Here is a 922,746-nt window from a genome sequence, read left to right on the forward strand (position 1 = left end):
GCCCGGCGGTGCCGGGACTTCGTCGACCGCGCCTTCCTGGCGCAGCTGGGGCTGCACTGCGCACCGGCCGGCGGAGATCGGGCGAGGTCGCTCGGGGTGGCGCTGCGCCAGTGGCCGGGGCTCGACGTGACCGAGACCGCCCGGCACGTCGCCCGGGTGGCCGAGGCGTACGGCGTCGAGACGGTGCGGTTCTTCGTGCTGGAGGCGGGGGCCGGTGGACCCGATGTGACCTTCACCGAGCAGGTGTGCCGGCAACTGGGCACGGGCGATGCGACGGTTCTTCCGTACCTCGGTACGGATCTGCTTGACTTCGCCGCCGCGATGGCCGAGTGTTCGGTCGCGGTCTCGATGAAGCTCCATTCGAGCGCGCTCTGGGCGGCCCTGGATGTGCCGATCTTTCCCATCTGCTACGCGCCGAAGACGGCGGCGTTCTTCGGCCAGCCGTTCGCCGGGCTGAGAATCCACGACCGGGTGCTGCCGCCCGCCGTCGACGACGAGCGGGTGCCGCGGGCGGCCGACGTGGTGGGACCGTGGCTGCGGCAGGCCCTCGCCGGGCAGGTGCCCGTCACCCGCGCGCTGTTGAGCAACGGGGACAAGTTGCGATTCCAGACGTCGGGCACTGCCGTCAACATCTACCGCCGCCTCGGACGCACGGTCCGCAGCACGATCGGCGTCGGCCCGCGCTGACCCGCGCTCACCGGTGCCGGTCGATGGTGGCCAGGGCGGCGCGGACGCGCTCGGCCACCGTCTTGACCTCCGGCTCGGTCAGTTCGGCGTAGGTGGGCAGGTTGATGCCCCGCCGGCTCAGGTCGGTCGTCACCGGACAGTCCGCGGTCGGGTCGTGATGCGGCGGCAGCTCGGGGATCGGAACGAAGAAGGGGCGGGTCTCCACGCCGAGCCGGTCGAGCGTGCCGGCCAGCGCGTCGCGGGACGTCGCGTCCCCCTCGGGCCCGACCAGGAAGGCGGCCATCCACGGCGCGCGGCGCACGCCGGGCAGCACGGGCTGGGGCGACAGCTGCGCCTCGCCGGCCAGGTGTTCCTCGTAGCCGGCGATCACCCGGTCGCGCTCGGCGATGATCTCGTCCGCCCGGTCCAGTTGGGCGCAGAGCAACGCGGCACAGAGGTTGGTCATCCGGTAGTTGTAGCCCAGCACGGGAAAGTAGTAGCGCCGTTGCGGATCCATGCCCTGGTTGCGCAGCAGGCGCATCCGGTCGGCCAGCTCGGCGTCGGAGGTGGTCACGCAGCCGCCTTCGCCGGAGGTGATCACCTTGTTGCCGAAGAAGGAGAAGGTCGTGGCGTCGGCCAGGGAGCCGGCGGGGCTGCCGTCGAGCGCGGCACCGAACGACTCCGCCGCATCGGCGACCAGCAGCAGCCCGTGCCGTTGGCAGAGATCGCGCAGCGCGGGATAGTCGGCCGGGTGGCCGTACAGGTCGACGGCGATCACCGCTCGGGTGCGCGGGCCGATCGCGGCGCGTACCGCGGCGGGGTCGATGCACCAGCTCTGGGGCAGCACGTCCACACAGATGGCGCGCGCGCCGCAGTACGCGACGGCGTTCGCCGTGGCCACGTAGGTCAACGCGGGAATGATGACCTCGTCCCCCGGCCCGATGCCGGCCGCCGCGAGCACCAGGTGCAGGCCGACCGTGCCGTTGCTGGTGGCCACCGCGGTGCCGGCGGCGCATCGGAGGGCGAAGCGCTCCTCGAAGTCACGCAGGTACGGGCCCTGCGACGAGACCCACCCGCTCCGGACCGCGTCGAGGACGTAGCGCTCCTCCAGCGCCGAGATGCTGGGCCGGGCCACCGGGTAGCGGTCGGGCATGCGGTCGCTCACGGCACCGCCTCCTGGCTGAGTGCGGTGGCGAACGCGGATCGTGGCACCGGGCCGGGCCGGCCCTGCGCCGCCCAGCGCAGCACGTCGAGATAGTCGCGGCCGGTGGCCTCCCAGGTGCGGGCGGCGAGCCGGCCGTTGGCGCGGCGGGACGCGGCGGCGTAGTGTGCCCGGTCGTCCAGCAGCCGCCGGACCGCCTCGGCCAGGGAGGCCGGGTCCTTGGCCCGGAACACCGTCGCCTCGGCCCCGGTGAACTCCAGCTGGGCCCGTAGCGGCTCGGCGTCGGCGCAGGCGACGGGGAGTCCCCAGCTGAACGCCTCCAGCATCGTCCCGCTGGCCGCCTCCCAGAGCGAGGGCACCACCACCGCGTCGGCTCGGGCGTAGATGTCGTTCAGCTCGGCCAGGGTGACGAATCCGGGGAAGGACACCCGGCCGCGCAGGTCGGGCAGGGTGGCGCGGGCGAGCAGGCGACTCGCCTCCGGCTCGACCAGCGGCCCCGGGCAGATCAGGCGGCACTCCGGGAGCAGCGCCATCGCCTCCAGCAGGGTGGAGTGGTTCTTGTGTGTCGCGGTCGAGGAGGGATAGACGAGCAGCCCCGGTTCGCGCCGGGCGGGCGCCTGCCTCGGCGCGGGCTGGAAGGTCGGCGTCGGAATGAGCACGATTCGCTGCGCCGCTTCGGGAAACAGCTGCCGCGCCTGCTGGTACGGGTGCGGCCAGGTGATCACCACGGCGGCTGCACGGGCGACGTTCTCCCGGATCACGGCCGCGAATCCGGGGGCGTGGAAGTCGGCTTGCAGGTGCCGCAGGTCGTGCAGGACGACGACCGACGTGCCGGGTCGGGCCGGAACGCAATGGAACGGGTACAGCGTGACGTCCGCCTGGTCCGGTGTCGGTCCGGAACGCTGGCGGAGGGCGTTGACCGTCCTGCGGACGGCCAGCGAGTTGCGCACCCGGGCCGGGGTCAATCGACGCAACAACTGCCCGGTGGAGTTGTCGGAGCGCAGTGGCTGGGCCACCTCGGCCCAGCCGATCCGATCGGTGGGCAGGTGCCCGCGCCACTGGTCCAGGGTGCCGCGAAGGATGTTGACCCGCAGGTGGCAGGAGGGGTCGGCGGCCATCCCGGCCAGCAGCCCGTAGGTGAATGCCTCCACACCGGCGGCGTGGCCGGGGCGGATCGGGGTGGCCTCGACGGTGATCCTCATCGGTCCACCCGCACCAGGCGTCCCATTCGCTCGTCCTCCAGGAGCTGGCGGTCGGCGTCGACCATGACCCGCACCAGGTCGCTGAAGAGGGTCTTGGGCGCCCAGCCGAGGCGACGACGGGCCTTCCCGTAGTCGCCGATCAGGGCGTCGACCTCGGCCGGCCGGAAGTAGGTCGGGTCGATCTCCACGTACTGCTGCCAGTCGAGTCCCACCTGGTCGAAGGCGGCCTCGACGAACTCGCGCACGGTGTGCCCCTCGCCGGTGGCGACCACGTAGTCGTCCGGCTCGTCCTGCTGTAGGGCCAGCCACATCGCCTCCACGTACTCCGGGGCGTAGCCCCAGTCCCGCACCGCGTCGAGGTTGCCCAGGTAGAGCTTGTCCTGAAGGCCCACCTCGATCCGGGCGACCGCCCGCGTGATCTTGCGGGTCACGAAGTTCTCGCCCCGTCGAGGGCTCTCGTGATTGAAGAGGATGCCGTTGACGCAGAACATGCCCCATGACTCGCGGTAGTTCACCGCCGACCAGAAGGCGTGGACCTTGGCACACGCGTACGGACTGCGCGGGTGGAACGGCGTCTCCTCGCGTTGCGGCGGCGGGGTCGAGCCGAACATCTCGGAGGAGGACGCCTGGTAGTAGCGGCAGCCGAGGCCGGCGGCGCGGGCGGCATCGAGAAGGCGAAGGGCGCCGAGCGCGGTGACGTCGGCGGTGTAGGCGGGGATGTCGAAGGAGACCCGCACATGGCTCTGCGCGCCGAGGTTGTAAATCTCGTCCGGCCGGATGTCCCGGATCAGGGCGGTCAGCGTGGCCGGGTCGGACAGGTCGCCGTAGTGCAGGAACAGGCGGGCCCCGGTGTTTCGCGGGTGTACGTCGATGCGGTCGAGCCGTTCGGTGTTGAACGAGGACGACCTCCGCTTGATCCCGTGCACCGTGTATCCCTTGTCCAGCAGGAGTTCGGCCAGGTAACTGCCGTCCTGCCCGGTGATACCGGAGATGAGTGCCACTCGTGACATTGAATCCCTCTCGCGCCCAACGAAGTTTGTTCCCGCGGAATCCTTATATCGGGTTTCCGGGTCGTTAATTCTGGTTTTCCGCGTAGTCGTGCGCGGGCGTCACCTACTGTGATTTCCAGTCACCGGATCGGCGCTCGATCGTTGGGCCAGACAGGTCTGTGCCGCGAGCGAGGAGCGAAGATGGCCAACGACACCACCCCCGCGGCCGATCTCCGAGAACGGTTCGCGACCGTTGGTGAGAGGCCTTTTCGGGTCCTGGTGACGGCGGAGTACTTTGCTCCCGGCTGGCGAGCCGGGGGGCCTGTGCGCTCCATTTCCGACGTGCTCGACATGGCCAGTGACGAAATCGACACGACCATGTTGACCCGGGACCACGACCTCGGTTCCAGCGAACCCTATCCCGACCTTTCCGGCCGCTGGGTCCGCTTCGGTCGGACGAACATCTTCTATCTGGGAGTGCGCCGGCCAACGCACTGGCGGCTGCTCTGGCGGTCATTGCGCCCGTCCCGGTTCGACCTGCTCTACGTGAACAGCGTCTGGTCGACCTTTTCGATCCTGCCCATCGTCGCCGCGCGGCTCGGCCTGCTGCGAGTGGATCGCATCCTGGTGGCGCCCCGGGGCGAGTTCGGGCGGGCCGCGCTGCGGCTGCACGGCGCCCGCAAGCGGATCTTCCTGGCCGGTTGGCGGTGGATGCTGATGCAGCCCCGAGTGCTGTGGCATGCCACCACGCCGGTCGAGGCCGCGGACATCCGGCGGGTGCTGCCCCGGGCGCGCATCGCGGTGGTCGCCATCGGCCGGGGGCCGGAGCCGGAGCCGGAGCCGGCCGAGCCGCCGGCGACCGAGCACGCGCGGCTGGTCTTCATCGGGCGGATCTCTCCGATGAAGAACCTCGACCTGCTCCTCGCCGCGCTGGCTCACGTTCCGGTGCCGGTGCGGCTGGACATCTACGGTCCGGTGGAGGACGTGGCGTACTGGCGGCGGTGTCAGGGGCTGCTGGCCTCGCTGCCCGAACGGGCCGCCATCACCTACCGGGGGGAGCTGCGCCCCGAGCAGGTGCGCGAGACCTTCTCGCGATACGACGCGTTCGTCCTGCCGACCCGGGGCGAGAACTTCGGCAATGCCATCGCCGAGAGCCTGTCGGCGTACTGCCCGGTGGTCTGCTCCGACCGCACGCCCTGGACGGCCGTGCTGCGCGACGGTGGCGGTCTGGTCCTCAAGGAGTTGACTCCGTCGGCGTTGGGCGCCCTGGTCACCCAGGTCGCCACGGCCGGGCCCGAGCAGCGGCACGCGGCCCGGGTGGCGGCCGGGGCGGCGTACCGCCGCTGGCGCACGAGCCGGGCCCGGGTCAGCGTGCTCGACCAGGCACGACAGGTGATCCGCGACCCGGCCTACCGGCTGCCCCCGCAGGGGCGGTCCCGGTGAGCCGGCGGGCAGCCGGCCTGCCGAGTCACTCAGCGAAACAACCGTGATCTGGCTGTGAGGAGATGCCCTGTGACCCGGGTGATGACCGTTGTCGGGACCAGGCCGGAGATCATCCGGCTGGCCCGGGTGATCGACACGCTCGACCGGACCGTCGAACACACGTTGGTGCACACGGGACAGAACTGGGATCCCGCGCTCTCCGACATCTTCTTCGCCGAGTTGGACGTCCGGCCGCCGGACCGCTACCTGCGGGCAGACACCCGCTCACTCGGCAGCCTGCTCGGCGCCGTCCTGGTCGGCACCGAGACCGCGATCGCCGAGCTGCGCCCCGATGCCCTGCTGGTGCTCGGCGACACCAACAGCGCGATCTCGGCCCTGATGGCACGGCGGATGAAGGTGCCGGTCTACCACATGGAGGCCGGCAACCGCTGCTTCGACCTGAACGTGCCGGAGGAGACCAACCGCCGCCTGGTCGACCACGTCGCGGACTTCAACCTGGTCTACTCCGAGCACGCCCGGCGCAACCTCCTCGCCGAGGGCCTGCACCCGCGCCGCATCCTGCACACCGGCTCGCCCATGCGCGAGGTGCTCGACCACTACCGGCCGCAGATCGACCAGTCCACCGTGCTGGCGCGGCTGGAGCTGGAATCCGGCGGCTACTTCGTGGTCAGCGCGCACCGGGAGGAGAACGTCGACAACCCGGACCGGCTCCGCCGGCTGCTGGACTGCCTCTGCGCGGTGCGCGACGAGTGGGGGCTGCCACTGCTGGTCTCCACCCACCCACGTACCCGCAAGCGGCTGGAGTCCCTCGCCGTGGACGGTACGCAGCTGGAGGCCATCGCCTTCCACGAGCCGTTCGGCTTCTTCGACTACGTCACCCTGCAACGGCACGCCCGGTGCACCCTCTCCGACAGCGGCACGGTGAGCGAGGAGGCGGCGATTCTCGGCTTCCCGGCGGTGACCCTGCGGGAGTCCATCGAGCGACCGGAGGCGCTGGACTCCGGGTCGATCGTGATGACCGGCCTGGACCCGGCCGGCGTGGTGGAGGCCGTACGGGTCGTGGTGGCCCAGGTGGCCGCCGGCTCCGTCGCGTGCCCGCTCGACTACCAGGTCCCGGACACCTCACGCCGGGTGGTCGACTTCATCCTCTCGACCGTGCGTCGCCACCATGACTGGGCGGGCATCCGCCGCTGAACGAACCACCGGCCGGGCCGGCACACCCATGACCACGGCCCCGCCCGGGACGTCCCGGGTCACGCACGCGCCGGCACCGACGGTCGCGTCCCGGCCCACCGTCAGCCGTGGCAGCACGGCGGCGGTGGTGCCAACCATGACGCCCTCCCTCAGCCGGCAGTAGCCGGAGACGGCGGCGAGCGGGTTGACGGAGACGTAGTCGTCCAGGACGGCGTCGTGTCCCACCGTGCAGTTCTGGTTGAGGTGCACGTGGCGACCGAGGGCCACGTTCGTCGTCACCCTCGCGCCTCCGGCCGCGAAGAGACCCTCCTGGAAGACGCAGTCCGGTCCGATCTCCGCGTTCGGGTGGACCACCGTGGCGGCCGGCAGGCCGTACCGGGCGATGGCCTGGTCGGTCTCGCGGCGCAACCGCGGATGCCCGACGCCGAGCGCGACGTGGGTGCTGGCCGGCTGGCTGGCCAGCCATCGGGTCGAACCGAGGAAGGGCACACCGAGGCGGTGCACCAGCCCGACATTGGTCTCGGTGGGATGGTCGTCGACGAAACCGAGAACCCGCCAGCAGGGCTTGTCCCTTGATCGCCCGTTAAGTAGGCAAATAACGGCATATACCTCTCGGCCCATCCCGCCTGCGCCTACGATCAGTACGTCGGTCGTCACCGTGGCTCCCTCGGCTGCGGAGAACGCCGGCCGCTCCCCGCCATCTGAACCGCCGCACGGCGTCGATGGTGACGGTCGAGCGTCTGTCGGCCGCGAAAGCCGCCACTCCGTCACTACCGGGTGTCACGTCCGGGGTCGCTCCCGACACCACTCCCGGGGTCGTTGATTTCGGTGCGTCCCGGGGGCGGTGTGGGCGCCGACCCTCCGGGCGGCAGGTTGAAGGTGAGCCACAGTGAACGAGCTGACGAGGACGCGCCTCCCCGACGACGCCGGGGGAGTGCGGGTCGCGCTTGCGTCCACGAAGGCGGTGGGGGGCTACCGGGTCGTCGCGACCGCGGGGGTCTTCGAGCCGGGCTTCCGCGGCGGCGGGCCGATCCGCTCGCTGCGGTTCATCCTGGACACCCTGCCGGACGACCTCGACGTCACCCTGATCACCCGGGACCGTGACCTCTGCTCGCCGGTGCCGTACCCGGGGCTGTCCGGGCGACTGATGCGCCGCGACGGCCGTTCCGCCGTCTTCTACCTCGACCCGTCCGCGCCACGGCACTGGATCCGGCTGCTGCGGCACGTCCGGTCCCGACCGGTCGACCTGCTGTACGTCAACAGCCTCTGGTCGTCGTTCTCGGTGTTGTCGATCCTCGCGGTGGCGCTCGGCCTGATGCGCGTCGGTGCCATCCTGCTCGCCCCGCGCGGCGAGCTGTCGCCCGCTGCCCTCGCCATCCGGACACGCAAGAAGCGACTCTTCCTGGCGGTGTGGGCCCCGGTCCTGCGCCGGCTCGGCGTGCGCTGGCAGGCGTGCAGTTGGCTGGAGGAGAACCAGATCCGGGCGGTCGTCCCGTGGGCGCAGGTGATGGTGAACGGCAACGAGTGCCCGATCCCGGAGCATCCGGCTCCGCCGGTCGTACCGCACGACGGGCCGCTGCGGCTGGTCTTCGTCGGTCGGATCTCGCCGATCAAGAACCTGGTCACGGCGCTTGAAGCGGTGGCCCGGGCGACCCGGCCGATGGAGTTCGACATCTTCGGCCCGCCGGAGGACGGGCAGTACTGGGCGCGCTGTCGGCGGATCATCGAGACGATGCCCGGCCACGTCCGGGTCCGCTATCGCGGGGAACTCGCGGCGGCGGAGGTGATGCCGACCTTCAGCCGCTACGACGCCTTTCTCTTCCCGACGTTGGGCGAGAACTACGGTCACGTGATCATCGAGAGCCTCGCCTCCGGCTGCCCGGTCGTCTGCTCCGACGAGACACCCTTCAGCGAACTGATCGCCGAGGCCGGGGGAGTGGTGGTCCGGCCGGCGACGGCGAGCGCCTTCCGCGAGGTGCTCGACCGGCTCGCCGACCGGTCGGGCCGGGAACGGGCCGAGGCGAAGGAGACCGCGGGCCGGCGCTACCGGCTCTGGCGGCAACAGGGCCGGGAACTCAACGTGCTGGAGCACGCCCGCCGGTTCTGCCGCTGACCGCCGGGCCGAGCCTCCGTCACCTCCGCCGGATCCGGATCGTTGCGAGAGATGTCCGGGTCCGTACGGATTCCGGCCGTTCGTTGGCCGTCGACCTACCGCCCGCTGGCCGTAGGACTCGTTTGTGAGGACAGCAGGTGCCAAGTCGCGTTCGTACGATGGTCCGGCGGGTGCGGGACCATCTGGCCGCCACCCGTGATCCCGAGGCGTTCGTCCGCTCCCTCGGGGTGAACCTGACCGGGCGGGTGAGGTTCTACGGGGTCAACCGGGCGATGTTCGGCTCGGAGCCCTGGCTGATCACCATCGGCGACAACGTCTACATCACCTCCGAGGTGCAGTTCGTCACCCACGACGGTGGCACGCTGATCCTGCGCAGGGACCACCCCGATCTCGACTGGACCGCACCGATCACCATCGGCGACGACGTCTACATCGGGATGCGGTCGATGATCCTGGCCGGCGTCAACATCGGCAACCGGTGTGTCATCGGAGCGGGGTCGATCGTCACCCGGGACATCCCGGACAACACGGTGGCGGCCGGGGTGCCGGCGCGACCGTTGCGTAGCACCGACGAGTACCTTGAGCGGTTGCAGGCCAAGTCGCTGGGCATCGGCCACCTGCCGGTGCCGGCCAAGCACGAGGCGATGAAGCGGATCTACGGGGTGACCACGGCCTGACCGCGCCGTCAGGCCCGCCGGTAGGCGACGCGCGGTGGGGGAAACTGGTGGACCTCGGCGATGGCGATCGGACCCAGCTGACCGGTCACCCCGGTCACCTGGTAGCCGAACCGGTCGCCGGACATCGTCGCCGGGCTGGCACCGAGATTCAACGCGGTCGGCTCGCCGGCCGCGTCGGCCAGCAGCGTCGGCGCGGTGGTGGCGGTGCCCTGCCAGACGAGCGCGTACCAGTGCCAGCCCGCGGGCAGCACCACCGGCGCGCTCAGCACCGATTCCTTGACCCCGGCGGTGACCACGCTGAGCGTGCCGAAGTCGGCGATCGGGCCCAGGAGCGCGGGTCGCCCGGTTGCCGGGTCGTGGGCGTACACGCCGTGCCGCACCACACCGGTGCCGGCCGTCGTCACCTCGACGCACGCCCGGTCGACCGGAGTGGTCTCGGCCAGGAACACCGGGTGCAGCAGGAGCCGCTGGAAGGCTCCCGTGTAGGCGCTGGCCCGGGTCGGGCCGGCCAGCGGCAGGAAGTAGCTGCCGGGCCCGTACGTCGCGCCCGGCAACTGCGGCTCGGCGGGTGGGTCGGATTCCGCGCGCCACATGCCGTAACCCGGGGAGACCGGCACACCGTACGGGATCCCGTCGACGCCGACCCGGTCCGGGACCGTGAGGTTCGTCGGCCCCTCCGGGATCAGCCTTCGGTGGAACAGCAGTGGCGCGGGCATCCGGGTCTGCGCTACGGGGTCGACCCGTTCGATCATCACGAAGTCGTCGACACCGGTGGAGACGACGATCTCGGTGGCGGTCGAGGGCGGGGCGAGGTAGCGGCGGTACGCGGTGCCGGTCACCGACTCCCCGACGTCGAGGACCCGCCCCCACACCAGCTGGGGGTAGTTCTTCTTCAGGGTGGAGCTGATGAACCAGCACTTCGTCGTGGTGTACCGGGCCCGCGTCGACGACTGCCCGTCGGCGAGCGGCAGCAGTCCGACCGCGATGCCCCACTGCTGCTCCCCGCCGCTGCTGATCACCCACTGGGTCATGCTGGCCGCCGGCGTTCGCGGGTCCCGCAGCGTGGCCGGGGTGATGTCGGTGAGGACGGCCAGAGTGTCGATCTTCGCCCAGACCGACCAGTTCAGGTTGCCGGCGCCGCCCACGTTCGGCATGAACTGCCGACGGCTGCCACCCGCCGGCACGGTCAACGCGGAACACTGCGTGACGCCCGCGTTGAGGGCGAACCGGTCCAGGGCGGTGACCGTCTGCGAGACCAGCAGACCGCCCGGCGTCCAGCGGTAGACGTTGTCGATCCGGCACAGCGGCGGGAGCTGCGGCATGATCGTGGCGATCGGCGTGCCGACGTTCGCCTGGGCAGCGTCGATCATTCCCCGGTAGGACGGGATCAGGTACGACTCCCGGATCTGGAGTTCCTGGCCGGTACGGCGACCGTCGGGCACCGGCCGGCCGTCGAGTTCCACGGTCACGACGTGTGAATGGGTGGCCGGGCGGATCTGCACGTCGGGGGTGAGCCCCGTGATCGGCACCGTGGTCCGGTTGGTGGCGCCCGCCACGTGGGTGAGCGGCGCCGCCGGCCGGACCCGCGCTCCCTGGGCGATGCCGTCGACGATCGTGTACGGGTTGCCGAAGAGCAGGCTGTTGGCGTTGGTGACGGCCAGCAGCGTGAACACCCGTGTGCCGTCGGTCCAGCGCGAGCCCACGTCGGCGGTGGTCTTGCCGTGGTTGGCGACGGCGATCTGGTTGCCCACGTTGTAGCCGTGGTTGCCGCCGACGTACGACCAGCCGGTGTTGATCGGGCAGTTGTCGTCGGAGGTGTCATGGATCGGTGTGCCGGCGCTGGACACGACCGGCCACACCTGGGCGTCGGTCGCGGTCGCCGGCACGAGGGTGACCTGCGGGAGACCGGAGTGCCACATGCCGACCATGCTCTCGGGAAACGCGAGGTTGGCGGGCATCACCAGGTCCCGGGTGGCGTCGAATCGCGCCCGGATCGACATCAGGGCGTTGGCGCGGTAGACGATCAGTTCGGGCATGCTCGGCTCCTCAAACCCCGACGCGCACCGTTCCTGTCACTGTGAGCCGTGCACCGGCCGTCCGGCCGTCCTCGGTCGGCTCCCGGACAGCATCACCGGCTGTTCCGGCGGGGCCGGGAGCCGGCCGGTCCGGGGCCGGGTCCCTGGTGGACGGGCCCCGGGCGTCGGAGTGCGGCGGACAAGGCGAATTCTTTCCGCCGTGCCGTTACGGCAGCCCAACTCACTCGATGTACAGGTGATCGGCATAAATCGGGGGGTTTATGCAAATCGGGGGATCAGTACAAATCGGGGGGTTTGTCCATGCGCGTTTTGATCACCGGCGGAGCCGGTTTCATCGGATCCAATCTGGCCCGCGCCGCGCTGGTCGAGCCCACCGTCAAGGAGGTCACCGTGCTCGACGACCTCTCGGTCGGCCTGCGGGGCAACCTGGACGGGCTGGACGTCGACCTGGTCGAGGGCTCGATCCTGGATCAGGCCGCCCTCGACGCGGCGATGGCCGGCCGGGACGCGGTGGTCCACCTGGCCGCGCTGCCGAGCGTCCCGCGCTCGCTGCGCGACCCGATGGCCTCCCACCACGCGAATGCGACCGGCACCCTCATGGTGCTGGAGGCGGCCCGTCGACACCACGTCGCGCACGTGCTCGTCGCCTCCTCCTCGTCGGTGTACGGCATGAACCCGGCGCTACCCAAGGCGGAGCTGACCTGGACCCGCCCGATGAGCCCGTACGCGGCCAGCAAGCTCGCCTCCGAGGCGTACGCCCTGGCGCACCAGGCCTCGTTCGGGCTGCCCACGCTGGCCTTCCGGTTCTTCAACGTGTTCGGCCCGGGGCAGCGACACGACCACGCCTACGCGGCCGTGATCCCGCGGTTCGTGCACGCCGCCCTGCGCGGAGAAGCCGTGCAGGTGCACGGCGACGGCACCCAGTCCCGTGACTTCACCTACGTCGGCACGGTCTGCGAGGTCATCCTCGACGCGCTCCGCCGCCGGGTGCACCACCCTCATCCGGTCAACCTCGCCTTCGGCGCCCGCGCCAGCCTCCTCCAGGTCCTCGACGAGCTGGAGGGCTTGTTCGGACGGCCGATCGCCCGGGAGCACGCGGGGCCGCGCGTCGGTGATGTTCCGCATTCGCTGGCCGACAACACCACCCTCCGGCGGCTGTTCCCGGAGGTGGCGCCGGTCGCCCGCGCCGATGGTCTGCGGGCCACCGTCGAGTGGATGGCCCGGCGGCTCGGCATTGAAGCTGCCGTGAACCGGTGACCCGCCCAGCGAGTCGGTCGGCACCAGAGCGGCCGGCCGCCGAGACACCGACCCCGGCCGGTGTCGCCGTCTCGCCCCCGGGGCCGACGCCGCGCGACCGGGACCGTACCGTCACCGTCGGCATCGCTGCCGCGATGGTGGCGAAGGGGATCGGCATGGCCGCCCCGCTGGTCATCACACCCGCCTGCTTTCGGTACCTCGGTGACCAGCGGTACGGCCTGTGGATGGCGGTCACCGCGCTGACCGGGATGGCCTGGTTCGCCGATCTGGGGCTGGGCAACGGCCTGCTCACCCGGCTCAGCCATCACGTCGACGATGCCCGGGCACAGGCCCGGGAAATCTCCAGCGCCTTCGCCACCCTCGGTCTGGTCGCCCTGGTGCTGGTCGCCGCCCTGGTCGCGGTCAACCCCACGGTGCCCTGGGCCGAGCTGTTCGGGGTGACCGATCCGCGCGTCGCCGCGGAGGCGTCCGCGCTGGTCCTGCTCTGCTTCGGGGCCTTCGTGGTCAACATTCCGCTCTCGCTGATCCAGCGGATCCAGTACGCCCGGGGTCAGGTGGTGCAGAGCAACGTCTGGCAGTCGGCGGGCGCCCTGGTGGCCATGGCGGCGGTGCTCGGCGCCATCGCCGCCGGATGGGGTCCGCTGGCGGTCATCGGCTGCGCGGTGCTGGCCGTACCGCTGACCAACCTGCTGAACACGGTGGTCTACTTCTGGTTCCAGGAGCCCGCCCTGCGGCCCGGCCCGGCCCATGTCGACCCGGGCACCGCCGTCGGCCTGCTCCGCCTCGGCGTGCAGTTCTTCGCGCTCACCACGATGTCGTCGATCGCGCTCAACGTGGACAGCCCGCTCGTCGCGCACCTGCTCGGGCCCACGGTGGCGGCCCAGTACGCCGTCGTCGGCAAGCTGTTCGGCGTGCTGTCGATCTTCATCGGGCTGGTGGGCATGACGGTCTGGCCGGTCAACGGCGCCGCCCTGGCCCGGGGCGAGGTGGCCTGGGTACGCCGCAACACCCGGCGGATGGTGCTCCTCTACGGCGCGGTCGTGGGCGTGATCGGCGGGACGCTGGTCGGCTTCGGCCAGCGGCTGGTCGAGCTCTGGGTCGGCGGCATCGACCGGTCGGCGGTGCCCCTTGCGCTCCTGGTCGGGTTGGCGAGCTGGTCCTTCCTGATCGCGGTCACCTCCCCGTTGATCATGGTGCAGAACAGCATCGGCCTGCTCCGGCCGCAGTTCGTCGGTTGGGCGTCGTTCCTGGTGGTGGCGACCGCGCTCAAGGTCTGGGCGCTGCGGCAGTTCGGGCTGGCCGGCCTGCCGGCGGCGGCCTGCGCGGCGTACGTGCTCACCATGTGGCCGGCGGTGTTCGTGGGGTACCGGCGCGCGGTGCGCCGGTGCCGGCCGGCGTGACCGGCCCGCCCGGCCACGGCGGCCGGCACGACGAGACAAAGGGAAGACGGATGCCCGGATCCTCGGATGACACGTCGGCGGTGGGTGGCCACCCGGACGGCGGAGCGCCCGATCGAAGCTGTCGAGTGCTGCGGGTGGTCGGTGAGCTGAACTACGGCGGCACCGAGATGCGCACCGCCGAGCTGCTGCCCCGGCTGGCCGCCGCCGGAGTCGACCTGCACCTGGTGACGCTCAGCGAGCGGATCGGCCCGGGGCCGTTGGCCGGCATGGTCACCCGCCACGGCGGCACGGTCACCCCGATCCCGCTGGACCCTCGCTTCGCCGCCCGTTTCCTGCGGCTGCTGCGGCGGCTGCGCCCGGACGTGGTGCACGTCGACTGCGCCAACTTCTCCGGCGTACCGCTCTCGCTCGCCCGGCTCTGCGGCGTGCCCGGCCGCGTCGCACACTTCCGTGGCGACGACAACCTGCGCCGGAGCCTGCGCAGACGGGCCTACCGCTGGATCTGCGGACAGCTGCTGCGGCGCAGCGCGACCCACATCCTCGGCGTCTCGCCCAGCTCCCTCACCTTCGGCTTCCACCGGGACTGGCGCGACGACCCGCGCTGCCAGGTGGTCCTCAACGGGCTCGACCTCGACCGGCTGAGCCGGCCCAGCGACGACGACCTGCGCGGGCTGATCGGCGCCGGAGCGGCGGACCTCGTCTGCGTGAGCGTGGGGCGGGCCTCGCCGGAGAAGCGGCGCTGGCTGCTGCCGCCGATCCTGGCCGAGTTGCACGCCCTCGGCGTGACGGCGCACGCGGTCTTCGTCGGGCCGGGCGACGAGGTGGACGACGATCGGGTCCGGAGGGCGGCGACCGCCGCCGGCCTCGCCGATCGGGTGCATCTGCTGGGTCCCCGCGACGACGTGGGCGGGCTGCTGCGGCAGGCCGACGTGGTCATCCACCCCTCGTGCCTGGAGGGGCTGCCCGGGGGAGTGCTGGAACCCGTCGCGCTGGGCGTCGGCACGGTCGCCGCCGACCTGCCCGGGGTGCGGTTCATCGCCGAGCGACTGCCCGGCGTGACCATCGTCGACACCGAGGCCGAGCCCCGGGTCTGGGCGGCGGCGGTGGGCACTGCCGCCGCGCACACCGCGACAACCGCGCCCGACCTGGCCGCCGAGCGCTTCGCGGCCAGCATCTTCGCCATCGATGCCGCGACCGCCGCCCACCTGGCGATCTACCGACAGCGGGCCTCGGGCCGGGCACCGCAGGAACGTCCGACCACGCAGCGGAGCCGGCTGTCGGCCGGCTCGGAACGGTGACAGAGATGAACGACCAGACGCTCGTGCGGGGCCGGGGGCCCCGCTCCGGTGACCGATCGGGGCGGACGGGCCATCCGCGCCCGCTGCTCGTCGGCGCGTACGCCTTTCCGCACGGCGACGCCACCTCCAACCGCCTGCTGCAACTCGCCCGGTGCGCGGCCAATGCGGGCGCGCAGACCCTGGTGGTCAACGACTGGCCCTGCGAGGTCGCCTTCCCCGGCCGGTTCGGCGACGTCGCCGGCATCGACCTGGTCACGATGCGGGTCCGGGGCCGTACCCGGCATACCCGGCTGTTGGCTCGCCTGGCCCGTCCGGTACGCGTGCTGCGCGCGATCCGTCGGGCGGGTGTGGGCCGCGACGACATCTCCGTGGTGCTGCTGCCGATGGCCCTGATGACCCTCGGCAACTGGGCGGTCCTGCGTCTCGCGCTGCGCTGCCCGGTGGTGGTGGACGCCAGCGAGCGGCACGACCGGCACCAGTTCCGGCGCGGCTGGCTCACCCCGTACTTCGTGCGGCACCGCTGGTCGACCTTCCTGGCGACCCGCCTCGTCCACCGGGCCACCGCGGTCTCCACCACCCTGGCCGGGTACCTGACCGACCGGGGGCTCGACGTGCTGGTGGTGCCGCCGCAGGTGGACTGCGACGAGTTCCCGGTGGCCCGGCCACCATCGCTCGCCGACGGCCTGCGCCTGCTCTACGCGGGTACGCCCGGCCGCAAGGACATGCTCGACGTGATCGTACGCGGGATCAGCCGGCTCGCCCCGCACGACCAGCGGCGGGTGAGCCTGACCATCGCCGGTGTCACCCGCGAGGAGGCCGCCGCCCGGTCGGACCTGGACGTCTCGGTGCTGGAGCAGGTGTCGGCCGAGGTGACGTTCCTCGGTCGGGTGCCCCGCGACACCGTGCTGGCCCTGCTCGGCGAGTCGCACTTCTCCATGCTGGTCCGGCCGACCGGCGGCTACGCGGCCCATGGATTCCCGTCCAAGGTGCCGGAGAGCCTCGCCGCCGGCTGCCCGGTACTGCTGAACTACACCAGTGACCTCGACGCCTACCTGCGCGACGGGGCCGAATGCCTGGTGCTCGACGGCAACGGCCCGGACGACGTCCGGCTGGCGGTCGAGCGGGCGCTGCGCCTACGCGACGAGGAGTGGACGGCGATGAGCCGGGCGGCCCGATCGCGGGCCCGCGAGTCGTTCGATCACCGGGCCTGGCGGGCGCGGGTGAGCACGTTCGTGACCGGCGACCGGTCGTGACCGCGACCCACCGGACCTGACATCGGGCCCGACGGCACGCCGTTCGCCGGTGCGTTGGCCTGGCGGCTGGCGTCGGCGTCGGCCTCCCCGCCCCGCTCCGGGCCGTCGGCGGCCGGCAGGTGCAGCAGGGCGGCCACCGCGAACCAGAACACGTACGGGTAGGTCTGCCCCGTGCCGAACATGGCCGACTCGGTCAGTTGGATCAGCAGGCCGCTGACGACGAGCCAGACCAGGCCCGAGTTTGCGCCGTGCACCGGGACGCGCAGCGCGACCCGCCCCGCGGCCAGCAGGAGCAGCACCAGCGGTATCGCGGCGGTGAGGCCCAGTTCCAGCAGCAGTTGCAGGTAGCTGTTGTGCACGACGCTGACCCCCGCACCGAAGAACTCGTCGTAGCCGGCGAGTTCGAGCAGGTGGTTACGGGACGCGTACCCGAAGCCCAGGGTGGGGCGGTTCTGCCACCACAGGTCGACGGTCGCCTGCCACATCTGGGTGCGGCCGTTGGACAGGTCGGCGCCTTCCGGGTCGGTGAAACGCAGGACCATCCGCTGCATCCACGGCGCCCTGAAGATGACGGGCAGCAGGTCGAGCAGGTACGCCAGCAGCAGCGCCGCGGTCGCCGCCGACGCCATCCGGAGCAGCGGCGCGACCCCGTGCCGCAACATGATCCAGGCGGCGCCGACCAGCACGGCCACGAGCCCGGTACGAGACTGCGACAGCAGCAGGCCGGCGGCGGCCGGCGCCGTTCCGAGTAGCATCGGCCAGCGGCGGTACTGCCGGTAGACGGCCCAGCCCAGGGGAATGGTCAGGGCGCAGACGATGCCGAGCATGTTGGGGTTGTTGTAGAGCCCCTGGAAACGGTGGCTGCTGGAGAGCGCGGCAGCCACCGTGCCGTTGCCGAGCCCGAGGACGAGGCTGGACACGGTGGACAGGCTCAGGACCAGGTAGACCATGCGCAGGTCGGCCAGCATGGTTTTCCGGTCGGACCAGCGACGCCGCACCACCACGTGGACCAGCGCGGCCAGCAGCAGCAGTGCGACGCCACGCTGGAACGTCTCCGAGGGGACCACCGACCAGGTGGTGCTCAGCGTGGCGAGCGCGGCGACCGTCCAGAGCGCGCCGATGAACACGCGGCTCCACGGGGCGGTCCGGGCCGGCGTCGGGGCCGGCAGGCAGAGTCCCCAGACGATCAGGCCGGCGACCGCCGCGTAGCGCGGATAGAAGCTGATCTCGACCAGCGCCGGGATGTCGGAGGAGGCGCAGACCAGCAGCGCCATGGTCAGCGCCAGCAGCCATCGCCAGCCGTCCACCCGGCGGCAGAGGGCGAGCAGCAGCAGTAGCAGGACCACGCCGGCAGCGACCAACGGCATGTTGACCGAGACGACGGTCGTGACCACCACGAGACAGGCCGCGCCGGCTACGAGGCCCACCTGGCCCAAACGGTTCATCACGTGTTGTCCTTTGGCTCGCGGTCGGCTGCGGTCGGTTTGACGGTGGCTCCGGCCGCCGTCAGACCCGTACGCCGGGCCGATCCGTCCGGGGCGTCGCGCTGGTCCACCGGGTCCGGGCCGCGTGCATCGCCCTGATCATGTCCGGCCAGCCGGGCGGCCGGTAACCGGTGGCTCGGGCGAGGGCCTCCGCGCGCATCGAGCGGTCGCAGGCGAACTCGTCGTCCGGAACGAGCTCACCCGACCACCGGTACACCTCGGCGACCAGCCGGAGAAGGTCGTACTTCGAGATCGGCTCGGCGGCGACGTGGTAGAGCCCGGTCAGTTCCTCGCGGGGCAGGACCACCGTGCGCAACAGCCGGGCGAACTCGACGGTCGTCACGCCGCTGTAGATCGCCCGGGTGAAGCCGCGTACCCGGCCCCGCTGGCTGAGGAACCAGTCCACCAGCGACCGGCTCGTGGTCAGCTCGTGCCCGATGATCGAGGTACGCAGGGTGAGCGCCGCCGCTCCGGTGGCCTCGCCCAGCAGCTTGGAGCGCCCGTAGAGGTCGGGCGGGTCGGGCAGGTCGTCCTCGACGTAGCCGCCCCGCTGGCCGGAGAAGACGCAGTCGGTGCTGACGTGGATCAACCGGCTGCCGGACTCGGCGCAGGCGTCGGCGAGCAGGTGGGGGAAGAGGGCGTTGAGCGTGACGGTGTGCACGGCGTCCTGGACGTCGGGCCGCTGTTTGATGACGCCCACGCAGTTGACCACGACGTCCGGCCGCAACTCGTCGACGAGCTGCCGTACCTGCGCGAACCGGGTCGCGTCGACTGCCGGGGTGATCCGGGCGAGCAGGCGCTCCGGGAACCACCCGGCCCGGTCGTCGATGCGTCGGGCGAGGCCGTGGACGTCGAGTTCGGGGGCGTCGCTCAACTCGCGGAGGACGGCGTGGCCGAGCATGCCGGTGACGCCGACGACGAGGACGCGGCGGGTCGCGGCGTCCGGCTTCTGGTCGGCGTCACCGCGCCGCCGGGGCACCCGTTCCGGTGCCCCGTTTCCAACCTCCACGCTCATGCCGGCACTCCGCTTCGCTTCGTGCCGCCACGAGGCACCACCGCGCCGCACCGATGATTCACTCGCTGACGCTCGCTCATGCCGGCACTCCGCTTTGCTCCGTGCCGCCATGAGGCACCACCGCGCTGCACCGATGATTCGCTCGCTGACGCTCGCTCATGCCGGCACGACGGCGGTTGCCGTGGCGTCGAGCTGTGCCCGTACCTCGGGCAGGGTCAGCAGCAGCGACTCGATCTCCGGTACGGAGAGCCGGCGGGCGTTGTGCGAGTGGAAGTCGGCCGCCGCGCCCCGCTCGACATTGCCCTCCTCGAAGTAGAGGGCGTAGTTCAGGTCGCGGCTGTCCACCGGTACCCGGAGGAATTCGCCGAGATCCTCGGCGTGGGTGAGCTCCTCGCGGCTCGCCAGGGTCTCGTACAGCTTCTCGCCGTGCCTGATGCCGAGCACGTTGAACTTCGCCGGCACCCCGAACAGGTTGCACAGGGCGGTGGCCAGGTCGCCGATGGTGCAGGCGTCGGCCTTGCGGATGAAGACATCGCCCGGCTGGCCGTACCGGAACGCGTGCTCCACCAGCTCGACCGACTGGCCGAGCGACATGAGGAAACGGGTCATCGACGGCTCGGTGACGGTCGGTAGCCCGCCCCGGCGGATCTGGTCGATGAACAGCGGGATGACCGAGCCGCGCGAGTACATGACGTTGCCGTAGCGCACGCAGCAGACCCGGGTGCGGGCCGCCGGGTTGTTGCGGGAGTGCGCCTGTGCCACCTTCTCCATCAGGGCCTTGGTCATCCCCATCGCGTTCACCGGGTAGACGGCCTTGTCGGTGCTCAGCAGCACCAGCGTCTCGACGCCGACCCGCTCGCAGGCGTCGACCACGTTCGCGCTGCCGAGCACGTTGGTGCGGACCGCCTCCAGCGGAAAGAACTCGCAGGACGGAACCTGCTTGAGGGCGGCGGCGTGGAAGACGAACTCCGTGCCCCGGGCGGCCTTGAGCACACTGTCGTAGTCCCGGACGTCGCCGACGTAGTAGCGGACCCGGTCGTCGCCGATGCGGTGCCGCATGGCGTCCTGTTTGGACTCGTCGCGGCTGAGGACCCGTACTTCCGCGGCACCGGAGTCCAGTAGCCGGGAGACCATTGTCTGGCCGAACGAACCGGTGCCGCCGGTGATCAGGAAACGTCTGTCAGAAAGCGAGGAAACCACATCTCCCCCTGCCTGTCCTCCCGTCGGGCAATCCTCGGGGAATCGGGATCTCGTCCATCGCGACCATACAGATTCACAAACGGCGCCGCCGCGTTTCCGTCAATTAGAGATCGAATCATGTTTGGTTCGTGAGGGCGGCTGTGCCTGCGAATACACCTCATGTAATGGCGTCGACCGGTCGCCGATCCGGCGCGGCGGACGCCACTAACGTGAAAGCGGGAATTGGGGCGGGGAAAAGTGATATGCGTACTGCATGCCAAGAGTTGCTCTCGACGGGACGCAATTGGACGCCGGGATCGCCGGCTCGACGCCGGGCCGGAACGGGACGCATCCGGACCCCACGACCCGCCGACCGTACGATCGGTGGAAGCGTCTCCTCGACGTGCTGGGCGCCCTCCTCGTCCTGATCCTGGGCGCTCCGCTGCTGGCCCTGGTCGCCCTCGTGGTGCTGGTGACGCACGGCCGTCCGGTGCTGTTCCGGCACAGCCGCCCGGGGCTGCACGGCGAGGTGTTCGAGCTGGTCAAGTTCCGCACCATGCGCCACCCCGACCCGGCGCGTGGGCTGGTGACCGACGAGCAGCGGCTGACCCGGGTCGGCCAGTGGCTGCGGGCCAGCAGCCTCGACGAACTTCCGGAGTTCTGGAACGTGCTGCGCGGCGAGATGAGCGTGGTGGGCCCCCGCCCGCACCTGGTCCGGTACCTCGCCCTCTACAGCCCCGAACAGGCCCGCCGGCACGACGTACGGCCCGGGATCACCGGGCTCGCCCAGGTGCGCGGCCGTAACGCGCTGGACTGGGACGCGAAGTTCGCCTACGACATCGAGTACGTCGACCGGCGCTCCTTCCTGCTGGACCTGAGGATCCTGCTGGCCACCGTCTGGGTGGTGCTCAGTCGCAAGGGCATCTCCGCGCCGGGCACCGCCACCTGGCACGAGTTCACCGGCAACTCGCCCGTACGGTCGCCGGCCGGCGAACCGGACCCCGCGTACCGCGGATGAACCGGGTACTGCTGCTCGGTGCCAGCGGGTTCCTCGGGCGGCACATCCGGGCCACGCTGGCCGCCCATGCGACCGTCCGGTCGCCCGGCCGCACGGAGTGCGATCTGATCCACATCGACCTGCCGGCGCTGACCGCGCTGATCGCCCGGGAGCGGCCGGACGTGGTGGTGGCCGCCGCCGGGCAGATCGTCGGCTCCGGCTACGACTTCGTGCGGGCGCACGTGGTGACCACCGCCAAGCTCCTTGAGGCGGTGGCCGACGCCGCACCGGCGGCCCGGCTGATCCGGATCGGTTCGGCGGCCGAGTACGGCGCGGTGCCACACGGACTCGCCGTACCCGAGGATCATCCCGGTACGCCGGTGGGCGAGTACGGGCTCAGCCACCTGGCGGCGACCCGGTTGGCGGAACTGGCGGGCGTGGCCGGCCGGGTCGACACGATCGTGCTGCGGGTCTTCAACCCGGTGGGGCCGGGCATGCCGCCGGGCAACGTGCTCTGCCGGGTGACCGCGCTGATCAGGTCGGCGATGGCGGCCGGGCACGGCGACGTCGCGGTGGGCCTGCACGACACGTACCGCGACTTCGTCGACGTGCGGGACGTGGCGGCGGCGGTCCTCGCGGCGGCGCGCGGCGGAGACACGACCGAGCGGGTCGTCAACGTCGGCAGCGGGCAGGCGGTGGCCACCCGGGACGTCGTCCGGCTGCTGGCCGAGGTGGCCGGCTTCACCGGTGGGATCCGGGACGGCAGCTTCACCGTCGACGCCGGCCGCTCCGCCGCCGTGCCCTGGATGTGCGCCGACATCGGGCGCGCCGGCCGGACGCTTGGCTGGAAACCGGCATACGACCTGCGTGAGTCGCTGGGCGCGCTGTGGCGGGCCGACGGCGACCGGTCGGTACGGCCGTTGACCGGCGCGGAGAGGGGATGACGCGGATGCGGATCGGTTTGCTCACCCAGTGGTTCGACCCGGAGCCCGGACCTGCCGCGCTGCCCGGGATGCTCGCCACGGCTCTGGCCGGCCGGGGGCACGAGGTCCAGGTGCTCACCGGGTTCCCCAACTACCCGACCGGGCGGCTGGCCCCCGGCTACCGGCTGGCCCGCCGCCGGGACGAGACCGTCGGGGCGACGCGGATCCGGCGGGTGGCCCTCTATCCCAGCCACGATCGCTCCGCACTGCGGCGGGTCGCCAACTACGGATCGTTCGCCCTCTCCGCGTTGGCCTCCGGCACGCCGGTGCTACGCGGACTCGACGCGATCTGGGTCGGCAACTCCCCGATCAGCGTCGCCCTGCCGATGTGGTTCGCCCGGTACGCGTACCGGGTGCCGGTGCTGCTGCACGTTTTGGATCTCTGGCCGGACAGCGTGGTGGCGAGCGGTTTCCTCGGCGCGGGCCGGGCATCCCGGCTCGTCGAGCGGGGCATGGCCGGCTGGTGCGCCGCGATGTACCGCAGCGCCGCCCGGGTCGCCTGCGTCTCGCCCGGCGCGGCCGACCTGCTCGCCGGCCGGGGCGTGCCCCGGGAGAAGCTGGTGCACATCCCGATGTGGGCGGACGAGACGCTGCGGCCCGGCGTCGCGGACCTGCGCGCGGAGCTCGGCCTCCGCGCCGACCAGGTGGTCCTGGTGTACGCGGGCGCGCTCGGCGAGGCGCAGGGGCTGGACTCACTGGTCGACGCCTGCGCCCGGACCGCCGACCCCCGGCTGGTCTGCCTGATCGCCGGCTCCGGCACCACCGAGGAACGGCTGCGCCGGCGCGCCGAATCGGTCGGCGCGACCAACCTGCGCTTCCTCGGGCAGCTGCCCCGGGAACGGATGCCCGCGCTGATGGCCACCGGGGACGCGCACTACGTGAGCCTGCGGCCGGGCGGCATGTCGGCGTACACCATGCCGAGCAAGGTGCAGGCCACCCTCGCCGCCGGACGCGCCCTGCTGGTCGCCGCCGAGGGAGACGCCGCCGCCGTCGCGCGTGACAGCGGCGCGGGGATCACCGCCCGGCCGGGCGATCCCGACTCGATCGCCGCCGCCCTGCGGGAACTCTGCGAGTTGGGCCGGGAGAAGCTGGAACTGCTCGGGCAGGCCGGTCGGATCCACTACGACCGGGTCTTCTCCGTTGCCGCCGGTGCCGAGCGCGTCGAGCGGGCACTGGCCGAGGCGGTACGCAGCCACCGCCGGCGCTGACCCGCCACCCGCCGCGGGTCAGGGCCAGTCGTCGCCGGCTTCGAGACGCTGGTCGAGCAGCGTCGCCAGCGGCAGGGACTCACCGTCGCGCCCGCCCCGGCCGACCACCAGCGGTGGCGGGGAGGGCTCGCAGTCGGCACCGAGCAGCGACGAACGCAGGCTGGCCGGCACGGTCAGCAGGTAGAAGCGACCCCGGGTGTCGACGCCTCGGGCGCGGGCCCGGTCGACGTACCAGCCGGTGAGGCCGGTGCGGTAGCGGTGCCGGCCGTCGTAGCTGGTCACGCTGAGCCGTACCGTGCGCAGCCCGCGTGCGGTCGCGTCCGCGGCGAAGCGTGCCACCAACTCCGCCGCGGCGGCCTGCTCGGCGGCGCGGGAGCGGGCCTCCGCGTCGGCGTGCGCCCGCACCGCCCGCTCCCGCCGCTCCCGCCACTCAAGCCCACTACCCCCCACCACAACCCCGACCGTACCCCCACCCCACCCACCCGCCGCCCGCCCGCCCGCCCGCGTCGATCATGCACTTGTGGTGCCTGGTACGAGACTTTTGTCGAGGTTTGGAACCACCATAAGTGCATGATCGGCGGGCTGGGCGGGGGCGGCGGGGTGGGTGGGGGAGTTGGCGTGGGTGGGGAGGACGGGGTGTGGTTTAGAGGAGGCCGGCGCGGCGTAGTGCGTCGGCCATCGCGCCGTCGGCGGGTGCGGCCGGGCCGCCCCGGCCCTGGCGGGCCTGGCCGCCACGCCCCTGGCCGTCTTGGCCGCCCCGACCCTGGCCGCCCCGGCCTTGTCCGTCGCGGCCCTGCCCGCCGCCTCGTCCCTGACCACCCTGGCCCTGTCCCTCGCGGCCCTGTCCGGCCGGCCCGCCACGACCCTGCTGGTCCGCGCCGCGGCCGCCGCCCCGGCCGCCCCGGCCGGCGCCCGGCTCCGGCTCGTCCTCCAGTCGCAGGGTCAGCGAGATGCGCTTGCGCGGCACGTCCACGTCCAGCACCTTCACCTTGACCACGTCGCCGGACTTCACCACCTCGCGGGGGTCCTTCACGAAGGTGCGGGACATCGCGGACACGTGCACCAGGCCGTCCTGGTGCACCCCGACGTCGACGAAGGCCCCGAAGGCGGCCACGTTGGTGACCACGCCCTCCAGGATCATCCCGGGCGTCAGGTCGCTGATCTTCTCGACCCCCTCGACGAAGGTGGCCGTCCGGAACTCCGGCCGCGGGTCACGGCCCGGCTTCTCCAGTTCGGCGAGGATGTCGGTGACCGTGGGGAGGCCGAACCTGTCGTCCACGAAGTCGGTCGCGCGCAGGCCGCGCAGGATCGCGCTGCGGCCGATCACCGCGCGCAGGTCCTGGCCGGTGCTGGCCAGGATCCGGCGCACCACCGGGTACGCCTCGGGGTGCACGCTGGAGGAGTCCAGCGGGTCGTCGCCGTCGGGGATACGCAGGAAGCCCGCGCACTGCTCGAACGCCTTCGGCCCCAGCCGGGCCACCTTCTTCAGCTCGGCCCGGCTGCGGAACGGCCCGTTGGCGTCCCGGTGCAGCACGATGTTCTCGGCCAGCCCGGCGCCGATCCCGGAGACCCGGGTCAGCAGCGGCGCGGAGGCGGTGTTGACGTCCACCCCGACGCCGTTGACGCAGTCCTCCACCACCGCGTCCAGCGACCGGGAGAGCTTCACCTCGGACAGGTCGTGCTGGTACTGCCCGACACCGATGGAGCGCGGGTCGATCTTGACCAGCTCGGCGAGCGGATCCTGCAACCGGCGGGCGATGGAGACCGCGCCGCGCAGCGACACGTCCAGGCCGGGCAGCTCCTGCGCCGCGTACGCGGAGGCGGAGTAGACCGACGCGCCGGCCTCGGAGACCACCACCTTGGTCAGCTTCAGCTGCGGGAACCGCTTGATCAGATCCCCGGCGAGCTTGTCGGTCTCCCGGCTGGCCGTGCCGTTGCCGATCGCCACCAGCTCGACCTGATGGGCGGCGGCGAGCCGGGCCAGCGTCTCGATCGAGGCGTCCCACTGCCGGCGCGGCTCGTGCGGGTAGATGGTGTCGGTGGCGACCACCTTGCCGGTGGCGTCCACCACGGCCACCTTCACCCCGGTACGCAGGCCCGGGTCCAGCCCCATGGTCGGCCGGGCGCCGGCCGGCGCGGCGAGCAGCAGGTCACGCAGGTTGGTGGCGAAGACCCGGACGGCCTCCTCCTCGGCCGCCTGCCACAGCCGCGTCCGCAGGTCGGCCCCGAGGTGGATCAGGATGCGGGTCCGCCACGCCCAACGCACCGTGTCGCCGAGCCACTTGTCGGCGGCCCGGCCCCGGTCGCTGACGCCGAACCGGCCGGCGATCGCGGCCTCGTACCGGGTCGGGCCGGTGACGGTCGCGTCGGCGTCGCCGTCGGCCTCCGGGTCCATGGTCAGGTCGAGCATGCCCTCCTTCTCGCCCCGGAACATGGCCAGGATGCGGTGCGAGGGCAGCCTCGGGTACGGCTCGGCGAAGTCGAAGTAGTCGGCGAACTTCGCGCCGGCGCTCTCCTGCCCCTCGCGTACCCGGGACACCAGCCGGCCCCGCGACCACATCTGCTCGCGCAGCGTGCCGATCAGGTCGGCGTCCTCGGCGAACCGCTCGATCAGGATGGCCCGTGCCCCGTCCAGCGCGGCGGCGGCGTCGGCCACGCCCTTGTCGGCGTCGACATAGCCGGCGGCCGTCTCGCGCGGGTCCCGGGACGGGTCGCCGAGCAGCGTGTCGGCGAGCGGCTCCAGCCCGGCCTCGCGGGCGATCTGCGCCCGGGTCCGCCGCTTGGGCTTGTACGGCAGGTAGATGTCCTCCAGGCGGGACTTCGAGTCGGCCGCCATGATCTGCGCTTCCAGGGCCTCGTCGAGCTTGCCCTGGCTCCGGATCGACTCCAGCACCGCCGCCCGGCGCTCGTCCAGCTCGCGCAGGTAGCGCAGCCGCTCCTCCAACGTACGCAGCTGGGTGTCGTCGAGCAGCCCGGTGGCCTCCTTGCGGTAGCGCGCGATGAACGGCACGGTGGCGCCGCCGTCGAGCAGCTCCACGGCCGCGTGTACCTGGCGCTCGGCGACGCCGAGCTCCTCGGCGATGCGCTGATGAACAGAGAGGGTCACGATCTCGCTCCGCCTTCTGGTGTGGGTTCCGTGGTGCATTCTGCCGGGCTAGCGTGGCGATCATGGAAGCACCTGTGGAGCCGCGCGCCCGACGGCTCTTCGGCGGCAGCGCCCGGGCCCTCGGGGACCTCGCGACCAGCCCGTTCCGGGCCGACCGGGACCGCATCGTCGGCTCGCCGTTCTTCACCCGGCTGGGCGGCGTCACCCAGGTGGTCAGCCCGGGCGGGTCCGGGCTGCTGGTGCACAACCGGCTCACCCACAGTCTCAAGGTGGCCCAGGTGGCCCGGGCGATCGCCGAACGGCTCACCGCCGACGGGTGGCAGCGCGACCTGGTGGAGAAGCTGGGCGGCTGCGACCCGGATGTGGTGGAGGCGGCGGCGCTCGCCCACGACCTCGGCCACCCGCCCTTCGGGCACCTGGGGGAGCGGGTGCTGGACCGGCTGGCCCGGCACCGGCTCGGCCTGACCGACGGCTTCGAGGGCAACGCCCAGTCGTACCGGATCGTCACCTCGACCGAGATCCGTGGCGCGGCGACCACCGGTCTCGACCTGACCGCGGCGGTGCGGGCGGCGATGCTGAAGTACCCGTGGACCCGGCTCGACCATCCCGACCCGCACCCGCGCCTGCTCGACCCGCCGCCCCGCGGGGCGGCCCCGCCGCCGGACGACCCGGACAGCGGCTCGGTGAAGTTCGGGGCGTACCGCACCGAGCTGGAGGACCTGCGGCAGGCCCGGGCCCCGTTCGCCGGGCGGATCGCCGACTGGCAGCAGACCGTCGAGGCGTCGGTGATGGACACCGCCGACGACATCGCGTACGCCATCCACGACGTGGAGGACTTCTACCGGGTCGGGGTGCTCCAGCAGGGCGCGGTGGCCGCCGAGCTGATGGCCTGGCAGCGCGAGGGGGCGAGCCTGCGGGCCATCACCGACGCGGCGCTGACCACCTCGGCCCGCCGGCCCGGCTCGGCCATCGAGCGGCTGCGCCGCCAGTTGCACCGCAAGGACGGCTGGATCGCCGACGACGCCGCGTTCGCCGCCGCGGTCGAGCACGTCCGGGAGGAACTGGTCGAGGGCCTACTGGCCGTACCGTTCGACGGCTCGATCGAGGCGGAGCAGTACGTGGCGCGCTTCTCCGCGCGGTGGACCACCCGGTTCGTCGACGCGATCACCGTGGTCGAGCAGCCCGCGATGCGCTCCGGGCACGTGCTGCTGGCCCCCGCCCAGTGGCACGAGGTGCAGGTGCTCAAGTTCGTCCACCACCGGTTCGTGCTGGCCCGCCCCGACCTGGCGTTGCACCAGCGGGGCCAGGCCCGGCTGCTCGGCACCCTGGTGGAGGCGCTGCTGGAGTGGCTGCTCGACCCGGAGGAGGAGTCCCGCCTGCCCCGGCGGCTGCACGACCTGGTGGAGCTGGCCGAGGCGGAGCTGCATCCGCGTACCCCGGACCGGCTCGGCAAGGCCCGTGGCCGGGCCATCGTGGACTTCGTCGCCCAGCTCACCGACGGGCAGGCGGTGGCGATGCTGGACTCGCTCTCCGGCCGCTCCGGCGCCCTCTGGACCGACGCCTTCGTCCTCTGACCGGCAACCTCGTACCAGCCGGCTCGTTATGACTGTCGGGTGGGTGTGTCCCGGCGGAGGATGGAATCGGTTGGTGGACTCCGAGCTGTGGCTCGACGGTCGTACGGCCGTCAACATGATCGGCTACTCGCCCTGGCCGGCAGAGCGGTTGCTGTCGGAGCTGGTGGCGGGTCGGCGGGTCAGGGACCTGCCCGGAGATTTCGTCCTGGTGGCCAGCCGGCCGGGCGGCGGCCCACGCCTGATCGCCACCTCCGTCCTCGGCATCCGCCCCTACTTCTACCTCGACCGGCCGGGTCCCGCGCAGCACGGCGCGGACGTCTTCCGCCTGGCCCGGCAGGCACAGCTTCCGTGGCAGTGGAACCTGGACGCGTTGCGCGCGGTCGCCTGGTTCGGCCACACCGTCGGGACCCAGACGCTGCATCCTCGGATTCGGCGGGTGCCGCCCGCCTCGGTCCTGCTCCATGACGGGGAGCACTGGCGGGTGACGACGGACCGGTTCTGGGACGACGCGTTCTCGGCCGGGCGGATCCGGCTCGACGACGCGGTCGACGCCTTCCACACCGTGCTGGACGAGCAGTTGGCCCACCGCCCGCTGATCTCGCTGAGCGCCGGTTTCGACTCACGGGCCCTGCTGGCGCGCGCGTTGGCCACCGGGCAGACCCCCGACGTGTTGACGATGGGGCACGAGCGCAGCACCGACGTGGTCGTCGCCGCGAGAATCGCCGCGGCTGCCGGCCTGCGGCACAGCGTCGTGCAGATCCGGCCCGACGACTACTACCGGCACGCGACGCTGATCGCCAGACTGACCGGGGGCACCAAGACCATCGGCAACTGGCACACGTTCCTCTACTGCCAGGGCCGGCCGCCGCACGAGCCCCACCTGGTGGGCTCGAACGGCGAGTTCGCGCGGACGTTCTTCTGGGACAAGGGCGTGGTCGCGCGCGGCACCGGGCTCGGCGGCCGGCTGGCGGCCCGCGCCTACTGGGCGGCCAGGATCGGCCGGCGGGCCCGCCGCATGGCGCCGTTCCTCCCGTTCCTGACACCGAACGGCGTACGGGACGCCGTCGCCTTCAGCCAACGTTCGCTGCGTCCCGTGGCGACCAGCCGTGCCAACGGCCTGGACGTCCTCGACCGGTTCTACGCGACGGAACGCGTGCGGCACTTCATCGGCAACGGCCTGAACCTCTGCGGCCACTTCACGCTGCCGATGTCACCGTTCCTCGACGCCCGGGTCATCCAGGCGATCGCCGCGCTGCCCCGGACGGAGAAGCTGGGCAGCAACTTCCACCGCAGGGTGATCCAACGAAACGCCCCGGCCCTGATGGCCTACCCGGCCGGTGGTGTGGCCGTCCGGCCCCGGGCAGAGATCGGTTACTGGCGACGTGGCCAGCGGAACTGGGTTCCGTACTCGCCGATGAAGGGCGTCTACCGTGACCCCCGGGCGACCGAGATCCTGCGGGATTCGCCGCACATCGCGGAGTTCCTGTCCCCGGCGGGCCGGTCGCAGGTGGCGCTGGCCGGCAGCACCGAGGCAAAGGAGTTCCTGCTGACCCTGCACTTCGCGGGCGAGGCCGCCAGGTAGGGCGGCCCGGTCAGGCGACCGCCTGCCACCAGCCGTCGACCGGCGGCGGGTCGTCCACCACCACCCGTTCGCCGGGGCGTGGCACGGTCAGCCGGACGTCCCGCGCCTTGGCCTCGGCCCAGAGCCGGTCCACCGGCTCGGACCAGTCGTGCAGGGCGAGGTTGAAGGTCGCCCAGTGCACCGGCAGGAAAAGCCCGCCGCGCAGGTCCAGGTGGGCGGCGACGGCCTCCTCCGGGAACATGTGGATGCTGGGCCAGGCCCGGTCGTACGCGCCGATCTGCATCAGCGTCACGTCGAAGGGACCGTGTTCGGCGCCGATCTCGGCGTAGCCGCCGAAGTATCCGGAGTCTCCCGTGTAGTAGACGCGGCGCTGGCGGCCGGCCACCACCCAGGAACTCCACAGGGTGCCGTTACGGCGCAGCCCCCGCCCCGAGAAGTGCTGGGCGGCGGTGCAAATGATCTCCAGGTCGGCCACCCGATGGCTCTGCGACCAGTCCAGCTCGACGATCCGGTCCGCCGGCACCCCCCAGCGGTCGAGATGGGCGCCGACCCCGAGCGGCACCAGGAACGGGGCCGACTGCCGGGCCGTCAACTCCCGCACGGTCGCCATGTCGAGATGGTCGTAGTGGTCGTGGGAGATCAGGATCGCGTCGAGCTTGGGCAACTCGTCGAGGCGTACCGGTGGTTCGTGCAGCCGGCGCGGGCCGACCGCGGCCGACGGCGAGCACCGGTCGCTCCACACCGGGTCCAGCAGCACCCGCCGCCCCTCGATCTCGATCAAGGTGGTGGCGTGGCCATACCAGACGACGTTCAGCTCGCGGGCCGGATCGACGTCGATCGCGGCGGTGGAGCGCACCACCGGCACCGGGGCGGTCGGCCGCCGCTTCTGCTTACCGAAGACCAGATCGCGGAGCAGGTTGCGATCGGGCGTGGGAACCATGGTCTGGGTGCCCGCCCGGTTGTGGAACACGCCGTCGCGAAACTGCGGCGACCGGGCCGCCCGGGCGGCCCGCGCGCCGGTCAGCCGGCCGCCGAGGGCGGCCGGGATGCCCCTGGCCGCCCAGGCCAGGCCGGCCACCCCGGCCAACGCGGCCAGGCTGGCCCCCGCTGCGCTGATCCGCCGGCCGGTTGCCGGCCCTGTCGGCTCCTTCGGCGCCCGCATGGTCCCCCCTCCACTGCTTTCCGGATCCACCGTAACCGCCGCCGGCAGGTTCAGCCGCCGTTGCTGGGACGGTACGGGTGGCCGCGGTGGGCGGTCCCGTTGCCGCCGAGTCCGTCGGTGAGGTCCAGGACGCGCCGACCCAGCCGGGCCCGGGCCTGCACCGCCGGATGGGTGGCGCCGTAGTCGTCCGCGCCGGCCTGACCGTCGGCGAAGAGCGCGTACGTCACCACGGGAGCACCCGCGGTGTCGAAGATCACTCCCGCCTCGTGCCGGGCGTCGGCGAACCAGCCGGCCTTGGTGGCGATCCGGCCCCGCTCGGCCGAGGACATCTCACGCCGGATGCCGTCGGTGAACGCCACCGGGGAGCGCAACAGCCCCACCACGAACGCGGTCGAGGCCGGCGTGAGCAGCGTGCCGGCGACCAGCGCGCGGAGCAGGTCGTGCGTCTCCCGGGGCGTGCTGGTGCCCAGGAAGAACCGGTTCGGGTTGGCCACCGGCTGCACCTGAGTGTTGGGGAACCCCTTGGCCGCCAGGATCTGGTTGAGCTCGGCGGCCGGGCAGACCAGCCCGCAGAGCCGTACCGCGGTGTCGTCGGAGACGGTCAGCAGGTTGGCCAGCGCATGTCCCAGGGTGACCAGGCTGGGATAGGCGCCGTCCAGGCCGAAGATCCCGTCACCGCCGGGCACCACGATCGCCGCGGTCACCTCCACCTGCTGGTCGAGGGCGAGCAGGCCCCGGTCGACCTTGTCCAGCACCGCGACCGCCACCGCGATCTTGTTGACGCTGTACGCCTCGATCCGCCGGTCCGCCGACTCGCTCACCGCGACCAACGGCTCCGTGCCGCTCCGGTCGGCACCGGCGAGGCTGACGTACGCCTGCCAGTTCCCGCCGGCCCGGCCGCTCTCCCGGCGGTACCCGGCCCCGATCCGCGCCGCGACCCGCGTCCGGTCACCACCACCGTCGGCGGTCGCGTCGCGACCCGGGTCAGCTGCGGCTGGCATGGCTCCACCCAACACCGTGCCGGCCGTGGCCACCGTGCCCAGGCCGATCGCGGCCCTGCGGTTCATCCGGATGGTCAATCGTCTCTCCCGTCGGTCCGTGCGCCCTCTCCCGGACACCCTAGGCCGATCGATCGATGTCCGTGACCCCCCGCTCGTGTGGCCCGGCCGAAAAATGAACGAATCTCGAACAGCCCTTTCACACACTGCGACTATTCGCCAGTGCGGCCAGTATTGGAATGGTCTCGATTTTCTTCCGGCTCAGGCTGTCCCAGTACAGGCCAGCAGGACGGCGTGACGGCCCGCATCGGATAACCTGATCCGGCGTCACGATCAGATCGACGCTGAAATCGTGCCTGGTCTCCGGCAACTCGTCGTCAACCACCTGCAACGGGTGCACCGTGGTCACGATCGTCGTGTTCGGCCCAATCAGCCCGGCCTCTTGCAACAGTGCCACCTCAATATCCGAGTAGCCCGCGCCCTTTCCGAGCCGCACCCCGTGCCGATTGACGGCCACGCTGCCACACACGATGAGGTCTACGGTGCGCATCTCGTCCACGCCGATCTTCCGCGCGACCGTTGCGGCGACCTTGCTCGACGCGGCTTCACTGGGCGGCACGGTCAACGCCGCTGGATCGAGCAGGTAAAACGGCAGCGCTTCGGCCAGCTTGGGCACGGCCATGTAAACCAACTTGCCCTCAGTGAGCGCCCGCGCTCGCACGGGGAGCTGTGCCTTGTCCGGTACCGCCTTGACGACTCGGGCCGACTGCCAGAAGGGTAGCTCGGCCAGGCGGTCGGCGGCGGCTTCGGCCCCGAAGAACGCCGGGATGCGGCCGTGGACACCCGGCGCTACTGCTCGCTCCCGCTCCAAGAGCGCCCACACCCGTTCCCTGATCGCCTGCTTGGCCCGGTCAGTGTCCACGCTGGTCAACTCCGCCACCCCAAGCCATCTCTACCATGCCGATAGCACGTGTAGCGACGTCGTACTGGGAGCGGGGGCCGGTCGTGCCTGGTCGTTGGCGGTCAGGTGCCGGGGGTGTCGCCGTGCTTGGTGGTGGCCGTCAGGTAGTCGCGGTTGAGCCGGCCGATGGTGGTCAGCGGGATGCCCTTCGGGCAGACCACGGTGCACTCGCCGGCGTTGGTGCAGCCGCCGAAGCCGGCCTCGTCGTGCGCGTCGACCATGCCGATCACCCGGGTGTACCGCTCCGGCTGGCCCTGCGGCATCAGCGACAGCTGGGTGACCTTGGCGGCGGTGAAGAGCATGCCGGAGCCGTTCGGGCAGGCCGCCACGCAGGCGCCGCAGCCGATGCAGGCGGCGGACTCGAAGGCGGCGTCCGCGTCAGCCTTGGCCACCGGGACCGAGTGCGCCTCGGGGGCGCTGCCGGTGGGGACCGTGATGTACCCGCCGGCCGCGATGATCCGGTCGAAGGCGTTCCGGTTGACCACCAGGTCCTTGATGACCGGGAAGGCCCGGGCCCGCCACGGCTCGATGTCGATCGTGTCGCCGTCGGAGAACTGTCGCATGTGCAGCTGGCAGGCGGTGGTGCCGCGCTGCGGGCCGTGCGCGTCGCCGTTGATCATCAGGCCGCACATGCCGCAGATGCCCTCACGGCAGTCGTGGTCGAAGGCGACCGGCTCCTCGCCGGCGAGGATGAGCCGCTCGTTGAGCACGTCGAGCATCTCCAGGAACGACATGTCGGGGGAGACGTCGTCGACCTGGTACGTCACCATCCGACCCTTGTCCTCGGGGCCGGACTGGCGCCAGATGCGCAGGGTCAGGTTCACTTGTAGCTCCGCTGCGTGGGGTGGACGTATTCGAAGTTCAGGTCTTCCTTGTGCAGCACCGAGGGCTGGCCGGTGGCGGTGAACTCCCAGGCCGCGACGTACGCGAAGTGCTCGTCGTCGCGCTGCGCCTCGCCCTCCGGGGTCTGGTGCTCGGCCCGGAAGTGCCCGCCGCAGGACTCCTCGCGGTGCAGGGCGTCGATGCACATCAGCTCGGCCAGCTCGAAGAAGTCGGCCACCCGGCCGGCCTTCTCCAGCGACTGGTTCAGCCCCTCACCGTCGCCCGGCACCCGCACCCGCTGCCAGAACTGGTCCCGCAGGGCACGGATCTCGTCGATCGCCTTGCGCAGCCCGGCCTCGGAGCGCTCCATGCCGCAGTGCTCCCACATGATCTGACCCAGTTCGCGGTGGAACGAGTCCACCGTCCGGTCGCCGTCGATGGCGAGCAGCCGCTGGATCCGGTCCTCCACGTCGCGGCGGGCCTCGACGGCCGCCGGGTGGCTGCCGTCGACCTTCTCGAAGGGGCCGGCGGCCAGGTAGTTGGCGACCGTGTTGGGCAGCACGAAGTACCCGTCGGCCAGGCCCTGCATGAGCGCCGAGGCGCCGAGCCGGTTCGCGCCGTGGTCGGAGAAGTTCGCCTCGCCGATCACGAACAGGCCGGGGATGGTGGACTGGAGGTCGTAGTCGACCCAGAGGCCGCCCATCGTGTAGTGCACGGCGGGGTAGATCCGCATCGGGACCTCGTACGGGTCCTCGCCGGTGATCCGCTCGTACATCTCGAAGAGGTTGCCGTACTTGGCCTCGATGGCCTTGCGGCCGAGCCGGCCGATGGCGTCGGCGAAGTCGAGGTAGACGCCGAGCCGGGTCGGGCCCACGCCGCGGCCCTCGTCGCAGACGTTCTTGGCGGCCCGGGAGGCGATGTCCCGGGGCACCAGGTTGCCGAAGGAGGGGTAGATCCGCTCCAGGTAGTAGTCCCGCTCGTCCTCGGGGATGTCCCGTGGGTCGCGGTCGTCGCCCTTGGCCTTCGGCACCCACACCCGGCCGTCGTTGCGCAGCGACTCGCTCATCAGGGTCAGCTTCGACTGGTGGTCGCCGGAGACCGGGATGCAGGTCGGGTGGATCTGGGTGTAGCAGGGGTTGGCGAAGTACGCGCCCTTGCGGTGTGCCCGCCAGGTGGCGGTGACGTTGCAGCCCTTGGCGTTGGTGGAGAGGTAGAAGACGTTGCCGTAGCCGCCGGAGGCGAGCACCACGGCGTCGGCGAACTCCGTGGTGATCTCGCCGGTGACCATGTCCCGGACCACGATGCCCCGGGCCTTGCCGTCGATGATGATCAGCTCCAGCATCTCGTGCCGGGCGTTCATCTCCACGTTGCCCAGGCCGATCTGCCGTTCGAGCGCCTGGTACGCGCCGAGCAGCAGTTGCTGGCCGGTCTGCCCCCGGGCGTAGAAGGTGCGCTGCACCTGGGCGCCACCGAACGAGCGGGTGTCGAGCAGGCCGCCGTACTCGCGGGCGAACGGCACGCCCTGGGCGACGCACTGGTCGATGATGTTCACCGACACCTCGGCCAGCCGGTGCACGTTTGACTCCCGGGAGCGGAAGTCGCCGCCCTTGACGGTGTCGTAGAAGAGCCGGTGCACCGAGTCGCCGTCGTTGCGGTAGTTCTTGGCGGCGTTGATGCCGCCCTGCGCGGCGATCGAGTGGGCCCGGCGGGGGCTGTCCTGGTAGCAGTACGACTTGACGCGGTAGCCCTGCTCGCCCAGGGTGGCTGCGGCCGCCCCACCGGCCAGGCCGGTGCCGACCACGATCACCGTCATCTTGCGCCGGTTGGCCGGGTTGACCAGCTTGGCCTCGAAACGGCGGCGTTCCCAGCGGGTCTCGACCGGACCGTCGGGAGCCCTGGTGTCGGCGATCGGGTCGCCCTCGGTGAAGAGATCATCCATGGTCAGGACACCAATCCGGTGAGTACGGCGAACGGGACCAGGAGGTAGCCGACGCAGAGCGCGACGGCGAAGACCAGCGCCACCGCCCGGGCCCGCTGCTCGCCGCGCGGGGTCTGCTGACCGAGGCTGCGCAGCGCGCTGAACATGCCGTGCCGCAGGTGGAAGCCGAGGGCGACGACCGCCAGGGTGTAGAAGAGCGTGACGTACCAGCGCGCCGGGGCGAAGTCGGCGACCACGTTGGCGTACGGCCGGGACGGGTCGCCGACCGGGTTCAGCGTGCCGGTGGTCAGGTCCAGGATGTGGTAGATCACGAAGAGCAGGATGATCACGCCGCCCCAGCGCATGGTGCGGGCCGCGTAGCTGCCGCGTACCTTCTTGCGGTGGGCGTAGCGGACCGGGCGGGCGGCGCGGGCGCGCAGGGCGAGCACGGTGGCCGCCCCGATGTGCAGGAGCACCGCCGCCAGCAGTCCGACCCGCTGGATCCAGAGGAAGCCGGCGCTGGGCAGCAGCGGGGCGCCGAGTTCGCGCAGCCATTCGGCGTAGTGGTTGAACGACATGGCGCCCGCGAAGATCTTCAGGTTGCCCAGCATGTGTGCGACGAGGAACAGCACCAGCAGGATGCCCGTCACCGCCATGACGGCCTTGAGGCCGACGTTGGAACGGATGGGCGACCGCGTTCTTGTCGTGACTACCACGTCGCCGACGCTAAAAGCACTTCGATCAGTCGTCCAATGCATCGACACCGCAGTCTTGATAGCCATAAGCTATGTAGATGCAGCTCCATCAGCTGAAGTACTTCGTCGCCGTGGCTGAAGTACGACATTTCACCCAGGCAGCTGACCTCGTCGGCATAACCCAACCCTCGTTGAGTAAGCAAATTCACGTGCTGGAGGACACCCTCGGTGCCCCACTCTTCGAGCGGGTAAGAGGCAACATCACCCTCACCGCGGCTGGCGAGGCGCTGCTGCCCCTGGCCAAGCGGATCCTCGCCGACGTCGAGACCGCGACCCGGGAGGTGCAGGAGTTGGTCGGCCTGCGGCGCGGCCGGGTCCGCCTCGGCGCGACCCCCAGCCTGGCCACCTCGCTCGCGCCGCCGGTGCTGCGCCGGTTCCGTGACGCCCACCCCACCGTCGACCTCCGGGTGGAGGAGGGCGGCTCCCAGGACCTGGTCCGCGACCTGCTCCGCGGCGACCTGGACCTGGCGCTGATCATCATGCCGGCGCAGGGCACCGATCCCGGGCTGCGCGCCGACCCGATCCTGACCGAGAGCCTGGTCGTCGCCTCGGTCGACCCGCTGCCGATCGCCTCCGGCGACGACCTGCGCATCACCGACCTGCGCGACCAACCGCTGGTGATGTTCCGTGCGGGCTACGACCTGCGCGACGCCACGCTCCAGGCGTGCCGGGACGCCGGCTTCGAGCCGACCCTCTCCGTCGACGGCGGCGAGATGGACGCCGTGCTCAGCTTCGTCGAGGCCGGGCTGGGCGCCGCCCTGGTCCCCGGCAGCGTGGTGGCCAACCGGCCCGGCATCCGGGTCACCCGGCTGGCCCCGCCCGGGGTGCGGCGCACCATCGCGGTGGCCCGTCGTCGCGACGTGGTGCCCACCCACGCGGGCCGCGAACTACGCCGCATCCTCCTCGACTACGTGCACACCGCCACCGCCACCGACGCGCTCCCGCCCGGCGTGGAGCCCCTCACCCAGGACCCGCCCTAACCGGCCTCGGCGTCGTCCATGGCACGGTAGATGCGTTGCTCGGAGACCGGGTACGGGGTGCCCAGGGCCTGGGCGAAGACGCTCACCCGCAACTCCTCGATCATCCAGCGGAGCTGCCGCACCCGGGCGGAACCCCGCCGGGCGGGCGGCAGCGCCGCCACCATCTCGTCGTACTCCCGCTGGACCACCGCGACGCGGTCCTGCTGCTGCTTGTCGCGGGGCGGGTTGCCGGGCAGCCGATCCAGCCGTCGCTCGATCGCGGTCAGGTACCGCAGCAGGTCGGGCAGGCGGGCGTACCCGGCCTCGGTGATGAACCCGGCGTGCACGAGGCCGGTGAGCTGGGCGCGGATGTCGGCCAGGGCGGCCACCACGGCCAGGTTCCTGGTCGCGCCGAGGCGCTGCTGCACCGCGTACGCGGCGGCGAGCACCGCCCGGACCCGGTCCATCACCTCAAGCACGGTGTCCACCAGCCCGGCCCGGACCGTGTCCCGCAGCGCGGCGAACCCCTCGGCGTCCCAGACCGGGCCGCCGGCCCCGGCGACCAGCTTGTCGATCGCCGCCCCGGCCGCGTCCTCGATCAGCGCCTGCACCCCGCCGTGCGGGTTGCGGGACAGCGCCAGCTTCGCCTCGTTGGTCAACCGCCCCTGAAGGAACTTCGCCGGCGACGGCACGGTCAGCCGCAGCAGCCGCCGGGTGCCCGCCCAGTGCGCGGCCTCCTGCTCGCCGGCGGAGTCGAAGACCTTCACGCCGACGGTGCTGCCCTCGTCCACCAGCGCCGGGTACGCGGTCACCGCGTACCCGGCCCGCACCTGCTCGATGGTGCGCGGCAGGGTGCCGATCTCCCACCCGGTCAGCCCGGTGCGGGCCAGCTCCGGCGCGGCGGCGGCCACCACCTCGCGTACCTCGGCCTTGAGCTGGCGTTGCAGGGCCGGTAGGTCCTTGCCCTCGGCGACCGGCCGGTCGTCCTCGCCGAGCACCCGGAAGGTGACCCGCAGGTGCGCCGGCAGCCGGGCGACGTCCCAGGCGTCCCGGGGCACGGTCACCCCGGTCATCCGGCGCAGCTGCCGGGTCAGCGCGTCCAGCAGCGGCTCCTCGCCCGGATTGATCGCGGCCAGCGCGGCGCGGGCGTAGTCGGGCACCGGCACGAAGTTGCGCCGCACCGGTTTGGGCAGCGAACGGATCAGCGCGATGACGACCTCCTCGCGGAGTCCCGGCACCTGCCAGTCGAAGCTCTCCGCCGGCACCTGGTTGAGCAGCGGCAACGGGATGTCCACCGTCACCCCGTCGGTCGAGGTGCCCGGATCGAAGGTGTACGTCAGCGGCAGGTCGACGCCGTCGGCGTTCCACCGGTCGGGGTAGTCGGCCTCGTCCACCCTGCCCCGACCGGCGTTGACCAGCAGCTCCCGGGTGAAGGTGAGCAGCTCGGGCCGGTCCCGCCGGGTCTTCTTCCACCAGGTGTCGAAGTGCCGCCCGGAGACCACCTCGGCGGGGATCCGCTCGTCGTAGAACTGGAAGATCGTCTCGTCGTCGACCAGGATGTCCCGCCGCCGGGCCCGGTTCTCCAACTCCTCGACCTCGGTCAAGAGCCGCTGGTTGTCCCGCCAGAACTGGTGGTGGGTGGACCAGTCCCCCTCGACCAGCGCGTGCCGGATGAACAGCTCCCGACTCAACACCGGGTCGACCCGGCCGAAGTTCACCTTGCGCGAGGTGACCAGCGGTACGCCGTAGAGGGTGACCTTCTCGTACGCCATCACCGCCGCCTGCTTCTTCTCCCAGTGCGGCTCGCTGTAGCTGCGCTTGACCAGGTGCTGGGCGAGCGGTTCGACCCACTCCGGTTCGATCCGGCCGTTCACCCGGCCCCAGAGGCGGGAGGTCTCCACCAGCTCGGCCGCCATCACCCAGCGCGGTGGCTTGCGGAACAGCGCCGAGCCGGGGAACAGCCCGAACTTCGCCCCACGGGCACCCAGGTACTCGTGTTTCTGGGCATCCTTGAGCCCGACGTGGGAGAGCAGGCCGGGCAGCAGCGACTGGTGCACCCGGGGGGTGTCGATCTCCTCCGGCAGGTCCGCGCCGCCGCGCCGGCCACCATCGGCGGTACGCAGCACCTGGCGTACCTGGCTGACGATGTCCTGCCACTCGCGGACCCGCAGGTAGTTGAGATACTCGGCCCGGCACATCCGGCGGAACGCGCTGGAGGAGAGTTCCCGTTGCTGCTCGCGCAGGTGACGCCAGAGATTGAGGTACGCGACGAAGTCCGACTCCTTGTCGGCGAACCGGGCGTGTGCCTGGTCGGCCTGGGCCTGCTTGTCGGCCGGCCGCTCGCGCGGATCCTGGATCGACAGCGCGGCGGCGATCACCACCACCTCGGTGGCGCAGCCGTTGCGCTCGCCCTCCAGCACCATCCGGGCCAGCCGGGGGTCGACCGGTAGCTGGGCCAGCCGCCGGCCCAGCGGCGTGAGCCGGCGCGCCGGGTCGCTCTCGGCCGGATCGAGTGCGCCCAACTCGTGCAGCAGGTTGACGCCGTCGGTGATGTTGCGGCGGTCCGGCGGGTCGATGAACGGGAAGGCGGCGATGTCGCCGAGGCCGATGGCGGTCATCTGGAGGATGACCGAGGCCAGGTTGGTACGCAGGATCTCCGGGTCGGTGAACTCGGGACGGGAGAGGAAATCCTGCTCGTCGTAGAGCCGGATGCAGATGCCGTCCGAGGTACGCCCGCAGCGGCCCTTGCGCTGGTTGGCGCTCGCCTGGGAGACCGGCTCGATGGGCAGCCGCTGCACCTTCAGCCGCTGCGAGTAGCGGGAGATCCGGGCGGTGCCGGGATCCACCACGTACTTGATGCCGGGCACGGTCAGCGAGGTCTCCGCGACGTTGGTGGCCAGCACCACCCGCCGCCCGCCGTGCGGGGCGAAGACCCGGTGCTGCTCGGCGACGCTCAGCCGGGCGTACAGCGGCAGGACCTCGGTGTTGCGCAGCGCGGGACGGCTGGTGACGAGCTTGCCCAGCGCGTCCGCGGTGTCCCGGATCTCCCGCTCGCCGCTGAGGAAGACCAGGATGTCGCCGGGCCCCTCGGCGGCCAGCTCCTCGACCGCGTCGCCGATCGCCTCGATCTGGTCGCGGACATTCTCCTCGTCCGCCGCCTCCTCGTCCGCCGCCTCCTCGTCCGCCGCCTCCTCGTCGGTCGCCGCGACCTCGACCAGCGGGCGGTAACGCAGCTCGACCGGGTACGTCCGGCCGGAGACCTCGACCACCGGCGCCGGCTTACCGTCGGGATGCTCGGCGGTCGGCGGGCCGGCGAAGTGCCGGGCGAACCGGTCGGTCTCGATGGTCGCCGAGGTGATGATCACCTTGAGGTCGGGGCGACGGGGAAGAAGCTGCTTGAGGTAGCCGAGAATAAAGTCGATGTTGAGGCTGCGCTCGTGCGCCTCGTCGATGATCAACGTGTCGTACTGGCGCAGCATCCGGTCGGTCTGCAACTCGGCCAGCAGGATGCCGTCGGTCATCAGCTTGACCAGGCTGTGCTCACTGACCTGGTCGGTGAAGCGCACCTTGTAGCCGACCACGTCGCCCAACTCGGTGCCCAACTCCTCGGCGATCCGGTCGGCAACCGTACGGGCCGCCAGCCGGCGCGGTTGGGTGTGGCCGATCAGCCCGTGCACCCCACGCCCCAGCTCCAGGCAGATCTTCGGCAGCTGGGTGGTCTTGCCCGAGCCGGTCTCGCCGGCCACGATCACCACCTGGTGGTCGCGGATCGCCGCGGCGATGTCCTCCCTGCGCTCGCTCACCGGCAACACGGCCGGATAGGTGATCGAGGGCACGCCCGCCCGGCGCCGCTCCAGCCGGGCCTCCGCCGCGGCCACCTCGGCGGCGATCTCGGTCAGCGCCGCCTGCTGCCGCTGCGGGTCGCGCAGCTTCCGCAGCCCGTCGAGCCGCCGCCGCAGCTGGCGCTGGTCGCGGAAGATCAGCGGGGCGAGGCGGCGTTGCAACTCGCGGAGGGAATCGGTCGCGGCGGGGGTGGCTGGAGTCTGCATGTCGTGGCCAAGAATAGGCAGCCCGCCGCCGCCCCGCCTCCGGGTTACCCACCCCGCGCCCAGCCCGGCCCCGCCCGCGTGGGCGGTGTCCGGGTGGGCGGTGCCTGGGTGGGCGGTGCCCGTGCGTGCCCCCGTCCGGGTGGGCCGTGCCCGTGCGTGCCTCCGCCCGGGTTGGCCGTGTCCGGCTCGGCCCCGCCCGTGTGCCTCCGCCCGGGTTGGCCCCGCCAGGACTGGCCCCGCCTGGGTCGGCCGTGCCTGGGTCGGCCGTGCCTGGGTCGGCCGTGCCTGGGTCGGCCGTGCCTGAGGCGGGTCCTGGTCGAGGGTGGCAAGGCGGAGGAGGAGGCCATGCCGGTGTCGCACGGCCGACGACGACAACGCCGCCAGCCGAAGCGCCAGGACGCGCCGCAGCTCCGCCAGCCCCGTCGCCGGTCGCTTCAAGTAGTGCGCGGGCAAGCGATGCGTGGGTTGAGGCAGAGCAAAGGTGGCGTGGTGGGTCGTGCACACCGAGGGCGGGGCCGGTCTATCGTTGATCGTCGGGCCAGGAGCGAACACGGGAACGCCGATGACGATGCGTGACACCGACCGGGCGCTGGTGCAGGCCGCCAGCGCGGTCGCCAAGCTGCGTTGTCGCAGCGCCGCACACACCCTCGCCTCGGCGGCCCGTACCGCCGACGGCCGGGTCGTGTCCGGGGTCAACGTCGTGCATCCCGGCGGGGGCGCCTGCGCCGAGGTGGTGGTGGTCGGCGCCGCGGCCACGCAGAACGTGGGTGAGCTGGAGACGATCGTCACGGTGGGCGACCGGGGCCGTGTCCTGGTTGCCCCCTGCGAGCCGTGCCGTCGGCTGCTGGCCGACCACTTCCCGGCGCTGCGGGTGATCATCGGTCCGGTCGACGATCCGCAGGCGGTACCGGTGGCCGAACTGCTGCCCACCGCCACCGCCGACATCGCCGACTGACGTCGGATCGGGCGGCCGTCGCCCGGGTCGACAAGCGCCGACGAGCGGGTTGCGCTGGCTGGGCCGGCTCCGGGGGCGGCCAGCCTCAGTCTCCGGCGGGGCCGACCAGCCTCAGCCTCCGGGGCCGACCAACCTCAGTCTCCGGCGGGGCGGGGGTGGCCGGCTTCAGTCGCCGGTGGCGACCTCCAGCATGGAACGGGGGACCGGCACGTTCTCGAAGCGGACGTTGCCCTCGGGCACCATCCAGGAGAGCACGTGCGCGATCAGCTGACCCGAGCGGACGGCGGGGTCGTTCCGGTACAGCTCGCGGGCCATCTGCGGGTCGACCGAGAGGACGGCGATCCCACGGATCTGCGCGTCGTCGCGGTCGACGAACGGGCCGGCCGCGAGCACCGCGCCCTGCTCCACCAACCCGGCCTGATGGGCCAGGTGCGTTTTCTCCAGCAGATCGGCCGCCTCCTGCGGCAGCTCAGGAGCATCGACGGGCCGTACCAGAAGCACCACCGTGTGCCGATCGAATCGCATGTCCCACCCTAGGCAGGGCCTGCTCATGATCCCCGCAAGTTCCCTGATAGTGCTGCCTCGTCAGGGTGGGGAGACCGCAGCATCCCCGAAATTGTGCGGATCTTTCACCATCCGGGCCTCAGTGAGGGCGGCGGTGGGTCAGGGTGTGGCGGAGTTCGGCGAGGAAGCCGTCGAAGTCGTGGCGGAGGCGCTTCGCGGTGACGTGTAGGACGATCCAGTCGTTGCCGAGGAGCCGGTTGAGTCGGCGCCGGTCGCGGTGGAACTGTTCAGGGTCGTGATGCCAGAGCCCGTCGTACTCGACGGCCACCCGCAACTCCGGCCAGGCGAGATCGACCCGGGCGACGAACCGGCCCTGGCGCTCCACGACGAACTGCGTCACCGGCCGCGGCAGCCCGGCCAGCACGACGCGTACCCGCAAGCGCGACTCGGGTACCGACTCGGCTCCGGCGTCAGCCAGTTCGCTCACCCGGAGCAGCCGCTTCCAGCCCCGATCGCCGGCCCGTGAGCGGGCCAGTTCCGATAGGTCGTCGAGTCGCACCGCTCCGCTGGCGGCGAGCCGATCCACCGTCGCCACCGCGTCTTCCACCGAGCACCACTGCGCGAGGTCCCAACAGGTGCGTCGAGGGCGGGTGACCCGGAGTTCCCCGTGCAGCGTGATCTCGTCCTCACCCACCTCGGCGGTGTGCGCCGCCAGGCCCGCCACCGGCCCGAACCGTCGGCCCGTGGGCAGGAGCACATCGATTGGCTCGTCGGCGCCGACATTTCCGGCGCCGAACAGCGCTGCGGCGCTGCGACCCGCGATCGCCGCGTCCGCCGGGAGTAACAGCCGTGTCGCCGCCCGGCACCGGGTCCGATGCGAGATCGCGAGGTGGGCATCGGCGTAGACGTCCCGGAAGAGCGGTCGCCAGGCTCTGCTGCGCAGTTCGGTACGCGTGAGCAGCCCACGGGCCACCACGTCGGAGCCTCGGAAGATGCGACCCCGCAACTGCGGTGGCCGCCGGGGGGAGATCGGCATGGGCCCCACCCTGGACGAGCGGGACCCACCGTCGCCGCCCCTGTGGACAACCCCGACGTGGCGGTCCCGCCGCCCTGTGGACAACATGCGCCAGGTGCTGGTCCGCCGTGCGGAGGCCCGTCCGCGGGGTGCTGGCCGGATTGAGTGGTGGGAATCCGGGCCGTGCTTGGTCAGGTCGACTGGTGGAGGTCCGCCGTCGCGGTCAGGCGGCGGCGGACCAGATGGCGCGGAAGGCGGCGGCCTCGCCGGCCAGCCAGCGCTCGATCTCGTCGGGCTTCACCCCGTCGGGCATGCGGTGGGCGGTGCCGCGGCGCACGTCGACCAGGACCGGCTCGGCGTGGGGCAGGACGGCGTCCATGTGGCGGGCGGTCAGGTGCAGGGCGGCCAGCATTGCCTCCTCGCTGGGCGGCGCCTCGTCGAAGTGCAGCCGGACCGCCTCGGCGCGGCCGTCGGCGTACCGGATGCCGAAGTGTGGGTTGATCTTGACGGGGAGGTCGCCGAGCATGGCCAGGGCGTCGCGGGTCTGGGCGAGGTCGACGCCGGCCGGCTCGCCGAGCGAGCGCAGCCAGGCCGTCGCGCCCGGTACGAGGGTCTGGTAGAGCGGTCGCCAGCGGGGCTTGACCACGTCGGCCACCTGCGCCAGGTGGGTGCCGCCGGTGTGGAAGGCGATGTCCGCCTTGAGCGCCTTGACGAACTGGCCGTGCGGGTTGAAGCCGGACCGGCTGGCCCGCTGCCGGCGCAGGCCGCCGACGAAGCTGGCCTTGGTCGGCCCGGTGCGGCCGACGTACCGGGTGAAGCCGAGGAGGGTGGCGTACGGCGTGAGGGGGGTGGAGACGGGTGCGGTCACGAGCATCCTCCCAGGTCAGGAACTCGATTAGTACATACATTCTAATCGACGGGCCTGACATCGCCCAGGGCAGATAAGGGGCCACCCGGACACTCCGGATGGCCCCTGAAGAAGGAACTTTTCTACAGCTGACCGACGTCGGTGATCCGCACGACCGCGGCACCCGCCTCGTCCGAGGCGGCCAGGTCGATCTCGGCGCTGATCCCCCAGTCGTGGTCGCCCTCCGGGTCGTCGAGGATCTGCCGCACGGTCCAGCGCTCCCGGCCCTGCTCGATCATGAGCAGCGCCGGGCCGCGGGCGTTCGGCCCGGTGCCGATCTCCCCATACGACTCGAAGTACGGCTCCAGCGCGTCGGCCCAGGCGTCGGCGTGCCAACCGGCGTCGTCGTCCAACTCGCCGAGCGCGTCCCAGTGCCGCAGCGCGGCCAGCTCCACCCGGCGGAACAGGGCGTTGCGCACCAGCACCCGGAACGCCCGCGCGTTGCGGGTCACCGCCGCCGGGCGATCGTCCAGGGCGGCGGTCACCTCCGGCAGGTCGGTGGGGTTGCGCAGCCGCTCCCACTCGTCGATGAGGCTGGAGTCGACCTGCCGGACCAGCTCGCCGAGCCACTCGATCAGGTCGACCAGTTCCTCGGTCTTGGCCTCCTCGGGCACGGTCTGCCGCAGCGTCTTGTACGCGTCCGCGAGGTAGCGCAGCACCAGGCCCTCCGAGCGGGACAGCCCGTAGAACTGCACGTACTCGGTGAAGGTCATCGCCCGCTCGTACATGTCCCGCACCACGGACTTGGGGGAGAGCTGGTGGTCGGCGACCCACGGATGCCCCTGCCGGTACATCTCGTACGCGTTCTCCAGCAGCTCGGCCAGCGGCTTGGGCCAGGTCACCTGGTCGAGCAGTTCGAGGCGGGCCTCGTACTCGATGCCCTCGGCCTTCATCGCGGCGACCGCCTCGCCGCGGGCCTTGAACTGCTGCGCGGAGAGCACCTGGCGCGGGTCGTCGAGGATCGACTCGATCACGCTCAGTACGTCGAGGGCGTACGACGGTGACTCGGCGTCCAGCAGCTCGATGGTGGCCAGCGCGAGGGGCGACAGCGGCTGGTTGAGCGCGAAGTCGAGCTGGAGGTCGACGGTGAGCCGGACCCGCCGGCCGGTCTCGTCGGGCTCGGGCAGCTCCTCGACCACACCGCCGGCCCGCAGCGCCCGGTAGATGGCGATGGCCCGCCGGATGTGCCGGCGCTGGGCCGCCCGCTCCTCGTGGTTGTCGGTGAGCAGGTGCCGCATGGCGGCGAACGCGTCGCCGGGGCGGCCGATGACGTTGAGCAGCATCGAGTGGCTGACCTGGAAGCTGGAGGTCAACGGCTCCGGCTCGGCCTCGACCAGCCGGTCGAAGGTGGGCTGGCCCCAGCCGATGGAGCCCTCCGGCGGCTTGCGCCGGACCACCTTGCGCCGCTTCTTCGGGTCGTCACCGGCCTTGGCGAGGGCCTTCTCGTTCTCGATCACGTGCTCGGGGGCCTGCACCACGACCCGGCCCAGGGTGTCGAAGCCGGCCCGACCGGCGCGGCCGGCGATCTGGTGGAACTCCCGGGCTTTGAGCAGCCGGGTCCGCACCCCGTCGTACTTGGACAGGCCGGTGAAGAGCACCGTGCGGATCGGCACGTTGATGCCGACGCCGAGAGTGTCCGTACCGCAGATGACCTTGAGCAAACCGGCCTGCGCCAGGGTCTCCACCAGCCGGCGGTACTTCGGCAGCATGCCGGCGTGGTGCACGCCGATGCCGTGCCGGACCAGCCGGGACAGCGTCTTGCCGAAACCCGAGGTGAACCGGAAACCGCCGATCGCCTGCGCGATCATGTCCTTCTCGGCCCGGGTGCAGACGTTGACGCTCATCAGCGCCTGGGCCCGCTCCAGGGCGGCGGCCTGGGTGAAGTGCACGACGTAGACCGGGGCCTGCTTGGTCTCCAGCAGCTCTTCGAGGGTCTCGTGCAACGGCGTCATCGCGTACGAGAAGAGCAGCGGGACCGGCCGCTCGGCCGAGCGGACGACGGCGGTCGGCCGGCCGGTACGCCGGGTCAGGTCGTCGACGAAGCGGGTGGTGTCGCCCAGCGTGGCCGACATCAGCACGAACTGCGCCTGCGGCAGCTCGATCAGCGGCACCTGCCAGGCCCAGCCCCGGTCCGGTTCGGCGTAGAAGTGGAACTCGTCCATGACCACCTGGCCGACGTCGGCCCGGGTGCCCTCGCGCAGCGCCAGGTTGGCCAGGATCTCCGCGGTGCAGCAGATGATCGGCGCGTCGGCGTTGACGCTCGCGTCGCCGGTGAGCATGCCGACGTTCTCGGCGCCGAAGACCTCGCAGAGCGCGAAGAACTTCTCCGACACCAGGGCCTTGATCGGCGCGGTGTAGAAGGTTGTCCGGTCGTCGGCCAGGGCGGCGAAGTGCGCGGCGATCGCGACCAGGCTCTTGCCCGAACCGGTCGGCGTGTTCATGATCACGTTCGCCCCAGAGACGATCTCGATGACCGCCTCCTCCTGATGGGGGTAGAGGTCGAGGCCGCGCTCGGACGCCCAACTGGCGAACGCGTCGTAGAGGGTGTCGGGGTCGGCGGTCTTCGGCAGCGCGGCGGTGAGTGTCATGGCCGCTCCATCGTGCCCGGATCATGCCCCCCTACGCCAACCGGCGTCGCCCCCGGATGTTAGGAGGGGGCCCCTTTAGTACACCAGGCGTTAATAAGGTGCCCTTCCTTCATCTGTCAGCGGCGGCGGTAGAGCAAATCGGCGATCGGGCGGCCGGCCCGCAGCGCCCGCCGCTCGAACCGGGTCACCGGCCGATGGGCGGGCCGGGGCGCGAAACCGTCGTACAGGTTGACCAGGCCCGGGTCGGCATCCAGCGTCACCCGCATCGACTCGGCATACTCCGCCCAGTCGGTGGCGCAGTGCAGCGTGCCACCGACGGCCAGCCGGGAACGCAGCCGGGCGACATGCGCGGGCTGGATCAGCCGACGCTTGTGGTGCCGGGACTTCGGCCACGGGTCCGGGAAGAAGATGTGCACCGCGTCCAGCGAACCGGGCGTCATAAGATCGACCAGCTCCAACGCGTCGCCCTCGACGATCCGGATGTTGCCCAGTTCACGGTGGTGGACCAGGTCCAGCAGGTTCGCGATTCCGGGCGTGTGCACCTCGACCGCCAGATAATCTCGACCCGGGTCGGCGGCGGCCATCTCGACGGTCGTGTCGCCCATGCCGGACCCGATCTCGACCACCAGTGGGGCCCTACGCCCGAACAGGTCGGCGGGATCGAACGGGGCGGCGTCGGCGACGCGCAGGCCGTACATCGGCCAGAGCTGCTCCAACGCGGCCACCTGGCGGCCGCTCATCCGGCCGCCACGCGGGTGATAGGTGCGGATCGGCCGCGCCGCCGGTGCGGCGGCGACGGCGGGCATCGGGTCGGTGGAGGTCACAGCCAACCGAGCCTACGCGAGCATCGCGCCGGAACGGATGTGAGGTACGACCGGGGATGAGACCATCATCCCGTACGGCAGACCGGGTGTCCGGCGGCGCTCGGCGACTGTTCCGTTGCGCCGGGAGGGGGCATCGTGCCAGTGACCCGAACCCGTCCGGTGCCCCCGGCCGCCGCGCTCCCGGCCGCCGCGTCCCCGGCCGCCGCGTCCCCGGCCGCCGCGTCCCCGGCCGCCGCGTCCCCGGCGGCCTCGTTCGTGGCCCCGCTGCTCGCCTTGGCGACCGTCACGCCGCTGCTCGCCGTCGCGCTGGCCGTGCCGATCTGGCTGGCCACGCCGGCCCGCGCGGCAGGACCGGGACCGGCCGCCGTCCAGGAGGCCGCCGGGCACCCGGTCGCCGCGCCGCAGCCGCCCGGCCCGAACGTCTTCATCGAGGTCAGCCCCGGCACGGTGGAACCGGGGCACCTGGTCGGCCTCAAGGCCAGCTGCCAGGACAACTCGGTCGGCGCCATCGCCGTCTCGGACGCCTTCGGCCGGGTCGCGGTGCAACCCCAGCGCGGGCTGCTGACCGGGACGGCCCAGGTGAAGGAGCGGGTGTTGCCCGGCAGCTACCGGGTCAAGCTGGAGTGCCGGGGCGGCGAGACCGCGTCGACCATGCTCCAGGTGGTACGCACCGTCAAGCCCAGCCGGGGGCCGGCGACCGGCTTCGGTGGCGGTGCCGGCGGGGTCGCCTCCGGTCTGCTGCTGCCCGGCGGGCTCGCGCTCACCATCGCCGGCATGGTGGTGTGGATCGTGGCGACGCGTCGTCGCGGCGTGCGTGGGTGAGCGTGCCATGCCCGCCGCCCGTGGTGCCCCCCGACCGACCAGCTTCGGCCGAGCGACGCGAGGCGCTGCTGCTGGCCGTGCGGGACGTGGCTCCGGTACCGGCCGGGCGGGACGCCCCACCGGCAGCCCGCCGCGTCACGACCTCTTCGTACCGGATGGTGCCGGCCGCGCGTCGCGACCGACCGACCCCGACCACACACCGCGACCGACCGACCCCGACCGCGCGCCAAGACCGACCGGCCCCGGCCCAGACCCCGACCGCGCGCCCAGCGTCGCCCGCCGTACGCCTGGCTCTGCCCGTGGTGCCGTGCCCGGTGTCGCCCGTGGGGCCGTCCCCGGCTTCGCTGGCAGCAGCCGGCGCGAGCTGCGGTCCGGCCGCAGCCCTGGTCGCTGCCGCTCGCCGTGGTGCTGGTGCTGGTCGGCGTCTTCGCTACCGGAGCCGGGCTGGGCCGCGCCGTCGGCAGCCCGCTGGGGTGGGCCGCGACCGGCGGTGAGCAGGCGTCGGCCGGCGGGCCTGCCGCGCGTACGGCGGCCCGGCCGGTGCGCCTCTCCGTCCCGTCGATCGACATCTCCGCTGCGGTGAAGCCGGTCGGTGACGCACCCGACGGCACCATCGCGGTGCCGCCGTTGAGCCGGCACCAGGAGACCGGCTGGTATGACCGGGGCCCGGTCCCCGGCGACCCCGGCCCGGCCGTGATCGTCGGGCACGTGGACACCAAGAGCGGCCCGTCGGTCTTCTACGACCTGGGCAAGCTCCGGGTGGGCGACACGGTCGAGGTGACCCGGGAGGACCGCTCGGTGGCGGTCTTCACCGTGAACTCCGTCGAGCACTTCCCCAAGGACCAGTTGCCCGCCGAGCGCGTCTACGGCCACGACGGCCCACCGACCCTGCGCCTGATCACCTGTGGCGGCCAGTGGATCGGCGGCCAGACCGGCTACGCCGACAACGTGATCGCCTTCGCCACCCTCACCACCACCCACAACCCCTGACCCGCCGTGCGGAAGGATAGTGGGTGGTGGCCAACTCTCAGGCTGGCCGGGTAGCTCCTCGGCAACCCCGAGGCCGCGACCCTGAACCGTTCCAGGCTGGTCGGTGCCGGGAACGCCGTGGGCGTACCGAATGCCCGCAGCTTGATCGGTGTCACGGCCGAGATCGCGGCCGTGACGTTCAGAAGCGGTGAGATGCCGGCCCGTCAGGGGACCTGCTGCACGACCTCGAATTCGAGGAGGCTGGCGCCGGTGGCGACCGGTGGGCGCTGCTCGCCGGGCGGGGCGGCGTGCGCGGCGCGGGCGGGCCCGGCGGCCCAGTCCTGGTACGCCTGCTCGCTCTCCCAGCGGGTGTAGACGAAGTAGCGGCTCTCGCCGGCCACCGGGCGCAGCAGCTCGAAGCCGAGGAAACCGGGGGAGTTCTCCACCGCCCGGGCCCGTGCCGCGAACCGCTTCTCCAACTCCTCACCGGCTCCCGCCGGAACGTCGATCGCGTTGATCTTCACAACAGCCATGTCCCCACCCTAGACCTGAAGATGCGAACAGATCTTGGTACGTCGACGCCCGGCCGGGGGGCAGTTTCCTACCAGGGTCGGCGGGAGGGAGTCAGAACGACTCGACGGTGGGGAGGAGGTCGGCGTCGACCACGATGGGGGCGTGGTCGGAGGGGGCCTTGCCCTTGCGGGCCTCCCGATCCACGTACGCCGAGCGGACCGCGCGGGTCACCGGCGCCGAGGCGTACACCAGGTCGATCCGCATGCCCTTGTTCTGGTGGAACATCCCGGCCCGGTAGTCCCAGTAGGTGTACGGGTGTGGCCCCTTCATCGGGGTGGGCACCACGTCGGTGAGGCCGATATCGCGTAGCGCCGCGAGGGCTGCCCGCTCGGCGGGGGTGACATGGGTGGAGGTGGCGAACAGCGCCGGATCCCAGACGTCCTCGTCGGTCGGGGCCACGTTGAAGTCGCCGCAGACCGCCAGCGCCGGCGCGCCGGTCAGCTCGGTGTCCAGGGCGTCCCGCAGCGCCGCCAGCCAGGCCAGCTTGTACGCGTAGTGCGGGTCGTCGGGCGTGCGGCCGTTCGGCACGTACACCGACCAGACCCGCAGCCCGTCGCAGGTGGCCGCGATGGCGCGGGCCTCCGGCTCGGGGAACTCGGGCTCGCCGGGGAACCCGACCGTGACGTCGGCCAGGCCGACCCGGGACAGGATGGCGACGCCGTTCCACCGTCCGTCGCTGTGGCTGGCCACCGTGTAGCCCAGCTCGCCCACCTCGGCCACCGGGAAGGCGCCGTCGGGGCACTTGGTCTCCTGTAGGCAGACCACGTCCGGCCCGGTGCCGGCCAGCCAGTCGAGCAGTCGGGGCAGGCGGGCCTTCACCGAGTTCACGTTCCAGGTCGCCAGGCGCATGCTGCCAGCCTGCCGCATCCCGGCCCGCTCCGCGCGCCGCCGCACCAGCCCGCCCCCCGCACCAACTCGCCCCCGCACCAGCTCGCCCACTGCGGCGGCACGCCCCCGCACCAGCTCGCCCCCTGCGGCGGCTCGCCGGCCCGCGGGTGTTAGTAGGGGGCCCCTCCTATACACCAGGCGTTAACAGGGGGCCCCTCCTTACATCCCCTTACATCTCGGGGGGGCGGGTTTGTTCGGCTAGGAAGCGTTCGAGTTCGGCGCCGAGTTCCTCGGCGGTGGGCAGCGGGCCGCTCTCCGGGGCGAGCAGGTTCTGGCCGCTGCGACCACGGGCGAACGCGTCGTACTGCTCTTCGAGGGCCTGGACCAGGGCGGCGGCCTCGTCGCTCTGCGCGACCTGGCGGTCGATCTCCACCCGGACCACCTCGGCGGAGGAGCGCAGCCCGTCGCTGGGCAGCAGCAGCCCGGTGCTGCGGGACACGGAGGCGAGCAGCACCTCGGCGGCGGCCGGGTACTCGGCCTGCGCGACGTAGTGCGGCACGTGCGCGGCGAAACCCAGCGCGTCGCGGCCGGCCTCGCCCAGGCGGAACTCCAGCAGGTGGCCGACGCTGCCGGGGACCTGGACCCGTTGCAGCCACGGCTCGTAACCGGAGATCAGGTCGCGTCGGGTGGCGTGCGCGGTCACCCCGGTCGGTCGGGTGTGCGGCACCGCCATCGGGATCGCGTTGAGCCCGACGGTGAGTCGTACGTCCAGCCGGGCGGCGAGCCCGGCGACGGCGGCGGCGAACCGTTCCCACTGAAGGTCCGGTTCCGGCCCGGCGAGCAGGAGGAAGGGGGTCTCGTCGTCGTCGTGCAGCAGGTGCAGTTCCAGCGCCGGCTCGTCGTAGCTCTCCCAGTGGTCCTCCACGAAGGTCATCACCGGGCGGCGGGAGCGGTAGTCGAACATCTGGTCCAGGTCGAACCGGGCGATCGGGCGGGACTCCAGCGACGTGAGCAGCTGTTCGCGGGCCAGCCGGCCCGCGTTGCCGGCGTCGACGAAACCGGTGAGGGCCTGGATCAGGACCGGTTGGCCGAGGTCGGGCAGATCGTCGGTGAGTTCGTAGAGCTCGTGTGGGTCGAGCACCGGTGCGGCCTCCCTGGATGCGCATAACGGGTCGCCGGGTTGGCGGCGGCCCCGATCGCCAGAACGTACCCGCCATCCTGATGCATTCCTGCCGCGCCGGGCCGTCCGGCCCGGCACCGGTGCGCAACGGCCGTTCGGGTAGGGCGTTGCCGCGCCGGGGTACACATGGATGAGCGCCACCGAAGGGAGAGGCGATGAGCGACCCGGCCGCCGCCGACGAGCAGCCCACGACCCCTGCCTCGCCCCGGCCCGCGTCCGCCGGCGAGGCCATCGACGCCCCGCCGGCCACGCTCTGGGACCGGATGCGCCGGGATCCGCAGTACGCTCCGGAGCACCTCGCGGTCGAGGCGGTGCGTCGGCTCGGGCCGGAGGCGGCGCGGTGGGCCCGGCAGGCCCGCGCCGAGCAGCCCGGCGTGACCGCCGAGACCCTGGCCGAGCAGGCGGTACGCCGGTTCGTCAGCCGGGCCCGGCTCTCCGGCGCCGTTTCCGGGGCCGCCGGGCTGCCCGGCGCGGTGATCGACGTGGGGGTGTTGGCCTGGACGCAGGCCCGGATGGTGCTGCACATCGCCGCCGCGTACGGGGCGGATCCGGAGCACCCGGACCGGGCTGCCGATCTGCTGGTCCTCCAGCGGGTGCACAAGGTGGCCGCGAGCGCCCGGCTGGCGTTGGGGGTCGCGGCCGGCCGGGAGCGGGCCGGGGCGCTGTTCGGCGGCGGTGGGCAGGCGCCGCTGGGCCGGGTGATGCTGCGGCTCGGGGTCCGGCTCGCCCAGATGGCCGGGGTACGCGCGGCGAAACGGGTCTTCGCCAAGGTGATCCCCGGCGCGGCGATCGTGCTCGGCACCTGGGCGAACTCCTCGGCCACCACGAACCTCGCCGAGCGGTCCCGGGCCCTCTACCGGCGGCACGGCAACCCGCACATCCCGTCGCCCCGTCGTCCGCCGGAGGCCGACGATCAGTCGGCGTAGCCGGAGGAGCGCCAGGTCACCTCGGCGAGGCGGGACTGGCCGGCGGTGTTGGGGTGGAAGTAGTCCAGCGGGTTGACCAGGTCCAGGTCGAAGCGGACCCGGTGCACGGCGCCGCCGTCGTAGCGGCACCGGGAGCCGTACGCCCGGCAGGCCGCCGACAGGTGCCGGTTGTAGGCGTCGATCCGTTCCCGGAACGCCGTGCGGCGGGCCTGGTCGGCCGGGGCGGTCGAGGCCGCCTCGGCCAGCAACGCCGGGCAGACGCCGTGCCGCCAGGCCCGCACCACCCGCGACTCGCCGTGGCCGACCTCCCAGAGCCGGTACAGATCGGGGATGCTGACCACCAGCACCCGCGCCTTCGGGCGGCCCTCGCGCAGCACCCGCAACCCCCGGTCGATCTCGGCCCGGAAGTCGGCCACCGGGGTCATCGCCTCGATGGTGCCCCGGCAGGCGTCGTTGGCGCCGATCAGCACCGTCACGTAGTCGGCGCGGTCGCGTACCGCCGCCTCGGCCTGGCCGGCCAACGCCGCGGCCCGCGCCCCCGGGCGGGCGTGGTTGTGCGCCTTGTCGCGCAGCCCCGGGTTGCGGTCGAGCAGCCGGCGGTAGTGGCTCTCCACCCGCAGCCCGTCCCCGGTCGACCAGGAGTTGCGTTCGCACGAGGTCAGCACCAGGCAGGAGCCGAAGCCGGTGGTGATCGAGTCGCCGAGCGCCGCGACCACCTTGGGGGTGCCGGGCGGTGGCGTGCCGCGGGTCGGCCGGGGGGCCGCTTCTCCGCCCCCTTCGCAGGCCAGCGCGACCAGTGCGAGTAGGCAGACGACGGCGGTGGTCCAGCGTCCAGGCATGACTTCCCCAGCCTCACAGCGCAGAGCGACGGCATGGTGACTCTACGCGCGGGCTGGTCGGCGGTCACGCGCTGTTGTCGGGGATGCGGCAGACGCCTGTCGTCGCGGCGGTCAGCGTGGTACGCGCCAGGGGGCGCGCTGCCCGTGCAGCCACCACTGGAGAGCCCGGGTGATCCGGGGCAGCACCAGGTACGTCATCAGCGGGGTCAGGGTGAGGGTCATGACCAGCACCCGGGCCGCGGTGGGCAGGCCCGGCAGGAGCTGCCCGGTCAGCAGGGTGGCGGTCAGGCTGAGCGGGAAGAACGCCAGCCAGATGGTGACCGCCTGCTTCCAGCGCGGCGGTGACGGCGGCACGGTCGGCGCCGCGTCGAGCCGCTCGACGGCCTCCTCGCGGGCCGGGTCGAACCCACGGGGCGGTTCGAACTCGCGGGGCGGGTCGAACCAGCCCTCGATGCCGGTGCGCCGTTCGACCCGGGTGTGTTCGACGATGCCCTGCGCCGAGGTCAGCCACCAGTGGCGCTGCGGCGAATCCTCCCAACGGCGCAGGGTGTCCTGGTCGGCGAAGCGGTAGAGCATGTGCCACTCGCCCGAGCCGGGGGCGCTGCGAACCCACCCGGCGCCCAGGAAGCCCGGGAACGCCTCGGCCAGCGCGGTGCCGGCCCGCATCCACGCCACCATCTCGTCGGTGCGGGCGGGATCGGCGCGTCGGGCGACGGCGACGGTCACCGGCGCGGCGGGGCTCACGGTCATGCCCTCCATGTTCCCCGCCGGTACCCCGATAGGCCCGCTCCCGAGGGCCCGGTGTAACGCAACCCACCACCCGACGAAGCCGCCGCGGCGTCGATGGTTATCCCCGGCTCCGGAGGGTAGGTGGGGGTGATGACGAGATCACAGCCCCGGCGTGCCCGCGGCACGGTCGGTCACGGGTACAGCGCGCTGAACCTGCGGCTGGCGCTGGCCAGCTTCGGGCTCGTCACCATGATCGTGTTCGCGGTGCTGGCGTTCCGCGCCGCGCTGGTCTGGCTGGGGGTGGCCTGCGCCGTCTTCGCGGTGGTCGCCGTCGTCGACCTGGCCGTCATCCAACGTCGCCGGGCCGCCCGCCGCCGGGAGGAGCCCGGCGTGCGGCACTCGCTCTTCGAGTGACGGGAGAAAGCCCTGATGACCATCGCCACCACCAACCCCGTGAACGGGCAGGTGCTCAAGACGTACGGGGCGATGTCCGACGAGCAGATCGACGGCGCGATCGAACGGGCCGACCTGGCGCATCAACAGTTGCGCGGGACCAGCATCGCGCAGCGGGGTGGGTGGCTGAACGCGGCGGCCGACCTGCTGGAGGCGGAGCGCGACGAGATCGCCCGGCTGATGACCACCGAGATGGGCAAGACGTACGCGGCGGCGAAGGCCGAGGTCACCAAGTGCGCCACCGCCTGCCGCTTCTACGCCCTCCACGCGGCGGAGTTCCTCGCCGACCAGCCGGCCGACGCCCGGGCGGTCTCCGCCACCCGGGCGTTCGTCCGCTACCAGCCGATCGGGCCGGTGCTCGCGGTGATGCCCTGGAACTTCCCGCTCTGGCAGGTCATCCGCTTCGCCGCGCCGGCGCTGATGGCCGGCAACACCGGGTTGCTCAAGCACGCCTCCAACGTGCCGCAGACCGCGCTCCTGCTGGAGGACGTGTTCCGCCGCGCCGGGTTCCCCGAGGGCGCGTTCACCACCCTGCTGGTCGGCTCCGACGCGGTGGACCGGATCCTGCGCGACCCACGGGTACGCGCCGCCACCCTGACCGGCAGCGAGGTCGCCGGGCGCTCGATCGGCCAGATCGCCGGCCGGGAGCTGAAGAAGACCGTGCTGGAACTGGGGGGCAGCGACCCGTTCGTGGTGATGCCCTCGGCCGACGTGGAACTCGCCGCCGAGGTGGCCACCACCGCCCGCTGCCAGAACAACGGCCAGTCCTGCATCGCGGCCAAGCGCTTCATCGTGCACGCCGACCTCTACGACGCCTTCGCCGAGGCCTTCGCGCACCGGATGTCGGCGCTGCGGGTGGGTGATCCGATGGACGACGACACCGATGTCGGGCCGCTGGCCACCGAGCGGGGCCGCAACGAGGTCGACGCCCAGGTGCGCGACGCGGTCGACCGGGGAGCCACCGTGCTGTGCGGTGGGGAACTGCCGGCCGGCGAGGGCTGGTTCTACCCGCCGACGGTGGTCACCGACCTGGACCCGGGGATGCGGATGTGGTCCGAGGAGGTGTTCGGGCCGGTCGCCGGGCTGTACCGGGTCTCGTCGTACGAGGAGGCGATCGAGCTGGCCAACGGCACCGCCTACGGCCTCGGCTCGAACGCCTGGACCCGCGACCCGCAGGAGCAGGAGCGGTTCGCCACCGACCTGGCCGCGGGGGCCGTCTTCATCAACGGCATGACCACCTCCTACCCCGAGCTGCCGTTCGGCGGGGTCAGGAACTCCGGCTACGGCCGGGAGCTGTCGGCCCACGGCATGCACGAGTTCTGCAACGTCAAGACGGTCTGGATCGGCGACGGCACACCTCCCGCCAGCACCGGCACCCACGCCGAATAACCCGCCCCGCCGCTCCCCGCCCCCACCCGCCGCTCATCATGCAGTTGTGGTGCCCCCCAAAAAAGGGCATATCGGCACTTCCGGCCACCACAACTGCATGATCGACAGCGGCGGGGTGGGGCGGGGGTGGGGTGGGGTGGGGTGGGGGGTTAGTGGGGGTGGTGGGTTAGGACCTGGCCGGGCCAGGGGGGGTGGCCGGGGCGTTGCACGGTGAAGGGGTCGGTGGCGGTGAAGCCCTGCCGCTCGTACCAGCGCACCAGCGCGCCGTCGTCGCCGGCGTAGCAGTCCACCCGCAGCAGCCCCACGCCGCGCTCCCGGGCCAGCTCGGCGGCGTGCGCCAGCAGCCGGCCGCCGATGCCCTTCCCGGCGTGGGCCCGGTCGGTGACCAGCAGGTTCACGTACAGCTCCGGCTCGGTGGCCGGCGGCACGTACTCGGTCGCGGTGCCGACCACCAGCGCGCCGACCGGTTGCCCGGCCGCCTGCGCCAGCCACAGGCCACCGCCTCTGGCCCACGCGTCCGCCTGGCCGATGCGCCGCGGATCCGTCGAGGCGGGCTCGGCGCCCCACTGCCCGGTGCGCCCGAGCGCCGCCAGCCACGCGGTGGCGTCGTCGAGCAGCCGCAGCACCACTCCGGCATCCGCCGGCCCGCCCCGCCGCACCCCGACCTCCGCCATGCCCCTCATCCTCCACCACCCATCGAAAAGAAGTCTGGTCTGGATCCGACCGGATCCAGACCAGAACCTTGAGCAACTCGCCAGCGGAGGGCCCGGGTGGGTGCCGGTCGCCGACGGCGCCCACCCGGGGATCAGGGGATCACGAGACGGCGCAGGGGGCGCCGTTCAGCGTGATCAGGGACGGGGACGGGTTGGCGCCGCCGGTGGTGGTGGCGTTGAAGCCGAACATCGCGGTGCCGCCGGGGGCGATCCGGGCGTTGTACGACTCGTTCTTCGCGGTCACCGTGGCCCCGGACTGCGTCACCTGCGCCATCCACGCCTCGCGCACCGTGGCGTCACCGGTGAAGGCGAACCGGGCGGTCCAGCCGTTCAGCGTGGTGGCGCCGGTGTTGCGGATGGTCACCTGGGCGGTGAAGCCGGTGCCGCCGTGCCAGACGCCGTAGTTGGTGTAGGTGACCGTGCAGGCGGGCGGCGGGACCGCCCGGGCGTCGCCCTGGTCGGCCAGGAACGAGGCGATCCAGGCCAGCGCCGAGTTCCAGTTGATCGCGACCTCGTTGGTCGAGTAGGAGGCGATGTCGTCGACGAAGCAGAACATCGGCGCGCAGCCGGCGAGCAGCTGCTGCACGAGCGGGTCCTGGAGGTCGGCGTTCGGGCCGCCGGCCAGCGAGCCGGCGGGCGGCTTCGGCAGGCTCGGGTCGAGCTGGTGGCCGAAGATCCGGCTGTGCTGGTTCTCCGCCGCGTGCTCGCCCCACCCGGTCACGTACGAGATGTTCAGCGCGTTGCGGCCGAGGATGTAGTCCATCGCCTGCACGGCCCCGTCCCGGTACCTGCCGTCGCCGGTCAGGTCGAAGGCGGTGGCCAGCACGATCGCGTTGTTGATGACGTTGCTGTTGCCGCCCCAGAAGTAGCTGTCGGCGTCGCCGGGCATCGGCAGCCCGTACGCCTGGCGGCGCAGCTCGGCGAGGTAACCGTCGGCGGCGGCGGTGACCGAGGCCCGGATGCGGGCCAGCTCGGCGGCCGGCAGCCCGCTGGGCACGGTCGCCAGGTCCAGCCGGCCCAGCGCGGCGACGCTCTGCCAGCCGAAGCCACGGGCCTCGAAGACGTCGCCGGTGTGGTGCCGCGAGGCGGTCAGGTCGGTCAGGTAGGCGCGCTCGCCGGTGGTCAGGTACAGCTCGACGGCCGCCCAGTAGAACTCGTCGGTGACGTTGCTGTCGTCGTACGGGCCGCCGCCGTTGCTGTCGGCGCCGCTGGCGTACCGGTTGGGGTTGGCCTTGGCCGCCGCGTAGGCGGTCTTCGCCGCGGTGCCGCAGCGCTGCGCGAACGCCGTGTCGTACGGGGCGAACAGCCGGGCGCACTGGGCGGCCACGGCGGCCAGGTTCAGGGTGGCGGCGGTGGAGGGCGGGTGCAGTTCCCGCGGCTCCGGGTCGTCCTCGGGTTGCAGCGGCAGCCCGGTCCAGTTCCGGTCATGGATCTTGTGATGGGCCATCCCGGCCAGCGGCTTGCCCGCCGGCACCTGCATGCGCAGCAGGAACTCCAGCTCCCAGCGGGCCTCGTCGAGGATGTCCGGCACCCCGTTGCCGCGTTCGGGCACCCGCAGCGTGCTGTCGGCCAGGGCGGCGCCGTGTCCGGCGGTGGCGGCGTTCTTGGTCCGCTCGAAGGTGCTCAGCAGCTGGTAGGTGGCGATGCCGCCGTTGACCACGTACTTGCCGTGGTCGCCCGCGTCGTACCAGCCGCCGCGCACGTCGAGGCGGTAGTCGCAGACGCCGGGCTGGCAGGGCACGTCGGTGTCGCCCTGGTTGGGGGCGACGCCCAGGTGTCCGGCCGGCCGGGCGTACTCCGCGCCGACCAGGGCGCCGTCGATGGCGATGCCGCTGCGCTGGATGTAGAAGAACTGTAGGGCGTCCGAACGGAGCTGGTCGTAGAGCGTGCCGGAGATGTCGAACGGGTGGCTGACCTCGCCGTCCACGGCCAGCGTCAGGCCCCGCCCGGCGGTGCGGTACGACGAGAAGTCGACCGAGTGCACGTTCTGCGCCGACGCCGGGTCGACGCCGCGCGGGGTGGTGCTGCCGCGGGCCAGCACGGCGCCGGAGGCGGCGCGCAGCTGCCAGGGCAGCGCCGTGGTGGCCTCGGTGACCACGGTCGCGTTCTTCGGCCCGGCGGGCAGGTAGCCGACCTGGTTGACGCGGACCCGGGGGCCGGTGTCCGGCACGTACGGCTCGGGCGGCTCGCCGCCGCGCAACGAGACGTTGTCCAGGCAGACGGTCTGCTCGGCGGCGCTGCCGCCGACCTGGAAGATCAGCTGGGCTCGGGAGTCGTCCTCGGGCGCGACGAAGGTCCGTTCGATCCGCTGCTGGGTCGGGGTGGCCGCGGCGTTGACGGAGAAGTAGCCGGTGTAGGGGGCGTTGCCGAGTTGCAGCACGGCGTTGACCGCGCTGCCGGGGGTCGCGGTGACGTCGAAGCCGAGGGTGTACTCGGCGCCGCCGATCAGCGCGACGCCGTCCTGGCCGATGCCGGCGTCCCATTGGTTGGCCAACCCGCCGGGGACGGTGGTGCAGAGTTGGCCGTCGGTCACCCCGAGCGGGCCGGTGCCGTAGGAGAACCAGGGCGAAACGCCGGCGCTGAAGTCGCCGTTGGTGATCTGTTCGGGGGCGTCGGCCGGGGGATCGGCGTGGGCCGGGCCGGCGGACGCGCCGGTCAGCGCCACGGTGGTCGCCGCGGCGAGCACCGCGAGGCGACGTCGGGATGGCGTCACGGGGGATTCCTTCCGACGAGCGGGACGGAACGTGCGGGGTGGTGGGTAGCGTGGTGCGGAGGCTGGGAGCGCTCCCAGGTATCGGGCATGTTTCCAGGGCCGGCGGAGCCTGTCAATCGATCCTGTCCGATGAGAATCGGCTCCGCCGGCAGTGAGATTCGCCGCGCCACGCCCGGGCGTCCTGATCTCCTAGAGACAACCGCGCCCTTCGCCTGGCAGGCTGCGTGCCATGACCCTGAAGCTGCGTTCCGCCGGGACGAGCGACCGTGGGCTGATCCGCAGCGGTAACCAGGACGCCCTGCACGCCGGCACCTGGCTGGTCGCCGTCGCCGACGGCATGGGTGGCATGGCCGCGGGCGACCTGGCCAGCGCCATCGCCATCGAGGCGGTGGCGCCACTGGACCTGGCGACCCCCGAGGACGCTCTGGTCGCCGCGTTGCAGAGCGGCATCAAGCTGGCCACCACCGGGATCCGTCAGGCGGTCAGCGAGGACCCGCAGCGGCAGGGGATGGGCACCACGCTGACCGCGTTGCTGTTCGCGCGTACCGGCAGCTGCCTGGCCCTGGCCCACGTGGGCGACTCCCGCGCGTACCTGTTCCGCGACGGCGTGCTCAAGCAGATCACCCGCGACGACACCTTCGTGCAGATGCTCGTCGACCAGGGCCTGATCACTCCCGACCAGGCCGGCAGCCACCCCCGCCGGGCCGTGGTCACCCAGGCGTTGCAGGGCGACGAGGTCTCCCCGACGTACGCGACGATGCTGCCCCGGGCCGGTGACCGCTGGCTGCTGTGCAGCGACGGGCTCTCCAACGTCGTACCCGCCGACACGCTGGCCGAGGTGCTCGCCACCGAGCAGGAGCGGGAGGGGTGCACGCGGCGGCTGATCGAGCTGGCGCTGCGGGCCGGCGGCCCGGACAACGTCACCGTGGTCGTCGCCGACGTGGTCGACGAGGAGTGACGGTCAGCGCCGCCGCCCGGCCCGCCCGGTCGGCGTGGCCGTGGTCGGGTCCTCCGGCCAGGGGTGGCGCGGGTAGCGCCCGCGTAGCTCGGCCCGGACCTGCCGGTAGCCCGAGCGCCAGAACGAGGCCAGGTCGGCGGTGACCGCCACCGGCCGGCCCGCCGGGGAGAGCAGGTGCAGCAGCACCGGCACCCGGCCGCCGGCCACGTGGGGCGCGTCCGTCCAGCCGAAGGTCTCCTGGAGCCGCACCGCGAGCACCGGCGCGGCCGGGTCGGCGTAGTCCACCCGGATCCGGGAGCCGCTCGGCACGGTGATCCGTTCCGGGGCCAGCTCGTCCAGCCGGCCGGCCAGCGGCCACGGCGCCAGCCGGCGCAGCGCCCCGGCCACGTCGATGCGGGCCAGGTCGGCCCGGCGGCGGGCGGTGGCCAGCTCCGGGCCGAGCCAGTCCGCGGCGGCGGCCAGCAGCGCCGGATCGGAGACGTCCGGCCAGTCGTCGCCGAGCGCGTGCCGGCAGAACGCCAGCCGCTCGCGCAGCGCCCGCGCCGCCGGGGTCCAGGTCAGCAGGTCGAGGCCGGCGCCGCGCAGGCCGGTCAGCAGGGCCGCGACGACCTGCTCCGGGTCTGGTCGCGGCAGCGGGCGCTCGACCAGCTCGATCGCGCCGAGCCGGACCACCTCCCGGGCCACCACGTCCGTACCGGCCCAGCCGACCTCCCGCGCGGCGCGCAGCAGCGGCCCGCCGGCCTCCCGGGCGGTCGCCTCGTCCAGCGCGGCGGCGAGCCGCACCCGGGCGGTCGGCGCGCCGGGGAGCGGTCGGCCACCGCCACGGCCAGCCAGTCGGTGCCGGCCAGCGCCGACCCCGGCGCCAGCTCCGCCGCGGTCCCGCCGCTCATCAGGTACGCCGAGCCGCCGGGTCGCCGCACCCGGGCCAGCCGCTCGGGGTACGCCAGCCCGACCAGCAGCCCGGCGGCGAGATCGTCGGTCAGCGGCACCCGCATCCGCTCGTCCTGCCCGCGCCGACCCGCTGGCGCGTCTCCGGCGGCTGGCAGCAGGCGGCGCAGCCGGCGTACCTCGGTGCGCCACCGCGCGGTGGCGGCCGGGTCGGCGCCGGAGCGCAGCCGGCGCAGGGCGGCGGCGAGGTCGTCGCCCGGCCCGGCGGCGGTCTCCTCGGCGAGCAGCGCCACCACCTCGGCGGCCCGGTCGGCACCCACCCGGTCGGCCCCGTCGAGCAGTGCACGGGCCAGCCGGGGATGCGCGCCGGCGGCGGCGATCGCCCGGCCGCGTGCGGTGATCCGGCCGTCCGGTCCGAGCGCGCCCAGGGTGGAGAGCGTCTCGCGGGCCACCGCCATCGCCGCTGCGGGCGGCGGGTCGGGCAGCGCCAGCCCGGTGCCGTCGGGGTCGCCCCAGGCGGCCAGCTCCAACGCGAACCCGGTGAGGTCGGCGGTGGCGATCTCCGGCTCGGGATGGGCCGGCAGCCGCTCGTGCGCGGCCGGGGACCAGCAGCGGTAGACGTGGCCGGGGCCTCCCGGCCGGCCCGGCCGGCGCGCTGGGTGGCCGCGGCCCGGGACACCGGCACGGTGACCAGCGCGCCCAGCCCCCGGGCCAGGTCCAGCCGGGCCACCCGGGACAGGCCGGCGTCCACCACGGTCCGCACGCCCGGCACGGTCACGCTGCTCTCCGCCACCGCGGTGGCCAGCACCACCCGCCGCCGTGGCCCGGCCCGCAGCGCGGCATCCTGCTCGGCGCCGCCCTGCCGGCCGTGCAACCGCAGCACGTCGATGCCGTCGCGCAGGTCGGCCAGCCGGCCGGCGACGGCGCCGATCTCGCCCACCCCGGGCAGGAAGACCAGCACGTCCCCGTCGCGTTCCCGGACGGCCCGCCGGACGGTGGTCGCCACGTGGTCCAGCAGGGCCCGGTCCACCGGTCCGGCGCCGGGTGGCGGCACCGGGCGGGGTGGCGGCGCCCAGACCCGGGCCACCGGGTGCAACGCCGACGACGCCCGGACGACCGGCGCGGGCACGGCACCGCCGAGCAGGGCGGCGAAGCGGTCCGCCCGGGGGGTCGCGGACATCGCCAGCAGCCACAGATCCGGTCGCAGCGCGGCCCGGGACTCGACCGTGAAGGCGAGCGCGAGGTCGGCGTCGAGTTGCCGCTCGTGGCACTCGTCCAGCAGCACCGCGCCGACGCCGGCCAGCTCGGGGTCGTGGTGCAGCCGGCGGACCAGCAGCCCGGTGGTGACCACCTCAACCCGGGTCTGTGGGCCGGCCCGGCGCTCACCGCGCACCGCGTAGCCGACCCGGTCGCCGACCGGCTCGCCGAGCAGGGCCGCCATCCGGCGCGCCGCCGCACGGGCGGCCAGCCGGCGGGGCTCGGCGACGATCACCCGGCCGGCGACCGCGTCGGCCACGGCGAGCGGGGCGAGGGTGGTCTTGCCGGTGCCCGGCGGGGCGACCAGGACGGCCGCGCCCGCCGCGCGCAGCGCCGCGACCAGCCCCGGCAGCGCCGGTCGGACCGGCAGGTCGATGGGTACGTCGGAGAGCACGGCCCAGTCTCGCACCGCGTCCGTTCGACCAGGACGATCGGCCGCCCGGCGCCCGCCCCTGATCAGCCGGCGCGTGCCGCAGCGGCCGGTGGATCAGCGGGAGCGCAAGCCACCGACGAAGGCGTGCCAGGTCGACGGCGGGAAGGCCAGGACCGGCCCGTGGCGGTCCTTGCTGTCGCGTACCGCGATCCGACCGTCGACGGCGGCGACCTCGACGCAGTTGCCGTTGCCCACACTGCGCGTACTGGTGCGCCACTTCGCCGGGGACAGGTCGAGCGCGGTCATCGCGATCCCTTCGTCGATACCGACAGTGACCGCGTTGCAGCGGTCACGTAAAGTAACGAGAAGCCTCTTTCAGGCGCACCAAGGATGCCGCCGGATCGAGCGCCAGACGGCTCAGCCTCTCGTGCACAAGGCTATACGAGCGCACCTGTCCGGCCTCCTCCAGTGCCAGGCCTGTCGTGAGATTTTCCAGGTAAACCACTGCCGCGTCGGCCGCGTCGGCGAACGTGAGGATCACGTACGGTGAATTCATCGCCGGATGGCCACCGGCCTCGAACGGAAGTACCTGGATCGTGACGTTTGGTAACTGGGCAACGGTCTCCAGGTGGGCCAGTTGCCCCGCCATGACGGCCCGGTCGCTGACAGGGCGTAGCAATACTGCCTCGTTCAGCACCACCGAAAGCTCGACCGGGTCGTCGCTGCGCAGCACGTCCTGCCGGCGCAGCCGGGCGGCGACCTTGCGGTCGAGGTCCTCCTCGCCCGCGGTGAGCCGGTAGACCTGCCGGGCGTACGCCTCGGTCTGTAGCAGGCCGGGCACCGCCTCGGCCTCGTACGTGCGCAGGGTGGCCGCCTCGGCCTCCAGCCCGACGTAGAACTCGAACCACTCCGGCAGTACGTCGCTGTAGTGCTGCCACCAGCCGCGCTGCTGCGCGCCGCGGGCGATCTCGATGAGCGCCTCGGCGTCGGCGCCGGTGACCTGGTACAGCGCCAGCGCGGCGCGCACGTCGCGCGGCTTGATACCGATCTGGGCGTTCTCGATGCGGGACAGGTTGCTTTTGGACATGTCCAGTTGCCGGGCGGCGACATCCAGGGTCATCCCGGCGCGTTCGCGCAACTGGCGCAGTTCCCGGGCGATGCGGCGGCGGCGGACGGTGGGGCTCGCGGTCACCCTCCGAGTCTGTCATGACCAGATACGCAGGTCGCGTCAGCACGGAGTGCAACCGGGAAAAACGGGAGTTGCATTGCAGTTGCGCTCGGTGCATCCTTTCCCGGGTTAGCGATCACAATGGACGGGCGGCCTGGGAGGACGTTTGCTCATCGCCGACGAGTTCTTCCTGATCGCTCACGACGACACCCGAGGCAGGGCCAAGCTGCACCCGGCCGCGAACGGCCTCGGGCTGGCCGCCGGGCTCCTCGGTGAGCTGATCCTCTATGGACACATCACCGTCATCTCCGGCCAGGTCAACGTGCTCGACCGCCGCCCGCCGGCCGACGCGCTGGCGCACACCGTGCTCGACCAACTGATCGGCGAGGCCCAGCACCAGGCCGTGCGGACCTGGTTGAGCTTCCTGGCGCAGACCGCGGTGACCTCGGTCGGGGAGCGGCTGGCCCGGGCCGGCGTGCTGCGCCGGCAGGAGACCCGGCGGCTGTTGCGGACCACCATGGCCTACCTGCCGACAGACCTCAACGTGGCCGCCTGGCCGGCCACCCGCCTGCGCGCGGTGCTGGAGCGCCCGGAGCCACCGAGCGTGCCCGACGCGCTGCTGCTCGGTCTGGTGGCCGCCGCCGGGTTGACCCGCGAGGTGCTGTGGAGCGCCGGCCCCCGCGCCCACCACCGGCTCAACCTGATCATCCCGGCGCTGCCGGCCCCGCTGAAGGAACTCGTGGCGCACACGGAGTCCGCCGTGGGCGCGGCCGTGCTGCGCGGCATCCCCTGAACCGGTACACCCCTTCCCCTCCCCTGGAAACCGGAGCAGTCCATGTCCTCGACAGCGACAAGATCCGAACGACCGAGCAACGTCTCCGAGGCGCTGGCCCGTGGCCGGCTCGGCGTGCCCTCGGTCATCTTCTTCGTCCTCTCCGCGGCAGCGCCGCTGACCGTGGTCGCCGGTGTGGTCACCACCGGCTACGGGGTCATCGGGGTGCTCGGCATCCCGCTGGCGTTCCTGGCGGTCGCCGCGGTGCTGGCCCTCTTCTCCGCCGGCTATGTGGCGATGGCCCGCCGGATGGCCAATGCCGGAGCCTTCTACGCGTACGTCAGCCGAGGGCTGGGCCGCCCGGCCGGGGTGGGCACCGCCTGGGTTGCGCTGATCGCCTACAACGCTCTCCAGGTCGGGCTCTACGGCGCCATCGGCGCGGCGGCCACGCCGGTGCTGGACCGGCTCTTCGGCATCGCGCCACAGTGGTGGATCGTGGCGCTGGTGGCCTGGGCCCTGGTCGGGGTGCTCGGCCTGCTCCGGGTGGACATCAACGGCATGGTGCTGGCCGCCCTGCTCTGCGCCGAGATCGCCGTCATCGTGCTCTTCGACCTGGGCCAGCTGGGCAACCCGGCCGGTGGCAGCGTCAGCTTTGCCGCGTTCTCGCCGGACAACTTCTTCGTGCCCGGCGTCGGTGCGGTGCTGGTGCTGGCGATCCTCGGCTTCGTCGGCTTCGAGGCCTCGGTGGTGTTCAGCGAGGAGAGCAAGGACCCGAAACGCACCGTGCCGATGGCGACCTACCTCTCCGTGGCGATCATCGCGGTGGTCTACGCGCTCTCCTCGTGGAGCATGACGGTGGCCGTGGGACCGGACCGGATCGTCGAGGAGGCCGGCGCCCAGAGCGTCGATCTGATCTTCAATCTGGCCGGGGCGCACCTGGGCGACACGGTCCTCACCATCGGCCAGGCGCTCTTCCTGACCTCGGTGCTGGCCGCCATGATCTCGTTCCACAACACCACCGCGCGGTACGCCTTCGCGCTGGGCCGGGAGCGGGTACTGCCGGCGGCGTTCGGCCGGACCTCGCCGACCACCGGCGCGCCCCGGGCCGCGTCGCTGGCGCAGAGCGCGCTCGGGCTGGTGGTGATCGTGCTGTACGCGGTCAACGGCTGGGACCCGGTCCTGCAACTGTTCTTCTGGCTCGGGACCAGCGGCGGCTTCGGGGTGCTCCTGCTGATCGCCGTCACCGCGGTCGCGATCATCGCGTACTTCGCCCGCAGCGCTGAGCCGGAGACGCTGTGGCGGCGGCTGGTCGCGCCGGGGATCGCCGCGGTGGCGCTGACCGCGATCATCGTGCTGGCGGTGCAGAACTTCGCCAACCTGCTCGGCGTCGAACCCGACTCGCCGCTGCGCTGGCTCTTCCCGGCGGTCTACCCGGTGGCGGCGCTGCTCGGCGGGGTGTGGGGCCTGGTGCTGCGGCGCAACCGTCCCGACACGTACGCCCGGATCGGCCTCGGCGCGGAGAGCGCCGTGGCGGTCGCGGTGTCCCCGTCGGCCACCGGTCCGGTCGCCACGGAGGCCCGGCGGTGACGCCGACCATCGGGCGGCTCGAACCGGCGGATGCCCGGTGGGTGGCCGCCCGGATCGCCGAGTCCTTCCTGGTGCTGGACGCGACCCGATGGCTGGTGCCGGACGAGGCCAAGCGGGAGGCGGTGCTGGCCGGCAACTTCGAGATCATCGTCGAGCACGCCCTGCGGCACGGTCTGGTGTTCGGCACCGACGACCGGGCCGGGGTGGCGGTCTGGCTGCCGTCGGTCGGTGAGCCGCTGCCCCCGCCGCAGGAGTACGACGCCCGGCTGGCCGCCGCCTGCGGGGAGTGGACGCCGCGCTTCGTCCACCTCGACGAGCTGTTCGCCGCGAGTCATCCGCACCGGGACCACCATCACCTGGCGTTGCTGGCCGTCCAGCCGGAGCGCCAGGGCCAGGGCATCGGCAGCGCGCTGCTGCGCCACCACCACGCCTGGCTGGACGCCAACGGCGTGCCGGCGTACCTGGAGGCGAGCAGCGAGATCGGACGGAACCTGTACGCGCGGCACGGTTACCAGGTGTCCGAGCCGTTCCGGCTGCCCGACGGGACGCCGTTCTGGCCGATGTGGCGGGAGCCGGCCGCCGGCTGAGGCGACGCGGACACGATGGTGGCCGGGTCGTCGGACCCGGCCACCACCGCCACCCCCTGGCTAGTTCTGGTAGGTCCCGTCGAGCTGCCCGCGCAGCTTGGTCAGTGACCTGGCCAGCAGCCGGGACACGTGCATCTGCGACACGCCGATCTGCTCGGCGATCTGCGACTGGGTCAGGTTGCCGTAGAACCGCAGGGTCAGGATCCGCTGCTCGCGCTCGTCAAGGGTGGCCAGCGCCGGGCCCAGGGCGACCCGCAGCTCGGCCAGCTCGAACTCGCCGTCCTCGCCGCCGAGCATGTCGCCGAGTTCGGTGGCCCGCTCGCCATCGCCGGTCGGGGTGGACAGCGACACGGCGTTGTAGGCGCGGGCGCCCTCCAGACCCTCCAGCACCTCCTCCTCGGTGACCTTGAGGTGGGCGGCGATGTCGGCCACCGTCGGCGAGCGACCGAGGGTCTGTAGCAGCGAGCTGTTGGCGTCGGAGATGGCGAGCCGCAGCTCCTGCAAGCGCCGGGGCACCCGGATGTCCCAGGTCCGGTCCCGGAAGTGCCGCTTCAGCTCGCCGATGATCGTGGGGATCGCGTAGCCGGCAAAGTCGACCCCGCGGGTGGGGTCGAACTTGTCGATGGCCTTGATGAGGCCGACGGCCGCGGTCTGGGCGAGGTCGTCGGTGGGCTCGCCGCGGCCGCTGTAGCGGTGGGCGAGATGGTTGGCCAGCGGTAGCCAGGCCTCGATCGCGCGGTCCCGCAGCGCGGCCCGGGACGGGTGCCCGGCGGGGAGCGCGGTCATCGCGTTGAGCAGGTCGGTGGCGCTGTCGGAGAGCGCCCTCGGATCGAGCTTCGGGGCGGGAGTCGCCCGGGTTGTCGCCGGTTCGCTGATCGTTGGCGCGGTCATGGTGGTCCTCCCTGCACCTGGTCCGCGGATAAAGACGTGGCGCTTTGGTGTAGTGCTGTTCGTCCGTTCGGGAGTCACCTTAGCCCGATCGTCTCCCAGAAATCTAGCCGAACGGACGATGTACTTAAGTTATTTCTAGTCATGAAAGGCGGCAAAGTGGTCATCCCGCTGAGTTGATCAGGGGCAATCCGGGGGCGGTGCGCAAGGGTCATCCGGCCCGTTCGGGCAGGGCGGGGATGGCCGGCCACCCCACCCTTGTCCAGCCGGACGGACGGGGGGCCCGGCCGGATGGCCGAGCTAGCGTATGGTCGCCGATCGACTGTCGCCTTTCCGTCGTTGTCCCGTTGACGGGACCGGGCTTAGCGTCGCGGGTACACCCTTGATCGGAGGTGCCGTGCTCGACCCTGCCGTCCCCCAACTCGTCGTGAACTGCCGGACGCTGTACTTCAGTTGGCTCCCGACGGATCCCGAGGCGGTGGCGGCGCTGGTCCCGGCCGGGTTGCGACCGCACCCCGACCGGCAGGTCTTCATGAACCAGTACGTCGTGGACGACGAGAGCCAGACCTCCGGCTTCGGCCCGTACTCGCTGACCTACCTCGGGGTGACCCTGGCCGGCGTGGACGCCCCCGACGGGATCACCCCGGGCGGCTGGTGGACCCACTACATCACCTCCAGCGACGGGGTCCGCAACTACGCCCTGGCCCGGGGCGCCCCCACCCTGGCCGGCCACACCACCATCGCCGCCCACGGCGACACCGTGGTCACCTCGACCGGCATCGACGAGGCCCCGATGATCCGGGCCCGGGTGCGGATCGGCGACACCGGGCACGCCATCCACAACGGCCACCACCGGTACCTCACCGCGTTGCACGGCCAGCTGGTCAGCAGCATCTATCCGGTCGTCGCCGAACCGGTCAACTCGTTCGAGATCGAATCGGTGGAGTTCCTGGATCCGGAGCACCCGATCTACGCGTTGCGGCCGGAGAACCCGCTCACCATCGCCTGGGGCTACTACTCGCCGCGCTCCTCCTTCGCGTACCCGGGCGGGCTGACCGTGCTGGGCGAGCTGGCGCCGTCACCGGCCGCGGGCCTGCTGCGGTCGGACCTCCGGGTGGTGGGCCAGCCGGTGGGCGGCTGACGCCGGCTCCGCCACGGCCCTGGCCCGGCGGCCGTCCCGGCTCCGGGAACTCCGCGGCCCGGCGAGGTTTCCGCCGGCCCAGACGGGTACTCAGACGTCGGGTTGGCGCGTTGCGGCGCGGTGGGAAGAGTCCCGCGGCAGCGATGTTCCCGACCTCTGCGATCCCCTACCCGATCTGCGAGGAGGCCCCACCATGCCCGGCGAGACGACGAACTCCGTGACCGAGCGCCGTGCACAGGCGGTGGAGAGTGAACGGGGTGCGCTCTTGGCCGTACTGGTGATGGTCATCCTCGGCGTGGCCGGCATATTCGCCGTCTCCTGACCGGCCGTGGGGGCGCCCCGGTCGCACCGGAGCGCCCCCACCCGTGACGCTTCGCGCCCGTCAGGGGCGGGAGCCCGCGTCGTCGGTGTGCGGCACCCGCTTCGCCGGGATCACGCCGAGCCGGCCGGCCTGGTAGTCCTCGAAGGCCTGGATCAGCTCGTCCCGGGTGTTCATCACGAACGGGCCGTAGTGTGCCACCGGCTCCCGGATCGGCTGACCGCCCATGATGTACAGATCCAGCGCCGGGGTGTGGCTGTCCTGGCGGGTGTCGGCCGTGAAGCGCAGGGCGTCACCCGGCCCGTGCACGGCGAGCTGGCCGGTGTGCACCGGGCGCTGCTCCGTGCCGACCGTGCCGCGACCGCCCAGCACGTAGACCAGGGCGTTGAACTCCGGCCGCCAGGGCAGGTCGACCTGCGCCCCGGGCTCGACCGTCACGTGGGTGACGGTGATCGGGGTGTGCGTGGCGCCCGGCCCGCGGTGCCCGGCGATCTCCCCGGCGATCACCCGCACCAGCGCGCCGCCATCTGGCGTGGTGACCAGCGCCGCCTGGCTGCCACGGATGTCCTGATACTTCGGCGGGTTCATCTTGGCCGCCTTGGGCAGGTTGACCCAGAGCTGCGTGCCGTGGAACAGGCCACCGCTGACCACCAGGTGCTCCGGCGGCGCCTCGATGTGCAGCAGGCCGCTGCCGGCCGTCATCCACTGGGTGTCGCCGTTGGTGATGGTGCCTCCGCCGCCGTGGCTGTCCTGGTGGTCGAAGATCCCGTCGATGATGTAGGTGACGGTCTCGAAGCCCCGGTGCGGGTGCCACGTGGTGCCCTTCGGCTCGCCGGGGGCGTAGTCCACCTCGCCCATCTGGTCGAGGTGGATGAACGGGTCCAGCTCGCTCGTCGGCACCCCGGCGAAGGCCCGGCGCACCGGAAAGCCCTCGCCCTCGTAACCGCTGGGCGCGGTGGCCAGCCGGCGGACCGGCCGGAACGTGGTGGTCTCGTCGAGCCGGGGCAGCCGGGGCAGGACGAGGACGTTGTCGACGGTGATGGCGGGCATCGCGGGCTCCTTTAACTGTCACTGTGGGCGGTGCTGGGGGCGGCGCCGGTGCCGTCGACCCCCTGTAGCCGCCGGCCGAGCCGGGTGAAGATCGTGGTCAGGCAGGCGACCTCGGCGTCGTCGAGGTCGTCCATCAGGTGGGTGCGTACCGAGCGCAGGTGGTGCGGCGCGGCCTCGCGCAGGGTCAGCAGCCCGGCGGCGGTGAGCACCGCCTCGTTGCCCCGCCCGTCCTCCGGGCAGGGCTGCCGGGCGACCAGGCCGCGCCGCTGCATGGACGAGACCTGGTAGGTCAGCCGGCTGGGCGAGAAGACCAGCCGGCCGGCCAACTCGCCCATCCGCAACCGTTGCCCGGGAGCCTCGGAGAGCAGCACCAGCACGTGGTAGTCGGCGAAGCTCAGCCCGCTGGCGACGCGCAGGTCGTCCTCCAGGCGGGTGAACAACCGCTGGCTGGCCTCGATGTACGCCCGCCAGGCGGTCAGGCGGGCGCTGTCCAGGCTCTCGGTCATGGGGCGATGCTAGCACTGAACTTAAAATTTGAACAACATGGTCGTGGGCCTGGTTCGGGTAGGCTCTGGAGCGGCTCTGGGATGATGGTGAAGGTTTGAAGGACGTGTGCGGGCCGGCCACCGGCTGGACGCCGGGGCGAGGGCGGTCCCGCTCCGGGCGGGACCGCCCGGCCGGCCGGGCGGTGGGTCAGCCGGCGGTCTGTGGCGTACGGCCGCCGAGGTGCAGCCGGCCGAGCAGCTGACGGGCCTGGTCGGCCACGTCCGCCTCCACGATGACCGCGTACTGGCTGGCGCGCAGCGAACTGGCGGAGGTGAAGTCCCGTCGCCCGCCCGTCATCGCGTGCGCGACGGCGCCGAACACCGCGCCCCAGACGGCGCCGATGACCAGCCCGGCCAGGACCACCGCCAACCAGTTCGCGACGGTGAAGATGCCGAACAGCAGGCCGATGAAGAGACCGAACCAGGCGCCCGTACCGGCCCCGATCAGCGCCGCGCGGCCGGTGGTCATCCGGCCCAGCACGGTTTCCACCAGGGTCAGGTTGGTGCCGACGATGGCGGTCCGTTCCACCGGGAACCGGTTGTCCGCCAGGTAGTCCACCACGCGTTGGGCGGACGGATAGTCCGGATAGGCGCCGATCGTCACGGTCGGCGGGCCGGTCTGTGGCCCGTGCCCGTCGCCGCTGGGCGCCGCGGTCGCGCCGCCCGGGCCCGACGGGAGGGTGCCGCCGCCCGTCACGCCCGGCTGCCAGGCCGAGGGACTCGACTGTGTGGTCATGGGTCTCCCCCTTCGTCGGTGATCGCGTTCCCGCCGCACGGCGGCGATAACGCCCGCGCCGCATCCAGCCTGTCGGGCCGGGCGGCACGGCCGAGGTCGGGCGGTCCGCTCGGGGGCGGGTGAACGGGACGCCCCGCCGGCCACGGACGTGCGGCGGCCCCCGCGCCGCGCCGGAGGCGACGGCGAGGGGGCCGCTGCGGTTGTCTCAGGTGCAGGTGGTGCCGTTGAGGGCAAAGTTGCCGGGTGCCGGCAGGCTGGCCCCCGTCCAGGTGCCCTGGAAGCCGATGCTGACCGTGCCGCCGCTGGGCAGGCTGCCGTTCCAGGCGAGGTTGCGGACCTCGATCCGGTCGCCGGACTGGCTCCACTCGCCGTTCCAGCCGCTGGTCAGGCGTACCCCGGAGCCGACGGTGAAGGTCAGCCGCCAACCGGTGACGGCGGCGCCGCGGTTGGTCGCCCGGATCTCGGCGGTGAAGCCGCCGGCCCAGACGTTCGGGGTGTACGTCACCGAGCAGCCCCCGGTGGGCGGGTTGGTCGTCGGTGGCGTCGTGGTGGGCGGAGTGGTCGTGGGTGGGGTGGTGGTCGGCGGGGTGGTGGTCGGGGGAGTGGTTGTCGGCGGCGCGGTGGTGGGCGCCGGGCCGGCCGCGACGGCCAGGTCGTACGCCCGCTGCGGCACGAACTGGCCGGCACCGGCGATGCAGCCGTCCGCCTCGCCGGGCAGCTTCACCCAGAGGAACGCGTCGATGGCCGGATCGCCCGTGGCGGTGGTGCTCGGCGTGCCGATCGCCCGCCCCGGCGGGTCGCACCACTCGGAGCCGGCGGGACCGTTGCCGTTGCGGCTGGTGTCGATGACCGCGCGGAGCCGGGAGATGCCGGTCGCCGCGATGATCGACTTGGCGTACCCGATCTCGTCGGCGCTGCGCCGGTAGTTCGACACGTTCAGCGAGATGCCGTCGGCGCTGTTGGCGATGTCCGCCGCGGTCAGCCGGGCGGCGGCCTCGCCCGGCGAGAGCCAGGCCGAGTGCCCGATGTCGAAGTAGACCCGGGCCGCGGCCGAGCCGGCCTTGAGCGCCTTTCCGGCGTACGCCATCGAGGCCCGCGTCTCGGCCTGCTGGCTGGCGTTCTGGCAGTTGGTCATGATCGGGAGCACGTCGGGCTCCAGGACGATGGTGGCCGGACGGCCCGCCAGGCCGGCCGCGACCTGGTCGACCCACTGGCGGTAGGCCGTGTGGTTGGGCGCACCGCCGCTGCTGGCGCCGCTACAGTCCCGGTTCGGGATGTTGTAGACGACGATGATCGGCACCTTGCCCGCCGTGGCAGCCGCGGTGACCAGGGTGTTCACCTCGGCGCGTACGGCCGAGGTGTTGGTGGTGGTGAACCAGCGGCCCTGCGGGACGTTGGCGATCCGGTCCCGGATCACGGCGGCCCGCGGGTCGCCCGGGTTGGCTGCCACCCAGCGGGCGGCGCTGGTCTGCGGATCGACGTAGAAGGCGGAGTCGGCGGCGACGGCGGGCGTCGGCCGTAGCGCGCCCACGCCGACGGTGGCGGCCACGGTCAGCGCCGTCGCCGCCGCGCCGACCACCGCCAAAGTGCCTCGGATTCTCATGGTCTGCTCCTGATATCCATCGAAAAACATCCTTGGAAGCGCTCCCACGTTTCCGCCAAGGTACGGCCCGGTTGCCGCCTTGTGAAGACCTTCCGGAAACGTTCGGCTGCGTTGATCAAGAAGTTCGTGTCGGGACCGGCGCGCATCCTGACCGGAACTGCTTGATCAACAGCGTCGTCTCGGCGACGCCTACCATCAGCGGATGGCTTCGGACCGGGCGGGTGTTGTGGTGGTCGGCGCCGGGATCGCCGGGGTGGCGTGCGCCGGAGAACTGCGGCGCGCCGGCGTGCCGGTGGAGATCCGGGAACGCGGGCGGGTGGCCGGCGGCCGGATGGCCAGCAAGCGATTCGACGGCCGCCCCGCCGACCTGGGCGCCGCCTACCTGACGGTGAGCGATCCGGACTTCGCCGAGGTGGTACACGGCTGGCAGGCCGCCGGGTTGGCCCGGGAATGGACGGACACCTTCGTCGCGTACGACAACGGCGGCCGGCGCGAGGCGCCCGGCCCGATGCGTTGGGCGGCGCCAGGCGGGCTGCGCTCACTGGTCGAGCACCTGGCCTGGGACCTGACCGTGGTCGTGGACCGGCTGGTGCTCGGGGTCGAGCCGGGGCCGACGGTGGACGGCCGGAGGTGCGCCGCCGTGGTACTGGCGATGCCCGGGCCGCAGGCCGCACTGCTGCTCGCCCCGGCGCTGGCCGCCGCCACGAAGGTGGTGGAGCGGCAACGGTGGGCGCCGACGCTGTCGGCGGTGCTCCGGTTCCCGGCCCGGCGCTGGGCCGACTTCCGGGGCGCCTTCGTCAACGACCACCCGCTGCTCAGCCTGGTCTGCGACGACGGGGACCGGCGCGGCGACGGCGCGCCGGTGCTGGTCGCGCACACCACACCGGGGTTCGCCGCCGGGCATCTCGCCCAGCCCACCGGCGCCGCGCCGGCCGTCGAGGCGGCGGTACGGGACCTGCTCGCGTTGCCCGAGCGCGCGGTCCACGTGCACGTGCACCGCTGGACGTACGCCAGCCCCAGCGCCGGCGCCGACAGCGGCTTCCACCTCGACGACGACGGGATCGGGCTGGCCGGGGACGCGTTCGGCGAGCCCCGGGTGCAGACCGCGTGGCGCTCCGGCCGGGACCTCGGCCGGGCCCTGGCCCGCCGACTGGCCTGACGGCCCGGCCCGGAGAACCCGCCCTGTCGCCGGTCGGTCCTACTCCGGCGGGAGCAGGATCTCGAACCAGACCGTCGAGCCCCGCACGGTGGGGTCGGTGCCCCAGGCGTCGGTCAACTCCTCGATCAGACCCAGCCCACGGCCCCGGCTGCTCAGGGTGTCCGTGCGGGCCCGGGTGACGGTGCCCCGGGAACCCGAGTCGGCGACCGAGACGAGCAGGCGCTCGGGGCTCAGATCGATCTCCACCTGGGCCGCCGTGCCGGCGTGCAGCAGGGCGTTGGTGGTGAGTTCGCTGGTGCAGAGCACCGCCGCGCCGATCACCGACTCGGCCACCCGCCACTCGTCGAGCTGGGCGGTCATCCAGTGCCGGACCCGGCTCGGCGCGGTCGGCTCGGCGGGCACCTCCATCCGGGCCGACCGGCTCGGCCGCAGCGCGTACTCGACGGCGAGGACGGCCACGTCGTCCTCGGTCGCGCCGCTCACCGCGGCCGTGGCCACGGCGCACAACGCCCGGGGGTCGCCGCTGGGCGCGGCGGCCACCGACTCGGCCAGGCGGGCCAGCCCGTGCGACAGCGCCTGCTGACGACGCTCCACCACGCCGTCGCTGAAGAGCAGCAACGTGTCGCCGGGCGGAAACGCGACGGTACGCGTGGCGGGGCGGTAGCCGACGCCCAGCGGCGCACCGAGCGGTACCTCGACGTACTCGGCCCTCGGCTCGGCCCCGGGCGCGCAGCGCCGGAGCAGCGGCGTCGGATGGCCGGCGCTGGCCAGGGTGAGCTGCTCCCGGTCCATGTCGATGACGCCGAACGCCACGGTGACGAAGAGCTCGTGCGTGCCGGCCTCGGCGCCCAGGCTGCTCACCAGGCGGTCGAGCCCGGCGAGCACCTGGTCGGGCCGCGGGTCGTTGAGCGCCAGCGCGCGCAGGGCGGCACGGACCTGACCCATCCGGGCGGCGGCCTGCACGTCGTGCCCGGCGACGTCCCCGAGCACCACCCCCAGCCCGCCGGTGGGCAGCACGAACGCGTCGTAGAAGTCCCCACCCGCGGCGTTGCCGTCGACCCCGGGGTCGTAACGCGCCGCGATCCGCAGCCGGGGCAGGACCGGCAGGCTCTCCGGCAGCATGCTGCGCTGCAACAGCTGGGCGGTGCCGTGCTGGGTCTCGAACCGGCGGGCCCGCTCGGTGGCCTGCCCGACCAGCTCGGCCGAGGCGGCCAGCAGCGCCCGCTCCGGTGCCGACCAGGGGTGCGCGGAGCGGTAGCCGACGGTCAGCGTGCCCCGGACGACGGACGCCCGCAGCGGCACCGCGGCCAGCGCGCGGATTCGCTGGTCGTGCCGGTCGACGGCGATCTCGTGCAGGGGCTGGCCGTCGTCGGTGAAGCTGGCCCGTCCGTTGCGTGCGCTGACCACCGCCGGCGGGCGCCAGTCCGCCGAACCGCGCCGCCACAGCGGGGGCAACCGCTCGTCCGCCTCGTCCAGCAGCTCGCCGCGGACCCGCCGGGCCATCCGCCAGCCACCGCCCTCGTCGACGGCGAAGGAGACCCGGTCGGCGTCGAACGAGGTGATCGTGTAGCGCAGCGCGACCCGGGCCACGTCGTCCAGGGTGAGCGTGCCGGCCAGCGCCGCGGCGAACTCGCTGAGCCCCTGCAACTGGCGGGTCGCCGGGCTGGTCTCGGCGACCACGGAGAGCACGCCGACGATCCGGCCGCGGCTGTCCCGGACGGGGGAGCAGGCCCGGGTGTAGACGGCCGACCCCAACCCGCCCGCGCCGTGGCCCGGCGGGATCGGGACCTCCTTGCTCAGGAACGGCTCCCCGCTGCGGTAGGCGTGCTCGACGATCTCACCGACGCCCGGCGTCCGCCAGACCTCGGCGAAGACCTCGGCGGCCGGCCGCCCGAGGGCCTGCGGATGCTGCTCGCCGATCAGGTCGGCGTACCCGTCGTTGTAGAGCAGCAGCAGTTCGTCGCCGAGGTACAACGCCATCGGCGCGGGCGAGGCGAGCACGATCTCGACGGCCGCCCGCAGGGCCGGATCCCAGGACTCGTGCGGGCCGAGCGTCGTGCCGTCCCACGGGTGGTCGCCGACCAGGGTCGCGGTGTCCGGTACCTGCGCGCCCGGGACCGGGCCTGCTGGCGTGGGGACTCGCCCGACCGTTCCTGGCATGACCGCAGCCTAATGCGATGTCCGACGAACGCTTACCAGGTGCCCGCCGGGCGTGGTGGATCCCGTGCACGGTACTCGGGGTGATCATGCGTCGGCCTGGCGCGTAAGGCCATGTCAGAGCCCTTCTGGCGCGATCTGTCGGGAAAAAGGGGGCGACCGGCGCGGCGTGCCGCCCCGGCGTTGGGGTAAGCGCGCGGGGCAATCCATGCGACAGGAGGGACATCATGCCGGAAACCCTCGCGGCCACGCAGGTCGACATCGGTACCGCTGTGGCCGACATGTGGAGGTCGGTGCTGCTGTTCATACCGCGGGCCATCGCGTTCATCGCGATCCTCGTGGTCGGATGGCTCATCGCCAGAGCCGTGCTCAAAATCGTGGACGCGGCCCTGGAACGGGTGGGGTTCGACCGGGCGGTCGAACGGGGCGGGATCAAACGCGCGTTGGAACGGACCCGGTACGACGCCAGCGACATCCTGGCAAAACTGGCGTACTACGCCGTGCTGCTGTTCACGTTGCAGTTCGCCTTTGGCGTATGGGGCCCCAACGCGATCAGCAACCTGATCGCGGGTGTGGTGGCCTGGCTGCCGCGCGCCTTCGTGGCGATCGTCATCGTGGTGATCGCCTTCGCGATCGCCAACGCGGTCCGGGACATCGTCAGCGGGGCGCTCGGTGGGCTGTCGTACGGCAAGGTGCTGGCCGACCTGGCAGCGGTCTTCGTCATCGCGTTGGGGGTGATCGCCGCGCTGAACCAGGTGGGTATCGCCACCACCGTCACCACTCCGGTGCTGATCGCGGTGCTCGCCACGGTGGCCGGCATCCTGGTCGTCGGCGTCGGTGGCGGTCTGGTCCGGCCCATGCAGAACCGCTGGGAGGGCTGGCTCAACCGGATGGCCGAGGAGTCGCGGGCGGTCCGCGACCAGCGGCAGGGCAACGCGGCCGGCCGCGGCGACATGCAGCGGCAGATGGCCGACCGGGCGGGCGCCGAGCGTACCCAGGCGATGGCCGGGGAACGGGGCACCTACCAGTCCGGGAACACCGGCGACGAGACCCAGCAGTTCCGTTCGTGACGGTGGGTCGCGTCCGCGCGAGGAAGAGGACGGGTGTCCGCCGGCGGCGGACACCCGTCCGCCTCAGCGCCCCGGGGTTCCTACAGCGGCGGTGGCTGCGCGGCCGGCGCGCCCAGCACGGCGGTCAGCGCGCAGACGGCGAGCAGCCGCACCAGCACCCAGTCCGCCTCCGACCAGTCCAGCGGGCCGGTCGGCGGCGACCAGCCGTGGTCGCGGGCGGCGGAGCGCAGCCCCTCGGCGTACCCGGCGAGGGCCGCGGCGGTCAGCGGACGCTGGTCGCCGTGCAGGCTCTCGCGCACCGCGGCGGCGTGCTGGTCGACCGCGGCGAGCAGGCCCGGCTCGGCACTGGCGGCGGCGAGCCCGTCGAGACCCACGGCGGTGGCCAGCGTGACGAGGGTGGTCCGGGCCGAGTCGACGGCAGTGGGGGCGGGGACCCGGTTCGACGGCACGCGCATGAGGAACGAATCTAGCCAACCGGGACCGGCCGTGACTTCGGCCGCTCGGCTGGTCGGGGGGTCAGCCGCCGGTCGCCGGGGTGCTGACCGGGCGGATCGAGTCGGCACGGACCGGGCGATGGGCTCGCCGCGGCGGGAAACCACCCATCCGGGGAGCGCCCCGGCGGTCAGTCCGACGAGGGGGCGCTCGCGGGGCGACGGCGCGCCGCGTCGTCGGCAATGATCACGGTCGCCACCATCAGCGCCACGACGAGGCAGAACAGCCAGGAGCTGTCCGCGCTCAGCTTGGCGGAGACCGGCGCCTGCGCGGCGACGAGAAGGAAACCGAGCCACGCCAGGCGACGCTGGCGCGGGGTGAGGAAGCCGGGGCCCTGATGCATTCGGAAAGTCTTCCTCGGCACCGTGGCATTGCCGTCAGCCGAACGGCCCATTCTGCCCAACCCGTCCGAATTCCCACCCCCGGCTTCCCGCCGGCGACGCGCTACATGGTGTCGGGCCCGGTGCGGCCGGTGGTGGAGGGGCGGTACGCCCGGTCCGGATCGGTCGGCTCGCGGCCGGCGCCGGGGATCTCCCCGCCCCGGTCGGCCGCCTCGGGGCCGTGCCCGAAGGCGGCCTCCTCGCCGGCGTCGTTGCCGGTGGCGTCGTCGGCCTGCCCGTCGATCGTCGACCGGGCGACGGCCCGCTCCAGTTCCTCCAGCGGGATCCGTTCCTCGTCGCGCCACACCCTGTTGTCGGTCATGCCATCGCGGTACCCCGGCCCGATCGCCGCAAACGGCCCCCGCCGACGGCCCGTCATCCGCCCACGGCCCGCCCACGCGTTCGACCGGGGCTGGTGCAGCGGGACAGCGCGACGGCCGCCGGAATCCGGCGGCCGTCAGGGGGCCCGGGGCCCCGATCAGGGCTGCGGGCGGTCGACCTTGCCCCGCCAGCCGCCGGTCTCCTGCCCCCGCCGCTCGATGAACTGCTTGAACCGGTGCAGGTCGCCCTTTGCCCGGCGGTCGACCACGCCGAGCTTGTCGCCGGCCTGCTCGATGACGCCGTGCGGGTCGAACTCCAACTGGAGGCTGACCCGGGCGCTCTGCTCGTCCAGCCGATGAAAGGTCACCACCCCGGCATGCTGGGTGCCGCCAATGGACCGCCAGGACACCCGTTCGTCGGGTAGCTGTTCGGTGATCTCGGCGTCGAACTCGCGCTTCACCCCGGCGATCTCGACGGTCCAGTGGGTCATCGTGTCGGAGAGTTGGCGGACCTGTTCCACACCTTCCATGAAGTGGGGGAACTCCTCGAACTGGGTCCACTGGTCGTACGCCGTCCGCACCGGGACGGACACGTCGACATGCTCGGTAACGCCACTCATCAGCATCCTTTCCTGCGCCGGCAGGGGCGGTGGAGCGGACGCGGCCCGCCTCACCAGCGCGTCGTCTCGTTTCGGTGGCCGAGTGCCGCCCACACCTCGGACACCGTCTGGTAGCTGGTGTCCGCCGGCAGGCGCTCCAATGCGGCCAGCACATCGGCGGGCGCCTCGTTGTCCCGCGCATTGGCCAGCAGCGTGGTTCGGTCGCCGGGCAGTGCGGTCATCGTGATGAACCGCCCGAGCCGGCTGCGTGCCTCGACGTCCTCGGAGGTCATGCCCTGTGGAGTACCGCTGCGCAGGTCGCCGGCCGGAGCGGTGGTGGCCTCCGGCTGGTCCTCGCCCGCGGGTTCGGGCACCCGGGACTCGTCGACCCGCGAGCCGCCGGTCCCCGGCCCCTGCACGAGGCCGCTGACCTCCTGGCTCATCTGCTCGTCGACCCTGGGTGCGTGCTTGCTGCTGCCGCGATCCATGTCTTGTGCGCTACCCGGCGGGGCGGGTGGTAAACCCGGCAAGCCGTCACGAACCGGCCGGTGAGCGCGGTGGCAGAACCGGGTCCTCGGGATCGCTCGTCCCGGCCTGGAGCAGCCGGCCGCGCTGGAGTTCGGCGTTGATCTGGACACCGAGGATGAGCGCGGAGTTGGAGAGGTAGAGCCAGACCAGGAAGGCGATCACCGCGCCGAGGCTGCCGTAGGTGGCGTCGTACGCGCCGAAGTTCGCCACGTAGAGGCCGAAGCCGAAGGAGGCCAGCGCCCAGACGGCCAACGCCACCGCCCCGCCGGGGGTGAGCCAGCGGAACCGGGGCTGGCGGACGTTCGGCGCGGCCCAGAACAACAGCGACAGCAGCAGCATCGCGATCAGCGCGAGCGCCGGCCACTTGGTCACCGTCCACGCCGTACGGGCCGCGCCGCCGGCGCCCAGCCAGTCGCCGACCGCGTCCGCGACCGGGCCGCTGACGATCAGGCCGGCGGCGACGGCGGCGAGCAGGACCAGCACCAGCGCCGCCAGCCCGAGCTGCAACGGGCGCAGCTTCCATACCGGGCGTCCCTCGGCCACCCCGTAGATCGCGTTCGAGGCGCGGGTGAACGACGCGATGAAGTTCGAGGCCGACCAGAGTGCGCCGAGCAGGCCGAAGCTCAGCAGGATCCCGGCCGAGCTGCGCTGGTCCACCACCCCGCGGACCACGTCGACGAAGCCGTCGTTGGCCACCACCGAGCCGGCGCCGATGTCCCGGGCCAGCTCCAGCACCGTGTCGACGGTACGTTCCCCGTCGGAGACGAGACCGACCAGGGCGACCACCACGACGATGGACGGGAAGAGGGCCAGCACCCCGTAGTAGGTGAGCGCGGCGGCCCAGTCGGTGCAGTTGTCCCGCAGGAAGTTGCGACCGCTCCGGACCAGCACGCCGCGCCAGGTCGGCCACCGTAGCTGGCGGATCCGGCGAGGCAGCGGCGGTTGTGCCGGTCCGGCGTCCAGGTTCGTCATCATCACCGCTCCCCACTGCCGGGCCGTTCCGCACTCGCCGGACCGGCATCCCGGCGGCACCGAATGGCCCCACCGCTACCCCATCCCCACCCCCGCGAAACCCGTCCCCGGAAAAGTTGATCAAGAAGTTCGCGCCAGGCCGGCACGAACTTCTTGATCAACGCCGGTCAGCGGGCGAGGTGGGGTTTGCTGGGGGCGGGTGGGGGAACGCGACGGGGAACGCTCTTATGCGGAGGAGGATCGAGATGCCCGGGCGCGAGGTACTGCCCAGCACGCTGCGGCGCTCCCCGGAGAAGGCCCAGCGCACCTGGGAGAAGACACACGATTCCGCGGTGGAGACATACGGCGAGGGGGAGCGGGCGCACCGCACCGCCTTCGCCGCCGTCAAGCACCAGTTCGAGAAGGTGGGCGACCACTGGGAGCCCAAGGGCCGCAAGGGGCCGAGCGACGAGCAGGCCGCTGGCGGCGGACCGGCCCGGCGGGCACCCACCGCCGACGGCGTGGACGCGAACGCCTCCAAGGAGCACCTGATGGAGGTGGCCCGCAAGCTGGACGTACCGGTGCGGTCGAAGATGACCAAGCCGGAACTGGTCAAGGCCATCCAGAAGGCCAACGACCGGCAGACCGCGAAGGCGCGCGGCGACTGAGCCGACGCCGCTGCCCGGGCCCCTGTCCGCCACACCGGCGGGCAGGGGCCCGGCCCGCTCCACCCGCCGGTCTGTCCGCCGGGCGGGCAGGGGCCCGGCCCGGTCACCAGTGGCCGCCGCCGGGCGCCTGGATGTGCACCGCCTTCGTGGCGGTGAACTCGTCGAGCAGTTCCGGACCGTAGCCGAAGCCCTGGCCGCTGCCCCGGCGCGGATGGGCGGCCCCGGCCGGGGCGCCGCCGAAGACCGCGTTCACCTTGACCGTGCCCACCGGCAGCTCCCGCCAGGCCCGCTGGGCGTGACTCATCGACCCGGTCAGTACGGTCGCCGCCAGCCCGTACGGCGAGTCGGCCGCGCAGCGCAGCGCCTCGCTGAACGAGTCGACCACCACCACCGGCGCGACCGGACCGAAGGTCTCCTCGCGGACCAGCGCCATGTCGTGCCGGCAGCCGTCCACCACTGTGGCGGGATAGAAGGCCCCCGGCCCGTCCGGCAGGGTCCCGCCGATGCGGATCCGCGCGCCCTCGGCCGCCGCGGCGGTCACCTGCCCGTGCACCTGGTCCCGATGGCGTCGGTCGACCAGCGGGCCGAGGTCGGTCCCCGGGTCCCGCCCCGGTCCGAGTCGCCGTGCTCCGGCCCGCTCGACCAACGCGTCCACGAAGTCCTCGGCGATGTCCCGGTGGACGTAGATCCGCTCCACCGCGACGCAGATCTGCCCCGCGTTGGCGAACGCGCCCTGGGCCGCCTGGCCGGCGGCCCAGATCGGGTCGATGCCGGCGTCGACGACCAGCGGGTCGCTGCCGCCATTCTCCAGCAGCACCTTCGCCCCGGTGCCGGCGGCGGCCCCGGCGATCGCCCGGCCGGCGCGGGTGGACCCTACGTGCGCCACCACGTCCACCTCGGCGGCGGCCAGCGCCGCGCCGGTCTCCGGGCCGCCGGTCAGCAGCGACAGCACCCCCGCCGGCAGCGCGGCGTCGAGCGCCCGGGCCAGCAGCCATCCGGTCGCCGGGGCGCGTTCGCTGGGCTTGTGCAACACCACGTTTCCGGTCACCAAAGCCGCGCCGAGCAGCCCGCAGGAGACGGCGACCGGGTCGTTCCACGGGGTGATGACGGCGACCACGCCGCGTGGCTGCGGCGTCATGAAGTCGATCGCGGCGGGTTCGCCGTGCAGGGTGCGGCCACCCCGGGCCGGGGCGAGTTCGGCGTACTGCCGCAGGGTGGCGATGCCGGCCTCGACGCCGCCGCGGGCGTCGGCCAGCGGCTTGCCCATCTCGGCGGTGGTGGCGTGGGCGAGCTCGTCGGCGGCCTCGGCCACCGCGTCGGCGGCGCGGTGCAGCGCGGCGGCCCGCTCCGCCGGAGCGGTCGCCGCCCACTCGGCCACCATCCCGCGCGCCGCCGCCACGGCCTTGCCGACCTCGTCGGCCGTCGCGGACGGCGCGCTGGTCACCCGGCTGCCGTCGGCCGGATCGCGCACCACCAACTCGCCGGCGGCCCCGCCGGCACCCCACACCCCACCGATCAGCTGCGCAACCGTGTACATGGAGCGCTGGATGCCCCGGCCGGGGCCGGGCAAACGGACGCGTGCGGGCAAACGGGCGCGTGGCGGTGCGGGGCGACGCCGGGAGGCCCGGCCCGCGCGTTCAGCGTTCGATGTTGCGGTGGCGGGTACGGAGCTTGAACGGCATCAACGCACTCTCGATCTTGGTGGCGGTGGTCATCTTGGAGTCACCGTCGCGCCGCTCCTCGAACCGGATCGGCACCTCGAGGATGGTGTGCCCCAACCGGGTGGCGAGGTAGTGCATCTCGACCTGGAAGCTGTAGCCGTTGGACTGGACCCGCTCCAGCCCGATGTCCCGCAGCGCGTCGGCCCGCCAGATCTTGAAGCCGGCGGTCAGGTCGCGGATCCGCACCCGCAGCAGCGTGTGCACGTAGAGGTTGGCCCAGCCACTGAGCGCCCGCCGGTACAGCGGCCAGTTCTCGTCCAGCTCGCCGCCGGGCACATAGCGTGACCCGATCACCACACCGGCCTGGGTGGAGAGCAGCGCGCCGAGCATGCCCGGCAACGCCTCCGGCGGGTGGGACAGGTCGGCGTCCATCTGGGCCACGTACTCGGCCCCGCCGTCGAGCGCCCGGCCGATCCCGTCCACGTACGCCCGACCGAGGCCCTCCTTGCCCGGCCGGTGCACCACCTCGACCCGCTCCGGGTGCTCGATCGCGAGCTTGTCCGCGACCTCGCCGGTGCCGTCCGGGGAGTTGTCGTCGGCGACCAGTACCGTCAGTCCCGGCAGCGGCAGGGCGAGGAGCCGCTCGACCAGGATCGGCAGGTTACCCGCCTCGTTGTAGGTCGGCACCACGACGGTCACGCGGGCGTCCCGCCACGGCGAAGGCAACTGGACGGGTTCGATCATGGGGGACATCCTCGGTCGGCGGAAAGGTCACCCTGAAGGGTAGCCAGTTGTCCCTTCCGGGGTGAAATGGCTCCGCCTCCCACCCAGCACGACCGGCTGGCCGGGCCGCCGGGTTAGCTTCTCCGGGGCCGTGGGTAAGGCCACCGCGCGGCGGCGTGGCGCCGCTGGCGCGCGCGGTCGTCCACCGCGTCGCAGCCGACGTTTACTCCCCGGGGCGCAGGGAACCCGCCGCCCGTGCGAAAGGACCATGGGGAGCCGGATCAGCGCAGGTCAGCCGGGGTGCTGGCCGGCGCCGGCCGGGTCGGGGCGGGGGCCCGCCTGTTCGACGCGGTCCTGCTGGACCGGGACGGCACCCTGGTCGAGGACGTGCCGTACAACGGCGATCCGGAGAAGGTACGCCCGATGCCGGGCGCCCGCGCCGCGCTGGACCGGCTGCGGGCGGCCGGGCTGAAGCTCGCCGTGGTGACCAACCAGTCCGGGCTGGCCCGGGGGCTGTTCACCGAGGCGCAACTGCACCGGGTGCACCGCCGGATCGAGGCCCTGCTGGGCCCCTTCGACTCGTGGCAGTTCTGCCCGCACGACGACGGGGACGGCTGCGCCTGCCGCAAACCGGCGCCGGGGCTGGTGCACGCCGCCGCCCACGCGCTGGGCACGGCGCCCGCCCGCTGCGTCCTGATCGGTGACATCGGCCGGGATGTCACGGCGGCGCTGGCCGCCGGCGCCGCGGGCCTCCTGGTGCCGACGCCGGTGACCCGGGCCGAGGAGATCGCCGCGGCCCCCTGGGTGGCCGCCGACCTGCCATCGGCGGTCGGGGAGATCCTGCGCCGCCAGGAGTCGCTGCGACCGGCGGACCGCGACACCGGCCGGGGCGGCACCGTGCTGGTGGCGCGGTCGGACTCGGCGGGGACGTGCTGGTGACCGGGCCGGGCATCCGGGCGGTCGCGGCCGGGGCGGAGCGGGTGGTGCTGCTCTGCGGCCCGCGCGGCCGGGACGCCGCCGACCTGCTGCCCGGCGTCGACGAGCTGGTGGAGCACCAACTGCCCTGGATCGACCCGGCACCCGCACCGGTCGACCCGGCCGGGATGGCCGCCCTGGTCGCCCGGCTCGCGGCGGTCGCCGCCGACGAGGCGGTCATCTTCACCTCGTTCCACCAGTCGCCGCTGCCGCTGGCCCTGCTGCTGCGGATGGCCGGCGTCGGGCGGATCGCCGCGATCAGCGACGACTACCCCGGGACCCTGCTCGACGTGCGGCACCGGGTGCCGGCCGGCGTCCCGGAGGCCGAACGCGCCCTGTCGCTGGCCGCCGCCGCCGGCTACCCGCTGCCCGCGAACGACGAGCCGCGGCTGCGGCTGCGCCCGGTGCCGCCGGCCCCGCCCGAGGCCGGCGAGCCGGGGTACGTGGTGCTGCACCCCGGTTCGGCCGCGCCGGCCCGGGGCTGCCCGCCCGAGCTGGCCGAGCGGATCGCCCGGGAGCTGGCCGCCGCCGGTCACCGGGTGGTGGTCACCGGCGGTCCACAGGAGCGTGACCTCACCGCCCGGGTCGCCGGCCGGCACCCCCCGGACCACGGCGGCCGGACCGGACTGGCCGAACTGGCCGGTGTCGTCGCGGGGGCCGGCGCCGTGGTGGTCGGCAACACCGGCCCGGCGCACCTGGCCGCCGCGTACGGGGTGCCGGTGGTCAGCCTCTTCGCCCCCACCGTCCCGTTCGGGCAGTGGGGACCCTGGCGGGTGCCGACGGTACGCCTCGGCGACGCCACCGCCGCCTGCCGCGACACCCGCGCCGCGCGCTGCCCGGTACCCGGCCACCCCTGTCTCAGCGGCGTCGAGCCGGGGGCCGTCGTGGCGGCGCTGCGGCTGCTCGGCGTACCGGCGGACCGGCTGCCGGCGCATCGCCCGGCGGCCCGGGTCGACACGTCCCGGCGGGCGGCGCCGGCGGTGGCCACCAGCGGCGGGGGTGGCCGATGAACGTCCTGCTCTGGCACGTGCACGGCTCCTGGACCACCTCGTTCGTGCACGGCAAGCACCGCTACCTGGTGCCGGCCACCCCCGACCGGGGGCCGTACGGCCTCGGCCGGGCCCGCACGTACACCTGGCCGGAGAGCGCGGCCGAGGTGAGCCCGGAACAGCTGCGCGACGCCGAGGTCGACGTGGTGATCCTGCAACGCCCCGAGGAGATCGACCTGGCCGCCGAGTGGCTCGGCCGACGGCCGGGCCGGGACCTGCCGGCGATCTACGTGGAGCACAACACCCCGAAGGACGGCAACGTCCCGCACAGCCGCCACCCGTTGGCCGACCGGGACGACCTGCTCATCGCCCACGTGACCGCGTTCAACGAACTCTTCTGGGACACCGGCTCGACCCGGACCGCCGTCGTCGACCACGGCATCGTGCCGCCGGCCGTGGAGTACACCGGCGAGCTGGACCGCCTCGCCGTCGTGATCAACGAGCCGGTACGCCGGTGGCGGGTCACCGGCACCGACCTGCTGCCCCGGTTCGCCGAGATCGCCCCGCTCGACGTCTTCGGCCTGCGGGTGGCCGGACTCGCCGACCACCTGGGCCTGCCCGCCGACCGGCTGACCAGCCACGACGACGTGCCGCAGCACCGGATGCACGCCGAACTGGCGCGCCGCCGGGCGTACCTGCACCTGTGCCGGTGGACCTCGCTCGGGCTGAGCCTGATCGAGGCGATGAGCATCGGCATGCCGGTGGTGGCGCTGGCCAGCACCGAGGCGGTGACGGCGGTGCCGCCGGGCGCGGGCGCCCTGGCCACCCGGGTCGACACCCTGCTGGCGGCCGCCGCCGGGTTCGTCGCCGAACCGGAGCGGGCGCGCCGGGTGGGCGTCGCGGCCCGCGCCGCCGCCCGCGAACGCTACGGCCTCGACCGTTTCCTCGCCGACTGGGACCGGCTCCTGGAGGAGGAAGTATGCGGATAGCGATGATCTCGGAGCACGCCAGCCCGCTCGCCATCCTCGGTGGTGAGGACGCCGGCGGCCAGAACACGCACGTCGCCGAACTTGCCGCCGCGCTCGCCGCCGCCGGGCACGACGTACGCGTCTACACCCGCCGCGACGCGGTCGACCTGCCGGTGACCGTACGCGGCCCGGACGGCTACGACGTGGTGCACGTGCCGGCCGGGCCGGCCGAGCCGGTGGCCAAGGACGCGCTGCTGCCGCACATGCGGCCGTTCAGCGCCTGGCTGGTCGAGCGCTGGCGGGGCGGGGACTGGGCACCCGAGGTGATCCACGCGCACTTCTGGATGAGCGGGCTGGCCGCGCTGGAGGCGAGCCGGCAGACCGGGGTGCCGGTGGTGCAGACGTACCACGCGCTCGGCACGGTCAAGCGGCGCTACCAGGGCGTGCAGGACACCAGCCCGGCCCGGCGGGTCGGCTACGAACTCCAGCTGGGCCGCTCGGTCGACCGGGTGATCGCCCAGTGCCGCGACGAGGTCGGCGAGCTGGTCCGGATGGGGGTGCCCCGCTCCCGGATCACGGTCATCCCGTCCGGGGTGAACCTGGGCACCTTCGCCCCGCTGGGCCCGGCCACCGAGCGGGAACCTGGCCGGGCCCGGATCCTCACCGTCGGCCGGCTGGTCGAGCGCAAGGGCTTCCAGACCGTGGTGCGGGCCATGGCGTACGTGCCGGACGCCGAGTGCGTGGTGGTGGGCGGCCCGCCCGCCGGTTTGCTGGAGGCGGACCCGTACGCCCGCCGGCTGCGCGCCCTGGCCGGCAGCTGCGGGGTGGCCGACCGGGTCCGGCTGGTCGGTGCGGTGCCCCGGGAGGAGATGGGCCGCTGGTACCGCTCGGCGGACATCCTGGTCGCCGCCCCCTGGTACGAGCCGTTCGGCCTGACCCCGCTGGAGGCGATGGCCTGCGGGGTGCCGGTGGTGGCGACCGCCGTCGGCGGCCTGCGGGACACGGTGGTCGACGGGGTGACCGGCGACCTGGTGCCGGCCCGCGATCCGCGGCTCCTCGGTGACGCGCTGCGCCGGCTGCTCGACGACCGGATCCGCCGGTTCGCGTACGCGGGCGCGGCCCGTGCCCGCGCCCGGCGGCACTACTCCTGGACGGTCACCGCCGAGCGCCTCGCCGAGGTCTACGACGAGGTGGCCGCGGTGCACCGGCCCACCCGGGTGGTGGCCTGATGCCGGCGGCCACCCCGCTCGACGCGCACCTGGCGCACCTGGCCGCGGCGCTGCCGCCGTACCGGCGGTGCGAGCCGTTGCTCGCCCGGTGGGGCGCGACGCTGGCGCAGCGGCTGACCGCCGGTGGCCGGCTGCTGGTCGCCGGCAACGGCGGCAGCGCCGCCGAGGCGCAGCACCTCACCGCCGAGCTGGTCGGCAAGCTGCGCGACGACCGCCAGCCGCTCTCCGCGATCGCCCTGCACGCCGAGACCTCCGCGCTGACCGCGATCGGCAACGACTACGGCTACCAGGAGGTCTTCGCCCGTCAGGTGCGCGCCCACGGCCGCCCCGACGACGTGCTGCTGTTGCTCTCCACCAGCGGCGGCAGCGAGAACCTGCTGGCCGCCGCGCGGGCCGGGCGGGAGGCCGGGCTGCGGTGCTGGGCCCTCACCGGCCCGGCCCCGAACCCGCTCGCCGACGCCTGCCACGAGGCGCTCGCGGTGGACTCCCCGGACAGCCAGGTCGTCCAGGAGCTGCACCTGGTCTCCAGCCACCTGCTCTGCGAGTACGTCGAACAGGCGATGCCGTCCCACGTCGGGCCGGCGACGCCGGAGCACGTCGAACCGGCGCTGCCCGCCGCGCCGGCCGCCGGCCCGGTGCGGGCCGGCGTCGAGGTGGTGCTGGACGGCGGCGCCGGTCGGCCGGTCGAGGCGTGAGGAGGCAACCGTGACGGGACCCGTGGTGGTGGTCGGCGACACCCTGCTCGACCGGGATGTCGAGGGCGTGGTGAACCGGCTCTGTCCGGATTCACCCGTGCCGGTGCTCGACGAGGCCGCGCACGTCGACCGGCCCGGCGGCGCCGGGCTCGCCGCCGTCTTCGCGGCGGCCCAGGGCGCCGAGGTGGTGCTGGTCACCGCGTTGGCCGACGACGCTGGTGGGGCCCGGCTGGGCGTGTTGCTGGCCGCCGCCGGGGTGCAGGTGTACCCGCTGCGGCTGACCGGGTCCACGCCGGAGAAGATCCGGCTGCGGGCCGGGGGCCGGGTGCTGCTGCGGCACGACCGGGGCGGCGGCGCCGGCGAGCCGGGGAGCCCTCCGAGGCGGTGCTGCACGCGATCGACCGCGCGTCGGTGGTGCTGGTCAGCGACTACGGCCGGGGGTGGCCCGGGCGCCGGCGCTGCGGGCGGCCCTGGCGGCGACCCGGGCCCCGGTGGTCTGGGATCCGCATCCGCGGGGTCCGGCCGCGGTGCCCGGGGCGCACCTGGTCACCCCGAACGAGGCGGAGGTGCGTGACCTGGTCGAGGCGCCCACCGCCGCCACCCGGCTGGTCACCGCCTCGCGGGGCGCGCAGGGCCTGCGGCAGCGGTGGCGGGCGGGCGCGGTGGCGGTGACGCTGGGCGCCGACGGTGCGCTGCTCAGCCATGCCGGCTCGACCCCGCTGATGGTGCCCGCACCGGTCGCCGCCGAGGGGGACACCTGTGGTGCGGGGGACCGCTTCGCCGCCACCGCCAGCCTCGCCCTGGCCCGAGGCGCCCTGGTCTCCGAGGCGGTGCAGGAGGCGGTGGCCGAGGCGTCCGCGTACGTGGCGGAGGGGGCGTGGCGACGGCGCTGCCGCCGCCGGTGCGCCGGGCCCCGCCGCCGGTGCACGCCACGGTGGCCGGAGACCGGGTCGGGGTGGCCGCGGCCGCGGCTGCGGTGGCCCGGGTACGCGCCGACGGGGGCACCGTGGTCGCCACCGGCGGCTGCTTCGACCTGCTGCACGCCGGGCACGTGGCGACCCTGCAGGCCGCCCGGCAGCTCGGCGACTGCCTGGTGGTGTGCCTCAACTCCGACACCAGTGTCAGCGGGCTGAAGGGACCCGACCGGCCGGTCATCCGGCAGGACGACCGCAGCCGGCTGCTGGCCGCGCTGAGCTGCGTCGACGCGGTCATGATCTTCGACGAGTCGACGCCGGCGGCGGTGCTGTCCTGGCTGCGCCCGGACATCTGGGTCAAGGGCGGGGACTACGCCACCGGCGGTGGCGACGGCGACCCGCTGCCCGAGGCGGAGATGCTGCGCCGCTGGGGCGGGCACACCGTCGTGGTGCCGTACCTGGACGGGCGCTCCACCACCGAGATGATCGCCGCCGCCCGCGCGACCGCCGCCCGCGCGGGCGACATCGGTCGCGCCCAGCGCAGCGGAGCGCGGGCATGAGCGCGCCGGCTGCCGGGCGGACCGTGCTGGTCACCGGCGGGTCGAGCGGGCTGGGGGCCGCGGTGGTGGCCTCGGTGGCCCGGGCCGGCGGCCGGCCGCTGGTGCTGGACCGGCAGGCGCCGGGCGACGGCGTGCCGTGGGTCGAGTGCGACCTGGCCGACACCCGGGCCGCGGAGGAGGCAACCCGCCGGCTCGCCGAGCGCGCGGGTGGGCTGGACGGCGTGGTCACCGCGGCCGGCATCGACGTGCCGGGCCGGCTCGCCGACGTGCCCGGCGAGACGTGGGACCGGATCGTCATGGTCGACCTGCTGGCCACGGCCGCGGTGATCCGGGCCGCGCTGCCGTTCCTGGCGGCGTCCCGGGGCACCGTCGTGACCGTGGCCTCCACCCTGGGGGTGAAGGCGGTCAGCGACGCGACGGCGTACTGCGCGGCGAAGTTCGGCGTGGTCGGCTTCACCCGGGCGCTCGCCGCCGAACTGGCCGGGACGGTGGGCGTCACCCTGCTCATCCCGGGTGGAATGCGGACCGCCTTCTTCGACGACCGGGATCAGCAGTACCGCCCCGGTCCGGACGCGATCCTGAACGATCCGGCGGACACCGCGGCCGCCGTCATGTTCGCGCTCTCCCAGCCCGCCGGCTGCGCGGTACGCGAGCTGGTGGTCTGCGCCGAGCAGGAGACCTCGTACCCGTGATCCTGGCCCTGCGTGCCCTCGGCGTCGGTGACCTGGCCACCGCGGTCCCGGCGCTGCGGGCGCTGCGGTCGGCGTACCCCGATCGGGAACTGGCGCTCGCCGTGCCGGCCTGGCTCGGGCCGCTGGTCGAGCTGGTCGGCGGGGTGGACCGGCTGCTGCCCACCGACGGGCTGGACCGGCTGGACCCGCCGGCCGGTCCGGTCGAGGTGGCGGTCAACCTGCATGGTCGGGGCCCGGATTCGCACCGGCTGCTCGCCGCCGCCCGGCCGGCCCGGCTGCTCGCCTTCGCCAACGCCGACGCCGGGCACGCCGACGGCCCGGCCTGGGACGACGACGAGCACGAGGTGGCGCGCTGGTGCCGGCTGCTGCGCGGGTACGGCATCGCGGCCGACCCGACCGACCTGGACCTGCGCCGCCCGGCGCCGGGGGCCATGCCCAGCGGCGTCACCGTGCTGCATCCCGGCTCGAAGATCCCCGCCAAACGCTGGCCGGCCGGGCGGTACGCCGCGCTGGCCCGGGAGTTGACCGCGCGGGGGCACCGGGTCGTGCTGACCGGCAGCGCGCCGGAACGGGCCGGCGTGGCGCGGATCGCCGCCGCCGCGGGGCTGCCGGCCGGCGCGGTGCTGGCCGGCCGGACCGACCTCGCCCAACTGGCCGCCCTGGTCGCGGCGGCCCGCCTGGTGGTCAGCGGGGACACCGGGGTGGCCCACCTGGCCACCGGCTACCGCACCGCCTCGGTGGTGCTCTTCGGGCCGGTCCCGCCCAGCCGGTGGGGGCCGCCGCCGGAGCGCCGGCGGCACCGGGTGCTCTGGGCCGGTCCGGGTGCCGGTCCGGTCCGGGACCGGACCGGCAGCCATCCGACGCTGGCCGCCCTCGGGCTGGACGAGGTGCTGGCCGCCGTCGACGAGGTGGAACGGACGGTGCGTGCGGACCGTGCGGTTGCGGCGTAGCGACCCGGGTCGGCCGGGGTACGAGCGGCGTCGGCGGGGCCAGGGCTGGTCGTTCCTGGACCCGCGCGGCGAACCGGTCCGCGACCCCGACGAGCTGGCCCGGCTGCGGGCGCTGGTGATCCCGCCCGCCTGGCGCGAGGTCTGGATCTCGCCGTATCCCAACGGGCACATCCAGGCCACCGGCGTCGACGCCGCCGGCCGTAAGCAGTACCTCTACCACCCGATCTGGCGGCAACGGCGGGACGAGGCGAAGTTCGACCACGTGCTGGAGGTGGCCCGCCGGCTGCCGGTGCTGCGTGACCGGGTCGGCCGGGACCTGGCCGGGCGGGGCCTGCGCCGGGAGCGGGTGCTGGCCACGGTGACCCGGCTGCTCGACATGGGCACCTTCCGGGTCGGCAGCGACCAGTACGCCGCCGGTGACGACCCGACGTTCGGGGTGGCCACCCTGCGCCCCGAGCACGCCCGGTCCCGGCAGGGCTGCGTGGTCTTCGAGTTCCCGGCCAAGGGCGGCGTCGAGCAGGTACGGCGCGTCTCCGACCCGGAGCTGTGCCAGGTGCTGACCAACCTGCGTCGCCGGCGGCGGGCGGCGGAGCGGCTGTTCGGCTACTGGGACGGGCGTGACTGGCGGGACGTGCGCGCCGACGAGGTCAACGACTACCTGCGGGAGGCCAGCGGCGGGGAGATGACCGCGAAGGACTTCCGCACCTGGCATGCGACGGTACGCGCGGCGACCGAGCTGGCTTCGCTCGAATCGCCTCGCTCGGTCACGGCTCGCCGGCGGGCGGTGGTGGCGGTGATGCGACAGGTGGCCGACCTGCTCGGGAACACGCCGACGGTGGCCCGCGCCTCCTATGTGGACCCTCGGGTGGTCGACCTGTTCCATGACGGGGTGGTGGCGCCGGTCAGCGGGGACACCTCCCGGGAGCAGGCCGAGCGGGCGGTGCTGACCCTGCTGGAGCGGGCCTGACCGGGGCCGTTCCCGCGACCGCGACGGGCCGCCCACACAAGGCTAGGTCTGGCCTGCGCCGCGGGCCTCGATCATCGCCTCGATGCCGTCCAGCACCCGGCCGAGCCCGAAGTGCCAATCAGCCTCGATGTCCTCGTCGTCCCCGCCCTCCTCGGCCAGCAACTCGTGGATCGCCGGGTACGGGCCCGAGGCGGTGAGCCTGGTCAGGTGGTGCCAGTAGCGCAGCCCCACCTCCTCTGGGGTCTGCCCGGTGCGGGCCGCGGCCTCGGCGAGGTCGGCGGTGGTGTTGGCCCAGCTGCGGGCGTATCCGCTGACCAGCATGATGGTGGAGAGCCGTTCGGTGCCGCGTAGCCCGGTGCCGCTCAGCGCGGCGAGCCCGTACTCCATCCAGCGCACCTGGTTGGGGCTGATCGGTGGGCCGCCGATCGGCACGTGCCGGATCCAGGGCTGCCGGCGCAGCGCGGCGAGGTTCCCCTCGGCCCAGCGGGCCAGCGCCGGCCGCCAGCCCTCGTCGGCGGCCCGCGGCCGGGGCGGCGGGCCGTACGCGGTGTCGGCCATGAGGTCGAGCAGGTCCTGCTTGGCCGGCACGTACCGGTACAGCGACATCGTCGCCACGCCCAGCTCACCGGCGACCCGGCTCATCGATACGGCGGCCAGTCCGTCGGCCTGGGCAACCCGGATTCCCGCGGCCACCACCTGCTCCAGGCTGAGACTGCGCTTCGGGCCCCGGCCGGGGCGGTCCCGCAGCCCCCAGGCGAGCGCGATGCTCTCGGGCAGCTCGACGTCGGCGTCGCCCACTCCACCTCCCGGACCGGTCTTGACCGTCATCCTAACTTCTGCGTATGGTCTACGCATTAAAGCGTACGTCATACGCAGTTAACGGAGGGTGATCATGGTGAACGGACCACCAGCGGTCGAACTGGCAGACCTGCGCAAGTCCTTCGGTGATCTGGTCGTCCTCGACGGCCTGACCATGCGGGTGGCCACCGGCGGTGTGCACGCCCTGCTGGGCCCGAACGGGGCGGGCAAGACCACCACGGTGCGGATCCTGGCCACCCTGACCCGTCCCGACTCGGGCAGTGCCCGGGTCGGCGGGCACGACGTGGTGCGCGAGCGGCGGCGGGTACGGCGGGCGATCAGCCTCGCCGGCCAGCACGCGGCCCTCGACGACGGGCAGACCGGCGCGGAGAACCTGACCATGCTGGCCCGGCTCGCCGGGCTGTCCGGACCGGCGGCCCGGGCCCGCGCCGCCGCGCTGCTGGAGCGCTTCGACCTGACCGACGCCGCCGGCCGGCGGGTGGTGACCTACTCCGGTGGCATGCGCCGCCGCCTCGACCTGGCGGCCAGCCTGGTCGGCACGCCGTCGGTGATCTTCCTGGACGAGCCCACCACCGGTCTGGACCCGCGCAGCCGGCAGGGGCTGTGGGAGGTGATCGGTGAGCTGGCCGGGGCCGGGGTGACCGTGCTGCTCACCACGCAGTACCTGGAGGAGGCCGACCGGCTCGCCGACCGGATCACGGTGCTGCACCACGGCGGGCTCGTCGCCGAGGGGACGGTCGCCGAGCTGAAGAGCCGGTTCGGGGCGCAGCGGCTGGAGCTGACCTGGCGTGACGCGGCCGGCTTCGCCGGGGCCTCGCACCGGCTGGGAGACCGGGTGACCCACCGCGATCCGGCCCGGCTGGCGTTCTCGGTGACCACCGACGGCAGCGCGCCACAGGTACGCGGCCTGCTCGACGAGGTCGATCCGGACCGGCACGGGGTGGTCCGGTTCACCGTCCGGGAGGCGACCCTCGACGACGTCTTCCTCACCCTCACCGGCGGACCGGCGACCGCGCGACGGGAGGCGGCCAATGTCTGAGCTGACCGTCCGGCGGACGCACGCGGCGGTGATGATCGGCCGCTGCGTCCGGCTGTCCCAGCGCAACGTCGACGCGCTGCTCGTCTCGCTGCTGCTGCCGGTGATCCTGATGCTGCTCTTCGTCTACCTCTTCGGCGGGGCGATCGACACCGGCTCCGCGTACGTCACCTACGTGGTGCCCGGCGTACTGCTGCTCTGCGCCGGGTTCGGTGCGGCCGGCACCGCGGTCAGCGTCACCACCGACCTGACCAACGGCATGATCGAACGGCTGCGCACGATGGACGTCGGCGCCACGTCGATCATCGCCGGGCACGTGGTGGCGAGCGTGGTGCGCAACCTGGTGTCCACGGCGCTGGTGCTGGCCGTCGCCGTCGCCATCGGGTTCCGGCCGGCCGTGGCGCCGCTGCGCTGGCTGGCCGCCGCCGGGGTGCTGCTGCTGTTCCTGCTGGCCGTCTCCTGGCTGTCGGCGGCCTTCGGCCTGCTGGCCCGTACCCCCGAGGCGGCCAGCGGCTACACCTTCCTGGTGATGTTCCTGCCGTACCCGAGCAGCGCCTTCGTGCCGGTGGAGACCATGCCCGGTTGGCTGCGCGGCTTCGCGGAGAACCAGCCCGTCACGCCGGTCATCGAGTCGCTGCGGGGGTTGCTGCTGGACGCCCCGGTTGGCTCGGCGCCGGCCCGCGCGGTGATCTGGTGCCTCGGCCTGCTCGCCGTCGGGGTGCTGCTCTCCGCGGTGCTGTTCCGGCGCCGGATCGCCTGAGCCGAGGGTGGTACGGCGGCCCCGGGGCCGCCGTACCACCCTTCAGTCGTTGAGGACCTGCGCCAGCCGGTCGCGGAACCGCCGCTCCGAGGCGGTCACCACGCTGCTGCCCAGGCCGAGGACCCCGCCGCTGGCGGCCGCGCCGACCACCTGCTCGGCGATCTCCACCAGCCAGTGCCGGTACGCGCCCGCCTCGCCCTCGTCCACCTTGGCCGCCAGCAGCGCCGACGCCGACTTCGCCCGGCCCAGCACGTCCTCGGCGTAGGTGCGCGGGTCGTCGGGCGCGATGGCCGGCAGCTCCTCGCCGGCCTCCGGGTCGCCCACCCGGTTCACCAACTCGCCGGCCACCGCCGCCACCAGCGGGCTGGCCGACTCCCGGCCGGCCGAGATGGTCTCCAGGCCGGCCGCGTTCTCGGCCATCGTCGCCCGGGTGCCGTCGGACTCGGCGGCGCTGGCCGCGGTGAGCACCGACTGTGGCAGGCCGACCAGCAGCCCCCACTCCTCGTCGGAGAAACCGAAACCGGTGTACGCCGGTTCTTCGATCACGCTCTGCCCCTCCCGCTCGTCGTTCACGTCGCTGCCGGCCGCGCCCTGCGCGGCCGGCGGCCGGCGGCCGGCCCAGGTTAGTCCAGGACCAACAGCCCCTGTTCGGACACCACGCTCACCGACAGCGTCTTGTACCCGACCTCGTCGAAGAGGACCGTCATCCGGCTCTCCTCGTAGCCGAGTACCAGCCCCGCGCCCCACTCCGGATGCCGGACCTGGCTGTGCACGGGGAACGGTCCCACCGCGCCGTCGTCGGCGGCGCTGGTGCCGGCATGACAGTTGTCGCAGTGCCCGCAGATCGCGGTCATCTGCTCGCCGAAGTAGGCCAGCAGCGTCTGCCCCCGGCAGGCGCTGGTCTCGGCGAAGGCCCGCATCATGTCGGTCCGCGAGCGGGTCAGGTTCTGCTGCCGCTCGGCCTCGGCCACCGCCGCCGTGGCGGCGTCCACCGCCGTGGGGGAGTAGCGCGGCGCGCCCACGCGCTGCCCCGCCCGCGGCTCCGCGGCGCCGACCTGTTCCAGCAGGGCCAGGTACTGCCCGAGCTTGCGCGGGCCCAACCCGGTGACCTCGCGCAGCTCCTTCCTGGTGGTCGGTCCGTGGCGCAGCAGCGCGGCCAGGTCGCGCAGCTCGGTGGCGTCGGGCAGGCCGCCGCTGAAGTAGCGTTGCAGCCCGACGTCCTCGGCCCGCCAGAGCAGCAGTACGCGCGCCGGCTGGCCGTCGCGCCCGGCGCGGCCGATCTCCTGGAAGTAGCTGTCCGGCGAGTCGGGCAGCGCCATGTGCACCACCCAGGCGATGTTCGGCTTGTCGATACCCATGCCGAACGCCGAGGTGGCCACCATGATGGGCACCCGGTCGGCGAGGAACGCCTCGTGCCGCCGGGTGCGGGCGGCGCCCGCCATCCCGCCGTGGTAGTGGTGCGCGGGAAAGCCGGCGTCGGTGAGCCGGCCGGCCAACTCCTCGGCCGCCCGGCGGGTGGGCACGTAGATGATGCCCGGCCGGTTGTCCTCGCGCAGCAGCGCGATCAGTCGCCGCCACCGGTAGTCCTCGGTCGGGCAGTGGGCCACCTCCAGGAAGAGGTTGGGCCGGTCCAGTCCGGACACCACGATCTCGGGCCGGCGCAGCCGCAGTCGGGCGACGATGTCCTCGCGTACCGGCGGCGAGGCGGTGGCGGTCAGCGCCACCACCGGTGGCCGGCCGATGCCGTCGACGAGCTGACCGAGCGCCAGGTAGTCGGGGCGGAAGTCGTGCCCCCAGGCGGAGATGCAGTGCGCCTCGTCGATCGCCACCAGGGCCGGCCCGAGTGCCCGCACCTCCGCCAGCCGGTCCGGGTTGGCCAGCTGTTCCGGGGTGATGAACAGGAACTCGGCCCGCCCGTCGCGGATCTCGGCGATCGCCTCGGCCTGCTGGGCCGGCGCCTCGTCCGAGCTGATCCGCACCGCCCGAAGTTCGGGGCGTCGCCGCTCGTTGAGCGCGGCGATCTGGTCCTGTTGCAGTGCGAGCAACGGCGAGATCACCACGGTCGGGCCGGGGATCAGGCTCGCCGGGATCTGGTAGATCGCCGACTTGCCGGCACCGGTGGGCAGCACCACCAGGGCGTCGCGCCGCTTCATCACGGCCCGCATCGCGGCCAGTTGGTTGGGGCGCAGGGTGGACCAGCCGAACAGGCTGCGCGCCGCGCGGCGCAACGACATCGAGTGCGTGGTCAGCTTCATCGAGGGCCGCAGGTACCCGGGTGCGCCGACGCCGAAACCCGGCGGGAGTCAGCGGCGGAACATCGCCCGGATCGCGACGAAGAGCAGCAGGCCGCCGACCACCAGGCCGAGCAGGCGTACGCCGGGGATGTCGGCCGGACTGGTCGCGTCGGCCAGCAGCAGGGGGTCCATCTCCGCACTCTGTCCGGATAACGCCACCCTAGGCAACTGTAAGGTTTATTGACTAATTGGGTGGCGCGGTGTGACCATGTCTGCACCGCCGGCTGGCGGTTGTCCCGCGGCGGAGAAGACGGGGGTACCACGACCGCATGAGCGAGCGTCAGCGAGCGAATCATCGGCTCAGCGCACCGAACGGCAACCTGGCGGCGCTGGCGGCCGCGGTCCTGCAACCCGGGTTCGTCGGCACCGCTCCGCCCGCCTGGGTGCGCCGCTGGCTGGCCGACGGGCTCGGCGGGGTGGTGTTGTTCAGCCGCAACGTCGTGGACCTGGAGCAGGTCGCCACGCTCACCGCGGCCCTGCGCGCGGAGCGCCCCGACGTGATCGTCGCCATCGACGAGGAAGCCGGGGACGTCACCCGCATCGAGTCCGGCCGGGGCAGCTCCCGCCCGGGGAACCTCGCCCTCGGCGCGGTCGACGACCCGGCGCTCACCGAGGAGGTGGCCCGTGACCTCGGCGTCGAACTCGCCGCCGCCGGGATCACCCTGAACTACGCGCCGGACGCCGACGTCAACTCGAACCCGGACAACCCGGTGATCGGCGTCCGCTCGTTCGGCGCCGAGCCGTCGCTGGTCGCCCGGCACACCACCGCCTGGGTACGCGGCCTGCAGTCCGCCGGGGTGGGCGCCTGTGCCAAGCACTTCCCGGGTCACGGCGACACCCGGGTCGACTCGCACCACGACCTGCCCCGGATCACCGCCGACCGGGCCCGGCTGCACGCCGTCGAGCTGGCCCCGTTCCGGGCCGCCGTCGCGGCGGGCGTACAGGCGGTGATGACCGGGCACCTGCTGGTGCCGGCGCTCGATCCGGAGCTGCCGGCCACCCTGAGCGGGCGGATCCTGGGCGGCCTGCTCCGGGAGGAGATGGGCTTCAACGGTGTCGTGGTGACCGACGCGGTGGAGATGCGCGCGGTGACCGACCGGTACGGCTTCGCCGGTGCGGCGGTCCGGGCCCTCGCCGCCGGCGCGGACGCGATCTGCGTGGGCGGTGAGCACGCCGACGAGGAGACGGCCCGCTATCTGCGCGACGCCATCGTCGACGCGGTCGTCGCCGGGGAACTGCCCGAGGAGCGGCTGACCGAGGCGGCGAAACGGGTCGGCCAACTCGCGGCCTGGACGGTGGCCGCCCGCGCGGAGCGGCCCGCTGCCAACGGCACGACCACCCGTGGCCCGGGTTCGCGGGTGGGGCTGGCCGCGGCGCGGCGTGCGCTGCGGGTCAGCACCGCCGGCCGGGGCGCCGTCGCGCTGCCGCTGGCCGGCCCCGCGCACGTGGTGGAGTTCGAGCCGCCGCACAACATCGCGATCGGGGCGGAGACCCCGTGGGGAGTGGCCGCCCCGCTGGCCGCGCTCGTGCCGGGCACCACCGGCGCCCGTTACGCCGAGGCCGCGGTGCCCGCCGACCCGACCACCGGCGCCGCCGGCCGGCCGATCGTCCTGGTCGTGCGCGACCTGCACCGGCACGGCTGGATGCGCGCCGCGGTCGACCGGGCGCTGGCCGTCCGGCCCGACGCGGTGGTGGTGGAGCTCGGCGTGCCCGCGCTGGTCACCGGCCCGGTGCACGTCGCGACCCACGGCGCCACCCGGGCCGCCGGCTGGGCGGCGGCGGAGCTGATCAGCGGTGCCGGGGTCAGCCCAGGCTGGTGACCAGGCCGGCGTAGTCGGGATGGCGCTCGATGAAGGCGGCCATGAACGGGCACTGCGGCACCACCCGGCCGCCCTGCGCCCGGACCTGGTCCAGCGTGCCGCGCATCAGCGCCGAGCCGACGCCCATGTTCTGGAACGCCGAATCCACCTCGGTGTGGGTGAAGACCAGCACCTCACCGCGCGGCAGGTAGGCGGTGAACCCGGCCAGCGCGTTGTCGACCAGGATCTCGAAGCGGTGTTTGGCGGGGTTCTCCTCGACCAGCATGCTCACCCGCTCATTGTCCACCGGCCACCGGCGGCCCCGATGTGGTTCGCCGGCGTCTCGTACCCTGGGCCGCGTGACGAAGCCATCCCCCGCCGCTATGGCCCCGGGTATCCGCACCCGCAAGACCCTCGGCCTGCTGGCCGGCCTCGCGCTCGGCGCGGCGCTGCTGGCCGGGTGCAGCAGCTCCGAGGGCGCCAGCACCAACTGCGGGCTGGACGCCTGCACGGTGACCTTCGACCGGGGGGTGGAGGCCCAGGCCAACATCTTCGGCGTCGAGGCCCGACTGGTCGGTGCCCAGGACGACCAGGTCACCATCGAGGTCGGCGGTGAGCAACTCTCGCTGACCGTCGGCGAGCAGGCCACCGACGTCGGTGGCCTCGCGGTCACCCTGGACAGCGTCACCGACTCCGAGGTCAAGGTCCGGATCTCCCGCTAGCCCGGCCGCTGCCCGGCCGGCGGGCGCCGGTCACGTTTGGGAATCCTCGGGTGCGGAGACTGAGGCGTCATGTCTCTCACCCGCAACGCCGAAGCCGCCGCCCGCACGGCCGGCAGCCGCTGGCTGGTACTCCTCGCCCGGGCCGGTTTCGTCGGCTACGGGATCGTGCACCTGTTGTTCGGCTGGCTGGTGTTGCAGATCGCGTTCGGCGCCTCGGCCGATGACGGCGACCAGTCCGGCGCGCTGCGTACCCTCGCGGCGCAGCCGATGGGTCGGTTCCTCGTCGTCGCCATCGCGGTCGGCCTGCTCGCCATGGCGATCTGGCAGGCCCTCGAAGCGGCCGTCGGGCACCGCGCCGAACGGGGCAACGACCGGCTCAGGGAGCGCATCGCCTCGGCCGCCCGGACCGTCATCTACCTCTGGCTGGCCTGGACGGCCGTCAAGGTCTTCGCCCGCGCCAACACCGACAGCGCGGCACAGCAGGAGGAACTCACCGCCCGCCTGATGGACACGGCCGGTGGCCGTTGGCTGGTCGGCGTCGCCGGCCTGGTGCTCGCCGGTGTCGGCGTCGGCATGGTGGTCTACGGCCTGCGGAAGAAGTTCCTGAAGCGCCTCAGGCAGGGCGAGATGGGCGTCCGGACCGGCCGGCTCGCCCGCCGGCTCGGTATGGCCGGTTACGCCGCCCGAGGCGGCGCGTTCGCCGTCACCGGCCTACTGGTCGTGCTGGCTGCGGTCGACTACGACCCGGAGAAGGCCCGTGGCCTGGACGCCGCGCTGCGGATGCTGCGCGACCAGTCGTACGGCACGATCCTGCTCACCCTGATCGGGCTCGGCATCGCGGCCTTCGGCGGGTACTGCTTCCTCCAGGCCCGATACCGCAAGCTGTGAAACGTCGTGGTTGACGGAATGGGCGCGGGTGGACCGGTGGTGGGGCGGCGTGGACGTTTGGGATGGCGTTTGGTGGGGACGCTGCGGCACGCTTCTGCTCCTTCTCGCCCCGACCGTCGTTGGTTGGTGTGGAGGACGTGCGGCGGTCCGAATCCGGGCCGGAAACCCGCACGCGGGATTGACCGGCGGCGAATTCGGGCATAAAGCGCGGTGAAGACGAGAGGGGGACAGCATGGCTGACGTGGCGAACGCCCGTACCTCCCGCAACGGGAGCGAGCCGTCCACCGTTGAGCTGGTCCAGCGGGCCACCGAGCAGGTATCCCGCCTGGTCCGGGACGAACTCGCGCTGGCCCGCGCCGAGTTGACGCAGAAGGGCAAGAACGCCGGCATCGGCCTGGGCCTGCTCGCCGCCGGTGGCGCGCTCGCGTTCTTCGGTCTCGGCGCGCTGGTCACCGCCGCGATCCTGCTGCTGGCGCTGGTGCTGCCGGCGTGGGCGGCGGCCCTGATCGTGGCGGCGGCCGTGTTCCTGCTCGCCGGCGTGCTCGCCCTGGTCGGCAAGCAGCAGGTCAGCCGGGCGGTCCCGCCGGTTCCGCAGGCGACCGTGCGTAGCCTGCGGGCCGACGTCGACGTGCTCAGCGCCGCGGTCAAGGACAGGGGACGGGCATGACACGCAACGGCACCGGCGACACCGAGGCGCTGCGGGAGGAGATCCGGCGTACCCGGGTCGAGTTGGGCGAGACGATGGAGGCGCTGGCCGCGAAGGCCGACGTCAAGAAGCGACTGAAGTCCTCGGCGGAGCAGGCGCGGGAGCGGATGCGGGAGCAGGCCGTGCTCACCGTGGCCCGGGTCCGCGGGCAGGCCAGCGTCGCCCACGAGCCGGCCGGCGGGCGGCTGGGGCCCGCGCCGTTCGTCGCCCTCGCGGCCGGCGCGGTCGTTGCCGCGCTGGTGCTGGTGATAATCCGAGGGAGGCGTGGGTGAGCAGGGGGGTCGGCAGGGCCGCGTACAAGCCGGTCGGTGTGGTCATGGGCATCGCCGCCGGTGCGGTCGCGGGCACCATCTTCCGCCAGGTGTGGAAGATGGCCGCCGGGGATGGCGAGGCGCCGAGCGCGACCGACGAGAACCGCCGCTGGGGCGAGATCCTCGCGGCGGCGGCGTTGCACGGCGCCATCTTCGCGGTGGTCCGGGCCGCCGTGGACCGCGGCGGCGCCCTCGGGGTACGCCGACTCACCGGTCGCTGGCCGGATTAGCGGGTCGGCCCGTCGCCTCCGCCCAGCGGATCTGACGCATCCGTCAGGTCACATGTCGGAGAATTTCGTCGGGTAGACTGTGCAGAGTTTTTGCGTACGTGGTTTGCTGTTCCACGCTGTTGAGAGATGGCGTGGGTTGAGAGAAGTCTCCTTCACCGGGGGCCGCCTCAGGCGCCGCTGCTCGAAAACGGCCAATCGGCCGCACGGCGTGCTCGGCCGCCAGTTTTAGAAGGAGATTCACATGGCGCAGGGAACCGTGAAGTGGTTCAACGCTGACAAGGGCTTCGGCTTCATCACCGTCGACGGCGGGGGTGCTGACGTGTTCGTCCACTTCTCGGCCATCCAGACCAGCGGCTACCGCTCGCTGGAGGAGAACCAGCGGGTGGAGTTCGAGATCGCCCAGGGCCAGAAGGGTCCGCAGGCCGAGCAGGTCCGCCCCCTCTGAGATCACCGGTCGGCGGCTGCCGGCCAGCGGCGAGGCAGTCCCCCCGGATTCGGTGTGAAGCCCCGCGTTCCGACAGGACGCGGGGCTTTCCGCGTCCCGTCGGTGCGCGGTCCCGTGCCGGGCGGCCCGGCTCAGCGTTGGTTGCGGGCCCGGACGCCGAGCCAGAGCAGGGCCAGGCCGACCAGCACCAGCACCAGGCCGAGCAGGGCCCAGAGCCGCTGGTCGGTCATCACGCTGCCCTCGACGTAGCCGAGGCCCTGCACCGTCCACACCGCGCCGACGACCACGGCCAGCAGGCCGAGGGTGAGCCGGAACCAGCCGCTCATCGCGGTCTCCCTCCCCGCTGGCCCACTGGCGGGCGCGCCGTTCACCACCGGCCGTGCACCTGTGCGCGGATCAGTTCGTCGTAGACCGCCGTCACCTCGGCAAGCTCCTGCGTGGTGAGTGCCGGCTGGCCGGCGACGGCGGCGTTGCCCCGCGCCTGCGCCGCGTCGCGCGCCCCGGGGATGACCACCGTGACCCCCGGCTGGTCGAGCACCCAGCGCAGCGCGAACTGGGCCATCGTCCGGTCGTCGCCGACCAGCGGCGCGAGCCGACGGACGGCGGCCAGCCCGAGGTCGTAGTCGACGCCGGAGAACGTCTCGCCGATGTCGAACGCCGCACCGTGCCGGTTGTACGACCGGTGGTCGTCGGCGGCGAAGGTGGTCTGCTCGTCGTACCGGCCGGAGAGCAGGCCGCTGGCCAGCGGGACGCGGGCGATGATGCCGACGCCGGCGGCGGAGGCGGCCGGCAGCACCCGGTCGAGGGGCTTGTGGCGCAGCGCGTTGAGGATGATCTGGACGCTGGCCACCCCGGGACGGGCGATCGCGGTGAGCGCCTCGTCGCAGGTCTCCACGCTGACGCCGTAGGCGGCGATGCGCTTCTCGGCGACCAGCGTGTCGAGGGCGTCGAAGACCGCGTCGTCGGCGAAGACCACCGTCGGCGGGCAGTGCAGCTGCACGAGGTCCAGAGTGTCCACCCCGAGGTTCGCCCGCGACCGGTCCGTCCACTGGCGGAAGTTGTCCAGGGTGTACGCCTCCGGCGTCTGTGGGACGCGGCGGCCCATCTTGGTCGCCACCGTCAGTCCGGCGTCCGGGTGGGCCGCCAGGAAGCGCCCGATCAGCCGCTCGCTGCGTCCATCGCCGTACACGTCGGCGGTGTCCAGGAACGTGATGCCGGCCTCGACGGCGGCGCTCAACACCGCCAGGGCGTCGTCCTCGGTGACCGTGCCCCAGTCGGCGCCGAGCTGCCAGGCGCCGAGCCCGACCACGCCGGTCTGCCGGTCCATGCGGGGGAAGGTGCGTTGCTCCATGCCGGTGAGCCTAGTGACCTTCGTTGCCCGCGCCGGTGGCGGGCCGTAGAATAAGAAGACGTACGTACGGTTTGCAACTGCGGTTCGCCAGCGCGGTGGGGAATGGAGGCGTCATGTGGGATCCGGCGACGTACCTGCGTTACGGCGACGAGCGCGCCCGACCGTTCCACGACCTGCTCGCCCGGGTCGCCGCCGACCGGCCGCGTACGGTGGTCGACCTCGGCTGCGGCCCCGGCACCCTGACCGCCACCCTCGCCGCCCGCTGGCCCGGCAGCCGGGTCGTCGGGCTGGACTCCTCGCCCGAGATGATCGCGCGTGCCGCCGCGCTGGACGCCCCGGTCACCTTCGGCGTGGCCGACGTACGCGACTGGCGCCCCGACCCGCACACCGACGTGGTGGTCAGCAACGCGGTGCTGCAATGGGTGCCCGGCCACCGGGAGCTGCTCACCCGCTGGGCCGGTGCCCTGCCCGCCGGCGCCTGGCTGGCGATGCAGGTGCCCGGCAACTTCGACGCCCCCTCGCACCGCGCGCTGCGCGAGGTCGCCGCGCGCCCGCCGTGGCGCGCGACGCTGGCCCCACTGATACGCGAAGCGCCGGTCGGCGACCCGGTCGACTACGCCGGCTCCCTGGCCGCCGCCGGTTGCGCCGTCGACGCCTGGGAGACTACCTACGTGCACCTGCTACCGGCCCGTCCCGACGCGGAGCACCCCGTGTCGGCCTGGCTGGAGGGCACCGCGTTGCGCCCGGTCCGGGCCGCGCTGGACGCCGCCGGCTGGTCCGCCTTCCGGGCCGCCCTGCGGGTACGCCTCGACGAGGCGTACCCGGTGCGGCAGGGGCAGGTGTACTTCCCGTTCCGACGGATCTTCGTCGTCGCCCGTACCGGCGCCCGCGCCCAGGAGAGCTCGTGACCGATCTGCCCACCTTCATCGCCGGACTGCCCAAGGTGGAGCTGCACGTGCACCACGTCGGCTCCGCCTCGCCCCGGATCGTGGCCGAGCTGGCCGCCCGTCACGAGGGGCGCAGCCCCGTCCCGGCCGACCCCCAGTTGCTGGCCGACTACTTCGCCTTCCGGGATTTCGCCCACTTCATCGAGGTCTACCTGAGCGTCGTCGACCTCGTCCGGGACCAGGAGGATGTCTGGATCCTCACCCACGAGGTGGCCCGGGAGCTGGCCCGCCAGCAGGTCCGTTACGCCGAGCTGACGGTGACCCCGTACTCGCACGTCAAGCGCGGCATCCCGGCGCCGGCGTTCTGCGAGGCGATCGAGGACGCCCGCAAGCGGGCCGCCGCCGATTTCGGCATCGAGCTGCGCTGGTGCTTCGACATCCCCGGCGAGGCGGGCCTGCCGGCGGCCGAGGAGACGCTGCGGATCAGCCTCGACGAGCGCCCGGACGGGCTGGTCAGCTTCGGCCTGGGCGGCCCCGAGATCGGCGTGCCCCGACCCCAGTTCAAGCCCTACTTCGACCAGGCCCGGGCGGCGGGGCTGCGCTCGGTGCCGCACGCCGGGGAGACCACCGGCCCGCAGACCGTCTGGGACGCGCTGCGTGAGCTGGGCGCCGAGCGGATCGGCCACGGCATCTCCGCCGCCGAGGATCCGCGGCTGCTGGAACACCTCGCGCAACGGCAGATCGGCGTGGAGGTGTGCCCCACCTCCAACGTGCGGACCCGGGCGGTGGCCCGCATCGAGGAGCACCCGCTGCCCCGACTGGTCGAGGCCGGGCTGCTGGTCACCATCAACTCCGACGACCCGCCGATGTTCGGCACCACCCTCGACGAGGAGTACGCGGTGGCCGCCCGGCTGCTGAACGCCGGCCCGGCGCAGGTGGCCGACCTGGCCCGCAACGCGGTTACCGCCTCGTTCCTCGACCCCGCCGGAAAGCAACGGATCAACGCGGAGATCGACGCCCATCTGGCGGCCACGACCGGCTGACCGGGCGGGTGGGCCGGAACCCGGTCCCGGCTCGCGCTCGCCGTGGGCGGCCGGCGGCCGCGGCGGTACGGAGTCGCGCGCGGCGGGAGGAGGTGTGGGGGGACCGTGTCTCCCGCCGCGCGCACTGCCCCACCGGCCACGGTGCGCTGGGAGCGGAGGACCGGTGGAACTGCTGGGTTCGGAGCTGATCCTGGCAGCTGAACCGGGCCGGTGGGCCGGCGTTAATGTGGATCTAAGGAAGACTTGTGCCGCCGCACAGCCCGCCCTGGCCGCCGCATTGCCCGCTGCCACGGCCGGCAACGGTCGCCGCTCAGCTCTCCGTGGGGCGTTGCCGGGGCCAACGACGCCCGCTGCTCTTCTGCTCCCGGGCCATCCGGCCGACCAGACCGAACCGGCTGACCTGGCGCGGCGTCGCCTCCGGGTCGGCGAGCAGCATCACCACGCTGGCCCCGCCCAGCTGGGCCCGGTCGATGCTGACCGAACCGTTGGCCTGCAACGCCACCCGCTTGGCGATGTCCAGCCCGAGGCCGGTGGAGCCCTGGTCGCTGGCGCCACGACGCAGGGCGCGGTCCGGGTCGGCGATGCCCGGGCCGGCGTCGTCGATCCGGATCGCCACGTACCCGTCGCGCCGGGAGACCGCCACCTCGAACGCGGCGCCCTGCGGGGTGTAGCGGAAGACGTTGCCGATCACCGCGTCCAGTGCGGCGGCCAACTCGGCCCGGGGCACCGGCGCGGGGATGCGAAGCTGGGCGCCGGAGACCCGGTGCGGGCGGTTCTGGTCGCCCGCGAGGGCCGCCCAGAACACCATCCGGTCGCGGACGACCTCGCTCACGTCACACATCGCCGGGCCGGCCTCGGTGGCCACCGCCTTGCGGGTGGTCTTGATCAGCACGTCGATCTCACCCTCCAGGGTCACGATCGCCTGCCGGATCCGCCGGATGCCGCGCCGGTAGTCCAGCTCCGCCTGGCTGAACGAGCCCACGCTGGTGTCGTCCGACTCCAGCGCCTCGGCGTCCAGCCGGAGCACGGTCAGCGGGGTCCGCAGCCGGTGCGACAGGTCCGCCACCAGCTCCCGCTCCTCGGTGCGGGCCGCGTCGAACCGGTCCGCCATCCGGTTGAAGGCATGGCCGGCCTCGGCCAGCTCGCGCGGGCCGCTCGGCTCGACGCGTACGCCCAGGTCGCCGTCGCCCACCGCGAGCGCCGCCTTGACCAGGCCCCGGGTGGCGTCCACCGCGCGGGCCGCGACCCGGTCCACCACCAGCACCGCCGCGCCCACCAGGGCGACGGCCACCCCGGTCAGCAGCAGCCAGCGGCTGCCGGCGCCCGCATCGAGCGCCGAATCGGGGACGAAGACCTCCACCACGGCCGTCCGGTCGCCGAGCACCACCGGGTCCAGCCGCAGCACCCCGCCGTCGACGTCGACGACCAGGGAACGCCCCTCGGAGCGGGCCCGGTCCAGCTGTGCCGCGTCGGCCCGCCCGGCGGCGGCGTCCACGTCCAGCCCGTGCACGACCGGACGGGTCGCCGGGTCGTCGCCGCTGGCGTCGATCGCGCGGGCCACCACCTCCGGCTCGGTGCTCACCGCGAGCGCCCCGGTCACCAGCGCACTGCGGCGGGCCGCGTCGGCGATCGCCTCCTCGCCGGCCTGCCCGCCCAGGACCAGCCCGAGCGGGATCAGGAAGACCAGCGCCAGCAGGGCGCCGGTGCCGGCCGTCAGCAGGGCCAGCGACCGTCTCAGTCCGGCGCCACCAGCCGAAAGCCCACCCCCCGCACGGTGCGCAGGTAGCGCGGCTTCGCCGCGGACTCGCCCATTTTGCGGCGAAGCCAGTACAGGTGAACGTCGATGGTCTGATCCTCGCCGACCGATGGCTGCCGCCATACCTCCTCCAAGAGCTCCCGCCGGGACACTACCCGGCCAGGACGGGCGGCGAGATACGCCAGCAGGTCGAATTCCTTACGGGTCAGCGCCAACGCCTCCCCGTCGAGGTGGGCGCTGCGCTCGCCGACGTCGATCCGCAGCCCGCCCACGCTGTGCACCGCCGGCTGCACGGCGCGGCTGGCCCGCCCCACCCGGCGCAGCACGGTGGTGATCCGGGCATCCAGGTGCGCGCCGGTGAAGGGCTTGACCATGTAGTCGTCGGCCCCGGCGCGCAGCAGCCTCACCACGGACTGCTCGTCGTCGCGGGCGGTGGCGATGATGATCGGCACGTCGGTGATGCCGCGCAGCATCCGCAGGGCGTCCGATCCGTCCAGGTCCGGCAGGCCGAGGTCGAGCACGACCAGGTCGGGACTTTCCGCGGCGACCCGGCGCAGCGCGTCCAGCGCCGTGCCCACCGCGTGCACGGCGTGGCCGCGGTCGGTGAGGGAGCGGAGCATCGCGCCGCGTACGACGTGATCGTCTTCGACCAGCAGGACGGTGGCCACCCCAGCACGGTACTCGCCGCGGCAGGCGCAGCGTTATTGCGGCCCGCCCGGCAACCCGCCAAGCTGGTACGACGATGACGTTCACCCTCTATCCGGACACCCGCCTGGCCCTGGCCCGGGACAGCCTCGCCGGCCTGTCGGTCGGTGACGCCCTCGGATCACAGTTCTTCGTGCCCGGCCGGAAGCCGGCCGACCTGGCCGCCGGCCGGCTTCCCCCGCCCCCGTGGCAGTGGACCGACGACACCGAGATGGCCTGCTCGGTGCTGGCGGCGCTGGCCGACACGGGCCGGATCGACCGGGACGCCCTGGCGCTCGCCTTCGCCGAGCGCTGCGAGCCGTATCGGGGCTACGGGCCCGGCGCGGTGCGCATCCTGCGACTGATCCGCAGCGGCACGCCGTGGCCGGTGGCCGCCGCCTCCGCCTTCGACGGGCAGGGCTCCTGCGGCAACGGCGCGGCGATGCGGGTCGGGCCGCTGGGCGCGTACTTCGCCGACTCGACCAGCCGGGCCACCGCGCAGGCCCGGGCGTCGGCCGAGGTGACCCACGCCCACCCGGAAGGGGTCGCCGGGGCGGTCGCGGTGGCGGTCGCCGCGTCCCTGGCCGCCCGGGCCCGCCTGGACGGGAGCCGCCCCGACCCGGCCCGCCTGCTGGCCGGCGTGGCCGCCGCGCTGGACCCGGCGACCGAGGTGCACCGGGGCGTGCGCGGGGCGGTCCGGCTACTCGGCCGGCCGCTGCCCGAGGTGGTCGCCGCCCTCGGCAACGGCGCCCGGGTCACCGCCCAGGACACCGTCGCCTTCACCTGCTGGGTGGCCGCCACGCACCTGGCGGACTACCCGGCGGCCGTGCGGGCCTGCGTCGAGGCGGGTGGGGACGTGGACACCACCGCCGCCATCGCCGGTGCGGTGGTCGCGGCCCACACCGGAGTCGGCACCGTCGGCGGGGTGCCCGCCGACTGGCTGTCGGCCCGGGAACCGCTGCCCGCCTGGGCCGGCTGACCACGGACCCGCCGCACCGGTTGCCCGCCGCAACCCGTTCCGCCCTCCGGCTGCCCGCCGCACAGGGCTGCCCGCCGCGACCTGTTGCCCGGCGGCTGCGCCGGTCAGCGCGGCGCGCTCGCCTCGACGACCTCGCCGCTGCTCCGGGCCGGGGCCGCCGTGTCGTCGGTGGCTGCCGCCCGTCCCGGCTGGTCGGCGGCGGGCGCCGGCTGCTCGGCGGTGGGCTCCTCGTCGAGCACGGAGCGGTCGACCTCCTCGGCGCTGCGGCGGCGTCGGCTGATCAACCAGCCCACCACCGCCCCGCCGCCCAGGCCGGCCACCAGGCCGGCGGCGAGCAGGCTGGTGGCGTTCGCGCCGTTGTCGCCCGCGGCCGGGGCCGGCGGGGCGTCGGCCGGCGCACCGCCGCCGGGCCCCGCGCCGTGGCCACCGTGGGCGCCCGGGTACGCCGGGTCGCCCGGCGTCAGCGTCAGCACGGGCAGCGGGCGCTGGCCGGGGCCGGGACCCCAGTGCACCTGGAGGCCGTCGGCGTACGTCTGGGTCAACTCGAAGGTCAGCCGGTCGGTCTGCGGCAGCGGAGCCATCGAGAACACCAGCCGGGCCGGGCCCTCGTCCGCCGGGCCCGAAGCCCGGGACCAGGTCAGCGCGGCGGTCACGACATCGGTGGCGGGGCCGTGCATGCCGGCCACCGGCGCGTCCAGCTTGCGGGTGGTGATCGCCGGCGCCCATCCCGGCACCGACAGCGGATACACCTCGGCGATCGGCGGGTCCGCCGGGATCCGGATCTCGATCCGTTCGGTCCGGACGCCGGGGCGCTCGTCGGGCACCACGAACTCGATCTTCACCGAGTTGCCCTGTTGGGCCTCGGTCGGGGTGAAGGTCACGCCGTCGGCCCACGCCGCAGCAGGCCAGACCAGCATCATGGCCGTGGCCAGGGCGGCCACCGTCCCGGCCCGGCGTCGACGGCTCCCGCCGCGCGTCATCGCCATCTTGGGTCCCCATCCGTGTCGTCGCGACCGGAACCGGCTCCGGCCACACCCGGTAGTTCGGATCCCAGGCCGAAAAGGTTCAACGGCGCGCCGGCCGCCGGGCCGCCGGTGTCGACGGCTCGTGTCTCCGGGCCGCCGGTGTCGGCGGTGGTGGCCGGCGGGGCGACCGATAGCATCGCAGTGAGCCGACATCGGCACCGTCAATCACATCTGCTGCGAGGAGTCACCCGTGTCCGCACCCCGTACCCCCGCCGTGGCCGACCCCGTCGTCGTCGCCGCCGGGACGACGGCGGCCGACGCGGTGGCCGCGGCCGGGCTGCCCACCAGCGGCCCGAAGGCGATCGTGGTGGTCCGCGACCCGCAGGGCGCGCTGCGCGACCTGGACTGGCGGCCGGCCGAGGAGACCGCCGTCGAGCCGGTCGCCCTCGACTCGCCGGACGGGCTGGACGTGCTGCGCCACTCGACGGCGCACGTGCTGGCCCAGGCCGTGCAGGACGTCTTCCCGGAGGCCAAGCTGGGCATCGGCCCGCCGATCGAGAACGGCTTCTACTACGACTTCGCGGTCGACAAGCCGTTCCAGCCCGACGACCTGGCCCGGCTCGAGAAGCGGATGCAGGAGATCATCAAGTCCGGGCAGCGGTTCCGCCGCCGCCGCTACGACAGCCTGGACGAGGCCAGGGCCGAGCTGGCCGCCGAGCCGTTCAAGCTGGAGCTGATCGACGTCAAGGGCGAGGGGCTGGACTCCTCCGAGGTGATGGAGGTCGGCGGGGGCGAGCTGACCATCTACGACAACCTCGCCGCCGACGAGGAGAAGGTCTGCTGGTCGGACCTGTGCCGCGGTCCGCACCTGCCGAACACCCGGCTGATCGGCGCGTTCAAGCTGATGCGCTCGGCCGCCGCGTACTGGCGGGGGAGTGAGAAGAACCCGCAGCTACAGCGGGTGTACGGCACCGCGTGGCCGACCCGGGACGCGCTCAAGGCGTACCTGAAGCTGCTGGAGGAGGCGGCCCGGCGCGACCACCGCAAGCTCGGCGCGGACCTCGACCTGTTCAGCTTTCCCGACGAACTCGGCTCCGGCCTGGCGGTCTTCCACCCCAAGGGCGGCATCATCCGCCGCGAGATGGAGAACTACTCGCGGATCAAGCACGAGCAGGCCGGGTACGAGTTCGTCAACACCCCGCACATCACCAAGGGCCACCTGTACGAGGTCTCCGGGCACCTCGACTGGTACGCCGACGGGATGTTCCCGCCCATGGAGGTGGAGGGCGCGAACTACTACCTCAAGCCGATGAACTGCCCTATGCACGACCTGATCTTCCGCTCCCGCGGTCGTTCCTACCGGGAGCTGCCGCTGCGGATGTTCGAGTTCGGCACGGTCTACCGGTACGAGAAGTCCGGTGTGGTGCACGGCCTGACCCGGGTCCGGGGCATGACCCAGGACGACGCGCACATCTTCTGCACCGAGGAGCAGATGGCGGCGGAACTGAAGTCGCTGCTCGCCTTCGTGCTCGACCTGCTGCGCGACTACGGTCTGGACGACTTCTATCTGGAGCTGTCCACCCGCAACCCGGAGAAGTCGGTCGGCACCGACGAGAACTGGGAGCGGGCCACCGAGGCGCTGCGCTCGGCCGCCGAGGAGTCCGGCCTGCAACTCGTGCCCGATCCGGGCGGGGCGGCCTTCTACGGCCCGAAGATCTCCGTGCAGGCCAAGGACGCCATCGGCCGGACCTGGCAGATGTCCACCATCCAGGTCGACTTCAACCTGCCGGAGCGCTTCGGCCTGGAGTTCCAGGCCGCGGATGGCACCCGGCAACGGCCGGTGATGATCCACCGGGCGCTGTTCGGTTCGATCGAGCGGTTCTTCGGGGTGCTGATCGAGCACTATGCCGGGGCGTTCCCGGCCTGGCTGGCCCCGGTGCAGGTGGTCGGCATCCCGATCCGCGAGGAGCACGCCGACTACCTGCACGGCTTCGTCGCCGCGCTGCGCGCCGAGGGCATCCGTGCCCAGGTCGACGCCGGTGACGAGCGGATGCAGAAGAAGATCCGTAACGCGCAGCAGCAGAAGATCCCGTTCATGGTGATCGCCGGGGACGACGACGTGGCCGCCGGCACGGTCTCGTTCCGCTACCGGGACGGCTCCCAGCGCAACGGGGTGCCGCTCGCCGAGGCGGTCGCGCACGTCCTCGACGTGGTCTCCGCCCGCACCAACACCGGCCCCTCGGCCGCCTGACCGGCCAGGGTGGTGGCGCCCGCCAGCTGCGGGCGCCACCACCGGTGGGTGTGCCCGGTCGTCAGATCCCGCAGCTCGGCGCCGACCAGGAGCGGCTGGGCGAGGCGCCCAGGTGGGTGTGGTCGTTGTGGCCCGGGTAGCCGGGGCCGAGGATGTTGCTGAAGCCGTGGTTGCGGGCCTGCTGGGCGAGTCGGCAGAACGAGGGCGACCCGGTCAGGTCGACGCCGTCGCCGTAGAGGTGCCGGCTGCTGGCCGCCCCGCCGACCGCGTTGTTGCAGGCGTAGCTGCGGAAACCGCTGCTGATGTAGAGCGGCACGTTGCCCAGCGCCCGCCGCATGGCCTGGAGCTTCCACATCGAGACCAGTGCGTTGAACCGGGCGGTGCTCGCCGCGACCGCCCCGCCGGACCAGTCGCCGTTGCAGCGGTTCCACTCGGCGTAGCTGAAGTTGACCGGCGTGCAGTCGTCGTCCTGGAGCGCGTAGATCTGGTTGAACGTCTGCGGGCCGGCCACCCCGTCGGCGGCCAGGCCGTACGCCTGCTGGAAACGAATCACCGCGTCCCGGGTCGCCGGACCGTAGCTGCCGTCGAGGCCGAGTACCGCGCCGTAGCCGGGGTAGCCGGAGACGCGGATCTGTAACTGGCGTACGTCCTCGCCGGTCATGCCGGAGGAGAGGATGCGGCCCCAGGTGTAGCAGCCGTCGGCCTGGGCGGCGGTGCCGGTGGCGAGCACCGTTGCCAGGCTCGCTGCCGCGGCCATCGCGCAGGCCGCGAGGGCCCGCCCCAGACGGTGCCAGCGGGTACGTCGTTGCATGGCGACTCCAATCGACGATCATCGAAGCAAGGTGGGACGAAAGTTTTGCCGATGTCGATGCAAGAGTCAAGAAAGGCGTGATGGCTTCTGCAAGCGGGCGTCATCGTTCTGTGTCGGGCCGGCGCAGCCCGTGGTGCGGGTGGCGAGCCCTCGCCGCGGGGTACGTAGGATCGCCGATGTGACTGGGGCGGAGCAGCACACCGACAGGGACATGGCCGACGGGCTGGACCGGCTCTGGACGCCGCACCGGATGCCGTACATCTCCGGAGAGGACCGGCCCGAGGGCGGCTACGAGAAGATCTCCGGTTGCCCGTTCTGCCTGGCTCCGGGCCGACCGTCGGAGGAGAGCCTGGTGGTGGCGCGGGGTGAGCACGTCTTCGTGGTGCTCAACCTGTACCCGTACAACCCGGGCCACCTGCTGGTCTGCCCGTACCGGCACGTGGCCGACTACACCGACCTGGACGGGCCGGAGACGGTCGAGCTGGCGTCGTTCACCCAGACCGCGATGCGGGTGATCCGTAAGGTCAGCAACGCGCACGGCTTCAACCTGGGCATGAACCAGGGTGGGGTGGCCGGCGCCGGCATCGCCGCCCACCTGCACCAGCACGTGGTGCCCCGGTGGGGCGGCGACGCCAACTTCATGCCGGTGATCGGGCGCACCAAGGTCCTGCCGCAGCTGCTCGGCGACACCCGCGACCTGCTCCTCCGCGCCTGGCCCTCCTGACCTACCCGCCGCCCGCCTCTCCTCTCCTCCCCTCCGCCCGCGTGCGGCCGGGGCGCGAGCCATCCATCCACCGCCGCGGGATCCTTTGCGCTGCTTACCCCCACGCATATCGGTTACGGAACGGAGTCGATACGTATCGGTAAGCAGCGCAGAGGAGGCGATGCGGAAGGGGATCCCGGGACGACCCGCAGGTCGTTCGCGTCGGGTCCGGGCACGGGCGGATCCGGGGCGATCCGGGCTGATCCGGGAAGCCCGGTCACCCGTACGGATGACCGTGGTGGACGTATGTCAAACGGTGTCCGGAAGATGGCACGATGCGCCGATGGTGGAGTCGACGCGGACACTGGGCCGCAGCGGCATCGAGGTCAGCGCCCTGGGCATGGGCTGCTGGGCGATCGCCGGTCCGTGGGCCGAGGGACGAACACCGCTGGGCTGGGGCCCGGTCGACGACGAGGAGTCGACGCGGGCGATCCGTCGGGCCCTCGACCTCGGTGTGACGCTCTTCGACACCGCCGACACCTACGGGGCCGGGCACGGCGAGCGGCTCCTCGGCCGGGCCCTGGCGGGGCGGCGGGACGAGGCGGTCGTCGCCACCAAGTGGGGGCACACCTTTGACGAGCGGAGCCGACAGGCCACCGGGACCGACGCCTCACCGGCCTACCTGCGGCGGGCCGTGCAGGACTCGCTGCGCCGCCTCGACACCGATTGGATCGACCTCTACCAGCTGCACCTGGCCGACCTGCCGGTGGCCCGGGCACAGGCCCTGATCGGCGCCCTCGAGGAGCTGGTGGCCGACGGCCTGATCCGGGCGTACGGCTGGAGCACCGACCGGGCCGACCGGGCCACCGCCTTCGGGCAGGACGCCCCGCACGCCGCCACCGTGCAGCACAGCCTCTCGGTGCTGCGTGACGCCCCCGACCTGCTCGACATCTGCGCCAAGTACGACCTGGCCAGCATCAGCTGTGGACCGCTGGGCATGGGGCTGCTCACCGGGAAGTACCACCCGGAGTCGAGGCTGCCGCACGACGACGTGCGGGGCATGACCTCGGGCTGGCTGGAGTGGTTCCGGGGCGGGCGACCCGCACCGGAGTGGCTGCGTCGGGTGCACGCGGTGCGGGCGGCGCTGACCGCCGACGGGCGCACCCTGGCCCAGGGCGCCCTGGGCTGGATCTGGGCCCGCAGCGACCGCACGATTCCGATCCCGGGCTGCCGCAGCGTCGCCCAGGTCGAGGAGAACGCCGCCGCGCTGGCCTGGGGGCCCCTCACCCCCGACCACTTCGCCGAGGTCGAACGGCAGCTGGCCGCGCTGCGCGCCGCCGCGCTCCAGGAGGCCGACCGCCCCTACTGGCCCAGCCCCATGCTTCCCACCGCCCGCCCCTGACCTCAGCTGTGGTGTTCCTTGCGGAGCTGGTCGGCGAGGTGGGCGGGCATCGGGTCGTAGCGGACGAAGTGCCGGCGGAAGGTGCCGGCGCCCGCGGTCATCGCGCGCAACTCGACGGCGTAGCGCAGCAGCTCCGTGGCGGGCACCTCGGCGCGGACCAGGGTGCGTCCCTCCGCGTCCGGGTCCGGTTCGGTGCCGAGCACCCGGCCGCGCCGGCCGGAGAGGTCGCCCATCACGGTGCCCACGTTGCCGTCGGGCACCCGGATGGCCACCTCGTCGATCGGCTCCAGCAGCGCCGGCTGCCCGAAGTCGGCGGCGGCGCGCAGGGCCAGCGCGCCGGCGGTCTGGAACGCGGCGTCGGAGGAGTCCACGCTGTGCGCCTTGCCGTCGACCAGGGTCACCCGCAGGTCCACCACCGGGTGGCCGGCGACCAGGCCGCGCTCCATCTGGGCGCGTACCCCCTTCTCCACCGACGGGATGTAGTTGTGCGGGACCGCGCCGCCGACCACCCGGTCGACGAACTCGAAGCCGGCGCCGCGCGGCAGCGGTTCCACCTCGATGTCGCAGACGGCGTACTGGCCGTGCCCGCCGGACTGCTTGACGTGCCGGCCGTGCCCGCGCGCCGGCGCGGTCAGCGTCTCCCGCAGCGCCACCTGCACCGGCTCGGTGTCCAGCTCGACCCCGCCGGCGCGCAGCCGGTCGAGGACCACGTCGGCGTGCGCCTCGCCCATGCACCAGAGCACCAGCTGGTGGGTCTCCGGGTTGCGTTCCAGCCGCATCGTCGGATCGCCGGTCACCAGCCGGGCCAGGTTGCGGGCCAGGGCGTCCTCGTCCGAGCGGGACCTGGCCACGACGGCCACCGGCAGCAGCGGCTCGGGCATCTCCCACGGGGCGATCAGCAGCGGGTCGTCCTTGGCGGAGATGGTGTCGCCGGTCTCCGCGCTGCCGGACTTGGTGATCGCGCAGATGTCGCCGGCCACGACCATCCCGACCTCCCGCAGGGTCGCCCCCAGCGGGCTGTAGAGATGGGCGATCCGCTCGTCGGCGTCGTGGTCGGGGTGGCCGCGTTCGACCAGGCCGTGCCCGGAGACGTGCACCGTCTGCTCGGGGTGCAGCGTGCCGGAGAAGACCCGGACCACGCAGACCCGCCCGACGTGCCGGTCGATGGTGGTCTTGACCACCTCGGCGACCAGGGGGCCGGCCGGGTCGCAGGTCAGCGGCGGGCGGGGCGAGCCGTCCACCCCGGTGACCGCGGGCAGCGCGTGCTCCGGCGGCGCCGGGAAGCCCGCGGTGAGCACCTCCAGCAGCGCGTCCAGCCCGACGCCGGTCGCCGCGCAGACCGGCACCACCGGGTAGAAGTGGCCCCGGGCGACGGCCTTTTCGAGGTCCTCGACCAGGATGCCGGCGTCGATCTCCTCGCCACCGAGGTACCGGTCCATCAGGGTCTCGTCCTCGCTCTCGGCGATGATCCCCTCGATCAGCTCGTTGCGGGACTCGACGATGGCCGGCAGGTGCTCCGGGTCCGGCTCGCGAACCTGCGGCGGCAGGCCGTCGGTGTAGTCGAAGACCCGCCGGGTGATCAGCCCCAGCAGGCCGACGGTGGAGACCCCGTCGTCGCCGAGCATCGGCAGGTGCAGCGGGAGCACGTTGTCGCCGAAGACCCGCTGGCAGAGCGCCACCGCCTCGTCGAAGTCGGCGCGCGGATGGTCCAGCCGGGAGACCGCGACCGCCCGGGGCATGTCGACCGCGGCGCACTCCTCCCACAGCGCCGCGGTGGCGGCGTCCATCCCGTCGACGGCGGAGACCACGAAGAGCGCGGCGTCGGCGGCGCGCAGGCCGGCGCGCAGCTCGCCGACGAAATCGGCGTAGCCGGGGCTGTCCAGCAGGTTGACCTTGACGCCGTCGTGCAGCAGCGGCGCGCAGGCCAGCGCCACCGAACGCTGTTGGCGTACGGCCGCCGGATCGTGGTCGCAGACGGTGTTCCCGTCGGCGACCGAACCGGCCCGGGAGATCGTTCCGCTCGCCGCGAGCAGCGCCTCGACCAGGGTCGTCTTGCCCGCCCCGGAATGCCCGACGAGCACCACGTTGCGGATCCGCGCGGGATCGGTGACCGCCGGCACTCCGGCGGCGGCCCCCTTGTCCTGACTCCTCTGCGCCATCGGGCGCACCTCCCTAAGCCGGTGGTGGTGGGTGGCGACCGCCGCGCGCGACGGGGATGCGGCCCGGACGGGTACTGCGGCGATATCCTCCGGTGGATCGCTCCGGACCGGGCAGTCAACGGGCGGTCGGGTGATCCGGCTCACCCTCCCGGCTCGATCTCACACCCGATGCCGGGACCGGCACAACCCTCCCAGGTCAGACCGGCAGTGTCGGCGGGGCGGAGCCGACCGTTATCGTGGGACAGCCATGGCGAAGATCTTCCAAGTGTCGGCCCGCGCGGGGATGACCCGCGTCGTGGAGCCGATCGCCCGCCGCCTGCTGCGCGCGGGCGTGTCCCCCAACGCGGTCACCGTCGCGGGCACCCTCGGGGTGCTCGTCGGCGCGCTCGGCTTCGGCGCCCGCGGCCACCTGGTGGCCGGGGCGCTGATCGTGACGGTCTTCGCGCTCACCGATCTGCTCGACGGGACGATGGCCCGGATGAGCGGCGGCTCCACCCGATTCGGCGCGTTCCTCGACTCCAGCATGGACCGGGTCGCCGACAGCGCGGTGTTCGGCGCGGTCGCCTTCTACCTGGCCGGCGAGGGCGACCGCGCGGGCGTGGCCGCCGCGCTGATCTGCCTCGCCGCCGGTGGGCTCGTGTCGTACGTCAAGGCCCGCGCCGAAGGGCTCGGGATGGACGGCAACGTCGGCATCGCCGAGCGCACCGAGCGGCTGCTGATCGTCGGGGTCGGCGGCCTGCTCACCGGGCTCGGCGTCACCAGTGCGCTGCCGGTCGCGCTGTGGCTGCTCGCGGCGGTGTCGCTGTTCACCGTGGGGCAGCGGATGCGGCACGTGTACCGGCAGGCCCAGCAGGTCGGTGCCCCCGGCGGCAACGGGTGAGCGGCACACTGGCGGGAGGCGTGCGACGGTGAACGTCACCGAACTCGGCCTCGCCGCCGGCTGGCGGTTGATCCGCGCGCTGCCCCGCCCGGTCGCCGCCGCGGCGTTCAACGTTGGGGCCGACCGCGCGTACCGTCGCCGCGGCCCCGGCGCCACCCGGCTGGCGTCCAACCTGCGCCGGGTGGTCGGCCCGCAGCTGCCCGAGGCCGAGCTGGACGAGCTGGTCCGGCAGGGCCTGCGCTCGTACGCCCGCTACTGGCTGGAGGCGTTCCGGCTGCCCTCGCTGAGCCGCCAGCAGCTCCTCGCCGGGTTCCGGCTGGGGCGCGCCGAGCTGCTCGCCGCCGACGTGGCGGCCGGGCGCGGCGCGGTGGTGGCGCTGCCGCACGGCGGGAACTGGGACGCGGCCGGAGCGTGGGTCGCGGCCAACGGCTGGCCGTTGTCCACCGTCGCCGAGCGGCTCAAGCCGGAGGGCATCTACGAACGGTTCCTCGCCTTCCGGCAGGGCCTGGGCATGGAGATCCTGCCCACCAGCGGCGGCGAGCGCCCGGCGATCGACGTGCTGACCGACCGGCTCGCCGCCGGGGCGGTGGTGCCGCTCCTCGCCGACCGGGACCTGTCCACCCGCGGGGTGGAGGTGGAGTTCTTCGGCGGACGGACCCGGATGCCGGCCGGCCCGGCCCTGCTCGCCCTGCGCACCGGCGCGCCGCTCTACGTGGCGTCGATGTGGTACGAACCGGATGCGCCATGTGCCGCGCTCGACGGCCCGCTGCCGGTGCCCGGACCCGGGGAGGGCACGATGGAGACCCGGGTCCGGTCGCTGACCCAGCTGATCGCCGACCGACTCGCGGCGGGCATCGCCCGGCATCCGCAAGACTGGCACATGTTGCAGCGGATGTGGCTGGACTGAGGGGACGGGCGCAATGCGGATCGGCATCGTCTGCCCGTACTCCTTCGACGTGCCCGGCGGAGTGCAGAACCACGTCATGGACCTCGCGGAGGCGCTGATCGGGCTCGGCCACGAGGTGAGCGTCCTCGCCCCGGCGGACGAGGACTCGTCGCTGCCGCCGTACGTGGTGCCGGCCGGCCGGTCGGTGCCGCTGCCGTACAACGGCTCGGTGGCCCGGATCGCGTTCGGGCCGGTCTCCACCGCCCGGGTACGCCGGTGGATCACCCGGGGCGACTTCGACGTGCTGCACGTGCACGAGCCGCTGGCGCTGAGCCTCTCCATGCTCGCCGTGCTCTCCGCCCGGGGCCCGGTGGTGGCCACCTTCCACACCGCGATGACCCGATCCCGGGTGCTCTCCGCCGCCCAGGGCGTGCTCCAGATCGTGCTGGAGCGGATCACCGCGCGGATCGCGGTCAGCGCCCTGGCCCGCAAGGTGCAGGTCGAGCACCTGGACGGCGGCGCGGTGGAGATCCCCAACGGGGTGGCGGTGGCCAAGTTCGCCGGCGTCGAGCCGCTGCTCGGCTGGCCCGGGGAGTGCGCGCCGGGCAGCGGCGGCGCGCTCGGCTTCCTGGGCCGCTTCACCGAACCCCGGAAGGGTTTCCCGATCCTGCGGGACGCCTTCGTGGAGCTGGCCCGGCAGCGCCCCGGGCTGCGCCTGCTGGTCGCCGGTCCCGGCGACGCGGACGACCTGTTCGACCAGTTTCCACCCGACCTTCGGGATCGGGTGACCTTCCTCGGCCTGGTGCCCGAGGAGGAGAAGGCGCGCATGCTGAGCAGCGTGCACCTCTACGTCGCGCCGAACACGGGTGGGGAGTCCTTCGGCATGATCCTCACCGAGGCGTTGGCCGCGGGCACCACCGTCGTCGCCAGCGACCTCGACGCGTTCCGTCGGGTGCTCGACGGCGGCCGGGCCGGGCGACTCTTCCCCACCGGTGACCCGGTGGCGCTGCGTACGACCCTGGCGACGCTGCTGGACGACCCGGCCCAGCGGGCGGAGTTGACCGCCTGCGGCGACCAGGTGGTGGCAAATTTCGACTGGCCCGTGGTTGCCCGCCGGGTTCTGGAGGTATACGCAGCGGCGATCGAGGCGACCGACGGGCGGGTGATCGACCAGGAGTGGGTGGGGCTGGCCTGACCGGGAGGAATGGGAGCAGCACTACGATGCCGGGCATGTGGTGGGTGGTGGGCGCGACGGTGGCCGTCGTTCTGGTCACGGCGTACCTGATCTGGACCGCCGGCCGGGTCGAGCGGCTCCACGGCCGTGCGCAGCTCGCCGCCCGCGCCCTGGACGCCCATCTGCTGCGCCGGGCCGCGGCGGCGGCGGTGCTGGCCGAGCGCCGCTACGGCGTCGAGCTGTACGCGGCGGCCCGGATCGCCCTCGACGCCCGGCCGGACGAGCGGGAGGCGGCCGAGAACGACCTGACCCGGCAGCTGCGCGCGGTCCGGCTGGATCCCACCGACCCGGACTGCGAGGCGGTCATCGCGGCCAGCCGGCGGCTCGCCCTGGCCCGGCAGGTGCACACCGACCTGGTCCGGGACGCCCGTTCGGCGCGCGGCCGGCCGCTGGTGCGCCTGTTGCGGATGGGACGCGGGCACACCTGGCCGCGTTACTTCGACATCGACGACCCGACCCTCGCCGTCCCCGCCGCCGACGTCCCCACCCGGTGATCCGGGCGTCGGTCGGCCGGGCCGGGCGGGGTGCCGGGCGGGGCTCCGTCCCGGGTGACGGCGGCCACAGAGCAGGCCACCACGGGTCTGATTGGCTGTCGGTACGGCGTTGCGCCGGGCGTAGCATCTCCGCTGCCACCTCCCCGAGCACGCCTGAGGAGCGATGATCTCGTGCCCGAGACGACTTCCCCGAACGCCAGCGCCAGCCCGGTAGTCGGCACCGCCCGCGTGAAGCGCGGCATGGCCGAGATGCTCAAGGGCGGTGTGATCATGGATGTGGTCACCGCCGAGCAGGCCAGGATCGCCGAGGACGCCGGCGCCGTCGCGGTGATGGCGCTGGAGCGGGTGCCCGCCGACATCCGGGCGCAGGGTGGGGTGTCGCGGATGAGCGACCCCGACATGATCGACGGCATCATCAACGCGGTCTCCATCCCGGTGATGGCCAAGGCCCGCATCGGTCACTTCGTCGAGGCGCAGATCCTGCAGTCCCTCGGCGTCGACTACGTCGACGAGTCCGAGGTGCTCACCCCGGCCGACTACGCCAACCACATCGACAAGTGGGCCTTCACCGTCCCGTTCGTCTGCGGCGCGACCAACCTGGGCGAGGCGCTGCGCCGGATCACCGAGGGCGCGGCCATGATCCGCTCCAAGGGCGAGGCCGGCACCGGTGACGTCTCCAACGCCACCACCCACATGCGGAAGATCCGCCAGGAGATCCGCCGGCTCCAGTCGCTGCCGACCGACGAGCTCTTCGTCGCGGCGAAGGAGTTGCAGGCGCCGTACGAGCTGGTCAGGGAGATCGCCGAGACCGGCAAGCTGCCGGTGGTGCTCTTCACCGCCGGTGGCATCGCCACCCCGGCCGACGCGGCCATGATGATGCAGCTCGGCGCGGAGGGCGTCTTCGTCGGCTCGGGCATCTTCAAGTCCGGCAACCCGGCCCAGCGGGCCGCCGCGATCGTCAAGGCGACCACCTTCCACGACGACCCGGACGTGCTGGCCAAGGTCTCCCGTGGCCTGGGCGAACCGATGGTCGGCATCAACGTCGAAGAAATCCCCCAACCCCACCGCCTCGCCACCCGCGGCTGGTGAAAGGAGGGGCCCCCTGTTAACGCCTCGTGTAGAGCAGGGGCCCCTTCTTAACACTCGGAAGGAACCCACGTGACGGCACCGGTGATCGGTGTGCTCGCCCTTCAGGGTGACGTCCGCGAGCACGTTGCCGCGCTGAGCGGGGTGGGCGCGCAGGTCCGCGCGGTACGCCGGCCCGGGGAGTTGGACGCGGTCGACGGCCTGGTCATCCCGGGCGGGGAGTCCACCACGATCAGCAAGCTGGTCGACATATTCGAGCTGCGGGAACCGATCGACAAGCGGATCGCCGCCGGGATGCCGGTCTACGGCTCCTGCGCCGGCATGATCATGCTGGCCACCGAGCTTCTCGACGGCCGGCCGGACCAGCGCGGCTTCGACGGCATCGCGATGACCGTACGGCGCAACGCGTTCGGCCGGCAGGTCGACTCGTTCGAGGCGCCGGTGGGGATCACCGGCATCGAGGACGGCCCGCTGCACGCGGTCTTCATCCGCGCCCCCTGGGTCGAGCGGGTCGGCGACGCCGTCGAGGTCCTCGGCACCGTGACCGACGGCCCGGCCGCCAACCGGATCGTGGCGGTCCGCCAGGGCAACCTGCTCGCCACCTCCTTCCACCCCGAGCTGACCGGCGACCTCCGTCTGCACGCCTACTTCGCCGACCTGGTCCGCGCCGCCACCTGACACCGCCCGCTGCCCACCCGGCGCGGCCGGCGCGTGTCGCGGCGACAACGTCATGATCAATGGGGTTGATGAGGGTGGGGCGGGTGCCGGGGGTGGGGAGCGAGGTGGGGGCGTCGGTAGGATTGTCGAGATTCGGCAGGGCCATCTGGCCGCCACGGCTTCCACCAGAGCTGACCGGCACCACCGTGTGTGTTGGTGCGGAGCGGGGCGCGTGCGGTGCGGTCGATGCAGACGGCGGGTAGCAACGGAGGTAACAGATGTCCGGCCACTCAAAGTGGGCGACGACCAAGCACAAGAAGGCGGTCATCGACGCCAAGCGCGGCAAGATGTTCGCCAAGCTGATCAAGAACGTCGAGGTCGCGGCGCGTACCGGCGGTGGTGACCCGGCCGGCAACCCGACGCTCTACGACGCGATCCAGAAGGCCAAGAAGAACTCGGTCCCCAACGACAACATCGACCGGGCGGTCAAGCGCGGCTCCGGCCTGGAGGCCGGCGGCGCCGACTACCAGACGATCATGTACGAGGGGTACGGCCCGAACGGCGTCGCGCTGCTGATCGAGTGCCTGACCGACAACCGCAACCGCGCCGCCACCGAGGTACGCACCGCGCTGACCCGCAACGGCGGCTCGTTCGCCGACGCCGGCTCGGTGTCGTACATGTTCTCCCGCAAGGGCGTGGTGATCGTGCCGAAGGCGGGTACCACCGAGGACGACGTGATGCTGGCCGTCCTCGACGCGGGCGCCGAGGAGGTCAACGACCTGGGCGAGGCGTTCGAGGTGGTCTCGGAGCCGGGCGACCTGCTCGCCGTACGGACCGCGTTGCAGGACGCCGGCATCGAGTACGAGTCGGCCGAGTCCTCGCTGATCCCCAGCGTCAACGTGCCGCTGGACGAGGAGGGCGCGCGCAAGATCTTCAAGCTGATCGACGTCCTGGAGGACTGCGACGACGTGCAGAACGTCTTCGCGAACTTCGATGTCAGCGACGAGATGCTATCTCAAATCTGAGGGACGCGCTGGGTCGTGACCTACACCGAGCTGCTGTACGGACGACGGGTCAGCCTGTATATCCGGCTGAGTAAGGCGGCCGACGGCCGGAACCTCAGCAAGCAGGGCATGATCGATGATCTCCGGTCCTCTGTGCCGACCGGGGGTTTCGTGAGGTGGCCCTTCATGTGGATGACGGGCGGTCCGGTGGCATCCGTGACCGCCCGGAGTTCCGGGCGTGGCTGGCCGACGCTATCGAGGGTAAGCCGCCCCGTGGTGCCGTGTCAGCGGGCTTACGGTCCCGGAACGCGGCCACGGGCCGATGGGCGCAGCCGCTGGGGGTGGTACATGGTTTGCAGCGCGCGAGCGTGCGCGCCGGTCCAGGATCGTGGAAATCTCCGAACGGGTCGCCCGGACGGGTACGCGGGCAACGGGAGCAGGCCGACGACAGAGGCCATAGGGAAAAGCCTGCGGCCCGAACCATCCCATGGCCCGTGAACGACTACCGCCGCGCCATCCGCAACTGCCCCGATGCCCCCGTATCTGGCGGGTGCTGGTAAACCCCAATTTCGGCCGCGATATTGGCTTGACTCGGAAAGCAATTCATCCCCGTGCCGTAGTCGGCACGCTCGGCCATCAGTAGCGCAACCGTGAGGTTGGAGCCGACCGGGCCCTACGGTGCCCGTGCTGCGGACGGGAGCGCTTTCAATGCCCGGCGGAGGAGGCACGGCTAACCGTTGCGGTGGCGGCTTGGAGGCGGGTCGCTAAAGGATGTCTCGTAACTTGATGAAGGCGTTTGCTGTCAACGGTGTTGGTGTCACCCGATGAGGATGATGTTGTGCAGGTTGGCGATGCCGGAAGCGGTGTCGGCCAATGTGTGGGCGGCGCGGCGGTAGTCGCGCAGGATCTTGAAGCACTTCATGCGGGCCAGGGCGTGTTCGACCTGGGCTCGGAGGGTGCGGTGCTGCTTGTTCAGGTCGGCTTTCCAGCCGGGTAGGTCGCTGCCGTCGGCGGGTTTGCGGTACGGGATGATCACGTCTGGGTTGCCGCGGTAGGCGCCGTCGGCCATGACAGGCCGTCCGGCCAGCTTCTGGTCGATGCCACTGGTCCGGTAGACGATGGTGTCGTTGCGGTTGCCGGGTTGTGGGTCGCCGAGTGCGACGACCAAGCGGGTGTGGGCGTCGATGGCGACCTGCAGGTTCGTGGAGTAGCGGTAGTTCTTGCTCGGCGCGGCCAGGCGGTGGTCGCGGGTCGGGATCAGGGTGCCGTCGACGATGGTGATCTGGTCGACCCGGCGTCGGCGGACCGGGGCCAGGGCCAGCAGCGGGCCGAGGGTGTCGATGACCCGGTGCGCGGCGGAGTGCGACACCCCGAACAACGGGCCGATCTGACGCATCGTCAGGTTCGTGCGCCAATAGGCGGCGACCAGCAACACCCGATCCGCGAGGTCAAGCGACCACTGCCGGCCCGGCCGACCGTCAGCGATCGCGTCACCGCCACGCTCGGCGACCAGCCGGACCAGCTTGCGGAACTGAACGGGCTGCAGCCCAGTGAACGGAAAGATCCACTCCGGGCGGGCCGCCGAGATCACCTGCACCCCGACATCATCGACCACCGTCCCAACCGGACGGTCGCCGGGTTACGAGACATCGTGCGCCACGAACGCGGGAGGGAGCTGGTTGTAGGCAGAGCTCCTGAGCGTGGTGCTGTGTGAGAGATGAAGGTTGGCCCTTCGGAGCCGCTCTGCGGGGGGAGGCTTCAAACCGCCACATGCTGCGGGACCGGTGACGTGACCGTGGTGAGCGATGTGGAAAAGGCGCCCAGTGAGGTGTCAGGTGGGGATCAGGAAGACGAGCGTGAGCGAACCACTGATGACGTGTCGAAATGTATTAGATGACGCCGAAACCGGGTGTTTGATGTCGGCCTGGGATGAGTCTGGCGGGAGCCCGTTTACTGGCCAGGTGGTGTCCGGCATGGAGGTGGCGTGAGCCTGATCTGCCGCTCTCGCACGGAACGTGGGAAGACACGCCCCGACACAGCTGGCCGAGTTGGTGCCAGCGATAGGGAGCACTCCAAGCGGCTGAACCGCAAGGAGCTGAGTACCGTCGCGGGACGTGTCGGCGGACCGGTCTGTAGTAGCGACGAAGCCCTTGTAATGGGGGTGGAGTGAAGAGATCGGGTCATTCGTGGCTGGTGTTCGTATGGTCAACCGGGCCATGGTCTGGGAGGAGCCGAGTGAGCCAGTTGAAGTCACCAGGAAAGCCGTTCGATATTTCGAAGCGGGAGGTGTGGGAGGCGTATCTGAAGGTTAAGGCTAACAAGGGCGCCGCCGGTGTGGATGGCTGCTCGATCGAGGACTTCGAGAAAGACCTGAAGAACAACCTCTACCGGGTCTGGAACCGGATGTCCTCGGGCAGCTACTTCCCGCCGGCGGTGAAAGCGGTGCAGATCCCGAAACCGGACGGCGGCGGGGTCCGAGTGCTCGGGGTGCCCACGGTCGCGGACAGGGTCGCCCAGACGGTGGTGGCCGCGAGGCTGGAGGCGAAGGTCGAACCGATCTTCCATCCGGACTCCTACGGCTACCGGCCGAACAGGTCGGCGCTGGACGCGGTCGCGGCATGCCGGCAGCGGTGTTGGAAGACCGACTGGGTGATCGATCTGGACATCCAGAAGTTCTTCGACTCCGTGCCCTGGGACCTGGTAGTCAAAGCGGTTCAGGCGCACACCGACGACCGTTGGGTGGTGCTGTATGTCCAGCGGTGGCTGCAAGCACCGATGCAGTTGCCTGACGGAACCTTGCGACCGCGGGACCGGGGAACCCCACAGGGATCCGGGGTTTCGCCCGTGCTGGCGAACCTGTTCATGCACTACGCGTTCGACACCTGGCTGACCCGGACGTACCCGGGTATCCGGTTCGAGCGCTACGCCGACGACGCGGTCGTGCACTGCGTCAGCGAGCACCAGGCCCGCGAAGTGCTGGCCGCGCTCGGGGACAGGATGGAGGAAGTCGGGCTGCGGCTGCATCCCGACAAGACCCGGATCGTGTACTGCAAGGACGGCAAGCGACGCGGCTCGGCCGAGCACACGTCGTTCACCTTCCTCGGGTTCACCTTCCGCGCCCGCAAGGCGCGCAGCAGGAACGGAACCTTCTTCACCAGTTTCCTGCCCGCGATCAGCAAGGACGCCCTGAAGAAGATCAGCGGAGAAGTCCGCTCCTGGCGGCTTCACATGCGGATACACCTGACCTTCACCGAGCTCGCACACCGGATTAACCCGGTCGTGCGCGGCTGGTTGCAGTACTACGGAGCGTTCTACCGCTCCGCGCTGTTTCCCCTCCTACGACGCATCAACGCCTACCTGATGCGCTGGATCCGCAAGAAGTTCAAACGGCTCCGGACGTTCAAGAAGGCCCACGCGTGCTGGCACCGCATCACCCGCCAGCACCCCAGGCTCTTCGCCCACTGGGCATGGACACCGACGTTCTGGTGACCAGGATGACAAGAGCCGTGTAACGGGAGACCGTTACGCACGGTTCTGTGGGAGCCGGAGGGTGAAACTCCCTCCGGCCACCCGACCTTTAGCCCGCTGAGAGCGCCGTCGGGGGCGATAAAGAGGCCCGCCCCGGTTTTTTACTCCCCTCACGGGGGAGGTGAGCGACCGGGGCGGGGCTAGGGAGGATCACATGGTGGGCTGACCGGATCCGGGGCAAGTGCCCCGGCTACCCATTGCCTGATGAGGTGGGCAATTCTTTCCAGCGGCGACGCCTACGCGCGCACCACAGACGGAGCACTGACTTTGAGGGGCCATGTACGCACTCCCGGGGGGAATTGGTAGTCAGAGTGGGGGTCTTCCTCCGGTTCGCGTCCACTACCAGATGCGACCGTTAGATGGAGGTAGACCGTTGTGTCGTCCGCGCACTTGATCCTCAGCGCGGCGGGTGACAACCACACTCCGGGGAGGTCGCACGTATCCCACTCCGCAAACACGGGGGGCCGTGCGAAGTCGAGCAGTCGAGTAGTGAACACGAGCATCCTGGACGCTCGCCTCATGGGGGGTGGCATCTCCGCCGGAAGCGGCACGGAAGGCGGGGCGGGCCGTGGGGCCGCGACCGCCGACAGGAGCGCGCCCGATCCGGAGGACCGGTAGAGGATCTTCACTCCGGGCCGTGAATCGGGCCCGAATCGCTCCACCGCCGCGTGATCCGGATGGTCGCTGGCCGCGAACAGCGCCGCCAGCGTGTCAAGCACTTCGGTTGTCTGCACTCCGGGTTCTCCGTTCCTCCGCTACCAGGCGGACCTAAGTCTAGGTGCCACCCCGGGGGTGCTCTGGCCTGCCGCGCGACCGTCATCAGCGGCCTTGGGTCAGGGTGCGCAGCACCCGAAGGGGGCCGTCGATCGCCCACCCGACGACCCGACTGATGGACTGCTCCACATCGGGCTTAACCCCGATGCTCTCGCTGTCGGCCAGCAGGTCATAAAGACACGCCATCAGGTAGAGCATGAGCGCGAGCGAATGCCCTTCGTACTCCCGCTGAAGGGCGAGCTTCGCGGGCTGGCACGGCCAATTAGCGCCGCAGTCCCGGCAGCGCCACGACGGGCGAGCTGGGATGTGCTCAGCCATCCTGACCACCACCCCGGATGAGTTGGCCCAGGGTGCGCAGCTCGCCCGCGCGATCCCAGATGATCACCGTCGAAGTGTCTCCCGGCCGATCAGCCGATTCCGGCTCAGCGGGCCACGACAGGAGCGGGTGGGGGGTGGGCTTGCAGAAGTCACAGATGCACCGCCGTCCACCGATCCCCTTATGCCGGACCACCGCCCACCTCCCAAGTTGGATGAGGGGCTCCGGGTGTGACACGCATCCCCCTTGGGCTAGCGAACCGGGGCCCCTCGACTAGTACGGCAGCCGCCATTTGTGATCATGGTTGAGTCTCAAGGTTGAGGCGGCGGGCGTGGTGAGCTCGTCTGGCTCGTGCTTGGTGTCGGCGTCGCCAGTTTGACCAGTGCAAACGGTGGGCGATGCTGTGGGTCGGCCGGATCAGCAGGACGTTGATCAGGCGGCGGATCTCGTTGGTGGTCAACTCGATCATGTTGGGTGGGGCGGGACGGTCCGTTGTTCGGGCGTCGGCGGCGCAGATCGCGAGGACAGCGAGGGCGGCCATCGCCAGGGTGGTGAACCGGTGCCAGGACGTCCAGCGGCGGACCTGGTGCTGGTCGAGACCGGCCTGACCTTTTCCGGCCTGAAAGCCTTCTTCCACGATCCACCGGATTCCGGCTACCCGCACGAGCTGGGCGAGGGTAGCGGAGCCGGGTGTCCAGCAGCGGTAGAAGGCCATCTCGCCGGTGGTGTTGTTGCGGCGGACCAGCAGACTGTGCCGGCCGTCGTCGTCGGGGTCACCGTCGGCGCCGACGTCGGTCAGCCAGGCCCAGTCGTAGAACCGCGGCCCTTTCGATCCGTCGCCGGCGCTGCGCCGGGTCCATGCGGTGGCGGGCAGGTCCGCGGCCAGTCGGTCGGCGCGGCAGCGGGTCTTCCCGCCGTCGATCGGCACGAGGTGATCGCAGGAGACCGCCAGGACGTATCCCAGGCGGAGTTTGCGCAGTGCACTCCGCAGTCGGCTGTTGTTGCCGTAGGCCTCGTCCGCGGCGACCCACCGGGCCGGGACCAGGGCCTTCACCGCGGCGCTGATCATGTCGTCGGCCAGTTCGGATCGGGTGGCGAACACGACATCGTCGGGGACGCCCGCCCGTTCACACCGCTGGCGGTCGTCGGTCCAGGACTTCGGCAGGTAGACCCGCCGGTCGATCAGGGTGTGACCGTGCCTGCTCGCATAGGCCAGAAACACCCCGACCTGGGCATTCTCGATCCGCCCAGCGGTTCCGGTGTACTGGCGCTGGTGCGCCGCGAGGCGCTCTGTTGTATCCCCAGCTCAGCTGGGAGGAACTGGAGGGAGGTTCCTGGGTCTGATGGCTTACCCGTAGCTGAAAGGTGATCGGGGACAAGAGCATGCCAGGAAACCGGCGGTCATGGTCAGGCGTTGACGTGACGCGTCGTGGGACCCGCGCGATATGGCGAAGGCTGGATTGCTTGAAACCCAATCTCCAGACGATGAAAAGTACCATCCGCCGGAATTGACGCCTGGGACCGGTGCCGCGTCCTGCCTCGGCTTTGCAGCGTGGTCGGGGCATCCTCCGGACGCAGGGCGATGCCCAGCGAGGGCATTAAAGGAGATGAGTGGGTCGCCTACGTCGTGCTGACGTGCAACAGAGACGAACGCGGGATCGCCTACGGGGTGCGAGCCCTACGGCGACGGAGCGCTCGTAGTAGTCGCCGGGGTCACGTCCGGCCGAGGAGGACGGGAAAGCCGTCCGCAGGGCGAAGGAGCGCAGGTGATCGGACACCACAGGAATCGGGAGGTATGCGAAATGCAGAGCGCCGAAACGGTGCTGGGTGTCCTGCGTGAGCGCGGCAGGCGTGGCCTGCCGCTGGATGAGTTGTATCGACAGTTGTTCAACCCGCAGCTGTATCTGCTGGCCTACGGGCGCATCTACGCCAACCGCGGCGCGATGACACCGGGTGCCAGCGCGGAAACCGTGGACGGCATGTCGCTGGGGAAGATCGGTCGCATCATCGATGCGTTGCGCCATGAGCGCTACCGGTTCAGCCCGGTCAAGCGGACCTGGATCCCCAAGAAGAACGGGAAGCGACGGCCGCTGGGCTTGCCTACCTGGTCGGACAAGCTCGTCGGCGAGGTGATGCGTCTGCTGTTGGAGGCGTACTACGAGCCGAAGTTCTCCGCCCGGTCCCACGGGTTCCGTCCCGCTCGGGGCTGCCACACCGCGTTACGCGAGGTGGCGACGACCTGGACGGCGACGGCCTGGTTCATCGAGGGTGACATCTCCGACTGCTTCGGCACGCTGGACCACCAGGTCATGCTGTCGACGCTGGCGGAGCACATCCACGACAACCGGTTTCTGCGGTTACTGCGTAACATGCTCACAGCCGGATACCTGGAGGACTGGATCTGGAACGCCACGCTCAGCGGCGCGCCACAGGGCGGGGTGATCTCACCGATCCTGTCGAACATCTATCTGCATCGGTTGGACACGTTTGTTGAGAACATACTCATCCCCGAGTACACCCGAGGCGAACGCCGGGCCAAGAACCGCGCGTACTGCCGGGTGCAAGACGCGGCCGCACGGGCACGTGTTCGTGGTGACCGCACCACGGCAAGGAAGCTGCGCCAGCAGCTGCACCGCCTACCCAGCCGAGACCCGAACGATCCCGGCTACCGGCGGTTGCGCTACGTGCGTTACGCCGATGACACCCTGCTCGGGTTCGTCGGACCACGAGCCGAGGCCGAGGAGATCAAACAGCGCATCGCTCAGTTCCTTCGTGACGATCTCAAGCTGGAACTGTCCGAGAACAAGACGCTGATCACGCACGCCCGCACCAGCGCGGCGAGGTTCCTCGGCTACGAGATCACCGTCCAGCACGGCGACCACATGCACCATCGTGGGAACCGGACGGTCAACGGCACGATCGCGTTACGCGTGCCCAAAACGGTTATCACGGCCAAATGTGCCCGGTACCTACAACGCGGCAAACCCGCGCATCGGACCCGACTGGTCAACCACGATGACCACACCATCATCGCGACCTACGGGGCCGAGTACCGAGGCATCGTCCAGTACTACCTGCCCGCCGGCGACGTCTGGCGACTGAGCCGGCTTCGCTGGATCATGGAAACCTCCATGCTCAAGACCCTGGCACTCAAACACCGCTCGGCGGTGTCGACAATGGCCCGCAAGCACCGGACCACCATCGACACCCCGCACGGCAAACGGCGGTGTTTCGAAGCCCGGGTCGAGCGCGAGGGCAGGCCAGCACTGGTCGCCCGGTTCGGCGGCATACCACTCAAGCGGCAGAAGACAGCGGTCGTCCTCGACCGCCGCCCCGTCCCAATCGCCGCCCGCAAAGAGCTGATCAACCGGCTCCTCGCCGGGCGGTGCGAGGTCTGCGACGGCACGGTGGACATCCAAGTTCATCACGTCCGCAAACTCGCCGACCTCGATCGGGACAAGCAGTCACGCAAGAGCACCTGGACGAAGATCATGGTCAAACGGCGACGCAAAACGCTCATCGTCTGCGCCGACTGCCACACCCAGATCCACTCCGGCAACGCCGCAATCACGCAGTAGTCACTGGAGAGCCGGATGCCCGGAAACGGGCCTGTCCGGTTCGGGAGGAGGGCGCCGGAAAAGGACCTGCCCAGGCAGGCACCTCGCCAGCGCCCCACCTCACGACGCCGACGGTGTGCACGCCCTTCTTCAGATCCCCGGTCTCGTCGACCACCAAGACCCCATCAGGGTCACCGAGCCGGTCGATGACGACCTTCCGCACGTCGTCACGCACCGCGTCCGCGTCCCACTTCGCCCGGTAGAGCAACCTTTGCATCGCGTCCGGCCGGCCGTGTCCGGCCTGCTCCGCCAACTGCCAGCACGTCTTGATCCGCAGGTCGGCGAGCAGCCCGGTGACGAACCCGGCTGCAGCCCGGCGGGGCTCGACCCGGCAGAACCGGCCGGTGAAAGAGTCGATCACCAGGTCGATGGCTCGTCGCCACCGGGCAGGCTCTACGCTGTGGCTCTCGGCCACCGCACGGTCTGATGTTGTGTCCACAACGCACAGACGATCACGCGGTGGCCGTCCTCATTCCCGCGGGATCCGAGGTCACCTCACGAACGGCGGCTGCCGTACTAGACGCGACTGCCGGGCTATGGGTCGTCGCCTCCGCCAGTCGCGCCGTCTGCGAAGAGACTGCCCGACCGTTGCGGAACGAACACACCGCGTAGCACTATCTCCTGTAGACGGCACAGGACGTACCGGAGGTGCATCGGATGAACTACGCCGTGATAGAGGCGATGGCCGCAGCCGGCGAGACGGCAGACAGCCTCGCAGCCCAGATAGGCGTGGATCCGAAGACGGCCGCCAAGTGGGCCAACCCGGGACGGATTCCACAGACGCGCCACCGGGCGCAGGTTGCGACGGCGCTAGGCCGCGAAGTGGAGCACCTTTGGCCGGACGTCCTGAAGCGGCGGGAACCCGCCTGGTTCCGCCGATGGGTGGATGTCGAACGGGAAGCGGTTGCGCTGCGGTGGTTTGAGTTGGCGTGGGTGCCCGGCCTGCTACAGACGGAGGCGTACGCGCGGGCAACGCTGGCCATGGAGTCGCTGACCGCTGATGAGGTGGGCGAACTCGCCGCAGCGCGGGTGCAGAGACAAGCAATTCTGCACCGCGACCGGCCCCCGCTGCTGGTGGCCGTGATGGACGAGGCGGCACTGCGGCGCAGGGTGGGGCGTGACGGCACGGTGATGCGTGAGCAGTGCGAGCACATCGTGACCTGCGTGGAACAGCTGCCATCGGTTCAGGTGCACGTGGTACCCCTCGATACGCCGATGTATCTCGGTCTTGGCGGGCCGTTCATCATGGCCGACATGCCGGACGGTTCGAGGGTCGCCCATGAGGACGGGCAAGTCAGCGCTCAGATCACGGAGGCTGCGGCCGAAATTGCTACCCTTGACCGCAGGTGGGCGCGCATAGTAGGCGATGCCCTACCCCGGGCGCAGTCAATCGACCTCATTAGGGAAGTAGCGGGCTCATGGACATGACCGGCGCGCAGTGGCGCAAGAGCAGCAAGAGCGGTAGCAACGGTGGTGCCTGCGTAGAGGTAGCCGACAACCTGCCCGGTGTGGTCGGCGTACGCGACAGCAAGGATCCGACCGGCCCGGTGCTCACCTTCAGCCCAACTGGGTTCGCCTCGTTCCTCGGCGCGGTGAAGGCGGACCGCCTGGCCAGCTGAGACGGCCGCAGAGCGGAAAAGGGCCCCCACTGGGGGCCCTTTGTTGTTCCGGTGGTGGGTCAGTCAACCGAGATGACCTCGTGCCGCTCCCATGTCGGACAGCCGGTCGTCTCCGTCCCGCTCGGAGTCGGTCAGGAACACGTCCGCCGGAAGCTGCGCGGCGAGCGCCGCCAGGTCCGCCGGAACGATGGGAGCTTGCAGAACGGAGACGAAGATGCCGGGCTTCTGTTCGGTGATGTTCATCAGGGTTGATCCTTTTCTCAAGCTACGTTCAGGACGGTACGCAGACGACGGGAGTAATCGACAGCCGGGCAGCAACGTCCGCCCCGGTTGAACGGCCCGCCACCCGTCGAGCGGAGGGCGGGCCGTTCGGCGTCAGGCCACCGGCCGGAGCTGGATCAGCGTCGGCAGCGACTCTTGGGCGGTCCAGCGGCTCGTGTTCCGGGTGGCGTTCTTGCTGATCAGGGCACGGTCGATGGTGTTCATCGGTCGGCCCTGGTAGTAGAGCTCCGTGCCGCTCGCGGAGTTTCCGTTGTACGCCACGCAGGTGTGCGTGATCTCCACGGTCACCAGCCGACCGAGCGAGTCGTACTCCCGGATGGTGTCGTCCCGGCAGGCGGGGGCGAGCTTGGTGACGAGGTTCTCGTAGCCGCGGATGAGGCCGTTGAGCAGGTCGTTGGTGGAGAGGTTGTACTTGGCGAAGGCAACCATGGCGATGGAGTGGATGACCCCCATCAGTTTGCCGATGTTGTCGGCGGCGCGGGGGTCCTGGACAGCGTTCAGGTAGGCGTTGGAGAGCGCGGCGCAGTCGACGGCGCCGTTGACGAAGGGGCCGAGCAAGCTCCCCGGCATGCTGTCGATCTGCGCGATCTTGGTGACGGCGGCTTCGGTGCAGGCCTCGACGTCGGCGGCGGCGATGGCGTCGATGTGGTTGAGGATTTCCTGCTTCGAGGTCTCCACCGCCGCGATGATCTCCTGCTTGGCCCGTTCCAGGTCGCTACCGCCTCCGCTGCCGCCGTAGAGGTACGAGACCACGGCGACGGCGATCTGTGGCCACGGGATCGCGGCCCGGGCGGGTTGGGCGGTGCCGGACACGGTGAGCACCATCGCGGTGGTCGCGGAAATGATGCCGTTGACGAGTCTGCGTTTCATGTGCGGGTCCTCATCTCTCCGGGGTGATGTCTGCGGGGTCGGTCACGGTCAGGGGAGGCCGACGCCCTTGTCGATCAGCACCTGCAGGGCCCTCTTCGCGAGCCGCCGTGCGGTGTCGTACATGAGGACGTCCGCCACGAGCTGCCTGTTGAAGGGCCCGATGATCGGTGGACCGTCGTCGATCGTGAAGGTGTCGGTGCCCGCCCAGTACGTCCCGCGGACCGTTTTTCCGCCGTACGAGCAGGTGTACGTGTACAGACCGGCGTTCGGTACGCCGCCGTCGACGCAGTCCGGCGTCATCTCCTGGATGAGGTACTCCAGGCCCTGCCGGAAGTAGGGGCGTTGGGTCGCCGCGAGATTGGTGCCCTCGTCGGCGTCGACCATGAGGTAGGCGGCTTCCAACTGGGTGAACAGGACGATCATCGCCCTACCCACGGCATCGAGCGCGATCTCGTTCTCGCGGACCGTGCGCAGGTGCGCCTTTGCCGCGTAGGCCGCGTCGTGGGTGCTGTTCAGGGCGGGGCCGGCGGCCCACGGCACCCGCAGCAGTTCGACCTTTGTCACGGCCGCCTCGGTCTTGGCCTGGATCTCGTGGGTGAGCTGCGTGTCGAGGCGGGTGAGCAGGTCGACCTTCGTGCCGTTGATCGCGCCGATCACCTGCTGGATCAGCTGGCTGATCTCCTGCGGGGTGTAGACGCCGTCCCGCCCCATCTCGGCCGCGGCGAGCAGTATGTCGATGATCTTTCCGTAGTCGACGCCGTCGGCGACCTGCGCCCCGGCCGCCGGCCCCGGGGTCGGCCCCGGGGCCGACCCCGATGCCGACGTCGACACCGAGGCCGATGCCGCCGGGGGCGCCGGCAGGGCCAGGCCCAAGCCCAGCACCATGGCGGTGATCCCGCCGAGAAGTGGTTTCGCTGTCCGCACTCCGATCCTCCTCACCTTGCCCCCATCGATGTCGGTCGCGCCCGTCCGACAGCGGTCAGCGTTCCAGCTTCGAGAAGGTGTGCGGTATCCGTGAAAATACGCAAACCCCGGATTGCCTGAGGTTGCCGCGGACGCCCTGGACACCGCGCAGCGCGTCGATGCCGCTGCCGTAGAGCGCGGTCTATGATCGGTTTCAGGCAGCGAGTCTGGGGAGGCGCGGTGGCCGTACGTCCGTCGGGCGTCGGCGCGCAGGCGCCCCTCGTCGGCCGTACCAGCCAGTTGGCGGCGCTCGACGCGGCCGTGTCGGCGGTGGCCGGCGGCGACTTCGCGGCGGTCAACCTCTGCGGTGAGGCGGGCATCGGGAAGACCAGCATGCTGCGGGCGCTTCAGGACCGGGCGGGCGCGGCGGGGCTGCTCGTCTGCGCGGGCCGGGCCGCCGAGTTCGAGCGGGACGTGCCCTTCGCGATGTACGCCGACGCGCTTGAGCACCTCGTCTCGGCCAGCGGCGCGGCCGAGGACGGCGAGCTGGTGTCGCGCGCTCTCAACGGCCGGCCGATCCGCCACGGCTCGGCCTCGTCGGTGGGCCGGGCCCGGATCTACGCGGCGGTACGGCGGCTCATCGACGCGGCCCGGGCGCCGGGTGTCGCGTTGCTCCTCGACGACCTGCACTGGGCGGACGAACCGTCGCTGGAGCTGACCGAGTACCTCATCCGCAAGCCACCGCGTCGCCCGACACTGGTCGCGGTCGCCTTCCGCAGCGAGCGGCCCCCGTCCGGAGTCGCCGACGCGATCGTGCACCTCGGCCCGGCCGCGACCCGCATCAGCCTGCCCCATCTCGGGCCCGCCGACATCGACGCGCTCCTTCCCGAGGTGCCGCGCCGCCGTCGGACGCTCATCTCGCGCGCCAGTGGCGGCAACCCGCTCTACATCCGGGAACTGTCCCGATGCCGCGACGACACGCTCGCGGCCCTGGTGGACAACGACGACGTGGACGTCTCGGAACGCCACGTCCTCACCGGGCTCGCCAGCGACATCGCCGACCTGGCCGAGCCGGTCCGCCGGGTCGCCTACGCGGCGGCCGTCGCCGGTGACCACGCCTCGATCGGCCTGGTGGTGCGGGTGGCGGAGATGCCGACCAGCGTCGTCGTCGAGGCCGCCGACGAACTGCACCGGCGCGGGCTGATGGACGTCGAGGCCGCGCGGCTGCGGTTCCGGCATCCGCTGGTGCGCGCCGCCGCGCACGAGCTGGCCGGCCCGGCGTGGCGGGTCACCGCGCACGCCCGCGCCGCCCACCACCTGCGCGCCAACCACGGGCCGCCGCAGGTGGTGGCACACCACACCGAGCGGTCCGCCCAGCCGGGTGACGAGGCGGCGGCCGAGACCCTGATCGACGCGGGGTTGGCCTTCACCTACCACGCGCCGGCCCAGGCGGCCCGTTGGCTCGGCTCGGCGCTTCGCCTGCTGCCGGAGGACCACCGGCTTGGCGGCCGGCGGCCGACCGTGCTGCTCCAGTACGCCAGGGCCCTGGGGCTCAGCGGCGACCTGGAACGCAGCCGGGAGGTGTTACGCGAGCTGGCGCACGTCGACGATCGGGTACGTACCGAGGCGGTGGCGTTCCGTGCGGTCGTGGCCCGCCTGCGCGGTGACATCGACGAGGCGGCCACCCTGGTCACGGAGCAGCTGGCCAGCGAGCGGCTGCCCCGGACCTCCGCCGGGAAACTGCACGTGGAACTCGCCGCGATAGCGGCGCTCGGCGAGGACAGCGACACCACGGTACGGCACGCGGGGCGCGCCCTCGCCCTGCTGGAAGCGGATCGTCCGGCGCTCTCCGCGGCGGCGCGTGCGCTGCGCGCCTTCGGCGGCCTCTACCGTGGAGATCTCGACGCGGCCCGGCACGACGGGGCGGTGGCGGCCGAACTGGTCGACACGGCGACGAACGCGGCACTGCGCCCGCACGTCGAGCTGTTCGGCCCGCTGGCGTGGGTCCGCATGCACCTGGGCGAGGTCACCGCCGCGGCCCATCACCTGGACCGGGCGGCCGACGTGGTGGAGAGCGTCCGGGACAGCAGCGCGGTGCCGTACCTGCTGGTCGTGCGTGCCGCGCTACAGACGCGGCTCGGGCGCCTGGAGGCGGCCATCCAACTCGCGGACGAGGCGGTGGCCGTGGCCCGCCGCATCGGCAGCGCCGAGATGCGGGCCATGGCGGAGGCGGTCGCACTGCGCCCGCTGCTGTTGACCGCCGGGCCCTCCGCCGCCTTCGGCGCCACCGGTCGGCTCGCCGGCAGCGAGTGGCCGCGGTCGCGGATGTGGCGGCGGGTCGGCCAGGTCAACCTGGCCATCGCCCATCTGGCGGCCGGGCGGCCGGAGTCGTGCCTGGGGATCGTCGCCGACCCGGGGCCGTGGCCGCCCGGCCCACCGACCGCCGTACCTCGGGACACGCTGCGGGCGATCGGGCTGGTCAGGTCGGGCGACACCGGCAGCGCCGGCCGGTACGCCAGCCGGGCCGCCTCGCTGGCCGACGCCGCCGGACTCGCCTACGAACAGGGTTGGGCCGGCTACGCCCAGGCGTACGTGGCCGCCGGTGCGCACCGGTACGACGAGGCGGCGGCGCTGGCCGCCTCCGCCGCCGCCCGGCTCGTCTCCGCCGGGGCGCCCGTCGAGGAGGCGCTCGCGCGGCACCTGGCCGGCAACGCGTACGCCCGGGGTGGCCGCCCCGGGGCCGCCCGGGACGCCTTCCGGCAGGCCCAGCAGGGGTACGAGAGCTGCGGGGCGACCTGGCTGCTGTCGGTGCTCGCCCGGCACCGGGCGGCGACCCCGTCCCGCCCGAAGCGGGACCCGCGTCCAGCGGCGACCGGCACCACCACGCTCTCCGCCCGGGAGCGGGAGATCGCCGAGCTGGTCCGGGCCGGCCTCACCAACCAGGAGATCGCCTCGCGCCTCTTCCTCAGCCGCCGGACCGTCGAGTCGCACCTGGTGCGCATCTTCGCCAAGCTGGGCGTGCGCTCGCGTACCGAGCTGGCCGGCCGGTTCACCGCCGAGCCCCCGACCAGGTAGCCGTCCGGTGCCTTGGGCAGGCGGGCCGGCAGTTGCTAAAGATATCTTTCTAAAGCATTCTCTACTACATGACCGAAGAGGTACCCCGGCGTTTGATCAAGGTCACCGACCCACGGGCCCTGCGGGCGTACGCGCACCCGCTGCGGATGCGCCTGATCGGGCTGCTGCGCGGCGAAGGACCGATGACCGCGACGCAGGCGGCGGCCCGGCTCGACGACAACGTGCCGAACTGCTCGTTCCACCTGCGGCAGCTCGCCAAGTACGGGTTCGCCGAACGCGTTCCCGGCGCGGACGGTCGGGAACGGCCGTGGCGGGCCACCACGCAGTACACGTCCTGGGACGACGACTCCGACGATCCGGTCATGCGGGCCGCCACTGACCAGATCAACAGCGTGATGCTCGGCCTCTACCTGCAACGCGCCCAGGACTACCTCGCCATCCGCGCCGACGAGCCCGTCGAGTGGCGGGTCGCCGCCGGCTTCGGCGACACGTTGCTGCACGTGACCGCCGCCGAGCTGCGCGAGGTCATGGAGAAGATCGACGCTCTGCTGGCCCGGTACGACGAACGGATCGCCGACCCGGCGAAGCGCCCACCCGGGTCCCGCCCGGTGACGCTCGTCCAGATGGCGCTGCCGCGGGGGATCGCGGCCCCGCCGGCACCGGCGAGCGGAGACGGGCCGTGACCGAACCCCTCGTCCTGACCGGCCCGGCGCCGTCGCGCCGGCCCGGCACTCCCCGCCGCCCCCGCATTCCGCGGCTGCTCCGGCAGACCGCATTCCGCCGCTACTGGTCCGCCCAGACCGTCTCGCTCTTCGGCGACCAGATCACCATGCTCGCGGTACCGCTGCTGGCCCTGCTCGCGGTCGGCGTCGGACCCGCCGAGATGGGCTACCTGACCGCCGCCTCGCTGCTGCCGAACCTGTTCTTCTCCCTGCCGGCGGGCGCCTGGGTGGACCGGTACCCGCACCGACGCCGGATAATGATCATTACCGACCTCGGCCGGGCCGGCCTTCTGCTGGCCGTGCCGTTGCTGTGGTGGGCCGACGCACTGAGCCTGCCGCTGCTCTGTGCCGTGGCCTTCCTGATCGGGGTCCTCTCGGTCTTCTTCGAGGTGGCACACGTCAGCCTGTTCGCCGCCCTGGTCCAGCGGCCGGACTATGTCGACGCCAACAGCCTGGTCAACGGCAGCAGGGCCATCTCGCACGTGGCCGGCCCGAGCATCGGTGGCGTGCTCATACAGGTGCTCACCGCCCCGGTCGCGCTCTTCTCGGGCGTGCTCACCTATCTGACGTCGGCGGTCTTCTTGGCCCGGACCGGGGTCGACGAGCGTCCCGTACCGACCGGCCCCGGCCTGGGCATGGCTGCCGGCGTGCGGTACGTGGCCCGCTCCGCGATCCTCCGGGCGACGGTGCTCGGCACCACCACGCTCAACCTGTTCAACTACATGTTCGCCGCGCTCTTTGTGCTCTACGTGACCACCGCGCTGGGCGTCTCCCCCGGCATGCTGGGCCTGATCATCGGGGCCGGCGCGTTCGGCGGGCTGCTCGGCGCGGCCGTCACCGGCCCGATCAGCCGCCGGATCGGCATCGGCCCCACGGTGCTCCTCGGTTTCGTCGCCTTTCCGGCCCCGCTGGTCCTCGTGCCGCTGGCCGTGGGACCGCAGCCGCTGGTGCTCGCGCTGCTCTTCGCCGCCGAGTTCGTCTCCGCGCTGGGCGTCATGGTCCTCGACATCGCGGTCGGATCGGTGCAGATCGCCGCCACACCGGTGGCGATGCTCGCCGTGGTCTCCGGCTTCCGGCGCACCGTCAACTACGGCATCCGGCCGATCGGCGCCCTGGCCGGCGGGGCGCTCGGCGCCACGATCGGAGTGCGTCCCGCCCTCTGGATCGCCAGCCTCGGGGCCCTGCTCGGGCTGTTCTGGGTCGCCTTCTCCCCGCTGCGCACCATGCGTAACCTGCCCGAGGAGTGACGCCCCGCCGCAGCCTGTCGGGGATCTGATGCACGAGAAGGCGTGGCGGAAGTCGGACGTGGAAACCTGGATCAGGAAGTATTCGGTCGGAGTTCACGGAACGCTGATCGGGGCCTGGGGGAGTGGTGACGGCGGAACGGTTCGCGCCCGGCGACGTGGTGGTGCGGCGCGAGATGCTGCGCGGCGAGGTCTGGTTCGGCTGCCCGACGATCTGCGTCGAGGACTCTGCCGATCTGCTCGCGCTCTACCTGCCATCGGGCGCCGAGTTCGGCTTTCCCGAGGAGGGGGCCTTCCCCTGCGGGCGGCATCCGTGGCAGCTTGCCGGGCATACCGCCTGGACCGGGCACGGCAAGCTGATGCTCCAGCGTCCCGGCGAGGCGCACTCGGTCGACGTCTTCTGGTCCGGCCCGGAGCGGGCCTTCGCCGGCTGGTACTTCAACCTCCAGGACCCGTTCCGGCGTACCCCCATCGGGGTGGACACCCTCGACCACGAGCTGGACCTGTGGTGGGCGGCGGACGCCGACCGGTACGTCTTCAAGGACGTCGAGATCTTCGCCGAGCGGCTGGTGGAGGGGCGCTATCCGGGGATGGGCGAGGCGATCCGGGCCGAGGGTGACCGGATCGCCGCCCTGCTCGACGCCGGCCACCGCTGGTGGGACGAGTCCTGGGCCTCCTGGAAACCCGATCCGGCCTGGCAAACCCCGCGCCTACCCCCCAACTGGTCCGCCGACCTGGGCGTCACCGGCTCAACAGGACGAAGCTCAGCTGACCGTCTCGCGTTCGCGCCAGGCGGTGCGAATCGAGGTGCGGCCGTTGGTCCGCAGCAGCGACCCCTCGTAGACCCGGGCGCCGGCGAGCAGGAACCCGACCGCCGTCACCAGTAGCAGCGCCAGCGAGGCGAAGAGTTCCCAGAGCGCGGCGTCCCCGCTGAACAGCCGCAGCGGCATCGCCGTCGGCGAGGAGAACGGCAGGTAGGACAGCACCCGCATGGCGGTGGTCTTGTCGTTCAGGAAGATCACCGCGAAGAACGGCAGCATCACCGCGAGCTGTACCGGCATCGACACGCCGCCGATGTCCTCCAGCCGGTTGACCAGGGCGCCGGCCGCCGCCCACATGGACGCGATCAGCACGAAGCCGAGCAGGAAGAACGGGATGAACCAGCCGATCGCCGGCCCGAGCAGGGAGAGCAGCCCGGTGTTGTCGCCGAGCGCCATGCCGGCCACCGCGACCAGGGCGACCAGCCCGATCTGCCCGAGCGCGAGGATGGTGCCGGCGATCATCTTGCCGGCCAGCAACGCCCGGACGGGCACCGCGGCGACCAGGATCTCCACGATCCGGGTCTGCTTCTCCTCGATGATGCTCTGCGCGATCTGCACGCCGAAGGTCTGCGAGGTGACGAAGAAGATGAAGGCGAAGGCGAACGGCACCAGGAAGGCGATCACCGGATCCACCGCATCGGGATTCAACAACCGGACCGGGGGCTCGGTGCTCAGCGCGGAGACCACGTCGTCGGGGGCGTCGTTCATGGCCAGCACGGCCGGGCCGGCGACGACCGCGGCGTCCACGTCGCCGTCGCGGACCGCCTGCTCGGCGGCGGCGTCGTCGGGCACCGTCCGCACCTCCAGCCCCGCCGCGCGCAGCGGGCCGGCCGCCGCCTCGGTCGCCGCCACCGTGGACGGTCCGCCGGAGAGCATCGGCGGCAGGATGGTCGCCGCCGCGGCGATCAGCAGGAAGAACACGGTGCTGATCAGGAAGGTGCGGTCGCGCAGCTTGACCCGGATCTCCCGGGCGGCGACCAGGCGGGTGGCCTGCATGGAGTTCACTGGGCGACCTCTCGGAAGATTTCGGCGAGGGAGGGACTGACCGGGCGGAACGCGCGCACCGGGCCGCGGGCCAGCGCCGCGTGCAGCACCGGCTGCTCGTCCGCGCCGGGCGCGAGGTCGAACACGGCGCGGTCGCCGTCGAGGTCGACCAGGGTCACCCCGGGCTGGTCCCGCAGCCAGCCGGCATCGGTCTGCACCACCAGCTCGAACCGGGGCGTGGTGTACGCCTCGCGCAACTCCTCCCGAGCGCCAGCGGCCCGGATCGCGCCGTCCGCGATGATCACCAGGTCGTCGCAGAGCCGCTCGACCACGTCGAGCTGATGACTGGAGAAGAGCACCGGAACACCGGCGGCGGCCCGCTCGCGCAGCACGGCGACGACCGTGTCCACGGCCAGCGGGTCCAGGCCGGAGAACGGCTCGTCGAGCACCAGCATCTCGGGTTCGTGCACCAGCGCCGCGGCGATCTGGGCGCGCTGCTGGTTGCCCAGCGAGAGCGTCTCCAGCAGGTCGTCGCCACGTTCGGCGAGCCCGATGCGGTCCAGCAACTCGTCGGTGCCGCGCCGGGCCGCGCCGGCGGTCAGGCCGTGCAACTGGCCCAGGTAGGTCACCTGCTCGCGGACGCTCATCTTCGGATAGAGGCCGCGTTCCTCGGGCATGTAGCCGAAGCGCCGCCGCACCTCACGGCTCAGCGGCGCGCCCCGCCACCGCACCTGGCCGGCGTCCGGGGCGAGCACGCCGAGGATGATGCGCATGGTGGTGGTCTTGCCGGCGCCGTTGCCGCCGACGAAGCCGGTCATCCGGCCGGCGACGACATCGAAGGACACGTTCTTGAGCACCTGACGGTCGCCGAAGCTGCGATCGACGCCGTCGAGGCGGAGGACGGTGGTCACGGCCTCGACGCTAGGTCGCTGATCTTGGGTTGCCCACCGCCCGGCGACGGAGATCCGGCTCCGCCTTGCGATGGAGGCGCTCACCCGCCGGGCCGGACCACCCCGTGCTCGTACGCGAAGACCACCGCCTGCACCCGGTCACGCAGGCCCAGCTTGCCCAGTGCCCGGCTGACGTGCGACTTCACGGTCGCCTCGCCCAGATGCAGCGCTACGGCGATCTCGGCGTTGCTGGCGCCCCCGGCGACCAGGACCAGCACCTCCCGTTCGCGCGGGGTGAGGTCGCGCAACGCCGCCTCCGCTGTCCGCCCATCGGCGGTCGTCCCGGCGGCGCCGCCCGGCCGGGCGAAAGTGGCGATCACCCGCCGGGTGAGTTCCGGCGCCAGCAGGCCGTCACCCCGGGCCACCACCCGGATCGCCTCGACCAGTGCCTCCGGCGTGCCGTTCTTGAGCAGGAAACCGCTGGCCCCGGCGGCCAGCGCGGCGAACAGGTAGTCGTCCCGGTCGAAGGTGGTGAGGATCAGCACGGCCGGGCCGCCCGGCTCGGCCGCGTCCGAGGTGATCCGCCGGGTGGCCGCCAACCCGTCGACGCCGGGCATCTCCACGTCCATCAGCACCACGTCCGGGCGGAGGGCCCGGGTCATGCCGACCGCCCGCTCGCCGTCCGCGGCCTCACCGACCACCTCGATGTCGTCCTCCACTTCGAGGATGACCCGGAAGCCGGTCCGGACCAGATGGTGGTCGTCGGCGAGCAGCACCCGAACCTTCTCGCTCATGACGGCACTCCGCTTCGCTGCGCGCCGCCATGAGGCTCCACCGCGCTGTGCTGATGATTCGCTCGCTGACGCTCGCTCATGACGGCACTCCGCTTCGCTGCGTGCCGCCATGAGGCACCGCCGCGCTGTGCTGATGATTCGCTCGCTGACGCTCGCTCATGACGGCACTCCGGTTGGTAGGGGGAGCGGGAAGCGGGTCCGGACCCGCCAGCCGCCGCCGGTACGCGGACCGACCTCCAGCGTGCCGCCGTGGGTCGCGACCCGTTCGCGCATCCCGATCAGGCCCATCCCGTCGGCGTTCGCCGGCCGGGTGGCCCGGCCGTCGTCGGTCACCTCGACCTCCACCTCGTGCGCCAGGTAACGGATCCGTACGTCGAGCACGGTCGCCCCGGTGGCATGCTTCAGCACGTTCGTCACCGCCTCCTGCACCACCCGGTACGCGGCCTGGGAGACCGACTCGGGCAGCGGCGTCGGCTCCCCGTACACCCCGAGGGTGGCTCGTGGCCCGGCCTCCCGCGCCCGGTCCACCACGGCGGTGAGCTGGTCGATCCCGGCGGGCTGCCCGGCGCGGTCCGGGTTGCCGTCGGGGGTCCGCAGCACGCCGAGCATCCGGCGCAGCTCGTCCACCGCCGTCCGGGCCGACTCCTCGATGAAGGCCAACGCGGCCCGAGCCTTGGCCGGGTCCCGGTCGAAGACCCGGCGGCAGGCTGCCGCCTGCACCCCCATCACCGACACGTGGTGGGCGACCACGTCGTGCAGCTCACGGGCGATCCGGACCCGCTCGCCGACCACGGCGTGCTCCCGGGCCTCCGCCTGCGACCGCCGTAGCTGCTCCGCCTGTTCGGCCAGCTCGTGCTGCCGGTGGGCGGCGACCCACGCGGTTTCGCCGAAGAAGTACGCGAACCCGAAGAACAGCGCGTTGACCAGAATGCCGCTGATCATCGCGGCGAGCAGCGGCGGCACCGGACCGATCGCGTTGGCGAAGGTTTCCTCGGTGATGGCGTCGTAGGTGGTCGCGTAGGAGATGCCGAGCCAGGCGAACATGGCGGCGATCACGCCGATGCGCAGGCGGCGGGCCAACCGGCGGTTCCCACCCCAGGCGCCGAGGGTGAAGATGGCGGCGAACAGCGCCCACTGCGAGAGCTGCCACTCCGGTACGGCCCGGACCTGGGACCCGATGAACGCCGCCGAGACCGCCAGCGCGCTGGCGGCGGGATAGCGCCGCCGCCAGATCAGCGGCAGCGGCACCGCGACGGTCCAGAGGATCTGTTCGAGGTCGGACGGCGGCGGTCCGAGCAGGAACGCGCCGGTGCTGCGGGCCAGCGTGAGGCTGAGCAGGGCCAGGGCGGTCGCGGCCAGCCCGGCGTAGAGGTCGAGGCGCTGCTGTTCGGGCGTCGGGCCCGGCCGCCGCCACTCGTCGCTGGTCTCGGTGGTCACCCTGATCAGGATGTCATCCCACCGCCCTCCGGGCACCCGCCGCCCCTGGACCGGGGCCGGTCCGGCATCGCCGCCGCCCGCTCCCGCCGGCGCGCCGGGCTCGGTATCCTGCCCCGGTGCCGACCCCCGACCTGCCGCTTGCGACCGAGCGGCTGGAGCTGCGACCGTTCCAGCCGTCGGACCTGTCCGACCTGCACGCCTACTTCGCCGATCCCGCCGCCCATCGCTACCTCTACAGCGAGGCCCCGGCCGATCTCGACGGCACCCGGAAGGTGCTGGCGCGACGGCAGCAGCGGACCGCGCTGCGCGAGAAGGGCGACGCGATCCACCTCGCGGCGGTGCTGCGCAACACCGACCACGTGATCGGTGACGTGCTCCTGATGTGGACCAGCCCGGAGCACCGGCAGGGCGAGATCGGCTACCTGCTGCACTCCGACCACCGGGGGCAGGGCTACGCCACCGAGGCGGCGCAGGCGGTGCTGGAGCTGGCCTTCGAGCGGTTCGACCTGCACCGCGTCGTCGGCCGGCTGGACGCCCGCAACACCGCCTCGGCGCGGGTGCTGGAACGGCTCGGCATGCGGCGTGAGGCGCACCTGAGGGAGAACGAGTTCGTCAAGGGCGAGTGGACCGACGAGGTGGTCTACGCGACGCTGGCCCGGGAGTGGCGGGCCCGCCGCCCGGCCGCCGTGCCGGTCAGGCCCGGTCCGACGGGCACGACCGACCGGTAGCTCGGGCCGCGGTCAGCCGAGGCCGTGGCCGGCCATCGGCGGCAGCGGGCAGTGCAGCAGACCGCAGATCGTCCGCAGCAGCTCGATCTCGGGCACGGTCATCGTCCCGTCGTGGCTGATCACCGCCACCACGGCCGCCACCAGCCGCTCCTTGTCGGCCGGACGCAGCCCGTCCAGCACCGGCCAGGCGGTCTCCAGGGCCAGCACGCCGTTCTCCGGTGGCGCGTACGGGAGGGTGGCGCCGGGCAGCAGCGTGGCGACGCCGGCCTGGAAGGCCCGGTCGGCGGCGGCCTGATCGGCGTGCCCCACTTGGGCGAGCGTGGCCAGCAGGAAGGAGGCCGCCGAGCGGGCGTCGGTCAGGGTGCGCCGGTCGGTACGCCAGCGGGAGTCGGGCCGCAGCGACTCCTGGAGTTCGGCCAGCAGCAGCCGGGAGAGGCAGTATTCGGTCACGTCGATCGCGCCGTCGGCGTGGATCAGCGTGAACACGGCCGCCATCAGCGACTCCAGCTCCGCCGCCGGGCGGGCGCGCAGCGCCGGGAAGGTCAGCTCGGCCAGCGGCAGCCGGAGCGTGGGGTGCAGCTCGGCCAGGGCGTCCGACTCGCGCAGCGCGGCGTCGGCCAGGGCCGGGCCGTGCCGGTCGGCCAGGGCGGCGTACTGGTGCTGCCGGACCGCCGGCTCGACGCTGAGCAGCAGGCCGAGCAGCAGTGGCACGGCGCTGTCCCGGTTGCGGGCCCGGTCGAGCAGGTGACCCGGGATCCGGTCGAGGATCGCCGCGGCGTGGGTGTAGGCGGTCTCGGTCGGGGCGGCCACCCGGCCCAGCACCTCGGCCGGGGCGACGCGTACCCGGGCGTCGTGGGCCGGAAGTCCCGGCCCGGCCGGACGGCCGGCCACCGGCGGCGCTGCCTGGCCCGGGGCGGGCTGCCCCGGCGCGGCGGTCGGGGCCAGACCGAGCGCGATGTCCTCCTGCCGGCCGGAGGGCGGTGCCGCCGCCCACCGCTGGGACAACTGCCGCAGCTCGGCCGGATCGAACGACGGCTCCAGCGCCCGGATCCGGTCGGCCAGCGGGGGATGGGTGGCGAACCAGGATGTCCGGGCCGCCTCGCCGAAGAGCATGTGGCCCACCTCGTCGCGCTTCGGCGACTTCAGCTCGGAGCCGTCGGAGAGCCCACCGATCTTCTTCAGCGCCCCGGCGATGCCACGGGTCTGGCGGGTGTACTGCACGGCCGAGGCGTCCGCGAGGTACTCGCGCTGGCGGGACACGGAGGCCTGGATGAGCCGCCCGGCGAGGACCCCGACGTACCCGGCCACCAGCAGCGCCAGCCCCACCAGCATCAGCGGGTTGATGCCGCCGCCGCTGTTGTTGCTGCGTTGCCGCCCGCCGCCGAGCAGGCCGAAGCGGGACATGCCCCGGCCGATCACGGTGAGGAAGAGGATGCCGAAGAGCAGGCCCATCAGCCGGATGTTGAGCCGCATGTCGCCGTTGACGACGTGGGCGAACTCGTGGGCGATAACGCCCTGGAGCTCGTCGCGGTTGAGTCGCTGCAACGCGCCCCGGGTGACCGCGACGGCGGCGTCGGAGGGGCCCCAGCCGGCGGCGAAGGCGTTGATCGCCGTCTCCTCCGGAAGGAGGTAGACCTCGGGCACGGGTACGCCGGAGGCCAGCGCCATCTCCTCGACCACGTTGCGCAGCCGGCGCAGCTCCGGGTCGGTGGTGTCCGTCGGCACCGGCACCCCGCCCAGCTCGCGGGCCACCTTCCCGCCTCCACCGCGCAGCGTGAGCGTCCGCACCAGCGCGGCCAGCCCGATCGCCGCGACCGTGGCCACGGTGACCGCGACGACGAACGCGGCGAGCTGTCCGGGGTCGGCGGAGGCGGCGTTGAAGGCGAACACCGCCGCGACGTTCACCACCACCACGATGCCGACCACGGCCAGCACGAACAGCAGTACCAGCCGGGTCGACAGCCGGCGTACCTGGCGCTGCCGTTCGAAGAAGTTCATCTGCGGTCGAAACTCAGAACGAGACCTGCGGGGCCTGGCGCTGCTGCGGGTCGTCCGGCGTGAAGAGCGCCGCCGGGCCGAACGAGAACATCCCGGCCAGCAGGCTGGACGGGAACACCTCGCGCTTGTTGTTGTAGGCCATCACCGCGTCGTTGTACGCCTGCCGGGCGAAGGCGACCCGGTTCTCCGTCGAGGTCAGCTCCTCCGACAGCTGCATCATGTTCTGGTTGGCCTTGAGATCCGGGTACGCCTCGGAGAGCGCGAACAGCCGGCCCAGCGTGGCGGTGAGCATGTTCTCCGCGCCGCTGAGCTGCTGCATGGCGGCCGGGTCGCCGGGGGCCGCCGCGGCGGTGGCCTGCGCGTTGACGGCGGCGTTCCGGGCCGTGATCACCGCCTCCAGGGTCTCCCGCTCGTGCTTGAGGTAGCCCTTGGCGGTCTCGACCAGGTTGGGGATGAGATCGTGCCGGCGGACCAGCTGCACGTCGATCTGGGCGAAGGCGTTGCGATACGCGTTGCGGGCCCGGACCAGCCCGTTGTAGATCGAGACGCCGAAGCCGACCAGCGCCACGACGATCAGCGCCAGACAGACCAATCCGATGATGATTTCCACGGCCGCTCCCTCGGTACGTACGTCGGTCCTGCCGCTGATGATCGTACGTTCGCCGGGCCACCTCCCGCCCCCGGCCGGTTCGGCGAGCTGTCGCCGCCGCTCGGACGAGGCCCGGAGGGGCTCAGGTCACCGGGTGGACCGGCGGGCCCTCACCACGCTCCGGCCGTCGATCATGTCGCCGATCGAGGCGCGCAACTCGTTGGCGATCTCCTGGCGTCGCGGCGTCGGCACGGAGCGCAGCGTCGCGCCCGCCGATCATGCAGTTGTGCTGGTCGATATATGTGATATGCCCCTTGTGTGGGGCACCACAACTCCATGATCGACCGGGGGTGGGGTGTGGCGCGCTGGAGTGGGCTCGGGCGGCGGCGATAGGGTGGGGCGACCGACTCGATCATCCGACCCGGGGGGCTTCGTGGGCGATTCGTTCGCGCATCTGCATGTGCACACGGAGTATTCGATGCTCGACGGAGCGGCCCGGCTCAAAGACCTGTTCGCCGAGGTCAAGCGGCAGGGAATGCCGGCCGTGGCGATGACCGACCACGGCAACATGCACGGCGCGAACGACTTCTACAAGCAGGCGATGGCCGCCGGGGTCACCCCGATCCTCGGCATCGAGGCGTACGTGGCGCCGGAGTCGCGGTACCACAAGCAGCGGGTGCGCTGGGGCCGGCCGGAGCAGAAGAGCGACGACGTCTCCGGTAGCGGTGGCTACACGCACAAGACGATCTGGGCGCGGAACAAGACCGGCCTGCACAACCTCTTCACGCTCACCTCCAAGGCGTACACGGACGGCTACTTCGTCAAGTGGCCCCGGATGGACGCCGAACTGCTCGCCGAGTACGCCGACGGCCTGATGGCCACCACCGGCTGCCCCTCCGGCGAGGTGCAGACCCGGCTGCGGCTCGGCCAGGACGCGCAGGCCCTCGAAGCCGCGGCGAAGTACCAGGACATCTTCGGCAAGGAGAACTACTTCCTGGAGCTGATGGACCACGGCCTGGACATCGAGAAGCGGGTCCGGGACGGGTTGCTGGAGATCAGTCGCAAGCTGGACATCCCGCCGGTGGTCACCAACGACTCGCACTACACCCACGAGGCCCAGTCCGAGGCGCACGACGTGCTGCTCTGCGTGCAGACCGGCAGCAACGTGGCCGACCCCAACCGGTTCAAGTTCGGCGGCAGCGGCTACTACATCAAGTCCGCCGACGAGATGCGCGCCGTGGACGGCTCCGACGCCTGGCTCCAGGGTTGCCGCAACACCCTGCTGGTGGCCGAGCGGGTCGACCCGACCGGGATGTTCGAGTTCCACAACCTGATGCCGCGCTTCCCGGTGCCCGAGGGGGAGACCGAGGAGACCTGGTTCCGCAAGGAGACCTTCGCCGGCCTGGCCCGCCGCTACCCGCAGGGCATCCCCGAGGGGCACGTGGTGCAGGCCGAGTACGAGCTGGGCGTCATCATCCAGATGGGCTTCCCGTCGTACTTCCTCGTGGTCGCCGACTTCATCCAGTGGGCCAAGAACCAGGGCATCGCGGTCGGGCCGGGCCGGGGCTCGGCGGCCGGTTCGCTGGTCGCGTACGCCCTGGGCATCACCGACCTGGACCCGATCCCGCACGGGCTGATCTTCGAGCGGTTCCTCAACCCCGAGCGCGTCTCCATGCCGGATGTCGACATCGACTTCGACGAGCGCCGGCGCGGTGAGGTGATCAAGTACGTCACCGACAAGTGGGGCGAGGACAAGGTCGCGCAGATCGCCACCTTCGGCACCATCAAGGCGAAGGCCGCGATCAAGGACTCGGCGCGGGTGCTCGGCTACCCGTACGCGGTCGGCGACCGGATCACCAAGGCCATGCCGCCGGACGTGATGGGCAAGGGCATCCCCCTCGAAGGCATCTTCGACCCGAAGCACCCCCGCTACGCCGAGGCCGGCGAGATCCGGGGCATGTACGAGTCGGAAGCCGACGTCAAGAAGGTCATCGACACCGCCCGGGGCATCGAGGGGCTGATCCGGCAGACCGGCGTGCACGCCGCCGGTGTGATCATGTCCGCCGAGCCGATCATCGAGCACATCCCGCTGATGCGCCGGGACTCCGACGGGGTGATCATCACCCAGTTCGACTACCCGACGTGCGAGTCGCTCGGGCTGTTGAAGATGGACTTCCTCGGCCTGCGCAACCTGACCATCATCGACGACGCGGTGAAGAACATCCAGCTCAACCACGGTAAGGAGCTGGACCTGCTGGCCCTGCCGCTGGACGACAGGGCCGCGTACGAGCTGCTGGCCCGGGGTGACACCCTGGGCGTGTTCCAGCTCGACGGCGGGCCGATGCGCTCGCTGCTGCGGATGATGAAGCCGGACAACTTCGAGGACATCTCCGCCGTCCTCGCGCTCTACCGTCCCGGACCGATGGGCGTGGATTCGCACACCAACTACGCGCTGCGCAAGAACGGCCTCCAGGAGATCATCCCGATCCACCCGGAGCTGGAGGAGCCGCTGCGGGAGATCCTCGCCCCCACCTACGGCCTGATCGTCTACCAGGAGCAGGTGCAGCGCGCCGCGCAGATCCTCGCCGGGTACACGCTCGGCCAGGCCGACCTGCTGCGCCGGGCGATGGGCAAGAAGAAGAAGGAGATCCTCGACAAGGAGTTCATCCCGTTCCGGGACGGCTGCCGTGAACACGGCTACTCCGACGAGGCCATCCAGAAGGTCTGGGACGTGCTGGTCCCGTTCGCCGGGTACGCCTTCAACAAGGCGCACTCGGCCGCGTACGGGCTCGTCTCGTACTGGACGGCGTACCTGAAGGCGCACTACCCGGCCGAGTACATGGCGGCGCTGCTCACCTCCGTCGGCGACGACAAGGACAAGATGGCCATGTACCTGTCGGAGTGCCGGCGGATGGGCATCCAGGTGCTGCCGCCGGACGTGAACACCTCCGCCGGGCCGTTCACCCCGGTCGGCAAGGAGATCCGCTTCGGTCTCGGCGCGATCCGCAACGTCGGCGCGAACGTGGTCGCCGCGATCATGCGCTGCCGCGACGAGAAGGGCGGGTACGCCGACTTCTACGACTTCCTGTCCAAGGTGGATGCGGTGGTCTGCAACAAGAAGACCATCGAATCACTGATCAAGGCCGGGGCGTTCGACTCGCTCCAGCATCCGCGCAAGGCGCTGCTCACCGTGCACGCCGACGCCATCGACGCGTACGCCGACGTCAAGCGCAAGGAGGCCGTCGGGCAGTACGACCTCTTCGGCGCGGGCTTCGGTGACACCGAGACGGCGACCAACACCACGGTCATGCCGACCATCGCCGAGGGGGAGTGGGACAAGCGCGACAAGCTCGCCTTCGAGCGCGAGATGCTCGGCCTGTACGTCTCCGACCACCCGCTGTTCGGCCTGGAGCACATCCTCGGCGCGGCGGCCGACTGCACCATCGCCGCCCTCTCCGAGGAGGGCACCGTGCCCGACGGTGCGGTGGTCACCCTCGCCGGCATCCTCTCCGGCGTGCAGCGGCGGGTCACCAAGCAGGGCCGGGCCTGGGCCTCGGCCACCCTGGAGGACCTCGCCGGCGGGGTGGAGACGCTCTTCTTCCCGAACACCTACGAGGTGATCGGGCAGTACATCGCCGAGGACGCCATCGTGGTGGTCAAGGGCCGGGTCGACCGGCGCGACGACACCCCGCGCATCATGGCGATGGACATGTCCCTGCCGGACGTCAGCACCAGCGCGGCCAACAAGCCGGTCACCCTCACCATCCCGGTCACCCGCTGCACCCCACCGCTGGTGGAACGGCTCAAGGAAACCCTGGTGCTGCACCCGGGCGACGCCGAGGTGCACGTCAAGCTCCTCAACGGCGGCCGGAGCAGCACCTGGCGGCTCGGCCCGGTGCGGGTGGCGGCGACCACCGCGCTGATGGCCGACCTGAAGAGCGTCCTCGGCCCGGCCAACGTCGGCTGACCCGCCCGCCGATCCCACCCGAGCTGACCCGGCCCGGGCCGAGCCCGCCGGCCGGGCCCGGTCAGACCGCTCGGTACTCCATCTCCGGGCGGCCGGGGGTGCCGTAGCGCGGCGTACGCCGGGCCCGCTCGACGGTCACCAGGTATTCCAGGTACCGCCGGGCGGTCACCCGGGACACGCCGGTGGAGTTGGCCACCTCGCTCGCCGAGTGGCCCGTGACGAGGGAGAGCGCGCCGAGCACCGCGTGCAGCGTCTGCGCGTCCAACCCCTTGGGCAGGGTCTGCCCGCTGGCGCCGCGCAGCGTGGCGAACATCTGGTCCACCTCGTGCTGCGCGGCGACCTCGCCGGCCGCGAGCGCCTGCCGCCGGTAGTCGGCGTACCGCTCCAGCTTGTCGCGGAAGGCGGCGAAGGTGAACGGCTTGAGCAGGTAGTGCGTCACCCCCAGGGAGACCGCCGTGCGGACCGCGGCCAGGTCGCGTGCGGAGGTCACGGCGAGCACGTCGATGCTGCTGCCGGCCGCCCGCAACGCCCGGCAGACCTCCAGGCCCGGCAGGTCGGGCAGCCGGAAGTCGAGCAGCACCAGGTCGACATCCGCGCCGTTGTTGCGCCGCAGCACCGCCATTGCCGCCCGCGCGGTGTGCGCGACGCCCACCACCACGAACCCCGGCACCCGCTCGGCGTACGCCCGGTGCGCCTCGGCCAGCAGCGGTTCGTCCTCGACCACCAGGACCCGGATGGCGTCGCCGCTCCCGTTCACTGGTCGACCTCGCCGGCGATGGGGAGCCGGACGGTGAACCGGGTACCGCCGCCCTCGGCGCGGCCCACCTCGGTGCTCCCGCCGTGCCGGTCGACCACCTGCCCGACCAGGGCCAGGCCGAGGCCGCGACCGTTGCTCTTGGTCGACCAGCCGCGGCGGAACGCGTCGGCCACCCGGTCGGGGTCCAGGCCCGGACCGCTGTCGGAGACCCGCACCACCAACTCGCCGTCGACCACCTCGACGAGCACCTGGACCCGGCGCGGCGGCGCGGTGCCGGCGACCGCCTCCAGGGCGTTGTCGACCAGGTTGCCGACCACGGTGAGCAGGTCGGTGGTGGGCAGCGGGCTGGCGTCGAGCCGGCATTCCGGCTCGATCACCAGGTCGACGCCGCGCTCGGCGGCCTGGGCGGACTTGCCGAGCAGCAGGGCCGCCAGGGCGGGGTCGGCGACCGCGCCGACCACCCGGTCGGTGAGCTGCTGGGCCAGCGCCAGGTCGCGGGTGGCCAGCTCGACGGCCTCGGCGGTACGCCCCAACTCCACCAGCGTCAGCACCGTGTGCAGGCGGTTCGCCGACTCGTGCGTCTGGGCCTGAAGCGCGTCGGTCAGCGCCCGCACCGAATCGAGTTCGCTGGTCAGGGCCCGCAGGTCGGTCTGGTCCCGCAGGGTCAACACGGTGCCCACCGGGTGACCCTCGAAGCGGGCCTGGCGCTGGTTGGCCACCAGCACCCGGTCACCGGCGAGCACCGGTTCGTCGTGCGCGTCCCGGCCGGAGGTCAGCAGGTCGGTCACCGCGGGCGGGAGGTCCAGCCCGGCCACCGGTCGGTCGACCCCGTCCGGCTCCCCGCCCAGCCCCAGCAGCCGGCGGCCCTCGTCGTTCACCAGCGCCACCCGGCGGTCGGTGGTGAGCACCACCAGCCCCTCCCGCACCGAGTGCAGGACCGCGTCGTAGTACTCGTACATCCGGGTCATCTCGGTCGGGCCGAGCCCGCGGGTCTGCCTTCGCAGGCGGCGGTTGAGCAGCCAGGATCCGAAGCCGGCGACCGCGAGGGAGGGGCCGGCGGCGCCGAGCAGCAGCGGCGCCTGCGCCAACAGCCGCCGGTTGATCACCCGGGTGGTGATGCCGACCGAGACCAGGCCGACGACCCGCCCGTCACTGTCGCGGACCGGCGCGACCGCCCGGACCGACTCGCCGAGCGTGCCGACGTTGGTGGTGGTGAAGGCCCGGCCGGCCAGCGCGGGTTCGATCTCGCCGAGGAACCTCTGGCCGATCTGTTCCGGGCTGGGGTGGGAGTAGCGGGTGCGGTCCGGCGCCATCACCACCACGAAGTCCGTTCCGGTCTCCACCCGGGTCGCCTCCGCGTAGGGCTGGAGGACGGCCGACGGGTCGGCCGAGCGCAGCGCCGCGCGTACGTCGGGGGAGCCGGCCACGGTCTTCGCGACCGCGAGCACCTCCTCCCGAGCCGCCTGCTCGGTGTCCGTGCTGGCCAGCCAGAACGCCCCGCCGGCAGCGACCGCCACCAGCAGCACGATCACCGCGGCCTGGAGGGCGAAGAGCTGTCCCGCGATGCTCCACTGCCGTCGCGCCACCACCGCTCCCGTCCTCGTCCGCCCCGGTGGCCCAGTGTCGCGCGCGGGTCGGCGTGGTATCGCCCGTGGGTCGCGGCGATGACCAGTATGACCACAAGGCTGTCGCCGGGTGAGGCGCAGGTCACATTGTCGGCATGGACACCACCACCCCTACCACCGCGCCGATGTCGGCCCAGCCCACGCGTCGGGATCCGACCCGCTACCTCTACCTGGCGGTGATCGCCGCCGCGATCGCCGGCGTCGTCGTCGGCCTCACCGCCCCCGAGTTCGGTACGACGCTGAAGCCCCTCGGCACCGGATTCATCGCCCTGATCAAGATGATGATCAGCCCGGTCATCTTCTGCACCATCGTGCTGGGCGTCGGCTCGGTCCGGCAGGCGGCCAAGGTCGGCAAGGTCGGCGGCCTGGCGCTCGGCTACTTCCTGCTGATGTCCACCGTCGCGTTGGCCATCGGCCTGGTGGTCGGCAACATCATCCAGCCCGGCGCCGGGCTGAACCTGGACGCCGGCACGGCCGGTGCCGGCCAGGCGGCGGCCAGTGGAGAGAGCGCCGGAACGGTCGACTTCCTGCTCGGCATCATCCCGACCTCGCTGCTCTCCGCCCTCACCGGAAGCGAGGTGTTGCAGACGCTGCTGGTCGCGCTGCTGGTCGGCTTCGCGGTGCAGGGCCTCGGCAGCCGGGGCGAACCGGCGCTGCGCGCGATCGGGGTCATCCAGCGGCTCGTCTTCAAGGTCCTCGCCATGATCATGTGGGCGGCGCCGATCGGCGCCTTCGGGGCCATGGCGGCGGTGGTCGGCGCGACCGGCATCGACGCGCTGACCAGCCTCGCCCAGATCATGCTCGGCTTCTACGCCACCTGCCTGATCTTCGTCGTCATGGTGCTCGGCGCGCTGCTCTGGCTGGTCGCCCGGGTGAACATCTTCACGCTCATCCGCTACCTCGGGCGGGAGTTCCTGCTCATCGTCTCCACCTCGTCGTCGGAGTCGGCGCTGCCCCGGCTGATCGCCAAGATGGAGCACCTCGGGATCAGCAGGCCGGTCGTCGGGATCACCGTGCCGACCGGCTACTCGTTCAACCTCGACGGGACCGCGATCTACCTGACCATGGCCTCGCTCTTCGTGGCCGACGCGATGGGCAAGCCGATGTCCATCGGGGAGCAGATCGGCCTGCTGCTGTTCATGATCATCGCTTCCAAGGGGGCGGCCGGGGTCACCGGCGCCGGCCTGGCCACGCTCGCCGGCGGCCTCCAGTCACACCGGCCGGATCTGCTCGACGGGGTCGGCCTGATCGTCGGCATCGACCGGTTCATGTCCGAGGCGCGGGCGCTGACCAACTTCGCCGGCAACGCGGTCGCCACCGTCCTGGTCGGCACCTGGACCGGCGAGTTCGACCGGACGCAGGCCCGCGCCGTCCTCGCCGGCCAGCACCCCTTCGACGAGACCACCATGCTCGACGAAGAACCCACCCCCACCCCCACCCACCCGCCCCGTGAACTAGCCCCCACCCCCGCCTGACCCCACCCCCACCCCACCCCACCCCCACCCCACCCCACCCACCTCTTTCCCACCCGCCCCCACCCGCCCCCGCCCCACCCACCCTTGCCGATCATGCAGTTGTGGTGGGCGTTCCGCCCCTTCTGCCCTATCCGTAGGGCACCACAACTGCATGATCGGCGCCCTGGGGGCGGGCGGGGGGGAGCGGGGTGGGGGAGGGGTGGGGGCCAGGGGGGTGGGATTGGCGCTCTGGTTCGGGTGTGAGGGGGGCTAGCGTCGGTGGGCGTGGAACTGGAACAGGCGCAGAAGTTGTGGCAACCGGAGCCGGGCTGGCTGAACACCGCCAGCTACGGGTTGCCGCCCGACCCGGCCTGGGAGGCGTTGCAGGAGGCGCTCGCCGGCTGGCGGGTGGGACGGGTGTCCTGGGAGAGCTGGGGCGAGTCGACCGGGCGGTCCCGGGCCGCGTTCGCCCGGCTGGTCGGGGTGCCGGTGGCCGACGTGGCGGTCGGTGCCACCGTCTCGCAGCTGCTGGCTCCGGTCGCCGCCGCGCTGCCGGCCGGTGCGCGGGTGGTCGTCCCCGAGGTCGAGTTCACCTCGAATCTCTTCCCCTGGCTGGTGCAGGCGGACCGGGGCGTCGAGGTGCGCACCGTGCCGCTGGACGAACTGGCCGCTGCGATCGACGCCGACACCGACCTGGTGGCGTTCAGCCTGGTGCAGTCCGCCGACGGCGCGGTGGCCGCGTACGACGAGATCGTCGCGGCGGCCCGGGCCCACGATGCGCTCGTCGCGGTCGACGCCACCCAGGCGTGTGGTTGGCTGCCGTTCGAGGCGGCCCGTGCCGACGTGGTGGTGGCGGGTGGGTACAAGTGGCTGATGGGCCCGCGGGGCACCGCCTTCGGTTATCTCGATCCGGCGTTGCGGGACCGGCTGCGGCCGGACGCCGCCGGCTGGTTCGCCGGCCGTGACCCGCACGACTCGTACTACGGGCCGCCGCTGCGGCTCGCCGACGACGCCCGCCGGTTCGACATCTCGCCGGCCTGGTTCTGTTGGGTCGGCGCGGCTCCGGCGCTGGAACTGCTGCTGGAGATCGGGGTGCCGGCGGTGCACGCGTACGACGTGGCGCTGGCCAACCGGTTCCTCGCTGGCCTGGGCCAACCATCCGGGCGCAGCGCGATCGTCACCGTGCAGGTGCCCGGCGCGCAGGAGAAGCTCGAACGGGCCGGTGTGCGCGCGGCGGTGCGGGCCGGTCGGGTCCGGGCCGCCTTCCACCTCTACAGCACGGAGCGGGACGTCGACCTCGCCCTGGACGCGCTGACCGGCTGACCGGCGCGCGGGCCGCCCTCGCCGGCGGCGCGGCCCCGGCGGTCAGGGACCGGGGTCGCTCGGCCGGCCGGCGAGGGCGGCGGTGCTCACTTGGCGGTGCTCACTTGGCGGTGCCGGTGACGATGCCCGGGTTGATGCACAGGCCCGGCGTGCTGCCGTTCTTCTCGGCGATCTCCAGGCATCGGGTCACCTTGTCGACCTTGGCGTTGGTCTCGGTGATCTGCTTCTGGATCTCGGCGTTGCGGCGGTCCTGTTCGAGGTTGCGGGTCTGGGCGAGCTTGTCCTGGAAGGCCTTGATGTTGCCCTCGGTCTTGTCGTCGTGGTTGACCCGGGTGATGGTGACCGACAGGATGTCGACGTCGTCGGCCAGCCGGCCCTCCGCGTTGGTCTTGATGCTCTCGGAGAAGGGCTTGAGGTCGACGTTCAGGTTGCCGGTCTGCGCGTCGATCCGCTCCAGCGGGTTGTAGACGGCGAAGGCGTCGTTCACCGCGCTGTCCAGCTGCACGCCGACCCGCTGGCCCCGGAAGCTGTCGAAGTCGCCCTTGTAGTCCATGAACTGCTGCGGGGCGTTCTCCGGCCGGACCTGCCACTCGACCAGCACCTCGACGCAGGCGTCGGCGAGGGTGCCGGTACGCACCCGTACGCAGTTGTTGTCGCCGATGTGGTCGTACTTCTGCCGCCCGGCGTCCCACTCGCCGACCCGCTGCCACGGCGCGACCCACTTCAGGCCGGAGCCGGTGACCTTGCCGGTCGGCTTGCCGAAGCTGGTGACGATACCCACCGAGCGGATCGGTACCGAGTGGGCGCTCGACGCCACGGTGAGCGCGACTGTCGCGGCGAATATCGCGGCGGCGGCCAGGGCGCCGCTCCGCCGCACGTTCCGGGAACCAAGGAGGGCGACGGCGGTGGCGACGATCGCGGCGAACGCGGCGACGATCGCGAGGGTGAAGCCGAACGGCATCTGTCCGGACCTTTCGGGGGCGGCCTGCTGTCTTGATCAGCAACGTAGCGGTCGTGGGCAAGGGCCGGCCCGCCGGAGGGTGGCGTTGACACATGTCTTCCGGGCGGACCGGCAGGGCCTGCTGGCGTCGGTGCCTCCCGCGGCGGGAAGCTGCGGTCGGGTGGTGGGGCATAGACACCCATGACGGGCCGGAAATATATCGACCATCGACATAGATCGACGTGTCGGCGGGGTCGTAGGTTTCCTGCACGCGACGGCCCTGTGACCCCGATCACCGAACTGGTCGTCGCCGGTAACCGAAGGATGGGCGATGACCGGGCAAGCAATCCTGTCGGCACGAGGGCTCACCCGTGACTTCCGGGGTTTCCGGGCGGTCGACGGCGTCGACCTCGATGTCGCGCCGGAGAGCGTGCACGCGTTGGTGGGGCCGAACGGCGCGGGCAAGACCACGCTGTTCAACCTGCTCACCGGCTTCCTGCGGCCCACCGCGGGGCGGATCGAGCTGGCCGGCCGGGACGTCACCGGCCTGCCCCCGGAGCGGGTCGCCCGGCTGGGGGTGGCCCGCTCGTTCCAGATCACCAGCCTCTTTCCGCAACTGAGCGCCCGCGAGCATGTCGAGCTGGCGTTGCAGAGCCCGAGTGGGCTGGGCTGGCAGTTCTGGCGCTCGGCGAAGCTGATGCGCCGCTACGCCGACCGGGCCGGCGAGCTGCTCGACATGGTGGGCCTCGCCGAGCTGGCCGACGCGCCGGCCGAGGCGCTGGCCTACGGGCGCAAGCGGGCCCTGGAACTGGCCATCGCCCTGGCGCTGGACCCGAAGGTGCTGCTGCTGGACGAGCCGACGGCGGGCATGGGCCTGGAGGACGTGGACCGCACCGTCGAACTCGTCGGTCGCCTCCGCGCGGGCCGGACCGTGGTGATGGTCGAGCACAACATGAGCGTGGTCGGACGGCTCGCCGACACCGTCACCGTCCTGCAGGCCGGCACGGTCCTCGTCGAGGGCCGGTACGAACAGGTCCGCACCGACGAGCGCGTGATCACCGCCTACCTGGGAGCCGCTGATGCTGCGCATTGAGAACCTCTCCGCCTGGTACGGCGAGGCGCAGGTGCTGCGGGACGTCAGCCTTGAGGTCGCCGCCGGTGAGGTGGTCACCCTGGTCGGGCGCAACGGCGCCGGCAAGTCCACCCTGCTGCGCTGTGCGATGGGGCTGCACCCCGGCCAGCGCGGCACGGTGGAGCTCGACGGGCGGGACATCACGAAACTGCCGGCCTACCGGCGGGCCCGGCTGGGCCTCGGCTGGGTGCCCGACGACCGGGGCAGCTACGCCACGCTCAGCGTCACCGAGAACCTCACGTTGCCGCCGGCGGTCGGCCCGCACCCGTGGTCGCTGGAGCGGGTGTACGAGGCCTTCCCCGCTCTCTACGAGCGGCGCGACTCGGCGGCCACCATGCTCTCCGGGGGCGAGCAGCAGATGCTGGCGCTGGCCCGGGTGCTGCGGATGGGCGCCCGACTGATGTTCTGCGACGAGCCGACCGAGGGCCTGTCCCCGCTGCTGGTGCAGCAGGTCGGCGAGATCCTGCGGCAGGCCAAGCAGCACGGCGTGACGGTGCTGCTGGTGGAGCAGAACCTGCACTTCGCCACCGGCGTCGCCGACCGGCACTACCTGCTGGCCGAGGGGCGCATCGCGGAGGCGATGGAGAACTCCGAGGTGCGGTCGCGCGAGCGCGAACTGCTGTCGTACCTCGGGATCTGACGATTTTCCCAACCGGAGAGCGAGCCGCGCCGGGCGCGGATATGGAGGATCGGGCATGCGTAGAACCACAGGGGTGGCGGCGGTCTGCGCCGCCGTGATGCTGGTCGCCGGCTGCGGCGGTGGGGGACCGCAGAGCCCGGGGGACTCGAAGCTCACCGACGACAGGATCGTGCTGGGCGTACTCAACGACCAGTCCGGGGTCTACTCCGAGCTGTCCGGCCGCAACTCGGTGCAGGCCGTGGAGATGGCCATCGCCGACTTCAAGGCCAAGTACGGCGACGACGCGGTCACCGACAGGATCAGCGTCGAGTCCGCCGACCACCAGAACAAGCCGGACATCGCCAACAACCGGGCCGCCGAGTTGTACGACCGAAGGTCCGCCGATGTCATCTTCGACGTGCCGACCTCCTCGGCCGCGCTCAAGGTGGCCGACGTGTCGAAGGCCAAGAAGAAGCTCTACTTCAACATCACCGGCGCCACCACGGAACTGACCGGCAAGGCCTGCAACAGGTACACGTTCCACTACGCGTACGACACGTACATGCTGGCCAACGGCACCGGCCGGACGGTCACCGAGCAGGGTGCCCGGAACTGGTACATCGTCTACCCGGACTACGCGTTCGGGCAGGACATGGAGCGGAGCTTCTCCGCCGCGGTGCAGCAGGCGGGCGGCAGCATCGTCGGCAGGGACGCGACGCCGTTCCCCAACGACAACTTCTCCACCTTCCTGCTGAAGGCCCCGACGCTCGACCCGAAGCCGGACGTGCTGGGCACCATGCAGGCCGGCGCGGACCTGGTCAACCTGGTGAAGCAGTACAACGAGTTCAAGCTGCGGGAGAAGGGCGTCGGCCTCTCCGTCGGCCTGATGTTCCTGACCGACATCCACTCGCTGACGCCCGACGCGCTGGCCGGCACCACCTACACCGACGCCTGGTACTGGAACTTCGACCAGCGCAACCGGGAGTTCGCCGACCGGTTCCAGCAGCAGACCGGGGCTCGCCCGACCTTCGCGCACGCGGCGAACTACTCGGCGGCGTTCCAGTACCTGGAGGCCGTCCAGGCGGTCGGCACCGACGACGCCGACAAGGTGGTCGAGCACCTGGAGGGAAAGGCGATCGAGGACGTCTTCCTGCGCAACGGCAAGATCCGCGCCGAGGACCACCGGGTCATCCACGACGCCTACCTGGCCGAGGTCAAGCCGGCCGCCGAGGTCACCGAGCCGTGGGACTACGTGAAGATCCTCAAGACCATCCCCGCCGAGCAGGCATTCGCGAGCCCGTCGGCCGACTGCAAGATGTGACGAGGCGATGAGCGGTTTCCTGCAACACACGTTCAACGGGTTGGTGAGCGGGGCGTTCTACGCCCTGCTCGCCCTCGGGCTCGCGGTCATCTTCGGGATGCTGAGAGTGGTCAACTTCGCCCACGGCGCGTTCTACATGCTCGGCGCGTTCGGGGCGTACGTGCTGCTCTCCGAGGCCGGGGTGCCGTTCTGGGGCGCGCTGGTGATCGTGCCGGCGGCGCTGGGTCTGCTCGGCATGGCGCTCGAACGGGCGTTCATCCACCGGCTGACCCGGCTGGATCCGCTCTACAACTTCCTGCTGACCTTCGGGTTGACGCTGATCCTGCAGGACCTGGTCAAGAGCCGGTACGGGGTGCAGTCCAGCCCGTACGCCACCCCGGCCGGGCTACGGGGGTCCATCGACTTCGGCCTGTTCACCTTCCCGGCGTACCGGGTCTTCGTGTTGGGCTTCGCGATCGTGGCCTGCCTCGGGGTCTGGTGGCTGCTGAGCCACACCCGGATCGGCATGGTGGTCCGGGCCGCGACGGAGCGGCCCGAGCTGACCCGGGCCTTCGGGATCAACGTCGGGCGGTGGGTGACTCCGGTGTTCGGCTTCGGCATCGCCCTGGCCGGGGCCGCCGGGGTGCTCGCCGCACCGATGCGGGCGGTCAACCCGCTGATGGGCGCCGACCTGATCATCGTGGTCTTCGCGGTCGTGGTGATCGGTGGGCTCGGCTCCATCTTCGGCTCGGTGGCCGCCGGCTTCGGCATCGGCCTGGTCCAGTCGTGGGGCGAGGCGTACCTGTCGGAGTCGGCGCCGATCCTGGCGCAGACCCTGGTGTTCATCGTGATGGCGGTCGTGCTGCTGTGGCGGCCGGCCGGTCTGTTCGGGCGAGAGGAGTCGCCGGCATGACCTCCACACCCACCGTGCCGCCGGAGGCGCCCGACGCCGCCGCGCCGCGGTCCGCCCTGGGCACGGTGGCCGCCGCCCCCGGCTGGTTGCGCCACGCCCTGCTGGCGGCCGGGCTGGCGGTGGCGTTGTGGCTGCCCAACGGGCTCTACCCGGCCGTCGCCGTCGACATCCTGTGCTGGGCGCTCTTCGCCGTCGCCATCGACCTGCTGCTCGGCTTCACCGGGCTGATGTCGTTCGGGCACGCCGCCTTCTGGGGCACGTCGGCGTACGCGACGGGGTTGGTCGCGATCCATGCGGGCGTACCCTTCCCGGTCGCCGTGCTGGCCGGGGCGCTGGTGGCGGCCCTGCTCGCGGTGCCGGTCGGGTATCTCGCGGTCAAGCGGACCGGGATCTACTTCGCGATGGTGACCCTCGCCTTCGCGCAGATGATCTACTACATCGCGAACAAGTGGGGCAGCGTCACCGGCGGCGAGAACGGCCTACAGAGCGTGCCGCGGGAGCTGTTCGGCCTGGACCTCAGCGACGAGTACCACTTCTACTATGCGGCGCTGCCGATCGTGCTCCTCGGGCTGGCCGCCGCGTGGCGGATCGTGAACTCGCCGTTCGGCCGGGTCCTGGTCGGCATCCGCGACAACCCGGCGCGGGCCCGCGCGCTCGGTTACCCGGTGCACCGCTACAAGCTCACCGCGTTCGTCCTCTCGGCGTTCCTGGCCGGGCTCGGCGGGGGGCTGTTCGTGATGGGCCACCGGTTCGTCTCGCTGGACGCCCTGCACTGGACGACCTCGGGCAAGGCGGTCATCGTCGTCGTGCTCGGTGGCATCGGCACCCTCTGGGGCGGCGTGCTCGGCGCGGCCATCCTGGTCCGGCTGGAGGACTGGCTGTCGTACTCCGGGTTCGAGACGATCGGCCTGGTGACCGGCGGCATCTTCGTCCTGGTGGTGTTGCTGTTCCGGCGCGGGATCTGGGGCAGCGTGGCCGCCCTGGCGCAGCGCTGGCGGGTTTCCCGCCGCCGGTAGCCCGCCCGCGGCCGGTAGCCCGTCGGTGGCCCACGTCCCGGGCCCGGACATGCCGCTGGCCGGCATCCTGGTGGATGCCGGCCAGCGGTTCCTGCTTCCCCTGTGGAGGAATGCCGGTCGGGTCAGCTGTTCCAGTGCTGGGTGACGAGGTCGGCGGCCTGCTGTTCCCACTGGGCGTAGTGGTCCGGGTAGGCCGAGACCTGCACCTTCTGCGCGGCCACGGTCAGGGGCAGGTCCTTCCACCCGTCGATTTGCTTCAGGCCGTTGAGGAACGCGGTGGTGGCGTATTCGGGGTCGGTGATCTGTTCGACTGTGCCCCAGCCGGAGGAGGGGCGCTGTTGGAACAGGCCCTGTGAGTCGTGGTCGTTGCGGTCGCCGAGGTGGCCCAGGTTTTCCAGCTTGGATTCCTGCAACGCGGTGGCGATGGAGACGACTGCGGCCCGTTCGTCCATGCCGGTCTTCTTGGTGGCGGCGATGATGGCCTTGGCGTTGCTGGTCTGCTCGGCGTTGAGGTCGATGCGTGACTGCGCGCCCTGTACGCCGTGTGGGGTGAGGGCGCCGGTGTCGGGCTTGTCGGCCTGGACGGCGGCGGGGGTGGTGGTGCCGGTGGTGGTGGTGTCGTGGTTCAGCGGGCCCGCGGCGAGGCCACCGGCGACGGCGAGACCAGCGATACCGAGAACACTCTTACGCAGCATCGAGTTCATGATCAAAACTCCATCCGGGGGTCGGGGGTCCGCGCCACCTCGGTCGGGGGCGGCGGCGCGGAAGGGTGTGCGCCGGGTGGGCGCGGGAGGATCAGGGGTCCCCGCGGGGCCTGAGGGGTGGGCGCTCGTCGCGGGGCCGGTCCAGGTGTAACGACTGACCGGGGCGGCTCATTCCGGGGGACCCGCTCGCGGGTCGTCGTCTCCGGTGGGGTGGCCGGCGGGGGATCATGGCCGGGGGCCGGGCCCTGCTTGGTCAGCCACGGGTTACAACGCCATCCACCCGCCCGAGATTCCGTCGACGGCCCGCCGGCATCGCCGCATGACCGGGACATCGCCCCCAGATCGGACACCAACCCCGACCGTATGCCGCGCCAAAACGGACACAGAGCCCAGAGCGGGCGCAGACCCCAAACGGGCACAGACCCCAGGGTGGACGCCGGTTCCGGACCGGACGCCGGCTCCGCGCGGCCGGCACGGCGGCCGGCCGCTGTGGGTGCTTTTCTTGCGGGCGGGGCGACACGGGAGGCGGCGGTGACCGCTGTCACATTCGATACGATCCGGTTCCGTATCGTTAATGGGGAGCCTACGCTCGGGACCGATTACGGACGGGACCGTATCGAAACCGGGGGGTACCGGAGATGCAGCCGAACCAGAACACCGGACATCCGAGGAGGTGGGCGATCCTCGGGGTGCTGGTGATCAGCCTGCTCGTGGTCGTCCTGGACAACACCATCCTCAACGTCGCCCTGCGAACGCTCGCCGACCCGGTGCACGGTCTCGGGGCCAGCCAGGGCGAGCTGGAGTGGTCGATCAACTCCTACACGCTGGTCTTCGCCGGGCTGCTGTTCACCTTCGGGGTGCTCGGCGACCGGTCCGGCCGCCGCCGCATGCTCCTCATCGGCCTGCTCCTCTTCGGCCTGGCGTCACTGCTCTCGGCGTACGCGCAGAGCCCCGCGCAGCTGATCGCGGCCCGCGCGCTGATGGGGGTCGGCGGCGCGGCCATCATGCCGGCCACCCTGTCGATCATCTCCAACGTCTTCGACCCGCGCGAACGGGGGCGGGCCATCGGGGTGTGGGCCGGCGCGGTCGGCCTGGCGGTGGCGATCGGGCCGGTCCTCGGCGGCCTGCTGCTGGAGCACTACTGGTGGGGCTCGGTCTTCCTGATCAACGTGCCGGTCGTCGCGCTCGGCGTGGTGCTGGTGGCGCTGCTGGTGCCCGAGTCGCGGGATCCGAAGCCGGGCCGCATCGACGCGTTCGGCGTACTGCTCTCGGTGGTCGGTCTGGTCGCCCTGACCTACGGCATCATCGACGGCGGCGAGCACGGCTTCGGTCGGCCGGTGGTCTGGGCCTCGATCCTCGCCGGCCTCGGCGTGCTGGCCTGGTTCGTCGCCTACGAGCGGCGCAGCACCCACCCCTCGCTGGACGTGCGCCTGTTCCGGGTGCCGCGCTTCGCCGCGCCGGTGGCGATGATCGGGCTGATCTTCTTCGCCGCCATGGGCGTGATGTTCTTCAGCTCGTTCTACCTGCAACTGGTGCGCGGCTACAGCCCGCTGGAGACCGGCCTGCTCTTCCTGCCCTTCGCGATCGCCCAGCTGATCTTCGCCCCGCGTAGCGCCACGATGGTCCGCCGGTACGGCGGCCGGGCGGTCGCGGTGGTCGGCCTGCTGCTGACCGTGGTGGCGCTGGCCGCGTTCGCCTTCGTCGACGCGACCACGCCCATCTGGGTGGTGCTGGTCGTCTTCTTCCTCCAGGGGGTCGGGATGGCGAACATCATGCCGCCGGCCACCGAGTCGATCATGTCGGCGCTGCCCCGGGAGAAGGCCGGGGTCGGCTCCGCGGTCAGCAACACCATCCGCCAGGTCTCCGCCGCGCTCGGCGTGGCGGTGATCGGCTCGGTACTGGCCGCGGGCTACCGCTCCGGCATCGATCCGGCGCTGGCGGACCTGCCGCCGGTGGCCCGGGAGGCGGCCGGCGAGTCGATCTCCGGCGCGTACGCGGCGGCCGGGCAGCTCGGGCCCGCGGCCCCGCAGCTCGTCACGGCGGCCAACGACGCCTTCGTCTCGGCCATGCACTGGTCCGCGGCGCTGGCCGCGCTGGTCGCCGCGGCCGGCATCCTGGTGGCCCTGCGGTGGATGCCCGGCCGGCCGGAGACCGGCGTACCGGCACCGGCCGGCGAGCCCGAGTTGGCCGGCGCCGCCTGACGTCGGGGAGACTGGAGACATGACCACCACCGCAGATGCTCCGCGGCCGCCCGGTCGGCCGCGGAGCGTCCGCGCGGACGAGGCGATCATCGAGGCCACGCTCGACCTGCTCGCCGAGGGCAGCACGATCGAGGCGATCTCGGTGGAGGCGATCGCCGCGCGGGCCGGAGTCGGCAAGGCCACGATCTACCGTCGCTGGCCCGGCAAGGACGCGCTGCTGCGCGACGCGCTGCGCACCCTCAAGGGCGAGCCGCCGCAACCGGCCGGCCACTCCGTCCGGGAAGATCTGATCACGCTGGTCAGCGCGATCGGCCACAACGTCGACCCGCGGGCAGCGAAGATCATGCCCTGCCTGGTGCCCGAGGTGAAACGCAGCCCCGAGCGGTACGCGTTCTACCAGAGCATCGTCGAGCCCCGCCGGGCGGTGATGCGGGAGGTGCTGCGTCGTGGCATCCGGGACGGCGACCTCCGCGCCGACCTCGATGTCGAGGTCACCATGGCGATGCTCACCGGCCCGATGCTGATCCAGCGGGTGTTGAACTGGAACCCCGACCTCGACGAGAAGACCCTCCCCGAGAAGGTCGTCGACGGCGTCCTGGCCGGCATCCGCGCCCGCTGACCCGCCCGCCGCGCAGTGGCTCAGTCGGCCGGCGCGCGCAGCCGGTGCAGGCGCAGCGCCAGCTGCACCTCCAGCGCCCGCTCGGGTCGCTGCCAGTCCGCGCCGAGCAGCTGGCCGACCCGCTCCAACCGCTGGGTCACCGTGTTGACGTGCACGTGCAGCTGCTCGGCCGCTCGCGCCAGGCTGCCGCCCACCCCGAAGTACGCCTCCAGGGTGCGGATCAGGGCGGTGCCCCGACGGGCGTCGTAGTCGATCACGGGGCCGACGGTGGCGGCGAGGAACCGGCTCACGTCGGCGTCGCCGCCGTCGGAGACGGTGCCCAGCAGCAGCCCGACGAAGCCCAGCTCGGCGGTGCTCGCCCCCTGCCCGGCCCGGCCCAGCGCGCCCAGCGCGGTCAGGCAGCGGTCGGCCTCCCGGAACGCGTTGGCAAGCGACGCCGGCCCGGTGGACGGGCCGCTCGCCCCGGCCGTCACCGGCCGTCCGGTGATCCGGGACAGGTCCCGGGCCACCGCGCGGGCGCTGCCACCGGCGTCCTGCCCGGGCAGCATCAGGGCCACCCGACCGTCGCGCGCCGCGGCCAGCCCGCCCCGGGTCGAGGCGTACGTGGTGGCCCAGGAGAGCACTCGCTGCCGGGCCGACCCGGTCGCCGCGATGGCGTCCTCGCCGACGGCCACCAGCACGTGCGGAGCGTCCAGGTCCACGCCGAGGCGGCGGGCGCGGCTGCGCAGCGCGTCGGTGTCGCGCAGCGGCCGGGCGATCAGGTCGTCGAGCAGCTCGCCCCGGACCCGACCCTCCGCCTCGGCGACGGTACGCCGGAACAGCAGCAGCAGCGCGGTCACCAGCGCGGCACGCTCCAGGATCCGCTGGTCGGCGTCGGCCAGCTCGCCCTCGGGGTGCAGCACCAGCGCGCCGAGGTTCTCCGCGCCGGCCACCACCGCGGCGTACCAGAGCGCGCCCCGGCGTACGCTGCGCCCCTCGGTCCGGGACGCGGCCACCGCCTCCACGAGGTCCGCGCGGTCCGGCTCGTCGATCTCGCCCACCCGGGCCAGCAGCCGCCCCTCGGCGTCCAGGGCCAGCAGCGCCCCGCCGAGCACCTCGGTGACCGCGGCCGTGACATCCTCCACCCCGCCGCCGCGCAGCACCAGGGCGGTCATCCGGTCGTGGGCCGCCGCGGCCCGCTCCACCGAGCTGCTGTGCGCCCGGATGGTGGTGTTGGCCGCCGACAGCTCCGCCAACGCCGCCCGGGTCTCGGCCAGCAGCCGCGCGGTGTCGATCGCCACCGCGGCGTGCGCGGCCAGCGAGAGCAGCAACGCCACCTCCTCGCGGGCGAACGGCCGGGCCGAGCGGTTCGCCGCGTAGAGCACGCCGATGCTGGTGGAGCCGAGCCGCAGTGGCACCCCGAGGATGGCCACCAGCCCCTCCTCGCCCACCCCCGCGTCGATCTCCCGGGTGTGGTGGAAGCGATCGTCCTCCGGGTAGTTCGCGGTGACGTAGGGAGCGCCCGACTGGGCCACCAGCCCGCCGAGGCCGGCCCCCATCGGCAGCCGCAGCCGCTGGAACCGGGCCGAGACCGAGCCGTCGGTGACCCGCATGTAGGTGTCGCCGCGCTCGGAGTCGTTGAGCGTCATGTAGGCGATGTCGGCGCCGAGCAGGTGCCGGGCCCGGTGCACGATCGCCCGCAGCACGTCGTCCAGGTCGCGCAGCCCCGCCAGGTCGCTGACCGTGTCGTACAGGCCGGAGAGTTCGCTCTCCCGGCGGCGGCGGCGCTCCAGCAGCGCGCGGACCCGCAGCGCCACGGTCTTGGCCTGCTCCAGCTCGGCGATCCGGTCGGCGGGCAGCCCGGCCGACCGGGCAGCGACCAGCGGCCCCTCGAACTCGACCGCGGCCGCCTCCCGGGCGAGCAGTTCCAGGAACTCCACCGGCGACGACATGACGGACATTGTGCGGGCAACCATCAGTTCGCCGTCCAGCCCCCGTCGAGCGCGATCGAGGCGCCGGTGAGGAACGCCGCGGGCGGGGAGCAGAGGTAGGCCACCAGCTCGGCCACCTCCTCGGGCTCGATCAGGCGTTTGATCGCGGCCCGGGCCAGCATGATCTTCTCGATCACCTCGGTCTCCGGGATGCCGTGGGTGGCCGCCTGGTCGGCGATCTGGCTCTCCACCAGCGCGGTGCGTACGTACGCCGGGTTGATGCAGTTGGCGGTGACCCCGTGCGCCGCACCCTCCAGCGCCACCACCTTGGAGAGCCCCTCCAGGGCGTGCTTGGCCGCGACGTACGCCACCTTGTAGGGCGAGGCGCGCAGCCCGTGCACCGAGGAGATGTTGACGATCCGGCCCCAGCCCCGCGCGTACATGTGCGGCAGGGCTCGCCGGATGACCAGGAACGGCGCCTCCACCATCACCCGGTGCAGGTACTCGAAGCGTTCGACGGCGAACTCCTGCACCGGCGCGACGTGCTGTAGCCCCGCGTTGTTGACCACGATGTCCACCTCGGCGTCGAGCCGGTCCACCGCCTCCGGGTCGGCCAGGTCGATGCCCTCGGCCCGGCCGCCGGCCTCGGCGGCCACCAGCTTGGCGGCCTCGACGTTGCGGTCGACCACCAGCACGCTGGCGCCGGCCGCGGCCAGCCGCCGGGCACAGGCGCGGCCGATACCACCGCCGCCGCCCGTCACGAGGGCGGTACGGCCGGCGAGGTCGACGTTCACGACGTGGGGGACCGCCACGGGTTCTGCCGTCATGGCGCATGAAGTTACGAGCTGTGTGGCCGAGCGCACATGGGGTTGCGACACATACTCGCACCGCACTCTGTGGCCGGTCGCGACATCCGAGCCGCGCCGACGTGACGATGCCGGTACGCAGCCACCCGGCGGGCGTGTCCCGGGGCGCGGCGTGTCGGCCCCGTCGGTAGGGTGGTCGAACACACGTACTGCTCGGTGGGCGGGGATTCAGCGGGCTGCGGGGTCGGTGGCTCGACGCCGGTGGGCGGAGAGTCGGTGGCGGGAGGAGGCGGCGTGCGGGTGCTCGGCGTCGACCCGGGGCTGACCCGGTGCGGGGTCGGCGTGGTCGAGGGGGTGCCGGGGCGGCCCTGCGCGTTGGTCGCCTACTACGTCGTCTACACCGACCCGGCCGACGAGCTGCCGGCCCGCCTGCTGCACCTGGACCGCTCCCTGACCGAGCTGGTCGCCGAGCACCAGCCGGACAGTGTGGCCGTGGAGCGGGTGTTCAGCCAGCACAACGTGCGTACGGTGATGGGCACCGCCCAGGCCAGCGGTATCGCCGTGCTGGCCGGGGCGCGCGCCGGGCTGCCGGTGCAGACGTACACCCCGAGCGAGGTGAAGGCGGCGGTGACCGGCTCCGGTCAGGCGGACAAGGCACAGATGACCGCGATGGTCACCCGGCTGCTGCGGCTGCCCGAGCCACCCCGGCCGGCGGACGCCGCGGACGCCCTCGCGCTGGCCATCTGCCACGTGTGGCGCGGCGGCACGCGGTCGAAGCTGGCCGCCGCCGCGGACCGGGCGAGACGAGGAGCAACGAGATGATCGCCAGTGTCCGCGGCGTGGTGACCGCCACCGGTGGTGACCACGCGGTGATCGAGGTCGGCGGGGTCGGCCTGGCCGTGCAGTGCGCCCCCGGCACCATCGCCGACCTGCGGGTCGGCCAGCCGGCCCGGCTGGCCACCAGCCTGGTCGTCCGGGAGGATTCGCTCACCCTCTACGGCTTCGCCGACGACGACGCGAAGGCGCTGTTCGAGCTCTTGCAGACGGCCAGCGGGGTCGGCCCACGGCTGGCCCAGGCGGTGCTCGCCGTGCACACCCCGGATGCCGTGCGCAAGGCGATCGCCAACGCCGACATCGCGGCGCTGACCCGGGTCCCCGGGATCGGCAAGAAGGGCGCCGAGCGCCTGGTGCTGGAGTTGCGCGACCGGATCGGCCCGGTGCCGGTGGGTGCCGACGGCGCGGCCGGGGTGACCGGCGGGGCGTGGCCGGAGCAGGTCCGCCAGGCGCTGATCGGGCTCGGCTGGACGGCCGGCCAGGCCGACCAGGCCGTGGCCGCCGTCGCCGAGACCGTCGACGGCGCCACCCCGCCGGTGCCGGTGCTGCTCAAGCAGGCCATCCGGCTGCTGGGCCGGACCCGATGACCGGCGACAACCTGGTCTCGGCGTACGTGGCCGACGCGGAGCGGGACGCGGAGGCCAGCGTCCGGCCGAAGCGGCTGGACGAGTTCATCGCCCAGCACCGGGTCCGCGACCAGCTCGACCTGCTGTTGCAGGGCGCGATGCGGCGCGGCTCGCCACCCGACCACATCCTCCTGTCGGGGCCGCCTGGCCTCGGTAAGACCACCCTGGCCAACATCGTGGCCGCGGAGCTGGGCACCGGCATCCGGGTGACCAGCGGCCCGGCGATCGAGCGCTCCGGCGACCTGGCCGCGATCCTGACCAGCCTGGCCGAGGGCGACGTGCTCTTCATCGACGAGATCCACCGGATCGCCAAGCCGGCGGAGGAGCTGCTCTACAGCGCGATGGAGGACTTCCGGGTCGACGTGGTGGTGGGCAAGGGCCCGGGGGCCACCGCGATCCCGCTGGACGTCGAACCGTTCACCCTGGTCGGCGCGACCACCCGTGCCGGTCTGCTCACCGGCCCGATGCGGGACCGGTTCGGCTTCGTCGCCCACCTGGACTTCTACTCCCCGGCCGACCTGGAGGTGCTGCTGCACCGGTCGGCGCGGATCCTCGGCGTGCCGATCACCGACGACGGGGCGGCGGAGATCGCCGGCCGGTCCCGGGGCACGCCCCGGATCGCCAACCGCCTGCTGCGCCGGGTGCGGGACTTCGCCGAGGTACGCGCCGACGGCGTGGTCACGGTCGCCACGGCCCGCGCGGCCCTGACCGTGTACGACGTGGACGCGCTCGGGCTGGACCGGCTCGACCGGGCGGTGTTGACCGCGCTGGTCGACTCGTTCCGGGGCGGCCCGGTGGGCCTGTCGACGCTGGCCGTGGCGGTGGGGGAGCAGCCGGACACGGTGGAGGAGGTCTGCGAGCCGTTCCTGGTCCGGGCCGGGCTGCTGGCCCGGACGCCGCGGGGCCGGGTGGCGACCGAGGCCGCCTGGCAGCACCTGGGGCGTACGCCCCCGAATGGTACATTTGGCACCGAAGCTCCTCCCGTGGCCGATCTCTTCTCCGTGGACACCGGCGAGCCGTGATCCGAACGTGATCTGTGCCGCATTCGGCGTTCCCAGATACAGCGACTAGACTCGCCGCGGTCTGTACAGGATGTGAAAATCCGCCTCCGCTCCGGCGTTCACCCGCCGGGACCGGGGGCCAATGGGAAGGTCGACAACCGTGCTTTACGCAGCAGAAGGCGGCGGAGCGGGAGGCTTCACGCCGATCCTCATGATCGCTCTGCTCTTCGGCGTCATGTACTTCATGATGATCCGCCCGCAGCAGAAGCGCCGCCGCGAGGCAGAGTCCATGCAGTCCGGCCTTTCCGCCGGCGACGAGGTGGTCACCATCGGCGGGCTCTACGGCACGGTCACCGGTGTCGAGGACGACAGCGTCCTGCTTGAGATCGCCCCCGGAGTGCAGACCCGCTACGCCCGCCCGGCGATCGCCCGGGTGGTCACCAAGGCGGAGCGCCCCGTCGAGACGGCGGCCGAGGAAACCGACACCGTCAAGGACTGAGCACCGCGCCCACCCGGGCCGGCTCATCGGCCACCCGGGAGGGAACCGCCCGCACGCGTCCCCGGCGGGTGGCCGCCGTCGACGCGTGTGGCGAGACAACTGGATAGATGGCCGACGCCGGGCGTCGGCGCGCCGGCTCGGCCGGTCCACGCGCGCCGGCGTCGACCATCCGAGGCGGCGGCGTCAGCTCGGGTGCCGTCGGATGGCAGATCGTCGGCCGGAAACCCGGCCGACCTCGCCGCCGCGCCAGCGGCGGCGCGACCGTACAGGGAGACAGGACAGCCGTGGCACCACCTCAGGGACAGATGCGCCCGGGACGGCAGTTGGCCGTGCTCGGGGGCATCCTTGTCGTCCTCTATCTTTTGGTGTTCTTCTCGGGCGGCGCCAGTGGCGGCTGGAAGGACCGGCTCGAACCCCGTCTCGGTCTGGACCTCGTCGGTGGCACCCGGCTCACGCTGGAGGCGACCAACACGCTCGACGGCCGGGCCCCGACCGCGGACAACCTGGAGCAGGCCCGCCAGATCATCGAGAGCCGGGTCAACGCGTACGGCGTGGCCGAGGCCGAGGTGGTCACCGAGGGCGACCGCAACATCGTCATCTCCCTGCCTGGCGAGAACCGCGACCTGAGCGAGGTCGGCAGCGCCGCCGAGCTGCGGTTCCGCAAGGTCCTGAAGATCGCCGACGGTAGCGGGACGCTGCCGTCGCCGGCGCCGAGCGAGTCGGCCGAGCCGACGCCGACGGGCAGCCCGAGCCCGTCCGGCAGCACGAGCCCCACCCCGGACGCGGAGGCCACCTCGTCGCCGTCGGCCGGTGGCCAGGGCGGCGGGGCGCCGGCCACGCCGACCCCGTCCGCGACCGCGAGCGCCGCACCGTCGCCGACGGCGAGCGAGGAGCCGGTGCCGCAGAGCGTCGAGGAACAGCGCAAGGCCGTCGAGGAGAAGGTCGGCGCGGAGGCCTGGGCCGCCGCGAACGCGCTCCAGGCGCCGGCGGACCTCAGCGCCGACCCGTCGCTGGCCGACAAGCTCAAGCCGTTCGCCGAGCTGACCGGCCGTGAGGTCGCGGTGCTCCCGACGCAGATGCAGTTCAACGTGCCGACCATCAGCTGCCTCCAGCTCGACGACCGGCCCCCGGCGTCCATCTCCAACCCGGAGCAGCCGGCCGTCGCCTGCGAGGGCGGCTACGCCAAGAACCTGCTCGACGTGGCGAAGGTGCTCGGCACCGACGTGGACAGCGCCGCCGCGGTGCGCGACCAGACCAGCCAGTGGGTGGTCAGCCTCAACTTCACCCGCTCCGGTCAGGAGAAGTGGACCAACCTGACCCGCGAGGCGTTCAACAACGAGGGCCAGGCGTGTGACGCCACCGCGCTCGGCGACGAGGGCAAGTGCCGGGTCGCCGTGGTGCTGGACAACGCGATCATCTCGTCGCCGCAGATCCAGGGCGTGCTCACCGGCAACTCGCAGATCACCGGCAACTTCAACAACGCCGAGGCCAGCGAGCTGGCCGGTTACCTCAACTACGGCGCCCTGCCGGTCACCTTCCAGGCGCAGGAGCAGCAGAACGTCACCGCCACCCTGGGCGCCAGCCACCTGCGGGCCGGTCTGCTCGCGGCCGGCATCGGCATGCTGCTGGTCATCATCTACTCGTTCTTCTACTACCGCCTGCTCGGCTCGGTGATCTTCGCGAGCCTGGTGCTCTCGGCGATGCTGCTCTTCGGCGCCCTGGTGGTGCTGGGCCGGCAGATCGGCTTCACGCTCACCCTCGCCGGCATCGCCGGCATCATCGTCTCGCTCGGTGTGGCGGCGGACTCGTTCGTCATCTACTTCGAACGGCTGAAGGACGAGATCCGCGAGGGCCGCAGCCCGCGCAGCGCGGTCTCCCGCGCCTGGGTCCGGGCCCGCCGGACGATCATCTCGGCGAACGCCATCACGATCCTGTCGGCGGTGGTGCTCTACATCGTCTCGGTCGGCACGGTCAAGGGCTTCGCCTTCGCCCTCGGCCTGGCCACGGTGCTGGACCTGGTCGTGGTCTTCCTCTTCCGGCACCCGATGATGACGATGCTCGCCCGTAGCCGGGCGTTCCTGTCCCCGCGGGTCAGTGGTCTCGGCCGGGTGTTGCCGGCCAGGTCGGAGCAGGCCCAGTCCCGCAACCCGCGTGTCAAGGAGGCCTGAGATGGCTGCAGAGAACTCTCTGGCGAGCCGCCTCTACCGGGGCGAGGCCGGCCTCAACATCGTCGGCCGGCGCAAGATGTGGTTCACCGTCGCCGCCGTGCTGGTGCTGATCGCTCTCGGCAGCATCCTGATCCGGGGGTTCAACCCGGGCATCGAGTTCGCCGGCGGCAACTCGTTCCAGGTCCCCACCAGCGTCGGCACCATGCAGGACGCCGAGGCCACCGCGAACCAGTCGCTGGCCACTGCGGGCGAGGGCGCCCACGTGGTCACCGCGCAGAAGGTCGGCGGGGCCGGCGGCGAGTTCTACGAGCTGCGGACCACCCAGCTCGACCCGGAGCAGGCCGAGGCCGTCCGGCTCGACATGGCCGAGCGGTTCGACATCGACGCGGCGCAGATCAGCGCCAACCGGGTCAGTGAGGCGTGGGGCAGCCAGGTGACCAACCGGGCCGTGCTCGGTCTGGTCATCTTCATCGCGCTGGTGACGGTCTACCTGATCCTGCGCTTCGAGTTGAAGATGGCCATCGCGGCGATCTTCTCCCTGGTGACGAACCTGGCCCTCACCGCCGGCATCTACTCGATCGTCGGGTTCGAGGTCACCCCGTCGACGATCATCGGGTTCCTCACCATCCTGGGCTTCGCGCTCTACGACGTGGTGGTGGTCTTCGACAAGGTGCAGGAGAACACCCGGGGCATCACCGCGAACAACAACCAGACCTATGGCGATGCGGCCAACCTGGCGGTCAACCAGAGCCTGATGCGATCGGTCAACACCTCGGTGGTGGCGCTGCTGCCGGTCGGCGGCATCCTCTTCATCGGTGCCGGCCTGCTCGGCGCGGGCACCCTGAAGGACCTCGGCCTGGTGCTCTTCGTCGGTATGGGCATGGCGTTCCTCACCTCGATCACGCTGGCCACCCCGCTGTTGGTGGTGCTCAAGAACCGCGACCCGCGGATCGAGGCGCACAACCGGCGGGTGGAGGCCCGGCGGGCCGCGGTGGCCCGCGGCGAGATCCCGGCCGCCAAGACCAGCTCCCGCCGGTCGGAGGAGGTCGTGGAGAAGCCGGTGCCGGCGGAGGCCGGTGCCGCCGCCCTGGCCGGTGCCGCCGCGCCGAAGGTGGGTGCCCGGCCGGCCGGCAAGCGCTCCGGCGGCGCCCGGGGTGGACGCCCCGGCGGCGGCAACCGCCCGAGCAGCGGAAAACGGCGCTGACACCGCCGGGACCGACCCGGTAGGACGGACCAGGACGGCGTCCTGCAATGCTGTGCGAGCAGCGTGCAGGACGCCGTCGTCGTGTGGAAGGGGAGCGGAGCTACCGTGACGGAGACCCACAGCACCGGGGTACGCGGAGACAGCGGGCCGGAGGCGGCCCGGCTGGTGGCCAGCCGGGTGCTCGACGTGCCCGACTTCCCCAAGCCCGGCGTCATGTTCAAGGACCTGATGCCGTTGTTCGCCGACGGTGACGCCTTCCGCGACGTGATCGACGGGATCATCGCGTATCACGGGCGGGAGTCCTTCGACGCCGTGGTCGGCATCGAGGCGCGGGGCTTCGTGATCGCCGCCGCCATCGCGTACGCGACCGGCATCGGCGTGGTGCCGGTGCGCAAGGCCGGCAAGCTGCCCCGACCCGCCTACGCCGCCTCCTACGCCCTGGAGTACGGCGAGGCCACCCTGGAGGTGCACCAGGACGCCTTCACCGCCGGGCACCGGGTGCTGGTGGTCGACGACGTGCTCGCCACCGGCGGCACCGCTGCGGCAACGCTGGACCTGGTGGAACGGGCCGGTGGCACGGTGGCGGGCTTCACGGTGCTGCTGGAGCTCGCGTTCCTCGGCGGCCGGGACCGGCTGGCGCCGCGTCCCGTCCATGCCCTGCTGACCGTTTGAGAATCGGGTCGCCTCCGGATGACCCGGCACGGTCCGTCCGGCGGAGCGGCACGGCACCCCCGGTGCGGGTAGCATTGCCCATTGCTGACCGGGCGGTGACCCGTTCGAGCGGCGCGAGACCAGGCCGGCCGGCGCACGGTCGGTTTATTTCCGGCGAGCGGTGAGGAGGCCGGTGTCCCACGATGTCGCCCCTCCGGTGGAGGGCACGGTGCACCCGACAGGCGATGCGGACGGCTCGGTGACCGACCGCAACGGCGCCACCCCGGCGTCGGGCGGCGGACCCGACGCGGCACGGCCCACGGGCGACGCGCTCCTTCCGGTGGTGGCCCCCGAGGCCACCCCCGTCGAGGCCGTCGACTCGTCGGCGAGCAGCGGCTTCGGGTTGTCCCACGCGCCCACCGGCCGGCGGGTCCGGGCGCGGTTGGCGCGGTTCAACGCTCCGTGGCAGTCGTCCCAGGTCAGCGAGGTGCTGGAGCCGCTGATCTCGTCGCACCGGGAGAACCATCCCAAGGCCGACGCGCGGCTGTTGCAGCGGGCCTTCGACACTGCGGCACGCTGGCACTCGGGTCAGTACCGGAAATCCGGTGACCCGTACATCACCCACCCGCTCGCGGTGGCGACCATCCTGGCCAATCTGGGCATGGACACCACCACGCTGGTCGCCGCGTTGCTGCACGACACGATCGAGGACACCGAGTACACCCTCGACCAGATGCGCGCGGACTTCGGCGGCGAGGTCGCCCTGCTGGTCGACGGGGTCACCAAGCTCGACAAGGTCAAGCTCGGTGACGCGGCCAAGGCCGAGACGATCCGCAAGATGGTCGTCGCCATGGCCAAGGACCCGCGGGTCCTGGTGATCAAACTGGCCGACCGGCTGCACAACATGCGTACGCTCTCCTTCCTCCCCGCGCCGAAGCGGGAGCAGAAGGCCAAGGAGACGCTGGAGATCCTCGCCCCGCTCGCCCACCGCCTGGGTATGAACACCATCAAGTGGGAGCTGGAGGATCTGGCCTTCGGCACGCTGTTCCCGAAGCGGTTCGAGGAGATCAACCGGCTGATCGGGGAGCACCAGCCGCAGCGGGAGGCGTTGCTGCGGCAGGTGACGCAGAAGGTGCAGGTCGACCTGAAGGCCGCCAAGATCAAGGCGGAGACCACCGGTCGGCCGAAGCACCTGTACTCGATCTACCAGAAGATGATCGTGCGGGGCCGGGACTTCAACGACATCTACGACCTGGTGGGGGTGCGGATCCTGGTCGACACGGTGCGGGACTGCTACGCGGCGTTGGGGGTGATCCACGCGAACTGGCAGCCGGTGCCGGGCCGGTTCAAGGACTACATCGCCATGCCGAAGTTCAACATGTACCAGTCGCTGCACACGACGGTGATCGGGCCGACCGGCAAGCCGGTGGAGATGCAGATCCGCACGTACGCGATGCACCGGACGGCGGAGTTCGGCATCGCGGCGCACTGGAAGTACAAGGAGCACAAGGGCACCCAGATCGTCGGGCCGCCGGCGCACATCGACGAGATGACCTGGCTGCGGCAGTTGCTGGACTGGCAGCGGGAGGCGGCGGACCCGAGCGAGTTCCTGGACGCGTTGCGGTTCGACCTGTCCAGCCAGGAGGTGTACGTCTTCACGCCGAAGGGCGACGTGATCCCGTTGCCGACGGGGTCGACGCCGGTGGACTTCGCGTACGCGGTGCACACCGAGGTGGGGCACAAGTGCATCGGGGCGCGGGTCAACGGCAAGTTGGTGCCGTTGGAGTCGACGCTCTCCAACGGTGACGTGATCGAGATCTTCACGTCGAAGTCCGACACGGCCGGCCCGACGCAGGACTGGTTGGGTTTCGTCAAGAGCCCCCGGGCGCGGACGAAGATCCGGCAGTACTTCAACAAGGAGCGGCGCGAGGAGGCGATCGAGGAGGGCAAGGACGCGATCGTCAAGGCGATGCGCAAGCAGGGCATGCCGTTGCAGCGGATGCTCACCTCCGACAACCTGATGGCCATCGCCCGGGATCTGCACCTGCCTGACGTGGCGTCGTTGTACGCGGCGGTGGGGGACAGTCAGGTCTCCGCGCAGTCGGTGGTGCAGAAGCTGATGGCCTCCTACGGGGGCGAGGAGGGCGCGGCCGAGGACATCGCCGAGACCGCCGTCGCCACCCGGCCGCCGCGCAGCCGGGCCTCCAGCCACGACCCGGGTGTGGTGGTACGCGGGGTCAGCGACGTGTGGATCAAGCTGGCCCGCTGCTGCACCCCGGTCCCGCCGGACACGGTCTTCGGCTTCGTGACCCGCTCCGGCGGGGTGAGCGTGCACCGGGACGACTGCGCCAACGCCGAGGACCTGCGGGCCCAGGGGGAGCGGGTGGTCGAGGTGAACTGGAAGCTCACCTCCGCCTCGACGTTCCTGGTCGCCATCCAGGTGGAGGCCCTCGACCGGCACAAGCTGCTCGCCGACGTCACCCGGGTGCTCTCCGAGGAGCGGGTCAACATCCTCTCCGCCACCGTCACCACGACCCGCGACCGGGTGGCGGTGAGCCGGTTCAGCTTCGAGATGGCCGACCCCAAGCACCTCGGTCACCTGCTCGCCGCCGTCCGCAAGGTGGACGGCGTCTTCGACGCCTACCGCGTGACCTCTGGCGCCTAGACCGGCAGACAGCGAAGCGCCCGCCGGCACCGCCGGCGGGCGCTTCGGGCGTGGTAGGTCTGGTCAGGCGGGGGCCATGGTGAGGTCGGTGATGACGACCTCCTTCTTGGGGTGGCCGCCGCCGGCCTGCTGGGCGAACGCGCCGTCGTCACCGGCGGCGGCGATCTCCTTGACGAGGTCCATCCCGCCGGTGATGGTGCCGAGCACGGTGTAGTTCGGGTCCAGCGGGGAGTCGCCGTAGACGATGAAGAACTGGCTGCCGGTGCTGGCCGGCTGGCCGGAGTTGGCCATGGCGATGACGCCCTCCGGGTACGGCGGTCGCATGTCGGTCGGCAGGTTCTCCTCCGACATCCGGTAGCTCGGGCCGCCGGTGCCGTCGGTCTCCCGCCAGCCGTTGCCGGTGGCGCTCGGGTCGCCGCACTGAAGCACCTTGATGCCCTCGGTGACCAGCCGGTGGCACTTGGTGTTGTCGAAGAAGTTCTTCTCGGCCAGGTGGATGAAGCTCCCCGCGGTGCACGGCACCGCCGACTGGTCGACCTTGGCGGTGATCGGGCCGAGGTTGGTGGTGATCGTCATGGTCTGGGTGCCGGTCCGGCTCTGCTCGGCGCCCGGCAGCCCGACGTCCTTGGTCGTCGGGGTCCGCTCGCCGGCCGGGATCTCGATCCAGTCGCACTGCGCCGAGCCGCCGTCCCGGGCGACGTTCTCGGTGCCGCTGTCGTCGCCGATCAGGTTGCTGGCCAGCCAGGCCGTGCCGGCGACCACCAGCAGCAGGACCACGCCGGCCCCCACCACCGCCTGCGTCTGGCGGCGCTTTCGGGCCCGGGCCGCCCGCTCGGCCATCTCCTTCTCGAGCCGGGCGCGGGCCGCCGCGCGCTGCCGCTCTCTGGTGGACGTCACGCCTCGATCCTCCTGGACTGTGCTGTGGATGCCGCTGCGGTGGTGGAACCGTGGGTCAGTTCGGGTTCGTGCTGGCCTCGGGTGCGCCCGAGGCCGCCGAACTCGGCGTACCCGCGGGGGTCGGATCGGTCGGCGATGCCGGATCCAGCACCGGCTCGCCGACGGTCAGGCTCTGGAGGACGACGTCGTCCTTTGGCGCGACCTTTTCCCCGGCTTCATTGTCCACGGTCGGCAGGGCACCGATCTTCTCCACGACGTCGAGGCCCCCGGTGACCCGGCCGATGATCGGGAACTTCGGCTCGGCGGTGGTGTAGTCCTTGAAGAAGATCACGAACTGGCTGCCGTTGGCGCCCGGCGGGTTCGCGATCATGGCGACCGTGCCCTTCGGGTACGTCGGCGGCTGATCCGGGGCCGGGCTGGCCGAGGGGGAGGCTTCCGGCACGTCGGGCATGTTCTCGTCGTAGAACGAGTACGACGGGCCGCCCAGGCCGGTGCCGCTGGGGTCGCCGCAGCGCACCGCGCCCTCGGCCATGATCTCGTGGCACTTGGTGTTGTCGTAGAACGACTGGCTGGCCAGGTGGGCGATGCTCGCGGCGGCGCACGGAGCGCTCGCCAGGTCCAGCTCGACCGAGATCGGCGCGCCCTGGTTGGTGACGATGGTCATCGGCCGGTTGCCGGTGATCGGCAGTCCGGTGGTGGCCGGCTCGCCGACATCCTTGAGGTTGGTGTTGCCCGCCGTGTTCTGCGGGGTCCAGAGGCAGACCTCGTCGGCGGCGGTGTTCTCGGCCGGCTCGCGGTCGAAGGCGCCCAGCGCCCACGCCGAGCCGGCGATGACCAGCACGAGGATCAGGGCGGTGCCGACGCCGGCCCGGATCTGCCGACGACGTTTGGCGACGGCGGCCCGGCGGGCCAGTTGCCGGTCGAGCTTGGCCCGCGCCAGTTTGCGCTGCCGGTCCCTGCTGGAAGCCACCCGTGCTCCCCTTCCTCTACCCTGGTCGTCAGCCGGTGGTCGCGTACCCGTCGGGCGGCAGGTGCGCCACGCCACACGCCCGCCAGAGTGTACGGGTACCGGCTGTGAAAGTCGTCTACTAGGTCGGCTGGCACGTGGCATCGGGGTGCGTCAGTGCCCAGTGGTGCGGTTGGGACGGATGCGCCGGAGCCGGCCGGGCCGCCGGTTAGGCTGCGCAAGAGGACAGCTCGACGGAAGGGGAGCGGACGTGCTCGTGGCCGGCTTTCCCGCGGACGCCTTCGGCACCAACTGCTACGTGGTCGCCGCCGGGCCGGGGGAACAGTGCGTGGTGGTCGACCCCGGCATCGGGGTGATCGACCGGCTCGACGCGCTGCTCGCCGAGCATCGCCTGCACCCGGCCGCGGTCCTGCTCACCCATGGGCACCTCGACCACACCTTCTCCGTGGCGCCGGTCTGCGGGGCGCGCGGGATCACCGCGTACGTCCACCCGGCCGATCGGGAACTGCTGGCCGATCCGGCGAAGGCGCTGTCGATGGACCTCACCCAGCTCTTCGGCGGCCGGCTGCCGTACGCCGAGCCGGAAGAGGTCGCCGAACTGGCCGACGGTATGACGCTCGCCCTCGCCGGGTTGGAGATCACCGTCGACCATGCGCCCGGCCATACCGGCGGGTCGGTGCTGTTCCGGCTGCCCGGCGCCGGCTCGCCCTGGGAGGCGGAGCAGCTCTGCCTCTCCGGTGACGTGCTCTTCGCCGGTTCGATCGGCCGCACCGACCTGCCCGGCGGCAGCCTGCCGACGATGCTCACCAGCCTGCGGGACAAGATCCTCCCGCTGGCCGACGACACCGTCGTGCTGCCGGGCCACGGCCCCGCGACCACCATCGGCCGCGAGCGCGCCACCAACCCGTACCTCACCGAGGTGGCCGGGATGGGCGGCGCGCGACCGGCGGCCCCCAGCCGCGGCCTGTAACGGCCGCACCGACTCTTTCCCCGCGCGGATCGCGCGGGTCTGCGAACGGAGCATCATGAGCAAGCCCACGCCCATCTCCGGGTTCCCGGAGTGGACGCCCGCCCAGCGAATGATCGAGCAGTACGTCCTGGACCGGATCCGGTCGACCTTCGAGCTGTACGGCTTCGCGCCGCTGGAGACCCGGGCCGTCGAGCCGTTGGACCAGTTGCTGCGCAAGGGGGAGACCTCGAAGGAGGTCTACGTGATCCGGCGGCTGCACGGCGACCCGGAGGGCCTGGCCGGCGACGACGCCCTCGGCCTGCACTTCGACCTGACCGTGCCGTTCGCCCGCTACGTGCTGGAGAACGCCGGCAAGCTCCAGTTCCCGTTCCGTCGCTACCAGATCCAGAAGGTGTGGCGCGGCGAGCGGCCGCAGGAGGGGCGGTACCGCGAGTTCCTCCAAGCCGACATCGACATCGTCGACCGGGACACCCTCGCGCCGCACCACGAGGCGGAGATGCCCCTGGTCATCGGCGATGCGCTGCGCTCGCTGCCGCTTCCGCCGGTCCGTATCCAGGTGAACAACCGCAAGATCTGCGAGGGCTTCTACCGGGGCATCGGGCTGGCCGATCCGGAGGCGGTGCTGCGCGCGGTCGACAAGCTCGACAAGCTCGGCCCGGCCGGCGTGGCCGAGCTGCTGGCCGCCACGGCCGGGGCGAGCGAGGCGCAGGCCAAGGCGTGCCTGGCGCTGGCCGAGATCTCCGCGCCGGACGCGTCGTTCGCCGACGCGGTGCGCGCGCTCGGGGTCAGCGACCCGCTGCTGGACGAGGGCATCGCCGAGCTGACCGCCGTGGTGGAGACCGCCGCCGCGCACGCGCCGGGGCTCTGCGTGGCCGACCTGCGCATCGCCCGGGGCCTGGACTACTACACCGGCACCGTCTACGAGACCCAGATGATCGGGTACGAGCGGTTCGGCTCGGTCTGCTCCGGTGGCCGGTACGACAACCTGGCCAGCGCCGGGGCGGCCCGGTTCCCCGGGGTGGGTATCTCGATCGGGGTGACCCGGTTGCTCGGGCTGCTCTTCGGCGCCGGCGCGCTCTCCGTGTCCCGCGACGTGCCGACCTGCGTGCTGGTGGCGGTGACCAGCGAGGAGTCGCGGGCGACCAGCAACCGGGTCGCCGAGGGCCTGCGGTCGCGGGGCATCCCGACCGAGGTGTCGCCGAGCGCGGCGAAGTTCGGCAAGCAGATCCGGTACGCCGAGCGGCGCGGTATCCCGTACGTCTGGTTCCCCGGCCCGGACGGGGCCGCCGACGAGGTGAAGGACATCCGCTCCGGCGAGCAGGTCGTCGCCGCGGCGGGGGAGTGGACGCCGCCCCGGGCGGACCTCAAGCCGCTGGTGAGCTGAGCCGCTGGTGCCCCGACCCGGTCCGACCCTGGCCGCGGGGGCAGTGTGCCGGCCGGGTGGCACCTTTCCTCCGAAGTCTGATTTCACAGCGAAATAAGTATTTCGCTGTGAAATCAGGCCCAGTGGAGGGTGTTGCTCGGCCTGGCCTGGAACGTCGGCCCGGTCTGGCCCGGCCCGGTCCCGGTCTGGCCTGGTCTGGCCCTGGCGTGAGCGTGGCCTGGCCTGGGCATGGCGCGGCGGGCCGCTGAGCCCCGGGCACGGTCGCTGGCTCTCTCGACGACCTTTCGTGCCCGGGGCGGCTCAGCAACCCGCCGCCGGCCATCGCATCCATGCCATCCCGCGACGCGTCCTCGGCACCCCGCGACGCGTCCATGCCATCCCGCGACTGGGGCGGCGGGTTCGGCATGCGGCGCGGCCGGTCAGGCGGCAGGGAGGTCCAGCGGTAGCAGGAGGCAGCTGGAGGTGGCGTGGGCGACGAGGCGGGACCGGCCGTCGGTCAGCCGGGCCTCGGCCAGGGCGGTACGCCGACCGCTCTGTAGCACGGTCCCCTCGCAGCGCAGCGTGCCGGAGTCGACGGTGACCGGCCGGAGGAACTTCACGTTCAGGTCCAGCGAGGTGTAGCCGACGCCGACCGGCAGGGTGGTGTGCACGGCACACCCGGCGGCGGTGTCCAGCAGGGTGGAGATCACCCCGCCGTGCACCGTGCCGAGCGGGTTGTAGTGGAACTCCTGCGGCACCAGCTCGACCACGACCCGGCCCTCGTCGGCCTCCATCCGGGCCATGTCGATCAGGTGCATCACCGGCGGCGCGGCCAGCTCGCCGGCGATCATCGCGCGGAGCAGCTCCAGCCCGCCGCGGCGGCCGACCTGCGCGGCGTTGATGCCCGGATCCGACCAGGAGAAGGTCCGGCTACGTGCCGCATCCTGCGTCTGCGTCATGGACTCAGCCTGTCAGCGCTTGCTGAGTCTGTCAATCGAACTCAGTGCGGTGTCCGGATCCGTTTGCCGCGCCGCGCCGGGCCCAGACTCCGCCCTGCCGGAGCACCGCCGGGACCTCGCCGCGACACTGGCAACGCTCCTGGACGCCGCACTAGCCTTTCGGGCATGAGACCCGCGGCCCTGGACTGGTCGGTCGACAACTGCACGGTCGCCCGCGCGATGGAGGTGCTCGGCGAGAAGTGGACCCTGGTGGTGCTGCGTGAGGTGTTCAGCGGGGTCCGTCGCTTCGACGACATGCGGGTGCGTACCGGCATTCCCCGGCAGGTGCTGACGAACCGGCTGGCGACCCTGGTCGACCAGGGCGTGCTGCGCCGCGAGCCGTACCGGGAGCCGGGCAGCCGGCTGCGCCACGAGTACCGGCTCACCACCAAGGGGCTCGATCTCTGGCCGGTGCTGGTCGCCGTGCTGGCCTGGGGTGACCGGTACCTCGCCGACCCGGAGGGCCCGCCGCTGAGCGTCGGGCACCGCGACTGCGGTGCCGAGGTCCGCGTCGAGTTGCGTTGCGCCGCCGGTCACCACGTCGCCGAACCCCGCGACGTGATCCCCCGCCCCGGCCCCGGCGCCCACCCCCGCTGACCCGCCCCACGGTTCACCACGGGACGGGTCAGGGTGGTCGGGTGGGTTACCAGGCGAAGCCGGCGGGGTAGGAGACGGTGGCGAGGACCTGCTGGCCGGTGGCGTTCGGGTGGAAGTAGTCCCAGCCGGAGAGCTGGGCGAGGGTGAACGGGTAGCCGAAGACGGCGTTGCCGTCGTACCTGCAGTTCGACCCGTACGCGGTGCAGGCCGCCGCGAGCTGGCCGTTGAAGTCGATCACCCGCTGCCGGACCCGGTTGCGCCGGTCGACGTCGGCCTGGGCGGTGGAGGTCGGGTTGGCCAGGATGGACTGGCAGATGCCAAAGAGCGACCAGGCGGTGCGGGCGCTGGAGCTGTCCTTGCCGACCGACCAGAGCCGGTGCACGTCCGGGATGCTGATCACGTAGACGCGGGCGTTCGGCAGGCCGGTCTTGAGCCTGTTCAGGGCGGAGTCGATGTTCGCCCGGAAGGTGGCCACCGAGGTCATCGTCGACTCCGAGCCGGTGCAGGCGTCGTTGGCGCCGATCAGGATGGTGACGTAGCCGGCCCCCTGGCTGACCGCGGTGCCGGCCTGGCCGTACAGGTCGGCGGACTTCGCCCCGGTGCGGGCGGCGTTGTTGTTGCGGCCGTTGATGCCCGGGCTGACCGCGCGGATGCGCAGGTAGTGGCTGTTCACGGTGGAGTGGTCGCCGGTGCTGAACGAGCGGCTGGTGCAGTCGACGTACCACCCGCAGGCGTTGAAGCCGCGGGTGATGGAGTCACCGAGGCTCGTCATCGAGGTCGGCGGCGGGCCGGGGTCGGCGATGGCCGGGCTGGTGACGAGCAGGACGAGGGCGGTGACGCCGGCGAGGGTGGCCAGCGCGCGTCGGACGAGGGTCATGGTGGCCTCCGGTTCACGACTTGCCGGATTGCGGCGGTGACCAGAGCGTATAGATGACCTTCTGTGTCCACAATGTTGCGGAGGGGTTACGCCCGCCGGGAGAGGAAATTCGGGCAAAGGGTGGCCTTGCTTACGATCTTAAATATGTGAATACTTGCCCTCGCTTGGTCATTTCCCCAGGTGGCTGAGTTGCCCCCTGCCCTGTCGCCGTGACAGGGCCCCCGACCCCCATCCGGGAGGCTGTTACATGCGACCCACAAGGTCAATGCTGCGCCGCGTCGTCACCGTCGCCGCGGCCGGAACTCTCGTCGCCGGCGTGCTGGCCGGAGCGCCGGCCCAGGCGGCACCCGCGTCCGCCTCGCCCGACGCCGCGGCCGCCCTGGCCGAGCGGCTCGGCGACCGCGCCGCCGGCGCCTACGCCGACGCCGCCGGCAAGATGGTCGTCGCGGTGACCGACGCCGTCGCGGCCCGCCAGGTGGCCGCCGCCGGCGCCACCCCGAAGATCGTCAAGCGCGGCGCCGCCGAGCTGAGCCGGGCCACCGCCGAGCTGGACCGTTCCGCCGCGATCGCGGGCACCGCCTGGTGGACCGACCCGGCCACCAACCAGGTCGTCGTCTCCGTGGACAGCACGGTGACCGGCGCGAAGCTGGAGCGGGTCAAGGCCGCCGCCGCGCGGACCAACGGCGCGGTACGCATCGAGGCCGAGGCCGGCGTGCTGAGCACCCGCATCTCCGGCGGTGAGGCGATCTACGCGCAGGGCGGCGGGCGCTGCTCGCTCGGCTTCAACGTGCGCAGCGGCAGCACCTACTACTTCATCACCGCCGGGCACTGCACCAACATCGCGTCGAACTGGTACAGCAACTCGGGGCAGACCGCGCTGCTGGGCGCCCGTGCCGGCAGCAGCTTCCCGGGCAACGACTACGGCATCGTCCGGTACAGCAACCAGAGCGTCGTGCAGCCGGGCAACGTCTACCTCTACAACGGCACCTACCGCGACATCACCGCCTCCGGCAGCGCGTACGTCGGCCAGTCGGTGCAGCGCTCGGGTAGCACCACCGGCGTGCGCAGCGGCTCGGTCACCGCGCTCAACGCCACGGTCAACTACGCCGAGGGTCAGGTCCGCGGCCTGATCCGGACCACCGTCTGCGCCCAGCCGGGTGACAGCGGCGGCTCGCTGTTCAGCGGCACCATCGCGCTCGGCCTGACCTCCGGCGGCAGCGGCAACTGCACCAGCGGCGGCACCACGTACTTCCAGCCGGTCGGTCCGGTGCTCAGCGCCTACGGCGTCAGCGTCTACTGACCTTCCTTCCGCCCAACCGACCTGTCTCCTCCGCCAGCGGGCCGCCGGATTCCTCCTCCGGCGGCCCGCCCGCGCGCCCGCCCGCCCGCGCCCGTCGGCGTTAACAGGGGGCCCTTTTACTACGCGAGGCGTTAAGAGGGGGCCCTTCCTTGCACCCCGGGAACGGGGGTGTGGGGGTGCTGAGAGAATGTCGGGAGCAGATGTAGAGCAGACGAGGGAGACGCACGTCGTGATCCGTACCCATGACGCCGGCAGCCTGCGCGCGGCGGACGCCGGCACCACGGTGACGCTCGCCGGGTGGGTGGCCCGCCGGCGCGACCACGGCGGGGTCATCTTCGTCGACCTGCGCGACGGCTCCGGCGTGGTCCAGGTGGTGCTCCGCGAGGAGGACGCGCACGCGCTGCGCAACGAATACTGCGTCCGGGTCGTCGGCGAGGTGACCCGCCGCCCGGAGGGCAACGAGAACCCGGAGCTGCCCACCGGTGACGTCGAGGTGACCGCGACCGAGCTGGAGGTGCTCTCCGAGGCGGCCCCGCTGCCGCTGCCGGTGGACGACCAGGTGGTCGCCGGCGACGACATCCGGCTCAAGTACCGCTACCTCGACCTGCGCCGCAGCGGCCCGGCCCAGGCCCTGCGGCTGCGCTCGCGCGCCAGCCAGCTGGCCCGGACGGTGCTGCACGACCGGGACTTCCTGGAGATCGAGACCCCGACGCTGACCCGCTCCACCCCGGAGGGCGCCCGCGACTTCCTGGTGCCGGTACGCCTGCAGCCCGGCAGCTGGTACGCGTTGCCGCAGTCACCGCAGCTGTTCAAGCAGCTGCTGATGGTCGGCGGCATGGAACGCTACTACCAGATCGCCCGCTGCTACCGGGACGAGGACTTCCGGGCCGACCGGCAGCCGGAGTTCACCCAGCTCGACATCGAGATGTCCTTCGTCACCGAGGACGACGTGATCGACCTCGGCGAGGCGATCGTCGCCGCCCTCTGGTCGGACCTGGCCGGGTACGAGATTCCCCGCCCGATCCCGCGGATCACCTGGCACGACGCGATGGCCCGGTACGGCTCGGACAAGCCCGACCTGCGCTACGGCGTCGAGCTGACCGAGTTGACCGACTACCTGCGCGGCACCCAGTTCCGGGTCTTCGCCGGCGCGATCGACGCGGGCGGCTACGTCGGCGCGGTGGTGATGCCGGGCGGCGCGGCGCAGACCCGCAAGGAGTTGGACGGCTGGCAGGACTGGGCCAAGGCGCGCGGCGCCAGGGGCCTGGCGTACGTGGTGCTGGACGCGGAGACCGGCGAGGCGCGCGGGCCGGTGGCGAAGAACCTGTCGGCCGAGCACCTGACCGGGCTGGCCGACGCGGTCGGCGCCAAGCCGGGCGACGCGATCTTCTTCGCCGCCAGCGCGCAGGCCCGGGAGGCGCAGGAACTGCTCGGCGCGGCCCGGATCGAGATCGCCCGGCGGTCCGGCCTGGTCGACGAGAGCGCCTGGGCGTTTTGCTGGGTGGTCGACGCGCCGATGTTCGAACGGACGTCGGAGGAGAACGGCGGGGCAGCCGGCTGGACGGCGGTGCACCACCCGTTCACCTCGCCGAACGCCGAGTGGGTGGACCGGTTCGAGGAGGCGCCGGATCGGGCCCTGGCCTACGCGTACGACATCGTGTGCAACGGCAACGAGATCGGCGGCGGCTCGATCCGTATCCACCGTCGCGACGTCCAGCAGCGGGTCTTCGCGCTGCTCGGCATCACGCCCGAGGAGGCGCAGGACAAGTTCGGCTTCCTGCTGGAGGCGTTCAGCTACGGCCCGCCCCCGCACGGCGGCATCGCGTTCGGCTGGGACCGGGTCTGCATGCTGCTCGCCGGCGCCGACTCGATCCGCGAGGTGATCGCCTTCCCGAAGACCCGGGGCGGCTTCGACCCCCTCACCGGCGCGCCCACCCCGATCACCGGGCAGCAGCGCACCGAGGCCGGCATCGACGCCAAGCCCAAGCCCCAGCCGCCGGCCCACCCCGGCACCGCCGGCCCCGCCGCCCCGGTCGCCGACCCCACCTGACAACCACCCCGCCTCACCCGCCCCGGGACCGCTCGGGATCGTTGTCGACCATGAAGTCGTCGTCCTCTGGCCGGCGTGCCGGGACGGTAAGTTCATGATCGACGATGTGGGCGCGGGGTGGAGGTGCGTCGATGCGGTTGTTGGTGGTGGGCGGTAGCGGGCTTCTCGGGCGGGAGGTGTGCCGGCAGGCGGTCGGTGCCGGGTGGTCGGTGGCGGGGACGTATCACTCGGGGTCCGTCGGGGTGTCGGGCGTGACGGCACGGCGGCTCGACGTGACCGACCGGGCCGCGGTGCGGGCGCTGGTTTCCGCAGTACGCCCCGACGCCGTGGTCGGCACTCCCTACCGGTACGCCGACTGGGCGGTCACCGCCGACGGGGCGGCCAACGTCGCGTCCGCCGCCGCCGAGGCGGGGGCGCGGTTGGTGCACATCTCCAGCGACGCGCTGCACGCCGGGCGTCCCGAGGCGTACGCCGACGACGACCCGCCCACCCCGATCTTCCCGTACGGCGCGGCGAAGGCGGCCGCGGAGACGGCGGTGCGGGCCATCGACCCGGCCGCCGCGCTGGTGCGTACCTCGTTGATCCTGGGGGAGGGGAGCCCGCAGATCCAGCTCTGCCGGGACGCCCTGGCCGGCCGGGCGGCCCTCTTCACCGACGAGCTCCGCTGCCCGGTCGACGTCGCCGATCTCGCCGCCGCCGTGCTGGAACTGGTGGCGTCCGACTACGCCGGTCCGCTCAACGTGGCCGGCCCGGACGGGGTGAGCCGGGCGGAGCTGGGGCTGCTGGTGGCCCGCCGGGCGGGCGTCGACCCGGCCCACCTGAAGACCACCACGGCTGCCGCCGCCGGCCTGGTCCGCCCCGCCGAGGTACGCCTCGACTCCACCCGCGCCACCGGCCTGCTCCGCACCCGGCTGCGCGGCGTCACCGAACTCTTCGCCGCCTGAACCACCCGAACCCGCTGCCCCGGATCCTGCATAGTTTCTGTGCACAAGTATTGTGCACAGAAACTATGCACAAGTATTGTGCAAGCATGGGAAGTGACGAGAAGAAGGCACCGCGCCGGGTGCGGCTCGATCACCGGCAGGTCCGGGTGCTGGCGCATCCACTGCGTACCCGGCTGCTCGGCGCGCTGCGGGTGAAGGGGCCGGCCACCGCCACCACCCTCGCCGAGCTGCTCGACACCAACACCGGCGCGACCAGCTACCACCTCCGCCAGCTCGCCGAGGTGGGGCTGGTCGCCGAGGAGCCGGACCGGGGCACCGGGCGGCAGCGCTGGTGGCGGGCCGCGCACGACGTCACGAGTTGGGAGAACACCGACTTCGACGACGACCCGGACGCCCGCGCCGCGGTGGAGTGGATCCAGTCCGAGCAGGTACGCCTCTTCGTCGAACACGCCGAGCGGTGGTTCGCGGCACGCGACCAGTGGCCGCCGGCCTGGCGCGACGCGTTCGGTATGGGCGACGCCTTCATGACCATCCCGTCGAGCCGGCTGGCGGCGCTCAGCGCGGAGGTGTGGCAGATCCTGGAGCGTTACCGCGCGGAGGCCGACCCTGGCGAGCCCGGCGCCGAGCAGGTGCAGATCTTCCTTGCCGCGTTCCCGCTGATGCTGGGGAGCCGGCGATGAGCGCCCTGTCCGTGCGCCAGGTCCGGCGCCGTTACCTGGTCCTGCACGGGCTGCGCTGGCTGCCGGTCGGCCTGACCATCCCGATCTTCATCCTGCTCATGCAGGAGCGGGGGCTGACCCTGACCCAGATCGGCCTGGCCGTCGCCGCCCAGGGGGCGGTGGTGCTCGCCCTGGAGCTGCCGACCGGCGGGTTCGCCGACGCGCTGGGCCGCAAGCCGGTGCTGGTGGTGGCCAGCCTGGTCGGGCTCGTCTCGACGGCCCTGCTGGTGGTGGCCGACTCGCTCGCCCTGCTGGTCGCCGTCTGGGCGTTGCAGGGCGTGTTCCGCGCCCTGGACAGCGGCCCCCTGGAGTCCTGGTACGTCGACAGCACCCTGGCCGCCGACCCGGACGCCGCGTACGAGAAGGGGCTCGGTCAGGGTGGCACGGTGCTCGGCCTGAGCGTGGCGGCCGGCGCGCTGCTCAGCGGCGGCCTGGTGGCCCTCGGCCCGCTCGGCCCGGTCAGCGCCCTCACCGTGCCGGTCGTGGTCGCGGCCGTGTTCCAGATGGTCTACCTGGCGGCGCTGCTGACCCTGCTGGTGGAGGGGCGGCCGGCGGCCGGGCCGGGTGCCCTGCGGGCCTCGATCCGCAGCGCGCCGCGGATGGTCGGCGAGGCGTTCGGCCTGCTGCGCCGATCCCGGGTGCTGCTCGCCCTGGTGGCGGTCGAGCTGTTCTGGGGCTTCGGCATGGTCACCTTCGAGGGTCTGCTGCCGGTCCGGCTGGCCGAGGTGCTGGGCGACGCCGACCGGGCCGCCGCCCTGCTCGGACCGGGCAGCACCGTGGCGTGGCTCGCGTCGGCCGGCGGCGCGGCGCTCACCCCGCTGCTCATCCGCTGGCTCGGTGCCGCACCCGGTGCCGCCCTGCTGCGGATCGTGCAGGGGGCCACCGTGGTCGGGATGGCGCTGCTCGCCGGCCCGGTCGGGGTGCTGGTCGCCTTCTTCGCCTGCTACGCCGTGCACGGCGCGTCGAACCCGCTGCACATGGGGCTCCTGCACCGGCAGGTCGACGGGCCGTACCGGACCAGCGTGATCTCGGTGAACTCGATGGTGTCCATGCCGGCCGGCGCTCTCGGCGGTGTGCTGCTCGGGTTCGTCGGCGACCGCGCCGGGGTGAGCACGGCCATGCTGGTGGGCGCGGTGGTGCTGGCTGTCGCCGCGCCGCTCTACCTGCCGGCCGCAGCCCTCCGAGGTGCCGGAGAGGGCACCGGTCTGACGTGGGGCCGCCGGACGGCCCGCGCCGGGACCAGCCGCCGCCCGGCGGGCTGCCGGGGCCGCGGTGGTCCAGCGTGGAGATTGGCGAGCCGACCGATCGGGTACATCCCGCGCCGACCTACTGGAACCCCCACCGGAGGAACGCCATGCTCGCCATCGCCGCCGCCGCGGTTTTCGGCTTCGCCCTGCTGCTCGACCTGCTGGACACCAGGCTCGGCGCGCCGGACCTGTTCAACTGGAACACCCTCGTGCTGATCGGCCTGCTGCTGCTCGCGCTCCACCTGGCCGGCTTCGGCCGGCGCGCGGGCGGCGGTGGCCGCTGGTACCGGGGCCGCCGCCCAGGTCGCGGCTGAGCGGCTCGTCGGAAACCGCCCTTCGGGCTTTCCCGACCAGCCGTCGCTGACCGAGAACGATCATCGCGGGTACGGCCGGCGGCGCGATTCCGGCGTTGTCGGCCGAGCCCGGTACTGTTCTCGTGATGGAGTCCGACGCCCTCTTCACCCTCGGTGAACCCGCCGCAGCGCCCAGTGCGGTGGCGGGTTCCGGCGGCGTCGGCAGCTTCACCGCGGTCGCGCCGGATGCGCCGCTGCCCGTCCGGATGCGCCCGGCCGACCTGGACGAGCTGGTCGGTCAGGAGCACCTGCTCACCCCCGGCGCGCCCCTGCGGCAACTCGTCGCCGGGAGCGCGCCGATGTCGGTCATCCTGTGGGGACCGCCGGGCAGCGGCAAGACCACCATCGCCCACCTGGTGGCCGGGGCCACCGACCGGCGCTTCGTCGCCATGTCGGCGCTCACGGCGGGGGTGAAGGACGTCCGGGCCGTGATCGACACCGCCCGGCGGCAGCGGCGCTCGGGTGGCCCGCCGACGGTGCTCTTCATCGACGAGGTGCACCGGTTCAGCAAGACCCAGCAGGATTCGCTGCTCGCCGCGGTCGAGGACCGCACCGTCACGCTGCTCGCGGCCACCACGGAGAACCCGTACTTCTCGGTCATCTCCCCGCTGCTGTCCCGGTGCGTCCTGCTCACCCTGCACCCCCTCGACGACGCGGCGGTCCGCGCCCTGCTGCGGCGGGCGATGACCGACGAGCGTGGTCTGGCCGGTGCGCTCACCCTCACCTCGGAGGCCGAGGACCACCTCGTCCGGCTGGCCGGCGGGGACGTCCGCAAGGCGCTCACCGCGCTGGAGGCGGCGGCCGGCTCGGCCACCGCGCTCGGCAGCGGGCGGATCGACCTGCCCACGGCCGAGCGGGCGGTCGACACCGCGGCGGTGCGCTACGACCGCGCGGGCGACGCCCACTACGACGTGACCAGCGCCTTCATCAAGAGCATGCGGGGCTCGGACGTGGACGCCGCGCTGCACTGGCTGGCCCGGATGCTGGTCGCCGGCGAGGACGCCAGGTTCATCGCCCGGCGGCTGGTGATCTTCGCCAGCGAGGACGTCGGCATGGCCGACCCGGCCGCCCTCGGCGTGGCCACCGCCGCTGCCCACGCGGTGGAGTACGTCGGCCTGCCCGAGGCGCAGCTCAACCTCGCCCAGGCGGTGATCCACCTGGCCACCGCGCCCAAGTCGAACTCGGCCACCAGCGCGATCGGCGCCGCGATCGCCGACGTGCGGGCCGGCCGCGGTGGCCCGGTGCCCCGGGGCCTGCGCGACGCGCACTACGCCGGCGCGCGGGGGCTCGGCCACGGCACCGGATACCGCTACCCGCACGACGACCAGCGGGGCGTGGTCAACCAGCAGTACGTGCCGGACGACCTGATCGGCACCGACTACTACCGGCCGAGCCAGCACGGCGCGGAGCGGGCGGTGGCCACCCGGCTGCCGTTGCTGCGCCGGATCGTCCGCGGGCTACCGAGCCCCGCCCGTACGGAAGCGTCGCCAGCGGGCGACCGGGCCGAGGCCCCGACGCCGTCCGAAGTCGACGGTGACCGGCCTGCGGCAACGGGCGTCGGCGTCGTGGAACAGGTCGGCGGTAGCGCCGACGGGAAGGGTCAACAGTGAGATCGTCGGAGCGACCGGAGGACGGCCCGGAGGAGCCGCGCGGCAAGGCCCGTCGCTGGGGCCGGGGCAAGACCGAGGCCGCCCCGGAGGAGCCGGCCGCCGGCGAGGACTTCGGCTGGATCGACGACCTGCGCTCGGCCAAGCAGCAGCGCGGCGAGCTGGGTCCCGACGGCGTGACGCCGATGCCCGAGGCGCCCGCTGCCCCCGCCCGGGCCCGGCAGCGCCATCCGGCCCGGCTCACCCCGGCCCGGACCGCCCTGGCCTCGCGCCACCCGGCCGCTCCGGCCCGGTCCCCGCCGGCCGTCCTGGCCCCGCCGGCCGCTCGGCGCCGGTGCCGCCGGCCGGGCCGATCCCGCCACCGACCCCCGGCGGTCGCGGACAGGCGCCGCCGGCCCGCCCCACCCCGTCGGATCCGGCGGCCGGCCCGGCCGCCGCGCCCCCGCTGCGCCGGGGAACGGCCGAACCGCCACGATCCCGACCGGCCGACGGCCCCTGGCCCGGCTCCCCGGCGGCCCGGCCGCCCGCGGGCCCGCCGCCGCCCGCCGGTCCGGTGCCCGCTGCCGGTCCCCGGCCGCCCGCCGGCCAGCTCCCCGCGCGGCCGCCCGCCGAATCCCGCGAGCGGCCACCGGCAACCCCGCCGTATCCCGGTCCGCCCGTCGCCGGCCGGCACGATCCCGGCCCGCCGAAGAGCCCGACCGGCGGCTGGCCGCAGCCCGACGCCGGGCCACCGGGCCGGCGGTCGCGGCCGGGGCCGCCCCCCGAGCCACCGCTCTCCGGCCCCCCGACCGGCCCGTTCCCCGGCTCTCCGACCGGCCCGACCTCCGGCGCTCCGGTCGGACCGGCGGCCGGAGCGCCAACCGGTCCGGTGCCCGGCCCACCGGCACCCCGCCGGATGCCCGCCGGCCGGCCGAGCGGCATGCCGGCCGGCTCGCGTCGGGCCGCGCCCCTCGACGCCGAGCCGACCCACGGACCCGGCCTGCCGGAGGTGGCCGCCGGGCCGGGCTCGGCCGGTCTTCCGGAACCGCCGGCACCCCGGCGGGGGCGGCGTGCCATGGACGACCCCACGCCCCCCACCGACCCGACCGGCGGTCCTGGCCGGACGGCGTCGGGCCTGCTGCCCGCCAGCGGTGGACCGGCCGGTGCCCCGGCCGGCGGCCGGCGGGGCGGCCGTCGCCGTGCCGCAGACACCGCGGCCGACCAGCCGGTGGTGCCGCTGTCCGGCAACGCACCGCCGCTTCCCGGTGTGCCCGCCAGCCCCGCCGCCGGGCCCGAACGCGGGGAGGATCCGCCACGGGGCCGCCGGGCCGCGCCAGATGAGCCGACGCCGCCGGCGCGGGGCCGCCGGGTGGCGCCGGAGGCGGAGCTGCCGGGGACGGGCCGCCGGTCAGCCGACACGATGGACGCACCGGTGGGCGGTCACCGCGCGGCCGAGACGGAGGACACCCCGGTCCGGGGCCGGCGGGCGGCCGACGACGATTCGGTCTCCGGGCGCGGTGCGGCCAGCGGTGACACCGGGGAACGGCCGCCGGTCGCGCGACCCGGCGAGGGCCGGGCCGGCCGCCCGGAGCGGCCGGCCGACTGGCTGCGACAGGCCGGTCGCCCCCACCACACCGACCCGGCGCTGCCGACGATCAAACGGCGGGCCGCGCCGCCCGGGACAGCGGCCGGAGCGCCGCCGGCGGGACGGGCCGGCGGCACCCCGTCGGGCGGCACCCCGGTGATCGGTGACCGTCGAGGCGTGGAGGCCCCCGGCGGGGCCCCGGCCAACCGTCCGAACCCGGGCGCCGCGCCGGGCCGCCCGCCCGCTGATGGGCGTCGGGGCGTCGACTCCGGACCGGAGAACCCGGCCGCCGCCGCGCGCCGCGCCGACGGACCGCCGGGTCGCGGGCGTTCGGCACCGATGGCCGGGCCACCCGCCGCCGGCCCGGGTGGGAACGAGCCGCCGGCCGGCCGCCCCGGAGCGGAGCCGCCGACCGGCCGTACCCGGGCACCTGGCCGCCCGGACATCCCGCCCCGCGGCGCCGCCCGCCCGGACGGGATGCCGCCGGGGCCGGCGAGGGGAGGCCGCACCGACGGTGCGCCGGCTGGTCCGCCGCGCGGCGCTGCCCGGCCCGACGGGGTGGCCGGCGGTCCCGGTCGTCCCGGCGGCATGCCACCCGGCCCGGCCCGGGGCGCGGCCCGCCCCGAGGCCCCGGTCGGCCCCGACCCGGACGCCGCCCGGGGCGACGCCGGTCCGGCCCGCCCCGACATCGGTCCGCTCCGCCCCGACATCGGTCCGCTCCGCCCCGGCGTCGGCGCGCCGGTCGGTCCCGCACCCGGTGGCCCGATCCGCGCCCCCGGGGAGCGCCCCGGAGCACCCAACGCGCCGGCGGTGGCTCGGGCCACCGCCGCCTCCCCCGGCCCGACGACCGGTTGGCCGGCCGGGCCGCCCCGCCGCACCGGAACCCGGCCCGACCCGAGCCGTCCGGTGTCCCCCCCGTGCCGCCGCGCGCCGCCGAGGGCCCGGCGGTGGCCCGGGCCGCCGCCGTCGTCGCGCCCGTCGACCCGGCCGGTCCCCGGCCCGGCGAGCCGGACGTGCGCCGGCCCGTCGAGCCGGCGACGCCGGACGCCGACCGGCCCGAGGACGACCGGTCCGGCGCCGGTACGGAGCCACGCCGGCAGAGCCACGGCAACCAGCGGCTGCGCGCCGTCATCCTGGTGGCGGTCAGCATGATCCTGTTCGGCGGCGTTCCGGCGTACTTCGGTATGCAGATGATGGACCGGGACCCGGTCTTCGTCTCGCTGGACGACCTGGACGTGCCGACCTGGGCCGCGGCCGGCCCGGTCGACGACGTCAGCGGCAGCCCCTGGTGCCTGCTCGACTGCCGGCTGCGGGAACGCACCGTCAACTCCGAGCGGTCGCCGGAGGAGACGGCCCAGGCGTACGAGGCCGCGCTGCGCGAGGACGGCTGGCAGCCGTGGACGCCGCAGTACTGCCCCGAACAGCAGGAGAAGGGCAGTTACACCTGCTGGCGGCAGGATGAGTTGACCCTCGACCTCTGGGTCCGGTCGCCCACCTGCGTACCGCCGCCGGTGGACGGCGAGCCGGCGGTCGTACCGTCTCTTGATCCGGAGACCGCGGCCGAGGAGTGCACCGGATCGTTGGTGTCGGTGAAGGTCCGCAACGCGATCGACGACGAGCGGACCAGACCACAGCCGAGCACCGACCCGTCACTGACCGGTGTGGACCCGTACCCGACGCTGGACGAGGACCCGTTGGGCGAGTTGACGCCGTCCCCACCGTCCTGAGCCGATCGTCATCACGGACGGTAGGGTCTGGTTCTGGTGGCGCGCGTGCTTCCGCCGATCCTCGGCGGGCCACCGGGCGGTTGGCGTGGGCGAGACGGTCGTGCGTCTCGGGGGATCGTGCGGCCCCGGGACACTGGTTGAGGAGGACAGGCGTGGGCATTTTGGAGATCGCGGCGTTGATCGCGGCGATCGCGTTCGCGATGCTGGTGTTGATCCTGACGCTGCCCATCCTGCGGCTGCGGCACACCGTGGACGCCACCACCCGGATGATCAGCGACCTCAACGACCGGACCGGCCCGCTGCTCGGCGACGTGAACACGACGGTGCGCAACGTCAACGTCACGCTGGAGCAGGTGCAGACGTCGCTCGACGGACTGAACCTCCAGCTCGCCAAGGTCGACAACATGACCAGTAACGCGCAGAACATCAGCGCCAACGTCGCCAACCTGGTCGCCGTCGTCTCCGCCGCCGCGGCCAACCCGCTGGTCAAGGTGGCCGCGTTCGGCTACGGGGTGCGCAAGGCCGCCGCGGCCCGCCGGCACGCCGAGACCGAACGCGAGGTCCGCGACACCATCAAGGCCCAGCGGCGCGCCTCCCGGCGCGGAAACCGCTGACCGGCGCAGGACCGGGAGGTACGAGCATGAAGCGCCTGTTCTGGCTGGGAGTGGGGCTGGCCGTCGGTGTGGTGGTGGTCCGCAAGGCGACCCGCGCCGCCCGCGCGTACACCCCGGCCGGCATCGCCGACAACCTCTCGGAATCCGCTGGCGGTCTGGTCGAGGAGCTGCGTAGCTTCGTGGCGGACGTGCGGGCCGGAATGGCCGAGCGGGAGCAGGAGATCCACGAGGCGTTCGCCCACGGTGAGGCGTTCGACGACCAGTTCGCCGAGCTGCGCGGTGAGCCGCGCCTCGGTGACAGCGACATCTTTCCGGAGGAACACCAGCGATGAAGACGGCGGAGATCAAGCGGCGATACCTCGCCCACTTCGAGGCGAACGGCCATGCCGTGGTGCCGTCCGCTCCGCTGCCCGCCATCAGCGACCCGAACCTGCTGTTCGTCAACGCCGGCATGGTGCAGTTCGTCCCCTACTTCCTGGGCCAGCAGACCCCGCCGTACCGGCGGGCGGTCAGCGTGCAGAAGTGCATCCGTACGCCGGACATCGACGAGGTCGGCAAGACCAGCCGGCACGGCACGTTCTTCCAGATGAACGGCAACTTCTCCTTTGGCGACTACTTCAAGGACGGGGCGATCCCGCTCGCCTGGGAGCTGGCCACCAAGTCGGTCGAGGCGGGCGGCTTCGGGCTGGACCCGGAGCGGATCTGGGCGACGGTCTACCTCGACGACGACGAGGCGTACGACATCTGGCGGCGCACCGGCGTGCCGGCCGAGCGGATCGTGCGTCGCGGCAAGAAGGACAACTTCTGGTCGATGGGCATCCCGGGCCCGTGCGGCCCGTGTTCCGAGCTGTACTACGACCGGGGCCCGGCGTACGGCCTCGAAGGCGGCCCGGAGGTCGACGAGGACCGTTTCCTGGAGTTCTGGAACCTCGTCTTCATGCAGTTCGAGCGGGGCCCGGGCACCGACAAGGAGAACTTCCCGATCCTCGGCGAGCTGCCGGCGAAGAACATCGACACCGGCATGGGCCTGGAGCGGATGGCCTCGATCCTCCAGGGCGTCGACAACCTGTACGAGATCGACGAGGTCCGGCCGATCCTGGAGCGGGCGGCCGAGCTGACCGGCAAGCGCTACGGCGCGCACTCGGGGCACGCGGCCAACCAGTCGCACCCGGACGACGTGCGGCTGCGGGTGGTCGCCGACCACGTGCGCACCGCGCTGATGCTGATCGGCGACGGGGTGACCCCGGGCAACGAGGGCCGCGGGTACGTGCTGCGGCGGATCATGCGTCGGGCGATCCGGGCGGTGCGGCTGCTCGGCTGGCAGGACAAGGCGATGCCGGAGCTGCTGCCGGTGGCCCGGGACTGCATGGCCCCGTCCTACCCGGAGCTGGCCGCCGACTTCGACCGGATCTCCGCGTACGCGTACGCGGAGGAGGATGCCTTCCTGGCCACGTTGCGGGCCGGCACCACGATCCTGGACACCGCGATCGCCGAGACCCGGACCGCCGGTGGCCCGGCGCTCTCCGGTGAGAAGGCGTTCCAGCTGCACGACACGTACGGCTTCCCGATCGACCTGACCCTGGAGATCGCGGCCGAGCAGGGGCTCGACGTCGACCAGGAGGGCTTCCGCCGGCTGATGGCCGACCAGCGGGCCCGGGCCAAGGCCGACGCGCAGGCCCGCAAGACCGGCCACACCGACCTGTCGGCGTACCGGTCGGTGCTCGACGCCGGCGGGCCGGTGACCTTCACCGGCTACACCGAGGTGGCCCGCGAGTCGACGGTGCGGGCGGTGCTCGGCACCGACGGCCCGCGCGCGGCGGCGGTCGAGGGCGACACGGTCGAGCTGGTCCTCGACACCACCCCGTTCTACGCCGAGGGCGGCGGGCAGCAGCCCGACCTGGGCATGATCACGGTCGGCGGCGGCCAGGTCGAGGTCCTCGACGTGCAGCAGCCGGTGCCGGGGTTGATCGTGCACCGGGCCCGGGTGATCCGGGGCGAGGTACGCCCGGGGGAGACCGGCTACGCCGAGATCGACACCAGCCGGCGGCGGGCCATCTCCCGCTCGCACACCGCGACCCACCTGGTGCACCAGACCATGCGCAACTTCCTCGGCGAGTCCGCCACCCAGGCCGGCTCGCTGAACGCCCCGGGTCGGCTGCGGTTCGACTTCAACACCGCCACCGGGGTGGCGCCGAGCGTGCTGCGCGACGTGGAGCAGCAGGTCAACGAGGTGCTCCTGGCCGACCTGGAGGTGCACGCCTTCGTCACCTCGCTGGAGGAGGCGCGCCGCATCGGCGCCATGGCGCTCTTCGGCGAGAAGTACGGCGAGCAGGTCCGGGTGGTCGAGGTCGGCGACTACGCCCGCGAACTCTGCGGCGGCACCCACGTGGCCCGCTCCGGCCAGCTCGGGGTCGTCAAGATCCTCTCCGAGTCGTCCATCGGTTCCGGCGTACGCCGGGTCGAGGCGCTGGTCGGCATGGACGCGTTCAACTTCCTGGCCCGCGAGCACCTGCTGGTCGCCCGCCTCGCCGAGCTGTACCGGGTCCCCTCGGAGCAGGTCGCCGACCGGGTCGAGCAGACCGTCACCCAGCTGCGCGACGCCGAGAAGGAGCTGGAGAAGCTCCGCGCCCAGCTGGTGCTCGGCGGCGCGGCGGCCTTCGCCGCGCAGGCCAAGGACGTGCGCGGGGTCGCCTACGTCGGCATCGAGGCGCCCGAGGGGGCGGCCGGCAACGACGTCCGCACCCTGGCCCAGGAGATCCGGGGCCGGATCGACCCGGCCCGGCCGGGCGTGGTCGCCGTGGCGGCCCGGTCCAACGGCAAGGCGTCCCTGGTGGTGGCGGTCAACGCGGCGGCCCGGGGCCGGGGGCTGGCCGCGAGCGATCTGGTCAAGGCCGCGTTCTCCGGGCGCGGTGGCGGCAGCCCGGATCTCGCCCAGGGCGGCGGGCTGCCCGAGTCGGAGGTACCGAACCTCCTGCTCACGGTCGAGAAGGCGATCGCCGAGGCGTGAGTTACCGGCAAGGCGGGGTCAGGGCGGACCGATCGGTCCGCCCTGACGCGTTTCTCGACAGGGGTGACGTTCGGTGACTGAGTTGTCCCGGGGGGTGCGGCTGGGCGTGGACGTCGGCCAGGTCCGGATCGGGGTCTCCCGGTCGGATCCGCACGGGGTGCTCGCCACCCCGCTGGTCACCCTCGCCAGGGAGCAGAACCCCAGGCCAGAGGCGGTGCCGTCGGACATCGCCGAGCTTGCCGCGCTGGTCGCCGAGCACGAGGCGGTGGAGGTGGTGGTCGGCCTTCCGGTCAACCTGGCCGGCCGGCATGGCCCCGCGGCGGAGCACGCGAAGGCGTACGCTCGGCTCCTGGCCGATGTGATAGCGCCTGTTGCGGTGACGCTGGCCGACGAGAGGATGTCCACGGTCGTGGCGAGCCGTAGGCTTGCCGAACGAGGTGTCCGGGGGAAGAAGCAACGCGCGGTGGTCGACCAGGCCGCCGCGGTGGAGATTCTGCAGAGCTGGCTGGACGCGCAGCGGAGGCGGACGTAATGATCGACGACCTGGACCTCGGGTACGACGAGCAGGACCGGGGGGAGAAGGGCCGGCACCGCCGAGGCCGCCGGCGTGGTGGCCGTTCCGGCGGCGGTCGGGGCAAGACAATCCTGGCTCTGCTGCTGGCGTTGGTGCTGCTCGGCGGCATCGGCGGCGGCGCCTTCTACGGCTTCGACCGGATCCAGAACTACTTCGTCACCCCGGACTTCGACGGCACGGGCACCGAGGACGTCACGGTCCAGATCCCGCAGGGCGCGTTCCTGGCCGACATGGCCGTCGCGCTCTACGACGCCGGCGTCATCAAGAGCACCAAGGCGTTCATCAAGGCGGCCGAGGACAATTCCCGTAGCCGCAACATCCAGCCCGGCACGTACAAGCTGCGCAAGGAGATGAGCGGCGCGAACGCCCTCGCGGCGATGCTCGACCCGCAGAATCGGATCATCAACGGGGTGACCATCCCCGAGGGGCGCACCGCCAAGAACATCTTCAAGCTGCTCAGCGAGAAGACCGACATCCCGGTCAAGGAGTTCGAGGCCGCCGCGAAGGACCCGGAGAAGCTCGGCGTACCGGACTGGTGGTTCAAGCGGGAGGACGGCAAGAAGTCCAAGAAGTCCATCGAGGGCTTCCTCTACCCGGACACCTACGAGATCCCGCCGGACGCCACCGCGGAGGCCATCCTCGGGCAGATGGTCGACCATTTCCTCACGGTCACCGGGCAGATGGAGTTCGCCGACCGGGTGCAGAAGGAACGCGGCGGGATCAGCCCGTACGAGGCGCTGATCGTGGCGTCGCTGGCTCAGGCCGAGGCCGGCACCAAGAAGGATCTCGGCAAGGTCGCCCGGGTCGCCTACAACCGGGTGTACAAGGGTGGCTTCGACTGCAGCTGCCTGGAGATGGACGTCACGGTCAACTACTACTTCGAGTCGATCGGGCAGGCGGGCAAGACCTCCAGCCAGATGACCCAGAGCGATCTCGACAACCCGAAGAACCCGTACAACCGCAAGCTGCGGGGCATGATCCCCACCCCGATCAACAACCCGGGCAAGGACGCGCTGGAGGGCGCGATGGATCCGCCGGCCGGGGACTGGCTCTTCTTCGTGGCGATCGACAAGGAGGGCAACTCCGCCTTCGCCGAGACCTACGCGGGCCACCAGAAGAACGAGGCCAGGGCGCGGGCGGCCGGGATCATCTCGTGACGGTCGCGCGGCGGGCGGCGGTGCTCGGCAAGCCGATCGCGCACTCGCTCTCCCCGGTGATCCACAACGCCGGTTACGCCGCCGCCGGCCTCGACGGATGGTCGTACACCCGGATCGAGTGCGCGGCGGCGGAGCTGCCCGATCTCGTCGCCGGCCTGGGCCCGGAGTGGGCCGGGCTGTCGGTGACCATGCCGGGCAAGGAGGCGGCGCTCGCGGTGGCCGCCGAGGTCTCGCCGGTGGCCGCCGCCGTGGGCGCGGCCAACACGCTGGTACGCCGCCCCGACGGCTCCTGGTACGCGGACAACACCGACGTCAGCGGCATGGTCGAGGTGCTGGCCGGGGCGGGCGTACGCGAGGGCGCGACAGTCACCGTGCTGGGCGCGGGGGGCACCGCCCGGGCCGCGCTGGCCGCCGCGGCCCGGCTGCCCGCGGCCGGCGTGACCGTGGTGGCCCGCCGCCCGGCGGCGGTGGCCGAGCTGACGCCGGTCGCCACCGCGCTCGGGCTGGCCATGAGCGCCGCGCCGTGGTCCGACGCGCCCGCCCTGGCCAGCGCCGACCTGGTGATCTCCACAGTGCCCAAGGGGGCCGCCGACGAGCTGGCCGGCGCCGTGCGCTGGCGGCCGGGCACGGTGCTCTTCGACGCGATCTACGACCCCTGGCCGACCCCGCTGGCCGCCTCCGCCGCGGCGGCCGGCTGCCCCGTCGTCTCCGGCCTCGACCTGCTGCTGGCCCAGGCGATCGGCCAGTTCGAGCAGTTCACCGGCGTCCCTGCTCCCCGCCCCGCGATGGCCGCCGCGCTGGCTGCCGCCTGCGCCAGCTGACCGTCGCTCGCCTGTGCGGTGGCGCTTCTCTGCGTGAGCGATGGCGGGGCGGCGTGACATCCCGGAGCGGGGCCGCCGAGCCGCCGACGATCGGGCAACAAAGTGCCCTGAGCTGGGATGTCTTAGGGGGCGGTTAAGACACGCTTTGGTTGTGCTGTCGTCCGCGAGCTGCTTCTGGCGCGTCGTTACGCTGCTCAGCGTTATCGTCGCGACACAAGGAGTATTCGTGGCTAGACGTGGACTGCACCGCCTCATCCGGCCTCGTGGGCCCCGGCGCAAGGGCGTGGTCCTCGGCGTCCTCGGCACGACGGTGGTGCTGGGCTTGGCGGCGACCATGGTGCCCCTCTGGGCCGCCGACGACCTCTCGATCCCGGTGGTGGCCGACACCACCGCCACGATGGTGCCGCAGGACGGCGACAACAGCGTCAAGTCGACGCTGGCGACCTGCCCGGCCCGGTGTGACGGCAACCCGCGCGGTGCCCGGGAGGCGGTCCTCGAATTCTCGGTGACGTCGCTGCCCGCGAACGCGGTGGACGTCCGCGCGGTGCTGCGGGTGCACGCCTGGCAGGCGTTCGACGCGACGGTGACCGCGTACGCCTCCCGGCTCGACGCCCGCGCGGCGCGACCGCTGCCCGCGCCGGTCGGCACGGCCCTGGACGCGGTCACCGGGGTCGGGCGGGGCTTCAACGAGTGGGACGTGTCGGGGCTGGTCACCGGCAACGGCACCTGGACGGTGTCGCTGGCGCAGAGCGGACTGGCCACCCGCGTCTACTGGGCCTCGGCGGAGAACCGCAACCCGGAGCTGCGCCCCCGCCTGCTGATCAGCTATGGCGGGCAGGCCCGTCCGACGGCGGCCTCGCCCACCGCGTCATCCGCGCCCACGGTCGCACCCAGCCGGGTGCCCGCCCCGCCGAGCGTCTCGCCCAGCGTGAGCCCCACCCCGGCGAGCCCCAGCGCCAGCCCGACGCCGCCGACGCCCCCGGCGGCGGGTGCGAGCCGGTGCGGGACGGTTTCGGAGAAGCTGGTCCCGTCGTGCGGGGCGTGGTGGGGGATGTACTCGCCGACCAACCCGGCGACCTGGGACCACGGCCGGGCGATCACCGACATCGAGGCGCAGGTGGGGCGGACCTTCGACATCGTCCACCGCTACCACGACTTCTCCAACACCGGCAGCAACGGCGCCTTCCCGGACGCCTACCAACAGCAGCAGATGCGTGACGGCCGGATGATGTTCTTCGCCTGGGAGAGTCGGATCTTCTCCTCCGGGGCGGTGCTGACCTGGAAGGACATCTACAGCGGACGGTACGACGCGACCATCGACGCGGTCGCCGGCCGGATCAGGGCGACCGGCGTGCCGGTGTTCATGGGTTTCGACCACGAGCCGGAGGACGAGCCGGCCAAGGGCAGCGACGCGGACTTCGTCCGGGCCTTCCGGTACGTGCACGACCGGTTCGCCGCGGCCGGCGCCAGCAACGCGGTCTGGGTGTGGACGATGATGGGCTGGTCCGGCCACCACCACCGGTACGCGGGGCTCTATCCCGGTGACCGCTACGTCGACTGGGTGGCCTGGGACCCGTACAACTTCCACGTCTGTAACGGCAACCCGGTCTGGCGGAGCCCGAGCGCGACGATCGGCTCCTTCTACCGCTGGCTGGACGAGCAGGGCATCGGCGCGGGCAAGCCGCGGATGCTGGCCGAGTTCGGCACCAACTTCGACGCCGGCGACCCGACCGCCAAGCAGCGCTGGTTCGAGGAGTTCCCGGCGGCCCTGAAGGCACATCCCCAGCTCAAGGCGGCGATCTACTTCAACTCGCCGGGCATGACCCGGTCGACGGGCACCTGCAACATGACCATGAACCACGACGCGGCGGCGTTGACCGGGTTCGCCGCCGCCGGGCGGGACAGCTACCTGCGGCAACCTACCGGAGGGGGCCGCTGAGCTGAGGCGGTCCACGCTGCGGCGGTGGCTGTCGGGCATCCGACCGGCCGATAGATTTGCCCGGTTTTAGAGCCACTGGTCACCCAATCGGTGGATGTCGCGCTCCGGAGTGGACGAGGGACGCTACGTGCATCCTTGTCCACTCCGGAGGTCCAGTGTGCGCAGATTGTCCTTGCCGTGGTGTCCCGCCCGTCGGCCCCGAATCCGGGCCGGGATCATCGCGTTGACAACCGTCGCGGCCGTGCTGGCCGTGCCCACCGCGACATCCGCGGCCGTGCTGCCGGTCCCCGAGCCGGGCACCCTGGTCTCGACGAACCCCGCCGACCACACCCCGCACGCCGGAACCGGTGAGGCCCGCGCCTTCGCCGAGGTCGGCAACACGGTGTACGTGGGCGGCAGCTTCACCCGGATCCGTCAGACGGCCGGCTCGCCGTGGATCGTCCAGCGCTACCTGTTCGCGTACGACCGGAGGACCGGGGCGATCTCCACCTCGTTCCGACCGGTCCTCGACGGCGCGGCCAACGCGTTGATCGCCGGCCCGGGTGGCACGCTGATCGTTGGCGGGGCGTTCAAGACGGTCAACGGGGTGGCCCGGCGGAACCTGGTGGCGCTGGATCCGGCCACCGGCGCGACCCTCGCCAACTGGGTCGGCCGCGCCGACGGCGGGACGGTCCGCGACATGGTGCTGCACCAGAACCGGCTCTACCTGGCCGGCGCCTTCAACTGGATCAACGGCACCCCGCACTCCGGGCTCGCCCGGCTGAACGCCACCACCGGGGCGATCGACCCCACGTTCACCATCGACGCCACCGTCGGCCGGCACGGCACCGGCTCGTACGCCTGGACCATCGACGTCTCCCCGGACGGCCGCACCCTCGTCGTCGGCGGCAACTTCCGCTTTGTCGACGGCCTGCCGCGCGAGCAGATGGCGCTGATCGACCTGACCGGCACCCCGAGCGTGATCGACTGGAGCACGGAGAAGTTCGCGCCGCCCTGCGGAGCGCCGACGGTCTACGTGCACTACGTGCAGGACGTGCGGTTCGGCGCGGACGGCAGCTGGTTCGTCGTCGGCACCAACGGCGCACACGGCTGGCCGGCCGCGTACTGCGACGCGCTGGTCCGCTTCGAGACCGCCGCGCGTGGCCCCGGCCAGCTCGGCACCTGGGTCAACTTCACCGGCAACGACACGATCACCTCGGTCGAGGTGGCCGACAACGTCATCTACCTGGGCGGGCACTTCCGTTGGTTGAACAACCCGCACGCCGGTGACCGCCCCGGCGCCGGCGCGGTCGACCGGCTCGGTGTCGCCGCGGTCACGCCGGCCACCGGCATGCCGGTCAACTGGAACCCCGGGCGTCGGGGCGGCACCGCGCTGCCCGACGACGCGGCGTCCTGGGGTTCGCAGGTGCCGGTGCTCTGGCGGGGCAGCGACGGCCTCTACTTCGGGCACAACTCCGACGGCATGGGAAACGGGTACCACGGCCGGCTGGGCATGTTTCCGCTGGCCGGCGGGCGCACGATCGCCCCGCGGAACCCGCCCGCCGCGACCACCGGCCACCTCTACCTGAGCGTCGGTGCCGGCAAGCTCGCGAAGGTGCCGTTCGACGGTGCCGGGATCGGCTCGCCGACCACCGTCAGCCAGCCGAACTACACCGGGGCGGGAGCCACCTGGCGGGTCAGCGACCGGATCTACTGGTCGCACCTTGTCGCCGGTACGCCGACCGGCAGCCGGATCGACATCTCGATGTTCAACGGCGCCGCCGTCGGGGTCCCCTGGGAGTCCTCCGGCTACAACGCCTGGTTCAACCCCGCCCTGCTGACCGGGGCCTTCTACCTGGACGGGCGGCTCTACTACACCCGCACCGGCGTGAACCAGCTCTACTACCGGTACTTCGAGCCGGACGGCAACTACCTCGGTGCCACCGAGTTCAGCCTGCCCACCACCGGCGTCACCTGGTCGACCGTGCGCGGCATGGCCTGGGTCGGCGGGCGGATCGTGTACGGCGCCACCGACGGCGCGCTGCGCGGCGTGCCGTTCGACCCGACCGCCGCCCCGGCCACGGTGGTCAACGGCGCGGCGAGCGTCGTGCTGGCCCCGGCGGCTCCGGGACTGAGTTGGTCCACCCCGTCGATGTTCTTCTCCGTGCAGTGACCGGGGGAGCGGCGGAGCGCACGGTGACGTTGAGCGACCTGCTCCGCGTGCCGCTGCACCGGATCGGGGCGGTGGCGGTGGTCGCGGTGCTGGGCCTGGTCGCCGCGCTCGGCTACGTCACCCTCGTGCCCGGGCTGTACCGCGCGAGCGCGGTGGTGGCGGTCCGGCCGGTCGTCACCGACGCCTTCAGCCCCAGCGGGGCCGCCGCCGACCGGGCGGTGAACATGAACGTGGAGAGCGGCATCGCCACCGGCACGGAGGTGGTGCGGCGGCTGGCCGAGGTGAACGGGCAGGACCAGCGGGACGTGCGGGACGCCCTGGAGGTCGAGGTGCCCGCCGGTGGCCAGATCCTGCGCTTCTCCTACGGGGCACGCTCCGTCGCGCAGGCCGTGCGCAGCGTCAACCTGGCCGCCGAGTCCTACCTCGACGTACGCCGGTCGATGTACGAGCGGCAGCGCGACGAGATGCTCCGCTCGTACGACGAGAGCATCGCCAAGGTGGTCGCGCAGCAGGCGGCGATCCAGCAGCGGGTCGCCAACGCGCGTCAGGGCGGAACCGACACCGCCACGGCCGAACTGGCCGGCATCAACAGCCAGCTGACCCAGCTGAACTCGGCCCGTACCGAGATCGCGGCGGTGGACGTCAATCCGGGCTGGGTCACCCGGACCGCCGAGCCGGCGCTGGTCGCCACCGGCGGCCGGGCGTCGATGTTCGTGCTGGCCGGTCTGCTCGCCGGGGTGCTCCTCGGGGTCCTGGTGGCGTACGCCTGGGAATCGGTGGACCCGCGGGTCCGCTCGGCCGACGACGCCCGACGGACCAGCGGGCTGGCCCTGCTCGGGACGGTCCGCGGTCGTCGGGGGTTCGCCGGTCGCCGGTCGCCGGTCGCGGCCGACGTCCGGTACGTCGCGATGGCCATCGCGGAGCGGGTCCACCAGCCGGCCCGGGTGACGGTGCTCAGCGCCCGGGAGGATCCGACACCGATCACGGCCAGGCTGGCGGTCGCGCTCGCGGTGGCCGGTCGGGAGGTCTTCGTCGCCGACGACAGTGGGCGGCTGGACCGGCTGCGCGACGCGGTGCTCGTCGACCGTGACCGGTTACCGGCGTCGGTCGACCCGACCCGGCCGGCCGTCCCGAAACCGCGCACCGCGCCGAGCAGCGCCGACGAGATCACCGAGCGGATCACGGCCCCTCCTCGCCCGTCGCCCCGGCCGTTCGCCCGGCCGTCCGCCGACCCGGACGCCACGCTCGCCCTGCCGCAACTGGCGAACGGTCCGGCGGGTCCCAACGGCGCGCAGGCGCGCGGCGGCGAGGTCCGGGTGGGCGCGGGCTGCGTCCTGCTCGGGACGTTCCGGGAGGGTGCCCACCAACCACTGTTGCTCTTCAACGCGCCACCGGCCGAGACCGACGAGCGGGGTGTCGCGGTGGCCCGCCAGGGCAGCGCGGTGGTGGTGGTCGAACGGGACCGCACCCGGCAGGCCGAACTGCGTCGCCTGGTGGAGCGGCTGCGCGCGGCCGGGGTCACCACGCTGGGCTTCGTGCTGACCCGTGACGGGCGGGGCTGAGCCCGGTGCCGCGTACCCGCGCGCCGGCGATGACCGACGAGACCGGCGGCGGGCCGCCGGATCCCGATCCGCCGTGGCCCGCCGGGCCGCCCCGGCTGCCCGGCTGGCCGCTGGCGGTGATGTTCGGTCTGATGCCGATCTGGTGGCTGGCCGGTGCCTTCTATCTCGGCTGGGCGGTGTTCGGCGCGGTGCTGTTCGTGCTGCTGGTGCTCCGTGGACGGGTGCCGTTGCCGCCGGCCACCGGGATCTGGCTGCTGTTCCTGGCGCTCGTGGTGATCAGCGCCACCCGACTGTCGTCGGTGGGCTCGTTGGCCGCCTTCGGCCTGCGGCTGGGTTTCTACGTCACCGCCCTGGTGGTCGGTGTCTACGTGTACACCCTGGCCCGGGAGCAGGCCGACCAGGCGAGGGTCCTGGTGCCGCTCTGCGCGTTCTGGTTCGGCCTGGTCGCGCTGGGTTGGCTGGGCGTGCTGGCGCCACGGTTCGCGCTCACCACGCCGGTCGAGGTGTTGCTGCCGGGCGGCCTGGCCGGCAACGCCTACCTCCAGGATCTGGTGCACGTCACGGCGAGCGAGTACAGCGCCAGATCCCTCGAACCGGTCTACCGGCCGGCGGCGCCCTTCCCTTACACGAACAACTACGGGGCCGCGTACGCGATGACGTTGCCCTGCGTGGTGGCCTTCACCATGCTGTGCCGTCGGGGCGTGCTGCGTTGGGCGCTGCTGGCGTCGCTGCCGCTGTCGCTGGCGCCGGCCTTCCTCACCCTGAACCGGGTGATGTTCGCCAGCCTCGGCGTGGGGCTGGCGGTGCTCGGCCTGCGGGCCGCCCGGCGCGGCAACGTCCGGGTCGGACTCTCCGTCGCGGGAGTGCTGCTGGCCGGCCTGCTCACCACCCTGTTCATCCCGGTTGCCCGGTTGATCGGCGACCGGGTCGGGTCCAGCGACACCAACACCGACCGGTTCTCGCTCTACGCCGAGGTGGTACGCCGCATCGGTGACTCGCCGTGGCTCGGCTACGGGGGGCCGGTCAGCTCCGACACGGTCACCGCCGAGGCGCCGGTCGGCACCCAGGGGCAACTCTGGATGGTGCTGTTCGGCCACGGGATACCGGCGCTGGTCTGCTTCCTCGCGTGGTTCCTGCTCGCCGCCGTGCGCTGCGCCCGCGCCTCGTCGGCCGCCGGCCAGTGGCTGGCGGTGGTGCCGGTGGTCTGCCTGGTACAGATTCCCTTCTACGGGATGGCGAGCCCGAACATGTCCGTCGCCTTCTTCGCCGTAGCCCTGTCGATGGCGCTGGTCGAGGGGGAGGCGGCGGCCCGCCGGGGGCATGCGCCGGCTGCGCCGTCCGGCTCCCCGGTGGTGCCGGCGTGACCGCCGCCGCGCACCCACCCGCCGACGCCGCCACGTCCTCGCAGGGCGACCCGGCGACCGGGGCCGGGTTGGAGGCTACCGGGGCAGCGGCGACCGGGGTCGGGGTGGAGCCGCGGGGGCCCGGGAGCGACGCCGCGGCCGAGGCACGGCGCAGCGCGCGTGCCGGTGTGGCCGGTCTGCTCGGCGCGGCGGTCAACGGACTCCTCGGATTCGCCCTGGCCGTGGTCATCACCCGCGGCTACGGCACCACCGGGTCGGGCGTCTTCTTCGCCGCGATCGGAGTGGTCACGGTGGCCGCCGCGGCGTGCACGCTGGGCGCGGAGACCGGACTGATCTGGACGTTGCCGAGGCGGCGGGCCGGCGCCGCCGGTGACGCGGCCCGGGTCCTGCCGGTGGCGCTGGTCCCGCCGCTGTCGGTCGCCGTCCTGGTGGCTGCCGTCGGGGTGATCGTGGCCGACCCGGTGGCGTCCCGGCTGCTCGACGCGCCCGACGTCGACGGCGGCGTGGTGATCGCGATGAGCTTCGGCGCGGTCCCGGTGGTGGTCGGCATGACCCTGCTGCTCGCCGTCGTCCGCTGCGTACGGCCGATCCGCGCCTATCTCGCGGTGCAGTCGGTGCTGCTGCCGCTGGCCCGTCCGGCGCTGGTCGGTGTCGCGGCGCTGGTCGGCTGGGGGCTGGTGGCCGGGCTGGCGGGCTGGCTGGTGCCGGCGGCGCTCGCCCTGCTGGCCGCGCTGGCCCTGGTCGCCGGTCCCCTGGCGGTCGGGCGCGGAGCCGCGTTGCGGCCCCGACGGCAGGACTGGCGGACGTTCTGGCGCTTCGCGCTGCCCCGGGCCGGCTCGGTGGTCATCGACGCCGGTGCGGTCTGGGTGGGGGTGCTGCTCACCTCGGTGCTGGCCGGGCAGGCGGAGGCCGGCGTCCTCGGTGCGGTCGGTCGCTACGTCCTCGCCGGTCAGCTCGCCATGCAGGGGCTGCGGGTCGCGGTGTCGCCCCAACTGTCCCGGCTGCTCGGGCAGGGGCAGCCGGCGACGGCGGCGACCGTGCACCGGCAGATGACCCGGTGGGCGGTGGCGCTCTCCTGGCCGGTCTACCTGCTGCTGGCGATCCACGGCCCGGCCTTCCTACAGATCTTCGGGGCGGATTTCACCGCCGGGGCCACCGCCCTGACCGTGCTCGCGGTGGCCATGCTGGTGAACACCGGTGTCGGGAACGTGCAGAGCCTGCTGCTGATGAGCGGGCACAGCGGCCTGCACCTGGCCGCGGCCTCGGCGGGACTGCTGGTCACCGTCTCGCTCGGTGTCCTGCTGATCCCCGGCCATGGCGCGACCGGAGCGGCGGTGGCCTGGGCGGCGGGGATCGTCACGGAGAACGTGCTCGCGTTCGGCGCCGCGCGGGTGGTGGTCGGCCAGCCGCTTGCCGACGTGACGGTGCTCCGCGCGGCCCTGGCGGTCGTCGTCTCGGTGGGCGGCACCGCCATGGTCGGCGCGCTGGTGGGCGGGCGGGCGTTGCCCGGCCTGGCGGTGACGGTCGGCGGGTTGGCGGCCGGCGGCATCGTCCTGTTGACCGTGCCCCGGGTGCGGCGTGGCATCCGGGCGACCATTTCGCAGATCCGGGGTGGGCCGCCGGAAGGCGTCCCGCCCCGGCAACCGAAGGGCAGGTGAGGTCGTGCCGATCATCCGGGACCGGGTGAAGCAACTGGTGCCGACCCAGGTGACGAAGCGGGTGCGGGCCGGTCTGGTCGACTACGGGGTCCGCACCAGCGACCGCCGGCCGCTGCCGGAGTTCCTCATCATCGGCACCAAGCGGGGCGGCACCACCTCGCTGTGGAACTACCTCGTCCAGCATCCGCTGGTGCCCCGCCTCTTTCCGGCCTGGAACACGAAGTCCTCGCACTACTTCGAGGAGAACTGGCGGCGCGGCGAGGCGTGGTACCGCTCGCACTTCCCGACCGTGCGGCAGCGGCAGGCGCTGGAGAGCCGCCACGGCGGCCCGGTGCGGGTCGGCGAGGCGGCCCCGCTCTACATGTTCCACCCGCTGGCCGCGCAGCGGGTCGCCACGCTGATGCCGGCGGTGCGGCTGATCGTGCTGCTGCGCGATCCGGTGGAGCGGGCGTACTCGCACTGGAAGGAGCGGCGGAGCAACGGCGTGGAGCCGCTGGACTTCGCCGCGGCGCTGGCCGCCGAGCCGGCGCGCACCGCGGGGGAGCGGGAGCGGCTGATCGCCGAACCGGAGCACGTCAGCGAGCGCTACGACTGGTACAGCTACCGGGCCCGCGGCCGGTACCTGGAACATCTGGAACCGTGGCTGGCCCGCTTCGACCGGGCGCAGCTGCTGTTCCTGCCGAGCGAGGACCTCTACCGTGACGCGCGGGCCACCTACCGGCGCACCCTGGACTTCCTCGGCCTGCCCCCGTTCGGCCTGCCCGACTTCAAGGTCTACAACGAGCGGCGCTCGGCGCCGCTGGCACCGGCGCTGCGCGCCGAACTGACCGACTACTACCGCCCGTACAACGAGGCGCTGCGGCAGCGGCTGGGCCTGCGGCTCGACTGGCCGGACCGGGCCGCGTGACCGGATCGGTCGACCCGCGCGCCCGGGGCGACGGGTTGGGGTGGGTCACCCGGGCCCTCTTCGGCGACCCGCGCGTCGCGTTGGCCGTGCGCGGCCACCCACCGGCCGGGCACACCGTGATGGCCCGGTACGCGGTGCTCCCGTCGGTCGCCCGGGCCCGGTTCCTGCTGCCCCTGGGCTCGCCCCGGGCCACGGCGGCGGCGCTGCTGGCGTACAACGCGCTGCGGCCGGCGAAGGTGCGGGCGGTGCGCGCCGCGCTCGGCGCGGCGGCCCGGACCGGCGTCGTCGACCGGGTGCCGTTTCCGGTGCTGACCGTCGCGGTGCCCACCGGGCTCGACGCCGCCGAGTTGCTGCTCGCCGACCGGCTCACCGCGCTGCTCGGCGACCCGCCGTTGGGGACCGCGCGGCCCGCCGGGCCGGCCCGCTGCCCTCGCTCAGCGATCTACGCGGCGTGTGGGGTGCGTCCGCCCGACCCGAACCACAAACCGACGCTGCAACTGTTCGACGGCACCGGCCGACCGCGCGGATACGCGAAGATCGGCTGGAACGGCGCGACGCGGCTTCTGGTCACCGCCGAGGCGGCGGCGCTGCGGGAGCTCTCCGGCGTGGCCGGCGTGGCCGGGCATCCCGGCGCGCCCCGGCTGCTCACCGAGCTGACCTGGGCCGGGCAGGCGGTCGCGGTGACCGAGCCGCTGCCGGCGCGGGTACGCGCAGTGCCGGCCGGCGCGCCGCCCGACCTCGCGGCGCTGCTCGCGGTGGCCCGCCGGGGCCGGCCACCGGCCGCGCCCCGACCGCTGGCCGGTTCGCCGTTCCTGGCCCGGCTGGCCGTGCAGGCGCAGGGCGCGGCCGGCGGGAGCCGTGCCGTGCCGGCCGTCGCCGCACTGGCCCGCCGGCACGGCGACGTCGCCGTCGAGTTCGGGCACTGGCACGGCGACTGGGTGCCGTGGAACCTCGGCCGGCACGGCGGCGGCCTGGTCGCCTGGGACTGGGAGCACAGTGGAGCGGACGTGCCGGTCGGGTTCGACCTGGCCCACGACGCCTTCCAGCGCGCGGTGGTGCTGCGTGCCGCGCCGGTCGCCGCGGCGGTGGTCGAGGTCGAGGCGGCGCTGGCCCGACACGGTGACGGGCTGGGCCTGGACGCCCGGCGGCGCGGGCTGGTGACCGACGCGTACCTGGTGGAGATGTGGCTGCGGACGGCCCGTCTCGCCGGTGCCGGGGCCGGCTGGAACCGGAAGCTGCATCCCGCGCTGCTGGACGTCGTCGAGGAGCGACTTCGCGGTTGACGGCGCGGGCCGCGTGGCCTGCACGCCGATCACGGACAGAGAGATTACTCTCGACCGACCGTAGTATTCACTGGTCAGGAGGCGTGTGGTTCGCCGCTCCGGGGCGCCGACTGACACTCCAGGCGAACGTGTAGGGAGTCGCGTGGGCGCGAAGATCAGGGAAACCGGGGATCAGCCGGTGCTGTTGCTGGTCGGATCGAGTGGTGGGCACCTGGCTCAACTGCTGGCCCTGCGCCCCTGGTACGAGACCTGGCGGCGGTGCTGGGTCACCTTCGACACCCCCGAGGCGGTGTCACTGCTCGCCGGGGAGGATGTCGTCCCGGCGTACCATCCGACCACCCGCAACCTGCCCAACCTGCTGCGCAACGCGGCGCTGGCCGTCCGGGTGCTGCGTCGGCGGCGGGTCGCCGCGGTGGTCACCACGGGAGCGGGCGTGGCGGTGCCGTTCGTCGTTCTCGCCCGGCTGCGCGGCGTCCCGACCGTCTACATCGAGGTCTACGACCGGATCGACACGCCCACGCTGACCGCCCGGCTGTGCCGCCCGTTCCTGTCGGCGATGCTCGTCCAGTGGGAGGAGCAGCGCCGCCAGTACCCGGAGGCCACCGTCGTCGGGACGCTGCTGTGAGCGAGCGGCACCCGGCCGCCCGGCCGGAGCTGGGGGCGCGGCCGGAGTCGGGGGCGCGGGTGCCGGCGCAGCGGGAACCGGACCCGGACGGCCGGCTCCACCTGCTGGTGGCGGTCGGCACCGACCGGCACCCCTTCGACCGGCTGGTCGCCTGGTTGCGGTGTTGGCACGCCGAGTTTGCCGGCGAGGTCGTCCTGACCGTCCAGCATGGCCACACCCCGGCCGCCGGCCTGCCCGACGCGGTGCCGTTCCTCGGCCACGCCGAGTTGCAGGCGGCGATGGCCCACGCCGACCTGGTGGTCTGCCACGGCGGCCCGGCGACCATCCTGGAGGCCCGCCGGCACGGGCACCTGCCGATCGTGGTGCCCCGCGACCCGACCCACGGCGAGCACGTCGACGACCACCAGCAGCTCTTCGCCCGCCGGCTCGGCGCGGCCGGCCTGGTCCGGCTCTGCGAGTCCCGGCAGGACCTGCTGGGCGCGCTCGCCGCCGGCCTGGCGGACCGGTCGCGGTACACGGTGACCGTGGACGCCGGGGCGGTCGACGGGCAGCGGGACGCGGTACGCCGGGTCGGGGCGATCGTCGAGGAGCTGGTGGCCGCCGCCGCGCGGCGCGGCCGTCGGTCCTGGTGGCGGCCGTGGCGCGGGCTCGGCCCGCAGCACAGGCGGCATCGATGACCGGCTACCCGGCGGTGAGCGCCGTCGTGCCCACCCGGGACCGTCCGGAGCTGCTGCGGGCCGCGGTACGCGCCATCGTCGCGCAGGACTACCCCGGCCCGGTCGAGGTGGTCGTGGTGTACGACCAGTCCGAGCCGGACCCGATGCTGACCGAGTTGTCCGGTTCGGATCGGCCGGTGCGGGTGGTCACCAACACCCGCACCCCGGGCCTGGCCGGCGCCCGCAACTCGGGCACCCTGGCCGCCACCGGCGACCTGGTCGCCTTCTGCGACGACGACGACGAGTGGCTGCCCGGCAAGCTGCGCGCCCAGGTCGACGCGCTGGCCGGGGTGCCCGGCGGCGAGTTCGTCAGCTGCGGCATCCGGGTCGACTACGACGGGCACACCGTCGAGCGGGTGCTCGGCCGCGACTCGATCAGCCTGGGCGACCTGCTGCGGGACCGGATGACCGAGCTGCACCCGTCGACCTTCCTGATCCGCGCGACGGCGCTGCGCGACGGCTTCGGGCTGGTCGACGAGGAGATCCCCGGCAGCTACGCCGAGGACTACGAGTTCCTGCTCCGGGCCGCCCGCAGCGCCCCGCTGGTCAACCTGCCCACCCCGTACGTGCTGGTGCGCTGGCACAAGCGGTCGTACTTCGCCCAGCGGTGGGACACCATCGCCGAGGCGTTGCAGTGGCTGCTGGCGCGCTACCCCGAGTTCGGCGCCCAGCCGGCGGGGGAGGCGCGGGTCGCCGGGCAGATCGCCTTCGCCCGCGCCGCCTCCGGCGACCGGCGCGAGGCGGTGCGCTGGGCCGGCCGGACCCTCCGCCGCAACCTCCGCGAACCCCGGGCGTACCTGGCCCTGGCGGTGGCCGGGCGGATGCTCCGGGCCGACACGGTGCTCCGCACCCTGCACCGGCGCGGCCGGGGCATCTGATCGACTGGGCCGGTGCCGTCCGTAGGGCGGGACGCGGCGGGCGGTGCGGGGTGGCGGATACCGGGCGTGACAGACTGACCGCTGTGTTGCGCTGGTTGACCGCAGGGGAATCGCACGGGCCCGCCCTCGTCGCGTTGCTGGAGGGGGTGCCCGCCGGCGTCGAGGTGACCACCACCGAGATCGCCGGGGAGTTGGCCCGCCGCCGGCTCGGCTACGGCCGCGGCGCCCGGATGTCCTTCGAGCAGGACGAGATCGAGATCATCGGCGGCCTGCGGCACGGGGTGACGCTGGGTAGCCCGGTCGCCATCCGGGTCGGCAACTCCGAGTGGCCCAAGTGGCGCACCGTGATGGCCGCCGACCCGGTCGACCCCGACGAGCTGGCCAGCCAGGCCCGCAACGCCCCGCTCACCCGGCCCCGGCCGGGCCACGCCGACCTGGCCGGCATGCAGAAGTACGGCCACACCGACGCCCGGCCGATCCTGGAACGGGCCAGCGCGCGGGAGACCGCCGCCCGGGTCGCCGTCGGCACCGTGGCCAAGGCGCTGCTCCGCCAGGCGCTCGGCGTCGAGATCGTCTCGCACGTGGTCGAGCTGGGTCCGGTCGCCGTCAAGCCGGGGCTGCGCCCCGGGCCGGAGGACGCCGACCGCATCGACGCCGACCCGCTGCGCTGCCTCGACCCGGAGGCCAGCGCCCGGATGGTCGCCGAGGTCGACGCCGCGAAGAAGGCCGCCGACACCCTCGGTGGCGTGGTCGAGGTGCTGGCGTACGGGGTGCCGCCCGGCCTGGGCAGCCACGTGCAGTGGGATCGCAAGCTCGACGCCCGACTCGCCACCGCGCTGATGTCGATCCAGGCCATCAAGGGCGTGGAGATCGGCGACGGCTGGCAGCAGGCCCGGTCCCGGGGCTCCGAGGCGCACGACGAGATCATTCCCACCGCCACCGGGGTGCGCCGGGTCACCGACCGGGCCGGTGGCCTGGAGGGCGGCATCACCACCGGCGAGCCGCTGCGGGTGAAGGCCGCCATGAAGCCGATCTCCTCGCTGAACCGTGCCCTGGCCACCGTGGACGTCACCACCGGTGAGCCGGCCACCGCCATCAACCAGCGCTCCGATGTCTGCGCGGTGCCCGCCGCCGCGGTGGTCGCCGAGGCGATGGTGGCGCTGGTGCTGGCCGAGGCGGCGGTGGAGAAGTTCGGCGCTGACTCGGTCGCCGAGATCCGGCGCAACCTCGCCGGCTACCTCGACGCGCTGGTGATCCGGTGACCGGTCCCACCCGCCCGCTCTGCGTCCTGGTCGGCGCGCCCGGCTCGGGCAAGACCACGGTCGGGCTGGCCCTGGCGGAGGTGTTCGGCGTCGAGTTCCGCGACACCGACGCCGACATCGAGCGCCGCGCCGGCAAGCCGATCCCGGAGATCTTCCTCGACGAGGGGGAGGCCCACTTCCGTACCCTCGAATGGGCGGCGGTGAGCGCGGCGCTGGCCTCCTGCTCGGGCGTGCTCGCCCTCGGCGGCGGCGCGGTGCTGGCCGAGGAGAACCGCGCCGCCCTGGCCGGGCACCGGGTGGTGCACCTCTCGGTGGAACTGCCCGACGCCGTGAAGCGGGTCGGTCTCGGGGCCGGCCGGCCGTTGCTGGCGATCAACCCCCGGGCCACCCTCAAGCACCTGATGGACCAGCGCCGCCCGCTCTACGCCGAGGTGGCCACCGCCACGGTGGTCACCGACGGACGGACGCCGGAGGAGATCGCCGCCGAGATCGCGCAGCTGCTGCGCAAGGATGGTTAGGCTGCCGCCAATGGACGAGGTGACCCGGATTGCGGTCGGCGGCGAGCGGCCGTACGACGTGCTGGTCGGCCGTGGCCTGCTCGGCGCGCTACCCGGCCTGCTGCCCGACGCCAGCCGGGTGGCGGTGCTGCACACCGCGCCGCTGAAGGAGCTGGCCGACGCGATCGGCGACCGGCTGCGCGCGGCCGGCATGACGCCGCTGCCGATCGAGGTGCCCGACGCCGAGGCCGGCAAGCACGTCGACGTGGCGGCACACTGCTGGGACCGGCTCGGCGAGGCCGGGTTCACCCGCACCGACGCGGTCGTCGGACTGGGCGGCGGCGCGGTGACCGACCTGGCCGGCTTCGTGGCCGCCTGCTGGCTGCGCGGGGTGCGCTGGGCGCCGGTGGCCACCTCGCTGCTGGGCATGGTCGACGCGGCGGTGGGCGGCAAGACCGGGATCAACACCGCGGCCGGCAAGAACCTCGTCGGCGCCTTCCACCCGCCGGTCGGGGTGCTCGCCGACCTCGGCGCGCTGGACAGCCTGCCCCCGGTCGACCTGGCCGCCGGGCTGGCCGAGGTGGTCAAGTGCGGCTTCATCGCCGATCCGGCCATCCTCGACCTGGTCGAGCGGGACCCGGTGGCGGCGACCGACCCGACCGGGCCGGTGGCCCGGGAGCTGATCGAGCGGGCGATCCGGGTCAAGGCCGACGTGGTCGCCGGAGACCTGCGCGAGTCGGGCGTCCGGGAGGTGCTGAACTACGGGCACACCCTCGCCCACGCGATCGAGAAGGTCGAGGGGTACCGCTGGCGACACGGCCACGCGGTCTCGGTCGGCCTGGTGTACGCCGCCGAGCTGGCCCGCCTGGCCGGCCGGCTGGACGCGGCCACCGCGCGTCGGCACCGTGACGTGGTGTCCGCGCTCGGCCTGCCCACCAGCTACCCGGCCGACGCCTGGCCCCGGCTGCTGGCCGCCATGCGGGTCGACAAGAAGGCCCGGGGCAGCCGGCTGCGCTTCGTGGTGCTGGACGGGCTGGCCCGGCCGGCGATCCTGGACGGCCCCGACGACGACCTGCTGCACTCGGCGTACCGGGCGGTTGCCTCATGAGGGTGTATGTGCTCAACGGGCCGAATCTGGGGCGGCTGGGCACCCGCCAGGTCGACGTCTACGGCGTGACCAGCTACGCCGACCTGGTGGAACTCTGCGAGTCGACCGGTAAGGAACTCGGCCTGGACGTCACCGTCCGGCAGACCGACGCCGAGCACGAGATGATCGGCTGGCTGCACGCCGCGGCGGACGAGGCGGTGCCGGTGGTGCTGAACCCGGCCGCCTGGTCGCACTACTCGATCGCGGTCCGGGACGCCTGCGCCCTGCTGCGCGCCCCGCTGGTGGAGGTGCACATCTCCAACATCCACGCCCGGGAGCAGTTCCGCCACCACTCGGTGGTATCAGCGGTGGCCACCGGCGTGATCTGCGGCCTCGGCGTGGACGGCTACCGCCTCGCCCTGCACCACCTCGCCGGAGAACGTCCCTGATGTCGCTGTCTCGGACCGGCTTGGAGGCAGCAAGATCAGGGACGTTGCGATGATCATGGCTTTGGGCGCGGGCGGCGGGCTGGGCGGTGGCTAGTAGACTTGCCGGGTCTGTCCGCCAAATTGATGATCAAGGCAGGAAATGGCCACCACCAACGACCTGAAGAACGGCCTGGTACTCAACCTTGACGGGGAGCTCTGGTCCGTCGTGGAGTTCCAGCACGTCAAGCCCGGTAAGGGTGGTGCGTTCGTGCGTACCACGCTGAAGAACGTGCTCTCCGGCAAGGTCGTCGACAAGACCTTCAACGCGGGCACCAAGGTCGAGACCGCGACCGTGGACAAGCGCACGATGCAGTACCTCTACGCCGACGGCGAGGACTACGTCTTCATGGACCTGGAGACGTTCGACCAGATCCAGGTGCCCGGCGGTACGGTCGGCGAGGCGGCCAACTACCTGCTGCCCGAGGCCGAGGCGATCGTGGCCACGCACGAGGGCGTGCCGCTCTACATCGAGCTGCCGACCTCCGTCGTGCTCGAGGTCACCTACACCGAGCCGGGCCTACAGGGCGACCGCTCCACCGGCGGCAACAAGCCGGCGACCGTGGAGACCGGCGCGACCGTGCAGGTGCCGCTCTTCATCACCACCGGCGAGAAGATCAAGGTCGACACCCGCGACGGCCGTTACCTCGGCCGCGCCTGATGGCCGAGGGTCCGAAGCAGCAGATGCCGGCGCGCCGCAAGGCGCGCAAGCGGGCGTTGGACGTGCTCTTCGAGGCCGACCTGCGTGATCGTCCGCCGGCCGAGGTGCTCGCCGGCTACCTCGAACGGATCGAGAAGCCGCGCCCCGACCATCTCGGCTACGCGGTCGGGCTGGTCGAGGGGGTGGCCGCTCACCTGGACCGGATCGACGAGCTGATCTCCAGCTACGCCGAGGGCTGGACGCTGGACCGGATGCCAGTGGTCGACCGCAACCTCGCCCGGATCGCGGTCTACGAGCTGCTCTACGTCGACGAGATCGACGACGCGGTGGCGATCAGCGAGGCGGTCGAGCTGGCCCGGCAGATGTCGACCGACGACTCGCCCCGTTTCCTCAACGGCCTGCTCGGCCGCATCGCCGAGTACGCCACCCGCTGAGGGCACCGGCGTTCCCGGCGACCGAAACGGCGAAAGGGGCCCGTGCCGTACGGCACGGGCCCCTTTCGGCAGCGGTCAGGAGGCGAAGAACGCCCGCGGGTCGGCGACCAGCACGCCGTGCTCGGTCAGCCGCTCGATCAGGCCGGACGGCGAGGCGTCGTAGACGATCGCCAGGGCGCGCAGGTCGTCGGCGCGGATCGACAGCACCCGGCCGTTGTAGTCGCCCCGCTGCTGCTGGATGGCGCGGGCGTACCGGGCGACGTAGGCGAGCTCCTCGCTGGCCTCGTCGTAGAGCCGCTCCAGGTCCAGCACGATCTTGCTGGTGGGCTCGTGCCGCACTCCGCTGCCGTCGGGCAGCAGCTCCGAAACCGGAACGCGGTAGAACTCGGCCAGCTCGGCCAGACGGGACACCGTGACGGCACGGTCGCCGCGCTCGTACGAGCCGACCACCACCGCCTTCCAGCGCCCGTTCGACTTCTCCTCCACGCCCTGCAGGGACAGGCCCTGCTGCTGGCGGATGGAGCGCAGGCGGGCGCCCAGAGACTTGGCGTATTCAGAGGGCATTCGGACACTCCCAGTGCTGCTCGGGGTTCTCCCAGCGATCGCTACGGAGCGTGACGGTACGGGGATTCGTAAACCTGGTCAAGTGGTCGTGACCTTCCCGTTGGGCACGTGGGGTGACTTGTCCGGTTTCGCCAGGCTGAGTGCCGGCTCAGCGGAGGGTGCCCGATCGTGGCGTAGCCCACCGTGCCCGACCGCGATCGGGGCGTCGACCACTGGTAACGTGACCGCAGCCCCGCCACCGGCCGCCCGCGGCCAGCGGCGGAGGTCCCGACATCCTTTAACGACCCGTCCCGTGAGGCGGGGAAGGAGGTCTGCCGTGGCCTACCCATCGGCTGCCCGCTCGTCGCCACCGCGACAACCCTCGGTGAAGGTGATCCTGACCAGCGCCGACGTGCAACGCGTCGTCGACCGGATCGCCCACCAGATCCTTGAGAAGACCCAGGGCGCGGCCGACACCGTGCTGCTCGGCATCCCGACCCGTGGCACCCCCCTCGCCCGGCGTCTCGCCGCCCGGATCAGCGCCTTCGAGGGCATCTCCGTCCCGGTCGGCGTGCTCGACATCACCCTCTACCGCGACGACCTGCGCCGGCAGGCCACCCGGGCGGTCGGCCCCACCCAGCTGCCCGCCGGCGGCATCGACGGCATGCGGGTGATCCTCGTCGACGACGTGCTCTTCTCCGGCCGCACCGTGCGCGCCGCCCTCGACGCGCTGGGCGACCTCGGGCGGCCGGCGTCCGTGCAGCTCGCCGTGCTGGTCGACCGGGGGCACCGGCAACTGCCGATCCGCGCCGACTACGTCGGTAAGAACATCCCGACCGCGCTCGCCGAGAGCGTGAAGGTGACGCTGGCCGAGACCGACGGGGACGACGAGGTCCGGCTCTACGGGGAGGTCCCCACCGCATGATCCGGCACCTGCTCTCCGGCGCCGACCTGGACGCCGGCACCGCCACCCAGATCCTGGACACCGCCGCCGAGATGTCGGCCGTGGCCGGCCGCGAGGTCAAGAAGCTGCCCGCGCTGCGCGGCCGGACCGTGGTGAACCTCTTCTACGAGGACTCCACCCGGACCCGGATCTCCTTCGAGGCGGCGGCCAAGCGGCTCAGCGCCGACGTGATCAACTTTTCGGCGAAGGGTTCCAGCGTCGCCAAGGGCGAGAGCCTGAAGGACACCGCGCTGACCCTCCAGGCGATGGGGGCCGACGCGGTGGTGATCCGCCACCCGGCCTCCGGCGCCCCGCACCGGCTCGCCGACTGGGTCGACGGCTCGGTGGTCAACGCCGGCGACGGCACCCACGAGCACCCCACCCAGGCGCTGCTCGACGCGTACACGATGCGGTCCCGGCTGGGCCGGCTGGCCGGCCTGTCGGTCGCGGTGGTCGGCGACGTGCTGCACTCCCGGGTGGCCCGCTCCAACGTGCTGCTGCTCTCCACCCTCGGCGCCAAGGTCACCCTGGTCGGACCGCCCACCCTCATCCCGCTCGACATCGCCGCCGCGCTCGCCCCCGGCACCGACGTCTGCTACGACCTCGACGCGCTGCTGCCCTCGGCCGACGTGGTGATGATGCTGCGGGTGCAGCGGGAGCGGATGAACGACTCCTACTTCCCGTCCGCCCGCGAGTACGCCCGTCGCTACGGCCTGGACGGCCCTCGGATGCGCCGGCTGCCGGAGCACGCGATCGTCATGCACCCCGGCCCGATGAACCGGGGCATGGAGATCACGCCCGAGGTCGCCGACTCGCCCCGCTCCACCATCGTTGAACAGGTCGCCAACGGGGTCTCCGTCCGGATGGCCGTCCTCTACCTGCTGCTCGGGGGGAACAACCGGTGAACTCGTACCTGATCAGGAACGTCGGCGTCCTCGGCGCCGCACCGACCGACCTGCTGATCCGCGACGGCGTGGTCGCCGAGGCCGGCCCGGGGCTGACCGCGCCGGACGCCACCGTGGTCGGGGCCGACGGGCTGGTCGCCCTGCCCGGCCTGGTCGACCTGCACACTCACCTGCGCGAGCCGGGCCGGGAGGACGCCGAGACCGTCGAGACCGGCTCCCGGGCGGCGGCGCTGGGCGGCTACACCGCGGTCTGCGCGATGGCGAACACCTCGCCGGTCGCCGACACCGCCGGGGTGGTCGAGCAGGTCTGGCGGCTCGGCCGGGAGGCCGGGCTGGTCGACGTGCAGCCGATCGGCGCGGTCACCGTCGGCCTGGCCGGCGAGCGCCTCGCCGAGCTGGGCGCGATGGCCGACTCCGCGGCCCGGGTACGGATCTTCTCCGACGACGGCCACTGCGTCGCCGATCCGAGGCTGATGCGCCGCGCCCTGGAGTACGTCAAGGCGTTCGACGGGATCATCGCCCAGCACGCCGAGGAGCCCCGGCTCACCGAGGGCGCGCAGATGCACGAGGGTGAGGTCTCCACCCGGCTGGGCCTGACCGGCTGGCCGGCGGTGGCCGAGGAGGCGATCATCGCCCGGGACGTGCTGCTGGCCGAGCACGTCGGCAGCCGGCTGCACGTCTGCCACGTCTCCACCGCCGGCAGCGTCGAGGTGCTGCGCCAGGCCAAGGCCCGGGGGGTGCGCGTCACCGCCGAGGTGACCCCGCACCACCTGCTGCTCACCGATGCACGCGCCGAGAGCTACGACCCGGTGTTCAAGGTCAACCCGCCGTTGCGTACCGCCACCGACATCGCCGCCCTGCGCGCCGCGCTGGTCGACGGGGTGATCGACATCGTCGCCACCGACCACGCCCCGCACGCGGTGGAGGACAAGGAGTGCGAGTGGGCGTACGCCCGGCCGGGCATGCTCGGGCTGGAGACGGCGCTGTCGATCGCGCTCGACGTGCTCGGCCCGGAGTGGGATCTGATCGCCGAGCGGATGTCGCGCGCTCCGGCCCGGATCGCCGGGCTGACCGGGCACGGTCACGATCCCGCCCCCGGCGTGCCGGCCAACCTGACCCTGGTCGACCCGGCGGCCCGTCGGGTGATCGACCCGGCGGAGTCGGCCAGCCGCAGCCGCAACACCCCGTACGCCCGGATGACGCTGCCGGGTCGCATCGTGGCGACCTTCCTGCGCGGCGAGGCGACGGTCCTGGACGGAAAGGTCGTCAAATAATGTCAAGGCGCGCAGGAGCGATCCTGGTCCTGGAGGACGGGCGCACGTTCCACGGCGAGGCGTACGGCAGCGTCGGGGAAACCTTCGGCGAGGCGGTCTTCAACACCGGGATGACCGGCTACCAGGAGACGCTGACCGACCCGTCGTACCACCGTCAGGTGGTGGTGCAGACCGCCCCGCACATCGGCAACACCGGCGTCAACGGCGAGGACGACGAGTCGCGGCGGATCTGGGTGGCCGGGTACGTGGTGCGCGACCCGGCCCGGGCCAGCTCGAACTGGCGGGCCACCGGCGGCCTGGAGGACCGGCTCGCCACCGAGGGGATCGTCGGCATCAGCGGGGTGGACACCCGGGCGCTGACCCGGCACCTGCGCGAGCGCGGCGCGATGCGGGTCGGCATCTCCAGCGTCGACGACGACCCGCGGGCGCTGCTGGCCCGGGTCCGCCGGTCGCCGCAGATGCTCGGCGCGGATCTCTCCGCCGAGGTGACCACCGCGACGCCGTACGTGGTGGCGGCCGAGGGCGCGCACCGGTTCACGGTGGCCGCGCTGGACCTGGGGATCAAGCGCAACGTGCCGCGCCGGCTCGCCGCCCGTGGGGTGACCACCCACGTGCTGCCGGCGGACTCGACCATCGAGGAGCTGCTGGCCACCGGCGCGGACGCGGTCTTCTTCTCGCCCGGCCCGGGTGACCCGGCGACCGCCGACGGCCCGGTCAAGCTGGCCCGCGAGGTGCTGCGCCGGCAGGTGCCGCTCTTCGGCATCTGCTTCGGCAGCCAGATCCTCGGCCGGGCGCTCGGCTTCGGCACCTACAAGCTCGGCTACGGCCACCGCGGCATCAACCAGCCGGTGCTCGACCGGGTCACCGGCAAGGTGGAGGTGACCAGCCACAACCACGGCTTCGCCGTCGAGGTGCCCGGCGTGCGGCCGGGGGCGGTCGTGCCCGACCAGGTGATCGAGACCGAGTTCGGTGGCGTGCAGGTGAGCCATCTCTGCCTCAACGACAACGTGGTCGAGGGGCTGCGGGCCAGGGACGTGCCCGCCTTCACCGTCCAGTACCACCCGGAGGCGGCGGCCGGTCCACACGACGCGGACTACCTCTTCGACCGGTTCGCCGAGTTGATCGAGGGCCGGATTCAGAGCGAGGGGCGCGCGAATGCCTAAGCGGACCGATCTCAAGCACATCCTGGTGATCGGCTCCGGGCCGATCGTCATCGGGCAGGCCTGCGAGTTCGACTACTCCGGCACCCAGGCGTGCCGGGTGCTGCGCAGCGAGGGGATCCGGGTCAGCCTGGTCAACTCCAACCCGGCGACGATCATGACGGACCCGGAGTTCGCCGACGCCACCTACGTCGAGCCGATCACCCCCGAGTTCGTCGAGCTGGTGATCGCCAAGGAGCGGCCCGACGCGGTGCTGCCCACCCTCGGCGGGCAGACCGCGCTGAACACCGCCGTCGCCCTGCACGAGGCCGGGGTGCTGGAGAAGTACGGCGTCGAGCTGATCGGCGCGGACATCGACGCGATCCGGCGCGGTGAGGACCGGCAACTGTTCAAGGACATCGTCGCCAAGGCGGGCGTACGGATCGGCATCGAGGACCCGTCGGGCCTGGTGCCGCGCTCGCGGGTCTGCCACTCGATGGAAGCGGTCCGTGAGACGGCCGCCGAGCTGGGCCTGCCGGTGGTGATCCGGCCGTCGTTCACCATGGGCGGCCTCGGCTCGGGAATGGCGCACACCGACGCCGACCTGGAGCGCATCGCCGGCGCCGGCCTGGCCGCGAGCCCGGTGCACGAGGTGCTGATCGAGGAGAGCGTGCTCGGCTGGAAGGAGTACGAGCTCGAACTCATGCGCGACCGCCACGACAACGTGGTGGTGGTCTGCTCGATCGAGAACGTCGACCCGATGGGCGTGCACACCGGCGACAGCGTGACCGTGGCGCCGGCCATGACGTTGACCGACCGGGAGTACCAGCGCCTGCGTGACCTGGGCATCGCGGTGTTGCGCGAGGTCGGGGTGGACACCGGCGGCTGCAACATCCAGTTCGCGGTCAACCCGGCCGACGGCCGGATCGTGGTGATCGAGATGAACCCGCGGGTGTCCCGCTCCTCGGCGCTGGCCTCCAAGGCCACCGGCTTCCCGATCGCGAAGATCGCCGCGAAGCTGGCCATCGGCTACACCCTGGACGAGATCCCCAACGACATCACCCGCAAGACGCCGGCCGCGTTCGAGCCGACGCTGGACTACGTGGTGGTGAAGATCCCCCGGTTCGCGTTCGAGAAGTTCCCCGGCGCGGACCCGGAGCTGACCACCACGATGAAGTCCGTCGGCGAGGCGATGAGCCTCGGGCGTAACTTCACCGAGGCGCTGAACAAGGCGATGCGCTCGATGGAGACGAAAGAAGGCGGATTCTGGACCGTTCCTGATCCGGTCGTCGCTGCCGCGACGGGCGCGGGCCCGGCGGGGGCGACGAAGGAGAACACCCTCGCGGCCCTGGCCACCCCGCACGACGGGCGGCTCTACACCGTGGAGCGGGCGCTGCGGCTGGGCGCCTCGATCGCCGAGGTCGCCACGGCCTCCGGCGGGATCGACCCGTGGTTCCTGGACCAGATCGCCGGGCTGGTCGAGCTGCGCGCCGAGATCGTGGCCGCGCCGGTGCTCGACGCCGGCCTGCTGCGCCGGGCGAAGCGGGCCGGCCTCTCCGACCGGCAGTTGGCCGCGCTGCGCCCGGAACTGGCCGCCGAGGACGGCGTGCGTACGCTGCGGCACCGGCTCGGCATCCGGCCGGTCTACAAGACGGTGGACACCTGCGCCGCCGAGTTCGAGGCCAGCACGCCGTACCACTACTCGTCGTACGACGCGGAGACCGAGGTGGTCGGCTCGGCCCGGCCGAAGGTGCTGATCCTCGGCTCCGGGCCGAACCGGATCGGGCAGGGCATCGAGTTCGACTACTCCTGCGTGCACGCGGTGCAGGCGCTGCGTGACGCGCCGGCCGGCCCGGCCGGTGGCGGCGGGTTCGAGACCGTCATGGTCAACTGCAACCCGGAGACCGTCTCCACCGACTACGACACCGCCGATCGGCTCTACTTCGAGCCGCTCACCTTCGAGGACGTGCTGGAGGTCTGGCACGCCGAGGACTCCTCCGGCCGGGCGGCCGGCGGGCCGGGTGTGGTCGGGGTGATCGTGCAGCTCGGCGGGCAGACCCCGCTCGGGCTGGCGCAGCGGCTCAAGGACGCCGGTGTGCCGGTGGTCGGCACCTCACCGGAGTCGATCCACCTGGCCGAGGAGCGGGGCGCCTTCGGGGCGCTGCTGGCCCGGGCCGGTTTGCGCGCGCCGGCGCACGGCACCGCCACCTCGTACGAGGAGGCGAAGGAGATCGCCGACGAGATCGGCTATCCGGTGCTGGTCCGTCCCTCGTACGTGCTGGGCGGACGCGGCATGGAAATCGTCTACGACGACGTCACGCTGCGCGACTACATCGGCCGGGCCACCGACATCTCCCCGGACCATCCGGTGCTGGTGGACCGGTTCCTCGACGACGCCATCGAGATCGACGTGGACGCGCTCTGCGACGCCGACGGCGAGGTCTACCTCGGCGGGATCATGGAGCACATCGAGGAGGCGGGGATCCACTCCGGCGACTCCTCCTGCGCGCTGCCGCCGATCACCCTGGCCAGCTCGCACGTGGCCCAGGTCCGCCGGTACACCGAGGCGATCGCCCGGGGGGTCGGCGTACGCGGCCTGCTCAACGTGCAGTACGCGCTGAAGGACGACGTGTTGTACGTGCTGGAGGCGAATCCGCGTGCCTCGCGTACCGTGCCGTTCGTCTCCAAGGCCACGGCGGTGCCGCTGGCCAAGGCGGCGGCCCGGATCGCGCTCGGCGCGACCGTCGCCGAGTTGCGCGCCGAGGGCCTGCTCCCGCCGACCGGGGACGGCGGCACGCTGCCGCCGGACGCCCCGATCGCGGTCAAGGAGGCGGTGCTGCCGTTCAAGCGGTTCCGCACGCCGGCCGGCAAGGGGGTGGACTCGCTGCTCGGCCCGGAGATGAAGTCGACCGGCGAGGTGATGGGCATCGACACCTCCTTCGGGCACGCCTTCGCCAAGTCGCAGTCGGCGGCGTACGGCTCGCTGCCGACCGAGGGGAAGATCTTCGTGTCGGTGGCGAACCGGGACAAGCGCGGGATGATCTTTCCGGTGAAACGCCTGGCCGACCTGGGCTTCGAGATCGTCGCGACCAGCGGCACCGCGGAGGTGCTGCGCCGCCACGGCATCGCCTGCGAGCAGGCGCCCAAGCACTACGAGGCCGGCGCCGACGACGATGCGGTGTCGCTGATCCTCAGCGGCCGGGTCGCCCTGGTGATCAACACCCCGCAGGGTTCCGGCGCCAGCGCCCGCTCCGACGGCTACGAGATCCGCAGCGCCGCCGTCACCGCCGACATCCCCTGCATCACCACGGTCCCCGGCGCCGCCGCCGCGGTGATGGGCATCGAAGCCCGCATCCGCGGCGACATGCAGGTACGCCCCCTCCAGGCCCTCCACGCCACCCTCCGCCCACCCCACGCCCAAGCGCGTTGACCATGGGGTTGGCGGCAGTCGACGAGATCGACATCGCCGCCAACGCATGGTCAACGGCGGGGTGGGTGCGGGGTTGGTGCGGGAGGAGAGGGGTAGGGGAGTGGGGTCGGTGTTCGAGGAGACGGTTCGGCGGGGGTTGTTCCGGGTGGGGGGTGGGGACGCGGAGGCGGCCCACGAGTTCACGTTGCGGCGGTTGGCCGGGTTGTCGCGGATGCCGGTGGTGCTGGCGGCGCTGCGGGCCCGGTACGCGGTGGCGGCGCCCCGCACGGTGTTCGGGGTGCGGTTCCCGAACCCGGTGGGGCTGGCCGCCGGGATGGACAAGGACGGCGCGGCCCTGCCGGCCTGGCCGGCGCTGGGCTTCGGCTTCGTCGAGGTCGGCACGGTGACGGCCCACCCGCAGCCGGGCAACCCCCGGCCACGGCTGTTCCGGCTGCCCGCCAGCGAGGCAGTGATCAATCGGATGGGCTTCAACAACGCCGGAGCGGAGGCCCTGGCGGCCCGGCTCGCGGCGCTGCCCCGCCCGATCGGCGTGCCGCTGGGGATCTCGCTCGGTAAGTCCAAGGTGACGGCGTTGGACGACGCCGTCGCCGACTACCGGGCGTCCTACCGTGCGTTGCGCGGGCACGGCGACTACTTCGCGGTCAACGTCTCCTCGCCGAACACCCCCGGGCTGCGGGCGTTGCAGGACCGGGCCCACCTGGACGCCCTGCTGGCCGCGCTGGTCGGGGAGAAACCGGTGCTGGTGAAGATCGCCCCCGACCTCACCGAGCCGGCCATCGCCGAGCTGCTGGAGGTCTGCCTGGCCCGGGGCGCCGCCGGGGTGATCGCCACGAACACCACCCTGGCTCGCGACGGGCTGGCCCCGGCCGACCAGGGGCGGGCCGGCGAGACCGGTGGGCTCTCCGGCCGCCCGCTGGCCGAGAGGGCGCGGCAGGTGGTCGCCTTCGTCCACGCCGAGACCGGCGGCCGGCTGCCGATCATCGGTGTCGGTGGCCTCGTCGACCCCGACCACGCCGCCCGGATGTTCGACGCCGGGGCCAGCCTGGTGCAGCTCTACACCGGCTTCGTCTACCGTGGCCCGGCCCTGCCCCGCGCGGTCGCCCGCGCCGCGGCGGCCACCCCGGCACCGGCCGCGGCGGGGTCGTGAGCCGGATGAGGCGGCGGCGCAGCCCCCGCTCCCGCCGCAGCGAACGGCCACGAACAGCGGGCGGCGTCCACAGCTCGTTCCTCGGGCGGCGAGTCGCGGGAATCCGGGGACTCCGCGCCCGTGGCGACGGGAGGCAGAACGGATGACGCCGGAACAGATTCTCGCCGCCGACGCCGCGCACGTCTGGCACCCGTACGCGACGCTGCCACCGGCGGTGCCGCCGTATGTGGTGGACAGCGCCGAGGGGGTGCGGCTGCGGCTGGCCGACGGGCGTGAGCTGGTCGACGGGATGTCGTCCTGGTGGGCGGCGATCCACGGCTACCGGCATCCGGCGCTGGACGCGGCGGTGACCGACCAGCTGGGCCGGATGAGCCACGTGATGTTCGGCGGGCTGACCCACGCGCCCGCCGTGGAGCTGGCCCGCGCCCTGGTCGAGCTGGCCCCGCAGGGACTGGAGCACGTGTTCCTGGCCGACTCCGGCTCGGTCAGCGTCGAGGTCGCGGTGAAGATGTGCCTGCAATACCAGCGGGCCACCGGCCAGCCGCAGCGCCGCCGGCTGGGCACCTGGCGGGGCGGCTACCACGGTGACACGTTCCACCCGATGAGCGTCTGCGATCCCGAGGGCGGCATGCACCACCTCTGGGGCGACGTGCTGCCCCGGCAGGTCTTCGCCCCGGCGCCGCCGGGCGGCTTCGACGGCCCACCCGATCCGGCGTACGAGGCGGCGCTGGCCGACGCGGTCGAGCGGCACGCCCACGAGCTGGCCGCGGTGATCGTGGAGCCGGTGGTGCAGGGCGCCGGTGGGATGCGGTTCCACCATCCGCACTACCTAAGGGTGTTGCGCGAGGTGACCCGGGCGCACGGCGTGCTGCTGATCTTCGACGAGATCGCCACCGGCTTCGGCCGCACCGGGACGATGTTCGCCGCCGAGCACGCCGGCGTCGCGCCGGACGTGATGTGTGTCGGCAAGGCGCTCACCGGCGGCTACCTCACCCTGGCCGGCGCGCTCTGCACGGCGCAGGTGGCGCGGGGCATCGGTGCCGGCGGGGTGCTGGCGCACGGACCGACCTTCATGGGCAACCCGCTCGCCTGTGCGGTCGCCAACGCCTCGCTGGGCCTGCTGCGGGACGGGGACTGGGCCGGGCAGGTGGCCCGGCTCCAGCGTGGCCTGCGCGCCGGCCTGGAGCCGCTGCGCGGCGCACCCGGGGTGACGGATGTCCGGGTGCTCGGTGGCATCGGCGTGGTGCAGCTGGATCACGAGGTGGACCTGGCCGCCGCCACGGCCGCCGCGGTGGCCCAGGGGGTGTGGCTGCGCCCGTTCCGGGACCTGATCTACACGATGCCGCCGTACGTCACCGGCGACGCCGACCTGGCGCTGATCGCGGCAGGTATCGCTGCGGCCGTCAAGGCCGCCTGAGTAGTCAGCTGTCCGGGCCCGCCAAGGTTGAGTAGCCGGACGGAGCAAGTTGAGCACCAGAGGAAAGGCACTCGGTATGGAGAGCTTCGGGGCCCGGTTGCACCGGGCGATCGGCGAGCGGGGACCGCTCTGCGTCGGCATCGATCCGCACCCGGAACTGCTGGTCAGCTGGGGTCTCACCGACGATGTCGAGGGGTTGAGGCGGTTCGCCCGGACCGTCGTGGACGCCCTCGGTGACCGGGTTGCGGTGGTCAAGCCCCAGTCGGCGTTCTTCGAGCGATTCGGGTCCCAAGGGGTGGCGGTTCTTGAGTCAACTATCCGACAGTTACGAGATTATGGCTCGCTCGTTCTGCTTGACGTCAAGCGCGGCGACATCGGCTCGACGGTCCGCGCGTACGCGTCGGCGTACCTCGATCCATCCAGTCCCATGTATGCGGACGCGGTGACCGCGAGCCCCTTCCTGGGCGTCGGCTCGCTCGCGCCGATGTTCGAGCTGGCCGCCGAACACGGCGGCGGAGTGTTCGTCCTGGCGCTCACCTCCAACCCCGAGGGCGCCTCGGTCCAGCGCGCCCGCGGTGCCGACGGGAGGACCGTCGCGCAGACCGTGATCGACGAGATTTCCCAGCTCAACGCGGGTGCGGAGCCGCTCGGAAGCATCGGGCTGGTGGTCGGTGCGACGGTCGGCGAGACCGGCTGTGACCTCTCCGCGGTGAACGGTCCACTGCTCGCGCCGGGCCTCGGCGCGCAGGGTGCCACGGCGGCGGATCTGCGCACGGTCTTCGGCCCCGCCCTGCCCGCGGTGCTGCCCTCGTACTCCCGGGAGGTGCTGGGAGCGGGACCAGACCCGGAGGCGTTGCGGGCTGCGGCGCAGCGCGCGGTGGCGGACTGCCGGGCTGCCCTGCGTCGTCATGACTGACTGACAGCTCGGTCACTTTGTGGTGATCATCGCGCGCCCACGTTGCCGAAAGCTCCGTTGACCGCTAGTTTTCCCCGCGCTGGGAACCCCTGGGTTCACAGCGACACCACGTTTCACAGATGCGGCGGCGCGTCCCGCCCGTCGCGATAGGGACCTGAGGAGAACTGGTGCCGCTCCCGTCACTGACCCCTGAGCAGCGCGCAGCCGCGCTGGAGAAGGCCGCGGAGATCCGCAAAGCCCGTGCCGAGCTGAAGGAGCAGCTCAAGCAGGGCAAGACCACCCTCGGAGCCGTTCTTGAGCGGGCCGAGTCCGATGATGTCGTCGGCAAGCTCAAGGTGTCGGCCGTGCTGCAAGCTATGCCGGGCATCGGCAAGATCCGGGCCACCCAGATCATGGAGAAGCTCAAGATCGCCGACAGCCGTCGCCTGCGTGGCCTCGGCGAGCAGCAGCGCAAGGCCCTGCTTGGGGAGTTCGCCGCCAACTGAGCACGGCTGCGTGTAGAAACAAGCAGTGAGCTTGGATGACGAGGCGCGTCCGGCGGCTCGGCTCACTGTCCTGGCTGGCCCATCCGGAGCCGGCAGGGAGAGTGTCGTCGAGCTGATCCGGGCGCGTTCTCCGTCAATCTGGACGCCGATCGCGGTCACCACCCGGCCCCGCCGGGAGGGCGAGCTGGACGGCGTCCACCGACACTTCCTCGCGCCGGCGGACTTCGACCGCCGGACCGCCGCCGGCGAGCTGCTGGAGTGGAGCCGGCTCGGGGCGTACCGGCGCGGCACGGAGATCGGCCCGTTGCGCAACCGGCTCGCCGCCGGTCAGCCGGTCCTGCTCCCGCTCGACCTCGACGGGGCGCTGCTGGTCCGGGCCGTGTGGTCCGAGGCGCGACTCGTCCTACTCCATCCGCCCGGCCGGATCCCGGGCCCGGCGACCGTGGCGGCCTTCGACCACAGCGTGTCGCACGACCGAACCGAGCGGGTCGTGGCAGAGCTGGTAGGGTTTATCGGTTCTTCATTCCTGGCTCCGGCCCGGCCGCGTCCGCGCGGTTGAGCGCCGGCACCGCGTTCGCGCGGTCCGTGCGAAAGACTCAGAGGTTCATCCGTGGGATCCATCGCCAACCCCGAAGGCATCACCAACCCGCCGATCGACGAGCTCCTGGAGAAGACGACGTCGAAGTACGCGCTGGTCATCTTCGCGGCCAAGCGCGCGCGCCAGGTCAACGCCTACTACAGCCAGCTCGGCGAGGGCCTGCTGGAGTACGTCGGCCCGCTGGTCGAGACCACCCCCCAGGAGAAGCCGCTCTCCATCGCGATGCGCGAGATCAACGCGGGCCTGCTCACCGCCGAGCCGACCGACCAGCCGTAATCCCCGCGCGTCGATGAGCGCCCGGATCATCCTCGGGGTGGGCGGCGGGATCGCCGCCTACAAGGCGTGTGAGCTGCTGCGCCTGCTCACCGAGTCGGGGCACCGGGTCCGGGTCGTGCCGACCGCTGCGGCGCTGCGTTTCGTCGGCGCGCCGACCTGGGCCGCGCTCTCCGGCCAGCCGGTCGCCGAGGACGTCTGGTCCGACGTGCACGAGGTGCCGCACGTCCGTCTCGGCCAGCAGGCCGACCTGGTGGTGGTCGCGCCCACCACCGCCGACCTGCTGGCCAAGGCGGCCCACGGCCTCGCCGACGACCTGCTCACCAACACCCTGCTCACCGCCCGCTGTCCGGTGCTGCTGGCACCGGCCATGCACACCGAGATGTGGGAAAACCCGGCCACCGTCGCCAACGTCGCGACGCTGCGGTCCCGGGGCGTACGGGTCATCGAGCCGGCCGTGGGCCGGCTCACCGGCGCCGACACCGGCAAGGGCCGGCTGCCCGACCCGGCGGAGATCTTCGCGGTCGCCCGGCGGGCCCTGGCCCGGGGCGTCGACGCCCCCGCGGACCTGACCGGCCGGCACGTGGTGGTCACCGCGGGTGGCACCCGGGAGCCGCTGGACCCGGTGCGGTTTCTCGGCAACCGCTCCTCCGGCAAGCAGGGCTACGCGTTCGCCCGGTCCGCGGTCGCCCGCGGCGCCCGGGTCACGCTGATCTCGGCCAACGTCGCGCTGCCCGACCCGGCCGGCGCGGACCTGGTCCGGGTGAGCACCACCGGGGAGCTGCGCGAGGCGACGCTGAAGGCCGCCGTCGACGCCGATGCGGTGGTGATGGCGGCGGCTCCGGCCGATTTCCGCCCGGCGCGGTACGCGCCTGGCAAAATCAAGAAGTCGGACGACGGCGTGGCGCCCACCATCGAACTCGTCACCAACCCGGACATCGCCGCAGAGCTGGGTCAGCGCCGTCGACCGGAGCAGGTGCTGGTGGTGTTCGCCGCCGAGACCGACGACGCCGAGGCCAACGGGCGGGCCAAGCTCGCCCGCAAGCGGGCCGACCTCATCGTCATCAACGAGGTCGGGCCGGAGAAGGTCTTCGGCGCCGAAACCAACGCGGCCACCGTCATCGGCGCGGACGGTTCGGTCATCCGGATGCCCGAACGGTCCAAGGAGGAACTCGCCGACGGCGTCTGGGACCTCGTGGTCGCCCGGCTCACCGGCGACTCCTCCTGACGGATGGACCGCTAGACGACCGTCGGTCGAGCCCCGCCGGTCGGTGACTAAACTGCCGCGGAACGACGTCCAAAAACTTAGGAGTGCCGTGACACGCCGCCTCTTCACGTCCGAATCGGTCACGGAAGGCCACCCGGACAAGATCGCCGACCAGATCAGCGACGGCATCCTCGACGCCCTGCTCAGCCAGGACCCGCACAGCCGCGTCGCCGTGGAAACCCTCATCACCACCGGCCAGGTCCACGTCGCCGGCGAGGTGACCACCAAGGCGTACGCCGACATCCCGACGATCGTGCGCGAGACCATCCTCGGCATCGGCTACGACTCGTCCAAGAAGGGCTTCGACGGCGCCTCGTGCGGCGTCAGCGTCTCCATCGGCTCCCAGTCGCCGGACATCGCCCAGGGCGTCGACAACGCCTTCGAGCTGCGTACCGGCGCGTCGGAGAGCGCGCTGGACGCGCAGGGCGCCGGCGACCAGGGCATGATGTTCGGCTTCGCCTGCTCCGAGACGCCGGAGCTGATGCCGCTGCCCATCGCGCTCGCGCACCGGCTGGCCCGCCGGCTCTCCGCGGTCCGCAAGGACGGCACCGTGCCCTACCTGCGCCCAGACGGCAAGACCCAGGTCACCATCGAGTACGAGGGGCTGCGCCCGGTCCGGCTGAACACGGTGGTCGTCTCCAGCCAGCACGCCGCCGACATCTCGCTGGACTCGCTGCTCACCCCGGACGTGCGCGACCACGTCATCGCGCCCGAGCTGGAGAGCCTCGGTCTGGACACCGACGGGTACCGGCTGCTGGTCAACCCGACCGGCCGGTTCGAGATCGGTGGCCCGATGGGCGACGCCGGCCTCACCGGGCGGAAGATCATCGTCGACACCTACGGCGGCTACGCCCGGCACGGCGGTGGGGCCTTCTCCGGCAAGGACCCGTCGAAGGTGGACCGGTCGGCCGCGTACGCCATGCGGTGGGTGGCGAAGAACGTCGTCGCGGCCGGCCTGGCCGAGCGCTGCGAGGCGCAGGTCGCGTACGCGATCGGCAAGGCGCACCCGGTGAGCCTCTTCATCGAGACGTTCGGCACCGAGACCGTGCCGGTCACCTCGATCGAGAAGGCCGTCTCCGAGATCTTCGACCTGCGCCCGGCCGCCATCATCCGGGACCTGCACCTGCTCCGCCCGATCTACGCCCAGACCGCCGCGTACGGCCACTTCGGCCGCGAGCTGCCGGACCTGACCTGGGAGAGCACCGACCGGGCCGCCGACCTCAAGTCGGCCGCAGGGGCCTGACCGGCGCCAGGCACGACGACCGGCGGCCCGCTGACGGGTCGCCGGTCGCCCGTGTCTGTGTCGACGTGCCCCTGGCCCACCTGGACCGCCCCTTCGACTACCTGGTGCCGCAGGCGCTGACCGCCGACGCGGTGCCCGGGGTGCGGGTGAAGGTGCGCTTCGCCGGCCAGCTCGTCGACGGGTGGCTGCTGGAACGCGCCGAGCGCTCCGACCACCCGCGGCTGGCGTACCTGGAGAAGGTGGTCTCGCCGGTGCCGGTGCTCGCCCCCGAGGTGGCCCGGCTGGCCCGGGTGGTCGCCGACCGGTACGCCGGCAGCCTGGCCGACGTGCTGCGCCTGGCCGTCCCACCACGGCACGCCCGGGTGGAGAAGGACGTCCTCGCCCAGGCCGCCGCGCCCGAGCAGGGCACGACCGCCACACCCGAAGGGCCCGAGGCCACCGCGCCGCAGGAGCCGACGGCCGGTCCACCGGCGACCGGCGGGTCGCCGGAGCCGGGCGGGTGGCGGGACTATCCGGCCGGGCCGGCGCTGTTGCGGGCGCTGGCCGAGGGGCGGGCACCCCGGGCGGTGTGGTCGGCGCTGCCGGGGAGGACTGGGCGGCCCGCTACGCCACCGCGGTCGCCGCCACGGTGTCCGCCGGCCGGGGCGCCCTGGCGGTGGTCGCCGACGGGCGGGACCTGGACCGGCTCGACGCCGCGCTGACCGGGACGCTCGGACCCGGCCGGCACGTCTGCCTCTCCGCCTCGCTCGGTCCGGCGCGGCGCTACCGGGCCTTCCTCGCCGCCCGCCGGGCCGACGCGCCGGTGGTGATCGGCACCCGGGCGGCCATGTTCGCCCCGGTCGACCGGCTGGGTCTGGTGGCCATCTGGGACGACGGCGACGACCTGCACGCCGAGCCCCGGTCCCCGTACCCGCACGCCCGTGAGGTGCTGCTCACCCGCGCCCAGCTCGCCGACGCCGCGGCGCTGGTCGGCGGCTTCGCCCGGACCGCCGAGGCGCAGCTGCTGGTGGAGACCGGCTGGGCCCGCGAGGTGGTGGCCGACCGGGCGGTGCTGCGGGCGCGAGCCCCCGCGGTCGCCCCGACCGGCGACGATCCGCAGTTGGCCCGCGATCCGGCCGCGGCCACCGCGCGGCTGCCGAGCCTGGCCTGGACGGCCGCCCGGGAGGCGCTGCGGGCCGAGCTGCCGGTGCTGGTCCAGGTGCCCCGTCGGGGCTATCTGCCCTCGGTGGCGTGCGCCGGGTGCCGCAGCCCGGTTCGCTGCCCGCACTGCGCCGGGCCGCTGGCGCTGCCGTCGGCCGGTGGCACGCCGGCCTGCCGCTGGTGCGGCCGGGTCGCCGCCGCGTACGCCTGCCCGCACTGCGGCGGGCGGCGGCTGCGGGCCTCGGTCACCGGCGCCCGGCGTACCGCCGAGGAGCTGGGCCGGGCCTTCCCCGACGTGCCGGTGCGCACCTCCGGCCGGGAGGAGGTGCTGGCGGAGGTCCCCGGCGGCGCCGGCCTGGTGATCTCCACGCCGGGCGCCGAGCCGGTCGCCGTCGGCGGCTACGGAGCGGTGCTGCTGCTGGACACCTGGGCGTTGCTGACCCGGGCCGACCTGCGCGCCGGTGAGGAGGCGCTGCGCCGCTGGTCGGCGGCGGCCGCGTTGGCCCGGCCGGCTGCCGCGGGTGGCCGGGTGGTGGTGGTCGCCGACGGCGCGCTCGCGCCGGTGCAGGCGCTGCTGCGCTGGGACGCCGGCTGGTTCGCGGCCCGTGAGCTGGCCGAGCGCCGGGAGCTGGGCTTCCCCCGGCGGTGCGGATGGCCAGCGTGACCGGCCTGCCGGCCGCTGTCGCGGATCTGCTGGCCCAGGCGCGGCTGCCCGACGGCGCGGAGCTGCTCGGCCCGGTGCCGGCCGACGGTGAGCGGGAACGGATGCTGGTGCGGGTGCCCCGGGCGCGGGCCGCGGCGCTGGCCGAGGCGTTGCACGCGGCGGCCGGGGCACGCAGCGCCCGGAAGGCGGCCGACCCGGTGCGCCTACAGGTCGATCCGCTCGCGCTGTTCTGATGTCGTTCGGTGACGGTGGGTGTCGATCCACGCGCCAGAGGTCGCCATATGCGATGCTGTCGTGACGCTGGGTGTGGGCGGGTGCGCCCGGGGACGCGTCTTCGGGGATGCCGCGGCAGAGGTGATAGCATCGCCCGTCATGCCGGGGCATACGACGGCTCCAGATCGCGGCGCGGCGCCGGGCTGCGGTGACGCAGGGCGGCGGAACCGCGTCGGTCGGGCGCGATATCGATGATCTCAATCAGCTGGTGATCAGGGGTGGACCAGTCGTGACCGTTCGTCAGTCGATCGTCTTCAACGGTGACCTCGGCAGTGGCAAGAGCACCGTCTCCGTGGTGATCGCCGAGCGGCTCGGGCTGCGCCGGGTCAGCGTCGGCGACCTCTACCGGCAGATGGCCCAGGAGCGCCAGATGACCGCGCTCCAGCTCAACCTGCACGCCGAGCTGGACCAGGCCGTCGACGGCTACGTCGACCAGCTCCAGCGCGACATCGCCGCCTCCGGTGAGAGCCTCGTCATGGACTCCCGGCTGGCCTGGCACTTCTTCACCGACGCGCTCAAGGTGCACATGATCACCGAACCGGGTGAGGCGGCCCGCCGGGTGCTGCTGCGCCCCTCCGGTCCGGCGGAGAGCTACACCTCCCAGGAGGAGGCCAAGGCCCGTCTGCGGGAACGCAGCGAGAGCGAGCGCGGCCGGTTCCTGATCCGGTACGGCGTGGACAAGGCCCGGCTGCGCAACTACGACCTGATCTGCGACACCACCCGGGCCCCGGCCGACGAGGTGATCGAGCGCATCATCGATGCGTACGAGGGGCGGCTCGCCCCCGAGGTGCTGCGCGGTGCGCCGCCGCTGCTGCTGCTCGACCCGGCACGGGTCTACCCGACCGAGGAGGGCGCGGGCCTGCGCGGGCTCTGGGATTCGGCCTTCGTCGCCGAGGTCGCCGCCGCCGGTGAGGCGGCCCTGGAGCCGCTGGAGATCGGCTACACCGGCGAGTACTACTTCGTGGTCAACGGGCACCGCCGGCTCAGCGCCGCGTTGCAGTGCGGGTTCCGGCTGGTGCCCGGCCGGCTGGTCGCCGAGGTCGACGAGCCCGTGGTGGGTGGGATGAGCGCGATCGACTACTTCGCCGCGCAGGCCCGCCCCAGCCTGATCCACGACTGGGAGGCGGCCCACGACATCCGGCTGCCGCTGCCGGAGCACGCCCTGCTCCGCGGGGACGCGGTGCTGGCGGGGGAGTCCGGCGCCGCCGGCTGACCGATCGTGGTGCGCCGGCCGGGGCGGATCCGGGCACTCCGTAGACTGGTACGGCACGGCCCGTCCCACCGCTAAGGAGTCCACCCGGTGACCGTCCAGCCCATCCGTCTTTTCGGGGATCCGGTGCTGCGCACGCCGGCCGATCCGGTGGTCGACTTCGATGCGGAGCTGCGCAAGCTCATCGCCGACCTGACCGACACCATGCGTGAGCAGAGTGGCGCCGGTCTCGCCGCGCCGCAGCTCGGCGTCGGCCTACGGGTGTTCGCCTTCGACGTCGACGACGTGGTGGGCCACCTGGTGAACCCGGTGCTGGAGTTCCCGGACGCCGAGGAGCAGGACGGCCCGGAGGGCTGTCTCTCCATTCCCGGGCTCTACTTCGACACCAAGCGCCGGCAGAACGTGATCGCCAAGGGCTTCAACGGCTACGGCGACCCGATGCAGATCGTCGGCACCGGCCTGATGGCGCGCTGCGTGCAGCACGAGACCGACCACCTCGACGGGGTGCTGTTCATCGACCGGCTGGACCCGTCCGGCCGCAAGGAGGCGATGAAGGCGATCCGGCAGGCCGAGTGGTACGACGTCGCCGCCCCGCCCACGGTCAAGCTGAGCCCGCACGCCGCCGGCAGCCCCTTCGGCCTGGGGCGGTGAACCGATGCGTGTGATCTTCGCCGGTACGCCGGCCGTCGCCGTTCCCGCGCTCGCCGCCGTGGCCGCGTCCCGGCACGAGCTGGTCGCCGTGGTCACTCGCCCGGACGCGCCCGCCGGGCGGGGCCGGGGCCTGGTCCGGTCCCCGGTCGGGGCCTGGGCCGACGAGCGTGGCATCGAGGTGCTCACCCCGGCCCGGCCGCGCGAGCCGGAGTTCCTGGACCGGCTGCGGACGCTCGCCCCGGACTGCGTGCCGGTGGTGGCCTACGGCGCGCTGGTGCCGCCGGTCGCGCTGGAGATCCCCCGGCACGGCTGGGTGAACCTGCACTTCTCGCTGCTGCCCGCGTGGCGCGGTGCCGCGCCCGTGCAGCACGCCGTGCTGCACGGCGACGAGCTGACCGGCGCCAGCGTCTTCCAGCTGGAGGAGGGGTTGGACACCGGGCCGGTGTACGGCACGCTCACCGACGAGATCCGGCCCGCCGACACCTCCGGCGACCTGCTGGAGCGGCTCGCCCAGACGGGTGCCGGGCTGCTGGTGGCGGTCCTGGACGCGCTGGAGGAGGGCACCGCCCGGGCGCAACCGCAGCCGGCCGACGGGGTTTCCCTGGCACCGAAGCTGACCGTCGAGGACGCCCGGGTCCGGTGGGCCGATCCCGCCTTCGCGGTGGACCGCCGGATCCGTGCCTGCACCCCGGCGCCCGGCCCGTGGACCACCTTCCGCGGCGAGCGGGTCAAGCTCGGTGTGGTCACTCCGGCTCCCGACGCCCCCACCCTCAAACCCGGCGAGCTGTTGGTCTCCAAGGCCCGGGTGCTGGCCGGCACGGCCACCGTCCCGGTCCGGCTCGGCGAGGTGCGGGCGGCGGGCAAACGGGCCATGCCGGCCACCGACTGGGCGCGCGGCGTCCGGGTCAGCGCCGGTGAGGAGTTCGCGTGAGGGACACCGCAGCCCGACGGGGCAACGATCGCCGGAGCCCGCGGGTGGGGCGGCCGGCGCCGGACCGGCCGAGGCACGCCGCGTACGAGGCGGTCGCGGCGGTGCACCGGGACGACGCGTACGCCAACCTGGTGCTGCCGGGGATCCTCCGCGAGGAGGGACTGTTCGGCCGGGACGCCGCCTTCGCCACCGAGCTGACCTACGGCACGCTGCGTCACCTCGGCACTCTCGACGCCATCCTGACCAGGGCGGCCGGCCGGGACGTGCAGCGGATCGATCCACCGGTACGCGACGCGTTGCGGATCGGCGCGTACCAGCTGCTGCACACCCGGGTGCCCGCGCACGCGGCGGTCTCCTCGACCGTCGACCTGGTCCGGGCGGTCGGCCAGGGCGCCACCGGCTTCGCCAACGCGGTGCTGCGCGAGGTCGCTGGCGCGGACTCCGACGAGTGGGTGTCCCGCCTCGCGCCGCCGATCCAGACCGACCCGATCGGTCACCTCGCTCTTGCCTACAGCCATCCACAGTGGATTGTCAGGGCGTTCGCCGAGGCGCTCGGCGGCGATCTCGGCGAGACCACCCGCCTGCTGATCGAGGACAACGAGCGGCCACCGGTGCACCTGTGCGCCCGGCCCGGCCTGGCCGACCCGGTCGAGCTGGCCGACGAGGTGGGTGGCGCGCCGGGTGCCTTCTCGCCGTACGCGGTCTACCTCGGCGGCGGTGCCCCCGGCGACCTGGCGGCGGTGGCCGACGGGCGGGCCCACGTCCAGGACGAGGGTTCCCAGCTGGTGGCGAACGCCCTCGCCGTGGCCCAGGTGGACGGCCCGGACGGCCGCTGGCTCGACCTGTGCGCCGGGCCGGGCGGCAAGTCGGGGCTGCTCGGGGCGCTCGCGGCGCAACGTGATGTGCGGCTGACCGCCGTGGAGGTGGCCGAGCACCGGGCCCGGCTGGTCGAGAGCGCGACCAGGGGCCTGCCGGTGAATGTGCTGCACACCGACGGCCGGCTGGTCGGCGCCGAGCCGAAGCTGCCGGAGAGGCATTTCGACCGGGTGCTGGTCGACGCGCCGTGCACCGGTCTGGGCTCGCTGCGCCGCCGGCCGGAGTCGCGCTGGCGACGCCAACCGTCGGACCTGCCGGCGCTGACCCGGTTGCAGCGCGAGCTGCTCGCCGCCGGGCTGCGGGCGGTCCGCCCCGGCGGTGTGGTGGCCTACGTGACCTGCTCACCGCACACCGTGGAGACCCACGTGACGGTGACCGAGGCGGCCCGCCGCTCCGGCACCCCGGTGGACTTCGTCGACGCCCGACCGCTGCTGCCGGCCGGCATGCCGGGTCTCGGCGACGGGCCGACGGTGCAGCTCTGGCCGCACCGGCACGGCACCGACGCCATGTTCCTCGCCGTGCTGCGCCGCACCTGACCAGGTCGTGGCCGTGCGGGTGGAAGGCGTTCGTCGCCCGGGCCGCCGAGGGGGGCCTGACCCCGGGGGGTCAGTTGATCGGCAGAGCCCGGGTGCCGGCGCCCTTCAGCGAACGGGTGAGCGTGCGCTCACTCCACAGGAAGCACTGCACGCCCCGGTTGCCGCTGCGCCACTCGTCCTGCGTGGGGTGGTAGAAGATGGTGCCGACGCGGTATTTGACGTTGCCGTCGTCCGGGATCTTCGCGAACTTGGCGATCATGCTGCGGCAGGCCTGGTGGGCCCGGTCGGCGTCCTTCCGGAACGCCGCGTAGCCGGTCGCCGGGGCCTGCCAGACGCCGACGAATTCGGCCCGGTGCTGCGCGGTGCACTTGACGGCGACCATCTCGGTCACCTCGTCGCCCTTGGTCTTGGCATTGAAACAGCCGTGCCGCAGCGGCGACGAGCCGGCCAGCGCACCGGTGAGGCTGGCCGTGCGCCGCTCCGGGATCGGGACGTCGAGGCCGCGCAGCTCGTGGGCGTCGCAGCGGAACCAGCGTGCGCCACCGGTCCAGGCCGGCGGCGACGGGAAGACGACGGTCAGCCCGATCCGGCCGGTACGCCAGTCGCCGCCCACCGTGGTCCGCAGCTCCCGGTCGCACTCGCGGAACGCGGTGCGCATCCCCGCGCTGCCGGCGGCCGGCGGGTTCGCCCCGCCCACGTCGGTGAGCGTGCCGACGTGCACGGTCTCGACCCGGTGCGGCTGCTTGCAGTCCACCGGGTCGTAGGCGCGAAGGTAGCCGACCTCCTGGGTCTGGGCGTGGCACGTCTTCGCCTCGGGCGTGAAGACCGTGGGCGCGGCCATCGGCGCCCAGTCGTCGACCAGGTCACCGTCCGTTCCCACTGGTTCGGTGCAGCCGGCCAGCGCCAGCGTCGCCACCGCGCCTAACGCGAACCCGGTCAGCCATCGTCGCATCCCCGTCGACCTCCCCCTGGGGCGTGGCCACGGACCGCGGCACGCCACGGACCGGCAGCATACGGCACCGTGGTCAGGTCACCGGTAGTCCCCGCGGGCCGACTCCCCGCATCGAACCGGTGAGCTTGCGGTCGTCGCTCCACAAGATACAGCGCACCCCGCGGTCGCCCTCCTCCCATTCCCGTTGCGACGGCGGATAGAAGATCGAGCCGGCGCGGTAGGGCAGGTCGGCGTTGTTGGGTACCTCGGCGAAGACGGCGATCAGCTCCATGCAGCGCTTGTGCGCCTGGCCGTCCGAGGCGACGAACTGCTCCCAGGTCATGTCCCGTTCGATGTACACGCCGACGAACTCCGCGCCGTGCGGCTCGGAGCAGAGCACCGGAGCCATGTAGTTGAGGCTGTCGCCGATGAGTTTCGGGTCGAAACAGCGGTGCACCAGCGGTGAGTCGCCGATCAGCGCGCCGCGTAGGCTCCCGGTGCGGTTGACCGGCCGGGTGTTGTCGATGCTGTCGGTCTCGCTCAGGTCGCAGCGGAACCACCGGGCACCGCCGTTCCAGGCCGACACCGACGGCAGGGCGATGTTCAGGGTGAGCCGGGCGGTGTGCCAGTCGCCACCGAGCACCAGCCGGGTCCGCTGGTCGCACTCGGCACGGGCAGTCCGCAGCGCCGCCGACCCCGGTTCCGGTCGCCGGCCGTCGGCCGCCGAGCCGGTGAACTCGCCGACGTGGACCGTCTCGGCCAGGTGGTTGCGCGCGCAGTCCACGGTCTCGTAGGTGCTCGCCTGCACGACCGCGGTGACCCGGGGCAGACAGGCGTCGGTGGCCGGCACGAACATCGTCGGTACGCGCATGACGGGCCAGTCGTCGGTGAGATCCCCGTCCGTCCCGCCCGGCTGCACACAGCCGCTCAGCAGTATCGCAGTTACACCGGCCAACGCCAGCGCCGCGAGCCACCGTCGCATCGTCCGCCCTTCCCGGGATCCGCCACGCGGCTGTCGGCTCTCGCGCCCACCGGCCTGCACGATACCGTCACCATCCCTGATGGAGTGTTGCCGCGATTCGGTCGTCTGGCCAGTCACGGCCCCGCTTCGTCCCGTTCCACTGGCCCGAAGAGGGCCATTCTGCACCATTGGTCACCTCTGGGTCACCGGGTGTTCCCGGTTGCCGGCGTGCCGCCAGCGGCGGATGGCGGCCTTCGTACACTGGCCCTGTGACCGTACCGCCGCCCATTGTCGCGCCCAGTATCCTCGCTGCCGATTTCGCCCGTCTCGCCGAAGAGGTCCGCGCCGTCGAGAACGCCGCGGACTGGTTGCACGTGGACGTGATGGACAACCACTTCGTGCCGAACCTGACCATCGGGCTGCCCGTGGTGCAGAGCCTGCGGGCCGTCACCGAGCTGCCCTTCGACGTGCACCTGATGATCGAGGATCCGCGTCGCTGGGCACCCGGCTACGCCGACGCGGGCGCCTACAACGTAACCTTCCACGCCGAGGCGTGCGACGACCCGGTGGCACTGGCCAAGGACCTGCGGGCCGCCGGGGCCAGGGCGGGGCTGGCGATCGACCGGGACACCCCCATCGAGCCGTACCTCGATCTGCTGCCGAGCTTCGACACGCTGCTGGTCATGACCATCAAGGCCGGGTTCGGCGGGCAGCGGTTCATCCCGCAGCTGCTGGACAAGGTCCGCGCCGCCCGGCGGCACGTCGATGCCGGCCACCTCGACCTGCGCATCGAGGTCGACGGCGGGATCGCCGCCGACACCATCGAGCAGGCCGCCGCGGCCGGCGCCGACGCCTTCGTGGCCGGCACCGCGGTCTACGGCGCCGACGACCCCGCCGAGGCGGTACGCCGGCTGCGCGGGCTGGCGGAACGCGCGGCGATCGGGGCCTGACGTGGAACCGGCCGACGACCCCAAGGACGTGATCCTCGTCGTCGACGACGACGAGGACATCGCCCGCTTCGTCGAGTTCAACCTGCGGGTGCACGGCTTCGACGTGATGCTCGCCAGCGACGGCCAGGAGGCGCTCGACCTGATCGAGCGGCAGCGGCCCGACCTGGCCGTGGTCGATCTGATGATGCCGCGGGTGGACGGCCTGGAGCTGACCCGACGGCTGCGCGCCGACCCGATGACCGCGGCCCTACCGGTGATCATGCTGACCGCGAAGGGGATGACCGTGGACAAGGTCGTCGGGCTCAGCGCCGGCGCCGACGACTACCTGGTCAAGCCCTTCGACACCCTGGAACTGGTGGCCCGGGTCACCTCGACGCTGCGGCGCAACAAGGAGTTCCGCGAGGTCTCCCCGCTGACCGGCCTGCCGGGCAACAGCCGGATCCGGCGGGAGATCGCCGACCGGGTCCGGGTCGGCGCGGACTACGCGGTCGGCTACATCGACGTCGACCGGTTCAAGAGCGTCAACGACCGGTACGGGTTCTCCCGGGGCGACGACTTCATCTCCGCGCTGGCCCGCAGCCTGCACCGGGCGGTGGTCTCGGTCGCGCTGCCGCCGGCCTTCCTCGGGCACGTCGGCGGCGACGACTTCGTCTTCGTCTGCACCCCGGAGCAGGTGATGCCGCTCACCTCCCGGGTCTCGGCGGACTTCGAGTTGGCCGCGGACGCCCTCTACGATCCCACCGACCGGGAGCGCGGCTACGTGGAGCTGAAGGACCGGCGGGGCAACATCCGCCGCGCCGCGCTGGTCACCCTCTCCATCGGGGTCTGCCTCTCCGACGCCAACAAGCGCATCACCAACCCGCTGGAGGCGATGACCACCGCCTCCGAGATGAAGACCGTGGCCAAGAGCCAACCCGGCTCGTACGTGGCGATGGATCGCCGCCGCGGGATCGCCGATCCGAATCACCGTCATGTGAAGTAGCTCGCCCGGGTGGCCCCGCACCCCGTTCGGCGTGTAAGACTTCCCTCAGTACCCACCACGCGCTGGCGGGACTCGGTGTAATTCCGAACCGGCGGTGATCCACGGTCCGACCGTGGTAAGCCCGCGACCCGGGAGCGGTTCGTCCGCCCGGTGGACCTGGTGAGAATCCGGGGCCGACGGTTGGGTGCGGCCCGTCCGCGCCCAGACAGTCCGGATGGGAGACAGCGCGCGGGACGGAAGGGCCGTACGGCTCGCCGGGTTTCGGCGTGCCCACGACCTCTCCGGGGGCGGCTGTGCCGTACCCGGATTCCGCCGCCGACCTGTCTGGTCTCCCAGCCCCGCCCGCGCGAGCAGAGCGAGAGGGCATGGGCAACGGCGATGGCGAGCGTCTCGGTCGATGAGGCGATGCGGCGCGCGATCGAGCTCGCGGCGCGCGGGCTCGGCACGACCAGTCCCAACCCGGTGGTCGGCTGCGTGCTGCTCGACGCCGACGGCGAGGTGGTCGGCGAGGGCTTCCACGCGTACGCCGGCGGGCCGCACGCCGAGATCGTCGCGCTGGCCCAGGCCGGCCAGCGGGCGAAGGGCGGCACCGCGGTCGTCACCCTGGAACCGTGCGACCACACCGGCCGCACCGGCCCATGCAGCACCGCGCTGGTGCAGGCCGGCGTGGCCCGGGTCGTCATCGCCGTGCCGGATCCCAACCCGGTCGCCACCGGCGGCGCGGCCACGCTGCGGGCCGCCGGCGTCCGCGTCGACCTGGGGGTACGCGGCACCGAGGCGGAGCAGGGCAACGTGGCCTGGCTGACCGCGATGCGCCGCGGCTGGCCCTACGTGATCTGGAAGTACGCGGCGACGCTCGACGGCCGCTCCGCGGCGGCCGACGGCACCAGCATGTGGATCACCTCCGAGGCGGCCCGGATGGACGTGCACGCGTTGCGCGCGACCGTCGACGCGGTGGTGGTCGGCGTGGGCACCGTGCTCGCCGACGACCCCCGGCTCACCGTGCGTAACCTGCGCGACGGCAGCCTCGCCATCCGGCAGCCGCTGCGCGTGGTGGTCGACTCGGCCGGGCGTACCCCCCTCGACGCCCAGGTCCGCGACGGCGCCGCCCGCACCTGGGTCGCCACCGCCGCCGAGCTGGGGGCCGACCCGGGCGGCGGGGTCGACCTGTTCGCGCTGCTGGCGGCGCTGCACGCGCGGGGCGTACGCGCCGTGCTGCTGGAGGGTGGCCCCCGGCTCGCCGGGGCGTTCCTCGCGGCCGGCCTGGTCGACCGGGTCGTCGGCTACCTCGCCCCCCGGCTGCTCGGCGCGGGGCCCGCCGCCCTGGTCGACGCGGGCGTGACCACCATCACCGACGCCATCGACCTGGAGATCACCGACGTCACGCAGGTCGGCCCCGACCTGCGGATCACCGCGCTGCCCCGGAAAAGGGAGGGCTAGGCATGTTCACCGGCATCGTCGAGGAACTGGGCGAGGTCGTCGGGGTGACCCCGACGGCGCAGGACTCGGCCCTGGTAGCGGTCCGTGGCCCGCTGGTCACCTCGGACGCCCGGCACGGCGACTCGATCGCGGTCAACGGCGTCTGCCTGACCGTGGTCGACGTCGACCGCGGGGTGTTCACCGCCGACGTGATGGGCGAGACGCTGCGCCGCTCGGCGCTGAGCACGCTGCGCGCCGGCGACCGGGTCAACCTGGAGCGCGCCGCCGCGCTGGGTAGCCGCCTCGGCGGGCACCTGGTGCAGGGGCACGTCGACGGCGTGGGCGAGGTGCTCGCCCGCGAGCCCGCGCAGCGCTGGGAGACGGTCCGGTTCCGGCTGCCCGCCGCGCTGTCCCGGTACGTGGTGGAGAAGGGCTCGATCACCGTCGACGGGGTCTCGCTGACCGTGACCGGGGTCGGGCCGGACTGGTTCGCCGTCGGCCTGATCCCCACCACCCTGTCGCTGACCACGCTCGGCGCCCGGACCGTGGGCGACCCGGTCAACCTGGAGATGGACGTGCTGGCCAAGTACGTCGAGCGCCTGCTCGACACCCGCCCGGCCGACGGGGCCGAGGTGACGGCATGAGCGAGCGTCAGCGAGCGAACCGGCAGCGCAGCCAGATGGGGCATGCCGGCGTCGAGCGAAGCGAGGTGACGGCATGACCTTTTCCGATATCGAACAGGCGCTGGCGGACATCGCCGCCGGCCGGCCGGTCGTGGTGGTGGACGACGCCGACCGGGAGAACGAGGGTGACCTGATCTTCGCCGCCGAGCTGGCCACCCCGGAGCTGCTCGCCTTCACGGTGCGGCACACCTCGGGCTTCATCTGCGTCCCGCTCACCGAGAGCGAGTGCGACCGGCTCGACCTGCCGCCCATGCACCACACCAACCAGGATCGCCGGCAGACCGCGTACACCGTGACCGTCGACGCCCGGGAGGGGGTGAGCACCGGCATCTCCGCGGCGGACCGGGCGCACACCATCCGGCTGCTCGCCGACCCGACGACGGGGCCGACCGACCTGACCCGGCCCGGGCACGTGGTGCCGTTGCGGGCCCGTCCGGGCGGGGTGCTGCGCCGTCCCGGGCACACCGAGGCGGCCGTCGACCTGGCCCGGATGGCCGGCCTGCGTCCGGCCGGTGTGCTCTGCGAGCTGGTCAACGACGACGGCACGATGTCGCGGCTGCCGGATCTGGAGAAGTTCTGCGCCGAGCACTCGCTGACCCTGGTCACGATCGCCGACCTGATCGCCTACCGGCGGCGTACCGAGAAGCAGGTCGAGCTGGTCGCCGACGCCCGGATGCCCACCGCCCACGGGATGTTCCGGGCGTTGGGCTACCGCAGCGAGTTCGACACGGCCGAGCACGTGGCGCTGGTGATGGGCGAGATCGGCGACGGCCGGGACGTGCTGGTGCGGGTGCACTCGGAGTGCCTGACCGGGGACGTCTTCGCCTCGGTGCGCTGCGACTGCGGTCCGCAGTTGAACGCCGCGCTGGACCGGGTGGCGCGGGAGGGCCGGGGCGTGGTCCTCTACGTCCGCGGCCACGAGGGGCGCGGCATCGGGCTGCTGCACAAGTTGCAGGCGTACCAACTCCAGGACCAGGGCCGCGACACGGTCGACGCGAACCTCGACCTCGGCCTGCCGGCCGACGCCCGCGACTACGGCACCGGCGCGCAGATCCTCTACGACCTCGGCGTGCGCTCGATGCGGCTGCTGACCAACAATCCGGCCAAGCGGGCCGGGTTGGAGGGCTACGGGCTCACCGTCTCCGGCCGGGAGGGCATGCCGGTGCGCCCGCACCCGGAGAACGTGCGCTACCTGCGTACCAAGCGGGACCGGATGGGACACCTGCTTGACCTGGACGAACTGGCCGAGGCCCCGATGGGGCGTCCGGTGGCCGGCAAAGAGATCGGAGCGTAGCGGCGATGGCGGGTTTCGGTGAGCCGGGGACGACCCCGGTCGACGCGTCCGGGATGACCGTGGGCGTGGTCGCCGCGCGGTGGCACGGCGAGTTGACCGACCACATGCTGGACCGGGCGGTGGCCGCCGCGCAGGCGTGCGGCGCGCGGGCGGTGGTGGCCCGGGTGGCCGGCTCGGTGGAGCTGCCGGTGGTGGCCCAGGCCCTGGCCCGCCGCTGCGACGTGGTGGTCGCCCTCGGCGTGGTGGTACGCGGCGCGACGGCGCACTTCGACTACGTCTGCCGCTCGGTCACCGACGGCCTGACCCGGGTCGCCCTGGACGAAGGGAAGCCGGTCGCGCACGGCGTGCTCACCGTCGACACCATCGAGCAGGCTCGCGACCGCGCCGGCCTGCCCGACTCCGCCGAGGACAAGGGCTGGTCGTCGACGGTTGCCGCCCTGGACGCCGCCCTCGCCATCCGCGGAGTCGCCACCGCCGTCAGCCAGCGCGTCGGCTTCGGCGCCTGACAGGGCCTGAAGGGAAACCGATCGGGCGGCGGGTTCGCGCCCTGGCCGAGGTGTCGAACGGCCCGGCCAGGGCGCGGAGGTGTCTTCGTGAAGGCGAGCGCCGGTCGGGCGCCTAGCGTGGCGCGAGGCGTTGGGTGAGTGCCTCGCCTTCGACGTCCAGGGTCGGTACGACCTTGTTCATCCAGCGCGGCAGCCACCAGATCCGTCGGCCGAGGATGAGCATGGTGGCGGGAACGATGAGCATGCGGACCAGGAACGCGTCGACGAGGACGCCGATCGCGAGGGCGAAGCCGATGGTCTTGAGGATGATGTCGTCGGTGAGGGTGAAGCCTGCGAACACGCCGACCATGATGAGGGCGGCGGCGGCCACGACCCGGGCGCTGTGGGCGAATCCGTCGATGACCGCCTGGCGTGCTGGCGAGCCGTGTACGTATGCCTCCCGCATGCGGGTGACGAGGAAGACCTCGTAGTCCATCGCCAGGCCGAACAGGATGCCGGTGAGCAGGATCGGCAGCAGGAACAGCACGGGGCTGCCGGTGTCGAGACCGACGAGTTCGTTGAGCCAGCCCCACTGGAAGACCGCGACTGTTGCGCCCAGGGAGACGCCGACGGAGAGCAGGAAGCCGAGCGCGGCCTTGACGGGCACCCAGATCGAGCGGAACACCGCGGTGAGCAGGATGAGAGCGAGCCCCACGACGACGGCGAGGTAGAGCGGGAACACCTCGGTCAGCTCGTTGGAGATGTCGACGCCGACCGCGGTGACGCCGGTGACCAGTGCTCGGGCTCCGCTCTGGTCCGGTAGGTCGGACAGCGTGTCCCGGATGTCCGCGACGAGGCCCTTGGTGGACTGGTCCGACGGTCCGGAGCGCGGGATGACCGTGAGCGTGGTGTACTGCGCCGTGTCGAGTTGTTGCAGGTAGGACTGCTGCGCCTGCGGGCTGTCGCTGGTGATGGCCGGGATGACGGCGGCGATGTTGGCGTCGTCCCGGGCCGCCAGGGTCTGTAGCCGCGCGGTGGCGGCCGCGATCGCGGCGGTCGGGTCCGGGGCCTCCTTGGTGTCGACGACGACGAGCAGCGGCCCGTTGGCTCCGGCGCCGAAGTGCTCGTCGATGAGGTCGTAGGCGACGCGTACGTCGCTGCCCGCGGGTTTGGTGCTGTCGTCGGGCAGCGCGAGTTGCAGGGAGGCTGCGGGGATGGCGGCCACGGCGGCGGCCGCGATCCCGGCCACGAGCGCGGGCCAGCGAACCCGGGCAAGGCTCTCGGCCCAGCGGCGTCCGAGAGTGGGCGGCTCGCCGGGATTGCGGTCGGCGCCGGTGTCCGTGACGTTGGCGGCGGGGTGGTTCTTCACGGAGCGGGGACCTGGCTTCGTGATGCGGGTGCCGGCGAAACCGAGTAGTGCGGGCAGCAGGGTGAGCGCGATGAGGACGGCGAGGGCGACGGTGAACGCCGCGCCCAGGCCCATCTCGGTGAGGAATCCGATGCCGCACACGGCGAGACCGACGAGGGCGATGACGACGGCGAGGCCGGCGAAGACCACCGCCGAGCCCGCGGTGCCCACGGCGCGGCCCGCCGCCTCCTCCAGCGGGTGGCCACTGCGTACCTCGGCCTGATAGCGGGACAGGATGAACAGCGCGTAGTCGATGCCGACCGCCAGGCCGAGCATCGTGCCGAGCGCGGGGGTGGTGGTGCTCAGCTCGACGAAGCCGGTCAGGGTGGCGATGGCGGTGACACCGATGCCGACGCCGACCAGCGCGGTCAGCAGCGGCATCCCGGCCGCGACGAGCGAACCGAGGGTGACGGCCAGTACCACGAAGGCGATGGCGATGCCGATCAGTTCGGCGATGGCCCCGCCGATCTCCACGCCGAGCACGTCGCCGCCGATGGCGGCCGTCAGCCCGGCCTGCTCGGCGATGTCACGGGCAGCTTCGAGCGCATCGCGGTCCGTCTGGGACAGATGGACCGCGCTGCGGGCGTAGCTGACCGAGGCGAAGCCGGTGCGCCCGTCTTCGGAGATCGTTCCCGCGGCGTACGGGTCGACGATCGACAGGACGTGGCTCGTCCTCAGTGCCGTGAGCGCGTCGGACACGACCTGTTTGTTGGCCGGGTCTGCCAGTGACTCGCCGTTCGGGGCCTGGAACACCACCCGCGCGGTCGCGCCGTCCGGCGCGGCTCCGGGGTCGCGCTCCCTGATCAGGTCGAACGCCTGCGTCGACTCGATGCCCGACAACTCGAAGCTGTCGTTGGTCTTGCCCGACAGGGTCGTCGCACCGAGAGCGACGGTGAGGAGCAGCAGAGCCCAGATTCCCGTCACGGTCCACCGGCGTCGGAACGACCAGCGTCCGAGCCTGAACAACTGCCATGCCATGCCGTCTCCTCCTGCGTGTCTGTGACCGGGTCCCGGTGTGGGGTGCCTCGCCCGCGCCGGCGGAAGCACCCCACGCGGTCGCCCGATCGCTTGCCGCAGACGGTATCGTGAAAATATCCGGATGGATATTTTTGTGGCCGTAGTCATAGGATCGAGCGGGCCGCGCCACACCGGCCCGCTGATCGCCTTGGAGGTATGCCATGCCCGACCGGGACCCGCGGGGGATCCGACCCGCCCGGCAGGAGGGTTCACCGAAGCGGGGACCGTACGCCAAGGGGCTTGCGCGGCGGCAGCAGATCATCGACGAGGTGCTGGCGGTCTACGACCGGCTGGGCTTCGAGGGCACCTCGCTGCGAGCCATCGGAGAAGCGATCGGCGTGACGCATCCGGTGCTCAAACACCACTTCGGCACCCGCGAAGAGCTCTTCATCGAGGTGCTCCGGGAGCACGACCGCCGCTTCCTCGACGCCCCGGACGACGCAGACGGCACCTTCGTCGACCTGATCCAGGGATCGGCCGAGCACAGCATGCGGGTGCCAGGGCTGATGGCGCTGCTGAACAGCATGGTGGCGCACGCGCTGGAGGCCGGCAACGACCGCTCGCGGGCGCACTTCTCCGAGCGGTACGCCGACCTGCGGCGAAGAATCGTGACCCTCCTCGAGCAGGGCCGGGCGGCGGGCAGCGTCCGGTCCGACATCCCTCTGGACGAAGCGGCTTCGCTCGTCCTCGCAGCGGCCGACGGCCTCAGCACCCAGTGGCTGCTCGACCAGGGCGCTGACCTCAAGAGCGGCTTGTTGCTGCTGCAACGCCTCCTCGAACCACCTGGCCGACAAGCGGGTCAAACCGATGCTTAGACGCTGTTTGCCGCGGCGTAGAGCGCGTGCCACAGGGCCGCGCTCAGGGCGCCGCTTGAGATGGCTGCGGTGAACAGCATCGGCCATGAGCGCCAGAGGCGATGCGCCGTGGCCAGCCAGGCCAGGACGACGATCGGAAGCACGATCTTGACGAGTTGCCCGACCACCACGCCTCGGAAGAACTCCGCGTGGTGCGGGTCGGTCACGGTCAACAGCTGCCAGGGTGGTGCCAGCACCAGGGCCTGCCAGCCCTCGCCCGCCAGAAGGCCGCATAGCGCGCCCGCGGCCAGCGCCGAGGTCGACGCTCTGCCGACACGCACGATATGGCCGAGCAGGCCGAGAACCGGGCCCGCGACGAGGGATCCGGTCAGCCACAGCGCCGTCATGATGGCAACCGAGCGGAGCCCCAGCAGGTCAGCCGACGTGCCGTCGTCCAGGGTGCCCCCACTCCAGCGGCGGCCGACCATCAGCACGAGCAGGTAATAGAGCAGCGTGGCCAGCACCAACAGCGCGGTGGCACCGCCGACCGCTCGTTTCGCCGTGGCACCGGTGTGGCTGTCAGAGGCGGCCGGCCTCGATGATCCGGGCCAGGAACTGGCGGGTACGCGGCTGGGTCGGCGCGCCGAACACCCGCTCGGGCGGGCCGGCCTCGACCACCCGACCGCCGTCGAGGAAGCACACCTGGTCGGCGACGTCACGGGCGAAGCTCATCTCGTGGGTGGCCAGCACCATGGTCATGCCGTCGGACTTGAGGCCCCGGATCATGGTCAGCACCTCGCCGACCAACTCCGGGTCCAGCGCCGAGGTGACCTCGTCGAGCAGCAGCAGCCGGGGCGAGTTGGCGAGCGCCCGGACGATCGCCACCCGCTGCTGCTGGCCGCCGGAGAGCCGGTCCGGGAAGGCGTCGGCCTTCGCGCCCAACCCCACCCGGTCGAGCAGCTCCCGGGCGCGCGCCTCGGCCTCGGCCCGGGAACGCCGGTGCACCCGGCGCGGGGCGAGGGTGACGTTGTCCAGCACGCTCAGGTGCGGGAAGAGGTTGTACGACTGGAAGACCATGCCGATGCGGCGGCGTACCTTGTCCGGGTCGACGCCGGGGGCGGAGATCTCCTCGCCGTCCAGCTCGATGGTCCCGTCGTGCAGCTCTTCGAGAAGGTTGACGCAGCGCAGCAGGGTCGACTTGCCCGAGCCGGACGCCCCGATCAGCGCGACCACCTGGTGCTCGGCCACGGTCAGGTCGAGCCCGTCGAGGACGGCCTGCCCGCCGAACTCCTTGCGCAGCCCCCGGCAGCGTAGGACGTCCATCTCAGCCTCCGGACTGGCGTCGGGCCGCGCGCAGCGTCACCTGGTCGGTGACCGCGATCAGCGGGATGGCGAGCAGCACGAAGAGCACCCCGGCCACGATGTACGGCGTGTAGTTGAAGGTCTGGGCGGTGGCGATCTGCGCGGCCCGTACCGCGTCGATCGGCCCGGCCAGGGAGACCAGGCCGACGTCCTTCTGCAACGCCACCACGTCGTTGAGCAGGGGCGGTGCCACCCGCCGGACGGCCTGCGGCAGCACCACGTGCCGCATGGTCTGCCGGTAGGTCAGCCCCAGCGAGCGGGCCGCCGCGAGCTGGCTGGGATGCACCGACTCGATGCCGGCGCGGAACACCTCCGCCAGGTAGCCGCCGTAGGTGAGCACCAGCGCCAACCCGCCCAGCACCAGCACCGGCGGCATGCCCTGCAACCGCAGGCCGGGCACGCCGAGGGTGAGCAGGTAGAGCACGATGATCAACGGCAGGCCGCGGAAGGTGTAGGTGTAGCCGGCGGCGAGCGCCCGGATCGGGAAGAAGACCGGCCCGCGCAGCGTCCGCAGGACCGCGATCAGCAGGCCGAGCAGCAGCGCCCCGATCGCGCAGCAGACCAGCAGCCGGACGTTGAGCCAGAGCCCGGTCAGCACCCGGGGCAACGCGTCCCGGGCGATCTCCGGGTCCAGGAACGACTCGCGTACCCGGTCCCAGCCCGGTGCTCCGGTGACCGCGAACGCCAGCAGCGTGCCGATCGCCGCCGTGGAGGCGGCGGCGATCAGCACGCTCAGCACGGTCTGCCGGCGGCGGTACGCGGTCCTCGCCCGCTGCGCGGGCGAGGGATCGTGGTGCAGTGCGGTGCTCACGTGAGTTCGGGTGCTCCCGCGACCTGGGCGAGCCACTGCTGCTCCAACTGCTTGAGCACACCGTCGGCGGAGAGCTGGCCGACCGCTTCGCTGACGCAGCCGGTCAGCGGCGAGTCCTTGTCCAGCAGCAGCCCGAACGCCTCCGGGGTGCCCACCTGCGGCAGTTGCCCGACGATCACCGCGTCCTCGATCTCGGCGGCGGTGATGTAGAACGCGGTGGGCAGGTCCACCACCAGGCCGTCGAGCTGGCCGTTCTGTAGGGCCTTCTTCGCGTCGTCGTTGCTGTTGTAGACCTGCGGCTCGACCGTGGGCTTGATCACGTCGGTGATCGCCTGGTAGCTGGTCGTGCCGACCTGGGCGCCGAGCTTGGCCCCGCGCAGGTCGGCCAGGGCCGTCTTTCCGGCGATCTTGGAGGACTTCAGCGCGATGACGGTCTGCCGCACCAGGTAGTACGGCGCGGAGAAGTCGACCGCCTGCTTGCGCTCCTCGGTGACCGAGAACTGGTTGATGTCGAAGTCGAAGTTCTTGGGGCCGGGCGCGATCGCGGAGTCGAACTTCACCCGTGTCCAGACGACGTCGTCCCGGGCGTAGCCGAGCTTCTCGGCGACCGCGTAGGCCACCGCGGACTCGAAGCCCTCGCCGTTGTCGGGTTTGTCGTCGACGAACCACGGCTGGTACGCCGGCTCGTCGGTGGCGATGGTGAGCTTGCCGGGCGTACGGGTGCCCAGGTTCTCCTTCGCGCAGGCAGCGGCGCCGCTGGCGGAGGGCCGGGGGGCGGGCTCGTCCTGCGGGGCGCAGGCGGCGACCGCGAGCAGAACTGCGCCGGCGGTGGCGAACGTGAGCGTGCGTGGGGTCCTGACCATGGCGGACAGCGTACGACCACCATCGGCCGGCACCGAAGCGGTGTCCCACCATGTTGGTAGGGAATGCTGGTCCCGCCCACCGGTCAGCACCGGACCCGGTGCGCGCCGCGACCGAGGGCGACTGCGAGAATCTGTCTCCGTGAAGACGTTCGAGGAGTTGTTCGCGGAGCTGCAGGCCAAGGCCGCCGCCGGCGCCCCGGGCTCGGGCACGGTCGCCGCGCTGGAGAAGGGCGTGCACTTCATCGGCAAGAAGGTCGTCGAGGAGGCGGCCGAGTCGTGGATGGCCGCCGAGCACGAGGGGCCCGAGCGTACCGCCGAGGAGATCTCCCAGCTGCTCTACCAGGTCCAGGTGCTGATGCTGGCCAGTGGTCTCGGCCTGAAGGACGTCTACCGACATCTGTGAGTGCCCCGCCGTCGACCTCAAACCGATCGAAGGAGCACTCCGTCATGCTGCGTGTCGCCGTACCGAACAAGGGCGCGCTGGCCGAGTCGGCCGCCCAGATGCTGCGCGAGGCGGGCTACCGCCAGCGCACCGACCCCAAGGACCTGGTCTGCCGGGACCAGCCCAACGACCTCGAATTCTTCTACCTGCGGCCGAAGGACATCGCCACCTACGTCGGCTCCGGTGACCTGGACGTCGGCATCACCGGCCGGGACCTGCTGATCGACTCCGGTGCGCCGGCCGAGGAGGTCGTCGACCTGAACTTCGGCCGGGCCACCTTCCGCTTCGCCGCCCGGCCCGACGACGTCGACGACGTACGGGAGCTGGGTGGACACCGGATCGCCACCGCGTACCCGGGGCTGGTCGAGCGGCACCTCACCGAACTGGGTGTCAAGGCCGACGTGATCCGCCTCGACGGCGCGGTGGAGAACGCCATCCGGCTCGGCGTCGCCGACGTGGTCGCCGACGTGGTCGAGACCGGGGCCACCCTGCGCCAGGCCGGCCTGGTGGTCTTCGGCGATCCGCTGCTGCAATCCTCGGCGGTGCTGGTACGCCGGGCCGGCGCCGAGCCCCACCCGCAGGCCGAGCAGCTGCTGCGGCGGCTGCACGGGGTGCTGGTGGCCCGCCGCTACGTGATGCTCGCCTACGACGTGCCGGCCGGCCTGCTGGACCAGGCCAGCTCGTTGACCCCGGGCATCGAGTCGCCCACCGTCTCCCCGCTGCACCGCGAGGGCTGGGTGGCGGTGCAGGCCATGGTGCTCCGCGACGACGTCCACCGGATCATGGACGAGCTGTACGAGCTGGGCGCCCGGGCGATCCTGGTCACCAACATCCACGCCTGCCGGCTGTGAGAGACCGCCCGTCGCTGAGGCCGCCGCCGGTCGCGATCGCCCTGGCCCTGGTCGCGCTCGGCGGGACGGCCTCGGCGGCGCAGGGCGCGGTCAACGCCGAACTCGGGCAGCGGGTCGGCAACGCCACCCTGGGCGCGGTCGTCAACAACCTCGGCGGGACCCTGCTGATCCTGCTCGGGCTGCTGGCGCTGCCCTCGATGCGGACCGGGCTGGCCGCCCTGCGGCGGGCCCGCCTGCCCTGGTGGTCGTACCTGGGCGGGTTGGGCGGGGCGGCCATCGTGGTGCTCGGCGCGTACGCCGTACCGGTGCTCGGGGTCGCGGTGTTCACCATCGCCCAGGTCGCCGGCGGCAGCCTCGGCGGGCTGGCCTCGGACCGGGCCGGCCTCGCCCCGGTGGGCCGGTTGCCGCTGACCACGCCCAGGATCGCCGGGGCGCTGCTCGGGGTGGTCGCGGTGGCCCTGGCCCAGGTCGGCCACGCCGTCGGTGACCTGGCCGTCGGCGTGCTCCTGCTCGCGGTGGCCGGCGGGATCGGGGTCGCGTTGCAGGCCGCGCTCAACGGCCGGATCTCCGCCGCCGGCTCGGCCAGCGCCGCGGTCGCGGTGAACTTCGTCGTCAGTACGCCGGTGGTGCTGCTCGTCGCGGCGCTGGCCGGCGCGTTCAACGCTCCGCCGGCACGCTGGCCCGAGGGCTGGCACCTCTACACCGGCGGGCTGCTCGGCGTCGGCATCGTGGCCAGCCTGGTGATCGGGGTACGCGCGGCGGGCGTGCTGCGTACCGGCCTGGCCCTGGTCGGCGGGCAGCTCGGCGGCGCCCTGCTGCTGGACGTGCTGCTGCCGGCGGGGCCCGGCGCCCGGCTCCCGGTGCTGGCCGGCGCGCTGCTCATCCTGCTCGCCGTCCTGGTCGCCGGCCGCAGCCCCGGCCCGCCCACCGCCACCGCGCCTGCGGCGGTCCCGCCCACCGCCACCCCGCCCACCGGCATCTCCCGGCCTGCTCGCGCCGCCGCGTCCCCGCCGGCCGGCACCACCGCGCCTGCTGGCACCGCTGCGCCCACCGTGAATCCGCCCGCTGGCACCGCTGCGGCGGCCGGCGCGAGCCCGCTCGGCGGTACCGACGTCCGTGTGGCGCCGGACGGCCCGGCGGGGCCGGATGGCAAACTGGTGCCATGAGTGAGCGGAGGGAAACCGCGCAGCCGAGTGCCGGTGTGAGCGAACGTGAGCGAGTGACCGGCACCGGGCTGATTCGTCTGCGACCCCAGCGCATCCGGTTGGTCTGCTGGGTCTCGGCGGCCGTGCTGCTGGTGCTGTTCGCCGTGATCGCCACCACGCTGACCGGTCCCACCGGTAACGGCTACGGCACCTTCCAACGCGGTGACCAGCTTGCCATGATCGGGCTCGGCGTCCTCTTCGCCCTTGGTGCCCTGCTCTTCACCCGCCCCCGGGTCGAGGCGGACGAACGGGGCGTGCGGGTCCGCAACATCATCGGTTCGTACGAGCTGCCCTGGGAGGTGGTCCGGGGCATCCGGTTCGACCGGGGCGCCCCCTGGGCCGCCCTGGAGCTGCACGACGACGACCTGTTGCCGGTGGTCGCGCTTCAGGCCGCCGACAAGCAGCTCGCCGTCGACGGGGTCCGCGCCCTGCGCCGCCTACACCAGGCGCACCTGAGCGCACTGACCGACCGCCCCGCCGGCCACTGACCCCCGCCGGTCAGTGACCCTCGCCGGCCTACTAACCCTCGCCCGCTACCCCGCCGGTCGCCGGTCGAGCGTCAGTTGCCGCATCTCGCGCGCCCGTTCGGTCGGCCCAGCAGATCTTGGACGCTTCCCGTTCTTGAAGAACGGGAAGCGTCCAAGATCTTGCTGGAGGTAGCCGCAGGGGCGGAAAAGGGGCCGGGCACCCCCCGCGGCGGCCCGGCGCCTGTTCCTCGGGTGAGGCGGGACTTCCGCAAGGCGTCGGGGCCGTCGGCGGGAACGAACGGCCTTGCCGGGCTCGATGCGGCGGGTCCGGTTTGGGGGCGGAGTTACCGAGGGTGTAGTGTTGTCGAGTCGACCAGGCTGTCCGCAACGCGGGTGGCCGTGAAAGTGGGGCGCCCTGCTCCCACCCGAGTCGCCGACTGCGGCGGCCGGGTCCGGTCCCCGGTTCCGGGCGTGTCCCGGTTCCGGATGCGCGATCCTGTGATCGTGTCGACCGGTCGAGCGGGCCCTGGCATGCGCCGGGGCCTTCTGCTTTCCGGGTTGGTTCCCAACCGGGAGCCGCCGGGTCGGCCACGCATGAAGAACCGACTCGAGGAGGCCCCATCAGCGTCGAACCACGCGTGAACGAGCAGATCCGGGCACGTGAGGTCCGACTGGTCGGCCCCGAGGGTGAGCAGGTGGGCATCGTCCCGCTGGAGCGCGCCCTTCAGCTGGCCGCGGACGTCGATCTGGACCTGGTCGAGGTTGCGCCGATGGCGCGCCCGCCGGTGTGCAAGCTCATGGACTTCGGCAAGTTCAAGTATGAGAGCGCACTGAAGGCGCGCGAAGCGCGGCGTAACCAGCAGCAGACCGTCATCAAGGAGATGAAGCTCCGGCCGAAGATCGATCCGCACGACTACGAGACCAAGAAGGGTCACGTGGTGCGGTTCCTCAAGGCCGGCGACAAGGTCAAGGTGACGATCATGTTCCGCGGTCGCGAGCAGAGCCGCCCGGAGCTGGGTTACCGGCTCCTGCGCCGGCTGGAGAGCGAGATCTCGGAGCTGGGGTACGTCGAGGCCGCTCCGAAGCAGGACGGTCGAAACATGATCATGGTGCTCGCGCCGCACCGCGCCACCAAGGCCGCCGCGGTCGCCGCGGTCGCCTCCCGGGGCGGGGCGCCCCGGGACCGGGCTGCGGAGGATTCCGTCGGCCCGGAGGCCGGCGAGACCGCAGCAGCCGGTGACACCGGCACCGTCGCCGACAACAGCGGCGAGTAACAGGGGAGAAGACGTTCCACATGCCGAAGATGAAGAGCCACACGGGGACGGGCAAGCGGGTCCGCGTGACCGGCAAGGGCAAGATCATGAAGCAGCAGGCCGGTCTGCGCCACAACCTGGAGAAGAAGCCCTCCACCCGTACCCGCCGGCTGACGGGCCTGGTCGAAGCGGCCAAGTCCGACGTCAAGCGCCTCAAGAAGCTGCTCGGCCGCTGACGCGCGCCACCTGAGTCCAAGAAGGAGTTGAGATGGCACGCGTCAAGCGGGCTGTGAACGCCCAGAAGAAGCGCCGTACCCTGCTGGAGACCGCGAGCGGCTACCGCGGTCAGCGCTCCCGGCTGTACCGCAAGGCCAAGGAGCAGGTGCTGCACTCGATGCAGTACGCCTACCGGGACCGTCGCGACCGCAAGGGCGACTTCCGGCAGCTGTGGATCCAGCGGATCAACGCGGGTGCCCGGGCCAACGGGATGACCTACAACCGCCTGATCCAGGGCCTGCGGCTGGCCGGCATCGAGGTCGACCGCAAGATCCTGGCCGACCTGGCCGTGCACGACGCTCCCGCCTTCGCGGCGATCGTGGAGCTGGCCCGGGCTGCGGTGCAGGCCGAGGGGACCGGCGGCGCGGCGGCCCAGGCCGCCTGATCTCCGCATCGCGCAGCGAGGCGTCCCTCGACGACGGGGGACGCCTCGCGCGTGTCGCGGTGAGGACATCATGCCCTTCACGCCGCGTACGCCCAGGGTGGTCGCCGCCCGCCGGCTCCAGCGCCGTCGCGACCGTGAGGCCACCGGCCGGTTCCTGGCCGAGGGGCCGCAGGCGGTCCGCGAGGCGCTGAGCCGCCCCCGCACCGTGCTGGAGCTCTTCGGCACCCCCGCCGCCCTCGACCGGTACGCCGACCTCGCGGCGACCGCCGCCAGCGACGACGTACCCGTCTCCGAGGTGACCGACGAGGCCCTCGCCGCGCTCGCCGAGACCGTCGCCCCGCAGGGCCTGGTCGCCGTCTGCCAGCACGTCGACGTGCCGTTGGAGATGGCGCTGGCCCGCGCTCCCCGGCTGGTCGCCGTGCTGGCCGGGATCCGGGACCCGGGCAACGCCGGCACCGTGCTGCGCACCGCCGACGCGGCCGGCGCCGCCCTGGTGGTCTTCGCCGGTGACGCGGTCGACCCGTACAACGGGAAATGCGTGCGGTCCTCCGCGGGCAGCCTGTTCCACGTCGACGTGGTCCGCGACCGTGACCCGGCCGGCGTGGTCGCCACCGTGCGGGCCGCCGGGCTGGCCGTGCTCGCCGCGACCGGGCACGGCGAGGAGGACCTCGACGAGCTGGCCGACGCCGGCCGGCTCGCCGCGCCCACCGCCTGGCTCTTCGGTTCCGAGGCGCACGGCCTCCCCGACGAGCTGGCCGAGGCCGCCGACGCCCGGGTCCGGGTGCCGTTGCACGGGCGGGCCGAGAGCCTCAACCTAGCTGCGGCTGCGGCGGTCTGCCTGTACGCTTCAGCGAGAGCGCAGCGCTGACCGCGCACACCCTTCGGGAGCGCGACGGGAACAACAGCGAGCGAACGAGCAGCAGCGCCGGAACAACAGCGCGGAGACAACAGCGCGAAACAGGACAGCGTCCCAGCGGGACGGCCCCGGCCGGGCGGGCAGGACGGCCCGGCAGGACAGCACGAGGAGAGCGTCCCCGATGGTGAACGCGCCATGGCGTTCGTTTAGCCAGCCCGCCGGTGTCGGCGGGCAGCGGGTCTGACCTGCTCTCCACGCGACCTCCACCGGCGGGCTGCGGCGCAGCCGCGCGTCCGTAGACTCGCCTAGCCGCCCGTGAGGGCTGGCGCCGCCGTGAGGGAGTGCCCGTACGCCATGAGCTATCGCAACGATCCGTACGACCCGAAGCAGGTCGCCCTGCTCGACCCGGCCGCCCTGGCCGAGGCCGTGACCGAGGCCGAGAAGGCGTTCGCCGCCGCCGGTGACCCCGACGCGCTGGCCGTGGTGCGCCCGGCGCACCTCGGTGACCGGGCCCCGGTCTCACTGGCCCGCCGGGAGATCGGCGCGCTGCCGCCGGCCGCGAAGGCCGACGCCGGCAAGCGGGTCAACGAGACCCGCCGCGCCATCGAGCAGGCGTACGCCGCCCGCGCCGAGGTGCTGGAGCGGGAGCAGGCCGAGCGGGTGCTGGTCGCCGAGCGCGTCGACGTGACGCTGCCCTACGACCGCCGGCCGCGGGGCTCCCGGCACCCGATCACGGTGCTGATGGAGCAGATCAGCGACCTGTTCATCGGCATGGGCTACGAGGTGGCCGAGGGGCCCGAGGTCGAGCTGGAGTGGACCAACTTCGACGCGCTCAACATCCCGCCGGACCACCCGGCCCGCGGCCTGATGGACACCTTCCACATCGCACCGGCCGACGCCTCCGGCGACCCGGCGGGGTCGGGGCTGGTCCTTCGCACCCACACCTCGCCGGTGCAGGCGCGCACCATGCTGGCCCGCAAGCCCCCCATCTACGTGGTGGTGCCGGGGCGGGTCTACCGCACCGACGAGTTGGATGCCACCCACTCCCCGGTCTTCTACCAGGTGGAGGGCCTGGTGGTGGACAAGGGCATCACGATGGCCCACCTGCGCGGCACGCTCGACCACTTCGCCCGGGCGATGTTCGGCGAGGGCGCGAAGACCCGCTTCCGGCCGCACTACTTCCCGTTCACCGAGCCGTCGGCGGAGTTCGACGTGTGGTTCCCGGAGCACCGCAAGGGCCCGCAGTGGGTCGAGTGGGGCGGCTGCGGCATGGTCAACCCGCGGGTGCTGCGGGCCTGTGGCATCGACCCGGAGGTCTACTCCGGGTTCGCCTTCGGCATGGGCATCGACCGCACCGTGATGTTCCGGCACGGGGTGGGCGACATGCGGGATCTGGTCGAGGGCGACGTCCGGTTCACCCGGGCGTTCGGGCACGGGGCGTAGTGCGGGCGCGAGTTACGGAGACGGTGGTCTGAGTCATGCGAGTTTCTGTCAGTTGGCTGCGGGAGTACGTCGATCTCCCGGCCGACCTGCCCGCCGGTGAGCTGGAGCGGGCCCTGGTCGACCTCGGCATCGAGGTCGAGTCCATCGTGGACCTCGCCGGCACGGTGACCGGGCAGCTGGTGGTCGGCGAGGTCCTTGAGATCGAGGAGCTGACCGGCTTCAAGAAGCCGATCCGGTTCTGCCGGGTGGACGTGGGCGCCGCCAACGGCACCGGCGAGCCGCAGGAGATCGTCTGCGGGGCGCGCAACTTCGCCCCGGGCGACCGGGTCGTGGTCATCCTGCCCGGCGGGGTGCTGCCGGGCGGCTTCGCCATCGGTGCCCGCAAGACGTACGGGCACAACTCCAACGGCATGATCTGCTCCGCCAAGGAGCTGGGCCTGGGTGACGACCACTCCGGCATCATCGTGCTGCCGCCGGACACCCCGGCGAAGCCCGGCGACGACGCCCGGCCCGTCGTCGGTCTCGACGACATCGTGGTCGAGGCGGAGATCACCCCGGACCGGGGGTACGCGATGAGCGTCCGCGGCCTGGCCCGGGAGCTGTCGCACGTCCTGGCGGTGCCGTTCCGCGATCCGGGGCTGGTCCCCGCGCCGGCCGGCACGGCCGTCCCGGCGTACCCGGTCGAGGTGCGCGACCCGGTCGGCTGCGACCGCTTCGCGGCCCGGCTGGTGCGCGGTGTCGACCCGGCGACGCCGACGCCGAGCTGGATGCGGCAGCGGTTGACCGTCGCCGGGATCCGCAGCATCTCGCTGCCCGTCGACATCACCAACTATGTGATGCTCGAACTGGGCCAGCCGATGCACGCCTTCGACGCCGACCGCATCGCCGGCCCGCTGGTGGTCCGCCGGGCGGCGCCGGGCGAGAAGCTGACCACCCTCGACGGGGTGACCCGCGCGCTCGCGCCGGAGGACATGGTCATCGCCGACGCCGGGCTGCCGAACCCGCTCGCCGGTTCCGGCGACGGCGTGCCGATCTCGCTCGCCGCCGTGATGGGCGGCGAGACCAGCGAGGTCGTGCCGGGCACCGTCAACGTGCTCTTCGAGGCCGCGCACTGGGATCCGGCGATGGTCGGGCGGACCGCCCGCCGGCACAAGCTGTTCAGCGAGGCGGCGAAGCGCTGGGAGCGGGGCGTCGACCCGGCCCTGCCGCTGGTCGCGTTGGAACGGGCGGTGCGGCTGCTGGTCGAGCACGCGGGCGGCGCCGCCGGCGACGAGGTGCTGGACATCGACCACGTCCGGCGGCGTACGCCGGTCGTGCTCCCGGTCGAGCTGCCCAGCCGGCGGGTCGGGGTGGACTACCCGCCGGCCCGGGTGGTCGCCCTGCTGGAGCAGGTCGGCTGCACCGTGGCCCGGAGCGCCGACCGGCTGGCCGAGGAGCCGGGCGAGGTGGGCATCGCCGCCGCCGACGGCGAGGCGCTCAGCGTCACCCCGCCGAGCTGGCGGCCCGACCTGACCGACCCGGCCGACCTGGTCGAGGAGGTGGTCCGCCTCGACGGGTACGAGAAGGTGCCGTCACTGCTGCCGACCGCGCCCCCCGGCCGGGGGCTGACCTGGCCGCAGCGACGCAACCGGGCGGTCTCCCGCTCGCTGGCCGAGCGGGGCTACGTCGAGGTGCTGGCGCACCCGTTCGTCTCCGCCGACCTGGCCGACCAGCTCGGCCTGCCCGCCGACGACCCGCGCCGCCCGGCGGTGCGGCTGGCCAATCCGCTGTCGGAGGAGGAGCCGCTGCTGCGCACCATGCTGCTCGGCCCGCTGCTCGGCATCGTGAAGCGCAACCTCGGTCGGGGTTTGCGCGACCTGGCCCTCTACGAGATCGGCATGGTCTTCCACCCGCGCCCGGGTGCCGGCCGCCCACCGGCGATGGGCGTCGACCGGCGACCCAGCGACGCGGAGTTCGCCGCCGCCGACGCGGTGGTCCCGCACCAGCCCCGGCACGTCGCCGTCGTGTTGACCGGCGACATCGAGCCGGCCGGCTGGTGGGGCGCCGGGCGGCCGGCCGGCTGGGCCGATGCCGTCGAGGCCGGCCGCGCGGTCCTCGCCGCCGCCGGGCTCGCCGAGCGGCAGATCGAGGTGCGGGCCGCCGCGTACGCTCCCTGGCACCCCGGCCGCTGCGCCGAGTTGCTGGTCGACGGGGCGGTGGTCGGCCACGCCGGCGAACTGCACCCGGCGGTCGTCGCGGCGCTGGAACTGCCCCGGCGTACCAGCGCCATGGAGCTGGACCTGGACGCGTTGCCGGTGGCCCCGGTGGCGCCCGCGCCCATGGTCTCCGGCTACCCGCCGGCGCTGATCGACGTGGCGCTCGTGGTGGCGGACTCGGTCCCCGCCCAGGCGGTGCAACAGGCGCTCACCGAGGGCGCCGGCGAGCTGCTGGAATCGGTGCGCCTGTTCGACGTGTACGCCTCGGAGCAACTGGGCGCCGGCCGCAAGTCGCTGGCGTACAAGCTCACCTTCCGCGCGCCGGACCGCACCCTCACCGTCGAGGAGGCCGTCGCCGCCCGCGACGCCGCCGTGGCCCGCGCCGCCGCCCGCCACAACGCCACCCTCCGCGGCACCTGAGGTGTAAGGAAGGGCCCCCTCTTAACGCCTCGTGCATAGGAGGGGGCCCTTCTTAACGCGCGTCAGCGCTCACGGCGCGTCGGCGCTCACGGCGCGTTGGCTTAACGGTCGTCGGCGTCGATGTGGCCGAGGCGCTGGAGGCCGGGGAGGTCGCGAACGGTCATCCGGCGGTAGTCGGTGTCGACCAGCCCGTCGGTGCGCAGTTCCCGGAGACTCTTCTGGATCGAGGTCTCGGAGGCGCCACAGATGGACGCCAGTTCGGGCTGGGTGAGCCGCACGTCGATGACGACCCCGTCGGTTTCCTGCCGGCCATGCGTACGGGACAGCTCCGCGACGACCCGGGCGACCCTGATCTTCACCGGGTACGAGGAGAAGTCGATCCGCCGCCGGTTCGACCAGCGCAGCCGGTCGGCGACCATCGCGGCGAGTTCGAGCGCGGCGTCCGGATTGCCCTTGAGGAACCCGCGGAACCGCTCGGACGTGATCGCGCTGTAGCGAACCTTGCTGCACGCCGTGACGGTCGCCGAGCGGGGCCGGTCGTTGAGCGCCGACATCTCGCCCACCAGGTCGCCGCCGACCCGCAGGGAGAGCAGGGCGGCGCGGCCGTCGGGCAGCGCGGCGGTGACCTTCGTCAGGCCCTCCTCGATCAGCACCAGGTGCGACCGCCGCTGTCCCTCGTGGATCAGGATCTGACCGGCCGGCACCTGACGACGGACACCGAGGTCCAGCATGGCGGCCCGTACGGTCGGGCCGAGCCGCTGGAGGAAGGTGCCGTAGGGCCACTGCGAGTCCTGGGGTGGTTCTCGCCGCATCAACGCTCCCGCTCTGCTCAGCCGTCGACAGCGTCCGCAGCGTAGCCGGCCGACTGCGCTACGCCACGCCCGGTGTAGTGGCGCCGCTACGAAGAGGTACGCGACCAGCAGGCCGATGGTCGGGTACGGGTCCAACTCCAGGGCCAGCAGCACGTCGACCGGCACATTCCACATGCGACAAGTGCACCGCCGGCGGCCGTGCGGGATGCCCGCGCAGGACGGGATGACCGTTGCTGGACAGTCGCCTCGAAAGCCGTACTTCTGGGGGGTCTCGGCGGGGTGTCGCGGGTTGGATGTTCGCTGGTGCCCGGCCGTCGAGGACCGGGGTGAGGAGGGTGACGAGATGCAGCATCCGGAGCGGCGGCTGCTGGTTTGTGTGGACATGGAACGCTACAGCCGGCGTGACAACGTCCAGCAGTACGAGGCACAGCAGGACTTCCACCGGCTGCTCCGCGAGGCGGCCGGTGAGGTGGGCCTGGACCGGGTCGGCTGGACGACGCAGCAGGCCGGCGACGGGGAACTGGCCATCCTGCCCCGGGAGCTTCCCGAGGCGAGGGTCATCGGCCGCTTCCTGCCGGAGCTGAACCGGCGGTTGCGGCGCTACAACGCCAGCCGTCTCCCGGTGGCCCGTATTCGGCTGCGGGTGGCGGTGCACCAGGGCATGGTGCACCTCGACGGGGCCAACGGCTTTCCCGGGCAGGCGGTGGTCATGGTCAGCCGGCTCTGCGACGCGGCACCCGTACGCCGGGCCCTGGCGGCCTTTCCCGATGCCGGGGTCGCCCTGGTGGTCTCCGCGGACATCTACCGCGACGTGGTGACCGAGTATCCCGAGGAGATCCGGCCGGACCGGTTCCGGCGGATCGAGGTGGTCCACGCGGAGAAGGGTTTCCGGGAGCCGGCCTGGCTCACCGTCCTGGACGAGGACATCACCTCCTGGCGGGACGACGCCTCGCCTCCGCCGGCCGCTCCGACGCCCGAGCCGCCCGAGCCGCCGGACCCGCCGGATGCGCCGGATGCGCCGGTGGCATCGGACCCGCCGGTGACGCCGGATCTGCCGGTGGGCCCGGGGCGACGGGGCGGTGCGCCTCCCGTCGCGGGCGGCATCCGCACCGGGGACATCCGGGTGGAGGGCCAGAACGCCATCGGATCCGGCGCGATGGCGATCGGTTCCATCGGCCGTGACGCGGTGCTCCGACCGGAGACGGGCCGATGAGCGGCAACGACCCGACGTCGACCGCCGACGGCGAGGCCGCGGTCCAGGCCGCACCGGAACCCGCCGGCCCCGCACGCCAGGACGGTGCCGGCAACCCGGCGGGGGACGACCACGGGGCAGCGCCGCCGGAGGAGACCGCCGCTGCGGACCCCGCCGACGCCAACGCCGGAGACGACGCCGACGACGAGGACCTCGAAGAATCGCTGGACTCCGGTGACGTGCTACGCCAGCTCGCCGGTCTGTTCGGCGCCCGGATCGATGCCGGCGACATGTTCGTACGGGGGCAGAACGCGACCGGGCACGGTGCCCTGGCGATCGGCACGGTCAACGTCAGCGCCGGGTCGGATTCGGCGGAGGGCCGCCGCGTCTGGTCGGAGACGCTCGGCGAGGCGGCCGTGCTGGAGATGGTCAGCGGCTACGCCCCGGCCGGCAGCGACCAGCAGGTCGACCACCACCTCAAGCAGCGCCAGCTGGTGTGCCTCTCCGGCCCGCCCGGCAGCGGACGGTTCACCTCGGCGTTGGTCGCCTCGGCGCGCCGGCACGGCGTCAACGGGGTGAACGTTCTCGGCGTCGAGCAGCTGACCGACCTGCTCGGGGGAGACCTGGGCCAGGGCCGGGGGTGTGGCTACGTGCTGCGACTCGGCGACGAGGCCGTGCGTACGCTGGACGGCTTCACCCTGGTCGGACTGGCGGCGCGGGCCGCGACCAGCGGCGTGACCCTGGTGCTGGTCGGCGACTTCTCCCGGCGCGTCCAGGATTTCGCCGGGCACGTCGTCGAGCATCGACCGGCCCCGGCGGGCGAGGTGTTCCGGGTTCGCCTGCGGCGGGAGCTGGCGGGTCGGTGCGTGGGCCTCTGCGCCGGTGGCTGTGGCACCGAGTGCGCGGAACGGTACGTCGACGAGGAGTGTCTCGGTCATCCACTGCTCTCGGCGTACCTGACCGGGGAACCCCGGCCCCGCGAGGTGGTCGCCGTGGTGGAGGCCATCGCCCGGACGGCACCACGGGCCGGGTTGCTCACCGACCGGCTGACGCAGCTGCTGCCCCGGCAGCTTCGTGAGCGGGCCGCGCAGATCCTCGACCCGCAGGCGGACGGCGGCGCCGCGGTGGGCTGGCCCGCCGAGCTGGTACGGGCCTTCCGGCTGTCCTGTGTGGTCCTCGCCGGGCTGTCGACGGCGGAGATCCGGCTGGCCGCCAACCGGCTCGTCTCGCCGGACGGGGCCGCGCAGCCGCCCCCGGTACGGTTGCGCGGCGCGACCCTCGACGACCTGCTCGGGCCGACGCTGCGCGCCGCCGTGGTGGTGCCGGACGGGGAGTGGGCCATGGGTGGTACCCGGGTGCACTTCGCGCCGGGTGGCGAACAACTACGTTCCGCCGTGCTCGACGTGGCGTGGACCGAATGGTGGCCGCCCCGGATGCTGCTCGGCTGGCTCGCGGATCTGGTCCGGGCGGACCTGCCGGACGTACGGCAGGCCGCTGCCGCCGCTGTCGGATGGTCGGCGGGCCAGGACGTGCAGGCGGCCCTGGACACGGTGCGTGACCTGGCTCGGGAGCGACGGGCCGGGGTACGGCAGGCGGCCGCGATCGTCCTCGTCGCGATGGCGATGCAGCCCCGGCTGCGGTCGCGGGTCAGCGCCGAGTTGGAGCGCTGGGCCGCCGGTCCGGCGGCACATCTGCGGGACACCGTCGCCCGCGCCCACGAACTCGGGTTGGCCCGGCTGTGGCCGGACGCGGCCCTGGTGCAGCTGCGCCTGGTGGCCACGGGTCGGATGCAACGGTGGCACAACTCGGTGGTCCGCGGCCTGGTCGAGGTCTATCAGGGCGGACACGGGGCCGCCCTGATGCCCGCTCTGGCGCAGTGGACCAGGGATCCCGATCGCGAGGTCCGGCTGCACGCCGCGCGGGCGCTGCGGATCCTGGCCGAACGGTGGGCCCGGCCACCCCGGGAACACTGGCCCGAACTGCTGGATCTGGCGCGCCGGGACGTCATCTCCCCCGATGACCTGGCGACCCTCTGGGCGACGGCGCTGAGCCTGCCCGAGACGGCGTACCGGGCCTGGCGGACGCTCGGCTTCTGGCTCAGCCGGGCGGACGGCCAGCCCGAGGTCGCCGGGTACGTCCTGGCGTTGTTGCGGCTCGTGCTGGCCGGCCGCACCCCGCTGCGCCGCCGGCTCGACCACCAGTTGCGGCACGTCTGGCGTCCGGTCATGCCCCGGTGCGCCCTGCTCGACGACGTCGAAAACCTGATCGATGAGGATGCCTGATGACCACACAATCCCCGGGGACCCCACACGTCCGGCACGGCGTGCCGCAGCAGGCGCAACGCCGGTGGTGGCACACGATCTTCCCGCCCGCTCCCGTCCCGGTGGCGCCGGCCGCGCCTCCTCAGGTGACCTTCCGGCAGGACGTGCCGCACCCTCTTCTCGTACCGGCGAAGGGCGACGCCTTCGATTTCCGGCTGCACGTCGTCTATTTCTGGACCGCGAGCTACATGAGCTTCGAGGAGCTGCAACTACGCGCCGAGACGCTGCTGCCCTGGGCGGGTGGGATCGTCCGGGAGCGGGCGGTCGACCTCGCCCGCGAGCACGAGCCACACCGCGCCCATGACCTCGAACGGGCCTTGAACAACCTGCTGATGCACCAGCGTTGGCCGCAGGACCCGAAGCTGCCGCAGTTCTCGGTGCGCCTGCGGGTCAGCCCGGACGAGCAGGTGCGCAAACGGCTCCGGCCGTACTGGGAGGAGCGGATCAAGCTCGAATGCGACCACGAGCTTGAGAAGATCCGGGCCCGGCAGGCCGACGACCTGACGCGGCGGTGGGGCGCGGTGTTGCAGAGCCTCCAGGACGATCCGGTCACCGCGCACGCCGCGCGACTGACCGGTGAACAGTTCGCCGAGGTGTTCCGGCGCTATGTGGAGGAACGCCGCGACATCGTTCCGGATCTGGTGAGCCTGCTCCGGGAGGCGGTCAAGGGGCACGGCGACCTCGGTCTCGGTCCGTCCGAGTACACCCAGGCGTGGGATGTCGCGCTGCGAGCGTACGAGCGGCACTACGGGCTCGCCCGACAGGCGACGTGACTGCTGCACCGGCTCTTCCTCCCTGGCGGGGGAAGAGCCGGTGGGGCGGTGCAGCATCCACCGAACGGGTATAACCGACGGAATTTTTGGTTACCCACGAGTCACGTTGGAGCGGATAGCCTGCTGTGATCCCGATGACCGGGATCACACCCGCCACCCCCACGGGAGTCCGCTCATGTCCGACGCTCAACCCGCCCCGGTCGACGTCTGCATCGTCGGTGGTTGTGGCCGGGTGGGCCTGCCACTCGGCATCGCCTTCGCCGCCCGCGGGCTCTCCGTCGTGCTGTACGACATCAACGCCGACGCGGTCGCCACCGTCAACGCCGCCACGCTGCCCTTCGCCGAGCCCGGCGCGGCCGGGCCGCTGGCCGAGGCGGTCGCCTCGGGCCGGCTGCGGGCCACCACCGACCCGGCCGCGGTCGGCCTCTCGGAACACCTGGTGGTCGTGGTGGGCACCCCGGTCGACGAGCATCTCAACCCGGATCTCGGTGCGGTGCCGAGGGCCCTGGAGCGCTGTGCCGAGCACCTGCGCGACGGGCAGCTGGTCGTGCTACGCAGCACCGTCTACCCGGGAGTGACCGCGTTGACCGAGAAGTTGCTGGCCGGCCGGGGAGTGCACGCGGATGTCGCCTTCTGCCCGGAGCGTATCGCCGAGGGCCACGCGATGACCGAGCTGTTCACGCTGCCGCAGATCGTCGCCGCGCGTACGCCGGAGGCGCTGGCCCGGGCCGAGAAGCTGTTCCGGCACCTGACCGACGAAATCGTGCCGCTCGCGCCGGAGGAGGCGGAGCTGGCGAAGCTGTTCACCAACACCTGGCGGTACATCAAGTTCGCCACCGCCAACCAGTTCTGGATGATGGCCAACGACTTCGGGTTGGACTTCGCCCGGATCCGGCACGCGGTGGCCCACGACTATCCGCGCGCCGCGGACCTGCCGATGCCCGGGTTCGCCGCCGGGCCGTGCCTGTTCAAGGACACCATGCAGCTGGCCGCGTTCAACCGGAACAACTTCGTTCTCGGCCACTCGGCGATGCTGATCAACGAGGGCCTGCCGCTGTATCTGGTGTCCCGTCTGGAGGGTCGGTTCGACCTGGCCGCCTCGACGGTGGGCATCCTCGGCATGGCCTTCAAGGGGGGCAGCGACGATCCCCGGGAGAGCCTGGCGTACAAGCTGCGCAAGATCCTGGCGCTGAAGACCCGGGAGACGCTCTGCACCGACCCGTACGTGAGCGACGAGCGCCTCGTCGCCCTCGACGAGGTGCTGAGCCGGGCCGACCTGCTGGTCATCGCCGCTCCGCACGAGCAGTACGCCGACCTGGACACCGACAAACCGGTGATCGACATGTGGGGCCTGACCGGGCAGGGGGTGCGGGTGTGAACCCCCGGGTCTCGGTCATCGTGCCGGTCTACAACGAGGGTGAGGCGATCGTCCGCTGCCTGGAGCGGATGCTGCGGGAGCTGCTGCTCCCGGCCGAGGTGCTCATCGTGCACGACATGCCCGAGGACAGCACCGTCCCGTACGTCGCGCAGATCGCGCGTACCGACCCGCGGGTGCGGTCGGTGCTCAACACCTACGGTCGGGGACCGGCCAACGCGATCCGGTTCGGCATCGACGCGGCGCTGGCGCCGGTCGCGGTGGTGACGATGGCCGACGGCTGCGACGACCCCCGGCAGATCGACGAGCTGGCCCGGCTGGTGGACCGGGGTGTGGTGGTGGCCGCCGCCTCCCGGTACATGCCCGGCGGCCAGCAGGTCGGTGGGCCGAGGCTGAAGCGGATGATGTCGCGCTGGGCGGGCCGCAGCCTCTACACCCTGGCCCGGGTGGGCACCCGGGACGCCACCAACAGCTTCAAGGCGTACGACACCGCGTTCGTCCGCGAGGTGGGCATCGAGTCGCGGACCGGTTTCGAGATCGGGTTGGAGTTGACCGCCAAGGCGACCCGGTTGCGCTTACCGGTGGCCGAGATACCGACCATCTGGCTGGACCGGCCGCTCGGCGAGTCCCACTTCGACCTGGGGCGCTTCCTCCCCGGCTACCTGCGGTGGTACCTGTTCGCCTACGGTCGACGGCTGAGCCCGGAGAAGCTGGCCGCGCGGCTTCGGCCGGCGCCGGCCCCGGCCCGCAGCACCGAGTACGAGAAAACGGCATAGGAGCGCAGGTGGCGAAGATCCTGGTAACCGGTTCGGCCGGCTTCATCGGCGGCTACCTCGTCGCGGAGCTGCTGGATCGCGGCCACGAGGTGGTCGGCGTCGACAACTTCTCCAAGTACGGTCCGGTCAGCCACAGCTACGACGCGCATCCCCGGTTCCGTTTCGTCGAGGGCGACGCCCGTGACGTCGACCTGCTGACCGACCTGCTCGACGGCTGCGACCACCTGGTGGCCGGGGCGGCGATGATCGGCGGGATCTCCTACTTCCACGCGTACGCCTATGACCTGCTCGCCACCAACGAGCGGATCATGGCGTCGACCTGCGACGCGGCGGTCCGGGCGCACCGGGACGGCCGGCTGGCCAAGGTCACCTACCTCTCCTCCTCGATGGTGTACGAGTCGACCGGGCACTGGCCGAGCCGGGAGGGCGACGAGCGGCGCATCCCGCCGCCGCTGTCGTCGTACGGCTTCCAGAAACTGGCCGTGGAGTACTACGCCCGGGCCGCCTGGGAGCAGTACCAGCTGCCGTACACCATCGTGCGTCCGTTCAACTGCGTCGGCGTGGGGGAGGGGCGCGCGCTCGGGCAGGCCGAGGTGCTCTCCGGCAACGTGAAGCTGGCCATGTCGCACGTGGTGCCCGACCTGGTGCAGAAGATCGTCAAGGGGCAGGACCCGCTGCACATCCTCGGCGCGGGCGATCAGGTGCGGCACTACACCTACGGCGGCGACCTGGCCCGGGGGATCGCGCTCGCGGTCGAGCATCCGGCGGCGCGCAACGATGACTTCAACCTCTCCACCGCCCAGTCGACCACGGTGCTGGAGCTGGCCGAACTGATCTGGCGCAAGATCAAGGGACCGGATGTGCCGTTCCGGCACGTCAGCGACGAACCGTTCCAGTACGACGTGCAGAAGCGGGTGCCGGACACCAGGAAGGCCGGCGATCTGCTCGGCTTCACCGCCACCACCTCGCTGGACGAGATGCTCGACGAGGTCATCCCCTGGGTAACCCAAGCCGTAGCCGAATCCCGCCTCTGACTGTAAGGAAGGGCCCCCTGTTAACGCCTCCGGTAGAGCAGGGGCCCCCTATTAACAAGCACAGCTGATCGGCATCGATGTAATTCTCATGCGGCAGGTTGCATGAACTTGCAGCAGGATGTCGCCGCTGCTAGCCTCGATTGCATAGTCATGCGGAGGTGGGTATGGGGATTCGGGTCGCGGTTGCCGGTGCTAGTGGCTATGCCGGGGGTGAGCTGCTGCGCCTGCTTGCCGGGCATCCCGAATTCGACGTGCTGGCCGCCACCGCGCACCGCCAGGCCGGGCAGCCGCTGGACGCGGTCCATCCGCAGCTTACCGGGCTCGACCTGATCCTCGCCGACACGACACCGCAGGTGCTGGCCGAGGCCGACCTGGTCTTCCTCGCCCTGCCGCACGGCGAGTCCGCGGCCATCGCGGCCCAGTTGCCGGCCGGGGTGCGGGTCGTCGACCTCGGCGCGGACCACCGGCTCGTCGACGGCGACGCCTGGGCCAGCTACTACGGTGGCCCGCACGCCGGCGCCTGGACCTACGGCCTGCCCGAGCTGCCCGGCCAGCGGGAGCGGATCGCCGCCTCGTCACGGGTGGCCAACACCGGTTGCTACGCCGCGACGATCATCCTCGCGCTCGCCCCGCTGATCGCCGCCGGTGCCGCCCAGCCGTCGGACGTGGTGGTCGTCGCCGCCTCCGGCACCTCGGGCGCCGGTCGGGCCGCCAAGCCGCACCTGCTCGCCAGCGAGGTGATGGGCGACCTGTCGCCGTACCGGGTCGGCGCCCACCAGCACGTGCCGGAAATCAAGCAGGCCACCGGCGCGACCGGCCTCTCCTTCACCCCGGTGCTGGCGCCGATGCCGCGCGGCATCCTGGCCACGGTGACGGCGCTGCCGGCCGGCGAGGCGGACCCGCGCGCGGTGCTGGCCGAGGCGTACGCGGGCGCGCCGTTCGTGCACCTGCTGCCCGAGGGCCGGTGGCCGCACACCGCGGCCACCCTCGGTGCCAACTCCTGCCACCTACAGGCCACTGTGGACCTCGACTCCGGCCGGCTGATCGTGGCCGCCGCCCTGGACAACCTCGGCAAGGGCGCGGCCGGTCAGGCGGTGCAGAACGCCAACCTGATGTTCGGGCTGCCGGAGACCACCGGCCTGTCCCGCTGGGGGGTCGCCCCGTGAGCACGGTCGGCGCGGGTGCCGTTCGACTCCCGGCACGCGCCACCCACGGCCACCCCCGGGGCGCGAGCGGCGCGGCACGGCGGGGCACCGCGAGCGGCGACGAAAGGTTGGCCCGGTGACACTCTCCTCGGATCTCACCCGGGCGCAGGCCAAGGCGGCCACGCTGATCGAGGTGCTGCCCTGGCTGGCCCGCTTCTCCGGGGCCACCGTCGTGGTCAAGTACGGCGGCAACGCGATGGTCGACGCGGAGCTGCAACGGGCCTTCGCCGCCGACATGGTGTTCCTGCGCTACGTCGGCCTCAGGCCGGTGGTGGTGCACGGCGGCGGCCCGCAGATCTCGGCCATGCTCGGCCGGCTCGGCATCGACAGCGAGTTCCGGGGCGGCCTGCGGGTGACCACCCCGGAGGCGATGGACGTGGTCCGGATGGTGCTGGTCGGGCAGGTCGGCCGGGAACTGGTCGGGCTGATCAACGCGCACGGCCCGTTCGCGGTCGGCCTCTCCGGCGAGGATGCCGGGCTGTTCACCGCCGTGCGGCGGCCCGCGTACGTCGACGGGAAGCCGGTCGACATCGGGCAGGTCGGCGACGTCGAGTCGGTGGACACCTCGGCGGTGGCCGACCTGATCGCGGCCGGCCGGATCCCGGTGATCTCCACTGTGGCGCCGGACGCCGACGGGGTGCTGCACAACCTCAACGCGGACACCGCCGCCGCCGCGCTCGCCGTCGCGCTGCGGGCGCGCAAGCTGGTCGTCCTCACCGACGTGCCCGGCCTGTACGCCGACTGGCCGGACACCTCCAGCCTGGTCAGCGAGATCACCACGGACGACCTGGCGAAGCTGCTGCCCTCGTTGGAGTCGGGCATGGTGCCCAAGATGGAGGCATGCCTGCGGGCCGTCAGCGGGGGAGTGCCCGCCGCGCACGTCGTCGACGGCCGGGTCGCCCACTCCACGCTGCTGGAAGTGTTCACGTCGGAGGGCTTCGGAACGATGGTGATCGCGGCATGAGCGAGCGTCAGCGAGTGAGTCATCAATGCGGTGCGGTGGTGCCTCATGGCGGCCCGGAGCGAAGCGGAGTGCCGGCATGAGCGAGCGTCAGCGAGTGAATCATCAATGCAGTGCGGTGGTGCCTCATGGCGGCCCGGAGCGAAGCGGAGTGCCGGCATGAGCGCGCTCGTGGGCCGCTGGCGGCAGTCGATGATGGACAATTACGGCACGCCGCCGCTGGCGCTGGTCTCCGGCTCCGGCGCCGTCGTGGTCGACGACGCCGGCCGGGAGTACGTCGACCTGCTCGGCGGGATCGCCGTCAACTCCCTCGGGCACGCCCATCCGGCCGTGGTGGCCGCCGTGTCGAAGCAGGTCGCCACCCTCGGGCACGTCTCCAACCTGTATGTCGCCGAGCCGCCGGTGGCCCTGGCCGAGCTGCTGCTGGCCCTGGCGGGACGGCCGGGGCGGGTCTTCTTCGCCAACTCGGGCGCGGAGGCCAACGAGGCGGCGTTCAAGCTGTCCCGGCGCACCGGGCGCGCCCACGTGGTCGCCACCGTCGGCGGCTTCCACGGCCGCACCATGGGGGCGCTGGCGTTGACCGGCCAGCCGGCCAAGGCCGACCCGTTCCGGCCGTTGCCGGGCGAGGTCACCCACGTCCCGTACGGCGATGTCGCGGCCCTGGAGGCGGCGGTCACCGACGCCACGGCCATGGTGATCCTGGAGCCGATCCAGGGCGAGAACGGGGTGATCGTCCCGCCGGCCGGCTACCTCGCGGCGGCCCGGCGGATCACCGCCCGGCACGGCACGCTGCTGGTGCTCGACGAGGTGCAGACCGGCGTCGGCCGTACCGGGCACTGGTTCGCCCATCAGGCCGACGGCGTCGAGCCGGACGTGGTGACCCTGGCCAAGGGGCTCGGCGGCGGGCTGCCGATCGGGGCCACCCTCGCCTTCGGCCCGGCCGCCGACCTGCTCGGCCCCGGCTCGCACGGCAGCACCTTCGGCGGCAACCCGGTCAGCTGTGCCGCCGCCCTGGCGGTGATCTCCACCATCGCCCACGAGGGGCTGCTCGACCACGTCAAGCGGGTCGGCGAGCGGCTGCGCCGGGGCATCGAGGCGCTCGGCCACCCGCTGGTCGGCGGCGTGCGGGGCGCCGGGCTGCTGCTCGGTATCACCCTGACCGCACCGGTGGCGCCCGCCGCCGCGGAGGCGCTGCGCGAGGCGGGTTTCCTGGTCAACCCGATCCAGCCCGACGTCCTCCGCCTGGCCCCACCCCTGATCCTCACCCCCACCCAGGCCGACGCCTTCCTCGCCGCCCTCCCCACCGCCCTTCCAGTGGACCTTGGTACGAAGATGCCCGCGGAGGGGCCGGCGCTCACCACGATCTCGACCGACTCGACGGAGGCTTCCGCGTGACCCGGCATTTTCTGCGTGATGACGACCTGTCGCCCGACGAGCAGGGGGCGGTGCTGGATCTGGCGGCTCGGATGAAGGCCGACCGGTTCGGGTACACACCGCTGGCCGGACCACGCTCGGTGGCCGTGCTCTTCGACAAGCAGAGCCTGCGTACCCGGATCTCCTTCGACGCCGGCATCGCCGAACTCGGCGGCCACCCGCTCGTGGTGGACACCCAGGTCACCCACTTCGGTCGGGGCGAGACGCTCGGCGACGCCGGCCGGGTGCTGTCCCGTTACGTGGCGGCGATCGTGCTGCGTACCCACGGTGACGACCGGATCGCGGAGGTGGCGGCCGGGGCCACCGTGCCGGTGCTCAACGCGCTGACCGACGGGTTCCACCCCTGCCAACTGCTGGCCGACCTGCTCACCGTCCGGGAGCGGTGCGGCGGCACCGCCGGGCGGACCCTGGCGTACGTCGGTGACGCGGCGAACAACATGTCCCACTCGTGCCTGCTGGCCGGCGCGACCGCCGGGATGCACGTGCGGGTCGCCGGCCCGGCCGGCTTCCGGCCCGCCGCGGACGTGGTGGCCCGCGCCGAGGCGATCGCCGCCGGCACCGGCGGCTCGGTACGGGTGCTCACCGATCCGGTCGCCGCGGTCCGGGGCGCGGACGTGGTGGCCACCGACACCTGGACGTCGATGGGGCAGGAGGGTGACGGGCTGGACCGGCTCACCCCGTTCCTGCCGTACCAGGTCAACAAGGCGCTGCTCGGGCACGCCGCGCCGGAGGCGATCGTGCTGCACTGCCTGCCCGCGCACCGCGGCGAGGAGATCACCGACGAGGTGCTCGACGGCCCGCAGAGCGCCGTCTTCGACCAGGCGGAGAATCGGCTGCATGCCCAGAAGGCGCTGCTGACCTTTCTGCTCGGGGAGAAGACATGACCGCACCGGTGACCCGTGCCGCCCGGCACGCCCGCATCGTCGAGCTGATCCGTGACCAGGCGATCCGGTCGCAGAGCGAGCTGGCCGACCGGCTCGGCGACGAGGGCGTCCAGGTCACCCAGGCCACCCTCTCCCGGGACCTGAAGGAACTCGGCGCGGTCACCGCCCGGGGCGGGGACGGCCGGGCCGTCTACGTCATCCCGGAGGACGGCCACCGTCCGCTACGCGACGCCGAGGCGGCCCCGGCCCGCCTCGTGCGGCTGCTGCGCGAACTGCTCAACGAGGTCGACTCCAGCGGCAACATCGCGGTGCTGCGTACCCCGCCCGGCGCGGCCCACTACCTGGCCAGCGCGCTGGACCGGGCGGGCCTGTCGGAGGTGGTGGGCACCATCGCCGGCGACGACACCATCCTCGTCGTGGCCCGCGAGGCCGACGGCGGCGCCGCGCTCGGTGAACGGCTCGCCGGTTGGGCCCGCCGCGACGAGCACGTCGAAGGGATCGGTGCACCATGACCGAGCGGGTGGTCCTGGCGTACTCGGGCGGGCCGTACACCTCCGTCGCCATCCCGTACCTGGCCGAACAGACCGGCGCCGAGGTGATCGCGGTGGCGGTCGACGTCGGGCAGGGCGGCGAGGACCTCGACGTCGTCCGGCAGCGCGCGCTGGACTGCGGCGCGGTGGCGGCCGAGGCGGTCGACGCGCGCGACGAGTTCGCCGCCGGGTACTGCCTGCCGGCGATCCGGGCCAACGCCCTCCACATGGACCGCTACCCGCTGGTCTCCGCGCTGAGCCGGCCGCTGATCGTCAAGCACCTGGTCGCGGCGGCCCGCGCGCACGGTGGCACCATCGTCGCGCACGGCTGCACCGGCAAGGGCGACGACCAGGTGCGCTTCGAGGTGGGCCTGGCCGCCCTCGCCCCCGACCTGAAGATCGTCGCGCCGGCCCGGGACTTCGCCTGGACGCGCGACGCGGCGATCGCTCTCGCCGAGGAGAAGGGGCTGCCGATCGACGTGTCGGCCCGTTCGCCGTACTCCGTCGACCAGAACCTGTGGGGCCGGGCGGTGGAGACCGGCTTCCCGGAGGACAGCTGGAACGGCCCGGTCGGGGAGCTGTACTCCTACACCGGCGACCCGGCCGAGCCGCGCGACGCCGACGAGGTCGTGATCACCTTCGACGCCGGTGTCCCGGTCGCGATCGACGGCGAGACGGTCACCCCGTACCAGGCGATCCTGGAGCTCAACCGGCGCGCGGGCGAGCAGGGCGTGGGCCGGCTGGCCGGCATCAGGAGCCGCGAGGTGTACGAGGCGCCCGGCGCGCTCACCCTGATCACCGCCCACCAGGAGCTGGAGGCGGTCACCGTCGAACGGGACCTGGCCCGGTTCAAGCGCGGCGTGGACCAGCGCTGGGGCGAGCTGGTCTACGACGGGTTGTGGTTCTCTCCGCTCAAGGAGGCCCTGGACGCGTTCATCGACGACGCCCAGCGGCAGGTCAGCGGTGAGGTGCGGCTGAGCCTGCACGGCGGCCGGGCCACCGTCACCGGCCGGCGCTCCGAGGCCAGCCGCTACGACGCCCGGTTGGGTGGCAGCTGACCATGGGCACCAGAATGGGCGGAGTGGACGACAAGAACTTGACCGAGAACAGCGCAGCGGCCAACCGGATGAGCCTGTGGGGAGGTCGGTTCGCCGGCGGCCCCTCCGAGGCGCTCGCCCGGCTGTCGGTGAGCGTCCAGTTCGACTGGCGGCTGGCGCCGTACGACATCGCCGGCTCCCGGGCGCACGCCCGGGTGCTGGCCGGCGCCGGCCTGCTCGACCCGGAGGAGCTGGGCCGCATCCTCGCCGCCCTGGACGACCTGGAGGCGGCCTGCGCCTCCGGGGCGTTCCGCCCGACCGTCGACGACGAGGACGTGCACACCGCCCTGGAACGCGGGCTGCTGGAGCGGCTCGGCAGCCTCGGCGGCAAGCTGCGCGCCGGCCGGTCCCGCAACGACCAGGTCGCCACGGACCTGCGGCTCTACCTGCGCGACCACGCCCGGGGAGTGGCCGCCCGGCTGGTCGAGCTGGCCGAGGCGCTGGTGGAGCAGGCCGAGCGGCACGTGGAGACCGCCGCGCCGGGCATGACCCACCTCCAGCACGCCCAGCCGGTCACCTTCGGCCACTGGCTGCTGGCCCACGTGCAGCCGCTGCTGCGTGACCTGGAGCGGCTGCGGGACTGGGACCACCGCACCGCGGTCAGCCCGCTCGGCGCCGGTGCGCTGGCCGGTTCGGGGCTGCCGCTGGACCCGGTGGCGGTCTCGAAGGAGCTGGGTTTCCGCACCTCCTTCGCCAACTCGATGGACGCGGTCGCCGACCGGGACTTCGTGGCCGAGTTCCTTTTCATCACCGCGCTGGTCGGGGTGCACCTGTCCCGCCTCGGCGAGGAGGTGGTGCTCTGGACGTCGCACGAGTTCGGCTGGGTCGAGCTGGACGACGCCTTCGCCACCGGGTCGTCGATCATGCCGCAGAAGAAGAACGCGGACATCGCCGAGCTGGCCCGGGGCAAGTCCGGCCGGCTGGTCGGCGGCCTGGTCGCCGTGCTCACCATGCTCAAGGGCCTGCCCATGACGTACGACCGGGACATGCAGGAGGACAAGGAGCCGGCCTTCGACGCGGTCGACACCCTGGAACTGCTGCTGCCGGCGCTGGCCGGGATGATCTCCACCATGACGGTACGCGTCGACCGCCTGGTCGCCGCCGCGCCGGTGGGCTTCTCGCTGGCCACCGAGGTTGCCGACTGGCTGGTCCGCAAGGGTGTGCCGTTCCGCGACGCGCACGAGATCACCGGCAAGCTGGTGGCGCTCTGCGCGGCCCGGGACTGCGCCCTCGACGAGGTCTCCGACGACGACCTGGCCGCGGTCAGCGAGCACCTCGACCCGGGCGTACGCGACGTGCTCTCGGTCCGTTCGGCCCTCGCCACCCGGACCACTCCCGGCTCGACCGGCCCCGGCCCGGTCGCCGACCAGCTCGCCGACGCCGCCGACCGCCTGGTCGGTTGGCGCGAGTGGGCCGCCGAGCAGGTCGTCCCCCGCTGACCGGGCCGCCTCCCAGCGGCTTCCGCCGCAAGATCCGCGCAACTTCCGGGATGCTGCTGCCTCCGAGCTGGGTGGGGCAGCAGCATCCCTGAAGTTGCTGCCGGGTGCGTGCGGTTCGGGGCCCGGTGGGGTGGGGCGTGTTGGTGACGCCAACTCGATAGGGTGGACACCATGGAGGAGGTCCCGCAGCGCCTGGCGGTGAAGCCGAGTTGGCTGATCAGCCAGCTTGCCGTGCACGTCCGCCGGCTGGTGACCGACGGTTCCGCCGCAGCGGGGGCGCGCGGATACCACTACCGCATCCTGGCCGCACTGCACGAGTTCGGGCCGGCGAGCCAGGCCCAGCTCGGCCGCCGGTGCCGCATCGACCGCAGCGACGTCGTGGCGGCGGTCAACGAACTGGTCGAGCAGGGCTTCGTCGACCGGACGCCGGACCCGGAGCACGGGCGGCGTAACAGGGTGACCCTCACCAGGAGCGGCCTCCAGCAGTTGCGGCGCATGGACGGGGTGCTCGATCAGGTGCAGGACGAGCTACTCGCGCCGCTGTCGGCCGAGGACCGACAGACGCTGACCCGTCTGCTCGGCCGAGTGCTGGCCCACCACCAACCGGAGTGACCGACGGGGCGCCGACCGCCGCGGCGAGCGCCGCCGTCGCCTGCGGAACCCGAGGCGGCGGCCCGGGCGCGGGAGGGCGGGTTGCCGGTCGGGCTCCGGGCCGGTTACCTGGACGCGTGGACCATCCCTGGCTGCGCGCTCCCGCCGCACACGTCGCCGAGACCGCCCGGACGCTGCTCGGCTGGGAGGTCTCGGCCGGCGGCGTCCGGATCCGGCTGACCGAGGTCGAGGCGTACGCCGGCACCGGCGAGGATCCCGCCTCGCATGCCCATCGCGGCCCCACACCCCGTACGAAGGTGATGTTCGGGCCTGCGGGGCACGCCTACACGTACTTCGTCTTCGGTATGCACTGGTGTCTGAATATCGTCTGCGGCGGCGCGGGTGAGGCGGCGGCGGTGCTGCTGCGCGCGGGGGAGGTGGTGGACGGAGGGGATCTCGCCCGCCAGCGGCGCGGCGACGTGCCCGACCGGGACCTGGCTCGCGGACCCGCCCGGCTGGTGGTGGCCCTGGGGGTCACCGCGGCGGCGAACGGCACCAACGTGATCGACGGCAGCGGGCCGTTGCTGGTGACGCCGCCGACCCGGCCGGTCACCCCGTCGGCGGTCTCCGCCGGCCCGCGGGTCGGCGTGGCCGCCGCGCACGACGTGCCCTGGCGCTTCTGGCTCACCGGCGATCCCACCGTGACTTCGTACCGCCGGCACGCCCCGCGCAAGGGTGGGGGCGGGGAACGGAATAGTTGACTCGTCAAATATGTTGTGTCGGCAGTGCCGGGCGCCATCCGGCCCGGTGGGACGACACGAGGAGCTGGTCATGCAGTTCGGGGTCTTTACTGTTGGCGACGTTACGGTCGATCCGACCAACGGCCGTGAGCCGACCGAGGGCGAGCGGATCAAGGCGATGGTGGCCATCGCGCTCAAGGCCGAGGAGGTCGGTCTCGACGTCTTCGCCACCGGCGAGCACCACAACCCGCCCTTCGTCCCCTCGTCGCCCACCACGATGCTGGGCTACATCGCCGCCCGCACCGAGCGGCTGCTGCTCTCCACCGCGACCACGCTGATCACCACCAACGACCCGGTGAAGATCGCCGAGGACTACGCGATGTTGCAGCACCTGGCCGACGGCCGGGTCGACCTGATGATGGGGCGCGGCAACACCGGGCCGGTCTACCCCTGGTTCGGCCAGGACATCCGTAACGGCATCCCGCTCGCCATCGAGAACTACGACCTGCTGCGCCGGCTCTGGCGCGAGGACGTGGTCGACTGGAAGGGCAAGTTCCGTACCCCGTTGCAGTCGTTCACCTCGACGCCGCGTCCGCTCGACGGCGTGCCGCCGTTCGTCTGGCACGGGTCGATCCGCAGCCCGGAGATCGCCGAGCAGGCCGCGTACTACGGCGATGGCTTCTTCGCCAACCACATCTTCTGGCCGGCCGAGCACACCCGCCGGATGGTGGGCCTCTACCGGCAGCGCTTCGCGCACTACGGCCACGGCACCGCCGACCAGGCCATCGTCGGCCTCGGCGGGCAGGTGTTCATGCGGCGCAACTCCCAGGACGCGGTACGCGAGTTCCGGCCGTACTTCGACAACGCCCCGGTCTACGGGCACGGGCCGTCGCTGGAGGAGTTCACCGCGCAGACCCCGCTGACCGTGGGCAGCCCGCAGCAGGTCATCGACCGGACCCTCGGCTTCCGCGACTACGTGGGCGACTACCAGCGCCAGCTGTTCCTGGTGGACCACGCCGGGCTGCCGCTGAAGACCGTGCTGGAGCAGCTCGACATCCTCGGCGAGCAGGTCGTGCCGGTGCTGCGCAAGGAGTTCGACGCCCTGCGTCCGGCGCACGTGCCGGTCGCGCCGACCCACGCCGCGCTGCTGGCCGCCGGTGGTGGCACGGACAGCACCGTGCACGCCGTCGACGACGTCACCGGCCGGGCGCCGGAGGCCAGCCGATGACCGCGCGTACCGTCGCCGTGGTCTCGGCCGGTCTCAGCCGGCCCTCGTCCACCCGGCTGCTCGCCGACCAGCTCGCCGGGGCCAGTCGCGACGAGCTGGTCGGGCGCGGCGAGACGGTCGAGCTGCGGCCGGTCGAGCTGCGCGAGCACGCCCACGACATCGTCAACCACCTGCTCACCGGTTTCCCGTCGGAGGCCCTGCGGCAGGTGCTCGACCAGGTCACCGGCGCCGACGGGCTGATCGCCGTCACGCCGATCTTCAACGCCTCGTACAGCGGGCTGTTCAAGTCGTTCTTCGACCTGGTCGACGCCGACGCGCTGGGCGGCCGGCCGGTGCTGATCGGGGCCACCGGGGGCACCGCCCGGCATTCGCTGGCCCTGGAACACGCCCTCCGGCCGATGTTCACCCACCTGCGGGCGGTGGCGCTGCCGACGGCGGTCTTCGCCGCGCCCGAGGACTGGTCCGCCGGCACGGCGGACGGCGCGCTGCGCGCCCGGATCCGCCGTGCCGGCCGGGAACTGGCCGAGCAGGTGCACCGGCGTCCGCCGTCGAGCGGCCCGGCCGACCCGTTCGCCCTCACCACCAGCTTCGACCAGCTGCTGCCCGGCGGCGACGGCTGACCGCAAGGCCGCCCTGACCGCCAAGGCCGTCCCGGGGACAGGCCGTCCCGTGGCGGCGGGGCGGGCTCAGAGTTCGGGGTCGTGCGGGTGGGCGATGAGGACCGGGCAGCGGGCGTGGTGCACCAGCGCCTGGCTGACCGAGCCGAGCAGCAGGCCGGTGAAGCCGCCCCGGCCACGGGATCCGGCCACCACCAGCGCGGCGTCGCCGGTCGCCTCGATCAACGCCTGGTCGGGTTTCGGCGCGACGATCATCCGTTCCTCGACGGTCAGGCCGGGGTGGCTGCCCCGGGCCGCCGCACCCGCCGTGGCCAGCAGCTCCGCCGCCGGCCCGCGGTCGCCTGACTCCCGCTCGTCGGCGACGTGCGCCAGCACCAGGACGGCGCCGCGCCGGGCGGCCTCCTCGGCGCCGTACCCGAGGGCGAGTTCCGCCGACTCCGAGCCGTCCACCCCGACCAGCACCGGCCCCTCGCTTGGAATCGGACGGTCGGGCGGCCGGACCACCAGCACCGGGCAGTGACCGTGCGCGGCGACCTGGGTGCCGACCGAGCCGAGCAGCAGCCCCGCGAAGCCACCCAGGCCCCGGCTGCCCACCACGACCAGCTCCGCCCGCCGGGACTCCTCGACCAGCGTCGCGCCCGGCCCGCCGGCCACCTGGCGCACCTGCACCGTCAGCCCCGGCCACCGGTCGACCAGCTCGGCGGCGGTCTGTTCGAGCATCTTGCGGCCGTCCTCCGTCGGCGACGGCACCCCCACCTCGTACGGGTTGATCGGCACTCCGTAGCCGAGGGGGTGCAGGTAGCCGTGCACCAGGTGCAGCGGGCGGGACCGCCAGACCGCCGCCTGCGCCGCATGCTCCGCGGCGACCAGGCTCGGTGGTGATCCGTCCACTCCCACCACGACAGGTCGGTTCATTGGTCCTCCAGAGGTCGGTCAGGTCATTGTCGTCCGTGGCCCGCCGGTCGGCCGGCCCCCGACACGCCACCCGGGGCCGGCCTACCGGCGGCGCGGCGGGCCGAACCGGTCCGCCGCCCGTGGGGCCGCGCCGGGGGAGCGGCGCGACCCCGTCAGTCAAGATCCTTCGACCGTACGCGGCTTCCGCACGATCGCCACCGGGGAGTGGGCGTGGTGCAGCAGCGCGTGGCTGACCGAGCCGAGCAGCAGTCCGCTCAGCGCGCCGCGCCCCCGCGCGCCGACCACCACCAGTTGGGCGGCCCGGGACTCCTCCACCAGCGCGCGGGCCGGCGAGCCCCGGACCAGGCTCTGCCGCACCGGCACCTCCGGGTAGCGCTCCGACCAGCCGGCGACCGACTCGGCGAGCGTGCGTTCCTCCTCCTCGCGGAAGGCGTCCAGGTCGTAGACGAGCGGCAGGATGTCGCCGGGGCCGGCCGGGGTGGGGTAGAGCCAGGCGTGCACCGCGATCAGCGCCGTGCCGCGGCGGGCCGCCTCCTCGAACGCGAACCCGACCGCCTCCGCGGAGAGCTCCGAGCCGTCGACGCCGACCACCACCGGCCCGTCCGCCCGCGGTTCACCCCGCACCACCAGCACCGGGCTGTCCGCACCGGCGCTGACCTGCACGGCCACCGAGCCGAGCAGCAATCCGGCGAAGCCGCCCAGACCCCGGTTGCCGAGCACGACCAGCGCCGCGGCCCGCGCCTCGGCGAGCAGCACGGCCGTTGGCGCCCCGTCGACCACCGCGCCGGTGACCGCCACGTCCGGGGCGGCCTTGCCGGCCTCGGCCACCGCCTCGGCGACGCACTGCTCGGCCTGGTTGCGCAGGCCCGCGCCGGCGGGCGCGCCGGGCGCGGGGCCCAGCGGCACCCCCATCAGGGGCCAGATGAACGCGTGCACCACCCGCAGTGGGCGACGCCGGTACGCCGCCTCCCGCGCGGCGGCCCGAACGGCGTGCAGGGCAACCTCGGAACCGTCCACACCCACCACGACGGGGGCGCCGGTGTTGCTGGTCATGTCTTCCTCCTTCGGTCCGCCACCAGCCTGACCCATCCGGCGGCGACACGGTCCGCGACCCGCGGTTCCCGTCCACGGGTCAGCCACAGCACCAGGCCGGGCAGGGTGCTCACCGCGGCGCAGGCGAGCAACTCCACGGCACCGAGGGGCTCGGTGCCGAGCAACTCCCGCAGCGGCGCCAGCAGCACCCCGGCCACCTGGAGCAGCGCGGAGACGGCCACCGCGAGCGGCAGCGCCAGGTTGCCCCGCCGCCCGGACGGCGGTCGCGGCGCCCGGACCGCCAGCGCCACCCCGAGCTGGGCCAGGCCGAGCACCACGAAGACCACCGACTGCCACGGCCGGTCCCAGCCGGCGGCGAGCACGCCCGCGCCGAGCGTCACCGCCGCGATCAACGCCCCGGTGACCAGGATCTGCCGGCCCAGACCCGCGCCCAGCACCGACTCCCGTGGCGAGCGCGGCACCCGACGCAGCGCACCGGGCTCGGCCGGCTCGGCGCCGAGGGCGACCCCCGGCAGGCCGTGGGTGAGCAGGTTGATCCAGAGGATCTGGGCCGGCAGCAACGGCACGGCCAGCCCGAACAGCGGCCCGAGCAGCATCACCGCGATCTCGGCCACGCCACCGGAGAGCGCGTAGCGCAGGAACCGGCGGATGTTGTCGTAGATCCGGCGGCCCTCGCCGATCGCGGTGGCCACGGTGGACAGATTGTCGTCGACCAGCACCAGGTCGGCCGCCTGCCGGGCCACCTCCGTGCCGCCGCCCATGGCCACGCCGATGTCGGCCCGCCGCAGCGCCGGCGCGTCGTTGACCCCGTCGCCGGTCATCGCCACCACATGCCCCCGGGACTGCAACCCGGCGACGATGTCGAGCTTCTGCTCCGGCTGGGTACGCGCGAACACCCGCGCCGCCGGGTCCGCGTCCGCGGGATCGCCGGTGTCGCCGCGTACCACCGGATCGCCCTCGGCCCAGAGCCCGAGCTGCCCGGCGATGCTCGCCGCGGTGGCCGGGTGGTCGCCGGTGATCAGCATCAGCCGGACCCCGGCGTCGGCGAAGCTGCCGGCGATCTGCGCCGCCCCGGCCCGCAGCGGATCGCCGACCGCGACCAGCCCCACCGGCCGCAGCCCCTGCGGGTGGGCGGGATCGGCCGGCGGGCTGTCCACCAGGGCGGCGGCCAGCGCGAGCACCCGCAGCCCGTCGCCGGCCATCCGGTGCGCGGCGGCGGTCAGCTCGGCCAGCTCCTCGGCGTCGGCGTCGAGCAGCGGCGCGGCGAGCACGCTCTCCGGCGCGCCCTTGCACACCACCAGGTACCGGCGGTCGCAGGAGCGGTGCACCGTGGTCATCCGGCGCAACCGCTGGTCGAAGGGGTGCTCGGCGACGCGCGGCCAGGCGCTGCGGGTGCGCTGCGCGTCCAGGCCGCACCGGGCGGCGAAGGCCACCAGCGCCGCCTCCAGCGGATCGCCGACGGCCCCCCACTCCGGTCGCTCGTCGTCCGGCCGGGCCAGGGTGGCGTCGTTGCAGAGCAGCCCGGCCCGGGCCAGCCGGCGCAACTCGTCCGGCACGGCCACCGGCGCGCCGTCGCGGTGGACCCGGCCGTACGGGGCGTACCCGGTGCCGGTGACGGCGAACCGCGCGCCGTCGGGGGTGACCGCCTGCTGCACGGCCATCCGACCCTCGGTGAGGGTGCCGGTCTTGTCCGAGGCGATCACGGTGACCGAACCGAGCGTCTCCACCGCGTGCAGCCGCCGGGGGATCGCCCGGGCCGCGGCCATCCGGCGCGCGCCGAGCGCGAGGGCCAGGGTGACCACCGCGGGCAGCGACTCCGGTACGGCGGCCACCACCAGGCTGACCGCGGTGACCGCCATCTCCACCACCGGTCGGCCGCCGAGCACGCCGACGGCGAAGACCAACCCGGAGAGGAGCACGGCGGCGAGGCCGAGGATCCGGCCGAGCGCGGAGAGGCGGCGTTGCAGCGGAGTGGCGGCGGGCCGGGTGGTGGCCGTGAGGGTGGCGATCCGGCCCAACGCGCTCGCCGCCCCGGTGCGTACCACCGTGCCGGCGGCCCGTCCGGTGGTCACCACCGTGCCGGCGCTGACCTCCTCGCCGGCCTCCCGGGCCACCGGCACCGACTCGCCGGTCAACGCCGACTCGTCCAGGTGCAGCCGGCTCGCGTCGTCGAGCAGCAGGTCGGCGGGGACCACGTCGCCGGCCTCGACCCGGACCAGGTCGTCGCGGACCAGGTCGGCGGCGGGCAGCAGCACGTCCCGGCCGTCGCGCACCACCCGGGCGTTCGGTGCGGCCAGCTGGTCGAGCGCGGCGATGGCCCGGTCGGCGCGTACCTCCTGGACCACCCCGATCGCGGTGTTGACCAGGACGACGAGCAGGATGACCGCGGTGTCGGGGTAGTCCCGCAGCGCGGTGGTGACCACGGCGGCGGCCAGCAACAGGGCCACCAGCGGGTCGGTGAGCTGCCGCAGGATCCGGGTGGCCAGGTGCCGGCGGGGCGGCGCGGCGGCGGCGTTCGGCCCGTCGATCCGCAGCCGGCCGAGGGCCTGCGCCGAACTCAGGCCCGCCGCCGGCGTCGGTGTCGCCGGTTGCGTCCGTACCGGTGCGTCCCCGCCCACGACCTGGACCTGTCCGACCACCGTCGGGTCCGCCCTTCCCCACGGCCTGCCCCCGCCGGCACGCCTCCCAGTACCAGCCTGGTCCGGTCCACCGGAGCCCGGCAGGGGCGATCCGCCCGGCCGGCCCGGGACCAAAGACCCTGCCGACCCGGCCGCCCGATCACCCCGGGACGGTGCCGACGGCGACCCGGCGGGCCACCGTCGGCACCGTCCACCCGCGATGCGCCGTGCCCCGGACGCGCGCGGCCGGTCAGCGCTCGACCACCAGCCGGCGGGCCCGCAGCAGCCGGGCCCACCAGGGGCGCGGGGCCTCGGGCGCCGGTGCGCGCAGGCCCCGGAAGCTGACCCAGCCGCCCGGTCCCATGGTCAGCGCGCCGACGGTCGGCGGCCGTCGCCGGCCCCGCACCGCGATCCCGGCGGCGACCAGGCCGACGGCCAGCACCCCGGCCGCCGCGGCGAGCAGCCGGTCCGGGTCGGGCACCGGCCGGTACCGGACGTGCCCGTCGACCGCGACGAAGACCCCGAACGGACGCCCGTCGCGGGTCACCGGCACCAGCGCGGCCGGTGTCGTGCCGGGCAGTTCCAGCACCGGCCCGACCGGGACCGCCGGCACGGGCGGCTCCGGGGTGGGGGCCGGCCGGGCCGGCGGCACGAGCGGCACCGGCCCGGTGGCGTTGAGGATCGCGGTCATCTCGGGTACCTCCTAACGGGAGTCGGAAACGCCGGCCTGGGCCACGGCGGCGCGGCCGGCGGCCAGCCGGGCGATCGGCACCCGGTACGGCGAGCAGGAGACGTAGTCCAGGCCGGCGTCGGCGAAGAACTCCACCGAGTCCGGGTCGCCGCCGTGTTCGCCGCAGACACCGACGGCCAGCTCGGGCCGGGCGGCCCGCCCTTCCGACACGGCCAGCCGGATCAGCCGGCCCACCCCGTCCGGGTCGAGGGTCTCGAAGGGGGACGTGTCGACGATGCCCCGGTCAAGGTAGTCGCCGAGGAACGAACCCTCCCCGTCGTCGCGGGAGAACGCCCACGTGGTCTGGGTCAGGTCGTTGGTGCCGAGGGAGAAGAACTCGGCCTGTCGCGCGATCGGACCGGCGGTCAGCGCGGCCCGTGGGGTCTCCACCATCGTGCCGACCGGGATCGGCGGCGCACCCGGCACCTCGGCCAGTACGGCGTCCACCTCGGCCCGCACGGCGGCCAACTCCCGCACGTCGACCACCAGCGGCACCATGATCTCCGGGCGCGGGTCGCCGCCCTCGGCCACCCGCTGCGCGGCGGCCTCGGCGATCGCCCGGACCTGCATCGCGAAGAGCCCCGGCACGGTCAGCCCCAGCCGCACCCCGCGCAGGCCCAGCATCGGGTTGCTCTCCTGGAGCCGGCGCACCGCGGCCAACAGCACGCCGTCGTGGCCCGGGGCCTGCCCGAGCGCCTCGGCCCGGGCCACCCGCGCGGCGAGGTCGGGCAGCGCGGGCAGGAACTCGTGCAGCGGCGGGTCGAGCAGCCGGACGGTGACCGGCAGGCCGTCCATCGCCCGGAGGATCGCCACGAAGTCCGCCCGCTGCAACGGCAGCAGGTCCGCCAGCGCGGCGGCCACCTCGGCCGGCCCGTCGGCCAGGATCAGCCGCTCCACCAGGGCCCGCCGTTCGCCGAGGAACATGTGCTCGGTGCGGCACAGCCCGACGCCGCCGGCGCCGAGCGCGCGGGCCCGGGTCGCGTCGTGCGGGGTGTCCGCGTTGGCGCGTACGCCGAGGTGCCGCACCGTGTCGGCGTGGCGCAGCAGCCGGTCCACGGCGGTGACCAGCCGGTCGGACTCCGGTGCCAGCTCGCCGGCCAGGTAGCGGGTCACCGGGGAGGGCCGCACCGGCACCTCGCCGAGGTAGACCCGCCCGGTGGTGCCGTCGATGGAGATCACGTCGCCGGCCCGGACCACCCGGTCGCCGACGGTGAACTCGCCGCGTTCCGGGTCGATCTCCAGCGCCTCCGCCCCGCACACGCAGGTCCGTCCCATCCCCCGGGCGACCACCGCGGCGTGCGAGGTCTTGCCGCCCCGGGCGGTGAGGATCCCGGCGGCGGCGATCATGCCGGGCAGGTCGTCGGGGTTGGTCTCGCGCCGGACCAGGATCACCGGCGGGTCGGCCGCCGTCGCGGCGGCGTTGTCGAAGACCACCCGCCCGACGGCCGCTCCCGGCGAGGCGCCGACCCCGGTGGCCAGCGGCTCGGGGGTGGCGTCGGTGTCGAAGGTGGGGAACATCAACTGGGCCAGCTGCGCCCCGCTGACCCGGGTCAACGCCTCGTCCCAGCTGATCAGCCCCTCCTCGGCCAGCTGGGCGGCGATCACGAAGGCCGCCGCCGGGGTGCGCTTGCCGACCCGGGTCTGCAACATCCACAACCGGCCCCGTTCGACGGTGAACTCCACGTCGCACAGGTCCCGGTAGTGCCGTTCCAGCGTGCCCATGATCTCGGTCAGCCGGCGGTAGCTGGTCGGGTCGGTCCGGGCCAGCTCGGCCAGCCCCATCGTGTTGCGGCCGCCGGCCACCACGTCCTCGCCCTGGGCGTCGGGCAGGTAGTCGCCGTACACGCCGGGCGTCCCGGTGGCCGGGTCGCGGGTGAAGGCCACGCCGGTGCCGGAGTCCGGCCCCAGGTTGCCGAAGACCATCGCCATCACGTTGACCGCGGTGCCCAGGTCGTCGGGGATGTGCTCGCGGCGGCGGTAGAGCACCGCCCGGTGGGCGTTCCACGACTCGAAGACCGCCCGGATGGCCAGGTACAGCTGCTCGTGCGGGGCCTGCGGGAAGTCGTGCCCGACCCGGTCGGCGAAGACCTTTTTGTACGTCTCGACCAGCCCGCGCAGCTGCTCCGCGGTCGGCCCGTCCGGCCCGGCCGTGGCGTGCAGCGCGTCCAGCTCCCGGTCGAACTCCTCGGCCGGCACGCCGTGCACGGTCCGGCCGAACATCTGGATCAGCCGCCGGTAGGAGTCCCAGGCGAACCGCTCGTCGCCGCTGAGCCGGGCCAGCCCGGTGACCGTCGCGTCGTTGAGGCCGATGTCCAGGATCGTCTCCATCATCCCGGGCATCGAGTACCGCCCGCCGGAACGGACCGCCAGCAGCAGCGGCTCGGCCCGGTCGCCGAGCCGCCGGTCCAGCCGTACCTCGATCTCCCGCAGGTGGGCGTTGACCTCGTCGAAGAGTCCGGGCGGCACCGCCCCGTCGGCCAGGTACGCCCGGCACGCGTCGGTGCTGACGGTGAACCCGGGCGGCACCGGAAGCGCCAGCCGGGTCATCTCGGCGAGGTTGGCGCCCTTGCCACCGAGCAGATCGGCCATGCCCCGGTGGCCGTCGATGAAGTCGTACACGTATCTGGTCATGGTCGGGCCTCCACGTCGTCGTCGATGCCGCTGACCTGTTGGTATCAGTCCCGCCGCCGCCCCCGGCAGGGCCGAACGCCAACGCCCGGCGGGGCGTAGGTCCCGATCCGGAGGCGTGTCGCCGGGCCGCAGCTCCCGGCCCGGGTGCGTATCGTCGGGGCGGTGACCGACGACCTGCGGCTGCGCCCGGTCGGCGAGGACGACCTGCCGGAGTTCTACGCCCACCAGCTCGACCCCGAGGCCAACCGGATGGCGGCCTTCGGCCCGGCGGACCCGACCGACCGGCGGGCGTTCGCCGCACACTGGGTGCGCATCCTCACCGACCCGCAGCTCGTGGCCCGCACGGTGACCGTCGACGGCACGGTGGTCGGGCACGTGCTGGCCTTCCCGATCGAGGGCCGCACCGAGGTCAGCTACTGGATCGACCGGGCGCGGTGGGGCCGCGGGTACGCCACCCGCGCGCTCGCCGCCCTGCTGCGCGAGGTCACCCGCCGGCCGCTGCACGCCCGCGCGGCCACCGACAACCTCGCCTCGCTGGCCGTGCTGCGCCGCTGCGGGTTCGTCGTGCGCGGCACCGACCGGGCGTACGCCCCGGGCCGCGGTCACGAGGTCGACGAGTACGTCCTGGAACTTCCCGGGTGACCCGGCCCACCGGCGGGTGCCCTGCGGCGGCCCTGACCAGGGCGGCGACTACCCTCGCGGGGTGAACTGGCTGGAACTCGTCGGCTGGGCCGGCTCGGCGCTGCTGGTCTGGTCGCTGCTACAGACCCGGATCCTGCGGCTGCGCGCCCTGAACCTGGTCGGCTGCCTCATCCTGATCGGCTACAACACCGCCATCGAGGTCTGGCCCATGGTGGGGCTGAACGTCGTGCTGGCCGTGATCAACGTCTGGTACCTGCGCCGGCTGCTCGCCACCCGCCACGACGAGCAGACCTACCAGGTGGTCGAGGTGGGCGCCGACGACGCCTTCCTGGCCCACACGCTGCGGGTGCACGCCGCCGACATCGCCGCCTTCAACCCCGGTTTCCGGGCCGGGCGGGTGGCCGGCCGCTCGGCCTTCGTCGTGCTCCGCGCCGACGAGGTCGTCGGTGTGGTGCTGGCCCGGGACGCCGGTGACGGGGTGGCCCAGGTCGATCTCGACTACGTCACCCCGCCGTTCCGGGACTTCACCCCGGGCGAGTTCGTCTACCGGCGCAGCAGCCTCTTCACCGACCGCGGGTTCCGGCAGGTGGTCAGCCCGCCGGGCATGGTCGCCCCCTACTACCACCGGCTCGGGTTCCGCCGCGCGGGCGACTCGTACGTGCTGGACCTGGCGACGCCCGGCTGAGCGGCTGTCGGGGTTTCCCGACAGTTCCTGGACGGCCGCCCGATCGGGGCGATGATTCACCGCCGGGACGAGTGGGCATAGGCACCGCTACGCCGACGGGGCCTCCGCCGGCAGCGCCACCGGGCGTGGTCCAGCGAGGGGAAGCCGGGCGTGCAGAGTTATTGGAGCCAGCTGGCCCTGGTCGGAGTCCTGATCGTGATCAACGCGATCTTCGCCGGCAGTGAACTGGCCCTGGTGTCGCTGCGCGACAGCCAGGTCCAGCGGCTCGCGCGCACCGGTCGGGCCGGGCGGGTGCTGGCCCGGCTGGCCCGCGACCCCAACCGCTTCCTGGCCACCATCCAGATCGGCATCACCCTGGCCGGATTCCTCGCCTCGGCGGCCGCCGCGGTGTCCCTGGCCCGGCCGCTGGTGCCGCTGCTGGACGTGTTCGGCCGGGCCGCCGAACCGGTGGCGATCGTGCTGGTCACCCTGGCGCTCACCTTCGTCACCCTGGTCTTCGGCGAGCTGGCCCCCAAGCGGATCGCGATGCAGGTCCCGGAGCGGTGGGCACTGCTCGTCGCCCGCCCGCTGGAGGTGCTCGCCGCGCTCACCCGGCCGGCGGTCTGGGCGCTGGGCGCGACCAGCGACCTGGTGGTGCGGCTCGTCGGCCTGGACCCGAAACCGGAGCGCAACGAGATCAGCCCGGACGAGCTGCGCGACATCGTCGCCGGCCACCACGGCCTCACCACCGAGCAGCAGACCATCATCGCCGGCGCGGTGGAGATCGCCGACCGGAAGCTGCGGGCGGTGCTGGTGCCCCGGCTGCGGGTCTTCTGCCTGGACAGCGGGACCTCCGCCGAGGCCGCCCGGATCGTGCTGGCCGCCTCCGGGCACTCCCGCGCGCCGGTGGTCCGGCACGGCGGCCTGGACGAGACGGTCGGCGTCATCCACCTGCGGGACCTGGTCGGCGTGCGCGACGACCGGCCGGTCGACGACTACGCCCGCCGGCCGATGCTGCTGCCAGACTCGGTGCCGGTGGTCGACGCGCTGCGCCAGTTCAAGGCCGAACGCCAGCACATGGCGCTGGTCGTGGACGAACGCGGCGCCGTCGACGGCATCGTCACCCTGGAGGACATCCTGGAGGAGATCGTCGGAGAGATCTACGACGAGACCGACCGGGACGTACGCGAGGTCCGGACCGAGCCGGACGGCGCGCTGCTGCTGCCCGGCACGTTCCCGGTGCACGACCTGCCGGACATCGAGGCGGACCTGCCCGGCCGCCCGGACGGCGACTACACCACCATCGCCGGCCTGGTCCTGGCCGGCCTCGGCCGGATCCCCACCCCCGGCGAGCAGATCACCGTCGACGGCTGGACGCTTGAGGTCACCAACGTCGACAGCCGGGCCATCACCGGCGTACGGCTGCGCCGCCCCGGCACCGCACCGACCGAGGAAACGGCGCACGAGGTACCGCACGAGGACCCGCAGCCGGCGGCGACGATCGACGTGGGGACCATCCTGGACCGCACCCGAGGCTGACCCATGCCGGCTGCCGCAAGAGCCGACCGGCTGGAACGTCTTCGGAGGCAAGCCGCCGAGGGCTGGTCCCGGGGGCGGGCCGACCGCCCGCACAGCGGTGGCGGGTAGTGGCGGCCAGGAACATCGGGACGACGACCCACCAACCGGCCGCTGCGACCGGCCCGGTGCACGGGATGTTCGTGCCGCCGGACCGCTCGCCTCAACGAAGGACAGCTCCGCTGGGAGCTGCGGCACCCACACCTGCCCGTCCTGGGCCACCTCGCGCAGGTAGCCTCAATGAAGGGCAGCTCTGGTGGGAGCTGCGGCGTGGCCGTGGTGGGCTGGGTCGCGAGCCGCCGGTACCCCCCTCAATGAAGAGCAGCTCTGGTGGGAGCTGCGGCGCCGCAGGTCAGGATCGGGCAGGTCGCGCGAGGCCGCCCTCAATGAAGAGCAGCTCTGGTGGGAGCTGCGGCGCCGCAGGTCAGGATCGGGCAGGTCGCGCGAGGCCGCCCTCAATGAAGAGCAGCTCTGGTGGGAGCTGCGGCGCCGGTCTTCCCGGCGTAGTCGTCGACGTCGAGCCCCCCTCAATGAAGAGCAGCTCTGGTGGGAGCTGCGGCCTGCTCAGCCAGCGCGGCGCCCCACGGCGGAACGCTCCCTCAATGAAGAGCAGCTCTGGTGGGAGCTGCGGCTTCGGCCGGCTGCGCGGCTACGAGGCCCCGGCGCTCCCTCAATGAAGAGCAGCTCTGGTGGGAGCTGCGGCTCTCACCTCCGCTTTCCAGGGATATCCGCCGCTATCCCTCAATGAAGAGCAGCTCTGGTGGGAGCTGCGGCGAAGGTGGGTCCAGGTCGACGGGGGCACGAGATCGGTTCCCCCTCAATGAAGAGCAGCTCTGGTGGGAGCTGCGGCTGCCAAGCTCGCGGGGCGAACGGAAGGCATCCACCCCGTCCCTCAATGAAGAGCAGCTCTGGTGGGAGCTGCGGCCCTAGATCCGGATGAAGACGACGATCTAGCGGCAAACCCTCAATGAAGAGCAGCTCTGGTGGGAGCTGCGGCCCGCATCCGCGCCAGCCGATCCGGACCGCGTCGGGCCACCCTCAATGAAGAGCAGCTCTGGTGGGAGCTGCGGCGATCGGCGTGCCGGCGGGTGACCGGCGCGAACTCCCCTCAATGAAGAGCAGCTCTGGTGGGAGCTGCGGCCGCGTCGTCCATCACCCGCCGGGCGATGTCGGTGGGCCCTCAATGAAGAGCAGCTCTGGTGGGAGCTGCGGCACGTGATCGAGACGCTGAACTTCGTGGACACCGCCCTCAATGAAGAGCAGCTCTGGTGGGAGCTGCGGCTTCTGCTAGGCGTCAGGCGAAGCCGACAGCCACGGGACCCCTCAATGAAGAGCAGCTCTGGTGGGAGCTGCGGCTGAGTCAGGATTCTAGCGGTCCTGAGCTGCGGCTGGACGGGTCTGCCGCGGAGGGTGCGGTTTCTGCAAGATCGAGTCGCGCCTCTGGGTCGCGATCCTGCGCATCTGCATGGGGTGTGAGCTGTGCTGACACCGTGGCGAGGGGTCCACGCTCAGCGGCGGGATGACGCAGCCTTCGCCAGTGGGTTCAGAGGATCGCTGGGCCGTGGTCGGTGATGGTGCGGCTGCATCCGATGACGTCGAGTGGTCGACGGTTGTTCTCGCGGAGGGTGCCCAGGTTGCAGAACAAGACGGAATCCGTGCCCTCGTTGATCATATCGGTGAGTTGGGCACGAAGGCGCAGGAGCTTGGCCGGCCGGGCGTCCACGATGAACACGCTGTACTGTACGCGGTCGCCGTATGATTCGAGCTTCTTGGCCACCTTCGTGCGACGGACGTCGTCCGTGATGTCGTACGCGATGAGGTAGCGCCGTACGTCGTCAATGCTCATCGGGTCTTGATGCCCTGGTATCGGGGCTGCGTCCCGTCGATCACTCCCAGGACGAGGCGTGCCTGAATCTCCATTGCGCGTCGCCATGTCACGTCGTACCCGAAGATCGGGTGCCGGAACGTGCTGGTGACGCGGCGCTCGTAGCCGGCGATGAGAGCCTTGCGGCCGCGCTCGCCGATCCGGGTCGTGCCGAGCGCGGTCGAGAAGTCCCGCGCGCGGATCTCGCCGTTGTTGAATGCGTTCAGGACGACCGAGTCGGCTACCGGGGCCCGGAACTCCTCGACCAGGTCGAGGGCCAGCGCCGGCTTGTTGCGTCCGCTGCTGTGCAGGAATCCGGCGTGCGGGTCGAGTCCGCAGGCGACGACGGCCCGCAGGGAGTCCGCGGTCAGCAGGCCGTAGCTGAAGTTTAACGCGGCGTTGATCGGGTCGCGGGCGGGGCGTCGGGTCCGTGTCGAGAAGGTCAGCCCTTCGGCTGCCACGATGCTGGGCCGGAACATGGTGAGGAAGTGCTCGAAGTAGCGCGCAGCCGCATCGCCCTCGATGCCGAAGAGGTCGGTCAGTGATGGCGAGTCGAGGGCGTCCCGCTGTAGTTCCCGGAGCCGGGTCACGGCTGCCGGGGCATTGCCGTGGCGGCGCAGCAGGGTCGCCTGGTTGGCGACCTTCGCGGCCACGAACTGTCGGGCCAGGTCGATGCGCCCGTGGTGGGATGCGACGTGTTGGAGTAGTCGCGGACCCCCGTTGGGGCCCTGGGCCGCCCTGGCCCATCCGGTGACCCGGCCCGAGCTGGTGCACCAGACCACGGAGAGGCTGCGCCACAACACCTCGCGGATGAGGCCGCTGGAGAGGTCGACGTTGCCGTGCACCACGACGCCCTGCACGCGTTCGATGGGGAACGTGCCGAGCTTCTCGCCGCTCTTGCTGACCTCGATCCGCCCCCGCGCGACGTACGCCCGGGAGCCCGGCGTGGTCAGGTGCAGCACCTGCGTGTCCGGGTCGGCCACCACGATTCGGCGGGTCACCGGCGCGAGGGGGCGTTCGTCGGGAAGGCAGACCGTGATGTGCGAGCAGCGGGAGCAGCGCCGGTCGTCTTCGAGTGGGGGAGGGGCCTGCTCGGCGGCGAGGGTGCGTGCGGTGGCCGCCACCATGTCCCGGGCGAGCGCCCGGTCCGCTGACGAGATGGGCACGTCCACCCGGGTGTGGTGGTTGGTGAAGTAGATCGCCTGCCCGGCAACCGGGTAGCCCATGTCGGCCAGTGCTCCGGCCAGGAGGGCGACCTGGATCCGCATCGGTTCGGTGACCTCGGGGCGGCGGCGGACCGGGGTGGCCTTGTGCTCCACGACCGTCATCGCGGCGTTCTCGTCCAGCTCGACGGTGTCGCAGCGGCCGAGCACGCCGAGGTCGTGGCTGATCACGTCGACCGCCCGGTAGCGGCGAGCGCGCGACCCGGTCGGGTCGTCGGCCGGCGTGTGGGCCTGCGTGCCGATCTCCACCTGGTGGGTGTCGGTTTTCTCCCCCATGGCTTCGAGCCAGGCCCGGCGCGGGCAGAACGCCTGGTGCGCCACCAGGCTGATGGGGATCAGCTCGGGCATCAGCGGCGCCGGGATTTGAGTCGCTCGCCGAGCATGGCGCGGCGTTCGGGTGCGCTGTCGCTGCCGAACCGGTGTACCGGGAAGCGGACGACCGTGGTGACGCCGCGATGCGCCAGCCATTCACGGGCCGACTCGTCGCGGGGCGCGGCGTCGTCGGAAGTGCGCCCGAGGTCGTTCGGCGACAATCCGGTCGCGGCGAACCGGGACAGTTGTCCGCTGGCGAGGATGGTCCGGTGACGGGCGGTTCGCCAGCGGCCGGCCCAGACGGGTACGTAGAAGTAGCCGGCGGTGCCCCGGCCAAGGTGGCCGCTCGTGGTGGCGAATCCGGTGCCGCGTTGGGCGATGGGGAACTGCGAGATGCCCCAGAGCGCACACCAGGCCAGCGCGTTGTCGGTCGGCCCGGGGGCGGCGAATCCGGTCGGCGTACGGCTGTCTGGTCGGTCTTTGCCGATCTCGTCGCGGACGGTGCGGCCAAGCAGCCCGTCGCTGACCGCGGTGGCGGTCCGGGCGGCGACCGCGGCGGCGAGTGGGCGGATCCGGTTGCCGACGAACTCGGATCCCTGGTTGCGGGGCTGCATCTCCAGTCGGCTGGCACCGTCGTCCTGGAGCCGCTGGCCCTGCCGGTTCTTTCGCCAGTAGCTGGGTTCCCCGAGCGCGGCGATCAGCCGGAGGTCGAGCAGCGCCCGCGCGTCCGTGAGCCGGTCGAGCACGTCGTGCCGCCGCTGCTGGAGGGAACGCCAGCCGTCGCTGGTGGAGATGACGCTGATGCGAGGGCTCATCAGCGCTCGCTGCTCGGCTGCGCTGATCTGCCGGCTCGGCCAGCTTTCCGGGGTGTCGTGCCGGGCCGCGTGTCGGCGTACGATCTCGCCGATCGTCTCCGGGCTGGCCTGCGGAGCGCTCAGCACCGGCCGGGGTGTCATGCCCGGGGTCCACGACAACCGGACGTCGTCCAGACCGCCGTCCTCGACGATCGCGGCGAGCCCGTACAACGCCAGGTGCGACAGCATGATGTCCGGATCGGCGGTGGTCAGTATGAAGTCGCTCATGATCCCTCCGCGGAGACCTGCCCGTCGGCCGCGCGGAGCAGCGCCTCCAGGTAGGCGCAGCCCCACACCCCCCAACGGATGTGGGTACGTTCGATCAGCTCGTCCCAGAGACCCTCGTCGTACAGGGTGGCGGTGATCTCGTCGGCGTCGGCCAGCAGATGCTCGCTGGTGTGTGGGAAGCCGTGCCGGCCGTGCCCGTGGCTGGTGCCGATCAGCCGGGCCACCAGCTCCCGCCATCGGCCGCCCAGCGTGGACAGCGCGGGCCAGGCCCGGACCACGGAGAGCTGTTCGTGTCGCCAGCCGGTGGGCAGACCCGAGGACGCCCGGAGTTGCCGGCTCCTGCGGGCGTCCCGCACCCCGCTCTTGGCCAGCGGTTCCGGGGGTGCGGTGCCGGACCGCAGCGAGCGCTGGAAGCGGGGGTCGGCCTTCCCGTCGTCGTGGTGCAGGCCCGCGAGACGTAGTGCCACCACCAACTCGGCGGCGAGGTCGAGTCGGGCGGCGACCGTTCCGGCCCGCTCTGCCACGGCCTCGGCGTGCTGCTGGAGAGCGACGGCCCTGCGGCGCGGGGTCCACGTCTGCCGCAGCTCCGCGTCGTCGGTCGCCCTGCGGAGGTCGACGACGATCAGCCGGGACAGCTCCGGTTTTCCGTCGTCCGAATCCTGCCAGTGCAGGGTCAGCTCGGCCTCGGCCCGCTCGTCCGAGGTCCGGTCGAGCAGGCCGGCCGCCGCGACCACCATCGGGTATGGCGACAGCTCCGCACGATGTACGCGGAGCAGCCGGGCGACCTCCAGCGGATCGGGCTCGGCCGGATCCGGCTCGGTCAGCTCGGCGGTGGCGGCGACGGCGTCGAGGAACCGACGGTGCGCGGCCGTGTCCCGTTCGATCCGGAGCACGACCTCGCCCGGCTTCGGTTCGTCGAGCTTGTCGAGTACGTCGTCGACCCGCTGGTTGCCGTCTAGGTCGACGACTCCGAAAGTGAACAGCTCGTTGCTGTCGTCGATGACGATCTGGTCGCCGGGTCGGAGCCGGTCATCGGCGGCCAGCGGGCGTGGGGCGTCGTCGCCGGGCCGGACCAGCACCGAGCCCGGCTTCAGACGCTCCCGCAGCTTCGTCGCCCGCCGGATCGAGACCGGAAAGACCTCGTGCGGCCGGGGCGGAAGTTTTTCGATCAGCCGTACGGCGTCGGCCTCGTCGGCCGGCAGCGCGCGCCGCACGACGAGGCCGATCTCGTGATCAGGCTCGTCCAGGCTGTCGGAGAGCCACAGGTCCAGGTCGTCCTGGCCGGCGGCGAGGTCGTCGCTGGTGCGGGCGAGGTGCCACGCCTGGGCCAGTTCCAGCCGCTGGAGCAGGTCCCGCCGCAGCGCGGGGGCCGGCGGCCGGGGCTCGCGCAGGGCCCACGGCGCCAGGCCGGCCGGATCGGCGGACTGCCGCTCCAGCCAGGTGAGGGCCGCCGCCAGGTCGTCGCGCTGGTACGGCCCGGACTGGGCTCCGGCGGGCAGGTCGGCCGCGGGCACCACCACGGTGACTTCGGTCGGGCGCGACCCGAGCCGGTTGACCCGGCCGGCCCGCTGGGCGACGGCCCCGCCGGGCGCCAGCTCCGTCACCGCGGCGGACAGGTCGAGGTCGACCCCGACCTCCAGGCTCTGCGTGCTCACCAGGACGTCGACCGCCGCATCACCGCCGATGCTGAGCAGCTTCGACGCCGGCGGCCGCAAGCGGGCCACGTCGTACGGCCGCAGTCGACCGCAGATCAGCTCCGTCTCCATGCCTCGCGCCCGCAGCTCCTCGGCGACGGCGGCGGCGACCGCGACCGTGTTGACGAAGCAGCCGACCGTCGAGCCGTACGCTTCACGGAGCCGTACCGCCTCGTCGGCCAGCGTCGTGACGCCCGCCTTGCGCGCCGGGCCGCTGTGCGGGATCGGCCAGGCCGCCAGGGGGAGCAGGGTAACGGGTTTCGATGTGGTCAGCCGTTGCCGCAGCGTCTCGTCCACGTCGAGGTCGTCGGGTTCGACGCCGACCGCCACTCCGGCGTCGGCGCGGGGCGTGGCGGTGGTCTCGACGACCTGGAGGACCGGCACACCGAGCGGCTCCTCGGCGATCGTGGCCAGCTCGGTGACCCGGCGGGCCGTGACCACCAGTTGCTGGGACAGGTGCGCCTCGTCGACGATGGCCACCGTGTCGTACGCGAGCAGACCGGCCTCGCGGGGCCACGCCTGCGCCCGTGACCCGTAGCCGGACAGCAGCAGCCGCGAGCCCCACATGTCGGGCGTGGCGCAGAGCACGGCACAGCCGAGCGGGTCGTCCAGCCACCGACGGGACGGCGGCGCGCCGCCCCGCAGCAGCGCGATCGACAGCGGGCCGCTGGCCGGTTCCCGGCGGCCGGCGCGCAGCGAGTCGAGCGCGGCGGCCGTCCGGGCGAGGACGCTCCGACCGTCCCGGGCCTGCGCCAGCTGGGTCGCGATCGTTGTGGCGTGCTCGTGCTGGTCGTCGACGAGGGCCCGACGGTCGACGACGAGCGCCAGCCGGCGCGGCACCCGGACCGGATGCCCGGAGGCCATCAGCGCCACCGCGAACACGTGCACGTCGATGACGCTCGTCTTGCCCGCCCCGGTCGGGGCGACGAGTTGGTCCGGCCACCGGCCGGTACGCAGGATGTGGTCGAGCAGCCGCTCCTGCCACCGGAACGGCCGCTGCCCGCCTCGGACCGCGGCGAAGAAGGCGCCGAAGTCGGCCCGGTCGACGCTCACCGGGCCAACCTCCGCACGATGTCGGACGGCAGGTCCCTCGGCACGAGCAGGCCACCGCCCAGGTGCCGGCTCTGCCCGATGGCGGCGATCGTCCGAGGGCCGGTCAGGTCACCGAGGGTCAGCACCGCCCGGTACGGCTGGATCACCGTCTCCGGGTTCACCTTGTGCACGTAGCGGCCGACATCGCCGTCCATCACCCGTACCGCAGATTCGACCCGGACCCCGCGCCCGGCGGCGGCTGCCGCCAGCGCCCGATAGCGGACGTCGCCTCGGCCCGACGCGGTGATCTCGTCTCGCCAGACCAACGCGACCGACAGCGCGGCGGCGTCGGCCAGGGACCAGCGGCCCCCACGCGGCGGACGGCTGTCCGGCACCGCCACCGGCTCGGTCTGCCACCACCGCTCGGCGCCGGCGGCCGGCACCGGCCAAAACGCGTCGGCCGGGATCTCCATCCGGGCCTCGACCCTGAACGGCCCAGCAGCGACCTTGACGTGCCGCAGTCGTTGCACCGCCATCCGGATCAGGGTCAGGTCGACGTCGCTCGCATCTCGCGGCAGCAGCAACGCCAGCGCGGTACCGCCGACGTGCGGCGCGTCGGGGCCGATGAACTGGATCGCGACCCGGTTGCTGGGCCGGGGGACCCCCGGCTGGTAGGCGCCGGTCAGGATCGCGGGGGCGCCGTCGCCGACGAGCCCGACGAGCGCACGGTGCACGGCGACCGCGTACCGCACTCGCCGTTCCGGCGGGATCGGCCGGTCGACCTGGAAGAGCAGCACCGACGTCCACGGCGTCGGCGGTGGCGGCGGCTCCGGCCGGGCATACCGGCCGAGTGCCAGCCCCGTCGTCACCACCGGGTGCGCCGTGGTCTTCTCACTTGACCGGTGCACGTCGGCCCGCAACGGCGGTACGACCGACGTATCGCGGTGTGCCGCCTCCAGCGCGTCCACCCGGCCGGCGGTGGCGACCGCGAGGTCCAGGCCATCCCCGGTGAAAAGGTCGGCCTCCCGGTCGAGGTGGTGCGTCGGGTCGGCGGCGGCCACCGCGAGCCGCACGGGGGACTCGCTGGTCCCCAGGTAGGGCACCTCGGGGCAGAGCGCCCCCAGCGCGGCCGCCACCGGCTCGGGTGGGGCCTGCTCCCACGTCCAGGCGAACCGTCCGGAAACCGCGACACCGCTCACCGCAGGCTTGCCGACCAGCTTCTCCGACAGCGGGTTGCGGCCTTCCTTGACGACCAGACCCTCTTTCCGGTACGCCGTGGCGGCGCCGCCGTTGTGCAGCGTCTCCGGCACGGCGATGCCGTCCGGCGGGTTGGCCTCCAGCCAGCGCAACGCGTCACGATCGGCGTCGCAGGGCCGCAGCCCGTCGCCGTCGGCGACCGCCCGGACGCCCTGCGCCGCCGCGCAGACCAGGGCGGTGTGCAGCCGGGCCGGCGACGGCAGCGGATCGAGCTGACCGCTGCCCACATGTCCCTTGTAGACGCCGAGGAGCGGCTCGGCGACGATCGCGAAGCTCACGAGTTGTCGTCCGTCTCGACCGCACCGGAAACGATGTCCGGGTTGCCGGTGACCCGCATCGCGAGGCCCGACCACTTGACGTCGGCGGCCTTCTCGGCGTGCGCGAGCGCCTCGCTGAGCAACAGGTCGGCGGCGTCGATGCTGAGCGGCTCGACGTCCAGGAAGGTGCCGCCCCGCTGGTCGAGTCGGACCTTCGGCGACTCCGCCTCGACCAGGTCACAGTTGGCCCGCAGGTACAGCTCGGCGTCGGAGCGGGCGAGCGCGTTGAGCGCCAACGCGGCCAGCAGCGCCCGGCACGCGGCATCCCCCTCGACACCGGCACCGAACCGCATCTGCCGCAGCGTGGCAAAGGACAACACATGGGTACGGATGATGGTGTCGCAGGCGACGCCGGCCAACTGGTCGAGCGTCGGCGGGATGCCGCCGAGGCCGAGCGCGGAGGCCGACTTTGCCTCACCCGGCTTGATCCCGTTGGCCGCCTTGACGATGTCGCCGTAGGTGGCCGGGCTCAACTCCGCCTGTTGCCGGGTGGCCGTCTCGGTCATCGCCTTCTTGGCGAGGTTGATCTGCATGCCGACCGGGTCGACCCGCGCCCCGCCGCGCAGGGCCGGCGTGGGCTCCGCCAGCGCGCCAGCTTCGTCGCGGCTCGCCGCGACGAAGCCCACGATCTCCCCGACCAGCGCGCTGCGCCAGCGCCCCTGCCGGCTGCGCCGGCTCGAATCCCAGCCGCCGAAGACCAGCGTCACCGGACTCGTCTCCAGCAGGGCACGGGCGTTGGCCGGGGTCGCGTCCCGGACCGTCCGGTACGCCTCCGTCTGCGTGGTCGGCTGCCCATCGATCGCGCCGGCCCTGACATGACCGTCGTAGATCCTGTGGGGGAGCGTGAGGTCGTAGTAGTGCTCGACGGCCCCGTCCCGCTCGTAGCTGACCCGCACGTGCGGCACCCGGGACAGCAGCGGATGCCGGTCCTCGATGGCTTGGGCCAGCGCCAACTCGGCCCGGTTGAGCTGAGATTGCTTCGAGTCGATCACCACCGCGTACCGACTCTCGTCACCGAGGTAGCGCTGCTCGTACGCGTACACGCCGCCCTTCCTGCCCCGCGCGGCGAACTTGGCTGGTGCGACCGACGCATGCCGACCACCGGCCGGCTCCAAAGTGGTGGTCGAGGTGAGACAACTCGGCCCGCCGGCCGACCCGGCGGCAAGCAACGAAGCAAGATCCAACGAACGCACTCGTACTTCCTTCCATCGGCAACTGACGGCGGTGTCATAGTCAAGCCGCCCGTCTGTTACGTAGTCGTTTGGGTTGTCATCGATCCGGAGGAGAGTCATCCACCATGTGTTGTCAGATCGCCTCCGGTAGCAATGCCATCGTCGTGATTCGGACACGTAGCGGCGGCGTCGACATCTGCCGCACCCGGTTTGCCGGCGCTGGCGGGGTGGCCCAAACTGGCAGCTGGGGTGGGGTGCCCTTCATTGAGGCGTAGTCGTTTGCGTTGCCTCACGCACTGGAAAGCCGCTGCGCCCCTCCCTGTTTCCTCGCCAGTGCCGTCACCTGGACGAGAGCGCATCATCCGGAAGCGAGGATGTCGGCTGGGCGCGGGTGAGGACGTCTTCGGCGGGTAGTGGGCTGGCGGGGTGGTGGGTGAGGCAGAGCGGCGTGCGGGCCTTGCGGAACGGCTGCCCCTCGACGGCCACGTAGAACTGCCCGCTGCTCAGCCGCGAGATGTCCGGCACGTCGCCACCCTTGAAGCGCGCCATCTCGCGGGCCGCGTCGATGTGCACCGGCGCGTTGAGCAGCCCGTAGAACTGGGTCGCCGCGTTGCCCGGGATCTGGCTGTGCAGGCCTTTGGGCGCCTGGGTGGCGAAGACCAGGCCGAGGCCGTACTTGCGGGCCTGGGAGGCGAGCATCAGGGTGCTCCGGGTGCAGGCGGTGACCGGGCCGGACGGTGCCAGCGTCTGCGCTTCGTCCATCACCAGCAGTCCGCCCAGCGGCCGGTCGCCGGCCGGATTCCGCTTGATCCAGGAGAAGAGGGCCATCTGGAGTTGGTTGACGAAACCCTGCCGCTTCTCGTCGCCCGACAGCCCGACGAAGCTGATGACGGAAATGCGGGCGCGCTTGCCCGGTGCCGGCGTGAGCAGCATGCCTGGATCGGCTGCCGCTCCCACGCCACCGAACAGCGGGTCGTTGATCCGGGCGGCCTCCAGATTCTCGGCCAGGTCGGCGGCGATCGTCGCCGCGCCGGCCAGCTCGCTGACTCCGTCGGGGAGGTCCCGCAGTACGCCGATCAGGCCGGCCAGGCTCGCCGGCCCGCCGGTCCGGCCGTAGTGCCGCAACGCCTGCCGCAGCACCGCTTGGCCCCGCATCGCCTTCGCGGTGTTGGCGGCCACCTGTGCGCGTGGGGCCAGCGCGTCGACCGCGCTGTCGACCGCCTGGGTGAACTCGTCGGGGTCGTCGCGTACGCCACCGAAGTCGGGCAGGGGCTGGAAGGTCAGCGGTCGTCCACTCGCTCGTCCCGGCGTCCACACCACGACATCCGTCGAGTCGAGGTAGTCGGCTGCGGCCTGCGCGTCGGCGTCGCCCCACGCCGGTGGGTCGCTCGGCCAGGCGTCGCCGAGCCGGGCGAGGTCGTTGTTGGGATCCAGGACGATCGCGGAGACACCGAGCAGCGCGCACTCCTCGACCAGTCGCCGGATCAGCACGGTCTTGCCGGATCCGGACCCGGCGAAGATCGCTACGTGCTTGCGCAGCGCGGCCAACTCCACGTCGACGGGATCGCCGCGATCGAAGTCGACACCCAACCGGAGATACACCCCGGCTGGTGCGGCCACCGCGCCCGGTTCTGCTACCGCGTTTGGCTCCGCCGGCACGTCCGGCTCGGCGGAGCTTACGATCGGCTCGTCGGCCGGTTCCGTGTCCGCTGGGCCGATCGATGTGTTGTCGCCGGTGACTACCGCGTCGTTCCCGTCGGCCAGGGGCTGCGGCGCCCGGGAGTCCGAGCTGCATGGTGCCGGTTCGGTTGTCGACGCGTACCCGATGGGAGACTCGCGTCCGGCATCGGCGAGCGCGGTCGCCAGCAAGTTCGTACGCGAGGCCGGGCGTCGGTCCGCCAGCCAGGCCTGGAGGCCGTCCGGCTCCTCGGCGAGCAGTGCCCGTAGCGCGACCAGGCTGCGCAGGTCGTCCTCGCCGAGCGACAGCGTCCGCCCACCGGCCGCGACGAACTCCTCGACCGCCCTGCGCCGCTTGGGGCTGTCCGACCATTCTTCGTTGCGCAGGACGAACAGCCGACGCTGGGCGACCCCGTGGGCCAGGCCGGCGGCTACACAGGCGTTGCGCAGCCGGGCCAACTCGGCGTTGTAATGCTGCTCCGCGATGGCCCGGAACGCCCAGTGGGCCTCGTTCCCGGTTCCCTCGTCGAGGGTCCGCCGCAGCCGCGCGTGCAGCGCCGGACGGCGTACCGGGATCGTGTCCTGGTCGAAGTCGGCGCTCACGCCCTCCCTGATCCATGCGTCGAGAGCAGCGGCCAGCAGCGGCGGCACCTCCGTGTCCTCGTTGGCGGAGTCGAGCAGACCGGCTACCTGCGCCTGAGCCCGCAACTCTGCGTACCGCTCGTCCAGTAGGTGCAGTGACGAGCCGTCGGCCGGCGCTGGCACCGAGGCCGGTGCCTCGGCGGCGGCCGCAAGCGCGGTCATCTCGATGGCCTCGCGGTTGAGCACGCACGAGCGGATGTGCCGCTCGATGTTGATGAGCAACTGTCGCGGCGTGAAATCGACCGCGTCGGCGAACGCCTCGGCACGCACCGGCCAGGTCGGGTACGGCGGCACGAAGCCGACTTCCGCGTAGTGTCCCGCGAGCCGGCGCTCGACCAGAGCCCGGCCTACGTCGGCGTCGGGAATCGATTCGAGCGTGGCCGTCTCGCGGAACCGGTCCTGCACGGTGTCGACCGCGTTGCTCTTGATCAACGCCCAGGACACGGGCAGCAACGCGAGGACGGTCAGCGTCCGCCGGGTCATCTCGCGCAACTCCATCAGGCCGCTGGCGACCTGGTCGAGCAGGACGGCCGCCTGCCAACCGTCCGCATCGGTCTCGGCGGGCGCCACGGAGACGTGACTTCGGTTTGCCACCTGCGCGATGAGGCCGTCGACCTGGTCCACCGCGATGACCGAGGGGCCGGTGAGCGCGAGCAGAGATGACACGTCCGAGACGATCTCCTGCGGCAGCCGCCGCGCCGGCCGGATGCTCCACGCAGCCCGTTCACCGGCTTCTGCCTCGTCACCAGCGAGCAGGTACGACATGGCGATGTCCTGCACCCGGTGGTCGGTGCCGGCGAGCAGCGCCAGTGCACGGGCGGTGTCTCGACAGCCGATCCCGATCTGTCGGTTCAGGCCACCCAGAGCGGCGACGAACTCGGTCAACCTGTCCACTGTCATCGGGGCACGACCCGTCACCGCCATCCGGGTCACCACGGGAAGGTCGACCGTGTCGGCGAGACGTTGCAGGAAGGCGTGCAGCTGCGTCGTACCTTCCTCGTCGACCGACTGATGCAGACCCTCGACCACCGACACCGCGACGCTCCGCCAGAACGTGTTGGCGTCGAGCAAGTTGACCAGGAAGAAATAGCCGCCCCTGAGCTGGGTCAGCTCGCGGACCCGGCTGAGCAGGTGGGTCTTTCCGGCACCGCGTTGTCCCCGCACCGCGATGCCAATCGGGCTCGCGTCCGGGCTGCGCTCCGCCGCGGACAAGCCGTCCAGGACGGTCGAGAGAACATCCGGGTGGAGGCCGTCGACGTGGAAACGTGGGCGGTGCCAGACGTCGTTCCTGGTCGGCGTGTAGTTGAACTGCAAGTGCGCGAGAGCCTTCAGCGCTGCCTCGGTCACGACGCCCCCATAGCGATCGAGTGTTTGGGCTGGTCGCCGATCAACACTGCGGCGGCCCGAGCACGTGCATCGAGCGTCTTCTGGTTCGCTTCCGGCACGAGGATGACGCCGCGCCGACGGTGCAGCCGGCGTAACGCCGCGTCGACGTCGGCGGAGGTGAGATCACCGACCAGGTCGCGCAGGTCGGCCAGGCTCACCAGATCGCCAGCGTGAGGAGCGAGCTTCTGGTACGCGGCACAGACCCGCTCCTCCACGTCGGACCCGACCGGTGGCCGTCTTTCGTCCGGCATATCGGTGACAGTGGGGGCGTTCGACGCGTTGACGAACTCGCCGAGGCTGAGCCGCTGTGCCGCGAGGAAACGACCCCAACGCCGGAGTACGGCGTAGAGCGCGCCGCCGATGGCACCGGAGCGGGGCGGCGCCGAGTCGGCGGAAAGCTGAGTGCGACAGTGTGCCCAGCCCTTCTCGCCCAGCGTCAGCACGAGCCGGCCCGATATGCGTTCGACCTCGATCAGCTTCAACCGTTCCAGCTTCTCCCGCGACCCCTTCGCCAGTTCGCAGCGATGCTCCCGAGTCAACCTGGCGTTGGTCACGGGGGCCGCCTCGGACAGGAGAATGAAGAGAGCCGCTGTCTCGACAGACGTCAGCCGCTCGTCCGGCATGTCAGTTTCCTTTCCGGGCTCGCCTGCGATTGGCGAGAAACTGCTGGAGAAGCGCAAGGACGTTCTCGATGTCGTGGATCACTTGCGTGTTGGTGAAGCGGAGAACGGCGAACCCGTTGAGTTGGAGCATCACGTCACGATTCCGATCATCGGCGTACTTCCCCGCCGCCCTGTGATCATCCCCGTCGATCTCGACGACACACCGCTCCTGTTTCCACAACAGATCGACACGAACAGGGTTGACCAACGGACCCGGCCTGACCGTGTGATTCCACACCCGGCCGGCCGCCCACGACCGCGTAGCGAGAGCGGTCTCCAGCAACACCTCTGTGGGGCTCGTCGGGTGTGGCTTGCCGGGACGACCGACACGACGCGATCTGCCAGTCGGCGGCCCCCGCCGGGAGCGCTCCTCGACCGGCGTGCCGGATCGAACGCTGCTGCGGGTAGCCGGTCCGGAGCGTGCGACCGGGGCTTCCCGAATGGGGCGAGCCACCACGACCTCCGGCAGCCAGTCACCCGGCGCCAGCGATCCGCCGCCGATCCACACGGCGAGCCGGCCGTGGTCGACCAGCCATTGCGCTGCCCGTAGCAGAGCCAGCGTCCCGCCCTCGTCGAGGTTGTCGGGCGGCCGCAGGAGCAACGCGCAGACCGGCCGCCCGAAGCCGGCCGCGAGGACCCGTGCCAGCCCGAGCGCCCGCACCTCGGGTTGATGCCGCCGCGTGTGTGGCCCCGGCCCGGCCAGGGCGCCGACGGCCAGGTCGACGAGGAAGGGACCATACTGCGCGGTGCCGGCGGCATGCGCGATCGCGAGTGACCTGACGGCGGCCAATGCGCCACCGGCCGATGTCGTGATTCCTTCGGCTCCCGGAAGCCAGGCAGGAAAAAGTTGACCGGCTACTGCCTCCATCTCGTCCAAACTGGAGGTAACTGTCGCGCTCTGACTCAAAGATCCCGTTGTCCGCTGGAAAATGACCGCCGGAGCATCGGGCGGCGCAACCGCCACCGCTCGATCCACGTCGTTCGGCTCAAGGTGCTTGATCCACACCACTCGATCAGTGGGAATCTCCGAGAGAGAAAAAGCCAACAGTCTGCCTAACCTGAGGAGTCGGCACCCATCCTGGCGAGCGCGCGATTAGAGGTGCAATCATCCGGACGTGGATGCGTCACCACTGACCGGCACCAGTCGCCAGCCGATCAAGGGCACCGGCTCAGCCCGTGACCAGGATGTCGTTGGCCAATCTCTCGACTCCACCCCACGAGCGTTCGGCGTGCCAGCACCAACCGGACGATGGCGGTAACCGACGATCTTCTGATGCAATTCGATCAAGGGATCCCGCAACCACAGCATCACCGGCCACGGCCCAGCGATCCTCTGAACCCACCGGCGAAGGCTGCGTCATCCCGCCGCTGAGCGTGGACCCCTCGCCACGGTGTCAGCCCAGCTCACACGCCATCCAGATAGGCGGCATCGCAACCTTGAGCCGCTACTCGATCTCGCCGGAAGCGCACCCTTCGCGGCGGACCGGCTCAGACACAGCTCAGGGCGGCTAGAATCCTGACCCAGCCGCAGCTCCCACCGGAGCTGCCCTTCATTGAGGCGTGCCGAAGTTCATCGGCCGGGGCTGAAATGGCCCGGGCCGCAGCTCCCACCGGAGCTGCCCTTCATTGAGGCCCATCGGCGGCCACGGTCCCGCTGGGCATGGGCGAGCCGCAGCTCCCACCGGAGCTGCCCTTCATTGAGGCCCATCGGCGGCCACGGTCCCGCTGGGCATGGGCGAGCCGCAGCTCCCACCGGAGCTGCCCTTCATTGAGGCTCCTCCAGCCGCTCCGCCTGGCCCACGATCTGTGCCGTGCCGCAGCTCCCACCGGAGCTGCCCTTCATTGAGGCTCGTCGGCATCATCGCTGGCGTATTCCTCTCGAAGGCCGCAGCTCCCACCGGAGCTGCCCTTCATTGAGGCGCGTACGGGTCGCGTGTCGGGATCCACCGGCGCGGGGCCGGCCGCAGCTCCCACCGGAGCTGCCCTTCATTGAGGCACATCGGCGGCCAGGGGTGGGTGGACATCTCCGCCGAGCCGCAGCTCCCACCGGAGCTGCCCTTCATTGAGGCGTGATCCCCCGTCCGCGCTCCGTCAGCCCCGCGAAGCGCCGCAGCTCCCACCGGAGCTGCCCTTCATTGAGGCCTGGCCGTGCGGACGTGGGATGAGCACCAGCGCATCAACGCCGCAGCTCCCACCGGAGCTGCCCTTCATTGAGGCGTCGGTGGTGGGGTCGAGGGAGAGCCACGGATCGGTGCCGCAGCTCCCACCGGAGCTGCCCTTCATTGAGGCGTGGCAGTACCGATCTGGAGATCCGAGCTGCCATCGAGCCGCAGCTCCCACCGGAGCTGCCCTTCATTGAGGCCTGTCATGAATGGACGCCACGCGCCACCATCCTTAGGCAAAGCCGCAGCTCCCACCGGAGCTGCCCTTCATTGAGGCTTGTTGGTGAGGTTTTCGGCAGTAGTTACGTGATACTCGGCCGCAGCTCCCACCGGAGCTGCCCTTCATTGAGGCTTTGAGCGGTTCATTTCACCTGACCGCGAGGACACTCCCGCCGCAGCTCCCACCGGAGCTGCCCTTCATTGAGGCAACACCTATGCTCAGGTCCCCGCATGGTGCAACAAAGCGAGCCGCAGCTCCCACCGGAGCTGCCCTTCATTGAGGCTGCCGGTTCGTGCCGGTGTGCGGCAGCGTCACCGCGCCGCAGCTCCCACCGGAGCTGCCCTTCATTGAGGCATGGCCTGGGAGGGCATCGCGGACCCGGAGCAGGCCCGGAGCCGCAGCTCCCACCGGAGCTGCCCTTCATTGAGGCCAGATAGCGGCGGCCCGGATCGCGTCCGTGCCGAAGCCGCAGCTCCCACCGGAGCTGCCCTTCATTGAGGCTCCCCGGCGTACGTCATGGCGTTCCTGGCCGACTGCCAGCCGCAGCTCCCACCGGAGCTGCCCTTCATTGAGGCGCCGTTGTTCTGGCGGTCAGCATCACCGGGGCCAGGCCGCAGCTCCCACCGGAGCTGCCCTTCATTGAGGCAGGCCGAAGTTGTTGCTGCCGTCAGCGAAGATCACCAGGCCGCAGCTCCCACCGGAGCTGCCCTTCATTGAGGCCGGGCTGTGCTCCCGCTGTTGATTCTGACCGTAGGCCGCAGCTCCCACCGGAGCTGCCCTTCATTGAGGCAAGAGGGTCACTCAGCCCCGCGTCAGCCCGGGATCGCGCCGCAGCTCCCACCGGAGCTGCCCTTCATTGAGGCACCCTCAGCCGTGGGGCATCGACAACCTCCGACGCAGGCCGCAGCTCCCACCGGAGCTGCCCTTCATTGAGGCGTGACCTCGGAGTCCGGCGGCAGAATGCCCACCGACAGCCGCAGCTCCCACCGGAGCTGCCCTTCATTGAGGCCATCACACCCAGGCATCTTTGATCTGAAGGTGAGTGCGCCGGCCGCAGCTCCCACCGGAGCTGCCCTTCATTGAGGCTCGTCGCGGTGCACGCCGTCGTCGACCAGGCGCCGGCGGCCGCAGCTCCCACCGGAGCTGCCCTTCATTGAGGCACTCGCCTGGTGAGGCCGACACGCGGCCGAGCAGGGCCGCAGCTCCCACCGGAGCTGCCCTTCATTGAGGCGGGGACGGTCAGCCGGTGTCGGAGGATCTGTCGTGCCGCAGCTCCCACCGGAGCTGCCCTTCATTGAGGCCCATAGCCAGATCTCCTGAGGTCATGCGACTTCCCAGCCGCAGCTCCCACCGGAGCTGCCCTTCATTGAGGCGTGAGATATCCCGACCGGTAGCGGTCGCCAGTTTCCCGGGCCGCAGCTCCCACCGGAGCTGCCCTTCATTGAGGCGCGGTGTGCTCGGGAGTGCCCTCGGGGTGCGCCGCCGCAGCTCCCACCGGAGCTGCCCTTCATTGAGGCGCGGTGTGCTCGGGAGTGCCCTCGGGGTGCGCCGCCGCAGCTCCCACCGGAGCTGCCCTTCATTGAGGCGCGGTGTGCTCGGGAGTGCCCTCGGGGTGCGCCGCCGCAGCTCCCACCGGAGCTGCCCTTCATTGAGGCTACCGGGGCGCGCCGCCCAAGGCGGGAGGGCAGGGCCGCAGCTCCCACCGGAGCTGCCCTTCATTGAGGCGCCGAGCTGCCGCCGCGCGCTGCTGCACCCACCAGAGCGCCGCAGCTCCCACCGGAGCTGCCCTTCATTGAGGCCGAGGCGTCTCATCCTGCCCGCTCCTGTGCCATCGCCGCAGCTCCCACCGGAGCTGCCCTTCATTGAGGCCTGGCGGACAAGGCCGGTTACAGCCGAGTCGGGCACCAGCCGCAGCTCCCACCGGAGCTGCCCTTCATTGAGGCGCGCGGGACCTGGCCGAGCGCCCGGAGCTGGTCGACGCGGCCGCAGCTCCCACCGGAGCTGCCCTTCATTGAGGCATGGTCGGCGGCCCGCTCGCCCACCTGATCCCGCAGCCGCAGCTCCCACCGGAGCTGCCCTTCATTGAGGCGCCGTCCGCGGGGCGATCGCCGCCTGGAACGCCATGCCGCAGCTCCCACCGGAGCTGCCCTTCATTGAGGCGTGGTGGTGGGCGGCCTGCTGAAGGGCGCGTTCACGGCCGCAGCTCCCACCGGAGCTGCCCTTCATTGAGGCCCGCTGAAGCTGGCGGACAACCCGCAGGCCATGGGGTCGGCCGCAGCTCCCACCGGAGCTGCCCTTCATTGAGGCCTGACCCACGAGTGGCGGCACGACCCGGCGATCGCACGCCGCCGCAGCTCCCACCGGAGCTGCCCTTCATTGAGGCCGGGCGGCGTAGGGGGTGCGCAGCAGGAGTTCGCCGCCGCAGCTCCCACCGGAGCTGCCCTTCATTGAGGCGCCGAGTGGGCCGACCGCGCCGCCGCCCCGAAGCGGGCCGCAGCTCCCACCGGAGCTGCCCTTCATTGAGGCTCAGCGTGTCCACATAGGTGGGTAGCTGTGCACCATGCCGCAGCTCCCACCGGAGCTGCCCTTCATTGAGGCCTGTCCCCTCTTGGTCAGGATGGTGTGAGACACCCCGTGTGAGTGGGGTGCTGGCCTGAGGACGGGGATCGGAGATCCTTGTGTACGTGTCCACCTCATCTGGCAAGCAGCCGACGTCCGGCAGCGGGGCCGACCCGGCGCCGAAGCCGTCGCGGCGGGTCTTCAGCCCGGAGTACAAGCCCGCGATGGTCGCCGAGTACGAGAACGCCCCGAACGGCGAGAAAGGCGCGATCCTGCGCCGGGAAGGCCTGTACTCGTCGCACATCATCGAGTGGACACGGGCCCGCGACACCGGACATCTCGGCCCCGCCGGCCCTGACGCCACGGGTGCCGCCACGACCGGGGCCGGGTCACCACGGGTGAAGAAGTCCGCCGAACAGATCGAGTTGGAGAAGCTGCGTCGGCAGAACGAGAAACTGCAGGCGGATCTGAAGAAGACCCGTATGGCGTTGGACATCATGGGAAAAGCACACGCGCTCTTGGAAGAACTCTCCGGGAGCGCGGACAACGACAACCCGTCGAGGAGATCCTGACCGCCGTGTTCGGCGAGCTGCGCGACGCGGACGTCCCGGTCCAGCGGGCGTGCGCGTTGACCGGGACCTCGCGGGCGACCTACTACCGGCGGGCGCGACCGGTCGGTCCGCGCCACGGGCCGTGGCTGCCCCGGACCCCGCCACCATGGACGCTGAGCACGGCCGAACGTGCCCGGGTCCTGGCCGTGTTGAACTCGCCGGCCTACGCCGACCTGGCGATCCCTCAGGTGTGGGCGCGGGAACTCGACGTGGGTCGCTACCACTGCTCCATGTCCACGATGTACCGCATCGCCCGTGCGGCCGGGCAGAGCCGGGAACGACGCCGGCTGGCGACCCATCCACCCCCGGGTGCGCCCGGAGCTGGTCGCGACCGGGCCCGGTCAGGTGTGGTCCTGGGACATCACCGCGTTGAAGGGGCCCGTCAAGGGCGTCTGGTACCGGTGTTACGTCGTCATCGACATCTACTCCCGCTACGTCGTCGGGTGGCTCGTCGCGGCCGGAGAGGACGGAATTGTGGCCCGTGACTTCCTCGCCGAGGCGATCGGCCGTAACGGGATCGAGCCGCACACGATCCACGCCGACCGTGGTGGTGCCATGGTGTCGAAGCCGGTGTCGGAGATGCTCGTCGACCTCGGTGTCCTGCGTTCGCATTCCCGACCCCGGACCTCGAATGACAACCCGTACTCGGAGGCGCAGTTCAAGACGATGAAGTATGTGCCGGACTTCCCGGAACGGTTCGGGTCCCTCGCCGACGCGAGAGCTTTCTGCGACGGATTCTTCACCGCCTACAATCACGAGCATCGGCATTCCGGGATCGGCTGGCACACCCCGGCGTCGGTGCACTACGGCACCGCCGAGCAGGTCCGTGAGCACCGCCAACGCGCCCTCGACGCCGCCCACACCGCTCACCCGGACCGGTTCAACCGCCGGCCACTCGCACCGAAACTGCCCGACCATGCCTGGATCAACCAGCCAACCCAGCAGGAACAAACCGTCTCAATTTGACTTGACAACTACCGGTTCGCCGCCGAGGTTCTGGTTGGAGCCCTGTCTGTCAGGGTGAGTTGAGGCCAGCGGCTCATTGCAAGTCCGCCGGACAGGGCGAGTTCAGGATCGAGATACGTTGAATGCTGCTGTTGACGTTGTGACGGCCCAGGATGGGGTCATGAGTCGCAAGAAGGGTCCGCGTTCGGACGGGCCGAGGGCCCGCCGGTCGTTTACTCCAGGGCAGAAGCTGGAACTGCTGGCCGGGTATGAGCAGGCCGTCGTGGCGGGTGAGGGCGGGGCGTTCCTGCGACGCGAGGGCCTGTACTCGTCGTTGATGTCGGAGTGGCGCCGGGCCCGCGACGCCGGGCTGTTGCAGGGAAAACCGGCTGGCGAGACGGTCGGGCGGCCGTCGGCGGAGCAGGCGGAGATCGCCCGGTTGCGGCGCGAACTGGAGCGGACGCAGTCACGGTTGGCGCGGACGGAGACCGCGTTGGAGATCATGGGAAAAGCGCGCGAGCTCTTGGAGGACATCTCCAGGAGCGAGCCGGACGGTCCGGACGTGTTCGGGCTCGGCAGACGCTGATGGACGCCTACCAGCAGCTGACCAGTGCGGGTGCCACGACCCGGGACGCGGCCGCGATGACCGGGATCGCCCGGTCCAGCGCGGACCGGGACCGGCGTCGGCCGAGCCCGACACGGGTGTCGCGGCCGGTGCCGACGAACGCGCTCAGCCCAGCCGAGCGGCAGCGGGTGTTGACGCTGCTGGACAGCCCGCAGTTCGTCGATGCCGCTCCGGCGCAGATCTACGCGGCGTTGTTGGACCAGGGCGTGTACGTGGGTTCGATCGCCACGATGTACCGGGTCCTGCGCGAACACCGGCAGGTCAAGGAACGCCGCCGGCTGGCACGGCACCCGGCCCGCCGGCGTCCGGAACTGGTCGCCGACGCACCTCGGCAGGTGTTCAGCTGGGACATCACGAAGCTGGCAGGGCCGGTGAAGGGCTCCTACTTCGACGCCTACGTGATGATCGACATCTACTCCCGGTACATCGTCGGGGTCCGGGTCCACTCCCGCGAATCGGGGCCTCTGGCCGAGAGCATGATGCGCAAGGTGTTCGACATCCACGGCGTCCCGCACGTCGTGCACGCCGACCGGGGCACGTCGATGACCTCGAAATCGGTTGCTGACCTGCTCGAAGACCTGACCGTGACCCGGTCACACTCGCGGCCGAAGGTTTCCAACGACAATCCGTACAGCGAAGCCTGGTTCAAGACATTGAAGTACGCGCCGGTCTTCCCCGACCGGTTCGCGTCCCTCGCCGCCGCGCGGGCGTTCATGACCGACTTCGTGACCTGGTACAACAATGCTCACCGGCACTCCGGGATCGGCCTGCACACCCCGGCAGAGGTCCACCACGGCCGGCACCACAGCGTCCGCGGCGGCCGCGAGGACACCCTGGCCGCAGCACGAGCCGCGCACCCGGAACGGTTCGGCACCGACCGGCTCCTACCCAAGATTCTCGACCTGCCCGACCAGGTCTGGATCAACAGACCCGAGCCGAAGCCACAGGTCGCTTAACTCCCGTTGGCCTCATTCCCTTGACACGTTCCGGAGTGGCGTAGTGGGATCATCATTTTTGCCTCGTACAGCGCGTCGGCCGGGTCGTCCTCCGGGTGCCACAGCGCCTCTGGGTCTCGGTCCGGCTTCCATAGGTTGTCCACGTCGACATAGGCGGTCAGCGTGATCGTGGCGATCGGTTCTTCACCGTCCCACACCATCCAGGTCTGCCCGGCCGAGACGGTCGACGCCACGGCGGACCGGGGCAACGGGATGGACCACTGCTCCTCGCCTTGAGCGGCAAGCCAGGCGACCCGCTCACGTCGCCAGCTCATGATGATGTCAACGTCGCGTGGCCGGGCGGGAACGATGATCATTTCGGTGCTTCCTCGGGCCGGAACTTGGCGATGATGGACGGGTCGCCGTGGGTGCTGACGATCCGGTTGCGGTCGCCAGCAAAGACGGTGACGGAGACCCGTACCGGCCGCTTCTGCGTGTAGCCGGTGCGGATGAACAGCAGCACCGAAGTACCTGGCGGCAGGTGAGAAACCTGTTCGTCGTGACGCACCCGGAGGCGACGCATCACGTCGATGGACTCGTCGGCGAGCATTGTCGCCGGACCTGGCAACACACGGCGACCGAGTTACCCGACGGCGTTAGACCCGAGTCAAGATCGAGCGCGCTCTCATGCCGCTGTTCGGGTGTTTACGGTGCGTGATAGGAGGGGGTGCGGTCGTTGCCGATGAGCGGGCGTCGGACGACATCTCGACGGGCGGTGGCGGCTTCCGGCGGGTCGGGCGAGATCTTCGGCGTTACGGCGGCATTTTTGGTCTAGATCTTGGACAGTTCCTGTTCGGTGCGAACGGTAAGTGAGCCTTTCCGAGTAACGGTGTGAGGACTTGGAGTAGCTGCTCGACCAACGGCCCAGACGCGCCCGGATCCGTTGCGGTGCAACGGAAAGACGCAGAGCCCCGGTATGAAGGTGGTCCTTCCCGGGATCACCGTCATCGAGGTTCTGCGTCGCTATGAGTGTCACATACACCGCCGTCCTGCCCGTACGCGAGGCGACCGTGTCGTTCCTGTCCGGCCTCCTGCACGCGCAACGGCAACGGCTCGGCACCCGCGCCGGGACCCGGTCGTTGGGCTGCTTCAAGCAGGCCGTCTTGGTGATCCGCTGGTTGATCGACGGCACCCGCATCTCGCAACTGGCCGCCGACAACAAGATCAGCCGGTCGACCGCGTACACGTACCTGCATGAGGGCATCACCGTGCTCGCCGCCCAAGCCCCCGGCCTGCACTCGGTGTTGCTGGCCGCGAAGATGGCCGGCTACGGCCACGTCAATATTGACGGCACGCTGATCGAGACCGACCGGTGCCGCACCCCCGGGCCGACACCCGGGGTGGATCTGTGGTGGTCGGGAAAGCATGACAACCACGGCGGGAACGTGCAGGTCATCACCGCTCCGGACGGATGGCCGCTGTGGACCTCACCGGTACGCCCGGGGCGTGAACACGACACCACCGCCCTACGCGAGCACGGCATCGGGCCGCTGCTGCGCACCTGGACCGACGGCGACCTACGGCTCCTCGGTGATCTCGGCTACGAAGGCGAAGCCGACACGATCACAGTGGCGTTCAAGAAGCCACGCAACGGTGCCTGCACCGACATGCAGCAGCAATTCAACAAGGCCCACAACGCAGTCCGCGCCATCGGCGAACGCGGGAACTCCCTGCTCAAGACCACCTTCAAAGCATTACGCAACGTCAGCCTGTGCCCCTGGAGCATCGGCCGGATCACCGCTGCAGCCCTGGTCCTGCTCCACATCGACCACGCCCGCACAACATGATCACCCAACGCCACCAACCGTTACTCGGAAAGGCTCAGTGTCCAAGATCTTGACTGGCGCCTGGGACTGTACAAATAACGGCTGATTGACCGATCAAGGGAGAGACGCCAGATGACGACCGAGGCCACCGTGGGACAGCCGGCCGTGGGGCCGGTGGGTGCGGTCACGGATGAGCAGTTGATCGCGATGCTGGTCGATCGGGCTCGTGGGGACGGGCTGAAGCTGACCGGCGAGGGCGGGCTGCTGCAGCAGTTGACGAAGCGGGTCCTCGAATCGGCGTTGGACGGGGAGATCACCGACCACGTCGGCTACGACAGGCATGACTCGGCGGGTCGGGGTAGCGGGAACACCCGTAACGGCAGCCGGACCAAGACGGTGCTCACCGACGTCGGGCCGGTCGAGGTGCGGGTCCCACGCGACGCGGCGGGGACGTTCGAGCCGCAGATCGTGCGTAAGCGGCAGCGGCGCCTGACCGGTGTCGACGACATGGTGCTGTCGCTGTCTGCTAAGGGCCTGACCCACGGGGAGATCGCCGCGCACCTGGCCGAGGTCTACGGCGCTGAGGTGTCCAAGCAGACCATCTCCACGATCACGGACAAGGTCATGGACGGCATGGCGGAGTGGCAGAACCGGCCCCTGGACCGGGTGTATCCGGTCGTGTTCATCGATGCCATCAACGTCAAGATCAGGGACGGGCAGGTCGCGAACCGGCCGATCTACCTGGCCATGGCGGTCACCGTCGACGGCCACCGTGACATCCTCGGTATCTGGGCCGGTGACGGCGGCGAGGGCGCCAAGCACTGGCTGCACGTGCTCACCGAGTTGAAGAACCGCGGCGTGGCCGACGTGCTCATGCTGGTCTGTGACGGGCTCAAGGGACTGCCGGAGGCGGTGGAGACGGTCTGGCCGCGCACAATCGTGCAGACGTGTGTGGTGCATCTGCTGCGCAACTCGTTCCGCTACGCCGCCCGGCAGGACTGGGACAAGATCGCCAAAGCGCTGCGGCCGGTCTACACCGCACCGACCGAGGACGCCGCCACCGAGCGGTTCCTCGAGTTCGCCGAGGCGTGGGGCCGTAAGTATCCGGCGATCGTGAAGCTGTGGGAGAACGCCTGGGCGGAGTTCGTACCGTTCCTCGCCTTCGACGTCGAGATCCGCAAGGTCATCTGCTCCACGAACGCGATCGAGTCGGTCAACGCCCGTATCCGCAAGGCCGTGCGAGCTCGTGGCCACTTCCCGAACGAGCAAGCCGCACTCAAGTGCGTCTACATGGCCTTGATGAGCCTCGACCCGACCGGCGCGGGCCGCCGGCGCTGGACCATGCGCTGGAAGGCACCTCTGAACGCCTTCCAGATCGCCTTCGAAGGCCGGCTCACCCCGGCCAACCACTGACCACCTCAACAACCAAGATCAGCCGTTAACTTGACACTCCCTGGCGCCTGGGCGGGGTGTGGCCGCATGGCGTGGTGCTGTGGATTTTTGTTCCGTTTTGCCATGTTGGAGTGTGTCTCGGTTTTGGTGTTCTGGTGTGGGGTGGGCATCGATGGGAGCACTGATGGGGGCCGCTGGGGTAGCGGCCCCCATCGGTTCAGGGGTGGGTTGCGTTGGCTTATCGGGTGGGGGTGGGTGGGGTGGTGGTGAAGGCGGCCCAGGAGCTGGGGGAAAAGGTCAGTACGGGGCCGTTGGGGTCCTTGCTGTCGCGGACGCCGACGCCGCCACCGGGCAGCGCGTCGGCGACCTCGACGCAGTTGCCCTGGTTGCCGCTGCGGCTGCTCTTGCGCCACTTGACAGTCGTCGTGTCAGCCACGAGTGAATGCCTCCATCGTTGCGGTGATAAGGGTCCTCGACGACTTCTCGTCGAGTGCTCGTGAGGTCACGTCGTTCCAGGCCAGGTTGTAGGCGGCGACCTCGGTCCCTTTGTCGAGGTAGAGCGCACCGGTGAGGCTGTCGACGTAGACCAGCGGAGGTTCAAGCGGCTCCGTGGTGCCGGGCATGGCCGGGAATTCCAGGACGGTGAACGCGGAGGTCATTGCACCGTGCACGCCGGCCTCGAACGGAAGGATCCTGATCGTCACACTCGGCGACCGGCTGACATCGAGCAGATGCTGGAGTTGGGCCGCCATGACCTGCGGCCCGCCGACGGCTCGACGGATCACCGCCTCGCTGAGCACGACCGACAGGTGCGGTGGGCGAGGGCTGGCGAGCAGGCGTTGACGCTCCATCCGAAAGTCGACCTGCCGCTCCACCTCCTGCGCGTCGATGAGGCCATGAGGTACGCCCGTCACTTCCTTGGCGTATTCGCGGGTCTGAAGAAGTCCGGGTACGGCCTCTGGTACGTACTCGCGAATGCGTTCGGCACTGCTTTGCAGCCTTACGAACAGGCCGAACCAGCTGGGTAGGCGGGTGTTGGTGTAGTCGTGCCACCAGGCGCTCGCACCCTTGGTACGGGTTTCGCCGCCCAGGGCGAGCAGTTCGGCGCGGTCTTCGGCGCTGGCCTCGTACAGCTCGCACATCGCCTTGATCTCGATGTCGCGGAACTTCACGCGAGGGTCGCCGGCTTCGATGCGGTGGATGGTCGCGGGGCTGCGCTGGAGGAGCACGGCGGCTCGCTCCTGGCTCATGCCGGTCTCTTTGCGGAGGGCTGCCATCTTGCGGCCGATCCTCCGCCTCAACAGGGCCGATCCGTCCGTGTCAGACACGGAGCCTCCTATCACCACTTTGCCAAAGAGCAGCATACAAACGATGGGCCACTTGATCACGTTCTGCGCATTGCCGCCCTGACCAGGGCTAACATCTCGTGAAGTGCGCTAATGTGCAACCCCTTTCATGATTTCTTCCGCTGTGCCTTATTGCATTGTGCCCCAGCGCAGCCAGACGATGACGCTCAGCACGTTGCCGCACAACCCTCGCGGCAACAGCACACCCTCATGTGGACGGATAACGACCGTCTGCTGAGGACGAATCTGGCCAGCGGTGAAGTCCACAGGATTCACGAGCCGGGTGCGGGGACTGTGCCGCTTCCCCCGATCGGAGCGGTTCCCGCACTCCATGGTCGGGTGCGCGGTCGGTGTCGGGAAGGACCTGGCCGCGCATCCCTAACAGGAAGGTGATGGCAGTGCGCGTCAAGTGGTTCGTGCCGGTCGACGCCGATCACCCGTACCGTCCGTTCGGCCTCGCCCCGACGCCCGCGCCCATCGCCGGACCCGCCGTTGATCATGAGGTTGGCCGGTTGGCAAGCGCTCACCCGAACCGCCAACCTCATGATCGACGCGCTGGGGGTCTGGGGTGGGGTCGTGTATAGGTCGCCGCTGCCGTTGCCGGAGGTCGCGGCGGGGACCCTGCTGCGGCTGGAGGCGGGTGACTGGTCGTACGGGCGGGATCTGATTCCGGGCACTCCGGTCGCCGTCGTGGTGGCGGGTGTGCGGGATCTGCCGAATCGGGACGACGAGTGGGTGTGGGTGCTGGGGCATCGGCCGGAGTGCGCGTACCCGCATGTCGATCGGCATCCGCCGTGCATGGAGGTGCGGGTCGCGGTCGCCGCGCTGCGTGGGGGAAGGCGGGAGTCGTGACGGGTGGGTTTGTTTTCGATGATTCGACCGAGAAAGGCCAGTCGACGGTGAACGACACACCTTCCGGCGTACCCGGTGGGTATGCGCCGCATCTGCACGAGCATCCGGTGCCGAGCCGGCCGGTGCGGGCGGTGGGTAGCGCCGCCGCGCGGAACACGATGCGTGTTGCTGACGAGTTCTTCTATCTGGCGCATGACGATCAGACCGGTCGTCCGCGTTTGTTCGAGTCCGCGACGGCGCATGGGTTGGCTGCCGCGTTGCTGGTCGAGTTGTACCAGGAGGGGCGGGTCACGTTCGAAGGCCGGCATGTGCGGGTGATCGACGTGGTGCCGCCGCAGGACTGGCTGCGGCATCTGGTCCTGGATCGTCTGGTGGCCGAGCCTCGTCATACCGCGACCCGGACGTGGTTGGCGTTCCTGGGCACCAGCGCCTATGAGCAGGTGGCGACCCGGATGTGGCAGCTCGGGCTGCTGCGTCCGGAGCAGGTGGGCCGGTGGTGGCGGCATCGGACCGTCTACGTGCCCACCGACATGAACACCGCCGCCTGGTCGTGGGCCCGGCTTTCCTTCCAGGTACGCAACTACCAGCGGCTGAACGCTTTCGACGTGGCTCTCGCCGGGTTGGCGGTGCACACCCAGCTCGATTCGGTCCTGCTCGATGGTGCGCCGCTGGCGGCCCGCGCGTTCCTCGGTCAGCAGGTCGAGCAGGCGCACCCGCCGCTGCGGGACCTGCTCGCCGATCTCGGTGCCGTTGTCGGTGGTGCGGTGCTGAGCCACCGCACCTCCTGAGCCCATTTCACCTTTTCGTGGAAAGAGAAGTGATGTCCCACACGAGACCTGACACCGTTTCCGCCGTTCTTGCCCGTGGGCGGCTTGGTATTCCGTCGGTGGTGTTCTTCGTCATCGCCGCCGCCGCGCCGTTGACCGTCGTGGCGGGTGGTGCGACTACCGGGTACGCGGTCACCGGGGTCACCGGCATTCCCGTGTCATATCTGGTGGTCGCCGTCGTGCTGGCGCTGTTCGCGGTGGGCTACGTGGCCATGTCGCGCAGGATCGTGAACGCGGGCGCGTTCTACACCTACGTCACCCGGGGTTTGGGTCGTCCGGCGGGTGTCGGTGCGGCGATGGTCGCGCTGCTGGCCTACAACGCGATGCAGATCGGCCTCTACGGTGGGGCCGGCGCGGTCACCGCCCAGTTTCTGAGCGACCGCTACGGTTGGCAGCTGACCTGGTGGGTCTGTGCCCTCGCCGTGTGGGCGGTGGTGGCGGTGCTCGGGGTCGCCCGGATCGACCTCAACGGCCGCGTCCTCGCCGTGGTCCTGGTCGCCGAGTGCGTGGTCGCGTTGACCTTCGACGCGGTCATGGTCACCCACCCGGCCGACGGCACGGTCAGCTTCGTCACCCTCGCCCCGACGCACGTCTTCGCCGCCGGCATCGGGGCGGCGCTGGTCACCGCGATCACCGGTTTCGTCGGCTTCGAGGGCACCGTCGTGTTCTCCGAGGAGACGAAGGATCCTCGGCGCACGATCGCCCGTGCCACCTACATCGCGGTGGCGGTGACCGGTCTGCTCTACGGGTTGTCGGCGTGGGCGATGTCGGTGGCCACCGGCCCGGACCGGATCGTGGAGGCGGCTCGCGCCGACGGCACCGACCTGATCTTCAACCTGGTGTCCCCGTACCTGGCCGACAGCGTCATCACCCTCGCCCGGGTCCTGTTCATCACGTCGCTGTTCGCCGCCCTGCTGTCGTTCCACCACACGGTGGCCCGGTACCTGTTCGCCCTCGGCCGCGAACGGGTCCTACCGGCGGTGTTCGGCCGCACCAGCCGGCGTACCGGGGCACCGAAGGTCGGCTCCCTCGTCCAGAGTGGGCTCGCTTTCGCGGTGCTGGTCGGCTACGCGGTGGCCGGGGCGGACCCGATCGTGCACCTGTTCTTCTGGATCACCGTCACCGGCGGCCTCGGCGTCCTGATCCTGATGACGGTCACCTCTACCGCCGTGATCGGCTTCTTCGCCCGGGTCACCCACACCGAAGGGCCGTGGCGGTCACTGGTCGCGCCGGGCACCGCGACGGTCGCGCTCGCCGGGATCCTCACCGTGACCCTGCGCGAGTTCGACACCCTCCTCGGCGTCGCACCCGACTCGCCGCTGCGGTGGGCGTTCCCCGCCGCCTACGCCACCACCGCACTGCTCGGCATCGGATGGGCACTGCTCCTCCGCACCGTCAACCCCACCGTCTACACGGCGATCGGCCTCGGCGCGGACAGCGACACCAGCCCGCTACGCGCCCCCAACACCCTCCACCAACCCGCCTAACCACAGGGAGAAACCGTGACCAACACCGTCACCGTCCGACCCGCCACCCGCACCGACGCCGGACCCCTGATCGCCGTACTCGCCGAAGCCTTCCACCCCGGCCCCCTCGCCGACTGGCTCATCCCCGACCCCGACGACCGACGCACCATCTACTACCGCTACTTCAAAGACGCCTACCACCACGGCCTCGAACACGGCCTCGTCCACACCACCACCGACCAGACCGCCGTAGCGATCTGGCACCCCCACCACGAACACACCCCCACCCCAGGACGACTCACCACACTCGAACGCATCGCCGGAACCTACGCACCGAAACTCGTCCTCCTGGAACAACTCCTCGACACCCACCACCCCGACCAGCCCCACCACCACCTCGCCTACCTCGCCGTCGACCCCACCCGCCACCACCAAGGCATCGGCACCGCCCTACTCACCGACCACCACCGCCACCTCGACCACCTCGGCATACCCGCCTACCTCGAAGCCACCAACATGCACAACCGACGCCTCTACCTCCGCCACGGCTACACCGCCGGCACCACGATCACACTCCCCACCGACGGGCCCACCATCTGGCGCATGTGGCGCGGCACCCTGGACACCAACGGCAGCCGGACCCCATTCCCGCACACCAGACCACGGCGGCGGTCACTGTGACCACCACCCCCGCGACCACACCACCCATCCACCCCACACCACCGAGCCGCCCCGCACCACCGAGCCGGCCCGGACGGCCTGGGGACGTGGCCGCCATCACTGGCTCGCTCTCCCGCACGTCGTGCCGGACGCCCGCCGCCAGGGTGCCGGCAGCGCACTCCTCACACACCACCACCAGCACGCCGACCAACGCCGGCCACCCGACCGACACCATCGTCACCACCACCACAGCCCGCAACCACCTCACCCGACAGGGCTACCACCCAGGAACATCCCTGCGTCTGCACGGCGGCCCACACCTGTGGCCCCTCCGGCGCGCCGGCCGACCGAACTTCACCAGCACCGCCGACTGAGCCACCACCGACCGGGCGGCACCGTCGCTCAACCCGACGGCGGCGGTGCCGGTCCGGCTGGTAGCGGTGGGTCCAACCGGACCCGGTGCAGGGGCACCTGCACCGTGCTGCGACCGAGCAACCGGGCCACCGCGCGGATCGCCCACGGGCCGGACGGATGGCGTTCGGGGCCGATCAACCGGCCGCTCAGCCGGCCGTACCAGTGCCGGGTCACCACCAGGTCGGTCAGCCGCAGCGGGCCGCCGGGCCGGCCGCGTACCACCAGGTCCACCACCCGGCCCAGCCGGCGGCCCTGCTCGTCGTACGCGGTCCGGCCCAGCAGCTCACCCGCCCGCACGGCCGGCTCCCGGGATCCGGTCGATCAGGTTGCGGCGCAGCCACTCCTCCACCGGCGAGATGCCCAGCTCCTCGGCCCGCACCCGCAGCCACACCGCGCTGTCGACCCGGGTGACGAGCGCGTACGGAATGCGCAGCGGCGCCATCGGTCGGTCGGTGACGAACCGTTCGGCGGTGAGCACCAGCATCCGGCCGAGCCGGCCACCGACCCGCGACCCGAGCGCGCCCGGCCCGCTGAGCAACGTCCGCAGGCACGGCACCCCGTCCGCGTCGAGCGCGAACTCCACGTCGTCGACCTTGCCGACCAGCCGCCCGTCGGCGTCGACCAGTTGGCGGTCGAGCAGCTCGCGGCCCACCTGGATTCTCACTGCCCCATTCTCGTGCCGACGGCGAGCGGGACGGCGGCGATCGCCGCCGCGAGGATGACCAGCAGGATCACCGCGCCGAGCAGGTTGAGCCAGCGGCCGTTGACCCGGTCGCCGAGATAGGTGCGGTCGTTGGCCACCACCAGGATCGGCAGGTACGTCAGCGGCAACGCCACCGCGCTGATGATCAGCATGTACTCGGTGAGCGTCACCGGGTCGACCGTGGTGAGCAGCAGGAGCACCCCGAGCAGCACGCTGACCAGCAGCACGGTGTGGAACCGGGCCGCCTCGCGGGGGCTGACCCGTTTGCCCCACTGCCAGCCGAAGTACTGTGCGGCGGCGTACGCGGCGGAGAGCCCGGTCTCCAGCGCGGCCCCGAAGGTGACCGCGAAGAAGGCCAATGCCGCGATGGCCAGGCCGGCCGCGCCGAAGGCCAGCACGACCGGGTGCGCGACCTGGTCGAGGCTGGTGACCGGCACGCCGGCCGGGCGCAGCACCACGGTCGCGGTGGCGATCAGCGACAGCGCGAGGAACCCGCCGATCGGGAACCCGACCAGCACGCTGAACCGGGCGTCGGCGAGGTCGGCCGGGCTCCAGCGTTCCTCCACCCCGCCGGAGGAGAAGAAGAAGACCTCGTAGGGGCTGACCGTGGAGGCGAAGAGGGCCACTGCGAAGAACCAGTACGTCCCCCAGCCCTGCCCGCCCTCCGTCGGCAGCACCACGCCGCGCCCGAGCGCCGCCCAGTCGGTCGGCAGCCACCACAGCGCGACGGCGAAGACCAGCAGCGCAAGCCCGGCCAGCCCGAAGACCCGCTCCATCACCTGGAACCGCATCCGCCAGAGGACCAGCCAGACCGCCAGCCCGGCGACCGGTATCCAGAGCAGGTACGGCACGCCGCTGGCCAGCCGCAGCGCCAGCGCCACCCCGCCCAGTTCGGCGGCCAGGGTGATCACGGTGACCAGGTACGACGCGATCAGGTTGAGCAGCGCCACCCGGGCCCCGAGCCGCTCCCGGATCAGGTCAAAAACCGCCCGCCCGGTCACCGCCGCGATCCGGCCGGCCATCTCGGCGTACGCGCAGATGGCGACCACACCGAGCAGCAGCACCCAGGTGTGTGCCATGCCGAACCGGGCGCCGGCCTGGCCGGCGGCGACCAGGTCACCGATGTCGACGAAGCCGCCGACCGCGGAGAGGATGCCGAGGGTGGCGGCGAGGAGCTTCCTCACGTCGGCGGTGTCGTGGGCACGGTCATCGCCGCGACGATATCCCTGCTAAAGCCACTATCTATGGCAAAACCGGCATCTGTTGTCCGGTGGGCCAGCGCGCTCCGGACGGCGGGTCAGCCTGCTCCCGCGCGGCCTGCCGGCCCTGCTGGCCCGCCCGGCGCGACCGGCCCCGCGTCCGGCTCAGCCGGTCGGTGCGGAGGCCGCTTTCAGTGGTTGCCACCAGGTGCGGTTGTTGTGGTACCAGCGGATGGTGTCGGTGAGGCCGTGGTCGAGGGTGATGGTGGGTGTGTATCCGAGTTCGTGGTGGGTTTTGGTGGTGTCGAGGGAGTAGCGGCGGTCGTGGCCTTTGCGGTCGGGGACGGGTGTGACTTGGTCCCAGGTGGCGTTGCAGGCGTTGAGGAGTCGGGTGGTGAGTTGTTTGTTGGTGAGTTCGGTGCCGCCGCCGATGTGGTAGATGTGGCCGGCGCGGCCTTTGTGTTGGGCGAGGGCGATGCCGCGGCAGTGGTCGTGGACGTGGAGCCAGTCGCGGATGTTGCCGCCGTCGCCGTAGAGGGGGATGGTGTGGCCGTCGAGGAGGTTGGTGATGAAGAGGGGGATGATTTTTTCGGGGTATTGGTATGGGCCGTAGTTGTTGGAGCAGCGGGTGAGGACGACGTTGAGGTTGTGGGTGCGGTGGTAGGCGAGGGCGAGGAGGTCGGAGCTGGCTTTGGTGGCGGCGTAGGGGGAGTTGGGGTTGAGTGGCCAGTCTTCGGTCCAGGAGCCGGTGGTGATGGAGCCGTAGACCTCGTCGGTGGAGACGTGGACGAAGCGGTTGATGTGGTGGTGGAGGGCGGCGTCGAGGAGGGTTTGGGTGCCGAGGATGTTGGTGGTGACGAAGGGGGTGGCTTTGGTGATGGAGCGGTCGACGTGTGATTCGGCGGCGAAGTGCACGATTACGTCGTGGCCGGCGACCACTTCGTTGACTAGGGCGGTGTCGCAGATGTTGCCGTGGATGAACTGTAGTCGGGGGTCGTGGCGTACGGGGGCGAGGTTGGCGAGGTTGCCGGAGTAGGTCAGGGCGTCGAGTACGGTCACTTTGGTGGGTTCCAGGGCGGGCACTCCTTCGGCGCTGCCGCCTGGTGCGCCGAGGAGCATGCGGACGTATTCCGAACCGATGAAACCGGCCCCACCGGTGACGAGAATCCTCACGGGTCCGGAAGTCTACGCGAGCGCGGCTCGCGAGCCGGTCGCGTCGGCGACAGCGGCATGGACGGTGGCACCGAACTGCCGACGTGGCGGCAGCCGGCGCGCTTCGTTGCCCAACACGTACCGTGACGTTCTCCCGGTCCATCCGAAAGTCGTGCCGGTCAGGTCTGGACGGGTGGATCACGGCAACCGCGCGGAAGCCGCCGCACGCCCTGTCGGTTGCATGTGAGCGGCTGACGGCGTACTGATCTTCTGGGCCCGAGAAAACCAAACTATTCTCACGTCGGGAGCCGGGGGGCCATCCTCATCCTCGACCTGTCTCGCGCGTCCGCCGGGGGAAACACCCCCGCCGGGCGCGATTGTTCGGCCTGGCGGAACAGCAGGAGCCAGGCGATCAGCCGCACCGCGAATCGCCGGTGGACGAGCGATGGAGGCTACTTGAATTCGGTGGAACTGGCGCCGGTCACCGAACGTGTGGACGCCGGCACCGGGTCGGTGGCGTCGCCGTCGGAGACCGCCGCGCCGAGGCGAAGTGGCTGGCAGCCCCGGTACGTCGCCAGCCTGTGCCTGACCGATCTGCTGGTGGGCCTGGTGTCGGCGGTCGCCGCCCTCGGCCTTCGATTCGGCGCACACACGACCGAGCCGTACAACCGCGGGCACCTCTGGCTCACCATTGCGCTGCCGTTCGCCTGGCTGATTGCGCTAACGCTCAACCGGGCGTACGAAACGCGTTATCTCTTTGTCGGCAATGACGAGTACGCCCGGGTCGTTCGATCCGGTCTTGCGCTTACCACCACGTTGGCGATTGTCGCGCTCGTGTTCGAGTTCCGGCTCGCCCGGGGCTACGTCATCATCGCGATGCCGCTGATGGTCGTCGCCAGTGTCGTGCTGCGGTACCTCCTCCGCCAGCGGCTGCACCGTTCCTGGGCCCGCGGCCACCGGTTACACCGCGTGATCCTGGTCGGGCACGAACATGCCGTCGGCGAGATGGCCAAGCGGCTGCGCCGCGAGCGTTACCACGGGCTCGGGGTGGTCGGCGCCTGCCTGCCGTACGAGCAGGCCGACTCGGCGGCCCGGCGGGCCCCCGGCATACTGCCGCCGGTCCTCGGCACCTTCGAGGAGGTGGCGGCGGCGGTCAGCCGGACCGGTGCGGACACCGTCGTGGTGCTCTCCTGCCCGGAGATCGCCGGGGCCGCGCTGCGCCGGCTGGCCTGGCAACTGGAGCGCGACGACGTCGACCTGATCGTGGCCAGCAACCTGGTCGACGTGGCGGGCGACCGCACCACCATCCGTCCGGTCGACGGACTGCCGATGCTGCACGTCGAGCATCCCCGGCTCAAGGGCGGCCGGCGGTTGCTCAAGGGGTTCTTCGACCGGGTGTCGGCACTGCTGCTGCTCACCCTCGCCTCCCCGCTGTTGCTGGTGATCGCCCTGCTGGTCCGGCTGACGCCGGGCGCCGGCGGCCCGGTGATCTTCCGGCAGGAGCGGGTGGGCCGCAACGGCCGCCTCTTCGTCATCTACAAGTTCCGCACCATGTACGTCGACGCCGAGGACCGCCTCGCCGAGCTGCTGGACCGCAACGAGCACGACGGTGGACTGTTCAAGATCCGCGACGACCCGCGGGTGACCCGGGTCGGGCACTGGCTGCGCCGGTTCTCGCTGGACGAGCTGCCGCAGCTGGTCAACGTGATCAAGGGCGACATGTCGCTGGTCGGGCCCCGGCCGCCGCTGGCCCGAGAGGTCGCCAACTACCCGCCGGACATGCGCCGGCGGCTGGTCGTCAAGCCCGGCCTCACCGGGTTGTGGCAGGTCTCCGGTCGCTCCGACCTGTCCTGGGAAGAATCCATCAGACTGGATCTTTCGTACGTGGAAAACTGGTCGTTGACAATGGACCTGACGATCCTGCTCCGGACGCTGGGCGCGGTCGTCCGCAGCTCCGGCGCGTACTGACCCCGACCTCCGCACAGGAGAAGCATGAGCGACCACCGCGTGATCAACATTCTGTTCCACGGGATCGGCACACCGCGCCGGGAGCTGGAACCGGGTGAGGATCGCTACTGGGTGACCGTCGACCGGTTCCACGAACTCCTCGACGAGGTGATCTCCTGGCCGCAGGCGCGGCTCAGCTTCGACGACGGCAACGCCTCGGACCTTGAGGTGGGGCTGCCCGCTCTGATCGAACGGCAGGTGAGCGCCACCTTTTTCATCATCGCCGGCCGGCTGGGCGAACCCGGCAGCATCGACGCCGACGGAGTCCGGGAGCTACGGCGGCACGGCATGCCGGTGGGCAGCCACGGCATGTGGCACCGCCCATGGCGCGGCCTCACCCCCGCCCAGGCCACCGAGGAGTTCCACACGGCCCGGGACCAGCTCGCCGAACTCACCGGCGAACCGATCGACCAGGCCGCCTGCCCGCTCGGCCGGTACGACCGGGCCGTCCTGTCGCGGTTGAAGGCGGCCGGATACCGCCGGGTCTTCACCAGTGACCGGCGTCCGGCCCGACCGAACGCGTGGCTGCAACCGCGCTACAGCGTCCGGGCCGAGGACAGCGCCGCGGGCCTGCGCGACATCGTCTTCGGCCCGGGGCCGCTCGGCCGGGCCCGGTCGAGCGCCGTCGGTCTGGTCAAGCGCTGGCGCTAGCCATCAAGGGCGATGCGGCTGGGCCACGGCACACCCGACGCCGGAAGTACGGGTCATCCGTGCGCCGACCAGTTCGGTCATCCGGCGGCGGCCGACGAGCCGTCCCACCACGGGGGCGATCTTGTTGGACCGGCCGGCGACGACGTTGGGCGGCGGGTTGCGGCGGTCCAGCCCAGCCAGGGCCGCAGCCACTACCGTCCCGGCGGACATCCGCTGCGACCCGCCGTCGGCGCTGGCCCCGGCGACGTCGAAGAACTCGGTCTGGGTCGCCCCCGGCGACAGCGCGAGCACCCGCAGCCCGGTGCCCCGCGCCTCGTACCAGAGGGCTTCGGTGAAGCTGAGCACGAACGCCTTGCTGGCGCCGTAGACCGCCATGGTCGGGTTGGCCTGGTACGCGGCCATGCTGGCGACGTTGATGAGGAAGCCGTCCCCGCGCTGGCGGAGCCGGGGCAGGAAGGTGTGGCAGATCTCCACCACGCTGCTGGCGTTGAGCGCGATCTCCGACGTCAGGCGGGGCAGATCCAGTTCGTGGAACGGGCCGTGGTTGGCGAAGCCGGCGTTGTTCACGATACTGGTCACCTCGATCTGCCGGGTGTCGAGCTCGTGTCGCACCAGTTCGCCGACGTCGCGCTGGGTCAGGTCCAGCGGCAGCGTCGACACGGTGATGTCGTGCCCGGCGCGCAACTCCCTGGCGAGGGCGTCGAGTCGGTCTGCGCGGCGGGCGACCAGCACGAGGTCACTGCCGCGCTGGGCGAGTTGGCGGGCGAACTCCGCCCCGATACCGGCGCTCGCGCCCGTGACCATAACCGTCTGCCGGGAGTAGTCCACCGGCGGTAGAGAAGCAGCCATGGCGTCATGATATGCCCATCTGGCATTGAGTGCCAATCGGGCTTCGAGTGTCGGAAGCGATAGGCTGGGCACATGACGACGGCGGACGAGGCGCGGCCCGGGCTGTGGGCGAGGTCCCGGCAGCGGGCGTACGCCGAGATCACCGCCGTGGCGATGGATCTCTTCCTGACCAAGGGCTTCGAGCAGACCACAATCGACGAGATCGCCGCCGCCGCCGGAATCTCCCGTCGCTCCTTCTTCCGCTACTTCGGTACGAAGGAGGACGTCGTACTCGGCCACTTCGTGGCGGAGGGGGCGGTGCTCCGGGCCGCGCTGGAGCGTCGGCCCGAGGACGAGGAGATCTGGGCGGCACTGCGCGGCGCCATCTTCTCCTCGGCGGGGGAGTCGCCCGACACGCAGCGCCTGTTGGCGATCGCCCGGATGATGTACCGGACGCCGTCGCTGCGGGCACGCACCATCGAGAAACACCTTCAGTGGTACGAGCATCTGGCGCCCGAGGTGGAACGGCGACTGGGTACGGGAGATCCGCTGCGTGCCAGGGTCATCGTCGGCTGCGTCGTCACCTGTCTCGACCTCGCCGGTGAGGCGTGGACCGAGGACGGCGGCGTCACACCGCTCAGGGATTACTTCGACGCGGCGCTCGACGCGCTCCGCCGATAGCAGTGCCGCGGTCGATGAAGCTCGCTGGAAGGGACTCGCGCCGATAGCGCCGCGGGAAGCGGCAGATCCGGGTGTGGCCGCCGCCGCTCTCGTTTGCTGACGCCGGGGCGGCCGAATTACGGCTGATGCGCCGACAACGCTGAGTTACGGTGCTTCGATGCAGGCGAATGCGGCCCAGCGGGCGACACAGGCGGCCATGTCGTTGGTGGACCGGACATTGTGGACGGTCGATCGCACTGGATCCAGGGTCGAGTGGTCATCTTGGGGCTTCGATGCCACTCGATCATGGATCGAGCGTGATCTTGCACGCGCTGAAGCACGCGCGTTCATCGGTAAATCCGCGAACCGTCGGGCCGCCCGCCGTCGTCACGTTGCGTAGTTGGTGAGCTTCAGGAACGGCTTGCCGACACCCTTGCCGATCGACCATGCGCACTTGCCGACGCCGGTGGTTGCGGTATGTGTGCTGGCGGTAGCCGGGCGGGTGGGTGTGAGGCGTACCCCCGGTGGCGCTTTCCGGCCGGCAGGTCGCTGGCTCGCGGTCCCGGCCGGGGCGGTGGCGGGTGGATTGTTCGCCGCGGTTGAGCGAGGGGCGGGTGCCGGGCGGGCGTCACTCATGGTGCGGTGTGGCGGAGACCGGCGAGGAGGAGGGTGATGACCTGGTCGGCGTTGGTGCGGTAGCTCGGGTGGTCGTGGGTCGCGCAGATGCCTTGTAGGGCGACCATGACGGCGCCGGCGCTCACGTCGTCGCGGATCGTTCCGGTCTCCGCGGCGGAGGCCAGGAGGTCGGCGATCACCTGGTGCAGGGCCTGGGCGCCCTCGGCCAGGGTGTCCGAGCGGGTGGCCATGAGTGTCGCGAGGGTGCGGGCGAGGCCCTCATGGGCGTGCAGGTGGGCCACGAAGCCGCGCAGGAAGGACTCCAGCGCCTTGTCGGCGGGGAGGGTGGCGTGCAGGTCGCGGGCGCGGTCGCACAGTGCGGCGAGTTCTTCGCGGTAGACCGCTTCGGCCAGGGCTTCCCGGGTGGGGAAGTGGCGGTAGAGCGTGCCGGTGCCGACGCCGGCCAGCTTGGCGAAGTCGTCGAAGCGCAGGTTGAAGCAGTTGTTGGCGAAGAGTTCGCGGGCCTTGGCGATCAGGGCGTCGCGGTTGCGGCGGGCGTCGGCGCGTAGCGGCTTGGCGTCGGTCACGTGAGGTCCCATGTTGACAAGTGGAGACTGTCTCCATATTTTGAAAGTGGAGATAATCTCCGATTATAGGGTACGAGGTGGCTCGTGAAGATCTTGATATTCGGCCGGGGCGTGATCGGCGCAGCCTATGGGTGGGCCCTGGAACGGGCCGGGCACCACGTCGAGTTCTATGTCCGGCCGGGGCGGGCGGCGGCGTACGGGGATGCCATCGACGTCGATCTGCTCGACGCGCGACGGCGGCCCTGGGGAAAGCGGGTCGCCGAAAGGTGGCCGGTGCGCTACCGCGAGTCGCTGGAGCCGGACCATGACTTCGACCTGATCGTGCTGAGCGTGCAGCACTACAGCTTCGCGGAGGCTTTGGCCTTCCTGGGGCCGCGCGTGGGCGGGGCCACGGTGCTCGTCTTCAACAACCTGTGGGTCGAGCCGTTGACCGCGATCGAACATCTCCCCGCGGAGCAGGTGGCCTGGGGCTTCCCCGGGGCTGGCGGCGGTTTCGGCGACGACGGTGTGCTGCGTGGGGCGCTGCTGCCCATGGTCTTCCTCGGCACGCTCGACCGGCCGCCGACCGAGCGGGAGCGGGCCGTGCGCCAGGTGTTTCGCGGAGCAGGGTTCAGGGTCCAGGAGAACCCCGACTTCCGGGGTTGGCTGGCAATCCATTTCGTGCAGAACGCGGGTCTGCACACGCAGAGCCTGAGGCGGGGTTCCCTGTCCACGCTGACGCGCGGCGACGTACGCGAGGCGATCCTTGCCATCCGCGAGCTGCTACCGCTGGTCGAGGCCCGTGGCGTCGATCTGCGGCGGCATCGGGCCGCCCTGCTGCCGTTCACCGCGCCCGTCTGGCTGGCCGCACCGGCACTCGCCTGGCTGCTCGCCCGTTTCCCGCCGATGCGCCGGGTGACGACGGCTCACGCCAACCCCGAGGAACTGCGTGCGGTCTGCCGCGACACGCTGGCGGAAGCGCGCAGGCTGGGGGTGGAGGTGCCTCGGCTGGAGGCAGCCGAACCCTACTTCACCGACGCGAGCGCGGCTGGGGTGTCGGGGGCGGGCTTGTCGCAAGGAAGGGTCCCCGGCTGACGCCTGGCGCACTACAGGGACCCTTCCTTGCCCGAGACGTGCGCGGGGCGGTCGGGGCCGGGGGCGCTGTCTTATTCGACCGGCTGCGGGACGGGCTGAAACGCGACGTCGGTCACGTCGGCGACCAGCTCGGTGAAGTCGGTGCCGTACGCGGCCGGCTCGATGATGCGCAGCACCAGCGCGAACGGTCGGTTGGCGCCGTAGGTGCGGGCGAGTTCGGGGTGGTGCCTGGCCAGGTAGCGGGCAGCGGCGAGGTTGCTGCCCGCTGTCAGGCCGCCGATGAAGAAGATCGGGCGTCCACCGACCGGGCCCCAGAACCGGGCGAGCAGGACGTAGCTGGTCTCCGGGCTGAAGACGTACTCGGTGCCGCCGACCATGAACGATCTCCGACGTTTCTCCTCGTCGAAGACCTCGTACGTCACGCCACGGAGGATCGCCCGTACGTGCGTGACGCTGCGCGGACTCGCACCGCCGGGACCGCCGACGCAGAACTCGGTCAGCCGGCCGATCTCCCCGGTCGGCTGGTCCTCGCCGACCCGGTCCGCGTGCGCGCCGCATTCCCGGGCGATGGTCGCCAGCTCCACCAGCGCGGCGACGTCGCGGCGGTGGACGCTGAATTCGCGCGGCGACGACGCGTGCCGGGACACCACCAGGAGGCAGCTCGCTCCGGCGGTCAGGCCGAAGAAGGCGCGTGCCCGGTTCAGCTTGCGGCGGCGTAACAGGAACCCCGCGAGCCAGACGGCCGTACCGGCGATGACACTTGCCAGCAGATTGATCAGAAGGTCACCCACGCCTTGATGATGTCCGATCCCGTCAGGCCGCGGTCAGCGGCGGGGTAGCACGCCCAGGAGGGCGCGGTCAGGGCCAGCTTCAGGGGTTCCTTCAGCTCCATGCGGAAGTGGGCCAGGTCGATGCTCGCGGCGACTGGGTCGCGGGGAGAATGGCGGCAAAGATTCTGGAGGAGTGGTGATGCGGCGATTCGAGGGCAAGGTCGCGCTCGTCACGGCGGCGGCACAGGGCATCGGGCAGGCCGTCGTACGGCGGGTCGCCGCCGAGGGCGCTGCGGTGGTCGTCACGGATTTACGGGAGGACTCGGCCGCAGCGCTTGCCGAGGAGATCGGCGCGGAGCAGGCGCTCGGGGTCAAGGTCGATGTCACCTCACGCGCCGACGTCGATGCCGCGGTCGCCGCAGCGGTCGGGCGGTTTGGCCGACTCGACCTGGTGGTGAACAACGCGGGCGGCTGCATCGTCGCCTCGATGCCCGAGGAAACCACCGCCGAGGACTGGCACCGTCAGCTCGACTTCACCCTCGTCAGCGCCGCCCGTTGCATTCAGGCGGCCATCCCGCACCTGGTGAGGACTCGCGGCAACGTCGTCACGATCAGCTCGGTGAACGGCATCGCGGCCTTCGGCAACGTGGAGTACGCCGCGGCGAAAGCCGGCCAGATCGCGATGTCGCAGAACTACGCCGCCCGGTACGGTCCGCTCGGCGTGCGCTTCAACGTAGTCGCCCCCGGCACCGTCCGGACACCGAATTGGGACTCCCAACCGGACGCGCTGGAGAAGCTCAAGCCGATGTACCCGCTCGGCCGCGTCGGCGAGCCAGAGGACATCGCCGCAGCGGTCGCCTTCCTTGGCTCCGACGACGCTGCATGGATCACCGGACACACCCTACCCGTGGAGGGTGGCGTGCTGACCGGCCCCGACCCGATCGACCTGAGCCCGCCTGACACGCTCTACACAACCGCGCGTCAATCCGCCGACGCCTCAACGCCGGCATGAACGCACGCGGTACGACGGCAGATCCGGTTGGCTGATCGCTCTCGCCGTGGAGATGCGTTGACTGTTCTAAATCGTGGCGTGCTCCGGCGAAAAGGGTGGGCTCCAGGCGTTCACCCAGCTGGACGCCACACTGATGAATGTCCAGGCTGGTGCAGCCAATCATCGAGAGATAGGAGCATGGCAAAGTGTTGCCCGTCGCCCAACCGTCGACCGTGACAGGCGTGCTTTCCGCGCGGACCTCAACCCCGTTCGAGGGCGATCGCGGCGGCCTCGTACCGATGGCGGACGTCGAGGATGTTTGCCAGTCCCGTGAGGTCGGTGCGACCGTGTCGGGCGGCTGCCTGGTCGATCGCGGCGCGTAGCTCGGCTGCGGCCTCGCGTTTGCGCAAGGAGTCGAGAACGTCGGCTGCGACCGTCCAGGTCTGCTCCAGTTCCCTCGACCAGTAGCGGCTCGTCGAACCGAGTTCGTCGATCCACAACAGGAGGGCCCGGCGGATCTCTTCGACGGCGAAGGTCCGCTCGCCGATATCGCGGGAGATGCGTGCCAGCCACACGATGGCCTGCGTCTCGCAGTCGACCATCGTCGGCTCACGCGTCCACGCCGCCTTGCGCAGCGCGGTCGCGGCGAGTCGTAGCTGCGCCGCCCACGCCTTGGAGTCGAGCTGCATCATGATCTCCATCGACCGTGGGATCATGGCCGCGGCCGGGACCAGCAGATCCCGATCGGCGGGGCCGACCCGTGACACGCCCTTGCCGGCGATCTGCGTGGCGATCGTCGCGGTGACACCGGCGATGTCCTCCAGACCATGATGGAGCGCGTACCCGGCCGGCTCGATCTCGACGGCGACGTGAAGCGAGCGTTGGGCGAAGTAGAACTGGGCGATCTGGCGTCGCAGGTGATGGCTGATCGCCGAGAGGTTGCGCAGGGTGATTCCTAGTGGGTTGAGGAACTGCGCGTCCCGGTTGGCAAGCTCCTCCGAGACGGGTAGCAGGTCGTCGACCCCGATCTGCAGAGCTTCGGCCATGTCGTTGCGGTTGACCGCGGCCAGGTACCGCGCCTTGATCCGGTCGGCTCTGTTGGCGAGTTTCTCGGTCCCCGAAGCCATGTACAGCACTCTATGCCGATGCGGTGGTGACCGCCGGTCAGCCGCTTCACGCACGTAGTCAGCGGATCACGCGGAGCCCGTTGGCCGACGGCCGAGTCGGCTTCCCGCAGCTGCGCCCGGCCGGACGGCCGACGGTCACAGTCCGTCCAGGAGCTGGCGGACCCGGTGGAACTGCTCGTCCCGGGCCGGGTAGTCGCGGGAGTAGATTCTGAGGGAGTTCTCGGCAAGCCGGCGGGCCTCCTGCCGGCCGCCAAGCCCCGTACACCCGTCGTGTTGGTACCAGAACCGAGGACGGTGCCAATGTCGACGAAGGATCGGCAGCCGGCGATTACCGTCTTGAGTCCAGTTGTACCGGCTGAGAAAGTCCTGCTCCGCGCCCGCCAGTGGATCGAGTCGATCGTCCGGACCCGGTAAGGGCAGCCATTTCTGGAACGGCACGGAGCCCGCCGGTACGACGGCCTGTTCGCCCGCGTCGGTCAACGCCTGCCAGCTTCGCCTGGTCATGGCAGGGCATCGCCCGGGTGCTGTGCCGGCGGCGTGCGGGGGTCGTCCTTGAGAGCTACTCCGGACGTCCTCTCACGGGTGACGCGCCGGACCGGACGTCCGTCTAAAGTCTGTCGGTGGGTCGGCGGACTGGGCGGGGCCGTTGTTTGACGGGAGGCATCGGTTGAGCGCGCTGTTGAGGCCGGAGTCGGAGGGCCGGGCCGGGCGGGCCGAACGCGCGCTGCGGCTGCCGTTCGTCTGGATGCTGCTGGGGGCTGCCGGTGTCGGGGCGGCCTCGATGTTGTCGCTTGGCGGGCCGATCCTCGGTCTGGTAGGTGCGGCCGTCGCGGTCGCCGTCTATCGGGTGGTGATGCGCCGCGTCGCACGGCGGGACACGCCTGAGCTCGCCGGCCGGCATGCCGTACCCCAGCTGCTGCTCGGCGCAGCGTTCGGTGTCTTCTTCATCGGTGTGTCGGTCCTGGCGTTGTTGACCGAGTTCTTGTTCAGCCGGGCGGAGGGCAACCCGGTGTCGATCGTGGCGAGCATGGCGGCGGTCTCTTTGGGCGCGGCGGTCACCGAGGAACTGCTGTTCCGGGGTCTGCTCCTGCAGGCGATAGAGCGGATGGCGGGCAGTTGGGTGGCGCTGGGGAGCACCGCGCTGCTGTTCGGGCTGTTGCATCTGGCCAATCCGGCCGCGACGCTGTGGAGTTCGCTCGCCATCGCCGTCGAAGCCGGTGTTCTGCTAGGGGCGGCGTTCTTGTGGCGACGTAACATCTGGTTCGTGGTCGGGCTGCACTTCGCCTGGAACACCGCGGTGGGGCTGCTCGGCATCCCGGTGTCGGGCCATGCGGCCGACGGTCTGCTGGTCACCCGGCCGACCGGGCCCACGCTGCTGACCGGCGGTGATTTCGGGCTGGAGGCGTCGGTCGTACCGGTCGTCGTGGGCCTGCTGATCGCGATCCCGATGCTCGTCGCGGCCGGCCGACGCGGCCGCCTGGCTCCGCTGGGCCGTACCCGCAGCTGAAGTCTGAACTCCCTCGGGTTGCGGTGCCGGATTGCTGGTGTTCCGGGCCATCGGGTGGCTCGGTGGCGCGCTACCGCCGCGTTTCTCCGGGCTTCCACAGCCGCGCCGCGAGCCGGCCGGGTCGGCCCGAATCTGGCGCTCTACCCGGTGACGCCGGCCGTGGCCGGGCGGTCGGTGGGCGGGCCGGGCACCTCGCGCAGCGTGGCCGGGCGGAGCAGGGCGGTGGCCGCCGCCCGGCTGGTCGGGCTGCCGAGGGCGGCCCGGCTGAGTTCGCGCAGCAGGATCGCCGCCCAGTACCCGGTGGTGGCCAGCCGTCCGTGCCGGCGTCGGTAGAGGCGCACCTTGTTGAGGGTCAGCAGCCGCCACAGCCAGGGCGCCGCCCGCGAGTCACCACCGATGTGGGTGGCCCGGGCGGCCGGGGCCACCCGGGTGGAAAAACCGGCGTCGCGGGCCCGCAGGGCGAAGTCGGTCTCCTCGGAGTAGAGGAAGAACGACTCGTCCCACGGCGCGCACGCCGCCCAGCACCGTTCGCCGATGAGCATAGCGGAGCCGACGGCCCAGTCCGACGACGATTCCCGCTGGTAGCTGGCCGGGTCGGTGACCACCTCGCCGAGCAGCGGGAACCGGCCGGCCCGTTCGGCGCCGAGGAACGCGTCACCGAGCGCGCGCAGCACGGTGGGCTCCCGCCGCAGGGTGTGCTCGGGGCTGCCGTCGGCCATGGTCACCACCGGCACCACGATGCCGTCGCCGGCCCGGTGCAGCAGGTCGAGCAGGTGCCGGCCGCAGCCCGGCGCGAGCCGGATGTCCGGGTTGAGGACGAGGACCGCGGTGAACGGGGCCGCGGCGGCGATGGCCGCGTTGATGCCGGCCGAGTAGCCGGCGTTGCGGCCGGTCTCCACCACGCGCGCCTCGGGCATCAGCCGCCGGACGGTCTCCGCGGTGCCGTCCGTCGAGGCGTTGTCGGCCACCGTGAGGTGCCAGCGCAGGCCGGCGAGCCCGGGGCCGAGCGAGTCCAGCAGGCCCGGCAGGACGGCGGCGCTGTGGTAGGTGACGACGATGACGGCGACGACGTCGCCGGATCCGGCTACCGGGTCGGTGGTCACGGAGGGTGCGCTCCTCGGGCGGGTTCGGCGGGTCAGGCGGGCACCGCAGGGCTGCGGTAGGTCCGGAAGATGTCGGCGAGATCGGCGCGCAGGCCGTCGGGGTGGTACTGCGAGCGGATCCGTTCGGCGGCCGCCTGCCCCGCCGACACCAGGGCCGCCGGATCCTCCTCGTAGCGGCGCAGCGCCTGCTCGACGGCGACGGCGTAGCCCAGCAGGTCGCCCTCGGCCACCGGCGTGCAGTACCGGGGGTCGAAGAAGTCGCGCCCGCCGAGGCCGGTGAAGCCGACGACGTAGGCGCCGCTGGCCATCGCCTCGGCCGGTGGCAGGCCGAAGCCCTCGCGCTCGCTGAAGCTGAGGAAGACCGCGCAACCGCGCAGCGCCTCGGCGGTCTGCGCCTCGGTCAGCCCGTCGATCGGCACGAGTTCCCAGCCGGCGAGCGCGCCGCGGGCCCGCAGGATGTGCAGCAGTTGCTCCTGCTCGTCGGCGCGGCGGCGGGGCATGTGGCCGATCCGGCGGCCGGCCGGGCGGGCCGGCGGGTGGAAGAGCTGCTCGTCGACCACCACCCGGGCCAGGCGTACGTCGAGGCCCGGGAAGGTGTGGCGGAGCAGCGCGACATTGTCCTCGGAGACCGTGACCAGCGCCTCGATGCCGGGGCAGTCCCGGTACGGTGCGCCGGCCGCGGTGTCGCCGTACGGCAGCTCGGTGAAGGTGTGGTAGGCGTTCTGGTTGAAGACCAGCTTCCGGGCCGGCGCGGGCAGCCGGCGCAGCGCCGGACCGTAGTACTCGGGCACCACCAGCAGGTCGGCCGGGCCGAGCGTGACGTCGGCGGCGGCGGTTACCCGGGTGTCGTTGCCGAACCAGTCGACCCGGAAACCCGGCCGGGAGTGCAGCACCGTGGCGGGAATCCCCGACTCGTTGAGCAGGTCCACGTGGCGGTAGAGGTTGCGGATGCCGCCGCTGGGCTTGTTGTCGTCCGGGCTGAGGTAGTGGACGACCCCCGATCCGCGGCGGTTCGGGTCGTAGCGCAGCGGTGGGGGAGTGCGTCGGCGTAGTTCCCGGGCGTGACCGAGACGCCCGAGCCAGTCCCGCCCGGCCCGGGTCGCGGTACCGATCATGACGGGTGCTCGGAGGAGGCGGCCGGCTCGGTCCGGTCGATGGGCGGCGCGGGCACGGCGTCGCCGGGCAGCGGGGCCACCCGCCGCCAGACACCGAGGTACGCGGCGGCCTGGTGCTCCCAGGCCAGCATGGAGGTGAACCGTTCCCGGGCGATCGCCCGCATGGTCGCCAGCTGCCGCTCGTCGTCGAGCAGCCCGTCCAGTGCCTTGGCGAACTCGTCCGCGCTGCCGGTGGCGACGTACCGCCCGGCCTCACCGGCGGTGCGCTGGGTCTCCAGCAGGTCGACCGCGACCACCGGCAGGCCGCGCGCCATGTATTCCACCGTTTTGGCCATTGTGGACAGATTGGTCATGTCGCTGAAGATGTCCGGCTGGATGCCGAGGGTGGCGCTGCGCAGCAACTCGTCGACCTCGGGCGCCTGGAGCCAGCCGGTGAACCGGACGACGTCGCCGAGCCCGCGCTCGTCGACCATGGCCCGCAGCGTGGGCAGACACTCACCGTCACCGGCGATGACCATCTCCCAACCGTCGCGTCCGCGCAGGGCGGCGAGCCGGTCGGCGGCCAGGACGGCGCGGTCGACGTGGTCCTGCTCGTTGATCACCCCGACGTACACGATCCGCCTGTCGGCGTCGGGGGCGGCGTCGGTCGGGGCGGCGATCTCGCTGGCGGCGGGCCCGTTGCGGACCACGGTCACCCGCTCGGGGGCGCAGCCGCCGCGGGTCAGCGCGATCTGCCGGTACGACTCGTTGGTGGAGAGCACCTCGGTGGCGCACCGCATGGAGAGCCGCTCGAACCAGGTGAGCAGTCGGGTGACGGCGGGTCGCGGAGCAGGGGTCTTGCAGGCGTACAGCTCCGGGCTGAGGTCGTGGTGGTCGAAGATCCAGCCCCGGCCGGTGGCCCGCATGGCCAGGGCCAGCGGCCAGAAGACGTCCGGCGGGTTGCAGACCTGCGCCGCCACCACCCGGTGCCGGACCACCAGCACGGCGAGGTGCCAGGCGACCCAGAGGAACGCCCAGGCGAACTCCGCGGCGAAGGAGACGATGCCGCGGCCGGCGAAGGGCTGGCGGAACGAACGGATCGCGGTGTCCCGGCTGCCCGGCAGGAGACGGAGTCGCTTCTCGCCGCGCGGGCAGATCACGGTGACGCGGTAGCCGGCGCCCTCCAGGGCGAGGCACTCCCGGATCACCCGCCGGTCCCGTTCGACCGGCAGGTTGACCACGGCGATGGCGACGTGCGGCCGTCGCGCCGTCCGGTTGGCGGTGTTTTCCGCGTGCTTGTCCGCCCGCGGCCGTGCTGCTGCCATGGATGCCCCCTCCGGCGGCCGGTCGGCCGCCGCCCCGGCGAGACCGGTCAGGCCGTCACCGTGGGTAGGCGGCGGGACCGGTGCTCGCCCCGTCACCATCGTGGAATCGAGTCCTCAGAACATCCCCCGTTGGTACTGTGCCGTCTGTCAACCCGGCGACTGATTGATCAGTAAGTTGGAAAATGTGATCTTCGCCCCAGATACAAGTTTCGTCCGGGTGTTCGCTCTTTCTTGCCAAGGCATTGCTGGCGCGGTGACACTTGTGCGGGCCCCGTAGCATCGAGTCATCGGCTGGTCCCGGCGTACCGTGTGCGGTGCGTCTCATTTCTCACCTGAACCTCAGCAAGGGGATGTAGTGGACCTCTGGGACATGACCAAGCTGCTCTTCCGGCGCTGGTATATCTCCCTGCCGCTCCTGCTGGCGGTTCTCGTGCTTGTCGGGGTCGCGAGTCAGGTCGTCAAGCCGGACTACAGCGCCAAAGCCCACATCCAGCTGATCCCGCCGCAGGTGGTCACCGGAGCGGACGGCCGGCAGAAGCCGATCAAGAACCAGTGGTTCGACCTCGGCTACGTGGCGCTGGGCAACGCCGCCATGATCGACGTGACGCGTCAGTCAGTGCTCAAGCAGATGGTGGACGAGGGGCTGACCGACAACGTCACCGTCACGATGGACCGGGTACCACTCTTCGAGATCGAGGCGGTGGGTGACTCTCCGGAGCAGGCCACCGCCAGCGCCGAGCGGATGCTCACCCTGATCACGGAGGCGGTCGCCGAGCGGCAGACCTCGCTGCGGGTGGCGGAGAGTGACATGATCACTACGCTCGCGCTCGACGACGGCAGCGAGGTCGAGGTCCAGCACTCCAAGGTGATGCGGGTGATGGTCGTCGCGCTCGGCGCCGGACTGCTGCTCACCGCGGGAGTGACCGTCGCCGTGGACGCGCTGCTGCGCCGCCGGGCGCGCCGCCGGGCCGGGACCGGTGCCACGGCGGCGAGCCCGGAGGCGTCCGCCGGCCAGCCCGCCGTCGCGCGCCCGCCGGCCAAGCCCTTCGACGGTGAGGCCACCCAGGTGGTCAGCGCGCCGGGCCGGGCGCCCAGCCCGACGGCCGCCGGCGCGGCCGTACCGCGGGTGGTTCGACAGCCGACCGGCAGCGGGTCCGGGCCGCAGCCGGGCCCCCGCATCGACGCCGAGTCGCGCCGCCCCTCGCCGACGCCGCCGGACGCCGACGCGACCGTCGTGCTGCCCGTCTCGCACTCCGCCAACTGGCCGCGCGGGAGCAGGGCCGACCGGCAGTGAGCGCGCCCGCGCCCGCGCCCGCGTACCACCCGGTCGATCTGGAACCGTCGCTCCTGACGCAGGGCACGTACAACATCCGTCGCACCCGCTCCCGGCTGGACGTCTCGGTGCTGCTCGGCATCACCATCGTGCTGCTCTACGTCCTGCCGGGCACCCTGATCGTGCCCAATCTGACCTACGCCGGCCGCCCGGCGCTGCTCGTGGCGTTGCTGCTCTTCGCGTGGTGGTGCCTGGCCCGCCTCAACCCGACGCTGCTGCTGGTCGGGCCACAGCCGATCCGCTGGGTGCTCTGCTTCTACCTCGTCGCCCACCTCCTGTCGTACCTGGCCGGGCTGATGCGCGGGCTGCCCACCCAGGAGGCGAACGCGCAGGACTTCGCGACGTTGCAACTGCTCCAGTTCCTGGGCGTCGCGCTCATCGCCGCCGACGGGATCCGCAACTGGGACCGGCTCAACCGGGTGCTCCAGGTGGCCGTCTGGTGCACCGGCTTCATGGCGATCGTCGGCATCGTTCAGGCGGTCTTCAAGTACGACGTCTCGGCGCACCTGGTGATCCCCGGCCTGGAGGTCAAGGGCGGCCTGGCCGGCTTCGGGCAGCGCGGGGACGAGGGCCAGTTCCGGGTGGCCGGGACGACCGTGCACTACATCGAGTACAGCGCGGTCATGGCGATGATGGTGCCGTTCGGCATCCACGTGGCCCGGTTCGCGCCGCGCAAGGGCCAGCGGCGACTGGCCGCGGTGTGCGCGATGCTCGCGGCGGTGGCGAACCCGATGTCGATCTCCCGGACCGGCATCGTGGCGCTCGCGCTCGCCCTGGTCATCATGGTGCCGATCTGGTCGTGGCGGCTGCGGTACACGTTCCTGTTCCTGGGCGCCGGGGCCGTGATGGCGATCATGCTGCTCAAGCCGGGTGTGCTGGGCACGATCAAGTCGATGTTCATGAACGTGGGGGTCGACCCGAGCATCGAGGGACGGACGAACGACTACGAGCTGGTGGGGCACTTCTTCGACCAGCGGCCCTGGCTGGGACGCGGGCCCCGGACGCTGCTCGACCACCCGGTGCACGACACCATCCTCGACAACCAGTGGCTCTACACCCTGGTGACCGGCGGCATCGTCGGCGTGTTCGCACTGCTCGCGGTGCACGTGGTCAGCATCGTGCTGGCCGTGATCGCGTTCCGCCGGGCCACCCGGGAGGCGGACCGGCACCTCTGCATGGCCCTCGTCTCCGCCCAGGTGGTCGCCGTGGTGGTCGGCGGCACCTTCGACTCGCTGTACTACACGACCTTCGCGATCAGCCTGGCCCTCTTCGTGGGCCTCTGCGGCGCGGTGTGGCGGTTGACCCATCCCGCCCGCATCATCCGTACCTCCAGCGTCCGGGGGCTAGATTGACCAGCATCGTCATCGCCGCGCACAACGAGGCCGCCGTCCTCGACCGTTGCCTCGACAGCGTGCTGCGCAACGCCGCCGTCAAAGACCCGACGCAGGTGGTCGTCGTGCCGAACGGCTGCACGGACGACACCGCCGCGGTGGCCCGGCGTCGGGGCGTCACCGTGGTCGAGCTGGCCGAGCCCGGCAAGTCCGCGGCCCTCAACGCCGGGGACGCCGCCGCGACCGGCTTTCCCCGCATCTACCTCGACGCCGACGTGCTCCTCGACGAGGGCGGCATCGACGCGCTGGTCCGGGAGCTGGCGCGGGTGGGCGCGCTGGCCGCGGTGCCGGTGCGACGGATGGAGCTGACCGGCCGCTCGCTGGCGGTACGCGCCTACTACGCCATCCACTCCCGGTTGCCCGCCGTGGTCGGTGGCCTCTACGGCCGGGGCGTGATCGCCCTCTCCGGGCCGGGGCGGGCGAGGTTCGGCCGGTTTCCCGACGAGACCGCCGACGATCTCTTCCTCGACTCGCTCTTCACCGAGCGGGAACGGCTGCTCGTCACGTCGACGGCGGTGCGGGTGGCGGCGCCGATGCGCGCCGGTGACCTCATCCGTCGCCTGGTCCGGGTCCGCGCCGGCAACACCGCCCTGCGCGACACGCTGCCCGGGGTCCGCCGTTCGCACAAAAGCTCCTGGCTGACCGATGTCGTGCTGCGCGCCCCCTGGTTGTCCCCGGCCGCCGTCTGCTACGTCGCGATCACCCTCCTGGCGGCGCGGCGTGCCCGTCGCGCGCGGCGAACGGGTCAGATCGCCTGGGCCCATGACGGTTCGAGCCGGGCCGCTGGTGGAAAAGCCTGACCGGTCGTACCGGAGAAGTGCCCGATGTCGCAGGACACCTGGTGGCGGCAGGGCGTTAGGCTGCGCCGCAACTGATGCGTAACAACAGTGCCGGCCATGACCCGGCCGCTCAGGGCGGTCGATCGAGCGGTACTGACCGTAGCAGCCTGGCGGCGTTGGGTACAGGCTGGCGTGGGGATACTTCCGAGGGAGCAACGTCGTGAACGGAGAGCAGGGGCGGTATGCCGGCCGCGGCGTCGCGTCGCTATGGTCCACAATGCCTGGTCGCTGGGTGAGGCGCCGGTTGGCGGGTGGGATCACGCTCGTCGTGGCGGTCGCGGTGGGCGCCTTCGTGCTCCCCGGTTCCGCCCAGGCGGATCCCTGCGACCCGGTGGTCAACCCGGTCGTCTGTGAGAACAGCAAGTCGGGCACCCCCGCCTCGGTCTGGGACATCGACGGCAGCGGCGACCCGTCGATCCAGGGCTTCGCGACCGACATCAGCGTCAACGCCGGCCAGCGCATCGACTTCAAGATCAAAACCGATGCTGCGGCGTACACCATCGACATCTACCGGCTCGGCTGGTACGGCGGCAACGGCGCCCGCAAGGTCGCCGACGTCACCCCCTCGGCGTCGTTGCCGCAGACGCAGCCCGAGTGCATCACCGAGGCCGCCACCGCGCTCTTCGACTGCGGCAACTGGGCGGTCTCCGCCTCCTGGAACGTGCCGTCGACCGCCGTCTCCGGGGTGTACATCGCCCGGTTGCAGCGCACCGACACCGGCGGGGACAGCCACATCACCTTCGTCGTCCGTCAGGACAGCAGCACCTCGGACCTCTTCTTCCAGACCTCCGACACCACCTGGCACGCCTACAACAAGTACGGCGGCTCGGACTTCTACTCCGGCGGCGGCTCGGTCGGCCGGGCTTACAAGATCAGCTATAACCGGCCCTTCGCCACCCGCAACAGCGTGGAGCGGCGGGACTTCCTCTTCGGCGCCGAGTACCCGATGATCCGCTTCCTGGAGCGAAACGGGTACGACGTCAGTTACACCACCAATGTGGACAGCGACCGGCGTGGGCAACTGATCAAGAACCACAAGGTCTTCCTCTCCGTCGGGCACGACGAGTACTGGTCGGGCGCCCAGCGGAGCAACGTCGAGGCCGCCCGCGACGCCGGCACCCACCTCGCCTTCTTCAGCGGCAACTCGGTCTACTGGAAGACCCGCTGGGAGCCGAGCAAGGACGGCACCGACACCGACCACCGCACCCTGGTCTCGTACAAGGAGACCTGGGCCAACGCGAAGATCGACCCGTCGAGCGAGTGGACCGGCACCTGGCGCGACCCCCGGTTCAGCCTGCCGGCCGACGGTGGTGGCCGCCCGGAGAACGAGCTGATGGGCACCATGTTCATGGTCAACGACGGTGACCTGGCGCTGACCGTGCGCGCGGAGGAGGGCAAGTACCGCCTCTGGCGCAACACCAACCTCACCTCGCTGGCCGCCGGCACCACCGCCACCCTCGCCCCGCACACGGTGGGCTACGAATCCGACGAGGACTTGGACAACGGCTTCCGGCCGCCGGGCCTGATCCGGCTCTCCACCACCGTCGGCGAGGTGCCGCAGGTGCTACAGGACTTCGGCAACAAGGTCGAACCGGGCACCACCACCCACCACCTCACCCTGTACCGGGCCGCCAGCGGTGCCCTGGTCTTCGGGGCCGGCACCATCCAGTACACCTGGGGCCTGGACGAGGTGCACGACGGGCAGAGCGCCCCCACCGACAGCCGCATGCAGCAGGCCGTGATCAACCTCTTCGCCGACATGGGCGTCCAGCCGGCGACCCTGATGAGCGGCCTGGTGGCCGCCACCGCGTCGGCCGACGGCACGGCACCGACCGTGACCATCTCCACGCCCGCCTCGGGCACCACGGTGGCCCGGGGCAGCCAGGTGACGCTCACCGGCACCGCCAGCGACTCCGGCGGCCGGGTCGCCGGGGTGGAGGTCTCCACCAACGACGGCGCCAGCTGGCACCCGGCGACCGGCACCACCTCCTGGTCGTACAGCTTCCACGCCGCGGGCCTGAGCACCCAGGTGGTCCGGGTCCGGGCCATCGACGACAGCGTCAACATCGGCACCGCGGCGACCCGGGAGTTCCAGCTCACCGGCCCGAACACACTCTTCGGGCAGCGGGTGCCGAAGACCCCCGCGGTGGACGAGAACAGCGCCGTCGAACTCGGCGTCCGGTTCACCCCGCAGACCGACGGCTTCGTCACCGGAGTCCGTTTCTACAAGGGCGCCGGCAACACCGGCACCCACCTCGGCCGGCTCTGGACCAACTCCGGCGACCTGCTGGCCGGCGGGACCTTCACCGGCGAGACGGCCACCGGCTGGCAGACCCTCACCTTCGACACCCCCGTGCCGGTCACCGAGGGGCAGAGCTACGTGGCGTCGTACTTCGCGCCGAGCGGCAACTACGCCGCCGACAACTGGATCTTCACCCGGGACTGGGACAGCGGCCCGCTCACCGCGCCACGCTCGGCCACCGGCGCCGGCAACGGCAACGGCCTGTTCCGGTACGGCGGCGCGGGCGGCTTCCCGAACGAGTCGTACGGGGCCGCCAACTACTACGTGGACGTCACCTTCGCAGTCAGCGAGGACCTGCCGCCGGCGGTCACCTCCACCACCCCGACGGACGGCTCCGGAGACGCCCCGGTCGAGGCGACGCCCTCGGCCATCTTCTCCAAGACCCTCGACCCCGACACGGTCTCCTTCACCCTGACCAAGGGTGGCACCCCGGTCGCCGGCGCCACCGCCTACAACGGGGCCCTGAAGAAGGTGACCTTCACCCCGTCGGAGCCGCTGGACTCGGCGACGAGCTACACCGCCGTGGTCACCGCCGAGGACTCCGAGGGCCGGTCCGGGACGGCCACCTGGTCGTTCTTCACCACGCTCGACAGCGACCTGCACACCCTCTTCGCCACCGACGCCGTCCCGGCCACGCCGGCACACAACGACGCCAACGCGGTGGAGCTGGGCGTGACGTTCCGGCCCCGGGTCGACGGCCGGGTGGTGGGCATCCGCTTCTACCAGGGGCCCGGCAACACCGGCAGCCATCCGGTGACGCTCTGGTCCGCCGGCGGCGCGGTGCTGGGCACCGCCACGCTGGCGAGCTCGACCACGGTGGGCTGGCGCACCGCGTACTTCGCCAGTCCGGTCGACGTGGTGGCCGGGACGAACTACGTGGCCTCCTACTTCGCGCCCAACGGCTTCTACCCGGGCGACAACGGGTACTTCTCCGGCACCCGGACGGTCGGGCCGCTGGTGGCGCCGGGCGGCAACAACGGCGTGTTCCGCTACGGGTCGAGCGGCTTCCCCAACCAGTCCTACGCCTCGACGAACTACTGGGTGGATCCGCTCTTCCTGACCGACGAGGAGGTCCCGCAGCCGGGACAGCCGGGCTCGCCGCCGCCGGGGGCGTACGGGATCTTCGCCCCGAGCGACACCCCGCAGGTGGCGAGTTGGGACGACAACGACGCGGTCGAGGTGGGCATGCGGTTCGTCCCGGGCGTGGACGGTGAGGTCTACGGTGTCCGGTTCTACAAGGGACCGGGAAACACCGGCACCCACACCGGGTCGCTCTGGTCTCCCACGGGCGGCCGGCTGAGCACGGTGACCTTCACCGACGAGACCGCGTCGGGCTGGCAGACCGCGTACTTCCCCGAGGTCGTGCCGGTCAGCGCCGGCCAGGAGTACGTCATCTCGTACCACACCACCGCCGGGCAGTACTCGGTCACCGGCGGCGGGCTGGCCAGCGCGCGTACTGTCGGGCAGTTGACCGTGCCGGCCACCGGGGCGACCTACCGTTACGGTCCCGGAGACGGATTCCCGTCCTCGTCGTCGAGCGCGAACTACTGGGTGGATCTGGTGTTCGCCCCGAACTGACCGTCGGCGGTGCGGGCGGTGCGGGCCGGGTGGCCCGTACCGCCCCGCCGGCCCGTCGACCCGACACACCGGCGGCACGCCCGCCGGCACGCGCGAAGTGGGGAGTAGCGGTGCGACTGCTCGTCGGCCTGCACCACCTGGAACTCGGGGGCAGCCAGCTCAACGCGCTGGATCTCGCGGTCAGCGTCCGGGACCAGGGCCACCAGGTCACGATCTTCGGCAACTACCGGGACGAACCCGGGCCGGTGGCGGACCTCGCCCGGCAGGCGGGACTGCCGGTGATCGCCGTACGGCACCGGGCCGAGCGCCTCGGGCGGACCAGCCCGGTCCGGCCGGCGCTGTCCCGGGCGTTGACCCGGGCCGTCCGCGAGGTCCGGGCCGACCTGGTGCACGCCTACGAGTACTCGGTGGCCCTCGATGCCTTCTACGGCCCGCACCTGCGCCTCGGCACACCGGTGGTGACCACCGTCTACGGCATGCGGGTCCCGCGGTGGATGCCCCGCTACGGTGGCCTCGTCGTCGGCACCGCACAGCTGGTGGCGGAGACGGAAGCGTTCCGGCCGCGACCGGCGCTGATCGAGCCCCCGGTCAACACCGACGTCGACGACCCGGCGGTGGTCGACGGCCAGCCGTTCCGGCAACGCCACGGCATCGGCCCGGACGAGATCGTGATCGGCGTGGTCTCCCGACTCGAACCGGACATGAAGGCCGAGGGGGTGCTGCGGGCGATCCGCGCCCTGCGGCTGCTCGACGACGACCGACTCCGGCTGGTGGTCACCGGCGGCGGCCCCTCCCAGCCCGACGTGGCGGCCGAGGCGGAGCGGGCGAACGCGGCGCTCGGCCGGCCGGCGGTGTTGCTGACCGGCCCGATGGACGACCCCCGCACGGCGTACGCGGCCGCGGACATCGCCCTGGGCATGGGCGGTTCCGCGTTGCGGGCGATGGCCTTCGGACGCCCCCTGGTGGTGCTCGGCATCAAGGGCTTCTCCCGCAGCTGCGCCCCGGAGACCCTCGACTACTTCCTGCGCTGGGGCTTCTACGGGATCGGCGACGGCGACCTGGACCCGGCCCCGCTGGCGGCCCAGATCGGCGAACTGGTCGGCGACCGGCGGCTGCGCGCCGAGCGCGGCGACTGGGGACGGCGACTCGTCCTGGGCCGGTTCAGCCTGAAGGCGGCCACCCAGACCCTGCACGAGGTCTACACCGACGCGCTGCGGCACCGGCCCGCGCCCGGGACCCGACTGCGGGAGGGGCTGCGGGTGGCCGGGCACAAGGCCACCGCCGACCTGCTGCCCACCACCGCCCGCCAACGGATCCGCCGGATGCTCGGGTGAGCGTCGAGGAGCGTCCCGCCCCGGCCGACGACCAGCCCCCGCTGTTCACCCGGGCGTCCCGGGCCCTGGGCTGGAGCATGGCGAGCACCATCATCAGCCGGCTCAGCACCCTGGCCATCGGCATCGCGCTGGCCCGGATCCTCGGTCCGGAGGCCTTCGGCACCTTCGCGGTGGCCCTGGTGGTGCTGCTGGCCGTGCTCAGCTTCAACGAGCTCGGGGTGAGCCTGGCGATCGTCCGCTGGCCCGGCGACCCCCGGGAGATCGCCCCGACGGTCGCCACGCTCTCGATGCTCACCAGCACCTTCGTCTACGGCGTGCTCTACGTCAGCGCGCCCGTCCTGGCCGGCGCGCTCGGCGACCCCGGCTCGACCACGGTCATCCGGGTCCTGGGACTGAGCGTCATCGTCAGCGGCCTGGTGGCGACGCCCGTGGCGCTGCTGCAACGCGCCTTCCGCCAGGACCGCAAGACCATCGCCGACCTGGTGACCAACTGGACCAGCGCGCTGGCGTCGATCGGTCTGGCGCTGGCCGGCAACGGGGCGATGAGCCTCGCCATCGGGCAGCTCACCGGCTCGCTCGCCGGGGCGGTGCTGTTCATCCTCTTCGCCCCGCAGGGGCTGCGGTTCGGGTTCGACCCGGCGAAGGCCCGCGCCCTGCTGCGCTTCGGCCTGCCGCTGGCCGGCTCCAGCATCGTCGTCTTCGCCACCACCAACCTCGACCGGGTCGTGGTCGGCGCCACCCTCGGTCCGACCGCGCTCGGCTACTACGTGCTGGCGCTGCAACTCGCCAGCTGGCCGATCACCGTCTTCTCCCAGCCGGTCCGGGCGGTGCTGCCGGCGGCGCTGGCGCGGCTGCACCACGATCCGCCGGCGATGCGCCGGTCGTTCCTCTCCGCGGTCGGCCTGCTCGGCTCCGTCACCCTGCCGGCGTGCCTGCTGCTCGCCGCGGCCTCGGACGCCCTGATCCGCTTCCTCTACGGCGAGGTCTGGCAGCCGGCGTCGGTGGTGCTGCTGTGGCTGGGGCCGCTGGCGGCGCTGCGCATCCTCTTCGAGCTCTTCTACGACTACTTCGTGGTGATCGCCGACACCCGGGTGGTCTTCACCGTCCAGCTGGTCTGGTTCGTGGTGCTGCTGCCCGCCCTCTACGCGGCCTGCGTCCTCGGCGGGCTGGGGAGCGCCTCCGCGGTGCAGTTCGCGGTCGCCCTGCTGGTGATCCTCCCGCTCTACCTCGCCTCGATGCGCCGGGTGGGGATCGCGCCGCGGTCGGTCGCGGCGCGGCTGGGACCGCCGCTGCTCGGCGCCGCCGTGGTCGTGGTGGTGGCCCTGCTGGTGGCCCGGGTCACCGCGATCGACCTGGTGGTGCTCGGGGTGGCCGGCGTCGCCGCGCTCGCCGTCATCGGCGCCCTCGGCTACCGGCTGCGGCACGTGGTCCGGGAACTGAAGACGGTCGGTTAGGCCCGGCAGGCGGGGGCCGCAGGCAGGGGGCGGCGGGCGGTCACCGCCCGCCGCCGGGGAGTCATCCGCAACGGGTCAGTGCGGTGACCTGGCTGAGGACGCGGCCGGTGGCCCAGTCGTACCGGACCGTGGCGTTTCCGCTCCAGGCGCCGACCTTGCGGCAGTCGATGTCGAGCGGGCCGTAGCCGTACGAGTCGTGCACGATCTTGTTGCCGGTGATCGCGGGGAACCAGCCGCCGGTGGCCCGCAGCGCGTAGCCCCCACCGGCCAGCAGGTTGTCGCGGATCGTCCCGCCGTCGTTGTACTGGTCCGGAATGAAGATCGGCGCGGTGGGACAGTCGTCGAGGCGCTGGTCGATGGTGTTGTGGCGGAGGACGACGTGCGGGCCGTGGTAGCCCTGCACGCCGTCGCCGTGCGGGTCCACCGTCCGGCACATCCCGGGCGGCACGGCGAGCCGGGCGTACGAGTCCTCGATCGTCACCGGCCCGGCGCCCGGGAACTCCTTCGCCCCGACCCGCCAGCCCTCCATCCGGTTGACCACCTTGCAACGGCGGCAGGTGTAGTTCGCCACCCCGAACGCGTAGTGCTGGTCGGTGGAGAAGGTCTGGCCGGGCGGGTTCACCACCTCGGAGTCCTCGATCAGCAGCCGGCCCCAGATCCGGTCGGCGTGGAAGTTGTCGATCGTGCCGTACAACCGGGTGCGGCGGATCACCACGTTCTCCGCCTTGACCAGGATGCTCCCGGTGACCAGGTGATCCTCCAGCACCGTGCCGGCCCGGGTGATGACCAGGTCGCCCCGGTGCTGCACCTTCGGCGTCCAGCCCGCCGGCACGCCGGTGCAGGCGGCGGTCGGGTAGGCCGGCAACGCGCAGCCGCGGCTCGGGCCCGCCGGCGGCGGCGTGGGGCTGGGCGACGAGGTGGGCCGCGGGCTCGGTGTGGGGCTCGGCGTGGCAGGGCCCGGCGTGGTGGCGGTCGGTCGCGGCGAACCGCTGCCCGGCGGGCGGCTGCTGGTCGGCGTGGGACGGGGGGACCGGCGACGCCGGTCGTGCCAGCCCTGGTAGCCCTCCGACGCCCAGGCCCGGACCGCCTCGCCGGAGTAGGACTGCGCCGGCTTCGGGCGGCTCGCCGCGTACGAGTTCATGGCGAACACGCCGGAGGTCACGAGCAGCGCCACCACGGCGCCGCCGACGGCGAGCCGTCGAGCCAGGTACCCGCGTCTGGGCTTCATCGTCCACTCCTCCTGCTCCTGGAACCGCGCGGCGCACACCGGGGCCCGGATCGACGTGTCGTCCCGGCGGGGCCGGGTGGGGTAGCGGGAAGGAACGGGACGGCCGGAGTCGGAACCCGGTTGGGACGGAACGATCCCGCGACCGTCGGGTGGTGGCCGACCGGGCGGGTAGGTTCCGGCCGACGACTGACGGATATCCGGCGCAGCGGCGGACCCGCCGCGGTAACGCGAGGTATCGTCGCGACAGCCCCCCGCCGCACCGGCCGCCCGGCCGGATCGAACCATGCCCGGTCGGGGCCACGCACGTCGGACGTTCGAGGGAGCCTGCGGTGGTAGACCGGAGCCGGTTCGGCGATCCGCCGTGGTCCGTGCGCCCTGCCTCGGGCCGGACGACCTGAATGAGGGTCCGGGTCGAGCCCGTCACCGGGGCGCAGGTGAGGGCGGCAGGACAGTTCCTCCATACCCACCTTAACGGTCAAGTCCCCGTTGAGGCGTGGGTACGCGCGGTCGAGGTGCCCTGGAAGGTCGACGCCCCGAACCACGGCATGATGCTGGTCGCCGACGGCGGGCAGGTGGTCGGCGTGCTGCTCGCCTTCTACGCCGAGCGCACGGTGGCCGGCCGCGCGGAGCGGTTCTGCAACCTCGGCGCCTGGTGCGTGCTTCCCGAGTTCCGTTTCCACAGCCTCAAACTGCTCAAGGCGCTGCTGGCCCAGCCCGGCTACCACTTCACCGACCTCTCGCCGAGCGGCAACGTGGTGCCGATCAACACGCGGCTGGGCTTCCGCTTCCTGGACACCACCACCGCGCTGATGCCGAACCTGCCCTGGCCGTCCCGGCCCGGCCGGCGTCGGGTCAGCGCCGACCCGGAGCTGATCCGACGCCGGCTCACCGGGCCCGACCTGGAGCGCTACCTCGACCACGCGGAGGCGCCGGCGGCCCGGCACGTCCTGCTGGTCGACGGCGACGAGTCGTGCCACGTGGTGTTCCGCCGCGACCGCCGCAAGCGGCTGCCGCTGTTCGGGTCGATCCTGTACGTCAGCAACCCCGCCCTGTTCCGCCGGATGCACCGGCTGCTCCGCCGCCACCTGCTGCTGCGACACGGGGTGCTGGCCACCCTCGCGGAGCTACGCGTGGTCGGCGCGCGCCCGCCGCTGTCGGTGCTGCTGCCCGACACCCGACGAAAGATGTTCCGCAGCGACAGCCTCGACCCCGACGACGTGGACTACCTCTACAGCGAGTTGGTCTGCCTCAGCTGGTGACCCGGGCGCCCGGAGGAGAGGGACGAACCCCGACATGCGTACGCAACTTCACGAACTTGTCGCCGACGCCGCCGCCCGGCAGGGCGGCGCGCCGGCACTGACGTACAAGGACGACACGGTCAGCTACGGGCAGCTCTGGCGGGGCGTGGCCGCGGTGGGCGCGGGCCTGCGCCGGCTCGGCGTCGAGCGTGGCGACCGGGTCGCCGTCTGGACCGAGAAGCGGATCGAGGCGGTCGAGGCGATCTTCGGCGCCTCCGCCGCCGGCGGCGTCTTCGTGCCGGTCAACCCGCTGCTGCGGCCCCGGCAGGTCGGCCACATTCTGGCCGACTGTGCGGTGCGGGTGCTGGTCACCACGCCCGAACGGCACGCGCTGCTGCGTGAGGAGCTGGAGCAGGTCAAGTCGGTCGAACATGTGGTCCTCCTCGGGGAGGCGGGCACCGCGACCGGCCGTCCGGCGGTGACCGCGTGGGCGGTGCTGCGCGACGGCGAACCGCTCCCGCCGGACGGGACCGGCATCGACGTCGACGTGGCCGCGATCCTCTACACCTCGGGCAGCACCGGCCGGCCCAAGGGAGTGGTGCTCTCGCACCGCAACCTGCTCGCCGGGGCGGCGAGCGTCAGCCACTACCTGGCCAACTCCGCCGACGACGTGATCCTGGCCGCGCTGCCGCTCAGCTTCGACGCCGGCTTCAGCCAGCTCACCACCGCCTTCACCGCCGGCGCGCACGTGGTGCTGATGAACTACCTGCTGCCGAAGGACGTGGTGCGGCTCTGCGCCCGGCACCGGGTCACCGGGCTGACCTGCGTACCGCCGCTGTGGTTGCAGCTGGTCGGGCAGCACTGGCCGGCGGAGGCCAGCAGCCACCTGCGGTACTTCGCCAACACCGGCGGGCGGATGCCGAAGGTCACCCTGGACAAGCTGCGCACGATCTTTCCCACCGCCCGGCCATACCTGATGTACGGGCTGACCGAGGCGTTCCGCTCCACCTACCTCGACCCGTCCGAGGTGGACCGCCGGCCCGACTCGATCGGCAAGGCCATCCCCAACGCGGAGATCCTGGTGGTCCGCCCGGACGGCACGCCCTGCGAGCCGGGGGAGGAGGGCGAGCTGGTGCACCGCGGCGCGCTGGTCGCCCGCGGCTACTGGAACGACCCGGCGCGCACGGCGCAACGGTTCCGCCCCGCGCCCGGCCGCGACGGGGAGCTGCTGCCGGAGCCGGCGGTCTGGTCCGGCGACACCGTGGTCCGCGACGAGGAGGGCTTCCTCTACTTCGTGGGCCGGGCCGACGACATGATCAAGACTTCCGGGTACCGGGTCAGCCCCACCGAGGTCGAGGAGGTCGTCTACGCCACCGGGCTGGCCGGTGACGCGGTGGCGCTCGGCCTGCCCGATCCGTCGCTCGGCGAGCGGGTGGTGCTGGTGGTGAGCCCGCCCGGCGGCGCCGACATCGACCGGGCGGCGCTGCTCGCCGCCGTCAAACGGGAGCTGCCGCCCTACATGCTGCCCCGGGAGATCGTGGTACGGCCCGCACTGCCCCGATCACCCAACGGTAAGTTCGACCGGAACCTCCTACGCCAGGAGTTGACCTCGTGACCAACCACCCCGCCGCGGCCTTCGGCCGCGACGCCGGCCGGCTCGCCGTGGGCGGCGTACCGGTCGACCGCCTCGCCGAGCGCGTCGGCGGCACGCCCTTCTTCGCCTACGACCGGGGGCTGCTCACCGGGCGGGTGGCCCGGCTGCGCGCCGTGCTGCCGGCCGAGGTGCAGCTCAGCTACGCGGTGAAGGCGAACCCGATGCCCGCCGTGGCGCAGCACCTCGCCGGGCTGGTGGACTCTTTCGACGTGGCCTCCGCGCTGGAGATGCGTACCGCCCTCGACACGCCGATGCCCGCCGACCGGGTCAGCTTCGCCGGCCCCGGCAAGACCGACGCGGAGCTGCGCCAGGCCATCGCGGCGGGCGTGACCATCGAGATGGAGTCCGAGAACGAGGCCGGCCGGGTCGCCGCGTTGGGTCGCCTGCTCGGGCTCCGGCCGCGCGTCGCGGTGCGGGTCAACCCGGACTTCGCGGTCAAGGGCTCCGGCATGCGTCTCGGCGGCGGTCCACAACAGTTCGGAGTGGACTCCGAGCAGGTGCCCGCGCTGCTCAAGGAACTGGCCCACGCCGACGTGGAGTTCCTCGGCTTCCACGTCTTCGCCGGCTCGCAGAACCTGCGCGCCGACAGCCTCTGCGAGGCCCAGCGCCGCACCGTCGACCTGGCGATCCAGCTGGCCGCGGAGTCTCCGCTGCCGGTGCGCTACCTCAACCTGGGCGGCGGCTTCGGCATCCCCTACACCGACCGGGACGAGCCGCTGGACCTCGATGCGATCGGGGCCAACCTCGCCGACCTGGCCCGGGGGCCGATCCGGCAGGGGCTGCCCGAGGCCCGGGTGGTGATCGAACTCGGTCGCTACATCGTCGGCGAGTGCGGCGTGTACGTCACCCGGGTGGTCGACCGGAAGGTCTCCCGGGGCCGCACCTACCTGGTGGTGGACGGTGGACTGCACCACCAGCTCGCCGCCTCCGGCAACTTCGGCCAGGTGATCCGCCGCAACTACCCGATCGCGGTGGCGGAGCGGATCGACGCCGAGCCGGCCGAGACGGTCACCGTCGTCGGCTGCCTCTGCACCCCGCTGGACCTGCTCGGGGACGCCGTGACGCTGCCCCGGGCCGACGTCGGCGACCTCATCGTCCTGTTCCAGGCCGGCGCGTACGGACTCACCGCCAGCCCGACCGCCTTCCTCAGCCACCCGGCCCCGGCCGAAGTGCTGGTCTGACCGCCCGACAAGGAGAAACAGTGGACGTCACTCACGCGGAGACCGTCGACGAGGTCCGCGAGGTCGTGGTCTCGGTGCTCGGCATCGAGGACCGGGCGGCCGCGCTGGACGCGTCGACGCCGCTGCTGGACAACCTGCCAGAGCTGGACTCGATGGCCGTGCTCGAACTGGTCGCGGCGATCGAGGAGCGGTTCGGCTTCACCGTCGACGACGGCGACGTGAGCGCCGAGCTCTTCGAGACGCTCGGCAGCCTGGCCGCCTTCGTCGCCGACCGCCGGTCGTAACCGGCGCCCGCGACGTGCGGCAGTCTACCGAGCCGGCGCCCGGCGCCGCCCCGCCCGCCCCCCGGGGTCGGCGGCGTGGGCCGCTGGCGATCCCGGCAACCCTGAGCGTGCTGACCGTGCTCGCCGTCGGCGGCGCGGTCGCGGTGGCCCGGCTGGCCCACACCGACGTGGACCAGGCCGCCGCCACCGAGGCGACCCCGAGCGCGCCGGTGGCGAGCGGATCGCTGCCGCCGCCCGGCTCGGCCTCGCCGTCGGCGGCCACGCCCGGCGCCAGTCAGGGGCTGGGCGCCCGCCCCACGACATCGGGCTCCGCCTCGCCGTCGGCCGCCAAGCCGTCCGCCGCCACCGCCCTGACCGGCTTCCCCGGCGCCGGCAACACCGGGGTGCCGAACGGCGTCCGGCTCTCCACCCATTCGGGGTCCTGCACGATCACCAAGGCCAACACGGTGATCGACAAGCGGCACGTCCGCTGCTCGCTGCTGATCAAGGCGAAGAACGTGGTGATCAGATCCAGTCGGGTCGACGGCACGATCCGGCTGGAGGGCGCGGGTCATTCGCTACGCATCGAGGACTCCGAGATCGACGGCGGCCGGGCATACGAACACACCGTGGGCTTCGAGAACCTCACCGTGCTGCGTTCGGAGATCCGCGGCGGTCAGACCAGCGTGAACTGCTACCGCAACTGCCTGATCCAGGACTCCTGGCTGCACGGCCAGTACGTGCCCGACGGGGAGGACTGGCACCTCAACGCCTTCCTGTCCAACGGCGGCAGCGACATCCGGCTGGTGCACAACACCCTGGCCTGCACCCCGCCCACCAACGCCGCCGGTGGCGGCTGCACGGCCAACGCGTCCATCTTCGGCGACTTCGGCCCCAACTCGAACTACACCATCCGGGACAACCTCTTCGTCGCCTCCAGCCAGATGTCCTACTGCTTCTACGGCGGCTACGACGAGAAGAAGCAGTACGGGACGCAGATCAGCGGGATCGTGGTCACCGGCAACGTCTTCCAGCGTGGCGGCAACGGCAAGTGCGGCTTCCACGGGCCGGCGACCTCCTGGGCCCGCTCCGCGCCCGGCAACGTGTGGCAGGACAACGTGTGGAGCGACGGCAAGGCCCTGCCCCCGGACTGATCCCGGGAGCAGGGGGCCGATCGGGATCGGTCACACCGCGGAAAGCACCGCGACGGCGATGGCGAGCCAGGCGACGGAGGCGGCGACGCCGACGCCGACCATGCTCAGCGCCTTGACGACGGATGAGGCCGGGGTGCGGGCGACGGCCAGGTTCGCCATGAAGCCCAGCGCTCCGATCAGCCCACCGACGGCGCCACCGACCACGACCAGCAGGATCGGCAGCGGGGCCAGCACGCGCAGGACCGCCGGCACCGGGGGGCCGGTCCGATGCTGGACGCCGTTGACCTCGACGGTCGGGTAGGGGTCGGCGAGCGCGCTGCGTACGGTTGCGTCGACCGTGCCGCCGGCCACGGCCGGCAACGCGTACCGGCGGCTGCCCGTCCGCGGAGCCGGCACACCGGCGACGGTGACAACCGGGCGGCCCCAGAAGGCGTTGGTGGTAACGACAACCGGGCCGGCCACGCCGTCGATGCTGATCGCTTCCGTGTTCACCGGCGGATCATAGGAAGCCCGCTCAGCCGCGTCTACCCCGTCCGGTCGAAGACCTCCGCCGGCAGCGGCTTGCTGTGCAGGATGACCAGCTCCGCGACGGCCCGGGTCAGGGCGACGTAGAGCCGGTTCATGCCGCGCGGCTCGGCGGCGACGATGTCGGCGGGCTCCACCAGCACCACCCGGTCGTACTCCAGGCCCTTCACCTGACTGACCGGGATCGCGTTCACGGCGGCAGCCAGGTGGTCGGCTGCGATGACGGTGCCGGTCTCCTGCGCCACCGCCTCGGCCAGGTCGTCCACCTGACGGATGGTCAGGGTGCCGCCCGGTCGGAAGGAACGGGTGGGTTCGATGCCCGGCGGCAGGGCGCGGGCGGCGACATCGGCGATGGCCTGCGGCACCCGGTACCCGGTCGGCAGGTCGAGCGTCCTGGCCTCCCGCCTGCCCAGCCGTTTCACCAGCTCCGGCCAGGAACCGGCGGCCAGCGGATGGGTGGCCTGGCCGAGGTCGCCCAGGATGGTCATCGAGGCGTGGGCGGCGCGACGTGCGATCATCCGACACTCCATCGGGGACAGATCCTGCGCCTCGTCGAGGATGACGTGCAGGTAGACGTCGTCGACGGGTTCCTCGACCTCCGCCACCGGCAGCGGCTCGGCCAGCACCGGCACGAATCCCTCCTCGCCGTACGGGTCGAAGCCGTCGCCCCAGCTCACCACCGTGTGCCCCTCGCGGAGGACGATCGCGGCGGCCCACCGCTGCGCGGCCCAGAAGTTGTTGTTCTCGATGGCCTGCCCGGCGAGCGCGATGGGCGTGGCCAGCCCGGGCGCGAAGAGCTGCCAGCCGTCGTTGAGGCTCCAGCTCACCACGAAACTCTCCGGCAGCCGAGCGCCGCTGCGCAGCTCACGCAGCTGCCACTCCGGCCTGGCCGCCGTCGGCCGCTCCGGCATCCCCAGGATCTCGGCGAGCTCGTCGAGCAGCGGAACGTCGTCCACCGTCCACTCGCCGTGCTGGGCGGGGAGGACGTCCTGCGGGGTCAGCGGTGGCCACCAGGCGTTCAGGAAGGCGTCCGGGACCTCCCTGCCGCCCAGCAGGTCCGACAACACCCTGGCCGCCTCGGCACGGGCGCCGTTGGGCCTGACGCCCTGCGCCTCGCATCTCCTGCGTATCTCCAGGCGGGCCTTTGCCAGGTCGTCGGCCCCGAGGGCACGCAGCTGCTCCGGCGCGTTCGGTGGGGTGTCCCAGGCCAGCTCGGTCAGCACCCGCACCATCTTCAGGTCCCCCTTGGACCGGGCCACCTCGGCGGAGTCACGCCGGGTCGCGACGACCCCCTCGAACAGCTCGCCGATCGCCCGCAGGTGGACGTTCTCCTCGCCCAGTCCGGGCAGCACCCGCCCGATGTACTCGGTGAACACCGTCGACGGACCGACCACCAGCACCCGGCCGTCGGCGAACCTGCCCCGGTCGGTGTAGAGCAGGTAGGCCGCGCGATGCAGGGCCACCTGGGTCTTGCCGGTCCCCGGGCCGCCGGTGATCAGGGTGACGCCGGCGGCCGGGGCACGGATCGCCTCGTCCTGCTCGCGCTGGATGGTGGTGACGATGTCGCGCATGTGTTCGCCGCGCGCCCGGTGGAGCGAGGCGAGCAGGGCGCCCTCGCCGACCACGCCGTCGACATCCTGCTGGGACAGCACGTCGTCGTCGAGGCCGACCACCCGGGGGCCCACGCAGGTGATGACCCGGCGGCGTGCCACGCCGAGCGGCTCACCGGGGGTGGCCCGGTAGAACGGCGCGGCGGCCGGCGCACGCCAGTCCACCACCAGCGGCTCACGGTTCTCGTCGCGTACGCCGAGCCGGCCGATGCGATAGGTGTCGCCGTCGTCGAAGTCCAGCCTCCCGAAGACGATGCCCTCCTCCTGCCCGCTCAGGTCGGCGAGCGTGGCGGCGGCACGCAGGACCATGGCGTCGCGCTCGACCAGGCCGGCGACCGGACCCGAGGCGGCGCGGCTGTGCCCCTCTGCCGTCAGCTCTTTCGCCTGCCCGCGCATGACCTCCAGGCGGGCGTAGACCTGGTCGACCACCTGCTGTTCGATGGCGATCTGATGGGCGGTCTGGTGGGTTTCGGACACGGGCTTCCCGTCGTCGTTCCTGCGTGACCGGTGCGGCTGGCAGGGCCGACCAGCACCTGTGACTGGTCGAGAGTATGTGCGCGGCAGCAGCACAAAATCGGCATCTGGCCCGATTCGGCGCGCTTGGCCGGCCGATATGATGGCCGTGGCGGAGGGAATTCAGCTGCGCGAAAGCGAGTTCGGCCCGGCCCGGCCGGTCAGCGCACCACTGCCGGGGACCAGGCGTCGGGGATCAGCAGGCGCGGCTCGCCGCTACCGTCGGCCGGGGTGGCCCAGACGTCGCTGGAGGCCGAGGCCGCGTCCGCGCGTGGCAGACCGTAGAGCACCGTCTCGTTGTCGAGCCACTCGATCTGGTCGTCGACGCTGCGGGTCTCGCTCAGCAGCGTCTCCGTGCCGGTCCTCAGGTCGTAGACCGCCGCCCGCCAGCGGCCCGGCGGCTGATCGCCGCGCTTCTTGAACGCCACCCGGGTGCCGTCCGGCGAGAGCGACGGGCACTCCACGTCCGTGCGTAGCGCGGTGACCGTGCGAGCGGTGAGGCTCCCCTCGACCAGCCAGGTCTTACCGCCCGAGGCGGCGGTGGCGTAGAAGCGGTCGCCGTCGGCGAAGGTGACCCCCCACAGGTTCTTGTCGATCGCGGTGACCACCCGGCCGCCGACCACCAGCTTGAACTCCTCGATGTCGCCCACCACCTCGCCACCGGCGCGGGTGACGACCGTGCGGGTGGAGAACTGGCCCGGATTGGCGTACGAGTCACCGGAGACGAAGCTGGTGGTGGCGGCCAGCGAGCCGTCGGCGGAGAGCCGGGTGCGACTGGGAATGCCGGTCAGCGGCAGATCCTGCGTCGGCTGCCAGCCGGCATCGAGCAGCCGCGCCGAGTACGTGGTGACGATGCCCCGGTCGGCGGAGAGGCAGACCGCACGGTCGGCGGTGGCGTAGACCCGCTCGCAGGAGACCGGGGCGAAGGTGCGGGGCCCGCCGGGGGCGGTGAGCGGCACCACGGCGACCCGCCCGTACTGCTGACCGAGGGCGGTGCTGCGGAACACCACGTGCGGCTGCGTACGCAGCGGCCCGAGCGCCCCGCCGGTGGCGACCGGCGTCGCCGCCGCTTCGAGGCTGACCTGCACGTGCCGCACCCGCCACACGTAGCCACCGGCCCCGACGACGGCGACCAGCAGAATGACGCCCAGCAGCGCCAACCGGACCCGGAAACTCATGCCGCCGCCTCCGTGCGGTCGATTCCGCGCAGCAGCCAGCCGGCCGCCGGGACCACGACGGCGAGCAGCGCCGCGAAGAGCAGCAGCGACCAGCCCGGTCCCTGGAGGCTCCAGAGCAGACCGAACAGCAGCGACGAGCCGAACCGGGCGAGCACCACCACGGTCTGCGCGGCGGCGATGCCGCTGCCCCGGGCCCCCGGCGCGACCAGGCGGCTGACCAGCGCGGGCAGCACCCCGTCGGTGGCGGCGTAGTAGACGCCGAGGCAGAGCAGCACGGCGAGGGTGAGGGTGAGGCCGCCGGAGGGCAGGGCCGCCAGCAGGTAGCAGGCGAGCAGCGCGCCATGGCCGGCGACCAGCACGCGGGCCCGGCCGACGCGGTCGGCGAGCCGCCCCAGAGGTACGGCGAGACCGAGGTAGGCGAGGCTGGTGCCGACGTACAGCAGCGGGAACCAGGTGGCGGCGAAGTCGTCGCGGTCCTGTAGGGCCAGGTAGAGGAAGCCGTCGCCGACGGTGACCAGGCCGAGCAGCCCGGCGGCGAGCAGTGGCCGCCGCAACCGCCGGCCGGCGACCTCGGCGGCGACCCGCCGTAGCCCCAGCCGGGCCCCCTGGGTCGCGGTCCTGATGTTGGGCACGAAGAGGACCAGGACGGCCAGGCCCAGCACGGCGACGGCGAACGAGACCACGAAGATCGAGTCGTAGCTGCCCGGCACGGCGGCCAACAGGGCGAAGGCGACCAGCGGCCCGAGGGCCGCGCCGAAGGTGTCGAGCGTCCGGTGCACCCCGAAGGAGCGCCCCAGCATGTCCGGGGCCGAGGAGTGGGCGATCAGCGCGTCCCGGGGCGCGGTGCGCAGCCCCTTGCCCAGCCGGTCCGCGGTGACCACCGCGGTGATCGCGGCGAACCCGGTGGCGGGCAGCATCGCGATCCGGCTCAGCGCCGAGGTGCCGTAGCCGAGCACGGCCACCCACTTCGGCTGGCCGCCCCGGTCGCCGGCGTAGCCGCCGGCGAGCCGGACGAAGGCGCTGACCCCCTGGTAGATCCCGTCCAGGAAGCCGTACGCGATCGGGCTGAGCCCGACCACCGCGGTGAGATAGAGCGGCAGGATCGACGCCACCATCTCCGAGGAGACGTCGGTCAGCAGGCTGACCACGCCGAGCAGGACCACCGTGGTGGAGACCCGGCGCACCCCGTCCTTGTTCTTCGTCCCGTCGGCGTGGGGTCGGTCCCGCAGCGACACGTACACGATCTGGGCCGGCCTTGTCGCTCTAGTCGGTCAATGCGGCGGCCAGCGCCTCGGCGACGCGGGCCTGCTGGGCGGGGGTGATCTGCGGGTAGATCGGCAGGGAGAGCAGCTCGTCGGCGGCCCGCTCGGCGTGCGGGAACGCGCCGGCCGGGTACCCGAGGTCGGCGAAGGCGCCGGTGCGGTGCACCGGAACCGGGTAGTGGATGCCGGCGCCCACCCCCGCCGCGTTGAGCCGGGCCAGCACCGCGTCCCGGCGCGCCGGAGTGCCGTCACCGGCGATCCGCACGCAGTAGATGTGCCAGACGTGCTCGTTGCCGTCGACGGTGACCGGACGGACCACGTCCAGCGACGCCAGCAACTCGTCGTAGCGGGCCGCGGCGGCGCGGCGGGCCGCGTTCCAGTCCGCGAGCCGGCCGAGCTTGGCCCGGAGCACGACCGCCTGGAGACCGTCGAGGCGGCTGTTCACCCCGACGATGTCGTGCGCGTACTTGGTCAGGCCGCCGTGGCTGCCCAGCGTGCGTACGGTGGTGGCGAGGCCGGCGTCGGCGGCCACCACCGCGCCCGCGTCGCCGTACGCGCCGAGGTTCTTGCCCGGGTAGAAGCTGGTGGCGGCGATGCCGTCGGCCCCGGCCTGCCGGCCGTGCCGGGTGGCGCCCTGACACTGGGCGGCGTCCTCAACGACCGCCACGTCCCGCCCGGCCAGCCCGGCGCGCAGCCGCGCCACGTCGGCGAGCTGCCCGTAGAGGTGCACCGGGAGCACGGCCCGGGTCGCCGGGGTGACGGCGGCCAACGCCGCGTCGACGTCGATCAGGTAGGACGCCGGGTCGCAGTCGACCAGGACCGGCCGGCCGCCGGCCCGGGCGACCGCCTCGGCGGTGGCGATGAAGGTGTTCGCCGGCAGGATCACCTCGGCGCCCGGCCCGACCCCGATGGCACGCAACGCCAACTCGATCGCGTCGGTCCCGTTGGCCACGCCGACACAGTGCGGCACGCCGGTGAAGGCCGCGTACTCGCGCTCGAAGGCGGCCACCTCCGCGCCGCCGACGAACGCGGTGTCGGCGATGACCCGCTTGAATCCGGCCTCGACCTCCTCCGCCACCTCCACGTGCGCGGCGGCGAGATCGACGAGCGGAATGTTCGGCATGCTAGTTCCCCACAACCCTCAGAACGGTCATTTCCCGTACGCCGCAGCCGGCTCGGCCACCGGCGCGAGCCGGCCCGGTCGGGCGGCGCGCAGCCGGCGGGCCGGGCTGCCGACCCAGACCTCACCCGACGGTACGTCGCACACCACCACCGAACCCATCCCCACCAGCGACCATTCGCCGACGGTCACGGCCTCCCGGATCAGCGCCCCCGCGCCGAGGTACGCCCCGGTGTGCAGCACCACGCCACCGCCGACCCGGACCCCGGAGGCGAGGGTGACATGGTCGGCGACCCGGTCGTCGTGGGTGAGCACCACCTGCGGCATCACCGCCACGTGCGCCCCCACCGTCACGTCCGCGGTCAGCACCACCCCGGCCAGCAGCACCGTGCCGGGGCCGAGCGAACTGCCCGCGCCGACGTCAGCGGCCGGATGGACGATCGTGGCGTACCGCTCGGCCGGCAACCCCAACCGCTGCACGATCCGCTGCCGGGCGGCGTAGTCGCCCGGATTGCCGACGCAGACCACGGCGGCCGTGCCGGGCAGCTCGACCAGCCCGTCGATCGCGCCGAGGATCGGCAGGCCGGCCCGCTCGGTGCCGTGCAGCGCCGGGTCGTCGTCGAGGAAACCGCGCAGCCGCCAGGTCGGCCGCACCTCGTTGACCGCCCGGACCGCCGCCGCGGTCTCCCGCGCGAACCCGCCCGCGCCGACGATGACCAGGTCGCGCATCAGCCGGCCCGCTTGCGCAGCACGCCGACGATGTGGTCCTGGTCGTCCTCGGTCAGCGCGTGATGCAGCGGCAGGATCAGCGAGTCGCGGGTCAGCCGCTCGGTCACCGGCAGCGGCGCGGGCGTCACGTCGGCGTAGGCCGGCTCCAGATGGGCGGCCATGATGCCACGCCGGGCCGACACACCGGCCGAAGCCAGCTCCGCGAGCACCTCGTCGCGGCCCACCCGGTACTCCCGGTCGATCAGCACCCAGAACGACTGGAAGTTGGTCTCGCCGTACGCCGGGTCGCGGACCGGCACCAGGCCGCCGACGGCGGCGAGCAGCTCGTGGTAGCGCGCCGCCATCGCCCGCCGGTGGGCCACCAGCTCCGCGAGCCGGCCGAGCTGCACCAGCCCGATCGCCGCCTGGATGTCGGTCATCCGGTAGTTGAAGGCGGTCTCCAGGTACGACTCCAGCACCGGCTGGGCACTGGCGTGCCGGTCGGCCGCGGAGACGTTCATCCCGTGTTCCCGCAACCGGCGCAGCCGGGTGGCCCAGGCCGGATCGTCCGTGGTGACCATCCCGCCCTCGCCGGTGGTGAGCAGCTTGCGGGGGTGGAACGACCAGGCGGAGATGGTGGCTCCCGCGCCGACCGGCCGGCCGTACGCGGTCGAGCCGGCGGCGCACGCCGCGTCCTCGACCAGCGCCACCCCCCACCGGCTGCCGGCCTCCCGCAGCGCGGTGACGTCGAACGGCACACCGCCCTGGTGGACGGCGATGACCGCCCGGGTCCGGGGGGTACGCACCGCGTCGACCGTCGCCACCGTCAGGTTGCCGGTGGCCAGGTCGACATCGGCGAAGACCGGCGTCGCTCCGACGTAACGCACCGCGTTGGCGGTGGCGATGAAGGAGAACGACGGCACGATCACCTCGTCACCCGGGCCGACCTCCAGCACCACCAGCGCCAGGTGCAGCGCGGTCGTGCAGGAGCTGACCGCCACCCCATGGCCGGCGCCGACCGCCGCGGCGAACTCCTGCTCGAAGCGGGCCACCCGCGGCCCCTGCGCCACCCAACCCGACCGGACCGCGTCGGCGGCGGCCTGCGCCTCCTCCTCGCCGAGCCGCGGGATCATCACCGGAATCCGGCGCTCGGTCACTGGGCCGTCTTCCGTTCGCGACTGCGGGGCTCGCAGGCCCGGCTCACTCCTCGCGCTCACCGAGCCGTCTTCCGTTCGCGACTGCGGGGCTCGCAGGCCCGGCTCACTCCTCGCGCTCACTTTTCGCCCCGCCACCAGTCGACCAGGCCCTGGAGCCCCTCGTGCAGGCCGATCTCGGTGCGGAAGCCGAGCCGCTGGGCGGCGGCGGTGGTGTCGGCCAGGCGGCGGGTGACCCCGTTGACCGCGCGGGCCGGCCCGAACTCCGGCGCCAGGTCGCACTTCATCACGTCGCTGAGCGCCTGGGCCAACTCCCGCAGGCTGGTCTCGGTGCCGCTGGCGACGTTGAACACCTCGTCGGTGACGTCGGCGCGGGCGGCCAGGATGTTGGCCCGGGCGATGTCGGCGACGTGGACGAAATCCATCGTCTGTAGCCCGTCGCCGAGGATCAGCGGCGGCCGGCCCGCCTCGATCCGCTCCATCCAGCGGATCAGGACCTCGGTGTAGAGGCCGTGGATGTCCATCCGGGGGCCGTACACGTTGAAGTAGCGCAGCGCCACGTAGTCCAGCCCGTACATGCTGTGGAAGCTGCGCAGCATGCCCTCGTTGAACGCCTTCGCCGCGCCGTAGAACGTGTCGTTGTGGTACGGGTGCTGCCGCTCGCTGGTCGGGAACTCGTCGGCGAGGCCGTACACCGAGGCCGACGACGACAGGACCACCTTGCGCACCCTGGCCGCGGCTGCCGCCTCCAGCACGTTGAACGTCCCGTCGACCAGCACCTCGTTGGCCAGCCGCGGCTCCTCCGCGCACTGGGTGATGCGGATCGCGGCGAGGTGGAAGACCAGATCCTTGCCCTGGGTGAGTTCCTGTACGAGCGAGATGTCCCGGATGTCGCCCTCGACCACCCGGACGCTGCCGTGCGGCAGGGCCCGGGTCAGGTTCTCCCGCCGGCCCCGGACGAAGTTGTCGAGGACGACCACCTCCGCCGCGCCACCGGCGATCAGCTCGTCCACGACATGGGAGCCGATCGTGCCCGCCCCACCTGTGACCAGGGCACGCGCCCCGGAGATCTCCACCGCGCTCATGACCGCAGTCCGCTCCAATCCGTGCCGCCCAGCGGCTCCGTCACACCGAGTCCCATGCCCAGCCCGGTCACAGTCCCATGCCCAGCCCGGTCACACCGCTGCCCCATCGCTGACGTCGACCAGTCTTCCCCCGTCGGCGAGACTGCGGGAGGCGGCCTCCAGGATGGCGATCACCCGCAGGCCAGACCGTCCGTCGGTGAGCGCCGGAGTGCCGCTGCGGATGGAACGCGCGTACTCCTCGACCATGGTCCGCAGGGCCTCCCGCTCGGTCAGCGCCGGCGCGACCATGTCCCCGGAGCGGTACGACACCAGCATGTCCCGGCGCTGCTCGTCGCCGAGCTCCTCGGTCGAGGCCACGTCCACCCCGCGATCGAAGATGGAAACCCGCTGGCTGGGGTTGAGGTCGTCCCAGACCAGAGTCCGCTTGGACCCGCCGATGATGGTGGTCCGGATCTTCACCGGCGAGAGCCAGTTGACGTGGATGTGCGCGATCGCCCCGGTGTTCAACCGCAACGTCAGATATGCGACGCAGGCCCGGCCCGCACCGATGCGATCCGCGCCGTGCGCGGCCACCGCGACCGGAACCACCCCGGGCGGCAGAATGAAATCAAGAATCGACAGGTCGTGCGGCGCCAGATCCCACATCACGTCGATGTCGCGCTGGACCAACCCCAGATTGATCCGTACGGAGTCGAGGTACTGCAGTTCACCCAGTTCCCCACTGTGAAGCAGGTCACGAATGTGCAGCACGGCCGGCGTATAGCAGTAGGTGTGGTCGCACATCAGCGACAGCCCCCGGCGTTCCGCCTCGGCGACCAGCGCGCGCCCCTGCGCGGAACTGGCCGCCAACGGCTTCTCCACCAGCACGTGTTTGCCGGCGCGCAGCGCCGACATGGCGACCTCCAGATGGGTGCCGGCCGGGGTGGCGACGGCGATCGCCTGCACCGTGTCGTCGGCCAGCACCGTGGCCAGGTCGTCGGTGGTCTGGACCGTCGAGTAACCGCCGAGAACCCGTTCGGCGCGGCCCACGTCGAGGTCGCACAGCCAGCGCAACCGGAAGTCGGTGGACGCCTGGAAGTTGCGGACAAGATTCGGGCCCCAGTAACCGGCGCCGACGACGGCCACGCCGATCGGTTCGTGCGATGCGTTCACGGACATCCGTTCGCTAGGCAGGACAGGACGCGCTCGCTGACGAGCGGGTCAGGAAGGTCCGTCCGGCAAGCTATCGAGAGCGCCATCGGATACGCCAGTGCAGTGACGGAATTCCAGCAATGACGCCGGGGCGAGAGGGCCATTCGGTTCGCCGCCTGCCCCGGGTGGTCCATTCCGCGCGCTGCGTCGGCTTGCTTACATCGGCCTTGTCGACCAGCGGCTACCGTTCTCCAGCCCGACGACACCGCCGCACGGATGAAGGAGCCACGGATGACCAACGACCCGGCGACGCCGCGCGGCGACGTGCAGATCGCCGCGACGGCCGACGTCGACGAGCGCGCCAGCATCCGTCCCGGCACGCGCGTCTGGCACCTGGCGCAGATCCGCGAGGGGGCCTCGGTCGGCCAGAACTGCATCATCGGCCGTGGCGCGTACGTGGGGCCCGGCGTCCGCCTCGGCGACAACGTCAAGCTGCAGAACCACGCCCTGGTCTACGAGCCGGCGCAGCTGGCCGACGGCGTCTTCGTCGGGCCGGCCGCGGTGCTCACCAACGACGAGTACCCCCGGGCGGTGACCCCCGACGGGCGGCTCAAGAGCGGTGCGGACTGGACGGCGGTCGGCGTGGTCGTCGGCGAGGGCGCGGCGATCGGCGCGCGGGCCGTCTGCGTGGCACCGGTCACCATCGGCCGATGGGCGATGATCGCGGCGGGCGCCGTGGTCACCAGGGACGTACCGGACTTCGCGCTCATGGTCGGCGTTCCCGCCCGGCGGGTGCGCTGGGTGGGACGAGCGGGCGAGCCGCTGGTCGCCAAGGGCGACGGCCAGTACGTGTGCCCGCGTACCGGCGCCGAGTACCGCGAGGAGGCGGGGCGGCTGACCGAGCTGACCGCAGCCGGATAGCGGCCGGGCTGGGGCCGACCGGCGGGCGCCGGCTCCCGGCCGATCAGGCAGCGGCCGGGGAGAGGTTCTGGAGGCGGACCTGGCCACGGGCGACCAGCCGGGCCTCGGCATCGGTGATCTCCACCTGCCACAGCTGCTGGCTGCGTCCCCGGTGCACCGGAGTGCCGACCGCGGTCAGCTCGCCGTCGCGGACCGCCCGCAGGAAATCGGTCTGGTTCGACACGCCGACCACCTGCCCACGGTCGCCGAACCAGAGGGCCCCGCCCACGCTGGCCGCCGTCTCCACCACCGCGCAGTAGACCCCGCCGTGTTGGATGCCGTACGGCTGGTACAGCTCCGGGCGTACCCGCCAGCGGATCGTCACCCGATCGCCGCTGACCTCGTCGAACTCCAGCCCGAGCAGGGCGACGAAACCGCCCGACATCGCCGGCATCTCCACGGCAGCCTCCTCGATCTTGGCGCCGCCAGCCTAGCCCGCGGCCCGTGACGGAACCCGGTAGGGCCGGACCCGCTCGATGGGGGAGAATCGGTGATCGTGACCGACAGCAATTTCCCGCCGTCCGGGCGGGGCTCCCTGACCGACGACCTGCGGTGGCGCGGCCTGCTCCAGGACTCCACCGATCCTGGCGAGCTGCGTTCGCTGCTCGACGGCCCCGAGGCCGCCTTCTATGTGGGCTTCGACCCGACCGCGCCGAGCCTGCACGTCGGCCACCTGATGCAGGTCACCACGGCTCGTCGGCTCCAGCTCGCCGGGCACCGCCCGCTGCTGCTGGTCGGCGGTGCGACGGGTCAGATCGGTGACCCGAAGGAGAGCGCGGAGCGCAGCCTCAACCCGCCGGAGGTCGTCGCCAGCTGGGTTCAGCGGATCCGCGACCAGCTCGCGCCCTTCGTGTCGTACACCGGCGACAACGCCGCCCAACTGGTCAACAACCTGGACTGGACCGGCGAGATGTCGGTGGTCGAGTTCCTCCGCGACGTGGGCAAGCACTTCCCGGTCAACAAGATGCTGGCCCGGGAGGTGGTCCGGGCCCGGCTGGAGAGCGGGATCAGCTTCACCGAGTTCAGCTACCAGCTCTTGCAGGCCAACGACTTCTTCGAGCTGCACCGGCGGTACGGCTGCCGGCTCCAGTTCGGCGGCTCCGACCAGTGGGGCAACATCACCGCGGGTGTCGACTACGTCCGCCGCCGCGGCCTCGGGCCGGTGCAGGCGTTCACCACGCCGTTGGTGACGAAGTCGGACGGCTCGAAGTTCGGCAAGACCGAGGGCGGCGCGGTCTGGCTCGACCCCGAGATGACCAGCCCGTACGCCTTCTACCAGTTCTGGATCAACGTCGACGACCGGGACGTGGGCCGCTACCTGCGCTACTTCAGTTTCCGTTCGCGGGAGGAGCTGGAGGCGCTGGAGAAGGAGACCGCCGAGCGTCCCGCCGCCCGGACGGCCCAGCGTGCCCTCGCCGAGGAACTGACCACCCTGGTGCACGGCGAGCGGGAGATGGCGCAGGTTGTCGCCGCCAGTCAGGCGCTGTTCGGCCGGGGCTCGCTGGAGGAGTTGTCGCCGGCCACCCTGCGCGCGGCGCTGACCGAGGCGGGCCTGGTCCACCTCGGCGAGTTGCCGGACGTGGCCACCCTGCTCAAGGAGTCCGGCCTGGTGCCGAGCATGAAGGAGGCCCGCCGGGTGATCGCCGAGGGCGGTGCGTACGTGAACAACAACCGGGTGACCGAGGCCGACGCCGTGGTCGCGCCGGAGGAGTTGCTGCACGGCCGGTACCTCGTGCTGCGCCGGGGCAAGCGCTCGTTCGCCGGCGTGGAGCTGGACAGCCAGTCGTAGTCGGCGGTGTGACGTGGAACGCGCCCGGCGGATTTGACGATCAATCCGCCGGGCGCGTAACTTTCTCTCTGCCAGCGCGGAACGGACGAAACAGGTCGAAAGACCTCAGGCCGGAAGCGCGGGTGGACCTCTCGGTTCTGGTGGGTACGCCCGCCGGAGCTGGGACCGGGTGGTGCCCCGGATTCGCCGCGAGGCGGATTTGGCGAGGCGGAACCGACCGGGTAAGGTTGACGACCGGCAGGGAACCAGGCGCGCTAGCGGGACACCGCAGCGGCTGGCCTGCCAAAACCACGACAGGGACGGCGAAAGCCGCACCGAATCGTGGTGCCCGGAGAAATGGGTTGAAGCGCGACAAAGCGGCAGCAGCCGGTTTGACACGGTAGAAACCAGCGGGTAACGTAGTAAAAGTGCCCGGCGCGAGTGCGGCGGGTGGGTTTGCCCCAGACGCGGTTCCACTATTGGAGTCAGCGTGTGGTGTGTGGTTGTTCTTTGAGAACTCAACAGGGTGCTTGATAAGCCAGTGCCAATTTGATTATTGCCTCGTGCTGGTCGGGCTTTGTTGTCTGGCTGGTTGGGGTTTCTTTGGCGACATTTTTTGTTGCTGGGGTTTGTTTTCCAAGTTTTTGTTGGAGAGTTTGATCCTGGCTCAGGACGAACGCTGGCGGCGTGCTTAACACATGCAAGTCGAGCGGAAAGGCCCTTTGGGGTACTCGAGCGGCGAACGGGTGAGTAACACGTGAGCAACCTGCCCTAGGCTTTGGGATAACCCTCGGAAACGGGGGCTAATACCGGATATTCACTGTCTGCCGCATGGTGGGTGGTGGAAAGATTTTTTGGCTTGGGATGGGCTCGCGGCCTATCAGCTTGTTGGTGGGGTGATGGCCTACCAAGGCGACGACGGGTAGCCGGCCTGAGAGGGCGACCGGCCACACTGGGACTGAGACACGGCCCAGACTCCTACGGGAGGCAGCAGTGGGGAATATTGCACAATGGGCGGAAGCCTGATGCAGCGACGCCGCGTGAGGGATGACGGCCTTCGGGTTGTAAACCTCTTTCAGCAGGGACGAAGCGTGAGTGACGGTACCTGCAGAAGAAGCGCCGGCCAACTACGTGCCAGCAGCCGCGGTAAGACGTAGGGCGCGAGCGTTGTCCGGATTTATTGGGCGTAAAGAGCTCGTAGGCGGCTTGTCGCGTCGACTGTGAAAACCCACAGCTCAACTGTGGGCTTGCAGTCGATACGGGCAGGCTAGAGTTCGGTAGGGGAGACTGGAATTCCTGGTGTAGCGGTGAAATGCGCAGATATCAGGAGGAACACCGGTGGCGAAGGCGGGTCTCTGGGCCGATACTGACGCTGAGGAGCGAAAGCGTGGGGAGCGAACAGGATTAGATACCCTGGTAGTCCACGCTGTAAACGTTGGGCGCTAGGTGTGGGGGGCCTCTCCGGTTCTCTGTGCCGCAGCTAACGCATTAAGCGCCCCGCCTGGGGAGTACGGCCGCAAGGCTAAAACTCAAAGGAATTGACGGGGGCCCGCACAAGCGGCGGAGCATGCGGATTAATTCGATGCAACGCGAAGAACCTTACCTGGGTTTGACATCGCCGGAAATCCTGCAGAGATGTGGGGTCCTTCGGGGCCGGTGACAGGTGGTGCATGGCTGTCGTCAGCTCGTGTCGTGAGATGTTGGGTTAAGTCCCGCAACGAGCGCAACCCTCGTCCCATGTTGCCAGCAATTCGGTTGGGGACTCATGGGAGACTGCCGGGGTCAACTCGGAGGAAGGTGGGGATGACGTCAAGTCATCATGCCCCTTATGTCCAGGGCTTCACGCATGCTACAATGGCCGGTACAATGGGCTGCGATACCGTGAGGTGGAGCGAATCCCAAAAAGCCGGTCTCAGTTCGGATCGGGGTCTGCAACTCGACCCCGTGAAGTCGGAGTCGCTAGTAATCGCAGATCAGCAACGCTGCGGTGAATACGTTCCCGGGCCTTGTACACACCGCCCGTCACGTCACGAAAGTCGGCAACACCCGAAGCCGGTGGCCCAACCCTTGTGGAGGGAGCCGTCGAAGGTGGGGCTGGCGATTGGGACGAAGTCGTAACAAGGTAGCCGTACCGGAAGGTGCGGCTGGATCACCTCCTTTCTAAGGAGCACCATCCAGTGAAAGCTGGTATGGAGCCCGCGGCCTGCGGATGTCGGGTCGGGGTGCTCGTTGGCGGAGACACTGGCGAGTTTTCTTCTGGCAACGGCCGGGATGTCTAGTACGACCATTCTTTGGGGTGGTAGGGAACGGTTGACCGGTGCGGCTGGGTGGGGAATGTAGAGCACCCTGTTGGGTCCTGAAGGAACAGCCCTGTGTGGTGGTTTCTTTTGGTGCCATTGTCCTGCCTGTGTGGTGGGGTGTGGTTTGCCAGGCATGGCCTGGTGTGGCATACCGCCGGCGGTGGTCGGGTTTGGTGTCGCACGTGGTGGGTTGTGGGTTGGTTGTTTGTTGAGAATTGCACAGTGGACGCGAGCATCTTTGTGGTCAAGTTGTCAAGGGCGGACGGTGGATGCCTTGGCACCAGGAGCCGATGAAGGACGTGGGAGGCCGCGATAGGCCTGGGGGAGCTGTCAACCGAGCTGTGATCCCAGGGTGTCCGAATGGGGTAACCCGGCTGGAGTCATGTCCAGTCACCTGCACCTGAATTCATAGGGTGTGTGGAGGGAACGCGGGGAAGTGAAACATCTCAGTACCCGTAGGAAGAGAAAACAAATAGTGATTCCGTGAGTAGTGGCGAGCGAAAGCGGATTGAGGCTAAACCGGTTGCGTGTGATACCTGTCAGGGGTTGCGTGGTCGGGGTTGTGGGACCCTGCTCGACAGGCTGACACCTGTTGGAGGAGTGATAAAGCCAGTTGTTAGCTGAATGGTCTGGAAAGGCTGACCGTAGACGGTGATAGTCCGGTAGGTGAAAGCAGCTGGTCTTCTGTGGGTGTTCCCGAGTAGCGGCGGACTCCTGTAATCTGCCGTGAATCTGCCAGGACCACCTGGTAAGCCTAAATACTTCCTGGTGACCGATAGCGGACGAGTACCGTGAGGGAATGGTGAAAAGTACCCCGGGAGGGGAGTGAAATAGTACCTGAAACCGTTCGCCTACAATCCGTCGGAGCCTTGCGGGGTGACGGCGTGCCTTTTGAAGAATGAGCCTGCGAGTTAGTGGCATGTGGCGAGGTTAACCCGTGTGGGGGAGCCGTAGCGAAAGCGAGTCTGAAGAGGGCGTTTGAGTCGCATGTTCTAGACCCGAAGCGGAGTGATCTAGCCATGGGCAGGCTGAAGCGTGGGTAAGACCGCGTGGAGGGCCGAACCCACCAACGTTGAAAAGTTGGGGGATGACCTGTGGTTAGGGGTGAAAGGCCAATCAAACTCCGTGATAGCTGGTTCTCCCCGAAATGCATTTAGGTGCAGCGTCGTGTGTTTCTTGCCGGAGGTAGAGCACTGGATGGTCTAGGGGGCCTACAAGCTTACCGAAATCAGCCAAACTCCGAATGCCGGTAAGTGAGAGCGCGGCAGTGAGACTGCGGGGGATAAGCTTCGTAGTCGAGAGGGAAACAGCCCAGATCACCAGCTAAGGCCCCTAAGCGTGTGCTAAGTGGAAAAGGATGTGGGGTCGCATAGACAACCAGGAGGTTGGCTTAGAAGCAGCCATCCTTTAAAGAGTGCGTAATAGCTCACTGGTCAAGTGGTTCCGCGCCGACAATGTAGCGGGGCTCAAGTACACCGCCGAAGCTGTGGCACTCACACGTGTACTTCGCCGGGTTTCTTTGGGAATCTGGTGCAGGTGTGTGGGTGGGTAGGGGAGCGTCGTGCCGGGGGTGAAGCAGCCGAGTGATCGAGTTGTGGACGCGGCACGAGTGAGAATGCAGGCATGAGTAGCGAAAGAAGGGTGAGAAACCCTTCCGCCGGATGACCAAGGGTTCCAGGGCCAGGTTAATCCGCCCTGGGTGAGTCGGGACCTAAGGCGAGGCCGAGAGGCGTAGTCGATGGACAACGGGTTGATATTCCCGTACCCGCGAAGGAGCGTCCCTGATGAACTTCGTTGTGCTAACCATCCGAGCCTGGTGTGGTCTTCGGACCATGCTGGGGGAGCGTGGGAACCTGGCGGGTAGTAGTCAAGCGATGGGGTGACGCAGGAAGGTAGCTGAGCCCGGCCGGTGGTTGTGCCGGGGTAAGCGTGTAGGCCGTGCCATAGGCAAATCCGTGGCGCATGTAGGCTGAGACGTGATGCCGAGCCGATTCAGGTGAAGTCAGTGATCCTATGCTGCCGAGAAAAGCCTCTAGCGAGTTTCGAGCGGCCCGTACCCCAAACCGACACAGGTGGTCAGGTAGAGAATACCGAGGCGATCGGGCGAACTGTGGTTAAGGAACTCGGCAAATTGCCCCCGTAACTTAGGGAGAAGGGGGGCCGGAGACGTGAAGCCCCGTGCGGGTGGAGCGTTGTATGGCCGCAGAGAGCAGGGGGAAGCGACTGTTTACTAAAAACACAGGTCCATGCGAAGAAGTAATTCGATGTATATGGACTGACGCCTGCCCGGTGCTGGAACGTTAAGGGGACCTGTTAGCTCTTCGGGGCGAAGCGGAGAACTTAAGCGCCAGTAAACGGCGGTGGTAACTATAACCATCCTAAGGTAGCGAAATTCCTTGTCGGGTAAGTTCCGACCTGCACGAATGGCGTAACGACTTCCCCACTGTCTCAACCACAGGCCCGGCGAAATTGCAGTACGAGTAAAGATGCTCGTTACGCGCGGCAGGACGGAAAGACCCCGGGACCTTTACTATAGCTTGACATTGGTATCTGAGTTAGCTTGTGTAGGATAGGTGGGAGCCGGTGAAGCGCATACGCCAGTATGTGTGGAGGCAATCTTGAAATACCACTCTGGTTGATTCGGGTATCTAACTTCGGGCCGTTATCCGGTTCAGGGACAGTGTCTGGTGGGTAGTTTAACTGGGGCGGTTGCCTCCTAAAGGGTAACGGAGGCGCCCAAAGGTTCCCTCAGCCTGGTTGGCAATCAGGTGTTGAGTGCAAGTGCACAAGGGGGCTTGACTGTGAGACTGACGGGTCGAGCAGGGACGAAAGTCGGGACTAGTGATCCGGCACTTGCGTGTGGAAGCGGTGTCGCTCAACGGATAAAAGGTACCCCGGGGATAACAGGCTGATCTTCCCCAAGAGTCCATATCGACGGGATGGTTTGGCACCTCGATGTCGGCTCGTCGCATCCTGGGGCTGTAGCAGGTCCCAAGGGTTGGGCTGTTCGCCCATTAAAGCGGTACGCGAGCTGGGTTTAGAACGTCGTGAGACAGTTCGGTCCCTATCCGCCGTGCGCGTAGGATACTTGAGAAGGGCTGTCCCTAGTACGAGAGGACCGGGACGGACGAACCTCTGGTGTGCCAGTTGTCCCGCCAGGGGCACGGCTGGTTAGCTACGTTCGGAAGGGATAACCGCTGAAAGCATCTAAGCGGGAAGCTTGCTTCAAGATGAGGTATCCCACCCCACATTGTGGGGGTAAGGCCCCCAGCTAGACGACTGGGTTGATAGGCCGGAGATGTAAGCCCGGTAACGGGTTCAGTTGACCGGTACTAATAGGCCGAGGACTTGCTCACGAAGGTTCTGCTCGCGTCCACTGTGTAACTCACGACAAACAAACATACACCCCGACAAGTGTGTTGGTGTTGGTGTTGTTTGATATGTTGATAAGGTTACGGCGGTCATGGCGGAGGGGAAACGCCCGGTCACATTCCGAACCCGGAAGCTAAGCCCTCCAGCGCCGATGGTACTGCACTCGGGAGGGTGTGGGAGAGTAGGACACCGCCGGACACACGTTACAGTCGAGGGCCGCCCGGAATCGGGCTGGCCCTCGACTGCGTTGCGCCGTGGGACGGCGTACTCAGGAAGGATGTACCTGTGAGTTCAGGACCTCAGGGCGGAGACCGTCCCCGGGGCTACGAGGGTCGGCCCGGCGACCGTGACGGCGGGTTCCGCCGTGGCGACCGCCCGTCGGACCGCGACGACCGCGGGCGGGAGCGCGGCTTCCGCGACGGCGGACGCGGCGAGGGCACCGACCGTTCCCGGTCCGGTGGCTTCCGGCGGGACGGCGACCGCCGTGAGGGCGGCTTCCGCGACGGTGACCGCGGCGCGACCGGGGGCTTCCGTGGCGAGCGCCGCGATCGGGGCTCCGGCGCCGGCCGCGAGGGCGACCGCGGCACGGGTGGCTTCCGTGGCGAGCGCCGCCACGACGACGACCGGCAGGGCGGGTTCCGTCGGGACAGCCGGGACGGTGGCGAGCGCCGTGACAGCGGATTCCGGGGCGGGGAACGTCGCGAGGGCGGCTTCCGTGGCTCCGACCGCCGGGAGGGTGACCGTCGCGAGGGCGGCTTCCGTGGCAACGACCGCCGCGACGGTGATCGCCGGGAGGGCGGCTTCCGCGGCGACCGCCGGGATGGCGGCTTCCGCGATGGGGAGCGCCGCGACGGTGGTTTCCGTGGCAACGACCGCCGGGAGGGTGACCGTCGCGACGGTGGTTTCCGTGGCGAGCGGCGTGACAGCGGGCCCCGGGACGGGGAGCGCCGTGACAGCGGATTCCGGGGCGGGGAGCGCCGGGATGGCGGCTTCCGCGGCGGTGACCGCTCCGAGGGCGGGTTCCGTGGCGAGCGCCGGGACGGCGGCGGCTTCCGTCGGGGCTCCGAGGAGCGCGACGGGTCTCGTGGTGGCCAGGGGCGCTACGACGGCGACCGCCAGGGCCAGCGTCGTGAGGGTGGCTTCCGCGACGGCGAGCGCCGGCCGGGCGGTTTCGGCGACCGGGACCGTGCCCCGCGTGGTGCGGGTGGCTTCGGCTCCGGCGAGCGCCGGGAGGGCGGCTTCCGGCGCGACGGTGAGCGCCGTGACGGCGGCTTCCGCGGCTCCGACCGCCGCGAGGGTGACCGCCGCGACGGCGGGTTCCGTGGCGACGGTGGTTTCCGTGGCGACCGGCGCGACAGCGGCGCCCGCGACGGTGGCGGCTTCGGCGGCGACCGCCGGGAGGGCGGCTTCCGGCCGGACCACCGGGACGGCGGGTACCGGACCGATCGCCGCGACGGCGAGCGTCGTGAGGGCGGGTTCCGCGGCGGCGAGGGTCGTGACGGTGGCTTCCGCGAGCGCCGCGACGGCGGGTTCCGTGGCGGTGAGCGTCGTGAGGGCGGCTTCCGTGGCGGCGAGAGCCGGGATGGTGGCTTCCGCGGTGGCGAGCGCCGCGAGGGTGGCTTCCGGGATCGGGACCGTTCCCCGCGCGGCGAGGGTGGCTCCGGTGGTGACCGCCGGGGAGGCGGCTACGGCTCCGGCGAGCGTCGTGAGGGCGGCTTCCGCCGAGGGAACGAGGAGCGGGGCGGTGAGCGCCGCGACCGGGGTTTCCGGGAGGACCGGGGGTTCCGTGACGACCGGGATCGGGACCGGCGTGCTGGCCGGGACGAGGCGGAGCAGGGCGAGGGCGGGCGTACGGCGGCGCCGGTGCTGCCCGACGAGATCGTCGCGACCGACCTGGACAAGGACGTCCGCGCCGAACTGCTCTCCCTGGCGAAGCCGGTCGCCGAGACCGTGGCCCGCCACCTGGTGGCGACCGGTCAGCTGATCGACGAGGACCCGGCCGAGGCGCTCGCCCATGCGCTGGCGGCGCGTCGACTCGCGTCGCGGATCGCGGCGGTCCGGGAGGCGGTCGGCCTGGCCGCGTACCACAACGGGGAGTGGCAGACGGCGATCGCCGAGCTGCGGACGTACCACCGGATGACCGGGGTGCAGAGCCACCTCGCGGTCATCGCGGACTGCGAGCGGGCGCTGGGCCGGCCGGAGCGGGCGATCGACCTGTTCCGCGGTGCGGACCAGGAGAAGCTGGATCCGGCCGTCGCGATCGAACTGCTGATCGTGGCCGCCGGCGCGCGGGGCGACCTCGGCCAGCGGGATGCGGCCGTGGCCATGCTGCAGGTCCGCGAGCTGACCGCCGACGAGGCCGAGCCGTGGACGGCCCGGCTGCGGTACGCGTACGCCGATGCGCTGCTGGCCGTCGGGCGGCGCGCGGAGGCGCGGGAGTGGTTCTCCCGCGCGGCGGAGGTCGACGCCGAGGCGGAGACCGACGCGGCGGAGCGGTTGCTCGAACTCGACGGGGTGGTCATCGAGGGTGACGACCAGGACGACCAGGATGAGGTGGCCGAGGAGCTGGCCGCCGACCCCGGCGCTCCCGGCGCCCTGCCCGCCCAGCCGGACGCCGACCTGTCCGGGGAGGCGGTCGACGAGCTGATCGAGGACGACCCCGCCGGGGAGGAGCCGACCGCAGCGGATGCGGCCGAGGAGGACTCGGCCGGCGAGCCGGCTCCGGTTCCCGGGGCCGAGCCGGCCGCGGAGCCGTCCGACGACGGGGAGCGCGCCGAGGGCGAGCGCCCTCAGGAACCGCAGGCGCAGCCGCGATGACCGGCGCCGGGCGTCGGCTGGTCGACGGGTACGCCCTGGTCGTTTTCGACCTGGACGGGGTGATCTACCTGATCGACCGGCCGATTCCCGGCGCGGTCGAGGCGGTCGCCCGGCTGCACGGTGAGGGCCGGGCCGTGGCGTACGCGACGAACAACGCCTCGCGCCGGGCCGGTGACGTCGCCGACCTGCTCACCGGGATGGGCGTGCAGGCGCGGCCGGAGGAGGTGCTGACCGCCGCGGCCGCCGCCGCCCAGCTCTTGGGCGAGCGGCTGCCGGCCGGCGCGCCGGTGCTCGTGGTGGGCGCCGAGGCGCTGCGGTCGGAGATCCGCGCGGTGGGCCTGACCCCGGTGTCCGGCGCCGACGAGTCGCCCGCCGCGGTGATCCAGGGCTACGGCCCGCAGGTGGGCTGGGCGGACCTGGCCGAGGCGGCGGTGGCCGTGCGGGCTGGCGCGACCTGGATCGCCACCAACACCGACCGGACGCTGCCCAGCGGGCGTGGACCGCTGCCGGGCAACGGCGCGCTGGTCGCCGCGCTGGCGACCGCGCTCGACCGGGACCCGGACGAGGTCGTGGGCAAGCCCGCGCCGGAACTCTTCACCACCGCCGCCCGGCGGGCCGGCGAGGGCCGGACGCTGGTCGTCGGCGACCGGTTGGACACCGACATCGAGGGCGCCAACCGGGCCGGCCTGGACAGCCTGCTGGTGCTCACCGGTGTCAGCGACGTTCCCGAGCTGCTCGCCGCCCCGTCCCACCGGCGGCCGACGTACGTCTCCTGGGACCTGGCCGGGCTCTTCGACCCGGCCGAGGTGGCGCCGGTGCCGGCGGCCGGGCCGGAGAACGGCGGCTGGCGGGTGGCGGCCGGGGCGGAGGGTTGGGAGCTGTCCGGGGCCGGACGTCCGCTGGACGCGCTCGCGGCGCTCTGCGCGGTGGCCTGGCAGCAACGGCCGACCGGCCGGCCCCGATCGGCGTCGCCGGAGGCGGCGAAGGCGCTGGAGTCTCTCGGCCTGGCACCCTGACCGTGGCGGCAGGCCGCCGAGCGTCATCGCTGGACGCGCGGGGGCCGCTGTGTGGTCGTCGGGTAGCGGTGACGCGGGGCCCCTGCCGCGTCGATTTTCCCGAGGCGCGACTCAGAGCAGTTTACGGAGCTTGAGCAGGTCGAACGGGTTCGCCTTGATCGACACTTGGCGGTTGGCCACCGCGCGGGTGACGTCGAGTTCGCCGCGCACCAGGGCGACGAGGTCGTCGCTGCTGGTGGTCATCGCGATCTTCGCCTGCGGGTTGTCGCCGTCGGCCAGCTCGACCAGCCGCCCGCCGGTGAGCCGGCCGTGGAAGGCGGTTTCCAGGTCGGTGATCCGGCAGGCCAAGGTGCGGTCCAGATCGACACGATCGCGAACGGTTTCCGCGTTGCGTTCGAGCCGGGTGGCCAGATCCTGCAACGCCTGCCGACACTCGTCCACCGTGGCCAACATCGTCTCCTCGCCCCACACCACGTAGTCTCCCGGGCACGGTACCGCACGGGGTGCTCCCGGCGGCCCGGTAGCGTGACACCGGCAGACCCGCCGGGTGAAAGGACTCAGGCATGCAGGACGCGTGGCGCGCCTACCTCGGACTGGCCATGGGCCTGACGGAGGAGCCCCGCAAGAAGGCGCAGGACGCGGTACGCCGGCTGATGGGCTCGACCGGCGCGACCGCCGCCCAGCTCCAGACGCTCGCCGAGGAGCTGCGCTCGACCGGGGCGGCCAACCGGGAGGCGCTGACCAAGCTGGTGCGCTTCGAGGTCGAGCGCGCGCTCGGCGCGGTGGGGCTGGCCACCGCCGACGAGGTGGCCGAGCTGGACCGCCGGGTACGCGAGCTGGAGCGCCAGCTTCGGGCGGCGGCCGGCGTCGTCGGCGGGATCCCCGGGCAGACCGGCGAGGCGCAGACCGGCGGCGGACCTGCGGCCGTGGCGCCGCCACCCGCCCCGAGCCGGGCCGTGGCGAAGAAGGCCGTGGCGAAGAAGGCGGTAGCTAAGAAGGCGGTGCCGACCAAGGCGGTTGCCAAGAAGGCCGTTGCCAAGAAGGCGGTGGCGAAGAAGGCGGCCGGCACGGTGGCCCGTACCGATGAGGGGGTGGCCGCTCCCGCGAAGGCCGCGCCGGTGCGCCGGCCCGGACCGGAGGGGGCCGCATGAGCGGGCCACCGCGGCCCGGACCGCCGCCGCCGGGCCCCCGGCCGGGCCCGACGCCGCAGCGGTGGTCCGGCGACGAGGCCGAGGAGGCCGGTCACCCGGCGGTGGACGCCGCGGTGCAGTCGATGGTCAACGCCGCGACGCTGGCGCCCGCCGACCAGATCGCCCAGTACGAGGCCGCGTACCAGACACTGCGGGAAACGCTCGCCACCATCGACCAGGCCTGAGGAGGCCCGCCCCGCCATGGCACGTCGTAACCGGTTGGACGCCGAACTCGTCCGCCGTGGCCTGGCCCGCTCCCGCGAACAGGCGGCGGCGCTGGTGGCGGCCGGTCGGGTCCAGCTGCGGGGGGTGCCGGCCCGCAAGGTCGCGGCGATGGTCGACCCCGCCGATCCGCTCCTGGTCACCGGCGACGATCCCACCTCGGAGTACGTCTCCCGGGGCGGGCACAAGCTGGCCGGCGCGCTCGCCGCGTTCGCTCCCGGCGGGTTGGCGGTGGCCGGCCGGCGTTGTCTCGACGCCGGCGCCTCCACCGGCGGCTTCACCGACGTGCTGTTGCGCGCGGAGGCGGCCGAGGTGGTCGCGGCCGATGTCGGCTACGGTCAGCTCGCCTGGTCGCTGCGGAACGACCCCCGGGTGCGGGTCTTCGAGCGCACCAACGTCCGGACACTGACCGCCGAGGCGATCGGCGGCCCGGTCGACCTGACCGTCGCCGATCTGTCGTTCATCTCGCTGCGACTGGTGCTGCCGGCCCTGGCCGCCTGCACCCGGCCCGACGGCGACCTGGCGCTCATGGTGAAGCCGCAGTTCGAGGTGGGTCGGGACCGGGTCGGCGCGGGTGGGGTGGTGCGCGACCCGGCGCTGCGGACCGAGGCGGTGCTCGATGTCGCGGCGGCGGCCGAGACGTTGCGCCTGGGGCTGGTGGATCTGGCCGCCAGCCCGCTGCCCGGGCCGAGCGGCAACGTCGAGTTCTTCGTATGGTTACGCCGGGACGCGCCACCGGCCGACCCGGAACGGGTCCGGAGCGTGGTGGCGGCCGGGCCGCAGGGGCCGGCGGCGGGTGGCGACGCGCCGGACGAGGTGACGGAGGAGGTGGCCGGGTGAACGAGCGCCGCGAGCGGATCGTCAACGTCGGTGCGCTGCTGGTGTCGGTGGGCCGGGCGGAGGCGTCGCGGTGACCCGCACCGCCCTGCTGGTGACGCACACCGGGCGTCGGCGCAGCACCGAGCACGCGCGTACGGTCGCCGCCGATCTCATCGCCGCCGGTTTCGAGGTGCGGGTGGTGGCGGAGGAGGCCGAGGACCTCGACCTGCCGGGTGTGGTGCCGGTGACCGGTCTGGAGGCGGCCGAGGGCGCCGAGATCGTCTTCGCGCTCGGTGGGGACGGCACGTTCCTGCGCGCGGCCGAGCTGGCCCGGCCGGCGAAGGTGCCGTTGCTCGGCATCAACCTCGGCAAGGTCGGCTTCCTCGCCGAGGCGGAGATCGGTGACCTCGACACCGCGGTACGCGACGTGGTGGGCCGTAACTACAGCGTCGACGAGCGGCTCACCCTCGACGTCACCGCGGAGTTCGACGGCGGGCCGACGATCGAGTCGTGGGCGCTCAACGAGATCAGCGTGGAGAAGGGGGAGCGGGCCCAGATGCTGGAGCTGCTCGTCGACGTCGACGGGCGCCCGCTGTCCCGCTACGGCTGCGACGGGGTGGTCTGCGCCACCCCGACCGGCTCCACGGCGTACGCGTTCTCCGGCGGCGGGCCGGTGGTCTGGCCCGAGGTGGAGGCGTTGCTGCTGGTGCCGATCAGCGCGCACGCGCTGTTCAGCCGGCCGCTGGTGACCGCGCCTACCTCGACCTTCTCGATCACCGTCGATCCGTTCACGACCCTCGCGGTGCTCTGCTGCGACGGGCGGCGGGTGTACGACCTGCCGCCGGGCGCCCGGGTCACCGTGCGGCGGGGCGCCCTGCCGGTGCGGATCGTGCGGCTGCGGGACCGGTCGTTCACCGACCGGCTGGTGGCCAAGTTCGACCTGCCGGTGCACGGCTGGCGGGGCAACCGCCGCTGACCCGGGTCGCCGTGCCGGCTGGTCAAGTGTCGGGCCTCGCGTCTACTGTCGGTTGCTGTGCTGGAGGAGTTGCGCATCACCGGACTGGGCGTCATCGAGGACACGACGTTGCCGCTTGCCGGCGGCATGAACGTCATCACCGGCGAGACCGGTGCCGGCAAGACGATGGTGGTGACCGGTCTCGGCCTGCTCTTCGGTGGCCGGGCCGACGCCGGGCGGGTGCGGGCCGAGCCCGGCCGTGCCGTGGTGGAGGGCCGGCTCCGGCTCGACGGTCGGGTCGCCGAGGCCGTGCACACCCGGATCGCCGACGCCGGTGGTGAGCCCGACGACGACGGCGCGCTGCTGCTGAGTCGTACGGTCACCGTGGAGGGTCGCTCCCGGGCGCACCTGGGCGGGCGCAGTATGCCGGTGGCGATGCTCGGCGAGGTGGGGGAGCAGGTGGTGGCCGTGCACGGTCAGTCCGACCAGCTGCGCCTGCTGCGCCCGGCCGAGCAGCGGGCCGCGCTGGACCGCTTCGCCGGGCCGGAGCACGAGAAGCTGCTCGACGCGACGCGGGAGGCGTACGCGCAGTGGCGGCGGCTCGTCGACGACCTGGCGGACCGGCGACGCAACGCGCGGGAACGGCACCAGGAGTCCGATCTGCTGCGGCTGGGCCTCGACGAGATCACCCGGGTCGATCCGCAGTCGGGTGAGGACGACGAGCTCAAGACGGAGGCGCAGCGGCTGGAGCACGCGGAGGGTCTGCGTACCGCGGCGCAGCTCGCCCACCAGTGCGTGGCCGGTGGGCTGGAGGCCACCGACGACACGCCGGACGCCTCGGCGCTGCTGGGCACCGCCCGGCGGACCCTGGAGGCGCAGGCCGGCACGGATCCGGCCCTCGGTGAGCTGGCGGCCCGGCTGGAGGAGGCGGCCACGCTGGTCGCGGACGTCTCGGTGGAGCTGTCGACGTACCTCGCCGGGCTGGACGCCGACCCGGCCCGCCTCCAGGTCGTCTACGAGCGCCGGGCCGCGTTGCGCGCGTTGACCCGCAAGTACGCCGACGACGTCGACGGGGTGATCGCCTGGGCGGAACGGGCCAGGACCCGGCTGTCCGACCTGGACACCTCCGACGAACTTCTCGACGAGCTGGATCGGGAGGCGTCCCGGCTGGCCGGCGAGGTGGCCGAGTTGGCCGCCCGGCTGTCGGCGTCCCGGCAGGAGGCGGCCGGGCGCTTCGCCGAGCAGGTCACCGTCGAGCTGGCCGGGCTGGCCATGCCGCACGCCCGGGTCGAGGTGGCGGTGCTGCCCCGACCGGCCGGCCGGGCCGAGCCCACGTTGCCGGTCAACGGGGTGGAGGTCGGTGTCGGGCCGGACGGCGGCGACGAGGTCGAGCTGCGGCTGCTGGCCCACCCGGGCGCGCCGGCACTGCCGTTGCAGCGGGGCGCCTCCGGCGGTGAGCTGTCCCGGGTGATGCTCGCCATCGAGGTCGTCTTCGCCGGTTCGGGCGGCCCGCCCACGCTGGTCTTCGACGAGGTCGACGCCGGGGTCGGCGGCCAGGCCGCGGTGGAGATCGGCCGGCGGCTGGCCCGGCTGGCCCGTAGCCACCAGGTGCTGGTGGTGACCCACCTGCCGCAGGTGGCGGCCTTCGCCGACCGGCACCTGGTGGTGGCCAAGGACACCGGCGGGGCGGTGACCACCAGCGGCGTGCGGGTGGTCGAGGACACCGAGCGGGCCCGTGAGCTCGCCCGGATGCTGGCGGGTTTGCCGGATTCCGATCTGGGTATCGCCCACGCGGAGGAGTTGTTGGCCGTGGCGGCCCGGGAACGGCGGCCCTGAGGCCGGCGATTGTGAGCGGAGGCACACCAGCCTTCGCCCCGATGTGCTTCCCTGGGTAGGCGGCCCTGCTCAGGCATGTCGCGACGGATTCACCCGCTTCACATGCCAGGATGGTCACGATGCGTCTACCCACGTTGCGCCGGACCCGGAACGCGGAACCGGGACGAATCCTCGGCACCGCACGCCTTGATCGTCGGACCAAACGCCTGGTCGGCCGGCTCCGGCCGGGCGACATCGCGGTGATCGACCACGTCGACCTGGACCGGGTCGCGGCCGACTCGTTGGTGGCGGTCGGTGTCGGCGCGGTGCTCAACGCCAAGCCGTCGGTCTCCGGCCGCTACCCCAACCTCGGGCCCGAGGTGTTGATCTCGGCGGGCATCCCGCTGCTGGACGACCTCGGTGAGGGGATCTTCGAGCGGATCCGCGAGGGCGACACGGTGCGGATCGAGGGCAACACCGTCTATCTGGGCGACGACCCGGTGGCGCACGGCAGCCTGCAGGACGCGGAGAGCGTGGCCAAGGCGATGACCGACGCCCGGGAGGGCCTGTCGGTGCAGTTGGAGGCGTTCGCCGCCAACACCATGGACTATCTCAAGCAGGAGCGCGACCTGCTGCTCGACGGGGTCGGCGTGCCGGAGATCGCCACCGAGATCCAGGGGCGGCACTGCCTGATCGTGGTCCGCGGCTACGACTACAAGGCCGACCTGGACGTGCTGCGCCCGTACATCCGGGAGTTCAAGCCGGTGCTGATCGGCGTCGACGGGGGAGCGGACGCTCTGGTCGAGGCGGGCTACACCCCGGATATGATCATCGGCGACATGGACTCGGTCACCGACGACGTGCTGCGCTGCGGCGCGGAGGTGATCGTGCACGCGTATCCGGACGGGCGGGCCCCCGGGCTGGCCCGGGTCAACGGGCTGGGGGTGCCGGCGGTGACCTTTCCCGCCGCCGCCACCAGTGAGGATCTCGCGATGCTGCTGGCGGACGAGAAGGGCACCTCGCTGATCGTCGCGGTGGGCACCCACGCCACCCTCGTCGAGTTCCTCGACAAGGGGCGCGGCGGCATGGCGTCGACGTTCCTGACCCGGCTCAAGGTCGGCGGCAAGCTGGTCGACGCCAAGGGTGTCAGCCGGCTCTACCGGCAGGGCATCTCGGGTTCGTCCCTGTTGCTGCTGGTGCTCTCGGCGGTCGCGGCCATGGCCTCGGCGGTGGCCGTCTCCACCGTCGGTAAGGCGTACCTGGGTGTGGTCTCCGAGTGGTGGGACAATTTCGTGTTCCAGCTCGGCCAGCTCTTCTAGCTCCCGACCGATCAAGAGGCTGCAAGCGTGATCAACTTCCGGTACCACGTGGTGTCCCTGACCGCGGTCTTCCTCGCGTTGGCGATCGGCCTGGTCGTCGGCACAGCCGCCCTCAACGGCCCGGTCGCGGATTCGCTGAAGGAGACCGTCAACTCCCTGCGCAAGGACAACCAGCAGATGCGCCAGGAGGTCCAGAGCATGCAGCGGGAGCTGGAGCTGGAGGAGGAGTTCGCGGCCGAGATGGCCCAGGTCATCCTGCCGGGCAAGCTGACCGGCAAGCGGGTGGTGGTGCTCAGCCTGCCCACCGGCCGGGACCACACCGAGGGTGTGATCAAGATGCTCGGTCTGGCCGGCGCCGACCTCGTCGGGCGGATCGACCTGCAGGACAAGTTCATCAACCCGGAGAACAACAACAACCTGCTGGAGCTGGCGGTGACGGCGGCGCGGCCCACCGGCGCGCCCACCGCCGGCCTGCCCGGCAACGGTCACGGTGTGGAGACCTCAAGCGCCCTGCTGGCCACCGTGCTGCTGGACCGGCCGGCCGGCTCGGAGCCGGTCACCGAGGCCGACCGGCGGGCGGTGCTGGCCGCGTACGGCAACGCCAACTACCTGACCGTGGCCGACCGGATCACCGTCGCGGCGGAGGCGGTGGTGGTAGTCAGCGGGCAGCCGTACGTGGACAAGGACTCCGCGAAGAAGGACGAGTCGGTGGTCAAGATCGCCGAGCAGTTCGACCGGACCGGGGGGATCGTGGTGGCCGGCAACGGCTCCGCCGGCGGCAACCTGGTGGCCTTCGTCCGCGGCGACGCGGTGCTCGCGCAGACCATCTCGACCATCGACAACGCGAACACGGTGCAGGGCCAGCTGGTGACCACGCTGGCGCTGGTGCAGCAGCTGGCCGAGCGCAAGGCCGGTCAGTACGGCGTCGGCGACAGCGCCGCCTCGTTGGTGCCTAAACTGCTCCAGTGAGCCGACTGCGCACCCCCGTGCCCGACCTGACGACGTCCGCCGGCGGACGGGATCTGACGATGCTTGCCGGCACCCGATGCGGGAGGGCGTGAGCGTGCTCGGTCGACTGCTGGTGGCGGGCATCGGGGCGGCTGCCGCCCGGTACGCGCTGCGCCAGATCCGCACCTCCCCGGCCGGGCCGCAGCTGAACCGGACGAACTTCCGGGGCCGCACGGTCACCCTGGCCGCCGGCCCGGCCCTCGCGGCGGGCGCCTCCACCGCCGCGGCCTGCGGCGCGACGAGCGTGCCGGCCGGGGCGGCGACGCTGGTGGCCGGGCTCGGCGCCGGCGCCGTCGGGCTCTACGACGACGTGGTCGGCGCCCGGCCGGAGCAGAAGGCGGACAAGGGCTTCGCCGGGCACCTGACCGCGTTGCGGCAGGGGCGGATCACCGCCGGCCTGATCAAGATCGTCGGGGTGGGTGCGGCCGGCCTGACCGCCGCGACGCTGCTCGCCGCCGACCCGCGGGTGGCCGGGCACCGCCACCGGCGACGGCAGGGCGCGCTGGGGCGCGGCGTCGACGTGCTGCTCGGCGCGGGCGTGGTGGCCGGCACGGCCAACCTGGTCAACCTGCTCGACCTGCGTCCGGGGCGGGCGCTGAAGTCGGGCCTGCTGCTCGGCGTGCCGCTGGCCGCCGGCCCGCAGGGCGGGATCGCCGCCGGTGCGGTCGGTGCCGCCGCCGGGCTGCTCCCCGCCGACCTGAACGAGGATGTGATGCTCGGCGACAGCGGCGCGAACGCGCTGGGCGCCGTGCTCGGTGTGGCGCTGGCCGCCCGCACCGGCCCGCTCGGCCGGGCCGGGCTGCTCGCGGCGCTCGCCGGGTTGACCGCGGCCAGCGAGAAGGTCAGCTTCACGGCTGTCATCGCGCGTACCCCGGGCCTGCGTGAACTCGACGCGCTGGGCCGTCGCGCCGACTGACGTGACGAGACCGGCACCCCTCGCCGGCGCCGGCCGGGTGGCCGGAGCCGCCGCGCTCATCGCCGTACTCACCGTGCTCAGCCGGCTGGCCGGGTTCGGGCGTACCGCCGTGTTCACCTGGGTGGTCCAGGACAGCGACCTGGGCGCGATGTACGTCATCGCGAACACCGTTCCCAACATCATCTTCGAGATCGTCGCCGGTGGGGCGCTGGCCAGCCTGGTCGTGCCGCTGCTCGCCGGTGCGGTCGCGGCGGGTGACCGGCGGGCGGTGGCGGCGACCACGGGCGCGCTGCTCACCTGGGCGGTGACCCTGCTGGTGCCGCTGGCGGTGCTGGTGGCCGTGGGCGCCGGCCCGATCGTGTCGCTGTTCCACGGCCGCTCCCCGGAGGAACTGGCCGCCGGTGCCCGGATGCTGCGGGTCTTCGCGCCGCAGTTGCCGCTGTACGGCATCGGCATCGTGCTCACCGGCGTGCTCCAGGCGCACCGCCGGTTCGCCTGGCCGGTGATCGCGCCGCTGCTCTCCAGCCTGACGGTGATCGTGGTGTACCTCGTCTTCGCCGCGGTGGCGGGTACGGGAGCGAGCGTGGCGCAGGCGGGGCGCGGCGCGGAGCTGATCCTGTCGGGCGGCACCACGCTCGGCGTGGTGGTGCTGTCGCTGTCGTTGCTGATTCCGTTACGGCGGCTGCGGCTGACGCTGCGCCCCGGGTACGCCTTCCCCGCCGACGCCCGGGCCCGGGTGGGTGGCCTGGTCACCGCCGGGGTGGTGACGGTCACCGCCCAGCAGGTGGCGACGCTGGTGATCCTCGTCCAGATAGCCGGCGGGCGGACCGAGGCGCCACAGGTGTTCAACCTGGCGCAGACCTTCTACCTGCTGCCCTGGGGGGTGCTGGCGGTGCCGCTGGCCACGGCCGCGTACCCGGCACTGGCCGCGGCGGCGGCCGGCGGCGACGAGCGCAGCTACCGCGACACCCTGTCGGCGACCCTGCGTGGGGTGCTGCTGTCCAGCTTCCTCGGCGCGGCGGTGCTGGTCGGCGCGGCCGGGCCGATCGGCCGGTTTTTCCCCCTCGACGCCGAAGCCACCGCCGCCGCCGTCGCCGGGTTCGCTCCCGGGCTGCTCGGGTACGGACTCTTCGCGGTGCTCTCCCGGGCCCTGTACGCCCGGGGGGCGACCCGGGTGGCCACCGCCGCCATCAGCGCCGGCTGGCTGACCGTCCTGCTGGCCACGGTGCCGTTGGCGGTCCTGCTCCCGGTGGCCGACCGGGTGCTCGCCGTGGCGCTGGCCAACTCGGCGGGGATGCTGCTGCTCGGTGGGCTGCTGCTGGTCGCGGTGCGGCGGGTGGCCGGGCGGGAGGCGCTCGACGGCGCCGGCCGGGCCGCCGTCGCCGGGCTGCTGGCCGGCACGACGGCCACCCTCGCCGCGCTGGCGCTGCTCGGGTTGACCGACGCCGGGGACGGCACCCCGGCGCGGTGGGTGGCCCTGGTGCAGGGCATGCTGTCCGGAGTCCTGGTCGGCGTCGTGTTCCTCGGCGTGGTCTGGCTGGTCGACCGGCGGGACCTGCAACCGCTGCTGGCCGGCCTGCGTCGGGCCCGGACCCGCCGCGGAGCGGAGGGCGGGCACACCCCGGAGCGGGGCGACGGGAAGGAAACGGTGGACCGGTGAGCGCGAGGAACGCAGCGCAGCGGAGTACCGCAGTCGGGAACGGAAGGTTGGCCCGGTGAGCGCGGGGAACGCAGCGCAGCGGAGTACCGCAGTCGCGAGCGGAGGGCCAGCTCGGTGAGCGCGAGGAGTGAACCGTCGTTCACCGGCCGGCGGGGCACGGTGGTGCTGTTGCTCGCCTCCAGCACCGGTGGGGTCGGGCAGCATGTGCGCGCGCTGGCCCGCGGGCTGACCGCCGCGGGGGAGTCGGTGCTGGTCTGCGGGCCGGCGGCGACCCAGGAGCAGTTCGACTTCGTGGCCGCCGGCGCCCGGTTCCGGCCGGTGGAGATCCCGGCCACGCCCACCCCGGCCGACGCCCGGGCGGTGGCCGCGCTGCGGCGGGCGCTGGCCGGCGAGCGGGTCGGCGTGCTGCACGCCCATGGGCTGCGCGCCGGGCTGGTCGCGGTGCTGGCCCGGCCCGCCGCCCCGCTCGTGGTCACCTGGCACAACGCGGTGCTCGCCGGTGGTCTGCGTGGCGGCCTGTCCCGGCTGGTCGAGCGGATCGTGGCCCGGGGCGCCCGGGTCACTCTCGGCGCCTCCGGGGACCTGGTGGAACGGGCCGCCGCGCTGGGCGCGACGGATGCCCGGCTGGCGCCGGTGGCCGCTCCCGCGCTGCCCGCGCCGAGCCGGCGTCGCGCCGCCGTACGGGCCGAGTTCGCCGTCGCCGCGGAGCAGCCGTTGATCCTGTCGGTGGGCCGGTTGCACCCGCAGAAGCGGTACGACGTGCTGGTGGACGCCGCCGCCCGGTGGCGGGATCGCACGCCGCCCCCGGCGGTGGTGATCGCCGGCAGCGGTCCGGCCTACCTGCCGCTGGCCGCCCGGATCAGCGCGGCCCGCGCCCCGGTGACCCTGCTCGGGCACCGCACCGACGTGGCCGACCTGCTGGCCGGCGCGGATCTGGCCGTGGTGACCAGCGACTGGGAGGCCCGCCAGCTGTTCGCGCAGGAGGCGATGCGGGCCGGCGTACCGCTGGTGGCGACCGCGGTGGGTGGGCTGCCGGAGCTGGTGGGTGACGCCGTGGTGCTGGTGCCGCCGGGCGATGTCGACGCGGTCGACGCGGCGGTGCGGGGCCTGCTCGACGACGGGCCGGGCCGGGCCGAGCTGGGCCGGCGCGGTGCGGCGCGGGCGGAGACCTGGCCCACCGAGGCGGAGACCGTCGCCCAACTGGTCGCGCTCTACGCCGAGCTGGCCCCCGGGCCGGCCACGCCGGACGCCGACGCGCCGTCGACGGGACGCCGGTGATGCTGCGCCGAATAGCTCCGATCCTGCTCACCCTGGTCGTGGTGGCGCTCGGCATCACCGCGCTGGCGGCCGGTCCGCAGACGCCGCCGCCGCGGCGTACCGCGGACTACGTGGTGCTGGTCGGGGTGGCCGGGCTGCGCTGGGAGGACGTGGATCCGCAGGGCACTCCGACGCTCTGGCAGCTGGCCCGGGACGGCTCCATCGGGTCGTTGTCGGTGCGTTCGGCGCGCTGGCCCACCTGCCCGGTGGACGGTTGGTCGACCCTCGGGGCGGGCAGCTTCGCCGCGTGGACGGGGAGCCGGTCGGACGGGCAGTGCCCGCCCCTGGAGGTGCGGGTGGAGCGGCCCGACCTGATCGGCGCCAACCTGCCGGAACAGGAGGGCATCGTCCGGTACAACCAGGACCGGCTCTCCTGGGGCACGGTGCCCGGCGCGCTGTCGGAGTCGGTGCGTTGCTCGGTGGCGGTCGGTCCCGGGGCGGCGGTGGCCGCGGCCCGGCCGTTCGGCCGGGTCGACCGGTACGAGCCGACCCTGCCGGAGGATCCGGCCGAGCTGCTCGGCTCCTGTGTGCTCAGCATCGTCGATCTCGGCACGGTCGCCGGCGCGGACCCGGCGGCGCGCGCGGCGGCCGCCCGCGCCGCCGATGCGCAACTCGCCCGGGTGCTCGCCGGCCGACCGCCGCAGTCCCTGGTGATCGTGGCGGGGATCTCCGACACCGAGCGGCCGTCCCGGCTGCACGTGGCCATCGCCGACGGTCCCGGCTGGGAGAACGGCTGGCTGACCTCGCCCAGCACCAGCCGTCGCGGCTACCTGCAACTGGTCGACCTGGCGCCGACCGCACTGGCCGCGCTGGGTCGCCCGATGCCGGACCGACCGTTCCTCGGCCGCTCCGCGGAGTCGGTCGGTGGCCGGCCGGACGACCTCTCCGCCGCGATCGCCGAGCCCGCCGACGCGGACCGGGAGGCCGCAGCCCAACGGGAGGTGGCCGGCAGGTTCTTCACGCTGCTGGCCGCCGTCCAGGTGGCGCTCGCGGTGGCGGTGCTGCCGTTGCTGCGGCGGGCCCGCCGGCACGCCGGGCCGTACGGTCCGAAGCCGGTGCCCCGGCGGGTGGTGGAAACCGTGGAGGTGCTGCTGGTGGCCGCCGCGTTGGCGGTGCCGGCGGCCCTGCTCACCGAGGCCGTGCCGTGGTGGCGCAATCAGCATCCGGCGGCCACCTTCGCCGGGCTGACCGCCGCGCTGCTGGCCGCCGCGACGCTGCTGGTGCGGCTCTCCCCGGGCTACCGCACCACCCTCGGTCCGCTCGGCGCGGTGGCCGGGTTGACCACGCTGGCCATCGGCCTGGACGTGATCACTGGCGCGCGACTGCAACTCAACGGTGTGATCGGCTACTCCGCCTTGGAGGGGGGCCGGTACGCGGGACTCGGCACCGTCGGGCTCGGGGTGTTCATCGCCGGGGCCCTGTTGAGCGCGGGCTGGCTCGCCCAGCAGGTACGCCGTGGGTGGCGGCCGATGGTCATGGTGGCTGCGGGCGGTGTCGCCGTGGTGGTGGTCGGCAGCCCGTACCTGGGTGCCGACTCGATTGGCGCGATCGCGCTGACCGCCGGGGTGAGCGTGGCCGCGGCGATCAGTGCCGGTGGTTGGCTGACCCTGACCCGGCTCGCCTGGGCGGCCATGGCCGGGCTGGCGGTGACGGTCGGCTTCGCGGTGCTGGACCTGGGCCGTTCGCCCGCCGAGCGGGGCAGCCTGGGCCGGTTCCTCGCCGCGCTGGGTGACGGCACCGGTGGGCTGACCGTGCAGCGTTCCAGCGCCTCCAATTTCGACACTCTGGTCAACAGCCCGCTGACCGTGCTGGCCCTGGCCGGTGCGCTGCTGGTCTGGTTCGCGTTGCTACAGCCGTGGGGTGGGCTGATGCGGCTCTTCGGCATCTATCCGGCGATCCGGGCGGCGATGGCGGGCACCGGCGTGGCCGCCGGGGTGGGCGGTGTGCTGGGCGCCTCGGCGTTGGACGTGGCCGGTGCGGCCGCGGCCCTGGTGGTGCCGGTGGCGGCGCTGTCCGCGTTGCGGGTGCTCGACCACTCCGCGGACCGGACCCGGCCCGTCCCGGCCCGGCCGGCCGGCGGCGCCGCGGCCGACGGCGACGCGGATCACGCGACGGCCGGCGGCACGGACGAAGTGGCCCCGGGCAGCGGCGGTACGCAGCGGCCCGGGTCGGTGGCCACGAAGCCGGGCGGCGCCGGACGCGGGCGCGGGCGGGCCGTGCGTTCATCGGCCGAGGTCGCGACCGGGTGACCCGGTGACGGGTACCTCGGGTGCGGCACCAGCACGCCGCCGGGGAGGTGTTACCGTGGAGTCCCGTGGATCGCGTGATCACTTCGTTGATCGGCTCGGCGGTCTGCACGACCGCGACGGACGACACGGGAGCAGGCCTTGGCCCCTTCAGCACGGACGACCAGGCACATATTCGTCACCGGGGGCGTCGCCTCCTCGCTGGGTAAGGGGCTGACCGCCTCCAGCCTCGGCAATCTGCTCACCGCGCGAGGGCTTCGCGTGGTGATGCAGAAACTCGACCCGTACCTCAACGTCGACCCGGGAACGATGAACCCCTTCCAGCACGGCGAGGTCTTCGTGACCGAGGACGGCGCGGAGACGGACCTCGACGTCGGCCACTACGAGCGTTTCCTGGACCGGGCGCTCTCCGGCAAGGCGAACGTCACCACCGGCCAGATCTACTCCGACGTGATCGCCAAGGAGCGCCGCGGTGAGTACCTGGGCGACACCGTCCAGGTGATCCCGCACATCACCAACGAGATCAAGTCGCGGATCCTGGCGATGGCCGACCCGGACGACGACGGACGCACCCCGGACGTGGTGATCACCGAGGTCGGCGGCACGGTCGGCGACATCGAGTCGCTGCCGTTCCTGGAGGCGATCCGGCAGGTCCGCCACGACCTGGGCCGGGACAACTGCTTCTACCTGCACGTCTCGCTGGTGCCGTACCTGGCCCCCTCCGGTGAGCTGAAGACCAAGCCGACCCAGCACTCGGTGGCCCAGCTGCGCAACATCGGCATCCAGCCCGACGCCATCGTCTGCCGCTCCGACCGGGACATCCCGGACAAGCTCAAGCACAAGCTGTCCCTCTACTGCGACGTCGACGCCGAGGCGGTCATCGCCGCGCCGGACGCGCCCAGCATCTACGACATCCCGAGGGTGCTGCACCGGGAGGGGCTCGACGCGTACGTGGTGCGCCGGCTCGGGCTCTCCTTCCGCGACGTGGACTGGGGCGGCTGGGACGACCTGCTGGAGCGGGTGCACCAGCCACGGCGCACGGTCACCGTCGCCCTGGTCGGCAAGTACGTCGACCTGCCCGACGCGTACCTGTCGGTCAGCGAGGCGATCCGGGCCGCCGGCTTCGGCCACCGGGCCCGGGTGCAGCTGCGCTGGGTGCCCAGCGACGAGTGCGTGACCCCGGCCGGCGCGGCGGCGGCCCTGGCCGGCGTCGACGGCATCGTCATCCCCGGCGGGTTCGGCGTACGCGGCATCGAAGGCAAGATCGGCACCGCCCGGTACGCCCGGGAGAACGGCATCCCGCTGCTCGGCCTCTGCCTCGGCCTGCAGTGCATGACCATCGAGGTGGCCCGGCACCTGGCCGGCCTGGACGGCGCCAACTCGCTGGAGTTCGACGAGGAGGCCGTGCACCCGGTCATCGCCACCATGGCCGACCAGGAGGAGATCGTCGCCGGCAAGGGCGACCTGGGCGGCACCATGCGGCTCGGCGCGTACCCGGCGGCGCTCGCCGAGGGCTCGATCGTCGCCGAGGCGTACGGCAGCACCGAGGTCAGCGAGCGGCACCGACACCGGTACGAGGTGAACAACGCCTACCGTGACCAGCTGACCAAGGCCGGGCTGCACATCTCGGGCACCTCGCCGGACGGCCGGCTGGTCGAGTTCGTCGAGCTGGACCGCGACCTGCACCCGTTCTTCGTGGCCACCCAGGCGCACCCGGAGCTCAAGAGCCGCCCGACCCGGCCGCACCCGCTCTTCGCCGCCTTCGTCCAGGCCGCGGTGGCGTACTCCCAGGCCGACCAGCTGCCGGTCGACCTCGACGGGGCCACGGTGGAGCGGGTCACCCGCAACGACACCGCCGCGGCGGCGGCCGCCGCGTCGTGAACGGACCGGCTGGGCGAGCGGTGCCGCGCGGCACCGGGACGTGCGCCGCGGCGGTGGTCCGGTGAGCGCGGTCGAGCACCGCTACGAGGTGCGGTCGCGTGAGGTGCGCTACCGCGGCCGGATCTTCGACGTGGTCACCGAGGAGGTGAGCATGCCGGGCGGCGGCACCGCGGTACGCGACCACGTCCGGCATGTCGGGGCGGTGGCGGTGGTGGCGCTGGACGACGCCGGCCAGGTGGTGCTGATCCGCCAGTACCGCCAGCCGGTCGGCCGGCGGCTGTGGGAGCTGCCGGCCGGGTTGACCGATGTGGCCGGCGAGGATCCGGCGGTGACCGCGGCGCGGGAGCTGGCCGAGGAGGTCGACCTCACCGCCGGCCGGTTCGACGTGCTGGTCGACCTGCACAGCTCACCCGGGTTCACCAACGAGCTGGTCCGGGTCTTCCTGGCCCGGGACCTCGGCGAGGTGCCGGCGGCGCAGCGGCACGACCGGCACGACGAGGAGGCCGACCTGCAGATCGTCCGGATCGACCTGGACGAGGCGGTCGGCATGGCGCTGGCCGGCGAGATCACCAACGCGTCCTGCGTGGCCGGGCTGCTCGCCGCCGCCCGGGCCCGCGACGCCGGCTGGTCGGTGCTGCGCCGGCCGGAGACCCCGCTGCCGCGCTGACCGGCGTACGCGAAGCGCAGGGGCCGGGCGGAGAATCCGCCCGGCCCCTGCGCGTGGTTGCACAGATCAGTCGCGCAGCGGGCGGCCCTGCGCGTCGACGCCACCGTTGACCAGGATCAGGATCCCGTCGATGAGGCCCCAGAGAGCGCCGGCGCCGAACGTGCAGACACTCACGACGAGCTGAAGCACGCCGAGCTTGATGTGGCCCGTGTAGAACCGGCCGGCGCCGATGCCGCCCAGCAGGATGCCCAGGACCCCCGCGACGACCTTGCTCTTGTCGGAGACGCCCTGAGGGTGCTCCGGCTGAATAGGAGGAGTAGTCATGAGGCGACACAATAGTGATGCGCCCGATCGGTATCGCACCGGGACGCCCCAAGTGGGACGATGACGAACGAAGAGCGTCCTGCCGGTCGAGGCGGGCGTCACACCGGCGGTCCGGTTCCACACCTGACACATCGTCAGCGCCAGCGGCCACCAGGTGTCACAGTGCAGGCTCCGGCGACGTGCGGTCGCGCCTAGACTGCCGCCGGCGGGACCGGTTGACCGGGGCGGCAAAGGGGCCGCCGCGGCACCGCACACCCGGGGAGAACGGTCCCCGAAGAGAGGTGTCTGCATCGTGAAGGTCGGCATCCCACGCGAGGTCAAGAACCACGAGTACCGCGTGGCGATCACGCCCGCGGGCGTCAACGAGTTCACCCGCGGCGGTCACCAGGTCTTCGTCGAGGCCGGCGCGGGGATCGGGTCGAGCATCACCGACGAGGAGTTCGCCGCGGCCGGCGCCAAGATCCTGGACAGCGCCGACGAGGTGTGGGACGCCGCCGAACTGGTGCTCAAGGTCAAGGAGCCGGTGGCCGAGGAGTACCACCGGATGCGCGACGGGCAGGTGCTCTTCACCTACCTGCACCTGGCCGCCTCCCGGGACTGCACCCAGGCGCTGCTCGACCGCAGGGTCACCGGCATCGCCTACGAGACCGTCGAGCTGCCCGACCGGTCGCTGCCGCTGCTCGCCCCGATGTCCGAGGTGGCCGGCCGGCTCGCCCCGCAGGTCGGCGCCTTCTACCTGATGCGCACCGGCGGTGGCCGGGGCGTGCTGCCCGGCGGCGTCTCCGGCGTCTACGCGGCCAAGACCGTGGTCATCGGCGCCGGCGTCTCCGGCATGAACGCCGCCGCGATCGCCCTCGGCCTCCAGTCCGAGGTGCTGCTGCTGGACAAGAACGTCGGCCGGCTACGGCAGGCCGACGCCATCTACCGCGGTCACCTACAGACCGTCGCCTCCAACGCGTACGAGATCGAGCGGGCGGTGCTGGACGCGGACCTGGTCATCGGCGCGGTGCTGGTGCCCGGCGCGAAGGCCCCGAAGCTGATCTCCAACGAGCTGGTCTCCCGGATGAAGCCCGGCAGCGTGCTGGTCGACATCGCCATCGACCAGGGCGGCTGCTTCGAGGACTCCCGGCCCACCACGCACGCCGACCCGGTCTACCGGGTGCACGACTCGATCTTCTACTGCGTGGCGAACATGCCCGGCGCGGTGCCGAACACCAGCACCTACGCGCTGACCAACGTCACCCTCCCGTACGCCCTGGAACTGGCCAACCACGGCTGGCGCGAGGCGTCGCGCCGCGACCCGGCGCTGGCGCTGGGCCTGAACACCCACGACGGACGCGTCGTCTACGGACCGGTCGCGGAGGCGCACGACCTGCCCACCCTGCCCCTGGCCGAGGTGCTGGCCTGACCGACCAGCCACCGACCGCCGCAGCGGACAGGGCCGACGCGGGCCACCAGCCCGCGCCGGCCCTGCGCCGTGCCGTGCGCGGCTACCTGGACCACCTCACCGTCGAACGTGGACTGGCCGCGAACACGCTCGCGTCGTACCGCCGGGACCTCGAGCGGTACCTCGGCTCGCTGGCCGCCGCCGGGGTGACCGACCTGGCCTCGGTCTCGGCCGGCGAGATCGAACGCCACCTGGCCCGGCTGCGCGCCGGTGGCGGCGGGTATCCGCCGCTCGCCGTCTCCTCGGCCGCCCGCGCCGCCAGCGCCGTCCGCGGCCTGCACCGGTTCGCGCTGCGCGAGGGGCTGGCCGGCGCCGACCCGAGCCGCGACGTGCGACCGCCCACCCCACCCCGCCGGCTGCCCCGCGCGCTGCCGCTCGACGACGTGGTCCGGCTGCTGGAGAGCGCCGGCCCGGTGGAGGCGACCGGGGACGGCGCGCCACTGGCGCTGCGCGACCGGGCCCTGCTGGAGTTCCTGTACGGCACCGGAGCGCGCATCTCCGAGGCCGTCGGCGTCGTCGTGGACGACGTGGACGTCGAGGACGGGGTGGCGCTGCTGCGCGGCAAGGGCGGGCGCAACCGGCTGGTGCCGATCGGCGGGTACGCGCTGCGGGCGCTGGTCGCGTACCTGGTACGGGCCCGACCGGGACTGGCCGCCGCCGGCCGGGGCACCCCGGCGGTCTTCCTCAACTCACGGGGCGGTCCGCTGACCCGGCAGGGCGCCTGGACCATCCTGCGCCGCGCCGCGGCCCGGGCCGGCCTGACCGTGCAGGGGCCGCAGGCCGTCTCACCGCACACGTTGCGTCACTCGTACGCCACGCACCTGCTCGACGGTGGCGCCGACGTGCGGGTGGTGCAGGAACTGCTCGGCCACGCCTCGGTCACCACCACCCAGGTCTACACTCTGGTCACCGTCGAACGGCTGCGTGAGGTCTACGCCACCGCCCACCCGCGGGCGCGGGGCTGACCCGCCGCCGGCCGGCTCCGGTGGCGGGGGTCCGATTCCGCTGGTGCGGGGCGGGCGCCGCTGGTCGGTGCCGTCGGCCGACACGCCGAGCGGGTGCCGAACGCCCTGCTCGCCGGTGGCGTACAGTCGGCATCGGCGCGGCCCTCGCGGCAGGATGACGGGGCGCGCAGCGGCGCCGCTAAGGACGTTGGGCGGCTCCGACGCCGGATGGTCGTCGGGAGGGGGCAACGAGGACATGGCTGGCAACGGTGACCGTGCCGAGACCTGGACGTCGGAGCTCCGCGAACAGCAGAACGCCCTCGGCACGGACCTGGGCCCCGCCGACCCGGCCGCCTACACGATGCGCAAGCCGATCCCCGAGCCGATGCCGACCGACCGGCACGGCCCGGCCCGGATCATCGCGATGGCCAACCAGAAGGGCGGGGTCGGCAAGACCACCACGACCATCAACCTCGGCGCCGCGCTCGCCGAGTACGGCCGCAAGGTGCTGCTGGTCGACTTCGACCCGCAGGGCGCGCTCTCGGTCGGGCTGGGCGTCAACCCGCACAACCTGGACCTGTCGGTCTACAACCTGCTGATGCAGGACGACGTCACCGCCGACGACGTCCTGATCAAGACCGACGTGGCCGGGCTGCACCTGCTGCCGGCCAACATCGACCTCTCCGCCGCCGAGATCCAGCTGGTCAACGAGGTCGCCCGCGAGATGGCCCTGGCCCGGGTGCTCAAGAGCGTCCGCAAGGAGTACGACTACATCCTGATCGACTGCCAGCCGTCGCTCGGCCTGCTGGCGATCAACGCGTTGACCGTCGCGCACGGCGTGCTCATCCCGCTGGAGTGCGAGTTCTTCAGCCTCCGCGGCGTGGCCCTGCTGCTGGACACCATCGACAAGGTACGCGAGCGGCTCAACTTCGACCTGGAGCTTGAGGGCATCCTCGCCACCATGTACGACAGCCGCACCACCCACTGCCGGCAGGTGCTCCAACGGGTGGTGGAGGCGTTCGGCGACAAGGTCTACCAGACGGTGATCACCAAGACCGTCAAGTTCCCCGAGTCCACCGTCGCCGGCGCCCCGATCACCACGCTGGACCCGGCGTCCTCCGGCGCCCGCAACTACCGTCAGCTGGCGCGCGAGGTGATCGCCGCGCAGGCGGAGCGGTAGACCGGTAACCCCAGGTGTCCAGGCCGTGGACTACGGTCGTCGGCGTGAACGCGCCGCCCCTCGACCCGGCCGCCGCGGCGGAGCCCCCGCCCCCGGCGGCTGACTCCACCGCGGCCGACGGGCCGGCGTCACCGGCCGTCGCGGAGGCTGACAGCGGTGACGGCCAGCCGGCCGACGGCGGCGGATTCACCGTACGGCTGGCGAACTTCACCGGGCCGTTCGACCTGCTGCTGCAACTGATCGGCAAACACAAGCTCGACGTCACCGAGGTCGCCCTGCACCAGGTCACCGACGAGTTCATCGCCTACATCCGGGCGATGGGCGACGACTGGGACCTGGACGAGGCGAGCGAGTTCCTGCTCGTCGCCGCCACCCTGCTCGACCTGAAGGCGGCCCGGCTGCTGCCCGCCGCCGAGGTGGAGAACGAGGAGGACCTCGCCCTGCTGGAGGCGCGGGACCTGCTCTTCGCCCGGCTGCTGCAGTACAAGGCGTACAAGGAGGCGGCGGCGCACATCGCCGGGCTGGAGGAGGTCGGCGGGCGACGCTATCCCCGCGCGGTCACCCTGGAAGCCCGCTTCGCCGAGGCGCTGCCGGATCTCGTGCTCGGCATCGGCCCGCAGCGACTGCTCAAGCTGGCCGTCAAGGCGATGACCCCGAAGCCGGTGCCCGAGGTCTCCATCGCCCACGTGCACATGGTGCGGGTCAGCGTCCGGGAACACGCGGAAATCATCGCCGAGCGGCTGCGCCGGGCCGGCGTCGCCACCTTCTCGCTGCTCTGCGCCGACTGCGACGCCACCCTGGAGGTGGTCGCCCGCTTCCTCGCCCTGCTGGAGCTGTACCGGCAGGGCGTGGTGGCCTTCGTCCAGGAGCAGGCCCTGGAGGAGCTGACCGTACGCTGGACCGGTCCCGCCGACGCCAGCCCGACCCTGGCCATCGACGAGTACGCCGGCACCCCACCCGAGCCGACGGATGGGCCCCACCCCGACCCGGTCGTGGGCGAGGCGCTCGCGGGTGACGCGGTCGTGGACGGGCTGGAAACGACGGCGCCAGTCTCGGCGGGACCGGACACAGCGGCGCCGGAGGCGGCGGGCCTGCACGCGACGGCGCTGGACGCGGCGGTCCGCGCGGACGGGACGGGAACGACGGAGGAGCGATCCGGATGAGCAACGAGGAGCGCCGGGATTCGCTGGCCGACCAGGCCGCCGCCTGGATCCCACCCTGGCAACGCAGCCCCGAGCCGTCCGCGGATCTCGGTGCGAAGGTGCCCTCCCAGGGGCAGCCCCATACCAGGGTTTCGACGGACGAGAGCGCGAGCGACGAGCAGGCCGAGGGGCGTGCGGCGGCGGAAGGTGTCGCAGAGCCGGCCGTGGAGCCGGCGGCGGAGACGATCGCTGGTGCCGCGCCGGAGGGGAGTGCCGGGGCGGAGGAGAGTGCCGCGCCGGGGGAGAGTGTCGGGGCGGGGGAAGGGGCTGCGGCGGGGCGCAAGCGGACGGGAGGGCGGGCGCGGGCGCTGCCCGAGCCGCCGCCGGTGCTCGACGACGCGGAGTTGCGCGGCGCGCTGGAGGCGATCCTGCTGGTGGTGGACGAGCCGGTCAGCGAACTGACCCTGGCCCAGGTGCTCGAACAGCCCGCCGAGCGGATCGGCCCGATGCTGGACGAGATCGCCGCCGGCTACACCGCTGCCGGCCACGGCTTCGAGCTGCGCCGGGCGGCTGGCGGCTGGCGGCTCTACACCCGGCCGGAATACGCCACCTACGTCGAACGGTTCGTGCTCGACGGGCAGTCGGTCCGGCTGACCCAGGCCGCGCTGGAGACACTGGCCGTGGTCGCGTACAAGCAGCCGGTGACCCGGTCACGGATCTCCGCCATCCGCGGTGTCAACTGCGACGGGGTCATCCGTACCCTGGTGACCCGAGGGCTGATCGAGGAATGCGGCACCGAGTCGGACAGCGGGGCCTATCTGTACCGGACGAGCACGATGTTCCTGGAGAAGCTCGGTCTGAACAGCCTCGACGACCTGCCGCCCCTGGCCCCGTTCCTCCCCGACGACGTAGAAGAGCTTGCCGATGCCACGCGATAACCGCACCCCCTCCCCGGACGCGCCCGTCTACACCGCCGCCGAACGCCTGCAGAAGGTGCTCGCCGCCGCCGGTGTCGGCTCCCGACGCGCCTGCGAAGACCTGATCTTCCGTCGGCGGGTGACGGTCAACGGGCGGGTGGCGCAGCTCGGCGACAAGGTCGACCCGACCACCGCGGTCATCCACGTCGACGGCGAGCGGCTGGTGGCCGACACCCGGCTGGTGTACCTGGCGATGAACAAGCCACGCGGTGTGGTCTCCACAATGGCCGACGAGAAGGGGCGCACCGCGCTGGCCGACTTCATCGGCAACCGGGTCGAGCAGCGGGTCTACCACGTCGGGCGGCTCGATGCGGACAGCGAGGGCCTGCTGCTGCTCACCAACGACGGCACCCTGGCGCACCGGCTGATGCACCCCTCCTACGGGGTGCCGAAGACGTACCTCTGCGAGGTGTCCGGGCCGATCCCCCGCAACCTCGGCAAGCGGCTCGCGGCCGGCGTCGAGCTGGAGGACGGCCCGGTGACCGTCGACGCGTTCCGGGTGGTGGACAGTCTGGGGCGTACCGCCCAGGTCGAACTGACCCTGCACGAAGGGCGCAAACACATCGTACGACGGCTGCTCGCCGAGGTCGGCCACCCGGTGAGCCGGCTGGTGCGTACCTCCATCGGGCCGATCCGGCTGGGCGACCTGCGCGCCGGGCGCACCCGGCGGCTGACCAACGCGGAGGTCGCCGCCCTGTTCAAGGCCGTGGGTGACTGACCCCGCGGTCGCGGGTACGGCGCAGGGGTAGGCTGCCTGGCGGCCCGGCGGGGGTCGGCAGGCCGTGCGCCGCCGTGCCGGGCATGATTGACGACGTGTGGTCGACCGCTCGCGTCCGCCGACGGGGCGAAACGCGGGGTACGGGCTGAGGAGGACAACGGTGGAGGAAAACGTACCGGCCGGGTGCTGCGTGGTCGCTGTGGACGGGCCGTCCGGTTCGGGTAAGTCCACCGTCTCCCGACGGCTCGCCGCCGGCATCGGCGCCCGCTACCTCGACACCGGCGCGATGTACCGGGCGATCACCTGGGCGGTGCTGCGCTCCGGGGTCGACCTCACCGACGCGGAGGCGGTGGCCAAGGTCGCCGGCGAGGTCGACCTGCGCATCGGCACCGACCCCGCCGGGTACGGGGTGACCGCCGACGGGGTCGGCATCGACGCCGAGATCCGTGGATCCGAGGTGACCGGGGCGGTCTCCGCCGTGGCCGCCGTGCCGGCGGTGCGGGCGCTGCTGGTGGCCCGGCAACGGGACATGATCGCCAAGGCGGGCCGGATGGTGGTCGAGGGCCGCGACATCGGTTCCGTGGTGGCCCCCGACGCCGACCTGAAGGTCTACCTCACCGCCTCGGCGGCGGCGCGCGCCGCCCGGCGCAGCGCCGAGAACGCCGCCGACGTGGCCGCCACCGCCGCCGACCTGGCCCGCCGCGACCAACTGGACTCGACCCGCAAGGCCGACCCGCTGGCCCAGGCGGCCGACGCCGTCGTGCTGGACACCACCGAGCTGGGCATCGACGAGGTCGTGGCGCGGCTGCGGGCGCTGCTCACCGAGCGGGGCGTGGCGTGACCGAGCGAACCATCCGGCGCGGCGGCGTGCTCTGCGTCGCCGGCCAGCGAAACGAGGCGTGGGCGTGAGCGACAACGACGGTTGGGTGGAACTGCGGGAACCGGACCTGGACACCGAGGAAACGACCGGCCCGCAGCCGGTGGTGGCCGTGGTCGGCCGCCCCAACGTCGGCAAGTCCACGCTGGTCAACCGGATCATCGGTCGCCGTCAGGCGGTGGTCGAGGACGTTCCCGGGGTGACCCGGGACCGGATCCCGTACGACGCGCAGTGGTCCGGTCGGGCGTTCACCGTGGTGGACACCGGCGGCTGGGAGCCGGACGCGAAGGACCGCGCGGCGGCGATCGCCGCGCAGGCCGAGGCGGCCGTCGTCACCGCCGACGTGGTGCTGTTCGTGGTCGACGCGATGGTGGGCTCCACCGACGTCGACGAGGCGGCGGTGAAGATGCTGCGCCGCAGCGCCAAACCGGTGATCCTGGTGGCCAACAAGGCCGACAACACCAACATCGAGCTGGAGGCCACCTCGCTGTGGTCGCTCGGCCTCGGCGAGCCGCACCCGGTGTCGGCGCTGCACGGGCGGGGCTCCGGCGACCTGCTCGACGCCATCCTGGCGGCGCTGCCCGAGGCGCCGAAGGTGGTGGAATACCGCCCGCGCGGCCCGCGCCGGGTGGCCCTGGTGGGCCGGCCGAACGTCGGCAAGTCCAGCCTGCTGAACCGCTTTTCCGGCGAGGAACGCGCGGTGGTCGACGCGGTCGCCGGCACCACCGTCGACCCGGTGGACAGCCTGGTCTCCATCGGCGGCGAAACCTGGCACCTGGTGGACACGGCCGGGCTGCGCAAGCGGGTCGGCAAGGCCAGCGGCACCGAGTACTACGCCAGCCTGCGTACCGCCTCGGCGATCGAGGCCGCCGAGGTGGCGGTGGTGCTGCTCGACTCCAGCGAGCCGATCAGCGAGCAGGACCAGCGGATCCTGTCGATGGTCACCGAGGCCGGTCGGGCGCTGGTGATCGCCTTCAACAAGTGGGACCTGGTCGACACGGACCGCCGGTACTACCTGGACAAGGAGATCGACCGGGAACTGCGGCGGATCCCGTGGGCGCTGCGGCTGAACCTGTCGGCGAAGACCGGCCGGGCGGTGGACAAGCTCGCCGCCGCGCTGCACCGGGCGCTGGCCAGCTGGGAGACGCGGATCCCCACCGCGCAGCTCAACGCGTGGCTCACCGCCCTGGTCCAGGCCACCCCGCACCCGGTACGCGGGGGACGGGCACCGCGGATCCTCTTCGCCACCCAGGCCGGTGTGGCCCCGCCGCGGTTCGTGCTCTTCACCACCGGTCCGCTGGACGCCGGCTATCAGCGTTTCGTCGAGCGCAAACTCCGCGAGGAGTTCGGCTTCGAGGGCAGCCCGATCGAGATCTCGGTACGCCCGCGTAAGAAGCTCGGCCCCGGCGGCCGAGGCAAAGCACACGGCTGACCGCCCCGCCCTGCCCGTGCCCTGCCCCGCTCCACGACCGACGCGCCACCCGCAGAACCCCAGCCTCCTAGGACGCCCTGGCGGGGGGGTGTGGGTGGTCATGCTCGATCGCGAGGGAGGGGCCTCTGCGGCGGGCGGGAGATCCTGCGCTAAGCTGTACCGGCTGTCGCGGGCAAGGCCGTGCGATGGCATCGGGACGTGGCGCAGTTTGGTAGCGCACTTGACTGGGGGTCAAGGGGTCGTCGGTTCGAATCCGGCCGTCCCGACTTTGAGGAAAGGCCAGCTCGGCTGGCCTTTTTTGTTCATGCCTATGGATGTTTTGATCGGCTTTTGACACGTGATTTTGCCCGTACGAGCGTACGGTCTGAGGTCGATCGCCGTCCTGCCTGCGCCCAGGCGAAGAGTGCGTGTGGCTTGGCGGCACCCGGTGTGACGGAGCTCGATAGAGATCCGCGATAGCGGTGAAGGCCGCTTGAGCAGGCGTAACGGCCTTGGTTCTCTGCGATGCGGGCTGGAGCCTTCCTGCGTCTCTGGCACCGCGGCCCGGAAGGGCATGGCCTCAGGTCTCGACATTCGTCCGTTGTGGATGATCCTGACACACCTTCGACACGGATGTCCGTACGGTGACGTCGGTGTTTCACGCCGCCGGTCACGATCGACCCCGCATCGGATGGGCGGTCGCTTGTGTTCTGCGGCGGGCAGCTGGTCCGTCGTGTCGGCGGGTTACGGGGTTCCCATGGCTGGGGTAGGCCTCCAGTGCTGGAGGTGACTGCCAGGCGGTGGGGAGGTCGTCGTGGTCGATGGTGGTGTGATCGTTCGGGATCCGGTCGCCGGGTTGTACGGGTTCCGGTTGGAGATGGGACGCGACCGTAACGGCGCGCGGATGCAGGCCCGTCGGACGGGGTTCGTGACGGAGAAGGCAGCGCTGGCCGAGTATCGCCGGCTCAGCCGGCAACGTGATGCGCGGACGGTCCGGCCGAGGCTTACCGACACCGTCGAAACCCTCTGCCAGGACTGGCTTCGTGCCCGTGAGCAGGAGCTGCAGCCGAACACTCTCTACAACTACACGTGGCTGCTCAGCCTGATCTACCCCTACCTGGGCACGGTGCGAGGCTCGCGGCTCAGCGCCAGGATGACCGAGCGCGCCTACCGCCAACTGGAAGCGGCCGGCTACTCCCGCACCACCCTGCGCACCCTCGACCTCGTACTGACCAAGGCATACGGCGAGCAGACCGGCTTGACCCTCGGCGCGCACCGGCCACGCGAAAGCGACACCCTGCGGCCTGTCTGGACCCTCACCGAAGCCCGCCGCTTCCTCGACCACGTCCACCATGACCGGCTCTACCCGCTGTGGCGGCTGCTGCTGGTCACCGGCCTACGACGCGGTGAACTGTGCGGCCTGCAGTGGCGCGACCTGGAACCGGACCTGGCCACCCTCACCGTCCGCCGGCAACGCGTCGTCGAAGACCCGGCCAGCCGAGTGCGCGACAAGCCACCCAAGTCCCACAACAGCACCCGAACCCTCATCCTTGATCCGGTGACCCTCAAGACCCTCACCTCTACGATGCCGGCTGCCGGTTCGCGGTATATGTTCACCGGCCGCACTGGCCTACCCCTGCGGCCCGACAACGTCACCAGCCGCTTCAACCACCTCGCCACCCGCGCCGGAGTCCGCCCCATCGGACCCCACCAGATCCGGCACCTGCTCGCCTCCACCTACCTCGACGCCGGATACGGCATCCACGAAGTCGCCGAACGACTCGGCCACGACCCAGGCACCCTCATGCGCTACTACACCCGCGTCAACGCCACCCGCCGCCAACAAGCCACCGAACACATCGCCCAACTTCTCACCGAACCGTCGGAGTAGATACAAGACCGCGTTGACGAGGTCTAATCAATGCGTTGGGAAGCCGTGGACGACGCGGGCATCGCACTGCGATCGCTACTCGAGCGGGCCAGCCCGACTCCCCCTGAGTGGGGCGACGTTCGACCTGACCTGCCCGCCGTCGTGGCCGAGTGGGCCTGCCTTGCTGACTGATCGGGCGGGGTGGATGCCAAGGCGTTCGAATTGTCTTGAATCCACCGCAGCTCGCTTGCATAGTCGCCGTACGGCGTCGACCCCAGTTCAGATGAGGGAGATCGTGTCACACGCATCCGAGGTACTTCGTCTCCGGGAAGCTGAGTGGGCGCCAGCCCTGCGTGCGGTGTCGCTCGTCGCCGAGATTGACGCGCCGGAGGACCATGCCAAAGAGGTCATCCGTGCCCTGGGACGGGTCTTTTGGTACACCGCGCCCCTCGACCGGCAGCGGCTGCTCACCCGTCACTATCCCGCGTGCCTGGTCGTCGGCCTGGCCGGGATCGGTGCCGTCGGCTACGAGCAGGGCGACTACTGGAGCGCCGTCCACAACGAGGCGCCGAGTCAGGTTGACCAGACGCTGTGGGGAAGGGCCTTCCGCGCCAACCTCGACCACTTCCGCCTGGCCCGGTTTCATGGTCTGCCGCAGGTCAACGTCGGTGAGATCCTCATGCACGCCGGAATCCCCGCATACTGCCTCGGCGATCTGCTGAATCTCCTTCTGCAACGCCAGTCCCGCGAGCCCGGACTCACCGGTGAGGGCTTCCTCGCCTGGGCGCTCGCGCCCGGACGCGAGTCGCGCCTGAGCGGGACCGATAAACCGGCGCAGCGGTTCCTCCAGCGCGGCGATGACTACGCTGCGGACCTCATCGACCGCTGCCTCGACCTTCTAGAGCGGTTGCGGCAGCCGGGGTTTACCGCCGACGGACTCGGACTCTCCCCACATCTGGTTGCCAAGGCCCACGCGCTCGCAGAGGCGGATCAGCTCGACTGGACCGGCAGCTCAGAGCGCGCGGGATCAGCTGACGCGGCGGCGGCGCAGCAGCGTCCTCACCTGGAATTGGAGCCGTTCGGTCGGGGCCTGCTGGTGTGGCTGCCGCCGATTCACGACGCACTGGACGGTCGTGTCATGTGGCGGTTGCGTTCTGACGGCCAGGTTGAGTCGGTCGTCAGCCAGTCGCGTTGGCCGGGCACGCGCGAGACGGCCCCCGCAACAGCGGTGGCCATCACGCGCCCCGCCCGCCAGGTGGCGGTCGAGCCGGCTGGCTACGACCAGGAGTACGAACTGGACGTGGTCGACCCGCGCGACCCCCTGTTGGTCTTTACTGAGGACGGTCGACGGGTGCCGGCAACCTCCGGTCTCCCGCCTGAGCCGGTCTGGTTGCTGTATCCGCAGGAAGGCGATGGCGGTGGGCCGCTCGAACTGCGGTTCGAGGGCGACCTGCTCGACACGTACGAAGTTCCGGCGCCGTACGGCTGGCTCGGCTGGGCGCTGCGCCGTGCTGATCTTCGCCAGGTGTCCCAGCTGCGGCTGGGGGATGGGACGCCCCGCCGGGTCAAGGGTGCCCGCCGCGCCCAACTGCAGCTCGCCCAGCCGTTGCCCGGGATGAGCAGCCTAGTCGGCGCGCCGGTCGTTGCTACGGCACCGCGATTGACCCTGCCGACCGATCCCGGCGTGACCACCGAATGGTCGATCCGGATCCGCCGGCCCGGCTCCGGCCAGCTTCTGCACACCGAGAGCCTGTCGGTGGGCCACGACACGGCGGTCGACCCGTGGCGGCATCTGGTCCGTCCCCTGGTCGGCGCGTACGAGATCACCGTCCGGGGTCCGCTCGGCCGAGGCCTGGTCCGCACGCTGGAGTTCGCCGAAGGGCTGTCCGCCAGGTCCAACCCCTCCTGGCGGAAAATCACGGCGGACGGGCTGGAACCGGCCACCGTGCGGGCCGACGCCACCCTGCCCGGCCTATCGGTCACGCCCGCGATGACTGATTTGGGCCCCGCCGATACCGCTGCCGAGCTGCAGCTCGACAGCCCGGCCGGCGCGGCCACCGTACGGATCACGCCCGCCCACATGGCGATTCAGCGGCTGGGCGGCGATAGCCGCGGCGAATGGTGCCTGCAGCCACTGCGTCTGGACACCGAGACGATCGGCGAGGGTGAACTGCTGGTGCGGCTGCCGCGGGCGGCGGACGCACGGCTGATCGTCCGGTCCGGGGGCCGTGAGCTGCAAACCGTTCCGTCGGGAGCGACCTATGGGCAGCCGATGGCCCGGTTTCGGCTCGCGGCCATCGCCGACACGGTCGGCGCACACGGGCTCGCCCAGCTCGACGTCCGCTTTGACGGGCAGGACTTCCCGGTAGCGCGCTGCGTACCTCGACGCCTCGCCAGCGCGGTGCACATCGAGGGCGGCCGGCTGGTGCTGGTCGACGGCGTGCGGGCCGAGGGGCTGACGGCCGCGCTGTACCAGGTGTACGCGCCGTGGCAACCGCCGTACCTCGCACGCATCAGCGCGGACCTGGTCAGTGACCAGCTCCCCTCGCGGGTCACGGCGGCGGGGCCCCTCGTGGCACTGCTGCGCATCGAGGATCCGTGGTTGCCGTCGGACTGGCCAGAGTGGCCCGGCCGCGACAACGCCTTCGACCTCGCCGAGCTGACGTGGCAGCCGACCGGCCAGGACCCGGCGGGTGAGGCGGTCTCGGCGTACCTGGCCGGAGCAAGTGCCCTGCCCGACCGACCGGACATCGCGCCGCTGCTGTTCGACCTCTACCCGCGCGCGGACGACCTTCATGCCCGAGGTGTCACGGCCAACATTCGGGGCGCCGCAGCGCTCCTTCGCCCGCATCCCGCCGCCGCGCTGGCCGCGCTCACCAAGCACCGCGCCTCGGCTGACCAAGTGGTCGCACCCCTGGTGCACTCCGGTCTGATCGCCCTGCCTCCCGACAGGTACGTCAGTGCAGCCGACGAGGCGCGGCTATGGACGGCGAGCCCGCTGGCGGCAATGCTCGCCTCGGCTTACCGGCTGCCCGGCATCGCCTTTCAAGCCGATCTGCGGGAACAGATCGCCTCGGTCTGCGGGGAGGTGGCCGCGCACCTGCTCGCCGGCGGCCCCGATCCGTACGAGACGGTCGGCAGGTTCGACCAGTCGGCCGAGGTGTTCGCGTTGCTGCCGGCCGAGGAACGCGACCGGGTGTGGCGGGCGATGCGCGTCGTTCCCGGCGGCCTGCTCGACGCCGACGAACGGATGGTTGCGGCCCGCCACCTGTTCGAGGTACGGGTGAGGCCTGGCCTGGGACGGCTCTCCAGCAGCGCGGAGGGGCTGCTGCGCGCCCTGCAGAAGCCCTTGGCCGAGTGTGGCGGGCCGCGGGTGGTAGCGGCGGTGCAGGCCCGCAACCCCACTCGAGGATGGCTCGCTCTCCCCGCACTGTCGCTGGCGTTCGCCTTCGTGGCGCGGCTGGCCGCCCGAGGGCACACGGCCCCGGCCGGACTGCTACCACGAACCCTGCCCCCGCACGCGACGCTCGCCCGCAGCGCGCCGCGCCTTGTGGCCATCGACCTACTCCTCGCGGAATTCCTCCTGACCGGAGCCGGAGCAGCCGAATGATCCTCGACCCCCTCGCCACCAGCGACGCGATCGTCTCCACCTACCGGCGCTATCTTCGTTCCCTCGTGGAGCCAAAGGATCCCCGGCTCGCGGCCGCGCTCGACACTGCGATCGGCGAGGCGATCAACCAGGAGATCACCAAGGGGCCGCTGCTCGAGGCGACCCCGCCCTACGTCCCCAGCACCACGCCCCGGCAGCTCATCGACGCGGGCGTACTCCATCCCGGCATCGCCAGTTTGAGTGCCGGGCTGGCCATGGACCGTCCGCTCTACCAACACCAGGAGCGGGCGATCCGGAAGGCAACCGCAGGGCGCAACATCGTCGTCGCCACCGGCACCGGATCCGGCAAGACCGAGAGCTTTCTCATCCCCATCCTGAGCCAGCTGATGGCCGAACGTGCGGCGGGCACCCTCGGGCCCGGCGTGCGGGCGCTGCTGCTGTACCCGATGAACGCGCTGGCCAACGATCAGATGAAGCGGCTGCGGGGCCTGCTGGCCGAGGCACCGGAGATCACCTTTGGCCGCTACACGGGTGAGACCCACCGCAGCCGCCGGGAGGCCGCTGAGGTCTTCGAGCAGCAGAACCCTGGCGAGCAGCCGCTGCCCAACGAACTGCTCGGCCGGGAGGAGATGCAGCAGCGACCGCCGCACTTCCTGCTGACCAACTACGCCATGCTCGAATACCTGCTGCTGCGGCCCTTGGACATGGACCTGTTCGAGGGTGAGCACGCCGGGCACTGGCAGTTCATCGTCGTCGACGAGGCGCACGTCTACGACGGGGCTCGCGGGGCCGAGCTGGCGATGCTGCTGCGCCGACTTGTCGATCGGGTGGATTCGGGCCGGCCGGTGCAGTGCATCGCGACGAGCGCGACCGTCGGGCACGACATGGGAGCCGTGGTCGACTTCGCTGCCTCCCTCTTCCCTGTCCCGTTCGAGTACGACCCCGCGGATGAGGCGAGGCAGGACGTCGTCACCGCCGACCGGGTCCAGCTGCCGCCGGGACCCGAGTGGGGACCCCTGGCCGCCACGGCGTACGAGAAGCTGCTCAACGCGCCGGACCCCGCCGGCGCCGTCGTGGCCCTCGCCCGTCAGCACGGGTACGCCGGGGACGACCCCGCCGAGGCGCTGGCGTACGAGCAGCGCGTTCGCCGGCTCAAGGCGCTGCTCGCGCACGGGCCGATACCGCTGCACGAGGTAGCCCAGGCACTGTTCCCTGGTAGCGGAGCACCCGAGACCGCCTCGATGGTCGCCTTGGCCAACAGCGTGCACGACGAGGCCGGCACTCCGGTGCTCTCCGCCCGCTACCACCTCTTCGCCCGCGCGACGGAAGGCGCTTTCGCCTGCCTCGGAGCCAACGGGCCGCACGTCAGTCTGACCCGGCACGAGCGCTGCGGACGGTGCGGCGACGCCGCCTTCGAGTTCGGCACCTGCCGCCGCTGCGGCACCGTCTACCTGATGGGCACCCTAGAGCGGGTCGGCACCTTCACCGTGTTCCGGTCCCGCCGCTCCCGCGACGAGCAGCAGGTATGGATGGCGCTGGTCGACGAAGTGGCGACCGACGAGGACGAGGAGATGTTCAGCGGTGCTGCCCAGGCCACCGGGGAGCTGGGCGTGCTGTGCACCCGCTGCGGGGTGTTCCAGATCGGAAAGGCGGCCAACTGCCCGCGCTGCCCGGACGGCGCCATGCGGGCCGTACGTTTCCTACGGCAGCGCAGCGACGAACTCACGGCATGCCTCGCGTGCGGGGGACGCGGAGCTGGTCTGATCCGGCTCTTCGCCAGCGGCAACGAAGCCTCCGCCTCGGTCCTGGCGACCGCCCTCTATCAGAAGCTGCCCGTGGCCTCCGATCCCATCCAGCAGGGCCTGCGAGGCGGCGGGCGCAAGCTGCTGCTGTTCAGCGACAGCCGGCAGTCAGCGGCGTACTTCGCGCCCTACCTTGAAGACTCCTACGAGCGGATGCAGCGCCGACGGCTGCTTCACGAGGGCGCCGTCGCCGCCGCAGCAGGCGGTGACGAAGTACGCCTCGAAGACGTCGTCTACCACACATCCCGGGCCGCTGACCGTTACGGCATCTTCGAACGCCGGCAGAGCCGACAGGCGCGGGAACGGCAGGTCGCCCTCTGGGCGCAGGTGGAAGCCGTCGGCGTCGACGAACGCAACTCACTGGAAGGCAGGGGACTTGTCGCCTGGGACATGTCCCGCGACCCCGCCTGGCGACCACCCCAGCCACTGCTTGCCCTCGGCCTTACCGACGAGGAAGCCTGGGCGCTGCTCGCCGAACTGATCCGCTCGATCCGACTCCAGGGCGCCGTCGCTGCCCTCGACGGCGTGGACCCCCACGACGAGGCGTTCCAGCCACGGCTCGGCCCGATCTACGTACGTGGCACCGGCTCCGATCCGCGCCGCAAGGTGCTCAGCTGGTTGCCGACCCGGGGGACCAACCGACGGGCCGACTTCGTGACCCGCGTGCTCGCCCGGCTCAATCGGCAGACGGACCCGACCCAGCTGCTGGAAGGCGTGTGGCGCCTGCTGACCAAGGGACCACAGGCCGAGTGGCTGATCGCTGGCACCGAAGCCGGCATCGGACAGGTTCACCAGCTCGACTCCGCCCTGATCACCTGCACGCCCACGGCCAGCGGTCTGGCCATGTGGCAGTGCGGCAGGTGCCGCAAGCTCACCCCGTTCAACGTCCGCGCCACCTGCCCCACCATGGCCTGCACCGGCGACCTCGAATCCTGGACGCCTCCTGCTGTGGACACCGACCCGGACCACTACCGCAACGTCTACCGGGACATGAACCCGGTGCCGCTGCGCGTACTCGAACACACCGCCCAGTGGACCAGCGAACGAGCCGCCGAAATCCAGCAGCAGTTCGTCCGCGGCGAAGTCAACGCCCTCTCCTGCTCCACCACGTTCGAACTCGGCGTCGACGTCGGTGAGCTACAAGCCGTCATGCTGCGCAACATGCCACCGACCACCGCCAACTACGTCCAGCGAGCCGGTCGGGCCGGCCGCCGAACCGATTCAGCCGCGCTCGTGCTCACCTATGCCCAGCGCCGCTCGCATGACCTCTCCCGCTTTGCCGAGCCCGACCGGATGATCGCCGGAGAGGTACGGGCGCCGTACGTGCCCCTGACCAACGTGCGGATCGATCGGCGGCATGGCCACTCCGTCGCGCTCGCTGCATTCTTCCGGCACCAGTTCCGGACCCACGGCACCATCTGGCGTACGGCAGGGGAGTTCTTCCTGCCAGGTGACGACGGGATCGCCCCGGTCACATTGGTCCGCGACTTCCTCAACCCGGTCCCTCCACAGGTCACCGACTCGCTGCGGCAGGTGCTGCCGGCCGAGGTGCGCGACATCATCGGCGTCGACTCCGAAGGGTGGGTCGAGCACCTGACTGAACTGCTGGAATCGGTCCGGGCCGAGTTGCAGCAGGATGTCGACACGTACGAGCAGAAGCGGCAGGAGGCCTTCGCCGCTCGCCAGGACGACAAGGCCGCGCGGTACGGCCGCGTGATGAACACGATCATTCGCCGCGAACTGCTCGGGCTGCTCGCCAACCGAAACGTTCTGCCAAAGTACGGATTTCCCGTCGACACCGTCGAGCTGCGGCTGGCCTTCGCGGACGCCTCCATCGCCAAGCAACTAGAGCTTGCCAGAGACCTCTCGTCGGCCATCTACGAGTACGCACCCGGTGCGGAGGTCGTCGCCGGGGGACTGGTCTGGCAGTCGGCTGGCCTGTACCGGCTGCCCGGGCGTGACCTTGAGCAACGCTACTACGCGGTGTGCGACGGATGCGGCCACTACCGTGACTCGATCGACCGCCTCGACCAGGAGTGCCCGGCCTGCGGCACCGCCCTCGTCGGCGTACCCCGTCAGTACGCCATTCCCGTCTTCGGGTTCGTCGCGGCACGCGGTACCGGCCGGCGACCTACCAGTGCGCCGCGTCGGGCATGGCACGGCGCAACCCATGTCGTGTCGCCCGGCGCCGAACTCTACGCGGACAAGTTGGACCTCGCCGGAGGCGCGATCACCGTCCGGGCCGGTGCCCGGGGTGAGCTGGTGGCAATCAGCGACGGTGCGATGGGACGCGGCTTCCTCGTCTGCGCGACTTGCGGCTTCGCCGGCCGGGCCATCGACGGTCGAGTTGATCACCAGAGCCCGCTTAGCGGCCGTGAGTGCCGTGGCCGCATGGAAAACCTGTCGCTGGCCCACAAATATCAGACGGACGTCCTCGACCTGAGCTTCGACGGTGCGGTCGTAATTGGAGTCGAGGACAACGCCTGGCGATCGGTCGCCTACGCACTGGTGGAGGGGGCGGTGCGCGCGCTCGAGATCTCTCGCGACGACATCGACGCGACGGTCTACCGAACCGACGCTGGCCGCAGCGTGATCATGCTGTATGACACCGTGCCTGGAGGAGCCGGCCACGTCCGGCGCATCGCGGAGCGGCTGCGCGACGTACTCGACCATGCCCTGCAGCGGGTCCGCGACTGTGAATGCGGCCCGGAAACCAGCTGCTACCGCTGCTTGCGGGTGTTCCCCAACGAGCGCTACCACGAGCAGCTACGCCGTGGTGTGGCGGCGGACGTGCTCAGCCGCCTCCTCGGCAAGCGCGACCAGGCGTCCCTCGGGGCGCTACGGGTCTCGCTCGCCGACGTCAGGCCCGCACTCACCGCGACTCGCCGATTCCTGGTGACGGAGGCACCCGGCGAGGTCTTCGAGCCAGTCACCTCCGGGCAACTCGACCTATACGAAGGTCGTGTTGTCCTCGCCCGCCGTGACGGCGACGCTGCGGTAGGGCGGCTCTGGCTCCGCCGCGATGACCACAGCGTGGTCGGGGCGGGACTGCAGTCGATAGCCGGAGCGCGGTTGGATGACGGTGCAGACGACCTCATGTTGATCGGCGTTGCCGTGTGGTGATGTGAGGCTGACGGTTCCGCATACCCCTTCGTGGTCTTGAAGTGGGCATGGACTGGCCGAGGCCGGCCAGGGTTTGCTCGTCGCCTGGCGCTGGGCGGGGCGCGGGGCAGGGCTATTGCGTTGTCGGGTAACTGCTGGTCACGGCGATGATCAGGTCGTGTGATCGGCGGTTGGCTTGGCGGGTGGCCCGGGCGATGTTGGTCGCTCCGGTGGTGCGGTGCCAGCCGATCGCGGTGTTACGCAGCGTTGCGATGACGGCGGGTCCGTTGCCTGTCCGGGCCTGGTGGAGGTCTTCACGGAACGTCACGTCGCGCACGTGGTGGATCTTGTTTTCGATGTGCCAGTGTCGGCGGATCCAGCTCTGCAGGTCGACCGGCTGGCTTGGCCGGCGGGTAGTGACACGGTCAGGTAGGCGGTCTCGCGGCTGGTCCTACCAGCGACGATGCGGGTTCGGGTGATGCGCACGGCCTGCTGGGCGTGTGGGAACGCGATGCCGCCGGGGGTGGCGACGGTGACGGTTGACGGTGCGGGTCTCACGGCGGCCGTGACCACGGTCGCGAGTTCGGTCACCGACCGGGATCTGCGCCCAGGGAAGCCGTTTGAGCTGTTTGAACAGGGTCGGCTGGTTGGCCTTCACCTGCACGAGCAGGTGTGCTCGGCGGGCGGTGACCTCGTCGGCGTGACCGGTCTGGGTGTGCAGGGCGTCGGTGATGAACAGCACCCCGGCCAGGGAGCCGAGCACCTGTTCGACGGCGTCGAGCAGCGGCGCGAACGACGTGATCTCATTGCTCTTCGCGTCCACGGTGACCTGGGCGAGCACGATCCCGGTGGTGGTGTCCAGGGCGGACAGCAGATGCGTCTGCCGGCCGTCGGGCAGGCGTGCGCCGTCGGGTAGCCCCGGCGCATTGCTGCGCCGGGGCCCCCTCAGAACCGGACGTGCGACTTTCACCGCATCCGGCTCAAGCAAGTCCCGTGGGCGGTCGCAGGGTGTAAGGCGCGGGGCCTGGTGCTGCGGGTGTGTCCGGTGGCAGTCGGCGTCGTCGTCGCTGTCGCCAGTAGTAGGTCAGGGCCGGGTCGTCCGGAGACGCGTCGGCGTTGACCATCTGGTGTCGGCGGATGGGCGTCCAGGACAAGCGGGTCAGGCAGGCGCCGGTGTCCCGGTCGCCGAAGAGCCATCGGTCTTGCCTGGTCGGGTGGAACCGCCCGAAGTAGCGGTTCACGATCCATCGGTAGGACTTCGTCTCGTGCCGGTGTCGGGCCCACTTGAGCATCGTCCAGACGAGCGTGGAGTCGATGTCGTTGAAGACCTTCTTGGACACGACCGTGCGGTAGTACGCGGCCCAGCCCCGCAGGACCGGGTTGAGTCTGCTGATCACGGCGATCGCGTTCGCGCCGTAGAGGTTGCGGACCTCGGTCCGCAGCCGGGCGCGGAACCGCTTGACGGCCGCTTTCGACGGTGTGATCAGCAGTTTCCCGGGATTGCGGTAGTGGCGGACGGTGAAGCCGAGGAAGTCGAACCCGTCGGACAAGTGCACGATGCGTGTCTTGTCCTCGTTGAACGCCAATCCTCGCGGCGCCAGCCACTGGACGAGGCGTTGCTTGACCTGTTCGGCCTGCTCCCGGGTGGAGCAGAGCGCGACCAGGTCGTCGGCGTATCTGACCACGACCGGGGTTCCGGGCACCGACCAGCCCCGATGCGACGGGGTGGTCTGCTGCCGGGCCCCGGCTGCTGTCTCGATCCCGTGCAGGGCAATGTTCATCAGCAGTGGGCTGATCACTCCGCCCTGCGGGGTGCCCTCCTCGGTCGGGGCGTACTGCCGGTTCTCGACCACACCCGCTTTGAGCCACCGGGCGACGGGTTCCCTGGCGGGGAATCCGTGCAGGTGGCCCAGGAGCCGGTCATGGTCGATCCGGTCGAACGCCGCTGTCAGGTCCGCGTCGAGGACCCATGCCCGCTTCGGGTTCTTGCCCTTGCAGACGGCGAAAATCGCCTCGATCGCGTCATGACACCCCCGGCCGGGCCGGAAGCCGTAGCTCCTCGACTCGAACCGTGCCTCCCATTCAGGCTCCAGCGCGTTCAGCACCACGGCTTGCGCCGCCCGGTCGGCGATCACGGGGATACCGAGCGGACGCCGTTTGCCGTTGGCCTTCGGGATGTAGATCCGGCGGACGGGCCGGGCCATCGGTCGACACCCGCGCTGCTGGACCCAGCGGGCGAGATCCACCCGCTCGGGACCGGTCAGCGCGGTCCGGCCGTCGACCCCTGCTGTCGCTCGCCCCTGGTTGACCTGCGCGACCCGGCGCGCACTGAGTAACGCGTTTGCCCGGGATCGCAGCATCAACCGTTGCAGACTACGTACCTTGCGGTGCGCTCTTGCCTGCGACGCCGTGAAGATCCGCTGGCGCAGCCGTCGTACTTCCTCCTCCGCCTGGGTCCAGTTCACCTGGTCCCAGTCGTCGGGAAAGCCCTGCGCTCCGTTCACCGCCGAAACAGCGGCGTCCAACGTCCCCGCAGGCGCTGACGTCATGCCCATCACCATCTCCACAGACTCACCTGACCCGCGTGGGCTCCCTCTCGGGCCGGGCACCACCGCACCAACGACACGGCGCTGCCCGTATCCGGTCGGTTCGGCACCACACGGCCAGGAGGCGGCCGCACCCTGTGATGCCCTTCCCGTCGCCTTTCGGCATCCCGGCCTTCGCTTCTCGGGCCATCCTGTTCCCGGCCAGGACTTCCGCCTTCCTCACGGTCGGCCTACCAGCCGTTGAAGCTGGACCTGGACGGGGTTTCCACGTTCCGCATGCATGAGACACGCACGGATAGGGCGCCCTCTGTACCCCGGGGACGATGGTGCTCACCCAGCAGCGCTACGTTCCACCGCCGGCATCCGCCGCTTCTCAACGGCCAGTCCCTGATCTCGGCCCGGTCCCACTTCCCTCCACCCGGACCTTCAAGATGACGAGGCATCAACCAAGGGTTCACTCACGTTCGCCCGCCCGTCCTTCTCCTCACCCGTAGCCCCCGGAAGGAACGAGGACCCTTCGGCTTGAACCCTGGGCTCCGCACCCCGCAGTCACCCGCGACGCACGCCAGGGAGGAGACCGGCCACCAAGCACGGACCGGGGATCACGTCACCACAACGGCACCTCCTCCACCGTGATCCACTCAACACATGCGACCTCGTGTCGCACACGCAGGGTCTTGCCGTCGATGGCGATCACCGTGCGGTACCGCCTCGGCGCGGTCACCTCGGCGGGAGTGCGGGTACGCAGCCAGCTGGCCAGGACAGTGCCGAGCAGCGTGTCGTCCAGGCGCGTCAGCAGACGCCAGATCGTGCTGCCGACCGGCACTCCTGCGGTGAACACGAGCTGTTCCTGGGCACCTTCGTCCAGGTCGTGCAGCCAATCCGTGATCGCGGCGAACGACGACGCCCCGGCCATGACGGCACAGACCGCCACCGCCAGTGGCGGGGTCAGCGGGTACCGCACGCCTCGTGGGTCGCGTGGATCAGGAACAGCGGCGAGCGCGTGCAGCAGCCCGCCGTGTTCACCGTCGGTGACTGGCACTGCCTCGGCGATGCAGGCGGGTGCTGCTACGGCCAGTGCAGGGATGAGAGATGATGCCATCGGCGGGTGGGGTCTTCCTCGGAGTCATGAAGCGTCGCAACTCCATGATCACCGATGCGGCCTCACCCGCTTCCTACGCCTCCATAGAGGCCGAACTCGTCTCGAAACTCCTGGTCAACGGCCCGTTGGCCGACTATGCAATCGCCCTGGGGCGCAGGGGCATTGCCATGCTCGAAGTGGGGGAGAGCTTCGGCTGTTTCGGCGGTTTGGCGCTCCGCGCGGGTTGCGGTCATTGAGCCTCCGCCGCAGACGCGCTCCGGCTCAGGATGGCCGTAGGCCGTTCGCGGCCGCGGGCGCCGAGGGCGGTGGCGGTAGGCTGTCCTGTTTGCCATCGCCCCAGGCAAGCCGAGCAGTCCGCCGCCCGGCCACCGCGTCGGGCGAGGATCGCATCGCGTTGAAGTTGAACAAGGTTGCCCGCAGCTCCTCCTGCTGCTGGCGGGAGAGCCACCGCGCCGGGCGAGGCTCGCAACCTCACGTAGCTGTCGATGCCGACCAGCCACAGCGAAAACGCTGCGCCCGGCAACGCGTTGGGTGAGGATTGCGAGATGGTCATTTCGTCTGGGGTGCAGCTGTCGGTGGCCCGGCTGCTCCTGGCCGCTGAGCCCAGTGAGGATGGTAGCTGGGTGAGGGCTCGACCGGTGCGATCGTGCTGGTTGACTTGCGGAGCCTGGATACCTCGCCGGCATTGTCTTGAAGCGGCGGCTGCCGTACTACCGCACGAGGCAATACGTGTGAACTGGGGCTATTTCGATAACCGCTGTCGGTCATGTGACACCTTCTGCACTCTGGACAGAGAGGGTTTCGGCCGCATGATCGGTTCGTGTATACCCGGACCAGCGCTCTCGCTCTTGTCGCGCTCGGCGTCGCCGGATGCGGCGGCAGCCAGCCCAATACACCCGCGCGCCGGCCGCAGTGGGCGCCAGCACGGCTCCCGTAGCTTCCGCCTCAGCCCCGGCCGCGCGGCTTGATGCGAAGACCGTCCTCGACAAGCTGGCCAACGCGGATGTTGGCCTGACCAAGGGCGCCGTGCAGGACGAAGACACGGATCCCAACGACCTTCTTGGCCGCCTCAACGGCTACACGTCCCGGGCCGCCGGCGACCTGCCTGGTGGGGACTAGGAAGGCGAGAAGTACACCGTTGACCGCGGCATGGTGATCGAGGTCGTTCCGACGAAGGACGACGTCGACCGCCGGTCGACGTACATCCAGGACGCCTTGAAATCGCTGCCGATCCTTGGCACCGAGTACCACTATCGGGCCGACGATGGTCGAGTGCTGGTGCGCGTGTCAGGGAAGGTGAAGCCGTCAGCGGCGAAGAGGATCGAGCAGGTTGTCACTGACCTGTGACCGCCGAGGGGCGTAAAGCCCTGCCGGGGCTGCTTCGGCGGAGTGTGGAAAGCGGTGTCTCGGTGCCCGTCTTAGCCTCGATCCACCGACGCGGTTCGTGCTGAGCCTGTTGAATAGTTCCGGTATTGGGCGGTTCTGGAGCAGGGTGGGGTTGCCGATTACGTGATCGGCTTGCTCCGTGCGTGGTTGCTGAGGGGTGGGACGGGGTTCGTGGCTTGTGGTCGGGCCGCTTGGTTCCGGTCGGTGTGCCGTGGTCAGCTGGGTGCGGGGTGGACGGCGGTGAACAGGTTGTCGAACGCGGCCTGCCAGGGCCAGTAGTCGGGTAGGTGCAGGTGAACGGTCCGGGCCCGGTGGGCGAGGCGGGCGGCGACGGTGATGATCCGGGCTCGGATCGTCGCGGTGCGGGCGGTCGGCCAGGTGCCGGCGGCGAGGTGTCCGGCTGTGCGGGTGAGGTTGTGGGCGATGCCGGCGCAGGTCAGCCAGGCGTTGTTGGCGTTGAACCGGCCCGATGGCAGGTGCGCGAGTGGCCCGCCGATCAGGTCCGCGTTGACCTGCTCGATGACAGCGTGGTGACGGTGCTGGGCTTCGGCCTGGATCAGGGTGAACGGGCTGTCGGTGAACACCGCGTGATAGCGGTAGGCGGGCAGGAGTTCTTCCTGGCCCGGGGCTTGGGTCGGGTCGTCGCGGCGGACCCGGCGCACGATCAGCCGGGCGGTCACCGCGTGTCGGCTGCCGGCGAACGCGGTGTAGGTGGTCTCGGCGATCTGCGCGTCGGAGATCCACCGCTGGGCGTCGTCGTCCCAGACCGCCTGCGGATATTTGATGTCGATCCACTGGTCTGCGCTGATGTTCTCGCATGCGGTGCGGATCTTCGCGTCGATGCGGGTGGTGACGGAGAACCGCACGTCACGGCGCCGGCAGGTGCTGATGACGGTCTTGGCGTAGAACGCCGAGTCGGCCCGAACCACGATCTCGCCGGTAGCGCCGCACGCACGGGCGGTGGTGATCGTCTCGGCGATCATGCTGGCGGCGCCGCGAGCGGAACCGGCGTTACCGGCGCGCAGCCGGGTCGCGGCGATCACCGGCGCCGACAGCGGCGTGGACAGCGTCGCGACCAGCGGGTTGTAGCCGCGTAGCCGCACGTTGTAGCCGCCGACCTTGGCGTGACCGAACCCGATGCCCTGTTTCTGCTTGCCGTAGACCCGGCGCAGCATCGAGTCGATGTCCACAAAGCACAGCACGCCAGCACCGGCCAGGATCGGCGCCCGCTTCGACAGCCCGATCAGGGTGTCGCGGGCCGCGGCCTGCAACTGGCGCACGTGCCCGTGGGTGAAGGTCCGCAGGAACGACCCCAGCGTCGACGGCGCGTACACGCTGGTGAACAACGACCGCATACCCCCGTGCCGGGCGACGTCGAGGTCATCGATGCTGTCCGCCCCGGCGAGCATCCCGGACACGATCGTGGCGACCTTGCCCGCCGGGTTCGCGCCCTTGTCCGTCGGCACGCTCACCCGCTCGGCGACCGCGTCATACAGGCCCGCCTGCTCGGCAAGGCGCATCACCGAAACCAGGCCGGCACACGACACCAGATTTGGATCATCGAACGTCACGGCCGTCACCGGCGCGCCATAGCGTAATCTCACTTACGAGGTGCCCTCTCGAACCGAGTGATAGAAGCTTCGCAACTCCTATCCTTCCAGTTCAGAGGGCACCTTCTATATCCGGGGTCCTGCAGAGCCGACCTTCATCGGTGGATCGAGGCTTAGCTTCGTCGCGTGGCGAGAATCAGTTGCCGCGTCGGCGTTTGCTGAGCCAGTTGACAGCCTCTATGTCCGTCGCGGCTACGAATGGGCCGATGTGGCGGTTGTGCAATGGTGTTTGAGCGAATCGCTGGAGAACGTCGATGGGCTGCCAATCGAGAGGGTTGACGACGATTCCTCCGAGCAGGGCCAGCGGCAGTAGGTACGCCGCGTCGTGGAGCTTGACCGGTCGTGTCTCGACGATGGCCCCGAGCTGGCCGAGTAGGAGCGCGGCGCCGAGTGGGTTTCCCGCGGTCGTGGCCAGCATCGTTCGCGACTGCTTGTCGTCGCTGTCGTCTTGCCGGAGGTCGAACAGCTGGTTGAGGTCGTGGAACCGGGTGTTGGTGGTGGCGACGGATGCGATCCGGGACGCGACGCCGCTGTGGGAGCGGACTTCGCCGGGCTGCAGCGCGTGATCGGGTGCGGCGTTCGGGATGATCTCGAGGGTGCGGGTTGCGGGCGGGCTGCCCTCGTCGGCTGTGTGCGGGGAGCGCAGCCCCGGCCATGCCATGTCGCTCGGCCAGTTGACGAAGACCTCGCCGTGGCCGCGGTAATGCTGCCAGCTAAGGATGGAACCGTCCGCGGCTGCGATGGCGCCGGCGAGGTGGTCGTAATGGCCGTTGGCGAACCGGTCGAAGTACAGCACGGCCGCGTATCCGGAGAAGAAGGTGAAGGTGTTGGTGGTGCCGTCGAGAGGGTCGGCCCATGCGATGATGTCGCCGTCCTGCGGGTAGGTGTTGCGGGGGGACTCCTCGCTCCAGTAGGTGGCGCCGGGGGCGTATTCGGCGACGCGGGCAGCGATGAAGCTGTCCATCACGGTGTCGATCTTCGTGGGCGCGAAGCCTGCCTGGTCCTGGACGCCCGGCAAGGCGACCGGGTTGACGGTGCCAGAGCGGATCTGCGTCCACAGCTCGTTGCGCGCGAGGTTGAATGCTTCGCTGACGATCTCAGCTGCGAGCAGCCGGTAGAGGGGTGCCATCTGCATTCGTCCGCTGGACATCATGGCCTCCATTTGCATGCCTCATTGTGTGGCGCGAGTCTCGTCGGTTGGCAAGGATCACGGTGTGATCAGGTGGTGCTGAGCGTCGAGTCGGTGTCGTCGGGCCCGGTTGCGGGGATGTCGTCTCGTCATACGGATAACTGCTCGTGTCTTATCGCTGTATGCCGTCTATCGATGTGCGTTGTAAGACTGGTCGCATGAATGCATGGTGTAGTCCCAGCATCACACCAGGTGTCGTGCGCTGTGAGCCTGCGGTGAGACGGGGGTGAGGCCCCCGAGGCGGTCTGCCGGCTGCCGTGCAGACCGTGCCCGAAGGCCTCACCGACGCGGCCGGTCAGCCGTGGCCGGTCAGGTGGTCACCGACGCGTTCCTCGGTGCCCCTGCAGTGCGAGCCGTCCCGTCCTCGGCACCGCCGGCATCGCTGTCACGGACAGGCGACCGCAGCCGAGGTCAGCGGACCGCTGACGAAGCCGACGAAGTTCGTCCGCCACAGCGACGCGAAGTTGGTGTAGGTGCGGTTCCAGCACGCGTACTGCGTCTGGGCGCGCAGTTCCATGTGCACGTGCGGACCGGTCCAGCAGTTGCTGCCGCCGGTGGCTGCGCCGCTGAGGTGGGCCACGGTGCCCAGTGTCGTGCCCCATCGGCTCACGGTCTTGCCGACGTAGAGCGACGGGTCCCGCTTCAGGTGGGTGTAGCTGGTGTGCCCGTAAAGCGTGTTGTTGTAGTAGACGCCGACAGTCACCAGGTCGCCGCCGCCGCCGTAGCGGCAGGCGTCGTTGTCGATGATCTGGGTGACCTTCGTGGTGACCTGGTTGTTGTACGCGGAGTTGGATGGAGCCACGTACAGGACCACCGCCTGGCCGGAGCCGGTCGGCAGGTCCACGCTCCAGTCGTTGCGAGGCGAAGCCTTGAACACCGTGTGGTGGCCGCCGCTGGGCGTGGTGTCGGCGTATGGGTAGGTGCCCCAAGTCCCGTCCACCGGGCTGCCGACCCAGATGGCGGGAGACGAGTAGGCCTGAGCGGGGGATGTGACGGCTGCCGTCGCGGCGATGACCGCGACGGCGAACGCGAGCGCGACGAACGCCCGCACTCGGGATATGGACACGTTGCCTCCTTCTGACGGGGCACGGCGCGTTGCCGAGCCGATTCAAAGGTGACTGGTCCTGAGATTGACCTCGGGGGTCGGCGGCCAAATCTGGTTGTCCGCCGTGGACAGCGGACAACTCTGCGAGGGGCGAGGCTCATGAGGTCCTGATTGATGTTTCGAGGAGACGTTGATGTCGGAATCAAGAGCCCGAACGCGCGATGAGCGCGCAACGGGCCGGCCGCAAGCACGGCATAAGACGTGGTCAGGGGGATTGTTGCGCTGCGCCGGAGCCGTGCTGCTGTTGTGGCTGGCGACGGCCGCCGGATGCGCCCATACGAAGCAAAGGCCGCAGGCCGACGGCCCTCACACGAACGTGACGCTGCCGCCGACCCCGGACGTCGCGCCCGGCGTGACGTCGGTCGTGACGGCAGCGGACTCACCTGTGCAGGTGCTGCACCGGCGCGGCGAGTCGCTTGCCGGCGGTTACACCGTCGAGTTGTGCCGGGCGACGATCGCGGAACTCGACGCCGCGTTCGAGCAACGGGTCATCCGCGCCGCCGACACTATCGGCGATCCGCTGCTCAGCGAACTGGTCGTCAACGAGATCAGCGCGCTGGCGCGGCTGCGTGGCTGCAGTCCGGACGCCTCCACCGAGCAGCTGCGTCGCATCGACGACCTGCTCGAACGTCGGCTGGCGCAGTTGGGAGCCGGACGATGAGCATGGGTCGCTGGACGACCACGCTCGGCGTACTGGTGTGCATGATGGTGGTCGCGACGTCGCCGTCCCCGCCTGCGTCAGCGAGTGCGGCACGCAGCATCCGGTGGTTGGCGGCTGGCGACTCGTTCTCCTCGGGCGACGGCCTGCCACAACTCGCGGGCGACTGTCGTCGGGCCACGGGAGACTCGCGGACCTACAGCCAGGTCGCTGCCGGCCAGCTCAGCAAGTTGTCGGTGTCCGGCGGTGAGGCGAACCTGGCCGCCTGCTCCGGAGCGACCATCGAACAGTTCTTCAACGCGGTGGGCAGTCGCCGACCTCAATGGAAGCCCGGGGACGGCCGCTACGACCTGGTGACGCTGAGTTTCGGCGGCAACGACGTCCGTTTTTCAGACGTGCTAACGCAATGCGCCGGGCGACGTTACACCGGGCTCGCCGCCGAGCTGGTGGCATGGGAGCCCTCGGATCCGGGTCACCTGTGTCCGCGCGACGCCGACCTGCGCAAGCGCATCGACGACAAGATCGGTAGCCGGTACCAGGGGTTCCTCACCCGCATAGCCAACGATGTCGTCAACCGGGGCGGCAACATCGTGGTGCTGGGCTACCCGGCGCTGGTGGAGGAACCCGACCGATGGACAGGCCTCGCCCAGACGGTCGATCAGTGTTTCGGCATCGGCAGGGCCGACGCCCTGCAGATCCGTGGCCTTGCGGGTCATCTCAACGCCACCATTGGCCATGCGGTCAGCCAGGTCAACTCCCGAGCCCCCAACGGGGTGCGGCTGGCGTTTCTCGACGTGAACTCCGGTGGTAGCTGGGGCATCGGTCGTGACGACAGCCGACTGTTCGAACCGTCGCGGGGTCAGCGTCACAATCAGTGCGCCATCGACTCCTGGATCAACGGCCTGACCCGCAACGGCTCCTTCCACCCCCGGCAGCAGGGTTACAACGCCGAAGGGGAGATGCTCGCGCAGATTCTGGACAACCAGCTCGACTGGGGGCTCGCCCCGACCGCAGCGCCGGTCGTCAGGCCGACGATCAGCAACTTCGAGGCGGTGGTCAGTGGGCCTGGGCATGTGGGGGTGTCGTTTCGGGTCGGCTGGCAGGCCGGCCAGGATCCGGTAACCTGCCGCTTCTTCATCGACGGCCGAGAGGCGTTCACGGCGCAATGCGGGACGTCGGTGTCGAAGCAGTTCACGGGTCTGAGCCCGGGGCCACACCGGTTCTCGGCCGTGGTCGTGGACCGCTTCGGGGTGTCCAGTGATCCGTCGCCGACAGTGGCGCGCACCGTGCCCGGTGCAGCGCCACCGCCGGTGCAACCGGCCACGATCTCACTGACGCGGGGAGGCGCCGCGACGTCGGGCTACTGGTACTCGGTAACCCTGCAGGGATTCAGCCCAGGTTCCAGCGTCACAGTGACATGCCGAGATTCGGTCGACCCCGGTGGGTTCTGGAATCAGACGTTCGTCATCGGCGGTGACGGCCGCGCGTCGGATACCACGCTGTGCTACTCCGCAGACGGTCCTGACCATTGGGTGACCGGGGGCGGAGTGGAGTCCAACCACGTCTCCTGGTGACGCATGTTCCGCAGAGGCGTCGCTCAGCAGGCCCGGCCTCAACCGTTTCGCGCACCCTCGTCACGGTACGGCATCGGCCCCTCACGTCAGCTGCTCGAACACGGTAGACGGAATCACCGCATCTCATAGCAACGCAGTCGTACATCAGTCGACATGGCTAGCTAAGGACAGGTAGTTGACATGGCTAACGTTTGGCTCGACCGGCACAACCGCTGGGCCGGAATCCGGCGGACATACACTGTCGTGGCCTTCGTCCTGCTCGTCTCCCTGGACAATGTCGCGATCGGCCTGGCACCACCGCTGTATACCCCGATCAGCGCGGCCCTGCAGACAACCGAAAGCGCGATCGGCCTCGTGACGGCCGCGAACATCCTCATTTCTGCCGCGGCCGCAGTGGCCTGGGCATACGTCGGCGACCGCGCCAACCGCAAACTGCTGCTCATCACGGGCACGCTGCTGTGGACGGCCGCGTCGGCCAGCACCGCGCTGGCCGACGACCTAGGCACGTTCATCGCCGCTCAACTACTGGGCGCCATAGGCCTGGGCGCGGTCGGATCCGTGGGATTCTCCGTCGTCAGCGACCTGGTCTCCCCGCGCCGACGCGGTCTGGCGATGAGCCTGTTCGGCCTGTCGCAGGGCATCGGAACTCTTGCCGGAACCCTGGTCGGGGGCATACTCGGCGCCACGGACTGGCACCGGCCGTTCCGGGTACTGGCCGTCGTCGGCCTCCTGGCTGTCCTCCTTTTCCTGCCGACCTACAACGTACGCCGTGGCCAGAGCGAACCCGATCTCGCCAACATGTTCGCAGCCGGCCACGACTACCACCACCGAATCAGCCGGCAGGACCTCGCCGTGCTGATCGCCCGCCGCAGCAACGTCTGGCTCGTCCTCCAGGGGGTCACCGCACAACTTACCTTCGGATCGCTGGTGTGGCTGCCCCGCCTGTTCCAGGCCAAAGCCGAAGCCCAGGGCTACCCTCAGCAGACGGCAATCGTGGTCGGCGCAGTCTTCGCCACGCTGTTCCAACTCGGAGGCCTGTTCTCGATTATCGGCGGCCTGGTTGGTGACCGCGTCCAGCTCCGGACACCCCGCGGCAGAGCCCTCGTCGCGGCAGCCGGGATCACCGCAGGCATACCGTTCTACGTGCTGCTGTTCTTCACGCCGGTCCGCCTGTCCATCCCGCCCGGGGCCGAAGCCGGCGCCATCGCGGCCAGCGTGCTCGGCTCCGTGCTCAGCGAGCCGACCGTCGCCATCAGTTTCGTATGTGCCCTGCTGGCGCTTGCGCTGACCTCAGCCAACGCGCCGAACTGGTTCGCGATGATCGCCGACGTCAACCTTCCCGAGCATCGCGGCACCGTCTACAGCGCCGGCAACCTCGCCAACGGCATCGGCCGCGCCGCTGGCAACGGCATTGTGGGCGTCGTGTTCGCCGCCCTGACCCGAGCCATGCCCGCACCGCTGAACTACGCCGTCGGACTGGCGCTGTTCCAGGTGTTCTTCATCCCCACCGCCTGGATGTATTACCGCGCATCACGGACCACGCCAGCCGACATCGACAACGTCCGCGACACGCTACGCGCGCGCTCGAACGCTCCCGCCGCCCGGTGGCCCGCCGACGAGACCGCAGCCGTGTCCGACACGCCCGACCTCACCGCTGACGCCAAATCACAGTGAACCTAGGAGATTCGGTGCAACATACCGCAAACGCTGCCCAGCCGATGATGGACGGCAGCCGCATCCTTCCCGCCCACATCTCGGTCTACGTCATCGCGATCGTGCCGCTGATCGCCCTGGCCGCCGCCGTGCCGATCGCATGGGGCTGGGGCATGACGTGGCTCGACGTCGGCCTGACCGTCGTGTCCTACACGATCGCGATGCTCGGCGTGACCGTGGGCTTCCACCGGTACTTCACCCACCGGTCATTCAAGGCCCACCGCGCCATGCGCATCACCCTGGCCATACTCGGCAGCCTCGCCGTTCAGGGCCCGATCCTTCACTGGGTCGCCACGCATCGCCGCCACCACGCCTACGCCGACACTGAGGGAGATCCGCACTCGCCGTGGCAGTTCGGAACCTCCCCATTTGCCCTGATCCGCGGATTCTGGCACGCACACATGGGATGGCTGTTCCGTCGCGAGCTGACCAACCAGCGACGATTCGTACCCGACCTACTGGCCGACCGGGACATACGTGCCATCCACCGGCTGTTCACACCGATCGCGGCAGCGGGCTTCCTTGCCCCCGCCGTCGTCGGCGGCCTGGCGACCGGCACCTGGCGAGGCGCGCTGTCAGCGCTCTTCTGGGCCGGAGTGGTCCGGGTGGGACTCGTCCACCACGTGAGCTGGTCGGTCAACTCCATCTGCCACCTGGTGGGGCAGCGCCCGTTTCGCGCCCGCGACCGCGCGGCCAACTTCGCGCCGCTGGCCATCGTCAGCATGGGGGACTCGTGGCACAACCTGCACCACGCCGATCCCAGCTGTGCTCGCCACGGGGTGCGACGCGGCCAGATCGACATCGCCGGACGGGTCATCTGGGTGCTGGAACGCCTACGGCTGGTGTACGAGGTGCGGTGGCCCACACCCGAACGGCTCGCGCGCATCCAGTCCTAGATCCGGGCGTCTGGCTGGGCCGTCAACCTGGTCTCAGCCAAGCTCACCTCGGCCGCGCGGGTGTCCGGGTGATCAGGGCCGAGCAGCCAGCGCCGGGCAGCGACCGTCTCCTCCAGCAGCATCACCGCCTGGGCGTGCCGACCAGCCGCTTGGCACACCCGGGCCAGGATGAACCGGGTGTGGCAAGTGTCCGGGTGGGTCGATCCGAGCAGCTGCAAACGGCTCGCCAAGGTGTACTCGAGCCCGGCCACGGCCTCATCGAGCCGTCCCAGCGCCTCGTGGCCACCAGCCAGGTTGTGCCGCGACTGCAACGTGTCCGGATGCATCTCCCCAAGCGCCCGTCGACGAGCCAGTAAAGTCTCGGCGTGCAGCGCGATTGACTCCTCGTGCCGGCCAGCCGCTCGATAGCAGCCGGCGAGGTTGTTGCGGGCACGCAGAGTGTCGGGGTGATCAGGGCCGAGCACCTTCTCCGACGCCGCCAAGGTTGACCGAGTCAGCTCGGTGGCCTCGTAGAGAAGGCCGATCTCCCGAAGCCCGACCGCGACGTTGCTCGCGTTCTGCAGCGTGTCGGGATGGTCATCGCCGAGCGTCGCCCGCCGTGCGGCAAGGGTGGCGGTCGCCAGCTCCAATGCCTGCTCGAACCGCCCCGTTGACCAGTACCCTCCAGCGAGCCCGTACCGGGACGCGAGCGTGTCCGCGTGATCGGCACCCAGTGCCTCCCCGCGGACGTGCATCGACCGCTCGTACAGCGCGACGGAGGCGGCGTACCGGCCTTGGCCGCGGTGGTAGAACGCGGTCCGCAGAAGGACCTCGCCCGCCGTGTTGATGCATTCGACGGTCAGCGGCGAGGGCCGCTCGTCGCCGAGCCGCTCGGCGATGGCAGCCACATGCGGGGCGAGTTCGGCCCAGCGCGGCCAGTCGGCGACGGCGGTCTCGGGATCGTCGACGGGTAGCGCGTGATACAGCAGATCGATCGCGGTCGCCAGTGCCGAGGCGTCGGCATGCGCGCTGCGGATCACCGTCTGGACCAGTCGATGCACGGACGTGTGGCGCTCGGATCGTGACACCAGGCTGTAGGAGGTGAGCAGAGCCGTGGCGTCTTCGACGGCCAAGGGGCGGGCCAAGGGTGAGAACAGGCCGACGGGGATGCGGTCCGGGCCGAGGTAGGCCATCACGTTGAGGATCTTCGTGGCCAGCGGGTCGACGGCGTCAACGGCGTCAACGGACACCTGCCAGGTGCGCGCCACCAGGGCGTCGCTGGGGTGGGCGAGTGCGCGCGTACCGAGGACGTGCGACGGCTGCTCGCTCAGCCAGGCACGGTACTGAGCCAGCGACACGTACGGCCGCTCGACCAGATACGCCGCGGCGTGGTTGAGCGCCAGAGGCAGGCCGCTGAACTCCTCCGCCAAGGCGTGCAACTCCGTCGACTCCTCGTGGCGACCGGATCGCCGAGCCAGCAGGTCGACGCTGGTGTCGACGCTCAGCTGGGGTATGAGCATGGGAGCCAGACCCAGAGCCTGCCAATCCAGGTAGCGCCGGCTGGTGGCGATGACCAGTCCTGACGCGGGCATCGCCAAGATCGGCTCGATGACCTTCGGGTCGACGACGTTGTCGAGGATGAGCAGCCAGCCCGTGTGGGCTGCCAACCAGCGCTGTGCCCATGCTGCAGTGTCGACCACGCTGGCCGAGACTGGCCAGCGTGGCTCGATGTTCCGGGTCAACGCCGCGAGGCCTGCGCTGACGTTCTCCTGCGTATCGGCGCTGATCCACCAGATTGGGTTGAACCGCCGTCGGTGGCGATGGGCGTACTGGATCGCCAGCTCGGTCTTGCCGATCCCACCGAGGCCGTGTAGAACCGGCCCGATGACAATGCCGTGCCCCGCCGATCCGAGCAACTCGTCCACCCTGACCAAAGCGTCGTCGCGACCGAGAAAGACGCGTGCGGGATGGCGGGGCAGGTTCGACAACATCGGCGGTGCCTCAGGCTTGGACACCGGATCTGGTTGTGAGGTGTCGTCCTGACGCGAGCGCCGATGATCGCGGACCCTTTCCCAGGCCATGAGATACGAATCGGGGTCTTCGTTGCAGAAGGAGACATAGGCGATGACCGTGTCCCACGTCGGAAGCTTGTCGCCACCGGCAGCCTCGGACAATGCGGTACTGGAGCGTCCGGTGCCCCGCGCCATGGCACTGTACTTCGGATTGCCCGCGCGCTTGCGTAACTCCCGGAGCGAAAGAGCGAACGCGTGCAGTGGGTTCAGTTCGGGAAACAGTAGACGCTCAGGACGGCCCATCGGCAACTCCATACTCGAGACGAGGCTAGGTTCCCGGAGTGTCATCGTATCGTCGTGGGCGGCAGAACTGCGTCAGCGAATCGTCGGACCGACTCCAACCATTGGTCGGGCCGAGAGCGGTGCAGGCAGTGTCCGCCGTCCAGAACTACGAAATGCTCACCCGGAACGAGCCCACGAAGCGCGCGGCGTTCTTTGACCAGCGCACCGTTAGGCGGAGCCAGCACGCACACCGGCAGCCCGACCGATGCGACCATGCTCGGCAGGTGCCATGTCGGCCGGGTGGCAAGGGCTTCGATGAACCCGTCGGCGTCGGCCTCGACGATGCCGTCGATGGCGTGCTGGACATCCTGTTCCGCCCAGTCGGGATTGGTCGTCCTCGTGCGCCTGAGCAACGCGCGGCGATCACGGGCGGCCAAGTCGGCATCCGCCCGGATACCGGCAGCCATAGCGGGAAACCCGTCAGGCTCGCTGCCGGGTGGATCCTCCAGCACGACCGCGCGGGCGAAACCCGGTCGCGCGGCCAGCGTCAACGCCACGATGGCACCGAGACTATGCCCGATCAGCAGGTCAGTACGTGGTGGCATACGTTCGGCCGTCTGCTGGGCGAAGCTTTCGAGGCTGAAGGCGCCCGACAACGGCGGCGCCTCTCCATGGCCGGGCAGGTCGACTGCTTCAGTGTGCCAGCCAGCCACGCTGAGGGCCGGTCCGATCCGCCACCATGTCGCCGCTCTGGCCATCGCACCGTGCAGAAGGACCACGACGCCACGGCCGCTTCTCGCAGCGTGCCAGACCAGATTCATGCTGCGCATCCCTGACCGCAGTCGTCGCGTCCGGGCACGGCACCGCCGGACAGCTGCGGCTGCGAAGTGGATCGGCGCAGACGTCCCGACGGATCGGGCCGCTTGCTTTCAAGCGGTAGTCGGCCGATGGACCCTGCCGTGTGCTGCAGCTCCATGATTCCTCCGGTGACGATACTTGTGGAGCTTGCATGGTGCGTCGAAGCCTGCGGGCCTGGCGGGTTGTCCGCATGCAGCGGCGGTCTATTCGTGCCGGTCATTTGAGCCGGAGATGAGACGTCGAAACAGCGGTCAGTCCGAGGTCTACCCGGTCGAGGCACCCCCCCGTTTGGCCGATGAGGAGGGGGAGGGGGCGCCCGCACCTTGCTTGAGAGTCTCGCCGATGGGCTCGAGCCTTCGCAGGCAGCCGCCGTCCGGGCATTTCTCGACACGCCCACCGCAGCTGTGACCCGACTTGGCTCACGGTTGGCTGATTCTGGGGTCTGCGGGGCTGTGACCTGGGGTGTTGTGTTGAGAGGCACGCACTCCGCGTGGGACCCGTTCGCCGTCCATGTGACCGGGGTGCTGCGTGCGGTGATGGCTGCCGCCGAGGACGACCTGGGCACCCTGCCGGTCCGCGAGCCAACCAGCACCGACAGCGACGTGCCGGCGATCGCAGTGCACCTAGACGACCCGAACGGTGCCCGGGTGTTGTGGCTGCCGCCGAACGAGCTCGTGACCCGTCGCCGCGGCCCAACCCTGTCCCGGGTCGCAGCGAAGGCGCTGCAGAGCGGCGACGTGCTGCTGCTCGTCGACAGAGCCGCCCGCACATACCTGCGGGTGGCATTGACGGAGAAGCTGTCCGAGCGAACCGAGTACGCGGCACTGCGCATGCTGGTCGACTTCTGGCACGCCCGCGCTGCGGCGGCCCGCGACAGCGGCCTGACGCAGCAGCAGATTCTGGATCGGATGACCGGCACGACGCTCACGACCGCCGGCGCGGTCGGGCACTGGATGCGCGGCACCGTCGACGGCCCCGCCGACAGTGCAGACATAGCCCGCTTCGCCCGCGCCGTCAACGACGACGCGCTGCTTGCGGAGGCCGAACGGGTCGCATGGGCGCTGCGGACCCTGCACATCGTGCACCGCAAGCTCGGCGCGTGGCTGGCCGGTCAGGTGGAGACGGCCGTCAGCCGGGCGAAGGACAGCATGGTCGATGCCGACCTTGGCGTGCACGTCGCCGACCTGCTCGATGTGATTACCGAGCACCCAGTGGCGGACGTTGACCGGGCCGAACAACTGATCCCGGCGAGCCTCGTCGGCGTGCTGGCTTCTGCTTGATCAACCGGCGGATTTGCAGGTGACGCCCGCCGATGCGAATCGACAAGGCGCTGGTGGGCGAACACCTTGCGCCATCAATCCCAGTAAGCGACGCTCGTCATACACGAGGTCGAAGCAAGCGGTAACCCACCGTCGACGCCGTGCGCCACGCGCTGCGCAGGGTCGTCTCCCGCTGCATCTACAGCGCCGACCTCACCCCGATGGCCGTCGAACTGGCCAAGGTGTCGCTCTGGATTGAGTCCCTTGAGACGGGCGGGCCACTCACCTTCCTCGACGCGCACGTCAGACTCGGCAACGCGCTCATCGGCACGACGCCGACGCTGCTGCGGCGCGGCCCTTCAGCCTCACTCCAGAGGAGACCCCACGGGGCGCGGGAGGAGCTCGTACAAGCTGTTGAGAGGTCTGTGCCTCGAGCGTTCGGTGGAGGAGAGGCGCTGGTGCCGTTCTCCAGCGCCTCTCCGCAGCCGGGCCGCCCGAGATCTCACAACCGTCTCACGGACGGCCCGGGAAGGCCCGGTAGAGCCCGACCTGCCTCGGACCGCCGCCTGGCCGATGACCTGCATATTCGGCAGGAGGCGGTATCGTCCGGCAGCCGCCGGTAGACCTGCTAGTTTATGGGGGTCAAGGGGTCGTCGGTTCGAATCCGGCCGTCCCGACAGCGAGAGGGTTTCCGCAGGTCAGCGACTTGTGGAAGCCCTCGGCTCGTTTCTCTGCATCGATGGGCTGGCGTGTGGGGCGGTGCTGGAACCCTTAACTCGGGTGGTTTAGCGAGCCGGTCTTGGTTGCCTTCGCTGAAAATCGCCTGGTGGGCGGACCGCATCGGCGGCGTCGTGATCGTCATTGGACCTCTTAACGACGGACTAATTCCGGGCAAAACGGATGCGAGTCCGTTCCGGTTGCGATGGGGTGCTTGGCGCGGCAACCAGCATCATCGAGGTCCATCACGAAGGTTCCGGCTGTCCTGCGCCACTCGCGGGGTGGCCGCGTAGTGGTAGCACTCCGGATCCGAGAGCTGGGTTGCTCGATCCCCATCAGCACGTATACCCGTATCCCGGTCAGCGTGACCGTCGCGATGAAGTCATACGCCAGCCGCCCTCCGTCTGCGAGGTGGTCCACGCCGGTCGCGGCGAGGTTGGCCAGGCCGCGTTCTGAGGATTGGCCAGACGCCTTCGGTCGGGTTGAGAGAGAGATCGGTATGAGACAGAGCCGGGCCGCCCGGGGGAGGGTCTGTCAAGTTTTCGGTGTAACTGAGGTGAAATAGCTACTTACGCCCGGTACGGAGTCGGCCGTCGAAGGCGATCTCGAAGGCGTTCAGGGCCGCCTTCCAGCGGATGGCCCAGCGTTTGCGTCCGGTGCCGGTGGGGTCCAGGGACATCACCGCCAGGTACACGCACTTGAGCGCTGCCTGTTCGTTCGGGAAGTGGCCACGGGCGCGGACCGCCTTGCGGATGCGGGCATTGACGCTCTCGATCGCGTTGGTGGAACACACGATCGTGCGGATCTCGGCGTCGAAGGCCAGGAACGGCGCGAACTCCGCCCACGAGTTGGTCCACAGCCTGACGATCGCCGGGTACCGGTCGCCCCACACCTCGGCGAACTCCAGGAACCGCTGCTGCGCGGCCTGCTCGGTCGCCGCGGTGTAGACCGGCCGCAACGCCTTCGCGATCGCGTCCCAGTGCTGACGGGCCGCGTATCGGAACGACGCCCGCAGCAGGTGCACGACACACGTCTGGGTCACCGCCAGGGGCCAGGTCTGCCCGATCGCCTCGGGCAGGCCCTTCAACCCGTCACACACCACCATGCACACGTCCTCGACACCACGGTTACGCAGCTCGGTGAGTACCTGGAGCCAGAACTTGGCGCCCTCACCGCCGTCACCGGCCCACAGTCCGAGGACGTCGCGGTGGCCGTCGACGGTCACCGCGAGCGCGACGTAGATCGGCCGGTTCGCGACCTTGCCGTCCCTGATCTTGGCTCTGTCGCTGATCTTGTGATGTGGAATGATCCGTCGCCAACTCAGTGCTTTCGTTGATCATGTCCGGTGTGTTCGTTTGTGGAGCGGTTACTGCCGCATCTCTCGCTTCTGTTCATCGAGACGGTTGAGCAGCGTGACGGCGTCGTGGTGCTGTCCGCGCGGGTCCGGGCGGAGACCGCGCGGTGTGGTCGGTGTCAGCAGCGGTCAGCCAGGGTTCATGGCCGGTATCAGCGCCGGTTGCGGGACGTCGCGGTCGCCGGGACGGGGTTGCTGCTGGAGGTGTGGGTCCGGCGGTTTCGGTGTGACAACACCATCTGCCCGGCGCGGACGTTCGTCGAGCAGATCGAGGGGTTGACCAGTCCGCATGCGCGATTGACGCCGGGGCTGCGGGGCGTGTTGACGCAGCTAGGTCTGGCGTTGGCCGGGCGGGCCGGTTCCCGGTTGTCGTCGGTGATCGGGGTCGCTGCCGGTCGCGACACGTTGTTGCGGCTGGTGAAGGCGCTTCCGGACCCGCCGAAGACGCCGATCACCGTCCTCGGCGTCGACGACTTCGCGTTCCGCCGAGGTCGTCATTACGGCACTGTGCTGATCGACATGGACAGCCACCGCCCGGTCGACATGTTCGACGGCCGCGACGGTGACGGCCTCGCCGAGTGGCTGCGGCAGCACCCCGAGATCGAAGTACTCTGCCGGGACCGGGCCGGCGGATATGGCGAAGGCGCCCGCTCCGGAGCCCCACAGGCGGTTCAGGTCGCGGACCGGTTCCATCTCTGGCAGAACCTGGGTCAAGCGGTCGAGAAGACCGTCAACGCCTATCGGTCCCGACTCGTCGCTCCGGCACCCCCGCCAGCGGACGACACCATGCCCGCCGAGGTGCAGCCGCTACCCGAAAAGAAGATCGTGACCCGCCTGCGCGAACACCACACCGCCGTTCACCAACTGGCTGCCCAAGGACTGAACAAGTCCGCGATCGGCCGCAAGCTCGGCCTGCACCAGGCCACAGTCCGCAAATACCTGAACGCCGCCAGCTTCACCGAGTTGACCGCCGTCACCGAGCAACGCGCGCACTTGGTCGACGACTACGTCGCCCACCTGCACCAGCGCTGGAACGAAGGAGAACGCAACGCCACGCAGCTGTTCCGAGAGATCAAACAGCAGGGCTATCCCGGCGGAGAACTGGCCGTCCAGCGTTACCTACGCCGCTTCCGCAAAGGACTCGGCCACGCCCCGCACCCCGGCCCGAAACCGCCATCGGTGCGTCAAGTCACCTCGTGGATCATGACTCACCCTGACCATCTCGACGCCCGTGACGCGACCAAGCTTCACGAGCTGCGCAGCCGAGATCGGGACATCAACCGGCTGGTCAAGCACGTGCGAGACTTCGCGGTCATGATGACCGGCCGCCACGGCGACCGCCTGGAGGTGTGGATCACCGCGGTTGAAGTCGACACTCTCACACCGCTGGCCGGGTTCGCCCGCAACCTGCGCCGCGACTTCGACGCCGTCCGCAACGGCCTGACCCTGCCGCACAGCTCCGGCGCGGTCGAAGGCAACATCAACCGCCTCAAGATGATCAAACGGCAGATGTTCGGCCGCGCTGGCCTCGATCTGCTGCGCAAACGCGTCCTCCTCGCACACTGATCCCTTCACACAACCAGCGACAGAGCCCTGATCTTGACGTGGATCGCGTCCAGGAAGATCACCGGATAGACGGGGTCGAGCGGCCGGTTCTGCCACTCGGCCATCCCGTCGAGGACCTTGTCGGTGATCGTGGAGATCGTCTGGCGGGACACGTCCGCCCCGTACACCTCGGCGAGGTGAGCGCTGATCTCACCGGTGGTCAGACCCTTCGCCGACAGCGACAGCACCAGGTCCTCCACACCGGACAGGCGGCGTTGGCGCTTACGCACGATCGTCGGCTCGAACGAACCCGCCCGGTCCCGGGGCACGTTGACCTGCACGGGTCCGACATCGGTCAGCACGGTCTTCGTCCGGGTGCCGTTGCGGGAGTTGCCGTCGCCGGCCGGGTCGTGCCGGTCGTAGCCGAGGTGGTCGGTGATCTCGCCTTCCAGGGCGGACTCCAGCACGATCTTCGTCAGCTGCTGCAGCAGTCCGCCCTCACCGGACAGTTGCAGGCCCTGCTCGCGGGCCTGGGTGACCAGTTGGTTGACCAGGGCCGGGTCCACACCCGCCGCCGAGGCCGGCTTCCGGGACCGCTTCGTCGTCTCGTTCTCAGGCACTGCGGAAGTATCCGCTGTGTCCGTGATGACCGTCATCAGAGGTGTCTCCTCGCTTGTCAGGAGTTACACCGTTGTTCTTACAGACCCCTTCTGGCGCCATCACCCCCTGTCTGTCAGGGTGAGTTGAGGCCAGCGGTTCATAGCAAGTCCGCCGGACAGGGCGAGTTCAGGATCGAGAGTCGTTGAATACTGCTGTTGACGTCGTGACGGCCCAGGATGGGGTCATGAGTCGTAAGAAGGGTCCGCGTGCGGACGGGCCGCGTGCCCGCCGGTCGTTCACCCCGGGGCAGAAGCTGGAACTGCTGGCCGGGTATGAGCAGGCCGTCGCGGCCGGTGAGGGCGGGGCGTTCCTGCGGCGGGAGGGCTTGTACTCGTCGTTGATGTCGGAGTGGCGTCGGGCCCGTGACGCGGGTCTGTTGCAGGGCAAACCGGCTGGTGAGACGGTCGGACGGCCGTCGGCGGAGCAGGCGGAGATCGTTCGGCTGCGGCGGGAGTTGGAGCGTACGCAGGCGAAGTTGGCGCGGACCGAGACGGCGTTGACGATCATGGGAAAGGCGCGAGAGCTCTTGGAGGACATCTCCAGGAGCGAGCCGGACGATCCGGACGTGTTCGGGCTCGGGAAGCGCTGATGGCCGCTTACCGGGAGCTGACCAGCACCGGCACCACGACCCGGGCCGCGGCGGCGATGACCGGGATCGCCCGGTCCACCGCCGACCGGGACCGGCGCCGGCCGACACCGTCGCGGCCGGTCCGGCAGACGCCGGCGAACGCGCTGTCCCCACTCGAACGGGGGCAGGTGCTGCGGTTGTTGAACAGCCCGGAGTTCGTCGACGCCGCTCCGGCGCAGGTCTACGCGGCGCTGCTGGACCAGGGCGTCTACGTGGGCTCGATCGCCACCATGTACCGGCTCCTGCGCGAACACGAGCAGGTCCGTGAGCGTCGCCGGCAGGCCCGGCACCCCGCCAGGCGGCGTCCCGAACTGGTCGCCGACCGGCCGGGGCAGGTCTACACCTGGGACATCACGAAACTCGCCGGGCCGGTCAAGGGCTCGTACTTCGACGCCTACGTGAAGATCGACATCTACTCCCGGTACATCGTCGGGGCGCGGGTGCACGCCCGTGAGTCCGGGCCCCTGGCCGAGGCGATGATCCGGGACGTGTTCGACACCCATGGCGTCCCGCACGTGGTCCATGCCGACCGGGGCACCTCGATGACCTCGAAGTCGGTCGCTGACCTGCTCGAAGACCTGCAGGTGGCCCGCTCGCACTCCCGGCCGAAGGTGTCCAATGACAATCCGTACAGCGAGGCCTGGTTCAAGACGTTGAAGTACGCGCCGGTCTTCCCGGACCGGTTCGCGTCCCTCACCCAGGCGCGGGCGTTCATGACCGACTTCGTGACCTGGTACAACCATGCCCACCGACACGCCGGGATCGGCTTGCATACCCCGGCCGAGGTCCACCAGGGCCGCCATCACCGCGTTCGCGCTGGCCGCGAGAACACCCTCGCCACCGCGCGGGCCGCGCATCCGGAACGGTTCGGCACGACCCGGCTCCTACCCAAGATCCTCGACCTGCCCGAACAGGTCTGGATCAACAAACCCGAGCCACAACGACAAGCCGCTTAACTCCCGTTGGCCTCAATCCCTTGACACGTTCCGCACCCGGCAGTTAGCACTGTGAGGTATGCCACACGGCGGCCGTGGCCGTTGTCGATAGTATCGGCCTGCCGGTATGTCAACGAAGTTGATCAATGCGATACGGGGCGCGTCGGACGGCGTACCGTCGATGGCCCACGTGCGCGGTGGGAGGTGGCCTAAACTGCCCGGTTTGTCCGCTCGCGGGATCGTGCTCCGGCCAATTGACCTGCGTAGTTCCTGGTCGCCGATCACGCGAATGCGCACACCGCGGCCAGTCCATTGTTAACGCATTCGTAACGCCAATTGTCTGGCCTGGTGATAATCACCCTTCGCCGAAATCCAGGTGTGTGTGGTTCGGTTCGGGGTTTCACCTGGCCGGACCGTTTCGTTGGCAGTTGCCGACGTTCATTTCCCAGAGATGTGGTGCAGCTCTGCGCTGCCGCGGGGGATCCGAAGGGAGAGCTGGATGGTGGACAGCGACAGGCGGGACGAACTGGGGGCCTTGGTGTCGGCCTTCACCTCCTGCGAAGGCGGGCAAGGCCGGGTCACGGTCGTCAAGGGCACCGTCGCCACCGGCAAGACGACACTGCTTCACGCGTTCGCCGACCGGCTGACGGGGGCGCACGTGCTCACCGCCACCGCCTCCCGGCAGGAGCGGCAGATCCCGCTCGGCGTGATCTCTCAGCTACTACGCCGGGCCCAGTTGGCGGCCCCGGTCCGGGAACGGGCGGACGCGCTGATCGCGGAGGCTCGCCGGCCGGACGCCGGCCGCGCAGCCGGGGAACCGGTGGAGCATCGGCTCGGCGCCCTGCTGCTGGAGCTGGCCGACGAGCGCCCCACCATGGCCGGAGTCGACGACGCCGAGTACGCGGACACGGCCTCGCTGCGTTGCCTCCAGTTCACGGCGCGCCGCCTGGACGCCAGCCGGCTGCACATGGTGCTGAGCACCGACCACAAGACGCCGGCCGACTTCCAGTGGTTCGAGACGGAGATCGTCCGTCTGCCGCGCTTCAACCGGATGCGGCTGACGCTGCTCGGCCCGGAGGAGATCGAGGGCATCCTCGCGCCGCACCTCGGCCGGGAGGCCGCACGGCAGCTCGCGCCCTTCTGCCACCGGGTCAGCGGCGGCAACCTCGGCCTACTCAACGCGATCATCGAGGAGTCGCACACCTGGGCGGACGACGGGACCGACGAGATCACCCTCGGTCCCGGCGGCGCCTACGGTCAGGCGGTCGTGGACTGCCTGCGTCGCTGTCCCACCGAGGTCACTGCGGTCGCCCGGGCGGTCGCGGTGCTCAGCGGCGCGGCGGCGGTCCCGCTGATCACCGGCGTGGTCGCCCTCGACGCCGCCACCGTCGCCGCGGCGCTGGAGACGCTCAGCCTCTCCGGGCTCGCCGACGGCCTGCGGCACCCCGCGGCCCGCGCCGCCGTGCTGGACGACCTCGGCCCCGCCGAGCGCCAATCGATCCACAAGCGGGCCGCGCACGCGCTCAACGCGGCGGGCGCACCGGCGGCGGCCGTGGCCGACCACCTCACCGCGGCCGGTGACCAGATCGAGCCGTGGGGAGTGCAGGTGCTGGTCCGGGCCGCCCAGCACGAGATCGACCACGGCAGGTCGACGGCTGCGGTGCGGCACCTGGAACTGGCCCGGGAGCTGAGCACCGAACCGGCCGAGCGGGCGCGGATCATCGCGATGCTCACCTCGGCCGAGTGGCGGATCAGCCCCGCCACCGCCGCCCGGCACCTTCCTCAGCTCGTGGACCTGCTCCGGGCCGGCCGGCTCTCCGGCCCGGAGACGACCACGACAATCCGATACCTGCTCTGGTACGGGCGGCTGGACGACGCCGGTGACGCGCTGGAGCGACTGGTCGGCTCCGCCGGCTCTGCCGACGCACACTCGGCCGCAGAGCTGAACCTGTTCCGGCTCTGGCTCACCTACTCCTACCCGACACTGCTGGAACGGGTACCCGCGGCCCGCGACGCGCTGGCCTCGGAGATCTCGGCCGTCACCGTGGCGACCTCGCCGCAGCTATACGCGGCGAACCTGCTGCGCCTGCTCTCCGCCAACGGCTCCTACGACGACATCTTCGACGGTGCCGAGTACATCCTGCACACCTGCCGCCTCAGCGACGACAACCTGGACCCGCTGATCACCTCGCTCTCTGCACTGGTCTACGTGGACCGGCTCGACGTGGCCGCGCAGCGCTGCGACGCGCTCCTGGCCGAGGCGGTCGCGCGCGGGGTGAACACGTGGCAGGGTGAGCTGTCGCTGATCCGGTCGGTCATCGCGCTGCGCGCCGGTGACCTCGCCGCCGCCATCGAGGCCGCCGAGCGGGCGCTGCGGGTCACCGACGTGGAGTCCTGGGGCGTGCGGATCGGCGGGCCGCTGGCGACGCTCATCCAGGCGTACACCGCGATGGGCGACCACCGGGCCGCCGCGGCGGTGCTGCGTCATCGAGTCCCGGCGGAGATCTTCCAGACCGGCATCGGGCTCTTCTACTGGCAGGCACGCGGCTACCACTACGTGGCGACCGGCCGGCTGGAGGCGGCGGCGAGCGACTTCACCGCGTGCGGCGAGCTGATGACGAAATGGGGACTGGACCTGCCCGGGCTGGTGCCGTGGCGGACCGACCTCGCACAGCTCTACCTGCGGATGGGCCGTACCGAGCAGGCGCGGGTGCTGATCGAGGAGCAGTTGGCGCGGGTGTCCCGCGGCCGCTCCCGGTCCCGCGGCGTGGCGCTGCGACTGCTGGCGGCGGTGTCCGAGCCGCGCCGGCAGCTCGCCCTGCTGCGCCAGTCGATCGAGATCCTGGAGGCGTGCGGCGCGCAGCTCGAGTTGGCCCACGCGCTCGACGATCTGGGCCGCTTCCACCACGCCGCCGGTGAGCTGGACCGGGCGCGCGTGGTCAAGCGACGGTCCTGGTATCTGCTGAAGTGGTGCAGCGTGGTGACGACGTCCACCGAGTCGCAGCACGGCCGCCGGCCGGTCGTGGCCGACGCCGAGCAGCCGGGTGCGGGGGAGGACCAGGAGACCGAACGGCTCAGCGAGGCGGAGCGGCGGGTGGTGGCCTGGGCGGCGCGCGGGCTGACCAACCGGGAGATCGCCCGGAAGCTCTACATCACGGTGAGCACCGTGGAGCAGCACCTCACCCGCGCGTATCGCAAGCTCAAGGTCAGGCGGCGTACCGACCTGCCGACGGAGGCGCAGCTACCACTGGCCGAAACGGCATGACCCTGGCCGGCCGGGCCGGTGACGCCGCGACCGCGACATCACCGGCCCGGCACCGCCGGTCACTCGTTCAGCAGGCTCTTGGTCTCGCGGCGCAACCGCTCCGCGTCCTCCCGATCGGCCGGCGAGACGGGCAGATCCACCCGCTTGGCCTGCTTGTAGGAGGTCAGCGGCTCCGCCGGCGGGTTGTCGATCAGGTTCGCGATCGGCAGCACGCCCTTCTCCGCCGGCGTGGCCAGGGCGCCCGCCAGCTTGATCAGGAACCGGACCGGCTTCGGGAACTGGCCGGAGAAGTTGCTCTTGACGAACACCGGGTTGAAGAAGACGTACCTGATCCGGCCACCGCTGGTGTGCGCGGCGAAGTCGATGCCGAGCAGCTCGTTGGCACGCCGGGTCTGTGCCCAGGCCCGCATGCCGTTGTGCTTGCGGGCGAACATCAGGTCGTCCCAGTTCATCGCCTTCGCTCCGGCGCCGACGACGGCCAGGTTCACGATCACCGGTGCCGGGGCGCCGGCCATCAGTGGCGCGATCTCGTGGCTCAGCACATAGCGGCTGAGGTACGCCAGGGCGAAGCTGTATTCGATGCCCTCGTTGGTCTCCGCCCGGTTCATCCGCAGGTAGGTCGCGCACAGCACCAGTGCGTCCACGGTGCTGAACCGGGCGGCGACCTCCCGCGCGACCCGTCGGTTCTCCGCGACGAGCGCCAGGTCGGCGAGGATGAGATGGTATCGATCCGCCGCGCCGAGCCGGGCCGCCTCGTCCGCCAGCTCGCGCCCCTTCTCCGGGCTGCGGCCGACGACCACGACCTGGTTGCCGGCCTTCAACTCGTGGATCGCGAGCGCACGACCGATGCCGTCCGTACCCCCGGAAATGACGATGGTCTTCATGATCCTCCCCAGCCGGCCGGGCGACGCCGACCCCGAACATTATCCGGAACTCCTGATCCGTTTACGCTCGCGATGCTAGCAGGTTTGCACCGTGCGGTTGGGCTACGCGTACGCTCCGTTCATGCCTCGTGAGTCGGCGAACGTGTCCCCCCGCCCGCTGCGCCGGGACGCCGTCGACAACCGCCGGCGGCTGCTCGGCGCCGCCGCCGAGGCCTTCGCCGAGCACGGTCTGGCGCTCGACGTGCGGGACATCGCCCGGCGGGCCGGTGTCGGGATCGGCACGGTCTACCGGCACTTCGCCACCAAGGAACTGCTGGCCGACGCCGTGGTGGCCGACGTGCTCGACCGCTGGGCCGCCACCGTCCGGGAGGCGTCCGGCGCGGCCGACGCCTGGCAGGGGCTCGCCCAGTTCATGGAGCGGTCGCTGGAACTCGTCGCCCAGCATCGCGCGCTGCTCGACGGGCTCGCCGATCCGATGGTCGCGACACCGCGCTTCCAGCAGTGCCAGGACGAACTCCAGCCGGTCCTGGCCGGCATGATCGACCGGGCCCGGGACGCCGGTGTGCTGCGCCCGGAGACCACCCTTGAGGACGTGTCGCTGCTCCTGATCGGACTCGGCCGGATCATCCAGCTCACCGAGGCCCGCTCACCCGGCCACTGGCGCCGCCAGTTGCGCGTCGTTCTCGCCGGCCTCCGACGCCCGGAATAGGTCGGTGTGTGGCTGATAGGGGTCACTAAGGGGTAGGCGGCCCTTCCGCGCTCCGGTTAGCGTCCAATGGCGACGCACCGAATTTCTTTCTCCTTGCCCGCTGATCGCGGGAGGACGGCGCGGAGGAGCTTGTGCGATGAGACATTCCGGTGACGATGGCCTCGTCGATGTGGTGTTGGAGGGCGGTCCGGCGGACCTTCCACCCGAAAGCCGCCTGGTCAAGGCCGTCAAGAGCGACGAGAAGATCAAGATCGAGCATCACGGCGGGTACGAGCACTTCGAGCGCGTCGACGGCGTGCTGGCCGGGAATGGTGATTCGATCACCTATCGATGGACCACCCGCACCAGGATCGCCGAATAGTTCACCGCATTCACGAGCGGACATGGCAGACGATTACGAAAGGGCGGCACGGCGATGAGTGACAGCAGCACCAATTCCGGCACGGCGGACCTTGAGGTGGCCTGCGCCATTCCCGGTGAGACGCCCCAGGACAGCGTCAACTACGTCACGGTCGTCGCGCCGGACAAGGTTGCCGCCGGCGGCGAGATCCACCTTGAGGTCACGCTGCGCAGCCGCGCGGCCACCCCGAGGCTACTGGCCCGTAACGAGGTGACCGCCGAGCTGGAGGTGATCGTGGGCGGTGCGGGCGAGGGCACGCTGACCGTCACCGGGCTCACCAACCCGGCGGAGATTCCGAAGGGCGGCACGGTGTTCCTCAGCGGCGGCACGGTCACGCTGCGCGCGGAGCGGCCGGGCAACTACACGTTCACCCCCGGCGACCACACCGTGGTGACCTCCGACCACCCCGTGGTCTGCACGGTCACGGGCGGGTCCGCGATCGTGGCCAGGACCGAGGTCGCCTGATGACCGGCGTGCCCGTCGAGGCGCCCGCCGCCGGCCGGCTGACCTCGGTGGCCGCCACCGTGCTGCCCGGTGATCCCCGCTACGACGACCTCGTCCGCGGCTGGAACGCCCGCTTCGCCGGTACCCCGGACTACGTACGGCTGGTCGCGTCCACCGAGGACGTCGTCTCGGCCGTGCAGGAGGCGGTGGACAGCGGCCGGCGCATCGCAGTCCGCAGCGGCGGTCACTGTTTCGAGGACTTCGTCACCAACCCCGAGATCCGGGTCGTCGTCGACCTGACGGCGCTGACCTCGATCGGCTACGACCCCGGCATGCGCGCCTTCGAGGCGGGCGCCGGCGCGCTCATCGGCGAGGTGAACCGCACGCTCTTCCGCCAGTGGGGCGTCGCCCTGCCGGCCGGGACCTGCCCATCGGTCGGTCTCGGCGGCCACATCGCGGGCGGCGGCTGGGGTCCGCTGTCGCGGCTGTTCGGCTCCGTCGTCGACCACCTCTACGCCGTCGAGGTCGTCGTGGTCGACGAGGACGGCCGGGCCAGGGCCGTCGTCGCCACCCGGGAACCCGACGACCCGTACCACGACCTGTGGTGGGCGCACACCGGCGGCGGAGGCGGCAACTTCGGCGTCGTGACCCGCTACTGGTTCCGCTCGCCCGGCGCCACCGGCCACGATCCCGGCACACTCCTGCCCTCCCCACCGGCCAGGATGATCGTCGCCCAGGTGCTCTGGCCCTGGGCCGCGATGAGCGAGGAGTCGTTCAGCACCCTGCTGCGCAACCACGGCGCCTGGCACGAACGCAACAGCGACCCCGGCTCGCCCTACGCCGGCCTCTACAGCGTGATCGGCGCGACGCCGCGGGAGGGCGCCGGCGTCATCATCATGAGCATCCAGTTCGACGCCACGGTGCCGGACGCCGAACAACTGCTCACCGACTATCTCGCCGCGCTCGGCGACGGTGTCGGCGTCGATCCCGTCGTCCTGGAACGGCACGTCCTGCCCTGGCTGCACACCACCACCTGGCCCGGAGTGACGGACCGCGCCGACCACACCCGGCGGGCCAAGTTCAAGACCGCCTATCTGCGCCGGAGCCTCTCCGACGCCCAGATCACCGCGGTCTACAACAGCCTGACCACGCCCGGCTACCGCAACATGACCGCCGGCATCATGCTGGCCAGCTATGGCGGCGCAGTGAACGCCGTCGCCTCGGACGCCACCGCCATGCCGCAGCGCGACTCGGTGCTGCGCCTGATCTTCGCCACCGAGTGGACCGACCCGGCCGAAGACGAGCGGCACCTCACCTGGATCCGTACCTTCTACCGCGACGTCTGGGCCGACACCGGAGGCGTGCCCGCGCCCGGCGACACGGCCGCCGGATGCCACATCAACTACGCGGACGCCGACGTGGCCGATCCGGCGTGGAACACCTCCGGCGTCGGCTGGCACACCCTGTACTACCTCGGCAACTACCCACGGCTCCAGCAGATCAAGGCGCGCTGGGACCCCCGCGACGAGTTCCGGCACGCGCTCGGCGTCCGGCCTCCGCAGCCCGGACGCTGATCCGTCCGTGCACGGCCATCGGCGGCGGCGTATCCCCCGAACGCCGCCGCCGGGTCGTGGACGGACCGCGCCCCGCCCGCCCGAGTGACGAAGAGGCGATATGCACGAGCAAGAGAAGGTCGTCGACTACCTCAAGCGGGTCACGGCGGACCTACAGCGAACCCGGAACCGCCTCCGTGAGCTGGAGGAGAAGCGCGACGAACCGCTGGCGATCATCGGGATGAGCTGCCGGCTCCCGGGCGGCGCGACGTCACCGGAGGCGCTGTGGCAGCTACTCCTGGACGGCCGCGACGCCATCGTCCCCTTCCCGTCCGACCGCGGCTGGAACCTCGGGGCGCTCCACGACCCGGACCCGGACCACCCCGGCACCACCTACGTGCGCGGCGGCGGCTTCCTCGACGACATCGCCGGCTTCGACGCCGCCTTCTTCGGCATCAACCCGCGCGAGGCACTCGCGATGGACCCGCAACAGCGACTGCTGCTGGAAGCCGGCTGGACCGCCGTCGAATCCGCCGGCCTGCGGCCGCCCGCGCTGCGCGGCAGCCGTACCGGCGTCTTCGTCGGCATCGGCGGGCCCGAGTACGCCACCCTGGTCGCAGGCGACGGCGGCGGCCTGGAGGGCTACGCCGTCACCGGGAACGCGGCCAGCGTCGCGTCCGGCCGCCTCGCGTACACGATGGGGTTCGAAGGACCCGCGGTCACCGTCGACACCGCCTGCTCGTCCTCGCTGGTGGCCCTGCATCTTGCCGGCGACGCGCTGCGCAAGGGGGAGTGCACGCTTGCCCTCGTCGGCGGCGCCATGGTGCACGCCGCCACGGACGGCATCATCGCCTTCTCCCGGCAGCGCGGCCTCGCCGCCGACGGCCGATGCAAGGCGTTCTCCGACAGCGCCGACGGATTCGGCATGTCCGAGGGTGTCGCCATGCTCCTGGTCGAGCGGCTCTCCGACGCGCGCCGCAACAACCACAAGATCCTTGCTCTGGTACGCGGCAGTGCGGTGAACCAGGACGGTGCGTCCAGTGGTCTGACAGCGCCGAACGGGCCTTCGCAGCAGCGGGTGATCCGGGCGGCGTTGGCGAATGCGGGTCTGTCGGTGCGGGATGTGGATGCGGTGGAGGCGCACGGTACGGGTACGGCGTTGGGTGATCCGATCGAGGCGCAGGCGTTGCTGGCCACGTACGGTCAGGAGCGTGGCGAGGCGGGTCCGGTGTGGCTGGGGTCGCTGAAGTCGAACATCGGTCATACGCAGGCTGCTGCTGGTGTGGCTGGTGTGATCAAGATGGTGTTGGCGATGCGGCATGGAGTGTTGCCCCGCACGCTGCATGTGGATGAGCCGTCGTCCAAGGTGGACTGGGCGGCCGGCGCGGTGGCGCTGCTGACCGAGGCCCGCGACTGGCCCGAGGCGGCGGACCGGCCGCGTCGGGCGGCGGTGTCCTCGTTCGGCGTGAGTGGCACGAACGCGCACGTCATCCTCGAAGCGGCACCCGCCGCCGAACCGGTCGAATCGGCGCCGGCACCGCCGATGGTGCCGTTCGTCATCTCCGGCCGTTCGGCGACGGCGCTGCGCGGCCAGGCCGTCCGTCTCAACGACACCCCGCTCACGGATCCGCTGCGGGATGTCGCCCACTCCCTGTTCCACCACCGCGTGGCCTTCGAGCATCGTGCGGTAGTCGCTGCCGGTGAGCCGGATCGGCTGCGTGCCGCGTTGGATGCGCTGGCGGTCGGTGGTCCGTCGCCGGTGTTGGTGGAGGGTGTGGCGCATCGTGCGGTGCGTCGTCCTGCTTTTGTGTTTCCGGGTCAGGGTTCGCAGTGGGTGGGTATGGCGTCGGAGTTGCGGGCGCAGTCTGCGGTGTTCCGTGACCGTTTCGCCGAGTGTGAGCGTGCGTTGGCGCCGTTTGTGGACTGGCGGTTGTCTGAGGTGGTCGACGACGAGGTGGCGTTGGGGCGGGTTGATGTGGTGCAGCCGGTGTTGTGGGCGGTGATGGTGTCGCTGGCGGAGGTGTGGTCGTCGTTTGGTGTGAAGCCGTCGGTGGTGGTGGGTCATTCGCAGGGTGAGGTCGCCGCCGCGTGTGTGGCGGGTCTGCTGTCTTTGGATGACGGTGCCCGGATAGTCGCGTCTCGTTCGGCGTTGGTGGCGTCGAAGCTGGCCGGCAGGGGTGGGATGGTGTCGGTCTCGGCTTCCCGCGAGGAGGTGGAGTCGTGGTTGGTCGGGTTGTCGGTGGCGGCGGTGAATGGCCCGTCGAGCCTGGTCGTGGCTGGTGATGACCGGTTGTTGGATGCTCTGCTGGCCCGGTGTGAGCAGGCGGGGGTTCGTGCCCGGCGGATCGCGGTGGATTACGCCTCCCATTCGGTCGACGTGGAGACGATCGAGACGGACCTGCGCGCCGCCCTGGCCGGGATCGTCCCAACGGTAGGTGGTGTTCCGTTCTTCTCCACCGTCACCGGCCGGTTCGAGTCGGTGGTTGACGCGGACTACTGGTATCGGAATCTGCGTCAACCAGTCGGTTTCGCGGCTGCCGTGCAGGTGTTGGTGGCTGATGGGGTGGACGGGTTTGTGGAGGTGTCGGCGCATCCGGTGTTGACGACTGCGATCGAGGACACGGTCGAGGGTGCGGCGGTTGTTGTGGGGACGTTGCGTCGGGATGAGGGTGGTCTGCAACGGCTGTATCTGAGTCTTGGTGAGGCGTGGACACGTGGCCTGCCGGTCGACTTCACCCCGGCATTCGGGAACAACCCGCAACTGGTGGACCTGCCGACCTACGCCTTCCAACGAGAGCGTTTCTGGCTCGATCCCACACCGACGCACGGTGGTGATCCGGCGACGCTGGGCCTGACCGCCGCCGGCCACCCTTTGTTGGGCGCCGCCGTCCCCCTGGCCGACGGTGACGGTGTCGTCTTGACCGGTCGGATCGGTCTGCACACCCACCCCTGGCTGGCTGATCATGCGGTCAACGGGACGGTTCTGCTGCCCGGGACCGCCTTTGTCGAGTTGGCGTTGCGGGCTGGTGACGAGGCCGGCTGCGGCCGGCTCACCGAGTTGACCCTGCACGCGCCGTTGACTGTCACCCCGCGTACGGGTGTCGAGGTGCAGGTCCGGGTCACGGTTCCTGACGACACCGGTGCCCGTACTGTCACCATCCACTCCCGCGACGACGATGACGACGACGTGTGGACCATGCACGCCTCCGGCTCGTTGACCGCCACACCGTCCCTACCCGCCGCCGCGCCGATGGCCTGGCCGCCGGCCGGCGCCACCGCGCTGGACCTGGACGGCTTCTACGACCGCCTCGCCGCAGACGGGTACGACTACGGCCCCGTGTTCCGAGGGCTGCGTGCCGTATGGCGCCGTGGCGACGAGATCTTCGCCGAGGCCGGGCTGCCCGAGCCGGCGCACGCCGACGGGTTCGGCCTGCATCCGGCGCTGCTGGACGCGGCACTGCACGCAACGCTCGCGATCGGGGACGGCGAAGTGCGGCTGCCGTTCGCCTGGACCGGTGTGACCCTGCATGCGACGGGGGCGACCGTGCTGCGGGTCCGGCTGAGCCCGGCCGGGTCCGGCACCGCGATCCACGCCACCGACGCCGCAGGCCACCCGGTCTTCACCGCAGACGCGCTCGTCTCCCGCCCGGTCACCCCGGCGACCTCCGCGACCGGACCTGACTCGCTGTTCCAGGTGAACTGGGTACGGTCGCCGGCCCTGGACGCCCCCGCACCGCGCATCGCCGTCCTGGGCGACGACACGCTGGGCCTGCACGCCTCGGGTGTCGTTCCCACCGCCTACGCCGGCCTCGGCACCGTCACCGACGTCCCTGACATCCTCGCGGTCTGCCGCGCCGGCACGGGCACGCTGGACCCGGCTGCCGTACGCGCGTCCACCGCCGGGCTGCTGGACGTGCTCCAGGAGTGGCTCTCCGACGAGCGCTTCGCGGCCACCCGGCTCGCGATCGTGACCAGGGGTGCGATGTCGTGCGGGGACGACGCGCCCGGAACGGATCCGTCGCTCGCGCCGCTGTGGGGCCTGGTCCGCTCGGCCCAGTCCGAGCACCCCGGCCGGATCGTGCTCGCCGACCTGGATCCCGGGCGTACCGCCGACGACACGCCGCTTCCCGCCGCCCTCGCCAGCGCGGAGCCGCAGATCGCACTCCGCGACGGCGCCCTGCTCGTGCCGCGGCTCGTGCGTGCCGGACAGGCGCGCGGGCTCGTACCCCCGGTGGATGCCGACTGGAGGCTCGAGGTCACCGCGCCGGGCACCCTGGAGAACCTCGTCCTCGCGCCGCAGCCGGCACGCGCGGTGCGTACCGGCGAGATCCGGGTGGCCGTGCACGCCGCCGGCCTCAACTTCCGCGACGTGATGATCAGCCTCGGCATGTACCCGGATGCGGCGGCCGCCACCATGGGCGGTGAGGGCGCCGGCGTGGTCGTCGAGGTCGGACCCGGTGTGACCGGACTGTCTGTCGGCGACCGGGTGCTGGGCCTGATGCCCGGCGGTCTCGGCCCCTCGGTCGTCGTCGACCACCGGCTCGTCGTCCCGATCCCCCCGGGAATGTCCTTCACCGTCGCCGCATCGATCCCCGTCGTCTTCCTGACTGCGTATTACGCGTTGGTGGATGTGGCGGGTGTGCGTGTGGGTGAGCGGGTGTTGGTGCATGCGGCTGCGGGTGGTGTGGGGATGGCGGCGGTGCGGTTGGCGGGTGTGTTGGGGGCGGAGGTGGTGGCGACGGCGCGTCGGGACAAGTGGGGTGTGGTGGGTGTGGCGGGGGTGTGTTCGTCGCGGTCGTTGGAGTTTGCGTCGGTGTTTTCGGGTGTGGATGTGGTGGTGAATTCGCTGGCGGGTGAGTTCGTCGACGCGTCGTTGGGGTTGCTCGGCAACGGCGGTCGGTTTGTGGAGCTGGGTAAGACGGACGTGCGGGATCCATCCGTGGTCGCGGCCGCTCATCCGGGCGTGACCTACCGCGCCTTCGACCTGGTGGAGGCGGCACCGGAACGCATCGGCGAGATGCTGCGCGACATCGTACGGATGATCACCGACGGAGTACTGCGCCCGCTGCCGGTCACCGCCTGGGACATCCGGCGGGCACCGGACGCGTTCCGGCATCTGGCGCGGGCGAGGCACGTGGGCAAGCTGGTGCTGAGCATCCCCCGGCCGCTGGATCCGGACGGAACCGTGCTGATCACCGGCGGGACCGGAGGTCTGGGACGACTGCTCGCCCGGCACCTCGTCCGACGGCACGGCGTCCGGCATCTACTGCTGGCCGCCCGGCGCGGCGCGGCGACGCCCGGGGTGACGGAGTTGACGGCCGAACTCGCCGCGGACGGCGCGGACGTACGCGTCGTCGCCTGCGACGTGACAGACCGTGCCGAGGTCGTGCGCCTGCTGTCGGCCGTCGCGCCGGAACATCCGCTGACCGCCGTCGTGCACACCGCCGGCGTCCTGGACGACGGCCTGGTCACCTCGCTCGACCACGCCCGCCTCGACACCGTCATGCGGCCCAAGGCGGATGCCGCCTGGCACCTGCACGAGCTGACCGCGCCACTGGGACTCGCGCGGTTCGTGCTCTTCTCTGCGGCCTCCGGCACGCTCGGCGGCCCGGGCCAGGGCAACTACGCGGCGGCGAACGTCTTCCTCGACTCGCTCGCCGAGTTCCGCCGCTCCCAAGGGCTACCGGCGGTGTCGCTGGCCTGGGGACTGTGGGCGGAACGCAGCGGGATGACCGGGCACCTCGACGACGCCGACCTGGCGCGGATGGCCCGGGGTGGCATCGCGGCGCTCACCGCCGAGGAAGGGCTGGCGCTCTTCGACGCGGCGTTCGAGGCGGACACGGCGCAGCTCGTACCGCTCCGACTGGATCTTCGGGCGTTGCGCGCCCGGCCCTACGAGGATCTGCCTGCGGTCCTGCGCGGCCTGGTCCGGACCCCGGCCCGGCGCGTCGCCGCAGTCGACGGCCCGGCCGACCGTGACAGCCTGACCGCCCGGCTGGCCGCGCTGAGCGCTCCGGAACGCCGCAACCACCTGCGTGACCTCGTCCGCGCGCACGCCGCCACGGTGCTCGGACACACGGCCGACACCGCGATCGACCCGGGGCGCGCCTTCAAGGACCTCGGGTTCGACTCGTTGACCGGTGTCGAACTGCGCAACCGGCTCGGTGCCGCCACCGGCGTACGGCTGACCGCGACGCTCGTCTTCGACTATCCGACACCGGAGGCGCTCGCCGAGCACCTCGACGCGACGCTGTTCGGCACCGCCGCCGCTGCTGCCGGGCCGGCCGTCGTGCGCGCCACCGCGGACGCCGGCGAACCGATCGCCATCGTCGGCATGAGCTGCCGGCTGCCCGGCGGCGTCGACTCCCCGGACGCGCTCTGGCGTCTGCTGTACGACGGCGCCGACGCCACCTCGGAATTCCCCACCGACCGTGGCTGGGACCACGCGTCTCTCTTCGATCCCGACCCCGGCCACGCCGGCACCTCCTACTCCTCGCGTGGCGGCTTCGTCCAGGCGGCCGACCGCTTCGACGCCGGCTTCTTCGGCATCTCGCCACGGGAAGCGCTGGCCATGGACCCGCAGCAGCGACTGTTGCTGGAGACGTCCTGGGAGGCGTTCGAGGCCGCCGGTCTCGATCCCGCGACGCTGCGCGGCAGCCGTACGGCGGTCATGGTCGGGGCCAGCCGTCAGGACTACGCGACGCTCCAGCCCGGCACGCCGGAGGAGATCGAAGGCTATCTGGTCACCGGCAATGCGGCCAGCGTCGTGTCCGGCCGTCTGTCGTACACGTTCGGGCTGGAGGGCCCGGCGGTCACCGTGGACACCGCCTGCTCGTCGTCGCTGGTGGCGTTGCACCTGGCCGCGCAGGCGCTGCGGCAGGGCGAATGCGATCTGGCGCTGGCCGGCGGCGTGACCATCATGTCGACGCCCGGCATCTTCGTGGAGTTTTCGCGTCAGCGAGGTCTGGCCGCCGACGGCCGGTGCAAGGCGTTCTCCGCCTCGGCGGACGGGTTCGGTATGTCCGAGGGCGTCGGCATGCTGCTGCTGGAGCGGCTCTCCGACGCACGCCGTAACAACCACAGGATCCTTGCCTTGGTACGCGGCAGCGCGGTGAACCAGGACGGCGCGTCCAACGGTCTGACGGCGCCGAACGGTCCGTCCCAGGAGCGGGTGATCCGAGCGGCGCTGGCGAGCGCTGGTCTGTCCACTGCGGACGTGGATGCGGTGGAGGCGCATGGTACGGGTACGACGTTGGGTGATCCGATCGAGGCGCAGGCGTTGTTGGCCACGTATGGCCGGGAGCGTGGCGAGGCGGGTCCGGTGTGGCTCGGTTCGGTGAAGTCGAACATCGGTCATACGCAGGCTGCCGCCGGCATGGCCGGTGTGATCAAGATGGTGTTGGCGATGCGGTACGAGCGGCTGCCCCGGACGCTGCATGCTGACGAGCCGTCGCCGCACGTCGACTGGTCGGCCGGCGACCTGCGCCTGCTCACCGAGCCCCGGGATTGGTCCGGCAACGGACACCCGCGCCGGGCCGGCGTCTCCTCGTTCGGCGTGAGCGGCACCAACGCGCACGTCATCCTCGAAGAGGCGCCCGATTCCGGGACCGCACCCGAGCGGACCGGCGATCCGTACCCCATGCTCCCGTTCGTGCTGTCCGGCCGCGACGGTACCGCGGTCCGCGCCCAGGCTCACCGCCTCTCCGCGCACCTCGGCCTCTCTGTGCCCCCAAGCGTCGATGTGCTACCGGATGTCGCCCACTCCCTGTTCCACCACCGCGTGGCCTTCGAGCATCGTGCGGTAGTCGCTGCCGGTGAGCCGGATCGGCTGCGTGCCGCGTTGGATGCGCTGGCGGTCGGTGGTCCGTCGCCGGTGTTGGTGGAGGGTGTGGCGCATCGTGCGGTGCGTCGTCCTGCTTTTGTGTTTCCGGGTCAGGGTTCGCAGTGGGTGGGTATGGCGTCGGAGTTGCGGGCGCAGTCTGCGGTGTTCCGTGACCGTTTCGCCGAGTGTGAGCGTGCGTTGGCGCCGTTTGTGGACTGGCGGTTGTCTGAGGTGGTCGACGACGAGGTGGCGTTGGGGCGGGTTGATGTGGTGCAGCCGGTGTTGTGGGCGGTGATGGTGTCGCTGGCGGAGGTGTGGTCGTCGTTTGGTGTGAAGCCGTCGGTGGTGGTGGGTCATTCGCAGGGTGAGGTCGCCGCCGCGTGTGTGGCGGGTCTGCTGTCTTTGGATGACGGTGCCCGGATAGTCGCGTCTCGTTCGGCGTTGGTGGCGTCGAAGCTGGCCGGCAGGGGTGGGATGGTGTCGGTCTCGGCTTCCCGCGAGGAGGTGGAGTCGTGGTTGGTCGGGTTGTCGGTGGCGGCGGTGAATGGCCCGTCGAGCCTGGTCGTGGCTGGTGATGACCGGTTGTTGGATGCTCTGCTGGCCCGGTGTGAGCAGGCGGGGGTTCGTGCCCGGCGGATCGCGGTGGATTACGCCTCCCATTCGGTCGACGTGGAGACGATCGAGACGGACCTGCGCGCCGCCCTGGCCGGGATCGTCCCAACGGTAGGTGGTGTTCCGTTCTTCTCCACCGTCACCGGCCGGTTCGAGTCGGTGGTTGACGCGGACTACTGGTATCGGAATCTGCGTCAACCAGTCGGTTTCGCGGCTGCCGTGCAGGTGTTGGTGGCTGATGGGGTGGACGGGTTTGTGGAGGTGTCGGCGCATCCGGTGTTGACGACTGCGATCGAGGACACGGTCGAGGGTGCGGCGGTTGTTGTGGGGACGTTGCGTCGGGATGAGGGTGGTCTGCAACGGCTGTATCTGAGTCTTGGTGAGGCGTGGACACGTGGCCTGCCGGTCGACTTCACCCCGGCATTCGGGAACAACCCGCAACTGGTGGACCTGCCGACCTACGCCTTCCAACGAGAGCGTTTCTGGCTCGATCCCACACCGACGCACGGTGGTGATCCGGCGACGCTGGGCCTGACCGCCGCCGGCCACCCTTTGTTGGGCGCCGCCGTCCCCCTGGCCGACGGTGACGGTGTGGTGCTGACCGGCAGGATCGGCCTGCACACCCACCCCTGGCTCGCCGACCACACCGTGCTCGGTTCCGTCCTGCTGCCCGGGACCGGCTTCGTCGAGCTGGCTCTGCGGGCCGGTGACGAAGCCGGCTGCGGCGTCCTAGACGAACTGACCCTGCAAGCCCCGCTGGTGATCCCCGCACACGGTGCCGTCCACGTGCAGGTTCGTGTCGCCGCAGCGGACCAGGACGGCACGCGGGCCGTCACCATCCACTCCCGCGACGGCGATGCCCCCTGGGCTACGCACGCCACCGGCCTGCTGACCGCCGCGCCCTCCCGGCCCGGCACGGCCGCCCCGATGGCGTGGCCGCCGGCCGGCGCCACCGCACTGGACCTGGACGGCTTCTACGACCGCCTCGCCGCCGACGGGTACGACTACGGCCCGGTGTTCCGAGGGCTGCGTGCCGCCTGGCGCCATGGCGAGGAACTCTTCGCCGAGGTCGGGCTGCCGGACCCGGCGGACACCACCGGCTTCGGCGTGCATCCGGCGCTACTGGACGCGGCACTGCACGCGATGCTCGCGGTCGGGGACGGCGAGGTACGGCTGCCGTTCGCCTGGACTGGCGTGACCCTGCACGCCACCGGGGCGACCGTGCTGCGAGTGCGGCTGAGCCCGGCCAGGTCCGGTACCGCGATCCACGCCACCGACGCCGCAGGTCACCCGGTCTTCACCGCCGACGCGCTCGTCTCCCGTCCGGTCGACCCGGCCGCGCTCGCCTCGGCCACCACCCGCCAGGCACAGGCGTCCCTGTTCCGCGTCGGCTGGGAGGCGGCCGCAACCACCGAGGCGCGGCCGGCCCGGACAGCCCTGCTCGGCGCGGACGTCTTCGGGCTGCTGCCCGCCGGCGTCGCCTCGACCGGTTACCAGGATCTCGCCGAGATGACCGATTTCCCGGAAGTGGTGGCGGTCTGCTCCGGCACCGACCCCGCCACACCCGAGGCCGTCCACGCCGCCACCACCAGTCTGCTGCTCCTGTTGCAGCGCTGGCTGGCCGACGACCGGCTCGCCGACACCCGGCTCGCCGTCGTCACCCGTGGCGCGGTCGCGGCCACGGAGCACGACGACGTACCCGATCTGGCGCACGCCGCCCTGTGGGGCCTTGTCCGGTCGGCGCAGACCGAACACCCCGGGCGGTTCCTCCTGATCGACCTCGACCCGGATGCCGGTCTCGCCGCCGACCTGCTGACCGCCGCCCTGTCCGGCGCCGCACCACAGACGGCCCTGCGCGGCGACGCGCTCCTCACCCCCCGGCTCGTCCCGCAGCCGATGGCACGCGCCGAACTTCCGGCAATCGCGGACGGCACCGTACTGATCACCGGTGGCACCGGCGGCCTGGGCGCGCAACTGGCCCGCCACCTCGTCATCCGGTACGGCGCCGGCCGGCTGCTGTTGGCGAGTCGGGCCGGAGCCGACGCGCCGGGCGCCGACGCACTACGCGCGGAGCTGGCGACGCTCGGCGCCGAGGCCGAGATCGTCGCCTGCGACATCGCCGACCCGGACGACGTGGCACGGCTGCTGGAACGCATCCCGGCGGAGCACCCGCTGACCGGGGTGGTGCACGCCGCCGGTGCGCTGGACGACGGCATGCTGACCTCGCTCTCCACCGACCGGGTCGAGGCGGTGCTCCGCCCGAAGGTGGACGGCGCGCTGCACCTGCACCGGCTGACCGCTGCGGCGAAACCGGCGCTGTTCGCGCTCTTCTCCTCGGCCGCCGGCGTGCTCGGCTCGGCCGGGCAGGCCAACTACGCGGCGGCCAACGCCTTCCTCGACGCGCTCGCGGCGCATCGGCGCGCCACGGGGCTGCCGGCGACATCGCTGGCCTGGGGACTGTGGGAGCAGTCGAGCGGGATGACGGACCGGCTGGACGCACAGGACCGGCGGCGGATGTCCCGGTCGGGTCTGACACCGCTCTCCACCGAGGACGGGCTGGCGCTGTTCGACCTCGCGATCGCCGGGCCGGCACCGGCGGTCGTACCGATCCGGCTGGATCCGGCCGAAGACGCAGACGCCGACGCGCCGATGCTGCGCGGCCTGGTGCGCGCACCGCGCCGCCGGGCCGCCCGGAACACGGTAACCGCAGACGGCTTCCGGGACCGGCTGGCCGCGATGCCGGAGGGACAGCGCGCCGCGGCGGTGCTGACGCTGGTCCGTACGCACGCGGCGGCCGTGCTGGGGCACAACGGGCCCGGCGCGGTGGATCCCAGACGCGGCTTCCAGCAGTCCGGCTTCGACTCGCTGACCGCCGTGGACCTGCGCAACCGGCTCGGTGCCGCGGTCGGCATCCGGCTACCGGCCACGCTGATCTTCGACTATCCGTCGCCGGCCGTGCTCGCCGAACACCTGACCGCGCGCCTGACCGCCACGATGACGGCCACCCCGGCACCCGCCGCCGCACCGGAACCGATACGGCCGGGAGCCCTCCTGGCCGAACTCGACCGGCTGGAGTCGGCGCTCGCCGGAGCACGGCCCGACGACGAGGACAGTGCGCGGATCGGTGCCCGGCTGCACCGGCTGGCCGCCGCGTGGAGCGGTCGCCCGGAACCCGCCCCGGCTGGCGCCGCCGTCACCGACCGGCTCAAGGCCGCGTCGGCCGACGAGATCTTCGCCTTCATCCAGAACGAACTCGGCAAGTCCTGACCACGCCGCTCCAACCGCCCGAGGTGGGGGAATCCTGTGTCGAACGAGGAAAAGCTGCTGGAAAACCTCCGGTGGGTGACCGGCGAACTGCACGAGGCGCAGCAGCGGCTCCGCCAGGCCGAGTCCGGCTCGCGTGAGCCGATCGCGATCGTCGGCATGAGCTGCCGCTATCCCGGCGGCGCCAGCTCTCCCGAACAACTGTGGCGCCTGGTCGCCGACGGCACCGACGCGGTCGCCGGCTTCCCCGCCGACCGGGGCTGGCCCACCGAGGGGCTCTACGACGACGACCCGGGCCGCCACGGCACCTCCTACGTCACCGAGGGCGGCTTCCTCTACGACGCCGACCGTTTCGACCCGGCCCTGTTCGGCATCTCGCCGCGTGAGGCGCTGGCCATGGACCCGCAGCAGCGGCTGCTGCTGGAGGCGGCCTGGGAGACGTTCGAGCGGGCCGGCCTGCCCCCGGACTCGCTGCACGGCTCCCGCACCGGCGTGTTCGCGGGCGTCATGTACCACGACTACGCCGCCCGGCTGACCGAGATCCCGGAAGGGCTGGAGGGTTACATCGGCAACGGCAGCGCGGGCAGCGTCGCCACCGGCCGGGTGTCCTACACCTTCGGCCTGGAAGGTCCCGCGGTCACCGTGGACACCGCCTGCTCGTCGTCGCTGGTCGCGCTGCACCTGGCCGCCCAGTCCCTCCGGCAGGGCGAATGCGATCTGGCGCTCGCCGGTGGCGTCACCGTCATGTTCACCCCCGCCGTCTTCGTCGAGTTCTCCCGGCAGCGCGGTCTGGCGCCCGACGGGCGGTGCAAGTCGTTCGCGGACGCGGCGGACGGCACCGGCTGGGGTGAGGGCGTCGGCATGCTACTGCTGGAGCGCCTCTCCGACGCACGCCGTAACAACCACAAGATCCTTGCCTTGGTACGCGGCAGCGCGGTGAACCAGGACGGCGCGTCCAGTGGTCTGACGGCACCGAACGGGCCTTCGCAGCAGCGGGTGATCCGAGCCGCCCTGGCAAATGCCGGCTTGTCCACTGCGGACGTGGACGCGGTGGAGGCGCACGGTACCGGTACGACGTTGGGTGATCCGATCGAGGCGCAGGCGCTGCTGGCCACGTATGGCCAGGACCGGGATGTCGCCGACCCGGTGTGGCTGGGTTCGGTGAAGTCGAACATCGGTCACACCCAGGCTGCCGCCGGTGTGGCCGGTGTGATCAAGATGGTGCAGGCGATGCGGCACGGTGTCCTGCCCCGCACGCTGCACGTCGACCAGCCGTCCTCCAAAGTCGACTGGACCGAGGGACAGGTACGCCTGCTGACCGAGCCGCGCGACTGGCCGCGCGCAGACCACCCTCGGCGGGCCGGAGTCTCCTCGTTCGGCGTGAGCGGCACGAACGCGCACGTCATCCTCGAAGAGGCACCCGACGTCCCTGCCGTCGTACGGCCCGCCGTCTCATCGGTGCTGCCGTTCGTCCTCTCCGCGCGCACCGCCGACGCGCTGCGCGCGCAGGCATCCCGCCTCGCCGACCAGCTTCCCGATGACCTGCCGGGAACGGCGTTCTCCTTGTTCAGCGCTCGGGCGGCGTTGCAGCGGCGGGCGGTCGCGGTGACTGCCGATCGGGCTGTGCTGGGGACGACCCTGGACGCGCTCGGGGCGGGAGAGCCGGCCGTAGCTCTTGTTGAGGGTGTTGCTGTGGCGGAGGCGTCTCGGGTCGCTTTGGTGTTTCCGGGTCAGGGTTCGCAGTGGGTGGGTATGGCGTCGGAGTTGCGGGCGCAGTCTGCGGTGTTCCGTGACCGTTTCGCCGAGTGTGAGCGTGCGTTGGCGCCGTTTGTGGACTGGCGGTTGTCTGAGGTGGTCGACGACGAGGTGGCGTTGGGGCGGGTTGATGTGGTGCAGCCGGTGTTGTGGGCGGTGATGGTGTCGCTGGCGGAGGTGTGGTCGTCGTTTGGTGTGAAGCCGTCGGTGGTGGTGGGTCATTCGCAGGGTGAGGTCGCCGCCGCGTGTGTGGCGGGTCTGCTGTCTTTGGATGACGGTGCCCGGATAGTCGCGTCTCGTTCGGCGTTGGTGGCGTCGAAGCTGGCCGGCAGGGGTGGGATGGTGTCGGTCTCGGCTTCCCGCGAGGAGGTGGAGTCGTGGCTGGTCGGACTGTCGGTGGCAGCGGTGAACGGCCCGTCGAGCCTGGTCGTGGCCGGCGACGACCGGCTGCTGGACGCTCTCCTCAGCCGTTGCGAGGAGGCGGGGGTTCGTGCCCGGCGGATCGCGGTGGACTACGCCTCCCATTCGGTCGACGTGGAGACGATCGAAACAGACCTGCGCGCCGCCCTGGCCGGGATCGTCCCAACGGTAGGTGGTGTTCCGTTCTTCTCCACCGTCACCGGCCAGTTCGAAACCGTCGTCGACGCGGACTACTGGTACCGGAATCTGCGTCAACCAGTAGGTTTCGCGGCTGCCGTGCAGGCGTTGGTGGCCGATGGCGTGGACGCATTCGTGGAAGTGTCCGCGCATCCGGTGTTGACCACCGCGATCGAGGACACCGTCGAAGACGCCGCCCTTGTTGTTGGGACGTTGCGTCGGGATGAGGGTGGTCTGCAACGGCTGTATCTGAGTCTTGGTGAGGCGTGGACCCGCGGCCTGCCGGTCGACTTCACCCCGGCATTCGGGAACAACCCGCAACTGGTGGACCTGCCGACCTACGCCTTCCAACGAGAGCGTTTCTGGCTCGATCCCACACCGACGCACGGCGGTGATCCGACGACGCTGGGCCTGACCGCCGCCGGCCACCCTTTGTTGGGCGCCGCCGTCCCCCTGGCCGACGGTGACGGTGTCGTCTTGACCGGTCGGATCGGTCTGCACACCCACCCCTGGCTGGCTGATCATGCGGTCAACGGGACGGTTCTGCTGCCCGGGACCGCCTTTGTCGAGTTGGCGTTGCGGGCTGGTGACGAGGCCGGCTGCGGCCGGCTCACCGAGCTGACCCTGGAAACGCCGCTGACGCTCCCCGCGTCCGGCTCGATCCGCCTACAGGTGGTCGTCGGCGGAGAGCAGGAGTCCGGCAGCCGCCCAGTCAGCATCCACTCCCGTCCCGACGGCGAGGACCTCGCCACCCCCTGGCGCCGGCACGCCATCGGCCTGCTCGATAGCACCGGGCCGGCCGGGAACACCGACCTGACGATCTGGCCGCCGGCCGGTGCCGAGCCTGTGGACCTACACGGGCTCTACGACCGTCTCGCCGAGGGCGGCTACGGCTACGGCCCGGCCTTTCGCGGTCTCCAGGCCGCCTGGCGGCGCGGCGCGGAGACGTTCGCGGAGGTGGCCCTGCCGGACACGGCCGCCCCGGACGCCGCGGACTTCGGCGTTCACCCAGCGCTGCTCGACGCGGCGCTGCACGCGATGGCGGTCTCCGGTGACGGGGACGAGGGCCGGGTGCGGCTGCCGTTCGCCTGGACCGGCGTCACGGTGCACGCCACCGGCGCCACCCGGCTGCGCGTCCGGCTGCGTCCGACCGCAGACGGTGTCGCCGTCGACGCCGCCGACCCCACCGGCGCGCCCGTCGTCTCCATCGCCGAACTGACCACCCGGGTACTCACCGCAGACCGGCTCACCGCCGCCGCCGACGACGCGCTGTTCCGCCTCGACTGGACCCGGCAGCCCGTGGAAACGCCCGATGCCCCGGTCGAGGTGGCGCTGCTCGGCCCGGACGATCCCGGCCTCGCGCTCGGCGTACCGATGCGGCACTACGCCGACCTACAGGCGCTGTGCGCGGCCGGTGACCCGCCCGCGCTGGTACTGGCCGCCGTCGACGTGGACGGTGATCCGGCGATCGCGGCCCGCCGCGCGGTGCACCGCACGCTCGCGCTGATCCAGGCGTGGCTGACCGACGACCGGTTCGCCCGCTCCCGACTCGTCGTGCTCACCCGGCACGCCGTCTCCGTCACCTCGGCGGACGGGCCGCCCGAACCCGCACACGCCGCGGTCTGGGGGCTCGTCCGGAGCGTGCAGTCCGAGCACCCCGGCCGGGTGCTGGTCGCCGACCTCGACGGCAGCCCGGGCTCTGCGGCCGTCCTCACGGCGGCGCTCACCGCCGGCGAGCCGCAGATCGCGGTACGGGACGGCGACGCGTACCGTCCCCGGCTGGTCCGGGCCACGCAGTCCGGCCGGATCGTCCCGCCGCCCGGCGTACCGGCGTGGACTCTGGATCTGAACAGTGGCGACACCTTCGACGAGTTGGCGGCGGTGCCGTGCCCGGACGTCCTCGCCCCGCTCGGCGAGGGGCAGTTGCGCATCTCGGTACGCGCCACCGGCCTCAACTTCCGCGACGTGCTGCTCGCCCTCGACGTCGTACCGGCCCAGGACACCCCGTTCGGCGGCGAGGGCGCCGGGGTGGTCACCGAGGTCGGTCCGGGCGTGACCGGCTTCGCCCCCGGCGATCGGGTCATGGGGTTCATGCAGGGCTCCTACGGCGGTCCGGTGGCGGTCACCGATCACCGCCTGGTGGTCGCCGTGCCCGACGACTGGTCGTTCGCGGACGCCGCCGGCGTACCCGTGGTGTTCCTGACCGCGTATTACGCCCTGGTGGACGTGGCGGCGGTGACCCCGGGAGACCGGGTGCTGGTGCACGCGGCGGCTGGCGGCGTCGGCATGGCTGCGGTACAGCTCGCCCGCGTCTTCGGCGCCGAGATCTTCGCCACCGCCAGTCCGGGCAAGCACGACACCGTCGCCGGTCTCGGCATCGACAGGCACCGGATCGGTTCGTCCCGCACCATCGGGTTCGGCACGGACTTCCCCGCCGTGGACGTCGTGGTGAACTCGCTCGCCGGGGAGTTCGTCGACGCGTCGCTGGGGCTGCTCGGCGACGGCGGCCGGTTCGTGGAACTCGGCAAGACGGATGTGCGGGACCCGGCCGACGTCGCGCGGGCACACCCGGGCGTCGCCTACCGCGCCTTCGACCTGGTCGCGGATGCCGGCCTGGACCGGATCAAGGAGATGTTCGGCGAGCTGCTCGCGCTCTTCGAGAAGGGCGTCATCCGCCCGTTGCCGACCACCGTCTGGGACGTGCGGCAGGCCCGGGACGCGTTCCGGCATCTGGCCCAGGCGAAACACGTGGGCAAGCTGGTCCTCAGCGTGCCGCGCCCGCCCGACCCGGACCCGGACGGCACCGTACTGATCACCGGCGGCAGTGGCACCCTCGCCGCTGCGGTCGCCCGTCATCTGGTACGGGAACGGGGCGTCCGGCGCCTGTTGCTGGCCAGCCGGCGTGGCGGTGGTGCGCCCGGTGCGGTGGAACTGGCCGCCGAGCTCGCCGCCGACGGGGCGTACGTCGAGTTCGCCGCCTGCGACGTGGCGGAGCGGTCGTCGGTCGCGGCGCTGCTGTCCAGGATCCCGCCGGAGCACCCGCTGACCGGGGTGGTGCACACGGCCGGCGTACTGGACGACGGTGTCGTCGAGACCCTCGACCCCGGCCGGGTCGACACGGTACTGCGCCCCAAGGCGGACGCCGCCTGGCACCTGCACGAGCTGACCGCCGCGCTGGACCCGGCCTGGTTCGTGCTCTTCTCGTCCGCGGCCGGTGTGCTCGGCGGGCCGGGGCAGGCCAACTACGCGGCCGCGAACGCGTTCCTCGACGCGCTCGCCGGGCTGCGCCGCGCCGCCGGGCTTCCGGCGGTGTCGCTGGCCTGGGGACTGTGGGCCGAACGAAGCGGAATGACCGGGCACCTCGGCGACACCGACCTCACCCGGATGACCCGGGGCGGGATCCGGGCGATGCCGACCGCGACCGCCCTGTCGCTGTTCGACACCGCACTGGAGCAGGCCGATCCGGTACTGCTGCCGCTCGACCTCGACCTGGCATCGCTGCGCGCGGCGGACACCGTACCGCCGCTGTTGAGAGGGCTGGTGCGCCCGCCGGCCCGGCGGGCGGCGCGGGCCCGGGACACCGCTGACGACGGCCAGTCCCTGCGGCAGCGGCTGGCGGGGCTGGCCGTGCCGGACCGGATGCGGATCCTGACGGACCTGGTGCTCGGCCACGTCGCGGCCGTGCTCGGCCACGGCGCCGCGACCGCGATCGAGCCGGGCCGGGCCCTCAAGGAGCTGGGCTTCGACTCGCTCACCGCGGTCGAACTGCGCAACCGACTCAACGGCGCCGCCGGGCTCCGGCTCCCGGCGACGCTCGTCTTCAACCATCCGACGCCGGCCGCGCTCGCCGACCGGCTGCACCACGACCTGTTCCCGGACGCGGACCCGGCGCCGGCCGCCGCCGCACCCGACGACGCCGAGGTGCGCCGGATCCTCGCCACCGTACCGGTCGACCGGATCCGGGCGGCCGGCCTGCTCGACGGGCTGCTCCGCCTGGCGGAGAACACACCGGTCGGCCTGACGGAGAACGCGCCGACACCACAGCCGGCCGCCGAATCCATCGACGATCTCGATGTCGCGGCGCTGGTGCGGCGCGCGCTCGGACACACCGAATCCTGACTCGCAGCGGAGGGTCGCGGACAGATGAACACCTCTCAGGACCAGGTCGTCGAGGCACTGCGCGCGTCGTTGAAGGAGAACGAGCGGTTGCGCGACCAGAACCGCCGGCTCGAGGCGGCGGCCGTGGAACCGGTGGCGATCGTCGGCATGGCCTGCCGGCTGCCCGGCGGCGTCGAGTCCGCCGACGACCTGTGGCAACTCGTCGCCGACGGCGTCGACGCGATGTCCGGCTTCCCGGTGGACCGCGGCTGGGACGTCGACGCGCTCTACGATCCGGACCCGGACACGCCCGGCACCAGCTACGTGCGCGAGGGCGGTTTCGTGCACGGTGTCGGCGGCTTCGACGCGGCGTTCTTCGGCATCTCGCCGCGCGAGGCCACCGCGATGGACCCGCAGCAGCGTCTCCTGCTCGAGGCGTCCTGGCAGGCGCTGGAGCACGCCGGCATAGCACCGGACTCGCTGCGCGGCAGCCGCACCGGCGTCTTCGCCGGCGCCGGCGGCTCCGACTACGCCAACCTGCTGTCCCGGGCCGTGGACGGCGTCGAAGGGTACGTGGTCACCAGCAGTTCCGGCAGCGTCGTGTCCGGCCGGATCTCGTACACGCTCGGGCTGGAGGGCCCGGCGGTCACCGTGGACACCGCCTGCTCGTCGTCGCTGGTGGCGCTGCATCTGGCCGCCCAGGCGCTGCGGCGGGACGAGTGCGCACTCGCGCTCGTCGGCGGCGTGGCCGTGATGGCCACCCCCGGCGGCTTCGTCGAGTTCTCCCGGCAGCGGGGGATGGCCCGGGACGGCCGCTGCAAGGCGTTCGCCGACGCGGCCGACGGCACCGGCTGGGGTGAGGGCGCGGGCGTGCTGGTCGTGGAACGGCTCTCCGACGCACGTCGCAACAACCACAAGATCCTTGCCCTGGTACGCGGCAGCGCGGTCAACCAGGACGGCGCCTCCAACGGTCTCACCGCGCCGAACGGGCCCTCCCAGGAGCGGGTCATCCGGAGTGCGCTCGCCGCCGCCCGGCTCAGCACGGCCGACGTCGACGCGGTCGAGGCGCACGGTACCGGCACCACGCTCGGCGACCCTATCGAAGCCGAGGCGCTGCTCGCCGCGTACGGCCGGGACCGCGAGCCCGGACGGCCGCTCTGGCTCGGCTCACTCAAGTCCAACATCGGCCACACCCAGGCGGCGGCGGGCGTCGCCGGCGTGATCAAGATGGTGATGGCGCTCCGCCACGGGCTTCTGCCCCGCACCCTGCACGTGGACCGGCCGACCAGCCAGGTCGACTGGTCGGCGGGTGCCGTGTCGCTGCTGACCGAGTCGCGCGACTGGCCGCGCAACGGCCGACCCCGCCGTGCGGGGATCTCCTCGTTCGGCATCAGCGGCACCAACGCACACGTGATCCTCGAAGAGGCGCCGGTGGAGACCCCGGCACCGCCGCCGGAACCGGCCGGTCACCCCGTACCGTGGGCGCTCTCCGCACGCTCCGCGCACAGCCTGCGTACGGCCGCCGGCCGGCTGCGCGACCACGCGCTGGCCCACCGGCCGTCCCCGTCCGGCGTCGGCGCCACGCTGGTCGCGGCACGCTCGGCGCTCACCCATCGCGCGGTGGCGCTGGGACTGCCGGCGTTGGATGCGCTGGCGGTCGGTGGTCCGTCGCCGGTGTTGGTGGAGGGTGTGGCGCATCGTGCGGTGCGTCGTCCTGCTTTTGTGTTTCCGGGTCAGGGTTCGCAGTGGGTGGGTATGGCGTCGGAGTTGCGGGCGCAGTCTGCGGTGTTCCGTGACCGTTTCGCCGAGTGTGAGCGTGCGTTGGCGCCGTTTGTGGACTGGCGGTTGTCTGAGGTGGTCGACGACGAGGTGGCGTTGGGGCGGGTTGATGTGGTGCAGCCGGTGTTGTGGGCGGTGATGGTGTCGCTGGCGGAGGTGTGGTCGTCGTTTGGTGTGAAGCCGTCGGTGGTGGTGGGTCATTCGCAGGGTGAGGTCGCCGCCGCGTGTGTGGCGGGTCTGCTGTCTTTGGATGACGGTGCCCGGATAGTCGCGTCTCGTTCGGCGTTGGTGGCGTCGAAGCTGGCCGGCAGGGGTGGGATGGTGTCGGTCTCGGCTTCCCGCGAGGAGGTGGAGTCGTGGTTGGTCGGGTTGTCGGTGGCGGCGGTGAATGGCCCGTCGAGCCTGGTCGTGGCTGGTGATGACCGGTTGTTGGATGCTCTGCTGGCCCGGTGTGAGCAGGCGGGGGTTCGTGCCCGGCGGATCGCGGTGGATTACGCCTCCCATTCGGTCGACGTGGAGACGATCGAGACGGACCTGCGCGCCGCCCTGGCCGGGATCGTCCCAACGGTAGGTGGTGTTCCGTTCTTCTCCACCGTCACCGGCCGGTTCGAGTCGGTGGTTGACGCGGACTACTGGTATCGGAATCTGCGTCAACCAGTCGGTTTCGCGGCTGCCGTGCAGGTGTTGGTGGCTGATGGGGTGGACGGGTTTGTGGAGGTGTCGGCGCATCCGGTGTTGACGACTGCGATCGAGGACACGGTCGAGGGTGCGGCGGTTGTTGTGGGGACGTTGCGTCGGGATGAGGGTGGTCTGCAACGGCTGTATCTGAGTCTTGGTGAGGCGTGGACACGTGGCCTGCCGGTCGACTTCACCCCGGCATTCGGGAACAACCCGCAACTGGTGGACCTGCCGACCTACGCCTTCCAACGAGAGCGTTTCTGGCTCGATCCCACACCGACGCACGGTGGTGATCCGGCGACGCTGGGCCTGACCGCCGCCGGCCACCCTTTGTTGGGCGCCGCCGTCCCCCTGGCCGACGGTGACGGTGTCGTCTTGACCGGTCGGATCGGTCTGCACACCCACCCCTGGCTGGCTGATCATGCGGTCAACGGGACGGTTCTGCTGCCCGGGACCGCCTTTGTCGAGTTGGCGTTGCGGGCTGGTGACGAGGCCGGCTGCGGCCGGCTCACCGAGTTGACCCTGCACGCGCCGTTGACTGTCACCCCGCGTACGGGTGTCGAGGTGCAGGTCCGGGTCACGGTTCCTGACGACACCGGTGCCCGTACTGTCACCATCCACTCCCGGCCCACCGGCGACGCTCCGTGGACGGTACACGCCACCGGCCTGCTCACCACCGAACCCGCGCCCGGCGGCACGGACCTGACGGTCTGGCCACCGGCCGGTGCCGAGGCCGTGGACGTGGACGGCCTCTACGATCGTCTCGCCGACGGCGGGTACGGCTACGGCCCGATGTTCCAGGGACTGCGGGCGGCGTGGCGGCGCGGTGCCGACGTCTTCGCCGAGGTCGCTCTCCCCGAATCCGCGCACCTGGACGCCGCCGCGTTCGGGATACACCCCGCGCTGCTGGACGCCGCCCTGCACGCGACAGCCGTCGCGGACGCCGACCCGGACGGCCCGGTCCGGCTGCCGTTCGCCTGGACCGGCGTCACGCTGCACGCCACCGGCGCCACCGCGCTACGGGTCCAGCTCACCCGCACGGGTCCGGAGGCGATCACCGTCCGTGTCGCCGACCCCGCCGGCCGGCCGGTGCTGACCGCAGACTCCCTCGTCTCCCGTCCGCTCAGCACGGACCTGCCCACCACCGGCCCGGAGAGCCCGCACGACTCGCTGTTCCAGGTCGAATGGCGGGACGGGGTCCCGGCTGCGGCCGCGCCCGCCCGGGTGGTGCTGGCCGGTGCCGACCCATGGTCGGTCGGCGAGGCGCTGACCGGTGCCGGGGTCCGCGTGATCCGCGCCGCCACGCTCGGCGATGCCGCCGCGGAACCGGACACGGACGCGGTGCTGACGCTGCTCGACGACGACGGCGTCCACGACACCACGCACCGCGCGCTGCGCCTGGTGCAGGAGTGGTTTGCTGCCGCGACCACGGCCGGGCTCGTGGTGCTCACCCGGAGCGCGGTCGCCGCCGGGCCCGGGGAGACGGTGACCAGCCTCGGCGCGGCGGCGGCGCGCGGCCTGCTCCGGTCCGCCCAGTCGGAGCGGCCCGGCACGCTCACCATCGTGGACCTCGGCACCGCCTGGTCCGCCGCAGCACTCGCGGGCGCGCTGCGAACGGCCGAACCGGAACTCGCGGTCCGCGCAGACAACATCCTGGCACGCCGTCTGGTCCGCGCCACGACGGCCGAGGCGCTCACCGTACCGGCCGGAGCGCCGGCCTGGCGGCTGGACAGCACCGAGCCGGGCACGCTGGAGCATCTGGCCCTGGTACCCGCGCCGGAGAACTCGGCACCGCTCGGCCCCGGCGAGGTTCGGGTCGCGGTACGCGCCGCTGGCCTCAACTTCCGGGACGTACTCATCGCCCTGGGCATGTACCCCGGTAGCGCCCGGCTCGGCAGCGAGGGCGCCGGGGTGGTCGTCGAGGTCGGTTCGGAGGTGACCGGACTGTCCGTCGGTGACCGGGTGATGGGCCTGTTCTCCGGTGGCTTCGGCCCGATCGCGGTCGCCGACCACCGCACCGTGGTACCGATGCCGGACGGCTGGTCCTTCACCGACGCCGCCGCCACCCCGATCGCGTTCCTGACTGCGTATTACGCGTTGGTGGATGTGGCGGGTGTGCGTGTGGGTGAGCGGGTGTTGGTGCATGCGGCTGCGGGTGGTGTGGGGATGGCGGCGGTGCGGTTGGCGGGTGTGTTGGGGGCGGAGGTGGTGGCGACGGCGCGTCGGGACAAGTGGGGTGTGGTGGGTGTGGCGGGGGTGTGTTCGTCGCGGTCGTTGGAGTTTGCGTCGGTGTTTTCGGGTGTGGATGTGGTGGTGAATTCGTTGGCGGGTGAGTTCGTCGACGCGTCGTTGGGGTTGCTCGGCAACGGCGGTCGGTTTGTGGAGCTGGGTAAGACGGACGTGCGGGATCCATCCGTGGTCGCGGCCGCTCATCCGGGCGTGACCTACCGCGCCTTCGACCTGATGGAGGCCGGTCCGGACCGGCTCCGGGAGATGCTCACCGAGATCACCCGCATGATGGCCGACGGCACGCTCCGCCCCCTGCCGGTCAAGGCCTGGGACGTCCGCCGCGCACCGGACGCGTTCCGACACCTTGCTCAGGCGAAGCACGTGGGCAAGCTGGTGCTGAGCATCCCCCGGCCGCTGGACCCGGACGGAACCGTGCTGATCACCGGCGGCAGCGGCACGCTCGCCGCAGCGGTCGCCCGTCACCTGGTCCGGGACCGAGGCGTCCGGCATCTCCTGCTGGCCAGCCGCCGTGGCGAGGACGCGCCCGGCACCGCCGAGCTGCTGGCCGACCTGACCGGTGCCGAGGTGACCGTCGCCGCCTGCGACGTGAGCGACCGGGCGGCAGTCGCGCGCCTGCTCGCGGGCATCGCCGACGACCACCCGCTGACCGCGGTCGTGCACACCGCCGGCACCCTCGACGACGGCGTGGTCGAGGCGCTCGACCCGGACCGTGTCGACGCGGTGCTGGAGCCGAAGGCCGACGCCGCCCGGCACCTGCACGAGCTGACCGCGCCATTGGACCTGGCCCAGTTCGTCCTCTTCTCGTCCGCCGCGGGCACGCTCGGCGGCCCGGGCCAGGGCAACTACGCGGCGGCGAACGCGTACCTCGACGCGCTCGCCGAGTCCCGCCGGGCCGCCGGGCTCCCGGCCGTGTCGCTCGGCTGGGGACTGTGGGCGGAGCGCACCGGGCTGACCGGTGCGCTCACCGACACCGACGTGCACCGGATGTCCCGCAGCGGCGTCCGCGCGATCTCCACAGAGGACGGCCTGGCGCTCTTCGACGCCGGCATGGAGGCCGACCGGGCGACGCTCGTCCCGGCCCGGTTCGACGTACGCGTCCTGCGCGAGCAGGCCCGGGAGGCCACCCTGCCGCCGCTCTTCGCGGAACTCGTCGGACCGGTACGCCGGACCGTCCGGCAGGACTCTGCCCCGGACACCTCGGGCCTGGCCGCCCGGCTGGCCGGACGACCCTCGGCGGAACGGGACCGCGTCCTGCTCGACCTGGTACGCGGGCACGTCGCCGCGGTGCTCGGCCACGCCTCCGCCGACGCGGTGGAGCCGCTGCGGGCGTTCCGGGACGCCGGTTTCGACTCGCTGACCGCCGTCGAACTGCGTAACCGGCTCACCGCCGTGACCGGACTGCGGCTGCCGCCGACGCTCGTCTTCGACCATCCGACGCCGGCGGCCCTCGCCGCATACCTGGGGGCCGAGGTTGGCGGGGTGGAGGCCGTCTCGGAGGACCGGTCCGCTCCGGCGGCGGTCACCGGCGACCCGATCGTGATAGTGGGCGTGAGCTGCCGCTATCCGGGCGGTGTGGCGTCGCCCGACGACCTGTGGCGGCTGCTCGACTCCGACGGCGATGCGATCGCCGAATTCCCAGCCGACCGTGGCTGGGACGGGGACCTCTACGACCCGGATCCGGGCCAGCGCGGGCGGTCGTACACCCGGCACGGCGGTTTCCTCTCCGACGTGGCCGGTTTCGACGCCGCGTTCTTCGGCATCTCGCCGCGCGAGGCGCTGGCCATGGACCCGCAGCAGCGACTGCTGCTGGAGACGTCCTGGGAGGCGTTCGAGGCGGCCGGGATCGACCCGTCGGCGGCCCGGGGCAGCCGGACCGGCGTCTTCGTCGGCGCCAGCGGCCAGGACTACGCGGCGCTCGCGGCCGCGGCGCCCGAGGAGGTCGAGGGTTACGTCGGCACCGGCAACACCGCCAGTGTCGCCTCCGGCCGGATCTCCTACACGTTCGGCCTGGAGGGTCCGGCGATCACGGTGGACACGGCGTGCTCGTCGTCGCTGGTGGCGTTGCATCTGGCCGCGCAGGCGCTGCGGCAGGGCGAATGCGACCTGGCGCTGGCCGGCGGCGTCACGGTCATGTCCACCCCGGCGCTGTTCGTCGAGTTCTCCCGGCAGCGAGGTCTCGCCCCCGACGGCCGCTCCAAGGCGTTCTCCGCCTCGGCCGACGGCGCCGGTTTCGCCGAGGGCGTCGGCATGCTGCTGCTGGAACGGCTCTCCGACGCACGCCGTAACAACCACAAGATCCTTGCTCTGGTACGCGGTAGCGCGGTGAACCAGGACGGCGCGTCCAACGGCCTGACGGCGCCGAACGGCCCGTCCCAGGAGCGGGTGATCCGAGCAGCGCTGGCAAGCGCTGGCCTGTCCACCGCCGACGTCGACGTCGTCGAGGCGCACGGCACCGGCACGACGTTGGGTGATCCGATCGAGGCGCAGGCGTTGTTGGCCACGTATGGCCGGGAGCGTGGCGAGGCCGGTCCGGTGTGGCTCGGCTCGGTGAAGTCGAACATCGGTCACACCCAGGCTGCTGCCGGTGTGGCTGGGGTGATCAAGATGGTGCTGGCGATGCGGCACGAGCGGCTGCCCCGGACGCTGCATGCCGACGAGCCGTCGCCGCACGTCGACTGGGCTGCCGGGCAGGTCGCGTTGCTGACCGAGCCGCGCGACTGGCCGCGCGACGGCCGGCCCCGACGTGCGGGCGTCTCCTCGTTCGGGATCAGCGGCACCAATGCCCACGTCATCCTGGAGGAGGCACCCGAGCAGATTCCGGCCGAGGCGGAAGAGGCGTTCACGCGTACCCCTGTGCCCTGGGTTTTGTCGGCCCGGACCCCGGCGGCGCTGGCGGAGCAGGCCGGGCGGCTCGGCGCCGCGCTCTCCGCGCGGCCGGACCTCCGGATCGGCGACGTCGCCCACGCGCTGGCGACCACCCGCGCCCGCTTCGGGGACGCCGTGGTGCTCGCCGGCACCGACCGGGACGAGCTGGTCGCGGCCCTGACCGCGCTCGCCGAAGGCCGGGCGGCGGAGGCGGTGACCCCGGTCGCGGCGGCACCGGCCGGCGGCGCGACCGCGTTCCTCTTCAGCGGCCAGGGCAGCCAGCGGGCCGGGATGGGCGCCGAGCTGTACGAGACGCTGCCGGACTTCGCGGCCGCGCTCGACGACGTCTGCGCCCGCCTCGACCGCCAGCTCGGCCGATCGCTGCGGTCCCTGATGACCGCACCGGCGGAGGAGGCCGGGCCGTTGGACGAGACCCGCTACGCGCAGCCGGCGCTGTTCGCGCTGGAGGTGGCCCTCTACCGCCAACTGGCGGCGTGGGGTGTCCGCCCCGACTTCCTGATCGGCCATTCGATCGGCGAGATCACCGCCGCGCACGTCGCCGGCGTCTTCTCGCTCGACGACGCGTGCGCGCTGATCGCCGCGCGGGGGCGGCTGATGCAGGCGCTGCCCGACGGCGGCGCGATGGTCTCGGTGCGCGCCGCCGAGGAGGAGGTGCGGCCACTGGTCGACGCGGAGTCCGGCCGGGTTGCGATCGCGGCGGTCAACGCCCCGGACGCCACCGTCGTCTCCGGAGACGCCGAGGCGGTGGACCGGATCGTCGGGATACTCGCCGAGCGCGGGCACCGGACGAACCGGCTGCGGGTCAGCCACGCCTTCCACTCCGCGCAGATGGACGGGATGCTCGACGAGTTCCGGGAGGTCCTGGCCGGGCTCACGTTCGGCACGCCGACGATCGAGATCGTCTCCAACCTGACCGGCGCACCGGTGCCGGCCGAGGAGCTGTGCACGCCCGACTACTGGGTGCGGCACGCGCGGGAGGCGGTCCGGTTCCTCGACGGCGTGCGGTGGCTGCGGAACGCGGGCGTACGGCGCTTCGTCGAGGTCGGCCCGGACGCGGTGCTGACCGCGCTGGCTCGTACGACGCTGACCGGGGAGGCGGGTGGGCGCCGCGCGTTCGTACCGCTGATGCGTCGCGGCCGGCCCGAGGCGCGTACGCTGCTGGCCGCCGCCGGTGAGCTGCACCTGCACGGCCAGGCCGTCGACTGGACGGCGCTGCTGGCACCGCACCGGCCGCGCCCGGTGACGCTGCCGACGTACCCGTTCCAACACGAGCGGTTCTGGCTGGAGCCGCTGCCGGGTGGCGGCACCGTGGCCACCCGGCCCTCCGGCGTCCCGGAGCGCCTGGTCGGTGCGGCCGACCGGCTCGCCGAGCGGTTGCGTGGCGCCGACGGGGCGGACCGGCCCGGGATCGCGCTGGACCTGGTGCGGACGCTGGCGGCGGAGGTACTCGGCTACGCCGGTGCGCTCGACCCCGAGCAGGAGTTGCTGGCCGCCGGTTTCGACTCGCTCACCGCGGTGGAGCTGGTGGGTCGGCTGGGCGCCGCGACCGGCGTGCAACCACCCGCCACGCTCGTCTTCGACCACCCGACGCCGACGGAGATCGCGGCGTGGCTCGTCCAGGCGGGCACGCCCGGCGATCCGGCGGCGGCGTCGACCGGCGGGATCGCGGACCTCTACTGGGGTGCGCACGCGGCCGGCCGTCCTGCGGAGGCGGCGGCGCTGCTGAGTGCCGTCGCGGCGCTGCGACCGGTGTTCGGCGCGACGGAGGCGGCGGCGCACGCGCCCCGGCCGGTCCCGCTCGCGTCGAGTGATCGGGAGCCCGCGCTGCTCTGCCTGCCCTCCTTCAGCCCGGCGTCCGGGCCACACGAGTACGCCCGGTTCGCCGCCGCGCTACGCGGTGAGCGCGCGGTCTGGGCGCTGCCCGAGCCCGGATTCCGGGCCGGCGAGCCGCTGCCGGAGAGCGTGGCCGCCCTGGTGCGGGCCCACGCGGCGGCGATCCGGGAACTGCGCGGTGACGCCCCGTTCGTGCTGGTGGGGCGCTCGGCGGCGGGCTGGGTCGCGAACGCGCTGGCCGCGCACCTGGAGGAGATCGGCGTCCCCGCCCGGGCCGTGGTGCTGATCGACACCTACGAGCCCGGCGACCTGGTCCGGCGGCCGTGGATCCGGGACGCGATGACCCGCGCGACGTCGGGCCGGGAGAGCGGGCTGGTGCTGCGCAACGAGGACCGGCTCGCGGCGACCGGCGGCTACGACCGGATCTTCACCGGCTGGTCACCCGCGCCGGTCGCCGCCCCGGTGCTGCTGCTGCGGGCGACCGAGCCGTTCTCGGCCGAGTTGCCGGATCTGGCCGGTCCGGAGCGTGACTGGACCGCCCGCTGGACCGCGCCGCACGAGGTGGTCGACGTGCCGGGCGACCACTTCAGCGTGCTGGAGGAGCGGTCGGACGCGGTGGCGAAGGCGTTGCACGACTGGCTCGTCACGGGCCGGTTCTGAGGGTGTCGTCGGAGGAAGGGATGGACGGATGAGGATTGTCGTCGTCGGCGCCGGGATCGGCGGGCTCGCGGCCGCGCTGGGGCTCGGCGCGGCCGGTCACCAGGTGGAGGTGTACGAGCGCGGCGACCGGCTGCGGACCGAGGGCAACGGGGTGATCCTCTGGCCCGGGGCCACCGGCATCCTGGACGCTCTCGGCATCCGTGTCGCCGAACTCGGTCCCGCCATGCACCGGGGCGAGTTGCTCACCTCGGACGGTTCGCTGCTGGTCTGGACGGACATGCGGGAGGTCTCCGCCCGCTACGGCCAGGACACGCTGCTGGTGTCGCGCGGCCGGGTGGTCGAGGTGCTCGGCGCCGCGCTGCCGGCCGGCACCGTCCGGTTCGGACGGCGCTGCACGGAGGTGCGGCACCGGGCCGACGGCGCGACCGTGGTCTTCTCGGACGGCACCGAGGTGGACGCGGACGTGGTGATCGGCGCCGACGGGTACCGGTCCGCGGTCCGGTCCCGGACGCTCGGCGACGCGCCGCGATTCACCGGCGTGGCCACCTGGCACGGCACCGGGCTGCTGCGGTCGGACCTGGCCGGCGGGCACACGGTGCGTACGTACTTCGGCCGGATCGGCATCTGCGCCGTCCACCCGGTCGGTGACGGCCTGCTGCACTGGGCGTTCGAGGGCCCCTGGTCGCCCGGTGACGAGGCGGAGGGGCGGGCGGCCGGCCCGCAGTTGCCGCGGCTGCGGGGCTGGTTCGGCGGCTGGGCGCCGGAGGTGACCGGCCTGCTCGACCAGGTGACGGAGGAGGACGTGCACGTCTTCCCGCACGCGCTGCACCGGGTGCCGCGCCGCTGGGGCCAGGGCGCGGTCACGCTGATGGGCGACGCGGCGCACGCGATCCCACCCCGGGCGGGCATGGGCGCGAACCAGGCGCTGGAGGACGCCTGGGTGCTCGCCGGGGCGCTGCGTGACGTACGTGAGCCCCGGCTGGCCGACGCGGCGCTGCGCGCGTACGAGTCGGCCCGGGTACGGCGGGTGCGGCGGGTACGCAACGGTGCCGCCTGGATGAGCCGCAGCAACAACATGCTCCTGATGCTGCGTGCGCTTCGGGTCGCGGTGCCGATGAACCGGCTGGCGCACGCCAGCGTGGCGGGCGGCAGCAACTACCTCAACAGCCACCGACCGAAGCCGGTGACGACCTCGTCCTGAGCGGCCGGCTCACCTCGGTTGACAAAAGAGTGCCCCGGCGCCGCGCCGGGGCACTCTGACGCGGCTCTCAGAACGGATACCGGGCGGGTACGTCCCGGACGGTTATCCACTGCCACTGGGTGAACTCGTCCCAGCTATGCGCGGCGCCGTACCGGGAGCCGTTCCCGGAGGATCCCCGCCCGCCGAACGGCACGTACGCGTTGTCGTTGATGGTCTGGTCGTTGACGTGCACGATCGCGGTGCGGATCCGGGCCGCCAGGGCCAGCCCGCGCTCTGCCGAGCCGGTCTGGATGGCGGCGGTCAGCCCCATGTCGGTGTCCCCGGCGACCCGGACCGCCTCGTCGGCGTCGGCGACCACGGTCACCGGCGCCACCGGGCCGAAGATCTCCTCCCGGAACGCGGGGCACTGCGGTGGGACGGCCGCCAGCACGGTCGGCCGGTAGTAGGGGCCGTCGTGGGTGCCGCCGGTGCGCAGCACGGCACCGGCCGCGACGCTGTCGGAGACGATCCGGTCGACCCGGTGCAACTGCGCCGCGTTGATCATCGGCCCGAGGTCGGCCGCCTCCCGCCACGGGTCACCGACCCGCAGCCCTTCGGCGCGTTTGACGAGCCGGTCCAGGTATTCGTCCGCGACCGACTCGACGACGATGTGCCGGCCGGCCGACATGCACACCTGACCCTGGTGGAAGAAGGAGGCCCAGGCGCCCGCCGAGGCGGCCAGGTCGAGGTCGGCGTCGTCGAGCACGACGAGCGCGTTGTTGCCGCCGAGTTCGAGCGAGACCCGCTTGAGGGTGCCGCCGGCGGCCGCACCGACCCGGCGGCCGACCTCGCTGGACCCGGTGAACGCGACCATGTCGACGTCCGGGTGCCGGGTCAGCGCCTCGCCCGGTACCGCGTCGCCGGGCAGCACCTGTAGGACGCCGGCGGGCAGCCCGGCCTCGGCGAACAGCCGGGCGATGAGGTAGCCGCCGGAGACCGGCGTGTTCACGTCCGGCTTCAGGATGACGGTGTTGCCCAGCGCGATCGCGGGTGCGACCGCCCGCATCGCCAGCAGCATCGGTACGTTCCAGGGGCTGATCACGGCCACCACGCCGACCGGGACCCGCCGGGCGATGCTCTGCTGGCCGGCGTCGGCGGGCAGCAGACTGCCGTGCGGCTGGGTGGGCAGCGCGGCGGCCACCCACAGCTCGTCGAGGACCGAGCCGGTCTCGTGCTCGGCCTTGCCCCGGACACCGCCGCCCTCGCGGATCAGCCACTCGACGACCTCCTCACGGTGCGCGGTGAGCAGCGCCGCGACGCGTCGCAGCAGTGCCGCCCGCTCCACCGGCGGGGTGTCCTGCCAGCCCGACCCGGCCTCGATCGCACGCCGCACCGCCGCGTCCACGTCGGCGGGCCCGGCGAGACCGGCGACCAGCAGGCGCTGCCCGGTGGCGGGTTCGAGTACGTCGACCGTGCCGCCGGCCGGGACCTCCCAGGCTCCGGTGAAGACCCGCCCGGCACACTCGGCCGGGTCGAGAAGTGTGCCCATCGCGTCGTGTCTCCTTCGCCTCAGCCGGCGCCGGAGGCCGTGCCGTGCCCCCGGACCGGGACGTCCACCAGCAGCGGTCCGTCCGCTCCGGCGCCCTTGGCCACCAGCTCGGTCAGGTGCGCCTCGTCGCGCGCGGTCACCGCCGGTACGCCGAAGAACTCCGCCGCCCGGGTGAAGTCCAGCCGTGGCGGCGCCAGATCGAGCCCCGGGTACCGGCCCGCGGCCGTCGCCCGGCTGCCCCACGAGTCGAGGGTCTCCTTGAGCGTCCGGTATTCGCCGTTGTTCATCACCACGAACGTCACCGGTACGCCGTAGCGCGCCGCCGACCAGAGTCCTTGCAGGCCGAACATCGTGCAGCCGTCGCCGAGCACCGCCACGACGGGCCGCTCCGGGTCGCCCATCCGGCTGCCGATCGCCGCGCCGATCCCGGACCCGAGACCGCCGCCGACCGTGTGCACGTAGGAGCGCGGCCGGTCCAGGCGCAGCACCGAGCGGAGCAGCAGCCCGGAGGTGATCGCCTCCTCCACGACCACCGCGTCGTCCGGCAGCCCGGTGGCGACGGCGTGCACCGCGGCCAGCGGTTCCATCGGGGTGCGCCCGTAGGACTGCCGGGCGGCCCGTTCGACGCGTACCCGCTCGGCGCGGGACCGGTCGGTCGCCGCCGCAATCCGGGACGCCGCCTGCGGGACGCGGCCGGTCAGCTCGGCGGCGAGCGCGGCCAGGGTCGGGCGCAGGCCGCCGGTCAGTCCGGCCGCGACGGTGAAGTTCCGGCCGACCTCGGCCGGGTCCGAGTCCAACTGGACCACCGTGGTGCCGGGCGGGATGGGGGAGCCGGGCGTGTAGTGGTGGGCCATGAAGGCGTGGCAGCCGACGACGAAGACCACGTCGTGCGGGGTGAGGCGGTCGCGGATGGCCGCGTACGTCGGCGCGAGCATGCCGGCGTGCAGCGGGTGCGAGCCGGGAAAGTCGACGCCGTCGTGCATCGGCTGGTGGTAGACGGTGGCGCCGAGCGCCTCGGCGACCGCCACCAGCTCGGTGACCGCGCCGTCCCGGCCGACCCCGTCGCCGGCGACCACGGCCGGTGCGGCGGCGCCGGCGAGGATCCGCACCGCGTCGTCCAGCCGGTCCGGGGCGCCGGCCGGGGCCAGCGCCGACCGGCCGAGCAGCTCGACGGGTTCCTCCTCGGCGAGGAGGTCCATCGGGATGGAGAGGAAGACCGGCCCGGCCGGTGGCTGCACCGCCAGCGCGAACGCGCGGCGGAGCAGGATCGGCAGGTCGTGGGCGTGGTGGACCTCGAAGACGTGTTTGACGGCGGCCCGGGCCAGGCCGCCCAGGTCGCCGGAGAGCATCGGGTCGTGCACGAGGTGGCGCCGGTCCTGCTGGCCGGCGGTCACCACCATCGGGGTGCGGGACCGGGAGGCGTTGAGCAGGCCGACGAGCCCGTTCGCCAGGCCGGCCGCGACGTGCAGGCTGACGAAGGCGCACCGGCCGGTGGCCCGGGCGTAGCCGTCGGCCATCGCGACCACGGAGCCCTCGTGCACGCCGAGCACGAAATCGAGGTCCGGCGCGTCGACGAGCGCGTCGAGGAACGGCAGCTCGGTGGTGCCGGGGTTGCCGAACACGGTGCGTACGCCCTCGTCGCGCAGGATCGCCAGCATCGCGTCCGCCGGCCGCATCCGGCTAGGCACCGCGGCCCACCCAGGAGCCGATCTTGGCGATGACGTCCTGGCTGTAGAGCCGCATCGCCTGCTGGACGGCGAATTCCGCCATGTAGCCGCGGAACGCGTCCGGCGGTTCCTCGGCCAGGTTCAGCATGTGGCGGTTGGCGACCACGGCGGGTGCGTCCAGCCGGTGCAGTGCGTCGTCCACGGCGGCGTCCACCTCGTCCGGCGGCACCACGTCGTCGATCAGGAGCCGCGCCTCGGGCTCGGTCGCGTGGATCCGGCGCCCGCACAGAATGACCTGGCGGGCGGTCCTGGCGCCGGCGACCCGGCCGAGGCGGAAGTTGGCGGCGCCGGGCACGATCCCCTCCTGGGCGGCCGGGAGCGAGAGGTACGCGTCGGCGGCCGCGATCACCTGGTCGAACACGAGCAGCAACTGGGCGCCGCCGCCGATCGCGAACGTGTCGACAGCGGCCACCCACGGCTTCGTGACCGTGTCCGCCGGTCCGTCGCCGGTACGCAGGCCGCGTACCAGCTTCTGGATGTAGCCGATCTCCCGGCGCAGCAGGAAGCCGACCAACGGGATCTCGCCGGCGTGCAGCCGTTTGAGGTTGATGCCGGCGCTGAACACGCGGCGGCCCCGGTAGCGGGGGTGGGTCATCGTCCCGCCGCGCAGCAGGCCGACCCGGACCTCGGGGTCGAGCAGCGCCAGGTCGACCGCTGTCTCCAGGTCCTCGACCTGCTCCGCGTCCTCGGCGTTGAGGTTGTCTCCCCGGCACATGGTCAGCTCGGCGGCGCTGCCCCGGCGGGCGATCCGCACGGCGCCCAGCTCCAGCGTGCCGGTGCGGCGGAACTCCGGCAGCAACTCCTCGGCGCGGCGGGTCGGGTGCAGCATGCTCTCCAGCAGGTGCGCACCGGCCTCCCGATCGCCCAGCACTGCGCCGGCGAACAGCCCCTGGCCGATCTCGTGACCGTCCTTCTCGGACTGCGTGCGGGAGCGGTCCGCGGCCAGTTCGGCGGCGGACGGCACCAGGCCGGGAAAGATCTCGGCTGCGGCGGGGAGCAGGTCGTCGAGACGGTGTCGCCGGGACCGGCCGTCGGTCAGCTCGGCGTAGACGGCGCCGATGTGGGCGCGCAGGAAGCGGGTACGCAGCGCGTTGCCGGCCGCGTGGGTCGCCCGGACCAGCTCACGCTCTCCGGGTGAGCGGTCCACCGGCTCCGGCAGCGGAGCCAGCGACGCGCGACCGGCGTCGACGAATCGGGCCAGCGCCGCAGCGTCCCGGCGCAGATCATGGCCGGTCAGCTCCGGCGGCGAGAGTACCGGGGCCGTGGCGACCGCCTCGGGCGCGGTCATCCGGCGGCCGCGTCGGCGCTCTTGCGGAGGGCGCGGTCGCAGGCGGCCAGGTGCGTGCCGAGCGCCTCCTCGAAGGAGTTGGCGGTCGCCTCCAGCAGCAGGCGGCGCCGGATGGCCAACTCGGAGCCGGCCGCGCCGCCGACCACGCCTCGGGCGACCGTGACGGCTTCGGCCGGGTCGTCGACGATGCCGTCGACCAGGCTGAGCCGCATGACCTCCTCGGCGGTCAGGTCCGCGCCGAAGAGCGCCATCTGGCGTACCCGGGCGACGCCGATCTGGTTGGCCAGCCGGTGCAGGATCATGCCCGGCCAGACGGCGCCGTGCCGGGCCGGGATGCGCAGCCGCAGGTCCGGGGTGGCGAGCCGGTAGTCGGTCGAGAGCAGCGCCTCGGCGGCGGGCCCGCCGCAGTTGCCCTGGGCGATCGCGATGGTCGCCACGGTGAGCCGCTCCAGGCGGCGCAGCGCGCGTTCCCACTTGTTCACCAGGTGCACGCCGGTCGCGCCCGGCCACTGTGGATCCGTGTCGGCGCCGGTCAGGTGCAGCACGACGATGGATCCGGGCGGTGCCTGCTCGGCACGCTCGCTGAGCGCCTCCACCCGGGCCACCAGCTCCGGGGAGAGCGGTTCGGCACCGTCGACGCGCAGGTACGGATCGGTGCCGGCGCCGACGGGGGACGCCATGTCACTGCCAGACAATGTGCTCTGCCTCTCTTCCGGGGTGCAGCCGCCGCGTCAGAAGCGGACGAGGGCCGTCTCGATGGTCGACCCGGGGCCCATGGTCATCATCACGCCGTGGTCGCCGGGGCGGACCACGTTCTCCTCGAGCAGCCGTTCGTAGGAGAAGAGGAAGGATCCGCTGGACAGGTTGCCGTAGTCGCGGAGCACGCCGGTGGTGTGGCGCACGTCGTGGCGGGTGAGGCCGAGATTGACCATCACCGAGTCGATGACCTTCTTCCCGCCGGAGTGGACCAGCCAGTGCGCGATGTCGCCGCGCCGCAGGCCGGTGTCGGACAGGAGACGGCCGATGATCGTTTCCGCGTGCGCGCCGACGACGTAGGGAACGTCACGGTCCAGGAAGAAACTGAATTTTCCCTCGTTGGAATCCCAGTCGTAACGCATTGCGTCGACTGCCTCGGGAATGATGCAGCTAGAGAATTTGAGGATCTGCGGCCCGCGTTCCTCGCCGCTCTCTCCGGCGAGCAGTGCCACGCCGGCGGAACCGTCACCGAAAAGGCTGTTCACCACGGCCGTACGCATCGTGCCGTCGAAGACGTACGCGGACGAGCAGGCCTCCACGCACAGCATCACGGCCAACTGGTCCGGGTGGGCGGCCGCCCAGCCGGCGACCGCGGTGAGGCTGTTCAGACCCGCGTTGCAGCCCATGCCGACGACGTCCAGCCGGCCGCAGTGCCGCCCGAGCCCGAGTTCGCGGATCAGCAGCGCGCTGAAGCCCGGCGTCATGAACCCGGTCGAGGTGACGCAGCAGAGGTATCGCACATCGGACAGGTCGGCGTCGGCCCGCTTCAGGGTCGCCTGTAGGGCGCGTACGCCCATGTCCAGGCCGGTCGCCCGGTGTTTGGCCAGCAGGTCGGCCTGACTCTCCGGCGCGCGCCGGCCGTCCTCCTGCTCCGGCGGCAGCACCAGGAACCGCCGGTCGATGGCGCTGTTGAGGAACAGGTTGCGGATGCGCGGATCGTCGACCCGCAGGATGTCCAGCAGTTCCCGCTGCGAGTAGCCGGCGCCGGGAACCGCGGTGCCCACGCCGACGATCCGGGCTGCGGAGCCGGCCATCCGGGTGGCGGCCGCAGAGCGCTCGTCCAGCAGACCGGTGCGCTGCATGAGTGTCGTCATCGTTGCTCCGTCACAGGTCGCCAAGGAACGTCACCATTTCATTGCCCGACGATCGGACAGTACGCAGCCGGTCCCGAGAACGGCTATCCTCTCGCCCGTGAATAACTGTCCTGAGCGCTCGTTAGGGGTGACTGGTTAGGGGCGGATAGGGGTGTCTCGCGGCGGCGGCGGTCAATAGCGTTCGGCGCAGAACGGGGTGTTCCGCGCGCAATTCCGCCGAGCGTGGACGGGTCTGTGACATCCCGGCGACATCGGTGAAACGCACCGGCGACGTACGGGCCGGGCGCCCGTCACACCCGCCATGGTCGAGGAGACGGTGACATGCAGCGTTCCGAGCTGATCCGGCCCCTTCCCGAGCTGCTCGCGGCCCAGGCCGAGCGGTACGGCGCCAAGATCGCCTTCCACGACGCCCGGCGCGCGGTGACCTATGCCGGCCTGTACCGGCGGACCGGCCGGCTGGCGGGACATCTCGCCGGGGTGCTCGGGTCCGGGGACCGGGTGGTGCTGCTGCTCAACAACGGCGTCGAGGTGGTCGAGGCGTACCTCGCGGTCACCCGGGCGGCGGGCGTGGGCGTACCGGTCGATCCGAGGTCCGCCGACGCCGAGCTGACGCACGTGCTGCGCGACAGCGGGGCACGCGTCGTGGTGACCGACCGGCCGCATGCCGCGCAGGCCCGCCGGGTCTGCCCGCCCGGCGTCCTGCTCGTGGTGACCGGGGACGGCGACGGCGGCGACTTCTCGTTCGAGGAGTGGGCGGAGACCGTCCCGCCGGTTCCCGCGCCGGACAGCCTCGGCCTGGACGACGTCTCCTGGATGCTCTACACCTCCGGCACCACCGGCCTGCCCAAGGGCGTGCTCTCCACACAGCGGTCGTGCCTGTGGTCGGTCGCCTCCTGCTATGCCCCGATCCTCGGCCTGTCCGCCGACGACGAGCTGCTCTGGCCGCTGCCGATGTTCCACAGCCTGGCGCACATCCTCTGCGTGCTCGGCGTGACCGCCACCGGCGCCACCGCCCGGATCATGGACGGCTTCGAGGCCGGCGAAGTACTCGCCGAGCTGCGCGCCCGCCCCTACACGATGCTCGTCGGTGTGCCGACCATGTACCACCACCTGCTGCGCAAGGTCGGCGAGCAGAGCGAGCAGGTCAGGCAGAGCGAGCAGGTCAGGCAGAGCGAGCAGGTCAGGCAGAGCGAGCAGGTCGAGCAGAGCGAGCAGGTTGAACGGGGCGGGCAGAGCGGGCAGGTTGAACGGGGCGGGCAGAGCGAGCGGGGCGGGCCGGAGCTGCGGCTGCGCGCCGCGCTCTGCACCGGCGCGGTGGCCTCGGCGGCGCTGCGTGACGAGGTCGGCCGGGTGCTCGGCGTGTCGCTGGTCGACAGCTACGGCAGCACGGAGACCTGCGGCGCGATCACCATGAACCGGCCCGGCGGCCGGTACGTCCCCGGCTCCTGCGGCCCGGCCGTACCCGGGCTCTCGCTGCGCCTGGTCGACGCGGAGACCGGGCACGACGTCCCCGACGGCGCCGAGGGCGAGGTCTGGGTCAGCGGCCCGAGCCTGATGATCGGCTACCACGAGCGGCCCGCCGAAACCGCCGCGGCGCTGCCGGACGGCTGGTACCGGACCGGCGACCTGGCCCGCCGCGACGACGACGGGTACCTCACGATCACCGGCCGGCTCAAGGAGCTGATCATCCGGGCCGGCGAGAACATCCACCCGGCGGAGATCGAGGAGGCGCTGCGCGGCGTCGACGGCGTCGTAGACGTCGCCGTCGCCGGCGAGCCGGACCCGGTGCTCGGTGAGGTGCCGGTGGCGTACGTGGTCGCCGCGCCGGACGCGGACCCGAGCCCGGCCGCACTGCTCGCCGCCGCCCGGGACGCGCTGGCGCCGGCGAAGGTGCCGGAGCGGATCTACCGGACGGCGGCCGTACCCCGCACCGGATCCGGGAAGATCCGGCGTCACCTGCTGCGCGAGCGGCCCGCACGGCTGCTCGCCGTCCGGACCGCCGGCCACCCGGCGCTGTTGCGGTCCGACTGGTCACCGGTGCCCGAGCCGCGACCGGCCGCGCCGATCCGGGTGGCCGTGCTCGGCACCTGGTCCGTCGACGGCGTACCCGCGTCGATCGACGGCGCCGTCTCATATCCGGACCTGGCGGCGCTGCGCGCGGCGGTCGACGGCGGGACGCCGGCCCCGGACCTCGTGCTCGCGCCGCTGCTGACCGACACCGTCGGCCGCGGCGACTTCGCCGGTGCGGTGCCCGCTGCGGCTGCCTGGGCCACCGGCTTCGCCGCGTCGTGGCCGGTGGACGGCCCGCTCTCCGCCGCCCGCCCGGCCGTGGTCACCCGGCGCGCGGTCTTCGCCGCCCCCGGCGACGACGTCGCGGGACTGATGCCGGCGCTCACCTGGTCCGCCGTCCCGGACGGCGGGCCGGTCCTGATCGACCTCGACGACACACCGCCGACCGCCGCGCTCTTCGCCGCCTGCGCCGCCACCGGGGAGCCGCGGCTCGCCGTCCGCGACGGGCAACTGCTGGCACCACGCCTGCACCGTGCCCCCGGCGCACCGGAGTCGTCTGGGCCCCCCGGTGCGCGGCAGTCATCCGAGGCCCCCGGTGCGTCGCAGTCGTCTGAGGTCCCCGGAGCGCCGCAGCCGTCTGAGGCCCCCGCTGCGCCGCAGTCGTCCGAGTTCCGCGATCGAGAACCGCGTGCCGAGCGGGACCGTCTGCGACATGTCCACGACGTGGTCGAGTCCGGCCCGGACGGCACCGCCCTGATCGTCGGACCGGCCGCCGGTGAGGCCGGCGTACTGGCCCGGCACCTCGCGGGCGCCTACGGCATCCGGCACGTAACCGTCGTCGACCTCGACGCCGAACCGGCGGTGACGGAGGCGCTCGGCACCGCACTCGCCACGCTCGACGCCACCAGCACGGTCACCCGGGACGACCCGACCGGCCCGGACGCGCTAACCAGCGTCCTCGCGGCGCTGCCGGCCGGACGTCCACTGAGCATCGTCGTCTCCGCCGTGCCGCCTGGAGACGACGCGCACACCGCCGCGCTGGCGCTGCACCAGCTCACCCGTACCCTGCCGCTGGCCGCGTTCGTGCTCGTCTCCGGCTTCGACGCGGCCCTGGGCGAGCCCGACGCCCACCTCGCCGCCTCCGCCGGGCTGCTCGGCGTACTCGCGCGGCATCGCCGGGCACAGGGCCACCCCGGGCTCGCGGTGATGCGTCGGCCGGGCGATTCCGGCCGCGCCTTCCTCGACCGGTTCGACGCCGCCCTCGCGGACGGCACGCCGGTGCTGGTCGCCGAGGAAGCCGACGCGCTGATCGACCGGGACCCCACCGCAGCACTGCTGCGTGAGCTGCGGCCGCAGCCACGGGCGGCGACCGACGACGCCGCCCTGCGGGCACGCCTGCGCCGGTCGTCGCCGGACGACCGGCGGCGGATCCTGACCGCTCTGGTGCGCGCGGAGGCCGCCGCGGTGGCCGGGCTGCCGGGCGCCTCCTCGGTCGGCACCGACGTGCCCTTCAAAGCGCTCGGCCTGGACTCGCGGACCGCGGTACTCCTGTGCGTCCGGTTGAGCGCCGCGACCGGCGTCGCGCTCCCGGCGACCGCCGCCTTCGACCATCCGACGTCCGCGGTGCTGGCCGAGGAGATCCGGCTCCGGTTCGACGGCGACGAGCGGCCCGCAGCCGTACGGCCCGCAGCCGAGGACGAGCGGCCGGACCGCACTGACGAGCCGATCGCGATCGTGGGCATGAGCTGCCGGCTGCCGGGCGGCGTCACGTCGCCGGACGCGCTCTGGCGGCTTCTCGCCGACGGCCGGGACGCGACCGGTGACTTCCCGTCCGATCGCGGCTGGGACCTCGGCGGGCTCTTCCACCCCGATCCGGACCATCCCGGCACCTCCTACGCCTCGCGCGGCGGTTTCCTGGACGACGTCGCCGGCTTCGACGCGGCCTTCTTCGGCATCTCGCCACGTGAGGCGCTGGCCATGGACCCACAGCAACGGCTGCTGCTGGAAGCGTCGTGGGAGGCCGTCGAGCACGCCGGCCTGGACGTCACCACCCTGCGCGGCAGCCGTACCGGCGTCTTCGCAGGCGTCATGTTCCACGACTACGGCACCGGTGCCGGGGAGCTTCCGGAGGGGATCGAGGGTTACCGGGGCACCGGAGCCGCGGGAAGTGTCGCGTCCGGCCGGGTCGCCTACACCCTCGGCTTCGAAGGCCCCGCCGTCACCATCGACACCGCCTGTTCCTCCTCACTGGTCGCGCTGCACCTGGCCGCCCAGTCCCTCCGGCAGGGCGAGTGCACGCTCGCGCTGGCCGGCGGCGTGGCCGTGATGGCAACCCCCGCCGTCTTCGTCGAGTTCTCCCGGCAGCGTGGGCTGGCTCCGGACGGGCGGTGCAAGTCGTTCGCGGACGCGGCGGACGGCACCGGCTGGGGCGAAGGCGTGGCACTACTACTGCTGGAGCGCCTCTCCGACGCACGCCGCAACAACCACAAGATCCTTGCCTTGGTACGCGGCAGCGCGGTCAACCAGGACGGCGCCTCCAACGGCCTGACAGCGCCGAACGGCCCCTCACAGCAGCGGGTGATCCGAGCCGCCCTGGCAAATGCCGGCTTGTCCACTGCGGACGTGGACGCGGTCGAGGCGCACGGTACCGGCACGACGTTGGGCGATCCGATCGAGGCGCAGGCGTTGCTGGCCACGTACGGTCAGCAGCGTGGCGAGGCGGGCCCGCTCTGGCTGGGGTCGCTGAAGTCGAACATCGGTCATACGCAGGCTGCGGCCGGTGTGGCCGGTGTGATCAAGATGGTGCAGGCGATGCGGCACGGGGTGCTGCCCCGCACGCTGCATGTGGACCAGCCGTCGTCCAAGGTGGACTGGGCGGCCGGCGCGGTGGCACTGCTGACCGAGGCCCGCGACTGGCCCGAGGCGGCGGACCGGCCGCGTCGGGCGGCGGTGTCCTCGTTCGGCGTGAGTGGCACGAACGCGCACGTCATCCTCGAAGCGGTGCCCGCCGCCGACCCGGCGCCCGCGCAGTTGCCGCCGACGGTGCTGCCGTTCGTGCTTTCCGGCCGATCGCCGGAGGCGCTGCGCGCGCAGGCGGCCCGGCTGAGTGACGCGCTCCCCGATGACCTGTCCGGCACCGCCCACTCCCTGTTCAACGCCCGGGCGGCGTTGGAGCGGCGGGCGGTCGCGGTGACTGCCGATCCGACCGTGTTGCGTGCCGCGCTGGGCGCGCTTGCGGTGGGGGAGCCGGGTGCGGGTGTGGTTGAGGGTGTTGCTGTGGGGGAGGCGTCTCGGGTCGCTTTTGTGTTTCCGGGTCAGGGTTCGCAGTGGGTGGGTATGGCGTCGGAGTTGCGGGCACAGTCTCCGGTGTTCCGTGACCGTTTCGCCGAGTGTGAACGTGCCCTGACGCCGTTCGTCGACTGGCGGCTGTCCGAGGTGATCGACGACGAGACCGCGTTGGCGCGGGTTGATGTGGTGCAACCAGTGTTGTGGGCGGTGATGGTCTCGCTGGCGGAGGTGTGGTCGTCGTTTGGTGTGAAGCCGTCGGTGGTGGTGGGTCATTCGCAGGGTGAGGTCGCCGCCGCGTGTGTGGCGGGTCTGCTGTCTTTGGATGACGGTGCCCGGATAGTCGCGTCTCGTTCGGCGTTGGTGGCGTCGAAGCTGGCCGGCAGGGGTGGGATGGTGTCGGTCTCGGCTTCCCGCGAGGAGGTGGAGTCGTGGCTGGTCGGACTGTCGGTGGCAGCGGTGAACGGCCCGTCGAGCCTGGTCGTGGCCGGCGACGACCGGCTGCTGGACGCTCTCCTCAGCCGTTGCGAGGAGGCGGGGGTTCGTGCCCGGCGGATCGCGGTGGACTACGCCTCCCATTCGGTCGACGTGGAGACGATCGAAACAGACCTGCGCGCCGCCCTGGCCGGGATCGTCCCAACGGTAGGTGGTGTTCCGTTCTTCTCCACCGTCACCGGCCAGTTCGAAACCGTCGTCGACGCGGACTACTGGTACCGGAATCTGCGTCAACCAGTAGGTTTCGCGGCTGCCGTGCAGGCGTTGGTGGCCGATGGCGTGGACGCATTCGTGGAAGTGTCCGCGCATCCGGTGTTGACCACCGCGATCGAGGACACCGTCGAAGACGCCGCCCTTGTTGTTGGGACGTTGCGTCGGGATGAGGGTGGTCTGCAACGGCTGTATCTGAGTCTTGGTGAGGCGTGGACCCGCGGCCTGCCGGTCGACTTCACCCCGGCATTCGGGAACAACCCGCAACTGGTGGACCTGCCGACCTACGCCTTCCAACGAGAGCGTTTCTGGCTCGATCCCACACCGACGCACGGCGGCGATCCGGCGACGCTGGGCCTGACCGCCGCCGGGCACCCGCTGCTCGGCGCCGCCGTCCCGCTGGCCGATGGTGACGGTGTGGTGCTGACCGGCAGGATCGGCCTGCACACCCACCCCTGGCTCGCCGACCACACCGTACTCGGCTCCGTCCTGCTGCCCGGGACCGGCTTCGTCGAGCTGGCTATCCGGGCCGGTGACCACGTCGGCTGCGACCTGCTCGACGAGCTGACGTTCGAGACACCGCTGATCCTGCCCGCCGACGAACTGGTCGACGTGCAGGTCACCGTCGGTCCGCCCGGCAACCGGGGTGACCGGCCGGTGACCGTCCACTCACGGCTCGCCACCGATCCCGCCTGGACTCGGCACGCCGCCGGCACGCTCACCACCGGTCCCGTGGCGACACCCACGGACGACGCCGGGCCCTGGCCGCCGGCCGGCGCCGTACCCGTGGACCTGACCGGGTTCTACGACCGGATCGCCGCCGACGGGTTCGGGTACGGCCCTGCCTTCCACGGGCTGCACCGCGCCTGGCGCCTCGGCGACGACGTACATGCCGAGGTGACCCTCCCCGGCCCGGAGCGCGCCGACGCGCCCGGCTACGGCCTGCACCCCGCCCTGCTCGACGCCGCCCTGCACCCGATGGCGCTGCTGCCCGGTGCGACCGGCGGCGGCCGGCTCGCCTTCGCCTGGACCGGCGCCCGCCTGCACGCCGCCGGCGCCACCGCGCTGCGAGTCCGGCTGTCACCGGCCGGCCCCGGCAGCGTCGCGCTCTCGGCCACCGACGCCACAGGCCGGCCCGTCCTCACCGCCGAGACGATCGCCGTTCGCCCGGCCTCGGCGGACGACCTCCGCGCCGCCCGCCGAGGCCCTGCCGGCGCGCTCTACCGGGTCGACTGGCTGCCGATGCCGGCACAGCCCGGACCGTTGCGCTGGACGTTGGCCGGCACCGACCCGGCCGGTCTCACCGCCGCCCTGCCCGTACCGACGTCCGGGGGAGCGGACACGGTCACCGTCGCACCCCTGTCCTTTCCCCGCACCGGCGACGACGGCGCAGACCTGCGTACCGCGCTCACCGGGACGCTGGAGTTGCTGCGCTCCTGGCTGTCCGGCGCGGAGAGCGACGACGCGCGGTTGCTGGTGCTCACCCGGGGCGCGGTCCGTGTCCAGCCGGACGAGCCCGCCCCCGACCCGGTGCACGCCGCGCTGTGGGGACTGGTCCGTTCCGCCCAGTCCGAGCATCCGGGCCGGATCGTGCTGGCCGACCTGGGCCCGGACCCGGACTCCGCACGCGTGCTCGGCTCGGTCCTGACCGCCGGCGAACCGCAGGTGGCGATCCGATCCGGCCGGTCGTTCGCGGCGCGGTTGCGCCGGGCGCCCGCCGGCACCGGATCGGCTCCTCTCGACCCGGACGGCACCGTACTGGTCACCGGGGCGACCGGCGGCCTCGGCCGGCTGGTGGCCCGGCACCTCGTCACCGCGCACGGCGTGCGGCACCTGCTGCTGGTCAGCCGGTCCGGCGCGGACGCCGGGCTGCTGGCGGACCTGGCGGCGCTCGGCGCGTCGGTGACCGGTGCGACCTGCGACCTGGGCGACCGGACGGCCGTCGCCCGGCTGCTCGCCGAGGTGCCTGCGGCGCACCCGCTGACCGCCGTGATCCACACGGCCGGGGTCGTCGCGGACGGCCTGATCGGTTCGCTCAGCCCGGAGTCGGTCGACGCGGTGCTGCGGCCCAAGGCGGACGGCGCGAGGTACCTGGACGAGCTGACCCGCGACCAGGACCTGGCGGCGTTCGTGCTCTTCTCGTCGGCCGCGACCACGTTCGGGGCGCCGGGGCAGGGCAACTACGCCGCCGCCAACGCCTACCTGGACGCCCTCGCCGAGCGGCTGCGCGACGCCGGCCGGCCCGCGACGTCCCTGGCCTGGGGGCTGTGGGCGGAGAGCGGTGGCATGGGCGGCCGGCTCGGCGAGTCCGACCTGCGGCGGATGGCTCGGAGCGGTACGGCGGCCCTGTCGAGCGAGGACGGTCTCGCGCTCCTCGACGCGGCGCTGACGGCCGGCGTACCGGCGCTGGTCCCGGCCCGGCTGGAGCTGGCGGGGCTGGGCCGCGCGGACGCACCCGTACCGGCGATCCTGCGGGACCTCGTGCACACGCCGGCCCGACGCCGGATCGCGGCCGATCCCGACGCCCGGCCGGCTCCGGACCGGTTCTCCGGCCTGGCCGCGGCCGACCGCGAGCGGGCTCTGCGCGACCTCGTCCTGAGCAGCACCGCCGCTGTCCTCGGCCACGCGACGGCGGAGACCCTCGACCCCGACCGGACCTTCAAGGAACTGGGGTTCGACTCGCTGACCGCAGTCGAGCTGCGCAATCGTCTGGCGACCCCGACCGGTCTGCGGCTGCCCCCCACCCTGGTCTTCAACTACCCGACCGTGAACGGCCTGACCGCGTTCCTCGCGGCGGAGCTGTCCGGCGGCGCGACCGGCGCCGGGGCGGTGGACCCGGAGCCTGCCGTACCCGCCGACGAGCCGATCGCCATCGTCGCCATGAGCTGCCGCTTTCCCGGAGACGTGGACTCGCCGGAGGCGCTGTGGCGGCTGCTCGACGACGGCGGTGAAACGATCTCGGCGCTGCCCGGCGACCGTGGCTGGGACGTCGCAGCGCTCTACGACCCGGACCCGGACCATCCCGGGACCTTCTACGTCCGTGGTGGTGGCTTCCTCTCCGGCGTCGCGGACTTCGACGCGGCGCTGTTCGGCATCTCGCCCCGCGAGGCCACCGCGATGGACCCGCAGCAGCGGCTGCTGCTGGAGACCACCTGGCAGACGTTCGAGCGGGCCGGGCTCGACCCCGCCGGGCTGCGTGGACGCCGGATCGGGGTCTTCGTCGGTACCCACGGCCAGGACTACGCGGCGCTGTTCTCCCCGCCCCCGGACGGGCTGGAGGGCTATGCCGTGACCGGTAACGCCGCCAGCGTCGTGTCCGGCCGGATCTCCTACACGTTCGGTCTGGAGGGTCCGGCGATCACGGTGGACACGGCGTGCTCGTCGTCGCTGGTGGCGTTGCATCTGGCCGCGCAGGCGCTGCGGCAGGGCGAGTGCACGATGGCCCTCGCGGGCGCCGCCTCGATCATGACCACACCGGACGGGCTCATCGCGTTCTCCCGGCAGCGTGGCCTCTCCGAGGACGGCCGCTGCAAGGCGTTCTCCGCCTCGGCGGACGGGTTCGGCATGTCCGAGGGCGTCGGCATGCTGCTGCTCGAACGGCTCTCCGACGCACGCCGTAACAACCACAAGATCCTTGCCCTGGTACGCGGCAGCGCGGTGAACCAGGACGGCGCGTCCAACGGCCTGACGGCGCCGAACGGGCCCTCCCAGGAGCGGGTGATCCGAGCGGCGCTGGCAAGTGCCGGCCTGTCCACCACCGACATCGACGCCGTCGAGGCGCACGGCACCGGCACGACGTTGGGTGATCCGATCGAGGCGCAGGCGCTGCTGGCCACGTACGGCCAGGACCGGGACGCGGCCGGTCCGGTGTGGCTCGGCTCGGTGAAGTCGAACATCGGTCACACCCAGGCTGCCGCCGGCATGGCCGGTGTGATCAAGATGGTGCAGGCGATGCGGCACGAGCGGCTGCCCCGCACACTGCACGCTGACGAGCCGTCGCCACACGTCGACTGGACTGCCGGGCAGGTCGCACTGCTGACCGAGCCGCGCGACTGGCCGCGCGACGGCCGGCCCCGGCGGGCCGGCGTCTCCGCGTTCGGCGTCAGTGGCACCAATGCCCACGTCATCCTCGAACAGGCGCCCGTGCAGCCGGAGACGCAGCCGGTCCCGGCGCCCCCGCTCCTGCCGTTCGTTCTCTCCGCGCGCACCGCCGACGCGCTGCGCGGTCAAGCCGCCCGCCTCCACGACGGCCTCCCCGCCGACCTGGCGGGTACCGCCCACACGCTCGCCACCGCCCGCGCCGCCCTCGACCACCGCGCCGTCGTGGTCGCCGCAGACGCCACCGGACTCCGCGCCGGACTCACCGGACTGGCCGGCGGCGACGTGCCGGTCGGTGCCGCCGACGGCGTCGCGACCCGCGCGGTGCGTCGGGTCGCTCTGGTGTTTCCGGGTCAGGGTTCGCAGTGGGTGGGTATGGCGTCGGAGTTGCGGGCGCAGTCTGCGGTGTTCCGTGACCGTTTCGCCGAGTGTGAGCGTGCGTTGGCGCCGTTTGTGGACTGGCGGTTGTCTGAGGTGGTCGACGACGAGGTGGCGTTGGGGCGGGTTGATGTGGTGCAGCCGGTGTTGTGGGCGGTGATGGTGTCGCTGGCGGAGGTGTGGTCGTCGTTTGGTGTGAAGCCGTCGGTGGTGGTGGGTCATTCGCAGGGTGAGGTCGCCGCCGCGTGTGTGGCGGGTCTGCTGTCTTTGGATGACGGTGCCCGGATAGTCGCGTCTCGTTCGGCGTTGGTGGCGTCGAAGCTGGCCGGCAGGGGTGGGATGGTGTCGGTCTCGGCTTCCCGCGAGGAGGTGGAGTCGTGGTTGGTCGGGTTGTCGGTGGCGGCGGTGAATGGCCCGTCGAGCCTGGTCGTGGCTGGTGATGACCGGTTGTTGGATGCTCTGCTGGCCCGGTGTGAGCAGGCGGGGGTTCGTGCCCGGCGGATCGCGGTGGATTACGCCTCCCATTCGGTCGACGTGGAGACGATCGAGACGGACCTGCGCGCCGCCCTGGCCGGGATCGTCCCAACGGTAGGTGGTGTTCCGTTCTTCTCCACCGTCACCGGCCGGTTCGAGTCGGTGGTTGACGCGGACTACTGGTATCGGAATCTGCGTCAACCAGTCGGTTTCGCGGCTGCCGTGCAGGTGTTGGTGGCTGATGGGGTGGACGGGTTTGTGGAGGTGTCGGCGCATCCGGTGTTGACGACTGCGATCGAGGACACGGTCGAGGGTGCGGCGGTTGTTGTGGGGACGTTGCGTCGGGATGAGGGTGGTCTGCAACGGCTGTATCTGAGTCTTGGTGAGGCGTGGACACGTGGCCTGCCGGTCGACTTCACCCCGGCATTCGGGAACAACCCGCAACTGGTGGACCTGCCGACCTACGCCTTCCAGCGCGCCCGCTACTGGGTGAACCCGCGCCCGAGTTCCGGCGACCCCACCGGGCTCGGCCTGACGGACGCCGGTCATCCACTGCTCGGCGCCGTCGTCGAACTCGCCGGCACCGACGGACTCGTCCTGACCGGCCGCGTCTCCGCGTACACCCACCCCTGGCTCGCTACGCCTGCGGTGCTTGCCGCTGCCCTGCCGGAACTCGCGGCCGAGGCGGGCGCCCGCGCCGGAGCCGTCCGGCTCGACACGTTGACCGTCGAGAGCATGCCGGTACTGCCCGGAACCGGTGCGCTCGACCTGCAAGTGACGGTGGGCGCACCCGACGAGCGCGGTCACCGGCCGCTCGGCGTCCACTCCCGGCTGCCCGGCGATCCCAACTGGACCCGGCACGCCACCGGCACCCTCACCGGCGCCGCACCGGAACCGGCCGGCACTGACAGCGGCCCCTGGCCGCCCGCCGGCGCATCCCCGCTGGCGCTGGACGACGACGGTGCCGACCCGTCGCTCACCGCCGATCCGTCGCTCGCCGCCGCCTGGATCCGGGACGGTGAGGTCTTCGCCGAGGTCACGCTCCCCGAGGAGGCACGCGGCGAGATCGCGCGCCTCGGTCTGCATCCGCTGTTGACCGCCGCCGCCCTGAGCGCGGTCGCGCCTGGCGCGCCGGCCGTACGGTGGCGCGGCCTCCAGGTCCACGCGACCGGTGCCGCCACGCTGCGCGCCCGGTTCACCCCGGTCGACGACGGCTTCCGGGTCACCTTCACCGATCCGGCCGGCCGGCAGGTCGCCTCCGCCGAGACGGTCACGCCGGGGAGCGGCCGGCCGGCGGTACCTCGGTGACCGGCGCGCTGTTCCACGTCGCCTGGCCCGCCGTCGCCACCGGGCCGGGGCTGCGCGGACGATTGGCGCTGCTCGGCGCGGACGGCGACCTTGCCGCAGCGCTGCGGGCGGCGGGCGTACCGGTGACCGTGGTGCCGGACGTCGCAGCGCTCGCCGCGTACCGCGAGATGCCGGAGGTGGCGGTCCTGCCGTGCCTGCCGGTCGCCGGAGACGTCCTCGAATCGGCGCACAGGGCGGTCCGGGACACCGCACGGCTGCTGCGGGAATGGCTGGCCGACCCGCGCCTGACCGGGACCCGGCTCGCGGTCGTCACCCGCGGCGCGGTCGCCGCCGGACCAGACGACGTGACCGACCTGGTCAACGCGCCGCTCTGGGGCCTGCTCCGGTCCGCGCAGTCCGAGCATCCCGGCCGGTTCGTCCTGGTCGACCTCGACGACGAACCGTCCGCAGCCGCCGCCCTGCCGGCCGCGATCACCTCCGGCGAGGCGCAGACGGCCGTACGCGCGGGCGTGCTGCGGGCACCCCGGCTGGCGCCGGCCACGGTGGCCGCCGATGCCGTCCCGCCCCGGTTCGCGCCGGACGGCACGGTGCTGGTGACCGGCGGTACCGGCACCCTCGGCGCGCTCGCGGCCCGGCACCTGGTGACCACGCACGGGGTACGCCATCTGCTGTTGATCAGTCGGGGCGGGCCCGAGGCGCCCGGCGCGGACCGGCTGGTCGCGGACCTGACGGCCCTCGGCGCGGAGGTCACGGTCGCCGCCTGCGACGCCGCCGACCGCGCCGCGCTGGCCGGGGTGCTCGACGGCATCCCGGCGCGGCATCCGCTCACCGGCGTGATCCACACCGCCGGGACGCTCGACGACGGCGTGCTCACCGCGCTCACCGACGACCGGATCGACGCTGTCCTGCGGCCGAAGCTCGACGCGGCGCTGCACCTACACGAGCTGACCCGCGACCGGGACCTCGCCGCGTTCGTCGTCTACTCCTCGGCCGCCGGCCTGGTCGGCGGTCCCGGCCAGGGCAACTACGCGGCCGCGAACGCCTTCCTCGACGCGCTCGCACACCACCGCAGGCAGCGCGGCCTGCCCGGCACCTCACTGGCCTGGGGTCTGTGGGAGCAGCGCAGTGCGCTCACCGCGACGCTGGGTGACGACGGCGTCAGCCGGCTGGCCCGGCGCGGCACCTCCGCGCTCACCGCCGACGAGGGCCTGGACCTGCTGGACGCCGCGCTTGCCGACGGGCGGCCGCTGCTGGCGCCGGTCCGCTTCGACCGGGCCGCGCTGCGCGCACAGGCGGATGCCGGAGCGCTGCCCGCGATCCTGCGTGGCCTGGTCCGGTCCGGTGCCCGCCCGGCGCTCGCCGGACCGGCCGCCGCCGACGACGCGAGCCCGCTCGCCGGCCGCCTGGCCGGGCTGGACGCCGCCGGCCGGCTGCGTGAACTCGTCACGCTGGTCGCCGGCCACGCGGCCGCAGTGCTCGGCCACGCCGGCGCCACGGAGATCGACACCGGGCGTGCGCTGCGGGACCTCGGGTTCGACTCGCTGACCGCCGTGGAGCTGCGCAACCGGCTACAGCGAGCGGTCGGTAGCCCACTGCCGGCCACGCTGGTCTTCGACCACCCGACCGTCGAGGCGCTCGCCGCGCACCTGCGCTGGGTCGTGTTCGGCGAGCCGGAGGAGACCACCGAGGCCGTACCGGTGACCGCCGCCCGCCCCACCGACGAGCCGATCGCGATCGTGGCGATGAGCTGCCGTTACCCGGGCGGGGTGGACAGTCCCGAGGCGTTGTGGCGGCTGCTGGAGGAGGGCGGCGACGCGATCGGCGACTTTCCCGCCGATCGGGGCTGGGACCTCGGCGGGCTCTACGATCCCGACCCCGGGCACACCGGCACCAGCTACACCCGGCACGGCGGCTTCGTCCGCGACGTGGCCGGGTTCGACCCGGCGTTCTTCGGCATCGCGCCCCGCGAGGCCGCGGTCATGGACCCGCAGCAGCGGCTGCTGCTCGAGGTCTCCTGGGAGGCGTTCGAGCGCGCCGGCATCGACCCCGGGACGCTGCGCGGTAGCCGGACCGGCGTGTTCACCGGCATCAGCGGACAGGACTACGCGGCACTCACCGCGCAGGTGCCGGAGGGGGACGAGGGCTATCTCGCGACCAGCACCGGGGCGAGCGTGATCTCCGGGCGCGTCTCCTACACGTTCGGCCTGGAAGGCCCGGCCGTCACCGTCGACACCGCCTGTTCGTCGTCGCTGGTCGCGCTGCATCTGGCCGGACAGGCACTGCGGCGCGGCGAGTGTGACCTCGCGCTGGCCGGCGGCGTGACCGTGATGGCCACCCCGGCGGTGTTCGTGGCGTTCAGCCGGCAGCGCGGTCTGGCCCGCGACGGCCGGTGCAAGGCGTTCTCCGCCCGGGCGGACGGCTTCGGCATGGCGGAGGGCGCGGGCGTGTTCGTCCTCGAACGGCTCTCCGACGCGCGGCGCAACGGGCACACCGTACTCGCGGTCGTGCGGGGCAGCGCGGTGAACCAGGACGGCGCGTCCAACGGGCTGACCGCGCCCAGCGGGCCGGCGCAGCAGAAGGTGATCCGGCAGGCGCTCGCCGACGCCGGGCTCTCCACGGTGGACCTGGACGCCGTGGAGGCGCACGGCACCGGCACCACGCTCGGCGACCCGATCGAGGCGCACGCGCTGCTCGCGACGTATGGACAGGACCGGCCGGCGGACCAGCCGCTCTGGATCGGGTCGGTGAAGTCGAACATCGGTCACACCCTCGCCGCGGCGGGCGCGGCCGGGGTGATGAAGATGGTGCTCGCCATGCGGCACGGGCTGATCCCGCGCACGCTGCACGTCGACGACGAGCCGTCGCCGCACATCGACTGGACGGCCGGGGCGGTCGCTCCGGCGGTCGACGCGGTGCCGTGGCCCGAGGCCGGCCGGCCGCGCCGATCCGGGGTGTCGTCGTTCGGCATCAGCGGCACGAACGCGCACGTGGTGCTGGAGGGCGTCCCAGCACCGGACGAGTCGGGGCCGGCCGCCGACGCGGACCGGCCGGTGCCGTGGCTGCTCTCCGCCCGGACCGAGGCGGCGCTGGCCGCGCAGGCAGGGCGGCTGCGCGCGGCCGTCGAGGCGGGGTCCGGGTCGGTCACCGACATCGGGCTGTCGCTGGCGACGACTCGGGCCGCGCATCCGTACCGGGCCGCGCTCGCCGGTGCCCGCCGCGCCGACCTGCTCGCCGGGCTGGATGCGCTCACCGCCGGCCGGGCCGCGCCGGGCCTGGCCCGTGGACGTGCGCACGGCGGCCGGCTGGCGTTCCTCTTCACCGGCCAGGGCAGCCAGCGTCCGGGGATGGGTACGGAACTGGCCTCGGCGTACCCGCGTTTCGCGGAGGCGCTCGACGAGGTCTGCACGCACCTGGACGGGTACGCCGACCGGCCGGTGCGGGAGCTGATGGCCGCCGCGCCGGGTACCGAGCAGGCCGCGCTGCTGAACGAGACCGCGTACACGCAGCCGGCGCTCTTCGCCTTCGAGATCGCGCTCTTCCGGCTGCTGGAGAGCTGGGACGTGCGGCCGGACCTGCTGCTCGGCCACTCGATCGGGGAGATCGCCGCCGTGCACGCGGCCGGAGTGCTCACCCTGGCCGACGCGAGCGCGCTGGTCTGCGGGCGGTCCCGGCTGATGCAGGCCATGCCGGCCGGCGGTGCGATGGAGTCGATCAGGGCGGCGGAGGCGGACGTACGGGCCGTGCTGGACGAGGTGGGCGGGGACGTGGCGATCGCCGCGGTCAACGGCCCGGCGTCGACGGTGATCTCCGGCGACCGTGCGGCGGTGGCGGCCGTCGCCGGCATGTTCGCCGCGCGCGGGCACAAGACCCGGGGGCTCACGGTCAGCCACGCGTTCCACTCGCCGCACCTGGACGGCATGCTGGCCGAGTTCGAGTCGATCGCGGCGACTCTGTCCTACGCGGAGCCGTCGATCCCGGTGGTGTCCGACATCACCGGGCGGATCGCGGGCGAAGAGATCCGGTCGGCCGCCTACTGGGCACGCCAGGTGCGTCAGCCGGTGCGTTTCCACGACGGCGTGCGAACCCTGCACGAGCACGGCATCCGTACGTTTCTCGAGGTCGGCCCGGACGCGGCCCTCACCGCGATGGCGCCGGACTGCCTGCCCGCCGGTGAGCCGGTCACCGTCGTCGCCGCCGTGCGCCGGGACCGGCCGGAGACCGCGTCGCTCGCCGAGGCGCTCGGCCGGCTGCACGTCGCCGGGGTCCCGGCCGGGTGGGACCGGGTCTTCGCCGGTGGGCGCCGCGTCGACCTGCCCACCTACCCGTTCGAGCGGCAGCGGTACTGGCTCGATCCGCCGCCGGCCACGGCCACGCCCGCCGGCGATCCGGTCGACGGCCGGTTCTGGGCGGCCGTCGATTCCGGTGACCTGGACGCGCTCTCCGCACTCGGTGCCGACCCGGCGACGCCGCTGCGGGACGCGCTCCCCGCCCTCTCCGCGCTTCGCCGGGAGAGCCGGGCACTCAGCGCGGCGGACGGCTGGCGGTACCGCGTCGACTGGACGCCGGTCTCCGTGCCGGCCCCGGCCGGGCCGCTCGGCGGGTGGATCGTGGTGACCAGCCCGGATGACCCGTCGGACGGCATCGTGCGAGCCATCCGGGCCGCCGGCGCCACGGTCGAGGTGCTCCGGCTCGACGCCCACCGGCTCGACCGGGCCGGTGTCGCGGGTGCGCTGGCCGCGGCCGCGAGCCGGCTCGGCGCCGTACCGGCCGGGGTGCTGTCCCTGCTGGCGGCCGCCGGCGGGCCGGGCGGCGTCGCGGCCACGCTGAGCTTGATCCAGGGGCTGACGGAGAGCGGGATCGCCGGGCGGCTGTGGGTGGCGACCCGGGGCGCGGTCGACGTGCACCCGGCGGATTCGCCGGCCGACCCGGACCAGGCCGCGGTCTGGGGTCTCGGCATCGTCGCCGGCCTGGAACTGCCGGCCCGATGGGGAGGGCTGATCGACCTGCCGGCCGAAACCGGGTCGGAGGCGTATGCCGCCCTCCCGCCGCTGCTGGCCGACGGCGGTGAGGACCAGGTGGCCATCCGGTCCGGGGTCCTCGCCCGGCGCCTGGTCCGTGCCCCGCTCCCGCAGCGGTCGCCCGCCCGGCCGTGGCGGCCGCGTGGGACGGTGCTGGTCACCGGCGGCACCGGCGCGCTCGGCGGCCACCTCGCCCGCCGCCTCGCCGCCGAGGGCGCCGCGCACCTGGTGCTGGTCAGCCGCCGGGGCCCGGCCGCCGCCGGTGCCGCCGACCTGGCCGCCGACCTGCGTGCCGCCGGCGCCCGGGTGACGCTGGCCGCCTGCGACGTCACCGACCGGGCCGCGCTCGCCGATCTGGTGCGTGACTGCGCGGATAAGGGTGAACGGGTCCGGGCGGTCGTGCACGCGGCCGGGGACGGCCGGCGCGGTGCGCTGGACGAGCTGACCGTGGCCGGTCTCGCCGACGTCGCCCGGGCCAAGGTGGAGGGCGCCCGTAACCTGCACGAACTGTTCCCGTCCGACGATCTCGACGCGTTCGTGCTCTTCTCGTCCGCTGCGGCGGTGTGGGGCGGCGGGAACCAGGCCGCCTACGCGTCGGCCAACGCCTACCTCGACGGGCTGGCCGCGCACCGGCGCCGGCTCGGGCTCGCCGCCACCTCCGTCGCCTGGGGACTCTGGGACGGCGGCGGCATGGGGGAGACCGGCGACCTGCGGCAACTGCATCGGCGCGGCATGCGTGCGCTGGAACCGGAGGCCGCCGTCACCGCGCTGCGGGCCGCCGTCGACCACGGCGAGGCCACCGTCGTGGTCGCGGACGTGGACTGGGACCGGTTCGCGCCGGGCTTCACCGCCGCCCGGCCCAGCCCGCTGATCGCGGACCTGCCAGAGGTCCGCGCCTGGCGGGACCGCACCGAAGCGGCCGCCGCGGTGCGGGTGGAGGCGCCGGTCCGGGACCGGCTGTCCGCCGTGCCGGCCGGGGACCGCGAGGAGGCGCTGATCGCGGAGGTACGCGCGATCGCCGCCGCCGTGCTCGGCCACCCGGACCCCACCGTGGTCGAGGTCGACAACGGCTTCGTGCAGATCGGCTTCGACTCGCTGACCGGCGTCGAGTTCCGTGACCGGCTCGGCACGGCGACCGGTCTGGCGCTGCCCAGCACGCTGATCTTCGACTACCCGACCGTCGCCGAGGTGGCCCGGCACCTGACCGGTCTGCTCGGCGGGGCCGGCCCGGCCGGTGCGCTGCTGGCGGACCTGGACCGGATCGAGGCCGGTCTCGGCGCCGCCGCCGCGTCCGCGAACGGGGAGGCGGCCGAGATCGAGGCACGGCTGCGGCGGCTGCTGGACCGCTGGCGGGCCGGGCGCGCCGATCCGGGCGAGCGGCCGGCCGAGGTCGACCTCGGCGACGCGAGCCTCGACGAGGTGCTGGACCTGATCGACGAGCTGGGGGTCTCGTGAGGCCGCCCGTGACCGCATCCGAGGGGATCCGATGACCACGATCGAAGCCGGTACGGTGAGCGACGCCTGGCTCCGCCGGTTCCATCCGGTGCCGGGCGCCGCCGTACGGCTGCTCTGCCTGCCGCACGCCGGCGGCGCGTCGAGCTTCTACTTCCCGATCTCCGCCGCGCTGTCGGCGCTGCCCGGCGCGCCGGTGGAACCGCTGGCGGTGCAGTACCCGGGTCGGCAGGACCGGCGGCACGAGCCCGCGATGACCAGCATCCAGCAGTTGGCGGCGCACATCACCGACGCGGTCGGGCCGTACCTCGACCGCCCGCTGGCCGTGTTCGGGCACAGCATGGGGGCGCTGGTCGGCTTCGAGGTCGCCCGGCGGCTGGAGGCGCGCGGGCACGTTCCGGCAGTGCTGGTCGTCTCCGGGCGGCGGCCGCCGGGGACCACCGGACCGGCCGAGGACCTCCACCGCCGTCCGGATGCCGAGGTGCTGGCCGAGGTCATGGCGCTGCACGGCACCAGCCCCGGGCTGCTCGACGACGAGGAGATCGTCCAGATGATCCTGCCCGCGTTGCGCGCCGACTACACGGCGGTGGAGACCTACGACCACCGGGCCGGGCCGTTGACCTGCCCGATCATTGCGTTCGCCGGGGACGCGGACCCGCGGGTGACACCGGCGGAGACGGACGGCTGGGCCGCCTGCACCCGGGCCGCGTTCAGCCGGCGGGTCTTCTCCGGCGGGCACTTCTACCTCGGTGACCGGCCGGCCGAGGTCGCGGCCGCGATCGCGGGGGCGCTGCCGTCGCCCGGCCCGGGGAGGTCGTGATGAGCATCGTGGCGAACTCGCCGGCCGGTTCGGCGGCGGACCCACCGGCTGGTTCGGCGGTGGACTCACCGGCTGGTTCGGCGGCGGACCTACCGGCCGGCTCGGCGGCGGACCCGCCGGCCGATTCGCCGGTCGACGTGTGGCGCCGGCTGGCGCTCGGCGTGCTGCGTAAGAGCGGCCGGGCGGACGCGGACGCGACGACCGACGACGTCGACGCGCTGCTCGCCTTCACCACCTACGACGGGATCACGTTGCCCGCCCTGCACACCGGCACGGCGGACCGCCGGCGGACGGGGCGGCCCGGCGCGGTGCCGGTGACCCGGGCCGGCCGGGCCGACGGCGGGAGCTGGCGGGTCCGGCAGCGGTATCCGGAGACCGATCCGGTGGCGCTGCGGGACGCCGTCACGGCCGGCATCGCGGGCGGCGCCGACTCGGTCTGGCTACCGGCGATCGCGGCCGCGCTGCCGGAGGCGCTGGCCGGGGTGCCGTTGGACCGTACCGAGGTGGTGCTCGACGCGGGGGAGGGGACCGAGGAGGCGGCCGACGCCCTGCTGCGGCTGGCCCGTGACCGGGGCGTACCGGCGGAGGCGCTGACCGGCAACCTCGGCGTCGACCCGCTCGGCATGCTCGCCCGTACCGGGCAGTCCGCTGGCGAGGCGGTGCTGACCGCGCTCGCGGCGCGGGTCGCCGGGGCGTACCCGCGGCTGCGGGCCGGGACCGTCGACGCCACCGTCTACCACGACGCCGGTGCGTCGGACGCCGAGGAACTCGCCGCCTCCCTCGCCACCGGCGTCGCCTACCTACGAATGCTCACCGGCACCGGCACCGGCACCGGCACCGCTACCGCCACCGGCACCACCATCGCCGGTGGCGCCGGCACCGGGCTCGGGATCGCGGCTGCGCTGGGCCAGTTGGAGTTCCGCTACGCGGCCACCGCCGACGTGTTCGGCACCATCGCGAAGCTCCGCGCGGCCCGTCGGCTGTGGGCCCGGGTGGCACAGGCGTGCGGCGGCCCGGTCACCGTGCAGCGGCAGGCGGCGGTGACGTCCGGGGTGATGATGACCGTCCGGGATTCGTGGACCAACGCGCTGCGGACCACCGTCGCCGGTTTCGCCGCGGTCGTCGGCGGCGCCGACGCGCTGACGATCCAGCCGTACGACGCGAGGCTCGGCGGCGTGGACCCGGTGGCCCAGCGGCTCGCCCGCAACACCCACGCCCTGCTGCGCGACGAGGCGCACCTGGCTCGGGTCGCCGATCCGGCCGGCGGTTCCTGGCATGTCGAGGCGCACACGGACGCACTGGCACACCGGGCGTGGGAGGTGTTCACCGAGATCGAGCGCGCCGGCGGGATGGCTGCGGCGCTGGCCGGCGGCATGATCGGCGACCGGATCGCCGAGACCTGGCGGCGGCGGGCGGCGAACATCGCGCACCGCCGTGATCCGATCAGCGGCGTCAGCGAGTTCGCGAATCTGGCCGAACAGTCCACCGCCCGCCCCGTGCCGCACGGTCCCGCCGGTGGTCTGCCGGTCCGTCCGTACGCGCTGGCCTTCGAGGAACTGCGCGACCGGGCGGACGCGCACGCGCGGCGGACCGGCGCCCCGCCCCGGGTGGCGCTGGTGCCGCTGGGACCGGCGTCCGCCCGCGCCGGTCGGCTCGCCTTCGCCGCGAACCTCTTCGCCGCCGGCGGCATCGCCACGGCCGAGATCGCACCCGGTGATCCCGGTGATCCCAGTGATCCCGGCCCGCCGGTCGTCTGCCTGTGCGGCGGTGACGCCGACTACGCCCGGCAGGCCGAGCCGGTCGCCGCCGCGCTCCGGGCCGCCGGCGCGGTACGGGTGTGGCTGGCCGGCCCGCCGGCAGGCTACACGGGTGTCGACCGCTACCTGCACACCGGCTGCGACGCCGTCGAGGTGCTCACGGAAACCCTCGACGACCTGGGAGTACTCCGATGATCCCGGACTTTTCCCGCATGCCGCTCGGCGACGACGTGCCTGCCGTGCCCGGTCCCGCCCCGGCCGTCTGGACGACCCCGGAGGAGATCGACGTCCACACCCTGCACACGGCGGACGACCTCGACGGCCTGGACCTGGGCACCATGCCCGGCCTGCCGCCCTACCTGCGTGGTCCCTATCCGACGATGTACGCCACACAGCCGTGGACGATCCGGCAGTATGCGGGGTTCTCCACCGCCGAGGAGTCGAACAGTTTCTACCGCCGCAACCTTGCCGCCGGCCAGAAGGGCCTTTCGGTCGCCTTCGACCTGCCCACCCACCGGGGCTACGACTCCGACCATCCCCGGGTCGCCGGAGACGTCGGCATGGCCGGCGTGGCCATCGACTCCATCCTGGACATGCGGCTGCTCTTCGACGGCATCCCGCTGGACCGGACCAGCGTCTCGATGACGATGAACGGCGCCGTCCTGCCGATCCTGGCGCTCTACATCGTCGCGGGCGAGGAGCAGGGCGTCGCGCCGCACCAGCTCGCCGGGACCATCCAGAACGACATCCTCAAGGAGTTCATGGTCCGCAACACCTACATCTATCCGCCGGGCCCGTCGATGCGGATCGTCGCGGACGTCTTCGCCTACACCGCGGCCCGGATGCCCCGGTTCAACTCGATCTCGATCTCCGGCTACCACATGCAGGAGGCGGGGGCGACGGCGGACCTGGAACTGGCGTACACGCTCGCCGACGGCGTGGAGTACCTGCGCGCCGGCGTGGGCGCCGGGCTCGACGTCGACGCGTTCGCGCCCCGGCTGTCGTTCTTCTGGGGGGTGGGCATGCACTTCTTCATGGAGGTCGCCAAGCTCCGCGCCGCCCGGTCGCTCTGGGCGCGGCTGGTCGAGGGCTTCGGCGCCCGTGACCCCCGCTCACTCAGCCTGCGCGCGCACTGCCAGACCTCCGGCTGGTCGCTGACCGCGCAGGACGTGCCCAACAACGTGGTACGCACCTGCGTGGAGGCGATGGCGGCCACCCAGGGGCACACCCAGTCGCTGCACACCAACGCGTTGGACGAGGCGCTGGCGCTGCCGACGGAGTTCTCCGCCCGGATCGCCCGCAACACGCAGTTGATGCTCCAGCACGAGTCCGGTACCACCCGGGTGATCGACCCGTGGGGCGGCAGCGCCTATGTCGAACGGCTCACCCACGAACTGACCCGGCGGGCCAGCCGCCATCTCGACGAGGTCGCCGCGGCCGGTGGCATGGCCCGGGCGATCGATGCCGGGATACCCAAGCTGCGGATCGAGGAGGCCGCCGCGCGGACCCAGGCGCGCATCGACTCCGGGCGGCAGCCGATCGTGGGTGTCAACCGGCTCCGGCCGGAGACCGAGACCCGCCTGGAGGTACGCCGGGTGGACAACTCCGCGGTGCGCGCCCGGCAGGTCGAGCGACTCCGGGAGCTGCGTGCTGCCCGGGACGACGCCGCCTGCCGCGCCGCGCTCGCCGTGCTCACCGGTGCCGCCCGCGAGACGGCCACCGGGGCCCGCAGGCCGGGCCTGGACGGGAACCTGCTGGCGTGCGCGGTCGACGCGGCCCGGGCCGGCGCGACCGTGGGCGAGATGTCGGCGGCGCTGGAGGAGGTCTACGGCCGGCATGCCGCGCCGATCCGGGCCGTCACCGGCGTCTACCGGACGGAGACGGGCGAGGACGGCGCGACGGCGCGGGCCCGGCAGGCGACCGACGAGTTCGCCCGGGCCGAGGGGCGCAGGCCGCGGATCCTGGTGGCGAAGATCGGGCAGGACGGCCACGACCGGGGCCAGAAGGTGGTTGCCACCGCCTTCGCCGACCTCGGGTTCGACGTGGACGTCGGCCCGCTGTTCCAGACGCCCGCCGAGGTGGCCCGGCAGGCCGTCGACGCGGACGTGCACGTGGTCGGCGTCAGCTCACTCGCCGCCGGGCACCTGACGCTGGTTCCCGAGCTGCGCCGCGAGCTGACCGCGCTCGGCGCCGGCGACACGACGATCGTGGTCGGCGGCGTGGTGCCGCCCGACGACCACGACGCGTTACGCGCGGCCGGGGCAGCGGAGATCTTCGGCCCGGGTACGGTGCTCGCGGACGCCGCGATCCGCCTCGTCGCCCGGCTGCGGGAGCGCATCGGCGCCACCACGGGGGAGGGTTGACCGTGGGGCGGGTCCCGGCAGACGTGGCCGAGTGGGCGGCGGCGATTCGCGCCGGCCACCGCACGGCCGTGTCCCGGGCGGTGACGCTGGTGGAGTCGAGCCGCCCGGCGGACCGGGAGACGGCACGGCGACTGGTGGTGCTGCTGGACCCCTATGCCGGGTCGGCGCATCGGATCGGGATGACCGGCCCGCCGGGCGTCGGCAAGTCGACGCTGATCGACGCGCTGGGCCTGCGGCTGACCTCCGGGAGCCACCGGGTCGCGGTGCTGGCGGTGGACCCGTCCTCCACCGTGAGCGGCGGCAGCATCCTCGGCGACCGTACCCGGATGGCGCGGCTCTCCGCCGACCCGCGCGCCTACGTGCGCCCGTCGCCGAGCGGGGGAGCGCTCGGCGGCGTCACGGAGGTCACCGCGGAGGTGATGACCGTGGTCGCGGCGGCCGGCTACGACGTGGTGATCGTGGAAACCGTCGGCGTCGGTCAGTCCGAGACCGCGCTGGCCGACCTCGTCGACACCTTCGTGGTGCTGGCCATGGCCGGGGCCGGCGACGACCTACAGGCGATCAAGATGGGCGTACTGGAACGCGCCGACATCGTCGCGGTCACCAAGGCCGACGGTGCGGGCGCGGACGCGGCCCGGGCTACCGCCCGGGAGATTTCGGCGGCCCGCCGCCTGGCCGGTTCGGTACACGGGCGGCGACCGCCGCCGGTCGTGCCGTGCAGCGCCCGTCTCGGCACCGGCCTGGCCGAGCTGTGGAAGCGCATCGAGGAGCACCATGCCGGCGCGGATCTGCCCGCGCGGCGCGGCGCGCAGCGGGCGGCCCAGTTGCGTGCCGTAGCGCGCGACTCCCTCTGGGCGGAGACGACCGCCGACCCCGGGCTCGCCGGCATCGTGGCGGCCGCGGAACGGGACGTGCGGGCGGGTGGGCTCAGCGTCGCGGCGGGAGCCGAACGGATCGCCGCCGCGTTCCGCTCGCGGCTCCGGCCCGACGGACAGCGGAGCAGATCGACCGGACCGACAGGGAGACCTCAGTGACCTCGACGATCATCCCCGCGCAGCCGGCGCCGGCCGGCCCCGCGACCACCGATCCGCGCGATCCGGCGCTGCGCGTCGCCGCCCTGCTCGACCCGGGCACGGGGGAGCCACTGCACGCCCCGGACGACAGTGGTGTGCTCGCTGTGCGGGGACGCATCGACGGGTCGACCGTCGTCGCCTACTGCACCGACGCCCGTTCGATGGGCGGTGCGCTCGGCGCCGCCGGCAGCGAGCACATCATCCAGGCGATCGACACGGCGGTACGGCTGCGGTGCCCGGCCGTCGGGCTGTGGCACTCCGGCGGCGCGCGGCTGGCCGACGGCGTCGAGTCGATGGACGGTGTCGGTCGGATGTTCGCGGCGATGACCCGCGCGTCCGGCCGCATCCCGCAGCTCTCCGTGGTCCTCGGGCCGGCCGCGGGCGCCGCCGCCTACGGACCGGCACTGACCGACATCGTGGTGATGGCCGAGGCCGGCCGCGTCTTCGTCACCGGACCGGAGGTGGTGCGGTCGGTCACCGGAGAGGTGATCGACATGGCCAGGCTCGGCGGTCCGGAGGCGCACGGCCGCCGGTCCGGCGTCGTGCACGTGCCGGCCTCGTCCGAGGCGGACGCGCTGCGCCGCGCCCGGCGGCTGGTGAACTACCTCGTGCACCCGGGCGCCTTCGACATCGCGCAGACCCGCGCGCCCCGCGACTTCCGGGCGCTGCTGCCGGAGTCGCCTCGGCGCGCCTACGACGTGCGCCCCCTGATCCGCCACCTGCTCGACCACGACGAGGAGGAGCCGTTCACCGAGCTTCAGCCGCGCTGGGCACCGAACATCGTCGTCGGGTTCGGGCGGCTCGCCGGTCGCGCCGTGGGGGTCATCGCCAACAACCCGCTGCGCAAGGGCGGCTGCCTGGACTCGCTCAGCGCGGAGAAGGCGGCTCGGTTCGTACGCATGTGTGACGCTTCCGGTGTGCCGTTGGTCGTGGTGGTCGACGTACCCGGCTACCTGCCCGGAGTCGGCCAGGAATGGGACGGCGTGGTGCGGCGCGGCGCGAAGCTGCTGCACGCCTTCGCTGAAGCCGTGGTGCCCCGGGTGACGCTGGTGACCCGCAAGGCGTACGGCGGCGCGTACATCGCGATGAACTCCAAGTCGCTCGGCGCGACCAGGGTGATCGCGTGGCGGGAGGCGGAGATCGCGGTCATGGGGGCGGAGGCCGCCGTCGGCGTACTGCACCGCCGGCAGTTGGCCGCCGCTCCGGACGCCGAGCGCGAGGAACTGCGGGCACGGCTGATCGCCGAGCAGGTGCGCGTGGCGGGCGGAGTCGACCGGGCGCGGGCGCTCGGCGTGGTCGACGAGGTGATCGATCCCGCCGAGACCCGGCAGCGGGTGGCGGTCGCGCTGGCCTCCGCGCCGGGTGGCCGGGGACACCACACGAACATCCCGCTCTGACCGCCTGGGACCGTCTCCGTGCAGGTGTACACGGATGGGGGGAACGGGAAACCCGCTCCCCCCATCACAACCACTCTGCTAAAGGCCGTACGCCAGGAGCACGAAGCCCTTGTCGCTCGGATAGAACGGCCGGTATCCCGAATGGACGTAGAGCATGCCCCGGCTCACCACGGCCCCGCCGCCGGCCGACACCGCACTACCGCGCCCCGCCAGCCCGTTCACGCCCGCGTAGTCCTGGATCGTGTCGTGCTGCCACAGCACCCGGCCGGTCGCCGCGGAGTAGGCGCGCATCTTTCCGTCCGAGCTACCCTCCCAGACCAGGCCCGGCGTGGAGGTGACCGCCGGACCATGCGCCAGGTCACAGGTCTCCGGGTACGCTGCCGCGCCTCCCCACGAGCATCCGTCCGCCGGGTTGGGCGTCGACCACAGGATCGCACCGTCCGCCGGGTTCAGCGCGAAGAGCGTGCCCGGATCCGCCTGGTAGGTAGCGACATAGAGACGGCGGCCGTCGTAGCTGGCGCCCCACATGATTCCGGAGAGCCCGCTGTTCGGCATCGGCTCCGACAACTGCCGCTGCCACACGATCTCGCCGGTCCGTGCGTCGAAGGTGTGGTAGACCCCGCTCTTCTGCCCGATCCCCACCAGCCGCCGGCCATTGACCGTCATCAGGTTGGGCAGCGCGCCGAAGTCGAAGTCGAGCGCCGTGCCGTCTTGCAGACCGGGGCAGTAACCCGGCGGCACGTTCGGGTTCGCGCAGAGTACCCGCCACGAGTCCGGATGGGTCATCTGCCGCTTCCACCGCACGGCACCGGTACGCGCGTCGAGGGCCAGCACGGTGTCGCTGTCGCCGGTCGTACCCGTGTAGTTCTGCCCGGTCCCGACGAAGACGGTGCCGGTCTCCCGGTCGATCACCGGCGAACTCCAGACCCCGGCGCCGGAAGGCTCGTAGCGGGTCGCTCCGCTGGGCCAGGTGCCGACCGCCTGCGGTTCCGGCACCGTGTAGTACCGCCAGCGTAGCTGGCCGGTCTCCGCGTCGATCGAGTCGAGGTGGCCACGGAAGGTGCAGCAGGCGTGGTCGACCCCGCCGACGTTGTCCCCACTGGACACCCCGACGTAGAGCCGTCCGCCGTGGTACTGCGGCGAACTGGTGACCATGGCGGCCGGGTGACTGTCCAGACGGGTACTCCAGACCAGCTCGCCGGTCCCCAGCGCGAGCGCGTAGAGGTAGCCCCGGTAGTCGCCGAAGTAGACCTTGCCCGCGGCGACCAACGGTCCGTTGCGGACCACCGCCTGCCCGACGCCCGGCTCGACGGTGTTCAGCGCGAAGGTCCACCTGGTCGCACCGGTCCGGGCGTCCACGGCGTAGAAGTAACCGTCGGGCCCGCCGAAGTACATCGTCCCGCCGACCACGGCGGGCTGGCTGCCGGAGGTGAGCACCGGCACCTTCGGGAAGGCGAAGGCCCATTTGAGGCGCAGGCGGCCCACGGTCGCCGGCGTGAGCGTGTGCTCGGCACCGTTGAACCGCGAGCCCTCCAGGTCCCGCTGCCAGGACGGCCAGTCCGCCGTCCCGGGCCGGAGCGCCACTCCGGCGGGCCCGGCCGGTACGGCACCCGGCGGGGCGGCCCGCACGGCGCCGGCCGGGCCGGTGAGCGCCGCGGTGGCCGCGCACAACACGGCGACCAGCAGCGCGGTACGGCGCCGTACGCGTGTCAGTGCAGTCATGCTTCTCCTCGATGTCCCTCGGTTGCGCCTCCGGTGAAACCGGCCGAGAGCACGGCCGGGAAACAACGTCCGGCGCCGCCGTTCCGGACCCGGCTCAGCGGGATCCGGAACGACGACGCCGGCGCTCGGTCGAAACGGCTCAGTAGACGAGCGTCACGTCGGCGACCGGCGGGTTGCTCTGCACGAGACAGGTGACCGTGTGGTCCCCGGTCGTGATGGCCACGTCGCCGGGACGGAAGAGGTAGGCCCCGTAGGCGGTCGCACCCACCTGGGCCACGCCCCCGGTGAAGGTCACGGTCTCGCCGATGTGCACCGGGTCCGGGTTGGTCAGCGGCGTCGAGGCGACCGAGCCGCTCGCCGCGCCGCTGTACGACAGGCTCACGGCCACACTGGTGCCGTTCGCGGGCTGCTCCGACGGGCTCGGCGACCGGGTGTCCAGCCGGACGCCGATCTGGATGGTGCTGCCCTTGCGCGCGAGCGTCGGCGCCGACAACGTCACGCCGATGACCTGGTCGGTGCTCGGCACTCCCGGAGCGCCGCACGAGTAGGTCACGTCGACCGTGCCGGCGACCTGGGCCGGCGCGGCCGTCGCCGCGGCCGGTGCGGACAGCAGGACAGCCGCCGTCACCACCGCCGCGGCAGCCCCCGTTCGAATTGCTCTCATGGTTTCCTTTCATTGGCCGAAAAAGAGTGCCGACAAATGTCCGGCACGCCGACGACGGTACCAGCGGGCTACCTGGCGCACAGCCCTTACGAGCCCCTATCGAGAGCAGCCACAAGGGGTCAGAACTGGTAATCGCCGAAGCGCCCCCAGGCGACAAAGGAAGCCATCAGGCAAAGCGCCGGAGGCAACACGTAATAGGGCCACCGGGCGGCCCGGACCGCAATATTGGCGAAGAGGCCGAGGAACATCATGACGGCGAGGCCGACGCCGGCGACCGGGGTCAGTACGGTGGCCACACCGGTCAACGGTGGCAGGATCATGGCAAGGGCGCCCGCCACCTCCGGCACTCCGAGCGCGCGAATGCCCCAGTCCGGAAAGAGGCGGGTGTATTCGTCCTCGGCACGCAGCTTCGGGATCGGGACGACGAACTTTGCCACGCCCGCCATGATGAACACAATCGCCAGAACCAACTGACAGGTCCACAGCAGTACATTCATCGCGTTACCGCACCCCGCTCCGAACCCGATTCGAACATCGCATCCGGAGGCTATCGGCGACGCGTCTGTAGCGGGACCCCTAGCACCCCTTATCCATGCACCACCCCGTAGATCAAGGGTCAGCGGCCCTCCCAGCGCGGCTCACGCCGCTCCGCGAACGCGCGGGGCCCCTCCACCGCGTCCCGGCTGACCATCCGCCGCTGCTCGCTCTCGAATCGGGTGGAGAACGCCTCCGGCAGCGGCATGTCGACGGACCGCAGCACCGCCTCCTTGATCGCCCGAACCGCCAGCGGGGCGCTGCGTAGCAGATCGTCCACCCAGCCCGCCACGCACTCGTCCAGTTGCGCGGCCGGCACCACGTCGTTGACCAGCCCCAGTTCCAGGGCGACCGACGCGGGCATGCGGCGGCCGGTCAGCAGGTAGCCCATCGCCACCTTCAGCGGCGCCTGACGAGCCAGCCGGAACGCTCCACCCGCGCCGGGCACCAGCCCCAGCCGGGCCTCGGGCAGCGCGAAGACCGACCGGTCGGACGCGACGACCAGATCGCAGGCGAGCGCCAGCTCGAAGCCGCCGCCCAGCGCATAGCCGTCCACCCGCGCGACAACCGGCTTGAGCAGCGAGAACCGCTCGGTGAGCCGTGGCCAGCCCGGGTGCCCGCGACTGCCGAACGTGGTCGGCGGCGCCCCCTGCTCGTTCAGCCGGGCCCGCTCACGCAGATCCTGCCCGACCGAGAACGCACGGTCGCCGGCACCGGTCAGCACGATCACCCGGACACCGTCGTCGGCCTCCGCGTCGTCCCAGATCCCGGCCAGCTCGGCGTGCATGTGCGTGTCCATGGCGTTCAGTACCTCGGGACGATCGAGCGTCACCCATGCGACGTGATCGCGTTTCTCGTACCGCACCCGCGGCCTGTCGTCCTCTGCCATCCACCCTCCTCGGTCTGCCTGCGCGGAACGGTCGCACATCGGCGCCGGGCCGTCCACACCTGACAGTCCGCTCGGAAGAGCCGGCACGCGGCGGGGCCGCCGAGGGGCCGACCGGCGGTCCACACCCACCGACACCCTGCTCGGTCCCGAAGTCGACCGCCGGCTTCAGGGCTAACCCGGATGGCTGATCCGACTTCAGGTCGGATCCTGGGGCCATGAGCGGGATCGAAGAGAAGCACCAGGAACTGCCGGGTCAGGGCCGGGGCCGGCCGTGTCGCTGCCAGGTCGCGGTGCCCGGCGGCCGGAGCCTCGTCCACCTTCTGCACTGACGGGAGAGAGACCATGGACACCTTCCTCGGCCAGCCGATCACCGGCGGCGTCAACGCGACCATGGCCCAGGTCCTCACCGAGGTGGAGGACGACCTGTGGCGCACGTGGAAGGCATCGCCGGACGAAGCGGACTTCCACCCCTGGGCCGGCCTGGTCGAGCCGATCATCGGCACCCGACCCGGCGACGGCCGGCACGCCACCGGAGCCGCCGTCGACCTCAACGTGACCACGTGCCCGTACATCGTCACGCGCACCGGTGAGACGTACGGCGGCGAGGCGGCCGCGCACGACCAGCAGGAGATGCGCCGGCGGGTGGTCGAGGTCTACGACCGGGCGGTCGCGTTCTTCACGGTCAGCGGCCGGCGGTCCGACACCAGCATCCGGGTCAACGACACGATCGAGTTCACCTACGACCGGTTCCGGGAGCTCTCCGACGCGCTGGTGTTCTACCTGTCCTGGGCGGTCTCGGCCGTTCACGTGCGGGTGAACCGGCCGCCCATCGCGGAGGCACACGCCCTGCCCGACAGCCATCCGGCGCTGCGCGCGATCCCCGCATCCGAGCTGGCCCGACCGGCCGAGGCCGCCATCCCGGCGATCGAGTTCCTCTACGCCGACGAGTTCTGGGCCCAGAACCACCAGGGCTGGCCGTACGGGCCGGAGCAGCAGTACTGGCAGATGCTGCGCGACTACGAGACCGTCCGCACTCCGATGTTGCACGGCAACCCGGCCCGGCCGATCAGGGTCTGTAAGAACAACGGTGTAACTCCTGACAAGCGAGGAGACACCTCTGATGACGGTCATCACGGACACAGCGGATACTTCCGCAGTGCCTGAGAACGAGACGACGAAGCGGTCCCGGAAGCCGGCCTCGGCGGCGGGTGTGGACCCGGCCCTGGTCAACCAACTGGTCACCCAGGCCCGCGAGCAGGGCCTGCAACTGTCCGGTGAGGGCGGACTGCTGCAGCAGCTGACGAAGATCGTGCTGGAGTCCGCCCTGGAAGGCGAGATCACCGACCACCTCGGCTACGACCGGCACGACCCGGCCGGCGACGGCAACTCCCGCAACGGCACCCGGACGAAGACCGTGCTGACCGATGTCGGACCCGTGCAGGTCAACGTGCCCCGGGACCGGGCGGGTTCGTTCGAGCCGACGATCGTGCGTAAGCGCCAACGCCGCCTGTCCGGTGTGGAGGACCTGGTGCTGTCGCTGTCGGCGAAGGGTCTGACCACCGGTGAGATCAGCGCTCACCTCGCCGAGGTGTACGGGGCGGACGTGTCCCGCCAGACGATCTCCACGATCACCGACAAGGTCCTCGACGGGATGGCCGAGTGGCAGAACCGGCCCCTGGACCTGGTCTACCCGGTGATCTTCCTCGACGCGGTGCACGTGAGGATCCGGGCTCTGTCGCTGATCTTGTGATGTGGAATGATCCGTCGCCAACTCAGTGCTTTCGTTGATCATGTCCGGTGTGTTCGTTTGTGGAGCGGTTACTGCCGCATCTCTCGCTTCTGTTCATCGAGACGGTTGAGCAGCGTGACGGCGTCGTGGTGCTGTCCGCGCGGGTCCGGGCGGAGACCGCGCGGTGTGGTCGGTGTCAGCAGCGGTCAGCCAGGGTTCATGGCCGGTATCAGCGCCGGTTGCGGGACGTCGCGGTCGCCGGGACGGGGTTGCTGCTGGAGGTGTGGGTCCGGCGGTTTCGGTGTGACAACACCATCTGCCCGGCGCGGACGTTCGTCGAGCAGATCGAGGGGTTGACCAGTCCGCATGCGCGATTGACGCCGGGGCTGCGGGGCGTGTTGACGCAGCTAGGTCTGGCGTTGGCCGGGCGGGCCGGTTCCCGGTTGTCGTCGGTGATCGGGGTCGCTGCCGGTCGCGACACGTTGTTGCGGCTGGTGAAGGCGCTTCCGGACCCGCCGAAGACGCCGATCACCGTCCTCGGCGTCGACGACTTCGCGTTCCGCCGAGGTCGTCATTACGGCACTGTGCTGATCGACATGGACAGCCACCGCCCGGTCGACATGTTCGACGGCCGCGACGGTGACGGCCTCGCCGAGTGGCTGCGGCAGCACCCCGAGATCGAAGTACTCTGCCGGGACCGGGCCGGCGGATATGGCGAAGGCGCCCGCTCCGGAGCCCCACAGGCGGTTCAGGTCGCGGACCGGTTCCATCTCTGGCAGAACCTGGGTCAAGCGGTCGAGAAGACCGTCAACGCCTATCGGTCCCGACTCGTCGCTCCGGCACCCCCGCCAGCGGACGACACCATGCCCGCCGAGGTGCAGCCGCTACCCGAAAAGAAGATCGTGACCCGCCTGCGCGAACACCACACCGCCGTTCACCAACTGGCTGCCCAAGGACTGAACAAGTCCGCGATCGGCCGCAAGCTCGGCCTGCACCAGGCCACAGTCCGCAAATACCTGAACGCCGCCAGCTTCACCGAGTTGACCGCCGTCACCGAGCAACGCGCGCACTTGGTCGACGACTACGTCGCCCACCTGCACCAGCGCTGGAACGAAGGAGAACGCAACGCCACGCAGCTGTTCCGAGAGATCAAACAGCAGGGCTATCCCGGCGGAGAACTGGCCGTCCAGCGTTACCTACGCCGCTTCCGCAAAGGACTCGGCCACGCCCCGCACCCCGGCCCGAAACCGCCATCGGTGCGTCAAGTCACCTCGTGGATCATGACTCACCCTGACCATCTCGACGCCCGTGACGCGACCAAGCTTCACGAGCTGCGCAGCCGAGATCGGGACATCAACCGGCTGGTCAAGCACGTGCGAGACTTCGCGGTCATGATGACCGGCCGCCACGGCGACCGCCTGGAGGTGTGGATCACCGCGGTTGAAGTCGACACTCTCACACCGCTGGCCGGGTTCGCCCGCAACCTGCGCCGCGACTTCGACGCCGTCCGCAACGGCCTGACCCTGCCGCACAGCTCCGGCGCGGTCGAAGGCAACATCAACCGCCTCAAGATGATCAAACGGCAGATGTTCGGCCGCGCTGGCCTCGATCTGCTGCGCAAACGCGTCCTCCTCGCACACTGATCCCTTCACACAACCAGCGACAGAGCCAAGATCAGGGACGGCAAGGTCGCGAACCGGCCGATCTACGTCGCGCTCGCGGTGACCGTCGACGGCCACCGCGACGTCCTCGGACTGTGGGCCGGTGACGGCGGTGAGGGCGCCAAGTTCTGGCTCCAGGTACTCACCGAGCTGCGTAACCGTGGTGTCGAGGACGTGTGCATGGTGGTGTGTGACGGGTTGAAGGGCCTGCCCGAGGCGATCGGGCAGACCTGGCCCCTGGCGGTGACCCAGACGTGTGTCGTGCACCTGCTGCGGGCGTCGTTCCGATACGCGGCCCGTCAGCACTGGGACGCGATCGCGAAGGCGTTGCGGCCGGTCTACACCGCGGCGACCGAGCAGGCCGCGCAGCAGCGGTTCCTGGAGTTCGCCGAGGTGTGGGGCGACCGGTACCCGGCGATCGTCAGGCTGTGGACCAACTCGTGGGCGGAGTTCGCGCCGTTCCTGGCCTTCGACGCCGAGATCCGCACGATCGTGTGTTCCACCAACGCGATCGAGAGCGTCAATGCCCGCATCCGCAAGGCGGTCCGCGCCCGTGGCCACTTCCCGAACGAACAGGCAGCGCTCAAGTGCGTGTACCTGGCGGTGATGTCCCTGGACCCCACCGGCACCGGACGCAAACGCTGGGCCATCCGCTGGAAGGCGGCCCTGAACGCCTTCGAGATCGCCTTCGACGGCCGACTCCGTACCGGGCGTAAGTAGCTATTTCACCTCAGTTACACCGAAAACTTGACAGACCCCGGCCCGGCGCTCGGCTGGTCGCCGGCCACGTGACCGGGCCGCGCCTGGCCTGCCGGCGTCTGGACCTGTGGTCGCGACGCTCAGCCGCGCAACAACGGGAGCAGTTGGTCGCCCTGCCGCCGGATCTCCGGCAGATACGGGGTGTCGGAGAGGATGAAATGGGTGATACCCAGAGACTGGTAGCGGCGCAGGGACTTCGCCACGTCCTCGGCTGAGCCCACCAGCCAGGTGGTGCCGGCACCGCTGCCACCGTAACGGCCGGGCGCGGTGTAGAGATTGTCGTCGAGCACCTCGCCGCGAGTGGCCAGGTCGAGCAGGCGTCGCTGACCGACGGCGGCGTGCCAGTTCGGATCTCGGGAAATGGCGCCGTTGGCCATCTCCGCGACCCTTGCCTCGGCTGCTGCCCACGCCTGCTCAGTGGTGTCGCGCACCACCGTGGTGACCCGTAGGCCGAACTCCAGCGGCGGGTGCTCACGCCCCAGGCGCTCGCTGAGTTCCTTGAGCCGGTCGATCCGCTCGTGCACGTCGTCGAGGGGCTCGCCCCAGAAGAGCTGGACGTCCGCCTCGGCTGCCGCAACCAGCTCGGCGGCGGGGGATGCACCGCCGAAGTAAAGCCGCGGGTGGGTACGCGCGGGTGGGTACGTCCGGGCCGCACGACCGGTCGTGTCGCAACGGTGGAACCGGTCACCGAGAAGTGGTCACCCGAATAGGTGACGTTCTCCTCAGTCCACAGTCTTCTCACGATCCGGATGAACTCCCGGGTCCGGGCGTAGCGTTGGGTTTGGTCGCCCTCGTGGTCACCGTAGGCGGCGAGGTTGTCCCGCCCGGAGACGATGTTGATCAACACGCGGCCACCGGTCAGGTGATCCAGGGTGGCGGTGGCAGCGGCGAAGTTGGCGGGTCGCCAGTAGCCGGGCCGGGCGGCGATCAGCGGTCGGAACGTCGTCGTCTGGGCAGCGAGCGCGGTGGCGACGGTGAAGGTGTCCGGCCGTCCCCAGCCGGTGCCGAGTAGTGCTCCACCCCAACCGTGCTGCTCCAGTGCGAGGGCATGGCCGGTGAGTGTTCGCAGGCTGTTGTGGCTGTCGACGACATCGTCACCACGGTGGCCGGGGTGGATCTCATTGGGGATGTACCAGAGGATCTCGAGATTGGTCAACGGAGGCCCTTATCTGAGTCGTGACCGACGATCGGTCGACGGGCAACGCCGATGCGGCCGGTCTTCTGCGCGGTCCCGTACCGGGATCGACTGGTGTTGCCTGAGGGTGAACGTCGCCGATTGCTCACCCATGCTGCGGGCACTGTCGAGGAGCCCGCAGCCGCTGGGGTCATCGGGTGTCCGAGATGGGCCCGCCGTCGGCCCAGCGGTGACTGCCGTCGGCCCATCCGGTCAACCCCGGTGATCGAGATAGCCTATCTATCCCATAGGTATTGTAGAAACGTCGCATGGCGGCATGCCAGCGACGGACCTGCGCGTGGTCGTGACGGCGGCCAGTGATTGGCCGAATTTCGCGGTGGCGTAACCCGCCGATAGGTGGGCTCGGCCCGCCGCAGCGGCAGTGTCGACGTGGGGGTCCCGGCAGGCCAGCAGCAGGGCCTGGCGGGGGAGGACTCAGCCGCGGCTTGCTGGTGGAAGAACGCCGCCGTCGACTACTGGAGGGGTGCTCTCCGTGGATCACGACGGCCGGCTGCTGCGGCAGAGGGAGGCGTCGGCTGGGCAGCACCGAGTATACACGAGCCAGTGCCTGGACCTCTGCGACCAGGCCAACGTGATCGTGGTGCATCCCACTGCGGCGGCCAGGTGGAAAGGCGCCCGTCCGGCCTGGTCCGACTTGGCCGCCTCCGATCGATGATGCCCTGACGCCATCCCCGCGCGCTGAGGTCATCGACCAGTTTCCTCATGGGCTCCGGGGTCGTCTTGAGCGATACGGCCTCCGTCGTCGTGCGGGGGAGGCCGAGTCTCGCCGACTACCGCATCGTTGACCACGAATGTCGGTAGCCGCGCAGCTGTTCTGGACCTTCTGCGCGGGAGGTCTGATGTGGTACTCACCGGAGTTGGACGGTCCTGATCCGCGCGGCAGGTGGTTGCGGCAGTCGGACCGGCGGGGCGCCTGCGGACATGGCGTCCTACACCACCATCGGATTCTGCGGGGACTCGGTTCGCCTTCCACGGGCGGATGTCGACCCGTGTCGACGACGCGCTGAGACTGGCTCTGGCGCACATTTTGGATGCTGTTGGTGATCTTGGAGTTTGATCATCAACTGGCGCGGAAGAGTTCTTGCAGGCGGCTTCGTGGGCGCTGACGCTGGTCGGGTCGGTGTTGAGCGAGTCGGATGATGTTGGTGCCGTCGGCGGTGAGGACGTGTTGGACGTGGGTCTTTGCGAGCCCCCGGTACCGGCAGTGGCGTAGGCCGTGCGCGCGGACAGTCTCGGAGACGGTGGCCTCGCATCCGGCGCGCAGGTCGTAGCGCCGTTTCCACTCGGGGGTTTGCTGTTGCGCACGGGCCTGCGTCTGGATGCGCTGCAAGGGCTCGGGTAGGAGGAGCAGGTGCCGGCCCTTGCCATCGACGTTGCCGGTGCACTGCTGCCGGACGGTGCAGGCCCGGCAATCCGCCCGGCGAAACAGCACCGACAGGCGAGGTTTGCCGTCTGCCACGGTCGGCTTCCATCGCGGACTGACCGTGCCTTTCGGACAGGTCATGGTCTCGGCCCGCCAGTCGATGTCGAAGTCTTCCTTGGCGAACCCGGGCCGGTCGGCGGCACGCGGATCCTGGCGGACTGGCCCGACGATCGTTATCCCGTAAGCCGTCGACGCCTGGTGCACCGTCTCGGGAGTGACGTAGCCACTGTCCAGAAAGTGCTCCGCCGGCGCCATGCGCTGCCCGACCAACGCGGAGTGGATCGCATCGACGACACCGATGTCCTGCTGCGGAGCCGGAGTCGTCACGACGTGCACGATGATGTTCGGTCGTTCCTCGTCGCAGGTCTCCGTCTGGTGATCCTTGTACCCGACCCACTCGACCTTGCCCGGCTTGTGGCTGAACCGGGCCTGCGGATCGTGTGGCGACACGATCTCCACGCTCGAGAACGGCCCGCGGGCCGGCTCCGCCTCGTCATCGGTCCCCGTGACGACGCGACGCCGCCGCGTCGTGCCCTCCCGGCTCTTACGAGCCCGCGACGCCTTCGCCTCCCGCCACCGCAACTGCCCTGACTCGTCGTACCAGTACTGCTGAATGCAAACCTGACGCAGCACCTCGACAGCAGCCACCGCCGAGCCGGCCGCCGGGGCGTTCGGACCGTAGACGGCACGCAGCAGGGCGATGCCGTCACCGCCGACCTGTTCCACATACTCGCGCAGGGCGACCGCCCCTGTCGGCTGCCGTTCGTGACGCACCGACCGGCCATACCGCTGCGCCCACTCCGGCGGCATGACACCAGCAAGCCACACCTCGTCCACCTTCGCCAAGGCCTCCAACGCCGCCCGCACCGTCTCGGCGACCAACTCCACCCGACTCAACCGGCGCACCGCCGCGAGGACATGGGTGGAATCCGTACGCTGCCGGCCCCGCGCCCGCACCAACCCCGCCTCTGCCAACCGATCCACCATCACCGCGAGCAACCGATCAGCCCGATCACCCTCGGCCAGCCGGTCCCGGAACTCGCTGAGCACCGAATGATCGAACCCCGGCTCGGTCAACTCCATCCCCAACGCGTACTTCCAGTCGATACGACACGCCACCGCCCGCGCCGCCTGCCGATCAGTCAGGTTCTCCGCATACTGCAACACCGACACCAACGCCAACCGAGCAGGCGACAACCCCCGACGACCATCGACCGGGAACCAGCCAACGAAGTCGTCATCAACGAACAGGTCCTCCAACCGATCCCGCATCACCATCGCCGGAGTGCCCTTCGGATTGGCAGCCCAGGCCACCCGAGCCGTCTCCGCCGGCACCAACGAAACCGAACCACGCCCCATCGACATCCCGCTACCCCAACACCAAGAGTCCCTCAACTCTGGCAGCGACGCGCCCCACCCGGTCACAGGGTCAAGATCACCAACAGCATCCAAAATGTGCGCCAGAGCCAGTTCCAGTCCGCCGTTGACAACCCGGGAGTTCCAGGATTGGCTGTCGTCGGCGCGGTGGCAGCGCGACGTCGCCGAGCAGGCGATCGCGGGCTGGGATGTGATCGGGGCCGACTTCTTCGACTCCGGATTCCCGCCAGATGCCGTGGCCGCGGCGCCCGCAAGCCGCAAGCCGCGAGCCTGCTGGCAGCCTGCCCGACCCCGGCAACGAGCATCACCTGTCACTACTGGCCCTGCGCGGCGTGGACTCCAAACGGGAGGTCCAGCGCTCCCGGTTTCGGGCGAAGGCGGCCATGTGAGCCCAGGTGATCGAGCAAGGCCGCCTTCTGGAACCAGGCCACGACCCCCGGCGCGCAGCCCGGCTCAACCCGAGGCCGTGGGCCATGCGGCGCGGCCCGCCCAGCTGCCGACAACACCCCGCGCTGCTCATCTGGCTGGCGGGGAGTCGATGGTGGCGGGGGAGTGGTGCGACGACTCCTTTACTCGGCCGGTTTATGCTTCAGGTGACCTGGACAAACGTGCGTGAGCATGCCGCTGGGCCACCGGACTACTGGGGGTCAAGGGGTCGTCGGTTCGAATCCGGCCGTCCCGACAGCGAGAGGGTTTCCGCAGGCAGAGACTTGCGGGAGCCCTCTTTTCATTGATCGGCATGGATGCCTGGTCTGGCACGCCGCTGTTGGACTCCTTGACTCGGGCAGGTGCCGAATGCCACTCCTCGATCTTCAGAGCTCACCGTCGGACTGTCCCGGACCTGGTCCGGGTTCCTCCGCGACTGGGACCGGTCGGGAACTATCCGGAGACCACCCGCTACAACTACCTGTTAGGACGCCCACCGCAAGGCCAAAGGGTCCAAAGGCGGACGTCCGCCCGCCTTCGACCCCGTGCTCTACCGCCGGCGTCACGCCGTGGAGTGCGGCATCAACCAGCTCAAACAACACCGCGCCATGGCCACCAGGTACGACAAACTCGCCGTGCGCTACGAAGCCACCCCTCACCATCGCCGCCATCAACCAATGGCTACGCGCCCCACGAAACACGGCCTAGTACGGCAGCCGCCGTTCGTGAGGTGACCTCGGATCCCGCGGGAATGAGGACGGCCACCGCGTGATCGTCTGTGCGTTGTGGACACAACATCAGACCGTGCGGTGGCCGAGAGCCACAGCGTAGAGCCTGCCCGGTGGCGACGAGCCATCGACCTGGTGATCGACTCTTTCACCGGCCGGTTCTGCCGGGTCGAGCCCCGCCGGGCTGCAGCCGGGTTCGTCACCGGGCTGCTCGCCGACCTGCGGATCAAGACGTGCTGGCAGTTGGCGGAGCAGGCCGGACACGGCCGGCCGGACGCGATGCAAAGGTTGCTCTACCGGGCGAAGTGGGACGCGGACGCGGTGCGTGACGACGTGCGGAAGGTCGTCATCGACCGGCTCGGTGACCCTGATGGGGTCTTGGTGGTCGACGAGACCGGGGATCTGAAGAAGGGCGTGCACACCGTCGGCGTCGTGAGGTGGGGCGCTGGCGAGGTGCCTGCCTGGGCAGGTCCTTTTCCGGCGCCCTCCTCCCGAACCGGACAGGCCCGTTTCCGGGCATCCGGCTCTCCAGTGACTACTGCGTGATTGCGGCGTTGCCGGAGTGGATCTGGGTGTGGCAGTCGGCGCAGACGATGAGCGTTTTGCGTCGCCGTTTGACCATGATCTTCGTCCAGGTGCTCTTGCGTGACTGCTTGTCCCGATCGAGGTCGGCGAGTTTGCGGACGTGATGAACTTGGATGTCCACCGTGCCGTCGCAGACCTCGCACCGCCCGGCGAGGAGCCGGTTGATCAGCTCTTTGCGGGCGGCGATTGGGACGGGGCGGCGGTCGAGGACGACCGCTGTCTTCTGCCGCTTGAGTGGTATGCCGCCGAACCGGGCGACCAGTGCTGGCCTGCCCTCGCGCTCGACCCGGGCTTCGAAACACCGCCGTTTGCCGTGCGGGGTGTCGATGGTGGTCCGGTGCTTGCGGGCCATTGTCGACACCGCCGAGCGGTGTTTGAGTGCCAGGGTCTTGAGCATGGAGGTTTCCATGATCCAGCGAAGCCGGCTCAGTCGCCAGACGTCGCCGGCGGGCAGGTAGTACTGGACGATGCCTCGGTACTCGGCCCCGTAGGTCGCGATGATGGTGTGGTCATCGTGGTTGACCAGTCGGGTCCGATGCGCGGGTTTGCCGCGTTGTAGGTACCGGGCACATTTGGCCGTGATAACCGTTTTGGGCACGCGTAACGCGATCGTGCCGTTGACCGTCCGGTTCCCACGATGGTGCATGTGGTCGCCGTGCTGGACGGTGATCTCGTAGCCGAGGAACCTCGCCGCGCTGGTGCGGGCGTGCGTGATCAGCGTCTTGTTCTCGGACAGTTCCAGCTTGAGATCGTCACGAAGGAACTGAGCGATGCGCTGTTTGATCTCCTCGGCCTCGGCTCGTGGTCCGACGAACCCGAGCAGGGTGTCATCGGCGTAACGCACGTAGCGCAACCGCCGGTAGCCGGGATCGTTCGGGTCTCGGCTGGGTAGGCGGTGCAGCTGCTGGCGCAGCTTCCTTGCCGTGGTGCGGTCACCACGAACACGTGCCCGTGCGGCCGCGTCTTGCACCCGGCAGTACGCGCGGTTCTTGGCCCGGCGTTCGCCTCGGGTGTACTCGGGGATGAGTATGTTCTCAACAAACGTGTCCAACCGATGCAGATAGATGTTCGACAGGATCGGTGAGATCACCCCGCCCTGTGGCGCGCCGCTGAGCGTGGCGTTCCAGATCCAGTCCTCCAGGTATCCGGCTGTGAGCATGTTACGCAGTAACCGCAGAAACCGGTTGTCGTGGATGTGCTCCGCCAGCGTCGACAGCATGACCTGGTGGTCCAGCGTGCCGAAGCAGTCGGAGATGTCACCCTCGATGAACCAGGCCGTCGCCGTCCAGGTCGTCGCCACCTCGCGTAACGCGGTGTGGCAGCCCCGAGCGGGACGGAACCCGTGGGACCGGGCGGAGAACTTCGGCTCGTAGTACGCCTCCAACAGCAGACGCATCACCTCGCCGACGAGCTTGTCCGACCAGGTAGGCAAGCCCAGCGGCCGTCGCTTCCCGTTCTTCTTGGGGATCCAGGTCCGCTTGACCGGGCTGAACCGGTAGCGCTCATGGCGCAACGCATCGATGATGCGACCGATCTTCCCCAGCGACATGCCGTCCACGGTTTCCGCGCTGGCACCCGGTGTCATCGCGCCGCGGTTGGCGTAGATGCGCCCGTAGGCCAGCAGATACAGCTGCGGGTTGAACAACTGTCGATACAACTCATCCAGCGGCAGGCCACGCCTGCCGCGCTCACGCAGGACACCCAGCACCGTTTCGGCGCTCTGCATTTCGCATACCTCCCGATTCCTGTGGTGTCCGATCACCTGCGCTCCTTCGCCCTGCGGACGGCTTTCCCGTCCTCCTCGGCCGGACGTGACCCCGGCGACTACTACGAGCGCTCCGTCGCCGTAGGGCTCGCACCCCGTAGGCGATCCCGCGTTCGTCTCTGTTGCACGTCAGCACGACGTAGGCGACCCACTCATCTCCTTTAATGCCCTCGCTGGGCATCGCCCTGCGTCCGGAGGATGCCCCGACCACGCTGCAAAGCCGAGGCAGGACGCGGCACCGGTCCCAGGCGTCAATTCCGGCGGATGGTACTTTTCATCGTCTGGAGATTGGGTTTCAAGCAATCCAGCCTTCGCCATATCGCGCGGGTCCCACGACGCGTCACGTCAACGCCTGACCATGACCGCCGGTTTCCTGGCATGCTCTTGTCCCCGATCACCTTTCAGCTACGGGTAAGCCATCAGACCCAGGAACCTCCCTCCAGTTCCTCCCAGCTGAGCTGGGGATACAACAGAGCGCCTCGCGGCGCACCAGCGCCAGTACACCGGAACCGCTGGGCGGATCGAGAATGCCCAGGTCGGGGTGTTTCTGGCCTATGCGAGCAGGCACGGTCACACCCTGATCGACCGGCGGGTCTACCTGCCGAAGTCCTGGACCGACGACCGCCAGCGGTGTGAACGGGCGGGCGTCCCCGACGATGTCGTGTTCGCCACCCGATCCGAACTGGCCGACGACATGATCAGCGCCGCGGTGAAGGCCCTGGTCCCGGCCCGGTGGGTCGCCGCGGACGAGGCCTACGGCAACAACAGCCGACTGCGGAGTGCACTGCGCAAACTCCGCCTGGGATACGTCCTGGCGGTCTCCTGCGATCACCTCGTGCCGATCGACGGCGGGAAGACCCGCTGCCGCGCCGACCGACTGGCCGCGGACCTGCCCGCCACCGCATGGACCCGGCGCAGCGCCGGCGACGGATCGAAAGGGCCGCGGTTCTACGACTGGGCCTGGCTGACCGACGTCGGCGCCGACGGTGACCCCGACGACGACGGCCGGCACAGTCTGCTGGTCCGCCGCAACAACACCACCGGCGAGATGGCCTTCTACCGCTGCTGGACACCCGGCTCCGCTACCCTCGCCCAGCTCGTGCGGGTAGCCGGAATCCGGTGGATCGTGGAAGAAGGCTTTCAGGCCGGAAAAGGTCAGGCCGGTCTCGACCAGCACCAGGTCCGCCGCTGGACGTCCTGGCACCGGTTCACCACCCTGGCGATGGCCGCCCTCGCTGTCCTCGCGATCTGCGCCGCCGACGCCCGAACAACGGACCGTCCCGCCCCACCCAACATGATCGAGTTGACCACCAACGAGATCCGCCGCCTGATCAACGTCCTGCTGATCCGGCCGACCCACAGCATCGCCCACCGTTTGCACTGGTCAAACTGGCGACGCCGACACCAAGCACGAGCCAGACGAGCTCACCACGCCCGCCGCCTCAACCTTGAGACTCAACCATGATCACAAATGGCGGCTGCCGTACTAGGCTCTGAAGTCCGGTCGACGTACCACTCATCCGGAGCTGTTCCTGTTCACCTCCTGGGCCGACGTGCAGGAGTACGCCGAGAACGACACCGCCGGCCAGGCCCTCAAGGCGATCGTGACGCTGGTCGACGCCTACGGGCCGGACGTGATCATGGACGCGGTCGACCGTCTGACCGACGAGCGCACCGCGAAGGTCACCGTGTCCACTGCGCACAAGGCCAAGGGCCGGGAGTGGTCGCGGCTACGGATCGGCGACGGCTTCGCGGCACCGTCGGTCGACGACGACGGGAATCCGCGCCCGCTACGGGCCAGTGAGGCCCGCCTGATCTACGTGGCGGTCACCCGAGCCCGCCACCACCTCGACCCGGTGGGGATCACCTGGATCGACGACTACGAGAACGCCACCGAGGCGGCCGGCGACGGCACGGTGGCCGGGCGACCGATGATCGAGCTGAGCCTGACCCGCCAGCTGAGGTACCCGAACTCCCCGATGTCGCAGTTCTTGGCCCAGCACCTGCCACACAGCGCGGCCGTCGTGCAGGACTACCTCCGGCGGATCTGCGACCTGCCCCGCCCGGTGCAGCCACTCGACGTGAAATACCCCGACTGGTCGGCGCTCGGCCACGCCATCGACTTCCGGCTCAGGCTCTGCCTGGGTAGTCCATTCGGCGCGCCGGTCAACATCGGCGTCGACGCCGTCGGCAGCGGCCTGCCCCTCCGAGGCGCACCCGCGCCACCCGTACGGGACGCCCTGCACCGGGCCGGACGCGACCTGATCTCCATGGTCGACGTGTACCTGCACGGCGACGACGACCTCGACGGGGAGATCTTGGGCCGCCTCTGTTTCGTGGCCGCCTACTACGAGGACATCTACCGAACCGGTGAGATCCGGCGGTACAGCATGCTGACCGGCGCCACCCCGGCCACCACTCTCGACAATCTCCTCACGGCGGTCCCCGACTACGCCATCGAGGACATCAACCGGCAGTTGGCGATCGCCGAGGAGCCGTTCGGACCGTTCCTCGAACTGCCCGCCACCGCCCGGATCTGCGGTCCGACGTTCCTCGGCAGCCAGGACATCGGCGGAGCGGACGCCGACTTCATCCTCGACGGCCTACTGCTGGACTGCAAGGCGACCATCCAACCCCGCAGGCTGGGCCGCGACGAGATCTACCAACTTGCGAGCTACCTGCTGCTGGACTACGACGACCGGTACGGCATCGACCGGGTCGGCCTGTACCTGTCCCGGCAGGGTGCCCTCGTCACCTGGAGCGTGCCGGACTTCCTGCGCCGCCTCGGCACCACCGGACCGGTCGGTGACCTGCGTCGGCGGCTGCGGGAATACCTTCACCGCCGGCGCGGCGCCCGCCTGGCCACCAGCCCGCAGCCCGACGGTGGCGCCAGTTCGCTCAGGTCTGGAACAAGACCTGGCGCTCGCTTCTCGGCGTGTCGAATGCCCTGGGTGCTCCGGTAAACCGTCCTGGGTTCGGAGACGTGGCATAACGGCGCCCGCACTTCTTGCTACGGAGCGATGGCCATCGTTGCCTCGCGGCCTTGGTTGAGGCGCTATCCGACGTCCTGTGTCGTCGGCTGGACACCTCGGACTAGCGTCGACAGGAATCGGATGGAGTCCTCGACGCGGTGCTTGATCGTCCGGAGGGTGGGGATGTCGAAGCGGCCTGCGGTGCCGTGCGTGCCCTTATTGAACTGGGAAAATAGGTTCATCACGTCGTTGACGTTCGTTTCCATGAAGTCGCCCAGAGCCTCGTAGCCGGCGCCGTTCAGGTCGAGCAGATAACCGATCTTCTCGCGCCTTGCGACCACCTTACCGTCGGGTCCTCGCTCACAGTTCGGCTTGGCCCGCAGCACTGCGGCGTCGGGAGCCTTCATGTTGATCAGCTCCACGATGACCTCGCGGGCACTGGTGCAGAAGTGCCGCGCCGCATCTGGGTTGCGCGGGTTGATCGCGAATAGTGCGCCTTCCCATCGGTTGTGCAGGTCCCCCGACAGCACGGACAGCTCGTCGGTGATCGACGTCTCCTCGATCTCCTCCGCCTCGGCGACCGTCTCGGTCAGGAGCGCGTTGGCGACCTGTGCGCTGTTGGCCGTCTCGGCTTCCGCTAGGTCAGCCAGCTCCTGCCCGCGCTCGTTCCACAGTTCGGATTGCTCATCAACCCGGGAGTACGCGGTGTGCAGCGCGATGGCGGAGGTCTGCACCGTGACGTAGCGGGTCGTTGAGCGCTGGCGGTTGAGCCGTGCAATCTCGGCGTTGAGCCGCTGCCGGTTGGAACGCACGCGTGCGTTGTGCGCACGCACCTCGCGGTTGTGCTTGTCGACGGCGCGCTTCACCTCGCGGTTGTACGCCGCAGCCTCACGGTTGTAGTTGGTGACGGCCTGCTTCAGCTTGCGGTTGTAATCGTCGACCATGCGCTTGTACTGGGCAGGGGTAATTTTTCGTGGCACCTCGACCTCCAAAACGTCCGCGCGCGAGGTTACGCCGACCGTATGACAGATTGCACGCTGCCACTGAAGGGATGTGGGCGTCACCTGCATGTACCTCAAGATCAAGCGCGCCAGCACGCCGCGGAGCGACGCGGTTGATCTTCAGGAATCCGTCCGGCGACAGCTTGGAGCGTTCTGCGTTGCTGGGTGCGCGGTCCGAGACTGCTCACGGAGCCGCAGGTTCATCGTCATCCGACCGGCGGCCTGTCGAGCAAATCCCTAGACCAGCAGAAACGAACGCGCGAGCAGCCCACGGTTGTGCTTGGGGCTCTGCATCCACCCTTCTACGGCCAGCGAGAGCAGGGGCAGCCACAACGTCGTCGGGTCCCAGCCCCCCGGGTCAACGGATTTGGCGATGTAGGCGATCCCCCCGCTGAGTAGTGAGTGCATGTGTCATGGCAGCTCCATCTGCGGCGTGCCCATTGGTGCTCGACGGGTGCTCGGGCGCCGTGGACGGGTCCGTGGTCGGGTGGACTGACTGGGACGCCGACCCGGCTGATTCGGGCCATAGCCGCGAATAGATGGACTCACGCGGCCTGGTTGGATCGGGTGACTCGACCAAGATCATGCTCCTAAACCGCGGGTCCGGAAGTATGGGCAAATCGGGCTGCTGTCTCGAACGCCGTCGTCCAGGGGAAGGCGCGCTGTCGATCCTTCCCACTGCCGGGCAGGTGTGGTTCCCATTGGTTTTCGGGGCCGAGCAGGATGTATACGCCTTCGTCGCGGAGGCTGGCCACGGCATGGCGGAAGGGCGAACGGGCGGCGAGTGCGGCGTTGACGAACGGGACGATGACGGTCGGTACCCTCCGTCCGATCAGTTCGGCGACCGAGGTCATGGCGTAGTTGTCGGCTAGGCCGAGGGCGATCTTGTTGATCGAGTTGTACGTTGCGGGTGCGATGATCAGGGCGTCGGCGGCGGGTAGCGAGCGGCGGTCGTTGGAGGATGCCCGATAGCTGGATCGCACCGCAGCGCCGGTCAACTGCTCGATCGCAGGGACATCGATGAAGTCGATGCTGTTGGGTGTGGCGGTGACGGCGGTCGTCCAGGAGTGCGTCTGCGCGGCGCGGATTAGTTGGGTCACGTCGGCGGCGGCCTCGGCGGCGCAGACGACGATCTGGAGGTGGCCGCCGGTCATAGCCGGATCCCGGCCTCTCGCGTGAAGTTGATGACGGCGGTGCGGGTGGAGCCCTTGGCAAGGAGCGCGAGGTCGGTGGCGATGCGTTGGACGGTTGGGCGGCAGTAGATCTCCTCGGGTGCTACCTCGTACGCGGTGCGTAGCGCGGTCAGGCCGTGCTCGTAGCGTCCCCACTGGGTGTAGGCGCGGGCGACATCGACGTACAGCGAGGCTCTGCGTTCGGCGAGCGTCACCTTGTCCAGCGGTACCGTGCGCGCGATGCCGATGGCCGTGCCGGCATCGCCGAGGGTCAGGGCGACATTGACCCGGTGGAGCAGGACGTTGGTGGCACCGAAGCCGGTCCACCGGTCGTTGCCGTCGTAACCGAGTCGGGTGGCGGCGCGGCCTGCCTCATCGAGCATCGCTTGCGCGGTATCGCCGTCGTCGCTGCGGGCGGCGGCGACGGCACCTCGGAGGACGAGAGCGCCGTAGACGGCTACCGCGTCAGCCGACGTGAGTCGCGTGTCCTGGTCGAGTACGCCGGCTGCGTTACCGGCGAGGGCCACTGCCTGCTTGTCGCGGCCGTTGCTCATCAGGGCGTGGGCCATGATCCGAGCACTCGTGGCGAGCGCCACCGGGTCCTCACTCGCCACTGCGGCTCGGGTGCTGCGCTCGGCCGCGATCAGGGCCATCCCTTGGTCGCCGACCTTGAGCAGGACGCTGCCGACGACGTGGTAGAGGTCCGCTGTCAGGACTTCGACCTGTCTTCTCTGTTCGCCCTGAGCGTGGGCCCTGGTGGGTTCGAGTGCGGGCAGCAGCGTGACGAGCTGGTCGAGTACGCGTTCGTACCGGCAGGCTTGGTAGTCGATCTTCGCTGCGGCCACGGCTCGGGAGAACTGTGGACTGGACAGCGTCACCGCATTCGCGTGGCTTGGCGAGACGAGCACGTCGAGTAGTGGCGCGACGCTGGGCGCAGCGGCGACGCCGATCGTGGCCCCGCGAAGTAAATCTCTTCGTCGCACGTCACCATCCGAGCCCGAGTCACCTTGTCCGTCACCGCCAGTATCCGAATCCACGCCGGCATTCGGCAGCATTGTGCCCACGGTTGCACCTCTGGTGCCCGTCGCCAGCAGGGCCTCGAATCGTTCCCGTGCATCGGGTGTGGCTCGGGCCAGCACGGTATCCAGCGCAGCCTGCATGTCGGCGCGCGGGAGGACCTTGTCGCCCTGGCTGCTCCACTTAGCCACGGTCCGTCGGGCCGCGCCCAAATGTTCGGCGAAGGCGGTCACGCTCATCCGCAGCGCGTTGCGCAGCGCGTTTGCCTCCCGGCCGGTCCAGGTCGTCACCGGAGCCATCGCAGGTCCTTCCGAAACGGACAGTCCTCGGCCTGGTGATCGTACCGGCACTTGGGGTGACGGCAGGTGCACCGCCAGTGCACCGGCCGGACATTCCGTCTACCCACCTCCCCGGACCAGGGTGGATGTGCCGGTATGCCGCTTCCCCGAGCGGTCTGGCAGGTCAGCGGCAATCTCACGCCAAGGAGATCCAGATGGATGTGCCGATCGGCGGCAGGTCGGAATGCGACCCGACGCACCGGCAAGGGCTCGCGCCGGGCACTCCGTCGACCGCACGGGTGACTCCCCGTTCGTGTACCGCCAGCAGGGCTGCGTGGACGGGTGACCGGCGGTCAGCTGCCCGCCGCCGACCGAGGGCGGTGGGCTTGCCGGCACGCCGGCAAGCCCACCGCGCGCAGGTGACAGCTCCGGCCGGAGGTCGATCATGACCGTGTATGTCTCGCGCAACGCCGCGACCGGTGAACCGCCACGAGGCCGTGCAGCGGATGTTCCGCCGGTGGTGCGGCCGGCCCAGGCCGATCTGCCGCTGCTGACGCATGTCTGGCGGGTCGTGTTCGATCGGCAGGCACGAGAGCACGACCGCCGGTGACCGGCGACCGGGACCAGGGCCGGGCCCGAGCACACGGTGCAGCGCTGTTCCGGCAGGAACATCTGCCGATGCAGCCGCTGTGGCTTTGCCGGCGGTGTGGTCAGCCGTGGCCGTGCGGCGCGGCGAAGCTTGCCCTCGCGGCCGAGTACCGGGACAGCCCGGTGAGCCTGTTCCTCTACCTGGCCAGCTGCCTGCACGACGCGATCGATGACCTGCACCGGCTCAATCCCAATGAGGCGGGTGGTGCCGCCTCATTATTTGACCGGTTCCTCGGGTGGCCGGCCCGCACCCGCGCCTACCGAGTCAACACCGCCACGGCGATCGGGAACGAGGAGACATCGTGAACGGCATCGGCCCCATCAACGTCAGTCGTCAGCCGGTGATCGCCAGCAGGTTCCACACACTGGTCCTGCAGCCCACCAGCTTCTGCAACCTCGACTGCACCTACTGCTATCTGCCCGACCGCAGATCCCTCCGCCTGATGAGCGATGCCGTCGCGCAAGCCTGCGCCGAGTCGACCGCGCAGCAGAACAGCAGTCATCCGGTGAGTGTCGTGTGGCACGGCGGTGAGCCGACTGCGACACCCGCCGACATCTTTCAGCGGCTGCTGACTCCGTTTGAGGATCTGCGGCGCGACGGGTGGGTGCGCCACGAGATCCAGACCAATGGCACCCTCATCAACCAGCGGTGGTGCGACCTGCTCGCCACCCACGACTTCGAGATCGGGGTCAGCATTGACGGTCCCGAGGCGCTGAACGGCAACCGACCCGATCGGACCGGGAGGGCAACGACCGCCCGGACGATGCGTGGCATACAGACGCTCGCCGACAACGGCCTGACGTACTCGGTGATCTGCGTCGTCACGCCAGAAACCATCGACCACGCCGACGACCTCGTCGAGTTCTTCGTCGGTCTGCCCGGATGCGAGTCGGTGGGCTTCAACATCGAGGAACAGGAAGGCGCTGATCGCCTGCCAGTCTCCGAGGAAGCCGCCTACCGGTTCTGGCATCAGATCGTGCGGTACCGGCTGGCCGGCAGTCCACTGCGGATCCGTGACGTGGACCGCCTGGCCGATCACCTCGCCGCCATCCCGCCGGCATCGTCGACTACGGCCCATACGAGCCGATCCCCACCGTCTCCCACGACGGCCAGGTGGTCCTGCTGTCACCGGAACTGCTTGGCATGAAGGACCCGCGGTACGCGGACTTTGACCGAAGCCGAGAAACACCTGGTGGCGATCTTCGGTAGTCCGGCCAGCGACCTGCTGGGAGATCCGCGGAAGCGATGCTTCGACCACCGTCAAGGCGCTGGTCAGGGCTCGCGGTTCCCCGGTCGGCCCGTGACATGATGGCGGCCATGGCGAAACGGCAGGACGTCGGCGGGCCCAACAGTCGCAGTGGGTCAGGTGTCGCCGCGGACGGTGTGACGGGTGGCAACGTCGATAGGCGGCTCGCCTTCGCGCAGGACCCCACGACGTCGCAGATGACCCTCATCGACCTGGCGTCCGACTCGTCGGCCGTGGTCCGTAAGGCGGTCGCGACCCGCACCGACGCGCCCGCGCAGGCACTGCGACCACTGACCCGGGACCATGATCGTCACGTCCGGGAGGCCGTGGCGAGAAACCCCTCGACCTCGGTCGCCAATCTTTTGCGACTTGTCAAGGACGCCGACAGGTGGGTCCGCTGGGGGGTCGCCGGCAACCCGGCCTGCGACGAGTCGATTCGCCGGGTGATGGCGGAGGCCCCCGACAAGGAGCTTCGTGGTCTCCTCGCGGAGAGGCGCGAACTGGAGCCCGAACTGGCCGCGCGGCTGGTCGACGACATCTCACCAGAGGTACGGGAACGACTCGCCACGCACACCCACGACCCCGACGTGATCACCGCACTGATGGCCGATCGCACCGCACGGGTACGCAAGGGGCTCGCCCGCAACCCGCGGACCACCGCCGCCCAGCGCAGCGCCCTCGCCCAGGATCCCGTGGTGGACGTCCGCGCCGCGCTGGTGGTCGCGGTCGATCTGACCGAGGCGGATCTGCGGCGCCTGGTCGACGACCGCTCGGTGCAGGTGCGGATGGCGATGGCGACGTCGGAGGTGATCCCGACGCACATCCGGCAGGCGCTCGGTAGCGATCCCGACGAGATGGTTGCCGGTGCGGCGCGGGACTTTCGCCCCGGGGCGGGCCGCTCCTCGGTGGTACGGGCTCCGCGCGTCGGTCAGCGGGCCTCCGGGGCTGGCCGAGGCCGACCGGGCGGCGCCCCGCGCTGAGGGCAGCGGAGCCCCCGTCACCCGCCCGTACGCGATTCCGCAGCCGGCTCAATCTGCGCTCAGCCCGCGTCGTGGGTCTGTAGCCAGAGTTCGAGCAGGCCGAGCTGCCACAGCTTGTTGCTGCCGGCCGCCGCCTCGGCCCGCTCGGGGGCGGCCAGCAGCTCCGCGACGTACCCGGGCTGGAACAGCTGGCGCTCGCGGGCCGCCGGGGCGTGCAGCGCCTCGACGACGAGGTCGCGCAGCGGACCGTCGAGGTTGCGCAGCGCCGGCACCGGGAAGTAGCCCTTGGGCCGGTCGACCACCTCGGGCGGCAGCACGTCCCGGGCGACGCGCTTGAGTATCCCCTTGCCGCCCCCGGTGACCTTGTGCGTCGGCGGGCAGGTGGCGGCCAGCGCCACCAGGTCCTGGTCGAGGAAGGGGGTACGGACCTCCAGTCCCCAGGCCATGCTCATGTTGTCCACCCGCTTGACCGGGTCGTCGGGCAGCATCAGGTGGGTGTCCAGCCGCAGCACCGCGTCCAGCGCGGTGTCCGCCCCGGGCGCGGCCAGGTGCGCGGTGAGCAGCTCGCGGCTGGCGTCGCGGTCGACGGCGTACGCCGGGTCGACCACCCGGGTCAGCTCGGCGTGGTCGCGGTCGAAGAACGCCTCGGCGAAGGTCGCCGCCGCCCCGTCGCGGGCGATCCGCCGCAGTGGCTGGTGGTAGCCGTAGCCGGCGAAGACCTCGTCGGCGCCCTGGCCGGACTGGGCGACCTTCACGTGCCGGGCCACCTGCTCGCAGAGCAGGTGGAAGGCGACCACGTCGTGGCTGCCCATCGGCTCGGCCATGGCGGCCACCGCGTGGCGTACCGCCGGACCCAGGTCGTCGTCGGCCAGTCGGATCCGCTGGTGGTCGGTGCCGTACGCGCGGGCCACCAGATCGGAGTAGTGGAACTCGTCGCCGGCCTCCCCGTCGCGGGCGTCGAAGCCGATGCTGAACGTGCGCAGCCGCTCCTGCCCCGCCTCGGCGAGCAGGGCGACGATCAGGCTGGAGTCGAGACCGCCGGAGAGCAGCACGCCGACGGGCACGTCGGCGACGAGTCGACGGCGTACCGCCGTGCGGAGCGCCGCGCCGAGCGCCTCCTGCCAGTCGCCGGCGTCCCGGCCGGCGTGTGCCGGGTCGCGCAGGTAGTCGGGTCGCCAGTAGACCCGCTCGCGGCTGCGCCCGTCGGCGTCGACCACCCGGACGGTCGCGGGCGGGAGCTTACGTACGCCCCGCAGCACGGTACGCGGCGCGGGGACGATGGAGTGCCAGGACAGGTAGTGGTGCAGCGCCACCGGGTCCACGCCGGTGTCCACGTCGCCGCCGTGCAGCAGCGCCGGCAGGGTGGAGGCGAAACGCAGCCGGCCCGGCGACTCGGCGAGGTAGAGCGGCTTGATCCCGAGGCGGTCGCGGGCCAGCAGCAGGCGGCGGCGTCGTCGGTCCACGACGGCCACCGCGAACATGCCGACCAGGTGTTCGACGAAGCGCTCACCCCATTCGGCGTACGCCACGAGGACCACCTCGGTGTCGCTGGTGGAGTGGAAGGTGTGGCCGGCGGCCCGCAGACGTTCGCGCAGTTCGGGGTAGTTGTACACGCAGCCGTTGAAGACCAGGGCCAGCCCGAGGTCGTCGCGCGCCATCGGCTGGGCCCCGGCCGCGGAGAGGTCGATGACGGTCAGCCGCCGGTGCCCCAGGGCCACCCAGTCCTCGTGCCAGAGCCCACCGCCGTCGGGACCGCGCGAGCGCATCGCCTCGGTCATCCGGGCCACGGCCGCGCTGTCCGGCCGGGCGCCGTCGAACCGCGCCTCACCTCCGATGCCGCACCCGGCACGGCTACCCGCGACCCCGGCCGGCAAACCCCGGCGGTCGCCGGGCCGTCTCGAAACCGTCTCTAAACAGTCTCGTTATTGGGGCTCTGGTCGAGGTGGCGATAGACGGTCGCCCGGGACACTCCGAAGGAGGCGGCGATCTCGTCGGCCGAGTGGGTGCCGGCCAGATGCATCCGGCGCGCGGTACGCACCTGCTCCGGACTCAGCGCCGGTGGGCGTCCGGGCCGCCGCCGGCCGGTGGCGCGCGGCGGGTCGTCCAGCAGCAGGCGGCGGACGCCTTCGAGCATGTCGTCGCGGAGCACCGGCGCGGGCACCTCCATGAGGAACACCACCGGGTCACTGCACATGGCGATGGCCTGCACCGCCCGGACCCGTTCGCGGCGTCCGGCGCCCGGACCGGCGACGATCTCGTTGGCCCGCATGGCGACCCGCATCAGCCGGTGGTAGGTGCTGCCCCGGTCGACCAACGCCAGGTCGTGGAAGAGCATGCCCAGCGGCTCCCGGTGGGCCAGCATGGTGTCCACCCAGTCCTCCAGCAGCGCCCATCTCGCCTGCTCCGCCGGCAGCGCGTCGGCCTTGGCCAGCAGGGCCTCCAGGTCCCGCAGGAAGGGTTCGCTCAAGGCGGTGAGCAGGTGCGCCTTGCTCGGGAAGTGGTAGAGGATCGCGGCCTTGGTCAGCCGGAGCCGTTCGGCGATCTGGCGCAGCGAGGTGTGCTGGTAGCCGTGCTCCGTGAACAGGTCGAGCGCGGCGCGCAGGATCCGGCTGCGGGTGCCGTCGGTCTCCTCCCCGGTCATGGCCCTCAGCGTAGCCGCACCTGACCGCCGGACAGGCTGGCTGCGCCGAGCCCTTACCATCGGTCAATAGAGTGGAGGAGTCGGCACAACGGCGGGAGGCCCCATGTCCGTGATCTCCATCGACAACCTCGTCAAGACCTTCGGCAGCGTACGCGCCCTTGACGGGCTCGACCTGCGGGTGGAACCCGGGGAGGTGCACGGCTTCCTGGGACCCAACGGCTCCGGCAAGTCCACCACCATCCGGATCCTGCTCGGCCTGCTGCGCCGCGACTCCGGACAGGTGCGGGTCCTCGACGGTGACCCATGGCGGGACGCGGTCGCGCTGCACCGGCGGTTGGCGTACGTGCCGGGTGACGTCAACCTCTGGCCCAACCTCTCCGGCGGCGAGGCGATCGACCTGCTCGGCGCGCTGCGCGGCGGCCTCGACGAGCGCCGCCGCGACGAGCTGTTGCGACGCTTCGACCTGGACCCGACGAAGAAGTGCCGCACCTACTCGAAGGGCAACCGGCAGAAGGTCGCCATCGTCGCCGCCTTCGCCTCCGACGTCGAGCTGTACGTCCTGGACGAACCCACCTCCGGCCTGGATCCGTTGATGGAGGCGGTGTTCCAGGAGGAGGTCCGCCAGCTCACCCGGGCCGGTGCGAGCGTGCTGCTCTCCAGCCACGTGTTGGCCGAGGTCGAGGCGCTCTGCCAACGGGTCAGCATCATCCGCGAGGGTCGCGTGGTGGAGTCCGGCACCCTCGCCGAGCTGCGTCACCTGGCCCGTACCACGGTGACCGTCGAGACCGCGCGCCCGCCGACCGGCCTGGAGGCGTTGCCGGGGGTGCACGAGGTCCGGCCGGTCGACGGCCGCGTCCGGCTGGAGGTCGAACCCGCCCACCTCGACACCCTGCTCGGCCACCTGATCCGCTTCGAGGTCCGGGCCCTGACCAGCGCGCCGCCGACCCTGGAGGAGCTGTTCCTGCGGCACTACGGCGACAGCGTCAACGGCAGCCGGCCGGCGACCGTCGGAGGCGCCGGATGAGCAGCTTCACCGGCACCGTCCGGCTGGCCCGGCTCGCCGTGCGCCAGGACCGGATCCGCCTGGCCGTCTGGGTGCTCGGCACGCCCCTGATCGGCTACGCCCTCGCCGAGAGCGTCGCCGGTCTCTATCCCGACGCGCAGACCCGCCTCGGGTACGCCGAGACCGTCCTGTCCAGCGTGGTCGCGCGCGCGTTCAACGGCCCGATCGCCGGCGCCGAACTCGGCGCCGTGGTGGTCACCGAGACGTACCTCACCCTCGCCCTGCTCGCCGCGCTGCTCAGCACCTTCGCCGTGGTCCGGCACACCCGGCGCAACGAGGAGACCGGGCGGGCCGAACTGCTCGGCGCCTCGGCCGTCGGCCGGTACGCGCTGCTCACCGCCGCCCTGGTGGTCGTGGCCGGCGCCAACCTCCTCGCCGCCGCGCTGCTCGCCCTCGCCTTCGTCGGCACCGGGCTACCGGTCGCCGGTTCGCTGGCCGCCGCCGCGGCGATCGGCGGGGTGGGCATCGCCTTCACCGGCGTCGCCGCCGTCACCGCCCAGCTCTCGGTCACCTCCCGAGGCGCGAACGCGCTCGCCGCCGCCACGGTGGGTGTCGCGTTCCTGCTCCGCGCCACCGGCGACGTGCTCGGCGAACGCAGCGCCGACGGAACGCGGCTGGACAGCGCCGGGCCGACCTGGCTCTCGCCGCTGGGCTGGGGCACCCAGGTGCGTGCCTTCGGCGGGGAACGCTGGTGGGTCCTGGCGTTGCCGGTCGCGCTGCTGGTCGCCGGGGTCGTGGTGGCCCTCCTGCTGGCCGAACGCCGCGACGTCGGCGCCGGCCTGCTCGCCGCCCGCCGGGGGCCGGCGCGGGCCGCGTCCGGGCTGCTCAGCCCGATCGGCCTGACCTGGCGGCTGCACCGCGGCACGCTGGCCGGCTGGGCGGTCGCCGTGGCGGTGCTCGGCCTCTCCTTCGGCGTGGCCGGCAACGAGATCGACGCGATGATCGCCGAGAACCCCGCGGCGGCCGAGGCGATCGCCCAGCTCGGCGGCGGGTCGGAGCTGGTCAAGGCGTACCTGGCGGCGATGCTCGGGCTGTTCGCGCTGACCATCGGGGCGTACGTCGTGCAGGCCGTGCTGCGTACCCGGGGCGACGAGGCCGACGGCGTGCTGGAGGCGCTGCTCGCCACGGCGGTCAGCCGCACCCGGTGGCTCGGCACCCAGGTGCTCGGCGCCGTCCTCGGCGCGCTGGCACTGCTGCTGCTGGCCGGTGTCACCACCGGCCTCGGGTACGGCCTGGCCGCCGGCGACCCGATCGGCTGGACCGCCGAACTGGCCGGCGCGGCGCTGCTGCGGCTGCCGGCGCTGCTGGTGGTCGCCGGGCTGGTGGCCGCCCTGTTCGGGGCGCTGCCGCGCTGGTCGGTCGCGCTGAGCTGGACGGTGCTGATCGGCTTCCTGCTGCTCGGCCAGCTGGGCGCGGTGCTCGACCTGCCCCAGGCCGTGCTGAACCTGTCGCCCTACACCCACGTACCCTCGGCCCCCGCCACCGACGTCACCGTGCCGCCGCTGGTAGTACTCACCTTGCTCGCCGCCCTGCTGCTGACCGCCGCCCTTAAGACCTTCCGCCACCGCGACACCCCCACCTGACCCCGTTGATCGTTTGCGGTCGAGTGACTCGACACGCCGCCAAACGAGTCACTCAACCGCAAACGATCAAGCTCTATGCACATCCGGCACCACCCGCGCGGGTCTCAGAGCACCTGGGAGAGGAAGCGGCGTAGGCGGGGGTGCTGGGCCGCCTCGAAGAGCGCGGCCGGCTCGCCGGCCTCCAGCACCACGCCGGCGTCCATGAAGGCGACCGTGTCGGCGACCTCCCGGGCGAAGCCCATCTCGTGGGTCACCACCACCATGGTCATGCCCTGCGCGGAGAGGTCCGCCATCAGGGCCAGCACGCCCTTGACCAGCTCCGGGTCCAGCGCCGAGGTGGCCTCGTCGAAAAGCATCACCTGTGGCTGCATGGCCAGCGCGCGGGCGATGGCCACCCGCTGCTGCTGCCCGCCGGAGAGGTGCGCCGGCCGGGCGTCGGCCTTCGCGGCCAGCCCCACCCGGTCCAGGTGCGTACGGGCCACCGCCACCGCCTCGTCCTCACCGAGCCTGCGGATCCGGCGCAGCGCGAGGGTGATGTTGCGCAGCACGCTCATGTGCGGAAAGAGGTTGAACTGCTGGAACACCATGCCGACCCGCTGCCGCAGGGCGTCCGGATCGTCACGCAGCACGCTGCGCCCGTCCAGCAGCACGTCACCGCGATCCGGTTCGAGCAGCCGGTTGACCGTTCGCAGCAGTGTTGACTTACCCGACCCGGAGGGGCCGATCACGCAGGCGGTCGCGCCCCGGGCCACGTCCAGGTCCACCCCGCGCAGCACCTGGTTGCGCCCGAAGGCCAGGTGCACGTCGCGCAGGCGCAGACTGACCGAACTGCTCATCGCTGGTTTCCTCCCGCCGCGCCGGGCAGCGCCAGGTCGAGGTCGTCGGGATCGTGGTCGGCCGCTCCGGTGGCCGGCCGGCCGTGCCGCAGCCGCCGGTCGATCCAGTTGACGACGTGCGTCAGCGGCACGGTCAGCGCCAGGTAGCAGAGCCCGGCCAGCAGCAGCGCCGACTGGTTGCCGGTGTTGGCCGCGTAGTCCTGCCCGATCCGGAACAGCTCCCGCTGGCTGGCCAGCAGGCCGAGGAAGTAGACCAGGCTGGAATCCTTGATCAGGGCGATCAGCTGGTTCACCCAGGCCGGCAGGATCCGCCGGATGCCCTGCGGGATGATCACCACCCGCATCGCCTCGCCCCAGGAGAAGCCCAGCGCGCGGGCCGCCTCCAGTTGGGTGGCCTCCACCGACTGGATGCCGGAGCGGAAGATCTCACCGATGTACGCCGCCGCGATCAACGACAGCGCCAGGATCCCCAGCGGGTACGGGTTGGGTCCCCACACCTGCATGCCGAGCGGCGCCAGGCCGACGCCGATCAGCAGGATCGTCGCCGCCGCCGGCAGGCCGCGGAACACGTCGGTGTAGACCCGGGCCGGCCACCGCAACCAGCGGGTACGCGAGATGCCCGCCACGGCCAGCAGGATGCCCAGCGCCGAGCCGAGCAGGGCGGCGGTGACCGCCAGGATCAGCGTGTTCGGCAACCCGACGGTGAGCATCTCGGGTAGCGCCTCGCGCATCGACTCCCAGTCGAAGAACGTCTCCCACAGGGTGCGCAACGGATCCACGGGTCGACCTCCGCCCTGCTCGCTCGTCGTCCTACCTCAGGAAGCGGCCGATGCCGAAGGCGCCGCCGACGTCGAGGGCGCCACCACGTTGCCGCTGCCCGGGGCGAAGTCGGCCGGGATCGGGCGGCCCGGGTAGTACTGCTCCTGCAACCGGGTCCAGGTGCCGTCGGCGATGACCTCGTCCAGGGCCCTGTCCAGCGCCTCGCGCAGCGCGTCGTTGCTCTTGGCGAAGGCGTACGCGGTCGGGGCCGGGCTGAGCAGCTTCGCGGCAACGGTGATCTTGCCGCCGCTGTCCGCGGCGGTCTTCTCGCCGATCTCGGCGGGGGCGATCCAGGCGTCCGCGGTGCCGGCCTTGAGCTGGTTGATCGCGCCGTTGTAGTCGGGCACCCGCACCGGGTCGAGACCCTTGCCGGTGGCGTAGTCGTCCTGGACGGTGCCCTGCACGACCACCACCCGCTTGCCGGGCAACTCGTCGAAGCTGGTCAGCGTCGAGCCGGCGGGCACGTCGAGGCCGAAGTAGCCGAAGTCGTACCCGTTGCCGAAGTCGACGGTCTTCTTCCGCGCCTCGGTGATGGTGATCGAGGAGCTGCCGATGTCGAACTTGCGGTTGCCGACCTGGGCGAGCAGGGCGGAGAAGTCGGTGCCGACGAACTCCACCTTCAGCCCGATCCGGTCGGCGGCGGCGACCAGCAGGTCGTTGTCGAAGCCGGTGAACTTGCCGTCCTTGAGGTACACGTTCGGCGGCGCGTCGCTGAGCGTGCCGGCCCGCAGCACCCCCGGCTGGAGCAGGTCGTACGGGTTGTCGGTACGGCCGGCGGAGTCCGCGCCGCAGGCCGTGAGGGTGGCGGCGGCGAGGACGGCGGCGGTGCCGACGGCGGTGGCCCGGGTCAGGGCAGGAAGGAATCGCACAGGTGTCTCCTGGTTGAGCGGCGGCGGGCACGGGCGTGCCACACCGACGGTCCGCCGCAGGGCGGACCGCTGGGATGGGTCGGTCAGAAAAGGGACGGGTCGTGAGGGGTAACGGCGCGGTCAGCTACACGCGGCGCTACAGACCCGCATCATGTCGACGTGCCGGCGCCGGGTCAGGCGCAGGCAGGCCCCAGGTCGATCGCGGTACGGCATGGTTCTCCTCCAGATCGGGATGACCTGGGAACCAGGCCACGCTTGCACCGGAGGCTGCTCCGATGCCTGGTCTTCACCCGGGGCACCCCTGCGCGGACGAGGGTTGCCGGCCAGCGAGCCGGGGCTTGACGCTGGCGCTCATGACCTGCCGCCGAGGCTAGCAGCCGGTGACGGGGCAACGTCCACCCGTTATGACGCCCCTCACGCTCACCGTCGGGGCTGCGTCGACCGGGCCAGCGAGCGGACCAGACGCTGGCCCTCGGGCCATGGTCCGTACCCGGTCCCGGAGTCGAGGTGTCCGACCGCACCCGCGTCGTGCAGCTCCGAGCGCCAGTCTCGCGCGTACCCCTCGAACTGGGCGAACGTGGCGAATGGGTCGGTGCGGCTGGCTACCAGGATCGAGCGGAACGGCAACGGCTCGCGGGGCACGTCGCCGATGAAGAAATCGACCTCTTCCTCCGGGGCGGGTCTCCAGTCCGGATCCAGGTGCGGCGGCGTGACCAGCAGGGCGGCCCGGACGGGGCCGACGTGCTGACTGGCCCAGACGGCGACGGTCAGGCACCCCGCGCTGTGCGCGACGAGGATCACCGGCTCGTCGCTGGCGCTGATCGCGGCGTTTAGCGCGGCGACCCGCTCGGCGCCGAGGTAGGGCGGCCCGGGCGGCTCGGGTGCCCAGCGATATCCCCGGTGCTCCCTGACCCAATCGTGCGACCAGTGGTCCGGTTTCGGCACTCCCCGCCCGGGCACCATGAGGTACCGCGTCATTCCCGCAAGGATAGCGATCCGGACGCGGTGCCGTGATGCGTGTCGATGCCGTACCCGGTGGGTGTTGCCGACGACCCGCGTGATCCCTTACGGTCGGCTCAGCGGTGGGCGGTGCGGTCCGCATCCGACAAGACACCGCCGGTGGTCCACCACGTGGGCCGGGAGGGTGGAACTCCCGGGCCGCGGACGCGTGGTGGTGTGTCGGCGGGCGAACCCCGAACCGTGCGGTGGCGCGCAGAGGCGTCGGGCCGACGGTGTGCCGGGGAGCGCGGACCTCCACCGGGAGCCACCCTTGTATCTCACCCCCCACGAGCAGGACCGTCTGCTCGTCCACGTGGCGGCCGACGTCGCCCGGCGTCGCCGCGACCGCGGCCTGCGCCTCAACTATCCGGAAGCCGTCGCGGTGATCACCGCCTTCCTGCTCGAAGGCGCCCGCGACGGGAAGTCCGTGGTGGACCTGATGGCCGCCGGCCGCACCGTGCTGACCCGGGAGGACGTCCAGGACGGCATCCCCGAGCTGTTGAGGGAGGTGCAGGTGGAGGCGACGTTCCCGGACGGCACCAAGTTGGTGACGGTGCACCACCCGATCCCGTGATCCCGGGGGAGATCCTGCCGGCCGCCAGGCCGGTGGAGATCAATGTCGGTCGTCCGGTGACCACGCTGCTGGTGGTCAACACCGGCGACCGGCCGGTGCAGGTCGGCTCGCACTACCACTTCGCCGAGGCCAACCCGGCGCTGGACGTCGACCGGGACGCCGCCTGGGGGCAACGGCTCGCCGTACCGGCCGGCACGTCGGTGCGTTTCGAGCCGGGTGTCAGCCGCACGGTGGACCTGGTGCCGCTCGGCGGCGCCCGGATCGTCCCCGGGCTGCGCGGTGAGTGCGGCGGCCCGCTGGACGGAGGGCGGGCATGAGTGAGCGTCAGCGAGCGAATCGTCGGTGCGGTGTGGTGGTGCCTCATGACGGCGCGGAGCGAAGCGGAGGGCCGGCATGAGCATCGTGGAACGGGATCGCTACGTCGCCCTGTACGGGCCGACCACCGGCGACCGGATCAGGCTGGCCGACACGAACCTGCTCATCGAGGTCGAGCACGACCACTGCGCCGGTGGCGACGAGGCGGTCTTCGGGGGCGGGAAGGTGATCCGCGAGTCGATGGGCCAGTCCCGGGCCACCCGGGCCGAGGGCGCCCTGGACACCGTCATCACCGGCGCGGTGGTCCTCGACCACTGGGGAGTGGTCAAGGCCGACGTGGGGCTGCGCGACGGCCGGATCGTCGCGCTCGGCCGGGCCGGCAACCCGGACACCATGGACGGTGTCCACCCGGATCTGGTGATCGGAGCGGCGACCGAGGTGATCGCCGGCAACGGCCGGATCCTCACCGCCGGCGCGGTCGACACCCATGTGCACTTGATCTGCCCGCAGATCGTCACCGAGGCCCTGGCCGGTGGGGTCACCACCCTGGTCGGCGGCGGGACCGGGCCGGCCGAGGGCACCCGCGCCACCACCGTCACCCCGAACGCCTGGCACCTGGCCCGGATGCACGAGGCGCTCGACGCGTTCCCGGTCAACGTGCTGCTGCTCGGCAAGGGCAACACGGTCTCCACCGAGGCGCTCTGGGAGCAGTTGCGGGCCGGGGCCGGCGGGTTCAAGCTGCACGAGGACTGGGGCACCACGCCGGCGGCGATCGACGCCTGCCTGCGCGTCGCGGACGCCTCCGGCGTACAGGTCTCCATCCACACCGACACGCTCAACGAGGCCGGTTTCGTCGCCGACACGCTGCGCGCGATCGGCGGCCGGGCGATCCACTCGTACCACACCGAGGGGGCCGGGGGCGGGCACGCGCCGGACATCATCACCGTCGCCGGGGAGCCGAACGTGCTGCCCTCGTCGACCAACCCGACCCGCCCGTACACCCGCAACACGCTGGCCGAGCACCTGGACATGCTGATGGTCTGCCACCACCTCAACCCGGCGGTGCCGGAGGACCTGGCCTTCGCGGAGAGCCGGATCCGGCCCTCCACCATGGCGGCCGAGGACCTGCTGCACGACCTCGGGGCGATCTCCATCATCGGCTCGGACTCGCAGGCGATGGGCCGGGTCGGGGAGGTCGTGCTGCGTACCTGGCAGAGCGCGCACGTGATGAAGGCCCGGGTGGGGGCGCTGCCGGGTGACGGCGCCGCCGACAACCACCGGGCGAGGCGGTACGTGGCGAAGTACACCATCTGCGCCGCCATGGCCAACGGTCTCGACCAGGAGATCGGGTCGGTGGAGCCGGGCAAGCTCGCCGACCTGGTGCTCTGGGAGCCGGCCTTCTTCGGCGTACGACCACACCTGGTGATCAAGGGCGGCATGATCGCGTACGCCCAGATGGGGGACGCGAACGCCTCCATCCCGACGCCGCAGCCGATGCTGCCCCGGCCGATGTTCGGCGCGTACGGCGGCGCGGCAGCCGCCACCAGCCTGGCGTTCGTGGCCCCCGCGGCGCTGGAGGCCGGGCTGCGGCTGGACGTGCGCCGCCGGGTGGCGCCGGTGGCCGACGTACGGTCGCGCGGCAAGACCGACCTGCCGGAGAACGGGGCGCTGCCGCGCATCGAGGTCGACCCGGACACCTTCACCGTCCGGATCGACGGCGAGGTGGTGGAACCGGATCCGGTGACCGAACTGCCCATGGCCCAGCGGTACTTCCTGTTCTGATGGCCACCTCGACCATGCTGCTGCTCCTCGCCGACGGACGGTTCCCCGCCGGGGCGCACGCCCACTCGGCCGGTCTGGAGGCGGCCGTCGCCGCCGGACGGGTGACCGATCTGACCACGCTGGGGGAGTACCTGCGTGGCCGGCTGGCTACCGCCGGGCTGGTCGCGGCAGCCTTCGCCGAGGCGGCCTGCCGGGCTGCCGCGCCAGGGCCAGCCGGTGCCGCGGCGGCCTGCCGGGCCGCCGGGGCGGGTTCGGCCGGTCAGGTCCGGTCGCCGAGCGTCCCGGACCGGGGCGGCCCACCGTCGTCACCGGAACCGGACGAGGCCGTCCTGCGGCGGGCGGTCCTGGCCCGGCTCGACGCCGAACTGGACGCCCGGACCGCCTCGCCGGCCCAGCGGGCGGTCTCCCGCCGGCAGGGCCGCGCGTTGCTGCGGGCCGGTCGCCAGATCTGGCCGGAGGCCACCTTCGACGACCTGCCCGCCGCACCCGGCGGACCGCACCAGCCGCTGGTGCTCGGGCTGGTCGGCGCCGCCGCCGGGCTGGACCCGGGGCAGGTCGCCACGGTCGCCGCGCACGCGACGGTGACCGGGCCGGCCAGCGCCGCCGTACGCCTGCTCGGCCTCGACCCGTACCAGGTCCAGGCCCTGCTGGTGCGGCTCGCCGACGCCTGCGACGTCACCGCGGCGCGGGCGGCCCGCGCCGCCGGGGAACCACCGGAGCGGCTGCCCGCAGCAACCGCGCCGCTCGCCGACATCCACGCCGAAGCTCATGCCACCTGGGAGGTGCGTCTCTTTGCGTCCTGAAATCGCGCACGACGAGTCCGTTCCGCACACCCACCCCGAACCGGGCGTCGACCCGCACGCCCCGCTGCCCACCACGGCCCGGGCGCTGCGGGTCGGCGTCGGCGGCCCGGTCGGCTCCGGCAAGACCGCCCTGGTCGCGGCGCTGTGCCGGGCCTTCGCCGACGAGCTGCGCCTCGGTGTGGTGACGAACGACATCTACACCACCGAGGACGCGGACTTCCTCAAACGGGCCGGGGTGCTCGACCCGTCCCGGATCCGCGCCGTGGAGACCGGCTGCTGCCCGCACACCGCGATCCGCGACGACATCGGCGCCAACCTCGACGCGATCGACGAACTGGCCGAGGCGCTGGGCCCGCTGGACCTGGTGCTGGTGGAGAGCGGCGGGGACAACCTGACCGCCACCTTCAGCCGGGGCCTGGTCGACCGGCAGATCTTCGTGGTCGACGTGGCCGGCGGGGACAAGGTGCCGCGCAAGGGCGGACCCGGGGTGACCGCCGCCGACCTGCTCGTCATCAACAAGACCGACCTGGCGCCGCTGGTCGGCGCGGACCTGTCCGTGATGGACCGCGACGCCCGTGCCCGCCGGGGCGCCCTGCCCACGGTCTTCCAGTCCATCACCGAGGACCCCCTCGCCGCCCGCGTCGCCGACTGGATCCGCCACGAACTGTCCCACCACCGCGCTGGAACACGGACATTGCTGGCCGCGCCGGCCCCGGTGGCGGTGCCGACCGAACCGGCGGCGGCCGACGCGAACCAGCCCGCGCCGGTCGGCGTGGCGCCCGCGCAGGCCTGATGCGGGCCACCGCCCGGCTGGTGGCGCGCGCCGACCGGCACGGTCGCACCATCCTGGCCGAGCTGCGCGGCGAGAGCCCGCTGCTGCTGCGCCAGGTCCCGGCCGCCGTCGGCGGCGTCACGGTGTACGTCGTCGGCGGCGCGGCTGGCCCGCTCGCCGGCGACGACCTGCGGCTGGAGATCGAGGTCGGCCCCGGTGCGGTGGTACGCATGCACACCGTGGCCGCCTCGATCGCCCTGCCCGGCCGTCCCGGCGCGGTCTCCCGGATGCTGGTCCGGGCGACCGTCGCCGAGGGCGCCGCCCTGCACTGGCTGCCCGAGCAACTCGTCGCGGCAGCCGGCTGCGCGCACACGGCCGAGTCCCGGGTGGACGTCGCCGAGGGCGCCATCCTGCACTGGCGCGACGAGCTGATCTGTGGCCGGCACGGCGAGCAGCCCGGCCACGCCGAGATGGTCACCCGGGTCGACCTCGCTGGCCGTCCCCTGCTGCGGCAGTCCCTCACGGTCGGGCCGGACGCCCCCGGCTGGGCCGGCCCGGCGGTGCTCGGCGGCGCGGCGGCCACCGGCTCACTGCTGGTCGTGAACCCGGTCGGCCCCGCCGAGCCGCCGGCGGTGTGCGGGACGCTGGCCCGGCTACCGCTGGCCGGCGGCGCGGCCACCCTGTGGACCGCCACCGCCCCGGACGCGCACACCGTGCGTTCGTACCTCGCCCCGGCGGCGATCGCGATCCCGTCAGACCGCGAAGACGACCAGGCCGCCCGAGCCGAGTGAGCGTCTCGGTGATGGTTCGCCATGGCTATCTGGTCGCCGCCGAGGTCGAAGCTGCCCTGGCCGAGTTGCGCCGCACGGTGCCGTCGCAGCAGGCGGGCCGGATCGTCGATCTCGGCGCCTGGGGGCTGACGGTCGACGACTTCCTGCTTGGTGAGGATGTGAGTACCCGGCCTGGGTCCACTCTGGATCGCCGGCCCGCGCCCGATGGGTGGGTATGGCAGGGTGTGTCCGGTGCCGGCATCCGCCGGTCGCAAGCGAGAGCCAGAGGAGTGGCAATGGCCAAGCACGTGAGTCGTCGGGCTGCGATTGGCGTGGGGGCGGCAGCGGCGGCGTTGGTGGCGGCGCCGGGTAGCGCCGCTGCGTCCGGCGGAGCGGCCGTCGCCGAGACCGTGGCCGGTCCGGTCGGGCCGCAGGAGTTGATCCGGCGTGCGTACCGGCAGCAGAAGGCGCGGGCGGGCGGGGTGTGGCACTCGCACATCGCGATGGTCGACTCCGCAGGTGCGTTGCAGTCCGTGGTGGAGGACGACGCCGACCGGGTGACGCACGGGTACAGCGTGCAGAAGCTCGCGGTCGCGGTGGCGGTGATGGACAAGATCGACCGGGGTGAGTTGGCGCTCGGGCAGCGTCTGGACCTCACCGGGGACATCATCCTCGGTGGCAGCGGCATCTACTTCCTACAGACCGTCTGGGGCGACGAGGTGACGGTGGCGAACTTCCTCACCGCGATGCTGCTCGTCTCCGACAACACGGCGGTCCGGATGTGCGGCCGGGTGGTGCCGGCGCTGGAGATCAACCAGATTCTCGCGGCCAAGGGTTTCACGCACACCCGGGTCGAGCCGGTCGCCAACCCGAACCGGTTCTTCCTCGGCGTGACCACCCCGCGGGAGACCCACGACCTGCTGTGGCGGCTGGCCAACAAGACCCTGCTGTCGACCCGGTCGAGCGACTTCCTGCTCGGCATCCTGCGTTGGATCAACGGCTACCACGACGGGGTCCGGCGAAACATGTCCTCGGCGGAGCGTAGCCGGGTCGCCACCAAGTACGGAGCCGACTTCGACGCCTCCGGCGCGGCCCGACACGAGGCCGGCATCATGTTCGACGCGACCGGCGCGCCGACGCTGACCTACGCCCTCTTCGCCGACTCCCTCGGCGACCTGGACAACTACGGGGCGACCCACCCGGCCGTGCAGGCGCACGCGGTCCTGGGGCGGGCCATGTTCGACGCGGTCGGTCCCGTTACCAACCGGGTGGCCCGGTCCCGACACTCCGTCCGGCAGTTCCGTCCGGTCAACGGCGGCTGAGGCCGGCGGGGCGAACCCCGCAAATGCGGTTGGCAGGCCGGACGCGGGCAACTAGCGTGCCTCGACCATGGACCTGCCTCGTAGCTTCGTGATCCGCGAGGGTGACCTCCGCATCCTCAACCCGATCGATGCCGGCAAGCTGGCCACCCTGGGCCGGGTGCTGAAGTTGCGGCCCGGCACCTCGATCCTCGACCTGTGCAGCGGCAAGGGCGAGTTGCTCTGCACCTGGGCCCGGGACCACGGGGTGGTCGGCACCGGCGTCGACATCAGCGTCGCGTTCACCGCGGCGGCCCGGGACCGGGCGGCGGAGCTGGGGGTGGCCGGGCAGGTCGGCTTCGTGCACGGGGACGCCGCGGCGTACGTGCCCGACGAGCCGGTCGACGTGGCGGGCTGTGTCGGTGCCACCTGGATCGGCGGGGGTGTCGCCGGCACCCTGGAGATCCTCGCGCGGGCGCTGCGCCCGGGCGGGATCGCGTTGGTCGGTGAGCCGTACTGGCGGATCGACCCGCCCGACCCGGCGACCGTCGCGGGCTGCCAGGCCGGGAGCCGGGAGGAGTACCAGGACCTGCCCGGCCTGGTCGGCCTCTTCGGCGAGCAGGGGTGGGACCTGGTGGAGATGGTGCTCGCGGACCAGGACAGCTGGGATCGCTACGCGGCGGCGCACTGGCTCAACCTGCGCCGCTGGCTGGACGCCAACCCGGACGATCCGCTGGCCGGCGAGCTGCGGCGGGAGTTGACCGAGGACCCGCTGCGCTACGTCCGGTACCAGCGTGAGCACATGGGCTGGGGCGTCTTCGCGCTGATCCGCCGCTGACCGCCCTACTCGCGGGGTGAGGCCGGGGGATCGACCCGGACCGGTCGAGCGGGGAGCCGCGCGGGGACCGGGGCGGGCTGCGGAAACGCGTCGGCGAGCTGGTCGGACCGGGGCTGGATCGGTACGGGTCAGGCCGGGGTGCGGCGGCGCTCCGCGGCCAGCCGGCCGATCAGGTCGCCGAGCTGGCCGGCCAGGTCAACGTCGCCCGGGACGCCCAGCCCGGCCAGGTCGGCGTGGATCCGCGCGGAGAGGCGTTCGTGTTCGCGCCGGCCGCGATCGGTCAGGTAGGCCCGGATGCGCCGGCGGTCGGCCGGGTCGATCCGGCGGAAGACCAGGTTGCGGTCGACGAGTTGGTCGACCAGCTTGGTCAGCGTGCCCGGAGGCAGGGACGCGGCGGTGGCGACCTCGCTCATCGGATGCCCGAGGCCGTCGGCGAGCAGGCAGAGCACCCGCCACGCCTCGATGGTGAGTGACTCGGCGGCGAGCACCCCGCCGACCCGGCGGGAGAGCAGCCGTTCGGCGCGGGTGAGCAGGGGCAGCAGGTCGGCTGCGGAACCGGGAAGGTCTGACATGGCACTCCCGCCTGGCGGTTGCCGTGCCATCGTACCGAGGCGTCCCGCTGGCTGGGGAACTCTGGTCATCACCATGGAGTGCGGCCACCATGTGTTCATGTCCGCGCCGGCACCGGGGTCCGGGCGCCCGCAGGCGGGGGAGAGCATCACCGCCGGGGCGTCCTGGCTCACCGTCGACCGGGGCGTGGTCAGTATCGCGCTGGTCTACCCGATGCGCGGGCCGGCCGGCATGTTCGGCCCGAGCTGCGAGTTGTGCGCCCAACTGGCGGTGGAGGAGGTCAACCAGCGCGGCGGGGTGCTCGGCCGGGAGCTGCGGCTGGTGCCGGTCGACGGCGGAGCGCCGCCGGCCGAGGTCGCCGCCGAGGTGGAGGCGCTGGTGTCGGTGGGCGCGGTGCAGGGCGTCACCGGCTGGCACATCTCCTCGGTACGCCAGGCGGTCGCCCCGAGGATCGCGCACCGGGTGCCATACGTCTACACCGCGCTGTACGAGGGTGGTGAGCGTACCGAGGGCGTCTTCATGACCAGTGAGACGCCGGACGCCCAGCTCTGGCCGGCGATGCGGGTGCTCGCCGCCGACCTGGGGGTGCGACGTTGGTTCGTGGTGGGCAACGACTACGTCTGGCCACGTCGGACCACCCGCGCCGCCTACCGGTACGCGCTGCGCGGCGGGGGCCGGGTGGTCGGGCATCACTTCCTGCCCCTGGAGGCCCACGACTTCGCCGAGGTGCTGGGCCGGGTCGAGCGCAGCGACGCCGACGCGGTGCTGATGCTGCTGGTCGGTGCGGACGCGGTGCGGTTCAACCGGGCCTTCGCCCGGGCCGGCCTGGATCAGCGCTGCCTGCGGTTGAGCACCCTGATGGACGAGAACATGCTGCTGGCCAGCGGGGCGGCGAACACCCGGCGGCTGTTCAGCACCGCCGGCTTCTTCGCCGGCCTGGTCACGCAGGAGAACCTGGACTTCCACGGCGCGTTCGCCCGCCGTTTCGGGCTGGAGGCGCCACCGCTGGGCAGCCTGGGGGAGTCCTGCTACGAGGGTGTGATGCTGCTGGCCGCGTTGATCGCCCAGGCCGGCACGCTGGACGTACGGGCGGTGGAGGCGTCCGCCGAGGTGGTGACGTACGGCGGGCCCCGGGGCGAGCTGCGGCTGCGCCGCCGGCACGTCCGCCAGCGCATCTATCTCGCCGAGGCCGACGGGCTGGATTTCACCGTCCTCGCCGAACTGTGACCCGGGTGCCTTGACATGCCCGGCCGCGGGCCGCCTAAGATGCTTCCTGTGTGAAGTATCCGGCCCTCGTGCCGGATACCGCCGCCCGTCCGGAAGTGGATGAGAATGATGGTCCACTGCGGTCGATAACCGTATGCCGGTGCCGTTCCGCCGATTCTCCCGGCGGTGGCGCCGGCATTTTCTTTGCCCACTCGTCGCGGCGAATCCGGTCAGTGGAAACAGTCTATTGAGGACCGGGAAACATCCGCGCAACGAAACGGATCGAGGCTTTCCCTGCCCGTATCCGAATCGGTGCCCGACCGGCGTCCACCCGCCGCGCCGGGCAGCGCCCAATGTGACCGACGGACCGCACCGCAGTACGCAGATCCGAACTCCTCGACCCGGGACCGGCGTTCGTTTCCGGGCAACTGACTGACGTCTCACCCGCGACGCAGGGAGAATTGATGACACTGTTCCGGGGCCGCCGCATCCTGGCGGGTGCCATGACCCTGGTCGCCGCGGCCGCGCTGGCCGCGTGCGGCAGCAAGACCACCGATGGGAACACCTCCGCCGGCGTCACCGCCGACGTCTCCGGCGACACCGTCAAGGTGGGCCTGCTCAACTCCCTCTCCGGCACCATGGCCATCAGCGAGGTGACCGTCCGCGACTCGATCATGCTCGCCATCGAGGAGATCAACGCGGCCGGTGGCGTGCTCGGCAAGAAGATCCAGCCGGTCGGTGAGGACGGCGCCTCGGACTGGCCGACCTTCGCCGAGAAGGCCGAGAAACTGATCCGCGAGGACCGTGTCGCGGCCGTCTTCGGCTGCTGGACGTCGGCCAGCCGCAAGGCGGTCAAGCCGGTGTTCGAGAAGAACAAGGCGCTGCTTTTCTACCCCGTGCAGTACGAGGGACTGGAGCAGTCACCGTACATCTTCTACACCGGGGCCACGACGAACCAGCAGATCGTTCCCGGCCTCGACTATCTCAAGGCGCAGGGCGCCAGGTCGCTCTACCTGGTCGGCTCCGACTACGTCTTCCCGCGCACCGCCAACAAAATCATCAAGGCGTACGCGCAGGCCAACGGAATGACCGTGCTGGGTGAGGACTACGCGCCGCTCGGTTCCACCGAGTTCGGCACGATCACCAACAAGGTGAAGTCCTCCGGTGCGGACGCGGTCTTCAACACCCTCAACGGCGACAGCAACGTGGCGTTCTTCAAGGAGTACAAGTCCGCGGGGCTGACCGCCGCCAGCATGCCGGTGGTGTCGGTGTCGATCGCCGAGGAGGAGGTCAAGAGCATCGGCACGCAGTACCTGGAGGGCCAGCTGACCGCCTGGAACTACTACCAGACCACCCCGGGCGCGGCGAACGAGAAGTTCGTGGCCGCATACAAGGCCCGCTACGGCGCGGACAAGCCGACCAGCGACCCGATGGAGGCCGCCTACGTCGCGGTGCACCTGTGGAAGGCGATGGTGGAGAAGGCCGGTGCCTTCGACGTGGAGAAGGTCCGGGAAGCCGCCAGCGGCATCACCTTCGAGGCGCCGGAGGGCCTGGTCACCGTGGACGGCCCGACCCAGCACATCGCCAAGACCGCCCGCATCGGCAAGGTCGGCGCGGACGGCCTGATCACCGAGGTCTGGAACTCCGGCCAACCGATCACCCCCGACCCGTACCTCAAGAGCTACCCGTGGGCCGGCGGCCTGAGCTGACCAGGTTGCGGCCGGGCGGCAGCCGCCCCGGCGGGTCCCGGTCAACCCGGCCCGGGCGGGACGTCACGTCCCGCCCGGGCCGACCCCACCAGCAGTTCGGAGTACGCACCGTGACAGTTCTCATCGGTCAACTCTTCACCGGCGTCAGCATCGGGGCGGTGCTGCTGCTGATCGCGCTCGGCCTGGCCCTGACCTTCGGCCAGATGAACGTGATCAACATGGCGCACGGCGAGTTCATCATGGCCGGGGCCTACACCACCTACGTGCTCCAGCAGGTCATCACGGCGGCCGGCTGGTCGCTGCTGGTCGCCCTACCGGTCGCCTTCGTGGTGGCCGGCGCGATGGGTGTGCTGCTGGAGATCCTGCTGATCCGCCGTCTCTACGCCCGCCCGCTGGACACGCTGCTGGTCACCTGGGGGGTGTCGCTGATCCTGCAACAGCTGGCCCGGGACGTCTTCGGCAGCCCCAACGTGCAGACCCGCGCCCCGGAGCTGCTCACCGGCAACATCGCGCTGCCCGGCGGGATCACCGTGGCCAACAACCGGCTGTTCATCCTCGCCCTGGCCGGCAGCGCCGTCGTCGCGCTGACCGTGGCGTTGCGGGTCACCCCGCTGGGCCGCCGGATCCGGGCCGTGGTGCAGAACCGCGACCTGGCGGCCGTCTCCGGCATCGCCACCGCCCGGGTCGACCGGACGACCTTCTTCATCGGCTCCGGCCTGGCCGGCATCGCCGGGGTCGCGCTCACCCTGCTCGGGCCGATCGGCCCCACCATGGGCACCAACCTGATCATCGACGCCTTCCTGGTCGTCGTGGTCGGCGGCATCGGCCAGCTCAAGGGCACCGTGATCGTCGCCTTCGCGCTGGGCGTGCTCCAGGCCACCGGCGAGTACCTGACCACCCTCAGCGTCGCCAAGGTGATGGTCTTCGTCGCCATCGTCGCGTTCCTCCAGTGGCGACCCCAGGGCCTGTTCACCCTGCGAACCCGGAGCCTCGCATGACCACCGTCGCCAGAGAGTCCGTCGCTGCCGTCGATCCCGCGCCACCGCCGGCCGGGCCGGCGGCGGGCCCGTCGCGCCACCGGTTCCGGGCCGCGGCCGGGTTCGCCCTCGGTGCGGCGCTGCTCTTCGCCGTCGCCCCGCTGGTGCTGTCGGACTTCCGGCTCTCCCTGCTGGCCAAGTACCTCTGCGTGGCCATGGTCGCGGTCGGTGTCGGCCTGGTCTGGGGGCGGGGCGGCATGCTCGCTCTCGGCCAGGGCGTCTTCTTCGGCCTCGGCGGCTACGCGATGGCCATGCACCTCAAGCTCGCCGACGCGGGTCCGGGCAACATGCCCGACTTCATGATGCTGTACGGGCAGCTCGACGAGCTGCCGCTGTGGTGGCGGCCGTTCGCCAGCCCCTGGTTTGCGTTGCCCGCCACCGTGCTGCTGCCGATGGCGGTCGCCTTCGTCCTCGGCTCGCTGGTCTTCCGCCGGCGGGTCCGGGGCGCCTACTTCGCCATCCTCAGCCAGGCCCTCGCCGCCGCCATGGTGATCCTGCTGATCGGCCAGCAGGGCACCACCGGCGGCACCAACGGGCTCACCGACATCCAGGGCTTCTTCGGCTACGACCTGGACGACCCGGTCAACCAGCGGATGGTCTACTTCGTCATCGCCGGTGCCCTGCTGGCGCTGCTGGCCCTGGCCCGGCACCTGATGCAGAGCCGCTACGGCGAGCTGCTGGTGGCCGTCCGCGACGGGGAGGAGCGGGTCCGCTTCCTCGGCTACGACCCGGCCGCCGTCAAGCTCGTCGCGTACGTGGTCGCCGCCGGCATGGCCGGGCTGGCCGGGGCGCTCTTCGTTCCCGCGGTCGGCATCATCTCGCCGGCGCTGATCGGGATCGTCCCCTCCATCGAGTTCGTCATCGGCGTCGCGGTCGGTGGCCGGGCCACCCTGCTCGGGCCGGTGCTCGGCGCGGTCGCGGTGGCCTGGGCGCGGACCGCACTGTCGGAACGGTTCCCGGGCACCTGGACGTACCTTCAGGGTCTGCTCTTCGTGGTGGTGGTGGCGTTCCTGCCCGGCGGCCTGGCGTCGCTGGTCGGCCTGGCCCGCCGTCGCGGCGGCGAGCCGGGGGCGGTCGGGCTGCGCGGCCGGTTACGGCGGCGCAGGGCGGAGGCGGCGTCATGACCGAGCAACTGCACGGGCTCTACGTGCGGGACCTGCGGGTGAGCTTCGACGGCTTCACCGCCGTCGACGGGGTCTCCCTCGACGTCGCGCCCGGCGACATCCGGTTCCTCATCGGACCCAACGGCGCGGGCAAGACCACCCTGGTCGACGCGGTCACCGGGCTGGTCCGGGCCACCGGATCGGTCCGCTTCGGCGACCGCGAGCTGCTCGGCCGGCCGGTGCACCGGATCAGCCGGCTCGGCGTCGGGCGCACCTTCCAGACCTCGACGGTCTTCGAGGAGCTGACGGTGCTCCAGAACCTCGACATCGCGGCCGGTGCGCGGCGCGGCTGGTCGACGCTGCTGCGCCGCCGGCACGGCGTGCCCGACGAGGTGGCCGAGGCGCTGCACGTGATCGGCCTGGCCGGTCGGGCCGACCAGCTCGCCGGCGCCCTGGCGCACGGGCAGAAGCAGTGGCTGGAGATCGGCATGCTGCTCGTCCAGGATGCCCGGCTGCTGCTGCTCGACGAGCCGGTGGCCGGCATGAGCCACGAGGAACGCGACGCCACCGGCCGGCTGCTGGAGCAGGTCAGCCAGGACCGCACGGTGGTGGTGATCGAGCACGACATGGACTTCCTGCGGCGTTTCGCGCGGACCGTCACCGTGCTGCACGGCGGCAGGGTGCTCAGCGAGGGCACCGTCGCCCAGGTGCAGGCCGACCCGCGCGTGCAGGAGGTCTACCTCGGCCACCCGGTCGACGCCGGGACCGCCCCGACGGCTTCGGAGGCATGATGCTCAGTCTGCGCGGCGTGCACGCCGGCTACGGGCGCAGCCGGGTGCTGCACGGTGTCGACGTCGAGGTGCCCGGCGACGGGGTCGCCGCGGTGCTCGGCCACAACGGCGCCGGCAAGTCCACCCTGCTGCGGGTCGCCGCCGGCCTGCTGCGCCCCAGCGCCGGCCGGGTCGAGCTGGACGGCGAGGAGATCACCCGGCTGGCCCCGCACGAACGGGTCGCCCGGGGCATCGCCTACGTGCCGCAGGGCCAGCAGTGCTTTCCGCACCTGACCGCGGCGGAGAACCTGCGCCTGGTCGCCGACGGCCGGCGCGACGGGGCGACGGCCATCGCCGAGGTGCTGGATCTGTTCCCGGCGCTGCGCCCGCTGCTGCGTCGCCGGGCCGGGCTGCTCTCCGGCGGCCAGCGCCAGCAGTTGGCCATCGCCCGGGCGCTGATCACCCGGCCCCGGCTGCTGATGCTCGACGAGCCGACCGAGGGCATCCAGCCCTCGGTGGTGACCGAGATCCAGGAACGGATCGTGGCGCTGATCGCGCAGACCGGCTTCAGCGTGCTCCTGGTCGAGCAGCACCTCGGCTTCGCGTTGCGGGTGGCGGACCGCTACCACGTGCTGGAGTCGGGTCGGGTCACCTCCGCCGGCGACGGCGGTAGCACCGCCGAACAGCGTGTCCGGGCGGCCCTCGCGGTCTGAACGCGTCTTCCGCTGATGGTCGGGAACGCATAAGGTGTCGATGGAAGCGCTCCCACGGCCTCTCGGGCAGGGCCGGTCACTCGGCGTTCCTCGTCACCCACCACCAGAGGAAGTCGCATGTCCGCACGTACGAAACTCAAGGCCGCCGCGACGGCGGCCGTCACCCTGCTCGGCCTGGCCGCCGCGCCCGCCGCGACGGCGGCTCCCACGGTCGGTGCCGCGGCCGTCGTCGCCGCCGCGCCCACCAGCGACTGGCTGCGCACCGACGGCAACCGGATCGTCGACGAGGCCGGCAACCAGGTCTGGCTCACCGGCGCCAACTGGTTCGGCTTCAACGCCAGCGAACGGGTCTTCCACGGCCTCTGGTCGGCCAACATCGAGACGATCACCCGCCAGATGGCCGAGCGCGGCATCAACATCGTCCGGGTGCCCATCTCCACCCAGCTGCTGCTGGAGTGGAAGGCCGGCCAGACGGTCCGGCCGAACGTCAACACGTACGCCAACCCGGAACTGGACGGCCTGAACAACCTCCAGGTCTTCGACTACTGGCTCGGGTTGTGCGAGAAGTACGGCCTCAAGGTCATGCTCGACCTGCACAGCGCCGAGGCCGACAACTCCGGGCACGTCTATCCGGTGTGGTGGAAGGGCAGCATCACCCCGGAGCTGTTCTACCAGGGCTGGGAGTGGATCACGACCCGCTACCGGACCAACGACACCATCGTCGCGATGGACATCAAGAACGAGCCGCACGGCACCCCGAACGACCCGCAGCGGGCCAAGTGGGACTCCAGCACCGACCAGGACAACTTCAAGTACGCCTGCGAGACGGCGGGCCGGCGGATCCTGGCCATCAACCCGAACGTGCTCATCCTCTGTGAGGGCATCGAGGTCTATCCGCGCCCCGGCGCCACCTGGAGCTCGCCCAACACCAATCCCGACCGCAGCCCCAACTACTTCTACAACTGGTGGGGCGGCAACCTGCGCGGCGTGGCCCAGCACCCGGTCAACCTCGGCACACACCAGCGGCAACTGGTCTACTCGCCGCACGACTACGGGCCGCTGGTCTACGAGCAGCCCTGGTTCGCCGGCAACTTCGACAAGAACTCGCTGACCAACGACGTCTGGCGGCCGAACTGGTTCTACATCCACGAGCAGAACATCGCGCCGCTGCTGATCGGCGAGTGGGGCGGCCGGCTCGGCCAGGACGCCCGGCAGGACCGGTGGATGGCGGCCCTGCGCGACCTGATGGTGGAGAACGGCATCCACCACACCTTCTGGTGCCTCAACCCCAACTCCGGGGACACCGGCGGCCTGCTGCTCGACGACTGGACCACCTGGGACGAGACGAAGTACAACCAGATCCTCAAGCCGGCGCTCTGGCAGCACAACGGCAAGTTCGTCGGCCTTGACCACCAGGTGCGTCTCGGCGGCGCCAACTCGACCACCGGCATCAGCCTCGCCGAGCGCTACGCCGGCGGCCCCGGCCCCGGCGACACCACCGTGCCGACCGCGCCGGGCCGGCCCGCCGCCACCGACGTCACCGCCACCGCCGCGACGCTGAACTGGGCCGCGTCGACCGACAACGTCGGGGTCACCGGGTACGAGGTGCTGCGGGCCAGCGGCGGCGGCGCGGCGAGCGTGATCGGCACCGTCTCCGGCACCACCTACCGCGCCACCAACCTCACCGCCTCGACCGGCTACACGTTCACCGTGCGGGCGCGGGACGCGGCCGGCAACGTCTCGGCCGCCTCGCCACCGCTGACCCTGACCACACCGGCCGGCAACGGCGGCGGTGGCGACCAGGGCTGCGCCGCGACGTACCGGGTGGTCAGCTCCTGGCAGGGCGGCTATCAGGCGGAGGTGACCGTGCGCAACACCGGCACGGCGGCCATCACCGGCTGGACGGTCAGCTGGACCGCCCCCGCCGGCACCACGATCGCGTCACTGTGGAACGGCCGCCTGACCACATCCGGCTCGACGGTGACGGTGCGCAACGAGACCTACAACGGCCAACTCGCCGCCGGGGCCAGCACCACCTTCGGGATGACCGGCAGCGGATCGGGTACGCCGGCCGACCTCAGCTGCACCGCGTCCTGACCGCCGGAGTCCGGGACCCCTGCCCCGCCCGCCCCCGGGCAGGGCAGGGGCCGTCCGGCGTCGCGACGCCACCCCGGACGGCCCCGCGCGGCCCGGGCCTGGGATGGGCCGCGTCATTCGCGTACGCATCGCGCTACGCCAGTCGGATCGCGTCCCCGTCGACGGTGACGTTCGCCGCGGGCAGTGGAGCGCCCGCCGGTCCACTGCGCACCGAGCCGTCCGCGATGTCGAACACGCTGTTGTGACAGGCACACGTGATCGCGCCGTCGGCGACCGAGGTGACCGTGCAGCCCTGGTGCGTGCACTTCGCGGAGTACGCCTTGATGGTGCCCTCCGTCGGCTGGGTCACCACCACCCCCTGGTCGCCGAAGATCACGCCACCGCCGACCGGGATGTCGGCCAGTGTGGCCAGCGCCGGCGGGCCGCCCCCGCCCTCCTCAGGTGCGCCCGAAGCAGAGGGATCGGCGCCGGTGCTCGGCGCGGCCGGCGGCGGGGGCGCCGCCGCCGGCTGGCCGTACGTCGCGCAGCCGGTCAGCGCGGCCACCCCCACCGCACCGGTGCCGGCCAGCAGGGCTCGTCGCGACCGGCAACAGCCGGCCTGCTCGTGGTTCATCTGAGGTGCCTTGCCTTTCGATGGTCAGAACTGGATGCCGAACGTGGTGAAGTACCAGACCGACGAGGTCAGGAAGAGACCGATCAAGGCGACGAAGACGACCCCGCCGACCGTCGGCAGCACCCAGCCGGCCAAGCCACGCTTGGGCAGGATGAGCATCTTGGTGGCGAACGCCCCGAAGAAGAAGCAGCCCAGCAGGGAGTGCAGCAGCGTACGCAGGTCGTAGTCGGCGAAGCCGAGCGCGTACAGGCAGTGCACGGCGACCGGGACGGTGAGCAGGAAGGCGATCCGGCCGGACCAGCGGTGCGCCCCACCCGCCCAGGGCGGGGAGAACCCGCCGAGTCGACCCCACATGGCCAGCGCGGAGAGCAACTGGATGACGGCGAAGAACGCCGCCCCCGTGCCCAGCCACACCTTCACCGTCAGCGGCGAGGAGAAACCCGCCACGTTGACCGCGATGCCGGTCGGGGTGTGGGTGCGGCCGTAGACGCCAAGTGCCACCGCGACACCCGCCCCGACCAGCAGCGGAACCAACAACGACGGTCGCCGCATCGACGCGCTCGGCGGCGGCCCGTCGAAGTCGCGCATCACCTCCATCGTCGGCTCACGCTGCCGGCGGGGCACCGTCCGCACGTTGCCCTGGCGGTGCTGGGACATCACGGTGCCCCCGGGATGACCGGCTCGGCGGTGATGGTGACCCCGTTGACGATGGTGCTGTAGAAGGCCGGGTCCAGCGGCGGCGCCGGGATCGGCTTGCCGTTCCAGGTGACGATGCCGATCTGGGTGCCGTCGGGCAACATGATCCAGCCGCCGTCGATGCCGGCCTTGCGTACCTCGTCGGTCGCCCGGTAGATCGCCGGAGCGGTGCCCGAGCCGGACTTCACCGCCGACTTGTCGGTCGGCGAGGCGGTGAACTTCCATCGGCGTACGCCGACGATCATCTCGCCGCTCGCGCTGTCACTCCGGATGACACCGGTCAGCTTGGCGTCCTTTCCGGTCAGTTCGATCTTTCCGTCCCGCACCGTGCCGGAGAGCCACAGCTCCATGCTCCGGCCGTCACAGACGTAGGCCTCGGCCTTGCCGCCCTTGACGGTGATGGCGATGGTGGCGCCGTTCTCCAGCTCGCCGATCCAGTTCTCCTCGACGTTGGCGACCTCCGTGCCGGCCGATGACGCGTCCGGTGCGGTCGGCGGAGACGTCTGGCCGGGACGCGTGTTCGCGGGGTCCGGTTGCTCCTCGTCCACAGGGGCCTCGGCGTCGGCGTCGGCCTCGACATCGGCCTCCGCGTCGGCGTCGGCGTCGGTTGGCGGCGCGGCGGCGGCTGGTGGGCCGGAGTCCGCCGCCGGCTGTGTGGCCGGCGGCGATGCCTGTGCACTCATCGTGAACAACACAGCAGCCGTCACGGCCCCCGACAGGAGGGTGAGCAACGGGGTCAGGCGCTTCATGGGCCACTCCCTTCGCCATCAGGTACGTGCGGCGGCAGTGGATCGGTTCAATCAGCGCCGGGCGAACGTTGCCGGCCCGATGTTCGGCAGCGCCCGGTGCTCAGCCCAGCCGGTCGTCGAGTTCGCCGAGGTTGGCCACGAACCACACCTGGCGGCCCCGGTTCGACTCGGTCACCAGGTCCCGCAGCGCGGTGCTGGCCGAGACCTGGGCGGAGATGTCGCCGACCACCACCAGCCGGACGCGGTAGTTGACGAACTTCTGCATGATCTCCCCGGCCAGCCCGGTGCGCAGCACGAAGAAGCGTTCGTCGAATCGTCCGGCGGGCACCGCCACCACGTCCGCCCGGCCGTAGGTGGCCCCGATCAGGTCGAGCGCGTCCGGCACGCCGGCGATCGGTGGCCCGTCCTCGTCGCAGACCAGCACCGGTACGCCCCGGCGTTCGGTCACCAGGTCAGCCATGAGGTGCCTCCGGGTCAGCCATGACCTACCTCCGGGTCGGTCGGATCAGTGCGGAACAGGTCGTTCCCCTCGGTGAGAACGTCCTCGATGAACCGCAGGACGTCGACGGTGTCCGCCAGGTTGCCCAGGACGATCACCTTGAGCTGGCGGCGCGCGTCGTCGTAGACCGTCCGCACGCGGAGTTGCGCGGTCGCGTCGCGACGTTGCGCACCGGCGACGAGCAGGGTGCTCAGCCGGTCGGCGGCCCTCGGGCCGAGGGCGTCGACCTCGACGACCGTGGAGACCTCGACCCGTGGTGGGGGCGGGCCGGCCGCCCGCCCGGTGAACGCGTCGAGGTCGGCTCGGGAGACGCGGTACTGCTTGCCGATCCGGACGGCCTTCAGCCGGCCGCCGCGGATGTAGCCGCGCACGGTGCGCACGTGCAGGCCGAGCCCTTCGGCGACCTGCTCGGCCGACAGCCAGTCATCCTGCATGGTTCCCTAAACTACCCCAACCGACGCAGGATGAGGACAAGCGGGTAACGATGAGTGGTAGGTCGCGGTCGGCGTGACGATGCTGGTTCATCGCCACCGGGCGGTCACACGGTGACGCTGCTGGCCGGCCGACGCCGCTTCGGCAGGGAGGCCGGGGCCCCGGCGTCGGTCGTCGCGGCGTCGGGCCGGACGGCCGTCCGCAGCTCGGCGAGGGCGGCATCGAGGCTGTCGTAGACCGGGAAGACCCCGTCGAGCTTCATCGTGTGCAGCACGGTGCGGATGAACCTCGACGGCGCGGCCAGGCAGAGCCGCCCACCACGGTCACGAACCTCGCGGTGGGCGCGGACCAGCAGGCCGAGCCCGACCGGGTCGATGACCTGGACCCGGGTCAGGTCCACCACGACCGTCCCGCCCATCTCCACCGCTCCGCGCAGCGCGGTGCGCAGGGCGTCGCCGGTCTCCGCGTCGATGTCGCCGCTGGTGGCGACCACCATCACGTCGCCGATGCGGTCGCCGCCGACAGCGTTGCCCGGTCCGCCGGAACGGTCGCCACCCCGCGGGGTCTTGCCCGGGGGCAGCGCGCTGCACCGGGGGCAGCGGTGCGGGCCGGTGGCGAACGGGGAACCGCTCCACCCATGGTCGGAAACCAGTGTCCAGACGACCTCGGCGTCCGGCAGCACGCACGCGGTGCCGGTGGTGGTCTCGCCGCAGACGTCGCAGATCAGGGTCATCAGGTTGTCGTCCGGTACGACGGTCATCCTGCTTCCTCTCCGGTGCCGGGGCCGGTGCGGCCGGGACACGGACTCGGGGCGTCGGGTGGGGCACCGTCGCCGTACGGACTTGTCAGCGGGAGTCGGAGCGTTCCTTGCTGGCGGTGGCGACCACGATCATCACGCCGACCGCGGCGAGACCGGCCTGGACGACCAGGCCCGGCAGGCTGAACCCCCGGACGCCGGCGAGCCAGGCGCTGATGGCGCCGAGCAGCGCGGTGACGGCGCCGATGGTCATGGTGAGCCACAGCGGCACGCTCGGCCGACCGGGAACGACGAGCCGGCCGAGCGCACCGACGGAGACGCCGACGGCGAGGGCCGCGGCGATCCCGGCGATGGTCATGCTGCTCCTCGTGCTCGCGGATTCGTGCGTCAGCTGCGGTTCGTCAGGTGCGTACGGTGACAGCCGCGCGGCCGTACCCGGCCGTACGCGAAGCCGCACCCGGGAGTGTGGTGGCACCGGCGGTCGGTGTGCCGGCGTCGGGGACCACGGCCGGCGGCGCCCCGGCGTCGGTGTGCACCGGCAGGATCTGGTCCAGCCGGGCGGCCTGCAGGATGCGGGCGATGCGCGGGTTGGGATTGCGCACCGAGAGCACGCCACCGGCGCGGACCATCCGGCGGTGCACGTCGAGCAGCAGGCCGATGGCGGCGGCGTCGACGTGCCGGCATCCGGAGAGGTCGATCACGACCTGCTGCGGATGCAGGGTCAGCAGCTGGTCGAAGACCACGCCGGTCTCCGGCAGGCAGGCCAGGTCGAACTCGGTGATGGCCACCTCCACCAGCGGCACGGTGCACTCGGGGCGTCGTGGCGTGGACACGTCGATGGCCCCCTCTCCTGAGGTCCCGAGGTCGGCTCTCACCCTGCCCAGCGGGGTTGGCGGGTACCGCGCGGACGTATGACAGTTGCGTGACAAAACACCCTTAAGCCGGGCGCGGTTGGCCGGCCCGCAGGGGCTTGTGGATGATTCCGATATGACAGCGGTACTGGTGATCGAGGACGACGACCGGATCCGGTTGGCGTTGCTGCTCGCCTTGGAGGACGAGGGCTACGACGCCCGGGGCGCGGCCACCGCCGAGGAGGGGCTGCGCGCACAGCGCCGGGACCCGGCCGACTACGTCCTGGTCGACCTGATGCTGCCCGGAATCGACGGGTTCGAGGGCATCCGCCAGCTGCGCCGCGACGACGACGTGCCGATCGTGGTGGTCAGCGCCCGCGACGACACCCACGACATCGTCGCCGCACTGGAGGCCGGCGCCGACGACTACGTGATCAAGCCGGTGGCGATCAAGGAACTGACCGCCCGGCTGCGGGCCCTGCGGCGACGGGCCCGCACGGTGAGCGTGGTGGAGGCGCCGGTGCCGGTGTTCGCCTTCGGCGAGCTGGAGGTCAGCCCCGAGGCGGGGGAGGTACGCCGGGCCGGGGAGCCGGTCGCCGTCACCCGCACCGAGTTCCGGCTGCTGTGCGAGCTGGTCGAGCACGCCGGCCGGGTGCTCTCCCGCCAGCAGTTGCTCAGCCGGGTCTGGGGCTACGACAGCGGCGATGAGCGGCTGGTCGACGTGCATGTGGGCCGGCTGCGCCAGAAGATCGAAACCGACCCGGCCAACCCCCGGCATCTGGTGACACTGCGCGGGCTGGGCTACAAACTACAGCGATGAGACGCCTCGGACTGCGGGCCCGGGTCACCGCCGCGTTCGCGGTGGGCGCGTTGCTGCTCTCCGCCTCGATGGCCCTGGTGTCCTACGAGCTGACCCGCCGTACGCTGCTCGACGAGCGGGAACGCACCGTGCTGCGGGCGGCGTACTACGACGCGGCGGTGGTCCGGGCCGGGCTGAACACCGAGAACCCCGACGCCGCGGAGGCGCTGCGGGCGCTGGACACCGGCACCAGCCGGCGGGCGTTGCTGTACCTCAACGACGAGTGGTACGCCCGCAACGCCGACACCGATCGGCTCACCGCCGCCGTGCCGGTCCGGCTGCACGAGTTGGTCCGGGCCGGGGAGCCGGCGGTGCAGCGGGTCCGGGTCGACGACCAGCCGGTCATGCTGGTCGGCGTGCCGCTGTCGGAGTCGGCATCGTTCTACGAGATCGCCTCGCTGCGCGAGCTGGAGCAGACCTTCCAGATCCTGGCGTTGGCGCTGACCGCGGTGGCCATCATGGTGGCCGGCTCGGGGGCGGCGCTCGGCTGGTACGCCACCCGGCACGGGCTGCGCCCGCTGACCGCCGTCGCCGACGCCGCCGAGCGGATCGCCGCCGGTGACTTCACCACCCGCCTCGCCCCGGACACCGACCCGGACCTGAACCGGCTCTCCACCTCCTTCAACCGGATGGTCGACGAGCTGGCCCGGCGCATCGACCGGGATCGGCGCTTCGCCGCCGACGTCAGCCACGAGCTGCGCTCCCCGCTCCAGACGCTGGCCGCGGCGGCCAGTGTGCTGTCCCGTCGGCGGGAGAACCAGGACGAGCGGACCGCCACCGCGTCCCGGCTGGTGGCCGACGAGATCGACCGCTTCCAACAGCTCGTCAACGGCCTGCTGGATTTGGCGCGCAGTGACCAACCGGTGCACCGGGAGCCGGTCGACATGGCCGCGCTGGCCCGGCAGGCGTGCCGCGACCGGGACCTGCCGGAGTCGATGGTGCACCTCGACGCGGACGCCCCGGCCACCTGGCAGGTGGACCAGCGCCGGGTCACGCAGGTGCTGGCGAACCTGCTCGACAACGCCGAGCGCTACGGCGCCGGTCCGGTCTCGGTGCGGCTCGCCCGCGACGGCGACACCGGCGTGGTCGAGGTGGACGACGAGGGCCCGGGGGTGCCGATGGGGGATCGGAAAGCGATCTTCGACCGCTTCGTGCGCGGTCGGGCGGCCAACTACCGTGGGGGCGGCGACGGTACCGGGCTCGGGCTCGCCCTGGTGGCCCAGCACGCCGCCGCGCACGGCGGCGACGCCTCGGTCAGCGACCGCCCCGAGGGCGGCGCCCGGTTCCGGATCACCCTGCCCGGGAGCGTCTCATGAGCATCGCCCGCACCACCCTGACCACCGCCCGCCTCGCCGTGGCCGTCGCCCTGGTGAGCCTGGTCGCCGCCTGCGGGGTGCCCGCCGAGGACCGCCCCCGGTCGGTGACCCCGCCACCCGGCCCGTTCCCGTACACCGCGACGGCCGTGCCGACCGCGGCCGAGACCGGCACGGTGACCGAGATGCTCTACTTCTCCCGCGACGACCGGCTGATCCCGGTGATCCGCCGGATCGACGAGGTGCCCGCGGTCGACGCGCAGCTGCGCGACCTGCTGGCCGGGCCCACGCCGGCCGAGCGCGACGACGGCCTGACCAGTGCCCTGCCGGGCGCGTTCAGCACCGCCGTGGTCGAGCTCGTCGACGGGCAGGCCCGGGTCACGGTCGCGCCGGCCGCCGCGGACACCGGCCGCAGCGACAACACGCTCGCGTACGGGCAGATCGTCTGCACGCTCGCGGGCCGCACCGACGTCGACGCGGTGCTCTTCGTGCGCGACGGCGTGCCTCTGCGGGTGCCCCGGGCGGACCTCTCCCTCTCGTCGGAACCGCTCACCGCGGCCGACTACGCGGTCCTGATCAGCCCTCGTTGATCGCTCGGGACCGTGACGGTCGCGTGACAATCCCCTCGGCGAGAGGTGTTCGAGTTTGACAGGGACGTCGACCGGGGCAGAAGGTCGGCGCCAACGTCGACGCTTGGAGGGACGGCTCTCGTGGAAATCACCGGCTTCTTCACCGCCATCTTCATCGGCCTGATCATCGGTGCGCTCGGCCGGCTCGTCGTGCCGGGCCGGCAGCGCATCCCGATCCTGCTGACCATGCTGATCGGCATCGTGGCCGCGATCCTCGGCACGCTGGTCGCCGGGGCCCTCGGCGTGGCCGAGACCCGTGGCGTCGACTGGATCGAGCTGGCCATCCAGGTGGGCTTCGCCGCGGTCGGCGTCACGCTCGCCGCCGGGGCGTACGGTCGCCGACGCTGACCGTGCCCGCCGCCGGCCCGCCCCCTGCGGCCCCGGGGCGGGCCGGCGCGCTGCCGGGCACCGGCGGCGCGGTCGCGGCGGAGGTGGACCACCCTGCGCACCCGGACCGCGACGACTCGTATCCTTTCCGCGAACCGTCATGGCTGGCGAGGAGCGAAGGGGCATGGTGTGAACGACCGGACCGAGACGTTGGAGTTCCAGGCCGAGGCACGTCAGCTGCTTCAGCTGATGGTCCACTCGATCTACTCCAACAAGGACGTCTTTCTCCGCGAGCTGATCTCGAACGCCTCGGACGCGCTGGACAAGCTGCGCCTGGCGGCACTGGTCGACAAGGACCTCGCCGTCGACACCGACGACCTGCACATCGCCCTCGACGTCGACCGGGACGCCCGCACCCTGACCGTGCGGGACAACGGCGTGGGCATGACCCGCGACGAGGTCGTCTCGGTGATCGGCACGATCGCCAAGTCCGGCACCGCCGAGCTGCTGCGCCAGCTGCGCGAGGCCAAGGAGACCGGCGCGTCGCAGGACCTGATCGGCCAGTTCGGCGTCGGCTTCTACGCCGCGTTCATGGTCGCCGACCGGGTCGAGCTGGTCACCCGCCGGGCCGGTGAGAGCGGCGGCACCCGCTGGGAGTCCACCGGCGCGGGCACCTACACCGTCGCCCCGCTCGACGACGCACCCCAGGGCACGGCGGTGACCCTGCACCTCAAGCCGGTCGACGCCGAGGACAACCTGCACGACTACACCGCCGAGTGGACGATCCGCGAGATCGTCAAGCGGTACTCCGACTTCATCGCCCACCCGATCCGGATGACCGTGGAGCGGCCCGGTGCGGACGACGCCCCCGCCACCGTCGAGACGGTGACGCTCAACTCGATGAAGGCGCTCTGGGCCCGCCCCCGCGGCGAGGTCGAGCCGGCCGAGTACCACGAGTTCTACAAGCATGTCAGCCACGACTGGGCGGACCCCCTCGAAACCATCCACATGCGGGGCGAGGGCACCTTCGAGTACGAGGCGCTGCTGTTCATCCCGTCGCACGCGCCGCTGGACCTCTTCTCCCCGCAGGGCCGCCGGGGCGTACAGCTCTACGTCAAGCGCGTGTTCATCATGGACGACTGCGACGCGCTCATGCCCAACTACCTGCGCTTCGTCAAGGGCGTGGTGGACGCCCACGACCTGTCGTTGAACATCTCCCGGGAGATCCTCCAGCAGGACCGGCAGATCCAGGCCGTACGCCGCCGCCTGGTCAAGAAGGTGCTCGCCACGATCAAGGACCTCAAGACCGGCCAGCCGGAGCAGTACCGCACCCTCTGGACCGAGTTCGGCCCCGCGATCAAGGAGGGCCTGCTCGAAGACGGCGACAACCAGGAGATCCTGCTGGAGGTCCTGTCGACCGCCTCCACCCACGACCCGGCCGAGCCCACCGACCTGGCCGGCTACGTCGGCCGGATGAAGGACGGCCAGTCCGACATCTACTACGCGACCGGCGAGCACCGCGCCACCATCGAAAACTCCCCGCACATGGAGGCGTTCCGGGCCAAGGGCTACGAGGTGCTGCTGCTCACCGACCCGGTCGACGAGGTCTGGGTGGAGCGGGTCGGCAGCTACGACGGCCGGACCCTGCGTTCGATCGCCAAGGGCCAGGTCGACCTGGACACCGAGGCGGAGCGGACCGAGGCCGGGGCCGAGCGGGAGCGCCAGCGCACCGAGTACGCCGACCTGCTCGCCTGGCTGGGCGACGTGCTGGCCGACTCGGTCAAGGAGGTACGCCTCTCGTCGCGGCTGACCACCTCCCCGGCCTGCGTGGTCGGCGACGCGCACGACCTCACCCCGACCCTGGAGAAGATGTACCGGGCGATGGGGCAGGAGGTGCCGAAGGTCAAGCGGATCCTGGAGCTGAACCCGGGCCACCCGCTGGTCACCGGGCTGCGCAAGGCCCACGAGCAGGGCGGCGCCGAGAGCGCGCTGGCGGAGACCGCCGAGCTGCTCTACGGCACGGCACTGCTCGCCGAGGGCGGCGACCTGGCCGACCCGTCCCGCTTCGCCCGCATCCTCGCCGACCGCCTGGCCCGCACCCTGTAGAACACGACCCCGCAGGCCACGCTGTCGCGCCGCCGATCTCCTTGATCACGCTCGATCCGGGATCGAGTGGCCTCACCGCCGCCCTGAGGCCACTCGATCCCGCATCCCGTGAGACCTTGCCGGCTGGGCCCGTCGGGCCAGGGTGGCGGTGGTGAGGCAGATGGCGGCGGCGAGGATGAGCGGCGGCCGGCTGCCCAGCAGGACGGCGGCGGCGCCGAGCGGGGTGGCCAGCGCGATCGGCCCGAACATGACGGTGTTGGCGGTCGCGGAGGCGCGGCCGAGCAACTCGTCGGGGCTGTTCGTCTGCACGGCGGTGACGGCCGCGACGAGCGCCCACGGCAGGCCGATCCCGGCCACCACCGAGGCGGCGACCACCGCCGGCCACCAGGGCAGGCACCGGCCCAGGCAACTCGCCGCGAAGAGTGCCGCGCCGGCCACGGCCACGGTGGTCGGGCCGAAGCGGGCGATCAGCCGCCCGGCGGCCAGTCCGCCGGCGATCGAGCCGGCGCCCTGGGAGCTGAGCAGTACGCCGAGGAACGTCGCCGGAAGGCCGAGGTCTTCGGTGACGATCGCGTATCCGGCGGCCGTGGTGAAGCCGGACATGCCGATCGCCACCCCGGCGAGGCTCACCGGCAGCCGGGTCGACGGCGATCCGAACAGGACGGCGAGGCCGGCGCGGACGCCGGTGACCCGGGCGCCCGGGGCGCGGGGGACGGCGGCCGGCGGGGTACGGGTCAGGCGTAACGCCACGTACAGCGCGGCGGCCACGGCCGGCAGGGCGGCGGCGAGCAGCGCGACGAGGTGGCCGCCCTGCCAGGCGTACAGGCCGGCGCCGGCCAGCGGGGCGACGAGTTTGACGCCCTCCTGGGCGCTGGACCGCCAGCCGTTGACGTGGCCGAGTTCGCTGGGCGACAGCGCGGCGGGCAGCAGCGCGCTCTCGCCGGCGTCGATGAGGACGTACCCGATGCCGTAGACCGTGGCCACGAAGAACAGGAGCCATACCTGGTCGGGGCCGCGGACCGCGAGCAGGCTCGGCAGCGAGGCGGCGAGCGTCAGGTTGGCGGCGATGACGAGCGGTCGCCGCGGCATCCGGTCGACCAGCGCGCCGAGCCAGGGGCCGGCGAGCGTGGGCGCGTAGACGCAGAGCCCGGCGAGCGCGGCGCGGCCGGGGGAGCCGGTGAGGTCGAGGATCCAGATGCCGGCGACCAGGGACATCGCGCTGCTGCCGAAGCCGGAGAGCACGGAGATCGCCACGAAGAGGATCGCGTTGCGCCGCACGGACACTCCAGGATTGAGTCGGGGTGACTCACAGCGTCAAGGCTGAGTCCACTGGAGGCAAGAGCGACGGAGAGCTGTCAATGGCGCGTTGACAGCGCGGCGGCGAGGTCGGCGGCGACGGCGCGTACCGGAAGGGGCAGCCCGGGTGTCGCGGCGAGGTCGGCGGCGATATGCCCGGCCAGGTCGAACAGGCCGCCGGGCTCCGCCTCCAGGGCGAGGGCGGTGGTGCGGCGGATCAGCGCGGCCCGGGAGAACCGGGTGTCCCAGCGGCGGTCGGCGTCGATCCACCGCTGTAGCTCGGCGAGCCGGGCGCGCAGCGCGGCGATCTCGGCCGGCCAGTGTCGGTCGGACTCCGTCCGCCGGGCCCGGCGCGCACCGGCCAGGCGTTGCCGGCGCTGTTCGGCGGCCTGCCGGCTGCCGAGCCCGAGCGCGTCGGCGATCTGCGACCAGGTCGCGCCGGCCTGCCGGGCCCGGTCGATGAGATCCAGCTCGTTCTCGTCCAGCTCGTCGCGGGCGGCCGGGATCCCGGCCAGCCGGCCCAGCGTGTCGCGCACGGGTCAACGCTACGTTGACAGCGGGTTGACCCCGATCCGCCGGTCAGCCGATTGACCGCGCCGTCCGAGGGGCCGGTGGGTGGACACTGCCCGTCGCCGGCAGGTCTGCCGTGCGTGGACGGACCTGCCGGTCCGGCGGCGGCCAGGGCGAGCCGCCACAACAGCGGGTCGGTGACCTCGGCGGGACGGTCGGTGTGGGTCAGCCGTTCGGCGTTTTCAGGCACGCGTGTTCCCCTCTTGTACCCGAGCATCGGAACCCTGATCTCCAGTGTTGATGCAGGTCAAGCGCCGTATGCGAACGATCGGGGCAAGGTGGGCGCGATCACTATCCCGTTCCTTGGGACGATTGACAGATGACCTTTCGCGGGCCAAAGATGTGCGCAACCTGATCACCCCCTACTTCGGAGATGTGACGCTGCGTAATTGGCGGTGCGGGCAGCGTCCACTCCGGGCGCATCGTTTTTGGCTGGTTACGGGGCTGAGACCAGCCGAGGCGACGCGTCGAACTCCTCGCCCACCCGCACGCCGAGAAGGGGCCACAAGCCTCATGTCCGAATTCCGTACCCGTACCCGGTGGCGACGCCGACTACCCGCATCCACGGCCCTGGCCGCCGGTGCAGCCGTGCTGCTGATGATCAGCCCGGCGGCGGCCGTCGTGCCGCAGGCCGCCGCGCCCGCCGCGCCTCCCGCCGACCTCGGCCGGCTCGCCGACGAAACGGCCAACGTGGTCGAGGTGCTGCTCGCCGACAACGACGAACTGGACGCGTTGGTGGCCACCGGCGTCGACCTCGACCACCACGTCGACCGCACCGAGGACGGCGGCATCGTCGTGCACGCGGTGGTGACCGGCAACGAGGTGGCCACCCTGACCGCCGCCGGCTACACCTTCGGCAGGGTCCTGCACACCGCGGCCGACTCGCAGGATCGGATCGCCGAGCGCGAGGCGACCATCGCCGCGCACCTGGCCGACAACCAGGACTTCGGCGCGGGTGCGGGGATCGCGGCCCGCGGGGTCGCCGCCTCCGACGTGAAGATCATCCGTGCCGACTACTACACCAACGGCTCGACCCAGGTGCTGTCGGTGGAGGCGAAGTGGGCGCAGGGGCAGACCGCCACCACCGCGCTCACCGTCCAGCGGGACAGCGGACCGGGCACCGAGATGGGCTCCGGCGGCACGCAGAGCATCACCCGCTTCGTCGACGCGAGCGTCTACATGTACCACCGCGGCGCGGCGAACGTGACCAGCCGGCCGGAGTACGTGCAGATCACCAGCCCCACCGGGGACGTCGCGGTGGCCAAGGTGAATGAATGGCTGCCAATCTCCGGCGACTCTCCGGAGGGTCCGGGCTACCAGAAGGACTTCGTCACCAGCTACCTGACCCCCACCGAGCTCTACGACCGGATCAAGAACCTGGCCGAGCAGTACCCGAGCCTCTCCGAGATCGTCGAGCTGCCCTACAAGACCAACGGCTACCGGCGCAAGGCGCAGGCCGTGCTCGGCACCGCCAACGCCAGCCGCGTCGGCGTCGACTCGCTGGCCTGGGGCCACGAGGGCGGCAACAACGTCTCGGTCGAGCTGGCCAACCCCGGCGCCGCCGACTCGCCCCTGGCGGTGACCGTCACCGGCACCGACGTGCGGGTCAGCCTGGCCACCAACGCCTCCGGCGCGGTGACCAGCACCGCCGCCGAGGTCGTCGCGGCGCTCAACGCGCACGCCGAGGCGGCGACGCTGCTGCACGCGTACACCTACCGCGGCAACGCGGGCACGGGTGTGGTGGCGACGGCCGCGAAGACCACGCTGACGGACGGCCTCCTCGCACCGGCGTCGGTCTCCCGCGACCCGCACCCGGTCTACGCCATCCGGATCGGCAAGCACCGCGACGGCTCCAAGCTCGGCGTGCTGGCGTATGCCCAGGAGCACGCTCGCGAGTGGGTGCCGCCGCTGGTGACCATCGAGACCGCAGAGCGGCTGCTGCGCAACTACGCCAGCGACGCGAACACCCGTGAGCTGGTGGACAACCTCGACATCTGGATCGCCCCGTCGGTCAACCCGGATGGCGGGCACTACTCGTTCTACGACTTCAACTCGCAGCGCCGGAACATGACCAACCACTGCCCGCTGACCGGGAACGCGGACTACCTCGCCCGCAACAGCTGGGGTGTGGACAACAACCGCAACTACACCGAGTACAGCCTCTTCGACGGCTACTCGGGCGCCTCGGCCAGCTGCACCAGCGACACCTACGCCGGGCCCAGCGAGCTCTCCGAGCCGGAGAACAAGAACGTCGACTGGCTGGCCTCCCGCGGGAACATCAAGTTCTCGATGAACCTGCACTCCTCGGGTAACTACTTCATGTGGTCGCCCGGCTCGTACGCGACCCCGGGCCGGATCTCGGCGCCGCGGCCGACCCTGGCCGAGGAGTCGCTGTTCTGGGGCGCCTCGTCGCGGATCCTGACCGCCATCAAGCGGCACCGCAACCTGGCCGTCACCCCGGCGCGTACCGGCCCGATCGCCGACGTGCTCTACTCGGCGGCCGGCAACTCCGGTGACATGCTCTGGTACAAGTACGGCATCTACGCCTGGAACTTCGAGGTCGGCACGTCCTTCCAGCCGGCCTGGGCCTCCGCCCGCGAGGAGACGCTGGAGTTCTCCAACGGTCTGGTGGAGATGCTGCGGGTGGCCCGCGACTACGACACCGACACGACGCGGCCGACCAGCTCGGTGCAGGTCGAGGCGAGCGACACGGCGGGCATGGTCGACGTCACCTTCGACACCAACGAGCCGGCCGCGGTCTTCTACACCCTCGACGGCACCAAGCCCACGTTCGAGTCGTCCCTCTACGGGTCGGCCGGCATCCGGGAGGGCGGCGAGATCCTGACCGTTCCGTCCGGCACGACCGTGCACTGGTTCTCGGTCGACGCCCGCGGCAACGTGGAGAACGGCTACCAGCCCGATGGGAACGGCACCAACTTCAACAAGAAGAAGGTGTGGGACCCGGGGGCGTTGCCGCTGACCGTCACCGCCCAGGTGCGGTGCGTGGCGGGTAAGGCGTACGTGGCGGTGCAGGCGAACAACGAGCACGACGCGACCGTGAGCATCGCGCTGGAGAGCGCGTACGGCAACAAGGCCGCCGCCAACGTCGCGCCGGGTGGGAACTCCTTCCAGCAGTTCAACACCCGGGTGGCCGCGGTCTCGGCCGGTTCGGCGACCGCCCGCGCCACCGGGACGCTCAACGGCGAGACCGTCACGAGCGTCGTCACCAAGGAATACGCGGCCGTCAACTGCGCCGACCCGCGTTCAGCCCAGTAACTGCAAGCGGCAACGGAGAATCTAATGAACACACGGAGTCGTAAGCGGCTACTCGCGGCGGGTGCCGCCGGTGCCCTGCTGGCCGGGTCGGTGGCGATGGCGTCGCCGGCTCTGGCGGAGCCGGGTGACGAGTCGGACGTGCAGGTGACGGTCGACATCGAGGAGATCCGGGAGCCGGGTGTGCTGGCCATGTCGGTGGCGGCGGATTCGGTCGCTCTGACCGAGGACGGGTCGACGCTGCTGGTGCGCCAGTTCGTCGGGACCCTGCCGACGGTGACGGTGACCGATACCCGGACCGCGGATGAGGTGCCGGAGGGTGCCGCGTGGGCGGTGCTGGGCAGCGCGACCGATTTTGTCGGTAGTGCGGGTCAGGCCCCGATCGGTGCCGGTCACCTGGGCTGGAAGCCGCGTCTGATCGACGGCGGCGATACCGGCCTGGTGTCTGAGGGGGAAGAGGTGGTGACGGTTCTGGACGAGGCGACGCAGCCGGGTAACAACGTGGGTCTGGTTGACCAGGAACTCCTGGTGTCGACCTTTGATTCGGGTGCGGTGGCGGGTGACGCGTACTCGGTGAACGCGGATCTGTTCCTGCGGACCCCGGGTGATGTCGCGGCGGGTGCCTACACCTCGACGCTGACCCTGTCGCTGTTCGAGTGATGCCCTGAGGAAAAAGGGGGGCCGCAGCGATGCGGCCCCCCTTTTCCTGCTCGGCTAACCAGCGGTGGCGAGGTCACCGGGCCGGGGACGCACGTCGTGCACGACGCTGGGCACGCTGCCGAGCAACGCCCAGTCCCGGCTGATGTCGGCGGCGGCGCAGAGCAGACGCGGCAGGTGCTCCTCGGTGAGGGTGCGTACCGACGTCTCGGCCGCGTGCACGGTGACGTTGAGGGCGGCGACGACCCGGCCCTGGCCGTCGCGTACGCCGGTGGCCACCGACCGGATGCCCGGCGCGAGATCCTCGTCCGCCAGTGCCCAGCCACGGGCCCGTACCTCGCGCAACGCGGCGTCGAGCGCGGCCCGGTCCGGTCGCCAGCGCGGTGCGATGCCGGAGCGGCCCGGCAGGGCCAGCACCCGGTCGAGTTCGGCCTCGCTCAGCGCGGCGAGCAGCACCTTGCCCATCGACGTGGCCGGGGCGGGGAACCGGGTGCCGATGGTCACCGCCAACGTGATGATCTTCGGTACCGCGACCCGGGTGACGTAGACGATGTCGCTGCCGTCGAGCTGGGCCATCGACGTCGACTCGTTGGTCAGCGTGACCAGGTGCTGCATGTGTGGCCGGGCGATCTCCCACATGTCCAGCGAGTTGATGTACGCCATGCCCAGTTCGAGAACCCGGGGCGTGAGGGCGAAGCCGCGTTCGGCGGAGCGTACGTAGCCGAGGTCGTCGAGGGTGAGCAGGATCCGGCGGACGGTCGGCCGGGCCAGCCCGGTCGCGCCGGCGATCTCGCTGAGCGTCATCACCGGTCGACCGGGCTGGAAGCAGCGCAGAACGTCGAGGCCGCGGGCCAGCGCTTCGATGAAGTCGGGTCGGGCGTCGCGCGCCATTGCTGCCTGCCTTCCGCTCAGGTCACGTGCCGGTCAATGCTTCCACTGCGCCGAGCCGGCGTCCCACTCGGTGTAGGTGTAGGGATTGTCCTGGATCTTCGTTTCGGGAATGTCGGGGTTCATGCCCCTGGCCCAGGCGTCGGCGCCCATCGCGCCGACCAGGTGCTCGACGGTCTGCTCGACGGCGCGCCGGGCCTTGGCCAGGTCGACCCCGAGCAGCTGGTGGTCGTGCTTGACCAGCCGGCCGTTGACCACGACGGTGTGCACGTCGCCGCGCTGGGCCTGGAACGCCACGTGGCCATAGGGGTTGAGGATCGGGAACATCACCGGCGACCGGTCGTTCTTGATCAGTACGAGGTCGGCCTTCTTGCCGGTCTCCACGCTGCCCACCACCGTGTCGAGGCCGAGCGCCCGGCTGCCGCCCCGGGTGGCCCAGTCGACCACCTGTTCGGCGCGCAGCCGGCAGTGCGTGACGGTGTCGGCGCGGGCGTGCGCCTCCAGGTGCTCGCGGGAGCGGTCGGCGCCGAGCGTGGTCCGCATCGCGGAGAAGAGGTCGCCGCTCCACCAGACGCTGGTGTCCATCGACAGCGACACCGGGATGTCGTGGTGGCACAGCGCCCAGGTGGGCGGGTAGCCCTGGCCGGCGCTCTGCTCGCTCTCCGTGGAGACCGAGACCGAGCCGCCGGTGGCGGCGATGCGGTGGTACGAGTCGTTGGTGAGCGTGGCGGCGTGCACGTACACGGTGGACGGGGTCATGAAGCCGTTCTCGTGCATCAGCCGGATGCCGTCGTCGTTGGTGGCGCCCCACACCCCGGCGTGGGTGGTGACCGGGAGGTCGAGTTCCCGGGCCACCTCGAACGCGGCCCGCTCGGGGAAGGCCGGGTCGCCGGTGACGTCGAAGGCCATCTGGAGGCCGAGCATGTCGTCGCGGCTGGCGAACCGACGCTCGACGAAGTCGCGGAACTGCGGGCTGGTGGACCACTCCCACGGCCCCTGCTGGATGTTGCCGTAGGCGAGGACGAACCGGCCGGGCACCTCGCGCAGGGCGTCCACGGCGGCGTCGGCGTGGTCGGTGCTCTGTAGGCCGTGCGACCAGTCGACCGTGGTGGTGACCCCGGCGTCGATCGCCTCGATGGCGGCGAGCAGGTTGCCGGCGTAGACGTCCTCGGGGCGGAACAGCTTGCCGGACTCCAGGTAGTACCAGACGAAGTACTGGGTCAGGGTCCAGTCGGCGCCGTAGCCGCGCATCGCGGTCTGCCACATGTGCCGGTGGGTGTCGATCATGCCGGGCATGAGGATGCCGTCGGACGCGTCGATCTCGATCGCGCCGTCGGGGGCGGTCAGCCCGACGCCGATCTCGGCGACGCGCTCGCCGACGACGAGGACGTCCGCGCCGGGCAGGACGCGGTGGGCGTCGTCCATGGTCAGGACGAGGCCGTTGCGGAACAGCAGGGGACGGTCGGGATCCGGGCCTGATACGGGTGCGCTCATGGCGGTCAACTCCCAGCGGTGGTCGGTGCGGCCCGCTAACGGACAGCTGTCCGTACTGCGGGCAGACCTGCGATGGGCGCAAGTGTGGGCGTCGCCGGTGGAGGTGTCAACGGTTGACAGCCCGCTTTTGCGATCCAATACTCGCTGACACGGACATGTGTCCGTCTGGCGGGCGGGAGTGGGATGTCGATGGCACCGGAGCACGGACTCGAACAGGAACCGAAGCCGGCCGGCGGCCCGTTACGGGGTCTGCTGGTCGCCGACTTCTCCCGGATCCTGGCCGGACCGTACGCCACCATGCTGCTCGCCGACATGGGCGCCGAGGTGGTCAAGGTGGAGAGCCCCGGCGGCGACGACACCCGCACCTGGATGCCCCCGGTCCGGGACGGGATCTCCACCTACTACCTGGGCATCAACCGCAACAAGCGCTCGATCGCCCTGGACCTGCGCGACCCCGACGACCTGGCGGTCGCCCGCGCCCTCGCCGGCCGCGCCGACGTGCTGATCGAGAACTTCAAGCCCGGCGGGCTGCGCCGCTTCGGGCTCGACTACGACACGGTGGCCGGGGCCAACCCCGGCGTCGTCTACGCCTCGATCAGCGGCTTCGGCACCGGCCCCGGCGCGGCGCTGCCCGGCTACGACCTGATGGTGCAGGCTGTCTCCGGCCTGATGAGCCTCACCGGTGACCCCGACGGCCCGCCGTACCGGGCCGGCATCTCGGTCTTCGACGTGATGACCGGCCTGCACGCCACCATCGGCATCCTCGCCGCCCTGCACCACCGGAGCGCGCACGGACGCGGCCAGCACGTCGAGGTCAACCTGCTCACCTCGGCGCTGTCCGGCCTGGTCAACCACAGCAGCGCCTACGTCGCGGGCGACGTGGTGCCGTACCGGATGGGCAACGCCCACCCGAGCCTGTTCCCGTACGAGCCGCTGCCCACCGCCGACGGCGAACTGGTCGTCATCGCCGGCAACGACAAGCAGTTCGCCAAGCTGTGCGAGGTGCTCGGGGCGCCGGAACTCGTGGACGACCCCCGCTTCGGGCGCAACCAGGACCGCACCGCCAACCGGGAGCAGCTGCGACCGCTGCTGGTCGAGCGGCTGCGTACCCGGACCCGGGACGAGTGGTTCCGCGAGCTGATCGCCGCGGGCGTGCCCTGCGCCCCGATCAACACCATCGACGGCGGCGTGGCGCTCGCCGACGAACTCGGCCTCGACCCGGTGGTCGAGGTCGGCGACGGCGACCAGGCGGTGCCCGGCGTCCGGCACCCGATCACCTTCTCGGACACCCCGGCCCGCTACGACCTGCCGCCGCCCGGCCTGGACGAGCACGGCGTCGAGATCCGCAAGTGGCTCACCGATCGGCAGGAGAACCCGTGACCAGCTTCCCGACCTCGATCGGCACCTCCGACGCCAGCAGCATCCGGCTGCTCGGCCAGGATCTCGCCGCCGACCTGATGGGCCGGGTCGGCTTCGGGGAACTGGCCTTCTGGCTGGTCGCGCAGCGCCGGCCCACTCCGTCCGAGGTACGCGTCTTCGAGGCGGTGCTGGTCGCGCTCGCCGACCACGGCTTCACCCCGACGGCCATCGCCGCCCGGCTGACCTATCTCAGCGCCCCGGAATCCCTCCAGGGAGCCCTCGCCGCCGGGCTGCTCGGCGGCGGCTCCCGCTTCCTCGGGGTCACCGAGGACTGCGGCCGGTTCCTCGCCGACACCCTCGCCGCCGTCGACGGGCCGCCGCCCACCGACGACGCCGGCTTCGACGCGCTCGCCCGCCGGGCGGTCACCGCTGCCCGCGCCGGCCGCCGGCTGGTGCCCGGCCTGGGGCACCCCGTGCACAAGGTCGAAGACCCCCGAACCCCCGTGCTCATCCGCATCGCCGAGGAGGAGCAGCTGTGCGGGCCGCACCTGCGGCTGTTCGAGGCGATCGGCCGGGTCCACCCCGAGGTGCTCGGCCGCACCCTGCCGCTCAACGGCGCCGGCGTCTGCGGCGCCGCCCTGGCCGACCTGGGTCTCCCGGTCGACCTGCTGCGCGGCTTCGCGCTGCTGGCCCGCGCCGCCGGCCTGCTCGGCCACCTCGCCGAGGAACGCCGCAACCCGATCGGCATGGACGTCTACCTGACCGTCGACCGCAACGCCACCTACACCGCCCCCGACCCGTCCTGAGAGGAGCCGTCCATGGCCACACTGGCCGCGGTCATCGCCTCCACCCACCACCCCTTCTACTACCGGGCCAGCACCGCGCAGGGCGAGGACCGGCCCCCCTTCGCCGACGAATGGGTACGCAAGATCACCGCGTTCCGGGAGACGCTGACCCGCGCCCGGCCGGACGTGCTGGTGATGGTCGGCTCCGACCACTTCCACCAGCTGTGGTTGGACAACATGCCCCAGTTCCTCATCGGCAAGGCCCCGTTCTACGACGCCAACTGGTACAACGAGGAACGCGAGTTCGGCCTGCCCCGGCTGCTGCTGCGCGGCCAGGAGGAGCTGTCCGGGTACCTGCTGCGCGAGGGTCTCGACGCCGGGTTCGACCTGGCGTTCAGCAACGAGCTGCGCATCGACCACAGCATCACCTGCCCGATCATCACCCTGCGCCCCGAGGCCGACCTGCCGATCGTGCCGGTCTACACCAACATCTTCGCCCCGCCGCTGCCCCAGCCGAAACGCTTCGTGCAGCTCGGCAGGACCATCCGCGAGCTGGTCGAATCCTGGCCCGGCGACCAGCGGGTCGCGGTCATCGGCACCGGCCACCTGTCGCTGGAGCTCGGCGGGCCGAGGCAGTTCGGCGCGCACGGGCCGGACCCCGAGTTCGACCGCAGGGCGGTCGAATGGATCGCCAACGGCGACCTGGAGGGCTGCCTCTCCGAGGTGACCCTGGACAGCCTGCACGCCCCCGGCAACGCCACCCACGGCTTCATGGACTTCATGCTCATGATGGGGGTGGCGGGGGAGGGCGCGAAGGCCGACTACGTCGACACCCTCGATCTCTTCCACACCATGGAGGCGTACTTCACCTGGTACCCGAACGGCGCGCCGGAGATCGGAGGGACGGCATGAGCAAGTACCTGCTGAACAAGTTTCTCTACACCGTCGACCGCGATCCCGACCTGGTCGAGCGCTACCGCGCCGATCCGCGGGCCACGGTGACCTGGTGGGAGGCCGAACGCGCCAACCAGATCCTCAACTGTCACGTCCCCGAGGCGAGCACCTGGCTGCGGTTCGAGGAGGCCGAGCGGGAGGCCCTGGCCACCCACGACTACGTGCGGCTGTTCGAGCTGGGCGCCCACCCGTTCCTCACCCTGACCCTCTTCATCGCCATGTTCGAGCGCGACCACGAGCCGCTGGGCTTCCAGAAGGAGTACGCCCGCCGGCTGGCCCACTTCTCCCTGCCCTACCCGGACATCGCCACCTGATGGACGCCGCCGTCATCACCACCGGCGGCCAGTTGCCCGTCGTCGCCCGCCGGGAGCCGCCGCGGCCCGGCGACGGGCAGCTCCGGGTCCGGGTCGCCGCCGCCCCGATCACCCCGCTGGATGTGCTCTGCGCCACCGGCACCTCGTACTTCGGGCCGCCGGCCACGCCCTACATACCGGGGGTGCAGGGCGTCGGCCACCTGGAGGACGGCACGCCGGTCTGGTTCGCCACCGCCGCCGGGATGCGCCCCGGCGACGGCAGCATGGCCGAACACTGCGTCGTCCCGTACGCCGACGTGGTCGCCCTGCCCGACGGCGTCGACACCCTGCTGGCCGCCCTCGGCCTCTCCGCGGTGGCCGCGCTGATGGCGCTGACCTGGCGCGGCGAGCTGCGGGCCGGGGAGCAGGTGATGGTGCTCGGTGCCGGCGGCGTCGTCGGGCAGGCCGCCGTGCAACTGGCCCGGCTGCACGGCGCCCGGCGGGTCGTCGTCGCCGCCCGCTCCGCCGCCGCCCGGGACCGGGCCCGCACGCTGGGCGCCGACGCCGTGGTCGCGCTCGGCGGCGCCGACGACGTGGGCGCCCTCGCCGCCCGGCTCCGGGACGCCTGCGACGGGCCGGTGGACCTCGTGCTCGACCCGCTCTTCGGCCTGCCGGCCGCCGCCGCGCTGCGGACCCTCGGCCCGCACGGCCGGCTGGTCAACCTGGGCAGCTCGGCGGGGGAACAGGCGTCGCTCGACTCCGCGACCCTGCGCAGCCGCTCGCTGCGGGTGCTCGGCTACACCAACAACGAGCTGGACGTGGCGCAGAGGGCGGCGGCGATCCGGGCGATCGCCGGCCACATCGCCGTCGGCCGGCTCACCGCGACCCACGAGACCGTCCCGCTGGCCGGCGTCGCCGACGCCTGGGCCCGGCAGGCCGAGGGAAGGGCCACCGGCCGGATCGTGCTGACCATGCCACCGCCCTGAGCGCCGTCGCGCCGAGCGGGCCGCCGGGCGGATACCCGGACCCTGGGCGGATCGCGCGGCGTCGACCGCCATGATGAGACGGTGAAGATCCTCTCCATCCAGTCCTCGGTCGCCTACGGCCACGTCGGCAACTCGGCCGCCGTCTTCCCCCTGCAACGGCTCGGGCACGAGGTCTGGCCGGTGCTGACCGTGCACTTCTCCAACCACACCGGGTACGGCGCGTGGCGCGGCCCGCTGCTGGCACCGGCCGACGTGGCCGAGGTGATCGCCGGCATCGCCGACCGGGGCGTCCTCGGCGACGCCGACGCGGTGCTCTCCGGCTACCAGGGCGACCCGGCGATGGGCGCGGTGATCCTCGACGCGGTGACCCTGGTGAAGACCGCCAACCCGGACGCCGTCTACTGCTGCGACCCGGTGATGGGCGACGTCGGCCGGGGCATGTTCGTCCGGCCCGGCATCCCGGAGTACCTGCGCGACGTGGTGGTGCCCCGCGCGGACATCATCACGCCGAACCAGTTCGAGCTGGAGTTCCTCGCCGACCGCCCGACCGACTCGCTCGACGCGCTGCTGGCGGCGGTCGACGCGGTACGCGACACCGGGCCGCGGCACGTGCTGGTCACCAGCGTGCTGCACGGCGACCTGCCGCCGGGGTCGCTGGAGATGGTGGCCGTGTCGGACGAGGGCGCCTGGGCGGTGACCACCCCGCTGCTGCCGATCAGCCCGAACGGCGGCGGCGATGTCACCGCCGCGCTGTACCTCGCACACCTGAGCACGACCGGCTCGCCGGCGACGGCGCTGGAACGCACCACCGCCTCGATCTTCGCGGTGCTGGAGGCGACGCTGGCGGCCGGCACCCGGGAGCTTCAACTGGTCGCCGTCCAGGAGGCGATCGCCGCGCCGCCGCCCCGGTTCCCCGCCCGTCGCCTGCGATAGACCCGGTCGTCTCGCGGCCGGCGGCGGACCCGGGCGGCGGCCAACCCGGCCGGCCTCACTCCTCGGGCGGGTGATGCCCGCTCAGCCGGGCCAGCTTCAGCGCCAGGTGCAGGCAGAGCCGCTCGGCGCCGTCCTTGAGGTCGGTCCCGGCGAGCTCCTCGACGCGTTGCAGCCGGTAGTAGAGCGTGGTGCGGTGCAGCCGCAGCTCGGCCGCGGTGGCATGGGCGTTGCCGGCCAGGTCCAGGTAGCGCTCCAGGGTCGTCAGCAGCGCCTGGTTCCCCGGTACGGGCAGCAGCCGCGCCAGTCCCGGGTGCACGTCGGCCACGGTGAGCTGCTGCTCGCCGAGCCGGGCCAGCACCCGGTAGATACCCAGGCCCGACCAGAGCACCACCCGGCCCAGCGTCGGCAGTTGCGCGCCGATCCGCGCGGCGTGCAGGGCCTCGGCGTACGACTCGACGACGTCGGCCAGGCGCGGCCGGACCCGGCCGACCCCGACCACGGTCCGCTCCACCGAACCGAGGCTGCGCGTGACGTGTTGCAGGTCGTCGTCGAGATGCCGGGCGGCGGTCTCCGGAGTGGGCCGGCCGGCGCTCGGTTCGGCGGGCAGCAGCAGCACCCCGTGGTCGTGCCGGACCAGGTGCAGCGCCTCCCGGGTGCCGGCCCGCCGCCGGGCCGCCACCAGCGACTGCTCCAACGCGATCCGGGCCCGCTCGTCCGGCTGCCGGTGCCGCGGCGGGACGAGGCGGGCGACGAGCGCGATCCGTGGCCCGTCGGCGGCGATCATGCCCGCCTCCAGCAGCGCCCGGACCGCCTGGTCGCGGGTGTCCGGACTGTCGGCGAGCAGCGTCCACGCCGCCTCGGTCTCGCTCTGCGCGGCCAGCTCGCCGAGCAGGTTCTCCCGGTACAGGGCCAGGGAGAGCTCCTTGAGCAGCCCGGTCGCGGCCAGGTCGATGTCGGGCATGCTGCCGTCCGGGTCGATGAACCAGACGAAACCGAGCAGCAGGTCATGGTGGCGCACCGGCACGCAGAGCCGGGGCAGCAGGTCGAGCTGCGGGCAGGCCGGCGTACGCACCGCTGCCCGCGCGTCGGCGATGCCGAAGTCACGGAGCCAGGCGATGACCTCGGGGACGGTCTGCCGGCGCAGGATGGAGGCGCGGCGAACCTCGTCGACCGGCCCGGTCTGTTCGCTGTAGACGACGACGCGCTGCCGTCGGTCCTCGATCAGCGCGGGTCGGCCGGCGTGGGCGGCGACGGCATCGACGATGCGTTGCAGTTCGACCCGCACCAGGTCCCCTTCCCTGCCGCAGACCACGGTGCGCGGGGACCGGCCCGGCCCAGCCATCATGATCAGAGTTCTGTCCACACTGGTAGAGAGCGCCCGACGCGGCAAACGTCTCCATGACCAGCATCCTCGCCAAGAACATCGATGCGGCCAAGGTTTTCCACGGCGGCGTGCTCGGATTCACCGAATACGCCGAGGTCAGCAACCCCATGACGAATAAGTAAAGGGCTTCCGGCGCCGCACCCGGCGCCGGAAGCCCACTGCTACACCGTGGCGAGCGCCTCGGTGGGCGCCAGGCGGGAGGCGCGGATCGCCGGGTAGAGGCCGGCGAGGCCGCCGATCACCAGGGTGGCGGCGACACCGCCGAGCGTCGCCCAGGCCGGCACCACGGTCGGCCAGCCCTGGGAGAGCGCGTACCCGGAGGTGACCAGGATGCCGAGCAGCACCCCGCCGGTCCCGCCGAGCGCCGACAGCAGCAGCGACTCGGCGAGGAACTGGGTGCGGATCTGCCCCCGGGTGGCACCGAGCGAGCGACGCAGGCCGATCTCGGCGCGCCGTTCCAGCACCGAGATGACCATGGTGTTGGCCACCCCGACGCCGCCGACCAGCAGGGCCACCGCCCCGAGGCCGAGCAGTAGCGCGGTGAACGTCTCGTCGGTGGCCCGGGCGGCGGCCAGGGCATCCGAGGGGCGGGAGACGTCGACCTCGTTGGGTGCCTCCGGGTTGGCGGTCGCCCCGAGCACCGCCCGGACCGCCTCGACCTGGTCGGCGTCGGCGCGGGTGTAGACGGTGGTGGGATGACCGTCGAAATCCAGGTGACCGGCCGCGACGGACCAGCCGACCAGGGCCGAGCTGTCCAGCTCCGGCGCGAGCGGCGCCGGGGCGAGCACGCCCACCACGGTGAACCAGCGGCCACCCAGCCATACCTGCACGTCCGGACCGGCGGCCCGGATCCCGAGCCGTTCGGCGGCGGTCGCGCCGAGCACCACGGCCGGGTACCGGGCGGTGGCCTCGTTGAGCCAGGTGCCGCTCGTCACCTCGGCCCCGACGGTCTCCAGCAGCCCGAGCTGAGCCGCCCGGATGGCGATACCGCCGGTCTCCGCCGCCGGGATGCGGTCGGTGCGGTAGACGTTGCCGGCGACCTGACCGGTGGCCGTCGCCTGGCTCACCGGCCCGATCCGGCTGATCATCGCCACCGCCTCGGGCGGAAGCTGCGCGTCGCCGCCGAAGAGGGTCCGCCCCGGTGACACGGTCAGCAGGTTGGTGCCGAGCGCGGCGAGGGTACGGTCCAGTTCGGCGCGGGACGACGACGAGATCCCGACCACGGCGATCATGGCGGCGATGCCGATGGCGATGCCCAGCGCCGAGAGGAAGGCCCGCAGCGGTCGGGTACGCAACCCGACCCCACCGACGCGAACGACGTCGGCGGGAGGCATCCGGGCCGGGGCGAGCCGGGCCGACCGGTCCGGGGAGATCACCGCCATCTCAGCTCACCCCGCTCGGCACCGGCCGCGAGTCGGCCCGCAGCCGTCCGTCGCGCATCTGCACCTGACGGGGCAGGCTGGCGGCGATCTCCCGGTCGTGGGTGATCACGACGACCGTGGTCCCGGCCCGGTGCAGATCGTGCAGGAGGTCGAGCACGGCCGTCCCGGAGCTGGTGTCGAGGTTGCCGGTCGGTTCGTCGGCCAGCAGCACGGCCGGCTCGCCGACGACCGCGCGGGCCACCGCGACCCGCTGCCGCTCGCCGCCGGAGAGCTCGTGCGGCCGGTGGTCGAGCCGGTGGCCGAGGCCGACGCGGTGCAGCGTGGCCTCGGCGCGCCGCCGCCGCTCCCGCCGGGGTACGCCGGCGTAGAGCAGCCCGTCCGCCACGTTGTCCAGCACCGGTACGCCGGGCGCCAGATGGAACTGCTGGAACACGAAGCCGATCCGGGTGGCCCGCAGCGCGGAGAGTTGCCGGTCGGAGAGTCGAGCCACGTCGTACCCGTCGATCAACACCGTGCCCGAGGTCGGCCGGTCCAGCGTGCCGATCACGTTGAGCATGGTCGACTTGCCGGAGCCGGACGGCCCGACGATCGCCACCAGCTCGCCGTGGCCGATCCGCAGTGACACGTCGGCGAGGGCGACCACCCCGCCCGCGTACTCCCGGCCGACCTGGTCGAGCACGATCACGTCTTCGCTCATGACCGCACTCCGCTCCGCTGCGTGCCGTCATGAGGCACCGTCGCACTGTGCTGATGATTCGCTCGCTGACGGTCGCTCATGACGGCATCCCGACGGTGGCGCCCTCGGTGACGCCGTCGCCGGTGATCTCGACCCGGCCGTTGGCGAAGAGCCCGGTGGTGACGGCGACGATCCGGCTGGACCCCTCGCCGAGGATCTCCAGCCCGTAGCCGCCCTCGGCCAGCGCCAGCAGCGAGGCCACCGGGACGGTCAGCACGTCGGGGCGCTCGCTGACGGTGAAGCTCAGCTTGGCGGAGGCCCGGTCGAAGTCGGCCAGCGCCTTCTGGTCGTTGACGGTGACGACCACCTCGATCTTCGTCTCGGCGCCGGAGTCGCCGGCCGCGCCGCTCTTGACGACCGTCTCGACCGTGCTGATCTTCCCCGCCACCTGCCGGCCGTCGGGCAGGGTGACCTCGACCGGCCCGCCCCGCTTGGCGAGACGCTGGTCGTCGACGTCGAGTTCCGTGGTGACCAGCCGGTCGGTGCCGGTGTAGGTGAGCACCGCCTGTCCGGGCTGGACGGCCGCGCCGACGTCGAGCTGGTGGCTCTCCACCCGGACCGGGCCGTCGGCGTACGCGATCCGGCCCAGCTCGACCCGGCCGGTCACGGCCACGCCGAGGTCGTCCTGCCAGGCGCGGACCGCGTCGGCGGTGGCCCAGGTGTACTCGCCGTCGACGGTGAAACCGGTGTAGCCGAGCGCCTTCAGGTTCCGTTCCAGCTGCTCGACGTCCGGGCCCTCGACGCCGGGCTGGAGCGTCCGGTACGCGGGCACCTTCCCGTACAGCAGCACCACCGGATCGCCGTCGACGGCGTAGAGCGCCTTGCCGCGCCGCACGGTGACGCCGGTGTCCGGCAGCGCGGTGACGGTGCCGGGCAGCCGGCTGGCGGCGGTCCGGCTGGGCCCGTACCCGAGCTCACCGTCGACGGTCTCCGCGTCGGCGAGGGTCTGCCGGGTGACGGTGGCGCTGGCGGGCGGCGCGGTGTCGGCCTCGGCGGCGGCACCCCGGACGCCGCCCCCGAATCCGAGCGAGGCGGTCACGCCGGCCGCCGCGACCAGCAGCAGCGCCACGCCACCGGCGGTGGCCGCCATCCGGGTACGGCGGGCGGGCGGGGTCATCGGCGACCGCCGAACTGCGGCGCGTGCTGCCGGCACTTCTCCATCGCGGTACGGAACGTCGGGTCGTCCGGGTTGATCCGGAGGGCGTCCCGCTGGATCTGGATCCGGCCGTCCGGTGCCGGGTCCGGGAAGTCCGGTACGCCGTTCTCCCGCATGCACCGGGCCATGGCCCGCATCTGTTCGAGCTGCTCGGCGTCGAGTTGTGGCGACTGGCCGCCGTTGGGCAGCAGCTCGCGGCACTTCTCCATGGCCGCCTCGACCTTGCTCCGGTCGACGCTGCCGTCGAACCGGAACGTCGGCCCGTTGCCGGCCCCCGGGTCCGGCATGTCCACGCCGTTCTCCCGCATGCACCGGGCGAAGGCCAACCGCCGCTCGTCGTCGCTTGCCTCGGTGCCGCTCGCCGAGGCGGAGGGGGCCGCGGCGGCGCCGCCGGCCGTGGCCACTGTGGTCCCGCCGTCGTCCTGGCCGGCGCACCCCGCCAGCGCGAGCGCCAGCAGCACGGGGAGCATGAGAATTCTCCGTCGCATCGTCGGTGTCCTTTCCGGCGTCCGGCGACCCTCGCCGGACGGCGCGTCCGGCGGCAGCCGCCGGACGACCGGGTCAGTCCAGCCGACGCCGCGTATCGCGGGCGTAACCGAACCCGTTTACGTCGGCGTTATCCCCGCCCGGGGCACCATTGGCGGGTGCGAGTGCTGGTGGTGGAGGACGAGGACGTGCTGGCGGACGCCATCGCGGAGTGGCTGCGCCGGGAGGCGTTCGCGGTCGACGTGGCGTACGACGGGGACGCCGCGCTGGAGCGGCTGGGCGTGAACGCGTACACGGTGGTGGTGCTCGACCGGGACCTGCCGGTCGTGCACGGCGACGACGTGTGCCGGGCGATCGTCGACTCCGGCGGCGAGACCCGGGTGCTGATGCTCACCGCCGCGGCGGCGGTGCGCGAGCGGGTGGCCGGCCTCGCCCTCGGCGCCGACGACTACCTGGTGAAGCCGTTCGCGCTGGTGGAACTGGCGGCCCGGGTGCACGCGCTGACCCGACGGGCCCGCCCGGCCGCGCCGCCGACGCTGCACCGGGCGGGGATCGTGCTCGATCCGGCCCGCCGCGAGGCGCACCGCGACGGCCGTCACCTGTCGCTGACCCGCAAGGAGTTCGCGGTGCTGGCCGAGCTGCTGCGCGCGGACGGGGCGGTGGTCTCCGCCGAGGAACTGCTGGAACAGGTCTGGGACGAGCACATCGACCCGTTCACCAACGTGGTGCGGGTCACCGTGATGAAGCTGCGGCGCAAGCTCGGCGACCCGCCGGTGGTGGAGACCGTGCCGGGAGCGGGGTACCGGATCCGGTGAAGCGACTCACCCTCCGGGCCCGCCTCACCCTGGTCTACGGCGGTCTCTTCCTGCTCGCCGGCGTCGTCCTGCTCGGCGTCACGTACGTGCTGGTGGACCAGCGGATGCCGCAGCAGTTCCGGGCCGAGTTCCCGGACCGGGCCGCGGTGGTCACCCGCGCCCCGTCGAGCGGGTTGGATTTCGACAAGATCCGCATGTTGATCCAGGACGTGCAGAGCGAGGCGAAGCGCAACGCGTTGGAGTCGCTGCTCACCCAGGGCGGCATCGCGCTGGTGGTGGTCTCGGCGGCGGCGGTCGCGTTCGGCTGGCTGATCGCCGGCCGGGCGCTGCAACCCCTGCACCAGATCACCGCGACGGCCCGCCGGATCGCCGGCGCGGACTCCGCCGGGCGCGGGCTGCACGAGCGGATCGCGCTGACCGGCCCCCGCGACGAGGTACGCGAACTCGCCGACACGTTCGACCAGATGCTGGAACGGCTGGACCGCTCCTTCGACGGTCAGCGGCGGTTCGTGGCGAACGCCTCCCACGAGCTGCGGACCCCGCTGACGTTGAACCGGGTGCTGGTGGAGTTGGCGGTCAGCCGGCCGGACGCCCCGGCCGAGGTGCGCCGCCTCGGCGAGGCGCTGCTGTCGGTGAACGAGCGGCACGAGCGGCTGATCGACGGCCTGCTCACGCTGGCCGACTCGGAGAGCGAGCTGATCGAACGCGCCCAGGTGGACCTGGCCGAGATCGCCGCGTACATGATCGATCAGGCGGTGGCGTCGTCACCGGGCATCCCCGTGCGCCGGTCGCTGGGCCCGGCCCGGACGGTCGGCGACCCGGTGCTGCTGGAACGGCTGACGGTCAACCTGGTCGAGAACGCGTTGCGGCACAACGTGCCGGCCGACGGCTGGGTGGAGGTGCGGACCGGCGTGGTGGCCGGGCGCCCGACGCTGGTGGTGGCCAACACCGGTCCGGTGGTGCCCGGCTACGACGTGGAGACGCTGTTTCAGCCGTTCCGGCGGCTGAACCGGGAACGGGTGGCCGGCACCCGGGGCTTCGGGCTGGGACTGTCGATCGTACGGGCGGTGGCCCGGGCACACGGCGGCACCGCCGAGGCCGAACCACGCCCCACCGGTGGCCTCACCGTCACCGTGACCCTGCCGCCAGCCTGACGGCGCACCGGGGGCGGCAGGTGTAGCGGTCGGCGTCGGGGGAACACCGCCGACCGCGCGGTGCCGCCCACGACCAGGGAGTTGCGATGTTCGACGGGTTCGAGGAGTTCGACATCGAGACGTCCGGTACGACGATCCACGGCCGGCACGGCGGCAGCGGGCCACCGGTGCTGCTCCTGCACGGGATTCCGGAGACGCATCTCATGTGGCACCGGGTCGCGCCCCAGCTGGCCGAGCACTACACGGTGGTCGCTACCGATCTGCGGGGCTACGGCGACAGCGGCAAGCCGCCCAGCACCCCCGATCACGAGCCGTACAGCCTGCGCGCCATCGGCCGCGACCAGATCGAGGTGATGGGCAGCCTCGGTTTCGACACCTTCAGGGTTGCCGCACACGACCGCGGGGCGCGCTGCGCGTACCGGCTGGCCCTGGACGAGCCCGACGCGGTCGTCCGGCTCGCCGTGATGGACGTGGTGCCCGTCGGCAGCGCCTACGACCGCGCCGACAAGGAGTTCAGCCTCGCCACCTGGGTGTGGTCGTTCCTCGCCGCGCCGCACCCGCTGCCGGAACGGTTCATCGCCGCGTCCCCGGCCACGCTGCCCGACCTCATGCTCGACACCTGGCCGATGGTGAAGGACGCCTTCCCCGACGAGGTACGCGCGGAGTATCTGGCCAAGTTCCGCGACCCCGAAACGGTCCACGCGATCTGCGAGGAGTACCGCGCCTCCGCGACACTTGACTACGAACAGGACGAGCGGGACCACGGCAACCGGAAGATCGCCTGCCCGGTGCTGTTCCTCTGGGGCGAGCAGGGCTCGGTGGCGCCCCTCTACGAAAACCCGCTCGACATCTGGCGGGAGTGGGCGGACGACGTCCGCGGCGAGCCGCTTCCGGCCGGGCACTTCATCGCCGAGGAGGCCCCTGAGCAGACAACCCGGCAGCTACTGGACTTCTTTGCGTGATCGGGCGGGCGTGCGGCGCTGTGGCGGTGTCACTCGCAGAACACCTGCACCTTGGCGTCGGGCTGGTCGACGTCGACGGTGACGTCGTCGAGCTGCTCGATGAGTTCCTCGATGTGCTGCGGTTTGAGCTGGGTGAGGTCGATCGGCACCCCTGACCTGTTCAGCTCCGCGTTGACCTTGGTGAGCGCGTGCGGAGGGATGAGGCTGGCGAGCCGGACCCCGGCGCGCAGCAGCTGTAGCGGGACCCGGACGTTGACCCGGCCTGGCCCGTCGCCGCCGAAGTTGTCCGCCGAACTCACCACCACCCGCAGGTATCTGGGTCGGGACTTCGGGCGGGGTGCCGCTCCCGGCGGCGACGCGGGCTGCTCTCGTTCGAGGGCGTCGATCAGCCGCTCGGCCTCCTCCGCGGTGATCCTGCCTTCGGCCAGCATCTGCAGGATCTGGCGGCGCTGCTCGTTCATGGTTGTCCCTTCCCCCACTGACTCATCTGACGCTCACCAGCACGGCCGTCCGGCCCTGCTCGATCTCGATCTGCGTGCCGGGCAGCGCCCACAGCAGCTGCCCGACGCCGCGCAGCGCGCCCACCAGGCTCACCCGGGTGGCGAGGCAGGCGACCAGTCCGACCAGCATCGCGAGCAGCAACAGCGGCGCCAGCACCAGCAGCGCTGGCAGGACCGGGACGTAGAGCCGCAGCCCGCGGCCGTTGGGGCGGCGACGGCGTACCGTCACCAGTTGCGGGATCATCGCGACCCCTCCAGCTCGGCCAGCGCCTCCTGGACGCTGATCTCCCCCCGCCGCAGGCGGTCGACGACGTCGGCGCCGCTGGGCGCCGGGTCGGTGTCGACGAAGTCGAGGTGCTCGGCGATCCGGTTCAGCCGGGACTTGACGGTCGGGTAGCTCACCCCGAAGATCCGCTCCATCTCCTTGATCGAGCCGTGTGACCGCACGAACGCGGCAACGAAGACCTGGTCGTCGACGCTGAGTTGAGCCAACTGGGGCGGCTCGAACTGACCCTCGACCACCACGCCGCTGCCGGCGAGCCGGACCCGCTCGACCACGAACGGCTCTCCGCGGCTCAGGTCGGTCAGTTCCTGCCAGTCCACCTTCGACCCCCTCCTCTACGCGACCCGTACCATCCATTCGTATCTTGAATTTCTTAAGGTGTCAACGTGCAAACCTTAATTTCCTCAAGCCCGACATCAAGGGCTGTCCCCGACTCACCCTCTCTCAGCCCTGTTCGCGGGTCGAGGCCCGGCCACGCCCTAGCGGCGCGTCGCGAGGATCACGCCGGTGAGGCAGAGCGCGCCGCCGAGCAGGGCGAGGGGGGCCGGTACCTCGCCCAGCACCGTCCAGGAGAGCAGGACGGTCACCGGCGGCACCAGGTAGGTCGCGGCGGTGGTGCGACCCGCCGTCCAGCGGGACAGCACGTAACCCCAGGTGAGGAAGCCGATCGCGGTCGGGAACACGCCCAGGTAGAGCATGCCCAGGGTGGCCGATGGCGGCGCTGCGGCGATCTCCCCGAGCAGCGCGGGGGCGAACGGCAGCAGGGCAGCGGTGCCGGCCAGCGCGCCGAGCCAGGTCATCGTCACGGCGTCCACGCGGGCCAGCAGGCGTTTCTGGAGGAGTACGCCGAAGGCGTACAACGCGGCGGAGAGCACCGCCAGCGCGACGCCGAGCTTGTCGGCGTGCCCGGTGAAGCCGCCGGCCGCGATCAGGGCCACGCCCGCGAAAGCTACCGCCATCCCGAGCCCGAGCCGGCCGGTGAGCCGCTCGCCCAGGACGAGGATGGCGGCCACCGCGACCAGGATTGGTGCGACCGACACCAGTAGCGCCGCGGTCCCGGCGTCGACCAGCCGCTCGGCGGCGTTGAGCGCGACGTTGTACCCGCCGAACCAGGCCACGCCCCAGAGCGCGATGAGCCCCAGGGTGCCGGACCGGCGGGGCGCCGGGGCGCCCAACCCCGGCGTGCCGTGTCGCGGTCGCCCGCTGCGGCGTCCGGCGCCGGTGGTGAGTGCTGCGACGAAGACGCTCAGCGCGATGGACGCGGTGGCCATCCGGCCCAGCGCCATGGCGCCGGGGGAGTAGTCGTGCCCGGCGAACCGGATGCCGACGAACGCCGACGCCCACAGGAGCACCGTCGTCCCGGCGGCGGCGACGATCGGCCAGGGCCGGGGCCGTCCGGTGGGCGGGGCGGGCTCCCGGGTGAGGGTGTGGGCGGCCTCGGCGGCGGGCCGGGTGGAAGCGGCGGCCGTGGTCGGGGCGGTGGTCTCCGCGCAGGTCATGCGGTGATTCTCATCCGGCCGACTCTTCAGTACCAGCGACTATTCCTTCATGACAGTTCAGTCGGGCTTTATAGTTGCGGTGTGCTCGACGTCCACCGCCTCCGGGTTTTCCGTTCCGTCGTGGCCTCCGGGTCGGTCCAGTCGGCCGCCGCCAACCTGGGCTACACCCCCTCCGCGGTCAGCCAGCACCTCACCGCGCTACAGCGCGAAACGGGCCTCACGCTGCTCGCCCGGGCGGGGCGGGGACTGCGACCCACGGCCGCCGGGCATGCCCTCGCCGCCGAGGCGGACCGGGTGCTCGCCCGCCTCGGCGAGGCCGAGTCGCTGATCGCGGACCTGCGATCAGGCCGCACCGGCGCACTCTCCATCGCGTACTTCGCGTCGGTCGGCGCGCCGTGGATGCCGCTCGTGGTGCGGCGGGTCACCACCGACCTCCCCGGCGTTCGACTCGACCTGGAACTGCGCGAACACATCCCGAACAGTCGAGAGGAACGCGCCGACGTGCAGGTGGTGGTGGGGCCCACCGGCTTCGACCCCGGTTCGGGCTTCACCGCCCACCATCTCCTCGACGATCCCTATGTCGCCGTGCTGCCGGCCGGGCACCGATTCGCCGAGCAGGACGAGGTGGACCTGGTTGACCTCGCCGACGAGCGCTGGGTCGACAACGACTTCGCCCGCGGCTGGTGCCGCGCCAACCTCATCGAAGCCTGCACCGCCGCCGGCTTCAGCCCGGCCTTCGGGGTGGAGGCGCACGACTACCCGACGGCGCTCGCCTTCGTCGAAGCCGGCATCGGGCTCACGGTGCTCCCCGCGCTCGGCGCGGCGAAGCTGCCCGACGGTGTGACCCGGGTCCGGCTGGTCCGTCCCACACCGGTCCGGTCGATCTATCTGGTGGTGCACGACGCGGTCGAGCACACACCGGCGGTGCAGACCGCGGTCGCCGCACTCCGCGAGGCTGCCGGCGGCGCACACACGTAGGAGGAGGCCGGCGCGCCACCGGCATCGCGAACAGGGCAACCGGGGCCGGCGCGGAACGGCCGACCCCGGTGCCCGTCAGCAGAGCTGACCAGGTACGTCAGAACCGCAGCTTGTGCAGGTAGCGGTAGCCGACCTCGGCGGTCCGCTGGGGAGTCACGTCGGGGGTGTCGTTCTCGACGATGTATTCGAGCACCGAGTGCTTCCGGAAGATCCGACCGAAATCGATCATCCCGGTGCCCAGGTCGGCCATGTCGCCGTCGGCCGCGTGCCGGTCCTTGACGTGGTATTGCAGGACCTTCTGTGGCGCGCAGCGGATGACGTCCAGGGTGAAGCCCTCGGGGTCGGCCACGCCGTCGCCGGAGTTGATGCCGCCGGTGACGGCCCAGTAGAGGTCGATCTCCAGGTGCACGAGCCGGGGATCGAGTTCCCTGGTCAGCACGTCCCACGGACGCCGGCCACGCCCGAGGTCGATGGTGAACTCGTGGGCGTGGTTGTGGTAGCCGTAGCTCAGCCCGGCCTTGCGCGCCGCCGCGGCCTCGACGTTCATCTGTTCCGCCCAACGCTTCCAGTCGTCGGCGTTCTCGGAGTACAGGTACGGCACCACCATGAACTTCTGGCCCAGGGTGACCGCGTTCTGGATCTTCTGGCGCAGCGCGGCCGGGTCGGCGCTGATCCCGTCGTGGCTGGAGCTGGCCTTGATGCCGATGCCATCCAGGAACCGGCGCAACTGGGCGGCGCTACGCCCGAAGTAGCCGAGCGCCAGCTCCACCCGTGGATAGCCGATCCGGGCGAGGTGCCGGAGGGTGGCGTCGTACCCCGGCTCACCCGACAGCGCGTCGCGGACCGTCCACAGCTGGATGCTGACCAGGCCCGGGGGCACCCGCCGACGGCCGGTGACCTTGGTGCCGGCCGCTGCGGCCGTCGCGCCGATCCCCGACGAGGCGAGCCCGACGCCGGCGACCGCCGCCAACGAACCGCGCAGCACACCCCGCCGGTCGATGACGGAGCGCCGCAGCGCGGCCATTCCGTCGTACCCGTAACACATGGTGACTCCTTTCGTGGGCTACCTGGTGGGAACCAGGACGACCTCGTCGGTCCCGGTCAGGGCGGGCAGACCGTCGGTGCCGCCGTCGGTGTAGGAGGCCACGAACACCGCGGAGAGGTTGTCGGTCGCCGGGTCGTGGCCCGAGGGCACCGTGGTCACGATCGAGCCGGTGCAGCCGTTGGCGGTGGTCATCGGGTGGCCGTGGTCGTCGTGGCCCAGGATGTACGTCACGCTGACCCGGGCACAGTCCACCGGCTGGTCGTCGGTGACGCGTACCTCGAACCGTACGGTGTCGCCGAAGGTGAAGGGCTGGCCGACGACCGGCGTGACCAGCTCCACCACCGGCTCGGCGTTGCCGACCACGACCCGGACCGACGCGGAGGCCGACCGTCCCTTCGGGTCGGTCACCTTGAGCGTCGCCTGGTAGATGCCGTTCTTCCGGTACGTGAAGGTCGGGTTCGTCGCGCGGGAGTCGACCTTGTCGTCGTCATCCAGGTACCACTCGTACCTGAGCCGGTCGCCGTCGGCATCCGTGGTGCCCTCGCTGGAGAACGTGACGGTCAGCGGCGGGTGCCCGTTGGTCTGCGACGCCGAGACCTGGGGCACCGGGCTGTGGTTGCCGTCCCAGCCGATGTAGTCGACGCGGGCCAGCTGCGCTTCCGGGTTCTCGCTGAAGAAGCCGTCGCCGTACTCAAGCACGTAGAGCGCGCCGTTCGGGCCGAATTCGAGGTCCATCGGGTTGTCGAAGACGATCGAGGGGAGCACCGACTCGATCCCGCTCAGCTTGCCGCCGCGGTTGAGCTGGAACGCCTTCACGTAGTCCCGGGTCCACTCGTAGAACAGCGGCTTGCCGTCGTAGTACGCCGGCCAGGCCACCGGCGCGCGGCCCCGCGTGGTCGGGTGGGAGTACCGGTACGCCGGCCCGGCCATCGGCCCGATGCCGCCGGTGCCCAGCTCCGGGAACTGCGCCGAGAGGCCGTAGCCGTACCACACGTCCGGCTGCTGCACCGGTGGCAGCTTGCGCAGGCCGGTGTTGTGCGGCGACTCGTTGACCGGCGCCGAGCAGTCGAACGTCTTTCCGGAGGTGTCGGTGGCAAAGTCGTAGTCCACGTACGGCAGCTGGGCGGTGGCGCAGTAGGGCCAGCCGTGGTTGCCGGCCTTGCGGGCGACGAACCACTTGCCGTGCCCGGCCGGCCCGCGCTGCGGGTCGGGCTGGCCCGCGTCCGGCGAGTAGTCGCCGACGTACAGCTCGTTGGTCTTGCGGTTCAGCTCGATCCGGAACGGGTTGCGCAGGCCCATCAGGTAGATCTCCGGGCGGGTGCCGGTCGTGCCCTTCTTGAAGAGGTTCCCGTCCGGAATCGTGTACCGGCCGTTGGCGCCCACCTTGATCCGCAGGATCTTGCCGCGCAGGTCGTTGGTGTTGGCCGAGCTGCGCTGCGCGTCGTACGCCGGGTTGCGCCCGGCACGCTCGTCGATGGGGGCGTAGCCGCCGGACTCGAACGGGTTGGTGTCGTCGCCGGTGGACAGGTACAGGTTGCCCTTGGCGTCGAAGACGATGTCCCCGCCGACGTGGCAGCAGATGCCCCGGTCGACCGGCACGTCCAGGATCCGCTGTTCGGTGGAGAGCACCAGCTTCTCCTTGACCAGGCGGAACCGGGAGAGCCGGATCACCCCGCGGAACGGCGCGAAGTCCGCCTCGGTGCCCCAGGCCGGCGCGTCGCCCTCGTTGACGTCCGGAGTGGACGGATCGTCGACCGGGGTGTTCAGCGGCGGCGAGTAGTACAGGTAGACCCAGTTGTTTCCGCCCTTGCCGAAGTCGGGGTCGATCGCGACGTTCTGTAGGCCCTCCTCGTCGTGCTGGTAGACATCGAGGGTGGCGGCGATGGTGTTGCGGCCGGTGTCGGGATTGTGCAACCACACCTCGCCCTTGCGGGTCACGTGCAGCACCCGGTTGTCGGGCAGCACGGCCAGGTCCATCGGCTCGCCGGGGCGGTCGTTGAGGGTGACCTTCTGGAAGGCCGACTCCGGGGGTGGGCTTGTGGTGCCTGGCGTGGTTGTCTGATTGGTCGGCGCGGCGATCGCGGTGTTCGGCGGGGCGATGAGGGCGATGGTCGTCAGGCCCGCCACGGCGAGCGCGAGTCGTCTCTTCAACTGCCTCTCCTTCTACTGGGGACGGATCGGGGCAGCACGGCGTCGCCCGTCGCGGCTGCGGATCAGCGACGCGGGCGTTGATCTGGGCGGTTGGGGTGGATGTTGGCCGATGCCGTCGGCCCGAAGCTAACAAAACGAATGCAGATATGTCCATGCCTTACGGCAGACTTCGGCACAACTTTTTGCTAAGACGACGAAAGAGGGGTCGATGCTGGTGAAACTGCCGGCTCCGTCGCGGGGCGGGTCAGCCGTCGAGTCGGACCATGGCCGAGGTGGAGAGGACGGCCCGATCCTGGTCCAGCGCCCGCACCTGGAAATACGGTCCCGGGTTCGCCGTGCCGACCGTGGTCTCGAAGCCGGTCCGCATGGCGTGCTCGACGACCACCGTCAGCGACTCGGGGTCGGGGCCGGCGAGCAACTGCCACGCCCGGGTCTGCGTCGACCCGTTCCACGACGCGTGGACCACGCTCTGCGCGCCGTCCCGGCGGACCGCCACGCTCGGCGGGTAGTACGGCGTGCCGACCCACTCGCTGCGGAACGCCCGGGAGGAGACGTTCTCCCCGGGCATCCGGGCGTCGTAGAGCAGGTTCCGCTGGCCGTCGCCCCGGGCGTTGCCGTCGCCCGCGTACTCGGAGTAGTACGGGCTCTGCCCCCACCCGACGAACTCGTTGCCGTTCGGCAGCGCCTGTAGGTTCCCCTGCGACCGCGAGGAGAGCGCCGGCTTGTGATGGTACGTCCGGTCCACCGTGGCCCTGCGGTTGTCGAAGTCGAGGTCGAGGGTCAGCCCGTACGACGGCTGCTCCGGCGGCCCGCCGGGCTGGTCGCAGCAGCCGTCGCCGACCAGGCTGATCCGGTTGCCCGACCGGAACCGGGCATCCCGCTGCCAGGCGAAGCTGGCCGGAGCGTCGAGGGTGAAGTCGCTGCGCCGGCCACCAAGCCGCCACTGGACGGCCCCACCGTCCCGGTCCACGGCGTAGACCGCCCAGGTGTTCCGAGCAGAGATCAACAGCTGCCCGTCGGGACCCTCGTCAACCGAGTTCACCTGGTAGGCGTCCCACACCCCGCCGGAGTGCACCGCATCCGACGCCGGCACCTGCGACTCGGCCGGGTCGACGTGCTCGCGGACGTTCCAGGAGAAGAGCAACTCGCCGCTGGAGAGGTCGACCTCCTGCACCTCACTGTTCAGGATGGCGCCGTCGGTCGGCCCGCCATACGGCCGCAGGTCCATCGGCTCGACCCGGGAGGCGATGAACAGCGCCGTACCCCGCTGGGTGAGCAGGAACTCGTCGGCGTCGGCCCGGAAGCCGTGGCGCGCGGTGACCGTCTGCCGCAGCCGGTACTGCGAGTCGTAGACGTAGAAACAGCTCTCCGCCCCGCCCGGCGTCTCCGCGACCGGGCCCTGCCACCAGGCCAGCACCGGCTGGGACGTTCCGGTCGTCGGGTCGTACCAGGTCTGGACCCTGAAGTCGGCGTTGCGCAGGCCCGGCGACGGCAGCGGCCGGAACCACACCGGCTCACCGCCGTCGCCGAGGATCAGCGTCCCGGTCTGGCCGACCATGGTCGACCGGCTGTACGGGGCGACGAAGATCTGCCCGGGGGCGGTGCCGGAGCGGTGCGTCGTGACGGCCACCCGCATCGGCCGCAGCTGCGGCGCGGAGACGAAGCTCCACACCTCCCTGCCGGAGATGACCGACTCGCCACCGCCGGCGGCCGGGGTGGGCTCGGTCGTGCCGCCAGCGCCGAGGGGCTGAGTGGGCTCGGTGGCGCACAGGGTCGGTAGCGGGGCATCCGCCGGCCGGTCCGGATCCGGCGGGCCGCCGGCCCACGCAGGGGTCTCCGCCCACCCGGCCCCGTCAGCCTGCCCGATGCCGTCGGCCTGCCCGAGCCCGTCGCCCTGCGGGGGGCCGTCGGCGTGCGGGGGCCCGTCGGCCTGGGCCGGACCGCCGGCATCGGCGACCCGACCGGAATCCGTCACCGAACCGGCCCCCGGAACCCGGCCCGCCGGTGGCGGCCTGCCGGTGCAGGCCACGGCACCCGACAGTACGACGGCGGCCAGCGCGAGCATCGCCGGCAGGCGCCGCCGACTGTGGCTGTTCGTCAGGCACTGCCGACCGTGACTGCCCCCGGGACGGCGCGTCCGCGCGGATCCGATCGGCTGCGACACCACTACCCCCGCACCCCGGCGGAAATGCGAATTCGGCTCCTACCCGGCCAAGCTATCAGTTTCCGGGCAACACGGGTGGACTATCGGGCGGCGTGGGCCGGCGTGGGCCTGTTTGTGCTCCCCGGCAGTAGGGTTCGGCCCTGTGGAACACGAACCAGGCGACGCAGGGGTGGCCGACCTGACGGACCGACTGCGCCGCTTCGCCGAGGAGCGGGACTGGCAGCGGTTCCACACCCCGAAGAATCTGGCCATGGCACTCGCTGGTGAGGTGGGGGAGTTGCTTGCCGAGTTGCAGTGGCTCACCCCCGAGGAGTCCGTAGCGGTGATGGCCGATCCGGAGCACGGCGCCCGGGTGCGCGCGGAGATCGGCGACGTCATGATCTACCTGACCCGCCTGGCCGACCTGCTGGGGATCGACCTCGTGGTGGCCGCCACCGACAAGCTGGCCGACGCCGCTCGCCGCTACCCGGTGGAGCGGTCGTACGGCTCGGCAACCAAGGCGCCGGCCGACGGCGCCGAGTAGCGGGTTGCGCCATTCGACTCGATAGGGTGCTGGGTACAGAGCGGTCCGACGGGCTTCCGGTGCACGGATATGCCCCCCATCCGCACGATCACTTCGTGCTGCCCGGGCCCCAACGGTTATGAAAGAGCAGTTGAAATCCCAACATTGTCCAGTTCGGACGGTAACGGGTCGGTATTGACTGGGGCGACCATTCGGTGCATTACCTGCTGTTCTGTGGTCGGTTGTTGGGCAAGAGGAAGTGTGTCCTTGGCGGACTGCAAATATACGTGTGCGGGAGGTGTCGATCGCGACGACATTCGCGTACGCTGATCGCACGTCACGAGGTCGCTAATGTGAGGAGGTGATCACGATGAATGGTGTTGTGCGTGGTGAGGTTCGCGGAGTTGCGGACGCGCTCTGACGTTGAGTGGCCTGGTGCCAGCGGCTGAAATTACCTTTCCCGCTGGCTCGGCGAGCGCGCCTAGCCGGCGGCCTTTAGCCATCCTTGAGCTGCTGCTCTAGCATTCGGTGCCGGCTAGGCGTCCCGCCAAGTTCGAGGCAGCGCGACATTTCATCTGTCACCGCATCACCCGCAGGAATTGTGCGGGCGAAATATTCCGGCGGCTACGGCGTTCATGTGGACAGAAAAGCCAACACGCTGAATGTGTGTTATCGCCGGACGTCGCCTGGTTGGAGGTGGCCCGGGTCGGCGTGTGGAATACCCGGGCTGTTGCGTCGTCCTGGATGCCGGATGATCGGCCGCTGGATACCGATCATGCTGTGGGCCGATCCGGGTGAGACCACCGTGTCCACCGAGGATGCGCAGGGCGTACACCATTGGGTCTTCTGCCACCTGCGGCCGGTGCGACCGAGCCGTCACCGGGCCGCCCGCCCGTGCGCGCAACAGCCCTCGGCGCATCCGTCGATGCCTGGTGAGGTAGGGCCGCTGACGGCGGCCGTGACGGGTCCGGTGGCGGCCGGTGCGCAGCAGGCGTCGCCTCGCCAGGCGTCGCGGCCCTCCTTGACCGCGACGGCGGCGATGACGAGGGCGGCGGCGGGGTCGGCCCACCCCCAGCCGAACAGTGAGTTGACTGCCAGACCGACCAGCAGCACCGCGGACAGGTAGGTGCAGAGCAGGGTCTGTTTGGAGTCGGCGACGGCGGACGCGGAGCCGAGTTCCCGACCGGCCCGGCGCTGGGCGGTGGAGAGCACCGGCATGATCGCCAGCGACAGGGCGGCGAGGGCGATCCCGAGCGTGGAGTGCTCCGCGCGGTCGCCGCCGAGGAGCGCGCGTACCGATTCGACGCCGACGTAGGCGGCGAGGGCGAAAAACGACAGGGCGATGACCCGCAGCGCGGCGCGTTCCCGGCGTTCGTGGTCGGAGCCAGTGAACTGCCAGGCGACGGCGGCGGCGGAGGAGACCTCGACCACCGAGTCGAGACCGAACCCGATCAACGCCGTGGACGAGGCGATCCGCCCGGCGGTGATCGCGATGATCGCCTCGATCACGTTGTAGGTGATGGTCGCCGCGACGAACCAGCGGATCCGGCGGGTCAGCACCGCCCGCCGAGCGGCGGAGGGTGCGGCCGGAAGACTCGGGACGAACGGCAGTGGCACGGCCATCAGCAGCACTTGTCGCTGTCGGCGGCCGGGCAGGCCGCCGGGTCGACGGCCAGGACCAGGCCGAGCAGGTCCCCCAGGGCGTGGGCGAGCCGCGGGTCGGCCAGCTCGTAGCGGGAGCGTCGGCCCTCCGGCACGGCCACCACCAGGCCGCAGCCGCGCAGGCAGGCCAGGTGGTTGGAGAGGTTCTGCCGGCTGGTGCCGAGCAACTCCGCCAGTTCGGCGGGATAACCGGGTCCGTCGCGTAGCGCGAGCAACAGCCGGGCCCGGACGGAATCGGACAGGGCGTGCCCGAAGCGAGCCAGGACTTCTCCGTACGTCAGTGCCTCCACACCCCAGACAGTACATCAGATTGTGAATTAACGAAACGCTGAACTATCTGCCATCGTCGAGCGTGGGCGCGGAGACACTGACCAGGCCCGAGACGCGGAGCACACCGTGCCCGGCGGTCAGATCGGCTTCCTGTTGGAGCACGTCTTGGTACTCAGCGGTCTGTGCGGCGTCCTCGATCTGCCCCATCCGCGCACGTTGAGCGGCATCCGAGAGGTGTTCGACCTTCTTCTTGCGGATGTCGCGAGCGGCCTGGTCAGAGCGCATTGGGGTGTAGATCAGCGACACCGATCGTTGGATGCCGGTGGACAGCAGCACGGGGGCGAGGAAGCCCGGATAGACCATTGACCGCGGCCACTCCGACACCCATAGGACGGCGTGCCAGGCGGAGTCGGTGCGCAGGTTGCCCCAGGTCCCGGTGACGGCGACCGGGCCGGCGGCGGCGAGTTCCTGACCGAGCCGTCCGTGCCGTTCCAGCGTCGCGGCCACCGCAGGGTCGTAGGCCGAGCGCAGGATCACCGCGACCTGGCCGGGACCGAGCCATCCGGTCGGGGTCAGGTCCGCCGAGCGCAGCGCTGCGGTGAGCGTCGCCATCTCCTGCCGGAGCACCGCCGCGAGCACCCACACCGGCGCGGTGTAGGCCAGCAGCATCCCGGTCCCGCCGTAGAACGCCGCCAGCAGCGTGAGCCCGCCAATGCCGAGCGTGATGAGCTGCGCGACCGAGAGCCCCAGCAGCACGCCCCGGCGGGTGAGCCGGCTGAACTTCATCGGCGTCAGCTCGCTACCGGGCGCCTTCTGTTCCGTCGTTGCGGGCATGGCCGGTCACTTCTTCTTCCACGGCGAACCCGTGGGATTGGACGAGGGCGAGGGAGTCCGCGGCTGCGGAGTCGAGGGCAGCGGCGGAAACTGATTGGGCTGCGGCAGCCGCGAGACCTGTGGGAGGCCCGCCTCTCTCATTCCTCGCCGTCTGGCCGTCGCGCGTCGTACGCCTCTGCGAGCGCAGAAGCGGGGAGCTATCGGGCTCAACCTTGGCGTTTGTCTCCCGACCCACCGGGTCATACGGTCCACTGGATGTCGAGGGTCTCCTGTGTCTTCTGCCAAAGGTCACGAGCGAGCTGCTGATCGGTGAGCGCTCCGCGCAGAGGATCGCGGCGCGGCGGGCACCGGCCGGTCGCGGAGCCGGGGGCCCAAAGCTCGCCGCCCGCGGCGGTCGGGTCGAGAAGGGCTCGTACCGCCGGCCACGCGGCGCGGTCCTTGCCCTGCACGAAAGGTCGCATGAGCACCGCGTTGCGGCGATCGCGACGCGTCTGCTCGAAGGCCGGCGGGCGATCAGGGGTCAGGCCGTCCAGGGCGCCGCCTGGGTGGGCGAGAAGGCTCATCATGTTCTGCCCGGCAGCGACGAGTCGGCGGTTGAGTTCGAGCCCGAAGTGCATCTGCGCCTGCTTCGATGTGCCATACGTGCGCATGCTTCGGTACGTCGTGTTCCTCTGTTCGAGGTCATTGAGATCGAGGCGGCCGATGCGCTGCGCGACGGACCCCATGGTGACGAGGCGTGCGCCCTCTGTGTGGAGCAGGGTCGGGAGTGCAGCGGCGGCGAACTGAACGTTGCCGTAGTAGTTGGTGCCGAACACCAGCTCATGCCCGTCGGCGGTCTCGCGTCGTTGCTTCTGGCTGAGCACCGCTGCGTTGAGCACGATCCCGTCGATCCTGCCGAACTCGGCGAGCGCTGCCCCGCTCTGGCGGGCCGCTGACAGGTCTGAGATATCCAGCGAGTGATAGCGGAGGTCCGCCTTGGGTATCCGCGCGGCAATGGCCTTCATCGCGAGGTCCGCCTTGGATTGACTGCGGGAGGCAAGCACGACGGTGGCGCCCGCGGAGGCAAGTTGTTCGCTGATGAAGTAGCCGATGCCCGCGTTGCCGCCGGTGACCACGAACACTCGGTTGCTCGCGTCAGGTAGATCTTTGGGATTCCAGGGGGAGGGATGGTTTGGCATGTGTGTCTGTCTTTCTGTCGTGTCGGGGCGTCAGACGGCGATCGAGCCGCCGTCGATGGGGATGATGGCGCCGTGGATGTGCGCCGCGTCCGGTCCTGCGAGGAACACGGCTAGCCGGGCCACTTCGTCGGCAGTTCCGGGGCGCCGGTCAGGGGAGGCTTGCGCGATCGCGATCAAGGCTTCCTCGTAGCCGATGTTGTCCTCGGTGACGGTCGGACCAGGCGCGATCGCATTGACGCGAATTCCGGCCGACGCCAACTCGTCCGCCCAAGACCGAGTGAGTGCGTGCAGCGCTCCCTTGGTCGCCCCGTAGAGCCCAGCGGGAGCCATTCCCTTGATGCCGGTGTTGGAGCCGATGTTGATGATGACGCCATTGCCGCGTTCCTTCATGCCCGGCACGAGCGCGCCTGCAAGCACAATCGGCGCAGCGACATTCACGCCAAGCGCTGCACTGATCTGCTGATCGGTGACCTCCGTCATCGACTGCGCGGGGATCAGAGTCGCGGCGTTGTTCACAAGGATGTCGACAGCGCCGAGGCCTTCGGCGAAGTCGCGAACGGTAGCGGGATCGGCCCCCAGGTCTACGGTCACTGCCCGGGCCTTGCCCTCCGTCGCGGTTGTCCGCTCAACGACAGCGCTCGCGCGGGCGGTATCGCGGCCGTGCACCAGCACGTCCGCTCCGGCGGCGGCGAAAGCGAGCGCGATGGCCTTGCCGATGCCGCTGGTCGCTCCGGTCACCAGCGCGGTCTTCCCTGTCAATGGCATGCTGCGTGCCTCCCGTTCAAGTCTGGACTGATGCGTCCAATCCTGGCGGCTCACGACTGGACTGTCAAGTCCAGTCGGGTATGATGGGCGTATGCCCACAGCGAAAGGACTCGCGACCAGGGAGCGCATCCTCGGCGCTGCCGTGGATGTGCTCATCCGTAGCGGGCGCGAGGCGATGAACCTCGACGACATCCTCGCGGTGACCAAGACGAGCAAGAGCCAGTTGTTTCACTACTTCCCCGGGGGGAAGCGGGAGCTCATCCACGAAGCGACGCACCGGCAGGTTCAGCGGATTGCCACAGGTCTGACTGGCCCGCTGGACAGCCTCGACGCCTGGCGCGCGTGGGTCGAGCAGACGATCCACCTGCACCGGACGCAAACCCAAGAAGACGCGTGCGAGGTCGCTGCTCTCGCTGCCCGCGTCCTTGACCCGGAACCGGGTGATCGGGCAATGCTCAGCGACACGATGCAGACCTGGAAGCGCCACTTCGCCGACGGAATCCGGGCGCTGCAAGCCAACGGCGAGATTCGGGATGACGCGGACGCTGACGCGATCGCCACGCTGTTCTCCGCCGTGCTACAGGGTGGCGCCGTGCTCGACAAGGCGACGGGCGAACTCAGCTTCCTCGAGCCAGCGCTTCGCGTCGCTCTTGCACACCTGGAGAGCTTCGCACGGGCCGTTGACGACGCCGAATGAGCCGTCCGGCCGCAACGCGCTGCGGCCTGCGTCTTCCGAGAACTACGACAGGAACGCCGGGGCCATCGCACCACACCCGCGCAGCTCATCCAGCGTGTGCGCGACTTCGAGTCGCGCCCCAGGAATCAGTTCCGCGAGTTGCACAGCGCTGCTGACAGGGTGACCAGGGTCCGTATCCCACGCCAGGATCAAGGTCGGCATCCGCAGCCCTCGGAGGGCCGAGTGGTCCGGAAGGTCCTAATACTACAGCCGCACTTGCCTGATCTAACGTTCTAGCAGCTCACGGGCATGATCGATGTCGGAGTTGCGGCTGCTGTGTAGCTGCGAATGTCGATGCTATGCGGCGGGCGGGTACGCGGTCGCACCGTCTGTCTGTTGTGGCTTGTCGTAGGGCGGGCAGGCTGCCGTGCTTGTGTTGATCGATGAGATTGTGGGCTGGCGGGCGGGTCTGGATGATCTGCTGGCCCGGTTCGCGCACCGGTTCGGGCGTGCGGAGCCGCGCCGGCAGGCGCTGGCCTACCTGGTCGGGTTGCTGTCGCCGTTGGCGAGCAAGAACGGCTGGACCCTCGCCGAGGCCGCTGGCGACACCACGCCGAATCGGATGCAGCGGCTACTCAACAGGTCTGCGTGGGACCCGGACGCTGTTCGCGACGACTTGTTCGCCTACGTGTCCGAGCACCTCGGCCACGACGGCGGGGTGTTGATCGTCGACGAGACTGGGTTCCTGAAGAAGGGTGTCAAGTCGGCCGGGGTGGTGAGGTGGGGCGCTGGCGAGGTGCCTGCCTGGGCAGGTCCTTTTCCGGCGCCCTCCTCCCGAACCGGACAGGCCCGTTTCCGGGCATCCGGCTCTCCAGTGACTACTGCGTGATTGCGGCGTTGCCGGAGTGGATCTGGGTGTGGCAGTCGGCGCAGACGATGAGCGTTTTGCGTCGCCGTTTGACCATGATCTTCGTCCAGGTGCTCTTGCGTGACTGCTTGTCCCGATCGAGGTCGGCGAGTTTGCGGACGTGATGAACTTGGATGTCCACCGTGCCGTCGCAGACCTCGCACCGCCCGGCGAGGAGCCGGTTGATCAGCTCTTTGCGGGCGGCGATTGGGACGGGGCGGCGGTCGAGGACGACCGCTGTCTTCTGCCGCTTGAGTGGTATGCCGCCGAACCGGGCGACCAGTGCTGGCCTGCCCTCGCGCTCGACCCGGGCTTCGAAACACCGCCGTTTGCCGTGCGGGGTGTCGATGGTGGTCCGGTGCTTGCGGGCCATTGTCGACACCGCCGAGCGGTGTTTGAGTGCCAGGGTCTTGAGCATGGAGGTTTCCATGATCCAGCGAAGCCGGCTCAGTCGCCAGACGTCGCCGGCGGGCAGGTAGTACTGGACGATGCCTCGGTACTCGGCCCCGTAGGTCGCGATGATGGTGTGGTCATCGTGGTTGACCAGTCGGGTCCGATGCGCGGGTTTGCCGCGTTGTAGGTACCGGGCACATTTGGCCGTGATAACCGTTTTGGGCACGCGTAACGCGATCGTGCCGTTGACCGTCCGGTTCCCACGATGGTGCATGTGGTCGCCGTGCTGGACGGTGATCTCGTAGCCGAGGAACCTCGCCGCGCTGGTGCGGGCGTGCGTGATCAGCGTCTTGTTCTCGGACAGTTCCAGCTTGAGATCGTCACGAAGGAACTGAGCGATGCGCTGTTTGATCTCCTCGGCCTCGGCTCGTGGTCCGACGAACCCGAGCAGGGTGTCATCGGCGTAACGCACGTAGCGCAACCGCCGGTAGCCGGGATCGTTCGGGTCTCGGCTGGGTAGGCGGTGCAGCTGCTGGCGCAGCTTCCTTGCCGTGGTGCGGTCACCACGAACACGTGCCCGTGCGGCCGCGTCTTGCACCCGGCAGTACGCGCGGTTCTTGGCCCGGCGTTCGCCTCGGGTGTACTCGGGGATGAGTATGTTCTCAACAAACGTGTCCAACCGATGCAGATAGATGTTCGACAGGATCGGTGAGATCACCCCGCCCTGTGGCGCGCCGCTGAGCGTGGCGTTCCAGATCCAGTCCTCCAGGTATCCGGCTGTGAGCATGTTACGCAGTAACCGCAGAAACCGGTTGTCGTGGATGTGCTCCGCCAGCGTCGACAGCATGACCTGGTGGTCCAGCGTGCCGAAGCAGTCGGAGATGTCACCCTCGATGAACCAGGCCGTCGCCGTCCAGGTCGTCGCCACCTCGCGTAACGCGGTGTGGCAGCCCCGAGCGGGACGGAACCCGTGGGACCGGGCGGAGAACTTCGGCTCGTAGTACGCCTCCAACAGCAGACGCATCACCTCGCCGACGAGCTTGTCCGACCAGGTAGGCAAGCCCAGCGGCCGTCGCTTCCCGTTCTTCTTGGGGATCCAGGTCCGCTTGACCGGGCTGAACCGGTAGCGCTCATGGCGCAACGCATCGATGATGCGACCGATCTTCCCCAGCGACATGCCGTCCACGGTTTCCGCGCTGGCACCCGGTGTCATCGCGCCGCGGTTGGCGTAGATGCGCCCGTAGGCCAGCAGATACAGCTGCGGGTTGAACAACTGTCGATACAACTCATCCAGCGGCAGGCCACGCCTGCCGCGCTCACGCAGGACACCCAGCACCGTTTCGGCGCTCTGCATTTCGCATACCTCCCGATTCCTGTGGTGTCCGATCACCTGCGCTCCTTCGCCCTGCGGACGGCTTTCCCGTCCTCCTCGGCCGGACGTGACCCCGGCGACTACTACGAGCGCTCCGTCGCCGTAGGGCTCGCACCCCGTAGGCGATCCCGCGTTCGTCTCTGTTGCACGTCAGCACGACGTAGGCGACCCACTCATCTCCTTTAATGCCCTCGCTGGGCATCGCCCTGCGTCCGGAGGATGCCCCGACCACGCTGCAAAGCCGAGGCAGGACGCGGCACCGGTCCCAGGCGTCAATTCCGGCGGATGGTACTTTTCATCGTCTGGAGATTGGGTTTCAAGCAATCCAGCCTTCGCCATATCGCGCGGGTCCCACGACGCGTCACGTCAACGCCTGACCATGACCGCCGGTTTCCTGGCATGCTCTTGTCCCCGATCACCTTTCAGCTACGGGTAAGCCATCAGACCCAGGAACCTCCCTCCAGTTCCTCCCAGCTGAGCTGGGGATACAACAGAGCGCCTCGCGGCGCACCAGCGCCAGTACTCCGGCACGGCCGGGCGGACGGAGAACTGCCAGCTCGGGGTGTTCCTCGCCTACGCCAGTCCGGCGGGGCGCACGCTGATCGACCGGGAGCTTTATCTGCCCCGCCGCTGGTGCGACGATCCCGCCCGCCGCGAGGAGGCTGGCATCGAGGCGGGCGTCGGGTTCGCCACGAAGCCTGCGCTGGGGCTGCGGATGGTCGAGCGCGCTGTCGCGGCGGGGCTGCCGGCGCGCTGGGTGACCGCGGATGAGGCCTACGGGCAGGACTCGAAGTTCCGGACGTGGTTGCAGCAGCAGCGTATCGGCTATGTCCTGGCCGTGCCCCGCAACCAGCGGGTCCCGACCACGGCCGGCAACTCGCGTCCGGACGTTCTCGCCGCCGCCGCGCCGGCTCTGGCGTGGAAGCGTCGCAGCTGCGGCGACGGCGCCAAAGGGCCACGGCTCTACGACTGGGCCGTGGCCTCTCTGCCCGGCACCGTCGACGGATACGGGCATTGGCTGTTGATCCGACGCAGCATCACCGATCCCACGGACCTGGCTTACTACCTGTGCTTTGGCCCCGCAGGCACCCAGGACGAGGACCTGATCCGCATCGCTGGGACCCGGTGGGCGGTCGAGGAGTGCTTCCAGACCGCCAAGACCGAGGTCGGTCTGGACCACTACCAGGTCCGTCGGTACGACGCCTGGTACCGACACATAACACCACCACCCGACCCTTCGACCACATGCATCGATGGTCACGATGGCGACGCCGACACCAATACCGCGCCAGAACAGGCCACTACCAGCGAAGACTCCAGCTCCACCAGGTGCGGCTGAAGTATCAGCGCCCCGTCGCAGCCATGGAATCGATAATTCGGTCGACCAATTCCGGTACCCATTCGACGTACTCGACCTCGGCCCCGGGACTGTAAAAACAACGGTGTAACTCCTGATCAAGGAGACGCACCTGATGACCATGACAACGGACGCCGTGGATACTGCCGCGGTGGCGAAGAAGAAGCAGGGCCTGGCGCTGCCGGTCGGGGTGAACGCCGACCTGATCGGCCAGCTCGTCGAGCAGGCCCGGACCTCGGGCCTGCAGCTGACCGGCGAGGGCGGGCTGTTGCAGCAGCTGACCAAGCGGGTCCTGGAGGCCGCGCTCGACGGTGAGCTCACCGATCACCTCGGCTATGACAAGCACGACCCGGCCGGTAAGAACGGCGGGAACTCGCGTAACGGCGCCCGCGCCAAGACCGTGCTCACCGACATCGGCCCGGTCGAGGTGACCGTGCCGCGTGACCGCGACGGCAGCTTCGAGCCGCAGATCGTCCGTAAACGCCAGCGCCGGCTGACCGGGGTGGAGGACATGGTCCTGTCGCTGTCGGCGAGGGGCCTGACCACTGGTGAGATCAGTGCTCACCTGGCCGAGGTGTACGGCGCTGAGGTGTCGAAGCAGACGATCTCCACGATCACCGACAAGGTGATGGACGGGATGGTCGAGTGGCAGAACCGGCCCTTGGACCGTGTCTACCCGGTGGTGTTTCTCGATGCCATCAACGTCAAGGTCAGGGACGGTAAGGTCGCGAACCGGCCGATCTACGTGGCTCTGGCGGTGACCGTCGACGGCACCCGCGACATCCTCGGGCTGTGGGCCGGAGACGGCGGTGAGGGGGCCAAGTTCTGGTTCTCCGTGTGCACCGAGTTGAAGAACCGCGGCGTCGAGGACGTACTGATGGCCGTCTGCGACGGCCTCACCGGCTTGCCTGACGCGATCAACACCGGTGTGGCCGCAGGCCGTGGTCCAGACCTGCATCGTTCACCTGCTGCGCAACTCGTTTCGTTACGCGGCCCGCCAGGACTGGGAGAAGATCGCCAAAGCGCTGCGGCCGGTCTACACCGCACCGACCGAGGCCGCCGCGACCGAACGGTTCCTGGAGTTCGCCGAGATCTGGGGCAAGAAGTACCCGGCGATCGTCCGGCTGTGGGAGAACGCCTGGGCCGAGTTCGTCCCGTTCTTGACCTTCGACACCGAGATACGCAAGGTCATCTGCTCGACGAACGCGATCGAGTCGGTCAACGCTCGCATCCGCCGGGCCGTCCGGGCCCGTGGGCACTTCCCGAACGAGCAGGCCGCGTTGAAGTGCGTCTACCTTGCCGTGATGGCCCTGGACCCGACCGGCACCGGCCAGCGACGCTGGATCACCCGCTGGAAAGCCGCCCTGAACGCCTTCGAGATCACCTTCGAAGGCCGCCTGTCCGCAGGCCGCAAGTAACCCACTCAAGATCCAGTTACACCGTTAACTTGACAGTCCCTCGGCCCCACCTGCATGTCGGGCGTAGAGGTAGCGGCCGGTGGGGCTGGTCGCTTCGGGTGTGGTGATCTCGCCGCCTGCGGCGGTCAGCCCGGCGACGACCGCGTCCAGATTATCGACGATCACGGTAGCGGAGGCGTGCGCGTAGCGGGCCCGTTCCTCGGGTGGGCCAGCGATCACCAGGAAGTGTCCGATCGCGGCCAACTCGATCCTGTCGAAGGCGAACCGCAGATCCGGCTCCGCGCCGATCAGGGTCCGCAGCGACGGCAGCGAGGCGTCGAGTTCATCAACCCAGAGCCGGGCGTACGTCTTCAAGACGGCCATATCCACTCCTGTACGTTGAGATTGCCGACCAGACCGTAAGGCAATAGCTACGGATGGGGTAAGTACGCACTTTTTGGTAAGAGGCGCATGCGAGGGAGGGCCGGCGAGTGGACGAGCCGTTTCCCGGCACACCGATGGCGACACACGTAGCCCAGGTGCACCTGGTGGCCCGCGAGGTGTTCGGCGTGGTCGGCAGCAAATGGGCGGTGCCGGTCATCGAAGCCATTGGCACCGACACGCGCCGCTTCGGTGAACTGCACCGGCAGGTCACCGGCATCAGCCACCGGCTGCTCACCGCCACCCTGCGACAGTTGGAGCGCAACGGAGTAGTCGACCGGAGACTTCATCCCACCGTGCCGCCACGCACCGAGTACCGGCTCACCCCCGCCGGTCGGGAACTGCACAACACGATCAACGGTTTCTGCCGGTGGAGCCGCCACCACCTGGACGAGGTCCTGGCCGCACGCCGCCGGTTCGAGCAGGCATGACATCCACATTCCCCGGCAACACTCCCGAGGAGCCCTTTCCAACCTGATCTTGCAGTTCGGCGCGGGTAGGCGCCGCCCAATGATCGATAAGGGTGAGGATCCAGGTAAGACAATAAATCGACCGAACCAGATGCCCCAACACGGGAGCCTCGCCCGTGCCGTACGAGCAGGTCGACCGCCGGGCTCGTCACGTCGCTGGGGAGGGGGGCAGTTGGGCGGCGCCGCCGTACGCCAGGAACGCGCTTTCATGAGCGCCGACCGTTCGATGCGACCCGCACCGGACGGTCGCACGCATCTGGACTCGCCCCGGCGGCGACCGGTTATAGGTCGACGCCCCGGGCACCGCGCACCGCCGCGCTTCGACGGCGACGCTGGCGGCTGCCGGCGGCCGGTCGCCATCAGCCGGGCAGTCAGCGTGCGGGCTCAGCCTGACGAGGTGCGCCACCCGGTCCGGGTCCGGTAGAGCCCCAGTAGGTCGTGTTCGACCAGATACTTCTCGTCGTGCAGCGGATCGGCGGGTTGCTGGGACGGGGAGAGTCGGCCGCGATCTGCCCGGGGTGCGTGTCCTCCCAGTCGGTGATATCGCGCAGCAGCCGACGCCAAGGAGACTGGCGGCGGTGACGTGCAGTCCGTTGCGGAAGCCCGATTGAGGGGACCGCCGGTGCGTGACGGGATCATGCCAGCGTTCGTTGGTCTGGGATGTGCAGGATCCGCTTGGGACGGACGAGGCTGGATGATCGCCGGGCGATGTACCTCCAACCGGGATTTTGTCCCGACCGCGGAATGCGGGCGTGGCCTGTCTGTTGCCGATGTAGCTTTCCCCGAGCTGCTCTTCGTTGCGTCAGGTCGCTTGCTGTGACGCTGCTTGAAGCGAACCATTCGGTATTCTTCCACTCGTCGATGCGGGAGGTGCTGTGTTGCTCGAGGACGGGATTGCCGGGGTCGGGCGTGGCGTAAGCAACGAGTTGAGTGGCACCGTGATCGGTCCGGCGGTCATGGCGGGGCAGATCAACGACCTGCACGTTCACCTCGCCTCGCGGGTGTGGGTTCCGCCGCACCAGTTGCCTCCTTTGGGCGTCACAGTCGTCAACCGGAGCGATGAGCTGGCCGAGATTGAGCGGGCGGTGTCAGCGGCGAACGGGCCGAACGCCCCGGTGGTGGTGCTGTGTGGGCCCGGCGGGGTCGGGAAGACGGCGTTGGCGCTGCGGTGGCTGCACGCGAATCGGGCGCGATTCCCGGACGGCGAACTGCGGCTGGATCTCGGCGGGGGTGCAGGCGCTTTCCTGCCGCCGGGTGAGGCGCTGGGCACGCTGTTACGGGCATTGGGTGTAGCGGCGGAGGTGATACCGCCGTCGGCAGACGAGCGGGCCGGCTTGTATCAGTCACTGATCTTCAAGCGCCGCGTTGTCGTGTTCTTGGAGAACGCGGCTACCGCCGCGCAGGTTCGTCTCTTGCTGCCGGCTGGGCCGGAGGCGGCAGTGATCGTGACGAGTCGTTCGCGGCTCAGTGGGTTGGGCGTGGTGGCTTCGCCGGTGCTCATCGAGGTTGCGCCGTTGAGAGAGGACGCGGCAATCGACCTGCTACGCAGCAGGATCGGTGCGGTGCGCTTGGATCAGGAGATCGTGGCGGCGCGGCAATTGGCGGTTCTGTGTGGACGCTATCCGCTGGCGTTGTCCATCACGGGCGCGCGGCTGGCGGGCCGAACCAAGACGACGATCGCCACCGCAGTGCGAGATCTCGTTCAGGGACGCCACCGGCTGGTGTCGATGGCAGCAGTGGGCGACGATCGGTCTATGGCCAGTGCGCTCGATCCGTCGTATGCGTCGCTGCCTCCGCAGGTGGCCGTGTTCTGTCGGGCTGTGGGCTTGCATCCGACGCCGGAGTTCTCGTTGGCGGCGGCGGCAGCGGCAGGTGGTGTGACGGAGGATGAGGCGGAGGCGTCGCTGGTGGTGTTGACCGAGGACGGCCTGCTGACCGAGGTGGAGTACCGGCGGTATCGCTTTCACGATGTCCTGTGGCTCGATGCGGCGGCACGCGCGGCGAAGGATCCGTACCCAGTTCGCGCCGCGGTCCTGCGCCGACTCGTCCAGTGGTACCTGCGGCAGGCTGCCATGGCTGACCTGATCGTGAAGCCCGACCGTTGGCGGGTTGGAGAGATCTTCGAGGAACTGCGCGGGTCACCCACGTCGTACGCCGACCGCAAGGAGGCCCTGGCATGGTTGGAACTCGAGCGGGCGAACCTCGTGGCGGCCGTGCTCATCGTCGACGAGCCGTTTGGGGACTCGGACCGACGCGCAGTCGACGAGTTGGTCTGTCAGCTGTGCGTGGCGTTGTGGGGGTTGTTCTTCGCGATTCGAGACTACGAGGGCTGGATCGCTACCCACACGGCCGGGATCGCTGCCGCCCGGCGGCTTGGTGATGGGCTTGCGCTGGCGAAACTCTACTGCCAACGCGGTTTCGCGTACCTGGGGCGGGGCGATACGGAGGCGGCGAGAGCCGACTTCACCGAGGGGCTGCACGAAGCCGAATCGGTGGGCGATCCGCAGGCGAAGTCGACAGCGGTGGAGTCGTTGGGTCTCGCGGCGTTGCAGGAGAAGAGGTTTACCGACGCGCTCGCCTGTTTCGATCGGGCTCTCGAGATTGCCAGGTCGGCAAGGCTGGCCCGCCTGGCAGTGGCTTTACTGGTCCATCACCGCGGGCGGGCGCTCAGCGGTCTCGACCGGCATGGTGAGGCGCTCGCAGTGTTTGACACGGCGCTGGCGGAGATGCGGGCCGTCGGAGACCGCTACAACGAGGGTCGGGTTCTGACGAGTCGCGGGTTGACGCATAGTCGGGTGCACCGTCTCGACGAAGCAGCCGAGTCCCTGGATGCGGCGATCACCATCATGCGGGAGGAGTCGCTGTTCCAGACCGCGGAGGTCGCGGTGGCGCTGGCCGATGTCGCCGAGCAGCGGGGTGCTGTCGAGCGAGAGCGGGAGTTCCTGGATGAGGCGCTCACCGCGTACGTGCGCCTCGGCGCGCCGAAAGCAGCTGCGGTCGCGGAACGCCTCACGAGGCTGTCGTCCGCGGTTGAGCCGGCGGAGTGATCGTTACGTCATGTCGCGCATCGTTGACGATCACCGCAACCGTGGCGGCACGTTGGTCGTCGTGGCCGGCGGTCATCCAACCGTATGCCACGGACGCGAGGAGGGCTACATCGACGGATGGATCGACCGCGGCCAGTTCGACCAGCGGACCGCCACGGAGCGCGACGACGCACCGGCCGCAGGCTAGCTCAGCAGCAGCCATCAGGGCGCCGGGGTAGCGGGTCAGCGCCTGACGGGCTGCGGCGGCGGGCAGGCCGGCGGTGTCGTCCGCTCGGAGGATGATCAGATCAGCCAGGTGGAGCAAGGCGGGGTCGTGGTGACCCGTCTCCACCATCAGATGGCTGTCACCCGTCATCGGCCGAGTCAACGTCAGTTCCGCCGGGAGTCGCTCGATTCGAAGACTTGAACCGAGCTTGTCGGTGCCGGTGCGGACCACCTGTGCGGTCACTGCCGCCGGTCGCAACTCTCCGCGTCGGGGTACCGGCACGATGGCTGTGACGGCGGGGTGCCGTGGTTCGTCAATGCCGAGCCAGCGGTACAGCAGACCGCGTAACAGCGACGCGGATCGGCCGGGCTCTGATGTGGCTTCCGCCAGGATGTCCGCATAGGCGTCGGCCGCGGGCTTGGCGATGACCCCGTCCAACTGCTCGGTCAGTGAGCGCCCCGGACGCAGCCGCGGCGCTCGCCCGACGAACCTGGCGATCGGTGAATCAGGGTCCATCCCGGCCGAGTGGTCCGCCGCGATCAGCACCGGTACTCCGAGCGCTGCGGCATACATCGTCACGGAGCCGTGATCGCCGACGACGACATCGGCGGCGAGCAGCGCGGCACGCCATGACTCCCATGGCGGCACGAGGACCATTCCGGCCTGGCGGCAGCGAGCCAGCCACGCGCGGGTCTGCCACGGCGAGTGCCCATGCCAGATGTTCGGGTGCAGGACGGCAGCTACGGTGTAGTTGTCCAGCGGTAACTCGGCGAGCAGCCCTTGCAACAGACCGGGATCACGGCCGAGCAATGACCTGGATCCCCAGGTGGAGCTGACGACCACGAGCCGGCGACCGCTCGGGAGGCCGAACGCTGCTCGGTACGCGTTGCGCAGGTGCCGGCTGGCGACCAGCCGGTCCAGGCACGGGTCGCCGGCGACCACCGCCACGTCGAGCGCCTCCCGGCAGTAGCGACCCAGCCGGCGGAGCTGCTCCTCGTGCGAGAGGACCAGCGCTGACGGGACCACCGCACCCTCGTGCATCAGCCATTCGGCGGCCAACCCGAAGGCTCGGCGCTCGGCGCTCGGCGCTCGGCGCTCGGCGCTCGGCGCTCGGCGCTCGGCGCTCGGCGCTCGGCGCTCGGCGCTCGGCGCTCGGCGCTCGGCGCTCGGCGCTCGGCGCTCGGCGCTCGGCGCTCGGCGCTCGGCGCTCGGCGCTCGGCGCTCGGCGCTCGTAGACACTTATTATATCCCAAACCGTGTGGAACTATGACAAGCGGCGCGTTGAGCTGGTGGAGATCTCCGCCGTGGCTGGCGGAGACGGCGAGGTCGAAGCGCAGGCGTACCGCCCGCTTCCAGGGGATGGCGATGCAGCCGAGTTCCCGGAGCCTGTCCGTGATGCCGTGTTCGAATGGGCTCGACCGGGTGACCGTGAAGACGACCTGCACGCGGGGATCCGACTCCAGCACCGCCAACACGTCGACCAGCCGGGTCAACGCGGTGACGTTGTGGACCACCGCCAGCACCGTCCGGCAGTTCTTCAGAGTCAGCCAAGCGGCGGCGCTGGCACTGACAGGGAGTTGGTGCCGCTTGCCTCTTGCCACGTATCCCTCCCAGCGCCGTCACCTCGACCGGAGGTCGCACTGTACCGGGCAGCGGCGCGGGCCAGTTGGTACCGCCCATCCGTCGGCTTGCTGGAACCCCTCGGACACGGAGAATCGGATCCATGAACGTCTCCCGGACGCGGTTCTGGCGACCGCACCGGGCGCCGCCGTATCGAAGTTGGTGGCGGCCGGCGTCGACCACCGCTTGGCCGGGTTATGCCTGACCTACCGTCACTGGCTCTTGCGCAGCTCCAAGGTCACGCCAGCGTGATCGCGGGTGTCGAAGTAGCAGAAGCCTGAGCCATCGTCGCGACGTCCCCGCGCGATGACGGCCAGGCCGAGGGCACGTGCCCGGCTCTCCGCGACACCCAGGTCGGGCGACTCGAACCCGAGGTGGTAGACGCCCTCGCCGAACTCGTTCAGGAACCGGCGTTGGGGTGAGTCCATGCGGGGCGGCTAGCACAGTTGGAGTTGGAAGTTCTCCAGGTTGGCACACCGGTAGCGCATCGTCGCCGACGCCTCGTCATTGGGCACCTCGTACTCGACGTACGGGCTGCCCTTCGGGTAGTCGAATCACGGCCCGATGCCGACGCTCTCGTAGTAGGCTACGGCGCTGTCGAGGTTGTGGAAGAGCACGTCGAGATGGTCGCGGCGGTGTTGGCCCCGGCGTTGCCCGGCCGTGGCGTGACGGCCAGCAACTTCCCGCTCGTCGGCGATGTCGTGCCAGGACGAGGTGCGCAGGAAATCGGCGGTGTCGACCCCGTTTGGAACCGCGATCACGGTGTAGTAGGAGCGGATCGGTGTCTCCGGGGAGATGCAGACCTTGGCGGTGCGTGTCACGCCACCGATGTCGAACGACTTCGTCCAGTAGCCGGTCATCTCCTTCGGCAGTTTGTTGACGCGGGTGTAGTCGTAGGCCGGGAACGGGCGGCCGTCGAGCGGCCGGGGCGCTCCGGGTACCGCCCCTTCGTGCGGGCCCGGGGGTGCACCGAGTCGGCGACATGCTGCGCACCGAAACCGTTGCCGGCGCCCTGCTCCTGGCCGCCGCCGTAGTGGCGTTGGTTTGGGCCAACTCGCCGTGGTCGGACAGCCACCTGTCGTTGAGCGAGGTGCGCGTCGGGCCAGCAACGTGGCACCTGGACCTCTCCCTGGCGCCGTGGGCGGCCGACGGGCTGCTGGCGGTCTTCTTCTTCGTGGTCGGACTGGAACTCAAGCGCGAGTTCGTCGTCGGCGAACTCCGCGATCCTCGACGCGCGGCATTGCCGGTGGCCGCTGCGATCGGTGGAATGACGGTGCCCGCCACGATCTACGCGGTATTCAACGCCGGCAGCCAGGATGGTGCGCTGGCGGGTTGGGCGATCCCCACCGCGACGGACATCGCGTTCGCTCTCGCGGTGTTCGGCCTCATCAACACGCATCTGCCGGTGGCGATGCGGACCTTCCTGCTCACCCTGGCCGTCGTCGACGACCTGCTGGCGATCGGGATCATCGCCATCTTCTACACCAGCGCCCTGCGGCTCGATGCGCTGGCGCTGGCACTGGTACCACTGGCAATCTTCGCCCTGTTGGTGCGGAACCGGGTGCGGACCGGGTGGATCCTGTTGCCGTTCGCGGCAGCGACGTGGGCTCTCGTGCACACTTCCGGTATCCACGCCACCGTCGCCGGCGTGTTCCTGGCGTTCACCGTCCCGGTGTCTCGACAAGGGGACGATGCCGGACGCGGTCCGGCGGAGCGGTTCGAGCGACGGCTTCGACCGTTCACCGCGGGGGTGGCGTTGCCCATCTTCGCGTTCTTCGCCGCCGGGGTGTCGTTCTCCGCTGCTGGCGGCCTCGCTACGTCGGTGACCGACCCGGTGTTCCTCGGCGTGGCGACCGGCCTCGTCGTGGGCAAGACAGCGGGAGTGTTCGGTGCGACCTGGCTGATGCGGCGGCTCGCCGGTGCCCAACTCGGCGACGGAGTCGGTTGGTGGGACGTGTTCGGCCTGGCGGTGTTGGCCGGAATGGGCTTCACGGTCTCACTGCTGATCGGTGAACTCGCCTTCGGCGCCGGCAGCGCCCGCAACGACTACAGTAAGATCGGCGTCCTGGTCGGATCGTTGTTGGCGGCGATCCTGTCCACGCTCGTCCTGTGCGCCCGCAACGCCCACCACCGGCGAGTGGGAACGCTGGCGGCTCGGACCGACGCCGGCGGCGTGCCACGCCTATCCCGAAGCTGAAGCCATTGAAGGCCGACGAGCACCCGGTCCTAGTTCTCAGGACACGTTTCGATTTGGTCACCGGTGCCAGCTCCGGCATGGGCCTACCCGGTTCTCATGCGTCACGTCGAGCGAAGATCACACTCGCCGCGCTGCCGGTCGCGGTGATCCAGGCGAGCAGGATCAGCGCGCCGGTTTCGGCGGTGAGCACCGTGTCTGCGGTGGGGAGGTAGAGCAGGCTTCCGGCACGGTCGGGGAGCCAGCGCGCGTGCTCGGTATAACCAGCGGTCAGGGGAGAGACGATGAGCACGAGGGCGAGCATCGTTACCAGCGGCGGGATGAGCGAGCGGAGCAGGACGGTCAGGGCGAAGCCGAGCAGTCCGATCAGCACGAGATACCCGGCAGCCCCGACGAGGGCCCACCCCTCCACGCCCCCGGTCGGCGCGGGGTCGCGGGTGGCGAGCATGGTCGCTGCCGCCGCCCGGCCCGCACCGACCGCAGCGACGCTGGTGATAGCGGCTGCGGCGAGGTAGGCGAGGGTCTTGCCGGCGAGCAGCAGCGGCCGGTTTGGTGTCGCCGTCAGGGTGGTGCGGACCTGGCTGCCCTGGTACTCCGAAGCGGCGGTGAGAACGCCCAGGAGGATCGTGCCGACTTGGAGGAACGGGATCGTCAGGAGCGTCACCCGCACGGCGTCCGTCTCGTCGGTCGAGGATGCGGCGACGGCCGCGGTCAGGGTGACCGCTGCGGCCACGGTGCCGAGCGCCGTGGCGAGCACGGCGGGCAGGCCGCGGAGCTTGACCAGCTCGGCCGCGATGGTGTTCCCGAGTGCGCGGGTCATGCGTCGCGGCGGGTGAACACGACGCCCGAGACTGCGAGGAGCGCGATTGCCCACGCGGTCATGACGAGGCCGCCGGTCAGTGGGTCAAGCGCGTCCTCGAACATGCCCCAGGGGTCGCGGGCGAACAGGCGCATCCCGGCGAGGTCGGGTAGCCAGTAGGCCAGTGGGGTGAGGTTGGTCAGCAGCAGCGAGACGGACACGAGGGAGCTGTTGGCGATGAGCACGATGAGCGGGATGATCCCGCTGCGGGTCAGGGCCGTGATCGCCAGGGCGATCAGCCCGGTCAGTGTCCAGTAGAGGGCCGCGCCGAACCCGCGCCCGAGTGTGTCGGCATCGTCGGGTGTGGCGCCCGCGTCGCCGACGATGAGGTGCGCCAGCGCGAGGCAGGCGGTGATCGTGACGGCGGCGGTGGCCGCGATCAGCAGGACGACGGCGGAGGCCTTCGCGGCGAGGACCGTGACCCGCCGAGGGGTTGCGGCCAGGGTCGCGGTGATCTGCCTCCCGCCCCCGGCGTCGGGGCTGTTGGCGGTGTATTCGCTGCTGATCGCCACGACGCCGAGGATGACCGCGCCAACCGTGCCGAGCGGGATCGCGGAGAAGACCGCCTCGACCGGGGAGGTGTAGGCGACCGATTCGAGCTGCCCCGACTGGATCGCGCTGCGGACGTTGAGCGTGTTGAGAAGGGTGATCCCGAGCGAGCCGAGCGCCGCGATAGCGATCGCGACCAGCGCGGCCGGCAGGGTGACGGTCTTGCGTAGCTCGGCGGCGGCCGCCCGCGCCAGGATCACCGTGCATCCCCGGTGAGGCCGAAGAAGGCGTCCTCCAGGGTCGCGTACCCGGCGGTGACCTCGGCCAGCGGACCGGCCTTGACGATGCGGCCTGCGGCGATGACCACGAGGTCGTCGGCGATCTCCGCGACCTCGCTCATCAGGTGGCTGGACAGCAGGACTGTGCCGCCCGCGTCCGCGTGGCCGCGCAACAGCCCGCGTATCCATCGGATGCCCTCGGGGTCCAGGCCGTTCACCGGCTCGTCCAGCACGAGCGCGGCGGGCTCGCCCAGCAGCGCGGTGGCCAGGCCGAGGCGCTGGCCCATGCCGAGGGAGAAGCTGCCGACGCGGGTGCGGCCCGCGTCGGCAAGGCCGACCTGTTCGAGCACGGCGTTCACACGGCGCTTCGGGATGCCGTTGCTGCGAGCGACCCATCCCAGGTGGTTCCGGGCGGTGCGGGAGCGGTGCGCGCCGGAGCCGTCCAGCATCGCCCCGACCGTGCGCAGCGGATCGCGCAGGCCCCGGTACGGTCGCCCGTCGACCAGCGCGGAGCCCGCCGCAGGGCGGTCCAGGCCGAGCAGGATGCGCAGCGTCGAGGACTTGCCCGCCCCGTTCGGCCCGAGAAACCCGGTCACTCGGCCGGGCAGGGCTTGGAAGGTCACGTCGGCAAGCACGGTGCGGGAGCCGTGGCGTTTGGTGAGGCCGTCGATCGTCAGCATGGCTCTCATGCCAACAGGCGGAGGCCATGTCGTCATCGGGCCTGGGAACGGTCGTGCTCGGTCTAAGGTCTCTCAGACCCAGGACCGATACCCGAGTGCGGGCCGAATCTAGACTCGATTGATGGACACCGGCAGACCGACGTGGCGCTCACGCGCCTGGCTGGTCGCCGCCGGGGTGCTGTTCGTCCTCGCTCTCGTGCTCACGATGGTCGGCGTCGACAGGCCGGCCGTGGCCTGGACTGTGGCGCTCACCGCGGCCGTGCTCGCTGTCCTGGTGCTGGCCTGGGCACTACAGCGCACCAGGGCGCAACGCCGACGCTACGAGGAGGAGTTGGCGGCATGGGCAGGCGAGCGGGCGGCGCAGGCCGAGCGGCTGAGGATCGCCGCCGACCTGCACGATCTGGTCTCTCACGGCCTCGGGCTCATCACCGTCCGCGCCGCCGTCGCCCGCACCCTCACCGGCCCGGACGGGGAGAATGAACGCGCGGCGGCCCTGACCGATATCGAACGGGTCAGCCGCGAGACCACGACCGAGTTGCGCCGCATGCTCGCCGTGCTCCACGATCCGGGCGCTGCGCCGCTGCGCCCGGCCAACACCCTCGACGACCTCGCCGCGATCGTGCAGGAGGCATCCGCCCTCGGCGTCACCACCACTCTCGGCGTCGATGGCCCGGGCGAGGTGTCGCCGGGCGTGCAGCTCACGGTCTGCGCCGTCGTCCGCGAGGCCCTGCACAACACGATCCGGCACGCAGGCCCCACCCACGCCCACGTCGGCGTGCACCGCGACGGGGAGACCATCGTCGTGGACGTGCAAGATGCCGGCCCGCAGCGATCATGGCAGCCACAGCCCGGGGCAGGACACGGCCTCGACGGACTGCGCGAGCGCGTCACCGCCCTCGGCGGCACCCTCGACGCCGAGCCCGACGAGCACGGCTTCCACGTCACCGCCCGCATCCCCGACCAGGAGCGGTCATGACCGCAGCACGACCCCTCGGAACCATCCGGGTGCTGATCGCCGACGATCAACCCCTGCTGCGGCACAGCCTCGCCATTCTCATTGACGGCACCATCGACCTCGCCGTCGTCGGGGAAGCCGGCGCGGGCGAGGAGGCCGCGAACCTCGCCCGCGAACTCGTCCCCGACGTGATCCTGATGGACATCCGCATGCCCGGCGGGGACGGCATCGAAGCCACTCGCAAAGTCACTTCTGACCCCGCGCTGTCCGGCTGCCGGGTGCTTGTCCTCAGCATGTTCGACCTGGACGAGTACGTCTACGGGGCGCTACGCGCCGGAGCCAGCGGCTTCCTCCTCAAAGACGCCTACCCCGACCAGTTCCTCGACGCGATCCGCCGCACTCACAGCGGCGAGTCCCTGTTCGCGCCCGCGATCCTGAACAGGCTCATCGAGCACTACACCAGCCGCCCTGCCACACCGCCGCGACGACTGGACGGGCTCACCGAACGGGAAACCGAAGTGCTCGCCCTCGTCGCCCGCGGCCTGTCCAACGATGAAATCGCCGCCACGCTCACCATCTCCATCAAGACCGTCAAGACCCACATCGGCAACCTTCTCGCCAAGCTCCACGCCCGCGACCGGGCTCAGCTCGTCATCACCGCCTACGAGAACGGCCTCATCACTCCCGCCTGATTACAACCTCATTCCCGCTCCCCAACCGGGGACGGCTTGCCGGGCGAAACAGGCTCGGGGCGCCAGGTCAAGTGAACCGGGGGAAGGGAAAGCGCGTAGGTAGCAATGTACGACGTGGCTCTGGTGTTCCCCTCCTGAGTTCAGCCCTGGCCCGACCGTCAGAGCCGGAGGCTCATTGTTCGGCCGGTGCTTGCTCTGCAAAATCGGTCGTACGTGGCTCTGTCCACCAACCAGTACGCCGACAGCTGTCGCGCCGACTCCGTGGATCAGCAACTCACCGAGCAGCAAGATTTATACGATATGTGCTGTATGAACTTCTACAGACTCTTCCCATCGCAGGCGCCGGTGGACGGTCGGCGGGTGCCGCGATGACCGCGGCCAACCCGAACGGCCTGCTACGCGCTGCCGACACCCCCCGTCGGGCCACACTTCTCGAACTCTTCTTCGATGTCGTCTTCGTCGTCGCCCTCGCGCTCCTGTCCGAGAGCCTCGTGACCAACCTGACCTGGAAGGGCATCACCGAAACGACCATCGCGTTCCTTGCCATCTGGTGGGTGTGGGTCCTGACCGCGCTGGTCACCGACCTCTACAACCCGGACAGCCAGGTCATCCAGGTGGTGACGGTCGGCGTCATGTTCGGCGCGCTGATGATGGCCGCCGCGTTGCCGGCCGCGTTCACCGACCGGGCACTCATCTTCGCCGGCGCCTACGTGGCCAGCCACCTCGGCCGAGGACTCCTCTTCTTCCTCACACTGCACGAACCGAGAGCGCGCCGCCGCGCGCTACGGATCTGGATCTGGTTCTGGATCTCCGCCGTGGCGTGGATCGCCGGCGCACTCACCGACGCCGACCAGCGCATCCTCCTGTGGGGAATCGCGGTGGCCATCGACTACCTGGCATTCGCGTTCGGCTACCCGATCCCGCGCCGGTCACGAATCGCCGCCACCCAATTCAACCCCGTCGCCGAACACATGGCCGAGCGATACCACCAGTTCTTCATCATCGCCCTGGGCGACATCATCCTGGTCGCCGGCCTCACCTACAGCGGACACGCGATCACCACCGAGCGGACCATGGCAATGGTGGTGGCGTTCGCCAGCGCCACCATCATGTTCCGAATCTACGTGCACCGCGCCGCCGCGCAGCTGACCCAGGCCATCGAGAAGGCCCGCGAACCCGGCCGGTTCGCCCGGTCCGCGCCCTACACCCATCTCCTGATGGTCGGTGGGGTCGTCGCTGCCGCCGCCAGCACGAAACTCATCATCACCCAGCCGACCGGCGCCCTCGCCCCGACATGGCTCCTCGTCATCCTCGGCGGGCCGGCGATCTTCCTCCTCGGCCGGACCCGCTTCGAGTACGAGGTCTTCGGCCGAACCGCCTGGCCACTGCTCGCCGGCATCGCACTACTCGCCGCGCTCACCCCGATCGCGCTCACCCTCACCCCGCTACTCGCCATGCTCTACGCCAACCTGATACTCCTGGCGATCATCGTGTTCGACATCACCCTCCGCGGGCGACGCAACCCCGTCCCAGCCGCACCGCCACTATGAACGCCCCGAAGCGTCCCTCGCAGCGTTCCCGGCGGCGAGCGCACGCCGGCACCGAGTTCGGCATACGTCCGGCGGTTCGCCGCCTAGCAGCGATCCGAGTGTGACATTGCGTGACGGATGTTGCTGAGCCCAGCCGCTCCCTGAGCGCGCGGATCTCCCCAGCCCCGGGAAGAACACAAAGCCGCGCGCTCATAGCCGATGAGCGCGCATGCCTCAGCGCGCAAGATCACGCCCGATCCATGATCGCAACGTTGTTGCGTTTAGCGTTTTGTGCGGGGGTCAAGTCCTTTTTCGAAGATTGTGATGGTGGCGTGGAAGGTGTAGGTCTGTGTGGTTGCGGGGTGTTGGCCGGCGTTGGGGCCGTATTTGCTGGTGGGGTTTTTGCGGGTGCGGGCTTTGACGCGTCGGGGACGTCCGGTGGGTAGGAGATGGGTCAGTGCGGCGTGGCCGATCGGGCCGATCAGGGTGGTGGGGGTGGTGGGTAGGACTGCGGTGGCGGTGGTGATGGTGTCGGCGGCGGTGGTGAGCAGGGTGGTGAAGCTGATCCGGTCGGTGTCGAGTCCGGGTTGGGTGTAGACGGTGTCCGCGGCGGTGCGGATGAGCGTCTGGTAGACGGTGAGTAGGGCGTAGACCTCTTGTTCGATGCCGGGGATGCTGCGGGAGCGCAGGACACGGCCGTGGAGCATGGTGGCTTTGATGGAGTAGTAGGTGGTTTCGCTCTGCCAGCGTTCGTGGTAGAGGTCGATGAGTTCGTGGGCGGGGTAGCGGGTGTGGTCGGTCAGGCTGGTGATCAGCCGCCAGGGTTCGTGGCGGACGGTGCCGTCGGCGAGGGTGACGGTGACCTGCGCTTCGATGATCCGCACGAGCATGAGGGCGGGTAGTTTGCCGTAGCCGATGCGGGTCAGGTAGGAGCCGTCGGGTAGGCGTTGGCCGATGACGGGGCGGCGGCAGGCCGTCGAGCGGACCAGGAAGTGTGCGCCGTGTTCACCGACGGCGTGCAGGAATGCCGCGTCGTCGAAGTTGGCGTCGGCCAGCAGCAGCATCGGGGAGTCCAGAGCGTCCAGCAGCTGGCGTCCGTAGACCGGTTCGCCGTCGCTGTCGGGGCCGAACGCGCAGGCGAGCAACGCGCGGGTGCCGCACTCGATCAGCACGAGCAGCCGCAGCAGCGGATAGCCGGCCTCGCGCCGGCCTACCCGTTTGCGATAGCAGCGGGTGATCTGTTCCCGCTCGGGTATGTGCAGATACGTGCCGTCAACGGCCACGGTGCGTAGGCCCCGGTAGAACACGCCAGGCTGACCAGGCAGCCCCACGACACCGGCCAACGTCTCGAACAACCGACGCAACGGCGCCGGCCCGACCCGACGGCGGGCCCGCGCAAGCGCCGACACGCTCGGCCGGACAAGCCCCAACCCGGCCAGAGCAGCGGTCAACTTCCCCCACGTCGCCCGATACGAACAATCCTCGAACACCGCGAGCGCGAGCACGAAATACACCACCACCCGAGACGGCAACAGCCGCACCCGCTTCTCCCGCACCCCCGTCTCCTGCACCACCGCGTCCACCAGGTCGAAATCGATGACCTGCGTCAACTCACCCAGATGCCCCGGCGCGTACACACCCCCGGCCACCTCCACCAACCTGGTGATGACAGACTTCTCCATGACGGGACTCCCGATGATCGCCTTGCTCGACACAAGTTGATCTACCAGGAGTCCCGTTCCCGCTACCCGGCAGGGGTTGACCCACCGACCACACCGCTAACGCAACAACGTTGTCCATGATCGAGTGGCATCGAAGCCCCAAGATGACCACTCGAACCTGGATCCAGTGCGATCGACCGTCCACGGTGTCCCGTCCGCCAACCACCTCCACCGAGGTGGCTTCTGCTCACGGCCACGATTTCACTGAGAAGTAATTATGTCGGTGTGAAATCACGGCCGTCCGGACAGCTGACACCACATCTCCACCGCCTCCCACTGCGGCAGCCTCCACGAGGCCAGGCCAGGCAACTACGCAGCGCCGCACGCCCTTACCCGGAAAGCTCTACTGCTCGCTCATGGCCGCGATGTGCGCTACGCAGGGTCGGCGATGAGCCCTCGACCCTGCCGAGGATCAGCTGACCATCTGGCCGGTCTGGCAGCCGGCTTTGCCGTGGGCGTGGGCGGCGGCCCCGCTACTGCGGGGCGGCGTTTTCGGCCTCCTTGAGTACGGCCAGACTCAGCCATGAGGTGAACTGCTGGTTGATGATGTGGCGTACGCGCAACGCGTCCAGCACTGCCTGCGGCTGGGTGATCTGCCACACCCTGACGTCGAAGCAAGGCAGCCCGTCGTCGTTGAAGTTCTGTTGCGGCAGGAATGGCAGCGCCCGCCAGGCGATGCCGGCGTTGCGCAGTTGGTCGACCTTCATGAAGGTGCCCAGGTTGGCCAGCAGGGTGGGTAACGGCACTGTCCGGCCACCGCCGTAGGTCGTGCGTAGGTTCTGCATGGTGTTCAGCTCGTTGCCGCTGATGCCAATGTCGGCCCGGTCGAGTTCGGCCCACCACAGCGCGTCGTACGCGCCGATATATCCCTGGAACAGCGCAGCTGTACCGTCGGTGGCCCGTTCCAGGACGAACTCGTGGATGGCGTCGTTCACCACGTTGATCAGTACCGGGCCCGGGTAGGTGGCCTGGACCAGCTGGGTCAGCGTTGCGGCGCCGTTGGCGCCGTGCAGCCTGCTCTCCTCGGCCACCAGCTCCACGTGGCCGCCCAGGTCCTGGATGCGGCCGATGAGGTATTTGGCGGTGGGGCCACAGGCACCGAAGAAGTTGCGGAACTGAGACCGGCCGAACGTCATCTTCGCCGGGTCATACCAGGCCAGCACGCTCTCCGGACGCCGGACCACACGGTGGGCCATCAACTGCTGCGGGTACGGGGTGTCCGGCACCCAACCCTGCAACGCAGTGTCCACCTCGCTCCAGTTGGCGAACCGCCAGCGTTCGGCCACAGTGTCTGCGGCCAGCGCGGCGAACCCGGGGCTGCCCAACCACGCCGCACCCTGGACCAGTGACTGATACACCTCGGCCTGCTGCAGGTCATGCAGGGTGGAGTATTCGACGACCGCCTGACCCCGACCGATGCGCACCGTGCCGGCCTTCTCCGCGCCGGACGGCGCAGCGTAGTTCAGCGCGACTGTGCTGGGTGGCGCATCCGATCCGCCGGCCCACTTCCTTTGCTGCAGCACCGCCAGCGCCTTGACCACAGCGTCAGCGTCAACGAACTTCCACAGCTTCGTCGAGCTGCCGAACAGCAGGGCCGGAATCCCGGCTGACACAGCCCCCACCGCAGCGGCATGCTGGGGCAGGTTCCTTGCCCGGTAGACGAGCGAGCCGACCTGTACCGTCACGTTCTACCTCCTCCGTCAGCCCACACAGGAGCCGCCGGGAACACGATGGGCCGCAGCGCCGGGCTAACGCAGTCACCGGGGCGACACTCCACGCAACCAGCAGCTTCCCGTCAGCTACCGCTCGTCAAGGACCAACCCGGCGGCCACCGGCAACCGCTGATCAACGCCCGAGATCATCGTTGAAAGACGGCCGCATCCCCGATCCATCACGCCGCGACGGAACCCACAGCAACCGCTCATGCCGCAGGTCGTGTGACTCGCGTCGCCCTCGGCGCGGCGGTCTGCGTACTGGCGATCTGGCATTTGGGCTCAGGTTCCGATCCGGATGCTCAGCTGAGCGCCGAACTGGCGGAAGCCCAGTGCCCGCGCTACTCGGCGCGATGGTTCCGGTCGAGCCCGCCACTGTGGCAGCAGATGGTTCGCCAAGGCGTCCGCGGCTGCTGCGGAGGCAACGGCACGTGCCAGCCCTCGCCCACGTTGATCCGGTGTGGTGAGTACGCACATGTGGGCCACCAACCCCGGCCAGCGTCGGTAGCCGGCGGCAGCGACAACGCGATCCCCGCGGCGCACCACGAACGGCGCAGAGGTGATGTCGGCCAACCCGCATTCGTCGGCGTCGTCCACCATGACAGAGGCCAGGAGCCTGGCGAGGTCGGCATGTTCTCCGGGAACCACCTCCGCGGCATCGAGCCCGGCCGGCTGGAAGTCGTCCGCATCGAGGTACGCCAGGCTCGCCGGACCCAGCACCTCGACGACCGGCAGGACAGCGCGCAGCCGGTCAGCGTCCGTCAGTGCGTCGACCGGCAGACCGAGCAGCACCTTGCGTACGGTCTCGGCCCAGTTGCGTGCCGGTACGGTGACGAGGGTGGCGTCGCCCAACGCGACGATCCCGACCCAGCCCGGCGGACAGAACCGCGATCCGGCCGAGACGGCTACGTCAACACCGCCGTCAGCGGGAAAGGCCATCGGAACGCCAGCCATCTCAAGCCAGATCCCACGAGCCTGAACGAGCAACGGATCATGGGCCATGGACGCATCCTCATGCCTGGCCCGACGCTCACGCCACCGAGTTCGCAGCCGTCGCGGCCGGGCACCCTCTTGCGCCGCATCTCGTCCGGCCAGTCGGCCTTGTCCGCCCGCTGAGGCCCGAGAAGCGCATTGCGGGGCTCGTGTAGGCGTGCAACCATCGCCCACGTGATGACGATCAGAAAGGGCCATGGCGCGTAGGTCTCCACCGACAGTGCGTGCCGCTCTTCCACGGCGTCTCCGGCCAGGCGTGACCTTGTCGGTGGTCGGCAGGCTGACGGCGAGAGCGGTTAGCCAGCTCCAGGTCCTCGAGCGCTCCCGGCTTGGTCCAAGTCCGTTTCCCGGCGCTCTGGCGGAATGGAAACGGACGGTCCACCGGCGCGATGTCTCGGCTTTGCTGGAGGAAGTCGGTGGGCACGGGTGCCCGTGCTGCGATCCAACCGAGGCTCGTGAGGTGCCGCAACAGGCTATGGCACTGCTGGCACCGCGCGCCCGGCGCGAGTTCTGGTTGGTCGGGCATCTATCACGGGAGGAAACATGACGCGCGTGTCGCTGCCCACCCCCACGCTGCACACCCCTCGCCTTCGGCTGCGTCCCTTTGACGACGCGGATGCGAACCATCTCTTCGCGCTGCACAGCAGCGCCTACGTGCTGCGCTACTGGGACGCTCCGCCGTGGAGCGAACGCGTGCGCGCCGATCGGTTCATCACGGCTTGCCGGCAGATGGCAGAGGAGGGCACCGGGGCGCGGTTGGCCGTGGATCGTGGCTCGGACGGAGCATTCATCGGCTGGTGCAGCCTGAACCGGTGGAATCCGGACTACCGCAGCGCATCGCTGGGCTACTGCTTCGACGATGCGGCGTGGGGCCACGGCTACGCGACGGAGGCCGCGCGCGTCTTGCTGCGGTGGGCATTCGACACGCTGGACCTGAACCGCGTCCAGGCTGAGACCGATACCCGCAACACGGCATCTGCCCACGTACTGGAGAAGCTCGGGTTCGTGCGTGAAGGGACGTTGCGGGAAGACTGCATCGTGAACGGCGAGGTCTCCGACTCGTGGGTCTACGGGCTGATCAGGCGAGAGTGGCTGCCGTCGTCCGAGCCGGTCCCTGCCCGCTGAGTCCTTGCTCCCTCGCGCGACGGCGCCGGATCTCCGGGCGCTTCGTTCCGCTGAGTGATGGGGCCGGCACAGTGCACTCTCATGCCGCTGATGGCGCGTCGGGCTGGGGAGAGACTTGGTAGGTGCGAAGGCGCAGTTGGTGCTGAGCTGGGAGCCTCGATCTCTTGGGGGCGGTGCTCGGGCTCCTTCATGTTGGCCATCACGGGCATGATCGGGTTCGTGCAGGGCTGGACCGATGGTGATCTCGAGGCGGAGTTCGAGCTTTCCGTGCGAGCGAAGCGTCGCATCCCGCTTGGACCTAGCAATCGTGCCCCGCGTCCCGATCCCATTGACGTCCGGGCCTACCACCGATGCGGTGCCGCCTTCACCCATCTGTCCTGTCGCCCGGCTCAGGTGGTCGGGCTCCATACCCATGGGGTGGTGGTAGTGACCGGGTGTAGGCCCAGGCGTTGGAGGATGGGTCGGCTGTCCGTGGAGGCGTCGACCAGGAGGTAGGTTATGCCCCGGTCGGTGGCGATCTGCGCGCGGCGGGCGACCAGGGTGCGGTAGATGCCCTTGCCTCGCCACTGTCTGAGGGTCGAGCCGCCCCACAGGGCGGCGAACTGCGTACCGGGGAGAATGACCAGCCAGGCCGCCGATACGACCTCGCCCGCGGCCTCCGCGACGAGCACGACGATGTTTTCCGCAGCCGAGCAGATGCGGTCGTGTAGGTCATCGGCCAGCCAGGACCAGTCGGCGCCCCAGACCTCGGACTCCATGGCCGCGATCCGGCGTAGGTCGGTCAGGTCCGTCGTTGCGCGGACCGTGATGCCGTCGGGGGCTTCGCCGGAAGCGATCAGGTCGGCTGCCAGACCGATGACGACGGTTTCCTCATCCTCCGGCGCGAATCCGGCCAGCTGTAGCCGAGCGGGGAGGTCCCGCCGGTCGTGGCCGTACGTCTTCCACTCGACGGCCTGGCCACGCGCCGCGCTGCGGTTGCGCACCCGACCGATGAGCGCGTCCAGTTCCTCGACGGTGAGGCCATCAAGATCCTGGGCGAAGGCGAACCCTCGCGCAGGCGTGGCGACCTGCAGGACCGGTCCGTCCCACGACGGCCTCCAACTGCCCGGCAGCCGCGAAGCGATGGTGCCCCGCACCTGCTGGTCATGCAGGGCAAGAAGTTCAGTGCGAGTCAGCATCACGGCAGACGATCCCATCGGCGTTCCTTGCCGGCAAGCCGATTCCGCCATCCTCTTGGTGCCCGTGGAACGTGCTGCGGCGAACGTGCTGAGGCTCTTGCGGTGCGCGCGGCTGCGGCGCGTCGCGCCGGGCAACTCCGTGCCCGCATCGTCGCCAGCGTTGGTGCCACAAGGGTGGGCCGCCTGCGCCGGTGGCGGGCTGAAGTCCGACCGGCGACGTCGATGGCCCTCCGTGTCCGGGCATTGACGGGTGGTCATCGTCGTGATGTGCTCTGCCGTAACGATAGCGACAACCGTAATCGTTAAGTGAGGAGAGCTATGTCACTCACCGTGCCACCGGACCTGTTGCGGGCCGCCGAGTCGGGGTCAGTCGACGACGAGGAGTTCGTGACCTGCGTACGCGAGTCGCTGCCGTACGCGTGGCAGACCGTCAGCCGGGTGGCGGCGGACCTGGCCGCCTCCGACGGCGAGTTTGCCGACAATGTGATCCCGCCGCCCAGCGAGGCGGAACGGGGCCAACTGCTGCGCGCCCTGGCCAGCGACGCCATCCGGGCCAGCCTGGAGCGCCACTTCGGCGTCAAGCTGGCGTTCCAGAACTGCCACCGGGTGGCGGCGTTCCGGCCGTCGGCGGTGGACTCCGACACCTACCGCCGTTTCGTGTCCGTCCGCGGTCAACTGCTCAACCAGTCCCCTGAGCTGCGTGACTGCTGATCCTGCCGGAGCCCGGCGGGCGGGGCGGGGTGTGCGTGCGCACCTGTTCCTGCTCGCCGGGCGGCGTCCCGGTAGCGCCCACGCCGAGGCGCTCGCGGACGCCCACCGGTACGGGCGCGCGGCGGAGGCGGCCGGGTTCGACGGCGTGTGGATCGCCGAGCACCACTTCATCTCCTACGGCGTCTGTCCCTCGGCGACCGTCTTTGCCGCGCATCTGCTCGGCGCCACCCGGAGCATCGCGGTCGGCACCGCGGCGTGTGTCCTGTCCAACCGGCATCCGGTGGCGCTCGGCGAGGAGGCGGCGCTGCTGCACGAACTCTCCGGCGGCCGGTTCCGGCTGGGGGTCGGCCGGGGCGGCCCGTGGGTGGACCTCGAGGTCTTCGGCACCGGTCTGGACCGCTACCACCACGGCTTCGGCGACTCGCTGGACCTGCTGGTCCGGTGGCTGTCCGGGGAGCCGGCGGTGGAAGGCAACCAGCGCTTCCCGTTCCGGCCGGTCCCGGTGGTGCCGCGACCGCGCAGCCGGGTTCCGCTCTGGGTCGCCGCGACCTCGGTGTCCACGGTCGACCTCGCCGCGCGGTACGGTCTGCCGCTGCTGCTCGGCCTGCACGCCGATCTGGCCGAGAAGGCGGAACTGCTGGACCGCCACGCCCGAGTGGCCGCCGCGCACGGCCATGATCCCGCCGGCATCGAGCACGCCAGCGCGCACCTTGCCCAGGTGGCGGAGACCGATCGGGCGGCGGCACAGGCGGTGCGGGCCGGACTTCCCCCGCTGCTGGCCGGCACCGCGGATTACGTGCGCCTGGACGGCGCGCCGGCCGGGCGGCGCGACCCGGCGCGCTACGTGGACCACCTGATCGACATCCACCCCGTCGGCTCGCCCCGCCGTTGCCGGGAGGCCGTCGACCGGGCCGCGGACCTGCCGGGCGTACGGCATCTGCTGTTCATGGTGGAGGGGGCTGGCGGGCGGGCGCGGACCCTGGACACGATCCGCCGGCTGGCGACGGACGTGCTCGACCTTCCCGCTCCGGCGGCCCGGGCGATCCACTACCATGCGTCAAATGGAAACGGATACCAATGGCGTTAGTGTGGGGTGGTGGCGGTGAAGGTCGCGTTCGTCGGCAAGGGCGGCAGTGGGAAGACCACCCTCACCGCGTTGTTCGCCCGTCATCTCGCCGCCGAGGGGCGGCCCGTGCTGGCCATCGACGCCGACATCAACCAGCACCTCGCGGCGGCCCTCGGCGGGCCCGCGCGCGCCGCCACCACGATGACGCCGCTGGGCGCGTATCTACCGGCGATCAAGGAGTACCTGCGCGGCGACAACCCGCGCATCGGCTCGGCCGCCGAGATGGTGAAGACCACCCCGCCGGGGCGCGGCTCGCGGTTGCTGCGGGTGGCCGAGGAGAACCCGGTGTACGCGGCCTGCGTCGAGGCGGTCGGCGGGGTGCGGCTGGCGGCGACCGGTGAGTTCAGCGCCGAGGACCTGGGTGTGTCCTGCTACCACTCCAAGGTCGGCGCGGTGGAGTTGCTGCTCAACCACATGCTCGACGGGCCCGACGAGTACGTGGTGGTGGACATGACCGCTGGCGCCGACTCGTTCGCCTCGGGGCTGTTCACCCGCTTCGACCGGACCTTCCTGGTCTGCGAGCCGACCGTGCGCGGGGTCAGCGTCTACCACCAGTACGCCGGCTACGCCCGTGACTACGGGGTGGCCCTCTCCGTGGTCGGCAACAAGGTGGAGGACGCCACCGACGTGGAGTTCCTCCGCGAGCACGTCGGCACCGACCTGCTGACCTGGCTGGGCCGCTCGGCGTACGTGCGCCGGGCCGAACGCGGCACCGTCGGGCCACTCGACGGACTGGAGGCGGCGAACCGGGCCGTGCTGGGCCGACTGGCCGACGTCGTCGACGGCACCCCCCAGGACTGGGCGGCCTTCACCCGGTGGGCCCACGAATTCCACCGACGCAACGCCGACGCCTGGGCCAACGACCGCACCGGCGTCGACCTCGCCACACAGATCGACCCGGACTTCCGGATGGGCCCCGCGCCGGTTGCCGCGACGCCGGTTCCCTGAGCTAGCGGATCGATCATCAAACATCGGGCGGGGGACACCTATCGCGATCAGATGAAAACGAATACCATTACGGTTAGGTGGTTCACTGGGGGCCATCGGGAAGGAGTCTGTCTTGTGTTGACCGCAACCCGCCGTCGCCTCAGGGGCGCGATGCTGATCAGCGCCACGATGGCCGCGGCGCTGGTCGTCTCGGCCGCTCCGGCGCAGGCCCACGGCGCGTCGGTGCCGGTGGTCCTCTCCGCCGGGCACGTCGACGTGATCGAGGTGGAGTACGAGGACGGCGCGCTCGAACTCGGGGTGCACGACGACACCGTCGACCCGGGTGTGCACCGGCACCACTCGGATGTCGTCTTCGTCGTGAAGTCATCGGCGAAGACCACGGTTCCCGCCGATCCGGCCTACGCCTTCCTGGGCAGTGCCGGCGCGCCGGTGTGGATCCTGCCGCAGGTGCAGAACGAGAACCTGCTCTGGGCCGGTATCGCCACCGAGGAACTGGAGGACGGGGTCTTCGAGGGCGACTCGGTGGACCTGACCGTGCAGCAACTGATCAGCGCGCCCAGCTCCGGGAAGGTGGCGATCTACACGGAGAACCTGTTCGGGCTGCCGACGGTGCTCGCCAACAGCGGTGACGGCCTGCCCGACGCCGTGGAACTGCCGGTGGGCGACCACCTGCACGCCAACTGGGCGTTCAGCAAGGCCGGCGTGTACCTGCTCAAGGTGAAGGCCAGTGCGGTCCTGGCGGGCACCACGACCGTCGTGGAATCCGACTCGGTCCAGCTGCGCTTCGTCGTCCTGCCCTGACCGCGACCGAAAGATGGGGAGAACCGAGATGGATAGTTACCGTTCCCGCCGCTGGATCGCGGGTGCCGTCTCGACGGTGCTGGCCGGAGTGCTCTCGCTGGCGGTCGCCACGCCGGCCAGGGCCGCCGTCATCGAGCTGACCAGCGGGCACGTCGACATCATCGACGTCAACCACGCCGCCGGTGGCCCGATCGTGGTCAGCGTGCACGACGACACCGGCGCGACCTCGGTGGAGCGTGACCCGTCCACCGTCGTGTTCAGGGTGCCCGCCGCCGCGTACACCGCCGTGCCGTCGGGCTCGGCGTGGTCGTTCCTCGGCAGCGGCGGCCACGCGTACGTCCTGCCACAGACCAACACGGCGGGGCTGCTCTGGGCCGGCTGGAACACCACCGAGGTGGCCAGCGGAGCGTTGCAGAACAACCGGGTGGTGTTCCGGTTGACCAATGTGCAGGGGCCTGGCGGGTTCAGCGTCTTCACCGCCTCGGGTGGCACCCCGACGGTGTTGTTCGACAGTGGTGACGGGCTGCCGGACAACCTGAACGTCAACCGCAACGTGCACGCCCACCTGAACTGGGGCTTCGACGTCGCGGGCACCTACGTGGCGACCTTCGAGGTCAGCGGGGTGCGGGCGGCCAACGGGCAGACCGTGAGCACGACCAAGGACTTCACCTTCCAGGTTGGCTGAGCCACCCGAGGTCCCGCTGAGCCGCGCCCAGCCCGCATCGCCTGCGGGCTGGGCGCGGCCGGTCGGGGTGCGACCAGCCTCAAGGACGATGATAACCATTACCATCAGCGTGGTAGCCTGCTGCGCTCCGGCGCTGGAAGGAGGGGAGATCCGTGCGGAACATCCGTTGGCTGGCCCTGCCGCTCGTCTTGGTCGTCGCCCTGGCCGGGTGCGTCCGCGTCGATGTGCTCAGCGACCGCGACGGACGAGTCCAGGTGGTGACGACGACCGGCATCCTGCGGGATCTGGTGCGCAACGTGGGCGGCGACCGGGTCGTGGTCAGCTCGCTGGTGCCCGACGGCGCTGATCCGCACGCGTACGAGCCGTCCCTGCGCGACGTGCGCAACGTCGTCTACGCCGATGTCGCCTTCAGCAACTACATGCTTCTGGAGGAGCACGCCGTCATCAAGGCGCTCGACGCCAACCTGAGGCGGGGCGTGCCGAACGTCTCGCTGGCCGAGGGCGCGGTCAAGTACGCGGCCGAGATCATCCCACTGGTCGAGGACGCCGCGCTGGACACCATCTGGCTCGGCATGCGGGTGCGCGGCGCGGGTACCGGCTACGGAGCCAACCGCTCCTCGGACGTCCTGTTCAGCGCCACCGCGGTAACCGGGCCTGGTGCGATGGCCGCCTACCTGACCGAGTCGTTCGGCAAGCCGACCTTCTACCTCAACTCGGCCGACGGCTTCGACGCGGCCGACGGGTACCGGGACGACACCGCGACCCTGCCGCCGGACGCGCACACGCACATGAGTTGGGCGTTCGCTGAGCCTGGCGTGTACCGGCTCACCATGACGGCGCGGCTGGCGGTGACCCCGGACACCCGGCCGGTCCCGCTCGGCGAGCAGACCTTCACCTTCGCCGTCGGGATCGACCCGCACCGCGTCCCCGGTCTGGCCGACGCGGTGGTGCTGCGCTCGGGCCACGCCGACCTGACCGTCGACCTCGACGCCGTCGCGCGCGGCGAACCCGCGATCTACCTGCTTGACGAGCCGCACGGCAGCGACGACGCCCACCAGCACCGCCACGACCCGGCGCGAACCGTCATCGAGGTGCCGAACAGGGCGCTCGCCCAGGTGCCGGCCGACCGGGCGTTCCGCTTCCTCGGCCGGCCCGGAACCCAGATCCACCAGCTCCCGCAGGCGGTGCTCGGCAAGCACGTGCACGGCGAGATCGACCCGCACCTGTGGCAGAACGTCCGCAACGCCATCTCCTACGTGGAACTGATCCGGGACACCCTGATCGGCGTCGATCCGGCCGGGGCGGCGGCGTACCGGGACAACGCCACCGCCTACGTTGCGGAGCTGGAGGCACTCGACGCCTACGTACGGGACACCATCGCGCAGGTTCCGCCCGGTCAGCGGCACCTGATCACCACGCACGACGCGTTCGGCTACCTCGGCGCCGCGTACGACGTGCAGATCTCCGGATTCGTCACACCGCACCCGGCCGCCGAGCCGAGCCTGGCCGATCGTCGCCGGCTCACCGAGACGATCCGCAACCTCCACGTGCCGGCGGTGTTCCTGGAGCCCAACCTCCGGGCCCGGTCGTCGACCCTTACCGAGGTGGCCAGGTCACTCGACGTGCGTGTCTGCGAGATCTACGGCGACACCTTCGACGGCCGGGTCACCAGCTACATCCAGATGATGCGCTTCAACGCCGAGTCGCTGCGGGACTGCCTGGCGACATGAAGGAGGTACCTGTGAGAGCCCTCCGTCTGATGACGGTGGTCCTGCTGGCCCTGCTCGGGCCAGCCAGCGCCGCGTCGGCGGCCCAGCCCGCGCCGCCGGATCCGGCGCTTGACCAGTCGATCGCCCCCGACCAGCCGGTCGCCGCCGGGCCGGCGGTGCTCTCCGCCGGCCACGTCGACCTCGGGCCACGCTACGTCGACGGCGAATGGACCCTCCTCGTCCACGACGACGCGGCCGAACCGGTGTGGCGGGACCCCGACCAGACCGTGCTGCGGGTCACCGACGCGGCGATCCAGACGGTCCCGGACGATCCCGCGTACGAGTTCCTCGGTGTCGCCCCCGGAACCCGGGTGCACGTGGTGCCGCAGGTGCAGCACGACGATGTCGTCTGGGTGGGGTGGAACACGCAGGACCCCCGGGTGATGCGGACCATCGACCGGGGGGTGACCCTCGAACTCGCCGGCGTCGACGGTCCGGGCACGGTCACCATGTACGTCCAGGCCGGCACGTTCAACGCGCCGCAGGTGTTGTGGCGTTCCGCCGAGCCGCCGGGACAGCCGATGTGGGTGGAGGTCAACACCCACACGCACGCCAACTGGGTGTTCACCGAGCCTGGTGTCTACCTGGTCGCGGTCCGGGTCGGCGCCGACCTGATCAGCGGCGAGCGGATGTCGGCCGTCCGGCATCTGCGGTTCGCCGTCGGCGACGCGACGAGCACGGAGGCGGCGCTGGCCGCGCAGCCGGGCAGCGTCGAACCCGCGGCATCGCCGGCCGCGGCGGACGCGGGCGGTGACGGGCCCGCGGAAGGATCCCGGCAGTGGCTTCCGCTCGGCCTGGCCGCGACCGCGGCCGGGCTGGCGGTGGCGCTGGCCGTGGTGGTGCTGCGCGGGCGGGCGGCACGCCGCCGGGCCGAGCGGGAGCGGGCGGCGGGGGCGGCGGAATGAGCGCGCTGGAGGTCGAAGACCTCGACGTCGATCTCGGTGGCCGGCCGGTGCTGCGCGGTGTGCGGCTGCGGGTCGCTCCCGGTGACCTGGTGGGGCTGGTCGGGCCGAACGGCGCCGGCAAGACCACCCTGCTGCGCGCGGTCCTCGCCCTGGTCCGCCGCCGGTCCGGCCGGGTGCTGGTCGCGGGCGTGCCGAGCCGGCCCGGTCGGGCCGCGGTCGGGTACGTGCCGCAACGGCACGAGTTTGCCTGGGAGTTTCCGATCTCGGTGGAGCAGGCCGTCCTCAGCGGCCGGACCGGACGGCTCGGCCTGCTGCGCCGCCCTGGACTGCCCGACTGGCGGGCGGTGGCCGAGGCGATCGATCGCGTGCGCCTCGGCGACCTGCGCCGCCGACCGGTCGGCGAACTCTCCGGTGGACAACGGCAACGGGTGCTGGTGGCGCGGGCGCTCGCGCTGGAGCCGCAACTGCTCCTGCTCGACGAACCATTCACCGGGTTGGACCTGCCCACCCAGGAACTGCTCGGTGACCTGTTCACCGGGCTCGCGGCGGAAGGGAAGGCGCTGCTGATGACCACCCACGACCTGATCGGGGCGATGTCGTCCTGCACCCGACTGATCCTGCTGAACCAGCGGGTGATCGCGCAGGGCGCACCGGCCGACCTGCGCGACCCGCAGGTGTGGATGCGGACGTTCGGGGTCAGCGACCGCTCGCCGTTGCTGCGGATCGTCCAGGCCAGCTGATGCCGATCACCGATTTCCTCACCGATCTCTTCAACCCTGACCTGGCGTTCCTGCCCAAGGCGCTGGCGATAGCCGTGATGTCCAGTGTGGTCTGCGGCGTCATCGGCTGCTACGTGGTGCTGCGCGGGATGGCGTTCATCGGCGACGCGGTCGCCCACGCGGTCTTTCCCGGCCTGGCGGTCGCCTTCGTGTTGCAGGGCAGCCTGGTCCTCGGAGGCGCGGTCGCCGGCGTCGTGACGGCGCTGCTGATCGCCGTGTTCGCCCAGCACCGCCGGGTCAGGGAGGACTCCCTGATCGGCGTCTTCTTCGTGGCCGCGTTCGCCCTCGGCATCGTGATCATTTCGCGGGCGCCCGGCTACGCCGGATCGCTGCAACAGTTCCTCTTCGGCTCGATCACCGGCATCCCGGACCGGGACCTCTACACCGTCGGGTTCACCGGCCTGGCGATCCTCGCGGTGGTGTTCCTGCTGCACAAGGAACTGGTCGCGGTCAGCCTGGATCGGGAGATGGCCCGCTCGGTCGGGCTGCCGGTGTTCTGGCTGGACATCGTGCTCTACGTGCTGGTCACCCTGGCTGTGGTGATCTCGTTGCAGACCATCGGGAACATCCTGGTGCTCGCCCTGCTGATCACCCCCGCCGCCGCGGCCCGACTGCTGACCGACCGGCTGGCGCTGATGATGCTGCTGGCTCCGCTGGTCGGTGGCGGGTCGGCGCTGGTGGGCCTCTACCTGTCGTGGAGCTACGACCTTCCGGTGGGCGGAACGATCGTGCTGGTCGCCACCGCCGTGTTCCTGCTGGCCTGGCTCTTCGCGCCTCGGCACGGCCTGGTGCTGCGGCGCTGGCGCGACCGGCGGCCGGGCGACAGCACCGCGACATCGCAGGTCACCCCCGAGCCGTCAGCGATGCCCGAACGGGCGATGCGATAATGAAAATGAGTGCCGTTATCATGTGGCGGAACCATTGCTACGGCTAGCAACCCCGCGCCCCTCGCTCAGCAGGGGCGCGGACAGGGAGGAACCATGAGAACACCAGGTGCCCGCGGCCTCGCGGCCCTGATCGGCGGGGTGGTGATCGCGGCCGGATTGGCGCTGACCCCCTCTGCCGCCGCCGCTGCCGAGAAAGTGGTGTTGAGTAAGGGACACACCGACGCGGTCGACATCCACTACGCCGAAGGGCAACTGTCCCTGAAGGTGCACGACGACACGGTCAGCCCGTCGGTGACCCGGGACCCGGCGGACGTGATCTTCCAGGTGCTGCCCGGGGCGGCCATGCCGGTCCCGGACGATTCGCGCTTCGCCTTTCTCGGGCCCGCCGGGTCCCAGGTCTGGCTGCTGCCGCTCACCCAGAACCAGAACCTGCTCTGGCCGGGCTGGAACACCACCAGCCTCGGCGCTGGCCTGTTCACCGGCGACCGGGTCAGGCTCAGCCTCGTCGACGTGACCGGGCCGGGCGCCGTCTCGGTGTTCACCCAGGACACCTTCGGCAGCCCGTTGATCAAGTTCCGCAGCGACGACGGGCTGCCGGACGCCATCGACGTGCCCATCCGTACCCACGCCCACGCCAACTGGGCCTTCAGCGCCGAGGGCGCGTACACGCTGACCTTCCAGGCCGACGCGACGCGCACCGACGGCAGCACGGTCAGCACCGGACCGGTGCCGTACTCCTTCGTCGTCGGCGAACTCGACGGCAGCGGCCCGGAGACCACCCTCTCCATCAGCGGCATGGCCGACGAGTACCAGCCGGGCGACACCGTCACCCTGCGCGCGGTGCAGACGCCGCAGACCGAACTGGACCACTACCACTGGTTCAGCCGGTGCCCCGGATCCGACACCTTCGCGGTCATCCCGGGCGAGGCCGGATCCACCTACACCTTCACCGCGACCCGCGAACTGAACGCCTGCGAGTACCAGGTCCGGCTCTACGGCGACCACCACGAGGTCGTCGCCACCAGCGAGGAGGTGGCGCTCTGGGTCGCCTTCCCGCCGGCTGATCCGGGTACGTCGCAGACGATCACCGCCTCCATCGACCCGAACCAGGGGGCGCTGGTGATCAGCGTCGACCCGGACGACCGGGCCGTCGTGCTGCCGCCGGCACAGCTGTCCGGGTCGGGGGAGCGCTGGGAGAGCGCCGGCTCCCTGCGTCCGGTCACGGTCACCGACACCCGGGCCGCGACTCCCGGCTGGAGCGCCTCCGGCCAGTTGCCGAAGGACTTCGTCAGCGCCGACGGCGCCACCTTCAGCGCGGGTTACCTGGGCTGGACGCCGGAGGTCGTGCGCCAGTCCGGTGGTCAGGGTGTGGTCGCCGGTCCGACGGTCGCGCCGTACACCGTCGGGGTCGGTGGTGGCCTCGGCAATAGCGCGACCCTCGGGTCCGCTCCGGCCGGAGCCGGCCGGGGCACCGCCACCCTCTCGGCCGGCCTGCGGCTGCACCTGCCCACCGAGACCGCTCCCGGCACCTACACCGCGACGCTCACCCTCACCGCCATCTGACCCTGCTCACACCCGGTGACGGGCCGGGCGATGGCCGCTGCCGCCATCGCCCGGCCCCGTCCCGCCACCCTTCGCGAACGGACCACCCGAATGCGTACGCCCGCCACGCTCGCCGTCGTGCTAGCCCTCGCCGCCGGAGCAGTCCTTCCCACGACGCCCCGCTCGGAAGCCCCCGAGCGGGTCGCCACGGAATCCACCGCGGCGTCGTCGCTCACCTGGGGAGTGGCCCCGTCCAGCCCGGACGGTCCCGACGGGCGGCCGGCCTTCGAGTACAAGCTCAACCCGGGAGCCAGGCTCACCGACTACGTGGCCATCACCAACCACTCGGACCAGCCGATCACCCTCGACGTGTACGCCAGCGACGCGTTCACCACCCAGCAGGGCGGCTTCGACCTGTTGGCCGCCACCGAGAAACCGGTCGACGTCGGCGCCTGGGTCACCTTCAGGACCCGGACCCTCACCGTGCCGGCCACGTCCCGGCTGGACGTGCCGTTCACCCTCGCCGTGCCGAAGAACGCCACCCCCGGCGACCATCCCGGCGGCATCGTCGCCTCGCTGGCCGCAACCGGCACCGACGAGCAGGGCAATCAGGTCGCCGTCGACCACCGGGTCGGCGCCCGCGTGTACCTGCGGGTCACCGGCGAGCTGCGACCGGCCCTCGACATCGAGGACCTGGCCGTGACCCACGACGGCAGTTGGCACCCGCTGCGGGGCGGCGCCGTCACCGCCGAGTTCACCCTCCGTAACCCCGGCAACGTCCGGCTGACCGGGCGACCGGAGCTGACCGTCACCGGACCGTTCGGGTTGGCCCGACGCGTCGAGGTGGGCGGGTCGCTGCCGGAGATCCTGCCCGGCGACAGCTATCGGACCAGCGTGCGCCTGGCCGGTGTGCCACCGCTGTTCCGCCTTCAGGCCACCGTCGTCGTCGCGCCGGTGGCCGTGACGCCGGAGGTGCTCGATCCGGCGCCCGGGACCGTGACCCGCCGGGCCGCTCTGTGGGCGCTGCCCTGGCCGCAGCTGGTGATCCTGCTACTCGCCGGGGCCGCCATCTGGCTGGTCGTGCTGCGCCGACGCCGCCGTAGGCGGCAACTCGACCGCGCCGTGGCCTCTGCCCTGGCCCAGGGCCGGGCCGAGGGGGCGGGCAGTCGTCCCGGTGGCGCCCTGCCGGCTGAGGCTGGCACCGATCGCCGTGACACCCCGAACGACACCGAAGGAGACGCCAGATGATCGCCGTACCTCGGCCGGCGGGGCGCGCTGTCGCCGCCGGACGCCGGGTCGCCGCCGTCGCCGCGGCACTGGCGCTGGCCGGATTCGCGGCCGTGCCGGTGCCCGCCGCGGCGGCCCCGCCCGCCGGGCAAGAGACCAGCGAGATCAGCGTGGCTGGCACGGACCTGCTCTCCGTCGCGATGGAGAACGGCGACCTTGACCTGCGGATCCGCGAGACGCTGCCGCAGCGGAAGGAGGCCGTGCGGGATCCGTCCACCGTGTTGCTCGGACCGGACGGCGGCACGCCGGTGCGGGTGCCCGACCACCCCGCGCTCCGGTTCCTCGGTCAGCCGGGACGGGAAATGTGGGCGCTGACCGCCGGAGACCTGCACTTCCCCTACCTGGACACGACCGGCGTGCGCCACGGCGCGGTTCGCGGTGACACCATCGGGCTGTCGCTGGACGGGGTCGAGGGGCCCGGTGAATTCGCCGCCTACACCATCAATGGGCTCGGAAAGCCCACGCCGATCTTCGGCAACGTGGCCGGCATGCCGCGCGACACCCGGCTGCCCGTGGCGACCCGTACCGGCGCGATGGTGTGGCTCTTTGCCGCCGCCGGCGACTATCGGGTCACCGTGACCGCCGCCGCGACCACCACCAGCGGCGATGACGTGAGCGCGGCGGCGGTGTACCGGATCCGGGTCCCGCAGTTCGAGGCGCGGGAGACGCCCCCGTCTCCCGTCCCCGCCCCCGCGCCGGCGCCCGCGCCGCAGGTGGATCGGGCCGCACCCGCCCCGTCAGCGGAATCCGACACGCGGGCGTCGGCTTCCTCGCGGGAAGCCCCACTGGTTGCTCCCGCCGCTGCCGCGACCACGCCGGCGCCGCCGGTCTCCGCAGCCAGCTCCGGGCGCGTGGTCATCGACGACGGGCACGTCGACATGGGCCCGCAACTCGACGGCGCCGACTGGACGATCCGGCTCAAGGACGACACGGTCACCCCGGCCCGGTGGCGCGATCTCGCCGACGTGGTGCTACACGTCAAGGACAACGCGAAGACCACGGTGCCGGCGGGCGCCGACTTCCTCGGCTCACCCGGGGACACGGTGTGGCTGTTGCCGCAGGCCCAGCAGTCCGGCATCGTCTGGCCGGGGTGGAACACCCAGCACCCGTCGGTCATCTCCGGCACCCGCGGCCCGGTCACCTGGACCTTCAAGGGCGCCACCGGCCCCGGTCGGTTCACCCTCTTCCTCACCGGATCCTTCGGCGCCGCCGAGGTCCTGTTCAACTCCGCGACCCGCCTGCCGCAGCGGCTCGCCATTCCGGCCAACACCCATGCGCACGGCAACTGGGCGTTCAGCAAACCGGGCATCTACCGCCTCGCGTTCGAGATGAGCGCAACGACCACGGCGGGAAAGCAGGTCACCGACACCAAGACACTGACCTTCGCGGTCGGTGATGCGACCGATCCGAAGGCCGGCTCCGGCGCGGGCAACGGCTCCGGCAGCGGAGCTGACGGTACGGGCAGCGGAAGCCTGGCGCGGACCGGATCGTCCTGGCGACTGCCCGCCTTCGGCGTCGGGCTCGTCATCGCGGGCGGAATCGTACTGGCGCTGCTGCGTAACCCGCGACGGAAGCACCCGCTCAGGGCAGAATCGCCCGGCGGAGAACGGCCCACGCCCGCTCTGCCGTCAAGGCGCGGTCGGCCGGTGGCATCTTGCCCACCAGGGCGGCGACCATCCCGACTGCCAGCATGACGTCGTCCACCGTCACCGACTCCCTGACGGCTCCCGTCCGATGCGCCTCGCGAAGCGTCCCGGTGAGCGTCGCCTTGACGCGCTCGACGACGACCTCCAGCCGCGGATCGGCGGCGGCCGTGGTGACGATGTCGATGAAGACGACCGAGTTGACCGCCTGGTCGGTGATGGCCTTCAGCAGGTCGTCGAGGACGCAGGTCGGGTCGGCGGCGATGACCTCGAGTTCCGTGACGTTGTCCTCGAAGGCCGCCAGGGCGAGGCTGATCCGGTCCGGAAAGTGCCGATAGAGGCTGCCCTGACCGACGCCGGCCCGCTTCGCGACCGCGCTGAGCGGCGCGTCGATACCGCCCTCGGCGAAGACTTCGAGCGCGGCGGCGACCAGGGCTCGCCGGTTGGCTTGGGCCGCGTTGGGGCCGCGGTTGGCTTTACGGGGGCCGGTCACCGACATAGGGTAACCGGACAGGGTTGTCCGGTTGGTCTGGGAGGGATTCCGTGAGCGAGTGGGACATGGATGTCGACGCCCTCGTCGCGGGGTCGGGCGCGGCTGGGCTCTCCGCGGCGATCGCGGCGGCGGATGCGGGGCTACGGACGCTGGTGCTGGAGAGCACCGACAGGTGGGGCGGCACGACGAACATCAGCGGCGGTGGCCTGTGGATGCCGGCCAACCCACTCATGGCCAAACTCGGCATACCGGACTCGGTCGACGAGGCCCTGACCTACCTGCAGGCCGCGATCGGGGACGTCGGTCCGGCCAGTTCCCCGGAGCGTCGGCAGGCCTTCGTCGAGACGGTGCCGGAGGTGTTCCGGTTTCTGGAGCGACACGGCGTCCGGTGGGTGGCCGCGAAGGACTACCCCGACTACTACCCGGACCTCCCGGGCGGAAAGATCGGCCGCGGGATCGAGGTGGAGCCCTTCGACACCAAGATTCTCGGTGACTGGTTCACGAAGTCGCGCAGCGACGAGAGCTTGCCGCTCGTCCCGTTGCGGACCGACGACGTTTGGCTCGTTTCCCGCGCCTGGTCGACCCCGTCGGGGTTCGGGCGGGGAGCGCGGCTGGTCTTCCGGACCCTCGGCGGCTTCCTGCGGGGAAGACGTCTGTACGGCCTGGGCTCCGCGGTCACGTCGAGCCTGATGGCGATCGTACGGCGCCAGGGCACCGAAGTCCTGTTGAGCACGCCCCTGACCGGCCTCGTCGTCGAGGACGATGCGGTCGTGGGCGCGGTCGCGGCCCGGCCGGACGGGTCACCCGTACGCATTCGCGTCCGCTCCGGCGTGGTGTTGGCCGCCGGCGGCTTCGCGAACAACCGCGAGTGGCGCCAGAAGTACCACGGCATTCACGGATATAGTTCGGCGTCCGAGGGAGACCTCGGCTCCGCGATCCAGATTGCCGAGTCGATCGGCGCTCAGCTGGCGCTCATGGATGACGCGTGGTGGGGCGCTTCAGTTCCGAGTCCCGACCCCGACGGCAAGGCGATGTTCGTACTGGGCGAGCGGTCTTTCCCGTTCGGCCTCGTGGTGGACTCCGAGGGCAACCGGTACACCAACGAGTCGGCAAGCTACATCGACTTCGGGCACGCGATGCTCGAACGGCACAAGACCGTCCCGGCCATCCCGTCATGGCTCATCGTCGAGACGCGCCATCGACGTCGGTACCTGTTCAACCCCCTGCTGCAAGGGGGAAAGAAGCTGCGTGAGGCCGGCATCGTGCGCAAGGCCGACACGATCGAAAACCTCGCGGGCGATCTCGGCATGGACCCGGCCCGGCTGCGCGCGACCATCGACAGGTTCAACTCTTTCGCGCGAACCGGCGTGGACTTCGACTTCGGCCGCGGGCGTACCGCGTACGACCGCTACTACAGCGATCCCCGGGTCAAGCCCAACCCAAACCTCGGCCCGCTGGAGAAGGGGCCGTTCACGGCGATCCAACTCGTTCCGGGCGACCTCGGCACCAAGGGCGGTCTGCTCACGGACGCCGACGCGCGCGTGCTCGACACCACCGGCCGGCCGATCGCCGGACTGTATGCCGCCGGCAACACGACAGCCTCCGTGATGGGCCGCACCTATCCCGGGCCAGGATCGACCATCGCTCCGGCCGTCGTCTTCGGGTATCGCGCGGCACGACATGCGGCGTCCCACCGCCCACCAGGCACGCGAACCGGCAAGGACCGCGAAGAGCCCGCCGCCACGGAACAGGGGTAGCCCACAATGCAGGTAGCAGGGAAGGTCTTCGTGGTCACCGGCGGCGGCAACGGGATAGGACAAGAGGTCGCCCTGAGCCTGATCACCCGTGGCGCGCGGGTCGCCGCGGTCGACCTCAGCGGGACCGGTCTGGCGGGGACCGCGCAGCGTGCCGCCGTGGACGGCCGGAAGCTGACCACACACCCGGTGGACATCACCGATCGTGCGGCGGTCGGGAAGCTACCCGGCGAGGTCACGGCCCTGCACGGCCAGGTCGACGGGGTCATCAACATCGCCGGCATCGTGCACCGCTTCGCGCGGGTGCACGACCTGACGTTCGAGGAGATCGAACGGGTGATGGACGTCAACTTCTGGGGCGTGGTGAACATGACCAAGGCGTTCCTGCCCGTACTGCTGGAACGCCCCGAAGCCAGCCTGGTGAACGTCTCGAGCATGGGTGCGTTGGCCCCGGTACCAGGGCAGAGCGCGTACGGCGCGAGCAAGGCCGCAGTCAAGCTGCTGACCGAAGGGCTCTACGCGGAACTTCGTGGCACATCGGTCGCGGTGACGGTCGTGTTCCCCGGCGGGGTGGGCACCAACATCCTCGCCAACTCGGGGGTGAGTATGGGCGGCCGCAGCGCGGAGTCCAGCGGCACCGGCGCGAAGCTGACCAGCGTCGCGGAGGCAGGCAGGCAGATCATCGAGGCCGTCGAGAAGGGCAGCTATCGGGTCCGCATCGGTCGTGACGCCCGCGTGCTCGATCGACTCGCCCGTCTGATGCCGCAGCGGGCGACCGCGATGCTCGCCGACCGGATGAAGTCACTGCTCGACTCCTGACCGCATGCGGCCCGGTCGCACTCGTTGACGACCCCGCTCAGTCGTCGTCGGTGTCGGACATGCTGCGATCCCAGCGCTCCAGGAGGCAGCCGGCTCGTCGGCGCGTGCGGCGGCGGTCAGGCAAGGGTGTGACGGGTGTGCTCGACGATGCGTCCGTAGGCCGTGAGGACGACGTCGCGTCGCGCGTTGAGGATGTTGAATCCGTGTCCGACACCGGGGAGGTCGACGTGTTCGAGGAGCGCGTCGATGTCCTGGAGACGCCGCGCGTAGCGGACGGCTTCCTCGCGGAGGATGTCCTTCTGCGCCGTGATGACGAGGGCGGGGGCAATTCCCATGAGATCGGCGGTGTCCGCGCCTCCGGCCGGTGAGATGAGCCGGTCGCTTCGCTGCGCCACGTCCGGGCAGTAGACGGTGTCGAAGAGCGGCCCCATCCGCATCAGGAACGTCTCCTTGCCCTCGGCCATCTTGCGCTTCGCGGGCACCGACAGGTCCAGTGGCGGGTACATCAGCACCTGCAGGCCGATCTGCGGAGCGGCGTGCTCGAGCGCGAGGCGCGCCGCCCCGGCGGCCAGGGCCCCGCCGGCGGACTGGCCGCCGATCGCGAGCCTGCCGCCGTCCCAGCACCGCTTCGGCGACGCCGCCCAAAGCGCCACGTCGTAGGCCTGCTCCACCGGGCCGGGGAACCGGGACTGCGGGGCGGGAATGTAGTCGACGTTGACGACCGTGACGTTCGCATGGGCGGCGAGGAAACGACACAGCGGGTCGTCCTGCTCGGGATGACGGAGCACGAAGCCGCCGCCGTGCAGGTTGACCGTACACGCCGTTGCCGGCCGATCCGCCTTTCGGGGCGTACAGGGTCGCAGTGAGCTCGCCATGTCGGGTCGGGATGCGGGTCTCCTCGGTGCGCGCAGGGATCTCCCGGAACGAGATGTCCGGCGCGGTGCGCGCGGCACCGGGCGCCTTCTGCATGAGCGTGGCGATGCCGTCCGCGAGCCACAGGGGTAATGCCACGGCGTGTCTCCTCTCGACAGTGACCGCCCGACTGACGGCGCGGTGTCCAGCCCTTTCACGCGGACCCGGTTCGCGGCGGCCGCATTACGCTGGCGGGGTGCCACGGGTGACGGGTTCGACGAGAGACGCGATCGAGAGGGCCGCGACGCGCCTGTTCGCCGAGTTCGGCTACGCCAGAACCTCGGTGCGGGCGATCGCGGCCGAAGTCGGCGTCGACGCCGCGCTGGTGATCCGCCATTTCCGGTCCAAGGAACAGCTGTTCGTGGCCGCTGTACGCCTCGACCTCGCCTTCCAGGAGGTCCTTGACGGGCCCGTGGAAGCACTCGGGCCCCGATTGGTGGAGTACCTGCTGGAGGCGGACGAGCGGGCACGGGGAGTCTTCCTCGCCCTGGTGCGCGCCAGCGACGCCGGCCAGGTCGAGTCCGTGCTGCGCAGAACCCACGAGGCCGAGTTCGTGACCCCTTTGCGGCGGCGGCTCACCGGCCCCGACGCGCAGTTGCGGGCGCGGCTGGCTGCCGCCGTGGTGGCGGGGCTTCTCTACTCGCTCTGGGTGGTCCGCGACGAGGCTGTTGCTGCCGCGCCCCGCGACCTCGTCGTCGCGCGGTACGGTGCCGCGTTGCAAGAGATCCTCACCCCCGCCGGGAGCCTCTACTAAAGTCAACAACGTTGACATGGTGTCACGCCAGCCGCATGGTGGGGGCATGGACATCGAGGTCGTCGACCCCGCGTTGCGCCGCCCGGTGCAGAAGCTACCCGTTCCGAAGGTCACGAGCCGGTTCATGCGCTCCGTCATCCGGTGGGCGGGGCACCACCTGCTGCGCGCCTACCGCGTCGACGGGGTGACGGTGCGGGACGTGCGGGACGGGGCGGCGCGCATCCGCGTCTACGAGCCGGAGGTGCGACGGAGCACCGCGGCGGTGCTCTGGGTGCACGGCGGCGGCCTGGTCATCGGATCGGCCAAGCAGGACGACCGGCTCTGCGGCGAGACCGCGGCGCGGCTCGGCGTCGTGGTCGTGTCCGCGGAGTACCGCCTCGCCCCGGAGGCGCCGTTCCCCGCCGCGCTCGACGACGCGGAGGCCGCCTGGTCGTGGCTGCAAGGGAATGCCGCGTCGCTCGGCGTCGATCCAGCGTGGGTCGCGATCGGGGGCGAGAGCGCCGGCGGTGGGATCGCCGCGTGCCTGACCCAGCGGCTGCATGACATCTCCGCCGTGCAACCGGTTGCGCAGTGGCTGTTCTGCCCCATGCTCGACGACCGCACCGCCGCCCGCCGCGAACTCGACGCCCTCGACCACTGGGTGTGGAACAACGAGGCCAACCGCTTCGGATGGGCCTCCTACCTCGGAGCCGAGCCCGGCGCCGCCCAGCTGCCCCCGTACGCCGTCGCCGCCCGTCGCGACGACCTGCACGGCCTGCCTCCCGCGTGGATCTGCGTCGGCGACATCGAACTGTTCGCCGACGAAAACCGCGCCTACGCGGAACGCCTACGCGCCGCCGGCGTCGACGCCACCCTCGACGTGATCCCCGGCGCCCCGCACGGCTTCGAGAACTGGGCTGCCGACACCTTGCCGGCACGCACCCTGGTGGGCAGAGCGCAGGCGTGGCTCGCCGACCGCCTGAGCGTCGCACACCACGACACCCCCGCAGCCGCGCGGGAATGACGCATCCGCCCTGACGGACGGCCCGGTGTCAGCGGCTTCACCGATCAGAATTCTTCCGCCACGTCGTCGGTTTCTGGTAGCCCCCTCGCACCGGTGGAAGGATTGGTGACCATGACCGACGCTAGACCGCTGGGTGCCGACGAGGCCGCGTTCATCGCGGTGGTTCGCTCAGGCGATGCGGCGCGGTTTGCGCAGATCACCGAGCGCCACCGGCGTGAGCTGCAGGTGCACTGCTACCGGATGCTCGGGAACTACGAGGACGCCCAGGACATGACGCAGGAGACGTTCCTGCGAGCGTGGAACAAGCGGGAGTCGTTCAAGGGCCACGCTGCGCTGCGGACCTGGCTGTACCGCATCGCGACGAACGCCTGCCTTGACTTCCTGGAGAAGCGCAACGACCGCACACCCGTACCGTCCGGGCTGTCGAACTGCGGCTCCGAGGTGCTGTACCTGCAGCCGTACCCCGACCGGATGCTCCCCGAGGACCCGCAGGACTCGGTGGTGGCGCGGGAGACGATCGAGCTGGCGTTCATCGTCGCCGTCCAGCACCTGCCGCCGCGGCAGCGGGCGGTGTTCATCCTGCGCGACGTCGTCGGCTGGCCGGCGTCGAAGGCCGCCGACGCCCTCGATCTGACCATCGCATCGGTGACCAGCGCGTTGCAGCGGGCGCGCGTGACGATGCGCGAGCAGCTGCCCGACCGCCGCCTCGACTGGCGGAGCCCCGCCGCCCACGAGCTGTCGAGTGACGAGCGCGGCGTGGTCAAGTCGTACATCGACGCCCATGAGCGCAACGACCTCGACGGGCTGATGTCCCTGCTCCGCGACGACCTGCGCTTCGTGATGCTGCCCGAGGCGGGCACCTCGGTCATCACGGCCAAGGACGCGGTGGACGGCTGGGTCTCCGGTGGGCTCTTCCAGCCCGGCTACGACGACTGGCGCTGTATTGCCACGACGGTCAACCGCATGCCCGCCGCCGCGCTGTACCTCCGCACCCCTGACGACCCGGAGTACCGGCTGTTCAACATCGCGGTCCTGCACATCGTCGACGGGAAGATCGCCGAGCTCACCGGATTCGACGCCACCGACAAACCATGGCTGGACCTGCCCCCGACACTGTGACCAGACAAGTCCCCGTCGTCGACGACTCCAGCGCCACGGGCCGGCGTCACCGAAGTCACCGCGGAATGGCCGTGCTCATCGCCTCGTCTCGTATCGGGTCAGCACGACGCCGCCGGGAAATATCCGCGTCTCCACGAGGTTCAGGTTCACCCAGCTGTCCAGCGCGGTGAAGAACGGCGTGCCGCCGCCCACCAGGACCGGCACGGTGACCAGCATGTACTCGTCGATCAGCCCGGCCCGCATGGCCGCCCCGGCGAGCGTCGCGCCGCCGATGTCCATCGGGCCGGCGTCCTCTGTCTTGAGCCGGGTGATCTCGGTGACCGCGTCGCCGGTGACCAGGCGGGTGTTCCAGTCGACCGTGCTGGTCGTCGAGGAGAACACCACCTTCGGCATGTCCCGCCAGCGGCGGGCGTACTCGATCTCCGCCGGTGTGGCGGCGGGCTGCTGGTCGGCGGTCGGCCAGTGGGAACTCATCGCCTCCCACAGCTTGCGCCCATACAGCGCCAGGCCCGTCGCCCCCACCCGGTCGGACCACCACTGGAACAGCTCGTCGCTCGGCGACGAGTCCGGTCCCTCACCGCCACTCCAGCCGAGGTCGTCGCCGGGCGCGGCGATGTAGCCGTCCAGGGTCACATTCATGCCGAAGGTCAGTTTCCGCATCACGCCAGCCTCTCGTAAGTCGATCTCATACATACAGACGGGCGCGGCACGAAAACCTCATCGGTGCGCGCTGCCGGCAGACACCGGGCCACCGCGCGGACATGGCCAGCCAACCGCATCGGCGAAGACGGTCATGAGACGTACGCCGATCCGACAGGCGGACACTCCGACAACACTCCCGCAGGATCTGATGCGTCCTGGCCGACACGGAGGGCATGGTGCGAGCGCCGGCAACGGGCCAGCCGTCAGCGCACGAAGCACCGTTCGGCACCGCCAACCTGCAACCGCCCTGGCAGCTCGAACACGAGGTCAGCTCGCGCATCGGCGCAGCCCGGGCCAGCGAATGGCGGCAAAACTGGCTTGCGTCCGCCGGACGCACTGACTGCCGCTCCGCCAGCAGGCCGTAGTATCAGCGCACGCGCACTCAAGATGCGCACCGATGCCAAAAATTTGTGTCCGAGGGGGGACTTGAACCCCCACGCCCTATACGGGCACTAGCACCTCAAGCTAGCGCGTCTGCCATTCCGCCACCCGGACCTGCTCCGTCCAGCCTACCGCGCCGGCCTCGGTGGTCCACCACCCGTAGGCCGCCCGGCGGGCCGCACGGGGAGTTACTGTACACGCCGCAGGTGGATCATGCACATCGGCGTTCGGGGTCCGTCCGGGGCGGCTCGACTGGGTTCGGGACGGCCTCTTTACGCCGATGGGTCGGGTAGCGTCGGAGCGCCCATACCCGGCAGCATGGGCCTCGTGCCCCACGCCTCTCCCTTGGCCGTCGCCCAGCAGCGGGCTCTCGCGCTGCGCGGGGCGGGTAACCTCGCCGCCGCCCGTGACCTGCTGACCGAGGCGGTCGAGTCTGCCCGGCCGCCGTTCGGCAAGGACCATCCGGACGTGCTCAGCACGGCGCACCTGCTGGCCCGGCTGCACCGGGAGGCGGATGACCCGAGCGCTGCCCGCCGGGTCCTGGAGGAGGCGTTCGCGGCGGGGGAGCGTCGGTGGCCACACGCGGACCCACTGATGTTGGCGTTGTCCTTCGAGCTCGGCTCGGTCGCCGACGAGTTGGGTAACCGCCACGAGGCCCGCCGCAACTACACCCGGGTCGCCGCCGCCGGCCCCGCCGTGCTCGGCCTCGACCACCCGGCGGTACGCACAGCACGGGAGTATCTCGGCGACGCCGCTCCCGCCCCGCAACCGCCGGTCCCCCCGGCTCCGCAGCCGGAGCCGGCGAGCCAGTCGCATCTTGGCGCGCTTGCCGAGCCGACCGTCTCGTTGGCCGTGCTGTCGACCGCCTGGAAGCCGCACGATGCCGCGACGGCAGCCGATACCGCTCACCTCGCGGTGCCCTCGGCGCCTCCTGTGCCCAGCGCTCCTCCGCTTTCCAGCGTGCCGCCTCCGCCTGTCGCGCCGCCTCCGCCTGTCGCGCCACCTCCGCCTGTCGTGTCGCCTCCGCCCGTCCCGCTCGTCCCGGCGGTGCCGGCCATCCCGCCCCCTCCGGCCGTCCCGCCCGTTGCGCGACCTCCGGCCGTGCCGCAGGTCCCGCCGCCTCCGGTGGTGCCGCCTGCCCCGCACGCCCCGCCGGTCGGGCCGGCCCGGGCGGTGTCCGCGCCCCCGGCGGTCCGGACCGCCGCTGATGGCCCGGCCGCGTCGCCGCCCGCTCCGCCCTCCGGGGGGCCGTCGGCAGCGGGGCAGCGGGGCTTTGACGAGGAGACCGGGGTGATCGCGGTACCACCTGCCGCCGACGGGACGGCCCCGGAGGCCGGCGGACCCGCGTCGTTCGCGCATCCCGAGTGGGCCCGGCCGACGATCCGGGTCCAGCAGATCGGTCCGCTGCTGGAGGAAGAGGTGGCGCGTGCCGGCCGGATGCCGCGGCCCGCCACGCCGGGCGCTGAGGCGGCGTCCCCGGTCAGTGGGCCGCCGGCCTTTTCTCCGGTCAGCGCGCCGCCGTCATCCGGGCAACCGGTCAGCGCACCTCCCGTGAGCGCACCGCCCGGCACCGGCCTTCCCGGCGACGCCCACGCCAGGTCGGGCTACCCGCGGCAGATCAGCGCCCCACCGGGACCGACCAGCGAAGCAGCCGGTTACGCGCCGACCAGCAGGATTCCGGGCTACGCGCCGGTCAGCGGACCGCCGGGTTATACGCCGACCAGCGGGATGCCGGGCTACGTGCCGACCAGCGGGCCGGTGGGGGACGCACCAGCCAGCGGAGCACCCAGCCACGCGCAGACGGGCGGGCCATCCGGCTTGTCGCCGGCCAGCGGGCCGCCCGGGTATGGACCGATCGGCGTGGCGCCTGCGGTTGGGACGACCGGCGCGGCACCCGGACACGGGGCGGCCGGCGGGCCGGACCCGCACGGCGCGGGCAGCGGATTGCCCCACCACGGTCCGGTCAGTGGCCCGCCGATGCCCGGCCCGGTCAGCGGGCCTGCCCCGTACAGCCCGATCGTGGGCCCGCACCAGTACGGCCCGCACCAGTACGGCCCGCAGCAGAACGCGCCGCACGGGTACAGCTCGCAGCAGAACGCGTCACACGAGTACAGCTCGCAACAGGATGCGCCGCACGGGTACAGCCAGCAACAGCAGGGCCCGCAGCAGCAGATTCCGCAGCAGCGCGGTCCGCACGAGCACGGCGCGCGCCAGGACAGCTTGCCGCAGCAGGGCTCGGGCGGCGGCGGGTACCCGTACGGGGCGGGGCAGCAGGTCGCGCCGCCGGCGTACCCCCCGCAGGGTGCTGTCCCGCCGGCCTGGGGTGAGCCGACGGCGGGGCTTGCGGCGGTGGTGCCTCCGCCGCCCACGGTGGCCCCGCCGTTCCAGGGGCGCTGGCGCTCCCGGCGGTGGAGCCGGAGCGGGGCCGCAGCCGGGCGGCGATCGTGGTGGCGGTGGTCGCGGTGGTGGTGGCCCTGGCCGCGGTGGTCGGGGTGGGGGTGCTGCTTCTCGACCGGCGGGCGGCGCCGCCGGTGACGACGCCGGGGTCGACGGCGCCGGTGGAGTCCGATCCGCCGCCGGGGGATCTGAAGCTGCGCGACGACGCGGCCACGATCACGTTGACCTGGACCGATCCGTCGGACGGGCTGGTGCCGTTCATGGTGGCCGGTGGGCGGGCCGGGCAGCCGTTGGGGGTGCTGGCCACGGTGGACCCGGGGCAGACCCGCTACACGGTGAACGGGTTGAGCTCCCGGGTGGACTACTGCTTTGCCGTGCTGGCGGTCTATGGTACGGATCGGTTCGCCACGTCGACCCAGGTGTGCACGTCGCGGGAGGCCGGCGCCACCTCGAACTGACCGATGCCACCCCGGGGCCGCCGGTGGCGGCCGGCCCGCCGTCCCCGACCGACAGTGGTGACGGGACACGCCGACGACACGCCACGCTGGGTGTCCACAGGCGGACAGTGCGGGTTCCCGGGGTCCGTTGCGTGACCATATGATGGCTCCCGGCTCAGGGGAGGGGTCGCCGTGTCGGCGCGCCACCTGCCAGGACGACACGGGAGGCAGCCGGCTGTGGCGAGCATCGACGAGGCCGTTCCGACCCGCACCGCCCGCTCCCGGTCCCGGGTACGCGGTGGTCTGGTCACCGTGGGCACGGTGCTGGCGCTGCTGGCGGCGATGGGGCTGACCGTGCTCGGTCTGGGGGCCGCGGACAACGCGGTGGCCAGCTACGACGCGAGTTCGTGGCTGTGGAGCGCGGCGCGTAGCGAGCTGGCCCGGGTCAACGGGATCACCGCGCGGGTGGACACCCGGATGGAGGTGCCCGCGGCCCGGCGGCATCCGATGCAGGTGGTGCAGACGGACCGGCTGCTGGTGCTGCGGGACCTGAACACGGGTCAGATCAGCGCGCTGGACCTGGCCACGTTGCAGATCACCGCGACCACCCCGACGACCCCCGGCCTGGGCGTGAGCGTGGCGCTGCACAAGGACGCGGCGTTCGTGGTGGACGCGGTGCAGGGCGTGGTGCGGCAGTTGGACCCGCGGTCGCTGGCGCCGGTGGGCGAGCCGGTGCGTTATCCACCGGGGATCACCGGCGGAGCGTTCGACGGCGAGGGCCGGCTGTGGGTGGCGGTGCCGGCGGAGGGCACCGTTTCGGCGATCACCCCGGCGGCGTTGCCGTCGGTGCCCGCGGAGGGCTCGCAGGTGAGTCCGAAACAGGTGGAGACGCACGACGTGGCCGAGCCCAGCCACGAGCTGGTGGTCTCCACGCTGGACGACGGGGTGGCGGTGCTGGACCGCACCGCCGGGGCGCTGGTCACGGTGGTCCGGGGCGTCACCCGCCGTACGGTGTTGGCGGAGACGTTGACCGGGCCGGGCACGATGCCGGTACGCACCAGCGGGCCGGTGGTGCCGGTGACGGTGGCCGGGCAGCGGCAGGTGCACGTGATCGCCGACGGTGGCCAGGTGCGCTCCTTCACGGTGCCGGGTGACGGTGACCGGCTCAACCCGGCGGTGGCCTGGGCCGGGCGGTTCTACTGCGCGGACGAGGCGGCGGGCGTGGTGTACGCGTTCGACGCGACCGGAGAGCTGGTGGACACGATCAAGGGCCGGTGGGGCGGTCCGCTGGAGCTGGAGGTGCGGGAGAACTACCTCTTCATCAACGCCCCGGACGCGGCGACCGCGCGGGTGGTCGACGACTCGCACCAGGTGCGGGAGGTCGACAAGTACGCCAACGACGTGCTCGGCGGCGACCCGCCGCCGGACCCCCCGCCGCCGCCTCCGCCACCGAAGAAGCCGGAGGCGAGCAGGCCGGGCGCCCCGCGCAGCGTGACCGCCGCGGCGGGCAACGCGCAGGCGCGGGTGAGCTGGCGGCCGGCCGCGGCCAACGGCGCGGACATCGTCCGGTACGTGGTGGAGGGCGCCGGGCAGCGGCACGAGGTCGGTGCGAACCAGCGGTCGGTGGAGATCACGGAGCTGACCAACGGGGAGACGTACCGGTTCTCGGTGCACGCGGTCAACGCCAAGGGCGCCGGACCGGCCCGGAACAGCAACCCGGTGACGCCGACGGCGGAGGTGCCGGACCCGCCGGCCAGCGTGACCGCGCAGGCCCGCCAGGACGGCACGGTGGCGGTGAGCTGGCCGGCGGCGAACGGGCAGGGCAACAAGATCGCCCGGTACGCGGTGACCGCCGCCTCGGCCGGCACGAACGCCCCGGCCGGCGAGTCGACCGGCACCGAGCTGGTCATCAAGGCCGGCGAGCTGGAGTACGGCACGCAGTACGCCTTCACGGTGGTGTCGGTCAACGACAAGGGCGCGGGATCGGAGCCCTCCCCGGTGAGCAACACCGTGGTGCCCTTCGCCGTGCCCGGCGAGCCGACGGAGCTGCGGGCGGGCACGGTGGCCGACCAGCCGGGGACGGTGGCGGTGCAGTGGTCGCCGGCCGCCGCCAACGGCCGGCCGGTGACCGGGTACGTGGTGGAGGTGGGGGGCCGGCGCAGCGAGGTGACCGACACCCGGACGACGATCAGCGGCCTCGGTGACGGGCAGAACGTCACGGTGCAGGTCCGGGCGGTGAACGAGGCCGGTGAGGGGCCGCAGGCGACGACGACGGCCCGGACGGTGGCGGCGCCGCGGGTGACGGTGACCGGGTCGTCGGCGACCGCGACGGCGGCGACGGTGACGTTCACCGTGGACGCCGGGGGCGGGCAGGCCACCTGCACGTTGAGCCGGCCGGGTCAGCCGGCGCGCAGCGGCCCCTGCTCCAGCATCACGATGAGCGGGTTGACGCCGGGCACCAACTACACCTTCACCGTGACGGCGACCAACGCGGCGGGTCCGGGCACGGCGACGCGGGCGCAGGCCACCGACGCGCTCTACGGCGTCGCCACCTGCGTCAACGGCAGCGCGCCGGACCAGCGCACCTACTGCGACCGGGATGTCTCCGGCCGCAACGGCAACGAGATCTTCTCGGTGGCCCGGCAGGACGACGACCGGCAGGTCGGCTGGGCCCGGCCCGGCACCCGGCTCCGGGCGTTCTGCAAGCTGCGGGGCGAGGAGGTCTACGCCTACGTCTACAACAACGACAAGCGCAGCACCTGGTGGGTGCAGGTCGAGTACAGCGGGCGCAACTACATCCCCTGGGCCTGGCTCAACCTGGAGGGCGGGGACGACATCAACGTCCTGCCCACCTGCTGATCCAACCCGGCCGAGGAGCACCACCGTGAACAGCCAGGAACCGCTCACCCAGCAGGAGGTGCAGGGCTTCGCCGCCCTCGCCGCCCGGCTGGCCGAGAACGTCAACGCGGTGGTGCTCGGCAAGCCCGAGGTGGTCCGGCTGGCGCTGACCGCGTTGTTCGCCCAGGGGCACGTCCTGCTGGAGGACGTGCCCGGGGTGGGCAAGACGACCCTGGCGCGGGCGATCGCGGCGACCGTGCAGGGGCAGTGGCGGCGCATCCAGTTCACCCCGGACCTGCTGCCGTCGGACGTCTCCGGCGTGACCATCTTCAACCAGGCCACCCGGGGTTTCGAGTTCCATCCCGGTCCGGTGTTCGCCAACATCGTCATCGCCGACGAGATCAACCGGGCGTCGCCGAAGACGCAGTCGGCGCTGCTGGAGGTGATGGAGGAGCGGACGGTCACCGTGGACGGGGTACGGCATCCGGTGCCGCAGCCGTTCCTGGTGGTGGCCACCCAGAACCCGGTGGAGATGGACGGCACCTACCGGCTGCCGGAGGCCCAGCTGGACCGGTTCCTGGTCAAGCTCTCGGTGGGCTACCCGGACGAGTCGGTGGAGGTGGAGGTGCTGCGCGGGGCGACGGTGCGCTCCCCCGAGGCGCTCGCCGCGGTCACCGACACCGTGACCGTCGGCGAGATGGTGCGGATGGCCCGCCGGGTGCACATCGCCGAGCCGCTGTACGCGTACGCGGTGCGGCTGGCCGCGGCCACCCGCACCCATCCGCAGGTCCGGGTCGGGGTCAGCCCCCGCGGGGTGATCGCGTTGACCCGGGCGGCGTGCGCGTACGCGCTGATCGACGGCCGGGGCTGGATCATGCCGGAGGACCTCAAGGTGCTCACCGAGCCGGTGTTCGCCCACCGGCTGCTGCTCACCCCGGACGCGCAGGTGCGCGGGGTGACCGCCACCGACGTGCTGCGCCAGTCCGTCGCCTCGGTGCCGGTGCCGCTGCCGTCGGGTCAACCGGCCCCGGCGTCCTCCTGACCGGTGCGGGCCGACGTGGGGATCACCGCCCGGGGCATCGGGCTGCTCGTCGCCGCCGTGCTGCTGCTCGGCGCCGGCTTCCGTTTCGCGTACCCGGAGTTGACGCTGCTCGGCGCGGCGGCCGGTGCCGCCCTCGCGGTGGCCGTGGTCACCGCGGCCCGGCGGCCCCGGCTCCAGGTGCGCCGGCAGGCCGACCCGGACCGGGTGGCCCGGGGCGAGCCGGCCACCATGACGCTGACCGTACGCAACGCGGGGCGGCTGCGGGCGGCGAGCCTGCTGGCCACCGACCGCTGCGGCGACCGGGTGGTGCCGGTGCCGGTGCTGCGGTTGCGTCCGGGTACGGACACCACGGTCGGCTACGACGTGCCGACCACCCGACGCGGGGTGGTGCCGGTCGGGCCGCTGCGGGTGACCCGCCGTGATCCGTTCGGCCTGGTCGTGCTGGCCCGCTCCTACGGCGGCAGCGTGCCGGTCTGGGTGCACCCGCGCATCCACCCGTTGAGCGCGGTGCCCACCGGCGCCGGCCGCAGTCTCGACGGGCGGGTCGACGCGGTGCCGCACGGCTCGATCACCTTCGACTCGCTGCGGGAGTACGTCGTCGGCGACGAGCTGCGTCGGGTGCACTGGCGTACCAGCGCCCGGGTGGGTGAGCTGATGGTGCGGGAGAACGTGGACACCAGCCTGCCCCGGATCGTGGTGCTGCTGGACAACCGGGCCGCCGCCCACCCGGACCGCCTCGACGGGGTGGCCGAGTCGTTCGAGTCGGCCTGTGAGGCCGCCGCGTCGGTGGTGACCGCAGCGATGCGGGAGGCGTTGCCGGTGGTGCTGCTCTGCGTCGCCGCCGAAGCGGCGTCCACCGGGCCGGATGGCGGCGGGCCCAGCGGGCCGCTGGACCGGTTGGCGGCGGTGTCGTTGACCGGCGACGGGACGCTGGAGGAGGCGGCGGCGCGGCTGCGTCGGGATCGGCTCGGCGACACCCTGGTCGTGCTCACCGGGCCCGGTGGCCGCGACGACCTGGGGCACGTCGGCGCGCTGCGTGGGGCGTACCCGTCGGTGGTGGTCGGGGTCTTCGGGGCGGCGGAGCCGACGCCGCCGGGCGCGGCCGGCCTGGTCGTCGTCGACGCGGCCGACGGTGCGGCGTTCGCCGCCGAGTGGGACGGGGTGCGCCGGTGGTGAGGCGGCTGCGGGCGGTGCCGGCCGCGCTGGCCACCCTGGTCGTGCCGACCGCGATGATCATCATGGTGGCGCTGGCCGGGTCGGTGCTCGGCCGGGTGTACGCCGGATCGCTGCTCACCGTCCTGGTCGCCGGTGCGGCGGTCGGGTCGGTGCTGGTCAGCGTCGTGGCGCGGCGGCTGCCGTCCTGGCTGGTGGCACCGGTGTCGGTGCTGGTGATGGCCGGGTGGACGGCGTGGTGCCTGCGGCTGGCCGCCGCCCGGGCCGACCTGCCCGGCGGGTTCGCCGAGGTGGTCGGCGACGCCGCGGGCAACGCCATCCCCCGGCTGCTGACCGCGATGATCCCGGTGGAGCCGACGCCGGACACGATCCTGGTGCCGCTGGTGGCCGCCTGGCTGGCCGGGCTGGCCGGCGCGGAGGTGGCGCTGCGCGCCGGGCGGGTGCTGCTGGGCTATCTGCCGCCGGTGCTGCTCTATACCGGCGCGCTGTACGTGGTCGGGCCGAACGCCGAGCCGGCGATCGGCCCGACCGTGGCGCTGGCGGTGGCGGCGGCGCTCGGGCTGGCGGTGTCGGCGCGGGCGCCCGGCGGCGACCCGGTCGAGGAGCTGGCCCCGGCGGTGCGGGCCGGGGTGCGGGCCCGGCTGGCCGCGGCGTCGGCGGCCGGCACGGCGGTCGTGGTGGGGCTGGCGGCGGTGCTCGGCCCGGCGGTGGCCGCCCTGGTGCAGGAGCGACCGGTGGATCCGCGCCGCTACGTGGAGCCGCCGCAGGTGGAGACGCTGGACGAGAACCCGTTGATCAGGATCTCCGGCTGGGCGTTGAACCCGGAACAGCAGCTGTTCCAGGTGGCCACCGGCGGCGCCGACACCGACCCGGCGGCACCGCAGGACTCCGGGGCGCGGGACCCGGATGTGGCGGATCCTGGAGCGCCGGATCCGGCCGGGGCCCCGGACCCGGCGCGGAGCGGCGGCATTCGGGTCCGGCTGGCCGTGCTCAGTGACTACGACGGGGTCACCTGGCGGGTCGGCGCGACCTACCGCAACGCCGGGCGGATCCTGCCGGCCACCGACCCGGCCCCGTACGCCACCGTGGAGACGGTCGAGCAGGAGATCACGGTGGGCGAGCTCAGCGGGCGGCTGTTGCCCGCCGTCGCCACCCCGCGTGAGGTCAGCGGGGCGCGGGTGGCCTACGACCCGGGCACCGGCACGCTGATCCGTCCCGACGGGCTCAGCCCGGGGCTGCGCTACACGGTGACCTCGGCCCGGGAACGGCCGGATTTCAACCTGCTGGCCACGGCGAACACCCCGGCCGGCGACGAGGTGGCCCGGGTGCTGCACGTCGCCGACGGCGCGCCCGAGCAACTGCGTCGGCTCGCCGGCCAGCTGGCCGAGGAGAACGGCGCTCCCTATGCCCGGGCGGCGGCGATCGAGCAGTGGCTCGCCGAGCACTACCGGCTGGTCGCCGACGCGCCCAGCGGCCACGCCTACCCCAACCTGGCGTTCTTCCTCTTCGGACCGGGTAACGGCGGCGGGCAGCGGGGCACCTCGGAACAGTTCGCCGGCTCGTTCGCGGTGCTGGGCCGGCTGGCCGGGCTGCCGACCCGGGTGGTGGTCGGGTTCGCCGCGCCCCTGTCCGGGCCGGTGCGGGCCGCCGACGCGTACGCCTGGCCGGAGGTGCTCTTCGACGGGCTGGGCTGGGTGCCGTTCGACCCGCTGCCCCGACCGGACGACGAACCGCGGCCGGTGGAGGAGGATTTCCGTCCGCAGCCGGAGGAGCCGCCGCCGTCGGAGCAGCCGGAGCCGCCCCTGGAGCCGACCAGCTCGCCGCCCCCGCAGGCCGCCCCCGCCGGTCCCGCCGGCGACGATGGTGTGCCGGCACCGGTGCTGGCCGCCGGCAGCACCGGTGCCGTCCTGCTCGTGGTCGCGGGGCTGCTGGCGATCCTGCTGGGGATGCGTCGGGCGCAGACCCGCGGTCGACTGCACCGGGGCGACCCCGGCCACCGGATAGCCGGCGCCTGGCGGGAGGTGACCGACGCGCTGCGGCTGGCCGGGCGGCCGGTGGCCGCCGACCTGTCCGCCACCGAGGTCGCCGGTTGGGCCCGACGGGCCCTCACCGACGCCGTCGGCCCGGCTGCGAACAGCCTCGCCGACGCCGCTGCCGGGACCGATGGCTCGGATGACGACGCCGGGACCGGGGTTCCGGGCGCGGCCGTGCGGGTCGATGCCCGGGCCCGTGCCGGTGGCGTTACGCCGTCGGCGGTGGCCTGCGGCGCCGTCGACGACCTGGCCCGCCTGGTCAACCAGGTCGCCTTCGCGCCCGGCACGGTCACCGCCGCGCAGGCCGCCGCGGCCACCGCCGCCGCCACCACCTACACCGGGGCGCTGCGCGCCGCCCGCCCCCGCTGGCGGAGACTGCTCTGGTCGGCACACCCCGGCCCGCTGCGCTGGCCCCGCTGACCGCGACCGGCAACAGGGGGAGTCGGGTGGCCCGGCTGCCGGCGGTGGCGGCGGTGACGGTCCCCACTGGACGGTCACCGGCCCCCACCGCCGGCAGCCTGCCCGGTCAGGGCGTCGTGCGGAGCCCGGTGGTCAGGCAGTCGACACCGGCCGGTTCGAAGATGTCGTACTGCACCCGGACGAAGATGGCCGAGATGCCCTCGTGCCACCAGTGCACGTCCGTCTCCAGCGCACGCGGATCGAGTGACGGCCGGCTGATCCGGAAGCCGTGCAGGCCCTGGTGGCTGAGCCAGAGCGCCGGGGCCCCTTCCGGCACGCCGCCGTGATAGTGCAGGCCCCGTACCGACTCGATCTGGCATCCGGCCGGCAGCATCAGCCCGGAGTTGACCCGCTCGTCACCCCTGCCGCCGTCGAAGAACACCGCCCAGTGCGACACCCGCGCGGTGCTGAACAGCGTCCGGCGGTGCATCTGCCCGGCCGGCTGGCGGCACTGGTCGTCGGTCATCCCGGCCGGCTTGGCGTACACCTCGTCCACGTCGACCACACCGGCGTGGAACCAGTTCGTCCAGATCCGGTACTGCACCATCCGGCTCCTCGGGTCGCTCGCCGCGCCCCGCGCGAGCACGTACGCGCCCCACTCGCCGACGAAGTCGACGGCCAGGCCGTCGGCCACGTCCGAGGTCCGGACCCGGCCGCTCGGGTCCTCGGCCCGCAGGATCTGGTTGGCGATCGTGCACCCGTTGTACAGCAACAGCCCGGAGCGGGTCTCGACGTCGGTGCTGCTGCCGAAGAGGCCCGCGGAGAACCGGGTCCAGCCGATCTCGGTGGTGGCGTTGACACCGACGGTGTCGAAGGCCCGCGCCACGTGGTCACAGTCGGCCAGGGTCGGCGTCCGGCCGCCGATCGGCTGGCCGAGTTGGACCAGCTGCCGGCAGCTGGCGATGGTGTTCACCCGCTCGTGCAGGAACAGGTCGGAGCTGCCCATCCCGCCGGTGGCGAGGGTGGTGAAGTAGAGCTGCCCCAGGGTGTCCCGGCCCACGCCCGGGTGCCGGCTGCCCGGCACCCCGCCGTCGGCGATCAGCACCGCGGCGCGGTTGGGCACCCCCGCCCAACTGTGGACGCACGCCTCGGGGTCGGCGCAGTTGCGGGTGAGCAGCGCGTAGTGCCCGGGATGCCCGAGCCTGCCCGGGTTGGCCATGTCCCGGACGGCACCCATCGGGCTCTCCTCCCCGACGTTCCACTCGCCCGCCCGCGCGTCCGGGAAGATGACGTTGGCCATCACGTCCGAGTAGTGCTCGTTGAGCGCGCCCGGTTCGCCGCCCCGGACGAAGTCGGCGGTGAACTCCACCACGCCGTGGGTGAACTCGTGGCCCACCACGTCGTCCGCGGTCAGGTTGGTGCCGAAGAGCATCCGGGTGCCGCACTGGTCGAGGAAGCCCGTCGGGCACCAGAAGGCGTTGTCCAGGTCGGCGCGGACCACCACGTCGGCCGAGCCGCCCCGGCCGTCGAACCCGTTGCGGCCCAGCCCCAGGTAGTACGCGTCGATGGCGGCCAGGGCGGCGGAGACCGCGGTCGAGTCGGCGTGCGGCGTGATCCCCGCCGCCGGCACCCCGTTCACGATCTCCACCCGGTTGCCGGCCTCCGCGTTGCGGATGGTGTGCGGGATGGCGTGGTCGACCGTCGGGTAGCCCCAGAGCGCGCCGCCCCGGTCGGCGTCCCAGAACATGATCCGGCGGGGGAACGCCATCCGGTACGCGATGCGCTCCTCACCGTCGGGCACCCGCGTGCCGCGGAAGATCTCGGCGGAGAGGATCACCGGCTCGGCGGTCACGGTGGCCCGGGTGTACTCGTCTGCGGCCACCTTGCGGCAGGTGGCGTCGGCACCACACTCGATCCGCAGGTACTCCTGGTACGCCCCGGAGAGCGCCTCCTTGCCGGCGATGTCCGGCACCGTGTTGGTCTGCGGGAAGTAGACGAACCGGCCGGTGACCGACTCGGCGTTGCCGCCCGGCAGCAGGGTCACCGTCAGGCCGGCCCCCTCCACCGGCAGGCCGCCGTAGTACTCCTGGAACCTGACCCGGGTCCGGCCACCCACCCCGGCGATCTCCTGCGGATCGCGCAGGTGCTGCCGGACGGCGCGGTCGCCGTACAGGTCGAGCATGAAGGGCTTGCCGAGCACGTCGTACGCCCGCTCGGTGGCGGTGCTGCCGCTGGTCCTGACGTTGAGGTGCCCGAGGCCGACGTACGCCGGAGTATTGGTCATCGGGTCCACGACCACCTCGCCGAGCCACCGCACCGGGTTCCCGTCCGGGCAGCCGGCCACCTGGTTGCTGGGCAGGCTGATGCTCGGGCCGCTGACCGTCACGGCACCCGCCGACTGGTCGACCACATGCACCACCGGCGCGCCGGTGGTCACCGCCGACGCGGCCACCTCCTGGGCACGCTTCAGCTCGCCGTTGCCCTCGGCTTCGCCGTCGAAGACCCAGCCGCGGGTGGCCTGGTGCGCGCCGTCGGTCAGGTAGAACGGATCCAGGATCATCTCGGTCGGCGCCGGCAGCGGCCCCTCGGCGGCCTCGTGACCGCCGCGGTTCCTCAGCTGCGTACGCAGCACCTTGGCCGCGGCCTCGGCGTCGATCCGCGCACCCTTGGGATCGCCGGCCGGGTCGCCGCTGACATGGCCGGCAACCGCCCGGATGAGCCCCTCCGGGCTGACCACCACGTTGATCACGGCGTTGAAGACGCGTAGCTTCTCCGGGCCGACGAGCCCGAGGGTGACCGTGGAACAGTCACCGGCCTCCTTGACGGCGGTCACCTTGAGCTGCTTGGCGGAGTCCAGCCGCCAGAGCAGCGCGTTGCGCTCCACGAACGCCACGGCGTGCTCGGCGAGGGACGCCTCCGCCGGCAACTCGCTCGGCACCGCCAGCTCCAGCCGGCCGGTGGAACGCCCGTGTGGCCAACTCTCCGCCCGCAGCGGCTCGGTGGAACGCTTCGCGAGCGCCTGGAGCAACTCCTTCTGTTCCGCGGAGAAGTACGGATCCTCCCGGAAGTCGGTGTCGATCGTGGACTGCGACGCCCCGGGTTGCGGCTCGGCCAGTGCCGGGGCGGCGCCGGGCACGAAGCTCCCCGAGAGCAGGAGTGCCAGCACCCCGACGGCGGCTGTTCGGGTCCTACTGAACACGGTCTCACTTCCTTAACTTGCGTGGACAGCGGCGGGCGCTGAAGCTGGTCAGCCCCGGTGCCAGCCTGCGCGCGGCGGGCGTCGCTGTCGTCCGCCCCGGGGCCGGGTGCCGCCGTCCACCCCGGGTCGTACGCCGAGGCCGGTCATCTGCCCGTGGGCGGACAGACCGGCCGCCGCCCGGGCCTACCCCCAGACGGCCGAGCCGGTCGTGGCCCGGTCGGGCGTGACGCGGCGGTGCCGGGTCGGTAGCCCGAGGGTCGGGTTGGCGACGCCCCAGGCGGCGCCCTTGCAGATCAGTTCCTTGTAGCCGGCGGCGAATCGTCCGGTCAGCACCGCCGGCACGGCGCGGTCGTCGGCGGTGACGTACTGGATCAAGCCCTCCCTGCGGCCCAGCGAGATGCACTGGTTGAGGTAGCGCAGCGACGCGTTCGGGAGCTTTCCGCCGGTCAGGCGCGCCGCGATCGCGTCGGCGGCCTGCCACGCCATCGGGACGCCCGAGGCGCACGACATCCGCAGCGGCTTGTCGCCCCGGCCCATCGCGAAGGCGGCGTCGCCGATGGCGTACACCTCCGGGTGGGAGACCGAGCGCATGGTCGCGTCGACGACGATCTGGCCGGTGCCGGTGACCGTCAGGGCGGTCTTCTCGGCGATCGGATGGACCGCGAAACCGGTGGTCCAGACGGTGGCCGCGGCCGGGATGGTGCCGCCGTCGGCGGTGGCGGCGCGGTCGGCTTCGACGCCGGTGACGGCGGTCCGCTCGTGCACGGTGATGCCGAGCCGGCCGAAGACCTTCCGCAGGTGCCGGCGGCCCCGGGGCGAGAGCCAGTCGCCGAGGTCGCCGCGGGCGGCGAGGGCGACGTCGAGGTCCGGGCGGGCCTCGGCGATCTCGGTCGCGGCCTCCAGGCCGGTGAGGCCGCCGCCGACGACGAGGACGCTCTGCCCGGCGTCGAGGCGGGCCAGGCGGTCACGAAGCCGGAGCGCCCCGGGCCGGCTGGCGATCTCGTACGCGTGCTCGGCGCTGCCGGCGACGCCCTGGGTGTTCCAGCCGCTGCCGAGGGCGTAGACGAGGGTGTCGTAGGCGAGTTCGTCGGCGCCGCTCGCGTCGACGACGGCGACGGTCCTGCGGTCGACGTCGACGCCGGTGACCTTGGCGAGCCTCAGTTCGACGCCGGTGCCGGCGAACATCTCGCCCAGCGGCCGGGGCGTGAGCTGCTGGCCGACCGCAAGCTGGTGCAGGCGGACGCGTTCCACGAAGTCCGGCTCGGCGTTCACGAGGGTGATGGCGGCGTCCTCGCGGTGCAGCCGCCTGGCGAGGCGTCCGGCGGCGATGGCGCCGCTGTATCCGGCTCCGAGGACGATGATGCGGTGCGGCATGTCGGTGCTCCCGTCTGGTGTGGGTTCGCCACTTGAACCGGGCCGGGCCACGGTTGCTGACAGGAACCCGATGTGAAGCACCTCACATGCGGGTCAGAAGGCGGTGAGCAGGGGATCCCCGTGGTCGGTGGTCGCCCAGAGCGCGGTCGCACGCCCGAGCTTGTCGGGGTTGACCTGGCTGAGGAACGCCGCGATGCCTTCGCCGGTGACCTCCAGGCAGATGACGCCGACGACCCGGCCGTCCACGACCACCACGACGGCGGGATCGCCGTTGGCGGTCCAGGCGTACACCTCGGGTGCGCCGCCGAGCAGGGCGCGCTTGGCCTCGGTGGGTTTGAACAGCCCCCAGAGGAACTTCGCGACCGCGACGGCGCCCTCGAACGCCTTGGCGCGGGCCGGGACCTTCCCGCCGCCGTCCCCGACCGCGACGGCGTCGGCGGTGAGCAGGCGCACCAGCGGCGCGGTCTGGCCGCTGGTGGCGGCCGTCAGGAACTCCTCGACGATCCGTCGGGCGGCGGCCCCGTCGACCTCGATGCGGGTCTTGCCCTCCGCGATGTGTTTCTTGGCGCGGTGGAAGATCTGCTGGCTGGTGGCCTCGGTGAGGTCGAGGATCTCGGCGATCTCCCGATGGGGATAGTCGAAGGCCGCCCGCAGCACGTACACCGCCCGCTCCCGGGGGGCGAGGCGCTCCATCAGGGTGAGGACCGCGTACGACACCGATTCGCGCTGCTCGACGGTGTCGGCCGGGCCGAGCATCGGGTCCCCGCCGAGCAGCGGCTCGGGGAGCCATCGGCCCACATAGGTCTCGCGGCGCGCCCGCGCGGAGCCGAGCTGGTTGAGACACAGGTTGGTGAGGACCTTCGTCAGCCAGGCCTCGGGGACCTCGATCCGGTCGACCTCGGCGGCATGCCAGCGCAGGAACGTCTCCTGGACGGCGTCCTCCGCCTCCCCGGCGGAACCGAGGAGGCGGTAGGCGATGGCCTCCAGGCGCGGCCGGGCGGCCTCGAACCGCTCGACGTCCCCTGCGGTCAACGCCATGGCCCCGACCCTAGCGCGGCGGCCGGGCTGCCGGTGCCGGGCCCGGCCCGGAGCGGATGTCGTCGAGGGAGAGCAGCGCGGTCGCGGCGGTGCTGGGATGCCGCCCGCTCGCCGTCGCCGCGGCCAGGTGCCAGCGGGGCGAGTCGGTGATCGGAACGAAGCGCGTGGTGGTCCGCTTGGTGCGGAAGACCTGCGGTACGACGGCGATGCCCAGCCCGTGCCCGACCAGATCGAGCAGCCAGTGCACGTCGTTGACCTCGAACGCGACCCGCCGCTCGACGCCGACGGCCGCCATCGCCTGGTCGACGGAGTCCCGGGTGATCCAGCCGGGGGAGAAGTCGACGAAGGTCTCACCCGACAGGTCACGCAGGTCGACCTCGGGGCGATCCCGCAACGGATGCTCGGGTCCGCAGGCCAGCACCAGCGGCTCGGAGCGGATCGGGGCCAGCGCGACGCCGGGCACGGCCCGCGCGGGCGCGGAGACGAACGCCAAATCGAGGTCGCCGGTGCGGACCCGTTCGATCAGGTCGGGTGAGCCGCCCTGCCGCAGCCGGATCTCGACGCCGGGGTGGGCGGTGTGGAACCGGGCCAGCGTCGCCGGCAGGTCGATGGCGCCGAGGCACTGCATGGTGCCGACCGCCAGGGTGCCGCGCAGCAGCCCCCGTACCGCCGCCACCGCGTCCTTGGCGGCGGCGACGTTGGCGAGGGCGTGCCGGGCCTGGCTGAGCAGGGCCCGGCCCTCGCTGGTCAGCTCGACGCTGCGGGTGTTGCGCACGAAGAGGCTGGCGCCCAGCTCACGCTCCAGCGAACGGATCGACGTCGACAGGCCGGACTGCGCCACGTGCATGCGTTCGGCGGCCCGGGTGAAGTGCCGCTCCTCGGCGACCGCCACGAAGTATTCGAGCTGGCGCAGCTCCACGATTCATCACCAACACCGATTGCCGGGATCAGATTCTTCTGTTGGACAGCTTAGCTGTCGGGGCGGAGGCTGGAATCCGTGCCCGGCGGCCGACCCGCCGCGCGCGTCGCATCCGGACCGCCCCGAGGAGGAGCCTGCATGCAAACCCGTCGCATCGGTGACATCGCCGTCGGCGCGATCGGTCTCGGCGGCATGCCGATGTCGATCGAGGGCCGTCCCGACGAGCAGCGGTCGATCGCCACGATCCACGCTGCGCTGGACGCCGGCGTCACGCTGATCGACACCGCCGACGCCTACCACCTGTACGCCAACGACGTCGGCCACAACGAGTCGCTGATCGCCCGCGCCGTGGCGACCTACGGCGGCGACACCTCCGGCGTGCTGATCGCCACGAAGGGCGGTCATCTGCGCCCCGGCGACGGCTCCTGGACGCGCAACGGGTCGCCCGAATACCTCAGGAGCGCCTGCGAGGCGTCGCTCAAGCGACTCGGCGTGGAGGCGATCGACCTCTACCAGTTCCACCGCCCCGACCCCCAGGTCCCGTACGCGGACTCCGTCGGCGCCATCCGGGACCTGCTCGACGCCGGGAAGATCCGGATGGCCGGCATCTCCAACGCCGACCCCGAGCAGATCGTGCTCGCCAACGAGATCCTCGGTGGCCGGCTGGTCAGCGTGCAGAACCAGTACTCGCCGGCCTTCCGGTCCAGCGAACCGGAACTGACGCTCTGCGCGGAACTCGGCATCGCGTTCCTGCCCTGGAGCCCGCTCGGCGGCATCGCCAACGCCGGTGACCTGGGTTCGCGGTTCGCGGTGTTCGCCGAGGTCGCCCGCGAGCACGGGGTCAGCCCGCAACAGGTCTGCCTGGCCTGGATGCTGGCGAAGTCGCCGGTGGTGATCCCGATCCCGGGTTCGTCGCGCCCCGAGACGATCCGTGACTCCGTCGCCGCCGCCGAACTCCACCTGTCGCCCGACGACCTGGCCCGCCTCGACCAGCCCTGACGCACGGCGATCGGTGGCGGTGCAGCTGTTCGGCTCGCCGGGCCGGTGACCGCCGCGCCGCCACCGATCGGACCGGCGGCGGCTGGCCCGGGGGCGGCTGGTTGGTCAGGCGGTGCGGTGGCCGGTGCGCCAGGTGCCGGTGACCCTGATCGCGGTGATCTGCTCGGGGTCGGTGCGTACCGGGTCGCGGTCGAGTTCGACCAGGTCGGCGGCGGCACCGGGCCGTAGCACGCCCGCCTGCCCGGCCATCCCCAGCGCGGCGGCGGCTGCGCTGGTGTAGGCGGCGAGCGCCTCCTCGACGGCCAGCCCCTCCTCGTGGTGCACGACCGTGCCGTCGGCGACGCGGCGGGTGACCGCGGCCTGGATGCCGACCAGCGGCGACAGGGTGCCGGCCGGATAGTCGCTGCTGGCGGCGACCGATGTGCCCGCGTCGAGCAGCGTGCGCAGCGGGATGAGCGTGAGGGGCGCGGGCAGCGGGAGCATGGTCAGCTCCGCGCCGAGGTCGTACAGGAAGGAGGGTTGTGCGACCACCTGGACGCCCGCGTCGGCGAGCCGGCGTGCGGTGGCGGGATCGCAGACCATGGCGTGCTCGATCCGGGCCGGGCGGCCGAGCCCGTCGACGGCGGCGAGCGCGTCGGTGACCGCGCCGTTGCCGACGGCGTGCAGGGCCGGCGTGAGGCCGCGGGTGGCGGCTGCGCGGACGGCGCCGGCCAGCCGGTCGCGCTCCAGGACGCGCAGGCCGTTGTGCCAGCGGCCGTCCGGCCGGCGGGTCGGTGTGCCGCCGCGGCGGGACAGGGCGAGGGCCCGGCGGCCGTGACGCAGCACTGCCCGGGGCAGGCCGGCGGCGGAGCGGAGCACCTGCCCGCCGGTGAGGCACAGGTCGCACCGTTCGCCGCCGTCGACGAGAAGTTTGAAGCCGCCGAGCGGGATGCGGGGATGACCGGGATCCTGGTCGGGGTCGAGGTCGGGCACGGTGGGATCGCCGATCTCGGCGGGGCCGACGTGCCAGCGGTGCACGGTGACGGCGAGATCGGCGGCTGCGGCGGCGTACCGGGCGACGCCCTCCGGTGGCACCGCGAGATCCCCGATGCGGGTGATGCCATGCCGGGCGAGGAGCCGGCTGTGTGCGGTGGCGCGCGCCACCCAACCGGCGTCGTCGGCGCTGGCCCGTCGGGTGAGCGACTCGGCGACGAAGCTCGCCTGCTCGATGAGCACGCCGGTGGGGCGGCCACGGCGGTCACGTTCGAGGTGGCCGCCGGCCGGGTCGGGGGTGGCGGTGCCGTACCCGAGCAGCGCCAGGCCGGCGGAGTTGACCGTGGACTCGTGGTAGCTGACCGAGAGCAGGTGCAGCGGCCGGTCGGGGCAGGCGGCATCCAGCTCGGCCGCGGTCGGCAGGCGGCCCTCGGCCAGCTGTAGCGGGCGTACCCCGTGCAGGCGCAGCCAGCCGGAGCCGTCGTCGTCGCGGGCGATGGCGGCGATCCGGTCGAGCAGGGCCCGCAGCGTCGCCGGGTGCTGGTCGAAGGCGCGGGTGTGCCGGTCGCTGGCCACCAGGTACAGGTGGTGGTGCGGGTCGACGAAGCCCGGCAGCAGGGTATGCCCGGCCAGGTCGTGCTGGACGGCTCCGGGGCCGGCGGCGGCGTGTACGGCCGTCGTGTCACCGGCGGCGGTGATCGTGCCGCCGTCGATCGCCACGGCCTCGACGATCGGGCGCGCGGGATCCATGGTGCGGATCGTGCCCCCGCTGAAGACGGTGCTCATGCCCCGGCTCCGAGCTGGGCGAGCAGCCCCTCGGTCCAGGCCGCGAGGAACCGGTCCTGCGCGATCTGGCCCGGGGGGCGGCCGTAGGTGAACTCGCTGATCGCGAAGTAGAACAGCGACGACAGGGCCACGGCGGCGACGGCCGCCGCGTCGAATCCGTGGCGGTCCCCGGCGAGCTGCGCCAGCCACCCGGCCACCTCGTCGAAGCCGGGCTGGAACAGCCGCTCGTACAGTTCGCCGAGGTCGACGGGGAGGTCGGCGCCGCCGCGCAGGACGAGCCGGTAGAGGTCCCGGTCGGCCGCGACGTACGCGAGGACGGCCCGGCCGGCGACGCTGATCGCGGTGCGCGGGTCGGTCGGCTCGGCGATCCCCGGGCTGCCCTGGGCGGCCCGCCGGTTGCCGAGGACCCGGTCGAAGGCGGCGACGAGCAGCTCGCGTTTCGACCCGACGTGCCGGTAGAGCCCGCCCGCGCCGGGGGAGAGGCCGGCGGCGGCCTCGATCTGGGTGATCGTGGTGGCCTGGTAGCCCTGTTCGGCGAAGAGGCGCAGGGCCACGTCGATGATCTCGTCCCGTCGACTCACCCCGTAAGTAAACACTTACTTACCTCGCCTCGCAACGTCCGCGTTGACGGTCCCGCGACCGCGGGTGTTAACTGTTAACAGTTTTCGGGAGGTGGCGGTGTTCGACGGCAGGCCGATCCGGGTCGAGTCACTCGGCGAGCGACTCGCCACCGAGCTGCGGCGGCGCATCATCGCCGGGGACGTGCCGACCGGCACCCGGCTGGTGGAGGAGGAGCTGGCCGACTCCTTCCAGGTCAGCCGGGGACCGGTCCGGGACGCGATCCGGATCCTGCGGGCCGAGGGGCTGGTCACCGGCGCCGGCCGGTACGCGGTGACCCGCTCGCTGAGCGCCGCGGACATCGACGAGCTGATGGCCCTGCGGGAGTCGTTCGAACTGCTCGCCGCGGAGCGGGCCGTCACCGGCCACCGGGAGGAGCTCGCCGCCGCGCTGCGGGCCGCCCTGACCGAGATGGACGCCGCCGTGGCCGGACCCGATCCGGCCGCCTTCACCAGCGCCGACCTCCGGTTCCACAGCGCCTTCTTCGAGGTCGCCGGGCTGACCCGGCTGGGCGTGCTGTGGCACCAGTTCCGCCCGACCATCGAGGGGCTGCTGCACGCCTCCGGCAAACGCCTGGACGACCTCGCCCCGTCCGCGCGGGAACACCACCACCTCGCCGACCTGGTCGCCGCGGGCGACGTGACCGCGGTCAAGACCGAACTGCACCGCCACCTGCGGACCACCTGCGCGCGGCTACAGGCCGCGGCCCCGGCACCCACCACCTCGGCGAAGGAGTCGACACCGTGACCGCGTACCCCCGGGCAGCCCTGATCAGCGCGCTGCCCACGCTCTTCGACCAGCGCGGCGCGGTCGATCTCGACGCCACCCGGGCCGCCTACGAGGGGCTGGCCGGCGCGCCCCTGGACGGCGTCTTCGTCGCCGGCACGACCGGCGAGTTCACCACCCTCGACGACCTGGAGCGGCTGGCCGTCTGCGCGGTGGCCGGCGCGGTCTTCGGCCCGGAACGGACCTACTGGCACGTCGGGGCCGCCTCCACCCACCAGGCCGGGCAGCTCACCGCCGCCGCGGTCGACCAGGGCGCCCGGCGGCTGGCGGCGCTCACCCCCTACTACTTCCCGGCCACCGAGTCCGCGCTGCTGACGTACTACGAGACGGTGGTGGTCCGGGCCGCCGGCGTGCCGGTGTACGGGTACGTCTTCGCCGACCGGACCACCACCACGGTCCCGCCGGAGCTGCTCGGCCGGCTGGCCGGCACCGGCCTGGCCGGCGTGAAGATCAGCGGGGAGGGCAGCGCGGCCGTCGCCGCGTACCTCGCCGCCCTGCCCGACCCGCGGATCGAGGTCTACTCCGGCGCGGACCTCGAATTCGCCGAGGTCGTGGGGGTCGGCGCGACCGGCGTGGTCTCCGGTGTCAGCTCCGTGCTCCCCACCCCCTTCCTGGAGGTACGCGACGCCCTGCGCACCGGCGACGCGGTGGCCCTTCGGGCGGCCCGGGACCGGGCCCGCCGGGCCGTCGTCGCCACCCGGCACGGCAACCTCGCCCATCTGAAGGCGGTCCTGGAGCTGCGCGGCGTGACCGCTCCCGGCCTGCGGGCCCCGCTCGACGGGATCTCGCCGGCCGACCGCCGCGCCCTGGCGGCCGACGTCGCCGACCTGTTCTGACGACCCCACCCCTGCCCGTCCCGCAAGGAGGCCCCTCGTGAGCAGCTACCTTTTTCCCCCGCCGGCCGAGGAGGTCCGTGCCGAGCCCGGCGTCGTCCACACGGTGGCCAGCGGTGACCTGCGCCGCTCCGCGAACGTCACCTGCTGGCCGACCCAGCGGCAGTTCGAGGGCCACCTGGCGGCAGCGGTCGAGGCGCTCGGCTGGCAGGTCCGGCGCGCGCACCCGGAGGAGACCATCGAGGGGCACGGCTTCATCGCCAGCCAACGCCAGGGCATCGAGGTCTTCCGCAACATCCCGCCGGACGCCCCGCTGATCGTCGCCGAGGCGGTCTGGCAGTACAGCCACCACGTGCTCGCCGGGCTGCGTACCCACCGGGGGCCGATCCTGGTGGTGGCCAACTGGAGCGGCCAGTTCCCCGGCCTGGTCGGCCTGCTCAACCTGACGGCGAGCCTCACCAAGGCCGGCGTGGCGCACTCCATCCTGTGGAGCGAGGACTTCACCGACGACTGGGCGCTGCGCGGCCTGCGCACCTGGCTGGAGACCGGGACCCTGACCCACGACCAGAGCCACGTACGCGACCTGCCGCAGCTGCCGGCGGCCCCCGAGGTGGAGCTGGGCCGGGCGCTGGCCGCGCAGTTACGCCGCGACAAGGCGATCATCGGCGTCTTCGACGAGGGTTGCATGGGCATGTACAACGCGATCATCGACGACGAGCTGCTCAACCCGCTCGGCATCTACAAGGAGCGGCTGTCGCAGAGCGCCCTGGTCGCTGAGATGGCCCGGGTCGGCGACGACGAGTCGCAGGCGGTGCGTGACTGGCTGGACGCCGCCGGGATGACCTTCCACACCGGCGCCGACGAGGCGACCGAACTCACCGACGCCCAGCTGCTCAGCCAGTTCCGCATGTATGTCGCCGCGCTGCGGATCTCCGACGACTTCGGCCTGGACGCCGTGGGCATCCAGTACCAGCAGGGGCTCAAGGACACCGTGCCCGCCAGTGACCTCGCCGAGGGGTTGCTCAACAACGTCGAGCGACCCCCGGTGCGCAGCCGCGACGGTGCCCGCGAGCTCTACCCGGGCCGGCCGCTGCCGCACTTCAACGAGGTCGACGAGGGGGTGGCCGTGGACTCCCTGGTGACCAACCGGATCTGGACCGCGATGGGGCTCGACCCGGCGACCACGCTGCACGACATCCGGTGGGGCGACGAGTACGACGGCCGGTTCGTCTGGGTCATGGAGATCTCCGGCTCGGTGCCGGCCTCGCACAACGGCGGCTACCCGCACAGCTACAGCATGCGGCAGCCACCGATGTACTTCCCGCTCGGCGGCGGGACCCTCAGCGGGGTGTCGAGGCCCGGCGAGATCGTCTGGTCCCGGGTCTTCATCGCCGACGGGGCGCTGCACGTCGACCTTGGTCGGGGCACCGTCGTCGAGCTGCCGGCGGAGGAGACCCGCCGACGTCTGGACGCCACCACCCCGCAGTGGCCGATCATGCACGCGGTGCTGCACGGGGTCGGCCGCGACCAGCTGATGGCCCGGCACAAGGCGAACCACCTCAACGTGGCGTACGGGCTCGACGCGGCCAGCGCCGACCGGGCCCTGCTGGCCAAGGCGGCCATGTTCGAGGCGCTCGGGGTGGCCGTGCACCTCTGCGGGGACGTGCGGCTCTGATGGGCCCGCTCCTGATCGGCATCGACCTGGGCACCGCGAGCAGCAAGGGCGTCCTGACCGATGCCGAGGGGCGGGTGCTGGCCACCGCCGTGCGGCCCCGACCGCAGTCGATGTCGATGCCCCGGCCCGGCTGGGCCGAGGTCGACGCCGAGGCGGTCTGGTGGGGCGACGTCATCTCGATCGCGGCCGAGCTGACCGCCCGTACCGGTGGCGCGCCGATCGCCGCGGTCTGCGTCAGCGGGGTCGGCCCCTGCCTCGTGCTCTGCGACGCCGACGACCGGCCGGTGCGGCCGGCGATCCTCTACGGCATCGACATGCGGGCCACCGCCGAGATCGACGAGCTGACCGACCGGTACGGCGCCGAGGCCGTCCTGTCGCGGTGCGGCGCGCCGATCACCACCCAGGCGGTCGGCCCGAAGGCGCTCTGGGTCCGCCGGCACGAGCCGCAGACCTGGGCGCGGGCGCGTCGCTGGCACAACTCCAGCTCGTACGTGGTCAGCCGGCTGACCGGCGAGTACGTCATCGACCACCACACCGCCAGCCAGTGCGTGCCCTGGTACGACATCGAGGCCCGGCGGTGGCACGAACCGTGGTACGAGGAGATCGCGGCCGGCCTGCCGGCGCCCCGGCTGGCCTGGTCGGCCGAGGTGGTCGGCACGGTGACCGCCCCGGCGGCCGAGGCCACCGGCCTGCCGGTCGGCACGCCGGTCTGCGCCGGCACGGTGGACGCCTGGGCGGAGGCGGTCAGCGTCGGTGTCCGCACGCCCGGCGACCTGATGCTCATGTACGGCTCGACCATGTTCTTCGTGCAGGTGCTGCGGGAGCCGGCCCGGCATCCGCAGCTCTGGAACACCGCCGGAGTGGCCCCCGGCGACCACTGCCTGGCGGCGGGGATGGCCACCTCCGGCAGCCTGACCGGCTGGCTGCGTGACCTGGCGGGTGGGGTGCCGTTCGAGACGCTGGTCCACGAGGCGGCCGGCACCCCGCCGGGCGCCGACGGGCTGCTGGTGCTGCCGTACTTCGCCGGTGAACGGACGCCGATCTTCGACCCGGACGCCCGGGGCGTCATCGCCGGGCTCACCCTCCGGCACGGCCGTGGCCACCTGTTCCGGGCCGTCTACGAGGGCATCGCGTTCGGCATCCGGCAGATCCTGGACCTGCTGGACACCGGGGCCAACCCGGTGCGCCGCCTGGTCGCGGTCGGCGGCGGCACCCAGGGCGGGCTGTGGACCCAGATCGTCAGCGACGTGACCGGGCGCAGCCAGCAGGTGCCCCGGGTGACGATCGGGGCCAGCTACGGCGACGCGTTGCTGGCGGCCGTCGGGGCGGGCCTGGCACCGCCCGACACCGACTGGACGACCGCCGGGCAGCTTGTGGAACCGAACCCGGCGACCCGGGCCACCTACGACACCCTTTTCCAGCACTACACGTCGCTGTATCCGGACACCCGACAGGAGGTGCACGCGCTGGCCCGGCTACAGCGGGCGGCCACGGCCGACGCTGGGCCGACCGGCCCGGCGTAGTTAAGAAATCGATTTCATAACGCTTGAGGACCCGCCGCGGCGTGGGGCGGCTCGGGGAGCCGGCCGCGGCGCGGAGGCGTGCCACGACACGGAGCGTGGCACGACGCTGGCGGCGCGGGCCTCACGTCATCACACCGGGCCGGCGCGGTCGGGCCAGGCCGTGCCCGGTCGCGCCGGCCCGGTCTGTCGGGGCGATCGTGGGCAGCGGCGGCGACGTTTCCGCGGTCGTCGGCTCCGCCTCGGCGCTGCGGCGGGAGCTGCCCCGGACCTGTAGCCGGGTCGGCAGGACGAGCCGCTGCGGCTCGTTGTCGGGCGTGTGCCGCCGCTTGAGCAGCAGCTCGGCGGCGGCCTGGCCGATCTCGTACGCCGGCTGCTGCACGGTGGTCAGCGCCGGCCGGACCAGTTGCGACCAGAACGTGTCGCCGAAGGCGGCCACCCCGACCTCCGGTGGCCGCAGGCCACGGTCGTGGAGCGCCGCCAGGGCGCCCGCCGCCATCAGGTTGTTGGTGGCCAGCACCGCGTCCGGCGGCTCGGCGAGGTCGAGCAGCTCGCTCATCGCCTGGTAGCCGCCCCGGACCCGGAAGTCGGCGTACGCCACCCGGGGTCGCCGTCGCGGCGGCTCGCCCTCGCGGTGGGCGCGCAGGAAACCGCGCAACCGCACCATCGCCGCCGACGAGGCGCGCGGGCCGGTGATGCAGGCGACCCGGCGGTATCCCTCGTCCAGCAGGTGCCGGGTGGCGGCGTACGCGCCGTTCTCGTCGTCGGCGGTGACCGTGTCGACCGTCGCCGACTCGGGGGAGCGGTCCACCGCGACGACCGGGACACCGTGCTCCAGCAGGGCGGTGACATCGGTTTCAGCAAGCGAGGCCGGGAAGATGACGACGCCCGCCATGCGTTCGGCGAGGGCGACGTCGAGGTACTCCGCCTCCTTCTCCGGGTCGTCGTCGGCGTTGCACAGCACGACCGACAGGTTGCTGGCCCGGGCCACGTCCTCCACCCCTCGGGCGAGCGCGGTGAAGAACGGGTTCTCGATGTCGGAGATGATCAGCGCGAGCACGTCGCTGCGCTGTCTGCGCAGGCCACGGGCGACCCGGTTGGGTCGGAACCCGAGCTGTTCGGCGGCGGCCCGGACCCGGGCGGCGCGCTCGGAGCTGACGCTGCCGCCGTTGAGCACCCGGGAGACGGTGGCGGGGGAGACGCCGGCCGCCTTCGCCACGTCATAGATGTTGGCCATCGGGTACCTCTCCGGTTCGTCGAGCCGCCGAGGGCTCCGGTCGTACGCGATCAGGATCGCCTCTTGACACGGCCCGGCCGGGGGCGTTAACTCTTGCGAAACCATCCTGAAATCGATTCCAAGATAGTACCCCACCGCGGGTTCAGGAGGTACTCCTCAATGGTCACCATTCTCCCGCAGTCACCTCCCACCGGCAGGCTGCCGATCGCCACCGCGGTCGGCACGCCGGCCGCCGGTGCTCCGGTCGTGGCACACCGGCCGGGTGTCCGCCGGTGAGCCCAACGTCCACAATGGTGCAGGCCGGCTTGGACCACCGTCCGCCGGCCGCCGCACCAGGCGACGGCCGTGGCCCGGCCCGGCGACGCCGGCTCGGTCCGGTGGCGCTCTACCTGCCGGCGCTGGTGCTCGTCGCGCTCGTCTCGGTCTTCCCGATCGGCTACGCGCTGCGACTCAGCGTCTACCGGACCCGGGCCCTGCGGACCGTCGAGTTCATCGGCTGGGACAACTTCGCCACCGTGCTCGGGCTGGCCGGCTGGGCCGACATCGCCCGGACCTTCGTGTACGTCGGCGTCTCCCTGCTGCTGGCCGTGCCGCTCGGACTCGGGCTGGCGGTCCTGCTCAACAAGCAGGTTCGGTTCGTCCGGCTGTTCCGGGTGGTCATCCTGCTGCCGTGGGTGGTCTCCCAGACCGTCGCGGCGCTGCTCTGGAAGTGGCTGCTCAACGGCCAGTACGGTCCGCTGCACGGCCTCTTCGGCGGCGACGGCCCGCTCTCCTCGACGTGGGGCTCGATGGCCTCACTGATCGTGGTGAACGTCTGGCTCAGCTACCCGCTCGCCACGATCCTCTGCCTCGCCGCGTTGCAGACCGTCCCCACCGAGCAGATCGAGGCGTCCCGGGTCGACGGTTGCAGCCCGCGCCAGTCGTTCTTCCTGGTCGTCGTGCCGGCGATCCGGTCGACGCTGCTGATCCTCGTGATCATGCTGACCCTGCTCTACTTCAACATGGTCACGCTGGTCTACACGCTCACCGGCGGTGGACCCTTCTCCGGCACGCAGGTGCTGAGCCTCAACGCGTTCCTCCAGTCCTTCCAGTTCTTCAAGATCGGCATCGGCGCGGCGTACAGCGTCGTGCTCTTCGTCCTCAACATCGTCTTCGGTGTGGCGTACATCCGGGTTCTCAAGGGGAAGAACGATGCCTGACACCCTGACCGGCCCCACGACCTCGACCGGCGCCCGGGCCTCCGGGCCGCCCGCCGCCGCACCGCGCGACCCCGCCCGCCGTACCCCGGCCACCGGGCGTCTGAGCCGGGCCCGGCGGGCCGGCATCTACCTCGGCCTGCTGGCGGCCTCCGGGTTCGCCGTCCTGCCGCTGCTGTGGGGACTGAGCACCTCGCTCAAGCCGGAGTCGACCGTGCTCGCCACGCCGGTGCGGTGGATCCCGGAGCACCTCACCCTGGAGAACTACGAGGCGGTGCTGTTCCACTCCCAGATCCCGCTGAACCTGCTCAACAGCGTGATCGTCAGCGTCGTCACGGTCGCCGTCACCCTGGTCATCGCGGTGCCGGCGGCGTACTCGGCGGCCCGCTACCGGTTTCGCGGCAAGGCCGGGCTGCTCTTCTTCATCCTGATGACCTCGATGGTCCCCGGCATCGCGGTCCTGGTTCCGCTCTACTACCTGGCCGTGAAACTCGGCGTCTACGACACCTACCTCGTCATGATCGTCATCTACTCGGCCTGGCAGGTGCCGACCATCGTGTGGATCCTGCGCGGCTTCTTCGAGTCGATTCCGGTGGAGATCGAGGAGGCCGGGCGGGTCGACGGCATGTCCGCGGCCGGTGCCTTCCTGCGACTGGTGCTGCCGCTGGCCAAGCCCGGCCTCGGCGCCGCCGCCATCATCACCTTCGTCTACGTCTGGAACGACTACCTGATCGCCAGCACCTTCGTCAGCGATCCGGACCTGCGGCTGATCTCCGTCGGCCTCTACACCTATCTCACCCAGTACGGCACGGTCTGGGGCCAGTTGACCGCCGCGGTCATGGTCACCCTGCTGCCGATGATCATCGCTTTCGTCCTGTTCGAACGTCGCCTGGTGGCCGGCCTCTCGGCCGGCGCCAGCAAGGGCTGACCCTCAGCCCGGAGTCCTTGGAGACCACAATGAGCATTCGTCTGGACCGGCGGCGGCTGTTGATGCTGGGCGCCGCCACCATCGCCGCCGCGGGCACCGGCAGCCTCGCCGGCTGCGGCTCCGACGACGACACCGGTGACGGAGTCGCCGACCTGCAACTCTGGACCTTCCTCGACCCGACCGGCACCGACCCGCGCGGCAAGGCGCTCCAGGAGATCGTCGACGGGTTCAACGCCAGCCAGAGCGCCGCCAGGGTCACCGTGACCAGCATCAACTTCGCCAAGATCGATGGCGAGGTGATCCGGGCGGCCAACACCGGCGGCGGCCCCGACATCGTCAACATCTACCTCCCGCAACTCGCCCAGCACGTCGAGGGCGGCAGCGTCCAGCCGATCGACGAGTTCGCCAAGGACTGGCTGGCCCAGACCGGATCCGACTACCTCTTTCCGGTCGACAGCGCCAAGATCGACGGTGAGCTGATGGCGCTGCCCTGGGAGTCGCGGGTCTGGTTGTTCTGGTACCGCAAGGACATCCTCGACAAGTACGGCGTCACCCCGCCGACCACCCTCGACGAGGCGGTGGCGGCCGGCGCCGCGGTCCGCAAGGCCTCCGGCAACAAGGTCACCGGCTTCGCGATCGGCCTCTCCGAGCAGTCCCTCGGCGCCGACTTCATGGAGAAGTTCGACCCGCTGACCGCCGGCTACGGGGGCGCGGTCATCGGCGCCGACGGCAAGGCGAGCTTCGCCAGCGACGCCGGGGCCCAGGCCATGGCAGTGATCAAGAAGTTCGCCGACGCCGGGGCCTTCGGTCGGGAGGTGCTCACCATGGGCGCCGACGAGGTCGTCAACGGGGTCAAGGCCGGCACCGTGGCGATGGCGGTCGCCGGCAGCTTCCGGGTCGCCGCCACCCGCTCCGCCGACGGCGTCGGCGACAACCTCGTCACGACCCCCGTCCCCGGCGTGACCGCCGGTCGCCGGCTGCCCACCGCGGTCGCCGGACAGACCCTCGCGATGGGCGCCAACACCGAGCACCCCGAGCAGGTGTGGGCGTTCATGCAGTACTACCTGAGCGCCGAGTCGCAGGCCAAGTTCGCCGCCGCCGGGGTGCTGCCGGTGCTGCGCAGCGTCTACGAGCAGCCGGCGGTCGCCCAGGCGAGCAACGCCAAGGAACTCCTGGAGTGGCGCGACTACCTGGCCGCCGACGGCAAGGTCTCCGTCTACCCCGCCGACTACAGCGAACTCAGCACCAACCTCGTCAAGGCGGCCCAGAAGATGGTCTTCGACGGCGCTGCCATCCCTGCCGGGCTGGCCGAGGTCCAGAACCAGTACAACCAGAACAGGAAGTGAACCGGTGGATATCCGGCTGCCTCAACCCGACCCGCAGCGCTCGTACGACGTGATCGTCGTCGGGGGCGGACCCTCCGGCTTCATCGCGGCCATCGCCGCGGCCCGCCAGGGTGCCCGTACGCTCGTGGTGGAGAAGTACGGCTTCCTCGGCGGCATGCCGACCAGCGCGGCGCTCGGCCCGATCTCCCCGTTCCACTTCGGTGACGAGCAGGTCGTGCGGGGCATCCCGCAGGAGTTCGTCGAGCGGATGGTGTCCATCGGCGGCAGCACCGGCCACCTGCGCACCACCAACCCGCACGGCAGCGGCGCGTACCTCTGCTTCTACGACCGTGAGGCGTACAAGTGGGCGGCCCTCACGCTCGCCCTGGAGGCCGGCGTCGTGCCGCTGTTCCACTCCTTCGTCAGCGGTGTGCGCAAGGACGGCGACAGGGTCGTCGGTGTCACGGTGACCAACAAGTCGGGCAACCTGGACTACCAGGCGAAGGTGGTCGTCGACGCCACCGGCGACGGCGACGTGGCGGCGCTGGCCGGCGCCGAGTTCGTGCTGGGCCGCAGCGCCGACGACAGCACCGCCCAGCCCGGCACGATGATGTTCGACATGGCCGGCGTCGACACCCGGGCCGTCAAGGACTACATGGACGCCCACCCGGAGGAGTTCGAGTGGGCCTCCGAACTCGTCGCCGTCAAGCCGTACGCGGCCAGCCTGCCCCAGGACCACTTCGTCGGCCAGGGCTTCAAGACCCTGATCCGGCGGGGCCTGGACTCCGGTGAGCTCTACCTCGGCCGGGACACCATCCTGTTCCTCACCACCACCCACCCCGGGGTGCTGCACTTCAACAGCACCCGGATCAGCGGCGTCGACGGCACCGACGCGGAGAGCCTGACCCGCGGCGAGATCGACGGCCGCCGCCAGGTGATGTCGCTCAGCGAGTACCTGATCAGGAACGTGCCCGGCTTCGCCGACGCCCGACTCATCGCCACCGGGGTGCAGATCGGTATCCGGGAGAGCCGGCACATCCTCGGTGAGCACGTGCTCACCGGCGAGGAGGTGATGAGCGGCGCCAAGGTGGCCGACGTGGTGTCCCGCGGCTACTTCCCGATCGACATCCACAACCTCAAGGGCAAGGAGGGGTACGGCGCGGACAAGGACCAGGGCACCTGGGGCGACCTCGACGACTCGTACGACATCCCGTACCGCTGCCTGGTGCCGCGCCGGCTGGACGGCCTGGTCATCGCCGGCCGCGCCATCTCGGCCACGCACGAGGCGCACGGCTCGTTCCGGACCCAGGGCGGGGTGATGGGGATCGGCCAGGCCGCCGGCACCGCCGCCGCGCTCGCGGCGCTCGACGGCGTGGAGCCCCGAAAGGTCGACGTGTCCCGGTTGCAGGCGGCGCTGACCGGCCAGAACGCCTCGCTGCGCCGCGACCCGGAGCAGGTCCGGCAGCAGCGACAGGCGGCCGTCGCGGCGGTCCGGCAGGCCCTGGACGAGGGGCGGATCTCCACCCAGTACCTCGCCGACGCCGGCACCTTCACCGGCGCCGCGCCCCGGCTGTAGCGACACCGCACCGGCCCGGCCCGCGCACACCTGCGGGTCGGGCCGGTGCTCTCCGCCGGCCCCGGCGGCGATCGGTCTCCGGTCAGCTCCTACCTGGTCAGTCCCTACCGGTAGGCGCTGGCCGGTCAGCACCTACCGGATCAGGTGCGGGCCGGCAGGTCAGCGGGCAGGTCCGGTTCGAGCAAATGATGCAGCAGGTGCAGCGGCGCGGCGGTGATCCCGGCGTCGTCCACCGCCCGCGCGTACGCCGCCGCGGTCGAATCCTCCACCAGCCCGTGCACCAGCGGCAGCTCCGGGACGGCCGCCCACAGCAGCGACTCCAGCCGGCAGGAGGCGATCGTCCCGGGCAGCCCGAGGGCGGCCCCGGAGAGGGCCGCCGGTGCCGGTGGCAGCTCCGCCGGGACGTGACGCCGGGTCGGGCCGACGTGCAGCAGCCCACCGCCGGTCACCAGGACGTCGCGGTCCCGGCGCATCCGGGCCAGGGCCCGCCCGGTGTCCAACGCGGGCGGGAACGAGTCGTCCACCACGATCGTTCCCGGTGCCAGCCGGTCGACCTCGACCGGCTCGGTGGCCGCGCTCGTGGCCGCGATGATCACCTCCGCCGCGTAGCCGGCCGGGGCGAGCCCCGGTGCCGACGGGCACACCTCGATGTCACCGACGAAGCCGTCCGCCCGCAGCCGGGTGGCGTGCTCGACCAGTCGGGGCGCGGCGGCCGGGACGTCGCAGAGCACCAGCCGGGCGGGCGGGCGCTCCGCCCGGGCCAGCAGCAACCGCAGCGACGAGAACCCGATCGAACCGAGACCGACCACGGCCAGGCTGCGGCCGGCGAGGCAGCGACCGGTGGCGGCCAGCGCGGCCTCCACCGTGCGGACGACCGAGACGACGGTGACCGCGTGGCCGGTGGTCACCGCGACCCCGCTGCGGGTACGCCGCAGCACGCCGAGCCCGTAGCCGGTGCGGGCGGGAATCATGCCGGCCAGCGACACGCATCGTGCGCCGAGGCTGGCGGCCAGGTCGACCGCCTCGCCGGCCTCGCTGGCCAGGGCGTCCCCGGCGGCGGTCAGCTCGTCGGCGAACCGGGGCAGGCAGACGAAACCGGAGACGCCGAGCGGGCTGGTCAACTCCTCCAGCAGCCGTGGGCGGCCGTCGGGAAAGAGCAGGTCGCGTACCTGCTCCCGGGGCAGGCTCCCGGCGGGCAACCCGGCGATCGCGGCGAGTTGCGCCGGGGGCGGCAGGTAACCGACGATCGCCGCCGCCAACCCGGTCTCCCGGGTCGGCCCGGCCGTCGTCGCCCGCACGGTCCCCTCCAGCGGGGTCGACCGCGCCGAGACCGTGCCGCTGTCGGCCACGGCGGCGACCGAGACCGTGCCGGTGGCCGTGGAGGCGTCGTCGGTGGCGGTGGCCGAGCTGGCGGTGGCCGGGTGGGCGGCGGCTGCGGCGGTGAGGTCGGTGCGCAGCCACTCCGCGAGCCGGCCCAGTTCGGCCGGGGTGACCGTGTCGGGGGAGCCGCGCAGGGTGATCCGGAGCCCGTCCGGTCCGGGGCGCGCGGTCAGGAACAGGTCGGTGCCGAGTGGGGGCGGCGTCAGTTCGCTCTCCTCGTCCCAGTCGAGGCCGAGCCGGCCCGCCTCGGCGCCGACCGCGTCGACGGTCGCGGGCGTCGGGACGCCGAGTGTGGCGAAGTCCAGGAAGCTGAAGAAGAACTGGGCGCCGACGGGGGCGCCGCCCGGCCCGGTGGGCACGGCCGCCGCGATCGACGGCGGGTCGTCGTACCGCCGGGCGGCGGTGACCTCGGCCGCGACCCGGGCGAGCTGTTCGGCGAAGCCGGCCGACCCGTCCCCGTTCAGGCGCAACGGCAGCATCGCCGCGCAGGGGCCGAAGATCCGGTGCAGGTCCGGCAGCGGATGGTCCCGACCCGTCAGGGCCAGGCCGACCACCAGGTCGTCCTGGCCGGTGTGGCGGGCCACCGCCCGGTGGTACGCGGTCAGCACCGGGGCGTACAGCGTGGTCGCGGCGTCGGCGGCCAGCCGGCGCAGTCCGCTGACCGCGGCCGGGTCCAGGGTGAAGCCGCACACCGCCGCGACCTCCGCCGCCGGTGCACCGCTGGCCGCCGGCGGACCACTGGTCTTCGGCGCACCGCTCGGGCCCGGCCGGTCGGGGCGGGCGCGCAGCGCCGGCGGCCGGTACGGCGAGTCGAACCGGCCGCTCCACCAGGTGTGGGCGCTCGGGTCGGGCGGGCCGCCGGCGCGGCGGGCCAGCAGCGCGACGTACTCCCGGAAGTGGGTGCGCAGCGGGGGCAGGTCGGCGGGGAGGTCCGCTGCCAGCCGGTGGTAGACCGCCAACAGCTCCTGGCCGAGCAGGGCGGCGCTGTATCCGTCGCCGATCAGATGGTGGGCGTGTACCAGCAGGACATGGTCGTCGGGGGCGATCGCCAGCAGCCGCAGCCGCAGCAGCGGCCACGCCCACGGCTCGAAGGGCCGGCGGCGTTCCTCGGCGACCCGGCCGGCCAGCTCGGCTGGGCCGGCCAGCGCCTCGTGGTCGACCGGCAGCCGCAGCGACGGCGGCAGCTCCTGCTGGACCGGGGGACGGGCCCCGGCCGGGAAGACGGTGCGCAGCATCGGGTGCCGGGCCACCAGCAGGTCGACGGCGCGTTGGAAGACCTCGCGGCGCAGCCGGCCGCGCAGGCGTAGCCGGGCCAGCCAGGCCGTGCCGGCACCCGGGGCGACGGCGTCGGCGAGCAGGAAGCCGCGCTGGGTGGCCGTCACCGGGAACGGCCCACCCGGTCCATCCGGCGTCGCCGGGCCGGCGACGCCGGCCGTGGCTCGGGCATCGGGCTCGGCGCTGCCTTGCGCGTCGGCGGCGGCGTCGATCGCGGCGGCGAGTTCGCGCAGCGTACGGTGCTGGTAGATGACCGTCGGACGCGGTGTCGCCGGGAACCGCTCCTGTGCCCGGGCGAAGACCTCCAGCACCAGGATGGAGTCGCCGCCGAGGGCGAAGAAGTCGTCGTCGGGGGCGATCGCCGGCAGTTCGAGCAACTCGCGCCAGATCCGGGCCAGTTCCCTCTCGGTGCCGGTGCCGGTGCCGGTGCCGGAACCCGAACCGGTGGCGGTGCCGGAACCGGTGCGGTGAGCGTCGGAGTCGGTGGCGGCTGGGACAGCCGGACCGGTCACGGCCGGGAGGCGTTGCGGGCCGGGGGCGGCGGCGAAACCGCCGTGCGAACGCAGCCGATCCCGGTCGACCTTGCCGGTGGGGGTCAGCGGCAGGCTCTCCAGCAGGTGGATCCGGGCCGGGACGAGCTGCTCCGGCAGGCGCTCGGCGAGGTACCCCCGCAACTGCGCCACGGTCGGCCCGCCCTGCGGTGCGGGCACGACGAAGGCGTGCAGTCGTGGGTGCGGCTCGCCCTGGTACAGCACCACCGCGCCGGCCACCTCCGGATGGCTGCGCAGCACCGCCTCGATCTCGCCGGGCTCCAGCCGGTACCCGTGGATCTTCACCTGGTCGTCGAGGCGGCCGAGGAACTCCAGGGTGCCGTCCGGGGTGACCCGGCCCCGGTCACCGCTGCGGTAGTACCGCTCGCCACCGTGATGCCCGAAGGCGGCGGCGGTCAGCTCGGGCTCACCCAGGTAGCCGGGGGTGATGCCGACGCCTCCGAGGTGCAGCTCACCGGCCACTCCGGGCGGGCAGGGGCGGCCATCGGGGTCGACCACCCGTACCCGTGCCCCGCCGACCGGCCGGCCGATCGGCAGCCGGCGCAGCGTATCGTCGGGTCGACTGTCGATCAGGTGCCAGGTGGCGTTGATCGTCGCCTCGGTGGGGCCGTACAGGTTGGTGATCCGGCAGCCGTCGCCGAAGAGGTCGAACCAGCGTCGGACCGGCACCGGCGACAGCTCCTCCCCGCCGACGTGCACCCAGCGCAGGGCGCTGAGGTCCGGTGATACGCCGTGGCGCGCCGCCCGTTCCTCGGCGGCCCGCAGGATCCGCTCCCACAGGGTGGGCACCGAACTCCACACCGTGAGCCGGTCCCGTTCCAGCCGGGCCAGCAGCTCCTGCGGGTCGCGCAGCACCGACCGGGGGAAGGTGACCACGGTGGCCCCGACCAGCAGCGGTGCCAGGATCTGCCGGACCGAGGCGTCGAAGCAGATCGACGAGGTCTGGGCCAGCCGGTCACCGGGCCGGTAGCCGAAGGTGTCGATCGCCCAGTCGAGGTAGTTCACCATCGACCGGTGGGTGATCGGCACCCCCTTCGGCCGCCCTGTCGACCCCGACGTGAAGATCACGTACGCGGTGTCCTCCGGCGCGGGAGCGATGGCCGGTACCCCGGTCGGCGCCTCGGGTGCCTCCGCCCCGAGCCGGACCGGCCGGACCGTGCCGGTGAGCCGGGCCATGGCGCCCGCCGAGTCCTCGTCGTGCAGCACCACCTCGACCCCGGCGCGGAGCAGCTGCCCGTCGAGGCGGACCGGGGGGTGGGCGGCGTCCAGCGGCACCCAGGCGGCTCCGGCGCGCAGGATCCCGACCAGCGCGACGACCGACTCCGGGCCGGGCGCGGTGAGCAACCCGACGCGCTGGCCGGGGCGCACCCCGCCGGCGGTGAGCTGCGCCGCCACCCGGTCGGCGGCCCGGTCCAGGTCCCGGTAGGTCAGGGTCCGGTTGCCGTCGGTCACGGCCGCCGCGTCCGGGGTACGCCGGCAGGCCGCCCGGATCCGCCCGGTGACGTCGTCGACGTCGGCCGCCGGCCGGACGGAGCCGGCGACGTCCTCCCCTGCCGTAGGCCGGCGGGCGCCGCCGGCCCGCTGCGGGCGGCACCCGCGACCCCCCGGTCGCCGGGGCCGGTACGCCGCCCGGCGGCGAGGTCGACCAGTTCCCGGTGGTGCTCGGCGGCGAGCCGGGCCACCGTCGCGCGCCGGAACAGCCGCAGCGGGAAGTTCCAGGACAGCCGTAGCGTCGTCCCCGACTCCCAGCAGAGCAGGCTGAGCTGGGTGGCGGCGGAACCGGAACCGGCGGCCGTCGGAGCGACCGTCACCGGGCAGTCGGGGTCGGCGGTGACCGGGAACCGGGCGAAGCTGAACCCGGCCGGGCTGGCGGTGCGCGGACCGTCTCCGGTCGGGCGCAGCAGCCGGGCCAGGTCGATACTGGACACCGAGCCGTGTCGCTGCGCGGCCGTCCAGGACTCCCGCAGCCGGTCGGCGAGCCGGCCGGCCGGCTCGGCCGGATCCACCTCGACCAGCAGCGGCAGCGTGTCGGCGAAGGGGCCGACGATCCGCTCGATCCCGGGCAGCCGGGCGTCGCGGCCGGCCCGCGCCACGCTCACCGGCACCCGCCGTTGCCCGCTCCACCGGGCCAGGCACCGCAGGTACCCGGCGAGAAGCAGGTGGAACAGGGAGACGCCGGCCTCGGCGGCCCGTGCTCGCAACCCGGCGACCAGCGCATCGTCGAGTTCGTCCAGGTGCGTCACGCAGGGCGGGGTGGGCATCCCGGCCGGGTCACCGTCGTACGGCAGCCGCAGCGTCCACCCCGGATCGTCCAGCGTCCGACGCCAGTAGGCCAGATCGGCGTCGGTGGGCGGGGCGACATCGAGGGCGTACCGGCCGAACCCCGGAGCGGCGGGCGGGAGGGCGGGGACGCGGCCCCGCGCCAGCGCGGTGTAGCCGGCCCAGAGCTGCTCGCTGAGCAGGTTGAGGCTGAACCCGTCCCCGGCCGCGTGGTGCAGCACCAGCAGCAGGTGGGACCGGTCGGCGTGCTCCCGGACGAGGATCGCCCGCAGCGCCGGTTGCCGGGTCAGGTCGACCGGGGTGTTGCAGAGTCGTTCCTCCAGCTCGCCGAGCGGCCCGGTGAGCGGCTGAACCTGGTAGGAGATCGCGGCGGCATCCGCAGCCGAGGTCGAGGGGAGGACCACCTGGCGCGGCGCGCCGGCCGTCGGGACGAACCGGACCCGCAGCATCGGATGGTGGGCGGCGAGGTCGCCCAGCACCCGGCCGAGCAGGTCCGCGTCGAGCGGCCCGGTGACGGTCTGCCGCACGAAGGCGTAGCTGGCCACGGTCGGGTGCAGCCGCTCGTTGACGTGCCATGCCCGCTGCACGGCGGTCAGCGGGAACGGCTCCCCGTCGGCGACAGCCTCCGAGAGCCCCGCCGACGGCCCCGCCATCACCGGCGCTGCCGGCGCGGACCCGTCGTCCGGTGCCAGCGTCGGTACCGGCCCGTCCTGCGGAGGCGGCGTCGGTGCGGGCGCGTCGCCCGGTGGTGTCGCGGGCGGCGCGGCACCGGACTCCGCCAGGTGACCGGCCAGCGCGGCGACGGTGGTGTACTCGAAGAACAGGGTCACCGGCAGCTGTCGGCCGAGTTCGTCCTCCAACCGTTTGACCAGGTCCACCGCGGCCAGCGAGTCCAGCCCGAGGGTGAGGAACGAGACGTCGTCGGCGATCTCCTCGCCCGGCCGGTGCAGCGGCTCGGCGAGCAGCCGGCGCAGCAAGCGGGACAGCTCCTCCACCCCGGGCCGCCCCGGCCCCGGCTGCCCGCCGGTCGGCGCGGTGACCAGGCCGGCAGCCGGGCGGGTGGCCAGGCCGGCGGGCGGTGCGGTGGTCGTGGCGGTGGCCAGGCTGGCGGGGGGCGCGGTGGCCAGGCCGGCGAGCCGTGCGGTGGTCGCGGCGGTGGTCGCCGGAGCTGACTGTAGGTCCGCGACGACCAGGTGGGCGGCGTCGACATCCCGGGCCGCCTGTAGGGCCCGTAGCGCGGCCCGCACCGTCAACGCGCCGGCCGCGCCACGACCGGCGGCGGCCCCGAGGCCGCTTCGGGCGGCCATGCCGGCGTCGGTGATCGGGGCGAAGCCGACCGCCTGGGCGGGCCGGCCGGCAGCCCGCTGGGCGGCGGCGAAGGCGTCGAGGAAGGCGTTGGCCGCCGCGTAGTCGCCGACCGCCCCGGCCAGGCCGGGCAGCACCGCGCTGACCGACGAGAAGCCGACCAACGCCGCCCGGTCGTGGCCGTGCCGGCGCAACGCCTCGGCCAGCAGGTGGCTGCCGCGCACCTTGGGGGCCAGCACCGCGAGGATCTCCGGGACGGATTTCGCCGCCAGGGCGCCGATCCGTACCGTCCCGGCGGCGTGCCAGACGGTCTCCACCCGGGACACCCCGGCGAGCAGCGCGTCGACGTCGGCCGGCACGGTCACGTCGCAACGCTGGTACGTCGCGCGGGCACCCGCCGCGGTCAACTCGGCCAGCAGGCCGTCCGGGGCCTGGTCCGACCGCCCGGCCAGCAACAGGGTGGCGCGGCCCCGACCGGCGAGGGTACGAGCCAACTCGGCACCGACCCCACCACCGCCTCCGACGATCACGTGCACCCCGTCGACCCGCCCGGCCGACACCTCGCCGGCCCGGTCGACGGGGCCGCCCGGCCGGTCGGGGTGGCCGCCCGGCCCGCCGTCACGAGCGTCGGGCCGGCCGTCGGGGGCGGTGGGGCCCGCTGTCGGGACCAGGTGCCGCCCGAGCCGACGCCCGGCCCGCCAGGCCACCCCGGTCAACGCGGACCCGTCGGCGCGTGGGCCGCCCTCCGGCGCGGCGTTGTCGGCGCGGAAGGCGGACAACTCCCGGCACACGGACTCCACCCGGAGCGCGACATCGTCCATACTGGACATATCGATCACCCGGACGGGCAGGTCGGGGCGTTCGTCGGCCAGCGCCCAGCACAGCCCGGTCAACACCGCCTGGCCCGGCCGGGGCCGCTCCGGCGCCCCGGTGCCCTGGACGTCCTTGGTGCCCTGGACGTCCTCGGTGAGCACCAGCAGCCGGCCGAGCTGCCGGACCGGCTCGTCGAGCAGGGCACGCACCGCCTGGACCTGCCCGGCCACGGCGGCGTCGAGGGCGGCCACGTCCGGCGGGTCGACCGCCGGCCCGGCCAGCCACACGGTCACCTCCGGTGGCGCGAGGTCGACCGGCACGGTCGACACCGTGACGTCCCGGCCGTCGCGCGTGACGCCCGGGCCGTCGAGGGTGACGTCCCGGCCGGTGAGCGTGGCGGCGAGCCGTACGGCAAGGTCGCTGCCGAGGCCGGGACCGCGCAGCCGTACCCGGGCCGGCAGTGCACCGGTGCCCACCGGCGCGTCCCGCCAGGCGACCCGGTGCAGCGGCAGGGCTGCCCGCCACGGCGGCGACGGCGGGTACGACCGCCGCTCGAACGGGTACGTCGGCACGGGCACCCGCCGACGGCCGGCGTAGAGGGCGGCCCGGTCCAGCGGTCCACCCAGGGTCCAGAGCCGTCCCACCGCCGCCAGCAGCGCCCCGGCGGTGCCCAGCGCCGTCAGCACCCGTACCGGATCGGGGCAGGTCCCGTCGGTGGCCCGCACCGCGGCGCGGAGCTGGCGGCCCACCCCCAGGTCGATGACGGTGTCGTACCCGTCCTGGCGCAACCGCCGCAGCGCCGCGGGCAACTCCGGCCCGGCCGGTCGCACGGTCGCACCGGCCCGCCGGACGGCCTCGGCCGGGTCCAGCTCGCCGCGGACGGCGGTCACCGCGAGGTCACCGACGCCGTACCCGAGCAGGGTGTCCGGCACCACTCCCCAGGCGGCGAGCTGACCGGCGAGGGCGAATCCGACCGCGACCGCCACCTGCCCCGCGACCTGCGGATCCGGTGTCGAGCCGGTCAGGCACCAGGAGAGCAGCGGACGCCCCGCCACCGGCGCACCGGCGGCGGCGACCAGCAGGTCCCGGAAGACCGGCAGCCGGTCGTACAGGTCGCGCACGGCCACCGGCGGCAGCGCCGCGCCGTCCTCCGGGAAGACGAACACGCTCCGGGGCCGCCGGCCGATCGGCTCGTCGCCGAGGGTGTCGGCGGCGGCGTCGAGCCGATCGGCCAGGTCCCCGTCGGCGACCACGGCCAGCCGGTACGGGGCATCGTCACGGGCCGTGCCGGCGCTCGCGCAGACGTCGGCCTCGGGGAGTCCCGGCTGGGCGCGCAGGTGTGCGGCGAGTTTCCGGGCCGCGGCGCGCAGCGCTGACGCCGAGTGCGCGCTGAGCGTGGCCAGCGGGTATCCGGGCGGGTCCGGGACACCCGCGGGCGGCTGGGCCGGGGCCTCCCGCAGGATCGCGTGCGCGTTCGTCCCGCCGAAACCGAAACCGTTCACCCCGGCGATCAGCGGCCCGGACGCGGTCCACGGCCGCCCCTCGGTGACCACCGCGAAGCCGGCTCTGCCGAGGTCGAAGCGGGTGGCCGGCCGGGCGTGGTGCAGGGACGGCGGCAGGTGCCGGTGCCGCAGCGACAGCACCACCTTGACCAGCGCGGGCAGCCCGGCCGAGTTGAGCAGGTGGCCGAGGTTGGTCTTCACCGAGCCCAGCCCGCGCGGCACCCCGTCGGGAGGGGACGGGTATGCCGCGGCCAGCGACCGGACCTCCACCGGGTCGCCGAGCGCGGTGCCGGTGCCGTGGGCCTCCACGTACGACACCTCCGCCGGGTCGACTCCCGCCTCCCGGTACGCCCGCGCGATCACCTCCCACTGCCGGTGCGGGTTCGGGGCGAGCAGGCTCAGCGAGCGCCCGTCGTTGCCGACGGCCGTCCCGGCGACCACGGCCAGCACCGGTTCCCCGTCGGCGTACGCGTCGGCGGCCCGGCGGAGCACCAGCGCCGCGCCGCCCTCGCCGGGGACGAAACCGTCGGCGTCGGCGTCGAAGGCCCGGCAACGCCCGGTGGGGGAGAGCGCCTCGGCGGCGTCGAGCATCCGATACCCGGTTTCGGTGAGGTTGAGATTCACCCCGCCGACCACCGCGACGTCACACTCCCCGGCGGCCAGGCTGCGGGCGGCCAGGTGCAGCGCGACCAGCGCCGACGAGCACGCGGTGTCCACCGCCACCGCCGGCCCGGTCAAATCCAGCGCCTGCGCCAACCGGGCCGGTACGAGGTTTCGCAGGTTCCCGACCAGCATCGCCGCCCCGCCGCTCGCCCCGCCGGCCGCCAGCAGTTCGGGGTACGCGCTCTCGCCGACGGCGGCGAAGACACCGACCCGGTGGCCATGCCGGCGCGGTCCGGCGTACCCGGCGCGTTCCAGGGCCTCGTACCCGATCTCCAGGAAAAGCCGGGCGTGCGGGTCGGTGAGCCGGGCCTCCTGCTCGGTGAGCCCGAAGAACCCGGCGTCGAAGAGCATCGGGTCGTCGAGGAAGGAGCCCCACCGCGCGGCGTCCCCCGACGGGGTCCACCGGCGCGCGGGTACGGCCTCGACGGCGTCCACACCGTCGACCAGCCGTCGCCAGAACTCCTCCGGGGTGTCGGCACCGGGGAACCGGCAGGCCACCCCGATCACCGCGACGGTCGCCGACCCGCCGCCGTCGCCGTCACCGACCGGGTCACCAGCCGGCCGGTTGACGGGCGTGGCCGACAACCGCCCGGCCGGTGCCGCGACGATGGCGGGCTGGTCGCCGGGTGCCGCGACGATGGCCCACCGGTCGGCGAGCGCGACGGTGGCCAGCCGGTCGGCGAGCGCCGCGACGGTGGCGCAGTCCCGTAGGTCCGCCGGGTTCAGGGTGACGCCCAGGGCATCCTCCAGCTCGGCGAGCACCTCCATCGCCTTCAGCGACGACCCGCCGATGGCCAGGAACCGGTCGTGCGGGCCGATCGTGGCGGGCGGCCGGTCCAGCACGCGGGCCCAGACCCGCCGGATCAGCCCTTCGAGGTCCCGCCGGGACCGCCCGTGGCCGGCGGGCGGCAGCCGACGGAGAGCGGCCGCCGCACCCTGGACCGGGCCGCTCCCGGCCGGGAGGTGGTCTGCCGGTTCACTCTCGTCCGGCGCACTGCCGGCCGGGGTGCTCTCGGCCGGGGCGCGCCAGCGCCGTTCCCGGTCGGCGAAGTCGCCGGCCAGGTACCGGTCGCGCATCCGGCGTCGGCGCAGCTTTCCGCTGGTGGTCCGGGCGAACGCGCCGGGCGGCAGCGGCAGCACCCGGACCTCGTCGTGGCCGCAGGCCTCGGCCACCCGGGACCGGACGGCGGCGAGGACCCCGGCCGCGTCGGCCGGCGGGCGGGCCCACGGCACGAACACCACGATCTTTTCGCCACCGGTGTCCGGGTCGCTGACGCCGACCACCGCGGCCAGGTCGTGCGGCAGGCCGGGGGTGGCAACCGCCACCGACTCCAGGTCCGAGGCGTGGAAGGTCCGGCCGTTGACGAAGACCACGTCCTTGGCCCGCCCGGTGACACAGAGCCGCCCGTCGCGCAGGAAACCCAGGTCGCCGGTACGCAGCCAACCGGCCACGAAGGTGTCCTGGCTGGCCTGCGGCGCCCGGTGGTAGCCGCGGGCCACGTTCGGGCCGCTCACCTCGATCTGGCCGATGCGCTGCTCGGCCAGCGGCCGGCCGTCCTCGTCGACGACGCGTACCGCGCAGCCGGCCACCGGGTGGCCCAGGTCCATCATCTCGACCGCGTGCGGGCCGGGGCGCGTCGGCACCGCCCGGCCCCGGCTCAACTCGGCCCGGTCCAGCACCAGGGGGGCGGCCACCTCGCCGGGCGGGGGGAAGGTCACCGCGAGGGTCGCCTCGGCGAGCCCGTAGACCGGCCGCAGGGCGGCCGGGTCGAGCTTTGCCGGGCGGGTGTGTGCCAGGAAGGACCGCCACACCGCCGCCGAGATCGGCTCGGCCCCCACCACCACACACCGCACCTGGCCCAGATCGAGCCCGGCGAGAGTCTCGGCCGGCACCCGGCGGACCGCCAGGGCCAGCGCGAAGTTCGCCGCCGACAGCAGGGTGGCCCGGTGCCGGTGGGCGGTGGTGAACCAGATCGCCGGCCGTTTGGCGAACGTCAGCGGACTGATGCGTACCTGCTTGAGTCCGATCGCGAGCGGGGTCAGGTGGGTGCCGATCAACCCCATGTCGTGGAAGTACGGCATCCAGGTGACCAGGACGTCGTCCGGGCCCGCGCCGCTGGCCAACCTGCCCTGTTCCAGGTTGGCCAGCACGTTGTCGTGGGTCAGTTCGACCCCGCGGGGCGCGCCGGTGCTGCCGGAGGAGAACTGTAGGAAGGCGAGGTCATCCCCGGCCGGCGTCGGCAGGTCCTCCGGCGGGGTCCCGGCGCGCAACTCGGCCAGCCGCAGCACCGGCGCGGGCAGCCCCTCCGCCGCCGCAGCGGTGGCGTCGTCGGTGACCACCACGGCGTCGGCGAGCAGCTCCCGGACCGCCCGTACCCGGTTCGGCTCCGGCGGCAGCGGCACCGGCACCAGTCCGGCGGCGAGCGCGCCCCAGAACATCGGCTGGAAGTCGTCTCCGGCGTCGGCGAGCAGGAGCACGGGCGTGCCCGTCGCCACCCCGGCGGCACGGTAGCCGCCGGCCACCCGCAGCGACTCGTCCCGCAACTGCCGGAAACTGACCGTACGCTCGCTGCCGTCCTCCCGGACGTGCACGATGACCTGGTCAGGCGTTCGGGCGGCAGCGTCGAGGAGGACGTCGAGCAGACCCCGGCGGGCGCCAGGCCCGGTCGCAATCGACACAGCAGGATGGTAGTGGTTCATGATCTCCGTTCGGAATTCGGCTCGATGACGCTCAGGCCGCAACGGTGACCGCCAGCCGCCGCCGGGCCGCCAGCCGATCCACCACCAGCGCGTACGCGGTCACCACGACCAGGTCCACGGCGAGCAGCTGCCAGGGCGCGTCCGCAGCGGTGGCCTCGCTGGCCAGCTCCCCGGTGGCCGCCGCAATGCCCAACGCGACCAGGTTGTTGACCACGTGCAGCCCGATCGCCGCCTCCAGCCCGCCGGTGCGTACCGTCAGCCAGCCGGTCACCAGCCCGAACAGCACCAGGTCGGCGAAGCCCCATCGGGTGCCCCAGCCGTGCGCCGCGGCGAAGATCAGCGCCTGCGGCACGATCGCGATCCACGGGTTGCGCAGGTACGCCCCGGCCGCCTGAAGCAGCCAGCCCCGGCACACGTACTCCTCGGCCGCGGCCTGGAAGGGCACCAACGCCAGCAGTACCGCCATGCTGATCGCGAAGGTCCGGACGCCGACCCATCCGGACTCCTCGGTACCCGGGGTGGACCACTCGCCGGTGGCGGCGAGCAGGCCGATGAAGCCGCCCATCATCAGCGCGACCGTCGGCACCGCCAACAGGAGGCAGCGGACGAGCCAGCGCCAGCGCAGCCGACCGGTCACCGAGGAGACGGTGCCGGCCGGACGGGCCTGCGCCCACCGCGCGGCGAGCAGCACCACCGGGATCATCGCCGCCAACGAGACCAGCAGGAACCCGGTGTCGGCGATCGGGCCGAAGCTCGGCAGGCCGTCCGGTCCCTCCGGCTGCCCGGTCAGCTCCGCCGCGGTCAGCCACGGCGCCGCGAGCAGCACCATCAGGAAAGCGCCCCCCACCAGCACCAGCAGGGTGCCGACCAGCGGACGCCACCAGCGGTACGCGGGATTGCGGGCGAGCCGGTGGTACGCGGTCCCGGCCGGCGCCGGCTGGATCCGGCCCGGCCGGGTCGCCCCGGCCGGCGGGTACGGATACGGCGGCGCGGTGGGCGGCGGGTCGGCCGGACGGGGGCCGCTGGGCGGGATCGTCATGCTCCCAGGCTGCCGGTGGCCGGCGTCCACCGCGTCGCCCGCCGGCACGATCCGGCCCTATACCTCAGGTTGTGCATCCGGCCCGGCGTCCACGACGAACCGCCTACGGCGGTGAGCCGGAGTCTCCGAGTGAGGTCCGGGAACGTCGGTTGCCGGCTGCTGTTGCGTGGGTTGAGGCAGAGCGAGGGAGGCGTGGGGCCGGCATGTGGTCGTCTGGTGGCGATGACGCAGGGTCACCGCCCCGCCGAGTTCCCGGACGCTCACCGCGAGCAGCCGGTCGACTGGGCGGCCTATTGTCGTACCCCGATGAGACCGACCCGGGACTGGCTGTTGCCCGGCCTGCTGGCCGCGATCCAGTTGGCCGTCTGGCCGGGCATCCCGGTGCTGCGCGGGGATCCGCCGGCCGCCGGCCCGGTGGCGGTCGCGTTCGCCACCACCGTCGTGGTGGCCGCGGCCCTGGCCGTCCGGCGGGTCGCGCCCGTCGCCGCGCTGACCGGCGTTCTCCTGGGTCTCATGTTCGGGCAACTGGCCACCCCGGTCGACGCGTTGCTCGTGCTGGGCGTCGCGGACCTCATCGCGCTCTTCTCGGTGGCCGTGCACCGGACACCGTGGGTCACGCTGAGCGCCGTCCTCGCCTGTACCGGCTGGCAATCCCTGCTGGCCGGGCAGCTGCTCGGCGTGGACCAGGAGCACCTCGTGCTGGCCGCGCTGGCCGCCGTGTGCTACCTCGTCACGGCCGCGCTGGGCCGAGGCCGACGCCGGTGGCGGCTGGCCCGGAACCGGGCCGCCGAGCGGCTCGCCCAGACCGAGGCCGACCGGCAACAGGCCGCCGTGGTGGAACGGCACCGGCTGGCCCGGGAGCTGCACGACGTGAGCGCCCACCACCTGACCGCGATCATCGTCACGGTGTCCGCCGCCCGGCGGCTCGCCGCCCGCCGGCCCGAGTTGACCGGGCAGGCGCTCGACTTCGCGGCCGACACCGGACGCGAGACGCTGGCCGCGTTACACCAGCTGGTCACCGTGCTCGGCGAGGTGGAGCGGGAGAGCGGAACACCGCTCGCGGAGCGGCTGGCCGACCTCGCCGCCGGCTTTCGGCGGCTGGGCCAGCCGGTGGCAATGGAGTTGGATCTGCCGCCGACGGGTCCACCGGGGGTGGTCGAGGCCGCCTACGCGATCGTGCGGGAAGCGTTGACGAACGCTCTCCGGTACGCCCCCGGCGGTGCGGTCCGGATCAGGCTCCGGCAGGGCCCGGCCGGACTCGACGTCGAGGTGGACAACACCGAGCCACCGCCGGCCGCCGCCACCGGCGGGAACCGGCCGCCGGATGCGGAAACCAGTGCGTCGCTGCCGCCGGCACGGCACCCGCGGCCGGTCGGCGCTGACCCGTTGGGTTCCGGTCGAGGACTCGCCGGAGCCGCGGGACGGGCGGCCGAACTCGGCGGATGGCTGACCGCCGGCCCGTCCCCGGCGGGCGGTTGGCGGGTACGCGCGGTCCTGCCGATTACTGGGCCGCAGGTGCCGCAGGACACCGCGCACCGAACGGCCGGGTGGGTCGAGACCGGATCGTTCGCCAGGGCCGATGCCACGGTGGTGCCCGGGGCGGGCTCGGCCGGCGACGACACGCCGCCCTCTCCGGTGCCGGCGGCTGATCGCGGCGGCTGGTGGGCCACCTCGGTGTCCCGGCCCGCCAGCGGGCTGCGACGCTGGCTGACCGCGGCCCACGCCCGGCTGGGTGGCGCGCGCCTGACCGACGTCACCGTCTTCGCCGGGTGCGTGGTGATCCCGGTCGGGTTCGCGCTGATCGACGAGGAGGCGCCGGTCTCGAAGGCCGTCCTGGATCCGGCCGGGTTCGCCCTGCTGGCGCTACTGCTGATCGGGCACGCCGCTCCGCTGCTGCTGCGTCGCCGCGCGCCGTGGCACGCCCTCGGCGCGGTCCTGGCCACGGCGCTGCCGTGGCCGCTGGTGGTCGGTCTCCAACTCCTGCCGGAGCCGGCCCTGTTCGGGCTGGCGTTCGGCGGCTGCGCCGAACTGGCGGCCGTCTACGCGGTCGGCCGGTACGCCGCCCGGCGGCGGACGCCGACCTGGTTGGCGGTACCGGTCGGGGCCGGCGGACTCGGACTGGTGGCCGCCGCGACCGTGCCCGTCTCCGGCGACGCCCCGCCGGCCGATCCGGTGACATCCGTCCTGATCACCATCTTCGTCGCCGGATTCCTCGGGCTCGTGGCGGCGTTGCTGCTCACCGTCCCGATGCTCGCGGCGTGGGGATCGGGACGGGCGGTACGGGCCCGGCACGACCGGGTCAGCGGCGCCGAAGACTCCGCGCTCGCCACTGCGGCGGCCCGCGTCGTGGCGGAGGTGCACGCCGAGCGGGCCAGGATCGGCCACGGACTGCGCGACGCCGTCCTGCGGGAGACCGCCCGGCTGGTGACCGCCGCCGCAACCGAACAACCCCCGCCGGATCGGAACCGGGCACCGGCCGGGGAGGAGGCGCGGGCGGCGCAGCTTGACGCGGTGACGGCCGCGGCGCGGGCCGCGCTCGCGGGCATGCGGGAACTGCTCGGCGGCCTGCACGACGTGCCGCAGCCGACTCTCACCGCGCTTCCCGACCTCTGCGACCGGCACCGGGCCACCGGCCGGCAGGTCGACCTGGACCGTCCCGCCGATCCACCCCGGCTCCCGGCCACCGTCGAACTGTCGGCCTACCGGCTGGTCGAGGGGGCACTCGGTGCCGGTGACCCGACTCCGGCCCAGGTCCGGCTCGGCTACCACTGCGACGGACTCGCTATCACCGTGACCGGGGTACCCTCGGCCACCGTCGGCCCGGCCGCGGCCGGCCTCGCCGCTCGGACCGCCGGCCTCGGCGGTTCGATCACCACCGGCCCCGGCACCGTGAACATCTGGCTGCCCACCGGCGACCCGCACTACCAGCTGGGAGTTGAACCCGATGTCCGTACGAGTGCTGGTTGTCGATGACCAGCGGGTGGTTCGCGCGGGTTTCGTCGCCATGCTGGACGCCGAACCCGACCTGACCGTGGTCGGTGAGACCGGCGACGGCGCAGCCGCAGTGGAACTGGCCGGCCGGCTGGCCCCGGACGTGGTGCTGATGGACATCCGGATGCCGGGGATGGACGGGCTGACCGCCACCGGCCTGCTCACTGCCGCCGGCGCCGGCCCCCGGGTGCTGGTGCTCACCACGTTCGACCTCGACGAGTACGTGTTCCGCGCGCTGCGGGTCGGCGCATCCGGGTTCCTGCTGAAGGACGCCGAGCCGGAGGAACTGCTCGCCGCCGTGCGGGTGGTGGCGGCCGGCGACGGCATGCTGGCCCCGACGGTGACCCGACGGTTGATCGACGCCTTCGCCACCGGCGGGGTGGTTGCGGCGGCTGCGGACAGCCCATCGCCGGTGGCGGGGTTGACCCCTCGGGAGCGGGAGGTGCTGCTGCTGGTCGCGAGCGGACTCTCCAACGGCGAGATCGCCACCCGGCTCGGTGTCGCCACCGGCACGGTGAAGACCCATGTCAACGGGCTGCTCGCCAAGCTGGGCGTACGGGATCGGGTCCAGGCCACGATCCTCGCGTACGATCTCGGCCTGGTGCGCCCGCGGGTGCCCTGACCGCCAGCGTGCCGGCTGTTTTCGCGGGATCGGGAAGTTAGGTTAACCTACCCTAACTTTGTCCGCCTTGGTGGTGGGAGGCGCGCGTGAAACGGAACCGGGGATCGTTGGTCCACAAGGCCGTGGGTGGCTGCCGGCAGCTGACCGGCGTCGGCTACTGGACCGGCGGATGAACGCCTTCCCGGCCCGCGCCGGAGCCCCATCTTGGGTTTGCGCCTCGGCCCGCGTTTGCGCCTCGGCCCGCTCCGCACCCTCGGCCTTGCCGGAAGCCGCGATCCGCGCTGGAGCGGTGGCGCACGCTGATCGCGGAACCCGGGCCCGCCTTGGCGTCCACGGTGACCCGAACGCCGTGGTTGGTCCGAACGCCCGGGGTGGCGAGGCAGCAGGGGCCAGCCGGGCCGCCCAGGGACGCCGTGCCGGTGTCGCCCGGTGAGCGGGTCCGGCACGGCGCTGGCCGAGCGGTCGGGTCCGCCGGTCGCGTCCCGGCTGGGCACCCGTTGGCTCATCCTCGCCGTGCTCTGCCTGGCCCAGCTCGTGGTGGTGCTGGACAACACCGTGCTCACCGTGGCGGTCCCGGCGCTCGGTCGTGACCTGGCGGCCAGCACCGCGGACACGCAGTGGATCATCAACGCGTACGCGTTGGTGCTCTCCGGTCTGTTGCTCACCGCCGGCAGCGCGGTGGATCGCTATGGCCGGCGGCGGATGCTGCTGGTCGGGCTGGTGCTCTTCGGGGTCGCCTCACTCGCCGCCGCGGCGGCCCGCTCGCCCGGTCAACTGGTGGCGGCCCGGGCGGCGCTCGGCGTCGGGGGCGCGCTGCTGGTGACCGCCACCCTGGCCGTGGCCATCCAGATTTTCGACCGTGCCGAGCGGCCCCGCGCGATCGGGATCTGGGCGGCCGTGCACGCGCTCGGCTTCGCGGCCGGGCCGCCGGTGGGTGGGCTGGTCCTCGCGTACGCCGACTGGCCGGCCATCTTCCTGCTCAACGTGCCGGTCGTGGTGGTCTGCCTGGTCGCCGCCGGGCTGCTGGTGCCCGAATCGCGCCGGCCCGGCCCGGCGCGGCTCGACCTCGCGGGCGCGCTGCTCTCCGGCGCGGGGCTCACCGCCGTGGTGTACGCGGTGATCTCCGCGCCCGACCACGGCTGGACGGCACCGGCCGTGGTCGGCGCGGCGAGCGCGGGAGCACTCCTGCTCGGCCTCTTCGTCGCTTGGGAGCGGCGCGTCGCGTACCCCATGCTCGACCTGCACTTCTTTCGTGACCGACGGTTCGTCGGCGCGGTGGCCGGGGTGGTCCTGATCACCTTCGGCAGCGCCGGCTCGCTCTTCCTGCTGGCCCAGCAGTTGCAGTTCGTCCGCGGCAACTCGGCCTGGGAGGCCGGCCTGCGGATGGCGCCGTTCGCGCTGACCGTGGTGCTGCTCAACTTCGCCGGCATCTCCGCCTGGCTGATCCGGCTGCTGGGCACCCCCGTCGCCATCGCGTCCGGCATGACCCTGCTCGCCGTGGGCCTGGTCGTCGCCGCGTACGCCCCGACCGACGGCTACGCCGTCCTGCTGCTCGCCCTGGTGCTGATGGGTACCGGTTGCGCGCTGGCCAATCCGGCCATCGTGGACGCGGTGATGAGCGCGATCCCACCCGAGAAGGCCGGCGCCGGCGCCGGAGTGGACGGGACCATGGCGGAGGTCGGTGCCAGCCTCGGGGTGGCCGCGCTCGGCGCGGTGATGAGCGCCCGTTTCGTGGCCGCGCTACCGGCCGATCTGGCCGGCGCGGGCTCCTTCCCGGCCGCGCATGCCGCCGCGGCCGAGTGGCAACGGGCCGGGGTTGCGGACGCGTTCGGCGCGGCGGTGGCGACCAGCCAGACGGTCGGCGCGGTCGCCGTCCTGGCCGGCGGCTGCCTGGCCGGGCTGCTGCTGCACCGGGCCGGACGCCGGACGGCCTGACCGCGGGCCGAGGCTCGCCGGTGGCGGTCCCGACAGAAACCGGACCGGTGCTTCGCGGAGGCGGGTAGGCGCCGGGCGGCCCCGGCGGAGAACCGCCGGGGCCGCCGTGGGTGCGGGCGGATCAGCTGGTCGGGAAGTTGTCCGGGGTGCGGATACGCTCGCGCATGAAGGCCCCGGAGGTGGTGAGTACGGAGGTGCCGGTGTAGTTGCTGCCGTTGCAGGTGCCGGGCCGCAACGCCGCGCTGCCCTCGGCCTTGTCGGAGAACGTCCAGTTCGCGTAGCCGATCTTCAGCCGATCCAGCAGGTCCAGCCACTGCCCGCTGCTGGTCAGGTCGGCCGCCCCGTCACCGGTGTAGTCGACCGTGCCGAACTCGGTGACGAAGAGCGGCAGCCGGGTGGCGGCCCGCTCCACCTCGGCCCGGTAGTTGTCCCGGTGTGATGCGGCGTAGAAGTGGAAGGCGTACATGATGTTGCTGGCGTTCACCGGGTTGTTGGCGATCTCGGTGTGGTTCGAGCCCTCCGAGACGCCCAGCGAGGACCAGGCGCGGGTGCCCACGATGATGACCGCGTCCGGGTCGTTGGCCCGGATGACCGGGATGACCTGCTCGGCGTAGTTCTTGATGGTCGACCAGCCGACCCCGTTGGGCTCGTTGGTGATCTCGTAGATCACGTTGTTCTTCGCGGCGTGCCGTGCGGAGACGGCGGCGAAGAAGGTCTTGGCCCGCTCCAGGTTGTACATCGGGTCGCCGGGCGTCAGCGTGTGGAAGTCGATCATCGCGTACATGCCGCGTCGGGTCGCCTCGTCGACCAGGTTGTTGACCCGGTTGGTGAAACCGGCCGGGTCGGTCTCGTAGCCCTGCTCCTGCACGTACATGGCAATGCGGAACAGGTCGGCGCGCCAGTCGGTGGCCAGCGCGTCCAGCGAGGCGGGGTTGTAGCAGTTGCCGAACCACTGGATACCGTGGCTGCTCATGCCACGCAGCTGGATCGGCCGCCCGTACTGGTTGCAGAGGTTGACCCCGCAGACCCGCAACTGTCCGTTGATGCCCACCGGGGTCTGACCGCCCGGCGGCGGGGTGGTGGTCGGCGGCGTGGTCGGCGGGGTGGTGGGTGGGGGAGTGCTCGGCGGTGGGGTGGTGGGAGTTGTCGAGCCGGTGCAGACCGTGCCGTTGAGGGTGAACGAGGTCGGCGACGGGTTGCTGCCGGTGAAACTGCCGTTGAAGCCGACGTTGGTGCTGGCGCCGGTGGCCAGCGCGCCGTTCCAGCTCATGCTCTGCGCCGTGACGGATCGGCCGCTCTGGCCCCACGTCGCCGACCAGCCCTGGGTGACGCGCTGGCCGCCGTCCGGGAAGGCGAACCCGAGGGTCCAGTTGTTGACCGCGTCGCCCAGGTTGGTGATCGTGACGCTCGCGGTGAACCCGCCGGACCAGCTGTTCGTCGTGTAGGCGACGGCACAGCCGGTGGCGGCCATCGCGTTGGTGGCGGGCAGGGCGGCCAGCGCGCCGAGGGTCAGCGCGCCGACGGCGCCGGCTGCGACCAACAGACGCCGGGAGCGGCGCGGAGGATGCTTCATGGTGGACCGTCGCAATCTGGTCGTGGTGGTGGGTCCGGCATCTCCGATGACATCGGACGGAGACCGGGAGCGCTCCCACGGCAGCCTACGACGTTATGAAACAGTCACGCAATATTTGCGTTCATCGAACTCTTCCGGTAGTCCGGACGGATGTGAGCCGGGGCCGGCGTGGGGCTCAGGGGAGTTGGTTGATGCGTACTACGGTGCCCGCGGGATCGCGGAACGCGCAGTCGCGGATCCCGTACGGCTGGTCGGTCGGCTCCTGGACCACCTCGGCGCCGCTCGCCTGCACCTGCTCGAAGGTGCCGGTCAGGTCCGAGGTGCCGAGGACGACCATGGTGTAACTGCCCTTGGCCATCAACTCGGCGATCGTGCGCCGCTCGTCATCGGTGAGGCCCGGATCGACGGCCGGAGGGTGGAGGACGATCGACGTCTGCGGCTGGCCCGCCGGCCCGACGGTGATCCAGCGCATGTTTCCGTAACCCACGTCGTTCCGCACCTCGAAGCCGAGCGCGTCACGGTAGAAGGCGAGCGACGCCTCGGGGTCGTCAGCGGGCAGAAACGTGTGGTGAATGGTGAGGTCCATGCCCATCACGCTAGGTCAGCGCGGGTGGGACCGCTTCTCGATTCCTGATCGGTCGCATGACCTGCTTGGCCACGCAACTCGGCAGGCCCGCCGCCTGGCCGGCGGCCAGGCGGCGATAGGCGCTCGGCGACACGCCGACCAGTTCGGAGAAGCGCGTGCTGAAGGTGCCCAGCGACGAACAACCGACCGCAAAGCAGACCTCGGTGACCGAGAGGTCGCCACGTCGCAGCAGGGTCATCGCCCGCTCGATGCGCCGGGTCATCAGGTAGCTGTAGGGCGATTCGCCGAAGGCGGCACGAAACTCCCGACTCAGATGGCCGGCCGAGAGGTGCACCCCCCGGGCCAGCGCCGGCACGTCCAGCGGCTGCGCGTAGTCACGGTCGATCCGGTCGCGTACGCGGCGCAGCAGGGCGAGTTCACGCAGGCGCGGGTCGGGTTTGTCGGCCACGGATGACAGCCTGCCTCGTGAACTGCCCGATTGCCCAACCTGATCTTACGATTTGCGCAGCTCACTACCCTGGCTCTGATCATGTGCCAGCGAACCTCTCGACTCGACAAGGGCTACGAATGAGTGACAGTCACTCTCCGTACGGAGGGCAGCCGGATCCGAACGCCGCCGCGTGGGGCGCCCCACCCGGCTCCCCGGTCGGGCCGCCGACCCCGTCCGGCTACCCGCCGCAGTTCGGTGCGCCGGCCCCGCCGCCGTACGGCGCGCCGCCCCAGCGGTCCTCGAACACCGCGCTCTGGCTCGGGCTGGGCATCGGCGCCGCAGTGATGGCGGTCCTCATCGCCTGCGGCGGAACCATCGGCTTCTTCCTGCTCAGCGATGACAAGCCGACGCCCAGCGCGTCCGGCAGCTCGGGCGCATCGTCCCCCGAGAGCGGCGCACCGTCGGTCGCGCCGCCGGTCGGGGAGCAGCCCGACAACAACAACGCGGTCACTGCCCGCAACTTCAGCGATATGCAGGCGGTCTGCGAGGGCAGCCAAATCCTCAACGCCGCGCCGTACCGCGAGGCCAAGAGCGCCAAGATCTACACCTTCGCCAACTCCCCGGAGCGTCCGCAGTCCTGGGTGAGCAAGTCGGCCGGCGTCAACAAGCGGTACTACGCCAAGACCGCCGACTGGGCGACGGTCTCCGTCGTCGGCTGCCTCACCTTCGAGGAGGGCAGCGAGGGCGAGCCCCGCAAGTGCGAGTACAAGGACCGCGACGGCAAGCAGGTCACCGTCGACTACCTCTCCTCGCGCTACACGCTGACCTTCCACGCGGCCAGGACCGGCGAGAAAATCGGTGACGGCGTCCGGATCAACGCGCCGGCCGTCCGCTGCCCGGGCTTCATCTCCTACAACAAGGCCACCATGAAGGCGTACGCCCAGCCGGACACCGGCGCCCTGGAACTAGCCCTGGACACCTTCACCTCCTGAACCCATCCACTTACCCCGATCGTTGGCGGCTGAGCTGTTCGACACGCCGGCCAAAAGTGCAGCTTAGCCGCCAACGATCCCGCTTTTCGGCCGGGCCGCCCCGGCGAAGTCAACAGTTTTCGCGTGACGATTTCAGAACCGGTCGGCCCCGGTGAGAAGCTGCTCAAGTCGGTCGGCGGTCGAGGTCACGAGCGCCAATGGCCGCTCGAACTCGTTGATGTTGAGATTGAGCAGGGGCACGGAGTGTCGGAAGGTCACCAGGTCGCCCAGGACGGACATCCCGCCGCAGACGGTGTCCCCGACCTCGCGCAGTGCCTGCACCAGGTTCACCGAGTTCAGCTCCCCGAAAGACGACTCGATCTGCACCCACTCCTCGGCCCCGTCCGCCAAGGTGACGTGCCAGAGCAGCACTACCTGCGACCGGAGGTTGCCGGTCTCGAAGACGAGCTTGATCATGTCGTGTCGCTCGTCGGAGATCTTGTAGTTCGAGCGGACATAGGTCGCAAGATTGGCCCAGGTCGCCATTTCAACTCCTTTGCCGTCGAGGTTGTCCTCGGGGGTAACGGGCAGATACGAGTGCACGCCCCTGGTGGCGGAATTGCAACCCTCGATCCACTCGCTGTGCAAGATCTGACACGTTTGACGACGACTTCCGGATGAAATTGCACTGGCGATTCAGCTAGCCTCAATCGGCTTTCCGGTTGTCCCGCTTGCGGAAACGGTGGCTGTTCTTCCCTTTGTGTTCCGTCCGGTCGGGGTCACCCGGGTCGATTCGAGGTCGACCGATCATGGAAACAGTTCGAGATGCCCGGGGGATCCTGAAGCGCGGGTCAGGCTCCCCGGGGCGGAGAATCCGCGGTACCGCGGTACCGGATCCGGGGTCGACCGTCGGCCGCCGTCTCCACCTCCGCCCGCACCTGGTAGACCTGCTCGATCCGGGCCGGGGTGAGAACCTCGACCGGGGTGCCGGCGGCCACCACCCGGCCGGCGTACAACAGGACCAACCGGTCACAGAACTGCGCGGCCAGGTTGAGATCGTGCAACGTGATCAGGACGGTGGTGGGCGACTCGGCGAGAAACCGCAGCAACTCCAGTTGGTGACGGATGTCCAGATGATTCGTCGGCTCGTCGAGCAGCAGCAGGTCCGGTTCCTGCACCAGGGCGCGGGCCAGGTCCACCCGCTGCCGCTCGCCGCCGGACAGGCTTGGCCAGCGCCGCTGCTCGAAGCCGGCCAGCCCGGCCTCGGCCAACGCGCGCCGGGCCAGGCGCAGATCGGCGGCGCTGACTGCGGCCAGGCGCGGCCGGTACGGCGTGCGGCCGAGCAGCACGACGTCCAACGCGGACATCTCAACGTCGGTGGCGACCTGTTGGGTGACCACCGCGATCCGTCGGGCCAGCGCGCGCCGGGGTATCGCGTTCACCGGGTCGGCGTCGAGCAGCACCCGACCGGACGCGGGCCGGGCCAGCCCGGCCAGCAGCCGCAGCAGGCTCGACTTGCCGGAGCCGTTCGGCCCGAGCAGCCCGACCGTGACACCCGGTTCGGCGGTCAACGCCACCTCGGCCAGGATCCGTACGCCGCCCACAGCCCAACCAACCCGCTCGGCGTCCAGCCGCGCCGGTCGCGGGCCCGGCGGGAACCCGCCGGTGCCGGTCGCCCGCCGACGGTCAGCCGAGGCCCGGTCGGTCGCCTCCGGGCCGGTCACGGCGTCCCCGCCCGGCGGCGCATGACCAGCGCGAAGACCGGCACCCCGAGCAGCGCGGTGAGCACACCGACCGGCAGTTCCTGTGGCGAGAACACCGTCCGCGCCGCGGTGTCCGCCCAGACCAGGAAGATCGCGCCGGCCGCTGCGGAGGCCGGCAGCAGCGTACGGTGTCGGGAGCCGATCACGAACCGCACCGTGTGTGGCACGGTCAGCCCGACGAAGCCGATCGCTCCGCTCGCCGCGACCAGCGTCGCCGCCATCAGGGCGGTGACGGCGAAGAGCAGCAGCCGGGTGCGTTCGGGCGAGAAGCCGAGCGACCGTGCCGTGTCGGCGCCGAACGCGAACGCGTCCAGCGCGGTCGCGCCGGCCCAGCAGATCAGCAACCCGGAGCCGCTGACCACGGCACTCAGCGCCACCGCCGGCCAGGACGCCGCGGTCAGCGACCCGAGCAGCCAGAACGTCACGCTGCGGGTGTCCTGCGTGTGCGCGTCGGAGATGACGATCAGGCTGGTGACCGCACCGAACAGCTGCGACACAGCCACCCCGGCGAGCACGATCCGGGTGGGTTCGCCGGCCCGCCGGCCGGCCAGCAGCAGCACCGCGGCGAACGCGGCGATGCTGCCGGCGAAGGCGCCGGTGGTCAGGCCGACGGGGCCGGCGCCGGCACTGATCCCGAGCACCAGCACCAGCACCGCACCCGTGGACGCGCCGGCCGAGACGCCGAGCAGGAACGGGTCGGCCAGCGGATTGCGGGTCAACGCCTGTAGCACCGCGCCGCACACGGCCAGGCCGGCCCCGACGAGAGCCGCCAGCAGTACGCGGGGCAGCCGCAGGTCCCACACGATGCTGTCCATCAGCGGTGACAGCGGGCGGACCGGTAGGCCAAGATGGCCGCCCACGGCGCGCAGCACGCTGCCGACCGGCAGATCCGCCGAGCCGACCGTGACCGCCGCCGCGATGCTGAGCGGCAGCAGGAGCACGGCCAGTGGCAGGACGTACCGGGCTGGCGGGCTCATCGACGGGCGAACACGACGTGGTCGTCCAGGTACTGCCAGACGGTGCCGACCTCGGCGAAGCCGGCCGCGCGCAGGGCCGCGAGGTGGAAGTCCAGTGGAGCCAGGGCCTGCGGCGGCCGGTCGGCGAAGCGCCGCTCGCGCTCCACGGCGAGTCCGGCCAGTTCCGGATGGCGGGCCGCCTGCGCGTACCAGTCCGAATAGCTGAGCGCACCGGCGGCGAACGCCTCCTGCTGCACCCACGCGTCGTGCCGTCGAGCGATCTCGCGCAGGCTCGGCGTTGATTCGTCGTAGCGCAGGTGGTCGGCGTTGAGCAGCACGCCACCGGCCGGCAGCAGCCGCGCCGCGGCGCGGTAGACGCGCAGCAACTGCTCCGGGGAGAGCCAGTGCAGCGCGGTCGAGCTGAGTACCGCGTCGACGGTACGCCCGGCCAGCGCCTCCTCCCAGCCATCGGCCACCAGGTCCACATCGTGCACCTCGGCGCGGCTGCCATACCCGGCGAGCGCGCCCCGGGCGACCCGCAGCAGGATCGGGTCGTAGTCGACTGCGACGGCGCTGGCATGCGGAAACCCGGCCAGCACCCGGTCGGTGATCGCGCCCGGACCGCAGGCCAGGTCCAGGATCGTCAGGTCGTGCGGGGAGTGCAGCCGCAGCACGTCGAGCATGGCCTCGAACCGGTGGTCCCGGTGCGCCACGTAGGCGGCCTGCTGGCCGTTCCAGAGGTTGAGCAGCCGCCGGGCGGCCGGCTGGTCCAGTACACCGAGGTCGGTGGCGTCCGGCGGGGTCATCGGGTGCTCCCGCGCAGGCCCGCGCCGACCAGCTCGGCCGCCTCGACGCTGCGGATCGACGGATCCATCGACGAGCCGGGAACGGTGATGAACCGACCGGCGACCACCGCGTCCAGCTTCGACGTCACCGGGTTGCGACGCAGAAAATCGATCTTCGACTGGGCGCTGTCGCCGTCGCCGCCCCGGGTCAGGTCGGCCACCACGATCACATCGGGGTTGCGCTCGGCGATCTCCTCCCAATTGCCGGCGGGCCACTTCTGGCCGGCATCGGTGTACGCGTTGCGCACCCCGAGCAGCGCGCCGACCGCGTCCGGCACGCCACCCTGTCCGGCCACGTACGGCGTGCTGGTGCCGGAGTAGTACCACAGCAGGGAAGGACCGGCGTCCGGCTGCCCGGTGCCGCCCGGCGTGGCGCTCGGGACGGCGTCCCGGGCCGCGTCCAACCGGCTCCGCTGTTCGCTGATCAGCTGCTCGGCCCGCTCCGGTACGCCGAAAATCCTGGCGATGTCGCGGATCTCGGTGAAGAGCCCGTCGAAGCTGACCGTCTGGATCGCCTCCGCCGGGTCCTCGCACGCGAACCCGGAGAGATAGGCCGGTACCCCGAGCTTCGCGAGGTCGGTGCGGGGGCCGGCGGCGTCCGTGGCGTACGCGGACGAGTATGTCGAGTAGACGAAGTCCGGGTTCGCCGAGCGGATCGCTTCCCCCGAGGGGTACAGCTTGGCCAATACCGGCACCTTCTCGTACGACGGTCGCAACTCGGGCAGCACCGGGTCGGTCTGGTAGCTGGTGCCGGCCATCCGATCGGCGAGGCCGAGGCTGAGCATGATCTCGGTGGCGTTCTGTTCCAGGGCGATCGCACGTCGGGGCGGTGCGTCGACGTCGACGGAAAGGCCGCAGTTGGTCAGGTGGACCGCGCCGGCCGAGGCGCTCGGCTCGTTCGGCCCGGCGGTGCCACCCGCGGCGCATCCGGCCGCGGCGAGCATCACGCAGAGCGCCGCCGTAATGGAAATGGTTTTCATGGGCGATGAAGCTATCAGCAGCTCCCGGCGGGCAGCACAACCGGGGTCCCGACCCCGCCCCGCAAGCTGGCGACTCGGCGGATCTCAAGACCGTGCGTTCGCGAGTGCGGCACGGACAGCGCTGCCGGCGGGCGGCCGGGAGTCGCAGTGAACCGGCGGTCGGTGCGAGCCGTTGTCGTAGGTCCAAGCGGCAGGTTGAGGGAGATCGAACTGTGGCGACTGCGCCCGGCGGTGGTGTCGGCCGATCAGGCCGCGAGCGGACCAGGTTCTCCGGAGCGGCACGCGAGGCATGGCGGCTTTCTGCCGGCCGGCTGGACCGGCGTGATCCGGCGCTGCGGCGTCGGCTCTCCGTCGGGATACTGGCCGTGCTGCTCGTCGGGACCGGCGTCGTGGCCAGCGCCGGGTTGGGCAGCGCCACGGCGGAACAGACCGCACTCACGGGCCAGCCGGTGCCGGACGTCCCGGTCGGGCCGAGCGGTGTGGACGGGCCGACCGGTGTGGTGCCCAGCTCGGGCACCATGGCGAGGCCGGTGCCGGACGGCTACCTTCCCGCGGTGCTCGCGGCGGGCCGGTCGTGTCCGGGGCTCACTCCGGCCCGGGTCGCCGCGCAGTTGATGGCCTCCTCCGGCTTTGATCCCAACCTGTTCGTCGCCCCTGCCAGGCAGGGCATAGCCCAGTTCAGCCCGCAGGTCTGGGCCCGGTACGTGCGGTCGGCCAACACCACCTCGCCCTGGGATCCGGGCGTGGCCATCCCTGCGGTCGGCCGGACCATGTGCGTCCTCATGGGGGAGCTGGGTGGGCTGGGCATGGACCCGTACCGGTTGGCGCTGGCCGCGTTCCGGGCCGGCCCGGAAACGGTTGTCCGCTCCGGTGGACTCCCCGACGACCTGGACGTCCGTGGCTACGTCGACCTGACCATGGGCTATCTCGACCACTACCAGCAGGACCCGCGACTTGGCGGCGAGGTGCCTCCCAGCGCCTCCCCGGCTGGCGGGAAGCCGACCGGGGCGAGGCCGTCGGCTGGTGCAGGCACGCCCGGTGCAGGCAGGCCCGAGGCCGGCAAGCCCGGCGCGGGAAGCCCGAGCACCGCCAAGCCGAGTGGCGCCGCGACACCTGCCCGGTCGCCACAGGCCCGTTCCAGTGCCGGCGCAGCGAAGCGGAACTGGCAGACCCGGGTGGTGCGGGCCACCTCGACGCTGCAACTCGGTCAGTCCTGGAGCACCGACCGGCTCAAGCTCGTGCTGGCGAACGACGGCAACGTGATTCTCCACGACCAGGGAAAGGCGGTATGGCAGACGGGCACGAAGGGCAGGGGCGGCCATCACCTGGTGTTCCAGGCCGACGGCAACCTGGTGCTCTACACCGGGTCCAATGCGACCGTCTGGACCTCCAACACCCCCGGCAACGACGGGGCGATCCTGGTGCTACAGGCCGACGGCAACGTGACCATCTCGAACGGTGGACGGGGGCTCTGGCACACCGGAACGATGAAGGGCTGAGCGACGTCGGTCCGCCGGCACGCGCGTCAGCGACCGCCGCACCACCCTGCCCCATCCCGACCACGGCGGCATGCCGGGACCTTCTTGCTGGTCGTTTGGTGCTGGTTCGGGCCGATGCGTAATACTCCACAGGCGACGGTCGGTCCGCCGTCCGGCACATCCCTCGACAGGAGACATGTTTCGATGCCCACGTGGTATGAGCTGCGCGAACACGCTCGCACCCAGTACAAGCTGGACGACATCGAGGACGACTGGTTCTCGCTGCTCTGGAGCTACCGATCCGAGCGCACCCAGAAGATCGTGGTGAGCCGCTACGAGGCCTTCGACCAGGAGTGGATCGAGTTCCGCAGCTTCGTCTGCAAGGAAGAGGAGCTGAGCCCCCGGGTCGCGTTGCGCAAGAACTTCGACTCCACCCTCGGCCTGCTCGCCCTCGACGAGGAGGGCGACTACGCCCTCATCCACCACGCGCTACTCGCCACCCTCGACCCGAACGAGTTCGCGCTCCCGCTGCGGATGCTCGCCTCGTTGGCGGACGAACTGGAGGACCAGCTCACCGCCCGGGACGACTTCTGATGCCGGAGCAGACCAGCGAGGTGTTCCTGCCGGCCGACTGGGCGGACGCCGGCCCCGGCCCCAAGCACTGGAGCACCGACGCCCGCAGCGACGATCCGGCCGCCCGGGTGGTGCACCCCCCGACGGAACCCGGCCTCGGCACCGGCAAGTCGTTCCTGTTCCTGTTCGGCTTCAAGACCGCCAGCGGGCAGGACCGTTCGATGCTGGCTCAGGAACTCGCCCAGATCGACGACGACATCGAGGTCCTGCGGGCCGCCGGATACACCGTCGTCGTCGACCAGCAGGCCACCCGGAAGGACCTGCTGGAGGCGGTGACCGGCGACGGCAGCGGGGTGGAAGGGCTCGTCCCGGCCGGCATCTACTGGAGTTCGCACGGCGGCGAGGACGGCAGCCTGGAATGCTGCGACGGCGCGTCGGTCTGCCCCGACGACGTCGACCCGGCCACCGTCTCGCCCGGGCTTCGGCTGGTGATCCTCGGCGCCTGCTATGTCGGTGCGTACGCGCCCGCCTGGCGTACCGCGCTGGGCGGGCATCCCCTGGTGGCCGGCTGGGGTCGCCCGGTGACGCTCGAACGCGCCGTCGACTTCCTCGAAACGGGCCGGGAGTCCGACGTCGGCCTGGACGACCTGATCGAGCGCTGGCTGCTCACCGACACACCGATCCCGGCCGCCACGAGCGCCACCGGCCTTATACCGGCCACCGCGACCGGCGGCCGGCCCGGCCCGTTGAAGAAGCGGATCGGTGCGATCGCGGGCCACCTCGGCGCGGAATGGGCCAAGCACGACAACCGGTACGACGTCACCGTGCCGCTGCCGGGCGACCGCACCCACGTGGTGCAGCTCTTCGCCGTCGACGGCACCGAGCCGTTCACCGAGGGCCTGCGGCTCTGCGGGATGGAGGCGGTGGTCGGACCGATGTCGATGCTGATCACACCGGAGCAGCTGCTCGCCGGCCCGACCGGACCGGGATACGGCCGGATCTCGCTGGTCAGCGGTGACACAGGTGTGCCGCAGATCGTCGCGCAGTCGTTCACCCCGCTGGCCGGCACGTCCAACCAGCAACTGGCCGCACACTGCTATCAGGTCGCGCTGCGCGCGGACACCCTGGAGCACCGCATCTTCGGCGTCGACTGAACCGGCGGTCACCGTTCGTCGATGTCGTATCCGCCGGCCACGTCGCCACACTCGACGGCGGTGACGTGGCCGGCGTGCCGGCGTAGGTATGCCCGGGCCCCCTGGTCGCCACGCGTGGTCTCGATGATCTCAGCCCAGTGGTCGCGACCCAGCACCACCGGATGGCCCGGCTCGCCGTCGTAGCAGGCGCGAGTCAGGCAGCTGGCGTGCGCCTGGGCCAGCAGTCGCGCCACCGCCAGCGCGGAGACCCCGGGCATGTCCACCAGGTGTACGCACACGGCCGAGACCTCCGGCAGGCGGGCGGCCGTGCTGAGCCCGAGCCGCAACGACGAGGCCATCCCTTCGGCCCAGCCCGGATTGTCGACGACCTGCACACCGGCCAGGTCGACGACGGCCCGGGTCCGGCGGGCTCCGGCGCCGAGGACCGCGATGATCGGGTCGCAGCCGCCGTCGCGGAGCACACGGAGCGCCGGCCCGAGAAACACCGGCGCCTTGGGGCCGCCGTAGCGGCGCCCGGCCCCGGCCGCCAGGACCAGACCGGCGACACGGCCTGCGGCGCCGCCGAGAGGAATCATCCCCACCCGCCGAGTGGTCCACGCCCATGGCGATCAGGTGACGTGGATGCGGCACCGGCCCGCAACGTGATCCCCACTTCGCTGTCGTACTGGTCTGACCGCCAGGAATGGCCGTGGGCAAGTCTACGGTGGCCGCCGGCCGACCTCGACCGGGCGCGCGGGCGTCCTGGCGGGACGTGTTCATCCCGCTCACGGACGGTCCACACCGCCATTCCGGCAGCGTAAGCTCCGGATGCTGTCGGTCATCGGCGGGCAGACGCCCCGCTGAGATCCGCGACTGCCGTCGGTAGACTGCGGCGGTGCGATATGACGAACTCGACGCGGCGATTCTCCAGCTGGTCGCCGGGGCCAGCGACGACCGCCTCCGGGTCTTCGGCGCCGAGACGGTCGACCGTCTCGTCCGGGGCGAACCGCTGCCGGACGTCGCCGCCGAGGACGAGTTCGACGAGGACGCCTTGGCGGCGTTCACCGTCGCCTGCGAGAACGTCCTGACCGCCAGCCCGACCGAGTTGCGCGCGCTGCTGACGCGCGTCGACGACGGCATCCTCAGCGACGGCGACATGGACCCCGAACTCCTGACCATCGTCTCCGCACTCGAACACTGGACGACCTACCTGGAGACGGGCCGGCGTGACGAGCTCTACGAACTCGCCATCCGCTCCGTCGAGCAGGTCGACTTCCAGGTCTCGGCCGATCTCGACGACTTTCTGGCCACACCCGAGATGGCTGCCGAGTACGAGCGGATCGAGCGCCTGCTCACCACCTAACGACTTGCCGGTCACAGGGCGACCTGCTGGCGGGCGGCCATTCTGCTGACCGTGACGTTGATGGCGAAGACTCCGATCACGGCTCCGAGGAGCAGGTATCGCGGCCCCAGGTGCCAACCGTGGTACGTCCAGTTGGCTGGTTCGTAGGCCAGCATGGGCAGGGTCAGCGCTAGCAGGACCGCGCTGGACGCGATCGATATCCGCACGTCGAGCGCGCCCACGAGGGCCGCCACCAGCCCGGCCGCCACGATGACCGGCATGGTGAGCCGCCCGGCCCAGTCATTGAGCGGGCCGGGCGTGAGGACAGCCATGGTCAGTGCGGCGCCGACCAGCCAGATCCATGGTCGCGCCACCCGTGATCGAGGTGCTCGACGCAGCGGCATCATCGCCAGGACGGCGAGCAGGCACGTCCACGTGGTGGGCAGCATGGCCAGGTAGAGGCCGGTCTGGATCGCCGGCGCCGCGCCGAGCCCGGGCCACGGCTCTACCGCGATCCACAGGTTGTTCGTCGTGGCGTACCAGATCTCCGCGCCGAAGGCGGCAATGGTCGTGGCGAGTGCGAGGCGGTAGCGGGCCCAGGCTGCGGCGGCCAGCGCGAAAAGCAACATGGCGGGCGTGAGCAGGCTCCCGCCGTACAGGAAGCCGGCGGAGTTTCCGGGCAACAGCAGCCATGCGTGCCACACGAGGGGCAGGGCGGTGAGGGTCACGCCGCACACGAGCAGGGACAGCGCGGTCAATCGCAGCGCGGAGTGGCGCAGGGTGTCCCGGGAGCCGAGCCGGTCCACACCGGAGCGGACCCGCAGACCTCCCACCACGAGGGCCAGGGACTCCCGAAGGCTGAGCTGCCTCCGGTCTGTCTCGACCGCGACAAGCGTTTCCAGCATCTCGTCGGCGCGGTACTGCCGGTAGGCCCGAGGGTATGCGCGCAGCAGCCACCGGTAGCGCTGCTCCCGGCCGGTCATGCCGGCACCGTCCGAACCGTCACGGCCGTCGACCGTGGGGAGCGGTCCCGAACGACCTGAGCCGCGGCAGCCATCCGCGCCGCCTCCGCGTGCAGTGCGGACAACCCGCGCTCGGTCAGCTCGTAGCTGCGGCGGGCGCGGCCGTTGACCACCGCCTCCTCGGCCACCTGCACCATCTCCTCGCTGGTGAGCCGGTCCAGCGCGGCGTACAGCGTGCCGGTCGTCAACCGCACCCGCCCGTCGGACAGCTCCAGCGCGCGCTTGACGATGGCGTAGCCGTGCAACGGCTCGTCCTGCAACGAGGCGAGGATGAAGTATGTGGGTTCGCGCATCGACGCGAGGGGTTTAGTCACGTCATCTACATAAGCAGATAGACGACCTATTGGTCAAGCGCGAGTCCCGTGGTCCGCGGATGACGCGCGGCCAGCCGAGCGACGCGACGCGAGCGGGTTACCGGGCTGGCGGTCCCGGACGCGAGGAGACCCCCACCCGTGCTCGGGTAGGGGCCCCATCGGCGTCACGCCGTGTTGGCAGAGGTGGCCGGCTTCTCGGCTACTCCACCGTGAGCGAGAATCAGCCCATCCCGTCCGCCTTGACGGACTCGATGAAGGTCCGCCAGGCGACCGGGCCGAAGGACAGCGCCGGGCCGGTGACGTCCTTGCTGTCCCGCACCCCGACGACGCTCGGGATGGTGTCCGCGACCTCGACGCAGGCGCCCTCGTTGCTGTAGCTGCTCTTACGCCAGAGGGCGTTGGGCATATCACTCATCGTAGCTCTCCTTGATCACGTTTCTCACCAGATCCTCTGACGCGCGGTCGTCCAGAGCAAGACCCCAGAGCGCCGCCCAGGCGTTCTCGTACGCCTCCATCTCGCCCGGCTTGTCGAGGTAGAGGCTGCCTGTCAGGGATTCGCTGTAAACCGTGGACGGCTCCGCCGGACGGGTGCCGACCCTCGGGAAGTCCAGCAGGATGAACGCACCGGCGACGGACGCGCTGTGCGGTCCAACGGCCAGAGGCAGGATCCTGACGTTGACGTTGCCTGTCCGGTTGACGTTCGCTAGGTGAGCAAGCTGTGTACGCCAGGCGTCGGGGTCGCCGATCGGCCTGCGGATGACTGCCTCATCGATGATCGTCTCGAAGTCGGGAGCGGCCGGCCTGCGCCGAGCCAGGAGCTTCTGCCGCTCCAACCGCAGGGCAACCTTCTGCGCCACCTCCTGTGAGGTCCGCTCGGGCTTGCTGTTGAAGATCGCCGCGGCGTAATCCGCTGTCTGAAGCAGGCCCGGGACGACGTTCGGCTCGTAGTGCCGGATCCGTTTCGCCGCGGCCTCCAGCCCGACGTACAACTCGAACCACGCCGGGATCGCTTCGCCGTAGCTGTGCCACCAGCCGCTTGCCTTGCTCTCCCGGGCGAGCGACACCATCACCTCGGTCAGCTCGGCCGACGTGCCGTAGTGCTGGCACATCAGGGTGACGTCGTGGGTCCGCAGTGACGTCTGCCCGCTCTCCAGGCGGTACATCTTCGCCCGGGACCACTCCAGCGCTTCGGCAGCAGCTTCGAGATTGATGCCGGCCTCTTCCCGGGCCTGCCTCAGCAACCGGCCGAGTTGCCGCCGGGGCACCGAAGATCCAGTATCGGCCATCGCCACCTCGTCTCAGTCCGGCGTACGCCCGTGTCTCATTTGGAACAGCATTTTGGGCTAGACGACACGGTGTCGATCTCTTCGTCCGAAATTCGGGCTGAGACGTTGCATTCCGTGTGACACCGGGACCATTGTGGCTGGTACCAGCCCTGCAAGCCATGATCGCGGGAGGTGCCGAAGTGTCCCGACGGTGGTTTCAACGCCCCGCCGAACCGATCGACGTCATCCAGCCGGCAACCCGGTACGCCGGCCAGGACGCCCTCCACAGGCGTAACCGGAAGCCGCACGGTGGCGCTCCCTGAGATCAGGCCGGAGGTGCCGTTCCGTGTCCAACTCGCGTGGACGGTAGTCGACCTTCACCGCCGTAAGGTCTGCTCACGCTGCCACCCGGTGGGCGGCTGCCCGAGCCTCACCGCCGCGGCAGCCGCCATCAACGCCTGGCGCTTCCAGGTCGGGAGATCTCCCCTTCCTGACCCGGAGGGCCAGCCCGCAGCCCTGTCGGCCGACAAGGTTCCGGCTGACCAAGCCTATTGAGACACCTCAGCGCGCGGCGTGTTCGGCGCGGGCGGGTGCGCCCACCTCGTGCAGGTGCCGGAGGGCCTGACGGTAGGAGGTGACGAGGCCGGTCTCTTCGTAGGGGACGCCGATCTCGGCGCAGTAGGCCCGCACGATCGGTTGGGCCCGGCGCAGGTTGGGCGTCGGCATCCCGGGGAACAGATGATGCTCGATCTGGTAGTTCAGACCACCGAGCGCCGCGTCGAGCAGCCGGTTGCCGCGGACGTTGCGGGAGGTCAGCACCTGCTTGCGCAGATAGTCCTCGTCGCCGGTCGGGTGCGGCATGCCCTTGTGGTTGGGGGCGAAGGTCATGCCGAGGTAGACGCCGAACAGCGCCTGGTGCACCAGCAGGAAGGCGAGGGCCTGTGGCGGCGAGAGGACGAGCAGCACCGCGGCGAGGTAGCCGGCGGCGTGCACGATCAGCAGAGCGCTCTCCACCCCGCGCTGTTTCACCGTGCCGTTGCGCAACGCCGTGACGCTGGACACCTTCAGACTGGCCGCGAGCAGGGTGAGCAGCGGGAAGAACAGTGCGGCCTGGTGCCGGGTGATGAAGCCCTTCAGCCCGCGCCGGCCGACGGCCGACCCGGTGGCCCAGACGAGCACCTCGGGAGCCACGTCCGGGTCGAGGTCGTCGTGGTTGGGGTTGTTGTGGTGACGGGTGTGCTTCTCCATCCACCAGCCGTAGCTCATCCCGATGCCGAGGTTGCCGGCCAGCAGCCCGGCGATGGCGCTCGGGCGCTTGGTGCGGAACACCTGGCGGTGCGCCAGATCGTGCGCCACGAGTGCGACCTGGGCGAAGGTGACGGCGAGGAACACGGCGGTGAGCAGCTGCCACCAGGAGGAGCCGATGACGAGGAAGGCCGTCCACCCGCCGAGGAACATCAGCGTGACGACGCTCAGCCGGAGGACGTAGTAGGCGGGCCGGCGCCGCATCAGCCCCGCGTCGATGATCCGGCGGGACAGGGCGGCGAAGTCGCTGCCGGTCGGCGTCTGGGACGGCGTCGTGGTAGTCGTCATGCCTCCAGCAGACCGCCTGGCGGCGTCGTCGTCAGGAGCGCTGTCCCCTCCACCGAAGGGGTGCTGGCACCCCTGCCGAAGGGTGATCTCGCGGGCACAATATGACGGGTGGAGGCGGCCGGGGCGGGTGATTCGACGTACGGGTGGGCCTGGCGGGGCGCTCGCGCGGTGCTCGCCGGTCTGGCCGCGATCGGCCTGGCGCTGACCAACATCGTGCTGCTCGGCGTGTCGGTCGTGGTGTTCGTGTTGGTCCCGGTGCCGTTTCTCGGCATGGCGCTGGTGCCCTGGACGATGACACTGGTCCGGAAGCGGGCGGATCTTGAGCGGAGGCTCGCCGCCCGGTCCGGCGTCCCGGTGCCCCGTCCCTACCATCCGCCCCCGCAGCGGGGCCTGCCCGGCGGCTGGCGGCGCTTCCGGTGGATCGTCACGGACCCGGCCACCTGGCGTGACCTCGCCTGGCTCCTGCCCGGCGCGCTCGTCGGGGCCGCCCTCGGCCTGATCGGCCTGGCCGTGCCGCTGTACGGGATCTTCGGCCTGACGCTGGGCCCGCTCTGGATCTGGCTCGGCACCGACTGGTACGGCTACGGCGCCGTCTGGTCCATCGACACGTTCGGCGAGGGCCTGATCTGCCTGCCGCAGGGCGCGGCCATCCTCGCCGGTGGCCTCTGGGCGGCACCGTGGCTGCGGCGTGTCGACGGGTACTTCGCCCGACTCCTGCTCGCCCCGACCAGGGCCGCCGAGCTCCGGCTGCGCGTCACCCAGCTGACCGCGACGCGCGCCGACACGGTGGATGCCCAGGCGGCCGAGCTGCGTCGCATCGAGCGGGACCTGCACGACGGCATCCAGGCGCGGCTCGTCTCGCTGGGCATGATGATCGGTCTCGCCGACGAACTGGTCGACCGGGACCCGACCGCGGCCCACGAGGTGCTCGCCGAGGCGCGCGAGGCGAGCGGCACGGCCCTGGTCGAGTTGCGGCATCTCGTGCGCGGCATCCATCCACCCGTGTTGGCCGAACGGGGACTGGGTGGCGCGGTGCGTGCGCTGGCGCTCAGCCTGCCCGTGCCGATCATGGTCGAGGTCGACCTGCCCGGCCGACTCGACACCCCCGTCGAGTCGGCCGCGTACTTCGCGGTGGCCGAGACGCTGACCAACCTGGTCCGGCACAGCCGCGCCCGGTCCGGATCGGTGTCCCTGCGGTACGCCGACGGCCGGCTGACCATGCTGGTGACCGACGACGGCGCGGGCGGCGCCGACCCCGCCGCCGGCACCGGTCTGCGGGGCATCGAACGCCGCCTCGCCGCCTTCGATGGCACGATGGCCGTGTCGAGCCCGCCCGGCGGGCCCACCGTCATCACCATGGAGTTGCCGTGCGCGTTGTCATCGCCGAGGACCACGCACTCCTCCGGGACGGGTTGACCCGGATCCTGCGGGCCTTCGACTTCGACGTCGTCGCGGCTGTCGACAACGGCCCGGCCCTGCTGCCCGCCCTGACCACCCACCAGCCGCAGGTGGCGGTCATCGACGTCCGTCTCCCGCCGACGTTCACCGACGAAGGACTGCAGGCCGCGATCGCCGCGCGCACCCAGCGACCCGGCCTGCCGATCCTCGTGCTCTCCCAGCACGTCGAGCCCATGTACGCCCGCGAACTGCTCAGCACACCGCACGGCGGCGTGGGCTACCTCCTCAAGGACCGGGTGTCCCACGTCGGCGAGTTCGTCGACGCCGTCCGCCGGGTCGCTGCCGGCGGCACCGCCATGGACCCCGAGGTGATCTCACAGCTCCTCGCCCGCCGGGAGCCCCTGGCGGTGCTCACCGCCAGGGAACGGCAGGTGCTCGGTGAGATGGCCGAGGGCCGCTCCAACGCGGCGATCGGGGCCAAGCTCCGGATCACCGAGAAGGCGGTGAGCAAGCACATCAACAACATCTTCACCAAGCTCGACATGTCCCCCTCCGACGATGACAACCGGCGGGTCCTCGCGGTTCTCGCGTACCTCAATGCCTGATCGCGACCCAGCCGGGGACCGGCGGCGGCAGCGCGGCTACCCCCTGGGGGTATGTTAGGGTGCGATGAGGCATACCCCCGGGCGGTATTGCCGGGCGGCGGTCCGCGCCGACGTCGGAGTTGCGGGCGGCCGTGGAGGGCTGGGTGAGGTTGTGGAGAGGGGCGTGCTGATGACTACCGCTGTTTATCAGGTGAGGGGCATGACCTGCGGGCACTGCGTGAGTTCGGTGAGCGCCGAACTCGGCGGGATCGCCGGTGTTCGCGATGTCCGGGTCGATCTCGCTTCCGGGCAGGTCACGGTCGACAGCGAGGCGCCGTTGGACTCCGCGACCGTCCGGGCCGCGGTCGACGAGGCCGGTTACGAGCTGGTCGACGCCTGACCGTTCCTTCCGGCCTGTCGAGAAACCGAGGTGTCCAGTCATGAAGACGGCGACGAAGCTGAGCGGTTTCGCGCTCGGTCTCGCGGCGGTGTTCGGCGCGGCGTACGGGGTCGGTCAGCTGGCCGACCCGGTCGCCCCGGTCGCCGACGCCCGCCACGGCGCGACCGCCGACCATGGCGCGGCCGATGAGGCAACTGGAGGCGAGGCCGTCTCGCGGGTTCCGGGCGGGCTGCTGGTGTCCGACCGCGGCTTCACGCTGGCCCCGGTTCCGGCCCCGCCGGGGGAGTTCGCTTTCCGGATCACCGGTCCGGACGGGCAGACCGTCACCGCCTTCGACGAGGCGCACGACAGGCGGATGCACCTGATCGTCGCCCGCCGGGACCTCTCCGGCTTCCGGCACGTGCACCCGCAGATGGCCGCCGACGGCACCTGGCGGGTGGCCGCGCCGTTCGGGGATCCGGGCACCTGGCGCGCGTTCGCCGACTTCGTCCCCACCGGCGGCCAGCCGCTCACCCTCGGCGTGGATGTCGACCTGCCCGGCGCGTTCACGCCGCGACCACCGCCGGCGGCGACGCGGACCGCCAGCGTCGACGGATACACGGTCGCCCTCGACGGTGACCTGCGACCGGGAGCGACGGCGAAGCTGACCCTGACCGTCAGCCGGGGCGGGACACCGGTCACCGACCTGCAACCCTACCTCGGCGCCTACGGCCATCTGGTGGCGCTGCGCGCGGGCGACCTGGCCTACCTGCACGTGCATCCCGACGGGTCGCCGGGCGACGGGCACACCCGGCCGGGTCCGCAGGTCACCTTCCACACCGAGGTTCCGTCGGCCGGCACCTACCGCCTCTATCTGGACTTCCAGCACGCCGGCACGGTGCGGACCGCCGAGTTCACCCTGACCGCTGCCGGTGTCGCCGGTCCGGCGGCGGGCAGCCCGGCGACGTCGGGCGAGCCCACCAGCCCGGCCCCGACCGCCACCGACGGGCACGGCGATCCCGGCCACGGCCACGGCTGATCGGAGGTTGTGATGACATCCAGCGCGAAGCCCCGGCCGCTCGCCGCGAATCGGATCGAGCTGGCCATCGGCGGGATGACCTGTTCCTCCTGCGCGGCGCGGATCGAGAAGAAGCTGAACCGGATGGACGGCGTGTCGGCCACGGTCAACTACGCCACGGAGAAGGCCACCGTCCAGTACACCGGCGACGTCACCGCGGACGACCTGATCGCCGTCGTGGAGAAGACCGGCTACCACGCCGCCCTGCCGCCCCCGCCCGGCCCCGGCGGTGCCGCCGAGCCGGCCGAGCCGGTCGACGAGCTGCGTGGCGTACGCACCCGGCTCTGGGTCTCCGTGGTGTTGAGCGTCCCGGTGATCGCCCTGGCCATGGTGCCGGCCTGGCAGTTCACCTACTGGCAGTGGCTCTCGCTGAGCCTGGCCGCGCCGGTGGTCGTGTGGGGTGGTCTACCGTTCCACCGCGCGGCGCTGGTCAACCTGCGCCACGGCGCGGCCACCATGGACACGCTGGTCTCGATGGGTACGCTCGCCGCGTTCGGCTGGTCGGTCTGGGCGCTGTTCCTGGGCGACGCGGGGATGCCCGGGCTGACGCACCCGTTCAGCTTCGACGTCAGCCGGGACGGCGGGGCCGGGCACATCTACCTGGAAGCCGCCGCCGGCGTCACGACGTTCATCCTCGCGGGCCGCTACTTCGAGGCCCGCTCGAAACGCGCCGCCGGCGCGGCGCTGCGCGCCCTGCTGGAACTCGGCGCGAAAGACGTCGCCGTGCTCCGCGACGGCGTCGAGGTCCGGATCCCGGTCGACCAGCTCGCGGTGGGGGACCGGTTCGTGGCGCGTCCGGGCGAGAAGATCGCCACCGACGGTACGGTGCACGAGGGCACCTCGGCGGTCGATGTCAGCATGCTGACCGGCGAGTCCGTCCCGATCGAGGTCGGTCCCGGCGACACGGTGGTCGGGGCCACCGTCAACGCCGGCGGCCGGCTCGTCGTCACCGCCACCCGGGTCGGCGCGGACACCCAGCTCGCCCAGATGGCGAAGCTCGTCGAGCAGGCGCAGACCGGCAAGGCGGCCGTGCAGCGACTGGCCGACCGGATCTCCGGGGTCTTCGTCCCCATCGTGATCGCCCTTGCCGCGGGCACTCTCGGATTCTGGATCGGTAACGGCGGTGGGCCGGCGGCCGCGTTCACCGCCACCGTGGCCGTACTGATCATCGCCTGCCCGTGCGCGCTCGGGCTGGCCACCCCGACCGCGCTCCTGGTCGGCACCGGTCGTGGCGCCCAGCTCGGCATCCTGATCAAGGGGCCGGAGATGCTGGAGTCGACCCGGCGGATCGACACGGTGGTGCTCGACAAGACCGGCACCGTGACCACCGGAAAGATGGATCTGGTCGACGTGCACCCGATCGACGGCCAGGACGCCGCCGAGCTGCTCCGGCTCGCCGGGGCGATCGAGGCGGCCAGCGAACACCCGATCGCCCAGGCCATCGCCGCCGGTGCCGCCGGCGCGGGGCCGCTGCCGCCAGTGACCGGATTCGCCAACGTCGAAGGGCTCGGCGTGACCGGCGTCATCGAGGGCCGCGAGCTGGTGGTGGGCCGGGCCCGGCTGCTGCGCGCGCGTGGCCTGGAGATCTCCGCCGAGGCGGAACAGGCCGCCGGTCAGGCGGAATCCGCCGGGCGCACCGCCGTGCTGGCCGGCTGGAACGGACACGTCCGCGGTGTCCTCGCCGTCGCCGACCTGGTCAAGCCGACCAGCCGGGCGGCGGTCGACCAGCTGCGCGCGCTCGGCCTGAAACCGATCCTGCTCACCGGCGACAACACCACCGTCGCGAACGCGGTGGCCGCCGAGGTCGGCATCGACGAGGTGATCGCCGAGGTGCTGCCCGCCGACAAGGTCGACGTGGTCAAGCGCCTCCAGGCCGGCGGGAAGGTGGTCGCGATGGTCGGCGACGGCGTCAACGACGCCGCCGCGCTCGCCCAGGCCGACCTCGGCCTGGCCATGGGCACCGGCACCGACGTGGCGATCGAGGCATCCGACCTGACCCTGGTCCGGGGCGACCTGACCGCCGCCGTGGACGCCATCCGGCTGGCCCGGCGCACCCTGCGGATCATCAAGAGCAACCTGTTCTGGGCCTTCGCCTACAACGTCGCCGCCCTGCCCCTGGCCGCCGCGGGGATGCTCAACCCGATGATCGCAGGTGCCGCGATGGCCTTCTCCTCGGTCTTCGTGGTCGCCAACAGCCTGCGCCTGCGCCGCTTCCACCCCATCGGATAACCCTGCACGCCGGGACGCCTCAGGCCGGCACCGACCGCACGTGGGTGGTCAGCACGCCGTTCGTGTAGGTGTGGAACATCAGCGACACGTGGCCGTCCTGGTAGCTCCAGGCCCCGGCGTTCTCCCAGGGCAGCACGGCGGTCGACACCACCCCGGGAGCCACCAGCAGCGGCAGCCCGGCGAACGTCGTGGCGACCGCCGCGTGGGCGTGGCCGACCAGGACCGCCACCACCTGCCGGTGGCGGGCGAGGACGGCGGCGAGCCCGGACGGGTCGCGCAGGCCGATCGCGTCGATGAACGGGATGCCCAGGGCCGCGGGCGGGTGGTGGAACCCCACGAAGGCGGGCGTCTCCGGCGCGGACGTCAGGCGGGCGTCCAGCCACTCCAGCGTGGCCGGTGACAGCCGGCCGTGTGCCGCGCCGGGGATCGAGGAGTCCGCCAGCAGGATGTGGGCGTCGCCGTGGACGGCCGCCGTCCGCGGCGGTGCCAGAACCTCGGCGAAGACCGACGACACGTCGTGGTTTCCGGGGCACACCAGCACCGGGAAACACTCGTGCAGCGGCTCCAGTACCTCGCTGACCTGGGCGTACTCGGTGGCGGTGCCGTTCTCGGTCAGGTCTCCGGTGATCAGGACCGCGTCCAGGTCGCCGGGGAGCGCGCAGAGATACCGCGCGGCCCGAGCGGCCCGCGCCGCCCGGGCCGCGCCGCCGTCCAGATGCAGGTCGCTCAGGTGCGCCAGCACCGTCACGTACGGCTCGCCACGCTCGGCGTCGTGCCCTCTGTCTCGGCCGGCACCTTCTCCGGCGGGTTGTTGCGGCCGTCCCGCCAGCGGGCCCACGCCCCCAGGCACATCGCCGCGGAGAGCACCAGCACGCCGACGAACGTGGTGGTGGACTGCTCCAGGCGCGGGTCGAGGAACTGGGCCACATAGGTGATCAGCAGGTTCGTGCCGAACAGCATCGAGACGGTGATCGGCTCGGTACGCACGATGCCCGCCTGGAGCAGGTACAGCGAGATGATCACGCCGACGATGCTGATCAGCAGGATCGCGCCGACGTTGCGTGGCGTGTACGGATCGAAGCTGTCCCGGGCGATCAGCAGGCCCAGCGTGACCAGGATCAGCACGCCGAAGCGGGACGCCATCATCTGCGGCACGGTCATGCCCCGGTCGCCGAGCCGCTTGGTGTAGTACGTGACGGCGGACAACGCGAAGCTGGTCAGCACGCAGTACACCAGGCCCGCCGCCAGGTCGCCCCGTGGCAGGTCGCCGATCGCGGAGGAGCCGCTCCACGCCGCCGCGACCAGAAAGCCCATCGCGGCCAGCATGCCCAGCGCGGCGACCACCTCCAGCCGCAGCGCCCGCACGCCGGGGCGCAGCTTGAAGCCGAGCGCGATGGTGATGCTCGGGACCAGGCCGAGGATCACCGAGTTCGCCATGGCCGGCTCGAAGACGGTGAACGCGTAGAGCACCGCGACCCAGCAGACCATGGTGGCCACGTTCAGCGCGATCACGTCGGGCAGGCAGCGCCGGACCGTGGCGAGCAGCGCCTTCTTGTCCCGGCAGATCAGGAAGTAGAAGCCCTGCGCGATGACGAACGAGTTGAACGCGATGAACTCGGGGGAGAGGTGCTGGACCAGCGAGCCCTCGAAGACCGACTTGGTGGAGTTGATGACGCAGTAGCCCAGGACCAGCAGGGTGCCCAGGAACGGCGCGATCCGGCTACGCGACATCGTAGAAGCCCTCGCCGTCGAGGTAGCGGGCCGTCATGTAGTCGCGCATCATGACACCTTCCACCTCGTGCATCAGGTGGACCAGCACCGGATATGTCATGTCGTTGACCGTCTGCGCCAGCTCCTGGCCGGGGTCGACCCGGGTCAGCCGCCCGTGGTAGCTCTCCAGCGCCTCGATCTCGTCCATCCGCGGGTAGCCGATCAGCTTCCCGCCGGTCGGGGCGATCATGTTGACGCAGACCGCGTGCCGGGGCGTCTCGTAGTGGTGCTGCCAGTTCGCGTCGAAGGTCTCCGGGTCGGTGTACGCGGTGACCGTCCACTCCAGCTGGCTGCTGCCCAGCGCCGCCCGGGTGAGCAGCGGCAGTTCGGCGCCGCAGACCCGGGCCCCGGTCTCGATCAGCCGTGGACCGTCCGGGGTCAGCTTGACCTCGGTGTGTGCCGGGCCGTTCGCCACCCCGAGCGCGTCCAGCACCCGGCCCACGTACCCGACCAGCTGCTCCTGCTCGTGCCCGTCGCGGATCATCAGCTGCGAGCCGCCGAGCAGGTCCCGCACCCCGTTGACACGCAGGTGGTGGGTGCGCCACAGGTCGCAGACGTAGTGCCTGCCGTCCATGCTGACCGTGTTCACGTAGTACTCCGCGCCGACCAGGTACTCCTGCGCCACCACGCCGTCGTTGCCCTGCCCGAGCGCGCTGCGCCGGCCGGTCAGCGTGTCGAACGCGGAGCGCACCTCGGCCGCGGTGCCGCAGAAGTGCACGCCGTCGTTGAGCGCGCCGCGCAGCGGCTTGAGCACCACCAGCCGGTCGGTGTCGCCGTACCAGCCGAGCAGCGTGTCCAGGTCGCTGGCGAGGATCTGGTCGGCGGCGGGCAGACCGGCCGCCTTCACCGTCTCGATCATGCGGAACTTGTCCCGCCGGGCGCTGCTCAGCCGGGTCCCGTTGGTCCGCAGGCCGAGCGCCTCGCTGAGCGTGTCGGCCATCTCGACGCCGCTCTCGGCACCGGCGAGCAGCGCGACCGGCGAGTGCGGGCGGATCGCGGCCACCGTGGCGGTCACGTCTCCGGCATGGACGATCGTGTCGCGGAAGTCGCCCGCCTGGAACGACGCCGCGAAGAGCGCGGGCGGGTCGGCGAGGCTCTGCACGTGCAGGCAGTCGTAGCCCGCCGCGTGGAACAGCGGGGCGAGATGCCGGGCGGTCGAAAAGGCGTCGACGATCGCGACGACCGGTCGCGGTGTGGTGCTCATGGTGAATCTCTCTCTCGACGGATCGGCGCACGGACTTCCGGACGCACGCTCATCGTGCAGCCTCGTGCACTGTGGACTTGGGTCGCCGCACCGCGGCCGGCGGTCAGGTCACGACCGCGTCCTGGGGCTTGCGTTCGGCGGTCACGGGTGTCGCGTCGTCGTCGGCCTTCAGCGCGCCGCGCCGCACCGCGATCTCCAGCGCCCAGCCGGCCAGCTGCGACGTGACGATGGCGGTGAGGATCAGCGTGGTGAACATCGACTCGTTGACGATCCCGGCGTCGTACGCCACGGTCGCCAGCACGATGCCGGGTCCGCCGCGGGCGTTCAGCGCCACGGCCAGGTTCGCCGAGTCCGGCCTGGACCGGCGGGTCAGCCGGGCCCCCAGGTAGACGCTGGCCGCCTTGGCCAGGCAGGCGACCAGGATGAAGCCGACGGTGAACCAGAGATCCAGCGCGTGCACCAGGTCGAGCCGGAAACCCACCACGGCGAAGTAGATCGGGATGAAGAAGCCGGCGGAGAAGCGCCGGATGGAGACCAGCGCCTCGTTCTCGTCCGGTCTGCCACGCCGCCCGGACATCAGGCCGACCACGAACGCGCCGAAGATCGGGGCCACGCCGAGGAAGACGCAGAGCGCGACCACGGAGAGGAGCACGACCAGGCGGAGGGCCACCTCGCCGGGGCGCGGCATCGGCGGCCGGTCGCCGGTGCGGCGCCGGATCCAGACCGCGACCAGCGCGGCCACCGCGAAGAACGCGATCGAGACGACCACGTGGTAGACCGCGTTCGGCACGGTCGCGTTGATGCCCAGCAGCGCGGCGACGCCGAAGCCCTCCTCGCCGCGGGCGGCCACCATGCCCAGCGCGATCGAGATGATCACGTTGAGCACGACGTCCTCCAGGACGGCCACGGAGAGCACGATCCGGGCGAACCGGGTCCGGATGATGCCCAGGTCCAGCATGATCCGGGAGATCACCGGGATGCTGGTGACCGCGATCGCGCAGGCGATCATCAGGGTCAGCGCGGTGACGTCGTTCGCCGGGCCGACCAGCGCCGACGTGTCGATCGCCCGGACCATGAGCAGGCCGATGGCGAACGGCACCACCATGCCGACCAGGGAGACCACGGTGACGGTGTTGCGGTCCCGGCGGGAGAAGACCGTCCGCATCTCGACGCCGGCCATGAACATCAGCAGCAGCATGCCGAGCTGGTAGAAGAGCGAGACGCCGACCGCCGCCGCGCCCTCGGAGGGAAAGAGCCACCGCTGCGCGTCCGGCGCGAGCTGCCCGAGCACGGTCGGGCCGAGCAGCAGCCCGCCGAGGATCTCGCCGATCACCGGTGGCTGCCGGAACCGGGCGAAGAGCCGCCCGACCAGGTGCGCCGCGAGCAGCAGCAGCATCAGGCCGGCGATCAGCTTGAACAGCTCAGCAGAGGCCACGGCCATCCTCCAGGCTGAGCCGGGAGACCACCGCGGACTCGGATCCGGTGTACTTGCCGTCGTAGGTGATCGACTCGCCCTGCATCGACCAGAACGCGAGCTTGCCGATCATCATCCCGGGATAGACCCGGACCGGCTGGGCGACCTTCATCTCCAGCGTCCAGGGGAACACCGCGCCGCTGTGCCCGAGCGGGGCGGAGAACTGGATCCAGATGCCGAGGGTCGAGGTGGACCGGCGGGCGTACAGGGTGGCCGCGTAGTGCGGGCTGCCCATCGCCTCCATGGTGCCGCCCAGGTAGAAGCGGCCGGGCTCCAGGAGCATGCCCTCGGGACCCATCTTGACGTGCTGGGCGTCCGGCGGGCGGAAGCAGTCGATGACGTCGTCGGTGTACCAGAGGATGTCCTCGGCGAGCCGGAAACCGTAGCTGTTCGGCTCGATCCGCTCGACGTCGAAGTCGTCGATGTGGATCCGTCCCGCCTGCACCTCGGAGAGGATCTCCGGACCGCTCAGGATCACATCCAGCTCCTCAGCACGGCGTGGACCTTGGCCCGGTACTCGTCCAGGCTGCCCGCGTTCTCGATCATCGCGTCCGGGCGGATCCGGTCGATGTGCCGGGTGGAGCGGTTGGCCAGCGAGGGGTCGCCGCGCTCGGCCAGCCGCTTCTGGCGTACGTCCTCGTCGCAGGTGATCCGCAGGATCCGGAAACCGCGGCCGGTCAGTCCGGGCGCGTCGTGGTCCGGGTCGCGCAGGTCGTCGTTGACGATCACGTCGGCGGTGGTCCCGTCCAGCCGGGCCAGGAAGTCGTCCACGATCGAGGTGGGCCGGATCCGGCGCATCGCGTCGGCCAGCGCCTCCATCAGCACCTGGTCCTGCGCGCCCGCGGCGAGCGTCGCGCCGGAGCGCAGGTAGACCTGTTCCTGGAGGTCGTAGAGCGGCTTGGCGAGCTTCACCACCGAGTGGGAGAGGCCCTGCCCCCGGGCGAACTCGGCGATCAGCGCCGCGCAGGTGGACTTGCCGGCGCCGGCCAGGCCGACGACGGAGACACGCAGCGTGCTCACTTCTCGCCCTCCGACAGCAGGACGTCCAGGTCGACGTCGAGGGTGCCGCGCAGGCGGATCATCTCGACGGTGTCCAGGGCGGTACGCAGTTCGGCCAGCGAGGCGTAGAAGCGCGCGTAGTCCGGGACCAGGTGCGACTGCCAGGTGAAGAAGGTGGTGTCCACCTGCCGGTCCACGATCTTGTTGAGATGGGCCCAGCGCTCGTTGCCGTCGGTCAGCCGCCACGCGGTCAGCGGCTCGCCCGGCTGCACCTCGGGCAGCAGCAGCGCGGCCAGCCGCCGCGGCGCGGCGGAGAACTCGGCGCCGACCCAGGACTCGAAGACGTCCGGGTCCATCAGGATCTTGTGGCCCGGCTCGTACGAGTCGATCCGGGAGTCCACGTTCTCCCGGACCAGCTTCTCCAGCCGAGGGTCGGCGCGGATCGTGCCGACCCCCACGTACGGGTAGTCCCGCCACGGGTGGACGGTGATCTGGCCGTCCTCCAGCGTGCAGAAGAGCTTGTCGCCGGTGAAGTACCGCCAGCCCGGGCGGCGCAGCACGGAGAGCAGCGTGGTGGTCTTGCCGGCGCCCTTGGCCCCCGCGATGATCACCGCGGTGCCGTCCTTGGCCACGCCGGACGCGTGCAGGACCACGGTGCCCGCGTTCTCCTCGTGCCGGATCACCAGATCCCGGACGAAGTCGAGGATCTGCACGGTGGACTTCTCGGTGATCCGGACGGTGAAGGTGTTGTCGGTGGCCACGTCGAGCGGCGCGTCCACCAGCGTGGCCCGGTTCACGTAGCGCTTGCGCCCGCCCGACGTGACCACGTGCGCGTCGAAGTTGAACTCGGCCGCGTTGCTGCGCCGCACGATCGAGGAGGGCACGTCCCAGACCTCGGCCGGCACGTCGGTCTCCGGGTGGTAGCCGAGCACGGTGATCCGGAACGTCGGCTCGTGGGCCGGCTGGTCCGACATCAGGTGCCGGAAGAAACGGTGCACCGGCTCGAACGCGGGCGCGGCGTCGTACGCCACCTCGAAGGCGACGGTGGTGTGCAGGAAGTTCAGGTAGCGGGTCACGGGCTCCGGCGATCCGGCCGGTACGACGCGCAGCAGCGCCTCGGCATGCGCCCGCAGCGACTGGGCCCACATGGGTTCGAGCAGCGGCGCGAGCCCGTCCACGCCCAGCTCGAAGTCGATGGTCAGGCGGACCCGGGTGCCGTCGGTGGTCTCGTCCACCACCCAGGCGCCGGACATCTCGGCCAGGTCCCCGGTGACCTGCGCGAAGCGCAGCACGGTGTCCGGGCCGACGGTGTCCCGCTGCGCCCAGCTCACCTCGCTGCCGTTGAGCAGCACCGTCCAGGTGGTGTTCTCCCCGTCGGCCCGGACGTCCACCACGTGCGGGGCGGTGCGGGCCAGCGTGGCGGCCTGCCGGACGGCGGCCCACACCTGGTCGGCGGGGCGGGCGACGCGGGTCTCCGCGGCGATCGTCGGCATCTCGTCCCCTCTCTTCCTCAGGCGGCTTTCATCGACGACGCGAGGAAGCCGACGTCCAGCCCGGCCTCCCGGGACAGCCGGGCCCACACCTGCACCGTGCGCAGCATGTCCCGCTGCCCCTCGGCGACCAGGCGGTCCGGCAGCTCGCCCGGAAAGCCGTCGAGCAGCCGTTCCCACAGCACGTAGATGTCGTCCACCCGGCAGGTGTCGCCACCGAACTCCTCGTCCAGGCCGAACACCGCGGCCAACTGCGGGCCGGTCGCGTCCATCACCTCGTGCATGCCGTACTCCAGGGCCAGCGCGAGGCAGTGCGCGTCGTCCACCGGCTGCCGGCCGGCCAGCCGGTGGTCGATGTCGAGGAGCTGCTCCAGCAGGCGCAGCTTGGCCGCCTGCTGCATCTGCGGCTGGTCGGCGCCGCCCTCCAGGTCCTCGATGTAGGCCCGCCCCTCGGCCAGCATCAGCCAGGCGGCCTGCACCCACGCCTCCACGGCGGCCTGGCTCGGCATGGCGTGGCCGGCGCGTACCGAGGGGAACGCGGTGATCCCGGCGGCCGGTGACGATGCGGTGGTGTCGGTCATGCGGCCGGCTCCTCGTGGCGGTAGGTGATGGCAAGGCGGGCGGCTCCGGCGCGCAGCGCGCGCAGCAGGGTTCCGGCCGCGCGGGCGTCCAGCCCGGCCAGGTCGGCCAGCCCGACCGGGCCGTCGGTGAGCGGCAGCGTGGCCGCGCCGGGCAGCACCACGCCGGCGCCGTTGCCGATCAGCAGCGACGCGTCCGGCAGGAACGGCATCAGGTTGCCGCCCGCCTCGGCGCGCACCTCGATCGCGGTCGCGGTGCCGGTGGCGCGGGCGACGTCGAGCGCGAGCGACACGTACTCGCCGGCCAGCGGACGGCCCACGGCGGAGGGTTCGAGCCCGGCGGCGACCGACTTGCGCAGGCTCTCCAGGGTGGTGGCGACCGCCTGCACCCGGGCGTCGCGCCAGCGGCCGTCGGCGACCAGCCGAATCCAGCGCAGCACGTACCACTTGCGGGTGGTGTAGACGTCGCCGTGGTGTGACAGCAGCGCGTCCATCAGGTGCACCAGCACGTTGTAGGCGTATCCGACCCGCCCCCGGGTCTCCCCGGCCGCCTCGGCCAGCGCGGCGTAGGCGGCCTGCTCCAGCGCGTTGTGCAGCGACTGCCGGCTCCACACGGTGCTCAGCGCGGGCAGCCAGCCGAGGTACGGCGCGGTGGCGTCCATCGTGATGCCGTTGACGATCCGTTCGGTCTGCTTGCGGCGCGGCTCGCGCGTCCTGTCCCAGCCGCGCAGGCCCGCCACGGTCTCGCCGGGCGGCAGCGCGGCCAGCCGGTCCAGCTCGACCAGATTGGACGCCAGCTCGGCCTCGGAGAAGCTCACCACCTCCAGGTGGTGACCGTCCTCGAAGATCTTCGTGGAGATCCGCGGGCCGTCGATCGCGGCCTGCTGGATGCGGATGAAGTCCAGGTCACTGGTGGGATTGGCCAGCCCGTGCACCGGTGAGCTGGTGAGCAGCAGCAGGCCGGGGCCGACCCGCTCGCGCATCAGCCCGGCCAGCCACTCCGGATCCAGGTCGCGGCCGGCGAGGAAGGTGCGGACGTGCTCGTGGCGGCGTGCCGTCAGCTCCTCCGGCGACAACGCATGCGGAAAACCGGGCGAATAACCCATGAAGGACAACTTTCGTCGGTCGGTACGGGGGTGCGCGGTCACCTGGCGGCAAACGAGCCGCGCGGGTGCCGTGTTGTCGATGACGCCGGGCGCGGACCCGGCGGCGATGCCGGGCCCGACCGCCGCGTGGACCGCGTGCAGCCGGTCCGAACCGGTCCAGACCACGTGCGCGCCGACCTTGCGTAGCGGCCGGACGTACGGCGGCGCACCGGCCAGCGCGGCCGTCGGCTGGTAGTCGTCGTGCAGGGCCACGAAGGCCACCCGTGGGTCGCCGGTCTCGTCGCCGCGCAACGGGCGGCCGTCCGGCTCCAGGAAACGCATCGGTACGGGAAGCTGGCGCAGCGCGGCCTTGGCGTGGGGCATCAGGCCGTCCTCGGTCACGTACAGCGCGCCGTTGTTGGCCGGGTGGTAGAACGCCCGGGAGCGCTCCGGGTCCAGCTCGCCGTCCGCGTCCACGGCCGCCAGCCCGGCCGCCACCAGCTGGTCGTTCAGGTGCACCAGGTGCGCGCTGCCGACCATGCCGTGGTCCGCGCCGAGCACCACCGTGTCGTCGGGGCCGGCGGCGTCCAGCACCCGGCCCAGGATCTCGTCCGACCAGCGGTAGCAGCGGCCGACCAGCGACCAGACCGCCTCGGCGATGTCCGGCCGGTACGCGGCGCTGCGCTCGTCGCAGAAGCCGAGCATCTCGTGCCCGACGTCGTCGGTCATCGGCAGGTAGATCACCACGAGGTCGGCGTCGTGCCCGGCCAGCACCGCGTCCGTGACCGCGCCGAAGGAGCGGACCGCACACTCCACGGAGGAGAGGAAGAACTCCTCGGCCGAGCCGTCCCCGCCCTCGGCGAGCCGGGCGCCGAAGGTCGCGGCGCGGTACAGCGGGCCGACCCCCTCGCCGGCGAACGGCGGGCCGGCACGCATCCGGTCGCGCAGCGCCGGGTCCGCGCCGCCGTACCGGGGACGCCACACGCCGGTGTGCGCCAGCAGCAGCCGGTCACCGACCCGGACGCAGGCCAGCCAGGTGCCGATCCGCTCGCCGGTCAGCCACACCGGCCGCCAGCCGCCGCCCGGGGTGAGCCGCACCTCGTCGTGGCCGCGCACCCGTACCCCGTCGGCGGTCGACTCGACGGTGACCGGGTGCGGGCCGATCAGCCACTCGCGGACCGACCCCGGCGCCACCTCGGTCACCGCGTGCCGGGCGGTGCGCCGGCTGTACGCCTCCACCGCCGCGTCCACCCGCGACCCGACCGCGTCATCGCCGTCGAAGACCCACGGCACGTGCACGAACACGCCGCGTACGCCCAGCGTCTCCCAGACCGGTCGCACCGCCGGGAACTGCGGGCCGAAGCCGCTGACATGGCTGCCGAGCCCGCCCGGCCCGGCGGCCGGCACGGTGTAGCCGGTGACGCCGTGCTCGGCGGGCCAGGCGCCGGTGAAGAGGGTGGCCAGCGACGGTGGGGTCTGGCAGTTCGGATGGGCGGGGCGCGCCGGGGCCAGCACCCCGCGTGCGCGCATCCGGCGCACCGCGGGCAGCGCACCCTGCCGCTCCAGGCGATCGACCACCCAGTGCGCCGCGGCGTCCCAGACCACCCAGTACACGGTCATCCGGCGGTCAGCTCCCGCAGCAGCGCCGGCAGATCTGCCACCGATGCCACCTCGTGGTCGGCGTTGCCGGTCAGCCCCTCGGCGCTCTGGTCCGGGTACTTGCCGGTGCGCACCTGGACGGTCCGCAGACCGGCGGACCGGCCACCGGCCACGTCCGTGGTGGCGTCGTCGCCGACCACCACGCACTGCCCGGCCTCGACACCGAGCGACGCGGCGGCCAGCCGGAAGTAGTCAGCGGCGGGCTTGCCGAGCACCCGGGCGGTGACGCCGGAGGCGTACTCGATCGCCGCGACCACCGCGCCGGTGTCGATGTGGTCGCCGTCGGCGCGCTTGAAGTACCGGCCGCGCTGCAACGCGAGCAGCTCCGCGCCGCCGCGGACCGCCCGGAACGCCTCGTCCAGCGCCGGGTAGTCCAGCGTCTCCCGGCAGTCGCCGACCAGCACGTGGGAATACGGCCCGACGGCGGCCACCGTCGGCATCTGCCCGGTCAACTCCCGGGAGAGCAGCGCGTACGTCCGGGCGTCCGCCGCGGTGAGCAGCCGTTTGGCGGCCACCACCGGGGTGAACAGCTCGTCCGCGGCGACCGTCAGCCCGTACCCGGCGAGTTCGGCGCGGATCCGCTCGGCGGTCTTCGAGTCGGTGTTGGTCAGGAACCGGACGCCCAGACCCAGCCGCCGCAGCCCGGCCACGGCCTCGGTGGCGCCGTCGATCACCTTCTCGTTGGCGTACAGGGTGCCTTCCAGATCGAGCAGGACCGCGCGTACCGCCGCCATCAGCGCACCACCCGGGCCAGCTCGGGGCGGGCCGCCACGGCGTCGGTGAGGAAGGTCCGCTTCGAGTAGTAGCCGCGCTCCGCGGGCAGGCCGTGCTCACGCAGGAACGCCTCCAGCCACTCGGCGATCGCCGCGATCTCGGTGAGCACCTCGGCCTCGTCCGGCTCCACCGCGGTACGGCTGCGCAGGTACTCCAGCTCGCACTGGTTCAGCGTGACCTCGCGGGCCTGGACCAGGCTGCAATGGTCGAAGAAGATGCCGTACACGTGGCCGGTGCGTGCCGACTCGAAGTTGATGTCGTAGCGGACCCGGCGGAACGACGGCAGCCGGACGGCCCGGACCCCCAGCTCCTCGCGGATGTGCCGCTCGAAGCCGCCGTCGTCGGCCAGGTCCAGCCCGTACGTGTGGGACTCCCGGCGCTCGAAGGCGTCCTCGGTGTACCACTTGCGCTTGAGCAGGTGCTTGCCGTCGGTGGTCGGGATGAACGAGGCGTAGCCGCGCTCCTGGTCGCCCGGACCGGTCACCTCGAACAGGTGGTTGAGGTAGTCCCACGCCTGGAACTCGTCGCGGTACTCCATCAGGTAGCCGGGCAGCGAGCCGGCGCGCATCCGCCCGTACAGCTCGACGGTCAGCGTCCAGATGTCCACCGGCGCTGCCAGGGTGTACTTGTATTCCAGCTCCTGGCCGCTGAAGCACTTGCGGTAGTAGCGCTGGTGGTTGTTGAGGAACAGGAACTGCTCGGCGTGCCGGCGTACCGCGTCGGCCAGCCAGCCCAGCGCGGTCACCTCACCGGTGATGGCCTCCGGGGTGATCCGGATGAAGCAGGCGTCCTCGGCCAGGAAGCGGATCTGGCTGTGCACGTGTGCCCGGTCGCCGTGCGCGGTCACGTAGAAGAGCGGGACCAACGGGCCACCGGCGTCGGAGACCGCGGCCACCGCCTCGCGCACGGCGGCGCCCGGCAGCAGGCCCGGGAACAGCTCGGCGCCATCCGCCTTCGCCGCGCCGGTGCGGCTGCCGTCCACCGTGCGGGACAGCAGCTCGACCGGGCCGAGCGCGGCCCAGGAGAGCACGACCGTGTTGCTGGGGAAGTCGGACTCCACCGGCGCGGGCAGCGGCACCAGCACGACCGGGTCGCTGCCGGCGAGCGGGGCGGTGCCGTTGAGCAGGTGGAGCCCGCCGAGGACGAGCCAGGCCGTACGGCCGGATGCGGCGTCGGAATGCACGTTCATTCTCCCTTGCGGCCGGTCGTGGTGACCGTGCCATCGCTGATCACTGCATCGTCGCCGTCCACCCCGGCGGCGGCCACGGCCGGCACGCCCGCCTCGCGTAGCAGGATCGCCAGATGACCCAGGGCCGAGCCCTGGTCGAACACGAAACCGGCGACGTGGTCGATGAGGACGCTGAGCACCGCGTACGGCCGGGCGGCCAGCACGATCGGCTTCTCCTCGTACGCCCTGACCCGTGCCAGGATCCGGGCCAGGCCCTCGTGCTCGCTGACGTCCTGGGACTTGTCGATGCTCACCGCCGGACCGATGGAGAGCCGGCGCAGCAACTCGTCGTCGTCGAGTCGCAGCAGCGGGCCGCGGGCGGTGCCGGCGGAGATGCACACCTCGCCGTGTGCCACCGAGACCGTGTCGTGGTCGCCGAGCACCGAGTAGTCGACGAAGTGGAGCCGGTCGCCCTCGAAGACCCACTCCAGGGTCACCGGGCCGTGCTTGGCGTGCATCGCCGCGGTGAACCGGGCGATCTGCCCCAGGTACGGCCGCAGCGTCGTGCCGCTCGCCGGCATCCGGACGTTGCCGTCCGCGTCGAAGCCCTGCGCCACGTCGGTGACCACGATGGTCTCGCCGCCCGCGGTGCCCCGGTTCAGCGCCATCAGCCCCTCGGGCGTGTACTCCACGACCAGGCCGCCGTCCCCGGCCAGCCGGGAGATCACGCCGAGCCGGCCGCGGATGAAGTCGCGCACCACCACGGCCTGCAACGCGGTGCCGTCCGCCGTCGCGCCGGTGGTGGCGGCCAGGTTGTCCAGCACGTCGTCCTTGGCCACCACGATCTGCCGCAGGGTGTCACCGAAGTCGAGCACGCACTCGTCGGACCCGCCGCGCAGCGTCTCCCGCAGGGCCGCCGCGGTGGCCGGGTCGGCGAGGCCGCGGCCGTTGAACTGGAGCACCCAGCCGGCGCCGGTGGCGACGCCGTGCTCGTGTGCCATCCGGTGCGCCGGGCCGCGCTTGGCCACGTAGCTGCCGTACACCGCGGCCACCTCGCCGAGGTGGAACGTCGGCGGCAGCGCGTCGAAATAGAGGCGGTACGCCTGGACCAGCGGCTCGGCGCTGCTGCGGGTCAGGTTCCGGGTGGCGGTCAGCGGGCGCACCTGGATCAGGTGTACGCCCGCCGCGTCCGCCGCCCACTCGACGTCCACGTCCTGTTCGCGGGTGCGGCGCAGCTCCTCGACCAGCTCGACGACCTGGCGCAGCACCGCGACGTCCGGGGTCTGGTCGGTGATCGTGGTCGAGCTGACCCGGGTCGGCACCGCCACCCCGGCCACCAGCTCGTCGGAGAGGCCCTCGACGTACTCGACGGTCACCGCGTCGTCGCCGTCCAGGCCGGTGAACGCCACTCCGGCCAGGGTGGGCTGGACCAACCGCTGCACGATCACCGCGAGCCGCGGCGTCGGGTCGAAATTGCCGGCCCGGATGCGGGCGGCCACCGCGGGCGCCTCGTAGTAGGAGCGCCAGCACCGCTCGACCGCGGCGATCACCGCCGCCGCGCCGGTCACGCCCAGGATCGACTGGTGCACCCCGGCCAGGCTGGATGCCTCGGTGTCCTCGTCGAGGCCGGACGAGCGGACCGCCAGCGGCACCTCGGCATCCTTGCCGTACATCTCGGCGAGCCGGGCGCGTAGCAGCTTGCGGGCCTCCTCGGGCAGCCGGATGCCGTCGCCGATCTTCTGGATCTTCGCTACCGAATCGGCGAAGAAGGCGCCCACGGTGGCGCGCAGGTCGACGAACGCGTCGGCGAGCGCGGCCTGCTGCTCCTCGGTCAGGGCGCTGGTGAACTCGCCGGCCGGCACCACGAACGCGCTCGGCACCCGGAACCGGTGGCTGGACGCGGCCAGCTCGGCGAACTTCGGACCCACCTCGGCCACGTCGATGGACGCGCCCAGCCCGGGGAAGCGCTGCCGGGCGAACTGCTTGTCGAAGTCCACGTGGATGTCGCTGGAGCGCGGGCCGACCGAGCCCTGGTACTTGCCGTCGTAGAGCAGGATCTCGCCGCGCGGCTGCCACCACATCATCTGGCCGATGTTGATGCCCGGGTACACCCGTACCCGGTTCATGCTGTAGAGCTGGAGCGTCCACTGGCCGGTGTAGCCGATGTCGCCGAGGCTGGCGGAGAGGTTGATGAACAGGCCCAGCCGGGCCACCGAGGAGCGGGCCGCGAACGTCGGGGCGTAGTGCTCGCTGCCCAGCACCTCGACGGTGTGCGCGAGGTAGAGCCGGCCGGGCTCCAGCACGTACCCGTCGTCCTGGATCTCGATCTCTTCGAACTCGTTGGTCCGGCGGGCGTCGAGCGGCATCTGCTGGTAGACGCGGAGCGTCCTGCCGAGCCGGAAGTTGTAGCTGTTCGGGTTGACCTGCTCCGGCGTGAAGGGCTCGATCGTGATGCGGCCGTTGGCCCGTTCTCGCGCGATCTCGGACCCGGTGAGAATCATGTGCCACCAATCTTCATGGGCTGCGAAGCGACCCACGCCGGATCGCAGGAATGCGATCTCTCTCCGGCGTCAAGCGGTTACGGTGTGCAGCTTGACACCCTCCACTTTGGCCCGTCCGCCCCGTCCCAGAGGTATAAGGTGCATGGCAGCTTGTTGCCTCACGCGCAAACCACAGGGAAAGCGGACACAAAGGAGCCATGAACGAGCGCCGCCCCCCGGACGAGCATCTACGCCTGGTTTACGGCTACGTGCTACGTCATGAAGTGATCCAAAACGCGCCGCGCGGGCTGGGGCTGTCGCCAGTGGAGGTGCACGGCGCGGTGGCCCATCTGATCAGTCTCGGTCTGCTGCGCCATCATTCGGGCGAGCGCTTCGTCGCGGTGCCCCCGCACGAGGCCGCCGAGCACGTGCTGCGCCCGCTGGAACACGAAATACGCGCCCGGCGCGCCGAGATCGACGAGATGCGGGACCGGCTGCGCGACTTCGTGCCGATCTTCGAGGCCGAACGCCCGAGCCTGGCCGCGCCCGCGCCGGTGCAGCGGGTCGAGTCGCTGGCCGCCGTCCGGGCGATGATCGTCGAGTTGAGCGAAGAGTGCACCGGGGAGATCCTGAATGCCCAGCCCGGCAACGGCCGCTCGGGCGGGCTGCTGGAGGAGGCCGCGCTCCGGGACACCCTGCCGATCCGCGGCGGGGTCCGCACCCGCCTGCTCCATCAGCACGCGGCCCGCTTCGACCCGGGAGTCCGGGCGTACCTGGACCGGATGTGTGCCGCGGGGGCCGAGGTGCGCACGGCCGGCGACGAGTTCGGCCGGCTGCTCGTCTTCGACCGCACGGCCGCGCTGATCGAGGCGCCCGACAGTCCGAGCGTCGCGATCATGATCCGCAACGCCGACGTGATCGGCTGGATGGCCCACCAGTACGAGCGGCTGTGGCAGGCCGCCGAGCCGTACCGCACCGGCCCGGACGAGTCGGCCGGCATCGCGCAGGGCCTGACGGGCCTGATCGCCCGGCTGCTCTCCGAGGGGTTGACCGACGCCGCGGTGGCCCGGCGGCTGGGCCTGTCGGTGCGGACCTGCCGCCGGTACGTGGCCGACATGATGGCCAGCCTCGGGTCGGAGAGCCGCTTCCAGGCCGGCTACCTGTTGGCCAGTCGGGAACTGCGCGGCCTGGCCGTGCCGCCGGCGCTGGCGCCACCGCTCGGGGGGAAGGGCTCGCAGAGCGGTTCCTGACGCGATCTCCAGCTAATTATTGATGTCCATGAATAAATTGGCTCGAACTCTGGCTCGCTGGATCGCCACCGATTACCAATGGGTTGCCCACGTGTGAACCGTCAACGTCCGGACGGCGCGGCACGGGCCCGAGAAGGGGGCAACACAGTGCGAACGAGCAGACGGCTTCTGGCGCTCGCGACGGCGCTCGTCGTGGCGAGCGGGTTGGTGGTGGCGGCGGTCACCGGAGACGGCAGGCCCGCCCAGGCGGCGCCGGTCACCATCACCAACGGCACCCAGTTCACCGACGCGAGCGGCAACCCGGTGCACGCCCACGGCGGCGGGGTGCTCCAGGTCGGCGGCTACTACTACTGGTTCGGCGAGAACCGCCACCCGAACAACACGTTCCGGGCGGTCTCCGTCTACCGCTCCACCGACCTGCGCAACTGGGAGTACCGCAACGACGTGCTCACCCAGTCCTACGCCGCCGAACTACAGGTCGCCAACATCGAACGGCCGAAGGTCATCTACAACGCCGGCACCGGGCGCTTCGTCATGTGGATGCACAAGGAGAACGGCACGAACTACAGCGAGGCCCGCGCCGCCGTGGCCTCGTCGGCGACCGTGGACGGCAACTACACCTACCACGGCAGCTTCCGCCCGCTCGGGCACATGTCCCGCGACATCACCCTCTACAACGACAACGGCACCGGCTACATGATCTCGGCCGCCGACGAGAACTACGACCTGCACATCTACCGGCTCACCGCGGACCACCTCAACGTCGCCAGCCTGGTCGGCAACTTCTGGAACGACGCCCACCGCGAAGCTCCCGCCCTGTTCAAACGGGGGAGCACCTACTTCATGCTGACCTCGGGCGCGACCGGCTGGAGCCCGAACCAGGCCAGGTACGCGACCGCGTCGAGCATCTCCGGCCCGTGGACCGGCTGGACCGACGTGGGGGACTCCACCACCTTCCGCTCCCAGCCGACATTCGTGCTGCCGATCCAGGGCACCGCCACGACGAGCTACCTCTACCTGGGCGACCGCTGGGCCGGCGCCTGGGGCGGCCCGGTCAACGACTCGCAGTACGTCTGGCTGCCGATCACCTTTCCGTCCAGCACCAGCATGAGCCTGGCCTGGGCCCCGTCGATCACCATCGACGCGGCCACCGGCACGATCACCGCGAACGCGCCGACGTACTACCGGATCACGAACCGCAACAGCGGCCGGGTCATGGACGTGGTGAGCAACTCGACGGCCAACAACGCCGAGGTGAAACAGTACGGCTGGAACGGCGGCGGCAACCAGCGCTGGGAGTTCCAGGACGCCGGCGGCGGCTACGTCCGCGTCGTCAACCAGAACAGCGGCAAGTGCCTCGACGTCGCCGCCGGTTCGACCGCCGACGGCGCCAACATCATCCAGTACACCTGCGGCGCCGGCACCAACCAGCAATGGCAGTGGGTGGCGACCGGCAGCTACTACCAACTCCGCGCCCGCCACAGCGGCAAGTGCCTCGACGTCGTCGACGCCGGCACCGGCGACGGCGCCGACATCCAGCAGTACGGCTGCCACGGCGGCGCCAACCAGCAGTGGTCCCGCACCCCGGTGTGACCCTCGCCCCGGCGATGGCGGCGCTCCGCTTCGTCCAGTCGGGATCGTGGCCAGTCGCTGTGGAACTGTCCACGATCTCGTTTCCGCAGCTGGCGGGTGGTTCTAGGACGCCTGGCGGGCGGGCAGGTCGGCCAGCCAGACGTCGGCCAGGTCGCTGAGGGGGACGGCGAGGGCCTGGCTGAGGCAGACCACGGTGCCGAACGCCGGTGCGGGAAGGCGGCCCGCCTCGATCTTGCGCAGTGTTTCGGGGGAGATGCCGGCGGCCAGGGCCACCTCGACGAGGCTGCGGCCGGCCCGCGCGGCCCGGAGCGCGGCTCCGAGGCGCTGACCTGCGGCGATCTGCTCGGCGGTGAGTGGTTGGCGAACCATGCCAAGCAGGATATCCCGGCGGAGCGGCCCCGGCCTGGCGTGGTATAAAAATACCGCACACGGAGGGGAGGCTGTCGTGATCGAGCTCAAGTCCGCCGAGGAGATCGGCCGGATGGCGGTGACCGGCCAGTTCGTCGGCGAGCTGCTCGCCGAGCTGAGCGGTGTCGCCGCGGTCGGCGTCAACCTGATGGATCTCGAACACCACGCCCGCCGCCGGATCTCCGAACGCGGCGCCGAATCCTGCTACTGGGACTATGCCCCGTCGTTCGGTCGGGGCCCGTTCCGCAACGTGCTGTGCCTGTCGGTGAACGACGCGGTGCTGCACGGCCTGCCGCACGACTATGTGCTGCGCGACGGTGACCTGCTCAGCATCGACATGGCGGTCGGCATCGACGGCTGGGTCGCCGACTCCGCGCTCTCCGTCGTCGTCGGCGCCCCCGATCCGGCCGACCTGACCCTGATCGAGGCCACCGAGGTCGCGTTGGAAGCCGCCATCACCGCCGCCCAGCCCGGCGGTCGCCTCGGCGACGTCTCGGCCGCGATCGGCGAGGTCGCCCACTCCTACGGCTACGGCGTCAACGCCGAGTTCGGCGGTCACGGCATCGGCCGTACCATGCACGAGGCCCCGCACGTCGCCAACAGCGGCCGGGCCCGCCGCGGGATGAGACTCGTACCCGGCCTCACCATCGCCATCGAGCCCTGGTTCTGCCGCTCCACCAATAAGATCAAGTTCGACAACGACGGCTGGACGATCCGCTCCGCCGACGGCTCCCGCACCGCCCACTCGGAACACACCGTGGCCATCACGGCCGCCGGCCCCCAGGTCCTCACCCGCCGTCCCGCTCGCGGCGGCGCCTCGGCCGACCCCACCAGAAGGCCCGCCGCCGCCTCCTGACCGCTACCCGCCCCGGAGGGCGTGGCCTGCCGTCCGGTGGCGGCCACCGGGGTGGCCGCCACCGGAGCTGCGTCACCGGCTCGGCCGCTCGGGGCCTCGTCGGCTGGCGTCGTCGCCGGGGATCACAGGTTGGCGCAGTAGCCGATGCTGAAGGTGCTGGCCCCCGGCGCCAGGGTCCGGTTCCAGTCCACGCCCCGGATCCGGTAATCACCGTCGGCCAGGCGTTCCCGCTTGAAGTTCCACGCGTCGTAGATGTTGCCCTTGAGATCGACGACGGCGGTCCATTCGACGGGTCTGTCGCCGGCGTTGGTGGCGGTGATGGTCGCGCAGTAGCCACCGCCGCTGTCGGAGTTCCAGCGGGCGATCGTGGTCAGGGTGACATCCACGTTGGAACCGGCCACCAGCCGGCCCACGCCCCACCGGGCGGTGCTCTGGTAGCCCACCCCCTCCTGCTCGGCCCAGTTGCGGATCGCGGTACGAGTGCCGTTCGACGCGTCGTTGACCTGGAAGTCCAGGCCGTGGAAGGTGTCCAGGCCACCGTATTCGAGCAGGCTGATCGCCGCCTCGACGGTGTAGCCCGTCCCGGTACGCACGGCCGCGCTCTCCAGCCGGCCCGCCTGGAACGCCTCGTCGCCGGTGCCGAACGACACGACGTTGTCGGCGTTGATCCGGATCTGGGTGTCGTCGTAGCGGTAGCTGCCGTTCTTGGCGTTGCCCGCGTCGACGTAGAACTCGACCGAGTCCTGGATCCACGGGTCGGAACCGGAGACGTCCACCACCGGGTCGGCGACCTCGGCCAGCACGTAGAGCGTCTGGCCCCGCCAGAGGGTACGCACCGTCGCGGTCGCGCCGCCGGTGCCGGAGACCTCCTTGGCCGTGGTCACCGCGCCAGCCCGGGCCCAGACGGCGTCCACCGTGCCGTCGATGACCGGCGCGCTGGCGGCCTCGCGCACCTCCAGGTACGACAGCTCCTCCACCAGGGTGAGGGTGCCCATCGCACCCGGGGTGTTCCAGCCGGACGTGGCGCCGTTGTCGCGGACCCGCACGTCCAGGGTGAGCGTGTCGCCCCGAGCGGCGCCGGCGAGCGGCAGGTGGGCGACCAGGTGGTAGCCGCCGTCCCGGTTGGCCACCACGGCCGGCACGTCACCGCTGCCGTCGCGGGAGACGTGGTACGTCTGGCCGCCCAGGACGAAGCTGACCCGGTCGTCGCCGGAGACCGTGGCGTCGTCGACCGTGACGTACGCGGTCAGGTGATCCGGTGCCCAGCGCAACTGGAACCGCGCCTTCTCCTCCACCCGGTGCAGCGGGAGCTTGCGCCAGGTCAGATCGGCCGGCGCGCCGGCGGTCAGCGCCACGTCGCCGGCGAAGACGTTGGCGGCACGCAGCCGGGCGGGCAGCTCGCCGTCCACCGCCCCGTGGTAGGCGGGCTTGGCCCGCAGGTTGTCGTCGAAGAACAGCGGCGCGCCGCTGCCGGAGCGCCACGATCGGCCGTCGGTGAGGCCCCAGACGGTGACGGCCGCCAGGTCCTCGGCGTGTGCCCGGAAGATCCGGAAGGCGTCCCGGTAGTAGTAGCCCTGCTCGATCAGGTTCGCCTGGGTGACCGGGGTACCCGTGGTGACGTCGAGTTCGGTGACGGCCTGGGTCACCGGCAGGTCCGTGAACGCCTCCAGCGCGGCCTCCAGGCTGCCGATCGGCGTGGCCAGCGAGACGTGGAACTGGTGGCCCACCCCGTGAACCGGCACGCCGCGGGCGAGCAGTCGTTGTACGAGGGCCCGGTAGCGGGCCTGCTTGCCGCTCTGCTCGGTGTTGTAGTCGTTGATGAACAGGGCGACCGGGTCGGCGTCCTCGACGGCGTAGACGTCGTTGAACGCCTCGTGCGCGTACTCGAACGTCAGGTCGATGTAGCTTTCGCCGAGGATCCGGTACCACTCGCTGCGGCGCAGGCCGTCGGCGTACTCGCCGCTGTCGCTGACCACCTCGTTGACCGCGTCGAACGCGTGCAGCGGGTTGGTGGCGGAGCCGAACCGGCCGTACCGCTGGCTCAGCGACTCGGCGACGGCGAAGATGTGGGTCCGCAGCCGCTCGCGCAGCAGCTGCTGGTGGGCCGTTGAGGTGCTCAGTGGTTGCCCGGCGGCGTCCTGGAAGAACCAGGCCGGGGTCTGGCTGTGCCAGACCAGCACGTGGCCGTAGACGCGCAGGTCGTTGTCCCGGGCGAAGTCCATCAGCGCCAGCGCCTGGTCGTGCGGGCGGAAGGTGCCCTCGTTGTCGTACCACGCCTCGGGCTTCATGTGGTTTTCCGGCGTGACCTGGTTGAAGTGCCGGGTCAGCAACTCGGCGGCCGCGCCGATCGTCTCCCGGCTGTCGATCGCCACGCCGACCGGGAAGTCGGTGGTCTCGTGGATGCCGGTGAGGTCCTCGATGACCGGGGGCTCGGGCACCCGTACGACGATGTCGTCGACGAGGAAGTCACTGGTGTTGCCGGCCACGTCCGCACCCTGCCAGCGGGTCTCGAAGTAGAGCAACGCGCTGTCGGCGGCCGGCATCGTGAAGCGGGCGGTCACCTGCGTCCAGCCGGCGTTGGTGACGGTCTCGAACTGGGCGAGGGTGCTGAACGACTGGCTGCCGCCGGTCGTGCTGGCCAGGCTGAGCCAGATCTGGTCGGTCGGCTGGCCTTCGGCGAACCGTAGCCAGGCGCTGAACTCGTAGCTCACGCCCGTCTCGAACCGGCTGGTCACGTCGCGGCCGAGGCCGGCGCCCTGGTTGACCCGGTCGGTGACCAGCGCCGCCGATGCGCCGCCGTGCGCGACGTCGGTGAGCGTGACCGTGGGGGCGCCGGGGCCACCGTCGCGCGGACCCCAGCCGTCCAGCCCGTCCTCGAAGTCGGTGTCGATGACGGTGGCGCCCGGCTCCGGCCCGCCGCCGCCGTCCGGCCCGGTGATCAGGATGTCGTCGAGGAGGAACGGGGTGTTGCCCTCCGCCTCGACGTAGAGGGTGGCGGCGCTGAGCCCCGCGGGCAGCGTGTAGTCGCCGCCGATGCGTACCCAGCCCTCCGCGGTGGCGGGGACGTTGCCGCCGATCCAGGTGTAGGTGTCGCCGCCGCCGGCCGGGGTCGCCTCGACGGTGAAGTGCACGCCGGCGGTGCCCTCGGTGCCGGCCGGAAGTTTCGCCCACGCGCTGACCGTGTACCGGGTGCCGGGTCTGAACAGTGCGGTCGCGTTCGTCGCCGGGCCCTGCCAGTTGGCTGTCCGGCCGGTGACGGAGAGGCTGTGGTCGCTCTCGTGGCCCTCGTCCGCGATGGCGAGGGTCACCGCACCGCGTGGGCCCCACGGGGCGTACGAGCCGGACTCGAAGTCGTTGGCGAGGATGGCCTGCGCGGCGGCGGCCGGGGCGGGCGCGGTGGCGATGGCCGCGAGGAGCGCGGTCGAGCAGAGTACGGCGAGGGTTCGCGATCGGCGTCGTGATCGATGGGACAGGTTCCAGAGGCGCATCGACGGTCCCTTACGGCAGGTTGGGGTGGCGGTGGGGTGTGCCGGGCATCGGCTTCCCGGGGCGGATCCAAGCGCGTGCATGTTATGACGGCACCACTGCCGTGACCAGAACTTCCGGAAGGTTTCGGAAATCTGCCCGGTCGGCGCGGGCCCGTGGAGACGTCGACCGGCCGGTAGGGTCGTCCGCGTGGATCTGAACGACATCGCCGCCCGGCTCGGGGTACCCGTCGAGGAGGTCGACCGGGTGCACCAGCTCGCCGGCGACCAGCCGTCGGCTCCGCTGCCCGCCAAGGCCGACGTGCCCGCGATCCTCGACCGGCTCGCGGTGCGGCCGGACGACGCCGCCGAGATCATGGCGGGCTGGCCGGACCCCGATTCACCACTGTGGACTCCGGAGCTGCGCTGGCTGCTGGATCGCTCGATCGCCCTGGTCCGGGCCGACCTCGGGGGGCACGGCTGGCTGTCGCCCGGTCCGGCGCTGCCGCGCGAACGCGGCCCCGCCTGGCAACACCTCTACGTGTACGCGTACCTGGCCCTGGTCGACACCGTCACGCGGTACCACCGCGACCACGGCATCGCCGAGACGGTGTCCTGGGTGGCCCTCGCGGATCTGGGCCGCAATCTCGCGATCGACCGGCGGATGCACCGCGAGGGCTGGCCGGTCATGCAGAGCTGGCTCACGCTGCACGCCCGCGGCGCGGTCTACGAGCTGGGCCGGCTGCAACACCATCGCGGCGGCAGCACCCTCGAACTGCACATCCCCGACTCGGGTCCGATGACCCCGGAGGCGGTCGCGGCGTCGCTCGACGAGGCCCGCGCGTTCTTCCCGCGCCACTTTCCCGAGGAGCGCTACACGGAGTTCTCCTGCGGCTCGTGGCTGCTCGACCCGCAGCTTCAGGAATACCTGCCCGAGGAATCCAACATCGTCCGGTTCCAGCGCAGGTTCGCGCTGGAACCCTACGAGGAGCAGGACGGGCCGGACGCCGACATCGAGGTGCTGCGGTTCGTGTTCCGCACCCTGACCACGCCCCTCGACCAGCTGCCCCGCCGCACCGTGCTCCAGCGCGCGATCGTCGACCACCTGAAGGCCGGCCGCCACTGGCACTGGCGCCGCGGCCGCTTCCCGATGTAGCGGTGGCGGCGGGAGGGCCGGCGACATGATCATCGACGCGCACCATCACCTCTGGCGGCCGGAACGTGGCTACGACTGGCTCGACGCGCCGGAGGTGGCGGCCATCCGCCGCCCGTTCACCCCGGCGGACCTGGTCGCCGAGCTGACCGCGGCCGGCGTACACGGCACCGTGCTGGTGGAGGGCGGTCGCTGCCACCCCGACGAGGCGGCCGAGTTCCTCGGCTACGCCGCCGACACGGCGCCGATCCTCGGGGTGGTGGCCTGGCTCGACGTCGCGGCCGGCGACGTGTCCGCCACCATCGAGGGCTACCGCCGGCTGCGTGGCGGAGAGCTGCTGGTCGGGGTGCGCGCACAGGTGCAGGCCGAGGCGGACCCCGACCACCTCGACCGGCCCGACGTGCGACGGGGGCTGGCCGAGATCGCCGCCGCCGGGCTGGTGTTCGACCTGGTGGTCCGCGCCGACCAGCTACCGGCGGCGGCGCGGGCGGCACGGGCGGTGCCGCAGCTCCGGTTCGTCCTCGACCATCTGGGCAAACCCCGGATCGACGAGGGCGAGGCGGGGCTGCGGAGTTGGCGCGGCCCGCTCGCCGCCCTGGCCGCCAACTCCAACGTCACGGCGAAACTGTCCGGTCTGGTCACCGAGGCGGGGCCCGACTGGTCAGCAGCCGACCTCGGTCCGTTCGTCCAGGTCGCGATCGAGGAGTTCGGCCCGGATCGGTTGATGTTCGGCTCGGACTGGCCGGTATGCCTGCTCCGATCGGACTATCCGGGCGTACGCCGGGCACTGGAGGCCGCGCTGCCGCCGCTGCCGGCCCGGCAGCGGCACGAGATTTTCGCCGGCAGCGCGGTGCGCGCCTACGACCTGGCGCGGCGGGTGGAGCAGCTGACCACGGGCGGCTGACCGGACCCGCCACCCCGCGCGACCAGGCCGTGATGTGACCTGGGTCACCGCTTGTGTCGCCCGGGAGCCTGCTCGCGCTGACCGGAGCTGGGGCTTTCGCAGGTCCCGTCCGCCATCCGCCGCCGGGCTGGCTCCGGTGCTCGCGCAGATGGGCCTGATCGTGTCGGTCACTACTGTTAGCGTGCGCTGCGTCGTTGATCGAGGACGATTCATCCAGAAATCTGGCTGTTCGCCACTGCGGAGGGTGTTCCTGATGGGCTGGCTACCGGTGGGAGACTCGTACGAGATCTCCCTCGTGGACGGAAAGGTGGCGGCCCGTTCCACCGGCCCGCGGGCCACCGGCCGTCCACTGAAGACACTGCCGAAGGCGCTGCGGGACACCTCCGAGGTGGACCGGTTGCGCCAGCTCGCCCAGTGGCTCGACCGGCACACCGCGGAATGCTTGGCCCGGGTCGACGCCTGGGTGGTGTCCTCGCTGCCGGTGCCGACCGGGCTGCTGGCCCGGGTCTGGCCGGACCCGGCCTGGCGGGACGCGCTGCGCGACCTCGTGGTGCTCGGGGAGGACCCGGCCGAGTCGGGCTTCCTGCGGGACGTCACCGACGGCGGCGACCTGCGCGTGGTCAACCTCGACGGGGAGACCGTCCGGCTCTCGCCGGCCAGCGCCACGCTGCCGCACCCGGTGTGCCTGCCCGGCCTGACCGACCTGCGGGAGTTCGCCGACGAACTGGACGTCACCCAGCGGGTCGAGCAACTGCACCGGGGCACCTGGGGCAAGCCCGCCAGCCTGCGGAAGCGGGACACCACGGTCACCGACTTCCGCGGTGCCAGAGTCCCCAACCGGCTGGCCGCCCGGGCCGCCACGCTCGGCTTCCGGGTCTCCGGAGCGCAGGTCAAGTGCCGGGTCTGGGAGGCCGGCCACACGGTCGAGGCGGCCCTGTGGTTCGACGAGGACTACTGGGACTCCGAGGCGACCCTGGGCAACCTCTCCTGGTCGGTCGCGGCGGGACCGCCGCTGCGGTTGACCGAGGTCGGGCCGGTGGCCTGGTCGGAAGGAATGCGGATGGCGACGGCACTCTCCGGCGCCCTGACCGGATCGGGGAAGGCGGCGTGACCGGGATGACGACCAGGTCGGGCAAGGATTCGGCCGAGAGCCTGCTGGCCGCCGGCGCGGTGCTGCCGACCGACACCGCCGGGGCCGGCGGCCGGGCGGTGCCGCTCACCGTCCGCAGCTATCGGCACCCGGCCCTCGACGACCGGCCGGTGGTCCGCCTGGTCGACGCCGCCCTGGGCGAGGGCGAGGACATCGCCGTCGGCTTCCTCGGCCTGACACCGGGGGCCGAGCCGGCCGTCGTCGGGCTGGGCCCACGCCGCCCGCTGGCCTTTCCGGAGTGGGTGCTGGTGCACCACCCGGCGGACGGGCGGCACGCCCTGGCGGTGGCGCCGGAGCTACAGAAGCTCGCCAAGCAGGCACGGTCACGGCCGAAGGCGGCCCTGGACGGGCACCAGAGCCTCGCCGACCGGTTCGCCCGTACGCTGCCGCACTTCCTGCCGACCTTCTTCGAGCAGGCGGCCCGGGTCTTCCTGGCCGCCGGGCAGGACGCCTACGCGACGCAGCTGTTCAACAAGGCACGCAGGGCCGAGGCGCAGCACGGTCTGCCGGTCGACCTGAACCGGCTGGACGAGGTCTACCTGGAGTTCGCGGCGGCCAAGGTGGTCTCCGCGACCGCGCTGGCCGGCCACGCGAAGGCGCTGTCCGCCCAGTTGCCGGCCGACGAGGCGCTGGAACGGTTCTGCCGGCTGGCGCTCCGGGCCGCAGCCGCCGGCGTGACGCCGTCCACGCAGTCGGCCAACGCCGTGAACCGGCTGGTCCGCAACGCCACCAAGGCCGCCGGTAAGGCCGGCGCCGGCACCGTCGCCGACCGTGCGGGGGCGTACCTGACCGAGCTGCTCCGGCTGCCGGTGGCCGCCGAGGCGCCGGCCGGCTGGTGGACCGCGCACCTGCCGGCGGTGACGACGCTGGCCGGCCGCGACCCGGCGATCCGCGGCAGCCTGCTCGACCTGATGCCCGCCGACCAGGACGACCTGGTCCGGTGGCTGGCCCTGTTGACCGACACCGGTGCGTTGACCGGGCTGTTCGACCCGGATGTGCCCGATCCGGCCCGCCCGCAGGACGGCGCCGTCGGCTGGCTGGGCCGCTTCGTGAGCCGGGCCCACTCCGGCAACCGGAGTCGTCGGGTGGCGCAGCTGTATCCACTCGTCGAGCGGATGGCCGACCGGCTGCGCGCCGAGCTGGCCGGCAGCGACGAGACCCTCGACGCCGACGGCGACCTGGACCTGCTCGACCTGCTGCTCGCCCTCGACCTGCCGGTCGCCCCGCCGACCGGGCGCGACACCCTGGATCTGGCGCACTGGGCCACCGGCGGGGGAGAGCGGGATCTGGTCGCCGTGGCCGGCGACGACCGGTTCACCGGGATCCTGCGCCGGGGCCTCGACCAGCTCGACGGCAAGCAGTCCGCCCTGCGCCGGGTGGCGGCAGCGCCGGGCATCCAGCCGTTGCTGACCGACTGGCTGCGGGCCCGGATCCGGGACCGCTTCACCACCGGGCTGCCGTACCTGCCGGAATCGGTCAACTGGCTGGGCAACCTCCCGGTCGAGGCGCTGCGCCTGGTCGCGGAGGAGCGCACCGATGACCCCGGCCCGGCCGGCGGCCTCGGGCCGGCCCTCGATGTCGACCTCACCGAGCACGTCGCCCGCAGCCTGCGCGGCGGGCTCGTCGACGAGCTCGGCTGGCCGGACTGGGAGCTGGCCTGGCACGAGGTGACCGGCGGAGACCACCGGGTCGAGCTGACCCGGCAGGAAGCCTGGCCGTACGTGATCCTGGGCGGGCCGACCACCGTCCGCGTGATCGGCGCCGAGGGCATCGTGCTCCGTCACGACCTGCGCATCCCGGCCGACGACATCTGGGGCCAACCCGGCTACCACTACGTCGACGGCCAGTTGCTGGTCTACTGGAGTTCCCAGGCGCTCGGCTACGACCTGCGCGGCTACTGGCACTCGTCGCCCGGCGAGCCGCAGCCCCTCGCCGGCCACTACCACGGCAGACAGCCACGCGGAAGCGAGATCACCCTGCCCCTGCCCGGCGGCGGGCGGACCACCGGCGACGGCGTGCTGCACGTCGGTGACACCGCGGTCCCGTGCGCGCTGCCGGTCATCACCGACGGCACCTCCCACTGGGTCTACCGCCGCGGCGAGGACGACGACCACGGCTGGCGCGAGTACGACCCGGCCAGCAACAGCCACGGCCGGCGCAGCCTGCCCGGCTTCCTGGCCGACCCGGCGGCCGGCGCGGGCCGCCTCCAGGAGTCGGCCAGCTGGCTGCGGCCGGCCCTGTCCGGCCGGGACACCCCGTCGGCGACGCCGGTGGACGGGCTGCTCGGCTGGCGGGTGACCACGCTGCCGGACGGCACGGTCCGCGGCGAGGACCTGGCCGGTCGTACCGTCACCGTGGCCCCCGGGCAGGAGCCGGTCGCGGCGTTGGTGCTGCCCGGCGACGACCGGCCCCGGGCCGTCCTCAAGGGCGTCGTCCTGGTCGACCCGGACGGCGTGGTGTCGGCCACGGTCGAATCGCAGACCAGCCCGGACCGCACCCCCGGCGCGGTCCCGTTGCCGGGGGAGAACTTCCTCGGCTACCTGCTGCCCCGGGACCCGGCCGGCTCGGCCGTCCTGCGCCGGATGGACCGGGACACCGTCGACGCGCTGTTCAAGGCGGCCCTCGACGAACACCGCGCCGCCCTGGCCGAAGCGGCGGCCCAGGCGGCCTCCCGGTCCCGGACGACCGCAGCCACCCCGGCCCGCACCGGCCTTACCGCCGCCGTCCCGCAGTCCCCGGCCGTCGCGCGGTCCGGCACCGGACCATCCGCCAGCACCGCTGTCGAGGACCCGCTGGTCGAGCTGGTCCGGTCGACGTTGCCGGCGATCAGCCACGACGCGGTGCTGGCCGGCGTGGCCGGGATGCTGCGGCTGGCCGCCCGGGTACGCACCGACCTGGACGTGGTGACCGAGCGGCTCACCAGGTCGTTGTCCGAACCGGCGGCGGTGCCGGTGGCCACCGCGACCGGCCCCACCGACGAGCGGCTCAACCTGGCCCTGGACGGGTTGCGTGGCACGGCGTACGGGGCGAACCGGTCGGCCCACGCCTTCACCCAGTTCCAGGCGTTCGCCGCCCAGCGGTCCAACCCCACCGGCCAACCCGTACGACTGCACCTCGACGGAGCGTCGCTGCCGAACGCCCTGGGCTGGTGGTCGCTGCTCGGCGGCGTCGCGGCCGTCGCCTACCGGGCCGTCGCGGCGGTCACCCCGGACGAACATCGGGACACGCTGCGCGCCCTGCTCGCCGAACTGGACCGGCTCGACCTCAGCACGGCGGCCGAGCCGGCCCGGTGGCGCCGGTTCGAGCTGCACCTGCTCGACGGCGACCTGGACGGCCCCGACGGCAAGCGCCGGTACCCCGGGCCGGGCATCCTGCCACTGCCCGACGGGGCGTTCGTCGCCGTCCTGGACGTCAGCGGCACGTCCACCGGCTACTCCTTCGACGCGCTGTACCACGACCCGGCCGGCGTGTTCGCCGTGCCCGAGCCGTACACGGTGCGCTCCTCGGCGCCCGTCGGTGACCGGCGGCCGGCCGGCTGGCTGGCCGGGTTCCACACCGAGTGGGCCGCCCGTGGCCCGCTGCCCTGGCGGCCGGAAGCGGCCGAGCGGTTCGCCGAGCTGACCGGCGTCACCCCCACCACCGCGAAGCTGGTGCTGGCCGGCCTGCCCTTCGTGGACTCGGCGCAGACGGTGCCGACCGAGCTGCGCAGGGCGCTCGGGGTCAAGCAGGTCGGCGAGGTCAAGCTGGCCTTCGCCATGCTGAACGAGGCCAGCCCGGAACTCCGGCGGGCCGTGGTCTCGGCGCTGCTGCCGCACGACCCGGCCCAGCTCTGGATCACCGGACCGGACGTGGCCGCCGCCGCGGCGCTCTGGAACGACGCGCTGGGGCGTCGGGTGGTGGTGCCCGAGCAGCTGCTCGCCGAGGCGACGCGCGCGGTCCGCGCCGGTTGGGGACCCGCGAAGGCGCTGCCCGCCCTGCTCGCCCCGGCCCGGTCGGTCGCGCTCAGCACCGACCTGGCCTTCGAGATCAGTGGCGACCGGGCCCGGCAGGTCGACGACCGGGCGGTCGGTTTCACCGGTGAGGTGCTGCGCTCCGCGGTCGCCGTGGCCGCCTGGGTCGCCCACCACACGCCCGCCGGCGACCCGTGCCGGGCCGCGCTGCCGGCCGCGCTGTCCGTGATCCGGGACCGGCTGGCCAACCCCGACCTGCTGCTCGACCTCGACCAGTACGTCTCCCTGCCCGCGTTCCGCCAGGTGGCGGGCAGCCCGTCGGAGACCGGACCCGGCTGGGAACGGTACGGGGCCATCGTCCTGGCCACCCACGACAGCCAACCGTCGCCCGCGCTGCGGCCGGACCTGCTCGACGCCGAGGGGACGGATCCGTACCTGCCGGCGCTGCGCGCCGACGCGGCCAAGCCGTACCCGATGGAGGTGGCGCTGCGCCTGGTCCGCGACCCGCGGTTCGCGGCGCTGCTCGGCGATCCGGGGGAGCCGGCCGGCGGCGCGCGGGCGGCGGACGGGACCTGGTGGCCGCAGGATCCGACCCGCTCGGTCCCGGATCAGGTGGCCGAGGTGGCCGCGGCACACGGCCTGACCGGCGACGCGGCGGCGGTGTACCTGATGTTGCTGGCCATGCCGGACCCGACGGACCGCAACACGGCGAAGTGGACCGGTTGGAAGCCGGCCCGGCTGAAGGCGGCCCGCGCCGAACTGGCCGGCACCGACCTGGTCATCGAGGCCAGCCGGTCCCGGGCCGGACGGTCGCTCTTCCTGCCCGGCCGATGGCTGGAGCGCGGCAGCGGGCAGGCGCCGATCGAAGGTTGGAAGGTCGGCCTGTTCGACCTCGCACCCGACGGCACGGCCGGGCTCGGCGTGACCGTGCCGTTCGCGCCGGTCGCCGACCTCTACCGGCGGGCCTGGCAACGCCTCCGCGACGGCGACCGGCCCCGGTTCGACAACCTGCCCATCCGTGGCTGACCCCTTTCCCCCTACGCCCCATCAGCCGAACCAGAGAGATCGAGGAACACCGTGACCGTGACGGAACACGTCCGCCCCACCGCGGCGCCGGAGACCGCCGCCCAGGTCCTCTCCGCCGAACAGCGGTACGCCGACGAGCTGGCCTTCCTGGCCGCGTACGACGACGGGGCCCGGCCACCGGGCTGGGCGTTGACCCCGCGCGCCGTGGTCACCTTCATCCAGGGCAGCGACGGTGAGACGTTGCAGCTGCCCGCCGAGCGGCGTACCGCCCCGGACGGCACCGCGCTGCCGGCCGGCATGACCATCCCGCCGAAGTTCGTGGGTGAGCGGAGCCTGGTCGAGCGGTGCGTGGTCACCCTGGCCGGCGAGCGGGGCCTGCTGCTGGTCGGCGAGCCCGGCACCGCCAAGTCCATGCTCTCCGAGCTGCTGGCCGCCGCGGTCTGCGGCACCAGCGCGCTGACCGTGCAGGGCACCGCCGGCACCACCGAGGACGCCTTCCGGTACGGCTGGAACTACGCCCTGCTGCTCGCCCAGGGCCCGACCCCGCAGGCACTGGTCGACTCGCCGGTGCTGACCGCGATGCGCTCCGGCCGGGTGGTCCGGATCGAGGAGGTCACCCGCTGCCTGCCCGAGGTGCAGGACGCGCTGGTCTCCATCCTCTCCGACCGGCGGATGAACGTGCCGGAACTCGCCGGCTCCGGGGACGGCCTGATCCGCGCGGTGCCCGGGTTCACCGTGATCGCCACCGCCAACCTGCGCGACCGGGGCGTGTCGGAGATGTCCTCGGCCCTCAAGCGCCGGTTCAATTTCGAGACCATCCACCCGATCTCGGACGCCGACACCGAGACCGACCTGGTTCGCCGGCAGGCCAGCGCCGCCGTGCAGCGCGCGGGCGCGGCGTACACGGTGGACGACGCGGTGCTGGAGGCGCTGGTCACCGTCTTCCGCGACCTGCGTTCGGGCCGGTCGGGCGAGGGCTGGGACGTGGAACGGCCCGGCACGGTGATGTCCACCGCCGAGGCGGTGCAGGTGGCGGCGTCGCTCGGCCTGGCCGCCGCGTACCTGCCCGGTGGGGACGCGCTCGACCTGGTACCCGGGCACCTGCTCGGCGTGGTCCGCAAGGACGACCAGAACGACCACGCCCGGCTGCTCGGCTACTGGGACGGCCCGGTCCGCCGCCGCGCCGAGGAAGGCTCGGCGATGTGGCGTCGGCTCTGGGACCGGCGGGAGAGCCTGCGTTGACGATCCTCACCAGCACGCCGATCGACCCGGCCCCGCCGGCCGTCGGCCCGTCAACGATCGCCCCGACGACTCCCGACCCGCGCGTGGTGGTCGACGCGCTCGCCGACTCTCTCCGGCCGTACCTGATCGGGGTACGACACCACAGCCCGGCGCTGGCGGCGGTGGTACCGGCGCTGCTGGACGCCGCCGGGGCCGAGGTGGTCTGTGTCGAGCTGCCGGCCGACTTCCAGCGCTGGCTGCCGTACCTGTCCGATCCGGACGCCCGGGCCCCGCTGGCCCTGGTCGGCAGCCACGGCACGGACGGGCCGATGGGCTTCTACCCGTTCGCCGACTTCTCCCCGGAGCTGGCCGCGATCCGCTGGGCCCGGCAGCGTGACGTCGAGGTGCTCTGCTGCGACCTGCCGCTGACCGACCCCGGCTGGACCTGCCACCCCGACCCGGCCACCGAGTCCGAGCCGGCCGCCGGTGGCGGTCCGGACCTGGCCGCCGGTGTGCCGGTGCCCGGCCCGCGCCGGTCCTACGCCGCCGCGCTCAGTGCCAGCGGCACCGGCCGCGACGGCGACGACCTGTGGGACCGGGTGGTCGAGGTGCGCGCCCCGGGCTGCCCGCCCGACGCGCTCCGCCGCGCCGCCCTCGGCGTCGGCTGGGCGATGCGCACCGACAGCGCCGAAGGCGACGGCGTACCGGCCCGGGACCTGGCCCGCGAGCGGCACATGCGCCGGGTGCTGGCCGAGGCCGGGGCGGACGGCCGGCGGGTCGCCGCGGTCGTCGGTGCCTTCCACGCCCCGGCCCTGCTCGCCGCGGCAACCTCCGACACCGGCGACGGAGCGGACGCGGTCGCCGTGGCCGCCACCCGCGACGGTGTGGCGCCGGCCGGTCCGGTCCGGTCCGTGACGACCCGACCCGCGCCGGCCACCGCCGACGGTTCCGATCCGGCGGTCACCTCGCTGGTGCCGTACGGGTTCGACCTGCTCGACTCCCGGTCCGGCTATCCGGCCGGGATCCGCGACCCGCGCTGGCAGCAGTCCGTCTTCGCCGCTGCCGGCGACCCGGAACGGATCCGGGCCGCCGCCGCCCGGGCGGTCACCGACCTGTGCCGGGAACTGCGCGCGGCCGGGCACACCGCCGGCACCGGCGAGGCCGCCGAGACGGTACGGCTGGCCGGCGACCTGGCCCGGCTGCGGGGCCTGCCCGCCCCCGGCCGGGGCGAGCTGCTGGAGGCGGTGACCACCGTGCTCGGCCAGGGCGAACTGCTCGGCCGCGGCCGGGCGCTGGCCAAGGCGCTGGAGACCGTGCTGGTCGGCGCCGACCGGGGCCGGATCGCCCCCGGCACGCCGCGTTCCGGGCTCGGCCCCGCGGTCGAGGCGGAACTCGCCGCGCTGCGGCTGCCCAACCCGGACAGCCCGAAGTCCCGCGAGGTCCGGCTGGACCCGCTGCGTACCGAGCTGGACGGGCGGCGGGAGGTCCTGCTGCAACGCCTCCAGGTCTGCGGCATCGGCTACGGCGAGCCGACCACGGTCTCCGGCACCGGCGACGGTGCCGCCCTGACCACCCGCTGGCAGCTGGCCTGGACGCCGTCCGTGGCAGCGCGGCTGGACCTGGTCGGCGTACGCGGGGTCACCGCCGCGCTGGCCGCCGCCGGCACCCTGCGGGAGCGGTTCCGCCGGGAGGCCGCCGACGGCGGCCCCACCGCTGCGCAACTGCTCACCGGGCTACCCGACGCCGCCCGCTGTGACCTGCCCGAACTGGTCACCGACCGGCTCGAACTGGTCGCCGCCGTGCTGCCGGGCAGCGGCACGCTGCCCGAGCTGCTGGCCGCGCTCGACCTGCTGGAGGGGCTGCGCCGGGAACACCTGCCCGGCACCACCGTCGAGAGCCGGGGCAAGGCGGCCGAGCTGGCCGTCGTACTGCTGGACGCGGCGGTCCGCGGCCTGCCCGGCCTGGCCGGCAGCGACGCCCCGGCGGACGCCGCCGCGCTGGTCGACCTCGCGGTCCGGGCCGGAGAGGACCGGATCGGGCTGCGTCTGGACGAGGCGCTCGGCCAGCTGACCCGGGCCGGTTCGTCGCTGATCCAGGGCGCCGCCCTGGCCGCCCGGGTGCTGCTCGACCTGACCGACCTGGAGACCCTGGGCACCCGGGTGGCCGGCTGGATCGACGCGGCGACCGGACCGGAGACCCGGCGGAGCCTGCACCGGCTGCTCGGCGGCCTGCTGACCGCGGCGCACCCGCTGTTACAGTCCGCCCCGGCCGCGCTGGACCCGCTGCTGGACCGGATCGAGCGGCTCGCCGACGCCGACTTCCTGGACCGGCTGCCGGCGCTGCGCGGCGGGTTCGACGTGCTCACCCCGGCGGCCCGGGGCCGGCTGCTGGACACCGTCTCCGAACGGCTGGGCGACCGGCTCGATCTGGCCCTCGCCGCCCCGCCCGAGCTGCTGGCCCGCTGGGCCGCCGCCGACGCGGCCGGCCGGGCCGCCCTGCTCGCCCGGGACATCCCGATCCCCGACCCGCCGGCCGGTCCCGCCGACACCCCGGCCGGCGCCGCACCCGGGCCGGTCACGTCGGCCGCCCAGCTCACCCCCGCGGACCGGTGGCGGCTGCTGCTCGGCCGCCAACCCGACCGGCTGCCGGCCGACGCCCGCCGCTACGCCCGCGCCCTCGACGAGTTGTACGGGGCGGGCCAGGGCGAGGGCGCCACGGATCTCGGCCAGGCGGCCGGCGGCGGCCAGGAAGCCTCCTTCCCGACCGCCCGCGACTGGGCCGACGAACTCGAAGCGCTCTTCGGCACCGCGGTACGCGAGGAGGTCATCGCCCGAGCGGTGGAGAGCGGCCGGACCGATGTGCTCGCCGAGCTGGACCCGGCCAGGGTGCGTCCCTCGATGGAGCTGCTGACCTCGGTGCTGTCGCTGGCCGGTGGCCTGCCCGAGGGGCGGCTGGCCAAGCTGCGGCCCCTGGTCCGGCGGCTGGTGGAGGAGCTGACCCGGCAGCTGGCGACCCAGCTGCGGCCGGCGCTGACCGGGCTGACCAACCCGCGTCCGTCCCGCCGTCCCGGTGGCCGGATCAACCTCGCCCGTACGCTGCGGGAGAACCTGGCGCACACCCAGCGGCTCGGCGACGGCCGGACGGTGGTGGTGCCGGAACGCCCGGTCTTCCACACCCGGGGCCGTAGGGAAGCCGACTGGCGGCTGGTGCTGGTGGTCGACGTGTCCGGCTCGATGGAGGCGTCGGTGGTGTGGTCGGCGTTGACCGCCGCCGTACTGGCCGGGGTCCCCACCCTCTCCACCCACTTCCTCGCCTTCTCCACCGAGGTGGTCGACCTGACCGACCGGGTCGACGACCCGCTGTCGCTGCTGCTGGAGGTGCGTGTCGGCGGCGGCACGCACATCGCCGCCGGGCTGGCCCACGCCCGCTCGCTGGTGACCGTGCCGAGCCGCACCATCGTCGCGGTGGTCAGCGACTTCGAGGAGGGCTATCCGCTGGCCGGACTGCTCGGCGAGGTCCGCGCGCTGGCCGGCTCCGGCGCGCATCTGCTCGGCTGCGCCGCGCTGAACGACCAGGGGATGCCCTGCTACTCGGTGCCGGTCGCCGAGCAACTCGTCGCGGCCGGGATGCCGGTCGCCGCTCTCAGCCCGCTCGAACTCGCCCGCTGGGTGGGCGACCGCATCCGCGGAGGATCACGTTGACGGACCGCACCGCCACCGCCGTGGCCACCGACCGGTTGCCGCCGGTGCTGCCGAGGGTCGCCGCCGCGGCGGTGGCGGCCCTGCCGCCCCGGCTGCACAGGCGGCTGGACGCCACCGTCGAACGGCTGGCCGCAGTCCCGGTCGGCCGGGTCGACGACGGCCTGTCGGTCGACTGCGGCCCCGAGGCACTGGTCACCCTGACCCCCGGACCGACCGGCGCGGTCACCGACCCGGACCAGGCGCGGTGCAGCTGCCTGCTGGCACCCCGCTGCCTGCACCGGACCGCCGTCCTGCTCGCCGCCCCGGTCGCCGACCCGGCCAGCCACGCCGATGCCGCGTCCGCCGCCACAGCGCCGGAGAGCCCGGCCACCGCGCCGCCCCGCCGTGCCGGGAAACCGGCTGGCGCGGCCGCCGGCCGGAGCCCGGCGCCGACGAAGGCGCAACGGGCGGCCGCCGCCGGGCTGTGGCGGGCCGCCGCCGCCGTGCTCGCGGCCGGCGTGCCGGCCGCCGGCGCGGTCCCGCAGGCCGAACTGCTGCGGGCCGCCCACAGCGCCCGGCTGGCCGGGCTGCCGCGCGCCGAGAGCGCCGCCCTGCGGACGGTACGCGGCCTGCGCGCGCAGCGGGGACGACAGACCGGCCACCGGCTCGCCGAACTGGTCGAGGTGCTGCACGACCTGCTGTACGTGTCCGGCCGGCTGGCCGCCGGCGACCCCGACCCGGCGCTGGTCGGTGTCCTGCGCCGGGCCTACCAACCCGACGGCCCGCTTGAGGTGCACGGCGTCTGCCGGGAACCGGTGATCAGCGCGACCGGGTACGCCGGGGTGGTCACCCATCTGGTCGCCGCCGACGGGCGTCGGCTCTCCTTCGGCGACGTGAAACCGGGCGGCCCGGACCGGGCGCGGGACTGCGCCCGTGCGGTCACCGAGATGGGCGCGGTGGCGGTCAACCACGCGGTGCTGGCCCGCGGCGGCCTGCGGATCACCGGCGGCACCGTCTCCCCGGACGGCCGGCTCGGTGCCGGCAAGGGGGTCCGGGCCAGCCCGCTCGCCGAGACCGACTGGTCCACCGGAGCGCTGGCGGAACTGTTCAGCCGCCCGCTCGCCGAGGTGGTGGCCGCGCAGTTGGCCGCCGACGACCCGGCGGACCCGGCTCGGGCCGGGACCGCGCTGGTCGGCGGTGACCTGATGGTGGTCGGTGCCGTCGGCGACCAGGTGCTGGCCCGGGAGCTGGCCCCCGCCACCGACGTCGGAGCGGAGCGCGCGCCGGTGCCGGACGGCCCGGTGATCCGGCTGGCGCCGGCCGACTCCCACCCGATGCTGGCCCACCTGGCCAACCTCCGGCGGCTCGCCTCCCGGCCGGGCCTGCGGATCCGGGTGGTCGGTCGGCTGGACCCGGACCGGGCCAGCACGCTGCGCCCGCTCGCGGTCGGCCCGGTGCCCGGCGCGGCCAGCACGCTCCGCCTGCCGGCAGGCTGGCACGGCCGGGCCGACCTCGGCTACGACGAGATCCAGGGCGGCCACCTACCGCCGCGCGATCCGGCCGCGATGACCGAACCGGTGCTCGCCGTCGGCCCCGACGCGGTTGCGGAGTCCCCGCTGTGGCGGGTCCGCCGGCTGGTGGAACTGGCCGTCTCCGGTGGTCGCCGCGCCGTCGCCGAGGCGGCTCGCGGCGAGGGCGCCGGGCTGGCCGGCCCGCTGCGTCGCGCCGGCTTCACCACCGCCGCCGCGGTGGCCACCGCGCTCACCGACGAGTCCGACCGGCGCGGCCGGGACGGGTTCGGCCGGCTCACCGATCCCGACCCGGACCGGTACGCCTGGGCCTGGCTCGCCGTGACCGCCCACCTCGCCGCCACCGGGCGGGAGCTGATCCGCTCCTCCTGGACCGCGCCACCCCTCGGCTGATCCGCGCCACCCCCGGGGTGGGCGAGCCCCGGGGGTGGCGCGGGCCGCACGGGCACCTCCAGGACGGTCGCGACGGCGTGTTCAGCGTCGACGAGGTGCTCCTCCAGGGTGGGGCCGGCGACGGTCAGGCCACGGCGGTGCAGCCAGTCGAACAGGTCGAGGCCGGCGCGGACCACTCCGGTTGCCGGGGGGACGACGGCCCGCACCACCGAACGGGCGGGCAGGTCGAGCCGTTCGCCTCCGCGATCGACGGTGACGGCCGCGACGAAGTTTCCGGCGGGTTGCCCGCTGAGCCAGGTGAGCAGGGTCGTCGGCGGTGGTGGGCAGAGTGCGGCCAGCGCGGACGGGTGGTCGATGTGCAGATGGCGTACGCGCAGTCGGCGCGCGCCGACCGTGGCCCGTTGGGGCAGGACCGACGTCGGTGCGGCGAGCCGGTCCTCGGCGGCGGCCACGGCGGCGGCCTTGGCCGCGATGTCGCCGCGAAGGGCGGCTACGGTTTCGGCGAGGGCCTGCCGAAGCTGCGCGTCGGGGGCGTCCAGAACCTCGGTGATCTGGCGTAGCGACAGGCCGAGGTGCTGTAGTCCGCGGACACGTTCCAGTCGGGCCAGTTCGGTCACCCCGTACCACCGGTAGCCGTTGGCGCGGTCCACCATGGCGGGGACCAGCAGCCCGATCTTGTCGTAGTGGCGCAGGGTGCGTTCGGATACCCCGACCATCCGCGCCAGCTCCCCGATCCGCCACACGGCGCCTTCCTCCTGTCTTGACCTTCTCCCTGCGTCAGGGTTCTAGCGTGCCGCCATGAGTTCCACTGACCATCGCTCGGCGGCCCGACTGACGGGCGCGCTGCTGCTGAGTTCATTGTTCGCCATGCTCGCCGGTGTGGCCCTCGTCCTGCCGTCGGGGCTGACCCTGAATCCGGCCGACCCCGCCGCCGTGTTGACAGTCGTGAACGCCCGGGTCGCGTCGCACCTGATCGGGCTCGGCCTCGATGTCGTCGGCTGGCTCGCCCTGCTCGCGGCCGGGCTCGTGATGACGACCCGCCCTACCGGGCACCGGCCGCAGTTGGTGTCGCTCGCCGGCGGGCTGCTGGCCTGCGCCGGTCTGGCGGGTCTGCTTCACGACGCCGGCAACCTGGCGCTGACCCAGTTGGCCGCCGATCCCACCGACCCGGCGGCCGCCATGGTGGCCTGGGCGGTGCTCCTCACCGCCAAGTGGACGGTCAACCTGGCCGGGCTGCTCTGGGCCGCCGCGACCGTGACGACCGCGCTCGGCGCACCGCTGCCCCCCGCGCTTCGTCGCGCCGGCGTGATCGCCGCGGCCTCCGGTCTCGCCGCGGTTCTGCTGCCATGGACAACCGGAATCGACGGCCCGTCAGCGGGGCTGGAACAGCTCGGCTACGGCCTCCACCTACCGGTGATGATCTGGTACGGCGCCCTGGGTTGGCGGCTGATCCACGACAACCCTGCACTCGCCTGAGGGCGACAGGCGGCCGCCTGGTCGTGGCGACGCAGGGTCTCGCGCCCGGTCTGCGTGAGCCGGCCGAGCCGTCACAGGGACCGTGGGTAATCCAGATTCGCTCCAGAAAGCGTTGACCATTTGATTGCTACCGTTTTCCCGCCGACGTCCGAAGGGGGAGATCGGTGACGACGACCCTTTCTTCGGCGGCGGGCTCTCGGCCGGATCGCCGGTTCAAAGCCGCGTTTTCCGCCACCGCCCTGCTGACGTTTCCGCTGCTGGTGGCCGCCGCGTTGGTGGTCGTGTACCGGGAGACCGGCCGGTTCTGGGGTGACCTCGCGGTCTACCGGATGGGCGCGGTGGCCGCCGCCGGCGGCGACGGGAAGCTCTACGAGGTCGCCTATTGGGGTGCCGACGGCATCGCGCTGGGCTTCACGTACCCGCCGTTCGCCGCGTTGCTCCTGCAACCGCTGGCCTATGTCGATGCCGCGACCGGGATCGGGATCTGGTCGGCGGCCTCGGTCGCCGCGTTGTCGGCCGTGGTGTGGGTGGCGCTGCGCGCCGCTGACGCCGGTGCCGGCGCTGGTCCGGTGCTGGTGGGCACGGTCGCGGCGCTGCCGATGTTTCCGGTTGCCGGTCACCTTCAGGTCGGCCAGGTGGGCCTGTTCCTGATGCTGGTCGTGCTGCTGGACCTGGCCGCCGGCCCCGACCGCCGTTGGCACGGTCTCGGGGTCGGCATCGCCGCCGGCATCAAGCTCACCCCGCTGATTTTCGTGGTCTACCTGCTCTGCCTGCGCCGGTGGCGGGCGGCGGGGGTGGCGCTGGCCGGCTTCGGCGCCACCGTCGGGCTCGGCTTCGCCTGGCGGCCGGTGGATTCGGCCCGGTTCTGGGGCGGCGGTCTGCTCGACACCGCCCGGGTCACCGGCGATCCCCGGACGGTGCTGAACCAGTCGCTGCACGGCGCGCTGGCCCGGCTCGGTGACACCGCCGACGTACGCGCCGTCTGGCTGCCGGTGGCGGTGCTGACGGCGGTGGCCGGGATCGTGGTCGCGGTCCGCTGCGCCCGCGCCGGTGAAGAACTCCTCGGCGGGCTCGCCATCGCGACGACCGGCCTGCTCGTCTCGCCGGTCTCCTGGCACCACCACTGGGTGTGGTGCGTACCGGCGCTGGTGCTGCTGGTGGTGCGGGGCCGGCGGGCCGGCAGCCGGCGTGCGCTCGTGGCCGGCGCGCTGCTCTGGGTCGGGTACGTGGCCAGCGCCGCCTGGATCCTGGTCGGGCTGCGCGGCGAGGACCTGCACTTCCGGGGCGGGGAACTGCTGTCCACCAACATGTACGTGCTGGTCGGGGTCGTGGCGTTGGGCTGGCTGGCGCTGCGTCCGGGCGGCGGCGGGGCCGGGGCCGACGGCATCGAGGAGGTGGCCCGGTGAGGGTTTCGGTGGTCGTACCCAACTACAACAAGGAACGGACGCTGCACGACTGCCTCTCTGCGGTCTACGCGCAGACCACACCGCCGGCCGAGGTGATCGTCGTCGACGACGCGAGCACCGACCGGTCCCGGCGGATCGCGGCCGGATTTCCCTGTACGGTGCTGGCCTTCCCGGTCAACCGGGGAGTGTCGGCGGCCCGTAACGCCGGTGCCGCCCGCGCCACCGGTGACGTGTTGTTCTTCGTCGACTCGGACATCGCCCTGGCGCCCGGCGCGCTGGCCGCCGCGGTACGCACCCTTGAGGCGTATCCCGACTGTGGTGTCGTGCAGGGCATCTACGACCTGCGCCCGCTCTACGACGACGGGCCGGTCGAGGCGTACAAGACGCTGTTCGAGCACTTCTGGCGGCGTCGGGCCACCGGAGTGACGGCAACCACGATGTTCGCCCTCACCGCCGTGCCGAAGACGGTCTTCGACCTGGTCGGCGGCTTCGACGAGCGGCTGCGCGACGCCGAGGACGTGGAGTTCGGCACCCGGCTGCCCGCCCGGTACGAGATCCGGATGAGCGACGAGATGGTCGGCCGCCACGACGACGTGGACCAGCTGTGGCCGTACCTGTCGGAGCTGTTCCGCCGGGCGGTGACGTACGCCGGTGCGGTCGCCGCCGCCCGTTGGGAACGGCCGGCCGCCGGGCCGCAGGCTCCGGACCGGACACCGCACCGGGTCGACCTCGGGTCGGTGGTCGGCATGGTCGGCAGCGGGCTGGCCGTGGGCACCGCGCCGCTGGTCCTCGTGTCGCCCTGGCTGGCGGCGCTGCCGGCGGGTCTGCTCGCCGCCGTCGTGGTGGCCGACCGGGAGCTGCTGGCGTTCGCCCTGCGGCACCGCGGCCCGCGGTTCCTGCTCTACGCCGCCGGGCTGCGGTGGCTCACCCACCTGACCGAGTTCGTCGGGATGGGGCTGGGGGTGTGCGGCGCGTTGCTGCGCCGGGTCCGGGCCGTCCGGTCCCGGCCCGTCGCCGTGGGGTCGCGCCGGTGAACGGCCGGTGGTGGCGACTGGCCAACCGCATGTTCACCGTCGTCTTCGTGGTGGCCCTGATCGTCGGTCTGGTGCTCTTCGTGCGCTCCCAGGACTGGACGCCGGTGTCGACGCTGGCCGGCCAGCTGGATCCGCTGCGGGTGAGCGTGGCCCTGGTCGGCGCGCTGCTGATCAATGCCACCGGGTTGCTGCTGGGGCTGGCGTCCTGGCGGGCGCTCTTCGTCGACCTCGGCGCGCCGGTCGACCGATGGACCGCGTATCGCCTGTTCTTCGTGGGGTTCCTGGCCAAGTTCGTCCCGGGCCGCCTCGTCGCCCTGCCGGTGCTGTTGCGGATGGGCAAGGAGATCGAGGTGGGGCCGGTCCGGCTGGCCGGGGTGTTCCTGCTCAGCTGGGCCGTGGTGGCGATGACCGGGATGACGGTCGCGCTGGCGGCCGGGCCGGCGCTGCTCTCCGGTGCCACCGGGTGGCTGCTGGTGGCCACGGTCCCGCTGGTCGTGCTGGTCGCCCGGCCGGAGCTGCTCAACCGGGGGCTCGCCCTGGCGGCGCGGCTGTTGCGGCGTCAGCCGCCGCAGGTCGTCGCGTCCCCCGCCGGTGTCCGGCGCGCCGTCGCCGCGCAGTCACTGTCCTGGTTCGTCTCCGGGCACCACCTGTGGCTGCTCGCGGTGGCCGCTGGTGCGCCGCCCGTCCGGTCGTACCTGATCTGTGTGGCGGGGTTCGCCGCCGCCACCGTCGCCGGCCTGGCGGTGATGGTCGCCCCGGACGGCCTGGGGGTACGCGAGGCGGTGCTCATGCTCGGTTTGGCCACGGTGCTGCCGGTGGCCGTGGCCACGCCGGTGGTGCTGATCAGCCGGCTGGTCTGCGCGCTCAGCGAGGTGGCCGTCGGTGGGGGAGGGCTGCTGCTGGCCCAGTATCTGCACCGGCGTCGGCTCGGCCTGGTCGAGCGGCCGGCTGCGGTCGGCTGAGCCGGGCCCGCCGCGGTGCGAGCCGCCGGAGTCGTTCCGGCGGAGAAAGGTGATGACACCATGTCGAACGCGCCACTACGGATGCTGGCACGGCTGGTCGGGGCACCGCTGCGGTGGCTGGTGCGCCGCAGCCCCCGGCTGAACGCCGCGCTCTGGGACACCCAGTACGCGCTGGGTTTCTGGGGCTACCTGGACGGGGCGGGCGACGGCGCGATGCCGTTGTCGCTGATCGAGACGTGGGCCCCCAACCCGACGATCCTCGACCTGGGCTGCGGCACCAGCGCCAACCTTCCGCTGACCCCGGGCCGGTACCGGCACTACCACGGGGTGGACATCAGCCGCCGGGCGATCGAGGCGGCCCGGTCGCTCGGCCGGCCGGACGCCTCCTACCAGGTGGCCGACATCCGGGCGTACCAGCCTCCGCAACGGTACGACGCGATCCTGCTGCGCGAGGTCATCTACTACCTGTCCGTGGCGGAGGCGGCCGACCTGCTGCGCCGGCTGCCGGGGCGGCTCACCGAGCGGGGCCGGATCCTGGTGCAGATCTACGACGTGCCGCGGTCCCAGCAGTTCGTGACGGTGATCCGGGACTGCGGGCTCGACGTGAGCACGCGGCTGCCGGCGGGCGCCGGGGAGGGCGGCTTTTTCGTTCTCACCCCGGCCGCCGTCGCGGAGTCCTGAGGGTCAGACCGGGACGCGGCGCTCCCACCACGGCCACACCGTCACCGGTTCGCTGCGCAGCAGCCGGCGATGCAGGTCCTGGAGCCGGTGCCCCGGCTCCACCCCGAGCCGGTCGGCCAGCGCGGTCCGGGCGTCCTGGAAGGCGGTGAGCGCCTCCGCCCGCCGGGAGGTCTGCCCGAGCGCGATGAGCAGCAGCTCCCAGAGCCGCTCCCGCATCGGGTGCTCGGCCAGCATCCAGCGCAGCTCGGCGACGACGTTCTCCACGTCGCCGAGCAGGAGCCGGACGCCGGTCACCTCCTCCAGCACGTCCTGGCGCAGCTCGGTCAGGCGGATCCGTTCGGCCTCGGCCAGCGGGCCGGTGGCCTCGTGCAGGGCCCGGCCGGACCAGCGGTCGAGGCCCCGCTGGAAAAGGAAGAGCGACTGGGAAAGGTCTGTCTGGGAGCGGGCGGCGCGGGCCGCTCGGACGTCCTGCTCGAAGCGGGCGATGTCCACCGCGCCGGCCGGGATGTCGAGGGTGTAGCCCGGCCGGGTGGAGCGCAGCACCTGGGCCAGCGCCGGTCGGCGGCCGGGCGGTTCCAGCACCCGGCGTAGCCGGCCGATGTAGGTGTGCACCATGTTCTCCACCGAGTCGGGGCGACGGCCGACCCAGATCGCGTCGACGATCTGGGCGACGGACATCACCATGCCGCTGCGCATCGCCAGCACCGCCAGGACCTCCCGCTGGCGGGGGGTGCCCAGGTAGAGGAGGGTGTCCGCGCGGCGGGCCCGCACCGGTCCCAGGAGCAGTATGGACAGTTCATCGTGCGACATCTGGTGTCTCCCCCGGGACGGTGACGAAGCGAAGCCCGCGGTCGGTCAGTCTCGGGAGCACCTCGGCGAGGGCCGCTATGGTCTGCGACCGGTCGCCGCCGCCGTCGTGGCAGAGCATGATCTGCCCGGGGCGGGTGCGGGACAGCGTCCGGGCGATCCGGGCGGTGCCGGGGCGGCGCCAGTCACTGGGGTTGACCGTCCAGTCGACCGGGGTGAGACCGAGTTCGGCGGTGGTCCGCAGGACCGTGGGCGACCAGTTGCCGCCGGGCGCGCGGAACAGCCGTGGGGTGATCGCGGTGGCGTCCTCGATCTCCCGCTGGGTGTGCGCGATCTCCGCTCGGATCTGCTCCGGGGAGAGCGCGGCGAAGGGCTGCGGGTGTGACCGGGAGTGGTTGCCGATCACGTGACCGGCGGCCCGCACCTGCCGGGCCAGGTCCGGGCGTTCCCGGACCCGGTCACCGATGAGGAAGAAGGTGGCCCGGATTCCGTGCCGGTCGAGCAGGTCGAGCAGGGCCGGGGTCCACTGCGGGTGCGGGCCGTCGTCGACGGTGAGCGCGACCTCGTCGCCGGCCAGGCCGAACGCCGGCCAGCGTGGACCGCCAAGGGTGGGGCGGCGGCGCAGCGCCTGCCGGCCGCGGTAGGCGAAGAGCAGATAGTGCAGTGCCTGGGCGTGCAGGTGCGAGCAGAGCCGGGCGGCGGATCCTCGGGGGTCGCTCATCGGGGCGTCTTCGCGGCGGTCACCCGCGTGGGGCCGAAGTCGCGGTCGGCGAGGTGACGCAACCCGCCCACCACGGCTCCCGTCACGACAGCCAGTTGCACCACCATGTGCACGGCGAAGAAGAAGACCGCGAACGCCGGCCCGCGGTGGCGCAGGACGAAGCGGAGCAGCCCCGGTTCGGCGACCATGAACAGCACGAAGAACAGCAGGGACAGCAGCGGCCAGCCACCGGTGAGCAGTGCCGTGGGCAGGGCGGCCGGCACCATGGCGGCGGCGACGATGCCCGCCGGAGTGTTGGCGCGGATGCCGGCCGGCCCGCGTTCGGCCAGGGCCACCGGGATCAGCAGCTGCGAGCGGCGGAACTGTTTGCGCAGCAGCGCGCCGAGCCGGCTGTCGTCGTCGTGCCGGCAGACCATCGTGTCGGTGAGCACGACGCCGTACCGGTCGCCCATCCGGTCGCCGAGTTCCACGTCCTCGGAGGCGCGCAGCCTCTCGTCGAAGAGGCCGACCGTGGTGAAGACCTCGCGGCGGATGACGCAGATCGCGAAGAGGGTGGTGCGTACCCGCCCGACGTTGCGCAGCCGCCAGTAGTGCCCGTGCAGCAGCCGGTACGCCTCGACGGGGCCGTCGTCGATCAGCGGTTCGAGCGCGTAGATGCCGTGTACGCAGGCCACGTCCGGCTGGTCGCGCAGGATCGCCAGGGCGTTGTCCAGCGCGTCCGGTTCCGGCGCGCAGTCGGAGTCGAGGAAGAAGATCAGCTCGCCGGTGCTGGCCTGGATGCCGCGGTTGCGGGCGGCGGCCGGTCCGGCGTTGCGGTCGGTGACCAGCAGCCGGCACGGGAACCGCTGCGCCACCGCCCGGGTGTCGTCGGTGCTGGCGTCGTCGACGACGATGACCTCGGTCACCGGGTGTCGTTGGCGGCGGACCGCCTCAAGACACGCACCCAGGGTCTTCGAGCTGTTGTGGGTGGGGATGATGACCGACACCGTCGGCGGCATGATGAGCACCTCAACGGGGTTTTGGCTAATGCGCGAGGGAATTGACCGGCGGCAATTGTGTTGCGCCCTGACCAAGTTATCGACCGGCAACCCAATCCGCAAGAGTTGCCTAGCGTAGTCAAGGTTGCATCCAGTAACGGTTCAGGAGAGATCATGGGGCAATAGATAGCGTCGTGACATGCCCAATCTGGTCAGTGTCGAGGAATGCGAGCGGTTCACCGTTCGTGAGGTGCACGACCTCTATCGGCGGTACGTGAACGCGAGCCAGGTCAATCTGATGACCTCGTTCGGTTTCGGCCGGGAATTGGTGGACCGGGCCGAGGGCGCCTACCTGGAGTTACGCGACGGCCGGCGGGTCCTCGACCTCACCGGCGGGGTGGGGGTACTCAACCACGGCCACAACCATCCACGCATCGTGGCGGCCCGGCAACGGTTCGCCGAGCGCCAGCGGATGGAAGTGCACAAGACGTACTTTTCGCCCTATCTTGCGGCCCTCGGCCACAACCTGGCGCAGCTGCTCCCCGGCGACCTCTCCATGTCGTTCCTGCCCAACTCCGGCGCCGAGGCAGTGGAGGGGGCGGTGAAGCTCGCCTACAAGTACCACGGCGGCCGGCGGGGGACCATCCTGCGTGCGGACTGCGGTTTCCACGGAAAGCTGCTCGGTTCCGGTGGGTTGACCGGGCAGCCCCACTTCAACTTTCCGACAATTCCGGGCATCGTCCCATTCGCGTATGGCGATCTGGATTCCGTCCGGTCGGCTATCGAGCGGCACCCGGGCGATGTCTATGCCCTCATCGTCGAACCGTTCAGCGCCTCCACAATTCGGTGGTGCGATGAAACTTTTCTGCGCGGCGTGCGCGAACTGTGCGACCGGCACGACATCGTGCTCATCTTCGACGAGATCTACACCGGTTGGGGCAAGACGGGCAGCCTCTTCTATTTCATGCGCTACCCGGATCTGATACCGGACGTGCTCACCACGAGCAAATCCTTCGGCGGCGGCAAGTCGTCCATCTCGGCCTTCGTCGCCCGGAAGCCGGTGTTCCGCCGCGCGTACGACAACCTCACCGACGCGCTGTTGCAGAGCACCAGCACGACCTACTACGGCATGGGGGAGGAGTGCGTCACCGCCATCGAGGCGATCAACATCGTGGTGCAGGACGACTACCCGGCGCGCGCCCGCGAGCTGGAACGGGTCCTCGAACCGGCCCTGCACCGGCTGGCCAAGGAGCACCCGGAGGCGGTCGGGCGGGTGGCCGGGGCCGGGGCGCTCTGGGGCGTGCACATCGACGGCGGCCCGAAGCTCCTCGACCTGGTGTCCCGGCTCGCCCCGGCCGGCATGGCCCGCGACCCGAGGTTCAAGGCCAAGCTCGTCACCTGCGCCGTCATCAACGCGCTCTACCGGGACCACGACATCTTCACCTACTACACGCTCAACGGCCTCAACCCGCTGATCATCGGCCCGTCGCTGGTCACCGACCCGGCCGACGCGCAGCGCGCCGTCGAGGCCCTCGACGAGGTGCTCGACCAGGGGCTGACCCGGCTGGTGACCCGGTTCGTCGCGCAGAAGGTGGGATCCCTGTGGTGATCGCGATCACCGGCGCCGCCGGCATGCTCGGCTCCCGGGTCGCCGAGCGCCTGACCGCCGACGGGCACCAGGTGCACGGCGTCGACCTGCGAGCCGAGAGCACGGTCAGCCACGTCGGGGACATCCGGGACGCGCGACTGCTGGAGCGCGCCTTCGCCGAGGCCACCGTCGTGATCCACTGCGCGGCGGCGCTGCCCAGCTACCCGGCCGACCAGATCCGGTCGGTCATCGTCGACGGGACGCGGGGCGTCTTCGACGCCGCTCGACGGGCCGGCGTGGCGCGGGTCCTGCACGTCTCGTCGACCGCCGTCTACGGGCTGCCGAAGCAGGTGCCCACCCCGGAGGAGCACCCCCGCGCGCCGGTCGACACCTACAGCGCGGCCAAGGCCGCCGCCGAGGAGATCGCCGAACGGCACCGGGCCGACGGACTGCCGGTGGCGGTGCTGCGACCCAAGACCTTCGTCGGCCCCGGCCGGATGGGGCTCTTCGCCATGCTCTTCGAGTGGGCCGAGGAGGGGCGCAACTTCCCGGTCCTCGGCCGCGGCGACGTGCGGATCCAGATGTTCGCCGTGGACGACCTGGTGGAGGCGGTGGTGACCGTCCTGCACGCCGAGGACGACCTGGCCAACGACACGTACAACCTCGCCGCCGAGCGCTTCGGCACGCTGCGCGAGGACTTCCAGGCGGTGCTGGACGCCGCCGGGCACGGCCGGCGGGTGGTCTCGCTCCCGGCCCGACCCGCGCTCGCCGCGCTCAGCCTGCTGGAACGCAGCCGCCTCTCGCCCGTCTACGGGCGGCTGCTGCACAAGCTGATGGCCGACTCGTACGTCAGCATCGACAAGGCCCGCGACCGGCTCGGCTTCCACCCGAAGCTGTCCAACCAGGACGCCATCCTGCGCACCTACGAGTGGTGGCGGGCGCAACGGCACCGCGACCGTCCGGCGCGCGAGGGCCGGACCAGCCGTGATCCCTGGCGGCAGGGCGCGCTGTCGGCCGCGAAGATCTTCTTCTGACGGGGGACCGATGACCGCCGCCGAGACCGTGGTGGAGCCGCCGGTCGCCCCGGTAGCCACCAAACGCGTCGCCCGCCTGCCCGGGCTGCTGCGACACCTGCTCGCCCTGGCCCGACCGGGCCACGTCGTCAAGAACCTGCTCGCCGTTCCGCTCGCCCTGGTGGACACCCCGGTCTGGACGGCGTCGGCCCTGTGGCGGTGCGTCTGGGCGGTCGCCGCGTTCACGCTCGCCTCCTCGGTGATCTACGTGGTCAACGACATCGCCGACCGCCACCGGGACCGGGCCCACCCGGAGAAGCGGCGCCGGCCGGTCGCCGCCGGGCACGTCCCGGTCCCGGTGGCCTGGGGGTACGCCGTCGTCCTCGGTACGCTGCTGGTCGCCGTGACCGTCGCCGGCCCGGCGATGCCCTGGTGGCCGCTGGTCGCCTACCTGGCCCTGAGCACCGCCTACAGCAGGTGGCTCAAGCACCTGCCGCTGCTGGACGTCTGCGTGGTCTCCGCCGGCTTCGTCCTGCGGGTCATGCAGGGGTACACCGCGACCGGGGCGGTGCCCTCCAGCCTGCTGTTGACCGCGGTGTTCAGCGGCTGCCTGGTGCTCATCCTCGGCAAGCGCCGGTACGAACTGGCCGCCCTGGGCACCCCGCACCGGCCCGCCCTGCACGGGTACAACCTGCTGCTCGCCGACCACCTGCTCGGCCTCACCACCTCCCTGGCCGGCATCACCTTCCTGCTGTACCTGCACCTCGACGCGCCGATCGACGCCTACCCGCCGGTCGCGTTGGCGATCGTCGTGCCGCTGGGACTGCTGGCCGCGTTCCGGTACCTCCAGGCGGTCCTGGTGTTGCGCACCGGCGGCGACCCGATCCGGATCCTGCTGCGCGACCGGACGATCGTCGGGTGCGCCGTCGCGGTCGGCCTCATCCTGGCCGTGGCGCAGATCACCGCCCGTTATCCACACCTGCTGACCTGGACGGACAGTTGATGAACCATCCCCTGGTGTCGGTCATCGTGCCGAACTACAACTACGCCCGCGCGCTGCATCTCTGCCTCGACTCGCTACGGGCGCAGACCTACCCGCAGCTGGAGATCATCGTGGTGGACGATTGCAGCACCGACGACTCGGTCGCCGTCGCCGAGGCCCACGGGGCACGGGTGGTGCGTACGCCGCGCAACGGCGGCCCGGCCGCGGCCCGCAACCTCGGCGCGGAGGCCGCGGCCGGTGAGATCCTGTTCTTCGTGGACTCCGACGTCGCGGCCCGGCCCGACGCGGTGGCCAACGCGGTCGACCTGCTCACCAACGACCCGACGATCGGGGCGGTCTGCGGCAACTACGACCCGGTGCCGCTGATCCGGGACAGCCTGCTGGAGGAGTACCGCTGCCTGCAACAGTCCTACTGGCTGATCGCCGACGAGGGCCGGATCAGCACGCTCTACACCGCGCTGCTGGCCATCCCGACCCGGGTGTTCCACGAGATCGGGCCGTTCAACCCCCGGCTGCGGGAGACCGAGAACGCCGACTACGGCCTGCGGCTCGCGCAGCGCTACGAGATTCTGCTCTCCCCCCGGGTACGCGGTGTGCACGACCACGACCACGAACTCGGTGTGCTGCTGCGCAAGGTCTTCACCCGCACGGCCCTGCACATCCCGATGTACGCCCGCAAGCCGGAGTTCCCCGGCGGGCTGCGCAGCGGCCCCCGGGCCTGGGTCAGCATCGCCGCCCCGCTGACCCTGCTCACCCTGGTCCTGCCGGTGCTGCTCGGTCCGGCCCTCCTGCTGGCGCCGCTGGCCGCGTTCGCTGCCTTCGTCGCCGGCGACCTGCCGATGTACCGGTTCGTCCGGGCCGAACGCGGCTGGCTGTTTCTGGTCTACTTCATCGCGATGCACTTCTTCCTGAACCTGGTCATCGCGGTCGCCGCCGCCTCCGGCGTGGCCGCCTGGCTGGCCTCGGCGCGCTTCCGCCGGCTCTACGACCGTCCGGAGGTCGCCACCCGATGAACACGCTTCCGCTGGTCTCGGTGATCGTGCCCAACTACAACTACGCCGAGTCCCTGGACCTGTCCCTGCGGTCCATCCTCGACCAGACCTACCCGAACATCGAGCTGCTGATGGTCGACGACTGCAGCACGGACCAGTCCGTCGCGGTGGCCGGCGCGCTCGGCGTCGCCGTGGTCAGCACCGGGGTGAACAGCGGCTGCGGCACCGCCCGCAACGTGGGCGCCGCGCACACCCGGGGCGAGCTGATCTGCTACGTCGACTCCGACCTGGCGCTGGCGCCCGACGCGATCGCCAACGCGGTGCGGATCCTGCGCGCGAACCCCACCGTCGGTGCGGTCTGCGGGATCCAGGACGCCGAGCCCCTGATCCACGACACCCTGGTCTCCCGGTACCGCGGCCTCCAGTACCACTACTGGTCGATCAGCTCGGAAGGGGACGTGTCGTTCCTCTTCCCCGCCATGTGTCTCATCCGGCGGGCGGTGCACGACGAGATCGGGCCGTTCAACCCGGCGCTGCGGCAGACCGAGGAGGTCGACTACGGCTACCGGCTCACCCGGCGGCACCGGATGCTGCTCACCTCCGAGGTACGCGGCCGGCACGACCACGACCACGAGCTCTCCGGGCTGCTGCGCAAACTGTTCCACCGGGGCCGGCTGCGCATCCCCCTGTACGCGCGGGCCCGGCGCTTCGGCAAGGGCTTCGAGACCGCCTCCCGGGCCTGGGGCAGCCTCGCCGCGTTCGCCAGCCTGCCGGCGTTGGCCGTACCGCTGCTGCTCGGGCCCGGGGGCGCGGTCGTGCCGGCCGCGTTGCTCGTCGCCTCACTGGTCTGCGACGCCGGCATGTACCGCTTCGTCCTGCGCCGGCACGGGCCGGTCTTCCTGCTCGGCTTCGCCGCCCTGCACTTCGTGGTCAACGTGACGATCGCGGCCGGGGTGGCGACCGGCGCGGTGCAGTGGTTGCTCTCCCGGACCTTCCGGCAGCTCTACGACGCCTCCTTCCCGATCGACGGCGCCCCCCGGTGGGAGTCGGCGTGACCACAGCCGTGCCGGTGACCGACACCGCCGCCGCGCCGACGTCACCGGCCCGCCCGGCGTCGCGGCGCTGGCCGGCGCGGGTGCTGGTCGTCGCCGCGGCGCTCTGGCTGGCGTTCACCGCCGCGCATCTGGCGCTGAGCGGGCGCTGGTGGCTCTGGCTCGCGGTGGACGCCGTGCCGCCGCTGGCCTTCCTGCTCGTGCCGGTGGCGTTGGCGGTCGGCGCGGCGCTGAGCGCTCTGCTGTCCCGGGCCCGCGTGGGCGGTGCGGCGGGCGCTCCGGTCTCCCGGGACCACACCGGCGGCGGCGCGCTGCGGCGGGCCCGCCGCGCGGTGGCGCTGCTGGTCGCCGCCGCGCTGCTGCTCGGCGCGGGACAGAGCGGGATCAACGTCCGCCGGTGGCAGGGCGGGGACGGCGCGGCCCCGGCCGACGCGCTGCGGGTGTTCGCCTGGAACACCGGCTACTGGGACGAGGGCGGCGAGACCGAGGCGCTGTACCGGGTCCTGCGGGACGCCGACGCCGACCTCTACCTGTTGCAGGAGTACTGGTACGAGAAGACGGCCGGGCCGACGGCGGCGACGCTCGACCGGCTGCGGGCCGAGTTCCCCGGTTTCCAGGTGGTGGTCGCCGGTGAGCTGGTCACCGTGTCCCGCCTGCCGGTGCTGCGGCAGGTGCCGCTGGAGGCGGTCGGCCTGCCTCCGGAGATCGCCGCGGCCGGCGACGAGTGGCGCTACAAGACCCTGCGTACCGACCTGGACGTCGGCGGTGGACGGGTGTTGTCGGTGTACAACCTGCACCTGCCCGTGCAGCTCTCGCCCGAGCACGGCCTGCTCGACGCCGACTTCTACCGGATCCTGCGGCGGCAGCACGCCCAGCGGGAACCGCAGTGGCGGGCGTTGGCCCGCGACGTGCGCAGCAACCCGCATCCGGTGCTGGTCGCCGGTGACCTGAACACCAGCCCGGCGATGGGCGACCTGGGCAAGCTGCCCGACGGCCTGCGCGACGCGAGCTACGCCATGCCCGCGCTCTACCCGGCGAGCTGGGCGGAGAGTCCCGGCTGGCCGAGGTGGTGGCGGCTGGACTGGGCGCTCGTCTCGCCGCAGGTGCGGGTGCACTCCTACCGCTTCGGCGCGGCGGGTGGGGTCTCCGACCACCGGCCCCAGGAACTGCTGGTGTCGTTGGCCGAGCGCTGACCCGGCCGTGCACGGTCCCGGCCCGTCGACGGTTCCCGGCCGTGCACGGTCCCGGGCCGGGCGCGGGGAGGGCCGGTCAACACCGGACCCGGCGGGCGGGGCCACGCCGGGTCCGGCCGGTCGGTCGGGTTACGGGGTCCAGACCACGTGCGGGTTCACCCGCCCGGTCCAGTCGAAGACGGCCATGTTGTCCCAGCCGTTGCCGGTCCCGTTGATGTTCGCCGGGTCCCAGCCGTTGCCGCGGATCGCATACCAGGTCGGCTCCCAGTAGAAGACGCCCACCGCGCCGGCGTTGCGCGCGGTGTTCTGCACCCAGCTGAACTGCTGCGCCTGACCGGCCCAGCTGGCCGGGATGTTGTCACAGAGCACGGTGCCGGGGATCGAGTTCGGCTCGTTGTCGGCGTCGGCCGTGGTGAACTGGTACGCCGTCTCGGCGAGCACCACCGGCTTGCCGTAGCGGGACCGCACGTCGACGATCACGTTGTACAGGTTCGCCAGCGAGCCGTGCCACATGCAGTAGTAGGAGAGCGCGGTGACGTCCCAGGTGACGCCCTGCGCCCTGATCCCGTCGTAGAACCAGCGGGCGTTCGCGTTGCTGTCCGCGTTGGCCGTGTGGATCCACACCTGGGTGCCGCTGTTGCACGCCTTGGTGGCGTTGTAGCCCTGCTTGAGCAGGCTGGCCAGCGGGGCGAAGTTGTTGTTGACGACCCGCCCGGTGGGCCAGAGCATGCCCACGTTGATCTCGTTGCCGATCTGCACCGCGTCCGGCGTGGTGCCCTGCGCCTTGAGCGCCGTGCAGACGTCGTGGGTGTAGTTGTAGACGTCGGTCTGCAACTGGCTCAGCGAGTGGTTGGCCCAGGCCGCGGGGGTGTACTGCTTGCCCGGGTCGGCCCAGGTGTCCGAGTAGTGGAAGTCGATCAGCAGCTTGAAGCCCTTGGCCTTGATCGCCCTGGCCTGCTGGAGCACCTTGGCCTTGTTGTTGTAGCCGCTGACCGGGTTGTTCCAGATGCGCAGCCGCAGGTAGTTGACACCCTTCGAGGCGAGGATGTCGTACGGGTCGGCCTGCGCGCCGGACGCGTTGTAGTACCGCGCACCGAGGTCGAGGCTGCGTTGCAGGGAGGAGACGTCCGCGCCGCGCATGGTGAGGGTGTTGGCCGCCTGCGCGGGGGCGATCAGGGCCAGCGGGGCCGCGAGGACGGCCACCGCCACGAGGGCGTGTCTGCGACAGACACGGCCCAGGGCCTGCAGGGACGGTTTCATGGCGCTCCTTCACATGGAGGGATGCGATACCCGCAGGGGGAGCGGGCACGTCCGGCGGGCTGCCGGACGGATCTGGTACCAGGTGAGGTGGTGGTGGGTGCGCCGGCCGGCCGCTGGGCCGGACCGGGTGTCTCAGGCCGGTGCGGGCGAGGAGGCCCGGACGACCAGGCTCGTCGGCACGGTGATGGAGAGCGGGGTGCGTCCGGCGATCACGTCGGTGAGCAGCCGGACCATCTCCTCGCTGATCCGGCCCAGCGGCTGGCGGACCGTGGTCAGCGGCGGGTCCAGCGTGGCGGCCAGCCCGGAGTCGTCGAAGCCGACCACCCGCACGTCGCCGGGCACGTCGCGGCCGGCCTCGCGGAGCACCGGCAGGGTGGCGGCGGCCATCACGTCGGAGGCGGCGAAGACCGCGTCCAGGTCGGGGGCCTGCCGCAGCAGCGTACGCATCGCCGTCGCGCCGCTCTCCCGGCTCCAGTCGCCGTGCCCGATCCGGGCCGGCTCGACCGGGATGCCGTGCGCGGTCAGGGCGTCGGTGTAGCCCTGCAACCGGTCCACCCCGCCGGAGGTGTCCTGCGGCCCGGTGATCGTGGCGATCCGCCGGCAGCCGGCGGCGACCAGGTGCTCCACCGCCGACCGGGCGCCGGAGCGGTCGTCGGCGGCCACCGAGCTGATCACCTGCTCGTAGCCGAGCACCCGGCCGCACGCGACGACCGGCACCTCGGCCCGCACGAGGTTGCTCAGCAGCGGATCGCCGGAGTGCGGCGAGACCAGCAGCACGCCGTCGACGTGACCGCCGGAGAGGTACGCCACCGTCCGGTTCCGCTCCTCCGGAGTCGAGGCGATCATCAGCAGCAGCGTCAACTCCCGGTCGGAGAGCGCCTGCGCGACCCCGCGCAGCAGCACCGAGAAGTTGGGGTCGGCGAAGAGCAGGTGCTGCGGCTCGGTGAGCAGGAAGGCGATCGAGCCGGACCGGCCGGTGGCCAGCGAACGGGCGTGCGGGTTCGCCGTGTAGCCGGTGCGGGCGATGGCCTCCCGGACGGCCCGGACCGCTTCCGGGCTGACCCACTCCCGGCCGTTGAGGACGCGGGAGACGGTCGCGTAAGAGACCCCGGCCTCGCGCGCCACGTCGCGGATGGTGGGCCGCTTGCGCCCCGTCGGGGGCGAGGTCGGCACGGATGGGATCATAGTCTCTGTCATCTCGTCGTCACCCCTTGACCGCGCCGGCGCCCAGGTCGACCCGCCAGTAGCGTTGCAGGCCGAGGAAGAGGGCGACGAGCGGGACGATGGACAGCAGCGCCCCGGTGACCACCGAGGTGTACATGGCGGGCTGGGACGCGCCCTGGTTGAGCAGCCCGTTCAGGCCCACCGTGACCGGGTAGAGCTGGTCGTCGCCGAGCATGATGAAGGGCAGCATGAAGTTGTTCCAGATCGCGACGAACTGGAACAGGAAGACGGTCACCAGGCCGGCGCGCATCATCGGCAGCGCCACCCGGCCGAAGGCGCCCCAGTCGCTGGCGCCGTCGATGCGGGCGGCCTCGATCACCTCGGTGGGTACGGCCGCGGCGGCGAAGACCCGGCACAGGTAGATCCCGTACGGGCTGATGATGCTGGGCAGCAGCACCGCCCAGTAGGTGTTGGTCAGCCCGACCTTGGCCAGCAGCAGGTACTGCGGGATGGCCAGGATGACCCCGGGCACGAGCACCCCGGCCAGGATCACGTTGAACACGAACGACTTGCCGGGGAAGGCGTACTTGGCGAGGGCGAAGCCGGCCATCGCCGAGACCAGGGTGGACGCCGCCCCGCCGACGCCGGCATAGAAGGCGGTGTTGGCCATCCAGCGCCAGTAGAGGCCGTCCCGGTACGCGCTGAGCGAGGCGATGTTGTCGAAGAGGTGGGTGCTGGGCGCGAGGGTGAAGGTGGCGAAGAGTTCCTCGGCGCTCTTGGTCGAGGCGATCAGCACCCAGGCGACGGGGAACAGGCAGTACAGCGCGCCGAGCAGCAGCAGGCCGGTGGCGGCGGGGCTGATCCGGCGGTGCGATGCGCGCGGGGCCGGTGGCGGTGCGCCGGTCACCGGAGCAACCGGGATCGCGGTGGTGGCGGTCATGCCAGCCCTCCGCTGGGTTGACGATTCGCTCGCGGGTGCTCGCTCATGCCGGCCCTCCGCTGCGCTGCGTGCCGGCATCTACGCTGCGTTGACGATTCGCTCGCGGGGGCTCGCTCATGCCCGATCCTCCTGTTGGAAGGCGCGCGAGCCGACGAGCTTGAGGAAGCCGAAGGAGACGACGAAGGCCGCCAGCGCGATGATTACCGAGGTGGCCGCCGCCGAGTGGACGTCGTTGCGGGTGAAGGCGTCGCGGTACACCTTCATCAGCGGCGTCCAGGTGGTGGAGATGGTGTTGCTCAGCGGGCGCAGCGTCATCGGCTCGGCGAAGACCTGCAAGGTGGCGATGAGCGAGAAGATGAACGTCATGATCAGCGCGGGCAGCACCATCGGGATCTTGACCCGCCAGGCGATCTGCACGTCCGAGGCGCCGTCCAGCCGGGCCGCCTCGAACAGGTCGCGGGGGATGGCCCGCAGCGCCGTGTAGATCACGATCATGTTGAAGCCGGTGCCGCCCCAGACGGCGATGTTGGCCACCGCCCAGAGCACCCCGGAGCCGGCGAGCACGTCGGGCGGGGTGATGCCGATGCCCTGGAGGACGTCGGCGAACGGGCTGACCCGGGGCAGGTAGAGAAAGCCCCAGAGCAGCGAGGCGACCACCGCCGGCACCGCGTACGGCAGGAAGATCGCGGTACGCGCGAAGGCGCCCACCCGGGTCCGGCCGGCGTCCAGCAGCAGGGCCATGAGCAGGGCCAGCCCGAGCATGGTCGGCACCACGATCAGCCCGTACGCCCCGACCCGGTAGACGCTGGGCAGGAATTCGGGGTCGGTGAGCGAGCGGGCGTAGTTGTGCAGGCCGGCCCAGATCTCGGTGCGCGAGCCGGCGCCCAGCCCCAGTCCGCTGACCTTGGTCCGGCGCAGGCTCAGGTACGCGGTGTAGCCGATCGGTGCCGCGAGGAACGCGGCGAACAGGAGCAGGGCCGGCGCGAGGAACGAGTACGGCACCGCGGCGCGCCGGCCGCTGCGGGTGGCCGTCCGGGGCGTACGAGTGGTGGTGGGAACCGTCACGACCGTGACCTTCCGTCGGTGCTCTGGTCGGCCCCGGCCGCGGCGCGCAGGGTTGCCGCGTCGCGGCCGGGCGGCGGGGTCAGCCGGCGAGCGTGAAGCCGGCGTTGCGCATGTCGTCGATGGTGGCCTGCTGCATGGTCGCCAGCGCCTCGGTGAAGGCCGCGGCCTGCCTGGACTGGGCGGCCTTGGCGAAGGCGTCGTTGTAGGCGCTGTAGGCGACGTTGACGTTCGGGCCGTAGGTGAACGGGTTGGTGATCCGGCTGGCCTCGGCGGCGACGGTGTAGAAGTCGGCCTGGTCGGCGAAGAAGGCCGGCGGCGTGGTCAGCGCCGTCGCGGTGGCGTCGACCGAGGCCGGGTAGACGTTGGCGGTGGTGGCCAACGCCCTGATCGCGGTCGGGTCGGTGTTCAGCCAGGCGACGAACTGGGCGGCCTGCTTCTTGTGCCGGCTCTGGCTGGTGACGCTGGTGGCCGAGCCGCCCCAGTTGCCGTTGGCCGGTGCGGCGGCGTCCCACTGTGGGAGCAGCGTGGCCTTCCATTTGCCCTTGGTCGAGGCCGCGCTGCCCTCCAGCACGCCGGGGCTCCAGACCGCGCCGATCCAGCCGACCTGGGTGCCGTCGTTGAGCGCGGCGTTCCATTCCGGGGTGTACATCGGCTTGTTGTCGATGACCCCCTCCTGCACCAGTCCGCCCCAGTACCGGGCGACCTTCTGGGTGCTGGCGTCGTCGATCGCGACGGTCCAGGCGTTGTCGCGTACCCCCCACCAGGCGGCGCCGGCCTGCTGGGAGAGCCCGGCGAACCAGCCCGAGTCGTTGGCGGAGAAGGTGCCGAGGTACTGCTTCGGGTCCGCGGCATGGATCTTGCGGGCGGCGGTCGCGTAGTCGTCCCAGGTGGCCGGGGCCGCCAGGCCGAGGGAGTCGAAGACGTCGGCGCGGTAGTAGAACATCATCGGGCCGGAGTCCTGCGGGACGCCGTAGACCGCCTCGGTGCCGAGGGTGACGGCGTTCCAGGCCGACTCGGGGAACTTCGCCTTGAGGTCGCCGACCTCGGCGGCGATGTCGGCGACCGCGTCCGCCGCGACCAGGGTCGGGATCTTCTGGTACTCGGCCTGCATGACGTCGGGGGCCCCGCTGCCGGCCTTGATGGCGGTGAGCAGCTTGGTGACGGCGGGATCGCCGCCGTCCTGCTTGTTCACGGTGACGTGGATGTCGGGGTGGGTGGCGTTCCAGGCCTCGACGACCTGGTCCATGTTCGGCGCCCAGCTCCAGTAGGTGAGTTCGACCTTCTCACCGGGGTTGCTGCCGGAGTCGTCGGATCCGCTGCATGCGGTGGTCAGAAACAGCGCCGCGGCCAGCACTCCGGCGAGCGGCAGAACTGCCTTTCTCATCGATCCTCCTCGATCTTGCGGGCCGCGGTGGTGCGGGCCGGGGCGCAGCCGGGAATGATGTGCGTCACCACATGGGCCTGTGACCGGTCACAGTGATGCGCCTCAGCTTGCTTGTCAAGCCCTTGCTTCAGGCAGGTTAAGTCGATGTATCGTGCGGACCGATGGGCTGTGACCGGTTACAGTCCTTCGGCACCACAGCGCGGCCAGGTCACCGATCGTGACCACGCCGACCCGTACGTCGCAGAGGAGTCACCGTGCTCACCGAGCCGCTCGTCGTCCGGCACCAGCCCTGGTCCGAGCCGCTACGCCGGCCGCGGATGAGCAACGAGGAGGACGTCCGGCCCGGCATCTCGCTCACCAGCCGCTACCTGATCCGCCACGGCCAGCCGGTCGTGCCGGTCTCCGGCGAGCTCCACTACAGCCGGCTGCCCCGGGGCCGGTGGCGGCGTCGACTGCGGCAGCTGCGGTCCGGCGGCGTCACCGTGGCCAGCAGCTACGTCTTCTGGCTGCACCACGTCGAGCACCGCGGCAGGCCGCGCTTCGACGGCAACCTCGACGTCGCCGCCTTCGTCGACCTGGCGACCGCCGAAGGGCTCGACGTCGTGCTGCGCATCGGTCCGTGGTGCCACGGCGAGACCCGCAACGGCGGCTTCCCGGACTGGGTGCAGCAGGCCCCGGTCCGGCACCGCACCGACGACCCGGCCTACCTCGACCTGGTCCGCGAGTGGTTCGGCCAGCTCGCCGCCGCCCTCGACGGCCGGTGCGGCCCCGGCGGGCCGGTGCTCGGCATCCAGCTGGAGAACGAGCTCTACGCCCAGCCCGAGCACCTGGTCACCCTCAAGCGGCTGGCCCGCGAGGCCGGCCTGTCCGCGCCGCTCTGGACCGGCACCGCGTGGGGCAGCGCCGCCCTCCCACCGGAGGAGGTGCTGCCGCTCTACGGCGGCTACGGCGACGGCTTCTGGGTCGACGCCGACGCGGCCTGGGACCCCACCTTCCGCGACCACTACTTCTTCTCCCACGTCTGGGACGACCCCGGCATCGGCGCCGACGTCCGCCGGCGGCAACTGCACGCCGGCAGCAGCGCCGACGCCGCACAATCCCGTACCCCGTCGGCGCTCTTCCCGCCGGCCACCTGCGAGCTGGGCGGCGGCATGGCCACCGCCTACCACCGCCGGCCGCGCCCCACCGCCCTGGACGTCGCGGCCATCGCCCATTGCAAGATCGGCAACGGGTCGGCCTGGCAGGGCTACTACATGTACGCCGGTGGCACCAACCCGCCCGGCGACGACGGCATGCAGGAGTCGCACGCCACCGGCTACCCCAACGACCTGCCCCGGTTGGGCTACGACTTCCACGCCCCGATCGGCGAGGCCGGCCTGCTCGCCGCCAGCCACGCGCAGCTGCGCCGCCAGCACGCCTTCCTGGCCGCCTTCGGCGCCGCGCTCGCCGAGATGCCGTCCAGCCTGCCCGAGGTCCGCCCGGTCGGGGTCGACGACGACCGCACCCTGCGCTGGGCGCTGCGCAGCGACGGCGCCAGCGGGTTCCTCTTCGTCGCCTGGCACCAGCCGCACCTGCCGCTCCCGGTCCACCGCGACACCCGGCTGCGGGTCGTACTCGACCGCGAGGAGATCGTGCTGCCCGCCCGGCCGATCGACGTACCGGCCGGCACCCTGGCCCGCTGGCCGTTGGCGCTGACCGTCGGCGGCGTACGCCTGGACTGGGCCACCGCGTCCGTGCTCACCCTGCTGCCGGGCGACGTGCCCACCCTGGTGCTGGTCGCCGAGGCCGGCATCGAGGCCACCTACTCGGCCGGCGGTGTCGCCGCCACCGTCGAGCCGGGCCTGTCGCCGGTCCGGCTCGACGCGGCCGGCGGCGCGCTGGACCTGCTGGTGCTGCCCGCCGCCGTCGCCGACGAGATCTGGGTCTGCGAGGACGGCCCGGTGCGGCGGCTGCTGCTCTGCGCGGACGAGCTGGCCTGGGGTCCGGACGGGCGGATCGAAGCGTACGGGCCGGCGGTGCGGGCCTACGACCGCGTCCGGCGGGCGTTCGTCGACGTTCCGATGGAGGACGTCGTCGACCCCGCTGCCGTGCCGGACGGCCGCCCCGGGGCCGCCGTGCCGAACGGCTCCCAGCCGGCCGGTGCCGGGTCGGCCGGTCCGGTCGAGTCGGTGGCGGTCGAGCTGGTCCGGGCCGCCGCCGGCACGGTGCCGGTGGACTACGGCAGGTACGACGGGCGGCAGTCCGCGCCCACCCCGGCGACCTTCGACGAGTTGGCCGCCGTCTACCGGGTGCCGCTGCCCCGGTGGGTCGCCGACCCGCGGCTCGACACCCACCTGCGGATCCGCTGGGCCGGCGACGTCGGCCAGCTACGGGTGGACGGCCGCCCGGTCACCGACCGGTTCTGGGACGGCTCGGTCTGGATCGTCAACCTGCCCGACGCCGGAGTCCACGGCGACTCGGTGGTGACCCTGCACCTGCTGCCGCTGGCGGCCGGCTCACCCGTGGCGCTGCCCCGGGACGCGCGCGACCGGCTGGCCGCGGTCGACGGGCAGCTGCTGGCCGTCGACGCCCTGCTGGTGCAGGGGCGCGCCACCTGGCGCGAACTTCCGGACCAGATCGGCGTGCCCGGTCCTCGACGCGAGCTGACCCCGCACCACGCCCGACCGGCGGCCTGAGCGGGGCCGTCCCCGCTCGGGACGCCGGCGCGCAACGTGGCGTTCACGGTGCCTTCGAAGGGCGAAGGGATCTATTGATCGCAATGTCTGCGACAATCCGTGTGGTCGCTGCCATGTGTCAGGCGGGCTCCCCCACCCGCCGTGGCAGCCGACAGTCAGGAGTCGCCGAGTGGCTCGCGTACGCAAGACCGCACTCGCCACGGTGGTCGCCGTGGTCATGTCCGTCGTGGTGGTGCCGGCACCGGCCCACGCCACGCCGCCCAACATCCCCTCGTACAGCACGGCGTTGAGCCGACTCAACTCGCTCACCGTCGCGGCCGAGTCCAACCAGTCCAGCTACAACCGTGACCTGTTCCCGCACTGGATCACGATCACCGGCACCTGCAACACCCGTGAGCAGGTGCTCAAGCGCGACGGCAGCAACGTCGTCGTCGACGCCAGCTGTTATCCGACCTCCGGGTCGTGGTACAGCCCGTACGACGGCGTGACCCGCACCAACCCCTCCGAGATCAGCATCGACCACGTGGTTCCGCTCGCCGAGGCGTGGCGCTCCGGGGCCTGGGCGTGGACCACCGCGCGGCGGCAGACCTACGCCAACGACCTCGGCGGTCCCGAGTTGTGGGCGGTCACCGGCAGCATCAACTCCTCCAAGGGTGACAAGGACCCGGCCCGCTGGAAGCCGCCGGTGACCTCGTTCCACTGCACCTACGCGCGGGCCTGGATCCAGGTCAAGTGGTTCTACGGCCTCTCGGTCGACAGCGCCGAGAAGTCGGCGCTGAACACCATGCTCAACACCTGCTGATTCCCTCGGGCGCAGGGCAGGGCAGGGCGATACATGCGACAGGGGCGTACCGCCACGGCGGTACGCCCCTGTCCGTTCGGCACGGTTGTCAGCCGCGTCGCCACTTCTGGTTCGCGCCGCCCAGGCACTCCCAGGTGATCAGGCGCGCGCCGTCGGCGTCGACCCAGCCGCCGATGTCGACGCACTTGTTCGCCTGCGGGTTGACCAGGTCACCCGCGGCGGACAGGACGAACTGCTGGGCCGGGTTGCCGCTGCACGTCGCGATCTGGATCGTCGCGCCGTTGTCCCGGGAGCCCCAGGCCACGTCCATGCACATGTTGTTCTGGGTGCGCAGCGTCCCGTTGGTGAAGGTCCAGGACTGCGCCGAGGTGCCGTTGCAGTTCCAGGTCTGCAGCGGTACGCCGTCGGAGAAGTTGGAGTTCGGCACGTCGATGCACTTGTTGTTCCAGTTGCTGATGATCCGGTTTCCGCCGCCCCCGCCGGTGGTGACCAGGGTGAGGCCGTAGACGCCGAGGATCTCGTTGACCGGCTGGAACCAGGTCTCGCCGCCGGTGGAGCAGTTGCCCCAGCCGCCGGAGGTGACGCCCTGCGCCTGGTTGCCGCTGAGCCAGGCGCCACCGGAGTCGCCGCCCTGGGCGCAGGCGTTGGTGCGGCTCAGCCCGTGCACGGCGCCCTGCGCGTAGTTGACCGTCTGGTTGCGGCCCAGCAGCGTCCCGCACCGCCAGCCGGTGGTCCGGCCGGAGCGGCAGACGGAACTGCCGATCGCGGCGTCCTGGGAGCCGGCGACCGCGACGTTGCCGCCCGAGTAGTTGTTCACCCACGGCTGCGGGGTCCAGTTGCTGTTGGTGCGGACCCAGCCGTAGTCGCGGCCGGGGAAGGTGGAGCCGGCAAAGGTGCCCTGGGCGACGTTGTTGTAGCCGAGCGTCGGGCTGCCGACCCCGCCGCAGTGTCCGGCGGTGACGAAGCCGCCGTGCACCGCGAAGCCGACCGAGCAGAGCGTGTTGCCGTTGATCACGTACTGGTCGCCGCCGCGGATGTCGTACCGGATCTGGGGCGCCTCGGCGGACTCGGCGATCCGGACCAGGCCCGGGTCGACCCCGCTGGCCGCGACGAACTCCGCCGCCTTGGCGGCGGCCCGGGTGCCGGCGGTCACGACGACCTGGTTCGCCGGCGCGTCGACGTACCAGCCGTGGACGGCCGCCGGTGCCGCCTTGCCGGCGTTGCGGTCGAGGGTCTCCTTGACCCGATCCAGGGTGGCTTCGCTGCGGGCGACCGTGGTGACCTCGGCACCTTCGGATCGGACGACCGCGGCGAGCGTCGGGTCGGTGACCGCCACGGTCAGGCGTTGCCCGCCGGACGGGATCCAGGCGCCGGCGAAGGCCGCGCCGAGCCGGGCCCGCAGGCGCCGTTCGACGTGCGCGGCGCTCGCCTCGACCCGGAGCCGGGTGAAGACCTGCGCCTCGGTCAGCCCGAGGTCACGACGCATGGCCCGGACCATCTCCGGGGCGAGATCGGTGCCCGCCGGCCCGGCGGCGGCACCGTGGGACCCGGCGCGGGATTCGCCGGCCTCGCTGGCCAGGGCGGCCGAGGATGACGGGGTGGCGACGGGGGAGAGGCCGGCGAGCAAGAGGGCGGCGGCTGCTACGAGGGTGCGTGGCGCTCGCGCCATGGAACTCCTCCTAGAGGTGGGGGCGAGGGGTGGGGGATCGATAGCAAGAGAGCGCTCTCACAGGGAAGTTTGTCGATGTTGCGGATAACTGTCAAGACTGTTGCCAGTTGTCGTGGGTGGGGCCGGCTCAGGTGGTGGTGTTGACCGCGATGATCCGGTCGAGCAGACCGCCGCCGGGGAAGTCGAGCATGAGCATGCCGGTGCGGCGGACCGGCGGGTGCACCTCGGGCCCCTCGTTGAGGTAGGTCAACAGGAACGGGTTCACGCCCTGCACGCCGAGCGCGCCGCCGGCCACCGCCGCCGGGGTGGCGAAGACGCTGGCCCCGCTGGCGAAGTTGACGTACATCCTGGTCGGGTCGCCGGCGCTGGTCGCGTCCAGGTGCCGGCGGACCCGGTCGCGCTTGGTGGCGATGGCGCCGACGTTCGGCACGTCGTACTCGTCCTGGATGTACGTCGACGAGCCGTGCCCCCAGTCGGCGAACTGGGCCAGGCCGTACTGGCCGTACCGGCCGCCCCGCGGGCCGTGCAGCACGGCCAGGACGACCCTGCCGCGCACCGCGCCGAGGGTGGGTATGCCGGCGCCGGCGCCCCGCTCGACCGACGGGCCCCAGAACAGGCCCGGGCGGGCGGAGCGGTAGCGGTCGAAGATGTCGGCGAAGCCGAGCTGCCCGGTGGCGTCGGCGCAGGACCCGATCTCCCCGGTGCACTCGTGCTTGAGCCGCATGATCACGGTCTCGGTGGGCCGCGCGGCGAGGAAGGCGCCGAGCACGGCCAGCACGTCGTCGAAGTTGGCCTGCTGGTAGGTGGCGCCGTGGTGGATGGTGAAGGTGTTGCCGCTGTTGATCCGGGCCCGGATGTCGATGGCCCGCACGCCGGCGTCGAGCTGGGCGGCGAGGGTGCCGGCGCTGTTGCCGTAATTCTCCTGGGTCTGGGTCCAGGCTCCGCCGTGGATGGACAGGGTGTCGTGGGTGCCGGGCAGGGAGAGGGCGGCGAGGCTGGCGCCGTCGGGCAGGCGGCGCATCCAGTCCGGGTTGCTGGCGGTGCTCAGTGACCGGTAGGCGGGATCGGCGGCCAGCGCGGGGGTGGGCGGCGCGGCGAGGGTGCCGGTCGCGGCGAGCAGGGTGGCGACGAGTCCGGCGGCGGCGCGCCGGCGGATCGTGACGGGGGGCATCATGCACGGAAATATATCGATCTAACGTGGCGCGACACGCCGTACCCGTGCCGCTGGGCCGCCGCGCCGGCCGGGACGAGTAACGCGCGCCGCCACGGGTACGAGCCGGGCGTGGCGGCGATCAGCGACTACGCGCTCCTCGGGGACTGCCACGGGGCCGCGCTGGTGTCGTCGGCCGGGTCCGTGGACTGGTGGTGCCCGGCGCGGTTCGACGCGCCGAGCGTCTTCGCGCGACTGCTCGACCCCGCGGGCGGGCACTGGTCGATCCGCCCCTGCGGGCAGTTCACCACGACCCGCCACTACGTCGACGGGACGATGGCCGTCCGGACGGAGTTCCGCACCGGAGGCGGGGTGCTGCGGGTGACCGACGCCCTCAGCCTCGGCGCGGGGGAGCGCGGGCACCGCATCGGCTTCACCTCCCCGCACGTGTTGATCCGGCACGTCGAGGTGCTCGCCGGTGTGGTGGAGGTGGCGGTCGAGGTCGCGGCCCGGCCGGAGTACGGCCTGGTCGAGCCCGTCGTGGCCGGTGCCGCGGGCGGGATCGAGTTGACCGGTGGCGCCGATCGGCTGCTGCTGACCGGCGATCATGACCTGACCGCCGACGGCTCCCGGGTGACCGGGCGGTTCACGCTCACCGAGGGCCGGGACGCGGTCTTCACGCTGCACCACCGCAGCGCCGCGGACCCGCCGACGACGCCGCTGGACGGGCGGGCGGCGCTGCGGGACACGATCGCCGGCTGGCGGTCGTGGGCCGGTCTCCACCAGGGCTACCAGGGACCCTACCGGGAGCAGGTCCGGCGCAGCGCCCTCGTGCTCCAGGCGCTGACCTACCAGCCCACCGGCGCGGTGATCGCCGCGCCCACCACCTCGCTGCCCGAGGAGATCGGCGGCGCCGCGAACTGGGACTACCGGTTCGGCTGGCTACGCGACGGCAGCTTCACCCTGAAGGCCCTCTGGGTCGCCGCCTGCCCCGACGAGGCGCACCGGTTCTTCGACTGGAAGGCCGCGTCGCTGGGGTCGGTGACCGCCGGTGACCACGTGCCGATCATGCTCGGTGCCGGCGGTGAGCGAGATCTGACCGAGCACAGCCTGGCGCACCTCGACGGCTATCAGGGCAGCCGGCCGGTACGGGTCGGCAACGACGCCTGGCGACAGCGGCAACTCGACGTGCTCGGCGAGGTCATGGAGTGCGCGTGGATCCTCCGGGACCGGCTCGACGACCTGTCGCCCGCGGCCTCGGCCCTGCTGCGTGCCCTGGCCGACCGGGCCGCCGACACCTGGCCGGAGGTCGACGCCGGCATCTGGGAGGGGCGGGAGGGCGAGCGGCACTATCTGACCTCGAAGCTGATGTGCTGGGTGGCCCTCGACCGGGCGATCCGGCTGGCGCCGATGCTGGACGCCGAGGCGGAGGTCCCCCGGTGGTCGCAGGCGATGGCGCAGCTCCGCGCGGCGATCCTCGACGCCGGCTGGAGCCCGTCGGTCCGGGCGTTCACCGGCGCCTTCGGCTCCGACCATCTCGACGCCGGTGTCCTCATCATGCCGATCGTCGGGTTCCTGCCCGGTGACGACGCACGGGTCCGGGCGACCGTGGACGCCATCGACCGCGACCTGGTCCGGGACGGCCTGGTGCAACGCTGGACGGGGGCGGGGGCGGAGGGCGCTTTCGTCATCTGCTCGTACTGGTTGGTGGAGGCGCTGGTGCTGGCCGGCCGGACCGACCGGGCCCGGCAGATCTTCGAGCTGGTCACCGGCCGGGCGAACGACGTCGGTCTGCTGTCGGAGGAGATCGACCGGCGCGACGGCCGTCTCATCGGGAACTTTCCCCAGGCGCTGTCCCACATCGGCCTGATCAACGCGGCCTGGGCCATCGCCCAGAGCGAGGCGGCCGGCGACGGGCCGCGCAAGCGCCATGACTGGCCACCCCCGCCCGGTTAGCGCCCGGCCGAGCGGGTATGCGCGGGCCGGACAGGATCTGCGAAGGGAGCACCCCGATGACCGGACGGCTGGACGGGAGGACCGCGCTGATCACCGGCTCGGACTCCGGCATCGGGCAGGCGACCGCCATCGAGTTCGGCCGGGAGGGCGCCAACGTGGTGGTGCACTACCTGCACGACCACGCGGGGGCCAACCACACGAAGGCCGAGATCGAGAAGGCCGGCCGGCGCGCCGTGGTGGTGCAGGGCGACATCAGCGTCGAACACCAGGTCGAGGCGATGTTCGACGAGGCGTTCGCGGAGTTCGGCACGCTGGACATCCTGATGAACAACGCCGGGGTGGACGCCTCCGGCATCTTCGTGGCCGACCTGGACACCGACACCTGGGACCGGGCCATCCGGACCAACGTCTACGGCGCGTTCTTCTGCTCCCGGCGGTTCGTGCGGCACCGCCGCGACCAGGGCGGACGCGGCAAGATCATCAACATCACCTCGATCCACCAGGAGGTGGCCCGGGCCGGCGGCGCGGACTACGACACCTGCAAGGGCGCCCTGCTCGAATTCGCCAAGAGCCTCGCCCTGGAGGTGGCCCCGATGCGCATGAACGTCAACAACATCGGCCCGGGAATGGTGCTCACCCCGTTCAACCAGCGGGCCATCGACGATCCCCAGTACCTTGAGGAGCAGGTGCAGAGCATCCCGTGGAAGCGGGCCGCCCAGCCGCAGGAGATCGCCAGGGTGGCGGTCTTCCTGGCCAGCGACGACGCCGAATACGTCACCGGATCGACCTACTTCATCGACGGCGGCCTCATGCAGAACCAGGGGCAGGGGGCCTGAGTCCCCGACGGTATCCCTGAGCGCATCGATCATCTACTATCGACCACGGCCGGAGCCGAGCGGTTGAAGAGGTGGCCATGCGCACGTCGATGCTGTCCCTTGTCGCCGTACCGTGCCTGCTGGTGGCACCCGTGCTGGCCGTACCCCCGCCGGCCCAGGGCGGCACCGGGGCCTCGCCCCCACGCCTGGCCAGCTCATCCCTGGCCGCCTCCTGGGCCGGGCCGCTGAGCACCCGGGGCCGGTACGTCGTCGATGCCGACGGCAACCGGTTCAAGCTGAAGTCCGGCAACTGGCACGGCGCGAGCGGCACCTGGAACGGCAGCGGCGACCAGGGCAACCCGGCCAACCACCATGCCGGCGAGAAGTCCGACCAGATGCCGCTCGGGCTGGACCGCGCGCCGATGGCCGAGATCGTCGCCAGCTTCCGCGAGCTGGGTCTCAACAGCATCCGGCTGCCCTTCTCCAACGAGATGATCCGGGACACCCGCCCGGTGCCGGACGCCTCGGTCCGGGCCAACCCGCAACTGCGCGGGAAGACCCCCTTGCAGGTCTACGACGAGGCGATCCGCGTCCTGACCGACGAGGGCTTCGCGGTGATCCTCAACAACCACACCAACACGTCGAGGTGGTGCTGCGGGCTCGACGGGAACGAACGGTGGAACGCGAGCCAGAGCGTCCAGCAGTGGGAGCAGGACTGGCTGCTCATGGCGCGCAGATACGCCGGCAACCGGCGGGTGGTCGGCGCGGACCTCTACAACGAGGTACGCCGCAACATCCTCGACGACCCGAACTGGGGGCTCGGCGACCGCCACGACTGGCACGCCGCCGCCCAGCGGGCCGGCGACCGCATCCTGACCGAGGCCAACCCGGACCTGCTGATCATCGTGGAGGGCATCAACTGGTTCGGGCTGCCGGTGGACGGCCTGCCGCACGGGCGGCCGACGCTCGAACCGGTCGGCCGGCTGTCACACACCCTGGTCAGGTCGAACAAGCTGGTCTACTCGGCGCACTTCTACGGCTACACCGGGCCGAACCACAGCGGCGCCACCGGCATCGGCGAGACCAGCGACCCGCGTTACCAGGACCTGAGCCGGGAACAGCTGCTCGACACCGTACGGCGACAGGCGTTGTACGTGGCGCTCGACGGCGACCGGCACTTCACCGCCCCGGTGTGGATCAGCGAGTTCGGGGTCGGTGGCCGCGACAACACCGACCAGAGGTCCCGGGACTGGTTCCGCAACTTCGTCGACTACCTCATCGCCACCGACGCCGACTTCGCCTACTGGCCGCTGGTGGGCTGGCACGACAACCGTCGCGGCAACGGCTGGGGGCTGATGCACTGGGACGCCGCGGGCCAACGGATGGGCCTCTACGACGGCGACGACTGGCGGGCCGACACCTGGCGGCGCCTGGTCTCCGGCGGCCTGACCGGCCCGGTCGCCCCGGTACGGACCTGGTCGATGCTCACCCTCGACCACGCCGACCTCAACCAGTCGCTGCGGATGCGCGCACAGCCCGACTGGGACTCCGGCGCGCGCAAGGCGGTCTGCCCGGACGGCCAGCGGCTCGTCGGCCTGAGCCGCACCGGCAATCGCGGCCTCTGCCTCGACGGCCCGGATGCCGGCGGGCATCTCGTGGTCCGGGACGAATCCCATGTGGACGTCGACTGGGCGGTCGGCTTCACGAAGTTGCAGTGCCCGCCGGGAAAGACCATCACCGGGTACGCGGTCCGCGGCGCCAACCTGTCGACCGTGCTGTGCCGCGACGCGGGATCGGCGCTCGGCGGCAGCACCCGGGTCGTGTGGTTCGACCGGGGTGACGACCGCCCGGCCGGCGGCCCGGGCGGCGACTTCGCCGTCGGGCACTACAAGGGCCAGTGCGCCCAGCACGAACACCTCGTCGGGGTCGCCTACCGCGCCTGGATCTGGTCCCCGGGCAAGGAACCCGACGCGCTGCTCTGCCGGGGCTGAGCAGCCGGACGCGGCGACGCCGCCCGCCCGATCGTGATCGAACGGGCGGCGTCGTTTCCCCCCAGCTCAGTGGGTGTCTTTCCGGGTTCAGCAGAGTCCGTTGCAGCCGTCCGGATTCGGCGGCGGTCCGGCCAGCCAGGGAACCGGCACGCCGGGCAGGGTTTCCGGCTGCGCGGTGCTGATCCGGGGCTCGGAGAAGACGGTGTTGAAGACGCCGGCGGTGTCGTCGACGTAGATGATCCCGCTCAGCTTGTTCTCCGGGATCGTGCCGTCGGCGTACGGCGGCGTCCAGTTGCGCACCATGGTGATGTTGGCGCCGAGGATCCGGCTCAGCCCGCCGATCCCCTTGACCGCGGCGACCCGGTCGTCGGAGTAGTCGGGGTTGACGTACCCGTGCTGGTTCTCGGGGTCGCCGTGTTCGGCGTCGTCGTCGCCTCCGGTGTCGCCGCTGTGGTCGCCGCCGCCCGGCTTGTCGTCGTCGGAGTCGTAGTGGGCGCTGATGCCGTCGTCGCAGTTCCCGCTCGCATCGCAGGTGGTGATGGTCTGGGCGGCGGAGGTGTGCGTCGCGCTGTCGAGGATCACGGCCTCATGCCTGACCGTTTCGAGCAGGGTCCCGTCCTCGCTGTAGACGTAGAACGTCGTCTCGGACCACACGTCGGACCGGCCGTTCCGCACGCGGGTCTTCTGCGTGGTCTCGCTGATCAGCTTGCCCGTGTTGTCGTAGACCAGCACGAGGTCGTCGATGTAGGTGCCGTCCGGCCCGCTCCGCTCCTCGCGCTGGTGGAAGATCGTGTGGCCCTCCGACTTGTCGGCGTTGAAGTGGTGCCGGACGGAGCCCCCCGGCACCAGCTCGACGTTGTCGAACGACCCGTCGGCGTAGTGCAGGCGGTAGTCGGTGTCGCCGAACCAGAACGTCTCGGTCCGCACGATGCCGCCGTACGCGGCCGGGCTGTGCGTCGTCTCGCCGGGCGTGTACTCGACGAAGCGCGACTCGAACGGAGTGATGAAGGAGCTGGCCGGATCGCCGGTGGTCTGTGACCTCTTGCCGAGACCGATCGCGACGCCGTCGCGCTCCACCGACAGCCTCAGGTCGTCGAACTGCTTCAGGTCGACACCCAGGCGGGCGTAGGCGTCCTTGCGGACCGGCAACGCGAAGACCCCCAGGGCCGGGGTGCCGGTCGTCGTCTCCCGCAGTGCGAGGAGTTCGTCCGGGAACGCGATGAAGCTGCCGCGCCCGTACGCGAACGACGGCAGCTTGTCGACCGACGCCAGCTCGACGGCGACCTGGAGGGTCGGGTGGCTCTCCGGGTCCCACGGGTCGGTCCCCGCGGCCAGCTCGTCGGCGTCGCTGAAGCCGTCCCGGTCGCTGTCCACGACCCGCCAGGAGAGGTAGCAGCCGGTCGGGTCACAGAATCGGGCGTACGAGAGCCGGGGCCGCTCGGACGGCTTGTCGGCCGATGCGGTGGTGGTCGTGACGGTCAACGCAACAGGTATGGCGAGCAGGGCGGCGGCCACAAACGCCACCCTCTTTCGGGTACGGAGGATCATGGGCCGTACCGTCGCACCAGCATCGCCCCGGAGCCCGCCCTCTGTCGGCAACCGGGCACGGATTCGGGCACCCTGGGGAATCCCCTGGCTAGGGCAGGGATGGGCACGACGAAGGTGGTTGAGATGGAGATCGACCGGGGCGCGGATCGGGGGCCGGAGGACGCCGACCGGCTGCTGGCCGCCGCCGACCGGGCCGGCGCTCCGGTGACCGCCGCCCGCCTGGTGGCCGAGGCCTTCCTCGCGGTGTCCCGCACCGCCGACCCGGCCGCCCTGCCGCCGTTCGTGCGCCGGCTGGCGATCCTGCGCGCCCGGCCGGCCCAGCCCGAGGTCGAGTTCCTCTACCACGCCATCGCCTGCGCGGTCAGCGCCCGCACCGGCCGGCGGCTCGGGCACCGTGACCCGGACGCCGCGCTGCGCCTCTTCGCCGCCGAGGGACTGCACGACGACCCGCTCCACGTGGAGTGTGCGATGGTGGCGACGCTGAGCGCGCTGCGGCCCGACCGGGTCCGTCCGACCTTCGCCGCCCTGGTCGAGCGGTGGATGTCGGGCGACCAGGTCGACGCGGCACGCCGGGCCCGGTTCACCACCATGCTCGGCATGGGCGACGCCTGGTCCGGCGACCTGCTGCGGGGCCGGGCGACGCTGCGCCGCGCCCACGGGTACGCCGTCGAGGCCGGCCGGCTCGACCTCCAGGCCGAGATCGTGTCCTGGCTGGCCAAGTGCGAGGCGCTCGGCGGCGATCTGGTGGAGTCGCGGCGCTGCCTGGCCGCGGCGCGGGTGCTCGCGGCCCGCTCCGGTTCCGCCTGGGTCGGCTTCCACATCGCCGAGTGCGCCGCCGCGCTGCACCTGGCCAGCGGCGACGTCGAGGCGTGGGTGGGCGTGCTGGAACGCCTGGTCGGCTCGGCCGTCGGGGTCAACTCGGGCCTGGTCTTCGAACACCGCTGGGAACTCGCCACCCACCACGCGCTGCGCGGCGACACCGCCGCCGCGCAGGCCGTCATCGAAGCCATCCAGGACCCGTCGCTGGACTGGCCGGGCGCGCCGGCGCTGCCCGCCTGGCGGGCCTGGATCGCCGCGCCGGCCGACCCGGCCGCGATGAGCTGGCTCGAACAGGCGCTCGCCGGGCTCAACCGGCCCGTGGAACGGCTGTCCCGGGCCCGGCTGGCCTGGCTGCTCGGCGTCCAGCACGCCCGCCTCGGCCGGCGGGCCGACGCGATCCGGTTGCTGGAGCTGGCGAGCAGCGAGTACGCGGCGACCGGCGCCGCCGGCCTGCTCGCCCGCGTCGCCGTCGACCTCCACACGGTCACCGAGGTGGCGGATCTGGCCACCGCGCCGCCGGTCCGTCCGGGCGGAGCGGCAGATCCGTCGCCGGCGGCCTCGGCGGGGTCCGCCGGCCCGTCGCAGGTCGATGCCGAGGCGGGTGGCAGCCGGCTGACCGCGACGGAGCGCCGGGTCGCGGCCGCCGTCGTCGACGGGCTCAGCAACCAGGAGGCGGCCCGGCGCCTGTCGGTGTCGGCCAAGACGATCGAGTTCCACCTCGGCAACATCTACCGCAAGCTCGGCGTACGTAACCGGACCGAACTCGCCCGGCACCTGCTGCGCTGACGCGCCTCGTCAGCGGACCTCGAACTCCAGCAGCGAGTAGCCGTACTGGTTGGAGCGTTTCGTGCCGTACACGCGGACGTAGCGTGCGTCCGTTCCGGAGATCCTGACCTGCACGGTGCCGCCGGTGCCGGTGGTGGTCGAATAGCGGGTGGACCACTGCCGGCCGTCGCGCGAGGTCTCCACCCGGTACGCGGTCGCGTGGGCGTGCTCCCAGACCAGGGTGACCCGGCTGATCTGCCAGAGCTGACCCAGGTCCACCCGGATCCACTGCGGGTCGCTGAACGCGCTGCTCCACCGGGTGCCGCGATCACCGTCCACGGCATTCCCGGGCGACCAGCGGTCGCCCTCGACGCTGGAGGCGGTGGCCGGGCGGCGCAGGGCGAGATTGCGCCCGTCAGGGTTGGGGCGGCCGGAGCCGGCCTGACCCGACCCGGTGGGACCGGTGGCCGGGGTGGGACCGGTCGTCGGGGTCGGTCCGGTCGTCGAGGTGGGCTCGGTCGTCGGGGTGGGGGAGGGGCCCCCGGTGCCGGACGGCGATGGCGCTGCCGAGCCGGTGCTGCCGCCGGTCGCGGCGGTCGCCTCCGGCGACGGGTTCGCTGCGGTGCCGACCGAGCCGGCGGGTGGGATGCCGGCCGGGTCCGGTCGGGGCACGAGCGACGATCCGGCGTCCACCGACGCGCGGCCCGCCGGGGCGGCCGGCCATGCCCAGTACAGCAGCGCGACGGCGACCATACCCACCACCACACCGCTGGCGGTCAGCAGGGTGAACCGCCGTCTGCGCCGCGCAACGGCGAGCGGCGAGCCGGCCGGTGCCGCACCGTCACGTCGGGCACCTGCCGCCCGTCCGCCGTCCATGCCGGCGGTGTCGGGCGTCGGCCGGGCCGTGCCGGTGGCGCCGGTTGCCGGCCGGGTCGTGCCGGCGGTGTCGGGGGTGGGCCGCGCCGTGCCGGCGGTGCCCGGTCCCGGACCGGTCGTGGCGGCACGAGCCGGAAACAGAACCCGCAGTGAGTGCGCCCGGTCCGCCGCGAAGCGGTCGCCACCGGAGGTGACGCCCTCCTCCGCCAGCCTGGTCTCGTCGGACATCGTCCCCCCGGGATCGAATCTGCGCGCCACCCTCGCGCTGCCGGACCTGTCACCAGGCGGTGATCCGGCACCCCTGAACCGTCGGCGTGGCCGGTCGGCCCGCTGCCCCCTTGCCGCCGAGATCGTCGGCGTCGGCGGCGACGATAGCAACCGCCCTCCACCGAAGGTTCCACCACCACTCGACTTGGAGACGGCCGGCGGCAGGGCTGGCGGGCACTCAGGAGAAGCGCGCGGGGTCGCCGGCGCCGACCCGGACGATCTCCGGCTCGCCGTCGGAGAAGTCGACCACCGTGGTCGGTTCGGTGCCGCAGTCACCGGCGTCGACCACCGCGTCGACGGCGTGGTCGAGGCGTTCCTTGATCTCCCAACCCTGGGTCATCGGCTCGTCGTCGCCGGGCAGCAGGAGGGTGCTCGACAGCAACGGCTCGCCCAACTCGTCGAGCAGCGCGCGGGTGACCGGATGGGCGGGGATGCGTACGCCGACGGTCTTCTTGCGCGGGTGGAGCAGCCGGCGCGGCACCTCCCGGGTGGCCGGCAGGATGAAGGTGTAACTGCCCGGGGTGGCCGCCTTCACCGCCCGGAACACCGCGTTGTCGAGCTGCACGAACTGGCCGAGTTGGGCGAAGTCGCGGCACACCAGGGTGAAATGGTGGCCGCTGTCGAGGTGGCGGATCTCCCGGATCCGGTCCATGCCGTCCTTGTTGCCGAGCCGGCTGCCGAGGGCGAAGCACGAGTCCGTCGGGTAGGCGATCAGCCCGTCCCGGCGGACGATGTCGATCACCTGGCCGACGGTGCGTGGCTGGGGGTTGTCCGGGTGCACGTCGAAGTACTTCGCCATGGGCGGTAGCTTAGGCCGGCATCTCGTACTGTCGCTTTGCTGACAGTGACCACGTGCGTTAAAAGTCGACGGTCATCGTTGTCTCATGGTCGTACGCGCTCCCGGCGGCGGCTACGGGGACATGCTCCGCCACCCCGCCATGCCCACCCCGGTACGGGTCACCGTGCTCGTCTTCGCGCTGCTGTCGCTGCTCTTCACCCTGGCGACGGTGCATCGGGTGCTGGTCGAGGACGGCTCGATCGGCGCCGCCGTGTTCTTCGCCGTGATGGCCGCGGCGGGCACGCTGGTGGCGGTCGGCTTGGCCGTTGGCCGCCCGTGGTCGCCCTACCCGGCGTACGCGCTGGCGGGCCTGTTGGCCACCGCCTCGCTCGGCCTCTTCGGCGCGATCACCTTCGTCGGCCTGGGCCTGCTGGCCTGGGTGCTCTGGGCCCTCAACAGCCGGGCCTCCCGGGACTGGTTCCGCGGACGCCGCCGGCTGCGCTGACGCCCCGGGCCGCGCGGACGCCGATTCCCGCCCGGGGAGGCCGCCGCGACCGCCCCAGGCGGGCCGGCGTGCCTACGCGGCAGGGGCGACCGCGGCCTGCGGCTCGTGCTCCGCCTTGGCGTCGTCCGTCTCCGCCTTCGTGGTCTGCTCCGCCTCGACGGGGGGCTCGGAGACTGTCGGGGTGGGCTTCGGGTTGACCCAGGAGAACTCGATCTCGATCGAGAACTCGTCCTTCCCCTCCTGCTCGATCTCCAACTCGCAGTACACCTGGTCGGCGACGGCGATCGTCCCCGCGGCGCCGTAGAAGATTTGTCCGGTCTCCAGCTGGCTCGCCACCTGACGCAGCCACGCGGCCAGATCGGCCCGCGAGACGGTCCGGGCGTCCTCGTAGATATCCATCCCGCCATGCTGACATTCCGGTCCCACATTCAGCCCGTGGGACTCCCCGTGGCCGTCACCTCTCGCCGGCGGACCGCCGCGACCATCGCCGTACCGGCCGCCATCACCACGCCGGCCAGGAGCAGCGCCAGTGCGCCGTCGACCCGCAGGGTCAGGATCGCGGAGGCCAGGGCGCCGAGTCCCATCGCCACGATGGCCGCCAGCCGCCGCAGCCATGCCGCCCCGGTGCCGCCCGCGGCCCGGCTGTCGGTGGAGAGGTTCACCATCGTCATCGTCACCACCACTGTGGAGAGGTCCCGGATGCCGATGTGTTTGACCGCCGCGGCCTGGGCGCCGAGCACCAGGGCCAGCAGCCCGGTGGTGACCAGCATCGCGACCTCGCCGGGGGCTCCGGTGCCGAGCCAGAGCCCGGCCAGGGTGAGCGTCAGCGCGCTGCCGGCGGCGAGGATGGCCAGACCGGAGCGGGGCAGCTTCGCCGGCCCCGACGCGTTCCTGGTCAGCCGGGCGGCCAGCACCGCGCCGAGCATGAAGGCGAGCAGCGCCACCAGGTTGTTGAGCACCGGCAGGCCGGCGACGCCGGCCAGGCCGAAACCGATGAACAGGACGTTGCCGGTCATGTTGCCGGTGAAGACCCGGTCCAGGGCGAGATAGCTGACGCCGTCGATCGCCCCGGTCGCCACGGTCAGCACCAGCAGCGGCACGTCGTACGTCTTGGTCATGGCCCTTCCGAGGCTCGCCGGCGAGCGGGCGACCACGGCGCGACGAGGGGGCGTGAGCAGGGCGATCGTCCCGGCAGGAGTCTACGCGGCGCGGGTGGCGGACCCGCCCGCCGCCCCGCCGGCGGCGGCCGGGACGACCGCGCCGTTGCGACGTTTGCACGGCCACCGCCCCACCCAAGTTCCGTCACCTGTCGGGTGCCTCGGATGTGAGCCGACCGTTACGGTCGGGTGGCCGTTCAATGCCACCGGAAGAGATTCCGGTGGATGGAGGATAGGTGGACAGCCGGTGCGGATCAGGGTGGCGATGCTGGCGGCGGCTCTGGTGGCCGGTCTGCTGGGGGCGAGCGGGGCTCCGGCGAGCGGCGCCGGGCCGGACGGCCCGATGCCGCTGCCCGACCCGAGGGTGCACCCGATCCAGGTCACCGGCCCGGCGGCCGAGCGACTGAACCTGATCATCCTCGGCGACGGCTACCAGCGGGACCAGCAGGAGATCTTCCTGGCGGACGTGGACCGCAACCTGGCGGTCATGTGGGCCACGGAGCCGTTCCGCAGCTACCGCAACTACCTGAACGTGTACGCGGTGGAGATCGCCTCGATCGACTACGGCGTCCGGTGCGACCCGGACGGCCGGGTACGCCATCCGGACGGCACGATCCGGGACACCGGTCAGCGCGAGGGCCCGATCAACGCCAAGAACACCGCGTTGCGGATGATCTACCAGGACGGCTGCAACGACCCGCTGTCGCGCGGCACCGTGTACGGCGGCGCGCCGCTGAACTGCGCGAGCTTCGCCGCCTACTACCCGGCCGGGGTGAACCCCTGCGAGACCGGCTCGCAGGCGCACAACCGGATCATCGACACCTACGTGGCGCCGGTGCTGGGCATTCCCCGTACCGCCCAGAACGTGCAGACTCTGGCGATCTTCAACACGTTCACCTACGGCGGTATCGGCGGCACGAACGCGACGACCTCCGGCGGCTCCCCGCAGGGCCCGCTGATCTCGCTGCACGAGATCGGTCACTCGCTCGGCACGTTGGCCGACGAGTATCCGTACTCCTCCCGGGACGTGGTGCGGGCCTGCTACACCGGCGGCGAGCCGGGCAGCTTCCACCACACCATCCGTAGCGCGGAGCAACTGGTCGCGGAGGAGCACAAGTGGTGGCGTTGGGTCGGCGAGGAGAGCCTCTCCGGCGGCGTCATCGGGGCGCACGAGGGCGGCGGCACGTACCCCTGCGGCCAGCGCCGGCCGAGCGAGCACTCGATGATGCGCTGGATCGGGTTCGACTTCGACCAGGTCGGCCTCGAACACATGGTCGCCCGGGTCACCGGCATGCGGAACTCCGGGCAGATGAACATCCGGCACACCCCCGTGGGCACGGTGGCCGCCGACAGCGTGCTGTGGGTGGAGAGCGGCCAGCCGCGCTACCACGAACTGGAGGTCACCTGGCGGGTCGGTGGCGCGAACGGCACCGTGCTCGACACGTACCACGGCCGCGACCTCGACCTCGGCGAGCTGGACCTGCCCGCCGGGGCCGTGGTGCACGTCGAGGTGCGTGACCCGGTCGGCCCGGACGGCATCGACTGGGTCCGCAACCCGTCGGCCGACAACACCGCCACGAACTCCGGCTTCAACGGGCCCCGGTTCGTGCAGACCCGGCAGTGGACGGTGGGCGGGACGAGGGCGACGCCGTCGGGGCCCGAGGCCACCATCACCGCCGCCACGATGAACAGCCAGCCGGTCGCCGGTGACGAGGTGGTCTTCGTACGGACCAACCATCCGACCGACCGGATCGTCCAGGTGACCTGGTCGCTGGAGGGCCGCCCGCTGCCGAACCCGCACAACAGCCGCAGTCTCGACCTCGGCGCGCTGAACCTGGCCCCGGGCACCTACCGGCTGGTGGCGACGGTGACCGACCCGGCGGATCCGGGTGGCGTCTCCGACCGGATCGAGTGGACGGTCGACAACGCCCGGCCGACCGCGCCGCGGACCCTCTCCGCGCCGCTAACCCGGCTCGCCGGCAGCACCGAGCACCCGGTGTACTTCAACGGCTGGGACATGTGGCTCGACCCGCAGGACGACCGCACCGGGTACGACGAGGACCGGTACGTCGTGGGCCAGCTCCGGCTCGACAGGCAGGGCTGGTTCCACTACTTCGGCTTCCCCGAACAGCCGATGCCCGAATCGCCGTTCCAGTTCCGCCACTCGGGCACGAACGTGAAGGCGCTGACGTACGGCAACCTCGGTACCGGCGGCCTGTCGAAGGCGACCTTCGAGCAGACCCTGCCGGACGACCACCCGAGCGGCGGGTTCGTGCCGGGCTTCGGCACCCACCTGGTGGAGCACCGGGCGATCGACGCCGCCGGCAACATCGGCCTGCCGAGTTCCTACCGCGCCACCGTGCTGCCGGGCTCGTCGCCGGACTGCACCACGACGCTGACCGGCGCGCAGCAGCGGCTGGTGGTCGGCTCGGGGGTGACCTGCCTCAAGGGGGCCCAGGTCAACGGTGGTGTCACGGTGCGGGCCGGTGCGTCGCTGGTGGTCAGCGACAGCTCGATCAACGGCGCGCTGGCGGCGACCGGCGCCGAGGCGGTGCAGCTCTTCGGCAGCCGGGTGAACGGCTCCGTCCTGATCACCGGTACCAGCCGGGATGTGACGATCGCCGGTAGCACCGTCAACGGTGCGTTCAGCCTGTCGGGCAACGTCCAGGTGACCGCCAACGAGCGGTACAGCCGGCTGGCCGGCGACTACGGGCCGATCCTGGTCGGCAACCGGGTCAACGGGGCGCTGCACTGCACGGGCAACAGCGCGGCGGTCAAGGACTTCGGCGCGCGGAACACGGTGAACGGCAGCAAGGGCGGTGACTGCGCGGCGCTCTAGTCCGCCACCCCCGGGCGGGCAGTGCGTAATTCTGCTGCCGACGGTATATTCTTACCGCCGGTTGGCCTATCAGGGGAGTTGTCAGGTGGAGACCATCACCCCTCGGGGTTTTCGTGCGCTGGTCGGCAACGCGGGGCTCAAGGAGGAGGGCGACGACTTCGCCGCCCTGGTCTCGGAGACGCCGGCGGTCAGCGCGGCGGTCTTCACCCGGTCCCGGTTCGCCGGCCCGAGCGTGCTGCTCAGCCGCTCGGCGCGCGGCGCGGCGGCCCGTGGGGTGGTGGTGCTGGCCCGCAACGCCAACGTGGCCACCGGCGAGGAGGGCATGGCGAACGCCCGTGAGATCCAGGCGACGGTGGCGAAGGCGATCGGGTTGGACCCGGACGAGCTGCTGATCGCCTCGACCGGGGTGATCGGACGGCAGTACCCGATGCCCCGGCTGCGCGCGTACCTCGCCGGGCTGAGCTGGCCGTTCCCGCCGGCGGACTTCGACCGGGTGGCCGCCGCCATCATGACGACCGACACCCGTCCGAAGGTGGCCCGCTCCCGGTGCGGCACGGCCACCGTCGTCGGCGTGGCCAAGGGCGTCGGCATGATCGAACCGAACATGGCCACCTTGTTGACCTTCTTCTGCACGGACGCCGAGATCGACCCCGCCGACCTGGACCGGGTCTTCCGGGCGGTGATCGACCGGACCTTCAACGCGGTGAGCATCGACACCGACACCTCGACCAGCGACACCGCGGCCATCTTCGCCAACGGTCTCGCCGGGCCGGTCGACCTCGGCGAGTTCGAGCAGTCGCTGTACGACTGCGCCCTGCAACTGGTGCGGATGGTGGCGCGCGACGGCGAGGGCGCCAGCAAGCTGATCGAGGTCCGGGTGACCGGCGCCCGCGACGACGACCAGGCCAAGCGGGTTGGCAAGGCGGTGGTGAACTCGCCACTGGTGAAGACCGCGGTGCACGGCGCGGACCCGAACTGGGGCCGGGTGGCGATGGCGGTGGGCAAGTGCGAGCAGGACGACGACATCCTGCCGGAGCGGGTGACCATCGGCTTCGGCGGCATGGAGGTCTACCCCGCCGCGGCGACCGACGAGAAGCTGCGGTTGTTGCAGGAGCACCTGCGCCGCGACGACGTGGTGATCGAGGTGGACCTGGGCATCGCCGAGGGCGCCTTCACCGTCTACGGCTGCGACCTGACCGAGGGCTACATCCGGATCAACGCCGACTACACCACCTAGAGGCCAGTGGGGTGGGGCCGGGGGCGCTCCTGCGGTCCGGAACGCCCCCTCTACCGTGGATCGTTGTTCCGGATCAGGTGAACTTGAAGTAGCTGCGGTACTGGAATCCGTTGTCGAGGGTCAGGACGAACTCGCGGCAGGTGCCGGCCCAACTCCGGTCGGTCCTCCACCCGTAGTGGTACTGACCGCGGGCGTTGGCGGAGAGCTTCGAGTTGCCGGGGCTGATCGCGGGGACCGGGATGGGGCGCGGAGTGATCGGCCCGTCCGGGTTGACGGTCGCCAGGCTGCCGCAGTCGACCAAACGGGAGTAGGGCGAGTTGCTGGCCAGGATGTCCAGCCCGCGGTAACGGTCGAGCTTGAACCTCATCGGTGCGGCGCTACCGGCCTTGACGGTGTTGAGGCCCGGCGGTGCGGTGCGGCCGGTGAAGTCGCTGCGGCAGGACGGGTGGGTGTCGAAGGCCTCGCTGTTGTCGTTGCGGTTGGTGGTGCCCTGGACGGCGCTGTAGCCGAGGCCGCGGCGGGCGAAGGAGGCCCACAGGGTGCAGGCGTTGTCGCCGCCGGTCAGCGCCGCGTCGGCGGCGATGATGGCGTTGCGGCCGGTGACGAAGCCGGGGCCGCAGCCCTGCATCTTCAACCCGTCCATGACCAGCTGCATGGCGAGGTTGTTGCCGCCGCTGTTCCACGGGCCGTACACGTTCGGGTTGAAGCCGTGCCGCTCGACCAGATCCCAGGCCATGTCCCAGAGCACCGCCGCCCAGCCGTGGCCGATGCCGTGCGGGGCGGCCAGCGAGGTGCCGTCGAGCCAGCCGCCGGTCTTGATGCTGTCGTAGGTGAACGGCTGGAGTGCCATGTTCCGGGAGTACGGGCGTGGCCGGAAACCGTCACCCACCCGGCTGTCCTGGAACAGCGCGTACTGCCCGTAACCGCGTGGGGTTTCCGGGCCGTCGATCGCGGGGTTGAGCAGCGCGGCGATCGCGAGGAAATCGCTCCACCCCTCACCCATCTGCTCGTCACCGGTGAGGCAGTTGATTCCCGGGCCGCCGGTCAGCCGGAGGGAGACCCCGTGTCCGTACTCGTGGAAGATCGTCTCCGCGCGGAACGAGGCGTCCCGCATCGCCGGCCGGTCCAGGTTGCGGTGCACCCGCCCGGACGCCGGCAGCCCGGCCCTGATGCTGGTGCCGTCGGCCTGGCTGACCATCACGGCCGGGATCCCGACGGGTGGGCTCATGGATCCGCTCATCACCACCGGCGCGCTCGTGACGTTGTTGACCACCACGACGGCGGCGGCGCCGGCCTGCTCGGCGTTGGTCACCTGGAGGTGGAAGTTGCAGGCGCTGGTGCGGTCCACCATGGCGATCGCGCCGGTGGGCAGGCGGTACGCGGTGCAGCCGTCACCGGTCGCCCCGACGCCGTCGTCGACCTGCACGACGTCGCCGGCGAAACCGGCCCTGGTGGGGGCGGGCGTGAACCGCGCGTACTCCGCCTGGTACGTGGTGGCGGCGGAGCCCGAGCCGACGGTCACCGCGTTGGGCAGGCCGAACTGGTTGCCCGGCCAGAGGAACATCTGCATCCGCGGCCGGCCACCGTCGGCGGCCGGGGTGGAGAAGTTGGCGTTGTTCTGGCCGGAGCCGTCATGCGCCTCGCACAGCACGTCGTCACCACCGACGCCGCCCCGACCGTAGTTGTCGACCTGGAAGTTGCCGGCCGGCTCGTCGAAGCCGTACCGGTAGCTGATGTCGTGGACGATGTTGCACCAGTAGAACTGGTTCACCACGGCGGCCTGGGCGTAGGTCTGCGGATGCTCGTCGAGGTCGGCCGGGAAATTGAAGGTGAGGCTGGCTCCGCCCTCGGCGGCACTGTCCGGATCGACCTGGTTGTTGGCGTCCCGGTCGGTGTACGCGTACGCGTTGTTGCCCCGGGTGACGGTGTGCTCGGCACCGGGCACGCCGTCCGTGTCGTGCCACCCGTACGGCGAGGCGAGCCCGTCGGCCGGGTTGGTCACCACGGTCTGCGGCCCCTCGTTCGGGTCGTTCTTCGGGAACTCGAAGACCAGGTAGCTCGACCCGTCGTCGACGGAGTCCGGTGAACCCACCCTCGGGGTGGCGATGGTCCGGGTGCTGGCGACCGAGGTCTGCTGTTCCGGTCGGCCCAGCGTGCTGGCCAGGTCCGCCGGGCTGTCGTGGCTGGTCCAGTCGTCGGCGTCGAGCATCTCGCCGGTTTCGGCGTCGATGGTGACGTTCCACAGGTGGGCGTCGGTGGCGTCGTCGATGACGAGTTGCCAGGCCAGGCGGAGGCCGTCGGCGGTCGGCTGCCAGCCCAGCCTGGCCGGGATCGGTTCGTCGGAGATGCCGCTGCCGGAGACCAGAGTCTCCCGGGTGGCGCCGCCCGCCCGGGTGATGACTCGGGGGCTCGTGGGCGTGGGCAGGTCGAGGGCGTCGGCTGCGGCTTGCACGGCGTCGACGGCGTCGAGGTCGGGGGCGCCGGAGGTGCTGCCGGCGAGGCCGGAGACGAGGGTGTCGCCGACGAAGATGACGCTGCCGTCCTCGGCGATGTTGACCGTGGCGGTGGCGCCGAAGATCTCCAGGCCCTTGTGGCGTTGGGCGAGGTTGACGTGGGTGACGCCGTTGTGGCGGCTGGTGTAGCTGGACAGCACGGCGAGGTCGTCGAGATCGGCTCTGGCCACCCCGTGTCCGGTGGGGTTGGCTCGCAGGTAGCGGGTGGCGACCTCCTCGGGGGAGCCCTCGTTCGGGCCGGTCAGGAAGATCGGGTTCGACGCGCCACCCTCCTCCGGAGCGGCCGAGGCGGGGTTGCCGGGCAGTGACGACAGGGACACGACCAGGGTCGTGGCGAGCAGTGCGGCGGCGTAACGGCGACCGCGGGATCTCCGCGTGGATGACGGCACAGGTGTTCCCTTCGCTGGAAAGGACGGAGGGAGCGCTCCGTCGTGCGGAACGCTCCCTCCGTGGTCTCTACCGTGGGTCGGGGCTCGGGGTCAGCCGGTGAACGTGAAGTAGGAGCGGTACTGGAATCCGTTGTCGAGGGTCAGGACGAACTCCCGGCAGGTGCCGGCCCAGCCCTTGTCGGTCTTCCATCCGAAGGTGTACTCGCCCTTGGCGTTGGCGGAGAGCTTGGACTTGCCGGGACTGACCGCCGGGACGGGAGTGGGGCGGGGGGTGATGGTGCCGTCGGGGTTGACGGTCTGGAGGGTGTCGCAGTCGACCAGGCGGGAGTAGGGGGAGTTGCTGGCGAGGATGTCCAGGCCGCGATTACGGTTCAGCTTGAACTTCATGGTGGCGTTGCTGCCGGCCTTGGCCGTGTTGAGGGCCGGCTGCTTCGCCCGGCCGACGAAGTCGCCGCGGCAGGACGGGTGGGTGTCGAAGGCCTCGCTGTTGTCGTCCCGGTTGGTGGTGCCCTGGACGGCGCTGTAGCCGAGACCACGGCGGGCGAACGAGCTCCACAGGGTGCAGGCGTTGTCGCCGCCGGTCAGCGCCGCGTCGGCGGCGATGATCGCGTCACGACCGACGACGAAGCCGGGGCCGCAGCCCTGCATCTTCAGACCGTCCATGACCAACTGGAGGGAGAGGTTGTTGCCGCCGGTGCTCCACGGGTCGTACACGTTCGGGTTGAACCCGTGCCGGTCGATGAGATCCCAGGTCACGTCCCACAGGATGGAGGCCCAGCCGTGGCCGATGCCGTGCGGCGCGGCCAGCGAGGTGCCGTTGAGCCAGCCGCCGGTCTTGATGCTGTCGTAGGTGAACGGCTGGATCTCCATGTTCCGGGAGTAGGGCCGCGGCCGGATGCCGGCGCCACTGCGGTCGTCCTGGAAGAGGGCGTACGGGCCCATGCCGCGCACCCCGTCGGCCGAGTCGAACTTCCGGTCGAGCAGCATGGTGATCGCGAAGTAGTCGCTCCAGCCCTCACCCATCTGCTCGTTGCCGCTCAGGCAGTTGATCCCGGGGCCGCCGGTGAGGCGGTTGGAGATGCCGTGACCGTACTCGTGGATGACGATCCCGGCGTCGAAGTCGCCGTCCCGGATGCCCGGGTGGCTCGGGTGCTTGCGCACCGAGCCGGTGACGTCGCCGGCGGCGATGGCGTCCTTGATGGCGACGCCGTCGGCCTGGGTGACGGCGACCGCCGGAATGGTGACCGGCGCGGTGGTCATGGCGCCGGTGAGCACCGGCGCGGCGCCGGCGGCGTTGTGCGCGACCACCACGGCCTCGGCGCCGAGCGACTCGGCGACCTGGGCGCGCTGTAGGTAGGTGCAGGCGACCGTGCCGCCGTCGACCACGCTGATCCAGTTGCCGCCCGGCAGCGTGCCCGGGTAGGTGGACTCGGTGCAGCCGGTGCCGCCGTAGACGAACCCGTGCCCGGGCAGGCCGGCGACCGAGGGGGCGGGGCTGAACCGCGACCAGGTGGCGTCGAAGGAGCCCACGCCGTCGAGGACGACCTGGTTCTGGGCGCCGAACTGGTTGCCCGGCCACAGGTACATCTGCATCCGCGGGGTGCCACCGTCGGCGGCCGGGGTGGAGAAGTTGGCGTTGTTGGTGCCGCCGCCGTCCGCGGCCTCGGCCCGGACGTAGTCGCCACCGACGCCGCCACGGTCGTAGTTGTTCAGCTGGAAGTTCCCGGACGCCTCGTCGAACCCGTACAGGTAGGTGACGTCGTGGATGATGTTGTTCCAGTAGAACAGGTTCGCGGTCGCCGCGTCCCGGTAGCTCTGCGCGTGCTCCGTCAGGTCCATCGGGAAGTCGAAGGTCAGGCCGGGCCCGCCGTCCGGGCTGCTGCCGAAGTCCGGGGCGTTGTTGTTGTCCTGGTCCTGGTACGCGTGGACGTTGTTGCCCTGGGTCGTGGTGAACTCGGCGCCGGCGGCGCCATCGGCGTCGTGCCAGCCGTACGGCGAGGCGGTCCCGTCCGCCGGGTTGGTCACCAGGGTTCGGGGCCCGTCGTTCGGGCTCTCGGCCGGGCCGGCGTACACCCGGTAACTCGAACCGTCCGGCACCGGGTTGCGCGAGCGGAAGGCGTTGGGCTTGGGCTTGGGCTTCGGGTTCTTGGCCCGCCCGGGCGCCACCCGGTCCAGGTGGTTGGCGAGTTCGTCGGCATCGTGGTGGACGGTCCAGTCGTCGACGTCGAGCAGTTCGCCGGTCGCCGCGTCCACGGTGGCGTTCCACAGGTGGGCGTCGGAGGAGTCGTCGATCACCAGCTGCCAGGCCAGGCGTAGCCCGTCATCGGTGGGCTGCCAGCCCAGCTTCGCCGGAATCGGCTCGTCGGAGATCCCGCTGTCGGAGACCACGGTCCGCTGCGCCGCTCCACCGGCGCGGCTCATCACCCGCGAGTTCTTCGGGGCGGCCAGGTCCAGCGCGTCGGCTGCCGCCTCCACCGCCTCGACCGCGTCCAGCGTCGCCTCGCCGGAGACGTTCTTCGACAGCTCGGAGACCAGCGTGTCGCCGACGAAGACGACACTGCCGTCCTTGGCGACGTTCACCGTGGCGGTGGCCCCGAACACCTCCAGGTTCTGGTGTCGCTGCGCCAGGTTGACGTGGGTGACGCCGTTGTGCCGGCTGGTGTACTTGGACAGGATGGCGAGGTCGCCGAGGTCGGCGGCGGTCACGCCATACTGGACCGGGTTGGCCCGCAGGTAGTTGATGGCGATGTTGTCCGGGGCGCCCTCGTTCGGGCCGGTGAGGAAGATCGAGTGCGGGTTGCCCGATCCCTCTTCCGGAGCGGCCGAGGCCGGCGTGGGCAGTGATGTCAGAGAAACGACGAGAGTCGTGGACAACAGCAACGCGGCGTTGCGTCGGCCTCGGGACGAACGGGGATGCAGGTGCACCGCTGCTCCTTCGGGGGTTGGAAGGCATGAGCGCCAACTCACCACCGCCGAAGCGGTCCGCCACGGGTTGCCCTTGACGTCCCGCCCCGGATCACGGTCCATGTTGAAGACCGTTCGAGGTGAATTGCATCGACGCTACGGTGCAGTTCACAGGCGGGTCATCCGACTAGTGCCCAAATATACTGGTCGATGTCTCCTACGTTTGTCGGGTGGTCCGGGCTACTTGCCGCTGGCCAGCACGTCGCGCATCCGGTTGATCTCGACGTTCTGCTCCACGATGACGCTGCTGGAGAACTCGTTGATGATGGGGTCGACGCCGAGGGCCTGCGCCTCGCCCGCCATGTCGATCGCGCCCTGGTGGTGCTCGGTCATCATCTTCACGAACATCCGGTCGAACTCGGCGCCGCGGGCGTCGGTGAGACGGTTCAGCGCCTCGGCCGACTGCATGCCGCCCATGGTGTGCTCGTGGTTGCCGCCGGAGTTCCGGTTCAGGCCGCGCTCGGTCAGCCAGGCGTCCAGCACCTTGATCTCCGGCTCCTGGGCCGCCAGGATCCGGTCGGCGATGAGCTTGAGCTGCGGACTCTTCCCGCGCTCCGCCACCAGCTCGGCCATCACGAGCGCCTGCTCGTGGTGCGGGATCATCATCGTGACGAAGCGGATGTCGGCGTTGTTGTGCGGCGGGCGCGCCATGGGGGACACCTCGTTCGCCGGGACCGACTTCGCCGGCTCGCCCGGGCGGCCGGGCATCAGCACCGGCGCGGTGGAGTCCGGCAGGCCGGGCAGGTCGATCGGATCGGGCGTGGCCGTCGCCGCCGGCTTGGCGTCGTCGTCGGGCCACCAGACGACCACCGCCGTCCCCACCGCCAGCACCGCGAGTACGGCCAACTCAACCAGCACAATCGTCCGCGACTGCCGGAAAAACGCCCGGATCCACTCACCTAGCACAACTCGACTCCTGCCGTACGCCCGAGGTTGGCCGGGATGTTAGCGCGGTTAGGTGCCCTGTCCAGTGGATCATGCGCTGCGAAAAGGTGGCATTGGGCCCTGCCTGCGGCTATTCGTGCCGCAGGTGTTGCTGAACCGTGATCACAAGCGGTTCCCGTGTGTGACTCATGTCACAATATTTGAGTGGTGGATCAGGCTATCGTCCGGCTACCCCTGCTCACGCACAACGAAGGGTGTACCTACATGTCACAACCAACCCCACGAGGGAGCCGCAGGCTGTTTGTCGGCCTGGCCGCCACAGGCGCCCTTCTCCTCGGGGCCGTTGCGGCGGCGCCGCCCGTCAGCGCCGCCGAGAACACGATTCCGGCCGTTGACGAGATCGTCAGCAGCCCCAACCTCACCCAGATCGCCAACATCCCGAAGTTCGGCGGGTTCGCGGCGGAGTCGGCGTACAACTCCGACCTGGCCTTCCAGGGCAACTACGTCTTCGCCGGCAACTACAACGGGTTCAACGTCTTCGACGTGAGCAACCCCGCGTCGCCGCAGGTGGTCAGCCAGGTGGTCTGCGTCGGCGCCCAGGGTGACCCGGCGGTCTTCGGCAACCTGCTGTTCCTCGCCGTCGACTCGCCGCGCACCAACGACTCGTGCGACAGCGCGGCCGGCTCCGTGAACAACGCCGCCCACTGGGAGGGCGTCCGGATCTTCGACATCAGCGACAAGGCGAACCCGCAGTACATCAGCTCGGTCCGCACCGACTGCGGCTCGCACACGCTGACGCTGGTGCCGAGCAAGAACGGCGAGAGCGTCTACGTCTACGTCTCGTCGTACAGCCCGTCGACCAACGCGGCGTACTGCAAGCCGCCGCACGACAAGATCTCGATCATCGACGTGCCGCTGGCCAACCCGACCAGCGCCGCCGTGGTGGCCACCCCGGTCCTCTTCCCGGACGGCGGCAACACCAACACCAGCGGTTGCCACGACATCACCGTCTACCCGGAGCTCGACCTGGCCGCCGGCGCCTGCATGGGTGACGGCGTGCTGATGGACATCTCCAACCCGCTGAACCCGGTGGTGCTGAGCCAGGTGCGGGACACGAACTTCGCGTTCTGGCACTCGGCCACGTTCAACAACGCCGGCACGAAGGTGCTCTTCACCGACGAGCTCGGCGGCGGCGGCTCCGCGATCTGCCGGCCCACCTACCGGGACAACCAGGGCGCGGACGCGATCTACGACATCGTCGGCTCCGGTGCCGAACGGCAGCTGGTCTTCAAGAGCTACTTCAAGATCCCGCGGGAGAACAGCGCCTTCGAGAACTGCGTGGCGCACAACGGCTCGCTGATCCCGGCGATGGGCCGCGACATCATGGTCCAGGCCTGGTACCAGGGCGGCATCTCGGTGATCGACTTCACCGACTCGGCCAACCCGGTCGAGATCGCCTTCTGGGAGCGGGGCCCGCTCTCGGACACCCGCCTCGTGCTGGGTGGATCGTGGTCGACGTACTACCACAACGGGTACATCTACTCGAACGACATCCAGAAGGGTCTGGACGTCCTCAAGCTGGACGACCCGCTGACCAACAACGCGCGGGCGGTCGCCTTCGCCGAGCTGAACGTGCAGACGCAGCCCAGCTACCCGGCCTGCACCACCGTCCTGCGTGGGGAGAACACCGGCGTTCTCACCGTCGACTCCGGCATCACCTGCGTGGACGGCCTGGCGCAGAACGGTTCGATCCAGGTCAACCCGGGTGCCGGCCTGATCGTCTTCGGCTCGGAGGTGAACGGTTCGATCAACGCGGACCGCGCCTCGCTCGTGTCGATCGTGGAGACCACGGTCAACGGCTCGGTGCACGCCACCGGCGCCACCATCCGGGACAGCGAGATCACCGGCACGGTGCGCACCGAACTCGACCTGCCGGTCACGCTGACCGCGCAGGTGCGGTGCGTGGCGGGTAAGGCGTACGTCGCGGTGCAGGCGAACAACGAGCACAACGCGACCGCGAGCATCGCGCTGGAGAGCGCGTACGGCAACAAGGCCGCCGCCAACGTCGCGCCGGGCGGCAACTCCTTCCAGCAGTTCAACACCCGGGTGGCATCGGTGCCGGCCGGTTCGGCGACGGTCCGGGCCACCGGCTCCATCGACGGCGAGGCCGTGACGACTGTCGTCACCAAGGAATACGCGGCCGTCAACTGCGCCAGCTGATTCCCCGAATGACAACCACGAGTGATAGCGGAGAACGGATGAACACAGGGAATCGTAGGCGGTTGCTGGCGGCGGGTGCCGCCGGTGCCCTGCTGGCCGGGTCGGTGGCGATGGCGTCGCCGGCTCTGGCGGAGCCGGGTGACGAGTCGGACGTGCAGGTGACGGTCGACATCGAGCCGATCCGGGAGCCGGGTGTGCTGGCCATGTCGGTGGCGGCGGACTCGGTCGCTCTGACCGAGGACGGGTCGACGTTGCTGGTGCGTCAGTTCGTCGGGACCCTGCCGACGGTGACGGTGACCGACACCCGGACGGCGGATGAGGTGCCCGAGGGTGCCGCGTGGGCGGTGCTGGGCAGCGCCACCGATTTTGTCGGTTCGGCGGGTCAGGCCCCGATCGGTGCCGGTCACCTGGGCTGGAAGCCGCGTCTGATCGACGGCGGCGACACCGGCCTGGTGTCTGAGGGTGAAGAGGTGGTGACGGTTCTGGACGAGGCGACGCAGCCGGGCAACAACGTGGGTCTGGTCGACCAGGAACTCCTGGTCTCGACCTTCGACTCGGGTGCGGTGGCCGGTGACGCGTACTCGGTGAACGCGGATCTGTTCCTGCGCACCCCGGGTGATGTCGCGGCGGGCGCCTACACCTCGACCCTGACCCTGTCGCTGTTCGAGTAGTGGACTGGTGGGCGGCCAGCTCGCCGTGGCCCCCCACCAGGTCCCCACACAACGCTCCGGCCCGGCGGATTCCGCCGGGCCGGAGCCCTTTCCGCCATCTGGCACGCCGGCCGACCGATCACCCGATTGCGGCCGGGCATCCGGGTGCCCATGCTCGTGCCAGTCGGGGAGCGCACCCCCGCGTCATCATGCGGAACGAAGGTCCAGCGCGGGAGTCAAGATGGGCAGGGGCGTCATTCTGAGCGCCGTCGGCGGGCTCTTCTGCCTGCTGGTGGTGGTCGTGATCGGCTGGGCGCTGGTCGCCTACAACCGCCTGGTCCGCCAGCGTAACCAGGTCCGGGCCTCCTGGGCGCAGATCGACGTGCAGCTCAAGCGCCGGTACGACCTGATCCCCAACCTGGTGGAGACGGTCAAGGGCTACGCGGCGCACGAGCGCGGTACCCTGGAGGCCGTGGTCGCCGCCCGCACCGGCGCGATCGCCGCCGCCGCAGCACCCGGCCTGGCCGACCGGGCGGACGCCGAGAACAACCTCACCCAGGCGCTCGGCCGCCTCCTCGCGGTGGCCGAGGCGTACCCGGACCTCAAGGCCAACCAGAACTTCGCCGGCCTGCAACGCGAACTGGCGGCCACCGAGGACAAGATCGCCTACGCGCGGCAGTTCTTCAACAGCGCCGTCCAGACGTTCAACACCAGCGTGCAGTCCATCCCGACCAACCTCATCGCGGGTGTGGGCGGGTTCCGGGCGACGGACTTCTTCGAGGCCCTGGACGGCGAACGCGCCTCCGTCCAGGTCCGCTTCTGACGGCGCGGGCCCGGTGATGGACGGGCGCCTGCTCCTCGACCTGGGAGTGAGCGTGGCCGCGCTCGCCGGCTGGTTCGGCGTGTACGGCGTGGTCCGGCTGCTCACCCGGCCAGCCAGTCCGGCGCCCGCGCCGGCCACCATGGAACTCGGTGCCGAACCGCCCGCCCTGGTCAGCCTGCTGGTCAACCGCTGGTCACTCACCGAGGACGCGGCCGAGTCGACGCTGCTCGACCTCGCCGCCCGGGGCTTCATCGAGCTGCGGCAGCCGGGCAACGACCCGATGCAGACCACCCTGCACCTGCCGCCGGCACCGCCCGACGACGCCGGCCTGCGCCCGTACGAGCGTCGGGTGCTCGACCGGGTGCGCGGGCTCGCGGTCAACGGCGTGGTACCGCTGACCGCGCTGACCTTTCGCGACCGGGCCCAGGCCAAGGCGTGGAACAAGCGCCTGCACGCACAGGTCGTCGCGGACGCCCGGGCGGCCGGGCTGTCCCGGCGGCGCTTCGGTCCCGCGGTCACCACCCTGCTCGGCGTCGCCGCGTTGGTGGCCGCGGTCGGCGTCGGCCTGGCCGCCTTCCACTACGGCACCTGGCGCCAGGAGGACGACAACCCCGGGTTCGCCGCGGGTTTCGTCACGTTCGCGGTGCTGAGCACCATCGCCGGAGTGTCACCCGGCGAACGCGACACCGCCCTCGGCCGTCAGGTGGCGGCACGCTGGCTCGGGGTCCGCGCCTGGCTGCGCGGGCACGAGCAGTTCGACGAGTTGCCGCCGGCGTCGGTGGCGATCTGGGACCGGTACCTGGGCTACGGCGCGGCCGTCGGCGCGACCCGCCTGGCCAGCGCCATCCTCGACCTCGGCATGGGCGACCGGACGCTGGTCTGGTCGTCGTACGGCGGCACCTGGCACCGGGTGCGGGTACGCTACCCGCGGTTCTCCCCGCGCTACGGTCAGACGCTACCGAAACTGCTGTTCCGCGCGGTGATCAGCATCGTGATCGGCGGCTTCCTGCTGAAGCTCTTCGGCAGTTCCTTCGACCTCCTGCCGTCCAGCACCGATCGGGCGGAGCGGATCTTCACCTTCGTGGCCGACGGCGTCGTCGTCCTGGCGTTGCTGTCGCTGCTCTCCGGGGCCCACACGGCGGTGCGCGGCGTCGCGGACCTCGTCACCGAGCGCACCCTCACCGGCGAGGTGCTCTGGCTGGAGGTGTGGCGCTCCACCGCACAGGGGGAGAACCAGCCGGCCCGGCCCTGGCTGCACTACCTGGCGGTGGACGACGGCACCGGCGAGCGCAGCACCGCCTGGGGGCTGCCCAGCCAGTGGGCGGGCGACTGCCACGACGGGGACACCGTGACGATCAGGGTGCGCCCCTGGAGCCGGCGGGTGGTCAGCATGTCGGTCGTCGGCCACGGTCGCTCGCGCCGGTTGGTCGAGTCGCCGGTGGCGGGCGGGACCGACGACGCGGTGGCGGCGAAGCGCGGCGCGGTCGGGCCGGCGACGCTGTTCACCGTGGCGGAGGTCGGGCAGGCACTGGGCCTGCCGGTGCGGGCCGCCGAACGACTCGACCTGCCGGGCCCGCTGGCCGGTGCCCAGTTCCGGGCGGCGGGCGACGGCCAGCCGGTGTTGACCGTCCAGGCGGTGGGTGGGGCGGCGGGCCAGTGGATCTGGCGGCTCAACTCCCAGGGGCAGCCGCTGCCCGGCATCGGCGACGGGGCGTACGCGGCCGGTGAGCGCGCCGTGCTCCGGGTCGGTGACCGCACCGTGCTGGTGACGATCCTCGGCGCCGCCCGGGGTCGGGCCGGCTATCTGCCGTGGCTGCTGGCCCAGGGCGCCGCCCGGGTATCGGCCGGGCACGAGGGGGCGAGCGCCTGACCGCAGCGGTGCCCGCCCCTTTCGAGTTGACCCGCACGGAAGCGGGAACGCTTTGGCCCCCGGGCACGTCCGATCGCCATGAGTATTCGTCGAAGCGGGCGGCTGGCGGTCGTTCCATTGCTGTTGCTGGCATCCGCTGCCTGTGGGCAGCAGAGTGGTGCCATTGGTGCGGGAGATTCGGGTTCACCGGAGGTGTCGTACTCCGCGGACACCGTGGTGTTCCGGATGGACTACACCGGAGGGTTCGTGACGCCGGCGATGCTGGCCACCCGCCTTCCCAGCATCACTGTCTATGGCGACGGGCGGGTGTTCACCCAGGGACCCGTCACTTTGATCTATCCCGGTCCGGCGCTGCCCAACCTCCAGGTCGGCACGGTCAGCGCCGCCGACGTGGAAAACCTGCTCAAGCTGGCCCGGGACGCCGGGGTCGGCAGCACGCTCGACTTCGGCACCCCGCCGGTGGCCGACGTGCCCTCGACCCGGTTCACCGTGCGTGGCCTCAAGGGTGTCGAGGAGCTGGAGGTCAACGCCCTTGATGCCGAGGTGGCCGGCACCGATTCGGGCCTGACCGCCGAGCAGCAGGCGGCCCGGGTCAAGCTGCGCGAGTTCGCGGAGTCGCTGTCCGACCCGGCGGGGCCGCTCGCCGCGGCGGCGCAGACGCAGCCGTACGTGCCGACCGCCGTCGCGGCCGTCGCCGAGCGATGGGTCGCCAACGGCGAGGCCGGCGAGCAGCCCGAGGTGGCCTGGCCCGGTCCGGCGCTGCCCGGCGGCGAACTCAGCAAGGATCTGGGGCTGGGCTGCGTGACGGTCACCGGCGACGCGGTGCCGAAGCTGCTCGACGCCGCGGCGAAGGCCAGTGCGGCGACCCCGTGGACCTCGGGTGGCCAGCGCTGGACGGTCACCCTGCGGCCACTGCTGCCCGACGAGACGGACTGCGCAGACCTCGCCAACAACCGCTGATCCGATCTACGCGGCCGGGTCGCCGACCCGGCCGCACCGGTCGTGGCGGACCTCCCGGCGGCTGCGGCGGCCCGGGGTTGGCTCTGTGCGTGTTGGCTCTGTGCGTGCGGAGCGTTTCGTTGCTCCAGCGTGGACTTGAGTCGGCACGGGCACAACTTTTGCTATCTGCACAAAAATATAACGGTCTCTTGATCGAGGACGCGTCGCCGCAAAGATGTTCAGATGCGTCGTCTCACCCTGGCTGCGGGACGCACGATCTCGGGCCTGCTCGCGATCGTCCTCGCCGCAGCGGTCGGCCTCCTCGCCGCCGCCCCGCCCGCCGCCGCTCACGGCACCCTGGCGATGTCCACTCCGGCGGAAGGCGCCACGGTGGACCAGCCGCTGGCGACGGTGCAGCTCTACTTCACCGAACAGGTCGCCGCAAACGCGCACTTCACCGTCACCGCCCCCGGCGGCGGTCGGGTCGACAACGGCTGGACGTACGGGCCGCCCAAGCCGCTGGCCCAGCCGGTACGGGAGTACTTCCTGGTCGACGGGAAGTTCGAGCCGCGCGAATACTCGACCGGATTCCCGGCGGTGGTGACGATCGCCCACCTGCCGTCGGCGGGACAGTACTCGGTGAGCTACCTCTCCGTGGCCTCCGACGGCGAGGCGGTGCGGGGCACGATGAGCTTCCGCTACGCCGGGCCGGTGACCGCCGCGCCGCAGGGCTGGCAACCCCCGACCGACCAGCCGGACCCGTCACTGTTGGCCGCCGCCGAGCAGCACGGGCAGGGCGCGGCGACGGCCGTACCGTCGGTGTCGTCGGCCCCGACGCCGGCGGCGATGGCACCCTCGGCCGACTCGGCCGACTCAGCCGGCGGGGGCGGCCCCGGCCGCGTGGCCTGGATCAGCCTGGCCGTGGCGATCGCGGCAGCACTGGCCGCCGTCGTGCTGTGGCGCCGTCGCGACCACCCGTCCCCTGCGGTCCGGGCCACCGGCCGTGCCCGTGGCTCGGGACCGGCCCCCCGCCGATCGGCCACCGGCTCCCGCTCGACTGGCTCCCGCTCGACTGGCTCCCGCTCGACTGGCTCCCGCTCGACTGGCTCCCGCTCGACTGGCTCCCGCTCCACTGGCCTCCGCGGCACCGGCTCGGGTTCGACCGGCTTGCGTCCGACCGGCGAGGCGCAGCCGGCCGCGCGCACCCGGGGCAGGGCCGGCGTGGCCGAGGGCACGCGCGCCGTGCCCGCCACCGGAGCGTCACCGTCCGCTGCGGACGAGGTGGCCGTGGCCGGCGAGCCCCGGCTGAGCAACACGGGTCTGGCACTGCTCGTCGGCGGCCTGGTGGTCGCCCTGCTGGCCGGCTTCGGGCTCGGCCGGCTCGGCCCGGCCGACCAGCGCACCGCCACCGACGTCCAGCAGGCCGGCCCGGCCGGCGGCGGGCCGCTCGCCGCAGGGCAGGCGGTGCCGGCCGGCGGCGCCCACCAACACCCGGCGGGTACGGGGGCGCACACTCATCCGGGCGACGGCGGCGCGGACCAGACCCAGGCGACCGGGACATCGGTCAGCGCCGCCGGGTACACGCTGCAACCGGTGCAGCGTTCCCAGCCGGCCGACGTACGCATGGACTACCAGTTCCGGATCGTCGGGACCGACCGGCGGCCGGCGACGCGCTTCGCGGTCGTGCACGACAAGCCGTTGCACATGATCGTGGTCGGCCGCGACCTCGACGGGTACCAGCATCTACACCCCACCATGGCGCCCGACGGCACCTGGAGCGTCCCGGTGCAGCTGGCCCGGGCCGGCGGCTATCGCATCTACGCCGACTTCACCGTCATCACGGCCGACGGGACCCAGCTCCCGCTGGTCCTCGGCGTCGACCACCACGTGCCGGGCACGTTCAGCCCGGCCACACTGCCGCCACCGGCGTCGGCTGCGACGGCCGGGCCGTTCACGGTGGCGATGGAGGGCACGCCCACCGTGGGGATGAGCACGCCGCTGCTCTTCCGGGTGAGCCGCACCGGCGCCCCGGTCCAGCTGGAACGCTACCTGGGCGCGTACGGTCACCTGGTCGTGGTCCGCGAAGGCGACCTGGGCTACGTGCACGTCCACCCGGAACCCGAGCTGGTCGACGGTGCGGTCAAGTTCTGGCTGACCGCCCCGAGCACCGGCCGCTACCGGGCCTTCCTCGACTTCCAGGTCGACGGCAAGGTGCAGACGGCGGAGTACACGGTCAACCTCCCGTGAGACGTCCAGCCGCCCTGGCCGGTGCCCCAGCGGCCAGGGCGGCGCCGAGCGGGGTGTGCCAGTAGAGCACCTCCCGCCCCGACCGGCGCTTGGTCACCGTGCCCGAGTCGAGCAGCACGCGCAGGTGGTCACCGACCGCGCCCACGGAGAGCCCGGTGACCGCCGCCAGCTGCGACGTGCTGAGCGGACTCGCCAGCCGGACGAGGATGTCTGCCCGGTTCGGGCCGATCAGCCGGTCCAGCCCGTCCGGCACCGGTGGGGTGTCGTCGGCGAGAATGCCGCTGGCCGGATAGACCATGCCGAACCGGGTCGGTTGCTCCCACACCACCCAGCCGCGCACGCAGTGGGCGGGGACGAACACCAGCTGTTCGGCCTGGTCGAGCGGCAGCGGGGGTGCCGGGTAGTCGTTGACCTGTAGATGACCGTCGCCGAGCCACCGGACAGTGGGCTTGAAATCGGCGAGCACGCCCGCCCAGCCCTGACTGCTCAGCCGGGCGGTGCGGGCCACCACGTCGGCGCGTAGCCGGCGTTCCCGCGTCGGCCACTCCGGCCGTACCGTGTGCGTCCAGACCCAGTCGAGCAGGTGCACCGCCTGCTCCGTCACGCCGTCGCGGCGCAGCACGTCGGCGAGCGGTCCCGGGCGGGTAACTCGTAGGTCGGCGCGGATCTGCTCGTCGGTGCGCCCGGCTACGGCCGCCAACTCCTCGGCGAAAGTCGGGGCGGCGGTCGCGGGAGCCAGGGTGAGGAAGTCGGCCGTCCACCGCGGTTGGAACGACGCCGCCAGCAGCGCCCGCAGCATCGGGCGCCGGGCCAGCATCTGCTGGTACGCGGCGAGGTGCGGTCGCCGCCAGGAGTGCTGCCATGGACGACGCGGGCTGTGCAGCGCCCGCAGCGCGGCGACCGTATCGGTCATCGGCGAGATGGTGAACCGGCTGCGCGCGAGCAGGTCCACCGGCACCCGCCAGACCGACATGTTTCGCCTCCCGCCGTAACTCTAGGGCGTGCAGCGGCGGCTCCCAAGGATCATCGGGGTGAGGACCTACTCGGAGCTGTTCACCGTCCACGAGTTCCGCAATCTCTTCGTGGCCAACTGCGCCGGCATCGCCGCGCACGCCACATCGGCGCTGGCCCTCGGCTCGTTGACCTACGCCACGACCGGGTCGGCCCTGCTCACCGCGCTGAGCATGTTCGGTGCACCGCTGGCCAGCGTGCTCGGCAGCCTGACGCTGCTCTCTGCGGCGGACAGCCTGCCGCCGCGTCGAGCGTTGACCCTCGCCGCACTGGTCGCGCTCGCCGGGGCTGCTCTCCAGGCGGTACCTGGACTGCCGTTGTGGGCCCGGTTCGCCGTCATCCTGCTCGTCGCGTACGTCGGGTCGGTCGCTGGCGGGGCCCGCTGGGCGCTGATAAACGACATGCTGCCGGCCGGCGCGTACGTGCTGGGCCGGTCCACCATGAACGTCAGCGTCGGCGTCATGCAGATCGCCGGGTTCGGGGCGGGTGGCGTGCTGCTGGTCTGGCTGAGCCCGTACCAGGTGTTCCTGGTCGCCACCGCGCTGCGGGCCGTGGCGGTGGCGGTGACGCGGCTGGGGCTGCGGGAACGACCGGCCCGGGCAGACGAGCGGGCCTCGGCGGCGCGCACCATGCGGATCAACCGGGAGCTGTGGGCGGATCCGGGCCGTAGGTCGCTCTACCTCAACCTGTGGCTACCCAACGGCATGGTCGTCGGCTGCGAGGCGCTGTTCCTGCCGTATGCCGGGGACCGCGCCGGTTTCCTCTTCGCCGGCGGCGCTCTCGGCATGCTCGCCGGTGACATCCTCGTAGGTCGATTCCTTGCGCCCGCCGCACGGCAGCGGTGCGTCGTGCCGCTGCGGCTGCTGCTGCCCCTGCCGTATCTCGCCTTCCTGTTCCGTCCGGAGCTGCCGCTGGCGGTGCTCATCGCCCTGGTCGCCTCGGTCGGTTTCGCGGTATCGCTGCCGTTGCAGGAGCGGCTGATCGTCCACTCCCCGCCGCAGGCCCGTGGCCAGGTGCTCGGCCTGCAACAGAATGGGATGCTGACCGGGCAGGCGCTCTGCGCGGCCCTGGCCGGCGCGGTGGCCGACCTGATGCCGACCCACCGGGCGGTGGCCGTGCTGGCCGGGCTGTCACTGGTCAGCACAGTGCTGCTCACCCGAGGTCTGCGCGCAACCCGGCCGGTACCGGTTCCGCCGACGTCCGCCGCCCAACCGGCCGGGAGTTGATCGGCCGCCCCGGCGACGGACCCTGAGTACCCGGGCTCAGGCCACCATCGGTCGTCCGTCGGTACCGTGCCCCCATGCCTGTCCACGCGTCGTCGGACTCACCTGCGGCGGGCGTCCGGACGGCCGGCGTCGGGGCCGCTGTCCTGGCCGGGTGGTACGCCACCATCCTGGTCGCCGCCGCGTTGTGGGTCAGCGCGCTGCCCGCGGAGAAGACCGACGGGTCGTGCGACGGGATCGGCTTCGGCTGTACCCCGAGTGCCCGCGACGGAGCGTTGCTCCTCGCGATCTTCTACGGCCTGCCGGCACTCGCGGTCAGCTTCCTGGTCTCGTTGGTGATGCTCGCGGTCATGGTCGCGGCGCGGGTCCGATCCGGCCTGGTGGCCGGCAATGTCGCCGCGTTCACCGGTCTGGTCGGGCTCGCCGCCGTGGCGGTGGCGCTGGTGCTGCGGTGACCGGCGAGGCGGCCGGACCCGACCAACCTCGGCGGTGGCCGGAGGCAGCGCTCGGCGTCGTGTTCTTCGGCTGGATGTACGGCGGCCCGCTGCTGATCCTGCTCGGCCTGGCCAACCGGACCACGACCTTCCCGGATGCCGACCTGGCCGCGGTGCACGCCCGGACGACCCGCTACTTCGTCGCCGGCCTGGCCGTGACCTTTGGCGCTCCCGTGCTCGGCCTGGCGGTTGCCCTCGCGGCCGGCCGGCGCCGGTGGGCCGTCCGGTTCGGGTACGCGATCGGATTCGCCCTGCTTGTCGGGCTCGCGCTCGCCGGCATCCAGTCCATGGCCCGCGCCCCGCTGTCCGGTCAGACCGTGGAGCCGTCACCACGGCCACCCAGTTGCGTCGCCTACAGCGGTGGGACGAACACCTGTCCGGGTGGATGACCGGCCGAGGAGCCGTCGCCCGGCCGTACCGGCACTGCGCCGGTGTGGCCGGGCGTCGAGCGTGGTGACAATCTTGGCGAGCAGGCCCGGGTGGTGGTGCATCACCTGAGATCGGGTGGCCGGGAAGGCCGCCTCTTCTTGACTCATTCCAGAAAAGGGGCCAGACTGCGGGGCGTGGTCACGGCCCCGGACTTCCCCCAGATGCTGCGTGGAGCGGCTCTGCGCGTCACCCGCCCCCGGGTGGCGGTGCTGAGCGCGGTCCACGCGCATCCGCACGCCGACACGGATCTGATCATCCGTGCCGTGCGAGGAGGTCTGCCCGAGGTGTCCCGCCAGGCCGTCTACGACGTACTGCGGGCGCTGACCGGCGCGGGTCTGGTGCGGCGCATCGAGCCACCCGGCTCGGTGGCGCGCTACGAGTCGCGGGTCGGTGACAACCACCACCATGTGGTGTGCCGGTCGTGCGGCCTGATCGCCGATGTCGACTGCGCCGTCGGCGAGGCGCCCTGCCTGACCGCGTCCGACGGCCACGGCTTCTCCATCGACGAGGCCGAGGTCACCTACTGGGGCCTGTGCCCCGGCTGCTCCACCGCAGGCAATGCCTGATACCTGGTCCGCCAGTCACGGAAGGAACCTGATGTCCGAGAACCACGACGCCGTCGTTCATGACGCGAACGCGGGAAGCGAGTCGCGCTGCCCGGTCGCACACGGACGCGCCCCGCACCCGACCCAGGGGGGCGGGAACCGCGGCTGGTGGCCGAATCAGCTCAACCTGAAGATCCTTGCCAAGAACCCGGTCGTGGCCAACCCGCTCGGTGGTGAGTTCGACTACGCCGAGGCGTTCAAGGCCCTCGACCTGGCCGCCGTGAAGCAGGACATCGCGGAGGTCATGACCACCTCGCAGGACTGGTGGCCGGCCGACTTCGGGCACTACGGCCCGTTCATGATCCGGATGGCGTGGCACAGCGCGGGCACCTACCGGATCAGCGACGGCCGGGGTGGCGCCGGTGGCGGTCAGCAGCGCTTCGCGCCGCTGAACAGCTGGCCGGACAACGGCAACCTGGACAAGGCCCGCCGCCTGCTCTGGCCGGTCAAGAAGAAGTACGGCCAGAGCATCTCCTGGGCCGACCTCATGATCCTGGCCGGCAACGTCGCCCTGGAGTCGATGGGCTTCAAGACCTTCGGGTTCGCCGGCGGCCGTCCGGACGTCTGGGAGCCCGACGAGGACGTCTACTGGGGCCCGGAGACCACGTGGCTCGGTGACGAGCGTTACACCGGTGACCGTGATCTGGAGAACCCGCTCGCCGCCGTGCAGATGGGCCTCATCTACGTCAACCCGGAGGGCCCGAACGGCAACCCGGACCCGCTCGCCTCGGCCCGCGACATCCGCGAGACGTTCGGTCGGATGGCGATGAACGACGAGGAGACCGTCGCGCTCATCGCCGGTGGCCACACCTTCGGCAAGACCCACGGTGCGGGCCCGGCGGACAACGTCGGTCCCGAGCCCGAGGCCGCCCCGATCGAGGAGCAGGGCCTCGGCTGGAAGAACAGCTTCGGCACCGGCAAGGGCGCCGACACCATCACCAGCGGGCTTGAGGTCACCTGGACCTACCACCCGACCCGGTGGGACAACGAGTTCTTCCACATCCTCTTCGCGTACGACTGGGAGCTGATGCAGTCGCCGGCGGGCGCGCACCAGTGGCGGCCCAAGAGCGGCGCGGGCGCCGACATGGTGCCCGAGGCGCACGACCCGTCGAAGCGCCGCGAGCCGCGGATGCTCACCTCCGACCTGGCGCTGCGGTTCGACCCGGTCTACGAGCAGATCTCGCGGCGCTTCCTGGCGAACCCGGACGAGTTCGCGGACGCCTTCGCCCGCGCGTGGTTCAAGCTGACCCACCGTGACATGGGCCCGGTCGCGCGTTACCTCGGCCCGGAGGTGCCGGCCGAGACGCTGATCTGGCAGGACCCGATCCCCGCGGTGACGCACGAGCTGATCGGTGCCGAGGAGATCGCCGCCCTCAAGGAGCAGATCCTCGCCACCGGGCTGTCGGTGTCCCAACTGGTCTCCACCGCCTGGGCGTCGGCGTCGACGTTCCGGGGCAGCGATAAGCGCGGTGGCGCCAACGGGGCCCGGATCCGTCTCGACCCGCAGCGCGGCTGGGAGGTCAACAACCCGGACGAGCTGGCGACCGTGCTGGGCACCCTGGAGAGCATCCAGGAGTCGTTCAACTCCGCCCAGACCGGCGGGAAGCAGGTCTCGCTCGCCGACCTGATCGTGCTCGGCGGGGCTGCGGCGGTCGAGCTGGCCGCCCGCAACGCCGGCCACGCCGTCGAGGTGCCCTTCACGCCGGGTCGTGCGGACGCGACGCAGGAGCAGACCGACGTCGAGTCCTTCGCCCCGCTGGAGCCGACCGCCGACGGCTTCCGCAACTACCTGGGCAAGGGCCACCGGCTGCCGGCCGAGTTCCTCCTGGTCGACCGGGCGAACCTGCTCACCCTGAGCGCGCCCGAGCTGACCGTCCTCGTCGGCGGCCTGCGGGTGCTGGGCGCGAATTACGACCAGTCGTCGCTGGGGGTCCTCACCACCACCCCCGGGTCGCTGACCAACGACTTCTTCGTCAACCTGCTCGACCTGGGTACGGAGTGGAAGGCGACGTCCGAGGACGCGAACACCTTCGAGGGCCGTGACCTCGCCACCGGCGAGGTCAAGTGGACCGGCAGCCGCGCCGACCTGGTCTTCGGCTCGAACTCCGAGCTGCGCGCGCTCGCCGAGGTGTACGCGAGCGACGACGCCCGGGCGAAGTTCGTGCACGACTTCGTCGCGGCGTGGGTCAAGGTGATGGACCTGGACCGGTTCGACCTCGCCTGATCCACGACGACGTCCGGGTCGGCCCGCACGGGCCGACCCGGACGTTCGTGTAGATGTCTCGAACGGCTACTGGCGGCGCAGCTACCGGCCGCGGACCGGCGGTCACCGTGCTGCGCCACCACCTGGATCTGGTGTTCGGTCCGGAGTAGCCAGGCCACCGCCGGCATGTCGCGGATTTCGCCGAAGCAGACGGAGCAGACGGAGCAGACGGAGCAGACGGAGCAGACGGAGCAGGCGTCCGCCGTAGGACGGATCGTCGCCGATGGTGGGGGCATCGGGCAGTGCGCTGAATGCGGGGGATCCCTCGTGCCGCCGTCCGTCGTCGGGGGTCATCGCCGTCAGCGCGATGCCCAGGCCCAGGAGATTGTCCATCGGGCCACCTCGTTTCCATCTAAAGGCGTTACGGTGGAAACATGCTATGGGCGTCCCGGCGGCGGGTCAACTGGTAAAGTTGGTTTCGATGGAAACAGTCGCGAGCGTGACGCGGATGCGCCTGGTGGGCGGCAGCCTCGCGCTGGACTTCGTCAACACCCGCTCCGGTCCGCCGGTCGGTCCGCCGGACGACGACGTGCTCACCGGCTACCCCGAGCTCGTCGCCTGGGGGGTGTACGCGGGGGCCCTCGCCGAGCCGGAGGCGGCGGCGCTGCGGCGGATGTCCCGCGATGATCCGGGCGCCGCGCACTCCGTCCTCGCCCGATCGTTGCGCATCCGGGACTGCCTCGACGAGGTGTTCCGGCCGTTGACGGCCGGCCGGAGCCCGAGCACGTCCGCACTGGCCCGGCTGCGCGACGACGAAGCGGAAGCGCTCGGCCACGCACGGCTGACGCCCGGAAGCCCCTTCACGTGGACCTGGCGGAACGACACCGGCCTTGCCCGGCCGCTGTGGCCGGTGGTGCACGCTGCGGTCCTGCTTCTCACCACGGGCACACTGGACCGGATCAAGGGCTGCGGCGGCTGTCGCTTCGTCTTCAACGACGAGAGCAAGAACCGCAGTCGCCGCTGGTGCAGCATGGACGACTGCGGCACCGACCAGAAGATGCGGCGCTACGTCGTCGCGCGGCGTCGGCGTACGACCGGCTGACCTGCCGGCGCCGCCCCGTGGCCGGCGGAAACTTCCACCGGACCCGGGGCGGCGCGTCGACCTACAGGTTGCGCTTGTTGAGGAGCAGGTTGGGGGTGCCGGAGAGGGTGCCGCCGACGACGCCGCTGACGCCGTTCGACACGATCCAGTTGTGTACCGTGGCCTGGCTCGCGTCGCCGTACGTCGCCTTGTAGAGGGCTGCGGTGCCGGCGGCGTGCGGCGTCGCCATCGAGGTGCCGCTCAGGCTGGTGGTGGTCGAGGTGGGGTAGGTCGAGACGATGGCCGACCCGGGGGCGTAGATGTCGACGCACGATCCGATGGACGAGTAGCTGGCCCGGGCGTCGGTGTTGGTGGTGGCGGCGACCACCAGCGCGGCGGAGAGGTTGCGCGGCAGCCGGTCGCAGGAGTTGCCGCCGGTGTTGCCGGCGGAGGCGGCGAGGAAGACACCGCTGTTCATCATGTTCGTCAGCGCGGTCGCCAGGGTGGCGCTGTAGGTGTAGTTCCAGGAGGCGTTCGCCACGGCCGGCTTGTTCGCGTTCCGGGTCACCCAGTCGACTGCGCCGACGGCGGCGGAGAGCGTGCCGCCACCGGAGCAGTTCAGCCACTTCACGCCGTACAGCCGGACGTTCTTGGCCACCCCGTGGCTGGTGCCGCCGATGGTGCCGGCGACGTGCGTGCCGTGTCCGTTGCAGTCGGTGTTGTTGGTGTCGATCGCGTTGTACGCGAACTGGGCGCGCCCGCCGAAGTCGGGGTGGTTGGCTTGGACGCCGCTGTCGATGACGTAGGCGTGCACCCCGGTGCCGGTCGAGTTGTAGGTGTAGCTGCTCGACAGCGGCAGGTTGGTCTGGTCGATCCGGTCGAGGCCCCAGGCCGGCGGGTTGGTCTGGGTCGCGTCGACCACGTCGTACTGGATCACGTCACGCTCGATGCTCAGCACGTTGGCGTTGTGCGCCAGCTCGGCGACCTGTGCCGCGGTGAGCCGGGCCGCGAAGCCGTTCACCGCACGCTGGAAGTAGGCGGTGGGGGCGGCCCGCAGCGCCCGTGCCGGCGCCGTCGCGTCGGTCCCGGACTTCATGGTGACGACGTACGCCCCGGGGATGACCGCGACGTCGGTCGCCGCCTGCGGGGTGGTGATCGGTACGGCGGTGGCCCGGAACGGGCCGCCGGCCGCCATCGCCGGTTGCGGCAAGGTGAGCAGGGTGGCGACGACGGCGGCCGTGGTGACGCCGGCGGCGACCACGACGCGCCGCAGGCGGGGTAGGCGTGCTTGTGACACGGAGCCTCCTCAACAGAGACCATCCGATGTGGATGATCATTGACGTTGATGGAGGCTATACGGGCGGTTCTCAATATATAAGCCTGCTGATGTTACGGCTTGATGCCGGATAATCCATCATCCGCGCCCGCCGCCCCGGACCCGGTGCGTCTCGTACGCCCAGATGGCGACCTCGACCCGGTTCCGGGCGGCGAGCTTGGTCATCAGGCTGGCGACGTGGGTCTTCACGGTGCTCAGGCTGATGTGGAACTCGTGCGCGATCTCGTTGTTGGTCCGTCCCCGGGCCACCGCCGCGAGCACCTGCTCCTCCCGGTCGGTGAGCGGCTCGACGGGCTGCCGTGGCGGCGCGCTGGGCCCGGTGTCGGCGAAGGCCCGCAACAGCCGGGTGGTGACGCTCGGGGCGATCAGCGCGTCACCGTCGGCCGCGGCGTGCACCGCCTGGGCCAGAAGTACGGAGCCGGCGTCCTTGAGCAGGAAACCCCGGGCACCGGCGCGCAGCGCGGCGTAGACGTACTCGTCGAGGTCGAAGGTGGTGATGACGACGACGGCGAGCGGGTCGGCGACGGTCGGCCCGGCGAGCCGTCGGGTGGCCTCGATGCCGTCGACACCCGGCATCCTGATGTCGAAGAGGCACACGTCGGGGCGCAGCCGCCGGGCCAGTTCGACCGCACGCTGCCCGTCGGCGGCCTGGCCGACCACCTCGATGCCGGGTTGGGCGTCGAGGATCATCGCCAGCCCGGTCCGCACGATCTCCTGGTCGTCGGCGACGACCACCCGGACCGGCCGCCGACCGGTGGGGTCGCCAGGGCGGTCGCCGGTCCGGTCGCTGGCTGGGCCGCCGCGTCCCGGCACGGTCACGCTGCCGCCCCGGTCCGGGGTAGCACGGCGGTGACTATCCAGCCCTGCTGCGGGCCGGGACCGGCCTCGCAGGTGCCGCCGAGCAGGCCGGCGCGCTCGGTCATGCCGACCAGCCCGTACCCGGGGGAGTGGCCCGGCCGACCGGTGGCGGTCTCGCCGTCGTCGGTCACCCGTAGCCGTACCGTGCTCTCGTCCACCACCACGCGGACCTGGATGCGGGTCGCGTGCCGGGCGTGCCGGCGGGCGTTGGTGACCGACTCCTGAGCCAGCCGGTAGATCGCGCTACCCAGCGACGGGGCGAGCGCGGCGGCGTCGCCGACGACCTCCACGTCCACCGCCGGCTCGCCCCGGGACTCGTCGGCGAGCCGGTCCAGGTCCGCCACCTGTGGTGTGGGCGCCAGCGCCGGTGGATCGTCCTCGCGCAGCTTCTCCTCGCGCAGCACCCGGACGATGCTGCGCATCTCGGCGAGGGCGCGGGACGCCTCCGCCTCGATCACCCGGAGCGCGTCGGTCGCCGCCTCCGGCCGCGTCGCCGCCAGGGCGAGCCCGGCCTGGGCGCGGACCGCCATCGCCGAGACGTGGTGGGCGACCGTGTCGTGCAGCTCGCGGGCCAGGCGTTCCCGTTCGAGCAGCGTGACCCGGTCGAGTTCGCGCTGCCGGGCCCCGGCCCGGTAACGCAGCGCGGCGCCCAGGGCCATCACCGCGACGAGGACGGTGGACCCGGCGAAGACGTCGGCGGGGCCGAGCTGACCGATCGCGGCGGCCAGCCCCAACTTGCCGACGATGAGCGCCGCCCCGAGGGCCGCCTCGCGCCCCGAACCCCAGCGGAACAGGGCGTACGCCAGCAGCGGCACGTACGCCAGGACGTTCAGGTCCAGGGCGTCCGGGTGGGTCAACAGTGGCAGCAGGCCACAGACGCCGAAGGTGATCGCGACCATCAGCAACGGCCGGGTCCGCCGCCACAGCAGGGTGGGCACCAGCCCGACCGCCACGATCACCGCCCCGGCCCGCCAGGGAAGGTCGGGCCGCAGCAGCCCTTCCAGCAGGGCCGCCGGCACCAGCACGGCGACGAGCAGCCAGTCCCGCCACACCCGCCGAGGGGCACCGGGCGGGCGGGGCTCGTCCCACACCGAACGCAGCAGACCGGGCACGGATCCATCGTAGGAAGGTCTCCCCGACCCGGGATCGGCCCAAAGTACGAGGAGAGGCCGCGGCGTTCGCGCCGGAAGCTCAGCCGGACCCGATGTTTCCTGGAGGCTCTGATTTCTCTGTGCAATAAAGATTTCGCTGTGAAATCACGGTCGGCGGGACATGTGACGCCCGCCGACCGTGCACCCGGGCCGGCTTACGGGTAGTTGGTCAGGTAGGCCACCTGGTTGGGGGCGTTGACCGTGTTGCCGGTGCTGTTGATGATCCGGTTGATGGTGCCGACGCCGCCGAGGGAGACCGTCACCATGTTGGTGAAGCGCACGTTCGGGTTGTTCGGCACCTCGTACGCCCGCTCGGCGACCACGGACGGGTTGACGTTGAAGTAGCAGTAGCTGCCCAGCCCCCACGCCTGGTGACTGGTCACCGAGTTGGCCACCTTGTACGCGGCGTACCCCCGGGTCGTGCCGTTCATCCAGGCGGCCTGGTTCGGCGGGTCGTACGGCATCTCGTTCTGGTAGAAGTACGTCCGGCCACCGTTGCCGTTCCAGATGGTCTGGTACTTCTGGTAGTGCTCGACGAAGAGGCCGTACATGGTCACGTCGTCGCCGTTGACGATCAGCCCGGTGTCGGCGGTGTTGAGCGCCCACCCGACGCCGTCGCCGTGGTCGGCGCGCCACAGCCACATGTGGTCGCCGATGACGTTGCGGCTGTTGACGACCAGGCTGGTGGTGGCCCGTCCGACGCCGGCCCCGCCGATGCGGAAGAAGACGTCGTGCAGCGAGGTCGGGTTGGCGGCGTGGCTGGCGGTGGAGCCGGCCGGACCGACCTCCATCAGCACCGGGGAGTTGACGGTGCCGGCCTCGAACATGAGGCCGGCGACCTTGACGCCGTCCACATCGGCGACCCGCATCCCGACCGTGCCGTTGTCGGTCTGGATGGTGGCCAGGCCGAGGCCGAGGATCACCGTGTTGGCCCGGTTGACCTGGATCGGCTCGGTGATGCGGTGCACGCCGGGGGTGAACAGCAGGTGCCGGCCCTGGGCGAGGGCGTTGTTGATGGTGGCCGCCGAGGCGCCCGGCCGGACGACGAAGAAGTCGGCCAGCGAGATGGACGAGCCGGCCGGGGTCTTGTTGTACCAGCTGGTGCCGGAGGAGTTGGTGCGCAGCGCCGGCACGAAGACGCGGTACTCGCCGGTGCCGTCGACGTAGAGGAACGGCTTCTCCCGGACCACGGGGGTGGTCGGGATGACGGTGTGCGACGGGTTGGGGAAGCTCGGGGCCGGGGCGCCGGCCACCCCCTGGAACACCATGTTCCACACCGAGCCGGTCCAGCCGTTGCCGAACTCGCTGTTGCGCGAGTACCACTGCTGCTGCGACCCGGAGACGACCAGGCCGTCGATGCGGGTGTCGGCCATCAGGCCGCCGCTGGACCAGCCGTCGCCGCCGTTCCAGAGCTGGATCTGGTTCTGCGCGCCGCGCAGGTGCATCCGCCGGTACGGCGCGGCCTGCGACACCGCCCAGCGCTCCACCTGCACTCCGGCGGGCAGGGTCACCGAGAGGTTCTCGGCGGCCCGCCAGAAGTTCTGGGTGGCGTTGCCGCCGAACCAGAACGCCTCGACCCGGACGTGCCCGTTGAGGTTGACGTCGTCGGGTGACATGCCGAGGCCGGCGACCTGGGTGAAGAAGCCGAGGTTGACGTCGGCGGTGTAGTTGCCGGGCTTGAAGAGCACGGCGTAGCGCTGCGGGCCGAACTGGTTGGTCTCCTGCTGGCTGAAGATGGTGTTCAGCCGGCTCTGGATGGTGGCGGTCGGGGTGGAGGGGTCGAAGACGTACGTGTTCGGGCCGAAGTTCGGGTTGCGCGGGTCGGTCGGCTCGACCGGGTCGCCGGTGCCGCCGCCGGTCTCGCCGTAGACCTGGAACTCCCACAGCGAGTAGCCGTAGCCGGTGCCGCGCTGGGTGCCGTACATCCGCACATGGCGACCGGCGCCGCTGACCGCGAGGGTCTGGGTGCCGCCGGTGGCGGTGGTGGTGCTGTAGATCGTGTTCCACGCGTTGCCGTCGTCGGAGACCTGGAGCTGGAAGGCGCGCCCGTAGGCGGCCTCCCAGACCAGGGTGACCTGGCTGATGGTGGCCCGGGTGCCGAGGTCGACACGGAGCCACTGCGGGTCGCTGAACGCGCTGGACCAGCGGGTGCCGCTGTTCCCGTCGACGGCCGCCGAGGCGGGGAAGGCGTCGCCCTCGGTGGAGGAGGCGGTGGCCGGGCGGCCCTGGGAGAGCAGGACCGGCGCGGCCTGCGCGGGGGCCGCGCCGACGGCCGGGAGCAGGGCGGCCACCAGGGCCACCGCGAGCCCGGCGAGCAGCCGCCGGGTGGTGGGCCCCCGGCGTGGCGTGGGTGGTGGTACGAGGGATGCGGGAGGTGTCATGACGTCGCCTGTCTCGGTCGAGGGCTGCTGACGTCGGACACGACGGGGTTCGGGACGGGGCCTCGGGGTCCTGCGGTGCCGCCGGGATGGCATCGCGGTTGCCGGAGCGCTTGCCCGAGAGTGTTGCCGTGACGTTGCGGCCCCGTCAAGACATCGATCTATAACTTCGTTATTTATCCTGAAAGTCTGCTTCGTCGGGTATCCCGGTCAGCGGCGGGTGCCGCCGGTGGCGAGCAGGCGGGCGATCGGCAGGGTGGCCGCGCCGAGCGCCACCGCGTCCACCCCGAGGCGGCACAGCTCGATCGACACCTGCGCGTACGGCAGGCGCAGGGACTGGCGGCCGGCGGCCTCGCGTACCGCGGGGAGCAGGTCGCCCAGCGCCATCGCGGCCCAGCCGCCCAGCACCACCCGCTCGGGATTGAACAGGTTGATCAGGTTGCCCACCCCGGCGCCCAGGTAGTCGGCCGTCTCGTCGAGCACCCGGCGCGCGGTCTCCGAGCGGCCGGCCGCCGAGACCAGCGCGGCGAGTTGGGACTCCTCGTCCTCGCCGGGCACCCGCCGGCCGCGCCGGGCCTCGCGGTACCGGTCGATGATCGCCTCGGCCCCGACGTACGCCTCCAGGCAGCCCCGGGCCCCGCAGCGGCAGGGCCGCCCGCCGTACACCAAAGTGGTGTGGCCCCACTCGCCGGCGCTGCTGGACGCGCCGCGGTAGGTGACCCCGTTGGTCACCACGGCCGCGCCGACCCCCGAGCCGACCAGGGCGAAGACCGCGTGCCGGGCGCCCCGGCCGGCGCCGAACCACATCTCCGCCTGGCCGAGCGTCTTGGCCCCGTTGTCGATGTGCAGCGGCAGGTCGGTGCCCTCGGCGATCAGCCGTTCCAGCGGCACCCGGTCCCAGCCGAGAGTCTGCGCGTCCACCACCGCCCGGGTGCCCTGCTCGACCACCCCGGAGACGCCGATGCCCACCCCCAGCACCTCGGCCCGGCTCGCCCCGGCGTCGGCCAGCACGGTGTCGAGGCCGGTCAGCACGTGCCCGGCCACCGTCGCCGGCTCGGTGCCGCCGTCTTCGAGCGGGTACTCGACGCTGGCCAGCAAGGTCATCGCCAGGTCGAACAGCTCGACCCGGACCCGGGTCTCGCCCACGTCCACCCCGACCACCACGGCGTGCCGGGGCGCGACCCGCAGCATCATGCTCGGCCGGCCACCGTCGGACTCGGCCGCCCCGGCCTCCATCACCAGGCCCTCGTCGATCAGGTCGCCGACCACGTTGCTCACCGCCGGCTGGCTCAACCCGGTGGCGCGGACCAGGTCCTGCCGGGTGAGCGGGCCGTCGAGGAAGATTCTGGACAGCAGGGCCGACCGGTTGCGCAACCGGACGCTGCGGTTCGTCGCCCGCACCAGCTCCACGTGTCACCCCCATCCCGTCGGCCGCCCGGGGCGACTGTACGACCCCGTGCTTGACGGCCCTCCGCCGAACCATTTTAATGACGACATTAATTAAGCCGTGATTTAACTCCGTCCACCACCACCCCCGGATCGAAAGGGCAGACCGTGTCGAGACGACACCTCGCGATACTCACCGCGACCGTCCTGGCCGCCGCCTCGCTGACCGCCTGCGGCTCCGGCGAGGAGTCCGGCGATTCCGGCAAGACCCTCACCTACTGGGCCAGCAACCAGGGCGCCAGCCTGGAGGCCGACAAGCAGATCCTCCAACCCGAGCTGGACAAGTTCGAGCAGCAGACCGGCATCAAGGTCAACGTCGAGGTCGTGCCCTGGTCCGACCTGCTCAACCGGCTGCTCGCCGCCGCCACCACCGGGCAGGGCCCGGACGTGGTGAACATCGGCAACACCTGGTCGGCCTCGCTACAGGCCACCGGCGCGCTGGTCGAGTTCGACGACGCCACCCTCGACAAGGTCGGTGGCAAGGGCCGCTTCGTCCCCGCCGCGCTCGCCGCGGCCGGCGCACCGGACAAGCCACCGGCGGCCGTGCCGCTCTACAGCCTCGCCTACGCCCTCTACTACAACAAGAAGTCCTTCGCCGACGCCGGCATCACCGCCCCGCCCGCCACCTGGGAGGAACTGGCCGAGGTCGGCAAGAAGCTCACCGGCGACGGCAAGTGGGGCCTCGCCGTCGAGGGGGCCAACCCGTCGGAGAACGCCCACCACGCCTTCACCTTCGGCCAGCAGTACGGCGGCGACTGGTTCGACACCGCCGGCAAGCCCAGCTTCGACACCCCGCAGAACGTCGCCGCCGTCAAGCGCTACATCGACCTGATGGCCGTCGACAAGATCGTCAACCCGAGCAACGCCGAGTACGCGCAGAACCAGTCCGTCTCCGACTTCGCCAACGGCAAGGCCGCGATGCTGCTCTGGCAGGCCGCCGGCGCCAACCTCCAGTCGCAGAACATGGCCACCGACGCGTACGGGATCGCCCCGGTGCCGTTCCTGGCCACCCCGCCGGCCGGCGGCAAGCAGGTCAACAGCATGGTCGCCGGCATCAACATCGCCGTCTTCAAGCACACCAGGAACCTCGACGGGGCACTGGAGTTCGTCAAGTTCATGACCAGCGACGCCGAGCAGGTGACGCTGAACAAGACGTACGGCTCGCTGCCGGCGGTCGGCACCGTCGCCGCCGACCCCGCCTTCGCCGCCGACGAGCAGAAGGTCCTCGCCCAGACCCTGGCCACCAGCGCGGCACCGCTGCCGCAGGTGCCCGAGGAGAGCACCTTCGAGACCCTGGTCGGCACCGCCATCAAGGAACTCTTCGCCGACGCGGCCAGTGGCAGGCCGGTCACCGAGGACAGCGTCCGGGAGAAGTTGACCCGGGCCCAGCAGCAGATGCGCTGACCACGGACCGCTGGCCGTGGGAGGTTACGCCGACCCTCCCACGGCCAGCCTGCGGAAGGACCTCGATGGCAACCACCACCACGCCGGCCGCCACCCCGGCCCGCGCCACCGGCGCCGGGAAACCGGCCCGCCCGTCCGGCCGCCGGCCCCGCCGGTCGCTGCTGCCGTACCTGCTGCTCGCCCCGGCGGTCGTGCTGGAACTGGCCATCCACGTGATCCCGATGCTCGTCGGGGCCTGGATGAGCCTGCTGGAACTGACCCAGTTCCACATCCGCGACTGGTCCGGCGCGCCCTTCGTCGGGTTCGACAACTACCGGGTGGTGCTGGACGTCAACTCCGCCGCCGGCGCCGAGCTGCTGCGCTCGTTCCGGGTCACGGTCATCTACACGGTGCTCTCGGTCGGGCTGTCCTGGCTGCTCGGCACCGCCGCCGCGGTGCTGCTGCAACGACCCTTCCGGGGCCGGGCCGTGCTGCGCGCGCTCTTCCTCACCCCGTACGCGCTGCCGGTCTACACCGCCGTCATCACCTGGACCTTCCTCTTCCAGCGCGACACCGGCCTGGTCAACCACGTCCTGGTCGACCAGCTCGACCTCTTCGACGACCGGCCGTTCTGGCTGATCGGCGACAACAGCTTCGTCGCCCTGCTGATCGTCTCGATCTGGCGGACCTGGCCCTTCGCCTTCCTCTGCATCATGGCCGGCCTCCAGAACATCCCCGACGAGCTGTACGAGGCCGCCGCCATGGACGGCGCCGGGTTCTGGCGGCGGCTGCGCTCGGTCACCCTGCCGATGCTGCGCCCGGTCAACCTGGTCCTGCTGCTGGTCCTCTTCCTCTGGACGTTCAACGACTTCAACACCCCGTACGTCCTCTTCGGTGGCTCCGCGCCCGCCGAGGCCGACCTGATCTCGCTGCACATCTACCGCAGCTCCTTCCAGACCTGGGACTTCGGCACCGGCTCGGCGATGTCGGTGGCGCTGCTGCTGTTCCTGCTCCTGGTCACCGCCGGATACCTGCTGCTGACCAACCGACGGAGGAACGATGCGTGAGACCGCCGCCGAACGCTGGTCACGCCGGGTCGTGCTGACCCTGCTCGCCGGCTTCGTCCTCGTCCCGCTCTACGTGATGGTCAGCTCGGCGATCAAACCGTTGCAGGACGTGCAGGCCGCCTTCACCTGGTGGCCCCGGCGTCCCACGTTGCAGGCGTTCGTGGACATGTGGTCGACCGTCCCGCTCGGCCGCTACCTGGTCAACAGCCTGCTGGTGGCCAGCGTGGCGGCGATCTTCTCGGTCAGCGTGGCGATCTTCGCCGCGTACGCGGTCAGCCGCTACCGGTTCCGCGGCCGGCAGGTCTTCTCGGTGACCGTGCTCTCCACCCAGATGTTCCCCGGCATCCTCTTCCTGCTGCCGCTCTTCCTGATCTACGTCAACCTCGGCAACGCCACCGGCATCGCGCTCTACGCCAGCCGCACCGGCCTGATCATCACGTACCTCACCTTCTCGCTGCCGTTCTCGATCTGGATGCTGGTCGGCTACTTCGACTCCATCCCGCGCGGCCTGGACGAGGCCGCCCAGGTCGACGGCGCCGGGCCGCTGCGCACCCTGTTCCAGGTGGTGCTGCCGGCGGCGGTGCCCGGCGTGGTCGCGGTGACCGTGTACGCCTTCATGACCGCCTGGGGTGAGGTGCTCTTCGCCTCGGTGCTGACCAACGAGAGCAGCCGCACCCTCGCGGTCGGCCTCCAGGGCTACTCCACCCAGTTCAACGTCTACTGGAACCAGGTGATGGCGGCCTCTCTGGTGGTCAGCGTGCCGGTGGTCGCCGGCTTCCTGGCGTTGCAGCGCTACTTCGTCGCCGGCCTCACCGCCGGTGCGGTCAAGTGAGCCCGTCCACCGTGAGAACCGAGGAGAAACCGCTCGTGCCGGACCTGTCCACGCTGCCGCCCGACTTCCTCTGGGGTGTCGCCACCTCGGCGTACCAGATCGAGGGCGCCGTGCGCGCCGACGGCCGCAAGCCGTCCATCTGGGACACCTTCTGCACCCGGCCGGGCGCCATCGACAACGGCGACACCGGCGAGGTCGCCTGCGACCACTACCACCGGTGGCCGCAGGACGTGGCGCTGCTGCGCGACCTCGGCGTCGGGGCGTACCGCTTCTCGGTGGCCTGGCCCCGGGTCCGGCCCGACGGGGTCGGCCGGGTCAACCCGGCCGGGCTGGACTTCTACGACCGGCTGGTGGACGCCATGCTCACCGCCGGCATCCGGCCGTTCGTCACGCTCTACCACTGGGACCTGCCGCAGGCGTTGCAGGACCGGGGCGGCTGGCCGCGCCGGGAGACCGCCGAGGCGTTCGCCGACTACGCCGCCCTGGTGGCGGCCCGGCTCGGCGACCGGGTGACCGACTGGTGCACCGTCAACGAGCCGCTCTGCGTCGCCTGGATCGGCCACCTCGAAGGGCGGATGGCCCCCGGCGAGCGGGACCTGGGCCGGGCGGTGCGGGCCGGTCACCACGTGCTGCTCGGGCACGGCCTGGCCACCGCCGCGATCCGCGCGCACGCCGCCCGGCCGGCGTCGATCGGCCCGGTGCTCAACCTCAGCCCGATCGACCCGGCCAGCGACCGCCCCGCCGACCTGGCCGCCGCCCGCCGGATGGACGGGCACGTCAACCGCTGGTGGCTGGACCCGCTGCACGGCCGCGGCTACCCGGCCGACATGGTCGACACCTACGGCATCGAGCCACCGGTACGCGACGACGACCTCGCGGTGATCGCCACCCCGACCGACTTCCTCGGCGTCAACTACTACTTCCGGCAGGTGGTGACCGACGACCCGGCCGGCCCGGCACCGTACGCCCGGCAACTCCCGGTGCCCGACGCGCCGCACACCGCGATGGACTGGGAGGTGCACCCCGACGGCCTGGAGCGGCTGCTGGTCGAGGTCTCCGAGGCGTACCAACCGGCCAAGCTGCTGGTCACCGAGAGCGGCTCGGCCTGGCCGGACGTGGTCGCCGCCGACGGCGTCATCGCCGACGCCGAACGCACCGACCACCTGGAGCGGCACCTGGCCGCCTGCGCCGCGGCGGTCCGCCGGGGCGCTCCGCTGGCCGGCTACTTCGCCTGGTCGTTGCTGGACAACTTCGAATGGGCGTACGGCTACGACAAGCGCTTCGGCCTGGTGCACGTCGACTACCAGACCCAGCGGCGGACGATGAAGGCGAGCGGCGCCCGCTACGCCGACCTCATCCGCACCCACCAACAGCCCACCGCGACGGCCACCCCCGTCGCGGTGCGCGGATAACGGGCCGACGGGGCCCGGGACGCCCCGGGTGCCGCGCCGGGCGGCACCCGGGGCACCACCCCGATGAAAGGAAGGGCACCTTATTAACGCCTCGTGTAGAGGAAGGGCCCCCTATTAACACGTGCCGATGGAGGTTCAGGCTCGGTGGCGGCGGCCAGGTCGGTGACGAAGGCGTCGATCTGGCCCCGGGTGACACCGGGCATGCAGACGAGATGGCTGACCGGGCCGTCGGTGGCCAGCAGCCACTTTTCACGGACCTGCCCGGGTGGGGTGGCGAACACGACCGTGAAGGCGTGCGGGTGCCGCCAGGCGGGCCAGCCGATCGCGGTGAGCCGTTCGACGGTGTACGCGGCGAGGCGTCGGGCCTCGCTCACCCGCCACCGGTGGCCTTCCCGACCGTGTGTGGCGATGGCGTGCCAGAGCATGGCGGCGGCCAGCCCGCACCGAGATCCGCTGATGGTGGTGTCGCGCGTCGCGGTGTAGGCGATGTGGCGGCCGTGGGTGCGGCGACCATCGCCGATCTCGCGGGCATGCTCGCGGATGAGGACGACGCCGCATGGGGACGGCACGCCGAAGAACTTGTGGCCGGAGATGGCGATGCTGTCGATGCCGCTGCCTGCGTCGAGGTGGAGGCGGCCGTCGAGGGCGAGGGGGATGCCGGAGAGGGCAGCGTCGACGTGCAGGTGACCGCCGGGGGAGTGGGCGGTGAGGATGTCGCGGATGCGGGCGGTGTCGTCCACGGCTTCGGTCATGGTGGTGCCGGCGGTGGCGACCACGATCGCCGGTCGGGTGGGGCGTCGCCGGATCTGGGCGGCAAGGTGGGTGTAGTCCATCTCGCCGTCGGGGCGGGCGTGGACGACGATTCCCCGTGCGCCGATGATGCCGAGGATCTTGCGGATGGAGTAGTGGGCGGCCGAGGAAAAGTAGACGCGGGCGTTCGGCCACCGGCGGTGGGCGGCGTGCAGGGCGGCGAGGTTGCCCTCGGTGCCGCCGCTGGTCACGTAGCCCCACCGGTCGTCGGCGGGCATGGCGAGGGTCTCGGCGACCCAGGCGACGACGGCCCGTTCCAGCGCCTTGGTGTGGGCCGCCCCGCCGGGGTCGGTCGCCGGGTCGCCGATGTTGTTCCACAGTCGCCGGCCGAGGTGGGCCAGCACGGCGCTGTGGTCGAGGTCCACCGCACCGGGAAACCCGATGCTGGTGTGCGCCCCGGCATCGGCCCGCTCCGCCAGCCGTCGCAGCACCGCCGGGACATCGACCGGGTCACGACCCAGATCGGCAGCCCCGGCGAGCGGAACAGCCCCGGTGAGGATGTCGGTCACGGCTGCCGCCCCGGGCGCAGATGGGCGGCGAGGATGCCGTGCAGGGTCCGGAGCCGCCGCCACACCTCGCGGGTGACGTCGTCGCCCTGCTCGGTGAGGTGTTCGTGCGGGTTGTAGTAGCTGATCCGGTCGGCGTCGAGCGTCCTGGTGCAGCGGACCCCGTCGACGCCCAGCGGCGCGTGCGGGTCGCGGCGCACGTGCAGGGCGGTGCCGTCGGTGAGCAGCGCGTAGCACTGGCCGGGCAGGTCGAAGACCGACCGGCGTACGCCGTTGACCGGCAGCTCGCGCAGGGAGCGGGCGACCTGGTGCCACCGGCCCCAGTCGCTGTCGAGGGTGGTGACACCGAGACCGACGTAGATCGCATTGCCGGGCAGGCTCATGTCGCCACCGTTGACCATGGACCCTTCGGGGCCGAGCGGATGCCACACGCGCCCGCTGCCGGCCGACCGGATGATGTTGTCGGCCGCCACCTCGGCCAGCTCGGTCAGCAGCCGGACCAGGTCGTCGGAGTCCGGCGACGCGAGCCACAGCCGGTAGGCGGTGCGCAGGGTGTAGCCGTGCGGCTCGGCCGGCGCGTCACCGACGAAGAAGAGCATGAGCCCGTGCGGGCCGAGCGCGTCCCGCTGCCCGAACCGCTGGTCGGCCTCGATCATGTGGCCCATGTTCAGCCGGCGGGCCCGGAACACCACCTGCATCCGCAGGTCAGCCCAGCGGCGGGCGGCAGGCGACACACCTGTGAGCATCATCGGTGGCCTCTCAGATCGACACGTCGACGGCGTCGGGAACGGCATGCGTCTTCGGTGTGCCACGGCCGATGCCGTGGTAGACCTCCGGACGGGTGCCGCGCAGGTGCCCGGCCCAGACGCCGCCGGTCACGGCGGCGGCGACGATGATCGCGGGCAGCAGCAGCGGGTACGGCGACCCGGGCGCGGCACCGAGCAGCGGTCCGACGTTGCCGACCATCGCGGCCAGCACCACCGACCCGCCGAAGGCGCCCAGGGCGGGCGCGAACCGCCACTCCCATCCGCCGGGCCGGGCACCCCGGATCCGGGCCGGGGCCGTCATCGCGGCGACCGACGCGGCCAGCAGCAGGCAGAGCAGGCCCATCGCGCCCAGCGTGGAGAGCCAGGTGAACATGGTCGCGACGGGATCGGCACCGCCGGCCGCGAATGCGCCCACCACGACCACCGCGATGCCGCTCTGCGCCAGCGACCCGCCGCGCGGCGCGCTGATCCGGGTCGCGCTGTCGGCCCGCGCGAGCCCGGCCGGCAGGACCTCCTCCCGGGCCATCGCGAACAGGTACCGCGCGATGACCGAGTGGAACGCCAACATGGCGGTGACGATCGCGAGGACCAGCATCACCTCCGCGACCGGTACCCATCCGCCGCCGACGCGGGCCAGCACCGACAGCGGCAGACCGCCGTCGGCCCCGGTGACGGCGTCGGGGCCGACGGCCACCCCCATCGCCCAGGCGGCGACGGCGTAGACCAGCCCGAGTACGACCGCCCCGGTGACGGTGGCCCGGCCGACGGAGCGCCGGTCGACGGCCTCCTCGACCAGTGACCCGGGGGCGTCGACGCCCATGAAGGCGGCCACGCAGAGGGCGATCGCGCCGCCGATGCCGCCGACCGCCAACCCCGAGGCGTCGAACCCCACCCAGGACAGCCCGCCGCCGGCCGGCTGCCGCACGGCAGCGGCGACGAAGACGGCGACGATCAGGAAGGAGACGGCCAGCACGGCGACCAGGACCCGGGTGGAGAGCACGATCGCCCGTACGCCGAGCACCCCGACGACCGTCAGCGCGACTCCCGCCCACACCCACCACGCGCCGCCCAGCTGGCCGGCGAGGGTGGCGCCGAACAACCCGTACAGGCTGGTCTGGATGGCGTTGTAGGCGACCAGGGCGACGATCCCGGCGGCGACGCCCCAGCCACGGCCCAGGCCGTGCGCGAGGATCCCGTAGTAGGCCGCCGGATGCCCGACCTGACGGGCCATCGCGGTGTATCCGACGGCCAGCACCGCGACGGTGCCCGCCACCAGCAGGAAGGTGAGCGGCAGGGCGGTCACCTGGGTGCTCGCGTAGGTCGCGGGAATGCCTCCGGTGAGGACCACCATCGGTGCCGAGGCCGCCGCCCCGAAAACCCACAACCCGAAGGGAGTGAGCGTACGGCGGGCCAGCGCCACCTGCACATGCGTCGAACTCACCGCCGCCCACCCCGCTCCGGGGAGTTGGGGCACGACGAGTCGCGGCAGCCGTCCAGCGGGTGCCGGTCCACGGCGACGGCGTTGGTGGCCACCAGGTACACGGCCGCCGGCCGCAGCGGCCCGCCGCGCCAGTAGTCGCGGTCGCGGTGCAGCCGCCGCCGCGCGGTCTCCGCGTCGGGGGTGAACCCGAACAGGTCGTGGTGGCCGTCGGGCCATTCGCGGCGGATGGCGTACCCCCAGGTGTAGGCGGCTTCGGTCGCGGCTGGCGCGGCCGGGCTGGCGTGCGCGGCGCGTAGCAGGGCCTGCCACCATCGCCGAGGCGCGGCCAGGGCGGGTCGGCGGGGGCGGCGGGCGCGGTCAGCGTCGGCATGTGACTCCTTTGCGGAACGGGGTGTGTCGGGGTGGCCCACCGGCCCGGGTCGCGGCCGGCGGATGCGGGACGGGGAGCGCGCCGTACGGTTCAGGGTGGACGTGCCGCCGCCGGCAGCACCGGCCGGCGCACCGGGATGCGGTGGGCCCGGACCCGGCGCGGCATCCCGCCGTCGGGCAGCTCGTCGGGGGACCGGCCGCCGGGCGGCGTGCGTACCATCCGCCACAGCACCGGGCCGCCGGGTGCCAGCCGGACCGGCGTCCGCGGCGCGTAGCCGAGCCGGGCGAGCAGGCCGGCCCGGGGCCGGTCGGTGACCAGCTCCGCGTACGACGGCAGCCGGTGCGGGTCGAGGGCCCGGTGCTGGGCGGCGAGCAGCACCCCGACGGCGTCCTGGTCTCCGGCGGTGTGCGCGAGATAGTGGTGCGGCGTGTGCGGGTGCAGCGCATCGGTCCAGTGGTGCAGCAGCGCGAACCGGGTCGCGTGCGGGCCGAGCGACCGGTAGAGCCCGAAGACGAGGGTCGCGCACGGCGGCGGTGGGCGGAGCCGGGGATACCAGACCGCCACGGCGGTACCGTCCTCGCTGGTGTCGATCCGGCCGTGGGCCATCGCGTGCGCCAGTACGAGCCGAGCGTAGGTGTGCAGCAGGCGGCGGCGGTGGGTGGTGTCGGGTACCAGCCACGCCCCGATCCGCCCCGCCTGCCAGGTACCGGTGAGCAGCGCGGTCAGGGCCGGCAGGTCCTGGCCGGTCGCCCGCCGGGCCGCCGGGTCGATCGGGCCCATGTCACCCTCGCCCGGCTTGGTGTGGCGGCCGTTGCCGGGCGGCCCAGCGCGCCGAGTCGAGCGACCGTTGGAAGGTGGCGGCCAGGTGCAGATCGGCGGGGGCGACTCCGGTGGCGGGCAGCCGCACCCGCGCCGTCTCGATCAACGCGGGCGGCCCGCAGACGTAGAACGCCTGCCCCGGCCGGTGGTGGTAGCGGGCCACCGTGAGCAGGTCACCCTGGGCCGCCGGCTCCACGTCACGATCCTCGGAGAAGACCGGCACCACCGTGAGCCAGCCCCGGTGGACATCCTGGAGCTTGTCCAGCGCCACCGCGTCGTAGCAGTCGAACAGCGTCCGGGCCCCCACGACCAGCGTCACCCGTCGACTCTCGGATGACGCGGCGACCTCCTCCACCATGGCCCGCAACGGCGCGAGACCCGTACCGCCGGCCGCCAGCAGCAGATCCGCGCCGCCCGCCGCCGCCACCGACAGGCCGACGTCGGCGGGCGGCCCGAGCCACAGCAACTCGCCCGGCGTCACCGCCCCGACCAGCAGCGGCGACACCGCCCCCGACGGCACGGCCCGGACGTGGAACTCCAGCGTCCCCTCCGGCCGGGGAGCATTCGCCGGAGACAACCACCGCCACACCCCCGGCCGGCGCGGCGTGCAGACCGGCACCGCCTGCCCCGGCCGGAACCGCAGCCGCTGCATCGGCCGTACGGTCAGCACCGCGACCCCGTGTGCCGCCGCCACCGACGTCTCCACCTCGCCGACGGTGACCTGCGGGCCATCCCCGATCGCCCCGGCGGCCCGCTCGACCACCCGCCACGCCCGGCGACAGCCCCGCTCCCACTGCCCCGCCAACTGCGGCTCCCAGGCGGTACCCGCGAACCGGCGCACCGTGTCCACCAACGCCGCGCTGACGGCCGTGTCGTGATACGGCTGAAGCCCGAACCGCCGGTACATCCGCCCCAACGCGGCCAGCGCCGCCCGCCGCCCCGCCGGGTCGTCCCGGCCCGCGATCAGCTGCCCGAGCGAGCAGAAGAACACCGCCGCAAACCGATGCGGCAGGAACCGCACCGACCGATCCTCCATGAACGCCCAAAAATGATCGCTGGCAGGGTCCCCTACACCGATGGTGGCGGACCAGGATAGATCGGGGCTGGCCGTCCTCCTGGCAACAGACACGGGCCGACCTCCTCTTGATTGGCGCACTTCCCGGGAAATGCGAATAGAAATCGGTGGCGTCGCTCACGCCGACGAAGCGACTCAAGACGAACTCAATCGCTGTCGGCTAGCGGAGCCCGCCGTTCTCGACATTTCGGCGACAAACACGAGTCTGGTAATCGCGTGACGGGAACCGTGTAGGAAAATGTCGGCCAGCTGTTGTGAGCGAATGGCGGCAGCTATCGAGCGGACGCGCGCTTGCCAGAAGCCCCGACGGAAGCGTTGTTGGCCGTGACGGGAACGACACGCGGTCGTTCCAAGATCATATCTCTGTCCGGGGGCCGCGAGGGGCTGAGTCATGCCTGCGGGCGTCACCGAAGCCCGGACATGCGGCCGGCGCATGGGGCCGGTTCGGCACCTGACCCCTGAATCCCGCTATTCACACAGCCCCACGGCAGCCCCGAGAAGGGGCGCGGGAAACTTTGCTCTGCTTCAACCCGCGCACTGGTCTCCGACAACGACAGTGCCCCTGCGGCGCCCCGCCGCTCGGTTGCTCCTTCGCAAGCTCGTCGATCATGCAGTTGTGGTGGGTGAATCGCCCGGCACGGGGCGTTTGTGAGGCACCACAATTGCATGATCGACGGGGTGTCGGACAAGGAGGCGGCCCGATCGTGGATCGAGCGCGGTTTCGGGGCGGTCCGTGTGGGGCGGGATGGGGTTGGGCGGGGACGAGGTGGGATGTTTCCATGCCCGGGACGTACAATGATCTTGAGAAGGCTCTGGGAATGACGTCACCCGGCCAGAGGCACCGTCGCCACTGTGGTCCAGCGGTAGGCGTGGCCCTCGCGGCGTAGTGCGATCAGCGGCACGCGGCTGATCGTGACGTTCACCGAAGGGAGATGGCGCAGGTGGGCGAGTCTATTCCGTATCGGAGCGGTCGGCGCTGACGAGCTGCTGTAGGCGATGGTGACGTGCGGCCGGAATCCGTCGGCGGGCTCGGGAACGCTGTGTGACACCGTGCCGATAGCCTCCCGTATTGCGGCGCGGAGCTGTTCGACCTGTTCCCAGGGTTGGACGAGGAGGCCGATGCCCTCGGGGTCGGGGTCGACCGGACCGAGGGAGAACTCCAGCGGTGGCAGCGTGGCACAACGTTGACGGGCCTCAGCGACGATGGCATCGACATCGTCGTCGCTGACCTCGTCGGTGAAGCCGAGGCCCTGCATGGTTAGGTGCAGGCCGTCGATCGGTACCAAATCAAGTCCGGGCAGCGCGAGATGACCTTGTTGGCGTTTGACTAGTTCGTGTAGTTCGGACTGATGCTCGAAGGTGAGATGCCAGGTGTAGAACCGGCGGTCGGCTCTCCAGCCGGGCCGCCAGTACCAGTGTTCGGTGAGATTGGACAGCTCCTCGTAGGCGGTCCAGCGTTGGTGCAGGCTGGCCAGTTCCCGACCGGTCATAACGGCGATGGTAAGCCCGGCGGTGTCGGGGCACGGGTCTGAGTGCGCGCGGACAGCAGTTCTGCTACGTGCCGGAGTTGCGGTTGCTGGGCGAACGGCCGGGCCATCGCGAGGAACTGGCGCGCACGCTGGTGCACCGACTCGTAGCGCTGGTCCGCAGTGAGGTCGAGGGCTTCCAGCACCAGCGAGCACGCCTGCTCGGGCTCGGGGTTGTCGCGATGCAGGTGAGCGGTAGCCAGGTCAAGGCGACTGAGCGCTTGCGGGCCAGGCAGCCCTGCGGCGTCAAATGCGTTGATGGCAGTGTTCAGATGCCCGGTGACGTCGACGCCGTTGCCGAGTGCGAGGTAGGCGGTGGCCGTGTTGGCGGCTGCCCTGGCATGGCAGTACGGGCCGAGGGTGAGGCTCGCAGTGACCTGGGAGCTGGAGGGATAGTCGGACAGGATCGTCAATGCTCGGTCGACGGCCTTGTCCACGCCGTACCGGTCTCCGAGTCGGGCATAGGCCCGCGCTTCCCCATTCACGCTCAGCCGAACGCGATGCGGACTCGGGCCGGCGAGGCGTAGGCCGTCTTGCGCGTAGGCCAGTGCGTCGTAGTAGTCGCCACTGTAGAAGGCGATGAGGCTCTGGGTGGCCCGAGCCCAGCCCTGGGCATCGGGCTGCTGTGCCGCCTCGGCGAGGTCGAACGCTTCGGCAGCGTACGCGTGCGCGAGCCCAAACGCGCCGAGGTCCAAGGCCAGGGCACCGAGGAGCCCGGACAGTTGGGCGGCAGCGACGTAGAGGCGGGCGCGCAGCGGTGGGTGTTGCCGGCCCGACATGAGCTGGTCAACATAGCCGCGTAGCGGCCGCATGCGGGCCATGAGCATCGCCGGGGTGAGGCGCTCATTGTCGGCGATCGCCTGACGGACCTCGTTTTCAAGATATGCCAGGCGAGCATCGTCGTCGTTCGACGTCTTCAGTGCCAGCCGGCGGGCATCGATGCTGTCCTTGTCCTCCCACAGAATCGACCCGTCAGCGCTGTTACCGGCCTTGGACTCGTTGCCCTCGATCGCTTGGAGCGCGGACAGGCGTCGTTGCCGGCGGTGTCGGTCGTTGATGCGATCGTATTCGACGGTAAGCACACCGCCGGTCTGTAGAACCGTGTCGCACCGTGTCCAGAAGGCGCGATCGGGATGCTGGTGACCGGTCTCCGTGCTTGCCACCGAACTGCGGCCGTACTGCACAAGACGCGCGAAGCTGTGCTGAGTGTGACCCGCGGCCTTGCGCAGTTGCGCAAGCCGACGGCCGAGGTTGCGCCGCGCCGTCCTGATCTCGTCGTCGGCCATCGCCAACCCCCGATCGTCTGCGAGTCTGCGGTAACGAAGCCCCACGGGATACGGCTGCCGGCCGCGACGATGCCGCGCCTGCCGTCGCAACGCAGGCGGCCGGAGTCCGTGCAGTGCTACTACATCCCATTGTCGGGGTAGCCGGTGGCTCCGGATCGGTTCACCATGGCAAGGTTTTGTCGGAGTTGCTGTCGGCCCTGCCGACAGTCCTTCATCTAGATGGTTGGAGTCGCGAGAAAGCTGGCAGTCTTCCCGTCCACAGCCGTCCTCTCGTATCCCAACTGTTGGCTTGGAGGTGCATCTCGCTCTCCCGCGGGGAGTGTCAAGTTAACGGCTGATCTTGGTTGTTGAGGTGGTCAGTGGTTGGCCGGGGTGAGCCGGCCTTCGAAGGCGATCTGGAAGGCGTTCAGAGGTGCCTTCCAGCGCATGGTCCAGCGCCGGCGGCCCGCGCCGGTCGGGTCGAGGCTCATCAAGGCCATGTAGACGCACTTGAGTGCGGCTTGCTCGTTCGGGAAGTGGCCACGAGCTCGCACGGCCTTGCGGATACGGGCGTTGACCGACTCGATCGCGTTCGTGGAGCAGATGACCTTGCGGATCTCGACGTCGAAGGCGAGGAACGGTACGAACTCCGCCCAGGCGTTCTCCCACAGCTTCACGATCGCCGGATACTTACGGCCCCACGCCTCGGCGAACTCGAGGAACCGCTCGGTGGCGGCGTCCTCGGTCGGTGCGGTGTAGACCGGCCGCAGCGCTTTGGCGATCTTGTCCCAGTCCTGCCGGGCGGCGTAGCGGAACGAGTTGCGCAGCAGATGCACCACACACGTCTGCACGATTGTGCGCGGCCAGACCGTCTCCACCGCCTCCGGCAGTCCCTTGAGCCCGTCACAGACCAGCATGAGCACGTCGGCCACGCCGCGGTTCTTCAACTCGGTGAGCACGTGCAGCCAGTGCTTGGCGCCCTCGCCGCCGTCACCGGCCCAGATACCGAGGATGTCACGGTGGCCGTCGACGGTGACCGCCATGGCCAGGTAGATCGGCCGGTTCGCGACCTGCCCGTCCCTGATCTTGACGTTGATGGCATCGATGAACACGACCGGATACACCCGGTCCAGGGGCCGGTTCTGCCACTCCGCCATGCCGTCCATGACCTTGTCCGTGATCGTGGAGATGGTCTGCTTGGACACCTCAGCGCCGTAGACCTCGGCCAGGTGCGCGGCGATCTCCCCGTGGGTCAGGCCCTTAGCAGACAGCGACAGCACCATGTCGTCGACACCGGTCAGGCGCCGCTGCCGCTTACGCACGATCTGCGGCTCGAACGTCCCCGCCGCGTCGCGTGGGACCCGCACCTCGACCGGCCCGACGTCGGTGAGCACCGTCTTGGTCCGGCTGCCGTTACGGGTGTTCCCGCTACCCCGACCCGCCGAGTCATGCCTGTCGTAGCCGACGTGGTCGGTGATCTCCCCGTCCAACGCCGATTCGAGGACCCGCTTCGTCAACTGCTGCAGCAGCCCGCCCTCGCCGGTCAGCTTCAGCCCGTCCCCACGAGCCCGATCGACCAGCATCGCGATCAACTGCTCATCCGTGACCGCACCCACCGGCCCCACGGCCGGCTGTCCCACGGTGGCCTCGGTCGTCATCTGGCGTCTCTCCCTTGATCGGTCAATCAGCCGTTATTTGTACAGTCCCCTCCCGCGACGCGGGCAACGACCAGACGGTGGGCTACGTGCTTATGCGCCAAGCTTAAGGTGCCACAGAACACCTTCGGATCGCCCCCGCATGCCCAGGGAGCAGGGGCGCGGGGGCGGTGGCCCGCGCGCCGTTGAGCGGATGACCCCCGCATGCGCGAGGAGCGGGGGCTTGTTGACCTGCGTTTCTAGAGATCAAGTGTGCTGTTTTCTTCACTTTGTGTCGCAAGATCGTCGGGTTCCTCTTGTATTGGATCGAGGGTCGGGTGTGTACACGAGGTGGTGGAGGTTGGACGTAACTGCGCAGCACCTGGAAAGAGCGATAATGGGAGCTATGGCAGCAGGACTGGACGCCTCGGAGGACCGGCCCGTCTGGGCTGCTCGGCTGCGCGCCGAACGCGCAGCACGCGAGTGGTCCCAGGCGGACGCCGTTCGGGCGCTCCGTGCCCATGCGCAGGAGCAACTGCCTTCGGACAACACGTTGTTGCGCAACTGGAAGCGCTGGGAGGCTGGCGGAACCGAACCGGACCCGTTCTACAGGGCGCTCATAGCCAAGACCTTCGGAACAGTCACCGCGGCCTTCTTCCCGCCGCAAGCAGCCGGTGAGGCTGATCGGGCACTGCTTGAGGGATCCGGCATGGGAACCCTGGAGATCGTGGCGAGGGTGCAGGCGTCCGACGTGTCACCCTCGACCCTGGACGCGCTGAAGGTCACCGCCGATCGCCTCTGCTGCGAATACCCGTACATGCCTCCGGATCAGCTGCATGCGGAGGGGCAGTCATGGCTGCGGCGCATCACCTCCCTGATGGACCGCCGCCTCACGCTGTCCCAACATCGTGAGGTCCTGACGCTCGCTGGCTGGGTTGCCCTACTGGTCGGCTGTCTTGAGTACGACATGGGCAATCGGCGGGCCGCAGAGGGTACCCGTCGAGCCGCCGCGTCACTCGGTATGGAGGCTGGCAATGCCGCTGTATCGGCCTGGGCCTATGAGATGCGTGCGTGGTATGCCCTGACGCAGGGTGACTTTCGAGGTGCGATCGTTGCCGCTGAGGCCGGGGAAGCGGTTGCTACCGCTGACGGCGCGGCGGTTCAGCTGGCCGCGCAGCGGGCGAAGGCGTGGGCCCGCCTGGGCGACCGTCGGCAGGTCGAGACTGCTCTTGATCACGGCCGCCAGATGTTGGAGGCGCTTCCGTACCCGGCGGACATCGATCACCATTTCATGGTTGACCCCGCGAAGTTCGACTTCTACGCCATGGATTGCTACCGCATAGTGGGCGAGAACCGACTGGCGGAGATGTACGCCAACGAGGTCATCAGCTCCTCGACGGACCCGAACGGGATCGCCCGTAAGCCGATGAGGATCGCCGAGGCACAGGTGACGCTGGGTGTCACGGCTGCCCGGGAGGGAGATGTCGAGGCGGCGGTGTCTTACGGTAGACGAGCCCTCGAAGGCGACCGTAAGTCCTTGCCTTCGCTCCTGATGTGTTCACGGGAGCTGGCCCGCGCGCTGGCCAAGAACTATCCGAAACAAGAGCAAGTCACGTCGTACCTGGAGGAGCTTCGCACCCTGACCGTTGCCCACACGCAATGATGCAATGAGCCTTTCCGAGTAACGGTGTGAGGACTTGGAGTAGCTGCTCGACCAGCGGCCCAGACGCGCCCGGATCCGTTGCGGTGCAACGGAAAGACGCAGAGCCCCGGTATGAAGGTGGTCCTTCCCGGGATCACCGTCATCGAGGTTCTGCGTCGCTATGAGTGTCACATACACCGCCGTCCTGCCCGTACGCGAGGCGACCGTGTCGTTCCTGTCCGGCCTCCTGCACGCGCAACGGCAACGGCTCGGCACCCGCGCCGGGACCCGGTCGTTGGGCTGCTTCAAGCAGGCCGTCTTGGTGATCCGCTGGTTGATCGACGGCACCCGCATCTCGCAACTGGCCGCCGACAACAAGATCAGCCGGTCGACCGCGTACACGTACCTGCATGAGGGCATCACCGTGCTCGCCGCCCAAGCCCCCGGCCTGCACTCGGTGTTGCTGGCCGCGAAGATGGCCGGCTACGGCCACGTCAATATTGACGGCACGCTGATCGAGACCGACCGGTGCCGCACCCCCGGGCCGACACCCGGGGTGGATCTGTGGTGGTCGGGAAAGCATGACAACCACGGCGGGAACGTGCAGGTCATCACCGCTCCGGACGGATGGCCGCTGTGGACCTCACCGGTACGCCCGGGGCGTGAACACGACACCACCGCCCTACGCGAGCACGGCATCGGGCCGCTGCTGCGCACCTGGACCGACGGCGACCTACGGCTCCTCGGTGATCTCGGCTACGAAGGCGAAGCCGACACGATCACAGTGGCGTTCAAGAAGCCACGCAACGGTGCCTGCACCGACATGCAGCAGCAATTCAACAAGGCCCACAACGCAGTCCGCGCCATCGGCGAACGCGGGAACTCCCTGCTCAAGACCACCTTCAAAGCATTACGCAACGTCAGCCTGTGCCCCTGGAGCATCGGCCGGATCACCGCTGCAGCCCTGGTCCTGCTCCACATCGACCACGCCCGCACAACATGATCACCCAACGCCACCAACCGTTACTCGGAAAGGCTCACTGGCCTTGCCGCAGACGCTGAACTGGCGAGCACCTAAAGGTCGGGTGGCCAAAGGGTGAGATTCCCTCCGGCCACCCGACCCTTACGTAGCCTGGGACCTAATGAGGCGAAGGTGAGGGCAGTGATTCTTGCAGATCTTGCGACGGCGTCAATTCATCGCCAGTCTTATGATCAAGGTGCTGCTCTCGCAGCCAGGGCGCTAGCTGTCACGACTAGCCAGGAAGCAAGCATCGGTGCCGATCGACTTCGGAGCCTACGCCAGTTGATCGGGCCGAGACGCCAGGTTGCCGTTTTGGCTGACCTCGATGCACAACTTGCCGCTGCGCTCGCGTGATGTGAACGTAGTTATCTACCCCTGTGTCTCCTGATCAATCCAGGTCAAATAGGCGGGGTTGCCGCCCATGACCGGGGTTACGATGATCTCGGGCACGTCGTACGAATGCTGGGTCTTCAGATGGTCCACAAGCGCTGCCGACCGGCCAGCGGTGGTCTTGAAGAGCACCAGCCATTCGGTCGCGTTGTCGAGCTTTCCTTCCCACCAGTACACGCTGTTGATCGGGCCGGCGACCTGACCGCAGGCCGCTACCCGGGCCTCCACTGCGGAACGCGCCAAGTCAGCCGCTGCCTCTGCTGAGTCCACAGTGGTAGATACCTGGAAATGCCTGGCGTCTGTCATGCCAACCCTCCCTTGACCCGCTTCTAGCAAGAACCGTAGCCCACGGCGTTTGGTGGTGGGCCTGAGCCTCGATCCACCGATGAAGGTCGGCTCTGCAGGACCCCGGATATAGAAGGTGCCCTCTGAACTGGAAGGATAGGAGTTGCGAAGCTTCTATCACTCGGTTCGAGAGGGCACCTCGTAAGTGAGATTACGCTATGGCGCGCCGGTGACGGCCGTGACGTTCGATGATCCAAATCTGGTGTCGTGTGCCGGCCTGGTTTCGGTGATGCGCCTTGCCGAGCAGGCGGGCCTGTATGACGCGGTCGCCGAGCGGGTGAGCGTGCCGACGGACAAGGGCGCGAACCCGGCGGGCAAGGTCGCCACGATCGTGTCCGGGATGCTCGCCGGGGCGGACAGCATCGATGACCTCGACGTCGCCCGGCACGGGGGTATGCGGTCGTTGTTCACCAGCGTGTACGCGCCGTCGACGCTGGGGTCGTTCCTGCGGACCTTCACCCACGGGCACGTGCGCCAGTTGCAGGCCGCGGCCCGCGACACCCTGATCGGGCTGTCGAAGCGGGCGCCGATCCTGGCCGGTGCTGGCGTGCTGTGCTTTGTGGACATCGACTCGATGCTGCGCCGGGTCTACGGCAAGCAGAAACAGGGCATCGGGTTCGGTCACGCCAAGGTCGGCGGCTACAACGTGCGGCTACGCGGCTACAACCCGCTGGTCGCGACGCTGTCCACGCCGCTGTCGGCGCCGGTGATCGCCGCGACCCGGCTGCGCGCCGGTAACGCCGGTTCCGCTCGCGGCGCCGCCAGCATGATCGCCGAGACGATCACCACCGCCCGTGCGTGCGGCGCTACCGGCGAGATCGTGGTTCGGGCCGACTCGGCGTTCTACGCCAAGACCGTCATCAGCACCTGCCGGCGCCGTGACGTGCGGTTCTCCGTCACCACCCGCATCGACGCGAAGATCCGCACCGCATGCGAGAACATCAGCGCAGACCAGTGGATCGACATCAAATATCCGCAGGCGGTCTGGGACGACGACGCCCAGCGGTGGATCTCCGACGCGCAGATCGCCGAGACCACCTACACCGCGTTCGCCGGCAGCCGACACGCGGTGACCGCCCGGCTGATCGTGCGCCGGGTCCGCCGCGACGACCCGACCCAAGCCCCGGGCCAGGAAGAACTCCTGCCCGCCTACCGCTATCACGCGGTGTTCACCGACAGCCCGTTCACCCTGATCCAGGCCGAAGCCCAGCACCGTCACCACGCTGTCATCGAGCAGGTCAACGCGGACCTGATCGGCGGGCCACTCGCGCACCTGCCATCGGGCCGGTTCAACGCCAACAACGCCTGGCTGACCTGCGCCGGCATCGCCCACAACCTCACCCGCACAGCCGGACACCTCGCCGCCGGCACCTGGCCGACCGCCCGCACCGCGACGATCCGAGCCCGGATCATCACCGTCGCCGCCCGCCTCGCCCACCGGGCCCGGACCGTTCACCTGCACCTACCCGACTACTGGCCCTGGCAGGCCGCGTTCGACAACCTGTTCACCGCCGTCCACCCCGCACCCAGCTGACCACGGCACACCGACCGGAACCAAGCGGCCCGACCACAAGCCACGAACCCCGTCCCACCCCTCAGCAACCACGCACGGAGCAAGCCGATCACGTAATCGGCAACCCCACCCTGCTCCAGAACCGCCCAATACCGGAACTATTCAACAGGCTCAGCACGAACCGCGTCGGTGGATCGAGGCTGAGCACCGTCCGTTCCCGCTGCGCGAAGTATCTGGTGAGATCATCTCTCGTGTGCGGGGAGCAGGACGACGGGCGGCACCTGCTCCAGCGCCACCCAGGATCAGCCCCGCATACGCGGGGAGCAGGGGTCGGCGGCCCCGCGGTTGACGATCGGCCGGGGATCACCCCCGCGTACGCGGGGAGCAGGGGGCGGCCGGGTTCGATGTAGCCGCCGCACTGGGATCACCCCCGCGTACGCGGGGAGCAGGACGAGAACTTCACCGCCGAGCAGCAGGCGCAGGGATCACCCCCGCGTACGCGGGGAGCAGATCTCCATCGTGACGCCGGGCAGGTTGAGGTCCGGATCACCCCCGCGTACGCGGGGAGCAGAGGATCTCGGCGTTGCCGGCGTGGGTCTGCCGGGGATCACCCCCGCGTACGCGGGGAGCAGAGGTACCGCACGCCGTCGGCGTAGTAGCCAGGGGGATCACCCCCGCGTGCGCGGGGAGCAGGACGACGAACTGACCTACGCGATCCGGTTGCAGGGATCACCCCCGCGTGCGCGGGGAGCAGGTGGACGAGGGCGTCAACATCCCGACGGTGCAGGGATCACCCCCGCGTGCGCGGGGAGCAGTCTGGCGCTGGCGGCATGAGGGGCTGGCTGTGCGGATCACCCCCGCGTGCGCGGGGAGCAGGCCAGTTCGGACGCCGCGCTCCAGGAGGGGGAGGGATCACCCCCGCGTGCGCGGGGAGCAGGGGAATTCACCCTCACCCGATCGCCACAGCATCGGATCACCCCCGCGTGCGCGGGGAGCAGTCGTCACGGCCCTGCCCCAACTGCGGTACGGAGGGATCACCCCCGCGTGCGCGGGGAGCAGAGCGAGTTGCAGATCCAGTGCGCTGCCTGCACGGGATCACCCCCGCGTGCGCGGGGAGCAGCCTTCTTGACCTGCGGCTTTAAAGATCAAGTGTGTCGTTTTTCTTCACTTTGCATTCCAAGATCATCGGGTTCCTCGTTGATGGACTGAGGGGCGTGAGCGCGTGCGAAGTTGAAATTGAGGTTCAGCGTAGCTGGTGGTGGATGGTCGTCGGGCCATTGGTTGCGGCGTGGGTAGTGCTGGGAAAAGGGTGGAACAAGGTGATGGGCATGGTCGCCGTGAGTTAGGAGCCTGCTCCGCCTGGCCGGCATCACCCGAGGCCGCGCCCGCCTTGACTGGTGTGGGTTTCGATCGGGATGCTGAGGGGCGTGTCGCCCGAAACGTCCCCTGCCGTTACGTTCTCCAGCGCGATCGCGTGGGATGTCCTGGCCGAGGCGTGTGACCGTGCTGGTCTGGTGGCCGAAGACGCCGAGCTGGTCAGGCTGGGGCAGAACGCGATCTTCCGTCTACGTCGGCGCCCGGTGATAGTCCGGATCGGGCGGAGCAGTACGCAGATGCCGATCGCCGAGCGCGAGTTGTGCGTGGCCCGGTGGCTTGCCGGCCGGTCGGTGCCGGCAGCTCGACCCGTCGAGGACCTTGTCCACCTGTGGACATCGACGGCTATCCGGTGACCTTCTGGCACGCGGTCGATTCCGGCCAGCCCGCCCCGGACGCATCAGACCTCGCCCTGCTGCTCCGTCAGTTCCATTCGGCCGGCGACGACATCTGCAACCTGCCACGCCTCGCGCCGCTGTCGGAGGTGGAGGATTGGCTGGCCGTGGCGCACCAGGTGTCCCCTGAGCACCGTCAGTTCCTCCGTGGATACGCTGCGGACCTGATGGGCCGCTACCACCGCCTGACATTCGAGCTGCCTCAAGGGCCGGTGCACGGCGATGCGCATACCGGCAACCTGCTCGGTTGTGCAGGTGCCGCCGTGCTCATCGACTTCGAGGCGGCGGCGACGGGCCCGAGAGAGTGGGACCTGATTCCGGTTGCGGTGGCTTACAAGCGGCTGGGGCTGCCCCGGTACGACTACGAAGCCTTCGTCGAGGGATACGGTTTCGATGTGCTGCGTGGCATCCGCGAGGTGGGCATGACCACCTGGCTGATGCAGAACGTTGCCGAGAGCCCGCGCATCGAGGCCGAGTTCGAGCTTCGGGTCGAGTCGATGAAGAACGGGGATGATACGTGTGTCTGGCACGCATTCTGAGCCCAGGCCGGCGGTGCCCAGGCTCAAGGTCGACCCGACATGTGACCGCCCCTTTGTTCGGATCATCAACGTGTACGGCACCCGGTGGTCGGGTCTAGGTGGGCGAGGTCGGCCTGACGGCATCACCAGCCAGTTACGATTCGGGCGACTCGCTCGCCATCTTGACCACGCTCAGGACCAACTGCCAGCCGTTGTCGAGGTGCTGACCCTCGACCCGGCCGAGCTGGGGTTCCAGCGCTGGACGGTGAGTGACGCAATCGTCGGCGCTCGGCTGTGGCTGATCCAGGTGCCCTCCGGGCAATCCGTCGCCGCGTTGAGCCTTGACGTCAATGCGGATGCGTCGGACACCATCGATCTGTTGGAGGACTGCTACTACCTGGACGTGACGGTCGGTGGGGTCGCGGTGGAAACCTTCGCGGGTAAACGGGCTGTTGGGCATGGGGCCGAGCGGGCGAGCCTGGCCTTCGAGCCCGAGCGGCACCAGATTGTCTTCAGTGGTCAACTGCCGTCACGGAACACTGAGGACATCGTCCAACAGCTGATCTACCGTAGCGATCTACCGTACCGCGCGGAATACAGCGCCATCGCCTACCCGGCGGAACTGAACCGGCGTCCCGGCTCCACCGCTGCGGCCGGACCATATGTCAGCGTGCTCGCCGCCCAGCAGGACTACATCGAAAACTGCGCCTTCGTTTCGGCCATCCAGTGCGTCGCGAGCTGGGTGCGGCTGCGGGAGATCCGCGAGGAGGCGTACGCGGACCTACGCCTGTTCCGGCGAGCCGAGCGCCGTGGCCTGCGGGCCCGCCGGCATTCGCTGGAGCGGGTGGTCGATGGGCTCGGCGAACTTGAGCTTGAGCTCAGCTACAGCGTGGAGTCGGTATCCGACATGGAGCTGTTGGTGCCGTCGCTACGGGTCGCCGCCTACCATGCGGCCCTGTTCGATTGCATGGGTCTGCGCGCCAAGGCGGAGACGGTCGGCCGGATGCTGCAACGGCTGGAGCGGTCGGTCCGTGCGGAGCTGACCGCGATCGAGAGCATCGAGCGTCGGTCGGACGAGAACCGCCGCCTACGCTGGACCATCGCCCTCGGGTTCCTGAGCATCGTCGCACTGCCGATCACCATCATCTTGGCTTTCTTCGGGGCGAATGCGGCAGAGGTGGACGAAAATCTATCCATGTTCGACGGGCACTACGTGCCGCTGTATGTGCTCATCGCCAGTCTGATGACGCTCGGGATCGCCCTGTCGTTCGGCCTGTACCTCCAGCAACGACTGATCGTCCGACGTGAACGCCTCGCGACCGCCACATCAGTCCTACCCGCGCACGGGCCGCTGCCACGGCAATCCAACTCGCCGGGCCCGGCCAGCCGGTCGACCAGACCGGGGTCAGATTTGGGCGGCGGACCTCAACTCAGTCCTACCGGGGACCACTGAGCCATGCCGCGCAACCTCTGATTGCTCGGGGTTCTGCACACTCGGTCGTACGCGCCTATGTACCCCGCGACACACGGCTCGGATCACCCCGCCTGCGCGGGGAGCAGACCTTCAACCTGCCGAACTACGTGGGCGAGCTGGGATCACCCCCGCATGCGCGGGGAGCAGCTGAGGTCGGTCTCGTTCTCGGTGATGTCACCGGGATCACCCCCGCATGCGCGGGGAGCAGGTGGGCGCGGGGTGGCGTGGCTGGAGCCGCACCGGATCACCCCCGCATGCGCGGGGAGCAGGTGTCGCCGCTCGACAGGGCCGCCCCGCCGATGGGATCACCCCCGCATGCGCGGGGAGCAGACCAGGGCGACAGTCACGATAGCCCCAATCACAGGATCACCCCCGCATGCGCGGGGAGCAGTACGGACTGACCCCCTGACTTTCGAGAGGACCTGGATCACCCCCGCATGCGCGGGGAGCAGTACGGACTGACCCCCTGACTTTCGAGAGGACCTGGATCACCCCCGCATGCGCGGGGAGCAGTACGGACTGACCCCCTGACTTTCGAGAGGACCTGGATCACCCCCGCATGCGCGGGGAGCAGATGACGCTGTCCGATGGCGTCGACTCGGCCCGCGGATCACCCCCGCATGCGCGGGGAGCAGAGGTCGGCGTACGCGGTCTTGTCGTCGTTCTCGGGATCACCCCCGCATGCCGGGGAGCAGATTGCCTGCTCACGGCCCACCCCCGGTGCCTGAGGATCACCCCCGCATGCGCGGGGAGCAGGCCGCGGGTGTCTCCAGCGGTGGCACGTTGTGGGGATCACCCCCGCATGCGCGGGGGAGCAGACTTCTTGACCTGCGGCTCTAGAGATCAAGTGTGCTGTTTTTCTTCACTTTGCGTTGCAAGATCGCTGGGCTCCTCTTCGGCCGGGTCGGGGGTCGGGAGCGTACGCGGGGTGGTCGTTCGGGTTCAGCGTAGTCGGTGCTGGTGGGGCAGCCGGACGGTCCCGGACCGGCCATACGGGCCGGAGTTGCCGGTGCCCCTCGTCGGGACGATAGCGGACGGTTCGGGGGATGACTGTTCAGTTCGCGCCGGGCAGGGTCGCGGCGAGCCGGACGGCGATGTCGGTGTCGTAGCGGGCGGGGGCGAGTAGTCCCTGCCGGGCGAGGTCGCGCAGGAGGGGTGCGCGGGTGATGGGCCACTTGGTGGCCATCAGCAGTGGATAGTCGTCGGGGTGCTGGGCGAGATGGGCGGCGACGTCGCGTACGCCTCCGAAGTAGGCCATGTCCTTGAGGAAGCCACCCGGGGCGGACGTGTCGACCAGGCCGCGCTTGACCCGTACGGCGATCTGGAATGCCTCTTCCATGGTGGTGTGGCCGATCAGCTCGTCGACGACGCTGTGGAAGTCGCCGCGCAGGGCGGCGTCGCATGCGACGTACCGCAGGGCGTAGCGGCGGGTGACGTCGACGGCCGTGAGCCCGGCGCGTTCCTCGTGCCAGACGGCCAGGCCCTCCTCGGTGTGCAGGTAGCCGGCCAGGCCGTGCCCTAGGAGCCGGATCGTCTGCCGGCTGGCGTTCGCGGTGCGGAAGACGTGCGTGCCGATCTCGTGTACGACCAGCCGGCGCAGCTCGGGAAGGGTGAAGGTGGCGCCTGGGCGGACGCGGACCCGGCGTTTCGGGCCGAGCACGCTCATTCTGGCGACCATGTGCTCGGGCGTCTCGACGGTCCAGTCCGGCAGGCCCGCTCCACGTAGGACGGCCGCGAGGACGTCGGCGGCCTCCTGGGCGGAGTACGCCGGCAGGGAGTCGGTGGGCGGCGCGTCGACCTCGTCGAGGTAGCGTCTCGCCGCCTCCAACACCGTGCGGTCCGGGTGCCCGAACGTGGCCAGGGAGTAGTCGGTCATCTCGGCGGCCGACCGGCTGACCAGCGCCGCGTACGCACGCCGTGCCGTGTCCAGCTCACCGGCCAGCACGTCGTGCAGCGGTTGCCCGGTCGAGATGGCGGCCGACGCCCGATCGAGGGCCGGCTGAGCCGCCGGAGCATCGTCGTACTCGAATCGTGGATTGACCCGGCGCCCGGCGGCGGCGTAGTTGGCGACGAAGTCCTCGCGGGCGGCGGCCAGATTGGTCGGCGTGAGATGGCGGCTGTAGTCCACCTCCTGCACGGCGGAGATGACCAGGGCTGACGCCTCATCGATGTTGCTGATGTCCACGCGGGAACCCCATTCGTCACGCGGCAACCGGCCTGCTGGTCGGTTCTGGCTGGCCGGGTCTCCAGCATCATTCCATTTGATCGGCTGTTGTGAGACGACTACCCAACGTGGAGGATTCGCTGACTGGCAGCGGCGGGACCGCCGCCCGGAATGGGGGTCTCTCCGTTGGGCACCGAACCGGCGAACGATGGTGAGCGTGAGCTGCGCGACGCGTGCGTCGACGGCGATGTGGTGGACCTGACCGGCCGGGCCGACCGGGCCGTCCGGGCGGGCTTCCTGGAATCCCTGATGACCGATCCGGCCGTGACGATCCGCGCCGTGCGGCTCCGGAACGCCGTGATCGAGGGCACCCTCGACCTCAACAGCGTCGAGATCAGTTTTCCGGTCGCCTTCGAGGCGTGCGAGTTCGCCGCCGCACCGGACCTCCAGGACGCTCGCCTGCTCCGGCTCTCCCTCCGGGCGTGCCGGCTCCCCGGCCTGGCGGCCGGCGGGCTGGAAGTCCAACGTTCGGTGCACCTGGACGAGGGCTTCACCAGCACGGGCACCGTCAACCTGGTCGGGGCCCGGGTGGGCGGCTCCCTGTACCTGCGCGACGCCCGGCTGGACGCGCGGTCGAGCGCGGACGGCCACGCGCTCAACGGCAGCCGGATCCGGGTCGGCGGCCACCTCTCCTGCACGAACTCCGAGATCCACGGCCAGCTGCGCCTGATCAGCGCCAAGATCGCCGGGGTCATCAACCTGCGCGGCACCACCCTGAGCCGTCCCGGCGCCGTCTGCTTGCAGGGCGAGCGGATGGAAGTGGGCGAAGGGCTCTGGTTCGGGTCGAAGTTCCGTGCCGCCGGCCGGCTGCTGCTGAGCCACGCCCGGGTGGACGGCGGCGTCGACCTGGCCGGCTCGACCCTCACCGAGCCGGAGACCATGAAGGAGAACGACCGGCTGCCCGGGGCCGCGGTGAGCCTGCGGGCCGTGCGGATCCGAGTGGCCCGCAACCTCAAGTGCGCTGACGGGTTCAGCAGCACCGGCGCGATCGACATCGAGTCCGCCGAGGTCGCGGGCACCCTGTCGTTCCGGGATGCGGTTTCCTGTGGCAGCGGCCAGGTGGTCAACCTCGCCGGGACCAGCGCCGGCACCATCGACCTGGCCTTCAAAAAACGCCCCGACGGTACGCTCAACCTGCGCAACACCAGCACGAAGGTGCTCATCGACGCCCCCGACACCTGGCCCGCCGTCATCACCCTCGACGGCTTCCGGTACGGACGCCTCCAGGCACCCACCGAGGACGCGCCCGAGACGCCGGTCGCCCTGCGGCTACAGTGGCTCGGCAGATCGCCCAACGGCTACCTACCCCAACCGTACGAGCAGCTGGCCGCGGTCTACCGGGCAGCCGGCCAGGAACACGAGGCACGTCAGGTCGCCCTGGCAAAGCAACGCGCCCGGCGACACAAGCTGAGCATCCCCGGCCGCATCTGGGGACGCCTGATGGAGATCACCGTCGGCTACGGCTACCGGACCTGGCTCGCCGGCATCTGGCTGCTCGGCCTGACGGTTGCCGGCGCGACCGCCTTCGAGCTGGGCACACCGGTCGCCGCGGTGGAGAAGCCGCAGGGCTTTCATTCCGTGGTCTACACGTTGGACGTCCTGCTGCCCATCGCCGACTTCGGCCAGGAACGCTCCTGGCAGTTCGTCGGCGGCCTGCGCTGGCTGGCCTGGGGGTACGTGGTGGCCGGATGGCTGCTGACCACATCGGTGATCAGCGGCGTGACCCGCGTGCTGAACCGTTCCTGACAAACACGGGCCTCAGCATCGGTGCGTCACCGGACAAGATCCAGCTGCACCACGTCGTCTCCCTTCGGCGTCCAGCGGGCAACGGCGGCCCGTCGACTGTCGGCGCTCACGCCGATCGCTCGGAATCGTCCGCGCAGCGCAAGCGAAACCTCTCCACTGGCGGCATCGATTTGCCAGACACCCCGCCTGTTGTCAAGGCGACCGGACACCAGCAGTGAAGTCTCGTCCGGGGATACCGCCAAGTCGTAGTGGTCAGTGAAATCCGGCCCGATCTGCCGGATGAGACCCGACTTGGGATTGAACGCCACCACATGCCACCGCGCGCGGTCGTCGAAAACGGCTGCGGCCCCGGCCTCGTTGGAGACAAGGAAAAAGACCTCACTGGACCGTCCTGCGACGAGGTGCCCTGCTCGTCCCGGTGTCGAACAACCGGAAGGGCCGAAGAAGTCCTGATCCAGATCGAATGGTACGACCTGAGCCGGTTTATGTTTTGGGAAAGGGGAAATCAGGCCACTCTTGTACCGGGCGATGCTCCGGCAATCGTCGGCAACATACTCGACCCACCCGTCCGTCAAGTTCTCGTCCCAGGACATCACCCACTCAGCACCCAACGTTGCCAGCTTGACGATCTTCCCATCGTCCAGGACGGCGGCAATTCTTGAGTCGACATGAGTCGTAGTGGCGTCGCAGTCGATCACAGCGCCCAGCCTGCCGTGCGGCAGGCCGGATATGGTGAGGATGTCGGGAGTGCCACAAAACGCGGTCGATGAAACAGTCACAGTTTGGCCTTCACCACTGCCTGTGATCAATGCAAGTTCCGAAGGGCTGGCAGAGTCGGCCATACGGAGAACGTAAAGTTGGCCACCCGGTAGCCACACGATGCTCCCGATGTAACCCTCGTATGCCATCGCCAGCCGTTCCGGCTCAACGGCGGAGTCATCCCCGCAGCCACTGAGAACGACACCAGCAGCGACGACGATCGCGGTGACAGCAGCACGCCAACCCCGGGCCCGTGCCCTGAAGTCCCTGGCGGTCGCCATCGCCTCGCCCATTTCCCTCACCCGTCCCCACAACTGGCCACGGCCATTATGCTCGGGCCACTGTGGCTGCCTCACCGGTCGGCGGCCGGTGGCGTCGCAGCATCTGGCCAGGCAGGAGACCCGATCCTGGGGCCTTCGCTCTGCTTCACCCCACGCGCCGCCCCGTAACCGTCGCCCCACGACCGCAGCCTCCACCCTGCCGCCCAGGTGCATCCTTCGAGCCCCGCCGATCATGCAGTTGTGGTGGGCGTTATGCCATGAGACGGGGCATTTGTGAGGCACCACAATTGCATGATTGATGTGGCGAGGCGGGTGCAGGTGGCTGTAAACGACGTCAGGATCATGCTTGATGTCGGATGGAGTGGGATCACCCCCGCGTGCGCGGGGAGCAGGAGGGGCCGGAGGGTCGTCGGACCCCCGGAGTCGGATCACCCCCGCGTGCGCGGGGAGCAGCCCAGGTCGGGGTCGGTGTGAGTGGGCGGCGCCGGATCACCCCCGCGTGCGCGGGGAGCAGGCCCAGATGGAGGCCGTCCGCACTCCGCTGCCGGGATCACCCCCGCGTGCGCGGGGAGCAGAACCCTTCTGGGCAAGCGGTTCATCCCAGGAGGGGATCACCCCCGCGTGCGCGGGGAGCAGAACCTCGTTGCAGCGTTGATCGCGTCGGTGAGGGGATCACCCCCGCGTGCGCGGGGAGCAGATGAAATGGTGCCGGTCCCGGACGACGACAACGGGATCACCCCCGCGTGCGCGGGGAGCAGGACGGCGTCTGCCTACTGGAGGCGGTCGCCTGGGGATCACCCCCGCGTGCGCGGGGAGCAGTCGATCGCGCACACCACCCCGGCTGTGTTCGGGGGATCACCCCCGCGTGCGCGGGGAGCAGCGCTCCTCACCGGCCCGCAACGCTCGTGCGCAGGGATCACCCCCGCGTGCGCGGGGAGCAGCGGCCCAGCAGCGACAGGCCGCGGCGCTGCTCCGGATCACCCCCGCGTGCGCGGGGAGCAGCGAGGTCATCCGGCGGACGGCTGCCATGTGCTGGGATCACCCCCGCGTGCGCGGGGAGCAGGCTTGTTGACCTGCTGCTCTAAAGATCAAGTTCGCCGTTTTCGTTCACTTTGCTTTGCAAGATCCTTCTCCCAAGGAGGCACGCCGGGGTGCGCGGCGTGCGCCCGTTTCCGGGCTGAGGGCAGCGTACAGCCACTGAGATTGAGTGGGGCGGCCAAATGTGTTGCGGGCACGGTCGATGTTCGCGGCATGCTGGGACGAGGGCAGCGCGCCGGCACGGCGTCGTTTGTACTGAGTAAAGACCCGTACGCATGTCGGGCTGGTCAGGACGAGAGGCCGAGGGTGCCCGCGGTCAGGCCGTCGCCGATCTCCCGGGCCAGCAGGGCTCCGGTTGCTGCCGCCTGGTCAAGGGCGGTGCGGAACTCGACGAGCTGGCGGAAGGCGCGTCCGTATTCCTGCTGCTGGTCCAGAGGCAGCACGGGAATGGTGAGTCGCTTGATGTCGATGCGCAGGGTGCCGTTGGCGGAGCTGGGGGCCCGGCGGGCGAGTCGCAGGCTGGCTGTGCGGGAGATGGTGCCGGCGACGAACCACGGGTCGAAGCGGTTCGCGTCGACTCTGATCAGCTGGACACCGGGCCCGAGTTCGGATCCGAGTTGTTCGTCGGTGGCCACCCGGGCGTTGACTTTGTGGCCGATGGCCGGGACGAGGATGTCGCCGTCCTGTATCCGTGGCCCCGGGGCGTCGTGTTCGGCGCGGGTCACCGTGCCGGTGGCCGGGCCGCCGGAGAGGATGTCGGTGGCGGTGAGCACGACGGCGCTGGCAGTGCCGCCGGCCGCCCGGCTCCGGGAAGCCGCGCGCAGTACGGAGATGCTGCCGGAGCGGACCAGGTCGGCGATGTCGGCGTGGGGGGCCGTACGCAGCGGCGTTGCCGGTGTCGGCTGCACTGCGGGCAGGCGGCGTCGCATCCGGTCGAGAAGTCGGTCGAACTCGCCGACCCGGGAGACGGTCTTGGCTGGGTCAGCGGCGAGTTCACTGGCCGGTGGCAGGTGACGTTGGGGTGCGAGGTCGACCTGGTCGTCGAGCACGTCGATGGCGGGCACGATGCGGTGGACGCCGGGCAGTTCGGCGTACTGGTCGGACTGGTAGGCGGCCCACGCAGCGCTCACGATTTCGGGAAGCGGCTGGGTGCTCGACGCGGCAGTGGCGTCGACCATGAGCAGGTCTCCGGCCCGTGGCTGATGCGAATCGGGCTGGGCGAGCACCCAGATGTGCAGCCCGATGCCGGTCGGTGGCATCAGCCCGGGGGGGAGGGCGATGACCGCGCGGAGCGCTCCGCGGCGGATCAGCTCTGCGCGGATGCGGCGACCGGCCGGGCGTGACGCGGCAGCCGGGGGCATGAGCAGGACGGCGGTGCCGGCGGGGGAGAGGTGGGCCAGGGCGTGCTGTGCCCAGGCGAGTTCGGATTCGGTGCGTGGGGGGAGGCCGTAGGCCCAGCGCGGGTCGTAGGCGAGGCGGTCGTGACCCCAGTCGTGGACGCCGAACGGAAAGTTGGCCACGACGACGTCGGCCCGCAGGTCGGGTAGGGCGTCGGCGAGCAGGCTGTCGCCGATGTGCACGACGGGCGGCATCGCGTCGGGCCCGGAGCGCAGATGCACGAACCAGAGCCGTAGCAGCGTGATCAGGGCGTACTGCGGGTTGATCTCCTGCGCGTAGCAGCGGGTGGCTGTGCCGCTTCGCAGGGCCCGGTCTGCGGCCATTCGGAGGATCGAGCCGGTGCCGCTGGTGAAGTCGAACGTGCGGTGCCCGGACCCGGCGAGGGCCAGCATCACCTCGGCGACGTTCTCGGGTGTGCCGGCGAGGCCGGACATCGCGTGGGCCGAGGCCACGTACCGGCTGTGCAGGTACTCGAAGGCGGTCTCCGGGCCCTGTTCGGTGCCGAGTTGGTCAACCGTGCGGAGGAGCGTGGCGAACTGCGCGGTCCACTGTTTCGGCAACAGGTTTTCGACGAGTTTGGCCAGGTCGGCGTCGAGTGTGCGCAGCCGGGTGATGACCTGCCTTGGAGTCGGCAGGCTTCCGCCCATGGCTTCGGCCGGGTCGGCGCGGAGAAGCAGGTGTGCGCCAGCGATACCGAGTACGTCGCTGATCTGCGCCGCCGGCTGGAAGCTCTCGATGTGCCGCCAGGCCCACTGCTCGGTGCCGGCCTGATGTAGTCGCCCGTGGTTGCGCAGCCACTGCTCCACCTCGTGCGCGTCGAAGGACGGACTGGTCGGGGTGCCGCCCACGGGGGTTGGGAAGTCGGCATACCGGCGCCGCCAGTTGCTCACCGCTGCCCTGCCGACGTTGGCCAACCTTGCGATGCCGCTGGCCGTCAGGGTGGCCTCGCTCGGGGCCATGCTCGACTCTCTTGTCACCCGTGAACGTTATCATGGAAAACCAATTTGTGTACACGCTTCACGGCCGATACCGTGTCGACGGTTCGGTACACAATCGACCTCTGGAGGAGTCATGCCGCGGCGCGGGCGTAGCACAACAATCGGAAAGATCGCGAAGTTGCATCAGGACCGCCGGGTGTCCGAGATCCGGATGCTCGGCGAGTTGCTGCGTGACGAGCAGCGCGGCACGGCCGGCGAGGAGCGGGCGACGCGCGAACCGCAGGCCCTGCCGGCACCCCTCTGAACTGCTTGTACGACCTTTCCCGACGACCGAAGGAGGACCATGAACACCCTTGCTCGAACCAGCGCCGTCAACATCCTCGTCCACGTGCTTTCCGCCGGTCGAGTACGCCAGTCAGGGTGCGCGGCGGTACGGCTCCGGGGTCGCGGGCATCCCTTCCCAGGCGTACGCGCGAGTGCGCCTTGACCCTGTCGTCGGTGCCGCCATCGCCGACGCCTACGTGGCCGCGCCGGTCCGGGACGAGCGGGCCTACGCCGCGTACGCCGCCTTCTGCCGAGAGACGATGCGGCAGTACCACTTCCTGGTGGGGCGGGTGGAGTTCGGCGGCCTGGGCGTGGCGGTGCGGATCGTCGACGAGGATCCCTATGTGGACGCCATGTCGATGGTCGACGACGTGCGGTGCCGCCGGTTGCGGGTGTGGGCCAGCGCGGCCGGTGACAACCCGCATCCCTACCTCAGCGACGGCGAGAACGACATGTTTCGCGCGGTCCACGACGTGTTCGGGCACGCGGCGAGCGGCCGGGGCTTCGACCGGCACGGAGAGGAGGCGGCCTGGTTGAAGCACAGCACCATGTATTCGCCGCTGGCGCGGCGCGCCATGACGACCGAGACGCGCGGGCAGAACTGTGCCCAGGTCTTCGGTGGCCGCTTTGCCGTGCAGAAGGCGGTGCTGCTGCCCCGACTGTTCAGCGACCCGCGTCGGGTGCGCGTCGAGGAGGGTGAGGCGTAGCCGGCCGGTCGGTGTCGAGTCGCTCGATCTCCTGGCGCAACTCCCGCACCGTCGCATGCTCCGGCCCGTCGACCCGCACCCGCTCCTCCAGCAGCGATCTGAGCTGCCGTAACGCCCGGTCCTTCTCCCCGAGAGCGACGTGGGCTCGGGCGGCGCGAACCCGAAGATCGAGCACCACCGGATCGTGGTCGCCGCGCTGTCGGGCGAGTTTCTCGGCGAGCTGTCGCCACTGTCGCGCGGCGGCCCGGAACTCGCCCGCGGCGTGCAGCTGCTCCGCGTCGTGCAGGGTCTGCTCCACATCGGGCTCGGGTCGCCCCGCGGTGGGCGAGGCCGTGGGGCGAAACTGCTGCGGCACCCGTCCCACGATCGCGGCATATGCCTGCACCGCTCGGACGCTCTCGTCGAGCACTCCGGGCATCGGTGGCAGGTCCCGGGAGAGCGGAGCCAGCACTTCGTACGCATCGGCGGCCGTGGCCGGGCGATCCTGCGGCTGGATCGCCAGCAGCGCGTGGACGAGGTCGTCGAGCGTGGTCGGGATCTCGGGCCGCAGCTCGGCCGGGCGTGGTGCCGGCTCCATCGTCTGTCGTCGTAGCGTGGTCGTGGTGGTCGCGTCGTCGAACGGTGGCTCGCCGGTGATCAGGTCGAAGAGCGTGGCTCCGAGGCCGTAGAGGTCGGTGCGGTGATCGGCGGGCCCGCCGAGGAACTGCTCCGGGGCCATGTAGCCGACCGTGCCGAGGACCTGCCCGGTCTGGGTGATCTTCGAGTAGCGCTCGTCGTCCCGCACGACCGCGAGACCGAAGTCGAGCACCTTCACCGCGCCACTGCTGTCCAGCATGACGTTGCTCGGCTTGATGTCGCGATGCACCAGGCCAATCTGGCTCGCCGCGAGCAGGACGCTGCTGATCTGTGCCCCGATGGCGGCCACCCAACCGATCGGAAGTGGAGCGTGCTCGGCGATCAGGTCCGTGAGGGTGATCCCGTCGATCTTCTGGAGAACGACGTACGGGTGGCCGGCATGCTCGCCGAGATCGAAGACGGCGGGCACGCCGGGGTGGTCAAGCCGAGCGGTCAGCAGCGCCTCGCGGCGGAACCGCCGTGCCAGGTCCACGTCGGACACGGCCACGAACTTCACGATCACGGGCCGGTCGAGCAGCGTGTCGTGAGCAGGCCAGACTTCAGCCATCCCCCTGTGCGCCAACGGAAACCGGCCCAGCTGATACCGGTCCCTGAGGCTCGTTCCAGGCACCACGAGGCCCAGCATAACGACCGGTCCGGCCGTAACCCGGCACGTCCGTCCGGCTCTGCGTGGCTCATCTGGTGAACGACAGACTCCACATGGGTGCTTGCAAGCATCGTTCACAACGTGTTGAATGTGCGCTGAGTGCCGGACGAGCCTCCGACTGCAGACCGTCCATGTTGCGCGATCGGTGCGGCCGACCGTGTCCGGCTCGCGACAGTTCCGACGACCATGTCCTGGCGGTAGCGCCAGGCACCCGTTGACGGGGGATGGTTATGGCTGAGTTGGCCATCGACCGGGATTTCCTGCCCGCGTATGGCAGGCTTCAACGCCGCGTGCAGCGCGCCGTCGATGCCGCTATCCGGAAGTTCGCCGAGCACACCCATGCGGGCCTGCACCTGGAGAAGCTGACCGGCGCGCGTGACCCCAACATCCGCACCATCCGGATCGACCAGTTCTATCGCGGGGTGGTGCTCTACCTCGGCGAAGAGAGGTACGCGCTGCTCGACGTCCGTCCGCACGACGACGCCATCGCCTTCGCGGTGAGCCGCCGGTTCAGCGTGAACCAGGTGCTCGGCGTGTTGGAGACGCGCGATCAGGCCGGCATCGAGGAGTTCGTCCGGAACGAGCCCCGGGAACCGCGTCAGGCGGGAATCTTCGCGCGAATCAAGACCGCCGATTTCGTGCGGCTCGGCGTGGACGAGGATCTCGTGCCGCTGTTGCGTCTCATCGCCACCGACCAGCAGCTGGAGAGCCTCTCCGGCCGCCTGCCCGAGATGCAGTTCGACGTCCTGCTCGGCCTGGCCACCGGAATGTCGGTGGCGGAAGTCTGGGCGGAAATCGCCGACCGGACCGTCTCGGGCGTGGACACCGACGACCTTCTGACCGCGGCCCGCCGCACCCCGGAGCGGATCGCCTTCGTCTCGGGCCCGATGGAGCTGGCCGCCATCCTCGCCCACCCGTTCGACGTGTGGCGCACCTTCCTGCACCCGACACAACGCGACGTCGCCTACCGCGAGACCTACAGCGGCCCCGCGCTGGTGACCGGCAGCGCCGGGACCGGCAAGACCGTCACCGGCCTGCACCGTGCCGTGTTTCTCGCCGAGCGGTTACCGCAGGGGGAGAAGGTCCTGCTGACCACGTTCACCCGGGCGTTGGCCGAGGCGCTGGGCAAGCAACTTCACCGGCTCGCCACCGAGCCGGCGGTGCGGGCACGCATCGACGTGGTCAGCATCGACAAGCTGGCGTACGAGATCGTCAGCCGCGACACGAGACGGGTCGCCGTCGCCGAAAACGATGTCTTGGACCAGTTGTGGGAGGCTGCCGCGAACGCCGGGCCCACCCACGTGAACCGCGCTGGCCAGGTCACCACCTTCAGCGCAGCCTTCCTGCGGCACGAGTGGGAACAGGTGATCCTGGCCCAGCAACTGACCAGCCGGGAGGCGTACCGCGACGCCCCGCGCCGGGGCCGGGGCGCGGGCCTTCGCGGAGCCCAACGCGACCAGGTGTGGGCCGCGATCGACACGGCTGCCCGGGAACTGGCGAAGCGGCGGCTGCGCACTCACACCCAGCTCGCCGATGAGGCAGCGACGCTCGCGCGTCGTTCACCCGCGCCGTACCGGCACGTCGTCGTCGACGAGGGGCAGGATCTGCACCCGGCGCAGTGGCGTCTGCTGCGGGCGCTTGTCGCGCCCGGACCGAACGACATGTTCCTGCTCGCCGATCCGTACCAGCGCATCTACGACAGCTGTGTCTCCCTGGCCCAGCTCGGCATCGAGGTCCGCGGTCGGACCCGCCGGCTCACGATCAACTATCGCACCACCCACGAGATCCTCGACCTTTCCGTGCGGGTGCTGGGCGGCGACGCCGCCATCGGCCTGGACGGGCAGGAGGACAGCTTGCGCGGCTACCGCTCGATCACCCGTGGCGGCGTGCCCGAACTCGCTGCCCACCGCAGCCGCGACGGTGAGTGCGAAGCCTTGATCGAGCGGGTCGGCACCTGGCTGGAGCAGGGCGTGGAGCAGCACGCCATCGGCGTGGCCGCCCGAACCGGTCAGCTCGTCAGGAGCATCAGCAAGATCCTCAACGACGCCCACATCCCGGTGGCCGACGACAAGCGAGGCGTGGACGGGGTACGCGTGGACACCATGCACCGCATGAAAGGGCTGGAGTTCCAATGCCTCGCGGTCGTCGGGCTCGACGCGGGGGTGCTACCGGCACCGAACGCGCTCACCTCGGCGGCAGAGGATGCCCACGCCCACCGGCAGGACCTGCAACGAGAGCGCTGCCTCCTCTTCGTCGCCCTGACCCGGGCCCGCGACGTGCTCTACCTCTCGCACAGCGGTACGCCCAGCCAGCTCCTGCCGGTCAACCGATGACCGGCGGGGTCCCGGCCCGCGGTCCCAAACTGGGCGACGCGGCACGCTCCGTCTGGGGTAAGACCGACCGCAAAGGCACCTCTCCGGTCGGTTGGTTGCCACTGTGGCGGCACCTTGCCGACTCCGCCGACGTGGCGGGACAACTCTGGGATCACTGGCTGAGCCCGGCGACTCGCCGTCGCATCGCCGAGGAGGTGCCCGGTGGTGACGCCGACGCCCGTACCCTGGCCGTCTGGATCGCCGGGGTGCACGACATCGGCAAGGCCACGCCTGCCTTCGCCTGCCAGGCGTATCCGCTCGCCGAACGGATGCGTGATCGCGGGCTCGCATTCCACCGGGATCTGATCCGCGCCGACCGCCGGTACGCCCCCCACGCCACCGCCGGGCACGTGGTGCTGGCGGACTGGCTACAGGAACAGGGCTGGATCGACCCACACCCGTACGCCGTCATCGTCGGCGGCCACCATGGGGTTCCGCCGACCGACGAGGGCCTTCGTGATGTGCAGCTGCGTCCGCACCTGCTCGGTGACCCGGCCTGGCGGCAGGTTCAGCAGGAGCTGCTCACCTGGATGGCAGAGCGGTCGGGGGCGGCCGAGCGGCTCGTCGAGTGGGGCGCCGCACCGCTGTCGCAGCCCGTGCAGGCCGTCCTCACCGGTCTCGTCATCGTCGCCGACTGGATCGCCAGCAACGAGGAGTTCTTCCCGTACATCCTGGACGGCACGGACACGGGCCGGCTGCACTCCGGTTGGGACCTGCTGGACCTGCCCGCCCCCTGGCAGCCCGTGGACTCGCCGGTGAGCGTGGACGAGCTGTTCGGCGCGCGGTTCGCGCTACCCGAGGGCGCGACGCCACGCCCGGTGCAGCGGACCGTCGCCGAGTTGGCCGCGACCATGCCCCTCCCCGGCATGGTCATCATCGAGGCGGCGATGGGGGAGGGCAAGACCGAGGCCGCCCTGGCGGCGGTGGAGATCCTGGCCGGCCGCACCGGGGCGTCCGGCTGCTACCTGGCCCTGCCCACCCGGGCCACCAGCGACGCCATGTTCGGGCGGATGCTGTCCTGGCTGCGCCGGCTGCCCGACAGGCAGGTCGGCCGAGGCGCCCGGGATGTGCGGCTGGCCCACGGCAAGGCAGCGCTCAACCCCGAGTACGACCGGTTGCGACGCACCTTGCTGCCGAGCGGTATCGCCGAGGACGCCCGTGGCGCCGACATCGGCGTACACATCTGGCTCGCCGGACCCAAGCGGACCCTGCTCTCCAGCTTCGTCGTCGGCACCATCGACCAGCTGCTGTTCGCAGCGCTGCGCAGCAAGCACCTGGTGTTGCGCCACCTCGGCCTCGCCGGCAAGGTCGTGGTGATCGACGAGGCGCACGCCTACGACGTCTACATGGGCCGGTTCCTCGACCGGGCGCTGGAATGGCTCGGCGCATACGGTGTCCCGGTCGTCGTGCTCTCCGCGACGCTGCCCGCGCAGCGACGGGCCGAGCTGATGGCGGCGTACGACCACGGCCGGCTCGGGGCCCCTCCACCGCTCACCTGGCGCGACCGCGGCAAGCCGCGCATCGACCCGTACGCGGCGCTCCGCACCGACCTGCGCTATCCCCTGGTCACCGCCTCCACCGTCGACCGTGGCGCCACCGCCACCAGCTGCGCCGACTCCGGCCGCGGCATGGAGGTCAAGCTGCGGCGTCTGCCCGACGACCTGCCGGCGCTGGTGGAGCTGTTACGCGAACAGTTGGCCGACGGAGGCTGCGCGCTCGTGGTCCGCAACACCGTGGCCCGGGTCCAGGAGACGGCGGCAGAGTTGCGCGCGACCCTCGGTCCGGACACCCCCGTGTCGGTGGCGCACTCCCGGTTCATGGCCATCGACCGCGCCGCGAAGGACCGCTGGCTGCGCGACACCTTCGGACCACCCGGCAGCGGCGACCGCCCACGCCGGCACGTGGTGGTGGCCAGCCAGGTCGCCGAGCAGTCCCTCGACATCGACTTCGACCTGCTGGTCACCGACCTCGCCCCGGTCGACCTGGTGCTGCAACGCATCGGCCGGCTGCACCGCCATCCGCGCGCCGACCGGCCCACCCGGCTCGCGGTGCCCACCTGCTGGATCACCGGCGTCGACTGGACGACCGAGCCGCCGCAGCCGGTCGCCGGCTCGCGCCGCGTCTACCAGCCGGCCACGCTGCTACGCAGCGCCGCAGTCCTGCTGCCGCATCTCGACGGTGCGCCGCTGCGGCTTCCGGCCGACATCGCGCCGATCACCCAGACCGCCTACGGCGAGACGGCGCTCGGCCCACCATCCTGGCAGCCCGCGATGGCCGAGGCGGAAACGAAGCAGCGAGACGAGATCGCCGCAAAGGAGCTGAAGGCCGACGGTTTCCGCCTGGCCGGCGTCGCCGAGCCCGGGGTGCCCCTCATCGGCTGGCTCTCCGGCGGAGTGGGCAACGCCGACGACCGCGCGGCGCAAGGCCACGTCCGCGACACCGACGCCGATTCCCTTGAGGTCCTGCTCCTGGTACGCACAGCAGACGGCCTGGCGCTTCCCCCGTGGATCGACGGGGGTGGGGTAGTCGTGCCGACCAGCAGTGTTCCACGCTGGCCGCTGCCCCGCTTGATCGCGCGCTGCACCCTGCCGTTGCCGCGGTCGATGACCACGGCGGACGTGGTCGACGAGGTCATCGCGGAGTTGGAACAGCGCACCGACCTCGGCGCCTGGCAGGCAGAGCCCTGGTTGGCCGGTGAGCTTGTGCTCGACATCGAGGAGGGCGGAAGCACCACGCTGGCCGGCTTCGAGCTGCACTACGACCCCGGCGAGGGGCTGCGCGTCAGCCGGGCCGGCACCTGAGTTCACTTCGATTTGAGAAAGGAGGTGATGCCGGTGACCGGCTCACCTCACCCCGCCGGGTTCTCGCTGGTTGACGAGGCGTGGATCCCGGTGCTGGACGGCGCGGGCCAGCGCCGCGAGGTATCGCTGCTCGGCCTCTTCGAGCAGGCCGGCGACGTACGCATGATCGCCTGTGAACTGCCCACGCAGACCTTCGCGATCCTGCGGCTCACGCTGGCGATCCTGCACCGAGCCACCGGCGGCCCGGCCGGCGAGCCAGCCTGGCGGGCGCTCTGGCGGGAACGGCGGCTGCCGACCAATGACATCGCCGACTACCTCGGTGCCTTCCGCGACCGGTTCGACCTGCTGCACCCGAAGCACCCGTTCTACCAGGTCGCCGACCTGCGGGCGGCGAAGGAGAACAGCTACGGGCTGGAACGCCTGATCGCCGACGTGCCGAACGGCATGCCCTTCCTGACCACCCGCGCCGGATCGGGAATGGACTCGGTGACGCCCGCCGAGGCGGCCCGCTGGCTGGTGCACTGCCAGGCGTACGACACCTCCGGCATCAAGACGGGGGCGGTCGGTGACCCGCAGGCCAAGAACGGCAAGGGCTACCCGATCGGTGCCAGCTCGCTCGGCTGGCTGGGCGGTGTCCACCTGGAAGGCACCACCCTGCGGGAGACCCTGCTGCTCAACCTGGTGCCGGTCGCGCCCGGCTGGCAGGTGGCCGACGAACGGGACCTGCCGGTGTGGGAGCGCGAGCCGCAGGCCGCCGCCGAGGAGGCCGGCTCCACCCGAGGCCCGTACGGTCTGCTCAGCCTTTACACCTGGCAATCAAGGCGGATTCGGCTCTTCGGCGATGCCGGCGGCATCACCGGCGCGATGATCTCCAACGGTGACCGGTTCGACTGGCAGGACCGACACCTGCTGGAACCGATGAGCGTCTGGGGGCGCAGCGCGCCACGCGAACGCGAGCAGAAGCGGACCCCGATCTACCTGCCCCGGCCGCACGACCACAGCCGGGCACTGTGGCGAGGATTGCAGACCCTGCTGCCGGCGCCGCCACCGCCCGGTGCCGAGCCGCCGCAGCGGCTGTCACCGATGGTGGTGCAGTGGCTGGCCCGGCTGACCGTCACCGGCGTCGTCGGAACGGGCTTCCAGGCCCGCACCCGCGCCACCAGCGTCACCTACGGGTCCAAACAGTCGGTGGTCGACGAGGTGTTCAGCGACGCGCTGACCATGAACGTGCTGCTGCTGGTCGAAGACTCCGCGCTGCGTGCAGCGGCCGTCGACGCGGCCGTCGACGCGGAGGCAGCCGTGACGGTGCTGCGCCGGCTCGCCGACAACCTGGCCCGCGCCGCCGGCAGCCGGGACCTGGACAGCGGCGAGGCCGATCGGGCGGCCGAGCGCGCGTACGCGCTGCTGGACCGCGTCTTCCGGGACTGGCTGGCGGGACTCGGTCCGGGCAGCGACCCGACGTCCGAGCGTGCGGCATGGCAACGGCTGGTCCGCCGGGCCGTCGCCCGACTCGGCTTCGACCTGGTGGCAGCGTCCGGCCCCACGGCCTGGGTCGGTCGGACCGGCAAGGACCGCGCCGGTAAAGACACGCACTACTCCAGTTCACAGGCCGAGGCGTGGTTCCGCGTCGGCCTGGCCAAGGCACTGCCGATGGCGGCCGAGGCGGCGCGCGAGAAGCAGGAGGAAGCAGCATGACGGTGGTGGAAGCCGACCAGCCGGCCGGGCCGGCCCGAAAGGCGTGGTCCCGTCGCCGCAGAGAACTCGGTGAGCACGTCGCCCGGACGGTCGGTGCCCTACAGGCGCGGGTGCTGAGCACCGTGCCCCAACCCGAGGCGGTCAGCGCACTGGCCCGGCTGCGGCGCGGCATCGGCCGCACTCCGGGCTTCGACTTCACCCTGGAGCGGTACCTCCAGGTGCCGGAGGAGTTGCTGGGCTGCCGTCCGGCCGACGACGCCGAGGCGACGGATGCCGAACACGCCGTACACGACGCGGTGACCCTGTACGCGCTGCATCAGCAGTCGCGCCGTGAGCGGATGCATGTGGAGGGGCGCGGGCTGGGGCATGCCCTGTCCGAGTTGGTCCGCAAGTCCGGCGGGCCGGAGGGGGTACGGCGCCGCTTCGCCGCCCTCGGCACCGCCAGCACCTATCACGAGAGCACCTACCACCTGCGCAGCCTGATCACCATGCTGCGCGAGCACCAGATCCCACTCGATTACGGCCTACTCGCCGACGACCTGAAAACCCTTCGCCGGCCGGACGGGCCTCCCAAGGTACAGGCCATCTGGGGCCGGGAGTTCTTCCGCAGCCGGCCCACCACCGACGTTGACGCCACCACCACCGACTTCCCCGAGGAGAACCCGTCATGAGCCGCACCATCATCGACGTCTACGCGCTGCAGACCGTGCCGCCGAGCAACCTCAACCGCGACGACACGGGCTCGCCGAAGACCGCCGTCTACGGCGGCGTGCGGCGGGCGCGGGTCTCCAGCCAGGCATGGAAGCGGGCGATCCGGCTCGCCTTCGCCGACCTGCTCGACCGCTCCCAACTCGGCGAGCGGACCAAGCGGGTGGGCGAGTCACTCGCGGCGCGGATCCGCGCCCTGGACCCGAGCCTCTCCGAGGAGGCCGCGTCCACGCTGGCGGCCGATGCCTTCGTGGCCGGCGGCCTCGCCAAGGTCGACAAGAAGAAGGGCGAGGTGAAGGACATCGAGTCCAGTTACCTGCTGTTCCTGAGCCACCGGCAGTTGGACAACCTCGCCGCCGCCGTGCTGGAGGCATCGCGGGCCGGGGCTCCCCTCGACAAGGCCCGGTTCAAGGCGCTGGTCGACACCGAGCACTCGGTCGACATCGCGATGTTCGGCCGGATGGTGGCCGACATGACGGACATCAACGTGGACGCCGCCTGCCAGGTATCCCACGCCATCAGCGTGCACGCCGTCGACAACGAGTTCGACTACTTCACCGCGGTCGACGACCGCAAGGCCGACGCCGCCGAAACCGGCGCTGGCATGATCGGCACCATCGAGTTCAACTCGTCCACGCTGTATCGATACGCCACGGTCGATGTCGATGCGCTGCACCGCACCCTCGGCCACGCTGGCGCGACGCGCGCCGCCGTCGAGGCATTCCTCACCGCCTTCGCCCGCAGCATGCCGACCGGCAAGCAGAACACGTTCGCCCACCGCACGCTGCCCGACGCCGTGCTGGTGCGGCTACGCGACACCCAGCCGATCAACCTGGTCGGAGCCTTCGAGACGCCCGTCCGCGAGACGCACGCTGCCGGGCGGATCGAGTTGGCCGCAGAGGCGCTGGCCAAGCACACCGTCGCGGTCGAGAACGCCTACGGGGAGCGGCCGGTCGGTAGCTGGGTGACCCAGGTCGGGGAGAGGACCGTGGTGCTGACCGACCTCGGCAAGACGGTCAGCTTCGGCGAACTGGTCACCGGAGTGGGGGAGCAGGTCGACGCGGCGCTCGGGCAGCCAGCATGAGTGTGTTGTTGCTGAGGCTTGCGGGTCCGCTCCAGTCGTGGGGCTCGTCCAGCCGCTTCGCGCGCCGAGACACCGGGATCGCGCCGACCAAGAGCGGAGTCATCGGTCTGCTCGCCGCCGCCCAAGGCATCCGACGCACCGAGCCGCTCACCGAGCTACTCGGCCTGGAGTTCGGGGTGCGCCTCGACCAACCCGGGCAGATCCTGCGGGACTTCCAAACCGCCCGGTCCCTCGACGGGCGTCAGAGCGCCCCGCTGACCTACCGCTTCTACCTGTCCGATGCGGTGTTCCTCGCTGCCGTCAGCGGCGAGGAAGGACTGCTGCACGGTCTGGCCGAGGCGCTTGACCGGCCGCGGTTCCCGCTCTACCTCGGTCGTCGGTCATGCCCGCCGGTCGGCCCGCTCAACCTCGGCGTGCACGACGGAACTCTCGACGGCGCGCTGACGGAGTGGCCATGGCTCGCCGCCGAGTGGCACCGCAGGAAGGCGGCCCGCACGGTCCGGCTGGAGATCATTCGGGACGCGCGTGCGGGCGAGCCGGCCGTCGAGACCATGCCCGACGAGCCGGTCAGCTTCGACCCCGCACATCGGCAGCACACCTGGCGATCGGTGCTGCGCCGGCACGTCGATGTCACCAACGACCTCGCGGAGCGGGCCGGCGTCGCCGAACACGACCCGTTGAGCCTGCTGGGAGGCTGAGCATGTTCCTCACCCGATTCCAGATCAACCCGGCCCGTCGGGGCGCGCGGAAACTGCTCTCCTCGCCGCACGCCATGCACGCGGCGGTCCGCGCCGCCTTCCCCGTTGCAGCAGACTACGAGCGCGCCGGCAGCCGTACGCTGTGGCGGCTCGACACCCCGGCCACCTCGACCGTGCACCTCTACCTGGTCAGCCCCGGCCGACCCGACCTCACCCATCTGATCGAGCAGGCCGGCTGGCCCACCAGCGACGAAGCCTGGGTGACCCGGGACTACGACGGGTTGCTCCGGTCGCTGGCCCCGGGCCAGGAGTGGGCGTTCCGGCTCGCCGCCAACCCCAGCCACAGCGGGCGCAAGACCGCCGACGCCAAGGAGACGCAGCGCTTCGGCTACCTGCGCGAGCACGAGCAGATCGCCTGGCTGGTGCGCCGGGCGGAACGGCGTGGCTTCGTCCTGGCGAGCCAGCACGACGGCCGCCCCAACGTGCGACTGCACCGCCGACAGACGCACTCCTTCAAACGCGGCATGGGCACCGTCACCCTCACCACGGCGACGTTCGACGGCATCCTCCAGATCACCGATGCGGACGCCTTTCGTCGGGCGTTGACCGGCGGGATCGGGCATGCCAAGGCGTACGGCTGCGGCCTGCTCACCCTCGCCCCTGCCCAAGCCAACCCATGAAGATCCCCGGCGTGCCGCCGGCCGAACTGTCGGACCTCAACCGCGCCCAGGACCGGCTCAGCTTCATCTATCTCGAACGTTGCGTGATCCACCGGGACAGCAACGCGATCACGGCCACCGACGACAAAGGCGTCGTCCACATCCCCGCCGCGACCCTCGGCGTACTCATGCTCGGACCGGGCACCAGCATCACCCAGCAGGCGATGATGCTGCTGGCTGACAACGGTGCCACCGCGGTCTGGGTCGGCGAACACGGTGTCCGCTACTACGCCCACGGACGCCCGCTCGCCCGATCCAGCCGGCTGATCGTCGCCCAGGCCGCTGCCGTCTCCCACCGGGACCGGCGGCTTCGGGTGGCACGAGCGATGTACCGGATGCGTTTTCCCGGCGAGGACACCAGCAACCTCACCATGCAGCAACTTCGGGGCAAGGAAGGAGCCCGGGTACGCCGCTGCTATCGGGAGCACGCCACCCGGACCGGCGTCCCGTGGAACAACCGCGAGTACGACCCGAACGACTTCAATGGCAGTGACCCCGTCAACCAGGCACTCTCAGCCGCCCACGCCTGTCTGTACGGCATCGTGCATGCCGTCATCGTGGCCATCGGCGCCTCTCCCGGACTCGGCTTCGTCCACACCGGCCACGACCGATCCTTCGTCTACGACATCGCCGACCTGTACAAGGCAGACATCACCATTCCGGTCGCCTTCGATATCGCGGCCAGCCAATCCACCGACATCGGCGCCGACACCCGCCGCGCCGTCCGTGACCGCGTCCACGACGGCACCCTCCTCGACCGATGCGTGCGCGACATCCGAAGCCTGCTGCTCAGCCCCACCCCCACCGGCCCGATCGACGAGCAGTGGCTCGACGACGGGCCGGAAAGCGACACCGTACGCCTCTGGGACGAGGAAGGCCCCGAACTCGCCAGCGGGCGCAACTACGGCGGTGGAGTGGACTTCTGATGACCGTCATCATCCTCACCGCCTGCCCCGAGGGCCTACGCGGTCACCTCACCCAGTGGCTACTGGAGATATCCGCCGGCGTCTACGTCGGGCACGTCAACAGCCGGATCCGGCACCGGCTCTGGACCAAGGTCGTCGAGATGGCCGGGCCAGGACGGGCGTTGCTCGTCCACCAGCAGCCGGGCGAGCAACGGCTGTCCTTCCAGGTGCACGACCACCACTGGCAGCCCGTCGACCACGACGGCGTCACCCTGATCCGTCGGCCGAGCGAGCGAAAAACCTACAACCCGGCCCTGCCCCCAGGCTGGAGCAAAGCATCGAAACGCCGCCGATTCGGACGTCGTCCCGGGAGCGGCACCTCAGCGGCGAGTCCGAACCAAAGTGAACGAAAAACCGACAGTTGATCTACGGAAGCCCAGGTCAAAAAGTCTGCTCCCCGCGTACGCGGGGATGGTCCCTCACCCACTGGAGGACCCATGACCGACCCGGCCTGCTCCCCGCGTACGCGGGGATGGTCCCGTACTGGGCGGTCGAGAAGCACCGCGGTGTGCCTGCTCCCCGCGTACGCGGGGATGGTCCCCGCTGTGGCGATCACGCTGCTCCTGGCCCTGACTGCTCCCCGCGTACGCGGGGATGGTCCCCCCTGGGTCGCCGAGAACGTCCTCCCCGCCATCTGCTCCCCGCGTACGCGGGGATGGTCCCCGGCCGCGCTCATCGCGTGGCGGTAGCAGCCGCTGCTCCCCGCGTACGCGGGGATGGTCCCCAACCCTGTGCTCGCGCAACCAGTAGGGGAGCCTGCTCCCCGTGCATGCGGGATGATCCCTCGCCTGGGTCCATGTGCGGCAGCGCGCAGCCGCGTTGACCATGTGCTCGGTCTGACCTTGGCGTCGAGGTCGAGCCTCGGGTGGGCACCGGCCAGTCGGCGGTGCCCACCCGGTTGGTCAGCGGCGCTGGAGGGCCTTCACGTTGTCGCCGAAGGTCCAGCCCTTCGAGCCGTCCCAGTTGATCGACCAGGTCATCAGGCCCTTGAGGTTGCCGTTGTAGGTGTTCCACGCCTGGCTCACGGCCGACGGGGCCAGGTAGCCGCCGCCCGCGCCGACCTGGGCCGGCAGGCCGGGGACCTGCTTGTCGTAGGGGACGCGGATGGTGGTGCCCTGGATGACCAGGCCGGTGTTGAGGCAGTTGGTCTGGGCGACGAAGCCCTGCACGGTGCCCGCTGAATACGAGTCGCCGGCGCAGCCGTACATGCTGCCGTTGTAGTACTGCATGTTCAGCCACCAGAGCCGGCCGTTGTCGGCGTACTTCTTGATGATGGGCAGGTAGGAGCCCCAGATCGAGCCGTAGACGACGCTGCCGCCGGTGACGTACGCGGTCTCCGGGGCCATGGTGAGGCCGAAGCCGGCCGGCATCTGGGCGAGGACGCCGTCGATGATGCGGATCAGGTTGGCCTGCGAGGTGGAGAGCTGGTTGATGTTGCCGCTGCCGGTGAGGCCGGTCTCGATGTCGATGTCGATGCCGTCGAAGTTGTAGCGCTTGAGGATCGGCACGATGGTGGCGACGAAGCGGTCGGCGACCGCGCTGGAGCTGAGGTCGATGCCGGCGGTGGCGCCGCCGATCGACATCAGGATGGTCAGCCCGGACGCCTTGGCCCGGCACATCTCGGCGGGGGTGGGCACCTTGACGGTGGCGTCCATGCCGTCCTGCCAGAGCACGGTGCCATCGGAGCGGATCACCGGGAACGCGGTGTTGATCACGTTGTAGCCGTGGGCGGGGATCCGCGAGTCGGTGATCGGGATCCAACCCAGCCCCGGGTGTACGCCGTTGGACGCGCCGTCCCAGTTCTCCCAGTAGCCCTGGAGCACCTTGCCGGCCGGCTTGGGCTTGAGCGCGCAGGTGTCCGAGCCCAGCGGGGGAGTGGTGGTGGGCGGCGGGGTGGGCGTGGGCGACGACGTGGGGGTGGGTGACGGGGTTGGGGTCCGGGTCGGGGTGGGTGACGGGGTGGGTGCGCCGTCACACGGGCCGAGGTCGGTCCAGAGTGACGGGGTGGCCGCCGGGTTCCAGCCGGCGCCGACGTGCGCGGTGTGCGTGACCAGGGCCTGGTAGGTCCGGCCGGCGTAGGTGACCCGGCTGCCCGCCTGGTAGGTGTTGCCCTCGGCCCAGGTCGGCGCGGTGCAGGCGGCGAGAATGCCCGGCGCGCTGGTGGGGGTGGCCGCGAAGCTGGCGGCGGCCGGGGCTGCCGCGACGGCGGCGACCAGGGCGGCGGTGGCCAGCAGGGCTGGCGACATGGGACGACGTCGCATGGCATGCCTCCTCATCGATGGGGGGAGGCTATCGTTAACTTTATTAAAAGTAAATGCGTCGATCTCGCAGATGCGGCCCCTGACGCCCCCTCGGCGGCATGTCCGTGCGTTGTTGCGAAGATCGAGTGGGCAGGGCGTCCTCGATGTCGAGTCGAATGGCTCGTCGCGTCTCAGGTGTTGGCGGGGCGGTACTCCATGCCGTCGGGGCTGGGCCTCAGGACCGCGGCATAGCGCTGGTCGCCGCTGATGCCGTGGTCCTCATCGATCTCGAAACCGATGAGCGCACGGTGGTACGGCACCTCGCCGTAGACGGCGATCGCGATGTCGGCCAGCCACCGGTCGAGCGCGCTACGCCACGTCAACGATTCCACGCCGCTGGATTCGTCGAAGGGGTAGCCGCCGATGCGGCGGTCGACTCGGGCCAACGCGCCCAGCGGTAGGTAAAGCTCCAAGGTATCCAGCCCCTCGTACCGGGACAGGAAACCACCGCAGACGACGCGGGCGCCCGAGGGCAGCGTCAGCGTCCCGCGTAAGTGACCATGCTCGTGGAGGGCCGCCACGCCAAGGTCGACCGCCGCGAACCCCGTCCCGTCGCCTCGAAGACCATGGCAGCCCTGGACGTCGGCGACACGCCACAGGCACGATAGGGCACGGTCGACGTTGGCATCGTCAGCTGCGCCGAGAACCAGGCACAGTTCGTAGAAGCCACCCGTCCAGTTCTCGTCGTCGTTCATATCGTCCGCGATCCGCACCGCATCACCATCGCCGATCCGGCCGCAGACGTCACCCTGTTACTCGTGCCGCACTGCGTCGCGGCCATGAGCGGACGAGCCGATACGCGATGGATGGCCCAGCGGATCAAGCTGCCTGTTCCCGGTGGTCGAGCCAGTGGCGCACTGCAGTGAGGTCGATGTCGGTCAGTCCCACGTGCGGGTCGACGCGGTTCAGCAGCGTCGGGTGTGGGTGATGTGCGGCGATCCATTGCCGGTCGGTGTCGGTGATCTCGTCGTCGAGCCAGACAAATGGACGTTCTGCTGCCCACCGCGCCACCGACGCGGTCTTCCAGTGCACCCCGCTCGGTGGTTCTTCGTCATCGTCGATCCAGTCGACGACAGGCAGAGCAGGTAGGCCGAGCCGAGGTGCCACCACCTCGTTCGCCTCGGCCATCCACGTACTCGCCCAGACCAGTTCACCTGGCAAGGCGAGGAGCCGGCGACCGTCGTCGGGTTCAAGACGATCCAGTAGTGGATTGCCGTGGCAGTCGGGGCCGTCTTCCGCGCTGCCGCTGCGCTGACGACCGGCACCGGCTGGCCGGGCCCGAAGCGGGATGAGCACGCCGTCGATGTCAACAAAGATCAACGGTCTTCCGTCGCTGGCAGGCACCGCCGAACCGTACCGCTCATCGGCGGTCTGCGGTCGTCGCGGTCAGCTACCTGAACCTGACGTAGCGCGCGGCTCGCGGCAGATCCGGGTGGCGTCTCACCAGGCGTGTCGACCCCGGGACCACATTTCCGCGCGGCTCTGATTTCACACAGACATAAATATTTCTGTGTGAAATCAGAGCTGTTGGGAACATTGCCCCTGTGCGCGTCCCGCCGGGCAGGCTGGTCGCGTGACGCGCGCTCATCGGCAGAAGCGGATGCGGGTGCTACTCAAGCGAGATGGCGATATCGACCGCCTCCGCCATGGTCAGCGGGCCTTCGAGGCGGTAGGTCACCCCGTTCTCCTGCCAGATCAGGGTCGCCGCGGCGAGTCGGGCGCTCTCCTCCCGCACGGTGCCGGTGCGGTCCACGTACGACAGCGGGTGTGGGCCGCCGATCCAGATCGCCGGCTCGCCGCCGACCTGGGCCCACTCCGCCCCGGTGCCGCCGGCCTGCTTGAAGAAGGCGCCGTCGAGCCGGCCGTCGAACGCGTCGAGGCGCAGCTCGCCCCCCCGGTAGAGCAGGGTCGCCACCCGGTGGCTGCCGGTGCCGTCCGGATCGGCCACCAACACCCGCTCGGGCGGACCCAGCCGGGCCGGGGTCCGGATCGGGAACCGCACCGCGCGCTGCGCCTCGTCCAGCTCGGCCGGACGCTGGCCGGGCAGCGGCGACGGCGTGCCGGTCGGTGAGGGGGCAGCCGACGTGCTGATGGTGATGCCGGCGAAGCGCAGCAGCCCGGTCACCGCATCGGCGAGCGCGGCCCGGCCGGGCGGCAGCAGCGCGACCAGCAGGGCGGCCAGCGCCACGACGACCGCGTACCGCCAGCGGCGCCGGCGGTCATTGGTCACCGTGGATGGCTCGGCGGCGAGCCGGGCGTGGACCCGAGCCGTCACGTCGGGCGGTTCGGGTGTCTCCAGCCAGGTGGAGAGTTCGCGCAGCTCCCGCTCCAGGTCATCCACGATGGCTGACCTCCTCCACCGCGAGCAGGGCGCGCAGCTTCGCCAGGGCCCGGGACGTCCGTGACTTCACCGTGCCCCGGGGCCAGCCCAGCATCGTGACGGTCTCGTCCTCGGTGAGGTCGAGGAAGTACCGGCAGACGAGCACCTCGCGGTCCTTGGCCGGGAGCAGTCGCAGGGCCCGTACCAGCGCGGTCCGGCGCTCCCCGGCGAGGACCGCGCCGACCGCGCCGTCCTCGGCGATCTCGGCCGTCGGGTCGACCCGCGCCGCCCGCAGCACCAGGCCGTGGCGGCGGTCCCGGGACCGGTGCAGGTTGCGGGTCTCGTTGGCCACGATGGCCAGCAGCCACGAGCGGAAGGACGAGTCGCCGCGATAGCGGGAGAGCTTGCGGTACGCCTTCACGAACGCCTCCTGGATGACATCCTCCGCATCCGAGCCCGCGCCGAGCAGCACCGCCGTCCGGTACGCGGACGCGGTGTGTCGGGTGACCAGGAGTTCGTACGCCTCCCGGTCACCGGCCTGCGCGCGGGTGACGAACTCCTCGTCGTCCAGTGGTACCTCCGGTGGGATCACCCGTCATGACACCGCCCGCGCGGCCCGGGTTCCATCCCGGCGGAACCTCGGCGGCGCGAGCGGTGTCACCGGGTCATGATGCCGAAGTCGACCGTCTCCCGCCGTACCCTCCTGACCGCGCTGGCCGGCGCGGGCGCTGTCGCGCTGGCCGGCTGCGACGCCGCCCGCAGCCCGGCGGCCACCACCTCCGCCATCCAACTGCCGGACCCGCTGCTGGTCGAGATCGACAGCGGCCTCGGCGTGCTGCGCGGCGCCGACCGGCAGAGCATCCCGCACGCGGTCGCCAGCACCGACGGGCGGCTGGTCTACGCGAGCGCGCCAGAGGGGGCCGATACCGCGTTCTGGCGGATCGACGCCGCCACCGGCACCAGCTCCGAGCGGGTCACGCTGCCCGGTCGCTGGGTGCCGCAGACCGTCTCCACCAACGGTACGACCGTGGCGTTGACCACCGAGGGGGTGAGCGTCACCAAGGAACGCCCCGACGCGCGGGACGAGACTCCCGTGCTGATCGCCGACGCCGGCGGGGTCCGGCAGCGGCTGCGGCTGCCGGGCAACTTCGTCCCGGAGGCGTTCACCAACGATCTTGCCGGGCTCTTCGTCCTGGAATGGCTGCCGCCGAACGCGCCGGACCGCTACCGGGTCCGCGTCGTCGACCTCGCCACCGGCAGACCCGAGCCGCTGATCACCCGAAACAAGGCACCGATCCCGTCCGGCGCGGAGGAGGAGATGCGCGGCGACGGACGTCAGGCGGTGCTCGACCCGAACCGGACCGTGCTCTACACCCTCTACACCCACCAGCCCGACCACCAGCACACCCGGGACCGGATCAGCGGGCGGCCGGGCAGTGACGTGCACGCCTTCGTGCACACCCTGCACCTTGAACAGCGCTGGGCGTACTGCGTCGACCTGCCGCACCCGTTCGGCGAGGGACCGGCCGACGGCCACGCCATGGCGATCACCCCGGACGGCACCCGGCTCTTCGTCGTGGACGTCACCTCCGGCACCGTCGCGGAGATCTCCACCCAGGAGTTGACCGTACGCCGGACCGCCAAGCTGGCTGGCGACGCCCGTCCCGCGTACGCGGCGGCCGGCCGGGACCGGCTCTTCGTCGGCGCCGGCTCGCACGTGCGGACCGTGGCGCTCGACGGTCTTGCCGCCGGTGCCGGGTGGCCGGTCCGCGACCGGGTCACCGGTCTCGTCCTCAGCCCCGACGGCGAGCGCCTCTACGTCGGTCAGCACGCGGCGGTGAGCTGGCACGACCCCGCCACCGGCGCCGAGCTGGGCCGCATCACGGTGCCCGGCCTGGTAGGACTGCACGGCCCGGCCCTGCCGCCCACCTGAGAAAAACGTTAGTAGGGGGCCCCTTTACTACCTCAGGCGTTAATAGGGGGCCCTTCCTTGCAGCTTGGTGAGCAGGGCGTCGCAGGTGCGGACGACTACCTGTGCGCCGCGTCGTTGGGGCAGCGGGAGGGCGGGGTTCTCGGCGCGTTCCTGCCAGCGCCATCGTGCCTCGGCGCTGGCCTCCCAGAGCCAGCGGGCGGTCGCGTCGGGCGTGACGCCGAGCCGGGCCGCCGGGGCGTCGCCGTCGCCGCCGACCAGCCGGCGGGCCTCCTCCGCCAGCTCGGCCGCGAAGCCGAGCCGGCCGTCGCGCAGCGCCGCCAGCAGGCGCGACTCCTGGAACTCGTGCGCGCTGGCGAGGATCTGCTCCAGCGTGCCGAGCAGCTCGGCGGTGCCCGGGCCCGGTTCGGCGCGCAGCAGCGTCTCCACCGCCACCAGCGCCGAGCGGGCCTTGAGCACCTCCCGCCGGTCGACGAAGAGACGGTTGATCGACTCGCGTAGCTCGCCCAGCCCGGAGCGCCGCACCAGCTCGGTGGAGAGGGCCGCGCGGCTGGCGCAGCCGGTGCGTACCAGGGTGGTCGCCAGGCGCACCCCGACCAGGCCGAGCCGGTCCAGCAGGGCGGCCCGGGTCGCGGCGTCCAGCGGGACGGGCGGCTCACCACGGCCGAACCGCTCGGCGGAGAGCAGGTACGGCTCCAGTTCGGCGCGCGGCACCTGGGCCAACGCCGTCAGCGCCGCGAAGTCCGGTTCGCCGAGCAGCCGGCCGGCCAGGCCGAGCAGGCCGCTGCACGGGACCGCCGTGACGCAGAGCGCGTCCACGTGCGGCTCGCGCAGGGCCCGGCGGGCGAGCTGGCGGGCCCCGAGCAGCGCGTCGACCCGCCCACCGCCGGTCTCGTCCACCCTGGACAGCACCAGGATCGCGTTGACCGGGGCGGCCTGCCCGACAGCGCTCTCCCGGGCCGATGCCAACCCGTGCAGGTCGGCGCCGCGGGCGTCGCGGGTCAGGTACAGCATTGCGTCGGTCTCCCGCAGCACCCGCTCCATCACCGGGTCCCGCCCGGGCCCGCCGCCGTTCGCCGGGCCGCCCGTGCCCTCGTCGGCGCCGACCGCCGGGGTGTCGAGCAGGGTCACCGGCCGCAGCGAGCGGGCCGGCCAGCGCACCACGATGTCGCGCAGCTCGCCGGCCCGCCAACCGGCGAGGTCGACGCGCATCCCGGTGCCGGAGCGCTGCACGGCCAGCCGTTGCGGCGGATGGTTGGTCGAGTACCCGACGGCGTCCGGGTGCGGCCCGTCCTCGTACCAGGTGAAGGCGCTGCCGTCGACCGGCGCCACCTCCTCGCCCATCAGCGCGTTGAGCATGGTGGACTTGCCGCTGCGCCAGCCGCCGACGACCGCGACCCGCAGCGGCTGGTCGAGTCGGGCCGACTGGTGTCGCAGCTGGTCGGCGGCGCGCGGATTGTCCCGGTAGACGTGCCAGGCCTGGTCCAGCAGGTTCCGGACGGCCGCGTCCAGCCGCCATCCGCCGCTCATGCCGGCACTTCGCTGCGCTGCGTGCCGTCATGAGGCAGGTTCGCGCTGAGCCTGATGATTCGCTCGCTACGCTCGCTCATGCCGGCACTTCGCTGCGCTGCGTGCCGTCATGAGGCAGGTTCGCGCTGAGCCCGATGATTCGCTCGCTACGCTCGCTCATGTTCGGGGGGCCAGTGGTGCGGGGCGGGCGGCGGCCACCTGCTGGGCCTGCTCGTAGAGGGCGGCCAGCCGGGTCATCCGCTGCCGGATCTCGCGGTGCCGCTGCTCGCGTGCTGCCGCGTCGGTGTCGGCGGCCTGCTTGGCGTTGCGCAGCGACTCGACGATGCCCGCCTGCAACTCCTCGGTCAGCGCGCTGAAGTGGTCGCGCAGCAGGCGCTGCGCCTGCCGGGCCGCGTCCCGGCTGTCCTTGGTCACCCGGACGAAGAAGTCGTCGACGTGTCGCTGGACCGCCGCCTTGACGGTGGCCTGGCGGCGGCGCAGCAGCTGCCGTCCCTCGTCGCGGATGCTCTTGCCACCGAACAGCGCCCCGGCGCCGATCGAGATCGGATTGATCATCGGCATGCCGGCCAGCGTGAGGGCCAGGCCGAACATCAGCAGCCCGCCGTAGGAGCCCTTCATGCCGGTGATCACCTTCTGGCTCACGGTGAACCGGTCGACGCTCGGCCGCTCCATCTCCGGCAGCGGCTCCCCGTGCTCGGCCGGCACCGCCAGCGGCCAGGGCGGCAGCGCCCCGTGACCGTACCGGGTGAAGGCGTCGGCGACCCGCCGGGCGACCCAGTCGCAGCGTTGGACGAGCCACTGCCGGTTCGCCTCCGCCGCCTCGACGAGGCTGCGTTCCAGCCACTCCTGGACGGTGTCCCAGGCGACCAGCGGGTCGGCGGTCTCGAATGCCTCGTCCACCGTCCCGAGGATGTGCCGGGTCCGGTCGCGCAGGTCGTACTCGACGTCGGAGAGGAGGTCGGCCATCTCGTCGTTGAGCGTGTTCTGCCATCGGGTGGCGCAGCGGCGCAGCTCGTCGGCCTCCCGCTGGGCGGCGTGCAGCCGGGCCATCGGGCCGGACTCCTCGTCGGCGCGCTGGCTCTCCAGCTCCGCGCGCAGCGGCGCGGCGAGCTGCTCCACCACGGTCCGCGCGGTCAGCACCACAGTGGCCCGGGCCAGCACGTCGGGCTTGCCGGCCAGGTCCCGGCGGAGCCGGGCAATCAGCGGCGGAAATCCGGACTCGGCGTTGAGCGCGTGGTCGTCGGTGGCGGCGGCGCGCAGCCGCAACGCCGCCGACACCGCGATCAGCGTCGCCGGTACCCCCGCGTCGGCCAGGTGCCGCCGGTTGCGGTCGGCCACCGTCCGCCAGTCCGGCACCAGGTCCGTCTTGGTCTGCACCACGATCACGTTGGCGTGCGAGCGGGTCAGGTGCAGCAGCATGTTCAGCTCGGCGACGGAGAGGTCCCGGGTGGAGTCGGAGACCAGCAGGACGGTGTCCGCGCGGGTCAGCGCGGCGACCGGGGTGGTGGCGCCGGTCGCGGCCAACTCGCCGCTGCCGGGCATGTCCACCAGCACCATGCCGGCGCCGAGCAACGCCCGGGGCAGGCCGATCTCGACGTACGCGGGGCCGGCGCCGGGCCGGCGTCCGGTGGTGCCGGCGACCCCGGCCGCGATCTGTTCGGTGGGTACCGCGGTCCGCTCCACAGCGGCCGGTACGGCGACGGATCCCGGCGTCGCCGGTGGCGTCTGCACCACGGTCGCCGTGGCGACCTCCGCATGGCGCAGCACGGTCGGCAGGACGGTCGTGCGTCCGTCGCCGACCGGGCAGACCGGGGCGTTGACGATCGCGTTGACCAGTTGGCTCTTGCCCTGGTTCGGCTCGCCGACGACCAGCACGGTCAGCGCCGGATCGAGCAGGTGCGCACGCTTGAGCCGGACCGCCTGGAGCAGATCGCCGCGTCCGTGTTCCTGACACGTACGGGCGATGTCGTCGAGCGCGTCCAGCCAGATCCCGGCTATCACCGCACCAAGTGTGCTGATTTCAGAGGAATTATCAAGAGCTGATGTCAGCGGGGGTGCCGGGCGGACCCACGCCCGGCACCCCCACCGTTCCCCGTCAGAACAGGCCGTCGGCGAGACCCAGCACGCCGCCGGTCGAGGCGGACGCCTCGCCGTGGACCGCGGCGTCACCCTGCGCCGAGCCGCTGACCCCGCCGGTCAGCGCGCCCGTCGCGCCGCCGGTCACGCCGCCCGTGACGCCCGAGAGCAGGCCGTCCACCTGGCCGGTCACCCCGTTGACCGTGGACGGGACGTCGACCGGGGGCACCACGCCGGCCACCCCGTCGGTCAGGCCCAGGCCGCCCAGGGTCCCTCCGACGCCGAGCGAGCCGACCAGGTCACCGACCTGGCTGGTGGTGCCCGGCAGCAGGCCCGCCGTGGTGTCGAGCAGTCCGTTGCCGGCGGTGTCCACTGCCGACACCGGGTCACCGATCGTGCCGGTGACATCACCGACCGCCGGGCCGGTGGTGCTGTCGACCACGCTGGTGACGTCCGCGTCGAGGGTCTCCGCCACGTCGTGCACGCCGGTCAGGTCCGCGCCGACCCCGGTCGGCGACAGCCCCAGGCCGACGCCGGGCAGCAGGCTCACCCCGGCGGTGACCGCCGCCGGGTCGACCGCGATCGCGCCGAGGACGCCCGCCTTGACGTCCGCGCCGGTGTAGGAGCCACTGACGGTGATCTGCTGCGCCACGCTCTGGAGCTGGCCGATCACGTCGGTGCTGTCGCCGAGCAGCGGATCCACGCCGAGCTGGCCGGTCAACGGCGCCACCGGCGCGAGCCCGTGCACCGGGGCGTAGTCGACCACCAGCGGCACCACGTCCTGGACGTCGGCGGCGGTGATGTCGCCGAGCCCCGCGGCCCGCAGCGCGCCCTCCGGATCGAGATCGAAGGCCGACCGCGCGTCGGCGTCGGTGAGCAGGTTGAGCACGAAGTCGTGCAGGGTCTGGTCCATGTTCGCTGGTTTCTCCTCGGACGAAACGTCGGCGACCGGTGATCGCCAACGACGCTACGGCCGGTGAGCGACACCGGACATCGGGGACGATCCCGCAACCCGACCCGCCCGGTTAGGGGCAATCCCCCTCTCGTACGTTAGGGGGACTGGGGGCCCGGGGCCGGATGAAGTTGGGGCTCCTGATGTCGGAACGGTCTCTGGTACGAACGTAGGAGCCCACGGGACACCCCCCGGGGGTGGTCGCCGCTGCGGCCGAGGCGATCGAGGAAAGAAACAGATGCCGTACGTCCTGGGGATGCAGATCGGAAACACCAGCTCCGCGGCGGCGGTGGCGCGCTGGCAGGACGGGTCCTGGGGCCGACCCGAGCCGGTCGCGTTGCAGCCGACGCCGGCGCCGCTGCCGTCGACCCTGCTGCGGTCACCCGACGGCACGTTCACTCTCGGTGAGGTTGGCGACCCGGACCGTACCGCCCGGGGAATCCTGGGTCGGGTCGGTGACGACGTGCCCCTGCTGCTCGACGGCGACCCGTACCCGCCACAGACGTTGATCGCTCTGCTCGCCGCCCACGTAATCGAGTGGGTGGGCGAACAGGAGGGCGACGTGGCCGACGCGATCGTGCTCAGTCATCCCGCCGGGTGGGGGCGGCACCGGCGGGAACTGCTCCAGCGCGCCCTGTGGGAGCGCGGCCTGGGCGAGGTGACCCTGCTGCCCCGTACGGTCACCGTCGCCGAGAGTCACGCCGCCCGCGGCTTCTCCGGCGACCTGGCCGCCGTCTACGCCTTCGGCGGTGACACCTTCGAGGCGGCACTGGTCCGCCGCAACCCCCGCGGCCGGTACGAGACCGTCGGCGTCCCGCAGGGGCTCGCCGGCCTCGGCGGCACCGTCCTCGACGAGGCGTTGGCCGGGCACGTGCGTGCCGTGCTCGCCCGCGAACTCGCCGCCGCCGGCCCGGCGGCGCAGGCCACCCTGCGCGCGCTGCCCGCCGAGTGCGAACGGGCCAAACGGGACCTGACCGTCGGCGTCCAGACCGACGTGCAGCTGTCCCTGCCGACCGGCCCGGTCCGCGTGCCGGTGAGCAGGTTGCAGTTCGAGGAGCTGATCCGCCCGGCCGTACGGGCCACCGTGGAGCTGCTGCTGCGCGCCGTGCAGGCCGCCGGGCTGACCCCGGCGCGGCTCGACGGGGTGCTGCTCGCCGGCGGCGCCAGCCGGATCCCGCTGGTCGCGGAGCTGCTCGCCGCCGCCGGGCTTCCGGTCGAGACCGCCCCCGATCCGCAGGCGAGCGCCGCCACCGGCGCGGCCGTGGCCGCCGCCCAGATCCGGACCCCCGCGCCCGTGCCGGCCGGGCCACCCCCGCCGGCCGGTGGGGTCGCCCGTGCCGCCGCCCCGATGCCCGTCCGCCCGGCCGACGACCGGCCACGCGACGAGCCGCCACCCCGTCCACCGATCCGATTCACCCCGCTGGACCTGCCGAAGCCGTCCCGCCGGACGCTGGTGCGAAGCCGGGGACGCGAAGGATGACCTCCATGATCATGAGCGGCGTGGCGGAGTGCCCGCTGGTGCTCGACGCCGAACCGCGTGCCCTGCTGGACGCGGTCGCAGCCGACCCGACGACGCCGCTCACGCTCGGCGTGACCGGCCCCGGCGGCCACGGCCGCAGCGCATACCTGCACGAGCTGGCCGGCGTCTACGCCCGCGCCGGCGTCACCGTCCACACCGATCTCCCGGCGGACGGCGACGCCGCCGACCCCGACACGGTGCTGCTGGTCGACGACGCCCACCTGCTCGACGACGCCCGGCTGCGGGAGCTGCACCGGCTGGTGGCCGACCGCCGGCACCGGCTCGCCGTCAGCTACCGGCCGTGGCCCCGCAGCGCGGCGCTGGTCGAGCTGACCGACGCGCTGCGCCGCGACGGGCGGCTGGTGCTGCTCACGCCGTTCGCCCGGGCCCGGACCGCCGCCTACCTCTCCACCGTTCCCCGGCTCGGCCGGCACCCGGACGTGGTCGACTTCGTGCACGCCCAGACCGGCGGCGTGCCCCGGCACGTCGAATGGCTGGTCAGCGCGCTGCGCGAGCAGGATCCCGCCGCCGGCGTGCCGCCGGAGCCGCCCCGCCAGGTCGTCCTGCGCTTCGGCCCCGAGCTGGCGGACCTGACCCCCGACCTGTGGCGGCTGCTGATCGCCCTGGCCGCCGGCGTGCCGCTGCCGGTCGACGTGCTGCGGGTGCTGCTCGACCGCGAGCCGGCCGAGATCGACGAGATGCTCACCGAGGCCCGGGCGGCCGGTCTGGTCGGCGCGGACGGCCGGCTCACCCCGCTCGTGCGCCGGGCGGTGACCGCGTTGAGCCCGGCCACCGACCGGGTCGCGGTCTGGCGCCGGCTCACCGAGCTGCAACTGACCCGTGGCGCGCCGGTGCTTCCCCTGGTCCGCTCCCTGCTCGCCGCCGGGGTGGCCGGGGAGTGTCCCGGCGCCACCCTGGAGGCGGCGGCCGAGGAGGCCCTCGCCGCCGAACCGGCGCTCGCGGCCCAACTCTTCGCCGCGGCCACCACCGCCGGCCGGCCCGACGGCGCACGGCAGGCCCTCGCCGCGGCCCTCGCCGGTGACCTCGATCGCGCGCTGCGGCTCTCCGACCGGCTGCTCACCACGGCGTCGCCGGCCGAACGCGCCGAGGCCGCCACGGTCGCCGCGACGGCCCTGGCCCACCGGGGGCAGACCGACCGGAGCGTCGAGCTGTACCGGTGGTCCGGCGGCCCCGCCGCCGACGCCTTCGCCGCCGTGGGCGCGCTCGCCACCGCCAGCCCGGCCGACCGGCCCGACCCGGGCCCCGTCGCCCGCGACGAGCCGCCGACCCTGCACGCCAGCGCCGCCCGACTGATGGCCGACGGGGTACGCGAAAGCGTCCACGGCCCGCCCGCCGCCGCCCTGTCCACCCTCGTGCAGGCCGCCGCGCTGCTCGAACCCGACGGCCGGGCGGTGCTGCTGCCGGACAGCCCGGCCGCCCTGGCGGCGCTGACCGCGGTGCACTGCGGCGAGCTGGACATCGCCGAACGGGTCCTCGACCGGGCCCTGGCCAGCGGGATCGGCGGCCCACTGCTGGCCCCCCGGCACCGGCTGCTGCGGGCCTGGATCCTGATGGTCCGCGGTCGCACCGCCGACGCGGCCGGGCAACTCGCCGCCGCCGCCGACGGTCGACCGCTGGAATCCCGGGACATGCTCTTCGCCGCCGGGCTGACCCTCGGCGTCGCCCGGCGCGCCAGCGACCTCGGCGCGCTGCAACGCGGCTGGGTGCCCGCGCTGGAAGCCGTGGTCCGCCACCCCGTCGACCTGTTCACCCTCCTCCCGCTCGGTGAACTGGCCATCGCCGGGGCCCGGCTGGGGGACCTGGGCCGGCTACAGCCCTACCTGCGGGCCGCCCGCCGGCTGCTCGACCGGCTCGGCGACCCGCCACTGTGGCGTACCCCGTTGCACTGGAGCGGCCTGCACGCGGCGGTCCTCGCCGAGGACCCGGCCGCCGCCGACGACCACGTGGCCGCCCTGGTCGCCGCCGCCGGACACAGCCGGTACGCCGCCGTGGTAGCCGCCGCCGCCGAGTGCTGGGTGGAGGTGCTGCGCGGCACCGTCGACCCGGTCCGCGTCGAGGCCGCCGCGCGGGGCCTGCACGACACCGGGCTGTGCTGGGACGGTGCCCGGCTGGCCGGGCAGGCCGCCATCCGCACCGCGGACCGACGGGCGATGACCACCCTGCTGGACTGCGCCCGGACGCTCCAGGGCGGCGCTGCCGCCACGGACGGCAGGCCGGCCGCCGCCGGCACCACCACCCAGCGGCTCAGCGACCGGGAACGCGAGGTGGCCGAACTGGTGGTGGCCGGACTCACCTACCGTGAGATCGGCGACCGGCTGTTCATCTCGGCGAAGACGGTGGAGCACCACGTGGCGCGGATGCGTTCCCGGCTCAACTGCGCCAACCGCCCCGACCTGCTCGCCCTGCTGCGCACCATCCTCGCCGACCGGTCGAGCGCCACCGCCGGAGCACCCTGGCCCCGGCGGGCCGCGCCGTGAGCGCGAGGATCCCCCACAGTCAACGGTTTCGCCGTAACGAGAGGACAACCCTGTGACCCCTGCCGTGGCCACCACCGACAACCTCAGCCGCGCGCTCGACGACATCGTCGATCGGGTGCCGGGGGCCCAGTTCGCGGCGGTGCTCTCGCCGGACGGGCTCCTGCTGGGCGCGTCCCAGGGCATCGACGACGAGCTTGCCGAGCAGCTGTCCAGCATCGTCTGTGGACTCCAGGCCCTCGGCCTGGCCGCCGCCCGGGTCTGCGGCGACGGCGAGCTGCACCAGGTCGTCGTGCAGATGTCCCAAGCGTTCCTGTTCCACGCCACCACCGGCAACGGGGCGATCCTCACCGTCGGGATCGACGGCGAGGCCGAGGTCGGCGACATGGCATACGAGGTGGCCATGTTCGTCGCCCAGGCCGGGCATCTCCTGCCGGTGTACCTGGAACCGGTCGTCGGCGCCCCGGTGACGCCGGTGTGACCGTCAGCGGTTGCGCTGTCCGTCGTACGGCGGGGCCGGGTTCGCCACCTGCCACAGCTCCGCCGGCAGGTGCGCGATCACGTCGTCGTACTCACCGGCGGCGATGGCCTCGCGGAGGGTGTCGAAGACCGCGCGGATGCCGGCCTGGGCCAGCTCCGGGTCGACGTCCGCCCGGCCGCCGACCCGCTGCACGAACACGTCGAGCCCGAACCGCTCGGCGTCGGAGTGCGGGGCGAAGGCGTACGCCCGTAGTCCCTCGGGCAGCTGGTCGGCGAGGTCGCGCGCCTCGCCTCCGTCGATCCGCTCCGCCAGGGTGGTCAGCGTGGCCCGCGCGATCGCGGCCGCCTGCTCGGCTGACGCCCCGGTGCGGTTCGCCACGGAGTCGATGAACTGGTTGTCGTCCACCTCGCCGGCCCCCTTCTCGCCACGGACCCGGCGGATACCCGTGCGGCGGCGCACCAAACCGGCGGCCCGCCGCCCACGCCTTCCGGAAGTACCTTGACGAACCCGAGAAGATCGTTACGATCTGCGCAATGGCGACGGCAGCACCGGCGGAGCCGGACACCACCGACCTGACCGACGTCCACCCAGCCTGGCTGCCGCCTGCGGCGTTCCGCGCGGTCGGCTCCCGCCGCACCCTGATCTGCGGCGACGGCCTCCTCGTCGACACGGTGTTCGCCGAGGTCCAGCGGGCCTGCGCCGCGCATGGCGGCACGGTGCGCAGGGTTGCCGCCGACCCGGTGTCACCGATGACCGGCGAGTCGACGGCGGACCTCGTGCTCGCTCTTGTCCCGGCCCCCTCCACCGCAAACCCCACGCCCCGGCCCGACGCCGTGGCGTCGGCCGATTCCGTGGCCGGGCGGCCCGGACAGAGCGTGGCCCGGTCCGGGCAGGACTCCCTGGGGGTGGCTCGGGCCGAGCTGGCGGCGGCCGGCGGCGGGCCGCTCGGCGAGGAGGGCTACGCGGTGGTCCGCCCCGGCGAGGTCACGGTGGTGCTGGCCGACGCGCCGGCCGGGCTTCTCTATGGACTGTTCGACGTGGTGCGATCCGGTGAGGCCGCGTTCGGGGCGTCGCACCCGGCGCGGCTGCACCGGCCGGCGATGCGCCGGCGGATGCTCGACCACTGGGACAACGTGGACGTGCACCCGGTGATGGGGCAGGTCGAGCGCGGCTACGCCGGCGGCTCGATCTTCTGGCGGGCCGGCCGGCCCCGGCGCGACCGGGCCCGGGTGCGGGCGTACGCCCGGTTGCTGGCCGCAAGCGGGGTCAACGCGGTATCGGTGAACAACGTCAACGTGCACGCCACCGAGGCACGGCTGCTCACCGACCGGCTCGCCGACGTGGCCGAGATCGCCGACGAGCTGCGGCCGTACGGCATCCAGGCGCACCTGTCGGTGACCTTCGCCGCGCCGGTCGTGCTCGGCGGACTGCCCACCGCGGACCCGCTCGACGAGGCGGTGCGGGACTGGTGGGCCGAGACCACCGGGCGGGTGTACGCCCGCATACCCGACTTCGGCGGGTACGTGGTGAAGGCCGACTCGGAGGGCCAGCCCGGCCCGTTCAGCTACGGCCGGGACCACGCCGACGGGGCGAACCTGCTCGCCGGAGCGCTGGCACCGCACGGCGGCGTGGTGCACTGGCGGGCCTTCGTCTACAACCACCGGCAGGACTGGCGGGACCGCTCGACCGACCGCGCCCGCGCCGCCTTCGACCACTTCGCCCCGCTCGACGGCCGGTTCCGGGACAACGTCATCGTGCAGGTCAAACACGGCCCGATGGACTTCCAGACCCGGGAACCGGTCTCCCCGGTGATCGCCGCGATGCCCGGCACCCGGCTGGCCGTGGAGTTGCAGGTGACCCAGGAGTACACCGGCCAGCAGCGGCACGTCTGCCACCTGGCCCCCTGGTGGAGCGAGGTGCTGCGGTTCGCCCCCTGGGGGGAGGACGGGCGTACCGTCGCCGACGTGGCGGCCGACGGCGGCGGCCTGGTCGCGGTCTCCAACGTGGGCGACGACCCGTTCTGGACCGGCCACCCACTGGCCCAGGCCAACCTGTACGCCTTCGGCCGGCTCGCCTGGGATCCCCGGCTGCGCCCCGAGGCCGTGCTGGACGAGTGGCTCGACCTCACCTTCGACCCGGCGGCGTCGGCCGACCCCGACCTGCTGCGGCGCACCCTGCACGAGATCATGGACGACTCGTGGCGCAGCTACGAGCGGTACACCGCGCCGCTGGGCGTGGGCTTCATGGTCCGCCCCGGCCACCACTACGGCCCCGACGTCGACGGGTACGAGTACACCCCGTGGGGCACCTACCACTTCGCCGACCGGGACGGCGTGGGCGTGGACCGCACCCGGGCCACCGGCACCGGCTTCACCGGCCAGTACCCGCCGCCCTGGTCCCAGAGGTACGAGTCGCCCGCCTCCTGCCCCGACGAGCTGCTGCTCTTCTTCCACCACGTGCCCTACGACCACGTGCTGCACAGCGGCAGCACGGTGATCCAGCACATCTACGACACCCACTTCGACGGGGTGGCGGAGGTGGAGGCGATGTGCCGGCGCTGGGAGTGGCTCGCCGGGCTGGTCGACCCGGCCCTACACGCCCGGGTCACCGAGCGCCTGGCCGAGCAGCTGCGCTGCGCCCAGGAGTGGCGTGACCAGGTCAACGCCTACTTCCACCGCAAATCCGGCACCCCTGACGCCCACGGCCGCCCCCTGCACTGACCCGCCAGCCACCCCACCCCCCACGCATGTCGATCATGCAGTTGTGGTGCCGCACAAATGCCCCGTACCGAGCATTGCGCCCACCATTACTGCATGATCGGTGGCCCGGGGAAGGGGGTGGGGGTGGGGTACGTATTGGTAACTTTGCGTACGGTTATTTGTGGTCGGCGAGTGGGGGTCAATGCGATTTCGGAATGGTCGACCAGGGAATCGTTCACGGATGTGACGCGTTTAACTGTCGCAATCCCGCGCCGTCTCCGTGCGCGGGTTGGTCGCACCGGTCCGGTAATGTCCAGCCGTGCCCGGCATTGCATCGCAGATTATCGCTGGTCGTTACCGATTGATTCGCCCACTCGGCCAGGGCGGAATGGGTCGCGTCTGGCAGGCCCGCGACGAGACGTTACAGCGCGATGTCGCGATTAAGGAATTGGTGCCGCCACCTGGCCTCACCGACGACGAGCGGCACGAGATGCGGGAACGGTCCATGCGTGAGGCGCGCGCGGTCGCCCGGCTCGGGCACGTCAACGTCGTACGCGTCTTCGACGTGCTCCTCGCCGACGGTGACCCCTGGATCGTGATGGAGCTGATCCAGTCCCGGTCGCTGCACCAGGTGCTCGCGGCCGGAGGGCCGATGGAGCCGACCCGCGCGGCCCACGTCGGGTTGGGCGTGCTCGGGGCCCTGCGCGCCGCGCACGCCGCCGGCATCCTGCATCGCGACGTCAAGCCGGCCAACGTGCTGATCGCCGAGGACGGCCGCGTGGTGCTGACCGATTTCGGTCTCGCCACCCTGCCCGGCGATCCGCGGGTGACCCGCACCGGCCTGGTGCTCGGCTCACCGGCGTACCTCGCCCCCGAGCGGGCCACCGACGGCGTCGTCGGCCCCGCCGCCGACCTCTGGTCGCTCGGTGCCACCCTGTACGCGGCGGTCGAGGGGCGTACGCCCTACAACCGCTCCTCACCGATCTCCACCCTGGCCGCGCTCGCCACCGAGTTGCCGCCGCCACCGCAGCGGGCCGGCCCGCTGAGCGAGCTGCTGGCCGGGCTGCTGCGCCGCGACCCCGAGGAGCGGATCAGCGCCGAAGACGCGGAGCGCATCCTGCGCCGGGTGGCCGGCCCCATCGCACCGATCCGCGCGGCCGGCCCGGCGCGGGTGGGGTTGCCGGTCGCGGGAGCCGACGCGGCGGACGGAGCAGCCCGACCACGGATCACGCCGGAGTTCCGCGCGGGGGCCGCCCCCGCCGCCCCCGCCGGGGTCGCAGGTGCCGCCTTCGCTCCGGCCAACGGCAATCCGACTGGCGGCGGTCCGGCCAACAGCAATCCGGCCAACAGCAATCCGGCCGGCGGGGGCATCGCCGGGTCGGGTGGGTCGGCCCCGCACGGTTCTGCGCTGGCGGACCCGGCGGTGGGCGTGCGCCGCCGGCGGCGGCGTGGGCTGCTTGTCGGCTCGCTCACCGCCGCCCTGCTGCTGGCGTTGCTGGTGGGTGGGTCACTGCGCGGCGGCGGGCCGTTCGGCGGCACGGAGCCCGACCCGGCGGCGCGCCCCACCGAGTTGCCGGACGTGCCGGTGTCGCAGCTGGTGTCGCCACCGCCGGCCGGCTGGCACTATTACCGCGGCGATCCCGCGTTCCAGATGCCGGTGCCGGACGGCTGGACGCCCCACCGGGCGGACGGCCGGGTCGAGTTCCGGGAGCCGACCGGCCCGCGGTTCGTCGTGGTCGGCGAACTCCGGAAGGTCCCGGCGAGCCCGCTGGCAGAACTGCGGGCCCGGGAGAAGTCCGAGCGCCCGCGCTACGACGACTACCAGCGGGTGCGTCTCGCCACGGTCGGCTACCAGGCCGGGGCGGCCGACTGGGAGTGGACCCACACCGCCGACGACGGCACCCGGATGCACACGCTCCGCCGCACCTTCCTCGGCCACAACGGACGCGCGTACCTGCTCGGGTGGGGTAGCGCCGACGCCGAATGGTCGGCCAGCCAGCGTACGTTCGCGCTGTTCAGCGATGGGTTCCAGGCGCTCCCGCCGGCCGCCAGCTGGACCCGTCGCGCACCGGGGGGCCCGACGGTGAGCGGGCCCGCGAGCGCGCGGCCGGCGGCGACGCCGGGTGGCACCGGCACGACCGGGCCCGCGAATCCTGGTCAGGCCGGCACCACGGCACCGCCGTCGGCCAGCCCGGCCGCCGGTAACACGATCATCGGCTTTGCCAGCGATCGCTGCATCGACATCCCCGAGGGCAAGGCCTACGTGGGGGCCCGGCTGCACATCTGGGACTGCCACCGGAGCGCCAAGCAGCTCTGGACCTTCCCCGGCGACGGTACGGTCCGATCGATGGGCAAATGCCTGGACGTGGCCGGCGGATCGACCCAGGACGGTGCGGCGATCCAGCTCTCCGACTGCACCGGCACCGGGTCCCAGAAGTTCACCCTCAACAACGCCCACGACCTCGTCAACGTGCGGGCGGACCGGTGTGTGGACGTGGCCGAGCAGAGCACGGCCAACGGCGCCCGGCTACACCTCTGGCAGTGCAACGGCAAGGGCAACCAGAAGTGGAAGCTCGGCTGATCCGGCCCAGGCGTCCTCCCGGCTCAGGCGTCCTCCCGGACCAGCACCACGCCGTGGCCGTCGATCCGCAGTGGACGGCCCGGGTCGACCCGGTCGCCGGTGAGCAGGTCCACGCCGCCCCGGGCCGCCGTCACCGTCACCGGCTCGGGGTCGTGGTTGAGCAGGAACCGCAACCGCGTCCCGTCGGGGGTGACCCGTACCGAGGTCTCCAGGCCCGGCACGTCCGGGTACGGTCCGGTCAGGCCGTGGTGGTCCAGCACCTGCCGCACCACCCAGGAGACGCCGGGCTGCTCCAGCGCCGTGCCGACGTACCAGCCGTGGCCGGCGCCGTAGGAGTTGCGGGTGACCGCCGGGGTGCCGGCGTAGAAGTCGGCCCGGTAGCTGCCCACCACCTCCGCGCCGGCCGGGATGACCAGCTCGAACACCAGCCGGGCCGGGACCTCGAACCGGCCAGTGCCCAGGCAGACCGGGTTGACCACCTCCGCCTCGCGGGCGTCCCACTCGTCGACCCGGACGCCCATCAGCCGCCCCAGCGGGCCGGGCACGTCCATCAGGAACGCGTTGCCGTCCCCGTCCACCCGGCCGGAGAGGAAGGTGGTCAGCACCGACCCGCCCCGCTCGGCGACAGCGGCCAGCCGGTCGGCCAGGTCGTCCTTGAGCATGTGCAGCGCCGGGGCGACGACCACCTCGTAGCCGGAGAGGTCCGCGCCGACGCCGATCACGTCGACGTCCGCCCCGGCCGCCCAGAGCGCACGGTAGTAGGCCAGTACGACCTGCTGGTAGCGGACCAGCCGGGACGGGCCGTCGGAGATCTCCAGCGCCCACCAGCTGTCCCAGTCGAACAGCAGCGCCACCCGGGCCGGCGTCCGCGCGCCGAGCGTGACGTCGCCGAGCCGGCGCAGCTCCGCCCCGAGGTCGGCGACCTCCCGGAACACCCGGGTGTCGGCGCGGCCGGCGTGGCCGATGACCGCCCCGTGGTACTTCTCGCACGCCCCCCGCGACGCCCGGAGCTGGAAGAACAGCACCGCGTCCGCGCCGTGCGCGACCGCCTGCCAGCTCCACAGCCGCATCACCCCGGGGCGCTTGAGCGGGTTGACGTCCCGGCACGCCGTCGTGCTCGGAGTCTGCTCCATCAGCCAGAACGGCTGACCGTCCTTCAGGCCCCGCATCAGGTCGTGGCCCAGCGCCATCCACTCCGGCGAGCTGTCGTCCGGCGGGTAGTTGTCCCACGAGGCGAAGTCCAGGTGCTCCGCCCAACGGTGGTAGTCGATCGGCCGGTACATGCCCATGAAGTTGGTGGTCACCGGCGCGTCGCTGGACTCGCGGATGGCGGCCTTCTCGTCGCGGAAGTTGGCCAGCATCGCCTCGGACATGAACCGCCGGTAGTCCAGGGTGATGCCCTGGAACGCGGTGTGGTCCGGCCCGCGCCAGTGTTCGGTCAGCGCCGACGGCGGTTCGATCTCGTCCCAGTCGCCAAAGGTGTGCGACCAGAAGGTGGTGTACCAGGCCGCGTTCAACGCCGCCAGGGTGTGGTAGCGCTCGCGCAGCCACTGCCGGAAGCCCGCCGCGCAGAGGTGGCAGTAGCAGGCCCCGCCGTACTCGTTGCCGACGTGCCAGGCCACCACGGACGGGTTGTCCGCGTACCGGGCGGCGAGCCGGCGGGCCAGCTCGGTCGAGAGCCGGCGGAACACCGGAGAGCTGGGGCAGGAGTTGTGCCGCTGCCCGAACCGGTGCCGGCGGCCCTCGAAGTCGACCCGGGTCACCTCCGGGTGGGCACGGGCCAGCCACGCCGGATGGGCGCCCGTGCCGGTGGCCAGGCAGATCGTCCGGCCCTGCGCGGCGGCCCGGGCGACGATGCGGTCCAGCAGGGCGAAGTCGTAGGCGTCCGGGGCCGGCTGGGTCAGCGCCCAGTCGAAGACGCCGAGGGTGACGGTGTCGATGCCGGCCAGGTCGAACAGCCGGTAGTCGTCGGCCCAGACCGGCTCGGGCCACTGCTCGGGGTTGTAGTCCCCACCGAAGGAGACCTTGGCCGTGACCGGCAGACTCACTGGACGAACTCCCTCCGGATGGTGGCGATCATCGGTTCGCCGCCGCGGACCAGGGCCAGCACCAGCACCGAGCCGAGCGCGGCGAGCGCCGCCTCCGAGGCGACCAGGGTGAGCAGCGTCGCCGCGACCAGCAGCAACGCGGTGCCGACCGCGACCACCGGGGTACGCAGCACGAAGTAGCCGGCCAGCCGCAGCACGTCGGGCAGCCGGAACGTGAACAGCGACGTGATCACCAGCGCGTTCACCCCGACCACGGCCACCACCGCGCCGACCAGCACCAACGGCACCGCCCACCAACCGGGCACCCCGGCGGCCGGCAGGTTGACCAGGTTGACCGCGATCACCGTCAACCACACCAGCGTCGGCACCCAGACCAGCAGCGAGCCGGCCAGGTTGGCCCGGTAGCCGCGCCAGAACAGCCGCCACGGGTGCAGGTCGGTCAGGTCGAGGCGCTGGCGGTGCAGCGCGTACACCGCGGCGGCCAGCGCCGGGCCGAGCGGCACCGCGCAGGCGGCGACCAGCGGCAGGTTGCTGACGTGGCGCTCCAGCGCGAACAACGCGAGCAGGCCCGGGGCGGCGCAGGCCAGCAACAGCAACTCGACCACCAGCAGCGTGTAGACCAGCGCGGCACCCCGCGACAGCGGCCCTTCCCCGAACTCGCGCCGAACGGCGGCATTCATGACGGCACTTCGCTTCGCTGCGTGCCGCCATGAGGCACCACCACACCGAGTTGACGATTCGCTCGCCGGGGCTCGCTCATGAGCTGGCCTCGCCGTACAGGCGGGTCTCGTCCCACCAGGGGGGTGTCTCGTCGGTGACCGGGGTCAGTTCGGCCAGCGTCACCTCGTGTCGGGACAGGTGCAGGTCCAGCGCGACGCGGCCGGCCTGCACCGGCAGCGAGGCGTGCCGCCGGGCCGGCTCGGCGGCCTCCCGCAGCCAGTCCAACTGCCGGCTGGTCGGCGACGATGGGCGGCCCAGCTCGCACCACGCCCGCCAGAGGTTGCCCGCGTCCTCGCTGACCGAGGAGCGCAGCAGGAAGGCGGTGCGGGCCGCGCCGACCGGCAGGGACAGGCGCACCGTGTGCCCGTCGACCGGGTCGCGGCCGGTGACGTCGACCGGCGCCCAGGCCAGCACGGTGACCCGGCCGGTGTCGTCGCGGGTGACCAGGTGGTCCGGGCCGCGGGCGAGCACCTGGTCGCCGAGCCGGCTCATGAAGGCGTACAGGTGGTAGGCGGGTTTCTTGAGCTGGCGGTGGGTGAGCAGGCCGAACCCGCCGTGTAGCAGCGTCGTCGGGATCCCCACCTCCTCGAACATGTCGCTGAACGTCCAGTACGCGAAGGAGTCGACCAGGTCGCCGCCGCCGGCCAGCACCGGGGCGAGATAGGCGGCGTGGAAGGCGGTGTCGTGGATCGGGTTGTCCGGCCGGTACGAGGAGTTGAACTCGGTGACGTGCACTGGCAGGTCGGCGAGGGCGGTGCCGGCGAGCTGCCGGCGCGGGGCGGCGAACTGGTCCAGCAGCCGCTGCGCCGGGGCCAGGGTCTGGTGTACGCCGAACGGCACGTGCTGGGCCGGCCCGGAGGTGTACGCGTGCCGGCTGACGAAGTCGATCGGCACCTCCCGGTCCGTGACGAACTCGGCGAACCGGGGCAGCCAGTCGTCGCCGGCGCCGGGGGAGAGCGCCGGCCCGCCGACCTGGAGCGCGGCGTCCACCTCCTTGACGGCGTGCGCGCTGACCTCGTACAGCCGGTGGTAGGCGTCGGCGTCCGCGTCCTGCCAGAAGTCTTTCAGGTCGGGTTCGTTCCACACCTCGATCGGCCAGCGTCGCACCTCGGCCGGGCCGTACCGGTCGACGAGGTGGCCGACCGTGGCCCGGACCAGGTCGGCCCACTCGGTGTGTGCGCGCGGCGGGGTGACGTTGCCGCGCCACCAGAACACCGTCTGCGCGCCGCTGGCCAGGCCGGCGGGCATGAAGCCCAGCTCCAGGAAGGGCCGGATGCCGAGTTCGAGGTACGCGTCGACGACCTGGTCCAGGTACGTGAAGGCGTGCCGGACGTGGCGCTCGCCCCGGTGCTCGTACGGGCGGTGCACGCCGACACCGTCGCTGAACAACCCGTGCCCGCGGATGTGCCGGAAGCCGATCTCGCGCTGCACGAGCGCGAGGGAGTCCTGGTAGTCGCGCCGCAGCGCCAGCTCGAACCGGCCGGTGCCGACGGCGAACCGCCAGGCGTCGGACAGCCGGCCACAGGGGTGCTCCGCAACGGTGATGCGCATCGTCGTCCTCGTGCTCGGTGCCGGCGGGGTGGTGGCCGGTCCGGTCGCGCCGACCCGACCGGACCGGCCAGGTCCTAGCTGTGTGCCTGCTGGTAGCGCTCGTACGCCTTGGTGACCGTCTCCATGTAGGCGTCCAGGTTCTTGCTCTTCAGCTCCGCCACGTAGGCGTCCCACTGGGCGAGGTCACGCTGCCCGAGGACGAACTGGAGCGTGGCCTGGTAGACGTGGTCGCGCAGTGGGGTCTCCCAGAGCGACACCTGCTCCCGCTCCTCGTCGCGCAGCGGGTACGGCGGTGGCGGCAACTTCGGCGTCCGGGCGTTCATCACCTGCTGGAACTCCTGCTCCTCCGGGGAGAAGAAGGCCTGCACCAGTTCCGGGTTGCCGCCGTAGGCGAACACCCCGTTGTAGAAGCCGAAGTCCTTTTGCAGGTGCTTCGGGGCGTCGGGGTTCAGGCCGATGACGTTGACGTCCGGCGCGAGGGTGTGCTTGCCGGCGGCGTCCTTGGTGAAGGTGGTGCCCTCCACGCCCCACTTGGCGAACTCCTGGCCCGCGTCGGAGTACCAGAGCCAGTCGACGAACTGCATCATGGCCACGAAGTTCTTGCTCTCCCGGGCCTTCGACGAGATCATCATGCCGTTCTCCAGGCGGCTGGCCGGGTTGATCTCGCCGGCCGGGCCGATCGGCAGCGGGATCTTGGCGATCTTGGCCTTGGGGTTCTTCGCCAGGTCCGGCCGGTAGTCGTTGACCACGGCCTGGGCGTTGGCGCTGATCACGAAGGACTTGCTGTTGGCGAGCTTCTGCCGGGCGATGTCGTCGGTCTGGGTGAAGCTCTCCGGGTCGAGCAGCTTCTCGGCGACCAGCTTGTTGAGGTACTGCAACATCTGCTTGTACTTCTCGGCCGCGCCGGTGTACTCGAACCTCTGGGCACTGGCGTCCCAGCTGACGTGCTGGAAGTTCCAGCCCGCGCCCTCCAGCCCGTACGAGACGGCCAGGATGTTGAGCAGGTTGCCGGCCGGGTTGGGCTGGCTCCACCGGTCGGAGAACGGGTAGACGTCCGGGTACTTCGCCTTCATCGCCTTGAGCACGGTGTAGAGCTCGTCCCAGGTCCTCGGGATCTCCAGGTTCAGCTCCTCCATGATGTCGGTGCGTACCGCCAGGGAGTAGTCCTGCCAGGGCTTCTCGTGCAGGCCGGGCAGCAGGTAGTACTTGCCGTCCTCCTGCCGGAGCGTGTCCATCTCGGGCTTCAGGTTCCACTTCTCGATCTTGTCCTTGAGGTTCGGCATCAGATCGAGGTAGTCGCTGACCGGCAGGATCGCCCCGGAGGCGACGTACGCGTGCACGTCCGGCGGGTACGTCTTCGGGATGAGCAACGGCGTGTCACCGGCGCCGATCAACAGGCTGCGCTTCTGGTTGTAGTCGCTCAGCGGCACGGCGACCGGATCGAGCGTGACATTGGTCCGCGACGTCAGCTCCGACCAGAACAGCCAGTCGTTCTTCAGCGGGTAGTTCGGGTGGTTGTTGTACAGGACGGAGAAGGAGAGCGGCTCGGTGGCCTTGAACTGGGTGCCGACGGCGTAGTTCTCCATCGCGCCGGCCCGGTTCTCCGACAGGTCCTGGGCGTCGGAGGGGTCGTCGCTACACGCGGCGACGCTGGTGACGAGGAGCAGGGCGGCAGCGGCTGTCGCCACGTGGCGCCACGATCTGCGGAACATGGCGGTCCTTTCGGTGGTGGGGGCGGGGGAACACACTGGTCAGCCCTTGACCGCGCCGAGCATGATGCCGCGGACGAAGTACCGCTGGACGAAGGGATAGACCAGGAGGATGGGGAGCGTGGTGAGCACGATGGTCACGGCCTTGAGGGTCGCCTCGGCCTGCACTTCGTTGGCCTCGGCGATCGCGCCGACGTTCTCCGCGCCGGTGGCCCCGGCGATCAGGTTGCGCAGGTAGACGGTCACCGGCCAGAGTTCCTGCCGGTCCAGGTAGAGGAAGGCGGCGAACCACGAGTTCCAGAAGGCCACCGCGTAGAAGAGCACCATCGTGGCGACGATGGCCTTCGACAGCGGCAGCACGATCCGCAGCAGGATGCCGTACGTGTTCAGCCCGTCGACGGCGGCGGCCTCCTCCAGATCGCCGGGCAGGCTCTCGAAGAACGCCTTCATCACCAGCAGGTTGAACACGTTGATCGCGTTGGGCAGCGCGATGGCCCAGACGCTGTTCTTCAGCCCCAGGCTGGTGACCAGCACGTAGTTGGGGATCAGCCCGCCGGAGAAGAACATGGTGAACACCGCGATGCCGACCAGCGCGCTGCGACCCTTGAGGTGCTTCTTGGACAACACGTACGCGTAGCAGGTGGTCATCGTGATCGAGATCGCGGTGGCGGTCACCGTGTAGAACACGGTGTTGCGGTAGTTCGTCCAGAACATCGAGTCGGAGAGCACCAACTGGTAGGTGTCCATGTTGAACCCGCGCGGCACCAGGTTCACCTGGCCGGCGATGATGTACGACTCCGAGCTGAGCGACCGGGCCACGATGTTGACGAACGGGTACAGCGTCACCACCACGACGGCGGTCAGGATGATCGCGTTGACCCCCTGGAACACCCGGTAGCCCCGGGTCTCCTGGATGCCCGGCCGGCGGCGGGGGCGCGGCCCGCGCTCGGTGGCCCGCTCGACGGTCACCACAGGCTCGTCCCCACCGTGCGCCGGGCGATCAGGTTCGCCGACATGACGAGGATCAGCCCGATCACCGCCTCGAAGAGCCCGATCGCGGCGGCATAGCTGAAGTTGCTGGACGCGAAGCCCATCCGGAACAGGTACGTGGAGATCACGTCGGCGGTCGGATAGGTGAGCGGGTTGTAGAGCAGCAGGATCTTCTCGAACCCGACCGCCATGAAGGCGCCGATGTTGAGGATCAGCAGCGTCACCATGGTCGGCCGGATGCCGGGGAGCGTGACGTGCCAGGTTTGCCGCCACCGGTTGGCGCCGTCGATCCGGGCCGCCTCGTACAGGTCGTCGTCGATGGTGGTGAGCGCGGCAAGGTAGAGGATGGTGCCCCAGCCGACGGTCTGCCAGACCTCCGAGGAGACGTAGATCGTCCGGAACCACTCGGGGCGTTGCAGGAAGGGGATCGCCTCGCCGCCGGCCGCCCGGACCAGCGTGTTGACCGTGCCGTCCATGGAGAGCAGCTGCATCACCATGGCCGCCACGATCACGATGGACAGGAAGTGCGGCAGGTACGACACCGACTGCACGAACCGCTTGAGCCGGCGCGCCCGTACCTCGTTGAGCAGCAGCGCCAGCACGATCGGCAGCGGGAAGCAGAACAGCAGGGTGAGCGTGCCCAGCACCAGCGTGTTGGTGAAGACGTTCCAGAAGGTGGGGTCGCTGAGGAACATCTTCACGTACCGCAGGCCGACCCAGTACTCGCCGAAGATGTTGCCGCCGGGCTGGAACCGGCGGAAGGCGATCACGTTGCCGAGCATCGGCAGGTACCGGAAGATCAGGAAGAACAGCAGCGGCAGGATCGCCAGCGAGTAGAGCTGCCAGTCCCGGCGCAGCGCACGACGCCAGGTGCGGCGCGCGGCGCGCGGCACCGGCGGCCGGGTCTTCGGTGGGCTGGGTGTCGCCGCCGCCCGGGTCTGGATGCTCATTGCCGGCTCCGCGGCGCGGGCACGGCGGCGGGCTCGACGCGGACCCGGGAGACCAGCTGCCGGTGGTGGCCGACCTCGCGTTCGTCGCCGACCAGCCGCAGCGGCAGGGTCGTGGCGATCTCGTCACTGGACCGGCCGAGACGGAGCTGCACCTCACCGGGCTCGACGATGCGCCGGCCGTGCAGCCCGGTGAACGAGGTGACGTCGGCGGGGACCACGAAGGTGACCCGGGCCGCCGCGCCCGCCTCCAGCGGCACCCGCGCGTAACCGACCAGGCGGACCACGGGTCTCGTGGTCTGCGCCACCGGGTCGTGCAGGTAGAGCTGGACCACGTCGGCGCCGGCCCGCGAGCCGGTGTTGCGGACCGTGACGCCGACCGTCACCTCCCCGTCGACCGCCCAGCCCGCCGGCTCACCGGCGGCGCCGCCGGCGCCGTTGGCCCCGCCCGGCTCGGCCGTGGGGTCGGCCGGCCCGGCGGTCGCGGTGGCGTCGGTCCAGTCGAAGGTGGTGTAGCTGAGCCCGTGGCCGAAGGGGTACGCGGGGGTCGGGTCCACCGACGACACCTGGGTACGGCGACCGAGCGCGGGGGAGAGGTAGGTGCCGGGCAGGCCGCCGGTGTGCCGGGGCACGCTGACCGGCAGCCGCCCGGAGGGGTTCACCTCGCCGGTCAGCACCTCGGCCAGCGCCTGGCCGCCGAGCTGGCCCGGGAAGAACGCCTGCACGATGGCGGCGGCGTCGTCCACCGCCGCGCCGAGCGCGTACGGCCGGCCGGAGAGCACCACCAGCACCACCGGTGTGCCGGTGGCCAGCACCGCGCGTACCAGCTCGGCCTGCACCCCGGGCAGCCGGAGGTCGACGGCGTCGCAGCCCTCGCCGGAGGTGCCCCGGCCGAACAGGCCGGCCCGGTCGCCGACCGCGAGGACGCAGACGTCGGCGTCGCTGGCCGCCGCGACCGCCGCGGCGATGCCGGCGCTGTCGTCCCCGGTGATGGTGGCGCCCGGCACGTGGGTGAGCCGCGGGTGCAGTCGGTGCAGCGCCTCGCGCAGCGACGGTATCTCCACCCCGGTCTCGTGCTTCGGGTACTGCGGGCCGACGTGCAGCGGGAAGGAGTAGCAGCCGAGCATGGCCATCGGGTCGTCGGCGAGCGGGCCGACCAGCGCCACCCGCTGATCGGCGGCGAGCGGCAGCAGCCCGTCGCGGTTGCGCAGCAGGACCACGGAGTGCCGGGCCAGCCGCAGCGCCACCTCCCGGCTGGCGTCGTCGTCCAGCCGCAGCTCCTCGACGTCGGCGGGCAGCTCCTGCCACCCGTCGTCGAGCAGCCCCAGCTCGATCTTCTGGATCAGCACCCGCCGCACGGCCCGGTCCACCAGAGCCTCGTCGACCGCGCCGGAGCGGACCGCGGCCACCAGCGGCGGGCCGTAGGCGTCCACGGTGGGCAGCTCGACGTCGATGCCGGCGCGCAGGGCGAGCCGGGCCGCCTCACCGGCATCCGCGGCGACGCCGTGCAGGGTCTGTAGGAACCGGACGGCGAAGTAGTCGGCGACCAGGATCCCGGTGAACCCCCACTGCTCGCGCAGCACCCGGGTCAGCAGCTCCTCGTCGGCGGCCACCGGCACGCCGTCGATCTCGGCGTACGAGTGCATGACCGATCGGGCGCCGCCCAGCCGCAGGGCCATCTCGAACGGCGGCAGGATCACGTCGGCCAGTTCCCGGCGTCCCATCGGCACCGGGGCCAGGTTCCGCCCGCCCCGGGAGGCCGAGTAGCCGGCGAAGTGCTTCAGCGTCGCCACCACGCCGGCCCGTTCCAACCCCCGCACGTACGCCGCACCGGTCGTGCCGACCAGGTAGGGGTCCTCGCCGATGGTCTCCTCGGTGCGCCCCCAGCGATAGTCGCGGGTCACGTCCAGCACCGGGGCCAGGCCCTGGTGGACGCCGGCGGCCCGCAGCGACCGGCCGATCCGCCCGGCCATCTCCGCCACCAGCTCGGGGTCGAAGGCCGCGCCCCAGCTCAACGGGGCGGGATAGACGGTGGCGCGCCAGGCGGCGAAGCCGGTCAGGCACTCCTCGTGCACCTGGGCCGGGATGCCGAACCGGCTGGCCGCGACGATCTGCGCCTGGGAGGCGGCCAGCGACCGGGCGCCGAGGACCGGGTCGACCGGTGCGGTGCCGAACGGCCGGGTCAGCTGGCCCAGGCCGTACCGGATCGCCTCCGGCCAGGGCGGGATGTGCTCGACCAGCTCGGTCTGGTGGGGCGCGACGCCCTCACCGGAGGCGTCCGCGCCGACCCAGAGCCCGACCAGTTGGGCGGCCTTCTCCTCCAGCGACATCAGCGGGATGAGCGCGTCGGCCCGTTCGGCGGGCCGCAGCCCCGGGTCACGCCACCGATCGGCGTCCGGTGACGCCAATCGATCGTCCACGGGCAGCTGACTTGTCATGGCACCCCTTTGGCCGCGCCCGGAGGTCGTCCCGGCAGGCCACGTCGACCGCCGTGAAGCGCGGTGATTCTCGATAGTTTCGGAAACCAGTTCGGCATCTGTGTCGGGAACCTAAGGGTGCCGACAAGACGTGTCAAGGGTCGGAAAGTGACTGTTGGCGCTGCCCGATCGGCATCGCAGGGCGGTTGGAGGGTGCCCCGACAGCATCGACTCGCGTCATCACCGGCCGGTCGGTGCCGTGCTACAGTTCTCCGAAATTTTCGGAACCGTTGCAGAGGATCGGATGGCAGACGACCGATCGCCGGGAGTGCTCGGCCCCACGACGATCGCGACCATCGCGCAGGAGGTCGGCGTCTCGTCGGCGACGGTCTCCAAGGTGCTCAACGGGAGGTCGGACGTTGCCGCCGGCACCAGGGCGCGGGTCGAGGCCAGCCTGGAGCGGAACCGCTACCGCCGCCGCGCCCGGCGGGCCTCCGGCGAGGGCCAGATCGACCTGGTGTTCCACGAGTTCGGCTCCGAGTGGGCGCTGGAGATCATCCGCGGGGTCGAGGCGGTCGCCGCCGCCACCGGCCTCAACGTGGTGCTGTCGCAGCTGGACGGCGCGCACCGGCCGCCGCAGTCGTGGGTGGAGGCGCTGATCGCCCGGCGTCCGCTCGGCGTGCTGCTGGTGATGTGCAACCTGACCGACCAGCAGCGGCAGCAGTTGCAGCGTCAGGCGATCCCGGTCGTCGTGGTCGACACCGACAGCGCCAGCTCGGCCTCGGTGCCCACGGTCGGCTCGAACAACTGGAACGGCGGCCTGCTCGCCACCCGCCACCTGCTTGAGCTGGGTCACCGCCGGGTCGCGATCATCTCCGGTCCGCCGGACGTGCTCTGCGCCCGGGCCCGGACGGCGGGCTTCCGCTGCGCCCACGAGGAACTCGGCGTACCGGTCGACCCCGACCTGGTCCGCTCCGGGAACTTCCATCTCGACGCCGGCTACGCCCACGGCATCGAGCTGCTGAGCCGGGCGGACCGCCCGACGGCGATCTTCGCCGGCTCGGACCTACAGGCGATGGGGGTCCTGCGGGCGGCCCGGCAGCTCGGCCTGGACGTGCCCGGCGACCTCTCCGTGGTCGGCTACGACAACCTCCCGGTCTCCGCCTGGATCGGCCCGGCCCTGACCACGGTCAACCAGCCGCTGCGCGACATGGCCGGCACGGCGACCCGGATGCTGCTCGACCTCACGCGCGGGGTCGCCCTGCCCACCAGCCGGATCGACCTGGTCGCCGAGCTGGTGGTACGCGAGAGCACCGCGCCACCACCCAGTTGACCGACCACCTGCGAGGAATCCATGTCCCTGTTCGCCATGTCCCTCGACGAGCTGCGACAGTACGCGCCCACCGTGGCGGAGCCGGCCGACTTCGACACGTTCTGGCGCTCGACCCTGCGGGAGGCGTCGGCGCTGCCGGTGCTGGTCGACGTCCGTCCCGAGCCGACCGACCTGCGCCTGCTGGACACCTGGGACGTCACCTTCGCGGGCTTCGCCGGTGACCCGGTCCGGGCCTGGTACACCCGCCCGGCGGGAGTGCGCGAACCGCTGCCGGTGGTGGTGGAGTACGTCGGCTACGGCCGGGGCCGGGGCCTGCCGCACGAGCGCCTGACCTGGCCGGTGGCCGGGTACGCGCACCTGCTCGTGGATGCCCGTGGGCAGTCCGGCCAGTACGGCGTGGGTGACACCGCCGACCCGCACGGCGCGCCGGGTGGGCCGTCGCCGGTGACCTGGGGCATCCTCGCGCCGGAGGACTACTACTACCGCCGGCTCATCACCGACGCGGTGCGCGCGGTGCAGGCGGCGCGTGCCCTGCCCGGCGTCGATCCGCGGCGGGTGGTCGTGGCCGGCAACAGCCAGGGTGGCGGGCTGGCCCTCGCGGTCGGCGGGCTCGTGCCCGATCTCGCCGCGCTGATCGCCACCTCGCCGTTCCTCTGCCACCTCCAGCGGGCCATCGAGCTCACCGACGTCGGCGCGTACGGCGAGATCGTCAACTACCTCGCCGTCAACCGGGACGCGGAGGAGGCGGTGCGGCGCACCCTCTCCTACGTCGACGGCGTCAGCTTCGCCCGCCGGGCCTGCGCGCCGGGGCATTTCGGGATCGGGCTGCGCGACGTGGTCTGCCCGCCGCGCACCGGGTTCGCCGCGTACAACCAGTACGGCGCCGCGGGCGGCGGCGCGGAGCCGGTCGCCCGGACCATGCACGTGTACCCGTTCAACGGCCACGAGCACGGGGACGCCACGCACGTGCGACGCCAGCTGCGCTGGCTGGCCGGCGTGCTCGGTGAGTCGGCCGCCCCGGCTTCCCGGCCGGCGCTCGCGGTGCCCGGCGACGTGACGCTGCCGGCCTGATCGATTACCGGTCGCCGACCCGAAACTTTCGAAGCCGGCATCCTGGCCTGCCCGGCCACCCTGTCATGCGGTGGACCGGGCCGGGGCGGAGTGGCGGGTCCACAAAAGACGGCCTTCGGTGCGTTGAGCTTTCGGACGTGTTTCGATACTGTTTTCGATAGAACAGCCTCGAACTACTCATGATGGCCGGCTGAGTGCACCGGCCGGCGCGGCTTCCGGGCGACCGCGCTGGCGACGGGAGGGCCATCGTGCTGGGCAGTGGTCGAGGCCGGCTTTCCATCAGCACGGCTTCGTCGAAAGGCTCATGCCATGAAGAACGCCTTCGCCCGCGCCAGCGGGCGCCCGGCGACCCGACTTCGACCGCGCACCGCACTGGTCTCGGCCGCGGTTGGTCTCGCCGTCGTCGCCACCAGCGTGGTGGTGGCCTCCAGCGCCAGCGCGGCGACCACCCTGGGCGCGTCCGCGGCCGAGAAGGGCCGGTACTTCGGCGCCGCGGTGGCGGCGAACAAGCTCTCCGACTCGACCTACGTCGGCATCCTCAACCGCGAATTCAACTCGGTCACCCCCGAGAACGAGATGAAGATCGACGCGACCGAGCCGCAGCAGGGGCAGTTCAGCTTCGCCAACGCGGACCGGATCGTCAACCACGCGCGGGCCAACGGGATGCAGGTACGCGGCCACACCCTGGCCTGGCACTCCCAGCAGCCCGGCTGGATGCAGAACATGTCCGGCACCGCGCTGCGCAACGCGATGCTCAACCACGTCACCCAGGTGGCCACCTACTACCGGGGCAAGATCCACTCCTGGGACGTGGTGAACGAGGCGTTCGCCGACGGCAGCAGCGGCGCGCGGCGCGACTCGAACCTCCAGCGCACCGGCAACGACTGGATCGAGGCGGCGTTCCGCGCCGCCCGCGCCGCCGACCCGGGCGCCAAGCTCTGCTACAACGACTACAACACCGACGACTGGAGCCACGCCAAGACCCAGGCCGTCTACAACCTGGTCCGCGACTTCCGCAGCCGCGGCGTGCCGATCGACTGCGTCGGCCTCCAGTCGCACTTCAACCCCAACTCGCCGTACCCCGGCAACTACCGCACCACGCTGTCCAGCTTCGCCGCCCTCGGGGTGGACGTGCAGATCACCGAGCTGGACATCGAGGGCTCCGGCAGCACGCAGGCCGAGACGTACCGCCGGGTGGTCACCGACTGTCTCGCGGTCGCCCGCTGCACCGGCATCACGGTCTGGGGCATCCGCGACACCGACTCGTGGCGCTCCGGCGGCACCCCGCTGCTCTTCGACGGCAGCGGCAACAAGAAGGCGGCGTACAACGCGACGCTTGAGGCGCTGAACGCGGGTGGCACCACCCCGCCGCCCACCACGCCTCCGCCGACCACCCCGCCGCCGACCACGCCTCCGCCCACCACCCCGCCGCCGACCACGCCGCCACCCGGCGGAGCCGGCTGCACCGCGTCGATCTCGCTGAACTCCTGGACCGGTGGGTTCGTCGCCACGGTGCGGGTCACCGCCGGCGCCACCAGGCTGAACGGCTGGGCGGTGAACATCGCGATACCCGGTGGCAGCACGGTGACCAACACGTGGAACGCCCAGGCCAGCGGCAGCAGCGGCAACGTGACCTTCCGCAACGTCAGCTACAACGGCACCGTCAACCCCGGCACCAGCACCGAGTTCGGCTTCCAGGGCAACGGCGTCGGCCCCACCGCCACCCCCACCTGCACCGCCAGCTGAGATGAAAGGAGGGGCCCCCTCTTAACGCCTCGTGCATAGGAGGGGGCCCCTGTTAACCGGTCGAACCGATCGAGGGGCGGGCCCGGCGTAGCCGGGCCCGCCCCTCGATCAGCAGCGGCTGATGGTGGAGTTGTTCAGGGTGATGTTGCTGATGGTCAGGTTGGTCGCGCAGGGGTTCTCCACGATCCGGCTGTTGACCAGCGTGAAGTTGCGCAGGGTCAGGTCCCGGTTGCCGGGGAACTCGGTACGCGCGGCCAGCCGTACCTCCCCGCCGCCGCTGATCGTGCCGCCACCCGCAGCGATGTCCACGCCGTAGCAGTTCTCCAGCAGGATCGCGTTGTTGCCGGTGTCGGCGATGTCGACCCGGTTGATCGCGGTGCCGCCGGATTCCGAGACGCAGAAGATGCCCCGGCCGCCACCACGCGCCCGTACGGTGCCCACCCGGATGTTGGTCGGGTAGGCGGAGCCGATCCGGCCGGCGCGGTTGGCGATCCGGAACGCCGCGTAACCGGTGCCGGTGCCCGCGTTCTCCGCGTCGACCGTGGTCACCGTGGCGTTGATGGTCTCGTTGAGCAGCAGCCCGGACTCGCCGACGTTGCGCGCGGTCACCGTGCCGACGGTCAGCCCGTCCACGCCGTACGTCTCGACCGCGTGCGAGCTGGCGCCGGAGACGTAGACGTTGTCGATCCGGACGTTGCGGGTCCACTGGCTGGTGTCGCCCCGGTTGTCGATGCGTACGCCGAGCCCGCCGGAGAGCCGCATGTCGATCTGGCCGAGGATCACGTTGGTGACGTTGCGCAGGAAGATGCCGTACAGCGGGGCGCCGGTGACGCTGAGGTTCTGCACCTCGATCTGGGTGGTGCCGCGGGAGTAGATCGGCGCCTGGTCGCCGGAGCCGGAGCCGGTCACGTTGATGGTGCCGCAGACGTCGATCGTGGTGTAGCTGGGCAGCGAGATGCGGGAGCCGGCGCTGATCGTGCCGGAGCCGCGTACCACCACCCGTTGCTTGCTGGTGCGCCCGGCGCTGAGGCTGTTCACGGCGGCCTGCACGGCCGCTCGCATGTCGGTGCCGGTGTAGACCGTGCTGCTGCCGTTGCGGGCGGTCCAGGTGCCGCCGCTGAGCACGGCCTCGGCCTGGAAGGCGCCGCTGCCGCAGCCGCTGGCCGCGCCGAGGACGACCAGCTGCCACTGCTGGTTGGCGCCGTTGAGGTCCTGGTACTGGGAGATCATGCCGCCGTCGGCGGTGGACCAGCCCCACACGTCCAGGGCCTTGTTCGAGTGCCGGTTGACGAACCGGACGTGGCCGCCGTCGGAATCGGCGAGCCGGAAGTGCTGGCGGGTGTTGCCGCTGGCCGAGGTGTTCTGCACGAGCTGGACGCCGTCGTTGGCGTTGGGCACTTCGAGAACCTTGCCGCTGTGCACCGAGCGGATCTGGTAGTAGCCGCCGCCGACGTCGACGAAGCGCCACTGCTGCACCGCGGCGTCGTTGCGGGCGTACTGGTTGATCGGGGCGTTGTCGGCGGTGGACCAGTTCCAGACGTCCATCGCCTTGCCGCTGTGCCGGTTGACGAAGACGTACGTGGCGTTGGGGTCGACGGTGGCGGCCTGCGCGCTCGGTGGCGCGACCGCGACGGCGGTGCCGAGCAGGGCGAGCGTGGCGGCGGCCACCAGGCCGAGGCGTACGCGTCCCTTCGGTGTGCTGAGCAGCATGCGGGTTCCTCCGGATGCGGGTCGGTGGTGGAACGCCTGCCGGAGCGGTGGCCGGGACGGAGCAAGCGCTTTCCTGAATGATATATCGACACGCTCCGATTAATGCAAAGAAGGCGCCCGCGCGGCCCGTCGGCCGCGCGGGCGCCGCACCCCGGGTGCCGGGTGGGACGGCGTGACCCGGGTCAGGCGACCGAGCAGGGCGT

714 protein-coding genes, 2 tRNA genes, 3 rRNA genes, 27 pseudogenes, 6 CRISPR repeat arrays and 2 riboswitches (2 of these 754 cut by a window edge) are annotated in these 922,746 nt (G+C 71.9%); of the genes and pseudogenes, 437 read left to right on the top strand and 309 right to left on the bottom strand.

Going from position 1 to position 922,746, the window contains the following annotated elements:
• Positions 1-687: the 3' portion of a polysaccharide pyruvyl transferase family protein gene (locus tag ACQPYA_RS10400; RefSeq protein WP_433532404.1), read on the top strand. It extends 495 nt beyond the left edge of the window; 687 of the gene's 1,182 nt are visible here — the last part of the coding sequence; its start codon lies beyond the left edge, outside the window; it ends in the stop codon at positions 685-687.
• A gap of 7 nt (positions 688-694) precedes the next feature.
• On the opposite strand, the gene ACQPYA_RS10405 is transcribed toward ACQPYA_RS10400, so the two are convergent.
• The 3 genes from ACQPYA_RS10405 to gmd are packed head-to-tail and all read right to left on the bottom strand — an operon-like array spanning position 695 to position 4,040.
• Positions 695-1,831, bottom strand: a complete 1,137-nt coding sequence (locus tag ACQPYA_RS10405) for a DegT/DnrJ/EryC1/StrS family aminotransferase (RefSeq protein WP_433532405.1) — start codon at positions 1,829-1,831, stop codon at positions 695-697.
• Positions 1,828-3,030, bottom strand: coding sequence for a glycosyltransferase (locus tag ACQPYA_RS10410; RefSeq protein ID WP_433532406.1), 1,203 nt, complete (start codon positions 3,028-3,030; stop codon positions 1,828-1,830). Before ACQPYA_RS10410 ends, ACQPYA_RS10405 begins: the two co-directional genes overlap by 4 nt.
• Positions 3,027-4,040 carry a GDP-mannose 4,6-dehydratase gene (gmd, locus tag ACQPYA_RS10415; protein WP_433532407.1) on the bottom strand — a complete coding sequence of 338 codons (1,014 nt, stop codon included), beginning with the start codon at positions 4,038-4,040 and terminating at the stop codon, positions 3,027-3,029. Before gmd ends, ACQPYA_RS10410 begins: the two co-directional genes overlap by 4 nt.
• A gap of 330 nt (positions 4,041-4,370) precedes the next feature.
• Here gmd and ACQPYA_RS10420 point away from each other — a divergent pair, with 330 nt between their 5' ends.
• Positions 4,371-5,462 (top strand): glycosyltransferase, encoded by a 1,092-nt coding sequence (locus ACQPYA_RS10420; RefSeq protein WP_433532408.1) that lies wholly within the window; start codon positions 4,371-4,373, stop codon positions 5,460-5,462.
• Positions 5,463-5,531: 69 nt separating this feature from the next.
• Positions 5,532-6,656 (top strand): non-hydrolyzing UDP-N-acetylglucosamine 2-epimerase, encoded by a 1,125-nt coding sequence (gene wecB / locus ACQPYA_RS10425; protein WP_433532409.1) that lies wholly within the window; start codon positions 5,532-5,534, stop codon positions 6,654-6,656.
• On the opposite strand, the gene ACQPYA_RS10430 is transcribed toward wecB, so the two are convergent.
• The gene (locus tag ACQPYA_RS10430) at positions 6,585-7,313 is read right to left on the bottom strand and encodes an acetyltransferase (RefSeq protein ID WP_433532410.1); all 729 of its coding nucleotides are present in this window, start codon (positions 7,311-7,313) and stop codon (positions 6,585-6,587) included. The two genes, wecB and ACQPYA_RS10430, sit on opposite strands and share 72 nt — an antisense overlap.
• A 232-nt stretch (positions 7,314-7,545) precedes the next feature.
• On the opposite strand from ACQPYA_RS10430, the gene ACQPYA_RS10435 reads away from it, so the two are divergent.
• Positions 7,546-8,769: a glycosyltransferase family 4 protein gene (locus ACQPYA_RS10435; RefSeq protein WP_433532411.1), complete on the top strand. Its 1,224-nt coding sequence runs from the start codon at positions 7,546-7,548 to the stop codon at positions 8,767-8,769.
• Between the two features lie 170 nt (positions 8,770-8,939).
• Positions 8,940-9,446 carry an acyltransferase gene (locus ACQPYA_RS10440; RefSeq protein WP_433532412.1) on the top strand — a complete coding sequence of 169 codons (507 nt, stop codon included), beginning with the start codon at positions 8,940-8,942 and terminating at the stop codon, positions 9,444-9,446.
• An 8-nt stretch (positions 9,447-9,454) separates the two neighbouring features.
• Here the strand turns inward: ACQPYA_RS10440 and ACQPYA_RS10445 are convergent, their stop codons facing one another.
• Complete coding sequence (locus ACQPYA_RS10445) at positions 9,455-11,482, bottom strand: hypothetical protein (protein WP_433532413.1); 2,028 nt, start codon at positions 11,480-11,482, stop codon at positions 9,455-9,457.
• Between the two features lie 300 nt (positions 11,483-11,782).
• Here ACQPYA_RS10445 and ACQPYA_RS10450 point away from each other — a divergent pair, with 300 nt between their 5' ends.
• The 4 genes from ACQPYA_RS10450 to ACQPYA_RS10465 are packed head-to-tail and all read left to right on the top strand — an operon-like array spanning position 11,783 to position 16,690.
• Entirely contained in the window at positions 11,783-12,739 is a 957-nt protein-coding gene (locus ACQPYA_RS10450; protein ID WP_433532414.1) for an NAD-dependent epimerase/dehydratase family protein, read from the top strand.
• A complete protein-coding gene (locus tag ACQPYA_RS10455) occupies positions 12,736-14,139 on the top strand; it encodes a lipopolysaccharide biosynthesis protein (protein ID WP_433532415.1) in 1,404 nt (467 codons plus the stop codon). The genes ACQPYA_RS10450 and ACQPYA_RS10455 overlap by 4 nt, the downstream gene beginning before the upstream one ends.
• A gap of 50 nt (positions 14,140-14,189) precedes the next feature.
• Positions 14,190-15,437, top strand: a complete 1,248-nt coding sequence (locus ACQPYA_RS10460; protein ID WP_433532416.1) for a glycosyltransferase — start codon at positions 14,190-14,192, stop codon at positions 15,435-15,437.
• Positions 15,438-15,442: 5 nt separating this feature from the next.
• Positions 15,443-16,690, top strand: coding sequence for a glycosyltransferase family protein (locus tag ACQPYA_RS10465; RefSeq protein ID WP_433532417.1), 1,248 nt, complete (start codon positions 15,443-15,445; stop codon positions 16,688-16,690).
• On the opposite strand, the gene ACQPYA_RS10470 is transcribed toward ACQPYA_RS10465, so the two are convergent.
• From ACQPYA_RS10470 to ACQPYA_RS10480, 3 genes are all read right to left on the bottom strand, one after another.
• Entirely contained in the window at positions 16,636-18,135 is a 1,500-nt protein-coding gene (locus tag ACQPYA_RS10470; RefSeq protein ID WP_433532418.1) for an O-antigen ligase family protein, read from the bottom strand. The genes ACQPYA_RS10465 and ACQPYA_RS10470 overlap by 55 nt on opposite strands.
• A 61-nt stretch (positions 18,136-18,196) precedes the next feature.
• Positions 18,197-19,189, bottom strand: a complete 993-nt coding sequence (locus ACQPYA_RS10475) for a dTDP-4-dehydrorhamnose reductase family protein (RefSeq protein WP_433532419.1) — start codon at positions 19,187-19,189, stop codon at positions 18,197-18,199.
• Positions 19,190-19,345: 156 nt separating this feature from the next.
• Positions 19,346-20,389 carry a polysaccharide biosynthesis protein gene (locus tag ACQPYA_RS10480; RefSeq protein WP_433532420.1) on the bottom strand — a complete coding sequence of 348 codons (1,044 nt, stop codon included), beginning with the start codon at positions 20,387-20,389 and terminating at the stop codon, positions 19,346-19,348.
• A 253-nt stretch (positions 20,390-20,642) separates the two neighbouring features.
• On the opposite strand from ACQPYA_RS10480, the gene ACQPYA_RS10485 reads away from it, so the two are divergent.
• Genes ACQPYA_RS10485 through ACQPYA_RS10495 form a run of 3 tightly spaced genes read left to right on the top strand, consistent with a single transcriptional unit; the run spans position 20,643 to position 23,556 of the window.
• Positions 20,643-21,386, top strand: coding sequence for a sugar transferase (locus ACQPYA_RS10485; RefSeq protein ID WP_433532421.1), 744 nt, complete (start codon positions 20,643-20,645; stop codon positions 21,384-21,386).
• Positions 21,383-22,309 (top strand): NAD-dependent epimerase/dehydratase family protein, encoded by a 927-nt coding sequence (locus ACQPYA_RS10490; RefSeq protein ID WP_433532422.1) that lies wholly within the window; start codon positions 21,383-21,385, stop codon positions 22,307-22,309. Before ACQPYA_RS10485 ends, ACQPYA_RS10490 begins: the two co-directional genes overlap by 4 nt.
• 5 nt (positions 22,310-22,314) lie before the next feature.
• Positions 22,315-23,556 carry a glycosyltransferase family 4 protein gene (locus tag ACQPYA_RS10495; protein ID WP_433532423.1) on the top strand — a complete coding sequence of 414 codons (1,242 nt, stop codon included), beginning with the start codon at positions 22,315-22,317 and terminating at the stop codon, positions 23,554-23,556.
• Between the two features lie 18 nt (positions 23,557-23,574).
• On the opposite strand, the gene ACQPYA_RS10500 is transcribed toward ACQPYA_RS10495, so the two are convergent.
• Complete coding sequence (locus ACQPYA_RS10500) at positions 23,575-24,006, bottom strand: hypothetical protein (protein ID WP_433533454.1); 432 nt, start codon at positions 24,004-24,006, stop codon at positions 23,575-23,577.
• Positions 24,007-24,199: 193 nt separating this feature from the next.
• Complete coding sequence (locus ACQPYA_RS10505) at positions 24,200-26,662, bottom strand: Tex family protein (RefSeq protein ID WP_433532424.1); 2,463 nt, start codon at positions 26,660-26,662, stop codon at positions 24,200-24,202.
• 62 nt (positions 26,663-26,724) lie between these two features.
• Between ACQPYA_RS10505 and ACQPYA_RS10510 the strand changes: the two genes are divergently transcribed.
• Positions 26,725-28,236, top strand: coding sequence for a deoxyguanosinetriphosphate triphosphohydrolase family protein (locus tag ACQPYA_RS10510; RefSeq protein ID WP_433532425.1), 1,512 nt, complete (start codon positions 26,725-26,727; stop codon positions 28,234-28,236).
• 73 nt (positions 28,237-28,309) lie between these two features.
• Positions 28,310-29,818 carry a hypothetical protein gene (locus ACQPYA_RS10515; RefSeq protein WP_433532426.1) on the top strand — a complete coding sequence of 503 codons (1,509 nt, stop codon included), beginning with the start codon at positions 28,310-28,312 and terminating at the stop codon, positions 29,816-29,818.
• A 10-nt stretch (positions 29,819-29,828) separates the two neighbouring features.
• On the opposite strand, the gene ACQPYA_RS10520 is transcribed toward ACQPYA_RS10515, so the two are convergent.
• The 6 genes from ACQPYA_RS10520 to ACQPYA_RS10545 all read right to left on the bottom strand — a co-directional run bounded on the left by ACQPYA_RS10520 (position 29,829) and on the right by ACQPYA_RS10545 (position 36,335).
• Complete coding sequence (locus tag ACQPYA_RS10520) at positions 29,829-30,980, bottom strand: MBL fold metallo-hydrolase (RefSeq protein ID WP_433532427.1); 1,152 nt, start codon at positions 30,978-30,980, stop codon at positions 29,829-29,831.
• A gap of 50 nt (positions 30,981-31,030) precedes the next feature.
• Entirely contained in the window at positions 31,031-32,059 is a 1,029-nt protein-coding gene (locus tag ACQPYA_RS10525; protein ID WP_433532428.1) for a serine hydrolase, read from the bottom strand.
• Between the two features lie 118 nt (positions 32,060-32,177).
• Entirely contained in the window at positions 32,178-32,900 is a 723-nt protein-coding gene (locus ACQPYA_RS10530; RefSeq protein WP_433533455.1) for a 5-formyltetrahydrofolate cyclo-ligase, read from the bottom strand.
• A 101-nt stretch (positions 32,901-33,001) separates the two neighbouring features.
• Positions 33,002-33,763: a succinate dehydrogenase/fumarate reductase iron-sulfur subunit gene (locus ACQPYA_RS10535; RefSeq protein ID WP_433532429.1), complete on the bottom strand. Its 762-nt coding sequence runs from the start codon at positions 33,761-33,763 to the stop codon at positions 33,002-33,004.
• A complete protein-coding gene (locus ACQPYA_RS10540; RefSeq protein WP_433532430.1) occupies positions 33,760-35,700 on the bottom strand; it encodes a fumarate reductase/succinate dehydrogenase flavoprotein subunit in 1,941 nt (646 codons plus the stop codon). Before ACQPYA_RS10540 ends, ACQPYA_RS10535 begins: the two co-directional genes overlap by 4 nt.
• 2 nt (positions 35,701-35,702) lie before the next feature.
• On the bottom strand, positions 35,703-36,335 hold the full coding sequence (locus tag ACQPYA_RS10545) for a succinate dehydrogenase cytochrome b subunit (protein WP_433533456.1): 633 nt from the start codon (positions 36,333-36,335) through the stop codon (positions 35,703-35,705).
• Between the two features lie 137 nt (positions 36,336-36,472).
• Between ACQPYA_RS10545 and ACQPYA_RS10550 the strand changes: the two genes are divergently transcribed.
• Positions 36,473-37,414, top strand: a complete 942-nt coding sequence (locus tag ACQPYA_RS10550) for a LysR family transcriptional regulator (RefSeq protein ID WP_433532431.1) — start codon at positions 36,473-36,475, stop codon at positions 37,412-37,414.
• On the opposite strand, the gene hrpA is transcribed toward ACQPYA_RS10550, so the two are convergent.
• Positions 37,411-41,442, bottom strand: coding sequence for an ATP-dependent RNA helicase HrpA (gene hrpA / locus ACQPYA_RS10555; RefSeq protein WP_433532432.1), 4,032 nt, complete (start codon positions 41,440-41,442; stop codon positions 37,411-37,413). The genes ACQPYA_RS10550 and hrpA overlap by 4 nt on opposite strands.
• Before the next feature lie 562 nt (positions 41,443-42,004).
• Here hrpA and ACQPYA_RS10560 point away from each other — a divergent pair.
• The gene (locus ACQPYA_RS10560; RefSeq protein WP_433532433.1) at positions 42,005-42,397 is read left to right on the top strand and encodes a cytidine deaminase; all 393 of its coding nucleotides are present in this window, start codon (positions 42,005-42,007) and stop codon (positions 42,395-42,397) included.
• A 165-nt stretch (positions 42,398-42,562) separates the two neighbouring features.
• On the opposite strand, the gene ACQPYA_RS10565 is transcribed toward ACQPYA_RS10560, so the two are convergent.
• From ACQPYA_RS10565 to trmB, 5 genes are all read right to left on the bottom strand, one after another.
• The gene (locus tag ACQPYA_RS10565) at positions 42,563-42,922 is read right to left on the bottom strand and encodes a YciI family protein (RefSeq protein WP_433532434.1); all 360 of its coding nucleotides are present in this window, start codon (positions 42,920-42,922) and stop codon (positions 42,563-42,565) included.
• 118 nt (positions 42,923-43,040) lie between these two features.
• Positions 43,041-43,937, bottom strand: a complete 897-nt coding sequence (locus ACQPYA_RS10570) for a hypothetical protein (RefSeq protein ID WP_433532435.1) — start codon at positions 43,935-43,937, stop codon at positions 43,041-43,043.
• A gap of 202 nt (positions 43,938-44,139) precedes the next feature.
• Positions 44,140-44,784, bottom strand: a complete 645-nt coding sequence (locus tag ACQPYA_RS10575) for a hypothetical protein (RefSeq protein ID WP_433532436.1) — start codon at positions 44,782-44,784, stop codon at positions 44,140-44,142.
• Between the two features lie 122 nt (positions 44,785-44,906).
• Entirely contained in the window at positions 44,907-47,411 is a 2,505-nt protein-coding gene (locus ACQPYA_RS10580) for a DEAD/DEAH box helicase (RefSeq protein ID WP_433532437.1), read from the bottom strand.
• Between the two features lie 116 nt (positions 47,412-47,527).
• The gene (gene trmB / locus ACQPYA_RS10585) at positions 47,528-48,235 is read right to left on the bottom strand and encodes a tRNA (guanosine(46)-N7)-methyltransferase TrmB (RefSeq protein WP_433532438.1); all 708 of its coding nucleotides are present in this window, start codon (positions 48,233-48,235) and stop codon (positions 47,528-47,530) included.
• A 255-nt stretch (positions 48,236-48,490) separates the two neighbouring features.
• Between trmB and ACQPYA_RS10590 the strand changes: the two genes are divergently transcribed.
• Positions 48,491-49,057: a hypothetical protein gene (locus ACQPYA_RS10590; protein ID WP_433533457.1), complete on the top strand. Its 567-nt coding sequence runs from the start codon at positions 48,491-48,493 to the stop codon at positions 49,055-49,057.
• Positions 49,058-49,447: 390 nt separating this feature from the next.
• Positions 49,448-50,047: a class F sortase gene (locus tag ACQPYA_RS10595; protein WP_433533458.1), complete on the top strand. Its 600-nt coding sequence runs from the start codon at positions 49,448-49,450 to the stop codon at positions 50,045-50,047.
• Between the two features lie 203 nt (positions 50,048-50,250).
• Here ACQPYA_RS10595 and ACQPYA_RS10600 read toward each other — a convergent pair whose 3' ends face one another.
• The 3 genes from ACQPYA_RS10600 to ACQPYA_RS10610 form a co-directional block, all read right to left on the bottom strand.
• Entirely contained in the window at positions 50,251-50,559 is a 309-nt protein-coding gene (locus ACQPYA_RS10600; protein ID WP_433532439.1) for an antibiotic biosynthesis monooxygenase family protein, read from the bottom strand.
• A 91-nt stretch (positions 50,560-50,650) separates the two neighbouring features.
• Complete coding sequence (locus ACQPYA_RS10605; protein WP_433532440.1) at positions 50,651-51,448, bottom strand: exodeoxyribonuclease III; 798 nt, start codon at positions 51,446-51,448, stop codon at positions 50,651-50,653.
• A gap of 208 nt (positions 51,449-51,656) precedes the next feature.
• Positions 51,657-52,568, bottom strand: a complete 912-nt coding sequence (locus tag ACQPYA_RS10610; protein WP_433532441.1) for a proteasome assembly chaperone family protein — start codon at positions 52,566-52,568, stop codon at positions 51,657-51,659.
• Between the two features lie 194 nt (positions 52,569-52,762).
• Here ACQPYA_RS10610 and ACQPYA_RS10615 point away from each other — a divergent pair, with 194 nt between their 5' ends.
• Positions 52,763-53,533, top strand: coding sequence for a hypothetical protein (locus ACQPYA_RS10615; protein WP_433532442.1), 771 nt, complete (start codon positions 52,763-52,765; stop codon positions 53,531-53,533).
• Here the strand turns inward: ACQPYA_RS10615 and ACQPYA_RS10620 are convergent.
• Together ACQPYA_RS10620 and ACQPYA_RS10625 are read right to left on the bottom strand one after the other, a co-directional pair.
• A complete protein-coding gene (locus ACQPYA_RS10620; protein WP_433532443.1) occupies positions 53,521-54,372 on the bottom strand; it encodes a GDSL-type esterase/lipase family protein in 852 nt (283 codons plus the stop codon). The two genes, ACQPYA_RS10615 and ACQPYA_RS10620, sit on opposite strands and share 13 nt — an antisense overlap.
• Before the next feature lie 111 nt (positions 54,373-54,483).
• Entirely contained in the window at positions 54,484-55,122 is a 639-nt protein-coding gene (locus tag ACQPYA_RS10625) for an antibiotic biosynthesis monooxygenase (RefSeq protein WP_433532444.1), read from the bottom strand.
• Positions 55,123-55,251: 129 nt separating this feature from the next.
• Here ACQPYA_RS10625 and ACQPYA_RS10630 point away from each other — a divergent pair, with 129 nt between their 5' ends.
• Together ACQPYA_RS10630 and ACQPYA_RS10635 are read left to right on the top strand one after the other, a co-directional pair.
• Positions 55,252-55,515, top strand: coding sequence for a DUF6343 family protein (locus tag ACQPYA_RS10630; protein ID WP_433532445.1), 264 nt, complete (start codon positions 55,252-55,254; stop codon positions 55,513-55,515).
• Positions 55,516-55,530: 15 nt separating this feature from the next.
• Complete coding sequence (locus tag ACQPYA_RS10635) at positions 55,531-56,943, top strand: NADP-dependent succinic semialdehyde dehydrogenase (protein ID WP_433532446.1); 1,413 nt, start codon at positions 55,531-55,533, stop codon at positions 56,941-56,943.
• Between the two features lie 149 nt (positions 56,944-57,092).
• Here ACQPYA_RS10635 and ACQPYA_RS10640 read toward each other — a convergent pair whose 3' ends face one another.
• Both ACQPYA_RS10640 and ACQPYA_RS10645 read right to left on the bottom strand, forming a co-directional pair.
• A complete protein-coding gene (locus ACQPYA_RS10640; RefSeq protein ID WP_433532447.1) occupies positions 57,093-57,617 on the bottom strand; it encodes a GNAT family N-acetyltransferase in 525 nt (174 codons plus the stop codon).
• A 139-nt stretch (positions 57,618-57,756) separates the two neighbouring features.
• Positions 57,757-60,369, bottom strand: a complete 2,613-nt coding sequence (locus ACQPYA_RS10645; protein WP_433532448.1) for a glycoside hydrolase family 9 protein — start codon at positions 60,367-60,369, stop codon at positions 57,757-57,759.
• 229 nt (positions 60,370-60,598) lie between these two features.
• On the opposite strand from ACQPYA_RS10645, the gene ACQPYA_RS10650 reads away from it, so the two are divergent.
• Complete coding sequence (locus ACQPYA_RS10650; protein ID WP_433532449.1) at positions 60,599-61,327, top strand: PP2C family protein-serine/threonine phosphatase; 729 nt, start codon at positions 60,599-60,601, stop codon at positions 61,325-61,327.
• 3 nt (positions 61,328-61,330) lie between these two features.
• Here the strand turns inward: ACQPYA_RS10650 and hrpB are convergent.
• The 3 genes and pseudogenes from hrpB to ACQPYA_RS10665 form a co-directional block, all read right to left on the bottom strand.
• Positions 61,331-63,866: pseudogene (gene hrpB / locus ACQPYA_RS10655) on the bottom strand (ATP-dependent helicase HrpB).
• A gap of 93 nt (positions 63,867-63,959) precedes the next feature.
• The gene (locus ACQPYA_RS10660) at positions 63,960-64,151 is read right to left on the bottom strand and encodes a DUF397 domain-containing protein (protein ID WP_433532450.1); all 192 of its coding nucleotides are present in this window, start codon (positions 64,149-64,151) and stop codon (positions 63,960-63,962) included.
• Positions 64,152-64,194: 43 nt separating this feature from the next.
• Positions 64,195-65,037: a helix-turn-helix domain-containing protein gene (locus tag ACQPYA_RS10665; protein ID WP_433532451.1), complete on the bottom strand. Its 843-nt coding sequence runs from the start codon at positions 65,035-65,037 to the stop codon at positions 64,195-64,197.
• Between the two features lie 142 nt (positions 65,038-65,179).
• On the opposite strand from ACQPYA_RS10665, the gene ACQPYA_RS10670 reads away from it, so the two are divergent.
• From ACQPYA_RS10670 to ACQPYA_RS10680, 3 genes are read left to right on the top strand one after another with little or no spacing between them, the layout of a single operon-like run.
• Entirely contained in the window at positions 65,180-65,806 is a 627-nt protein-coding gene (locus ACQPYA_RS10670; RefSeq protein WP_433532452.1) for a GOLPH3/VPS74 family protein, read from the top strand.
• 42 nt (positions 65,807-65,848) lie between these two features.
• Entirely contained in the window at positions 65,849-67,372 is a 1,524-nt protein-coding gene (locus tag ACQPYA_RS10675; protein WP_433532453.1) for an APC family permease, read from the top strand.
• On the top strand, positions 67,369-67,959 hold the full coding sequence (locus tag ACQPYA_RS10680) for a GNAT family N-acetyltransferase (protein WP_433532454.1): 591 nt from the start codon (positions 67,369-67,371) through the stop codon (positions 67,957-67,959). The genes ACQPYA_RS10675 and ACQPYA_RS10680 overlap by 4 nt, the downstream gene beginning before the upstream one ends.
• Positions 67,960-68,019: 60 nt before the next feature.
• Here ACQPYA_RS10680 and ACQPYA_RS10685 read toward each other — a convergent pair whose 3' ends face one another.
• A complete protein-coding gene (locus tag ACQPYA_RS10685) occupies positions 68,020-68,850 on the bottom strand; it encodes a SigB/SigF/SigG family RNA polymerase sigma factor (protein WP_433532455.1) in 831 nt (276 codons plus the stop codon).
• A gap of 394 nt (positions 68,851-69,244) precedes the next feature.
• Here ACQPYA_RS10685 and ACQPYA_RS10690 point away from each other — a divergent pair, with 394 nt between their 5' ends.
• Positions 69,245-69,988, top strand: a complete 744-nt coding sequence (locus ACQPYA_RS10690) for a hypothetical protein (protein ID WP_433532456.1) — start codon at positions 69,245-69,247, stop codon at positions 69,986-69,988.
• Positions 69,989-70,181: 193 nt separating this feature from the next.
• Complete coding sequence (locus tag ACQPYA_RS10695) at positions 70,182-70,310, top strand: hypothetical protein (protein ID WP_433532457.1); 129 nt, start codon at positions 70,182-70,184, stop codon at positions 70,308-70,310.
• Positions 70,311-70,370: 60 nt separating this feature from the next.
• On the opposite strand, the gene ACQPYA_RS10700 is transcribed toward ACQPYA_RS10695, so the two are convergent.
• From ACQPYA_RS10700 to ACQPYA_RS10715, 4 genes are all read right to left on the bottom strand, one after another.
• A complete protein-coding gene (locus tag ACQPYA_RS10700; protein ID WP_433532458.1) occupies positions 70,371-71,357 on the bottom strand; it encodes a pirin family protein in 987 nt (328 codons plus the stop codon).
• 11 nt (positions 71,358-71,368) lie between these two features.
• The gene (locus ACQPYA_RS10705; protein ID WP_433532459.1) at positions 71,369-71,863 is read right to left on the bottom strand and encodes a MarR family winged helix-turn-helix transcriptional regulator; all 495 of its coding nucleotides are present in this window, start codon (positions 71,861-71,863) and stop codon (positions 71,369-71,371) included.
• 187 nt (positions 71,864-72,050) lie between these two features.
• A complete protein-coding gene (locus ACQPYA_RS10710; protein ID WP_433532460.1) occupies positions 72,051-72,638 on the bottom strand; it encodes a general stress protein in 588 nt (195 codons plus the stop codon).
• A 205-nt stretch (positions 72,639-72,843) separates the two neighbouring features.
• On the bottom strand, positions 72,844-74,241 hold the full coding sequence (locus ACQPYA_RS10715; protein WP_433532461.1) for a glycoside hydrolase family 6 protein: 1,398 nt from the start codon (positions 74,239-74,241) through the stop codon (positions 72,844-72,846).
• A gap of 202 nt (positions 74,242-74,443) precedes the next feature.
• Between ACQPYA_RS10715 and ACQPYA_RS10720 the strand changes: the two genes are divergently transcribed.
• Positions 74,444-75,400 carry an NAD(P)/FAD-dependent oxidoreductase gene (locus ACQPYA_RS10720; protein WP_433532462.1) on the top strand — a complete coding sequence of 319 codons (957 nt, stop codon included), beginning with the start codon at positions 74,444-74,446 and terminating at the stop codon, positions 75,398-75,400.
• Positions 75,401-75,439: 39 nt separating this feature from the next.
• Here the strand turns inward: ACQPYA_RS10720 and ACQPYA_RS10725 are convergent, their stop codons facing one another.
• Positions 75,440-77,560, bottom strand: coding sequence for an ATP-binding SpoIIE family protein phosphatase (locus ACQPYA_RS10725; protein ID WP_433532463.1), 2,121 nt, complete (start codon positions 77,558-77,560; stop codon positions 75,440-75,442).
• A 224-nt stretch (positions 77,561-77,784) separates the two neighbouring features.
• Between ACQPYA_RS10725 and ACQPYA_RS10730 the strand changes: the two genes are divergently transcribed.
• Positions 77,785-78,627, top strand: coding sequence for a mechanosensitive ion channel family protein (locus ACQPYA_RS10730; RefSeq protein WP_433532464.1), 843 nt, complete (start codon positions 77,785-77,787; stop codon positions 78,625-78,627).
• Between the two features lie 80 nt (positions 78,628-78,707).
• On the opposite strand, the gene ACQPYA_RS10735 is transcribed toward ACQPYA_RS10730, so the two are convergent.
• The 6 genes from ACQPYA_RS10735 to ACQPYA_RS10760 form a co-directional block, all read right to left on the bottom strand.
• Positions 78,708-79,082, bottom strand: a complete 375-nt coding sequence (locus tag ACQPYA_RS10735) for a DUF6401 family natural product biosynthesis protein (RefSeq protein ID WP_433532465.1) — start codon at positions 79,080-79,082, stop codon at positions 78,708-78,710.
• Positions 79,083-79,249: 167 nt separating this feature from the next.
• Positions 79,250-79,462 (bottom strand): hypothetical protein, encoded by a 213-nt coding sequence (locus tag ACQPYA_RS10740; protein WP_433532466.1) that lies wholly within the window; start codon positions 79,460-79,462, stop codon positions 79,250-79,252.
• 101 nt (positions 79,463-79,563) lie between these two features.
• Entirely contained in the window at positions 79,564-79,821 is a 258-nt protein-coding gene (locus ACQPYA_RS10745) for a hypothetical protein (protein ID WP_433532467.1), read from the bottom strand.
• Between the two features lie 156 nt (positions 79,822-79,977).
• Positions 79,978-80,439 (bottom strand): SRPBCC family protein, encoded by a 462-nt coding sequence (locus tag ACQPYA_RS10750; protein ID WP_433532468.1) that lies wholly within the window; start codon positions 80,437-80,439, stop codon positions 79,978-79,980.
• 50 nt (positions 80,440-80,489) lie between these two features.
• Positions 80,490-80,906 (bottom strand): DUF2795 domain-containing protein, encoded by a 417-nt coding sequence (locus tag ACQPYA_RS10755; RefSeq protein WP_433532469.1) that lies wholly within the window; start codon positions 80,904-80,906, stop codon positions 80,490-80,492.
• A 46-nt stretch (positions 80,907-80,952) separates the two neighbouring features.
• Positions 80,953-81,921: a YihY/virulence factor BrkB family protein gene (locus tag ACQPYA_RS10760; RefSeq protein ID WP_433532470.1), complete on the bottom strand. Its 969-nt coding sequence runs from the start codon at positions 81,919-81,921 to the stop codon at positions 80,953-80,955.
• A 242-nt stretch (positions 81,922-82,163) separates the two neighbouring features.
• Between ACQPYA_RS10760 and ACQPYA_RS10765 the strand changes: the two genes are divergently transcribed.
• Positions 82,164-82,565 carry a ChaB family protein gene (locus ACQPYA_RS10765; protein WP_433532471.1) on the top strand — a complete coding sequence of 134 codons (402 nt, stop codon included), beginning with the start codon at positions 82,164-82,166 and terminating at the stop codon, positions 82,563-82,565.
• A 103-nt stretch (positions 82,566-82,668) separates the two neighbouring features.
• Here ACQPYA_RS10765 and ACQPYA_RS10770 read toward each other — a convergent pair whose 3' ends face one another.
• Positions 82,669-84,102 carry an aldehyde dehydrogenase family protein gene (locus ACQPYA_RS10770; protein WP_433532472.1) on the bottom strand — a complete coding sequence of 478 codons (1,434 nt, stop codon included), beginning with the start codon at positions 84,100-84,102 and terminating at the stop codon, positions 82,669-82,671.
• A 100-nt stretch (positions 84,103-84,202) separates the two neighbouring features.
• Entirely contained in the window at positions 84,203-84,970 is a 768-nt protein-coding gene (locus ACQPYA_RS10775; RefSeq protein WP_433532473.1) for a polyprenol monophosphomannose synthase, read from the bottom strand.
• A gap of 279 nt (positions 84,971-85,249) precedes the next feature.
• Here ACQPYA_RS10775 and ACQPYA_RS10780 point away from each other — a divergent pair.
• From ACQPYA_RS10780 to ACQPYA_RS10815, 8 genes and pseudogenes are all read left to right on the top strand, one after another.
• Positions 85,250-86,934: pseudogene (locus ACQPYA_RS10780) on the top strand (HAD-IIIA family hydrolase).
• Positions 86,931-87,902: a glycosyltransferase family protein gene (locus ACQPYA_RS10785; protein ID WP_433532474.1), complete on the top strand. Its 972-nt coding sequence runs from the start codon at positions 86,931-86,933 to the stop codon at positions 87,900-87,902. Before ACQPYA_RS10780 ends, ACQPYA_RS10785 begins: the two are co-directional and overlap by 4 nt.
• Positions 87,893-89,110: a glycosyltransferase gene (locus ACQPYA_RS10790; protein ID WP_433532475.1), complete on the top strand. Its 1,218-nt coding sequence runs from the start codon at positions 87,893-87,895 to the stop codon at positions 89,108-89,110. Before ACQPYA_RS10785 ends, ACQPYA_RS10790 begins: the two co-directional genes overlap by 10 nt.
• Positions 89,110-89,805, top strand: a complete 696-nt coding sequence (locus tag ACQPYA_RS10795) for a D-sedoheptulose-7-phosphate isomerase (RefSeq protein ID WP_433532476.1) — start codon at positions 89,110-89,112, stop codon at positions 89,803-89,805. Before ACQPYA_RS10790 ends, ACQPYA_RS10795 begins: the two co-directional genes overlap by 1 nt.
• 10 nt (positions 89,806-89,815) lie before the next feature.
• Positions 89,816-91,279 (top strand): annotated as a pseudogene (locus tag ACQPYA_RS10800) (PfkB family carbohydrate kinase).
• Positions 91,276-91,971: an SDR family oxidoreductase gene (locus tag ACQPYA_RS10805; protein ID WP_433532477.1), complete on the top strand. Its 696-nt coding sequence runs from the start codon at positions 91,276-91,278 to the stop codon at positions 91,969-91,971. Before ACQPYA_RS10800 ends, ACQPYA_RS10805 begins: the two are co-directional and overlap by 4 nt.
• Positions 91,968-92,921, top strand: coding sequence for a glycosyltransferase family 9 protein (locus ACQPYA_RS10810; RefSeq protein WP_433532478.1), 954 nt, complete (start codon positions 91,968-91,970; stop codon positions 92,919-92,921). Before ACQPYA_RS10805 ends, ACQPYA_RS10810 begins: the two co-directional genes overlap by 4 nt.
• Entirely contained in the window at positions 92,905-93,888 is a 984-nt protein-coding gene (locus ACQPYA_RS10815; RefSeq protein WP_433533459.1) for a DNA topoisomerase IB, read from the top strand. The genes ACQPYA_RS10810 and ACQPYA_RS10815 overlap by 17 nt, the downstream gene beginning before the upstream one ends.
• A gap of 42 nt (positions 93,889-93,930) precedes the next feature.
• Here ACQPYA_RS10815 and ACQPYA_RS10820 read toward each other — a convergent pair whose 3' ends face one another.
• Positions 93,931-94,716, bottom strand: a complete 786-nt coding sequence (locus ACQPYA_RS10820) for a TetR/AcrR family transcriptional regulator (protein WP_433532479.1) — start codon at positions 94,714-94,716, stop codon at positions 93,931-93,933.
• A gap of 64 nt (positions 94,717-94,780) precedes the next feature.
• Here ACQPYA_RS10820 and ACQPYA_RS10825 point away from each other — a divergent pair, with 64 nt between their 5' ends.
• Together ACQPYA_RS10825 and ACQPYA_RS10830 are read left to right on the top strand one after the other, a co-directional pair.
• Positions 94,781-95,746, top strand: a complete 966-nt coding sequence (locus ACQPYA_RS10825) for an ATP-binding cassette domain-containing protein (RefSeq protein ID WP_433532480.1) — start codon at positions 94,781-94,783, stop codon at positions 95,744-95,746.
• A complete protein-coding gene (locus ACQPYA_RS10830) occupies positions 95,739-96,503 on the top strand; it encodes an ABC transporter permease (protein WP_433532481.1) in 765 nt (254 codons plus the stop codon). Before ACQPYA_RS10825 ends, ACQPYA_RS10830 begins: the two co-directional genes overlap by 8 nt.
• A gap of 42 nt (positions 96,504-96,545) precedes the next feature.
• On the opposite strand, the gene ACQPYA_RS10835 is transcribed toward ACQPYA_RS10830, so the two are convergent.
• From ACQPYA_RS10835 to ACQPYA_RS10845, 3 genes are all read right to left on the bottom strand, one after another.
• Entirely contained in the window at positions 96,546-97,049 is a 504-nt protein-coding gene (locus ACQPYA_RS10835; RefSeq protein WP_433533460.1) for a hypothetical protein, read from the bottom strand.
• Positions 97,050-97,126: 77 nt separating this feature from the next.
• Positions 97,127-98,758, bottom strand: coding sequence for a RecQ family ATP-dependent DNA helicase (locus tag ACQPYA_RS10840; protein ID WP_433532482.1), 1,632 nt, complete (start codon positions 98,756-98,758; stop codon positions 97,127-97,129).
• Positions 98,759-98,806: 48 nt separating this feature from the next.
• Positions 98,807-98,929: a hypothetical protein gene (locus ACQPYA_RS10845; protein ID WP_258378261.1), complete on the bottom strand. Its 123-nt coding sequence runs from the start codon at positions 98,927-98,929 to the stop codon at positions 98,807-98,809.
• 137 nt (positions 98,930-99,066) lie between these two features.
• Between ACQPYA_RS10845 and ACQPYA_RS10850 the strand changes: the two genes are divergently transcribed.
• Positions 99,067-100,617, top strand: coding sequence for a glycoside hydrolase family 3 protein (locus ACQPYA_RS10850; protein ID WP_433532483.1), 1,551 nt, complete (start codon positions 99,067-99,069; stop codon positions 100,615-100,617).
• On the opposite strand, the gene ACQPYA_RS10855 is transcribed toward ACQPYA_RS10850, so the two are convergent.
• Positions 100,601-100,882, bottom strand: coding sequence for a GNAT family N-acetyltransferase (locus ACQPYA_RS10855; protein ID WP_433533461.1), 282 nt, complete (start codon positions 100,880-100,882; stop codon positions 100,601-100,603). The genes ACQPYA_RS10850 and ACQPYA_RS10855 overlap by 17 nt on opposite strands.
• Positions 100,883-100,979: 97 nt before the next feature.
• Between ACQPYA_RS10855 and ACQPYA_RS10860 the strand changes: the two genes are divergently transcribed.
• From ACQPYA_RS10860 to ACQPYA_RS10885, 6 genes are all read left to right on the top strand, one after another.
• On the top strand, positions 100,980-101,318 hold the full coding sequence (locus tag ACQPYA_RS10860; RefSeq protein WP_433533462.1) for a hypothetical protein: 339 nt from the start codon (positions 100,980-100,982) through the stop codon (positions 101,316-101,318).
• Between the two features lie 69 nt (positions 101,319-101,387).
• The gene (locus ACQPYA_RS10865) at positions 101,388-102,206 is read left to right on the top strand and encodes a DUF1206 domain-containing protein (RefSeq protein WP_433532484.1); all 819 of its coding nucleotides are present in this window, start codon (positions 101,388-101,390) and stop codon (positions 102,204-102,206) included.
• Between the two features lie 232 nt (positions 102,207-102,438).
• Positions 102,439-102,873: a phage holin family protein gene (locus ACQPYA_RS10870; protein ID WP_433532485.1), complete on the top strand. Its 435-nt coding sequence runs from the start codon at positions 102,439-102,441 to the stop codon at positions 102,871-102,873.
• Positions 102,870-103,184, top strand: coding sequence for a DUF3618 domain-containing protein (locus tag ACQPYA_RS10875; protein WP_433532486.1), 315 nt, complete (start codon positions 102,870-102,872; stop codon positions 103,182-103,184). Before ACQPYA_RS10870 ends, ACQPYA_RS10875 begins: the two co-directional genes overlap by 4 nt.
• The gene (locus ACQPYA_RS10880; protein WP_433532487.1) at positions 103,181-103,453 is read left to right on the top strand and encodes a DUF4235 domain-containing protein; all 273 of its coding nucleotides are present in this window, start codon (positions 103,181-103,183) and stop codon (positions 103,451-103,453) included. The genes ACQPYA_RS10875 and ACQPYA_RS10880 overlap by 4 nt, the downstream gene beginning before the upstream one ends.
• Positions 103,454-103,694: 241 nt before the next feature.
• Complete coding sequence (locus ACQPYA_RS10885) at positions 103,695-103,898, top strand: cold-shock protein (protein ID WP_007458127.1); 204 nt, start codon at positions 103,695-103,697, stop codon at positions 103,896-103,898.
• A gap of 131 nt (positions 103,899-104,029) precedes the next feature.
• On the opposite strand, the gene ACQPYA_RS10890 is transcribed toward ACQPYA_RS10885, so the two are convergent.
• Entirely contained in the window at positions 104,030-104,272 is a 243-nt protein-coding gene (locus tag ACQPYA_RS10890; RefSeq protein WP_433532488.1) for a hypothetical protein, read from the bottom strand.
• Positions 104,266-105,249, bottom strand: coding sequence for an aldo/keto reductase (locus ACQPYA_RS10895; protein ID WP_433532489.1), 984 nt, complete (start codon positions 105,247-105,249; stop codon positions 104,266-104,268). Before ACQPYA_RS10895 ends, ACQPYA_RS10890 begins: the two co-directional genes overlap by 7 nt.
• Positions 105,250-105,362: 113 nt before the next feature.
• Between ACQPYA_RS10895 and ACQPYA_RS10900 the strand changes: the two genes are divergently transcribed.
• Together ACQPYA_RS10900 and ACQPYA_RS10905 are read left to right on the top strand one after the other, a co-directional pair.
• Positions 105,363-106,157, top strand: a complete 795-nt coding sequence (locus tag ACQPYA_RS10900; RefSeq protein ID WP_433532490.1) for a trans-aconitate 2-methyltransferase — start codon at positions 105,363-105,365, stop codon at positions 106,155-106,157.
• Positions 106,154-107,179 (top strand): adenosine deaminase, encoded by a 1,026-nt coding sequence (locus tag ACQPYA_RS10905; RefSeq protein ID WP_433532491.1) that lies wholly within the window; start codon positions 106,154-106,156, stop codon positions 107,177-107,179. Before ACQPYA_RS10900 ends, ACQPYA_RS10905 begins: the two co-directional genes overlap by 4 nt.
• Positions 107,180-107,489: 310 nt before the next feature.
• Here ACQPYA_RS10905 and ACQPYA_RS10910 read toward each other — a convergent pair whose 3' ends face one another.
• Positions 107,490-108,896, bottom strand: a complete 1,407-nt coding sequence (locus ACQPYA_RS10910; RefSeq protein ID WP_433533463.1) for a HAMP domain-containing sensor histidine kinase — start codon at positions 108,894-108,896, stop codon at positions 107,490-107,492.
• A gap of 17 nt (positions 108,897-108,913) precedes the next feature.
• Positions 108,914-109,603, bottom strand: a complete 690-nt coding sequence (locus ACQPYA_RS10915; RefSeq protein WP_433532492.1) for a response regulator transcription factor — start codon at positions 109,601-109,603, stop codon at positions 108,914-108,916.
• A gap of 74 nt (positions 109,604-109,677) precedes the next feature.
• On the opposite strand from ACQPYA_RS10915, the gene ACQPYA_RS10920 reads away from it, so the two are divergent.
• The gene (locus ACQPYA_RS10920) at positions 109,678-110,598 is read left to right on the top strand and encodes an ADP-ribosylglycohydrolase family protein (protein WP_433532493.1); all 921 of its coding nucleotides are present in this window, start codon (positions 109,678-109,680) and stop codon (positions 110,596-110,598) included.
• Positions 110,599-110,702: 104 nt separating this feature from the next.
• Here the strand turns inward: ACQPYA_RS10920 and ACQPYA_RS10925 are convergent, their stop codons facing one another.
• Positions 110,703-111,584 (bottom strand): DUF1775 domain-containing protein, encoded by an 882-nt coding sequence (locus ACQPYA_RS10925; RefSeq protein ID WP_433532494.1) that lies wholly within the window; start codon positions 111,582-111,584, stop codon positions 110,703-110,705.
• 229 nt (positions 111,585-111,813) lie between these two features.
• Here ACQPYA_RS10925 and thrS point away from each other — a divergent pair, with 229 nt between their 5' ends.
• Positions 111,814-113,814, top strand: coding sequence for a threonine--tRNA ligase (gene thrS / locus ACQPYA_RS10930; protein WP_433532495.1), 2,001 nt, complete (start codon positions 111,814-111,816; stop codon positions 113,812-113,814).
• A 61-nt stretch (positions 113,815-113,875) separates the two neighbouring features.
• Here the strand turns inward: thrS and ACQPYA_RS10935 are convergent, their stop codons facing one another.
• A complete protein-coding gene (locus ACQPYA_RS10935; RefSeq protein ID WP_433532496.1) occupies positions 113,876-114,625 on the bottom strand; it encodes a D-Ala-D-Ala carboxypeptidase family metallohydrolase in 750 nt (249 codons plus the stop codon).
• A 211-nt stretch (positions 114,626-114,836) separates the two neighbouring features.
• Between ACQPYA_RS10935 and ACQPYA_RS10940 the strand changes: the two genes are divergently transcribed.
• Positions 114,837-115,349 carry an HIT family protein gene (locus ACQPYA_RS10940; RefSeq protein ID WP_433533464.1) on the top strand — a complete coding sequence of 171 codons (513 nt, stop codon included), beginning with the start codon at positions 114,837-114,839 and terminating at the stop codon, positions 115,347-115,349.
• Positions 115,350-115,671: 322 nt separating this feature from the next.
• Positions 115,672-116,730: an aldo/keto reductase gene (locus ACQPYA_RS10945; protein ID WP_433532497.1), complete on the top strand. Its 1,059-nt coding sequence runs from the start codon at positions 115,672-115,674 to the stop codon at positions 116,728-116,730.
• A gap of 2 nt (positions 116,731-116,732) precedes the next feature.
• Here ACQPYA_RS10945 and ACQPYA_RS10950 read toward each other — a convergent pair whose 3' ends face one another.
• Entirely contained in the window at positions 116,733-118,889 is a 2,157-nt protein-coding gene (locus ACQPYA_RS10950; protein WP_433532498.1) for an elongation factor G-like protein EF-G2, read from the bottom strand.
• Between the two features lie 247 nt (positions 118,890-119,136).
• Here ACQPYA_RS10950 and pgsA point away from each other — a divergent pair, with 247 nt between their 5' ends.
• From pgsA to ACQPYA_RS10985, 7 genes are all read left to right on the top strand, one after another.
• The gene (gene pgsA / locus ACQPYA_RS10955; RefSeq protein ID WP_433532499.1) at positions 119,137-119,769 is read left to right on the top strand and encodes a phosphatidylinositol phosphate synthase; all 633 of its coding nucleotides are present in this window, start codon (positions 119,137-119,139) and stop codon (positions 119,767-119,769) included.
• 28 nt (positions 119,770-119,797) lie between these two features.
• Positions 119,798-120,676 (top strand): phosphatidylinositol mannoside acyltransferase, encoded by an 879-nt coding sequence (locus ACQPYA_RS10960; RefSeq protein ID WP_433532500.1) that lies wholly within the window; start codon positions 119,798-119,800, stop codon positions 120,674-120,676.
• A 13-nt stretch (positions 120,677-120,689) separates the two neighbouring features.
• Positions 120,690-121,850: a glycosyltransferase family 4 protein gene (locus tag ACQPYA_RS10965; RefSeq protein WP_433532501.1), complete on the top strand. Its 1,161-nt coding sequence runs from the start codon at positions 120,690-120,692 to the stop codon at positions 121,848-121,850.
• A gap of 26 nt (positions 121,851-121,876) precedes the next feature.
• On the top strand, positions 121,877-122,383 hold the full coding sequence (locus ACQPYA_RS10970; protein ID WP_433532502.1) for a hypothetical protein: 507 nt from the start codon (positions 121,877-121,879) through the stop codon (positions 122,381-122,383).
• A gap of 171 nt (positions 122,384-122,554) precedes the next feature.
• Positions 122,555-123,472 (top strand): pyridoxal 5'-phosphate synthase lyase subunit PdxS, encoded by a 918-nt coding sequence (gene pdxS / locus ACQPYA_RS10975; protein ID WP_433532503.1) that lies wholly within the window; start codon positions 122,555-122,557, stop codon positions 123,470-123,472.
• Between the two features lie 69 nt (positions 123,473-123,541).
• Entirely contained in the window at positions 123,542-124,147 is a 606-nt protein-coding gene (gene pdxT, locus ACQPYA_RS10980) for a pyridoxal 5'-phosphate synthase glutaminase subunit PdxT (protein WP_433532504.1), read from the top strand.
• A gap of 257 nt (positions 124,148-124,404) precedes the next feature.
• Entirely contained in the window at positions 124,405-125,151 is a 747-nt protein-coding gene (locus ACQPYA_RS10985; protein WP_433532505.1) for a YebC/PmpR family DNA-binding transcriptional regulator, read from the top strand.
• A gap of 796 nt (positions 125,152-125,947) precedes the next feature.
• Here ACQPYA_RS10985 and ACQPYA_RS10990 read toward each other — a convergent pair.
• Positions 125,948-126,727, bottom strand: a complete 780-nt coding sequence (locus ACQPYA_RS10990; RefSeq protein WP_433533465.1) for a transposase family protein — start codon at positions 126,725-126,727, stop codon at positions 125,948-125,950.
• A gap of 638 nt (positions 126,728-127,365) precedes the next feature.
• Between ACQPYA_RS10990 and ltrA (ACQPYA_RS10995) the strand changes: the two genes are divergently transcribed.
• Positions 127,366-128,619: a group II intron reverse transcriptase/maturase gene (ltrA, locus tag ACQPYA_RS10995; RefSeq protein WP_433532506.1), complete on the top strand. Its 1,254-nt coding sequence runs from the start codon at positions 127,366-127,368 to the stop codon at positions 128,617-128,619.
• 858 nt (positions 128,620-129,477) lie between these two features.
• On the opposite strand, the gene ACQPYA_RS11000 is transcribed toward ltrA (ACQPYA_RS10995), so the two are convergent.
• Positions 129,478-129,750 (bottom strand): hypothetical protein, encoded by a 273-nt coding sequence (locus tag ACQPYA_RS11000; RefSeq protein ID WP_433532507.1) that lies wholly within the window; start codon positions 129,748-129,750, stop codon positions 129,478-129,480.
• Positions 129,751-130,046: 296 nt separating this feature from the next.
• A complete protein-coding gene (locus ACQPYA_RS11005; protein ID WP_433533466.1) occupies positions 130,047-130,991 on the bottom strand; it encodes an IS701 family transposase in 945 nt (314 codons plus the stop codon).
• A gap of 559 nt (positions 130,992-131,550) precedes the next feature.
• On the opposite strand from ACQPYA_RS11005, the gene ACQPYA_RS11010 reads away from it, so the two are divergent.
• A complete protein-coding gene (locus tag ACQPYA_RS11010; protein ID WP_433532508.1) occupies positions 131,551-133,326 on the top strand; it encodes a reverse transcriptase domain-containing protein in 1,776 nt (591 codons plus the stop codon).
• A gap of 85 nt (positions 133,327-133,411) precedes the next feature.
• Here ACQPYA_RS11010 and ACQPYA_RS11015 read toward each other — a convergent pair.
• Positions 133,412-133,723: pseudogene (locus ACQPYA_RS11015) on the bottom strand (transposase); the annotation flags it as partial.
• Positions 133,724-134,022: 299 nt separating this feature from the next.
• Between ACQPYA_RS11015 and ACQPYA_RS11020 the strand changes: the two are divergent.
• Both ACQPYA_RS11020 and ACQPYA_RS11025 read left to right on the top strand, forming a co-directional pair.
• Positions 134,023-134,793 (top strand): DUF5753 domain-containing protein, encoded by a 771-nt coding sequence (locus tag ACQPYA_RS11020; protein WP_433532509.1) that lies wholly within the window; start codon positions 134,023-134,025, stop codon positions 134,791-134,793.
• Positions 134,784-134,984 (top strand): DUF397 domain-containing protein, encoded by a 201-nt coding sequence (locus ACQPYA_RS11025; protein WP_433532510.1) that lies wholly within the window; start codon positions 134,784-134,786, stop codon positions 134,982-134,984. The genes ACQPYA_RS11020 and ACQPYA_RS11025 overlap by 10 nt, the downstream gene beginning before the upstream one ends.
• Positions 134,985-135,047: 63 nt before the next feature.
• Here the strand turns inward: ACQPYA_RS11025 and ACQPYA_RS11030 are convergent, their stop codons facing one another.
• The 3 genes from ACQPYA_RS11030 to ACQPYA_RS11040 form a co-directional block, all read right to left on the bottom strand.
• Complete coding sequence (locus tag ACQPYA_RS11030; protein ID WP_433532511.1) at positions 135,048-135,227, bottom strand: hypothetical protein; 180 nt, start codon at positions 135,225-135,227, stop codon at positions 135,048-135,050.
• Between the two features lie 132 nt (positions 135,228-135,359).
• Complete coding sequence (locus ACQPYA_RS11035; RefSeq protein ID WP_433532512.1) at positions 135,360-136,136, bottom strand: hypothetical protein; 777 nt, start codon at positions 136,134-136,136, stop codon at positions 135,360-135,362.
• A 48-nt stretch (positions 136,137-136,184) separates the two neighbouring features.
• Positions 136,185-137,060, bottom strand: a complete 876-nt coding sequence (locus ACQPYA_RS11040) for a hypothetical protein (RefSeq protein WP_433532513.1) — start codon at positions 137,058-137,060, stop codon at positions 136,185-136,187.
• A 219-nt stretch (positions 137,061-137,279) separates the two neighbouring features.
• Here ACQPYA_RS11040 and ACQPYA_RS11045 point away from each other — a divergent pair, with 219 nt between their 5' ends.
• From ACQPYA_RS11045 to ACQPYA_RS11060, 4 genes and pseudogenes are all read left to right on the top strand, one after another.
• Complete coding sequence (locus ACQPYA_RS11045) at positions 137,280-140,114, top strand: ATP-binding protein (RefSeq protein ID WP_433532514.1); 2,835 nt, start codon at positions 137,280-137,282, stop codon at positions 140,112-140,114.
• A gap of 68 nt (positions 140,115-140,182) precedes the next feature.
• On the top strand, positions 140,183-140,797 hold the full coding sequence (locus ACQPYA_RS11050; RefSeq protein WP_433532515.1) for a winged helix-turn-helix domain-containing protein: 615 nt from the start codon (positions 140,183-140,185) through the stop codon (positions 140,795-140,797).
• Positions 140,794-142,083, top strand: coding sequence for an MFS transporter (locus ACQPYA_RS11055; protein ID WP_433532516.1), 1,290 nt, complete (start codon positions 140,794-140,796; stop codon positions 142,081-142,083). Before ACQPYA_RS11050 ends, ACQPYA_RS11055 begins: the two co-directional genes overlap by 4 nt.
• Before the next feature lie 356 nt (positions 142,084-142,439).
• Positions 142,440-142,550: pseudogene (locus tag ACQPYA_RS11060) on the top strand (DUF402 domain-containing protein); the annotation flags it as partial.
• A gap of 294 nt (positions 142,551-142,844) precedes the next feature.
• Here the strand turns inward: ACQPYA_RS11060 and ACQPYA_RS11065 are convergent.
• The 4 genes from ACQPYA_RS11065 to ACQPYA_RS11080 form a co-directional block, all read right to left on the bottom strand.
• A complete protein-coding gene (locus tag ACQPYA_RS11065) occupies positions 142,845-143,906 on the bottom strand; it encodes an ABC transporter permease (protein ID WP_433532517.1) in 1,062 nt (353 codons plus the stop codon).
• A complete protein-coding gene (locus tag ACQPYA_RS11070) occupies positions 143,903-144,796 on the bottom strand; it encodes an ABC transporter ATP-binding protein (protein ID WP_433532518.1) in 894 nt (297 codons plus the stop codon). The genes ACQPYA_RS11065 and ACQPYA_RS11070 overlap by 4 nt, the downstream gene beginning before the upstream one ends.
• An 80-nt stretch (positions 144,797-144,876) precedes the next feature.
• Entirely contained in the window at positions 144,877-145,569 is a 693-nt protein-coding gene (locus ACQPYA_RS11075) for a response regulator (RefSeq protein WP_433532519.1), read from the bottom strand.
• A 156-nt stretch (positions 145,570-145,725) separates the two neighbouring features.
• Complete coding sequence (locus tag ACQPYA_RS11080; protein WP_433532520.1) at positions 145,726-147,006, bottom strand: histidine kinase; 1,281 nt, start codon at positions 147,004-147,006, stop codon at positions 145,726-145,728.
• A 116-nt stretch (positions 147,007-147,122) separates the two neighbouring features.
• Between ACQPYA_RS11080 and ACQPYA_RS11085 the strand changes: the two genes are divergently transcribed.
• Positions 147,123-147,734 carry a GNAT family N-acetyltransferase gene (locus ACQPYA_RS11085; RefSeq protein WP_433532521.1) on the top strand — a complete coding sequence of 204 codons (612 nt, stop codon included), beginning with the start codon at positions 147,123-147,125 and terminating at the stop codon, positions 147,732-147,734.
• A gap of 12 nt (positions 147,735-147,746) precedes the next feature.
• Here ACQPYA_RS11085 and ACQPYA_RS11090 read toward each other — a convergent pair whose 3' ends face one another.
• Together ACQPYA_RS11090 and ACQPYA_RS11095 are read right to left on the bottom strand one after the other, a co-directional pair.
• Positions 147,747-149,732: a M48 family metalloprotease gene (locus ACQPYA_RS11090; RefSeq protein ID WP_433532522.1), complete on the bottom strand. Its 1,986-nt coding sequence runs from the start codon at positions 149,730-149,732 to the stop codon at positions 147,747-147,749.
• A gap of 13 nt (positions 149,733-149,745) precedes the next feature.
• The gene (locus ACQPYA_RS11095) at positions 149,746-150,342 is read right to left on the bottom strand and encodes a LemA family protein (protein WP_433532523.1); all 597 of its coding nucleotides are present in this window, start codon (positions 150,340-150,342) and stop codon (positions 149,746-149,748) included.
• 412 nt (positions 150,343-150,754) lie between these two features.
• On the opposite strand from ACQPYA_RS11095, the gene dnaE reads away from it, so the two are divergent.
• Positions 150,755-154,288 (top strand): DNA polymerase III subunit alpha, encoded by a 3,534-nt coding sequence (gene dnaE, locus ACQPYA_RS11100; protein ID WP_433532524.1) that lies wholly within the window; start codon positions 150,755-150,757, stop codon positions 154,286-154,288.
• Between the two features lie 61 nt (positions 154,289-154,349).
• Here dnaE and ACQPYA_RS11105 read toward each other — a convergent pair whose 3' ends face one another.
• Both ACQPYA_RS11105 and ACQPYA_RS11110 read right to left on the bottom strand, forming a co-directional pair.
• Positions 154,350-155,045 carry a response regulator gene (locus ACQPYA_RS11105; protein WP_433532525.1) on the bottom strand — a complete coding sequence of 232 codons (696 nt, stop codon included), beginning with the start codon at positions 155,043-155,045 and terminating at the stop codon, positions 154,350-154,352.
• Positions 155,042-156,634 carry an ATP-binding protein gene (locus ACQPYA_RS11110; protein ID WP_433532526.1) on the bottom strand — a complete coding sequence of 531 codons (1,593 nt, stop codon included), beginning with the start codon at positions 156,632-156,634 and terminating at the stop codon, positions 155,042-155,044. The genes ACQPYA_RS11105 and ACQPYA_RS11110 overlap by 4 nt, the downstream gene beginning before the upstream one ends.
• Positions 156,635-156,765: 131 nt before the next feature.
• Between ACQPYA_RS11110 and ACQPYA_RS11115 the strand changes: the two genes are divergently transcribed.
• Both ACQPYA_RS11115 and ACQPYA_RS11120 read left to right on the top strand, forming a co-directional pair.
• Positions 156,766-158,145: a cation:dicarboxylate symporter family transporter gene (locus ACQPYA_RS11115; RefSeq protein ID WP_433532527.1), complete on the top strand. Its 1,380-nt coding sequence runs from the start codon at positions 156,766-156,768 to the stop codon at positions 158,143-158,145.
• A gap of 264 nt (positions 158,146-158,409) precedes the next feature.
• Positions 158,410-159,447, top strand: a complete 1,038-nt coding sequence (locus ACQPYA_RS11120) for an aminotransferase class V-fold PLP-dependent enzyme (protein ID WP_433532528.1) — start codon at positions 158,410-158,412, stop codon at positions 159,445-159,447.
• Between the two features lie 100 nt (positions 159,448-159,547).
• Here the strand turns inward: ACQPYA_RS11120 and ACQPYA_RS11125 are convergent, their stop codons facing one another.
• On the bottom strand, positions 159,548-160,408 hold the full coding sequence (locus ACQPYA_RS11125) for an SPFH domain-containing protein (protein WP_433532529.1): 861 nt from the start codon (positions 160,406-160,408) through the stop codon (positions 159,548-159,550).
• A gap of 310 nt (positions 160,409-160,718) precedes the next feature.
• Between ACQPYA_RS11125 and ACQPYA_RS11130 the strand changes: the two genes are divergently transcribed.
• From ACQPYA_RS11130 to ACQPYA_RS11150, 5 genes are read left to right on the top strand one after another with little or no spacing between them, the layout of a single operon-like run.
• The gene (locus tag ACQPYA_RS11130) at positions 160,719-161,480 is read left to right on the top strand and encodes an ABC transporter ATP-binding protein (RefSeq protein WP_433532530.1); all 762 of its coding nucleotides are present in this window, start codon (positions 160,719-160,721) and stop codon (positions 161,478-161,480) included.
• Positions 161,467-162,159, top strand: coding sequence for an ABC transporter ATP-binding protein (locus ACQPYA_RS11135; RefSeq protein WP_433532531.1), 693 nt, complete (start codon positions 161,467-161,469; stop codon positions 162,157-162,159). The genes ACQPYA_RS11130 and ACQPYA_RS11135 overlap by 14 nt, the downstream gene beginning before the upstream one ends.
• Before the next feature lie 55 nt (positions 162,160-162,214).
• Positions 162,215-163,459: an ABC transporter substrate-binding protein gene (locus tag ACQPYA_RS11140; protein ID WP_433532532.1), complete on the top strand. Its 1,245-nt coding sequence runs from the start codon at positions 162,215-162,217 to the stop codon at positions 163,457-163,459.
• Between the two features lie 7 nt (positions 163,460-163,466).
• Positions 163,467-164,351 (top strand): branched-chain amino acid ABC transporter permease, encoded by an 885-nt coding sequence (locus tag ACQPYA_RS11145; protein ID WP_433532533.1) that lies wholly within the window; start codon positions 163,467-163,469, stop codon positions 164,349-164,351.
• A complete protein-coding gene (locus tag ACQPYA_RS11150) occupies positions 164,348-165,367 on the top strand; it encodes a branched-chain amino acid ABC transporter permease (RefSeq protein ID WP_433532534.1) in 1,020 nt (339 codons plus the stop codon). Before ACQPYA_RS11145 ends, ACQPYA_RS11150 begins: the two co-directional genes overlap by 4 nt.
• 122 nt (positions 165,368-165,489) lie before the next feature.
• Here ACQPYA_RS11150 and ACQPYA_RS11155 read toward each other — a convergent pair whose 3' ends face one another.
• Positions 165,490-166,071, bottom strand: a complete 582-nt coding sequence (locus tag ACQPYA_RS11155; RefSeq protein ID WP_433532535.1) for a hypothetical protein — start codon at positions 166,069-166,071, stop codon at positions 165,490-165,492.
• Between the two features lie 638 nt (positions 166,072-166,709).
• On the opposite strand from ACQPYA_RS11155, the gene ACQPYA_RS11160 reads away from it, so the two are divergent.
• Together ACQPYA_RS11160 and ACQPYA_RS11165 are read left to right on the top strand one after the other, a co-directional pair.
• Positions 166,710-168,272: an MFS transporter gene (locus tag ACQPYA_RS11160; RefSeq protein WP_433532536.1), complete on the top strand. Its 1,563-nt coding sequence runs from the start codon at positions 166,710-166,712 to the stop codon at positions 168,270-168,272.
• Positions 168,273-168,291: 19 nt separating this feature from the next.
• Positions 168,292-168,891 (top strand): TetR/AcrR family transcriptional regulator, encoded by a 600-nt coding sequence (locus tag ACQPYA_RS11165; protein ID WP_433532537.1) that lies wholly within the window; start codon positions 168,292-168,294, stop codon positions 168,889-168,891.
• A 20-nt stretch (positions 168,892-168,911) separates the two neighbouring features.
• On the opposite strand, the gene ACQPYA_RS11170 is transcribed toward ACQPYA_RS11165, so the two are convergent.
• Positions 168,912-170,831 (bottom strand): helix-turn-helix domain-containing protein, encoded by a 1,920-nt coding sequence (locus ACQPYA_RS11170; protein WP_433532538.1) that lies wholly within the window; start codon positions 170,829-170,831, stop codon positions 168,912-168,914.
• A gap of 14 nt (positions 170,832-170,845) precedes the next feature.
• Positions 170,846-171,628 carry a 3-hydroxybutyrate dehydrogenase gene (locus ACQPYA_RS11175; RefSeq protein ID WP_433532539.1) on the bottom strand — a complete coding sequence of 261 codons (783 nt, stop codon included), beginning with the start codon at positions 171,626-171,628 and terminating at the stop codon, positions 170,846-170,848.
• Between the two features lie 273 nt (positions 171,629-171,901).
• On the opposite strand from ACQPYA_RS11175, the gene ruvC reads away from it, so the two are divergent.
• The 8 genes from ruvC to ACQPYA_RS11215 all read left to right on the top strand — a co-directional run bounded on the left by ruvC (position 171,902) and on the right by ACQPYA_RS11215 (position 181,255).
• The gene (gene ruvC, locus ACQPYA_RS11180; protein ID WP_433533467.1) at positions 171,902-172,429 is read left to right on the top strand and encodes a crossover junction endodeoxyribonuclease RuvC; all 528 of its coding nucleotides are present in this window, start codon (positions 171,902-171,904) and stop codon (positions 172,427-172,429) included.
• Positions 172,426-173,028, top strand: a complete 603-nt coding sequence (ruvA, locus tag ACQPYA_RS11185; RefSeq protein WP_433532540.1) for a Holliday junction branch migration protein RuvA — start codon at positions 172,426-172,428, stop codon at positions 173,026-173,028. The genes ruvC and ruvA overlap by 4 nt, the downstream gene beginning before the upstream one ends.
• Positions 173,025-174,089 carry a Holliday junction branch migration DNA helicase RuvB gene (gene ruvB, locus ACQPYA_RS11190; protein ID WP_433532541.1) on the top strand — a complete coding sequence of 355 codons (1,065 nt, stop codon included), beginning with the start codon at positions 173,025-173,027 and terminating at the stop codon, positions 174,087-174,089. Before ruvA ends, ruvB begins: the two co-directional genes overlap by 4 nt.
• 139 nt (positions 174,090-174,228) lie before the next feature.
• Entirely contained in the window at positions 174,229-174,567 is a 339-nt protein-coding gene (gene yajC, locus ACQPYA_RS11195) for a preprotein translocase subunit YajC (protein ID WP_433532542.1), read from the top strand.
• Positions 174,568-174,851: 284 nt separating this feature from the next.
• The gene (gene secD / locus ACQPYA_RS11200) at positions 174,852-176,735 is read left to right on the top strand and encodes a protein translocase subunit SecD (RefSeq protein ID WP_433532543.1); all 1,884 of its coding nucleotides are present in this window, start codon (positions 174,852-174,854) and stop codon (positions 176,733-176,735) included.
• 1 nt (position 176,736) lies between these two features.
• The gene (gene secF / locus ACQPYA_RS11205; RefSeq protein ID WP_433532544.1) at positions 176,737-177,939 is read left to right on the top strand and encodes a protein translocase subunit SecF; all 1,203 of its coding nucleotides are present in this window, start codon (positions 176,737-176,739) and stop codon (positions 177,937-177,939) included.
• A gap of 105 nt (positions 177,940-178,044) precedes the next feature.
• Positions 178,045-178,611: an adenine phosphoribosyltransferase gene (locus ACQPYA_RS11210; RefSeq protein WP_433532545.1), complete on the top strand. Its 567-nt coding sequence runs from the start codon at positions 178,045-178,047 to the stop codon at positions 178,609-178,611.
• Positions 178,612-178,783: 172 nt separating this feature from the next.
• Complete coding sequence (locus tag ACQPYA_RS11215; protein WP_433532546.1) at positions 178,784-181,255, top strand: RelA/SpoT family protein; 2,472 nt, start codon at positions 178,784-178,786, stop codon at positions 181,253-181,255.
• A gap of 63 nt (positions 181,256-181,318) precedes the next feature.
• Here ACQPYA_RS11215 and ACQPYA_RS11220 read toward each other — a convergent pair whose 3' ends face one another.
• Complete coding sequence (locus ACQPYA_RS11220; RefSeq protein ID WP_433532547.1) at positions 181,319-182,152, bottom strand: peptidylprolyl isomerase; 834 nt, start codon at positions 182,150-182,152, stop codon at positions 181,319-181,321.
• A gap of 55 nt (positions 182,153-182,207) precedes the next feature.
• Complete coding sequence (locus tag ACQPYA_RS11225; RefSeq protein WP_433532548.1) at positions 182,208-183,122, bottom strand: peptidylprolyl isomerase; 915 nt, start codon at positions 183,120-183,122, stop codon at positions 182,208-182,210.
• Positions 183,123-183,369: 247 nt separating this feature from the next.
• Between ACQPYA_RS11225 and ACQPYA_RS11230 the strand changes: the two genes are divergently transcribed.
• Positions 183,370-184,089, top strand: coding sequence for an MBL fold metallo-hydrolase (locus ACQPYA_RS11230; RefSeq protein WP_433532549.1), 720 nt, complete (start codon positions 183,370-183,372; stop codon positions 184,087-184,089).
• 55 nt (positions 184,090-184,144) lie between these two features.
• Positions 184,145-185,473, top strand: a complete 1,329-nt coding sequence (gene hisS / locus ACQPYA_RS11235) for a histidine--tRNA ligase (RefSeq protein ID WP_433532550.1) — start codon at positions 184,145-184,147, stop codon at positions 185,471-185,473.
• 419 nt (positions 185,474-185,892) lie between these two features.
• On the opposite strand, the gene ACQPYA_RS11240 is transcribed toward hisS, so the two are convergent.
• Positions 185,893-186,411, bottom strand: a complete 519-nt coding sequence (locus ACQPYA_RS11240; RefSeq protein ID WP_433532551.1) for a PaaI family thioesterase — start codon at positions 186,409-186,411, stop codon at positions 185,893-185,895.
• Positions 186,412-186,576: 165 nt separating this feature from the next.
• On the opposite strand from ACQPYA_RS11240, the gene ACQPYA_RS11245 reads away from it, so the two are divergent.
• Entirely contained in the window at positions 186,577-187,047 is a 471-nt protein-coding gene (locus tag ACQPYA_RS11245) for a winged helix-turn-helix transcriptional regulator (protein WP_433532552.1), read from the top strand.
• A 46-nt stretch (positions 187,048-187,093) separates the two neighbouring features.
• Here ACQPYA_RS11245 and ACQPYA_RS11250 read toward each other — a convergent pair whose 3' ends face one another.
• Positions 187,094-187,924: an SGNH/GDSL hydrolase family protein gene (locus ACQPYA_RS11250; RefSeq protein ID WP_433532553.1), complete on the bottom strand. Its 831-nt coding sequence runs from the start codon at positions 187,922-187,924 to the stop codon at positions 187,094-187,096.
• Positions 187,925-188,171: 247 nt separating this feature from the next.
• On the opposite strand from ACQPYA_RS11250, the gene ACQPYA_RS11255 reads away from it, so the two are divergent.
• The 29 genes from ACQPYA_RS11255 (at position 188,172) to nusB (ending at position 223,118) form a co-directional block, all read left to right on the top strand.
• On the top strand, positions 188,172-189,224 hold the full coding sequence (locus tag ACQPYA_RS11255) for a S1 family peptidase (RefSeq protein WP_433532554.1): 1,053 nt from the start codon (positions 188,172-188,174) through the stop codon (positions 189,222-189,224).
• 229 nt (positions 189,225-189,453) lie between these two features.
• Positions 189,454-191,274, top strand: coding sequence for an aspartate--tRNA ligase (gene aspS, locus ACQPYA_RS11260; protein ID WP_433532555.1), 1,821 nt, complete (start codon positions 189,454-189,456; stop codon positions 191,272-191,274).
• A gap of 131 nt (positions 191,275-191,405) precedes the next feature.
• Positions 191,406-192,218, top strand: coding sequence for a sugar nucleotide-binding protein (locus ACQPYA_RS11265; protein ID WP_433532556.1), 813 nt, complete (start codon positions 191,406-191,408; stop codon positions 192,216-192,218).
• A gap of 86 nt (positions 192,219-192,304) precedes the next feature.
• The gene (locus tag ACQPYA_RS11270; protein ID WP_433532557.1) at positions 192,305-192,898 is read left to right on the top strand and encodes an ArsR/SmtB family transcription factor; all 594 of its coding nucleotides are present in this window, start codon (positions 192,305-192,307) and stop codon (positions 192,896-192,898) included.
• Positions 192,895-194,400 (top strand): MFS transporter, encoded by a 1,506-nt coding sequence (locus ACQPYA_RS11275; protein WP_433532558.1) that lies wholly within the window; start codon positions 192,895-192,897, stop codon positions 194,398-194,400. Before ACQPYA_RS11270 ends, ACQPYA_RS11275 begins: the two co-directional genes overlap by 4 nt.
• Positions 194,401-194,623: 223 nt before the next feature.
• A complete protein-coding gene (locus ACQPYA_RS11280) occupies positions 194,624-196,147 on the top strand; it encodes a replication-associated recombination protein A (protein ID WP_433532559.1) in 1,524 nt (507 codons plus the stop codon).
• A gap of 2,574 nt (positions 196,148-198,721) precedes the next feature.
• Positions 198,722-199,435: a hypothetical protein gene (locus tag ACQPYA_RS11285; RefSeq protein WP_433533468.1), complete on the top strand. Its 714-nt coding sequence runs from the start codon at positions 198,722-198,724 to the stop codon at positions 199,433-199,435.
• 152 nt (positions 199,436-199,587) lie between these two features.
• Positions 199,588-200,049 carry a DUF948 domain-containing protein gene (locus ACQPYA_RS11290; protein WP_433532560.1) on the top strand — a complete coding sequence of 154 codons (462 nt, stop codon included), beginning with the start codon at positions 199,588-199,590 and terminating at the stop codon, positions 200,047-200,049.
• Between the two features lie 26 nt (positions 200,050-200,075).
• Positions 200,076-200,381 carry a hypothetical protein gene (locus tag ACQPYA_RS11295; protein WP_433532561.1) on the top strand — a complete coding sequence of 102 codons (306 nt, stop codon included), beginning with the start codon at positions 200,076-200,078 and terminating at the stop codon, positions 200,379-200,381.
• Positions 200,378-203,056, top strand: a complete 2,679-nt coding sequence (gene alaS / locus ACQPYA_RS11300; RefSeq protein ID WP_433532562.1) for an alanine--tRNA ligase — start codon at positions 200,378-200,380, stop codon at positions 203,054-203,056. Before ACQPYA_RS11295 ends, alaS begins: the two co-directional genes overlap by 4 nt.
• A gap of 73 nt (positions 203,057-203,129) precedes the next feature.
• A complete protein-coding gene (ruvX, locus tag ACQPYA_RS11305) occupies positions 203,130-203,588 on the top strand; it encodes a Holliday junction resolvase RuvX (protein WP_433532563.1) in 459 nt (152 codons plus the stop codon).
• A complete protein-coding gene (gene mltG / locus ACQPYA_RS11310) occupies positions 203,588-204,787 on the top strand; it encodes an endolytic transglycosylase MltG (protein ID WP_433532564.1) in 1,200 nt (399 codons plus the stop codon). Before ruvX ends, mltG begins: the two co-directional genes overlap by 1 nt.
• Positions 204,784-205,608, top strand: a complete 825-nt coding sequence (locus ACQPYA_RS11315; RefSeq protein WP_433532565.1) for a shikimate dehydrogenase — start codon at positions 204,784-204,786, stop codon at positions 205,606-205,608. The genes mltG and ACQPYA_RS11315 overlap by 4 nt, the downstream gene beginning before the upstream one ends.
• A 226-nt stretch (positions 205,609-205,834) precedes the next feature.
• Positions 205,835-207,547, top strand: a complete 1,713-nt coding sequence (locus tag ACQPYA_RS11320; RefSeq protein WP_433532566.1) for a glycoside hydrolase — start codon at positions 205,835-205,837, stop codon at positions 207,545-207,547.
• Positions 207,548-207,761: 214 nt separating this feature from the next.
• On the top strand, positions 207,762-209,699 hold the full coding sequence (locus ACQPYA_RS11325; protein WP_433533469.1) for a delta-60 repeat domain-containing protein: 1,938 nt from the start codon (positions 207,762-207,764) through the stop codon (positions 209,697-209,699).
• Positions 209,700-209,722: 23 nt separating this feature from the next.
• Complete coding sequence (locus tag ACQPYA_RS11330) at positions 209,723-211,261, top strand: lipopolysaccharide biosynthesis protein (RefSeq protein ID WP_433532567.1); 1,539 nt, start codon at positions 209,723-209,725, stop codon at positions 211,259-211,261.
• 29 nt (positions 211,262-211,290) lie between these two features.
• A complete protein-coding gene (locus ACQPYA_RS11335; RefSeq protein ID WP_433532568.1) occupies positions 211,291-212,625 on the top strand; it encodes an O-antigen ligase family protein in 1,335 nt (444 codons plus the stop codon).
• 68 nt (positions 212,626-212,693) lie between these two features.
• A complete protein-coding gene (locus ACQPYA_RS11340; RefSeq protein WP_433533470.1) occupies positions 212,694-214,283 on the top strand; it encodes a lipopolysaccharide biosynthesis protein in 1,590 nt (529 codons plus the stop codon).
• 4 nt (positions 214,284-214,287) lie between these two features.
• Positions 214,288-215,190, top strand: coding sequence for a sulfotransferase domain-containing protein (locus ACQPYA_RS11345; protein ID WP_433532569.1), 903 nt, complete (start codon positions 214,288-214,290; stop codon positions 215,188-215,190).
• Entirely contained in the window at positions 215,187-216,473 is a 1,287-nt protein-coding gene (locus ACQPYA_RS11350; RefSeq protein WP_433532570.1) for a hypothetical protein, read from the top strand. Before ACQPYA_RS11345 ends, ACQPYA_RS11350 begins: the two co-directional genes overlap by 4 nt.
• Positions 216,474-216,615: 142 nt before the next feature.
• Complete coding sequence (locus ACQPYA_RS11355) at positions 216,616-217,098, top strand: UDP-N-acetylglucosamine--LPS N-acetylglucosamine transferase (RefSeq protein WP_433532571.1); 483 nt, start codon at positions 216,616-216,618, stop codon at positions 217,096-217,098.
• Positions 217,095-217,775: a glycosyltransferase gene (locus ACQPYA_RS11360; RefSeq protein ID WP_433532572.1), complete on the top strand. Its 681-nt coding sequence runs from the start codon at positions 217,095-217,097 to the stop codon at positions 217,773-217,775. The genes ACQPYA_RS11355 and ACQPYA_RS11360 overlap by 4 nt, the downstream gene beginning before the upstream one ends.
• A complete protein-coding gene (locus ACQPYA_RS11365) occupies positions 217,772-218,692 on the top strand; it encodes a glycosyltransferase family 2 protein (protein ID WP_433532573.1) in 921 nt (306 codons plus the stop codon). The genes ACQPYA_RS11360 and ACQPYA_RS11365 overlap by 4 nt, the downstream gene beginning before the upstream one ends.
• An 83-nt stretch (positions 218,693-218,775) precedes the next feature.
• Entirely contained in the window at positions 218,776-219,954 is a 1,179-nt protein-coding gene (gene aroC / locus ACQPYA_RS11370; RefSeq protein WP_433532574.1) for a chorismate synthase, read from the top strand.
• The gene (locus ACQPYA_RS11375; RefSeq protein ID WP_433532575.1) at positions 219,951-220,472 is read left to right on the top strand and encodes a shikimate kinase; all 522 of its coding nucleotides are present in this window, start codon (positions 219,951-219,953) and stop codon (positions 220,470-220,472) included. The genes aroC and ACQPYA_RS11375 overlap by 4 nt, the downstream gene beginning before the upstream one ends.
• A gap of 10 nt (positions 220,473-220,482) precedes the next feature.
• The gene (gene aroB, locus ACQPYA_RS11380) at positions 220,483-221,559 is read left to right on the top strand and encodes a 3-dehydroquinate synthase (RefSeq protein ID WP_433532576.1); all 1,077 of its coding nucleotides are present in this window, start codon (positions 220,483-220,485) and stop codon (positions 221,557-221,559) included.
• Entirely contained in the window at positions 221,556-221,987 is a 432-nt protein-coding gene (aroQ, locus tag ACQPYA_RS11385; RefSeq protein WP_433532577.1) for a type II 3-dehydroquinate dehydratase, read from the top strand. Before aroB ends, aroQ begins: the two co-directional genes overlap by 4 nt.
• 139 nt (positions 221,988-222,126) lie before the next feature.
• On the top strand, positions 222,127-222,684 hold the full coding sequence (gene efp, locus ACQPYA_RS11390) for an elongation factor P (protein WP_433532578.1): 558 nt from the start codon (positions 222,127-222,129) through the stop codon (positions 222,682-222,684).
• Between the two features lie 23 nt (positions 222,685-222,707).
• Entirely contained in the window at positions 222,708-223,118 is a 411-nt protein-coding gene (gene nusB / locus ACQPYA_RS11395) for a transcription antitermination factor NusB (protein WP_433533471.1), read from the top strand.
• 75 nt (positions 223,119-223,193) lie between these two features.
• Here nusB and bldD read toward each other — a convergent pair whose 3' ends face one another.
• Positions 223,194-223,682, bottom strand: coding sequence for a transcriptional regulator BldD (bldD, locus tag ACQPYA_RS11400; RefSeq protein WP_117229180.1), 489 nt, complete (start codon positions 223,680-223,682; stop codon positions 223,194-223,196).
• A 316-nt stretch (positions 223,683-223,998) separates the two neighbouring features.
• On the opposite strand from bldD, the gene pyrR reads away from it, so the two are divergent.
• The 18 genes and pseudogenes from pyrR to ACQPYA_RS11490 all read left to right on the top strand — a co-directional run bounded on the left by pyrR (position 223,999) and on the right by ACQPYA_RS11490 (position 244,979).
• Positions 223,999-224,586, top strand: a complete 588-nt coding sequence (pyrR, locus tag ACQPYA_RS11405) for a bifunctional pyr operon transcriptional regulator/uracil phosphoribosyltransferase PyrR (RefSeq protein ID WP_433532579.1) — start codon at positions 223,999-224,001, stop codon at positions 224,584-224,586.
• Positions 224,583-225,509: an aspartate carbamoyltransferase catalytic subunit gene (locus tag ACQPYA_RS11410; protein ID WP_433532580.1), complete on the top strand. Its 927-nt coding sequence runs from the start codon at positions 224,583-224,585 to the stop codon at positions 225,507-225,509. Before pyrR ends, ACQPYA_RS11410 begins: the two co-directional genes overlap by 4 nt.
• A complete protein-coding gene (locus ACQPYA_RS11415) occupies positions 225,506-226,783 on the top strand; it encodes a dihydroorotase (RefSeq protein ID WP_433532581.1) in 1,278 nt (425 codons plus the stop codon). The genes ACQPYA_RS11410 and ACQPYA_RS11415 overlap by 4 nt, the downstream gene beginning before the upstream one ends.
• The gene (gene carA / locus ACQPYA_RS11420) at positions 226,783-227,946 is read left to right on the top strand and encodes a glutamine-hydrolyzing carbamoyl-phosphate synthase small subunit (RefSeq protein WP_433532582.1); all 1,164 of its coding nucleotides are present in this window, start codon (positions 226,783-226,785) and stop codon (positions 227,944-227,946) included. The genes ACQPYA_RS11415 and carA overlap by 1 nt, the downstream gene beginning before the upstream one ends.
• Positions 227,939-231,352 (top strand): carbamoyl-phosphate synthase large subunit, encoded by a 3,414-nt coding sequence (gene carB / locus ACQPYA_RS11425; protein WP_433532583.1) that lies wholly within the window; start codon positions 227,939-227,941, stop codon positions 231,350-231,352. Before carA ends, carB begins: the two co-directional genes overlap by 8 nt.
• Before the next feature lie 109 nt (positions 231,353-231,461).
• Complete coding sequence (locus ACQPYA_RS11430; protein WP_433532584.1) at positions 231,462-232,499, top strand: quinone-dependent dihydroorotate dehydrogenase; 1,038 nt, start codon at positions 231,462-231,464, stop codon at positions 232,497-232,499.
• 142 nt (positions 232,500-232,641) lie between these two features.
• Positions 232,642-233,916 carry an adenosylmethionine--8-amino-7-oxononanoate transaminase gene (locus tag ACQPYA_RS11435; protein ID WP_433532585.1) on the top strand — a complete coding sequence of 425 codons (1,275 nt, stop codon included), beginning with the start codon at positions 232,642-232,644 and terminating at the stop codon, positions 233,914-233,916.
• A 76-nt stretch (positions 233,917-233,992) separates the two neighbouring features.
• A complete protein-coding gene (pyrF, locus tag ACQPYA_RS11440; RefSeq protein WP_433533472.1) occupies positions 233,993-234,832 on the top strand; it encodes an orotidine-5'-phosphate decarboxylase in 840 nt (279 codons plus the stop codon).
• Between the two features lie 167 nt (positions 234,833-234,999).
• A complete protein-coding gene (gene mihF, locus ACQPYA_RS11445) occupies positions 235,000-235,317 on the top strand; it encodes an integration host factor, actinobacterial type (protein ID WP_007458370.1) in 318 nt (105 codons plus the stop codon).
• 25 nt (positions 235,318-235,342) lie between these two features.
• Positions 235,343-235,876: a guanylate kinase gene (locus ACQPYA_RS11450; RefSeq protein ID WP_433532586.1), complete on the top strand. Its 534-nt coding sequence runs from the start codon at positions 235,343-235,345 to the stop codon at positions 235,874-235,876.
• Positions 235,877-235,927: 51 nt separating this feature from the next.
• The gene (rpoZ, locus tag ACQPYA_RS11455; protein ID WP_007075826.1) at positions 235,928-236,191 is read left to right on the top strand and encodes a DNA-directed RNA polymerase subunit omega; all 264 of its coding nucleotides are present in this window, start codon (positions 235,928-235,930) and stop codon (positions 236,189-236,191) included.
• 13 nt (positions 236,192-236,204) lie between these two features.
• Positions 236,205-237,416: a bifunctional phosphopantothenoylcysteine decarboxylase/phosphopantothenate--cysteine ligase CoaBC gene (gene coaBC, locus ACQPYA_RS11460; RefSeq protein WP_433532587.1), complete on the top strand. Its 1,212-nt coding sequence runs from the start codon at positions 236,205-236,207 to the stop codon at positions 237,414-237,416.
• An 88-nt stretch (positions 237,417-237,504) separates the two neighbouring features.
• A complete protein-coding gene (metK, locus tag ACQPYA_RS11465) occupies positions 237,505-238,698 on the top strand; it encodes a methionine adenosyltransferase (RefSeq protein ID WP_433532588.1) in 1,194 nt (397 codons plus the stop codon).
• A gap of 65 nt (positions 238,699-238,763) precedes the next feature.
• A pseudogene (locus tag ACQPYA_RS11470) lies at positions 238,764-240,735 on the top strand (primosomal protein N').
• A gap of 269 nt (positions 240,736-241,004) precedes the next feature.
• On the top strand, positions 241,005-241,988 hold the full coding sequence (locus tag ACQPYA_RS11475; RefSeq protein ID WP_433532589.1) for an AAA family ATPase: 984 nt from the start codon (positions 241,005-241,007) through the stop codon (positions 241,986-241,988).
• An 87-nt stretch (positions 241,989-242,075) separates the two neighbouring features.
• A complete protein-coding gene (gene def / locus ACQPYA_RS11480; RefSeq protein WP_433532590.1) occupies positions 242,076-242,636 on the top strand; it encodes a peptide deformylase in 561 nt (186 codons plus the stop codon).
• Positions 242,637-242,640: 4 nt separating this feature from the next.
• Positions 242,641-243,567, top strand: coding sequence for a methionyl-tRNA formyltransferase (gene fmt, locus ACQPYA_RS11485; protein WP_433532591.1), 927 nt, complete (start codon positions 242,641-242,643; stop codon positions 243,565-243,567).
• 44 nt (positions 243,568-243,611) lie between these two features.
• Positions 243,612-244,979, top strand: a complete 1,368-nt coding sequence (locus tag ACQPYA_RS11490) for an RsmB/NOP family class I SAM-dependent RNA methyltransferase (protein ID WP_433533473.1) — start codon at positions 243,612-243,614, stop codon at positions 244,977-244,979.
• 70 nt (positions 244,980-245,049) lie between these two features.
• On the opposite strand, the gene ACQPYA_RS11495 is transcribed toward ACQPYA_RS11490, so the two are convergent.
• Both ACQPYA_RS11495 and ACQPYA_RS11500 read right to left on the bottom strand, forming a co-directional pair.
• Positions 245,050-245,931, bottom strand: coding sequence for a septum formation family protein (locus ACQPYA_RS11495; RefSeq protein WP_433532592.1), 882 nt, complete (start codon positions 245,929-245,931; stop codon positions 245,050-245,052).
• Positions 245,932-246,004: 73 nt separating this feature from the next.
• The gene (locus ACQPYA_RS11500) at positions 246,005-246,892 is read right to left on the bottom strand and encodes a septum formation family protein (RefSeq protein ID WP_433532593.1); all 888 of its coding nucleotides are present in this window, start codon (positions 246,890-246,892) and stop codon (positions 246,005-246,007) included.
• Positions 246,893-247,140: 248 nt separating this feature from the next.
• On the opposite strand from ACQPYA_RS11500, the gene rpe reads away from it, so the two are divergent.
• From rpe to ribH, 6 genes are all read left to right on the top strand, one after another.
• Entirely contained in the window at positions 247,141-247,821 is a 681-nt protein-coding gene (rpe, locus tag ACQPYA_RS11505) for a ribulose-phosphate 3-epimerase (protein ID WP_433532594.1), read from the top strand.
• A gap of 1 nt (position 247,822) precedes the next feature.
• Positions 247,823-248,803, top strand: a complete 981-nt coding sequence (locus ACQPYA_RS11510) for a GGDEF domain-containing response regulator (RefSeq protein ID WP_433532595.1) — start codon at positions 247,823-247,825, stop codon at positions 248,801-248,803.
• 57 nt (positions 248,804-248,860) lie between these two features.
• Positions 248,861-249,033, top strand: a riboswitch (FMN riboswitch).
• 148 nt (positions 249,034-249,181) lie between these two features.
• The gene (gene ribD / locus ACQPYA_RS11515; protein WP_433532596.1) at positions 249,182-250,243 is read left to right on the top strand and encodes a bifunctional diaminohydroxyphosphoribosylaminopyrimidine deaminase/5-amino-6-(5-phosphoribosylamino)uracil reductase RibD; all 1,062 of its coding nucleotides are present in this window, start codon (positions 249,182-249,184) and stop codon (positions 250,241-250,243) included.
• A gap of 2 nt (positions 250,244-250,245) precedes the next feature.
• Complete coding sequence (locus tag ACQPYA_RS11520; RefSeq protein ID WP_433532597.1) at positions 250,246-250,866, top strand: riboflavin synthase; 621 nt, start codon at positions 250,246-250,248, stop codon at positions 250,864-250,866.
• A 73-nt stretch (positions 250,867-250,939) separates the two neighbouring features.
• On the top strand, positions 250,940-252,199 hold the full coding sequence (locus ACQPYA_RS11525) for a bifunctional 3,4-dihydroxy-2-butanone-4-phosphate synthase/GTP cyclohydrolase II (RefSeq protein WP_433532598.1): 1,260 nt from the start codon (positions 250,940-250,942) through the stop codon (positions 252,197-252,199).
• Positions 252,200-252,204: 5 nt separating this feature from the next.
• Complete coding sequence (gene ribH, locus ACQPYA_RS11530; protein WP_433532599.1) at positions 252,205-252,705, top strand: 6,7-dimethyl-8-ribityllumazine synthase; 501 nt, start codon at positions 252,205-252,207, stop codon at positions 252,703-252,705.
• A 112-nt stretch (positions 252,706-252,817) separates the two neighbouring features.
• Here ribH and ACQPYA_RS11535 read toward each other — a convergent pair whose 3' ends face one another.
• Positions 252,818-255,016 carry an MMPL family transporter gene (locus ACQPYA_RS11535; protein ID WP_433532600.1) on the bottom strand — a complete coding sequence of 733 codons (2,199 nt, stop codon included), beginning with the start codon at positions 255,014-255,016 and terminating at the stop codon, positions 252,818-252,820.
• 362 nt (positions 255,017-255,378) lie between these two features.
• On the opposite strand from ACQPYA_RS11535, the gene ACQPYA_RS11540 reads away from it, so the two are divergent.
• Positions 255,379-255,924, top strand: a complete 546-nt coding sequence (locus tag ACQPYA_RS11540; protein WP_433532601.1) for a TetR/AcrR family transcriptional regulator — start codon at positions 255,379-255,381, stop codon at positions 255,922-255,924.
• On the opposite strand, the gene ACQPYA_RS11545 is transcribed toward ACQPYA_RS11540, so the two are convergent.
• The 4 genes from ACQPYA_RS11545 to ACQPYA_RS11560 are packed head-to-tail and all read right to left on the bottom strand — an operon-like array spanning position 255,921 to position 258,939.
• Complete coding sequence (locus ACQPYA_RS11545; protein ID WP_433532602.1) at positions 255,921-256,427, bottom strand: hypothetical protein; 507 nt, start codon at positions 256,425-256,427, stop codon at positions 255,921-255,923. The two genes, ACQPYA_RS11540 and ACQPYA_RS11545, sit on opposite strands and share 4 nt — an antisense overlap.
• Before the next feature lie 55 nt (positions 256,428-256,482).
• Complete coding sequence (locus ACQPYA_RS11550) at positions 256,483-257,226, bottom strand: amino acid ABC transporter ATP-binding protein (protein WP_433532603.1); 744 nt, start codon at positions 257,224-257,226, stop codon at positions 256,483-256,485.
• A gap of 1 nt (position 257,227) precedes the next feature.
• Positions 257,228-258,076: an amino acid ABC transporter permease gene (locus tag ACQPYA_RS11555; protein WP_433532604.1), complete on the bottom strand. Its 849-nt coding sequence runs from the start codon at positions 258,074-258,076 to the stop codon at positions 257,228-257,230.
• Positions 258,073-258,939 carry an ABC transporter substrate-binding protein gene (locus ACQPYA_RS11560; RefSeq protein WP_433532605.1) on the bottom strand — a complete coding sequence of 289 codons (867 nt, stop codon included), beginning with the start codon at positions 258,937-258,939 and terminating at the stop codon, positions 258,073-258,075. The genes ACQPYA_RS11555 and ACQPYA_RS11560 overlap by 4 nt, the downstream gene beginning before the upstream one ends.
• Before the next feature lie 139 nt (positions 258,940-259,078).
• On the opposite strand from ACQPYA_RS11560, the gene ACQPYA_RS11565 reads away from it, so the two are divergent.
• The 10 genes and pseudogenes from ACQPYA_RS11565 (at position 259,079) to pheT (ending at position 268,732) form a co-directional block, all read left to right on the top strand.
• Positions 259,079-259,342, top strand: a complete 264-nt coding sequence (locus tag ACQPYA_RS11565) for a phosphoribosyl-ATP diphosphatase (protein WP_433532606.1) — start codon at positions 259,079-259,081, stop codon at positions 259,340-259,342.
• Positions 259,343-259,386: 44 nt separating this feature from the next.
• Positions 259,387-260,232, top strand: coding sequence for an ATP phosphoribosyltransferase (gene hisG / locus ACQPYA_RS11570; RefSeq protein ID WP_433532607.1), 846 nt, complete (start codon positions 259,387-259,389; stop codon positions 260,230-260,232).
• Positions 260,229-261,398 carry a DMT family transporter gene (locus tag ACQPYA_RS11575; RefSeq protein ID WP_433532608.1) on the top strand — a complete coding sequence of 390 codons (1,170 nt, stop codon included), beginning with the start codon at positions 260,229-260,231 and terminating at the stop codon, positions 261,396-261,398. Before hisG ends, ACQPYA_RS11575 begins: the two co-directional genes overlap by 4 nt.
• 53 nt (positions 261,399-261,451) lie before the next feature.
• On the top strand, positions 261,452-261,925 hold the full coding sequence (locus tag ACQPYA_RS11580) for a PH domain-containing protein (protein ID WP_433533474.1): 474 nt from the start codon (positions 261,452-261,454) through the stop codon (positions 261,923-261,925).
• A gap of 617 nt (positions 261,926-262,542) precedes the next feature.
• Positions 262,543-263,178 carry a translation initiation factor IF-3 gene (gene infC / locus ACQPYA_RS11585; protein WP_433532609.1) on the top strand — a complete coding sequence of 212 codons (636 nt, stop codon included), beginning with the start codon at positions 262,543-262,545 and terminating at the stop codon, positions 263,176-263,178.
• 20 nt (positions 263,179-263,198) lie between these two features.
• Positions 263,199-263,393 (top strand): 50S ribosomal protein L35, encoded by a 195-nt coding sequence (gene rpmI / locus ACQPYA_RS11590; protein WP_111212973.1) that lies wholly within the window; start codon positions 263,199-263,201, stop codon positions 263,391-263,393.
• 32 nt (positions 263,394-263,425) lie between these two features.
• On the top strand, positions 263,426-263,818 hold the full coding sequence (gene rplT, locus ACQPYA_RS11595) for a 50S ribosomal protein L20 (protein WP_433532610.1): 393 nt from the start codon (positions 263,426-263,428) through the stop codon (positions 263,816-263,818).
• A 70-nt stretch (positions 263,819-263,888) separates the two neighbouring features.
• Positions 263,889-264,683: pseudogene (locus ACQPYA_RS11600) on the top strand (TrmH family RNA methyltransferase); the annotation flags it as partial.
• Positions 264,684-265,028: 345 nt separating this feature from the next.
• A complete protein-coding gene (gene pheS / locus ACQPYA_RS11605) occupies positions 265,029-266,117 on the top strand; it encodes a phenylalanine--tRNA ligase subunit alpha (RefSeq protein ID WP_433532611.1) in 1,089 nt (362 codons plus the stop codon).
• A 35-nt stretch (positions 266,118-266,152) separates the two neighbouring features.
• On the top strand, positions 266,153-268,732 hold the full coding sequence (gene pheT / locus ACQPYA_RS11610) for a phenylalanine--tRNA ligase subunit beta (protein ID WP_433532612.1): 2,580 nt from the start codon (positions 266,153-266,155) through the stop codon (positions 268,730-268,732).
• Positions 268,733-268,833: 101 nt separating this feature from the next.
• Here the strand turns inward: pheT and ACQPYA_RS11615 are convergent, their stop codons facing one another.
• The gene (locus tag ACQPYA_RS11615) at positions 268,834-269,718 is read right to left on the bottom strand and encodes a Crp/Fnr family transcriptional regulator (protein ID WP_433532613.1); all 885 of its coding nucleotides are present in this window, start codon (positions 269,716-269,718) and stop codon (positions 268,834-268,836) included.
• 169 nt (positions 269,719-269,887) lie between these two features.
• Between ACQPYA_RS11615 and ACQPYA_RS11620 the strand changes: the two genes are divergently transcribed.
• The 17 genes and pseudogenes from ACQPYA_RS11620 (at position 269,888) to ACQPYA_RS11700 (ending at position 287,744) form a co-directional block, all read left to right on the top strand.
• Positions 269,888-270,757: a hypothetical protein gene (locus tag ACQPYA_RS11620; protein ID WP_433532614.1), complete on the top strand. Its 870-nt coding sequence runs from the start codon at positions 269,888-269,890 to the stop codon at positions 270,755-270,757.
• Complete coding sequence (locus tag ACQPYA_RS11625) at positions 270,754-273,018, top strand: hypothetical protein (RefSeq protein WP_433532615.1); 2,265 nt, start codon at positions 270,754-270,756, stop codon at positions 273,016-273,018. Before ACQPYA_RS11620 ends, ACQPYA_RS11625 begins: the two co-directional genes overlap by 4 nt.
• The gene (locus ACQPYA_RS11630) at positions 273,018-273,830 is read left to right on the top strand and encodes a hypothetical protein (protein ID WP_433532616.1); all 813 of its coding nucleotides are present in this window, start codon (positions 273,018-273,020) and stop codon (positions 273,828-273,830) included. The genes ACQPYA_RS11625 and ACQPYA_RS11630 overlap by 1 nt, the downstream gene beginning before the upstream one ends.
• Positions 273,831-274,005: 175 nt before the next feature.
• The gene (locus ACQPYA_RS11635) at positions 274,006-275,208 is read left to right on the top strand and encodes a nucleotide sugar dehydrogenase (RefSeq protein WP_433532617.1); all 1,203 of its coding nucleotides are present in this window, start codon (positions 274,006-274,008) and stop codon (positions 275,206-275,208) included.
• Positions 275,205-275,981 carry a glycosyltransferase family 2 protein gene (locus ACQPYA_RS11640; protein ID WP_433532618.1) on the top strand — a complete coding sequence of 259 codons (777 nt, stop codon included), beginning with the start codon at positions 275,205-275,207 and terminating at the stop codon, positions 275,979-275,981. Before ACQPYA_RS11635 ends, ACQPYA_RS11640 begins: the two co-directional genes overlap by 4 nt.
• A gap of 8 nt (positions 275,982-275,989) precedes the next feature.
• Complete coding sequence (locus tag ACQPYA_RS11645) at positions 275,990-277,015, top strand: NAD-dependent epimerase/dehydratase family protein (RefSeq protein WP_433532619.1); 1,026 nt, start codon at positions 275,990-275,992, stop codon at positions 277,013-277,015.
• Positions 277,016-277,179: 164 nt separating this feature from the next.
• Positions 277,180-278,181, top strand: a complete 1,002-nt coding sequence (gene argC, locus ACQPYA_RS11650) for an N-acetyl-gamma-glutamyl-phosphate reductase (RefSeq protein ID WP_433532620.1) — start codon at positions 277,180-277,182, stop codon at positions 278,179-278,181.
• Positions 278,182-278,296: 115 nt separating this feature from the next.
• Positions 278,297-279,184 carry an acetylglutamate kinase gene (gene argB / locus ACQPYA_RS11655; protein WP_433532621.1) on the top strand — a complete coding sequence of 296 codons (888 nt, stop codon included), beginning with the start codon at positions 278,297-278,299 and terminating at the stop codon, positions 279,182-279,184.
• Positions 279,185-279,340: 156 nt separating this feature from the next.
• Positions 279,341-280,576: an acetylornithine transaminase gene (locus ACQPYA_RS11660; protein WP_433532622.1), complete on the top strand. Its 1,236-nt coding sequence runs from the start codon at positions 279,341-279,343 to the stop codon at positions 280,574-280,576.
• Positions 280,573-281,499, top strand: a complete 927-nt coding sequence (gene argF, locus ACQPYA_RS11665) for an ornithine carbamoyltransferase (protein ID WP_433532623.1) — start codon at positions 280,573-280,575, stop codon at positions 281,497-281,499. The genes ACQPYA_RS11660 and argF overlap by 4 nt, the downstream gene beginning before the upstream one ends.
• Positions 281,496-282,011, top strand: a complete 516-nt coding sequence (locus ACQPYA_RS11670; protein WP_433532624.1) for an arginine repressor — start codon at positions 281,496-281,498, stop codon at positions 282,009-282,011. Before argF ends, ACQPYA_RS11670 begins: the two co-directional genes overlap by 4 nt.
• Positions 282,008-283,066 (top strand): annotated as a pseudogene (locus ACQPYA_RS11675) (argininosuccinate synthase); the annotation flags it as partial. The gene ACQPYA_RS11670 and the pseudogene ACQPYA_RS11675, both read left to right, overlap by 4 nt.
• A 35-nt stretch (positions 283,067-283,101) precedes the next feature.
• Positions 283,102-284,565 (top strand): argininosuccinate lyase, encoded by a 1,464-nt coding sequence (argH, locus tag ACQPYA_RS11680; RefSeq protein WP_433533475.1) that lies wholly within the window; start codon positions 283,102-283,104, stop codon positions 284,563-284,565.
• 171 nt (positions 284,566-284,736) lie between these two features.
• The gene (locus ACQPYA_RS11685) at positions 284,737-285,177 is read left to right on the top strand and encodes a MarR family winged helix-turn-helix transcriptional regulator (RefSeq protein ID WP_433532625.1); all 441 of its coding nucleotides are present in this window, start codon (positions 284,737-284,739) and stop codon (positions 285,175-285,177) included.
• Positions 285,178-285,293: 116 nt separating this feature from the next.
• Positions 285,294-285,917: a DNA-3-methyladenine glycosylase gene (locus ACQPYA_RS11690; RefSeq protein ID WP_433532626.1), complete on the top strand. Its 624-nt coding sequence runs from the start codon at positions 285,294-285,296 to the stop codon at positions 285,915-285,917.
• 70 nt (positions 285,918-285,987) lie between these two features.
• Entirely contained in the window at positions 285,988-287,124 is a 1,137-nt protein-coding gene (locus ACQPYA_RS11695; protein ID WP_433532627.1) for an LLM class flavin-dependent oxidoreductase, read from the top strand.
• A complete protein-coding gene (locus ACQPYA_RS11700) occupies positions 287,121-287,744 on the top strand; it encodes an FMN reductase (RefSeq protein WP_433532628.1) in 624 nt (207 codons plus the stop codon). The genes ACQPYA_RS11695 and ACQPYA_RS11700 overlap by 4 nt, the downstream gene beginning before the upstream one ends.
• A gap of 66 nt (positions 287,745-287,810) precedes the next feature.
• On the opposite strand, the gene ACQPYA_RS11705 is transcribed toward ACQPYA_RS11700, so the two are convergent.
• From ACQPYA_RS11705 to ppdK, 5 genes are all read right to left on the bottom strand, one after another.
• Positions 287,811-288,656: a universal stress protein gene (locus tag ACQPYA_RS11705; RefSeq protein WP_433532629.1), complete on the bottom strand. Its 846-nt coding sequence runs from the start codon at positions 288,654-288,656 to the stop codon at positions 287,811-287,813.
• Positions 288,657-288,812: 156 nt separating this feature from the next.
• Positions 288,813-289,709: a universal stress protein gene (locus tag ACQPYA_RS11710; RefSeq protein WP_433532630.1), complete on the bottom strand. Its 897-nt coding sequence runs from the start codon at positions 289,707-289,709 to the stop codon at positions 288,813-288,815.
• Positions 289,706-292,348, bottom strand: a complete 2,643-nt coding sequence (locus ACQPYA_RS11715) for a cation-translocating P-type ATPase (RefSeq protein ID WP_433532631.1) — start codon at positions 292,346-292,348, stop codon at positions 289,706-289,708. The genes ACQPYA_RS11710 and ACQPYA_RS11715 overlap by 4 nt, the downstream gene beginning before the upstream one ends.
• A gap of 229 nt (positions 292,349-292,577) precedes the next feature.
• Complete coding sequence (locus ACQPYA_RS11720; protein ID WP_433532632.1) at positions 292,578-293,018, bottom strand: hypothetical protein; 441 nt, start codon at positions 293,016-293,018, stop codon at positions 292,578-292,580.
• A 12-nt stretch (positions 293,019-293,030) separates the two neighbouring features.
• Complete coding sequence (ppdK, locus tag ACQPYA_RS11725; protein ID WP_433532633.1) at positions 293,031-295,688, bottom strand: pyruvate, phosphate dikinase; 2,658 nt, start codon at positions 295,686-295,688, stop codon at positions 293,031-293,033.
• 162 nt (positions 295,689-295,850) lie between these two features.
• On the opposite strand from ppdK, the gene ACQPYA_RS11730 reads away from it, so the two are divergent.
• From ACQPYA_RS11730 to ACQPYA_RS11740, 3 genes are all read left to right on the top strand, one after another.
• Positions 295,851-296,330, top strand: a complete 480-nt coding sequence (locus ACQPYA_RS11730) for a GNAT family N-acetyltransferase (protein WP_433532634.1) — start codon at positions 295,851-295,853, stop codon at positions 296,328-296,330.
• A 61-nt stretch (positions 296,331-296,391) separates the two neighbouring features.
• The gene (locus tag ACQPYA_RS11735; RefSeq protein WP_433532635.1) at positions 296,392-297,015 is read left to right on the top strand and encodes a hypothetical protein; all 624 of its coding nucleotides are present in this window, start codon (positions 296,392-296,394) and stop codon (positions 297,013-297,015) included.
• A 150-nt stretch (positions 297,016-297,165) separates the two neighbouring features.
• Positions 297,166-298,533 carry a hemolysin family protein gene (locus ACQPYA_RS11740; protein ID WP_433532636.1) on the top strand — a complete coding sequence of 456 codons (1,368 nt, stop codon included), beginning with the start codon at positions 297,166-297,168 and terminating at the stop codon, positions 298,531-298,533.
• Positions 298,534-298,729: 196 nt separating this feature from the next.
• A CRISPR array of direct repeats spans positions 298,730-299,925; the repeat unit is 36 nt; unit sequence CCCTCAATGAAGAGCAGCTCTGGTGGGAGCTGCGGC.
• A 187-nt stretch (positions 299,926-300,112) separates the two neighbouring features.
• Here the strand turns inward: ACQPYA_RS11740 and cas2 are convergent.
• The 9 genes from cas2 to ACQPYA_RS11785 all read right to left on the bottom strand — a co-directional run bounded on the left by cas2 (position 300,113) and on the right by ACQPYA_RS11785 (position 313,898).
• Positions 300,113-300,415 carry a CRISPR-associated endonuclease Cas2 gene (cas2, locus tag ACQPYA_RS11745; protein WP_433532637.1) on the bottom strand — a complete coding sequence of 101 codons (303 nt, stop codon included), beginning with the start codon at positions 300,413-300,415 and terminating at the stop codon, positions 300,113-300,115.
• Positions 300,412-302,004, bottom strand: a complete 1,593-nt coding sequence (gene cas1, locus ACQPYA_RS11750; protein WP_433532638.1) for a CRISPR-associated endonuclease Cas1 — start codon at positions 302,002-302,004, stop codon at positions 300,412-300,414. The genes cas2 and cas1 overlap by 4 nt, the downstream gene beginning before the upstream one ends.
• Positions 302,004-303,050, bottom strand: coding sequence for a hypothetical protein (locus ACQPYA_RS11755; RefSeq protein WP_433532639.1), 1,047 nt, complete (start codon positions 303,048-303,050; stop codon positions 302,004-302,006). Before ACQPYA_RS11755 ends, cas1 begins: the two co-directional genes overlap by 1 nt.
• Positions 303,047-305,797: a type I-G CRISPR-associated helicase/endonuclease Cas3g gene (gene cas3g / locus ACQPYA_RS11760; protein ID WP_433532640.1), complete on the bottom strand. Its 2,751-nt coding sequence runs from the start codon at positions 305,795-305,797 to the stop codon at positions 303,047-303,049. The genes ACQPYA_RS11755 and cas3g overlap by 4 nt, the downstream gene beginning before the upstream one ends.
• Positions 305,794-307,311, bottom strand: a complete 1,518-nt coding sequence (gene csb2, locus ACQPYA_RS11765) for a type I-G CRISPR-associated protein Csb2 (RefSeq protein ID WP_433532641.1) — start codon at positions 307,309-307,311, stop codon at positions 305,794-305,796. Before csb2 ends, cas3g begins: the two co-directional genes overlap by 4 nt.
• The gene (gene cas7g, locus ACQPYA_RS11770) at positions 307,308-308,543 is read right to left on the bottom strand and encodes a type I-G CRISPR-associated RAMP protein Csb1/Cas7g (RefSeq protein WP_433532642.1); all 1,236 of its coding nucleotides are present in this window, start codon (positions 308,541-308,543) and stop codon (positions 307,308-307,310) included. Before cas7g ends, csb2 begins: the two co-directional genes overlap by 4 nt.
• A gap of 318 nt (positions 308,544-308,861) precedes the next feature.
• Positions 308,862-312,188 carry an ATP-binding protein gene (locus tag ACQPYA_RS11775; RefSeq protein ID WP_433532643.1) on the bottom strand — a complete coding sequence of 1,109 codons (3,327 nt, stop codon included), beginning with the start codon at positions 312,186-312,188 and terminating at the stop codon, positions 308,862-308,864.
• Positions 312,185-312,850, bottom strand: a complete 666-nt coding sequence (locus ACQPYA_RS11780) for a hypothetical protein (RefSeq protein ID WP_433532644.1) — start codon at positions 312,848-312,850, stop codon at positions 312,185-312,187. The genes ACQPYA_RS11775 and ACQPYA_RS11780 overlap by 4 nt, the downstream gene beginning before the upstream one ends.
• A 1-nt stretch (position 312,851) precedes the next feature.
• Positions 312,852-313,898: an endonuclease domain-containing protein gene (locus ACQPYA_RS11785; protein WP_433532645.1), complete on the bottom strand. Its 1,047-nt coding sequence runs from the start codon at positions 313,896-313,898 to the stop codon at positions 312,852-312,854.
• 515 nt (positions 313,899-314,413) lie between these two features.
• A CRISPR array of direct repeats spans positions 314,414-317,869; the repeat unit is 36 nt; unit sequence GCCGCAGCTCCCACCGGAGCTGCCCTTCATTGAGGC.
• An 80-nt stretch (positions 317,870-317,949) separates the two neighbouring features.
• Here ACQPYA_RS11785 and ACQPYA_RS11790 point away from each other — a divergent pair.
• The 3 genes from ACQPYA_RS11790 to ACQPYA_RS11800 all read left to right on the top strand — a co-directional run bounded on the left by ACQPYA_RS11790 (position 317,950) and on the right by ACQPYA_RS11800 (position 320,967).
• Positions 317,950-318,402 (top strand): hypothetical protein, encoded by a 453-nt coding sequence (locus ACQPYA_RS11790; protein WP_433532646.1) that lies wholly within the window; start codon positions 317,950-317,952, stop codon positions 318,400-318,402.
• Between the two features lie 294 nt (positions 318,403-318,696).
• Positions 318,697-319,407 (top strand): transposase, encoded by a 711-nt coding sequence (locus ACQPYA_RS11795; RefSeq protein ID WP_433532647.1) that lies wholly within the window; start codon positions 318,697-318,699, stop codon positions 319,405-319,407.
• Between the two features lie 160 nt (positions 319,408-319,567).
• Positions 319,568-320,967 (top strand): IS3 family transposase gene (locus ACQPYA_RS11800; protein WP_433532648.1). Its coding sequence is split into 2 segments (ribosomal slippage): positions 319,568-319,901 and positions 319,901-320,967, totalling 1,401 coding nucleotides; the frame shifts between segments, so codons are not numbered across the junction.
• Here ACQPYA_RS11800 and ACQPYA_RS11805 read toward each other — a convergent pair.
• Together ACQPYA_RS11805 and ACQPYA_RS11810 are read right to left on the bottom strand one after the other, a co-directional pair.
• Positions 320,964-321,323, bottom strand: coding sequence for a hypothetical protein (locus tag ACQPYA_RS11805; RefSeq protein ID WP_433532649.1), 360 nt, complete (start codon positions 321,321-321,323; stop codon positions 320,964-320,966). The two genes, ACQPYA_RS11800 and ACQPYA_RS11805, sit on opposite strands and share 4 nt — an antisense overlap.
• Positions 321,320-321,556 carry a hypothetical protein gene (locus ACQPYA_RS11810; protein WP_433532650.1) on the bottom strand — a complete coding sequence of 79 codons (237 nt, stop codon included), beginning with the start codon at positions 321,554-321,556 and terminating at the stop codon, positions 321,320-321,322. Before ACQPYA_RS11810 ends, ACQPYA_RS11805 begins: the two co-directional genes overlap by 4 nt.
• A 415-nt stretch (positions 321,557-321,971) precedes the next feature.
• Between ACQPYA_RS11810 and ACQPYA_RS11815 the strand changes: the two genes are divergently transcribed.
• Positions 321,972-322,793, top strand: a complete 822-nt coding sequence (locus ACQPYA_RS11815) for a transposase family protein (RefSeq protein ID WP_433531265.1) — start codon at positions 321,972-321,974, stop codon at positions 322,791-322,793.
• Between the two features lie 186 nt (positions 322,794-322,979).
• Entirely contained in the window at positions 322,980-324,185 is a 1,206-nt protein-coding gene (locus tag ACQPYA_RS11820) for an IS256 family transposase (protein WP_433533476.1), read from the top strand.
• A 217-nt stretch (positions 324,186-324,402) separates the two neighbouring features.
• Here the strand turns inward: ACQPYA_RS11820 and ACQPYA_RS11825 are convergent, their stop codons facing one another.
• The gene (locus ACQPYA_RS11825) at positions 324,403-324,600 is read right to left on the bottom strand and encodes a DUF397 domain-containing protein (RefSeq protein WP_433532651.1); all 198 of its coding nucleotides are present in this window, start codon (positions 324,598-324,600) and stop codon (positions 324,403-324,405) included.
• Positions 324,593-325,492 carry a helix-turn-helix domain-containing protein gene (locus ACQPYA_RS11830; protein ID WP_433532652.1) on the bottom strand — a complete coding sequence of 300 codons (900 nt, stop codon included), beginning with the start codon at positions 325,490-325,492 and terminating at the stop codon, positions 324,593-324,595. The genes ACQPYA_RS11825 and ACQPYA_RS11830 overlap by 8 nt, the downstream gene beginning before the upstream one ends.
• 561 nt (positions 325,493-326,053) lie before the next feature.
• Between ACQPYA_RS11830 and ACQPYA_RS11835 the strand changes: the two genes are divergently transcribed.
• The 5 genes from ACQPYA_RS11835 (at position 326,054) to ACQPYA_RS11855 (ending at position 329,689) form a co-directional block, all read left to right on the top strand.
• Positions 326,054-326,362 (top strand): hypothetical protein, encoded by a 309-nt coding sequence (locus ACQPYA_RS11835; RefSeq protein ID WP_433528380.1) that lies wholly within the window; start codon positions 326,054-326,056, stop codon positions 326,360-326,362.
• Between the two features lie 47 nt (positions 326,363-326,409).
• A complete protein-coding gene (locus ACQPYA_RS11840; RefSeq protein ID WP_433528381.1) occupies positions 326,410-327,150 on the top strand; it encodes a GOLPH3/VPS74 family protein in 741 nt (246 codons plus the stop codon).
• Positions 327,151-327,182: 32 nt separating this feature from the next.
• Complete coding sequence (locus ACQPYA_RS11845; RefSeq protein ID WP_433528382.1) at positions 327,183-328,676, top strand: APC family permease; 1,494 nt, start codon at positions 327,183-327,185, stop codon at positions 328,674-328,676.
• A 15-nt stretch (positions 328,677-328,691) separates the two neighbouring features.
• Positions 328,692-329,336 carry a GNAT family N-acetyltransferase gene (locus ACQPYA_RS11850; protein WP_433528383.1) on the top strand — a complete coding sequence of 215 codons (645 nt, stop codon included), beginning with the start codon at positions 328,692-328,694 and terminating at the stop codon, positions 329,334-329,336.
• An 86-nt stretch (positions 329,337-329,422) separates the two neighbouring features.
• The gene (locus tag ACQPYA_RS11855; protein ID WP_433532653.1) at positions 329,423-329,689 is read left to right on the top strand and encodes a hypothetical protein; all 267 of its coding nucleotides are present in this window, start codon (positions 329,423-329,425) and stop codon (positions 329,687-329,689) included.
• 28 nt (positions 329,690-329,717) lie between these two features.
• Here the strand turns inward: ACQPYA_RS11855 and ACQPYA_RS11860 are convergent, their stop codons facing one another.
• The 4 genes from ACQPYA_RS11860 to rfbB all read right to left on the bottom strand — a co-directional run bounded on the left by ACQPYA_RS11860 (position 329,718) and on the right by rfbB (position 332,804).
• On the bottom strand, positions 329,718-330,026 hold the full coding sequence (locus ACQPYA_RS11860) for a PRC-barrel domain-containing protein (RefSeq protein WP_433532654.1): 309 nt from the start codon (positions 330,024-330,026) through the stop codon (positions 329,718-329,720).
• Positions 330,013-330,393, bottom strand: a complete 381-nt coding sequence (locus tag ACQPYA_RS11865) for a hypothetical protein (protein WP_433532655.1) — start codon at positions 330,391-330,393, stop codon at positions 330,013-330,015. The genes ACQPYA_RS11860 and ACQPYA_RS11865 overlap by 14 nt, the downstream gene beginning before the upstream one ends.
• Positions 330,390-331,616, bottom strand: coding sequence for an NRAMP family divalent metal transporter (locus ACQPYA_RS11870; RefSeq protein ID WP_433532656.1), 1,227 nt, complete (start codon positions 331,614-331,616; stop codon positions 330,390-330,392). The genes ACQPYA_RS11865 and ACQPYA_RS11870 overlap by 4 nt, the downstream gene beginning before the upstream one ends.
• A gap of 180 nt (positions 331,617-331,796) precedes the next feature.
• Entirely contained in the window at positions 331,797-332,804 is a 1,008-nt protein-coding gene (rfbB, locus tag ACQPYA_RS11875; RefSeq protein ID WP_433532657.1) for a dTDP-glucose 4,6-dehydratase, read from the bottom strand.
• Between the two features lie 444 nt (positions 332,805-333,248).
• Here rfbB and ACQPYA_RS11880 point away from each other — a divergent pair, with 444 nt between their 5' ends.
• Both ACQPYA_RS11880 and ACQPYA_RS11885 read left to right on the top strand, forming a co-directional pair.
• Positions 333,249-334,751 (top strand): sugar transferase, encoded by a 1,503-nt coding sequence (locus ACQPYA_RS11880; protein ID WP_433533477.1) that lies wholly within the window; start codon positions 333,249-333,251, stop codon positions 334,749-334,751.
• A 24-nt stretch (positions 334,752-334,775) separates the two neighbouring features.
• Positions 334,776-335,441: a polysaccharide deacetylase family protein gene (locus tag ACQPYA_RS11885; protein ID WP_433532658.1), complete on the top strand. Its 666-nt coding sequence runs from the start codon at positions 334,776-334,778 to the stop codon at positions 335,439-335,441.
• A gap of 3 nt (positions 335,442-335,444) precedes the next feature.
• Here the strand turns inward: ACQPYA_RS11885 and ACQPYA_RS11890 are convergent, their stop codons facing one another.
• Positions 335,445-336,290: an SDR family NAD(P)-dependent oxidoreductase gene (locus ACQPYA_RS11890; protein WP_433532659.1), complete on the bottom strand. Its 846-nt coding sequence runs from the start codon at positions 336,288-336,290 to the stop codon at positions 335,445-335,447.
• Between the two features lie 72 nt (positions 336,291-336,362).
• On the opposite strand from ACQPYA_RS11890, the gene ACQPYA_RS11895 reads away from it, so the two are divergent.
• Positions 336,363-336,950 carry a TetR/AcrR family transcriptional regulator gene (locus tag ACQPYA_RS11895; protein ID WP_433532660.1) on the top strand — a complete coding sequence of 196 codons (588 nt, stop codon included), beginning with the start codon at positions 336,363-336,365 and terminating at the stop codon, positions 336,948-336,950.
• A gap of 611 nt (positions 336,951-337,561) precedes the next feature.
• On the opposite strand, the gene ACQPYA_RS11900 is transcribed toward ACQPYA_RS11895, so the two are convergent.
• On the bottom strand, positions 337,562-338,143 hold the full coding sequence (locus tag ACQPYA_RS11900; RefSeq protein ID WP_433532661.1) for a TetR/AcrR family transcriptional regulator: 582 nt from the start codon (positions 338,141-338,143) through the stop codon (positions 337,562-337,564).
• A 99-nt stretch (positions 338,144-338,242) separates the two neighbouring features.
• Here ACQPYA_RS11900 and ACQPYA_RS11905 point away from each other — a divergent pair, with 99 nt between their 5' ends.
• On the top strand, positions 338,243-339,205 hold the full coding sequence (locus ACQPYA_RS11905) for a 2-dehydropantoate 2-reductase N-terminal domain-containing protein (RefSeq protein WP_433532662.1): 963 nt from the start codon (positions 338,243-338,245) through the stop codon (positions 339,203-339,205).
• Positions 339,206-339,276: 71 nt separating this feature from the next.
• On the opposite strand, the gene ACQPYA_RS11910 is transcribed toward ACQPYA_RS11905, so the two are convergent.
• The gene (locus tag ACQPYA_RS11910; protein ID WP_433532663.1) at positions 339,277-339,996 is read right to left on the bottom strand and encodes a hypothetical protein; all 720 of its coding nucleotides are present in this window, start codon (positions 339,994-339,996) and stop codon (positions 339,277-339,279) included.
• Between the two features lie 178 nt (positions 339,997-340,174).
• Between ACQPYA_RS11910 and ACQPYA_RS11915 the strand changes: the two genes are divergently transcribed.
• Complete coding sequence (locus tag ACQPYA_RS11915; RefSeq protein ID WP_433532664.1) at positions 340,175-340,987, top strand: SDR family NAD(P)-dependent oxidoreductase; 813 nt, start codon at positions 340,175-340,177, stop codon at positions 340,985-340,987.
• A 239-nt stretch (positions 340,988-341,226) separates the two neighbouring features.
• On the opposite strand, the gene ACQPYA_RS11920 is transcribed toward ACQPYA_RS11915, so the two are convergent.
• Positions 341,227-342,093: a hypothetical protein gene (locus ACQPYA_RS11920; RefSeq protein ID WP_433532665.1), complete on the bottom strand. Its 867-nt coding sequence runs from the start codon at positions 342,091-342,093 to the stop codon at positions 341,227-341,229.
• 339 nt (positions 342,094-342,432) lie between these two features.
• Here ACQPYA_RS11920 and ACQPYA_RS11925 point away from each other — a divergent pair.
• Together ACQPYA_RS11925 and ACQPYA_RS11930 are read left to right on the top strand one after the other, a co-directional pair.
• A pseudogene (locus tag ACQPYA_RS11925) lies at positions 342,433-342,585 on the top strand (IS982 family transposase); the annotation flags it as partial.
• Positions 342,586-342,760: 175 nt separating this feature from the next.
• A complete protein-coding gene (locus ACQPYA_RS11930) occupies positions 342,761-343,600 on the top strand; it encodes a lysostaphin resistance A-like protein (protein ID WP_433532666.1) in 840 nt (279 codons plus the stop codon).
• 140 nt (positions 343,601-343,740) lie between these two features.
• Here ACQPYA_RS11930 and ACQPYA_RS11935 read toward each other — a convergent pair whose 3' ends face one another.
• The 3 genes from ACQPYA_RS11935 to ACQPYA_RS11945 are packed head-to-tail and all read right to left on the bottom strand — an operon-like array spanning position 343,741 to position 347,122.
• Positions 343,741-344,703, bottom strand: coding sequence for a glycosyltransferase (locus tag ACQPYA_RS11935; protein WP_433532667.1), 963 nt, complete (start codon positions 344,701-344,703; stop codon positions 343,741-343,743).
• A gap of 32 nt (positions 344,704-344,735) precedes the next feature.
• Positions 344,736-345,818, bottom strand: coding sequence for a hypothetical protein (locus ACQPYA_RS11940; protein ID WP_433532668.1), 1,083 nt, complete (start codon positions 345,816-345,818; stop codon positions 344,736-344,738).
• A complete protein-coding gene (locus tag ACQPYA_RS11945) occupies positions 345,815-347,122 on the bottom strand; it encodes a glycosyltransferase family 4 protein (RefSeq protein WP_433532669.1) in 1,308 nt (435 codons plus the stop codon). Before ACQPYA_RS11945 ends, ACQPYA_RS11940 begins: the two co-directional genes overlap by 4 nt.
• Positions 347,123-347,477: 355 nt before the next feature.
• Between ACQPYA_RS11945 and ACQPYA_RS11950 the strand changes: the two genes are divergently transcribed.
• The 6 genes from ACQPYA_RS11950 to ACQPYA_RS11975 all read left to right on the top strand — a co-directional run bounded on the left by ACQPYA_RS11950 (position 347,478) and on the right by ACQPYA_RS11975 (position 357,353).
• The gene (locus ACQPYA_RS11950) at positions 347,478-348,416 is read left to right on the top strand and encodes a hypothetical protein (RefSeq protein ID WP_433532670.1); all 939 of its coding nucleotides are present in this window, start codon (positions 347,478-347,480) and stop codon (positions 348,414-348,416) included.
• Positions 348,413-349,807 (top strand): O-antigen ligase family protein, encoded by a 1,395-nt coding sequence (locus ACQPYA_RS11955; protein ID WP_433532671.1) that lies wholly within the window; start codon positions 348,413-348,415, stop codon positions 349,805-349,807. Before ACQPYA_RS11950 ends, ACQPYA_RS11955 begins: the two co-directional genes overlap by 4 nt.
• Positions 349,804-350,646: a glycosyltransferase gene (locus tag ACQPYA_RS11960; protein ID WP_433532672.1), complete on the top strand. Its 843-nt coding sequence runs from the start codon at positions 349,804-349,806 to the stop codon at positions 350,644-350,646. The genes ACQPYA_RS11955 and ACQPYA_RS11960 overlap by 4 nt, the downstream gene beginning before the upstream one ends.
• Positions 350,647-350,917: 271 nt before the next feature.
• Positions 350,918-354,565, top strand: a complete 3,648-nt coding sequence (locus ACQPYA_RS11965) for a DUF4082 domain-containing protein (RefSeq protein WP_433532673.1) — start codon at positions 350,918-350,920, stop codon at positions 354,563-354,565.
• Between the two features lie 110 nt (positions 354,566-354,675).
• Entirely contained in the window at positions 354,676-355,899 is a 1,224-nt protein-coding gene (locus tag ACQPYA_RS11970) for a glycosyltransferase family 4 protein (protein WP_433532674.1), read from the top strand.
• Positions 355,896-357,353: a lipopolysaccharide biosynthesis protein gene (locus ACQPYA_RS11975; protein WP_433532675.1), complete on the top strand. Its 1,458-nt coding sequence runs from the start codon at positions 355,896-355,898 to the stop codon at positions 357,351-357,353. Before ACQPYA_RS11970 ends, ACQPYA_RS11975 begins: the two co-directional genes overlap by 4 nt.
• 61 nt (positions 357,354-357,414) lie before the next feature.
• Here ACQPYA_RS11975 and ACQPYA_RS11980 read toward each other — a convergent pair whose 3' ends face one another.
• Positions 357,415-358,581, bottom strand: a complete 1,167-nt coding sequence (locus tag ACQPYA_RS11980) for a hypothetical protein (protein WP_433532676.1) — start codon at positions 358,579-358,581, stop codon at positions 357,415-357,417.
• Positions 358,582-359,093: 512 nt separating this feature from the next.
• Between ACQPYA_RS11980 and ACQPYA_RS11985 the strand changes: the two genes are divergently transcribed.
• From ACQPYA_RS11985 to ACQPYA_RS12005, 5 genes are read left to right on the top strand one after another with little or no spacing between them, the layout of a single operon-like run.
• Entirely contained in the window at positions 359,094-359,840 is a 747-nt protein-coding gene (locus ACQPYA_RS11985; protein ID WP_433532677.1) for a hypothetical protein, read from the top strand.
• A gap of 34 nt (positions 359,841-359,874) precedes the next feature.
• Positions 359,875-361,434, top strand: a complete 1,560-nt coding sequence (locus ACQPYA_RS11990) for an acyl-CoA ligase (AMP-forming), exosortase A system-associated (RefSeq protein ID WP_433532678.1) — start codon at positions 359,875-359,877, stop codon at positions 361,432-361,434.
• Positions 361,431-362,654 (top strand): pyridoxal-dependent decarboxylase, exosortase A system-associated, encoded by a 1,224-nt coding sequence (locus ACQPYA_RS11995; protein ID WP_433532679.1) that lies wholly within the window; start codon positions 361,431-361,433, stop codon positions 362,652-362,654. Before ACQPYA_RS11990 ends, ACQPYA_RS11995 begins: the two co-directional genes overlap by 4 nt.
• 20 nt (positions 362,655-362,674) lie before the next feature.
• Positions 362,675-362,938: an acyl carrier protein gene (locus tag ACQPYA_RS12000; RefSeq protein ID WP_433532680.1), complete on the top strand. Its 264-nt coding sequence runs from the start codon at positions 362,675-362,677 to the stop codon at positions 362,936-362,938.
• Positions 362,939-362,952: 14 nt separating this feature from the next.
• Positions 362,953-364,071: a hypothetical protein gene (locus tag ACQPYA_RS12005; RefSeq protein ID WP_433532681.1), complete on the top strand. Its 1,119-nt coding sequence runs from the start codon at positions 362,953-362,955 to the stop codon at positions 364,069-364,071.
• A 30-nt stretch (positions 364,072-364,101) separates the two neighbouring features.
• Here the strand turns inward: ACQPYA_RS12005 and ACQPYA_RS12010 are convergent, their stop codons facing one another.
• The 9 genes from ACQPYA_RS12010 to ACQPYA_RS12050 form a co-directional block, all read right to left on the bottom strand.
• Positions 364,102-364,563, bottom strand: coding sequence for a hypothetical protein (locus tag ACQPYA_RS12010; RefSeq protein WP_433532682.1), 462 nt, complete (start codon positions 364,561-364,563; stop codon positions 364,102-364,104).
• Positions 364,564-364,595: 32 nt separating this feature from the next.
• Positions 364,596-366,683 (bottom strand): HelD family protein, encoded by a 2,088-nt coding sequence (locus ACQPYA_RS12015; RefSeq protein ID WP_433532683.1) that lies wholly within the window; start codon positions 366,681-366,683, stop codon positions 364,596-364,598.
• A gap of 197 nt (positions 366,684-366,880) precedes the next feature.
• Complete coding sequence (locus tag ACQPYA_RS12020; RefSeq protein ID WP_433532684.1) at positions 366,881-367,897, bottom strand: TolB family protein; 1,017 nt, start codon at positions 367,895-367,897, stop codon at positions 366,881-366,883.
• Positions 367,894-369,132 (bottom strand): MFS transporter, encoded by a 1,239-nt coding sequence (locus ACQPYA_RS12025; RefSeq protein WP_433532685.1) that lies wholly within the window; start codon positions 369,130-369,132, stop codon positions 367,894-367,896. The genes ACQPYA_RS12020 and ACQPYA_RS12025 overlap by 4 nt, the downstream gene beginning before the upstream one ends.
• Positions 369,133-369,160: 28 nt before the next feature.
• The gene (locus ACQPYA_RS12030) at positions 369,161-370,282 is read right to left on the bottom strand and encodes a DegT/DnrJ/EryC1/StrS family aminotransferase (protein WP_433532686.1); all 1,122 of its coding nucleotides are present in this window, start codon (positions 370,280-370,282) and stop codon (positions 369,161-369,163) included.
• Positions 370,283-370,309: 27 nt separating this feature from the next.
• Positions 370,310-371,008 (bottom strand): acetyltransferase, encoded by a 699-nt coding sequence (locus ACQPYA_RS12035; protein ID WP_433532687.1) that lies wholly within the window; start codon positions 371,006-371,008, stop codon positions 370,310-370,312.
• Complete coding sequence (locus ACQPYA_RS12040; RefSeq protein ID WP_433532688.1) at positions 371,008-372,144, bottom strand: DegT/DnrJ/EryC1/StrS family aminotransferase; 1,137 nt, start codon at positions 372,142-372,144, stop codon at positions 371,008-371,010. Before ACQPYA_RS12040 ends, ACQPYA_RS12035 begins: the two co-directional genes overlap by 1 nt.
• A gap of 116 nt (positions 372,145-372,260) precedes the next feature.
• Positions 372,261-373,226, bottom strand: coding sequence for an NAD-dependent epimerase/dehydratase family protein (locus ACQPYA_RS12045; RefSeq protein ID WP_433532689.1), 966 nt, complete (start codon positions 373,224-373,226; stop codon positions 372,261-372,263).
• 90 nt (positions 373,227-373,316) lie between these two features.
• Entirely contained in the window at positions 373,317-374,378 is a 1,062-nt protein-coding gene (locus ACQPYA_RS12050) for a Gfo/Idh/MocA family protein (RefSeq protein ID WP_433532690.1), read from the bottom strand.
• 270 nt (positions 374,379-374,648) lie between these two features.
• Between ACQPYA_RS12050 and ACQPYA_RS12055 the strand changes: the two genes are divergently transcribed.
• Positions 374,649-375,278 carry an acyltransferase gene (locus ACQPYA_RS12055; RefSeq protein ID WP_433532691.1) on the top strand — a complete coding sequence of 210 codons (630 nt, stop codon included), beginning with the start codon at positions 374,649-374,651 and terminating at the stop codon, positions 375,276-375,278.
• Between the two features lie 43 nt (positions 375,279-375,321).
• On the opposite strand, the gene ACQPYA_RS12060 is transcribed toward ACQPYA_RS12055, so the two are convergent.
• On the bottom strand, positions 375,322-375,711 hold the full coding sequence (locus ACQPYA_RS12060) for a PaaI family thioesterase (RefSeq protein ID WP_433533478.1): 390 nt from the start codon (positions 375,709-375,711) through the stop codon (positions 375,322-375,324).
• A 102-nt stretch (positions 375,712-375,813) separates the two neighbouring features.
• Here ACQPYA_RS12060 and tyrS point away from each other — a divergent pair, with 102 nt between their 5' ends.
• The 6 genes from tyrS (at position 375,814) to ACQPYA_RS12090 (ending at position 386,590) form a co-directional block, all read left to right on the top strand.
• A complete protein-coding gene (tyrS, locus tag ACQPYA_RS12065; RefSeq protein WP_433532692.1) occupies positions 375,814-377,106 on the top strand; it encodes a tyrosine--tRNA ligase in 1,293 nt (430 codons plus the stop codon).
• A gap of 623 nt (positions 377,107-377,729) precedes the next feature.
• Positions 377,730-379,245: ribosomal RNA gene (locus tag ACQPYA_RS12070) — 16S ribosomal RNA — on the top strand.
• A gap of 382 nt (positions 379,246-379,627) precedes the next feature.
• Positions 379,628-382,741: ribosomal RNA gene (locus ACQPYA_RS12075) — 23S ribosomal RNA — on the top strand.
• 97 nt (positions 382,742-382,838) lie between these two features.
• Positions 382,839-382,955 (top strand): 5S ribosomal RNA (gene rrf, locus ACQPYA_RS12080).
• Together the 16S, 23S and 5S rRNA genes form the textbook arrangement of a ribosomal RNA operon.
• 1,752 nt (positions 382,956-384,707) lie before the next feature.
• Positions 384,708-385,574: a tetratricopeptide repeat protein gene (locus tag ACQPYA_RS12085; RefSeq protein WP_433533479.1), complete on the top strand. Its 867-nt coding sequence runs from the start codon at positions 384,708-384,710 to the stop codon at positions 385,572-385,574.
• Complete coding sequence (locus ACQPYA_RS12090) at positions 385,571-386,590, top strand: HAD-IIA family hydrolase (protein ID WP_433532693.1); 1,020 nt, start codon at positions 385,571-385,573, stop codon at positions 386,588-386,590. The genes ACQPYA_RS12085 and ACQPYA_RS12090 overlap by 4 nt, the downstream gene beginning before the upstream one ends.
• 111 nt (positions 386,591-386,701) lie before the next feature.
• Here ACQPYA_RS12090 and ACQPYA_RS12095 read toward each other — a convergent pair whose 3' ends face one another.
• Positions 386,702-387,040, bottom strand: coding sequence for an SCP2 sterol-binding domain-containing protein (locus ACQPYA_RS12095; protein ID WP_433533480.1), 339 nt, complete (start codon positions 387,038-387,040; stop codon positions 386,702-386,704).
• A 113-nt stretch (positions 387,041-387,153) separates the two neighbouring features.
• Here ACQPYA_RS12095 and ACQPYA_RS12100 point away from each other — a divergent pair, with 113 nt between their 5' ends.
• The 13 genes from ACQPYA_RS12100 (at position 387,154) to ACQPYA_RS12160 (ending at position 402,605) form a co-directional block, all read left to right on the top strand.
• Complete coding sequence (locus ACQPYA_RS12100) at positions 387,154-387,741, top strand: phasin family protein (protein WP_433532694.1); 588 nt, start codon at positions 387,154-387,156, stop codon at positions 387,739-387,741.
• On the top strand, positions 387,738-387,965 hold the full coding sequence (locus ACQPYA_RS12105) for a hypothetical protein (protein WP_433532695.1): 228 nt from the start codon (positions 387,738-387,740) through the stop codon (positions 387,963-387,965). Before ACQPYA_RS12100 ends, ACQPYA_RS12105 begins: the two co-directional genes overlap by 4 nt.
• A gap of 16 nt (positions 387,966-387,981) precedes the next feature.
• On the top strand, positions 387,982-388,842 hold the full coding sequence (locus ACQPYA_RS12110) for a TlyA family RNA methyltransferase (RefSeq protein WP_433532696.1): 861 nt from the start codon (positions 387,982-387,984) through the stop codon (positions 388,840-388,842).
• Positions 388,843-388,912: 70 nt separating this feature from the next.
• Positions 388,913-389,797 (top strand): NAD kinase, encoded by an 885-nt coding sequence (locus ACQPYA_RS12115; RefSeq protein WP_433532697.1) that lies wholly within the window; start codon positions 388,913-388,915, stop codon positions 389,795-389,797.
• 57 nt (positions 389,798-389,854) lie between these two features.
• Entirely contained in the window at positions 389,855-391,612 is a 1,758-nt protein-coding gene (recN, locus tag ACQPYA_RS12120; RefSeq protein ID WP_433532698.1) for a DNA repair protein RecN, read from the top strand.
• Between the two features lie 119 nt (positions 391,613-391,731).
• Complete coding sequence (gene steA / locus ACQPYA_RS12125) at positions 391,732-392,910, top strand: putative cytokinetic ring protein SteA (protein WP_433532699.1); 1,179 nt, start codon at positions 391,732-391,734, stop codon at positions 392,908-392,910.
• A gap of 27 nt (positions 392,911-392,937) precedes the next feature.
• On the top strand, positions 392,938-393,879 hold the full coding sequence (locus ACQPYA_RS12130; protein WP_433532700.1) for a copper transporter: 942 nt from the start codon (positions 392,938-392,940) through the stop codon (positions 393,877-393,879).
• 76 nt (positions 393,880-393,955) lie between these two features.
• On the top strand, positions 393,956-394,834 hold the full coding sequence (locus tag ACQPYA_RS12135; protein WP_433532701.1) for a hypothetical protein: 879 nt from the start codon (positions 393,956-393,958) through the stop codon (positions 394,832-394,834).
• A gap of 1 nt (position 394,835) precedes the next feature.
• Positions 394,836-396,494 carry a murein biosynthesis integral membrane protein MurJ gene (gene murJ, locus ACQPYA_RS12140; RefSeq protein WP_433533481.1) on the top strand — a complete coding sequence of 553 codons (1,659 nt, stop codon included), beginning with the start codon at positions 394,836-394,838 and terminating at the stop codon, positions 396,492-396,494.
• A gap of 114 nt (positions 396,495-396,608) precedes the next feature.
• Positions 396,609-397,772, top strand: a complete 1,164-nt coding sequence (locus ACQPYA_RS12145) for a glycosyltransferase family 4 protein (RefSeq protein WP_433532702.1) — start codon at positions 396,609-396,611, stop codon at positions 397,770-397,772.
• Positions 397,772-400,060: a hypothetical protein gene (locus ACQPYA_RS12150; RefSeq protein ID WP_433532703.1), complete on the top strand. Its 2,289-nt coding sequence runs from the start codon at positions 397,772-397,774 to the stop codon at positions 400,058-400,060. The genes ACQPYA_RS12145 and ACQPYA_RS12150 overlap by 1 nt, the downstream gene beginning before the upstream one ends.
• Before the next feature lie 138 nt (positions 400,061-400,198).
• Positions 400,199-401,938 carry a CTP synthase gene (locus ACQPYA_RS12155; RefSeq protein WP_433532704.1) on the top strand — a complete coding sequence of 580 codons (1,740 nt, stop codon included), beginning with the start codon at positions 400,199-400,201 and terminating at the stop codon, positions 401,936-401,938.
• A 61-nt stretch (positions 401,939-401,999) separates the two neighbouring features.
• On the top strand, positions 402,000-402,605 hold the full coding sequence (locus ACQPYA_RS12160; RefSeq protein WP_433532705.1) for an NUDIX domain-containing protein: 606 nt from the start codon (positions 402,000-402,002) through the stop codon (positions 402,603-402,605).
• 66 nt (positions 402,606-402,671) lie between these two features.
• Here ACQPYA_RS12160 and ACQPYA_RS12165 read toward each other — a convergent pair whose 3' ends face one another.
• Positions 402,672-402,929, bottom strand: coding sequence for an NINE protein (locus ACQPYA_RS12165; protein ID WP_433532706.1), 258 nt, complete (start codon positions 402,927-402,929; stop codon positions 402,672-402,674).
• Positions 402,930-403,221: 292 nt separating this feature from the next.
• Between ACQPYA_RS12165 and ald the strand changes: the two genes are divergently transcribed.
• From ald to ACQPYA_RS12225, 12 genes and pseudogenes are all read left to right on the top strand, one after another.
• The gene (gene ald / locus ACQPYA_RS12170; RefSeq protein WP_433532707.1) at positions 403,222-404,337 is read left to right on the top strand and encodes an alanine dehydrogenase; all 1,116 of its coding nucleotides are present in this window, start codon (positions 403,222-403,224) and stop codon (positions 404,335-404,337) included.
• Positions 404,334-405,341, top strand: coding sequence for a tyrosine recombinase (locus tag ACQPYA_RS12175; protein ID WP_433533482.1), 1,008 nt, complete (start codon positions 404,334-404,336; stop codon positions 405,339-405,341). The genes ald and ACQPYA_RS12175 overlap by 4 nt, the downstream gene beginning before the upstream one ends.
• Before the next feature lie 235 nt (positions 405,342-405,576).
• A complete protein-coding gene (locus tag ACQPYA_RS12180) occupies positions 405,577-406,500 on the top strand; it encodes a ParA family protein (RefSeq protein WP_433532708.1) in 924 nt (307 codons plus the stop codon).
• Between the two features lie 25 nt (positions 406,501-406,525).
• Positions 406,526-407,663: pseudogene (locus ACQPYA_RS12185) on the top strand (segregation and condensation protein A).
• Entirely contained in the window at positions 407,660-408,580 is a 921-nt protein-coding gene (gene scpB, locus ACQPYA_RS12190; RefSeq protein WP_433532709.1) for an SMC-Scp complex subunit ScpB, read from the top strand. Before ACQPYA_RS12185 ends, scpB begins: the two are co-directional and overlap by 4 nt.
• The gene (locus ACQPYA_RS12195) at positions 408,567-409,337 is read left to right on the top strand and encodes a pseudouridine synthase (RefSeq protein ID WP_433532710.1); all 771 of its coding nucleotides are present in this window, start codon (positions 408,567-408,569) and stop codon (positions 409,335-409,337) included. Before scpB ends, ACQPYA_RS12195 begins: the two co-directional genes overlap by 14 nt.
• 160 nt (positions 409,338-409,497) lie before the next feature.
• The gene (gene cmk, locus ACQPYA_RS12200) at positions 409,498-410,178 is read left to right on the top strand and encodes a (d)CMP kinase (protein ID WP_433532711.1); all 681 of its coding nucleotides are present in this window, start codon (positions 409,498-409,500) and stop codon (positions 410,176-410,178) included.
• 64 nt (positions 410,179-410,242) lie between these two features.
• A complete protein-coding gene (gene der / locus ACQPYA_RS12205) occupies positions 410,243-411,646 on the top strand; it encodes a ribosome biogenesis GTPase Der (protein WP_433532712.1) in 1,404 nt (467 codons plus the stop codon).
• Between the two features lie 192 nt (positions 411,647-411,838).
• Positions 411,839-411,912 (top strand) — tRNA-Pro (locus ACQPYA_RS12210).
• Positions 411,913-412,439: 527 nt separating this feature from the next.
• Positions 412,440-413,516: a tyrosine-type recombinase/integrase gene (locus ACQPYA_RS12215; protein WP_433532713.1), complete on the top strand. Its 1,077-nt coding sequence runs from the start codon at positions 412,440-412,442 to the stop codon at positions 413,514-413,516.
• A gap of 337 nt (positions 413,517-413,853) precedes the next feature.
• Entirely contained in the window at positions 413,854-417,105 is a 3,252-nt protein-coding gene (locus tag ACQPYA_RS12220; RefSeq protein ID WP_433532714.1) for a hypothetical protein, read from the top strand.
• Positions 417,102-422,030, top strand: coding sequence for a DEAD/DEAH box helicase (locus ACQPYA_RS12225; RefSeq protein WP_433532715.1), 4,929 nt, complete (start codon positions 417,102-417,104; stop codon positions 422,028-422,030). Before ACQPYA_RS12220 ends, ACQPYA_RS12225 begins: the two co-directional genes overlap by 4 nt.
• Before the next feature lie 112 nt (positions 422,031-422,142).
• Here the strand turns inward: ACQPYA_RS12225 and ACQPYA_RS12230 are convergent, their stop codons facing one another.
• From ACQPYA_RS12230 to ACQPYA_RS12245, 4 genes are all read right to left on the bottom strand, one after another.
• Complete coding sequence (locus tag ACQPYA_RS12230; protein ID WP_433532716.1) at positions 422,143-422,346, bottom strand: hypothetical protein; 204 nt, start codon at positions 422,344-422,346, stop codon at positions 422,143-422,145.
• Positions 422,347-422,460: 114 nt separating this feature from the next.
• The gene (locus ACQPYA_RS12235) at positions 422,461-422,997 is read right to left on the bottom strand and encodes an ISAs1 family transposase (RefSeq protein ID WP_433532717.1); all 537 of its coding nucleotides are present in this window, start codon (positions 422,995-422,997) and stop codon (positions 422,461-422,463) included.
• Complete coding sequence (ltrA, locus tag ACQPYA_RS12240) at positions 422,990-424,558, bottom strand: group II intron reverse transcriptase/maturase (RefSeq protein WP_433529233.1); 1,569 nt, start codon at positions 424,556-424,558, stop codon at positions 422,990-422,992. Before ltrA (ACQPYA_RS12240) ends, ACQPYA_RS12235 begins: the two co-directional genes overlap by 8 nt.
• Before the next feature lie 604 nt (positions 424,559-425,162).
• Positions 425,163-425,597: a transposase family protein gene (locus tag ACQPYA_RS12245; protein WP_433532718.1), complete on the bottom strand. Its 435-nt coding sequence runs from the start codon at positions 425,595-425,597 to the stop codon at positions 425,163-425,165.
• 86 nt (positions 425,598-425,683) lie between these two features.
• On the opposite strand from ACQPYA_RS12245, the gene ACQPYA_RS12250 reads away from it, so the two are divergent.
• Entirely contained in the window at positions 425,684-425,893 is a 210-nt protein-coding gene (locus ACQPYA_RS12250) for a hypothetical protein (RefSeq protein ID WP_433532719.1), read from the top strand.
• Positions 425,894-426,806: 913 nt separating this feature from the next.
• Positions 426,807-427,004 carry a hypothetical protein gene (locus ACQPYA_RS12255; RefSeq protein ID WP_433532720.1) on the top strand — a complete coding sequence of 66 codons (198 nt, stop codon included), beginning with the start codon at positions 426,807-426,809 and terminating at the stop codon, positions 427,002-427,004.
• Positions 427,005-427,258: 254 nt separating this feature from the next.
• Here the strand turns inward: ACQPYA_RS12255 and ACQPYA_RS12260 are convergent, their stop codons facing one another.
• The 3 genes from ACQPYA_RS12260 to ACQPYA_RS12270 all read right to left on the bottom strand — a co-directional run bounded on the left by ACQPYA_RS12260 (position 427,259) and on the right by ACQPYA_RS12270 (position 430,908).
• On the bottom strand, positions 427,259-428,647 hold the full coding sequence (locus ACQPYA_RS12260; protein ID WP_433530325.1) for an IS1380 family transposase: 1,389 nt from the start codon (positions 428,645-428,647) through the stop codon (positions 427,259-427,261).
• A 142-nt stretch (positions 428,648-428,789) separates the two neighbouring features.
• Positions 428,790-429,815 carry a hypothetical protein gene (locus tag ACQPYA_RS12265; RefSeq protein ID WP_433532721.1) on the bottom strand — a complete coding sequence of 342 codons (1,026 nt, stop codon included), beginning with the start codon at positions 429,813-429,815 and terminating at the stop codon, positions 428,790-428,792.
• 412 nt (positions 429,816-430,227) lie between these two features.
• Entirely contained in the window at positions 430,228-430,908 is a 681-nt protein-coding gene (locus ACQPYA_RS12270) for a hypothetical protein (protein ID WP_433532722.1), read from the bottom strand.
• A 274-nt stretch (positions 430,909-431,182) separates the two neighbouring features.
• Between ACQPYA_RS12270 and ACQPYA_RS12275 the strand changes: the two genes are divergently transcribed.
• From ACQPYA_RS12275 to ACQPYA_RS12290, 4 genes are all read left to right on the top strand, one after another.
• Positions 431,183-431,608, top strand: coding sequence for a hypothetical protein (locus ACQPYA_RS12275; RefSeq protein WP_433532723.1), 426 nt, complete (start codon positions 431,183-431,185; stop codon positions 431,606-431,608).
• Positions 431,605-433,179, top strand: coding sequence for a GDSL-type esterase/lipase family protein (locus ACQPYA_RS12280; protein ID WP_433532724.1), 1,575 nt, complete (start codon positions 431,605-431,607; stop codon positions 433,177-433,179). Before ACQPYA_RS12275 ends, ACQPYA_RS12280 begins: the two co-directional genes overlap by 4 nt.
• A gap of 180 nt (positions 433,180-433,359) precedes the next feature.
• A complete protein-coding gene (locus ACQPYA_RS12285; RefSeq protein WP_433532725.1) occupies positions 433,360-434,853 on the top strand; it encodes an MFS transporter in 1,494 nt (497 codons plus the stop codon).
• Between the two features lie 14 nt (positions 434,854-434,867).
• Positions 434,868-435,788, top strand: a complete 921-nt coding sequence (locus tag ACQPYA_RS12290) for an acyl-CoA desaturase (protein ID WP_433532726.1) — start codon at positions 434,868-434,870, stop codon at positions 435,786-435,788.
• Here ACQPYA_RS12290 and fxsT read toward each other — a convergent pair.
• Complete coding sequence (gene fxsT / locus ACQPYA_RS12295) at positions 435,785-438,094, bottom strand: FxSxx-COOH system tetratricopeptide repeat protein (protein ID WP_433532727.1); 2,310 nt, start codon at positions 438,092-438,094, stop codon at positions 435,785-435,787. The two genes, ACQPYA_RS12290 and fxsT, sit on opposite strands and share 4 nt — an antisense overlap.
• Positions 438,095-438,123: 29 nt before the next feature.
• A complete protein-coding gene (locus ACQPYA_RS12300; RefSeq protein WP_433532728.1) occupies positions 438,124-438,882 on the bottom strand; it encodes an alpha/beta fold hydrolase in 759 nt (252 codons plus the stop codon).
• A 507-nt stretch (positions 438,883-439,389) separates the two neighbouring features.
• On the opposite strand from ACQPYA_RS12300, the gene ACQPYA_RS12305 reads away from it, so the two are divergent.
• The gene (locus tag ACQPYA_RS12305; protein WP_433532729.1) at positions 439,390-440,199 is read left to right on the top strand and encodes a hypothetical protein; all 810 of its coding nucleotides are present in this window, start codon (positions 439,390-439,392) and stop codon (positions 440,197-440,199) included.
• Between the two features lie 1,261 nt (positions 440,200-441,460).
• Here the strand turns inward: ACQPYA_RS12305 and ACQPYA_RS12310 are convergent.
• Positions 441,461-442,171, bottom strand: a pseudogene (locus tag ACQPYA_RS12310) (IS256 family transposase); the annotation flags it as partial.
• A 150-nt stretch (positions 442,172-442,321) separates the two neighbouring features.
• On the opposite strand from ACQPYA_RS12310, the gene ACQPYA_RS12315 reads away from it, so the two are divergent.
• A complete protein-coding gene (locus tag ACQPYA_RS12315; protein ID WP_433533483.1) occupies positions 442,322-443,815 on the top strand; it encodes an ISL3 family transposase in 1,494 nt (497 codons plus the stop codon).
• A 26-nt stretch (positions 443,816-443,841) separates the two neighbouring features.
• On the opposite strand, the pseudogene ACQPYA_RS12320 reads toward ACQPYA_RS12315, so the two are convergent.
• Positions 443,842-444,450 (bottom strand): annotated as a pseudogene (locus ACQPYA_RS12320) (transposase); the annotation flags it as partial.
• A 188-nt stretch (positions 444,451-444,638) separates the two neighbouring features.
• Here ACQPYA_RS12320 and ACQPYA_RS12325 point away from each other — a divergent pair.
• Together ACQPYA_RS12325 and ACQPYA_RS12330 are read left to right on the top strand one after the other, a co-directional pair.
• Positions 444,639-446,038 (top strand): IS3 family transposase gene (locus ACQPYA_RS12325; RefSeq protein ID WP_433532730.1). Its coding sequence is split into 2 segments (ribosomal slippage): positions 444,639-444,972 and positions 444,972-446,038, totalling 1,401 coding nucleotides; the frame shifts between segments, so codons are not numbered across the junction.
• A 478-nt stretch (positions 446,039-446,516) separates the two neighbouring features.
• Positions 446,517-449,282 carry an AAA family ATPase gene (locus tag ACQPYA_RS12330; protein WP_433532731.1) on the top strand — a complete coding sequence of 922 codons (2,766 nt, stop codon included), beginning with the start codon at positions 446,517-446,519 and terminating at the stop codon, positions 449,280-449,282.
• 59 nt (positions 449,283-449,341) lie between these two features.
• Here the strand turns inward: ACQPYA_RS12330 and ACQPYA_RS12335 are convergent, their stop codons facing one another.
• Positions 449,342-450,166: an SDR family NAD(P)-dependent oxidoreductase gene (locus ACQPYA_RS12335; RefSeq protein WP_278168843.1), complete on the bottom strand. Its 825-nt coding sequence runs from the start codon at positions 450,164-450,166 to the stop codon at positions 449,342-449,344.
• Positions 450,167-450,287: 121 nt separating this feature from the next.
• Here ACQPYA_RS12335 and ACQPYA_RS12340 point away from each other — a divergent pair, with 121 nt between their 5' ends.
• The 8 genes and pseudogenes from ACQPYA_RS12340 (at position 450,288) to ACQPYA_RS12375 (ending at position 482,707) form a co-directional block, all read left to right on the top strand.
• A complete protein-coding gene (locus tag ACQPYA_RS12340) occupies positions 450,288-450,875 on the top strand; it encodes a TetR/AcrR family transcriptional regulator (RefSeq protein ID WP_278168844.1) in 588 nt (195 codons plus the stop codon).
• Between the two features lie 136 nt (positions 450,876-451,011).
• On the top strand, positions 451,012-451,236 hold the full coding sequence (locus tag ACQPYA_RS12345; protein ID WP_433532732.1) for a DUF5988 family protein: 225 nt from the start codon (positions 451,012-451,014) through the stop codon (positions 451,234-451,236).
• A gap of 54 nt (positions 451,237-451,290) precedes the next feature.
• Positions 451,291-451,740 carry a hypothetical protein gene (locus ACQPYA_RS12350; RefSeq protein WP_278168846.1) on the top strand — a complete coding sequence of 150 codons (450 nt, stop codon included), beginning with the start codon at positions 451,291-451,293 and terminating at the stop codon, positions 451,738-451,740.
• Entirely contained in the window at positions 451,740-453,293 is a 1,554-nt protein-coding gene (locus ACQPYA_RS12355) for an FAD-binding oxidoreductase (protein WP_278168847.1), read from the top strand. Before ACQPYA_RS12350 ends, ACQPYA_RS12355 begins: the two co-directional genes overlap by 1 nt.
• Positions 453,294-453,393: 100 nt before the next feature.
• Positions 453,394-464,973, top strand: a complete 11,580-nt coding sequence (locus tag ACQPYA_RS12360) for an SDR family NAD(P)-dependent oxidoreductase (protein ID WP_433532733.1) — start codon at positions 453,394-453,396, stop codon at positions 464,971-464,973.
• 75 nt (positions 464,974-465,048) lie between these two features.
• Positions 465,049-471,441, top strand: a pseudogene (locus tag ACQPYA_RS12365) (type I polyketide synthase); the annotation flags it as partial.
• A gap of 24 nt (positions 471,442-471,465) precedes the next feature.
• Positions 471,466-481,506, top strand: coding sequence for an SDR family NAD(P)-dependent oxidoreductase (locus ACQPYA_RS12370; protein WP_433532734.1), 10,041 nt, complete (start codon positions 471,466-471,468; stop codon positions 481,504-481,506).
• Between the two features lie 28 nt (positions 481,507-481,534).
• Entirely contained in the window at positions 481,535-482,707 is a 1,173-nt protein-coding gene (locus ACQPYA_RS12375; protein ID WP_433532735.1) for an FAD-dependent oxidoreductase, read from the top strand.
• A 67-nt stretch (positions 482,708-482,774) separates the two neighbouring features.
• Here ACQPYA_RS12375 and ACQPYA_RS12380 read toward each other — a convergent pair whose 3' ends face one another.
• The 5 genes from ACQPYA_RS12380 to dpgA are packed head-to-tail and all read right to left on the bottom strand — an operon-like array spanning position 482,775 to position 489,100.
• A complete protein-coding gene (locus ACQPYA_RS12380) occupies positions 482,775-484,235 on the bottom strand; it encodes an aldehyde dehydrogenase family protein (protein WP_278168852.1) in 1,461 nt (486 codons plus the stop codon).
• Positions 484,236-484,255: 20 nt separating this feature from the next.
• Positions 484,256-485,923: a thiamine pyrophosphate-binding protein gene (locus ACQPYA_RS12385; RefSeq protein ID WP_433532736.1), complete on the bottom strand. Its 1,668-nt coding sequence runs from the start codon at positions 485,921-485,923 to the stop codon at positions 484,256-484,258.
• The gene (gene dpgC / locus ACQPYA_RS12390) at positions 485,916-487,250 is read right to left on the bottom strand and encodes a (3,5-dihydroxyphenyl)acetyl-CoA 1,2-dioxygenase DpgC (RefSeq protein ID WP_433532737.1); all 1,335 of its coding nucleotides are present in this window, start codon (positions 487,248-487,250) and stop codon (positions 485,916-485,918) included. Before dpgC ends, ACQPYA_RS12385 begins: the two co-directional genes overlap by 8 nt.
• Positions 487,247-487,930, bottom strand: coding sequence for an enoyl-CoA-hydratase DpgB (gene dpgB / locus ACQPYA_RS12395; protein ID WP_433532738.1), 684 nt, complete (start codon positions 487,928-487,930; stop codon positions 487,247-487,249). Before dpgB ends, dpgC begins: the two co-directional genes overlap by 4 nt.
• Before the next feature lie 51 nt (positions 487,931-487,981).
• Positions 487,982-489,100: a 3,5-dihydroxyphenylacetyl-CoA synthase DpgA gene (dpgA, locus tag ACQPYA_RS12400; protein ID WP_433532739.1), complete on the bottom strand. Its 1,119-nt coding sequence runs from the start codon at positions 489,098-489,100 to the stop codon at positions 487,982-487,984.
• A 321-nt stretch (positions 489,101-489,421) separates the two neighbouring features.
• Here dpgA and ACQPYA_RS12405 point away from each other — a divergent pair, with 321 nt between their 5' ends.
• From ACQPYA_RS12405 to ACQPYA_RS12435, 7 genes are read left to right on the top strand one after another with little or no spacing between them, the layout of a single operon-like run.
• Positions 489,422-501,358: an SDR family NAD(P)-dependent oxidoreductase gene (locus tag ACQPYA_RS12405; RefSeq protein ID WP_433532740.1), complete on the top strand. Its 11,937-nt coding sequence runs from the start codon at positions 489,422-489,424 to the stop codon at positions 501,356-501,358.
• Positions 501,355-507,831 (top strand): type I polyketide synthase, encoded by a 6,477-nt coding sequence (locus tag ACQPYA_RS12410; protein ID WP_433532741.1) that lies wholly within the window; start codon positions 501,355-501,357, stop codon positions 507,829-507,831. The genes ACQPYA_RS12405 and ACQPYA_RS12410 overlap by 4 nt, the downstream gene beginning before the upstream one ends.
• A 31-nt stretch (positions 507,832-507,862) precedes the next feature.
• Positions 507,863-508,648: a thioesterase II family protein gene (locus ACQPYA_RS12415; protein WP_278168858.1), complete on the top strand. Its 786-nt coding sequence runs from the start codon at positions 507,863-507,865 to the stop codon at positions 508,646-508,648.
• Positions 508,648-510,600, top strand: coding sequence for a methylmalonyl-CoA mutase family protein (locus ACQPYA_RS12420; protein WP_433532742.1), 1,953 nt, complete (start codon positions 508,648-508,650; stop codon positions 510,598-510,600). Before ACQPYA_RS12415 ends, ACQPYA_RS12420 begins: the two co-directional genes overlap by 1 nt.
• Positions 510,597-512,768, top strand: a complete 2,172-nt coding sequence (scpA, locus tag ACQPYA_RS12425) for a methylmalonyl-CoA mutase (protein WP_278168860.1) — start codon at positions 510,597-510,599, stop codon at positions 512,766-512,768. Before ACQPYA_RS12420 ends, scpA begins: the two co-directional genes overlap by 4 nt.
• Before the next feature lie 2 nt (positions 512,769-512,770).
• Positions 512,771-513,802, top strand: a complete 1,032-nt coding sequence (gene meaB / locus ACQPYA_RS12430) for a methylmalonyl Co-A mutase-associated GTPase MeaB (RefSeq protein ID WP_278168861.1) — start codon at positions 512,771-512,773, stop codon at positions 513,800-513,802.
• Between the two features lie 11 nt (positions 513,803-513,813).
• Positions 513,814-515,238, top strand: a complete 1,425-nt coding sequence (locus ACQPYA_RS12435) for an acyl-CoA carboxylase subunit beta (RefSeq protein WP_433533484.1) — start codon at positions 513,814-513,816, stop codon at positions 515,236-515,238.
• 78 nt (positions 515,239-515,316) lie between these two features.
• Here ACQPYA_RS12435 and ACQPYA_RS12440 read toward each other — a convergent pair whose 3' ends face one another.
• The 4 genes from ACQPYA_RS12440 to dpgD all read right to left on the bottom strand — a co-directional run bounded on the left by ACQPYA_RS12440 (position 515,317) and on the right by dpgD (position 519,047).
• The gene (locus tag ACQPYA_RS12440) at positions 515,317-516,960 is read right to left on the bottom strand and encodes a PQQ-binding-like beta-propeller repeat protein (protein ID WP_278168862.1); all 1,644 of its coding nucleotides are present in this window, start codon (positions 516,958-516,960) and stop codon (positions 515,317-515,319) included.
• Between the two features lie 139 nt (positions 516,961-517,099).
• Complete coding sequence (locus ACQPYA_RS12445; protein ID WP_433532743.1) at positions 517,100-517,624, bottom strand: hypothetical protein; 525 nt, start codon at positions 517,622-517,624, stop codon at positions 517,100-517,102.
• Positions 517,625-517,743: 119 nt separating this feature from the next.
• Positions 517,744-518,121 carry a DoxX family protein gene (locus ACQPYA_RS12450; protein WP_278168864.1) on the bottom strand — a complete coding sequence of 126 codons (378 nt, stop codon included), beginning with the start codon at positions 518,119-518,121 and terminating at the stop codon, positions 517,744-517,746.
• A 119-nt stretch (positions 518,122-518,240) separates the two neighbouring features.
• Positions 518,241-519,047: an enoyl-CoA-hydratase DpgD gene (dpgD, locus tag ACQPYA_RS12455; RefSeq protein ID WP_433532744.1), complete on the bottom strand. Its 807-nt coding sequence runs from the start codon at positions 519,045-519,047 to the stop codon at positions 518,241-518,243.
• A 342-nt stretch (positions 519,048-519,389) separates the two neighbouring features.
• On the opposite strand from dpgD, the gene ACQPYA_RS12460 reads away from it, so the two are divergent.
• From ACQPYA_RS12460 to ACQPYA_RS12475, 4 genes and pseudogenes are all read left to right on the top strand, one after another.
• The gene (locus ACQPYA_RS12460; RefSeq protein ID WP_433532745.1) at positions 519,390-520,211 is read left to right on the top strand and encodes a hypothetical protein; all 822 of its coding nucleotides are present in this window, start codon (positions 519,390-519,392) and stop codon (positions 520,209-520,211) included.
• A pseudogene (locus ACQPYA_RS12465) lies at positions 520,168-520,776 on the top strand (transposase); the annotation flags it as partial. The gene ACQPYA_RS12460 and the pseudogene ACQPYA_RS12465, both read left to right, overlap by 44 nt.
• Positions 520,777-520,925: 149 nt before the next feature.
• On the top strand, positions 520,926-522,419 hold the full coding sequence (locus tag ACQPYA_RS12470; protein ID WP_433533483.1) for an ISL3 family transposase: 1,494 nt from the start codon (positions 520,926-520,928) through the stop codon (positions 522,417-522,419).
• 27 nt (positions 522,420-522,446) lie between these two features.
• A pseudogene (locus tag ACQPYA_RS12475) lies at positions 522,447-523,157 on the top strand (IS256 family transposase); the annotation flags it as partial.
• Positions 523,158-523,276: 119 nt separating this feature from the next.
• On the opposite strand, the gene ACQPYA_RS12480 reads toward ACQPYA_RS12475, so the two are convergent.
• The 3 genes and pseudogenes from ACQPYA_RS12480 to ACQPYA_RS12490 all read right to left on the bottom strand — a co-directional run bounded on the left by ACQPYA_RS12480 (position 523,277) and on the right by ACQPYA_RS12490 (position 527,128).
• Positions 523,277-523,777: an LLM class flavin-dependent oxidoreductase gene (locus tag ACQPYA_RS12480; protein WP_433533485.1), complete on the bottom strand. Its 501-nt coding sequence runs from the start codon at positions 523,775-523,777 to the stop codon at positions 523,277-523,279.
• 110 nt (positions 523,778-523,887) lie between these two features.
• A pseudogene (locus ACQPYA_RS12485) lies at positions 523,888-524,352 on the bottom strand (LLM class flavin-dependent oxidoreductase); the annotation flags it as partial.
• A 1,099-nt stretch (positions 524,353-525,451) separates the two neighbouring features.
• On the bottom strand, positions 525,452-527,128 hold the full coding sequence (locus ACQPYA_RS12490; protein WP_433532746.1) for an IS1182 family transposase: 1,677 nt from the start codon (positions 527,126-527,128) through the stop codon (positions 525,452-525,454).
• Positions 527,129-528,114: 986 nt separating this feature from the next.
• Here ACQPYA_RS12490 and ACQPYA_RS12495 point away from each other — a divergent pair.
• Both ACQPYA_RS12495 and ACQPYA_RS12500 read left to right on the top strand, forming a co-directional pair.
• A pseudogene (locus ACQPYA_RS12495) lies at positions 528,115-528,325 on the top strand (IS5 family transposase); the annotation flags it as partial.
• 158 nt (positions 528,326-528,483) lie between these two features.
• Positions 528,484-528,795, top strand: a pseudogene (locus ACQPYA_RS12500) (transposase); the annotation flags it as partial.
• Between the two features lie 85 nt (positions 528,796-528,880).
• Here ACQPYA_RS12500 and ACQPYA_RS12505 read toward each other — a convergent pair.
• On the bottom strand, positions 528,881-530,656 hold the full coding sequence (locus ACQPYA_RS12505; RefSeq protein ID WP_433532508.1) for a reverse transcriptase domain-containing protein: 1,776 nt from the start codon (positions 530,654-530,656) through the stop codon (positions 528,881-528,883).
• Positions 530,657-531,215: 559 nt separating this feature from the next.
• Between ACQPYA_RS12505 and ACQPYA_RS12510 the strand changes: the two genes are divergently transcribed.
• Both ACQPYA_RS12510 and ACQPYA_RS12515 read left to right on the top strand, forming a co-directional pair.
• Complete coding sequence (locus ACQPYA_RS12510) at positions 531,216-532,160, top strand: IS701 family transposase (RefSeq protein ID WP_433533466.1); 945 nt, start codon at positions 531,216-531,218, stop codon at positions 532,158-532,160.
• 88 nt (positions 532,161-532,248) lie between these two features.
• Positions 532,249-533,658 (top strand): hypothetical protein, encoded by a 1,410-nt coding sequence (locus tag ACQPYA_RS12515; RefSeq protein WP_433532747.1) that lies wholly within the window; start codon positions 532,249-532,251, stop codon positions 533,656-533,658.
• Between the two features lie 92 nt (positions 533,659-533,750).
• On the opposite strand, the gene ACQPYA_RS12520 is transcribed toward ACQPYA_RS12515, so the two are convergent.
• The 4 genes from ACQPYA_RS12520 to ACQPYA_RS12535 form a co-directional block, all read right to left on the bottom strand.
• The gene (locus ACQPYA_RS12520; protein WP_433532748.1) at positions 533,751-534,737 is read right to left on the bottom strand and encodes a hypothetical protein; all 987 of its coding nucleotides are present in this window, start codon (positions 534,735-534,737) and stop codon (positions 533,751-533,753) included.
• A gap of 168 nt (positions 534,738-534,905) precedes the next feature.
• Positions 534,906-535,076, bottom strand: a complete 171-nt coding sequence (locus tag ACQPYA_RS12525) for a hypothetical protein (protein WP_433532749.1) — start codon at positions 535,074-535,076, stop codon at positions 534,906-534,908.
• 182 nt (positions 535,077-535,258) lie between these two features.
• Positions 535,259-535,822 carry a flavoprotein gene (locus ACQPYA_RS12530; protein ID WP_433532750.1) on the bottom strand — a complete coding sequence of 188 codons (564 nt, stop codon included), beginning with the start codon at positions 535,820-535,822 and terminating at the stop codon, positions 535,259-535,261.
• Positions 535,819-537,156, bottom strand: a complete 1,338-nt coding sequence (locus ACQPYA_RS12535; protein ID WP_433532751.1) for a hypothetical protein — start codon at positions 537,154-537,156, stop codon at positions 535,819-535,821. Before ACQPYA_RS12535 ends, ACQPYA_RS12530 begins: the two co-directional genes overlap by 4 nt.
• Before the next feature lie 424 nt (positions 537,157-537,580).
• Here ACQPYA_RS12535 and amcA point away from each other — a divergent pair, with 424 nt between their 5' ends.
• The 4 genes and pseudogenes from amcA to ACQPYA_RS12555 all read left to right on the top strand — a co-directional run bounded on the left by amcA (position 537,581) and on the right by ACQPYA_RS12555 (position 540,010).
• Positions 537,581-537,745: a multiple cyclophane-containing RiPP AmcA gene (amcA, locus tag ACQPYA_RS12540; RefSeq protein WP_433532752.1), complete on the top strand. Its 165-nt coding sequence runs from the start codon at positions 537,581-537,583 to the stop codon at positions 537,743-537,745.
• Positions 537,742-538,089, top strand: coding sequence for a hypothetical protein (locus ACQPYA_RS12545; RefSeq protein WP_433532753.1), 348 nt, complete (start codon positions 537,742-537,744; stop codon positions 538,087-538,089). The genes amcA and ACQPYA_RS12545 overlap by 4 nt, the downstream gene beginning before the upstream one ends.
• Positions 538,086-538,954: pseudogene (locus tag ACQPYA_RS12550) on the top strand (radical SAM protein); the annotation flags it as partial. The gene ACQPYA_RS12545 and the pseudogene ACQPYA_RS12550, both read left to right, overlap by 4 nt.
• Positions 538,955-539,227: 273 nt before the next feature.
• A complete protein-coding gene (locus ACQPYA_RS12555) occupies positions 539,228-540,010 on the top strand; it encodes a hypothetical protein (protein ID WP_433532754.1) in 783 nt (260 codons plus the stop codon).
• 59 nt (positions 540,011-540,069) lie between these two features.
• On the opposite strand, the gene ACQPYA_RS12560 is transcribed toward ACQPYA_RS12555, so the two are convergent.
• Positions 540,070-541,845 carry an N-acetylglutaminylglutamine amidotransferase gene (locus ACQPYA_RS12560; RefSeq protein ID WP_433533486.1) on the bottom strand — a complete coding sequence of 592 codons (1,776 nt, stop codon included), beginning with the start codon at positions 541,843-541,845 and terminating at the stop codon, positions 540,070-540,072.
• Between the two features lie 74 nt (positions 541,846-541,919).
• Complete coding sequence (locus ACQPYA_RS12565) at positions 541,920-542,651, bottom strand: TetR family transcriptional regulator (RefSeq protein ID WP_433532755.1); 732 nt, start codon at positions 542,649-542,651, stop codon at positions 541,920-541,922.
• Positions 542,652-542,754: 103 nt separating this feature from the next.
• Here ACQPYA_RS12565 and ACQPYA_RS12570 point away from each other — a divergent pair, with 103 nt between their 5' ends.
• Together ACQPYA_RS12570 and ACQPYA_RS12575 are read left to right on the top strand one after the other, a co-directional pair.
• Positions 542,755-543,675 (top strand): ABC transporter ATP-binding protein, encoded by a 921-nt coding sequence (locus tag ACQPYA_RS12570; RefSeq protein ID WP_433532756.1) that lies wholly within the window; start codon positions 542,755-542,757, stop codon positions 543,673-543,675.
• Positions 543,672-545,297, top strand: a complete 1,626-nt coding sequence (locus ACQPYA_RS12575) for an ABC transporter permease (protein WP_433532757.1) — start codon at positions 543,672-543,674, stop codon at positions 545,295-545,297. The genes ACQPYA_RS12570 and ACQPYA_RS12575 overlap by 4 nt, the downstream gene beginning before the upstream one ends.
• A gap of 104 nt (positions 545,298-545,401) precedes the next feature.
• Here the strand turns inward: ACQPYA_RS12575 and ACQPYA_RS12580 are convergent, their stop codons facing one another.
• The 4 genes from ACQPYA_RS12580 to ACQPYA_RS12595 form a co-directional block, all read right to left on the bottom strand.
• Entirely contained in the window at positions 545,402-546,133 is a 732-nt protein-coding gene (locus ACQPYA_RS12580) for an amino acid ABC transporter ATP-binding protein (protein WP_433532758.1), read from the bottom strand.
• Complete coding sequence (locus ACQPYA_RS12585) at positions 546,130-546,912, bottom strand: amino acid ABC transporter permease (protein WP_433532759.1); 783 nt, start codon at positions 546,910-546,912, stop codon at positions 546,130-546,132. Before ACQPYA_RS12585 ends, ACQPYA_RS12580 begins: the two co-directional genes overlap by 4 nt.
• A gap of 36 nt (positions 546,913-546,948) precedes the next feature.
• Positions 546,949-547,821 (bottom strand): ABC transporter substrate-binding protein, encoded by an 873-nt coding sequence (locus ACQPYA_RS12590; RefSeq protein WP_433532760.1) that lies wholly within the window; start codon positions 547,819-547,821, stop codon positions 546,949-546,951.
• A gap of 246 nt (positions 547,822-548,067) precedes the next feature.
• Positions 548,068-548,180: riboswitch (SAM riboswitch) on the bottom strand.
• Positions 548,181-548,241: 61 nt separating this feature from the next.
• Positions 548,242-548,799, bottom strand: coding sequence for an RBBP9/YdeN family alpha/beta hydrolase (locus ACQPYA_RS12595; protein WP_433532761.1), 558 nt, complete (start codon positions 548,797-548,799; stop codon positions 548,242-548,244).
• A 292-nt stretch (positions 548,800-549,091) separates the two neighbouring features.
• Between ACQPYA_RS12595 and ACQPYA_RS12600 the strand changes: the two genes are divergently transcribed.
• From ACQPYA_RS12600 to ACQPYA_RS12635, 8 genes are all read left to right on the top strand, one after another.
• On the top strand, positions 549,092-549,394 hold the full coding sequence (locus tag ACQPYA_RS12600; RefSeq protein ID WP_433532762.1) for an urease subunit gamma: 303 nt from the start codon (positions 549,092-549,094) through the stop codon (positions 549,392-549,394).
• Positions 549,391-549,711: an urease subunit beta gene (locus tag ACQPYA_RS12605; protein WP_433532763.1), complete on the top strand. Its 321-nt coding sequence runs from the start codon at positions 549,391-549,393 to the stop codon at positions 549,709-549,711. The genes ACQPYA_RS12600 and ACQPYA_RS12605 overlap by 4 nt, the downstream gene beginning before the upstream one ends.
• Positions 549,712-549,787: 76 nt before the next feature.
• Positions 549,788-551,491 carry an urease subunit alpha gene (locus ACQPYA_RS12610; protein WP_433532764.1) on the top strand — a complete coding sequence of 568 codons (1,704 nt, stop codon included), beginning with the start codon at positions 549,788-549,790 and terminating at the stop codon, positions 551,489-551,491.
• Complete coding sequence (locus ACQPYA_RS12615; RefSeq protein ID WP_433532765.1) at positions 551,491-552,294, top strand: urease accessory protein UreF; 804 nt, start codon at positions 551,491-551,493, stop codon at positions 552,292-552,294. The genes ACQPYA_RS12610 and ACQPYA_RS12615 overlap by 1 nt, the downstream gene beginning before the upstream one ends.
• Positions 552,284-553,087, top strand: a complete 804-nt coding sequence (gene ureG, locus ACQPYA_RS12620; protein ID WP_433532766.1) for an urease accessory protein UreG — start codon at positions 552,284-552,286, stop codon at positions 553,085-553,087. Before ACQPYA_RS12615 ends, ureG begins: the two co-directional genes overlap by 11 nt.
• The gene (locus ACQPYA_RS12625; protein WP_433532767.1) at positions 553,087-553,857 is read left to right on the top strand and encodes an urease accessory protein UreD; all 771 of its coding nucleotides are present in this window, start codon (positions 553,087-553,089) and stop codon (positions 553,855-553,857) included. The genes ureG and ACQPYA_RS12625 overlap by 1 nt, the downstream gene beginning before the upstream one ends.
• 275 nt (positions 553,858-554,132) lie before the next feature.
• Positions 554,133-555,158, top strand: coding sequence for a serine hydrolase (locus ACQPYA_RS12630; protein ID WP_433532768.1), 1,026 nt, complete (start codon positions 554,133-554,135; stop codon positions 555,156-555,158).
• Positions 555,159-555,225: 67 nt separating this feature from the next.
• The gene (locus ACQPYA_RS12635) at positions 555,226-555,972 is read left to right on the top strand and encodes an SAM-dependent methyltransferase (protein WP_433532769.1); all 747 of its coding nucleotides are present in this window, start codon (positions 555,226-555,228) and stop codon (positions 555,970-555,972) included.
• A gap of 128 nt (positions 555,973-556,100) precedes the next feature.
• Here the strand turns inward: ACQPYA_RS12635 and ACQPYA_RS12640 are convergent, their stop codons facing one another.
• Positions 556,101-556,544, bottom strand: a complete 444-nt coding sequence (locus ACQPYA_RS12640; protein WP_433532770.1) for a MarR family winged helix-turn-helix transcriptional regulator — start codon at positions 556,542-556,544, stop codon at positions 556,101-556,103.
• Between the two features lie 97 nt (positions 556,545-556,641).
• Here ACQPYA_RS12640 and ACQPYA_RS12645 point away from each other — a divergent pair, with 97 nt between their 5' ends.
• From ACQPYA_RS12645 to ACQPYA_RS12675, 7 genes are all read left to right on the top strand, one after another.
• Complete coding sequence (locus ACQPYA_RS12645; protein ID WP_433532771.1) at positions 556,642-557,769, top strand: substrate-binding domain-containing protein; 1,128 nt, start codon at positions 556,642-556,644, stop codon at positions 557,767-557,769.
• A 443-nt stretch (positions 557,770-558,212) separates the two neighbouring features.
• Complete coding sequence (gene urtA / locus ACQPYA_RS12650) at positions 558,213-559,457, top strand: urea ABC transporter substrate-binding protein (protein WP_433532772.1); 1,245 nt, start codon at positions 558,213-558,215, stop codon at positions 559,455-559,457.
• Positions 559,458-559,567: 110 nt separating this feature from the next.
• Positions 559,568-560,455 (top strand): urea ABC transporter permease subunit UrtB, encoded by an 888-nt coding sequence (gene urtB / locus ACQPYA_RS12655; protein WP_433532773.1) that lies wholly within the window; start codon positions 559,568-559,570, stop codon positions 560,453-560,455.
• Positions 560,452-561,618, top strand: a complete 1,167-nt coding sequence (urtC, locus tag ACQPYA_RS12660) for an urea ABC transporter permease subunit UrtC (RefSeq protein WP_433532774.1) — start codon at positions 560,452-560,454, stop codon at positions 561,616-561,618. Before urtB ends, urtC begins: the two co-directional genes overlap by 4 nt.
• Positions 561,615-562,388, top strand: a complete 774-nt coding sequence (gene urtD, locus ACQPYA_RS12665; protein ID WP_433532775.1) for an urea ABC transporter ATP-binding protein UrtD — start codon at positions 561,615-561,617, stop codon at positions 562,386-562,388. Before urtC ends, urtD begins: the two co-directional genes overlap by 4 nt.
• Positions 562,385-563,080: an urea ABC transporter ATP-binding subunit UrtE gene (gene urtE, locus ACQPYA_RS12670; RefSeq protein WP_433532776.1), complete on the top strand. Its 696-nt coding sequence runs from the start codon at positions 562,385-562,387 to the stop codon at positions 563,078-563,080. Before urtD ends, urtE begins: the two co-directional genes overlap by 4 nt.
• 117 nt (positions 563,081-563,197) lie before the next feature.
• Entirely contained in the window at positions 563,198-565,177 is a 1,980-nt protein-coding gene (locus ACQPYA_RS12675; RefSeq protein WP_433532777.1) for a cellulase family glycosylhydrolase, read from the top strand.
• Between the two features lie 133 nt (positions 565,178-565,310).
• Here the strand turns inward: ACQPYA_RS12675 and ACQPYA_RS12680 are convergent, their stop codons facing one another.
• The 8 genes from ACQPYA_RS12680 to ACQPYA_RS12715 all read right to left on the bottom strand — a co-directional run bounded on the left by ACQPYA_RS12680 (position 565,311) and on the right by ACQPYA_RS12715 (position 569,756).
• A complete protein-coding gene (locus ACQPYA_RS12680) occupies positions 565,311-565,790 on the bottom strand; it encodes a Rieske (2Fe-2S) protein (protein ID WP_433532778.1) in 480 nt (159 codons plus the stop codon).
• 24 nt (positions 565,791-565,814) lie between these two features.
• Positions 565,815-566,387 carry a DUF6529 family protein gene (locus tag ACQPYA_RS12685; RefSeq protein WP_433533487.1) on the bottom strand — a complete coding sequence of 191 codons (573 nt, stop codon included), beginning with the start codon at positions 566,385-566,387 and terminating at the stop codon, positions 565,815-565,817.
• Positions 566,388-566,446: 59 nt separating this feature from the next.
• Complete coding sequence (locus ACQPYA_RS12690; RefSeq protein ID WP_433532779.1) at positions 566,447-567,235, bottom strand: hypothetical protein; 789 nt, start codon at positions 567,233-567,235, stop codon at positions 566,447-566,449.
• Between the two features lie 100 nt (positions 567,236-567,335).
• Positions 567,336-567,695 (bottom strand): DUF4180 domain-containing protein, encoded by a 360-nt coding sequence (locus tag ACQPYA_RS12695; protein WP_433532780.1) that lies wholly within the window; start codon positions 567,693-567,695, stop codon positions 567,336-567,338.
• A 14-nt stretch (positions 567,696-567,709) separates the two neighbouring features.
• A complete protein-coding gene (locus ACQPYA_RS12700; RefSeq protein ID WP_433532781.1) occupies positions 567,710-568,168 on the bottom strand; it encodes a helix-turn-helix domain-containing protein in 459 nt (152 codons plus the stop codon).
• Between the two features lie 104 nt (positions 568,169-568,272).
• On the bottom strand, positions 568,273-568,926 hold the full coding sequence (locus ACQPYA_RS12705) for an anti-sigma factor antagonist (protein ID WP_433532782.1): 654 nt from the start codon (positions 568,924-568,926) through the stop codon (positions 568,273-568,275).
• Positions 568,927-569,011: 85 nt separating this feature from the next.
• Complete coding sequence (locus ACQPYA_RS12710; RefSeq protein ID WP_433532783.1) at positions 569,012-569,281, bottom strand: GlsB/YeaQ/YmgE family stress response membrane protein; 270 nt, start codon at positions 569,279-569,281, stop codon at positions 569,012-569,014.
• Positions 569,282-569,324: 43 nt separating this feature from the next.
• Positions 569,325-569,756 (bottom strand): STAS domain-containing protein, encoded by a 432-nt coding sequence (locus ACQPYA_RS12715; protein ID WP_433532784.1) that lies wholly within the window; start codon positions 569,754-569,756, stop codon positions 569,325-569,327.
• A gap of 154 nt (positions 569,757-569,910) precedes the next feature.
• On the opposite strand from ACQPYA_RS12715, the gene ACQPYA_RS12720 reads away from it, so the two are divergent.
• From ACQPYA_RS12720 to htpG, 5 genes are all read left to right on the top strand, one after another.
• Positions 569,911-570,594, top strand: a complete 684-nt coding sequence (locus ACQPYA_RS12720) for a response regulator transcription factor (protein ID WP_433532785.1) — start codon at positions 569,911-569,913, stop codon at positions 570,592-570,594.
• Positions 570,591-571,949, top strand: a complete 1,359-nt coding sequence (locus ACQPYA_RS12725; protein WP_433532786.1) for a sensor histidine kinase — start codon at positions 570,591-570,593, stop codon at positions 571,947-571,949. The genes ACQPYA_RS12720 and ACQPYA_RS12725 overlap by 4 nt, the downstream gene beginning before the upstream one ends.
• A complete protein-coding gene (locus ACQPYA_RS12730; protein ID WP_433532787.1) occupies positions 571,946-572,536 on the top strand; it encodes a GerMN domain-containing protein in 591 nt (196 codons plus the stop codon). Before ACQPYA_RS12725 ends, ACQPYA_RS12730 begins: the two co-directional genes overlap by 4 nt.
• Before the next feature lie 120 nt (positions 572,537-572,656).
• Entirely contained in the window at positions 572,657-572,923 is a 267-nt protein-coding gene (locus ACQPYA_RS12735; RefSeq protein WP_433532788.1) for a GlsB/YeaQ/YmgE family stress response membrane protein, read from the top strand.
• A gap of 228 nt (positions 572,924-573,151) precedes the next feature.
• On the top strand, positions 573,152-575,008 hold the full coding sequence (gene htpG / locus ACQPYA_RS12740) for a molecular chaperone HtpG (RefSeq protein ID WP_433533488.1): 1,857 nt from the start codon (positions 573,152-573,154) through the stop codon (positions 575,006-575,008).
• Positions 575,009-575,080: 72 nt separating this feature from the next.
• Here the strand turns inward: htpG and ACQPYA_RS12745 are convergent, their stop codons facing one another.
• Positions 575,081-576,286, bottom strand: a complete 1,206-nt coding sequence (locus ACQPYA_RS12745) for an MFS transporter (RefSeq protein WP_433532789.1) — start codon at positions 576,284-576,286, stop codon at positions 575,081-575,083.
• Positions 576,287-576,363: 77 nt separating this feature from the next.
• Positions 576,364-576,840: a hypothetical protein gene (locus ACQPYA_RS12750; protein WP_433532790.1), complete on the bottom strand. Its 477-nt coding sequence runs from the start codon at positions 576,838-576,840 to the stop codon at positions 576,364-576,366.
• Between the two features lie 547 nt (positions 576,841-577,387).
• Here ACQPYA_RS12750 and ACQPYA_RS12755 point away from each other — a divergent pair.
• Positions 577,388-580,150, top strand: a complete 2,763-nt coding sequence (locus tag ACQPYA_RS12755) for a M14 family metallopeptidase (RefSeq protein WP_433532791.1) — start codon at positions 577,388-577,390, stop codon at positions 580,148-580,150.
• 24 nt (positions 580,151-580,174) lie between these two features.
• A complete protein-coding gene (locus ACQPYA_RS12760) occupies positions 580,175-580,807 on the top strand; it encodes a hypothetical protein (protein WP_433532792.1) in 633 nt (210 codons plus the stop codon).
• Positions 580,808-580,861: 54 nt separating this feature from the next.
• Here ACQPYA_RS12760 and ACQPYA_RS12765 read toward each other — a convergent pair whose 3' ends face one another.
• Positions 580,862-581,695 (bottom strand): IclR family transcriptional regulator domain-containing protein, encoded by an 834-nt coding sequence (locus ACQPYA_RS12765; protein WP_433532793.1) that lies wholly within the window; start codon positions 581,693-581,695, stop codon positions 580,862-580,864.
• A gap of 33 nt (positions 581,696-581,728) precedes the next feature.
• A complete protein-coding gene (locus ACQPYA_RS12770; protein WP_433532794.1) occupies positions 581,729-583,186 on the bottom strand; it encodes an amidohydrolase family protein in 1,458 nt (485 codons plus the stop codon).
• Between the two features lie 183 nt (positions 583,187-583,369).
• On the opposite strand from ACQPYA_RS12770, the gene ACQPYA_RS12775 reads away from it, so the two are divergent.
• The 6 genes from ACQPYA_RS12775 to pdxY all read left to right on the top strand — a co-directional run bounded on the left by ACQPYA_RS12775 (position 583,370) and on the right by pdxY (position 588,496).
• Entirely contained in the window at positions 583,370-584,566 is a 1,197-nt protein-coding gene (locus ACQPYA_RS12775; protein WP_433532795.1) for a CaiB/BaiF CoA transferase family protein, read from the top strand.
• On the top strand, positions 584,563-585,351 hold the full coding sequence (locus ACQPYA_RS12780; protein ID WP_433532796.1) for a citryl-CoA lyase: 789 nt from the start codon (positions 584,563-584,565) through the stop codon (positions 585,349-585,351). The genes ACQPYA_RS12775 and ACQPYA_RS12780 overlap by 4 nt, the downstream gene beginning before the upstream one ends.
• Before the next feature lie 12 nt (positions 585,352-585,363).
• Positions 585,364-586,242, top strand: a complete 879-nt coding sequence (locus ACQPYA_RS12785; RefSeq protein ID WP_433532797.1) for an extradiol ring-cleavage dioxygenase — start codon at positions 585,364-585,366, stop codon at positions 586,240-586,242.
• Positions 586,239-586,598 (top strand): hypothetical protein, encoded by a 360-nt coding sequence (locus tag ACQPYA_RS12790; RefSeq protein ID WP_433532798.1) that lies wholly within the window; start codon positions 586,239-586,241, stop codon positions 586,596-586,598. The genes ACQPYA_RS12785 and ACQPYA_RS12790 overlap by 4 nt, the downstream gene beginning before the upstream one ends.
• On the top strand, positions 586,598-587,563 hold the full coding sequence (locus tag ACQPYA_RS12795) for a quinone oxidoreductase family protein (protein WP_433532799.1): 966 nt from the start codon (positions 586,598-586,600) through the stop codon (positions 587,561-587,563). Before ACQPYA_RS12790 ends, ACQPYA_RS12795 begins: the two co-directional genes overlap by 1 nt.
• Before the next feature lie 81 nt (positions 587,564-587,644).
• Positions 587,645-588,496, top strand: coding sequence for a pyridoxal kinase PdxY (gene pdxY / locus ACQPYA_RS12800; RefSeq protein ID WP_433532800.1), 852 nt, complete (start codon positions 587,645-587,647; stop codon positions 588,494-588,496).
• A 55-nt stretch (positions 588,497-588,551) separates the two neighbouring features.
• Here pdxY and ACQPYA_RS12805 read toward each other — a convergent pair whose 3' ends face one another.
• The 5 genes from ACQPYA_RS12805 to ACQPYA_RS12825 all read right to left on the bottom strand — a co-directional run bounded on the left by ACQPYA_RS12805 (position 588,552) and on the right by ACQPYA_RS12825 (position 593,624).
• Positions 588,552-589,841, bottom strand: a complete 1,290-nt coding sequence (locus ACQPYA_RS12805) for a PucR family transcriptional regulator (protein ID WP_433532801.1) — start codon at positions 589,839-589,841, stop codon at positions 588,552-588,554.
• A gap of 200 nt (positions 589,842-590,041) precedes the next feature.
• Positions 590,042-591,262, bottom strand: a complete 1,221-nt coding sequence (locus ACQPYA_RS12810; protein WP_433532802.1) for an ABC transporter permease — start codon at positions 591,260-591,262, stop codon at positions 590,042-590,044.
• A gap of 1 nt (position 591,263) precedes the next feature.
• Positions 591,264-591,959 carry an ABC transporter ATP-binding protein gene (locus ACQPYA_RS12815; protein WP_433532803.1) on the bottom strand — a complete coding sequence of 232 codons (696 nt, stop codon included), beginning with the start codon at positions 591,957-591,959 and terminating at the stop codon, positions 591,264-591,266.
• A gap of 76 nt (positions 591,960-592,035) precedes the next feature.
• Complete coding sequence (locus ACQPYA_RS12820) at positions 592,036-593,115, bottom strand: peptidoglycan-binding protein (RefSeq protein ID WP_433532804.1); 1,080 nt, start codon at positions 593,113-593,115, stop codon at positions 592,036-592,038.
• Complete coding sequence (locus ACQPYA_RS12825) at positions 593,112-593,624, bottom strand: hypothetical protein (protein ID WP_433532805.1); 513 nt, start codon at positions 593,622-593,624, stop codon at positions 593,112-593,114. The genes ACQPYA_RS12820 and ACQPYA_RS12825 overlap by 4 nt, the downstream gene beginning before the upstream one ends.
• A 174-nt stretch (positions 593,625-593,798) precedes the next feature.
• On the opposite strand from ACQPYA_RS12825, the gene ACQPYA_RS12830 reads away from it, so the two are divergent.
• The 3 genes from ACQPYA_RS12830 to ACQPYA_RS12840 all read left to right on the top strand — a co-directional run bounded on the left by ACQPYA_RS12830 (position 593,799) and on the right by ACQPYA_RS12840 (position 596,571).
• Positions 593,799-594,455 carry a response regulator transcription factor gene (locus ACQPYA_RS12830; RefSeq protein WP_433532806.1) on the top strand — a complete coding sequence of 219 codons (657 nt, stop codon included), beginning with the start codon at positions 593,799-593,801 and terminating at the stop codon, positions 594,453-594,455.
• Positions 594,452-595,609, top strand: coding sequence for a sensor histidine kinase (locus tag ACQPYA_RS12835; protein ID WP_433532807.1), 1,158 nt, complete (start codon positions 594,452-594,454; stop codon positions 595,607-595,609). Before ACQPYA_RS12830 ends, ACQPYA_RS12835 begins: the two co-directional genes overlap by 4 nt.
• An 86-nt stretch (positions 595,610-595,695) precedes the next feature.
• Positions 595,696-596,571, top strand: a complete 876-nt coding sequence (locus ACQPYA_RS12840) for an alpha/beta fold hydrolase (protein WP_433532808.1) — start codon at positions 595,696-595,698, stop codon at positions 596,569-596,571.
• Between the two features lie 29 nt (positions 596,572-596,600).
• Here the strand turns inward: ACQPYA_RS12840 and ACQPYA_RS12845 are convergent, their stop codons facing one another.
• The 4 genes from ACQPYA_RS12845 to ACQPYA_RS12860 form a co-directional block, all read right to left on the bottom strand.
• Positions 596,601-597,032 carry an SHOCT-like domain-containing protein gene (locus tag ACQPYA_RS12845; protein WP_433532809.1) on the bottom strand — a complete coding sequence of 144 codons (432 nt, stop codon included), beginning with the start codon at positions 597,030-597,032 and terminating at the stop codon, positions 596,601-596,603.
• A gap of 22 nt (positions 597,033-597,054) precedes the next feature.
• Positions 597,055-597,315 (bottom strand): hypothetical protein, encoded by a 261-nt coding sequence (locus ACQPYA_RS12850; protein WP_433532810.1) that lies wholly within the window; start codon positions 597,313-597,315, stop codon positions 597,055-597,057.
• Positions 597,312-597,674 (bottom strand): DUF2089 domain-containing protein, encoded by a 363-nt coding sequence (locus tag ACQPYA_RS12855; RefSeq protein ID WP_433532811.1) that lies wholly within the window; start codon positions 597,672-597,674, stop codon positions 597,312-597,314. The genes ACQPYA_RS12850 and ACQPYA_RS12855 overlap by 4 nt, the downstream gene beginning before the upstream one ends.
• A 159-nt stretch (positions 597,675-597,833) precedes the next feature.
• Entirely contained in the window at positions 597,834-598,853 is a 1,020-nt protein-coding gene (locus ACQPYA_RS12860; RefSeq protein ID WP_433532812.1) for a DMT family transporter, read from the bottom strand.
• Between the two features lie 81 nt (positions 598,854-598,934).
• On the opposite strand from ACQPYA_RS12860, the gene ACQPYA_RS12865 reads away from it, so the two are divergent.
• A complete protein-coding gene (locus ACQPYA_RS12865) occupies positions 598,935-599,831 on the top strand; it encodes a LysR family transcriptional regulator (RefSeq protein WP_433532813.1) in 897 nt (298 codons plus the stop codon).
• 97 nt (positions 599,832-599,928) lie between these two features.
• On the opposite strand, the gene ACQPYA_RS12870 is transcribed toward ACQPYA_RS12865, so the two are convergent.
• From ACQPYA_RS12870 to ACQPYA_RS12880, 3 genes are all read right to left on the bottom strand, one after another.
• Positions 599,929-600,876: a sugar phosphate isomerase/epimerase family protein gene (locus ACQPYA_RS12870; protein ID WP_433532814.1), complete on the bottom strand. Its 948-nt coding sequence runs from the start codon at positions 600,874-600,876 to the stop codon at positions 599,929-599,931.
• An 18-nt stretch (positions 600,877-600,894) separates the two neighbouring features.
• The gene (locus ACQPYA_RS12875) at positions 600,895-603,027 is read right to left on the bottom strand and encodes a PQQ-dependent sugar dehydrogenase (protein WP_433532815.1); all 2,133 of its coding nucleotides are present in this window, start codon (positions 603,025-603,027) and stop codon (positions 600,895-600,897) included.
• Positions 603,028-603,271: 244 nt separating this feature from the next.
• Positions 603,272-605,002 (bottom strand): arylsulfotransferase family protein, encoded by a 1,731-nt coding sequence (locus ACQPYA_RS12880; protein ID WP_433532816.1) that lies wholly within the window; start codon positions 605,000-605,002, stop codon positions 603,272-603,274.
• A gap of 331 nt (positions 605,003-605,333) precedes the next feature.
• On the opposite strand from ACQPYA_RS12880, the gene ACQPYA_RS12885 reads away from it, so the two are divergent.
• Complete coding sequence (locus ACQPYA_RS12885; protein WP_433532817.1) at positions 605,334-605,714, top strand: nucleotide pyrophosphohydrolase; 381 nt, start codon at positions 605,334-605,336, stop codon at positions 605,712-605,714.
• Between the two features lie 855 nt (positions 605,715-606,569).
• Here ACQPYA_RS12885 and ACQPYA_RS12890 read toward each other — a convergent pair.
• The 3 genes from ACQPYA_RS12890 to ACQPYA_RS12900 are packed head-to-tail and all read right to left on the bottom strand — an operon-like array spanning position 606,570 to position 608,381.
• On the bottom strand, positions 606,570-607,316 hold the full coding sequence (locus tag ACQPYA_RS12890; RefSeq protein WP_433532818.1) for a cation transporter: 747 nt from the start codon (positions 607,314-607,316) through the stop codon (positions 606,570-606,572).
• Complete coding sequence (locus ACQPYA_RS12895; RefSeq protein ID WP_433532819.1) at positions 607,316-607,645, bottom strand: ArsR/SmtB family transcription factor; 330 nt, start codon at positions 607,643-607,645, stop codon at positions 607,316-607,318. Before ACQPYA_RS12895 ends, ACQPYA_RS12890 begins: the two co-directional genes overlap by 1 nt.
• Positions 607,646-607,688: 43 nt before the next feature.
• Positions 607,689-608,381 carry an SCO6880 family protein gene (locus ACQPYA_RS12900; RefSeq protein WP_433532820.1) on the bottom strand — a complete coding sequence of 231 codons (693 nt, stop codon included), beginning with the start codon at positions 608,379-608,381 and terminating at the stop codon, positions 607,689-607,691.
• Positions 608,382-608,391: 10 nt separating this feature from the next.
• Between ACQPYA_RS12900 and ACQPYA_RS12905 the strand changes: the two genes are divergently transcribed.
• Positions 608,392-608,553: a hypothetical protein gene (locus ACQPYA_RS12905; protein ID WP_433532821.1), complete on the top strand. Its 162-nt coding sequence runs from the start codon at positions 608,392-608,394 to the stop codon at positions 608,551-608,553.
• Between the two features lie 145 nt (positions 608,554-608,698).
• Here the strand turns inward: ACQPYA_RS12905 and ACQPYA_RS12910 are convergent, their stop codons facing one another.
• Together ACQPYA_RS12910 and ACQPYA_RS12915 are read right to left on the bottom strand one after the other, a co-directional pair.
• Positions 608,699-609,580 carry an SDR family NAD(P)-dependent oxidoreductase gene (locus ACQPYA_RS12910; RefSeq protein ID WP_433532822.1) on the bottom strand — a complete coding sequence of 294 codons (882 nt, stop codon included), beginning with the start codon at positions 609,578-609,580 and terminating at the stop codon, positions 608,699-608,701.
• Positions 609,581-609,667: 87 nt separating this feature from the next.
• On the bottom strand, positions 609,668-610,456 hold the full coding sequence (locus ACQPYA_RS12915) for an SDR family NAD(P)-dependent oxidoreductase (RefSeq protein ID WP_433532823.1): 789 nt from the start codon (positions 610,454-610,456) through the stop codon (positions 609,668-609,670).
• A gap of 37 nt (positions 610,457-610,493) precedes the next feature.
• Between ACQPYA_RS12915 and ACQPYA_RS12920 the strand changes: the two genes are divergently transcribed.
• Positions 610,494-611,099 carry a TetR/AcrR family transcriptional regulator gene (locus ACQPYA_RS12920; protein WP_433532824.1) on the top strand — a complete coding sequence of 202 codons (606 nt, stop codon included), beginning with the start codon at positions 610,494-610,496 and terminating at the stop codon, positions 611,097-611,099.
• A gap of 430 nt (positions 611,100-611,529) precedes the next feature.
• Positions 611,530-611,871 (top strand): annotated as a pseudogene (locus ACQPYA_RS12925) (transposase); the annotation flags it as partial.
• Positions 611,872-611,956: 85 nt separating this feature from the next.
• Here the strand turns inward: ACQPYA_RS12925 and ACQPYA_RS12930 are convergent.
• Positions 611,957-613,732 (bottom strand): reverse transcriptase domain-containing protein, encoded by a 1,776-nt coding sequence (locus ACQPYA_RS12930; protein WP_433532508.1) that lies wholly within the window; start codon positions 613,730-613,732, stop codon positions 611,957-611,959.
• Between the two features lie 514 nt (positions 613,733-614,246).
• Here ACQPYA_RS12930 and ACQPYA_RS12935 point away from each other — a divergent pair.
• A pseudogene (locus tag ACQPYA_RS12935) lies at positions 614,247-614,972 on the top strand (IS701 family transposase); the annotation flags it as partial.
• A gap of 250 nt (positions 614,973-615,222) precedes the next feature.
• Positions 615,223-616,525, top strand: a pseudogene (locus tag ACQPYA_RS12940) (IS256 family transposase).
• A gap of 24 nt (positions 616,526-616,549) precedes the next feature.
• Here the strand turns inward: ACQPYA_RS12940 and ACQPYA_RS12945 are convergent.
• A complete protein-coding gene (locus ACQPYA_RS12945) occupies positions 616,550-616,888 on the bottom strand; it encodes a VOC family protein (RefSeq protein ID WP_433532825.1) in 339 nt (112 codons plus the stop codon).
• Positions 616,889-616,995: 107 nt separating this feature from the next.
• Between ACQPYA_RS12945 and ACQPYA_RS12950 the strand changes: the two genes are divergently transcribed.
• Both ACQPYA_RS12950 and ACQPYA_RS12955 read left to right on the top strand, forming a co-directional pair.
• Positions 616,996-617,376: a winged helix-turn-helix transcriptional regulator gene (locus tag ACQPYA_RS12950; RefSeq protein WP_433532826.1), complete on the top strand. Its 381-nt coding sequence runs from the start codon at positions 616,996-616,998 to the stop codon at positions 617,374-617,376.
• A 914-nt stretch (positions 617,377-618,290) separates the two neighbouring features.
• Positions 618,291-620,462 (top strand): hypothetical protein, encoded by a 2,172-nt coding sequence (locus ACQPYA_RS12955; protein ID WP_433532827.1) that lies wholly within the window; start codon positions 618,291-618,293, stop codon positions 620,460-620,462.
• Here the strand turns inward: ACQPYA_RS12955 and ACQPYA_RS12960 are convergent.
• The 4 genes from ACQPYA_RS12960 to ACQPYA_RS12975 form a co-directional block, all read right to left on the bottom strand.
• Positions 620,425-621,726, bottom strand: a complete 1,302-nt coding sequence (locus tag ACQPYA_RS12960; protein ID WP_433532828.1) for a hypothetical protein — start codon at positions 621,724-621,726, stop codon at positions 620,425-620,427. The two genes, ACQPYA_RS12955 and ACQPYA_RS12960, sit on opposite strands and share 38 nt — an antisense overlap.
• The gene (locus ACQPYA_RS12965; RefSeq protein WP_433532829.1) at positions 621,708-622,268 is read right to left on the bottom strand and encodes a hypothetical protein; all 561 of its coding nucleotides are present in this window, start codon (positions 622,266-622,268) and stop codon (positions 621,708-621,710) included. The genes ACQPYA_RS12960 and ACQPYA_RS12965 overlap by 19 nt, the downstream gene beginning before the upstream one ends.
• A 231-nt stretch (positions 622,269-622,499) precedes the next feature.
• Positions 622,500-622,715 carry a hypothetical protein gene (locus ACQPYA_RS12970; protein ID WP_433532830.1) on the bottom strand — a complete coding sequence of 72 codons (216 nt, stop codon included), beginning with the start codon at positions 622,713-622,715 and terminating at the stop codon, positions 622,500-622,502.
• 126 nt (positions 622,716-622,841) lie between these two features.
• A complete protein-coding gene (locus ACQPYA_RS12975; protein ID WP_433532831.1) occupies positions 622,842-623,147 on the bottom strand; it encodes a hypothetical protein in 306 nt (101 codons plus the stop codon).
• A 122-nt stretch (positions 623,148-623,269) separates the two neighbouring features.
• Between ACQPYA_RS12975 and nhaA the strand changes: the two genes are divergently transcribed.
• Positions 623,270-624,484: a Na+/H+ antiporter NhaA gene (gene nhaA, locus ACQPYA_RS12980; RefSeq protein WP_433532832.1), complete on the top strand. Its 1,215-nt coding sequence runs from the start codon at positions 623,270-623,272 to the stop codon at positions 624,482-624,484.
• 94 nt (positions 624,485-624,578) lie between these two features.
• Here nhaA and ACQPYA_RS12985 read toward each other — a convergent pair whose 3' ends face one another.
• Genes ACQPYA_RS12985 through ACQPYA_RS12995 form a run of 3 tightly spaced genes read right to left on the bottom strand, consistent with a single transcriptional unit; the run spans position 624,579 to position 626,787 of the window.
• Complete coding sequence (locus ACQPYA_RS12985) at positions 624,579-625,301, bottom strand: hypothetical protein (protein ID WP_433532833.1); 723 nt, start codon at positions 625,299-625,301, stop codon at positions 624,579-624,581.
• Positions 625,298-626,089, bottom strand: a complete 792-nt coding sequence (locus ACQPYA_RS12990; protein ID WP_433532834.1) for a hypothetical protein — start codon at positions 626,087-626,089, stop codon at positions 625,298-625,300. The genes ACQPYA_RS12985 and ACQPYA_RS12990 overlap by 4 nt, the downstream gene beginning before the upstream one ends.
• A complete protein-coding gene (locus ACQPYA_RS12995; protein ID WP_433532835.1) occupies positions 626,086-626,787 on the bottom strand; it encodes an ABC transporter ATP-binding protein in 702 nt (233 codons plus the stop codon). Before ACQPYA_RS12995 ends, ACQPYA_RS12990 begins: the two co-directional genes overlap by 4 nt.
• Positions 626,788-626,908: 121 nt before the next feature.
• On the opposite strand from ACQPYA_RS12995, the gene ACQPYA_RS13000 reads away from it, so the two are divergent.
• The 3 genes from ACQPYA_RS13000 to ACQPYA_RS13010 all read left to right on the top strand — a co-directional run bounded on the left by ACQPYA_RS13000 (position 626,909) and on the right by ACQPYA_RS13010 (position 629,984).
• The gene (locus ACQPYA_RS13000; RefSeq protein ID WP_433532836.1) at positions 626,909-627,763 is read left to right on the top strand and encodes a sensor histidine kinase; all 855 of its coding nucleotides are present in this window, start codon (positions 626,909-626,911) and stop codon (positions 627,761-627,763) included.
• Positions 627,760-628,434, top strand: coding sequence for a response regulator (locus tag ACQPYA_RS13005; protein ID WP_433532837.1), 675 nt, complete (start codon positions 627,760-627,762; stop codon positions 628,432-628,434). Before ACQPYA_RS13000 ends, ACQPYA_RS13005 begins: the two co-directional genes overlap by 4 nt.
• A gap of 368 nt (positions 628,435-628,802) precedes the next feature.
• Positions 628,803-629,984 carry a low temperature requirement protein A gene (locus tag ACQPYA_RS13010; RefSeq protein ID WP_433532838.1) on the top strand — a complete coding sequence of 394 codons (1,182 nt, stop codon included), beginning with the start codon at positions 628,803-628,805 and terminating at the stop codon, positions 629,982-629,984.
• A gap of 260 nt (positions 629,985-630,244) precedes the next feature.
• Here the strand turns inward: ACQPYA_RS13010 and ACQPYA_RS13015 are convergent, their stop codons facing one another.
• The 3 genes from ACQPYA_RS13015 to ACQPYA_RS13025 form a co-directional block, all read right to left on the bottom strand.
• Complete coding sequence (locus ACQPYA_RS13015; protein WP_433528160.1) at positions 630,245-631,645, bottom strand: IS4 family transposase; 1,401 nt, start codon at positions 631,643-631,645, stop codon at positions 630,245-630,247.
• Positions 631,646-632,157: 512 nt separating this feature from the next.
• Positions 632,158-633,369, bottom strand: coding sequence for a hypothetical protein (locus ACQPYA_RS13020; protein WP_433532839.1), 1,212 nt, complete (start codon positions 633,367-633,369; stop codon positions 632,158-632,160).
• A 309-nt stretch (positions 633,370-633,678) separates the two neighbouring features.
• Entirely contained in the window at positions 633,679-634,398 is a 720-nt protein-coding gene (locus ACQPYA_RS13025) for a GNAT family N-acetyltransferase (RefSeq protein ID WP_433532840.1), read from the bottom strand.
• Between the two features lie 534 nt (positions 634,399-634,932).
• Here ACQPYA_RS13025 and ACQPYA_RS13030 point away from each other — a divergent pair.
• Positions 634,933-635,514: a GNAT family N-acetyltransferase gene (locus ACQPYA_RS13030; protein WP_433532841.1), complete on the top strand. Its 582-nt coding sequence runs from the start codon at positions 634,933-634,935 to the stop codon at positions 635,512-635,514.
• A gap of 389 nt (positions 635,515-635,903) precedes the next feature.
• Here ACQPYA_RS13030 and ACQPYA_RS13035 read toward each other — a convergent pair whose 3' ends face one another.
• Entirely contained in the window at positions 635,904-636,950 is a 1,047-nt protein-coding gene (locus tag ACQPYA_RS13035; protein ID WP_433532842.1) for a GNAT family N-acetyltransferase, read from the bottom strand.
• Positions 636,951-637,010: 60 nt separating this feature from the next.
• Between ACQPYA_RS13035 and ACQPYA_RS13040 the strand changes: the two genes are divergently transcribed.
• The 12 genes from ACQPYA_RS13040 (at position 637,011) to ACQPYA_RS13095 (ending at position 649,826) form a co-directional block, all read left to right on the top strand.
• Positions 637,011-637,403, top strand: a complete 393-nt coding sequence (locus ACQPYA_RS13040) for an SCO5389 family protein (protein WP_433532843.1) — start codon at positions 637,011-637,013, stop codon at positions 637,401-637,403.
• A complete protein-coding gene (locus tag ACQPYA_RS13045; protein ID WP_433532844.1) occupies positions 637,393-638,490 on the top strand; it encodes an LLM class flavin-dependent oxidoreductase in 1,098 nt (365 codons plus the stop codon). The genes ACQPYA_RS13040 and ACQPYA_RS13045 overlap by 11 nt, the downstream gene beginning before the upstream one ends.
• Positions 638,491-638,499: 9 nt before the next feature.
• Positions 638,500-639,477: an ATP-binding protein gene (locus ACQPYA_RS13050; RefSeq protein WP_433532845.1), complete on the top strand. Its 978-nt coding sequence runs from the start codon at positions 638,500-638,502 to the stop codon at positions 639,475-639,477.
• A gap of 117 nt (positions 639,478-639,594) precedes the next feature.
• Positions 639,595-640,278 carry a choice-of-anchor M domain-containing protein gene (locus ACQPYA_RS13055; RefSeq protein WP_433532846.1) on the top strand — a complete coding sequence of 228 codons (684 nt, stop codon included), beginning with the start codon at positions 639,595-639,597 and terminating at the stop codon, positions 640,276-640,278.
• Between the two features lie 28 nt (positions 640,279-640,306).
• Positions 640,307-640,963 (top strand): choice-of-anchor M domain-containing protein, encoded by a 657-nt coding sequence (locus ACQPYA_RS13060; RefSeq protein WP_433532847.1) that lies wholly within the window; start codon positions 640,307-640,309, stop codon positions 640,961-640,963.
• A gap of 152 nt (positions 640,964-641,115) precedes the next feature.
• Positions 641,116-642,693, top strand: coding sequence for an anchored repeat ABC transporter, substrate-binding protein (locus ACQPYA_RS13065; RefSeq protein ID WP_433532848.1), 1,578 nt, complete (start codon positions 641,116-641,118; stop codon positions 642,691-642,693).
• A gap of 29 nt (positions 642,694-642,722) precedes the next feature.
• Positions 642,723-643,637 (top strand): choice-of-anchor M domain-containing protein, encoded by a 915-nt coding sequence (locus ACQPYA_RS13070; RefSeq protein WP_433533489.1) that lies wholly within the window; start codon positions 642,723-642,725, stop codon positions 643,635-643,637.
• Entirely contained in the window at positions 643,634-644,377 is a 744-nt protein-coding gene (locus ACQPYA_RS13075; RefSeq protein WP_433532849.1) for an anchored repeat-type ABC transporter ATP-binding subunit, read from the top strand. The genes ACQPYA_RS13070 and ACQPYA_RS13075 overlap by 4 nt, the downstream gene beginning before the upstream one ends.
• Complete coding sequence (locus tag ACQPYA_RS13080) at positions 644,377-645,303, top strand: anchored repeat-type ABC transporter permease subunit (protein ID WP_433532850.1); 927 nt, start codon at positions 644,377-644,379, stop codon at positions 645,301-645,303. The genes ACQPYA_RS13075 and ACQPYA_RS13080 overlap by 1 nt, the downstream gene beginning before the upstream one ends.
• Before the next feature lie 93 nt (positions 645,304-645,396).
• On the top strand, positions 645,397-646,866 hold the full coding sequence (locus ACQPYA_RS13085; protein ID WP_433532851.1) for a choice-of-anchor M domain-containing protein: 1,470 nt from the start codon (positions 645,397-645,399) through the stop codon (positions 646,864-646,866).
• Between the two features lie 90 nt (positions 646,867-646,956).
• Positions 646,957-648,093 (top strand): WxL protein peptidoglycan domain-containing protein, encoded by a 1,137-nt coding sequence (locus ACQPYA_RS13090; protein ID WP_433532852.1) that lies wholly within the window; start codon positions 646,957-646,959, stop codon positions 648,091-648,093.
• Entirely contained in the window at positions 648,090-649,826 is a 1,737-nt protein-coding gene (locus ACQPYA_RS13095) for a TIGR03773 family transporter-associated surface protein (protein ID WP_433532853.1), read from the top strand. Before ACQPYA_RS13090 ends, ACQPYA_RS13095 begins: the two co-directional genes overlap by 4 nt.
• Here ACQPYA_RS13095 and ACQPYA_RS13100 read toward each other — a convergent pair.
• Positions 649,714-650,268, bottom strand: a complete 555-nt coding sequence (locus tag ACQPYA_RS13100) for a TetR family transcriptional regulator (RefSeq protein WP_433532854.1) — start codon at positions 650,266-650,268, stop codon at positions 649,714-649,716. The genes ACQPYA_RS13095 and ACQPYA_RS13100 overlap by 113 nt on opposite strands.
• 50 nt (positions 650,269-650,318) lie before the next feature.
• Between ACQPYA_RS13100 and ACQPYA_RS13105 the strand changes: the two genes are divergently transcribed.
• On the top strand, positions 650,319-652,025 hold the full coding sequence (locus ACQPYA_RS13105) for an FAD-binding protein (protein WP_433532855.1): 1,707 nt from the start codon (positions 650,319-650,321) through the stop codon (positions 652,023-652,025).
• Between the two features lie 6 nt (positions 652,026-652,031).
• Positions 652,032-652,841 (top strand): SDR family NAD(P)-dependent oxidoreductase, encoded by an 810-nt coding sequence (locus ACQPYA_RS13110; protein WP_433532856.1) that lies wholly within the window; start codon positions 652,032-652,034, stop codon positions 652,839-652,841.
• 116 nt (positions 652,842-652,957) lie between these two features.
• On the opposite strand, the gene ACQPYA_RS13115 is transcribed toward ACQPYA_RS13110, so the two are convergent.
• Positions 652,958-653,629 (bottom strand): alpha/beta hydrolase fold domain-containing protein, encoded by a 672-nt coding sequence (locus ACQPYA_RS13115; RefSeq protein WP_433532857.1) that lies wholly within the window; start codon positions 653,627-653,629, stop codon positions 652,958-652,960.
• Positions 653,630-653,958: 329 nt separating this feature from the next.
• Here ACQPYA_RS13115 and ACQPYA_RS13120 point away from each other — a divergent pair, with 329 nt between their 5' ends.
• The 3 genes from ACQPYA_RS13120 to ACQPYA_RS13130 all read left to right on the top strand — a co-directional run bounded on the left by ACQPYA_RS13120 (position 653,959) and on the right by ACQPYA_RS13130 (position 656,629).
• A complete protein-coding gene (locus ACQPYA_RS13120) occupies positions 653,959-654,507 on the top strand; it encodes a TetR family transcriptional regulator (RefSeq protein ID WP_433532858.1) in 549 nt (182 codons plus the stop codon).
• A gap of 46 nt (positions 654,508-654,553) precedes the next feature.
• Positions 654,554-655,510, top strand: coding sequence for an alpha/beta hydrolase (locus tag ACQPYA_RS13125; protein WP_433532859.1), 957 nt, complete (start codon positions 654,554-654,556; stop codon positions 655,508-655,510).
• A gap of 111 nt (positions 655,511-655,621) precedes the next feature.
• Positions 655,622-656,629: an RNA polymerase subunit sigma-70 gene (locus ACQPYA_RS13130; protein ID WP_433533490.1), complete on the top strand. Its 1,008-nt coding sequence runs from the start codon at positions 655,622-655,624 to the stop codon at positions 656,627-656,629.
• Between the two features lie 75 nt (positions 656,630-656,704).
• Here ACQPYA_RS13130 and ACQPYA_RS13135 read toward each other — a convergent pair whose 3' ends face one another.
• Together ACQPYA_RS13135 and ACQPYA_RS13140 are read right to left on the bottom strand one after the other, a co-directional pair.
• The gene (locus tag ACQPYA_RS13135; protein WP_433532860.1) at positions 656,705-657,289 is read right to left on the bottom strand and encodes a dihydrofolate reductase family protein; all 585 of its coding nucleotides are present in this window, start codon (positions 657,287-657,289) and stop codon (positions 656,705-656,707) included.
• A gap of 453 nt (positions 657,290-657,742) precedes the next feature.
• Positions 657,743-657,826: transfer RNA gene (locus ACQPYA_RS13140), tRNA-Leu, on the bottom strand.
• Between the two features lie 204 nt (positions 657,827-658,030).
• On the opposite strand from ACQPYA_RS13140, the pseudogene ACQPYA_RS13145 reads away from it, so the two are divergent.
• The 6 genes and pseudogenes from ACQPYA_RS13145 to ACQPYA_RS13170 all read left to right on the top strand — a co-directional run.
• Positions 658,031-658,478: pseudogene (locus ACQPYA_RS13145) on the top strand (tetratricopeptide repeat protein); the annotation flags it as partial.
• Between the two features lie 1,582 nt (positions 658,479-660,060).
• Positions 660,061-660,567 (top strand): annotated as a pseudogene (locus tag ACQPYA_RS13150) (fibronectin type III domain-containing protein); the annotation flags it as partial.
• 225 nt (positions 660,568-660,792) lie between these two features.
• On the top strand, positions 660,793-663,405 hold the full coding sequence (locus tag ACQPYA_RS13155) for a fibronectin type III domain-containing protein (RefSeq protein WP_433533491.1): 2,613 nt from the start codon (positions 660,793-660,795) through the stop codon (positions 663,403-663,405).
• A gap of 25 nt (positions 663,406-663,430) precedes the next feature.
• On the top strand, positions 663,431-664,426 hold the full coding sequence (locus ACQPYA_RS13160; RefSeq protein WP_433532861.1) for an AAA family ATPase: 996 nt from the start codon (positions 663,431-663,433) through the stop codon (positions 664,424-664,426).
• Positions 664,427-664,441: 15 nt separating this feature from the next.
• Entirely contained in the window at positions 664,442-665,602 is a 1,161-nt protein-coding gene (locus ACQPYA_RS13165; protein ID WP_433533492.1) for a DUF58 domain-containing protein, read from the top strand.
• Positions 665,578-668,052, top strand: a complete 2,475-nt coding sequence (locus ACQPYA_RS13170; RefSeq protein WP_433532862.1) for a transglutaminaseTgpA domain-containing protein — start codon at positions 665,578-665,580, stop codon at positions 668,050-668,052. The genes ACQPYA_RS13165 and ACQPYA_RS13170 overlap by 25 nt, the downstream gene beginning before the upstream one ends.
• A gap of 106 nt (positions 668,053-668,158) precedes the next feature.
• Here ACQPYA_RS13170 and ACQPYA_RS13175 read toward each other — a convergent pair whose 3' ends face one another.
• The 4 genes from ACQPYA_RS13175 to ACQPYA_RS13190 all read right to left on the bottom strand — a co-directional run bounded on the left by ACQPYA_RS13175 (position 668,159) and on the right by ACQPYA_RS13190 (position 674,561).
• On the bottom strand, positions 668,159-671,230 hold the full coding sequence (locus tag ACQPYA_RS13175; RefSeq protein WP_433532863.1) for a M4 family metallopeptidase: 3,072 nt from the start codon (positions 671,228-671,230) through the stop codon (positions 668,159-668,161).
• Positions 671,231-671,413: 183 nt separating this feature from the next.
• Complete coding sequence (locus ACQPYA_RS13180; RefSeq protein WP_433532864.1) at positions 671,414-672,604, bottom strand: NAD(P)/FAD-dependent oxidoreductase; 1,191 nt, start codon at positions 672,602-672,604, stop codon at positions 671,414-671,416.
• Between the two features lie 93 nt (positions 672,605-672,697).
• Positions 672,698-673,642 (bottom strand): RNA polymerase sigma factor SigJ, encoded by a 945-nt coding sequence (sigJ, locus tag ACQPYA_RS13185; RefSeq protein ID WP_433532865.1) that lies wholly within the window; start codon positions 673,640-673,642, stop codon positions 672,698-672,700.
• A 10-nt stretch (positions 673,643-673,652) separates the two neighbouring features.
• On the bottom strand, positions 673,653-674,561 hold the full coding sequence (locus ACQPYA_RS13190) for a LysR family transcriptional regulator (RefSeq protein WP_433532866.1): 909 nt from the start codon (positions 674,559-674,561) through the stop codon (positions 673,653-673,655).
• 138 nt (positions 674,562-674,699) lie between these two features.
• Here ACQPYA_RS13190 and ACQPYA_RS13195 point away from each other — a divergent pair, with 138 nt between their 5' ends.
• Entirely contained in the window at positions 674,700-675,560 is an 861-nt protein-coding gene (locus ACQPYA_RS13195) for an aldo/keto reductase (protein WP_433532867.1), read from the top strand.
• A 105-nt stretch (positions 675,561-675,665) separates the two neighbouring features.
• Here ACQPYA_RS13195 and ACQPYA_RS13200 read toward each other — a convergent pair whose 3' ends face one another.
• Together ACQPYA_RS13200 and ACQPYA_RS13205 are read right to left on the bottom strand one after the other, a co-directional pair.
• A complete protein-coding gene (locus ACQPYA_RS13200; RefSeq protein ID WP_433532868.1) occupies positions 675,666-677,318 on the bottom strand; it encodes an amidohydrolase in 1,653 nt (550 codons plus the stop codon).
• Positions 677,315-677,899 carry a TetR/AcrR family transcriptional regulator gene (locus ACQPYA_RS13205; protein ID WP_433532869.1) on the bottom strand — a complete coding sequence of 195 codons (585 nt, stop codon included), beginning with the start codon at positions 677,897-677,899 and terminating at the stop codon, positions 677,315-677,317. Before ACQPYA_RS13205 ends, ACQPYA_RS13200 begins: the two co-directional genes overlap by 4 nt.
• Before the next feature lie 97 nt (positions 677,900-677,996).
• On the opposite strand from ACQPYA_RS13205, the gene ACQPYA_RS13210 reads away from it, so the two are divergent.
• Genes ACQPYA_RS13210 through ACQPYA_RS13225 form a run of 4 tightly spaced genes read left to right on the top strand, consistent with a single transcriptional unit; the run spans position 677,997 to position 682,753 of the window.
• On the top strand, positions 677,997-678,683 hold the full coding sequence (locus ACQPYA_RS13210; protein ID WP_433532870.1) for a GntR family transcriptional regulator: 687 nt from the start codon (positions 677,997-677,999) through the stop codon (positions 678,681-678,683).
• A complete protein-coding gene (locus tag ACQPYA_RS13215; RefSeq protein WP_433532871.1) occupies positions 678,680-679,558 on the top strand; it encodes a dihydrodipicolinate synthase family protein in 879 nt (292 codons plus the stop codon). Before ACQPYA_RS13210 ends, ACQPYA_RS13215 begins: the two co-directional genes overlap by 4 nt.
• A gap of 37 nt (positions 679,559-679,595) precedes the next feature.
• Entirely contained in the window at positions 679,596-681,230 is a 1,635-nt protein-coding gene (locus ACQPYA_RS13220) for a fucose isomerase (RefSeq protein WP_433532872.1), read from the top strand.
• A complete protein-coding gene (locus ACQPYA_RS13225) occupies positions 681,230-682,753 on the top strand; it encodes an FGGY-family carbohydrate kinase (protein WP_433532873.1) in 1,524 nt (507 codons plus the stop codon). Before ACQPYA_RS13220 ends, ACQPYA_RS13225 begins: the two co-directional genes overlap by 1 nt.
• Before the next feature lie 121 nt (positions 682,754-682,874).
• On the opposite strand, the gene ACQPYA_RS13230 is transcribed toward ACQPYA_RS13225, so the two are convergent.
• Positions 682,875-683,987, bottom strand: coding sequence for a LacI family DNA-binding transcriptional regulator (locus ACQPYA_RS13230; protein WP_433532874.1), 1,113 nt, complete (start codon positions 683,985-683,987; stop codon positions 682,875-682,877).
• 305 nt (positions 683,988-684,292) lie between these two features.
• On the opposite strand from ACQPYA_RS13230, the gene ACQPYA_RS13235 reads away from it, so the two are divergent.
• Genes ACQPYA_RS13235 through ACQPYA_RS13250 form a run of 4 tightly spaced genes read left to right on the top strand, consistent with a single transcriptional unit; the run spans position 684,293 to position 689,012 of the window.
• A complete protein-coding gene (locus ACQPYA_RS13235; RefSeq protein ID WP_433532875.1) occupies positions 684,293-685,186 on the top strand; it encodes a carbohydrate ABC transporter permease in 894 nt (297 codons plus the stop codon).
• Positions 685,179-686,111 carry a carbohydrate ABC transporter permease gene (locus ACQPYA_RS13240; protein ID WP_433532876.1) on the top strand — a complete coding sequence of 311 codons (933 nt, stop codon included), beginning with the start codon at positions 685,179-685,181 and terminating at the stop codon, positions 686,109-686,111. Before ACQPYA_RS13235 ends, ACQPYA_RS13240 begins: the two co-directional genes overlap by 8 nt.
• A 29-nt stretch (positions 686,112-686,140) precedes the next feature.
• Positions 686,141-687,457, top strand: coding sequence for an ABC transporter substrate-binding protein (locus ACQPYA_RS13245; RefSeq protein WP_433532877.1), 1,317 nt, complete (start codon positions 686,141-686,143; stop codon positions 687,455-687,457).
• 4 nt (positions 687,458-687,461) lie between these two features.
• Complete coding sequence (locus ACQPYA_RS13250) at positions 687,462-689,012, top strand: FAD-dependent oxidoreductase (protein WP_433532878.1); 1,551 nt, start codon at positions 687,462-687,464, stop codon at positions 689,010-689,012.
• A 140-nt stretch (positions 689,013-689,152) separates the two neighbouring features.
• Here the strand turns inward: ACQPYA_RS13250 and ACQPYA_RS13255 are convergent, their stop codons facing one another.
• The 3 genes from ACQPYA_RS13255 to ACQPYA_RS13265 are packed head-to-tail and all read right to left on the bottom strand — an operon-like array spanning position 689,153 to position 702,520.
• Positions 689,153-693,670 carry an amino acid adenylation domain-containing protein gene (locus ACQPYA_RS13255; protein WP_433532879.1) on the bottom strand — a complete coding sequence of 1,506 codons (4,518 nt, stop codon included), beginning with the start codon at positions 693,668-693,670 and terminating at the stop codon, positions 689,153-689,155.
• A complete protein-coding gene (locus tag ACQPYA_RS13260) occupies positions 693,667-701,460 on the bottom strand; it encodes an SDR family NAD(P)-dependent oxidoreductase (RefSeq protein ID WP_433532880.1) in 7,794 nt (2,597 codons plus the stop codon). The genes ACQPYA_RS13255 and ACQPYA_RS13260 overlap by 4 nt, the downstream gene beginning before the upstream one ends.
• A 52-nt stretch (positions 701,461-701,512) precedes the next feature.
• On the bottom strand, positions 701,513-702,520 hold the full coding sequence (locus ACQPYA_RS13265) for a lysostaphin resistance A-like protein (RefSeq protein WP_433532881.1): 1,008 nt from the start codon (positions 702,518-702,520) through the stop codon (positions 701,513-701,515).
• A 222-nt stretch (positions 702,521-702,742) separates the two neighbouring features.
• On the opposite strand from ACQPYA_RS13265, the gene ACQPYA_RS13270 reads away from it, so the two are divergent.
• From ACQPYA_RS13270 to ACQPYA_RS13280, 3 genes are all read left to right on the top strand, one after another.
• Positions 702,743-705,493, top strand: coding sequence for a histidine kinase (locus ACQPYA_RS13270; RefSeq protein WP_433533493.1), 2,751 nt, complete (start codon positions 702,743-702,745; stop codon positions 705,491-705,493).
• Complete coding sequence (locus tag ACQPYA_RS13275) at positions 705,465-706,133, top strand: response regulator (protein ID WP_433532882.1); 669 nt, start codon at positions 705,465-705,467, stop codon at positions 706,131-706,133. Before ACQPYA_RS13270 ends, ACQPYA_RS13275 begins: the two co-directional genes overlap by 29 nt.
• Positions 706,134-706,562: 429 nt before the next feature.
• Positions 706,563-708,068 carry an MFS transporter gene (locus ACQPYA_RS13280; protein ID WP_433532883.1) on the top strand — a complete coding sequence of 502 codons (1,506 nt, stop codon included), beginning with the start codon at positions 706,563-706,565 and terminating at the stop codon, positions 708,066-708,068.
• Positions 708,069-708,189: 121 nt separating this feature from the next.
• Here the strand turns inward: ACQPYA_RS13280 and ACQPYA_RS13285 are convergent, their stop codons facing one another.
• From ACQPYA_RS13285 to ACQPYA_RS13295, 3 genes are all read right to left on the bottom strand, one after another.
• On the bottom strand, positions 708,190-709,641 hold the full coding sequence (locus ACQPYA_RS13285; RefSeq protein ID WP_433532884.1) for a cellulase family glycosylhydrolase: 1,452 nt from the start codon (positions 709,639-709,641) through the stop codon (positions 708,190-708,192).
• Positions 709,642-709,816: 175 nt separating this feature from the next.
• Complete coding sequence (locus ACQPYA_RS13290) at positions 709,817-710,227, bottom strand: VOC family protein (protein ID WP_433532885.1); 411 nt, start codon at positions 710,225-710,227, stop codon at positions 709,817-709,819.
• Positions 710,228-710,237: 10 nt separating this feature from the next.
• Positions 710,238-710,675 (bottom strand): helix-turn-helix transcriptional regulator, encoded by a 438-nt coding sequence (locus ACQPYA_RS13295; RefSeq protein ID WP_433532886.1) that lies wholly within the window; start codon positions 710,673-710,675, stop codon positions 710,238-710,240.
• Positions 710,676-710,794: 119 nt separating this feature from the next.
• Between ACQPYA_RS13295 and ACQPYA_RS13300 the strand changes: the two genes are divergently transcribed.
• Positions 710,795-711,649 (top strand): hypothetical protein, encoded by an 855-nt coding sequence (locus ACQPYA_RS13300; RefSeq protein WP_433532887.1) that lies wholly within the window; start codon positions 710,795-710,797, stop codon positions 711,647-711,649.
• 132 nt (positions 711,650-711,781) lie between these two features.
• Here the strand turns inward: ACQPYA_RS13300 and ACQPYA_RS13305 are convergent, their stop codons facing one another.
• The 5 genes from ACQPYA_RS13305 to ACQPYA_RS13325 all read right to left on the bottom strand — a co-directional run bounded on the left by ACQPYA_RS13305 (position 711,782) and on the right by ACQPYA_RS13325 (position 716,172).
• Positions 711,782-712,174 carry a hypothetical protein gene (locus ACQPYA_RS13305; RefSeq protein WP_433532888.1) on the bottom strand — a complete coding sequence of 131 codons (393 nt, stop codon included), beginning with the start codon at positions 712,172-712,174 and terminating at the stop codon, positions 711,782-711,784.
• Positions 712,175-712,479: 305 nt separating this feature from the next.
• Positions 712,480-713,352: an ABC transporter ATP-binding protein gene (locus tag ACQPYA_RS13310; RefSeq protein WP_433532889.1), complete on the bottom strand. Its 873-nt coding sequence runs from the start codon at positions 713,350-713,352 to the stop codon at positions 712,480-712,482.
• Complete coding sequence (locus ACQPYA_RS13315; protein ID WP_433532890.1) at positions 713,349-714,368, bottom strand: FecCD family ABC transporter permease; 1,020 nt, start codon at positions 714,366-714,368, stop codon at positions 713,349-713,351. Before ACQPYA_RS13315 ends, ACQPYA_RS13310 begins: the two co-directional genes overlap by 4 nt.
• Complete coding sequence (locus ACQPYA_RS13320; RefSeq protein WP_433532891.1) at positions 714,365-715,153, bottom strand: class I SAM-dependent methyltransferase; 789 nt, start codon at positions 715,151-715,153, stop codon at positions 714,365-714,367. The genes ACQPYA_RS13315 and ACQPYA_RS13320 overlap by 4 nt, the downstream gene beginning before the upstream one ends.
• Positions 715,150-716,172 carry an ABC transporter substrate-binding protein gene (locus ACQPYA_RS13325; RefSeq protein WP_433532892.1) on the bottom strand — a complete coding sequence of 341 codons (1,023 nt, stop codon included), beginning with the start codon at positions 716,170-716,172 and terminating at the stop codon, positions 715,150-715,152. Before ACQPYA_RS13325 ends, ACQPYA_RS13320 begins: the two co-directional genes overlap by 4 nt.
• Before the next feature lie 212 nt (positions 716,173-716,384).
• Between ACQPYA_RS13325 and ACQPYA_RS13330 the strand changes: the two genes are divergently transcribed.
• From ACQPYA_RS13330 to ACQPYA_RS13340, 3 genes are all read left to right on the top strand, one after another.
• A complete protein-coding gene (locus tag ACQPYA_RS13330) occupies positions 716,385-717,671 on the top strand; it encodes a hypothetical protein (protein WP_433532893.1) in 1,287 nt (428 codons plus the stop codon).
• 183 nt (positions 717,672-717,854) lie between these two features.
• Positions 717,855-718,244 carry a hypothetical protein gene (locus ACQPYA_RS13335; protein ID WP_433532894.1) on the top strand — a complete coding sequence of 130 codons (390 nt, stop codon included), beginning with the start codon at positions 717,855-717,857 and terminating at the stop codon, positions 718,242-718,244.
• A complete protein-coding gene (locus tag ACQPYA_RS13340; RefSeq protein WP_433532895.1) occupies positions 718,244-719,377 on the top strand; it encodes a hypothetical protein in 1,134 nt (377 codons plus the stop codon). The genes ACQPYA_RS13335 and ACQPYA_RS13340 overlap by 1 nt, the downstream gene beginning before the upstream one ends.
• A gap of 8 nt (positions 719,378-719,385) precedes the next feature.
• Here the strand turns inward: ACQPYA_RS13340 and ACQPYA_RS13345 are convergent, their stop codons facing one another.
• On the bottom strand, positions 719,386-719,952 hold the full coding sequence (locus ACQPYA_RS13345) for a nucleotidyltransferase family protein (protein ID WP_433533494.1): 567 nt from the start codon (positions 719,950-719,952) through the stop codon (positions 719,386-719,388).
• Between the two features lie 299 nt (positions 719,953-720,251).
• Between ACQPYA_RS13345 and ACQPYA_RS13350 the strand changes: the two genes are divergently transcribed.
• The gene (locus tag ACQPYA_RS13350; RefSeq protein ID WP_433532896.1) at positions 720,252-720,719 is read left to right on the top strand and encodes a hypothetical protein; all 468 of its coding nucleotides are present in this window, start codon (positions 720,252-720,254) and stop codon (positions 720,717-720,719) included.
• 11 nt (positions 720,720-720,730) lie between these two features.
• On the opposite strand, the gene ACQPYA_RS13355 is transcribed toward ACQPYA_RS13350, so the two are convergent.
• From ACQPYA_RS13355 to ACQPYA_RS13375, 5 genes are all read right to left on the bottom strand, one after another.
• A complete protein-coding gene (locus ACQPYA_RS13355; RefSeq protein WP_433532897.1) occupies positions 720,731-721,681 on the bottom strand; it encodes a hypothetical protein in 951 nt (316 codons plus the stop codon).
• Positions 721,678-722,013, bottom strand: coding sequence for a PadR family transcriptional regulator (locus ACQPYA_RS13360; protein ID WP_433532898.1), 336 nt, complete (start codon positions 722,011-722,013; stop codon positions 721,678-721,680). Before ACQPYA_RS13360 ends, ACQPYA_RS13355 begins: the two co-directional genes overlap by 4 nt.
• 241 nt (positions 722,014-722,254) lie before the next feature.
• The gene (locus ACQPYA_RS13365) at positions 722,255-722,449 is read right to left on the bottom strand and encodes a DUF397 domain-containing protein (protein ID WP_433532899.1); all 195 of its coding nucleotides are present in this window, start codon (positions 722,447-722,449) and stop codon (positions 722,255-722,257) included.
• Entirely contained in the window at positions 722,442-723,320 is an 879-nt protein-coding gene (locus ACQPYA_RS13370; protein ID WP_433532900.1) for a helix-turn-helix domain-containing protein, read from the bottom strand. Before ACQPYA_RS13370 ends, ACQPYA_RS13365 begins: the two co-directional genes overlap by 8 nt.
• Before the next feature lie 540 nt (positions 723,321-723,860).
• The gene (locus ACQPYA_RS13375) at positions 723,861-724,892 is read right to left on the bottom strand and encodes a fatty acid desaturase family protein (RefSeq protein ID WP_433532901.1); all 1,032 of its coding nucleotides are present in this window, start codon (positions 724,890-724,892) and stop codon (positions 723,861-723,863) included.
• Between the two features lie 108 nt (positions 724,893-725,000).
• Here ACQPYA_RS13375 and ACQPYA_RS13380 point away from each other — a divergent pair, with 108 nt between their 5' ends.
• The 5 genes from ACQPYA_RS13380 to ACQPYA_RS13400 all read left to right on the top strand — a co-directional run bounded on the left by ACQPYA_RS13380 (position 725,001) and on the right by ACQPYA_RS13400 (position 730,560).
• A complete protein-coding gene (locus ACQPYA_RS13380) occupies positions 725,001-726,308 on the top strand; it encodes a sensor histidine kinase (protein ID WP_433532902.1) in 1,308 nt (435 codons plus the stop codon).
• On the top strand, positions 726,260-726,895 hold the full coding sequence (locus ACQPYA_RS13385) for a response regulator transcription factor (protein WP_433532903.1): 636 nt from the start codon (positions 726,260-726,262) through the stop codon (positions 726,893-726,895). Before ACQPYA_RS13380 ends, ACQPYA_RS13385 begins: the two co-directional genes overlap by 49 nt.
• Before the next feature lie 169 nt (positions 726,896-727,064).
• Positions 727,065-727,274: a heavy-metal-associated domain-containing protein gene (locus tag ACQPYA_RS13390; RefSeq protein WP_433532904.1), complete on the top strand. Its 210-nt coding sequence runs from the start codon at positions 727,065-727,067 to the stop codon at positions 727,272-727,274.
• A 40-nt stretch (positions 727,275-727,314) separates the two neighbouring features.
• Positions 727,315-728,292, top strand: coding sequence for a hypothetical protein (locus ACQPYA_RS13395; RefSeq protein ID WP_433532905.1), 978 nt, complete (start codon positions 727,315-727,317; stop codon positions 728,290-728,292).
• A 12-nt stretch (positions 728,293-728,304) separates the two neighbouring features.
• Positions 728,305-730,560, top strand: coding sequence for a heavy metal translocating P-type ATPase (locus tag ACQPYA_RS13400; protein WP_433532906.1), 2,256 nt, complete (start codon positions 728,305-728,307; stop codon positions 730,558-730,560).
• 19 nt (positions 730,561-730,579) lie between these two features.
• Here the strand turns inward: ACQPYA_RS13400 and ACQPYA_RS13405 are convergent, their stop codons facing one another.
• The 12 genes from ACQPYA_RS13405 to ACQPYA_RS13460 form a co-directional block, all read right to left on the bottom strand.
• Positions 730,580-731,308, bottom strand: a complete 729-nt coding sequence (locus ACQPYA_RS13405) for a metallophosphoesterase (RefSeq protein ID WP_433532907.1) — start codon at positions 731,306-731,308, stop codon at positions 730,580-730,582.
• Entirely contained in the window at positions 731,305-732,291 is a 987-nt protein-coding gene (locus ACQPYA_RS13410) for an EamA/RhaT family transporter (protein WP_433532908.1), read from the bottom strand. The genes ACQPYA_RS13405 and ACQPYA_RS13410 overlap by 4 nt, the downstream gene beginning before the upstream one ends.
• On the bottom strand, positions 732,281-733,534 hold the full coding sequence (locus ACQPYA_RS13415; protein WP_433532909.1) for an ATP-grasp domain-containing protein: 1,254 nt from the start codon (positions 733,532-733,534) through the stop codon (positions 732,281-732,283). The genes ACQPYA_RS13410 and ACQPYA_RS13415 overlap by 11 nt, the downstream gene beginning before the upstream one ends.
• Positions 733,535-733,637: 103 nt before the next feature.
• Positions 733,638-734,969 carry a cation:proton antiporter gene (locus ACQPYA_RS13420; RefSeq protein ID WP_433532910.1) on the bottom strand — a complete coding sequence of 444 codons (1,332 nt, stop codon included), beginning with the start codon at positions 734,967-734,969 and terminating at the stop codon, positions 733,638-733,640.
• Complete coding sequence (locus ACQPYA_RS13425; protein WP_433532911.1) at positions 734,956-735,486, bottom strand: dCTP deaminase; 531 nt, start codon at positions 735,484-735,486, stop codon at positions 734,956-734,958. The genes ACQPYA_RS13420 and ACQPYA_RS13425 overlap by 14 nt, the downstream gene beginning before the upstream one ends.
• Entirely contained in the window at positions 735,483-736,028 is a 546-nt protein-coding gene (locus tag ACQPYA_RS13430; RefSeq protein ID WP_433532912.1) for a hypothetical protein, read from the bottom strand. Before ACQPYA_RS13430 ends, ACQPYA_RS13425 begins: the two co-directional genes overlap by 4 nt.
• Positions 736,025-737,500 (bottom strand): SRPBCC family protein, encoded by a 1,476-nt coding sequence (locus ACQPYA_RS13435; RefSeq protein ID WP_433532913.1) that lies wholly within the window; start codon positions 737,498-737,500, stop codon positions 736,025-736,027. Before ACQPYA_RS13435 ends, ACQPYA_RS13430 begins: the two co-directional genes overlap by 4 nt.
• Before the next feature lie 17 nt (positions 737,501-737,517).
• A complete protein-coding gene (locus ACQPYA_RS13440; protein WP_433532914.1) occupies positions 737,518-738,078 on the bottom strand; it encodes a DUF6031 family protein in 561 nt (186 codons plus the stop codon).
• Positions 738,075-740,780: a DUF6001 family protein gene (locus ACQPYA_RS13445; protein WP_433532915.1), complete on the bottom strand. Its 2,706-nt coding sequence runs from the start codon at positions 740,778-740,780 to the stop codon at positions 738,075-738,077. Before ACQPYA_RS13445 ends, ACQPYA_RS13440 begins: the two co-directional genes overlap by 4 nt.
• A complete protein-coding gene (locus ACQPYA_RS13450) occupies positions 740,777-741,553 on the bottom strand; it encodes an HAD-IIA family hydrolase (protein WP_433532916.1) in 777 nt (258 codons plus the stop codon). Before ACQPYA_RS13450 ends, ACQPYA_RS13445 begins: the two co-directional genes overlap by 4 nt.
• On the bottom strand, positions 741,553-742,776 hold the full coding sequence (locus ACQPYA_RS13455; RefSeq protein WP_433532917.1) for a hypothetical protein: 1,224 nt from the start codon (positions 742,774-742,776) through the stop codon (positions 741,553-741,555). The genes ACQPYA_RS13450 and ACQPYA_RS13455 overlap by 1 nt, the downstream gene beginning before the upstream one ends.
• A gap of 2 nt (positions 742,777-742,778) precedes the next feature.
• Positions 742,779-745,262: a dCTP deaminase domain-containing protein gene (locus ACQPYA_RS13460; RefSeq protein WP_433532918.1), complete on the bottom strand. Its 2,484-nt coding sequence runs from the start codon at positions 745,260-745,262 to the stop codon at positions 742,779-742,781.
• Positions 745,263-745,459: 197 nt separating this feature from the next.
• Between ACQPYA_RS13460 and ACQPYA_RS13465 the strand changes: the two genes are divergently transcribed.
• The gene (locus tag ACQPYA_RS13465; protein WP_433532919.1) at positions 745,460-746,491 is read left to right on the top strand and encodes a hypothetical protein; all 1,032 of its coding nucleotides are present in this window, start codon (positions 745,460-745,462) and stop codon (positions 746,489-746,491) included.
• A gap of 147 nt (positions 746,492-746,638) precedes the next feature.
• Positions 746,639-748,084, top strand: coding sequence for an RICIN domain-containing protein (locus ACQPYA_RS13470; RefSeq protein WP_433532920.1), 1,446 nt, complete (start codon positions 746,639-746,641; stop codon positions 748,082-748,084).
• A gap of 102 nt (positions 748,085-748,186) precedes the next feature.
• Here ACQPYA_RS13470 and ACQPYA_RS13475 read toward each other — a convergent pair whose 3' ends face one another.
• Entirely contained in the window at positions 748,187-748,453 is a 267-nt protein-coding gene (locus ACQPYA_RS13475) for a helix-turn-helix domain-containing protein (protein WP_433532921.1), read from the bottom strand.
• Positions 748,454-748,529: 76 nt separating this feature from the next.
• Here ACQPYA_RS13475 and map point away from each other — a divergent pair, with 76 nt between their 5' ends.
• Positions 748,530-749,348 carry a type I methionyl aminopeptidase gene (gene map, locus ACQPYA_RS13480; protein WP_433532922.1) on the top strand — a complete coding sequence of 273 codons (819 nt, stop codon included), beginning with the start codon at positions 748,530-748,532 and terminating at the stop codon, positions 749,346-749,348.
• Between the two features lie 122 nt (positions 749,349-749,470).
• Here the strand turns inward: map and ACQPYA_RS13485 are convergent, their stop codons facing one another.
• Positions 749,471-752,836, bottom strand: coding sequence for an endo-1,4-beta-xylanase (locus ACQPYA_RS13485; protein WP_433532923.1), 3,366 nt, complete (start codon positions 752,834-752,836; stop codon positions 749,471-749,473).
• Positions 752,837-753,023: 187 nt separating this feature from the next.
• Between ACQPYA_RS13485 and ACQPYA_RS13490 the strand changes: the two genes are divergently transcribed.
• The 8 genes from ACQPYA_RS13490 to ACQPYA_RS13525 all read left to right on the top strand — a co-directional run bounded on the left by ACQPYA_RS13490 (position 753,024) and on the right by ACQPYA_RS13525 (position 768,378).
• Positions 753,024-753,968, top strand: coding sequence for an acyltransferase domain-containing protein (locus ACQPYA_RS13490; protein WP_433532924.1), 945 nt, complete (start codon positions 753,024-753,026; stop codon positions 753,966-753,968).
• A 25-nt stretch (positions 753,969-753,993) separates the two neighbouring features.
• Positions 753,994-754,869 carry an amidohydrolase family protein gene (locus tag ACQPYA_RS13495; protein ID WP_433532925.1) on the top strand — a complete coding sequence of 292 codons (876 nt, stop codon included), beginning with the start codon at positions 753,994-753,996 and terminating at the stop codon, positions 754,867-754,869.
• A 253-nt stretch (positions 754,870-755,122) separates the two neighbouring features.
• Positions 755,123-755,980 (top strand): DUF4132 domain-containing protein, encoded by an 858-nt coding sequence (locus ACQPYA_RS13500; protein ID WP_433532926.1) that lies wholly within the window; start codon positions 755,123-755,125, stop codon positions 755,978-755,980.
• Positions 755,977-760,995 carry a hypothetical protein gene (locus tag ACQPYA_RS13505; protein ID WP_433532927.1) on the top strand — a complete coding sequence of 1,673 codons (5,019 nt, stop codon included), beginning with the start codon at positions 755,977-755,979 and terminating at the stop codon, positions 760,993-760,995. Before ACQPYA_RS13500 ends, ACQPYA_RS13505 begins: the two co-directional genes overlap by 4 nt.
• Positions 760,996-761,046: 51 nt before the next feature.
• The gene (locus ACQPYA_RS13510) at positions 761,047-762,237 is read left to right on the top strand and encodes an ATP-binding protein (protein WP_433532928.1); all 1,191 of its coding nucleotides are present in this window, start codon (positions 761,047-761,049) and stop codon (positions 762,235-762,237) included.
• Positions 762,234-765,917: a vWA domain-containing protein gene (locus ACQPYA_RS13515; protein WP_433532929.1), complete on the top strand. Its 3,684-nt coding sequence runs from the start codon at positions 762,234-762,236 to the stop codon at positions 765,915-765,917. The genes ACQPYA_RS13510 and ACQPYA_RS13515 overlap by 4 nt, the downstream gene beginning before the upstream one ends.
• Positions 765,914-767,818: a hypothetical protein gene (locus tag ACQPYA_RS13520; protein WP_433532930.1), complete on the top strand. Its 1,905-nt coding sequence runs from the start codon at positions 765,914-765,916 to the stop codon at positions 767,816-767,818. Before ACQPYA_RS13515 ends, ACQPYA_RS13520 begins: the two co-directional genes overlap by 4 nt.
• Positions 767,819-767,835: 17 nt before the next feature.
• Positions 767,836-768,378 carry a hypothetical protein gene (locus ACQPYA_RS13525; RefSeq protein WP_433533729.1) on the top strand — a complete coding sequence of 181 codons (543 nt, stop codon included), beginning with the start codon at positions 767,836-767,838 and terminating at the stop codon, positions 768,376-768,378.
• A gap of 30 nt (positions 768,379-768,408) precedes the next feature.
• Here the strand turns inward: ACQPYA_RS13525 and ACQPYA_RS13530 are convergent.
• Positions 768,409-768,534 (bottom strand): annotated as a pseudogene (locus ACQPYA_RS13530) (MerR family DNA-binding transcriptional regulator); the annotation flags it as partial.
• 82 nt (positions 768,535-768,616) lie between these two features.
• On the opposite strand from ACQPYA_RS13530, the gene ACQPYA_RS13535 reads away from it, so the two are divergent.
• The 5 genes from ACQPYA_RS13535 to ACQPYA_RS13555 all read left to right on the top strand — a co-directional run bounded on the left by ACQPYA_RS13535 (position 768,617) and on the right by ACQPYA_RS13555 (position 773,377).
• Positions 768,617-769,294, top strand: coding sequence for a hypothetical protein (locus tag ACQPYA_RS13535; protein ID WP_433532931.1), 678 nt, complete (start codon positions 768,617-768,619; stop codon positions 769,292-769,294).
• Positions 769,295-769,458: 164 nt separating this feature from the next.
• Complete coding sequence (locus ACQPYA_RS13540; protein ID WP_433532932.1) at positions 769,459-770,700, top strand: glycosyltransferase 87 family protein; 1,242 nt, start codon at positions 769,459-769,461, stop codon at positions 770,698-770,700.
• Positions 770,697-771,734 carry a glycosyltransferase family 2 protein gene (locus tag ACQPYA_RS13545; protein WP_433532933.1) on the top strand — a complete coding sequence of 346 codons (1,038 nt, stop codon included), beginning with the start codon at positions 770,697-770,699 and terminating at the stop codon, positions 771,732-771,734. Before ACQPYA_RS13540 ends, ACQPYA_RS13545 begins: the two co-directional genes overlap by 4 nt.
• On the top strand, positions 771,731-772,696 hold the full coding sequence (locus ACQPYA_RS13550; protein ID WP_433532934.1) for a lysylphosphatidylglycerol synthase domain-containing protein: 966 nt from the start codon (positions 771,731-771,733) through the stop codon (positions 772,694-772,696). The genes ACQPYA_RS13545 and ACQPYA_RS13550 overlap by 4 nt, the downstream gene beginning before the upstream one ends.
• Before the next feature lie 60 nt (positions 772,697-772,756).
• Positions 772,757-773,377 carry a class I SAM-dependent methyltransferase gene (locus ACQPYA_RS13555; RefSeq protein ID WP_433532935.1) on the top strand — a complete coding sequence of 207 codons (621 nt, stop codon included), beginning with the start codon at positions 772,757-772,759 and terminating at the stop codon, positions 773,375-773,377.
• Between the two features lie 3 nt (positions 773,378-773,380).
• Here the strand turns inward: ACQPYA_RS13555 and ACQPYA_RS13560 are convergent, their stop codons facing one another.
• Genes ACQPYA_RS13560 through ACQPYA_RS13570 form a run of 3 tightly spaced genes read right to left on the bottom strand, consistent with a single transcriptional unit; the run spans position 773,381 to position 775,903 of the window.
• The gene (locus ACQPYA_RS13560; protein ID WP_433532936.1) at positions 773,381-774,187 is read right to left on the bottom strand and encodes an AfsR/SARP family transcriptional regulator; all 807 of its coding nucleotides are present in this window, start codon (positions 774,185-774,187) and stop codon (positions 773,381-773,383) included.
• Positions 774,174-774,905 carry a polysaccharide deacetylase family protein gene (locus tag ACQPYA_RS13565; protein ID WP_433532937.1) on the bottom strand — a complete coding sequence of 244 codons (732 nt, stop codon included), beginning with the start codon at positions 774,903-774,905 and terminating at the stop codon, positions 774,174-774,176. The genes ACQPYA_RS13560 and ACQPYA_RS13565 overlap by 14 nt, the downstream gene beginning before the upstream one ends.
• Positions 774,902-775,903 carry a glycosyltransferase family 2 protein gene (locus tag ACQPYA_RS13570; RefSeq protein WP_433532938.1) on the bottom strand — a complete coding sequence of 334 codons (1,002 nt, stop codon included), beginning with the start codon at positions 775,901-775,903 and terminating at the stop codon, positions 774,902-774,904. The genes ACQPYA_RS13565 and ACQPYA_RS13570 overlap by 4 nt, the downstream gene beginning before the upstream one ends.
• A gap of 277 nt (positions 775,904-776,180) precedes the next feature.
• On the opposite strand from ACQPYA_RS13570, the gene ACQPYA_RS13575 reads away from it, so the two are divergent.
• The 6 genes from ACQPYA_RS13575 to ACQPYA_RS13600 are packed head-to-tail and all read left to right on the top strand — an operon-like array spanning position 776,181 to position 782,723.
• Positions 776,181-777,491 carry an aspartate aminotransferase family protein gene (locus ACQPYA_RS13575; protein ID WP_433533495.1) on the top strand — a complete coding sequence of 437 codons (1,311 nt, stop codon included), beginning with the start codon at positions 776,181-776,183 and terminating at the stop codon, positions 777,489-777,491.
• Entirely contained in the window at positions 777,485-778,504 is a 1,020-nt protein-coding gene (locus ACQPYA_RS13580; RefSeq protein ID WP_433532939.1) for an NAD-dependent epimerase/dehydratase family protein, read from the top strand. Before ACQPYA_RS13575 ends, ACQPYA_RS13580 begins: the two co-directional genes overlap by 7 nt.
• A gap of 10 nt (positions 778,505-778,514) precedes the next feature.
• Positions 778,515-779,486, top strand: coding sequence for a UbiA prenyltransferase family protein (locus tag ACQPYA_RS13585; protein WP_433532940.1), 972 nt, complete (start codon positions 778,515-778,517; stop codon positions 779,484-779,486).
• Entirely contained in the window at positions 779,486-780,499 is a 1,014-nt protein-coding gene (locus ACQPYA_RS13590; protein ID WP_433532941.1) for a glycosyltransferase family 2 protein, read from the top strand. Before ACQPYA_RS13585 ends, ACQPYA_RS13590 begins: the two co-directional genes overlap by 1 nt.
• On the top strand, positions 780,496-781,533 hold the full coding sequence (locus tag ACQPYA_RS13595) for a glycosyltransferase family 2 protein (protein ID WP_433532942.1): 1,038 nt from the start codon (positions 780,496-780,498) through the stop codon (positions 781,531-781,533). Before ACQPYA_RS13590 ends, ACQPYA_RS13595 begins: the two co-directional genes overlap by 4 nt.
• Complete coding sequence (locus ACQPYA_RS13600) at positions 781,530-782,723, top strand: endonuclease/exonuclease/phosphatase family protein (RefSeq protein WP_433532943.1); 1,194 nt, start codon at positions 781,530-781,532, stop codon at positions 782,721-782,723. The genes ACQPYA_RS13595 and ACQPYA_RS13600 overlap by 4 nt, the downstream gene beginning before the upstream one ends.
• 129 nt (positions 782,724-782,852) lie before the next feature.
• On the opposite strand, the gene ACQPYA_RS13605 is transcribed toward ACQPYA_RS13600, so the two are convergent.
• The 5 genes from ACQPYA_RS13605 to ACQPYA_RS13625 form a co-directional block, all read right to left on the bottom strand.
• On the bottom strand, positions 782,853-783,983 hold the full coding sequence (locus tag ACQPYA_RS13605) for a glycoside hydrolase family 53 protein (protein ID WP_433532944.1): 1,131 nt from the start codon (positions 783,981-783,983) through the stop codon (positions 782,853-782,855).
• A gap of 132 nt (positions 783,984-784,115) precedes the next feature.
• Positions 784,116-785,168, bottom strand: coding sequence for a LacI family DNA-binding transcriptional regulator (locus tag ACQPYA_RS13610; protein ID WP_433533496.1), 1,053 nt, complete (start codon positions 785,166-785,168; stop codon positions 784,116-784,118).
• 19 nt (positions 785,169-785,187) lie between these two features.
• Positions 785,188-786,087 carry a carbohydrate ABC transporter permease gene (locus ACQPYA_RS13615; protein WP_433532945.1) on the bottom strand — a complete coding sequence of 300 codons (900 nt, stop codon included), beginning with the start codon at positions 786,085-786,087 and terminating at the stop codon, positions 785,188-785,190.
• Between the two features lie 114 nt (positions 786,088-786,201).
• Positions 786,202-787,152 carry a carbohydrate ABC transporter permease gene (locus tag ACQPYA_RS13620; RefSeq protein ID WP_433532946.1) on the bottom strand — a complete coding sequence of 317 codons (951 nt, stop codon included), beginning with the start codon at positions 787,150-787,152 and terminating at the stop codon, positions 786,202-786,204.
• 79 nt (positions 787,153-787,231) lie between these two features.
• The gene (locus tag ACQPYA_RS13625; RefSeq protein ID WP_433532947.1) at positions 787,232-788,536 is read right to left on the bottom strand and encodes an ABC transporter substrate-binding protein; all 1,305 of its coding nucleotides are present in this window, start codon (positions 788,534-788,536) and stop codon (positions 787,232-787,234) included.
• 254 nt (positions 788,537-788,790) lie between these two features.
• Here ACQPYA_RS13625 and ACQPYA_RS13630 point away from each other — a divergent pair, with 254 nt between their 5' ends.
• A complete protein-coding gene (locus tag ACQPYA_RS13630; protein WP_433532948.1) occupies positions 788,791-791,211 on the top strand; it encodes a beta-galactosidase in 2,421 nt (806 codons plus the stop codon).
• Between the two features lie 169 nt (positions 791,212-791,380).
• The gene (locus ACQPYA_RS13635) at positions 791,381-792,013 is read left to right on the top strand and encodes an HNH endonuclease family protein (RefSeq protein WP_433532949.1); all 633 of its coding nucleotides are present in this window, start codon (positions 791,381-791,383) and stop codon (positions 792,011-792,013) included.
• 88 nt (positions 792,014-792,101) lie between these two features.
• Here the strand turns inward: ACQPYA_RS13635 and ACQPYA_RS13640 are convergent, their stop codons facing one another.
• Together ACQPYA_RS13640 and ACQPYA_RS13645 are read right to left on the bottom strand one after the other, a co-directional pair.
• Positions 792,102-793,682 (bottom strand): ricin-type beta-trefoil lectin domain protein, encoded by a 1,581-nt coding sequence (locus ACQPYA_RS13640; RefSeq protein ID WP_433532950.1) that lies wholly within the window; start codon positions 793,680-793,682, stop codon positions 792,102-792,104.
• A gap of 127 nt (positions 793,683-793,809) precedes the next feature.
• Positions 793,810-794,856, bottom strand: coding sequence for a phosphatidylinositol-specific phospholipase C (locus ACQPYA_RS13645; protein WP_433532951.1), 1,047 nt, complete (start codon positions 794,854-794,856; stop codon positions 793,810-793,812).
• 108 nt (positions 794,857-794,964) lie between these two features.
• Here ACQPYA_RS13645 and ACQPYA_RS13650 point away from each other — a divergent pair, with 108 nt between their 5' ends.
• The 3 genes from ACQPYA_RS13650 to ACQPYA_RS13660 all read left to right on the top strand — a co-directional run bounded on the left by ACQPYA_RS13650 (position 794,965) and on the right by ACQPYA_RS13660 (position 799,594).
• Entirely contained in the window at positions 794,965-796,788 is a 1,824-nt protein-coding gene (locus ACQPYA_RS13650) for a glycoside hydrolase family 15 protein (RefSeq protein ID WP_433532952.1), read from the top strand.
• A gap of 56 nt (positions 796,789-796,844) precedes the next feature.
• Positions 796,845-797,624 carry a glucose 1-dehydrogenase gene (locus ACQPYA_RS13655; RefSeq protein WP_433532953.1) on the top strand — a complete coding sequence of 260 codons (780 nt, stop codon included), beginning with the start codon at positions 796,845-796,847 and terminating at the stop codon, positions 797,622-797,624.
• A 77-nt stretch (positions 797,625-797,701) separates the two neighbouring features.
• On the top strand, positions 797,702-799,594 hold the full coding sequence (locus ACQPYA_RS13660; RefSeq protein ID WP_433532954.1) for a glycoside hydrolase family 5 protein: 1,893 nt from the start codon (positions 797,702-797,704) through the stop codon (positions 799,592-799,594).
• A gap of 1,335 nt (positions 799,595-800,929) precedes the next feature.
• On the opposite strand, the pseudogene ACQPYA_RS13665 reads toward ACQPYA_RS13660, so the two are convergent.
• A pseudogene (locus ACQPYA_RS13665) lies at positions 800,930-801,142 on the bottom strand (hypothetical protein); the annotation flags it as partial.
• 123 nt (positions 801,143-801,265) lie between these two features.
• On the opposite strand from ACQPYA_RS13665, the gene ACQPYA_RS13670 reads away from it, so the two are divergent.
• Positions 801,266-802,747, top strand: a complete 1,482-nt coding sequence (locus ACQPYA_RS13670) for a helix-turn-helix transcriptional regulator (RefSeq protein ID WP_433532955.1) — start codon at positions 801,266-801,268, stop codon at positions 802,745-802,747.
• 9 nt (positions 802,748-802,756) lie between these two features.
• Here ACQPYA_RS13670 and ACQPYA_RS13675 read toward each other — a convergent pair whose 3' ends face one another.
• Together ACQPYA_RS13675 and ACQPYA_RS13680 are read right to left on the bottom strand one after the other, a co-directional pair.
• Positions 802,757-803,830 (bottom strand): discoidin domain-containing protein, encoded by a 1,074-nt coding sequence (locus ACQPYA_RS13675; protein WP_433532956.1) that lies wholly within the window; start codon positions 803,828-803,830, stop codon positions 802,757-802,759.
• 217 nt (positions 803,831-804,047) lie between these two features.
• Complete coding sequence (locus tag ACQPYA_RS13680) at positions 804,048-804,668, bottom strand: L-threonylcarbamoyladenylate synthase (protein WP_433532957.1); 621 nt, start codon at positions 804,666-804,668, stop codon at positions 804,048-804,050.
• A gap of 85 nt (positions 804,669-804,753) precedes the next feature.
• On the opposite strand from ACQPYA_RS13680, the gene ACQPYA_RS13685 reads away from it, so the two are divergent.
• Positions 804,754-805,152 (top strand): hypothetical protein, encoded by a 399-nt coding sequence (locus tag ACQPYA_RS13685; protein ID WP_433532958.1) that lies wholly within the window; start codon positions 804,754-804,756, stop codon positions 805,150-805,152.
• A gap of 72 nt (positions 805,153-805,224) precedes the next feature.
• On the opposite strand, the gene ACQPYA_RS13690 is transcribed toward ACQPYA_RS13685, so the two are convergent.
• Both ACQPYA_RS13690 and ACQPYA_RS13695 read right to left on the bottom strand, forming a co-directional pair.
• Positions 805,225-805,551: an amphi-Trp domain-containing protein gene (locus ACQPYA_RS13690; protein WP_433532959.1), complete on the bottom strand. Its 327-nt coding sequence runs from the start codon at positions 805,549-805,551 to the stop codon at positions 805,225-805,227.
• Positions 805,552-805,580: 29 nt separating this feature from the next.
• Entirely contained in the window at positions 805,581-806,270 is a 690-nt protein-coding gene (locus ACQPYA_RS13695; protein ID WP_433532960.1) for a YoaK family protein, read from the bottom strand.
• Between the two features lie 286 nt (positions 806,271-806,556).
• On the opposite strand from ACQPYA_RS13695, the gene ACQPYA_RS13700 reads away from it, so the two are divergent.
• Together ACQPYA_RS13700 and argJ are read left to right on the top strand one after the other, a co-directional pair.
• Complete coding sequence (locus ACQPYA_RS13700; protein WP_433532961.1) at positions 806,557-809,148, top strand: M64 family metallopeptidase; 2,592 nt, start codon at positions 806,557-806,559, stop codon at positions 809,146-809,148.
• Between the two features lie 85 nt (positions 809,149-809,233).
• Positions 809,234-810,385, top strand: a complete 1,152-nt coding sequence (gene argJ, locus ACQPYA_RS13705) for a bifunctional glutamate N-acetyltransferase/amino-acid acetyltransferase ArgJ (RefSeq protein ID WP_433532962.1) — start codon at positions 809,234-809,236, stop codon at positions 810,383-810,385.
• A 73-nt stretch (positions 810,386-810,458) separates the two neighbouring features.
• Here the strand turns inward: argJ and ACQPYA_RS13710 are convergent, their stop codons facing one another.
• The 3 genes from ACQPYA_RS13710 to ACQPYA_RS13720 all read right to left on the bottom strand — a co-directional run bounded on the left by ACQPYA_RS13710 (position 810,459) and on the right by ACQPYA_RS13720 (position 817,097).
• On the bottom strand, positions 810,459-813,218 hold the full coding sequence (locus ACQPYA_RS13710) for a M36 family metallopeptidase (RefSeq protein WP_433532963.1): 2,760 nt from the start codon (positions 813,216-813,218) through the stop codon (positions 810,459-810,461).
• A 159-nt stretch (positions 813,219-813,377) separates the two neighbouring features.
• Positions 813,378-816,212 carry a M36 family metallopeptidase gene (locus ACQPYA_RS13715; RefSeq protein ID WP_433532964.1) on the bottom strand — a complete coding sequence of 945 codons (2,835 nt, stop codon included), beginning with the start codon at positions 816,210-816,212 and terminating at the stop codon, positions 813,378-813,380.
• A 219-nt stretch (positions 816,213-816,431) separates the two neighbouring features.
• On the bottom strand, positions 816,432-817,097 hold the full coding sequence (locus tag ACQPYA_RS13720; protein WP_433532965.1) for a DUF305 domain-containing protein: 666 nt from the start codon (positions 817,095-817,097) through the stop codon (positions 816,432-816,434).
• A 303-nt stretch (positions 817,098-817,400) separates the two neighbouring features.
• On the opposite strand from ACQPYA_RS13720, the pseudogene ACQPYA_RS13725 reads away from it, so the two are divergent.
• From ACQPYA_RS13725 to ACQPYA_RS13750, 6 genes and pseudogenes are all read left to right on the top strand, one after another.
• Positions 817,401-818,780: pseudogene (locus ACQPYA_RS13725) on the top strand (LVIVD repeat-containing protein); the annotation flags it as partial.
• A gap of 614 nt (positions 818,781-819,394) precedes the next feature.
• Positions 819,395-820,027, top strand: a complete 633-nt coding sequence (locus ACQPYA_RS13730) for a hypothetical protein (RefSeq protein ID WP_433532966.1) — start codon at positions 819,395-819,397, stop codon at positions 820,025-820,027.
• Between the two features lie 220 nt (positions 820,028-820,247).
• Complete coding sequence (locus ACQPYA_RS13735) at positions 820,248-820,829, top strand: LemA family protein (protein WP_433532967.1); 582 nt, start codon at positions 820,248-820,250, stop codon at positions 820,827-820,829.
• 16 nt (positions 820,830-820,845) lie between these two features.
• Positions 820,846-822,699 (top strand): DUF2207 family protein, encoded by a 1,854-nt coding sequence (locus tag ACQPYA_RS13740; protein ID WP_433533497.1) that lies wholly within the window; start codon positions 820,846-820,848, stop codon positions 822,697-822,699.
• Between the two features lie 78 nt (positions 822,700-822,777).
• Positions 822,778-823,659, top strand: coding sequence for a hypothetical protein (locus ACQPYA_RS13745; protein WP_433532968.1), 882 nt, complete (start codon positions 822,778-822,780; stop codon positions 823,657-823,659).
• A 222-nt stretch (positions 823,660-823,881) separates the two neighbouring features.
• On the top strand, positions 823,882-825,885 hold the full coding sequence (locus ACQPYA_RS13750; protein ID WP_433532969.1) for a copper resistance protein CopC: 2,004 nt from the start codon (positions 823,882-823,884) through the stop codon (positions 825,883-825,885).
• Here ACQPYA_RS13750 and ACQPYA_RS13755 read toward each other — a convergent pair.
• Entirely contained in the window at positions 825,872-826,858 is a 987-nt protein-coding gene (locus ACQPYA_RS13755; RefSeq protein WP_433532970.1) for an ArsR/SmtB family transcription factor, read from the bottom strand. The two genes, ACQPYA_RS13750 and ACQPYA_RS13755, sit on opposite strands and share 14 nt — an antisense overlap.
• 58 nt (positions 826,859-826,916) lie before the next feature.
• Here ACQPYA_RS13755 and ACQPYA_RS13760 point away from each other — a divergent pair, with 58 nt between their 5' ends.
• The 6 genes from ACQPYA_RS13760 to ACQPYA_RS13785 all read left to right on the top strand — a co-directional run bounded on the left by ACQPYA_RS13760 (position 826,917) and on the right by ACQPYA_RS13785 (position 832,952).
• Positions 826,917-828,122 (top strand): MFS transporter, encoded by a 1,206-nt coding sequence (locus tag ACQPYA_RS13760; RefSeq protein WP_433532971.1) that lies wholly within the window; start codon positions 826,917-826,919, stop codon positions 828,120-828,122.
• Between the two features lie 74 nt (positions 828,123-828,196).
• Positions 828,197-828,574: a hypothetical protein gene (locus ACQPYA_RS13765; protein WP_433532972.1), complete on the top strand. Its 378-nt coding sequence runs from the start codon at positions 828,197-828,199 to the stop codon at positions 828,572-828,574.
• Positions 828,571-829,002 carry a hypothetical protein gene (locus ACQPYA_RS13770; RefSeq protein WP_433532973.1) on the top strand — a complete coding sequence of 144 codons (432 nt, stop codon included), beginning with the start codon at positions 828,571-828,573 and terminating at the stop codon, positions 829,000-829,002. Before ACQPYA_RS13765 ends, ACQPYA_RS13770 begins: the two co-directional genes overlap by 4 nt.
• 201 nt (positions 829,003-829,203) lie before the next feature.
• Positions 829,204-829,608, top strand: a complete 405-nt coding sequence (locus tag ACQPYA_RS13775; protein ID WP_433533498.1) for a Fur family transcriptional regulator — start codon at positions 829,204-829,206, stop codon at positions 829,606-829,608.
• A 31-nt stretch (positions 829,609-829,639) separates the two neighbouring features.
• Positions 829,640-831,871 (top strand): catalase/peroxidase HPI, encoded by a 2,232-nt coding sequence (gene katG / locus ACQPYA_RS13780; RefSeq protein WP_433532974.1) that lies wholly within the window; start codon positions 829,640-829,642, stop codon positions 831,869-831,871.
• A gap of 460 nt (positions 831,872-832,331) precedes the next feature.
• Complete coding sequence (locus ACQPYA_RS13785) at positions 832,332-832,952, top strand: CGNR zinc finger domain-containing protein (RefSeq protein ID WP_433532975.1); 621 nt, start codon at positions 832,332-832,334, stop codon at positions 832,950-832,952.
• Between the two features lie 61 nt (positions 832,953-833,013).
• Here ACQPYA_RS13785 and ACQPYA_RS13790 read toward each other — a convergent pair whose 3' ends face one another.
• The 5 genes from ACQPYA_RS13790 to ACQPYA_RS13810 all read right to left on the bottom strand — a co-directional run bounded on the left by ACQPYA_RS13790 (position 833,014) and on the right by ACQPYA_RS13810 (position 840,064).
• Complete coding sequence (locus ACQPYA_RS13790; RefSeq protein ID WP_433532976.1) at positions 833,014-834,228, bottom strand: S8 family peptidase; 1,215 nt, start codon at positions 834,226-834,228, stop codon at positions 833,014-833,016.
• A gap of 117 nt (positions 834,229-834,345) precedes the next feature.
• Entirely contained in the window at positions 834,346-834,957 is a 612-nt protein-coding gene (locus tag ACQPYA_RS13795; RefSeq protein ID WP_433533499.1) for a LuxR C-terminal-related transcriptional regulator, read from the bottom strand.
• A gap of 125 nt (positions 834,958-835,082) precedes the next feature.
• A complete protein-coding gene (locus tag ACQPYA_RS13800; protein ID WP_433532977.1) occupies positions 835,083-836,237 on the bottom strand; it encodes a sensor histidine kinase in 1,155 nt (384 codons plus the stop codon).
• A gap of 194 nt (positions 836,238-836,431) precedes the next feature.
• Positions 836,432-838,657 (bottom strand): discoidin domain-containing protein, encoded by a 2,226-nt coding sequence (locus tag ACQPYA_RS13805; protein WP_433532978.1) that lies wholly within the window; start codon positions 838,655-838,657, stop codon positions 836,432-836,434.
• Positions 838,658-838,864: 207 nt separating this feature from the next.
• Positions 838,865-840,064, bottom strand: coding sequence for an ROK family transcriptional regulator (locus ACQPYA_RS13810; protein WP_433532979.1), 1,200 nt, complete (start codon positions 840,062-840,064; stop codon positions 838,865-838,867).
• A gap of 144 nt (positions 840,065-840,208) precedes the next feature.
• Between ACQPYA_RS13810 and ACQPYA_RS13815 the strand changes: the two genes are divergently transcribed.
• The 4 genes from ACQPYA_RS13815 to ACQPYA_RS13830 all read left to right on the top strand — a co-directional run bounded on the left by ACQPYA_RS13815 (position 840,209) and on the right by ACQPYA_RS13830 (position 844,794).
• Positions 840,209-841,504, top strand: a complete 1,296-nt coding sequence (locus ACQPYA_RS13815; RefSeq protein WP_433532980.1) for an ABC transporter substrate-binding protein — start codon at positions 840,209-840,211, stop codon at positions 841,502-841,504.
• Positions 841,505-841,569: 65 nt separating this feature from the next.
• Positions 841,570-842,550, top strand: coding sequence for a carbohydrate ABC transporter permease (locus ACQPYA_RS13820; RefSeq protein WP_433532981.1), 981 nt, complete (start codon positions 841,570-841,572; stop codon positions 842,548-842,550).
• Positions 842,543-843,382, top strand: a complete 840-nt coding sequence (locus tag ACQPYA_RS13825; RefSeq protein WP_433532982.1) for a carbohydrate ABC transporter permease — start codon at positions 842,543-842,545, stop codon at positions 843,380-843,382. Before ACQPYA_RS13820 ends, ACQPYA_RS13825 begins: the two co-directional genes overlap by 8 nt.
• 35 nt (positions 843,383-843,417) lie before the next feature.
• Positions 843,418-844,794 carry a GH1 family beta-glucosidase gene (locus ACQPYA_RS13830; protein ID WP_433532983.1) on the top strand — a complete coding sequence of 459 codons (1,377 nt, stop codon included), beginning with the start codon at positions 843,418-843,420 and terminating at the stop codon, positions 844,792-844,794.
• Positions 844,795-844,877: 83 nt separating this feature from the next.
• On the opposite strand, the gene ACQPYA_RS13835 is transcribed toward ACQPYA_RS13830, so the two are convergent.
• The 9 genes from ACQPYA_RS13835 to ACQPYA_RS13875 all read right to left on the bottom strand — a co-directional run bounded on the left by ACQPYA_RS13835 (position 844,878) and on the right by ACQPYA_RS13875 (position 854,956).
• Complete coding sequence (locus tag ACQPYA_RS13835; RefSeq protein WP_433532984.1) at positions 844,878-846,113, bottom strand: histidine decarboxylase; 1,236 nt, start codon at positions 846,111-846,113, stop codon at positions 844,878-844,880.
• A complete protein-coding gene (locus tag ACQPYA_RS13840; protein ID WP_433532985.1) occupies positions 846,110-846,859 on the bottom strand; it encodes a hypothetical protein in 750 nt (249 codons plus the stop codon). The genes ACQPYA_RS13835 and ACQPYA_RS13840 overlap by 4 nt, the downstream gene beginning before the upstream one ends.
• A 10-nt stretch (positions 846,860-846,869) precedes the next feature.
• Positions 846,870-848,303, bottom strand: coding sequence for an APC family permease (locus tag ACQPYA_RS13845; RefSeq protein ID WP_433533500.1), 1,434 nt, complete (start codon positions 848,301-848,303; stop codon positions 846,870-846,872).
• A gap of 11 nt (positions 848,304-848,314) precedes the next feature.
• The gene (locus tag ACQPYA_RS13850) at positions 848,315-848,728 is read right to left on the bottom strand and encodes a hypothetical protein (RefSeq protein WP_433532986.1); all 414 of its coding nucleotides are present in this window, start codon (positions 848,726-848,728) and stop codon (positions 848,315-848,317) included.
• A 50-nt stretch (positions 848,729-848,778) separates the two neighbouring features.
• A complete protein-coding gene (locus ACQPYA_RS13855) occupies positions 848,779-849,468 on the bottom strand; it encodes an N-acetyltransferase (RefSeq protein ID WP_433532987.1) in 690 nt (229 codons plus the stop codon).
• 1 nt (position 849,469) lies between these two features.
• Positions 849,470-850,528 carry an FAD-binding oxidoreductase gene (locus ACQPYA_RS13860; RefSeq protein ID WP_433532988.1) on the bottom strand — a complete coding sequence of 353 codons (1,059 nt, stop codon included), beginning with the start codon at positions 850,526-850,528 and terminating at the stop codon, positions 849,470-849,472.
• An 878-nt stretch (positions 850,529-851,406) separates the two neighbouring features.
• Positions 851,407-852,072: a 2'-5' RNA ligase family protein gene (locus ACQPYA_RS13865; RefSeq protein ID WP_433532989.1), complete on the bottom strand. Its 666-nt coding sequence runs from the start codon at positions 852,070-852,072 to the stop codon at positions 851,407-851,409.
• Positions 852,069-853,394 (bottom strand): helix-turn-helix domain-containing protein, encoded by a 1,326-nt coding sequence (locus ACQPYA_RS13870; protein ID WP_433532990.1) that lies wholly within the window; start codon positions 853,392-853,394, stop codon positions 852,069-852,071. The genes ACQPYA_RS13865 and ACQPYA_RS13870 overlap by 4 nt, the downstream gene beginning before the upstream one ends.
• 356 nt (positions 853,395-853,750) lie before the next feature.
• The gene (locus tag ACQPYA_RS13875; RefSeq protein WP_433533476.1) at positions 853,751-854,956 is read right to left on the bottom strand and encodes an IS256 family transposase; all 1,206 of its coding nucleotides are present in this window, start codon (positions 854,954-854,956) and stop codon (positions 853,751-853,753) included.
• Positions 854,957-855,413: 457 nt separating this feature from the next.
• On the opposite strand from ACQPYA_RS13875, the gene ACQPYA_RS13880 reads away from it, so the two are divergent.
• Together ACQPYA_RS13880 and ACQPYA_RS13885 are read left to right on the top strand one after the other, a co-directional pair.
• Positions 855,414-856,670, top strand: coding sequence for an XRE family transcriptional regulator (locus tag ACQPYA_RS13880; RefSeq protein ID WP_433532991.1), 1,257 nt, complete (start codon positions 855,414-855,416; stop codon positions 856,668-856,670).
• A 160-nt stretch (positions 856,671-856,830) separates the two neighbouring features.
• Positions 856,831-857,652, top strand: coding sequence for a transposase family protein (locus ACQPYA_RS13885; protein WP_433531265.1), 822 nt, complete (start codon positions 856,831-856,833; stop codon positions 857,650-857,652).
• Positions 857,653-858,039: 387 nt separating this feature from the next.
• Here ACQPYA_RS13885 and cutA read toward each other — a convergent pair whose 3' ends face one another.
• Complete coding sequence (gene cutA, locus ACQPYA_RS13890) at positions 858,040-858,366, bottom strand: divalent-cation tolerance protein CutA (protein WP_433532992.1); 327 nt, start codon at positions 858,364-858,366, stop codon at positions 858,040-858,042.
• Between the two features lie 184 nt (positions 858,367-858,550).
• On the opposite strand from cutA, the gene ACQPYA_RS13895 reads away from it, so the two are divergent.
• The 5 genes from ACQPYA_RS13895 to ACQPYA_RS13915 all read left to right on the top strand — a co-directional run bounded on the left by ACQPYA_RS13895 (position 858,551) and on the right by ACQPYA_RS13915 (position 863,658).
• On the top strand, positions 858,551-859,939 hold the full coding sequence (locus ACQPYA_RS13895) for an IS1380 family transposase (protein ID WP_433530325.1): 1,389 nt from the start codon (positions 858,551-858,553) through the stop codon (positions 859,937-859,939).
• 278 nt (positions 859,940-860,217) lie between these two features.
• A CRISPR array of direct repeats spans positions 860,218-861,038; the repeat unit is 28 nt; unit sequence GGATCACCCCCGCGTGCGCGGGGAGCAG.
• A 31-nt stretch (positions 861,039-861,069) separates the two neighbouring features.
• A complete protein-coding gene (locus ACQPYA_RS13900) occupies positions 861,070-861,264 on the top strand; it encodes a hypothetical protein (protein WP_433532993.1) in 195 nt (64 codons plus the stop codon).
• 81 nt (positions 861,265-861,345) lie between these two features.
• A complete protein-coding gene (locus ACQPYA_RS13905; protein ID WP_433532994.1) occupies positions 861,346-861,648 on the top strand; it encodes a hypothetical protein in 303 nt (100 codons plus the stop codon).
• Positions 861,624-862,226: a phosphotransferase gene (locus tag ACQPYA_RS13910; protein WP_433532995.1), complete on the top strand. Its 603-nt coding sequence runs from the start codon at positions 861,624-861,626 to the stop codon at positions 862,224-862,226. The genes ACQPYA_RS13905 and ACQPYA_RS13910 overlap by 25 nt, the downstream gene beginning before the upstream one ends.
• Positions 862,227-862,425: 199 nt before the next feature.
• Positions 862,426-863,658 (top strand): hypothetical protein, encoded by a 1,233-nt coding sequence (locus tag ACQPYA_RS13915; protein WP_433532996.1) that lies wholly within the window; start codon positions 862,426-862,428, stop codon positions 863,656-863,658.
• Between the two features lie 140 nt (positions 863,659-863,798).
• Positions 863,799-864,315: direct repeats of the CRISPR family, unit length 28 nt; unit sequence GGATCACCCCCGCATGCGCGGGGAGCAG.
• A 418-nt stretch (positions 864,316-864,733) separates the two neighbouring features.
• Here the strand turns inward: ACQPYA_RS13915 and ACQPYA_RS13920 are convergent.
• Positions 864,734-865,864, bottom strand: coding sequence for a tyrosine/phenylalanine carboxypeptidase domain-containing protein (locus ACQPYA_RS13920; protein ID WP_433532997.1), 1,131 nt, complete (start codon positions 865,862-865,864; stop codon positions 864,734-864,736).
• A 165-nt stretch (positions 865,865-866,029) separates the two neighbouring features.
• Between ACQPYA_RS13920 and ACQPYA_RS13925 the strand changes: the two genes are divergently transcribed.
• On the top strand, positions 866,030-867,649 hold the full coding sequence (locus tag ACQPYA_RS13925; protein ID WP_433532998.1) for a hypothetical protein: 1,620 nt from the start codon (positions 866,030-866,032) through the stop codon (positions 867,647-867,649).
• Positions 867,650-867,675: 26 nt separating this feature from the next.
• On the opposite strand, the gene ACQPYA_RS13930 is transcribed toward ACQPYA_RS13925, so the two are convergent.
• Together ACQPYA_RS13930 and ACQPYA_RS13935 are read right to left on the bottom strand one after the other, a co-directional pair.
• A complete protein-coding gene (locus ACQPYA_RS13930) occupies positions 867,676-868,701 on the bottom strand; it encodes a hypothetical protein (RefSeq protein WP_433532999.1) in 1,026 nt (341 codons plus the stop codon).
• Positions 868,702-869,053: 352 nt separating this feature from the next.
• Positions 869,054-869,752: direct repeats of the CRISPR family, unit length 28 nt; unit sequence GGATCACCCCCGCGTGCGCGGGGAGCAG.
• A gap of 262 nt (positions 869,753-870,014) precedes the next feature.
• Positions 870,015-872,102: an N-6 DNA methylase gene (locus ACQPYA_RS13935; RefSeq protein ID WP_433533000.1), complete on the bottom strand. Its 2,088-nt coding sequence runs from the start codon at positions 872,100-872,102 to the stop codon at positions 870,015-870,017.
• Between the two features lie 437 nt (positions 872,103-872,539).
• On the opposite strand from ACQPYA_RS13935, the gene ACQPYA_RS13940 reads away from it, so the two are divergent.
• Positions 872,540-873,094 (top strand): hypothetical protein, encoded by a 555-nt coding sequence (locus ACQPYA_RS13940; RefSeq protein ID WP_433533001.1) that lies wholly within the window; start codon positions 872,540-872,542, stop codon positions 873,092-873,094.
• Here ACQPYA_RS13940 and ACQPYA_RS13945 read toward each other — a convergent pair.
• On the bottom strand, positions 873,051-874,277 hold the full coding sequence (locus ACQPYA_RS13945; RefSeq protein ID WP_433533002.1) for a protein kinase domain-containing protein: 1,227 nt from the start codon (positions 874,275-874,277) through the stop codon (positions 873,051-873,053). The genes ACQPYA_RS13940 and ACQPYA_RS13945 overlap by 44 nt on opposite strands.
• A 329-nt stretch (positions 874,278-874,606) precedes the next feature.
• Between ACQPYA_RS13945 and ACQPYA_RS13950 the strand changes: the two genes are divergently transcribed.
• The 9 genes from ACQPYA_RS13950 to cas2e are packed head-to-tail and all read left to right on the top strand — an operon-like array spanning position 874,607 to position 885,783.
• A complete protein-coding gene (locus ACQPYA_RS13950; RefSeq protein ID WP_433533003.1) occupies positions 874,607-876,709 on the top strand; it encodes a UvrD-helicase domain-containing protein in 2,103 nt (700 codons plus the stop codon).
• A complete protein-coding gene (gene cas3 / locus ACQPYA_RS13955) occupies positions 876,706-879,549 on the top strand; it encodes a CRISPR-associated helicase Cas3' (RefSeq protein ID WP_433533004.1) in 2,844 nt (947 codons plus the stop codon). The genes ACQPYA_RS13950 and cas3 overlap by 4 nt, the downstream gene beginning before the upstream one ends.
• A gap of 33 nt (positions 879,550-879,582) precedes the next feature.
• Positions 879,583-881,244 carry a type I-E CRISPR-associated protein Cse1/CasA gene (casA, locus tag ACQPYA_RS13960; protein WP_433533005.1) on the top strand — a complete coding sequence of 554 codons (1,662 nt, stop codon included), beginning with the start codon at positions 879,583-879,585 and terminating at the stop codon, positions 881,242-881,244.
• A complete protein-coding gene (gene casB / locus ACQPYA_RS13965; RefSeq protein WP_433533006.1) occupies positions 881,241-881,915 on the top strand; it encodes a type I-E CRISPR-associated protein Cse2/CasB in 675 nt (224 codons plus the stop codon). The genes casA and casB overlap by 4 nt, the downstream gene beginning before the upstream one ends.
• A complete protein-coding gene (gene cas7e, locus ACQPYA_RS13970) occupies positions 881,912-883,036 on the top strand; it encodes a type I-E CRISPR-associated protein Cas7/Cse4/CasC (protein WP_433533007.1) in 1,125 nt (374 codons plus the stop codon). The genes casB and cas7e overlap by 4 nt, the downstream gene beginning before the upstream one ends.
• The gene (cas5e, locus tag ACQPYA_RS13975) at positions 883,033-883,734 is read left to right on the top strand and encodes a type I-E CRISPR-associated protein Cas5/CasD (protein WP_433533008.1); all 702 of its coding nucleotides are present in this window, start codon (positions 883,033-883,035) and stop codon (positions 883,732-883,734) included. Before cas7e ends, cas5e begins: the two co-directional genes overlap by 4 nt.
• Positions 883,735-883,736: 2 nt before the next feature.
• On the top strand, positions 883,737-884,414 hold the full coding sequence (cas6e, locus tag ACQPYA_RS13980; RefSeq protein ID WP_433533009.1) for a type I-E CRISPR-associated protein Cas6/Cse3/CasE: 678 nt from the start codon (positions 883,737-883,739) through the stop codon (positions 884,412-884,414).
• Positions 884,411-885,379: a type I-E CRISPR-associated endonuclease Cas1e gene (cas1e, locus tag ACQPYA_RS13985; RefSeq protein ID WP_433533010.1), complete on the top strand. Its 969-nt coding sequence runs from the start codon at positions 884,411-884,413 to the stop codon at positions 885,377-885,379. Before cas6e ends, cas1e begins: the two co-directional genes overlap by 4 nt.
• Positions 885,379-885,783: a type I-E CRISPR-associated endoribonuclease Cas2e gene (gene cas2e / locus ACQPYA_RS13990; RefSeq protein WP_433533011.1), complete on the top strand. Its 405-nt coding sequence runs from the start codon at positions 885,379-885,381 to the stop codon at positions 885,781-885,783. The genes cas1e and cas2e overlap by 1 nt, the downstream gene beginning before the upstream one ends.
• A 25-nt stretch (positions 885,784-885,808) precedes the next feature.
• A CRISPR array of direct repeats spans positions 885,809-886,143; the repeat unit is 30 nt; unit sequence CTGCTCCCCGCGTACGCGGGGATGGTCCCC.
• A 177-nt stretch (positions 886,144-886,320) separates the two neighbouring features.
• Here cas2e and ACQPYA_RS13995 read toward each other — a convergent pair.
• From ACQPYA_RS13995 to ACQPYA_RS14015, 5 genes are all read right to left on the bottom strand, one after another.
• Positions 886,321-887,679 carry a carbohydrate-binding protein gene (locus ACQPYA_RS13995; protein WP_433533012.1) on the bottom strand — a complete coding sequence of 453 codons (1,359 nt, stop codon included), beginning with the start codon at positions 887,677-887,679 and terminating at the stop codon, positions 886,321-886,323.
• Between the two features lie 170 nt (positions 887,680-887,849).
• Positions 887,850-888,431 (bottom strand): hypothetical protein, encoded by a 582-nt coding sequence (locus tag ACQPYA_RS14000; protein ID WP_433533013.1) that lies wholly within the window; start codon positions 888,429-888,431, stop codon positions 887,850-887,852.
• Positions 888,432-888,537: 106 nt separating this feature from the next.
• Positions 888,538-889,038, bottom strand: coding sequence for an HAD domain-containing protein (locus ACQPYA_RS14005; RefSeq protein ID WP_433533501.1), 501 nt, complete (start codon positions 889,036-889,038; stop codon positions 888,538-888,540).
• A gap of 289 nt (positions 889,039-889,327) precedes the next feature.
• Complete coding sequence (locus ACQPYA_RS14010) at positions 889,328-890,059, bottom strand: hypothetical protein (RefSeq protein WP_433533014.1); 732 nt, start codon at positions 890,057-890,059, stop codon at positions 889,328-889,330.
• Complete coding sequence (locus ACQPYA_RS14015; protein ID WP_433533015.1) at positions 890,052-890,630, bottom strand: RNA polymerase sigma factor; 579 nt, start codon at positions 890,628-890,630, stop codon at positions 890,052-890,054. The genes ACQPYA_RS14010 and ACQPYA_RS14015 overlap by 8 nt, the downstream gene beginning before the upstream one ends.
• 75 nt (positions 890,631-890,705) lie before the next feature.
• Between ACQPYA_RS14015 and ACQPYA_RS14020 the strand changes: the two genes are divergently transcribed.
• On the top strand, positions 890,706-891,971 hold the full coding sequence (locus ACQPYA_RS14020) for a YncE family protein (protein WP_433533016.1): 1,266 nt from the start codon (positions 890,706-890,708) through the stop codon (positions 891,969-891,971).
• 39 nt (positions 891,972-892,010) lie between these two features.
• Here the strand turns inward: ACQPYA_RS14020 and ACQPYA_RS14025 are convergent, their stop codons facing one another.
• The 3 genes from ACQPYA_RS14025 to ACQPYA_RS14035 form a co-directional block, all read right to left on the bottom strand.
• Complete coding sequence (locus ACQPYA_RS14025) at positions 892,011-893,498, bottom strand: hypothetical protein (protein WP_433533017.1); 1,488 nt, start codon at positions 893,496-893,498, stop codon at positions 892,011-892,013.
• A gap of 156 nt (positions 893,499-893,654) precedes the next feature.
• Positions 893,655-895,499, bottom strand: coding sequence for a dynamin family protein (locus ACQPYA_RS14030; protein ID WP_433533018.1), 1,845 nt, complete (start codon positions 895,497-895,499; stop codon positions 893,655-893,657).
• A 94-nt stretch (positions 895,500-895,593) separates the two neighbouring features.
• The gene (locus ACQPYA_RS14035) at positions 895,594-896,487 is read right to left on the bottom strand and encodes an IniB N-terminal domain-containing protein (RefSeq protein ID WP_433533019.1); all 894 of its coding nucleotides are present in this window, start codon (positions 896,485-896,487) and stop codon (positions 895,594-895,596) included.
• A gap of 277 nt (positions 896,488-896,764) precedes the next feature.
• On the opposite strand from ACQPYA_RS14035, the gene ACQPYA_RS14040 reads away from it, so the two are divergent.
• From ACQPYA_RS14040 to ACQPYA_RS14050, 3 genes are read left to right on the top strand one after another with little or no spacing between them, the layout of a single operon-like run.
• Complete coding sequence (locus ACQPYA_RS14040; RefSeq protein ID WP_433533020.1) at positions 896,765-898,006, top strand: Hsp70 family protein; 1,242 nt, start codon at positions 896,765-896,767, stop codon at positions 898,004-898,006.
• A gap of 5 nt (positions 898,007-898,011) precedes the next feature.
• On the top strand, positions 898,012-900,543 hold the full coding sequence (locus tag ACQPYA_RS14045) for a helix-turn-helix transcriptional regulator (RefSeq protein ID WP_433533021.1): 2,532 nt from the start codon (positions 898,012-898,014) through the stop codon (positions 900,541-900,543).
• Positions 900,544-900,595: 52 nt separating this feature from the next.
• On the top strand, positions 900,596-901,021 hold the full coding sequence (locus tag ACQPYA_RS14050) for a roadblock/LC7 domain-containing protein (RefSeq protein ID WP_433533022.1): 426 nt from the start codon (positions 900,596-900,598) through the stop codon (positions 901,019-901,021).
• A 3-nt stretch (positions 901,022-901,024) separates the two neighbouring features.
• On the opposite strand, the gene ACQPYA_RS14055 is transcribed toward ACQPYA_RS14050, so the two are convergent.
• On the bottom strand, positions 901,025-901,426 hold the full coding sequence (locus tag ACQPYA_RS14055) for a DUF2267 domain-containing protein (protein ID WP_433533023.1): 402 nt from the start codon (positions 901,424-901,426) through the stop codon (positions 901,025-901,027).
• A gap of 128 nt (positions 901,427-901,554) precedes the next feature.
• On the opposite strand from ACQPYA_RS14055, the gene ACQPYA_RS14060 reads away from it, so the two are divergent.
• Both ACQPYA_RS14060 and ACQPYA_RS14065 read left to right on the top strand, forming a co-directional pair.
• The gene (locus ACQPYA_RS14060) at positions 901,555-903,741 is read left to right on the top strand and encodes an alpha-glucuronidase (protein WP_433533024.1); all 2,187 of its coding nucleotides are present in this window, start codon (positions 901,555-901,557) and stop codon (positions 903,739-903,741) included.
• Between the two features lie 367 nt (positions 903,742-904,108).
• Complete coding sequence (locus ACQPYA_RS14065; RefSeq protein ID WP_433533025.1) at positions 904,109-906,301, top strand: protein kinase domain-containing protein; 2,193 nt, start codon at positions 904,109-904,111, stop codon at positions 906,299-906,301.
• A gap of 23 nt (positions 906,302-906,324) precedes the next feature.
• Here ACQPYA_RS14065 and ACQPYA_RS14070 read toward each other — a convergent pair whose 3' ends face one another.
• The 7 genes from ACQPYA_RS14070 to ACQPYA_RS14100 form a co-directional block, all read right to left on the bottom strand.
• Positions 906,325-908,349, bottom strand: coding sequence for a beta-galactosidase (locus tag ACQPYA_RS14070; protein WP_433533026.1), 2,025 nt, complete (start codon positions 908,347-908,349; stop codon positions 906,325-906,327).
• A complete protein-coding gene (locus ACQPYA_RS14075; protein WP_433533027.1) occupies positions 908,346-909,029 on the bottom strand; it encodes a DUF624 domain-containing protein in 684 nt (227 codons plus the stop codon). Before ACQPYA_RS14075 ends, ACQPYA_RS14070 begins: the two co-directional genes overlap by 4 nt.
• A 76-nt stretch (positions 909,030-909,105) precedes the next feature.
• On the bottom strand, positions 909,106-910,620 hold the full coding sequence (locus ACQPYA_RS14080; RefSeq protein ID WP_433533028.1) for a GH39 family glycosyl hydrolase: 1,515 nt from the start codon (positions 910,618-910,620) through the stop codon (positions 909,106-909,108).
• 74 nt (positions 910,621-910,694) lie between these two features.
• Positions 910,695-912,308 (bottom strand): ABC transporter substrate-binding protein, encoded by a 1,614-nt coding sequence (locus tag ACQPYA_RS14085; RefSeq protein ID WP_433533029.1) that lies wholly within the window; start codon positions 912,306-912,308, stop codon positions 910,695-910,697.
• Between the two features lie 63 nt (positions 912,309-912,371).
• Positions 912,372-913,298: a carbohydrate ABC transporter permease gene (locus tag ACQPYA_RS14090; RefSeq protein ID WP_433533030.1), complete on the bottom strand. Its 927-nt coding sequence runs from the start codon at positions 913,296-913,298 to the stop codon at positions 912,372-912,374.
• Positions 913,295-914,269 carry an ABC transporter permease gene (locus tag ACQPYA_RS14095; protein WP_433533031.1) on the bottom strand — a complete coding sequence of 325 codons (975 nt, stop codon included), beginning with the start codon at positions 914,267-914,269 and terminating at the stop codon, positions 913,295-913,297. Before ACQPYA_RS14095 ends, ACQPYA_RS14090 begins: the two co-directional genes overlap by 4 nt.
• Positions 914,266-916,704, bottom strand: a complete 2,439-nt coding sequence (locus ACQPYA_RS14100) for a glycoside hydrolase family 3 N-terminal domain-containing protein (RefSeq protein ID WP_433533032.1) — start codon at positions 916,702-916,704, stop codon at positions 914,266-914,268. The genes ACQPYA_RS14095 and ACQPYA_RS14100 overlap by 4 nt, the downstream gene beginning before the upstream one ends.
• A gap of 283 nt (positions 916,705-916,987) precedes the next feature.
• On the opposite strand from ACQPYA_RS14100, the gene ACQPYA_RS14105 reads away from it, so the two are divergent.
• The 3 genes from ACQPYA_RS14105 (at position 916,988) to ACQPYA_RS14115 (ending at position 920,833) form a co-directional block, all read left to right on the top strand.
• Entirely contained in the window at positions 916,988-918,016 is a 1,029-nt protein-coding gene (locus ACQPYA_RS14105; protein ID WP_433533033.1) for a LacI family DNA-binding transcriptional regulator, read from the top strand.
• A 21-nt stretch (positions 918,017-918,037) separates the two neighbouring features.
• Positions 918,038-919,087 (top strand): acetylxylan esterase, encoded by a 1,050-nt coding sequence (locus tag ACQPYA_RS14110; RefSeq protein ID WP_433533034.1) that lies wholly within the window; start codon positions 918,038-918,040, stop codon positions 919,085-919,087.
• 309 nt (positions 919,088-919,396) lie between these two features.
• A complete protein-coding gene (locus ACQPYA_RS14115; protein ID WP_433533035.1) occupies positions 919,397-920,833 on the top strand; it encodes an endo-1,4-beta-xylanase in 1,437 nt (478 codons plus the stop codon).
• Positions 920,834-920,941: 108 nt separating this feature from the next.
• Here the strand turns inward: ACQPYA_RS14115 and ACQPYA_RS14120 are convergent, their stop codons facing one another.
• Together ACQPYA_RS14120 and ACQPYA_RS14125 are read right to left on the bottom strand one after the other, a co-directional pair.
• Positions 920,942-922,543 (bottom strand): RICIN domain-containing protein, encoded by a 1,602-nt coding sequence (locus ACQPYA_RS14120; protein ID WP_433533036.1) that lies wholly within the window; start codon positions 922,541-922,543, stop codon positions 920,942-920,944.
• 182 nt (positions 922,544-922,725) lie between these two features.
• Positions 922,726-922,746, bottom strand: partial view of an extracellular catalytic domain type 1 short-chain-length polyhydroxyalkanoate depolymerase gene (locus ACQPYA_RS14125; protein ID WP_433533037.1) — the end only. Its footprint extends 1,311 nt past the window's final position; 21 of the gene's 1,332 nt are visible here — the last part of the coding sequence; its start codon lies off the right edge, out of view — the gene reads right to left on this strand; its stop codon occupies positions 922,726-922,728.

This window comes from Micromonospora sp. CA-263727, assembly GCF_050942455.1.
Taxonomy (GTDB): Bacteria; Actinomycetota; Actinomycetes; order Mycobacteriales; family Micromonosporaceae; genus Micromonospora.

Coding starts and splice junctions, on each gene's coding strand:
- ACQPYA_RS11365 (WP_433532573.1), top strand. CDS start 217,772: ATGACCGGCTACCCGGCGGTGAGCGCCGTCGTGCCCACCCGGGACCGT.
- ACQPYA_RS13070 (WP_433533489.1), top strand. CDS start 642,723: ATGACGGTGGTCCTGCTGGCCCTGCTCGGGCCAGCCAGCGCCGCGTCG.
- ACQPYA_RS12680 (WP_433532778.1), bottom strand. CDS start 565,790: ATGAACCACGAGCAGGCCGGCTGTTGCCGGTCGCGACGAGCCCTGCTG.
- ACQPYA_RS11630 (WP_433532616.1), top strand. CDS start 273,018: ATGACCACACAATCCCCGGGGACCCCACACGTCCGGCACGGCGTGCCG.
- ltrA (WP_433529233.1), bottom strand. CDS start 424,558: ATGACGTCAGCGCCTGCGGGGACGTTGGACGCCGCTGTTTCGGCGGTG.
- ACQPYA_RS13605 (WP_433532944.1), bottom strand. CDS start 783,983: ATGAAACCGTCCCTGCAGGCCCTGGGCCGTGTCTGTCGCAGACACGCC.
- ACQPYA_RS12020 (WP_433532684.1), bottom strand. CDS start 367,897: ATGAGTTTCCGGGTCCGGTTGGCGCTGCTGGGCGTCATTCTGCTGGTC.
- ACQPYA_RS12920 (WP_433532824.1), top strand. CDS start 610,494: ATGCCCACAGCGAAAGGACTCGCGACCAGGGAGCGCATCCTCGGCGCT.
- ACQPYA_RS13445 (WP_433532915.1), bottom strand. CDS start 740,780: ATGACCGTGTACTGGGTGGTCTGGGACGCCGCGGCGCACTGGGTGGTC.
- ACQPYA_RS13855 (WP_433532987.1), bottom strand. CDS start 849,468: ATGGGCCCGATCGACCCGGCGGCCCGGCGGGCGACCGGCCAGGACCTG.
- ACQPYA_RS10950 (WP_433532498.1), bottom strand. CDS start 118,889: ATGGCGCAGAGGAGTCAGGACAAGGGGGCCGCCGCCGGAGTGCCGGCG.
- ACQPYA_RS13950 (WP_433533003.1), top strand. CDS start 874,607: ATGGCTGAGTTGGCCATCGACCGGGATTTCCTGCCCGCGTATGGCAGG.
- ACQPYA_RS11090 (WP_433532522.1), bottom strand. CDS start 149,732: ATGAACTTCTTCGAACGGCAGCGCCAGGTACGCCGGCTGTCGACCCGG.
- ACQPYA_RS10560 (WP_433532433.1), top strand. CDS start 42,005: ATGACGATGCGTGACACCGACCGGGCGCTGGTGCAGGCCGCCAGCGCG.
- ACQPYA_RS13440 (WP_433532914.1), bottom strand. CDS start 738,078: ATGACCGACACCACCGCATCGTCACCGGCCGCCGGGATCACCGCGTTC.
- carA (WP_433532582.1), top strand. CDS start 226,783: ATGTCAAGGCGCGCAGGAGCGATCCTGGTCCTGGAGGACGGGCGCACG.
- ACQPYA_RS10605 (WP_433532440.1), bottom strand. CDS start 51,448: ATGCGCCTGGCGACCTGGAACGTGAACTCGGTGAAGGCCCGCCTGCCC.
- ACQPYA_RS12265 (WP_433532721.1), bottom strand. CDS start 429,815: ATGGAGGCCATGATGTCCAGCGGACGAATGCAGATGGCACCCCTCTAC.
- ACQPYA_RS12995 (WP_433532835.1), bottom strand. CDS start 626,787: ATGCTGACGATCGACGGCCTCACCAAACGCCACGGCTCCCGCACCGTG.
- ACQPYA_RS11520 (WP_433532597.1), top strand. CDS start 250,246: ATGTTCACCGGCATCGTCGAGGAACTGGGCGAGGTCGTCGGGGTGACC.
- ACQPYA_RS13095 (WP_433532853.1), top strand. CDS start 648,090: ATGATCGCCGTACCTCGGCCGGCGGGGCGCGCTGTCGCCGCCGGACGC.
- alaS (WP_433532562.1), top strand. CDS start 200,378: ATGAAGACGGCGGAGATCAAGCGGCGATACCTCGCCCACTTCGAGGCG.
- ACQPYA_RS10470 (WP_433532418.1), bottom strand. CDS start 18,135: ATGAACCGTTTGGGCCAGGTGGGCCTCGTAGCCGGCGCGGCCTGTCTC.
- ACQPYA_RS12340 (WP_278168844.1), top strand. CDS start 450,288: ATGCCTCGTGAGTCGGCGAACGTGTCCCCCCGCCCGCTGCGCCGGGAC.
- ACQPYA_RS12770 (WP_433532794.1), bottom strand. CDS start 583,186: ATGAGCGCACCCGTATCAGGCCCGGATCCCGACCGTCCCCTGCTGTTC.
- ACQPYA_RS12850 (WP_433532810.1), bottom strand. CDS start 597,315: ATGATCCCGCAACTGGTGACGGTACGCCGTCGCCGCCCCAACGGCCGC.
- ACQPYA_RS10760 (WP_433532470.1), bottom strand. CDS start 81,921: ATGATGACGAACCTGGACGCCGGACCGGCACAACCGCCGCTGCCTCGC.
- ACQPYA_RS11025 (WP_433532510.1), top strand. CDS start 134,784: ATGGACATGACCGGCGCGCAGTGGCGCAAGAGCAGCAAGAGCGGTAGC.
- ACQPYA_RS12090 (WP_433532693.1), top strand. CDS start 385,571: ATGACCGGCGCCGGGCGTCGGCTGGTCGACGGGTACGCCCTGGTCGTT.
- ACQPYA_RS10705 (WP_433532459.1), bottom strand. CDS start 71,863: ATGACCGAGAGCCTGGACAGCGCCCGCCTGACCGCCTGGCGGGCGTAC.
- ACQPYA_RS10510 (WP_433532425.1), top strand. CDS start 26,725: ATGGAAGCACCTGTGGAGCCGCGCGCCCGACGGCTCTTCGGCGGCAGC.
- ACQPYA_RS12630 (WP_433532768.1), top strand. CDS start 554,133: ATGGCCAAGCACGTGAGTCGTCGGGCTGCGATTGGCGTGGGGGCGGCA.
- ACQPYA_RS14095 (WP_433533031.1), bottom strand. CDS start 914,269: ATGAGCATCCAGACCCGGGCGGCGGCGACACCCAGCCCACCGAAGACC.
- ACQPYA_RS10450 (WP_433532414.1), top strand. CDS start 11,783: ATGCGCGTTTTGATCACCGGCGGAGCCGGTTTCATCGGATCCAATCTG.
- ruvA (WP_433532540.1), top strand. CDS start 172,426: ATGATCGCCAGTGTCCGCGGCGTGGTGACCGCCACCGGTGGTGACCAC.
- ACQPYA_RS14040 (WP_433533020.1), top strand. CDS start 896,765: ATGCCGTACGTCCTGGGGATGCAGATCGGAAACACCAGCTCCGCGGCG.
- ACQPYA_RS12030 (WP_433532686.1), bottom strand. CDS start 370,282: ATGCCGAACATTCCGCTCGTCGATCTCGCCGCCGCGCACGTGGAGGTG.
- ACQPYA_RS12615 (WP_433532765.1), top strand. CDS start 551,491: ATGGCCACCTCGACCATGCTGCTGCTCCTCGCCGACGGACGGTTCCCC.
- ACQPYA_RS10940 (WP_433533464.1), top strand. CDS start 114,837: ATGGCCGACGGGCTGGACCGGCTCTGGACGCCGCACCGGATGCCGTAC.
- ACQPYA_RS13820 (WP_433532981.1), top strand. CDS start 841,570: ATGGCAACCACCACCACGCCGGCCGCCACCCCGGCCCGCGCCACCGGC.
- ACQPYA_RS13805 (WP_433532978.1), bottom strand. CDS start 838,657: ATGACACCTCCCGCATCCCTCGTACCACCACCCACGCCACGCCGGGGG.
- ACQPYA_RS12100 (WP_433532694.1), top strand. CDS start 387,154: ATGCAGGACGCGTGGCGCGCCTACCTCGGACTGGCCATGGGCCTGACG.
- ACQPYA_RS13570 (WP_433532938.1), bottom strand. CDS start 775,903: ATGCCGCCGACGGTGTCGGTCATCATCCCCACCCACAACAGCTCGAAG.
- ACQPYA_RS13610 (WP_433533496.1), bottom strand. CDS start 785,168: ATGATCCCATCCGTGCCGACCTCGCCCCCGACGGGGCGCAAGCGGCCC.
- nhaA (WP_433532832.1), top strand. CDS start 623,270: ATGCTGCGCACCGAAACCGTTGCCGGCGCCCTGCTCCTGGCCGCCGCC.
- ACQPYA_RS14100 (WP_433533032.1), bottom strand. CDS start 916,704: ATGACAAGTCAGCTGCCCGTGGACGATCGATTGGCGTCACCGGACGCC.
- ACQPYA_RS13360 (WP_433532898.1), bottom strand. CDS start 722,013: ATGCGCGAACCCACATACTTCATCCTCGCCTCGTTGCAGGACGAGCCG.
- ACQPYA_RS13030 (WP_433532841.1), top strand. CDS start 634,933: ATGACGCGCGTGTCGCTGCCCACCCCCACGCTGCACACCCCTCGCCTT.
- urtE (WP_433532776.1), top strand. CDS start 562,385: ATGATGCTCAGTCTGCGCGGCGTGCACGCCGGCTACGGGCGCAGCCGG.
- ACQPYA_RS13660 (WP_433532954.1), top strand. CDS start 797,702: ATGCGCACGTCGATGCTGTCCCTTGTCGCCGTACCGTGCCTGCTGGTG.
- ACQPYA_RS13695 (WP_433532960.1), bottom strand. CDS start 806,270: ATGACCAAGACGTACGACGTGCCGCTGCTGGTGCTGACCGTGGCGACC.
- ACQPYA_RS12225 (WP_433532715.1), top strand. CDS start 417,102: ATGATCCTCGACCCCCTCGCCACCAGCGACGCGATCGTCTCCACCTAC.
- ribD (WP_433532596.1), top strand. CDS start 249,182: ATGGCGAGCGTCTCGGTCGATGAGGCGATGCGGCGCGCGATCGAGCTC.
- ACQPYA_RS12635 (WP_433532769.1), top strand. CDS start 555,226: ATGGACCTGCCTCGTAGCTTCGTGATCCGCGAGGGTGACCTCCGCATC.
- ACQPYA_RS10410 (WP_433532406.1), bottom strand. CDS start 3,030: ATGAGGATCACCGTCGAGGCCACCCCGATCCGCCCCGGCCACGCCGCC.
- ACQPYA_RS12755 (WP_433532791.1), top strand. CDS start 577,388: ATGTCCGAATTCCGTACCCGTACCCGGTGGCGACGCCGACTACCCGCA.
- ACQPYA_RS10565 (WP_433532434.1), bottom strand. CDS start 42,922: ATGCGATTCGATCGGCACACGGTGGTGCTTCTGGTACGGCCCGTCGAT.
- ACQPYA_RS11695 (WP_433532627.1), top strand. CDS start 285,988: ATGCAGTTCGGGGTCTTTACTGTTGGCGACGTTACGGTCGATCCGACC.
- ACQPYA_RS12945 (WP_433532825.1), bottom strand. CDS start 616,888: ATGGCCGTCTTGAAGACGTACGCCCGGCTCTGGGTTGATGAACTCGAC.
- ACQPYA_RS12730 (WP_433532787.1), top strand. CDS start 571,946: ATGAGCATCGCCCGCACCACCCTGACCACCGCCCGCCTCGCCGTGGCC.
- ACQPYA_RS12795 (WP_433532799.1), top strand. CDS start 586,598: ATGGACGCCGCCGTCATCACCACCGGCGGCCAGTTGCCCGTCGTCGCC.
- ACQPYA_RS11000 (WP_433532507.1), bottom strand. CDS start 129,750: ATGGCTGAGCACATCCCAGCTCGCCCGTCGTGGCGCTGCCGGGACTGC.
- ACQPYA_RS12575 (WP_433532757.1), top strand. CDS start 543,672: ATGAGCAGCTTCACCGGCACCGTCCGGCTGGCCCGGCTCGCCGTGCGC.
- ACQPYA_RS13670 (WP_433532955.1), top strand. CDS start 801,266: ATGGAGATCGACCGGGGCGCGGATCGGGGGCCGGAGGACGCCGACCGG.
- cas1 (WP_433532638.1), bottom strand. CDS start 302,004: ATGCCCGAGCTGATCCCCATCAGCCTGGTGGCGCACCAGGCGTTCTGC.
- ACQPYA_RS11820 (WP_433533476.1), top strand. CDS start 322,980: ATGCTGGTCGATCGGGCTCGTGGGGACGGGCTGAAGCTGACCGGCGAG.
- ACQPYA_RS12530 (WP_433532750.1), bottom strand. CDS start 535,822: ATGACCGGCGGCCACCTCCAGATCGTCGTCTGCGCCGCCGAGGCCGCC.
- ACQPYA_RS11125 (WP_433532529.1), bottom strand. CDS start 160,408: ATGCCGTTCGGCTTCACCCTCGCGATCGTCGCCGCGTTCGCCGCGATC.
- ACQPYA_RS12355 (WP_278168847.1), top strand. CDS start 451,740: ATGACCGGCGTGCCCGTCGAGGCGCCCGCCGCCGGCCGGCTGACCTCG.
- ACQPYA_RS11240 (WP_433532551.1), bottom strand. CDS start 186,411: ATGACGCAGACGCAGGATGCGGCACGTAGCCGGACCTTCTCCTGGTCG.
- ACQPYA_RS11335 (WP_433532568.1), top strand. CDS start 211,291: ATGACCGACGAGACCGGCGGCGGGCCGCCGGATCCCGATCCGCCGTGG.
- ACQPYA_RS10675 (WP_433532453.1), top strand. CDS start 65,849: ATGTCCTCGACAGCGACAAGATCCGAACGACCGAGCAACGTCTCCGAG.
- ACQPYA_RS13995 (WP_433533012.1), bottom strand. CDS start 887,679: ATGCGACGTCGTCCCATGTCGCCAGCCCTGCTGGCCACCGCCGCCCTG.
- ACQPYA_RS11780 (WP_433532644.1), bottom strand. CDS start 312,850: ATGCCGGACGAGCGGCTGACGTCTGTCGAGACAGCGGCTCTCTTCATT.
- ACQPYA_RS11050 (WP_433532515.1), top strand. CDS start 140,183: ATGACCGAAGAGGTACCCCGGCGTTTGATCAAGGTCACCGACCCACGG.
- ACQPYA_RS13085 (WP_433532851.1), top strand. CDS start 645,397: ATGAGAACACCAGGTGCCCGCGGCCTCGCGGCCCTGATCGGCGGGGTG.
- ACQPYA_RS13865 (WP_433532989.1), bottom strand. CDS start 852,072: ATGACCGGTCGGGAACTGGCCAGCCTGCACCAACGCTGGACCGCCTAC.
- ACQPYA_RS10640 (WP_433532447.1), bottom strand. CDS start 57,617: ATGGCGGAGGTCGGGGTGCGGCGGGGCGGGCCGGCGGATGCCGGAGTG.
- ACQPYA_RS13275 (WP_433532882.1), top strand. CDS start 705,465: ATGTCCGTACGAGTGCTGGTTGTCGATGACCAGCGGGTGGTTCGCGCG.
- ACQPYA_RS14075 (WP_433533027.1), bottom strand. CDS start 909,029: ATGAATGCCGCCGTTCGGCGCGAGTTCGGGGAAGGGCCGCTGTCGCGG.
- ribH (WP_433532599.1), top strand. CDS start 252,205: ATGGCGGGTTTCGGTGAGCCGGGGACGACCCCGGTCGACGCGTCCGGG.
- pheT (WP_433532612.1), top strand. CDS start 266,153: ATGCGAGTTTCTGTCAGTTGGCTGCGGGAGTACGTCGATCTCCCGGCC.
- cas6e (WP_433533009.1), top strand. CDS start 883,737: ATGTTCCTCACCCGATTCCAGATCAACCCGGCCCGTCGGGGCGCGCGG.
- ACQPYA_RS12570 (WP_433532756.1), top strand. CDS start 542,755: ATGTCCGTGATCTCCATCGACAACCTCGTCAAGACCTTCGGCAGCGTA.
- ACQPYA_RS10925 (WP_433532494.1), bottom strand. CDS start 111,584: ATGGCGATGACGCGCGGCGGGAGCCGTCGACGCCGGGCCGGGACGGTG.
- ACQPYA_RS11990 (WP_433532678.1), top strand. CDS start 359,875: ATGCGTACGCAACTTCACGAACTTGTCGCCGACGCCGCCGCCCGGCAG.
- dpgB (WP_433532738.1), bottom strand. CDS start 487,930: ATGGCGTCCCCCGTCGGCGCCGGCACCGATCCGTACCTGCGCGTCGAC.
- ACQPYA_RS13495 (WP_433532925.1), top strand. CDS start 753,994: ATGATCATCGACGCGCACCATCACCTCTGGCGGCCGGAACGTGGCTAC.
- ACQPYA_RS12700 (WP_433532781.1), bottom strand. CDS start 568,168: ATGCAGGATGACTGGCTGTCGGCCGAGCAGGTCGCCGAAGGGCTCGGC.
- ACQPYA_RS12565 (WP_433532755.1), bottom strand. CDS start 542,651: ATGACCGGGGAGGAGACCGACGGCACCCGCAGCCGGATCCTGCGCGCC.
- ACQPYA_RS11705 (WP_433532629.1), bottom strand. CDS start 288,656: ATGAACCGACCTGTCGTGGTGGGAGTGGACGGATCACCACCGAGCCTG.
- ACQPYA_RS13355 (WP_433532897.1), bottom strand. CDS start 721,681: ATGACCGGCCGGGAGCAGCGCTACCGGTGGCTGCTGCGCGCATACCCT.
- ACQPYA_RS12685 (WP_433533487.1), bottom strand. CDS start 566,387: ATGGAGGTGATGCGCGACTTCGACGGGCCGCCGCCGAGCGCGTCGATG.
- ACQPYA_RS11245 (WP_433532552.1), top strand. CDS start 186,577: ATGAGACCCGCGGCCCTGGACTGGTCGGTCGACAACTGCACGGTCGCC.
- ACQPYA_RS11550 (WP_433532603.1), bottom strand. CDS start 257,226: ATGGACGTCCTACGCTGCCGGGGGCTGCGCAAGGAGTTCGGCGGGCAG.
- ACQPYA_RS14025 (WP_433533017.1), bottom strand. CDS start 893,498: ATGAGCGGCGGATGGCGGCTGGACGCGGCCGTCCGGAACCTGCTGGAC.
- pgsA (WP_433532499.1), top strand. CDS start 119,137: ATGGCGAAGATCTTCCAAGTGTCGGCCCGCGCGGGGATGACCCGCGTC.
- rpmI (WP_111212973.1), top strand. CDS start 263,199: ATGCCGAAGATGAAGAGCCACACGGGGACGGGCAAGCGGGTCCGCGTG.
- ACQPYA_RS12690 (WP_433532779.1), bottom strand. CDS start 567,235: ATGAAGCGCCTGACCCCGTTGCTCACCCTCCTGTCGGGGGCCGTGACG.
- cas1e (WP_433533010.1), top strand. CDS start 884,411: ATGAAGATCCCCGGCGTGCCGCCGGCCGAACTGTCGGACCTCAACCGC.
- ACQPYA_RS13345 (WP_433533494.1), bottom strand. CDS start 719,952: ATGATTCCTCTCGGCGGCGCCGCAGGCCGTGTCGCCGGTCTGGTCCTG.
- ACQPYA_RS13340 (WP_433532895.1), top strand. CDS start 718,244: ATGCCGGAGCAGACCAGCGAGGTGTTCCTGCCGGCCGACTGGGCGGAC.
- argH (WP_433533475.1), top strand. CDS start 283,102: ATGGGCGGAGTGGACGACAAGAACTTGACCGAGAACAGCGCAGCGGCC.
- ACQPYA_RS13180 (WP_433532864.1), bottom strand. CDS start 672,604: ATGCCGCACCGCATCATCGTCCTCGGAGCCGGATACAGCGGCGCCATC.
- fmt (WP_433532591.1), top strand. CDS start 242,641: ATGCGTGTGATCTTCGCCGGTACGCCGGCCGTCGCCGTTCCCGCGCTC.
- ACQPYA_RS12790 (WP_433532798.1), top strand. CDS start 586,239: ATGAGCAAGTACCTGCTGAACAAGTTTCTCTACACCGTCGACCGCGAT.
- ACQPYA_RS10700 (WP_433532458.1), bottom strand. CDS start 71,357: ATGCCCGCCATCACCGTCGACAACGTCCTCGTCCTGCCCCGGCTGCCC.
- ACQPYA_RS10775 (WP_433532473.1), bottom strand. CDS start 84,970: ATGATCGAACCCGTCCAGTTGCCTTCGCCGTGGCGGGACGCCCGCGTG.
- ACQPYA_RS11940 (WP_433532668.1), bottom strand. CDS start 345,818: ATGATCGGTACCGCGACCCGGGCCGGGCGGGACTGGCTCGGGCGTCTC.
- efp (WP_433532578.1), top strand. CDS start 222,127: ATGGCCACCACCAACGACCTGAAGAACGGCCTGGTACTCAACCTTGAC.
- ACQPYA_RS12695 (WP_433532780.1), bottom strand. CDS start 567,695: ATGGCTGACCTGGTGACCGAACGCCGGGGCGTACCGGTGCTGGTCTGC.
- ACQPYA_RS12350 (WP_278168846.1), top strand. CDS start 451,291: ATGAGTGACAGCAGCACCAATTCCGGCACGGCGGACCTTGAGGTGGCC.
- ruvB (WP_433532541.1), top strand. CDS start 173,025: ATGACCGGCGACAACCTGGTCTCGGCGTACGTGGCCGACGCGGAGCGG.
- aroQ (WP_433532577.1), top strand. CDS start 221,556: ATGAGGGTGTATGTGCTCAACGGGCCGAATCTGGGGCGGCTGGGCACC.
- ACQPYA_RS13060 (WP_433532847.1), top strand. CDS start 640,307: ATGGATAGTTACCGTTCCCGCCGCTGGATCGCGGGTGCCGTCTCGACG.
- ACQPYA_RS12370 (WP_433532734.1), top strand. CDS start 471,466: ATGAACACCTCTCAGGACCAGGTCGTCGAGGCACTGCGCGCGTCGTTG.
- ACQPYA_RS10445 (WP_433532413.1), bottom strand. CDS start 11,482: ATGCCCGAACTGATCGTCTACCGCGCCAACGCCCTGATGTCGATCCGG.
- ACQPYA_RS12150 (WP_433532703.1), top strand. CDS start 397,772: ATGCTGCGCCGAATAGCTCCGATCCTGCTCACCCTGGTCGTGGTGGCG.
- ACQPYA_RS12710 (WP_433532783.1), bottom strand. CDS start 569,281: ATGACCATCGCCGGGATCGCCGCGGCCCTCGCCGTCGGCGTCTCCGTC.
- ACQPYA_RS11145 (WP_433532533.1), top strand. CDS start 163,467: ATGAGCGGTTTCCTGCAACACACGTTCAACGGGTTGGTGAGCGGGGCG.
- ACQPYA_RS13840 (WP_433532985.1), bottom strand. CDS start 846,859: ATGATGCTCACAGGTGTGTCGCCTGCCGCCCGCCGCTGGGCTGACCTG.
- ACQPYA_RS13225 (WP_433532873.1), top strand. CDS start 681,230: ATGGGCCCGCTCCTGATCGGCATCGACCTGGGCACCGCGAGCAGCAAG.
- ACQPYA_RS13135 (WP_433532860.1), bottom strand. CDS start 657,289: ATGCGGAAACTGACCTTCGGCATGAATGTGACCCTGGACGGCTACATC.
- ACQPYA_RS11710 (WP_433532630.1), bottom strand. CDS start 289,709: ATGACCAGCAACACCGGCGCCCCCGTCGTGGTGGGTGTGGACGGTTCC.
- ACQPYA_RS13740 (WP_433533497.1), top strand. CDS start 820,846: ATGGACGGGCGCCTGCTCCTCGACCTGGGAGTGAGCGTGGCCGCGCTC.
- cas5e (WP_433533008.1), top strand. CDS start 883,033: ATGAGTGTGTTGTTGCTGAGGCTTGCGGGTCCGCTCCAGTCGTGGGGC.
- ACQPYA_RS12250 (WP_433532719.1), top strand. CDS start 425,684: ATGAAGCGTCGCAACTCCATGATCACCGATGCGGCCTCACCCGCTTCC.
- ACQPYA_RS10900 (WP_433532490.1), top strand. CDS start 105,363: ATGTGGGATCCGGCGACGTACCTGCGTTACGGCGACGAGCGCGCCCGA.
- hisS (WP_433532550.1), top strand. CDS start 184,145: ATGAGCAAGCCCACGCCCATCTCCGGGTTCCCGGAGTGGACGCCCGCC.
- ACQPYA_RS10805 (WP_433532477.1), top strand. CDS start 91,276: ATGAGCGCGCCGGCTGCCGGGCGGACCGTGCTGGTCACCGGCGGGTCG.
- ACQPYA_RS13680 (WP_433532957.1), bottom strand. CDS start 804,668: ATGGCGAAGTACTTCGACGTGCACCCGGACAACCCCCAGCCACGCACC.
- ACQPYA_RS13590 (WP_433532941.1), top strand. CDS start 779,486: ATGAACCATCCCCTGGTGTCGGTCATCGTGCCGAACTACAACTACGCC.
- ACQPYA_RS11010 (WP_433532508.1), top strand. CDS start 131,551: ATGCAGAGCGCCGAAACGGTGCTGGGTGTCCTGCGTGAGCGCGGCAGG.
- carB (WP_433532583.1), top strand. CDS start 227,939: ATGCCTAAGCGGACCGATCTCAAGCACATCCTGGTGATCGGCTCCGGG.
- ACQPYA_RS12845 (WP_433532809.1), bottom strand. CDS start 597,032: ATGAACGAGCAGCGCCGCCAGATCCTGCAGATGCTGGCCGAAGGCAGG.
- ACQPYA_RS13565 (WP_433532937.1), bottom strand. CDS start 774,905: ATGAGCGACCCCCGAGGATCCGCCGCCCGGCTCTGCTCGCACCTGCAC.
- rplT (WP_433532610.1), top strand. CDS start 263,426: ATGGCACGCGTCAAGCGGGCTGTGAACGCCCAGAAGAAGCGCCGTACC.
- ACQPYA_RS13390 (WP_433532904.1), top strand. CDS start 727,065: ATGACTACCGCTGTTTATCAGGTGAGGGGCATGACCTGCGGGCACTGC.
- ACQPYA_RS13645 (WP_433532951.1), bottom strand. CDS start 794,856: ATGATGCCCCCCGTCACGATCCGCCGGCGCGCCGCCGCCGGACTCGTC.
- ACQPYA_RS13015 (WP_433528160.1), bottom strand. CDS start 631,645: ATGGAGAAGTCTGTCATCACCAGGTTGGTGGAGGTGGCCGGGGGTGTG.
- ACQPYA_RS10750 (WP_433532468.1), bottom strand. CDS start 80,439: ATGAGTGGCGTTACCGAGCATGTCGACGTGTCCGTCCCGGTGCGGACG.
- ACQPYA_RS10465 (WP_433532417.1), top strand. CDS start 15,443: ATGAACGACCAGACGCTCGTGCGGGGCCGGGGGCCCCGCTCCGGTGAC.
- ACQPYA_RS13535 (WP_433532931.1), top strand. CDS start 768,617: ATGAGTTCCACTGACCATCGCTCGGCGGCCCGACTGACGGGCGCGCTG.
- ACQPYA_RS13335 (WP_433532894.1), top strand. CDS start 717,855: ATGCCCACGTGGTATGAGCTGCGCGAACACGCTCGCACCCAGTACAAG.
- ACQPYA_RS13875 (WP_433533476.1), bottom strand. CDS start 854,956: ATGCTGGTCGATCGGGCTCGTGGGGACGGGCTGAAGCTGACCGGCGAG.
- ACQPYA_RS14110 (WP_433533034.1), top strand. CDS start 918,038: ATGTCCCTGTTCGCCATGTCCCTCGACGAGCTGCGACAGTACGCGCCC.
- ACQPYA_RS11815 (WP_433531265.1), top strand. CDS start 321,972: ATGAGTGTCACATACACCGCCGTCCTGCCCGTACGCGAGGCGACCGTG.
- ACQPYA_RS14065 (WP_433533025.1), top strand. CDS start 904,109: ATGGGTCGCGTCTGGCAGGCCCGCGACGAGACGTTACAGCGCGATGTC.
- steA (WP_433532699.1), top strand. CDS start 391,732: ATGCGTCTACCCACGTTGCGCCGGACCCGGAACGCGGAACCGGGACGA.
- ACQPYA_RS13240 (WP_433532876.1), top strand. CDS start 685,179: ATGCCTGACACCCTGACCGGCCCCACGACCTCGACCGGCGCCCGGGCC.
- ACQPYA_RS10490 (WP_433532422.1), top strand. CDS start 21,383: ATGAACCGGGTACTGCTGCTCGGTGCCAGCGGGTTCCTCGGGCGGCAC.
- ACQPYA_RS13320 (WP_433532891.1), bottom strand. CDS start 715,153: ATGACCCCGCCGGACGCCACCGACCTCGGTGTACTGGACCAGCCGGCC.
- ACQPYA_RS12035 (WP_433532687.1), bottom strand. CDS start 371,008: ATGCGCGACCTGGTCATCGTCGGCGCGGGCGGGTTCGCGCGGGAGACC.
- ACQPYA_RS13080 (WP_433532850.1), top strand. CDS start 644,377: ATGCCGATCACCGATTTCCTCACCGATCTCTTCAACCCTGACCTGGCG.
- ACQPYA_RS13200 (WP_433532868.1), bottom strand. CDS start 677,318: ATGAGCACCGTCTTCAGCGGGGGCACGATCCGCACCATGGATCCCGCG.
- ACQPYA_RS12725 (WP_433532786.1), top strand. CDS start 570,591: ATGAGACGCCTCGGACTGCGGGCCCGGGTCACCGCCGCGTTCGCGGTG.
- ACQPYA_RS13035 (WP_433532842.1), bottom strand. CDS start 636,950: ATGACCACCCGTCAATGCCCGGACACGGAGGGCCATCGACGTCGCCGG.
- ACQPYA_RS12810 (WP_433532802.1), bottom strand. CDS start 591,262: ATGGCGGTGATCTCCCCGGACCGGTCGGCCCGGCTCGCCCCGGCCCGG.
- ACQPYA_RS10735 (WP_433532465.1), bottom strand. CDS start 79,082: ATGCGCGTGCCGTCGAACCGGGTCCCCGCCCCCACTGCCGTCGACTCG.
- dpgA (WP_433532739.1), bottom strand. CDS start 489,100: ATGACGACACTCATGCAGCGCACCGGTCTGCTGGACGAGCGCTCTGCG.
- ACQPYA_RS11660 (WP_433532622.1), top strand. CDS start 279,341: ATGAGCGCGCTCGTGGGCCGCTGGCGGCAGTCGATGATGGACAATTAC.
- ACQPYA_RS12720 (WP_433532785.1), top strand. CDS start 569,911: ATGACAGCGGTACTGGTGATCGAGGACGACGACCGGATCCGGTTGGCG.
- ACQPYA_RS13475 (WP_433532921.1), bottom strand. CDS start 748,453: ATGGTTCGCCAACCACTCACCGCCGAGCAGATCGCCGCAGGTCAGCGC.
- ACQPYA_RS11670 (WP_433532624.1), top strand. CDS start 281,496: ATGACCGCACCGGTGACCCGTGCCGCCCGGCACGCCCGCATCGTCGAG.
- ACQPYA_RS11135 (WP_433532531.1), top strand. CDS start 161,467: ATGCTGCGCATTGAGAACCTCTCCGCCTGGTACGGCGAGGCGCAGGTG.
- ACQPYA_RS10745 (WP_433532467.1), bottom strand. CDS start 79,821: ATGACCGACAACAGGGTGTGGCGCGACGAGGAACGGATCCCGCTGGAG.
- ACQPYA_RS14115 (WP_433533035.1), top strand. CDS start 919,397: ATGAAGAACGCCTTCGCCCGCGCCAGCGGGCGCCCGGCGACCCGACTT.
- ACQPYA_RS10540 (WP_433532430.1), bottom strand. CDS start 35,700: ATGGATGATCTCTTCACCGAGGGCGACCCGATCGCCGACACCAGGGCT.
- ACQPYA_RS13195 (WP_433532867.1), top strand. CDS start 674,700: ATGCAAACCCGTCGCATCGGTGACATCGCCGTCGGCGCGATCGGTCTC.
- ACQPYA_RS11265 (WP_433532556.1), top strand. CDS start 191,406: ATGCGGTTGTTGGTGGTGGGCGGTAGCGGGCTTCTCGGGCGGGAGGTG.
- dpgD (WP_433532744.1), bottom strand. CDS start 519,047: ATGGCAGAGGACGACAGGCCGCGGGTGCGGTACGAGAAACGCGATCAC.
- ACQPYA_RS13090 (WP_433532852.1), top strand. CDS start 646,957: ATGCGTACGCCCGCCACGCTCGCCGTCGTGCTAGCCCTCGCCGCCGGA.
- ACQPYA_RS14105 (WP_433533033.1), top strand. CDS start 916,988: ATGGCAGACGACCGATCGCCGGGAGTGCTCGGCCCCACGACGATCGCG.
- ACQPYA_RS13575 (WP_433533495.1), top strand. CDS start 776,181: ATGACCTCGTTCGGTTTCGGCCGGGAATTGGTGGACCGGGCCGAGGGC.
- ACQPYA_RS10725 (WP_433532463.1), bottom strand. CDS start 77,560: ATGCCAGGAACGGTCGGGCGAGTCCCCACGCCAGCAGGCCCGGTCCCG.
- ACQPYA_RS13595 (WP_433532942.1), top strand. CDS start 780,496: ATGAACACGCTTCCGCTGGTCTCGGTGATCGTGCCCAACTACAACTAC.
- ACQPYA_RS11035 (WP_433532512.1), bottom strand. CDS start 136,136: ATGAAACGCAGACTCGTCAACGGCATCATTTCCGCGACCACCGCGATG.
- ACQPYA_RS13000 (WP_433532836.1), top strand. CDS start 626,909: ATGGACACCGGCAGACCGACGTGGCGCTCACGCGCCTGGCTGGTCGCC.
- ACQPYA_RS13110 (WP_433532856.1), top strand. CDS start 652,032: ATGCAGGTAGCAGGGAAGGTCTTCGTGGTCACCGGCGGCGGCAACGGG.
- scpB (WP_433532709.1), top strand. CDS start 407,660: ATGAGCAACGAGGAGCGCCGGGATTCGCTGGCCGACCAGGCCGCCGCC.
- ACQPYA_RS10875 (WP_433532486.1), top strand. CDS start 102,870: ATGACACGCAACGGCACCGGCGACACCGAGGCGCTGCGGGAGGAGATC.
- ACQPYA_RS13315 (WP_433532890.1), bottom strand. CDS start 714,368: ATGAGCCCGCCAGCCCGGTACGTCCTGCCACTGGCCGTGCTCCTGCTG.
- ACQPYA_RS14035 (WP_433533019.1), bottom strand. CDS start 896,487: ATGGACCAGACCCTGCACGACTTCGTGCTCAACCTGCTCACCGACGCC.
- ACQPYA_RS12860 (WP_433532812.1), bottom strand. CDS start 598,853: ATGACCTGCGCGGAGACCACCGCCCCGACCACGGCCGCCGCTTCCACC.
- ACQPYA_RS12380 (WP_278168852.1), bottom strand. CDS start 484,235: ATGGGCACACTTCTCGACCCGGCCGAGTGTGCCGGGCGGGTCTTCACC.
- ACQPYA_RS10550 (WP_433532431.1), top strand. CDS start 36,473: ATGCAGCTCCATCAGCTGAAGTACTTCGTCGCCGTGGCTGAAGTACGA.
- ACQPYA_RS12285 (WP_433532725.1), top strand. CDS start 433,360: ATGGCTAACGTTTGGCTCGACCGGCACAACCGCTGGGCCGGAATCCGG.
- fxsT (WP_433532727.1), bottom strand. CDS start 438,094: ATGGAGTTGCCGATGGGCCGTCCTGAGCGTCTACTGTTTCCCGAACTG.
- ACQPYA_RS11170 (WP_433532538.1), bottom strand. CDS start 170,831: ATGTCCGTCATGTCGTCGCCGGTGGAGTTCCTGGAACTGCTCGCCCGG.
- ACQPYA_RS10730 (WP_433532464.1), top strand. CDS start 77,785: ATGCCGGAAACCCTCGCGGCCACGCAGGTCGACATCGGTACCGCTGTG.
- ACQPYA_RS10885 (WP_007458127.1), top strand. CDS start 103,695: ATGGCGCAGGGAACCGTGAAGTGGTTCAACGCTGACAAGGGCTTCGGC.
- ACQPYA_RS11620 (WP_433532614.1), top strand. CDS start 269,888: ATGCAGCATCCGGAGCGGCGGCTGCTGGTTTGTGTGGACATGGAACGC.
- ACQPYA_RS13750 (WP_433532969.1), top strand. CDS start 823,882: ATGCGTCGTCTCACCCTGGCTGCGGGACGCACGATCTCGGGCCTGCTC.
- gmd (WP_433532407.1), bottom strand. CDS start 4,040: ATGTCACGAGTGGCACTCATCTCCGGTATCACCGGGCAGGACGGCAGT.
- ACQPYA_RS10495 (WP_433532423.1), top strand. CDS start 22,315: ATGCGGATCGGTTTGCTCACCCAGTGGTTCGACCCGGAGCCCGGACCT.
- cas2e (WP_433533011.1), top strand. CDS start 885,379: ATGACCGTCATCATCCTCACCGCCTGCCCCGAGGGCCTACGCGGTCAC.
- ACQPYA_RS11755 (WP_433532639.1), bottom strand. CDS start 303,050: ATGAGCGACTTCATACTGACCACCGCCGATCCGGACATCATGCTGTCG.
- ACQPYA_RS14120 (WP_433533036.1), bottom strand. CDS start 922,543: ATGCTGCTCAGCACACCGAAGGGACGCGTACGCCTCGGCCTGGTGGCC.
- ACQPYA_RS13075 (WP_433532849.1), top strand. CDS start 643,634: ATGAGCGCGCTGGAGGTCGAAGACCTCGACGTCGATCTCGGTGGCCGG.
- ACQPYA_RS11275 (WP_433532558.1), top strand. CDS start 192,895: ATGAGCGCCCTGTCCGTGCGCCAGGTCCGGCGCCGTTACCTGGTCCTG.
- ACQPYA_RS11615 (WP_433532613.1), bottom strand. CDS start 269,718: ATGTGGAATGTGCCGGTCGACGTGCTGCTGGCCCTGGAGTTGGACCCG.
- ACQPYA_RS12870 (WP_433532814.1), bottom strand. CDS start 600,876: ATGTGTTACGGGTACGACGGAATGGCCGCGCTGCGGCGCTCCGTCATC.
- ACQPYA_RS12345 (WP_433532732.1), top strand. CDS start 451,012: ATGAGACATTCCGGTGACGATGGCCTCGTCGATGTGGTGTTGGAGGGC.
- ACQPYA_RS10870 (WP_433532485.1), top strand. CDS start 102,439: ATGGCTGACGTGGCGAACGCCCGTACCTCCCGCAACGGGAGCGAGCCG.
- ACQPYA_RS11900 (WP_433532661.1), bottom strand. CDS start 338,143: ATGGGACCTCACGTGACCGACGCCAAGCCGCTACGCGCCGACGCCCGC.
- ACQPYA_RS11890 (WP_433532659.1), bottom strand. CDS start 336,290: ATGGCTGCTTCTCTACCGCCGGTGGACTACTCCCGGCAGACGGTTATG.
- ACQPYA_RS11500 (WP_433532593.1), bottom strand. CDS start 246,892: ATGCGACGGTGGCTCGCGGCGCTGGCGTTGGCCGGTGTAACTGCGATA.
- ACQPYA_RS10580 (WP_433532437.1), bottom strand. CDS start 47,411: ATGACACTCACCGCCGCGCTGCCGAAGACCGCCGACCCCGACACCCTC.
- ACQPYA_RS10865 (WP_433532484.1), top strand. CDS start 101,388: ATGTCTCTCACCCGCAACGCCGAAGCCGCCGCCCGCACGGCCGGCAGC.
- ACQPYA_RS10720 (WP_433532462.1), top strand. CDS start 74,444: ATGGCTTCGGACCGGGCGGGTGTTGTGGTGGTCGGCGCCGGGATCGCC.
- ACQPYA_RS13415 (WP_433532909.1), bottom strand. CDS start 733,534: ATGAGCACCACACCGCGACCGGTCGTCGCGATCGTCGACGCCTTTTCG.
- ACQPYA_RS10845 (WP_258378261.1), bottom strand. CDS start 98,929: ATGGACCCCCTGCTGCTGGCCGACGCGACCAGTCCGGCCGACATCCCC.
- ACQPYA_RS10475 (WP_433532419.1), bottom strand. CDS start 19,189: ATGAGCGTGGAGGTTGGAAACGGGGCACCGGAACGGGTGCCCCGGCGG.
- ACQPYA_RS11270 (WP_433532557.1), top strand. CDS start 192,305: ATGGGAAGTGACGAGAAGAAGGCACCGCGCCGGGTGCGGCTCGATCAC.
- ACQPYA_RS13040 (WP_433532843.1), top strand. CDS start 637,011: ATGTCACTCACCGTGCCACCGGACCTGTTGCGGGCCGCCGAGTCGGGG.
- ACQPYA_RS13270 (WP_433533493.1), top strand. CDS start 702,743: ATGACGCAGGGTCACCGCCCCGCCGAGTTCCCGGACGCTCACCGCGAG.
- ACQPYA_RS11030 (WP_433532511.1), bottom strand. CDS start 135,227: ATGAACATCACCGAACAGAAGCCCGGCATCTTCGTCTCCGTTCTGCAA.
- ACQPYA_RS13870 (WP_433532990.1), bottom strand. CDS start 853,394: ATGGCCGACGACGAGATCAGGACGGCGCGGCGCAACCTCGGCCGTCGG.
- ACQPYA_RS13370 (WP_433532900.1), bottom strand. CDS start 723,320: ATGGCCGATACTGGATCTTCGGTGCCCCGGCGGCAACTCGGCCGGTTG.
- ACQPYA_RS12255 (WP_433532720.1), top strand. CDS start 426,807: ATGGTGATCGAGGTCGTTCCGACGAAGGACGACGTCGACCGCCGGTCG.
- ACQPYA_RS10710 (WP_433532460.1), bottom strand. CDS start 72,638: ATGACCACACAGTCGAGTCCCTCGGCCTGGCAGCCGGGCGTGACGGGC.
- ACQPYA_RS11130 (WP_433532530.1), top strand. CDS start 160,719: ATGACCGGGCAAGCAATCCTGTCGGCACGAGGGCTCACCCGTGACTTC.
- ACQPYA_RS12450 (WP_278168864.1), bottom strand. CDS start 518,121: ATGAATGTACTGCTGTGGACCTGTCAGTTGGTTCTGGCGATTGTGTTC.
- ACQPYA_RS11805 (WP_433532649.1), bottom strand. CDS start 321,323: ATGATCATCGTTCCCGCCCGGCCACGCGACGTTGACATCATCATGAGC.
- ACQPYA_RS12580 (WP_433532758.1), bottom strand. CDS start 546,133: ATGAGCAGTTCGGTCAGTCTGCGCCTGCGCGACGTGCACCTGGCCTTC.
- ACQPYA_RS11625 (WP_433532615.1), top strand. CDS start 270,754: ATGAGCGGCAACGACCCGACGTCGACCGCCGACGGCGAGGCCGCGGTC.
- ACQPYA_RS13010 (WP_433532838.1), top strand. CDS start 628,803: ATGACCGCGGCCAACCCGAACGGCCTGCTACGCGCTGCCGACACCCCC.
- ACQPYA_RS13785 (WP_433532975.1), top strand. CDS start 832,332: ATGGAAACAGTCGCGAGCGTGACGCGGATGCGCCTGGTGGGCGGCAGC.
- ACQPYA_RS13005 (WP_433532837.1), top strand. CDS start 627,760: ATGACCGCAGCACGACCCCTCGGAACCATCCGGGTGCTGATCGCCGAC.
- ACQPYA_RS10485 (WP_433532421.1), top strand. CDS start 20,643: ATGCCAAGAGTTGCTCTCGACGGGACGCAATTGGACGCCGGGATCGCC.
- ACQPYA_RS13690 (WP_433532959.1), bottom strand. CDS start 805,551: ATGGATATCTACGAGGACGCCCGGACCGTCTCGCGGGCCGATCTGGCC.
- ACQPYA_RS13825 (WP_433532982.1), top strand. CDS start 842,543: ATGCGTGAGACCGCCGCCGAACGCTGGTCACGCCGGGTCGTGCTGACC.
- ACQPYA_RS12595 (WP_433532761.1), bottom strand. CDS start 548,799: ATGACGCGGTACCTCATGGTGCCCGGGCGGGGAGTGCCGAAACCGGAC.
- ACQPYA_RS12975 (WP_433532831.1), bottom strand. CDS start 623,147: ATGACCGGCTACTGGACGAAGTCGTTCGACATCGGTGGCGTGACACGC.
- ACQPYA_RS13305 (WP_433532888.1), bottom strand. CDS start 712,174: ATGGCGACCTGGGCCAATCTTGCGACCTATGTCCGCTCGAACTACAAG.
- ACQPYA_RS10740 (WP_433532466.1), bottom strand. CDS start 79,462: ATGCATCAGGGCCCCGGCTTCCTCACCCCGCGCCAGCGTCGCCTGGCG.
- ACQPYA_RS12420 (WP_433532742.1), top strand. CDS start 508,648: ATGAGCATCGTGGCGAACTCGCCGGCCGGTTCGGCGGCGGACCCACCG.
- ACQPYA_RS12180 (WP_433532708.1), top strand. CDS start 405,577: ATGGCTGGCAACGGTGACCGTGCCGAGACCTGGACGTCGGAGCTCCGC.
- ACQPYA_RS10545 (WP_433533456.1), bottom strand. CDS start 36,335: ATGGCGGTGACGGGCATCCTGCTGGTGCTGTTCCTCGTCGCACACATG.
- ACQPYA_RS10920 (WP_433532493.1), top strand. CDS start 109,678: ATGACGTTCACCCTCTATCCGGACACCCGCCTGGCCCTGGCCCGGGAC.
- ACQPYA_RS12555 (WP_433532754.1), top strand. CDS start 539,228: ATGACCCTCATCGACCTGGCGTCCGACTCGTCGGCCGTGGTCCGTAAG.
- ACQPYA_RS13130 (WP_433533490.1), top strand. CDS start 655,622: ATGACCGACGCTAGACCGCTGGGTGCCGACGAGGCCGCGTTCATCGCG.
- ACQPYA_RS10820 (WP_433532479.1), bottom strand. CDS start 94,716: ATGACGGTCAAGACCGGTCCGGGAGGTGGAGTGGGCGACGCCGACGTC.
- pyrF (WP_433533472.1), top strand. CDS start 233,993: ATGGAGAGCTTCGGGGCCCGGTTGCACCGGGCGATCGGCGAGCGGGGA.
- pheS (WP_433532611.1), top strand. CDS start 265,029: ATGAGCTATCGCAACGATCCGTACGACCCGAAGCAGGTCGCCCTGCTC.
- ACQPYA_RS12165 (WP_433532706.1), bottom strand. CDS start 402,929: ATGACTACTCCTCCTATTCAGCCGGAGCACCCTCAGGGCGTCTCCGAC.
- ACQPYA_RS12985 (WP_433532833.1), bottom strand. CDS start 625,301: ATGACCCGCGCACTCGGGAACACCATCGCGGCCGAGCTGGTCAAGCTC.
- ACQPYA_RS13930 (WP_433532999.1), bottom strand. CDS start 868,701: ATGGGCGAGGCGATGGCGACCGCCAGGGACTTCAGGGCACGGGCCCGG.
- ACQPYA_RS10765 (WP_433532471.1), top strand. CDS start 82,164: ATGCCCGGGCGCGAGGTACTGCCCAGCACGCTGCGGCGCTCCCCGGAG.
- ACQPYA_RS13795 (WP_433533499.1), bottom strand. CDS start 834,957: ATGATCCTCGACGCCCAACCCGGCATCGAGGTGGTCGGCCAGGCCGCC.
- ACQPYA_RS13655 (WP_433532953.1), top strand. CDS start 796,845: ATGACCGGACGGCTGGACGGGAGGACCGCGCTGATCACCGGCTCGGAC.
- ACQPYA_RS10985 (WP_433532505.1), top strand. CDS start 124,405: ATGTCCGGCCACTCAAAGTGGGCGACGACCAAGCACAAGAAGGCGGTC.
- ACQPYA_RS14080 (WP_433533028.1), bottom strand. CDS start 910,620: ATGCGCATCACCGTTGCGGAGCACCCCTGTGGCCGGCTGTCCGACGCC.
- urtD (WP_433532775.1), top strand. CDS start 561,615: ATGACCGAGCAACTGCACGGGCTCTACGTGCGGGACCTGCGGGTGAGC.
- ACQPYA_RS12375 (WP_433532735.1), top strand. CDS start 481,535: ATGAGGATTGTCGTCGTCGGCGCCGGGATCGGCGGGCTCGCGGCCGCG.
- ACQPYA_RS11700 (WP_433532628.1), top strand. CDS start 287,121: ATGACCGCGCGTACCGTCGCCGTGGTCTCGGCCGGTCTCAGCCGGCCC.
- coaBC (WP_433532587.1), top strand. CDS start 236,205: ATGAGCGCCCGGATCATCCTCGGGGTGGGCGGCGGGATCGCCGCCTAC.
- ACQPYA_RS13585 (WP_433532940.1), top strand. CDS start 778,515: ATGACCGCCGCCGAGACCGTGGTGGAGCCGCCGGTCGCCCCGGTAGCC.
- ACQPYA_RS13365 (WP_433532899.1), bottom strand. CDS start 722,449: ATGAGTGATATGCCCAACGCCCTCTGGCGTAAGAGCAGCTACAGCAAC.
- hrpA (WP_433532432.1), bottom strand. CDS start 41,442: ATGCAGACTCCAGCCACCCCCGCCGCGACCGATTCCCTCCGCGAGTTG.
- cutA (WP_433532992.1), bottom strand. CDS start 858,366: ATGACAGACGCCAGGCATTTCCAGGTATCTACCACTGTGGACTCAGCA.
- ACQPYA_RS13450 (WP_433532916.1), bottom strand. CDS start 741,553: ATGGCGGCGGTACGCGCGGTCCTGCTCGATCTGGAAGGCACCCTGTAC.
- ACQPYA_RS12505 (WP_433532508.1), bottom strand. CDS start 530,656: ATGCAGAGCGCCGAAACGGTGCTGGGTGTCCTGCGTGAGCGCGGCAGG.
- urtC (WP_433532774.1), top strand. CDS start 560,452: ATGACCACCGTCGCCAGAGAGTCCGTCGCTGCCGTCGATCCCGCGCCA.
- ACQPYA_RS12765 (WP_433532793.1), bottom strand. CDS start 581,695: ATGGCGCGCGACGCCCGACCCGACTTCATCGAAGCGCTGGCCCGCGGC.
- ACQPYA_RS12785 (WP_433532797.1), top strand. CDS start 585,364: ATGGCCACACTGGCCGCGGTCATCGCCTCCACCCACCACCCCTTCTAC.
- ACQPYA_RS11560 (WP_433532605.1), bottom strand. CDS start 258,939: ATGGTCAGGACCCCACGCACGCTCACGTTCGCCACCGCCGGCGCAGTT.
- ACQPYA_RS13325 (WP_433532892.1), bottom strand. CDS start 716,172: ATGAAAACCATTTCCATTACGGCGGCGCTCTGCGTGATGCTCGCCGCG.
- ACQPYA_RS13560 (WP_433532936.1), bottom strand. CDS start 774,187: ATGTCGCACGATGAACTGTCCATACTGCTCCTGGGACCGGTGCGGGCC.
- ACQPYA_RS10965 (WP_433532501.1), top strand. CDS start 120,690: ATGCGGATCGGCATCGTCTGCCCGTACTCCTTCGACGTGCCCGGCGGA.
- ACQPYA_RS10785 (WP_433532474.1), top strand. CDS start 86,931: ATGAACGTCCTGCTCTGGCACGTGCACGGCTCCTGGACCACCTCGTTC.
- ACQPYA_RS11140 (WP_433532532.1), top strand. CDS start 162,215: ATGCGTAGAACCACAGGGGTGGCGGCGGTCTGCGCCGCCGTGATGCTG.
- ACQPYA_RS11150 (WP_433532534.1), top strand. CDS start 164,348: ATGACCTCCACACCCACCGTGCCGCCGGAGGCGCCCGACGCCGCCGCG.
- ACQPYA_RS11945 (WP_433532669.1), bottom strand. CDS start 347,122: ATGGCAGCAGCACGGCCGCGGGCGGACAAGCACGCGGAAAACACCGCC.
- hisG (WP_433532607.1), top strand. CDS start 259,387: ATGCTGCGTGTCGCCGTACCGAACAAGGGCGCGCTGGCCGAGTCGGCC.
- ACQPYA_RS13285 (WP_433532884.1), bottom strand. CDS start 709,641: ATGAAGCATCCTCCGCGCCGCTCCCGGCGTCTGTTGGTCGCAGCCGGC.
- ACQPYA_RS11295 (WP_433532561.1), top strand. CDS start 200,076: ATGAAGCGCCTGTTCTGGCTGGGAGTGGGGCTGGCCGTCGGTGTGGTG.
- ACQPYA_RS12675 (WP_433532777.1), top strand. CDS start 563,198: ATGTCCGCACGTACGAAACTCAAGGCCGCCGCGACGGCGGCCGTCACC.
- ACQPYA_RS10755 (WP_433532469.1), bottom strand. CDS start 80,906: ATGGATCGCGGCAGCAGCAAGCACGCACCCAGGGTCGACGAGCAGATG.
- ppdK (WP_433532633.1), bottom strand. CDS start 295,688: ATGACCAGATACGTGTACGACTTCATCGACGGCCACCGGGGCATGGCC.
- ACQPYA_RS13555 (WP_433532935.1), top strand. CDS start 772,757: ATGTCGAACGCGCCACTACGGATGCTGGCACGGCTGGTCGGGGCACCG.
- ACQPYA_RS10790 (WP_433532475.1), top strand. CDS start 87,893: ATGCGGATAGCGATGATCTCGGAGCACGCCAGCCCGCTCGCCATCCTC.
- htpG (WP_433533488.1), top strand. CDS start 573,152: ATGGTCCACTCGATCTACTCCAACAAGGACGTCTTTCTCCGCGAGCTG.
- ACQPYA_RS13025 (WP_433532840.1), bottom strand. CDS start 634,398: ATGGCCCATGATCCGTTGCTCGTTCAGGCTCGTGGGATCTGGCTTGAG.
- ACQPYA_RS13675 (WP_433532956.1), bottom strand. CDS start 803,830: ATGTCCGACGAGACCAGGCTGGCGGAGGAGGGCGTCACCTCCGGTGGC.
- casB (WP_433533006.1), top strand. CDS start 881,241: ATGACGGTGGTGGAAGCCGACCAGCCGGCCGGGCCGGCCCGAAAGGCG.
- ACQPYA_RS12360 (WP_433532733.1), top strand. CDS start 453,394: ATGCACGAGCAAGAGAAGGTCGTCGACTACCTCAAGCGGGTCACGGCG.
- ACQPYA_RS12890 (WP_433532818.1), bottom strand. CDS start 607,316: ATGGCCGTGCCACTGCCGTTCGTCCCGAGTCTTCCGGCCGCACCCTCC.
- ACQPYA_RS10625 (WP_433532444.1), bottom strand. CDS start 55,122: ATGACCGTGAGCCCCGCCGCGCCGGTGACCGTCGCCGTCGCCCGACGC.
- dpgC (WP_433532737.1), bottom strand. CDS start 487,250: ATGACCGCGCCCGAGGCGGTCGCCACGGCCCCGGTACTCTCGCCGCCG.
- ACQPYA_RS13125 (WP_433532859.1), top strand. CDS start 654,554: ATGGACATCGAGGTCGTCGACCCCGCGTTGCGCCGCCCGGTGCAGAAG.
- cas2 (WP_433532637.1), bottom strand. CDS start 300,415: ATGAGCATTGACGACGTACGGCGCTACCTCATCGCGTACGACATCACG.
- ACQPYA_RS10945 (WP_433532497.1), top strand. CDS start 115,672: ATGGTGGAGTCGACGCGGACACTGGGCCGCAGCGGCATCGAGGTCAGC.
- ACQPYA_RS13300 (WP_433532887.1), top strand. CDS start 710,795: ATGAGTGACAGTCACTCTCCGTACGGAGGGCAGCCGGATCCGAACGCC.
- ACQPYA_RS12105 (WP_433532695.1), top strand. CDS start 387,738: ATGAGCGGGCCACCGCGGCCCGGACCGCCGCCGCCGGGCCCCCGGCCG.
- ACQPYA_RS13775 (WP_433533498.1), top strand. CDS start 829,204: ATGCTGCGTGGAGCGGCTCTGCGCGTCACCCGCCCCCGGGTGGCGGTG.
- ACQPYA_RS13375 (WP_433532901.1), bottom strand. CDS start 724,892: ATGACGACTACCACGACGCCGTCCCAGACGCCGACCGGCAGCGACTTC.
- urtA (WP_433532772.1), top strand. CDS start 558,213: ATGACACTGTTCCGGGGCCGCCGCATCCTGGCGGGTGCCATGACCCTG.
- ACQPYA_RS10795 (WP_433532476.1), top strand. CDS start 89,110: ATGCCGGCGGCCACCCCGCTCGACGCGCACCTGGCGCACCTGGCCGCG.
- ACQPYA_RS13230 (WP_433532874.1), bottom strand. CDS start 683,987: ATGGCCAACATCTATGACGTGGCGAAGGCGGCCGGCGTCTCCCCCGCC.
- ACQPYA_RS12535 (WP_433532751.1), bottom strand. CDS start 537,156: ATGGCTCCGGTGACGACCTGGACCGGCCGGGAGGCAAACGCGCTGCGC.
- ACQPYA_RS11885 (WP_433532658.1), top strand. CDS start 334,776: ATGAGCGACCACCGCGTGATCAACATTCTGTTCCACGGGATCGGCACA.
- ACQPYA_RS11165 (WP_433532537.1), top strand. CDS start 168,292: ATGACCACCACCGCAGATGCTCCGCGGCCGCCCGGTCGGCCGCGGAGC.
- ACQPYA_RS10825 (WP_433532480.1), top strand. CDS start 94,781: ATGGTGAACGGACCACCAGCGGTCGAACTGGCAGACCTGCGCAAGTCC.
- ACQPYA_RS12335 (WP_278168843.1), bottom strand. CDS start 450,166: ATGAAGACCATCGTCATTTCCGGGGGTACGGACGGCATCGGTCGTGCG.
- ACQPYA_RS11920 (WP_433532665.1), bottom strand. CDS start 342,093: ATGGCTTCGGGGACCGAGAAACTCGCCAACAGAGCCGACCGGATCAAG.
- ACQPYA_RS12110 (WP_433532696.1), top strand. CDS start 387,982: ATGGCACGTCGTAACCGGTTGGACGCCGAACTCGTCCGCCGTGGCCTG.
- ACQPYA_RS11020 (WP_433532509.1), top strand. CDS start 134,023: ATGAACTACGCCGTGATAGAGGCGATGGCCGCAGCCGGCGAGACGGCA.
- ACQPYA_RS13465 (WP_433532919.1), top strand. CDS start 745,460: ATGAACGAGCGCCGCCCCCCGGACGAGCATCTACGCCTGGTTTACGGC.
- ACQPYA_RS14020 (WP_433533016.1), top strand. CDS start 890,706: ATGATGCCGAAGTCGACCGTCTCCCGCCGTACCCTCCTGACCGCGCTG.
- ACQPYA_RS13265 (WP_433532881.1), bottom strand. CDS start 702,520: ATGACGATCCCGCCCAGCGGCCCCCGTCCGGCCGACCCGCCGCCCACC.
- ACQPYA_RS12135 (WP_433532701.1), top strand. CDS start 393,956: ATGCGGGAGGGCGTGAGCGTGCTCGGTCGACTGCTGGTGGCGGGCATC.
- ACQPYA_RS12300 (WP_433532728.1), bottom strand. CDS start 438,882: ATGAATCTGGTCTGGCACGCTGCGAGAAGCGGCCGTGGCGTCGTGGTC.
- ACQPYA_RS13625 (WP_433532947.1), bottom strand. CDS start 788,536: ATGAGAAAGGCAGTTCTGCCGCTCGCCGGAGTGCTGGCCGCGGCGCTG.
- ACQPYA_RS13880 (WP_433532991.1), top strand. CDS start 855,414: ATGGCAGCAGGACTGGACGCCTCGGAGGACCGGCCCGTCTGGGCTGCT.
- ACQPYA_RS12055 (WP_433532691.1), top strand. CDS start 374,649: ATGACCAACGACCCGGCGACGCCGCGCGGCGACGTGCAGATCGCCGCG.
- ACQPYA_RS10770 (WP_433532472.1), bottom strand. CDS start 84,102: ATGTACACGGTTGCGCAGCTGATCGGTGGGGTGTGGGGTGCCGGCGGG.
- ACQPYA_RS13245 (WP_433532877.1), top strand. CDS start 686,141: ATGAGCATTCGTCTGGACCGGCGGCGGCTGTTGATGCTGGGCGCCGCC.
- ACQPYA_RS12970 (WP_433532830.1), bottom strand. CDS start 622,715: ATGGACTCACCCCAACGCCGGTTCCTGAACGAGTTCGGCGAGGGCGTC.
- ACQPYA_RS10695 (WP_433532457.1), top strand. CDS start 70,182: ATGCCCGGCGAGACGACGAACTCCGTGACCGAGCGCCGTGCACAGGCG.
- ACQPYA_RS11250 (WP_433532553.1), bottom strand. CDS start 187,924: ATGACCCTCGTCCGACGCGCGCTGGCCACCCTCGCCGGCGTCACCGCC.
- ACQPYA_RS11115 (WP_433532527.1), top strand. CDS start 156,766: ATGGACACCACCACCCCTACCACCGCGCCGATGTCGGCCCAGCCCACG.
- ACQPYA_RS12195 (WP_433532710.1), top strand. CDS start 408,567: ATGCCACGCGATAACCGCACCCCCTCCCCGGACGCGCCCGTCTACACC.
- ACQPYA_RS13615 (WP_433532945.1), bottom strand. CDS start 786,087: ATGACCGCCACCACCGCGATCCCGGTTGCTCCGGTGACCGGCGCACCG.
- ACQPYA_RS10935 (WP_433532496.1), bottom strand. CDS start 114,625: ATGCAACGACGTACCCGCTGGCACCGTCTGGGGCGGGCCCTCGCGGCC.
- ACQPYA_RS13640 (WP_433532950.1), bottom strand. CDS start 793,682: ATGGCGCGAGCGCCACGCACCCTCGTAGCAGCCGCCGCCCTCTTGCTC.
- ACQPYA_RS10460 (WP_433532416.1), top strand. CDS start 14,190: ATGCCCGGATCCTCGGATGACACGTCGGCGGTGGGTGGCCACCCGGAC.
- ACQPYA_RS11495 (WP_433532592.1), bottom strand. CDS start 245,931: ATGCGACGATGGCTGACCGGGTTCGCGTTAGGCGCGGTGGCGACGCTG.
- ACQPYA_RS13435 (WP_433532913.1), bottom strand. CDS start 737,500: ATGCCGACGATCGCCGCGGAGACCCGCGTCGCCCGCCCCGCCGACCAG.
- scpA (WP_278168860.1), top strand. CDS start 510,597: ATGATCCCGGACTTTTCCCGCATGCCGCTCGGCGACGACGTGCCTGCC.
- ACQPYA_RS11635 (WP_433532617.1), top strand. CDS start 274,006: ATGTCCGACGCTCAACCCGCCCCGGTCGACGTCTGCATCGTCGGTGGT.
- ACQPYA_RS13755 (WP_433532970.1), bottom strand. CDS start 826,858: ATGTCGGTCTGGCGGGTGCCGGTGGACCTGCTCGCGCGCAGCCGGTTC.
- ACQPYA_RS11525 (WP_433532598.1), top strand. CDS start 250,940: ATGACCTTTTCCGATATCGAACAGGCGCTGGCGGACATCGCCGCCGGC.
- ACQPYA_RS10970 (WP_433532502.1), top strand. CDS start 121,877: ATGCCGGGCATGTGGTGGGTGGTGGGCGCGACGGTGGCCGTCGTTCTG.
- ACQPYA_RS11175 (WP_433532539.1), bottom strand. CDS start 171,628: ATGACGGCAGAACCCGTGGCGGTCCCCCACGTCGTGAACGTCGACCTC.
- ACQPYA_RS10570 (WP_433532435.1), bottom strand. CDS start 43,937: ATGCCGATCTCCCCCCGGCGGCCACCGCAGTTGCGGGGTCGCATCTTC.
- ACQPYA_RS10620 (WP_433532443.1), bottom strand. CDS start 54,372: ATGCCTGGACGCTGGACCACCGCCGTCGTCTGCCTACTCGCACTGGTC.
- ACQPYA_RS11160 (WP_433532536.1), top strand. CDS start 166,710: ATGCAGCCGAACCAGAACACCGGACATCCGAGGAGGTGGGCGATCCTC.
- nusB (WP_433533471.1), top strand. CDS start 222,708: ATGCCGGCGCGCCGCAAGGCGCGCAAGCGGGCGTTGGACGTGCTCTTC.
- ACQPYA_RS10630 (WP_433532445.1), top strand. CDS start 55,252: ATGACGAGATCACAGCCCCGGCGTGCCCGCGGCACGGTCGGTCACGGG.
- ACQPYA_RS13685 (WP_433532958.1), top strand. CDS start 804,754: ATGGTCGTACGCGCTCCCGGCGGCGGCTACGGGGACATGCTCCGCCAC.
- ACQPYA_RS13730 (WP_433532966.1), top strand. CDS start 819,395: ATGAACACAGGGAATCGTAGGCGGTTGCTGGCGGCGGGTGCCGCCGGT.
- secF (WP_433532544.1), top strand. CDS start 176,737: ATGGCTGCAGAGAACTCTCTGGCGAGCCGCCTCTACCGGGGCGAGGCC.
- sigJ (WP_433532865.1), bottom strand. CDS start 673,642: ATGGCGTTGACCGCAGGGGACGTCGAGCGGTTCGAGGCCGCCCGGCCG.
- ACQPYA_RS12930 (WP_433532508.1), bottom strand. CDS start 613,732: ATGCAGAGCGCCGAAACGGTGCTGGGTGTCCTGCGTGAGCGCGGCAGG.
- ACQPYA_RS11435 (WP_433532585.1), top strand. CDS start 232,642: ATGACGCCGGAACAGATTCTCGCCGCCGACGCCGCGCACGTCTGGCAC.
- ACQPYA_RS10660 (WP_433532450.1), bottom strand. CDS start 64,151: ATGACCGCGCTCGACCTGTCCCCGGCGAAGTGGCGCACCAGTACGCGC.
- ACQPYA_RS12460 (WP_433532745.1), top strand. CDS start 519,390: ATGGACACCTTCCTCGGCCAGCCGATCACCGGCGGCGTCAACGCGACC.
- ACQPYA_RS10420 (WP_433532408.1), top strand. CDS start 4,371: ATGGCCAGTGACGAAATCGACACGACCATGTTGACCCGGGACCACGAC.
- ACQPYA_RS13765 (WP_433532972.1), top strand. CDS start 828,197: ATGCCTGTCCACGCGTCGTCGGACTCACCTGCGGCGGGCGTCCGGACG.
- ACQPYA_RS10830 (WP_433532481.1), top strand. CDS start 95,739: ATGTCTGAGCTGACCGTCCGGCGGACGCACGCGGCGGTGATGATCGGC.
- ACQPYA_RS12815 (WP_433532803.1), bottom strand. CDS start 591,959: ATGAGCGAAGACGTGATCGTGCTCGACCAGGTCGGCCGGGAGTACGCG.
- ACQPYA_RS12610 (WP_433532764.1), top strand. CDS start 549,788: ATGAGCATCGTGGAACGGGATCGCTACGTCGCCCTGTACGGGCCGACC.
- katG (WP_433532974.1), top strand. CDS start 829,640: ATGTCCGAGAACCACGACGCCGTCGTTCATGACGCGAACGCGGGAAGC.
- ACQPYA_RS11685 (WP_433532625.1), top strand. CDS start 284,737: ATGGAGGAGGTCCCGCAGCGCCTGGCGGTGAAGCCGAGTTGGCTGATC.
- ACQPYA_RS12840 (WP_433532808.1), top strand. CDS start 595,696: ATGTTCGACGGGTTCGAGGAGTTCGACATCGAGACGTCCGGTACGACG.
- ACQPYA_RS13395 (WP_433532905.1), top strand. CDS start 727,315: ATGAAGACGGCGACGAAGCTGAGCGGTTTCGCGCTCGGTCTCGCGGCG.
- ACQPYA_RS12405 (WP_433532740.1), top strand. CDS start 489,422: ATGCAGCGTTCCGAGCTGATCCGGCCCCTTCCCGAGCTGCTCGCGGCC.
- argC (WP_433532620.1), top strand. CDS start 277,180: ATGGGGATTCGGGTCGCGGTTGCCGGTGCTAGTGGCTATGCCGGGGGT.
- ACQPYA_RS12520 (WP_433532748.1), bottom strand. CDS start 534,737: ATGCAGGTGACGCCCACATCCCTTCAGTGGCAGCGTGCAATCTGTCAT.
- ACQPYA_RS12820 (WP_433532804.1), bottom strand. CDS start 593,115: ATGACCCCGCCCGCCCGCCGTACCCGGATGGCGGCCACCGCCGGTGGC.
- ACQPYA_RS12525 (WP_433532749.1), bottom strand. CDS start 535,076: ATGCACTCACTACTCAGCGGGGGGATCGCCTACATCGCCAAATCCGTT.
- ACQPYA_RS10850 (WP_433532483.1), top strand. CDS start 99,067: ATGAGCGAGCGTCAGCGAGCGAATCATCGGCTCAGCGCACCGAACGGC.
- ACQPYA_RS12415 (WP_278168858.1), top strand. CDS start 507,863: ATGACCACGATCGAAGCCGGTACGGTGAGCGACGCCTGGCTCCGCCGG.
- ACQPYA_RS12645 (WP_433532771.1), top strand. CDS start 556,642: ATGTCCGCGCCGGCACCGGGGTCCGGGCGCCCGCAGGCGGGGGAGAGC.
- ACQPYA_RS13410 (WP_433532908.1), bottom strand. CDS start 732,291: ATGTCGCGTAGCCGGATCGCGCCGTTCCTGGGCACCCTGCTGGTCCTG.
- cas3 (WP_433533004.1), top strand. CDS start 876,706: ATGACCGGCGGGGTCCCGGCCCGCGGTCCCAAACTGGGCGACGCGGCA.
- ACQPYA_RS11280 (WP_433532559.1), top strand. CDS start 194,624: ATGGAGTCCGACGCCCTCTTCACCCTCGGTGAACCCGCCGCAGCGCCC.
- ACQPYA_RS12640 (WP_433532770.1), bottom strand. CDS start 556,544: ATGTCAGACCTTCCCGGTTCCGCAGCCGACCTGCTGCCCCTGCTCACC.
- ACQPYA_RS12440 (WP_278168862.1), bottom strand. CDS start 516,960: ATGACTGCACTGACACGCGTACGGCGCCGTACCGCGCTGCTGGTCGCC.
- ACQPYA_RS12760 (WP_433532792.1), top strand. CDS start 580,175: ATGAACACACGGAGTCGTAAGCGGCTACTCGCGGCGGGTGCCGCCGGT.
- ACQPYA_RS13885 (WP_433531265.1), top strand. CDS start 856,831: ATGAGTGTCACATACACCGCCGTCCTGCCCGTACGCGAGGCGACCGTG.
- ACQPYA_RS11410 (WP_433532580.1), top strand. CDS start 224,583: ATGATCCGGCACCTGCTCTCCGGCGCCGACCTGGACGCCGGCACCGCC.
- ACQPYA_RS12045 (WP_433532689.1), bottom strand. CDS start 373,226: ATGAGCGCGGTGGAGATCTCCGGGGCGCGTGCCCTGGTCACAGGTGGG.
- ACQPYA_RS13400 (WP_433532906.1), top strand. CDS start 728,305: ATGACATCCAGCGCGAAGCCCCGGCCGCTCGCCGCGAATCGGATCGAG.
- ACQPYA_RS12805 (WP_433532801.1), bottom strand. CDS start 589,841: ATGATGGCTGGGCCGGGCCGGTCCCCGCGCACCGTGGTCTGCGGCAGG.
- ACQPYA_RS11255 (WP_433532554.1), top strand. CDS start 188,172: ATGCGACCCACAAGGTCAATGCTGCGCCGCGTCGTCACCGTCGCCGCG.
- ACQPYA_RS13485 (WP_433532923.1), bottom strand. CDS start 752,836: ATGCGCCTCTGGAACCTGTCCCATCGATCACGACGCCGATCGCGAACC.
- ACQPYA_RS10600 (WP_433532439.1), bottom strand. CDS start 50,559: ATGGCTGTTGTGAAGATCAACGCGATCGACGTTCCGGCGGGAGCCGGT.
- ACQPYA_RS11075 (WP_433532519.1), bottom strand. CDS start 145,569: ATGAGCGAGAAGGTTCGGGTGCTGCTCGCCGACGACCACCATCTGGTC.
- ACQPYA_RS14060 (WP_433533024.1), top strand. CDS start 901,555: ATGGCGACGGCAGCACCGGCGGAGCCGGACACCACCGACCTGACCGAC.
- ACQPYA_RS14045 (WP_433533021.1), top strand. CDS start 898,012: ATGATCATGAGCGGCGTGGCGGAGTGCCCGCTGGTGCTCGACGCCGAA.
- ACQPYA_RS12060 (WP_433533478.1), bottom strand. CDS start 375,711: ATGCCGGCGATGTCGGGCGGTTTCGTCGCCCTGCTCGGGCTGGAGTTC.
- ACQPYA_RS11895 (WP_433532660.1), top strand. CDS start 336,363: ATGACGACGGCGGACGAGGCGCGGCCCGGGCTGTGGGCGAGGTCCCGG.
- ACQPYA_RS10840 (WP_433532482.1), bottom strand. CDS start 98,758: ATGAAGCTGACCACGCACTCGATGTCGTTGCGCCGCGCGGCGCGCAGC.
- mltG (WP_433532564.1), top strand. CDS start 203,588: ATGATCGACGACCTGGACCTCGGGTACGACGAGCAGGACCGGGGGGAG.
- ACQPYA_RS13735 (WP_433532967.1), top strand. CDS start 820,248: ATGGGCAGGGGCGTCATTCTGAGCGCCGTCGGCGGGCTCTTCTGCCTG.
- aroB (WP_433532576.1), top strand. CDS start 220,483: ATGGACGAGGTGACCCGGATTGCGGTCGGCGGCGAGCGGCCGTACGAC.
- ACQPYA_RS10650 (WP_433532449.1), top strand. CDS start 60,599: ATGACCCTGAAGCTGCGTTCCGCCGGGACGAGCGACCGTGGGCTGATC.
- ACQPYA_RS12280 (WP_433532724.1), top strand. CDS start 431,605: ATGAGCATGGGTCGCTGGACGACCACGCTCGGCGTACTGGTGTGCATG.
- ACQPYA_RS12625 (WP_433532767.1), top strand. CDS start 553,087: ATGCGGGCCACCGCCCGGCTGGTGGCGCGCGCCGACCGGCACGGTCGC.
- ACQPYA_RS11155 (WP_433532535.1), bottom strand. CDS start 166,071: ATGAACTCGATGCTGCGTAAGAGTGTTCTCGGTATCGCTGGTCTCGCC.
- ACQPYA_RS12705 (WP_433532782.1), bottom strand. CDS start 568,926: ATGACCGTCGTACCGGACGACAACCTGATGACCCTGATCTGCGACGTC.
- ACQPYA_RS12445 (WP_433532743.1), bottom strand. CDS start 517,624: ATGAGAGCAATTCGAACGGGGGCTGCCGCGGCGGTGGTGACGGCGGCT.
- ACQPYA_RS10520 (WP_433532427.1), bottom strand. CDS start 30,980: ATGCGGGCGCCGAAGGAGCCGACAGGGCCGGCAACCGGCCGGCGGATC.
- ACQPYA_RS11980 (WP_433532676.1), bottom strand. CDS start 358,581: ATGAAGCCCAGACGCGGGTACCTGGCTCGACGGCTCGCCGTCGGCGGC.
- bldD (WP_117229180.1), bottom strand. CDS start 223,682: ATGCCCTCTGAATACGCCAAGTCTCTGGGCGCCCGCCTGCGCTCCATC.
- cas7e (WP_433533007.1), top strand. CDS start 881,912: ATGAGCCGCACCATCATCGACGTCTACGCGCTGCAGACCGTGCCGCCG.
- ACQPYA_RS13745 (WP_433532968.1), top strand. CDS start 822,778: ATGAGTATTCGTCGAAGCGGGCGGCTGGCGGTCGTTCCATTGCTGTTG.
- ACQPYA_RS10715 (WP_433532461.1), bottom strand. CDS start 74,241: ATGAGAATCCGAGGCACTTTGGCGGTGGTCGGCGCGGCGGCGACGGCG.
- ACQPYA_RS10855 (WP_433533461.1), bottom strand. CDS start 100,882: ATGCTGGTCGAGGAGAACCCCGCCAAACACCGCTTCGAGATCCTGGTC.
- ACQPYA_RS13460 (WP_433532918.1), bottom strand. CDS start 745,262: ATGATTCTCACCGGGTCCGAGATCGCGCGAGAACGGGCCAACGGCCGC.
- ACQPYA_RS12330 (WP_433532731.1), top strand. CDS start 446,517: ATGGTGGACAGCGACAGGCGGGACGAACTGGGGGCCTTGGTGTCGGCC.
- ACQPYA_RS11845 (WP_433528382.1), top strand. CDS start 327,183: ATGTCCCACACGAGACCTGACACCGTTTCCGCCGTTCTTGCCCGTGGG.
- ACQPYA_RS11810 (WP_433532650.1), bottom strand. CDS start 321,556: ATGCTCGCCGACGAGTCCATCGACGTGATGCGTCGCCTCCGGGTGCGT.
- ACQPYA_RS10860 (WP_433533462.1), top strand. CDS start 100,980: ATGGCCCCGGGTATCCGCACCCGCAAGACCCTCGGCCTGCTGGCCGGC.
- amcA (WP_433532752.1), top strand. CDS start 537,581: ATGACCGTGTATGTCTCGCGCAACGCCGCGACCGGTGAACCGCCACGA.
- ACQPYA_RS10635 (WP_433532446.1), top strand. CDS start 55,531: ATGACCATCGCCACCACCAACCCCGTGAACGGGCAGGTGCTCAAGACG.
- ACQPYA_RS13290 (WP_433532885.1), bottom strand. CDS start 710,227: ATGGACCTCACCATTCACCACACGTTTCTGCCCGCTGACGACCCCGAG.
- ACQPYA_RS13500 (WP_433532926.1), top strand. CDS start 755,123: ATGGGCTGGCTACCGGTGGGAGACTCGTACGAGATCTCCCTCGTGGAC.
- ACQPYA_RS11720 (WP_433532632.1), bottom strand. CDS start 293,018: ATGACCGCGATCCTCAACGCCACCGGGCCGGTGCCGCTCGTGCCGCCG.
- ACQPYA_RS11835 (WP_433528380.1), top strand. CDS start 326,054: ATGATCGACGCGCTGGGGGTCTGGGGTGGGGTCGTGTATAGGTCGCCG.
- ACQPYA_RS10895 (WP_433532489.1), bottom strand. CDS start 105,249: ATGGAGCAACGCACCTTCCCCCGCATGGACCGGCAGACCGGCGTGGTC.
- ACQPYA_RS12825 (WP_433532805.1), bottom strand. CDS start 593,624: ATGCTCCCCGTGCTGCTGGCGCTCGCGCTGGCGGGGTGCGCCGGCCAG.
- ACQPYA_RS11915 (WP_433532664.1), top strand. CDS start 340,175: ATGCGGCGATTCGAGGGCAAGGTCGCGCTCGTCACGGCGGCGGCACAG.
- ACQPYA_RS10685 (WP_433532455.1), bottom strand. CDS start 68,850: ATGACCGCGCCAACGATCAGCGAACCGGCGACAACCCGGGCGACTCCC.
- ACQPYA_RS10615 (WP_433532442.1), top strand. CDS start 52,763: ATGAGCGACCCGGCCGCCGCCGACGAGCAGCCCACGACCCCTGCCTCG.
- ACQPYA_RS13945 (WP_433533002.1), bottom strand. CDS start 874,277: ATGGCTGAAGTCTGGCCTGCTCACGACACGCTGCTCGACCGGCCCGTG.
- ACQPYA_RS12775 (WP_433532795.1), top strand. CDS start 583,370: ATGTCGATGGCACCGGAGCACGGACTCGAACAGGAACCGAAGCCGGCC.